The organism is Paenibacillus durus (genome assembly GCF_000756615.1).
Classification (GTDB): domain Bacteria; phylum Bacillota; class Bacilli; order Paenibacillales; family Paenibacillaceae; genus Paenibacillus_AQ; species Paenibacillus_AQ durus.
In genome coordinates this window covers 2,305,627-3,228,372 of sequence record NZ_CP009288.1, presented here as the reverse complement: position 1 = coordinate 3,228,372, position 922,746 = coordinate 2,305,627, and the positions used below count along the sequence as shown (strand labels likewise).

Genomic DNA, 922,746 nt, shown 5'->3' with positions numbered 1-922,746 from the left:
CAGCCTGCGCTTTTTGCAGAGGCTTGATAATGACGGCACCGACGCCTTCACCCGGCACGTAACCATCGCCGCCCTCGCCGAAGCTGCGGCACTTGCCGTCTGTAGAGGCGAATTTGCCTTGGCTTAACAGGATATATTTATTCGGATGTACGGCCACATTCACACCCCCGGCTACGGCAACCTCACACTCTCCCCGGCGGATACTCTCACAGGCGTAATGAATGGCGGACAGTGAAGAGGAACACATGGTATCAATCGCCAGGCTGGGTCCGCAAAAATTAAACACATACGAAACGCGGTTAGCAATGGTTGCATAGGAAGAGCTCAGCGCCATAACGTTCCCAATCATGGACTGCTCCGCTCCGTACAGCTGATATTGCTCCCACATAACCCCTACAAACACACCGGTATTGCTCTTGGATAATTCATTGCGCGTGTACCCGGCATCCTCTACGGCATGCCAGACGGTCTGAAGGAACAGACGCTCCTGAGGACTGGCATACTCCGCTTCACGGGGCGACATATTGAAGAACAGCGGATCGAATTTATCCACGTCATTCATGAAGCCTCCCCATTTGGTATACGACTTGCCCTGCTTATGAATATCCGGATCAAAATCTTTAGTATAATCCCAGCGTTCCTTGGGAATCTCGGTGATGCAGTCTATTCCGTTTTTGATATTTTCCCAAAATTCATTTACATTATCTGCCATCGGATACCTGCCGCTTAGGCCGATAATGGCCATTTCGTCTGCGGATTCAAGGGAGTGTGCAGAAACGGTCTGCCAGGTTCGCTTGATTTGCTCCGTTCGTTCCGTTCGTGCCTGCTGCTGCACTCTCTCTGCGGCGGGTTTGACCTCTGGTTCTTGCTCTTTAGCAGGCATTACCCCTGCGATTTTACGCTCATCGCCTTCCAGTACAATGACACGGGAAAAAGGCGACAGCAGCGACTCTTCAAAAGCCCGAAGACCGCTCTGTGTATCCAGAGGGACAATGCCTGTAGCCGCGGTCATATGCTCCTCAGAAGCCGCATCGATCTGCATGCCTCCCTCCTTCCAGAGGGGCCAATTGATCGATAAGCTTTTTCCGGGACGTCCGGTTCCTTCCCTACGGTCCGCATATTCATCCATGAAGCAGTTAGCATAGGCGTAATCGGCTTGACCGGGGCTGCCCGCAACCGCAGAAAAGGAAGAGAACAGCACAAAATAACGCAGCGGTTCCTCCTGAAACAGCTCATCCAGCAGCAGGGTTCCCTGAACCTTGGGCCGCAGCACCTTCTCTATTCCAGCTCTGTCCTTCTGAATTACGAGGCTGTCCTGCACGATTCCGGCACAATGGATGATACCGTTAATTTTTCCATAGCGTTGTTTAGCAGCCCTGTATAACTGCTCCGCTTCGCTGCGGATTCCCACATCGGCTTGAACATAGAGGACTTCCGCGCCCAGCGACTCCAATTCTTTAAGCTTGTTCTCTTCTTTGCTTCCCCGCTTCGATCTGCCGGCCAGAATCAGCTTCGCTTGATAATAAACCGCCAAATATTTGGCAAAGATCCAGCCCAGTCCACCCAAACCGCCAGTAATCAGGATTGTGTCTTGCTTCTCAATAATCGCTCCGAGCCTTGCGCCCGGATCTGCCGCAGATGCAGGATTCTGTGCAGATTCTGCAAACGGTTGATAATGCCTGGTATAACGTTGACCGCTCATGTACTTGATTTCCGATTCATTCATCGCTTGCGGGGTCAGCTCCCGCAGCAGAATGTCGGTCAAGGCCAGCCCGGATAAGTCGCTTCCTGCATCCATTTCCAAGGCTTTATATTTGAAATCCCCCTTTTCCCGAGTTACACAACGCATATAACCGGAGATTGCGGAATCGAGAGAGGACTGAAGTTTTCCGTCGTTAATAAATGCATAAATTAGCTTTACACCTTGCTGAAGCTTCTGTTCAAGCAGAGCTTGTGTGAGCGCATGCAGCGAATACAGCCCATATTCCAGGTTGTCCGAAACCATGCTCTCTACGTCATCATTCGGTGCAGCGCTTTGTTCCCATAAATGAATGATGAACTGCGGGAGCTGCCGGATGCTGTTCAGATACTGTATTAGTACTTTATAATCCTCACGATTGCCGGGACGGACCCGGTACGACTGGTCATCAACCCGTTCAAAGCCCTTCCCGGGATGAACGGTTATGACCGAAGCGGAGGCAGACATACGTGCGGCAATTGACCGCTCAACACTGCTGCCAAGCCCATCATCCGCCGTGAATATCATCAATCTTCCCTCCGCCTGTTGTGCTTCTGAGGGGAGCGGAGCCAATTTCACCCAATTGTGACTATAATAAAAACGTTTGACTTCGCTATTCTGTAACACCTGCTGAGGCGGATTGCTGGAAATTTTCAAGCCTTCAGTGCTATTTTCGGCCAAGTACACCGCCAATTGTTTGATATTGCTGAATTCAAATAACAGGGTAGGATATAGCTGCATCTGCAGCTTGTCTTCCAGCTTCCGCACCAGCAGCAGCAATTGGGAAGAATCCAGCCCCTGATCATAAAAGCCTTCTTCCAGGCTGATGCTATGTGCCGCCACCCCGGCCACTTCGCCAACCATCTCCTGAATCTCTTGCTCCAGCAACTGCAGCCTGTCTGTCTGCTGCTCTTCCGACTGCGGTACTTCAGGCGGGATCATTGCGTTCTTAGGCGCTTCTATGCTGCTGCCGCGCGGCGGCTGGACTTGTGGTGCTAGCGCTTCTTCATGCTTGTGCATTAAACCTTCAGAACGAATCTGTTTGGAGGCCAGCCGATGGAACAGGGCTACCAAATTTCCTAGCCCGTCATACAGCTCGATGTCGAAATAAATAATATCCTTGGAGGATGACAAGCTGACGCCATTCTCCCGCACATATACGTATGCCTTATCCAGCATTTTTCCGGACGCGCGGAAAGACTCCACGAAGATTGGAATAAACGGCTTGTCATGCTGCTGGCTGATATCGGCGAGCGTCTTACTCTTCAGCATAAACAGAACGGGTACCAGCGTGGAGCAGTCCAGGTATACCGGATGAATATAGAAAGAATCGTTGTACTCTGCCGCCAAATCGCTTAAGTGAACCTCAGCCAGAATATAACCTTCGCCATCGTAGACTTGGCCCAAGCCTTTCATGAATTCATAGTGGGTAATGTTAACCTGGCGCGTATAGGCATAAGCGTCATCAAGGTCCCTCACCGTAACAGCATCAGCCTTCAGTTGATCAATATTAATCATTCGGGGAACAGCCGGCGCCGCTATATTCAGCTCGCACATGAAATTGATATCCCAAGGGCTGTCTGCAGCTCCTACGGACGGGTGGTATATCCGTTGGCTCTTCACTGTCACTCTCAATCTGCTATGTTCATTTACGAGACTCACTTCAATTCTGCGGTCGTAATCCTCTGTGGTGGCGATGGCCTCCTGAAAAATAATATTGCGGAGCTCGACCGCAGACTCATCGATTCCTTCAGATTTCAAGATCCGCAGCAGCATGTCCAGAAAGGTCACGCCGGGCATAATACGCACACCATGAACCCGGTGGTCGCTGACCACATAGTCGTCATTGCTGATGACGGTTACGTATTTAAAATCTTTGATCTCCATGGCGTATCCCCCTCGCACATATAGTTCATTATTTTGAACCGATCTTTTCCAAGGTTAATAGTTTCTTGGGCCTGGAGTGAGCACCCGGCTGTGATTCAGGCCAGAACCATCTCCGGTTAAATTCCGGCTTAGGGAGAGGGGTTCTTGCATTGTTATATCGTTCTGCCGAATTCACATCATATCCGCCCACAATCAGGTGGGCATTGGTGCCTCCGAAGCCGAACGAGCTTATCCCTGCTCTGCGGATACCCTGCCGAGGCTCCCATTCCTTGAGCGAGGTGTTCGGATAAAATGGAGATTCCTGAAATTTAAAGCGCGGATTCGGCGTTCGGCAATTCAGCGTTGGAGGAAGCTGACCATTGTTCAAGGACAGGACAACCTTGATGAAGCTGGCTATTCCCGCTGCGCAGAGCAAATGTCCGACATTCGATTTCACACTGCCCACGGCGCAGAACTGCCGTTCCTCCGTATACGATTTGAATACATTGGTCAAGGCCCGCAGCTCGATCGGATCGCCAATCATTGTGCCCGTTCCATGTGCTTCGATGTAGCTGATTGTTGAGGGATCGACTCCGCTTTTTTGCACAGCCTCGCGGATAACCTCCTCCTGCGCCTCCGCATTGGGTGTTGTAATGCCCATCGTACGGCCGTCATTATTCACTGCGGAGCCTTCGATAACCGCATAGATTTGATCTCCATCCTCAATCGCCTTCTCCAGCCGTTTCAGCAGAACCGCACCGCAGCCCTCGCCAGGCACAAATCCGTTTGCGCTCTCGTCGAATGTATGACACTGCCCGTCCGGAGATAATGCACCTCCCTCACTTAAGATCAGGTAAGGCTTCTCGTCCAGCAGAATATCTACGCCTCCGGCAAGCGCCGCTTCGCATTCATTCAGCAGCAAGCTTTGGCAAGCCAAATGCAGGCTAACCAGTGCAGAGGAACAGGCGCTGTCAATTACGAGATTGGGTCCTTTAAAGTTAAATAAATGCGAGATATGCGCCGCGATAAAGTTTTGCCCGATGCCGATAATGCTTTTTTTAGTTACTTTAGTCAGTTTAGGCGAAAATGCGCCGGCACGCGCACCGACAAAGACGCCGACTTTCTTGTTCCAGAGTTCCTTGGTTTCATATCCCGCATCCCTCAGCGTCTCTACGCTTACTTCCATAAATTGGCGCATGAGCGGGTCAATGTAAGGCGCGTCCTCCTCGCTGATATGGAAATAATCCGGATCAAATTGCTCGATATCCTCAATGAATCCGCCCCATTTGCTCATGCTGCGGCCGGGGCCCGCTTGCGGCGAATAATATTTGTCCACATCCCAGCGTCCTGCCGGTACCTCAGTGATCCCGCTTTGGCCTTTCGCGAGCAGATCCCAGAAAACATTCTTGTCCGGTGCACCGGGAAAATGACAAGCCATACCAACCACAGCAATCTTCTGGCTTGAATTTGCCTTAGGTTGATTGACGGGGGCCTCGGCGGAATAGGTATTCTCCTGTGTCTTGACGACCGGTATGTTCAATTCCGGTTTCCGTTCAGTCACCTTAGGCACGGCAAACGTCTCAAGATGGCCCGCAAGCTTGTCCAGTGTCGGATGCTCCAGCACAACGGTCGGCTCCAGGCTTTGTCCAATCATCTCTTCAACCTGTTTGACCAGCTCTGCCAGCAAAATCGAATCGACGCCATAATCACCAAACGGGATATGCGCCTCCAGCCTGTCCAGCGGGATTTTTAATTCCCGTGAAAATAGATCCTTTAGCTGGGACAGCATCTTCCCGGGTTCTTCGGCGGCCTCTTGCTGCTGTTGAGCTCGCAACTCTTGAGTTTGCTGTCCTTGAATTCGCTGCTCCGCCTCTCTGCTGGCATAAGAGACCGTCTGCTCAGGCTGCTTGTTCCCTTGTGACTGTGTAATCTTCAACCATTCCGCCGGATCGAATGCCGCGGATTCTGCTGCACAGGGCAGGCTCGTTGCTGCGCCGCTTTCCATCACGCTATCCAGCAGCTTCAGGCCTTCCTCTACTGTGTGTGTGCGCAGTCCAAGCCGTTGGTAGGCCGGACTTTCCAGACCCTCCATGCCTGCTCCGCGCCAATGCGTCCATGAAATTGCCCGGTATTTACGGTCCCCTTGCCCGCTCCGGCAGGCTGCAAAATAGTCCATATACGCATTGGCTGCCGCGTAATCACTGACGCCTGCTCCTAGAGAAGGCACGATTCCTGAGATCGACGAGAACAAGATGAAATAGTCCAGTTCATCTTCTGCAAAAATCCGGTCCAGCACTTGCAGCCCCGCTACTTTCGGAGCCAATACATCGGATATATCGTCCGCCGTCTTATGGATAAATGCCGGGTTGCGGTGATTGCTTCTGCCCGCGCAGTGAATCACTCCGCCGATGGCTCCCCACCGCTGCCGGATTCCGGCAAAAAACCGCTTCAACGAAGCTTCCTCCGTCAGCGGTCCGGTATACAGCTCTACCTCGGCTCCGCTGCGTTCAAGCTCCCGGATACTGCGGATCTTCTCCCCCGTATCTCCGGAATCAGCGGCAAGACTGTCCCACTCTGACCTTTGCGGCAGGGGATTGGCGCCCATCAGCACAAGCTTGCGCACGCCCTGCTTAACGAGATATGCGGCAAGCTGCGCCCCCAGCCCCCGCGTTCCCCCGGTAATAACGACGGTTTTAGCCCTATTCCCGATCCAGCGGCTTCCATGTTCCAGCGGCTTCTTCTGCGCCTGCAAATAGGGCGCGTACCGCTGCTGCCCCCGGTAGCACAGCTCGCTGTGAACATCGGAGATGAGCCATTCGCGGCTCAAGATTCCGCCTAAAGCTGCGGGATTGAGACTTCCCGCCTCCAAATCGATGGTTTTGGCCTGCACATGGCTGTATTCTGCTCCCAGCATTCGTATCCAGCCCGCCATTTGCGCCCCTCCCAAAGCTGGCTTGTCGTTAGCGAACGTCTGCAAGCCCTGCGTAATATGGAACAGCCGCAGCGTAGTCCGGCGTTCTCCCGGAGCAGGATATGAACCTTTAATAATCTTCTGAAGCAGGCCGATCCGGCCCATGACTCCCGCTCCATTTGCCCCGGAACCCCAATCGGACAGATCGATAACCGCGGTTATTGCCGCTGCCTGTTCCGCATCTGCCGCAAGATTTTCCGCAGCGTCAGCCCCTTCGCTAAAAACATTGAAATCAAAAGCGCCGCTGCCGCTTGCAGCCGTGGAAATTCCGGCACTTGCATAAGGAATATTTGCCCCCAGATCGCGGATAATTATGGTGCTTACGTTAGTTAAATGCTGCTGCAAATCTGCAGCCGCCGCTTCCGACTCTTTGTTCGTAAATATGAGTACGGTTCCATTCATCTGATCCCGTTGCCCGCTTCCCGCTGCCTTGGCGTCAAACGCGGCTTCCTTCCAGCGCTTCTCCAGAAAAGTATAGGCTGGTGTTGGCTCAGGAACAGGGTCTTTATAGTTTGCCTCCGTCATCCAGTAGCGCTCTTTGGCAAACGGATAGGCCGGAAGAGGAACAGAACCCGGTACGCGCCCTCCATACAGCCGCTCCCACTCAATGTCAGCGCCATCCAGATAACATTCACCAAGCCATTGAAGGTTCTGCTTATAAGCGAAGCTGTCTGATTGCCGCGATTCGTGCAGTCCCAACCAAATATCCTCCAATGCATGGGATAATTGTGCCGCCTCGCTCCCATGCGAAGATTTGTTGGTGACCGGTACCGCACGTTGATCCCATTCTTGAATCCTTCGCTGTAATTGCTGCTTCAGTTCCGCAATGTCTGCGGCAAGGAATACCGCGCGTCTTGCAAAATGACTTCTTCCGGTTTGAAGCGTTCCGGCAATTTCCTCAAGGGTATGCTGGAACCTGCCGGATTCCAGACGGGTCAACAAATCCTGCATGACACGCAGTACCCCGTCCTCCGTCTTGGCGGACAAGGGAATCAGATAACTTAATGCACAGGATGCGGAACCCGGCTCGCGTGCCGGCCCCTCTTCGATGACCATATGGCAATTCGTTCCGCTGTGTCCGAAGGAGCTTATTGCTGCTCTGCGCGGCGTTCCGTTAACGCCTCGGCTCCAAGGCAATGGCTCGGTAACGACATAGAACGGACTGTCCTCAAAGGAAATATGTTCATTAGGCACCGAGTAGTACAAAGATGCAGGAATCGTATCATATTTGAGCGCCAGCAGAACTTTAATCAATCCGGTCACGCCTGAAGCCGCTCCGGTATGTCCTACATTGCTCTTGATGGAACCGACCGGGCAGAATTGCCGCTTGCCGGTAAACTTTCTGAACGCATCCGTTAAGGCGCCGAATTCAATGGGATCGCCCAGCTTCGTGCCTGTCCCATGCGCCTCCACATAACTGATGCTTTCCGGATGAATGCCGGCCTTCTCGTAGACCTCCGTCTCCAAAGCGGTCTGGGATATCGCGCTCGGAGCTGTGATGCCGTTCGTTTTTCCATCCTGATTAATGCCTGAGCCCTTGATGACGCCATAAATGTAATCCCCATCGGCAATCGCATCGCTAAGCAGCTTAAGTACGACGGCACTCGCCGCTTCCCCGGGAACAAATCCGTCCGCCGAGTTATCGAACACTTTGCAGGTCCCGCCCGGCGACAGCATGCCCATACGGCTCAGCAGCAGATAACCGAGCGGTTTAGTCATCAACGTGACCCCGCCTGATATCGCCATGCTGCAGTCACCGCTGCGGATACTCTCACAGGCCAAATGAATCGCCACCAGAGAGGAAGAACAGGCGGTGTCAATCGTGATGCTTGGCCCTTTCAGGTCCAGGTAATAAGAGATGCGGGAAGCCAGCACCGAGTTGGAGTCGCCCAAAAAATAATGCGAGCTCAGCTCAACCCCCTCAGGATTGATGCCCGTAAAATAATCGCTGCTTCCTTCACAGCCCACGAACACCCCGCACCGCTGGCCTTCCAGCTCTTGGCTTGAATATCCCGCATCCTCCAACGCGCGATAAGCCTCCTGCAAAAAGATTCTCTGCCGCGGGTCCATGATTTCAGCATGCTTCGGCGTAATGTTAAAGAAAAAGGGATCGAACTTATCAACATCCGGCATGAATCCCCCTTCTTTGCAGTAACTCCGATTAACGGTTGAAGGATCGGGATGATAGAACTGCTCCAGCTTCCATCTGGAGGAGGGAATTTCGGTGATGGCAGACTTGCCGTTCACCAGCTTTTCCCATAATTGCTCTGCATCACTGGAGTCCGGGAAGACACCCGATAAGCCGACAATCGCGATATCCTGCTTACTGTGCTTGCATTTTTCTGCCGCTTGTGACTTCGAATGGCCTGACGCCGCCGTTGATTTCGTTCGGCCTATCAGTTCCTGATACAGTCTAAAGCCTTCCTCATCAGAGATTTTCTTGCTGCGGATCAGTTCACGGATTTTCTCGGATTCTTCATCATACATGTTGAATATCCCTCTCTTTTTCCAGGAAAATGTAGCCTGCCAGCTTCTTGAGCGTTGGATGGTCGAATAAGACCGTTGATTTCAAGTTCAGCCCCATTTGTTCGTTGATCAGATCCACAATTTTGACAGCAAAAATAGAATCAACGCCGTAATCCATCAGCGGAAGCTCAGGATCAAGCCTATCCAGCGGAATTTGTATGACTCCGGCAATCAATTCCTTGACGGCTTGCTGAAGCGCGTTGAGACCGATACCCTTATCCGGTTCATCGGGAGCCAAGGCAGGGGCGCTGCTGTGACTGACGCGACTGCTAGGTATGCTGGTGCTGCGATTGCTAATTATGCCAGGAGTACTAACCGTTCTGTGACTTTCATGTCCACCGGCTCTGCGAGCGAGTATAATATTCTGGAATAAGCCCCGTTTGCTGCCGCCGGTCTCAACCAGAGCCGTTGGCGCACTATACCCGGCAGAGGTAAGCGTCTTAACCCAGAGCTCTTCGCTCAGCAGCGGAGAATCCTCCAGCCGGTCCGCCTCATCCTCATACAGCCACCAGCCCTCCAGCATACCGAAGGTTACCGTCAGAAAATCATTCACTTGTGTCGCTTCATTCAGAATCAAGCTGCCGCTTTCTTTTAACAAGGTCCGCACGTTTTCGAGCGTGTCTCTCATATTAACAGTGGCATGCAGGATATTGGCAGCGATGGCCAAATGATATTCTCCTTGCGGAAAGCCTTGCTGCTGTACATCTTTTTCAACATCCAATATTTTGAAATCCATAAAGTCATAGCTTGGGCCAAACACAGTTTTGCCGTGCTGAATAAAAGCTCCGGAGACATCGGTATAGAGGTAACTGATCCGGTCGCCGTATTTCGCGAGAGCTTTCAACACAAGCTGGCTTGTTCCCCCGGTTCCAGCTCCAACCTCGATAATCTTTAGTTTCTCGCCCTTGCTTAGCTGCGGCAGAGTAGATTCTACATATTCCGTGACCGCAAGAACCATCAGCTCGTTAAAATAATCAGCCGCCGCGTTCCCCTTATAGACTCCCTCGACCAACTCCATGGACGAATTCGGAAACATGAACTCGGCGGCGCTGATTTTCCCTCGCAGCAGAGCCGGAGCATTGATCAGGCATACTGAGGCCAGCTCAACCAGCGCTTTTACTTCGGGATAGACAAAAGTCAGATAGTCTTTTTTGGCTTCAAGCTGCGCTAATTCCCGGATTGTCTTAGGATCAGATATTCGATCGGTGCAGCGGATAACATCCTCCGAGATTTCCAGATAACCGCCCCGTTTGAGAATGTTCAGCAAGGCGCTGAGCAGACGGGAATATCCCAGGGTAACTCCTAACTGTCCGCATAAACGGGACTTGGAAAAATACTCTCCACTGCGGGTAAACACGCCCATGCGCTGGAAGGCAGACAACAGCAAATATTCATTGAGTGCCGCCATTGCCGCTTCGGCATCTTCAATATGATCCTGCGGCGGCATAATGCCGGCCGCCAGTTCCTTAATCCTGCCAAAGTCCAATGCCGCTGATCTGCTGGCATAATCTATCCGCTGATGCGGATCGACGTTCATTAAATCAAGTACAAACGGCTTCACTTTAAAAGCCAAAATCTGCTCGGCCCCGCTGCTAATCAGCTGTTTAACCGCTTGCAGCCCCTCTTCAGGGTAAATGGGGTAAATCCCAAGCTGGGAAAACGTTTGATGGATTTCTTCACTAAGCTGCGTATCGTTGTTCCGCCAAAAGCCCCAGTTAATGACCTTGACGTCATAACGGACTTCACGATTCCAACTGGCGGCAAAAGCATCCTCGAAGTTGCATCCAGCCCCATAATGGCCTCTGCCTGGATTTCCGGTAAAGGACTGACCCGAAGAGAAAAAGACAACAAAATCAGGTTCTTCATTCTTCAGCGCATGATAGAGCGAGACGCTTCCTGCTATTTTGGGAGCAACAGAAGCTTGCAGCGTCTCTTCGCTCATCGTATCCAGCCGCTCTTCTCCATAGGTCATTGCCGAATGAAACACGCCCTGAATGCGGCCCCACCGCTGTTTGATTCCGGCAAAAGCTTGGGCAAGGCTGTCCGCCTGCGAAATGTCTGCTTGCACATAAATTACTGCCCCGCCCCGTTCTTTCAGCGCGGATATTTGCTGCTGCTTCCCCGCATCCAGCTCGCTTCTGCCGATAATAGCCAAGCGGGCATTCACTGTACCTGCCAGATGCAAAGCCATTTCATAACCTATCGCGCCGAAGCCGCCAATAATGACGTACACCCCATCCTTCGCATAAGGCTCTGCGAGGGTCTCGGGCAGCACAGCCGGAAACAGTCTGCGGACATAACGTTCGCCACTTCGCACAGCGACGTCTTCTCCGTCTCTGACTACTGGCTCTTCCATAAGTTCGCTTACAATCAGAGCGAGATCATCCTCGCTCCATTGGCTGTCATGAGAGGGCATGGAGATGTCCACATTACTGATTTTGATCTGCGGATACTCTTTGGACATTGTTCTTACCAGTCCGGTGATGCCTCCCGTGAACGGGCGCTGATTCAGCTCTCCAGGCAGAACATCGTGCAGATTGCTTGTCACTACTTTGAGCCGGATTTCCTGTGCCAGGTTTTCCGGGTGCTTGGACAATGCTTTGACAAGCCTGAATAAGGAAAGCACCCCTTGTTTATGAAGGCGCTCTAACTGCTCGAAATCATCCAGTGCATAAGGCACCGGCTGGATACCGCCCATGAAATAAACGGTGTCAACTGCCGGGAAGCGCTCCATACAGCGGGTTAGTCCATCTGCGCTGTAAATATCGATTTCCCAGCTATGGAGGTTCAGTTGTCTATTCACCGTTCCCAGCACAAGGCTGCGGACTTCACAATCCTGATGAAAGTCAGTGATGACGCGTGCCAGACCTCCGTGATTGTCCGGATAAACCAGCAGTACGGACGCTGGCCGTTTCTCCCCTGCAACTGGCGCTGAAGCTGCGGAACTTAAAGGCGACAGCACCCATTTGGGCGCATAATACTGGAGGGACTGTTCTGCCTCTCCTGCTCCGGTAACGGCTGCTGGCGCTTTAGCTGCATGTCCCTCTTCAATCCAATAGCGCTCCCGGAAAAAAGGATACGTCGGCAGTGAAACGATGGCCGGAGCGCGGTGAGTATACAACGCATGCCAATCCAAATCGGCCCCCATGGTCCAGAGCCGGGCGAGCTGTTCCCATTCCTGCTCTTTTATGGCTGCTTCCATAAAGGCCTTGCCTGCACTCCCATTGCCAAGAGAGCCTGGAGCGCTTTGCGTCTTTACACTGCCGTTATACGTTGCTCCCGTTAAGGCTGAAGAGTCGTGGAAGGCTGCCAAGGCTTCCATTAGCTCCTGTACATTGGAGGCCACCACGGCCAACCGTTCGGAGAAGACTTCTCTTCCAGTCTGCAGCGTATAGGCAATATCTTCAAGCTCTTCGGCACTGTGCGGGCTGTTATTCCGCAAATATTTCAGCAGGTTCCCGGCCTGCTGCTGAAGTCTGTCTGCGGTCTTGGCAGACAGCACAAAAATAAACGGACCCTTATGCCCCTTGCCGCCGGAACGGGCAGGGACGCCGGCAACGTATTCTTCCACAATCAGGTGGGCATTGGTGCCGCCTGCACCGAAGGAACTGATGCCCGCCCGCCGCGGATAAGACTTGCGTCCGTCCGGGCCATCCAGATATGGCTGCTCCCAGGCAGTGCTTTCCCGCTGAACATAAAATGGCGTCTCCGCAAAATCGATCTCGGGATTGTAAGTCCCGCAATGGATTGAGGGGACGAGCTGCTTATGTTTCAGTTGCAGCAGCACTTTGGTAAACGATGCAATTCCTGCGGCTGACTCCAGATGTCCTATCGATGATTTGACAGACCCGATGGGACAGAACTGCTTGTCGCGGGTGTATTGGTTAAACGCTTTGCTAAGTCCTGCAATCTCAATGGGATCACCCATTGAAGTGCCTGTACCATGTGTCTCAATATAGCTGATCGTGCGCGGATCAATCCCCGTCTTGTTCAACACATCCAGAATGACTTCAGCCTGTGCATTGGGATTCGGCACGGTATAGCCGTTCGTTCGGCCGCCGGAATTGATTGCGGAGCCTTTAATGACTCCGTATATACGGTCCCCATCCTTTACGGCGTCTGCCAAGGGCTTCAGCAGTACGGCACCTACACCCTCACCGTCCACGAATCCGTCCGCGCCTTCTCCAAAGCTTTTACATTTGTCGTCCGCGGTCACCATGTTCCAGTAACATAATCTGGCAATGTGAACCGGATGCAGGATCAGATTGACTCCACCCGCGATCGCCAGTTTGCATTCCTTTCTCCTGAGACTCTCGCAAGCGAGATGAATCGCGGTGAGAGAGGAGGAGCAGGCGGTATCCAGCGCCAGGCTGGGACCCTGGAAATTGAAAAAATAGGAAACACGATTGGCGATTGACCAATAAGCGGAGTGTGCCTGTGTAAATATTCCCCGGGCCGACGCAGCGCCGCTCAGCCATTCATAGCTGGAATTATTGTTGCCGACAAAGACGCCAACCTTATGGTTGGCCTTTGCAAACTTTTCCCCTGTATAACCCGCATCTTCCAGTGTAGCCCACACCGTTTCCAGAAAGAGCCGTTCATTGGGGTCCATTCCTGCGGCTTCAAAAGGAGAGATGCTAAAAAACAGGGGATCGAACTTATCGATGTCCTCAATAAACCCGGCCCATTTGGTATAGCTTTTTTGCTTGTCTTTTCTGCTGGAATCATAATGCTCCTTCCAATCCCAGCGTTCCTTGGGAACCTCGCGAATGCAATTTTCCCCTGCCTGCAAATGGTTCCAGAACTCCTCCAGATTAGGGGAATCGGGATATCTTCCGTTCACTCCGATTACGGCGATGTCTGTTTCATACAGCTCACGTTCAAGCAGCAGCTGCTTCAGCAGTTTTCTTTTCTTATCACGTTCCGATTTCGAGCCTTGACCATGCTCCTTCAGACTGCTCTCCATGCTCTCAACTCCCGGTTCAATTTTGCCTCTGCTATGATCTGTCTCCGTTGTTCGGTCAACGTTTCAATAACCGTTCCAAAAGAGCATCTACTTCATCGTCGGACATTTCATCAACCAGACTGTCTACTTCGGATTCCCCTGCCTGAGCGGAAGCTTCAGGCGGGATTTCCTGCTCGGATCTGCCGCCAGCGGCAATCTCCGTCCAGGAATGGATAGGCTCGGGTAAGTTGTCCTCCAATACACCGCTGATTTGCAGCAGGCCGGAAGCATGCTCCTGTTCCATATAGCGAGCCAGCTGTTCAACCGTAGTATGCTCATACAACAGCGTCGATGGGAGCTTTCCGAAGTCTTTTCTGAGACGTCTGTTCAGCTCCATCACCATGATTGAATCTACTCCATACCGCTCAAAGCTCGCTTTAGGGTCGATGTCCTCCTTATTCAGCTTGAGTACCTGGGCAAAGACAGTCTTGATATAGTCTGTTGCCAATTCGATGACGGCAGGGTGGCCTGCTGTGTTGTTTCGTTGAGGCTGGCTTGGTGCAGTCGAGCGGCTTTCCGTTTCGCTCTGACTCCGGGTGCTTGGAACGGCGAAAGTCCGGGTATGGTCAGTGAAGTTCATGCCGTCGCTCTCACCCACAAGCAGATGCGGCTCGTACACAGACAGTACCGGATTCATTCCGGCAGATTGCATGGCCTGTACCCATTCTCCGTTCGGCTCTCCCGTACGGTCATGGTCTGAGGCAGCCGTTAACGCAAACACACCGTTTCTTTTTAGCAGACGTTTGACTTGTAGAAGCCATTCCTCCTGGCCGCTTTCTATACGAGTCGGCCCGCTCCATAGAATCAGATCCCATTTGACAGTCTCGGCCAAAGAATCCTTCAGCCCGGCACACTTGTACTCTACATAGGCCGGCAAGGAGAGTAATAACTGACTTAGTTGCGGGTCAGGATCTGCGCCGATGTTAAGGATGCGTATAGCCTCCTGTGGCTTGGAATTCAAGCGTTCCTGTACATACCAGCTAATAAACGGCGCCGAAGCATCTATGAATGTCTCACGGGAATGTGCAGGAGAGCGGCTTTCCAGCAATACACGCTCAGCTTCCAGCTTCCAGCGGCCAAGCATGGACGGAGCTTCCTCCGGGCATAACTCGATCCGGCGATTAAGCTCAAACCCGAATGCTTCCAGCACCCACTTATCCGCCTTTAGCGGTACAACCTGACCGGTACGGGCGGCCAGCGCCTGCTCTACCACAAACATGCCTTCCTCCGGTTCGATCGATCCGACGCCTTGCGCGGCGAACCGCTGCTGGTAAGAATCGAAGGCGACAACTCCGACGGTTCCCCAGTACCCCCAATTATAGGTAATGACCGGATAGGACAGTTTACTTCTAAGGTATTGGGCGTAGGCATCCTTGAATGTACACCCGGCCGCATAATTGCTTTGGCCCGGATTGCCGGTAAAAGACTGGGCGGACGAGAAGAACAGCATGAAATCCAGCGGTTCGTCTTCGAAGGCCTGAGCGAGCACTACGCTGCCCTGCACCTTGGGAGCAAGCGTCTTTCTGAAAGATTCCTCATCCATTCCCGGCAATGTCTTATCCTGCAATACAATCGCTGAATGCACAACTCCGTGAATGCCGCCAAACTGCGACTTCGCCTCTGCCACTGCGGCCCGCATGCTATCCAGGCTCGTTGCATCAGCACTCAGATACAGCGCTTCACCGCCGCAAGCTTCAATCTCCTTGATCTTCTGCAGATGTTCGCTGCCTAGCTTGCGTCTGCCGACAAGGACCACCCGGGCCCTCACCTTCCTTGCCAAAAATTTGGCAAGCTCCATCCCGATGCCGCCCGCGCCTCCCAATATGAAATAGACACCCTTGGGTCTGAAAGGTGTCTGGGCAATCTCCGGCAAAGCGAGCGGGAACATCGTCGGGATCAGCCGCTGGTTCTGGCGCAAGGCTGTCACTTTACCGATAGGATGAGGCGGTTCGTTCATAATGCTATCGATGAGCCGCTTCTGGTCTTTTGCAGACGAACGAAGGACATCAAGCTCAGCAATATCAATATCCACACAACTGATGCGGAGATTCGTAAATTCCTTGGTCATGGAATACATAAAGCCGTGAATACTTCCACCGTAAGGAATAACAGAGTCTGACGGGTTAACACCGCATACGTTATTGGTAATAACCTTCACTGTCAGCTCTTCTTCAGCAAAACCGGATTTATCAAGAGTCTTGAACAGCCCGAATAGAGCCATTACTCCTTCCTCTTGGCTAATTCTTAGCCCTTCCTGTTCTCTATCCAATTCAGCCGCTTCATTGACACTAATAAAATAGAGAAGATCAATCTTCTTCATCGTACCGATGCAGCGTTCAAAGGCATTTGAATCTGTAAGATCAATGTCCCAAACGGGGCCGGTACGAGCAGGCGCGGATGGCGGGAACGTTGATCCGCCCATAACGAGCTGTACAACGTTATCCTGGCTATGAGCTTCCGCTAACCCGGAACTAATCAGCTCTCCTTGCCGTGCGGAGACAATAACGATATGCTGTGGTGCTGCTTTTGCCGCGTTTCTTGGCTCATCCAATAAAGGTGCTTTAGACCAGCCCGGGAAATATAACATACCGTCTGACAGAGAAGAGTTATTGCTGCTGTTGGCAAAAGAATCACCGGCGGCAGTTATCGTCACAAGCTCGTTATCCTTCTTGTCAGCCACACTTCTACTCATAGAAGCTTCGCCGGAGATTTCCACCCAATACCGGCTGCCGGAGAAGGGATAGGATGGCAGCGGCATCTTGTGCGGATGTCTGTTGGTATACAGCTTGTTCCAATCAAAGTTCACATGAGCTGCCCATAGCTGCGCGATTTCGGCGAACTTCTTGCTCTTGATCAATTCAGCGGCGACGATATCTCCGATACTGCCATTTAACAAGGCTTCCGCTGCGCCTCCTGCCGATAATGGCTCACTACGATGTACATTGGCTGAAGGAATGTCGTTAATGTAGGCATGCAGACCTGCGGACAACTCCTCCAGATTCCTGACAACGAAGGCTACTCTGCACGCCATGGGCTCCCTTCCTGTTTGCAGGGTGTATGCCAGCTCGTCAAGTGCGGCAAGGTGATTGGAATTGGCAGCCTTTTCTCCGCTTGGCACGGCTCCTTGCAGGCTCTGTTTGCTCTGTATTACCGCTGATCTATTAGTTGAATATAAATATTCCCCCAACGACTGAAGAGAAGGATATTGATGCAAAATCATGTGATCCAGCTCTCTTCGGTACGTGCGGTTTATCCGGCTCAGCCATTCGGACAGGACCAGAGGATCGCTGCTGTAATCGACAACAGGGTCATCGCTTTGCAAATCCTGACCCTCTATTCCGAATACTTCTCTCGTAATTTCGGACAGTGTTGCTATGATCGCTGCCTGATCACCGAATGCTGCATCGGGAACTAGGACATGCTCATCAACGCCCGCAGCTGCGATGCTGGTCGGATTATGGTCCACGAAGGCAGCCAGTTTACGGGCATATACCTGCAGCGTTTCTGTATTTCTGGCCGATAACGGTATAATATAGAACGGCGTCTCTTGCCTCGATGAGATTTCGTCAGCCTGTCTATCATTGCGGTATTCTTCAACGATGATATGCGCATTCGCTCCGCCAGCGCCGAAGGAGCTGATTCCCGCCCGGCGCGGAATGGGACGTGCCGCTCCGTCCTGATTCAGGACCGGCAGCCAATCTGTGAGCTCCCGCTGGACGTAGAAGGGCGTCTCTTCAAACCGGATATTGGGATTGATTACATCGGCATGCAGGGACGGCACAAGCTGCTTGTGTTTCATTTGCAGCAATACCTTGGTCAGTCCGGCAATACCCGCCGCGGCTTCCAGATGTCCGATATTCGATTTGGCTGATCCAATCGCGCAATACTGCGTATCCCCGGTAAATTCCCTGAATGCCTTGGTCAGACCGTTAACTTCTATTGGATCTCCTAGAACGGTTCCCGTTCCGTGGGCTTCAATGTAGCTGATCGTACGCGGGTCAATTCCCGCTTTGCGCACAGCATCTTTTACCAGATCAGCCTGCGCGTTCAGGCTCGGCACGGTGTAACCGTTAGTGGCGCCGCCGTGGTTGATTGAAGTACCTTTGATGACACCGTAAATGTAATCGCCATCCCGCTCAGCCTGCTCCAAAGGCTTCAACAGAACAGCGCCCGCGCCTTCTCCGGGCACATAGCCGTCTGCCTCTGCCCCGAAGCTGCTGCATTGCCCTTTGGCGGACAGCATTCTGAGCTGGGAAGCCATTACATATTTCATGGGATGCAGATACAGATTGACGCCGCCAGCAACCGCCATGCTGCACTCCCCTTTAAGCAGGCTCTCGCAAGCCATATGGATCGCCGTCAGCGAGGAGGAGCAGGCGGTGTCCACTGGGATACTCGGACCATTGAAATCAAATAAGTAAGAGATCCGGTTGGCAATGGACCATGGGAAGGAGCTTGGGGTAATCATGTTGCCTTTGCTCCATTCCTGCGGACCGAGCAGTTGATAGGAGTTCGTGGTAATCCCCGCAAACACGCCAACCCCGGGCAAGTTCTCCTCGCGAATTCTGCGGGAGATTCCTCCCCTCGTATAACCAGCGTCTTCCAAGGTGCTCCACACCGTCTCAATGAATATGCGCTCCTGCGGGTCCATATTTTCGGCTTCTCTTGGAGAGATATTGAAGAATAACGGATCAAACCGTTCTACGCCTTCAACGAACCCGCCCCATTTGCAATACATCTTCCCTTCCGGCAGCTCATCCGTGTTGGCATTATAGTAGGAACGGTAATCCCAACGATCTCCGGGAATCTCGGTAATGCTGTTCTTACCGGCTTTCAGATTGTCCCAGAAAGCGGATAGCTCCGCCGCCTGCGGATATCTTCCGCTAATGCCGATTATGGCAACGTCACCCGAGCGTTGCGTTCGCTCACTGCGGGAGGCCCGCAGGGATTCGCGGATGCGGTCAGGCTGTCTTTCCCGGCTCTTTCCAAACGGGCTAAGCTTCTCCCAGCCCGTGCTCTTATGGTTATTGCTATTGGACATGGACGGCTGTGCTTCAGCAAATATGCTGCTGTGATGGGCCGCTATGTAACGGGCCAATTCTCTGATCGTCCGGTATTCGAACAACAACGTCGTTGACACCGGCCCGATCTTCCTTTCCAGCATAGCGTTGAACTGCTTGACCATCACCGAATCGACGCCGTAATCCTGGAAGTTGGTATCCATATCAATTTGGGCTGCGGACATGCCGATGACTTCCCCGAAGATTGTTCTTAACAGCTCTTCGGCAGGCTCAATGGACTCCCCGAAGTCAGCGTTTGTTGGCACAGCAGTAATCGCCCCGGTTGTGAACTTCTTCGTCCCCTCTTGTGTACCCTCTTGTGTACCCTCCAGCAGCCTTGCGATACGCTCCCGGTCTCCATAAAAGATGGCATACTGACTGCCGTCCAGCCGCAAAGCCGTCTCCCAAGCTTGAAGGCCGTAAGCTGTTGGCAATGGCTCCAATCCGGACACAGCTCTCAGTACCGCCTTCTCTTCGGCTTGCAGCTGCATGCCGCCTTCTTCCCACAGCGGCCAATTCAGCGTCAAAGTCCTTCCGCCGCTGCGTAATGAGCGTGCCTTGGCAAAATGGTCCATAAAGCTGTTCGCGTATGCGTAATCGCTTTGTCCGGAATTGCCGGCGATTCCGGCTATGGAGGAGAACAAGACGAAGAGCTCCAATCCGTCGCCCGTAGTCGCCTCGTCCAAATGAATAGTGCCATAGACCTTCGCCGCAAGCACCGCCTCGATCTCGGCATCTGTTTTGCGCCGCAGCAAGGAATCCCTGTTCACACCGGCGCAGTGGATGACACCATCCAGTTGTCCCCAACGTGTTCTGATCGCGGCTAACAGGTCCAGCGTTTGCTTCTTGTCAGACACATCTCCCTGAACATAAAGGATTTCCGCCCCTTGCCGTTCCAGCTCGCGGATAACATTCGCTCCGTCTTCATTCAGCCTGGTGCGGCCGCTTAGCGCCAACTTGGGCTGTTTTACCAACCGGGTAATAGACGAGGCTATAATCCGGCCTAATCCGCCCAGTCCGCCAGTTATCAGGTAAACGCCCCCATCCTTTAACGGCAAGGGTCTGTTTCCAGACTCCAGTTCTGAAGGCACCTCTTTGAAGACTCTAACCTGGCGGACCTTTCCGTCATAGCGGATATCGGCTGAGGCGGATGAGCCTTCTTCCGCCTCTTGCCAGGCGATATCCAGCAGCTGCACTCCTGCTGCGGATAAGCCGTTCTCATAGGCGTACTGGGCAGCATCTGTAAACTCCGGACGAACGTCAACCGTTTTCCATAACCAACCCGGATGCTCCATCATTACACTTTTGGCCATGCCGCCAATTGCCGAATAGGCAGGCCGGGCGCCTTCACTGCCGGATGTATGCATATAAATCAGCTTTGTAGAGGAAGCTCCTCTCTCATTCAGCCACATCTTTCCGATGGCGAACAATGAGTAAAGGCTTCTTTGCAGCTGCCATTGCAAGCTTTCACCGCCGCTGTGCTTCCCTTCTTCCGCACCGCCACATGACCAGAGATGCAGAACTGTGCCGGGCCAAGCCCCGCGCGTCCGCAAGTTCTGGAACAGGGCCTCGTAATCTGCAGCCTGATCCGGACGGATATGGTAGATGCCATTCCCGAGTTCCTGGTAGCTTGTACCGGGAATAACCAGACTAAGCTGCCGGCCCGTCTGGCCCTCGGCGAGAAGACGGCTTTTCAGGTGCTGGTATCCGCCGGTACCGACATCAAAGAGCAGAACATGACCCGCCTCGCCAGAAGGCTGTGCAGGTCTATTCAGCTTCCGTTCCACCCACGCTTCAGTACAGCACAGGAGAGAAGACGCTAAGACTGCGGTAGATACGGCAGGCTCCCTGCGGACATCAGCACTGGTGGATATACCCGAGACTGCGTTTCTTTCCAGTTGTCTCACCTGAAGCCGCTCTAAACGAAGCAGCAAATTCCCCTCCAGATTCGTTACATGGACATCGAAGACAGAATCGTTCGGACGAGCATCGATTGCTTGTCCGGAGGACTTCGTAACGTACACCATACATATATCTTTCAGGGTTCCACGCAGCTCCAAATGGTTCAGATGCCGCGGGCTATAAACAAATAGCCGGTTGTCATCACCAGCACTTAGCAGCACTGCAATACTTTGCAGAATGCCGTCCATCAACACAGGCTGAAGCGTCAACCCGCCACGGCCCGGCTCCGGCTCTACATGATCCGATGGCAAACGGAGCTGTGCCAGTGCTTCTTTTTTCCCAATAACGATCTGCTGAATAGAACGGAATGAAGGTTCGTAATCCATACCGGCTGTCTGGAAGCGCTCGTAGCATTGTCCGCCTGTCCATTCCTTCCCGCAGCGCTGCTTAATCTCTTGCAGATTCAGTGTTTCCTCCATGCCAGAAGGTCCTGAAGAGAACGGGTTCAATAGCAGCACTCCCTGGGACAGCACAACTTCCTCAGATTGGCCATCCTTAGCTTCAACCTCATATTGCAGGTCTTCTCCGGCAGGATAAACCCTGATCAGCAGCTCCTCGATGTCGCCGTTATGGGCTGCGCGTTCAGACCACTCGACATTACGGATATTCCGGATGTGCTGCTCTACGGCCAGCCCGCCAGCCGCTAGTCCGGCTTCCACAAAGGCAAAACCCGCAATGAGTCCATTACCGTATATAAACGGCTGCTTATTCTTCAGGATACTGATGTATTTATGTTCCAACAGAGTCGAAACGTTAGTGTGAACGAGCGGATGCAATTCCTGAGTTCTCAGCGGCCCCTGCATAGGGCTGCTGCTGTGCTGGGGAAGCCAGTAGCGCTCACCGGCAAAAGGATAGGCAGGAAGCGGGAGCTTCCGCACTTGCTTACCGCTTAAGCTGGGCCAATCCACCATTCCGCCATTCACCCAAAAATCAGCGATCTGGATCAGCTTTCCTTTTGCTGCCCAATTGCGAAGCATTCCGTTCATATCCTCGTCTTGCGGAAGTTTGCCCAAGGTTGAACGGCGGTCACTGCCCTGCAGGATACCCTCCCCATAGAAATTGTCCTGGACATATGCTTGCAGCTTGGCGATTAGCTCTTTCAGGCCGCTGGCCAACAGAGCAGCTCTGGCTTCCATCGGTTCGCGGCCTGTCTGCAACGTATAAGCCAATCTCTCCATGAATCCGGTTTCGTTTTCATTCTCCTGAACGGCTGCTGTCTTCTGCTCCAAAAAATGAAGAAGCCTTTGCGCATAGTCCAGCAGCTGTTTCTCGTTTTTTGCCGACAATGGCACGATATGCACTTGTGCTTCAGCACTTCCCGTGTTCACCGGCAGTTTCGCAGAGTTGTATTCTTCGACTATGATGTGGGCGTTGGCGCCTCCTGCACCGAAGGAGCTGATTCCTGCACGGCGCGGGATGCGGGTAATCTTCCCTTGTTCTTTCAAGAACGGCTGCCAATCCGCCAGTTCCTGCTGCACATAAAAGGGAGACTCCTCAAACCGGATATTCGGATTCGTAACCTCCGCATGCAGCGACGGCACCAGTTGTCCATTCTTCATTTGCAGCAGCACCTTCGTCAAGCCTGCGATTCCAGCCGCTGCCTCCAGATGTCCGATATTCGATTTAGCTGAACCGATGGAGCAGTATTGGCGATCCTGTGTGAATTCACTATACGCTTTGGTCAGAGCATTAACTTCAATCGGGTCCCCCAGTACGGTGCCCGTTCCGTGTGCTTCAATATAACTAATCGTCCGCGGATCAATATCAGCTTTCCGCAGCGTATCCCGAATGAGCTCCGCCTGTGCACTGAGACTCGGTACAGTATAGCCGTTGCTGGCTCCCCCATGATTAACTGAGGTTCCCTTAATGACGCCATAAATGTAATCCCCGTCCCGTTCAGCTTGCTCCAATGGCTTAAGCAGCACCGCGCCTGCGCCTTCTCCCGGCACGTACCCGTCTGCGTCCACCCCGAAGCTGCTGCATTTCCCGCTGGCGGACAGCATCCCTTTTTGGCTGGGTACTATATATTTCAGAGGGTGAAGATACAGGTTCACGCCACCGGCAATCGCCATGCTGCATTCACCTTTAGCTAAACTCTCACAAGCCATATGAATCGCTGTCAAAGATGAGGAACAGGCGGTATCCACAGGAATACTTGGCCCCCTGAAATCAAAGTAATACGAGATCCGGTTCGCTATAGACCAGGGAAAAGAGGTGGATAAGGAAGTTTCCCCCTGTTGCAGTTGCTCCGGTCCCCATAATTGATACGAATTCGTAGTGACGCCAGCAAATACGCCTACACCGGGGAGCTTCCGCTCCAGATTACGCTTGGCAATTGCTTCCCGGGTGTAGCCTGCATCTTCCAGCGTGCTCCACACCGTCTCAAGGAAGAGGCGCTCCTGCGGGTCCATAATTCCCGCTTCCTTGGGTGATATATTGAAGAACAACGAGTCGAAACGGTCGGCGTCATCAACAAATCCTCCCCACTTGCAATACATTTTCCCTTTAATCGCAGCTTCCGTGTCAGGATCATAATACGAATGGTAGTCCCAGCGTTCAGCCGGAATCTCACGGATACAGTCTTTGCCCTCTTTGAGATTATCCCAAAAGACGGAGAGATCCGCCGCTTGCGGATATCGGCCGCTAACCCCAATGATCGCTACGTCCCCGGTCGTGGAGCCGGGTTGTTCCGATACTGCCGGGGTGGTGGTATGGTCAGTTGCCTGACCGGCTTGCTTAGCTGTTTGCCCAGTTGCCCGTTCAGCAACTTGCATAACAACTTCTGCCTTCGCGTCAACATTTAGCATTGAAGCTGCTTCATCATTTGAATGAAGGTGGAGCGCTTCTGCAAATTGACCGCTGTGACTCATGGCCAGAGAAGCCGCCAATTCTCGCAGAGTTCGGTATTCGAACAACAGTGTTGTGGAGACCGGGCCAATCTGCTGCTCCAACAGGTCGTTGAACCGCTTCACCATCACCGAATCAACACCGTAGTCCTGAAAGCTCGTGTCGAGGTCGAGCCTGGATGCCGGGAGCTTGATCAGTTGTCCGAACAGCTCCTTCAACAGTTTCTCAATACGCGTTGTTAACAGGCTGCTGTCAACCTCCGTCCGCTTCACGTCAGCGTGCTGTTCCTGGACAGCGCGTTCGGATTTCTTTAGCTGCTGAGCTTCGTTTTGAACCTTCAGCATTCCGGTGATCTGCTCCCGGTTACCATACAAAACAGCATACTGCGTACCATTCAGCTGCAATGCCCTCTCCCATGCTCGCAGGCCTTGATTCGTGGGCAGCGCCTCCAATCCGGCGGCTTCTTTAAGCAAGGCTTTTTCTTCATCAGAGGGCTGCATACCGCCTTCCTCCCACAGCGGCCAGATCAATGACAAAGACCGACCCTTCCGCTGCTGCGAGCGTTGGCTAGCGAAGTGGTCCATGTATCTGTTCCCGAAAGCATAGTCAATTTGTCCTGCGTTTCCGGCAATTCCGGCGATGGATGAGAACAGGACGAACAGATCCAATTCCTCGGCTGCGGTTGCCTCGTCCAAATGAAGCGTGCCACGGACCTTCGTTGCCAGCACGGATTCCATTTCCGCTTCCGTTTTGTGCTGGAGCAGCGAATCCCGATTCACACCCGCGGAGTGAATCACGCCATTCAGACCGCCCCATCGGGCCTTAATCCGGGCAATGATATCCTGTGTTTGTTCCCTGTTGGACACATCCCCCTGAAGATAAAGAACTTCCGCCCCCTGGCGTTCCAGGTCGCTGATCAGTTGTGTGCCTTTTTCATCCAGCCGGGAACGTCCGCTCAGCGCCAGCTTGGGATTATTTACCCGCCCGGCTATGGAAGCGGCTATAATTCGGCCCAAACCGCCCAGTCCGCCGGTAATAAGATAAATTCCCTCGTTTCTCAGTGGGAAAGGAGACTTGACTTCCTCTGGCAATGCGGCTTCCTTGAAATTTCTAATCTGCCGGACAGCTCCGGCATACCGAATATCCGCTGCGATTGGCGCGATCTCGCGGGCCTCTTGCCAAGCGATGTCTAGCAGCCGAGCTGCTTCTGAGGATGAGTCTTCCCCCTCGAATCCTCGCCCTTCTGCGTCAGTCTGCGACTGCACCTCCACAGTTTTCCACATCCAGCCCGGCTGCTCTTTGAGAACGCTTTTAACCATGCCGCTAACTGCAGCATAAGCAGGCTGAACCCCTGCCACGGCGGATGTATGCAAGTAAATCAGCTTTGTGGACGTTTGCAGCCCTTGGCCGAGCCAAGCTTTGCTGATGAAGAACAGGGAATACAGGCCTCGCTTAAGCAGCTGGTCCAATGAATCGGCACCACTTTGCTCTGCTTTGGCCGAATCAGAACCGGAACGTGACCACAGATGCAGCACTGTGAACGGCCATGCTCCCCGCGCCCGCAACGCTTCAAAGAGCCGATCGTAATCCCCTTGCTGCCCCGGACGAATTTGATAAATACCTTCCCCCAGCTCCTGGTAGCTTGCTCCGGGGATGACAAGGCTGGCCTGATTGCCGCTCAGCTGATTGGACCGCAAAATCTTCTTCAGATGGTCATACCCCTCAGTATTCAGATCAAAGAGCAGAATATGATTCTGCTCTTTGCCGGAATCCTCAGTACTTCCCAGCTCCCGGTTATCCCAGACTTCCGTGCAGTATAGTAAATCGCTGACGGAGGTGTCGTTACCCGCCTGCGATTCCGTATAAGGCAAGCTCTTGAACCGTTTAACGCCTTCCTCGGGAGATATTTCTTTCCTTTGGATCATTTGCAGAATGTGTTGAACATCCGGTTTATCCACGAGCCGCGCCTCCTATCCGTTGTTCAGCCTGAACCGGGTCAAGTGTTCCTTCGCTCACCTCGGTAAACAGCTTAAGCAGTTCTTTGTCGCCCAGAACGGGCTGAAGGGTCTGCGTGTTGTCTTGATAGATCGAATTGACATCAAAATCAGGTATCCAGTAGCGTTCCCGGGCAAAAGGATATGGCGACAGTGTAATGAAGGCAGGTTGATTCGCGCCATCCAACTCCGCATACAGCTCTTCCCAAGGGACGGCTGTTCCTTCCGTCCATAACCGAACAAGTTCATCAAGCCGCTTCTCCCGGATGCACTGAGATACGTGGGGGTCCCCGTAAGGTTTGCTTGTGGACGGTTTGGCCTTGCGGATATTCGAACTATACATTCCGGCAGGCTGGTTATTTTCTTCGATGTAATGATGCAGATATTGGAGCAGCTCTTCTATATCGGATACGACAAAAGCAAGGCGCTCCTCCATTGCCTCTCTGCCCAATTGCAGAGTATACGCAATGTTCTGCACCGTCAGAATATCTCTGCGGTCGGCCAGTGCTCCGGCTTGGCTGCTGCCGGCAGCACGCTCTGCTTGCAAAGCTTGCTTAAGATGATCCGCAAGACCGCTCACATAGCGCTTCAGCCCTTCTTCATCCTTCGCAGACAGGATAATCGCTTGCGGAACTCCGGCTTTAGCATCGGCTGCCTGTTTCCGGATGACACGGTTATCATATTCTTCAATGACTAAATGGGCATTGGCCCCGCCTGCGCCAAAGGAGCTGAGTCCGGCTCTTCGCGGATACGCTGTGCTTGTCCATTCTTCCAGCTTCTGCTGCACCGAGAAGGGCGTTCCCTCCAGTTTAATCCGGGGGTTAATCTGGAGGGAATGAAGGGAAGGCACAAGCTGCCTGTGCTTCATTTGCAGCAGCACCTTGGTCAATCCGGCGATCCCTGAAGCGGATTCCAGATGCCCGATATTTGACTTTACGGAGCCAATCGCGCAATGTTTTGCCGCCCCGCCGGTTTTTCCGAATACTTCGTTTAGAGCGGCAATTTCGATCGGGTCTCCCAGAGCCGTCCCCGTTCCATGCGCCTCAATATAGCTGATGGACTCAGGTTCTATCCCTGATTTCATCAGTGTTTCACGAATAACCCCGGCTTGGGCGGACGGATTGGGCACCAGATAGCCGCCTGTTTTGCCACCGGCATTGATGCCCGACCCCTTAATAATTCCATAGATATAGTTTTCATCCCGGATGGCCTCCTCCAGAGGCTTCAGCAGCACCGCACCAACACCCTCTCCATCCACAAAGCCATCCGCACCTTCCCCGAAGCTTCTGCACTCGTCGTTCCCGGAGATCATATTCATCATGGAATACCGCTCATAATGCACCGGATGCAGGATAAGGTTAACGCCTCCCGCAACTGCCGTGCGGCATTCTCCCCGGCGGATACTCTCGCAGGCCAAATGAATAGCTGTCAGAGACGAGGAGCAAGCGGTGTCAACAGCCATACTGGGCCCCAAAAGATTGAAAAAGTATGAGATCCGGTTAGCTATGGACCAGTAGGAGGAGCGGGCAAAGGTCTTGCTGCCGCTAGCCGTCGCCGCCCCGCCCAGCCACTCGTAATGCGAATTCATCGCACCGGCAAAGACACCGACCTTATGCTCATCCTTTGCCCTTCTTGCGCTTGTATATCCCGCATCCTCAAAGAGCGACCAGACCGTCTGCAGAAATTGCCTTTCCTGCGGGTCCATCGTTTCCGCTTCCGCCGGTGTGATATTGAAGAAGAGCGGATCGAAGGTGTCGACTCCCTCAATAAATCCGCCCCATTTGCTGTAGCTTTTGCCTGATTCATGGCGGTCCGGGCTAAAATGTACGGAAGAATCCCAGCGCTCGTGCGGAATTTCCCGAATCGCGCTGTCCCCCCGCCGTAAGAGCTCCCAGAATTGCTCCTGCGTCTCTGCTCCGGGGTATTTTCCGCTTAAACCTATGATCGCTATGTCCTGTGATGAGCTTTTTGGCAGAGCTTCAGACCGTACAGTCACAAGTTCAGCGCTAGAAAGACCCTCGTGGTGATAATCACTGAACAGCAGAGCAGGATCTTGTCCCGGCAGCGGCTGTGTTGCCTTCTCCGGCGACTCTTGAACCGGATTCCCCGTGAAATACAGGGCATAATGATTACTGAAGAACTCGGCTAAAGCGTCAATCGTCTTATACTCAAAAAGAAGCGTGGACGACTGGGTGCCCAATTGCTGTTCAAACTGTTTGTTGATGTCCATCACGACAAGCGAATCGACTCCGTAAGTCTCAAACGTAGCATGAATATCAAAATCCGCTTCATTCATATGCAATACATCGGCAAAGACCCGCTTAACATACTTCAGGGCTTCTTCACGGACATTCCGGACATGATTCACAACTTCCTTTCCCGCCGTCTCTGCCATAGGAGCGGGATGGGATAACACCGCAGCCTTAGGCTTGGGTGAAGCTGGCAGCAGCGGTGCAAAAGAAGACCGCTCAGCAGCAGCGGAAGATGCCAATAACTTAGTTTTAGTATTTCGCTTCAGAACGCCATCGCTTACGGCGATTATAACCGCTTGCTCCAGACGTTCCGGCTCGGTATCGGTAAATCCGTGTACACTTATGTCTCTATAACCGTGCTTGTTCAAGAGCTTGCTCCATGAAGCAACACTCAGCAGCGGAGACCCTGGCAGCCTGAGCCCGGCGTCGTTAAACAGCCACCATCCATCGGTCAACCCAAAGGTAAGGGTGGAAAAGACTTGATTGGCAGTCAATTCGTTGATGACGATCAGCCCGCTGGGTTTGAGCAGTGTTTTCAACTGCTGGAGCGTGTTCCCGACATCTTTTGTGGCATGAAGTACGTTCGTTGCCAGAACAAGATCGATACTTCCAGCCTCCAACCCCTGCGGCTGCGGCTCATTCTCCGCATTAAACAGGGTAAATTCGATGAATGGATACTGGTCCCCATATTCCCGCCGGCCATGCGCAAGGAAGCCTGGGGATATATCCGTATATACATATTGAACATCCGCTTGAACCGATTGCAGAGCCTCAAGCACCCAGCGGCTGGTTCCCCCTGTGCCTGCACCCACCTCAAGAATGCGGATAGGTCTGCCCGTATGCTCCTTGCTGCGCAGCTTCACATACCGCTGGACCGTGTCAGCAACCAAACGGTTATAATAATCTGCGGCATAATGCCCTTTATAAATATCCTCCACCAACGATTTGGACCCCTTAGGGAACATAATCTCTACAGGATTAATCCGTCCGGTCAGAATGCCGGGATAACTTTGAAGACATGCCCACAGCAGACGGGTAAAAGCTCCCAGCTCAGGATAGCTGTCCAGCAACTGATCCCGTCTGGATGTTAATTTCTGTTCATCGAGCGGCAAATCTTCGGTTGGCGAATAAGAACTTCCCCGCCAGATTAACACCGTCCCCTCTTGCTCCAGCAGCCCTTGCTCGGTGAGCAGGGCGATTATGCTGTCAAAGAGACGGAAATAGCGCCCATCTATACCAAGCCGGGTTCTTAACTCATCTCGCTCGAACTGTTGTCCTCTTAAGGCGGTCAAACCAAGCAGCCGCAGCGAACGCACAAGCAGATCGACAGCCAATGCTTCAAGCCCGGCCAGAGCCTCCCGCTGGCGGTTCAATAGCAACGGATCAGACTGCACTTCAGGCAGCCAAAATCCCCCATGTCCAAGAACGGAAGCAGACTGCTGCGGGAGCACCTTATATTGTTGTTCCAGCACAGCACCCATCTGCCGCATCGCATTTGGATCAGCCTTAACATAAGCCACCTGGTTGAAAGGCGAGGTCAAAATCCGTTCAATGGCATCCATTCCTTCAGCCGGTTGGATGGAGAATATGCCCTGTGCCTCCAGACGTTTGCTGTACTGCTCACCGGAGACGGCGCCGACGGTGCCCCAATATCCCCAGTTTACAATCTTGACCGGATAGGACCTTAAGTCATTTAAATACTGGGCAAAAGCATCTTTGAACGTACAAGCGGCCGCATAATTGCTCTGTCCCCTGCTGCCAATAAACGATTGGGCCGAAGAGAAAAAGAGCATGAAATCCAGCGGCTCGTCCTTGACGGCCTCGTTCAAAATCACACTTCCGCTTACCTTCGGTCCCAGCGTTTTCCGGAATGTTGGCTCATCCAGATTGACCAATGTCCGGTCTTCCAGCACAATCGCCGAGTGAATTACACCGTTGATGGTTCCAAAACGCTGCTTTGTGCACTGAACGGCCTGGCGCATGTCCTCAATATTCATCGCATCGGCCTGAACATAAAGAACTTCACCGCCCAAAGCTTCAATGTCTTTAAGCTGTTCCGCCAGTTCTCCGCCTAGCTTCCGCCGGCCTACAAGAGTGATCCGGGCTTGCAGCTTTTCGGCAAGGTAACGGCTTAATTCAAGTCCAATCCCGCCTGCCCCTCCCAATATCAGATAGACCCCGTTGTCTCTGAACAGTGTAAGGTTATTCTTGGACAAGGCAGCCGGAACCAACGTGCGAACATATCGTTGTCCTTGCCGAATCGCCACTTCATCACCTGAACGTCCCGGTTCGGATATAACACTGGAAACCCATGCCGATGACGGGATATGAAGCTCATGGCCAGCCTCAGCGAGATCAAGATCAATATATTTTAGCTGCCAATGCGGGAATTCCTTGCCTGCTGACTTGACCAATCCATGCAAAGCGGCATATTGCGGTCTGATGCTAACATCGGCTTCCACTTTGAAGGTATTGGCAGTGACCACTTTAATCTCAATAGGGTCGGATGCATACGTTTGTGCTGACAACACTTTAAGAATTCGGAATAAAGATATAACACCCAGCTCTTCAGCGAGCTCTGTTTCCCGGATGCTGTCAGCCTGCTCAGAATGATGATGTAAGCCTGCTAAGAAATACATAGCGGCGAGACCTGAGGTTCGGAACGTATCCAGTACATCTTTCAGTGCTGAAGCATCCCTAGTGTCAAGGGACAGCCATTCTCTGCGTACCGGATATTCATCGGCAGAAGTTCGCACAAATCCTGAGTCCAATTGTACCACTAGCGGTGCAGGACCATCTTGTGCAAGGCCGGAATAATGCTCTTTCAAGGCCAGTGCTGCTGCTGTATCTTCTGGTGACGATACAATGAGAATTCCGCCCTTGCGCGATGCTTCTGGACGATTTTCCACTTCAGGCGCTTCCTGCCAATCCGGGACATAATAGGAGCTTTGGTCTTTCTGTTCTTGATGCTTTGGCTCCCGAACCGTCACGCCGTACAGCTTGATGCACACTCTGCCCGCATCATCTGTGATCGCGATATGATATTTGTGCTCCGCCGCTTTCTGAACATAAGCGTATCCGCTCTTTCCAACTGAAGTTATCATGTCCATCCGCTCAATGGAAAAAGGCATCGCCATCGTACGCTGTTCATGCTGGCCTGCAAAGGCAAACCCGGCGATGGTCTGCAAAGCGCCATCCAAAACAGCCGGGTGGAGCGTCTCCTGCTCCAATTCATCATTCGCGCTCTTTAAGCTGATCCGGCCCAGTACCGATGAAGCGCTGCACCATATGTGCTCTACTGTCTGATAATGCGGACCATAGCTCAAGCCTGAATGAGCAAAGGCCCGGTATAATGCTTGTTCAGTAATGCTCTCTTCACTTTGCTGCTTGATCTCTTCAAGCGGCAGCCATTGTTCATCTGATTGACTGTTATTGCCGGCGGCAGCGCTATGATCCGCCTGCTGTACAGAGTAGCTGCCCGTACAATGGACCACCGTTCTACCCTCCAGCAGGCTGGTGATTTCATACAGGAAACCGCCGCGCTCCTGTGTCTTCAGGGTGATACGGCATTTATGCGACTGGCCTGACACAAGCAGCGGCTCTCTCCATACCACCTGAGAGAAGCTTAAGTTCACATCAGGGTTCTCCGCCAAGATGCCCGCGCATGCGCGCACCAACGCCAGATAACATGCTCCCGCAAGTACCGGTTGGCTCAGAACCCGGTGATCATTCAAGAGAGGATGCGCCGCATCAAAGGATTTCTGAAAGACAATGCCTTCTCCAACACTTAAATGAGCCTCTACCGAATCAATCAATGGATGTAAAAAAGCACGGCCGCTGTTGACTCTATGACCGCTTTGCTCAATCCAATACCGTTTGCGTTCAAACGGGTGCCCCGGCAAGGAAATCCGGCGCGGACGGGCATTGCCATGCAGCAGATCCCAGTCGATCTCTGTTCCATTCACCCATAATCGGATTACCTTGTGCCAGTTCCCGGCATTAATTACGCTTTGAACATACAATCCGTCTTCATCATCCGGTCCGATTCTCCACGGAGAATTGGCTTCCGTAAGGCTGCCTGTCACCAGCTCAGGAATGTCTATCGAACCTTCCGCATACTGATTCAAGCTCTGAATGGCGTCCTCCACGGAATGAACCACCATGGCCAATCTTTCAGTCATCGCTTCGCGGCCCGCCTGTAATGTAAAGGCGATATCCCGCAAGCGGATCGATGAATCCTGCTGCTGGTCAGCCAGCAGCTCAACCAGATAATCGCGCAGCTGCAGCGCACTTTGCCGCAGTCTTGCTCTATCTTTAGCTGAGAGTACAATAATCTGCGGTGAGCAAATATCATCCCCGGCGATATCATAAGCAGGGATGAATTCCTCAACGATCAGATGCGCATTGGAGCCGCCCGCGCCAAATGAACTGATTCCCGCTCTTCTCGGAGCGGTGCTTCCGCTTGTGCCGTCGCCCCATTCCGCCAATTCCCGCTGTACCCTAAACCGGGTATCCTCAAACTTGATATGAGCATTCGTAACATCGGCGTGAATCGAAGGCACCAATTGTCTGTGCTTGAGCTGCAGCAGCACTTTGGTCAGAGCAGCTATACCGGCAGCGGACTCCAAATGGCCGATGTTGGATTTGACCGACCCAATAGCACAAGCTGATTTATTGGGATCGCCGTCATAGGCTTTCACCAGGCCGCTGATTTCCAGCGGATCTCCCAATGCCGTACCAGTGCCATGCGCTTCAATATAAGAAATTGTAAGCGGATCAATATGGGCCCGGGTCAGAGCAGCGGCGATGACATTACCCTGCGCTACAGGATTAGGCACGGTTACGCCGGTAGTCCTGCCTCCATGATTCAGCGCGGTTCCCTTTATCACTCCATAAATGTTATCGCGGTCCATAACCGCTTGATGGAATGGCTTTAATAACACAGCCCCTGCACCTTCACCGGGTACGTATCCATCGCCACCCTCGCCAAAGCTGCGGCATTTGCCGTCGCTTGAAGTGAATTTGCTCTGGCTGAGCAGCAAATATTTATGAGGATGAATGCTCAGGTTCACCCCGCCGGCTACCGCCAGCTCACATTCTCCCCGGCGGATGCTGTCGCAGGCCAGATGAATAGCCGTCAGGGAAGAAGAACACATCGTATCCACCGCAATACTCGGACCCGTGAAATTAAAAAAGTAGGAGGCCCGGTTAGCCACAAAAGCATGCGAGGAGCCCGCGACGACTTCATTGCCTTTGGCATATTCCTCCGCACCCAGCAGTTGGTATTGTCCATACATGACTCCCGCGAACATGCCGACGGTATGCTTATCGAGCTGTTGTCGGGAATAACCCGAATCTTCGATTACACGCCATACCGTTTCCAGAAACAGCCGCTCCTGCGGGTCCATGAATACGGCATCTCTGGGGGAGATTTGAAAAAACAGCGGATCGAACTTGTCCACATCGTTAATAAAACCTCCCCACTTGCTGTAAGACTTCCCTTTACGATCCTTATCGGGATCATAATACTGCCGGTAATCCCATCGATCCGCTGGAATTTCCGTAATACAGTCTTTGCCCGCTTTTAGATTCGTCCAGAACTGTTCCAATGTGTCAGCCATCGGGTATTTGCCGCTTAATCCGATAATGGCGATGTCCTGAGACCCCGGGATCTCTTTTGTGGACTGTAAGGCTGGGAGGTCTTTCAGGAATCGCTTTGCCGGATGCGGCGCAGCAGTTCCGTGTGCTGTAGAACTTAACCGTACCTCCGCTTTATTAGATGGTTCTTTAACTCTATTTTCTGCCAATTTCACCTGTGTCCCAATCGTCTGGCCCCATGCTGTTAACGCATCGGCATAGTCGCTCACGAAGTGGTCAGCCAAAGCTGAAATCGTGCGGTATTCAAAAAACAGTGTCTTGGGAAGAATGCCAAACACCCGCTCCAGCTCACGTGTCAAATCCATGCTCATCACAGAATCCAGTCCGTATCTTTCGAAGCTTTCCCGGATATCGACCCTTGCCACTGGCAGTTTAACGATGTCCGCAACGGCTTCCTTGAGCAGTTGTTCTGCTTTGCGCTTCAAGTTCGAAGTATTACCGGCAGCAGGGCCATTTGCTTTCGGTTGTATCTGTGCAAAAGCAGTGTTCACTATGTCCTTACCGTTAAAACGGTTTAAGGATTCTCTGATCTTGTCGCGGTTTCCGGATAATACACCTACATTAAGACTGCCCGTAGATTGTAGAATAAGCTCAAAAGCTTCGATTCCCTGCTTTGTGCCAAGAGGGAAAATACCCGCTTGCTTGAGGTGCCCGATCGTCATTTCGTCCGGCTTCATTCCGCCCTCGGCCCATTGAGGCCAGTGAATCACAACCGTCTTGCCGGGTCTTCCCGAGCTTGTTCTCACATCCGCATAGTGTTCCAGGAAGCTATTAGCATAAGCATAGTCACTTTGTCCGGCATTGCCCTGCAAAGCAACCATTGAGGAGAACAGCGCAAAGAAGGCCAGCGGTTCATGCCGCAAAGCTTCATCCAGAATTAGAGTCCCGTGTACCTTCGGCTGAATGACATTCTCCATTTTTTGGCGGCTTTTGTTCACTAACAGTGCATCCCGGATATTACCGGCACTATGGAGCAGGCCGTCGATACGCCCAAAGCGGTTCTTCACGAGCTCAACCAGGCGGTGTACATCCTCCTTGTCTGTCACATCGGCCTGAACATAAATGGTCTGCGTTCCCTGCCCGTTGATCTCCGATAAACGGCTTTCGATTGTCTCATTCAACATCGAGCGGCCGGTAAGTACAAGATTACAGCGTGCTTTAGCTGCTAAGTAACGGGCAAAGATAAAGCCCAGCCCGCCTAAGCCGCCCGTAATAATATAGGTGCCGCCATCAACAAGCGGCAGAGCAGCAACAGGAATCTCCGCTTCTTCCTGCTCCAGCAGACGTTTAACGAATCTCCGCTTGCCTTCATACCTGACCTCAATGTCATGATCCAGAGGCGGTTGGCTCTCCTGAATCATCACTTCCGAATCATCGTAGAAGCCGCTTGAAGCGCTGTTCTTAACCTCTATAACTTTGCAGCGCATTTGCGGGTATTCGAGCTGCAACGTTCTGATGAAACCGCTCAAAGCCGCATACAGCGGTTGAGGTTCACCCCGTTCAGTATGATATAAGCAGATAAGCCTTGTATTAGGTTTCACGTGGTCTGCCGCCCATGCTTTACTGAACGCAAACAGGTGATACAGAGATTGGCTGAGTTGTTCCGAAAGCTCCTGCATATCTAATGTGAATCGGCTGTCCGGACAAGCAAACAGGATGGTGTCAGGCAGATTATGGTTCTGCTTCAGATGATGCAGGAGCTGTCCATAGTCCTGCTCACTTCCCTGTCTGACCTCATAGCTGTTCTCGTCCTTGCAGCGGTAGTATTCACCGCTGTTCACCGTTACAATATGTTCGTAGCTGCCGGAGTTCCGCAGATTCTTCACCATCGGACTGCTGCCGCCGATAAGCAGCATTGTTCCTGACCCGTTTGCGGCAGCAGAGCTTGCAGGCTGTGTGTCCTCTTCCCAAACCGGACGGCAATACAATAACTCCTGATCGCTTCCTTCAGCAGCAGCATCTAGTGGGGTACGCTCCGCAGTTTCCGCCAAACGTTTCAATGTGAAATTCTGAATATCCACCAATACCTGACCATTCAGGTCGAGAATATACAAATGAACCGTCTGGAAACCGGAGTCGTCCAGCCCTTTGTCACTTTCGCGTTTTACATAAACCATACATTGATTAACAGGGTGACTGTGCAGCGTGATGCGTTCCGCACTGAACGGCAAATAAGGCCGCTCACCATCCTGGTGATTAGCCCAAGCGATGCCGGCAACCGTCTGAAAAGCTCCGTCGAGCAATGCGGGATGAAGCCCGAATTCTGAGCCGTGTTCAGCAACCTGATCCGGCAAAGACAAGAGGCTCAGAGCTTCATTCCCACTGCAAAAAAGCTCTTGAATGCTCTGAAAAGCAGGCCCGTAGCTCATACCGAACTGTTCAAAGCGGCCATAACACTGTTCCTGATCATAGCGTAGGGTACAGTTCTGCTTAATATCGTCAGTCTCGATGGTCTGTACGGCAGCAGAATCATCCGGCTGAGCATACACCAGTTCTCCGCTGTTATGCAGCAGAGGTTGTCTATCGGACGCTGCCGTAAGGATGTTATATTCCACACTTTGATCCCGAGGACTCAGCTCTATCGTGAGGTTGGCAGGAGTATCCATTAAGTACAACGGCTGCCTCCAGACCACATTCCGGATTTCACTGACTCTCATGTTATGATTGGATAAATCACCCGCTGCTCGGGCCATTTCCAGGTAAGCCGCCCCGGGCCATAAGGTACGCCCTTTAACGGAATGGTCCATCCAATGCCATTGCCGCTGTTCCAGCATTTTACTAAAGCTCTGAACCTGTAACGTTGAGACGTTCGCGTCCAATAATGGATGTAAATTTTCTCTAGGGTAATCCGACTTCCCTGATGGATTGACTGTTCCTGTTGCTTCATTTACCCAATAACGTTCTTTGGCAAAAGGGTAGGTGGGCAGCGATATCCTCTTCGGTAACGCAGGGCTGGAAGAATACAGCTTGGACCAATCGGCCTTGATCCCGCACACCCAAAGAGCTGCCAGACGGTCAAGCTCCTTTTTAACAAGAAGCTGATCAATTAAGGCGCTCATCTCTTCGCCATTCATAATTAACCGCAGCGACGATTCCTCTGCTCTGGTATTCCCATGGTGCAGAGACACACCATCCGCTCCACTCTGCACATACCGGGACAGCTTGTCCTGTAGTTCGGTGAGAGACGATACAACCAAGGCCAGCCTTTCCTCCATTTCTTCCCGGCCCAATTGCAGCGTATAGGCTAGATCGGCCAGTGACGGAGCGGCATAGCTGGAATTCTTGGTATCCGGCAAGCTCCGTGCCGGTGCTTCGATTGCCGCGGCAGTCAGGTGCATCTCTCCCAGGTAAGCGGAACGGTCAGCAATTCTTTCCACCACCGACTCCAGTGATGGAGCGGTGATTAAATCATGAACCTCCGAAGGCCACGCATAACGCTTTTGCAATTCCTCGGTTAACCTGATTAATTCACTGCCCTGCAGCCAACCGTCCTGCAGACTAGCCTCTGCATCCAGTTCGCTTTTGTCCATTTGCAGAATATCAGCGGCGATTTCCAGCACTACTGAACGGATGGAAGCCAGTTCCTGCGTGATCTTCTCCTGATTACGGGACCCAGTTGGAACCGCAGCGGATTCAATGGTATTGTTCAACGGCCCGTTTAATGCCTTGTTCAAATAATTGGCGAATTCTTCAGCGTATTCGCTCAGGCGCTCTTTATTTTGAGCGGATAAAATAATTAATTGTGGACCTGCCGCCTCGCGCACGGCTTCGTTTGCAGCATCAGCGCTGTATTCTTCCAGCAGCACATGCACATTGGCTCCACCCGCTCCGAAGGCGCTAATTCCCGCGCGGCGCGGATACTCCCTTTCCTCTCCGTCAATCGAGACCACTGGTCTTTTCCATTCCGTCAGCTCCAGCTGGACACTAAAGGGAGAGCGGTCAAACCGGATATTGGGATTCGGCGTTTCCGAATGCAGAGAAGGCACCAGCAGCTTATGCTGAAACTGTAATAAGAGCTTCGTTAAGCCCGCAATCCCGGCAGCCGATTCGGCATGTCCTATGTTTGACTTGACGGAACCAATCGCACAGAAGCCGGTATCTCCGGTAAACTTGCCGAACGCCTTGGTAAGGCCGGTAATTTCGATAGGATCGCCTAACGAAGTTCCGGTTCCATGGGCTTCCATATAACTAATCGTTCTCGGGTGGATTCCGGTCTCCTTCAAGGCATCTGTGATCAGATCCGCTTGAGCGTTCGGGTTAGGGACGGAATACCCATTCGTTTTGCCCCCATGATTCATCGTGCTTCCTTTGATCACCGCGTATATGCGATCTCCATCAGCAATGGCTTTGTGCAGCGGCTTCAGCAGAACGGCTCCAGAACCTTCACCGGGCACATATCCGTCTCCGCCTTCACCAAAGGTCCGGCAGCGGCCATCTGTGGAAAGGAATCTTTGCTGGCTGAGCATCAGATATTTTTGCGGATGGATCGACAAGTTGACTCCACCTGCTACAGCGATTTCACTCTCCCCGCTGCGGATACTGTCACACGCCAAATGAACCGCAGTCAGAGATGAGGAACACATCGTATCCAGTGCAATACTAGGACCGTGAAAGTTGAAAAAATACGATACGCGGTTAGCGATGGATGCATACGACGAGGTCGGAGCCAAGGAAGTACCGTCGCTGCTTGCACCGAACAATTGATACTGGCCGTACATAACCCCAACGAACACGCCAGCTTTGGCATGATTTAGCGAGGATTTGGGATAACCCGCGTCCTCCAGCGTCTGCCACACAGTCTCCAGGAAGATTCGTTCCTGCGGGTCCATGATGATCGCTTCTTTAGGAGAAATACTGAAAAACAATGGATCGAACTTGTCCGCGTCGGCAATAAATCCGCCCCATTTTGAATAGGACTTCGATTTATCGTTCACATCTTCCGTGTAGGCGGCAAGCGCATCCCAACGGTCCTGTGGAATCTCCGTAATGCAATCCCGGCCATTTTGCAGGTTATCCCAGAATTCCGATGTATTCCGGGCTAACGGATAGCGTCCGCTGACCCCGATCACGGCAATATCGCCGCTTTCCCGCTTCTCTTCTTTAGGTTTGGCGCTTGATACAGAAACTTGTCCGGAAACAGCGAATCTTGATGATTTCGCAGAAATAAGCTCTTTTTGCTCCTTAGGCGGCGCGGCTTCGTTTCTTTCGGCAGCGGTTGGTTCATTGTCCTTAAGGCCCGCAAGCTGCGTTAACACCCCGGAATGGTTGTCGGCAAAATAGGCGGCAAGCTCACCTATATTTTGATATTCGAACAGCAGCGTTTTGGACAGTTCTCCAAAATCGGCCTCCAGCTCCCGGTTCATCGCCATCACAATCATGGAGTCAACGCCATAATGCTCAAAGGCCTGATCGGCCTTGATCCCGGTTGCCGGATATTTGGTTGTCTTCGCCAGCAGTTTAATTAACATCTGCTCAGCGTATTCTTTGAGCTTAGGGCTTGCGGGATGAGCCGCTACGTTCTCTGTCTTCGTTTTCTTCATCTTCTCGGAAGTCTGAATTCTCTGCGTTTCCTTACCCTGGTACAGTTCAAGCAACCCTGTGGCCGCCGCACTGCCTGTTCCCGTGACCGCCAGGATTTGATTAACTCCGTTTCCGGCACATAAACTGGTCTCCAAAGCGCTTAGACCCTGGTCTGTCTCCATGATGGAAATATCGAGTGAATTCTTCATCCAACTTTCCTGTGCCGGGCTGATCTCCATACCACCGCTTGCCCATAGAGGCCAGTTAATGCCCAAGGTTCTCCCATGTCTCGCATGACGATGAACCAGAGAGTTTCTCATCTCTGCAAAATGGTCCATAAAGGCGTTGGCATAAGCGTAATCGCTTTGCCCTATATTTCCCAGCAGCGAGGATATGGAAGAAAATAGCACAAACACATCCAGTTCCTCGTCTTTGGCGGCTTCGTCCAAATGGATCGTACCCATTACCTTAGGCGTAAGCACCAGCTCTGCTTGTTCTCTCTTTTTATTGAGAATAAATGCATCCTGCAATAAACCCGCACAATGGATAATGCCGTTCAATGCTCCGAACTTCTCTTTGGCGGCATGGATCAGTTGCTTGGTTTCCGCTTCAACGGATAGATCCGCTTGCACATAAATGGCGGATGATCCTAAACGCTGTAATTCTTCCAGTTGCTTGTCTATCCGCTTGTCTGCTTCTGATCTGCCATTCAGAATCAGGTTAGCCTTGTAGCGGTCCGCAAAATGCTTGGCAACAAGAGACCCCAATCCGCCGCAGCCACCGGTAATTAGATACGTACCGCCACGCACGAGCGGTATTTCTTGATTAAACTCCTGAGAATTCATTTCTTGGATCGACCTTACATAACGGTGATGTCCTATATATTTCACTTCGCGGGAGGTTCCGCCTTGCTCTGCAAGCTCAGTAAGCAAGTGCTGAACAATCCGGGATAAGTCTGAATTACCTGTACCTGTTGATTCAGATAATGACTCCAGTTGAACACTTTTGAACAGAAAGTTAGGCTGCTCAAGTCTGATGGTGCGAATCAAAGCGCCAACAGCTGCATACACCGGCTGAATCTGAGCCGGCTCCGACGTATGCAAATACAGCAGCGGAAGCGGAGACGTGATCTTTAGACGAAGCAGCGCTTGAGTCAGATAAAGAAGCGAATAGAACCCTTTGGCCAGTTGTTCGTTTACCTTATCAGAGGACAAGTCGGAATTGGTACCACGGGACCAGGCATGAAGGATTTGGGGGGAGTCTATCTCACCCAGCTTCAGATCAGCCAGCAATTGCTCATAATCCCCGGGAACATCCACCCGAATCCGGTATGAACCGTCTGCCAATTTGGCGTAAGCATCACCTTGTTGGATCACGGTACAACACAGCCGGGCCTTCTGTCCGGCATATTCCTCAATTAGTTGAGAAAGTCCATGGTTTTCATCAAAAATGAGCAAATTCCCCGGTCGATGTTCCGCTTCCGGATCGCTTTTTATAGCTGATTGTGTCCAAGAGGGCTGATAAAGGTGAATTTCATCTTCTTTCTGGCTGCTGCTTCCGGTCTGAAGCTCCATTAACATTTGTTTACCTTGTTCCGGTGTAATTTGATTAGCTTGAACCATACTGAAGATTTGTCTTTTTGTCTTCCGGCTCACAGTACACTTCCCTCCGCTAAACGTTCGGCTTCATTCAAGTCCACATCGCCGCGCTGAAGTTTATACAGTATATCCAACACTTCATCTTCTACCGCCTTCATCTCCGGTACTGAGGTCTGCACCAACCGGGACGAAAAACCGTTCATTCGAACCAACAGATTACCTGCTCTGTCGGCAATGGCAAGATTATATTTTCTGAGAGACGATATCTGCTTACCTGACTCCTCTACGGAAACAATATGGCAGAAGCACTCTGGTACAAGCGGCCTGATCAGTTCCAATTCATCCAGTGCGAAAGGCAGGAATTTACTGTTTCCAAGGGATGTACCGCCAGTCCCCATCAGTAATGCGCTCTGCAGTGTGCCGTCCACTAAAGAAGGATGCAGTTTGTAGCTCGTCAATGTATCGGCTATTTCGGCTGGCAGCGAAAGATAAGCCCAAGCTTCCTGATTGTTCCTGCTTCCATGCTCCTGAATTACGCGCAGCGACCGGCCATACTGGAATCCCATCTCATATAATTTCCGGTAACATACTTCTCCCGAAACAGGAGCATCACAGCTTTTGATGATTGCTGGAATGTTCAGTTTCAGTCCATTCCCTGAAGAATCCGCCGTCTCCCGAGAATCCCCCAGGATAATATTTCCTTGTGCGTAAACGAAATCTTTCGCATGGGCAGACCTGATTTGGGCCTCCACGAATGCTCCTTTAGGGACTAAAGTGGTCGTTATCCCGCAGGCTTCTCCAGTGATGGTCATCGGCTGCAGCCAAATTACATTTCTCAGCTTGCTGACCTGCTGCTCCCCGGCAATCTCACCAGCCGCCCGGGCCATTTCCAGATAGGCCGCGCCTGGCAAAATCCGCGTTCCCCCAATCACATGATCTTTGAAAAAAAACTCCTCTCCCGAGAGCCGCGTGCTAAATTTCTGCTCATACAGGCTGGATGTATTCTGTCCAATCAAGGGATGAAGCTGCGGTTCCACAGAAGTATCATGCTTGAAAATAGGGAACGTAGTCTTATTACCCGCCCAATATCGTTCCTTGGCATAAGGATAAGTCGGCAAGGAAAGCCGGCGGCAAGGAAAGCCCTTCTGTAAATCTGTCCACGGGATGAGCGCCCCCTGAACCCAGGAGCGGGCAAGCTGGTAAGGATCGGACTTCCCGTCTTGTACCGAAGCAACGCTTTCCGGTTCTCCTAATCCCCTATTGGCCTTGGCCATTCCTGTAAACAGGCCATCCGCTTGCTCTGTCCCTGTACAGTACAGGGATAACAAAGCTCGCAGCTTATTTAAATCATCCACCACCACAGCTAATCTTTCATCGCTTTCCTCGCGCCCGGTCTGGAGGGTAAAGGCCAAGTCGGACAGCAATAACTTCACATTGTGCTGCCCCTCCACATCAAGGAACTTCAGTAATTTCCGGGCGTATTCATTAAGCTGTTCCTTGCTTTTTGCGGATAAAATAACGATTTGCAGTTCACCGCCGGTCCGATGCTCGTTATAGCCGTCAGCGGCTACAGGTTCATCCTCATATTGCTCCAGAATCACATGCGCATTGGCCCCGCCAAATCCGAAGGAGCTGATACCGGCTCTGCGGGGAATGGTGTTGCCCCGGGCATCCGTCAATTTCGCCCATGACTGCGTCGTGTCGGCAACGTAAAATGGACTGCCCTCTAATTCGATATAAGGGTTCAGTCCTTCAAAATGCACATTTCCCGGAATAGTGCCGTTCTTCATGGCTAACAAAACCTTGATTACCCCGGCAATGCCTGCCGCAGTCTCTAAATGGCCGATATTGGTCTTCACAGAACCAACACCGCAATATCTGGCCAACGGAGCAGGTTCCCCGCGCAGCTTGCCCAAGGTGCTAAAGGCTTTCTTCAGCCCGTTGATTTCAGCCGGATCACCAAGTGGCGTCCCGGTTCCGTGCGCCTCAATATAAGTTACGGTCGCCGGAGATACATCGGCTTTGCCGTATGCCTCTACCAATAACTCCGCTTGGGCGTTTACATTGGGTGCAGTCAGGGAATTCGCTCTGCCGCCGTGGTTAACGGCCGATCCTTTTACGACACCATAAATATGATCCCGGTCTTTTATCGCTTTACTCAAGGGCTTGAGAAGAATGGCCCCTGCCCCTTCGCCCCGCACATAACCGTTGGCTCTATGGTCAAAGGTGCGGCATTCTCCGTCCTTGCTCAGCATCCCGGACTTTCCAAAGGCCAAATACAACAGCGGACTGGCCATCACGTTGACGCCGCCGGCAATGGCTAGTTCGGATTCCCCGCTGCTAATGCTCTGTACAGCTCTGTGTATGGCTACCAATGAGCTGGAGCAGGCTGTATTGACAGGTTCACTCGGACCGTGGAAGTTAAGCAGATAAGAGATCCGGTTAGCCAGAACACTGTGGGAATTGCCCGTTGAGAAATGCGGTTCTATATTGATGCCATTCGCAAGCAGCACATCATAATAATCCATCGTTCCTACACCGACGAACACCCCTGTCCGGGAGCCGGACAACGCAGAAGCTTTATAGCCTGCATCCTCAATGGTTGACCACACTGTTTGCAGGAATAACCGCTGCTGCGGGTCCATCAGTTCTGCCTCAGCAGGTGATATGCCGAACCAGCCTGCATCGAAGGTATCCACTTCCTTGAGGAACCCTCCCCATTTGGACGGCGAGGTGTTAGGCTCATTCGTCTCGCTGTAGAAAGACTTCCAATCCCAGCGCTCCGGCGGGATTTCCGTGACCAGATTCTTTTGCGAGCTAAGATGCTCCCAGAATTGACCCAGATCTTCGCTCTGCGGCATTAGCCCGGCCATTCCGATAATCGCCACATCCTCTTCGCGAACTTGAGGTTTATCGGGCTTGGATACAGGCTTTTCGGGAGCCGCAGGTTCGGCAGCGATGAAAGGCTTATCCACAGCTTTATCTGAAGCCTGATTGCCGTTCTCCGCAGCATCCATTAAGTCTGAAGGCGCCGCAAATGACTCTGTATGTCTTGCTGTTACCGCTTCTTTATGATCATTCAGCAGAAAGCTCGCAAGAGCCTCCAGCGTAGCATATTCAAAGAAAATAGACGGATTGAGCCGCAGCTCGTACTCCGTGTTGATCCTGTCGGCAAATTCAGCCAGATTAATAGAATGGAATCCATACTCGCTGAGCGCCTTATGCGGAAAGATATCATGTGCCTTAACCTTCGTCAATGCGCTTACTATGGCAACCAGATTGCCATTAAGAGCTGTTGCAAGCTCATCTTCGTTGGGCTGGACAACCTTATGCTGGACACGCTGCTCGGAATTTAAGAGTGCTTGATCCAGTTCGAGCAGGCGGCGCAGCTTTCCTTTGTCCCCCTGAACAATTCCGAATTGAGAAGATTCCGTAAGCGAAAGCCCTTTTTCAAAAGCTTCTATCCCCTTCAATGTGTCCAGCGGGATCATGCCGGAAGTCCGGCTGTATAAGGCAAGCGTGGAATCCTCCATCCGCATTCCGCCATTGGCCCACAGCGGCCAGTTGATGGACAACGTCTTCCCGGAACGGATGCCTTGGTGTCTCCAGTACTCTCTAACTTCCGCAAAATGATCCATATAGCCATTCGCATATGCATAATCGGCCTGCCCGGCATTGCCGGTCACGGCTGCAATGGAAGAGAATAACACAAAGAACTCCAGAGCCAAATCTTTGGTCGCCTCGTCGAGAAAAACAGTTCCGGCAGTCTTAGGTTCAATGACCTTCCAGAAATCTTCCGCATCTTTACCAGCAAGATATCCGTCCCTCGTAATGCCTGCTGCGTGAATAATCCCTGTTAATGAATACCCTTGGTCATGAATGTATGCCATCAAAGACTGTACCTCTGTTCTGATATTCACATCCGCCATCCGGTATTCAACAGTCGCTCCCTTGGCTCTGATCTCCTGCAGCTTATTCTGCTGAAACTCCGTTAACGGCGAACGGCCGGTCAAAATTAAAGTCGGACTTGCCTGCTCAGCAAAATGCTCAGCAAATATCAGCCCCAGTCCACCGGCACCTCCGGTAATCAGATAAGTGCCGTCCCTGCGTACTGCGAGTTCTTCAGCGGCCTGCGGTTTCAGTAGAGTCTCTTTCCAGTGCAGGCACTCTCTGGTCCCGCCGGAATAACGAATATGAACCTCCTCGCGGTTCTTCTCTGCAAGCTCCTGCTGCACTAGCGCAACTCTCTGCTTGTCCGGCACATCTTCCCGCCATTCCAGGAGTCTGAATTGCAGACGGCTGTTCTCAAGCTGAACCGTCTTCCCCAAAGCGCTTAACGCCGTATGCAAGGTACTATAGGCGCTGGGAGATTCATTTGCGGGACACAGATAGAGCACCTGCGTTTGTGTTTCCAGCTTCATGTCCATTAGGGACTGAAGCAAGTAAATCACGGGCTGAAGAGAAGCCCGCAGTTCACCTGTAAATTCATCCTGCGGATGCGTTGCGGCAGATCGCGTGCTTTTGGATGCGGCAAAAAGAATTTCGTCCGGCAACTTATGGTTCCGCTTCAGCGAGTGCAGCATTCTTTTGAAATCATCTTTTTGAGCAAAATGAAGAGAAAATCCTCCATCCGCTTTTTCCTTGTAGTCCCCGTGCTCGATAAATAGGGCCTGCTTATTCCCGTTCAGAAAAGCTTCTGTCACAGCAAGTGAACGGTACAATGACTCGTCGTTGAAGATAACAGTTAGGCTGTGTGCTCCTGATGCGGAAACGGAAGTTGTTACCATATCCGCACCAATCTGCCATATAGGCGTCTTTTCCCAGATCGGCTTGTAATACAGAACCTCATCCGTACCAGCCGATATCTGTGCCGGTTCCACTACCTTTAATGTAAAGCCCGTAACAGAGACCAGTACCATGCCGTCCTTATCGGTAAGCTGGACATCAAACTTGCGGCTGTGCCGGTCTTCCTGCTGTACTTCACTATTGGTAACATAGGCGAGGCAATCCTTGGGAAGCGGCGAGCGTATTTCGATTTCATCGATGGCAAAAGGCAGGGAAAGCGCACTTGCGTCACCGGAATGAACGAGCCCTATCACAGCCTCCAGCGCCCCGTCCATTAAGGAAGGATGGAGCAGGTAACGGGAGAATTGTTCCTCCAACGAGTCAGGAAGCTCCAGATAAGCCAACGTTTCCGTATCATTATGATGAAGCTCCGTTAATGCCTGAAAAGACCTTCCCAACTGAAGCCCTCTTTGCCGGAAAGCGGCATAACAAGCCTCCTTATCCATAGTCACAGTGCATCTGGACTTAATCAAATCCACATCGATGTACTGTGGTTTCAGAGTTTCCACGGATGAGTCATAGCAAATCACGCCCTTGCCGTTCACGATCCGCTGACCTTCATGATTGGTTGTGCTCATTTCATATTGAAATGCGCCTGACCGTTCTGCCGCAGGAAGCAGACGGAGCGTTGCATCTTTGAGCCGTTCACCTTTCGACATTCTGAAAGGCTGCAGCCAAATGATATCCGTCAGCTTGTTGACGACCGCGCCGGGATTGGCAATGGTTCCGGCAGCCCGCGCCATTTCCAGGTAAGCCACGCCCGGCAGCACGCCTTCGCCTTCCACTTGGTGATCCGCCAGGAAGAACTCATGCGGGTAGAAGGTTTTGTGAAAGCTTAATGCTGCAACAGTGGAGCAATTGCTGTCAATCAAAGGATGCAGCACCTCAGCCCAGCGGGCATTGCCCTTGCTTCCAAGTGCTTCTGAACCTGCTCCAGCTTCGGCTTTTTTTGCCTCTGCCGGCGCATCGGGAACCCAATAACGGTCCCGGGCGAACGGATAAGCAGGCAAAGAGAGCTTATGGCAGCGCTGGTCCGCATAAAGCGCTCCTAAATCCCCGCAGGCACCGGCAACGAACAACTCGGCTAACTCCTGATAGCGGCGCTTTATTCGTGCCTCCGCCGGAAGTAAGCGGATTTCCCGTATAATTTCAGCGGCTCTTTCCATACTGGCAGAGGGATCACCCTTCACATTTGCTGAGCCCGGTTCTCCCTTCATCCATTTCCCGCTGTGGAAATCCGCAGATATTTCAGCTTGTAAAATCCGCCGCAGCTCATCCAAGCTCTTGACAGCCGTTGCCGCACGATATGGAAAATGGCTTCTTCCCGCAAGTAAAGTATAAGCCACATTTAAGAGGTCAATCTCTTGACCGGATTGCTGCTCCAGCCATTGTTCCAGATCAATTATTTTTTGCTGAAGGGCTCTTGCGGTTTTCGCAGTCAGCACAATAAGCTCATAGGCCCCATTGTCTGTTGAAGCAGGCTTGTCTTCGTAAGCGCCCTTTGGTTTCAGCTTTGTTTTCACCATACTCATCAACCCCGCTCAGGCTATATTAAGGAGCTTCTTCAAGAACAATGTGGCAATTTGTTCCACTAAATCCAAAAGCGCTGACCGCTGCCATACGCCGGATACCCGGATTGGCCTGCCAGTCCGTAAGCTGTGTATTCACATAAAAAGGAGTATCACGGAAGCGAATATGCTCGTTTTCCTCTTCAAAATGAAGGGAAGGCGGGATCTGTTTATGCTTTAGCGAGAGCAGCGCTTTGATTAATCCGGCGATTCCTCCAGCCATCGTGGTATGGCCGATGTTCGACTTTACCGAGCCTATGGCGCAATATTGCTTCTTGGCGGTAAAGGAACCAAACGCCTCTGTCAAAGCCTTGATCTCGATCGGATCTCCCAGCTTGGTGGCTGTTCCATGAGCTTCCACATAACCAATATTCTCGGGGTTAATGGCATACCGATTGTAAACGTCACACTCCAGCTCAGTCTGTGACTGCGAGCTTGGCGCGGTAATCCCATTAGTTTTCCCATCCTGATTGATGCCCGAGCCTTTAATGACCCCGTAGACAGGGTCCCCGTCAAGAAGAGCCTGCTTTAGCGGCTTTAGGACGATGACCCCCGCTCCTTCGCTAATCAGCGTCCCGTCTGCGTTCTTATCGAAGGTCCGGCATTGTCCGGAAGTGGACAGAATGCCCATTTTACTGGACTGAATGATCAGGTCCGGTGTGAACATGAGTCTGACTCCGCCGGCCAGCGCCATTTGGCATTCCCCGTTTCTAATACTTTGGCAGGCTTGATGCACAGCAACCAGCGAAGAGGAGCAGGCTGTCTCGATCGCCATGCTTGGGCCCTTCAAATTCAGGAAATAGGATACTCTGCCGGCTAAAATGGACGACGACGAACCCGTAAATGCCTCTGCGGTTTTGTCGTAATCGTTAACACTGAGCTTCTGCAGATAGTCACCCTGCGTTGCTCCTACGAATACTCCGCATTTGATGTCCGACAGGCTTCTGTCCGAATAACCGGCATCTTCAAGGGCTTTCCAGCATTCCTCCAGAAATACCCTCTGCTGAGGGTCCATAAGCTCGGCCTCAACGGGTGAAATATTGAAGAACAGCGGATCGAATAGATCCGCACCATTGATGAAGCCGCCAACCTTGCAGACCGATTTGCCGGGAGCCTTGCCATCCGCATCATAATAATCATCCATATTCCAGCGGTCCTGCGGAACCTCAGAAATGCTATCCACACCGTTCTTCAGGTTGGACCAGAACTGTGTTAAATTATCGGCACCGGGAAAGCGGCCCGCCATGCCGATTACCGCCACATCATCGCTAGACTGCCGGTTATCCGCTATAGTATAGGTTCCCCTCTCACCTTCACTTTCCTCAGAAGACGGAGCGGCCTGCTCTTCCCTGCGTTCCGGCCTTCCCTCTGAATTGGGATGCCTATTTATATCACCCAGCTTGATCTTTAGCTGTCTCGGACTGCCCTCTTGAGGCACATGCTTTACTTCCGAGCGGTTGCCGCTTCTCAAATAGGAGCCTGTCAGTACAGGTGCAGACAAAGGCGGCTCAGTCAGCGCAGGATCAAGCCGTACTGGATCGGATGGTGCTGGATCTGAACCGGATGGTGCAGGTACAGGCATTGGAGCAAAGGCCGATGGAACGGTATGGCTGCGTGAGACTTCATCATGCACATGCTTTGCCAAACGCTTCAATGTAGGATAGTCATACAGTGCTACTGCATCTACATGCAGTCCATGGCTTGCATTGATCAATCTGGTGATTTCGACGCCGCTGATCGAATCCACGCCTAATTCATTAAAGGTGGAGTCGGGTTCCAACTGATCCGTATCCGTGATGTGCAGCACATTCTTAACCGCTGTCATCACGGTATCCAGCGTGTTAGATAATGTAATAGGTATGCTTTCCCCCTGCTGCGGAAGCTTTACATGCAGTTCCGGTTCTGCAGACGGTGCCGGCGAATCCTTCTTAAAAGACTGCTTGCCTTTTTGGTCCCTTACCGCCTGCGCCAGCCGCTGGATGGTAGGATAGTCGTACAAGACAACCGCGTCAAAATTTACACCCAGGCTGGAATTCACTTCCCGGATGATCTCGATACCGCTGATGGAATCCGTTCCCAGCTCTTTGAAGGTTGAATCGGTATTCCATTCTCCGACAGGAAGATGCAGAATCCGGCTGACAATCGCGGTGATGATTTCCTCCGCGTTCTCCTTAAATACAGCTTCGCTTATAGCCGGCTGATTGCTCTGCGGAGCTGCAACTGAAGGAGACAAATGAATTTTAGCAACAGGAACAGTTGAGCTTGGTACCGAAGACTGATCCTGGCTGCTGACATGATAACGTTGAATCCGCTGAACAACCTCGGGATGGTTAAACGTCAGGTCGTGCATCTCAATTTCCTTTTGGATATGCTGCGGAAGCTTCTCCAAAATAGCACCCGACAGCTCCTTCTTCAGCACCTTTAATGTGAACAGCGGCTTGTCAGCCAATGAGCGGGCGATGTTCAGCGCTTCTTGCAGTACATCCGCCCGCTTCCTGAACAGCACCGAAGCGCCTCTGTCCTTCAGCTCCGCTCCTGAATAGCTGCTTGCTGTAAACATCAACTCCGTGGCGATGTTGGGTCCGAACTTTTCCTTCAAAATAAAGGTCGCCCCCATACCCGGCGTGAAGCCATACTTTGTGAACACCGCGCTATAAATACTCTCTTCCGCCATAATGACGATGTCCGCGAATAGACCGAACAGCATGCCGCCTCCGGAGGCATGTCCCTGCATGGCGGCAATGACGGGAATTTCAGCTTCCAGCAGCCCGCGGAACATAAACGGATTATCGGTAAACTGGCTTCTTCTCTCTGAAATATCCAGCAATTGCTCCCTCGTTCCACCCATGCAGAATACATGGTCGTAACCCGTAATAACAACTGCCTTGAGGTTAGGGTTGCCTTTGATTTCATGAAATTTGGCCATCAGCCCCTGTATGATATTACTGGAGAACATATTCTTATTGGCCTTATCCCGCATGGTCACGAGTGCAATACTGCCTTCAACGATTTCCAGGCTGACCTCATCTCCGACATATCCGGCGGAAGCCCCCAAATCCAATGGAGCCCAGGCCCCCGAAGCCGCAGGCACTGAAACAGCCGCAACCGATGCGGCAGGAACCGAAACAACGTGTGAAAGCTCCTTAACGGATGATGTGGCTGCCGGTTTACTGGTGATTGTGCTGCTGGTTAAGCGGTCAGAGGCCGTGTTAAGCCAATATCTTTTGCGTTTAAAAGGATAGGTAGGCAAAGACACCCGCTTGGGAGCATCCGATGAATATAATCGCTCCCACTCGATCTCTACCCCCTCCACCCAATATTGAGCCAGCCGTAGGAGATCGCGTTTTAACAGTGCTTGTTCCACCTCATCCAGAGTATAGACTTTGTGGGGAGCGTACTCCTCCACATGCTTTTTAACTCTTCCGGTAAACAGGGTCCCCCGGGCAACGCGTCCCTGGCCGAACGCCTCCAAGGTTTCCTGTAATTGGCTGGAACCGGATACGGCAAAAGCTAAACGGTACTCCATAGCCTCTCTCCCGGCTTGCAGAGTGTAGCTTATATTCTGCAACGACAAAGAAGCCGCTTCGTAATCAGCTGCTTGGGTATCGCTATTGAACTGCAGGAGATGGTTCAGGTTGCTCCAATATAAATGATCTGCCAAATCTCCGGCGCTCCTGTGATTGAACAGATCCGCAAGTCCGATACTTACCTTCCAGCGGCTGCCCAGTTGGCCGGCCACCGTATCCCACTGTACCGGATCAAGCGAAAAGGATTCCAGGGCATCATCATTGTGAATCTCTTCCGCCTTTATCCCGGTGACCTCGGCAAGCCCTTGCTGAATGGACTTCCAGAGCGCAAGCTTTAGTGAATCCCCGCCCTCTATATTTAGCCGGGATGGCTTGGACAATAAGCGGCGCTCCACAAATGCAGCCAGCTTCAAGGCGTATGCTTGCAATCTATCCATGCTATGAGCTGAAAGTACGATTAACCTCCGCTCATCATCAGGCAAGAGCATCTCGCCGTTCTTTTCTCCATAACTGCCTTCATAATCTTCCACAAGAACATGCGCGTTCGATCCGCCCGCTCCAAAGGCGCTTAAGCCCGCCCGGCGTGGATACTCCTGCCATTTCCCGTGGTTCTCAATCACTGTTTTAGGCCAGTGCTCCAGCTTCTTTTGGACGGAGAATGGAGTTCTTTCCAAATCAATAAAAGGATTAAGTTTATCCGCATGCAGAGAAGGGACAAGCTGCTTGTGTTTGAGCTGAAGTAATAATTTAGTTAACCCGGCAATTCCGGCCGCTGACTCCAAATGCCCGATATTGGACTTCACCGAGCCGATCCGGCAATACTGCTTATCCTCCGAGTAATGTTCAAATGCCTTGGCCAGTCCGGTGATCTCTATAGGATCTCCAAGAGAAGTGCCTGTTCCATGAGCCTCAATATAGCTGATCGTCCTTGGCTCGATTTTGGCTTCCGCAACGGCTCTGGCGATCACTTTGGCTTGGGCATTCGGGTTAGGCACCGTGTAGCCGTTGGTGCGCCCGCCATGATTGATGGCGGTTGATTTGATTACACCGTAGATGTGATCGCCGTCCCGAATTGCTTGCTCCAGCGATTTGAGCAGCATAGCGCCCACGCCTTCGCCCGGGACATAACCGTCCCCGCCCTCGCCAAAGCTGCGGCACCGTCCGTCGCTGGAAGTGAATTGCCCTTCGCCGAGCACCTGATATTTCAGTGGATGCAGAGACAGATTGACGCCGCCGGCCAACGCCAGCTCGCTTTCCTTCCTGCGCAGGCTTTCACACGCCAGATGCAGCGCGGTTAGCGAGGATGAACACATGGTATCCACCGCCATGCTGGGTCCGCACCAGTTGAAATAATAAGACACCCGATTGGCAATAGAAGCGAAGGATGAATTCACGGCGGGATTTCCCAGCCCTTGTCCCTCTAGTCCAATCAACGGATAATGTCCATACATAACTCCTACGAACACACCTATTTCTTTGCTGTCAAGCTGCTGTCTGGTATAACCGGCATCTTCAACAGCATTCCACGCCGTTTCCAGAAACAGCCGTTCCTGAGGGTCCATTCCCACGGCATCCTTCGGCGAAATATTGAAGAACAACGGGTCAAATTGATCAACCCCGTCTATAAATCCGCCCCATTTGCTCATCTGCTTGCCGGAGCTTTCCGTATTCCGCAAGGATTCTGTGTGGATATCCCATCTCTCCGCCGGAATTTCAGTAATACAATCTTTACCGGACACCAGGTTGTCCCAGTACTCTTCCAGATTCTCCGCCTGCGGATAGCGTCCGCTCAGCCCAATGACAGCAAAGCCTTCAAGCTTCGCTGGACTCTCTTCATCTACCCGGTTCTCTTGACTGCCGAATTCGTGATCAAAAGTCAAATTCACCGGCTGAACCTGCTCCACCTCTGCTGCGTATGATTGATCCTCCCGCTTGGGCTGGCGATCGATAACTGGAAGTTTGGTGCTCAGCACATCCTTATGTCTGCTTACAAAATATTGCGCCAATTCCGTAATCGTCGTGTATTCAAATAACAACGTTTTGGATAATCTGCCGAATATCGTTTCCAGCTCATCATTGATTTTCATCACCACAATGGAATCAATGCCGTATTGCTCGAACTGAGCATGCTCACTTATGCGGACCGAGGACAGTTGGATCACTTTGGCGAAGACGTCTTTCAATAGCTGTTCCGCAGCGGCCTGAAGGTTCACACCAGGCTCCGCCGCCGAGGCGGCAATTTCGGCATTGCCACTTAGCGGTGCTGCCGATTTATGCGGTTCATTAACTGCAGAGATACCCAAGGATCTCATCACTTCCCGTTCATTCCCTTCTAATACCATGACGCCCGGATGTCCGAAGGTCAGGCAGGTGTGTAACGCTTGCAGCCCGTTACGTGTGGACATGGGCAGCATCCCGAGCCGTTTACGGAGACTCAGTGCAGTATACTCAGAGACAGTCATTCCTCCATCGGACCACAGCGGCCAGTTAATGGATACTGTGATTCCCGAGCGCTGGTCCCGCTTCCGTAACAACTCCCTGTAACGGGCATAGTCATCCATGAAGCGGTTGGCATAAGCATAATCACTTTGACCGGGGTTGCCTACAATGGAAGCTATGGCTGAATAAAGGACAAAGAAGTCTAGCGGTTCATCCTTAAGCGCTTGGTCCAGCAAGTAAACAGCATTAGCTTTAGGAGCGATTACACTCTCTGCTTCTTGAATGGTTTTCCTGAGAATAAAAGAATCCCTAAGCACACCTGCGCTATGAAAAACACCATGGATACGGCCGTATCTTTGTTTCAACTCCAGAATCAGAGCATTTACACTTTCACTTTCCGAGATGTCGGCCTGCATAAACGTCACTTCAGAGCCGTTATCCTTCATCTTATCGATACGTTGCTGCTGTTGAAGGTTGGGTTCCGTACGGCCGGTCAGAACAATCTTCACCTTAGATAAATGGGCCAGATGCTCCGCCGTAATCATTCCAACTCCGCCTAAACCGCCTGTGATCAGATAAACGCCATCTGTTCTGAGGGTTAAGCCTTTCTCCGGAGCAGCAGCAGGCTCACATCTTACAAGCTGCTTTACCTGCATTCGTCCCTCGGTCAAGCGAATCATTTCATTCTCTGGTCCCAAAGATGCGCTATTTGCGCCTGTCAATAAATTGAAGACGGCTTCATAGGCCCGCTCCCGCTTTTCCATGTTGTAAAGCTCAACCGTTTTCAGCTCAAACTGCGGATTCTCCAGGGTTAAAGTACGGGCAAATCCCGTAATCGCCGTCTGGTGAGGATTGCACACAGAATCATCTGATTGATAAATGTAATACAGCGTCATGGGTTGATACAGCTTTGCACCCATAAGGGCCTGACATAAATACAGCATAGGATGAAAGCTGCTTCTAATCGCACTGGACATGCCGGAAACGGAAGAATAGGAAGCCTGTTCCCGGTTGCTGATATACACTATAGCCGCAGGCAGCCTCCCGCTATGTTTCAATTCTTCTACCAGCTTGTGATAATCCAACGGATTACCGGTGTTAATTCCGAATGTATCAGCCTGCACATTATGATATTGATTAGCCGGGTTCACCAAGGTAAGCGTTGAATCCGTGACATCCGCTTCCGAAAGCGAAAGCATACTCTGCAAGTGATCAAACCATTCCCTGCCCTCCTCGAACACAATCACATTGCCGGGAGAGCACTGTTGCCGGGATCGTTCCTCAACTTCAGGCACAATCTGCCATTCTTCGCGGAAATACAGCAAGCTCGGATCAGATGAAGACTTGGCCATCCTCTTTGCCTCACGCGCCAGCAAATTGTTAACCTGTATAAGAACTTCACCCTGCTCATCAAAAATCACCATGTCGAACCGCTGGATTCGGTTTTCACCGGCGCTTCCTTTTCCTATATACCGCACATGGACATAGCAGCGTTCAGGCAAAACGCCGTAAATGATTATTTCATCTGCTGAAAATGGAATATAGCCGCTATTCGCAAAGCCATCTATTCCAATCGCACTCTGGAAAGCCCCATCCAGCAAGGCAGGATGGATAGAATATGCATTCGGCACCGCATTTCTCCGGGTATGCTTTTTCTCGTTCTCGCTGTCCTCCTGTAATTCCAGACGGGCAACCGCTTCTGTGCCGGAGGAATACAGCTCGCGGATGCTTCTGAAGCTGCCCTTGTGCTCAATGCCACTGGACCGCAGCTTCTCATAACAACGCTCCACATTCAGCGGCTTCATAGTCTTTATCAGCTCAGACCTTATGACAGCCGCCGGTTTCGTTTCTTGAAGCGAAGCGGGACGTTCCCCTGTGAATAAGTCAGCCTGAAAATGTATAACCCGCCCATTCTCGCCGTTAGAGAACGCTTGGCATCTCAGCCCGTTATCGCTCAGCGCTTCACCTGTGAACGCCAGCTCCAGCTTCACCGGCTTATGCTCCACACTAAACGGATGAAGCCAGGTTACGCCGCTCAGCCTGCTGACCGACGTATATCCCGCCCTGTCGGCAGATTGTACGGCAAGGTCGATGTAGGCTGCGCCGGGCAGCACTTGCAGACCTTCCACCAGATGATCCTTCAGAACAGGTTCTGTACCGTAAAACTCGGTAATCATGCCTTCCCCTGTAAGCTCGCTGCCCTGGCTGTCAACTGTATGAGAGAGGCGTCCGTTCTCTTCACCGGCAATCCAATAGCTCTCTTTAGCAAAGGGATATCCTGGTAATCCGGCAACTCTTCGCCGCGCTTGTCCTTCATACATGCTTATGAAGTCAGGTTTGCCGCCGCCAAGATAGAATCGTACAAAATTGTCCGGGGAAATGCTGCCCTCTTCAAGATTGTCCGCATAATTCTCCGGCTTATTTCCGGCAAGCACCTGCTCCAGTGTATGCCGCAGCTCATCTAAATTACCGGCAGTGATCAAAGCGCGGAACGAAAAATGACCGCGCCCTGCGGCAAGAGTGAAGCTGATATCAGCAATCGCATCATCCGCCGCTTTCCCATTTTGAAGCCATTGGTGAAATTCTCTCATCCGCACTTCCAGAGCATCAGCGGTTTTCGCCGAGAACGGAAACAGATATAGCAGAGAGGAAGCCCGATCCGGGGCATTGTGCCGGTCTAAGAATTCTTCAATAACCATATGACAATTGGTTCCGCTAAGACCGTAGGAACTGACTGCCGCTCTTCGCGGCTGCCCATGCTCCTGATGCCATTCTTTCAGTGCAGTATTTACATAAAACGGCGTATCCTCGAACCGGATATGCACATTGGAAGACTGATAATGAAGCGATGGAACGAGCTTGCCATATTTCATGCTCAGTAGAACTTTTATTAAACTGGCTGCACCCGCCGCCGTTAACGTATGGCCGATATTCGTTTTTACCGAACCAATGGCACAATACTGCTTCTGTGACGTAAAATGAGCGAACGACTTGCTCAAAGCGGATATTTCGATTGGATCACCTAGCTGCGTCCCTGTCCCATGAGCTTCAAGATAACCGATTGAAGCCGGATCAATATCGTAGCGCTCATAACAATCCATTTGCAGGCGGTGCTGGGAAACGGCGCTTGGAGCCGTAATTCCGTTCGTTTTTCCATCCTGGTTAACTGCTGAGCCTTTGATGATTCCATAGATATAATCACGGTCCTTAATGGCTGCCGCCAAAGGTTTGAGCAGGACAACGCCTACGCCTTCTCCGGGGACAAACCCGTCTGCGTCATGACTAAAGGCTTTGCATTTTCCTTCCGGGGACAGCATGCCTCCCTTTTCGGTCATCTCATGCATCTCGGGAGTGGATAATAAATAGATTCCACCCGCCAATGCCCATTCGCAGTCCCCATGAATAATGCTCTGACAAGCCTGATGTACCGCAACCAAAGAAGCGGAGCAAGCGGTATCGATGGGGATGCTGGGACCCTTCAAGTTTAGAAAATAGGAAATTCGCGCTGCCAGCATAGAGTTGCTATAGCCGGTAAGAACCTGGGAATCAAGCTCGCGGTCCGAGCTGAGAATGTTCAGATAATAGTCCCCTTGGGTAGCCCCGGCAAATACACCGCACTTGCTCCCCGAGAGGTCTTCCGGCGCATACCCCGCATCTTCAATGGCATGCCAGGCCGTCTGCAAAAATAATCTTTGCTGCGGGTCCATCAGCTCGGCTTCGCGGGGTGAAATATTGAAGAACAATGGATCGAATTCATCAATCCCGTCAATAAATCCCCCACGGTCACATTGCAGCGGCTTACCTGAAGCTTTGAGCTGGCTGCCGCCGGATTGATAACGCCAGCGCGTCTGCGGAATTCCGGTTACGGAATCCACGCCGTGGGTCAGATTATTCCAGAACTGGTTCAAGTCGCTGGCACCAGGGAAACTTCCGGACATGCCGATCACAGCGATATCTGTAGGTTTTGGGCTTACGGATTCTTCCTGGGCAGCCCCGCTTTCCTTCCCTTGAGGCAAGGATTGGATTAAGGAGTAGCCCTCCGCAGGACTTAATTGACCGCTTTGAATCTGTTCAAGGATTTGTTTGCGGTTCAATAGTTGTCTCTTCATGAAATATCCTCCAGAAGTTTCTCCACTTCGTCGATATTTAGTTGCCCGGCCTCCAGCTCTGTCAGCCAATTGATGGCCTTCTCCCTTTGAACTGCTTGCTCCGGCTCACTGTGAACCCGCGTGTTCATAGATAATTCCTCGTATATATACACAGCCAACTGATCAATCGTCGGATAATCATAGATCGTTACAGCGTCCAGCTCTACATGAAATAATTTGTTCAAATCCCTGACCATTTCAACTGTAATAATTGAATCCACCCCAAGCTCACGCAAGACAGATTGTGTGCTCAGGTTTGAGAGAGACAGGTGCAGAATACTCGCGACCAGCTCTGCAATGGACTGCTTGATCTCGGCAACTGAAGGTACTCCGGCAGCTTCACTCTGGCTCTGCTCAGCCGCAATCGGCAAGCTCTGATCTTCCGTGGAGAGCTTAAGCTTGTCTTTCCTTCCCCTTTTGCGGTCAATCTGCTGGCCAGCGAAAGAAATCGGACCTGCTGCCGCCATATGTTCGACAGGCAACTGCTCTTGCCGCACGCCCCCGGCTGCTTGATTGTTCAACCTCGGCGGATTAGGTAGCGCCTCCTCCGATAAATGCTTGGCCAAGTCGCGGATATTGGGATAATCGTAGATCACGATCGAATCCACATTAACCGGCAGCAGCCGGTTGATATCCCGCACCAATTCAACTCCGCTGATCGAATCGAAGCCCATCTCATGAAAGCCCAGCTCCACACTTACATCGTTGGCGGGGATATGAAGGATGGAGCTGACCATCTCTTTAAGGCTGCTTGTAATTCTTGCTTCGTCCATTTCCAAGGATACTGGCTGAGGGTTGGACGCAGGCAAAACCACTTTCTGCGGATTGGACGAGCCTAAGGTCACTTTCTGCGGAATAACAGGCTTCGTCTCTTCGGACTGCGGTACAGCAGGCATCACCTCTTCAGGCTGTACAGCAGAACCCGTTGCTTTTAGCTTGAGCTTGTTTTTAACGGGAGGTACCGTTTGGGTCTGCACAGCTTTTTCCGGTTCAGAGCTTTCTTGCACCTCTTTCAGCGTCAACTTAGGTTGAATAGATGATGCCGGAACCTGCGGCCGTTCTGAATCCGTGCGCGTGTAATACTTAATCAGGCCGCTGACATCAATTTTGGCGAACACGGTATCATGCATAGTGACTTCACTTTCCAGAATCGCCGGAAGCTGAGCCAGTATTCTGCCTGCCAACTCCTGTTTTAGAACAGTCAACGTTTGGTAAGGCTTCTTAACCAGCATTTTGGCTACTGCAACGGCTTCATTTAATACATCATGCGATTCTCTGAAGATTAGCGAAGCTCCGCGCTTTTGTAATTCTTCACCTGAGAAGGAACGGGCTGTAAACATCATTTCCATAGCAAGCGCACTACCTAGCTTCTCCTGCAAAATATACGTAGCACCTACGCCTGGAGTAAATCCATACTGCGTGAAATTTGCGCTATATACGCCCTCCGTTGCCATAATGACAATATCCGCAAATAGCCCCAGCACGAGTCCCCCGCCCACAGCATGCCCTTGCATAGCTGCAATAACCGGAACTTTACATTGCAGAAAACCTTGATAGACAAAAGACAAATCCGTACATTTACTCTCCATATTGGAGATGTTGTTCAGATTCTCTGCCGTCCCGCCCATACAGAACACTTTATCTGATCCCGTGACGATAACGGCTTTGATCTGTTCATTCCCGTTAATCTGGGCAAAAGCGGACTTTATCCCTTCGTTAATGCCTTCGCTGTACATATTCCGGTTCTCCCGGTCCCGAAGGGTTACAATGGCAAAGCCCTCTTCAGACACGGTCAACTCCACTTCATCTCTCGGCGAATAGTTTCTCATCTCATCCAATCTCTCCAAGGAATGCGGATTTGTCTTGCTTTGCTTACTTTCCATTGTCATGTCAAACCAATATCTGTCTCTGGCAAAAGGGTACGCTGGCAAAGGCACACGGAGAGGCGATAAACCTTTATACAGCCTTTCCCACTGAATGTGGAAGCCCCAGCTCCATAACCGGGCCAGCTTGTCAAGCCGCTTGTTGTCAATAAGTCCGTCTATATATTGGCGGCCTTCAGGACCTTCCATCAGGTTCATAAGTTGTGTGCGATCCTGAAGACTATTGCCGGTGTACACATTCTCATGGTTGTGTTCTCCGTTGGAGAATGCGGATAATATACGGTAAAGCTCTTCATAGCTTGAAGCCATAATAGCCAATCTTTCGTTCATTTCTTCGCGCCCGGTCTGTAAAGAATAGGCCACATCAGACAATGCTGGTATGACAGGAGATGCAGGTAACTCCGTTGGTGTATAGCTAAAAGCTTTCAGATAATCACGCAGGCTTCCTGTCAGCCTGATATCGGGAATGCTTTGGGTCAGATTATGTTTTTGTATAAGCTTGCCGGCAATTTCCGTAAAGGTATACAAGTCGATGTTATATTCCTGAATATCTCCATCGAGATTCACTTCATCCTCATGAATTCCCGCCGCAGCAGCTACAAGGGCGATGAAATCCCGTTCTGCTTCTTGCTCCACAGCTAACGCTGGCTGGTGAAGTGCAGAATTTTCCTGATTCACGCTATTGGAGAACAGCATGTGCACATGCTCCGCTACTCTAGCGGCATGTTCCTTTAGCCGCTCTTCATTCACAGCGGAGAGCACGAACAATTGCGGCTCGTTATGTTTATCCTGATTTATATTTTGCGGCCGGTTGTATTCCTCAACAATAATATGAGCATTCACTCCGCCCGCGCCGAAGGAGCTGATGCCTGCTCTTCGGGGATGAATCTCCGACCTCCCGTTCACAGAGACAACCGCCGGTTTCCAATCCGCAAGCTCTTTTTGCACATAAAAAGACGTATCGGCGAAATCAATGTTGGGATTGGGCGGATCGGCGTGCAGCGAGGGCACGAGTTTTTTATGCTTCATTTGCAAAATCACTTTAGTCAGGCTCAGTATTCCTGCCGCTGCTTCCAAATGTCCCACATTGCTTTTGACGGAGCCTATAGAACAAAATTGTCTGTCGCTTGTGTACCGCTTAAAGGCTTTCTGCAAGCCGCTTACCTCGATAGGATCACCCAGGGATGTTCCTGTTCCGTGCGTCTCGATGAAGCCCAATGTGCGGGGATGAATGTCTGCCTTGCTAAGCGCGTCCTGGATTAATGCAGCCTGCGCATTGGGATTCGGTACAGTATAACCGCTGGTATGGCCTCCGTGATTGACCGCGCTGCTCTTGATGACCGCATAAATATGATCGCCATCCTTAATCGCTGCCTGCAGCGGCTTCAGCAGAACGGCTCCTGCGCCTTCACCGGGTACGAACCCGTCCCCCTTATCGCCAAAGCTCCGGCAGCGGCCGCTTGTAGAGAGCATTGTCATCTGACACAAGTATAAGTATTTAACGGGATGAAGATACAGGTTAATGCCACCGGCAATAGCCATGCTGCATTCCCCTCGGCGGATGCTTTCACTGGCCAAATGGATGGCGGTCAGCGAGGAAGAGCAGGCCGTATCGACGGGCATACTGGGTCCGGTGAAGTTGAAGGTATACGACACTCTGTTAGCAACAGACCATGGCATGGATTGGGGAAGAACACCGCTGTTCTTCTGCCAGCTTTCCGGCGCCCACATGGAATAAGTATTGGTTGTGGCCCCGACAAAAACGCCGATGTTGTTCTCTTTTCCGCCGTCCGGCAGCTCTCCTCTGAGCCTGTTGCCATAGCCCGCATCCTCCATGGCTTCCCGCGCAACCTCCAGAAACACTCTTTCCTGAGGGTCCAGCGCTTTGGCTTCACGCGGGGAGATATGAAACAAGAGCGGATCAAACTGGTCAACCCCGTCTATAAATCCGCCCCATTTCCCGTATATTTTCCCTTCCTTCGCCTTGCCGGGGTCAGCATCATAATAATCCTGCCAGTTCCAGCGTTCTTTGGGAACCTCGGTAATGCAATCCTTTCCGGAACTCAGATTCTGCCATAATTGCTCCAGATTCTTCGCCTGCGGATACCTCCCGCTAATGCCTATAATAGCAATATCCTGCATATTCACTTGAGCTGTCTCCGCTTTCTCCGGCATACGAGCCTCAGCCGGTAATGGCTGCTGTTCCCTTCGCAGGCTGGCTTGTTCAAATTCACGGACCTGCTTCTTCTCTTCCGCTTGTCCGGTGATTTGATTCCACAGCAGCCCGGGGTAATGCTCGATCAGGTATCCGGCTAACGATTTGATCGAATTGTACTCGTAAAGGAGCGTTGCCGGCATTTTGCCAAATGTATTTTTCATCAGGTAATTAAAACGGTTAACGATAAAAGAATCCATCCCCAGCTTGGAAAAAGATGCCTCCGGACTTATGGAGTTTTCCGGTATTTTAAGCAGTCCGGCAAAAATCTCTCCCAGGATTTTCTCGGTATGCGACTGTAAAGCAGCGGCTTGTCCACTGTCTTCCTGATCTTCCTGTGCAAGAAAATAGCTCTCCGGCGTATCATTGACTGGTTGGAGAGCCTTGTGAATCTTTTGCGGATCGCCGTATCCTACGATTACCCTGGAAAGGTCTGAAACGTAAGCCTGCTCCAAAGCCTCTATCCCTAAGTTTGTCGGCATCGGCAGCAGCCCGGCGCTGGTAAACCGTGAAAAATCTCCTTCAGGAGCTTTCATTCCGCCTTCCAGCCAGACGGGCCAGTTAATGGAAAGGGTACGGCCTTTGCGCTGCCCTGCTTGGACCAGTGAGTGCCTGTTCCCGGCAAATTCATCCATGTAGCCGTTCGCATAAGCATAATCGGCCTGTCCGGCATTGCCCAGCGCAGTCACGATAGAAGAGAATAGTATAAAGAAATCCAAAGGCTCGCTCCGGGTCAAACGATCCAGGGTGATGGTGCCCTGGATTTTGGGAGCCAGCACCTCAGCGGCGTCATCCCCTGTTTTATGCCACAGATATCTGTCTTTAATGACTCCAGCGCAATGGAATACGCCTTTGATGCCATAACCGTCAGTATTGTCCTGCCCATTCAAGGCGGCATGTATTGCTGTCTGCATCTCCTGCTCGTTGGAGACATCGGCTTTTACATAAATGGCATCAGAACCTTTTTCCCGCAACCGTTCAAGCTTTATGTTCATCTTGTCATTGAACGCTGTGCGGCCAATCAGCAGCAGCTTCACCTTGGCCCGTTCCGCCAGATAACTGGCAATACGATACCCAATTCCTCCCAGTCCTCCAGTGATGATATAGATGCCCTTATCAGTTACCGGAAGAGCTGGACCATCCTGAGTTACGCGCTTCAAAGGCGTTACTACAGGAACATAGCGTATGCCTTCTTCATACAGCACTTCGATATCGCCGGCTGCCGGCGCTTGAAACTCGTTAATCAGCAGCCTGGAAATTCCGTCTCCGCCAGCTTCAGACCAATCATTCGGGTTTAAGCGAAGCGCTACCGTCTTGCATATGAGACGCGGATCTTCCTGCTGGAGCGCTCTGGCAAAGCCTGCGGCGGCCGCCAATCCGTTAATGGCATCCGGATCATCAACCTGGGCAATCCGCAGGATGGAAGCGTTATGACTTATTTTTAAATGCAAGAGAGCTTTAACCATATAAAAAAGCGGATAGAACTCCGCTTCGTGCAGCGCCGGACGGTCACTGTCTGCTATCTCTGATTGAATCGGATTGAGCACGATATTCAGACCTGAAGGAGCACCGGATACTTGCTGCTTAGTAATGCCTTTCAACAAAGTGATATAATCCTCTGCCTTCAAAGGATCAATCTCAAAATGTCCCTCGTCTATCTGACGAAAATGGGTTCCCGGTTTAACCCAAACTACTGTGACAGCAGACCATCCATTGCTGTGGATATAAGCGCGCAAATTCTCCGTTATTGCCGGATTAACATCCAGGATCAAATAGCAGCCGGCAGCAGGAAAAGGCTGGGAAGAGTTCAGAAGCCCGGACGGCTTCAGGGGGCTGTGAAAGTAACATAAGGAAGACTTATTTGCAAGCGGTGACACCCGTTGCTCATCCGACGCCTGCTTTTTAAAGAGCTCGTCGATCATTTGCAAGCTGTCATTGACACTAATCTCCCGATTTTCAACTTGGGCTAATATAGCATCAAGATTCATATTCACTTTCCCCATAATTCTCTTCCACCCTCCGCTTCACGTCATTCGCACTAATTTCGCCATTCTTCAATTGCTGCAATAGATGCTTCAGCCATGCCTGGTCGTTCGTCTGCCTGGTTTCCCCGGTTGTGGCCACGGAAGCGTAGGATTGGGACAACGTCTGAACAGCGTCACTATGCTCCTCCGGCAGCCAATAGGCTTCTCCGCCGAACGGATAGCCGGGAAGGCTGACTTTAGCAGGTTTGTTGCCGTTATATAACCTTTGCCAATCCACTCCGGCTCCGTTTACCCATTGCTGTATGACATCCTCAAGCTTCTTATCTTGCGGATTTACCGGAGATTGCCCAGTTATAAGCTTCCGTCCCGCGAAGGTGCCCGTATTCCCAGCGCTTCCCGCATACATACCATTAATCGGAGCGTCCCCATGAATGTACCCGTGTAAAGCATCCTTCAAGCCTTCCGTTGAGTCTGCCAAGAAGCCAATCCGCTCTTCCATATCCTCTCTGCCGGTCTGTAAGGTATACGCAATATTCCGCAGCGGGAGATCGGGATTCTTCAGCAAAAACTGATGCAGGCTGATGGCATAAGCTGTTAATCGCGCAGCCGTTGTGGCGGAAAGCGGACAGAAGAGCTTCTCCCCAGGCGGATGCACGGCTACATCCTCTTGCATAAGGTACTCTTGGAGTACGATATGGGCATTTACACCACCGAAGCCAAAGGAGCTTACGCCCGCGCACCGGGGCAATTCACGTTGATCTTCATCCTTCAAGCGCAACCATTCTTTATTCCGGTCCAAAATATAAAAAGGGGAATCTTGCAGTTCAATTTGCGGATTAAGCCGGTTAAAGTGCAGATTGCCCGGCAATATACCGTGCTTCATGGACAGCAATACTTTGATCACCCCGGCAATGCCGGCTCCCGATTCCAAATGGCCGATATTGGTCTTGACGGTCCCTACCGCACAGTAGGGTTGAATTGGCGCGTCAACAGCCGAACCATCACCTGCATGCCGCAGCTGCGCGAACGCTTTTTTCAAGGCATTAAGCTCGATCGGATCACCAAGACTGGTCCCGGTTCCATGCGCTTCAATGTAAGTGACTTGTGCCGGGTCAATCTTTGCTCTTTCATACGCCTGAATCAGCAGATTGCTCTGGGCCTGAGGGTTCGGAGCTGTCAGCGAGACAGCATAGCCGCCATGGTTCACCGCACTTCCTTTGACAACTCCATAGATGTGATCCCCATCCTGAATGGCCTGTTCCAGTGACTTCATGAGCAGCACGCCTGCTCCTTCGCCTCTGACGTACCCGTCAGCCCCCGCATCGAAGGCCTTGCACTTTCCGTCACTGGCAAGCATTCCTGCGTTGCCGAAGGATAAATGCCGCCTTGGCGTACAGAACAAATTAACCCCTCCTGCAAGCGCCTGCTCGCAATCACCGTTAATAATAGCCGAGGCTGCTTGGTGTATCGCCACCAACGAGCCCGAACAGGCTGTCTCTATGGCTACGCTAGGTCCATGCAAATTCAAGAGGTATGAAATCCGGTTAGGAATCATCGAGAAATAGGTCCCGGTTGAAGAATATCCATCCCACCTGGTATCCGTTCCGGAGCCGAGCAAATCATTATAATCGTTATTAAAAACAGCAATGTACACGCCTATTTGTCTGCCTGACAGCTCGGAAGCTTTATAGCCCGCATCCTCAATCGCATGCCAGGCTTCCTCAAGCGTTACCCTCTGCTGCGGGTCCATGAGCTCCGCTTCTCTTCTGGAAATATGAAAAAACTCCGCATCGAACCTTTGGATATCATCCAAAAACCCGCCCCATCTGGAGTTGGTCTTATTCTCATCTCCCTGCGGATCTCCCTCATAGGCAGTCCAATCCCAGCGGCTCTGCGGGACCGGTGTAATTAAATCATCATTATGAATCAGATGCTCCCAGAACTCTTCGGCGCTGCCTGATGCCGGGAAGCGGCAGCTCATGCCAATGATCGCTACGTCCCGGGCTGCAACAGCCGCTTTCTTTTCATATGCCTTTGGCTCGTCAGCTTGGATGGACGGCTCTGCCGCGGGTCTGTTCTTGACCAAATATTGAGCCAGTGAGGAAAGCACCGGATATTCGAACAATAGCGAACTTTTGATGTCAACATGGACAGCCTGGCTAATCTCACGGGCAAATTCACCTAACATTTCGGAATCGGCTCCATAGGCCCGGATATCCATATCTGTCCCGGCAGAAGACACTTCAATTCCGGCAATCCTGCTGAACATTTCAACCAGCCTCTGCTGCATGGCTAATACGGAGGCCAGTTGCTCAAGGGGCCGTTCTTGATCTTGCTCTTGATGATGTACCGGTTGTACTGGAGTCTTGGTCCTTGGCGCCGTGTTCGTTTCATTCCGGTGAGTCTTCTGCTCAAAAGGGTAACCTGGAAGCTGCGGGACGTTATGAAACGTATCCTGCGGATAAAGGAGCTTCCAATGGATATCAACCTTGTCCATCCATAAATCCAGCAAGAGGCGTTTGAATTCATAGACAGGCTCGTAAGCGGCTTGTTCTTTACTGCTTGAGCTGCCCCAACTGAAAACCTTCATGTCCTGGTGATCGAAGCTGCGGAATTCTTGGCGGACAGCCTGCCGTATCCATTCCTGATTAAAGCCCCCGCCCGCTGCTTCATCAGTAAACTGATGAATAATCGTCTCCGTACTGTGATCATAAAAAGGAATCCGTGGTGTTTGAAAGCTCGGCACCCTGCTTTGCGTGCTGTCACTTAGCGCTTGCAGCGCATGGTCTAAAGTAATGGCACCGCTGATTACCAGCGCTACCCATAGCCCGGAACCCATTCCTGTTACCACGTCCGGTGTGAATCCCAGCTCTAGCAATGCGGCTGCGCAGCAATAGTTGATAATAAAAGCTTGCAGCTCGCTATTCTTATCCCATGAATGCTGAAATAAGATGTTCCGTAGTCCGCGCAAAGGTCCATTCCCATTTTTCCTATGATTGATATCGCTTAAAATGGACTTGAACAGCCGGTTCTCTTCAAGCCACGATTTGAAATTACTGTAGTTCTTCCTATCCAGTTCACCAATGTTTAACATTCGCGGTCTGGAATCGGCATTCTTCTGCTGCTCATTTACAAAGGCTGCTAAAGACTTTTTCAACTCTTCTTTGCTGCTGATGACCGAACCGAAGCGATAAGAAAAATGTTCTCTCGTTGTTAACAGCATTCGGCAGCAGTCCTGAAGGGCAACGCCGGAAAAATATTCACTGTCAGCAAACGTCTTCCATGTCCCCGCCAATTCCTCCAGCGCACTCATCGACCGGCAGGATAGAGCAAAAATATGAAACTGCTCTTTCGGTTCGATATTCTTCTTCAATGCAGATGACATCGGAATATATTCCTCCAATAATACATAGGAGTTAACCCCTCCCATGCTGTATGAATTAATACCTGCACGCAAATGTGAATATCCCGGTTCCGGTCTCCATTCCTTCATGGAAGCCGCAAATTCAAAAGGACTTCTCTCTATATCAATGGTCTGGTTCGGATAGTTAAATTGGGGCAAGGCGGGCAATTGCTTATGTTTCATCATTAGCATGATTTTGATAATGCCCGCGATACCCGAAGCAGCCTCAGTATGTCCGATAATTGGTTTTAAGGAGCCGATCCGGCAAAAGCGGACCTTATCCGTATTTTTTCTGTAAAAGTTGGTTAGTGAAGCTATTTCTGTTGTATCTCCGGCATAGGTGCCGGTGCCATGTGCTTCGACGTAATTGACGGACTCCGGCGGAAAACCGGACAGCTGGTGCGCCTTTAACATCGCCTCCTGCTGCGCTCCGGCGCTTGGCACCAGAATAGAGCGTGTGGTTCCCCCGTGAGTTACTGCCGAGCCTTTTATCACTCCATAGATCGTATTTCTATCCTGTATGGCCGCATCTAAACGGCGCAACAGGAGTACGCCCACTCCATCCGCAGGAACATAACCGTTGGCATTTTCCTGAAAGGATCTGCATTCTCCATTGGGGCTAAGCAAGCCCATTTTGGAAAAAGATACGTACTTGTTCGGGTCCAGATTCAAATTAGCTGCGCTGACGAAAGCATAATCGCATTCTCTTTTTTGCAAAGAAGAAGCCGCCAAATGCAGCGCGGTCAACGAGGAAGAGCAAGCGGCATTAACCGGCAAGCTCATTCCCTTCAAGTTATAAAAATATGAAATGCGGTTGGCCAGGAAGCTCTCATAGTTACCCGTAGTTCTATATCTGTCATCTCCTGCAGCAAAAGGTGACTGTGCGGGGAAATCCGTTGCCATCGCCCCTGTATAAACCGATGTAACCGCGCTTTGCAGCTCCGCCAGCGAAACCCCGGCATCCTCTATGCAATGCCAGGTTTCCTGAAGCAAAAGACGCTGCTGCGGGTCCATCGCGGCTGCTTCCCTTGGCGACATGTGAAAAAAAAGATGATCGAAGTCGTAGATATCCTCAATCATCCCGCCCCATTTGCTGATGCTTTTTCCCGTCTGCTTTTTGTCAGGATGATAGTACTGGTCATAGGACCAGCGATCCGCGGGGATTTCACGAATATAACGTTCACCCGTTGTTAAATTGTCCCATAGCTGTCCATAATTCTTCGCTCCTGGGAAGCGGGCTGCCATACCGATGATTGCGATCCCAGGTTCTTTTTCCCGACTATTGTTGATAAAAACCATCGTATTCCTCCTAGCCCTTTGAGCTGAACAATCTTGATATAACGGGGACCCGTTTCTGGCGTTTAAGCATCAAATCGGTGATGTTCTGATAACACATTTGCAGCCCGGGATACAGGGTCGAGATGAGCGAGAATAAGATGATAATAGCAAAGGAAAAGACAACATCACCCACCTTCATGAATGGGAAGAAGCTCTCTCCGCCAAGCACGAAGCTTACAGCCCCCGGTCCTACGTAAATCCCGGCTTTGGAGAAATAAAGGACAAGCACGGCAGACAGAACGAATGCAACAAGCAAGGAGAGCAGCGATAGAAAAAACAATTCATAGAACACAATCAGATAAGTTTGCATACGGCTGTATCCAATAGCTCTCATACTTCCGAATTCCTTTAACCGTTCGAATATGTTCATTTTGATTGTGGTATACACTCCTGCCGCTATCACACACAGGAAGAAAATAAAGAAGATATTGAAGAAGAGCTTCATAATTTTGGAGGTATTCGTATAAAATTCCGAAGCCAGTGAATAAGGCTCCGCTCGCAGCACCGGGTTTCCTCTCAACAATTCGGCATCCAATGCGGATGAGAATGCTCCGGCGTTAGCACTGTTCTTAAGATACAGCCTGCCGATATCGAAGTATTCCGGCTCTACAGCCAATAGCTTTCTTAAATAGCTGTCCGGCACATAAGCATAAATATTATTGTAACCGGCTCCGTTCGCGTAGGTTCCGGCTATATGGAAATTTGCGCTTTTGGCCTGACCCTCCGCCGAGGTGTAATCGATCGTAATGGTATCTCCGACCTTCAGATTGTTATCTGCCAGCTTTTCTTCGCTGAGATAAAGATCATTTTCCTGCTTAAAATCGAAAGTACCGCTGTCCGGTTCCACCGTCTTCGTATCACTGAAGAAATGTCCGCTCGCTTCCGTAAGCCCATACAGCATGACAAAATCCATCGAGCTGCCTTTCATAATATAAGCATTACGATGAATGGTAGGATAAAAAGCCTTGATCTCATCATCATGCTTCTGTAAGTAAGCATCCAGTCTCTGAAGAGCCGCCTTATTCTCAGCGTCCTTTCGCAGATCATATGTCTTGCCGTTCTCGGAGAATTTACCAGGGTCGCTGCCGCTGATCTTTTGTTGCTCTTCCCATTCCACGGCCACATGTCCCGACTGGATGTTCATATACCCCTTTAATACCTGCTGCTGAACTCCGTTCATGGCAGACGTGCTAAGCAGGATAAATAAACAGGAAATAAAGATAGCGGCACCGATCATTGCTGACCTTTTTTTGTGGGCAAATATATTGCGTAAAGCGATTTTTATCAGCACCATTACAGTTCCCCTCCCCAAAGTGTTGTCAGCATCTGCTTCATCCTTCTTGTAAAGCTTCAACAGGCTTGAGTGAGGATATCCTGAATGAAGGGATAAGCGACGATAGCAATCCAATTGCCAGCATGATGCCTATGATCGGAAGAACCTGTACGGCATTATATTGGATAAAAAATTCACTTCCCATGACATAGGTTAAAGGAGGCATCGTATGAATCGCGATATGGGATAATCCGGCTACAATGCCGCTGCCAATAACAAATCCGGCGATATTAAAAAATAAGCAGATCAGCAAAATTTCAGCGATGAAGATCAGGATAATATTGTTTCTGCTAAAGCCGATGGCCCTCATGGTCCCGATCTCCTGACGTCTTTCCACAGCGATCATCAGGATTAGATTCATTAACAGGACGGCGGTAATGAACAACAGGATGAACATAAAACCAAAGAACAATGCTTTATACAGGGTAACCCCGCCCATAATAAAGCCTCCCATGTCTTTCCATGCCGATACCTTAACATCGCTTGCCGTCAAACCGAGACCGTGTAATTTATTTTGCAGCAGACTCGTGTCGTCCGTCTTCGGGTTTGCTCTGTCATACACTATAATTTCAGAGACTTCCCCGTTCTCAAAGCCGATAAAATGCTGCGCACTAGGGAGCTGGGTGTAAGCAGCCGAATAACCAAACATACTGAGCATTTCAAAATCGCCTATTCCAACAACCTTTAGCTTTCCGTCCGGCGCCGGAGGATTCAGCTTCATAGAATAGACTTCGATACTGTCTCCTACCTTAACGCCAAGCTTGGTTGCCTGGGCGGTGGTCAACAGTATTTCTCCTTCGCCGCTCCCATCAAGATAACGTCCGTCCGTTAATTTGAAGGCTTGTTTATACTCCGGGAAATCCTGGTCCAGTCCGACCAGTGTGACCGGATATTTCGCTCCATTGGCGGTTAGTATGGTACTGAAGCGGACCCGCCGGACCGCCAGCTCGGTTTCGCTCTCAATTTCGGATACGATCTGATTGGCTTCTGCTTTATCCATGAAGCTCTTGCTGTTAGCCTGATGCTTCATCGTTACCATATCCGCATCAGTAGCACTAGCCGGTCTGATCTGCAAGTTGCCCGTCACCGCCTGGATGATCTTATCCTCCATCCCGCTCCGCATAGTGCTGACAAAAGAGCTGAATACGATATAAAGGATGGTCGCGAACATAACAAAAAAACCGATCATGAAAGAGCGGCCTTTATTCTGAAACATATTCCTAAAAGAGATTCGGAACATATTCAGTCTCCCTTCCCGCCGATAATTACGCCGTCTTCAATGCGGAGTATTTTATCTGCTCTCTCCATGATTTTGGGATCATGGGTGGAGAATACAAAGGTCGTGTTCTCCGTGCTGCGGATATGCTTCATCAGATCAATGATTTCGATAGCCACCTTGGAATCGAGATTGGCTGTCGGTTCGTCCGCCAGCACTAGCTGCGGCTTCGTCACAAGCGCTCTGGCGACCGCTACACGCTGCCTTTGGCCTCCCGACAGTTCTGAAGGCTTTCTTTGGCCAAAGTCTTTCAAGCCCACAGCTTCGATGAAGTGATTAACTCTCTTCTTACGCTCTGAAGCACTGACTTCCTTCATAATGAGCAGCGGCAATTCTACATTCTCATATACATTCAGGACAGGGATCAGATTAAAGCTCTGAAAGATGAAGCCGATTGTTCTTAAACGCAGTTGATCCAACTGGTGTTCCGTCAAGTTATTGACCTGAGTGCCGCCAATCCATATCTCCCCGCTGGTAGGCCGGTCCAGACAGCCAATCAGATTTAATAAAGTTGATTTCCCGCTGCCGGAGGCTCCGGCTATGGTTGAAAAATCACCCTTGTCTATTTTCAGATTGACCCCGCGTAAAGCTTTGATATCCGTCTCACCCAAGCGGTAGTTTTTGATCACATTTTTAATTACAATCAACGCACATCCCCCTCACATGACTATTCCCACGGAAATTTTTTGTAGAGCAGATAGTTTCGGATGTCTTCTTTAATCCGCGGGTCTGATACCAGGCTGTTCGTTCTTTCGATTGCCATTTCTTCCATCTCATTGTCAATCAGCCAAAGCTTGCGGAAATAGGCTTTCATGTTAAGAACCGTTTCCGATTTTATTCTGAGCAGCCTTTGGCTGAACTGGTGAATGCTCTCTGGCGGAGAATCATGGATTTCATCGATGAGATTCATGGACAAGGCCGCTTCTGCACCAACCGGCATTGTGGTTAACGACAGGACATAAGCTTTCTGATAACCGGTTCTGCGCATGATATAGGGTACCGCCATCGAAGGCAACAGTCCCCATAACGCTTCGGAAAGAGCGAACCTTGATCTGGGGGTGGCAATAACCAAGTCAGATGCGGCCATAATCCCTAAACCGCCGGCAATGGCTTCACCATCCACTACAGAGATAATAACTTTGGGAAATAACGAAATACGTTTGAGTGTATGCATGTATAACGTACTCAATTCCAGCGTGGCACCGTCGTCCCCCCGGGCAGAGGTTTCAGTAACTTCCGAGAAATCCATCCCTGTACAAAAATAACCCGGCTGTCCCTGCAAGACAATGATCTTGCAGGGATCTCCTTCCAGCTCATCCAGCAGCGTGTTTAATTCCAGCAGCAGTTCCCTGTTAATGCTGTTCCGGGCCGCTCTCCGGTTCAAGGTGATCTGGGTTCCATAGCTCATACGTTCGACTAGTAAGGTATTCATGGTCATCCCTGCGCTCTCCGGTCAATTTAGCTAAAGCGGTATTCACGGTGGAATTCCGTAACTTTGTCCAGCACAAGCATATTCCGGCCTTCAAAATAATGCTCATACATTGCGGAGAACGGAGCCACATCGACCGTCTTGTTCTGTACTCCAAAGATCCATTCCAGATTCAAATCCAGCAGACGGTCATATTCATCCATGTTCAGAGGATAACGTCTGGACAACTGCTGCTGGATGTTCATTTGCTTGATCTTCCGCTTGGAATCCGGCGTGACGATACCGCTGTAAAATTCAGAAGAGCAACCCGAACCGTATGAGAATATGCCCAGGCGCTTCACATTGTTAATCTCACCATTGTCCAGCAGACTGCAGAGAGCCATATACACAGTAGCGGAATAGATATTCCCTACCTGCACGCAATGCTGAATGGATGGACTTACACGTCTGGCAAAGTCCGCTTCAATCAAATCCGGCTTGAGCCGGTATAAGTCCCGCATCATCTTCCGGTGACCGCCTTTAACCATTCCGGCAAAGGGAGTATGGAATACCAGATAGTCAAAGGTTTCACGAAAATCCGCTTCGTCTACTCTCTCTGTATAATTCTTATAGCTATTTTCCAGACAATCCAGATAGGAGAGCAGCGACAAATCAGGGTCCCCGGTCTCTATTTCCGGCAATGGTCTGCAGGTATCCATGACCTCATAACCATAGTAGCCGGTTGCTCCCCAGTCGAGCTCCAGGATGTCCGGCTTGTCGCTGACCAGCATCGCTACTGCGCCCACGGCTTGTGACACTTCCGCATAGGTTTTCTTGGCGGCTGCGCGGGCAACGTCGCTTGCAATTACAAGAGCTTTGGCGCCCGGAGAAGCGCCGGATGCGATGAAACTTGCTGCCATGTGCAGAGCCGCTGTACCTCCATAACAGGCCTGCTTCAGCTCAAATAAGCGGCAGTTCCGGTTCAGGCCCAAATAATCATGAATATACGTACTCAGAGATTTGCCGAAATCAAGACCGGACTCACTGGCCGTAATGACGAGTTCGATCCGGCCTTTATCCTCTGCCGATAATTGATCAACAATGGGCTTGGCCGCGTTAACCGCGTTGGTAACCGTATCTTCACAAGGAAGCCCCATGGATTTGTTGACCATCATCAGATTATTGAAACGTTCCAGATCCAGACCTCTTTCTTCAAAAATAGTTCTAACAGGTATGAAAGAAGGTCCGGCATATAAATTTATCGACTCAATCCCTACGCTCACGTATTTCAACCCCTTGTAAATAGAATGCTGGAGTTCACTCCGCCAAAGCCAAAAGAATTGCTAAGTGCTGCCTCCACTTGATATTGTTCGGCAGTCTTCCCTGTGAAACGGAACCGCTCATCAATCGGCTGCTCGAGGTTAATATTCGGATGCAGGAATCCGTGAACCATTTGCTGTACTGTCGCTATGGCCTCAACAATCCCTGCGGAATACAGGCAGTGCCCCGTCAAACATTTGGTCGAATTCAACCAGATCATTGACGTTTCTTCCTGGAACACCTGGCGGATGGCAGCTAATTCCGTACGGTCGCCGAGAGGCGTCGAAGTGCCATGTGTATTGATATATTGTATTTCCCCGATAGATTTGCGGGCCTGCAAAATACAACGCTCCATGACTTGTGCTTCCCCATCCGTGCTCGGATCGGATGACCGATTTCCGTCCAGTTGCGAGGCCGTTCCGGCTATCTCCGCCCATACGGCAACGCCTCGCTTCTCCGCATGTTCCCTGGATTCCAGCAAGAGGCAGCCGCTGGCTTGACCATAAATAAACCCTTCGTGGGAAGGGTCAAAAGGGCGGCTTGCCGCAACTGGATTCTCCGTAAAGCTCCTGCCGCCCAGTGCGCCCATATTAAAATATCCATATAATTCCATTGGAGTTAAGTCCGCCATGGGACCCGCTACCAGACAGGCATCGATGTAACCGTGCCTAATCAACCGTTCTGCCTGAATAATTGCCATATTCCCGCTTGCCGAAGCCCCGCCGACTGTGAAGCCTTCTCCCCGAATCCCGAAAATTTCGCTGAGGACACCGACATAATTCGTATCCATCTGCTGAAGGATCAAGTTTGGTGACGTATACTCTGGAGAATGACGGAATTTATCTACATTGTCATACAGCACAGCCGTAGTTAAATTGCTGCCGGCAACGATTATACCTATCCGGCCCGGCTCCATTTCTTTCTGCTGCAATTCTGCCATTCTCCAGGCTTCCATTGCGGCAATTATGGTCGTCTTCATCGACTTGCTCATGCGGTTGAAGCCTTTTTTGGCTTGTGAGACAAGTCTGCCGCTATCCGGCTCATAGGAGGCAAAGTCAACATTGAACTCACCAAGCAGTGCCCCGACTTGAACCGGAAAATCAGGCAGCGCGGGCAAGACGAGCTTCGCCGCACCGCTATTTCCTTGCTTCAGTGATTCCGTGAACGCTTCAATGCCGTGCCCGATTGAACTGACAATTCCCATTCCAGTTACAGCAACCTTCACTCCGCTATGAACGAGATTCACTGAAGCGCAGCCTTCTTCTGGAAGAGGAACTCTGCCAATTCTTGAATGCTTCGGGTCTGGGCCATCTCAACGAGCGGCACTTTAATCTCCAGCTTCTCCATGACTGTCAGAATGATATCCATACGGTCCAATGAATTGGCACCCAAATCTTTAAGTGACTGATCCTGCCGGATATTGTTAACATCAACATCTTCCAAGGTTTCTGTAATGCAGTCTTTCAGCAATTCCAATACGTATTCCTTATTCATGGGCTTATCCTCCATTTAATTAAAATTTAGTAGACACTTGTTCAAGACTGTTCGTGTTTCTCCACTGAAAACGCTCATTCAGCAGGCTGGCCGCATCGGTCATGATCTTCTCTCCAATGGCCCAGGCATGCCGCTGGCGCCAATCCTCCAAAGGAGTTCCCTTCACCCAATGATTAAATGCACCAAGCGCGGAACCGCTGTAAATCTGAAAATCCACTTTCCGTTCTTTGAACCCCTTTAAAGCCAACTGATAGCTGCCGCTCAAATACGAGCGGAACAACAGGGCCATCTTAACCTTCGGGTTTTGTTCCGCTTTGGCAATTTCGTCCGGTTCGAGCTGCAATTTGAGTTCTTGATAAGCGGCTGAGAAACTTTTCTTAAAATACTTATCTTCGAGTTGTGACCTTAAAGAGTCACTGATCTCCTCCAAAGCGCCGAATTGCCGGTAAGTCTCATACAGCTTGTTAGCCCGGACAGGAAAGAACACTCCCTTTTTGACAACCTGCACTCTGGCTCCGATCTCGAACATATGCTCCGAAGGGGCGTACCCGGTGTCCTGCACACTAATTTGCTGCAAAATATCTTTGACCAGTTCACTCGTATTGGCTTCCACCGTACATTGATTAATCGATCCCGTCACAATAAAATCGGCACCGAGCACGAATGCCGCTGCCGCTGCTTCCGGCGTCCCTAATCCTCCGCCGAGTCCTATTCTAACTCTCTTCTTGTAACCGAATTTGCGCTGTGCATCCCTGGCCAGCTTCAAGATTAGCGGGAAAATCGCCAGTGCCGTGCCCTGATCGGTATATCCTCCGCAATCGCCCAGCACACATAGATCATCAATCATAGGGATTTCATATGACAACTGTGCTTCCTCGGCGGTGATCCATTGCTCCTCCAGCAGTTTATCCACCACGTTCCTTGGGGGAGGGCTCAGATAAATCTCTGCAATCTCGGGCCGTGAAGCCTTGAGCAGAATTCTCCGGGCCGGAACAACCCGGCCTGCGGAATCTCTTCTGAGGCCTTGAACTCTGAACTTAACCAATGCGGCACTTAGACTAATGTAGCTGGAAGCCTCGATACTCTGAACCCCTTGGTTGATCAACAGCTCCAGCAGTTGCTCCTCACGTCTCGGGTTGCTGTATTCATACATTACATTGACGGCAAACGGATGCCGGCCGCCCAGCTCTTGTCTCAAATAATCAAGCGACGCTCTGATCTCATCCAATTTCAGCCCTTCCGTACCGAGACAGCTCATCATGCCATGCTTGCTCATTGCCACAACAAACTCCTTGGAAGAAATTCCCCGGCCCATGGCTCCAATCCAATAAGCGTATTTCAATTGGTAATCCTCTTTAAATTCCGTACTGCCGAGCTGGTCCGTCAACAAATCTTGGGCAGCTGCGGGCGCGGAAGCAAGCGGACTGCTGTCAGTCTGGATTTGGTCCTGAGCCTGAACCCGGGCTTCAGGTTCAATTCCTTCGGCGGTCTTCTTCGGTTCATTAACGACCATTGGCTCAACAACGACCAGTGGCTCCGCATCCCGTTGGATCGTCTTCACAAGCCCATCCATCACATGACCCGGCCCGACCTGCTTATACTCCATCTCCCCTTTTCCCATGAGGTAGCGGATGCTTTCCGTCCACTTCACAGAGCTTGTAATCTGATCCGCCAGAATGCTTTTGACAGATTCATCAATATAAGGTCTGGCAAGAACATTAGAAATGACAGGGATTTTAAGCGGAGAGAAAGAAAACCCTGCTAGATAATCTTTGAATTCCAATTTCACCGATTCCATATACCGGGAATGAAACGCTCCGCTTACCGCCAGGATAACATAGTTGTAAGCGCCTGCATTTTCAAACACCTCTTTAGCCTGCTCAATATCAGCTTGAGGACCGGATATCACAATTTGCTTCGGTGTATTCAGATTGGCAATATCAATTCGATTAAATCTCTCATCCTGCAAAATAGCATGAACCGCCTCTTCTTCAAGACCCAGTACAGCAGCCATTCCGCCGCCTGAGACGGTACCCATCAGCCTCCCTCTTCTTTGGACAAGCTGGAGCCCGGTGGCAAAATCAAAGGCTTCCGCTGCGAACAAAGCATTGTATTCTCCCAAGCTATGGCCCGCGAGGTAGTCGGGCTTAATCCCCGTCTCTCTTAGAACTTGCAGGTAACTCAAGGCATTCACGACATATAGGGCAGGCTGGGTATACTGGGTAAGTCCCAATTTCCGCTCCGGGTCTTCCAGGCATAACTGTTGTAGAGAATAGCCCAGAATGTCATCCGCGGTCTCAACATATTCTTTGAAGTTCTCAAATAATTCCTCTCCCATGCCCTTGAACTGAGAGCCTTGACCGGGGAACAGATACGTTGTCATACGTCACCTCATTATCTAATTTTTGGATAACATCAGCGTCTTCTTCAGAGTGTCTATGTTAAATTCACGGCTGAACGGTGTTAATATCGTATGCGGCTGCGACACAGAAGCTTGTGACAGGTTGTACTTGACCATTGTAGCGAGGGTGCCGGAAGGGCCCGTATCAACGTACAAGTGCGGAGCAGACTGCTCCAGGCCGGATATAGCCTCACGGAACAGAATAGGATATCGGATTACATTCCAGAAATAAGCTTCCGGCAGCCGGGAGATTTCTTTTCCATACAAGCTGGATATAAAAGAGATCTGAGGCGCTTGAAAGCTCATAGAGCTTAAATACATTTTGTACCTGGAACCGGCCCCGTTGAGCATTGGAGAATGAAAGGCATACCGCACTGGCAGCTTAACGGAGAGGATATGGCGCTTATCCAACTCATGCACCACTTTTTCCAGATCGCCTGTACTGCCCGATATGACAAAATGCATGTTGTAATTTTCTGATACCAAGCTGCATTTTTCATGAATATACGGTATTTGGCTGAACAGCCCGGGATCACCGATAATAGCCAGCATTCCCCCTTGTTCGCAGCCCTCTTCGATATACCGGACTTGAGCTACAAGCATATCTACGGCCTGCTCCACTGTAATCATCCCTGCGACTGCCGCCGCGGCGAACTCTCCCAGACTTGTTCCCAGCACATACTCCGGAATGATCCCTTCATCCATCAAAGTGCGCGCAAGGGCGTATTCCACCATGAATATGGATAGATGGGTTAACGGTAAATGATCAAATACCTCTGTGGCCTTCCGGCCAGTATCATACAGTTCATGCAGCAGACTGAAACCCATGTGCTGCTGAACCTGCTCATCGAGCATGTGCATATAGCTTCTGAATGTAGAATTCCCCTGAAACAAATGGTTGCCCATTTGGTAATATTGAGAACCTTGACCTGAGAACAGGAATACGATGGACGGATTCACGGTTTCCTCTCCTATCTGTTGCCCGCTTATTTAAAGCTGAAAATATTTTTCTGATTTGCACGCATGCGAAAATCCACAAAATGGCTTTTTTTATAAATCTGAAAATAAATATTATCTTCTTTAAGACTGCCGAGGGTATGACCCGCGCTTTTGCCGAACGAATGCCCTGGGTATATTTTCACATGATCAGGCACATAGCTCTTAATCATTTGTATGCTCTCATACATGTCGGAAGGTGAGCCTCCCGGGCAATTGCAGATGCCGCAGCCTTCAATAAATACCGTATCCCCGGAAAACATACTGTCTGTCAGCAGGTAGCAGGTGCTGCCCGCCGTATGTCCTGGAGTTAACAGGCATTCTATGACGGTATCCCCGATACTGATGTGGTCCATGTGCTGGAAACCGATGAGATTGGGACTTTGATAGTGATAATAGTCAATTTCGATGTTCGACATATACACCTTGGGCTGATACAAATTTATCAAGGGCTGGACAAGATTCACATGATCATCGTGAGAATGTGTCAACAATATCGAGGACACTTCAACGTTCAACCTCTTCAGCAGGTCCGTGAATTTCCTGATTTCCCAAGCTGGATCTACAATTCCCGCATATCTGGTGGCCTTATCTACAATAATGTAGCTGTAGTTGAGAAAATGAAAAAAACCTGTTTTGAGCTCATGAATCTCATAGCCATTATTCAAACAAAACCGCCCCCCTTACCTTCTATTACCATTAACTTCTCATCGTTCCATCCTGTCAATGAATACTCGCAATCTTTCTTATAAGGAAATGCTATAGAAAAGATATAGTCGTTATAGTGATGAGAAATTACTCGAAAATGCGGGAAATGGCTAAAGTTCACTTCATAGCCACTGTCTGCGACGATAATCTGTTTAACCTCCAATATTTCAAGGTCCAAAGTAAATCCAGTCCGGATAGCTTTCGACAATGCTTCCTTGGCTGTCCACAGTAGGGTTAAACTGACTTCCTGTGCTATAGGCAGCAGAACAAGCAACTCTTGTTCCCTAACAGAAATCGTCTTATACAGTAATGACGAGTTCGCAGCATTGACAACTTCGATATCAACCCCGGTGGGACAGTCCTCAAAAAAAGAAATGGCAGCTCCCAGTAAGCCTGAATGGCTTATCGAGACCTGCACACCTCTTTCTAGCGGATAGCCGACGATCATCGGTTGTCCGAAGAATCCATTTTCTATTCTGATGTATTTCACATTTATGTTTCCTAAGAGCGAGGATATCGCATACTTGGCTGCATATCTGCCAATGAGATAGCTTTGCGCCTTTTTGGGAAAAGTGAGCTGCCGATAATAGCTAAGTTCTTGAGGATGCAATGTATTCTCAGCGTCCTTGCCCGAAATATCTGCGAAATCGGTGATTACCAAGCAAGCATTGTATATACGGTCATCCAACCTAATTCGTAATTCCTGGACATAGCCATCTGAAAAAAGGACTTTTTTTGTCAGACCGTTCACTCCTCTAAATAAAAAAATTAACCTTCCGTTTACAGTTTGTTTACAATTGTAAATATTTTACATATTTTCGGACGGTTCATCACCATTCGTGCTTCGAAATACACGCATTTTGAATCATATGTACTTTAAGACGGAGCTAACGTGCCGAAACAGCGATTAGTCAATCTGAAAGATTGGAATAGGAATATATATAAATAAGTATTATTACCTAAATATCCAATAGGTCCTATACATGTTTATATATTAAATATTTAAAATGATTTTTATTATGATAAAAATCACATTTTTTTGGTGCTTGTGTTGTGAATAGTGTTAATGATTTTACTGGTATAACAACGCATTCATATCCGGTAAATTGTAATGTTTAGTAATTTTAGTGATTTTAGTGATTTTGACACTTGATTTACAGTCGATATTTGACATATATTTCATCTAAACCATGTAATTCTCTTAATAAATCCCATGTATGATATGTTAATAGTTATTTCTTACCACTAAGCACACTATCAAACACAGCATTCGTCCTCTTGATTCACTTCTCCTCTTTGTTCAGACAGCAAAGTATTCAATGGACTCAAATCTGCTTCAAAGCTCACCAAAAATATTGAGGTGTTGAGAATGGTTAATTGGTATGCCTTGTTTGTCGAAAGTGGTAAAGAAGATCTCGTGCAGAAGCATCTCCATTTGAAATTCGATCAATGTGCATTGCAAACCCTGGTTCCCAGAAGAAAAATTACGGAGAAGAAACAAGGCATAGTTAAACATGTGTTCAAAAAAATGTTTCCGGGGTATGTTTTTATTCAAACGGAAATGGACAGTGTCATTTACAATGACATTAAAAGCACTCCACGGATATTCACGCTGGTTAACATCGGTAAATATTACGAAGGTAAGGAAACCCATTTTTCAAGCATTGCTCTTGAAGAAATGGACGTGATATTAAAGCTGGTCGGCCCCGGAGGGTGCATTGATTACTCTACCGTTCACGTCGACAAGGACTCCAAGGTCTCTGTTATTTCAGGCCCTCTCAAGGGCTTTGAAGGCATCATTAAAAAGATTGACAAGCATAAAAACAGGGCAAAAATCGTAATTAACTTGCTCAATCAGAATCTGACCGTTGATGTAGGCATAGAAGTCCTTCGTGAAGTATTATAAAGGTCATGCCTAATTAAATTCATCCTGAATTTCGAAAGCCTTTAGTCACAAGGCTCGACCTAACAACAGGCACCATCGACCAATATTTGAAATAGAAAAAGTGTTAAAAAATAGTCGGTACCATTCCCCCATCTATACGGATTGGAGAACCTTTAAATGCGGATGCATAAGGACTACATACAAATGCAGCTAGTCTACCTATTTCAATAGGCTTGATAAATCGCTGTATTTCAGATTGAGGTAGGTTTGTAGTCATAAATTCTTTCTCTTTTTCTGAAAAAATCATATCTTCATTAGGGTACATACCCTCAATTATTTGATGCACATTTTCAGAGAGTGTTGGTCCTGGCATGATCGTATTGACTGTAACTTCTGTTCCTTTTGTTAATTTAGATAAGCTTTTTGACAATGATAATAGCATTGATTTTGTCATACAATACTGAGGCATTTGTCCTGAAGGCATAATGGCTTCTTCACTCGCAATAAAGATAATGCGGCCATAATCATTTTTCAACATTTTAGGTAAATAAAATTTAGATAATCCATTTGCAGCAAGAACATTAGTACGGAAATATTTTTCCCATACTTCATCGTCAACGTCCTCATATTGCATGATTTCATAAATACCCATGTTATTAACTAAAATATCAACATTGGGATATTTTTCAAATAAAGCTTCTCTTTGCCCAATATCCACAATATCGGCTGTAGCATTTTGAGGAGAGGTAGCCGGGAAATCTGACTTAATTTCATTTACGGTTCGTTCTACCTCTTCATAATTTCGTCCATTAATTAGTACATTAACACCTTCTTTGGCAAGTTCAATAGCAATTGCTTTACCTATACCTTTCGTTGATCCTGTAACTAAAGCTGTTTTATTGTTTAATCCCATATCCATATTACATTTCTCCTTTTCTTCAAAACTATGTCATGATCAGCTCCCCTTTAAAATCGCCCCTTTCATTCGTTTGTCATTCACGGCAAGCTGATTAGTAGTCATTTTTAAAAGAGTCTTGTGCTCCGGATAGTGATTATATTACTTTGTCTGGATTGTTCAGTAACTAGCATATTGCGCCAAAGTTCTTGTTTAACACGCCAAATGATGAAACTCAGGGAATTCTATTAATGAAACGCCAATTTGAAGGAGTATCACCTTCCCAAAGGCGGAAGGCGCGGTAGAACGAGTTCTGGTCTTCATATCCAATCAAGAAAGCCACTTCTTTAATATCGAGCGAGGGGTCTGCCAAGTACTCTCGTGCCTGCTCATGTCTAGCTTGTGTCAACAGATGCTTGAAGCTCGTGTTTTCGGCAGTAAGCCGGCGCTGCAAGGTACGATCGCTCATACTGAGCTCCTTCGCGACAGCCTGAATGCCGGGGCGCCCTCCTGTGAGGCTGCGTTTCATGATCCATTTGACCTTCTCGGTAATTGAGCAGCTGCGCTGCTGTTCATTGAGCGATCGGTCAAGAACGGGAGTCAGGATCTCCAGCAACTCTTCGTTGTACGAGACAAAGGGGCGGTCCAGATCTCTTCGATGTAGCGTCAACCGGTTACATTTTGCACCAATCCGGATACGGCAGCCGAAGTAAGCTTCAAGGGCCTGTACATCGCCCATTGAGTGCGAAAATTCGACGAACCGCGCCGTCAAAGGTTGACCTGTGCCCCGGCGCCCAAGCTCCAGAAGACATGCCAGCGTGATACCAACCAGCATCGGCGGACCGGGTTGATCGGTATACAGCCATTCCAGTTCGATTGTACAGTGCTCGCCATCCTCGGTGATACGTAAGCTTTCGGGGGGACACAGTTGTTTGTACCGAGCCATTCGGTTTAGAGCGTCGCGGTAGTCACGAGCGTGGTAAGTCGCTAAGACGGTCGGTGGGTACTTCGCTGTTTCAAAGACGGTCGCAAGCTCGATGATTCCTTTGGCAGTGTCACCAATGAGATCGGAATAAGCCTGCCAGATCGCGAAATATTGGGCGGTGGTGACTACTGGTTCAGTAATAATGGTGAGCGGCAGTCGTGCTTTGCGAGCTACGTCGTGGGCGGCAATCCCTAATTGACGTAATCCTGCCCAAAATCCTGGCGGGATTTTAATACGGTCAGAGGTATGAGACTTCATACATATGGGCCTCCTTTAGCTGCTTACATATTCATTAGTGGAGCTGTTGCAGAATCCTGCCCGTTCGCGGAACGCGGAACGGGCTGCCGATCAATCTCTCGGCAGCCTCGTGATGTAGTTTATTGAGCTTTCGTTTTCCGTTAGCGCAACGTTCATTCACCAATTATTAAGATGTCGATGTAGTCGTTCTATGTGTTTCTAAATTCTTATTCGTTAACTCCTTATAAATAGCAACTGCAAACAATACAACACCAATAACCATGAACAAAATGCTTATTATATAGGGTACTCTAAGCATCGTTGCATCCAAAGCCAATGAGAATTTTCCAGGAGGATCGCTCCATCCCGTCATATGTGGAACGTAGTCTGCAATTGCCCAATATACCATACCAAATAGTAAGGTTCCGGCTAATAAGAAAGTTGATCCAGCTATTAGGAATGATCTTCTCATGACTCCCCACCTCTGTCCGTTTATAATGGTTAACTCACCTTCATTACGAATAATCCAATATTACCATAATACAGTGGTTTATTACTCCGTTATCCTGGCCATTAGCGTAATGAGGCTGCCGATCGATTCCCGGCAGCCTCGTGATGTAGTTTGTTGAGCTCTCGTTTCCCGTTTGTTGAATGTTGCTAATGTAATTGAACTCCATAAATCGTCAGTCTTCGATTTATTTTTGGGGTCTAGCCGCAAAACATTCATTCCCTTCTATGTCTCAATACATGACCTACGAAATAATCTCCTTCCTGTTCAGTTTCACACTCGCTTAACAAACATATGTTCTTGTGTTATGCTAAATCCATCAAACTGCGATGGAGGCGTATCTCATGAAGGTGGTTAAAACACTCAAACATCCAAGCACGTCTCACCACCGCATGCTGGATGCGACTCTCCATGTGTATCAAGAGGCGCTGTCGTTTTTGATTACGGTCATTCAAGAGCAGTTTATAGCCTTGGCATCGTTATCCACCCAAGCGGTGGTGACGGCGGTAGAACGGCTGACTCACCGTACCAAGCACAATCCCAATCCGTTCTACGCCGAATTCGATCAACGCTTTTATAAGTTTCCTTCGTACTTCCGCAGAAGTGCCATTGCGGAAGCGTTTGGCATTGTAAAAAGCCATCAATCCCGTTTTCAGCTTTGGCAAGCCGAGCGGCAACACGCCCAGCAAGAAGGGAAACGCTTTTCGAAGAAACCGCCGGCACTCCAAGCTCAGCATCAGGCGTTCCCTTGCTTCTACAAAGGCAATATGTTCATTCGAACCTCCAATAGGGCAGCCAAGATCAAGGTATTTCATCAAGGCGATTGGATCTGGCTCCCCATTACCTTTAAGGGACAAGACCTATTTAAACGTAACGTGTGGAGCATGAAAGAATGCAGCCCCACATTGGTTCGAAAAGGAAAACGCTATGCCCTTCATATCGCCTATGAGGGAGATGTAAAGTTGACCCAGACGGAACGTTCCAAGCAGCGGGTGTGTGCCGTTGATTTGGGATTAACGAATTCCGCAGTCTGTTCCGTGATGGACGCAAGCGGCACTGTCTTGGCGAGGACATTTATCAACCAAGCCAAAGAAAAAGACCGAATGCGCCAAATCACAGGCAAATTAAAACAAGCCCAGCGTCAATCAACTCTAGGCGCAAAACCGAATTTCTGGCGGCGGATGAACGGCTTACAGACGCATATCGTCCACGATACCGCGCATCAAATCCTCTCCTTTGCCCAAAAGCACAACGCAGATGTCATTGTTATGGAGTATTTAGGCAAGATGCGTCTGCCTAAAGGAACGTGGGGAGCTAAGCGGCTTCGTGCCAAACTCCAGTTTTGGGCGAAACAGCGCATCCAAACGAAAATGACTGAAATGGCGCATTTTCTAGGGATGCGGGTTTCCATGGTCAACCCTGTGAATACAAGTGCGCTTGCTTTTGACGGCAGTGGATTTGTACAACGAAACACGAAGCGGGATGTTGCTGTATTCGCAACAGGCAAAACGTATCACGCGGACCTTAATGCCTCGTATAACATCGGCGCATGATACGTGCTACGTAATATACAAAAAGCCACATCTGAAAAGATGTGGTTGTCCTTGGAGGCAAAAGACCCTTCATTGGCAAAACGAACGTATTGGACGTTGGCTTCCCTCATTCGGGTGCAACAGGCATTGAGCCTTTAGATCATGAAGCTCGCAGCGTGTGCAACCCTGTATCGATGCCAACAGAAGCCCCCACTTCATGCGTAAGCTAAGTGGGGGAGAGTTCACTCAGGCGAGATATTCGTTAACCCAGGCTGCTAAATTAACCACGAATCCGAAGGTTTTGGACGATATTGCAGCTGTCACACTCTCTGCGCTTGATCATTAATGGAGCGGTATTGGACGTTATATAATTTCATTTGCCAACTATAGTATCATGCAATAATTAGCAGAAAAAATAAGATTTTTACTTGCAATATGCAAATTAATGAGTTATAACTAAATCATGAGGTGAGAGAAAATGGAAAGTGCACGAGAATTATTTCAAATCATGACCCGTCGATTTGGTCTGCTCAATAAATATTGCTGCTCGGTTGGCGGCTGTGATATCTCTTTAGCCCAAAGTCACTTACTTTATGAAATTGATCAACGGCATAAGCCTTCCATGCAGCAGGTTGCAGAAGCGCTGGGAACGGAAATAACGACTTTTAGCCGGCAGGTACAATCGCTCATAAATATGAACTTGGTTAATAAAACGTCTGATCCTAACGATCGGAGGGTGTATACCCTCTCCCTGACCACGGAAGGCAAAATGATAGCTGGCATGATTGATCAACAAATGAATGATTATCTGGATGAAGTCTTCTCGTACATGACGGAGTTTGAGAAAGAAACCGTATTGCGCTCGGTAAAGCTTTTTAATGAGGCTATGGGGAAATCAAGCAGATGCTGCGCACCTGTAACAGGGTGACTTCTCTTGTTTTATAATTGCAAAATGCAAGTTTTTAGAGGGAAGCTCTAAACACTTGGAAAATTCCCCAAAAGGAGTGTTATCCCATGACCAATCTTACGAATGACCAAATCCGCCAAAACGTTAGAAGCCGGTATCAACAGATCGCTGTACGAAAAATCGGATCAAGTTCTTCATGCTGTTCCACAGAAAGTCCTAATAGTACAGCCAGTTGCTGCGATAACCCTACAGATTTTAATGCGATCTCAAGTAAACTCGGTTATTCCATGGAGGAATTAGCTGCCGTACCCGAAGGTGCAAATCTTGGTCTAGGGTGCGGCAACCCGCAAGTCATAGCCGAGCTCCAAGCAGGCGAAACGGTTCTCGATCTGGGCAGCGGCGGCGGATTTGACTGCTTTCTGGCCTCTCGTCAGGTTGGCGAAACCGGTCATGTTATCGGTGTGGATATGACTCCCGAAATGATCAGCCGTGCTCGGGAGAATGTCGCTAAGGGCCATTTTACGAATACGGAATTCCGTTTGGGTGAGATTGAATTTTTACCTGTGGCTGATGATACGGTAAATGTGATTATTTCCAACTGTGTCATTAACCTCTCCCCCGACAAACAGCAGGTGTTCCATGAAGCATACCGCGTTCTCCAGCCAGGCGGCCGCCTCGCTATTTCAGATATCGTGACGACTGCTGAGCTTCCTCAAGAAATTCAGAATGATCTTGATCAACTATACTCCGGTTGTATTTCGGGCGCTTCATCGATAAGCGCTCTGGAAATTATGCTTAAGCAAAGCGGATTTACCGACATCTCCATCGAGCCTAAAGATGAATCCAAAGCTTTTATTAAAGACTGGGTTCCCGGCGCCAACATTGACAATTACATTGTGTCCGCAGTGATCAAGGCGACCAAATAATACTTAGGTCTGATCCATGGAGGGAAAATAATGATATCCACACTTACGGTTCGGCAAGCTGTTTCAGACGATATTGCCCATATCCTTCGTATTTACAACCAAGGCATTGAGGATCGTATAGCCACACTCGAAACGGATGCCAAAGACATGGGTTACATGGAATCCTGGTTCCAAGACCATCAAGGAAGATACCCTGTATTAGTCGCTGAAAGGGATGATCAGATACTTGGATGGGCTTCCCTCAATCCGTATTCTCATCGCTGTGCTTACAACGGTGTAGCAGACCTATCCATTTACATTGGCCGTGAATCACGGGGACAGGGGGTTGGCAGTACTCTCCTTCAGGCATTGGAAAATGAAGCCACAGAAAAAGATTTCTATAAGATCGTATTATTTACATTTCCATTTAATCAACAAGGCCAAGGGCTATACCGGAAAATGGGATATCGCGAAGTGGGTGTTTTTGAAAAGCAAGGAATTATTGATAATGAGTATATCGATGTCATGATCATGGAGAAGTTACTTGATAAACACGATTGAGCACAAAAAAGCGGAATCCAGTTGTAAAGCTCTGGATTCCGTTTTTTATAAATTCTTTCTTTAACCATATTTCATAATTCATAATATGTAAGTCAATTTTCTGCATGAACTTCCCAAAGGCGGTTAATTCTATCCAGTTGCCCCAGTGTGTAAGCAATATGGCAAAGGTCATGAACCAGTACCCAGACAGAAGTACGTCCTTCCGGAGGAACTTCTCCCCAGCACAAGACACCTCGGCTTAAATCAATAGGAGCAGGCAATAAATTGGTTTCGGTCAAATTATCAAACGTTTCTGTCAGGCGGTTTTTCGTATCTTCTAACAGTTTTTCCAGCTCTTTATGATCCCCCTGAACACCGAATTCATTAGCACGAACTCGATCCGTTGGAACTCCCCCTACCACGTCTCCAATCCAATAGGCGGCTGATCCTAGCAAGTGGTATGTCAAGACAAAGGGACTGTTCTTCATTTGATTCGGTGTCCAATTAAGCGCCTCAGGAGGAAGATTTCGAACAATTTTAAATACGTCATCCAATAGTCCTTCTGCAATCACCTTTAAATCTTTACCCACTTCAATGCTGATGGTAGATTGTACATTTTCATTCGGCATAGGTGTGTCCACTCCTCAATTTATGAATGATGAATTACAGAATGGCGTAGTCATAGTTAAATAGTAAAGGAAACCCGCCGGTGTGAATAAAAATAACCGCATCATACTTAGACAATTGTCCATGCTGCCCCATGTGAACCAAAGCCGCCATGGCTTTGCCTGTGTAAACCGGATCCAGGAAAATCCCTTCTGATCGCGCGGTTTGATGAATGGCGTTACGGCATGCCTCGGTAATATCAGCGTATCTGGACCCAATAAAGCCATCTTCGATCCACACTTGTCCCTCGTCTATCGTCTGCTCATACCCGGCTAGACTTAATGTTTCTGTAGCAATTCTGGCCGTTTTTTCTATCTTGATATCCGTATTCCCGCTTACACTTACACCCAAAATCTCAAATAAGTTATTCGAAATAATACTTGCACCCGCGATCAATCCTGCATGAGTACCGCAAGTTCCAGTCGCAACTACAATAAGAATTCGTTTGGCATTCATCTGCATGGAGCTGATCTGCTGAACTAACTCCTTAACTGCCAAGATATAACCAACTGTCCCGAGCGCATCCGTCCCTCCTTCCGGAATAATGTAAGGGGTCCCGCCTTGGTTTGTTATGGACTTAGCGACTTGAACCATCGTTTCATTAATAACCTCCAAAGGCGGGCGGCCAGCTGGCGGGCTTACGAAGGTGAGTTCCGAATCCATCAAGTGATCCAAGTACAAATTCCCACGGCGTTGCTTGTCAGGTTGACCGCTTAATACCAAATGAGGCTGGAGTCCGAGCCTTCGAGCAGCAGCAGCGGTTAGCTGGGCATGATTGGATTGTATAGCTCCTGTCGTAATAATGTGGGTTGCTCCGTCATTAATGGCTTGCCCTAATTGAAATTCAAGCTTTCTTGCTTTATTCCCCCCTCCTCCAAGGCCAGTCATATCTTCCCTTTTGATATACAACCGGCAGCCTAATTGCCTAGATAGCTGATCGGCGGGCTGTAAAGGAGTCGGCCATGATCCTAACATGACGCGAGGCAGAGCCAAGATATTATTCATTTCATGTTCCCCTCTTCTCTCCGGGCTTTTCCTGTTCAACGTAACTCATTATAATTTCGGTTAAACTAACCTGTCAATACTATATTATATGGTTAGTTAATGGCCTTCATCTTTTAAATTAACCCTTTATTCATGTATAATGGAGTTAGAAAACGCAACGAAAGGTGATCCGATTCAATGGCCGTTCAAGAAAAATTTCAGTTTCTTTCAGACTCTTTATCTTTGAATTTGGTTAATACAGAGGAAAATCGAAGAGGAAAAAGACATGATCTGCTGGGAACCGAACAGCAAGTTTATTCTTGGCTTGAACATATGTTCTCCGAGCAGGTCATTCATACCGAACAGTTTTCACACAACGATCATGTCAATCTCTCACAAGAATCCGTATTTGCTCTTAAAGAGCTTAGGGGTCTTTTGCGAAAGGGCTTCGAGGATGTGATAGATGGACAATTAGTGGACGAGCATTGGATACATTCGTTGGAGAAATATATCCATAATGCTCCTTTCACCTTTGCGATCAAGGAAAATAAGCTCTTACCCATTCCCTGCGGACCCTATGAAAATGCGCTTCTCTCCCTGATTGCTTATGATGCACTGGAATTGCTGACTCACGGCAAGCTTGCCACTCTTCATCGATGCTCCAATCCCAAATGTTTATGGATGTTTATGGATGCCACAGGAAAACGCAAGTGGTGCTCGATGAAAATATGCGGAAACCGTATGAAAGCAGCACGCCACAAGGATCGCTCATACGACGAAGAAACGTAAAAAAAGAGCCACCACTTTTTGAGTGATGCCTCTCCGTTTGGAATTCTAGAGTTCCTATTCTAATGTCTCTTAGTAAACACGAGCAATGATCCAAACATAAAATAGATGACACCTACGGCAAAGACACTATAAAGAGCGAGCGAGATCGTAGTTGGGGCCCATACTTTAATAAATGCCCAAGGCAATCCACCAAGAAAAATTTTCGGAATCATGATCATAAATGTCATACTTGCTGCAACGATCAATGTATGCAATACGAATAGCGATAGTCTTTTTCCATTTAATGAAGTCCAATTCCGTTGTTTTCGTGCCAACTTCCTCATGATTCTTAGCAAGAATAACATGAACAATACGACGATACACCCGATGAATATACATGTGGTCGTCAAGATTTGATCTAACTTTTGGTAGCTGTCGCTATGATTATTGGTTACGCTCTTCCCCTCCCACAGATCCATCACTCCTTTGCCTATGGAGGTGGTAAAGCTCGTTTTCATATTAGCCAAAATGGCTACCCCCAATTGTTCATCGGGCTGCATTATGAAAAAAGACGAAAATGTCGGGTTCTCTCCGTCATGAAGTATATATTTCTTATCGTTTTCTTGCAGGATTCCCCATCCGTACGCGTAGTGGGTATTTTCACCGAAAGGCTTTACGGTCTGATCAGGGATATGTGAATCATATATTAGCTGTTTGTCAATAGAATGGCTCGGATCGATTCCTAACTGAAGGTTCATCCATTTCGCTATATCATTCGTATTGCTGATAATATATCCTGCTGGAATATTCCCCCGATAAACAGGCGGAGTGTACTTTTGCGCTTTCGTAAATCCTATTTTATATCCGGCAGCCATCTCAACGGACTGTACTTGATGTAGCCCAACAAACGAATCTTTCATTCCGATCGGTTCCAAAATATGCTGCTTCATATAAACATCATAAGGCTTCTTCGTTACAATCTCGATCACCAGTCCTAATACGTCGTAATTGATTGTCGCGTATTCGAAAGAGCTGCCCGGCTTACGATTGAGCTGCTGGCTCTGTAATCTTTTTACGGTTAGCTCAAGGGCATTATCCGCATTAGTCTCAGGAATGAGCGCTATTGAATTGAAAGCTATTCCGCTCGTATGATGAAGCAACTGATTTAAAGTGATCGTTTGTGGCGCCCCATTATAAGTTAATTTCAACCATGGTATATACTTCTGGACATCATCGCTACGTTTTAACAACCCCTCTTTTTCCAATTGCAAAATCGCTAAAGCGGTGAAAGCTTTGGTTGTTGAACCTAATTCAAATAAAGTATTACCAGTCACCGGTTTTTTCTGCTTTACATCGGCGTAACCGAAACCTTTCTGATATACCGTTTTCCCCTTCTCCACAATAACTACCGATATCCCTGGAATTTTACTCATGCTTCTTTGTTCTTCAACAAACTGTTCGATCTTTTGTATTTTTTCATTTGATACAGCGCTAGCTTTTATCGGTGAAAAACCGCTAACCGTCATCATAATAACGATCACCACTAGCATGCCAATTTTTATAGATGATTTCATAAACGATACTTAACCGATCTGAACGCTTTTTTGAGTACCGCTCATCGCTTCCAGCAGCTGGTCCAGCATTTGCTCGAAACAAGCTATGAGCCCATCGTCCAAAGCGCTGTATACCGCCGTACCTTCTCGATCAGCGGATACAAAGTCCGGATGATATGGAATGCTGCCAAGTAAAGTCACTCGTTCATCCTCGGAAAAAGACACATCGGTGCTGCTTAGTCCCTCCATCCATTTGTTTTGAATCAAATAAAATTGTTCGATGCCAATATCCTTCGCCAACCGAATGACGGATTTTGCCGTCTCCAGGCTTCGGCTTCCCGGCTCAATTACGAGAATCAGCGCATCCACGTTTTTGGCGGTCGAACGCCCAAGATGCTCCAGCCCTGCTTCAAAATCAATAATCACCGCGTCGTTTTCCTCGGTCATCAGGTAATTGAGCAGGGTTTTCAGCAGCGTACTCTGCGGACAGGCGCAGCCGGCGCCGCCTTTGGACGCTCCGCCCATTTGCAACAGCCTAATGCCGTCTTTGCTCACAACATATTCCTCAGGAATATCATCGACTTTCGGGTTTAACGAGAACCAACTGCCGCTGACGCCCGGCTCGCCTCCGGTCTTCTTCTTGATCAAATCCCGGTCATCGGCGATGGTACGGACTTCCGACAGTTCTTCTCTGCTGAATCCAAGCGCCATTCCCAAATTGGCATCCTGGTCTGCGTCAATGGCAAGCACCCGGTGCCCTTTCTTTCGAAGCAAATGAGAGAACATCGCGGCAACCGTTGTTTTCCCCACGCCGCCTTTGCCTGAAACTGCGATTTTTAAGGTCTGGCTCATTTTTCTTCCCCTCCCTTATCTTTCAGATTCCTAGTGCTTTGCGTTTCATATCAATCCGTTCCAACAGCATTGCCGCCGCTTTAACGGGGTCACTTTCAACAATCAGCTTCCCTCCGAACAGACCATCCATCGTAATGCCTTTGTCCTCGCGGCTTCCGGTGAGTGTCCGGGTAACCAGATTCGAGCCTGACACCTGCGGGTCCACGCCGACATGAACATCCACACCATGTGCAATAAAATAAGTTCCGATTGTAAGCGCCTTTGGACTATGCGTTTCCGGACAACTGCCGACTGCGGGAAGGCTTGAAACAGGAACATCCAGTTCATCCGCAATCGCCGACAGCAAATCCAGCGGTCTGGAGTTATCCACGCAGCTGCCCATATGAAGAGCCGGCGGAAGTGCGGATAAGCCCGCATGCTGTCCCAATTGCCGCAGTAAAGCCTTCAAACTGTCGCCGCACGCTTCAAGCCCGTCTTCATTCATCAGCCCGTATTTCGCTAACGAATGTGCGGCGCAGCCTGTAGTCACGATCAGCACATTGTTTTTGAGCAGCTCCCTTGCAACGGTAACGTTGCCTATATCTTGCGGCTCCCGCGGGTTGGTACACCCGATCACTGCGGCAACTCCGCGGATGGTCCCGTCTTTGATCGCGTCAATCAGCGGCTGTAAAGGCTTGTCCGCGTTGATTTTTGCGGTCACTTCACAAATCTGTTCGACGGAAAATCCGGCATGGGCCTCCACCGAACCGCCTGGAATGACTACTTTTGCCGGGTCCCGTTTTGCAAAATTGCGGATCGCTCGCTCTACGATTTCCCTGGCCGCATCATCCGCGTATTCCGGTTCAAAGTTAACGTGCGTTGCACCTGAAATTTTAACATGCGGTATCGTTGTGATGATTTCGGTATGATAACATTCCGCCACCTGCTGGATTCCCGGCATGATACACTGGATATCGACAACCATCGCTTCGAGCGCGCCTGTCACAATAACCAGCTCCTGGGAAGAAAAACTGGAAGCGGCATGCACCCCCTGACGCATTAACAGCTCATTCCCCGTGCAGCAGACGCCGACAATATTGATCCCTTCCGCACCGACGGTCAGTGCTTTACGCTCAAGTATCCGCGCCCATTCCACAATTTTCTCCGACAGCAGTGGAATATGACCATGCACCGCGATATTGATCTGCTTCTCATCGAGCACCGCAAGGGAGTAATTGAATTTGACCGCTTTCGGAGTCCCGAACAAAATATCCTGCAGATCGGAAGACAAATGCAGTCCGCTGTAGCCGTCCACCAGCCCCATTGTAACCGAGCCCAGCAGCAGGTTAACCGGATCGGCATCGCCGCCCATGGCGTTTCGAGTGACCGCTTTTGCGATTTCCAGGTGGGCATTTACCGGCGTGATGCCAAGCTTATCCCAAATTTCCCGCGACTTTTGGTGACCCCGGTATTCAATCCAGTTCATCACGCCTTCATGCTTTTGAAAATCCTCAAGCGCCGCAAGCGCTACAGCCTTGGCAACCTCGTTAATCGATTTCCCTTCCGTCTCCAAGTTCAAACCTTTCGCGACCCGCATCAATTTGCCGACATCCCGGATCACATACGGAGCTTTCCCTTCTGCCGTCTTCAGCAAAGCCATTGCGACTTCTCTGCCGTGCTCGGCATGGCCCGACGCTCCTTGAATCATCGTGTTCAGGAGACTTCGCGCGACTAATGTATCTGCATCCGAACCGCAAACTCCGCGCCTCGGCCCGCTTCCGTTCGGTACAATCCGGCAGGGTCCTTCCAGGCAGGAACGGCAGCAGAGGCCGGCCGACCCAAACGGACACCTCGCCGCCGTCTGATCGGCACGATCAAAGGCCGTTTCGATCCCCCTGCTTCTCGCAACCGCCAGCATTTGCTGAACCTGAGTATCCTTGGAGACCTCTTCCGGTTCTCTTATTTTAGCCACCTTATCCATCCTCTCTCTTTTAGAACGAATTCAAATCAACTATATTCTAATGTATTGCTCTATTGTAATCTATTGGAATTGTAACACCGGAACGTATGGCTGTCGATTCCATTGGACATAGAAAAGCCTGACGCATGCAGCATTGGAAGCTTCAATTAGGGATCACCGACTATACTTCGTACTCAGCGAAAGCTTTATAAAAATAATAATCTATGGTAAGGTAAATAATGTAAATCATCCCTTTGGTTTACTTAATATGATTTAAGGAGTGAACAACTGACAATGAACATATTAATGGTTAATTTTCCTGCCGAGGGGCATGTAAACCCTACCTTGGGTATTGTAAAAGCATTTGCTGATCGGGGAGACAACGTGCACTATATTACTACTGAAAAGTTCAAGGAAAGACTGGAAGGAGTTGGGGCGATCGTACATCTTCATTCTGATTTGCTTAGAAAAGCATCCATTGATCCTTTTACTGCTTCCGGATTGAACACTTTTATAAACATCCATATTCAAACATCACTTGATATACTTGAAATCACCAAGAAGTTATCGGAAACTACTAACTTCGACTTTGTTATTTATGATAAATTTGGTGCTGGGGAGTTGGTGAGGGATTATTTACATATTCCAAGTGTCTCTTCATCCGCATCATTTTTAATGCCCGAGAAAGAATTCAACCATATGCTTGGCCCGGATTCGTTCCAGCCTGACGAGAATGCTGAACAATTACTTGATCAAATGAAGGCGGAATATGGTGTTTTGCCCAAGAATATGCTTCAGTTCATGAATAATTCCGGTGAAATAAATATTGTATACACAAGCCGATATTTCCAGCCTGACAGTAACCTTTTCGGGGAGGAATATGTTTTTATCGGTCCAAGCTTTCCACAAAGGAAAACAACGAATCACTTCTCTCTCGAAGCGTTAAAAGATCACAAGGTGCTTTATATTTCTATGGGAACCGTTTTGGATCAGGTCGAACCATTTTTCAATACTTGTATTGATGCGTTTTCTGATTTTGAGGGGAAAGTTGTAATCGCAGCCGGAGAAAAAGCTGATTTTTCCAAAATCAAGCAGCCGCCTGAAAATTTTATTATTTCTCCATATGTACCTCAATTGGATGTGTTAAACCTATCTGACGTTATTATTACACATGGTGGAATGAACAGCGTTAATGAAGCTATTCATTATAATGTACCCTTAGTCGTCATCCCCCATGACAAGGATCAACCAATGGTTGCCCAGCGATTGACTGAGCTTGGAGCTGGTTTCAGATTATCCAAAGATCATATCGACGCGCACGCTTTAAAGGATGCCGTAAATGAGGTCCTTTCTAATAGTACGTATAAAGAGGCGATACAAAAAATCAATGATAGTTTCCAAGAGTGCGGCGGGCCTGAAAAAGCCATTAAAGTCATTGATTCTTATTTGAAAAATGCGGCTGCGGGCAACTAGTCGGCAGCCGCTTCCCTTCGGTCATACTCCATCCTCATTTCATAAGGGCATAATCTCAATGATGGACAGCGGATTCTCTTGAACCGGCAGCGGCAAGCCGTTCTGGCCAAACTCTTCATCCGCCAGTATGCAAACTGCCCTTCGATATTCCCCGCCGGACATTAGCCATTCCAGCAGCGACAGCGCATGGGAGAATGCCTGGCTTCCGGAATGACCCAGTGTCAAGGGCAGCGTGTCGAGCAGATCAAGCGCTCTTCTGATTTTGGCGCAGTTTCGCTCGGCATGGGAAGTATTCGCGTGATGGCAAAGGACCAGCACATCCAGGTCTGTCAGCCATTGTCTGTTCGCTTCCATTTGAGCGATGGCTATGTCTACCAACGATTGATTTTCACCGCCTGACCTTGTACCCGAATAGAGAACATTAAACGTTAATTCCGTCTTCATCGTAATCCTAGCACCCTCATTCTCTATTACTCATATTTGTGCAAGGCACAGCCGTAATAGCCTCCGAAGCCTACGGTTACCGTCAAATAGAAGTCGCCTTTGTTCAAGGAACCGTTCCTGATCGCCTCGTTCACGTTGAGCAGAATGTCCGTATTATGAAGATGGCCCGCATGTCCAAGTGCCCCGGCATAAAATTTATCCAGGGGACAACCGATCGCCCGGGCAAGCGTACTCCAGGTGTTCAGACCCAGATTGGAGCAAAAAATAAGGCGGATCTCGTTCATGCTCATTCCCGCTTCCCGTAATACCTGCTTCACAACTTGACGAACAGCCAAATAAAAGGTTGAAAAGTACATTTTAATCCGTTCGGGACAATCATCGTATACCAAGCCGTCCACTTTGAGCCGAGTAGATAGCGTCCGCTGCCCTTCGGTACCGGACCCCCGGAATAGAGCGGCGCTTGCCGCATCCCCATAGAGCATATAGGAGTCGCTGCGGTGATGCGAGCTTATCGCTTTATCCGCAGCGACAAACAATACAGCGGCGTTGTTGTCCGTTTCAGCAGCCAAATAAGCTTTTGCCAAATTAAGCGATAGATGAATGGTGGCGCAGCCGTACTCCTCAGGCTGAATAACCGGCGTCTCACCATAGCCATATTCGCGGAGCAGCCCGGAGAACAGGCTCTGCGCCTGTTCTCCGGCGCTCGTGACACATGCGAAGAGAATCGCTCCGAGCCGTATTCCTTCCCGTCTTGCCTGGCTTAATATGGGCGCGCACACCCGGGCAATCATGTGCTCCAGACTTTCATCCCTTGCGACGGGAACATGCTCAAAGCCGCTGTCTCTGTACTCCGCCGCGCTTAAGCGGAAAGAAACGCCGTCTTCGTTGATTTCCTGGATGACTTGATCGATAGAAGGCCGGAATGAAGGAATATATACATGAATATCCGTAAGGGTCAACTGGGAGGCCGTCATCGCTTCACGCCTTCTTTGCCAGGTGCAGAATTTTGTACCTGCGCTTTCCCGCACGCATATCATCGTAAATCGGCGTTCCGGGAACGCCCATCGTCTCCCATACGGCGCTTTCCTTGCCAAGAGTATCGCCTAGAGCTGCGAGACGGCTGCCTCTGGCCAAATCGCTTGCGAGCAATACATGCTCGGAGATATCGCGGGATAGCGACACTTCAAAACCCAGCTCAAGCAAATACCTTTCGCCTTCCTCGAACTTATTCGCATCCAGATCATCCGCATATACGAACACGCCTCCCGCCTTCAGCACACGGAATACCTCATCATAGAAACGGTTGATCCGGGGATAAAGATCCGAGGATTCGATATTCAGCACAATATCGCAGCACGCATCAGGGATGGGGAGCTCTTCCGCGTCACCGACGCAAAACGTTGCCTGTTCATACCGGTTGCTAGCCGCACAGAAAGCGATATTCGCTTCCGTCAAATCAAGTCCCGCGACGGTGCGCGGCCCATAGCTTTTGCAGAGTGCCCTTACATTGCCTCCCCTGCCGCAGGCGATCTCCAGCACGTCCTTCCCCTGCACATCGACTCCGTTCAGGATCTCCTGCAGAAGCCGCAGCGATTGATGATTGACTCCTCTCGGCAAGCTGCTTGCCCCGCCGTTCTCATCGCTTGACTCGGCATACCCCCAATTGATAAAGGTGGAGAAGCGCGACACGCCGTTCTCCTCCAAGGCCTGGTTAAACGACGTAAACATCTCTTTAACCGCCACCTTCTGCACCTTATGCTCCACCGGTTCCTGTGCGTTACTCTCCAATAGCAGGTGTGGAATCGAGCCGCCCTGCAAGGGGTAGCTTGCCCCGCATGACGTACAGTCGAATGAAGCCGCCTTTTTCTTCAGTGTTAGCTTGCATCTCGGACATGCCCAGTTCATGCCAGTGATTGGCCAAGCACTGCTCACTGCTTCCCCCTCCTTAGCCATGGCTTGCCGCACCTTCGATGCCTACGGCATCTTTCACGAGATGAATAATTTTGAACACCCTGCGGCCGGCGATCATATCCGTGTGATTTTGCGTGCCGGGTGCCTCCAGCCATTCCATAACCCGTTTATCGCCTTCAAAGGAGCCTTCAAGCGCCTGCCGGCGGCTGCCCAGCGACTCGTCTCCCGATTGCAATATATTGCCGGTAATATCCCGGATAAATGCGGTGCGGAAGCCAAGTTTTTGCCACTGCGCTTCATAGCGCGGCAGGTCGGAAGCGCTCATAATATCCGCGTACATGAAGGTCCCTCCGGGCTTTAATACACGATAGGTCTCATCAAAAAAAAGCTCGATGTGCGGGTACAAATGCGAGGATTCAACGTTCAGCACATAGTCGCAGCTTTCCGTGCGGACAGGCAGCTGCTCCGCGTCGCCAATACAATAATAGGCTTGTTCATACCGGTTGTTTCCCTGGCAAAAATAAATATTGGACGGAGTCAGATCAATGCCGACCACGCTTCCGGCTCCATAGCTTTTGCACAGCTCGTTCACGTTGCCTCCCCGTCCGCAGCCGATTTCGAGAATATCCCTTCCTGAAATATCGAGCCCGCCTATGATTTCGCGGAGCAGCCGGATACTGCTTTGATTAATGCCCAGAAGCCCGCCCGATGGTTCGTTCTCGGGGGCGGCATACCCCCAGTTGATAAAGGTGGAAAATCTGGACAGCCGCTTCTCCTCAAGCGACCGGTTAATGGAATCGAACATGCCGATGATCGCTTCCTTCCGCGCCGCGCCCTCCGCAAGCTTCTCCGCAACGGGGCGGTCGATTAACATGCTCGCGACTCCATTTTCCCGTGCGTATTCGAGGCCGCAAGTCCCGCAGACCAAATGTCCGTCCGCCTCATGTAGAGCATTCTTGCACTCGGTGCATACCAGGGTAATGCCTGACAATGGCCAAGTCGTGTTCATATTAACATCTCCTCGTCGTTTTAGCCGCTTGCGCTGCTATAATTTTTGATCGCCTGTCTCCAAATCAAACGGACGCACACCAATAGAAGGATCGGGACGAGTGCGCCCCACAGCATAAGCCCTCCGTTCAGCCTCTCCATGACGCTAAGCGGAGCAAAATTCGTAATCACCAGAAAAGGCAGCACGTATACGCCGATCCTCTGAATCAGCCGGGGGTAGATCGGCATAGGCATATTGTTGGCATCCCAAATCGCATAAAATATGCCCGCAAGACCACCGGTGTTAACGAACCAAAAGGACAGAATGGCCGGAATGATCATCAGGCAGTAAGTAATGACCAAGGCCGACAGAAGGTACAACGCAAACAAGAACAGATGGTACGCGGTAACGGGAATCCCGAGCGCGCTCCAGCCTATCGAAACCATCGTGATGCCTGCGACAAGATTGGGAATCGGCATACCCAAATCGATATAACGGAGCGAGACCATAAACTGCAGGGAGATCGGCTTCACCATGAGCAGATCCAGCTCCCCCGTTCTCACATAGTCCGAAATACGGACGAAATTGGTGAAAAATAGGCCTGAATAAAGACCGGTCATCATCGTATACGTACCTACGAACATCAAAATCCCGTCTGGCGGTATATCGCCGATATGCAAATCGCTCTTATATACGACGACGACATACAGCAGCTTGGACAGCAGATAGGCGATTTCAACCGCGATGCCAAGTATAAAATTTGTGCGGTATTCCATTTGCGCGATAAAGCAGTTTTTAATGAATTGTAAATAAATGATGCCATAGGTTTTGAGCGTGCCGAGCCGCGTTTCCAACGATTAGCCCCCTAAACCGAGATACTTTTTAAAGCCGATCCGCCACACCAGCTTCGAAACGAGGAACATGACGCCGATCCAAAAGATTTGCATCAGCAGCCCTTCCGTGATCTCACTCATCATCAGTTTCCCATTGATCACATTGGACGGAAAATAAATTGTGTACTTAAAAGGAAGATAGTTCAGAAGGCTGCTCACCGCCTTGCCGAACACCTCAATCGGAAACACGCCTCCGCTCAAAATGATGACAAGCAGTCCGGTCATTTCGAAGAAATAAGAGATTTCGGACAGCCAAAAGGCGATTGCCGCAATCGTGTACGATATGAGAAAGTTCAAGATCAGCGACAAGGCCATCGCCGCCACAAAGTACACCAGGTTCACAAGCGGGATATGGATGCCGTACCGCCCGCCAAAATAAAAGATGACCAGAAACAAAACGACCAGCATAACCGTGAAAAAGAACAGCTTTTGCCCGAGCAAAGTAAACAGCTTCAGCCCAAAGTAACTGGCCGGCTGCACCAGAAATTTATTCAGGGCCCCGTCCTTAATGTCCGATGCGATGACATGATCCATATTGGTTGTTACAATTTTGGTTACAATTGCCGCCACAATCGTATACAGAATCATTTCTCCGTACGTATAGCCGAAAAATTGTCCTGAGCCTGAACGCCCGTAGACGGCGGTCCAAATATAATACTGGATCATAATCGGGAAGAACGCGCTGATCAGGGAAAAGGCAAAGTCAAGACGGTATTCCATCGAAGCCTGGACGCCCAGCTTGAAGACGCGTATATACTTTGGATAAATGCTCATACGGGCTGCGTCCTGTTATAAAGAGAGACGATCACTTCCTCGATGGGCTTCTCTTCAATTGTGATATCCTCGATCGGGAACAGGTCGAGCAGCTCTCTTGAAACCGGGTTAATCTGTTCCTTAGCGATTTCCAGCGTTGCCGCAAATTCGTCCGTTTGACGAACGGCCCCGAACGGCTCAAGCCTGGAAGCTTCAACGGATTGGCTGAATTTCAGCTTGACAATCTTGGTTTCATTTACCGCACCATGCACCTGATTCAAGTTGCCGTCGAAGACGAGACGGCCGTCGTTGATAATCAGGGTTCTTTTGCACAAATCCTCGACATCTTTCATATAGTGGCTCGTCAAAATAATCGTCGTCTTATAATACTCGTTGTAGTGCGCCAGAAACTCTCTTACTCTCTTCTGCGTAACGACATCAAGTCCGATGGTAGGCTCATCCAGAAACAGCAGCTCGGGCTTATGGATAAGCGCGGCGATCAGCTCCATCTTCATACGCTCGCCCAGCGACAGCCGCCGGACCTGGACATTCAGCACATGCTTCACATCCAGAAGTTCGACCAGCTCATCCAGCGTCCGCTTATAGGTCTGCTCCTCGACTTGATAGATGTACCGGTTCAGCAGAATCGACTCCGACGCGGGAAGATCCGGCCACAGCTGGCTTTTCTGGCCCATGACAATCGCGAAACGCTTCTTGAACTCCTTTTTCCGCTCATAAGGCTTAAATCCCAGTACGGAAAGGCTGCCGTCAGTTGGATGCAGGATGCCGGAGAGCATCTTTAACGTCGTTGTTTTGCCCGCACCGTTCGGACCGAGAAAGGCGACCATTTCGCCCTTGCCGATGGAGAAGGTGATGTCCTTTACCGCTTGCTTGGTTAAGGTTTTGCGGTGGATCAGATTTTTGAGGGAGTTCATCACTCCGACTTCCTTCGTATAGTAGGTAAAGCTTTTGGCTAATTGCTCAACCTTGATCGCTTCTTCCAATAGCCTCATCACCCTGCTCTTATATGTTGGAAATTACCGTCCGTAATGGTACAGCAGGCCGCAGCGGGAACAGACCGGCATCAACCCGCAGGACAGCAGCTCACGGTGCTTGCCGTAATTCTCCCCGTGCCACACCTCTTCGGCGGACGCTTCGCTGATGTTGCCGACGGCAAGCTCCGGAAAGAATTTACACGGCGTCACGTTCCCGCTGGGCAGCACGTCCATCCGGGTGGAGATGGCCAGGCACTCTTTCCGCTTCATCCCCGTCATCTGGACCCCGCTCACGAAATCACCGATCTCGTTAAGCTCCAGCGCAGGCATGAACCGTATGCGGCTGCTCCACGTATGCTCTGAGATACGGCGAACCTCCTCCTTCAGCGGCTCCACATTCTCCGGTGAGATTCGGTAGGTGAAGGAATGCCAGCTGCAGCTTCCGGGCTCGGCCGGATTCAGCCAACTGAGCTCCTTCCTGTACAAGTCATCCATGTCCGCCGCGGACTCGGCGGAAATATACCAGGGATAGACAAAATAGACGGAATCGACGCCGATCTCCTGAAAATGCTGCATAAAGGAAAACAGCTTCGGAATCATGGCATCGTTCATCGTCAGGCTGATCGAGACCTTGCCTTTGAAAATGCCCTTTCTTTGAAGCTCCAGCAGCAGCTCTACCGCCTGAATAACCTTTTGGTAGGTCCCTTTGCCCCTGATCGCATCGTTCTCCGCTTCGAATCCTTCCAGGCTGGCCAGAACGACCAGCCCTTCACCGATCTTGAGCAGTGAGTCCAGATGCTGCTCCAGCAAGACCGCGTTCGTGCAAATCGTAACGGTCCGCTGATCCTGTTCGAGCAGCTCGGCCAGCTGCGAAAATTGGCTGTAGTAAAGCGGCTCGCCGCCCCACAAGTACACCTTCGATTTCTTCTCCCGGGTAAATGCCAGCACCTTCTCTACAAGCGCGATATCAATTTCCTTCCTCTGATCCTCCTTGCTCATTTCCCGGTGAAAGCCGTCTTCATTCCATTCATAGCAATGCTTGCAGCGCAAATTGCAGCCGTTGTTCAGCTTGATTCCGATATCCTCCGGGACCTGCATCGCATATCGGCTGTCCGCTTTCCGCAAGCGGCTTGCCCGCGACATGTTCATAATCGTGCGTTTCAGATCGTTGAACACCTGCTCATCGAATTTCCGGGTTGTTTTGGGCTGCATCAAGGATCCCTCCATAATCAATCGATTGATTTCTTGCCCGCATCAGATTCTCATGCAAGGAAATGAGCGTATCCATGGAATAGCCTTGGGCCTTCCAATCCTCATACCAGATTCCGAAGCCCTGCTTGATCCAGAAGGCGGCATTGGCCGCCTCATGCCTGCCGAACGGCTCCAGAAAAACGAAAGGCGTCGCGGCGGCCAGGGACTCCATCAATGAATAACCGCCCGGCTTGCTGATGATCGCGGCGGAGTGCCGAATGACATCGAACAACGGCGGATAAGGATGCTGATTCCGGTAAGCAGGCGCCCGGCCCGGCTCAATCCGCGCGAGCGGGGGAAACTGCATGCGGCCGTGTTCGTCCTTTATCCAGGGGCTCCACTGCGGATCATTCATGTAATATTGAATTTGTTCATGGGGCTTAATATCTTCTTGGTAATAGGCAAGCCCATTAAGGCGTTTCCCCGCCAGCAGCAGTTCCTGTACGGCTGACGGATAAGTTCCGATGCCCCAGCCACCTCCGTGCGTAATATAACGTTCTTCCCTCATCCGCAGCGGTATGGGAGCCTCATCGGAAATAGCGATCCGGTAGGACATGCCCTTGGAAGCCGGGTCATAGAACCAAATATGCTTGTATGAAACGCCTATGTCCTCATATACCAGATATGAAGGAGAGTGAACGGCGTCCAGATGGAGACAATCCACCTCCAGCCGCGTGCTCCCGATATAACGCTGATACTGCTCTATAATTGGAAGCCAGAAGCCGGTTGCGGTGATCAATCGGGTTCTGCCCTCCCGGCTCCAGACTTCAAAGAGCTGCTGCAGCTTGACGGAATCCAGGCAGCTGGAAATATCACGGGCCAGCTCGGCCCCTTTTTTGGCTACGGCGAAGTTTTGATGAAAAGCTTTTTTGTACACCGGCACCTTCTGCTTAATGTGCTCCAGGTAGAGATCCTCCAGCACGTACACATCCGCGGGGATGCCTCTGCCGCTTAATTGGCGGCCAAGCTGCATGACCGGCACATAAACGCCCAAAGAGTTGCCGGAGCCGAGCAGGGTGATTGGTCTTGTTTCGCTAGCTATACCATTTCCCTCCTTTCGACTCGAAGCTGTGTCTCATTCGCTCCAAATAACGCTCCCGCTCCGGCAAATGATCAGCAATAACGGTCATGTAGAGCCTGCCCTTATGCAAGCGGCCCCCTTCGGGTGCGGCGGTTCCGGCTTCGGCTGCGCCAGCGAACAATGTGGCGGAAGACAGCGGCAGAATGCCGTTTCCTTGCCGGTTCGGATACAGAATGTCATGCCGCTTCAGCTCGTCAAGCCACCATTCGTAATCGAACCGTTCCTTGAACCCAACCGAACGGAAGGTAAAGAAGCCTTTTTTTCCGTGAGTCTCAAGGACTTGATCCAGACGATGATTAATGAATCCCATCGACTTCCGCGCATTAATCTCGACAATCGGTACCAGCGTTCCGTCTTTTAACATCATGGAGTCGATACAGACCGGCCCAAAGTAACCGGCATTATACAGGCGATTGGCCGCTTGCATCAGCACATCGAAGTAGCCCGCCCTTTCGAGCGCCCCCCGCCCTTCTGCATCCATGGATTCGGAGCCCAAATAGGCAAACTGCCTGTTGAGTGTTTTCTGCAAGCCGATCAGATGGAATGAACCGTCCCTCATAATATCGAACTGGCAAGAGAAATCGCACTCCACATCCAGGAAAGGCTCGATTACGAAAGCGGTAGTTTTGCCCTCTCCTTCCTGTTTGCGGATATAAGACGCCACTCGCTCCAGGCTCGCCTTCGATTGAAGCAGCATATTGCCTTTTCCGGAAACGCCGTACGGATCTTTAATAAGAACTGATCCATGCTCCGCCAGCAGGCTATGCCCAAGCATCGACAGCTCTTCCGCCGAGTACACCGGCTTACCGAAGCTTTCGCCAAGAAGATTCCCGGTCAACCAGGTAGAGTATATTTTGGAATTGACCCGTTTCACCGTTTCGAGCCTCGGGACCTCGGAGGCGTATCCGTATTTGGCGATAACCTCATGGGTATACGGCACGACGGCGAAAGGGGATAATGCGTCAAATGCTCTGTACCGCTCATCACGTTCCGGTTCGGATACCATGGCCTGAAAGAGATTAGCCGATGCTTCCTCTCCCTCCCAGACCCAATGCCCGAAGGAGAAACCGATGCTTGCCAGATACGCCTTATGTGCATCCTCCATGGCAAACCGGGTTAATAGCGTATCGCCGCTGCCGCAGAACGGAAACATAAGCTCATCCATCGCCAGAACGATCCGTTCTCTTTCTTTATCGCGAATAGCGGGCAAGCGCGCCAGATTCTCATCTCTCCAGTGGGACTCCGCGTCAAAGATTCCGGCAACGAGCTCTCTAGCCAATCTTCTTCTCCATGCCGTTCAGGAAATCGATGAAGCGCTCAATGGACAGCAGACTGTTGTAATCCAAATCCTCGTACACAATTTCCACTCCAAACCGGTCTTCGATCTCCAGAATGAAATTGATCATCTGTAGCGAATCCAGGCCGACATCATTAATCAAATCGCTCTCTGGCGTAAGAGTGCTTCGCAAGCTTTCATCCTCTTTGATTTTGATAATAATTTCTTTAATACTCTCAAACATTTCTCCTCTTCCTTTCTAAATTAAAATGATATGAATAACATATATAGATATATTAGTATATAATTGTAATACTAATGCAAAGGGGGTGCCTTATGCCACAACATGTTTTGTTTATTTCCGCCCATTTGGACGATGCGATCCTGTCCTGCGGCGATTACATCGATGCCCTTGTACAAAAAGATTACCAGGTTACGATCGCTACCGTCTTTACGGGTATGGGAACGGAGTTGTCCATGCTGGCCAGAATCCTTCACAAAAAATTCGGGCTCGGGATGGATACGATGGACGTCCGCCGGCAAGAGGATACTCTAGCTGCGAAGGCGCTCGGCGCCAGCGTCCTGCATCTCAACCTGCTGGAATGCATTTATCGTAAAAATAAAGACGGCAGCCCTGTATACAGCAAGCTGAACGAGTTGTTCAATACGGAGTGGAGGACTGAACATCAGGTGATGGAAGAGATCGTCTCCGCATTGTCAGAACAAATCCAATTTGAAAATTATGCAGGCGTTTACGTGCCGCTTGGAATCGGAAGGCATATCGATCACTGCCTCGTCCGGCAGTCCGCCGAGCGGTGCGGGCTTTCAGCCGGAAACGGTACAGGCTGGCCTGCTCATTTGATGTATTACGAAGACCTGCCTTATCTATGCTTTAATAATGACTTAACCTGGAGAACCGAGCTCGCCGCGGGACTAAGTGAAAGATCGGTCAAGCTTGGGCGCAGCAACTTGAAAGCCAAATTAAATGCAGCGTTGAAATACAGCTCGCAAATCAGCCTGCTTTGGACGTCGAGATTCAGCATGCTGAGGCAAATGGCGGAACATGCAAGAGGAGCGGCTCGTCAATCAAAGCGGGAAGGCTCTGTAAGCTGCGATTATTTCTTCAGAGTTTACGCGGCGGATTCGAAAGCTTCCGTACCTCTTGGCGAGAGCGGGACATCAGGCGCTAGACTGCATCACCTTTAACCATTGCGGCCAGATCAGATACCATTAGTGGGCTTCTGTCTATCTGGCCCAGGAGTTCATCCGGCAGCTCCGTCTCGTATTCCGTCTCCAACTCGACGACAAGTTCAACGACCTGAATCGATTCCAGTCTAAGCCACACATCGCGAAGCAGCGTGTCAGCCGTAATGGACGCGTCCTCAGAGGAAGTGCCTGGAGAAGATGATATTTTTTGCTTGATCAGTTCGATAATTTGCTCGGTAACACCTTGCTTACTCATGCCTCACACTCCTTTCATCCATCATTTAACAATTAGGCTATCACTAAATTCGATAATAAGATTTTAATTTGCTCTTCTTCTTCGTTTCTAATTTTTCTTATATTTGTTATTATTTTGTCGATAATTGACGATTGTTCCGTAACCATATACTTGATAAGGAAGTTTCTGCACAGGAGAGCATCATTTTCTAGACTTTGATAACGCTCCGCAAGGTTAGTACCCGGCTTCAAATAGCCGTGCTGCTCCAGGAAGGGAATCCGGCGCAGCATGAGCGCTTTATGGTCACAGAGCACATGAAACGGCCGGTAATCAGCCCCCTGCTCTTTATTCTGAATCTTTATAAGATTCTCAATCAATTGGTCATAGACTCCCAGTCCGTATACGCAAGGATTTGTCCGGTGGGTCATTTCCCTGCTCTTCTCAAAGCAGTTATGCCCCGTTAAAAAGCCCTCCAGCTGCTCCGCCAGATTCGATATATTGAACTCATAGCCTATCGAGTCATTAAAGCTGATCAACGATAAGCCGCCCTTGCCGGAATAGAGCCAATCATCCTCCCCTTCTATCGCGTGGTACGCCTTCTCCAACTGCTCGAACGGAACCTCCGCGAAAGAATATTTGCCCGTAAACGTGAAATCGGCTGCATGGAACACTCGGCGCTCCAGATCGTATCCGTAAATAAACAGATCATGCGGCAGCCGGTCATGTCCCTGCACAAAAAATGCCTGATCGAACACGCCGTATATGTAATTGTTCAGATTGATACAGTCCACAATAAAGGCGCAAATGTCCTCATTGATGAAACGCACCGTTTCCCGCTTCAAATGCTGATGAAACAGCCATGGGCAGTATTCGAATACGGGGGTCCGGAAAAAATCCACATAGGCGCTGATCCAACCCGGATTCGTAGTAAGCTGAAGCTGAATAAAGTGATTCATAATCCAGGGTTCCGTTTCCGGATAATTGTCTAGCACCGCGAAAGAATTCGCCACCCATTGCCATGAAGTAATGATCGGGTATTGCATCGGTAAAATTTTTGAGCTGCTCATGCAATCCTCCTTTTTAGTTTCCTCAGTTGACGGCCGGGCTGTAATTACTGGTAATCAAGTTCTGTTATACCATATAAAACCAAGCAATCTGGATATAATATACATCTTCTATGTTGTTTTTTCCAGAAAAATATTTCAGCAAAGATAAACGAGCCATACCTCTATTTGATAAAGATTTCATTAAGGGGTGGTTTACATGGGAACATCATTACAGGAAATGGGATTAGAAGAAACGGAAAAATAAGGGGCCTGCCGGCTATTTGTATCCGGAATGTCCGGTGAATAGCCGGGCAGGAGAAGTGAGGTTTATACGTTTATAATTCAAGCTGGCTGCGGCGGTTAAAAAATGTCCGGTATCCGAGCTGTACAAACAGGATGACAGATAACGATACGCTCCCGACAATTCCCAGCATAATAGCAATTTGGTACTCGACGGCCACGATTGGCGATGTCCCGGACAAGATTTGTCCTGTCATCATTCCGGGTAAGAACACGATGCCCATGCCAACCATCGAATTTATGGTGGGCAGCATGGCGGAATCGAATGCCTGATTGACGATCTCCCGTGCTGCCATTCTTGGTGTAGCTCCGAGCATGAGCGCCGCTTCCACTTTATCTTTTTGGCCGTGCATGCCTTCGATCAGGGAATTCACGCCTAACGCGACCCCTGTCATCGAATTGCCGACGATCATCCCGGCTATTGGAATGACATACCTTGGTTCGTACCAGGGAGCCAACTGCAAGACAATGAAAATAAAATAGATAAGGCTGACCAAAATACCGGAAGTCATCGAAAAAGCAATGCTTTGTTTCAAGGCTTTGGACAGCTTCCCTTTTGTCCGGTTAATAACCGTCCGAATGGAGAAAGCGAGCATAATCGCCACAAGCAGCAAGGTGTACACCGGATGAGCGTTCCCAAATACGTACACGAGCAAGTACCCGACGAGAATGAGCTGCAGGGTCATGCGAACCGCCCCGATCAATATCTCCTTTTCACGCGGAATGCCTTTAATTCTAACGATTACAATCAGTAAAATCACGAACAGATAGGCTGCGGCTAGCTGCCAAAATAATAAATCAATCGTTCCGTTCAATGTGCATCCCTCCCGCTTCCCTGCGGCATTCCACTTTTCATTTCAATAACAAAATCGGCGTATGTATCGGCAATATGACGGGAATGCGTAATCATGACGAGTGTTTTGCCGTTTTCACGAATGAATGCGGTCAATCTCTGCATTACCGTATCCGCTGTGTCTTCATCCAGTGCTGAAGTCGGTTCATCCAGAAGGAGCGCCATCGGATTCATCACAATAGCCCTCGCAAGGGCTAAACGCTGCTTTTCCCCACCGGAGAGATCCTCCGCATTTTGTTCCATATTTTTTTCCAGACAGGCGAGATGAAGCGCCTCCTCCAATTGTTCATCGGATGCTTCAGGCTTACCGGCAAAAGACAATCCGATCTGCAAATTATCTCTTATCGTCCCTTTGAACGTGATCGTGGCTTGCGGCACCATCACCGCTTCTCGCCTCCACTCGGTGGGGTCCAGTTCGCTTGAAAGATGTTGACCCAGCCAAATCTCGCCTTCATCTGGGCTATCCAGTTGATTTAACAGCCGAAGCAAGGTTGTCTTTCCGCTGCCGCTCCCACCTACAATGCAGGTTATTCTCTTTGCAGGTATCGTTAAGTCTGTGATCGACAGAATCCCTTTGGCTTTTACTCCCTTTAACCGGAACATCGTCGCCCTCTCCTTTTGGCCATATAGATTCATCAACGAACTGTCTTTGACTTCGCTCGCACATTAACAAGGACAAAGCAAAGAAGTAAGAATAAGAAAATAATAATCCCGACGATTTCAAAGTCAAGCTCTGCCCAAGGATTAAAGTAGGTGAATGCCTGATAGAAAGAAACACCGTAGGCCAGAGCAACAATCACCCAGCCAATGATTCTTGAAGCTGATTGCCCCAGGCTGCTTGATTGGTTCATCATTCTGAATGTAATTAGAGAATCGATGGTATCGGTAATCATCATTCCGAGCATAAAAATAAGTCCCAGAATTAAAGGCATGTACGTGAATGAATTACCGGCGGCTGCAAGTGCCCAAACGGAGGTTTGACTAATGGTCTCCGCAGCCAGTGCGAAGATCCCTCCTACTAAAATAATTAAAAATGGATTTGTAGTTCCCCGCGCAACATTCGAAATAAACTTCCCTTTAATCCCCTTAAGTTGAAATTCCTCATTTTTAAATTTGGAACGCATTAGATTAATAATATTTATGGTTCCAATGATAAATAGGGATATGATCGATACCCAGGTTGCAAAGGTGTCAAAGTACTCAGGAAATCTAAAATTTTGGGTAAACATTCCGAGAATTGTCGCCATACCAGCTACAACTGCTCCATGACCAAATGAAAACAGTGTACCTACAAAGCGGGCAATCGGGCTGCCCATCCGCCAATTGTAACGGGTTTGTCCATCAATAAAAGCTAAATGATCCGCATCCAGTCCATGACGAAGACCCAGCACAAAAACAAGAAGTATAAGCGATATCGTTGACATTGATGATTCCTTCTCTCTTCATCTGATTTTTAACACGCAAAAAAAGCCCCAGGCAACCTTTGGTAGATTCGGGACTTTCCAATGGGAACGTTAATAAACATCAAATTAAGCAGAGCTAAATTTCGAGTTCATGTTTCGTCACCACTCCTTTTCTCCGAAGGCAATTTTGGTGTGCAAATCTAGGTAGGTCTTCTGGCTTCCGTATCATCGCCTGCCTTCTGTCTTCCCCAGACTTGCTGCTGAGTGACATAAAAGAAGGAGGCTCCTCGGTTACAGCGGCGGGACCGCTCGGGATTTACACCCGATTCCCTGTTACCCCTTGATCTCACAAGGGCACCTGATTGCAAGATATGAAATTTCTTTGATTTTAATTCTAAAAACTTTGATTATCAATAGATTTTAGTCAGATTGTGACCAAACCTAAGCAGCACTGCTTATATTTCTTGCCGCTGCCGCAGGCGCAAGGATCATTACGGCCCGGGAGCTGTCCTTTTAAATGATACTGCATATTCTGGCGGAACAGGCTGCTTCTGACGTTGTCTCCAAGCTCCTTCATCCGCTCGTCCGCATACGCGTAAATCTCCTTGTAGCTGGCGCAAAAATAATCTCTGCCTCTGGCCTCAAGCTCCGACCCCCATTCCCGGTTGCGAGGGCAGCCGCCATGACACAAAGGTTTCCATTCACAGCTCCGGCATCCCTCCGGCAGTGCTGGCTTCATTCCGAGAAAACGAGTGTACAACGGATGCTTCAAAATGTCTTCAATGGAGTGTGTCGCCACGTTGCCGATTTTCCATTCAGGAGAAATATAAAAGTCGCACGGATAGGCGTCTCCGTTCTGCTCTAGAATAATCGTGGTCGGGCACTCAGCCCTATGAATGCACAGCTCTGCCTCCCGGTTCGTATAACCGGCAAGCATGTTGTCAAAAAAACGTACGGAAACCCGCGGGTTCCCTCCGTTATACCAATAATCGAAGGCTTCACGCAAAAATCGGCCGTATTCCGCAGGTGTAATATCGTAAACGCCCGGCTTGTCCGGCTCCTGGGACCGAAAATCCATGCACGGAATGAACTGAACGTAGCTGAAGCCTTCTTGTTCCAAGAAAGACATGATCTCGGCAGCATGACCTACGTTCCCTTTGTGAATGACGGACAAGATGTTGAAGTCCACTTGATGGCGCCGTAAATGTTCAATTCCCTTCATTACTCTGTGAAAGCTGCCTTGCCCAAGCGAGTCCACCCGCCGCGCATCATGAATATTCTCAGGCCCGTCCAGGCTTACGCCGACCAGAAAATTGTATTTTTTAAAAAAAGCCGCCCAGCGGTCGTTAAGCAGCGTCCCGTTCGTCTGAATGGAATTTCCGATGATTGTCCCCTTCGGCGCGTAGCGGGCCTGAAGCGACACGACCTCTTCGAAGAACTCCATACCCGCGAGCAGCGGCTCCCCTCCCTGCCAGGCAAAAGAAGCCGCTCCCCGTGACCGGGCCATATATTCCTTAATGAATTTCTCCAGAATGGCGGAATCAATCCGGTTGATCTTCGGTCCCGGCTTGCCGCCGCATGTACTGTAGTAGCAGTAATCACAGGCCAGGTTGCAGTCCTCCGAAACCGTCTTCCACATCACGCCTACATGCCGATGTTCCAGTGTTGCGACACCGCAGCCCATTGTTACTCACTCTCCCCGTCACTCCTGTCTTCTCTTGTATACTTTATCGTATTGCAGCAGCTTCCGCCAGCATATAAGGATATAGGGTTGCTCTTTATAAGGGGATCTAGCTCTGCCGGTGAAATTGAACCTCCCGCCGCTGTTCTGTCAACGGGATGCCGGTTGTTTCAAGTTAATGCTTGGCTTATTGCTTTTTTGCTGCGCGGGCTGGGGTTACATTAATTCCCAACCTCTCATAAATCCTTGGACTTAAAACGCAACATCCCTATTACAAAAGCTGCAACCGTGTACACGATGGCATATATAACAAAGGAATTTGAGGGTATCGAGGAAAAATTGTTGCTTACGGGTGAAGACACGTCGATAGGAACCATCCCGCTCAATTCGTCAAAGCTGAATAACTCGGCAATCACTTTGCGCTGCAGACCGTCCGCGGGCATGATCAGCGTTATGATTCCGGTCAACCGATTCAGCGATTCCGTCATAGCAGGGTCCTGGCTTAAACCGGAGCCGATCCGTTCAATCATGCCTCCCAGCCAGCTTGCTCCATACAACATCGTCATAAACACCCCATTGCCAATGGCAGAGAAGAATCCGGAGCCGAGCATGGACACGGTCACGAGCAGAGGGACGGCCAAGGAGAACAGCAGGAAGGATTTGATCCAGGCTGCCGGATCTAATGGAATCGCCGCATGCGCCCTGGCAATGAGCAGAATGGAAATAAACAGCAGCAAAGCGTATGCGATTCCTACGGTTACATACCCCAGCCAACGCCCGGCGTACCACTTCCAGCGCGGAAGCGGCCGGGAAAGCAGCGCCTGAAGCACGCCTGCTTCCGCTTCCCCCGCGATTGCCGAGAAAGAAGTGAATATCGCCAGAAACGCGAGTACAAATGACCCAAACATAAAACCAAGCGTCATGATAACCGCACCGTTCGCAAATCGGTTTATCAATGCTTCTCCGCTGTCGCTGAACCCTTGCTGCGCGCCTGGATCTCCGATTGCACTCGCCACAAACCAGAAGCCTATAAGAAATACTGCAGTCATGAGCAGAGTGAGCAGCAGCACTTTCTTGCGCAGCATTTCTTTCCAGGTTATGCCCCAAATGATCCTCATTCCCGTTCACCTCTGTGGTCAAGTCCGGATACGGTATTCACGAACCACTCTTCCAGACGTTCTTGTTCACGCGTGACTTCATAAAGCGTCATTCCCTGCTCCACGATGAGCGCATTGATCCAGCCTGCTTGCTCCTCACTGTCCAGTTCGGCCTCCAGCCATACTACACTTCCATCCTGCGATTGCGATTGCCCGGACGGAAGCTGGTCTCCGCTATTACGCCCTTGGAAAGTTTGCTCCTGCCGGGAAGACAGCCTGAAGTGCAGACCCGTTTGTTCATTTAGCCAGATACACAAAAAAGGCGTGAATCCGCCCACTTTAAAAAGCCACTTTGTTTGTTTGCGAAGCACCTCGGACACACTGCCGTGCCGCAGGATAACACCGTTATTCAATAGCGCCATCCGGTCGCACAGCAGCTCAACCTCCTCCAGCAGATGGGAGTTGAGAAAGATTGTTTTGCCCCGCTCCTTCAGCTTCTCCAGAATATTGCGGACTTCTCTGCGTCCGATGGGGTCCAGCGCCGATGACGGCTCATCCAGAAAAATAATCTCGGGATCATTGACCAGCGCACAGGCCAGTCCCAGCCGCTGCTGCATCCCTTTGGAGTAATGCTTGACTCTGTCCCTTCCCCGCTGTCCGAGCCCTACTTCCTCAAGAAGCGCCGGAACCCGCTTGGCTGTCACCGAACGCTCAACACGGCATAGCCGCGCATGAAGCTCCACCACTTCTTCTCCGGTCATCCACTCCTGATAACGGTATAATTCGGGTAAATAGCCGATCTGCGACTTCGCCGCAAGAGAACCAATCTTATAGCCCAGCAATGCGGCTCTGCCGCTTGAGGGTGTAATCATCCCGACCAGCATTTTGACCAAGGTGCTTTTGCCTGCGCCGTTGGGGCCGAGGAAGCCGAAGGCTTCCCCTTTCCCTACGGTAATGCTTACATCCCGGCAGCCGCGTCCGTTACTATATTCTTTAGTAAGAGCCCATGTTTCTATCGCCGGTACACTCATGATTGAATCAGCTCCTGAACCTTCGCGGTTATCTTCTCTTTGGTGGTATATACATTTCCGCCGAATAACTGAAACAATTGCCCGTCGTGTACCCAAACGGCATCATAAGTCGTATCTTGACCGTATTCGTGGTGACTCACAAGAACTTTCGTTCCCTCTACCGTTATTTGGTCGGCATTGTCTTGCGAAATGACCGGCATAGGAATTTCACCCGCTAGAATACTGCTCTGCTTGAGACTCGATTTCAAAGAATCCGGCAGCAGCGGGAAGTTGATAATGGCCTCCAGCGCTTCTTCGACCTTGATTGCAGGGTCTACGGTTATTGCGGGAGTATTCATTTGTGTCAGGTTAGCCCAATGTGCGCTGTCAGGGGACAGATCATAGTTCACGGTTTCCGGAATGTGCAGCGTAATGGGTCTTCCGTCAATGGATTCCGGCAGCAGCTGTTCGGCGCCCAAACGTTTCATCGCTTTATTGACTTCATTTACATTAAGATTAAGTGTAATTTCCCCGGAAGGATTTACTGTTAACTCCGCTCCGTCATTAGATAAAGCCGCGCTTAACGGCGCATACCCTAACTTGTCCTTAACTTGCTCCGGCTTGATCTTTCCGCTGATTGTGCCTGAACTGCTTGAAAAGGAACCAAACTTGTTAATAGTTTCTTTCAGGTCGCCGTTCTCGCTAACCGAATAGAACATATTGCGCAGATCGCTCTCATTTACAGCCGTTACCGACTGCATACGGAACTGATTGAGAATGGCGGCCATCGCCGTGTTGCCTACAGGGGTGGCGAGGAAAGCTGCAACAATGGTTATACCGGCGACAGCCATCGTCCATTTCCGGCGGCGTTTCATCCTCGGACGGCGCGAACGGCTTCGGTCTCCGCTGCTGCCGGTAACAGGGTCTTGTTGTTCTGCATAACCCAGCTCCTCAGCCTTATGGTAATCTGCACCGGAGAGATATCCATCTTGTTTCAGTGCTTCAAACTTTGCCGCTTCCGTCTTCCGGTCCCATTCCGCCCATTTGTGATTGAGCGGCTCGCCCGCAAGCGTCTCCTGAAGTCTTGCCCATGCCTCATCCGTTCTTTGCTTCTCTTTATCGTGATTTGCAGAATAGTTATTCATCAATCAACGTCCTCCTTAAGATTAAACTGTCAGTCCATTTGCGGCAGCGATTTGGATGCAGTAGCTTTCAGCCTTTGCGTAGCCCGGTGCAGCAGCGTACCTACAACCGGAGGTCTGACACCAAGCTCGCCGGCGATCTCCGCATAACTGTAACCGGAATATCGGAGGAGAAGCGCCTGTCTGTCACGCTCGGGCAGCTCATCCAGCCATTCCCGCACATCCTCCTGATCCAGCTTGCGCAGAATCAATTCTTCGCCCGATGGCGGCGATGCCTTCGTGTTATACATCAGTTCCTGCTTGTTCTGCAGCCGCCTTTCCCTTGCTTTCTTCTCCAGAAAATCATAGCCGATTCGGGTAAGCACACGGTGGAGCCAAGCACCCAGCGCCGCCGGATCGTCCGGGGGATTGCGGTATAACCGCAAGAATACGTCCTGAGCCAGATCATCGGCAGCCGCCTCATCGCGCACGAGAGCGACCAATTTACGCCGGACAGCAGGATAGTGCTCATAAAATATCGATCGAAAACGTTCGGAATCCGGAATTTCCATTTTGTAATGCCTCCTTATTAGCTGCAGCTATATATAAGACGGCCGTCAGTTGCTTTTTGTATCAGAATATAGGATAAAGAGTTTTTGGGGGAGGAAAATATCACAAAAAAAGAGGGCAAATGCCCCCTATCCAGTTATTCAGTATTCATATTCTATGGATTTGTAGCCCGTTTTCTCTTGTTTTTCCTGCAAGCGTGTCGCGCTCCTTCAAGTAAATTCTCGGCAATGAATTCTTCAATAATCTAGTATAGCGCAGCCGAAAAAGATTACAAAGTCAGTTTCTCTAAGTTCAGCTACCCCGGCTGACTATCTGTACATCATCGACCAGCCGCCGATGTCCCGGAAGCCGATTCGTTTGTATATGGAGGCCGCGTCCGGATTATCGTAAAACAGGCACAGCGACTTCCCTTCGCTCACCAGATCGGAGCACAGCTTCGTTACTACTAAGGTTGCCAGTCCCTCCCCCCGGTAATCCGGATGCGTGGCTACGCTCACTATCATCGCAGACATCGAATTCTCCGCTGTAGTTGAGGCCGCAGCAGCTGTACGCCCGTCCCGTTCCACAAAATAAGTGCGCCCCGTTCCGGTCTCCAGAGTCCGCCGCATATTTGAACGTGAGCTTTCCGGGCTCACTTCGAACTCCTCAATCCCGTCCATAAGCGAACAAATGGATTCTACATGCTGGAGAGTCGCCCGCTGAGCGGATATTTCCGCAGAGACCGGTACGCTTTTCTCACCATCCAGCTCTTTCAGTTCGGCAAAATGCATGCTCTTCTCCTTACGGAAGCTTATGTATTGGTTGAACAGCCCGGCAATGGAGGCTGAACCGGACAACATTTCCATTCTTTCGTCCTGCTTTATGATGTCGGCAAACCCCTGTACATTAAATGGCCCAGCCGCGTAGGGCAGGTAATTGTACTCGTAGCGCAGCAGAACCGCTTTTATTTGCCCGTTCTCCGGTTCGAATTCGCCCCATACCTCCTGGAAATCCTGGTCAAAACCAAAGTTCTCCACATCTGCGATCAAAAATAAATTCAGCGCCGGATCTTTTCCCAAAAAAGCAAGCAATGCCGCCCGGTCTTGTTCATTCAGCTTACGAATCATATAATCCCCCCGCCAATCGTCCAAATATCAATGGAAATAACATAACATGGAAATGACAAAGCGTAAATAAATTGAAGTTGTTGATTAAAAAGCCGGGAGAATCTCGGCGTAGGCCAAGTTCTCCCGGCTAATCGTTCAAGCCCGTATGCTAATTAGTTTCCTGCTGCCGCAGCTTGGTCCGGCGCTCCGGATGAGCGAACATTTCGGCAGGAGAGAGCAGATAAATGAGACTGATTACTCCGAATATACAAGCGCTCACCTTGAATGGGATGATTTCATTGCCGCCGCTTGCAAGCCAGCCGCCAATGAAGGGACCGATCACGGCCCCCAGACCTTCAACCGAGAACAGCAGGCCCCAGCTCATTCCTACCGAACTCTCAGGTATATATAGCGCCATCAACGCGTTCCAGGAAGGAAGCAGAGTAGCGTAGGCACAGCCCATCAGGAGCGCCAGAATGACGACACTAGCAAAAGAATCTGCGGAGGTCAGAAGGAACAGCGATGCTGAAAATACGGCGAAGCCCAGCACCAGGAACCATTTGCCGCCGATCATATCGAATAATCTGCCCATGGGCACCATGAGCAGCACGGCAGCTCCCCCGCCGATCAGAAGCGCTAGCGATAACCCGGAGTGGGACAGACCGAGCTGGTTCACGGCAAAGGTTGTTAATAACGGCACGATCATTCCCCCGGCTGCGGTTTGCAGCAGCATCCCCGGCACCAGAAAGCCGCCCCTTTTCACCTTATGCCATAGTGCCGTAAACTGCTCTCCCACCGTCATTTCGATCCCAAGCGCCGGCGCCTCCGCTAACCGGGTCAAACCCGCGAAGATCCAGCCTGCGGCAAAAAAGAGTCCGATCACAAGGAGAGATACGGTTAACCCGAAGTCCATGATCACATTGATCATAACCGTTCCGAGGCCCAGACCCGCCATCCAATACACGTATAAGCTCCCCATCTGCCGGGCGCGGTTCTCCTCTCTAACCTGGCTCATGCAGATGATCCAGATCGGTGAAAAGCCCGCTCCGAGCAGGGCCGAAGCCGCAATCAGAATACCGGCATGGTGCGTGGTCACCATCAGGAAGAGCCCGGCCAAAGCAATGCCAAATCCGCTATGAAGTACAATTTGATGAGGCAGTCTGTCGAGCAGGTAGCCGATGAAGCCTTTGATCAGGCTGTCGGTCAAATAATGAATCGATACGGCAATCCCGACAACGGATGCAGACAACCCAAGATGATCCAGCGCATATATAGGCAAAAAGGCAACCAGAAACGCTCCCCTCACCCACTCTATGAAAAAGAGGGCCAAACCCAATCGGGCGATGGCTGTATCAGGCGCCACCGTCTTATTAGCGGTATCCATGAGCGGTCTTCGCCTTCCCTTCTACTCCCAGTGAATGTACCGGCTGACCATGAAGTGAAGGATGGTGTTCCAGGATCTCCAGCACTTCGTTTATAATCTGCTCGGCTGCGTTCTTTTGGGATATGGCATTCATCTGGCGTTTAATTTCCTCGCGGTAAGGCTTCATTTCCAGCAGCCGGAGACGGCCGATCAATTCTTTTTCCGTACTCGCGGTATAAAGCACTTTTTGACGGGACAGCGCCGTTGCGTTTCCTGCTTCCTGTCCGGGAAGAGGACAATACACGATAACGGGCAGCGATAGCGCAAAAGCTTCGGTAAGGGTCACGCCGCCAGCTTTGGTCAGCAGACAGGAGGAGACGGACATCAGCTCATGGATTTCATCAGTATATCCTAGAATATGAACGCGTTCATTATCCCGGTAGCCGGCCTCAATCGCCAAGCGGAGCTTTTGATTATTTCCGCAGAGCACAATGGAGTCGAAATCGGTATGCTCCAGCACGCTTTTTAATATTGTGCGAACCTTGGTCGAAACGCCGTAGGCTCCCGCAGATAACAGAATATAGCGCCGGTCTGGCCGCAGTCCATGCTTCCGTATCAGCTCAGCCCGATCGGCGGACTCAGTAAATGCCGCGCGGATCGGAATTCCGCTGACCGTGATCCTTTCTTCGGCTACGCCAACCTTCATCAGTTCCTGCTTGATGCTGTCGCTGGCGATAAAATACTTCATGGTGCGGGGATGAAGCCATCTTCCATGCAGACAATAGTCGGTTAGAACCGTGAAGATCGGAACATTGTCCGCCGACTCAAGTTTCAGCTGTGAAGCAGCTAAATACGGATAGGTGTGAATGATTAGATCCGGCCGCAGGTCATTCAGGAATTTCCTTACTTTATGCTTGCCCATGGAGTGCAAAAATTGCCCTAACGGGTAATCCGGCTTCATTTTGCTCGTCATGTTGTACATGATTCCGTAGAGATTCGGAGCATATGCGGCGCTTTTTAAATAAAATGTCCGCGTGATTCCGTTCAGCAAAGGATGCACTTCACCGAAAAGATCCACAATATGCACCCGGTTTATCCCTCTGGATCGGAAGGACTGTTCAATAGCTTGAGCCACCTTGGCGTGACCGTCTCCAAACGCGGACGATACAATAAGCACCACAGGATCGGGTTTCATCGGTAGTCTCCTTTGTTCTAGTTATTATTTTACTGTAATCCGTAAACATAAGAGGACGATTAAACCATACGCTATATATTATTAAATACCCGTTTGCGATCTATCCCTGATTTTAAATATAATGGGCCAGAACTGGAAAAATAAAAGACCCCGTCGTCTAATTAACGACAGGGCTTGACTTAACGGATATAGTTGTCCAGCGCTTTGTTAAGGTCATCAAGAACTTTGCTTTCGTTGCCATGGTGGACGGCTTTGACTACGCAGTTCTCCAAATGGTCCTTTAACAGAAGCTTCGCCGCTTTGTCCAAAGCCTTTTGCACGGCAGCAATCTGCAGCAGCACTTCAGAGCAGTCCCGGTCCTCGGCGGTCATTTGCTTGACGGCGCGAACGTGGCCTTCAATCCGGGCCAACCGGTTGACGATCTGCTTGCGGTACTTATGCTCGTGATTATCTTCTTGATCTCTGGCTTCCTGTGCCATATTGCACCTCTTTTTTGATCCTTCTCTTATTCATGAGTCGAGTATGACTGCCATACCGCTATTATAGCAAGAGATGATGGACAGGGACAATTTTGCTTGGTAAAGAAGCGGCAGCCAGTGCGGCCGGACTCCGGAAGCCGCCGCTAATAGAACGTTATTCCCGCTCTGTTCAGATGCGGATTAGAGTGCGCCAGATTAGCGGAGCAGTCTGAGGCCGCTTAAGATAACGGCCAGTGTGCTTCCTTCATGGCTGACCACGCCGGACGGCAGATTGATTCCGCCCCAGAAGTTGGATACAACCAGAATGAGGATGACGGCCAGGGCAAAGGAAATATTTTGCCGGATAACCCTGCGCGTCCGCCGTCCCAGGGAGATCGCGAACGGAATTTTGGAAATATCGTCGTTCATCAGCACGACATTCGCCGTTTCCAGCGCTACGTCGGTCCCGGCGGCGCCCATAGCGATCCCGACGGCGGAAGCCGCCAGAGCGGGTGCATCGTTGACGCCGTCGCCGACCATGGCAACCTTGCCGAACTCCCCGGTCAACTGCCGGATCAGCGCAAGCTTCTGATCGGGCATCAGCTCGGCATAGACTTCGTCGACGCCGGCGGCGCGGCCAATGGCCTCGGCAGTGAGCTTGGCGTCCCCGGTAAGCATGACAACCTTTTTATTCATACTCTTAAGCTTCATTACGGCTTCCCGCACGCCGGCGCGCATCACGTCTTGAACCGCCAGCATGCCGATCAGAACGCCTTCCGATTCGACGAAGATCACCGTTTTCCCTTCCGCCTCCAGCATATCCGCCGCCTGCAGCTTAACATCTTCCATGTCCAGGCCCGCCAGCAGTTCCTTTTTGCCGATACGGCATTTCCGGCCGCTGACGGTTCCGCTGACGCCCATCCCGGGCACAGCCTGCATATCCGCCGCCGGCTCCATTTGAATACCGCTGGCTTTGGCGAAATTGACAATGGCTTTGGCGATCGGATGCTCCGACAAATATTCCAGCGAAGCGGCGAGCGTGAGCAGCTCCTGTTCACTGCTGCCACCAGACGGCAGAACGTCGGTCAGCTTCGGCTTGCCTTCGGTTAAAGTACCCGTCTTGTCGAAGGCGACGACACTCACTTCACCCATCTGCTCCAGATGGATTCCGCCTTTGAACAGCACGCCTTTTCTGGCGGCGTTGGAAATGCCGGACAGAATCGCGGGCATGATCGAGGAAACGAGCGCGCACGGCGAAGCGACAACAAGGAAGATCATCGCCCGGTAGACGGTCGTTTCCCAGGACCAGCCGAAGAGAAGCGGCGGGGCAACCATGAGCAGCAGGGCAGCCGCGACCACAACTTTGGCGTAGATGCCTTCAAAACGCTCCACGAACAGCTGGCTTGGCGGCAGCTCGTCCTTGGCTTCCTGCACCAGATGGATAATTCGGGCCAGCAGCGTGTCTTCGGCTCCCTTATCCGTATAGATCCGCAGCGCCCCCTGTCCGTTAATCGTTCCGGCGAAGACCTTATTGCCGGCGGCGAGATCTACGGGAATGGATTCACCTGTGATCGAGGACTGATCTACTGCCGAATGCCCTTCGAGAATGTGGCCGTCGCAGGGGATGCGTTCGCCCGGTCTGACGAGCACGATGTCGCCTTTTTGCAGTTGAGCTGCTCTAACCTTAACTTCGCCGCCATCTCTAAGGAGAACCGCATCTTCCGGACGGTACTTCAGGATGGAGGCGATATCCTGATTCGTCTTCTCCATCGTGTAATCTTCCAGCGCACCGCTGAGACAAAAGATAAAGATCAGCATCGCGCCGTCCAGCCAGTAACCAATCGCCGCAGCGCCCGCCGCCGCAACAACCATCAACAGGTCTACATCCAGATCCTTTTCTTTAAACAGAGTTTCCAGACCTTCCCATGCCTTCCGGTAGCCCCCGACAAGATAGGCAAGAATGAAAAACGTGATTTCCAATATGCCCTGATCATTCCTGCCCATGACCCAGGCAAGCCCGATAAACAGCAGGCAGGCCGCCGCGATAATCAGGCCTCCATGCTGTTCCCACAGCGCGCTTAAAGGCTTGTTGTCTTCTTTTTCTTCAGCTACCATAACTTGTCCCATAACCAGCATTTCCTCCTCCAAATGAAACTAATATTGAGAACTGTTCTCATCATATTATCCCCCCCTGGGGGTTGTTGTAAAGATGTGATGTCAACTAAGTTGTGACAAAAGTCGAAATTTGCGTTTGGAAGTACGTATTGGAGTGGCCGTTCATGCTTGAGGAGGAAGGACATATTTCGGAGTATTTGCGGACGTATGCCCGGTGATAACGCAAAAATTGCCCGGCGAAAATTCGCCGGACAGAAAAGCAGTATGTATAGTCATGGCTTGTCGCTTAAGGGCGGCGGCCGTTTCCGCAGCGTGCCTGACAGCGGCATATACACTCCCTTAAGTTTCTGCCTTACAGCTCCACAGCTACCCCGAAATGATCCGAGACGACCGCTCCCCGAATGCCGTTCATGACGACATGGCAGGACTTGGCCCGCAGCGGCCGATTGGAGAAAATATAATCAATGCGCAGCTTGCTTTTATTGTCGTCCCAGCCCTTGATGGCCTTGGTGACAGTGGCTCCGTCATCTTTAGCGGAAGCGGTGGCATATAGATCATGCCAGCCTTTTTCAATAACATAATCATAGCCTTCGTTCCGAATCTCCGCCACATTGTTGAAGTCGCCCATGATAAATACCGGCAATTCTTTCAGTGTGTCCAGTTTCGTCTGTGCGGCATCCCATTGCCTTCGAAAAGGCTCCTCTTCATCATTCCACCAGCCGAAATGACCGCTTACAAACCAGGATTCCTCCCCGTCAATCTCTGCTTTGACGCCGACAATCTTCCGTGTGCGGTAGTTCTCATAGTCTCTTATAACCGAAACGTACTCACTGAAGGCGCTGGTGATTGGCTTGCGCGTCAAGATCGCCAGACCCTCGTCGTACTTTACAAATCCCGTATGTACCGGTATCCATGTCCAATAATAGGGGATACCGAGTTTTTGCAGCAAAACGTAGGCGTAATTATCCTGACTGATCACCGTTTCCGGTTCGGCCTGGACAAAACGGTCCAAAGACACTGCGGACAACGCTTCTTCGCCCTTCGACTGATTGACCTCCTGCAGAGCGATAACATCGAACTGCTGCTCCCTGATATAATCGGCCAAGTCTTCTATTTTCCGAAGCTGGTCGGTTTCCATCCATGCGTGGGTGTTCAGCGTCATTATTTTCAAGACTAATCCCCTAGCTTTCTCTATTTTTTATGTAGACACTCTTTTTAAGCTTTAGCTATTTTTGCTGGCTCATAATGAACATGGACTTCATAAACATCAGAATTACTCTTTAATTCATCTTCCACCCGTGTTGCGATTTCATGAGCTTCTTGAAACTCCAGTTTTGCTCCAACAAGCAATACAACATCTACGACTGCATTGCTTCCGTAATTTCTGGCTCTTATTTCTTTAACACCCTCTACTCCGTTTACTTTCAATACGGTTTCTTTGAATGATTGAATCATATTCTCATCAAAACCGTCAGTTAAATAATGGGATGCTTCACAAAAAATTTCCCAAGCCGTTCTACAAATGATGAATCCAACCGCAACAGCCGTAAGCGGATCAAGCCAAGGCAATTTAAACTGGGAGCCGATGATCCCAATTACCGCTCCAATACTCACAAATGCATCAGATATATTATCTTTAGCCGCAGCCATAACGGCTTGACTGTTTATTTTGAGTGCCAATTTTTTGTTGTATCGATATACACAGTACATTACAATTGCGCAGAATATCCCTGTCCATGCGGAAATGAGATCAGGAGACTGCTGCTTTCCAAGAAACATTGAAATAACAGCCTCGTAAAGCACCTGCAACCCTACAGCCATCATGATAAAAGAAGCCATTAAAGAAGCTACGGTTTCCGATTTCCAGTGTCCATACGGATGATCTTCGTCTGCTGGTTTCCGTGCTAATTTTAAACCAATTAAAACGGCAATGGATGCAACAATATCCGTCGCATTATTCAGACCATCCGCCTTCAAAGCTTCAGAGTTAGCTGCATAACCAATAATTAATTTTGAAGCAGATAAGCAGATGTAAGCGATAATACTAACTATTGCTCCACGCTCACCTAATTTCAAGTTATCGTACCTTTGCTGATCCATTCTAAGATAAAGCCCCTTCCAATTCGCTTTCATACCTGCTTATAGTATCAGTCTGGGTATAAGTGGGTCTAGAGAAACGTTGTTTCGTTAAGGTTAATAAATAAAGACAGTCAAACAAAGTTGCCTACGCGAAAAATGTTTGCGCTATGCAAACCTGACGATTTCCCGCCCACAAAAAAAAGACGAGCCGATTTCAGCGCGCCTTTTTTTTCCTATAGTACGAACCAAATAATTAATGCAGAATTTCCCTCTTGTTTACCTTAGCACCCGATAAGGCTTGATCGAACATATCGAGAATGAAGAGAAACCGTTCGGCTTCGCGAAATACGTGATCCGCTAATAAAGGATGAATAATACTTTTTATCCGGCATTCATCGATTAAATCGCGTGCTGTTTTCTTGAAATCGCGCAATGATTTTACGGATACCTTGTTTTCATCAACAAATTGACTTAGCAGCGGAACAGTTTGAGATTGAGGACGCATAGAACTTAGATCAATCGCCTGGAATACCAGTTTATCAAAATCATTGCTAAATTCCCGCGCTTGATCGACCAATTTCCGTTCAGATGGGTCAAGCAAATGACCAATAAATTTTGCATGATCGGCCATAATCTTTAAGAAAAAGACATTTTCATCGATAATCGCATCGGGTAAGGGTTCGAGTCTCCCCGTATTAAGTTCTTCTAAGCGGTTTCTGAAATAATTGGCTTCCCGGCTAATATGATCCACCAGTAAAGGGAAGTTTGTTTGTCCGGGAAGTTTACATTGCAGGATCAGGCCTAGCACCATTCTTTTAAAAGCCCAAATATTAGTCGCCGCAATAGCCACTTCTGTATTAAAATTTTGGATTGTGTGCGGATCTGCATTAGGCTGAAATTCATGGGATCTTCGCTCAATATCCTCAAAAATCGCGTAAAACCGGTCTGCTTCTTTTTTAAGCTGAGTATCCTCTGCTCTAAATCCTAACCCAAGAAACAATGAATGCTCCTTCATGATCCTGGACCAAAATCGTATTTCATCTAACGACCGGGCGACGAATTCATCCAAGCATATCCCTCCTTTGCAGAAAAAATCACTTGTTTTAGGGATATGGGATTGCATTGTCCATTATGACTTTTCTTGAAATATCAATTATAGTTTGGGAGCCAATCTCCATGAGCAGCAATTAGATCATCACACATACTTACGATATCATCCATGGACAGCTCAGCTGCTGTATGAGGGTCGAGCATCGCCGCATGATAGATATGCTCTTTCTTGCGCGTTATCGCCGCTTCGATCGTCAGCAGCTGGGTATTGATATTCGTGCGGTTCAGCGCCGCAAGCTGAGGCGGCAAGTTTCCGATAAAGGTCGGCTGGATTCCGCTGCGGTCCACCAGACAAGGCACCTCTACGCAAGCCTCCCTCGGCAGGTTGGTGATGAGGCCGGTGTTCATGACATTGCCGCCGATTTTGTAAGGAACGTTCGTCTCGATGGCTTCCATGATATATGACGCATACTCATGCGAGCGCTCATGCTCCAGATTGCGGTTATTCACCAACTCCTCGCGCATATGCTCCCAGCGTCCGATCTGCTCTACGCAGCGGCGCGGATATTCGTCCAGCGGAATCTGAAAGCGGTCGATCAGCTCAGGATAGTTCCGCTTGATAAAGTACGGGTGATACTCCGACGTGTGCTCCGACGATTCCGTATTGTAATAGCCGAACTTCTGCATAATCTCGTAGCGGACCATGTCGTTATGCGGTTCTTTTTGCTTCTCGGCGGCCCGTCTTTTGATTTCCGGATACAGGTCCTTGCCGTCTTTCGTAACCTCCAGCAGCCATGCCATGTGGTTAATCCCGGCGATTTTCGCCTGCACTCCTTCCTGCTCGATGCCCAGATGCTCGAACAGATGCGGCACGCATACCTGCACGCTGTGGCACAGGCCGACGGTCCGCACACCGCCGTACGTATTCATCACATTCGTGAGCACGGCCATCGGGTTCGTATAATTTAAAAAGAGAGCGTCCGGACACACTTCACGGATATCCGCTGCAAAATCGAGCATAACCGGGATGGTGCGCAGGTTGCGGAAAATGCCGCCAATGCCGACGGTGTCGGCAATCGTCTGACGGAGGCCGTATTTCTTCGGAATCTCAAAGTCGGTGATGGTGCAGGGATCGTAACCGCCCACCTGAATGGCGTTGATGACGTATTTGGCTCCGCGCAGCGCCTCTTTGCGGTCGGAGTAGGCTTTGATTTCACAGGTGCTGCCGCCGCTTTGCTTTAAATTGAGCAGCATATTCTCGGAATCCGACAGACGGCGGGAATCAATATCGTACAGCGCCAACTCAAACCCTTGAAGCGCCGGTGTAGCCATGCAATCTCCTAATACATTTTTGGCAAAAACCGTGCTTCCTGCTCCGATAAATGTAATTTTGGACATCGATTCTATTCCTCCTTGTGTTGGGACGATTGCTGCCGCTCAGCGCATATTCTTTCTGGTAACTATTGAAAAAACCTATGGATAATGCAGCTTTGTACTGCGGCTTCGTTCCCTCTCTTCACAATTTACTATAGAGCAGAGCCGATGGAATTTATATGGAGGAATAAAAGGAACATATGGAGGTTTGTCGTATATTTATGATAAAGTTGTTGTTAAGAGCACCTATCTCTCAAGCTGGAGGAATCAATGAATCCGGATCATTATCAATTTGAAATCAGCATTAACCTGCATCCTAGCGAGGGTGAGTTGACTGTTCTTTTTAGCGGAGAAGGCAGTCCCAAACCCGGCCACAAAGTCGGCCCATCCGTCCATGACTATTATTTAATTCATACCGTGCTTTCCGGTGAGGGTGTATTTGTAAGCGAAGGGCGTAAATATTTATGTCAGGCGGGGGATTCGTTTCTCATTATGCCGGGCAGCTTGTTCAGCTATGAATCGGACCGGCGGACGCCTTGGCAGTATGTGTGGGTGGCGGTCCAAGGAGATGGTGCTTCACGGCTGCTTAAGGAAGCGGGATTTTCTCAGGAGAAGCCTGTGTTAAAAGGTGCTGACCCCTGGGCTCTTCATTCTTTCTACCGGCGGATTAAGCATTCTTTCAAGCAATCGCCCTTTCCCGAACTGGAAAGTCTGGAAGCATCGGGCTGGCTGAGGCTGCTGATCCATAGACTAGGACTTGCGAGCAGAGACTTGCGGGACACGGCCGCACAGCATTCGGAAATGATCGACCGCCAGGTTGAACAGGCCAAACGCTGGATCTCGCTTCAGTATCATCAGCAGCTCGGCATCAGCCAGATGGCTTCCTCTCTGGGGTATCACCGGGCCCATTTCTCCAAAGCTTTCAAGGAACGGACCGGTCTATCCCCGAAGCAGTATCTGATGAAAATCAGGATGGACAAAGCAAAAGAACTGCTGGAAAGCAGAGTCTTGACGATTGATGAAGTGTCATCGTCCGTCGGCTTTAACGATGCGCTCTACTTTTCCAAACAGTTCCGTAACTGGTGCGGGCAGTCTCCAAGCGAATACCGCAGCGGGTTTATGCGTTAAATGCCGTCCGATTGGCAAGGCGATGCGCCAGCCACACGGCAAACGCGGCCGCTGTCTATACCTGCAGCTTCCAATTTCCTCGACTGGAAGACTCGGGGTGACGTTCCCGCAGCCAATTGGTTACCGCCGCTTCCGCCTCATCCAAATGGTTGACTTTGAACGTTACCTTCTCAGACTCGCCGTACAAGAGGGATGTATAATCGTATTTCGGATCATAGTAATGCTCCAGCAGCAGCAGGACCGCGTTCTCGAAGTTTCCTGCTACCAGGCTCCGGTCAATCTCCGCCGCGACGGGCACATGAATACGGGATTTAATTCTGCGAAATGCTGTCAGGAGTTCCTCCTGATGCTCTTCTGGGCGATAGTCCTTCATGATCTGCGCCACCCGGGATTCAAGCGGCATTTCAATCCAGAGCTGAGTACCCGTCTCTTTCTGCCGGCCCATAAACGGCGGCATCACTGCCTTGCCAATCCGCATGCTCTCCGCCTCGAACAGTACATACGGAGAATGTTCAAGCGTGATCAGCTTCTCCAGCAGCAGACTGTCAAAGGTCTTTTGATTATTCGCCTGGAGTCCGACCTGTCCGAAAATCGACCCCCGGTGTCCGGCGATGCCCTCCAAATCAATCACTGGATAGCTGTTACGCTGAAGACGGTGCAGCAGCGCCGTTTTTCCAGTCCCGGTGTTCCCGTGGATAATATAGGAATGCGGCTTGAAATTATAGGACTCCAGCGATTCCATCACCCATTTCCGGTACGCTTTGTAGCCGCCGGTCAGACGGTTGACGTGAATATCCATCAGGGAGAGCAGGGTCGCCGTCGTCCGGCTCCGCATGCCGCCTCTCCAGCAAAATACCGTCTTGTCCCCGGGGATTTCAGCGAATTGCCGTATGAAAACCGGAAGCTTAGCGGAGACAAGCTCCAGCCCGCGGTCTTTTGCCGCCTGAACGCTCGTCTGCTTGTACAGGGTGCCGACCTCAGCCCTTTCCGCATCGTCGAACAGCGGAATGTTGAGACTGCCCGGAATTGTGGAATCTCTGTACTCGGAGGGGGAACGGACGTCGATGATCGTCATCTGTTTGCGGTCTTGCAGCGCCCGAAGCTGTTCGAGTGTAATATCCTGAAACAATAGTCTCTCTCCTTCTTGTATCCTGCTGTGAATGCGATCAAAGGCCGCTTAGGGGCATCCGGCTCTGTTGCTCCTGCCCCTCGGCTTAAGTTGCTTGCACCGGACTTTTATATGACCGTAATCTGTCCCGGGTGCTCGGCGGTGACTTCTCCAATCATTGCGGCTTCAACTCCTGCGGCTGCAAGATCACGCAGCAGCGCTTCGCTGTCATGCCCGGCGACAGAGATCAGCAGTCCTCCCGAGGTGACGGCATCACATAAAATATAACGGCCAATTAGATCCAGCGATTCCGGATAAATAATCGTACCTTCCAGATGGGCGTAATTGTTGCGGGTTCCTCCTGGAACGAAGCCCTGCTCCGCCAGCTCGCGGACTCTCGGCAGCACCGGAACGGCTTCCCTGCGGATCACGAGTCCGCTGCCGCTTCCCTTGGCCATTTCCGAGGCATGTCCGAGAAGTCCGAAGCCCGTTACGTCCGTGCAAGCGTGGACTTCATACGAGCTCATGACTTCGGCTGCCGTCTTGTTTAATGTGGACATGACCGCTGTCAGACGCGCGGTTTCTTCGGGTGACAGCTGGTTTTTCTTAATCGAAGTTGTCAGGATGCCGACCCCGATCGGCTTGGTCAGGATCAGCTTGTCCCCCGGACGCGCGGCGGCATTGGTCCGCACTTTATCGGGATGGACGAGTCCGGTAACGGCAAGACCGAATTTGGGCTCCTTGTCATCAATGGAATGGCCGCCGACCAGCGTAGCGCCCGCTTCACTTACCTTATCCGCAGCGCCGCGAAGTATATCGGCCAGAATGCTCTTATCCAGTGTGGAAATGGGAAAAGCGACGATATTAAGCACGGTCAGCGGCTTGCCGCCCATAGCGTAAATATCGCTCAGCGCATTGGCGGCGGCGATTTGACCGAAGGAATACGGATCGTCAACAATCGGTGTAAAGAAATCGACCGTCTGCACCAGCGCCAGTTCATCGCTCAGACGATACACTCCCGCATCATCGCTTGTGTCGAGTCCGACGAGCAGATCGGGATTCGGCACCGATTTCGGCAAATTCCGGAGAACCTGCATCAGATCGGCGGGGCCGATTTTGCAGCCGCAGCCTCCCTTGGAGGATAACGAGGTTAATTTAATAGGTTCGGCAAGAGACATTGAAGGGACAACTCCTTATATTCGAAGTATTCATGAAATGGAAAACAATAGCACCTTCTATATTACACGATCCTAACAATATTGCGCAAAATAGTGCTTCCCTTACGACCTTATTATGCTATAATTATGAAATTTGAAATAAAAGGATGGGGGTTTATTCGCTGCTATGTCACCAGTAACAAACAGTACTACGTATTCCAATCAACCAAAGGATTATAAAGCCATCGTATTTACGGTCATCTTTCTTCTCATTGCCGTGGCCGGACTCTCCTATGTCAAATGGTGGCCCTACTATCACAAAGCGTTTAAGGCTGCTGCCGAGCATTCTATCGGTTCTTCCATTTTGACCGGCAAAGAAGCTGCGGCTCCCGCACCTTCGCTGCAAGCTGCTTTGGATTATGCTATAGCGTATTTCAGATCCGTATGGAAAGCCGCTGTGCTCGGTATTCTGCTCGGTTCGCTTGTACAGGTTCTGATCCCGTCCAAGTGGCTGCTGCGGGTTCTGGGAAAAGCTAACTTTAAAAGCACGGCGATCGCGGGACTTGCTTCTCTGCCCGGCATGATGTGCTCGTGCTGCGCCGCACCGATCGCTGTCGGCCTGCGCAAGAAAAACGTATCGGTTGGCGCCACGCTTGCTTTCTGGATCGGCAATCCCGTCTTGAACCCGGCAACGCTCATTTTCATGACCTTTGTGCTGTCCTGGAAATTTACACTGATGCGAATCGTATTTGGGCTGATTCTTACGTTTGGCGTCAGCTACTTGGCTAATAAATTCGCCGGGACCGCACAGGTTCCCGATACGCTGGCTAAACCTGCCATGGAAGCTCCCGCGCCGCAAGGCCCGCTGCTGCTCCGTTGGGCTGCCGCTGCCGGAAGAATGCTTCTGGCCGTTGTACCTGCCTATATCATTACGGTTCTGCTGCTGGGAGCGGCACGGGCATGGATGTTCCCGTCACTCGGAGCCGGAATTACCAGCGGCATTCTTGCCGTTCTGGTCTTCGCCATCGCCGGCACACTATTTGTCATTCCGACAGCTGCGGAAATTCCGATTATCGGAACCTTTCTTTCCTTCGGATTCGGCACGGGCGCTGCGGGAGCGCTGCTCGTGACACTGCCGGCTATCAGCCTGCCGTCGCTGCTTATGGTTTACCGCTCATTTCCGCGCCGGGTTGTATGGTTTGTCTTCTTCTCCGTCGTTGCAGCCGGTATTCTCGGAGGCGCTGTAGGCGCGGCAGTACTATAGGCACGGCAGTGCTGTAACAGACTCGGATGTATAGATAAATAATCCTTTTGCAAAAACTCCCTTCTGCTGTTTACCAGCCGATTGGGAGTTTTTTAGTGATCTTGGAGTAAGATTAGTTCAGCCGCCAACGCTGCACCATCTCATGGAAGCCCGGGACATCCAGACCGTCCAAGGAAAAAGCTTTGCGCAGCAGGTCTTGGGGAATCCACTCGTCGTATTTGCCCAGGTATGGGGCTTCGCCCGGCGCCAGCAGCGCAAGCGGGTCAAGCCCGCCGGCGCTCGCTTCCATGATGGAAGCCTCCAGCCAGTCGGCGTCCGCTTTTCCGGCGACGACCATGTAGTACGGCTCCATCGGCACTACCGAGCGCAGCCCCAGCGGACGCGTCAGCTGATGCTTCAGCAGCCGCTCCAGCGTGCGGAACGTCCGGCTGCCCGCCCAGGGCAGAATGAACAGCGAGTCGCCGCCCGCCGGAAGCACGGAGCGCTGAAGCAGCCCGCTCTCCCGCGCCAGCCGCCTTGCCCGTTCGAGCCGGGCCGCCGCTCTCGGCGCGAGATACGGGTACAGTGCCGTATCACCGAGAATGTCCCGGATTTTGGTCATAATCCGGGTATGCACATCACCGCCCGCGCCAAGCCACAGCGTATCGACCTTGCCGCGTGACGACTTCACATATACCGCCTTGTGGCGGTTGTCGACCTCTTCCACCTTCCACAGCTTGCCAGCCAGCGTAAAGCAGTAACCCGGCGGAGGCACGGTTGTAATCGAGCCGATTTCCTCTGTCCCGTTATATACGACATGCTCCTCATCGTCCTTGAAGACGGCCAGGAAGCGGAAATTGTTGACGATTTTCTCTCCGGCAAGCCCGATCAACAGACTGCCTTCGTCCATTTGCTCAATCTGTCCCATTCCTAGCTGATAGGCCATAAAGGCATCATAATCATCTTCGCTGAACCCTTGAAAAGAAGGGAGCGAGAGAACAGCATCGCGGAGATCCTCCGGCTCAGCCTCGCCCATGCTCTTCAGGATGCTCATCGTCTGATGGTACAGCAGACCGACCGGCATTTGCCGGACCATCAGCGGCTCGACCCATCTCTCCCGCACATAGAGCTCGGTAACGGCGATTGCCCGGAGCAGCGTCCAGGGCATGCGCGCCGGCAGCTGCGCTTCCTCGTCTTCTTCCTCCGGCGTGACGAACATCATCTCCGCCGCGGCGTCGCCGCGCCGGCCTGATCGGCCCAGCCGCTGCACGAAGCTGGAGCAGCTGTACGGCGCCCCGAGCTGCATCACCCGCTCCAGCTGGCCAAGGTCGATGCCCAGCTCCAGCGTGAGCGTCGCTGCGGCAACTGCCGCACCGGGGCCTTCGCGGAGCGCGGCCTCGGCCTCCTCCCGCAGCATCGCGGAAATGCTGCCGTGGTGGACGTGGAACACGTCCGGCTCCTGGCGCTTCGCCGCGATGCGCCTCATTTCAAGGATTGCCGTTTCCGCATCGGTTCGGCTGTTGGTGAAGACGAGCGCTTTTTTGAGCCGGGTATGGTCGTAAATATAGTCATAATACGCCTTGCGGACAAGCTCCAGCTGCTCGGACTGCTTCTCATCCCTGGCATCGGGAAACGAAAAATGCTCAATGCTTAAGCGCAGCTTCCTTCCGCCCTGCGGCGCGGATACCTGCACCTGCTCCCGCGTGCCTGCGGCAAGCCAGCGCGTAGCGGTGCCATAATCGCTGAGCGTAGCGGACAGCCCGATCCGGCGCGGCGAGCAGCCTGCCATACGGGAGATCCTTGCCAGGAGGCTGAGCACCTGGATTCCCCGGTCGGCGCCCATAAAGGCATGCACTTCGTCAATAATGACAAAACGCAGATCGCCAAAAAGCGCCGGAATGGCATTCGGGCGGTTCATCAGCAGGCCCTCCAGCGACTCGGGGGTAATCTGGAGCACACCGGACGGATTCTTCATCAGCTTCGTCTTCTCCGCCTGCGGCACATCGCCATGCCAATGCCAGACGGGAATGCCGCCCTCCAGCAGCAGGTCGTTCAACCGGGCAAATTGGTCGTTGATCAGCGCTTTGAGCGGGGCGATATATAGTATCCCTACCGAAGAAGAGGGATTCTCGTAAAGTTCGGTCAGCGCAGGGAAAAATGCCGCCTCCGTCTTGCCGGATGCGGTTCCCGATGCAATCAGCAGATGATCAGGCGATTCCAGCACCACCCGGCAGGCATCCACCTGCGCTTCGCGGAGCGTCTCCCAGCGGTTTTTATAAATAAACTCCTTAATAAACGGCGCAAGCCGGTAAAACGGATTATCGCTCATAGCTCAAACTCCGCCAGCAGATCGTCCATCGATGGGTCCTTGCCTTCATCGGATTTGCCGGTCCGTTCTCCGACCAGGCTCGCAAACGAGGCTTCCGGATTGCCGTACAGCGTATGCAGCAGATCCATAAAATCGCGCACGAGCTCGCGGGGCGTCAGAAGCTCATCCGCTCCCAGCCTCGACGAGGCTTCCTCCATAAAATGCACGAGCTGATCGTCTGTCAACGCGGACGGATAGCCGTAATGCAGCGCATGAATATCCCGAAGCCGTTGCAGCAACACTAGAATCTCCTCGGAAGACAGCATATCGAGCGGAATGATCGGCCCCGAGAAATTACTCGGAGCGGCGGCTCCGTACCTTCCGGCCACTAGCCTAGACCGCAGCGCCTCGTAGCTGAACAATCCCCGGCGGTGATCCTCGACAAATTGCGGCGTTCCGCCAAGAAATATCCCTAGATGCTCCGCCTTGCCCTGCATCGTGTCATTGAACATGGTGAGCAGCTTCTCATAATTGCTCTGCCTTGAAACGCTGTTCGTGATCTTGTAAAGGTTGACCCCTTCATCGATGAACAGCAGCAGCCCCTTGTAGCCAATGGCTGCGGAGAATTCCGCCCACAGCTTCATATATTCGTACCAGTTGTCGTCATCGATAATGACGCCGACCCCCAGCGCCTTGCGGGATTCCGTGCGTGTAGCGAATTCGCCGCGAAGCCAGCGCAGCGCCTCCTGCTTAAGGTCTTCATCTCCAAGCTTGTGGCCGTTCCAGTAAGCCGCCAGCACCTTGGCGAAGTCGAAGCCATGCACAAGACTGCGCATATCCGATGCAACGGCATAAATTTCTTTCTCGACTTCAGCGGCAAAAACCGGATTCCCAGGGTCGATCCCCTGTTCCTGCATAATCTTCTGCTGAAGAGAAGAGATCCATTTCTGCAGCACGGCTTCCAGCGCTCCGCCGTCCGGGCGGGTGCGGGTGGACAAGTGGCTCATTAGCTCCTTATAAGTTGCCAGTCCTTGTCCCTTGGTGCCGACGAGTCTGCGCTCGGGAGACAGATCCGCGTCGGCAACCGCGAAGCCGCGATCCATCGCATAGTTGCGGATCATTTGCAGCAGAAAGCTTTTGCCGCTGCCGTATTTGCCCGTAATGAGCTTGAAGGCTGCGCCTCCTTCAGCAATGTTGTCAAGATCGCGCAGAATCGATTCGATCTCCGCGCGGCGGCCGACGGCGACATGCTCCAGTCCGATTCGCGGAACAACGCCTGCCGTAAGGGAATTGACCAGCGCCGTTGTCATTCTTTTTGGGATTTTAAGTTCGTTCATTTCGGGTCTCACCTCTTAAAAAAGTGCAGCATGGATGCGTATTCGGGCGACAGCTCTTCGCCGTCGATTAGCAGGTCGCCAAGCAAATCCATTGCGATTTCGTTAATTTCATCAATTAGCAGGTCGGGCAGCGCCGCGTGGGCGGCGGCTAATCTGTGCAGCGCAGCCGGACCTTCCGGTCCGGACAGAGCCAATACAGCTTCACGCTGCAAAGGACTAAGCGCGCCGGCCAATGATTCCCATTCGTTTCCAGACGCTGAGGTCGTATTCTGCGGTCCGCCAAGCGCTGCAAGCCCGTCGGCAACGGTCTCGCTGCCCTCAGGGATGCTTGTCACTGTCTCACTCGCAGCCCCGCACCCAGATACCTGAAGCTCCTCAGCCAGCTGCTTTTCGGGAACCCTTGCCTCATCGTCGGAAGACTGTACTTCGCTTATTCGTTCCCATTCTTTTTCTTTACCGTCCTGTTTATGAAGTTCCCATACGTCAGGTCCGTCCACTGTTAGCAGGTCTGTCACAGGCCATTCAACCGAGGGCTTCTCCTCAGCCGGCTCTTCCACCGTCAGCAGTTGACGGACGGCATCCGAGTCGCTGCGCAGCTGTTCCAGCCTGTCCTGATCTATGACAATGTCCGGCCCTTTCTCTTCCCGCTCCGCCTTGCGGAATTCCCGTTCAAGGAATTTGCTGACCAGCTCCTCGATGTCTTTGTCGATAGAAATCCCCTTCAGGCGGCCCCGAAAGTCCATCAGCGCGCGCAGCTTATTCTCCGTAAGCCGGAACAGCCGGGTAACCAGGCTCCGCAGCGGCGGCGATTTGCTGATACGGACCACCGGAACGAGGATGGAATAGCCATACAGGGAAATATCATAGACGGCGCTGCGGAATAAGTAGCGTTCCCTTGTCACCGGAGGGTCCGAGGGGAACATTTCAAGCAGCGATGTGCCGTGCTTGCGCCTTACATAAGCGTCGATCAGAGCAATTACCTGCGGAAGAAAGCGCTCCAGCACTTCATTTCCGGGACCCGTGTAGAACTTTGATTTGGTTATGTCATAGTCAGACATCAAGGACAGCGCGGGTAAAGTCAGCTGCTCCGGCGCGGACGTAAGGCAGCGCGCCAGCTCCAGCTCCGCCAGGTCTCCGCCCAGCCCCTTGGCCCGGACGACAATTTTCCGCAGCGGAATATTCAATTCGTGGATAAAGGAGAAATCCGCAATCCAGCCGCCGAGATAATGATCCAGACGCTTGAAGGTGCCCCGGTAAGCTTCCCATAACCCGGATAGCTGTTCATAGCCGTCCTGCGGCGTATCCCAGCCGACACCGTTAATCAGCTCATATACATGCAGAAAAATATAAGACAGATCGGTTTCGGGATAACGGCCGTGCCGAACTTTATTCCGCCAATAAAAGTACCATTTCGTCTGCGGACCGGTCATGTGCCCGTAGGTTGGCCAGTAGCTCTTGAACTTAACAAATTCCGCTGACGCCTCGGTGTAATCGGCCAGCTCTCTAGCGCGCTCTACGAACTGGCTTTCCGTCGTAGCCGGCCGGGAGACGGCAACAGGTTTCCGGTGTTCGCCCTCTTTTGAATATAAAGTCTCGTCCCTTCGGGGCACAGCCGCACCAATACGCCCGCTTCGCTTCTCTTCGCGGCGCTCGGGAAGCGCCAAGTCCCACAGCTTCAGCTGTTCGGGTCTCTCAGGCAGACTCCGGCTTTTTTTCGCCAAGCTCCGGTTCTTGTCCGCTTCATCCGCTTGTTTCACTTCCTCCGCCCGAACGTCTTCACGCGAAGGCACTGCCATATTTTTTTCATCGCCTTCCCAGACTAGCTCCGAGAAATGCGGCTTGTCGTCATAGCTCATCGATCCATCCCGCTCCATTACCGGCAGTCCAAGAACCGCCTATATAGTTCTTCCCATTATATCATGAATTATATGATATGCTTCCTACTATGGGAACGTTTATTCGGATTATAATGATGGATATGAAAAAAACAAAAATCCACAGAAACATTGTGAAGTTGAAGAACGTCGAACTGTTTTATTTTGATACCAGAACCGAAGGGCCAGCGATACTTTGTCTTCATGGAAGATGGGGAAGAGCGGAAACCTGGGTTGATTTTATTGAGCACTATGGGCAGCATTACAGAATTATCGCACCGGATCAAAGGGGACACGGATTGAGCAGCAAACCTATTTCGAAATATACGGCTGAAGAAATGGCTGAGGACATGATTGAGCTACTAGATTTTTTAAAGATAGATTCAGTCATTGCAGTAGGCCATTCGATGGGCGGACGAGTGGCTGGGTATTTAGCAGCGTTATATCCGAAGTACGTAAAAGCATTAGCTATACTTGACAGATCCGCATCCGGACCAGCCAATCCAAACACGCCGCCGTTAGATCAAATCCCAACCACTGATCCTTTGACCAAGGATTGGCCATTACCATTTTCCAGCTTAACTGAAGCCCAAGATTTTATAAGGCAAGCCATGGATTCGAGTTTGAGCTATCAATATTTCATAAATAGTTTGACTGAAACGGCAGAGGGATATCAGATGATGTTCAGTTCACAGGCGATGGCTGCCAGCATTGCGTATGATGAAGATTGGTTCCATCTATTACCGAGCCTAAAGTGTCCGGTGTTGTTAATTAGGGCAAAAGGCAACGATGCAGTATCTGACGAAGATTTTGTTAAAATGCAATCACTAATCCCAAATTGCCTCGCCCGTGAAGTATCGCATCCCGACCACAATGTTCATTTAGGAAACAAAGAAGTGTTTTATGGATAATTTGATGAATTTTTGAAAAAAATATAAGTTTCACTCCATTGATCCAAACCTACATCAGATCCGTACCTTTCGTTTCCTTACCCAGAAACAGCACGGCTATGGCGCCTACGATAATCGTAGCGAAGAACAGCAGGAAAATGGATGAAATCCCGACGGATTGTCCAACAAGAACACCGACAAGCAAGGGAGCGATAATGCCGCCGATCCGGCCAAATGACGCGGCCATTCCGACTCCCGTCGAGCGGACAGCTGTAGGATACAGCTCCGGTGTGTAGGCATACATTCCGCCCCATGCGCCCAAATTGAAGAACGACAGGCAGATCCCTGCGGCAATCAGCATCCCCTCGGATGAGGCGAAGCCGAACCAGGCTGCGCTGACAGCAGTAAAGAACAAGTAGACGACAAGCACGAATTTGCGCCCGAACTTCTCAATGAAGTAAGCGGCGGTAAAATAACCGGGAAGCTGCGCCAGCGTCATAATCAGCGTGTATTCAAAGCTCCGGACAAGGCTAAAGCCTTTGAGCACCATCACCGAAGGCAGCCATAGGAACATCCCGTAATAAGAAAAGACGACCGTAAACCACAGTATCCAGAGCATAACGGTTGACTTGCGGTAGTCTGCCGACCATACCGAGGCGAACCGCGTCTTGAATGGAACGGGCGCCTTGCGGATTCCTGCAAACCGGGGAGAATCGTCGATAGCCCGCCGGAGATAAAGGGCATACAGGACCGGAACCGCTCCGATTACGAGTGCCAGCCGCCAGCCGTATGACGGGATAACGAAATAAGCGATCAGCGCGGACGCAATCCAGCCCAGCGCCCAGAAGCTTTCGAGCAGAACGACCGCCCGGCCCCTCTCCGCAGGCTCGACGCTCTCGGATACGAGCGTGGATGCGACGGGAAGCTCGCCGCCAAGCCCGAAGCCTGCGATGAAACGCAGCACGCACAGTATGGCAAAACCTGCGGCCAGTGCCGACAAGCCGGTGGCTGCCGAGAAGATGACCAACGTCCAGAGCAAAATATTTTTCCGTCCGTATTTGTCGGCCAATATGCCCGCAGCCGCCGCGCCCGCAGCCATTCCGAGCGAGTTGATGCTGGTCAGCAGGCCGATTTGTTCCGATTTAAGGCTCCACTCCTTGGCAAGTGCCGCGACGACAAAAGATATCATGCCAACGTCCATCGCGTCGAACATCCAGCTCAGGCCCGCGCTGAAGAGCAGCTTGCGCTGCTTCTTGCTTGATAGCAATGTATTTGCTCCCATCTTTATTTCCCCCCATCTTTATTTCCCTCTCTGTTCCCTCTTCGTAATTGTATATAATCTTCCCTATTTGGATTGAAACCTGTCATTATATAGCCGCACTAGAAATCCAAAAACAGGGAGGCATTGAAATACTGCTTGGCCAGCGTCTGAAAATAACAGGCTTGAACCGAGACCGCAGCGACTAGAAGCGAGTTTCGTACGGTTTCCCTTTGTGGGCGGTTCAGATGGGATAGCCGCTTTACAGCCTTCTCGGCGGCCTTGGCCAATTCTTCGCACCCCCAAGGCTTGTCCTGTTGATGTCCGGCGCTGTCTCTGTTCTCTTCAAACAATGAGGCATAGGCGCCGTACAATTGAACAGGCTCAAGCAGATCGTCGTCGTCCCGTTCCGGCTTTAGGAATAGCATGCGGAAGAGCCGGTTAATACTCCGGAAGTCGAGTGATGATTTGAGATCGTCGATCATGAACAGCATGGCCGCCTGGTTGATCGAATACTTTTTCCCTTCAAGCGGCGCGCCCAGATATTCTTTGAAATCTCGTTTCACCCAGTTCTGCATAGCGGTAATGGAAATTGTGGAATACTCTATTAGCGCTCCGAGCGCGGCAATTTCCTGAAGGGATAGACCTTTGGCCTTCCCGCCTTTGATTATTTTTTGCAAAATCGCCGGAATATTTGTAGATAAGAACGCGTTAAGTGATGACCCCTCTCTCATCATCCGTTGATGAAGCTTGGTCAATGCTTCCTGCAAAATATTCAGCGGAGTAGACCCAGACGTTCCGGTAAGCGAAAGCAGAAGCGCGGACATTTCAGCTCGGGTCAATGTAAAGGATTCCATCTCCATCAGCCCTCCTTAGATCATGGAATTCATATTTAATGCAGAAGATTTGAATTATGACCGAAAAGTTCGTACAATAAGTTCATATGAACTCATAATTTGAGTATAACCTATTTTACGAAGGAAAGGGATGGTACCGATTATATGGGTATAGGACTTAGTTTGACGTTGGTGGCCGTTTTGATTATTTTTACCGCTTTTTTTGTAGCTACGGAATTTGCAATTGTACGACTGCGGGGAAGCCGGATCAGCCAAATGGTGCTTGAAGGACGCAAAAATGCGATTGCTGTTCAAAAGGTTTCCGCCAATCTGGACGGATATTTGTCCGCCTGCCAGCTTGGCATCACCATTACTGCCCTAGGCATCGGTGCACTTGCGGAGCCCGCGTTTGAGCAGCTGCTCTATCCGTTCTTCCACTGGGCCGGCGTCAGCAGCGAATTTAGCCATGTCCTGTCGTTCGTGCTTGCATTCTTTATTGCGACATTTCTGCATGTCGTTATGGGGGAACTCGCACCGAAGACCGCAGCTATCAACAAAGCCGAAGAAATCAGTCTTTTGACCGCCAAACCGATTATCTGGTTCTATCGTATCCTGTTTCCTTTTATCTGGCTGCTTAACGGTTCTGCCACTCTTCTCGTTCGCCTGTTCGGGATGAAGCCGGCAAGCGAACATGAAGAGGCGCACTCGGAGGAAGAAATCCGTCTGATCCTGTCCGAGAGCTATGAGAGCGGCAAGATCAACAAAGCCGAATACGGCTATGTCAACCGCATTTTTGCTTTTGATGAAATGCTGGCCCGTGAAATCATGGTTCCGCGTACCGATATGGTTTGCCTTTATACCAATAATTCGCTGCAAGAGAACCTGGATATTATCCGGAAAGAGCAGTATACCCGGTTTCCGGTGGCGGATGGCAACAAGGACAACATCGTCGGGATGGTCAATACAAAGCAATGGTATCTCGAATATGACAATAATCCCGATTTCAATTTCAAAGACCTTATTCACCCTGTCCTAACCGTTTCCGAAGTAACGCCTGTTAAGACACTCTTGACGCGCATGCAGAGGGAACAAGTGCATATTGCCCTCCTGCTTGACGAATACGGCGGAACCTCCGGACTGATTACGATTGAGGACATTCTGGAAGAGATCGTCGGCGAGATTCGGGATGAATTTGACGCAGATGAACGCAAAAATGTGGAAAAGCTCGGCGAATCCCATTACTTGGTGGACGGCAAAGTGTCTCTTCCCGAGGTGCGTCAGCTGACCGGCCTGGATCTTGACGATGACGAGGTGACCACGATCGGCGGATGGCTGTACAGCCATCTTGAAGAGCCTGCTGTCGGCAAAGAAATCACAGAGGGGGACACCACGCTTATCGTCCGTGAAATGAACCGTCACCGCATCCGCAAGGTGGAGATCGCGGTTCGGTCAACCCACGAGGAGACAATGGAAGAATCTCTTACGTAAAAGTCTGATCAGCGTTCTAGCAGGCAATGATAAATGCGGCCCATTCTCGCTTTAGAGGGGGGCCGCATTTTTTAAAATATAAGACTTTATAAGCCTGAGCGCTTATCATTTTGTCTTATATTTCTACGAGAAACGGTACCGTCCCTAAAAGGACGGCGAAGCCGTTTCTTCTTGGTTAGTCCCTCATGTCCTTTCATCCGATATCAGCAGGCCGGTCAGCCAATCCTCTGCTCCCGGGTTGACGGTGAACCGCCCATCCTATGTATTCTCCTGTGCAGCGAAGCCGATAATTTTGCTCATATAGAGTTCATCCACCCAAGCGCCGTCTACTTTAAGCGACTTCACTTTGGTCCCCTCGGCGGTGAAGCCGCATTTGGTGTACAAGGCAATGGCCCGCTCATTATGCTTCATTACCGTAAGCTCCAGCCGAACGAGACCAGCCTCTTCCGCCCTGGCAATAAGCTTCCGCAGCAGTCCGCTGCCCACACCCATTCCCTGATACCGCTTCAGCAGCCCCATTACGAGATAAGCGCTGTGACGGTTGCGGTTTACGCTGCCTCCTCTGGCTGAAACATAGCCCGCCAGCTGTCCGTCCACCTCCGCTCCGATCAGTTTGGATGTCTTGGACCTTACAAATCCTTCGATCATGTCCTGAACCTGCCGCAAGTCGGTTTGCCGCTCCCCAGGTTCCAATAGCATAAAGGCTGTTTCTTTATCCATACTGTGCTGCAGACGAAGAAGCTCCTCGGCATCGCCGGGAACCAGCTCCCTAAAAGTTACTTTCACCAGTGTACACTTCCCATCGATTAATCATCTGTCATTTTAGAGATATTTCTTAAAAAGCTTGCTTCCTTCCCCATCATAGTCGAGCGCGGTGTAAAAGAGATGGGCTTCCCCTCTTCGGGAAGCACTGGAGAGCATGATTTTGAGTGCGCTGCGGTCCACTGCTGTCTGCTCGGCATGACTCATTAAAGCCGCGCCGCAGCCTTTTCCCTGCATTTCCGGCGATACAATCACCCTTTCCACAACAGCAAAAGGGCGGTTGCCGCTGAGCGCATCCATACAGAGATGCAGATGCACGGTGCCTATAATCCGGTTATCTTCCTCGCATACGAACAAGAAGCTGTCAGGATTCGCCGCTATTTGGTTTATTCGCTCGGGCAGTACTTCAATACCCGGATGATCCGGGAGCAGCAGACGGTACAGCGTCTCAACCCCGCGGGCGTCCTCCGGGACCGCTTCCCTGATGAAGAAGCTTTTTTCGATCAACCAAAAGACCTCCTAGCTGCGGCAGATCATCAGCACATTACCGTCCGGGTCTCTGAAGTTGAACCAATGATCATGCTCAATATCGGTTAGTATCTCGGCTCCGCTCTGCTTAACAAAATCATAGGCGGCGTCAATATCGTTGGTATTCAGGTGAAATAACGGCGTATTCAGCACGCTTTCCATTGTGAAAATTTTGCTGTCAAGCACAATGGCAGGTCCATCCATCGGGATCACGAACAAATGTCCGAACAATATTTCATCGTCAAGCGGTAAACCTAGAAGACGGCAATACCATTCTTTTGACCTCTCAATATCGCTGACCGGAACAAAAACAGCACCGATTTTGTTTAGGATGGGACTGTTCACTGTCATTACCCCCTTTGAAAGATGGGAATTGGACATTCCTAATGTAACTTTCGATATATTAATGTCATTTCCTCCCGTTTGCTTAGGGGAAGCGCATAATATTATGATATAATTTGTCACAATGCATGGACCAACACACTGATACCCGGGAGAATGACCTATGGCCAATCTATCCTACGGCGGGCTGCATCTGACTCCGCCCAAAATTCTTGCACTCGGCTTTATTGTGCTAATCATCGCGGGAACCGTACTGCTGTCTCTTCCCATTTCATCGGCGAACGGCCGTATTTCCTGGATCGACGCGCTGTTTATGGCGACCTCCGCTACATGCGTGACCGGGCTTGCCGTTATCGACACAGGCACGGGACTTACCACCTTCGGCCAGATTGTGCTGCTCGTACTGTTCCAGTTCGGGGGCCTTGGCTTCGTGACGATGGCGACGCTGGTTACGCTTGTTCTTAATAGACGGATATCGCTTAAAGAGCGGCTGTTGCTGCAGGAATCGATGAACCAGAACTCCATACAGGGGATCGTGCTCCTCATTCGCCGGGTTCTGATTTATTCGCTTGTGATCCAGCTTGCCGGAGCGTCCGTGCTGGCGCTAAGGTTTCTAAAGGACATGCCGGCGGGCAAAGCAATATACTACGGGATATTCCACAGTATTTCGATTTTTAACAATGCCGGCTTCGACCTCTTTGGCGATGTGCATGGTCCGTTCAGCGGATTGACGCGGTATGCGGAAGATCCGGTGGTTAATATCACAGCGATCCTGCTTATTTTTCTGGGCGGCATCGGCTTTATTGTATTGTCCGATGTGATTGATTTCCGCAAACGGAGGCGGCTTACTCTGCACTCCAAAGTGGTTCTGTGGACCTCGCTTATTCTGATCGCTGCCGGTGCGGCATTATTTTTCTGGCTGGAAATCTATCATACGCTGAGGCCGCTGCATCCCGGCGGAAAGGTGATGGCTTCCTTTTTACAAGCACTTACTCCCCGTTCCGGCGGGGTCACGACTATTGATATATATAAGCTTAGAGAATCCACTCAATTCCTGATTATTCTGCTAATGTTCATCGGCGCAGCCCCGGGCTCAACCGGCGGGGGGGTCAAGGTGACGACTTTCGCCCTGCTCATCGCCGCCGTGTACTCGCGTATTCGCGGAAAAGAGGATGTTGTTCTGTTCCGGCATCGTCTGTCCAAGGAGAACGTCTACCGGGCCATAACCATGACGCTGCTCTCCCTACTCCTTGTGATGACCGCAACGATGCTCCTGTCCATCACCGAGAAAGCCGATTTCCTTGCGGTCATGTTCGAGGCGGTGTCCGCGTTTGGAACCTCAGGGCTTACCATGGGACTGACAACGGAGCTTACGACCATCGGGAAGATTCTCATCATTATTCTTATGTTCATGGGACGGACCGGACCGCTGACGCTGGCTTATGCCCTCAGGCCGACCAAAGGCAAGGAGCTGTACCGCCATCCCGAAGGACATCTTATGATCGGATAGTTAATACGACGGCGGGCGAACCGCCGTTTTTTCTTTTGTTTGCCCGCTTACTTCAGCATGATCACTCTATTGTTCTCCGCTGTTCCCTATCCCTCCGCGTCCAGAGCCGCATCCAGAAGTTGGTCAAACAGGTCGTCATCTTCCTCAAGCCGTGAATCCAGCTCCAGAAACTGCTCCTCGCTGCCGGATTCACCCGCAAAGCTCAGGCTGTAATCCCATTCTTTGCCCTTTTTGCTGAAGAACGTAATCTCATAGCTGGCCGCATGGCCCTCCAGACTGAATACAGTTCTCCCTACATAATTTCCTTCCTCATCGCGGCGCATGGCCGCTTCCGTAACGACTACGCTCATGCAGCTTCCTTCCTTTCATTAGTTCGGGGAATCCCAAGCAATACTTGGCTAGAGCTTCGAAATCCTTTTTCAGTATATCATTGTTGCCCGCCCAAATCCCGTTTTACAGCCCTAATTGACTTTTTTCATCCGGCGGTTAATAATTTAGTACAATACTTGATAAGCTTAATTTGGAAATAGATGGAGGAAATGTTATGACTGAATTTGAAGCAAAACTCTCCAAATACGCCGACCTGGCCGTGAAAATAGGCGTAAACGTGCAGCCAGGGCAGGCGCTTGTTGTAAATGCTCCCATAACCGCCGCGGAGTTCGTCCGTCTGATTGCGGCCAAGGCGTATGAGGCAGGCGCCAGCCAGGTCAAAGTGAACTGGAGTGACGAACGGATTACCCGCCTGCAATTCGAACATGCCGCGCCTGAGGTCTTCTCCAAAGCGCCGACATGGTATGCAGGTGAAATTACCGAATTTGCCGAGAATGGTGCGGCTGTATTGTCGGTCATCGCCGACGATCCGGATGCGCTGAAAGGGATTGACCCGCTGCGGATTGCCGAATATCAGAAGACCCGGGGAGCCGCCTTGTCCAAGTACCGCGAATTTATTATGTCGGACAAAATTAGCTGGAGCATCGTCGCCATTCCTTCCCAGGCCTGGGCCGACAAAGTGTTTCCGGACGTTCCTGCCGAAGAACGGGTGAACAAGCTGTGGGAGGCGATATTCCACACCGTGCGTCTGGACCGTGAAGACCCCGTAGCAGCCTGGCAGGAGCATCTGAACATGCTGGAAGAGAAGGCGGCCGTACTGAATGCCAAGAAATACAAGAAGCTTCATTATGTCGCTCCGGGCACAGACCTGACCATCGAGCTTCCGGTAGGTCATTTGTGGGCGCAAGGGGACAGCACTAACGAGAACGGCCACACCTTCGTTGCCAACATGCCTACAGAAGAACTGTTCACGGCGCCGCTGAAGACCGGCGTCAACGGGACCGTCCGCAGCACGAAGCCGCTGAGCCACGGCGGGAATATTATCGACGGCTTCTCGCTCACCTTCGAGAACGGAAGAATTGTCTCGGTATCTGCCGAGAAAGGACAGGAAACGCTGGAGCATTTGATCAACTTGGACGAAGGCGCCAAATATTTGGGCGAAGTGGCGCTTGTCCCCCACCATTCCCCTATTTCGGAATCCAATATTTTATATTACAACACCTTGTTTGACGAAAATGCTTCGAACCATCTCGCGATCGGTACCGCGTACGCGTTCTGTCTGGAAGGCGGCAAGAGCATGACGCAAGAACAGCTTGAAGAGCGTGGTCTCAATACAAGTGTTACGCATGTCGATTTTATGATCGGCTCTGCAGAGATGAACATATTCGGCATCACAAATGACGGAACGGAAGAACCTGTATTTCTGAACGGGAATTGGGCGTTTTAATCGAGGGGGGGTTGGAATTTGGATTTTAGACAAAAGCTGGAGAACTACGCGCTGCTTGCCGTAAGAGTCGGAGTCAACATACAGCCCGGACAGACGCTTGTCATCAATGCGGACATTGCATCAGCTGAACTGGTCCGCCTGGTCGTCCGCAATGCCTATGAAGCAGGCGCCAAGCTGGTTAAGGTCAATTATTCGGATGAAGTCGTGACGCGGACGCGCTACGACCTGGCTCCTGAGGAATCCTTCTCGGAGCCTCCGAAGTGGTTCGCGGAAGAGATGGAGGATCTTGCGCAGAACAACGCTTGCTTCCTGACCATTATTTCAACTGATCCGGATTTGCTGAATGGCGTTGATCCGGGTCGGATCAGGGCATACCAGCGGGTGTCGGCGGAAGCGATGGCAGGCTACCGTCAGCTGCTGATGAGCAATCACGCTAGCTGGAGCGGCGTCGCCTATCCTTCGTCATCCTGGGCGGCCAAAGTATTCCCGGATGCTCCGGAGGAAGAGCGGATTAATCTATTATGGGACGCGATTTTCCGCGCGGTCCGCGCGGATGTGGAGAACCCGCTTGAAGCATGGCAGCAGCACCTAGACGGACTGAAGCGGCGCTGCGACAAGCTGAATGTGCGCAAGTACCGCAAGCTGCATTACACCGCACCGGGCACCGACTTGACTGTCGAGCTGCCTGAGGGACATATCTGGTGCCAAGCCGGCGCGGTGAACGCACAAGGCGTGCCTTTTTTGGCCAATATTCCGACGGAGGAAGTATTCTCGGTTCCGCATCGGGACGGGACGAACGGCACAGTCAGCAGCACCAAGCCGCTCAGCTATGCGGGAAACGTCATTGACCGCTTTACGCTGACCTTTAAGGACGGCAAGGTAACGGATTATACTGCGGAAGTCGGGAAGGATAAGCTGGATGCGCTTCTGTCTATGGATGAAGGAGCGGTTTCACTTGGCGAAGTGGCGCTGGTTCCTCACCATTCTCCGATTTCGGAAAGCGGTATTCTATATTACACGACCTTATTTGACGAGAATGCCTCCTGTCATCTGGCGCTTGGAGGTTCATACGCCTTCACTCTGGAGGGCGGTACGGCGCTTACGAAGGAGCAGCTCGCCGAGCGCGGGATGAATCAGAGCCTCATTCACGTCGATTTCATGATGGGTTCACCTGAGATGAACATTGACGGCATTACGGAGGACGGCACGGCCGAGCCGATTTTCCGGAATGGCGGTTGGGCGTAAAATAGTTCAGTAATGTTCATATAAACGGGCATAGCCCGGTTCCAAACCTCTTTGGAGGAGGAACCGGGCTATTTGCGCGACTGCACGATCAGAAAATGAGGATGCTTCTTCAGATGCTCACCCCATCTGGCGAACCAATCCCTGAAATTCGGATGTTCCTGCATGCTTTCCTCAAGCTGTGGCTCAACAAGTTGCTCTAACGTTAAGTACCCTGTAACCGTATTGATAATCTCATGCAGCGGCCTCCGGTAAAATGAAACTTCCACCGGTCCAGACTCCTTTTTATTCCAGGTTTCACTCAGCGGTTCATGCTTGAAATAGTCCGGTCTATCAAAATGGGTAAAGTCCATAAAAGGATGATTCACTGAGAAAATCAACCTGCCGCCTGGTTTCAGAACACGCCGGAATTCCCGGAATACGGGTCCCCAACTGCTTATGTAGTGCAAAGTCAAGGAACTTACAATAACATCGAATGTTTCCTCTCCGAAAGGCAACGGCTCGGACAGATCGCATACTAAGACTTCCGCGGCGTCTCCAAACCGTCTTTTGCAGGCCTCGGCCATTTCCGGACTCATATCGACGGCTGTAACCCTAGCTCCTCGTCTGATCATTTGCTCCGTGTACCAACCGGCGGCGCTCCCCGCATCGAGGGCAGTCAATCCGTCCATTTCCCCTGGCAGCAGTTTCATCATCGCTGGGCGCTCATAGCAAGCATTATGCCCGCTTGATGTATCTACGTGCAACTCATAGTCTTTAGCCAACCTTGCATAGGCGTTAAGGATTTTATCCTTCATCTCTGCCCCTCTCCTATTTCAAACCTAATTAGAAACTAAATTTCAAAATTCGTTCAATATATAGACACAAAATTATTGATTTTAATTCACAAAGATGTCACAATAGAGTTGTGGAAATACCAATTGCAAGGAGGTGGTAGCAATGATGAAGGATCCTTCTTCAAGCAAGGTCGAACACGTTGAAGTCGATGAACAGGATACCGAGCCCATTTACGAGAATCGCGATAAAGCCGCCAATGCCGTCAAATATACCGCTTATGTCATGCTGTTCCTGGGTTTTCTGTACTTTTTGGTTGCTTTTATTCTCCCCATGTTCGAATGACTTCCCTTCCTCCCAGCAATTATTTCGAAACCGCTTACGGCTAATCCCGAATCTCCTTTGCGGAGCGGAGAATCAGCCGTTTTATTTTGTCTTGTTTATTTTGTTTTGGCCCATAATTTTTGAATCCAAGCCGCCGCTTCCGGCGACCAGACCGGCTCAATCCGGGCCTTCAGCCAGGCAATGGCTTCTTCCTTGTCCCCGGCGAACGGCTCAATTCCGCTCTCCCGCATCCAGTTCGCGGCTGTTTCAAACGATGTGCTGTTCCAGCCGTTTTTGTCCCCAGCAGCATTTAGCCGCGGGCGCACGCCGGAAATGACGATATCCACGGAGCCTTGCAGTTCATTTAAGGCATTGTCAAAGGCGGTCTTCTTCTCCTTGGCTTTCATTTCTGCTTCTGAGCGAAGCTGACGCGTCTCGATGCCCTCTTTTGCCTTAATGATCTCAAGCACTATCAGCGCTTCTCTGCCGGACAAGCCACGGTCATAACGTTCTTTCAGCGAAAGGGAACTTCCCAATGCAGCGGCAAAATAAGGGAACCAATCTCTTGCGACCAGCACCGCTTTTTTCTTCAGAAATTTTCCGTATGCCGCTTTGCTCTCTCCCGGAAACCGGACCCGCCACTGCCATGGATCAAGCTCCGTGTCCGTATGCCAATCTTCTTCTCTGGTCAGTCCCTTAAGCGAAGGATGCTCCGGAATAAGCGGCGCAAGCGGCAGTATTCCGATGTTTGCAACAAGTTCAGCGGCATCGTCAAATGTAAAAGGCGCTGTCGCTTTTGCTTCATGGATCATGAATGCCATCTCCTTATTCGTTTACTCTCTGAACCGGTCAATGCCCGCCAGAAAAGCATGAATGGTGGCGGACAGGCTGACGCTTACGTCAAGCGGAATACCGAAGCCCCCCTTTTGCTCCAGCGATGCGAAGCCATGCAAAATACTGCGAAGTCCCCTGACGGCATGCAGTTCACCTTGTTCACTCAGCTTGTAGGGTGCAAGTACGCTGATAATCAGCTTCAGCGCACGTCCCGCTTCTTCGTTAAGCTCGGCGTAATCCGTATCCGGAGCTTTAAGCGTCATCTCATACAATCCGGGATGCTGTTTGGCAAATTCGGCGTAGCCCTTCCCCATCGCGAGCACCGCTTCGCTGCCGCTTAATCCCTGCGATGCTGATGACATCGCCTCATTAAGCTGCTTTAAGCCGTATACCGCAAGCAGCGAACGCAGTTCCGCTTGTCCGTTAATATGATTATACAATGAAGGGGGGCGAACACCCAATTTAGCGGCAAGAGCGGCAAGCGTTACCCCCTCCATTCCATGCTCGTCGGCGATTTGAACAGCCTCTATTACAATTTTATCGCGGTCCAGGCCCACTCTTGGCGACATGATTCATTCCCCGTTTCTCTTTTGAAATCTGTTGTTCAGCTTTGGCAATAGCGGCGCGCAGCCGTTCGGCGGGCTGTTTAAGCAAATTACCATGCCCCACTGCCAGAAGCGTGGGATTCAACTTCTCTATTGTTACAGCGCTCTGTAGTGCGGCTTCTTTATTCCACGTTGCCATCGCCGGAAAAGGGAATAGCGGCACGACCACTCCGGTTACAGCAACGCTGCGGAAAGTCTGCAGCGCGTCACCCGCGATAACGGCCCCGTTCCTGCGGTCGAAGAAGGACATCGAGCCCGGCGTATGCCCTGGCGTGGAAACAGCTGTCAGCGAACCGATCTCGTCCCCATCGCTAATCAAATGATCGGGAATGCTCGTTACGTTCTTGGGAACCGCTCCGCGGATCGGAGTTTCCGGCTCGCCTGACCGCAGCGAACGGTCGCCGCGCAAGAGCGCCGCATCCCTCTCTGATATATACAGCTTCACCTGAGGAAGACGCTTCTTCAAAGCATCCACTGCTCCGACGTGATCGTCATGCGCATGAGTCAGCACGATTCGGGCGAGGGGCTTACGAAGCGATTCGGCGGTACGAAGGATACCTTCCAGGCTGAATGGCATACCTGCATCAATCAAGGTCAGGTCACTTTCTTCCTCTACAATATAGCAGTTTACCGGAAACAGGCGAGGCATCCAAGTTAGTTGAAGTAATTGGCCGTTGCGCGTTACTCTCATTTGATCCCCTCCAAAACTAATGATATTAGTTATATTTTAAACTAATGACATTAGTAAAGCAACTGCTTTTTACCCTGCTCCGTAAATTTCTTTATAAGAAAAACACCGGAATCAACCGCCTCTTGAAAGGGTCAATTCCGGTGGGGTTCATTTCGTAAAAAAATGAAAAAACACCGCCCTGCCGGACAGTGTTCCTCGCATCAGCCGAAACGGCCCATAATATATTCCTGAGTCATCGTATTTTCCGGGTTCGTAAATACTTTTTCCGTCATTCCGTATTCAATCACCTGGCCGAGATAAAAATATGCCGTAAAATCGGAAATCCGCGCCGCCTGCTGCATATTATGGGTAACAATAACGATGCGCAGCTGCTCTTTCAATTCTTTAATGAGCTCTTCAACCTTTCCGGTGGAAACCGGGTCAAGCGCCGATGCTGGCTCGTCGAGCAGCAAAATTTGCGGATTGACCGACAGCGCCCGCGCGATGCAGAGCCGCTGCTGCTGGCCGCCGGAGAGCGCCAGGGCGGAATCCTTCAGGCGGTCCTTAACCTCGTCCCACAATGCGGCGCGGCGTAGACTGCTTTCCACAATTTCATCCAGCGATTTTTTTCCTTTAACGCCATGGTATTTCGGACCAAAGGCAATATTTTCGTAGATCGATTTATAGAAAGGATTCGGCTTCTGCCAGACCATGCCGATCTTTTGCCTCAGCTTAATTACATCCGTACTCGGAGAGTTGATATCCACTCCGTCGATCCAGATGCTTCCTTTGCTGGTCGATCCGGAAATCTCATCATTCATCCGGTTCAGCGACCGTAAAAAGGTTGATTTGCCGCAGCCGGAGGGTCCGATCAAGGCCGTAACCGACTTCTCGGGAAACGGCAGGCTGATACCTTTTACCGCCTCGTACGTGCCGTAGAATATACTTAAATTTTCAGTCCGGAAATCCCTTTCTGTCTTCGCTGGCTGCAAAATATGAGGTGCTGTAAGTGTCGCTTCCATATTTTCTTCTCCTCCTGATTAATTCATTCTTCGCGATGCTGTCAGTTTCCGGTAGATCAATCGGCCAAAATAGCGGGCGACCAGATTAAAGATCAGAACCGTGATAACCAGAACGGCCGACGCTCCAGCAGCAATCTCCGCCGCATCGGGCGCGAGCCCTTCGCTGTTAATCTTCCAGATATGCACAGCCAGCGTCTCGGCCGGGCGGAACGGATTCAGCGGCGAGGACGGACTCAGCGGATTCCAGTTGCCGAAGTCCAGACGCGGGCTGCTCATCCCCGCCGTGAACATCAGGGCGGCGGCTTCACCGAATACCCGGCCGGCGGACAGGATCGTTCCCGTAATTATTGCGGGCAGCGCCACAGGGAACAGAACAGTTGTGACGATTTTCCATTTAGACAGCCCGAGCGCGAACCCGGCTTCCTTCTGCTGAGGGGGTACGCTGCGGAACGCCTGCTCGGTAATCCGTACCATCAGCGGGAGGTTGAATACGGTAAGGGCCAGCGCCCCCGAAACCAGCGAGAAGCCGAGGCCGAAAATATTAACGATCAGCAGCAGACCGAACAGACCGACGACGATCGACGGGAAGGAAGACAGAACCTCAACAATGAGGCGGATAAAGCCGGTGATTCTGCCCGGACGCGCATACTCAGCCATGTAAATACCTGCTCCAATGCCCAAAGGCACGGTGATCAGCAGCGTGAGGACCAGCAGGAACAACGAGTTAAAGAGCTGCGGACCTATACCGCCGCCCGCGCGTATTTTGCGCGGAGCCGATGTGAGGAAATCCCAGCTAATGTGGCTTACTCCTCGAAATAAAATATATCCTAGCAGACCGGCCAAAACGGCGACGATCAACAGAGCCAAAGTTACAATAACATAGGTGGCGATCTTGTCGGCTGTTTTTGCTTTCATTAGATCGACCTCCTTTTCTCCAGCATGCGGACAATGAACACGAATAAGAACGTCATCAGCATGAGAACAAGCGCCATACTCCACAGCGCATTATTTTGTGGCGAACCCATTGTAGTATTACCCATACCGAGCGTAATGACGCTGGTCAGCGTAGACGCTGATTCAAATAATGATGTGGGAATGAACGGAGCATTTCCGATAACCATCTGGACTGCAAGCGCTTCGCCGAAGGCGCGGGCCATACCCAGCACTACGCCGGTCAAAATGGCGGGAAGTGTTGTTGGAATTATAACCCGGGCGATTGTCTGCCAGCGGGTTGCGCCAAGCGCAAACGAGGATTCCTTCAGATTCTGCGGAAGCGCAGACAGCGCGTCCGCCGCCACGCTGGTAATCGTTGGCAAGATCATAACCGACAATACAAGCGCGCCGGCGGCAACGCCGATGCCTTGTCCAGGGAAGACATTCCGCAAGAACGGCACAATAACACTGAGCCCAACAAAGCCGTAGACGACGGAAGGAATACCCGACAGAAGCTCAATCACCGGCTGCAGCAGCTTTTTGCCCCATCCCGGTACGATTTCGGTCATGAACAGCGCGGCGCAAATGCTTAGTGGACTGGCGATCAGCGCGGCCAAGAGAGTTGTGATAAATGACCCTGCGATAAACGGCAGCGCTCCAAAAGACGGATGATCCCCTTCGGGAGACCAATTAGTGCCGAAAAAGAAATCGGAAAAGCTAACCTTGTCGATTGCAAATGTTGAAATCCCTCTAGACGTAACAAAATACACCATGGATACTATGGAGACAATTAACAGAAGTACACAAAAAGACATGTAGGAACGTCCGATAAGGTCTTCAATATGATGTTTTTCGATACGCGATTTGCTGCTCTGCGCTCGCATAGTTTCGTTGTTCTGCACTCGCATTTATGTCCCTTCTCTTTAAAGTGAAAAGAGAGGCAGAAGAATTCCGCCTCCAATTCTATGAAAATTGTTGCTTTAATTATCTGATTACTTGTTCGTTACGGTGCCTTCGACATCGCGGGAAACCTGCATCTTGTTCGCTGGGATATAGCCAAGTTCAGTTACATCGCCGTTTTGGACTTCATCAGTCAGGAAGTAATCCAGGAAAGCCTTGACCGTTGCATTCGGCTCACCATTCGTATACATATGCTCATATGCCCAGACCGGATATTTTCCGCTAACTACGTTGTCCACGGAAGGCTCAACGCTGTCGTAGTTCAAGGTTTTAACCGATTCGTCAAGGTAGGACAGAGCCAGGTATCCGATTGCTCCCGGCGTTTCGCCGATCATTTTCTTAACGGTACCCGAGGAATCCTCTTGAATGGAACCCGGAAGATCTTCCGTCTTCGTGCCGAGTGCAAATTTCTCGAATGTGGCGCGTGTTCCGGAGCTTGCCGGACGGTTAATGATTTGGATCTTCTGATCCGCGCCGCCTACTTCTTTCCAGTTCGTGATTTTGCCGGTAAAAATATCAACCAGCTGCTGCTTAGTCAGATTGTCAACTCCTGCATCCGGATGGGCAACGGCCGCAATCGCGACAACCGCCACCTGATGGTCGACGAGCGCTTTTGCTTTTTCCGCGTCCGCATCTTTCAGCTTCTCTTCCGCGAACACGTCGGAGTTGCCGATATCCACTTGTTTCTCAGCTACTTGTGTAAGACCCGTACCGCTACCGCCGCCTTGAACTTGAATATCTACGCCGGCATTCTTTTCCATAAATTTCTCGGCTACTTGTTCCACCAGTGGCTGTAGAGCCGTGGAGCCGGAAGCAAGAATCGAACCGCTGACTTCTGCGCCGCTTGTCTCTGTAGGCGCGCTGCTGGCTCCCGCATTTCCCCCGTTAGCCGCTGTGTTATTTCCCCCGTTGTTACCGCAAGCCGAAAGTGCAAGGACACTCGTTAAAGCAAGTGCCATGATCCAGGATTTTTTAGAGCGCATTATTGTTTGTCTCCTCCTACAGTTTGTGTTAATAATTAGGCTCGTTCGCCCTGACACTGTTAATTGTAAAATCCCTTCGTTAGTTAAACCGCCTACTTATGTAAAATGAACGATAAAAAAGAAAATAGAATATGTATAGTGCTATAGAATTAATCTATAATATAAGAAGAAAGTTAGCGAATATTGTCAAATCGGAGGAGCTTCCATGAATATATTAAAGCTGCAAATCGTAGTTCTTATTGAAAAATATAAAAAAGTGACGGATGTTGCCGCAGAGCTTGGCCTGAAGCAGCCCACCGTTTCTTTTCATATGAAATCGCTGGAGAATGAACTGGGCACCCCGCTCTTTCAGAGCCGAAGCGGACGCGTGCTGCTGACCGAAGCCGGTCATGCGCTTCACCAGTATGCGGTTCGTATTGTTGCGCTGGCATCCGAAGCCGAAAGAACGGTTAAGCTGGCCGACTCCCGCTCCAGGTTAAAGCTGGCTATCGGAGCATCGGCGATTTCGGCGGCCTATCTGCTCCCGGCAGCTTTGGCAGGCTTAGCGGCGCAGTATCCCGAGACGGAAATAACGTTGTCCGAGGCGCAAAATCACGTCTTACGCGAGCAGCTCAGGAGCCGCAAGCTTCAGCTTGCCGTTCTGCATGGCTATGAGCAGGCAGACGAATCTTTATATATGAGCAAGATTGCCGATGATGAGACGGTGCTTATCTTTGCTCCAGGGCACCCGTTTGATGCTAAGGATAACCCGGGGCCCGATGAAATCTCCAGGGAGCCGTGGATTCAGCATGCGCCGGGAAGCGGCCTGCGCGAATTCTCCGACCGCTGGGCCGGGTTGAACGGTGTGCGTGTATGGAATAGGATGGAAACGGACAGCCCGGAGGCTGTTAAGCAATTGGTTATGCAAGGAAATGCGGTCGCTGTTTTTTCCAAAATCGGAATTGCGGCGGAGATCGAGACGGGAAGCTTGTGTTATCGCCCACTTTCAGGTATTTTGCCGGATCGGGGCGGTTTTTATCTGGCGTGGCGGAAGGATTATGTGCTAACCGAGATTCAGCAGGCTTTTGCGGACAGCTTGGTCCGTAGGGGGGTACAGCATGGAGTTGTATGAATTCCGTAAAGATTGAGGAAAATGCCAGGCTGATTGCAGCCCGGCATCTGCCATAGATCCTGACTTATTCGGCTTAAAGCTCCGGCTTCTCCGCCATCAGCACAAACGTCTTCGGAATGCCTTTGTCGAATACGTCCGAGGACAGATTCGGTTCTTCGACCAGCTTACGGATATGCAGGCCGCTTTCCGCGGCCGAGGTCACAATCTCACCGAGCGTCCACTTGCGCCAGTATACGGTACCTGTAACGTCCCTGCTTTCTCCGCCACTGGGCGAATATTTGGCATAGGACACCCGTTTCTCCTCAAGCGACGTATCGAAGTAATCCCCCGTTACTTTATGCTTGCGGATTTTGGCTGTGGAGCCCTTGGAGGAGATCAGCTTGGTCGACACGGGATGAAAATCCCGCAATATGAACCGCCCTCCCGGAGCAAGCAGCGAATACGCCGTGTCCATAAACGGCTTCAGGTCGGTAAAGTAATGCACGATGCCCTGCTCCGCAAAGACGATATCATACGCTCCCCGCAGAACAGCCTCCGGCAGATTCAATACGTCGGAGACGGTATAATCCACACGAACTCCCGCAGCTTCCGCGAGCTCGGAAGCATAACGCGCGTTGCCTTCCGAGAAGTCGGCTACCGACACCTCGGCCCCTAGCAGTCCGAGCGCCACCGCCTTAACCCCGTTCGAGCCCATCAGGTTCATTATTTTCTTGCCGCCTACTTCTCCGAAATAGGCAAGAAGAGGCTGAAGCTTGGCGGCGGGATTATTCCGCAGCTTGGCAGCGGCTTCTTCCGGCGTTCCAAACCGGCTTATCCAAGCGCTGTATGTATCCTCATTCCACAGCTCTTCGCTGACGGAGGAGGTTACCGCCGATTCAGGTTTATTGTCATCCTTGTGACTGTCGTACATAAAAGTGAAAGCTCCTTTGCTTCGAATCTCATTATGTGCAAGTTCCGGTGAAACCCCGCCGGTTCAAGAAGCGCTTTCCGGCAATGCCTCAGGTTCATGCGAATGGCTATTCCGCCGCTCTGCTTTCCGGGCTTCTTTTCGGCTGCCCATATACAAATAACAAGCAAGACCGGCGAGCACGAGCAGGCCGCCCGACCACTGAAGGCCGGACAATCGCTCTCCGAGCAGCAAATAGGCCAGAATACAGGCCCCCACCGGTTCTCCGAGAATATTCATGGACACGGTAGTGGCGGACGTATACTGCAGCAGCCAGTTGAAGAGGATATGGCCAAATACAGTCGGCACGATCGCGAGCAGCGCGAAAATGCCCCATTCTCCCGGTGGATAGTCAAAGAAAGCGATGCCCGCAGCCCAATTATACAGAGCGAACACGGCTCCGGCGCAAATAAACACAATTAGGCTGTACAGATAAGACGGCATCCGGGCTACCAGCTTTTTGCCAATGAGCAGATGGGCGGCTACCGCCACCGTTCCGAATATAGAGAGAAGGTCGCCTTTTAGGTTGTCCGAGGACAAGCCAATGTCGCCCCAGCCAATAAAGACGACGCCGATAATCGCCACGCCAAGACCGGCTATTGCGGAAACCGGGCTGCGTTCCTTGTACAGAATGTAGGACCCAATCATAATGAAAACGGGCTCAAGCGCCATAATCATTGTAGAGCTGGCGACGGAGGTATATTCCAGCGAGCCCATCCAGAGCAAAAAATGCAGAGCCAGCATGAAGCCGGAGGCTGCCAGCAGCAGCCAGTCCTTAAGACGGAGGGCCGATACCGTTCCACTATACGGACGGACGAAGGGAAACATTAACAGCGAAGTGAACAGCAAGCGGTACATTCCCTGAATGGAGGCCGGAGCTTGGGACCATTTGATAAAAATGGCTGAAAATGAGATGGCTATAATCCCGATCAGCATGAGCAGCGAAACGGGGATTGGCGGTTTTCTAGTATTCATGATGAGTGTTTCCTTTCTGTCGCGTCAATTGATGTAGAGCACTTCTGTTAATTTAACGCATGCAGCGGAAAAAATCAGCCTTTTATTTGAAAAAATGATATCGGCTTAAGCCTGAAGCTCACCCTTTAACAAAGGGGCATACATCATTAATGCGGTGTTGTCAGTTACGTGCTCATCAAAGGCCGTGCTCCCGTCCCGGGCAATCAGCCTCCGGCGGATGCTGTTACGACGAAGGTAACCGCCCCATGGCTCCAGAGAAATGGCATGCTCGCTTTCATAAACCTCGTATGTATAAAGCGGGGGTTCCGCCGCTCGCCACTCTCCATGCAGATGCGTATCGGTAAGCCACACCTTAAGCTGATATTCAGTATCCGTGTCATTTCTAAGCTGAAGATCCAGGTAGTTATAAGAGCAGGTAGCCCCGCTGCCGAACGGCTGCGTTCGCTGTTCATCCGGAAAGACATCATAGCTGTGTCTGTGCCGTTCCGTCACCGTCAGCGGAGAATGAAGCGTCATCCAATATATCAGGTTCGAGAGCTGGCACAGCCCTCCCCCAACGCCGGATTTAAATCCTCCGTAATACAGAACCATGCCATCCATATAACCCTTACGACGGGTGGGCTTGCCGATCCTCCGCCAATAAGAGAAGGTCTCGCCCGGCCTTATAATTAAGCCGTCGAGCTTTTGAACCGCCAGCCTGAGATTAGTAATTTTATTGTACTGGAGCTGCATATCCACTTGCCGAAGCTTGCGCAGCAGCGGGGTCGCGTGCTCGAACACCTTGCAGGGCAGGACTTCCCGGCTGAAAGTAATCGCCGCTTTTTCCTTCCCCGTAAGCCATTTGACATATCTTTTCCAGATAAAATAGTGTTTACCCGCAAAAAGACGCAAACGGGAACGCTGCTTGGGGCGCACAGCCGAATAGGTTTTACCCATTTTCAGAAGATTACCTCACTCGCAGGTTTCAAGGTTACGAACCGTCCTCCGAGAATCCCGTTATGATGACGTACGATTTCTTTGCCAGAGAGCCGTCCATTATCAAACGTACTATGGGCGTCTTCCACCAGAATAGTGGAATATCCAAGGCTGAATGCCCGTCGGCATGTCGAATCGAGACAAAATTCGCTTTGCATGCCCGCGATAATCAAATGGGAAATTCCCTGACGCTGCAATTCTTCCTGGAGTCCGGTAAGGTGAAAAGCATCCCAGGTCGGCTTCTCGATGACCTTTTCCCCGGGCAAAGGAGTCACTTTGGAGCTGATCTGCCATGTAGGCGTTCCCTTGGTGTATTCTTCATCTTCGGTATGCTGAATATAAATCACCCTCGTACCGCTCCGGCGCGCCCGATCCAGCAGCGATACGATCCGCTCCATCACACCTTCTTCGTCATACAGCTTCAGTCCCGGATATGAGAACATCGCCTCCTGTACATCAATCAAAATGAACGCAGTATGCGGATCAGCCATCTCAATTTCCTCCCCCAGTTTTGTCATAACCTAAATTATAGCAGAAAAAAAGGAGCGAAGTCTTTCCAGGTTACCTTATGGTACACTGAAATCATATTGCGGCGAGGAGTTGAGTTAATGAGCAACATCTAGGTGCTTGGCGGCACACGCTTTTTTGGCAAAAGATTGGTGGAGCGCCTGCTGGAGGATGCGGACAACGATGTTACGATTGTAACGCGAGGAAATGCGGCCGACCCATTTGGTGAACGGATTCACCGTATCCATATGGACCGCACAAATCCGGAAATGCTTGCTTCAGCAGCTCTGAATCAATCTTGGGATATCGTCTATGACAATATCTGTTATTCACCGGATGAAGCGGCGGCGGCCTGCCGCATATTTGAAGACAGAGCGAAGCGGTATATCCTGACTTCCAGTCTATCCGTATATGACCCAAGGCCGGAAATATTGACTGAAGACCTGTTTGATCCGAAAGCTTACCCCGTTCGAGGGGGAGGCAGAGATGATTTTTCATATCAGGAGGGAAAGCGGCTGGCCGAAGCCGTATTCTTCCAACAGGCAGCGTTCCCTGTGGCCGCCGTCCGGTTTCCGATCGTACTCGGCGAGGATGATTACACGAAAAGATTGCATTTTCATATCGAGCATATCCGCCGGGAAGAGCCAGTAGGTATTCCGAATAGGCAAGCGCGCATTTCCTTCATCCGTTCGGATGAGGCTGCGGACTTTCTGCTGTGGCTTGGCCGTTCGGAATTAACGGGACCGGTAAATGCATGCTCTGAAGGCTCTTTTACCATTAATGAAATGATTTCCATAATTGAAGGAGCAGCAGGGAAAAAGGCCGTAATCCGTGAAAAGACAGCGGATGAGCATATGTCTCCGTTTGGCATCCCGCAGTCATGGCGTATGGACACGGCAAAAGCGCAGACGGCAGGCTTCTCATTTCTTACGCTCGCCGATTGGTTCCCGGAATTAGTAAACGTCCTGAACCGTACATATGACCATAACTAGCGGCCAAGTGAAAAATTAAAACCAGGTAGTATTTACTAAGGAGGGAGCTTCCTTCATATTGTTATGAGGAGAAGCCCCTCCATTCAAGTATGTCAGTGAGTTTTATACCAATTGACCGTATCGCGAACCGTTTCAATTAAAGGACGAAAATGGATGCCCAGCTCGCTCTCGGCTTTAGCTGAAGAGGTCTGTTTTTTATTCGTAATCGACCGGATGCCGTTGACCGATAGCGAGAGTGCTTTGCCCGTTGCCGCAGCGTAGCGCTCCGCCGCCCATGCTGCCGCGAAAAGCAGCCTTTTCGGAAGCTTCTTTGCCGGAGCCGGGATTCCCGTGGCTTCCTCCAACGCTTGCATCAATTGCAGCTGGCTGACATGATGCGCGCTTAAAATAAACGAATCGGATTCGTTTATCGTCTGCGCTGAAATAATCATCGCGTCAGCTACATCGCGCGGGTCCACCACATCAATGCCCGAATCGGCAATAAAGCCCGGCAGCCGCCGGTTCATGAAATCCAGCACCAGCTTGCCTCCGCTCGTAGGAGCCGCGTCCCATGGGCCGATCATCCAGGATGGCTTCATCGTCACAACCGGAATCCCCAACTTCTCGGAGAACAAGGCGATCTTCTGATCGCCGATCACTTTACTTTTGCCGTAATCGTTCAGAGCTTCATCCGGGTTCATCACATCCGATTCATTGCTTGGTACGCCGTCCTCCCGCTTTCGAATGGTTGCATTGCTGCTCGTATGGATGATCTTTCCGATCCCAAAGAGACCTGCCTCCTCAAACAACCGCACGGTGTTCGTCACGTTGATCCGCTCAAGCTTCTCCCAGTGCCTGCCCGGAGCGAATGTCTCCCGAAAATAAGCCGCCGTATGAAAAAGCGTATCGCAGCCCTGCAAGGAGGAGGCCCATTCCTCGACTTGCTCCATATCGCCGACAATCAGTTCCGCTCCGGTATCTCCCAGCAGCTTGTTCCCTTTTTCCTTCGAGCGCACCAAAGCCTTTACTTCATAGCCTTTTGCCGTTAATTGACGGATTAAGTTAATGCCCAGCATGCCTGAACTTCCAGTTACAAATGCTTTCATTGAGCTCCTCCCCCTTCCGAAATACCATAACGTTCATAAAAGCGTCGCAGTATGGGCGGAGCCCACCAATTCGCCCTGCCGGCAAGCTTCATGAATGCAGGAACCAGCACGGACCGGATCAGTGTGGCATCCACCAGCACAGCCAGGGTCATTCCGATGCCGAGCATTTTGAGAAAGACAACCTCTCCCGTTGCGTAAGCGGCGAAAGTAAAGGCCAGGATGGCCGCAGCCGTTGTGACAAGCGAACCGCTCTTCTGGATCCCTCTCGCTACCGATTCGGTCAGATCGCCTGTACGGTCATACTCTTCTTTAATCCTGGACAGTATGAACACTTCATAATCCATCGACAGGCCGTATGCGATGCAGAACATGAGAATCGGAATGCTCGGCTCGATTGATCCGGCTGGCGTAAAATGAAGCAGACCTGACAAATGTCCCTCCTGGAACACCCAGACAAGTGTACCGAACATTATAGTAAGACTGAGGAAATTGAGCAAGGTCGCTTTAATCGGAAGCAGGATGCTGCCGCTCATGAAGAACAGGATAATAAAAGTAATGACTAGAACAAGCGCGAGCGCAACCGGCAGACGTTCGAGCAGTTCTTTACGAAAATCGGTCAAATCCGCTGGATATCCGCCGACGATAACATCAAACGGCGCATCAGCCGACCGTATCTCGTTCACCAGCTTGGGAGCATCTGCATTGATGCTGGTTCCATAGGGAATGACTGACAGAAAGGTGCCGCCATTCGCGCCGGCAAAGCGGGCATGCGTTTCATTGGGCGGTGTGATTAATTGGCCTTGGGAGAAGGACCCGGCAAGAGAATCAACCTGAATGATACCCGGAACCTTAGACAGCTGGGCAGCATAGGCAGAAATGTCATTTAACGCGCCTGCCGGATCTTTGATCTCTGGAGCCAAAACCTGAATGGCGTCTGTCTCCTCGGCCCGAAACCCGGCAATCTTCTGATCTTCCACAATCCGGCTCGTCGCATGAGCGGGCAGCACCCGGTGATCCGGAAGGCCAAACTGCAAATTCAGAATGGGCGAGCCAAGCAGCACCAGAATGAGAAGGGCTGCGCCGCCGTATATTACGGGACGGCGCATAATGGTCTTCGCGCTTCGATACCACCACCCTGTATGGAGCCCAGATTGGCCTGACGTTCTTTTTCCGGTTCGCCGCGCAAGCCTGCTGCCGAGAACGGCAAAGAATGCGGGTAGAATGAGGACGGAACCGATAATCCCTGACAACACAACCAGCACACCGGTATACGCGAAGGACTGAAGAAACGGAAAAGGAAAGACAAACAACACCGCACAGGACGCCGCAACGGTAATGCCGCTGAAAATAACGGTTCGTCCGGCGGTCTCCACTGTACGGACAGCGGAGTGAAGGGCATCCTTGCCCGAGGCCAGCTCCTCTCTGAATCTGGCGATCATGAACAGCGAATAGTCAATGCCAAGCCCAAGCCCCATGACCAATGTCAAATTAAGCGCAAACGTCGATACCTCCGTGAACGAAACAACCCCGCCGAGCCCGGCCAAGGTGGAGACCATAGCGAACAGGCCGACGCCGATGGTCAGGGCAGTCGCCCGAAAGCGCCGGTAGACAAGCAGGAGAAGAAGAAATACGCCGGGTAAAATGATCATCTCCGCCCGCACAAAATCCTCACGAGCCAGTCCAGCCGCCTGCCTGAATATTTCATCCTGCCCGCCCACTGCGACTTTGAACAGATTGTTCTCCCTGGTAAATTCAGGAGATAATTCACCAAGCGCTGTCCGCGCCTCCGTTACCGTTCCTTTCAAGTGCGCCAGGATTAGCGCTTGCGTCCGATCCTCACTGCGCAGCGTTTGTGTCTCCCTGCGGGACCAGTATGAAGATGCTTCCTGAACCACCTCCTCGGACGCTAACTCCCTCGTGAGCGCGAGACCCGCTTCGCGGTTCTCCGGACTGTCGATGGTTCCACTCTTAACGGTCACCAGCAGCGCGAGATTGGGACTGCCGGAGCCGAACTGGCGCTCAAGGGCTTGACCGGCCCTATACGATTCGGAACCGGGTACTTCCCATCTGCTGAGCGACAGCTTTTGAGTGCTCCCTGCTCCAACAACAGCCGATGCGATAAAGGCAATTACACCAAAGATAATGACCATCCATCTAGCCCTTACAACAAAACGGCCGATCGTTCCCAGCAGCGTCCGTTTGACTTGCTGAGGCACTGCGTTGCGAGTAACACTTAAATTGTTCATTCAATCTCCTCCACTTTTTCTGTTTGTTTGAGTGTTCAAACAATTCTTTATAAAAAAAATTTGCATTCCAGTCTCTTATTTTTGAATGCTTTGTAAATATGCGGAAAGTATTGCGGCAAACGTATCGTAAGCGCCCTCGTAATCGAAGTCTTCATCGCAGAGCCGCTGCAATCCGAGGCCATCAAATACGGACAGCAAAATGGGAGCGAGCGAACGCGAGTGTTCTTCCGGAAGACGGCTAATCCGCTCAATGAGCCTGGTCTGGTGTTCGCGCTTGCTGACAAGCGTAGTCTTAATACTCTCTGATACCGCAGGATTTCTCAGCCCCAAAGCGTATAATTCGTAACGAAGCTTGATCCAGGACGGATTGTCCACGGCCCTGGACTGCGGTACGCTGAGCGCCGACTTGACGGCTGCCGCATTTAGCGGCCCTTCGGCGTTGCTTGGAGTAAATGAATACGATTCACAGTACTTCTCCGATTCGCGGCGGAATACTTCCGCAAACAACAAGTCTTTGCTCGGAAAATAATAACTGATTAATCCCTGTGCGACTCCGGCCACCCGTGCGATTTCTTTCGTGGAGGCTTTGTCATACCCTTTTTCAGCCAATACTTGATAGGCCGCGTCAATAATTCGCTGCTGTTTGTCGTGCTCCGTAATAAAGACCTCCTAAGATCAATGATTTCATCCCAATATCTTTGTTTGTTTGATCAACCAAATGATAACATGCGATTAAACCTCATTGCAACAGGCTGCAAATCATCCTAAGCCTACTCTCTCTAAGAAATCTCTGCCGAAAATAGAAGAAAGGCGCCCGCTACCATAAGGTTTCGGGTCGCCCGTACAAATTCAACCGGCAATTAAGCGGCTTTGCTGCTCAAATAATAGGACAAAATCCTAATAAGATCCTTCGTAATAACGGGTTTCTTGATAAAATCGGTCGCTCCCGCAGCCAGGCATTTCTCCCGGTCTTCCTTCATAGTCTTGGCGGATACCGCAATAATCGGAAGGTCGTGCTTCAACAATTCTTCGCGCAAAATCGATAATGTATCATACCCATCCAACACCGGCATCATGATGTCCAGAAGCAGAATGTCGATTCCGGGATTCTCTCTTACCCGCTGAAGGCATTCGAATCCGTTCTGGGCCGACAGTACTTGCATGCTGTATTTCTCAAGTGTCTGTGTCAGCGCATATATATTTCGCAGGTCATCATCGACTAGTAAGATTGTTCTGCCCGACAGCCAGCCATATTCCCCGTCCACTCGCGCCTCCTCAGCATCGCCGCTGTCATCAGCTCTGCGTTCAATCGCTGCCGCCGCCTCTGAATTGAGCGTGTAATCCTTCGGGTCTCTTTCTTCTTCCAGATAAGGAAGATACAACGTGAAGATGCTGCCCTCTTGCGGCTTGCTCTCGAGCGTAAGGTGCCCGCCCAGGAGCTTCGAAAGCTGCTGAGAGATGGACAGTCCGAGTCCCGTTCCGCCGAATTTTCGCGCGGTTGAGCCATCCGCCTGCTGGAACGCTTCAAATATCAGATCTCGTTTATCCGAAGATATTCCTATGCCGCTGTCGATTACAGCAAAAGACAGCACCGGCCCCTCAGGGGTGTAACCTTGGGAAGCAAAGTTGTCGAGCTTGGAGATTACCAGCTTTACTCCGCCTTCTTCCGTAAATTTAAAGGCGTTGGACAGCAGATTACGGAGGATTTGATGCAAACGCAGTTCATCTGTAAAGAAGATGTCGGGTGTTCCAGCTTCCAAAACGACGCTAAACTCGAGATTTTTGGACTCAGCTGTCATACCGAAATACCCCTCGAACAAGGACGGGAACTCGGTAAGATTGACAGCGCTCGTCTCGATTAGCATCTTCCCGGCCTCAACCTTGGATAAATCCAAAATATCGTTAATGATCGCCAGCAGATCACTCCCAGAGGAATGAATAACCGATGCATAGCTTATCTGCTCCTCTGTCAAGTTGCCGCTGTGATTCTCAGACAGAATCTGCGACAGCAGCAGCATGCTGTTAAGCGGGGTCCGCAGCTCATGCGACATATTTGCCAGAAATTCGGATTTGTACCGGGAGCTTCTCTCCAGCTCCTCGTTCATTTTTTCCAGTTCCCCAGCGGAATTCTCCGCAACCTGCTTTTGCAATTCCAGTTTGCTGTTCACGTTAATCAGTTCGTGAGTTTGGGATTGCAGCTCTTCGGACTGGTTCTGCAGTTCCTCATTCATTGTTTGGGCTTCGGCATAGAGATGCTGGATTTGCATCCGGGTCATAACCGAATTAATCGATACTGCAAACATGTCCAGCATCTGTTCCAGCAGCTTGAACTGATCGGGCGCCCATTTCATGAGTGAGGCAATCTCGATCACCGCGACGGTTCTGTTCTCAAAAACAACAGGGGCGATCACCGCCTGCCGGGGCGCGGTTCTTCCTAGACCTGAGCTGATATGAATATAGCCATCCGGTAGATCTTCAATTTTCAGAATTTTCTGATCAAGCGCGCATTGGCCTACCAGGCCCTCACCCAGCAATATTTTTTCTTTGCCTGGGCTCAATCCCTCGTTTCCGCCAGCATAGGAACTAATTCTCAGCAGAGAATCGCCAAAGTAGTCTTGAGCAATGTACACCGCTCCGTACTGGATCTCAAGGATTGTCGCCAGCCTGCTCAGGAAGGTATCGCATAAAGCGGCGGGGTCCGTTTTTTCCTGAAGTTTCACAGACATATGGGTTAGCTGGCCGCTGAACCGCTGCTCTCGTTCCTTGATCTCCAATAGCCGGTTAGTCGCAGCAGCAAGATCGGAAATCTCGTCCTGCGTCTTCACCTCGATTCGCTTGGCTCTGCTGTCTCCGTCTGCTATATGGTTAATGGCGTCAATTACGTTCTTCAGTGTCTTAACGATACTGTCGGTGATGAGGATAGAAGCGGCAATGGCGACCAGCGCCACCAGGCTCCACAGAATATACATGGTAATAATCAGCTGGTGGTTGCGGGACTTCAGATCGCTGATCCGCTTTGCCGTCCCGGCTTGTTCAACATGACGAAAATCCTGCGTCTGGCTGCGGATTTGTTCGACAATCGCTTTGCCAGTATCAGCATGAAAAAATGCGGTCACCTCATCATCACGGCCCGCTTGTTTGAGTTCGACCACATTTTGGCCCGCTTTGACAATCCAGGCTTCGATATTCTTCCTGATACTTTCCAGATTTTCAGTCTGGGATGTACTGCCCTTAATCAGTTCCTTCAAATCGGAGTAATTAACCTTCCACTTCTCCAGCCCGTCATAATAGGGAGCAAGATAAGAGTCGTTGCCTGTAAGCGCATAGCCGCGCTGGCCGGTTTCCATGTCCAGAATATTTTTCTCAATTTGAAAGGTAAGCTCATGCACCTGCATATCATGACCGCTCAGGATAACAGTTTCCTTCTCAAGCTCAGAAATTCGTCCCTGCACAATGAGTAGAAAAAGCCCGAGCAGCAGTAAAATCATTATGTACCCAAAAGCGATTTTTCCGCGGATTTTGAAATTCAGTACATTTTTATTCATCAAAAAAGTATAACCTCCGTCCTGATAACCAGTCTGAGCCATAATTTTTTGTTCAAGTCCGGAGGCTAAATGATCTCACTGCGCTGAACGCGTTCCTTGAGCTGGCGGACACCGGCCTCAAGCTTCAGAATCGTCTCTTCGATCTCTTTCGGATCGATTCCCCGGATAACGGGCGGCGGCGCCTGCTTACTCTCCGCTTTCATTTCACGCAGGGTAATCTGCTGCTCCTGCCATTTGTCCATTAAGTCAGCGATGGTTGCATAGAACCGTTCATAGTCCTTAATGACACTGTCCAAAAAAGTATCTACTTCTTCCGGATCGTATCCACGCAATTTCATACTGAACTCTTTCTCATGAATGGTTAACGCATCAAGCGCAATCCCAAGCTGACTGAACAGCTTTCTCTGCTTGTCCAGTCTTCGCTTCATATGTTCATCCATCTGTACTACCTCCATCGTTGACTGGTTCTCTTTTTAGCTTTACTTATTATATCAGGGCGGGGACTGGCTGGAAATATCACCGTCCCGTGCCTGCTGAGGGCTTTAATAATTATCGGCTACCGCTTTGTTTAGTATGCCCAGACACCGGTCAAGATCGGTCTTTACCTGCTTCTTGTACAGCTTCGCTTTCTCGGCTCCGTCCGGCGTGAAATGATAAAGAACGATTTCCTGAAAATCTACTTTGGGATCATTTCCTTTGAGCTGCTTGGTCCGGTATAAAATGCCCTGCTGCACCAATTCGTGAAGGGCCCGGTAAATCTCGCTCTGCGGCGGGTTGTAGCCATGGCTTTTGAAATCTCTCCGCAAATCCTCGAGCATTTGATAGCCGTAACCGTGATGCTGTTCGACCATGGTTATGAGATACAGCTTGATAAACGCCCTTTGGGCAATCATAAAAGCCATGAAAGACCTCCTCTGATCATTCTGGATATCTCTATATAATCACTGTTTATCAAATTTCACAATATGGCTTTTGGCCGAACTGCCCAGGACTTTTTCAGATTGGGCTTGCTGCTGGGAGAGACACGTTAATGAATAAGCTGGTATGAGATGGGAGGGTTATTGTGTTTATTTATTGTGAATTTTTCATATGATGAAATATTGTCGATAATCGGTAGGATTGAGCGTTCTCTTTCGAATACGTTGTTTTTTGTTTCCATGCACAAAAAAAGGCTGAATCCCCCGTATTTTCATAAATTGGGTAATCAAGCCTCTTTTAAATTAAAATTATTGGGCAATACGCTAATTTTATAGTTTGTTTCGCTTATAGAGTTTCGGGCCGGTATCCGAATTCATCGATCGATACGAGTTGCTTTCAGCGTGGGGTTATTACGGAAGATATCGGAAATTTGGGCATCGAGTCCGTCGTCGTCTACAAGAACCAGAATCTTGCCTTGTTTAACATAGCCTTCATATTCTCTGGCTTCCTCTTCGGGTATACCCAATCCGACAAGTCCCCCTACCAGGCCGCCTGCGCTCGCTCCCATCGCCGCGCCGGTCAATGCGCCCGCAATCGGGCCTGCTGCAATAATCGGGCCGATGCCCGGAATAGCCAGTGCGCCGATTCCGGCCAGGAGGCCGGCAATCCCTCCGACTACACCGCCGGTTGCGGCTCCTGTAGCGACTCCTTCCGGAGCCATTGTATCCGTCTCCTCCGTTATCATCCTCAGATCTTCGCGATCCCGTGTGACCACTGAAATATCGTCATTTCGGATACCTTTGGCCTGCAATTGCTGTATCGCGTTGGTTGCCTCACGTCCCGTATCGAATACGCCAACAATCCTCTTTGCCACTTGAAGTCCTCCTTATTCTTAGGTGTACGTTAGTTATATTGCCCTTCCTCAGCTCTTCCAAGCATGGAAAAAGAGGGAAGGGCACGCTTCAAGGTGACGTAAATGAAGGCAGAATTCTGGCAAACGGCTGCTTCCTGCAATTTATTTGACCGGCCGTGTGCGGTGAGTCGGTATGGCCTGAAGCGGATCTTCCGGCCAATAATGTTTAGGGTATCGCCCCTTCAAATCTTTCTTGACTTCAAAATATGTGTTATTCCAGAAGCTGGCGAGATCAGCTGTCACCTGAACCGGTCGCCTTGCCGGAGACAGCAGATGAAGCAGTACGGGCACTCTTCCCGCTCCAATTCGCGGAGTCTCCCGCTGCCCGAACATCTCTTGCAGCTTCACAGCCAGCACCGGCGAGGCGGGATCGCTGTAGTCAACGGCAATCCGTGATCCGCTGGGAACCGCGATATGCGTTGGAGCCTCCTGATCCAGCCGCCGTTGCCGCTCCCAGTCCAGCATGCTCACAAGCGCCTCGCGCAGCGGCAGACGCTGGATATCCCGCAGACTGCGGCAGCCGTCTAGAAAGGGAAGCAGCCACTCTTCCATGCTACCTGTGAGTCCAGCATCGGACACATCCGGCCAGGAAGGGTCGAGCCGATGCATAAACGCCAAGCGTTCTCTTAGCTGAAGAGTTCCCTTGTCCCAAGGAAGCAGTCTTAGACCTTCCCCGGAAATTACCTGCATCAGAACCTTCGCCGCTTCTTCCGGTGAAGGGCGCTCATGACCGGACTCTTTAAGAGTGAGTTCGCCGAGCATCGTGCGGCGGCGGGATTTGACGCTCTTGCTCTCATCATCCCAGTACACTTCGGACTGCTCTGTCACGATATCCGCGTGATGCTCCAGCAGCTCCTTCTCTTCAACGGCAGCCGCCAGCATGATGCGACTCTGCGTTCCCTTGTCATCAACGGAGACGGCAACGATATAAGGCTCGCGGGCAAGGTGCTGACTCTCCCCCATTGCCGCGCCGCGTCCGCCGGAGAGCAGGAAAGCTCCCCCTCCCCTGCGCTGCCCGATCCGGTCAGGATAGGCGAACGACAGCAGCAGGCCGCTGAGGGAAGCCTCCGCCGGATCGGCTGCGGCGGAAAGGTCTGGCGCAGCCGCCTTAAGCTGCGCCTCAAGTCCCCGGCTTGCGCGCGCAGCGGCGCGCAGAGCCGCAGGATCGCCTCCGCCTGCGTCACGCCCGGCGGAGGCTTCGTACCGCAGCAGCGCCTCCACGCGCAGCGTGAGGTCGCAGCTGCCCGAGGCGGGACCGCGCAGCGGGTCCCGCTCCTGCAGCAGCGCCGCCAGCCGGCAGGCGAGCGGCGCTGCGCCAAGCTCTGCCGCGCGCAGCAGCATGTGCGCGGCGCGGGGGTGCGTGCCCAGCGCGGCCAGCTGCCGGCCGTGCGGGGTAATGGCGCCGGCGGCGTCCAGGGCGCCGAGCTGGCGCAGCAGCGCGGTCGCCTGCGCATACGGCGCGGGCGGCGGCGCGTCAAGCCAGGCCAGCTGGGCCGGGTCGCGCACGCCCCACAGCGCCAGCTCCAGCGCGAGGCCGGCCAGATCGGCCTCCAGAATCTCCGGCGCGTCCGATTCCGGCAGGCGGTCATGCTCTTCCCGGCTCCAGAGCCGGTAGCAGACGCCTGGGGCCGTCCGCCCTGCCCGGCCGCGCCTCTGCTCCGCCGATGCCTTGGAAATCGGCAGCGTCTCCAGGCGCGGCATGCCGGTTCTCGGCGAGAACCGCTGCGTCCGCCGCAGCCCGGAATCGATCACGGTCCGGACCCCCTCGATCGTCAGGCTTGTCTCGGCGATGGAGGTCGCCAGCACGACCTTCCGCTGGCCCTCCGCAGCCGGCGCAACGGCGCTGTCCTGCTCGGCCTGCGGAAGCTGGCCGTAGAGCGGACGAAGCGTCACGTTCCCGGGCAGCGCGCCGGACCGCAGCTCCGACTCCGTCCGGCGGATTTCTCTCTCGCCCGGGAGGAACAGCAGGATGTCGCCGGGCTGCTCGGCCAGCGCGCGCCGGGCTGCATTCCCCGCAGCTTTTTCCAGAGGGATTGCTGCTGCCGGGGGAGCGTATACGGTTTCCACGGGAAATACTCTGCCGGGACACCGGACAACCGGAGCACCGCCAAGCAGCGCGGAGACCTTCTCTCCGTCAAGCGTTGCCGACATAACAAGGATCTTCAGGTCCTCGCGGAGCACAGCCTGCGTCTCCAGCGAGAGCGCAAGTCCCAGATCCGCATTCAGGCTGCGCTCGTGGAATTCGTCGAAGATGATAAGGCCGGTATCGCCAAGTGAAGGGTCGTCCTGAAGCATCCGGGTCAGCACGCCTTCGGTCACGACGATAATGCGCGTATCAGGCCCCGTCCTGCTGTCCATACGCATCCGGTAACCCACGGTTTGGCCTGCCTGCTCGCCGAGACAGGACGCCATATAGGCGGCCGCCGCTCGGGCGGCAAGCCGCCTGGGTTCCAGCATAAGCATGGTTTTGCCCTTCATCCACGGCTCGTCCAGCAGCGCGAGCGGCGTCATCGTTGTCTTACCCGCTCCCGGTTCCGCAATAAGGACGGCGGATGAAGAGGCCCCAAGTCTATTTTTAAGTTCAGGTATGATCTGCATAATGGGAAGTGTGCTCATTTGATCGCTCCGATATCAAGTTAAGAATGGATAATGTTCATCTAAGCTGGAAATTGCTTCACCGGTGAATTACAATGAAATATTGAGCAAGAAGAAACGGCTGTACCGTCCTTGTAGGAGGAGGGCATCCGTTTCTCGTAGAAATATAAGTCCAAACGATAGGCGCGAAGCTTATAAAGTCTTATTTTTCAAGAATGACACGGCTCAGTTATTGTAATCATGGGCGAAACGCCGGAAAAATTCAAGAGCGGTGCATAACGCTTACCTCTGCTCCGGCTTCTGACAAACCGCCTGCTTTGGCAAGTCATATTTTTACGCTATTCAAGGAGGGTTCTCCCTTGTTCACTGATATTGATCCGGCCGGCAGCGTTCGCGGCCGCTTCGCCCCCTCGCCATCCGGCAACATTCATATCGGCAACGCCCTGGCTGCTCTGATGGCTTGGCTGCAAATCCGCAGCCGGAACGGAAAGCTAGTGCTCCGCATGGAGGATATTGACACGGCTCGCTGCCGTCCGGATTACGCCCGGCATATTATTGAAGATCTTCGCTGGCTCGGTCTCGACTGGGACGAAGGGCCTGACGTGGGCGGTCCTTATGGACCCTATGTCCAAAGCGAACGGCTGAAGCTGTACGAGGCTGCGCTGAACCAGTTAAGGGCCGAAGGAAGACTGTATCCCTGCTACTGCAGCCGCCACGATATTCTGGCCGCAGCCGCCGCTCCTCACGGTCTTGCTTCGGAAGGTCCAGTATACCCCGGAACCTGCCGGCACCTGTCTCCCGAGGAGGCCGAGCGGCGCTCTTTAAGCAAGACGCCATCCCTTCGCTTCGCCGTGCCGTCCGGTGAGATTTCTTTTACCGACGGTGTGGCCGGAAACCGCCGGGTCAATGCCGCCGCCGGAGGGGACTTCATCGTACGGCGAGCCGACGGCATCTTCTCGTATCAGCTTGCCGTCGTTGTAGATGATGCCCTGATGGGGATTACGGATGTTCTTCGAGGGACTGATCTGCTCGATTCGACGCCCCGCCAGCTGATGCTCTACGAAGTGCTGGGCTGGAAGCCGCCGCGGTTTGCCCATGTCCCGCTCCTCATGGACCGGGACGGCCGCCGGCTGGCCAAGCGTCATGGGGGAATTACGCTTGCGGAGCTGCGCGAAGCCGGTGTGACGCCTCAGACCGTAACCGGCTGGCTTGCCTGGGCAGCGGGGCTGCTGGCGGAACCGCTCCAGGTCTCACCGCATGACCTGATCCAATCCTTCCAATTGGAACGGATCTCCCGGGATGACATTGTCGTCACTCCGGACATGCTGGACAGGCTGCATCCGTCACTTGGACGGCAGAAATAAGAAAAACTCCTACCCGGAGTCTTTTCGAAGAAGTTGCCGAATCCTTTATTAGCGCTTGTTTTTCTTTAATCTAAAAAAAGGATGCCTTGCTCCTGCAAAAGCAGATGGCATGGCATCCGGGCTTCATACGAATTTAACCTTTATCTAACCTCGTCCGGATTTGTTCCCCGTACTGCGCGAATACGGCGCTTCCGTCCAACCCGCGCTGCCGGAGAAGCTCCTCCAGACGCAGTTTCTTTTCCGTTAGTTTACGACCCAGTGTGCGCTTTTCAGCTCCGCCATCATGACATGCGGCAAGCAGGTTTTCAAGGGTCGCACATTCCGCCCGCAGCTGCAGCTCCTCCGGAAGAAGTCCGGCATTCTTCATAATTTTGAACGACATTCGCAGCTCTTCGGGCACCCCTGACATATCTTCCAATTCCAGCGGCTTTCCATGGCCCGGCAAATTCCGGAATTCGCCTTTTCGCATCGCCTCTTCAATCCGCTGCTCAGCCAACCAAGACATTACGGCCATTTCCACCGCCTCCTTTATCATGGTCCGGCGCTAACGCGCCTCGCGTTTATTTTACCATAGATAGGTGTTGTCCCGCTTTCCTCTAATAAGCCTTTTCTTAAGTCAGCAGCGACTCGGCGCCGTCGATGACGATCTGCGCACCGGTAATGTGAGACGATTCATCCGACGCAAGAAAGCAGACAAGCTTTGCCACATCTTCCGGTTTGCCCGGTCCGTCAGCCAAAGGCTGCTGTCCTTCCGGGAACTCCATCGGGATAATGATCGATTCCAATTCCTCATTGGGTTCTGTGCTTTCATCAATATTGGTGGAAATGGCTCCCGGAGAAATAACGTTTACCCGGACTTTAAACTTCGCCAGCTCCAGAGCGGCCATTTTGGCAAAAGCCACCTGCCCAGCCTTCGTCGTACTGTAGGGAGAAAAGCCGAAGCTTGCAAACCGGCGGTTGCCGTTAATAGAGCTGGTGATAATAATGCTCCCTTTACCTTTTTTCTTCATGTGAGGAATGGTGTATTTTAAGGAAAGGAAGGTCCCGGTAAGATTCACCGACAGCGTACGCTGCCAGTCCTCAATGCTTAACTCTTCAATGGGTCCGATGGACCCGTTAATACCGGCGTTGGCGAATACGATATCCACCCCACCGAAATGCTCGACCGTTCTCCGAACCGCATCTTCCATACGGCTGGGGTCGGAGGTATCCACATCAACGGCAAGCGCGCAACCTTCTCGCATACGGTTCAGCTTCCGTTCAACAACGGAGGTGCGGTCATTCACCAGATCGAATAAGGCAATATTGGCGCCTTCACTAGCCATCTGAATAGCCGTCGCTCTGCCGATTCCCGAGCCCGCTCCAGTAATAATGGCTGTTCTTCCGGCAAAACGCTGTTTTGTCCCAGTATCAGGGCTCATATTTAGTCTCTCCTTCCGTTTTCACGTAATAAGTGACTTTGTCTCAAGATTACCCAAAGGGTCTCCCTTTATAACCATTTTCAGCAAAAAAGATTCTTTCTCGAACCTGTATTCAGCGAATGTACCCCAATATTTTCTCCAAAAATGGAGGTCTGCAACCCTTTACGCCGCAAGAACATTTTCGTAGGTTACCCGGGTGAACACATGCCTTTGCACAAAAACAGCCGCCTCCGGTTATGAACCGAAAGCGGCCTTGATTATGGCTTTAAACACCGCTGTCTATGCGGCTTTATCCGTTTTTATTTGTCCAATAATTGTACATCCACCGTTACTTCCAGTTGGCCTGCAATTCCTCGGTATACGCCTTTGACCGGCACAATATCTTTATAATCGCGCCCATGCCCCAGCTTTACGTAACGCCAGTTTACTTCAACGTTATTGGTCGGGTCAAAGCCCAGCCAGCCGGTACCCGGAATATGCGTCTCCACCCATGCATGGGAGGCCTGCTCGAAATCGGCGTTGCCGCCCTGAAGATCACTCACGTAGTGATATCCGCTCACATATCTCGACGGAAGCCCGACGCTGCGGCAGACCGCAATCATCAGATGGGCATAGTCCTGGCAGACGCCGCGTTTGAGTTTCAGCGCTTTTTTGACCGTTGTGTTGACGCTGGTCGCCCCGGGATCATACGTGAACTGCTCATATATGGTGGAGGAGAGCTTCCGGGTCCATTCATATATATCTTCCGCTTCGTCAAAAGGATGCTGGGAGGCAAATTCCATCAGCTCCGGCGTAACCTCCGTATATCGCGTGGGCAGAATATACTCAGTATACCGGTTCTGAAACTCCTCGTCCTTCATCAGTTTGATCTGCTCCTCCAATGGCAGACTCGGCAAATCAGCGCCTTGAGCCTTGTCCACTGTTACGACCGTAGCACGGGTATGAATGACCATCTCCGTATGCGGTTTATTGACCGAATAGGCGTGAACCCGGTTTCCGAAGAAATCCTCGTAAGTAAGCAGGTTGGCCGGAGGAAATATTTCGACCTCATGATGGAAACAGGATTGCCTGTAATTGGTCCGCGGCGTCAGCCGGATCTCATTGACACTGTCCGTCACCGGCTCCGTATACGTATACCGGGTCGTATGATTGATTTGAATTTTCATATCCTAATCCCCTCTTGACGAAAAAAGGCCGTTTCCATCGTTCTTCCCAGCTTCAGGCAGGAAGACTTCAGCGACTCCAGCACCTGATCCACCAGTTCCTCGGCCATGTCTTCCTTCTCCATGTAATCAAGCTCGGCTCTAATCTTTCCTGCCTGGCGGATGACCCGTTCGTAGCCTTCGCCCCCATCTGCGAAGTCAATTTCAATATTCGACAGATGGTATTCGAGCTCATGGGAAGCGAAACGAATAGAACGCGGAAATGCAGCATTCGTAATCAGAAACTCCAGGATGCAATCCGGGGATACCGCATCCGCAAAATATCTGCGGAACGCCTGATATCCGCTGACCGATTTCAAAACGGCCTGCAGCTGGGTATAAATAGAGGTATCATCCTTATCCCGGCAGGACAAGGTTACCGACTGCAGAATACGGACGGTGTTCTCCGCCCTTTCCAGGAAACGTCCGCTTTCAATAAACCGCCACTCATTGCCCCGCAGCATGACGGACTGCTCGGCGCCCAGGAACGTGGCCGTCCGTTCCTTGATCTGCTGGTAGAACTGATGAGGGCTCTTCATTATATCTGCAACGGACCGTTCGCCGAGCCACAGGTTGAAGCTGTTGGCGATATCCCACAGCTCGCTGGGCAGCTGCTGGCGCAGGGTGCGCAAATTATTGCGCGCCTGATGCACGCAGGAGAACAGGGAATTTGAATTCCCGAGATCCAGTGTGATAAAGGATAATACATCCTGCTCCGAAAAGCTTTCAAATTGCTGCAAATATTCATTTCTGGCGCCGATCGCATCGATCAGCCTCGACCATTTATGCCCTTCTTCCCGGAAGTCCTCCTCCTGCTGAATATGATAATGGACATCAATCAGTCTTGCATGATTCTCCGCTCTTTCCATATAACGACCAATCCAAAACAAAGCTTCCGCATTTCGATTCAGCATCTACCGTCACTCCTTGTCCTATATTGTCGCTCTCTTTTTGTTATTAGACCCATTCTTTAGGACATTACCCAGGTATCCTTAACACCGCCGCCTTGAGAGGAGTTTACTACCAGTGAGCCTTCCCTCATCGCCACGCGCGTCAGTCCTCCCGGAATGACATGCGGCTTGCGGTCTGCGCCCATCAGCACAAAAGCTCTCAAATCAATATGCCGCGGACTCATTATACCTTCTGACAGTATCGGCGCTCTTGAAAGAGACATGATCGGCTGAGCTATGTAGCGATCCGGCTCGGCAATGATTTTGAGCCGGAAATTATCCTGCTCCTCCTTGCTTGCCTCGCTTCCGATCAGCATACCGTATCCTCCGGACAACGAGGTTTCCTTAACGACCATTTCAGCCAAGTTATCCAGCACATACGTCCGGTCATCCGGTCTCGAAAGCAGATAAGTAGGAACATTATTTAAAATCGGCTCTTCATTCAGATAATAGCGGATCATTTCAGGCACATATACATACATGGCCTTATCGTCGGCGACTCCGGTTCCCGGCGCATTGGCGATGGCCACATTACCGGCTCTATAAGCATTCATAAGTCCTGGCACGCCAAGCAGTGAATTGGGATCAAAGGCGAGCGGATCGATATAGTCGTCGTCAAGCCGGCGGTACAGCACGTCCACCCGCTTAAGGCCATTCATTTCCCGTAAAAATAATTTATGATCCTGAACGACCAAATCGCGCCCTTCTACGAGGTGAACGCCCATTTGCTGGGCCAGGAAGGCGTGCTCATAGTAAGCGGAGTTATACTGACCAGGGGTCAGAAGAGCGATAACAGGATCTGGAGTGCGTGAAGGTGCTAGGCTGCGAAGCACAGATAAAAAACGGTTGATGCTGCGTTCCACATCCCGGATGGAGTTGGAGAAAGAAAGCTCGGGGAACAGTTGGTTCATCAGCGATCTTCCTTTAAATAGGTAGGAAAAACCGGAAGGTGTGCGCAGGTTATCCTCCAGAATATAATAATTCCCGTCGTGATGCCGGATCAGATCGATTCCCGAAGTCGTAATGTAGGCTCCGCCGGGAACGCGAAGTCCTGCCATTTCCGGACGGAAATAACAATTGGAGATAACCATCTTGCGAGGCACAATGCCGTCCTTAATAATATATTGTTCGTGGTAAATATCATGAACGAATAGATTAAGCGCCGTCACGCGCTGAATAATTCCTGCCTCAAGCTTCTCCCACTCATCCTTGGGGATAATCCGCGGAATCATATCGAAGGGGATCGTCCGTTCCATGGGTTGGTCTTGAGCCGGGTTGTACAGAGTAAAGGTAATGCCCTCCTCCATCATGCGCCGCTGCATTAAGTGTTGTTTGGTCTGCAGCTCTTCGGGACTCATTCTGGCGAACGTGTGGTTAACATGCTTGTAATGAGGGCGGACGCTGCGTTCGCTAGCGAACATTTCATCATAAAAATGGTGCAGCGGATACGGAGACAGACCGGGCAGTGGATCAAGTTTGGACATGAGCCCGACTCCTTTCAAAAGATGTAATTTTTAGTAATAAATCATACTTTTTAGTAAGACAGAATTCATAAAATATTCAATCACACTTTCATAATACGTAAACTCGAATCCTCATGTCAATATATATAACAAGGCTTTTGATAGCCGGTTATTTTACCGGTCTGATGAAACCGCACTCTTTTTCCGTTCTGGACATCTATATGGATGGATCAGAGATAAATGTGATGTGGGAGAGGTCGATTACTTAACTATTATGAATTTTTCATATGATGAAATATTATAGTTGTTGGCAAACTAACAGTACTTTGACAATTTGTGCGGCATTTAGGTTGAAAGATGTCGGTTAAGGTCGTATCCCGGTTTTGCTCAGTTGTAGTATGTCATGTTTTCGGACATATAATCTTTAGCGGGTTTCCCATGCCGGGTATGCGGCAAAAGAGCGCCGGAATCTACCGGCGCTGCTGTGTGTGCCTTATTAGGACGCAAGCTCAATCTCCCGAATTCTCTTCTTCCTTCTCGTCGATAATTATACCGGCGAACAGAGCGTGAACGAATTGTTCGGAATCGAACGGCTGCAGGTCCTCCATTTTCTCGCCAAGTCCGACCAGCTTTACCGGAATATTCAACTCCTGACGGATCGCCACAACGATACCGCCTTTAGCCGTTCCGTCCAGCTTGGTGAGGACAAGACCCGTCACGCCGCTCTTCTCGCCGAACAGCTTGGCCTGCGCAAGCGCGTTCTGCCCGGTCGTCGCATCGAGCACCATGAGCACTTCATGCGGCGCGCCCGGAATCTCGCGCTGGATCACGCGGAATATTTTGTTGAGCTCTTCCATCAGATTGCTCTTGTTCTGCAGCCGTCCCGCCGTGTCGCAGATCAGCACATCGACGCCGCGCTGCTTGGCAGCCTGAACCGCATCAAACATCACAGCAGCAGGATCGGAGCCCGCGCTCTGCTTGATCACATCCACGCCTGCTCGCTGTCCCCATACCTCAAGCTGCTCGATGGCCCCGGCACGGAATGTATCGCCAGCGGCAAGCAGAACTTTTTTGCCCTCCTGCTTGTAACGGTGTGCCAGCTTCCCGATCGTTGTCGTCTTGCCGACGCCGTTGACGCCGACGAACAGAATGACCGTAATGCCGTCCGGATTCTCATTAAGCCGGTTGTCATCGTCACTGCGCAGCAGCTCCATCAGCTTGCGGGAGAGAACCGGCTGCAGCTCAGCGGCATCCTCGATCCGCTGCTTTTTCACCTCGGTGCGCAGATCTTCGACTAGCGTCATGACTGTGCTCACACCGACGTCGGCGCCGATCAGAATTTCTTCCAGTTCCTCGTAGAACTCCTCGTCGATTTTTTTGCGGCGGATAATCAGGTCGGATACTTTCTCTACAAACCCTTTGCGGGTCTTCTCCAGACCTTCCCGGAACTGCTTCGTTACGCTCTCCGTTTTGCCGGCAATGCTTTCTCTCAATTTCTTGAAAAAGCTCACTCATATTCCTCCGTTCAAATAATTAATGGCAAGCCGCCAATTTAAGCGATCTCCGCTTCTTCATCTTCCAGACGCACGGACACCAGCTTGGAGACCCCACCCTCTTCCATCGTTACTCCATAGAGCACATCCGCTTCTTCCATCGTCCCTTTGCGGTGTGTCACCACGATGAACTGAGTCTGCTCCGAGAATTCGCGGAGGTACTGGGCAAACCTTACGACATTCGCCTCGTCCAGCGCCGCCTCTACCTCATCCAGTACGCAGAACGGAACCGGCTTCACCTGCAGGATGGCGAACAATAGTGCCATCGCGGTCAGCGCGCGTTCTCCCCCGGACAGCAGCTGCAGGTTTTGCAGCTTCTTGCCCGGAGGCTGGGCGACGATATCGATGCCGGTATTCAGCAGATTGTCCGGCTCCAGCAGCAGCAGATCGGCCCGGCCTCCGCCGAACAGCTTGGTGAAGACCGTGCCAAATTCTCTCCGAATAGCATCGAATGTCTGCTTGAACCGCTTGGACATCTCATCTTCCATTTCACGGATGACTTGATACAGCGTAGTCTTCGCTTCAACGAGATCATCCTTCTGCTCGCTGAGGAATGTATAGCGCTCATTCACGCGCTGGTATTCCTCAACGGCTCCAAGATTCACCTCGCCGAGCGCAGAAATGCTTCGTCTGAGCTTCTGTACTTCAGCCTGCGCCGCAGGTACGTCCTCCGGGACGGGATAACGCTGCTTGGCCAGCTCATAGCTCAGCTCATAATCGTCGCTCAGCTTGCGCAGGATGTTGTCGAGCTCCACGTCCAGTCTGCCGACGGAAACCTCGGTCGCACGCAGGCGGTCGTCCACCGCTTTTAGCGCCTGCCGCTGTTCCTTCGTCTCGCCTTCCTCCAGCTCCAGCTTTCGGGTTAGGGACGTTCGTTCCGCGCGGGCGTAATCCAGCTTTTCCGCCGCTTCCTCTTTCTTAAGACGATATGTGTTCAGATCTTCCTGCTGCTTTACGGCTTCCGCTGCATTGGTCTTCAAATCCTGTTCAATCGTCGTGAGCAGATTGCGGTTCTGACGCATTTCCTTGTCCTGCGAGCCGGCGTCGGCCTTCAGTCTTCGGAGCTGTTCCTCCTGAGAAAATATCTCCTGATCCAGCTTCCCTTCCGCAACCTTCATGCCGGTCAGCTTGCCCTGAAGCTCTTCCCTCTCGGACTCGCTCGCCTTGCGCTGCGATTCCGCGTTACGGATCGCTTCATGGGCGGCTTGCTCCTCCTCTTCCAGACGAGCGAGGTCGGCTGCCGCCTGCTCCCTTGTCTGTTCCAGCTGCTTCGCTTCGCCTTCGAACCCGCTGCGCTCCGCTCCAGCGCTTTCCACCTGCTCCTGCACATGCCGAAGCTCCTGCTCCAGCTGCCTCAAGTCACCGGCGAGACGCTGCTCCTCCAGCCGCTTCTCGTCGCCGCCATGCCGAAGCTTCTCCAGCTTATCGTTCGAATCTTCCTGCTCCTTGCGCAGCCGGGAGATGCTGCCCTTTAGCTTGTCGATTTGGCGCTCGGTTTCGCCGATTTCGCTTTGGAGCTGTTCCAATTGGCGCTTGCGTCCCAGCAGACTGGCATTCTTCCTGTGCTGGCTGCCGCCGGTCATCGATCCGCCGGCATTGACGACATCGCCTTCCAGTGTAACGACGCGGTAGCGGTACTGGCATCTGGCCGCAATCTTGTTAGCCTGCTCCAGACTTTCCGCAATGACGACATTCCCCAGAAGACTGCCGACAATGCTGGCATACTTGCCTTCAAAGCTGATCAGTTCGGAGCCGATTCCAACGAATCCCTCCGCTCCCTCAATCATTCCCCGATCAGTGCCGTTAATCTGCCGCGGCCGAATGACATCAAGCGGGAGGAAGGTCGCGCGGCCAAGCTGCCGCTGCTTCAGAAAAGAAATCGCTTGGCGCGATACGGTTTCATTTTCCATGACGATATGCTGCAAAGATGCGCCGAGCGCCGTCTCAACAGCCGTCTCCAGCTTCTCCGGCACGGAGATCAGCTCGGCCACAGCGCCATGAACGCCGCTAAGCTGCCCTTTGCGCGCGCCTTTGAGCACTTCTTTGACGCCAAGCATGAAGCCGTCGAAGTCGTCCTGCATTTCCTTCATCGTCTCATGGCGGGATACCTGGGCTTCTCTTTTCTGCTCCCATTTGCGAAGTCCCGAATGGGCTTCGTCCAGCAGCTTCTGCCGGGACACCGATTGCTCGCTCTCGGAGATGTAGTCCTTGCGCAGCTTCCCTAGCTCCTTGCCCAGCGTCTCGATTTGTCCCTTCAGCTTCGCCTGCTCCTGCCGAAGCTCCTTATGCCGCGAGATCCACTTCCCGCTCTCTTCCGCGCTGCGGTTCATCCGCCGCTCCAGGCTTTCTTTCTGCTGGTCGGCATAGCGTATCTCGTTGCGCGCCTGCGCCATTTTATTCATCAGCTCAAGCAGCGCGCTCTTTAAGCTTTCCTCTTTACTCTGGCTGAGCCCGTCCGTAACGCCTGTCAGCCTGGCTTCTTCGTCTGCGATTTGCTGCCGCAGCTCCGCAAGGCGAGTCCGGGTCTGCACCAAGCTGCTTTCCAGCGCCATTAGCTCCCTATGGCGATCTTCCGAACGCTCTCCAACAGAGCCAATGGTCTGCACGAGCTGCTCCCGGTTATTCTCCAGATGACGCCGGCGTTCCTTCAGCAGTTCGCCGTATCCTTCGCTTTTCTCGAATGCTTCACTGTACCGCAGCAGCTGCTCCTGCAGCTGTTCGATCCGCTCCTCCAATTGGCGAAGTGCGGCTCTTCCGCTCTCCAGCTTGGCGTCATGGGCTGTGACGACCGTCGACAATTGAAGCTGCTCGTCCCGCAAAATCTCAAGCTTGGCATTGCCGTCCTTCCATGCCGCATGAATACCCTCAATCTGGTGTACATAGACGGAAATCTCCAGATTTTTCAGCTGTTCTTTCAGTTCCTTGTAGCGGATAGCCTTCTCGGATTGCTCCTTCAGCGGACCGATCTGATCCTCCAGCTCGCTGATCAGATCGTGGATGCGCAGCAGATTCTGCTCCGTCTCATCCAGCTTGCGGCCCGCGTCCTTTTTGCGCGATTTATATTTGACTATGCCCGACGCCTCTTCAAATATGCCGCGCCGATCCTCTGAACGGGTGCTGAGAATCTCCTCAATCCGGCCTTGTCCGATAATGGAATACGCTTCCCGGCCAATGCCGGTATCCATGAACAGCTCTGTAATATCTTTTAGTCTGCATGACTGCTTATTGATCATATATTCGCTGTCTCCGCTGCGGTGAACCCGCCGCGTTACCGTCACTTCACTGAAGTCCAGAGGCAGAGCGTGATCCTCATTGTCCAGCGTCAGCGACACTTCGCCATAATTCACCGCCTTGCGGGCATCGCTTCCGGCAAAAATAATATCTTCCATCTTGCCGCCGCGCAGCGATTTGGCGCTTTGTTCACCGAGCACCCAGCGGATGCCGTCGGAAATGTTGCTCTTGCCGCTTCCGTTCGGACCTACGACAGCCGTAATGCCGCGCACAAACTCCATCTCCGTTTTGTCGGCAAATGATTTAAAGCCCGCTAATTCAATCCGTTTCAAAAACATACCTCGCCAGTCACCTCCGACCCATTATACCATAGCGTTCCATAACCTAACATAGCACGCTCCAATGAAGAGCAGGGTGCAGCAAATATCGTTGGTTGTGAAATATAAAATTGACAGTCATTACAAAAAGTGATGTAGTAAAGTTGTTTTGTGACTTCTATTATTTACTATTAAAGTAATTATTCTATTTCTAATCTTTCATTAATAAGGGTGATAGAGATGAAGCAGGGACTTGAACGGCAGGAAAACATTATTCGTTACCGGCAAGGACAAATCACCAGAGAACAGGATCTCATCGTGACGGAGCATCCTGTTACACTCAAGATTAACGGTGAGGAATTCGTGACTCTGGTATGCACCCCGGAATACATTGAGGACATGGCTGTCGGCTATTTGGCCTCTGAAGGCATCATTCGGGGAATCCAAGATATCAAAGATCTATGGATTCAGGAAGAGAAGGGGTACGTTCACATCTCGACGGACCGCTGGAATGATCTTAACCGCCAGCTGTACGCCAAGCGTTATGTCAACTCCTGCTGCGGAGGAGGCCGTCACGGTTTCGTTTATGTTAACGATGCAAGGACAGCCAAGGTCATGGACGGCGTTCATATCTCTTTATCCTTTGACGATTGTTTTCGCCTCATGGAGGGCGTGCAGGCAGGTTCGGAGCTGTTTCACCGCACAGGCGGCGTCCACTCCGCAGCCATTTGCGATACCGGCGGGGTGCTGCTTGCCCGCAGCGATATCGGCCGGCATAATGCGCTCGACAAAATTTACGGGCACTGCCTAAGACACGAGATGAACCTGAATGACAAAATCATCGTGTTCAGCGGCCGGATTTCATCGGAAATCTTATTAAAAGTTGCCAAAATCGGCTGTGAGATCATTTTGTCGAAATCCGCGCCCACAGCCCTGGCCCTTGAGCTGGCTGAACAGCTCGGCATTACGACAGTCGGTTTTATCCGTCACGATTCATGTAATGTCTATACACGTCCCGAGCGTATCAGCGACTGTGCGGTCTTAAAGAACAATTGAACAAACCCGGGATTTCAAGCAGAAAGCTCATAGTTCTGTATTTTTACTATTGTTACATTATTTACATGACTATCTATTACAAAAAAAGATGCATCTGTTCAGCTTAGGGAGGGATGTTCAACGAATCATTTACTGGAACGTTTAAAGGGTCAGGAATCGCTCAGTTCCGAAGAAATTGTCGATCTGCTAGAAAATCTGGACCAGACTTCAAGGAGGCAACTGCATAATTTTGCACATCAGAAGCGTGTGGCCCGTTACGGCAGAGGAGTCTATCTCCGCGGGCTGATTGAATTCTCCAATATATGCAAACAAAACTGCATGTACTGCGGAATACGCTCTGGAAATAAGACAGTCAGCCGCTATCGGCTGAGCCCCGAAGAAATCATGGACTGCTGCCGGGAAGGATATGAGCTGGGCTATCGCACCTTCGTTCTGCAGAGCGGTGAAGACGACTGGTATACAACGGATAAGCTGGCGGGCCTGATTGCTGATATCAAGCGGCATTATCCGGATACCGCGGTGACACTGTCGATTGGCGAACGGGACGATGAGACCTATACCCGGTTGTTTGAAGCGGGAGCGGACCGTTATTTGCTGCGGCATGAGACGGCTTCCGGCAGCCTTTATAAGGCGCTGCACCCGACCATGACCTTTGAGAACCGGCGGGACCGCTTGCGTGCCTTGAAGGCTATTGGCTATCAGGTTGGGGCCGGATTTATGGTTGGATTGCCCGGACAGACGCATGAAGATTTGGCCAAAGATTTGCTGTACGTTAAGGAGCTTAATCCGGATATGATTGGCATCGGCCCTTTTTTGCCCCATCAAGCTACCCCTTTAAAGGACGAGCCGGCCGGTACTCTGGAGGACACACTAGATATGATTGCACTTGCGCGGCTGTTTGTCCCGAGCGCCTTGATCCCGGCTACTACAGCGATGGGAACCGTTCATCCGTATGGTCGGGAACTCGCATTACAAGCGGGAGCAAATGTAGTTATGCCTAATCTGTCTCCGCTGTCCGCTCGTCCAAAATATACATTATATGACAATAAAATTTGTACGGGAGATGAATCGGCGCAGTGCCGGTTCTGTCTGGAGCAGCGGATTGAGGGTGCCGGCTTCCATGTCGACATGGGCCGCGGAGATAGTTTGAACCGGCTGTCGCGTTCTCCGGAGGAGCAGGCTGTTCGGTAAACAATGGTCATTTTAATCAACCCAGAAAGAAGTGGATGTTCGTGAACCGAGTAAATGAGCGCCATCAGGCTGATTTTATTCAAGACGAGGAAATCAAGGGAGCGCTGCAATACGGGGAGACGGCGGTTAAAGACAGCACGCTCATAACCGCAATCCTGGAAAAAGCAAGAAAATGCAAAGGACTGACCTCTCGCGAAGCCGCTGTTCTGCTGCATGTGGATGATGAAGAAACGCTGGAACGGCTGTACCAGGTATCCAGGGAAATCAAGGAACGGATATACGGCAACCGGATTGTGCTGTTCGCGCCGCTCTATGTCAGCAACTACTGCGTCAATAACTGTGTCTACTGCGGATACAAGCACTCCAATTCCGAGTTTGCGCGCAGCCGCCTTACACAAAGCGAAATCGCCCAGGAAGTCAAGGTTCTTCAGTCGCTTGGCCATAAACGGCTTGTCCTTGAAGCGGGCGAAGACTCTCAACATTGTTCCATCGACTACATTCTGGAATGTATCCGGACCCTATACGAGACCAAGCTGGACAATGGCAGCATCCGGCGGGTTAACATCAATATTGCCGCTACGACGGAGGAAGAATACCGCCAACTGGCCGAGGCAGGGATCGGAACTTATATTTTATTCCAGGAGACTTATCATCGACCCAGTTACCGCAAGTACCACCCGCAAGGACCCAAAAGCGATTATGATTGGCATACGACCGCCATGGATCGGGCAATGAAAGCCGGAATCGACGACGTCGGCATCGGCGTTCTGTACGGGCTTTATGATAATAAATACGAGACCATCGCCATGCTGCAGCACGCCGAACATTTGGAGCAGACATTTGGCTGCGGACCGCATACTATTTCCGTACCTCGTCTGCGCGAAGCGGAGAACGTGAATCTGGACAGCTATCCCTATCTTGTGGGCGACCGCGATTTCGCGAAGATTGTCGCCGTGCTGAGGTTGGCCGTACCTTATACGGGGATGATTCTGTCCACACGCGAAGACCCGGAATTCCGCGACCAGATCATTAAGCTTGGAATATCGCAGATCAGCGCAGGCTCTGCCACTGGCGTCGGCGCGTACAGCGTCAATAAAGACAAAGACGACAAACCGCAGTTCACGGTCGGCGATCATCGCTCTCCTATGGAAATTATCAAGAATCTGTGCCAAGACGGCTATGTTCCCAGCTACTGCACCGCATGTTACCGCGAAGGACGAACGGGGGACCGCTTCATGCAGCTGGCCAAATCGGGGCAAATTCACAATGTATGCCAGCCAAACTCCTTGATGACCTTTCAGGAGTACCTGCTGGATTACGCCGACGAGGAAATGCGCGCCATTGGCGAGCAGACCATTCGCGAGAATCTGGAGCGTATCCCCAAGGAATCGGTCAAGAAAACAACGATGGAACAGCTCAAGCGCATTCATGCAGGCGAAAGAGATTTGCGGTTCTAAGAAACAGACATTTGACGAACAGGGCATCGTAAGAAGAAACGGCTTCGCCGTCCTCCTGAAGAGGAAGGCATCCGTTTCTCGTAAAAATATCAGGTCAAGGATAAGCGCGAAGCTTATACTTTCTGATATTTCAAAAAAACACCCGGAACCTTTTGAACAAGGAACCGGGTGCTTCCATTTAATTGACAGTCCTTTAACTCCCTTCCTCCGCCCAAGCCAACATGGCGGAAGGAAACATTTCAATCGCCCTTGGGAACACGCCATGGACATAGGCAATAAACACGCCATAATTGACAATCGGCACTCCTGCGGCCCCTGCTTCTTCCATCCGATGAAGCATCGCTCTGCGGTTCAGGATGCACGCGCCGCAATGAATAATAAGGGAATACTGATCCAATCCCTCTGGAAATTCACTTCCGGCAGCATGCTCGATTTGAAGCTGCCTACCCGTCTTCTCCCGCAGCCAGCGGGGAATCTTGACAGTGGCGATATCATCGGACTGCCGATGGTGCGTACAAGCTTCCGCAATCAGCACCCGGTCACCGTCACGCAGGCGGCTGATCGCCCTCACTCCCCGCACAAGCCGGGGAAGGTCCCCTTTGTACCGGGCGAACAGGATGGAGAAGGAGGTTAACGGCACATCCTTCGGAGTGTCGGCCTGAGCTTTCAGAAACGCCTGCGAATCTGTAATCACCACTTTCGGCTTGCGCCCCAGTGACGACAGCGTATGACTTAGTTCCTGTTCTTTGGTCACCACAGCTACCGCATCACATTCCATAATGTCGCGAATAGTCTGCTGCTGGGGCAGGATCAGCCTGCCTTTGGGCGCAGCCTTGTCGATCGGGACGACAAGAACGGCCAGGTCACCGGGACTTAACAGGTCGCCGACGATCCGAAACTTATCTTCTCCCTTAGGTAAGGCAGCCGCAATCGCCGCCTTTAATTCACCCATTCCACATCCAGTGGCGGCGCTTACCAGAACCGGCTTGCAGCCAAGTTTGGCTTCCGCATCCGCTGCCGCTAAAGAGGCGTCTCCTTCATCTCCTTGTGCGTTAAGCAAATCGATTTTGTTCAATATCACAATCGCCGGAATCTCTCTGGCAGCAATCGTCCGCAGCAGTTCCTGCTCAAATTCGTCCGCGCCATGGTCGGCATCAATCACAAGCAGCGCCACATCGGTTTTGTTTAGAATGCGCATCGTTTTGTGGATACGGAGCTGCCCCAAATCGCCAACGTCATCCAGTCCGGCTGTATCAATAAGCACCACCGGGCCAGCCGGCAGCAGCTCCATCGGCTGATAGACCGGGTCGGTCGTCGTACCGCTTACCGGGGAAACAATCGATGTCTCCTGCCCGCCAAGCGCGTTAATCACACTCGATTTACCGGCATTACGCCGCCCGAATACAGCGATATGCAATCGTTCTCCGCGTGGTGTATCGTTCAAGCTCATAGGGTGTTCTCCTTCACTTTCCTATACCTCTTTAGACCCCTCTGCCGCTTCCGGGAATACCCGGCTTGGTCACTTCCAGCGGATGAAGGATCGCTTCAATTTGCTCTGCTCTCATCAGGCCGCGTTCCTGCAGCAGTTGTTCTAGCGGCTGTCCCGTAGCCGTGACGGCCTTAGCCAGCTCAGCGGCGGTGTCGTATCCAAGATAAGACACCGCTGCAGCTGCCATTACTCCCGAGCGGTCGAGATTCTCCTGGCAGTGGACGGTGTCCAGCGTCAACCCTTGAACACACCGCTCCTTAAATAGCGGAACAGCACGGCTCAGCAATTCCAGCGATTCCAGCAGCGCCTCGGCAATCAAGGGCGTAAACGCATTAAGCTCAAGCTGTCCGCTTGCCGCCGCCAGCGTTACCGCCGTATCATTGGCAATCACCCGTATCGCGACGGACCCGGCCATCTCGGCCATGACCGGATTGACCTTGCCGGGCATGATCGAAGAGCCGACCTGCACAGCGGGCAGCTTATATTCACCAATGCCACCGGATGGTCCGGAATTCAGCAGCCGGAAATCGCCCGATATCTTCAGCAGATTCACCGCGGCTGCTTTGAGCAGACCCGAAGTCTCAACGAACACATCCATATTTTGCGTGGCATCCATTGGAAAATCGCTGCGGCATACCCCGAGACCGGTCATTTCCCGCAGCTCCTCAGCAATGGCATAGGCATACGTAAACGGCGCGTTCATCCCTGTGCCGACGGCCGTACCGCCGATATTGATCTCCCGCAGCCGCTCCTCCGCTTTATACAGCCGCCACCGGTCACGAGCCACCGCTTTAGCGTAGGCGCCGAAGCTCTGCCCGGCCATGATCGGCAGCGCGTCCATCAGCTGCGTCCGGCCCAGCCTTAATACATCGGCATACTGCCGTTCCTTCTCCTGCAGCGCTTCCTGAAGCGAAGACAGCTCTTCACTCAGCACGCGCAGCAGCGGGATGACAGCGATGCGCAGAGCGGTCGGATAGACATCGTTCGTGGACTGATAAAGATTTACGTGATCAATCGGATGAATTAGCCTGGAGTCCCCCTTGGTCCCGCCAAGCCGCTCGATTGCCCGGTTGGCAATCATCTCGTTCACATTCATATTAGTGCTGGTTCCCGCTCCGCCCTGATAGGCGTCCACGATAAAATGATCATCCAGCAGGCCTGCCAAAATATCATCACAGGACAACTGAATTGCCTCAGCGGCATATTCTGGAATATCCCCTTGCCGCCCGTTTACTTTTGCCGCAGCTTTCTTGACCAGCACCATTGCCCGCATGAGCCGAAGGTGGGCCGGACGGCCGCTGACGGTAAAATTATCCCGTGCCCGCAAGGTATGAATGCCATAATAGGCATCCTCAGGAACGGAGGCACTGCCAAGCGAGTCCTGTTCCGTGCGAAATTTGAATTCATCGCTCATTCTAAGCATTCACCCGCCAATCTGGGACATCTGACGCCGCATTACGTGCTGGGAAGGCTTGTGGCTCGGCTGAACGATCATCTCATGCCGCTGCGGTTTGGCTTCGAGCGATTGCCGGAATACTTTTCTAAGCATCTCGTCATTTCCGATAAACGGCTTGAGATCCCACTCGTCGTTCCAATAGAGGCAGGGCTTAATATATCCGTTGGCCGTAATGCGCAGCCTGTTGCAGCCCATGCAGAAATGATCGCTCACCGGATTAATCAGGCCGAATTCTCCTGCAGCTCCGGAAATCCGGTAATACTTGGCCGGTCCCGCATCGTCAGCCGCTCCGCAAAAGGATTGATTCGCCAGACTGTCAGCAGGCTCAACAAGGCGCGCGTTCCATTCCCTCTTCGCACATTGCGCCAATATTCCTTCCAGCGGCATATATTTCGCTTTCCATCCCTCTGTGTGATTACCGACAGGCATATATTCGATAAAGCGGATTTGCAGCGGATAATCGAGCGTCAACCGCAAAAAAGATTCGATTTCGTCGTCGTTCACGCCTTGCATGAGTACAACATTGAGCTTCAGCGTTTCGAATCCGGCTTCAAAGCAGGCTTCAATGGCGTCCAATACGCGGCCCAGATCACCGCCGCGCGTAATCTTGGCGTACCTCTCCGGCAGAAGGGAATCCAGACTGATGTTCACATCGGTCAGCCCTGCCCGGCGAAGCGCCCGAGCCTTGGACGCCAGCAGCATCCCGTTGGTAGTCAGCCCGATGCGTCTGATTCCTGATAGGGCGCCAAGCTTGGCCACAAGTTCTTCCAGACGGGGCCGCAGCAGCGGTTCTCCGCCGGTAATCCTCACCTTAGTGACCCCCATCTCAGCGAGTACATTTACGATGGCAACCATCTCGTCAAAATTAAGTTGGTCCGTCTGCGAAGTATATGCCGCTCTGTTCCCCGGTCTGCAATACTGACAGCCAAGATTGCAGCGGTCGGTAATGGAGAGCCGCACATAATTATGTACACGGCCAAAGGAGTCAACCAAAGGATCGGACAAAGGATTCACCTTGCTTTCTGCATTTTGTGACTGAACACTTGGATGGAATTTTAACATGCTCAATAGCCGGATAAATCGCCAAATGACTGCAGTAGCTGTGCGCTGGCAATTCTTTTCCGGGAAGCCGACTCTTCGATTTGACTCGGGTTAATGAACAGGAGCGCATTCGTCGGGCATACGCGCACACACTCCGGTCCATTTCCGCTTTCTTCACAGAGATCGCATTTCTGCGCAACGATTCTTTCCTTCCGACTTGGCACACCCGCAGCATTTGACCGCAGGCCGGATTGCAGCTGCTTCTGACCATTCCGATACGCTGTAACCATCTGAATTGCCCCATAGGGGCAGACCAGCATGCAGGTCTTACAGCCAATACATGTATCCTGGTTAATAAAAATGCTATGGTCCTTATTCGTAATCGAACCGTTCGGGCACACATTGGCACAAGGCGCATCCTCACAATGTCTGCACTGGACAGGGGCAGTAACGGCTTCCGTCTCGATTACACTAAGACGCGGGTAAAAGGCAATCTCGCTTTCTTCCTGCTCAAACAACTTGTTTCCCGAATGCGCAACTACACAGGCTGCTTCACAAGTATGACATCCTATGCATTTATCTGGATCAGCAACTACGAAACTGTTCATTTCAATTCCCCCTTAACCTTTCTGGAAAAGAACTTGGTATGCAGCAAATGATGTGAAGTATGACCTAAAGGCTCACCTAAAAAGTCTTTGTATAATTTAATAATTGCAGGGTTCTCATGCGACTTGCGGACCTTCTGATTAGAATCATGACGGTATATCGAGCTCTTTCGGGCCTGATAAGCGCTCTTTCGCTGTGTTTCCAGCAGAAGCTTCGGCTGGCCGCCGCCGCTGACGCATCCTTCGGGACAGGCCATCACTTCGATAAAATGATAGGGGCAGGTGCCACCCGCTACTTGTTCCAAAATGGATGAGACATATTTAAGCCCTGCAACCATAGCCACCTTTAGCTCCAAATCACCAATTTGAACCGTTGCGGTACGAATTCCTTCATCCCCTCTGATAAAATCGAGCTGAAGGTTCGGGATGGATTCGTGTGTTACCAGCTCATACCCCGTTCGGATCGCCGCTTCCATAACTCCTCCGGTGGCGCCAAAGATCGTTCCTGCTCCGGAATATTTGCCAAGCGGCGAGTCAAACGGTTCGTCGGGAAGATTGATGAAATCAATGCCTTTATCCTTGATTAACTGGGCCAGTTCCCTCGTTGTAATGACCATATCCACTTCGCGGAGCCCGTCAACATTCATTTCTTCCCTGCCAGCCTCAAATTTCTTGCACGTACAAGGCATGACCGCCACGCTGAGAATATCGGCCGGGGCAATTCCATCCAATTCGGCGCTGTAGGTCTTAACCAGTGCTCCTACCATTTGCATTGGCGACTTGCAGCTCGACAGATGATCCAGCACATGCGGCGCTGCCGTCTCCGCATGCTTGACCCAAGCCGGGCAGCAGGAGGTGAACATGGGCAGCCGCTCGCCGGACATGACTCTGCCAATTAATTCACTGCCTTCTTCCATAATCGTGACGTCCGCACCGAAATTTGTATCATACACTCTATCGAAATTCAGCAGCCTTAACGCCGCCGCCATCTTACCCGGAGTTAATGTGCCAAGGGGCAAGCCGAATTCTTCCGCCAGCGACACGCGGATGACCGGAGCGCATTGCACGACTTTATACCGCTTCGGGTCGGCCAGCGCTTCCTTTAACTCTATTGCATGCCCGGTCGAATAAGCGGCGAATAGCGGTTCACGCACACTGGAAAGCTGACCTCTTTGCCGCAGCTTCTCTGCACGGGAAGTCAGGGAAGGATCGCTTTCCGCCGCATAAGCGGCGCATGTCTGTACACATTGCCCGCAAACGACGCAGCGGTGCGCATCAATTCTTTGGGGTGTGCCCGCTTCACCGATAATGGCATCCACCGGGCATACCGCCGCGCACCGCCTGCACCCGGTGCATAGTTCTTCGTCAATATGAATAATCGGATCGATGTTTGGCGTCACAGATGATCCCTTCTTTTCTATGATTAGCTTTATCATAATCTCAGCCCTGCAGCTTTCCGTGATCTGGATGCCCCGAGGCTCGGACTAACCAGCGTCAGCGCCTGCTCCGGACAGACCGAGACGCAAGCGGGAACCGGCCCTACAGTCATGTCGCCTTTGCTGATATCGGTCACTCTGCCAGCTGCTGCAATCTCTCCAGAAGCCGTATTCCCGTCAGACACGATATCATGGCATAAATCACATTTATAAGCGATGACTCTCGTTTTCCGTTCCAAATGGCCGTCCAGCCGTTCCCTTAAGTGCGGCTGCTTATGCTCCTGGCCGCTGCTGTACGCCTTATACAGACTGATCGCTCCAAAAGGACAAGCCATGGCACAAGCTTTGCAGCCAATACAGCGGTCCTCATCGATAGTAATAGCGCCTTCCTCCTGCTGGATCGCTTGTACCGGACAGACGCCGGCGCAAGGCGCGTTCTCGCAATGCCGGCACTGAACAGGCATCGTGAAACTGTCCGTGCGGATAACATACAGCCTTGGAATGACTGGCGTGGTGACCGTGCCTACCGCAGCAGCCACCCCATTATCACGGTTATGCACGGCGAAGCAGGCCAGTTCGCACGCTTTACAGCCTATGCATTTGCCGGCTTCGGCAATGACGAACGAATTGGGCCGTTCCTTCTTCATGCCTGACCCGCCCCCACATGCATCTGCTTTCTCAGCGACTCATATTGCTGCCGCACCTTCTGTTCGGCCTGAAGCTGATCCTGAATCCGCTCCAGGCGAATCGCGCAATATTTGTATTCCGGCGTCTTGGAGACGGGGTCCAAAGCATCGCCGGTCAGCTCGTTGCAAGCGCCAATCCAGAAATGATAGGTCATATAGGTGGCGCCTTTTTTCACCCGGTCGCTGATTTGCGCTCTGGCGACAATCCTTCCCCGCCGGGAGATAATTCTAACGAGCTGCCCGTCTTCAATGCCGAGACTCGAAGCGTCCCCGGGACTGATCTGGATATTACCAGGCTCATCGGACAATTGGCTAAGGGCCCGGCAGTTCCCGGTCATGGTGCGTACGGAATAATGTCCAACTTCACGGACGGTCGACAGCGTTAACGGATATTCCTGATCCGGCTGCTCGAGCGGAGCTCTCCATTCACAGGCGAACAGCCGCCCTTTGCCGTTAGCTGTCGAAAAGCGGTTACCCTCATATAAATACGGAGTACCCGGATGATCTTCGGTCGGGCAAGGCCACTGAACGCCGCCCTGCTCCTCCATCTTCTTATAGCTTGCTCCGGCAAATTTCGGACAGAGGGCTCGCATCTCATCCCAGATTTCTTCCGTATTCCGGTAAGTCATCGGGTAGCCCATCGCCGTGGACAGTTCGCTGATAATCTGCCAATCCGGCTTTACATCCCCTGGAGGATCTACGGCTTTTCTAATCCGCTGAAATCCGCGGTCAGCTGACGAAAACACACCTTCATGTTCGCCCCAGGAGGTAGCAGGCAGGATGACATCTGCATGCAGCGCCGTCTTGTTCATGAAGATATCCTGCACAATGACAAACTCCATCTTCTCCAGCGTTTCCCTTACTTCGGCCGCATTCGGATCACTCTGTACCGGATCTTCGCCAAAAATGTAATAAGCTTTCACTTTGTCTTCCTTCAATACAAGATGGGGAATTTCCGTTAAGCGGTAACCGACTTTATCCGGCAGCATGACGCCCCAGGCCTTCTCGAACTTTTTGCGTATTTTGGGATCGGTAACCGATTGATAGCCCGGATACACATTAGGCAAGGCCCCCATGTCGCACGAGCCCTGTACGTTGTTCTGACCGCGGACCGGACCAATGCCGACACCGGGTCTGCCGAAATTGCCGGTCAATAGCGCCAGCGAGGCAAGCCCTTTGACTACGTCCACCGCCTGAGCGAATTGGCATACTCCCATGCCATACAGAATCATCGCTTTATTTGCTTTGGCATACTGCCGCATCACCTTGCGAATGTCATTTGCTTTTACACCGGTGATGCTCTCGGCATACTCAGGCGTATACTTTTTCACACTTTCCTTATATTCAGCAAATCCTTCCACATAGTTGGCTACATAATCCTTGTCATATAATTCTTCCTCTATGAGCACATTTCCAAATGCATTTACAAGCGCCATGTTCGTTCCGCCTTTAAGAGGGAGCCAAGTATCAGCAATTCTAGCCGATTCTGTCTTTCGTGGATCAGATACGATAATGGTAGCGCCTTTCTGCTTCGCTTTGACGATTCTTCTGGCTACAATCGGGTGCGTGACTGCGGCATTATAGCCAAAAATGAAGAGCAGGTCCGTATCCTCTATTTCCGGAATAGAATTCGACATGGCCCCATCGCCCAATGAATAGGTCAGCCCTGCAACGGACGGACCATGGCACACTCTGGCACAGTGGTCAATATTATTGGTGCCGATTACCGCCCGCATAAATTTTTGCATCACATAGTTAGCCTCATTGCCAGGTCCTCTGGCCGAGCCAGTACCCATGATCGCATCCGGACCATATTTTTCTTTAATAGCCGTAAGCTTCTCTGCTGTAAATTGGATGGCCTCTTCCCAAGAGACCTCACGCAAAACCCCTTCTTTGCGAATCATGGGCTTGCGAAGACGAGCGGTCAAAATCTGCGGATCATTCAGAAAATCCCATCCATAATGACCCTTCAGGCACAAGTTCCCTTCGTTTGTTCTTCCATCCGCAGGCTCGGCCCCCACGACCTTCCCGTCTTCAACCAGTAAATTCATGTGACAACCGCTGCCGCAATACGGGCATATTGTCAGTACTTTGTTCCCCACTAAGATAACCACCTTTTCATGTGATTTTTTGCACAAAGAGCACAACAAAAAATAAGCCAATACAAAGTATAAATAGAAAAATACACCGTGTACTGGCTTATTAAAAAGCGAAGAAGCTCACGCCCTTTCTCTTCAATCAAACCGATTTATTCAATTGAATAATGATGGCCCGGCCGCTTGGACAAAGCTCGTAAATCTTCCAAGTATATGTAAACGGACTGCCAAGCGTGTCTATCATTTCGGCCATAAACTCTTTTTCCAAATAAGGCTTTAAGACTTTCCAATATTCCGCAACGAGATCGACAGCACCTTCTTTTACTAAAATCTCAGACAGACTCGAGAGAATTCCCCTAATCTCAATCGTGATTAATTGGCCGCTCTCTACTTTAACCTTCACATTCTCCGGACCTCTGCCCCGGTAGTGCTTAACCATCTTGACTACAAGTCTTCTAATCTTCTCTTGGTATTCGAATTCAGTCTCAGACATCCAAACACCTCAATACTTACCATCTTTGAATGGTATTTAATTTCATTTATTACATGTTCATGTTAGACTTTTCGAAAATTCTTGTCAATACACAAATTAACACTTATCCATCCGTTTCCAACTGTTATTTTTGAATCCTCGGACGTTATCGTTAGAATTTAAAAAAGAGCAGCAAAGGTCTGATTTCCGTTTATATGCCGGAATCAAACCCTTGCTGCTCTGCTGCTTTTACCCGTAATACTTCGGAAGCTCCATTCTCTCAGGCGCCGTCCTCTTTCAGACGCAGCAGCGCGGCTGCCGCAGCATGCTGCTCCGCTTCCTTTTTCGAGCGCCCGCTTCCCTGGCCCAGAGTACGGCTGGCCATACTTACTTCGGAGACGAATTCCCGTTCGTGAGCCGGTCCCCGTTCCTCGATTATCCGATACTCCAAGGCACCCATGCCATGATGCTGAATCAATTCCTGCAGCTCGGTCTTGAAGTCGGTCATCTGCATTTGCAGCTTCCCATCCCTCTCTACAAGCGGGAATACATGGTTATCCAAAAACTTCCGCACCGTCTCGAGTCCTTGATCCAGATAAAGCGCTCCCACGAAGGATTCGAACACATCGGCCAGCAGCGCCGGCCGGGTCCGCCCTCCCGTCAGCTCTTCGCCTTTGCCAAGCAGCACGTAGCGGCCAAAGCCAAGGTTCTCGGCGAACTTGACCAGCGACGGCTCGCAGACGATAGCAGCCCGCAGCTTGGTCAACTCGCCTTCCGGCCGGTCGGGAAGCAAATTATATAAATATTCGGAAACCGTCAGCTCCAGGACAGCGTCTCCCAAGAATTCAAGACGTTCATTGTCCTGGTGCTGATTGAAACGGTGTTCATTGACATAGGACGCATGGGTAAAAGCCTGCTTCAGCAGCAAAGAATCGTGGAATTGAATATGAAGTTGACTTTGTAATTGCTTCAGGTCCCCATTCATCGCACGGTCTCCTTACTGATTGTATTTTTTCAAAATAACGGTCGCGTTATGTCCTCCGAATCCGAATGAATTGGACATGGCGATGTTCAGCTCCGCTTCACGAGGCTTATTCGGAACATAGTCCAGATCGCATTCGGGGTCCTGGTTGTCCAAATTGATTGTTGGAGCAATCATGTTATTCTGCAGGGAAAGTCCGCAAATGATCGCTTCCACCCCGCCAGCTGCACCAAGCAGGTGCCCTGTCATGGATTTCGTGGAGCTGACCGGCACCTTGTACGCATGATCTCCAAGCGCCATCTTGATGGCCGTCGTCTCCGACTTGTCCCCTACAGGAGTCGAGGTGCCATGCGCGTTGATATAGTCAATCTCCTCCGGCTTGATGCCTGCATCGCGAATCGCCATCTTCATGCAGCGCGCCGCGCCGTCCGGATCGGGTTCGGTCATATGATGAGCATCGCCGCTCAAGCCGTAGCCGATAACCTCGGCATAAATCCGGGCTCCCCGCTGAAGCGCATGCTCCAGAGATTCCAGCACCAGGATACCGGCGCCTTCACCCATAACGAAGCCATCTCTGCCCGAATCGAACGGACGGCTTGCCTTTTCCGGCTCGTCATTGCGCGTGGACATCGCTCTCATCGCACAGAAGCCTGCCATGCCCGTCGGACGGATGGTCGCTTCGGCACCTCCGCAGATCATAGCGTCCGCGTCACCGCGCTGAATGATGCGTAACGAATCGCCGATTGCGTGGCTCCCTGTCGCGCAGGCGGTAACCTGCGTTGTATTAGGACCTTTTGCCCCAAGGCTGATGGACAGCTGCCCCGAACCCATATTGGCGATCATCATCGGAATAAAGAACGGACTGACGCGTTTGGGACCTTTTTCAAGCAGCAGGTTATGCTGATCTTCCCAGGTGCCGAGTCCGCCAATACCTGAACCGACGGATACGCCGATTCTCTCGGCTTCGATATCCTCGCCAATCACCAGGCCGCTGTCACCCAGCGCCTTCTGACCTGCCGCGAGCGCAAATTGGACAAAACGGTCCATCTTGCGGGCCTCCTTGCGGCCGAACAACTCTTCCGGATCAAAATCTTTAATCGAAGCCGCGATTCGTGTCGGATATTCGCTCACATCGAAGGATTCGATCGTAGAAACCCCGGACTTCCCGCTCATCAAGCTGTTCCAGAATGTCTCCAGATCTTTGCCAAGCGTTGTCATCACGCCCATACCGGTAACAACCACTCTATGACTCAAAAGCATTCACCCCATCTGATTACTATATAGCTACAGTCGTAATTTCTCTCTCGTTTACTACTATATAAACTGCAAACGCCGCGAAAAAAAGCGGCGGTTTGTTATTTTCCTTGGAAATACGCTTACCGAAGCGCAGCAGCTTTCGCAAAGTGCAAACACTGTAAAATGAGGAGAAGTCCCGCCTTAAGCAGGTACGGGACTTTTAAGCCAATGACTCTAGGTATGAGATTGTATGTAGTTTACAACTTCACCCACGGTCGTAATCTTCTCTGCATCTTCATCAGAGATCTCCATATCGAATTCATCTTCCAATTCCATCACCAATTCTACAACGTCGAGAGAATCAGCTCCCAAATCATCTTTGAAAGACGCTTCCAGTGTGACTTCGGCTTCGTCGGCTCCTAAGCGGTCGACGACAATGCGCTTTACACGCTCCAATACATCGGACATCCGGTTCACCTCCTCTTTTGGTATTATACGAGATATGAGTTCAAAATGCCATAGAGCTAAAAAAACGCTTTAACCCGCTAATTTTGACGCTCAATCCCACTTTCCGGGATCAACCCGGAGCTACTGAAAATATTACATATACATGCCGCCGTCAACATGAAGCGTCTGGCCTGTCATATACGCCGCTCCCTCGGATGCAAGGAAGAGCGCGGCCGAAGCAATTTCCTCCGGCAGTCCGAGCCGTGCAAGCGGAATGCCCTTCGCCAGATCGGCGCGGACTTCATCAGACAGTTGGCGGGTCATATCGGTGTCGATAAAGCCGGGAGCAATACAGTTAACCGTAATGCCGCGGGAAGCAAGCTCACGCGCAGCCGACTTGGTCAGGCCGATAATGCCGGCCTTCGCCGCCGAATAGTTCGCCTGCCCCGGGTTGCCTGTCACGCCAACCACGGAGGAAATATTGATGATCCGGCCATAACGCTGCTTCATCATCGGGCGGGTGACCGCCTTAAGGCAGTTGAACACGCCTTTGAGATTCGTCTCGATGACCTGATCGAACTCTTCCTCTTTCATCCGCATAATCAGGTTGTCCCTTGTAATGCCCGCGTTATTCACTAGAATATCGATCCGGCCCCAGGCGCCGAGGGTTTCTTTAACCAGGGCTTCCGCCTGTTCGGCGCTGCCGACATTACCCCGGAGCGCGATTCCTTCGGAGCCAATCTCCGCGATGCGTTCCACGGTCTCCCGGGCCGCATCTTCGCTGCCTGAATAGTTTACGGCGACCTTAACGCCATGCTCCGCCAGCGCCAGTGCGATGCTGCGGCCGATGCCGCGAGACGCACCGGTAACGAGGGCCGTCTGGCCCCGCAATGATGAGAACATCTTTGTATTCCCCTTTCATATTCCGTAAAGCTCGTCCTGCTGTTCAATCGAAAGCAATTCAGCCAAGAGCTTCAATGCTTTCCAGGCTGTTGATGTTAATCACCTTGACGCTCTTGTCGATCTTGCGGATGAGTCCGGCGAGCACACTGCCGGAACCGATCTCCACAAATGTGTCCACGCCTTCTTTAATCAGCCGTTCCACGGTATCCTGCCATAGTACCGGCGAATACACCTGCCGGACCAGCAGCTCGCGGATTTCCTCCGGATTCGTAACGGGAAGCGCGGTAACGTTGACGACAACGGGAACGGACGGTGCCTTAAACTCCGTCTTCGCCAGCTCGTCCGACAGTCTTTCAGCCGCTTCCTTCATCATGGAGGAATGGAAAGGACCGCTCACTTCCAGAGGAATTGCCCGCTTGCCGCCTGCTTCCTTCACCCGCTGAACGACCGCGTTCACGCCCGCCTGCGAGCCAGAAACGACAATCTGTCCCGGACAGTTGACGTTCGCCAGCTCAACCGGGCCTTCCTGCTCCGATACGCTGCGGCACAGGTCCGCCAGCGCCTCGCGCCCGGCGCCCAGAACGGCCGCCATTGCGCCTTGTCCGCCCGGCACGGCCTCTTCCATAAACTGGCCGCGCAGGCGCACCAGCTTGACCGCGTCCTCGTAGGCCAGGACGCCGGCCGCCACCAGCGCGCTGTATTCACCCAGGCTGTGACCGGCTACATAATCCGGCGTAAGGCCTTTTCCCTTCAGCGCTTCCAAATAGGCTACGCTTGCGGTCAGCAGCGCGGGCTGCGTATTGGCTGTCTGCTTAAGCTCGCTGTCAGGCCCTTCAAAGACAAGCGTGCTGAGCGGAAAGCCAAGAACCTCATCGCCTTTTTCAAATATCTCACGGGCCTTAGGCACAGCATCATATACATCCTTCGCCATGCCAACCGCCTGCGCCCCCTGGCCGGGAAATACGAATGCGATTTTACTCATTATGCTATTGCTCCCTTCCACTTACCAAATCAATATGGAAGCGCCCCAAGTCAGGCCTCCGCCGAAGCCGACCATCAGAACGGTGTCGCCTTCCTTCATCCGTCCTTCTTCCGCCGCTTCCACCAAGGCGAGCGGTATAGATGCTGCCGATGTGTTCGCGTATTTGTCTACATTGATTACGCACTTCTCCGGCGGAAGATCAAGACGCTGCATCGCTGATTGGATGATGCGTATATTCGCCTGATGCGGTACAAAGAGATCGATGTCTTCCTTCGTAAGACCCGCTTTGCCAAGCACCTTCTCCGTTGCCGTACCCATAACCCGGACCGCGAACTTGAACACTTCCCGTCCGTTCATGTAGATAAAATGCTTCTTGCCTTCCACCGTTTCCACCGAAGCGGGCAGCCGCGAGCCCCCGCCTTCCAGTTTCAGAAGCGGTCCGCCGGCTCCCTCTGCGCCAAGATCAAAGGACTTGAATCCCCGACCCTCCGGCACTTCGCCGAGAATGACCGCTCCCGCTCCGTCACCGAACAGAACGCAAGTGTTTCGATCCGTATAATCCGTAATCCGGGACAGTGCGTCCGCACCGATAATCAGGGCATTGTTGTACATGCCGTTCTGAATGAAGCCGACTGCTGTCGCCAGGCTGTATACAAAGCCCGAACAAGCCGCAGACAGGTCGAATGCCGCCGCACCCTTTGCTCCGAGCTTATCCTGCAAAATGCAGGCAGTGGAAGGAAAAGTCGTGTCTGGCGTAATCGTTGCCACAATGATCAGATCCAGATCCTCGGGCTTCATGCCCGCCGAAGCCAGCGCACGGAGCGCAGCTTCGTAAGCCAAATCTGAGGTCGCTTGATCCGGAGCCGCGATATGCCGCTCCCGGATTCCCGTCCGGCTGACAATCCATTCATCGTTCGTTTCCACTATTTTTTCCAAATCACTGTTGGTCAATATTCTTTCAGGTACATATTTTCCCGTACCAATAATGCCGACTGGCCGTAAGTTATTCATAATGTCACTCACTTCCCGCTGATTTCCTTGGATATACTTGGGACAAGACCAGACGATAGCGCTTGCCGCGCCTGCCGGACCGCATTCTTGATGGCGTTTCCGTCAGAAGAACCGTGCCCCTTTACTACGAGACCGCTTAAGCCCAGCAGCGGCGCTCCGCCGTGCTCCTTGTAATCCATCTTGCCCTTAAGCCCTCTAAGTTCAGGCATAAGCATCGCCGCTCCAAGCTTTGTCTTCAGAGACTTGCTGAACTGCTCCCTGAGCAGAGAAAAAATCGCTCCCGCCGTCCCTTCGAGCGACTTCAGCAAGATATTCCCAGCAAATCCGTCGCAGACGAGCACATCGCAGCTTCCCATCAGAACGTCGCGCGCTTCCACGTTGCCGACAAAGTTAATGCCCTCCAGCTGCTCCAGCAGCGGATACGCTTCCTTGGTCAGCTTGTTCCCCTTGCCCGGCTCGGCGCCGACGTTCAGCAGACCAACGCGCGGCTGCGAAATGCCGTGCACCTTGCTGCGGTAAATGCTTCCCATCAGCGCGTACTGCGCCAAATGCTGCGGCTCGGCGTCCATATTCGCGCCAAGGTCCAGAGCCAGCACGCCGACATCGTCGAGGGTCGGGATCATCGGAGCGAGCGCCGGGCGCTCAATGCCCGGCATTCTTCCGACAATTAGGAGCCCTGTCGTCATAAGGGCGCCCGTATTGCCAGCGGATATCATGGCCTCGGCTTCGCCTTCTTTAACCATCTTCCCTGCAACAACCATGGATGAATCTTTTTTCCGCCTAACCGCTTTGACAGGTTCCTCATCGGGTCCGATTACTTCGCTTGCATGACGGACCGTTACATTGACCGGCTTATCTTTAAGCAGCGGCGCCAGCCTTGCTTCGTCACCGACTAAAATAATCTGCGTATCTTTCCATTCCGCTGCCGCGGACAAGGCGCCCTCCACATTGCTCTCGGGCGCATGATCCCCGCCCATGGCGTCAATGGCGATCTGCACTACGGCTCACTCCTTCGCTGTATTCTTCGCTTACAGACCGATACACGACGAAATGGCCCTGAAAGACCATCTCATCGCTAACATATGTAAATACGTCGACCTCGGCCTTGCCCTTGCGGCCCGCCAGCGAGCGGACATAAGCCTTGGAAATGCATTTCTCACCCAGACGGACCATGCGTACAAACCGGATATCAGCGGAGGCGGTAAGCGCGATTTCAGCATCGATTACGGCAACCGCCAGTGAATTGGCCTGAGCGAATACATAATGGCCGCGGGCGATCCCGTTCCTGGAGAAGACATGTTCCGCACGGATTTCAAAAATCGAAATGCCGCTCTTATCCAGCTGTAAATCAACGATATCTCCAATTACTTCGTCCACAGGAAGAGAGCGCACCTGATCGTAGGAATGCTCCGCCATCTGCTTCATGCGCTCCCGCAGCTCCGGAATACCAAGCTCCATTCGGTCCAGCCGGATCGTCTGAATGCTGACCTTCAGCTGCCGGGTAAGCTCACGGTCCGTGACAAAAGGATTTTCCTCAATAATCCGCAACAGCTGCTGCTGGCGCTCTTTCTTCGGCACGCGCTCGATGGCGGTTCACCTCCCGTCCTTGTTTATGAAAGCAATGCCCTTCAATCGGCCGCAAGTTATATCGGAAGTTATGTTCATTCTAAATTTAGAACCTGGTACTAATATGTAGTATAAAGCATGAGGCCGCAAAAATAAAGCTTGGACTTTAAAACGTGCTCCGGACGCCTCCATAAAGTGGATCTCATGCACCCAAAACTGTTACCTGTCCGCAAAAAAATAGCACCTCACCGATAGATGAAGTACTACTTTGTTGTAAGACTGCTATTGCTTGATGATCTCTCTTGCTTTGTACGTTCCGCATACTTTGCATACGTGGTGAGCAAGCTTCAATTCTCCGCATTGTTCACATTTCACCATGCCCGGGACAACCAGCTTAAAGTGCGTGCGGCGCTTGTCACGGCGTGTTTTGGACGTTCTACGTTGAGGTACTGCCATGTGTTCCACCTCCTTATTCAAGTCAACCCGATTAATCGGGCCGTTTCGGTCTCATCTTCTCATTTGAAAAAATCTTTCAACCCGGCAAGACGCGGGTCGATTACGGTGTTGTCGCAACTGCAGGCGCCTTCGTTCAAATTTTGGCCGCATGTGGGACAGAGTCCCTTGCAGTCCGGGGTGCAAAGCACGGAAAGCGGCAAATGAAGAAGATAGCTTTCCTGAGCATAAGGCGCCAGATCTACGGCTTCATCGGTCACGTAGATAAGATCCTCGTCCTCATCTTCTTCCGGCTCAGCCGGTTCCTTGCCCCACTTGAACGTTTCGGCAAAAGGAATATCCATATGCGTCTTGACAGGAGTCAAGCAACGTGCACATAGCATGTCCGCATCTCCGCTCAGCTTACCCTCCACGGTTACGAGATCCGCAGCCGCGGGCAGCGCATCGAGATCGGCTAATAACGGTGATACAGTCAAAATATCCTTGCGGCCTTTGACGGCTTCGCTTACATCCACATTCTCATGGAAGTGCGTAGGTCCGCCAGCATTTGCAATTTTGCGAAAGTGAAACTTCATAAATATCACTCCAAACAAACAAAATTTATTATACCTACCGCATACGACCTTTGTCAACTATTTCCCCTTTATATTGTTAGGTAAAAGGGCTCTGAATTATGTTATAACTATTAGTAACCCATTCAGGGCGTTTTGACGGAGCTTGCTTACGCTTAAGCAAGCACGAGCCAGCACGATAACAATAAACAAGAACAGGAGTGAACCCTGTGTGCCGACAGTAGGGATAATTGCCGAGTATAACCCTTTACATAACGGGCATGTCCACCATTATAACGAAGCCAAAAGATTGTCCGGCGCAAGCCGCTCCATCGTCGTGATGAGCGGTCCCTTCACCCAGCGCGGAGAGCCTGCCATGTTAAGCAAGCGGGCACGGACCGAAATGGCCCTGCGCATGGGCGCTGACCTGGTTATCGAGCTCCCGGTCGCATATGCCGTCCAGCCCGCGGAGTGGTTCGCCTTCGGAGCGGTAGCGCTCTTGGAAGCGACTGGCGTCGTAAGCAGCCTGTGCTTCGGCTCCGAGTCCGGCAGCCTTACGCAGCTGCTGCCGCTGGCGCGCTTTCTAGCAGAGGAAAGCGGTCCGCTCCAGAGTGAGCTCCGCCGTCGTCTTGCGCTCGGCGAGAGCTTTCCCGCCGCTTACAGCGCGGCGGCGGCGCAGGTATGGCAGGAAAGCGGGGAGGCTGGCAGCGGGCCGCTGCTCGCTGCTCACCGCAACAACATTCCTGCCGAACGCAGTGCCGATCCGGTTGACCAACCGGGAACCGGCTCCGCACCGGAATTGAACGAAGACAGCTTAGCCGAGCTGCTGCGCGGACCGAACAACAGCCTTGGCCTCCATTACCTTATCGCTCTGAGGCGGCTGGGCAGCAGTATCGTTCCGCTGACCGTTCCGCGCCTCGGGGCGGGCTTTCATGAGCCGCTTCGCACAGGTACAGCCATTGCCAGTGCGACAGCACTTCGCGGGCTGCTGCGAATGGGCGGTTCCCCTGCGGAATATATACCGGAATACAGCCTTGACATTCTTCGGCGCGAGCAGCAGGAAGGCCGCGGGCCGCTGGACTGGGAGAGCTTCCGCTCTCCGCTGCTGCACCTTCTCTCCACCCGCTCGGCCGCCGAGCTTGGCGGGCTGCTGGATGTGAGCGAAGGACTGGAGCACCGTCTGCTGCGGATTCTGCCGGAGCTTGAGCAGTTCACAGTTAGCGGCTTGGTATCAGCCTTGAAGAGCAAACGCTACACCCGTACACGGCTTCAGCGGATGCTTCTGCACATTCTGCTGAATCACGGCAAGGAAGAATTCTCTCCTGGCGCATTGTCACAGGGGCCGGGATATATCCGGGTGCTCGGCTTTCGGGAAAGCGGCCGGTCCCTGCTCAAAAAAATGAAGCAAAGCGCCACCCTCCCCGTTATCACAAGGCCTGCGCTTTGCTCCCATCCGCATTTGGAGCGGGATCTTCAGGCGTCCGCCGCCTATGCCGCAGCCTTCGCCTCTCCGCTCCGAAGCGACCTGTACAGCGACTATTTGATGCCGCCGGTTATGGTTTGACCGGCAGCTTCTCCATATACTGGATGGCTTCGCCTAATGTCGTTACCGGCACCAGCTTCATCTTGGCGCCGATTTTATCCGCTTTTACCTTGGCGACTGCATAATTCTGGACCGGGACGAAAAAGATTTCCGCGCCCTTTCGATCGGCGGCGACGATTTTGAACTGAACGCCTCCGATTGGACCCACTTCTCCATTTGGATCAATCGTACCGGTTCCGGCAACTGTGTACCCTTTGGTCAAATCGCCCTTAGTCAGCCGGTTATAAATTTCCATGGTGAACATCAAGCCCGCCGAGGGCCCGCCGACATCCGTGTCGGTAAATTTGACTTCCCTTCCAGCCTCCGACGCCTCTACCTTCTGAACGGCGCCGATAACAACGCCAAGACCGGGTCTAACCGCCGTTTTGCCGCTGTCTTTAATCTCCACGAGGGTTACGTTCTCAGCAAGTTTTTTTCCATCGCGCTCCAGCGATACCGCCACCTGATCCCCTGCTTTTCTGGAAGACAGCAATTTACTGAGCGCTTCCGGATCCGTCACCTGCTGTCCTGCAACAGTGAGAATCTTGTCCCTAGGCTTAAACTGCTTATGACCCGCTTCCCCCGGAACCGAGAAAACGAACAAATATTGTGTCGTGTTGCGAAAAGGAATTTTTGCCGCTTTGTAGGCGGCCTCCACGGCGCTCGACTGCGAGCTGCTCATATAATAAACCTGTGTAGCCGCGTATTCCTCCTCCGTCTGATCACCGAGCCTTTTGGCTTTTCGGTCTATTTCCGCGTTGGGATTCAGCGCCGAATAGAGCAGCAGCGCCACATTGGCGTAGCTGGCGGATACGGTCGTCATCATGAAGGTTCCCTTTTCAGCTTTGTCCTCGTTCTCCACCTTGATCATGGGCGCCACCTCGGAGGCGTCTCCCGGCTGGTATACTACATAAGGTGTCCCCATGAACACAACTGCATAAACCAACACGATGAGCGTAAACAGATAAGCCGCGGCGCGCGTTCCCGTTCTGTGTCTGAACTGCCTCACTGGGGTTCCCCTCTTTCCGATAGACTCCGGCGTTTCGCTTAATTATGTATTCTTGCGGTTCCGTTCCCTGGTTTAGCATGGCGGTTGACTGGTTCGCATAAATTGTTAGAAACTCGTCTGCTCCCAAGCTATGAAGAGGTGAAATAAAAAATGAACATAAACATTGCCCGAATAGCCAAGAAATCGGCACCTTTTCTATCCGGAGGCCTGGCTATGCTTCTCGCAGCAGCCATCATTTCTTCGCCTGAACAATCTTTTAACGCCTCACTTCAAGGCTTGAAGCTATGGTGGACGCTGGTCTTTCCGGCACTGATGCCTTTTCTGATGCTATCGGAAATGCTGAGCGCCTCCGGTTTCGTTCATGCCATCGGTGTTCTTCTGGAACCTCTTACGAAGCTGGTCTTTCGGCTTCCGGGCAGCGCGGGATGGACGCTTGCGCTGGGGATGACGTCCGGCTTTCCCGGCGGTGCCCAGGGAGCGGCCCAGTTGTACCGGCAGGGCGACATCTCCGGCAGGGAAGCCGGACGCCTGGCGTCGCTCTCCCATTTCGCCAGTCCGGTTACGCTCCTGATTGTGGTCGGAGCCTCCATGCTTCACAGCCCCGCAGCCGGTTACGGCTTGCTGGCCGTACACTGGCTTGCGGGGCTCGCCGCCGGCATGACGGTATCCGCCGGGGCAACACGCCCCGCAAAAAGCGCTTCTTCGGCGAAAGCTTCAGTCGCCAGGCAGACCTCCCTGATTCGGCAGGCGATGACCGCCGCCGCGGACGCTCGCGCAAGGGATGGGCGCAGCTTCGGGAAACTGCTCGGCGAATCGGTAAGCGCCTCTGTGCAGTGTCTGATGCTGGCGGGGGGCTACATTATTATATTCGCCGTCGTCATCAGCATCATATCGGGGCTGGGGCCGCAGCTGCCAACAGCCGTTACCTCTGCTCTGCTGGAACTTCATCTCGGGGCACAAGCTCTGACGTCTGGGACGATGCCCCAAATCTCATTGAGACCGCTTGAGCTTGCGCTGCTGTCTGGAGCCCTAGGATGGAGCGGCATCTGTGCACAGCTTCAGGCCTTGGCGGTACTCAAGCCCGCCGGGGTACGCTATCTTCCCTTTGCCGCAGGAAGGCTGCTGCATGGCGGCTATGCGTTCGTTCTGACACTGCTGCTATACAAGCCGCTTACGGCGTTTCAGGAATCGGCACTGCCCGTTCTGGCCGGCCGAGAGATTTCTTTAACCGGGGCATCCGGTATCGAAGCGATTTGGCGCTCTTTTCCAGGTCTGGTTGCCATGCATTTACTAATGCTGCTTACCCTGCTGCTGCTGTCCGCCGCCGTCCGGCTTGTCTCGGCTATTCGCGGCCGTTCCCTTTGAACTTGAGCCGCATCGCCCGCTCGACTTCCGGGGTCACAAATTCGGTCAAGTCTCCGCCGAAGTGGCCGATTTCCTTGACTACGCTGGAGCTGAGATACGAATATTTCGGATTCGTCATCATAAATATCGTTTCCGCGTCCGAGTTCAGCTTGCTGTTAATGGTAGCAATTTGCAGCTCGTATTCGAAATCAGAAACAGTACGGATGCCGCGTACGATGACCTGAGCCTCTTTTTGCCTGATATAGTTGGCAAGCAAATCCCGGAAGATATCAACTTCCACATTGGGAAGATGCGCGGTCACCTGACGAAGCAGATCGGCGCGCTCCTCCACCGTAAACAGCGGATTTTTGCTTAAATTATTTAGAACTGCCACAATCAGACGGTCAAACTGCTTCGCGGCCCGTTCAATAATATCGATATGGCCAAGCGTCACCGGATCGAAGCTGCCGGGGTAAATTGCGACTCTTTCTTCTCTTATTTGCAGACTCACTCTTGCGCCCCCTCACCCATGTCGGTTTCTGATCCGGACCCATAACAATAAATGGATACCGCCGTTTCTCCGTACAATGCATATCGCAGCCGGCTGAAGCCGGGAATATGCTCCGGATATTCATGGCCTGATTCATGCTCCAATACAATGACCGCATCTTGTCTCAGCAGGCCTTTGCCCGCCATTATGGACATTAGCTCGTCTCCGAATTTATGCCGGTATGGGGGGTCCAAAAAGACCAGGTCGAACGACCGTCCCCGTTTCTCCAGCGCCGCCAGCGCCTTGTTCGCATCGTTGCGGTAAACCTCGGACTTATCTTCAAGCCTTGCCGCTTTCAGGTTCTCGCGCACCGTGTCGATTGCCTTCGGCTCCATATCGATAAACACGGCGCTGTCCATCCCTCTGCTCAGGGCTTCGATCCCGAGACCGCCGGTACCGGCGAACAAATCCAGGACTGCGCCTCCATCAAAATAAGGGCCGATCATGCTGAAAATCGCTTCCTTGACCTTATCGGTCGTAGGACGTGTTCCGGTTCCCGGAACGCTTTTTAAGGGTCTTCCCTTTGCTGTGCCCGACACCACTCTCACTGCTTGCTTCACCTGCTCTGTTTCTCTATTATTACGCCAAAAACGACATAATTTCACGCCTATCGTACCACATTCCCGCCGTTAAATAAAAACTTTGTCATAACCCGCCGCGCACACATCAAGTGGACAAATTATTTTGACGCAAAGGTATAAATCCGGCACTTGTGGGCCATCCTTTAATTATCGACATCACAAAATGTCGTAGACAACCGCGGAGCAAGCTTACGCTTCCCCATAAGCTCTTCGTCCGGTTTCTCCTCTCCCATGAAAGAGCCTCGTCGCGAGACGGGGCTCGATTTTTATTCAAAAAACCCTTATGTATCAAGGGATTTTTTTCTTTTATATTGGAGTAAAAATCAAAGCCCTGCCAGCACAAGCCAGCGGGGCTATTTATTATTTAGTATTTCTATGTTTATATCCCTATGCTGCTGACGGCTTCTGGGCCGTTTTGGCACCCTGATTTTATATTATTGATATGGAAGATTAGATATACATCTTGAGAAAGCCGCATTCAATAGTTCCTGATTATAAATCTTATACAGACTATTTTGATCTAGTACCCATCTTGCAAAACCTGAGGCTTTAGAATAGCTAGCGTAATCTTTTGGATTAATTCTAAATTCGAGCAGCTCTACCATGGTCTGATTTTCTTCATCGGACAATTCTAAACCTAGCTTATAGAACTGCTGTTGCCGCACTCTCCGGGCCGTGTCAGCCTGAATGTTTCTGTGCTGGATGGATACTTTTCGATCATGTTGACGGTAAAACAGTAGACAAATTGGCAGGTTAGCAACTTGTACTTGGAAAGCTAAACGATTGAAAAGCTCATAATCTTCTGCATGGGGATAATTTATATCATATTGAATTCCTAACCGGTGAATCATACGATTACGCATTATCACGGAAGGATGGCAAATGCAGCAATGAAATAACAGCCAGGTTTTAATTTCATCGTGACCTATTGGATTAACTTTGGCTCTTTCTCCTATAGTTGTAGTATAAGCTGCTCCACATACATCGATTGAGGGGTTTTGATCCATAAATGATATCTGCACAGCGAGTCGATCAGGTACGGAAAAATCATCGCCGTCCATTCGTACAATGTATTCACCGGTTGCCATGCTTAAACCTTCGTTTAAACTGGCCACCAACCCTTTATTTTCACTATGGTAAATTTTAACAACTCTAGGGTCTGTTATTTGTGAAATAAGATAAGCAGATCCGTCTGTGGAGCCGTCATCAATAATAATAAATTCAAAATCCGTATATGTTTGAATTAATATACTGTGTATCGCCTCAAGAATGAACTCTGCATTATTATACACTGACATAATAACTGAAGCTCGCGGCATAAAACTCTCTCCCTCTTATTAATTTAATCTGTTCAACCATACCATAACCAACAAAATTAGCTCTTCTACAAGGTATGTATCTTTATTTTTTTTGATAGGGCTTATCGCCAATAATACAAAGCTTAGGCAACCTTTCAATAAGAAAAAGCACTGCTTCCATAAGCAATGCTCTTAATCTATCTGGAATATAACCGGGACTGCGGAATCACTTCCTTCGGCTGGCTGTAGCCCGACCACAACAGCTGCACTACGGCCTCGGGATCACCATTATTAAAGTACTCCAATTTGACATAATAGTATTTCCCGGCTTCCAGCGGCACCGCTGCCGAATTTTCTGTCGTACTCTGTACGGTCCAATCGTCGATTACTAATTTGCCGTCGACATAAAGACGCACACCGTCTGAAGCATTCGTGTACAAGGTGTACATTTCTGTATATGCCGGCTTAACAAAGCCAGTCCATCTGACGGACATCGCATAATCGCCAACCGTCGTGCCCTTCTTCCAATTAAAGTCCACTTTTGGGATAACCTTGGTCACCTTAAGTGTATTAAAATCTTTTCCAATATAGTAGTTGCCCAGCAGCCCGTCCCCAATGGTAGTATCCGGAGGAAACGATTCAGGCGGGGATGGCTCTTCTCCTCTGTTCAGGGAGTAGGGATCTTCAAAAACGTTTCTGATCACCGCGTCCGAATTTTTCCCCGTCAGCTCTTTTCCCCAGGTAAGAAACCATGAATAATCAGGCTGTCTTGTTCTTATGTCCGTCATGTTCGGCAGATGGCCGTTCTCTGTTATGGCAATAATCTTTCTCTGTCCGATTTCAAGCAGTTCCAGGTAATAGTCCTGTCTGTAATCATTATTGTAGATATCCATGCCGAGCACATCCGCCCTGTTGTGACCTACATAGTACCGCCCGGCATTATCTGACCATTGATTGCTGGCATTGGCGCTCCAAACCCAAAGCAGGTTAGTGAGGCCGTGATAATGGGTGAAGCGGCCATACATGATCTCCCAGAGAGCCGGGAAGTTATTCTTTCTGCCCCACCAGAACCAGTCTCCGTTCATTTCGTGATAAGGCCGCCAAAGAAGCGGTATATCGGCATCACGCAGCTGCTTGAGATAAACCGCCACGCTGTCCATATCAGCAAGCAAAGCCGTATTGAGCGCCGTTCCGGGCGTTACGATTTGGTCGAACTCTGCTTGGGTCGTCTTACGCTGAACCTGTTCCCAAAGCGGCGCAGCTCCAGGATAAGCGGCATGGTATGATGCTGTAAGGATGCCGCCGGAGGCATGCCAGGCTCTGCAGGCAGCAATTACCTTTTGCCGCTGGTTGTCCAGTTGTTCGGCAGTCTGTCCGGTGATCCCTCCAAATTCCACTCCTTTCAGAGCAGGATACACCCCTGTCAGAACATTTACATGTTCAGTATACGTGTACGGAGCCTCCAAATACTCATGCTGTCCCGTAAAAATCCCTTTCCCCTGCACTGCGTAGAGACGCTCCAGCAGCGATCTGGCCTGAATGGATATATCCGGATTCGCCGGCTCTTTGATCAGATCCCTGTATTCGCTCTGCCATTCCTTATCAGTGACAAGTCTTGAAGCAGATTGCAGCAGCTTTCGAAGCTTTCTATCATCCAACTCTATCACCATCCTTTTAGGATAGTGTACGTAGACGAAGTTTCCTGTGACACGGCCTTTGCACATAAAAAAGAACCTATCCCTCACCCGTTCACGGGGCCTGGACAAGTTCCTGCATCAACTATCATCCAATTAAATTTCTATGTCATACAATCTCAAACTTTCTGCGATTTCAGACTCTTCAATTCCTGTCTCTTGGCTGTCAGTTCAGAAAAAGTCTCAAAGGTTCGACGCGCCAATTCGGGGAGTTCTTCCAGATGCATCGGCAAGCCCTCCGCCAGATCATGAAGCTGGTTCTGCAAGCTGATGGCCGCATTGTTCAACTCTTTAATCTCTTCTTTCAGCTTATCGATTTGCTCCATACGTTTCTCCTCCTAATTTGAGCCTTCGCACCTGCTACAGCCCATTCTTAATGTGTGTATGATAATTATAATGCTTTAATAATTATTTTAATGTAATAAATGTTACAGATTTCTGCTAAACTATAAATTCTCAAATCAAAATAAGAATATGGATATTTTTAGTAAAAAGTATGTGCTTTCTTACATCTAAATTCTTTGCGAAATACTAGAATATGCATAATACAGCAACAAACATACATTTCCAGGTGTCAGTGTGTTCTTTATATGTTATCGGGGAAAAAGAATAATCGGGCCCTTAGATGAAGCTGAAGCTTTGGAAGAATGGTTTCTCCTCTCAGGAGCCGTAAGAGACCTATATATCATCGAAACAGACGAACACGGCAAGGTGAAAAGACAGATCGGGCCAAGCAAAAGGAAACGAAAGCATCGCCGTTGAATGCAGGAGAGACTTGCTTTATTATTGATGACAAACCTTGCTCGGGGGTGCTGAAGATGTGCGGACGCTACACGATAACGGTAACAATGGAAGAGCTTATGCTAGAATACTACACCCAGGACGTGACGATCGTTAATTACGTTCCAAAATATAATGCCGCGCCCATGCAGTATATTCCTTCCGTAATCAGCAGCGGAACCGGGAACCGAATCGGACAACTGCGCTGGGGCCTTGTTCCTTCCTGGGCGAAGGACGACAAGTCCGGGAGCAAAATGATCAATATCCGCGCGGAGACACTGACCGTCAAACCTTCGTTTAGACGGCTTCTGTCCTCGCGGCGCTGCGTCATTCCGGCAGACGGATTCTATGAATGGCGCAACCAGGGATCAAGCAAGCAGCCGATGCGGATTCTGATGCGTGACGGCGGTATTTTTTCGATGGCCGGAATTTATGATATATGGGTAGATGCGGATGAAAAAAAGCTCGCCACCTGCGCCATCATCACTACGGAGCCCAATGATCTGACAGCGCAAATCCATAACCGGATGCCCGTAATTCTGCGTCCGGAAGATGTGGATCGATGGCTAGACCGGAGTAATCATGATGTTGACGGTCTTGCCAAGTTGCTGAAGCCGTTCGATGCCGAGAAAATGAAAGCTTATCCCGTCTCCACGAAGGTCGGAAATGTGCGTAATGACTCAAAAGATTTGTTAGATGAAGTTTAGAATCCAATGGGGCCGAAGCATTCCTCAATTATATTAAAGGTCGCTTGCAGATTTTTGCTTCCGTCCACTTTTAATACATGAAGATTTAAATCTCGGGCCTCTTTTTCAACAAAATCAGCAAACAAGGCATCCCTGTTCATCCAATTGTCAAAAGCCGCCTCCGGGTCATCCGTGGAGTTAAGTATATCCTGTATCCAGATTCGCTGGCTGTAATGATGACGCTGAAACGGTTCGGTAGGGATCATCCATATCGCCTTATGCTGCGGCTGCAGGTGTGGGAACACCAAAGAAGGCAGCAGTTGATTTCCTTCAACCACAACGGGACAATTAAAGTGTTCTGCAAGGTCCTTCAAGACGAATGCAAAATCTTCTTTGAAAAATGCGATATACTCTTCCAACTGTTTCTGAACTGTCCGGATATAAAAAGCTTCATTATAATTCATCCTCGAAATCTTATGCATGGCAGGCTGGTTCAGGGCAGTTATGGTCTTCAAATGACTTCCCAGATGCTCATCACAAGCATATAGGGCCAGCCCATGCTTCTCCGCATACCCTTTGGCTATTGTACTTTTTCCGGCACAGGCCGATCCGCCGATCCAGTAAATCGTTTGATCCAAAATAATGATCACCTCCTCTGGTATAATATGTATTTTTCAGGCTACACCAATTTAACCTCGAACGTCAATTCTGCTAAACTGGAAGTAGCACCAACATTAGCGCCAAGGAGGTTATGAATATGAACAAACCCATCTACACCAGATGGTGGTTCTGGGTACTTATCGTCATCATTACCTTGGGGATCATACAAGTAGTTAACACTGGAAAGCAGACAACTCAGACGGCCTTGCCCTCGGCTTCGCCAACACCTGCCGGTTCGCAGGAGTCTTCGCCGGAAGCTACGATCACTCCTTCTACGACTTCGGCATCCGCCGTTTCCGCCGAAAACTCCGTAGCGCCAAGCGAATCGCCAGCGTCAGCATCGCCAGGAGTGACTACGCCGGCAGCAACCGTTCAACCATCAGCCGAGCCAAGTCAAACTATTTCTGCGGACCAAGTGCCTCTCCCGAAACAGGAAGTGCTGGCTTATACGCGGCAGTTGAAGGGCTCTCCATTTATAAGGGACGTTGGCATAGGAACAGATAATATAGAAATTCACTTCTTTAACAGCTTCGCGGAGTACAAAAAGGCCAATCCAAGCGAAAAGCTTACCTCATCCGATTATACGAACGAGTTCGGCTCTGTTGACGCTGTTAATGCTATTTTAATGGAAGTATCGACGCGGCTGTTCCATCACTTTCCGGGCACGGCTTCTATCGACATCACTCTGCCGTATCAAGGGAAGACCTATTCTGTCTCACTGACCAAAGGTTCGGTCGAAAAGTTTTATCATACCGACCTCGACAGCATCAAGTCCGAGCAGCAATGGAGAGACCAGATCAGCAGTACTTTTTTCACCAAAGACTACCGCGATCAATTCGCGAAACGGTTCGTGAAGGTGACGTAGTCCAATAGGGATGCAACAAAATTTCAAGGGGGCCATCCGGTGTACGATTGGATCAACAAACGCAGCCTCGTAGAATATATTGCACAGGAAGATCAAATGGAATTTGAACATAAGGATTTTCGGTTCGAGAAGATCGTTACGGAGAGCACGCCGGGCGATATCACTTCACTGGCCCAATTCTTCATGGCAGGCAGCATCTGGTTGAATGACAATTTCCAGATCGGCATACCGGTGCATGACGAGGAAGTGTTAAAGCTCGTAGTGAGCGAGGTTGCTCCCCATTTCAAAGAAGTCAAGCAGTGTATGGCCCAGGGCGAAGTCAATGTAATATACATGAAGAACGTCAAACCTGGATCGAAGATGCTGTTCGCCTCGGCTAAGAACGGTGTTCTGCCGGTGATGGCGGATCTGTATCGGCACCGCGACTTAAGCAATTGGTATATAGGAAGAAAAAGAAACGTGCTTCATTACACAGTAAACGGTAACGCCCTTCAGTCTTATTCGATTCCCGGTACCTCAGCTTTGCGGACGGTGCTGGAGAAGGCTTTTTGGGGCCGGGATGAACCATATGTACTGCTGCCGACGGGGTGGATTTTTGACGATTCGCTGCGCGATTCGGCCGCATTGCGTTTTTTTGCCGGATTTGTTCCGTGTCTAACTCTGGTCATTGATGCGGACAGCAATGAGGTCATTACGCTTCAACTGTCGCGGGAAGAATCCAGGCATCAGATTAGGCTGAATTCAGCCAGGCCAAACCCGCCCCGAAGAAATAAGGACCACTTATATCTGGATATCGGCCGGGGTCTCGTATATGTCATCAATCTAGCAGGACAGTCACCAATATTGAATTGGGACGAGCTTAAGGAGAGCACGATATACAGTCTCTCAAAAAACCAGAAATATGCAGAGTTCGATCACGAGCACGGAGTAAGCCTTCCTGAGGGAAGAGGTTTATTTTTTAGCGAAGAGTGGGTACAAGCGATGATTGATACGGTCAATCGGGAGCTTAATATCAAAAGAAATTAAACCACTGGACTGAAAAAGGATGATCTAGAGGTGGATTAACGACCCAGATTCATGCGGTTGTCGATGCCCTTGGCAATCCTTTGCGCTTCCAGCTGACGGCTGGACAGCGTCATGACGCGGTGATTGGCTACGAGATGTAAGATAGAACGGCATTTAATTGGATGCGATAGGTCTGCATACACGTCCTAATCATTTAATCCCTTTCCATCCAGAATTTTCTGCATACATTTTTCAACCCTTGACACTCGAGTTTTGGATTGTTTGGGTTCAGAAAAATAAAGAAGGTATGCTCTTTGCCGTCCGGGCGTCAATGCATCAAAAGCAGTTTTCAAGGCAGGGATTTCATCGAATTTATTTTGAAGCTCTTCAGGAATGTTGAATTCTGTATTCTTTTTAAAATTCACTTCCAGACCGGCTTTTTCAACTTCAATGGCTTCATCAATATAGGCTTTCAAGATGGATTTCATTGCAACTATTTCTTGAACATTGGTGAACCGGATCTGGCGCGCCGCCTGCACATTCTCCGTTTGTTGGATTAGAATGCCATGGACATCCTGTAACAAGGCGCCTTTCATAAAAAGAAGCGCACAGTACTCTTTAAATCCATGTATTAAAACGATGTTTTTCTTCTGAAACGTGTAACAAGGAACACCCCATTTCAATTCTTCGGTCAACTGACAGTCAAGAACGATCGTTCTCAATTTCTCAAATTCTTCCTGCCACTTCTTGGCTTTACTCAAAAATTCATCAACCTTAGGATTCAATCTGCTATTTGACATCAAGGAGCACCCCTCATCATCATAATATTGTGTTCAAAATCTACTTGGTTGCTTGCTTAGCTTGTCCCCTATTGCGCCCGACCATGCTGGTGGACACGGACTACGGTCGTGTCAGATCATGACCTCGCTCCAATCGGGTTCTATCGAAACATGATCCAAAATAATACCACATATCCTCGCCTTTTGTAAGCGCCAGAAAAACTGTAGACGGAAGACAAGGAACCATAATAGGCAGGCAAATTCCGCCATGGAGCTCCTGTACGAGCAATCCAAAGTACGGCATTCAGCAGCTGACGACGATCTTTGAGCGGACGACCTCCTTACGGTTTTCGGGTAGGGGATAAAAATTAGTCTGATCAAAAGAGAAATACCCGGCTAGAACAGCCGGGTATTTCTCTTTTATATCTTCGAGATGCTTTTTCCACTTGGTATTAGTAAATTATCCAGAAACTCATTGATTCGATGATTGTATTCGCTCCAAAGGTATTCACTGTTCTCAATAATCAGTTTTGGAACTTCCCATTGATCGATGACTGTACGGACAAATGACTGACTTTTTCCCCAAACTTCAGCAGCTTGTTTAAACTCTTCATCAGTATGCAGGGAGACCGGCCCCCACTCGTTTCCACGTACATCACAAATAAACCGCCATTGCTTCTCAACATTCATTTGATAATAATAAATGAGGATGGGATTTAGTGGTTCCAAGATCGTAAGAAGTCTTGAACTAAAATCGAGAAGTTTAACATAATTCATACCCATAAGATGAGAGACATTTATTGCATCTTGAAACAAAACGCTTTCAATAATAATGACCTCATCAGGGCTATTCAACTGCTCTTGAACAAAGTCAAAAAACCGAGATGACAGTAACTGGATGAACAGGTCTGCATCTTCCTCATTTTCGAAAGAATTAAAATTGACTCCATGTAATAAAAGCGGGTGGAGTTCTTCCTGCTCCAAGAAACATCTAGTTTTGATTCTTCTTGTAATTAATCTTTCAAAAACGCTGCTTGCCGTTGTTGTTTTACCCGAGCCTGGTATTCCTTCGATAATAATCAATCTCTTTTGTTTACTCAATATCTGTTCCTCCCTAAAATTTTATTTGATTAGGAAGGTTACTCTAGGTTTTAGACATGAATAATTATAGTTTGCATTAATTTTCACGTGTAAGACCTCCTCAGCGCTTAATTCATGTTACACGAAAAACATACCTTATTGGGGTTTGGTTTGCAATTAAAAAAACTCCGCCGATCGGCGGAGCCAAGCATCTATAAAAAAAGGGGGTTCATGTGTATTCATTAACCCATGCTGCTAAACTGAAACATGCTAATCGGAGACTGGCCGTTATCCGAATTGTTCACTAGGAGCCGATGTCCATTTCATCAGCTGCTCTTTCACCTTCACGACTTCCCCAATGATAATCATCGCCGGATTGCCGATCCGGAACGCGGATGCAAGCTGTTCGATATTGTCCAGTGTTCCGATGACTGTCCGCTGCCGGCTGGTCGTTCCGTTCTCGATCAGCGCAACCGGCGTCGAGCTTTCCTTTCCATGGCGCAGCAGCTCCTCACAGATTTGTCCGAGGCGGCCAACGCCCATGTAGACGGCTATCGTATCCACGCCGCGGGCAAGATGCCCCCAGTCCACAGGCGTCTCATGATCCCCGCAGCGGCTGCCGGTTACGACGGCAAAGGAAGCTGCGACGCCGCGGTGCGTTAGCGGAATGCCTGCGGACGCCGCAGCGCCGACCGCGGAAGTGACGCCTGGGATCACTTCCCAGGGAATGCCGGCTTCGGCTGCGGCCAAAGCCTCCTCCCCGCCTCTGCCAAAGACGAACGGATCGCCGCCCTTCAACCTGACGACCTTATGGCCTTGACGGGCTTGATGGATCATCACATGCTCGATTTGCTCCTGGGACATGGAGTGCTGACCTGGCGCTTTTCCGCAGTAAATGAGACGCGCACCCTGCCTCGCATAGTCCAGCAGTTCCTCCGACACGAGCCTGTCATACAGCACAACATCAGCTTCCCGGATACGGCGCACCGCCTTTATTGTAATCAATTCCGGGTCTCCCGGACCCGCTCCGACAATGGATATGCTTCCGGTCTTCATATGCTTTTCTCCCTCCAAGCCCAATCGGTATAGCCCTACGGTTTAGACTGTCAGATAAACGGCTCCTGTGGCCGGATCTACCTCAACTTCAAAGGTGGGCACGCATCCCGTGTCCGGGTCCTCAACCTTACCTGTATGAAGATCGATGCGCCAGTCATGCAGCGGACAGTGGACCTTGCTGCCGCAGACCATCCCTTCCGACAGGGTGCCGCCTTTATGCGGGCATTTGTTCTCTACTGCCAGTACCTCTCCATCCGACAGGCGGAACAAGGCGATTTCCATGTCATTTACTTTTAGGGTCCGCGAGCCCTTGCGGTCGATGTCCGCTACGTTGCCGATATGCATTTTGGTCATCGTCATATCCGTTAGCCCTCCTGTTATGCCGTCTCAATTGGAGAGATCGGCTCGAAATTTTTGCGGAGCTCCCTTTCCGCCACGATTTGCTTCCACGGGTCAGTGGTCACGCTGAGCGCCGTACGGATTCTTTGCCCCAGCGCCAGCCTGTCTTCTCGGTTATCAAGCGCCGCCTTGATACTGTCGAGTCCTACCCGTTCCACCCAATTGGAGGTTCTCTCGTTCCAGCTGGCATTCTCGCGATAGTATTGAAGGAATGCGCTCGCCCATTCGACAACCTCGTCCTCCGTCTTCACGACGCATAGCAGATCCGTTGCCCGGACATGCACGCCGCCGTTGCCGCCGACATGAAGCTCCCAGCCGCCGTCGATCGCGACAACGCCGAAATCCTTGATCGTTGCTTCCGCACAGTTGCGGGGACAGCCGGACACGGCAAGCTTAACCTTAGCCGGTGTGTTCAGCCTCTCGAACTCTTTCTCCAGCCGAATGCCCATGCCGATGGAATCCTGGGTGCCGAACCGGCAGAAGGTGGACCCGACGCAGGTCTTGACCGTACGCAGCGTTTTGCCGTACGCATGGCCTGAAGGCATGTCGAGCTCTTCCCAAATTTTTGGAAGATCTTCTTTTTTGACACCAAGAAGGTCAAGTCTTTGTCCCCCTGTAAACTTCACCATTGGAACGTCGAACTTCTCGGCGACCTCGGCAATCTTTTTCAGCTCGCCCGGGGAAGTTACACCGCCATATATCCGGGGAACGACGGAAAAGGTGCCGTCCTTCTGAATATTGGCGTGATAGCGTTCGTTCGTGATCCGTGATTCCTTCTCGTCCGCATATTCCTCCGGCCACAGCATGCCGAGATAATAGTTCAGGGAAGGGCGGCATTTCGAGCAGCCTTCCTCATTGGTCCATTCGAGCACATTCATAACTTCCTTAACCGTCTTAAGTTCCATCCGTTTGATCTCGGCTACGATTTCGTCGCGCCCAAGCGTCGTACAGCCGCAGATGCCTTCCTTGACCTTGACCGCCGCATCGCCCGCATACAGCTCCAGCAGGCCTTCCACCAGCGGCTTGCAGCCTCCGCAGGACGCCGACGCTTTGGTGCATGCCTTAATTTGCCCTACGCTTGTGCAGCCGCCAGTAGTAATGGCTTCCGCAATCGCCCCCTTGGATACGCCGTTGCAGCCGCAGATAATTTCATCATCCGCCATCGCTTCCAGCCGGGCGGACGGAGAGGCTTTCAGCGCGTCGTCAGGCAGTCCGAGCAGCAGAGATCTTTCTTTTCCCTGGATCGATTCGCCGCTCTTGATCAGGGAGAACAGCTGCGCACCATCCGCCGTATCGCCGAATAATACCGCGCCAATCAGCTTATCCTTGCTTATAACAAGCTTCTTATAGACACCGTCGATCTCATCCTGATAGCGAAGAGCACGCGACCCGGCAGGTTCGTCATACTGTCCTGCGGAGAAGACATCGACGCCTGACACTTTCAGCTTCGTCGAGGTTACCGAGCCCTCGTAGCCCTGCCCCTGGACGCCTGCCAGACGTTTGGCGAGAACAGCCCCCTGTTCATACAGCGGGGCGACGAGACCGTAAGCGATCCCCCGATGCTCCGCGCATTCCCCGATGGCATAGACGCCCGGAATATTAGTTTCCATATAATCGTTAACGACGATGCCGCGACCTACGGCAATGCCGCTTTTTTGCGCAAGCGCGGTATTCGGCCGGATTCCGACCGCCATGACAATCAGATCGGCTTCCGCTGAACTGCCGTCGGCGAAGAGCAGGCTTTTCACCCGCTTTTTGCCAAGAATCGCCTCTGATTGCTTGCTTAGCAAGAATTTCATGCCTTGAGCTTCCAGCTCTCTTTGCAGCATAACCGCCGCTTCCTGGTCGAGCTGTCTTTCCATGATATAGTGATGGATATGCACGACGGATACTTCCATCCCCAGATGCAGCAGTCCGCGGGCCGCTTCAAGTCCAAGCAGTCCTCCGCCGATGACAAGGGCTTTTTTATAGGTCTTAGAGGTTTCCATCATAATCTGGCAATCCTTGATATCGCGGAAAGCGATAACGCCTTCTTTATCTGCGCCCGGCAGAGGAAGCATGAACGGATCGGAGCCGGTGGCCAGAATCAGTTCATCATACACAGCCTCAACCCCGAGGCCCGTACGTACCTTTTTATTCACGGTATCGATGCTCTCGATCTTGTGGCCTGTATATAAGGTAATATTATGGCTGCGGTACCACTCATAATCGTTAATTACGATTTCGGAAAGATCAGTTCCCCCTGCGAGAACGGAAGAAAGCATAATCCGGTTGTAGTTCGGATGCGGCTCGGCGCCGAAAATCGTGATATCATACGCATCGGGAGCCAATTTCAGCAGATGTTCAATTGCACGCACACCTGCCATGCCATTGCCTACGAGCACCAGTTTTTTACGGGATAATGTCAATTAATCTCTCTCCTCTCGATGGGAAACACAAAAAGCCCGCTTCATGCCGGCACGAGAGAAAGCATCCCTCAAACCAAACATGCAAGCAGGCGCCATTGCCGCTTTTTCTTAGATACGTCTTTGTATCCTGAAAGATTGATTTTGTTAAACTGACTATACAACACGATTTAGTAAACGTCAATAAATTTGACATATTAAATTTTAATTATTTAAAATATCGACATCGAACTCCATTTTGTGTTATATAAAATAACATGAGACAGTTTGAAACTCATGATTAGAAGTGTGCAGTTAGTACATCTTATTGCAAAAAAAGGAGCGTCCGACTATGCATTCCCTGTTGGTTGTATATAGCAGGCTGAACGGAAACTCTCCGGACAAGACCGCTGCCGGGTCGAGGCCGGAACTCCTTCTCAGATCCTGCGGCTATATCGTAGAAGTGGCCGCTTCCCGGGAAGAAGCCGTCTCGCTGATTGCCGATGTTGACGCCTCCATACTATGTCTGCCGATTACGGAGTTCAAATATTGGGCGGATCTTCTGATGTCGTGCAAGACCGCTCCTATTATATGGTGGTGCACAGAAGAGACCGCTACCCTCTCCGTAGCCGCTTGCGAGGACAACTTTATTGCGGATGGCGTCCTGTCTCCGTCCATGCAGCCTCACGAAATCCACTGGGGCCTTCATTTCGGAGCCAAACAATGCTTTGAACGGAAGCAGTGGATGAAAGAGAAGGAACAGCTCCTCTCCCGTCTCGAAGAAAGAAAATGGATAGAGATGGCTAAAGGCATCCTGTCCAAGTCCAAAAATATTTCCGAATCCGAAGCATACGATCTTCTGCGTAAGCAGGCGATGAACGAACGCAAACGTATGGTCGATGTCGCAACCTCGATCGTTAAGGTATACCGAATGCTTCAGGATCAAAGATAAGGGGGCACCGCTCATGATTAACATACTTAAAGAAGTCGCTAGAGGCAAAAGAGGCGCCCGCGATCTGAATTATGAAGAAGCTGCCGCTTCCGCAAAAGCGATTCTTAGTCAAACTGCCACACCGGCCCAGATTGGCGCGTTCCTGATCGCCGAACGGATCAAGCTTGAAAGTCTGGAGGAATTGGAGGCATTTGTGTCCGTCTGCCGCAGCTTTGCCCTGCGTGAACCCCTGCACGAGGGTATTGACTGCGCCGGACCTTATGACGGCCGTCTCCGCTCTTTTGCCGCGACCTTTCCGTCCGCCTTTTTGCTTGCCGCCGCAGGACTGCCGGTAACACTGCACGGCTCCGCTTCGCTTCCTCCGAAATGGGGAATCACGCTGCAGGACATAATCATGGAAGCGGATATTCCTGCTCCCTCGCTTTCCCGTACAAGCTCGATTCATGCCGCCAGCCGCAGCGGAGTGTTATATGTAAGCTCCGAGGAATGGTGTCCGCCGCTCGGGCGCATCCGGGATATCCGCGAAGAAATCGGTATGCGGACTATATTGAATACGGTAGAGAAGCTGGTTGACTACTCCTGTTCCCCCTTCATCGTGTTTGGAATTTATCATAACACGGTATTTGACCGCCTCTCGAGACTTCTGATCAAGCTTGGGTACCGCAAAGCCCTGATCGTTCAAGGGCCCGAGGGATCGGAAGATCTGTATATCGACCGCCCTACCCGGGTGTACACCATAGAGAACGGCGATGCGGGTCTGGATATTATAGATCCCGAGGCACTGGGGCTGGATACTCCCGTTCCGGATCTGGACTGGGATGCCCGTCTTCAACTGGAGACGGCGGAAGCCGTGCTCCGGGGAGGCGGCCATCTCGCCTTCTACAATCAAGTTCTGCTCAACGGCGCCGTCCGATTGCACTTGGCCGGCCGCGTCGGTTCCATCGAAGAGGGTGTCTATACCTGCAAGGAGCTTCTGGACGGCGGCAAGGCTTGGGAGGCATACAGCGTCTGGAAGAACGCGCTGCTCAGTGAACCTCCTGTAACGCATTCGGTATAACAAGTAGAGCTGGCTGCGTCCTCCCTTTGCATAGTTTAGGCGTTTATTTAAAGGGACGGCTGAAGCCAACGATTATTAGATGCCATATGGCAGCAACAAAGCGCTCTCCCGGATAACGGCGAGAGGCGCTTTGTTTTTTCATAAACTGCTCCTGCTTATCAGTTCAGCGGTATCTTAATATACCATAAAAGTGCGGGTAATAATGACAAGCAGAATGAACAATACCAGAATCGTGCCTGTCGATGTGCCCCATCCGTAGCCTGCAACTTCACCCATTTGAAATTCCTCCCTCAAAGTAGCTTACGGCATATTTTATTCCGCTGCCCATTGATTCGATTGGGTGTTTATCCCGAGAACTTATACCGCCGTTTCAAAAGTAATCCGGTTCTTGCCGCTCCGCTTGGATATATAGTACGCGTCGTCCGCTAAACGCATGATTTCGCTTGTATCCTGGTTCTCAGGACTCCACACAGCGGCGCCGATGCTGCAGCCGACATGCACGAATTCCCCGTCGATCAGGAAGGGTTGATTGATCTTGTCAATGATGCGTTTGGCTACGGCCTCGGCTTCCTGCATCGGTTTTGCGGCCGACGTATGCAGGATGACCACGAACTCATCCCCGCCTATGCGCGTAATCATCTCATTTTCCCGGGTCGATTCCAGCAGACGGAAGGATACCTCTTGCAGCAGCTTGTCGCCTGTCTTATGTCCCAGCGTCTCGTTCACCTTCTTGAATCCGTCCAAACCGAGATACAAGAAGCTTAATGTCGAGCGATTCCGCTTGGCTTTGTTTACGGCATGAGCCAAATAATCGTCAAGCGCCGTTCGGTTAGGCAGTCCCGTGAGCGGATCATGCCTCGTCAAGTCAGACATATAGAATGGCTCCGGCTCCGGCCGGGTGAGTTTATTGACAAGATTGCGCAGCGATCTTGAGAGGATGGACAGTTCTTTAATCCGCTTAAACTCGGGAATCTCCACCTTGCCACTCGAACTGAGCTCATCGGCGCTCTCGGTGATCCGCTGAAGCGGGCGAATAATCCATCCGGCGAGCAACCATCCAGCAATACCGCATAGCACGGCAATAGCCATCCCCGACAAAACGATACTATTTTGCAGCTTGTGTACGGGGGCTAAAGCGATATCCGCCGACTGGCGGATAATCACGGACCAACCGGTACCAGGATAGTTCATTTCGCCTTCTGCATAAGCGTAGCCTGTTATATAAGTTTGGCTTCCCTTGTGTTCTTCTATGAGCCAGGAGTTTTTGCCTTGACTCGCCAGCTGCAGCGCCAAGTCCGACATTTGCTTGCCAACCTGACTGCTTGGTCCAAGCAGAATCCTGTTGTTATTATTGCTGACGATATAGACATCGGCACCCTCCACCCGTTCTTCTAGAGGCGCCAAAATGGAGGATTCAACCTGATGGGCCCATTCCCAGCTCAGACGCGCCGCCAATACGCCTAAGGTCCGGCCGCTTTTGTCCTTTACGGGGACGCCGATATCCACGAATTGAAGGCGCTCTCCGCTTGGATTGGGCAGGATTTCTGCTAATAACGAGTCATCTTGTACATCACCGATGTAGGGAGACTTGATCCCATTTTGAAAAACAGGCTGCTCCTCTATGCTTCCGCCCTCCAAGATATCGCCGGTTGCCGACAGAACGTTGCCTTTTGTATCCGCATAACCAATCCAGGTAAATGCAGGCAGACTTTCTTTCAGCTGATTCAGAAGTCCCGCAATCTCATCCTCACTCACCGGCTCCTGAAAAGCGCCAAGCTTGCTGAGCACTTCTACTTCCCCGGTCCGCGCCAACATGAAGTGGTTCAGATTATACGACATCTGATATGACGCTTCCGCCAGCGATTTTCCATTGGTCACTTCTGCTGTCTTGGAGGATTCGTTGCCAATCAAATAACTGAGCAGCACGGTCAATAAAATAATAACGGCTGCAAATGCGCCTGCGAATATGGTCCGCAAATTTATAGACACCCCGTTAAATCCCCCTCTTCCATTGTCCAGTTAGAGAAGACTACCTTGTTTAATGACAATAGCATTTAGACGTATCATTCTTTTTAATTCTTATATCGGAAAATGGGAACCTTTTGTGAAGCTTCAATTGACGAAAAAGAGTTCCGGCGGCCTATGCAGAATCGCCTACTTTTTTTGATGTGCTTCCTCTTCTTGCCCCATCTCAGTTACACTCTCTAATATTTTTTCAAATTAATGTTAAGGTAGATTGTCCTATCCGCATCATTTCGTTATAATAGCTAATAAACGGGCGGAGGGAAATTATGGGCGCTGCCAGTAGAAAAGAACCATTCCGATATGTCATGAATCAACCGATTGATTGCTGGCTGGAACTACCGGCCGGCAGCACGGGTCCGGGTGCTGGAAAGCAGACCGAGGGTGTACTGATCGACCTCAGCCGTTCGGGCTGCAAGGTTCGCAGTTCATTAAACCTCCGGTTCACGTCTAAGGACATCAGGCTAATCATTCACTTTAAGTTGAACGAGAACATGCTTCGGTTCACAGGAAGCGTCCGTTGGGGCTGGATGTACGGCCTTGGCGAATATCAATACGGAGTCAGACTCAACTTGACCGAGGAAGAGGAAGAACTTCTGATTAGCGAGATTGATCTCTGGACAATGTCTTCTATCGAGGAAGACAGCTAGAAGAAGACGGGACACCCCGTCTTTTTTTTATATCCGGCGGAACTTGACTCTGCTCTATGCTTGCCATCAGCCAAATCCCGCTCCCTTTGTCCCCTCTTCTTTTTCCGTTATAATAGCTTTAAAATACTTGAAAATTGGGAGGAAGGTTGAACTTATGGATTCCGTCGTTTCCACCCGCTGGCTGCTGGCCCGGCTGTATGAACCCGAGCTGGTCATTGCGGATTGCCGCTTTCTGCTGTCCGATCCCGAAGCGGGACGCAGCGCCTACCTGAAAGATCATATTCCTGGAGCCGTTTATTTGCATTTGGAAGAGCAATTATCTGCCCCTGTCGGTCCACATGGCGGCCGCCATCCCCTGCCGGAACCCGCTCTGATAGCATCTGTGCTGGGCCAAGCTGGGATTAGCCGGGGCAGCATCGTCGTCGCTTACGATGATCAGGGCGGCGCATTCGCTTCCAGACTGTGGTGGATGCTGCGCTATTTGGGTCATGATAAAGTATATGTTATGGATGAAGGCTATTCGGCGTGGAAGGCGGCGGACTTTCCGGTAAGCGACAGCCAGCCCGTCCGCATTCCAACTACGTACGAGCCGGATGTACATCCGGAGATGCTGGCAAGCGCCCAGGAAGTCGCGCGATATTCGAAAGCTGGCGGTTCTGCTGTTCCGCTGCTGATTGACTCGCGTGAGCCGCGCCGCTATGCCGGCCTTGAAGAACCGATCGACGCTAAGGCCGGGCATATCCCGGGTGCGGTCAACCGGTTCTGGAAAGATGTCCTGGACGAGCAGGGCCGATGGAAAGACGCCGCCGCGCTGAAAGAGCAGTTTGCCGGCATCGATCCCAGCCGCGAGACAATCGTCTACTGCGGCTCCGGCGTCACCGCCTGCCCGAATGTGCTCGCTCTTCAGAGAGCCGGGTATGATAAGGTACGGCTGTACGCGGGGAGCTGGAGCGACTGGATTTCGTATGAGGAGAATCCGGTTGCGACTGGGGAGGAATAATAGCAAAGAGCCCGCATCCTGATGCGGGCTCTTTGCTATTATTGGCGATGTAAGGTTCATACATCGGAACCGAAGCAGGCCAAACTCAACCAGCGCGAACCAACCTGAGTACCGGCACGCGCTGGTTGATTAGCCTTTTTCATAGATTCCGCTGCTTTTATTTAGCATTTTTTATCTATCATTACCATAACCGGCGGATTACTGACCCTGCGAACTAAGACGTAAAGGGTAATTAGCGCTACAATTCCAGCAATGATTATAACACCTAGAGGCCCTATGATTAGCAGTAATTCATAAACCAATTTAACTGAAGCCTTTACATACATCGTGCGTTCAGGTCCGTTCTTGGCATCCATGGCAAGCCAGGTCAGGACCATTCCGACCAGAATGGTAATCACCAGCGTTAGCGAAGGCTTGATTCCAGCCTTGAAGGCAGAGTATTCCTCGATCCGGTAAGTATGGCTCCCCTGCATGTACGTATACAATTTATCAATAAATTGCTGTTTGACTTGGGCATCTTCAATAACAATAAATTCGCTATCTTTTTTTCCATTAATTTTAGTGTATAAGCGAATCCATCCCGTCTTCTTATTGGCCGCAATTCGAGTAATGGCAGAAATCGCAATCGTCTCATCGGAATGCAACCGTTCCTTAACCCCAGCATCCCCTGTAACGCCATTGATGTATTGCTTCGCCTTCTCCATTTTCACTTTCGCATAAATGGTATCGGGTGTCAGTACAACCGCTTCGTCCCCGGATGTAGCGAATATATCCGATTCACTCAAAGAATGGGTAATCATGATCTTTTTCCTCCTAAAATAAAAGCTATTGATTCAGCTGATTGTATTTGTCGATCAATATACTCAGCTTATCATTGTAATTTTCGGGGGTTCCTTCCTTATTTTTCCGGAAAAAGCTGCTGTTCAAAGTAAACTCATCCACTGCTTCTTTATTATTCACGCGTTCTATAATGTTAGTTGCCGCTACCTTTACTTCTTTGGCCGCATCCACATAATTCTCCAGCGCGTACTCCCTGAAACCTTCTGTCTTTATTCGCGCTTTGTCTGCCGCATATTTATTGATATTTTGGAGATCGGTGATCAGCACATTGTATTTTTCTTTAAAGGGTTTCAGATCAAGTTTCAGAATATTGTCGGCATATATCTCCTGCTGCTCCATTACATCAGACAGAGCTTCCGCATCAAGCATAAAAGTCAAGATCGAATACCTGATTTGTTCATCGTTCTTACGTAATTCCTTCAGCTCGGCTTGAGTGCGTTTATTCCCTAAATCATTGATAGCGTCAAAATACACATCCGCCGCTTTTTCATAAGCCTTATAAGCAGTTATGATTTGTGTATGCAACTGCTTTCCTTTGGCAAATTGATCATCTACATACCCTTTTACATCGTAATAATCATAAGCTTCGCCCAGAACAGCAGCCAATTTCTTAATCGCAGGCTCCAGTTGAACTATGGCCGTATCAACCGCATCGAATGCAGGTTCCTTATCCTTATAATCAAAAGCCCGGTTCATCGTATCTTTATCGTATTCCGAAATAGAGAGCAGGGAACCGCTAAAATATTTTTCGATCTTGGGCTTATTCCCGTCTCCGAACTCTTCAAAGTAATCATTAAGCACATCTTGCATGCGGCTGGTCATAAAATTATTAAGATCGACATAAGCGTTATACTTTTCCATTTCTAAATTGAGCTTGTCGGTGTCAGCAAGCTTCTCGGATTCATCAGATCCCGCTTCCTTAGCTCCTGCTGAAGCTGTTGCTCCATTCGTCTTGGTTCCCGTATCCGCTGCTTCCGATTTCGTCTCAGCAGCTTTTTCCGTTTGGAGAGCAGAACATGCCGTAACCATTAAAAGAAAAACCAAAATCCCAGCCAGCAAACCGGATTTATTCAAAATTTGCACAATAGTTATCCTCCGCTAATTTAATCGTTACCGCAGATTGGCTGCATAAGTCCAGGCGTACAGAAAAAGGGGCCATCCTTTCGTCATTTTTGATGACTTAGAAGACAACCCCTAGATGCGCATCTTTTTAATTGCTTAATTTTAGTTCTTGGAGATCAACACAATTCGGGATACCTTCTCATCGGACAGCTTCACAGTCGTCTTACCGTCCTCGCTCATCCGGTACAAACGGCCGTTATCTCCCGCATTTACATAGAAAATCCCAGCAATATCGTCTTCATATACGCATAAATCCCATTCCACGCCAACCATCTTGGTCAATGTGAAGTTTGAATTGAGCACATACGCTCCGCTTTCGGCAAACAGCACGGTCGATCTTACTTTTCCACCGTTCATTAAGTTACGGACATATTCTACATTCGTTAAAGGAAGCTTCTTGGTGCTCGTTACTTTCCCATTGGCAATTGTACTTACAAAAGCTTTGCCTTTGCCATCCACATAAGCGAATTTGTTCGCTCCCAGATTGACTATTTCATACACGCTGGTTTGATTCAAGGTTATGAATTTCCCGGTTCTATCCATGAGAATGCCTTTGCCTTTGGAATAGTCATAATCATCGTTAGAGTCAAGACGAATCCCTTTATTGAATAAATAATAATCGCCTGCCCATGAGCCGGACAATACCGAATTCGCGTCTAGTGGAGCTTTTGCGTTAACGGCTTTGGCATTACCGCCGCCTGCCGGCAGCGTAAATAGCACCATACTGTTCAAAGAATACATGGTTTCTTCAGGCTTAGTATCCACCATCAGGTAAAGCATGTTATTGTACGTATGCGCAAAATAATCACCTGGAAAGGCTCCGCTGGCAATCCATTGAACAGATCCGCTGCCGTCGGCCGCTTTGGAAGCCACCCAGGTCGTGCGGCCATTCTTCAGCGCATTATAATAAACTCTGCCGTTCACTACCGTAAATCGAGGGAAGTTCGTATCCGCCATATCGGCAATCAAGGTACCGTCTGTAGATCTCTCGGCGTTGGCCGATGCGCGGTAAATGCCACCCTTGTCATCCATGTAATAAATAAGGTCACCCTCTGTTATGTAATGAAGTATTCTTTTGTCTCCACCAAAATTAGAAATTTTGGCTGTGGCATCCGTTAGCGACAAGCGAAGCAATGTCGTGGATGTGGCATCGTACAAATAGTACAAATAATTGCCCGCGGGCTTCAGTTCCACTCCGTCGAAATTATCGCGAATTTTCTGCGCAGGGCTTCCATCGGTCCGCACCCGGTATAGATCCCCGTTAGATACATAATACACATAAGCATCATCAGACGGGGCCGCCACCGCTCCTTCAGCTTTTGCACTTCCCACTGAAACTCCGGTAAGTGCCAGTACGAAGACAAGCAGGGTAAAGAGGGTCTTTCTGGCAAATCCAAAATAGCTGTTCATTTCAAAACTCCTTCTAATAATAAAATATATAAGAGTAATACTCCTCTTTTATCGGCTATATATTACAATTTTCCCATAATTCATTAGTCCTAAATTTTACCTGAGGTACTAGAATGGACTTTATGAAATCCTACCGCTGACTTAAAAGCGCGAAGCTGCAAGCCTGATCAAGTCATTTTAAGCGTCGTTATTTGCCAGAAGATCATTCATCCAATAGGAGGATTGAGTCAAAAGTCACACACCGGAAGCGTTTGCTTTTTTTCTTGAACAGGGATATGCATGTATGCGAATGTTGGGTTGAAAAATGCGAAATTAAAAAATAGGGAAGCTGGAGCGGCCAGATCCGCTACGAGGAGAATCCGGTTGCGACCGGGGATGAGTAAATATAAAAGCCCGCGTTTGAAGCGGGCTTAAGGGCTATGGCAGTCAGCCGAGAGGCAGGCTGCTGCGGCCATTTTGACGTACCTTTGCAATTGATCTGTAATTAAGAGCACGGAGAATAGCTGGTTTGGGATTTATGTGCAAGTCCAAAGTAAGCGAGGATAGCCAATAAGCTGGTCGATAAGATAATGACTCCCATTGGGACTGCTGTGTATTCTCCGGCAATGCCAACCAATGGAGAGGTGAATGCTCCCAGCAGGAAAGGCAGTAATCCAAGAAGCGCAGATGCGCTCCCTGCCCTATGACTTTGTGATTCCATGGCTAGAGAGAAGGAAGCTGTTGAAGTTGTTCCGATCGATGCGACAAAGAAGAAAAGCGGAATAACCAATGCTAGTAATGGGCCGTTCAAAAGAATTACAATTAAGGCCGCAAGGCTGGACGCGCCGGATAACAGCAATCCATAACGCAGGAATCGCCGCTCCGAGATCACATGGGTAAAGCGTCCAACGATTTGAGAGCCGATAATTAAGCTGATCCCATTTGACCCGAATAAAATGGCAAACAGTTGGGGAGAGGCACCGTAAATATTCTGGTAGATAAAAGGAGTCCCTGATACATAAGCAAATACCCCTCCGATCATAATGCCTTGTGCCAGCGCGTATCCGGTAAACTCGCGATCTTTAAGCAAGGTTCGAATACCTGTTATCAGTTCGCTAAAGTTACCTGAAATTCGATTCTGAGCAGGCAAGGTCTCTTTCAGATTCAAGGTTGCAAGGATAACTAACACCAATCCTACAGTACCCAAAACCACAAAAACACCCACCCATGTAGTAAAGGCTATGACGCTGCCTCCTGCCACTGGTGCAATTAAAGGAAATATATTATTTACCAACATGAGCAGTGAAAAAAACTTGGTGAGTTCCGGTCCGCTATAAACATCACGGATGATCGCCCGAGAAATAACAATTCCTGCGGAAGCGGCAAAGCCTTGAACAAAGCGTGCGGCTATGAAATAGACGATATTAGGTGAGACCGCGCAGACAAATGAAGCGATCAAATAGAGAATAAGTGAGATTATTATGGGCCTCCGTCTTCCATGAACGTCACTCAAAGGGCCCATAATAATTTGACCCAGACCTAATCCTATTAGGCAAGCAGTTAGACTAAGCTGCACCAGAGAAGCACGGGTGCCAAAGTCTGCAGCGATTTCAGGAAATGACGGCAAATACATGTCGATGGTAAGTGGACCCAGTGCTGAAAACGCGCCTAAAAGTAAAACAAGTCTAAACCGATTATCATTTTTTAAAGACATCGTTAGATTTTCTCCTGACTTATGCAAATATATTTATAGTTAGTTACCTTTCTTCATTATAGACTAAGACACCTATTGTTTGACACCTTTTTCTCGGTAATTTGGGTAAAGTTGTTGAAATTGGCCCTAAGCAAGGGATTCGCTTAGGGCCAACTCTGTATTTTTTATCAAGATTATGAATCAACTTCCTGCAGTCGGTATACTTGCCTTGACTCAATAAGACCCTCTATATTACGCCGGAATTGCTTATAATGGTCAGTCTCAATATGGAAGTTGATAGACTCTTCATCTTTCCAGATTTCATAAAACACAAAAACGGCTTTATTTTCGATAGATTGATGCAGGACATACTTTATGCATCCCTCTTCCGATCTGGAAGGTGTTACTGCTTTCACTAACTCTTGATACAGAAGCTGTTCTTTTCCCGGTTTTGCTTGAAGGATGGCTGTAATAGAAATAGCGCTCAATTTACTTTCAACTCCCCTTTTAACAGCTAATGCGAGAAACTTTGTTAAATGATTATAATGATTTTCTTAAAATCGTCTCCACATCGTTTTTATTTAAAGGGACATAACTTCCAAGGGTTTCGGCCACCATTGCTCTTTCAAGCATTGTGCCGATTTCCGTATCATCGATTCCATAATCGGAAAGCTTCTCAGGGGCCCCCAGCGAAGTCCAAAACTCACGTAATTTTTGAATCGTCTCAGCCGCCACGTCAGAGTCATTTTTGTCTTTGGCATCAATTCCAAAAACGCGAATTCCTAGTTGAGCCACTTTTTCCGGTCTCTTGGAAGCGACAAATTCCATCCAATTAGGGAACAAAATGGCTAATCCGCCGCCATGAGGAATGTCATGAACGGCTGAGACCGCATGCTCGATCATATGGGTCGCCCAATCGGTATGAACACCCATGGATAGAATGCCATTTAAAGCCATTGATGCATTGAGCATGATGACTTCGCGGTAATCGTAATTACCGAGATCATTAATTAACTTGGGTGCAACTTCCATTGTTGTCTGCAGGATGGATTCACCGAACCGTTCTTGCAGCGGGGCATTGGATGAAGCATGAAAGTATTGCTCGAAAACATGGGACATAATGTCTACCATGCCGTAAACCGTTTGGTTTTTAGGTACGGAAAAAGTGTTTTCCGGATCCAGAACACTGAATTTGGGGAAAGTTAGATCGGAGACAAAAAAACGTTTATCCTTTTCTTCCCAATTCGTAATGACCGAACCGCTGTTCACTTCCGAACCTGTCGCAGAGATCGTCAAAATAGTGCCGAAAGGAACGGCTTTTGCCGCTGTTGCCTTATTCGTTACAATATCCCATACGTCGCCTTCGTAGTATACGCCTACAGAGATAGCTTTTGCACAATCAATTACACTTCCGCCGCCAATAGCAAGAATAAAATCCAAATTATTTTCTTTGATAAGGTCAATACCCTTTTTCACCGTTGTTAATCGCGGATTGGGCTCTACCCCACCCAGTTCCGAAATATAGACATCTGTAATTTCAGACAGGGCTTTAATCACTTGATCGTACAGCCCATTCTTTTTAATACTTCCGCCCCCATATAGAAGCAAAACACGCCGTCCATAGGATGGAATTTCGTTTTTAATTTCTTCGACTTGCCCGCGTCCAAAAAGGATTTTGGTAGGATTATTAAATATAAAGGGGTTCATATGGTACTCCTCCTTTTTATATTGCTTCGGCCGTGTTATTACAAAATACTTTGGATAATCCCGCCCTCTACTCTTTGAGCCGCACCGTTGATGGCTGAAGCTTTATCGGATGCAAGGAACACAATGGTATCCGCTACTTCCTCAACTGTGGCATAACGCTGAATCAGAGAAGTCGGCTGGTCATACTTAAAGTAATCTTTGATAAAGGTATCCAAATCTTTTCCATTCTCTTTAGCAAGGTCTGTAATAAAAGTGCCGAATCCTTCCGTCCACGTCGGTCCTGGAAGAACCGAGTTGACCGTTACATTTGTTCCTTTGGCCACTTCCGCCAAACCTCTTGAAAGCGTAATGAGTGAAGTTTTAGATATACCATAAGGAATAAGTTCGGGATAGGGTTTGATTCCGGCTTCACTTGCAACGTTAATGATTCGTCCCGCATTGCGTTCAATCATCTTGGGCAGGAATGCTTTGGATAAACGAACAGCGCTCATCACATTAATTTGGTAGTATTCCAGCCATTCCTCATCCGTCACATCAACAAAAGGCTTTACGGTAAAAACACCCGTATTATTAATCAAGACATCCAAATCTCCGATTTCGTTCACTTTATTGATGCATAGTTTTCGCAAACTCGTGACTTCAGTCGTGAGTTAGAAAACTTCGGATAGGGCGTGGCATATGCCACGTTAACTATCCGACACATGTTTAGGTGACTATTATAACAATCCCTTTAGTGTCAAGGTTTCTATAGAAAAATAACACTGACATATGTTATTCTGTAGCCAGAGGTGATGATATGTCCGAAATAAAGCATGGTCGTGGTTATGTCTATGCCATTCAGTACCACATCGTATGGTGCGTAAAGTACCGACACAAGATTCTTGTCGAAGAAATAGACGTAAGACTAAAAGAAATTCTTGTTCAGATTGCATCCGATAACAACTTCACAATATCTGAAATTGAAAGTGACTCCGATCACATTCATCTTTTAGTGGATTGTACACCACAGCATTCGATACCTGGTATGATAAAAGCATTAAAAGGTGTTTCCGCAAGACTTTTGTTTAAAGAGTTTCCAAAGATTAGACAGAAATTGTGGGGAGGCAATCTTTGGAATCCTTCTTATTTTGTTGCAACAGTAAGTGAACATACAGAAGCACAGATAAGAACGTATATTCAAAATCAGAAAGTGAAGTGAAAAGCAATGGTAGTGAATAAAGCTTACAAATTTCGCATTTACCCCACGCCAGAACAAGCAACACTCATTAACAAGACGATTGGATGCGCTCGATTTGTGTTTAATCGTTTTCTAGCCCTATGGAGTGACACATATAAAGAAACAGGAAAAGGCTTATCTTATGGTGCATGTTCTGCTGAACTCACAAAACTAAAACAAGAAATAGACTGGTTGAAAGAACCGGACAAATTCTCTTTACAAAATGCACTGAGGAATTTGAGTGACGCATACCATCGCTTTTTCAAAAAACAAAACGATGCGCCTAAGTTTAAGAGTAAAAAGAATCCTGTACAGTCTTACCAAACAAACTACACGAATGGAAATATTGAAATTGTAGACAATCAGATCAAGTTACCTAAACTTGGACTTGTGAAATTTGCTAAAAGCCGTGAAGTTGAAGGACGTATCCTGAACGCTACGATTAGACGCCATCCAAGCGGCAAATACTTTGTATCTGTGCTTGTAGAAGCCAACATCCAAGAATTGCCCAAAACAGGCAAAGAAGTTGGCATCGATGTTGGTTTGAAAGATTTTGCAATTCTATCCAATGGCGTAGTAGTTGGCAACCCTAAATTCTTTCGCAGACTGGAAGAAAAACTGGCAAGGGCACAGCGTAAACTTTCACGCATGATGAAAGGCAGCAGCAATTGGAACAAGCAACGCATCAAAGTAGCGCGAATTCACGAGAAAATCACGAATGCTCGTACGGACTACTTGCAAAAGATTTCAACGCATATTGTCAAAAACCACGACATCATTGCGATTGAAGATTTACAGGTAGCCAATATGGTCAAGAATCATAAGTTAGCCAAGGCAATTAGCGAGGTTTCCTGGTCGATGTTTCGCTCCATGCTAGAGTACAAAGCGAAGTGGTATGGTCGCATAGTTGTGGCTGTGGGTAAAACATTCGCATCTTCGCAGCTATGCTCCTGCTGTGGCTATAAGCACAAAGATGTAAAAGACTTAAAGTTGCGTGAATGGGACTGCCCAGAATGTGGAGCGCACCACGACCGAGACTTTAACGCAAGCCTGAACATTCTTGCCGAAGGCAAAAGACTTCTTGCTGTGTAATCCTTACACGAACTGTCGGAACGACAGGGTTAGCTTGGTAAATTTCTCTTCGTTGAAGGGACTACCCAAGAATCTCGTGACTTTAGTCATGAGAGGTTCAAGAGTTTCTCGCATTCCGCTTTATCGGCAACGTCTGCAGCAATTCCATAAACCGTTCCGAGTGCGGAGAGTTCTTTAACCGTTGCATTAACATTTTCTTCAGAGCGGCCGTTAATAATAACTTTGGCTCCTTCTTTCAAAAAGCTTATGGCTGTTCCTTTACCAATCCCCGCCGTAGATCCTGTAATAAGAACTAATTTATTTTTCAAGTTCAATTCCATAAACATTCTCCTTCGTGTCATTATGTACCCGTCAAGTCCATAGCCGTCAACGACAAGTCAGAGGCCTAACGAATGGCGCGAGCATTAAATAGTTCCTGTAAAAAACAGAAACTAATGCACACCTTGGTTTTGATGAGTATTTGCAATTATAGTTCTGTGGGAAACGAATGGGAAGTAGGTACTTTTTTGTAATATAGGTACTTAAAAGTAATATAGGTACTGATAAGTACCTATATTATTGAAAATAAAACTGAAGGAGCAGTTAGAGAAGTATTTAAAGAACCGGACTGTAACTTGGATTCGTCTGTACCGCGTGGTGCTTTACCATTTGTGGGCCATCACCCGGATTCTACGGTAATCCAATCACCCAGTGCCCGTCCTTAAAAAGTGACGGTCTCAATTCCTGATCCAGATGCTTGAGTACCGCCTCTCGTTCCGAAGGAGTGAGCACGCTTAGTACTCCATTAGCAAAAGTATTCACCCATCGCCGGAAGCCTTGATCGCCACCCTCCAGCGGCGTTGGACGGTTGAAGCAATGAGCGAGATCTACCGTCAGCCCATGCTGTTCCAGCAGTGTTGCGTATTGACCAATGCTGGGGAAATACCAAGGCAATTGGAGCTTGTCACTGGTACCAATAGCGGCAAAAGCGCGCGGCAGCCCGTCAACGATTGAAGCGATATTGCCGAGTGCGCCGAACTCGGCGACAAAACGGCCGCCAGTACGCAGGCTGGCTGTGATGGAGGCGACAGCCTTGTCCGCATCCTTCATCCAATGCAGCGCGGCGTTGCTGAATACAGCATCGACTTCCAGCTCTGCTATATATTTTTGACCGTCCGCAAGTATAAAGCTAAGATCAGGATACTTGGCACGGGCAGCCTGAATCATTTCTTGGGAAGCGTCTATCCCTGTTACAATAGCGCCTTGGTCGGCAATGGCTGCGGCCAGATCACCGGTCCCGCAGCCCCAGTCTATGATCCGCTCCCCCTGTTGCGGCCTTAGCAGACCTATCAAAGACTCCCCAAAATGGGAAACAAAAGTCATATCTTTATCATAGGTTCCAGTATTCCATTGCTGTCTCAATGCAGCACTTCCTTTCTTTTTTCAGCAAAAACCCAGACATTCTGCCAGCAATTCGTTTTTCATATGTATTGTACAATGCCCCCTGCTTATACGTGAAATATATAGATCGTATCGCCGTAATTGGTTATGACTATAAGTGCACCATATTCGTCTTTGAACTACCTTAAAAAGCCGCCAGTATCTGGCGGCAGTCGTACTAATTATTCGGATACTCTGCGTGAATTCTACTTTGGCAGATAATGCCCGCGTATCCGATCGCATGCTCCAAGCAACTTATCCATGAGCTTAACGGCCCACTCCGGAGAACCTTTGGCATCCAGAGCCTCGACACTGCGAAGCAGCCGCGCAAACATATAGAGATCGGCAAATTTCTGAAAAACAAAGCGCAAGCCCACATATTTTTCATCTAATGCTTTAACCGACCTGTACCCGGCAAGAAACTGCTCTATTCTCCGCTTCCCCTCATTATCTTTCAGCTCTTCCAAATCCGATAACGCGGATGTAACATCCATCATGAACCAATGAGCCATAGCGTCGTCGAAATCAATGGCTGAGTAGCACTTTTCCTCATTATCGTAGAAGATATTATCTGTCTGGAAATCATAATGAATAACTCCGATATGTCCTTCCCCTGACGGAAGCTCCAAGAGCTGTTCCCTTAATCGTTCAAGTTCTTGCCGAAGGCCAGCTTCATGAGTGTACCGCTGCAACATCGAGGAAATAAAGGCCAGCGCATCCTGCCAACTTTTGAAAGAAGCGGCTTGAGGTGTATATTTTTCAGATAAAAGATGAAGAGCGGCAAGCGATCGGCCCCATTCTTCAAAATGAACATCCGTCATCCGGTCAAGCGGAATATGCTCTCCTTTGGCCTGCTCAAAAACGACGCCATAATAAAGCCCTTCCGCAGTCGATATTGTCTCAATCCATGAACCGCATTTGGAACGTACCGGCGCGGCGGCCGGATATCCTTGATCCAGCAAATACTGCAAGAAATCAAGTTCAGCCTGAATATTCTGGGCAGTGTTGTCCTCTTCATGGATGAACCGAAGGTATTGCCTCTTCCCATTTCTGTCGAAGATGTATACAAAATTGCTGCTGGCTCTCCAAAACTTCAACGTTCCCGTGTCATGATCCCATAATTCAATCAGCTGTTTGGCCGGAGAATCATTTTCCAATCCTCGGACCATGTTTCTTAAAGACATCATTTCCTGTCTGCCTCCCATGACCTAATGAGAGGTGTGATTATCTACGAATCAAGACCTCTCAATGGCTTTAATGTGATTGTATACGTATTCAAACATCATCACTCCTTTAAGGCGTAGTAGGGATTCCGGCTGTGGTAAGCTGTATCCTTCCCTCATGAACTATTGTGTGATAGATTTCCATTTTTATCAAGCTGAAATATATTTCCGAAAAAATTAATTGACGTTCAAGTTAGGATACCCGGGAACGCCCACTGATTTTGGTTTCTACTTGTACCTTTGAATCAATAAGCGGATATACAAAAGGGACGCCCAGATACTGGGACGTCCCTTTCTATGCTCTAGGACAACATTTCGATAAAAGCTCTAATGCGGGTTAAGATTTGTCCGCTTGGCGGTCCGACCTGGAACGTTCCTTCCAGATTAATGCTCGGAATGCCTTTGTTGTGAAAATACTCTCTGTACATCTCCCTGGTGACGCTGCCGAACGAGCAGCCCAGGTACCCGTACAGAATCAAGCCGCGGGCCCCAATTTTGTCAATCTGCTGCTCGATAACGTGGCGCCGGTAGATCGAGGCCCCGGCCATCTGGCTCTCGAGCTGGAAGCGGGCGAGCGATTCGACCGGATCGATATCTTCGTTATAGTCCTTGGCATAAGGGGAGCTTACAAATCCGAGCAGCGCCCCGCCGGCATTATCAATGGCGTCATAAATCCCGAACTCCTGCCCGCTCCCTCCCGTCCAGATCAGCGGAATGGCCCGTCTTCGATCTGCTTCGTTCGCCTCAAGCAGTGATAACTCCTCGACCAGACTGTCCAGAACCTCGGTATATTCTTCAGGTTTGCCGAAATAATGGGTTAGACCGTTCAGCAGATACATGATTCCGAGGCTTTTTACATAGAACGGATGATTCAGCCGCAGGTCCATGATTTCCCGGATTCTGCGCATGAGATAGTTCTTGCGAGTAATCTCAAGGTGCAGGCTGTCCTTATCGATCTCCCGGGTTCCGGTCAGCCATTCATTGAATTCCCGGATTTCGTCCACAAAATATTGGACCAATTCCTCGTAACGCCCTCCTTCCACTCCTGGCGCCCGATAGACGACATCGCTGGTATAGACGTCGAAGCCTTCCTTCTTCATCACTTCCCAAGCCAAGTTGTACGGCTCACAAGCGGAGGATGAACCGAAAATGCGGGTAATTGAGGAGCCAGCCTGCTTGCGCAGATACCACTCGCCCGCAGTTGCTTTGACCATTGAGCAGGTCTCAGCGGGCATCTGATAATGGTCCTCCGAGATCGTTATCGCTTCTTGTCCGCTGATGCGGCCCAACTCCGAGAAAGCGACCGGGATGGCTCCGGTAGAGTAAATCAGCGGCATCGCCCAGGGCACACCGGCCCATATGACCTTTTTGCCGCCCTGACCGGCTTTCTCCGCATCGTCCACATAATCGATGACCAGATTGAACAGCTTTTGGATCGCAGGCGAATAAGCATGAACGACATCCCGGCTGTGCCGGATATGATTGAGCTGTTCCTGGGCCTCGCTTGTCAGTATCGTCGACATTGACACTTTCCTCCTCAAGAAAATGATTTATTTTGTATTCAGCAGGGCAAAATCGTTCAAATCCGAATCGCTGCGGGACGCCGCCTTCTGGGCGAATATGGCCGCTCCGAGCGCTCCCGCATAGATCGTGTCGAGCTTAACCTTGCTGATCGGATGCCCGAGCAGCTCCTCCAGCGCTTTCGTCATGCCGGGATTGTTCGATACCCCTCCCGAGAAGACAAGATCCGGTTCGAGCCCGATCCGATTGACGAGATTGCGGACGCGGCGCGCTGTAGCCAGGTGGATGCCGGCGGCAATATTGGCGGCGGATACGCCTTTTGCCTTCAGGGAGATCACCTCGGATTCGGCAAATACGACACATTGGCTGCTGACATCGGCGGGAGCATCGGCACTGAGCGCTTCAGCACCGAGCTGCTCCAGCGTCAGATCCAGCAGGTGTGCGACTTTTTCCAGAAACCGCCCGGTTCCTGCCGCACATTTGTCGTTCATAATGAATTCGATAACCTTGCCCGTAGTCGGGTCCACCCGAATCGCTTTGGAATCCTGGCCGCCGATATCCACAATCGACCGCACTTTCGCATTCAGGTAATGAGAGCCCATGGCGTGGCAGGATATTTCGGTCACGATTTTGTGCCTGATCTCGCCGAAGCTCAGCGCAACACGGCCGTACCCCGTGCCGACAATGTAGGCAATGTCCTCCCTCGCCACCTTCGACTGCTTGAGCAGTCTGTCCAGCAGCTTATCCGCCGTCTCTTGCATGTATACACCCGTGGGGGTAATCGCCGTATACAGCTTGCCTCCGGCCAGGAGTACGCCTTTTCCCGTTCTGGACCCCAAATCCAGCCCGACCGTGACATCTCCGGTAAACGTGGATAGCAGTTCCGGGTCAATGATTTCTTTCCAATCGCTCATACGTTCATCTCCCTTTCAAAGATATGCGGTTCATATTGTTCCTCAAGCCGTTCCGAATGCGGCCAGACCTTTACGCTCCCTCAGCACTTCGATAAAAGCCTCAAGCCGGGTCTTGAGCTGGCCCTGATCGCTCTTGGAGTAATCGATCGGCAGTTCAAGGACCGGAAGGCCAAGCTGCTGGTAGTGCCGGAAAAATTCATTCTTGACCTGTCCGTAGCACGGGCAGAATTTGAGATAAGCGTACAGCACGCCATCCGCTTGATACTCGGTTGCCAGCGCTCCCGAAATCTCCACACGTTCCTGGAGCGGCTTCATCCGGGCGCATGGAGTCTGATCGATATACCCTTCCGCCAAAGCCCGGTAAGGATCACCTTCCTCTCTGATATAGCCGGAGGCGATTTTCAGCCCGGTGCAATGATCCTCGGCGACAATTCTGGCACCGAGCTCATCCTCGATCAGCTCAATCAGCTTCCTGTCGCCATCTGCGATAATGCCCCCCGCCATGAACAGGCGGATCGGCCGGTCTTCACGGACCGGCGCTGCTGCCAGCTTGTCATAGATTCCCTGGTACAGCGGGAGAAGCTCTTCAGCGGGCAGATAATAGAAGGCTTTGATCAAGTCGAGGTAATCTTTGCCCGAGATCGGCGGATTGGGACGCTTGCGCAGTTCGGAGATTTGGGTCAGCAGCTTGCGCACCTGGTTATACAGCCGGATCTGTACGCGCAGCTCGCCGTCGGTGATGATATTGCCAGATAATTGTTCTAAATCGGCCTTGAAGCTTAGAATTTGGGAGTTGTAGAAATCACGTGAAGACGGCTTGTCCTTAATCCGGGGGAGCGTATAAATGTCAGCCGGCGTAAAGAACTCCCCTATGGCTTCACCAATGGTTTTGATGCAGTCGCAGGTATAGAAGGTGTATATTTTATCCAGCGAAGTGTACAGCGGATCTTCCTCTTTGAAGGCGCCGAGAATGCTCTTTGTGAAATCGCAGAATACGCTTTGCGTGATCTGTTCGCCGCTTGCCACCGTTTCGGTATCGCCCGCTTTGAACAGCCGGATATGGTTGACGCCTGCGGCGCTGATCATTTCAAGCGGCGTATAGGAGCACAGGTAACCGACTTTTTTGCGGTCGTCGGCACCCGCAACCAGTTGTTCCTGCCGCTCGGCAATCCGGTTCTCCAGACCGGTAAAGTCGAGCCGGAACACGTCCTCCGCTTCTGTGACCGAAGTGACGGCGGCCTTGGAATAATTCAGAGCATGAATCGACGCTCCCAGAGCCCCTGCGAAGATCGTATCGATTTTGGCTTCAATTAGAGGGTGGCCGGAAAGCTCCTCAAGCGCCTTCCTCATGCCGACATTATTCGAGACGCCTCCGGAGAAGATCAGGCCCGGTTCAATCCCGACCCGTTTAAGCAGGTTGCGGACGCGCTTGGCCGAGGCGAAGTGAATACCGGCGGCGATATCCTGCCGCGTCGCGCCTTTGGCCCGAAGGGAAATGACCTCCGACTCTGCAAACACGACGCATTGGCTGCTGATTTCGGAAGGCGCATCAGACTTCACTGCTTCTTGCCCAAGCTCATCGATGGACAGCTCCAGAATTTCAGCGACCTTCTCCAGAAAGCGGCCGGTACCGGCCGCGCATTTATCGTTCATGACGAATTCGACAACGCTTCCGGTCAGCGGGTCTACCCGAATGGCCTTGGAGTCTTGACCCCCGATATCCACGATCGTCCGGACATCCTCGTTCAAATAGTGGGCGCCCATAGCGTGGCAGGAGATTTCGGTTACGATCTGGGTCGGAATGTCGGTATACTGCAAAGCGATTCGGCCGTATCCCGTACCAACGATATAGCTAATGTCCGAACGTTCGAGACCCGACTTATCCAGCAAATCCTCCAGCAGCTCGTCGGCCGTATCCTGCATATTGATCCCGGTATAGACCGAACTCGTGTACACCTCCCCGCCGGACAGAAGCACCGCTTTGCCGGTTCTCGACCCAATGTCAATGCCAATCACCGTGCCGCCGTTTAACGTATCCAGCAGCCTTTCATCCACTACATCTTGAATCCGCATGTTTAACACCTCGTATTATGGAATTGGAATACAGTTACTGCGTTATATGGTACGGAACTTCCGGGACGTATCACGACCCGGAAATTTCCTGTTTCCAGCGAGTTATTCGCTTCTCCCAACGGACCAGAAGAAAATTGACAAGCACTCCCAGAAGGATCAGGACAATAATACCGGCATACATCTGTTCCACCTTGTAGTTCTGTTCGGAGGAGAAGATCAGAAACCCGAGACCCTTGTCCGCTCCGAGCATCTCGGCAGCGACCAGAATGATGATCGAGCGGGAAGCGCTGAGCCGAATGCCGGTAAAAATGAAAGGCAGAGCAGACGGCAGAATAATCCGGAAGAACAGCGTCAGCGGCGAAGCGCCCATGGAGCGGCCGGACTTGATAAGGAGCGGATCTGTTCGGTTAACTCCTTCCACCGTATTCATGAGGACGGGCCACACCCCGCCCCAGAAAATAATCGCCACCTTCGACAATTCGCCAAGCCCGAAGACAAGAATGAACACGGGATAGAGCGCCAGTGTCGGCGTATTGCGCATGAACTGCATGACCGGGTCCAGCACCCGCCGGACTCTCGGCGACCAAGCGGTCAGGAACCCGAGCGGGATGGCGACCAGAACCGAGATCGCGAAGCCGGAGGCAGACCGCTGCATGCTGGCCCCGATGTCGGGCCACATCTGGCCCGTAACAAGCAGCTGGAACAGCTTATAAACGACCCGGGTGAATGGAGGCAGGATGAAGGCCTTGACCATGCCGCTCCGGGAAACGGCCTCCCAGGCAATACATACTGCCACAATCGCCGCCCACCGTTCGGAAGCGGACTTGAGCCTTGTTATGGCTTTTATTTTCACTGACGGACCTTCCTTTCCTTATTGGTGTAGAGCAGGACAGGCAGGACGGATCATTTCAGCGTATCGTTGAATTCGTTGGTGAAAATATCCTCAGGCTTGATGCCCGGCTTGATCTCATTGAACTTCGTCAACAGGTCGATCCAGACCTGTGCCGATTCCTCTTTGATTTCACCGTGGGGGGCGTAATAGTTCGCCCTGATTTTGGCCGGATCAATATCGCCTCGCTTCGCCGTAATCTCAATCGCTTTTTCCGGATTCGCATTGACATAATCATTGGTCTTGCTGATGACATCCACGAAGCGTCTAACCACATCCGGCTTCTCCTTGATGAATTTCTGAGAGAAATAGAGAGGTGTGGCGCCTCCGATGGTGTTCCAGACGTCATAATCTGTGAAGACGACTCTCAAATTGCCGCGCTTGATAATTGTCGACGGATTCTCATGCAGACCGATAAGATCGACATCGCCCTGCAGCAGCGCCTGCTCCAGCTTGATTTCGGGCGCAATGACAATTTCGAATTTGCCTTTGGGGTCCTTAATGCCATTTTTCAGCAGATAAGCATAAGGCGTATACTCATTGCAGCCGCCAAATTTGGAGATACCCACCTTCTTGCCGACAATATCCGCCGCTGACTTGATCGGGCTGTCTTTGGTGGTTACGAAGCTCATATGCGGAACGGCCTCGGTCGTTTCGGTCTGGGCTACAACCGCCTTGATTTTGGCTCCTGCGCTGATCCCGGCAATGGTGCGATTGATATGCGCGCCGCCGACATCAAGCTTACCCGCGACTACCGACGCAACCAACTGTCCGGGTTCAACGGCTCCGATAAAGTCGAATTTCAGTCCGGCATCCTTCGCAAATCCCAGCTCATCAGCCACATAGTAGGTGGAGATGCCGGTCAGATTGGTCGGTGTGGCCAGGCGCACGACATCCAATTGTTCTCCAGAACTTCCGGCTTTCGCGGAATCCGTGTCATTGCCGCAACCCGCAAGGATGGTCGCTCCGGTCGTCAACAAGAGAAGCGCTCGCAGTGCAATCGGTTTCACAGGTCTGATTCTTTTTAGATTCAGCATGCTCTCCTATCCCTCTTTTCCTGTTCTAGTCTTGCTAACCTTTGACTGTCCGCTCTTTCCAGCGGGTCAGCCTGCCCTCGAGATGAACCAAAAGATAGTTGATCAGGACGCCCAAGACGGAAATAAAGATGATGCCACCGAACATTTCGGGAATAGCGTATCTCTCCTGGTAATAAAAAATCATGAACCCAAGCCCTCGGTCCGCGCCAAGCATTTCGGCGGCCACCAGCATCAGAATTGAGGTAGCGGCGCTGAGACGGAGTCCTGTCAGAATGGAGGGCAGCGCCATCGGCAATACGACCCTGAGAAATAATCCGGTTCGGGTAATGCCCATTGATCTCGCCGATTTAATGAGCAGCGGGTCCGCTTCCTTTACGCCGGCTATGGTGTTCAGCAGAATCGGCCATACGGTCCCCCACAGGATGATAGCGATCTTCGATGTCTCACCCAGACCGAAAAAAAGAATGAATACAGGATACAAAGCCAGAGTCGACGTGTTACGGCATACCTGAAGCAGCGGATCAATGATTTGCTCGATCCGTTTGTTCCAGCCCATGAAGGTGCCGACCGGGATGGAGAAGACAACGGCAGCGAGAAATGCGAGTCCCGAGCGTCCAAGGCTTATAGTGATATGCCGGAACATCTCACCCGACTGGAACAGGCGCAGCAGGCTTTTGACGGCTTCGCTGAACGGCGGCAGCAGGAACGGATCAACAAGTCCAAGACGCGGGAGCGCCTCCCAAGCCGAGATAATCAGCAGCATGATGACGGATTTCTCGGCGGCACCCTTTAGGATGGTGAGGGCGGCGGTCTTTTTGCGGACAGACTTATGATGAATCCGGTCCCCCTGATAAGACAGGAGCCTGGTTCCATCGTCGATCTCTGGCATTTAACATTCACTCCCTTTTATAAAAATTAAAAAGGTTAAGCTCGCCGGTTGGGGAACGGCTGCTTAACCTCTTTTGGAAAAGTGGGTTGCAGTACGAAGCTTGCTGCATTTGCACCTGAAAGACAAAGAGGTTAAAACGGCGCCGGGTAAGCGTCATTTTAACCTCTTCCTAAAAAGTCGGTTTAGAGTATATCGATTATTCCATTGATAGATTACAAATGATAAATTACAAATGATAGATTACAAATTCCCCGCCGCCGCTGGAGATAACACGCCGGTTTCCAATTCCACCAGCTGTTTGCCCCAATTGGAAGCCCATTCTCGCAGTTCGCTCGTTTCCAGAGGAACCGGAACTTTGGACTCGGTATGGTCTACGATTTTCTGGGCCAGCGATTTATAGATCTGTGCCTGTTTGGAGTTAGGGTCCGCTTCAATGGTCGTCTTCCCTTGCAGCTCAGCCTGCGTCACGGATACCGAACGCGGAACATACTCCATCACCTGCGTGTGCGTACGGGCCACGAAATCATCAACGATCTCCTTGGCATAAGGAGCGTTGATCGAATTGGCAATAACCCCGCCAAGCAAGGCGCCGCCCTCGGTAGAGTATTTATGAATCCCTTTAAAAAGGTTGTTAGCCGCATATAGTGCCATAAAATCGGCGGAGGTAACCGTAAACACATGCTCGGCAATGCCTTCCCGTACAGGAACGGCAAATCCCCCGCAGACTACGTCCCCAAGGACATCATAAATGACATAGTCCAGATCAAGCTCTTCAAATACTTTCTGCTGCTTCAGCAGAGAGACGGAGGTAATGATCCCTCTGCCCGCGCAGCCGACACCCGGAGCCGGACCGCCCGCTTCCACGCAGTAAATTCCATTAAACCCTTCAAAAATAACGTCATGCGCTCTTACAATCTGCTTATCCCTTAACGTATCTAGCACAGTGGGAATATATTCGCCGCCGCGCAGCGTGTTGGTCGAATCACTCTTCGGATCGCAGCCGAACTGCATTACCTTATAGCCAGCCACCGACAGTGCCGCACTAATGTTGGAGGTTGTCGTTGACTTTCCTATTCCCCCTTTGCCGTAGATTGCGATTTGTTTTATTTTTTTAGCCATGAAGTAGCACTCCTTCTTTGTTATACGCATTTTGAACATTGGAATGGGATAACGCCTTACTGTTATCCCCTTGCCGGATTATAGTGCCGCCGATGAGGAGAGCTGCTCGGCAAGCTCAAGCGGCGCTTGGGCCACGGCTGGCTTGGCCGGCGGTTTGGCTGTGGCCGTCTCTCCCTGCAGCAGCTCCCATACCCGGTGCCGGATCCAGCTGAAATCGGCGGTCGATTGCACATCTCCTACACTTCTTGGACGAGGCAGAGAAACGGGAACAATTTCGCGAACCCTGCCGGGATTCGGCGACATCACCACAACACGATCGGCAAGAGCGACAGCTTCATCGATGCTGTGGGTGACAAAAATAATCGTCTTTCCGGTCTGTTCCCAGATCCGCAGCAGCTCATCCTGAAGCGTCTCGCGGGTCTGGGCATCCACTGCCGCAAACGGCTCGTCCATAAGCAGAACTTCAGGATCATAGGCCAGGGCCCGGGCAATGGCTACCCGCTGTTTCATCCCGCCCGACAGTTCATACGGGTAACGGTCCGCATAACTGCTTAACCCGACAAGCTCCAGAAACCGGTCGCTGATGGCTTTCCGGTCTTTTTTCGGAACCTTCTTGATTTCAAGACCAAACTCCACATTGCGGCGAACCGTGCGCCAAGGAAATAAGGCGTAGCCCTGCATAACGATTCCCCGGTCCAGTGCGGGGCCGGTAATTCTTTTGCCATCAATATACAGTTCGCCTTCCGTCGGTGTGGCAAGCCCGGCTATTAGATCCAGCAGCGTTGATTTTCCGCAGCCGCTGGGTCCCACGATGGTCAGGAACTCACCGGGTCTTACTTCCAAATCCACGTCCTGCAATGCGGTAAACTGCTTCTTCTCTTCATCTTTATTCAGCCGGATCGAATATCTGCGGGTGACCCCGCTCACCTTTATTTTCGCTTCATTTGCGGCCATTTCCCATTCTCCTCTCTGTTATCCAATGCGGGCGGCTACACTAGCCGAATCGTCAATATACGTGAACGGGTCCTGCTCATACCAGCTATCCCGGTAAGGCAGTCTCGTATGGCTTCCAAGATTTTTATTGAAAGCCGGATTTTTCAAAATGCGGCTGACCCGTGCAGCTACTTCAAACACGCCCTTGTATCCAAGGTAATCGTCACTTTGCCCAAACAGCGGGAAGATCGGATATCCCTGCTTGGCTGCGGAGCCGTTAACGCCGATATGACCGACGAATAAGTCAGGAGTGATCTTGCTGAGCAGATTGGCCTGCTCGAACACTTGGCCCGAACCGATATTAAAGATCGCTTTTTCCGAATTCGGAACATCTTCCAAATATTCATCCAGGAGAATCTCGCCGTATTTGTCGAAATGATAGCCCCGGAGGCCCAGGATCTCAAATCCGAGATTATGCAGCAGCTCCGCTGTGGTCAATATCCGAACCTCACCGCCGGTAAGAAACGCCGTTTTCCCTTTTAATTCAGCTTTAAACGGTTCAATCGCTTGCTTAAGCTCCGCCGTCTCTGCGGCAATCAGTTTCTCGGCCTGTTCTTCGATGCCGAAGAAGGAAGCGATATCGCGCAGCCATTTATTTGTATTGGCGATACCGATTGGAATCGTCCGCATTACATAAGGAATACCGTACATTTGCTGGAAATGCTCCACGAAATAATCATCATGCGTTGCGCAGATGCTTACATTGAGAGCCGCTTCATGAGCATAGACAAAATCATCGGGATGCGAATAAGAAGGTAGAATCCGTACGTTGAGATCAAGCGCCTTCAGCAGCCGCACCAGTTCCTCCTCATCAATGCGGCTCATCGAACCGACATTGAGCAGATTAACCGTTTTGCTGATTACAGCCTGGTGTTCGGCTTCCTCCTCCGGAGTGCGAACGACAGCCGGCTGCGAATCATTGTCTTCACCGACGAGATTGCGGATCAGACCGTGGTAGACGGAATCATAGGCAGTTGCCTGAATTTTGGTCTTGAACCCTTCGCAGTGAATGGGGACGATTTTGGCCGATACCTGCTTCTGCAGATCATCCAGGATACCGTCAATATCATCGCCGATCAGGGCCGGCACACAGCTGTTAAATACAAGAATAGCGCTTGGACGGAATTCCCGCTCGGCTTTTAGCACGGCCTGCCGCAGCTTCGCTTCGCCTCCGCTGATTACATCCACTTCGCTGAGATTCGTGTTAATCCAGCGCAGGCCAACCGCCGATTCCTGACGCAGCTTCTGAAATACTTTATTAATCCCGGCATTCTGGATCAGATTGCCGCCGCAGCCTATCGGACTGTGAATGACCATAACCGCGTCGCGCATCGAGCTGATCATGCCGAGACTTAGGTTAAGCTGGCAGCCTTGGGTCTGGGAGAAGGTGCGTTTGCTGGCATAAAGGCAGCCTTTCTTGGAATCTCTCGACAGATCACCACAGGTTCCTCCATAGGCTTGGCAAGCCATCAGGCGATCTTCACGCACCGGCGGTACTTTATGTTTGATATAATCCACTTTCGCAAACCTCCTAAATGTATAAGATTAAGAAAAATCCGCTTTTTACCGGTGGGCAACAACCAGGCTCAGCACATCCTCGGCAAGCGTAAGTCCGCCCGTATATCCGGCATAAGCCCGGTTCAGCACGACACGGTTGGAGATTGGATACGTGACCGAAAGAAGCGGCACTTTGAATTGCTCCGCCGTGTCGCGTTCCATAACACTTCCCAGAATAACGCCGGGCGCAAAGCCTTTATAATATTTCTGCCCCTGGTTCTGCGGCCAGTGACGGTTGATGTATCCGCCGACACTTGAAGCATCCTCATCGAACACAATTTCCGGACGCAGCCCGGATTCGTATTCGCCGAACGTAGCAAGAACCCGTTCCTTCTGTTCCTCCGCCAAAATGTCGGTAATGACAACCAGCTCCGGCAGCCAGCCCAGATCGTCGGCAAGAAACCGCGTCAACGCCTGTGTGTAATTGGGATCGCCGACTACGGTAGCATAGCGCTGGAAATCGAGGTCATTGTACACATCGGCCAGACGCTCCAGGTAAGGGTAATACGCCTTTCTTTCTTCCTGGATCAATTTCTCGATTTTGATGTCATCGACGCCGAGAGTCTTGCCCACTGTACGGAGGAAACGCGAGGTGCCATGATCGCCAACCGGCAATTGAACTGTCAGATAAGGAACACCGTGTACCTCTTCGAATACTTTGGCCGCTTCGATCCCGTATGCGTCCGACACAACGATGTTGAGGCTTGCCTTGGCGGCATTTTTCAGATTGTCTAAAGTCTCGCCTTGGCCGAAGAAAGTATTGGTCTCGATTCCCAGCTTCTTAAGCAGATTCTTCAGCACACCGAGATTGCCTTTCCAGAACACGTCCTGCATCGGAACAACACCCCACAAATTGACCGTCTTGGCGTCTTTTTCCGTAGTCTTTTCCACAAAATCGCGGAATAAAGTCTCAAGGACCAGCTCATAACCGTAATAGGAATTTCCTTTGAAGCTGACTGTTTCCGCTGCCAGCACCGGCAAGTCCCCGCCCTTGAAGCGTTTGGTTACCGCATGAACATTGTCGCCGATCATTTCAACCATGCAGCCCGTAACTACAAAATATAAATCCCCGTCCATTACCTTCAGCGTGTTCTCGATCTGCTCCTGCAGCCGGCCTTCGCCGCCGAACACGATGTCCCGCTCGGATACGTTGGAGCTTGGGAGCGCCTGACCGCCGCAATAATTGCCGCCGTTATATCCCGAAGCTCCGCTTAAGGCTCCTGCCAGATTTCCGCCGCACCCGGAAGAGGAATGAAGAATCGGAATCGCCCGGGGCAGTGACTGGATGGTGCCGATCGCGCCGCCAAGGGCGCATACATATCGCGGTCTTTCAATTACTTTGCTCATGATAAACCTCCTGTCTGCGCCGGTTCCTGAAACAACACGGTCGATAAGTAGCGTTCGCCGGTATCCGGCAGCAGCACGACAATATTTTTGCCTCTATTCTCTTTGCGTTTAGCCAGCTGAGAGGCTGCAAAGACGGCCGCGCCCGAGGAGATGCCAACCAGCAGCCCTTCCGTGCTCGCCAATTCCCGCGCCGTTTCCAGTGCTTCTTCGTTCCGTACCTTGTACACCTCGTCGATGATTTCACGGTTCAGAATGAGCGGAACGAATCCGGCGCCAAGTCCCTGAATTTTATGCGGACCCGGATTTCCGCCCGAGAGAACCGGGGAGTCAAACGGCTCGACAGCCACAATCTGCACATTCGGATTCCGTTCTTTCAGGACTTCTCCTACTCCGGTTATCGTTCCCCCGGTTCCGACTCCGCTGACGAAGATATCTACTTTCCCGTCTGTATCCCGCCAGATTTCCTCGGCAGTCGTCTGACGGTGGATTTTAGGGTTGGCCGAATTGTTGAACTGCTGCAGAATGAACGAATTCGGGGTAACCGCCGCCAGCGCTTCCGCCTTGCGGACAGAACCCTTAATGCCCTCCGCGCCGGGAGTCAGTACCAGCTCCGCGCCCAGCGCCTTCAGCAGATTGCGTCGCTCTATACTCATCGTGTCCGGCATCGTCAGGATCAGCCGGTATCCGCGAGCCGCAGCTACAAAAGCAAGCGCGATTCCGGTATTACCGCTTGTAGGCTCTATCAGAACGGTCCCAGGTCCGATCAGGCCCTGTTCCTCCGCATCCTTGATCATCGCATATCCAATCCGGTCCTTTACGCTTCCTGCCGGGTTGAAGTATTCCAGCTTTGCAATTACCGACGCACCCAGATTTTTCTCCCCGCTGAAGGCCTTGAGCTCTAGCAGAGGAGTGTTGCCAATAAGATCCGTCAGTTTACTAGCGATTCTTGTCATTCCTTGTTCCTCCATTTCAATTTGGACAACAAAAGTTGCAGGTTATAAAAAAGAGACTTGCCCCCGCCATCTATGGTCAAGTTCAAGCCTCCAGTGAACTGGTTGGCATACGAGTGTAAATGAAACAGCAATATATGTGATAACAATCACAATCAAGCGGATAAAAAAAGGAAGCTAAGCGCTCCAAAGTCATAGGAGGCTCAGCTTCCGGGGGTCCGGTCAGCTTATTGCTAAATTCATATTATTTCAATGTGAATTAATGGATAATGTGGATTATAGAGAAGATTGCCCGCTCTGTCAATGAACTTTTTTCAAATTTTTTCAATATTGGTTTCAACTAAAGGAAATCCCGGAAATATCGCGAAATACTAGGCAAACTGAACTTAAGAGGTGTCAATATGGATTCATGGGCTTATCCCCTGGGCAATTTTATACCGGAAGAACATCCAGCCGCAGAGCACCGTGAAAAATGGATTGAGGACATTGCTCGCATTCCGGAGCTGCTTCGATCGCTTGTGCAGAATCTAACACCAGAGCAGCTGCTCACACCCTATCGGCCCGGCGGCTGGAATATCCGGCAGGTTGTACATCATTTGGCCGATAACGATATGAATGCGTATATTCGTTTTAAGAGGGCCTTAACGGAAGAAGCTCCTGTCGCCGGTTCGTACCGGGAAGACTTATGGGCGGAACTAAGCGATTATCAAGAAGCGCCTATAGAAACTTCGTTAATCCTTCTTGCTTCGCTGCATGAGCGGTTTGTCGTCCTGCTTCGTTCACTAACGCCGCAGCAATTTCAACGCACTGTCATAAGTCCAACTCATGGTGAAATGACACTGAATACGGCAATGCAAAGATACGCATGGCACGGAAGGCATCATATCGCTCAAATCGAGTCGCTTATTGAACGAATGGGCTGGACTAAAGAAGACAATTCATCCGCTAACAGGTAATTCTATGATCATCCGAAGAGGTGCGCTTATAGCACATTTTCAGGCTGGCGGCTGAGCTGGTACTGCTTCGGCGTGATGCCGAACTGTCTTTTAAACAAGGCGATGAAGTGGGAAATGTTGTCGTAATTCAGGTGCATCGCCGTCTCTGTAACCGTGCTCTCCTGAAGCAGCTGTCTAGCGAGTTTCATTTTTTCTAGGGTTATGTATTCGCGCGGGGCGAGACCCGTTATCTTTTTGAACAGATGGGTAAAATGCGTGTGCGACATATTATAGCTGCCTGCCAGTTCTTTTACAGATGCAAGCGTTAACAATTGCGAGTGAATGTCGCGGATGGCGCGGAACACGGGATGTTTGCTGTCGTTATGCAGACTCAGCCGGAAGGACCGGATGCGCAGCAGATGATAAGCCAGCTCCTGCGCTGCAAGGTCGACAAGAAAAATTTTGCTGTCTCCCGGGTAAGCCATGTACGTCTTCATCCGGCTGATGGCCTTCACCACGGGGTCCATCTCATCGCTCCTCAATCCGCACCTTACGACATCTCCGACCGTCGCTTTCTCCTCAAGCCCGAATTCTTCGCCCACCACCGGCTCCAGGCGCTCAATCAGTTCATCACCAAGCTCGAACACAAGCGCTTTCGTCTGGCGCCCTATGGACATTTCGACCGAGGAGTGCGGCGGAAGCAAAATCATTTCATCCGATCCATATTGAAAGCTCTCCGTTTTATTAATCCGCACTTCCTTCTCCCCGTCCAAAATCGTACACAGCTTGGAGCATTCATAAGAAGAATACTGCTCGTAGTAATGCTCCGGCAGATCATAATATAAAATCCTGATCAGATCGGTTTGAAACCCGTAATGCAGTTCATCGTACCGGCTAAAGTTCTTCAAAAGCTTTTCCATGCGATCCTCCAGAAGTTTCGTGTATTTTACCGCAGTTACGGTTAGTTTTTTGGCGTTTGAAGCCTTATTTTAATATTAGAGCAAGGATATCACATTATTTTCCAACCAACAAATAGCGAGGTGCTGAAATGTCAGGTAAAGCGAAATTTATGATGCCGGGAATGAGTCTGATGGGATCTGGAGCGCTCTCGGACGCAGGTGTAGAAATCAATAAGCTTGGTTATAAAAAAGCGCTTGTCGTTACCGACAAACCGCTCGTGGACATCGGACTTGCCGCTAAAGTCACGGATATGCTGAATCAAAATGGAATCGGCTCCGCTGTATACAGCGGAACGCAGCCGAATCCCACAGTGACGAATGTTCGCGAGGGGCTGAAACTCTACAAAGATTCCGCGTGTGACTGCGTCGTCTCACTCGGAGGCGGTTCGCCGCATGACTGCGCCAAGGGAATCGCGCTGCTGGCCGGAAACGGCGGTGAAATCGGAGATTACGAGGGCGTGGACAAGTCCGCACAGCCCGCCGCTCCGCTCATCGCCATTAATACAACGGCCGGAACGGCCAGTGAGATGACGATGTTCTGTATCATCACCGACGAGGAACGCCATATCAAGATGGCGATTGTCGACAAGCATACGACGCCGCTGATCGCGGTCAACGATCCCGATCTGATGATGGCAATGCCGAAGTCCCTAACCGCCGCTACCGGTATGGATGCGCTGACACATGCGATCGAAGCATATGTCTCGACCAATGCGACGCCGATTACCGATGCTTGCGCCCTAAAAGCGATTAATCTTATCCGGGATTATCTCGTTCGGGCCGTAGACGATGGATCGGACAAGGAAGCGCGCGAGCAGATGGCGTATGCCGAATTCCTAGCCGGCATGGCGTTTAACAACGCGGGTCTTGGCTATGTCCACGCGATGGCGCATCAGCTCGGAGGCTTCTACAATTTGCCGCACGGGGTCTGTAACGCCATTCTTCTGCCGCATGTAGAACGGTATAATTCAGCCAAAGCCGCAGCTCGGCTGAAGGATGTGGCGCAGGCGCTCGGCCAAAATGTCGAGGGCGTCGCTGCGGAAAAAGGCGCGGCGCTTGCGCTAGATGCCATTGAGGTGATGGCGGAGCGTGTCGGCATCCCGTCCGGACTGTCGGCGCTGGGCGTGAAGCGGGAAGACTTCCCTATCCTGGCGGCGAATGCGCTGAAAGATGCTTGCGGCGTCACCAATCCGGTCCAAGGCTCGCAAGATGAAATCATGGAGATTTTTGAGCACGCCATGTAACGATGTAAGCAGTACTTAAACCCGCTCGTCCTCCTCTCTACCATATATGGACGAACCCATCCTCCGCAAATGGGGGGATGGGTTTTTTTCGATATCTTGGTTGGAGCAGCTGTGCTGTCTCCTTTTTTACATTACTTCTATTACCGGTTGTTTCTTCAGACTCTTGTTCAGCAAAGCAAACATCGCGAATCCTATTCCGCATGTCGCAGCCTCTGTCACGGTCAGCGACCAGATGATGCCGTTCAAACCGAAGAATCGATGAGCTATGATAATTACCGGTATAAAGATGAGCCCCTGCGTCACGGACATGACAGCCGCCTGCCTGGCCTGACCCGCCGCCTGAAATATGCTGGTGAATAGACCGGTAAAGCCCGTAAACAGGGAGGATACCAGCATGGCCGTCAAAATCTTGGTTCCTGTGCCGATTACTCCCTCGTCGGTACTGAACCACTGAAGGACATGAGTCCTGAACGCAAATACGATTCCGGAAAAAACAATGATCAAGAGGCCGATGCAAAGACCCGTCGTCCCGATCGCTTGTTTAAATCTGACCATATCCTTTGCAGCATAGGTGTATGCCAACAAAGGGATAATTCCCATAAACAGCCCCATGCATAAAAACTCCGGGAGCTGAACAATGCGCAGAGCAACGCCAAACCCGGCAACTACGCGGTCTCCGTAAAGAACCGAGAAGTTGTTCAGCAGCAGCGTGGTTAAGATAAGGAACACAGACAGCAGCAGCTCGGATATACCGATTTTAAACGTATTCGAGACGATCGCTTTCGTCACTTTGAAGCTTCGGATGGATAACGTCAGCACTTCGCTCTTCCGCTGCAAATACCAGACATAATACAGGATGGACACCCCGTTCGCCAGAGCCATGGATACGGCGGCGCCGATAATGTTCAGATCGAAGTACAGGATCAGCAGAGGATCGAGCAGCAAATTGGCCGCTGTAGAGATCAGCATCCCTTTCATTGAGACCGCAGCAGCGCCCTCCGCCCTAACTACCTGCTCTAATGCGAAGTTCGCGATGATCAGCGGACTGCCCGCCAGCAGCGCCACCGCATATTTCCGGGTATAGCCGATAGTGTCGGCATCGGCGCCGAGCAGTTGAACGATCGGGTGAATGAACAGCAGTGCCAGCAGAATGACGATTGCCCCCGTAATCAAGCTGCCGTATAACGCAAAGGAAGCGGCGGATTTCGCTTCGTCGTTTCTTTTTTCGCCTAGCAGTCTCGAAATATAAGTCCCGCATCCAACCCCGTACATATTCCCAAGCGCCATTAATATCGTAAAGATCGGAAGCCCGAGCGTTACCGCGGACAGCATGGACGTATTGTGAAGCTTGCCGATAAAAAAAGCGTTCGTGATGGATTGGATGACGCCGACGGACATACCGAGCATCATAGGCACCGACAAATGGACGACGGCTTTGGTAATCGGCGCCTGCTCCAAATAATAAAGATTGCCTTGCCGTTCTTCTAAATGTTCATTCATAATTTCAGCCTCCATTTTTAATTAGAATTCTAAGTATATTGAGAAAAAAATAACTTACAGCTGCTGCGCGCTTAAATAAGCGTCCACTTTCCGCAGCAGATTATACAGATTCTCTTGCTCTCCCGGGTTTAGACCACCCTTGATGAGCTCTTCGGATTCCGCAAACAGCCTGTCGAACTCCCGGATTAACTCTTTCCCTTGGGGCAGCACGAACAGCCGTTTTTGACGCTCGTCATCCGGACTTACGCGGCGTTCGACAAATCCTTTTTTCTCCAAACCCTGCAGCATGCTGGTGATACTCGCGCCCCTGCGCTGGAATACCTGCTCCAAATCCTTTTGAATGATGCCCTTCTCTTCATTAGCGGAGATATAAGAGATCATTCTGCCCTGTTGGGAATTTAGCCCGTACTCGGCCAGCCGCTGGTCCGCTCTTCTTTTTAACCGGATGCCGATGGAGCGGATCAAATGTTCGAAATTGTGATCATCCTCTTGTGCCATTTTGTTCCCTTCTTTGATTAGAATTCTAACTAAATGTAGCATGCCGAATTTCCGCTGTCAACCTTCACTGGTTCCAGAATATCATTAGCAGCTTATTGGCGAGGGCCACGGCTCCGTACAACACTGCAAGTGCAGGGTGACTCATTCGCAGCAGCAGAATAACCGGCAGACCGAACATCAGGAGTTCCAGCAATGAATGCAGCGGGACCGGCAGAGCATAAGTTGCCTTGGGAGAGCCCAGCAATCCCCAGAGAACAGCCGCAGCCAGCAGTAGACCAATGGAAAGCGCCCTCTGACTCCATACACCCCACCCGATCCGGTAACCCCAGAACCCGTAAATGATCAAGACCACCAGTTCCAGTAAAAAACGAATCCCAAGGTTAAGCATCTGCAGCATTTCAATCATGATGTCATTCCTCTCCTGTCCACTGAATAATGCAATTTCGTATAAAAAACAAAAACTAATGCAGTTAGTTTTAATATAAACTAATGACATTAGTTTTTCAAGTCTATTTTTCAGGTTAATGGCTCAGTCGGCGGAGGGCGAAACGGCCTTTATTTTCGTTCTCTTCTTAGTTGAACCGCCACGCCGTCAGGCTGAGGCTCCCCCATTGGTAGCTTCGGTGAAGAAGCTCCGCTTGCCGGACCGCATCCCCGCTTCCCATCGCCAGCAGCAGCGGAATGAAATGCTCGTTTGTCGGAACGGCCCTTTCGGCGTATGGCGCAAGCTCCCGGTAACGGAATAATTCTTCCAAACTCCAGTCTTCCAGACGCTTCTCTATCCAGGTATCGAATTCCAGCGCCCATGGATCTACGGATTCGGCTCCGGCGCCCCACTTGATCTGCCGCAGATTGTGGACGATTCCGCCGCTGCCGATGATGAGAACGTCCTGCTCCCGCAGCTTCGCCAGCGCTTTACCAATTTCGTACTGCTTCGCATTGTCCAGATACCGGTTCACCGACAGCGCCACGACGGGAATGTCCGCATCCGGATAGATCAGCTTGAGCACCGCCCAGGAGCCGTGATCGAGCCCCCGGCTTGTGTCCGGCACGGCTGGAATCCCCGCCTCGTTCAGCAGTGACAATACCTGTTCGCTAAGCGAAGCGTCCCCGGAAGCCGGGTACGTCATCCGGTACATTTCCTCGGGAAATCCGGAGAAATCATAGATTGTACCATGCGTGTTAACCGCACTGACCTGCTGGACGTTATGCTCCCAGTGGGCGGAAAAGATGACAATGGCCTTCGGCTTGCGCGGAAGCGTGGCGGCAATATTTTTCAGGAAAGAGGTATATTCATGGTCTTCTATCACAAGCGACGGCGCTCCATGTGCAAAAAAGTAAGACGGCATCATATCGGTTCACTCCTTTACATGTGTGCCAAGACTATCTTCCAGCAAAAAGCTCAGCAGTTCCTGGCGGTTCGACCCAGTCACTTCATGCCCGCTAGGGTAGGTCTTAAAGACGACACGGTCGTTGAGGTTCTTGAAATAGTTCGCCGTCTCATAGCCGATCAGTACCGGGAATACAGGATCAAATTCGCCGTGCGAGATAAAAATGGACATGTTCATCACGCTGCGGTGCGGGTATTCCTTCTTTACGAAATCAGGGATATAACCGTTTAGCGCCACGATTCCCTTGATTCTATCGCCCATGGTAAGCGCAAGCGTCATCGCCAGAATCGCCCCTTGGCTGAAACCCAGCACATAGCGCCGCGCGGGATCAACCGCATATTTTTCCGTAGCGTATTCAATAAAAGCTTCCAACCGGACAACCGCCCGGTCGAACATTTCACGAATCGGTTTCCCGAGACTTCGGAGCTCATAATATTGATAGCCTTGGCCCAAGGGCAGGTCGCCGCGAATGCCGATCAGAATAAACTTGCTCTTGAGCGGCGCTGCCAAACCGAGCAAATCCTGCTCATTCGAGCCTTTCCCGTGAAGAGCGAACAGTACCGGATACCGCTCGCCCTCCTTATAGCCATCCGGCAGTACAACACTGTATTCGTATGGGATATCCATCAGCTTTGTTCGCCTTTGCGAAAGAGTACGCGGTCCAGTGACAAGCCGGATGAGCCCGCAACAGCCAGGTACAGAGCGATCAAGATGTAGGCCAAATCCAGCTCATATCCAGCAGATTGCCCATTGCCAAGCAGGCCGGAAGGAAGCTTCGCGGTAAAGATGGCGCCGACGAGCACGATAATCAGCAGCACCGATACGTAGCGCGTGAGCAGACCCAGAATCAGCATGATCCCGCCAATGAGCTCAATCCACGCCACGACATAAGCCAAAAATCCGGGAAGACCGATGCTGTCGAACCATCCCGCTACGTTGCCGAGCCCCATTTGCAGCTTGCTGATCCCGTGAGCCAGGAAAATGACACCAAATACCACTCTCATCAAAATCGTCACTGTGTTTTTCATTATTCATTTCTCCTCTCGAAATATAAGTAATACAAATTATTATTTTGTGTAAATAAACATAATCGAAGAAATGCGTTTTGTCAATAATAAATATAGTTTCTTACTATTCGTAATCTATTAACCAATTTCCCTAGTACCTATTCAATTGAATTGGTTTTTCCGCAGCCGAAAATGCTAAAATATTGGAAACCCTACATAACTTCAAGCGAGGTGACTGCCTGTGGATATCGGTTCCACAATCCGCGCCATACGCAAGCGCAAAAATATTACAATCGCCCAAATATGCGAACAGACCGGGCTGTCGCAAGGATTCATGAGCCAGGTCGAGACGAATAAGACCTCCCCGTCCATCACGACACTTGAAAGCATCGCCCAGGCACTCAATGTGCCGCTGGCCTACCTCCTGCTGCGAAAAGAAGAAAAAATGCATATCGTGCGGAAGCAGGAACGCCTGCAAACTTCCAGCGGACCCGAGCAATTAAAAGTATTCCATTTGAGCAGAACGAAAAATATGCGGATGGTGCTCGTCGAGTTCCCTCCCGGGTCATCCACCGGCGAAGCTCCCCGCGCCCACGAAGGCGAGGAGACGCATCTGGTTATTCGGGGCAGGATTCTTGCCGAGCAGGGGGAGGATGCGGCGGTGCTGGAGGAAGGCGACTCCTTTAGCTGGAATGCCTGCACTCCCCACAAGGTCCAAAATATAGGGGAAGATACCGCCCTTGTGCTCGTCTCCGTATATACCGAGGAGCAGGAAGACTGGAAGCTGATGTAGCTTACGCCATGAAGCGGGACGGATGACGGTAGAACTTTGACGAATCTTTCAGCACTGTGGTGTAACAAAGCGGGTAACACCTCCCGATATAAATAAGAGTATTAAGACCGGGAGGAATGGAAATGAAAGTCAGAAGTAAATTAATCGTACTAGTGGCGCTGCTGATTGCAGCGCTTACCGGCAGCAGTACTTTGGCTGTGACATCAATCCGTACCATTGCGGATGAGGCGCAGGAGCTGCGGGAGCTAAATGAACTGCAGCGGGACATGAAGCAGGTTCAATATTTGCTTGCCGGGCTGGCCAATGATGAGCGAGGATATTTGCTTACCGGCGGGGCGGAATTTACCGGGGAAATGCAAGCGAAGATCGACTATATTAACAAACTGCTTCAAACTATGGCCCCGGCTCTTAAGAGCAAGTATGGCTCAGCGATGCAAGAGATCGAAAGCGCTCTATCAAAGCTGTTCCAATTGAACGGCGATATGGTGCGCCTACGCGGCAGCGGATCTGTGCAGCAGGCCCAAAATGTCCATTTCGATCAAGAGCGAAGCCTGCGGAAGCAAAATGTAAATCCGGCCGTTGAAAAGGTGGTTAAGCTTCTTGCAGAGGAGGCCGCCCCGGTTGAGAGGCAAATTAAAGAAAACTCGACCCGCTCACAAACCATTTTGCTCGCGGTCGCCGTTTTAAGCGTGATCCTTGGCACAGCCGCCTCCATCTTGCTTCTGCGAATCATTTTGAAGCCTTTAAGATTGCTTAATGAGCAGATGAATGAAATCGCGGCGGGTGAAGCCGACCTTACAAGAACAATACATATTGCTCAAAATGATGAATTTGGCATGCTGGCGGGAAGTTTCAATGCCTTTGTAGCTTCCTTAAGGGATATCATCGGAAAAGTCGGCGAAGCCACTAATCATCTCTCTTCCGTATCGCAGCAATTCTTCGCAAGCGTCGAGCAGTCCAGGTCCACATCACAGCTTATCGCCGGATCCATGCAGACCATTGCCGACAGAGCTTTCGAGCAAAATAAACTTGCTGCCGTTAATGCTAGCCAGACGCGCGAATCACTGGAAAGGATCGAATCCATTTCTCTCCACTCCTCCGATATGGCCTCCGCTTCGCTTAGCATGCAAGAGCGGGCCGGTGCCGGCGAGCAGACCATTGCCCGAATGGGTGACAAAATGAATGATATCAAGCAGGCGGTTGACGAGGCGGATACGACATTAACCCTGCTCTCCGGGCAGACGGTAAAGATCGCGGAGATTACCTCGCTGATCAACGAAATTTCCGAGCAGACCCATCTGCTTGCGCTCAACGCATCGATCGAAGCGGCAAGAGCGGGCGAAGCGGGCCGCGGCTTTAACGTAGTGGCCGGGGAAGTGAAAAAGCTGGCCGGGTATTCCGCCGAATCCGCCAAAGAAATCAGTGAATTAATCGGAAATATTCGCGAAAACGCCAATCTGGCGCTGAGCAGCATGACTGACGTCAAAGCCAGAACCGCCGAAGGGAACGAAATAACGAGCCACAGCTTGGATCAGTTCCAAGAGATCCTGCGGTCGATAAGCGAGGTTTCCGGCAAAACGTCGGAAATCTCCGGCTCGGCGCAGCTTGTGCGCAGCCAGTTCACAGCCGTATCGCAAACGATGGAAACCGTAGGAATTGGAACAAGCGACATTTCGGCGGGCACGCAAGAAATTGCCGCAGCAACCGAGGAACAATTGGCTTCCGGCGAGGAAATGCGTTCCGCCGCCGAATCCCTAAACAGTATGGCGGGAAACCTCCAATCGCTGATCTCCCGCTTTAAAATTTGATGGCCGGACCTCTCCATTAAGGAGCAACAGCGAAATAGGCTGCGCCGCGTTAGAGTACTCTATCGCGGCGCAGCCTTTTATGATTCCGTGTTACTCCGGGCGCAGCCATTGCCTGGAGTTATTTTCGCAGCAGCAAATAGGCAAAATAAGGCGCACCGATTAAAGCGGCCATGACACCGGCTGGAATGCCGTCCGGAGCCGCAAGATTATGGCCGGCAAGATCGGCGGTCAGCAGCAGCCAGCCGCCGAGCAGCAGCGCGACCGGGATACACAGCTGATGCCGGGGACCGACCAGCGATTTCGCAATATGCGGTGCAACAAGTCCAATAAAGGCGATGCCGCCTGTTAGGGAAACCGCAGCCGAGGCCAGCGCAACCGCAGCAGCCAGCAGACCGAGCCGCTCGGCCGTGAGCCTGACGCCTACCCCGACCGTTACCTGTTCGCTCAGCGCCAGCAGGTTCAACGTCCGCGATTTGTACAAAATATAAGGAATCAGGATGACGAGCCAGGGTACAAGCGCGGTTATGTACGGCCAATCCGTACCCCAAATGCTGCCGGCCAGCCATTTAGCGATAAATTCATACTTCTGCCGGTCGGTGGATGAGATGATGAAGATCATTGCTCCTGACAATGCCAGTGAGCATCCAATTCCCGTCAATACAAGCCGGATCGGCTGAAGTCCTCCGCTTCTGCTGTAAGACAGGAGATAAATCAGCGCCGAGGCGAGAAATCCTCCGGCAAATCCGACGACCGGCAGCACGTAAGCAAACGAACCGGCGTCGATCGGAAAATAGAGGAAGAACACCGCCACCGCAACCCCGGCTCCCGAATTAATCCCGACGATGCCGGGATCAGCCAGATCGTTCCGGGTAATGGATTGCAGGATCGTTCCGGACAGTGACAGCGCCATTCCCGACAATAGAGTGACGAGCATGCGCGGCAGCCGGATCGAGAACAGGACAAACTCATCCTTGAAGGAGCCGCCGCCGAACAGAGTCGGCAGAATACGGCCGTAAGAGACGGACGAGCTGCCTGTCCCCATACCGATGAACAGTGTTGCCGCAATCAGCAGAAACAGCATCAGAAGTACTGTTCGCTGTCTTTTGAGATTAGAGTCCCTGATCATGACAGAAACTTCGCTCCTTTCCGCACGGTGATCAGGAAGAACGGCAATCCCATCATCGCAACAATCGCCGCGACAGGCGTTTCAAACGGCGCGTTGGCCATCCGTCCCAGCGTATCGGCCAGGAGCATAAATGCCGCTCCGCATAGGGCCGACAGCGGCACTATGGACCGGTAGTCGGTTCCGGCGAATGTTCTGACGATGTGAGGAATCATCAGGCCAAGAAACGCCATATTCCCTACAAGCGCGACCGAAGCCCCCGCGAGGACAATGATCATCGCATAGAGTACGGTCTTGATTTGAGCCGTCCTCATACCAAGTCCAACTGCCGACGTTTCGTTCAGGCTGAGGATGGTAAGCGATCTCGACAGAGCGGCTGAAACCAAAATTCCGATAATAATAAACGGAGCAATGGTGCGAACCTGCCCCCAGGATGTGCCCACAAGACCTGACGCCGTCCACATGGATACATCTTTGGATATTTTGAAGAGCAGCGCGACTCCCTCGGCAACAGCAGTCAACAGTGCCGATATCGCTGCGCCCGCAAGCACCAGTTGAACGGAGGAAAGTCCGTTCCTTGAAGCGGCTCCAAGCCCGAATACGAGCAGGGCTCCTGCGGCGGCTCCAAGAAAGCAGGCCACGGTCATGCCGAAATAGTCCAATGAGGGAAGGAATGCCAGCGCGCAGGCCAGCGCCGCATTTCCGCCCGAGGTAATGCCCAGCAATCCGGGATCGGCCAGCGGATTCCGCGTCAGACCCTGCATGACCGCTCCCGCCACGGCGAGCGCGGCGCCGACCAAGACGCCCGCCGCTACGCGCGGAAGGCGGATTTCGCGGATCATGGTGATATTGTCACCAGCCGCCTGCGATGTCAGCGCGAGCCAAGCTTCATGAAGCGTTGTGCTCTTCGCCCCGACAACAAGAGAAACCGCAAAGGACAGGATTAGCAGTAATGAAGCCGCCAGCAGCTTGCCCCAAATCGCTCCGGAATGTGCAGATTCAGCTTTCATCGCCGGTCCGCTTACTTGCCCAGAAGATTCCGGGTAATAAAATCAAGCTGGTAATCCAGCGTCAGCGCGTCATTGAAGTAGAAGGCTCTGGCATCGACTTCATAGACCTGATTATTCTTGACCGCCGGAATATTCTTGTAGGTTTCGGTCTGCTGGAAAGCATTGTCCATTGCGGAGCTGCGGCTGAAAATGACATAGTCGCCCATATACTCCGGCATCACTTCCTGCGAAAGCGCGTACCATCCGTCTTTAGCCACCGCGTCCTTCACCTTTTGCGGCATATTCAGCTTCATGCCCTGATACAGAATTTCCGTGCCGCGGCCCCAGTGGTCGCCGAATACATAGAATTGCTTGGCATCATTTTCAATGACCGATACGCTCTTGTCGCCGATTTTCGCCCGGATCTCCTCGCCTGCTTTTTCCATCCGCTTCTTGAAGTCGTCAACCCAAGCCTGGGCTTCCTTCTCCTTATTCAGCAGCTTGCCGATTTCCAAATGCTGCGTCAAATAATCGACCTTGGCGTAAGTGAAGACTACGGTTGGAGCAATTTGCTTCAGCTTGTCCACATTCTTCACATTGTCAAGCCCGATGATTAGGTCGGGTTTCAGCTCGATAATCTTCTCCAGGTCCTCATCGGATACGGCTTCCACATTTTTCAGCTTATCCTCGAAATTGGGGTTCATTTTGCTCCACGAATCAACCCCCACCAGGTTGACGCCCAGCGACAGCACATTACCTGCAAAAGACGATAGCACAATGACGCGCTGCGGATTCGCCGGCACTTCAACCGGACCGTTCTCGGACTGGTAAGTAATTGTGCCTGTGTTGCTTGCCGCACCGGCTTCAGCTGTGGCCGTACTTTCTAGACTAGCCGTCGCTGAAGCATTACCGGAAGTTGGACTGCTGCTCGCTGCCACGCCGCCGGAATTGCCGCTGCTACTGCCGCATGAGCTGACAATAATCGCCATCAGAATCAGAACCGGGAACCATAATTTCATCATTTCTCTTTCCTCCTAGGAATGAATATTAATTATGTATTAGTGATAATGATTATCACTATCAACGATATATACTTTAAATTCTTCGCTTCCTTATGTCAATCTTTAAAACAGCATATCTCGCGATTTACCCGCCGCACACTTTGAAACTGCCATTCGCTTGAAGCCAGTGCGGCTCCCGTGATAACTTAAAATGGAAAGTATAGCGGTATTATGGGTAAGCAGGATGCTGCTTTAGGAGGAAGAGTGAGTGAACAATCTGAAAATAAAGACCTGTTCGGAGACCGACTTGGAGCTGTTGGCGGAACTTAACCGGCAGTTGATCGAAGACGAGAAGCATGATAACAAGATGGATACCGTTCAACTAAAGGAGCGGATGAAGAATTTTTTGGATGGGGATTACCAAGCGTATCTGTTCTCAGAGGACGAAGATGTCAAAGGCTACGCCCTAATCCATCATGGCCGCAGCCCGCTGTATGTAAGACATTTTTTTGTTTGCCGGCACTGCAGAAGACAAGGCTATGGGCAGGCGGCTTTCCGTAAGTTGTTGAATTTTCTGGAAACGGACAGGCTGGATATCGAGGTAATATACTGGAATGAACGAGCTTATGCATTTTGGAAGTCGCTCGGGTTTCGTGAAAGAAGCATATATATGAGATTGGAACGATGAGACTGACGAGGCAATTCTCTGGGTTGATCGTGAGGATTCTTTAAATGTTTGTATGTCTCAGTAAAATGTTACACGTCAGGAATAAACAAAAACAGGGGCAATATGCCTCTGTTTATTCATTAAATCTTCCCATAACAATGGTGTTATAGTATTTTCCGTCCGAAAGAACTTTGTCTTTTTTTAAAATCCCTTCTATTTCAAACCCAAGCTTTTTATAAAGTTCAATGGCTTTATCATTTGTTTCCAGCACACCATTTAACATTATTTTTTTAATACCATTCGAGTCAGCCCATGAAATCGATTCTGTTAACAGATTTTTCCCAATGCCATATCCCCAATAATCTTTTAATACACATATTCCAAATTCTACCTTATGGGAGAATCGTTTCAACGGATTTCCTTCGCATCTTGAAAATCCAACGATCTTATCATTAACTGCCGCAATTAAAAATAGGTTCCTCGTATTTTCAGTATCCGTTTTAATAATCTGTTCAAACCCGGGTGTGTCTATGAACGCCTCCCCCGGCTCTCTGTCCAAATTTTCAGTCTCTCCGTCGATCTGCACTCTTATTTCTGACAAAGCTTGTGCATCGGTAACAATAGCAGATCTAACCGTATAACTTAGCCCATTTACGCAGAATTCCCGTTGGTTAATTATTATCATTACATACTCCTTTCAAACTTTAGTGGATTGAAAAAATTGGACATAACAGCGATTAGAGTAACGTTCCGCTAAAGGAGCGTCCATAAAAAGAGTGCCTTAACCGCCATTCGCATGGCTGCTGAGACACCCTCTTATAAATCACACAGTATACTCCTTATTTGGAAATCTCCACGCGGGAGTTTCTTTTCCAATTCTGCTGAAACAGCGATTGAGTATGGCCTTTCAGCTGCTGAAGATCGACGGAACGCAGGTATTCCCAGCCCAGCCATTTCATCTTGGCATGCGGCGGCAGTCCGTTGTCCACCTCGGCATTAAGCGCCGGGAAGGAGCAGGCGGCCACCTCGCGGCCAAGCTGCGGACCGGTCATATAGCGCGCAATCGGCTCAAGATCCCGGTACCGGTCTTTGCGGACCAGCATGAACAGCGGATTCGAGATCGCTCCGTCCTCCGGCCACACGATGGTTACTTTATCCGGTCTCGGACTATACCGGGCAAAACCTAAAGGCAGCACATAAATCGCCGCGCCTTCTGTGGAACCGCTGCCCGCGGTCTTAGCCATCTTGGAACCATGCCACCCGTCCTTGATTGTCACGCCTAGCCGGCGTATTCCTTCGTCGCCATGCTCTTTATGCGTGTACATCAGCAGCAGCTCCGATACTTTTTCGGTGGAACCGATGACAATGACATTATTCTCGTAGACGGGATTCATCAAGTCAGCCCATTCTCTCGGACGCGGCAGCGAACCGATCCGGGTCTCGTCGATCATCATCACATAGGGATAGATTCCATACAGCGTATAAGCGCCAAAGGGATCAATCAGTTCCTGGGAAAGCGAAGCATTGATCGGCATGTCGACGGATTGAAACACATTCTTTTTCAGCAGATTGTCCCGGAACTCAGCACGGAAAAAATCGCTAAAGCCGCAGCCGCTCACAATGCCCGGGAAGTCACGGACGTTCTCAGCCAGCCATACGTTCCGGTATGGATTGCCGCTTCCGCAATTTCGGGGCAGGTAACAATTGAAGCTTCCGCCGGTCTCTTCCCGGTAATCCGTCATCCAATCATCGAAGCAAGCCTGAAACCGCTGGCGCATCAAACAGATGGTCATTCCCAGAAAGTCAAGATCTCCCGCTGATGGCAGCGGCCGGTCTTCCTCCCCCTCATTAAGCAGCGACAGCAGGGTATCCCCCGGTTTCGCTTCGCTCTTCAGCATCCGGTTCAGGTAAGCGTCCGCTCCGTAACGGTGAAGCAGCTCCTCTGACGAGCCCGCATCAAAAAACTCCTTAAGCACACCCTCTTTGTCCGGATAACGTTCCAATAACTCGCCAAGCTTCAAATACGTTCTGATTGCGCCCATTTTCTGGCCTCCTTTAGCTTGTGATGCCTCCTCTATGATGACTTTTCATGTTTCCTTAGATTTTCTTAAAAATTTTACAAAAAGGGCGTGATTAATGTCATACTTAATAAAATTGCTCTCAGGATTTCAGGTTTTTCAAATCACTTGGTTGATTCGCTTACCAAGCGTCGCGTCGTCCGTTGAGTTATAGGAGAAAGCCGCATGTGTGCCGATTCTTTCGTAGGCACTGCGCTTGACCAGATTAAAAGCTCCGATACCGAGCGATTGCGGCGCTTTCGGATTCTTCACCTTCCAGAGCATGCCGAAGGATGACGCGCTAAGAAAGATAAATGCGCCGTACCATTTCGAGAACAAATGACTGCCGTGGAAATCGGGAATAAGGGTTAAATGATCGAGCCGCCCCTTCCGGCAGTAGGCCTCCGCCTTGGATACACATTCCGGTTGAAATAGGATATCCCCATCCGTAAACAGCAGCCACTCTCCATTCGCCCGCTTAACTCCCTCGTACAAGGCATGGCTTTTTCCCATCCAATGCTCCGCTAGCTCCTCTATATATACTCCGGATACATTAGGATACTTGGCGGCCATCTCTTCTATTATCGCCCTGGTGTTGTCCGTAGAGCGGTCGTCTACAGCAATAATTTCAAGGTTCGAATAGGTCTGACCGGCAAGCGAGCGGATGCAGCGTTCCAGCGCTTTATGCTCATTTCTGGCGGCGATGATCACCGAGATCAGCGGGGGCTCTTCCAGCGGCAACACCTCCGTCTTGTACAGTTTACCGATCTGTGCAACCTTGGCCGTATACAATAACGCCATGCCTCCCCACATCAGTGCGTTTATACCCGAAAGCAGCCAATACAACCATTCCATGCGGCATTCCCCTTTTCGCTTTAAATTTGTACGAACGTTCTAATCTTCCGAAAAAAAATACGGGTTCCCTACTCGGAAATCGCCCGTAGAAACAAGGACACCGTCTCCCGGTACAAATCTTGCAGCGACTCCTTGTCCAGTGTGTGCACGTACGCATTGAGACCGCCGAGCCATCCGCTGAACAGCAGGCTGAGCCGCTCCGCGTCCCCTTGCCTGAAGTCGCCGCTTGCCATTCCTTCGCTAATGATTTCGTGGTAAGCCCCTATCGGCGTGCTCGCCAAACCATACAGCGCCTGCAAGGTGGACATCTGCACATCCCTAAGCGCCGCCAGCTCCTGGCCCGCTTTCAGCAGATCCTGCTTATAGTTGTTCATCACGAAATCGGCAATGGCGTACAGTTTATCCGAAGGAGAGGAACAAGTTAAAGCGCGCTCCCGCCAGCGCTCCCCCCAGCTTCGAATCGTCTGCTGCGCCAAAGCAACGAACAGCTCCTCTTTACTCTTAAAGTGATAATAAATATGACCCTTGCTGTGTCCAGTCGCCTTGGAAATATCCGCGATCGAGGTGGCGGTATACCCTTTTCGCGAGAACAGCCCTTCGGCTTCCTTCAGCACATCCTGCCGGACCCGTTCGCTGTCGTAGCTTCTCTTGGCCACTGTTCCTCACTGCTCCCCTTAGATATAGAACGATTGTACTAAAGTGATCATAAAATAAATTCCGCTCTTTGGCAAGCTGGAAGTAACCGGGAGACTTCCCGCCTCCCATCCCTTCCATTATTTTCACTCCGATTCCCGCTCAGTCTCCTCATGACGGTCAATCTTAAAGATACTGACAGATTTCTGCAATTCATCTGCCATTTGAGCTAAGGTTTGAGCCGTCACTGCCATTTTATCACTGGCTGCTGCCGCTACTTTCGTTGCCGCCATGATACTCTCAACTGCATCCCAGGCGCCAGCAGCCTGAACGGATTGCTCTTCGCTTGCAGCGGCGATGTTCGTCACCTTCGCTCCCGCTTCACTGACTATTTTTTGAATATCTCCAAAGGTCTCGGCTGTCTTATGGGAATAAGTCACGCTTTCCTGTACGGCAGCTGCACTGAGCTGTATTTTTTCCTGAAGGCCCTTAATCATGCCGATGATCTCTTTCTCAGCCGAACTGCTGCTTTCCGCAAGCTTCCGAACCTCGTCGGCAACTACTGCAAAGCCTCTTCCCTGCTCTCCGGCCCGGGCGGCTTCGATGGCCGCACTAAGAGCAAGCAGGTTGGTCCGGTCGGCGATATCCTCTATCATTTCGACAATGCGGCCGATCACAAGCGAGTTTTTCTCAAGCTCCGCCATATGGACACGAACGTCATTCATGCTGTTCAGCGAGATGTTGACTACTTCCGTGCCCTTATCGATTATTCGGGCGCTTTGTTCGGAAAGCTCGGCAGCCTGTTGGGTATTCTGCACTACCGAGTTAATGACTTCAGTCAATTCTCTGAACAAAACATTAATCTTACCTTCAGACTCTGCCCGATTGCTGTTGCTTCCGGCAATTTCCTTACTCGTAACGGAGATTTGCTTCGAAGCGGCCTCCAAGCTTTCAGCGCCCAGAAGAATGCTGTCTACTATTTTTCGCACATTTAGGATCATCGTATCCACGGCGTTTGCTATTACTCCAACCTCGTCTGTTGTGCCTATGCCTGATGCGATTCCCAGTTCTCCCTCTGCAGCTTGCTTGGCAACGCTCCCTATTTTTCGAAGAGGTCTAGATATCATGCCGGAAACAAAAATACCCGTAACGATAGTTACAGCCAACGCCGCTGCAGTAATCCAATAAACAAGCTCCCGGCCTGAGGCAAACGCCTCTTTCCCTGCCTGCTCAGCCCTTTGTGCTTCGCCTGCGTTGATATCAATTAGCTTATCGAGCGCGGCTAAGGTGTCATCTCTTCCTTGAGCATATACTCCGTTAGGATCATTAAGCTGCCGAAGCAGCTGGTTGTTTTGGTGGCTTAACGCCATTTGAATGATTTCATCAACAGACCGATTGTAGCTGTCCAGAGCCGTTTCCAATACCGTCAATTGTTCCTGGGATTCCGCAGTAAGCTCTGTCTTCTTGAATTCCTCCAGTCTCTCGCTGGCAGCGGTCATGTCGTCTCTCAGTGATTTGATCGTTAATGAGCTCTCGCTTCCGCTATTCATATATAACTTACGTAATTCATTTCTCGATTGGTTGAATAAATCTTTAGTTTCCATGAGCGGCTTGATTGCCAGGAGATGATTCTGATACATGTCATTGAGCCGGCTGTTTATTTCCCCGAGCTGCTTTATACCGATTAGACCTACGAACAATACCATAATGCCAAGCACGGAAAAAGCCAACAGAAGCTTAACAGCGGTCTTAAAATTATAGAACCATTTCATATGATTTCCTCCCAGGCTAATCACTTTGTTAATTGATTTCTAATTGCCCAGTAGCCCTTCCAGCTCCAGTATGCCAATAAGCTGCTCGCCTCGGCTCGCAATTCCTAGAAATACTCCATGACTGCTTTCTTCATATGCCGCGCTGAGTGGAGAATGAATCTCTTCATATGCCGTGATGTGATTGACTTTGTCTACAATTAATCCAATGAGCTCTTCATGGCGGCATATAATGATTATTCGTGATGTTTTGGTGTAAGACTCATCCGGCATCCCCAGCAGGTTCCTAAGACTCATTACCGGAATGATCCTGCCCCGAAGATTGATTACGCCTTTAACTGTGGGTTTGCTGAATGGAATATCGGTTACGCCCTGCATTTTGATGATCTCGTGAATGTCTTTAATTCGAAGTGCGCATGTTTCTGATCCAACTGAAAGCTCAATAAACTGCTCGCCCTGTAAAGTGTCTATGTCCTTTCCCTCCTTTTAATCAGGACCTTTCTCAGACTGATCTTAAAAATTTTCAGCAATTCACACTTAAAAACGAACTGGCCTTCTGCCCTAAATTATGATTTAGCCGATAAATTTGTGAAGATCACTTCCGCGAAATCTTGAAACCCGATTCATTAGCGGCTCCGGCTGCCGAGTATGTGCGGCTGGGCGGCTAAATTGAAAAAGGCAAGCCGTTCATACAGACATCAGTCTGTAAACGGCTTGCCCTAATTCAAATTTCCGTATTAATCAACTGGCGTTTCTAAGCGGTGTATCGCCCCGCTTACGCCCAGTTTCCTTGTCTGAACACCGGTTCGACGGTTCCGTCCGGCAGCTCGCCGTCAATATCGAGCTCCGCCGATCCGATCATAAAGTCCACGTGCGTCAGGCTGACATTTGCCCCCTTCGCCAGCAGCTCCTCCTGCTTAAGCTTCGTTCCTCCCTCGATATTGACGGGATAAGCGCTGCCGAGCGCAAAGTGGCAAGAGGCATTCTCGTCAATGCCCGTATTGTAAAAAATCCGGTTCAGCCGCGATATCGGCGAATCATGCGGCACAAGGGCCATCTCGCCCAGATAGGATGCGCCTTCGTCCGTCTCCAGCAGCGAGGCCAGATGCTCTCGTCCGGTGGAAGCGTCAAATTCCGTTACCTTACCTTCTTTGAAAGTCAATTTGATTCCGTCCACAAGCCGTCCGTTCAGATTAAGCGGCATTGTACTGCTTACAGTTCCGTTCACGCCGGTACGGTGCGGCATCGTGTACACTTCCTCCGTCGGCATATTGGCGACAAAATAGACGCCTTGTTCATTCTCCCCGCCTGCCGCCCGCCACAAATGGCCTTCCGGCAGCTCGACTCGCAGATCCGTTCCCGGCGCGCGGTAATGCAGACTTTTGTAACGCTTGGCGTTTAGCTTCTCCTGGCTTTCCTTCAGATTCGCGATATGCTTCTGCCAAGCGGCGACGGGATCGCCTTCCGCTTCGACCCGGTTCATCTGGAAGATCGCCTTCCACATGGCGTCAATGCGCTGTTCCTCCGGCAGATCGGCGAACACTTTATCGGCCCAGGCCCGGGTCGGAGCCTTGACCAGCGACCAACTGATCCGGCTGTTTCGGGTATAGGCCTGGTACTTCTGACGGGCAACCGCCGCCGCTTTGACGGCTGCTGACACTTTAGCCGAATCGATGCCGCGAAGCAGCTCTGGATCGGGCACTTTAATATGCAGGATCGCGCCGCCCTCTTCAGCGAATTTCTCCAGCATATCCGCATGCCACTGCGGGTAGTAGCCGAAGGAATCCTCCGGCGCTTTCTCGTAACGGATTCGGGTAACCGCTTCATCGTCCCAATCCACAATGACGTATTTGGCTCCCGCTTCATACGCCTTGGCCACAATCAGCCGGGTCAGCTCGGCGGTCTCCAGCGGAGCATGGACCATCAGCACCTGTCCGGGCTGAATGTTCACTCCCACTTTGATAACCAAGTTTGCGTATTTATCCAGCATCTGTTCAAAAGAAGTCATGCCCTCTAATCCTCCGATCGTTCTGTTTTGAACCGCATCCTGTTAGTGTATCACAACTCCGCCCGCTAGGATCTCCCCATCTCAAATGATCCGGTACTGCGGGCACCGAAGTTCCTTAAAATCCGTTCAGTTCCAGAACGACCGGACAATGGTCGCTGCCCATAACCGCGCACTCGATCCGGGCATCGGCAATAGCGGGAGCCAGCCTTTCCGATACGAGAAAATAGTCAATCCGCCAGCCCACATTTCGCTCCCGCACCTTTGGCATATAAGACCACCAGGAGTAGACGTCCTTTTTATCCGGATACAGATACCGGAACGAATCGATAAAGCCCGAGGCCAGTAGCTCGGTCATCTTCCCCCGTTCCTCAAGCGTAAAGCCGGAGTTGCCGTTGTTGGACTTCGGATTCTTCAGATCGATTTCCTGATGCGCAACGTTCAAATCCCCGCATACGACAACCGGCTTTTGCTTGTCGAGGCGCTTCAGATGAGCACGGAAACGATCTTCCCATTCCAGCCGGTAGGCCAGCCGCGAAAGGTCGCGCCGGGCATTGGGGCTGTAGGCGTTGACGAGATAGAAGCCCTCAAATTCGAGCGTGATGACTCTCCCTTCCGTCTCCTCCTCTCCCTCAATTCCGATGGAGACGGACAGAGGTTCTTTTTTGGTGAAAACGGCGGTTCCGGAGTACCCTTTTTTAACGGCATAATTCCAATACTGTCTATATTTCTCCCCGTGGTCCAGGGTGATTTGCCCTTCCTGCAGCTTCGTTTCCTGCACACAGAAGATATCCGCGTCTTCTTCCGCAAAATACTCGTTAAACCCTTTGTTCACACAGGCTCTCAGCCCGTTGACATTCCAAGATATCAGTTTCATGATTTCTTAAGCTCCTTACTTTCTCATGCTTCTGCGGGCGGATCGGTATGGATGTCCTCATCGGGACTCGTGAGCACCCAGCGGGTAAATGTAACCTGGAACCCTGATCTGGTTGGCGCACATAGAAAAGGACCGGCCTGCACATCAGACGGATACGGAAAACGGGCAACCCTGACGGTTCGCCAAGCATCCCGATCTGCTCTAGCTCTGATGATTACGGCATCATTAAGCCGCGACGCGCGAATGGTGATCTCTTTTCCAGCCCACTCAAGCACAGGGGACAAAGACCAGTCCGAGTATGTATCGGTTACTACAGCCCCAATATGGGGAACGCCATCGTTGATTTCAATCCCCGCTTTGATCCACTGGGATGGGCTATGCCATAACATTAATCCCGCCTGATCATATAATTCGGAGAAATGGTCCAGCTTAAAGCTGACCTCGGCAGCATATTGCCTCTCCCATGAATGCAGCAGGGCATGGCCGCTATCGTGCTGAAAGCCGTACATCGTTTGCTGCCAATAGTCGCTGCGCTCTGCGGCTTCAACAATCAGTCTTTCGCGGTCAACGCTGCTGGATACAGGCTGGTTCGTCCAGATTCCGTCCGGCCAGTTTATCGTTTGAATCTTCACTTCGCATTCCCCCTGACGCTATTAAGAATAGCAGTTTTCCATCGTTACTTCCATTATCTGTGGAATGCTGGAGTATGGCAATCCGACCCGCTCATGGTAAAATGATTGAACTATGCCAATAAGGAATACACCGAACTCTTCTATGGAGAAAGGAACGAAAATAATGAGCGAAGACCTTAAGCTGCTGGTTCGGGAACTTGAGGAATTGCGGGACCCGGACGCGGCGCCGGCCATGAGCGCGTATCAACGGAATCAATTTCCTTTTTTGGGCGTCCGAACTCCCCTGCGCAGACAAGTCCTTAAGACCTTCCTGACGGCGAATCCGCCGAAAAAAGAATGGATTCCTCTGCTGTGGGAACTGCCCGAACGCGAGTATCAATACTGCGGGGTGGATATCGCGCAATCCCTGCGAAAAAAGCTGGAACCCGCCGACCTCCCCATGATCGAAGCCTGCATCACCCGGCACTCCTGGTGGGATACGGTCGATCTACTTGCTTCAAACGCCGCCGGGTTTCTGCTGCGCAAATACCCCGAGCTGCAGCCGGAGTATGGCGAGAAATGGCTCCATTCAGACAATATGTGGCTCAACCGCACAGCTATTCTTTTTCAGCTTCATTATAAGGAAGCAACGGATGAGACGCTGCTGTACCACTATATCCGCGAGCATGCGGCGTCCAATGAATTTTTCATTCAAAAGGCGATCGGCTGGGCTTTGAGGGAGTATTCCAAGAGCAATCCCGCGTCAGTCGAGGCATTTATTGAGCAAGAGGAATTGAAGCCGCTGAGCCGGAGAGAAGGACTGAAGTGGCTGATGAGAGCCGAACAAACGCAGTAGAGCCCTCCCGGTAAGGGAGAGCTCTTCATGAACCGCAGAACGGTTAGGGCGTAAGATCAGTTATTCATAAATGTATACACTTGAGCCAAGGACATCTGTCTTCACGCCGAATATCTTTTGCAGCGAGTCCACTTCGATCCATGCTGTGCCCTGGCTGACCATCGTCTCGCCGGCTTTGACCGGAATGTGCTTGCCGCCGTGAACAACATGGATTTGCTTCTTGGCGCTGTCCCATGTCACATCCGATCCAAGGCTCTCCAGAACGCCGCGCAGCGGAACCAGCGCTTCACCGTTCACATATTGTCCGAGAAGCCCAACCACTTCTTTACCATCCGCATACACCTGCAGCTTGTCCGAGAAGGTCACGCCGCTCTCGATTTCTTTGATCACTTCAATGACGAATTCGGAGCAGTAGTCAGCCGATTTCGGATCGAAATCCTCTGCATACAATTCGGAATTCGACAAGATCCGGATGCCCAGAAAAGGAACATTGAACGTCTTGGCTACCTCGGCAACCGCTCCGGTCTCCATTTCTTCCGCACTTGTGCCCAAAGTATCATGCAGTTCCTTAATGCGGTCGAGTTCTCTGTTCCATGCGTCCGAAGTGCCGATTACTCCAGAGACCACTTTACCGTGCTGGTACCGGTCCGCTACGCTCATTGCCGTCTTATACAGTTCAGGGTCCGGCTCAACCGGCTCTGTAAGCACCTTCCAGCTACCGGTGTCAACTCCCGCCCCGGCGTCCCGATGTGCGGATTGGAACCAGCCGTAATTAATGGATTTTTCGCCAACCACGATGTCAAACTTGTGAAGTGCCGGGTCGTGACCGCCCGCCGTTCCCTGGTTGATGATCGCTTTCGGATGATATTTCTCAATTAAGAGCGTGGTTGAAGCGGAGGCGTTCACCATACCGATATTCGTTTGGGAGACGACAACCGGAACACCCTCGATTTTGCCGGAATAAAAATGATATGAACCGAATGTTTCCGTCTTATAATCGCCCATTTGCTTCAGGAAATAATCGACTTCCATGTCCATTGCACCTTGCACAGCGATTGGCCGGACCACTTGACTGCTCGCGGCTTGGACTTGCAGAGGCATAAGAATCAAAAGAAATGCGAAACTGAATAATAACCATTTTTTCACCTGCGATCACCTCATAGAGTTATATTTTCAACATCTAGAAGATAATCGCACGTCAGCTTTAGCGTCAATTACATAACATGCTTTATGTCAATCCGCACAAAAAAACAGGTATATTTTGTTATCCAATCTAAATTTCGTTGTAAACTTATGGATTATTATTATTTTCATGTAATTTTTATTCACACCATAATGCATAAAAGTTAACAGGTCTGATCAGCACAGACAGCGGTCATTCCGCCTTTTTACAGAGCATTAACGACCAGCTCCAAATCCTCCAAAGGCTGATCCATTACCACGGTCAGTTCACCGGCGGCTCGGTCAAAATGCCATCCCTCGGCGAGCGCCTCCAGTTCTTCCCGGTCCTGCGCTTCCGTCCCGAAATCCAAGCGGCACCCGGCAAACCGGAGATGCTTAAACGTTACGGTCCATTTCTTCCAGCCCTCGGCGTAGCCGTGACTAGCGGGATGAACGCGCAATGTTACGGCTCCCTCCGCTCCTTCCACCGTCAACCGGTACAGATTGTAGGAGTTGTCCTTAAATGCATAAGTCGTTCCATCATCATCGTACAGGTCAAAGGAGCCTTCGCCGCTTGCAGGTGTATAAATATCCAGCAGCAGCTCCGGCGAGCGTTGAAACTCGGTCGATGCAGCCGGTGCGGTACGGGGAATGATTGCCCCTTCCTTAACGTACAGCGGCAGCGTATCCAAAGGAGCGTGGGCCATAAAGTGACTGCCTCCTTGTCTTCTTTCGCCCGTCCAGTAATCGAACCAGTTCCCTTCAGGCAGGTAGACGACACGGTGATACGTATCGGGGCGATAGACGGGAGCCGCCAGTATCTGATCTCCCAGCAGGAATTGATCGCACAGGTTCACCGTATGGGGGTCGTCCGGGTATTCCAGCAGCAGCGGCCTTATGACCGGCATCCCCGTCTCGGCAGCCTCCCGGAATACGGAATAAATCAGCGGCATCAAGGAGTAGCGCAGGCTGATGTAATCCCGGCAAATATTCTCCACATCGGTGCCGAAGGACCAAGGCTCCTGGCGAACGGTGTCAATCATGCTGTGATTCCGGCAAAAAGGGAACAGCGCTCCCATCTGCGTCCATCTCGCCAGCAGTTCTCCGGTCGTGTGATGGCCGAATCCCCCTATATCGGGACCCGCGAAGGCTACGCCCGACAGTCCCAGATTAAGCACCATCGGAATCGCAAGCGCCATATGCTCCCAATAGCTGCGGTTGTCGCCCGTCCAGACAGCCGCATAGCGCTGGATTCCGGCGTAGCCCGCGCGCGACAGCACGAATGGACGGCGTCCGTCCAGATTATTAGCCATCCCTTCCGCGGTCGCTTTGGACATCATCATGCCGTAGAGATTATGAATCTCTCCATGCGTTGCCGGATGGCCGTTATTGCCATGAAGCGTATCCGGCTCGATCGTCTTGCATTCATTGAAGACCGAAGGCTCGTTCATGTCATTCCAAATGCCCTCGATCCCCATCTCCGTATAGAAACGATGGAGACTTCCCCACCATTCGCCAACCTTCGCTTCCGAGAAGTCGGGGAATACGCTTTGACCCGGCCAGACCGGACCGATAAATGGAGTACCGTCCGGCTTCATACAGAAGAAACCCGAATCCGCCCCTTCCTGATAAACATGATAGTCCGGATCGAACTTGACCCCCGGATCAACGATGGGCACAATTCGGATGCCAAAGCTTTTCAATTCCGCAATCATCGCTTTTGGATCGGGAAATCGGACCGGATCAAACGTAAACACACGGTACTCATTCATATAATGAATGTCCAGGTGGATGACGTCGCACGGAATTTCCCTCTCACGAAAAGTGCGGGCCAGCTCCAATACTTCCTCCTGATCCATGTAGCTGTAGCGGGACTGATGATAACCGATGGACCACCTTGGCGGCAGCTGAATCCGTCCGGTAAGAGCGGTGTAGCGCCCTACCACATCCTTGATTTGCGGTCCGGCGATGAAGTAATAATCCACCCCGCCCGTTTCCGTATGGATTGAGAACGCCTGCTCCGAGCCGCGCATGTCAAATACCGATCTCCCCGGATTATCCAGAAAGATCCCATAGGCATTCCCCGGCTCGCCCACGATTAAGAAAGGAATCGACTGGTACAGCGCATCAATTTCCGGCACATGCGGACTAAAGTTATCAGAGTTCCACATTTCATAGCGCTCTCCCCGTTTGTCCAGAAACCCCGTCTTCTCCCCCAGTCCGTAATAATGCGTATTCGCCGTTGCCTGGAACAGAGCGGCCGCCGCCTTGTCCTCATTCCAAGCAAGCAGCGGATTATGCGCCATAATCTGCCCGGACTCATTCAGGAATCGAAGGCTGCTGTCATGTTTAGCGACCTCAATCGTTATGCCATCCGTTTCAATGATATAGGCGGACTCGGTGTCGCTTACCTGAAGTTCCTCTTCTTTCCCGCCGGAATTCTCGTCGTACCCGATGACCGCCTCCGTGGTGCGCAGATGAATCGGGTCTTCAGGCCCGGCGCCGGCGAACAGCTTGATCCGGATGATTCCTGTACGTACCCTGCCGACGGCGAGTTTGCCATTTTCACAAGTGAAAATTACGAGCCCACCTTCCGCAGTAACGGCCTGAACGCGTCCGAGCGTTTGCGTGAACGCGGCTGCGTAATCGGCCTGTATTTTATCGGGACTGATCTGTTCGCTGGTTAACATGTCTTGATCCTCCTGAACGTTAGTTGAACGTTAATATCCTTGAACTTCACTTTATGGCTAAATTGGTTAAAATTTATATTTAAAGCAACGTGCTCATCCCTTGTCTGCCCCAGCCGTTAATCCGTCTACCAAGAAGCGCTGCATCAGGATGAACAAGATGGTAACCGGAACGGCAGCCAATACGCAGCCTGCGGCAAACATCGTAAATTCATTCGAGAAACGGTCGCCGATCATGTCGAACAGACCGACCGCAAGCGTCTTCTTGTCCGGCGAACGAAGAACCAGCTTGGCAAAGATAAAGTCGGTGAACGCCCCGGTAAAGGTCATAAGCGCAGTGTACACTATGAGCGGAGTCGATAGCGGGAGCACGATCCGAAAGAATATCGGCATATGCCCGGCTCCGTCAATCCGCGCGGCTTCCACCAGACTTCGGGGAATTGTGTCGAAATAGCTTTTGGCGAACAGAAAATACAGCGGCGCTCCCGCCGCATATACGATCACGACAGCCGTGTGCGTATTCAGCAGATTCATCTGATTGAGCAAAATATAGATGGCGATCATGCTCATAAATCCGGGGAACAATCCGAGCACCAGCAGGATGCTCATCAGATTTTTGCGTCCGGTAAAACGAAATACCGAGAACGCGTAACCGGTGAGCAGGGTAAGAATCGTGCCGAGAATCATGCTGGAGACCGCAATTTTCAGCGTATTCATGTACCAGACGCCGAACGGATGCTTGGCGAACAATTCGGTATAATGGCTGAGCGTATAAGAAGCCGGCAGGATCGTATCGCTGAACAGCGCGTCTCCGGTACGAAAAGATGACATCAGCACCCACAGGGCCGGATAGGCACAGAAGGCTGTAAGAAGAATAAGCGCGATATAGCTGAAAGACAGCCGGATCGTCGTTCTCGCTTGGTTTCCGGGTCTCATGAAGCATCCTCCTCCTTGAACGCTTTGGTGCGGCGGACATTCCAAATGGCAAATACGGAGAGCACGATAAAGATGAAGATTCCGATTACCGATGCATAGTTGTATTTCCCCTGCTCCATGGACAGCTTGAACAGCCAGGTGATCAGGATATCAGTATGTCCGGCGAACTGGAAGTCTCCGTTAAGCGGCTTGCCGTTCGTCAGCAGGTATACAATATTGAAGTTATTGATATTAGCAACAAATTGCATGATAATCAGCGGCGCCATTGAATACATCACCATCGGAAAAGTGATCAGACGCGTCTTCTGGGAGCCGCTCGCACCGTCGATATCCGCCGCTTCATACATATCTTTCGGTATGGTGGACAGGATTCCGATAATCATCAGCATGGAGACCGGGAAGCTCAACCAGAAATTGACCAAGACGAGCGTGATCTTTGCCCAGAGAGGATCGGACAGCCAGGGAGCCTTGGCGATCCCGAGCATGCCCAGGTATTGGTTGACAGGTCCAAATTGTCCGTTAAAGATGTTGCGCATGATCAGGGTGGAGACGAACATCGGGATGGCAAAGGGCAGAATGAAAGCCGTCCGCCAGAACGATTTGAACCGGATTCCCTTGGACTGCACAAGCAGCGCCGCCGCGAATCCGCCAAAGTAGCCCGTGATTGTCGCAAAAAATGCCCAGATAAACGTCCATAATGTCACACTGTAAAAGGTGTGGCTCCATGCCTTGGTGCGCAAAAGCTCCTTGAATGCCTGAAGTCCTTCCCAGTTGATCAGATGGGCAGGCGGCATGGTTTCCCGGGTGAAGTCGGTAAAGGCTACCAGGATCATAAAAATAATCGGCATCACCGTGAAGAACACGACACCGAGTATCGGAACGGCCAGCACGATGTGCGGGAAGCGGTATGCCGCCACAAAGCTAAGCGTCTGCTTGAACGTATTGGGCCTAACGCCTTCTTCCCGCAGCTTGCCGGTCCGGTAAGCGTCCTTGATGCCGGCTATATACAGCCAAATCAGCACAAGCATGATGAACACCGTGATCAAACTCTCGACCATTAGAAAGATCGAATGATCGCCCATGACCTGCTTGTATATTCTTCCGACCTTCTGCAGGTGAGTCTCCGTCTCACCAAGCGTGACGAGCGCCCAAAGCGCATGGGGCAGACTTGTCACCGCTGTAAATATGCCGTACACGTAAAAGGCCAGCATAAGGAACCCTTTGACATACTGCCGGTTATAGATCTGGCCTAGTCCCATCGCGATAACGGATAACAGGGCGGCCTTTTTTCTGAACTTTTTGGAAGGTTCGGGATACTTAGACCCAATCGCCAGCTGCTGCATCTCCTTTCAACTCCTATCCAAGTAAGGGATCACCCGGAAAGCCCCGGATGACCCCCTTTTTTTATCTCCGCTTATTTCGTCCCTATGCTTGTCTTCATGCCTTCCGCTGCTTTGTCAAGGGTCGCCTTGACATCGGCGCCGTTCCAAACCGCATCAAATGCCGGGTCCATGTATTGCCCAAAGTATTGCATTTCCGGAAGACTTGACCACATGCGGCTGCTTTCTATCTGTTTTAAGAAGCCCTGCATGATTTCATCTTTTCTAATGCTGTCGTCAATTCCTTCGGCAGCCGGAATGGAGCCGATTAATTCGTTATCTTTAATCTGCATATCCTTTGAGGTAATAAAATTGGCGAACAGCTTCGCCGCATTCGGATATTTCGAATACGTGCTCACATAATACGAAGTGGTTCCCGCCAGTGTAACCGGAGCTTTCCCTTCCGGCATGGCCGGCAGCGGGATAACGGCTACTTGAAACGGAAGCTTGCTGTATTTGCCGATTTCCCAGCTGCCATCCAAATTCATGGCCAATTTGCCTTGTTCCCAAAGTCCATTCTTCGCGTCTCTGGTCATGTCGGTCAATTTGAACGGTAAAATGTCTTTTAGCGATTTTAAGAATGTCATGCCTTTAACCGACCCTTCATTGTTAACGCCGATATCCGTCGGGTCCGTTTCATTGCTGCCAAATATATAACCGCCGTAACCGGTCAGAAAGCTAAAGAGATAGAAGGAACCACTGTCAAACATGAAGCCGTATTTATTGCTTTTAACGTCATTAAATTTCTTCGAAAACGCAATGACATCGTCCCATGTATCCAGCTTGGCGTCCTTCACCAGATCTTTATTGACATAAAGCCCGTACGTATAAACTGAACGAGGATAACCATACAGAATCCCCTCATATGTCGATGCGTCAACAGCCAGCTTACGATTGATGGTTTTGGTATCTTCTTCAAAATAATCGTTCGGCAATACAAGGCCGGCATTGACAGCCCCACCAAGGAAATCGTTCGTCATCCCGAATACATCGGCACCCGTACCGGACGGTCCATCCGTTGTCATACGGGCTACGCTGTCCCAGTAGGCAACGTCTTCTACCGTTACTTTAATGTTGTATTTCTTTTCAAACTCTTGAACGGCGTAATCGCTGAAACCATCCTTGATCGTCCAAAAGGTCAACTCCGCTCCCGGTTCCGGCGTTAATTCCTCCGTCCCTTCCGCTACCGCTTCCCCGCCGGAATCGGCGGCGGCATTTCCCGAATTCTCTGCCCCGGAACCCGGCTTGCCGCCGCAGGCCGAGAGCACAAATATCAACATCATACAAAGTGCGAGAAGTCCCAATTTCTTTGTCATTTCAAATCTCTCCTTTAGTTTGTAGATGAATAAGAAAGACTTTAGTCAGTCAGCGCCCGGCAGCTTTCTCTTACGATAATTTCATGGGGAAGCACTTTGGATTCACAGCTTCCGGTTCCTTTTTCCCGAATTTGTTTAAGCAGCATTTGCGCGGACCCGGAGCCCAGCTCGTACACCGGCTGGCGTACGGTCGTTATTTTGGGACGATAAGCTCCGGCAATCGGAATATCGTCAAATCCCATGATCGATACATCCTCCGGGACCCGCAGACCGCTGTCCTCCGCCGCCCGGATCGCCCCGATGGCAACCATATCACTGACACAGCAGACAGCTGTCGGCCGATCCACCCGCGCGAACAGTTCCATCCCGCTCTTGTAACCCGAATCAAGGTCGTAATCCTTATCAAAGAGCCATCCTTCTTGGTATTCAATGCCGTGATCGGCCAGAGCCTGCATATAGCCGTTATACCGCTCAACCGTTTGGTAATACTCCATCGGTCCGCTGAAAAAAGCGATGCTGCGGTGACCCAGCCCGATCAGATACTTTGCGGCATCATAGGTGGCCTGGTAATCATCGATGTTGATGCAAGAGAACCGGCCGTCCTTGTCCGTGTGACTGGAGAATATAACGGGAATATCGTTCTTATCGAAGAAATCGATTTGCTCCTGTTTCGGAGCGGAGGTTAACAGTACAACGCCATCCACATACTTATCACGAAGCAGATTTAAATAATGGAGTTCAACCTCCGTATCCCCGTTCGTATTGCAGAGCAGAGTCGTATAGCCATGCTGGAAGAGTTCTTTTTCAATGCCGCGAACAAACATCGAAATAAAGGTATTGGCGACATCCGAAATCAGCACACCGACCAGCATACTCTCCTTCATAATCAGCGTCCGGGCCACGGGATTCGGATTGTATCCGAGCTCGTCCACCACTTTCATGACTTTGTCACGCACTTCAGGACTGACAGGCTTGCTCCGGTTCAGCACCCGCGATACTGTGGCTATAGAGACATTCGCCAGTCTGGCCACATCCTTGATTGTAAATGACATGCTTTCACCCCCTTTGTCATAATCAGGAAAACCTTTTCCTCACACTCAAAAAAAAGAGAAAAGTTTCGTTACTTACCTTTTTCAACTGTCGGTTAAGCACTTAAGAAAAGAAGGAAAACCTTTTCCCGCAAACGAAAACAACATTTCTGAATCTTTCATCTTCGATACAATTGGTATTTGCGATAATAATACTATCGGGAATAAATGAATGTCAATATAAATGACACACTTTAATTAAATTTTTAGTTTTGTCATCTTACATTACATATATCGATAGGTATTCAGTGTTAAAATTCTCCTCTGCACTGAGGGAGTTTAGAATGTTTATCATATCACTATTCATAATAATTAGTGTATACTAATACATATTTTACTATATTTTTTCGCTATTCAGACTCGCCCATCTTTTATACAAGGACGTGATTACCGTGAATTTTCTGGATATTGAGGAGTGTAAGCCGGAACAGATCCAAGAAATTTTTGGCCTGGCCGACCGGCTTTGCCAGAACCGGGAGCAACCCCTGCTTCAAGGAAAAACGTTCGTTTTATTATTTCCCGAAACCAGTCTTCGCACGAGAGTAAGCTTTGTGAAAGGCATCCGCGATCTGCGGGGTGAGTGTATCTGCATGTCCCCGGAAGCTCTGAACAAGAGAGAACACCTTGCAGATGTCATAGGCTATATGGAGAACTGGGCCGACGCGGCCATAATCCGGCATCCGGACCTCAATAAGCTTCGGGAACTGTCGCGTTATGCTTCGATTCCTGTCATTAATGCGATGACTTCGGAGAATCACCCGTGCGAAATTATGTCCGACCTCTATGCAATCAGCAGACGGAGACCGGATTACAAGGACCTGGTTTATACCTTTGTGGGCCCGGGAAGCAACATCAGCCGGACATGGATGAGCATGGCGAAGAGGATGAATTTAAACTTCCACCACGTCTGCACTGAGGGCAATGCGCTTGGGCCGGAAACCGCCAATTATACGTTTCATACCCGTCTGGAAGGGATATTACAAGACAGCGACATCCTGCTGACCGATTCTTTGCCGGAGGAATTCCGGACTGCCGAATACATAGGGAAGTACCAGTTAAATTTACAGCGGATGCGGACGGCCAAGCCCGGTGCGCTGCTCAATCCGTGTCCGCCCTTTTTCAGAGGGGAAGAGGTCGCAGCGGATGTGATTGATACAGATTATTTTGTAGGATATGAATTTAAAAAAGGTCTTCTGTATGTCCAGCAGGCCATTATGCTGTACTGCCTGTATCACTCCAAACATGCGGCTACTTAATGAACCTGACAAGCACTGGACCTCTAATGAGGCTCGGCGCCGTATAACAAGAAAGACCTCCACTGAACCTATACTAGGATTCATGGAGGTCTTCTTATTCCAGCTTATTTGAGCAGGTACATTCTTGCTTCGTAAGGACGCAGCGTACCGGCGGAAACTTCATCGCTGTAGTTGGAGATCAGCAACTCCTTTTCTCCAGCCAGCTCTTCAGGTATTTCATATGAAACGGTATTTCCATAAAAATTGCACAGCACGAGCAGCGTGGTCTCACCCAGCGTGCGGGTATAACCGAACAATTCCTTATCTTCAGGGAACAGCAGCTTGTAGTCGCCGTAAACGATTACGTTATTTTCCTTGCGGAGCCGAATCAGCTTCTTATAATAATGAAATATGGAGTCCGGATTCTCCAATTCGCCCGCCGCATTGATCTCCGTGTAATTCGGATTGACCCGAATCCAAGGCTGGCCCGCTGTAAATCCCGCATGTTCGGAAGCATCCCACTGCATTGGCGTACGCGCATTGTCGCGGCCTTTGGCGTAAATCGACTCCATAATATCTTCGTGGGCGTATCCGCTTTCGATCCGCTCTTTGTATAGGTTAAGCAGCTCGATGTCGCGGAAATCCTCAATAGGATAGTGCACATTCGTCATGCCCAGCTCTTCACCCTGATAAATGTAAGGGGTGCCATGCATGCCATGAAGTAGGGTGGCCAGCATTTTGGCCGACTCCACGCGGTATTCTCCGTCATTTCCCCAGCGGGAGACAATGCGCGGCAGATCGTGGTTGTTCCAGAACAGGCTGTTCCAGCCTTCGCCCTTCAGCTCCGTCTGCCATTTGGACAGCACCTGCTTTAATTTCAGGAAATCCAGCGGCGCAAGATCCCACTTCCCTTTCCCTTCCTGCTCATCCAGCATGATATGCTCGAACTGGAACACCATGGAGAATTCACTGCCATCCGGATTGCTGAACAGCTTGGCGATCTCTGGAGTAGCGCCCCAGGTTTCGCCTACCGTCAGCAGATCTCCCTTTTGAAAAGTTTCCCTGCTGAGCTCTTGAATATACTTGTGAAGATTCGGGCCGTTGGCGGTGATTTTCCGGTCGGGCTCTTTGGCGATCAGGTCGATTACATCGAGCCGGAAACCGCCCACTCCCTTATCCATCCACCAGTTGATCATATCGTAAATCTCCTGCCGGACTTTGGGATTATCCCAGTTGAGGTCCGGCTGCCTCACAGAGAACAGATGCAAATAATACTGCCCCAGCTCCGGCACCCACTCCCACGCGGACCCGCCAAAGCAGCTTCGCAAATCGTTGGGCGGCGTTCCTTCCACCCCGTCTCTCCAGACATAGTAATCATGATACGGATTGTCCTTGCTTTTCTTTGCTTCGAGAAACCAAGGATGCTCGTCGGACGAGTGGTTCAGCACAAGATCCATGACAATTCGGATGTTTCGTTTCTTGGACTCGTTAATCAGCGTCTCCATGTCCTGAAGCGAACCGAACATCGGATCGATATCCTGATAATCGGAAATATCGTAGCCATTGTCATCCTGGGGCGATTTGCATACCGGAGAAAGCCAGATGGCACCGATTCCAAGCTCCGCCAAATAATCCAGTCTGGAGATAATTCCTTTCAGGTCTCCGATGCCGTCTCCGTTCGTATCCTGAAAGCTCCGAGGGTAGATTTGATAGACTACCGTTTCTTTCCACCATTTATTATTTCCCACTGTTATCCCCCTTACCTACAGCCACCACATTTCGCCGAGCTGCTCCTGAATTAGCACCTGGTTCAGATTGTCGACCGCTTTGGAGAAGCCTTCATTGATCGACATCAACCCGTCTTCATGCTCAATGCTGACGACATAATCATAGCCAACCAGACGCAGCGCGCTGACAATGTCCGCCCAGGTCTTCAGATCATGGCCGTAGCCAACGGTACGGAACTGCCAGGCGCGGTCCAGCATGTTGTCATAGGTCTGCATATCGGTCAGGCCGTACTTATTGACATTGATCGGATCAATGACCGTATCCTTGGCATGGAAGTGATGAATCGCTCCGGCCCGGCCCAGGATATGGATGGCCTGCACTGGATCGATGCCCTGCCACCACATATGGCTCGGGTCCAGATTGGCGCCGATCACTTCACCCGCCGCTTCTCTCAGGCGGAGCAGCGTCGCCGGCGTATGCACCGAAAAGCCGCCGTGCAGCTCAAGACCAACCTTGACGCCATATTCAGCCGCAAAAGCCCCCGTCTCCGTCCAGTAAGGAATGATTTTATTCTCCCATTGCCATTTCAGCACTTCCTGAAAATCATTCGGCCAAGGCGCAACCGGCCAGTTCGGATATTTCGCATCCTCATGGTCTCCGGGGCAGCCGGAGAACGTGTTGACAACCGGAACACCCAGCTTTTCAGCCAATTTTACAGAATTCAAGAAATCCTCGTGATCCTTCTGCGCCAGCGCTTTTTGCGGATGCAGCGGGTTGCCGTGACAGCTGAGCGCGCTGATGATCAGTCCTCTCGACTCCACCGCATGCTTGAACTCCTTAAGTGCGCGCTCGTCTTCAAGCAGCAGCTTCGGATCGCAGTGGCTTTTTCCGGGATTGCCTCCTGTGCCGATCTCTACCGCTTTAACTCCTTTTTCCGCCACATAGTCCAGCGCGTCCTCCAGCTTGCGGCCCCCGAACAGTACCATAAATACGCCAAGTTTCATGGATTGCGTTTCCCCTCTCCGTTTATCGTCTTATTTATTCAGCACCGCTTGAGCGGCTTCCTGAGGCTGATTGTCCTGGGTTCCGTCAAAATATACGGTCCGTCCGGTGCGTGCAGATTCATAAATAGCCTCCAGAATTTGCGTAACCACAAACGCCTGCTCCGGTTTGACCAGCGGTTCTTTGTCTAGGGTCACCGCTTCAAGCCACAGACGCGCTTCACGGTCCGCTTCGCTTTCTTCATCTCCCGAGTAGAAGGCGACTCCGCCCGGAGTAAGCTCGATATTCGTCTCATACAGACGGCCTGAGCGTTCGCCGTTAATGCGAAGTCCGTCAGTCATATCGGCCCCGGCTTCCGTTCCGCACAGCAGTGTCTTCGCTTCGCCGTACTCGGCGACGTTCAGCGCCCAGCTCGATTCCAGCGCAATCGTCGCTCCGTTCTCCATCGTGATGAAGCCGAACGCGGAATCCTCAACCTTGAACTGCTCCGGGTCCCACGGACCGAACGCGTTAGCGGCGTTCTCCCGCTGTCCGAGCTTATGGAAGACGGAGCCGGTTACGCTGCGCGGCTTGTAATTGTCCATCATCCACAGTGTCAAATCAAGCGCATGCGTGCCGATGTCGATTAGCGGGCCTCCGCCCTGCTTCTCTTCGTCCAGGAATACGCCCCAAGTCGGCACCGCGCGGCGGCGCAGCGCAATCGCCTTGGCATAGTAAATCTCGCCCAGCTCTCCGCTTTCGCACAACTCCTTCAAATACTGGCTGTCATTGCGGAAACGGTTCTGGTAGGCGATAGACAGCTTCTTGCCGGTCCGGCGGGCAGCGTCCAGCATTTCCTGCGCCTGAGCCGTCGTCTTCGCCATCGGCTTCTCGCACATGACGTGGCAGTCGGCTTCGAGCGCCGCAACCGTAATTGCCGAGTGGCTGTCATTCGGCGTACATACATGTACTACGTCGATGCCGCCGTCTTCCAGCAGCTTCCGGTAGTCCGTATACACCTTGGCGCCTTCCGCGCCATATTTTTCTGCGGCTTCCTGAGCCCGTTCTTCGATAATATCGCAGAAAGCGACCAGTTCAGCGTTCTTTTGACGCGAGAGGCTTGGCAGGTGCTTGCCGTTTGCGATACCTCCGCAGCCGATAATTGCGATTTTAAGTGTGTTAGACATGAATATTGCCTCCTTGTTTATAGTTTGTTTCAAGCCACTTTATACTATCCGCTACGCTGTCCAGCGGCGGCCGGCTGCAGAAGTCCTGCTCCACAATGGCCCACTTGACGCTGGCCTGTTCCGCCGCCTCCAGAATGGCAGCAAGATTCACTTCGCCTTCGCCAAGCACGACCGTTTCCGCCGAACCGTCCTCCTGCCGCTTCATATCTTTCAGGTGAATCAGAGGCAGACGTCCCGCGTAACTTCCAATATACTGCACAGGATCGTAACCGCCGTAATACACCCAGCAGGTATCCATTTCAACCTGGAGAAGATCTGCCGGAACCTCCCGGTACAGATAGTCGAACGCCGTCAGCCCGCCGCTCTTCTCCCGCAGCTCAAAATCATGGTTGTGATATAGCAGCACGGCGCCTTTCTCCCGGCATTTCTCTCCGAGAATCCGTAAATTGGCCGCAACGCTGCTCCAATCGCTCCGCTGCTCCTCAGTGAGATAGGGTACGATCAGAAATGGACTGCCGAGCTTAAGTATGTAGTCGATCTCGGCATCGGCATTCTCCAGCAGAGCATCATAGGGCCTGTGCGCTCCTATAGCGGTCAACCCGGTTTCTTCAAGCAGCGCCATAACTTCTTCAGCACTCCGGCCGAAATAATTAAAAAATTCAACGCCGCTATAGCCCAGTTCGGCCACCTTGCGAAGAGTTCCTTCAAAGTCCCTTTCCAGTTCTTCTCTAACCGTGTAGAGCTGCAAACCGATCTTCATCATTTCTGTCATCACTCCCGCAGCATGTAATTGAGCATTGTTGTTTACCTGAACAATAAGAGTTTATCTATACATCAGCTGCACCTTGATCCTCACGGGATTAGAACGCCAATGTACACAGGTTCCCTTTAATTTTTGGGCGGTTTTTGCGTTTTTTGAATTTTTTTCGCTGCCCGAGAACTAGTATCATCGTAATCTGAAAGCAAATATAATAAAATGAATAATATGATTAAAACATGAACAATCTGATTATCTTTTAGCTGCCTGAGGAGGACATATGCAAAGCGAAGCACCTTGTACTATTTTAACCGCCGGATTCTCCTTCCATCATAAACCTTTCCAAATGTCAGAAGCGGAAGGCTTCCCCCATTATCTCATTCGCCTTCAGACCGAAGGGGGCTGCAGCGCCCTGATTGACGGTGAGATCACGCGTGTTGAGAGCGGCGGCCTGATGCTCATTCCGCCTGGCGTTCCATACAACCTCATTATCGACAAAGAGAAATTTCCTCTTGGCGAGCCGCGCGTCGAAAGCGGGGATTATCATATCTTTTGCCGGGGGGAGTGGATTGACCGGTGGTGGAACAGCCGCCTGCGGTCTTCGCTTATGCAGATTCCGCTTAATGACGCATTAGTCGGACTTTTCCGCCAGCTCGTGCTGGAACAGCGCCGCCTGTCCGATTTTTCCCCGGAAATCTCAAGCTGTTACCTGCAGATTCTGTGCATGGAGATCGACCGTCTTACCGTAGACCGTCCCTCCGTCTCTACAAGAGGATATCTGGCTTACCGGATGAAGCAGTTTGTTGAGGAAAATGCGGCGCTTTCTTTCCATCTGGAAGACGTCGCGGCCTATGTCGGCATTTCCGTCTCGCGCGCTGTCCATCTGTTCAAGGAGGCCTTCGGTACGACCATCGTCAAATATGTAAATGAAGTCCGCCTGGAAATGGCCAGGGAGCGGATTGTATACAGTCCGATGCCACTAGAGCATATCGCAGAAGCCTGCGGTTTCGTGAACTATACGTATTTTCACCGGCAGTTCCGCAGACGGTTCGGCATGTCGCCCAAACAGTTCCGCACGCATGGCAGGGAGTTGGATGCGCCTGCGCTTATGTAGGGGAGGACGAGCTAGCGATTTTAAAATATGCGACTTTAAAATAGGCAAAAAAAGGAGCGTCCTGCCATTCCGGCGGAACACTCCTTTTTTTCTTATAATCTTCAAGTATCGAATGATGGCTGCTCCGGTTATGCCTGCTTACGATATCGCCTGACCTTCCTTCGAGCGTTTGCACCCGCTGCCCGTGCAGATCCGGTAAGTGCCTTTGAAATCGAGGCGATGGTCAGTTACGGAGAAGCCGTATTCCTTTTCCAGTTTCTCCTCCAGTTCCGCAAGCCAGTCGTCCTTGATTTCGGCCACTTTGCCGCAGGAATCGCAGATCATATGATGATGCATATGTTCATGTTCTTCGCTGCGCAGGTCGTAACGGGATACACCGTCGCCGAAGTTCATTTTCTCAACGAGATGAAGTTCGCATAACAGTTCAAGCGTCCGGTATACTGTCGCTAGTCCAAGCTGCGGGAAGCTTCCCTTGACGAGCATATATACCTCTTCGACACTTAAGTGGTCCTTCTCGTTGTCGAGAAGCACCTTGACGATAGCTTCGCGCTGCGAGGTCAGCTTATAATTATGCGCGGCAAACTGCTGGGTGATCGTATCCATAGGATTCATGACAAATTCCTCCCTTTCGGACGGTAAAGTCTTGCTCGCTTCCGGCGAAGCATGTCTTTCTCTAGTTCAATACCCGGATGTTAATCGTAAAACTTCCTAGATAAGAATTATTATAATAAGCATATCAAATGTACAGCAAAAAGGAAAGAGGCAAGCCCTGGCAGCCGCGCCAAAGGATCGCATTTCAAGTCAAAAAAACCGGAAGCGATCCGCTTATAATAGTCCTATACAATCGCAGAAAGGACTGCCGCCATGCAATACTATCAGCAGATTCAAAAAGCCGTGGATTATATCGAGCGAAATCTTCAAAAGGAAATCGGGATGCGCGACATCGCTTCATCGGCCTCCTTCTCCCCTTTCCACTTTCAGCGCCTGTTTCTCGCTATTTCGGGCTTTACCGTACAGGAGTACATCCGCAAACGCAGGCTCACCGAAGCGGCCCGCCTTCTGTCAGATTCGGATGAAGGCATTCTCAAGGTTGCCCTGGCCTATCAATATCATTCCCAGGAGGCTTTTACGCGCGCTTTCGAGAGCTATTTCGGGATGACACCAGGGAAATACCGGAAGAAGAATCAGGCTTTCGCCAGTCAGCCTCCGATCAGTTTCCTGGATGACCTGGGAAGGAAAGACCAAGAATTCGAGATGGGCAAACCGGAAATTATCCATAAGAACCGCATACGGATCATCGGCTGTGAATATCAGACAAATCTGAATGAAGGGCGGCATTACCGGGATATCCCCGGTTTTTACGACGAATTCGGAAGGAACGGCCGCTATCTGCATCTCCCGGATAGACTGGCGCCAGATATGGTCTACGGCGTTTCCTGCCGCTTTCAGGATGACGGCGGATTCTCCTTTATTGTAGGTGAGGAAGCAGGGGAATGCGCGGAAGTGCCGGACGGTCAGTACATCAAATTCGATCTACCGGAAGGAAAATACGCCGAATTCAAAGCCTATGGCCCAGCCTGGAATATTCAAAAGATGCGGGATTTCATTTACGGTGTATGGCTCCCCCATTCGAATTACGATCGCGGGGAAGGGCCTGATTTTGAAGTGACCGATGTGCGGAACTCCACGTTCCCAGAGGACATGAGGATCAAAATATTTATTCCGCTTTCTTGAGCAAAAGCCCATACGGATGTGTGCCCGGAGCCCATACCTTATAGCAGATCCCTTATCTGTAAGGAGGATTACCGGGTGCTTAAGAAGACGAAAAAAAGTGATGCGTTCGTTACGGCGGACGTACTGGTCAAAGTGGCGAAGGGCATGCTGCCGTTCTACCGGGCAATCGCCGGAAACCGGAGCTATGCAAGCGCATGGTCCCGCGCGGTCGTCGGAGCCGACCTGGGGCTTATGCATTCCCTGCTGAAGCTCGCGTCGCCTCAGGCCGCCCGGCAGGGATACGGTACAAACGCCATCGGTTATTTTATTACCTATACATTTCCGCTGCCTATTGCGTCCTATACAAACGGTACTACCATCCCGCCGGGACTGGTACAGTTTACGTTCAGTACGGAGGTACACCGCCGGATTGCCCGCGCTGTCCTGCCGCTGTACCGCGAGCTTGCCTTTAACCGGAATTTCGCTGCCGCTCTTGCCCGGGGCATTCGCCAAGGTGACCGCAAGGCGGTTACCTCCATGGTTCGCGGTTTGGTCCGGACCCGAGGGCTGCGGTCGGTGAAGATTGAGGAGTCGGGAATTGCTCTCCTGTTCAAGTACAGCGATTCCCATTATCCTTACCGTAATCTTTTGTTCCGTGAATTGGATTAATTAGCCTTTCCGTCCTCCCTCCCGCAACCTTTCCAGCCTGTCCTCCGTTTAGAGAATATGGCGGCTTCCCAAGCCGTACTCAGCAGGAGGTGCAGCAGTATGATATCAACTAAAAAGTCTTTAGCAGCCTTTTCAATCAGCGCAATAATGATGCTCTCGGCAGGAAGCGAAAGCTTTGCCGCCGGCAGCGAATTCACTGATATCGGTTCCGTTCAGGGTAAGGATAAAATCGCTAGTCTGAAAGACCGTGGGCTCGTTAAAGGAGTATACGGATCGCGTTTTATGCCGAAGTCTGTCATAAGCTCGGCGGAAGGCATCCAGTTCATTTCGGGCGGTCTGGAGCTTAATCTTGACGCCATTAGATTCGTAAAGGCTCCCGTAGCAAGCGATATTTTCACCAAGGTCAAAGATGACGAGTGGTATGCCAAGGCTTTTATTAACGCGTACTATAACGGCGTTGAAATCCCTGCGAATATCGATCCCAAGGAACCGATGACCAAAGAGCAGTTCACCGTTCTTCTCGTTCAAGGGCTCGAAAAAGGCAACATTCTGCCGATGATCAAGATTGCTCCGGCAAAAATTGCCGATGAGGACCAAATCAACCCTGCGAGCCAAGGCGCTATTCAGCGGTCCCTCGTATATAAGATCAACACGCTGGACAAGGATGGAAAGTTCAATCCGGGAAGCAAGCTCACACGGGCTGAGGCAGCGGTTATGCTGTATAATGCGCTGGAGTATTTGAAGGCTTACGGAAATAAGTAGCCCTTATTGCCATTTATGATTATTCAATTAGGATGCAAAAAAACGGATACAAATAGACCTGATAAGGAGTTTCCTCATCAGGTCCATTGTTTTATGAAGGACATCAAGATACATCCTCCTTATCGGCAGGGTTATTGAAACCCGTCTTTTAGCCAAGCGCTGGCTAGAGATATTGCACTTTTGGCCGCGGCAGTGTCTGATAATGCATTTAACATAACGAAGTCATGGATTATTCCTTGATAACGTACCGCAGTGACATCAACACCAGCCTCTCGAAGTTTATTCGCATAAGCTTCACCCTCGTCCCGCAGGACATCAGCTTCGGCTGTAATGATCAAAGCCGGCGGAAGACCGCGAAGCTGCTCGGTAGTTGCCCTCAGCGGGGAGGCCGTAATCTGGTTTCTTTCCTCAGAATCGCTTGTATACTGATCCCAGAACCACATCATCCCGTCCCGGCGCAAAAAGTATCCTTCGGCGAATTGATGATAGGATTCCGTATCAAATGAAGCATCCGTAACTGGGTAGAAAAGGAGCTGTTGTCCAATAGCAGGACCACTGCGCTCTTTGGCCATCAGCGTGATTGCCGCAGTCATGTTGCCGCCGACACTATCGCCGGCTACGGCTATGTGATCCGAATCAAGCCCGTGTTCTTTGCCGTGCTCTGCGATCCACTGCAGCACAGCATAGATTTCTTCAATGGCCGTAGGATACTTCGCTTCAGGGGACAGACTGTAAATCGGGAATACAAGAGCAGCTCCACTCTTCACGGCCAGTTCACTGATCAGCCGATCATGGGTGTGTGCGTTGCCGAACACCCAACCTGCACCGTGTATGTACAGAATGACAGCCAGATTCTTCTCAGCAGCATGTTTCGGACGTAAAATCCGAATGGATACGTGGCCGCCTGGACCACCTGTAATACTGATATCTTCTATGTCAACGTCTAGCTTTTGAACCTCGCCCGCCTGGGCTTCGTCGACCGCAATTCGCCCTTGTTCCGGTCCTAGATCGAATAAGAATGGCGGATTGGCTGTAGCCTTAACAAAATTTTGTGCTTCCTGCTCAAGAACAAGTTTTTTCTCCATGTTTTTTCAATCTCCTTCTATCATTTTATTTTGGGCTAACTAACTTCTTGATGAATGTTCCAAGCCAATCCGCCTTTGTATCTATTATTGTTCATGTTTAAACTTCCTTTCTTTTTTTGAATCAGACACATTCAGTTTAAATTCATCAAGAAAATAACGCTTCAAAAACGTACAAGTACGGAGTTGTTATAGGAAGATACCCCCCTCGTTTATAGATCAATCAATCTAAAATGACCAAAAATATCGGTAGCTTGTTTATCGCTTCAACTAAACGAGAAATACCATTTAAAGAGCACCCCACAATGACAGTGGAGCTTTTGTTGGGTCGAAGCTTCGGGCAGAATAATTGAAAGAAGGTTTACTTCCAGCACGATTCCTTTATAGAATATAGAAGTAGTTTTACATAAAGGAAGTGCAGGAAATGTCCAATCCAGGAATCAACAATGACAACAGGATTAATCCATTCAGCGCGGACTGCGAACAATGCTTTGGTTTGTGCTGCGCAGCATTGCCGTATGCCAAATCAGCCGATTTTGCCATGGATAAAGCCGGGGGTACTCCCTGCCCGAACTTGCAATCGGATTTTCGCTGCGGCATTCATAAAGACCTTCGAACAAAAGGCTTTCGGGGGTGCACCGTATATGAATGCTTTGGTGCGGGTCAAAAGGTGTCCCAAATCACCTATCCGGGAAACGATTGGCGGGATCATCCGGCGTTGGCACAGGAAATGTTTGAGGTATTCCCTATAATGCAGCAGCTGCATGAAATGCAATATTACTTGAACGAAGCGCTCAGTTTGGAAGAAACTCGGCCGATTCATACAGATTTGCGGAATGTTCTTGAAAAAACGGAAGAGCTCACCCGTCTGAATCCGCGCTCGGTTCTGGAGCTTAACGTCCCCGCCCATCGGGCGACTGTCAATGACCTGCTTCTGCAAGCAAGTGAACGGGTACGGGCAAAAGCTGCGCCGAAGCATAATAACAATCAAAAATTACAGAACAAAATCCGCAGGGGCAGTGACCTCATAGGCGCAAATCTAAGAGGAGCCGACCTTAGAGGAGCTAACTTGCGAGGCGCTTTGCTTATTGCATCCGACCTGAGAGATTCCGACATGAGAGTAACTGATCTGATCGGCGCCGACTTTAGAGATGCCGACCTTAGCGGCGCTGATCTCAGAGGGAGCATTTTTCTTACGCAAGCACAAGTTAATTCAGCTAAAGGCGATAGGAATACCAAGCTGCCGCCTTCATTACGCAAGCCCGATCATTGGTCAAAATAATGGCGCGATCGAAGGAGGCCGATACGATGGATAACAGTGTTACGGAAAAAACACTTCGCAGCGTCCCCTTCCTGCACGCAGAAGCAAGCATCGAGCCGATTAATAATGGCTATTCCGGCGACCATAAATACCGGGTGACGCAGAACGGGAGCAGCTATCTGCTGAGGATCTTCGATGACGGACTATATAGGAACAAGCTGGCCGAATTCGATGCGCTGAAAAAGATGGAAGCCTACGGCGTCAAATGCTCAAGGCCGCTGGAAATCGGGTTACTGCCTGACACCGGGCTTGGTTATTACGTTCTTACATATATAGAAGGCGAAGATGCAGCGGATCAACTGCCGCTTTACTCTCCTGAAGAGCAATATCGCATCGGATACGAAGCGGGTAACGAACTGAGAACCATTCATCAATGCAAGGCGCCGCCCGGAATGTCCTCGTGGGCCGAGCGAAAAACGGCAAAGCATCGGCGATATATGGAGGAATACGATAGACTCGGGGTACATATCCACGGCGACTCCAAAGTGATGGAATTCATCGAGGGCTGCCTTCCGCTGATGAAGGAGTCACCGAATCTGCTTCAGCATGACGACTTCCATACGGGAAATCTTATTGTTCAAGATCATCGGCTGGCGGGCGTTATCGATTTCAACCGGCTGGATTTTGGTGACCCTGTGCATGAATTCATCAAAGCCGGCTTTTTCAGTTCGGAGGTCAGTGTGCCTTTCTGCATAGGCCAGATTAAAGGATATCATCAGGGACAGGAGCCGGATGAGTCGTTCTGGCAGCTATATTCCCTCTATACAGCGATGGGCCTTATATCATCCGTTGTATGGAGCATTAAATTCGTACCTGAAGAAATGGACGATATGATGGCCAGAATCCATCGCGTGATGGAGGATCATGCCGGTTTCGAGTCCGTGAGACCCAAATGGTACATTGAGGGATCGGCTAGGTATATGGTATAGTAAATAAGCTTATAACCGAATAAAGACCGCAATTTCACTAGGGGAGTCGTCCGACTGAGACGAAGCCGCGAGCTTCGGACCCTTGGAACCTGATCTGGATTATACCAGCGGAGGGAAGTGGAACCTAAAGCTTACCTATCTACGCCGCGCAAGGTTTAGCGCTTGTACGGCAGATATCTTGGAGGCTCGTTCATTTCTCTGACTGAAATGGACGGGTCTTTATTCATGTTAAGGAGGGTTGACCGACTATCGAAGAGCTTTTATCTCTCCGCCGGCTTACTTTTTCGTTTCCGCAGCAGAAGCCGGTATTTTCCGATCTTTCGTTAACGATCCGCCAGGGTGAATTCGTCAGCATTATCGGTGCCAGCGGCTGCGGCAAAAGCACGCTGTTCAAAGCGATAGCCGGACTGCTTGCCAAGGCGCAGGGAGAAATCACGCTGCAAGGCTGCGCCAGCGGTGAGAACCGGCTCGGCCAAATCGCCTACATGCCTCAGCAGGACCTGCTGATGCCTTGGCGTACTGTGCTGGACAACTGTCTGCTGCCGCTGGAGATCAAGGGCCGGGCGGGCAAGGGCGCAGCGGCCTCGGTCCTAGACATGCTGGAGCGTTTCGGACTCGCCGGTTATGAGCTTGCCTATCCGCATGAGCTGTCCGGCGGGATGCGGCAGCGGGCCGCTTTTCTCCGGACACTTATGACCGGCGGTAAGCTGATGCTGCTTGATGAGCCGTTCGGCGCGCTTGACGCCATGACGAAGCGGGACATGCACCGCTGGCTGCTGGAGCTGTGGGGAGAGCTTGGGCGAACGGTTATGTTCATCACGCATGATCTGGAGGAGGCCATTCTGCTCAGTGACCGCATCTTTCTGATGCCGCCTAGCAGCTCCGGCCCCCTTCATGAGCTGAACGTGGGACTGCCAAGACCCCGGCGGCTGGAAATGAATTACGAGCCTGGCTTTGTCTCTTTACGGGCCGAGTTGGAGCGGAGGCTGTATGAAACGCGCACCGTTTAAGGAAGGATCACGCCGCTACGGAGCCTTCCTTCTCCTGCTGCTGCTAATTCTCGCTGTGTGGGAAGCGGCCGTCCGCTCAGGATATGTTCCGTCCTTTATCCTCCCTGCGCCCTCCTCGATCTGGACCGCATTGGTACAGAACACCGGACTGCTGTTGGGTACGCATCTGCCAACCACCTTAGAAGAAGTAGTGGTCGGCTGCCTGATGTCGCTGGTTGGCGGCATTTTGCTCGGGATCGGCATGCACCTGTCCAAGGCGCTGGAAAAAGCGCTCTATCCCTTTATCATCATCAGCCAGACGATTCCGCTGATTGCGCTCTCCCCCATTTTTATTATGTGGTTCGGTTATTCGCTGTGGAGCAAGGTCGCCGTCGTCTTTCTGACCGCGTTCTTTCCGGTCGTTGTCGGCGTCTACGACGGACTCGCCAAAAGCGGCGGCGCCTACAAGGAGCTGCTGCTGACCATGGGCGCAAGCCGCAGGCAGCTGCTGGTCAAGATCGGCATTCCGCTTGCGCTCCCCTCCTTTTTCTCGGGGCTTAAGCTGTCGGTGGTGTACTGCGTGATCGGCGCAACCATCGGAGAATGGCTTGGGGGAACGCGCGGACTAGGTTATTACAGCCGCCGGATGGCGGGAAGCTTGCACAGCGCCGAGATGTTCGCCGCGATCGCTCTCCTGTCGGGTCTCGGTGTAGTACTGTTCCTGGCCGTCCGGCTGCTGGAGCATCAGATTCTTAAGAAAAGAGGTTCTTATTGATGAATTTTTTTACCCGTATTAAAGCTATAATGGTCCTGCCTGCTATCTCGCTTCTTCTGGTAACCGCCGCTTGCGGCGGCTCTGCGCCATCCGGCGACTCCAAGGCTCCTGCCTCTCCTTCGCCTACCGCTTCTCAAGCGGCAAGTCCGGCGGAGCCCGCGCACAAGCTGACGCTTATGCTCGACTGGTACCCGAACGCCGTGCATTCTTTTTTGTACACCGCTCAGGAAAAGGGCTTTTTCGCCAAACAGGGAATTGATGTGGAAATCCAGATGCCGGCGGACACAAATGATGCGCTGAAGCTCGTCGCCGCAGGCAAGGTCGATCTGGCGCTAAGCTACCAGCCGCAGGTGCTGATGGCCCGGGGGGAGAAAATCCCCGTGAAAGCGCTGGCCTCCATTGTCCGTCATCCATTGACTCACCTGATGGTGCCTGCGAACAGTTCCGTACATACCCCTAAGGATTTGGCCGGTAAATCGGTGGGTTATTCCTCCATTCCGCTGTATGAGGCGATGGTTAAGACGATGGTCAAGGCCGACGGCGGAGATCCGGAGAAGGTTAATTTCGTGGATGTGGGCTATGACTTGATCCCGGCCATTTCCACCGGACAGACCGATGCCATTATGGGCGGTTTCATCAATCATGAGCAGCTCATTTTGCAAAAAGAAGGCCATCCCGTAAACTCTATCGACCCGGCGAAATATGGCGTGCCGGATTATTCCGAGCTTGTGCTTGTTGCCAGCGACGAGGGAATCGGTCAGCATAAAGACGACTTCATCAAGTTTCTGACGGCGATGCGGGAAGGCCAGACCTACGTAAAAGAGCATCCCGATGAGGCGCTGTCCATCCTGCTGGCGCATGAAGACGGGACCGCTCCACTCGACAAAGAGATTGAGAAGCAGAGCCTAAGTGTCCTGCTGCCGCTGATGGACGCGGGAGATAAAGATTTCGGAGTTCAGGATGCGGAAAGCTGGGATAAAGTGCGTCAGTGGCTGACGGAGAACGGACTGCTGCCTGCGGATATTAAGGCCGAGGACGCTTTTATAAATCTATAAACTATATAAGATGAACTTGAAAAAATGACATCAGGGGAAGAAGGAACGAAGGGGAAGTTTGGAACTGTAGGAGCGATAGCGATCGCCTTTGTCTCCGGATTTCAACCGCCAAGAGCGGTTTTAAATCAAGAAATCTGGAGACAACAGCGGCCGGAAGTCCAAACATTCCTCGTAGTTACGACTGATATCTGATAGAAAAGTCTTAAGTTCATCTTATATATACTCAAATTAGGAGGAATTCCAAATGTCATTCATAACCAAGCTTCGGGAAAACAATCCGCTCATCCACAACATTACCAACATCGTCGTCACCAACTTTACCGCTAACGGCCTGCTCGCTCTGGGAGCTTCGCCGTTTATGGCGGATGCGCATGAAGAAGTGGCGGATGTCGCTGCAATGTCCGGCGCTGTCCTGATTAATATCGGAACGCTTAACGATCACGCCATTAAGGCTATGCTGCTGGCTGGCCAGTCTGCCAACAAACACGGCGTCCCGGTCGTGCTCGATCCCGTGGGAGCGGGCGCTACCGCCTACCGGACGGAAGTGACGCATCGGCTTGTTTCCGAACTGAAGATTACCGCACTGCGGGGCAATGTGGCCGAGGTTGCCAATGTCATCGGGGAGAAATGGTCCATTAAAGGAGTGGACGCGGGCGCAGGCGACGGCGATCATGTCGAAGTGGCCCAAAAAGCGGCGAAAAAGCTCGGATGTATCGCCATTGTTACCGGCAAAGAGGATATTATCACCGACGGTAACAAAACGTATATCGCTGCCAACGGCCACCCCATTCTGACCAAAGTAACCGGAACCGGTTGCCTGCTCAGCTCCGTCGTTGCCGCTTTTCTGGCGGTTGCCGGGGATTCCCCGCTGGAAGCGGCTGCGGAAGCCCTCTCCTTCTACGGAGTCGCTGCTGAAATCGCCGCCGCCAAGACGGCTGAACAGGGTCCAGGCAGCTTCCAGATCGAACTTCTGAATCAGCTCTCTCTTCTTACGCCGGAGGAATACGGAAAATTGTCGAGAATCCGCGAAGTTTAACCCGAAATTTCCAGCAAGGGAGACGAACAAATATGAACGTATACAAGGCGTTAACAATTGCCGGTTCGGACAGTGGCGGAGGCGCGGGCATCCAGGCCGACCTTAAGACGTTTCAGGAGCTGGGCGTTTACGGCATGTCGGCGCTGACTGCGGTAACGGCGCAGAATACGCTCGGGGTTCAGGGCGTGTACCCGCTTGATCCGGAAGCTGTGGCGCAGCAGCTCGATTCCATTGGCGAGGATCTGACCCCGGATGCGCTCAAGACCGGCATGCTGTTCAGCGGAGAAATTATCCGGACCGCTGCCGATAAAATCCGCCAATACGGATGGAATAACCTGGTCGTAGATCCGGTTATGGTTGCCAAAGGAGGGTCCTCCCTTCTTCTGCGGGAAGCGGTGCAGTCTCTGATCCGGCATCTGCTTCCGCTTGCACTTGTAACGACGCCGAACATTCCGGAAGCGGAAATCATTGCCGATATGACGATTGCCAGCCTGGCAGACTGCGAGGAAGCGGCAAGAAGAATCGCGCAAATGGGTTCGCGTTATGTTGTCGTTAAGGGAGGCCACGGCAGCGGGGACGGCGTCGTCACGGATCTGCTGTATGACGGCAAGGATTTCATATACATGGAGAGTCCCCGCATCGACACCCGGCATACGCACGGAACGGGCTGCACCTATTCCGCCGCGCTGACGGCGGAGCTGGCGAAGGGACATTCGGCAGAGGAAGCCGCCCGAACCGCCAAAGCGTTTATCCGGGCAGCGATCGAAGACGGCCTTGGCATCGGGGCGGGACACGGGCCGACCAATCATTTTGCATACGGCCGCAGGCTGCGCGCAGAAGGGAAGGAGAAACGATGAACGAACGTGACGCCATCTCAAATGACGGCAGGCTGGATAGCGAAGCGGTGCGGGCACATCTTCGGGTGTACTTTATTATGGGCAGCGTCAACAGCCGCAGACCGGCAGCCGAAGTGCTTACGGAGGCGATTGCCGGAGGGGTTACGATCTTTCAATTCCGCGAAAAAGGTCCCGGCGCGCTTATCGGCGAAGCCAAGGTTAATCTGGCCCGGGAGCTTCAGGCGATATGCCGCGATCACGGCGTGCCTTTTATCGTCAACGACGATATCGACCTGGCGATCCAGCTTGACGCGGACGGCGTGCATGTCGGCCAGGACGACGAGCCTGCGCGGGTTCTTCGTGAGCGGCTGGGCAGCCGTAAGATCATCGGCGTGTCCGCGCATACACCCGAGGAGGTGCGGCAGGCGATTGACGACGGGGCCGACTATCTCGGAATCGGCCCGGTCTATCCCACATCCTCGAAGGATGACGCCAGACCGGTACAGGGCACGATTCTGATCCAGAATTTACGCAGAGAAGGAATTACCATTCCCCTAGTCGGCATCGGCGGTATTACCGCAGCCAACGCCTCCCCCGTTCTTGCCGCAGGCGCGGACGGCGTTTCGGTCATTTCGGCCATTGCCGGGGCCGATCATCCGCAGGAAGCGGCGGAGGTGTTTGCCCAGCTTGCCGCCCGGTAAACCGGTACCTAGCAGGCCCGCAGCGGATCATTCGTCTTCCATTTGTTTCGCTCTAGCGAGGAACAATAACTATACAAAAAATGACATTCCAACCAACAACGGTTTGAATGTCATTTTTGCGTTTTGTCGGCAGCTTGTCCAGCTTAGATTACAGCGGCTCGGCTCAGCTTGTTATCCAAGATCGATTTGATATCTTTAACCAGTTGGACTGATGCTTCTATTTCTACTTTTCTAGTTGAAACACTCTCTACGCTGCATCCGACAGGTATTCCCTTCTCCAATCCAAATTCCAATAGTTCCGCAAAGATTTTTTGAGTCAATGTTATCGACTTGTCCAATACATCACTAGAGTATTTCAAGTCGTTCTCCAGCCATTTCGGAATGCTTATGCCGAGCCATTTCATAAATTCCAACGTTTTGGGTGAGCCGCAAGGTGCGATATTAAATAATATGGGTACCATTTCAAGCCCGTTATTTGTGCAATAGTAAAAATAATCAGACAAGAAATTTTTCGACGCCTCTACATCATAAGTTGCCTGTGATACGAAAAAACTGCATCCGCTTTTTACTTTATTGGCGACCCGTATATGCTCATCATTCTTTTTCATATGTCTTTCAGGAATGACGACTCCCCCAAAAGTTAAACCCCGATTATGTTGTTTGCTTAAACGATAGGCTTCTGTCAAATCCAATTTAACCTCTTGCTGACTGGAGGAACTTCCCACAAACACAGAAAACCTGTCCTGATCCATATCTGATTTTAGCCAATCCACCAACTGCGGTTCAGAATACTTGCCCACGCAGCGATAAATAATTTTCGGAACGGACAATGGGTTTAGATACACATTACTATACGTAGTCGGGTCAATGGTCGACAAATAGGGAAAAGGTCTTTCTTGTTCAATTCGATCCGCTTCCTCCTGAACATCGTAAAGAATTAAGGCGTCTATGTCCAAATCTTTAATTCTTTCACATTGCTTTTGTGAAATTTCTGCAATCTTTTCCGGGGGATGGGTTGCCTTCGGCGGCGTCATTCCATATGTTAAAATGCCGGTCTCTTTATTCCTTATTTTGTCTTTCAACCTATTCTCCATATCTTTAACCTGCCAATCTCTCAATTAATTACATCGTAATATAATAATTCAACTTACATTTCTCAAATCCTTTTATATGTCACCGCTGCTTCATCAGCGAAAATACCATCTCCCGGAACAGCTCAAGGTCGGCCTCAAGGCACACCTCGGCATTCGGCTCCTTTTTTAGGATATTGTTCTGGTCGACAAGACTGTAGCCTTTGGTCAGCTCGCTCTTATGCTCCACATCGATGTAGAAGCGATTCGACCGGGCCATGACCCGGTTGTCGATGGCCATGGCGACGGTAAGCGTATCTGGATGGGACAGCCGGCGATACCCGTGCTGCTTAAGCCCTCGTTCCATATTGGTCCGCAGCACCTTCAAGTAGAAACGGGCGAATTCGGTATCCATGGCTTCAATCAAGCGGAGATGCTCCTCTGCCATGACCGGCTGCCGGTGGCATACATCCCATCCGACCATCGTCAGGTTGAAACCGGCATGAACAACGATATGCGCCGCTTCAGGATCGACGAGGAAATTGAATTCCGCTGCCGGGCTGTCATTGCCTATATAATTATTCGCTCCGCCCATCACCCACATATGCTTCAGCTTTCCGGCAATGGACGGATCAAGCGAATAGGCGAGCGCCAGATTCGTCAGCGGCGCCTGCGCGATCATCTCGATTTCACCTGGATGCTCGTTGATCAGCCGGACAATCGCGTTAGCCGCATGCTCCTCCCGGGGCCTCAGCGAAGGCTCGGGAAAGTTCGAGCCGCCCATCCCGTCATGGCCATGAACATGCTCGGCTGTGAACAGTCCCCGCATCAGCGGTTTAACTGCGCCGGGGTACACCGGCACATCAGGACGCTCCGCCGTTTCCAGCGTGGTCAGGGCATTGCGCGTACACAAAGACAGCGGAATATTGCCCGCAACCGTTGTAATGGCCTTGACTTCCACTCCCGGCCAGCGAAGCGCCAGCAGCAGAGCGGTGCAATCATCGCCAGCTGTATCGGTGTCTATCATCAGTATTTTACGTTTATCCATGTATTTCCCCACTCCATCCGATTAATTTCAGCAGCTCTCCTGTAATAAAATGTGCCATCTGCTGCACTTGAATCTATGAATTTTTGCTCAATCGAAGCCTATTATAGCAAGGAATGAATAGTTTATAAACAATTTTGCTTAAAAACTGAATAGATGTGAGCTTATATAGCATCCTCTATCTTTTTGCCAAATAAAAACAAACGGGTTACGATAGATACAAACAACTGTTAGGGAGGTCCCGCATGATCGACAATAGCATTACCGAGGGAGTCATTCGCACACGCACAAAGCTGCGGCAGCAAGCGCTGATCTCGGTTTTTAATGAGTTTGACGGTAAGATTATGAAGCTTGGCAACGGCGACAGAGCGGAAAAATACAATAAAATGCTGCTGAGTCCGTTCTCCTTTTATCGCGGAAGCGCCTATTTGTTCTATTTTGACGCTACACGCCAGTATTTCCCCTACCACTCCTCTCCTGAGCGCCCCACCTGGATTCAAGGAGATTTGCATTTCGAGAATTTCGGCGCTTTTCGGAGCGAAGACGGGAATCTTGTCTATGATGTCAATGATTTTGACGAAGGCTATGTGGGCTCCTACCTCTACGACCTCCTGCGGATGTCCGTCAGCATTTCGCTAGTCTGCCGACAGCTCGGCTACAGCCTTGAAGAACAGTGGGACTGCATCGAAACGTATGTAAAGGAATATTACAAGCAGATTCAGGCCTTTTGCGATGGAAAGGATGATCCGGGCAAATTCATCATCGATGAGGATTCGGCCAAAGGACCGGTCAAGAAGCTGCTGAAGAAGCTGGAGAAGCGCAAGGCGGAACATTTTCTGGACAAAGTGACCTCGCTCATGCAGGATGACCGGATATTCCTTGAAACAGAGGAGCTGAAAGTGCCCGGCGCGGCCGAACAGGAGATGCTGGAGCATGCTTGGCCGTTCTATCAGGATACGCTGAATTCCCGTAAAAAAGCTCCCGAACATTACAAAATCAAGGATATCGCAGTGAAGCACGGTTCAGGAACGGCATCGATCGGATTGGACCGCTATTATATTTTGATCGAGGGTGAGGGACAAAAGGGCGCAGAGGATGCGGTTCTGGAGGCAAAAGAGGTGCGCGTCCCGGTTCCAGCCTATTTCATGCCGTATTCAGAGTCCTTCTGGCATTATTTCGGGCATCAGGGCAAGCGTGTCACGGCAACCCAGCAGGCCATGCATCATAAGGCCGATCCTTACCTCGGCTTCTTCACAATGGATGACCGGCATTTCTATGTCAGAGAGCGTTCGCCGTACAAAAAAAGAATCAAGCTTGAGGAAATCGATTCATTCGAGGACATGGAGCGCACACTTATAATCATGGCTCGGCTCACGGCCAAGCTGCACGCCAGGGCGGACGCCGACGTGAATAAAGGTCTTCTCCCCTATCATAGCGAGAAAGAAATCGCCAGAGCAATGGGACCGGACCCCAACCCTCTCGCCCGCCATCTATCGCACTGGGCCGCCGCCTATGCCGACCAGGTAGAGATCGATTATAAGCTGTTCAAGGAGTGGGCGGAAACGGGCGTCCATGGATCATAACAGCAGCAGACCTGCGGCGAAACCGGCTAGACCGAACAGAAGCCCGAAGCCGGCATTCCACCAGGTAATCCGGTAAGGATTCACATGAATAAGCCCGCTCATTATGGTGACTGTTGTATTATAAGTGCCCATAACCGCCGAAGCGGCACAGGAGGTAATGAGCACAACGGCGACGGCGACAGGGTTAATCTCATCCATGATCGGCTGCAGCACTACACCGAAGAGTCCCATAATGACATAAGGATGCACGCCGAGGATGGGCAGCGGGAGGCACACAGCCAGAATAAACAAAAACAGCAGCGCGGGCGTATGCGCAATGCCCTGAATAGAATCCGCCACACGGACCAGCAGCGGCGTTGCCGCAACCGCCTTGTTGAAAAAACCAAAAGACAGGAAGAGCACCAGCAGATTCGGCAGCCCGGAAAGGCTCGGCTTCCACTGCGCGCGCGAGGCTGCGGCGAACCGTCCCAGCCTGCGCAGCGCAGCCGCCCAGAGATAAGAGAACGGAATAATCACCAGTGTCATCGCCTCGAAGAAAGACAGCTTCAGCAGGGACTGCAGGCCGTAAGCCGAAGCGATCAAGAGCGTGAGTCCGGCAAAGAGCGAAAAGAATTTGGAGATGTCCGGCAGCCTGTCCGGCGCGGCCGGTTCTTCCTTGAGCGGAATAGACCGAAACCGGAAATACCCCAGTACCGCACTGGCGGCAAGCAGAAACAGCGAAATCCCGAGCATGGCCGGGAGCAGCTGAAAATAGGCAGCTCCGGTCAGCAGCGAAGCCATGGCTACGATCGGCTCCACGGGACTCCAAAGCCCGATGGCGCCGAAACTCCGAAGAATCGACATACTCATAAACCGTTTCTTGACCCCGGAATTCATATTATGGAAATGCTTGTCCAGCACGAAGTAAACAAGCGGAATGGATGCCAGGAACAGAAACAGGCTCAGCACATAGCTGACTATTGCGGACCGTGCAAAGAGATGCCCCATATTGCTTGATCTCGCGTTCACCCAGCGGCTAAGCTGCCGTCCGTAACCGCCGACGACAATGACCCGGTTAATGAAGGGCAGCGCGTACAGCAGCGAGAATAGCATTACATTCGAAGACATGTTCTCCAGTAACAAGGTGATGCCGCCTCCGCTCCACAAGACGCAGCCTATCCCCGCTGCCAGAAAGAGCAGACTGATTACCCTGAACATCATTCGAGCCGAAGGCAAGGATACCGCCAGGCAGAGGATGACCAGAACGCCTTCCGTCACAAGCAGACCGCGCGATCTCGTAAACGCCTCCGCTATAAACAAAATAAATAGAGCCGTGTACAGTACCGGCCAAGACGCTTTTAGCTTGAATGCCATCTCCTATAATTCCCCTGTTCATTGAATTGCCGTCCATATTCGTTAATCCATAAAGTATACTATAAGAAATCGGCTCATATATAGAGAAACATTATAGATTACGCTTTCATACACGAAGAACATTTCCGTGTTGTTCGTTATCCCGAGGTGATAAGCTTGCATACTCAGCAGCAATTCGGAAATGGATACGCGCTATTCGTAAATGGAATAAAAAAAGAACAGTCCCCTTACCCTATTTGGTAAGAATTCTGTTCCAAAATAAATGGTGATTATAACGTCTCGTCAGCTTTCCCTCTTAAGCAGCTTGCTGTTGGCGATATACAGTGTGACGACCAGCACCAGAATCGCCCCGGAATAAATCAATGTGTCCGACGGACTTTCATGGTCGACAATAATCAGCCGGATCATCGCCGTAATGCCGATATAGACGAAGTAACGGAGCGGGAAATGATAGTGCGCTTCAAAGTACTTGATAATCAGGGCAATGAACTCGAAATACAAAAAATAAATCAGCAGAGCCTCCAGCAAGTCTATTTTGGTCAGATGCTCGCCATCATTGATAAAGCCGAAAATATAAATCGTCTCCTTACCAAGCAGGATGACAAGGATAATTGCTAATACGACCAGCGCCGCATTAAGTGTCCATTGCAGAATAATCGGAATGTACGCGATATTATTTTTTGTCTTCACAAGATCACCTCCCGCCTGAAAGTTTCCACAAGTATAATGGAGATTTCGTTTTCAAAGCAAGTTTATGTTCACACACGGAATTATGAGAGGGCTCTTGATATGAATTTTTCCGGTGGTTGAGGCGTGGTTTACGGGCAAACTGGCATTGCGGACCGTTCGCGGGTATACTGGTTGTACCTTTCAATTGCCCATTATTACGCCAAAAGGGGAACTTTATTTATGCCGATTAACCGACCTTTGATTACCGACCGCGACTTTCAGGAGGCGATGGAACGGCAGCTGCCCGTCCGCGTGTTCCAGAACGATCACTTGATCAATTCAGGCGCGACGGTGATCCGCTTCACGGATACGGACGTTATCATCCAGTCAAAAGTGAGCGACCTGACCTACTACTCGCGAAGAGACTGTGAGTTCTTCGAGGTAAGGTAGATTATGCAGAAAAGGGGCCGGCCGTCTGCGAATGATGCGCTGGACAGCAAAAAGCCGGCGGTCCGCCATCACAGCGGGTCACCGGCCTATTATTATGGGTTTACCGATTATTCTTTTTCAAACCTGCCCCGCCGGAGCTCATCTTCTCGTTGAGGATGTCCTGAAAGCTCTGGCTTTTATCATTGACGATATCCCGCTTTTGAGCGACAGATGGATGTGGTCTGAAGTACTGCTCATTGAATGCCATAATGTTATGTACCGATATGATCACTGCCCTCGGCCTCCTTTGATATTCGCTCCTTGCTTGCGTTGTTATTACCCGATTCTTTCCATTCTTAAACATTTTTTATGGATTTCCGGAAAAATAGCTGCATAGTCACAGACACCGTATTGCAGCCTGTCAAATTTGCTTTAATCTGTAGACGCGGCGAAGCGCAACAAGTTTCCCGATTCAGCGCAAAACCGTTCTTTCGGCTTACCAGGAGCAGACAAATGAACTATGAACAATGATCCGAGCCATGGGACGCGGATTTTTGTGGGGGTAAGTTATCACAGGATAAGATGGTACATTCGTATGAGTAAGAGGTCCTAACCCCGATATGTGGAAGCTTTGGCGTAGAAGGGCAATATCAAGTTATCGTGATTTTAAGCGCAGCGACTTGCAAAACAGCTATAGTGCAGGTTTTTTCATCGAAAGTGTTTGTGAGCAGGGAATTCCTGCCATCGTACAGGCATTTCAGGCTATAGTGACTGAATCTAGGATTGAACGGGGAAAAAACTGCACTTTTTCAGGTATGTTATACAGTTGAAGGTTGATGACGATAAAAAGATGTACCGCCGCAGGTTTTTTCTGCAATATTCTGCTCATCGCTCCCCAATGCAGTTGCAATCGAAGCGATGGCCGCAATTACGGCTGCCATTTTCTGCCGATGAAAAGGATGATATAATAATGTGAATTATTGCCTATTGCAGGCATACGTGCATCACTATTTTTTGGAGGGAAATCATGGTTAAATTTATCGGTTTTATGCTTCTGTGGAATTTGGTGGGGAATCCGTTTCTCGCGCTGATTATCCTGCTTGCGGTGCTGTATTTTATCGACCGCCGTTATGTGGGGATCTTCCCGAGTATCGCCCGGCCTTTTCGCAGAGCAAGACAAGGCTCCAGACTACGCACTCAAATCTCGCTTAACCCCAATGATGTTTCTTCCAAGTTCGAGCTGGCCCGTCTATTGGCCGAACGTAAGAAATTCCGGGAAGCGCAAGAGCTTCTGCTGCAAATAGGGGACCGCTACGAGCAGTCCGCCGAATATTGGGTCGATCTGGGATATGCGAATATAAAGCTTGGACAGCTGGAGGAAGGGGAAAGCCAGATGCTGCGCGGACTGGAGATTAACCAGCGAGTGCAGTACGGTCAACCCTATCTCCGGCTTGCGGAGGGCTTCCGGCACAGTGACCGCGATAAATCGCTGCATTATTTGCACGAGTTCAAGGAGATTCAGTCTTCCTCCAGCGAAGCGTATTATTTGCTCGGCTCGATGTACAAGGCGCTCGGCCAGAGTACTGAAGCGAAACAAGCTTTTACCGAGTCCATCGACGTCTACCGTTCGCTGCCGAGATACAAGAAGCGTCAAGAGCGCGGCTGGGCTCTGCGCAGCTTCTTCGGAAGAATAAGCTAGCACTGAATCCGGCGCAATATCTAAGAACCTCCGCTGCCTCTCCCACGGCATTAGCGGAGGTTCTTGTTCGTCATCGGCCACAACCGGCTAGGATCTAAAGCTGCGCAGCCAGTCAGCCGCACGCGGGTAGACTTCCTCCAGCAGCCTGCGAAACTGCTCCAGCGTGAAGGAGCCGGAATCTGCAGCGCTTAAGGTATACTTTCCGATTACGCTGCCGCCGATGGCGATCTTGCCGATGGCGAGACCCCCCAGGGCTATCTTCCCCACTGCTACTCCGCCGACAGCAAGGAGGCCCACGGCAGCTCCGCCTGCCCCAACGGCCCCGACAGCGGCTCCCCCCAGCGCAAGGACTCCAGCAGACAATCCTCCGATGGTAATTCCGCCTGCCGCGATTCCCCCGACGGCAAAAGCTCCGAGCGCCACATCGCCGATAGCAATGATCCCTTTGGCGACCGCAGGCGCCCCTCCAAAGAACCAGCCCCGTCTGCGGATTTTAATATGTACCAGAGGTAAATCAAACACCGTCAACGAGGATTTATATTCATAATAATCGCCGGAATCCGGACCGTATCCATAATTAGGCGCTTGATTGTCACCATATCCCGGACCGGCTTCAGTTCCATACAGACCGCTCATATAATCCTTAGCCATCTCCCTGGGCGCTCCCGACTCGGCCAGCACACGTTCGACGCTGCTGCGCTCCGCCCTTTCCGTTAATGAAGTTAGCAAATCTTCTGCAATTCTTCGTTTTGTGCCAGGATCCGCATCAATTCCCGCCATTACTTCACTGACGTAGAGCTTCAATCTTTGGCTCATAACCTCTCATCTCCCATAATCTTGTAAATGGAATGATAAAACAGCGCAAGCTCTCCGGTCATTTCCTGCAGCCAAGCTTTGCCCGCTGCGGTGATCCGGTAATATTTGCGGCGGACTCCGCGCTTGCCAGTGCCCTGCTCCCAGTAGCTCTCCACGAGTCCGGAGTCTTCCAGACGATACAGCACGGGGTACAGAGTCCCTTCCTTAAGCTTGAAATATCCATCGCTTCTTTCATCCAATTCGCTGATCAACTGGTATCCGTACAGATTTCCACGGTTTAGCAAATGCAATACCAGGATCTCCAGAACCCCCTTCTTAAGCTGGCTTGCCGGATCGCTCATCACATCACCTTGCTAACCTTATTATTTAGTATTACTAAGTATAGTCTGCACCTAATTTATTCCAATGTCAATATGCGAGTGCCGGGTTGCTAATGATCATCGAACACGCGGGTTGCAACGAAAAAAGCCAGCCCGAAGGCTGGCTGAATCCCACCGCTTAAACAGCCGGTGCGAAACGGATTTTTGGCTCGCATCAATATTACATATGAAGATTGCGGTCCGGCGCTCCCTCCGGCTCCTTCACTCCGAACGGCCACCAGTTGGCTCTGCCGAAGATTTTCACCATGACAGGCACGAAGAACGGCAGGAACAGGAGCGCATACAGCACAAGGCCCGACAGCACGACGGTGGCAATCTGCATCATCGACAGCACGCCCGAAGGATACATCGAAGCGAAAGTACCCCCGAGAATGATCACCGCCGACAAAATGACAGTACCCATGTTACGCATCGCGTGCAGTATGGCGTCCTTGATATCCCAGCTTTGATTCTCGTTAAAGCGCGCCATCAGGAAGATGCTGTAATCGACGCCAAGCGCAATCAGCATAACGAAGCTGAAGAATGGAGTCGTCCATGTAATGCCGGAATATCCCAGCAGATTGACAAAGATCGCTTCCGTTACGCCCATCGCCGTAAAGTAGGTCAGCACAAGCGATAAGATCAGGTAGACCGGCATGATGACAGAGCGGAGCAAAAAGACGAGAATAATGAAAATACCGCCCAGCATCAGCATAACCGTCCGTGAATAGTCCGCATTGGAAATGGTCTGCAGGTCGTTGTAGCTGCTTGTTACCCCGCTCATAGCCACCTCCGCATTTTCAAGCTTCGTGCCCTTGACCGCCCGGTCTACTGCCGCCAGAATATCGTCCGCCTTATCGATAGCGGCAGTGCTGTACGGATTGTCGGCAAAGACAACGTCGATTGTCATCACCTTGCGGTCGCCGGACAAATAGTTGTCGAAGACCTGCTGGATGTCATCCGACTCCAGCGCTTCCGCCGGAATGAAGAATCCGCTCAGCTCGTCGTTCCCGGCAGCCTGGACCTGGTTCAGATAATCCTGCGCGGAGCCAAGGCCGCTCGTTATCTGCTTCAGACCTTCCGCACTGTCGCTGAGTCCCTTCGTCAGCTCGCCGATTTGACCGTTCAGCTCGCCGAAGCCATCCGCAAGCTGCTTCTGCCCGCCCTGCAGCTCGTCCAGCCCGCTTGTTATGGATGGAAGCTTGCCGACAATTTGAGCCTGCCCGCTAGCTGCCTGATTCAGACCGGACTCAAGCTGCGCGATGCCGGACACCAGCTTGTCCAGCCCCTGCGCCAGCGCATCCTGCCCGGCGGCAGCCTTGGCATAGCCTGCGTTCGCTTCGTCCATCCCCGCCGCGACGCCTTTCAGCTGAGCCGAGATTTGGCCGAGCCCGGCCGCAAGCTTGGCCGCTCCATCACCGGTCTTGGCGACTGTCCCCTTGATGGTCTGGTAGTCTGCGTCCCGCAGCAGTTCGGGATGGCTTCCCTCAAGACTGGTAAAGCTTGGTCCAAGCCCGTTCAGTGCAGCCGCTACACCGGACAGCTGCTGCTGAATCTGACCGATGCCTCCGTCCAGCGCATCCAGACCTCCGCCGATCCGCTTATATCCGGCGAGCAGCTTCTTGTGGGCATCCGCCAGCTGCTGCGCGCTCGCAGCGGCCTGCGCAAGTCCGCTCTTGATCTCGCCCGCTCCCGCAGATCCGCTCTCAATGCCTTGCTGGATGCGGGTCAGGCCGTCTCCCAGTGCGGCAATCCCTGATTTCAGCTCGGCCGTACCAGTTACGAGCTGTTCCGCTCCGGAAGCGGCCTCCGTCAGCTTCGGCTCATTCTGCTTAAGCTGGTTGCTGGCATCCGACAAGCCGCTCTGAATTTTGTCCAGGCCCTCGCTGCTCTTGTCAAGGCCCTCCGACAATGTTCCGACCTGTGTCGGAATCAGGAAATCATTAATCAGTTCTCCGGCCGGCCGGGTCATGCTGCGAACCGTCTTCACTCCGCCCGCCTGCTCAACCTCGCGGCTGATTTTCTCGGCGAGCCCCATATATTCCGCGTTGTCCATGCGGTCATCATTCTTGATCACAATCTTGCCCGGCATCGATTCGCCCGGACCGAAGCTGTCCGCGATAATATCGAAGCCTTTGACCGACGCGTAGCGGTCGCCAATTTCCTCCAGGCTGTTGAACGACAGCTTGCCGCTGTAGGTCAGCAGAAAAGGAAGCACGATAGCCGCCACGATCATCAGCGCCGCCCAAGGTCTTTTAAAGGAAAAAGAACCTGCCGCTCCCCAAATCCGGCTTTCACTGTGCTCCAGACTGCCGCGTGACGGCCAGAACAGCTTCTTGCCCAGCACCGCCATAAAGAACGGCACCACTGTAATAAGCGCAAGCAGCATCACCGCGATTCCGACGGCGACCGCCACGGCCGAACGGTATAGAATAAACTTGGACAGACCGATGACGACGAAGCCGACAAACACGGCCAGACCGGAATAGAACACCGTTCCGCCCGCCTTGCGGTACGTCTCAATTATGGCGGTTCTGGTATCTTCCGAAGCTGCCAGCTCTTCTTTAAACCGGCTGATCAGCAGGATGCAGTAGTCGGTCCCGATGCCGAACATGACCGCCACCATGAAGATTTGCGTGAATGTGGAGATCGGGAAATCGAACCGGTCTACAAGAAATGCCACAATGGACTGTGAAACGATATAGCTTAGCCCCACCGTCAGCAGCGGCACGAACGGGGCAACGATTGAACGGAACACAACGAACAGAATCAGCAGAATAAAGACGACCGTAATGTATTCCGATTTCTTGAGTCCCGCTTCAGAACTGAGAATCGTATCCTCGTTAATCAAACCCTCGCTAGTCAGGTAATGATCGGCGTCCACATCTTTCAGCAGAGCATCCACCTTATCCGGCAGCGCTTTGACGTCATCGTCCCCGCCCTTTACTGAGAGAGCGACCAAGATTGTCTTGCCATCTTTGGCAATCAGGGTATCCTTTAACGCCTTCTGGGAAAAAGGGTCCGTGATGCTGTCGAGTCCAAGCTCCTCTTTGTTGGCTGCGAGCTTCTCTACTCCAAGGCGGATGCTCTCCGTCTCCTCCTTGCCCAGACCCTGCGGCCTGTTGAATACAAGCGCTACCTGGTGAAGCGTTTCTCCGCCTTTGGCATTGGACACTTCCCGCAGAATCTGGGACGCTTTGGAGGATGTGTAGCCCGGGGGAACCGATACTTGTCCCTTTTCCCGGACAAGATCGGAGAATGACGGAGCGGTCATGACCAGAGCAGCAGCAGCCGCCAGCCATACCGCGATAATCACCCATCTTGCTTTCAAAATGCCTCTCATTCGTTACTTCCTCCCGATTCCTGTATTAATTCCGCCAATCTCTCGAACATGGTGATAAACTGCTCGACCTTGTCCTTATCGAAGTTCATCAAGTAGGGCGAGATAACCTCCAGCACTTTTTCTTCTGCTGTTTCATATATGGCGCGCCCATTCTCACTGATCGCCAGATAAACAAGCCGCCGGTCGTTCTCGTCCCGAGTCCGCTTAATGATGCCCGCCTCCGCCAGCCGGTTGATCATTGCGGTAATGGAGCTTTTGCCCACGCATAAAGCTTCCGACAGATAAGTCGAGGTGCAGAAGGGCTGCCCGTCGATCAGCCTGAGAATCTGGAACTGCTCACTCGTCAGGCCCTCTTCAATACTTTCCCTGATCCGGGCGTTGATCCGCCGGGTAACCGTATGATAGGCGTCAATGTAGCGGTAAATCCACTGTTTGATCTCATCATCCAAAATAATCGCCTCCTTCTGTAAATAGTTCGTCAGTAGAACAGTTTCATTATAAAACTATATTTCGTTCCGTTTGAAAAGTCAAGCTTAAGTCTGGTCCGCACGAAAAAAGGGACCTCCTGTATGCCATCGCCATGATGACATGCGGGAAGTCCCCTAAACCTTATTCTTCGTCCTCTGAATCCTCCACCTCGTACACGCAGCGAAGCAGCTCGATACCGGAGCCGCTCTCTCCCAGAGAATACACCATAAAGCCCAAACTCCGGTAAAAATCAGCCGCCGTCTCGTCCTCGGTTTCAGCGATTACATACCGGGGATTTCGGCTGGTTAGCAGCTCCAAAATCATCCCGCGCGCATAGCCTTTTCCGCGATTCTCCGGGAGGACGGCAATGTGCCGGATATCGATAGAGCCGTCCTCGGTCTCTTCAAAGCCGATCAGGCCGACCAGCAGCTCCTCATCCTCCCAGCCGTACAGCTGGAGGGCGGCTTCCGACCTGTATTCCGCGCGGGCCGATTCGAGTTCGCCAGTATCGGATATGACGGCGTATGACAATAATTCCTCCACCTCAGGAGAATCCAGCTTGGATTTAATATCGATAAGCATCTCTAATTCACAATCTCCTTGTCCTCATTTTGCAGAGCAGCCGCAGCAGTCCGAAGCCGGCCCACACTCCCAGCAAATTAAGCAGGATGTCATCTACGTCAAAGCTCCCGGCGCGCAGCAGCATTTGCAGAATCTCGAGCGCCGTAATGCACGGGATACACAGGACAGCCAGACCGGCGGCCGACCGCAGTCTGCTGGTGACCGCAGGTATCAGTATGCCAAAAGGCACGAAGACGGCAACGTTGCCCAGCAGATTGACCAGCCGCGCGGATACTGGCATTTTACCGCTGGCCGAAAGATAATACCATATCGTTCTCAGCGGGACAAGACTGTACCGCATAGGCTGGCTATAGCGCGCAGTCCGGCCAAAGCCGAGGAACATCCAGTAAAGCAGGCAGGCGGAATACAAGATAAGGCACGCTGCCGCAGCTCTCCTTACCCAGACTTTCCGGGGAATGAACATGCTTACGCTGTTCCGCTTTTGATGATTTGCAGACTTCCGTCGCTTTTTGCGACTATCGCCATATCCGCTATACCGATGAACAGGCCATGCTCGACCACACCGGGAATAGACTGAAGAGCCAGAGCCAGCTCGGGAGCAGATTTTATGATTTCAAACCGGCAGTCCGCTATGTAATTTCCATTGTCACTCTTATATAAGTCTGCACCGCCCTGCCGAAGCTCCGGAACGCAGCCGAGCTTTGCCAGATCCGCTACAGTCCATTCCCAGGCAAACGGCACGATTTCTACTGGCAGGGGAAACTTTCCGAGCGTCTTAACCACCTTGCTCTCATCGGCGATTACAATCATCCGGTCGCTGCCTTTTGCAACAATCTTCTCCCGCAGGAGCGCTCCGCCTCCGCCTTTGATGAGCTGAAGCTCTCCGTCCAGTTCGTCCGCGCCGTCAATAGTCACGTCCAGGCGGTCGATCTCGCCAAAAGACACGAGCGGGATGCCAAGCTCCTTTGCCTGCTGCTCCGAAGCGCGTGAAGTCGCGACCGCAGTTATTTTCAATCCTTCGGCGACGCGTTCGCCCAGATTGCGGATTGCCCAATAGGCCGTGGACCCTGTGCCGAGTCCAACCTTCATTCCGTCCTGTATATATTCAACCGCCGCTTCTGCCGCCAACTGCTTCGCGTTCATTTGGTTACACCCCTATTTGCCGTTATAATAGTTAGTACTGAGTATTGCCTAATTTCATTACTTTCAGGAGGATTTCCGGATGAGAACCGAAAATCAGATCAAATCCAAAATTAACGAGATGAAACTCCAGCGCAAATCTTTGGAATCGCGTATCGCTCCCTTAAAGGATGACGATCCCGGGCGTGCGGGTCTGACAGCGCAGCTTGCCCGGCTGGACGATATCATCATGATGCTGGAATGGGTACTGAACGAGCCGGCCGGCAAATATCACGTCTGACGACCTAAGAATCAGACCAGACTTTTACCGTAGCAGAGACAAGCCGGATCATCCGTATAAGGTCCGTAGCGTTCAATCGGCCGGTAGCCGTGCTTCATATAGAGCGCTATCGCTTCCGGCTGCTCGCTGCCCGTCTCCAGCCTCATTTCACGGAATCCGGCTTCGCGCGCCCGGCCTTCCAGGTATCTTAGCATCCCGGCGGCAATTCCCAGCTTGCGGCGGCTCCGGTCCACGAAGAACCGCTTCAGCTCGACCGCAGACGGTTCCACGCCCTCCAGCGGCCGGATTCCTCCGCAGCCAAGCGCTTCACCCTGGCAGTACGCGACAACAAAGGTTATCCTGCGTACGTCAGGATGATCGAAATCGACCCCGTAAATCCGCTCCTTCGGATATCTTTCCAGAAGCTCCTCGTCCAGCCTAGCGATCAAACGCCGCAGATCGGGATTGCCGGAGTCCACAATTACATATTCCACTTCGGTGTTAACCACTTCCATCTTCCTTTCCGCCGTCACTTAACGGAATTAGCCATACCGATTAATATTAACACGGGCGAGCCTCGGGCGAAAATGCCTCTTACGCCAAACGGCGATTTTTTTCTGCAAAAAATGTGCTTTTTTGACCATTCGCACGATCTCGCCGGTCTTCTCCCATTCCGGCAGCGAACTGGCTCCATAGATCATCCGGCCTTCAGCATGAAAGCGATATCTATATTATAAAAGTTAGTTTGAGATAATCAAAATAACAGTTGAATCTTTCACGGTCATGTCTCATAATGTAGTTATCCAAACTGCTTTACATTCTATCTGGAAACCAGAGGAGGATAACAGGAAATGAAATTTTTCTTGGACACCGGAAATATTGATGAAATAAAGCGGATTACACGCCTAGGCTTGGTGGATGGCGTTACGACGAATCCATCGCTCATCGCCAAAGAAGGAAGACTGTTTAAAGACGTTATCAAAGAAATTGTTGAAATCGTTCCCGGACCTGTCAGCGCCGAAGTTATCGGTCTAAAAGCAGCGGAAATGCTTGAAGAAGCTTACGAAATCGCCGAATGGGGCTCCAATGTGGTAATCAAGCTGCCAATGACGGAAGATGGTCTGGAAGCCTGCTATGAGCTTACGAAGAAGGGCATCAAAACGAACGTGACTCTGATCTTCTCCGCAGCCCAAGGCCTTATGGCCGCCAAGGCGGGCGCTACCTTTATCAGCCCGTTCGTCGGCCGTCTGGACGACATCGGAGTGGACGGCATGAAGCTGATCAAAGACCTGAAGACCATCCTTTCCAACTACGGTCTGTCCTCCGAGATCATTGCCGCCAGCATCAGAAATATCGCTCACGTAGAACAAGCAGCCCTCGCCGGAGCGCACATCGCCACGATTCCGGGATCGCTGCTGCCATCCTTGTGGAAGCACCCGCTGACCGACAATGGCATCGAACGTTTCCTTAAAGACTGGGAAAAGGTCCCGCAGGTAGCCAAACAGCCGCAATAATGACCGCATTTTAAGAAGAAACGGCTTCGCCGTCCTCCTGAAGAGGAAGGCATCCGTTTCTCGTAAAAATATCAGGTCAAGGATAAGCGCGAAGCTTATACTTTCTGATATTTCAAAAAAAGCTCTTGCCCGGCGGTCCGGGCAGGAGCTTTTTTACGTCGGGTTCGCAATGGACCTGAAAAGAAAATCATCATCACTGGGTCTCTTCACTTCGGGACATGCGGCAAATGATCCAACCAGGCTAACGATCTAGCCGTGATATGTGCGATGTTCACGAAGCTTAGACCGGGGATCGCCTCTTGAAGGCGGCCTTTGGAACGGCCAGGTCCGGCTTGTAACGGGAGAATTTCTCTCCCTTTTCCCCTTTGCTCGGCTTGATGGCAAATAAGGTTAACAGTCCTCCTACAGCTCCGGCTGCCGCCATTGTGCCGAACAGCGTCCAGTGACCGGCATTCATCAGCAGGGATACAGCCGGCGGCCCAAGAGACACCCCGATAAACCGCATGCTGCTGTACAGGGAAGTAATAGTGCCGCGGCTCTCTTTTTCAATGCTTTCGGTAATCAGCGCATCCAGGCAAGGGAGTGCGGCTCCAATGCCGATTCCGGCAAGTCCAAGAAATCCCACCATATAGTAAATCCCCTTATAAAAGCCTGTGATCACCATGGATGCGGTGACCAGCGCCATACCTCCAAATCCGATCCATTTCATCAGCAATTTGTTTTTGCCGATTATTTTTCCGGCTCCGTAAGAGGACAGGCATAACAGCGCGAGCGGGACAGCCAGCACCAGGCCTTTCAACACGCCCCGCAGGCGGTACACCGATTCAAGCGTCTCTGACAGATAGAAGAGAACACCGAACGTAACGAACATGCAGATGCAGCCTACGGCAAATATAGCGTACAGCCAGCGGCCTTTTTCACGCAGCACGCTTCGGATGCCCGCGAGAAACTGCGGAACAGTGAAGGATTCGCTCTCTTTTATCTTCGGACTTTTGACCAAGAACAGGACCAGGAGAAAAGACATTAGACAGAGCGCAGGAATGAATATAAACGGCAGGAACCACAGCAGCGTCCCCAGAAAAGCGCCGAGAATCGGACTAAGCACTTTGCCGAAGGTGTTGGAGGTTTCAATTAATCCGAGTCCTTTGCTTACCTCCTCTTCATCCTTGAACATATCTCCGACAAAAGGCAGCACGATGGGAAATGCCCCCGCCGCTCCGATTCCCTGCAATAAACGCCCTCCCAGAATCACCCAGTACGCGGAGAACCCTCCCATTAACCATGCGGCGACCGCAGACACGCCTCCGCCGAGAGCGGCGATTAACAGGCTGGGAAGAATCACGGCTTTGCGTCCGAACCGGTCGGAAAGATATCCCGCAACGGGAATCATAATAATTGCAATGACACCGTATACCGTTATGATCATGCTGACTTGAAAGGAACTGATCGCCAGTTTTCTGGATATTTGAGGAAGTACGGGCAACAGCATCGAATTTCCAAGCGTCATGATCAGAGGGATGGACGCCAGCGCCAGCAGATCCCATTTTTTATCTTTCATTTACGGACCACCTTTGCTCATGATTCATAACATTCTTTATTGTGGTTCGTTCCGCCCCGATTATTCATATTGCAAAAGAGGGCATGAAGCAGGGCCCGGCAACAGAAAGAAGGCCGCCCCCGAACAATTAGGAACAGCCTTTTTTTACAGATTGAGAAACCCCGGGTTATTGGGCATGAGTTCCGGTCTTCAGCGCTTTGACGGGTATGAACCGGCTCGGTTTGCCGAGATAAAAAATATGCAGGATGTGCATCGCCCGTGTACAGGCCGTGTAGAACAGCTTCCGCTCGCTCTCTCTGCCATAGCTTTCTTCGGAGCCGTCGCAGATGATCACCGCGTCGAACTCGACCCCTTTTGCCAGATAAGCAGGCAGAACCAGCGTCCCTTTCTGGAAATTCGGCGTATCTTTGGTGACAAGCTGTATCGGCAGTTTATCCTTAAGACCCTCATGTATCCGGGAGCTTTCCTCAGCCGTCTTGCAGATTACCGCAACGTAATGATAGCCTCTCGAGTGCAGATCCAGAATATCCTCTTCCACCCGGGAGATGAGCTCTTCCCGGCCTGAAACTTCCCTTAATAATGGTTCTTCCCCTCTGCGGTTGAATGGAATAATCCGGTCGCCGCCAGGAATCATCGAACGGGTAAACTCAACGATTTCATAGGTGGAACGGTAGCTTTGCGTCAGGGAGACAACTTCCGTATTTTCTTCCCCGTAAATGCTTACCAGTCCCGCCAGCTCGCCGAGCGCCTCTCCCTGGGCATAAATCGCCTGATTAAGATCGCCAAGCACAGTCATTTTTGCCCTTGGGAACATGCGCCGCATAAATTCCAGCTGGAACGGCGAATAATCCTGCACCTCATCCACGAACACATGGCGTATGACGGTATTGGTATGGAATCCTTGGCTGAGCTCCTTTAGATATAAGAACGGTGTCGCGTCCTCGTACGAGAGATTGCCGTCAGCCAGCGCATTCATCGTCTGCCTGCTCACAACATTCCAGGTCTCCGGAAGTGCGGTGTTGCCGTTCAGGCTTTCGAGCAGCTCACTGTCCTGAAACAACCGGCAATAAAGCCCTTTGGCGTCGACAAAACGGCCGCGCTTGACCCAACCCCGCAGCGGTTTGAGCCGCTGGCTGACCACATAGCGGGCGAGCAGTTCCTTTTCCATGTAAAAATCGTCGAACGTCTCCTCCTTGCCCCGCTGCTTGCGCCTCATCATCTGATAAGCGCGGTGGTACTCCCCGGAGTCCAGCAGCTCGATCTGATCCTCCACCCAAGCCGCACTCCGCTCCTCGGTGCTAAAGAGGGCAATCTTCTTCAGCAGCCAGCCGGTCATAAGGTCGATCCGGTTCGCCAGCCTGATAGATGGGTCGTAGCTGTAGAACTTTCTCTCCATCTCTTCTTTGCCCACGATAGCCTGGCCCTGGAACATGAGCGGCTTGAAGAGCATCCCTTCATGCTCCAGCCTAAACGCATAGCCGCGGATGACATCAAGAAACGCTACCGAGGACTTATAGGCGATTCCGTCCCTCCGGGCGTCCGTCTCGGGGCCTTCCGGGCTGTTCAGCAGCGTTTCCGTCTGGGTGAATACATCCTCCAGCTGAAATTCTTGGCCCAGTCTGTGCTCTAGATACATCTGGAAGGTCGTCTGCTGCATATTGTCCTCGCCCAGTTCGGGAAGAACGGTGGACACATAGCTGTTGAACAGCGGATTAGGCGAGAATAGAAGGACTTGATCAGCCTGAAGGGTGCCGCGGTATTTGTACAGCAGATAGGCGACCCGCTGGAGCGCTGCCGATGTCTTGCCGCTCCCGGCCGCCCCCTGGACAACAAGCATTCGGCTGCGGTCGTTGCGGATAATGGCGTTCTGTTCTTTCTGAATGGTGGCCACAATATTTTTCATCCGGTCGTCTGCGCTGTGGCTTAGCACCTGCTGAAGCAGCTCGTCTCCGATCGTCACGCCGGTATCGAACATCACCTCAATCTTTCCGTCCTGGATGACGAACTGGCGCTTCAGGCTCATTTCTCCGCTTACGGTCCCTGCCGGGGTCTCGAATGATGCCGCTCCCGGTGCGCCGTCATAATAGAGACTTGATATTGGCGCCCGCCAGTCATAGATCAGAAAAGTGCCGTCGTCTTCCATAAGGGAGCCAATGCCCAGATAAATGCGTTCCGTCTCCCCTTCCGGCGATTCGGCAAAATCGATGCGTCCGAAGTAAGGGGATACGACAAGCTTTTTATATTTTTTCAGCGCTTTGCTGGATTGCAGATGATGGCGTTCGCGCTCCGACAAGACTTGAGCCTGCTGCCGCAGACTTGTTGAGGTTTCTCCAAGATCGTCGGGGCTGCTGAAGTTAACGGTTACCTCTTCCCAGAAATCCTTGCGAAGCTCAACCACATCGCTGCGGTGCAGTCCCAGCTCCTCAGAGAGGGCCCGGATATGACGCTTCAGAAGTCCGGTAACGCGGTCTACCCGATTCTGTTCTTCTTTCCATTCGGTTTCGTTTATGGACACTGCAACTCATCCCCTTTTATAGGTTGACACCACATATAAAGCATGTTATAATCGTTAGGAGTATCTATGTAAAATAACCTTTGCTTTATATGGCATTTTTCCATTTTAACAATTCTCAACGTTCTAATCAAGTTATTGTATTAAAGCATATTCTCATATATAAGCCAAGTGATCCGGTCCCCGAGGGGAGCCGGATTTTTATTTAGCCTAGTATAAGCTGCTCCCGTTTGATCACAGCTTGTCTTTCTCCTCTGAACCCCGGTTAATTTGATCTGCAACCCTGTCGAGGCGTTCCAGCTGATAGCCGTAATCATAGACCGCGCCTGCGACAACCGCCAGCCGAAGCCGGCTTGCGCTGCCGTGTTCATAGCCCTGAACTACCGATTCCAGAAAGCTGTCATTATCATCTCCAAGCGGTCCCGTCTCCGAAATGCCCGGTTTGATCTTATCCTGGAACTTTAGCAGAATATGCTCATGGTATTTGATCAGCAGCTCCAGATGGCGGTCGAACACTGCATTTGTCTCCTCGCTGCGCTCCGCCTGAAAATAATGCCTGTCTATCGCATCCAGCACTTCATAACCTTTTTGCAGGGATGAAAGCAGATTTTTGTAAACCACCATTTGCCTGGTCTCGCTGTACTTGGGCTTTCGCAGCTTTTTTTGTTCTTCTTCAAAAAGGGCGTATTTGTCAGCCAGTGAGCGGATTGAGCCTTCAAGGGAGTTCTTCTCGTCCCGGAACACGCTCTCTTTCATTTCATGGGAGACGGCGGTCCGCAGCAGCAGGGACAGACTGGAAAAGACACTCTCAATCTGATTGATGTACTGCTTCCGCGGCTTCGGAGGAATTACCAGAATGTTAATGAAGAAAGCGGACACAACCCCCGTCATGATCATCAAAAACCGGTTAAGTGCAAACTGCCACTGCCCGGATGCATCCATTACGGATATGACAGTGACAAGGGTCAGCCCGATGGTGTCCGCCCGGTTCATCTTCATGCTGAGCATAATAACCAGAATGGAGACAATCCCCACCGCAATGGGCTGATTGGACAGCAGCATGCCGCCAAGCAGCGCCATAACCGCTCCGATCGTACTCGTCTGAATCTGGTCGAGAAAATGCCGCCATGACCTGTAGATTGACGGCTGCAATGCGAATATGGCCGCTATTCCCGCACCCGTTGGCGAGGGGAACTTCAGCAGCGTGGCGAGATATAGGGCAAGCGTTACCGCAAGCCCCGTTTTAAGTACGCGGGCGCCAAAATTCACGGCCCATCCCTCCTCTTGTATCTTGTATCAGCTTGTGCAAACGTGATCTTATTATTATTACCCGTGTGACAAAAAGGCGAAATTTAACAGGATTTAAGTCTTTTTTCAGCAGCTTTTCAGAAGCGTATTTCCGCTGGCTTGCAGCCGGATAGTCAAAGCCGGATATCCTTCCCGGGGTATCCGGCTTTTTCGATTACGTATTGCCTTATTCCTTGTGCCTCTTCAAGTATGAGCGGAAAGACTCGAACAGGGCGATGGATAGAATCAGCCAGGCGCAGCTGGCGGCGTATCCGCCGATTACATCGCTCGGATAATGTACGCCGAGGTAAATTCGGCTCCAGCCGATCACAGCGGTCATAAGGAAGCAGGCGGCGACCAGCAGAACCCTGGCGGCAGAATAATGCAAATGGCGCCATAGTAGAAAGGTCAGCGCGCCGTATACCGAGAAAGCGGCCATTGAATGGCCGCTTGGGAAGCTAAAGCCCGTCTCCTCGATAATCCGGTGGATGTTCGGCCGCTCCCTGTGAAACCAATTTTTTAGAATTGTATTGAGCAGATTTGAGGTTACACCTACCCACAGAAACAGCAGCAGCTCCAATCGGTGCTTGAAGAACAGGAACAGGGCAGCCATAATAACGAGCGACAGAGCGATTACAATTCTTGACGATCCTACCAGTGACAGAGCCTTGGCCGCTGACGTCAATGCAGGGGATTCTCCGGACTGGACGAAATGAATAATCCGTTCATCAAACGCTGCCGTGTAATTATATGCGACCAGAACGGCAATCAGCCCGAAGATGACCGTAAACAGCAGGAAAAGCTTGAAACCTCTGGACCAATACCAAGAAATCATTCTCTATTGCCTCCTAAGTACATTTTACGAATAGGTCCCGTTTCCAGAGGATACCTTCTCCATGCTATACTTGGTAAAGTAGTCAACTTTAAAAAGATGGAGTGCTGCCAAAGTGGAAATTCAAAAGCTTCAAGAACGCTTGCTGAGCCAGTTCGTTCAGACCAAGGTTCCGCTAACAATCTTTACAACTAACGGAGTAAAAATCCAGGGCATTTTGACCGCGTATGACGCTTATACCTTAACCTTGCAGGGTCAAAACGACGGAAGACAGAATGTGCTGTTCAAATCTGCCGTATCCACCATTGTGCCGTTAAGGCCGGTTTCACTAAGGTAGTGTTTCTTGCGTGCTATCCTACTTTCTCTGCCGTTCCTACCGTTTCAGCAGAAAACGCCGGCCATAAGAGCCCGGCGTTTTCTGCGTTATTCCTGCCTGCTGCCCATCATTGACGGGCTTCCTAGAACAAAGCTGGTTTAACGCAGACAGGCTTTGATACCGCCGCTTCATTTCCGGTAAAGGTGAGCCGCCCGCTTTCATTGTCCCGTGCAAAGACGACCAGATTATTGGCGTCCCGGTTGGCAACAATGAGATAGCTGCCGTCCGGCGTCAGCGCAAAATGGCGCGGGTGGCCGCCGCGGGTGGACACATGCTCAACAAAGTGAAGCTCTGCCGTTGCCGGATTGACCGCAAATATGACAATGCTGTCGTGCCCGCGGTTCGATCCGTAGAGATATCGCCCGTCGGGAGACAGCGCGATCTCCGCGCACGTATTCTCAAGGGCGTAGTCTTTCGGAAGAGTAGGCACGGTGAGCACGGTTGTAAGCTTGCCGCTGTCGGCCTCATATGTAAAGGAAGTAATCGTTGAATCGACTTCGTTGATGACATATGCGGAATGCCCGTCCGGATGAAAGGCAAAATGACGGGGACCGGCTCCCGGGTGAAGCTTGGTGTCCCCTTGTGGTTCAAGTGTTCCTTTCTCATAGTTAATCGAGTAAGCCCTGATCACGTCCAGCCCCAAATCGCAGACAAACAGATAACGTTCATCCGGGCTGAATGTCGCCGAATGCGGATGAGGCCGATCCTGCCGTTCCGGATGCGGACCATGCCCCGTATGAACGGCGCTGCCGGTCAGCCGCACCGTTTTTCCTTCACCGTCAAGGGAGACAAGTCCGATATTTCCGCCATGATAGCTTGTGACGATGAGATACCGGTTGTCAGCATCCCGGTTAATATGGCAGGTGGATGTCTGGATCTTCCCTTCAGCGGGCATCGTTCCCGTCCGGCTGATCTCCGTTAATGTCCCGGACGCCGGATCGATTGCATAAGCAGCCACTTCCCCTTCCTTAACACCATCGCTGTTCAGCTTGTCGCCTATGGCATACAGGAGATGTCCCTCTGCATTAACATTGACGAACGTCGGGTTCGCAATCCCTTTCACTTCATCAAGCAATGTCAGAGCGCCTCCGCTCGGGTCCAATTGAAACACGTGAATACCGCTCTCTCCGGCCCCGGAATAAGATCCTGTGAATAGTAATAGCTTGGATGGTTCGGTCATATTATTATTCCTCCTCTTTTGCTAAAGCTTGCTTTTTATAATTTACATTTTTTCTTTGTTCATGACAAATCGTATAGGTACAATTACATAAATTATTTTAAAAATTAACCTTCTCAGGAAAAGAACCTCATGTTATAATGGAAGCGCTAACATAATGTTTAATCTAGAAGGGGGAACAGGAATGAACAGCATTCTACTGGAAGCCGGAAACGTATATGAGGACTTCGAGGTGGAAACGAACGTTCTGTTCTTTAAGATCGGCAATCATGACCTGGTCATCTTCCACGGCAGAAACTATAATATCAAAAAGAGAATGTCTGCCGAGCAGCTCCACCGGCTGCTGAAATCTTCGAGCTATTTTCATGTCCAGGGCGGAGTTTATGTCAATCTGAAGAAGATCAGTTCCATCGAGGACGACTGCATCTATTTCGGGGATAAAGGCGGATATGCCAAGCGGGTACGCATCCCTAAAAGAAAGCAGGAGTCCATTCGCCAGCTTCTTGGCGGCAAGGTTTCTTGAAGCATCTGCCGTAATTAACCTCTTAAAGCCGGAAAATCATGGGAAAACCGTGATTTTTCGGCTTTTTTGGCGTAAATTTAAGGGCAATCTTGAAAAGAAAATCTGTTTTTTCATGTCTTCTTAAGGTTTGGAAGGCTGAGTTCTGGTAAAGTTGTATGAAGACAGGCAACACCTATAATTGAAGGGAGTCATTGTTACAATGGATGAGAAGAATTTGAACGAGAGAGAACACCAGGATATCCCCACGGAAGCGGAGGAAGCCGCTGTCGATAATACTAAACAGGGAATCCCTGTTATGGACAAGGTCGGCGAATCGCCGGCGGACGCACCGGCTCAATCCAAGGGCGGCAAAGGCTGGATGATCGCCTCGATCGTACTGGCGGCCGCGCTTATTATTGTATTGATCTATCCGCAGTTCCAGAAGGCGGACGGTGAAGCCGCAGTCGCCACCGTAAACGGCCAAGATATTACCAAGAACGAGCTGTATGACAAGCTGGTGGAAGCCGGCGGCGAGTCGACACTGCAATCCATGATCACCGAGAAGCTTGTCGATCAGGAAGTCGAGAAAGCCAAAGTTACCGTTACCGATGCCGATATTAACAGTGAAATCGAAGACCTTAAGAAGCAGTTCGGCGGCGAAGAAGGACTGAACTCCGCACTTTCCCAAAGTGGTATGACGATGGACGATCTCAAGAAGCAGCTGCCGCTTCAGGTTAAGGTTCGCAAGCTGCTTGAGCCAAAAATCACGATTACCGATAAAGACATCCAAACGTACTTTAATGAAAACAAAGCATCGCTCGGTTCGGAAGAACAAGTTCGCGCTTCCCATATTCTAGTTAAGACGAAAGAAGAAGCCGATGCGATCGAGAAGCAGCTCAAAGCCGGCGGAGACTTCGCGGCATTGGCCAAGGAGAAATCGGGAGATACCGGCTCCAAGGACAAAGGCGGAGATCTTGGTTTCTTCAAGCGCAGTGATATGGTTGCCGAATTCTCGAACGCGGCCTTCAAAATGAAGGCCGGTGAAATAAGCGAGCCTGTCAAGAGTAAGTATGGCTACCACATCATCAAAGTGACGGAACATAAGGATGCCGTTACACCAACTTTGGAGAATTCGAAGGAAGAAATCCGTAAAACGCTGATTTCCCAGAAGGTCAATGAAATGTCCGGCACCTGGATGCAAGAACTAACCTCTGGAGCGAAAATTACGAACACGCTGACCGACGCCAAGAAGGCGGAAGCCTCTGCAGCACCGGGAGCCTCCGCTAAGCCGGAAGCAAGCGCCGCTGCTCAATAATAAGCAAGCCTGGACCAAAAAGGACATGCGATTCGTCGCCTGTCCTTTTTTGCGTATTTTATACTGAAGATCCTAAGCGAGGCGGCTTAATCAACGCTCCTCTTTCCGGATTTTCTTCCCGCGATGTTCGCCCCACTCTTTGGCCTGCGCGGTGGCAATCGAAATCGCCCGGTCTTATTTAAACACCTTTACACGTTCTTCCACGGGCTGGAACTCTTTCTCGCCGGGAGCGGTCACGATGCCGCCGAAAGGCATTTGAGCGATCAGCTTCCATTTTTCCGGCAATCCCCATGTGGATTTCACTTCTTCGTCGATCAGCGGGTTGTAGTGCTGAAGGGAAGCGCCTACGCCGGCTTCTGCCAGAGCGGTCCATACGACATGCTGGAGCATACCGGAAGATTGATTGGACCAGATAGGGAAATTATCCGCATAGGCAGCAAAGTTCGCTTGCAGTTGCTCGACGACTGCCTGATCTTCAAAGAAGAGAACCGTACCCGCTCCGGCTTTGAATGCAGCCATTTTTTGTGCGGTGCCTTCAAATTGGTCTGTGGGCACGATTTGGCGCAGCGTACTGGAAGTGATGTCCCACACTTTGTCGTGCTGCTCGCCGAACAGAACAACCGCTCTGGCGCTTTGAGAGTTAAAGGAGGACGGGCTGTGCAGTACCGCCTGCTCTACGATTTCTTGTACTTTTTCTGCAGATACCGGCAGTTCCTTGCTGATCGCGTATACGGAGCGTCTTTTTTTCACAGCATCAAAGTAATTATTAGACATAATATTATTTCCTCCATTTTGTTTAGTTACTTACTTTTATATATCTTAATACATTTCTTCCGACAAAGCAATGCTTTCGTGTATTTTTTTAAAATTTACATAGCGGCATTTATTTTTCTCCTGCATCTTAATATTATGCGAAGTCTCCTGTACACCTTTTATGAAATTCGGATACAATAACAACTACGTTACATAGATGGAGGTTAACTATATGTTCTACTCTTCAACCCCTATTCGGCACTAAGAAACAGGCGGCTGTTTGGCCACTGCCTTGCCATTCTTCTGCTCTCCGGTTTATTGAGCGGCTGTGAAAGCGGAACCATGGAGAACAGCGCGGCTGTTCCTGCCGGCGGAGCTCTGGGCCCAGTTCAGTTCTGGGAGGCCACGGATCTGCACTATCTCGATAAAAGTCTTCATGACGGCGGAACCGCTTTTCAATCATTCGTATCTTCGGGTGACGGTAAGCAGCTTCCCTATATAGATGAAATTTTGGATGCATTTGTATATGAAGCCGGTATTAAGAAGCCGGATTTTATTATTTTAAGCGGAGACTTAACTAATAACGGAGAACGCGCAAGCCATAAGTCGCTCGCAAGTAAGCTGGCTCGTATTGAAGAGAAAGGCACATCCGTCTACGTTCCCCTCAAATAAAAAGCCCTGCCGCTTCAACGCATACGCGTTAATGAAGCGGCAGGGCTTATTTGGCTCCTAAATAAGACTAATCTCGCGTAATATAAATCAGACCTTCACTGTCCACTTTCACTTGGGCATGAAGCGCCTCGGCTATGCTGCGCAGCGGCACATAGCCCCTGCCGTATCGGTCAAAAAAGACCGGCTGAGGCAGCTTGACTTTCACGCCGCCCACAACGGCGTCTTTCGAGCCTGCTTTCAGGACGATGGTCGTTCCATATACATCATCGGTAACTATAATCTGCTTGGTTGCCGCGTTCCATTTCACTTCAGCATCCAATTCATAGGCCAAATAACGAAGAGGAATCATCGTCGTCGTCCCTTTAACAACGGTATCGGAATAATCCTCACCTGGGTAAATTACGACCGATTTTTTAGTAATGCCAAGATCGTCTTTAAGTACGCGGTATGCTGTTGAATCCGCTGTGAAATTGCGCAGAACTACACCTGGTGTAAGCTCCGTCTCCATAACGTTCAAGGCACCCTCTGTTGCGATCGGGTCGGCCTTGACCGGACCGTTAATGTTCCACAGCTGGGTTTCTGTCTTGAAGGAAATGCTCCGGATCGGTATGCTTCCGTCATTCGGCAGCGCCACATTCAGACTCATGTTCTGCTTGCGGATATGTAAGGCGCTGTCCACGAACAGATCAACTTGAAGCTTAGTATCTTTACTCAGAACAGTCTTAATTTCCGGGGCCGATTCATACAGTCTGTCCAACTCTTTGTCATACAGCAGAAGAGCCGTATCGACCGCCAGCTTAGCGGCATCGTGAAGCACGGTAACGACCTCTGCTTTATTATCAAGCGGAACGTCACCCAGCCCAATGCTGCTCAACATGTCCGTTGTCGACTCCTGCTTCAGCACCGGCAGCAAATAATCGTACAGGCCGCTGATCAGTTCGGTAAAGCCTTCCGTATCCTGTGACACGGATTTCAGGAAAGCTTTTAGCAATCCGGGCAGCTCATCTCCCGTTACTTCGGCGTGCAGCTTCATCAGGTTCAATGACTCGCCATACACAGCTTCGTTAACCGGGGTTACATTAATTGCGGACGGATTGGGAAGATTCTTAATTACAAACTGGCTCAGCAGCTTGTTGACGCTTTCCGCCTTCTCTAAATCAAGTCCGGTACCCGACAGTTCCTGATAATAACCCTCCATCGGGAAATAGAAAGGTTTCTTCGCTCCTTCAACGTTCAGGGCGAGCACTGTCTTGCTCATGTAAAAAGTAAATGGAATGCTGGCCTGCTTATAGCCGAGCGTCCCGCTGGCAGAAATATCTCCGCCTTCTTGAAGCTTCAAATGACTAACGTTTAATGTGAAAGAATTGATAAGATCGATGATTTTCTGATCTTCGGCACTGATTCCCGCTGCGGGGACCGCGTTCAGAGAGAAAGACATGCTCTCCTCCGCCGATTTCACGTCGAGATTGCCCAGCAGCGCCTTATTTACATCCAGGCCGCCTACCGTCTGACATCCCGCAAGCACCAGCAGCAGCGCCAAAATCGGCAGCAGCAGCTTCGCTCTCTTTTTCACATGTTTCATTGAATCCCTCTTCTCTCTCTTGATTTAGGCATGCAAAACTATTATCGCAGGTGAGGGATATTCTGTAAATAGATAGAACATGCTGATTTTACATACTTTTACATAAAAAAATAATTCTCCAGTCCATTTCCGGCAATTCGCCATAGTATAATAGTCGGATGATGGCAAGTACAGCCAAGTGCCCCGGGTAAAACAACCACCACACTAAACGCGGCATGCTCCGTTTTCGGAGATGTTCCCACAGTTCGGGTCCGTATGCGATCACCAGCGTCGGCAGTAGACTCAACATTTGAACCGTCCAGCCATAATAAAACATATAAATTACATTCAGCGCCAAATGCGCAAGAACAAGCCTGTACGAATGAGCATAGCGGAAGATCAGCACCAGCAGCAATCCGTACGCATTATAATCAAGCGGGAAATAGTCCATTACCCAAAGGACCGGAGCTGTAACTATAATGCCCATCCACAGTTTGGGCAGCTTGTCCAGCGCAATCAGCACGAGTTCGGAAAGGAGCAGCGTAAAGACGACATTCAGTCCTCCCGGATCGAGGGCCAAATTGTACGGAACTTGCGCGATCAGCGCGATAATCAGCAGCCGCAGCAAGTATCGGGACTTGGAGGAGGTATAGAGATGCCCCTGGACAAGCGCATAACAATAGATGGGGAAAGCAATTCTTCCGATATACCGCCACCCAAGGTCCTGGGGAAAAAAGATATATCCGATATGATCAATCAGCATCGTAAGCATGGCAATAAGCTGCATGTCATTCCTCCATACCGTTCTTAAGCTAAAATTGTTATGTTGTTTTCTTTACATACAATCTCGCGGTTTCTTCCCAATACTCGCCCGGCTGCAGACTGAATAAGCCGATTTCTTCGGCCGGCAGCTGCACATTTGGCGCATTGATCAGATTTATCTGGGGCTCGGGGCAGAAAAAGCCCTCCGCCCCGCCATTGTTCCAGATCATCCACTGCTTATAGGATGTGCCCACGTCATAAACAAGAGTCACGCCAAGTCTCGTATCGGTAAGTTCCATCCGGTTGCGCCCATTTTGTGGGACGGCTGTATAATGGTTATCCAGCGAAGCAAAGAACGGGTATACTCCTTCTTCCCGAAGGTCCGTCTCTTCAGACGTAAGAGGCTGATAATCCCCCGTCGGAAGCATCCGTTCATTAAGCTGCCACCGCTTCCCGATGGTTAGCTTCACCCGGTAATCGCTCGCGGCGCTTTCCGGTGCAAACGGAGCGTTGACCGCCGTATGAAAAGCCAGCAGGCAGGGCATCGCCTCATCCCCGTCGTTGCGAATCAGAACCTGTTGGGACAGTCCCGCTTCCGACAGGCCGTAGCGAAGCTTAACGGTGTATTTATGCGGCAAATATTTGTAAGACGGATGCTTCTCGTCCACTTTTACCGCTATAGTAACATAGCTCTCGTTCTTTCCGGTCCCGAAGTCTTCCACCTGCCAAGCCGCCGTATATAAAAAACCGTGTATATGGTTACCGGTCGCTTCCTCATTAATCGGCAGACGATATACTTGTCCGTTCCAAGGAAGTTTACCGTCCTCAAATCGGTTCGGCGGGAACAGTACGGGAATCCCGTATACTCCAGGGCTTTTTTTAAAAGCATCCATACCTTCCGTTCCCGGTTCTCGCAGGAAGCGATAACCGCTCTGCGTATCACGGAACGCAATCAAGTTGCCGCCGATTCCCGGCAGCACCGCCGCTTCATAACGGCCGGCTCTGAGCCATACCGCGTCTTCTCCCTCAAATAGTCCTTCGTATGCCTCTATACCCACTGGCGCACCCCTTCTCCCAATTAATGTAATTTCTTTCACTAAAGATAGATTACCATATATCATTTCGTGTGTATCTAGTTCTTACAACTGCTCCACTTCAACGTTCAAGATATGCTCAATATCCTTTAAATCATAATAGATTTCGGTGCAAAAATCGCGGTCGGGGGCGGATAGCACCATATCGATCATTTGTTTTCCGTCATCCAGGTCCTTGATTTTCATCCGCCGGACCATTCTTTCACGGAATTTCCTTTTAGTCTTGCCTTTACTCTGTCCCACCCGATTTTCGATTTTATTGATGACTTGAACCATGGCCTTATCGCTCGCCATAGTAATCTTCACGGAAATGTCGTGATTGTTAAGCGACTGCGGACCGACGGTGCGGATAAGCCAAGGAACCGCATTGACCGCAAAAATGAGCAGTACTACAGCAATACCCGCTTCGATATAGAAGCCTGCACCCACCGTGATGCCAATTCCCGACGCCGTCCATATCAGCGCTGCCGATGTCAGGCCGGAGATCGCATCGCCGCCTCTGCGCAGGATAACGCCTGCACCCAGAAAGCCGATGCCGCTTACGATCTGCGCCGCGAGCCTCATCGGGTCCATATTAGGATGATCCGGTCCTGAGAATTTTTCAAAGGCTTGGATCGATACGATTGTAACGAGACAGCTGGCGATGCTGATGACCATACTGGTACGAATGCCGAGCGGTTTCTGCTTCAACTGCCGGTCGATTCCGATGAATAGTCCAAACAGCATGGCAATAAGCAGTTTGATCATGGATACAATATGCTCATCCATCATCCGACCTCCTCTCAAAGGTGTAAGTTAGATTATAGGGCAACATGCTATCACATCTAACCCTGCAATGAAAGCAAAAGGCCCCACTGGCGTGGAGCCTATGCTCTATGTGATTCCATTTTTGATGCAAGTACCGATAAATCGAAACAAGCATCCGGGTTAGATCGAAGCTGGCGGCTTAGCCTAGCACGATTCGGTCATCCGCCAGTTTGTGTCCGCTGATGGTTTCGAATTCGCCCAGAAGACGTTCTACCGTCAGGTCTTTTTTGCGCTTCTCGTCTATATCAAGGATAATCTGTCCCTTGTCCATCATAATGAGCCGATTGCCAAGCCGGATGGCCTGCTCCATATTATGGGTTACCATCAGAGTTGTCAGCTTCATCTCCCGTACGATGGATTCGGTCAGCTGAGTAATCAGATCCGCTCTGGCAGGATCGAGGGCTGCCGTATGCTCGTCCAACAGCAATATTTGCGGCTTCGTAAACGTAGCCATCAGCAGGCTTAGCGCCTGTCTTTCTCCCCCCGACAACAAACCTACCTTCGCACGCAGACGATTCTCCAGGCCGATGCCAAGCCGCTCAAGCTCTTCGCGAAACATCGTCCGCTTCGAGGAGGATACGCCGATGGACAGGCCTCTGCTCTTGCCGCGCTTATAAGCCATTGCCAGATTCTCTTCAATGGTCATGCGGGGCGACGTGCCGGCCATCGGATCTTGAAAGACCCGTCCGATCCAGCGGCTTCGCTGATGCTCGGCCAAATGGCTGATCGAGCTTCCTTCGATGAAGACTTCACCCAAATCCGGCTTCATTACGCCGGAAATGATATTCATCAGCGTCGACTTCCCTGCTCCGTTGCTGCCGATTATCGTGACGAAATCTCCCGGAATCAGCTCCAGATCAATTCCGAGCAGAGCGATCTTCTCGTCCGGCGTGCCCGGATTGAACAGCTTGGATACATTATCGAGCTTTAGCATTAGCAGTCCCCCCTCTCTTGCCCTTCAAGGCTTGCTCGGCCAGCTCGGCCGTTCGCTTGCGTGCGTTGTTCTTTTGCTTGAGGAAGCGCTGCACCGATGGGAACACCAAGGCGATTATTACGATAATGGCCGTTATCAATCTAAGGTCGGAGGCGTCCAGCCAATCCACCCTCAGCGCCAGCGCGACAACGATCCGGTACACAATCGAGCCCAGCACAACCGCCAGCGTCGCGCGGAACACGCTGCGCGAGCCAAAGATTGCTTCGCCGATAATAACGGAGGCGAGGCCGATAACGATCATCCCGATGCCCATTGAGGAATCGGCAAAGGCCTGGTACTGGGCAATGAGCGCTCCAGAGAGCGCCACCAGCCCGTTCGACAGGCTGATGCCGAGAATCGTCGTACTGTCCGTATTCACACCGAAGCTGCGAATCATCCTCGAGTTGTCTCCCGTCGCCCGCAGGGCAAGGCCCAGGTCGGTGCGCAGGAACACATCCATCAGCAGCTTCACGGCGATGACCACGAACGGCATAACATACAGCGGATTCATCAGGGAAATCAGTGTTGTCTCACCCATCAGCGACACATTGGGCTTGCCTAAGATCCGCAAGTTGATCGAATAGAGCGCGATCATCATCAATATCCCCGACAGCAGTCCGTTAATCTTCCCTTTAGTATGCAGCAGACCGGTGCACAATCCGGCGAGCACACCGCCGGCGAGCGCCCCGAGCGTAGCCAGCCACGGCGTATAGCCGTGGGTGATCATGACGGCGGCAATGGCGCCGCCAGTAGCAAAGCTGCCATCCACCGTCAGATCAGGAAAATCCAAGATCCGAAACGTAATATATACACCTAAAGCCATTAAAGCATAAAGCAGCCCCAGCTCTACCGCTCCAAGCATTGAATTCCACATGATGACTTCCTCCTTCAAACGGCAAGGGGCGCCTGTAAAGGATCGCCCCGGTTCAAATCTTTATTATTGAATGATATCGTTGGTTGGGTCGGCTACTTCTTTCTTCATGGCGTCCGTGACTTCAATTCCCTGAGCCGCGGCAGCCTTCAGGTTAAGGATAACGTCCAGCTTCTGCTGCACCGTCACAGGAAGATCACCGATTTTCTTGCCATTCTTGAGTACTTCAACCGCCATTTGTCCGACTTGATAGCCGTGGTCGAAATACTTAAAGCCGACTGTGGCAAAAGCGCCTCTTTCGACAGTGTCGCGGTCGCTCGAGAAGAACGGAAGCTTATTCTCATTGGCTACCTGGATAATGGAATCAACTCCGCTTACAACCGAGTTATCAAGGGTAATGTACAGCGCGTCCGCCCGTCCAACCAAGGATTCGGCGGCTTGTTTGACATCGGAAGTGTTGGTCACCGGAGCTTTAACCAGCTCGATGCCATGCTTGTCAAGGGCAGCCTTGGCTTTGTCCGCCATTACAACGGCGTTCGGTTCGCCTTCATTGATAATCAGCCCCAGCTTCTTCACATTTGGAAACTGAGCGGCGATGAAATCCATCAGTCTGATTATCGCCTCAGGATTCGTATCCGACGCACCTGATACATTTCCTCCCGGATGTTCAAGATTCGTTACCACTTTCGCATCAAGCGGGTCCGTTACGGCTGCAAACAATACCGGCGTATCGTCTTTGACCGCCTGCACAAGCGCTTGAGCGGACGGTGTTGCAATTCCGATGGTCAGGTCATTATCTTCACCGGCAATTTTCTGGGCGATGGACAAATTGTTGGCAGCATCCGCCTGAGCGTTCTCAAAGTCAACGGTAAGGTTCTGACCTTCGACGATCCCCGCATCCTTGAGTGCGGCTATAATGCCGTCATACGTTGCATCCAGCGACGGATGCTCAACATATTGTGATACGGCGATCTTATAAGTTTTGGTATCGGCGCTCGCGGTGTTCTGGGCAGTGCTGCCCGGGGAGGCCGTGGCGCCGGTATCCGCCGCATTATTATTGTTACCGCAGCCTGCCGCTGCAAGCATGACACACAAACTGAGCCCTAGCCAAATTTTCTTTCTCTTCATGTAGAATCCCCTCTTCTATTTTAGTTTTAAAGTGAATGCGGACGGCAAACCACATCCGTGCCAGCTATCTATGAAACCATATTATATGTAGGTTCAATTTCCGTCAATCCGAAAAAACAACCTCGTCAAGCCCGGCTATCCGCATGTTCCCCCAGTTCCAGGGCTATTCATCCTGATTATTCCTGGCAGCCATTTCCTGGAACCCGGCCACATAAAAAGATGGCGGCTGAGCATACTGAGTTTACAATTTTGAAAATGGAGCGTGAGAGATGTTCACGTATCGAAAAAAAGTATTATTCTTGACCTCTGCACTGTCTGCTGCCGTTCTGGCCGCATCAGCCTGCAGTAACGTAAGAAACGACGGACAACTCCGGACGAATGCGGTCAAGCCTTCGGTTCATTCCAGAAGTTATATCGAAAATCTGCCTGTTACCGATCCATCCGGCAAAACATGGGTCCCTCTGGAGGCAGCGGCCAATTCACTTGGCTACCGTGTGGAAGAAGAACCCGGCGGCGGCGGTTACGCCAAAGTTGGATACAGCGATGTAATGTACAGAGTGCGCCCGGGTTCGGCAAGCGCCTTATCATTGGGTAAAGGCTGTACCCTCCCGGATGCGCCGAAGCGGCAAAATGATAAAATCTACATGACGACTGACGCCCTGTCGAAATTATTCAATACGCCAGTCAGTTGGGATCAGGGAAGCGGAGAAATTTCTATTGATACCCCAAAAGAACAACATACAGAAGGGCAGAACACGGCGGTTAAATCAGACAAGCCGTTCCGTATTCAGAGCCTGTCCTCGTCGGAAGCCGACGAGTTGATCTCTTACTCTAAGAAATATCTGGGTGTTCCTTATGAATTCGGTGCGGCTCCTTACGAGGAATCCAAGACATTCGACTGTTCATCATTTACCCGTCATGTCTTTGAGAAGTTTGGTGTCGATCTGCCGCGTCTGGCCAGAGATCAGGATAATGTCGGCAGATCCGTCAGCCGGGAACAGTTAGAACCGGGTGATCTGATTTTCTTTACTGTCCCCGGTAGGTTCGACAAAGACTCCATTCCCGGGCATGTCGGCATTTATATTGGTGACGGAAAATTTATACACACCTGGGGTGATCCCGGAGTTCAGATCAGCCAGCTGGACAGCGGGTATTGGAGCAACGTTATTCTGCATATGCGGCGCGTCCTATAGGACGTGCCTGCCTATGCTTTTTCGCTTAACAAAAATATTCAGCCAGCCGCTTATCTCATACTGTCTCGGTCCGCAGCCCGCTCGAACCCTTTGAATCTCGTTCCTTGATAAGTCAGGTCTCCCCGGTCGCCTTCAACAATCAGCCCGTACAGCCTGTCAGGCACTTCAAGTTCTACTCTGTCGCCGTTTGACGTTTCAAAGGTTACATAATAATCCGTACTTGCACTTGCGTCTCCCGAACCTCCACGCACTCTGAACCGTTTGGCAACGACAGTGCAGGACACCGTGAGCAGTTCGCTTGCATTGTTAGCCATCCACTGTTTCATTCCTTTGACAATGGCATAGATCATTATTGAGAAAATTACCAAGGCAAAGATTTTGAAGAATATCGGTGTACCATGCCAAAAGAGTTCAAAAGCGCTGGGCTGCTCAAACGTGGCTGACCCGGTCCATTCGCTCATATTCATTCCCCCTGTTCTTATAAACTTTGCTTATCTCGTATCCGCAATGCCCAATTGTTTACATTTATGTACGCGGAATGCATGGCAAGGGTTGCGCCCCGCCTCGTTCATTTGGATCTGAGCAGCCGCTATGTTATGATTATATACTAGATCGGCTAAGGAGGTCCCCTTTTGACTCAATATATAGATCTAAGAACGCGAACTGGGCTCATCCGCCTTGCATTGGCCATCATCCTTGCATTTGCCTTGCCCGCATCTGTCTTCATGGATTGGAGCAGTCAAGCAGCTCAAGAGAAAGGGACAAAAGGCATCGAACAGCAGGAGCGCCATTTTGCGGTATCATCCGCACGCCTGCATCCTAAGCAGCATTTTCCCCTAACATTATCGCGTCTTCCCTATGAACAAACCGCTCTTATCGCGCTGAAGCCTTATCTTTTGCCTCTGCTTTTCGCGTTATTTTATCCGGTTATCTATAATCTGTTGAAGCGCTTGCTTCTGTATCCGCTTAAATTTACCTCTAATTATGTGGTTTTCACATTCGGCGGCTGAATACATTATGGACGAAATAGTCAACTTACGAATACATCCGAGTTATTGGAGGCTGGATTTATTATGAACTTTAGAGAATGCGATTTGCCCGGAATCGGGAGAAAATTTGTACTGGAGACCCGCAGCGGCGATAAGCTCGCTATTATTGTACATGATGATGGACGGCGGGAGCTGTATCATTTTGAATATGACGATCCGGATCAAAGTATTTCGATGGTTACACTGGACGATGAAGAAGCCAGATATATTTCGGCTATTATCGGGGGTGTCACATACAAGCCAAGGTCGCTTGAATCCATTGAGGTTGCGCTGGACGATCTGATTATTGAGTGGTACCGTCTGGAGCCGGGGTTCAGTTGTGTGGGCCGTACGATTGGCGAGCTTGATATCCGCGCCCGTTCCGGTGTAACGATAATAGCGGTCATCGAAAAAAATCACACCAAACATATCAGTCCCGGACCCGATCTGAGGCTGCCGCCGGACTGCATCATCATTGCCGCGGGGGAGAGAGAGCAGCATAAACAATTCAGGCATATTTTGCGGAATGGATGTGGTTGATCGATGAACCATATCGTATTTGAAGTCGGACTGGCGATAGCGCTTGTGGCGCTGTCCGGATTGCTCGCCGAGAAATTCCGCTTCTCCGTCATTCCGTTTTATATTTTGGTCGGTATGGCGGTCGGACCGCATGCCTTTCAAATTTGGCATCTGGACTTCCGGTTTATCGAAAGCGCCGCTCTGATTGAATTTATGGGCAGAATCGGCGTCCTGTTCCTGCTGTTCTATCTCGGGCTGGAATTCTCCGTGGGCAGGCTTGTCAAAGCGGGCAAATCGATTGTAACAGGCGGAACCATCTATATTCTGATCAACTTCTCTCTTGGTCTGGTACTGGGCTGGGGACTCGGATTCCCACTCGAGGAGATTCTGGTGGTGGCGGGGATTACGACCATTTCCTCCAGTGCAATCGTGGCTAAGGTTCTGGTAGACTTGAAGCGGACCGCCAACCCGGAAACCGAAATGATTCTGGGCATCATCATGTTCGAGGACGTGTTTCTGGCGGTCTACATCTCCATTCTTTCCGGCCTGGTGCTCAGCGGCTCCTCCTCTCTTGGCGGAGTGCTGCTGTCGGCTCTGATTGCGCTGGTCTATATGCTGGGCCTCCTTATCGTCGGCCGAAAGCTCGTCCCCCTGCTTAACAAGGCGCTTAATATCCGCTCCGGCGAACTATTTGCTCTAGTCATATTCGCTATCCTGTTCCTGGTAGCGGGCTTTTCCGAGACGATTCACGTCGCTGAGGCGATTGGAGCGCTGCTGGTCGGCTTAGTTCTTGCAGAGACGGAACATGTCAAGCGGATCGAGAAGCTGATTATTCCGTTCCGCGATTTTTTCGGAGCCATCTTCTTCTTCAGCTTTGGCCTCACGATCGACCCGCGCACTCTTGGCGGAAATGCCCTATGGTATTCGCTGGCGGCTGTAGTCGTCACGCTGCTGGGGAATTTCATCGCCGGCATACTTGCCGGGCGCAGCGCCGGCCTGAGCCCGCGCGCTTCTTCCAATATCGGTCTCACCATCGTGTCGCGCGGCGAGTTCTCCATCATTATGGCCAATCTTGGCAAAGCGGGCGGTTTGCTCGCCATTTTGCAGCCGTTCGCAGCCATGTACGTGCTGATCCTGGCGATTCTCGGTCCGCTGCTGACCAAAGAGTCCAAATGGATTTACAGGACGCTGGATAAAGTATTCAAATTTGAGAGCAGGCACGTCAAGCGGAAGGCCCAGAAACGTACCCCTGCCTCCGAGGAACAATAGCCTTAGGAGCGTTGGCCCTCCGCAGCTTCACAAATTGAATCGAATTTAGGCAAAATGCTGTTAAAAAAGCGTTCCGGCTTCGAGGCCGGAACGCTTTTTTATGTCGGCTTTGCGGGAAATCTGCCTGTTTGCTTTCATCAGACTGATGTTGGAAGCGGCTAACGGAACATCCCCCATAAGCGAATCAAGTGAAACGTATTATTCGGATCGACTTTTTGGGCAATGACGAATCTGACGATGTTGTCCTCCTGATCAGAAGCGAGCCTTTCCCCCAGGATAACCGAAGCATTCCGCACCAGCCTGCGCACCACGCCGGGGTCCTGAAGCTGCTGTTTGCTGACGCCGTTAATCAAATTCTTGATTCGTTCCTTGATTGTCGGATTCTTCATCTTCATCTTTATCCGCTCCACCAGCTGCGGACTGATTCCATATTGCTGATAACTCAAGCTTGACGCACCTCCCGTCATATCCAATCTTTCTCAGTATATGACGGGACGTGTCTCCATGTGCCTCAATCGATCAGATCGCCTTGAAAAATTTGTTCTTTCTGGAGATAGCTTCGCAGCGGCGCGAACTCGGCGGATGTCCAGAAGCTTCCATCCTGGAGCAGCTCGGCGGCATCGCCGCGTGCCTGCTCAAGTACGGCAAAATCAGCCGCCATGTCCGCGAGGCGAAACTCCGGCAGACCGCTCTGCTTCGTGCCGAAGAAATCGCCTGGGCCCCGCAGCTCGAGATCGCGCCGCGAGACTTCAAAGCCGTCGTCCGTTTCGGTCATCGCTGCCATGCGCTCGCGTCCGACCTCCGATTTCGGATCGGCCACCAGCACGCAATAGGAAGCATGCTCTCCCCTCCCGACGCGACCCCGAAGCTGGTGGAGCTGGGACAGTCCGAACCGGTCGGCGTCCATGATAATCATCAGGGTGGCATTCGGCACATCGACGCCTACCTCGACGACTGTCGTCGATACGAGCACATGTATTTCATTATCGTAGAAAGCGCGCATGACCTCGTCCTTCTCACCGGGAGTCATCCGGCCATGCAGCAGGCTCACCCGGAAATCGGGAAAAGCCTGAGACAGCTGAATATGCAGATCAATTGCGTTCTGTACATCCAGCTTGTCCGATTCCTCGATCAGCGGACAAATGAGGTACGCCTGGCGCCCCTGCCCTACCTCGCGGCGGACCAGGTTCAGCACCCTCTCCATCATATCCGGTTTCACCCAATACGTAGAGATCGGAATGCGCCCTTTCGGACGCTCGGATAAGGTGGAGACATCCATATCGCCAAAGACGGTTATCGCCAGCGTTCGCGGGATCGGGGTCGCCGTCATCGTCAGCACGTCCGGATTGTAGCCTTTACGCCGCAAAATACTGCGCTGATTCACTCCAAACCGGTGCTGCTCATCCGTAACTACGAGGCCGAGTTCCCTAAAGAATACGTCCTCCTGAATCAAAGCATGTGTTCCGACGACCACATCGACGAGGCCCATTTGCAGCGAGGCCAGCAGATCCTTGCGCTTGCGGCCGTTCACGCTGCCGGTCAGCAGCGCTACGGAAATGCCGAACGGCTCGAACATCGCCTGAAGCGATCTGCTGTGCTGTTCGGCCAAAATCTCCGTCGGCACCATCAGCGCTCCCTGAAACCCCGAACGGACCGTCGCGAACAGCGCGATTGCCGCGAGCGCCGTTTTGCCGGAACCTACATCGCCTTGGAGAAGGCGGTTCATGCAGTAAGCAGAACGCATATCCTGCAAAATCTCAAGCTCCGCTGCCTTTTGGGCGTTGGTCAGCTCGAACGGGAGACTGCGTACGAATTGGCGGACCGTTGCGTTGTCCACCGTATGAACCATGCCGTCCATCCTGCCCCGATTGAGCGTCCGGAAAGCCTGAACCTTCAGTTGGAACAGAAACAGTTCCTCGTATACCATCCTTCTACGGCCCTGCTGGCCTTCCCGTGAATCCTCGGGCTGATGGATCGTGGCGATCGCCCGTTTACGCGGCATAAAATCGTATTTATGCATGATCGGCTGCGGCAAAACTTCGGGGATCATATCCCCAAATTGCAGCAGCGCCTGGGCAATCGTCTTGCGGAGCCAGCTCTGCGTAATTTTGCCGCCGACGGAATACACAGGCTGCAGCGTTCCGGTCTTTCCTTCTCCTCGATCCGGAAATTCATAATCGGCCACTGTAATTTGCGACCGCTTCTGATCCCACTTTCCGCTGATGACAACTTGACGGCCCGCCGTCAACTGCTCCCGCACATAGTGCCGGTTGAACCAGGTAGCCGTAAACATCCACGGCTCCGCCATCATTTTGCAGCTGAGGCGCGACTTCCCGCCGAATCGCTGAAGCACCGGGATGCCGATGACTTTGGCCTCGACCGTTACTTTATCCCCGTTCTTCACCTCGCTGAGCGATTTCGGGCGGTAGTCCTCATAGCGGAAAGGATAATACTCCAGCAAATCTTTCACTGTAAATATGCCAAAGGCGTGAAGCTCAGCCTGCTTTTGAGCGCTCACGCCACTAATTTGTTTAACCAAGGTTGTATCCAAAGACAGAATCATATTCATCCCTCATCTACGCGGGCCATACAAATACGGCAAGCGTACCGTTGCCGACATGACTTCCAACAACAGGCCCTACGTTAGTCAACACTTTTTCCTCCAGTGTAAAATACGCGGAGAGCTCCTGCAGAAATTCTTCACCAGCAGTTGGCTGTGCGGTGTGTCCGACAGCCACATTGATTTTATCGATACCTTGCAGATCCTTCTTGAACAGCTCGATCATGCGGGCCACCGCCTTTTTCCGTCCTCTGACTTTCTCTACCGCATAGATAACGCCTTCCTCGTCGATTGACAGAATCGGCTTAATATTGAGCAGTGTGCCAAGGATAGCCGAAGCTTTGCCAATCCGGCCACCCTTTTGCAAGTATTCCAGCGTATCCACCAGAAAATAAAGCTTGCGCGAGCGGCGAAGCCGTTCGACAGACTCCAAGATTTCCTCCGGGCCTTTCCCTTCGGCAGCCAGACGGGCTGCATGAACCACCAGCAAGCCGAATCCGTAAGAAGCGGATAATGAATCGAATACGGTGATCCGGCTGCCTTCTTCCTCCAGCATCGATTTGGCAAGCAGCGCGGATTGGTAGGTTCCGCTCAGCCCGGAAGAAATATGGAAAGACAATATCGGACTATCCGGATATCGCTCCAAAATATTTCTGTACACATTCATATATTCAACCGGCGACGGCTGTGACGTGGTCGGGAGCTGCGGAGACCTAGGAAGCCGCTCATAGAACTGTTCCGGCGTCATATCAACCCCGTCGCGGTAAGATTCCTCCCCGAACATGAGGGTAAGCGGCACGACATGGATGCCGTAAGCTTCCGCCATGGACGGAGGGATATCAGAAGTGCTGTCGGTGACGATTACGGTATGATTCATGGTAAACCTCCCTTCGTACAGTTTCTGGGCTTAAGCTTCTACCGAGAATAAATAGAAATACAGCGGCTGACCGCCTTCGTGAATTTCAACCTCTGCATCGGGATAATTCGCTCCGAGCCAGCCTTCCAAGGCTTCCGTATCCTCAAGATTGGCTTCTTGCCCTGTCAAAATAGTAATAATCTCGCCTCCGCTCTCCAGCATCTTGGACAGCAGCGCCTGGCTGGCAGACAGCAAATCCTCGGCTGCGGCGATAATTTTAGAATTGGAAATACCGATATACTGCCCCGCCTTGATGTCCATTTCCTCGTATTTGGTATCCCTGACCGCATACGTGACCTGCCCCGATTTTACCCGATCAATGGCATTCAACATTCTATCCGTATTACTGTCTACCGATTCTTCCTCTTGGAAAGCGAATGCGGCTGCAATACCTTGAGGAATGCTCTTGCTTGGAATAACCGTAATTTCCCGTTCGCCTTCCAGGATTTCTTTAGACTGCTCAGCGGCAAGAACGATATTGGAGTTGTTCGGCAAAATATAGATATGCTTGGCTGAAATGGACGATATGGCGTTCACGAAGTCCTCTGTGCTCGGATTCATCGTCTGGCCGCCTGCCAGCACTACATCAATGCCCAGGCTCTTGAAGATATCAGAAATCCCGTCACCGGAGGATACTGCGATAAAGCCATATGGCGCCAAATCATCCGCCGGGGGTACCGCGGGCGCCTCTATGCTGCTTTTTTCTTCGGGAATATCTGCAAATACTTCAGGACTCGGGGCGATGTCCATCCCGGCTGTCAGTAAATCACGGTGCTGCTCGCGCATATTCAAAATATGAATTTGGGCAATCTCCCCGTATAGAAGCGCGAGATTCAACACTTCACCCGGAGCCTTGGAATGAACATGAACCTTAATGGTGTCATCGTCAGAAATGACGATAATGGAATCGCCATTCACCGATAACGCTTTCCGGAATTGATCCTCGTCAAATGCCTCAGAATGGGGACCGCCCAACTGGCGGTTGATAAAGAACTCCATGTCATATAAGAACTCGATATCCTCCGTTGACAGCTGCGACTGGGCCGATACAGGCACATGTGCCGGTTTTACCTCCGGCTTGGTCAGCACTACTGCCTGCTCTGCGGGCACTGCCCCACGGGCGGCTTGTCCTTGTCCGGAATCCGCGAACTGCCCACTCGTTAAAGACTCTAAAAAGCCTTCATATATATAAACCAAACCTTGACCACCCGAATCCACAACTCCCACCTGCTTAAGCACCGGCAGAAGATCCGGCGTTCCCGCAAGCGCCTCTTTCGCTTTGGCCAGAACTTCGGTCATCAATACATTAATATCGGTTGTCCGCCGCGCCAGGAAAACAGCATGTCTTGCAGCTTCCTTAGCTACAGTCAGGATGGTCCCTTCCACAGGCTTGACTACCGCTTTATACGCGGTATCCACACCTGTCTGCAGCGCAGCCGCAAATTGTTGAGAGTTCAATTCTTCGTATGCGGCGGCAGAACGGCCGAATCCGCGGAACAGTTGGGACAAGATAACCCCGGAGTTACCGCGCGCGCCCATCAGCAGGCCTTTCGACAGAACGCTGGAACATTGTCCAATGGAAGCGGAATGATTCTTCCCCAATTCACCCACCCCTGCGGTCATCGTTAAGTTCATATTGGTCCCCGTATCCCCATCCGGAACCGGAAAAACATTCAGGGAATTCACGTGCTCCGCATGCTGCTGCAGCTTCTCAGCGCCGGCCAGTACCATAGCTGTAAAATCTATTCCATTTATAGAACGCTTACTCAATGAAAATTCCCCTTCCTGCCTTCATGCCTCTCGTAGCTAACACAAACTAGACACAATACGCTAATCTATATTGTACTATAAGCAACTTCAGAAATAAATGTTTTTGAACCGGTTGACGGGGCATTTTTTACTGTGATATTATATTTAAGTATTGTTTTATGCAGGCTAACGCAACAAGGAGGTGTAATGATGTCCCGTAAATGTGCTGTAACTGGCAAGAAACCGAGCAGCGGCAACCACGTATCGCACGCCAACAACCGTAACCGTCGCTCCTGGGGAGTTAACGTTCAAAAGGTCCGCATTCTGGTTAACGGCAAACCGAAGCGTGTATACGTAAGCACCCGCGCCCTGAAGTCCGGTAAAGTAGAGCGCGTCTAGTTTCCAAACTTAATCTCAAACAAAAAGCACCCTTTACATTAGTAAGGTGCTTTTTTTCATGTTGCTTTCTTCTGCTTACGGCCTTCAGCTCTTCTGAAATGTATTCAAGATCGCCTTGACAAACCCTCCCAAAAACTTCGGCAGCTTAAATGTATAAAATTTCATGTTTCACCCTCCGATCAATGCTGCAGCCCTCATTAAGACACAAAAAAGGCTACATGAGATTTCTGCTCATGTAACCATATTTATGCGATGCTAACTTGGCCTATACCACTTGACCTTTACTCCTGTTAGCGGGCTTCAGCCGCCGCCCGGATCGCGGAAATGGCCGCCGCCCGGTCGCTTTGGCCGAACACGGCATTGCCGGCGACCAATACATCCGCCCCAGCTTCGGATACGATACCCGCCGTCGCTTCGGCAATCCCTCCGTCAACCTCGATACGCAGATCATGGCCGATCTCTGCCGCCCACTGGCGAATTTCCCGGATTTTATGCACGGTGCCGGGGATGAATGCCTGTCCGCCGAAGCCGGGGTTCACGGTCATGACCAGGACCAAATCGACATCCGCCAGCACTTCCCTCACAGCGGAGGCGGGCGTTCCCGGGTTGATCGCCACACCGGCGAGCAGACCAAGCTCCTTAATTTGATGAATTACCCGGTGCAGGTGAACGCAAGCTTCGGCATGGACGGTAATGACCGCCGCGCCGGCCGCCGCGAAGTTGGCAATATAGCGTTCCGGCTTCTCAATCATCAGGTGAACATCCAGGGGCAGGGAGGTATGGGCCGATACTGCCTTAACGATTGGCGGACCGAGTGTAATATTAGGCACGAAATGGCCGTCCATTACGTCCACATGAATCCAGTCCGCGCCGGAGGCTTCAACCTCGGCTACGTCGGCGCCGAGTGCGGCGAAGTCCGCTGATAGTATAGAAGGAGCAATTTTGATCATATATCAGTACCTCCGCTTCTTGTCTTTCATTTCATTAAAAAACAGCTTGTAGTGTTCATAGCGGCTGTCCGAAATCTCTCCGGCCTCCCAGGCCTCGATTACTCGGCAGCCCGGTTCGTGAAGATGGCTGCAGCCGCGGAATTTGCATTCCGCCGCTAATGGAACAAACTCGCGGAAGCAGGCAGACAGTTCCTCCACTCCAAGCTCCAGAAAATCCAACTGGCTGAAGCCAGGCGTATCCGCCACATAACCCCCATCGCCGATATCCATCAGCTCGACATGCCGCGTCGTGTGCCGTCCCCGCCCAAGCCGCATGCTGATCTCGCTTGTTTCCAGAGAAAGCCCGGGAACGAGCCGGTTAAGCAGCGAAGATTTGCCTACGCCGGACTGGCCGGCGAACACGCTGATTGCGCCTGCGAGCCGCTTCCGGAGCTCCTCGCTGCCCGAGCCCGTCCGCGAGCTTGTCACCATCACTTCATAGCCGATCTGCTCGTACAGCTCTTTAACATGAGCGATGCCCTCCCCGTCCTCTTCCGCCAAATCCCGTTTGGTTAGCACAATGATCGTGTCCAATCCGGAATGCTCGATATGCACGAGAAATTTATCGAGAAGCTGCAGATTGAGGTCTGGTTCCCGGACGGAAAACAACAGCACCGCCAGCGTAACATTCGCCACTGGCGGACGAATCAGTTCGGAATCGCGGGGATGAAGTTCATCCACCATCCCCTCTCCATTCTCGGTCAAGGAATAAATGACCCTGTCGCCGACAAGAGGAGACTGGCCTCTCTTCTTAAAAATACCACGGGCTCTGCACTGAACGATTTCATCCTCCGGAGAGATCTTTCCTTCCCGGAGCGGTTTCACATAATAATAACCGCTTAAAGCCTTAACGATTACACCTTCAGGCATGAACGAAGCCTTCCTCTCTTTGATTCAGCGGGTATGATGGCAATACGTCTCCCGTTTGCTGCAAGAGCGGCTGTTTAAGCGGCCGCTCTTGTCTTTGACTAGTTTTTGCGATTATTTCTTATCTTTACCTTTATGTTTGGAAGTGGTGTCCTGATTGTCATTACCTGATATGATCTGCGTACCGCTCGCACTGTCCCCCGTCTGATTGACGCCTGGCTCGCCCCCGGTATCTGGCGTAGCGCCTTCCGTTCCGGGCGCGGTTACCGGATCTGCAGACGGTTCGGTGCCGGCAGGCGTCGCGGCCGGAGACGGCGATGGCGGATTGACCGGCGAAGGCTCGGGAATTGGCACCGTACCGTTCTTTGCATCCATGTACGAGACGGAATACGTATCGAAGAACTCTCCATCCTGGTACACCATGACAGCCCCTTCCTTATTTGGAGCGAGAATAAGGTTCACCGACAGTACCTGGGTTTTGCTGATCGTGCGGGTTCCCCAATCCTGTTTCTCGCCATTGTTGCGCGCATCGACAAATTCGATCCGGATCTTGGTCTTCTTCCCTTCCTGCACCGGAGATACCGGAAGGTTGAACGTGTATTCCAGCGCTTCAGGCGGATAGCCGTCGCTGATATATAAGGTGATTTTCTCGCCAGGTTGCGCCGCTGCGCCTTTTTCATACGGCCATTGCTTCGTTATCTTGCCCTTTTCTATGGAAAAGCTGGATTCCCTCTTCACATCACCGAGCTCCAGACCTAGCTCCTCCAGCTTGGCTTTCGCTTCCGATTCGGAGAGGCCCGTTAAATCCGGCATCGTGATGCTCTCCTGGCCTTTGCTGACTGTGATCGAGATAGCAGCGGTATCCGGATCATATTGGCTGCCTGAAATCGGATTCTGCCGGAGTACCTCACCTTCCGGAATTTCTTTGCTGAATTCGCTGTCCTGTGTTATTCGGCTCTGCTCTACACCTTGCGCTACCAAAGCTTCCACCGCTTCGTCATAAGTCATCCCGGATAACTCCGGCATTGACAGGAGCGGTTTGGCAATGCTTACCTTAAGCGCGATGGTCGTTCCTTCTTTTACCGTCGTATCCGGCTCTTTGCTCTGCTCGAAGACGATCCCTTCAGCAAAGTTAGCATTGTACTCCGTCGTTACCGGCTCCTCCAGAACAAGTCCCGCATCGGCCAGCTTGACTTTCGCATCGTCCAGCGAAAGACTGACTAGTTTGGGGACTGTTACTTCAGGAACAACCAGCTTCGCGTTTACATACCACACCACCCCGGCCATCGCCAGCAGGAGCAGCAGCGTAAGCCCGATCCACAGTGCGGGTCTTCCCCAATCTTTTTTCTTCTTGGCAGACGGAGGATCGTCCTCACGGATCATTCTATCCTCGCCGCGGCTGCGCAAGCCGTTGCTCCTGGGAATCGGCTTGATGGCCGGCATCACCCTGGTTCTGTCCTCATCATCATCCATGAATGATACCTTCTGTTCGCTCCGGCGCTCCGGCAGCAGACAGGTTTCCAGATCCTGTAGCATTTCTTTAGCCGATTGATAGCGCTCCTCAGGATTTTTGCGCATTGATTTAAGGATGATGTTCTCCACGCTTTGGGGGATCATCGGATTCAGCTTGCGCGGCTCCTCAAATTCCTCTTGAAGATGCTTCAGCGCTACGCTGATTGGACTCTCGCCCAGAAAAGGCAGGCTGCCGGTCAGCATTTGATAGATCACGATGCCGAGTGAATACAAATCCGATTTTTCACCTGTGGCGACTCCCTTGGCATGTTCCGGAGAAAAATAGTGCACCGAACCGACGACCGAACCGGTCTGTGTAATCGTAGTCGACGTTACGGCGCGGGCTATGCCGAAATCGGTCACTTTGACACGGCCGTTACGCCCGATAAGTATGTTATGCGGTTTGATATCCCGATGGATAATCTGATTCTGATGGGCATGATCGAGCGCGTCACAGATTTGGGTGGCGATTCTCACGGCTTCGTCCACCTGTAGCGGCGCCCTCTCCTTGATAATTTCGTTCAGATTCTTGCCTTCCACGTATTCCATAACTATATAATGAATTTCATCTTCCTGTCCCACGTCGTAAATGCTAACCACATTGGGATGAGAAAGCGATGCAGCAGATTGCGCTTCCCGCCGAAACCGGCGAATAAATTCCTCATCATGTACAAATTGGTTCCGCAATACTTTAATAGCGACATTTCGATTGAGCAGAATATCATGTGCCCTATATACAAGCGCCATTCCGCCCCCACCGATCCGCTCGATGACTTGGTAACGGCCTCCCAACTCGTGACCGATCATCTCTCCCACTCCTTTGATTCGGGCACAGCGGCCTCCTCATGATGTTCCAGCATGGCGACGCTAATATTATCGCCGCCGCCGGCAAGCAAAGCCAGCTGAAGCAAACGGTCCGCTCTTTCCTTAAGCGATATTTCCTGCATGCCGGCAATCTTCCCCAAGTGCTCGGCACTAACAAAATTGCTCAATCCGTCGCTGCACAGCAGCAGCACTTCACCCGGTTCAAGCGTTATTGGAATCAAATCGACTTTGATGTCCTCATCCGTTCCAAGAGCGCGTATAAGAACGTTGCGCCGCGGATGGGTATCCAGTTCCTCGAGCGTAATCTGGCCGTTCTTGAACAGCTCGTTTACCAGTGTGTGATCCTCGGTCAACTGCCGCGCCTTACCATCCTGAATTATGTAAGCTCTGCTGTCGCCGATATGGCCAATGTAGCCCGACTGGCCTGCGAGCAGCGCAGACACGACAGTCGTCCCCATGTTGTGGTAACGCTCGTCACTGGCAGCTTGCTTGTAGACGGTATCGTTGGCTTTCATTATCGCGTCCGACAAGACCGCGCTTAACTCTTCACCGGAAAGACCGGACGCAATTCCGTCCAGCCCCTCCCGGACAGACTCAAGCGCCAGGCGGCTTGCGGTATCACCCGCCAAATGCCCTCCCATACCGTCGGCGATAATACCCAGCGTATATCCTTGGCTCGTAACACCGGTCCAGACCGAATCCTCATTGACGGTACGTACCCGTCCAATGTCGCTGGCATGAACTGTTCTGATCAAAAGACCTCACCTCAACTCCATATGTTTGGCGCGTAATTGTCCGCATGCGGCGGCGATATCATGGCCCTGTTCGCGGCGAATCGTCACATTGATTCCCTGATCGGCCAGAATCCGCTGAAATTGGAAAATATCATTACGTGAAGTGCGCACATACTTGCGTTCAGGCACATAGTTAACCGGAATTAGATTAACATGGCACAGCATATGTTTTAGCACTCCGGCAAGCTCTTCCGCATGCTCCGGCTGATCATTTACGCCGCCGATCAGCGCATATTCGAAACTGATGCGCCGTCCTGTCTTTGCCTGATAATAGCGCAGCGATTCCATCACTTCATCAAAAGGATAACGGCGGTTGACCGGCATCAGCTTTGAACGAAGCGCGTCATTCGGCGCATGAATGGAGATCGCCAGGTTGATCTGGGTATCCTCATCGGCAAACTTATAAATACTCGGGACAATCCCGCTTGTTGATACCGTTATATGCCGCTGCCCGATATTTAATCCTTTTTCATGGATCATCAGGCGCAGAAATCTCATGGTGGCGTCATAATTCTCAAACGGTTCGCCCGTGCCCATGATAACAATACTGCTGACGCGTTCGCCGCGGGCATCCAGAATCTGCTGTGAGCGCACGACCTGCGCCACAATTTCGCCTGCCGTCAAATCCCGCTTAAGTCCTCCAAGAGTCGAAGCGCAGAAGGTGCAGCCAATCCGGCAGCCCACCTGGGTTGTTACGCATACACTGTTGCCGTAATTATGCTTCATGATGACCGTTTCAATGGCATGATCGTCATGCAGTCCGAACAGAAACTTCACTGTTCCATCTTTCGATTCGAGCTTTGTAATTTCCGAAAGGGCGTTAATGGAGAACTGTTCATCCAGCTTCGCCCGCAAAGACTTAGGCAGGTTGCTCATCGAGTCAAAATCGCTGACGCGCTTGACGTACAGCCAATCAAAAATCTGTCCGCCCCGAAAAGCCGGTTCTCCGTTATCCTTGGCCCACTCTACCAACTCTTCGAGGGTAAAATCGTATATTAAAGGTTTCATTATCGTGATCGCACCTGTGCTTTCTTAAAGATGTCTGAACTTATAGGATATTCGTTCAAGAGTTATTCATATTATTTCTCATCCTGCCTATTTTAACACAAATCACACAGAGGGTAAAAGAAAACCCGCCGAGGCTGGCCCGGCGGGGGTTAAGACAATCGAGATCCGATCAGCGGCTCTATTGGCGGAGCCGTTCAAGAATGGCGATATAGAAGCCGTCACTTCCGTAATGTTGGGGTAAGATTTGCATCCCTTGGCCACTGGCAAGAACGTTATTGCCAAGACGGTTCCAGAGTGGTGAAGAGAATGTCACAGAGGCGAATTCTTCGCTGCGTTCCAAGAAGGAACTAACGATATTACCGTTCTCCAACCGGTCGAGCGTACAGGTGCTGTACACCAGCACCCCGCCCGGCTTCAGCAAAGCAGCGGCCGAATCCAGCAGCTTAGACTGCAGCTCGGCAATCGCCGCCGAATCTTCCGGCTGCTTGGCCCATTTCAAATCCGGTTTGCGGCGGATCACGCCCAATCCCGAACAAGGGGCGTCCAGCAGAATCCGGTCGAAGGAAGCAGGGGCGAATTTCTTCCCGAGTTCCAGTGCGTCTCCACTTCCGGTACCGATGCATTCAAGACCAAGGCGCCCTGCCTGATCGAAGATCAGCGCGGCTTTATGCGGATGCAGATCATTGGCATAAATGGAGCCTCGATCCTTCATCAGCTCGCCCATATGCGTCGTCTTGCCTCCGGGGGCGGCGCAGCAGTCCAATACCTTCATGCCGGGTAGAGGATTAACAGCCTCGGCCACAAGCATGGAGCTTTCGTCCTGAATAGACAGAAGACCATCCCGGTACCAAGATGAGAGCGCCAGATTGCCGGCTCCTCTCACGACGATTCCATAAGGACTCAGCTCGGACGGCCGGGCATTGACTCCCTGACCGAGCATCTCTTCAAGCAGCCGATCGCGGCTGGTCATCGTCGTGTTCACCCGGACGCTTACGGCAGGCGGCTCATTATTGGCCTTGCAGATCGCTTCGGCCATGTCCGCTCCGAACTCGTCCCGCCACCGCTCTACCATCCACAGCGGATGTGAATGGAGCAGAGCAGTCCGCTCTTCCCAGGACATTTCCTGAGGGATGACCGGCAGCGGTCCCGCGCGAAGGATACTCCGCAGCACGCCATTCACCATGCCCGAGATGCCTTGATGGCCGCGGCGCTTGGCTAGATTGACAGCCTCGTTCACCGCCGCGTGAGGCGGTATCCGGTCAAGGTACATAATCTGATAAAGACTTAAAGACAACAAGCAGCGAACCCAGGGCTGAAGCTTATCCAGCCCTTTGCTCACAAAGCCCTTCAGGACATATTCCAGCGTATTCAGACGCGAAATCGTCCCATACACGAGCTCAGTGGCCAGTCCCGCGTCCTCACGGGACAAGGCTGCCTTCTGCAGACTCGTATTAAGCAGCAGGTTGCTGTATGCCCCTTCCTGCTGAACGCGCACCAATACGTCAAGGGCTGTTTCTCTCGCCGAAATGCTCCTGGCAACGGTTCTTGCCCCGCCTGCGGCACCGCGCCCTCTGCCGGTCCCGCCGCCTTTGGGTGCAGCCTTACCACGTTCCGAGCCTACGCGGCTGTTCAGATTGTTCCCGCCTGAAGGTGTTCCCCGTCCGTTAGGCCCGCTCATGCCAGCACCATGCCGGGCTTCATCGTTCCGCCGCGGGCAAAGTCTCCCGCAGCCATTGCCTTCTTCCCGGCGGGCTGGACAGTAAGCAGATGAAGGCTTCCGTCGCCGGTCTTGACTTCAATGCCGGCCTGTCCCAGGGACAGCACGGTTCCCGGTTCGGGTCCATCGCCATGGGCAGAAGCGCCGGAAGCATTGGCTGAAGCAGCCGTGCCAGGTGAAGCGGCAGCCCATATTTTGAACGTCTCGCCATTCCAGAGTGTAAAGGCGCCCGAAAAGGGAACCAGACCGCGGATGCGGTTATAAATTTCCCGCGAGCCCGCGCTCCAATCGATCCGCTCATCCTCCCGGCTCAAATTCGGCGCGTAAGTCGCCTGGCTGTCATCCTGAGGCTCCGCAGTTACGGGTCCGGCAAGCAGACGTGGCATTTGAGACTTCAGCAAATCCCGGCCTGCCTGGCTCAGCTTCTCAAACAGGGTGCCTGACGTATCGTCATCCTCAATCGGGACCTCAACTTTTGCGATCATATCTCCCGTATCCAGTCCTTCCGCCATGTACATCAGGGTCACGCCCGTTACGCTTTCGCCATTTATAATGCTTCTCTGGATTGGCGCCCCTCCCCTGTATTTGGGCAAAAGCGATCCATGCACATTCACGCATCCACGGGAAGGCAGGTCCAGTACGGCTTTGGGCAGAATCTGCCCATAAGCGGCCGTAACGATTAGTTCCGGTTCATAGGCGGCAAGCTCCGCTACCGCCTCCGGACGCCGCATACGTTCAGGCTGGAGAACCGGAAGGCCCAGCGCCTCTGCAGCCGCTTTGACAGGCGATGGTGTCAGTATCTTCTTTCTCCCCTGCGGCCGGTCGGGCTGGGTGATGACGGCAGCGACTTCATAGCCTTCATCCACCAGCATTTGCAGACATGGTACCGCGAAAGCGGGTGTGCCCATGAACACAATCTTCATTTCATTCACTCCCCGGTCTGGCTGCGTTCCGCATTAATTTCGTAGACCTTCTCCGCGATATCCGTGAACAGCACGCCATTCAGATGGTCGATTTCATGCTGGAATGCCCGGGCGAGCAGCCCGCTTCCCGTTATGGTAATCTCATTGCCTTCACGGTCAAGCCCGCGGACGGTTACTGTCTCCGCGCGGCGAACGTCGCCGTTAATGCCCGGAATACTCAGGCATCCTTCCGGGCCGAACTGCTCGCCTTCGGATTTAATGATTTCCGGGTTGATCATCTTGATCAGACCATGTTCTTCATCGGCGTCCACCACAATCAGCCGTTTGAGAATTCCCACCTGCGGAGCAGCAAGACCGACGCCCTCGGCGTCATACATCGTATCCGCCATATCATCCAGCAGTTTTTGCACATTGGGTGTAATTTTCGTAACCGCTTTTGCCGTCTTGTGCAGCACTTCGTCAGGCTCTTTCACTATTAATCGTATCGCCATTTCGCTATCACCTTCCTGGTTTTGTATATATGTTATGCCAAACGGCGTTACATCAGCATTTGGGGATCAACATCAATGCTGATTTGAAGCACCGGATCACGAAGCGAATCTTCAAGTTCTTCCGACACCTCGCGGGCCAGCCCGATCGCATCAATGGTTCCCCGCCATTTAATCATGCATTGGAACCGGTATCGTCCCTTTAATCGGGGCAGCGGGGAGGCTACGGGTCCGAGCAGATCGAGTCCGTCCGAAGTCAGCTTGTCCAGACTGCCGAACCACCGGCGCTGCCTTGCCTTTCCCTGAATGCTCATCGCATAGTTCTCAGCCATGCGCAGCGCCACCGGCATTTGTTCATGCGACAGCGTCACAAGAATCAGCCGGCAGTAAGGCGGATAGTGGAGCGCTTTTCGATGTTTCAGTTCTTCTCTTACGAACGAGGCATAGTCATGCCGGCTGGCGTGAATGATGGAGTAATGGTCCGGTGTGTAGGACTGAACCAGCACCTCTCCGGGAAGCTTATGACGTCCTGCCCGTCCCGCCACCTGTGTAAGAAGCTGGAATGTCTTCTCGGCAGCACGGAAATCGGGCAGGTTCAGCGCCGAATCCGCTGTAATGACGCCCACAAGCGTCACGTCAGGAAAATCAAGCCCCTTGGCTACCATTTGCGTTCCGAGCAGCACATCGGCCTTCTTGTCCCTGAATTGTCCCAGCAGCTTCTCATGCGAGCCTTTCTCGGTCGTCGTATCGACATCCATCCGGATGACCCTCATTCCCGGAAACAGCTTAACCAGCTCTTCTTCCACACGCTGCGTTCCCGTTCCGAAAAAACGGATATGTTCGCTGCCGCATTCCGGGCAGACCTCTGGAGCCGGCTCCGCATGACCGCAGTAATGGCAGCGCAGATTATTGCTCCGGCTGTGGTACGTCAGCGAAATATCGCACTCGGGACAGCCGGCGACATAGCCGCAGCTGCGGCACATCACAAAGGTTGAGAAGCCTCTGCGGTTCAGCAGAAGCACGGTCTGCTCCCCTCGCTCAAGCCTGCTCTGCAGCGCCGCGTGAAGTCCCCGGCTGAACATGGAGCGGTTGCCTTCCTTAAGCTCCTCGCGCATGTCCACCACCTGAACCGCCGGAAGCTCGTTTCCCAGCGCCCGGCTTGGCATTTCCAGCAGCACCGGCGAGAAATTGTCGTCGCTTTTCGACCTGGCGGCGTAATAGCTCTCCAGCGAAGGCGTCGCCGATCCCAAAATGACGACCGCATCACCTAGCAGGGCCCGGCGGACGGCCACATCGCGCGCATGATATCTCGGATTTTCCTCCTGCTTGTAAGAGGTTTCATGCTCCTCATCCATAATAATCAGGCCTAGATTGCCAAACGGAGCGAATATCGCAGAGCGCGCGCCGACGGCAACCGACGCTTTGCCTTCGCGAATCTTCCGCCATTCGTCATAGCGTTCTCCGGAAGACAGACGGCTGTGCATGACCGCAACCCCGCTGCCGAATCTTCCCTTGAAACGTTCCACCATTTGAGGAGTTAAAGATATTTCGGGAACGAGCACAACAGCCTGTCGGCCCTGCTCGACGCAGTGCTGGATGCACTGAAGGTAGATCTCTGTCTTTCCGCTGCCGGTTACGCCGTGAAGCAAAAAGGTCTCATGCCGCTGCTCGTCGATGGCACCCACAATACGTCCATATACCGCTGATTGCTCCGAGGTAAGCGGAAGCGGCGCACTCGGCTTGAAGTCGCGGCCGCGGTAAGGATCCCGGTAGACCTCCACCTCGGTAATCTCGATCAACCCTTTGTCTTCCAGTCCTTTCACCGTTCCAGCGGTTACCTGCAGAGCGGACAGCACGTCCTTGAGCGGCATCGGAAGCATCGCGTCCATATCGATCAGGAACGATAGGACCTCCTTCTGGCGGGCGGATCTCGCAGGCAGATTATTTAGCGCTTCCCGCGCAGATTCAGGTTCCATCGTCAGATCAACAGCTTTAAGCCTCTTCTTGCCCATTTTGTCCTTGATCGATTGGCTTTCCTTCAAGACGCCCCGCCGAAGCATGAATTTGATCGTTTCCGCCCCGTCCGGAAAAGCCCTGGACAGCTGCTTCATCGACACCTCGCCGGCGCGGCGCACAAATTCAGTAATTTCCCTTTCCTCCCGGCCGGTATCTGGAAAAATTGGAAACCACTCCTCATCAGGAAATAACGTTCCCTCTTCATCCCTCGGTTCAGGCTCAGCAGTCCCAAGCGAAATAAGCCGTTCGGCTTTGCCTTTAAGCGCCGTCGGCAGCATTGCCTGCAGCGCCGAAATCCGGCGGCAGGCATATCGTTCGCTCATCCAATCCGCCAGCTCCACGAGCTCCGGCGACAGCGGAGGAATGAGATCAAGCACTTCCTGGATCGGCTTGATTCCCTGGATCGCTTTCACATCGCCATACTCCAGGGACACGACGAAGCCCTGAACAGTTCGGTGCCCGAAAGGAACAGCCACCCGGCTGCCTACCTCAATCCATACTTTTAAAGATTCCGGTACCTTATAATCGAAGGTTTTGTCGGTGCTGCGCACGGGAACATCGACGATCACCTTGGCGATATCCATTACAGACCTTCTTCCGGCAGCCTGTCCGCTGCAATGGCGAGCAGCCTGCGGGCTACCTCATCCTTAGAGAGCAGCGGCAGTTCCTCCACAAGACCTCTTCGGTCATAAATCGAGACAATATTCGTATCAACGCTGAACCCGGCTCCCGGTACACCCACATCGTTGGCGACGATCAGGTCAAGATTTTTGCGGACCAGCTTGTCTTTGGCGTACATTTCCGCATTGCCGGTCTCCGCTGCAAAACCGATCAGAAGCTGATGCTGTTTGCGCTGGCCCAAAGTTTCCAGAATATCAACGGTCTTTACCAGCTCCAGAGTCATGGTATCGCCGGTCTTCTTAATTTTGGTGTCGGCCCTCTCCTTCGGGCGGTAATCCGATACGGCGGCAGCCTTGATCAGAATATCACAGTCCTCCCAGACGGCCGACACGGCGTCATACATCTCTTCGGCGGATTGAACGCGCACAATGTTCACGTCCAGCGGCGGCCGTTCATCCGTCCTAGCGGCTACCAGCGTCACCTCTGCGCCCATTTCCTTGGCAGCGCGCGCCAAAGCAAAGCCCATTTTGCCGGAAGAATCATTGGAAATATAGCGGACAGGATCGATCCGTTCCACCGTGCCGCCGGCCGTTATAACGACTTTTTTGCCGGCCAGTTTACGGCTCCCGGCCTGTTGCTCAAAATATGCCTCTACACAGCTGACGATGGTCTCCGGCTCCTCCATCCGTCCTTTGCCGACGTAGCCGCATGCCAGCAGCCCCTCACCGGGTTCGATGAACTGGATTCCGCGCTTAGCAAGAATATCCAAATTATTCTGCACAGCAGGATGCTGGTACATATGCACGTTCATCGCCGGAGCGACCATTACGGGCCCTGTCGCCGCCAGCAGCACGGTCGAGAGCATGTCATCAGCGATGCCATGAGCCATTTTGGCGATAATATTTGCCGTGGCTGGCGCCACCAGCACAAGATCGGCCGAATCGGCCAAATCAATATGTGAAACAGAGGACGGATCGCGCTCCTGGAACGTATCGCTGAACACCCTCTGTTTCGACAATGTCTGCAATGTCAGTTCTGTAATGAACTGCTTGGCCGAAGCCGTCATAACCACATGCACCTTGGCACCCTTTTGTACAAGCTTGCTGCACAGGGCGGCCGCTTTATACGCCGCGATTCCGCCGGTGATGCCAAGCAATATCGTTTTGCCTTTCAACATTTCCGTCCCTCCTGCTCCCCGTGTACACGGAAAGAATCCGGTTTGAGAGAATACGGCTGCGGCTTCATGAATGAAGAGACAACCGCACTCATGTTCATATAACAATCCGAATACGAGTAAATTTTTAAAAAAATAACAACCTTCCGGTTGTCAGGAACAGCCCCGTCCGGGCTATAAATGCAATATAGATCAAGCGCACGGGGTGCTTTCGGCATCTGCAGCCCTTCCTTCTAAATAAAGAGCCGCAGCGCCAATCGTCACAAAAAAGATATATCTATTCAAAGCTTAATCGGTGGTCTTATCATCTACCCGGGATACGGTGATGATGTCCTTATATACTTCTTCGAGCGCAATCCCGACCTGCTTATGGGATTTCGGAGACTTCAGTTCGGAGTGGCTTCCTTCGCGAAGCTGTCTTGCGCGTCTTGCGGCGGCGACAACAAGCGAATATTTGCTGTCGACTTTGTTCATCATTTCATCAATCGATGGATATAACACAGGGACACCTCTTCAATTAATTTTATTTCTATTAATCGCCCAGCTTATCTTATTTTACAATGTTCGGCAATAATAATGCTTTCTATTCGTTCGCAGGCAAGATCGATTTCATCGTTAACCACTGCGTAATCATAGTGCCGCATCAGGCTGATTTCGTCTTCGGCGACCGTCATACGGTGATTGATAATGTCGTCATGCTCCGTGCCGCGTCCGCGAATACGGTCTTTGAGCTCATCCATCGAAGGAGGAAGAAGAAAGACAAAGATGCCTTCGGGAAACTTCTCTTTGACTTTAAGCGCGCCCTGCACCTCGATTTCCAGGATGATGTCTTTTCCGCTTTCCAGCGTCCGTTCCACGAAATCACGCGGCGTACCATAAAAGTTGCCCACGTATTCCGCGTATTCCAGCAGTTCATCATTGTCAATCATCTGGAGAAACTGCTCCCGGGATTTGAAAAAATAATTGACTCCGTCCTGCTCTCCCTCACGGGGCTTCCGCGTGGTCGCCGATACGGAATAGACGAGCTCCGGTATTCTCGGGCGCAATGCAGTGCATACCGTTCCTTTACCGACTCCGGACGGGCCGGACAATACGATCAGCAATCCTTTTGACATAGTACACTCCATTAGTCTTTATTCGTCATTATCGTCATCTTTACTGGACAGCCTGTGAGCCACGGTCTCCGGCTGAACAGCCGACAGTATGACATGGTCGCTGTCCGTAATGATGACGGCACGGGTGCGTCTTCCGTAGGTTGCGTCGATCAGCATATGCCGGTCTCTCGCTTCCTGGATAATCCGCTTAATCGGAGCCGATTCCGGGCTGACTATGGAAATAATCCGATTGGCCGATACTATATTTCCAAAGCCGATGTTGATGAGTTTGATTGCCATGTTCCGGTTGTTCCCCCCATTAGTTACATCTTCGCTTGCCCAGTCGCTACTCCATATTGGCAGCCTGCTCGCGGATCTTCTCCAGCTCTGCCTTCATTTCAACAACGCAGCTGCTGATCCCCGCATGATTGCATTTGGATCCGATCGTATTCGTTTCCCGGTTCATCTCCTGTATGAGAAAATCCAGTTTCCGGCCAATCGGCTCCCCGCTGTCCAGCAAAATCCTGCACTGCTCAAAATGGCTGCGCAGACGGGTCAGCTCTTCATCAATATTGGAGCGGTCTGCGAAAATAGCTACTTCCATTCCGAATTTATGTTCGTCAAAAGGGAACGTGCCGTCTTGAAGAGCTTCCAGCCGCTGCCGAAGCTTGTCCCTGAATTCAATCACGGCGGCAGGAGCCATTCCGCTCATTACGCCGTGCAATTCCTCAAGCCTGCCCAGCCGTTCCGCAATGTCGGCAGCCAAAAAGCGCCCTTCCCGGGCACGCATTTCTGCCAGGGCCTTAACGCTTTCTTCCAATCCGTTAACAAGCAGCTCTTGAAAGGAATCGCCATTCTCCGGCAGTGTGGTCAAGGCGCTCTCGCCGCTCTCCATCACTCCCGGCAGAGTCAGCAGGTTCGTGATATCCAGCTCTCCGTTCACGCCAAATTCCTTCTTCAGCGATTCCGCCGCCGCCAGATAGGATTTCACGGCCAAGCGGTTCAGAACCGGCCCGCCCGCGTTCTCCTCGTGCTCCCTGTTGATAACGACATCCACCCGGCCGCGTCTGACGTATTGCTGGACTTTTCTTCGCAGCGTATCCTCAAATCCGTTCCACTCCCGAGGCATCCGCAGCACGATTTCGCAGTAACGGTGATTCACCGATTTGACTTCGAAAACGATCTTGCTGCCGCCATAATGCCTCGACGATTGACCGTATCCGGTCATGCTAAATGACATCGGTATCACATCCGTTACACTATTGTAAATGATTCTTTCTAGCGAAACAAGGGGGACAATTGGCGTCCCGACTTCGCCCATACATGCTCCATAAGCTGAACGCTCATATCATAGAACATGAATGGAGTCATCAAATAGATCCCGTTAAAGCGCTCCGTGGCCGCGTCCAGCAGTTCCTTGGCAATCGCTACGCCTTCGGCCCGTCCCGCTTCGCCCTCCAGCCCTTTCATCCGGCTGCGCACCTCTTCGGACAGTTGAATGCCGGGCACTTCGTTATGAAGATACTCAGCGTTCCGTCCGCTGGCCAGCGGCATGATGCCGATGAATATCGGGATGTTCAGGTGAGCCGTTCTATCCGCGATCGTATGAATCAATTCCTTATCATATACCGGCTGGGTCATGATATAGTCGGCTCCGAATGCGATCTTCTTCTCCAGACGCTCGACCGCCTTGCCCAAGTGCTTCACGTTAGGATTAAACGCTGCCCCGATCACGAACTTGGCTTTCTGCTTAAGCGCCTTGCCCGAAAAAGCGATGCCGTCATTAAGCTGCTTGATCATCCGGATGATCTCAAATGACGTCAAATCGTACACCGAGCTTGATCCCGGGAGATCTCCAAACCGCGCCGGATCGCCCGTCACGGCAAGCACATGGTCGATCCGAAGCGCATCCAGGCCCATCAAATGCGATTGGGTGCCGATTAGATTGCGGTCCCGGCAGGCAATATGCACCAGCGGCCGCAATCCCGTCTTTTGCTGAACCAGGGAACCGAGCGCCATATTGCACATGCGGGTGACAGCCAGCGAGTTGTCCGCAAGGGTTAGCGCATCCGCGCCTGCCCTGCGCAGCGCTTCCGCTCCCTTCATGAATTTCGATATATCAAGGTCCCGCGGCGGGTCCAGTTCCACGATCACCGTATGCCGTTCCTTCACGAGATCGATAATAGTTGTTTCTCCCCCGTCTGCGAAGGAGTCATCCGCAAGACTCTCCTGTATCCGGACGCTTATCTTCTCCCGCGTCACCGGCTCCGGCAGAGGGAGCGGTTCATAGCCTGTAAGCGCCGCCGAAATTTCGGCGATATGCTGCGGCGTCGTTCCGCAGCAGCCGCCTATGATCCGGCAGCCCATGTCGGCGAATGCGCTCGCCATCTCGCCGAAATATTCAGGCGATGCCCCGTACTTGTAGTGACCGTCCACATAGTCGGCCAGTCCCGCGTTCGGATATACCGACACCGGCAGCGTCAGCTTGCCCTGGAGGGTGCCGAGCGCTCTTTTGATGCCAATGGGACCGGTGCGGCAGTTAAAGCCGATAACATCCGCGCCGTCATCTTCCAGAATACGGAATGCCTCCGGAAGCGTGAGCCCGTCCATCGTCATCGCCGTCTCATCGACAGCGAACTGGCAGATGACGGGCAGATTGCTTAATTTGCGCGCGGTTCTAAGCGCCAGATGCAGCTCCTCCAGGTCGTAGAACGTTTCGAGCAGGATGCCGTCCACATCCTCTTCTAGCATCGCGCCGATCTGCTGGCCGAAGTATTTCTTCAATTCGGAAGCGGACAGACTGGCGCGCTTGCCTGCACGGATCGACCCTACGGCGCCCACGACATATCCGGCGCTGCCGGCGGCCTTTCTGGCGATCCGGATGCCGGCCCGGTTAATCTCCTCCACCTTGGATTCCAGACCGAACTTGGACAGTTTATCGTAATTGGCCGAATACGTATTGCTCTCCAGCAGTTCCGCACCCGCCTCAATATAGCTGCGATGCACTTCTTCGATAACCTCGGGCGAAGTCAGATTCAATTCTTCATATGATATGCCGACGGGAAATCCTTTCTGATACAAAAAGGTTCCCATTGCCCCGTCGCCGACCAGCACTTTGGCGGCCCAGGCAGACCGCAAATCCAGCTTCACAGAGCAGCCCCTCCCCTGACATTAGTTTCATACTAATGTAACATAAATCGTAAGGAAAGATAAGCTTTCGTCCCGAAGCATCTGCAAGATTCGAGCGCGGGGCGCATGACGGGCGGCTTACCGCCCCATACTATTGTATAAGGCAAAGGAGCTGAAACCCGTGAAGAAACAGATAAGAAAGATGCTGCTGAAGAAATATGCCGCGGTGGTTCTGTGTGGCACACTCACCATTCTGCTATTGTACTTTGCGGACTGGATCTTCGGGTACGGTATTACCAATGTTAACATCATGTTCCCGTTCACTATTACCACCCAAGCCGAAAAACTACTGATGATTACCCTTGCCGCAAGCTTCCTTATTCCGGATCTTATCCATTGGATTACCGGACGTCAGCCCGCTCGGGAACTCGAACGATAATTCCTGAATGCGGCGACAATAATCAGGACGGCCGGAATGACAATCGTAAAGACGGGATATACGAAGGTAAGCATCTCCCCGCCTTCCTCCAGATGTTCCACAAAGCTTCGCGAATCCAGCATGCCGGAGAATAAAATAATAATCGCCGAGGGAATAATCAACGTCCGGTAAGGGAGATTGAACAGGTCCGAGATGGCGATCACCGCTGCACCGTAGTAAACGGCTACTTTAAAAAAGACGCCGATAATCAGCAGCATTACCACCAAAACGTCCAATCGCTGAATAAAATCGGACAATGCCGCTTTACTTACGGTGGATAGCAGGGGAAACGGAGAACGCTCCACCATGTCGCTGCCCAGTACAGTAATATTGACGAGCGCCGTGTAGCTGATAATCAAACCGGCTGCCAGGATTGCGGAAGGGACAACCCAAACCGCTCTTTTTTTGTCGCCGATATAAGGCATCAGCATCATAAAACAGAAGACTTCGCCGAACGGAAACATATAATTCGAACGGATCACCGAAAGGGCCACCGGTTTGATTCCATCCCCCAGCATAGGCAGAATGCGCGGCCATTCCATTTCCCCGGAAAAAAGCATTAGCAGCGTAATAATCCCGCCGATCATCAGCACAAAAATCATAATAATAAACGAGGTCCGGGCCAGCACCTCAAGTCCCTTATGCAGCACGTATCCGCAGGACAAAATCATCATCGCAGCAACGATCAGGATCGGCGTTCGGTTCAAGGAGGCCATGACCAATAGAGCGCTGCCATCGCGCAAATCGCGGCCGGCTCCATTCAAGAAGATAACCGCATAAAGAATGACCACGACCGCCCCAAGCGGTTTGCCGAGAATCGCTCGTGCATAGCCGGATAACGGCAGGTCCGGATACAGCTTGAACAGATAATTGTAACCGGTATAGATGAGCATGCCCACCAAACAGCCCAGGAAGATGGCAATCCAGGCGTCTCTACCAGCTTCCATTCCAACATTGACCACTAGCGCCGTCCCCAGCTCAAACATGAGAACCAGAGAAAAAAAATGTACAGGGCCAATTCTGATATCACGCATGAAATCCCTCCATTCCTATTCCTCTCTCTCTTCCGACGATCGCAAGGAACGGGTCCTCATCTCGGTATGACGGACAAGGGTGTTGACCTTGATGTGCACTTTACACCGCGGAAAGATGATATCCCAGCGGTCCTTGACCCTTTTATAGCCTTTGGGGTTATTCCGCTCCACGCTCTCATTGAACCGGATATAATCGATGTTTAGGCGCATGGCCACTTTGACGGCGGCATCGATTTCCTTCCTGGTTTCCTCACTCAGAAGCTTTTCCCAGTTTCTTAGTACGGAAGACTTGGAAATATCCAGTGCACCGTTGTATTCTTTCAAAGCGGCTTGCTGCATTACGCTGATGTAGATATCCGGATGCTCCGGATCTTTCGCAATAGCCCTGACCGAGGTATGCACCTTGAACATACTAAAGGTGGCAGATTCATTATTCCCAAAGTCAAGAAATAACGGATATTCAGTCAGCTTGTTGTGGATCAGGCTCAGGCCCATTCCTTCTATGCCATCTTGGAATGCCATCAGTTTATCCTGCTTGAATACGGCAAGACCTGCGTTTTTCAGAATGGCCTTTGGCTTGATGCCCTCCACATTCCCCTTCGTTTCCCCCGCTTCCAGATCGCCCTTGACAAGCACGCCGTTGATAATCGCCCCTGCCTGTTTCGCCAATATCCCGCGGATTACATCATCCACCTCAATTCGGAAATTGTAACCGAAGGAGCGGTTTCCCGTTTCCAGCTTCTGAACAAGGTCGTTGGCAGGGATTTTGCCGAATACCGTCATTACGGAAAGAATGTCTTCCGCTCGCTGTCCTCTGGACACAAAGACCAGGGTGCTCAGCCGCATTTCGGATTCCCGTTCAAAAAGATCCATGAGATCCCGAATCCCTTCACGGGCGAGCTCTTCGGATATGATGATCACCTTTGAATGGCCCAGAGAGAGAATTCGCGGGGATTGGCGTGAAGCGTTGCCGAGCGCCTCATAAATGGACCGGCCGCTTCCTTTGTATAGAGCGACAGGGGCGTTCCCCCTGCTGTTTTTCCCGGTTATTTCATCCGCTACAACGACCTGGAAGGACACGCTGTATTTTTTCTCCTTCGACGGCCCCTTATCGATAGATACGCCAGATACTATAGCTCTCTTGTTCAGTTCAATGCTGTCCCAGCAGCCGGCCACAAAAAGAAGAAGCCCCGACACCACCAGCAGCTTCCATAGTTTAAGCACCGGTCTGCCCATCCTTCCCTGAATCGGATGTTCCTTTGTCCTTACCTGATTTATCGTTATCGTTCATATGTCCAAGCTTATTCGGCCTGAGATTAACCAAGAACATGGGCACTCTCACGATCGTATCCTTTTGGCCTCTCACAGAAAACGGACTGAACGGGGCTAAATAGGGAGTACCAAAAGATTGCAGGCTGTTGAGATGGGCAATCAATACGATCAGTCCCAGCGTAATGCCATAGAACCCGAACATCGACGCAGCGATCATAAATCCGAAGCGGACGATCCGGCCCGCGACGGCTAGATTGTAGGATGGAATGGCAAAGCTTGCGATACCGGTCAGCGCGACCACAATGACCATGACCGGCGTAATAATGCCGGCTTCCACTACGGCCGTGCCTAGAATCAAGGCGCCGACCACCGAAACGGTCTGTCCCACCGCTCTCGGCATCCGGATGCCGGCCTCTCTCAAAATTTCAAATGCGGCCTCCATAATGATCGCTTCGATCGCAGCCGGAAAAGGGACATTCTCCCGCTGGGCCAGCAGGCTGATCAGCATAGGCGTCGGTACCATTTCATAGTGGAAGGTAGTCAACGCAATAAAAACCGAGGGCCCCAGTAGCAGAATAATCAAGCTGACATAGCGCACCAAGCGCATGAGCGTGGCAATGTCAAACCGCAGGCTGTAATCATCGGTCGATTGAAGAAACTGGGCCAATACCGTCGGCACGATAAGCACAAATGGCGTACCGTCTACGATTAATACAATTCTTCCTTCCAGTAAATTGGCCGCCGCGACATCAGGACGCTCCGTATTAAATACCGTCGGGAACGGGGTGAATACTTTGTCCTGAATAAGCTGCTCGATATAACTGGATTCCAGAACCGCTTCAATGTCGATCTTGCTCAGGCGCATTTTTACTTGATCAAGGACTTTCGCTTCCGCCCTGTCTTTCATATATAAAAGGGCAACGTCCGTATTCGTCACAGTGCCAAATTTCATAAATTCAACCCAAAGCTTCGGCGATTTGATCCGTCTTCGGATTAGAGCAATATTTGTAATGATCGACTCGATAAAAGAATCTTTCGGCCCCCGGATCACAATCTGGGAGGAAGGCTCGCTGACGGTTCGCCACGCTCCCCCTTTGGTACCACCCTCAATAGCCTTACTGCAGCCATCGAGCAGAATGATAGTGTTGCCCGAAAGAAGAGAGAGCATCATGTCATCCCAATTGTCTCTAATTGCAATTTCGCCAAGCTCCAGCCCTCTCGCTAGGACGAGCCCAAGCCTGTCCTGCGGTTCCCGGGGCACCTCCTCGGCCGCATCTTCGGGATTTTCCATCAAAGCTTCCAGGACGAATTCATCGACAGCCGCCGTGTTGACCATTCCGTCCATATAAACGGCTGCCGCCCAGAACGGTTCGGCCGAACCGATCCGAAACTTCCGGATCTTCAGATCGGGACTTGACCCAAGCTCACGCTTCATATTTTCCAGCGTCTCAGCAAGATTGTCCGAAATGGTAAGGACTGCCTGGTTACCGGTTCCGGCCGCTGGATTACCCGAAGCCCCGGCAGATTCGTTCTGACTGTTTGGTCCGTTTTTTTTCATCCGCACTCGCCTCAATTCCAACTTCTTTTTTCCATTATTTACGGCTTCCGCGTTTGTTATTCGCATGGAAGGAGGAGCACATGGCTTCGGCAGGTGTCATAAAACGGCAAAAAGGCCAACCGGCAAGCTGCCGATTGACCTAATAAATGAATGGTTCTTCGCAGGAATTTTCTATCCCTTACAAGGACACGGAACCCGTATAAACCGCTTCAGCCGGGCCTGTCATATACACATGATTGTCTTCTTCATTCCATTCAATGTACAGATCGCCGCCCTTTAGGCTTACCCATGCCGCACGGTCACTCACTCCATTAAGCACGGAAGATACAAGCGTGGCGCAGGCGCCCGTTCCGCAAGCCAGCGTAGGTCCGGCTCCCCGTTCCCATACGCGCATGTCGATCCATCCGCGGTTTTTCACGGTGGCGAATTCGACGTTTACTTTTCGAGGGAAGAGAGGGTGAACTTCCAGCTTAGGCCCCCAGGTCGCCAGATCGAAGTTAACAGCGTCGTCAACGTAGATAACGCAGTGCGGATTGCCCATCGACACAGCAGTAAAAATGAATTCCTGCCCATCCGCCTCAATTGGCTGTCCCAGCACCGGCTCGGCGTCAATGTTTACGGGAATTTTGGGGCCCGCCAGTACGGGCTCGCCCATATCGACAGTTACCGTCTCAACCTTTCCGTTCTTCACCTGCAGCTTTACTTTCTGTTCACCCGCACCTATCGTTTCAATGACGATTTGCTCCGACTGTACATACCCATGGTCATAGACGTATTTCGATACACAGCGGATGGCGTTGCCGCACTGCTCCGCTTCAGATCCGTCGGAATTGATAATCCGCATCATGTAGTCCCCGCGTTCCGAGGGTAAAATATATACAAGTCCGTCTGCTCCGATGCCGAAGAACCGATTGCATAATTTAACGGCCAGATCAGACGCGTTGTCCGGCAGTGACTTCTCTCCGAATACGACAATGAAGTCGTTGCCGAGTCCATGCATTTTGGTAAATTCCATGCTTCGTCCACTCCTTCGATTAATTGCAACAAGCATACCGCAAGGAGGGAGACAAAGCTATTAATTTTATGCCGAAATTTTTGTACTTTTCAGCACCGTCTGTCCGCCGGCGCTGCCGCCGCGGCTGCGCTTCCGGTTCCGCTTCCCGCTCCAGACGCTGCCTGCGCCCATCAGGAAGGTAGGTATTCCGGCGGCGACCAGACACAGCGACCAGTCCCGGAAGCCCAGAGGGATCGTCTTGAAGATCGGCTGCATCACCGGAATGTACATAACCGCCAGCATCAGCAGCACGGACGAGAGTACCGCAAGCACAAGATATTTATTCTGGAACGGGTTCCGGTGGAACACGGAGCGTGAGCTCCGGCAGTCGAATACATGGAACAGCTGGGCCATAACGAGCGTGGCGAACGCTACCGACTGTGCTCTGACCAGCCGGGCCGGATCTTCCGGGGCAACACGAAGCGTCAGCCAGAAGGCGGCCAGCGTGCACAGCCCGATCAGAATGCCGCGGCTGACGATCTTCCAGCCGAGCCGGCGGGCGAAGATATTCTCTTTGGCGCCGCGCGGCTTGTGTTCCATCAAATCCTTCTCGGGCTGGTCTACGCCAAGTGCCATGGCGGGCAGGCCGTCCGTGACCAGATTGACCCACAAAATCTGGATGGGCACAAGCGGGAGCGGCAGACCGAGCATCATCGCAAAGAACATGGTCAGAATCTCGCCGACATTCGAAGCGAGCAAATACCGGATGAATTTGCGGATATTCTCATAGATGCTCCGGCCTTCCTCTATCGCAGCTACAATGGTCGAGAAATTATCGTCTCCTAAGATGAGCGCCGAGGCTTCCTTACTTACATCTGTTCCCGTAATGCCCATGGCAATGCCGATGTCCGCCGCCTTGATGGCCGGGGCGTCGTTGACTCCGTCGCCCGTCATGGCGACGACATGGCCGTTACGCTGCAGCGACTTTACGATGCGCAGCTTGTGCTCGGGCGACACGCGGGCGTAGACGCTGACACTGTCCGACAATTTATCGAGCGCATCGTCGTCCATCCGCAACAGCTGACTGCCTGTCAGCACCTTGCCCCCTCGCTGGAGGATGCCGAGCTGACCCGCAATCGCCTCGGCGGTGGTGCCGTGATCGCCGGTGATCATCACCGTCTTGATGCCTGCCCGCCGGGTGACGCTGATCGCATCCCGCACCTCCCGGCGCGGCGGATCGATCATGCCGGCAAGCCCGGCGAAGACCAGCTGGCTTTCGGCATCCTTCTCTGAATTAGCTTGCTCATTAGACCGCAGCTCCCGGTAAGCCAGACCGAGCACCCGGAGGGCGTCCGAAGCCATCGCTTCGTTCGCTTCCAGCGCTTTTTGCCGCAGAGTCGGCGTGCAGGGCACAACCTGGCCCTCCCACAGCATATATGAACAGCGGCTCAGCAGCACGTCCGGCGCGCCCTTCGTGCACACCATGCGGCCGCCGGGATGGGTCAGGGTCACCGACATCAGCTTGCGTTCGGAATCGAACGGAAACTCCTTGTCTCTGGTGAAGGTTACGGCAAGCGCCGAGGCGGTCAGTCCCATCTTCGCGGACAGCGCCACAAGCGCCCCCTCTGTCGGGTCGCCTTTGAGCTCCCAGATCTTGGCTGTGGACGGCGCCGTCTCTACTTCGCCGCCCTTCCCCTTGCCTTTATCTTTACGTTTGGTCCTCGTATCAGCAGGAACTGTCTCGTAAATCTCCGCATTGTTGCATAACGCTCCAATTTGGAGCAATCTCCGCAGGCTTTGATTGTGTTTTAGATCCGCAGGCTTTCCCTTGTCGAGAATTGTCCCGCTTGGCGTATATCCTTCGCCAGTAACATCAAAGCTGCGCCCTCCGCTCCACACATGGGTTACCGTCATCTTATTCTGCGTCAGCGTTCCGGTCTTGTCGGAACAGATCACGGACGCGCAGCCCAGTGTCTCTACCGAGGGCAGCTTGCGCACAATCGCCTTGCGCTTGATCATCCGCTGCACACCGAGTGCAAGCGCGATGGTGACGATCGCGGGCAGTCCTTCGGGAATCGCAGCGACCGCAAGGCTGACCCCTGCCAGAAACATCGAAACCGCAGGCTGGCCATGTAGAATCCCGGCAAGCACGACCACTACGGTCAGAGCGAGCGAGACGTAGATCAGAATTTTACCAAGCTGCTCCAGCCGGCGCTGCAGGGGTGTTTCCTGAGTGTCGGTGCTCTGGATCAGATTAGCGATTTTGCCCATTTCTGTATCCATGCCGGTACGGACCACCATCGCTTTGCCCGTTCCTCGGGTAACCATCGTGCCCATGAAGCCGATGTTCTTCTGATCGCCCAGCGGAACTTCCTCCGCATGTATCGGCTCCGAGTGCTTGGAGACCGGCAGCGATTCCCCGGTCAATGCCGACTCCTCGCAGTACAAGGCGCTGCATGTCAGCCAGCGTACATCGGCGGGGACCCGGTCGCCGCTCTCAAGCTGCACGATGTCGCCGGGAACGAGCTGCTTCGCCGGGATGTGCTGCACGGTTCCACCCCGCAGCACTTTTGCCGAAGGCGCGGACAGCTGCTTGAGAGCCCGCAGCGAGCGCTCCGCGCGAAACTCTTGCACGAACCCGAGCACACCGTTCAGGGCGATGATAGCGACAATCGTGATCGCATCCAGATATTCGCCCAGCAGCCCCGATACAAGCGTCGCCCCCATAAGCACCAGGACCATGAAATCCTTGAATTGATTGAGCAGCAGCGTCAGCGGGGATATTTTTTCCCCCTCCGACAGCTCGTTAAGCCCCTTCTCCTGGCGTCTTGCTTCAGCCTCCTCATCGTCAAGGCCCCGCTGCGGTGAAACCGCGAATGTCTTCTGCAGTTCCTCGCTGCCGAGCCGGTGCCAACTTTTTTGTTCCATGACTCTCCATTCCCCTCCCGGTCGTTTCTTGACTTCCGGCGGCGTTGTGCTTTTCCACCCGTTCATGACCAATGTATTCGGGGTCGTCCCGAATTATCACCCGGGCTTATCCTCTTCGTTTTGCGCAAGGCGGCAAAAGTATGGCATCATAGAGAGGAAAGAAATTTTACCAGCGACAGGAGAATTCGAATCATGGCACTAGACGGCATCGTGACCCGCGCCATTACGGCCGAGCTTCAGGCTTGCATTGGACAGCGGATCAGTAAAATATACCAGCCCGGTGATCACGACCTTGTATTTACACTGAGAGGCGCGGGCGGAGGCGGCAAGCTGCTCTTATCGGCCAATCCGACCTATCCGCGCCTGCATTTTACGGAAAGAAGCACCCTGAACCCGCCGGAGGCTCCGATGTTCTGTATGCTGATGCGCAAGCACTGCGAGGGGGGCGTCATCGAGGCTATTACCCAAGTGGGGATGGAACGGATTATTCACATCAATATCCGGCAAAGGGATGAGCTGGGAGATGTGTCCGCCAAAAAGATTATCATCGAGCTGATGGGACGTCACAGCAATATCATCCTGACCGACGCCGTCGCCGGTACGATTATCGACGGCATTCATCATGTTACGCCCGCGATCAGCAGCTACCGGATCGTCATGCCCGGCTTTGCTTACACGCAGCCGCCAGAGCAGAACAAGCATAATCCGCTGGACGTTTCGCGGAACGGTTTCTTGCAGTTGTACAACGCTGCTGAGACCACAGCGGCAGAGCAAGATCATGAGGCGGATGCGGGAACGGATGCGGAGAATCCGAAAAAAAGCAACCGAAAGCCGCCCTCCCAAGATCCCATTGCCTGGATCGTTGACACCTTCAGCGGCATCAGTCCGCTGATTGCGCAGGAAATCGCGCTGCGCGCGAAGGAAGGCCCAAGCGCCGGAGAATCCGGGGTAACTTCAGAGGACGCGAACCAAGGCGGCAAGCTCGCTGACGCCTTCGAAACCGTCATGGCGCCGGTCAGAGAGAACCGGTTCGATCCGGTAACCGGCACGAATGCCAAGGGCAAACTCGTCTTCTCGGCGGTCCCGCTAATGCTGCTAAGCGGCAAGACGAAGCATTATGACACCATCAGCCGCTGTATGGAGGACTATTTCGGCGATAAAGGCGAGCGTGATACGGTCAAGCAGAAGGTAAGCGACTTGATCCGCTTCCTGACGAACGAACGGAGCAAAAATATCAAGAAGCTGGCCAATCTTAAGGCGGACCTTGAGGAAGCCAGCGACGCCGAGCAGTACCGGGTCAGCGGCGAGCTGCTGTTCGCGTCGCTCCACACCTTGTCCAAGGGAGACAAGGAGGCGCGCCTGGTCAATTATTACGATGAGGACCAGTCTGAGGTCGTTATCCCGCTTGATCCGCTGCTTACGCCGTCAGACAACGCACAGCGCTATTTTAAAAAATACAATAAATACAAAAACAGCCTGACGGTCATTGAAGAGCAGCTTGAGAAGACGCATGAGGAAATCCGCTATATGGAGAGCCTGCTTCAGCAGTTGGATCACGCCTCCCTGAACGACATCGAGGAAATCCGGGATGAGCTTGTCGCCGGCGGGTATCTGCGCGACCGCAGTAAAAAGGGCAAAAAGAAGAAAAAGCCCGCCCGCCCGAGGCTTCAGGTGTTTACTTCCTCGGAAAACCTGGAGATTTATGTAGGCAAGAACAATCTGCAAAATGAGTACCTGACGAACCGCCTTGCCGGTTCCAATGATACTTGGCTTCATACGAAGGATATTCCCGGCTCGCATGTCGTGATACGGGGCGAGAATTTCGGAGACGCGACCCTTAATGAAGCTGCTCAGTTAGCAGCGTACTTCAGTCAGGCCAAGCAGTCCAGCAGCGTGCCGGTGGACTGCACCCTGATCAGGCATGTGCGCAAGCCAAGCGGCTCAAAGCCCGGCTTTGTCATTTATGACCATCAGCGGACCCTGTTCGTCACGCCGGATGAGGAAATGATCAAGCGCCTTCCCAGCACGCTGAAGAGCTGAGGTCAATCTGGAATGCGCACAATTGAACAACCAAATGAGCTGTTGTTCGTTCGCGGACATCATTAAAGAAGCTTTCACCGAACGCCCATACCGTTTGGTGAAAGCTTCTTTTTTCGCGTGTTAGGCCGATACTAAGATACCTCTCTAATCTTTCAGCCGTTCCAGCACTTCCGCTCCAACCGTTACGCTGCCGAGATCGCCGTGAAAAATCACGCCGCCCCTGGCGCCATGAAAATCCGAGCCGCCCGTAACGAGCAGGCCGTACTCCCGCGCCATTTCAAGGTAGCGCTCTACATCAGCGGGGCCGTGATCGGAATGATAAGCCTCGACGCCGGTGAACCCCCCGCCCTCAAGAATGCCGCGCACCAATTCATCGTCGCCGTAGATCCCGGGATGCGCGAGCACCGCCTTCCCTTTCGCTTCGGCGATCCAGACGCAAGCTTCTTCGGGGGAGATGCGCGGCGGCGACACAAAGGCCGCAGCTCCCTCGGCCAGATACTTATTGAACGCGTCGCGCATATCGATTGCTGCTCCAAGACGCACCAGCTCGTCCGCGAAATGCGGCCTGCCGACGCTCTCATCCGGCTTCAGCTCCCGCCCAATACCGCGAATGACCGCCTCCATCGTAATTTCGATGCCCAGTCCCCGCAGCCGTTCGATGATGGCTTCGTTCCTCGCGGCGCGGGTCTCCTGCAATGCGGCCAGCCGCCTTAGGAACTGCTCATCCCGATAATCGACGTAATATCCAAGAATGTGGATGTCTTTGCCGCCGGCGCGAGTGCTGATCTCAACGCCGGGAACGACCGTAATTCCGTACTGTTCTCCGGCCGCCAGCGCTTCGGCTATCCCTGCTACCGTATCATGATCCGTAACGGCGACCGCAGCCAGGCCCTTCTCCTTGGCCAGACGCACATTTTCAGCCGGAGGCTGCATGCCGTCGGACGCAAGGGTATGCGTATGCAGGTCGCAGCGCCCGGCAGGCTCGGCTTTGGCATCCCATCGTTCTTTTTCCATTTCGCTTATTTCTCTCCCTTCATCCTAAACTCTTCATCCCATCCCACTCCTCGCGCAGAACAACCTTTTTTCCCGCCAAAAAAACCGTCATCCACTCTCCCCCAAAATTTCGTTATTTCGACACGTACTTCCTAGTCCTCTGCATGCTGCCGCAGAAAAGTCAGAAACGTAACCGCGTGAATCGGGAGCAGCGTCGATTTTTGATGAATCGCGTAAAACTGCCGCTTGAACGAAGCGTCCGTGATATTTATGATCTTCAGCAGCCCCAAGGCGACTTCATGTCTAACCGTAGAGGGAGACAGCATCGTTATTCCGAGCCCCGCCTCCACCGCCGATTTGACAGCCCCCGTACTCCCAAGCTCCATGACAACCTGCAATTCGTCCAGATCCATCCCCTTGGACAGAAGCTGCTCTTCCATCACGCGGCGTGTCCCGGACCCCTGCTCGCGCAGCACGAACGGAAACCTCAGAGCCTCCTCAAGCAGCACTTCGCTTCTCTCGGCAAGGTCATGGCCTTCGGGCACAATCAGCTTCAGCTCATCCTCCATCACCGGCTCGATCACCATGTCCGGGTGGGTGACCTCCGCTTCAATCAGTCCGAAATTAAGCTGATGCTTCGTGATTTCCTCCATGATTTGCGTCGTGTTCATGATCTTCAGCATCACGGAAATATTCGGATACGCCTTGCCAAAAGGCGCCAGCAGCCGGGGCAGCACGTATTCCCCAATTGTCAGGCTTGACCCGAGCAGCAGCCGCCCTTCGAGCATATGAGTATAGGCCGCCATCGCCTGATCGGTCTGCCGCATCAGCTCAATGCTGCGCAGCGCAAACGGAAGCAGCGTCCTACCCGCGTCGGAGAGCATAATTTTCTTGGTAGAACGGTTGAACAGCTTCGTCCCGAAATAGTCCTCCAGCGCCTGAACCTGCATCGTCACAGCCGGTTGCGTCATATGCAGCGCCTGCGCCGCAGCGGAGAAACTTCCTTTTTCGGATACCGTGTAAAAAATGTGCAGCTGGTGAAAATTCATGCTCGTACACTCCTATTATCGCTAAGACTTATGTTCACGAGCCCGATTTCAAAAAGGCATGCGGCCCAGCCGCATGCCTCTTCGCCTTATGGTTTACTTCCTGTTATCGCCTCTTTCGGCCGCTCTGCATGAGGGTTACCCGCCGTGAATTTTGCTGCCGGGCATAATAAGTCTTAAGATCCCTAAGGTCTATATTTTCAGACATTTTTCCCAGAAACGAAACGACGATCAGCTTGTAGAGCGGATTTCCGTAAAGATCGGACTCGTCCGGAATTTCCACAATGCGCGCCGCCATCACAAGATCATTATCAACCACATACATTTCCGGCTCTGCCGGAGAATACGCACGCACCCTTTTTTGCTTGAGACACTGCCACAGCCAGTAAGCGGCATCTTTGCCGGGCTGTCCGTCGCTTTGGCCCCGTCCCTCATACCGGCTTCTTGCATGGGCTGTGATTACAAGGTCGGCGATTCTGTACTCATTCAGCATAACATAGAACGGCTCGTGAACGCCCCAGCTCCCAGTCTTATTATCGCGCATAGTTATCACACTCCACCATAAAGGGTCTTGGCGCGCATGTATTGATGACATCTTACCACCATAGGAGCGGGATATACAAGTTTGAACCTTAGGGGCTATACATAAGCCCGGGGCTCCAAATGACTGTCGTCGATCAGACAGCTGCCCTTGTGCAGCTTGCATCTTTTTTTCAGGCTTGCCGCTTCAGCAGCGATCTCTTCTATTGAATTGAAACTGCGAAAACGGTTAGTTACAATGGCAGCCGATAGCGACACGAGCGGGATTTCTTCCAATGTACCAGAGCGGTTCTCGGCCAGTACAGACTGTCTCATAAAATGCGCCTCGGAGTAGAAGCCCCTGATCGTCTCATCGAACGCGCGCAGAACCGACCGGCAGCATTCTCCATATTGATGGTGATCCAGAACGACGATAAAATCGTCTCCTCCAATATGTCCGACAAGTCCTCCTGAGGGAGTCATGCCGTTTTTTATAAGCTCTGCCGTCCACTGAAGCAGCCGGTCCCCTTCCTTGAACCCATAGGTATCGTTATAAGCCTTGAAATTGTCGAGGTCAAAATAAAGCACGCTGTAGTGCTCCTGTGTTAGCGATCCCTTCAACCATTCACTAATGCTCACATTTCCGGGAAGTCCGGTAAGTGGATTCATGAAACTCGCTGTCTCGGCTTGAATTTCGGCAAAATGAAGCAGCAAATCCCTGACGCTGACCGCGCCGTACAGCTGGCTGCCGCAAGTGACCACCACATCATCGTACAGCTTCTCTTTGTCACGTCCCATCGCCAGCCTGCTGACATCGGTAATAGGACATTCATAATCAACCACCAATGGATCAGGGTCCATAATGAGCTGTACGGGTCTTTCCATATACAGCGTGTAGCCATATAAGGTCCCGATTCTCTGGTAAAATCTCACTCTCATAATTAGAGCGATCGGGTAATCATTCTCCGTTACTGCCACCCCGTGAAGCGCGGGATTTTCTTTGAAAATCCGATCTACGCGTTCACATCGGGTGCCGGGAGCGATGCTCGGAATTGCCTGGCTTATTTCTCCAACTTTATTCTGCATCAACCTAGGCTCCTTTCCAAGGAAGAAGCGGCTGACCGATCCTGTACAGAAGGGGCGCTTCCCGTAGAATATTGGGCTATTCACAATCAGGATTATCGTAGCGCATGCTCCGTCTTCGCCGCCAATTCGCAGCTGATATCCGCTTCGTCCAATCACTTTATTATTTTATAATAGGACTATACTATTAACTGCCAGTAAAGTCAGGGAATATTTTCCCAAAGAATAATTCGGGTAAGCTGATTATTAAGAACTAGGTCCAGTTTTAAAAAATACAAAAAACGGAAGAGGTCCGGGAGGCGGACTTCTTCCGTTTTAACTAAAGGGGTAACGCGAACAGGTTCTGTCCGCCGGGCGAGATGCTATGACTTATAATCCGTAATAGCGGGTCTTGTCCGGTTCGCTGCCGGAGTACTCCGTCTTCAGCTCATTCCGGAACGAACGCTCAATCTTGCGAACGTAAGACAGTCTGCGCACGTTCTTCATAATTTCCTCTGCACGATCCGTATTTACGTACATGACCGCGTAATGCATTTTCCGTGAAATGTAATGCAGGGTGCCGTATTTCTCCAAATTGCGCGCGGCTTTTACATCGCTGACCCAAATGATATAACCTGTGCGTTCCGCAATCATGCGCTCTTCCGCCTTTCTGTATGGGGCTTCCTTTCGGCGGATCAGCCGCAGGAGCATTTGCCTCCGCTGCCGCAGCCACCTTTAGGCAAAGGATCATTGCCGGGAACCTTGATGCTGTCCGAAACCGCAAAGGCAATCGTCTCCGACATGGAATGGAGCATATCGTCCAGCGCCTTCTCCGCCAGCTTGAAGCGGGCAACCTCCTCGAATAGATCCAGTTCGGCCTCCACCGCCGCAACCTCTTCCTTGGCAGTATGATAATTCGGATGGAAGTGGCCGAAACGCTGGGTTTCCTCGAACAGTTCTTTCTTGGTTCCGAGCTTTCTGATCAGGTTCTGGATATCGGAATTGGCGGCAACCCGCTCCTTCCAGTATAAATAATCCGCCACTTCAGCGGATTGATTAATCATATCGCCCAATTCATAGGCGTTCGTCAGCACTTCGGCCATATCGACCGTATTATATTCCGCTACGCTCATGAATTTCATCTCGACTTCCGTAATGAGTGTTCCACTATTTCGGTGGACTATCTCATCATACCACAACCGCCGCCCGGAGCAGAAGGGGGGACGGCGGGAAATGAAGGAACAACGAGCTGAATCTTGTCCCAATCCTCCTCGGAAAGCTCCCGTTCCTGCGAAGTCTCGCCGGATTGGCCGAGCAAATATCCGGATACCTTCCACGCCCCCGGCAAAATGCGGGAGGGAATAAATTCGCATGTCCGTTCTTCCATAGTCAGCCTTACCTTCGTCCCCCATTTCATTGCCTGTTCCATGATCAGACGGGCAGTTGAAGCATGGTATCGGCGCCTGTCTTTGATCCACATGGACGGGACATCCGCCGAATCCGGCCATAACTCCTTGGGTGACGCAAGCATTGGCGGCATCTCCGGCGGCAGGGCGGAAGCATAATCATCGCCATACCACAGCCCTGCGGCTGGATCGGATGGCAGCGCAAATTGAGTCTCGCTCTCTGCAGATGGAGGGCTGCTTAGACGGAATAATCCGCTATCGCTCGGCGCTTCATCGCTTCGGCTGGGCCGCCCTTCCAGCGGAGCCATACCGGCTGAAGCGAGCTCCTTGCGGACCAGGTTAGCCTGGTCACGGTTCACCCCGAAATGGCGGGGGCCGAGCCTTTCAAGGCTGCCCTGCAGCCTGGGATGCCCGGCAATCAAATCGGCATCCTGCTCGTTTCTGCAGGAGAGCACCAGCGTCTCTGCAAGCGACGTACGGCCGATGTCGCGGCTCCATTGGCCGAGAACGGCTCTGACCTCGCCAGGCAGACCGTTCTTTGCGCATCTATCCAGCCAGGTTATGATCTCCTGCGGCGACATCCCTCTACCGGATGCCCGCTCCAGCCGTTCCCTGGTCAGTCTGAAGCTCCACATGCAATCGCACTGAACCAGCTCAGCGAAACATGCCAGACTCCAGCGAAGCCTATAAGGCGTATCCTCCGGGACGAGCACCTCAAGATCCGGCTGTACAATAATCCGCTCCGCAGCCTGACCATCCTTCCTTACAGGCTTCTCCGCCGGCGGCTTCACGGAAGTCCAGCGGAAGCAAGGACTTTCGCCGGCCGTAACGCCGACTTCGCACCAGCCAAATCCGGCAAGGCCGTTCAGCCATGCAACGGATGCCTTCATAAGCGAGGCTCTATCCCCGGGCGCTGACAGCCCTTGAGCCTCCATCCAGCCGATCGTATCCTTCAGCGAATACCATTGGCCCGGAATATATTCCGGGCGAGCGATCAGACAGCGGAAATGCCGGTCGGCGGCCGTCCGGCGGCCGTATCGCCGGGAGACTGCATTCAGAAGCAGCGTAAACATCTCGCTGTCATCAAGACACAACCAATTCTCCACCGTGGGGACCGCAAGCGAAAAAGCCTGCTGACTCCGCTCAAGCAGCCCCAGATGAAGCAGCAGATCAATAGCCAGGATGGCAGGAAGAGGATAATCGTCCGGATACGGCGAGCGGAGGCCCATCTTCTGCAATTGCCCTTCGTTCAGCTGAAGCATAGCAGCGAGTAAGTTAACAAATTTTTTATGGACGGCCCCTTTGGCGGTCAGAGGCAGTCCTTCCTCCGCTGTAAACAGCAGTGCGCGGAACAGTTCTCCCGTAAGCCCAGAGCCCGCCTGGGCAGACAGATGAATCCCGTCTGAATTCAAGGCTGAAGGCGCTATAGGAAAAAAGTGATTCTGCGCAGCCTCCCATCTTCCAGACGGAATAAAGAACAGTCGCGAACCCTCAATTTTCCGTACCGCAACGAGCCACCCTTCTCTCCAAAGCTCCGAAAGCGCCAATCTGAATTCGGCACGGGTCATATCAAACGGACGAAGCGAATCTTCCTTCCCTTCCTGAAACGGATGGTCAGCATGCGCCGCGCAGATTCGTTTCAGCACTTTGCATGCATCGCCGGACAGCCTCTGAAGCTCCGCATTTATATCGCTGGTTCCTCGGTCATTCCTCGTCATTATGATCCTGAAGCCTCCTCACCGCGCGGATTCCCGCATTTCGGGTCTTCGAATTCCATCTCTGATTCTTCGCCGAACTTAGGCATCACGGTATACCCGTAGCCCTGCTCCGTCAAAAACAGCCGCCGGCGAAGCGCGAACTCCTGCTCTCTGCTGTCTTCTGTTACCAGCGTATAGAAGTATGCCCGGTTGTCTCCCCGTTTCGGGCGCAGCACCCGGCCCAGCCGCTGCGCTTCTTCCTGCCGGGAGCCGTACGCTCCCGACACCTCGATGGCAACCGAAGCATCCGGAAGATTGACCGCAAAATTGGCAACCTTGGATACGATCAGCACCGGCACAACGCCTTCATTGAATGCATTGTACAATTTAACCCGCTCCTGCTGCGGTGTCTTGCCGGTAATGACCGGCGCTTCCAAGATTGCGGCAAGCTCTGCAAGCTGGTCAAGATACTGGCCGATGACAAGTATGGACGCTCCCTTGTGCGCCTTGATGATCTTCGCCGCCATTTCAGTTTTGGCGGGATTGACTGAAGCTAGACGAAACTTCTCTTTTGCCGTCCCGTACAGATACCGCTTCTTCAGCTCCGGTTCCATCGGCACCGGAACCTCCAGACACTGTACGGCGGCGATCCAGCCCCGGCGCTCCAGCGTCTTCCAAGGGCAGTCATAGATTTTTGGACCGATCAGGGAAAAAACATCTCCCTCCCTCCCGTCTTCCCTGACCAGGGTAGCGGTAAGGCCAAGCCGGCGGGTAGCCTGAATTTCGGCTGTTGCCCGAAAGACCGGAGCAGGGAGCAGATGCACTTCATCATAGATGATCAGCCCCCAATTCCGTTCGTTGAAGAGCCCCATATGCTTGAACCCGTCACCTTTGGCAACGCGGTGCGTCAGCATTTGATAGGTGGCGACCGTAACCGGCCGTACTTGCCGCCGTTCGCCGGTATATTCACCGACGGATTCGGGAGCCAGATTGCTCCGCATCTTCAGCTCCTCGGTCCATTGTCGAACCGAGGTCGCATTGGACGTAAGGATCAGCGTCTCGCATCTTGAAGCCTCCAGCACGGCCAGACCAACGATTGTCTTGCCCGCGCCGCAGGGCAGAACGATAATCCCGCTGCCGCAGAAAGTCTCGAACCGTTCAGCCGCTTCCCGCTGGTAATCCCTCAGCGCAAAAGAGTCATCGGCTTTCTTCCAGCTGATATCCAGCGCTTCGCCCTGATGGTAACCGGCGCTGTCCAGTACCGGGTACCCGGCCCGCGCCAGCTCCTGCTTCAGCATTCCCCGGTGCGCGGCGTTTCCGGTCATTTCAAGCGGACCTGTTCTTTGAAATCCGCAGGCTGCCGCAGCCGTTCCCACCTCCGGCTCATTCAGAAGCTCTACGCTGTCGCCGCGCAGCAGCAGCCTCTCCGCTCCATCTGCCGAATGTAGAGTAAGTCTCCCATATCTGGACATCAGCAGCTTCATCTCTTCCGCAAGTCCGGAAGGCAGCCCGTGCCCGGACAACTGTCCAAGGCATTCCGTAATTCCGTCTGCCGAGGCTCCCAGCGCGGCCGCGTTCCACAGCGACAACGGAGTTATCCGGTATGTATGATAAAGCGGAGGACTCTTGACCAGCTCCGCGAACATCGGCAGACGGTCCCGGGCCGGTTCGAACTCCGGGTGGCTGCAATCCAGCAGCACTGTCCGGTCTCTGCGCACAAGACAAGGACCCTTATTAATCATATCCATCTCCTTCTTGCCAATCCTGTCTTCTCAATTTCGCTGCAACAGGAAAAAGCCCATCCCGGCAATCCGGGAATGAGCTTATAGATAAGAATAGTTCTAGTGCAGGCCATGCTGCTCGGAAATATCCGACAACGCGGATCCGGCATTGTCCGCAAAAATACCCCGCACCGCCATATCGCCGAGAGACACGACTCCAATCAGCTTCTTGCCGTCCGTAACCGGCAGGCGGCGAATTTGCTGCGAAGCCATCAATTCGGCAGCTTCATCGACTGAAGTGGATTGCGAGGCGCAGCGGATTCCTGTGGTCATTACTCTCTCCACCGATGTCGATCCCGAATGCTTCTCGGCATATCCACGGATGACAAGGTCGCGGTCGGTAACAACGCCGATGAGCGTATTGCCGTCGGAGAAATCAACGACAGGAATAAATCCGGTGTCATTGTCTCTCATTTTGACGGCCGCTTCATAAATATTGTCCTGCAGGGTTACCGTAACCGGGTTAGTGGTCATAACTTCCTGAACTGTTTTCTTCAATGAAGAACCCTCCTTTCGCTTTACGGATAACACAGCCGACAGCCGGCTTAAGCGCGAAGACGCATTGGCGCATCCGTATTACGCAAATAGGTTCTCCTGTTACCGCAAAATTATTCGGCCTTCGCTTCGTTCAGGCAGGAATCCGTCATGGCGATCAGCAGCTTGACTCCATACAGCATCGCTTCCTCGTCGAAATCGAATTTGGCGTGATGATGCGGATATGACGCGTTCTTTTCGGGATTTCCAGCCCCTACGAACATGAAGCAGCCGGGAATCTCATTTACATAATAGGCAAAATCCTCGGCAGGCATTTGCTTTTCGATCCGTTCAACCCGTACCGAACTGCCCAGTGCCGCAGGCGCTTCCCGGAAAAAGCGGGCCGCCTCACCTTCATCATTAATAAGCGGCGGATAGCCCATTAAATAATCCAGCTTCGATTCCGCGCCGTAGGCCGCGGGAACGGATGCCACCATTTCTTCGACTCTGCGTTTAAGCAGCTCCCGGGTCTCGGTATTGTATGCCCGAACCGTTCCGGTAATCCGGCACCGTTCCGCAACGACATTTTGCGCATATCCGCCCTGAATGGTGCCTACGCTTAGTACGGCCGGCTGCAGCGGGTCGACGAAGCGGCTGATAATGCTGTGAAGCTGCGTAACAAGCGCCGCTCCCGCCGCAATGCTGTCAATCGCCCGGTGCGGCATGCCGGCATGTCCTCCCTTGCCGATAATATCGATAAAGAATTCATCCGCCGACGCCATCAGCGGACCGGGTGCGCTTGCCACCGTTCCAACCGGCAGCGTGGTCCACAGATGCAGGCCGTACACGGCGTCGGCTCCTTCCAGCACCCCTTCACTAATCATGCCAAGCGCTCCGCCTGGGCATACCTCCTCCGCAGGCTGGAACAGGAACCGTACCTCACCGCGCAGTTCATTCCTGCGGCTGCTGTAATAACTCGCTGCAGCCAGCAGGATGGAGGTGTGCCCGTCATGCCCGCAAGCATGCATCACGCCGGATTTTTTTGAAGCATAGTCGCATTCCTTCTCGTCCTGGATTGGCAGAGCGTCCATATCCGCCCGAAGGACTACCGTCTTTCCCGGCTGTGCGCCTTTTAATATTCCAATAACGCCATAACCGGACTCGCTTCTCCTCACTTCGATCCCGAAGCTTTCCAATTTCCCTGCCACAAAAGCCGATGTCTCCCGTTCCTGGTACGACAGCTCCGGATGCTGATGCAAATAACGGCGCCACTCTACCATGTCCTGCTGCAGCATTTCTATCGGTTTTTGCTCCATATTATCCATTCCCTTCGCCTAATCCGCTCCCCAAAAGAAGAATCGCCCGTAAGGCTGTCTCCTGTTGCAGCGGCAGTATTCTTTTATTGTATCAGAAATGGCAGAAACGGGGTATTCCATCCCGCTTGCAGTCTTGCATAGCCCTGTCAAACATAATATCATGAGGTAGAATACGGTTATGGGCCACTGGATACCTTTATTAGATTTATTTCATAAGGGGGTTGGCACGCCAATGATTTTTGAGAATACGGGACTTGTAGGATTGCAAAGCAATCTTCAGTATCTGGACGAGAGCGCCGAAAAGGCTGGTTTCATCCGCTGGCAGTGGGAATATTACCGGGCTACCTATGACTGCAAAATCGAAGACGCTGCTGGGGGCGGGGATTACTTTCTGCGGATCAACACCCGCGCAGTCGAGGGCAAACTGGAGAAGCCGGACGCGGTACTTGCGATTGAAGCCGTTTACCTGGGCAAAGCAACCTTTCCCCACGGTCTGGAATACGAGTCAACCGTTCCACAGTCTGTGCTGGACATTGCCGGAGAACGGATCGTTGAATTAAAAACACTACTTGAGGCATGAATGGGATGAAGGAATGAAAGAAAACAACAATCGCCCAAGAAAGGGCACACCGGATTTTCAACTATTAATCTTGACGCTGCTGCTCGTGGGATTCGGCCTCATTATGGTCTTCAGTTCAAGTTCAGCCCTCACTTTGGTCAGCGAGAAATTCGGTCACGATCCGCTGTATTTTGTGAAAAAGCAGATCGTTTGGGTTCTGCTCGGAACCGTTGCCATGTTTGCGGCCATGAATATTCATTATAGCAAGTTCAAGAAGTGGTATGCGCCGCTGTTCGTAATCACCCTGGTTCTGCTTCTATTCGTGGCTACTACCGAGGGGATCAACGGGGCAAGCAGTTGGCTGAGCATTGGCGGACTCGGCATCCAGCCGACGGAGCTTGCCAAATTATCGATTATCCTGTATCTGGCCGCCCTGATTACCAAAAAAGGCGAACGTCTGCGCGATCTGCGGACAGGTTATATTCCGGTCATGGTTATCGTGGGCATCGTCGCGGGACTGATTATGCTCCAGCCCGATCTAGGCTCCTGCCTCATTCTCGTCGCCACAAGCGGGCTGGTTATTTTTACCGGAGGGGCAAGCCTCAAGCATATTCTGGGGTCCATCGTACTGCTCGTACTGGGTGTTGGTTTAGTCCTGGGCGGAAAAATGGTGATCGACTCGCTCTCTCCCCATTCGAAGCAGGCGGAGGCCAATCAGGATTACCGAAAAGGAAGGATCGAAGCGTTTATCGACCCGTCCAAAGATCCTGAAGGCGCCGGATTTAACATCCTTCAATCGTTGACTGCGCTTGGACAGGGAGGCTTGGGCGGTTCCGGTATCGGCAAAGGCGTGCAAAAGCTGCATTATCTGCCATACCCGTATACCGACTTTATATTCGCCGTCATCGGCGAGGAGCTCGGCTTTGCCGGTACGCTTCTGTTTCTGCTGGTTTATCTCTATTTTATCTGGAGGGGCATTCTCGTAGCGCTTAGGTGCAAGGACCCTTTCGGAACCTTGATCGGCATCGGAGTCATGGGACTTATCGCGATTCAGGCCTTTGTCAATATCGGCGGGGTCACAAAGACCATACCGCTGACCGGTGTTACGCTTCCATTTATCAGCTACGGCGGCTCTTCGCTTCTGGTCACAATGCTGTCGATGGGCATTATCCTTAACATTTCGCGGGAGAACGCCCGTCCAATGAAAGAAGAGCATACTAAATCGGTCAGAATCACCGGTCCAGTCTCCCGCTAGGCACCCGGTTATTCATCCGCGTATACAACAAAGGGTTTCTCCCTCATACCTGATGGTACGAAGGAGAAACCCTTTTTTAGTAACTTATTTACGAAAAACACGCGCATTCACAGGATCTGCTTACGAAATTTCATCGTTCTTGAAAGCAACGCCTTCCACCTTGACGTTCACCTCGACGACGCGCAGGCCTGTCATGCTCTCCACCGCTTCGCGAACGTTCTGCTGCAGCATCCGGCATACCTCATGAATCGGCGTTTCGTACAGCACGATAATCCGCAAATCTACCGCCGCCTCCAGCTGCCCTACTTCCACGGTTACGCCTTTTTGCACGTTTTTACCGCTAAGACGCTTGGCCCAGCCCTCAGACAACCCTCCCGACATGGCTGCGATTCCCGGAGTCTCCAAGGCAGCCATACCGGCAATTTTTGAGACTACGTCATTAGAGATTCGTATATTTCCCATTTCCAATTGAAGTTGTTCCGCCATGCCATTTCCCCCCTACATTCATTATCAATTATTGTAATTCCTAAACAGGCTAAAATGCAAATGAGTTATGCATGCTCGTTTACATACCGGAACAATTTGGGTATATTGAGTTACGTACATAAAAAGAAGATTGGAGTGTGCTTTACTTTGAAGAAATGGATTTCTCCTTCGCTGCTCGTTATCACCTTCGTACTTAGCGCCATCGGACATTACGCCAAGTGGGATCATACACTTCAATTCGTGCTGTCCGCCATCGCCGTAGTATTCGTAGCCGGATTTCTCGGCAGAGCCACAGAAAGCGTCGCCCATTACGCCGGTCAACGGCTGGGAGGCTTTCTTAACGCCACCTTCGGCAACGCCGCCGAACTGATTATCGCTTTTTTCCTTGTTAAAGAAGGGCTGTTCGACATGGTAAAAGCAAGTTTGACCGGGTCCATCATCGGCAACCTGCTGCTTGTGCTGGGACTGAGCATCTTCGCGGGCGGCTTGAAGTACAAGGTGCAGAATTTCAATGTTACACTGGCCGGGATGAACGGCTCGCTGATGATTGTAGGCGTTATCGCCTTGTTCGTTCCGGCCATGTTTCTAACTACCCATTCGATAACCGAAGGGGAGACGGATACGCTCAGCCTGGTTGTAGCCGGGGTTCTGATCGTAGCCTATATCGCCTGGCTGCTCTTCTCGATGATTACGCATAAACAATATTTGGACGACGTTACCGAAGACAATGAGGAAGAGCTGCCGAACGAGCATGAGCCCTTATGGTCAAAGGGCCAATCGATTCTGTACCTGATTCTCGCTACAGTAATGGTCGCTTTTGTCAGTGAATGGCTGGTCGGCACGCTGGAGAGCCTGACTGAACGTTTTGGACTCAGCGAGCTGTTCGTCGGTGCGTTCCTGGTTGCGATTATTGGTAACGCTGCGGAGCACAGCGCCGCCATTCTGCTCGCCACGAAGAACAAGATCGGCGCTGCTGTGGAGATTGCGGTCGGCAGCAGTCTGCAAATTGCCCTGTTCGTGGCGCCTGTGCTTATTTTCGCCAGTTATTTTATCGGCAATACCATGGATATTGTCTTCACCACCATCGAGCTGGTGGCGATCGCCGTTGCGGTCTTCATCGCCAGATCGATTACCCAGGACGGCGCGACCAACTGGTACGAAGGACTGCTGCTCCTCGGCGTATATATCATCCTCGGCGTTTCCTTCTACCTCGTGTAAGTCCAAACCAAAATCGCGCCTGGAATCCCAGGCGCGATTTGTTATTACGGGTTTGTCCGGTTGTATGACGAAAAAGATCCGTTCTATTGTTTCGCCTTCTCGTTCAGCGCTTCATATAATACCGCCAGTTCCCGTTCCAGCTTGCTTACAATTTCTCTGCCTGCAAGCTCGTGCAGGAGACCCGCTCTGACCGCAAAGTCGACCTCTCTGGAGAAGCCGTACATTTGGGTGTCCAGCACTTCCTCATAGAGAGGGCAGTAGCGAGTTGCCAGATTCTCCATCTGCACTTCGATGAGCTTCTGAATCTTATCGGCATCTTCTTGCAGAAGAGTGACTGCTAAGATGTTCAATTGTTCCTGCAATTCCGACGAAGTCATGCATCTTCCCCCCCATGTCCAAATTTACAGCTTCATCGCTATTATATTTAATATTAGTCGAAATCGGTTGCCAATACAAGAATGCAGTTCTCCAGTCAACATAAAAAGCCCTGCCGGAGCGGCAGAGCTTTTGCTGAGAACCCGTATTATTCTTCCACAACCATAAATTTCAAGTCGTGCTTGGCGAAGACTTCGCTCATCGCCTTCTTGGCTTCCTCGGCATCGCTTCCGTGTACGTGCAGTTCATAATTCTGACTGGATACCAGAGTTGTGAACAAACCGAGGATACTTTTTACGTCAATGTACTTGTTGTCAGCCTGAAGTACGATCGAGGAAGCGAACTTACTCGCTGTTTGAGCAATTTCCACGATGGCTGCATTGTTACTGTTACTGGACATGTGAATCCCTCCGCAACTAAATTTAAGAAATTATATGCTGTATAAACAATTCCATGATACATTGAAGCCGCTTACCGGTGCAAGGATTTATCTAATATTTGTCCGTCTATATCAAATGCTCCGGGTTAAGCGCTTCGAGTTCCGGAATGACGAACAGGCCGTCTTTGCGGATCAGTCTGTCATCGAAATAAATTTCCCCGCCGCCATATTCCGGACGCTGGATCAGCACAAGATCCCAATGAATGGAGGAACGGTTCCCGTTGTCGGTTACATCGTACGCTTGACCCGGCGTAAAATGAAGGCTGCCGGCGATTTTTTCATCGAACAGAATATCTTTCATCGGATGCAGAATATAAGGGTTGAAGCCGATGGCGAACTCGCCGATATGGCGCGCGCCTTCGTCCGAATCCAAAATTTCGTTAAGCCGGGCGGTATCACTGCTGGTTGCTTCGATAATTTTACCTTTTTCAAAAGTCAACTTGATGTTCTCAAACGTAATGCCGTTATACAAGGTTGGCGCGTTGTAGCTGATCGTGCCATTAACCGAATCGCGCACAGGAGCGCTGTATACTTCGCCGTCCGGAATGTTTCTGTGACCCGAGCATTTCTGGGCACCGATGCCTTTGATGGAGAAAGAGATATCCGTTCCGGGACCCGTGATCCGCACCTTGTCCGTATTGCTCATGAGTTCCGCAAGCGGGTCCTGGGCTTTATCCATTTTGGCGTAATCCAGATTGCAGACGTTGAAGTAAAAATCCTCAAAAGCTTCCGTGCTCGTATTGGCAAGCTGTGCCATACTGGAATTCGGATACCGCAGAACGACCCATTTCGTATGCTTCACCCGCTGCTCGCTATGTACCGGATGGAAATACAGCGAATTATACAGACGCATTTTCTCTTCCGGCACGTCCGACAAGTCGTTGACATTCTCGCCGGAGCGAATGCCGATATATGCCTGCATTTGCTTCATGCGGTTCAAATCAATTTCAGCCCAAGTACGCAGACTTTCATCAGTCGCAGTCATCAGCATGCTGCGCAGTACGGTACGGTCGATCAACTGCACAAACGCATGGCCTCCGGCCTTCCCGATTTCCTCTACAATCGCTTTAACCAGATCGCGTTCGCTGCCGACCATTTCGACCAGCACATTCTCTCCCGGTTGTACATCTACGGAATAACCGACCAGATTTGCGGCCAATTTCTGAATTCGGGGATCTTTCATCTCTTGTTCTTCCTTCCTTTTTGGTAAAAATAAGCATGCTATCTTATTGTAGCACGACCAGAAAGAAGCGGAAAGTGCGTCATCAAGCGAGGGCTTGTCACCGGTATCCGTAAAAATCAACCCTGGAAACAAGCGTTTCCCGGCGTGTCCTTCCATCGGAAGAAAGAAAGGTAATCGTCCGCTGTCTGGACAAGCTTTTGGGGAGATTTCGCCTTGCATCCACCTCGAGATGGTAAACGGTCGCCACCTTGGCGTCCCGAAGCCTCCGCTGCAGCTCTCCGTTCTCACGCTTCCACAGTGTCTCTAGTAGGGAAACCCCGGATACCGTCCTGTCGACCGGGCTGTTTTCGCTTGTGGAGGCCGCCCGGAGCGCGTTCATCTCCGTTTTGAGTTCAGCGGCCAACTGATCATGGGCCTGCTGCGGGTCCAGCTCTATTCTGAGCAGCCGCACTCTTCCTCCCGCCCCTGTTTCTCTCGTCACCGTTTTTTTCATTATTTTCAATTCCTCAAGCTGCCGGATCGGGTTCAGTCCCGGGAGCGGGCTGCCGCCTTGATATTCGTTCAGAGGCAGCTCCCTCCACTCTCCGCCGCTCTTCTCCAGTCTGCTGTAGAGACTCGGCCTTGCCGGCTGCTGCGTCAGATCGACTGAGAGTTCCTGAGACTTCGCCGAGTCGGGAAGCAGGTTATAGATACGGAGTGACTTATGGTTAATCAGCTCCCCGCCGTAATATAGCGATGCCTCGGGCAGCTGCCTGCCATCCACCAAGAGCGCTGCCTCTCCCTCAAATGTCACCCCGTCGGTTCCCGTCATCCCGGCTAAAGCCAGATTCAGCAGCTCATCGGCCGTCTTTCCGTTCTCCGGGCCGCAACCGCCGGCCAGACCGCAGCAGAATGCCAGCAGTACGGTGAACGTCCTCTTTGCAAGCAGTGTCATCATAGAGTCAAGACCCTCTTTTCACAGTTGTAGCTTTATCGTTTCCATGTTCAAAGAGCTTATGCAAAAAGGCTCCCAGAGCCGGGAATATCCCTCTTTAGGAGCCTTCTTGTCAGTTTCAGTGCTTCTATGCTATGTCTTGAGATCTATCACCACTTGGTTCCTGCCGTTGTTCTTCGCCTCATACAGTGCCATGTCCGCCCGGTAAAAGAGAGAATCCGCGCTTGCCCGGTCGTTGTCTGTTAAGTCCCACTCCGCAATACCGCAGGAGACGGTAACGGAAGGGCTCGTCTCTTCCTGAACCCGCTGCCGGATACGCTCCGCCACAACATAGGCCTGCTCTGCGTTTAGCTGCGGCAGGTAGAGCGCCAGCTCTTCGCCGCCCCACCTTGCCGCCAGATCTCCCTGACGGATCGACGCACATAAAATATCGCTCACCTGCTTCAGAATATGGTCGCCTTTTTGATGTCCGTAGGTATCGTTCACCAATTTGAAATTGTCAATATCGAAGACAACGAGAGTGCCGCAGAAATCGCAGTCCTGCATTTCCTTGATGGATTGATCGAGGTAATGTCTTGCATAGAGCCCGGTCAGCGAATCTCTGTTCGCAAGCCGGTGAACCTCCGCATGCAGAAGCGCATTGCCCACGGCGAGGCCGATTTGACCCGCCAGCGCTTGAAGCAGCCTGAAATTATCATAGGAAAAATAGTACGGGCGCCGGTGAGCCAGCATAATCGCTCCGCAAACTTCCCCGCCCACGCTTAGCGGAGTAGCGATAAGCGATTGTGACTCCGTAAAGTCCATTAGCTTCGACCTTGTACCCGACTGGTCATACTCGGTTAAAATGACCGGCTCCCCAAAGGAATATACCTTGCCTCCTATTCCCCTGCCGACTTCGATCATTTCATTGCTGAGGGCGGGGTGATTGCACAGAACCGCCTCAAGACCACCCTTGTCTTCGCTGTAGTGGAGAATGCAGCAGTAATCGGCCTCAAACATTTCGAGCAGTCCTTCAAATGCCGCTTCGAACGTTTCGCCCAGTTGAAGACTCTGATTCAGCCGTTCGGTCAACCCATTGCTCATCCGCAGTTCACGTATAAGCTGGTTGGAGCGCTCGTACAGCTTCGCATTCTCAAAGGCGGTTCCCGCAGTGCTTGCCACCATGGATAGAAAAGGCATGTCTATGTTATCCGTGTTCTGATGAGTTGGAACCTGCATCACCAGATGGAACACACCATATACGCCCTGCTTGCCGCCAAGAGGCAAGCCAATCTCTACAAGCTGCTGATCCTTGTTAGTGGTCCGCAGAGCCACTCGTCCGCTCTTAAACGCCTTCCCGCAGACTTCATCCTGGTTCCAGCAAAGCGGGAGCGGCTTCACCTGAGGATGCGCGCTGCGGTGATCCTGTGACATGTAGAGCGTAAGCTCGGCACCCGGATACATGGCCGAAATGCTGGCGATTACTTCAGTTAACACAGCGTCGACGTCGATGCTGTCATACATACGCTGCACAATCTGAAACAGCAGCGAACGGCGGCTGCTCTCACGTTCTTCGTGGATATGTACGCTTGCAAGATCGGTCACAAATATATATTCGAATTGCTTATAGAAGCACGTACTGAAATGCTTGGCCATTGCCTCGGCGGCATTACGCCCGCCTTTTGCGAACTGCTCCGCGGACATTGCGCACCCAAGCAGGGCAAAGATCTCCCCGTCAGACCTGGTTCTCACCGGCAATACGAAAAAAGCCTTTTCCATTCCGTCCTCATCAATATGGAGCGTGCACTCCCGGGCCGTTTGTAAACTGACAGCCGCGATCTGCTCCCATAAAGAGTTATCCGGCGCGCTTGCTCCGCCGCTGTCAGCCAGCCGCTTACCTGCATAATCAAATACGCACCATTTCCACGACTCTGTAAAAGACAGCGCGGCTTCCTTCTTGTACCATTCATGAAAACTGTCCGCAATCAAGCCTGAAGCATAAGGGAAATCATGCCGATTAATGTCCATTCTCCCAAGCCAATCGACGGGATCCTTGAAGCTGCGGGCCAACATCTGGCCGTTTCGTATCCGTTCATGGCTGTCCATCCAGCCTTTAGCGTTCTGTTCTGACATAAAGAAGGCCCCCCTTTGCATCCCGAATAAAAACCCGCCGCCGTTGCAATAAGACTATTTTACTCTTTTTCCACCCGTCCCGCATTAGTTTTTCAGATAAACCAGGAATTTTTTAGGTATAAAGAACCAAATACGAAAAATATCATAAACTTCGGTATGATTCCTTGACTTTGAATGACATTTTCATATAATATATATTGTTGAACAAGACTGTAATAAGTCTTCAATTGGGCGTAACGTTGTGTCACCCTCACGCTTTTCGTCTGCACGGGACAGCGGCTGAACTTTCCCGGCAGCGCGGCGCCATTCGGTCTGTCGCAATTACGAAATGCGGCGCAAATAGAGCCCTGATGAAATCACAATTAAAAAGGAGTCTACTATAACATGGCACGTTACACCGGACCTAAATTCAAACTCAGCCGTCGTCTGGGCATTTCCCTGAGCGGCACTGGTAAAGACCTGAAACGCCCTTTCCCTCCGGGACAGCATGGCGCTAACCAACGCAGAAAAGTAAGCAACTACGGTCAACAGCTTCTGGAGAAGCAAAAACTGCGTCACATGTACGGCTTGGGCGAAAAACAATTCCGCACTTTGTTCCACAAAGCGCACAGCATGCAAGGGATCGCGGGCGAGAACTTCATGTTCCTGCTTGAGAGCCGTCTGGACAACCTCGTTTACCGTCTTGGTTTTGCCAACTCCCGTGCAGGAGCGCGTCAATTGGTAGCCCACGGCCACGTAACGGTTAACGGCAAAAAGGTTGACATCGCTTCTTACCTCGTGAGCACCGGCGACGTTATCGGCCTTCGTGAGAGAAGCCGCGGCTTGTCTTCCGTTAAGGAAGCACTGACTAACCGCACTCATCTGCCAGCTTACCTGGAATTCTCCGACGCTGCAGTGGAAGGCAAGTTCATCCGTCTGCCTGAGCGCGCTGAGCTTTCCCAAGACATCGACGAGAAACAAATCGTCGAATTCTACAACCGTTAATATTGGCTGGACAAATCGTCTGGCAGAAGCCTCCGGAACTTCCGGGGGCTTCTTTATGTTCTCCGCACATAACCAAATAGTTTCACTGTTTGCTTTCTATGTTAAGATTCGATTGCTGATGATCCACATATGCCCTATGCAGGCATGTCAAAAGAGGGTGAACCGGATTATTCCCGGCCACCCTCCTTCTATTGTTCCCGCCTATGCTAATAAGGCGCGCGTCATACCTATTCCAGAGTCAGCTTGGCGAACTTGCGCTTGCCTACCTGAATGATATCCCCATCTTGGGGAACGATGTCGGCATTCGGGTCGGTTAGCTTCTGTTCGTTCAGCTTGACGGCCCCCTGCTGGATGCTGCGCTTAGCTTCCCCATTGGAAGCGGCAAAACCGATCACCGTAAGCAGCTTTATCAGCCGAATCGAGCCATCCGTTAGCTCTGCAGCTGGCAGAACCGCCGTTTCGATATCGTCCGGCAGCGCCCGCTGCTGGAATACGGTCACAAAGTGCTGCTGCGCAGCGTCCGCCGCATCGACGCCATGATACATTCTGACGAACGTATGCGCCAGCTTCATTTTGGCGTCACGCGGATGAACCGCTCCAGACTCCATTCCTTTCTCCAGCTCTTTCAGTTCCTCGTTGCCGATATCGGTCGCAAGCGAATAGTATTTCAGCATCAGCTCGTCCGGGACGGACATGGCTTTGCCGTAAATTTCATTCGGCTCTTCGTCAATGCCGATGTAATTGCCAAGACTCTTACTCATCTTTTGCACGCCGTCAAGGCCTTCAAGCAGCGGAGTCATAATGGCAGCCTGGGTATCGACGCCGTATTCTTTTTGCAGCGTCCGTCCCATCAGCAGATTGAATTTCTGGTCCGTTCCGCCGAGCTCCACGTCGCTTTTCAGAGCCACGGAATCCATGCCCTGCATCAGCGGATAGAAGAACTCGTGAATGCTGATCGGCTGTCCGCTCTGGTACCGCTTGGTGAAATCATCACGCTCCAGCATGCGCGCAACGGTCACTTTGGCGGACAATCCCACAACATCCGCAAATGTCATCGGCCCGAGCCATTCCGAATTGTAGTATACTTTTGTCTTCTCGGGATCAAGAATTTTATGAAGCTGCTTCTTGTACGTTTCCGCGTTCCGCTTCACATCCTCCTCGGTCAGCTGCTTGCGCGTTTCCGATTTGCCCGTCGGGTCGCCGATCCGCCCCGTGAAATCCCCGATAATCAGCTGCACCTGATGGCCCAGCTCCTGAAATTGGCGCAGCTTATGCATAACGACCGTGTGGCCCACATGGATATCCGGCGCGGACGGGTCCAGACCCAGCTTGACATTGAGCGGCACGCCTGTGACGACCGATTTCATGATTTTCCGCTTCAGTTCCTCTTCCGGCACGATTTCCACGACGCCGCGCGCGATAATCTCCAGCTGGCGCAGGACCTCAAGCTGCTGCTCCGGCGATAATTCTTCCCACTTCATAATAACAACCCCTTTTGATGTTGATACTTCCTGCATAGACGCAAAAAAGCCTCCTCCTCATCCCAAGGGACGAGAAAGAGACTCGCGGTACCACCCTAGTTAAAGCTCCTTGCCGCCATTCTGAAACAGGACGATTCAGAGCCTTCGCTTCATTCAAATAACGGGCGCTTATCGTACCCGGTGCCGGACTACTTGGACAAGGCTTGACGCTTGTATCCGTTCCCCCGGACGGCTCCAGACTGTAATTCAAAAGGTCCCGCCATCGGTTCGCACCATCCACCGACTCTCTGAGTACCAAGGATTCCCTTTTACTGATGTCCTTCTCCGCCTTTAGAAATATCCAATTGAATTTATTTATATCACATGATCTTTTGAAAAGTCAATGTCCGCTAAACCGCAGTCTTCCTACAAGCGCATTCAAAATCGCCAAATTGTGCTATAATATATTCCGTTAAAAGGAGGATGTCGATGGCTCAGGAAAATATGAAGAAAACAGCGACGGACATTCGCCCGCGAAGGTCCTGGCTGCGCAGGGTCGGTTCCGTCGTGAAATGGATGTTCATCCTCGGCGTAATGGGCGTCCTGTTCGCCGGCGGCGCTCTAGGAGGACTTGTCGCTTCCATAGTAAAAGATGACCCTGTCCGCTCCGAGCAGACGATTCAGGAGAGAATCGGCGAGAACGTCGTGACAGGATTCGCCTATTTCCGCGACGGCATGCCGATCGGCCAGCTTCGGACGGAGGAAGACCGCAGGCTGGTCGCCTTTAAGGATATTCCCCAAGTCATTATTGACGCCGTTCTCGCTATCGAGGATAACCGGTTTTACGAGCATCATGGCGTGGATATCAGCGGCACAATGCGCGCCGTCAAGCAAAAACTGCTGAACGAGTCCGTACAGACCGGCGGCAGCACCCTTACCCAGCAGCTTGCCAGACGCGTATTCTTAAACCTGGATAAGACGGAAGACCGCAAGGTGAAGGAAATTCTGCTGTCGCTGCGGCTGGAGCGCTTTTTGAGCAAAGATGAAATATTAACGGCTTATCTGAACAAGGTTCCCTTCGGCAACGGAGCGAACGGCTATAACGTCTACGGTATCAAAGCCGCGGCCAAGGGTTTATTCGGCATCGACGACCTGGATAAGCTGAATATGGCCCAGGCTGCCTATTTGGCCGGCCTCCCCCAGCTTCCTTCCGCCTATTCTGCATTCAACGGATATGGGGAATTCAATGAGACTGCTTTTAACCGCGCGCTCGACCGCCAGCACCTTGTCCTGCGGCGCATGCTGGAGGAGAAGAAAATTACGCCTACCCAGTATCAGGAAGGGCTGGCCTTTGACATCAAGAAATCTCTGGCTCCGCATACCAAGAAAGCGTACGTTACTTTTCCTTATCTCATGATGGAAACGGAGCGCCAGGCTGCGGGAATCCTGCTTTCGCTGGCTAACAACAATAACCAGGACAGCTCCAAGGGTGTTTCACAGCTGGAAGAGGCTCGCCAGCAGCTGCTGACAGGCGGATACCGGGTGTATACAACAATCGATAAAAAAGTATACAGCGCGATGCACAGCATCTCCGAGGACAGCGGCAATTTTACTAAGGAAAGCAAGGCCAAAGGTCTCGAACAGACCGCCGGAATGATGATCCACAACAAGACCGGCGCAATTCTGGGAATGATCGAAGGACGCGACTTCAATGTCGAAAGTATGAATTACGCCACCCAGATGGTCCGTCAGCCGGGATCAACCATGAAACCGATCGCCGCTTATCTGCCCGCTCTTGAGGAAGGTGTGATTCAGCCTGCAAGCATTCTGGACGACGCGCCGATTATTCTGAAGGACGGTACGAAGGGCTTTCACATTCCCAAGAATGCCAATAACCGTTATCAGGGTCTCGTGACGGCAAGATATGCGCTCAACAACTCCTTGAACTTACCGGCACTTAAGCTGTTCGACGAAAAGGTTGGGATCAAGAACGCCTGGGCTTTTGCAAAAAAGCTGGGAATCACGACCATACAAGACGAAGACTACAGCGCACAGACTGGGGTTCTCGGGGGCTTAAAATACGGCGTGTCCGTCGAGGATTTAACCAATGCCTATTCCGCAATTGGCAACAAGGGCGAATTTAACGATGCATTTATGATCGAGAAAATCGTCGATTCAAAGGGAAAAATCATCTACCAGCATAAGGTTAACCCGGAGCGTGTATTCTCCGAGCAGACCGCATATTTAATGACGGATATGCTGCACACGGTTATTACCGACGGTACGGGAAGCACCGTTAAGCGCAATTACAAGCATTTCAGAGATATTCCGGTCGTCGGCAAGACGGGGTCCACCCAGAATTATGCGGACGTATGGTTCATGGGCTACACTCCTGACATAACACTGGGCATGTGGGTCGGCTACAAGGAGCAGATCAATACGCTGGAGGGCAAGACGCAGCGGAAGCAGGCACAGGCGCTGTGGGCCAAGGTCATGAACGCGGTCATCGAGAAAAAACCGGACCTGTTCCCTACGAAGAAATTCGCTCAGCCGGACGGCATCGTCAAAGAGACCGTATCGGCATACAGCGGCAAGCTTCCGACCTCGCTCACGGATAAATTTACGACTGATATTTTCAACAAAAAATTTGTGCCGAAGGACAGAGACGACGGGATTTCGCTTGCCAAATACATTACATACGGCGGAGTGAATTATATCCCGCGTGACGGGACGCCGGATGACTTTCTGAAGGAGAAGATCGTAGTTTCCAGAGAGAAGCCGATCGAGGAACTGGTCAAGGAATTGAAGGCGGCCTTCGCTTCAATGAGGGAGCATGAACCGCTGGGGTACTATCTGCCAGCAGATGCGAAGACGGAAGTTCCGACGGAGATCGACCCTCGCGAGGACGACGGCCGTGCTCCAACGGCGCCGGGGAATGCCGAGCTTTATTATAACAGTGGTAAGGCCGTCATCCGCTTTACGCAGAGCGGCTCGCCCGATGTCGTAGGTTACCGGCTATACCGTTCCGTAAACGGAGGCCCATTCCAAAAAGTGGATGTGCTTCTCGCTGGGGATGGCACATCGTTCAGGACAGATACCCCGGCAAACGACTATGCTGTCTTTTATGTCGCAGCGGTTGATGTGGCCGGAAATGAAACGGCTTCGGGCAGTGTCGGCGGGGGCGCGCCGACGCCGGAGCCGTCGCCAAGTCCGGAAGACGGCCTGTTACCGGGCATTGAGGCTACACCTGGAGAGGACATTGTGCCGGGTCCAGGCGCGACTCCCGGTACGTCCGACGAGCCTGGGATCACCGTTGATCCCGGGGCGACAGTTGATCCCGGGACAGCCGTTGATCCCGGGACGGTCCTGGATCAGCCCAATGGAAACGATGGTCAGGACAAGGCGCAAGACAGCGGTAACAAGCTGAATGCCAGAGGGAAGCGCGGCGCTCGCTAGGTCCAATGGCATTTAGGCTCTGCAGCAGTCGATAGAACGAATTAGACGGTTGACATCCGCCCGGGGACGGGCAGGGCGGTCAACCGTCTTTATATGCCTTTTTATGCCTAATCCTCTATCGTGGACAGATCTCCGGCTGGCTGGTGAAGCTCCCAGGCTTTGAGCACGCGGCGCATGATTTTGCCGGACCGGGTCTTTGGGAGCTTATCCTTGAATTCAATTTCCCTAGGCGCGGCGTGCGCGGAAAGCCCCGATTTTACAAACGCCGCAATTTCGTCCTTGAGCGCGTCAGAAGGCAAATAACCTTCGCGCAGCGATATAAAGGCCTTGACGATCTCTCCGCGCACAGCGTCAGGTATACCGATAACCCCAGCCTCCGCAACCGCAGGATGTTCGATCAGCTTGCTCTCCACCTCAAAAGGTCCGATCATCTCACCCGAGGAGTTAATACAATCGTCAACACGTCCCAAAAACCAGAAATATCCTTCATCATCCATATAAGCGGAATCTCCGGAGATATACCAGCCTGGAATGCGAAAATACTCCTCGTACTTGGAGGGATTGTTCCAGATCCGGTCCATCATGGACGGCCATGGCGTTTTGATCGCCAGATTACCCATGGAATAAGGAGGCAATTCATTGCCCTGATCATCCAGAATTGCGGCGGTGATACCTGGCAGCGGCTGTCCCATAGACCCCAGCTTGATGTCCATCCCCGGATAGTTGCAGATAAGCTGGCCGCCCGTCTCCGTCATCCACCAGGTGTCATGAATACGCTGGCCAAGCACGTTGTCTCCCCAGCGGATAACTTCCGGGTTGAGCGGCTCTCCAACTGAGAGGACATGGCGCAAGCTGCTTAAATCAAAGCCTTTCAGACTCTCGTTCCCTGCCCCCATCAGCATGCGGAACGCCGTCGGAGCACTGTACCATACCGTTACCCGGTTGCGTTCAATCGTACTGTACCAATCGCGGGGACTGAAGCGTCCGCCGCGGACGACATTCGTGACGCCGTTAAGCCAAGGGGCAAAAATCCCATACGAGGTGCCCGTAACCCATCCCGGGTCGGCTGTACACCAGTATATATCATCATCCCGCAGATCCAGCACTACTCTTCCGGTATAATAGTGCTGGACCATCGCGCGCTGCACATGGTATACGCCTTTGGGCTTCCCGGTCGAACCGGATGTATAATGCATAATCAGTCCATCCTCAAGGCCCAGCCACTCCGGTTCAAGCTCCACTGATGCGGAAGCGCTTTCTAAATCATAGCTGATCAGTCCTCTATCAGGGTCCGAATCCCCGCCTACCAAAAAAATATAACGCAGTTCGGGAAGCTCCTCCCGCTTCACCCTATGCAGCAGCTCAGGCGTAGTGACCAGTGCAACAGCCCCGCTGTCCTCAAGCCGGTCCTTGACCGCCGTTTCCATAAACGCTTCGAACAGCGGGCCTGCGACGGCTCCTATCTTCAAGATGCCCAGCAGACTAAAATACAGGGCGGGCTGCCTTGGCATGAACAGGAATACCCGATCCCCCTTGCCAATCCCGTATTTACGGAGCACATTGCCAAAGCGGTTCGACTTTTCCTTTAAATCGGCAAAAGAGTATGACTCTTCACGTACCGAATCACTATATAGCAGCGCCGTCTTTCCACCCCGTCCCTCATTAACATGCCGGTCAACGGCCTCATAAGCCATATTGACTTTACCCGTTTCGTACCATGTGAACTGGCGTTCCACATCCTCCCACTTGAAATAGGCGACAGCCTGGCCATAATCGGCTAAATTGGAATTGTTCGCACGGCGGGGTAAAATTTGATCGTGAACCTTTCCCATTGTCCTTGCCTCCTCTCGCTTAACTGACGTAAGCTTAAATTGCAATAACACGCGGATCACTCAAATTTCTCTTGTTGAAATCGCACATTCTTGATATCTCAGCTTCATGCATATGAAGTCAAGCTATCAAATGTGAACTTTTTATGTCAAAATAAAGTATATCACAGCAAGCGCTTACAATCCATCCCGAATTAATGGAAAGGCAGCTGTCTGGATACCCGGGCGTACCGTCATATGATTGCGGTGATGAAGAAGTATCGATAGGATGGGTACGGCCCAGGCTGCGATTCATGTGTTAAAGCAATTCGTTTAGAATGACGCTCAGAATTTGATGAGACTGCCGCGATGCGATTTCCGTAAACTCCGCATAGCTGACATTCGCCGAGCCGTCTGCCTTATCGGACATAGAGCGGATGACAACGAACGGAATACCGTTCATCTGACACACCTGGGCCAGCGCCGCCCCCTCCATTTCCGCACAGGCTCCTCCGAGCTGCTCCCGCAGCATAACGACCGATTCATGGCTGGCAATAAACTGGTCGCCCGAGAGAATTCTCCCCGTTACATAGCGGACCCCCATATCCCGGCATGCCTTTTCTGCAAACCGCACAAGCTCCGGATCAGCCGGGAACACCGACGTCTCCTGATACGGAATAATGCCCCGGTCGTAGCCTAGCGCCGTAACATCCATATCATGCTGCATACATTCCGAAGATATGACGATATCCCCAACTTCCAGCTCCGGATGCAGCGCTCCGGCCACTCCCGTGAACAGTATTTTTTGCGCACCGAACGCATCGATCATAATTTGTGTAGTGACGGCGGCGTTCACCTTTCCCACACCCGATTTACAGACGACGATGGAGTTCCCGCCGATTGAACCTTTATAATATGTAATTCCTGCTTTGACAACCGCCTCACTGTGCTCCATTTGCTCCAGCAGCAGTTTAATTTCCTCATCCATAGCTCCAATAATGCCACTTACAGCTTCCATTAGGCTGGCCTCCTGTTAAAAAATTATATATAAAAACATAAAAAGCCCCATGACGGAGCTTTATACGCCGACTCATATTCTTCTACACCGGGTTACACAGCCGCCCGGCAGCCCTAATGGGTGATGTCGAAAAATTATTCGTTCAAATGGTTAACGGACAGACGAAGAATGGTCTCATGCGGCAAAATGACGCGCGGATTCTCTACGGTCTCTTTCTTCATCAGCTTGGTCAAAAGTCTCATGGCCACAGCGCCAAGGTCGTACATTGGCTGTGCAACCGTCGTAAGCAGCGGACGGACCATGGATGCCATACGAATGTTATCCACACTGATAACCGAGAAATCATCCGGCACTTTCAGACCTTCGTCCTGAATGCTGTGGATGGCGCCAATGGCCATTTCATCCGTTGCGGCAAAAACTGCCGTAGGCTTCTTCTTAAGGCCCAGGAAGTATTTCATGGCCTCAACGCCGGACTCATATCGGTAATTTCCGATACGCACAAGATCTTCCTGGTAATCAATTCCTGCCGTTTCGAGCGCTTTCTTATATCCATGGAATCGTGCATAGCCGTTGGCCGGGTCCTGCAGCGTGCCGCTGATCATCGCAATTTCGCGGTGGCCGTGACGGATCAGAGTATTAACCGCGTCGAATGCGGCAGCCTCATGGTCGATATCGACGGAAGGATACGCACCCTTCTCATCACTCGTCGCACACAGCACAATCGGAACGGAGGACGTCTGGAAGGCCAAAATATGCTCATCCGTCACCGTGCCGCCCATGAAGAGGAGCCCGTCCACCTGCTTCTCCAGCAAAGTGTTGATGACGCGGATTTCCTTCTCCTTACGCTTGTCGGCGTTACACAAAATAATATTATAGTGATACATGTTGGCAATATCTTCGATTCCGCGGGCGATTTCCGCAAAAATGGAATTGGAAATGTCAGGAATGACAACGCCAACGGTCGTCGTTTTCTTACTGGCAAGACCTCTAGCCACGGCGTTGGGACGATAGCCTAAACGCTCAATAGCTTCATAAACTTTCTTACGGGTTTGCGGTTTCACATTTGGATTGTTATTCACAACCCGTGATACCGTTGCCATAGATACGCCTGCTTCACGCGCTACATCGTAAATGGTTACCGTCAAATTACTCTCTCCATTGCGATAAATTTTATCGTTCGACCTAGTCAAAATCATGATACGATAATTTGTACTTTTGTGCAATGATAACGCTTCAATTTCCTTTCAAAGATCGTTTCAATATCGAAGCGGTGATACGAAAATAGGTCTAATTCCACACTGCTTTCCCATTATAGGCAAGAATCGCTTGGGGCGGCTGGTGCCGAATGCTCAACTTCTCCGCGGCTTCGCCTGATACGCTTCGGGACAGAATAGCATCGATCAATGCGTAAGGAGACGAAGCTGCCTGGACTTTTCCGCATATAAGACAGGGCTTGTTCGTAAGATTACGGCCTGCTTTCTCAGGAATGTAACCTCTTTCTTATGGTAACAAAAATCGACGGAAAAATCCAATGTTTCTGAAATATTTTCATTGTTTTTGCAGAAAAAATCACGACACTTTAGAGGCCGTATGGCAAATGAGCATGAGCAGCCTGCTCTCGATCTCCCCCATCCATTCCGGATCGGCCGCCTTCGACGCAATTCGGAACAGATCCAGCAGCAGATCAATCCGGTCGCTCATAGCCTCCTGAACAATCTGCTCCAGATCACAATCCTCGCCTTTAAACGTGATAAAAGCATCATTCAGAACGGAAGCCCACTCGTTGCGTTCGGCAAAAGAGAAGCTGTATCTTTGGGGTTGGCTGCCCAGCTCCTGAATGACCAGGCTCAGATCCCGCTTAACGGCCGGATGCGGCTCATAATGGAAACAGGAACGGCACATAAATACGGGGACACTCGCGATTTTCACTTTAGCTTTATAAATCAGCGTATGCATATGTATTGTCATCTCGCCGCCGCAGCGGCAGGTTTGAGTAAGCCGGCTTTCATTGCACATAGTTGCACCTCAAAAAAAGATTTGAAATAAATTTTTATATTGAATTTATATTCGCTTTCCCCGGAAAAAACCCTTCTCGTTTGCATAAAATGATTAATTTACCATATATGATAATTTATTCATGATGACAGATGACTTCAAATTTCATATTTGCTACAATAAACGGGACTACGTTCTTCGAAGGGAGCTGCAGCCAATTGAGACTGGCCGGAAAAAAAGTTATCGCGCTCGTAGACGATGAATTTGAAGATTTGGAGCTCTGGTATCCGATATACCGGGTCAGGGAGGAAGGCGCAGAGGTGCATCTCACCGGGCTTGAAAAAGGCAAAACATATATCGGCAAGTATGGTGTACCGGCAACCGCCGAATACTCCTGGGATGAACTGGACGCAGCCGATTACGATGGCATCTTGGTTCCGGGCGGTTGGGCGCCGGATAAGATCCGCCGTTATTCCGCTGTGCTGCAGCTTATCCGTGATTTTAACGAAGCCGGGAAACCGATCGGACAAATCTGTCATGCCGGATGGGTGCTGATTTCCGCAAAAATTCTGGAAGGCGTTACGGTAACCTCGACTCCCGGTATCCGGGACGATATGGAGAACGCCGGAGCAATCTGGAAGGACGAGCCTGTCGTTGTCGACGGCCATATCGTCTCCGCCCGCCGTCCTCCCGATCTCCCGCCATACGGCAAAGCGTTCTGCGATGCACTTGCCGGGGAATAAAATTAAAGAAAGCCGCCTGTAGCCCCCGCTTGTAAAGCGGGTGGGAGGCGGCTTTTTGACATAATTATTAACGGATTCGGACGGATTGCTCCTCAAGTATAGGGTTCGGGTAGCTGATAATCGTAAAGGTTAGCGGCTGCGGAAGCTTTGCAGACCCCAGATTGAAAATACCAGTATCTGTCCATCCCTCCGAATTGCCGCCCGATTCCCAAAAAGTTCCCTCGTTCCGGTAAATCGAATGCTTCACTCCCTCGCCGTCCGTAAAGCTGTCGTCCAGATCAAATGACACGCGAGTCATTTCGTCGTTCGGAGTAGGCTTGGTACTTAATTGGAGTACAAGCTGACCGGACTTTGCTTTCCCCTCAACGCCCGAACTGCTTTCGGTAAACCTGATATCGGTGCTTCGGTCGGGAAGCGTTAATCGGTCGTCAGGCGCCTGGATTATTTTTCGGGCCTCCGTATCAACGACAAGCTTCAGATCGGATTTGTCTAAAGCCTGGATTCCCTTGATCGTAAGCTTCAGCGGCCCTTTGGCATCCATATTATTGTTGTGGAAAACCATCGTCTGCAGCGGAGTATTCACACTCCGCGTCATGTAGGAAGTCAGAGCCGTTTCCTTTTCTCCCTTTCCGGACATAATCGTCGGCTTAATCACACTGAATATTCGTTTGGTATTCTGATCGTCATATACGGCATTCAAGTAAATTCCTGTCGGTCCGATATAGGCTTTTTCGATATGAATCCGCTGACCGCCGACCGTCATTGTTTTGCGGATATCGATCTCACGGCCGAACTTTTCAATCTCCGCGGTATCCACCGTAAAACCGGTCGTCAGCGAGGTTCTGAATTTGTTCGAGCTGGAAAGTTGAGCCTCAGGAGTATCCGGTATTACGATAGCTTCAGCCGTCAGCCGTTCAGGCAGCTTCTGGCCTTCTTCCAAAGTGAGCTGGGCGTAATTATGGGTAATTCCCGGGCTTCCGTCGCCGCCGGTCCAATAGGAAGTGGAAGAAAAGTTCGACGGGCCTTTCAACGAAAGACCGGTGACCATCGCCTTTTGCACGCTCCGGTTCTCAAACGTATACAGCAGCAGCATGCCCCGCCGGTCGGCGATCATGCCGTCCAGGGTAATTTTGTAGCCGTTTTTCTCCTGCGTTGAAATGTGGAGAGGAGTAACCAGTCCGGCGTCCAGCGCCGTTTTTATAGTAACATTGTTCCTTGCAAGTGAACGGTACGCTTCAAACTCCCCCCAATTCTTAGGCGGAACCGCGGTAATCCGTTGACCGCCGGGTCCCCCCAGCCACGAGATAATGAACAACAGGGCGACGGTCAGAATAACAGCGGTTGTGAAAGCATAACGTCTACGGACGTTCTTACCTCTGCGGCTCCCTTCGCCGATACCGGCATGAATCGCAGCGTCCAGCTTCTGCTCAGATACCGGCGGCAACTGCCGGTCCACAGCTTGAAAATAGTCCCGGGCCAGCTCCTCTTCACGTTCAAACATAGCGGTCATCTCCCTTCCCTTTCATTTTGTCCCGGAGCTGCTTCAGGCCTTTGTTCAGCCACGTCTTTACGGTTCCTTCCGGTCTGTCCAGCACCGCCGCGATTTCAGACAGCGTCATATCCCGGTAATATTTCAGGACAAGCACCTGCCGGTACTTCGGCTTCACGGCATCCAGCGCCCGCTCCATATCCAGCTTGCGGTCACTCGCCATTTCTATGACACTGGACTCGCCCCCTTGGATTTCTGAGGGAATCACCCGCTTTCTGCGCTTCAGTTCATCGTTGCAGCAGTTGATTAGAATTCGGATAAGCCATGGGGAGAACCGCCCCTCATCCTTCAGACTTCTGCGTTTGATCCAAGCCCGGCAGGTCGCCTCCTGTACCATTTCAAGCGCATCCGCCTCGCTGCGGAGATAGCTGTGGGCGATCCCATATAACGTTTTTTTGTGCTCTGCCACAAGCCCGAAGAAGCTCTCTTCATCCGACAGGATAACGGACTCTTCTCTGATCAGGCTCTCCATGTCCATCCCCTCCCCCTTTTTATGTATGCACCGGCATCTCTTATCTCTATATGATTAAGACTGCGCAGCGGCACAAACGGTTTTGCTTTTTTTGAAAAAAACTTGAGAATCTGGGTTCAGCCCCCAATGCATCCGAAAGAGGCAGGGATAGATTTTTGTGTGATTTGACAATATAAGAATCAGGGCTAGGGAATGCTGCCTGTAAACGTTATGAATAAGCTGTCTCGGGCCTAAGCAATAAACAGACAAAATATTATGCTCGAAATGGAGGATTTTTTAGCATATGTTCATGCATAAGATGTTGTTAATTTTCCATTTGTTCATCCTTTTCAATCCAACTATCACGGCAGAACCTCCTCAAGATCAAGAAAAAATATCGATTAGGATTGATCCTTTAAAGCACCAACTTTACTTGTACTCTAACCACCATCTTATAAAGAAGTATTCCATCGCTCTTGGAAAACCGGAAACGCCGTCGCCTGTGGGCGAGTATGTCGTTATTAACAAATACAAAAATTGGGGCAAAGGGTTTGGCACCCGATGGATCGGACTTAACGTGCCGTGGGGAACATACGGTATTCATGGCACTAACAGGCCCTATTCTATAGGCCATAATGCCAGTCATGGCTGCATACGAATGCACAACCGTGATGTTGAGGAGTTATACGAATTTGTGCGGGTGGGGACTAAAATAAGCTTTGGGGGCCATATCCTTGGAAAATTGGGCGAAAACCCCAGACTTTTAGCGAAGGGAGATAGCGGCGGTGACGTTCAAATCATTCAATACCGTCTGCGAAGCGCAGGATTTTATAATGGGGAATGCAATGGCAGGTTCAACAGCTCAACCGAAATCGCGCTAAAAGATTATGAAAAGAAGTATGGACTGCCCGTTGATGGCGTTGCCGGGTATCACGATTATCTACACCTCGGCTTGATTGAATGAAGCTATAAAAAAGCCCGGCAATCATGCCGGACCCCTATTTTTTCTATATCCGCGAATGGTTAAGCGTTGCCCTTCATCACATGCTGAATAACGTGTTTGTCGAGAAACTGAGTGAGCTGCTTCTCGCTCTCCGCAATTTCCCGGTTCCGGAAGCACTGCTTGGCGACTTCCCTTGCCTCGGAGGCTGTCGTATTCAGCATCCGGTGCTTGACCTTCAGCAGCGCCTGCGGCGACATGCTAAGGTCGCTGACACCGAGTTCCAGCCACAGCGGGAGAGAACGCTCGTCGCCCGCCAGTTCACCGCAGACACTTACGCCTATGCCGGCTGCCTTCGCGGATTCCACGGTTGTGCGGATCATGCGCAGCACGGCTGGATGATACGGATGGTATAAATGCGCAATCTGCTCGTTCATCCGGTCAACCGCAAGCACGTACTGCACCAAATCATTCGTCCCAATGCTGAAAAAGTCCACCTCTTCCGCCAAAAAATCAGCGATCATCACCGCGGCAGGCACCTCAATCATAATGCCGACCGGCAGCTTGCGGTCATATGGAATTCCCTGACGGTCCAAATCCTGCTTTACTTCCTCAAGCACGGCCTTGGCTTCCCTAACCTCTTCAATTGAAGAGATCATCGGGAACATCATTTTGATGTTGCCATGTACGCTTGCGCGCAGAATCGCCGTCAGCTGCGTCTTGAACATCTCTTTCTGGTCAAGACAGATACGGATGGCCCGGTAGCCCAGAAATGGGTTCTGCTCCTCCGGAAGCTGAAAATAGTCCAAATGCTTGTCTCCCCCGATATCCAGGGTGCGGATGACAACCGGATGCTTGCCGACCTTCTCCGCCACAAGCTTGTATACCTCGTACTGCTCCTCTTCGGTCGGAAACGTCTTCCGGTCCATATACAGAAATTCCGTCCGGAATAAGCCGACGCCCTCGGCCCCGTATTTTAAAGCCATATCCAGTTCTTTCACGGAGCTGATATTGCTTGCGAGCCGCATTCTAACTCTATCCTTGGTCATTGCCGCCACCGAGGACAATAGCTCCAGTTGTTCCCTCTTCTGCCGCTGTCTGTCCCGCACAACACTGTAATGCTCGGCTGTGGCTTCATCAGGGTTAATGATCAGATTGCCGTTATCCCCGTCGATGATCAGGAAGTCTCCGGTCTGGATCGGACTTTGGAGCTTATTCTCCAAGCCCGCCACCAGCGGAATGCCGAGCGCCCGCGCCATAATGGAGGAATGCGACGTTTTGCCTCCCGCCATGGTTATAATACCGAGCACATAGTTAGGATTCAGATGGGCCAGTTGAGAAGGGGAAAGCTCTTTCGCCACCAGAATATAGGGCTTTGTATCCGAAGGCAGCGTAACCTCCGGCGCACCCAGCAGATGCTTCAGCAGACGGTTGCCGACATCCTTGATATCGACCGCCCGCTCCTTCATATATTCATCGTCCAGCAGGTCGAACATGGCCACAAAGTGATCGATCGCCTCTTTGACCGCCACCTCTGCCGCTTTGTACTGCCTCTCTATAATTCCGCGGATTTCGCTCATGAATACCGGATCTTCCAGAATCGCCAGATGAGCGTCAAAAATACTCGATTCCTCGGGACCGACAACCTCTCTGAATTCCTTTTTAATAAACTCAATCTCATCCTTGGAGGTTCGAATTCCTTCATACAAACGCTCAAATTCTTGAGCCAGATCTACCGGGTTTACCTGCGTCTCCGGCATACTCCATTCCCAGTTCGGCAAAACGAAGGCCTTTCCGATGGCAACACCTGCTGCGGCCCCTATACCTTTTATCATGATTCTACCCCTCCAACATTGCTTTCGTGCAATACGACAGACATCACCGAAGATTGTCCTTTTTTCACATTCTTAAACGGAGCGTAGCTCCAGGATTTGACGCGTTCGGGATTGGTAATAACCATTGGGGTGGCCAGCGAAGCGGCATGCTCCTTCAAATAGTCCAGATCGAACCTAACCAACACCTGACCGGGCTCGACGCTATCCCCCTCTTTGACTTCCGACTGGAACGGGCCTTTAAGCTGCGACGTATCGATGCCGATATGCATGAGCACCTCCAGCCCTTCCGGCGTGGCTATGCCGATGGCATGCATCGTGGGATAAATGTGCATCACTTTGCCGAATACCGGTGAGACCAACTCTCCCTTGTCCGGAATAAAAGCGACCCCGTCACCGACCAATTTTTGCGCAAAAATATGATCGGGCACTTCTTCAATCGGCAGCATTTTGCCCTGCATCGGGGCGCTGAAGAGCACCTGCGGAAGATCGCGCAGCATCAGCTTGTCGATTTCCTCGCGGATCAGCTCGGAGTAGGTGCCGAAGACAACCTGCACATTCCCCCCGCCCAATTTGATAATGCCTGCTGAGCCAAGGCTCTTGAGCGCGCCCGTATCGATCTTGCGGTCATTATACACCGTAAGCCGCAATCGGGTAATGCAAGCCTGGACCTGCACAACGTTCTCCTTGCCGCCAAGCGCCTGTAAAATAAGCGGAGCCTGGTACGGTATATTACCGGCCCAATCGCCAAGCTCAGAGCCTTCCTCCCGGCCTGGCGTCGGAATCTGAAATCGGCGGATCGCCCAGCGGAACAGATGGTAATAGACCATTCCGTACACGAGGCCGATCGGAATCAGCAGCCAGGCGCGACGGGCCAAATGAAGATTCAGTATAAAATCAATAGCCCCCGCCGAATAAGAAAAGCCGTGATAAATTCCAAGCGCGGATGTCAGGGCCATGGCGAGCCCGGACATGATCGTATGTAGAGCGAACAGATAAGGAGATGCGAACAGAAAGGCGAACTCGATCTGTTCGGACACGCCTGTCAGGAAGCAGACGAGCGCTGCCCGCAGAAACGTCTTTTTGATCTTGGGCTTCAAATCTTCACGGGCTTCCTGAATAATCGCAAACGCAATGGCGGGCAGCGCGAACATCATGATCGGAAACAGTCCCGCCATGAAGCTGCCCGCTGTAGGATCGCCGGCAAAAAAACGTGGAAGGTCCCCCTGAACAACTGTGCCATCCGGCGTCGTAAACGTTCCCAGCTGGAACCAGAATACGTTGTTCAAAATGTGATGAAGCCCAAAGGCCGTCAGCACTCTGTACAATACGCCGTATACAAACAGCCCAAATCCTCCCGTCCGGTCGACGAATTGCAACAGACCGTCAAGGCCATACTGAATCAGCGGTGAGACGCCGAGCATGACCCATGCGAACAGCGCGGAGAACAATCCCATAAAGAGCAGAACAAAACGCGATCCTCCAAAAAACTGGATCGCCTCTGGAAGCTTGATATTTTTAAACCGGTTATGGGCAATGCCGGCGACAATTCCGAGCAGAATGCCGATCAGCGTCGCAGGCTGCAGTGCGCCGTCTCCCAGCTTCATCACAATCCGGTCATAGGTGAACATTCCCGCCAGCGCCGCAAGCCCGGCGGGTCCTGCTTGATTGGATAAGCCCAATGCGACTCCGACTGCAAACAGATAAGGCATATAATAAAAAATCCCCTGACCCGCATAGGTCGCTACTTCGGCAACCGAAGCCAGTCCCCAGGCAGACCATGGCAGGCTCCCCAAGCTGAGCAGAATGGCCGCTGCCGGCAGCACCATAGTGGGAAGCATGATGGCTCTCCCAAGCTGCTGCAATGATCCGAGCCAATTCAAGATGTATCTCTCCTTTCTCACTATATTGAATGGTACGGCCTGTGTTCCGTTTTGTCAAAAGAATAAGCTGGCACATTTTCATAGTAGCAAAATATTCCATTCCAAGTCCATTTGTTCTTGTGTACACACGCGCAAAAAACGCCCTCCCCTTTCGGTTAGGACGTTCTTTAGCACATTGTCTCTTATTTTATATTACGGTTCCGTCCGTTCATCGTTATCGCTTCCTCGACCTTGATGCAGCGGTCCATGATGGCCGTCATGCCGGCCTCTGCGGCAATTTCCGCAGCTTCGGGACTGACAATCCCCTGCTGCAGCCACAGCACCTTGGCGCCGATAGACGCGGCCTCGCGGGCGACTTCCGCGCAGAACTCGCTGCGGCGGAACACATTGACAATATCGACCGGCTCCGGAATCTCCGCGAGCGAATGATAGCACTTCTCCCCGAGGATCTCGCCGTCCACCAACGGGTTAACCGGAATGATCCGATAGCCCCTGAGCTGCATGGCGTAAGCGACCATGTAAGATGTCCGGTCACTCTTGTCGGACAGTCCCACCACGGCAATATTGCCGGCGGAGGCCAGAATATCCCCGATCTGTTCCCTGGATGGATTCTCAAAAGCCATTAATTTCAGCCTCCTTTGTCTTATAAATTATCAGTGGCGGACTTATTTTACCCACTCAACATCCGCGCCGAGCGCCTGCAAATGGTCAAAATACTGCGGATACGATTTGGCGACATGATGCGCATCCTTGATCAGCAGCGGCTTCGCAGCACGAAGCCCGACGACCGTCAGGGCCATAATGACGCGATGGTCGAAGTGCGCGTTGATCGTAACGCCGCCTTCGACGCCTTCCGGTCTGCCATGAACGATGATCTCGTCCCGCCGTTCTTCCACCTTCGCCCCGGCCTTGCTCAGCTCCGCCAAATAATCGGTGATGCGGTCGCATTCCTTATACCGCAGATTCTCCACATTATAAAACCTGGAGGTTCCCTCTGCAAACACGGCGGCGGCAACCATCGCGAGCACGGCGTCCGTTGCCGCGTCCCCGTCGAATTCTACGGCCTTCAGGCGTCCGTTCCCCTGCACATGCACCGTTCCGTTCTCATGGATGAGCGGCGCTTCCATCATGCGCAGCACATCGATTATTGCTCTTTCGCCCTGCCGGCTGTTCTCGGCCAGACGATGAATCTTCACGTCGGACTTCGTTACCGCCGCAGCCGCAAGAACGGCTGCCGAACCGGGGTAATCTCCCTGCACCGTGTACGATTTGGCCTCATAGGACTGCCCGCCCGGCACCTTGAACGACATATAGTCATCAGCCGCGTGAATGACGATACCGGCCTGCTCCAGCACCTCCAGCGTCTGGCCTACGACCACTTTCGATTTCAGATCGTTCAGCACAATGATCTCGCTGTCTTCCTCAAGCAGCGGCGTCAGAAACAGCAGAGCGCTCAAATACTGGGAGCTGACCGCGCCGGAGACGGTGATGCGGCCTCCCTTGGGATTTCCGCCCCGGATCGTGATCGGCAGCCGGCCTTCATTATGCTCGACCTTAACACCTAGCTGGCCGAGAGCGTCGATCAAATCGTCATGCGGACGCTTGCCCAGTGAGTCGGGGTATGTATTTACAAAGGTCACTTCCGGGGACAGGGAGGCAACAGCCATCAGAAAGCGCAGCACCGCGCCGGCATTGCCCACATTAAGCTCCTTGACATCTTTGGGACGGCGGCCGAAGCCCTTGATGACGATCTTCTCGTCGTCCTCCGTAAGCTCCGCTCCCAGATCGCGGATACAGCGGCGTATAGCGTCGCTGTCCTCGCTGTGCGCCGGATGATAGATCGTGCTCGTGCCTTCTGACAGCGCGGCAACGAGCAGATAGCGCGTCGTATAATTTTTGGAGGACAAAGCTCCGATTTCCCCGTGTAGCTCCGGCGTAGGCCTTACAATAACGTCCATATTCCAGTTCTCCTTATTATTGTATATTGGATGCGGGGTACTCCTAGTTTGACAGGGTAATCCGCCCTTATGTTATCATTAAACCATTCTTGTCAAGGAAAGAGGTCATATCCATGAATGGTATTCCCCAAATCACAGCCCCGGAGCTGCGTCAGCGCATTGAATCCGGTGAAGAATTGGTTCTGATCGACGTCAGAGAAGCTGACGAAGTGGCTCTCGGTATGATCTCCGGCGCAGCGCATATCCCCATGGGCGATATTCCATACCGCACCTCCGATATCCCGGAGGATGCCGAGGTTATTTTTATTTGCCGCTCCGGCTCCCGCAGCCAGCGGGTATGCGAATACTTGTATACCCAAGGCTACAGCGGCGTTGCCAACCTGAGCGGCGGCATGATTGGATGGAACGAACTGCTGGAAAACTAGCCCACGTGCTTAAAAGCTAAAACGCGGTAGTGCATTAAAATATGATGACACACTTGTGCCGCTGTCAAGTCCGTTGTATCGACCGTGCAATGCGCGAAGCTGTAGGCGTCCTTTCGTTCTTCGAGAATCCGCCTTACGCGTTCTTCCGTATTGCCGGCCAGCAGCGGCCGATTGTTGTCTCCGGCTACCCGGGATATAATAACCTCTGCCGTGGCGCTGAGCGCCGCTACGATGCCATTCTCCATCATCATTTCTCTATTGGCTGGCGCAAGCACCGCTCCTCCGCCAGTGGAGATTACCTTCCTGCTGCCCTGCAGTGTCTGCCCCAACACTTCCGTCTCCACGGCTCTGAAGTATGCTTCCCCTTCTTCCGCAAAAATGTCGGACACGTTCCGGCCCTCTTTCCGGATAATAACATGATCCAGGTCCACGAGTTCATAACCCAGTTGCTCGGCTAACATAGCGCCTACACTCGATTTCCCTGTTGCCATCATTCCAATCAGAATCAGATTCCCGGAATTTGCGGGCCCGGTCTTTGGCAGTATCTCGTCTCCAGACATACGTTCACCTACTCAATATTTTGGACTTATCATAACACAGGGCGAAAACACAGCACAATAATTCCTCTGCCCAATATCGGCTTTTATTTAAAAAAGCCCGAAAGAACCGCCTGAAGGCGGACTCTTCCGGGCTGTGAAAGCGGGAAGGGCGCGTTATTCCGACTGCGCTTCGGCGATCCACTCGTGGTGGAAGACGCCTTCCTTGTCCACGCGTTTAAATGTATGCGCGCCGAAGTAGTCGCGCTGAGCCTGCAGCAGGTTCGCCGGCAGACGCTCCGTGCGGTAGCTGTCGTAGTAAGCCAGGGCGCTTGCGAAGCCCGGAACCGGGATTCCGCGGGTAACGGCTTCCGCAACCACCTTGCGCCATGCATCCTGGTAAGAAGTCATGATGTCCTTGAAGAAAGGATCGAGCAGCAGGTTCTTGAGCTCCGGATTGTTCTCATAAGCATCGGTAATGTTCTGCAGGAAGCGGGAACGGATAATGCAGCCGCCGCGCCAGATTTTGGCCAGGTTGCCGTATTTCAGATTCCAGCCGTATTCTTCGGAAGCGACGCGCAGCTGCGCGAAGCCTTGGGCGTAAGACACGATTTTGCTCGCGAACAGCGCTCTGCGCACATTCTCGATAAACTCGGCTTTGTCTCCGTCAAACGCGCCGGCAGCCGGTCCGCTCAGCACTTTGCTGGCTTCTACGCGCTCCTCTTTCATGGCGGAGAGGAAGCGGGAGAATACGGATTCCGTAATCATGGACAGCGGCACGCCCAGATCCAGCGAACTTTGGCTTGTCCATTTGCCGGTGCCTTTTTGGCCCGCAGCGTCGAGAATGACGTCGACCATCGGCTTGCCCGTCTCTTTGTCATACTGCGCGAAGATGTCCTTTGTAATCTCGATCAGGTAGCTGTCGAGCTCGCCTTTGTTCCACTCGGCGAAGGTCGCATGCAGTTCTTTTTCATCAAGTCCCACAACGTCTTTGAGGAGCTGGTACGCTTCGCAGATGAGCTGCATGTCGCCGTACTCGATGCCGTTATGCACCATTTTCACGTAATGGCCTGCTCCGTCCGGTCCGATATATGTACAGCAAGGTTCGCCGTTCACTTTGGCCGAGATCGCTGTGAGGATCGGTTCTACCAATTCATACGCGCTTTCCTGCCCGCCAGGCATAATGGAAGGACCTTTCAGCGCGCCTTCTTCGCCGCCGGATACGCCGGTGCCGATAAAGCGGAAGCCTTTTTCCTCCAGTTCCTTGTTGCGGCGGATTGTATCCGGGAAGTAGGCATTGCCTCCGTCGATGATAATATCGCCCTGATCCAAATGCGGAATCAATTGCTCTATGGTCGCATCAGTCGCTTTTCCTGCTTGAACCATGATCAGAATTCTGCGCGGAGTTTCGAGCGACTGAACGAATTCCTCAATAGTAAAAGTGCCGGTGAGATTTTTGCCTTCCGCTTCTTTGAGAAGGTCATGGGTCTTCTCAGGGGAACGGTTGAATACGGATACGGTAAAGCCTCTGCTCTCGATGTTAAGAGCCAAATTCTTGCCCATTACAGCCAGGCCGATAACGCCGATTTGTTGTTTTGCCATCTGGTCCTCCACCCTTTGCACGCTTTTTTATTTTGTGTGAAGCATTAAGAGATCAATTTCATTGACAAAATGTATCTATTACGAAATTTGACCCGCAATGTAACTATTCTAACGCTTTTTGCAGCAGAAGTGAACCCCTACAGAAAATTGCCTTGAAAATCAAAGACACCCCTTTCCAGAGAGGTGCCTAATCTTCGCCTATACCTACTGGTTTTACCATTCCAACTTCATTAATTCCTTCGTTAAAAACACGAGCTTTTCCTTGGAAAGCTTCACCTGCTGCTTATCGCCCCGGGCCAAAGCGTCACTTAGCCGGTCCAGTTCCTCGTCGACTTCCATTCTGCGCTCGCGAATGCGCTCTTCGCCCAGGGTTGAGTGGAACATCTTCGTCAGCTCCTGATCCGACAGCAAAGGTCCTTTCTGATAGAGCACTTTCTGCTGGTAGCCCGATATTTCCACGAGGCGGATCACTTCGCCGAACAAAATATTTTCAATGATGATCTGGCGGTCACGAAAACGCTTGACGACGGCATGGCCGCGCATATCGCCAATCAGCTTCTCCATCCACTCGGACAGACGAGCGTCGCGTATCATGTAATCGCCTACCAGCTTGTAGCCGTCTTTAATCCGTTGAAACCGGAGCTTGACAAGCTTGCGCCCGGTACGGACTGATATGACAAACAGGCTGTCGCTCTCGCTCCAATACAAGGAATAGCCTTCCTGAATCAGGTCCTTGATCAAATTCTGAATGTGCATCCGGTCAAACCGGAGCTCCAGGTTGCAATACTCCACCTCGTCGTTCTTATTCACGGCACTCCCTCCTTTACGTTTTGCGAATAGCAAAACCAGCATTTGTCATTGGCGTCTTTACCCTTACGGAAGTAGTGACTGCAGCCGATAAAATATAAGCGGACGCAGTGATGATCTTTGCGTTCATCCTACACTTATTTTATACTTCAGTTTATGTAGCGGGAACTTGGTTTATTGACTATTTTTACCCGCTGCACCATCATTCCAAACGCCTTGTTCGCGGATAAATGCCGCGCGGCATGATGAATCAGTACATCCTACTAAGAGGTGACACTACACTATATGTCGTTCAACGGATTTGCAGCAGAAGATTTTGAAGTATTTTGCATTGACGGTCTCGAGCCAAGGATGGACGCGCTAATCTCTAAGGTTCGGCCCAAGCTGACGGCGCTCGGTGACGAAGTCGCCCCGTTTCTTTCCGCCCTGTGCGGGGAGGAGATGTTTCCTCATGTAGCCAAGCACGCCCGCCGTACGGTGCATCCGCCGAATGATACCTGGGTGGCCTGGGGACCCGGCAAAAGAGGCTACAAAGCGCTGCCACATTTTCAGACCGGCCTGTTTCAGAGCCATCTGTTCATCGTATTCGCGATTATTTACGAGAGCCCGAACAAAGCCATTTTCGCCGATGCGCTGTCCGGCGGTGCATCAACGGTCCGGGAGCGGCTGCCGGGCCATTATTTCTGGTCCACGGACCATCTGGACGCGCATGGAACGCCGCAATCGGACATGGACGATGCCCGTGTCGCCGAGCTGACGCGCCGTCTTAAAGAAGTAAAGAAGGCGGAAGTCACCTGCGGACTGCGGATCGGAAACGAGGATCCGGTCCTCAGGGATGGACAAGCGCTTCTTCAAGTGATTGAACAGACGTTCGAAACGCTGCTGCCCCTGTACCGAATGTCGTTCTAAACGGCCCGCCTATAAGTGCAGCCCCCCACGAATAAAACGGCCCGTTCTCCAAGGGATCAGGAGAACGGGCCGTTTTATTGTGCCCGGCAAAAGCCTAATGCGACTCCCCGGTTCTCAGCTTCGTGCGGCGTACGATGGTCAAATGCAGGATGAACAGCAGCACCATGACGCATGCGCTTGCCACAAAGGGAGCGCCGTGGCCGACCGTATCCCACAGCTTGCCGGAAACAATGGGTCCGGCTACCATCCCGGAGCCCTGCAAGGTGAGAAACAATCCCCATACCGTACCGCGCTCGCCTTTGGGAACCTGCTTGGCAAGGAACGCGTTCCACGCAGGCAAAATAAACGCATAGCTGACTCCAACCATGGGGACGACGATGAACACGAGCGGAAGCCAGCGAACCATGGAGAAAGCCGCGAGCGAAACCGCTGCAAGCAGGAATCCGATATTAAGAAAAGTCTTCGTGCCAATCCGGTCCACCAGCCTGCCCGCCGGAATAAGAGCCAGCACGGTAATGCCGCCTCCGGCAATCAGCAGCAGATTGAACTGGGACGGCGTCAGGTTCAGCTCCGTCCGTGTAAACAGGGTAACGACCGGCGTCATCAGTCCGATTGCGAATGCCTGCAGGAACAGCGCCGGGTACAACAGCCGGCTGACCTTCAGCGACCGTCCCACCTGAAGCAGCTTTCGCTGCAGGCTCTTTAGCGGGGTCAGCTTCGGATGAGCCGTCCCCGGCTCATCCCCGCCCTGTCTGAAGGCATGAAGCCCGTGGGCAATCCGGTCGGGCAGCAGCAGGGCGACGGCGACCACCGACACGGCAAAAGCCAGCAGCACGAAGAATACGGCGCGATAACTCTGATGACCATGCTCCATCAGGAAGTTGACCGTGATCGGCCCGATGCCCGTCCCGGCCAGGGAAGCCATCTCCACAGCCCCCATGGCCGCGCCGCTGCTTCCGCTTTTGGTGGAGCCGGCCAGCTCCGTCACGCCGGTCATCACGCAAGGCCAGAGCGGGGACGTGCCCATCCCCAAGATCAGGCAGGCCAGCGACAGCGACGCCGCGTCTTTGGCATAAATAATAAGAACGACGGCCACCGTGATCATAAGCAGCGCTCCGGTCATCGTCCAGCGGTACCCGATCCGTTCCATGATCCAGCCCGAGGGACTGCGGAACAGATTATCGCCCAAGTATTGCAGCGCAAAGGCCAGACCGACCACCGTGACGGACAGCCCGAGTGTATTTTCCATATAGACGGGCAGCAGCGCGACAAGCAGCGATCCTTTCACAAATTCAACCAAAAAAATGATAATCCACATCTCGATAATAAACGGCGAAGCCAGATTAATATGCATCCGCTGCTCAGTTTTGGAGGGCATTACATCACATCCTAGTATTATGATCATGGTTTTGTTATACTTCTTTTGTTTGCGACTTTACTTGTAGAAAGGTTGTGGGAGTATTAATGGATCAATCGCTTACCCCTCTCTTCACGGCTCTAAAAAAGCACGCTGCCGGAAATCCGGTGCAATTTCATATTCCCGGTCATAAAAAAGGGGCCGGAACCGATCCCGAGTTCAGGGAATTCATCGGTGATAACGCCTTTTCCATAGATCTGATCAATATTGCACCGCTCGATGACCTGCACCAGCCCAAAGGCGTAATCGCCCAGGCGCAGAACCTGGCGGCGGAAGCGTTCGGAGCGGATTATACTTATTTCAGCGTTCAAGGAACTAGCGGAGCCATCATGACGATGATTCTGTCGGTCTGCTCTCCCGGGGAGAAGATTATCGTCCCCCGCAATGTTCATAAATCGGTCATGTCCGCCATCATCTTCTCGGGAGCCAAGCCAATCTTCGTATCCCCCGTGCAGGATGAGAACCTTGGCATCGACCACGGAATTACGACCAGTTCTCTTAAACGCGCCTTACAGCGTCATCCGGACGCCAAAGGGGTGCTCGTCATCAACCCGACTTACTTCGGGGTATGCGCCGATCTTCGCTCGATTGTAGAGCTCGCCCACAGCTACGGCGTTCCCGTTCTAGTAGACGAGGCTCACGGCGTTCTGATCCATTTCCACGAGGAGCTGCCGATGTCGGCAATGCAGGCGGGTGCGGATATGGCCGCCACAAGTGTTCATAAGCTCGGCGGCTCCATGACCCAGAGTTCGGTGCTCAATGTTAATGCCGACACCGGCTTCATTAACCCGCAGCGTGTGCAGACGATGATGAGCATGCTGACGACAACTTCAACCTCCTACATCCTGCTCGCTTCCCTCGATACGGCCAGACGCCATCTCGCGCTGAACGGCCATGATATGGCGGCTCATGCGATTGAGCTGGCCAAGTATGCCAGAGAAGCGGTTAATGAAATCGAAGGCCTGTACAGCTTCGGGAACGAAATTCTCGGTACGGAAGCGACCTTCGATCACGATCCTACCAAGCTGAGCATCCATGTGCGCCATCTGGGCATTACAGGATGGGAAGCGGAGAATTGGCTGCGTGAGAAATATAATATCGAAGTCGAAATGAGTGACATGTATAACATTCTTTGCCTAATTACGCCCGGAGATACCCGTCAATCCGTAGACAAACTGTTGTCGGCGCTGCGGGTATTGTCAGCTATTCATTACGGCAAAGGCGACATCTACGAGCTCAAAGTACAGGTTCCGGAAATTCCGCAGCTTGCGCTTACTCCGCGGGACGCACTCTATGCGGATACGGAGCTTGTACCGTTCAAGGAATCGGCCGACCGCATTATCGCAGAATTCATATATGTCTATCCTCCGGGTATTCCGATACTGCTTCCCGGAGAAGTTATTACACAGGATAATATCGACTATATCCTCGACCATGTGGAGATCGGCCTGCCCGTCAAAGGGCCGGAGGACCGCACGCTAACCCATGTTAAAGTTATCGTCGAAGCTGACCCGATTTTTTAATTTTTTAAGTGCTCATACAAAAACCCGATACCTGGTCATAAGGTATCGGGTTTTCTTCAGTCGGCGGCTGAAGCAGCAGATCCGACATCTATATCTTGTCCGAATCTATCCCTGCTTGGCAAGCAGTTCGTTGTAAGCTTCTTCCACAGCTTTCCATTCCGCTTCGTCTTCGATATTGTAAAGCACCATTTCTTCATCTTCTTCTTCCATGCGCAGAATGATGCCATCAGCTTCCGGGTTCTCGCGTTCCAGCAGCAGCGCATAGAGCTTGTCAGCTACGTCGAACGTTTCCACCAGCACCATTTCCACATCTTCGCCCTGCTCGTTCGTCAAGGTCAGCACAAACTCCTCGTGCTCATGGTCGTGCCCGCAGCCGCATCCGCCATGCTCATGGCCATGCTCGTGATTGTGGCCATGTTTGCCGCAGCATTCTCCGCCATGCTCATGTTTGTGATCGCTCATTAAAATACCTCGCTTTGAATTGAATTATCCTACATTTGGTATGTTAACACGTAAGACAAGTTCAGGTCAATTTACAGGCATCCGCAAAAAGCATTAATTTAGCGCGGTGATGACTTTCTCGGATACAAGCGAGTAATCGCCGTTACGGGTCGCTTTCATGTAGAAACCGATACGGTATTTACCGCTTTCTTTAAAATCGTAAGTAATATCCTTCGTAGAGAACCAGAAATTATCCTCCTGTCCGCTGCCCAAATCACTGGAATCGAGTTCCTTGACATTGCCGGAAGGATCGATAATCGACAACTTGACGCCCGCAATATCGTCGGTCAGACTGTCCACCTGACACAGCGCCCTGAACTTCAGCTTACCCAGTTTGACTTTGCCAAAAATGGTGTCGCCTTTGAACAAGGATATATGCACATTCGGTTTAAGGATTTTCACCTTGCCGGAATCGCTCCAAACGATCAACCCGTCGATTTCCCGCGCGGGAACATAGGTTTTCCCATCGATTAAATACCCGCCATCCGAAAGTTCCTTGCCGTTACTCCACACTCGCACTTTCTGATAGACCGAGTCGGCAAATAACAATGAACCGCCCATCAGGGAAAAGACCATGACACAAACCGCAACTTTTCTCCATCTTATTTTCATAACCTTGGACCTCCATACTAATTCATGCTGTTAATATATACTTTATCCGCATGAGCAAGTTGCGGCAGCCGAGGCAAATTTTTATTGGACTCAGTATATTGCGGCGCGTCCGGTTCGAGAAAAAGTAGGATAATATCTTCATCATGCGTTTACAAACGTCTGATACTATATATTAGACGGCTAACCCGGGAGGTAATCAATAATGACTGTCAAATTGCAAATGCTCGGAACGGGCAGCGCCTTCGCCAAGAACTATTTCAACAATAACGCCCTTCTGATGGGCAGCGGCTATACCCTGCTGATCGATTGCGGCATCACTGCTCCGCTGGCCATGCACGAACTGGGGCGTTCCTTCGAGGAGGTCGAAGCGACGCTGATTACACACCTGCATGCCGATCATGTCGGCGGGTTTGAAGAGCTTGCGTTGACACTGCGCCATACAACCGGTCGCAAAATGACTCTTTTGCTCCCCGAAGCGCTCGTTGATCCTCTGTGGGAGCACACATTGATGTGCGGGCTGTACCAGAAGGGCATAATTACCTCGCTGGATGACGTGTTTCATGTTCGTCCGCTTAAGCCGGATACGATGTATACCCTCTCGCCGGAAATCACCGTCCGCCTGATCCGGACACCGCATATTCCGGGCAAAGACAGCTATTCGCTCATGCTGAACGAGGAGGTATTTTACAGCGCCGACATGACGTTTGAGCCGGAGCTTCTGACCCGTCTCGTGCGAAGCGGGGGCTGCCGCAAAATTTATCATGACTGCCAGCTGGAAGGCGCAGGCGTCGTTCATACCACTCTGGAGGAACTGAAAAGTCTTACCGAGGATATCCGCAGCAGGATTTCCCTGATGCATTACGGCGACGAGAAGCCGGACTACGTCGGGAAGACGTCGGGGATGGATTTTTTGGAGCAGCATGTGGTGTATTATCTTTAAAAAAAGGACTATCCCCGGCTTTTTCGGCCTCTCGGATAGTCCCTTACCTTAGGGCTGCAGTTAAAACTGCGGCAGTTGATCAAGATTATTGGTCGGATCGCCGTCGGCATCCCCTCGGATATGGGGGGCTCCGTCCCTTCCTTTGAACACATTGACACCGGCGATAGCTCCCGCCTGAACTTCCTGCAGCGCCTGCTCATAGCTCAGTACGCGGCCCGTTGAGGTCTGAAATGAGGCAAGATCACCATCGCCGTTCTTCCGAACCGCCACAAAACGTTCCCGTTCTCCGCTCATCATATGAACACGCTCCTAAATCCAGATTTGCCATATACAAGGCACATCATAGAATGTCCAGCGGATGGGACGGATATGCGGTTCTACAATTTTTTTTGCATGCGCACATGAAGTATCCCGGCATCATAGAACGGCTGCTCTGAAATCACTTCGTAGCCAAGCTTGCGGTAGAACTCTTCCGCTCTGCACTGTGCGTCAAGAATGGACGTCTCTAGTCCGAGCTCCCGGGCCAGTTCCTCCAGCGCAAGCAGCAGCACCCGGCCGTAGCCTTTGACACGGTACTCTTTCAGCACGGCGACCCGCTGCATCTTCGCGGTGCCCTCTCTGTAATAGGTTAATCTTCCCGTGGCAACGGCTATCCCATCGTCAATGAGCATCATGTGATGCACATCCGGTCCAATTTTGTCGAAATCGTCGATTTCTTCTTCCACAGGAACCTTTTGTTCTTCTACAAACACCTTTTTGCGAATATCCAGCCCCTGCTGCAGCTGCTCCTCAGTTGTAACGCGCACAATTTCCGCCGCCATTCCTCTGAGCGCTCCTCTCTCTTTAATTTCAAGCCGCACTATTATACTGAATATCGTTCTGGCTGTATAGCCGAAAGGATAACGGAAATGGGCAGCACGAGAAGGTTTATAGGCCACTATTGGCCGTCCGAATAGACATCATCCGGAATGGACTTCGAATATACATCCTTCATAATCGGAGCCAGCGGATCGCGCTCTTCCCCAAGCTCCCTCCCGGGGTTTGTGAGATTGGTCATATCTAAGGAAGCGGGATGTGCAGGCTCCGTGGACATACCGTTTCCGGGCATGCAGCCGGCGGCAAGCAGCAGCGCGCTGAAGACTGCCGGCAATCCCAGTTGTCTTTTTATCATCGTCCGGCTCCTTTCTCTCGATTCACATAATGCAGGTTCTTGTAGCAGTTTTAACGAAGCCGGAATGTTTTATAACCAAGCGCTCTGCCGGAAGACAAATTATGCTATAATGCAAATACTTTAACTATTGAAAAGAGAGGGTTCAATGATTGGTGAGATTCTGCTTCAGGTTGTGCTACCGGTCTTTATTCTGATTGGCGCCGGCTCGCTGCTTCAGTGGCTGTTTCGGCTGGATTTGTATACGATGGCAAAAATAAACTTCTACTACATAACACCCGCCGCCGTGTTTATGAGCATGTACCTCTCGAAAATGTCGCCCTCCCTGCTCGGCATGGTGGTCGGTTTCTATGCGCTATACATAGGCATCCTTTATATTTTGTCCTTTATTCTTACACGTTCGCTAAAATACAAAACAGGCATGAGGGCCGCATTTACGAACAGCGTGCTGCTGGATAACGCGGGCAACTACGGCATGCCGGTTAATGATCTGGCGTTTCATGGAGATGCTCTCGCCGCTTCGCTTCAATCGTTGATTATGGCGCTGCAAAGCCTGCTAACCTTCACTTATGGGGTTATTTCCATTCAGCGGGCCAAGCTTAAGGGCAATTACCGGATCGTCATTATCGGATTTCTGAAAATGCCCGTTCCTTACGCGCTGGTGCTGGGATTAGCGTTCCACGCCTTCTCCGTTCCGCTGCCTCTGTTCATTTCCAAACCGCTTACCTATGCCCAGGAATCGATGGTTGCGGTCGCGCTGCTTACGCTGGGGGCGCAGATCATCAAGTATCCGCTCCGGCTGGCCCGGGTCGATCTTTATCTGAGTCTCCTGCTTCGCCTGCTCGCCGCTCCTGCGATCGGCATTCTGCTCGTGCTTGCGCTCGGACTCAAGGGCATACCCGCGCAGGCGCTGATCATCGCTTCCGGCATGCCGACCGGAGTCAACGCCTCGCTGCTTGCTGAGGAATATAATAATGAGCCGGACTTCGCGGCCCAGACCGTACTGGTTTCGACACTGCTGAATGTTATTACAATTACAGGGTTGATTACGCTTGCCCGTACACTAGGGTAAACTCAGGGCAATCATACACAAGGAGGAATAGCCAATGAATAAACTCGTATTTTTCCTCGGGGGAGCAGGCGCCGGCAAGACCACGCTGGCGAAAGCGCTGGCAGCGAGACGGAAAGCCGCCTTCTTCGATATGGATATCCTTCTGCGGCCGGCTGCGGAAGCGATAATGACGCTCCATGGACTTGACCCCTCCGACCGGGATTCTAAAGAATACAAAAAGCTGTGCCGTGACCTGGGATACCGGATTACGATGGATGCCGCGCTGGATAACGTCAATCTGGATGTGGACAGCATCGTGGTCGGTCCTTTCACGAAAGAAGCCGCGGATGAAGGGTGGATTGCGCGCGAATTGTCGCGGATCGGCCGATCACTGCTCGACGTCGAAGTAAAGGCGGTCATCGTCAGCCTGTCCGATGAGACACTTTATAAGGAAAGAATTAGGGCCAGAAGCTCGAAATTGGACGACTGGAAGCTGCGCAACTGGGATGATTTCCGCTCCTCACTTGTCAGCCGCACCGTAAAATGGCCCCTCCCCCCCTCCTCCATCCTATACTTTGATAATTCCGGAAATGACCTGGCCCGGGCTGCAGACACAATCGAACGTTTCGTCTATCCGGAGGCATAGCTCCCTTTCCTGTCTCTCCATACGCCCGCCTCGTGTCAATGCTGCGCTAAAGTTGCATTTTTTCATGAATTTTCCTTTTTCCTATATGCTAACGGGTCTAAATTATACTGATGAGGGAATGTTTGTAGTATTGTCAAACTTTCGGTCTTTCGCAAATTGTGAATCAAATCACTACTATTTATAATTAAACGTAACTTACTAGCGTATTTTCAAAAAAGGCGACGAGAGGATGAATAAATATGAATACAGGAACGGCCCAAGAACAGGAAAGATTGCCCCGCCATCTGCTTGCCATGCTGCCCTGCCCGCTTAAGGTGCCTATTGAAGAAACATTTCTTCATCAGCAAAGTTCGGGGCTTTGGACCGATCTTGACCCGGAAGAATTGGAATTCGAGGGAAACGCGAATCAGAGCGACTTCTATAAAACAGTAAATGAGTTTCAATCCGCCGACGAACTGCCGGATATCGTAATTACGCCGGGAATCAGCAGCTTCTTCCATCGTGATTTCCGTACCCGGTTTCTCGATCAGGATGTATTCGCCGATGCAGCAGGCTATGCTCCGAATGAACGGTTTGCGGAGATCGGCATGCAGGACCCGACTGGCCGGGTTACGTTAATGTGCGTAAATCCGCTGGTCATCGTAGCCGATACAGCCCGTCTGGGGGATACTCCCGAGCCGCGCTCCTGGAGTGATCTGCTGAATCCCGTGTACCGGAAGCAGGTAACGATGAGAGGCCATAACGGCACCTTTTGCGAAACGGTGCTGCTGACATTAGGCGAGAAGCTCGGCGAAGATATACTGACCGGTCTCGGTCGGTCGGTTCGCCAGGGGCTTCATCCGGGCCAGATGGCGAAGCTGGCGGGAACCGATAACGAAGCCGGAACGGCTCTATACGTGATGCCGTATTTTTATGCAAATATGATCCGCAAGAAGGACAAAATCAATATTATCTGGCCTGAGGAAGGCGCGATCGCAAGCCCGGTATTCCTGCTCTCTAAAAAGAATGCGACCGAGGGCGGGCGCCGTTTAGCTTCCTTCTTCACAAGCGAGGAGACGGCGCAGCTGTGCGAACAGGCCTTCTTCCCATCGCCTCATCCTTCGGCGGCGTCCGGGCTTACTCAGCGCAAGCTGCTGTGGATGGGCTGGGATCTCGTCTGGAACGGAGATATTCAGGCAAAGACGGATGCGGCGAACGCTGCCTTTAACAAAGGGTTTGAACAGGAGGACTAAGATTATGAAGCTCATAACCGTGGCGGGTCCGCCGTCGAGCGGCAAAACCTCCATGCTTCTGCGTGTGATTGATTGGCTGAAGGAGCAGGGACTGAAAGCGGGGGTCGTGAAATTCGACTGCGTTGCCTCCAAGGATGATGAGCGCTACCGTGCCAAAGGAGTACCGGTGCTTCTCGGTCTTGCCGGCAACCTGTGCCCGGACCATTATTTTGTAACCAATATCGAAGCTTGCGCCCGCTGGGGGCAATCGTTGGAACTCAATATTCTGATCAGCGAAAGCGCCGGTCTGTGCAACCGCTGTTCTCCTTTTATCCGCCATGCGTTGGCGGTCTGCGTCATTGATAATTTATCGGGAGCGAATACCCCGACCAAGATGGGCCCGCTGCTGAAACAAGCCGATATCGTGGCCATTACAAAGGGCGACATTGTCTCACAAGCCGAGCGCGAGGTGTTCCAGTATCAAGTCCGCAAAGTGAACGCCCGCGCGGAGATTCTTCACATCAACGGCCTGACCGGTCAGGGTAAGGAACGGCTCGGCGCCCTGCTCGCGCAGGCGGAGGATATCGACGACCTGGACGGACGGAAGCTGCGGTTCTCGATGCCGGCGGCGGTCTGCTCCTACTGCCTGGGTGAGACGAGAATCGGGCACGACTATCAGATGGGCAACGTCAAGAGCATTGCTATTCCGGATGTTTCCCGCCCGGAGGTGAGCTGACATGATGGAGGATATTCAATCCATTACGATCCTTGGCGGCCATTCCAAATCCGGTGAAGTGGAGGATGTCACCTTACGCCTGGTGCCTGGCGACCTGGTTGCCGTCGTCGGACCGACAGGCTCGGGCAAGAGCAGGCTGCTGGCAGATATAGAATATATCGCCCAGCGGGATACACCGAGCGGCCGATGCATCCTGATTAACGATCAGCCGCCCGCACCCGAGATCCGATTCGACATGGGACGGAAGCTGATTGCCCAGCTGTCGCAGAATATGAACTTTGTCATGGACGCCACAGTGGCGGAATTTATTACACTGCACGCGGAATGCCGCGACATTAACCTCGGCGAGACGGGGCTGGAGGAGCTGATTCAGGGCGTCGTCACTCAGGCAAACCGGCTGACCGGAGAGCCGATTGTGCCGGATACCCCGCTGACCGCGCTCAGCGGCGGACAATCACGCTCCCTGATGATTGCGGATACCGCCATTTTATCCGACAGCCCGATCGTGCTGATTGACGAGATCGAGAATGCGGGGATTGACCGCAGACAGGCGCTAGATATTCTTGTGCAGAATCAGAAGATTGTGCTGATGGCGACCCATGATCCGATCTTAGCCCTGCTCGCCCACAGCCGAATTGTGCTGAAGAGCGGCGGCATTGCAGACGTTCTGGAGAGCGATCAGGACGAATCGGCGCTGCTTGAAGAATTGCAAAAAGCGGATGCCGCCATTTTGGCCGTCCGCGAGAAGCTGCGTAGAGGCGAGCGATTGGCAGGGTCCGCGTTCAGATACGCCGAGTTTTAGCGGCTCAAGGGATAGGGATATAGAAGCTCTAACAACAGACGAACCGGCCAACGGAAGATTGGCCGGTTCGTTTTTTAGATAAGACGGATTAGTTTACGCTAATAAGCATTTTTCTCGCAACTCCGGTTCGGATCGCCGCCTCGGCTACCGCCTTCCGGATGTATTCAACGACCCGCTTGTCAAAAGCGTTCGGAATAATAAACTGTTCGTTCAGTTCGGAGGGATCAACAGACGCGGCAATCGCTTCCGCTACCGCGAGCTTCATTTCATCGTTGATGTCGTTGGCGCCGCAGTCGAGAGCGCCTCTGAAGATGCCCGGGAAGCAGAGTACGTTGTTAATCTGGTTCGGATAATCGGAGCGTCCCGTCGCCATAACCTTTACGTATGGAGCGGCAAGCGCAGGATCAATTTCCGGCGTCGGATTAGCCATGGCGAAGACGATCGGGTCCTTGGCCATTTTCCGGATATCCTCGACCTTCAGCACGTTAGGCGCCGAAACGCCTACAAATACATCCGCACCTGCGATGCAATCAGATAGAGAGCCTTGTTCCAAATTGGGATTGCTGATCTGCGCGAATTCCGTCCAATGAGGCTTGTCATACACGTTCAGCCGGTTGATGGCGCCATCCCGATCCACGCCAATCAGATTCCCGGCGCCCGCACCCAGCAGCATTTTAGCTACCGATATGCCTGCTGCCCCGCAGCCGTTGACGACAATTTTGACATCTCTTATGTCTTTGTCTACCACCTTTAGCGCGTTAAGCAGACCTGCCAGCACCACTATGGCCGTTCCGTGCTGATCGTCGTGGAACACCGGAATATCCAGTTCTTCTCTAAGACGGCGCTCAATTTCGAAGCAGCGGGGAGAAGAAATATCCTCCAGGTTGATACCGCCAAAGGTGGGAGCCAGCGCCTTGACAATCGCGATAATCTCTTCCGTATTCTTCGTATCCAGGCAGATCGGCACCGCATCCACATCAGCGAACTGTTTGAACAGAGCCGCCTTTCCTTCCATAACGGGCATTGCGGCTTTCGGGCCGATATCGCCAAGTCCCAATACCGCAGTACCGTCGCTGATGACAGCCACTGTATTTTTTTTGGTGGTCAGTTCGTAAGCTCTATCCTGGTCGGACGCGATGGCCTGACATACCTTGGCTACTCCCGGCGTATAGACCTTCGCCAAATCCTCCATCGATTCAATCGGGTGCTTCAATGTTGTTTCCAGTTTGCCGCCTTGATGCAGCAGCATAATTTCCTCCACATTCATGGGTATACCTCCTGTTATTGGCTGACCGCGTTCACAATCTTAGGTCTTGTTCTATTTATCCTGAACCGGGATGAATTCATCCCTGATCAATAATCGGCTATTTTATATATATTTCTTAATATAATCACATCTCCGGGCAGGTTTCCGCCACATGCGTCACACTGGCCGTGACAACGGAAATCACCTCTCCGATTCTAGCGGATATTTGCCCATACGACAATACTTTCGTCCGATAAAATGCTAGTATGGCTGCGTCATTCCTCATCCGCCCCGATCACCCCGCAGCCTGCTGCAATATTCGCATTTAGAGTATGTACCTGTATTCAATTTTGAAAAAACATTTGCATCCCCCCCTGCCTTATGGTATTATAAATCTCGTTGCAGGACGGTAGCTCAGCGGGAGAGCACTATCTTGACAGGGTAGGGGTCATGGGTTCGATCCCCATCCGTCCTATTGAGAAAAGCCCTTGATTATCAAGGGCTTTTCTTTTTGTCAGCCTATTGTGATCATGATCAAAAGCGCGAATTGGTGCCGGATTGGGGACCTTTATCGAACTAAAGTAAAAGTGGTGCCGAGTTCGGTACCACTTTTTTATGCATCCCTCCAGCCATTTGAGGAAGACTTCTTTCGGAACTTTAATCATTCTACCAACTCGGATCAAGCTGGCCGAGTATAAAAGTTCACACATCTGATTTTCACCCATATCAAGTATCTCCTGGATATGTTGCTATCAGAACTGAGGGGACAATGCAAACACGATCTGGTAGAAGTCATTACGCAGAAGTTTATCATATTTTGGGGGCTAGTCGATAGATTGAAATACTGATTGTATACCCCATATTTGTAGACGTAGTATTTCTTCGTGTATCCCTCCTAGATCTGATGACACTCCACCGGTGCAGTCGCTTCACGTTTCGCTTGACCCGTTCATACTAGGCGCGCTGCCCTTTCTTCTGTCAATGTTGTGAATCGTGAACCTAAAGGTAATACCATATAAGCTTCTACAAGTATATTCACAGCTTTCTTAAAATCTCACATCCATGACAAATGATTTGACATTCTTATTCTCCGAAAGATTATTAGCCTGTACTTGCAACTTATTATTTGTTTCAGTAAACCCACATTGCGGAACTTTATTCTTACGTGAATCATTAGAATCCCATTTTTCGCTTGCAAACCATCCAACAAGAAACAGTCCATAGCTTGTTTTTCCCTCTCTCAAATATCTATCGGCTAATTGCATCTTCATAGCTTCAAACAATTCTGAGTGCCAATTAGCTTTCACTTCTATGATCACAGTAAGTTTATCATACTGCCCGCTATCTCTAGGAAGAATAGCATCTACTTGTATGTCAGTTCGTTCCCCTCTTTCTGAACCTAAAGTTCGCTGAATCTCCACTTCTCTGTTTAGAATAATTCCCTGCCCCTTAATCTCATCTTCCAAACGTACCTTAATATAATCTGAAAACTCATTCTCTGTACGTGGTCTGCACTTATTTTTATCAATATTATTCCAAAGTAAAAAAACCTCGGGAGTAGTTCCATGAAGTCGTTTCTGGATTTTCTTTAGGGCGTCTAAGATAATTACTAAGAGTTCATTTCCACTTTGAACCAATCTTTTTTGTTTATTATCTGCCAATAAGATAATATCTTTTGCCCGAGGCGGAATCCATTTATTACGTCGAGTAGCGTTTTGAGCTTCAATTAGCGACCATTTTAACCATGTCAGGCGGGGAAATTCATTAACAATTCTTTGAACTGCTTCCCTTGATTGTTCACTCCCTCTGTTTATCAATAGTCTTAATACGTTATCTCTTAACTCCGCAATTTCTTCTCTTGGGCTTATAAAATGAGCCATTTCCTTGTCTTCGTGACCAGGGTCTTCTCTATGCGGAAAGTGAAGCTCAAGCCATGTATACAAATCTGAAAGGAAAGACTCGCTCATTGAATTTAATATGAGTTTAGCCTTTCCTTCATCAGATATTCTTAAGATAATTTCTTTAAAAAAATGAATGTCTTTATATTGCCATATCCACTCCCATCCGTTAATAGAATTATTGCAAAGGGCTATAGCAGCCATTTCTGCGTTCTTCTTAAATTGTTCATCATTAGAATTGATTCCTAATTCAATTAGCGATTTAGTATAATCTTCAATACCGACTATTTGATGCGCAAGCAACTGCTCCATAATTGTTTTTTTAGCTTGTGGCTCTAAATCGAAGGATTTTAAGAATTCAAATACTGACTTGCTTAATCTGTCATCCCAGCATTCCTCAACTAAAGTATTTACAAAAATATTTGAATGCTGTTCATTTTCATATTTCATAATAGCCAATAAATCTGAGATTAGTTGTTCTGGAGCATGAAAGTATGCCAAACTGATCAAGTCTGATTGGATCTTTTTTTCTTCGCTTGAAACTAATGGCTGAGATAGTAAGACAGGTATCCAGTTCTCCCATTCCACGGTGGTGAGGGTATGAAGAAAACTATAATCAAACTCATATATAATTCTCAGTGCCTTATACCCTGCTAAAGCAGATCTATAAATTGCATCGGTACAAAACCAATCTTCTTTATTTGAATCCGCCTGCTTAATATAAAGATGAGCTGATTCAATGATTTTATTTCTATGTTCATCATTGATTGTTGACCAATTATCATAATTTTGGATATTTGGCTCGTGTTCGTCTCTAATTATCCCTTCTTGATCTACCGCCAACTCTATGTAAATCATCCGCCACGAATTAATGTCGCCCGCCTCAACTTTATTAAGTACAAACTCCATTCTCTTGCTTATAGGCAATAGAGTTAGCTTTTTTTTCTCGGATCTTCTACGAATATTTTCATGAAAATAGTAATCATCTTTTATATCCTTTGTTCTATCTGAATTCAAAGGAATTGGTTCCGTATAGACTGAAAATGTCATTGCTAAAGCATCGTTTTTGTTTATTGCTTCAATTAGCAAGTGAATGTGCTGTGAATCATCCCAATTAAATATTCTAAAAAGCAATTCAATGTACTTCTGCTGAATTTCAGCTTTCTCCTCTATCAAGGTTTGCCCTAATAACCATGAAAAATCACTCCAATTAACAAGCGGAGAGTTTGCAAGATATGCAATATCCACTTGGCTCTGACTGGTCATTATTAACTTTTCTATAATATATTTTCTTGTAAGCTCATCGTCCTTTAGTTTAGACATATAATTCAAACGGTCGAAATTTTTTATTCTTACTCTCAGTAAATCAATATATAACTTAGTAATAGACGGATTTCTAACTTCATTCCAGCCTCTGTCTATAGCATAATGAAGGACATCTTCAATCCAGGTTTTTACAACGTGAGCATTCACAAATTGCGTTGTCCAATTCAAAATATCCGAAAGGTCAGCTATTTTAAATCCAGGAATTATACAGTGCCTCAAAAAATAGTAGTATGAGCCTAATAAATTCTTCCTTTTGGGAACTGTGAGCAACGAGAACATTTTGGGGCTTGAAATATGGTCAGGCCATAAAGCTTGCAGGGCGTTTCCTTTTAATTCATCATCAGGATCTTCCCCCGCTTCAGACTCGGCTAATGGCAACAATTTTATTAGTTCCGTTTTGTCACATAAAACTGCAAACGCCTTACTTGCATATGTTCGTAAATAGTATTCCTCATTTTGTTCAAGAGCAACTTTTAGAATGTCTTTTTGGAGAGATTCTACCACACAGGCTTTAGCAATTCTTAAAGCAAATCTCCTCACGAATAAATTTTTTGATGTATCATTAATGTAAATTCTTAATTGGTCAGCTAGTTCATCATGATTGAGTTTATATAAGAGATCATTAATCTCATGATGTCCGTCATGTAATTGACCGGAATCATATTTATCCAACAAACACTGAACCAAACCTTTTTTGATTTTTGTTTCAGCATTAAGTATGTCGCTTCTTAAAAGTATTTCTGGCTCAACAGCAACGATATAATTAAAAATCTCAGAGTTAAATGTAGCTATCCATGAAGAAACTTCATAAAGCTGAGGGACTAACTTTTTTTCTTCGTCATTGGGATGCCTGATTAAGCTAATTGTCTGCTCATAGGTCATTTGATGCTCTATAATATATAAGGCAGCTAAAAATTCTGCATAACTTTGATGTGCCCAACCTAATCGATTTGACCCCCTCGAAGAAAAAAGTCCTGATGATAAAACTTCCAGCAGATCGCCTTCATTTATTACAAATGATTCGTGAAGCGTTCTATCCGATCCGTCAATAATATCTGATAACCTAAGATCTTCCTCTGGGATATTTCCATAATCGGTACCACACCAAATGGCAAACTTATTCATAAATATAGTTAAAGCTGCTATTCTAGTTGCTATTGTTAAGCGTTTTCTTGAATCAACTTGAACCGTCATCTTCCGACCATCATTTTGTTCTTCACATAGTAACTGACAGCCCTGCAGATATATCTCCTGCTGGGTTTCAGGGAATTGTCCATGTTTTCGATATATACCTATTAACATTTTAAGCGTAATCGGTTTAATGGCAAAAGAAACAATCTCCTTTTGTATTATTCCCTTCATAAAATCATCAAAATCAAGATTATTGTCTCTAGCCGCTTCAACAACATCACAACGACGCAGAGGAAGCAGTTCCACAGCACGAAATTGATCTTTATCCCACAAATTAATAAGATCGTTCTCAAATTGATTGGGCCAGTCCGCAGTACGACAAGCAATTCTTAAGTAAATTTTTTTTGTGTTATATTTCTTTAATTCATCAATTATTAGAGCAGCCATATGATTTATTCTTAACAAACATTCATCCAAACTATCTAAAAAAATATATACTTCTTCATTAGATTCTTGGCATTTCAGAAATTTGCTATTTCTAAATAGCTCTTTTATCAATCTCTCTTCTGAACCGATACCGTAAGATCTTAAGTTAATAAAAATAATATTAGATTGAGCATTATATGACCCAACTATTCTCTGAAGAGCCTGCGTTTTCCCAATTCCGGGTTCTCCTAATAAAGCGATACATCTAATCTCATGAAGTTCATCTATTGTTTTTACACCAGGATTAGCAATCCTGCCATACTGTGAGAGAGGATCATACAAAAAGCCGTTATCTGTTAGACTGAATGTTCCCGAACGATTACACCAAAACCTTTCCCAATCGTAAATTAAGTTTGACATTAAGCACCCCGTTATAAAATGAGCGGATTTCTTGTTAAATTTGATAAAAGAAAAGCGAAGCTCTGACAACGTTAATGGAGGTTCGCTTTTCCGTTCTATATTTTTTACTTTAAAGAGCGAACTTCTGCCTCCGATAAACCAGAAGCCTCAGCAATAGCTTCTATCTCCAATCCCATGCCCAATAATTTCTTAGCGATCTCTATCGCCTTTCTGCGTTCTCCTACCGCTTCACCAAGGGCAATTCCTTCCGCTTTAGCTCCCTCCATACGGGAAACCTCATCACGCAAATATTTCAGCCGGGCTTCATACTCCAGCCGTGTGGCGGTATCCTGGCTGAGAAACTCCAGCGTATCCATCGCTTTTTTCAGCATCGGTTCATTCATCGTCAACGCCTCCCAGTTTAGTTTATCGACACCTTTGAGGAACAACAACCAGTTCACTAAACCGCCTGACACTGGAACGGCATGCTCTTCAAGCTTAGTCAGTTCCATTACATGAATCTCTATATCGTCTATTAACGGAATACCGGTATGATCTTCACGCAGATGAAAAATGTTATGGTAGCGATCATTCAGCAGACAGGAGTAGTTCAAGATGTTGATCGTTACGCACTTCTTCAATAAGTTGTAATTGTCGCCTTTTTGTATCTGGTGGTAATACATTTCACTCCAGTAAAATAGCCTTCGTTTCTCCATATTATACGGGTTAAACAACTGCATTTCGATGTTGATCAGCTTGCCCTCCGTCGTTCTGGCCTTGATGTCAAGGATCGACTGTTTTTCTGTCGGATCATCTTTATCTGTAAAAGGATTCATCAATGTAATTTCAGTGAGCGGCGGTTCCCCAGCTTCCAGAAAGGTGCTGTTAAGAAAGGCGAGAAGCACATCCTTGTTGTTTTCACTGCCAAATATTTTTTTGAAAATAAAGTCGTTCCGTGCGTCGAGCAATTCCACGATCATCACTCCAATCTTATATGTTTATTATATCATGGCGTAAATCTCATTGTATCCACATACTACCTTTATGTAACCAAGTCATAATTTTTTCCTAGAAGAACCGATCACAGCCGTGGTCACGCATTGGCAACGAACTCGGAAAAACAGTTGGAAACATCCCTATGAAAATAAGCTGAAAATTCTGATGTGCAAGGACTTTCGGTTATGTGAGGATACTGCGATTAATACGCCTGTCAATCTTGACAGGGCAGAAATCATGGGTTCGATCCCCATAAGTCCTATTGAGAAAAGCCTTGTGTATTAAGGCTATTTTTGCATTTTAAGGACTCTTTTGGGACATGCCGAAGAGACCAAAACTGGGCTTTAGCCAAGATTTGGTCAAGAGAAGTTTTTGAGCTTCTTTTTTAAAGGAAATAATTCGCCGAACAGCGCTATTCGGGCTGCCTGGCTATTTCTTTAGTATACCTGTCCATATTGTACAGACTGCTGCCGGATTTTGCGTATTCCAATCTCCGATCGGGCTGCTCCCCATCAATGGGTATCCGTTCGTATACGTTCGCTATATCCCTCGACACATTATCCCTTCATATCAGAGCACGATATTTTTAATTATTTTAGCCGGATTACCGCCGACAATAGTATTGTCCGGAACATCTTTGGTTACAACCGCCCCGGAAGCGATTACCACATTGTCGCCGATTGTAACGCCCGGGTTAATGACGGCTCTGCCGCCGATCCAGACATTGTCGCCAATCTTGACCGGCTTCCCATACTCCGGGCCAGCGATGCGCTCGAAAGGATCGATCGGATGGGTTGCCGTATAGATGTGTACGCCCGGAGCCAAGAAGCAGTTATCCCCAATTCGAATTTCGCAAACGTCCAGGATGGTACAATCGAAGTTGGCATAGAAATTTTCTCCGACATGGATGTTATATCCATAATCGCACCGAATGTTGGGTTCCATGCTCAAGTTTTCGCCCGTGGAACCAAACAGTTCTTTTAGAAGCTTTGTTCGGAGTTCCGTCTCGGTTTCGGTGGTCTGATTATACAGCCGCACTGTCTTTCGCGCATATTCCCGTTCTTCCATCAGTTGTGCGTCGGAAGCCATGTACAGTTCCCCATCCAGCATCTTTTCTTTTTCGGATTTGATTGCCATCGTGTATCCCCTGCCTTTTCAAAATTTATTTTAGTGACGCCCTACCGCCGCTTTTCTACAAGCTGCAAACAATAGGTCAAGCTTTCCAGTGTGATTGCAATCAAGCCGTTCATGTAATCCTCGTCCGGACGATCCAGAAGGATCAGCTCAGGCATATGTTCCTCGGGAATCGTATCCAGGCAGCGTTTAAAGATCGGTTCCAAATCTTCCGGCACGACTTGATCTCCGGTCAGGGCAATCGTCTCAGGGTTAATAATCGCTGTCAGGGACATAATCGTATGCGCCGCCAATGGGATGAACGTATCTCGGTGATTAAGCCGGATGAATTGCTCCTCACGCGAGATGCTGAACGGCAGAAATGAGATTTCACCTGCAAATTGGGTACTTCCTTTATGGATATGCCCGTTAATGATCATCCCTGCGCCCGGAAAGCTGCCCTTGATAAAGGTCGCGACGGCGATTGTTTTATCTTCATCGTAATTCTGGTTTTTATAAAAACCGTAAACGGTCAGGTTCATATCATTTTCCACAGTAACTTCAATTCCGTATTTCTCACTCAACCGTGCTTTCAGAGGGGCATGGATCAATTCCTTAATATCGCAAATATTGATAACCCCTTGATGGACGAATCCCGGGATGCCGATCCCGACCGCTTTGATTTGGTCATACCTCTCAATAAGCGTTCCGACCAAGTGATCAATGGCTGCCGCGTCAAGGACCTTCACCTCCATGTACCCGCCGTCCACACGCTCGCCAACGGAGTTTGCCACCGCATAAGTTAGGGAAAGCAGGCCGTCTTCCATTTTGGCATAGATGCATGCGATATAGGAAAAATCGGCGTTGTAAACAAACCGCCTTGCCGGACGGCCGCCGCTTGATTGTTCCAGTTCAGTCTCGATTACCTCGCCAGTCTCAAGCAGTTCATTGAGAATATTTCCGCAGGTCGCGATGCTTAGGCCGGTTGCCTGTGAAATCATAGATTTCGTGCCCTGCTTCATCGCTATCAAAGCTTGCTTGATGAGTTCCCGGTTGATCTCTTTAACCCGAATGGAATTATTGGCAATGATTGATTACATTCACCTCCAGTAACTTTTGATAATAGTTATTAAAAGCATCATAATAAGATACAATATAAATGAATTCTGCGTGTTTGTCCAATTTATTAAAGTACGATAAAAAGAGCCGCCCAAACAGGTCAGCTCTTAAGTATCCGAAACTCTTCATGTTAATCAGCCTTTATAATCTCAACCGTTCGCTTCCCGTTTCACCACTGAGCTCTTAGGAACGACGGCAGCCACGCCCTTTCTCGATTTCAGCAGAAAGGTTAATGGGATCGCAATGACTCCAATTAATGTTGCGGCCAGGAACACATCCTGAACACCCATCGCCATGCCTTGAGCTTTGAGCAGAGAAGAGCCTGCCGCCCCTCCCCCGGTCAATTCTTTCAGATGGGTCACGGATCTTGCAGCCAGCAATGAACTGAAGATCGCAATAGCCAGCGCTCCGGTGGCCTGGCGCACCCAGTTCGTTACGGATGAGGCATGGCCGGTATATTCCTTGGAGATGGCGGACATTCCGGCATTCGTAACCGGCATAAAAGCAAGAGCAATCCCCGCATAACGCAGCGTCATCCATGAGGCCACATAGACATGGGTTGCAGCCAGCGTAAGATGACTGAGCTCCCAAGTCGATATGACCAGCAGCAGAATACCGCTAAGAATAAGCCAGAACGGACCCACCTTGGTGTACAGCTTGCCGACCACCGGTGATAGAAACGCCATCACGAGCGAGCCCGGAAGCAGCACCAAGGCGGTTAGCAACGGAGTGGCCTGCTGTATATCCTGCAGAAAAATCGGAATCAGGAACGTTCCGGAATACAATGAAATGGTAATCGTGCAGTTGATGATTAAGCTGTACGTAAAGCGCTTCTGGTGGAACACCTTCAGATTGAGCAGCGGTTCTTCCAGGGAGAGCTCTCTGCGGATGAAGTAGATCAACACGGACGCCCCGACCACCAGCAAGGATAGTGTCTGCCACGAAGTCCAGCCCCAGGAATTCCCTTCACTGAAAGCCAGGATAATGAACGCGCTGCTTAGAATAACGGTTATGAAGCCGGGCAAATCAAATGTCTTAAGCTTGCTGGACTGGCGGTGATAGGGCAAGCATTTGAGCGCTGCCGTAATGGCAATGACTCCGATAGGCAGGTTGATGACAAACAGGGATTGCCAGCCGAAGTATCCGGTCAGCCAGCCGCCAAGTGTAGGCCCGAATGCCGGGGCAAGCATGGCGGAAAGACTCCATAAGCTCATGGCAAAGGCCTGCCGTTCCTTCTCAATGAATTGATAGATCATTGTCATCGTCGTGGGAATGATTAGGCCGCCGAAGACCCCCTGCAGGATGCGAAAGGTAACCAAAGAATGAATGCTCCAAGCGATCGTGGATAGCCCGGAAAAGAGGGTAAAGCCAGATAAAGCAAACACATACAAATACTTATAGCTCCACTTGTCTCCAAAATAGCCGACGACCGGAGCGACAACGCCGGTTGCCAGCAGATAGCCGGTAATCATCCATTGAACAGAACCAACCTCCGCATGAAAGTCCTTCATAAACACCGGAAAAGCCACATTAATCGTTGTGGAACTCAGGATGGACATGAAATTCCCGAAAAAAATTGCTAAAATAATGAGCCAGAAGGAAGAATTCCTGGCGGTTTGATTATTCAATGTTCTCTCTCTCCTCTAAATATAGGTGTAGGATACAATTAATTTAATATAGGTGTATTATACAACTATTATGTTGAAAATCAATATTACTTTTTTCACGTTACTTTCATTTTGGTTTATGTATTTTCACTTGTGGCTGGGTATTTTCACTTATAATATGGAGAAGAGTATAAACTAAAGGACGGAAGTGCTATGGAAGATAAAAATTTGGATTTCATTGGTAATGAGATGATGACATTGATTCGCCGCGCCTCCCTGGACAAGAAGCATGGCGGGCTGGATCGTTCTAGCTATACCCTGCTGTACCATCTGTCCAACCACGGAAACATTGGAGTTAAAGCTCTAGCGGAAGGACTCGGCCTGGACACCTCCACGATCAGCAGACAGACAAGCGTCCTTGAACATAAAGGATACATAGAGCGGATACCCGATCCGCAGGACGGAAGATCTAGTTATTTTCAGATCACGGAGCTGGGCTCACGGAAGCTTGCCGAGGCAAGGGAAATCAGAATGGACAGATACGGGGAAATATTTAAAGACTGGTCACCTCAGGAATGCCGGACTTTTGGAGACATGCTGGCGAGACTTAACCGTACACTTGATGGATAGCGCCGATTTCAACCGCCGTATGCATCAGAGCCACTGCATCCATCATACCGCCTGCTCCTCCAATTCGCTTGCCGCTTCTTCCACATTTCGTATGTACTTTAGCCTGTCCCGGTTGAGAAGCGGGTAATCGTACAGAAGGCCCTCGTAAACCATTTCGAATGCAGGATGGTGAAGAAAATCGTTGGGTGTTACCAGCGTGGATGGCCGGTCCCATAGGGAAAGTCCGCTTTTACGCAGTGCTTCGGATACAAACTGGGAGCAAAAGTAAGCATTTTTCGTCTCAATGTCAAGGTTCATCAGCACGCCTAATAATCCGATCAGATTGTAGCGATAGACATGCTTCTCCTTCTGAAAAGACCGGATAGTCCGAATGGCAGCGTCACGCTGCTGCTTCGAAATTCGCAAACGGAGTAGTACGCAGCGAGTGCCGGGAAAATGACGGAAAGTTCCCTCATACACATCTTCCTCGACAAACCCTCCAGCCCAAGGCTTCCTTGGGCATTTGCGGCCAAAGCTGAACACCTCGCTTAGCTCCTCGTCGAGCGCCAGAGAGGCATGGTTATACGGAGCGGCGGTGAAGCTTTTGATCAATGTTGTGAACAAAGTGCCCGTATCAGTCAACAACACATATATGCAGCTCTCCGAATCATTGTCTCCTGTATTGTCAATCATGGTGTTCACCCCACTGCCAAAAAATTTTACCGAGCTGCTTAATGCGACAATATCTTCTAACAACAGGATAGCAAATGACTAAATTAGCCGTAACTGTCCGGAGTTTAGTTTCGTTCTGGACTTTGGTCGTGGCTCATTATTCGGCTATCGGCTGGGAATGTACGGCTAACGGTCAATGGAGATCAATGAGGGAGTCAAGATGAGGGAAATGGGAACGAAAAAAGCGCCCGCATTAGCGGACGCTCAAACGTTAGTTTGGTGTATTTAGGTTACTCCTCAAACCTCACAAATTCATCGGCATTAGCCCGGATATGGGCGGCGATTGCCTTCAGACTTGCCGTTGAAACAAGCTGGAACCGCCGGTATAACCGCTCCACCTCGGCATTCAATTCTTTATCACGATCGAGATCCGTGATTACGGCGTCCTTCCACTCCAAGCCGAGCCTGCGGTTTCGGGTCTCCAGAACCTCTTTCGTTTCTTCCAGCAGCCGGGACATCTTCATATCGCCAAAAAAGCTTAATCCGCTCATTACCCCAGACCACATGTCCGGATTTTGCAGCAGATGGGAGATCCAGCCGTAATACTCCATTTCCGAGTTCTTTGCATGACCATAAAAGACCCTGAACATGCATAACGCCCGCTGTCCTTCAGAGAGGTCTGATATTACCTTGGCCTTCACCGCCATATCCTTGGCCCGGATTTGGCTGAAGGTCGGCTCCGTACATGCCCAGCCCAGTCTTTCATCCTCCAACGAATTGAATTCACGCTTGTTCATTACCGCTAATACCATAAGATCCTTATTCCCTGTTTGCATTGGTTTCATGTATCACGATCTCCCCCTCATCAATTCATTTTCCTTATTAGGCATTAGGCCTTGAAGAAATCCTAACAAAATTAGGTATCAAAGAACCCGAGAGGCATAAGACGCGTCAGCGCCGGGTCATAGACTTAGCCTCGCACGGTTGTCTGCCTGCAAATTGCCTTCAAGAAAGATTAAAGCACTTCGACACCTCCAATCATTGTTGCCGTTTTTAGATTAACCTCTTCACCCTAATGCGTGAATGACGCTACGTGAAGGAATTCAATTCCTAGAATACTCATACAAAATCATCCCAGAATACATTACATTAAATCCGTTTCGAATTCTCTCATATTCACTTGGATCAATGCCGAAGGAAAAATCAGAACCTGGTCCATAACCGGTCTGACCTATTTGAATCTGACTTCCATGGAGGTCGGTTAATTGAAAATCCTCTGGCGACCCTTTCGTTGTATACGTACCGTTATCATTTAACAACATGTTATATAGAAACTTACCCTTCTTGAAGTTCAAATCATAGGTTGTATGGAAACTAAAATAGATATCACCGCCTCGATTCCACACTTGTTGGAGTATGATATTGGTTTTGTGGCTTTCTGCAATCTTAATATTCAGGTTTTGCGGTTTTTCCGTTTTGAAAGGAATCCATTCAGGTTTGATAGAAAGATCGAGTTTTACAGCAGTGTCCTTTTTGGTGATAGTATAATGATTACGCTCCAAAATATTCTGTATTATTCTTTGATCTACAAAATGATCGCTATAATATTCATAGCCTTGGTATCCCCCATATAAAAGAAACGAAATGACTAAGATAACGATTAATGATCTCTTTTTCATACGTTGTTCCTTTCTAGAGTCCTAAGCTAACGTTATGTATCACCTTTCTATGCATCACTCATCGCACCCTAAATTCCAACCAGGTTACCAGCACTGTCTTTCTTGGCTAAACTACTAATTTCACCAAAATTTTGATTCGCTTCTTGCCACAGCTTTGGAATCCACTCTGTACTTTCGGATGAAAGTCCCTGTCCCATTTTTCCGATAACTGTAAAAGAATGCTTTTCTTCAATGTGTACAACCATGATCAATCCTCCTAAGTTTGAGTGCCAGCGAACGGATCACACTTAGCCTCGCTGGGTTGTCTGCCAGATGCCGCAGGGCGATACTACTTCTATCTTTTGTTCCTGTTGAGTTGGATCAAGATGTCTTACGGCTACGATCGTATCAAAATCACTTTCTCCTTCTGATATAGCTTTGCCTATTACAATCGCTTCGGCGCATACGGATACCGTCCAATATAAGCCTCTAAATGCACAGCCGAGTATATTTTCCCTGTTTTCGTTCTAATCGCTGCTCCGATGTGGTGCTTGCCATCTTTGTATAGTTTTTTTATTGTGTTCTGCGCTACCTCGATGAGTTCTAAATCTACTTTTTCTAAAGGCATTTCAAATCCGCTCCATATTATCCGCATTCACGACGTCCGACGTTGTCGATTGTGTCCGCCTGATTCTGCTTCCCTGCTACTGAATAAACTCTACTGAAACTACAGCTTACTCTTCTGCTGGACCGAGGGCGAATGCCCCGATGCGTCAGTACGTTGTTAGACGCTGTAAATTCCATCTTCGGAATAGCCAAAACTATACTTTACTTCTGACGTTTCGCACCCTACAGATACCAAATGGGAAACATTTTAATCGGTTTTTTGAAACGGGATGCCAGAGCAACGCAAATCAAGTGGCCGGAATGCGTCAGCGCACGTTAGCGGGAAAAAGTTTCGCTGGAAAGAGAATGTGGATCGTGCTCCAAACCCATTCAAATATAGATGGACTCATCATAGCCAAATAGCGCCAACAATCGCCGTTCCTCCGATGCCAGTTGTTGACCCAATTGGCGAAAGCGGCTGCCGTCGGGCATCCGAAAGATAATGACCTGCACGTATTCAAGCAGCCGAAAGATTTCCCGCGTCGTCGGTTGCGCCAGTTTTCGTTTGGTAGTCGCAATCAGTGGATGGCGCTCGCTCGTTTGGCTGCGAACCTTGCCCTGTATCGTGTGATACACCAAGAGCGCGATCAGAAACAAATAGCCCAGGACTTCCACACGATGCGGCTTTTTCAGATAGATCTCATCGACAAAATAAGGATCCTTCAAAATCGAAAAGTTACATTCGACTCGAATTTGTCCTTTGTACGTTTGTAAGAGCGCAGCGCTATCCATGGATTTACCCTGAAATGCTGCGGGAACCGTGGACACTAGCACAAACCGGGAAGCCTTGCGGCGAGCCGCCCCAATCGCTTCTTCATCCGGTACAACCGGGCCAAACTCCAATTTGTACCGCGTGACGACTTCCGGCACGGCTTCTTTCTTGGGGCGGCCTCGCGGACGCAAGATTTCTTCATAGGCTTCGGATCGTACTTCCAGTTGATGAAAGTGCACCGGATGATCAGCCAGCCATTGCCCCAGCGCCACCTGCGCGTCATGTTCACAGTGGAACACGATTTTCCCTTGGGCTTTCATCGCATCCGTGATCTGTTCGTGTTCCTGACTTACGCGTTTCTCCAGCGTATGGGCTTTCTTCTTATCCAGTGCACTGGATTCGACGACGACCAGCCGAACGGCATGCCCTTCATAGTCCGCTGCAAATTCTTGAAGGCGGTACTGGGCGCTGCTGTTGGAAGAGGCGAATGCCTGAGGACTCGACCAGCGGTCTTCCTGTCCATCGGCTTGCTCCAATGCCTGCTTCACGATCTTCAAGTTGTTGCTGCCGCGTGTAATCAGATATGCTTTGGCCTGCCTGGCTTGTTCCAGCGTTTCGCGCGTCATCGCGGCTGAGTCTGCTACATAGATAAAGCCTTGCAGATTGATCTTTTGCAGTTGGGCATCCAAGGCCTTCAGAACCTCGGGATTCCAGCTTTTATCGTTTTGGTTGCCGTCGTGGACATCGCCATAGACCGGGCGCCCTTGTCCGTCTACGATCAGTCCATACTGAAACTGCTTGTCTCCTTGGCGGTCACGGCTATAGCCTTCCGTGATGAACAAGTCTCCTTCTTGGGGGTCTTTATACGCTCCGTACACTGATTTGCTGGTCGTATCGCTATGAAAAGCCAGTACGGTATCCGGGTTGTACTTCCAAGCTTGCAGTGCCAGTGTCGAATACAGTTCCTGGATGTCCGCATCGCTGATCCGATCCAAATGCCGGGCGATCGCATCGTCATTAAAGAAAGAGGCTTGCGCACCGGGGCGCAGCAACTTCTCTACATCCAGGCGTTTGGCCCACTCCGCCATGTGAACCAGCGCTTGTCGACCGGTTAACATGTCCATTACGATCATTTGTACCACTTCGCCCGGACTGACCAGGCACTGCTTATGATAGGGCACTTTTTCATCAATCGTCTGGGGAATCTTCATGTCCTTCATCGTTTGGCTAATGAGATTCAAATACCCTGCTGCATAGATCGATTCGATTTGAATATTCGGGTTCATCTGCTTTCCTCCGCACGTTATTCACTCTACAGAGGTATTCGACACGCTCACCCTATTTCATTTTTGCTTTTATTTCTTTTCTTAGGGGACTCAAGGGTGCGAAACGTCAGTTACTTCTCTTTTAATTTACTAATATCAATCATCAGTCAATATTTCTGTTAAATCTATTTCAGTTTTATTAAGTAGTTTCAATTTGTACTCCCTTCTTGTAAGGTACTCTTTCCCGTACTCCATTGAACTATTCGGTTGTAAGAATGGAGTATCATTAAACTCTTCAAAGTCTTGTAAGCTCTCCATTCTAATCTTGCCGTTTCACCAGGAGGCTCCCATTCGATATGCCATCCGCCATCATCGTCTTGTTGGGATTCAAGCACTTTCAAATGCTCAAGGATAATGTCGTCAGAAAATATCGATCTACAGTAAGAAGTTGATGATGGTGAAAACTCTAGAGGAGAAAGTCCATAACTATGGGAATCGACATCCAAACGAAAGAAATTGGCGATAAAAAGATCTTTAGATAATTTCTGAAACAATCCTTTGATATAGTCTGTTTGAGGTAAACTTTCTAATAGACAAAATGCAGTTAAAATCGTATGTGCATCTTCATATGTCTTAGAAGAAATGTTCTTCAAACAGATATCTGTTGCTTTATCGAGCCAAGAATGTTCAATACCTTGCCATTTGAGAAGTCCGACCAGTCCAGTAAGCCTGCTGAATGATGGCTCTGTAGAAAGTGAATTATTCCAATGTTCTGCTCTTGGATATTTAGCTGATGAAGATAAAATGGTTGGAATTCCTTTCTCTAGATCAGCAAGTTTTGAAATATAATCACATGCTTTTTGAGAAAGTTCTTCATCTTTAATGTTGCAGTCATATAAGACCCGCAGTGCAAATTCCATATAGAGGGGCTGACTATCCGGAACTCGTAAATCTGGCTCAAGTGCGTGTCCAAAACCACCATCTTCGTTCTGATAAGCTTTAAGTGAAGTCAAAATGTTACTTTTCGACCCATCCAGGAAAACGCATTCAAAAATTCTTCTTTCTAATAATCTTCCATGCTTCCATAAGAAATTTGCTGCGTCCTCAAAATTCATATCTTCCCCTCCATATAATACCACAGTGTTTCGGATTGCGGTTTACAACAAATACTCCAGTTCAAGCTCATGGCGGACCGGAATGCCGTCATACCCGATCAGGGGAATCGACGGCTTTAGCTTACGCGCCTCTGTAATGGCATCGCGGTAAACGGCCTTGAGATCAAATCCCCTTTTCTGATAAAAACTCTGGCGCATCCTTCCGCCCGGGCGCGCTCCATCACCACCTCGATAAGCCGGGTGCCAGCGCCGCGATTCTTCGCCCTGCTCTCCAGCGAGACGATCTCGCACTCTCCATTCCGCACATTATAGAAGATTGTGGCCAGCAGGTTCCCGTTCTCATCTTCAGCACAGCATCCGGGCAGTTCCTCCAGCCGGTGAATCTTCCCCCCCGGGAGATCATCAACGGACCGGCAAGCTTGGCCGCTTCCTTCCTGGTCTCCCCATCCATATCTTTTATCAGCATCTAGCATGCCTCCCGTTTCATTAACAGCGGCTTTATTATAGATCATCCGGCTGGAAGGAGGCAAAAATGCACCTTGGCCCCGAACTTATCTATGGCGCCTGTTCAGTGCCCAATCACCAACATACTCCACTGATACACGCTGGGCACGATAACGGAAAGCACAGTTCCCCGATCACCTTCTTCAATGGAATATTCAAGCTCCTTCGGTCTGCCCATGTTAATATCGGGGCTAGCCGTAAATACGGAACGGACCGGCTCATTCACTTGAACGCGAGCGGTCAGATTTTTCACCTCCGCAGGCCGGTTCTTCCCTTCGTTCCAATAGTCTTCGGTGTTATTCGTCAGATTGATGAACTGGATTAATTTCATCTGCTCGTTCTCCCGGACTACGGTCCAGACTTTGCCGGGTTCGCCGTATGTGGAATAAGGCGCGCCGCCGAATACGTATTCCAGATTGTCTCCCTCCACATGCGTCATCGATACGTCGCGCAAAGACGGATCATACAGCAGATGAACGTAGCGGACCATAAAATCGTAATAATTCCGGATTTCACGCATGAAGGCTTCGTCCGCCACGGAATAATCGACGTAATACCCTTGGGTAAGCACTCCGTTGTTCTCTCCAAGCAGCAGATGATAAGCCCCGTGGGAGAAAATCACCGCTGACAGCAGCAGCGCGGCAGCGTGCGCTTTATCGATGGCTTCCGGAGGCTCTAGCCGGAAAGGCTTCAAGTAGGCGGCGAGGATGACCGGCTTCCCATGGCCGAATTGCTGTGCCCAGGCAATAATCTGCTGGATATGATGGTATTTTTCATAAGGATTCCATACCTCGATATATACGGCATCCTGAGCGGCAGCCGCCACCGTATCCACCGGCCAATTGCCCACATTGTTGAAGATGAGGCCGATATCCTCTTTGGACTTGCCCAGTCCCTCGCGGGTATTCTCGATCAGAACCGGGAATTGCTTCTCCAGCCGCTCTACCTTCTCCACGCCGCCGAGTCTTGAAATGCCCGTCTTCGGATACCCGTACGTATCCATATGGATGCCGTCGAAGCCGACCTGTTCGATCGCCTTTTTGTACTCCCCAATGATGTGCCAATGCCAGGGAGACTCCTCGCTGATGTTCATTATCGTAAAAATATCGATGAAATCGATGACTTTTCCATTGCCGTAATACAGCGCCCAATCCGGACGCTCCCGGTAAAAATCCTTGCTTGCGGCGTAAATCGCTCCATAGGCCATGGCCTTCATTCCGTAGGAGCGGCAGAGCGCGATTTTCTCCTTCACAACTTGAAGACTAAGCTCTCTCCCCATCAGATCGGTAAAGGTATCCTCCGGCGGAACGAGGTCGTCGTGGCGGTACATCCAATCGTAAAATTGCACCAGATTAATATGGAGCTTATTAAGGCTCTCCACATCCTTGACATCCCCAAGCTCACGCGGATGAAAATCGCTTAAAAAGCCGTACCTCGGCGATTGCCGCCAGCTCGAAACCACATCAAAGGCCGTCGAGAAACGCACAGGCTCCGCTTCGTCCTGTGTAAGCAGCAAATCGACACCATATCCGCGAAAAGCTTCATCCGGCGGGCCAAAATCCAGAAGATGCGTTAAAACGGCACCCGGAGGAATGACGATATCACAGGCTTGGCTGTCCAACACGCGGTTCATAGATACAAGTTCTGCTGTTAGACGAACCGAAGCTTCATGCTGGAGCGGATTATCCAGTTCAACCTTGATACATACCGGTTCTCCAGTTACATATTGGGCTTTGCTCGGGTAGGCGTCTTTAATCGTTGGAAACATACGGTTCATCCTTTCACCGCTCCGGCGGTTATTCCTTTGACGAAATATTTTTGGAAGATCAGAAAAGCAAGGACAGCGGGCGCAAGCCCGATCACGGCAGCAGCTGCCATCAGATTCCACTGCGCGCCGTATTGCTGAAAGAACATGGAGACGGCCAGCGGAATCGTTCTCATGTCTTGACCCTGCAGGAAAAATACGGCCTGGCCGTAATTGTTCCAGATCGCCAGCCCCTGCAAAATGACGACCGCCGCTGTTACCGGACGTAGAAAATGAAACGTGACTCTCCAAAAGGCCGTAAACGGCGTGCACCCGTCGATAATCGCGGACTCCTCAATTTCCCGGGGAAGCACTTTAATGAAGCCGGTATACAGGAACACGGAAAAAGGAATACCGTTCGACGCCATAAGCAGAATCATCGCCCAATGCGTATTGATGCCGCCAATGGATTTCATCAGCGTGTAAAGCGGCACGGTAATAATGATCGCCGGGATCATCATGCAGATCAGCAGCAGGTTGAAGACCGATTGGTGAAATATGTTGCTGTACCTGGCGATGGCGTAGCCTGCGGAGCTTGCCACGAGAATAATCAGAAAGGCACCACCGATAGTGATAATCAGGGAGTTCAGCGTAGCGAGCCCCATCCTGGACGATTCCCACGCTTCCGAGAAATTGGAGAAATTGAAATCGGGCAGCAGCGACAGGCCATTAAACAACGTGCGGGAGGGCTTGTTCAGCGCCAAGTACAGCAGGATGTAAAAAGGGATCAAGGACAGCAGCGACATGCCTGTTACCAGCGTATACTTGCCAAGTGTTCGCGGATTTTTCATAGCGGCGGCCCTCACATTTCAAACTCTTTTTTATTGATATATCTCATAAAGATGAAGACGGGAATAATAATCATGGCGAACAGAATCATCGCTACCGCCGTCGAATAGCCGGTAAAGCTTCCGTACAGCATGCGAAGAATGTAGATGCTCAGCGATTCCGTACTGTAGCCCGGCCCTCCGTCCGTCAGCGCGATAATGACCTCGAAGACGGACAGGGAACCGATAATATTGGTCACGACATTGATTTTGATCGACTGAACGACCATCGGTATCGTAATGTACCAGAGCGATTTCAAATACCCGGCGCCGTCGATCTCTCCAGCCTCGTACAGTTCTTTCGGAATGGACTGAAGACCCGCCAGATAGATAATCATCGTCATCCCCACGAACTGCCACACATTGATGAACACCAGTACAATGAGCGCAGAATGCGCATTGCCCAGCCAGTCGCTTCCGCCGGTGCCCAGATGCAGGCTTGCCAGCAAATGATAGAGAAAGCCCCGGTCCGGCTGCAGGATAAAATACCAGACGTACCCCATAATCAGCGGGCTGATGACCGCAGGCAAATAGACGACCGCACGCACAAAGCCTTTTCCCTTAAACGGGCGATCGAGAATCAGCGCGTACAAAAATCCGAATAAATTAAGCAGGGGAGCGCTTCCAATCGCAAAGAAGACCGTATTGTACACATCCCTCTTCGCCCGGGCATCATGGAAAAAGTCGGCAAAGTTGTGTAGTCCGATAAAACGCGGCGCGGTCATGCCGTTGGAATCCGTCAGGCTGATCCCGATTCCCTGCACCAATGGATAAATAAAGAACAGCCCAAACAGCAGGATCGCAGGCAATGCCATAAAAAGATGCAGGTCATTCCATAGCTTACGCAGTATATTCATCCGATCTCTCTCCGATCCATTGCCGGAACCCGGGCTTTATCTTGCACTTTGCCACTCACGGGTCCCGGTGTCGTCATACTCCCGCAGTCTTGCGCTACGAAACCGTAACGCCGCTTATCTGTGGGTTGCTTTCCAGGCTTTATCCCATGCGTCTTTGTAGGCTTTGGCAAAATCAAGAGAATTGGCATACTGGCCCGCCAGCAGCTCCTGCACCATTCGGCCGGCATCATCGCCCGAGAAGCCCGACGGCGAATCCGTGAAAGCGATGTTGACGCCGCTGCTCAGGGCCTGATTGGCTTGTTCTTTAAGCGGTCCCCAATCCGCGGTCACATCCGTGAATGCCGGAGGTGATTTCAGGAACTCGCTGTAGGTCTTCAGATTTTCCGGCTGCAATAAGAACTCAAGGAACTTCTTCGCTTCTTCCGGATGCTTGGACTCGGCGGTAATGGCATATCTCGAATCGTCGGCAGAAAGGACGACCGGTTTCGTTCCGTCCTGGATGGACGGGTACGGGCTGAACCCGATGTCATTCTGGAAGTCGGGGCTAATTTTGAGCAGATCGGCAACCACCCACATTCCTTGGCTGATCATCGCGGCTTTGCCTGTAGCGAACGCTTCCTTCTGGTTGTCGTACGTCGCGGTCAAAGCGTCTTTGTTAATCAGGCCCGCGTCTTGAAGCTCGAGCAGCCGTTTCGCGAAAGTATCAATCGGGCCGTTCTCCTGATCGAACTTCAGTTTATCGGATTCATTGTTGATGAAGGCTTCGCGGGAGCTTTTTACACCCAAATCCTGCTTGATGATGCCGTGAGCCAGGAACTCGATCAGGTGTCCAAGCGTCCACGACTCCCGTCCGGCGATAAACAGCGGAGTCACATCCGGCTTCTTGTCCTTGACCGCCTGCAGATTCGCTTTAAACTCGTCCCAGGTCAGCGCTTCTTTCAGGCCCAGCTCCTGGTATATTTTTTTATTATAAAAAATACCGGCCATCGTCACGTTCGTCGCCACTTGATACTGCTTGCCGCTCTTTACGTCCGTCGACAGTTCTTTGACCGCAGGCAGCACTCTTGGCCAGAACGGCTCGCTTGAAAGATCCAGATATTTGCCTTGATCGATATAATCCTGCTCTACCACTGTGGTAATGTCGGGAATGTCGCCGGAAGCGAATTTCACTTTAATGACATTGCTTGCGTCCTTTTGATATTCCTGTTCCACTTCGATCCCCGGATTTTCCGAGTTGAACTTTTGGATCAGCGTGTTCATTAAATCGACCGTCTCCACTTTTCCGGTAAAAAACTTCAGCTTCACCGTTTCTTTGGGACCCGTTTCCTGAGCCGTGCCTGCGGCATTGCCGCTTGGGTTTGGCGAATCCGCGCTCTTGCCGCCGCAGCCTGCCAGTAAGCCGAACATCATCACGCCGCTGAGCAGCAAGCCGAGTTTCTTTCTTCTCATACTGAATCCTCCCTTTGTTGTCTAACCCCTGATTGTGTTCCCTGCTACAGTCTCATCATAAGGGGGAATGCGCGAACGCAAAACACCGTATTTTTACACAAGGGTACGGTTTTTGCATATTCCCGAAAAACAAATTGAAGCGCATACAAGAAACCGATACACTGATGTTGGGGGGAGTGGGATATGTACAAATGGAAACGCTACCGCTACTGGAGTATTAAAAAAAAGCTGCTCTTTTTCTCCGTATTGTTCATTTTAGGCTCGGTCTTTCTGGCTTCCATTCTGTCCTATTCCAAATACACGATGGACTTTGAACAGCAATCCTCCGAGCAGGTGCAGCAAATTATCGCCCAGGTCTCCTATAATATTGATACCTACCTCGACGATCTGTTCCGCCTTACCCTGTCGCCCTATATGAACGACGGCGTGATGCAGACGCTGGAGGAAGATGTCCATGATTCCCAGCTGGCCCAGCTAAAAAAGCGCCGCTTCATTGATAATTATCTCGAAGAGATGATGATTTATCCACGGAAGGATATTAACCGGGTCTTTATTTTGACAGATGAAATCTATACGGTCGGGCGCATGCCCATCAGCGTGGACTACGACAGCCGGTTTCATGAATTCGATTGGTATAGGCTGGCGATGAGTACGCAGGATTCCATCTTTGTGCCCACACATACGCAGCAGATGGTGAAGAATGGAGGTCCCAAGGTTTTTTCTATTGTGAAGCAGCTCCGGAGCACGCGGGATACGGAGAAAATACTCGGGGCCATCAAGGTGGACGCCAACTATAACGGCATTGCGGTCATTTGCAGCAAAGTCGATATGGGCTCGGGCGGGGGCTTGTTTATTCTGGACAATAACCGCAACGTGATTTACCGGAGTACGAACCGGTTGAACGCCGTATTTTTCTTCAATCAAGTCAAAGCAAGCGGCAAACCGACCATGACGATCAACCAGGGCGGCACCTCCTACCTGCTCAATTCAACGCTGCTCCCGCGCTCCAACTGGACGATTGTCGCCGTCAGTTCCATCAAGGAATTGAATCAAAAAGCCACGGAAACGAGAAATTTCGGCTTCTTTATCGCCTTGGCCTGCTCGCTGCTCGCTTTTATCCTGATGTATTTCTTCGTCCGCCGTTTTCTAGCCCCTCTGCTGCATATCGTGAAATTAATGAGAGAGGTGGAGCAGGGGAATTTGCAGGTCTCTTTTCCCGCGCAGCGGAATGATGAGCTGGGGCATCTCGGCACCTCTTTTAACGGTCTGGTGTCCAGGGTACGTGAAATGCTGGAGGAAAATACGCAGCTGGTCAAGCAGGTATACGAGAAGGAGCTGCTCCAGAAGGAAGCCCAGGTTCAGGCGCTGTACAATCAGATCCGGCCGCACTTCCTGTTCAACACGCTGAATTTGATATCCATGCAGATGCAGACGGGCAAGCAGGACAAGGCCATCGACCATCTCCATAAATTAAGCAGCATGCTCCGCAGCATGACCCGGATGGATAAGGACATTCCGCTGCAGAAGGAGCTGGATCTCCTTAAGGCTTACTTAAGCATCCAAAGCAGCCGCTATGAAGGCAGACTGGAATACGAGCTAAAGGTCGACCCCGCTTTGTACGACATGCCCATTCCCGCTCTGCTGTTCCAGCCGATCGTCGAGAATGCGGTGATTCACGGCTGCGAAGCCAAACGCGAACAGACCAGCATTGTTATTGCCGGAGAAAAGACCGCGAGCGGCGAGGTTCTGTTCACGATCCGGGACAGCGGGCAAGGCATGAGCCCGGAAACGCTGCAGAAGCTTCGCGGCAAGCTGGAGCAGGCCCAGCCGGATCATCCTTCTGCCGGAGAAGATCAGACCCCCGATGGTGCCCGGGTGGGAACCGGCATCGGCCTGGTCAACGTGAATAAGCGGATTAAATTAAAATACGGTTCCGGTTATGGAATTAAGGTGGATAGCTTACAGGGACAGGGAACCATCGTATATATTCTTTTGCCGGAAACCTGATTTGGGAAGGAGCGATGAGAATGTATAAAGTGCTGCTTGTGGATGACGAACCGCTCGTACGCGAATATTTGAGATTGCATATCGCCTCCAATCATCCGGGTTGGGAGGTCGCGGGGGAAGCCATGGACGGGCAGGAAGCTTGGGAGATGCTTCAGGAGATGCGGGTCCATCTGGTCATTACCGATATTAAAATGCCTGTCGTTGACGGACTGGAGCTGTGCAGACGGCTGTCCCAATCGGAGAATCCGCCCATTATCCTGATTCTGTCCGGCTTTGATGAATTCTCGCTTGCCCGGGATGCTCTCCGCTTCAGGGCGCAGAACTATTTGCTGAAGCCCGTAGTCCATGATGAATTGGTCGAAGCCCTGACGCAGGTTACCGCGCAGCTGGACCGCAAATTTCATGAGGAACTTGCTGCTTTAGCTATGGGAAAGGTCTCCAAGGAAAGCCAGGCGCAGGTCGTCAGACAGTTCCTGAAGTCTCTAGTGAGCGGCGACAGCGTGGAGATCAAGGCTCTGTATCCCCTCGTCTTCCGCCTGAAGGTCCAGCTGATCGAAACGGAAGGTCTGATTATGGTGTTGGATCTGGATGAAGACCGGCTTGCCCAAAAAGGGATACCTTACGGCGATATTTCCGTCTTCCGCTTTATTCTCAATCAGATAACGGGCGAGCTGTCCGATACAAACGGCTCGGGATTCGTCTTTCTGGATGAAGATCAGCATACCTGCGTGCTGGTGACGGGTGAAGACAAAAATCATACCCAGCATAAATGCCGTTCGCTCTATGAGAAAGTCTCCTCCGCCATGCTTGCCAATACCGGAATTACCGTCTCCGGCGCTCTCGGAACCTATGAATCCGAGCTGTTTCATCTGCAGTACTCCCATGCCAAAGCGGCTGAGACTCTTAACCATCGCCTGTTCTTGGAAGAGCCTTTCCTGTTCAATGAACCGGATGAGAACGTTCAGCTTCAGCGACTTGCCATTCTCGAGCAAACGTTAAGCTCGTTGCAATTTGCCATCCCGGATCGGAATGAGGCAGCTTTTTTAATGGCGGTGAAGCGTTTTTTTGAAAGTCTGCCGCATATTAGCTCCGTTCATGTCTTGAAGTTCGGGCTCCATCTGCTAAGGCAGCTTGCGAACGGGCCTTTGGAACGTCAGGGCGGATTCGCGGAAAGCGCCTATCAGCATCTCCGGCAGATGCCCGGCAATCCGCCCGGACTTTCCATACAAGCGGTGCTCGGGCTGTTTCAGGAAATCTTTCATTGCCTCATCAGAGGCGGCATAGAAGAGCCTGTACACGAAAATGAACAGGACATCGTCAGCCGGGTCAGAACCTATATCTACTCCCATTATGCGGAGCCGTTAAGCCTTGCCCTGCTCGCCGATCAGATGGGGATTTCGCCGGGCTATTTAAGCAGCATCTTCCACAAAACGATGCAGGAATCGTATATCAAATTTCTGACCCGGGTCCGGATGGAGCAGGCCGCAAAGCTGCTGAAGGCCACCCCTCCCGTGAAAGTATACGATGTCTCGGAGAAGGTCGGTTACGTGAGCGTAAAGCATTTTTCACATGTATTTAAACAATTTCATCATATGCCCCCGGGCGAATATCAGGAGAAGCATTTGAGCGCTGCGGAATGGCCTGCACTTTAATCAGGCTCACTCCCGCGAACGCTCAGGCCAAAATGCTGTCCAGCCGAAACGTTCGCGGACTCTTTCTTTATATAGTCTTGGATTTCTTCTTCATCTTTTGGAATATCCACTGTGTGCCAATGCCCAAAGATACCAGCGCGACAAGGCACAGAACAACCCAGCCTATAAAAGGGATATTGACGAAAGCGGTTATGATGGACGCGCCAATCAGCACTTTCACCCAATCGGAACTTTGGGTTGGTCCACGAAACATTTCGCCAAGGCGAAAACTCATCACTGTGATGCCCGCAGCGACGACAACGATCACAGCTAACAGAATAAGGATTAAGATCGGAATGCCAATAACTGTGACGAGCAAAAGCGCGCTCAGCGCCGTGATAATCAATCCGCTAAGGAAACCAATGTAAAGCAATCGCCCGATGGATTCACGCTTATACTGATCAGTGAAGGCGGCTATTTTCGTCTTTACGATGATTCTAATGAGTACAGGTACAAGAACCATAAGCAGGCTGCCCGCGAGCTGCACTACCCACAAGCCCAGCACGAGTCCGCCGCCAATCAGGAGGCTATTTTGTGTAGCGTTATCAAGTGAAATATTATAGACATCGTCACCCAGTACAGCTCCCGGATCTTGGTTAACCTGTCCCCCGACCACAATGACAACGCCTTTTACATTGGCGGTGCTTCCAAGACGAAGACTGCCATTAATGACGACAACCACACCGTTTACTTGGCCAAACACATCCGCATCGCCCCCGGCAACATACACATCGTCAACGGTCTGTCCTGCGGGCACAGTTATATTCTGATGCTCAAAGATACTCTTCGCCGATGCCAGGCCAGGGATGAGGAACATAAGGAGTATGAAACAGCTTAATGTGTAAAAAATCTTTCTCAATTCTTTCATCCCTTTCAATTGGCTGTGGTCTGCAGCAGTCGCCTAAGCGAGTACACGGATGCTGTAAGGATAGCTAATGAGAGAACAACCGTCACCCCGGTTAACACGGGTACGCTGAGGATGAAATGCGACGCCGCATAGACCATGGCTGCCGTGAGTTTCAATAATCCATGAATCAGCTTTACTAATACTGATCCGGTCAGGAACCAAAAGATGCTGAATGTCAACAACATCATAAGAAAGCCAAGTACCCAACCTTTTTCAGCAGCTGCCGGTATTTCTTCTTCTGCTATGGACTGGAGAATCCGAACCTCTAAATGAGCCGGCTCTTGAATCCGACGGAATGTCTGCGCAAGGTCATGCTGTAGGGTTGACAGCTCTTCCAGAAGCGCCTTACAGGACTCGCATTTCTCAATATGGTCTTTTACACGCTGCCTTTCGTCATCATTCAACTCGCCATCGAGATAAACCGACAACTGATCCTCCGGATGTTCGATCATCCCCGGTCCCCCTTTCCTAATTCTTTGCGCAGCACCATTCGGGCGGCAAACAGCCGGGATTTCACCGTCCCCAAGGGGATTTCCATGATATCCGCAATTTCTTCATAACGATACCCCTGCACTTCATGCAGCAGCAGAATTTCCCGATGCTCGACAGTAAGCCTGCTCATAGCTTCCTCAATAGACAACTTCTCCAGAGGGTCAGGCAAATGTTGATCCGCTATCGTCTCATTGGGCTCATCGCTCATCCGCTGTTCTTTTGTACGTTTTTTCAATCGATCCTTGCAAAGGTTGGAGACAATTCGAATGATCCACGACGAGAATGCATATTCGTTGTCCAAGCCGGATAATGAATAATACACTTTAATGAACGCCTCCTGAGAGACGTCTTCTGCGTCCATCCGGTCTCCCAGCATACCGGCAGCATATCGATATACATGGCCTTTATAACGTTTGACAAGCTGAGCGAATGCTTCTTTATCACCATGCTTAGCCCGATGAATGATATGATTTAGTTCCTCGTCCACCACTCGCGCCCTCAACTCCTACCAGAACGGAAGCTTTCACACCATCATGCCTGTTGTGTCACCACATCCCATTATATAACAAGAGACCAATACCCAATATCGCACCGGCGATAGCCCCAATCAGGCAGTAAGGGCTTCGTTATTTCGCAGCAGCCTTAAGACCTCAAGCAGAATGACGTTTAAACTGATCCACACCCCGCCGAATACATATCCTGCCGCAACGTCGCTTGGAAATTGCACGTTAAAGTAAATGCGGCTAATCCCGACAAGCAGGCACAATAAAATAACAGACAAAATCACCGAAATGCGGATCAAGCTCTCACTATAATGCCGAAGCAGTAAAAATGCGGAGAACCCGCATACGGTTAGAGAAGTAAGGGTTTCTTCACTGGGAAATGTATTAAATACTTGAACCCCGGCCGCAACAGATCCAGGACGATGAAACAGCATGCGCAGCCCTGTATCAAGCAGTTCCCCTCCAAGCACTACCCAGAGCAGAAAGGAAAGCTCCAGCAGCCTGTCACTGCCCCTGAGGACGACCCCAAGAGCTGTTAACACGATAAGAGGCCCGTAAAAATATAAGGAGCCTAACTTCGCAAAGCCGTTCATTGCATCTTGCCACCCGGGTCCAAATACGGTGTGAACGACATATGAGGCAACCTCGTCGAATTGACTGAATTCCTGCGCCAGAAAATCCTGAATCAGCCCCAGCATCAGAGAGACGAATAGAACTAATGCTGAAAATGCAGCCAGCACCAGGAATCTAACTTTTCCGAATGAATTAAAATGGCGTACTCCTTGGATTAGCAGTGCCATAAGCGATGCAAGAACACGCCGTTTGTGCTTCCGGTAGAGATAGACCAACAGGGTCAACAAAGCCGAGACGAGCCCGAAGATAATCATATAGCGGTTCACCGTTCGATGATAGGCTTCCCATTTTGGCCCCAGCACTCTGCCGAGGGAAATGAATAAGCTGACCCAAAAAATCGCACCGGAATATGCGTAGACGGCATAGCGGCGGAAGGGCATACGGGTTACCCCGCAGAAGTATCCTGTTATATGCCTGACACCAGGTATGAAAAAAGCGATGAACAGTAGCTTATCGCCATATTTCTCAAACCACAAGGATATGCGGGCCAGCTGCTCCTCCCCCAGATGAATACGATGCCCATATTTGATTGTAAAAGGTTTACCCAGCCGGTAACCGATCCAGTAGGAAAGCGTAACGCCGGCTGTAGCGCCGGCGCTCGCAAATAGGGTACTAAGCAGCCAATTTAATTTCCCTTCGTAAACGAATAAGCCTGTATAACTCATCAGCATTTCACCAGGAAGGGGCAAGGCGAGCATTTCAAGGAATAAGGCGAAAAAAATCAGTCCGTATCCGTAATGTTCAAGCCATGCTGTCAAAGTATTCAACGAAAACCCTCCTCTTCCTTTAATTTATACCTATCGTGGTATTACACCTCTGTAGCGCTGTTCGTTAGGCCGGTATTTCGCGCCGCCTTCCCCTGCATCCATTCGTAAATAATTGGAATCATCACAAAGCTGTTCAATGTGGAGGTGATCATCCCGCCAATCACCACGATGCCGAGCACTTGCGAAATGACGGTATCGGCGCTATGGGATAAGGCAAGCGGAATCAGGGTGAGCACCGTCGTGCCTGCGGTCATAAAAATGGGCCGAACCCGCGAGAGACTGCCCTGCACCACGGCTCCCCGAAGACTTAATCCCTCTTTGCGGTTACGTTCGATTGTATCAATCAAGACGATCCCATTGGTAACCACGATGCCTGTAAGCATCAACACCCCGATGAATGCGGCGAGATTCCATTGTCCATGGATCGCGTATAAGGCGAGCACAACACCGGATAAGGCAAGGGGGATGCTGATCAATACAGCAAACGGAGCTTTCCACCCTCTGAATACGAAGCTCGTAATGAGCAGGACGAGCAATATGGATACGACGACTGCAATCGATATCTCAATAATCATCTGCGTAACTTGCTCTGTAATACCGCCCAGCGAATACGTCACTCCGGCTGGAAGCTGTATGTCTTTCAATGCCTGATCTACGGCGCTTGACACTTTGCTCAGATCACTGGAGGTGATTTGCACAGCTACGACAGAGAATGGCTGACCGTCACGCTCTTGAATGGAAGAAACGGCAGTACTTTTATGAATCGATGCCAATTGGTCCAGACGATAGGACTGACCACCTCTGCCGGTGATTGTCTCGGCTGCAAGCGAGGCCAGCACTTGCTCCGGTGAATAAACAGGCAGCGAATTATCGTTTACCACACCTGCTGCGACAGAATCGATATACACGTCGACCGGAATCGTACCGGGTCCTGTGGATGTTGAAATATCAAAGTCCTTTCCTTTTGCCATGTAACGGGCTAACAGCTTATTGATATCGTCCGGCTTGATTCCAGCCCTGGTGACTTTTTCCTTGTCAATGGCTATAGCGTACTTGGGAATTCCGTTCGTCAGATCTGTCTTTCCTGCCACGCTTAGGCCTTCAATATGAGCCAGTTTCGTGCGTACAAGCTGGGCAGCGTTCTCCAATGTTTGCTGATCCGCGCCGGTTAGCATAATTTTAATCGTTGAATCATCGCCTGCGATATTCTGATTGGTTACCGTAATGGCAGCACGGTTTGAAACTTTGTCTAAATCAGACTGCAAAGCCGGTATGAACGCATTCACTTCTTTTGGATTTTTTAATTGGATGGACAGGTTGGCTACGTTCGGCTGCTGAATGAAACCTCCGCCCTGGTCGAATACATCGTCTGCCTGCGGCGTAAACGAAGACCCGAAGGTCGCTGAATAGGAAGCAATTTTGGTGTTGCTATGCAGAACGTCTTCCACTCTCCTTACTTCCTTATCCACTTCAGACAGCGGTGTTCCCTTCGGAAGCTCTACTTGTATGGCTGCCTGACTGCTCGCCGTGCTGGGCAGCAGGCTAAATGGAAGCTGTGATGCGAACAGCGCAGCGGCAACAAATAGGGTCAGCGAGATACCAGCCACCGTCTTCTTATGCTTCAGCGCCGACTGAAGAAGCGGCTTCATCAAAGGCTCGAGCGTTACCGCTTCAGCCTTAGGTTCTCTCCAGCCCATAAATGCAAATGCCGGAATCACCAGCATAGCGACGAAGAACGATACGAGAAGCGCGATGACAACCGACCAGGCAAAGCCGGCATACGACGCGCCAATGATTCCGCCAACTAAAGCAATCGGAACATAGACGGCGACGGTAGTCGCGGTGGAAGCGAAAATGGCCGGCAGCATCTCTACGACCGCAGAAGCCAACACATTCAAGACCGGCTTGCCCTTACTTTCCTGAACCCGCCGATACATATTATCCAGGATGACGATCGCGTCATCCACAATGCGGCCCATGGCCACGATTAATCCAGAGACGGTCAATATGTTCAACGTGACGCCTATTGATTTCAGAATAGCTGTTGTTGCCAGCAGGGAAATGGGAAGCGTCACGGCGATCAAGAGTGTAGACCGCACATTTCTGAAAAAGAACAGAACGCAGAGCATGGAGAACACACAGCCCAGCAAACCCTCGCGAACAAGCCCCTTCAGGGAACTATTCAGATCATGCGCACGGTCGGTCAGCAGAGTCATTGACAGGTCGCCGCTGCGAAGCGCAGCGATGCCGGAGACGCGTTCTTTTACATGCTGCGCGACATCCGTAATGTTTGCCGTAGGCGTCTTGATGACGTTAATTATAACGCTTGCTCGGCCATTGGTTCTGGAGACCGTCTTTACATCGGTCAGGGATTGAGATACCGACGCAACGGCCGATAAAGGCACGCTATGACCGTCTTTGTTCTTGATGACCAGATTGTTCAGTTGCTGCCCGGTAAGGTCCCAGCCTTCTACTCTGACGGGAAACGGGGCTTTAACATTCGCAATGCTTCCCTGCAGGCTGGGCACATCCGCCGTGATGGATTTATTAAAATCGTCCACCGTCAGGCGGTTAGCCGCCAGATCTTTCATGCGAAGGACAACGACATACCCCCTGTTGGCTCCGCCGACGGTCTGGACATCCGCTACACCGGGAACGGATTTCAACTGCTTGACGATGTCTGTTTGCAAGGTAGATTGCAGAGTCAGATCATCCACTTGGTTATTTTTTGCAGTCAGGCTATAACTCAGGATGGGAAACGTGCTTGATGTTAATCTTGTTACGGCAGGCTTGTTAACCCCATCCGGCAATACCGCATCATTCAACGCTTGTTTAACTATGTTCTCCGCTTTTTCCATATCGTAATCCATCGGGTAATAGAGATTCATCAGCAGTCCGCCATCGTACGAGGTTGTCTCAAGGCTGGTTAACCCGCCGGTCTTACGGATCGCGTCTTCCAGGGGTGTTGTGATGTCCCGTTTCATTTGATCCGCTTGATAGGCCGATGCGCGCAGTGACACCATCAAAGTGGTGTTATTGATGCCAGGAAGGTAGTCCCTCTGCATTTGGAAGGCCGAAACCGCTCCCCACGCTAATAGAAGTACGACACAAACCAAAATAATCGTTGCCCGCTGCATTACGGATTCAATCATCCGCTTCATTTCGAAGTCCCCTCTCAAGTTCTATATAGAGAAAAGACTTCACTCAGCGCCTATTTGTTCATTGCCTGAGATTTATTTTTTCGCCGGGTGCTCATCCATCCAAAAATTCCCTCTTGCATAACGAACTCATGTTCGGTATATAATAGGAAATACGAATATGCGTTCTCCTTATGGTGGTGTAATTATGGATATGAATTCAAGAATTGAAACAGAAGAGGATTTTCAAGTCATCAAGGAGTACACGTTACTGCCCATTTTGCTGGATATGCTGGCAAGAGACATGAATGAGCTGAAGAAGTACAAGGATAAAATTATTTATAATCATATCCTTATGTATCTGAAAGAAATTGAACATGCGGTTTATCCCGAGCTGCAGAATGCCAAGAGAAAAATGAGAACACAAGATATTCGGATTTTGAGCACCGAAATGAATGCACAGGGTATTCATGTCGAGTATAAGGTTCGCGGGTATATCCACCATTTCACGATGCTGCGGAGTCTGGTTAAGGCAGAGCTGATGACCATGCTGATGAATATGCGGAGGCGGTTAGGTTGAGTGAGAAACATGAACGGATTATATTTCTGGCAGATTGCCAAAGCTTCTATGCAAGCGTTGAAAAGGCCGATCACCCGGAATGTAAGGATAAACCCGTTGCTGTAGCAGGTTCTGTTGAACGCAGATCAGGAATCATTTTAGCGGCCTGCCCGATTGCAAAAGGATATGGAGTCACTACGGCAGAGCGTCTCGGAGAGGCTTTACATAAATGTCCCGATCTCGTTGTCATTCGTCCCCGGATGCAGCATTATATTGATATCTCCCTGATGATTACGAAGATTTATGAGGAGTTTACGGATCTTGTTGAAATATTTAGTATTGATGAGCAGTTTCTGGATATCACGGCAAGTCAGCCCATCTTCGGAGATCCTATAACGATTGCCAAGACCATGCAGCAAAAGGTTCTGAGTCAAACCGGAGTGCGGGTGAGGATCGGCATAAGCTCCAATAAAATCCTTGCTAAAATCGCAACGGATATTTGGGCGAAGAAGAATGAAAGTGGCATCTTTACTTTGCCTAAGTCCGAAATCGAAACCCTTCTGTGGCCGCAGCCGGTTCATAAAATGTTCGGCGTCGGTTCGCGTATGACCGCACATTTTACTCGTCTTGGAATAAATACAATCGGAGATATTGCCAGAACGCCTCTCTCCCTTCTAAAAGATAAATTTCGCGCCCGCTTTGGCAAGCAATCGGATATTCATGCAGAGGTGATGTGGCGGACGGCGAACGGTCTGGATGATAGTCCGGTTAAACCCGGAACCTTTGTTACACCGCCCAAATCAGTCGGTCATATGATGACTTTGCCGAGAGATTATACCGAGCCGTGGGAAGTCGATACGGTTCTGCTGGAGCTCACAGAGGAGGTATGCCGTGACTGCCGCCGCAAAGGATATATGGGCTCTGTTGTAAGCGTCAGTTGTATGTGCAGCCCCTATGAAGCACCGACCGGCTTTTCGCGCCAAATGAAGATGCAGGACCCTACTAACCACACGAATACCGTAATCAAAACAGTAAGAATGTTATTTTATAAATACTGGGATAAAATGCCCGTCCGCCGTGTCGGTGTGACATTAAGCCAGCTCGTGGACGACCAGAATTATCAGCTCACTCTCTTTGAGGATCAGGTAAAGCTTAGAGCCCTGGATGAAGCTACGGACAGCATAAAAAACCGATACGGCAGCGACGCGATTATAAGAGCCTCGTCACTTACTGATGCAGGGCAAGCCAAGGACAGGTCGCAAAAAATCGGCGGGCACTATAAATAACGAATTTGAATTGAAGCTTGATCTTTTGGGCCGATGCAGGCACAATCAAATATATAACATTCAAGGGGAGGATTACGAAGGTTTGAACAATGCCGAATCGGGGACAACCTATGAAATTATAGATTTATGCCTGCTGGCCGGAAAAATCATGCTCCAAAACGGCGCGGAGACTTACCGCGTGGAGGATACGATGACGCGCATGGCCGCTGCTCTCGGATTTCCGGGGGCGCACAGCTACGTAACGCCGACCGTCATCATGTTTACGACCAGCCGGACGGAACAGCCCAAGCTGTTCCGCATCGAGGAGCGCACGACCGATCTGCAAAAGGTTGCGGAGGTCAACGACATTTCGCGCTGCCTCAGCCAGCGGCAGATCACGTCGGCGCAGGCGCGCGAGCGGCTGGCCTTGGTGGATGATGCGGCGCATGCTTATCCGGCCTGGATCCAGATTATGGCGGCGGCCCTGGCGGGTGGCTGCTTCACCATCATATTCAAGGGGAGCGTCTGGGACGCCCTGCCCGCGCTGTTCGTATCGGGGCTCGGCTACGCTTCCGTAGTTTATTTACAAAGGCTGGTCCAGATTAAATTCTTTGCCGAGCTCACGGCGTCTGCTCTGATTGGGCTGCTGTCCTTCCTGTTCGTTCAAGCCGGCATCGGTGCGGAGACGGATAAGATTATCATCGGCTCCGTCATGCCGCTCGTTCCGGGACTGCTGATTACGAACGCCGTCAGAGACCTTATGGCCGGCCATCTTATATCGGGACTGTCCAAGGGAGCCGAGGCGTTCCTGACCGCTTTTGCCATCGGAACCGGGATCGGACTTGTGCTGTCCTTCGTTTCGTAGTCTTACTTCAGAGGAGAACTATCATGATTCTGCAGCTTATTACGAGCTTTATTGCCTCCGCCATGTTCTGCATCCTGTTTAATACGCCCAGACGCACGCTGCTTCAATGCGGAATTTCCGGAATGCTGGGCTGGTTGGTATACCTGCTGCTCGATCCCCATTGGAAATCCGTCGTGGCCACCTTCTTCGCCACGGTCGTCGTTGGGGTAGTCAGCCAGATTTTTGCCAGGTCCTTCAAAATTCCGGTCATCATCTTCAGCGTAGGCGGCATCATTCCGCTTGTGCCGGGCGGCCTCGCCTATGATGCCATGCGCAGGTTCGTTGAAGACGATTATACGAACGCGCTGCAGGCCGCCGTTCAGGCTCTCCTTCTCTCGGGAGCCATCGCCACGGGACTTGTGCTCAGCGAGGTGCTGGGACAGATGTTCCGCCGCAGCAAAAGCTAAAGCTCTCATCGTGGAAAGCTAAGCGCCAGGCAGAAGAGCCCGTGCTGATGACGTCCGCTCTGAAACAGCAAGGCCGTCCTGCCCTGGATTCTGATCCAGGGCAGGACGGCCTTGTTCATGTTGTAGAGAGGCGCTTTTCGCAAATATCAGGCGGTTATGCCTTCGACTCTTTTTTGATACACGACGATGTCAAGCCAACGGCCGAATTTACGGCCAATTTCCTTATAGTAGGCGCTCTGCTCATAACCGCTGCTCTCGAAAAAGGAACGGCTGGGGTTATTCTCCGAGCATACCGTGGCTACCAGCGTATGAAAACCGTGTTCAGCGGCTATCTGCTCGATAAAGGCCAGTGCTGGCCTTCCCAATCTTTTGCCCGTACATTCCGGCTTCAGGTACACGCTGATTTCACCGGTCACGTCATAAGCCTGCTTGTTCTTGTGCCTCGTAATTAAGACATATCCCTGCATCTCCCCTTCCAGCATGACTGCGTAGGATGTAAACCGGGGATCGCCGGTCAGCATGTTCCGTTTCATCTCCTGTACCGTCAGTTGGTCGGTGTGAAACGACACGGTTGTATTGAGCACATAGTAGTTATAAATCTCCGTCGCCTCGTCCAGATGCTCTTCTCCGATCTCGACGAAAGACAGCTCTTCGCGGTTCATCTCTAATCCTCCCAAATCGACATTTCCAGCTCATCCACGAACCAGCGCAATTGGGCGGTCGCTCTGCGGCGCAAAGTTCCGTCCTCGTACATCCGCTGCACCGCGTCGCGCTGCTCCTGGATCGCTTCCAGCTTCCATTCGAGCTGCCGGCCTTCCTGCTCCGCCACATTCACGGCGGCCGGACCGTTCTCCAGGCGGTCAAGCATCAAGCCGTAGCGGGCAGCCACGCGTTCGTAACCGTCCCGGTTATCATCGTTCATTCCCTCCTGGATGGCGTCGATCGCGGCGCGGCACATCCCGATCCGGGCATCCCGAACGCATCCGTCCGGGAGAACGCCGGAACCTCCGGCTCCTTGCGGAAGCTTCGAGAATATGCCGGAGAACAGCCGGCCCAGCTTCCCAAGCGACAGTTTGAGCTGTGAATCCAGTCCTCTGGACAGAAATGCTTCCTTATGATCCAGAAGCTCCATAATCGTCTGTCCCGCCTCAGAAGGAATGGACCCGCCTGCGATAAGCCCGCTCAGCTCCCTCCGCTCGGCCTGCAGTCCGGTCAACCGCGCTTTGAGCGCGCACTGCTTGCCGTATTCCTCCTCCGGATTGTTGATAAGCCGGTTATCCTGTATTTCCGGCAGCGCCGGCACCGTATCCGGGAGTCCTGGAGCAGCCGAAATGGCAGCGGCTCGGCTGTCCTCTGCCATCGCCCCGCGGAGTATCGCCATGCTGGCCTCCATAATTCTTGATCTTGCCGCCTGCTCTGATTCTTCCCGGCTGTCTTCCTCTCTGCGGGCGATGAGCGGAAGCAGAACGCTTGCAACCACCAGGGAAGTCAGAATGACGCCAGCAGCCAGAAAAATAATCAGATCGCGCTCCGGAAACGGCGAGCCGTCATCCAGCACAAGCGGAATGGAGAAAGCGCCGGCCAGGGTAACCGCTCCGCGTACGCCCGAAACCGAGGTAAGCACCCGCGACCTCATCGACGGCCTGCTTCCGTTCTTAAACTGCCAGCTCCCTATACAGATCAAGTACACCCAGAGGAAACGCAGTACAATCAGCAAAGCCGTGATCGCCAGCACGTATAGGACCACCGTCAGGTTATCGACAGCCGTATCCCGGTATATTACCGATACCACATCCGGAATCGAAACACCGAGAATGAGGAATACCATGCCGTTCAGAATGAACAGCAGCACCGACCATATGCTTGCCGATACGAGCTGGAGTTTGTACTGGGGGGAATCGGTCCGGTCTTTTTCAATGGCCTGAACGACGCCGCCAGCCACCACGGCCAGGATGCCCGACACTCCCAGCTCTTCACTGACCAGGTAGATCAGGAACGGGGTCAGAATCTGCAGCAGAACATGTACTGTGACATCCTCCATCCCCAGCCGCCGGATAAACACGCTTAAGCGAATCAGCAGAAAGGACAGCGCGGCTCCGGCAAGCAGTCCACCGGCGGCGATAAGAATAAAACTGCCGATCGCTTGCGGCAGAGAGAATACGCCGGTGACTGCCGCCGCAACCGCAAACTTAAACGCAACGAGGCCCGATGCGTCATTCATCAGCGACTCGCCTTCCAGCACACGGTGGATGCGATTCGGCAGATGGACCCGGCCAGCCATGGCGCTTACAGCAACTGCATCCGTCGGCGACAATATCGCCGCGAGCGCGAACGCCGCCGCAACAGGTATTGACGGAATCATCCAGTGAATGGCATAGCCTGCCACCAGTACCGTTGCGAACACCAATCCAAGCGCCAGCAGCAGAATCGGAGCCCGCAGATTCCAAAGCTCGGCACGCGGGGTTCTTCTTCCATCATTGAACAGAAGCGGGGCGATGAACAAGACAAAAAACAGCTCTGGTTCCAGCGTCAAGTGAATCCCCCAAGGAAAGGCGGCGGCAATAACCCCGAAGCCGATCTGGATAAGCGGTACAGGAACGAAGGGCATGAACCGGTTAACAATTTTGGATATGCCGATAAGACCGAGAAGGACAAGCACTGCGGTAAATGTCTCCAAAGAACCAGCCCCCCATATATTTTCACATCATTATATTATAATCGTAAATCTTCATACGGAAGCAGAAAAAAGCGGATAAAGTCCGTTAATGCAAATCAAAGGGCAATAAGTTATGAATTACAGCGATATGCAGCTGCACACGCACTATATCGTTACTTGACAAAAATATTTATTTATGTTATAATAGTATATTTACATATTGATTAATATCTCTTCTTCGACTAAGATAGTCACTGCAATAATTATCCGTCTAGGAGGAGTACAATGCAAATCGCCCAAGGAATTGAGCTGCTGGAGATTACAGCCGAAGTGATGGGGGGAACGGATAGCCTGTATCCTGTCCTGCTGTGGGATGAAGATCATGCGGTGTTGGTCGACACGGGCTACCCCGGGCTGCTCGGTAAGTTTAAGGAAGCTTTCGCCCATACGGGCGTGGCTTGGTCCAAACTTGATACCGTAGTTATTACACACCAGGATATTGACCATATTGGCGGGCTTCCGGCAATACTCAGCGAGCCGCACGGGACGATCAAGGTACTGGCGCATCCAATTGAACAGCCTTATATCGAAGGGGAGCGGATGCTGCTTAAGCACACGCCGGAAGCAATTGCCGCAGCCGAAGCCATGCTCCCGCCTCATGTGCCGGAGGAATGGCGGCGGGCCTTCCTGCACGTTCTCGCCCATCCCCCCAAGGCCAAAGTGGACGCCTTGATCGAAGACGGCCAGGAACTGCCGGTCGCAGGCGGCGTAGTGGTCATCGAGACCCCCGGCCATAGCCCGGGGCATATTTGCCTGTATCATCCGGCCAGCCGTACTCTCATCGCCGGCGACAGCCTGACGGTGAAAGAAGGCGTACTGCGTGGTCCCGATCCCCGGGTGACGCCGGATATGGCCACCGCGCTGTCAAGCCTGCGCAGGCTTGCCGGCTATGAAATCGAGACGGTCATCTGCTACCACGGCGGGCTGTACCGAGGGGATGCGAACCGGCGTATCGCCGAATTGGCGGAAGGGCTTCATTAAAGGTTCGCTGTTTGACCCGGCTTCCCGCTTTACGCTTGCTCCATTTAAAGAACACTGTCAATCGGCGGGACCAAGTCATTCAATCGAAAATACCGGATATGTGCGATACCGGCCGTGCGTGCCCGCAATCGGATTCCCGCCGAGCAGGCCGGGGCGCGGTGATGTTGGAGATCGCCTGCCGTCAGACCGGGATTTGTGAGGCAATCTGCGCCAGCGTCACCTTGCCAAGAACGTCCTCCATCGCCAGCTGGGCGAGCGAAAACACCGGAATGATGGCTCCCGCGATATTCCGGCCGACGGGACAAGCGGGATTCGGATGATCGTGAACCGCGAACAGGGAATCCTGTCCGACAGCGTCGACCGCCAAATAAATATCGAGCAGCGTAATCTCTTCGGCGGCTCGGGCCAGCTTGGCGCCCGCGACCCCCGGCCGAACCTCGATGAGACCCGCTTTGCCAAGCATGCTCGTAATCCGGCGGATCACTACCGGGTTCGTACCCACACTTCCAGCGATCCATTCGGAGGTGTTCTTGCTCTCTTTATCGATCTCAAGCAGGGCCAGGATATGGATGGCAACCGCAAATCGGGTGCTAATGTTCATAGGATGTCTCTCCTTTGCCGCCCAGTATGAAGAGGCAATTAGTTGTAACTATCATAGTTACCTTTGTGGTCATTGTCAACTATAGCGAGAATGGCCTGAACCTGCGGCCCGTATTTGCGGGTCAGCCGTGATTTTCCGAGATTAGCCTTTACGATTCGGATAACCCGGGGATCGGGGTTGCGGGCGAAGCGCTCCAGCAGCGCAAAGCCTGCTTCCGGCTCGGCGGCCGCGAAGACGCTTAAGGAGTATTCGAGGCCTTTGGACAGCACACGGAAAGACTCCGTCTTCCGCTCCGGCCGGGCTCCGATTCCTTCCATGATTTCACCCGCCAGGCCGAGCGCATACCGCGCATTGTCCTTTGCCGTCAGCAGCGGCGGGTGGGCCAGGGCCGCGACAAAAGCGCGCTGCTCCAGCTCATTCGCTCCATTATGCCAATGTTCCAATAGATCGCGGAGCAGCGCGAAATCATGCTCGCCGACGCTTTGCAGTCCCATCGCTGCCGCCTCGCGCATTCTCCAGCGGGAATCGTTCATTGCCCACTTGAATGCGTCCGCTATAACCACTCTCCGCTCAGCGTCCGCATATCCGTAATGTTCGCCCATCGCCCGAATCGCGCAAAAGGGCAGAAATTCACGGGGGTTGCCCGTGTCCGCCATTTCGCCCGAAATATTTCCCCAATCGGTAAGAAGCTCCCATAGTCCATCAGCCAAATCCCCGCTTCCAAAATATCGAGCGAACTTCTCCGCCAGTTCAAGATTGGCTCTCGGCCCAGGTAGACGGCTATCCGCGGCCAACTCGTCCTCCAGCCGTTTCCGATCCGTACCATTGCCGCTCATCCACAGCTCCAGTTCCGCCAATGCGTTACATGCTTGTCCGCTCATTACGCCTCCCCCGCAGGATAGACTGGCATGTCCTGCATTCTTGATATGATATATAATATGGAAAAAGATTACTTGGAGGCACTCATGAATCAATTAGAGCAATTGGAACATGTGTTACAGGAAAAAGGAGTCAAGTACGAAATCATTAAGCATGAAGGCCCCATCAAAACGGCGCAGGAAGGTGCAGCCTTTTTGGGAATCGAAATTGGACAGACCGCGCCCGCCTTGGTACTGAGAGCCGGAAATGAGTATTGCGCCCTGATTGTTTCCGGCGACCGCGGACGCGTCAACCTGGAAGAAACGGCGGCTCTTATGGGATATGATTCTCTAAAAATGGCTAGCCCCAAGCAGGTTCTGCAGCTTACCGGACAGGAAGTGGGCAGTGTATCGCTGATGCTTCCGCTGCCTTGCATTGTAGACCGGAAGCTCTTCCGCTATCCCTTTGTTTACGGTGGTACGGGAGAGCCCGGATCTACCCTGAAAATATCGCCGCAAGCGTTGGAACAACTGAATGAGGTCGTCGCCTATCTGGATTAAAGCTGAATGTCCTATACAGCCTCCGGAGAGCGTCCGAAATTAGATTTCAGGCGCCTGTCAAGATGATGGGTCGTCCCTTGGTTACAATGATCGTATGCTCGAACTGCGCGACCCGGCTGTTATCAGGTACGGTCAATGTCCAGCCGTCCGGTTGCTGCTCGACGTATTGCGCGCCGGTCGACAGAAACGGCTCAATCGTTATGACCTGGTTTGGTTTCAGAACGGTTGTCTCGCGGGGGTTGTAATAGGGCAGAATTTCATGCGGCGTATCGTGCAGCGTTCTGCCGATCCCGTGGCTGCACAGGTTCCGCACCACTTTGTAGCCGCGTTTGCGGGCCTCCGCTTCCATCACTCTGCCGATTTCGTTGACCCGCATTCCGGCGCGCAAATGGGAAATTACGCTCATCATCGTTTCTTCGGCGCTGGCGCATAGGCGCAGCAGCTTCTGGTTGTATGGAGGCAGTTGAAATGATACGGCGGCATCCCCGTAATAACCGTTCAGTTCGGCGGATACATCGATGTTGATGAGGTCACCGGCACGAATCACTTTTGGACCCGGAATGCCGTGCGCCACTTCTTCGTTCAGACTGATGCACGTATCGCCCGGAAAATCATACGTTTCCCTCGGAGCCGATTTCGCCCCGAAACGCTTCAGAATTTCCGCTCCTATTTTGTCAAGCTCCAGCGTCGTCATGCCGGGCTTTACGCTTTTTTTCATCTCAGCGATTGTGAATCCGACGACCTTCCCTGCCGCCTTCAATCCTTCCAAATCTTGCTCTGTATCACTTGTCATGAAATTTCCATTCCTCTCTTTATTAAATCGGCAAACGGACCATATAGCGGCGAATTACCGCACTCTCCCGCTGCGGATGGCAATTGCATAGTCGAGTCTGCCGTTTCGTTCCGCCATATCGGCTGCCGTATTCCAATCGTATGGGATCAGCTTATGCTCTACGTTCCAGCCTGTTCCTTCCCTCCTGCGTACGATACAGAAACTTGCGTAAGGTGTGCCCGATTCCATGACATGGGGAAAAGGAAGATCATCCTCGTAGGCGGGCAAGCCGACGCTGCCCGGATTTACAAGCCATTTGCCATCCGGCAGCGTTAAGGTATGATATACATGGCTGTGTCCGCAGAAAATGCCGCGCTCCTGTATAGTGTGCAGCTCCGTCTGCAACGTTTCCGCTTTTTTATAACGAACGCCGGTTTCGGTTACTTCTTCAAGCAAGTACTGTCCATTGGCAAAAGGAGTTCCGTGACAGAACAGCAGGTCCTCATAGCGCCACACGGCTAAATGGTCTGCAATCCATGCTTCCGTATCGGCGTTAAGCAGCGGCTTAACATGGCGGTACGTCGGCGAGCCGCTGTCCTTCTCCAAAAGAATCTCGTCGCAGTTCCCCATGATGTTGACGATATCGCCGCGCTGCCTAAGCAGTCTTGCCGTTCCAAGCGGATCTACCGGACCGAATAAACTGTCCCCCAGATTGACGATTGTGTCGGCGCCCTCCCGGTCAATGTCCTGCAGAACCGCCTCCAGCGCCGGTGCGTTGCTATGTATGTCGGATATTACCGCTATAGTGTATGTCAATGGATTCCCTCCCAAAACACGCGTTCTCTATATTATAACAGCAAAACCGAAACTGGAGAAATCAGGGACTCCGCCGCCTCTTGGAAAAATAAAAGGATGCCTGGCCCAAGCAGCCAAAGGCATCCTTTTTAAGCGGGAAACCGCCAATAAATCAGTTCACACAGGCCGCTTTCAGCCACGCCTCGGTAATCAGCGCGTGACCCGCAGGGGTGGGATGAACGCCGTCTTCCGCCCAATAGGCCGGGTCGGCCGTCATCGATGCGGCTGCGAACAAGCCGTCAAGCGGCACCAGCAGCGCCCCGTACTCGCGGGCCAGCTTCCGCACGACCGCGATTTTCGGGTCCAGATCTTCCCGCCAGTCGCGGTTCAGCCCCTGAACCGGCAGGACGAACGGCTCGATCAGGATCAGCTTCGCGTTCAAAGTCTGCCGTGTGCGGTCCAGCAGATTCCGGTACTGCGCTTCGAACGCTTCCGGCGTCGTCTCCTCGCCGCTGTCGTACCGGCACCAGCTCTCGTTGATACCGACATAAATGGATACCCACGTCGGCTTCAGCGCGAGGCAGTCCCTGTCCCAGCGCCGCACGAGATCGGCAGCCCGGTCACCGCCGACGCCCCGGTTGTAGAAGGTAAGCTTTTTCTCCGGAAACAGCAGACCAAGCCGGCCGGCCACCATCAGGGGGTACCCGTTTCCCAGCGAATAAGCGTCGAAGCGGTTGCGGCCAACGTCGGTAATACTGTCTCCCTGGAACAAAATCACGTCGTTTTCTTTAAAAAGCATCTTCGGAAGTCCTCCTTTATTTCAAATACCCGTCCCGGTAAACGAGAGCACCTGAATAGTCTTTATAAACACCGTGCACATAGGGTTTTTGCAAAGTGAATTCTTTATAATAGTAAACCGGGATGATGACCATCTGATCGATCAGCAGACGCTCGGCTTGATGGTACAGCTTCATACGCACTGCATCGTCCCCCGTCTGCTGGGCTTGGCGAATATAGGAATCATACTCCGCGTTATGCCAGCCGCTGTCATTATCCGTGCTCCAGGAAGTGTACAGTTCAAGAAAAGAAGCGGGATCGTTATAATCCGCCGTCCAGCCGGCTCTGGCGATCTCAAAGTTCAAGGTCATGCGGTTATCCAGCAGTTCCTCCCAGGGCTGAACCTCGGCATATACGTCGATTCCCAGATTATCCGCCCACATCGAAGTAACCGCAGATGAGATATACTCATGTCCCTCATTAAAAATAAGCTTCGTTTCCGGGAACGTGCTCAAGCCTTCCTCTTGCAAGCCTTTTTTCAGCAGCTCCTGCGCCTTGTCCGTATCCTCTGTAAAATAAGGCGCTCCGGAAGCTTCTTCCCTAAACGTCTTACCGGCGCCCCGGATACCCGGCGGAACAAAAGCATAGGCCGGCGTTCCATGGGTCAGCATCTCTCTTGAAATCGCCATGCCCAGCGCACGGCGGATGTTTACGTTGTCGAATGGAGGCTTGGTTACATTGAACACGTAATAATATGTACTGGCGGGATTGTAGGTGTGCACGTCCTTTTTTGTTGCTTTATCCAGCTTGAAGACATTGATGTTCGTCTCGGACGGCCCCGACCAGTCCAGTTGACCCTGCTTGTACATGGCCAGCTCCTGAGCTGGATCGTTCATGATACCTATCTTGATCCGGTCAAAATGAATCTTCTTCGCTTCGGGGTAGAATTTGTTCTTGGACAGCACGATTTCTTGGTCAGGCACCCATTTCGTCAGAGTGAACGGACCGTTGCCGACAAGGCTTTTGGCAGACAGCGCCCAATTCTTATTGCTCTTCACCACGGACGGATTGACCGGCAGATAAGCCCGGGAAGCCGCCAACTGCAAAAAGTAGGGGGTCCGGCTCCGCAGCGTCACTTTGAGTGTCGTATCGTTCACGGCCTGAACGCCGACCTTCGAAGCGTCTTTTAGCGTCCCGTTATGATACGCCTCTCCGCCCGCAAGATAGTACAGCATATAGGCTTGGGGGGACGAGGTGACGGGATTCAGCACTCTTTTCCACGCATATTCGAAATCCGAAGCTTTAACCTTCTGCTTGTTGCTCCAAGCCGCGTCGCCTCTGAGCTTGAACGTGTACGTCCTGCCGTCCTGCGACACGGTCCACGACTTCGCCATGGCCGGTTCAATTCCGCCGTTCCTGCCGGTGCGCACCAGCCCTTCAAAAACCCCGTTTAGCACCTCGTCGCTTGTGCTGTCGTACGACAAAGCAGGGTCCAGCGAAATCGGATTATTATACAGAATAAAGCGGAAAATTTGCTCCCTCGGCGCGCCCCAGGCCAAAGAAGCCAGGCAAATCGAAACGGCCAGAAAGCATACCGCCGCGGGGATCATGATCTTTTTCTTCATTATACAGCTCCTTTCCGGTTGTAACCGCTCTAATAATAGACTCTATTACGATTTGGAAATAATGGCAATCCCAAAATTCATGGCATCATTGACGGATGATTGAAGCCGTGATATATTATTAAGTAACTATTAGTAAGTATATTTATTTAATAAATTAATTAATTTTTAATCATTGGATGGAGGCAGTATTAATGGATACACAAGCAACCGCTAACCCTTTTTTAGAAGTTGTTCAAGCCCGCAGATCGGCCATGAATTTCGTGGAGGGCGTCAAAATTCCGCAGAGCGAGCTGGAAGAAATCTTCTCCCACACCAGACTCGCTCCTTCAGCTTTCAATCTACAGCACGCCCGTTATAAAGTGATTGCGGACCCGGAGCTTAAGGAACAGATTCGCGAGAGCGCCTACGGACAATACAAAATTCATACCGCCTCTGCCGTCATTGCCGTTCTGGGTGATATGCATGCCTACAAGCAGGCGCCGGAAATTTACGGTGGTCTCAAAATGCTGGGGGCGATGTCGCAGGAGGAATATGACGGGGTGATCGAAGCGATCAATCAGGCATACATAGGCAAAGAGGCTTTCCAGCGCGACGAGGCGATCCGCAACGCTTCACTGTCCGCCATGCAGTTCATGCTGATCGCCAAAGACAAGGGCTGGGATACTTGCCCGATGATCGGATTCGATCCGGAGGCCGTCAAGAACATCCTTGGACTGCCGGACCATCTCGTTCCCGTGATGCTGATTACCATCGGCAAGGACAACCAACGCAAGATCAGACCGCGCGGCTACCGCAAGCCGGTGGGCGAGTTCGTCGATTTTATGTAAGTTGGCATGAAAAAGCTGCTCTCATGGCTTGTGCGACAAGCCGGAGAGCGGTTTTTATGATTAAGTGAATCTTTGAATTCTCAGCGGAGCTGAACAATTCTTTAATCGCAAGAAAAACAACCGCTAATGAGGGGTTCGGCTGCATCTTCGAGAGACTCTGACCGGAGGTTGGCTTAGCAGATAGAGACCTCACCTCTTGTAATAGTCCCATCTTTGTCATTAACATAATCTGTTCCGCTCTCGCAATTACTTTTTCTTTCCCATGTTACTTTGTACTCGTTATCTATGTGTTTTATCGAAATTATTTCGGCTTCACCAAAATTGCTGTTTTTCTTATGATGCTGCTGGACAACGGATTTGGCTTGTTCTGCTGATATTTGGACAACTTTTGTTTTTGGAGGACTTTGACATCCACTCAAAAGTGCTATTATAACAACGAATATGAAAAGAACCAAAGCAATCACGACCGAATATATCCCTTGCCTGTTCTTGTTCTTCAAATATGCCGCCAGCCCGTTAAAAAATAACGAACCGCATAGGGCAAGCATCATCCAGGACATTCTCACCTGAGTTTCAGAGCCGAGATTAATCAACACCTGTATAGCCAAAGCTACGGCAGTTAAACTAAACAGGACTCCGATTGTTTTTAACGCTATGCGCATATGAGCCCCCCCTTAATCTGATCGAGTAAAGACAGTATATTCCATTGGTAAGAATAGGTAAACGAACTAAATTACATAAAAACCCATTATATAAGATGAACTTGAAAATGACATCAAGGTAAGGAGTAGCGAAGGGGAAGTTTGGAACTGTAGGAGCAATAGCGACCGCCCGAAAGCTTTCCGTAGGAAAGCTCGCTTCGAAAGCATAGGCTGTCTCCGGATTTCATCCGCGAAGAGCGATTAGTATAAAGAAATCTGGGGGGGACAACTATGGTGCTACAAGATGTCAAGACAGAGATTTGAATATATTTAAGGTGTGAAAAAAAGTGCAAAGTGAAAAGTAGAGCTGTTGTAGGTGGAGGACAAGGCCCAAGCGAAGGCGCGGGAGGGGAACAAAGTTCCCTTCACCTTATTCCTATGTGGATGAAAGCATGACCTCCTGGTTATACACAGCAGCCGGCGTATGGTTTTGCAGGGACTGATGAGGCAGGTAGTGATTATGCAAATGGATATATCCTCCTACACCCTGCCGGGTCTCTCTTGGACTGCCATACTCGTTGATGTAAATTTCGTTGTACTTTAGGCTGCGCCAAAAGCGCTCAATGACAATATTGTCTGTCGCTCGGCCCTTCCCGTCCATGCTGATCCGAATCTCCTTTTCCTTGAGCAGATCAATGTACTTGGGACTGGTGAAGTGGCTGCCCTGGTCGCTGTTCACGATGGACGGAACACGACGGGCCAAGGCGCGTTTCATGGTTTCCAGGACAAAGTCAATTTCCAGACTTTGATCCAGTTGCCAGTCCACAATGAAGCGCGAATACCAGTCCATGACGGCATACAGATACATCCAGCCCTGTTTCATGCGGATATAGGTAATATCGACACTCCAGACCTGATCCGGCGCTGTAATCGGCAGCTTACGCAGCAGGTACGGGTAGATCCGGTGCTGTAGGTCTCGCTTACTCAGGTTAGGACCGGGGAAGATCGCCATGATCCCCATTTCCCGCATATACCGCCGTACGGTGTTGGGATGAATAGCATCCCCTTCCCGGTTCATGATGGCCGCAATCGTCCGGTAACCCATAAACGAATGGCGGGTGTAAAGCTCGTCAATCCGGTGCTTGAGGCGAATTTCCTCCGGGGAGGGAGGGACCGGCTTGTAATACAGGCTGGAACGATTCAGGCTGAGCAAGTCCGCCTGCGTTTGAATGGAAAGTTCAGCGTTCCCATACTCGACGAGGAGCAACCGTTCGGCACGGCTGAGATTATCGGCCAGATTTTTTTTTGAGCCACGACAATTGGGTGGTCAGTTTACCCACTTCGGCGTAGAGGTCTTCGATCTGCTGCTCGTATTCTTTTTTCATCTTCGTGATCCCTTTCCGGTCGTCTACAAAGAGCTGAGCCAGATTTTGAGTCGCTTCATTCTTCCAGCGATTTAACACATTGGGATGGATTCCTTCTTCCGAAGCCAGCTGCGAAATGGACTTTTCTTCTCTTAGAATCTCCAGTACAATTCGTGCTTTTTCTTCCGGCGTGAATGTTCGTCTTGATGTTGGCACAACTAAGAATCTCCTTTTTTGCTGTCTAGATTCTATGTAGCATTATAAACAGCGGCCGGAAGTCCAAACATTCCTCGTAGTTAGGGCTTGCTGAATAAACAAAAACTCTTACTCCCACAAGGAATAGAAGCCGTTTTTGTCGAAATCATCTGCAAGGAAATACTCGAAAAATGCAAAAAAACCTTGCAGATGGAGTGAATTATCATGTTTGAACGGATAGAATCGACCGACGATCTTCTCAAAGATTTTTACCTGCCCTTTGGCGGCAAACTGAACCCCAACAATCGGTGGGTGAAGCTGGCCAAGCTCGTTCCCTGGGAGCAAGCGGAAGAAAAATATGTAAAGGTGTTCGGCGCACCCGACGAAGGGCAAAAGGCGTATTCGGTACGTTTGGCTTTGGGCTCCCTGTTGATCAAGGAACGTCTAGGCTTAACCGACCGGGAAACCACTTTGCAGATCATGGAAAACCCCTATTTGCAGTATTTTCTGGGTTTTGGCGGTTACGTGGACAAAGAGCCCTTCCATCATTCCTTGATGACTCACTTTCGCGACCGGTTGGGTCCCGACATCCTTCACGAGATCAATGACTGGATCATAAAAGAAGGGCTGAAGGCCGAGCAGGAAGCAGCAAAAGCAGCGGCTAAAGCCAAGGAACAAACACGTGATGACGACGATGATCACCCGGGGGTGGACAAATGGTCATGAAAATGGACGACACCCTAACGATTCTGGAAGTGGATACCACGCCGGAAAAGTCTCAACAAAAGGGCAAGGCCAAGTCCCTCTTTCGTCTTCTTCCCAATCCCGACGCACAAACCCATCGCGGCACGTTGATGCTGGATGCAACCTGTGCGCCTGCCGACATCAAGTATCCGACAGATCTGGGGCTATTGAATCATGCTCGTGAAATCCTGGAAGGTATCATTGACGCATTGCATCAGCCGCTGATCGGTGCACGTACCGCAGACAAGCCCGTAAAGCGTACCTGCTTGTATCTAAACAACGCCAGCCCAAAGGTAAAACGATCCGCAAAGCGGTCAAGAAGCAGCTCGGCTATGTGGGTCGGGATCTGCGAATCATTGAAAACCTGAGCCAGCAAACCTCGCTGAGTACTTTGAGCAAAATGACCTATCGCCGTTTGCTAGTCATTCGCGAACTGCACCGGCAGCAACAAGAAATGATGAATGGCGGAGTGCACCGGGTGGAGCATCGAATCGTAAGCATCGAACAGCCGCATGTCCGACCGATTGTCCGGGGAAAAGCCGGAGCGTCCGTCGAGTTTGGAGCCAAGATAGCAGCCAGTCTGTCCAACGGATACGCCTGGATCGAAACGATGCAATGGGACAACTTTAACGAATCGGGCACCCTGCAAGATGCGGTGAAATCGTACAAAGAGCGTTTTGGCGCGTATCCGGCGGTGATCCTGGCAGACAAGATCTACCGGAATCGAGAGAACCTTGCCTACTGTAAAGGGGTGTGCATTCGTCTCAGCGGCCCCAAACTGGGCAGGCCTTCAGCAGAAAACCAGGCGACACACCGTAAGCAAGAACGGCAAGATGCAGCGGAACGCAATGCGATCGAAGGCAAGTTTGGAGAAGGTAAACGCCGCTACGGGTTAGGCTTGATTCGAGCGAAAGGCGCGGCAAGAAGCCTGACAGTAATCGCCCTTTCATTCATGGTCATGAATTTGGAGCGCCGGTTACGGGCTCTTTTTGTCCATTTTTTCGGCTGGGTTTTCTATAGGCCACTTACCGGGTGTTAACCAAAACCGATATGTTGTTCAGCAAACCCTAGTTACGACTGATATCTGATGGGAAAATCTTAAGTTCATCTTATATAACCAAAAAAGAACCCCGCCATCCGGCGGGGCAAAGAGACATCTTTGGGGGTCAGGTTTATTATATAATCCTCGATGCTTAAAGGTGCATAAAATGGGCTGACTATCAGCCTAAACCGCTGCAAACTGGCTGTTGTACAGCCGGGCGTAATAGCCTCCCAGACGGAGAAGCTGCTCATGGGTTCCGCTTTCCACAATATCGCCGTCCTTCATGAACAGAATCAGGTCCGACTCGCGGATCGTGGACAGCCGGTGGGCGATGACGAAGCTGGTGCGTCCGTCCATCATTTTCAGGAAAGCTCGCTGGATGCGAATTTCGGTCCGGGTGTCGATGCTGCTCGTCGCCTCGTCCAGAATGAGCATCGGCGGGTCGGCAAGCAGCACGCGCGCGATTGTAAGCAGCTGCTTCTGTCCCTGGGACAGGTTGTCGCCTGAGCCGCTGATCACGGTATTGTAGCCGTCCGGAAGACGTTTGATGAAACTGTGTGCGCTCACAGCTTTGGCGGCGGCGATGACTTCTTCATCAGTCGCCTCCGGCTTGCCGTAAGCGATATTGTCCCGGATTGTTCCGCCGAACAGCCACGTATCCTGCAGCACCATCCCGAAATTGCGGCGCAGGCTGTCGCGCGTCATATCCCTGATGTCCACGCCTCCGATTCGGATCGCGCCGCCGCCTGCATCATAAAAACGCATCAGCAGGTTAACCAGCGTCGTCTTGCCTGCTCCCGTCTGTCCGACAATGGCGACCCGGGTGCCCGGTTTGACCTCCAGGCTGAACCCCGTAATTAAGGGACGTTCGGGATGATAAGCAAATTTGACCTTGTCGAATACAACCGTCCCCTGCCCCGGCTCAGGGTCAAACGCATCCGGAGCGTCGGGCTGCTCAGGGTCAAGATCCAGAACCGCAAAGATACGCTGCGCCGAGGCGGTCGCCGACTGAAGCTGCGTAATGACGCCGGTTATTTCATTAAATGGCTTGGCGAACAGATTGGAATAGATCAGAAAGCCGGACAAATCCCCAACGGTCAACCCGCCCGCGATAATGACGATACTGCCGATGATCGCGATAACGGAAAACGTAATGTTGTTAACCAGCCGGGTCGTCGGGCCGGAGAGAGATCCGTAAAACTGTGCATTGACGCCAGCCTGATACAGTTCCCCGTTCAGTCCCTCGAACCGTTCATAGGTTTTGTCCTCATAGTGAAAAGCCTGAACGATCTTTTGCCCGCCGACCACTTCTTCCACATAACCGTTAAGGCTGCCGAGAATTTTGGCCTGATCGCGGAAGAGCTGCTGCGAACGCGTTGTAATGAACCGGGCCATATAGTACGAAGCGGGCGCCGACAGCAGCACGACCACGGTCATGAGCGGGCTGATATACAGCATAAGTCCGATCGCGCCGACAATCGTAACAGCCCCGGTAAGCAAAGTCTGAAAGCCTTGAAGCAGACCGTCCGAAACGGCGTCCATGTCGTTCACGAATCGGCTGATCAGGTCGCCCTGCGGGTGGTTGTCATGGAATTTCAGCGGCAGGATGTTCAGCTTGTCGAACAGGTCGTTCCGCATGCGGTTTACCGTGCGGTAGGCGAGCCGGTTGGTGAGATAGGTCAGCAGCCAGCCGCACAGGCCTCCGGCAAGAAATACAATCGCCAATTCCAGGATGAGCCTCAGCAGCGCGTCAAAATCCACCTTCCCCGGTCCCACCATATAATCGACCGCCCGGGCGATCAGCAGCGGACCAATCAGGCTGGCCGCTACGCTGAGTATGGCGCAGAGCGCCGCCAAAATGGTGGAGCTTCTAAACTGCGCGGTATAGATGATCAATCTTTTCCAAACCTGCTTGCCGTTCATAAAGCCGCCTCCTCGCTTGACAGCTGGGAGTTGCAGATTTCACGGTATACCTCGCAGCTGTACAGTAATTCCTCATGCCGGCCGACCCCGGCAATCCGGCCGTCTTCGAACACGATAATTCTGTCGGCCTGCCGGACGGTGCCGACCCGCTGAGAGACGACAAGCGTCGTCATTCCGGCTCGGGTCTCTTTCAACTCGCGTCGCAGAGCCGCGTCGGTAGCGAAATCGAGTGCGCTGGAGGAATCGTCCAGAATCAGAATGTCCGGACGGCCGACCACCGCCCGCGCGATGGTCAGCCGCTGCTTCTGCCCGCCGGAAAGGTTCAATCCGCCGCGGGAAACGTCCGTACTCAGGCCCTCGGGCAGCTTGGAAATGAACTCCTCCGCCTGCGCGACAGCCGCCGCCGCGCGGATTTCGTCTTCGGTCGCCTCCGTCTTCCCCCAGCGGATATTGTCGGCGATCGTGCCCGTAAAGAGCACCGCCTTCTGCGGGACGATTCCGATGGACTCTCTGAGCCGGAGAAGCGGATAATCCTCGACGTTCACTCCGTTCACCCGAACCTCGCCCGAGAAGGCGTCATAGAAGCGGGGGATCAGATTGACGAACGTCGATTTGCCCGAACCTGTGCCGCCGATCAGACCCACGGTTTCGCCCCGCCAGATCTTCACGGAAATATCGTCCAGCGCAAGCTCTCCGGCCTTGCTGTATCCGAAAGAAACATGATCGAACTCAATGGCGGGAACCTGAGCGGCTGGCTCGGAACCATCGGTTCGCCCTACTTTCATGGGAGAGGATGCGGCTGCATCTCCTGTTTCCGCAAATGGAGAAATGACCGGATGCTCCGGATCCGTTACTGAACTGGACACCGTCAGCACTTCGTTTACTCTGGCCAGCGACGAATTGGCCTTGGTGAATATAATCACCAAATTCGAGGTGACGATCAGCGCCAGCAAAATCTGGGTGACATAGTTGATAAAAGCGATGATTTCCCCTTGCGAGAGCCGGCCCGCGTCAATGTGAATGCCTCCCACCCATAGAATCGCAAGAATGGCCGCATTGACCACCAAAGAGGTTAAAGGGCTGAGCAGAGCGGAAATCCGGCCGACATGCAGAGCCGTCGCCGTCACATCATCCGCAGCGGCGCCGAAGCGTTCTCTTTCCTTGCGCCGCTTGGCGAAAGCGCGGATGACCCGGATGCCGGACAGATTCTCGCTCAGTACCTGGGCGATACCATCCAGCTTCTGCTGGTACTTGCGGTACAGCGGCGATGAACGCGAAATGATCCAATACAGCAATACAGCAAAGACCGGCGCGGCCGCCAGCAGCACAAGCGACAAGCGTAAATCGAGAATCATGGCCATGATGATCGCACCAATAGCGATAAACGGCGCACGAATGACAAGCCGGATCAGCATGGCAACCGCCAGCTGCAGCTGATTCACGTCATTGGTAATCCGGTTGATAAGCGAAGGCGTGCCGAACCGGTCAAGCTCCGCATAGGAGAGCGAAGAAATATGCCGGAACATGGCATTCCGCAGCCTTGTCCCGAAGCCCTGGGACGCCCGGGACGCCGAATACTGGCATACCATGGAGCAGGCGAAGCCAAGGATGGACATCAGCAGCATCAGTCCTCCCATCCGGTACACATAAGCGGAGTCATGCAATCCGATGCCTCTGTTCACCATCAGCGCGACGATGGTCGGCAGCAGCAGTTCGAGAATCGCCTCCAGCAGCTTGAAAATTGGGCCGATAATCAGCTGTTTCCGGTAAGGCTTCAGAAATACACTAATCTTATTCATTGCAGCAGTCACACCCATTCAAAGAAATACGTAAAATATTTCACAAATATAAAATGAACAGTTATGATTATGTCATAACTGCATCCATATTAATAATATTGGTTTCGTATCCCTCCGATACGATAGTCATATTCCATGGGACGGGGATTCAAAATGGACATTAGACAGCTCAAATATTTTTTGACGATTGCCGAGGAAGGCCAGATTACTTCGGCGGCGAAGAAGCTGCAAATGGCGCAGCCGCCGCTTAGCCAGCAGTTAAAGCAGCTCGAAGAGGAGCTTGGCGTCAAGCTGGTCGAACGGGGGCCGCGCAGCATTCATCTGACCGACGCGGGAGTGATTTTGCGGAACCGGGCGCAGCAAATTCTCGATTTGGCCGATGCGACAACAAGGGAAATCGGCGATTATGTCAAAGGATTAACTGGAACGCTGTCCATCGGAACAGTCTCCTCCTCGGGCTCCGCCCTGCTGCAGAATCGGCTGTGCGAGTTCCACCGGACCTATGAGGGAGTCAAGTTCGAGATTCATGAAGGCAACACATTCAAGATCATCGACCTTTTAAGCAAAGGAATCGTAGAGCTCGGTATCGTGCGCACACCGTTCAATCCGGCCAATCTCGAATGCCGCTATACCGATTCCGAACCAATGATTGCCGTCATGACCCGGGAACTTGACTTTAAACCCGGCCATGCCATGATTGATCTAGGCGAACTGGAGGACAAGCCTCTCATTATCTACCGCCGGTTCGAGCAGCTCATTACCGATGCCTGCCTGGAGCACGGCTTCGAGCCGCTGCTGTTCTGTATGAACGATGATGCCCGGACGACGCTGCTGTGGGCCAACGCGGGCCTTGGGATCGGTATTATCCCGAAATCCGCCTTTGGACTTGTGAGCAGCGGCAATCTGCTCTACAAAGAAATCAACAGCGATTCATTGCGCACGCGTATTGCCGCCATTATGATGAAAGGAAAATATGCGTCTACCTTGGCGACCAAGTTTTTTGAGAGTTTTGGTCAAGGAGAATGCTGAATCTAGCCAATATTGACACGATTCCTTATTGTGCTAAATTTATGACAAAGAAAATTACACTCATATAAAGAGGATAGGTGAACCCATTGCTGAATTTCGGTTTCTCAAGAGTCGCCGCCGCCTCCCCTGAACTACGGGTAGCCGACTGTGCGTTTAATGCCAATAAAATTATCGAAGTGATTGAGCAAGCTGACAAGCAGCGGGTGGAATACCTTGTTCTGCCGGAGCTGTGCATCACCGGCTATACCTGCGCGGATTTGTTCATGCAGCGCCGGCTGCTTGATTCAGCCCTGGAGGCTCTGCTCGCAATCGCCGCCAAAACTGCAGACCTGAGCATGGTTGTCATTGCCGGTCTGCCCATCGACATCAGAGGCCGGCTCTATAATTGCGCCGCCGTTATACAGAGCGGAAGCATTCTCGGGATTGTACCCAAGACCTGCATTCCCGGTTATAGTGAGTTCTACGAGCCCCGCTGGTTTGCCGGAGCCGAAGAGTTGGAAACTACGGAGCTGCGCATCGGCGGAGCCGCAATCCCGATCGGCAGCGATCTTATGTTTGTCTGTGGCGAGAATTCCAATCTGGCCTTCGGCGTGGAAATCTGCGAGGATCTGTGGGTTCCCATTCCGCCGAGCAGCCGTCTGGCCCAGGCGGGAGCAGTGCTGCTGTTCAATCCGTCCGCCAGCAACGAACTTGTCGGCAAAGCGGATTATCGGCGGCAGCTTGTCTCGGGGCAATCCGCTTCCTGCGTGGCCGGATACGTCTATGCCGGCTGCAATACCGGCGAATCGACAACGGATGTCGTCTTCGGCGGCCACTCCCTCATCGCCGAGAACGGACAGATGCTGGCTGAATCCGACCGGTTCACCCATGAGAGCCGGATCACCATCGCCGATATCGACATTCCGAGACTCCATTATTCCCGCATGGCCATGGGGACCTTCCGGGGCGGCCGGGGCGGCGGTGATTACCGTGAGATTTCGTTCGCGAATCCCGTCCCCAAGAGCGATTATCCCCGGGAGCTGGCCCGTGAAGTGGCCGCGAACCCCTTTGTCCCGGGCAATCCGCTTAAGCGGAACGAACGCTGCCAGGAAATACTGTCGATACAGACCTCCGGCCTGATGAAGCGCATACGTCACATCGGCACCAAGCAGGCGGTGATCGGCATTTCCGGCGGGCTTGATTCCACGCTCGCGCTGCTTGTCGCGGTAAGGGCGATGGAGCTGTTGGGCCGTCCGGCCAGCGATGTACTTGCCGTTACAATGCCCGGGTTCGGAACGACGAACCGGACCTACGATAACGCCGTCGGCCTGATCAAGGCGCTGGGGGCTTCGATGATGGTCGTCGACATCAAAGCCGCCTGCCTCCAGCACTTTGCGGACATCGGTCACGATAAGGACGTGCACGACCTGACTTATGAGAATGTTCAGGCCAGAGAGCGCACGCAGATTCTGATGGATCTGGCCAACAAGAACGGCGGCATCGTCATCGGGACCGGCGACCTGTCCGAACTTGCTCTCGGCTGGTGTACCTATAACGGCGACCATATGTCTATGTACGGCGTCAATTCGGGGATTCCGAAGACGCTGATCAAATATGTTGTCCAATGGTACGCCGACCATGAAGCGGACGAGACCGCCAGCAAGTTTCTGTACGACATCATCGACACAGGAATCAGTCCGGAGCTGCTGCCACCTTCACCGGATGGCGAGATCGCCCAGCTCACGGAAGACATTCTGGGTCCATACGATGTGCATGATTTCTATCTGTACTACATGCTAAGAACGGGAGCTCCGCCCGCCAAAATTCTGTATCTCGCGCAGCATGCATTCGGTGATCGCTTCACTAGAGAGCAGTTGGTACAGTGGATGCGCGTGTTCTACAGCCGCTTCTTCACCCAGCAGTTCAAACGCTCTTGTCTGCCAGACGGCCCGAAAGTCGGCACGGTCAGCCTGTCGCCGCGCGGAGACTGGCGCATGCCAAGCGACGCCTCCGCCTCGCTGTGGCTGCGGGAAGTGGAAGAATTGTAAGACCAGTATAGGATAGCGTTTTTGCAAAAGAGAGGGCTGTCCAATAAGTGGATATATCTGCGGTACGGCCGCCTTCCTAAACAAGAGAAGAAGCCAGCAAGTCTTTCGGTTATTGGAGACTTGTTGGCTTCTGCTTTTCTATTCGTCAATTCTTCCATCGAACCAGGTTAGGAATCAGGGCTATCGCTTTAACATCAAGGGACGAGGTCAGGTTTGTTGTGATTTTAGTTCAGCGTCATTGCAAAACAGCTAAAGTGCAGCTTTTTTCGATCAAGAACGTTTATTCACAGGGAAAACCTGCAATTATACAGGGATTTGAGGCTGTTCTGACTGAATTTGAGGCTGAACGGGAACAAACCTGCATTTTTGCAGGCGTGTTAACAATAGGTGTTCTCAGGCGACCAAAAGATGCACAATTTCAGGTTTAATTGAAGAAGAATGTCTCACTTCCATTCGGGTGGCCCCGTCCACCCACCTAAATCCCACCTCAAAAAAAGAGCATCCCAGCAGCCATTACTATGGCTTATGGGACACCCCCCGAAACCGGCTCGTACTGCATAAACTGCGCACCCTGCGGGATGCGAAGATCCAGCCCAACGGTCGGCGATTCTTTTTCCGAAGGTACTTTCAGCGTGTAGGTCTCCCATGCGCCCGCTGCCGACTGCGCCGGAGCGATGGAGACATGAGCGCTCGCCGTGGCAGCGAACAGAAGCAGCGCGCCGAGCATTGGGGGAGAAACCATCCATAGTTTGCGGAATATCGTTTTCAAAATACAGGCCTCATTTCGCATCATAGTCATCATGTCTTTAACGGCCGATTTTATAGTCCAAAGAAAGGTTCCTTCCGGGAAGGGATTTCTATAATCACCCTGATCACCCTTGCCCTGTTCAAACGCATACCGCGTCAGAAAATCCCCATGCTCAAATAACGCTCCCCCGAATCCGGGGCGATGCAGAGCACACGTTTGCCGCTGCCCAGCCTTTCCGCCTCTCTCATGGCGGTCCATACCGCCGCGCCGCCGGACGGGCCAATCAGGATTCCTTCCCTGGCCGCCATCGCCCGGACGGTATTCAGAGCGTCCTCGTCGGACACCTGTACAATCTCGTCATACACTTCCGTATTCAAAATGGAGGGCACGAACCCGGGGCTTGTGCCGACCAGCTTATGCGGCCCCGGCTCACCGCCGGACAATACCGGCGACCCCTTCGGCTCGACTACAAGAATGCGCAGATCGGGCAGATGCGCCCGCAGCGTCTCTCCCGTACCCGTAATGGTTCCGCCGGTACCCGATGTCGCAACGAATGCGTCCAGCTTACCCTCCATTTGATCCAGAATCTCGACCGCTGTCGTCGTGCGGTGGATGTCGGGATTGGCCTTGTTCTCGAACTGCTGCGGGATAAAGCTTCCTGGGGTTTCTTGTCCGATCTCCAGCGCCTTGGCGATGGCTCCCGGCATCCGCTCGGCGGCCGGCGTAAGCACCACTTCGGCTCCGTACGCCTTCAGCAGATTGATCCGTTCCTTCGTCATGTTGTCCGGCATGACCATAATGGCGCGGTAGCCCTTGGCTGCTGCATTCATCGCCAGTCCGATTCCCGTATTGCCGCTCGTCGGTTCGATAATGGTGCCGCCCGGTTTCAGCAGCCCATCCTTCTCGGCCTGCAGAATCAGATTGTACGCGGCCCGGTCCTTGACGCTGCCGCTCGGATTGAACCGCTCAAGCTTAACATACAGCTCCGCATCATTCGGCCCGGTTATACGGTTCAGGCGAACAACCGGAGTATCTCCGATCAGCTCCGTAATATGGTTTACCACTTTCGTTGACATAACAGACCTCCCTGTTTCCTGTACGGAACATACCTGGGAACATTGTACCGTGTCCGAAGGGCTCTGTCGAATGCCAAGAATCCTCTTTTTTGCCGCATACACTCTATTCCATGCCCGGTTGTAAATTTGTGCTTTTCGGAGTAAATGTGAAGATTGGAGTCAATACCTGAGACAGCTTTTTATAGTTGCAAGCAAAGGCCATGCCCAGAACAGTCTCAGCCAAAACAATGAATCCAACAGAATGCACGATAGCCGGCACAAGTAAGATGAGCATCAGTAGAGCGATCCAGGCAAGCTTATAATCAAATATTTTTTCAACATATTTATTGATCCATAGAACGGCTGTCATCCCGATAAAGGTAGTAAGCAAAACCGCTGCCCAGATGATATAGATGTTTATGGAATACAGCCTTAAATGAGTGATTACAAAGATAATGAATACATGAACGTATAAGAACAGAAAAGAATGCTTCCCGAAAAATATGAGCGGATTCTTCAATGAATAATGCCGGATTGATCTGAACAGAAAAAACGACATAAACAGAACCAGCAGCGAAAGGAAAAAATATCCTAACGACATATTGTACTTAACCAAAAATTCCGTATCCCTTGGTGTTAGAAAATATGCTGCTGCCAGAAGACATGCGGCGAATAAACCGGATATCAAATTTATCAACTTGCTGCTCCGGTAAGCGAATATCCCAAGCAAAAAAACCGAAAACCAAGGAATGAAAGTAAAATAGGTATAATCGCCCTCCGGGATGAAGAATTGTTTAGCCGGAAAAGAAGGTATGTGTGCTGTAAAAACAAAGTGCAGGGTGAAGATCAAGATGGCAAGTATAAGATATACATACTTATTAGGCCTCAGATACTTCTCAAGAACAATAATGCCCAAAACACTCATGGCAACGATTTGGGCTACATCTGAAACGGGATCAGACCATATAAAGGGCCTCCATAACGCATTATACGATAATCCCATGATGGCAAAGACGAAGTAAAAGGCAAGAAGCGGCAGGAAATTTTTCTTGCTTTGGAAGATTGAAGTTACACCCGAAACGGCGAAAAATAACGCGGGAGCCAAGCCTCCGATGATCTGAAGCGAGCGGCTGCTCCCTGCAAAATCAATGCCGGTGTGAGCCATAATCATCAATAAACAGCTGAATCCTTTGATAGCATCCAATGAATAATCGTACTTTTTCTCCATCTCTCCACTCCTCTTGCATCATACCCTTATAATATGGCGATTAGATATTCAAGCATCAATGCCGTCTATTTATGTAAGTGAGGTCATATTAACAAGAATATTACACCGTATCAATAATGCATAAGTGTAAAAATTCGGGTACTGTGGAGTTATACTAATTGCCAAAATACTGATCCAGTTCCGCCGCAGCCCGGTGACGGGACAGGTTGAAGGAAGGCCATTTATCGTTCGTATGTACCTGATCCCACTGCTTTTCCCTCAGGCCGTTATCTAACATTCCGTTCTGGTTATGGCTGAACTCGATAAGTCGCGGAACCGCGTCGTCCGACAGTGCGAACAGATAAGCCGCGTCGAGCTTGCCGCTCACTTCATACCTCGCAATATTGTTACCTGCAATAATGGCGTCCATCCCGATATAGTTCATGACCAGATAGGCCGCCGCACCCAGGACAATGTAGCATTTTGCCAAAGGAAGACGCGGAAGGCTGATGCGCAGCGCCGTCACAATCAGCAGCAGCCCAAGGAAAATCATAAAGCCGTGCACGAGAAACCGGATTGTCGTATAGCCGTAGGCCTCTTCGTAGAGGGCCAGCCGGGTATAGGCGGAATACAGCATCATCGCCGAACAGCCCGCCAGAAGATAGAGCAGCCCGCGAATCGCCTTGTTCAGCTTCTCCGTCCCTTTGGTGCCCAGCAGCAGCAGCCCGAGCAGAATGATAAAATTAATACCCGCTACCATGATCAGTTCAAAAAATCCCCTGCGGGCATACTCGGCATAAGTTTCACCTGAGGGCAGCACGCCCTGCCAGCCGCCGAACAGATAAGAGAACTGCACGCAGACAAACAGCAGATATACGATGTTAACCGAGGTTAATACAGTGGCTGCAATGATCGAATCCACCCGAAAATCGGGCAGCTCTCTGGATTCCTGTTCCGGCCGTTTCCATATCCTCGTCGCGTCCTCATCTTTATGAGGGAACAGAAATCCCCGCACAAACCCAAAGAAGAACATCCCGAGCAGCAGCACCCACAGCGTACGGATGAAGCCCTCGACCAACGATACATTACTCAGCCAGACCGGGAGTTTCGACAGCACGCTGTGAAACACACCGTCCGCCGAAGACAGCAGCATGAGCACGATCAGCAGCAGCGGGAAGGAAATACAAAGGCCGATCAGCACCTTGCCGAGAACTCCCCTGTCCTTCCCTTCCTCCGATTGTCCCGAGGCTCTCTTGAAGACCTCGATGATGCGGGGCCAATGCCGCAGATTCTGTGGAATCAGATGGTCCAGCATGCTGAAGACCAGGGAGAAGCGGTCCCAATTCGGTCTTTCGGCACCAATCATATAGGTCAGATGAAGCAGGATCGCCACCGGGATGACAAGCTTGTTCAAATTGTGAAAAAATTCGTTAGCGAACATGCTATAGGTCAGGGAGAGCAAAAAGACATAGGTCATTCCGGCATATCCCGCCCCGACAGGCTTCCGGATTTTGTCCTTGGCAAAGTACAGCATATACGCATAAAAAAGTACAGTGAACAGCGGATACGACACACCATAGCGGTTGTCGAGAAACAGATACTGGTGAATAACGGCCAGCGAAAAACCGGCGGCAGGCAGCGCAAGAGAACGCGTCCACCTGGACGAAACTTCTTCGTTCATGGATATCCCTCCATTTTTACTTTCTGCTCCCTATTCTAGATGATAAAATAAGAAGATAAAGAGAAATAAATATTCGTTTATTTCCTATTTTACGGAAGGATGGGACCAAATGAAGCTGCACGGACAATATATGCGGCTGCGGGCCCATTACGGCAGCACGGATGAAGTCTCTGCCACCCTGGATGAGCTTGCCGCGATCCTTGGCTGCACACACCGGAACGCCTTGAATATTCTGGGCAAAATGACGCGTCAGGGCTGGGTAGCCTGGACGCCTAGCCGGGGACGGGGCCGCCGTTCCCTTCTGCGCTTCATGGCGCCACGGGACGATATCGCCGTTCAGTCGATGATGCTGGCGATGGAACGCCGGGACGCCGTATCGGCCGCAATGGAACAGATCCGCTCTCACGCGGGAGTTTCAGCGCTTCAGGATACGCTGCAAAGCTGGCTGCTGGCCTATTCCGGCCACCACGCCGAAATGCGCAGGGACCGCGTCATCGATACGCTCCGTCTGCCCATCCGCCAGCCTCTACATACGATTGATCCTCTGCACATGAACCTGCTCGCCGAATCCTTCGTCTCCAGCCATGTATTCGACGGGCTTGTCCGCAGAGGAGCAGGCAGCGAAGAGATCCTACCCGGCATTGCGCATGCCTGGGAGACCGACGAGACGCGAACGAACTGGACCTTTTATCTCCGCAAGGAAGTGCTTCTGCATAACGGCGCTATTCTTGATGCGGGCGATGTCGTCTACTCCTTCTCCCGCTTGATCCAGATGCCCCGGGGCAGGCTGTACAGCTTTATTTTGCGGGATATTGTTGAGGTTACGGCGATGGGTCCACTAACGGTCAGCATCCGGCTTAAGGCTCCGAACGAGCTGTTTCTTTCGTTCCTGTGCACAAGCCGGGCAGCCGTTGTTCCGCGCGAGCCGGAGCGGTCCGGGGAAAGCCGCCTTGTCCACAAACCGGTCGGAACCGGGCCGTTCAAAATTGCAGAACTGAATAGGGAATTTTGCGTGCTGGAGGCGTTTTCGCATTATTTTCAGGGAAGGGCGCAGCTGGACCGGGTGGAAATCTTGCATGTTCCTTGGGATGCAGAGCCGTCTGCGGCGGATTCGGGCTCTCCCTTTCATATCATTCAGAATCCCCTGCCAGAAGAATCGGCTTCGCTCAGCCGGACTCACACCGAGACTTCCGTCCGCAAGTTCATTACCTGCAACACCAAAAAAGCGGGACCGTTGAGCGATCCCGCCATCAGGGCGGAGATTCTGTCTTGTCTTGACGGAATTAACGAACCGGACGGAGGCACAGGCGCTACTGATCCGGACGGAGGCTCCGGCGCTACTGGTCCGAATGGAGTTTCGGGGTGTTCCGGTATGTCCGGCGGCTCCGATCCTCATCATCTCGCCGCTGTGGGAAAGACCGCTTCCTTGCCCGGGCTATCCCTGCGGATCGCCACGATACCGCAGTATGCGGCGGACGCCGAACTCGTCGCCAAGAAACTGGCCGGGCGCGGCATTTCGGCGGCTATCGTCTCTGTGCCGCCCGAAGAGTTCAAAGGAGCGGTTCGGATGGAAGCCGATCTGATCCTGTTCTCCCTCGTGCGCGACCGCGACGAGCAGCTAAGGCTGTTCGACCTCTACCAGACGCTGGCGGAGCATGTCACACCACAGATCCGGTCGGAGATTGAGGCCGGGCTGCATCTGATCGCGCGCGAGTCCAGTCACGCGGCAAGAGCCGAGGCGTTCCGCCGGATCGAAGACCGGCTGATACAGGAGCGAGAGCTGCATATTTTGTATGAAAAACCAGTGGAAACCGCCTACCTGCCATCCGTCCGGGGAGTCCGGTTCAACAGCCAGGGCTGGATCGATCTGCGGCATGTGTGGTTTCCGCAGCAGTAATAGCCGCGTGCCTTGAAACACATCATTATCCGTCATGCTGGACAGACCGGGAACCAAGCTCCAGCTTCACGATGAACACGGCCCCACCGACCGGCCCGTTCATCGCCTTGATGCCGCCTCGGAAGTGCTATTCATCCGATATGTTCGTGATTTTGACTGCTTTTCCGGCCTGAAGATGCATTTCCACCTTGCCCGCTGTGCGTGCGCCGACAAATTTGATGCGATTCTGCCCTTTCTCCAGTGTCACCATGCTGACACCGTCGCCGGTTCCTTCCGCAATCGTGACCGCCCGATCGTCCGGGGTGACCAGCACTACCTTGAATGCTCCCTTGTTAACAGTCAGGAAATAGTCAATCCGAAGGTCGGCCTTCTTCTCCACATCCAGACTCCAAATCGTCTCCGTGCCGGAGAACCCTTTAAACTCACGGTCCACAATCCGGGTAGTGATTGAACCGGTCTTGGAAATATAGGAAAAACTGTCGCCTTCCTTTACAATATCAGCGCTGCTTCCGTACATTTTATCCTTGCCGTCGTCAATAAAGCCGCAGCTTGCCATCACCAGTGTGGCGTATAGAGCTCCAATGCTTCCTAGCCGTCTGATTGTTATTATTGAAATCGCCCCCCATAGCAGATTTCAATAATTTAACATTTTATCCGTCTGCCGCCTATGACTTTTCCCCTGTCTCCGAACCCAGCAGCTTCATAACCGCCTTCCGGCAGTAGTCCCTGTATACGGCATGCAGCTCATCCTGTCCATTCATCAGCCACTGAATCAGGCAGCCGTCGATGATGGAGCGGATGACCGGGGCGGTCTCCCGCGCCGACAAACGGGAGTCGAACACGCCCTCGTGCTGGCCGAGCTCCACAATTTCCGCGCTGATCCGCGCGCAGTTGTCATAGAAGCGGCTGTTGATTTCCCGGTAGGCGGCACTGCGGCTGGCTCTGGCCAGAAAATCGAGGTACACCCGGTAAAAATCGCGGTTCTTCTCCGGCGACACGAAGACGGAATCGATATAAGCGTACATTTTGTCCGCCGCCTTGGATTGTTCACTCACCGCCGCAGCCTCTTTTTCGTAGATTTTGCCTGTCAGCCAGCTAAGCAGTTCAACCAGCACCGCTTCCTTGCTCTCAAAATAATAATGCACAACGCCTTTGCTGACCTTCGCGCTGTCCGCGATCGTCTGAAGCGTCACCGCATCGTATCCCTGCCCGGCGATGGCCTGAAAGGCGGCGTACAGAATTTGCTTGCGTTTTTCCTCTGATTTTTTGTAACGGACCATGGGACTCCCACCTGTATGTTAATAATTTTTTTAAAATGTACTTCAGATCATTGACATAAAAAAGCTGACCGGTCAGAATAAAAATATAATAACAGCTAATGCACAATAATCAGCCTTCGACAACCTTACATTTCATTAAAAGGAGCGTATCATTATGTCCTCATCCTTTCAAGCCCTGTTCGTGGACAACACGGAACCATTCAGTGTCGCCGTAAAACCAATTTCGCTGGGCGATCTGCCCGCAGGTGAAGTGGTGATCAAGGTCGCCTACTCCAGCGTGAATTACAAGGACGGCCTTGCCTCCATTCCGGACGGCAATATCGTCAAATCGTATCCTTTTGTGCCCGGGATTGATTTGTCCGGCGTGGTGGAATCCTCCGAAGATGAACGCTTTGTAAAAGGCCAGCCTGTACTTGTTACCGGGTATGGGCTTGGCGTGTCCCATTTCGGCGGTTACAGCGAATATGCCCGCGTCCCCGCAGACTGGGTTGTTCCGCTGCCGGACGGCCTGTCCTTAAAGGAAGCGATGATTTACGGCACCGCCGGCTTTACGGCGGCCATGTCCATTCAGGCGCTTGAAGATAACGGAGCCTCCCCGGATCAAGGAAAAGTCCTGGTCACGGGCGCGTCCGGCGGCGTCGGCGGCGCGGCGGTCGCGATGCTGGCGAAGCGCGGCTACCAGGTTGCCGCAGGCACAGGCCGCACATCGGAGAGCGACTACTTGAAGCGGCTCGGCGCGGCCGAGGTCATCTCAAGAGGCGAGATCTATGACCCCGAAGCGAAGCAAAGACCGCTGGATAAGCAGCTGTGGCAGGCCGCCGTCGATCCGGTGGGCGGAAATCAGCTCGCGGCTATCCTCAGCAAAATAGCGTACCGGGGCTCGGTCGCCGTCAGCGGGCTTACGGGCGGTACGAAGGTTCCGGCGACAGTGCTGCCCTTTATTTTACGCGGCGTAAATCTGCTCGGCATCGACTCCGTCTTCTGCCCCGCCGGTCTCCGGCTCAAGGTATGGGAACGGATGGCGGGTGACCTGAAGCCTGCTAATCTTGAAGCCCTTGTCGACCGTGAGGTAACGCTGGACGAGCTCCCGCAGGCGCTCGCCGATATTCTGAAATCGAACACGCGCGGCCGGGTGCTGGTGAAGGTGTCCTGAATGAACCGCTGAATTTCCAGTTATAACACCGTATAAACAACAAGCCTGCTCCCATATTTAGGAGCAGGCTTGTTGTACATCTCTTTTTTACTCAACCAGTTTCCATCCAAATCCAATTACCCGACCCTCCTGCGCTCCGCCTTTGTCATTCGGCCTTTGGCGCTGCCAAGAATCTTGACCCGCACCTGCCGAAAATCGGCTTCCATAAGTATAAGAGAAAGCATAATCAGCGTTCCGCCAATAAACAGATTAACTGTAAATGCCTCAAACCCAAAAGCAACGGAAAAGACGCTGCCAAAAACGCCTTCAAGCATCATAATCAGTCCGGCAGATGTCGCAGAGGTATGCTTCTGGGCTATAATTTGAATCGTCTGCGCGACAAAGGAACACAGGATACTTACATACAGCAAAGGGATGAGAGCGGCGGACCAATCGATATCGGCAATCCGCTCCGTCTCCGCGAACAGGAAAAAAATCAATCCGCCGGCGCCCTGCACCGCGGCCAGCATAAAAGCCACAATACTAACATCCGTCTCTCTTGCTCCATAACCGAGATATACAATCGAGCCGGCATAAAACAGCGCGCAAATCAAAGAGTAAATGTCGCCAATATTTATCGTAAATGCTTTGTTCCATACTCCTGTCAGTATTCCCATGCCCAGCATGCATAACGAGATGGAGATGAAGCTTTTGACCCGGAGCGGTTTTCGGTACAGGGCCCAGGCTATGAAAGGAATCAAGACGACATACGTGGCCGAAATAAACGCATTATTCGATGGAGTGGTATACTTGACGCCAATCGTTTGCGTGAGGAATCCGCCAAAGTTGAGCAATCCGGCAATCAAGCCTATTTTAAAATCCCTAAAGGTCATGTTAAATATCTTCTTATTGAAGAAAATAAGCACGAGCAGCGCAAAGAGAAAGCCTCGAAAAAAGTTGATGAATCCCGCCGAAGCGTTGGCGTCCAGTGCGATTCTGACTACCACAAACCCCGAGCCCCAAAGCAAAGAAATGAATAACAGCAGGACATTTGCCGTAGATCTTGTCAATTTCACTCTGTATACTCCCTCTCTATATAAAAAATCCTGCCTCGTTAAGAGACAGGATCAATCCGCTCTTCTATTGTTCTCATCAATTCGGAACGTCTACCAACATACTACACTGTCTTCATGTGGTCAACCAAAATTTAGGATACAGGTTCAGCCTATTACCCGGGAAATCCGGTTTTAAAATAGTCCAGCCCCATCGCTTCGCGCACTTCCAGCATTGTCTCCCGCGCAATCGCCCGGGCACGATTCGTGCCGGACATCAACAGATCGTCCACATCTCCGGGCCGAGCCGCATAATAAGCCCTGCGCTCCGCCATCGGCTCCAGCAGCTCCGCGATGGCTTCCACGGCGCGCCGTTTGCACTTCGCGCAGCCGATCAAGCCCTTGCGGCATTCCTCGCCGATCTCCTCCGCGCCTTCCGCCCGGAAGCAGCGGTGATACGCATAAACCGGGCAGATCTCGGGATGCCCCGGATCACCCTTGCGCACGCGCGAGGGGTCGGTCACCGCCTTGCGCATCTTAAGCTCCACCTCTTCCCGGGAGGAGTCGAGAAGAATCGCGTTGCCAAGACTCTTGCTCATCTTGGCGCTGCCGTCCGTACCCACAAGCCGCGGCGTATCGCCGACAAGCGCCCGGGGCAGGCTCAGTACGGGCCGGTACAGCTCGTTAAACCGGCGGACGACTTTGCGGGTTAATTCGATAAGCGGCAGCTGATCTTCTCCCACCGGAATGATCGTCGCTTTGCAGAATGTAATATCCGCCGCCTGACTGACAGGATAACCGAGAAATCCGTAGTACATCTCATCTCCGCCGCCGCTTTGCGCTTCCGATTTTATGGTCGGGTTATGACGCAGGCTGTTCACGGTAACGAACATGGAATAGAACTGGGTCAGCTCGGCGATTTCCGGAATCATCGACTGGACGAAAATGGTCGCCCGCCCCGGGTCGATCCCCGCCGCCAAATAATCCAGTACGATCTCCCGCAGATGCTTACGAATCAGCCCGGGCTGATGAAAATGGGTGGTCAGCGCCTGAACATCGGCCAGCATAATAAAGGTGTCGTACTTGTGCTGAAGCTGGGTCCGGTTCTTTAGGGTTCCTACGTAATGGCCCAGATGCAGCTTTCCGGTCACGCGGTCCCCGGTTAATACTCTCTCTTGATTCATTTTTCATTCTCCTTATTCGGTATATTGTCAACCTTAACCATCGCCACCAGCCGCCATCCAAGGCCATCACCCCCTTTCAAAATCTTCCTGTAAAGTGAAGAATCGGCTCTGTTGCTTTAATCAACAAAAAAAGCCCCGTCCTTATAAGGACGAGACTGCTCGTTGTGCCACCTTAAGTTGACCGTTCTATCCGGCATAGCTGCGCGGAATCGGCGGTCCTCGTTAGACGGTGCGGAATTGGCGGTTCACGCCTCTTCGATACCGTTCCCTCTGATAACGGCGGGAAACCCGGCGTATCCCTACGACCGGCGCGCCGGGCTCGGGACAGCAACTCGGAAGGCCATTCAATCGTATGCGGAACACCGGCTCGCAGCCACCGCCGGCTCTCTGCAAATTCCTATCATACGTCTACTTACCCTTCGTCTTCGTTGATTTATTTTGCAATTTCCTAAGGTCAATCCCGCAGCTTATGGAGGGGAATCTCCAGCACGACTTTGCCGATCAGCTTATCCTTCGCGACAAAGGGCGTGTCCCATAAATGCGCGTCGAAGCTGATATTCCGGTTGTCCCCCAGGAAAAAATAATGATCTTTCGGAACCGTAACCGGTCCAAAGGAGTAATCCATCTTCACGGTAAGGTATGTTTCGTCCACCTTGGCCCCGTTTCGGTACAGCGCGCCATCCTTAATCTGCACAATATCTCCCGGCAGTCCGATCAGCCGCTTGACGAACAGCTTCGTCTCGCCGGCGATGGGAGGATGGAACACGACGATGTCTCCATGCTTTAGTGAAGTGGCCCATAGCATTTTTTCCACAATCAGCCGGTCACCCACCTGGATAGTCGGAACCATCGACTCTGTCGGAACTCTCATCGCTTCGGCGACATAGCTGCGAATTAGCAAAGAAAGGACAATGGCAATTAGAAGGGTCGGTACCCAATCTTTAATCAGTTTGGTGAATTTGTTCACTTTTATTAACCTCCGTTAAATACCGTAAGCACGGGTAATCTTATCAAGTTCAGCCTTCAATAGCTGATCCACTGCCTTCGGAACGTGAATAATGAGCACCCCGCCGAATACGGTCTCCCATTTCCCGCCGCATTTAAGCACCCGCTTCCTGAATGATGCAAGCTCCGGCGACTGTGCGGCTTCCCGGCTGAGCAGCCTGACCATTTTCACGTAGTCCGATTTACGCACTGTTTCCACGTAGTAATAGACGCCGCGTTCTTCTTTCACTTTGATGATGTCACCCAGGGACAAGTCCGGTCTGAACACAGGTGTCTCCTCGATCCGGTATTCATTCTCGCCGATGCGGGTTACATCAAGAATTTCAATTTCGCGTCCCGCTTCATCGAAACAAAGCTGGAACTCCATAAAATCAGGCATCGGTTGCCTCCAATCACTGTTATGTACCTAGCTCTACAATAGACTACTGAAAGGTAAAATTCAAACATCGCCATTATTTGAGCGCCCAGGCGACGATTCGCTCGAACCAGCCCCACGGCAGCAGATTCCTGCCTCCGATCATCAGCCGGGAGCCTCTTCCGAGCACGTAGCGCAGGCGGGGCGAGCGCATCTGCACTATGCGCCCGATCAGGTCGGCAACCTCCTGCGGATCGGGGGCCGTATCGGCGGACTTGCGCGCATACCGGAGCACCGCATCCAGACGCGCTTGGTAAGGAGATCCATCCGTGGTGCTAATCTGCGACAGCCCCTTGTTCCATATGGCGGTGCGGTATGCCCCCGGCTCCAGCAGAACGACCTTCACTCCAAACGGCGACATTTCATGCCGCAGGCTCTCGCTGAAGCCCTCAACCGCGAACTTGGAAGCCGCGTAAGGCGCAAAGCCGGGAAAAGCGGCCAGACCGCTGACGCTGCCGATATTGATAATGAGCCCCGTGCGCCGCTCCCGCATCGCAGGAAGAATGGCCTTCGTTACCGCGACCAGGCCGAAAAAGTTCGTTTCCAGCTGCCGCCGCCACTCCTCCATCGGCACCTCTTCCACAAAGCCGCCCGCCGCGTAGCCGGCATTATTAACCAGGACGTCGATTCTGCCGTAAGCGGCCAGCACTCCCGAGACGGCCTGTTCGATCCCGGCAGGGTCGGTCACATCCATGCGCATCACATGCAGGCGATCCAGAACGCCGGACCGCTCTGCCAGCCGCTCCAGATCTTCTTTTCTCAATGGATCACGCATCGCTGCAATAACCTTAAAGCCCTGCTCCGCCAGCTTAACTGCCGTCAGCAGTCCGAAGCCGCTGGAAGCCCCGGTGACAAGGGCAACGCCGTCCGCGCTCCGGTTCTCCGATTGAGTCAATGAAACCTCTCCTTATCTCACTTTACCGGCCTCTCAAACCATCAGCCCAACAATCATGCTGATCAGATAGGCGGCGGGAACGAGAACGAGCTGACCGAGCAGCGTGCCCAGAAACCGGGAGCCCATGAGCAATACATATACCTTGCCGAGCCGTCTGCGGTGTTCCTCGCTGGCCGTCGCCTTGTCTGTAATCAGCCCGAGCTGCGGGTCGATGAAGATCGTCAGCAGGATCGTCGCCATCCCGTTAATAATCCCCGAGGCCTGGGAAGCGGTCGTGCTGTACTTCGGAATGAGATGGGCTGCGTACAGTGACGACATGACCCCCACCGTATAAAAGGCCGTAACGAAAATATTCAGCACGATCAACCGTTTTGGAACATCCAGATACCGGAAATAGTGCAGCCGGATTTTCGGCCGTCTGACATATTTGCGGGTATTTTTCAATTGTCCGATGGTGACGCTGGCCAGCAGCTTCGGTATGGAACCTTGGATCTCCAGCTTGGAAATGATGCGCGCGAACAGTCCGATAAATGTGGGAAACAGTCCGATCGCGATCAGCGTTCCGAGCGAGCCGCCCAGCAGGATAATCCTTAAATAATTCTTCAGGTGAAAGCTGGGATCTAATCTCGCCATATCCACAAAATTGGCAGTCAGCGGGGCCTGAATCAGATTGGCCGTCCTCGATACCAGTACAATAATGCCGGTCAGGGACAGCGAGATCGCGATTTTATTCAATTTTACTCCAGCGTACCGGACAGAATACGACAGCGTCTCGGCGGTGTGTATAATCATCGTAAGCAGAAAAACGACAAGCAGACTTCCGGCCATCCGTGTTCCTCCCAAGGCTCCGATCAACGATCCGCGGATATTCGCGGAGTTTTCCATGACTGGGTATATCATCCAAATATCATTCTAACACACAGAAGCCGCCAAGTCTTTGGCAAAAAAAATAACAGACGGTCCGCTGATGATGGAACCGCCTGTTATAGCTTTTTGCAACGTTAGCTGCCCTGGTCAACGTCAGTACGATCCGCCAGCCTCATCGCCCAGCGCCGACAGTACCGCTTCCTTGCGGCGGATGCGGAAAGTCAGGGCGAGATCGGCGGCAAAGCCAAGGACAGCCATGGGGAGCAGCACACTCCAGATATCCGCCGTTAGTGTGTACAGACGAATCATCAGCGGGTGAACGGCAACGAGGCATACAACCGATAATCCCCACCAATACAGAGAGAACAGCAGACAGATATGCCCGCTGAGATGATACTCTTGGCCTGAGTAATCCCACCAGCGGCGGCGGAACAAGAGCTTCAGCAAAGCCCCCGTGAAATATTCCACAGCCGACGGTACGATAAATGTTGCGGCCAGAAACATCGGCAGCGGCATGGCTGTACCTCCTAAAGCCAGCAGCAGCAGAGGAGCGATGCCATACATTGGTTTATACGGTCCTTTCATAAGCCCCTCTTTGCGGAACGTCCCGACGCTGTACCAATTATACATACCTTCTATAAGCCAGCCCAATATCGAGTAGACGATAAAATAAATAAAATATTCTCCCGGCAAACTGTGGGCCGCCTCCCGGCCCCAAGACAACAATCCCGACATGCTAAATTTCCCGCCTTCCTGTCCAATGGAATATCCATTTTTCCTGAAATCGGGCATAGTATGCCATCCTGGAAACGGGAATATACGCATAAAATCAGCCCCGCAAAGCGGGGCTTGAGAGGCCGTATGTGGTTTTCACGGACCTTATTTATTCAATTGGATATAAATGCCTGTCTTGTCATCCGATACTTTAAAACGGGGATAGCGAATACATTCAGCATCTTCCCGCTCAATTTGCAGCAGCCATTCCGCATAACGGCTAAGACCTGTCTGCGATACTTTACGAACCAGCGACTTTACCGCGTCTTCTTCAGCAGTGTTACCCTCATCGGGATAGAACAGGCCGTCCGACACAAGCAGCAGGCTTTGCAGCCTAATCCGGTTGATTCTTCCATACTCGAAAAATTGCTCCGCCTCCACCATCCCGTTAAGCACGGAATACCCTTCGGGCGTATTCATTTTTTGCTTGTTTGCCGCAATTACGGGCTTGACCGTCTCCCATAATTGATCTTTGGAGCGCACTCCCGCCTCAATGCCATCGATCCATATCCGCTTCGACTCATGATCAATCGCCGCAACATGATCGCGGGTGATCGGCCGGATTGACCCATCCTCATAGATCGCATAGATCATACAATCGCCGGCCTGAATGAACTCGATGAAGGAATCGGTTATGCGAATAAGGGCTGCTCCCGCTGTCCATAATTCATCCTTCGACTGCGGATTAATCCCGCACCGTTTCATTTCCTGGCCCAGCCGGAAGTTTGCTTCCCGCAGCAGGTCTTCCATTCCTTTATATTCGGCCGCCGTTACACTTTCAGCGTATTGCTTAATAATCTGGGAAGCGAGCCGGCCGCCGGTCTCGTTACCCTCCCCGCGGTATGGTACAAGCGAAGTAGCGCCGTCTACTACACCATAGAGCCCCAGTTCCTCATTCAAAATGACGGCATCCTCGTTCCACTCCCCTGTGCCTTGAAGCGAAATCCAATCCATTTCAATCATGTTAACCTTCCCCTGTCCAATATATAATCCATCCGGCAGCAATGCGCATCCATATCCCTAGGAGTTAGGGCATGTACGGCAGTAATTGTGCAGCGTATGCACGGAAATCAGCTTTCTGGTCCATCTCCAAATGGTTAAGGATTAGCGTAATCCGCTCCCAGCGAAGGCGCGCGTCTGCCGAAGGTTCCAGGCTCTCAAGCTTGCCAACCGCGCCTAGAAGCACACTATATTTCCTGTTTAAGGCATAGTTTCGGGAGATGGCCTCAATCGTCTGTGTTCGAACCGGCAAATATCCGGTGGCCTCCAGCACCTTGGCTTGGGCCTCGGAAGATGCGAGATAGTTCACCGCATCTTCCGCCGCACCCGCAGCCTTCCTGCCGGCCACGATGCCAAATGAGCTGATGTGGGGCAATAACACATTCCCGCCAGCAAGCGGCGCCGGAAGCATGCCATACGCAAATTTTCCGGCAATGTAATGATCCAGCCAAGGTATCATATTTGAATTTGTCATATAAAATAACGTCTTGCCGGATATGAAATCGCTGGGAGCCAACTGGCTGCGAAGAGGCTTCATGGCCTTTGAATCAAAGACAAGTCCGCTCCACACCCGAAGCAGCTGTTCCAGTCTTTGATTACCGGGCAGGCCGCTTTGCCGGGATTGCTCCCATAAATTCAGCAGGATAAACGGCTTCGAATCATCCATTACAAGCGCTTGCTCCCAGCCCGCCGAATTGCGCGCAGTTAGACCTGCTTTCCATGCCTTTGTTTTGAAACCAAGCTCTTCCAAAGAAGAGAAATCGATAATTTTATCCGCACCCGTCCATTTCATCAGGTCCTTATTGTAGAACATGACTGGAACGGAGACTCCTGCCGGAACCGCCCACAGCCGTCCGCCATAAGTGAATGGCTTGGCTGCCGCAGGCAAAGTCTCTCCGGGGAGAAGCGCATTGCCTGATACCGGCGCTAACGCCTGCATTGAAACCAGTTCAGAAAGTCCGTAGGAGCTGTCCAGTTCAACGATCTGCGGAGCCGTTTGGATCGATAGCGCCGCGAGCAGCTCGGTATACAATTCTTTATAGGAAGGGAATACTCTCACTTCCAGTTCAACACCCGGATGGGTCTCCTGATACGCAGCCAGCAGGTCCGACCAGCCGTCCGTATAGATCCAGCAGACCAGCTTCTCTTTTTCCGTGTCATACTGCTCGGGAACCCTCTTGACCTCAGTGAAATAGTTGGAATATACAATGACTGTAACCGTAATAATGACCAATAAAGCCGCCCATACGACACCGTTTTTTGTCATTGTCATCCTCCCTTTCAACTGAGTCCTTACACAGATAACCCTTTTCCGCCCGACAGCTTATTCGCAATGAGCAAAGAAATCAGCGTGCTTAACGTCAGAATCGAGGCAAGCGCCGCGCCCGTCCCATAGTTGGAGGTAAATACCTCGCTGTAGATCGTAACGGAAATCGTTGCTGTTGCGCCATAATACAACACCAGGGTCGAGCTGAGCTCGTTAATGGTTGTAATCCAGCTTAGAATCGCTCCCGATATTACCCCCGGCGCCATCAGCCTCCCCGTTGTCTTAAAGAAGGTCTTCATGGGCGGAACGCCAAGACTAATTGAGGCTTCCTCCACACTCCGGTCAAGCTGATGGAGAATGGCTGTGCTGGAGCGTATGGTGTATGGAATTTTACGCACGACATAAGCAATGACAAGAATAATCCAGGTTCCCGTCAGCACAATCGGCGGTTTGTTAAAAGCGACAATAAGACTTATCCCAAGCACCGTTCCCGGCATCACATACGGAATCATCAGAATGCCGTCGAGCGCCGCCGTAAGCTTGGATTTGCGCCGAACCAGGATATACGAAATCAGCATGCCACCAGCAACCATAATGATGATGGACAGGATGGAATACGAGTACGTGTGAATAATCGAACGGGGAACCCGGTACAGTACTTCCCTGTAGCTGTCAAGGCTAAACCCTGACTGAAAGACAGGACCCTTCGTTTTGATAAAAGACGTTAAGATTACAGTCAACTGCGGCAGTATCGAAATACATGCGGGAATAAAAGCGACAATCGTCAGCAGCGTCTTCGCCAAGGGCTTAAGAGGAATCAGCTTCGGTGTCCGCATGCCCGTCATCGAAAAGTTTTTGCGTGCGACGAAATAACGCTGAGTGAACAAGACCGAGGTGGAGAATAAAATCAGGATGATGCTCAGCGTACTGGCCATCGCCGGGTTGCCGCCCATTTCACTCACGAACTGCTCATAAGCAAGAATCGGGAGCACCTTGAAGCCTTGTCCCAGCAGCATCGGTGTACCGAAATCCGCGAAGGATGCCATAAATACCATGAGCGCCCCGGCCGACAGAGTTGGAAAAATCAGCGGCAGGGTCACGGTGCGAAGACGCTTCCAGGAGGTCATCCCGAGGCTTTCCGACGCTTCCTCCAGCGACGTATCGATCGTCTTCAGCGCGCCGGAGACGTACAGGAAAATATGCGGATAGAACTGCAGCGCGAATACGAACACGATGCCGTGCATCCCGTAGATTGACGGAACCGAAATGCCGAGGTCACGAATGAATCGGGTAATAAATCCGTTGTTGCCCATCAGCAAGATCCACGAATAAGCGCCAATGAACGGAGGCGATAAGAGAGACATCACAATCATGATCTGCATGAGACCTTTGAATTTAATCGCATATCGGGTAGATAAATAGGCCAGCGGAACTCCGATCAGGATAGCGCCTAATGTGGCAAGCGCGGATACCATAAAGCTGTTCAGCAGCGCCATACGGTAATATTTCAATGAAATGAAAGTAATATAATTTTCAATGGTAAAGCCGCCATCTTCGCTGATAAAACTGTTGATGAACAAAGTTACCAGGGGGTAAACAACGAAGACGCATAGCAGCAAATAGACCACGAGCGTCACTGCGGTCCAGAAATCCCATTTTCTAAGCAGCAGTCTCTGCCGGATTACATTGCCCGGATTAGGCTCAGCCCTCGATTGCACGATAGATTACCTCCTCGCCGCTGCCATTGTAAATGACGGATTGGCTCAGCTGAAGATCAAGATACACGGGCTGCTTCGGCTTGTAAATATCCCGCGTATACACCGAATGGTCATGTACCTCAATGGATTCTCCCGACGGCATTTTCACCGTATAGCTGACTTTTTCCCCAAGGAATGTAACCTCGTCAATCGTCCCCTGGTATCCATGATCCTCAGAGGGCTCTGTCGATATCTTTACCCGTTCCGGCCTAATAGAGAACAGTACCTTTCCGGAATGCGGCTTCAGAAGAGACAGCTCGGTTTCAAGTCCCATCAGCTTAATATTGGCGGGATTGCTAAGTGCGGCTCCTGCTTCACAGGTTCCGTCCAGAAAATTCGAGGTGCCCATGAAGTTCGCGACAAAACGGTTCTGCGGATACAGATAAATCTCTTGCGGGGAAGCAATCTGCTGGACGGTGCCATTTTGCAAAACGGCAATCCGGTCGGATACAGCGAGCGCCTCCTCCTGGTCATGCGTTACGTAAATGGTCGTGATGTTCAGGTCTTTTTGCAGCTTGCGGATATCCGTGCGCATCTTCACTCTCAGCTTGGCATCGAGGTTCGACAAAGGTTCATCCATTAACAACAATGCCGGACGAATGACAATCGCGCGGGCCAAGGCAATCCGCTGCTGCTGCCCGCCGCTCATGTTGGATGGTATGCGGTCTTTAAGATGCGTCAGTTCCACCATGTCGAGCGCCTCCAGCACTCGGGTACGGATTTCATCCTTGGACACTTTTCTCGCCTTCAGGCCATAGGCTACATTATCAAATACAGTCATATGGGGAAAAATCGCATAGTTCTGAAACACCATGCCGATATTGCGTTCATGAGTGGGGACATCGTTAATCAATTGATCGCCAAAATAAATATTTCCTTCTTCTTGTCTATAGAAGCCCGCTATCGTCCGAAGCAGCGTCGTCTTACCGCATCCGCTGGGGCCGAGCAAGGTGAAGAACTCGCCTTCTTCTATCGTAAAATGCGCATTATTAACCGCCTTTGCCGTACCGAAATATTTTGTTACATGATCGAAAACAACCTTGCTCATAAATATTCCCTCGCTTCCGGTAATGATGGGAACAGCGGCGGCAGCCGGTTAAAAGTGCCCTGCCGCCGCTCTCCTCCCTAAATACGTGATGCTTTATTCCTGTCCAGTCGTGATTCGGGTGAACTTTTTAATAATTTCGTCTTTGTTGGCCGCGGCCCAATCGAAGTTATAATCGACCAGCTTGATATCGCCTGTCTGCGGCAAACCCTCCACAGGAGCTACATCCTTACGCACGGAGCGGCGCTTGAATTCCTTTTGCACGATCTCCTGCGCGTCTTTGCTTACGAGGAAATCGACGAACTGCTTGGCCTGCTCGAGATTCTTGCTGCCTTTCATAATGGCTGCGCCGTCAGGTACAGCGGAGGTTCCTTCTGCCGGATAAATGATGCCGATTTGCGAGCCGCCTTCAATGTAACGAAGAGCCGCATCCTCAAGGGTAATGCCGAGCGCGAATTCTTTGTCCGGAACGGCGCGCTGCACCAGGCTTGAACCGGAAAGGATTTTACCGTCCATATTCGCCACCAGCTTCTTCACGTAATCCCAGCCCTTGCCGTCTTCTTTGCCGAACGCCGTAAGCATCGTCACCAGCTGGGTATAGGAAGAGCCGGATTTGGACGGATCGGCAAAAGCGATATTGCCTTTCCACTTCGGATCAAGCAGATCCTCCCATGATTTCGGCAGCTCAGCTTCAGACACCAGTTCTTTGTTGTAGGTGATAACCATTGGCAGCGCGTTGAATGGCGTCCAGTAGGAATTCTTATCTACGTAAGCCGGCAGCAGGTTGTCGAATTCTTTGGTCTTATAAGGCTGGAAATATTCTTTATAGGATTCCAGGGAGTCGGCGCCGCCGGCCCAGAAGACATCGCCAAGCGGATTTCCGGCTTCCGCCTGCACTCTTTTCAGCAGCTCTCCCGTACCTCCGGAGATCAAGTCCACTGTAATTCCTGTCCGGTCTTGAAATTCTTTAATAATGGGGTTGTTGATTTCCGCTGCATTCGGAGAGTACACCGTTAATTTCCCGCCCCCGGCCTTGCCGCCGCCGTCAGAGCCGGTAGTTGCGGCTGTATCGTCTTTAGCCCCGCATGCCGTGATCGTTACTGTCATGAGTGCCATAGCGACCAAACCTTTAAGCCATCCTTTTTTCATTTCTTCCCAACCTCCGCTTGATGTCAAGTTTTCTTTCATTGATTGAATCTATACCCACTATACTTACAGGCTTCCGTTCCCTCAATGGGACAAAATTTCGTAACTGTTTAAAAAAATGATTCCCATAAACAGTAAAATCGCCCCCTTTCGGGGACGATCCATTGATTTCACTAGATTTATTCTTAACATTAAACTAACGCTTAAATAACACAGAATTCACATAAATTCTCTTTCTCTACGGAACTCTGTAGGGGTCTTGCCTGTAGCCTTGCGAAATAACTGGCTGAAATAGCGTGAATCCTGATAACCGACGGCAAGCGATACTTCGTATATCCGCGAATCGGGGGAACTTAGCAGTTCCATCGCCTTTTCCATTCTCACCTGTGTCACATAATCAATAAAGGTAGTTCCCGTAGCTTTTCGGAACAGTCTGCTGAAATGAGCCTCACTCACATGAAACTGGGAAGCGAGCTGCTGCAAGGATAGATCTTCCGCATAGCGTGTCTGAATGAAAGCCTCCACCTGTTTGAAATGGGCGGCATCAGGAGTTACGGGCTGCTCTCCCCAGCGCTCAATATCGCCGAACTCAAGTACTCCGCTCTTCTGCCCCGAACCCGGGCGCTTGAAATGGAGCGCGGCGACCGCTTCGCGGTGAGCCTGACCCATGCTGTCGAAGCTTCGATGCGGCAAGCTTAGCCCAATAGCCAGTTGACTTTTACCTGAAATCTCTTGAATCCGGCTCCAGAGCTGCTTACTATGATCTCCCGAATCAGCCCCGATCATTAACGCTGCACGGTTCCCGCCCAGCGTCACAGGAGGTCCCATGAGTATATCCCATAACCGGTCATGCAGTTCATCCTTCAGCTTCTCGTGCCAGTAGGTATGGTCCTCATACTGAATCAGGGCAATGCGAAATCCTTCATTGCTAAGCCGATGATTATCGATAATCTCTGTCAACATCTTCACGGATTTAGGATCGGAAATCCCTAATAATTGGTCATGAAGAAGCTTCTCCAGCACAAGGGTATACCCTGCCGCCACCCATTCTCTGAGCTCCTGTTTGACCGTTTCATTTTCCCTGCTAGCCTTGATTTCTCCACAGACTTTCTCTATGACCTCCAATAACTCGTCCGGATTGGTAGGCTTTAATACATAATCAGCCGCCTTAAGCTTCACTGCCTGCTGCGCATAGGTAAAGTCATCAAATCCCGTTAAAAAAATGATGCGAATATCAGGGTGAACCCGCTGTGCTTCTTCCGCAAGCTGCATTCCATTCATACTCGGCATCCGAATATCAGTGAGTAATATATCCGGTTTATACTCCTTGACCGCTTGCAGCGATTGCTCTCCGTTCGAAGCCTCGGCCACAATTTCACATTCGAGAGCTTGCCAGTCAATCGTCTGCTTCAGTCCCTCCCTTATGAGCCATTCATCATCCGTAATCAACACTTTATACAACCCGCTCAACCTCCTTCGGATCAACAATACAAGGAATACGAATCATAACCTTCGTCCCTTTGCCCGCTTCACTCTCCACATCCAGCCGATACGCAGGCCCAAAATGCAGCTCCAGCCGTTTCTTCAAATTGTGCAGGCCGATTCGCGTCTTCGCGGACTGTGCGCTTTCTTCTTCATGCTCCCACAGCTTCGCAAGCTTGTCCCCGGTCATTCCGACGCCATCGTCCTCCACGATGAATTGTACATTCCCGTCTACGACGCCTGCCCAAATTAATAATTCCCCTTCGCCTTCCTTCATCTCCAGCCCATGCCCCACCGCATTCTCCACCAGCGGCTGCAGCAAAAGCTTCGGTGTGTAGAAATCCAGAATCTCCTCGTCAATATCAAGCTCGATGTTAATTTTGTCGCGGTATCTAAGCTGAACAATCGTCAAATAGTTGCGTATTTGCTTCATATCCTCGCGGATTGGAATGACCGGATTACCGCGCCGGATGCTGAACCGCAGCAGGTTGCCAAGCGATAAAGCCACTTTGCTGATCGCATCCATCCCATGTATCCGCGCCATCCAGTTAATCGAATCGAGTGCATTATATAAAAAGTGGGGCGTAAACTGCGCCTGAATCGCCTTGATTTCCGCCTCCTGCACCTGAATCTGCTTCTCATAGCCTTCGCGGATTAACCGGTTGATCTGCCTGAGCATCGTATTAAAGCTGCGTCCCAGATGGCCGACCTCGTCGTTGTATTTTGAAGGAAAGGTAACGTCCATCCTGCCCTTCTCGACCTCATTCATCAATAAGCGAAGCTTGCGTAGTGGACGTGTCATATAGTCTGATAGCAAATAAGCAACGCAATAACTGATCAGTATGCAAGAAATCACGATAAATATCGTCAAATTACGGATGCTGTGACTTTCCTTCGTCAATACGCCAATTGGCACGGCACTCACCATTTTGAAACCGGAGGAATCCGAGGAGTCATAAATAATCATTTTGTCAGACCCTTCATCCACTGCGGAAAAATAGCCCTTGGTGCCGCTCAACACTTCATCCATATAGCTTTTATTCAGACGCGTTCCGACCTGCTGCTTGGAGGGGCTGCTGGAGATGACATATCCGTTCGCATCCAGCAAATACACCTCACCGCCGGGATACTGGTGAGCCTTCTGATACTTGTCCGCCAGCGCGGACTCCTTAATATCTACTATGAAATATCCGAGCGTCTCCCCGGTTTCTATAGATTTCAAAAGCCTTCCCGAGCTTAATACAGCCCCGTAATCCTCAATTTTCTTAAGGGAGTAATGGGTATCCCAAGCTGCGCCGCCGTCCGCAATTCTTGTTTTGCGAAATAACCCCCAGTTCGGCTGGTAGTCACGATAGGCGGGCGGCAAGAAATCGCCTGTGAAATAACGTTCTCCGTTCGCCCCGATCACATACAGCTGTATGTCCCAGGATTTAAAGCCCAGAAAGCTCTTCAAAATTCCGTTTACCGTCTGCTCATCCTCATACTTCTCGGCCACGCTCCGGGATGATGATTTGGATAATATCTCCTGTATTTCCTCGTTGCTGTATAAATACATGGATAATTGCTCAATATCCTGCACAAAATCGGTTAAGCTATGATTGACCTGAGACAGGTTCTCCAATATAATTTCGTAGGCCTTGATCTGAATTTCTGTGGAAGCCTTGCGGTACGAGAACATACCAAGCAGTCCGAGGGGCAATATCGTGATGATCAGCAGCAGAAGCATTAATTTCGTTCTTAAACCCATGGAATGGAACTGCTTGATCCGATTCATGTTGTGCAACTCCCTCTCCGCCATCAGAATTGCTGTTAAATATATCACAATCCGCAGAGAGGCGACAACAGATATTCTCAAATTCGAAAGGGCTGGAATCACATTGAAAAAGGCACAACCCTGAAGGTTATGCCCGAATATACGGCCTGCATGCGCCGTATCGTTATTTAGGGTACTGCTCTTTAAGCGATGGAGACTGGAGCGGGCTGTCATTCAGCTTTCGGAGGGTTTCCAGCTTCATATCGCTGTGGACTCCGTAATAAGGACCATACTTCTTCTCAAGAACGACTCCAGCAAAAACATCCTGCCGCTTCTGCCGGTAACGGGCGTTTCGATTCCGATCACGCATTTGCATTTTCCTCCCTAAGGCAAAATGGGTTACAGATCAAGAAAGTGCGCCGCCAAACAACAGGTTGGAAATTCCGGTATGTACTAACAGTATACTAGATGAGCAGGCATAAAAAAACAGGCTGTCCCAAAGGAAAGCCCATTTTTCTTAAAATATAAGAATTTATAAGCTGAGCGCTTATCATTTTGTCTTATATTTATACGAGAAACGGTACCGTCCGCCCCTAAAAGGACGGCGATGCCGTTTCTTCTTGAAATTTTATTTTTTCGGCACAGGGTCTGGATGGGCGGTTGGAGCAGGTTTGGCTTCCCACTCGTCCGCTTCGGGTTCGATATCTACCCCGTTTTCCATCTTCTTGATCTCGGCGAGCGAGTCTCCCTTTCTATTTTCCCGATTGCGGATTTCCGCTTCGTTTTGGATTTGATCGGCCATGCTTATCTCCTCCTTCTTAAGGTTTTACTTATTTGCCTCATAGTTATAGTTGCCCGGTGATCCCTTTTACAAACATGCTAAATGTTCTCTGGAGCCGGCACTTTGATTCACAGCCGTAATCCCTTATCATGAATAGAAAAAGGACGGCAAGGGGACGGGAAGATTGAAGCTGCTTTATAAGACGCGCGGAGACGGGCATGATATTGAAGTATACGATACGGATGAATGGTACGGCGAGAAAGGGCGCTTCCGGCTGCTGCAATTTTCGGAGGAAGCGGTTCAGGGAGCGGTGGACTTGAATCATCCGGAGCGGATCATGTTCGAGTATCCGAGAGCAATCCTTCATTTGATGGAGTGGAACAACCCGGCATTTGAGGACGTATTCATCATCGGGCATGGGGTCGGGACGATTTCCGGCCATTTATCCGGCAAAAAAATGATAACCGCAGAGGTCAGTCCCCAGATTGCGGAAATCAGCAGAACGTATTTCGGATACAGCGGGGATTCGGTGAGGATCGGCGACGGACGCCGCACGCTTGAACAACAGGGGGACGAGTCCTTCGATTATATCGTTCTGGACGCATTCAGCGACAAGGGCACGCCTCGGCATTTGATCTCGCAGGAGTTCTTCCGCCTGGTCAGGACGAAGCTTAATCCCGGCGGAATAATGCTGATGAACCTAACGGGAAAAGGCGGAAATGACCGGCTGATCCAAGCGGTTCACACGACACTCACTTCGGTATTCCCCCATACGGAAGCGTTCATTCTCCCCGATAAAGACGTCTCCAGCCTGAAAAATATGATTCTCGCTGGCAGCGGCCGGCCCATCGGCTTCAAAGCCCGCCAGATGGCGGGCTTTACCGGGACGGCGCTCCCTCCGGGGCATATCCTGACGGACTAAAAGCTACCGCTTCGCCTGCACCGCAATCCCTTCCGCTTTCAGCCGGCGGCGCAGCTCGGCGGCAAAAGCGGCGGCGCCCGCCCCGTCTCCATGAATGCAGACCGTCTCCGCTTCAAGCGGGACTACCGTGCCGTCCACAGCGGCAACCGCTCCTTCCTTTACCATGCGGATCACTTGGCGGACCGACTGATCCATGTCGGTAATGACGGCTCCCGGCTGACGGCGCGGTGTCAGCGACCCGTCAGGCTGATAGGTACGGTCGGCGAATACTTCGCTTGCCGTGGACAGTCCCGCCTCGCGGCCGGCGGCAAGCAGCTTACTTCCGGCCAGGCCGTACAGCACTAGAGACGGGTCGAATCTGTGCACGGCCATCGCTATGGCATCGGCAAGCGGACAGGATGCTGCCGCCATATTGTACAAAGCGCCATGCGGTTTCACATGCCGTAGCTTCCCTCCCTCCTGCCGGACGAAGGCCTCCAATGCTCCGATTTGGTACGTGACAAGATCGAACGCCTCTTCGGGAGAAATGTCCATGTTCCTTCTCCCGAAGCCCGCAAGATCGGGCAGGCCCGGATGGGCTCCGATACTTACCCCCATTGCCAGCGCGGACCGGACCGACTTACGCATGACAGAGGGATCGCCCGCATGGAGCCCGCAGGCAATATTCGCCGAGGTGACCTCGCGCAGCAGTTCGTCATCCGCGCCGATGGTATAAGCGCCAAAGCTCTCCCCCATATCACAGTTTAAATCCACCTCTAACATGATAACCCTCCTTCAGCTTCAGCCTGACCATCATTTCAAGCCGCTTCAACTTTCGCTCCTGGCATATATATAGGGATTCGGCTTCTCGGGCCGTTACTTCCCGAAACTGGATATGTCCTCCCGGCGCAGCCTGGGCCATTACGGGGAGATCCGCGCTTATGACCTGCGCAATCTTCGGATAGCCGCCCAGCGTCTGGCGGTCGGCCATCAATACAATCGGCTGCCCGTCCGCCGGAATCTGGACCGTCCCAAGCGCTACGGCCTCGGAAAGATACTCTCGCGGCGACTCCAGCATAAGTGATGGTCCGGCCAAGCGGTAGCCCATCCGGTCCGAATGGGGAGTTACCTTGTAGGATGACTCCGCAAAAGCTTGACGGCTGTGGAGAGTGAAATCTTCCCACTGGCGGCCCCGGATGAACCGGATTTCCGGGTTTGAGCTGTAGGCCGGAATAACCGACCAGGGAACGGTCCAGGAAACCGCATAAAAAGAATCATCTCCCGTAAGCGCCGCTAGAGCCCGCAGGCGGCCCTGGCCTACGGGCAGCTCATCTCCCGCTCTAAGCGCTCTCCCCTCAAATCCGCCGATTCCTGCGCGTAGGTAGGTGCTGCGGCTGCCCATCACCACGGGGACATCCAGTCCGCCGGATACTGCCAAATACGCCCGGCAGCCCGAAACCGGCCGCTTAAAGATCAGCCTGCTCCCTCTGCGCACAAATACGGGACGCCACATCGGCACATCCCTCCCATCGATAACAGGACTCATATGGCCTCCCGTTATCGCAATCCAGTGATCCTGGTCAAATTCCGCGACAAAGCCCGAGAGCGTAATCTCAAGCGCCGCCGCGCTATCATCGTTCCCGGCAATCCAGTTCGCTATGCGGTGGGCGGTACGGTCCATCGCCCCGGAGACGATAACGCCGTATTTTCCATAGCCCGTTCTTCCAAGATCTTGAACGGTCGTAAGCAGGCCTGGCTTATGGATTCTTATGCTCATGGCTGCATCCCCCGCAATCTCCGGTATTCTTCCGGTCCGATGGGGCAGAACCGGATATAATCCCCGCTCTGCAGCAGCGTCGGCGGCGAGTCGCCTGGCCGGAACAGTTCAAGCGGCGTCCTGCCGATGATCTGCCAGCCTCCAGGTGTCTCTATTGGATAGATCCCGGTCTGCGAGCCGGCAATGCCGACTGAGCCTGCGGGAATGCGAAGCCTGGGTGTTTTTTTTCGCGGCGCCGCAATCGTGTCCGGCATTCCTCCCAGGTACGGAAAGCCCGGCGCAAAGCCAATAGCGTACACAAGATATTGTCCTCCGGCATGGATCGAAACGACTCCCTCCTCAGATAAACCGTTCAATTCCGCCACATGCCCAAGGTCCGGGCCAAATTCGCCGCCATAGCAGACTGGAATGTCAATGATCCTTGTGCTCTCAGCATGCTGACCGTCTCCAGTCGGCATCAGTTTATCGCGCAGGATAGAACATACATGGCCAAACGCCGTCCGGTTCCGCTCCGGAATACGCAGCGCCGCCAAATCATAAAATACGCTTATCGCAGCAAAGGAAGGCACACATTCGATAAAGCCGGGGAAGGGATCTTGCTCAATCCGGTGTACAGCCGCTCTAATCTCTTTGTGAATCTTTGCACTAATGCTCTGGCCAAATTCAACTAATACCGCCGAGTCTCCCAGAGGGTAAAAAGACCATGCCATCGCTTGCGCCCCCTTTTTCATAGACAGCTATTGTCCGTACTGCAGTCAAACGAATCGCGCCGTCTTTTTCTTTAAGGATACGGGATGCGCACAGCCGGGTAAACCTTTTTAAACTGAAATTAACGCTTCTTCCTGAATGCCGCCCATCCGAGGAACAGCAGAAGAACCACGGCCAATGTCCCGAAACAGGCGAACACCCCCATCATCCGCTCCCCAAAATGCATAAGGGGCATGCTGCGGAAGGAGAACGCCGAGACGCTCATGCACAGCATACCCATCCCGATTAGGAGAATCGCGATCAGCCATTCGATTTTTTTCATACGCGATCCTCCCCCGGCTTCCGCCGCAGATCAAAATAAAGTTCAAAGCATGTCCCCTCTCCCGGTCTGCTGGCAACGGTTATCTTTCCTCCAAGCAGCCCCGCCAGCTTATGTACGATGGACAACCCGAGGCCGGTGCCGCCATGCATACGGGAACGTGATTTCTCCACCCGATAGAAACGTTCGAATATAAAAGGAAGCTCGGCCTCGGGGATTCCGATTCCCGTATCCTGCACGGCAAGCTTCACTGAAGCGGATTGGAACGACAAGAGAACGCCAACCGTTCCCCGCTCCGTGTACCGGATTGCATTTTCCAGCAGATTCAGCACAATTTGCTCCATCCGGGCTCCGTCCGTATACATCCTATGCGGCGTTCCTTCGACAGTGCAGTAGAGTTCCAGATTTTTGTCCTCGGCTTTAAGTCTCACCTTTTCGACCGCCTGCTCCACCAGCTCAGCCAAGTTGATCCATTCCGGCGAAAGGGTTATTTTGCCTTCCTCCATCTTGGCCAGCTCGAACAGATCGTCCACCAGATGCTGAATCCGCCGCGCTTCCATATAAATGATGTCGAGATACCGGTCCTTCTCCTCTTCCGTGGCGTACAGCCGCTCTTTGACCACATTCGCATATCCTTCCAGATACGTGATCGGCGTCCGAAGCTCATGCGAAATATTGGCAAAAAACTCCTGCCGCGTATCCCGGTAGCGCTGAAGATCGACTGCTAAATCGTTAATCGCTCCGGCAAGCGCGCCGATTTCGTCCCTGCTCCCGATATCGACTCTCGTCTCCAGCTCCCCGGCGGCAATCTTCCGGGTAGCCTTCTGCATCTGCAGCAGCGGTCGGGACAGTAACTGGGCGATAATCCAGGTGCTGCCCAAAGCGAGCAGGAACGCTCCGATTCCGGAAAGAATCAGCAGATTCCGCACCCCTGCCAGCGACCGGTCCATCCTTTCTGTGGAGGCCATTAGATACAGGGCAGAGCCAACTTTCCCTTCCTTTACGATCGGTTGGCCCGAGACGAAATAGCGCCCGCCTGCCGGGTCCGCATAGAGAAAATTCACCTTTTTTCCAGAAAAAATCCTGCTCACATCCGAGACGCGGATAAATGATTGATATGCCGGGTCTTGTACGCCCGAGTGCATAATAACGCTTCCGTCCTGACGCACATTATAAATGCTGACCGCCGAAAATTCGGCGAACGTCCCTATCATTTCGCTGGTGCCGCCCTCCGAGGATTCGGCCATAACGGTGAAGTGGGAAGCCAATTCCTCTGTTTCCGTCTTCATATTAGCCAAATAAAAGCTGGTGAACATCCGGTCGACCGCAACCCCCAGAAACAGCAGCACGACGAGAAACAGACCGGAAATAACAAGGCCCAGCTTCAGGCCGATTACGTTATTTTTCATTGGATTTCACCGGCGCCTGAAATTTATAGCCCACGCCCCAAACGGTCTGAACCGGGTTGTAGCCGAGACCTGCTTTTTGCAGCTTTTCGCGTATATTCTTGATATGGGTGTCCACTACCCGCGTTTCCCCCTCGAAGTCCATACCCCACAGCCGCTCCACTAGTTCATCCCGGCTGAAGGCGCGCTGGAGGTTCCCGGCCAGAACGGCCAGCAGATCGAATTCCTTTGGAGTCAGCTCGACCCCGGTATCCATAACGGACGCCTCTCGCGCATCCGGACGGATAACCAGCCCAGGAAATTCCAGTACACGCTCCCTAGGAACCGCTTGCTGCGCCAAAGACGCTCTGCGGATCAGCGAATGCATCCGGGCAACCAGTTCCTCCGGCTCGAACGGCTTGGTCAGATAATCATCTGCCCCGATTTCAAGGCCCCGGACCTTGTCCTTCGTCTCGGAGCGGGCGGTCAACATCAGAATGGGCACACTGTCCTGCGCCCTGACGGCCTCGCATACCTGCCAGCCATCCATATCGGGCATCATCACGTCCAGCAGCACGATATCAAAATTCCCGCTGCCGATAAGCTTCAGCGCCTCCCGCCCCGTGGATGCTTCGCTGACTTGAAAGCCTTCCTTCATCAAATAAATACGCAGCAGATTTCGCATATTCCATTCATCGTCTACAACAAGCACGCGCAGCTGCGCCATGATCGTCACCTTCTTTTATACGATATATCTGAGAGAATACATTCATTATACACGCCGGATATGTGGAAAATATGTTGCCTCCGTTTACGGCCAGCCGTCTTCTCATTATCGTTTATCCTGAAAGTGCAATCAATATGGCAAAAGCAAAGCCATCCCTGGTTCGGGATGGCTTTCGGGATGGCTTTCGGTTTGCCGCAGGCAGCGGCTAATCTGCCTCTCGCTATGGAAGATTTCTGCCTCTGTCCGTTGCCGAATTTGGCGGGTCACAGGAAAGATTCCGCCAACGCCAGGCGCGGCCTGCTTAGGCCTTCACGCTAACTTCCGGGTTTACACAGGTGATCGGCGTTCCTCCGCCAAGCACCGCGAAGATATTCCGGGCGCACAGTTCGCCCATGGCTACTCTGGCTTCGTTAGTGGAGCTGCCCACATGGGGAGCCAGCACCACATTTGGAAGCTCGGCCAGTCCCGGCGCAAGCTCCGGTTCGGATTCGAATACGTCGAGGCCCGCTCCGGCAATGACGCCGCCTTGGAGCGCGGTCACCAGTGCCTGCTCGTCGATAATGGGTCCCCGCGAATCGTTGATCAGGATGGCGCTCGGCTTCATGAGCCCCAGCTCTTCCGCACCGATCAGATGGCGGGTCGCAGGCAGCAGCGGCACATGAACGGATACGAAATCCGATTCTCTCAGCAGCGTATTCTTATCTGCGAAAATCCCGTCCGTCTCTGCCTCAAAATCGGGATTCGGCTGCTGATCGTTGTACAGTATCCGCATATTGAAGCCTTGAGCGCGCTTCGCCACGGCCCTGCCGATCCGGCCTCCGCCGAGTATGCCGATGGTCTTGCCGCTGACTTGGGCGCCGATCAGATTCATCGGGCCCCAGTTCTTCTTGCCGGCCCGCACATACGAGTCGCATTCCACAACCCGCCGGGCGGCGGACAGCAGCAGGGCAAAGGCAAAGTCGGCGGTGGCATCCGTCAGAACGTCCGGCGTATTGCTGACATATATGCCGTGTCTCGATGCGGCCTCGACATCAATATTGTTGTAGCCGACGCCGTAGTTGGCGAAGATTTTGCAATCCGAAGCAAGCGCCCGGCACACATCTTTATTGACTCCTACGGACACAGTCAGTACGGCGTCGAAGCCCCGGGCATTTTCAATCAGCTCTTCAGGGCTGAGGCTCCGCTCCTCCGGATTCATCACCACTTCACATTGCTCGCGCAGCAGAGCCAGAATATTATCCCCAAGCGGATATGTAACATAGACACGGGCTTTTGACATGAATGATCCACTCCTTTTGGAATTTTTGAAATTGAGCATTTTTGAATTTGAACATTTTGCTTAATACTGATTTATTCTCAGGCCGGCCGCAAGCTATCTTGCCATCCAGCCTCCATCCACGCAAATAATCTGTCCGTGAATATAACGCGCGGCCTCGGAAGCGAGAAAGACCGCCGTCCCGCCCATGTCCTCCGGCGAACCCCAGCGTTTGGAAGGAATCCGGTCCATAATCTGCCCGCTGCGGACCGAATCGTTAATCAGGGCTGTATTCATCTCCGTCGCCATATATCCGGGCGCAATGGCATTGACATTCACTCCCCGCGAGGACCATTCATTGGCCAATGCCTTGGTCAACTGGGCAACCCCTCCCTTCGCCGCCGCATAGGCGGGCACGGTTAAGCCGCCGGAGAAGGACAGCAGGGAGGCGATATTGATGATTTTGCCCGAGCCTCTTGCGAGCATCCGTTTCCCAAATGCCTGGCACAGCATGAACACCGAGCGAAGCTGAACCTGCATGACCAGATCCCATTCTTCGATAGGAAAGCTTTCTGCCGGATGGCGGCGCTGAATGCCCGCGTTATTGACCAGAATGTCGACAGGGCCGAACTCCCCCTCAATATTCGCGGCGAGTTCTTCGCCCGTCTGCAGCTCCGCCAAATCGCAGGCGACCGCATAACAACGGCGGCCCAGAGCTTCGATCAGAGCCAAAGTTTCCGGGCACTCCCCGCTTCGCTGAACGGATACGATATCCGCTCCGGCCTTGGCCAGCGCGACCGCCATGCCCTGTCCAAGCCCCCTGTTGCCTCCAGTAACAACCGCCAGTTTACCTTCCAGTGAAAAATCGGATAAATCCATAGTACGGTTCCTCCATCTCCTGTAATATGCGGCGGCGTGAACTAAGCTGCGATTCTTGGCCGCCGCTATCTTTATCGTGCATTAGGCCGCTTTCTTGTTTGTTCTCGTTTGAACCGCTCCAGGCAGCGTTGCGGTAATAAGCGCAGATATGACCAGCAGACCTACAAGGCTGTATACTCCCACATTATAATTGAAGATTTGAATCAGAAATCCGACAATATAGGGTCCAAAGAATCCGCCCAGATTCCCGAGCGCATTGATGGCTCCCCGGGCTCCGCCTGCGACTTCCTTGCTGAATAAACGCGGAGGAATCGCCCAGAACACTACCCCTGCGGCTTTAACGAAGAATCCGGCGCCGATGAGGAAGACGTATGAGAACCAGATATTCCCGTGAATCGTGACAGACAGCAGCAGGCACAGCGCGAACCCCAGAAGCGGAATAATAACGAATTCCCTTCTCCGTCCGGTCCGGTCGGAGAGGTTCGAGAACAGCAGCATCCCCGCAATACACGCGATCCACGGCAAGCTGGACAATAGGCCCACCATGCCCATTCCGCTATTGGTCAATTTCTTCAGCATGGTCGGCAGCCACATGGAGAATCCGTAATCGCCCGACTGGTAGCAGAAGTTCAGGGCAATGAGCTTCCACAAGGATTTATTGGGCAGCAAATCCTTAATCGATGCCTGCTTCACCTGATTCTCCTGCTCAATCGCCAACTGCTCCTCTTCCAGCTTGCCGACAATGTAGTCTTTCTCTTCCTTGCTGATCCATTTGGCCTGCTGCGGACGATCACTGACCATGAGCAGCCAGGGGATAAGCACAACCAGCGAAACAATCCCTTCTATAATGAACATCTCGCGCCAGCCGGAAATGGAAATGATGAACCCCGAAATAGGACCGGTAATAATGGCGGCGATGGGCGCGAACATCAGCACGATGGCGTTGGCCCGGCCTCTTTCCTCATTGGGGAACCAGTTGCTGCACATCGTCAGGACAACCGGCAGCATACCGCCCTCCGCAATACCGAGACAGAACCGAAGCACCAGCAGCTGAGTCGTACTCGTTACCAAGCCGCTTAATATGGAGACAACGGCCCAAAAGGGAATCACCCAGGCAATGAACTTTTTGCCGCTGCTCTTGGCGGCGATTTGTCCGCCGGGGATTTGCAGAAACAAATACCCGAAGAAGAATATTCCCGCCGCGAAGCCGGCCATGCCGGCAGTCATGCCGAGCTCTTTATCCATTCCGCCAGATATGGCAAAGCTCACGTTGACACGGTCCATGAACGAAATAATGCACACTATGAGCAGCGGAGGTAAAATCCGTTTCCAACGGCTGCCCGGTATTTTTCGAGTTTCGCTGATCATTCTCACTGACACCCCTTGTTATAAGAAGTTTTCAAGCGAATAGACCTACATTATGGCTTCGTTGATCTTAATGACCACCCTGCGGATTGATATCTTGCCGCCATGCTCCCAGATCGGCCGGTGAACATCTTCGGGGAAAAAAATTGCGTAATCCCCCGGCTCCAGCACAAGCTCCGTCTCTCTGTCGATCTCGGCGTAAAAAATCGCATCCTTGGTCTCCAGCAGCGTCTCCGTCACCGTGTTCTTGCCCAAATCGACCGCAAAGCCGATTCGTTCCTTGCCCTCCACCGAGTAGTGTACTTCAACATATTTGCGGTGGACTTCCGGTCTGGCCTCCTCTTTCTGCCGGGTTGTGACATCGAAGACCTGGACAAAGAAATCGTCTCCGTCAATCGGATAAATGCCCGTCTCCATGTGCGCAAACTCATGCTGATGCTCCTGCAAATACCGGACCGCCCGGACCACTGGCTCCGTATATTTTTTCTCGATCGGTTCTCCGCTCTCAATGTTGGAAAAGATCATGGCCGCTCACGCCTTTCTGCATTCAATAAGGGGTATTGGGATCGGTCAACGCCAAGTCTGCCGCCAAGCTATAAGATAGCAGTGCTTACCTTTACGATCACCTTGCGCAAAGAAGCGCCGCCTCCATTCTCACAGCCCGGACGATGAACATCCTCGGGGAAAAAGACGGCGAACTGCCCAGGCTGCATCAGAAGCTCCATTTCATTCTCGGCCTGCTTATAAAAAATAATGTCCTTCTCCGCCACCAGATCCTCATCCACCACATTGTTTCCCGTGTCCGCCGCAAATCCGATCCGCTCATTGCCTTCCACGGAAAATTGCACATCGATGTATTTCCGGTGCACCTCCGGCCGGGTATCCTCTTTCTTCTTGGTCACCAGATTAACGACCTGGGCGTAAATTTCCTGTCCCTCAATCGGATAAACTCCGGCATCCATGGACAGAAACTGCTCCCGGTTGTCCTTTAAATACTGAAGGGCTCTTGTAATAGCTGGCGGATACTGCCGCTTCGTTTGTTCCAATGTTTCAATACTACCGAAATACATGGCTGACCCTCCCAGTTCCTTTACCGGCTTAACGAGTTTGCAAATTAGACCGGTTAAGGAAAAGATTGATGATTGCGCTTTCAACCCCTTGTTGTTTGGTCAAGCGCTGTGCAGCAACGCTTAACCAATCATCGTCACCTGTAATAAGGGTGATCCTCAGACGGAGCACGGCGATCCTCCTCACTGCCCTTGGCTCCCAGAAAAAAGATGTATTTCATACGGGTGCCCGGAGACGCCACCGTGGGATGATAGCCATTCGGAATAATGACCGCATCACCCGAACGGACGATTTCCGCCTGCTCGGTTCCGTCCATCAGCATTCCCACATGAATGCCGAAGCCGTGTGAGGGAATATCGAAATAAAAGTAGATTTCCTCCAGCGTGCCGGAGTGATGATGCGGCGGCCAACTGGTCCAGGCTCCATCCTGCCCTGTAGTGATGCCTGTTACGATACGGCTCGCCCGGTCGGAGCGGATCAGCAGATTCACGATATCACGGGTATAGTTATACCTCCCGTGGATTTCCTTCTCACGGTAGGCGATGCCATAATCGGCATAAATCAACTCCCCGTCGCTCCACGCTTCAGCCGCTGCCATAACGAGCCTGGATTGTTCCGAGACGCCCTCAACGCTGACCGTTTGACCTCTCGGAACATACAGGCCGTCCCCCGGCAATAACGTGTACTCGCTGTTTACAGCCGCGATCCGCAGCTTGCCTTCGATGCAGACCAGACTTGCCTCGCTGCCCTCCAGCTCAATGGTTTGCGCCCCGCCCGAAGGCAAGTTCAGTACGAACAGCTCCAGAACCTCCAGCTGGCTGTTCCCGGGTCCGACAATCCGGTGCAGTCCCGGCCTGCTTGGCGCAGTAAATTTCAGCTCCATCTTCTCCTCCTCGAACAAGCTTGTAACTGCTCAGCAATTGCTTACATTCGAATTTTAAAATGAAAGCGCATCATTGTCAACAAGTATTTCTGTCGACAATGATAGACAAAAGAACTTCCCCCAAGCGCTATCGGCTCGGGGGAGCGGCTAACCTGCCTTTAGAAATCTTTTTCATCAGAATTCTTTTTTATCGATCCAGCTGTTGTAGTGAAAGTGATTGCGAAGTGCGGCCAGAATCTCCTCACTGCCGCCTACCTTCAGCGCGGCCACAATCTGGCGGTGCTTATCGACCACCTGGCGTTTGTATTCAAACTCTCCCTTGCCGAACTGGCGGCGCGTTCCCACAATCAGAATCGCCCGGCACAGCTTGTCTATGTTCGCCCAGAAGAGCTTGATGAACTTGTGGTCGATCACCTCGAACGGCTTGGTGTGGAACGCAATATCCTGCGCCGCGAACTCGTCGGCATCCTTGTGGCTCAGCGCCAGCTCCATTCTGTCGACGGAAGTCTCCAGGAAGCGGATAATATGATCCCGCGCTTCGGGCGGAATGTGGCTGAGCGCAAACGATTCCAGCATATAGCGGACATTATAGAACTCGTTGACCTCTTTTTCGGTAAGGACCTTTACGACAGCCCCCTGCTTCGTAATATCCAAAAGACCTTCGTATTCCAGATTGCGGAACGCTTCCCGCACCGGAGCGCGGCTTAATCCATATTCGCTTGCTATCGCGGTTTCCGTCAGCTTCAGCCCATTCTCCAACCCGCCGCCAACGATCTTCATCCGCAAAATATCGGTCAGCTGCTCTCCCAACCCTATGTTAAGCTTCGGATCAATCATCAGGTTAACTCCTTAAAATACATGTCGACATTCAGATTAAGTGTATCACAACGGGCAAGAAAAGCGCTATATAAACTGAACTTTTGTTTTACATAAGGATTGCCGCGGACTACGAGAAATGCTTGGAGTTCCGGTCGCTGTTGTTTTCGGATTTCGCTGAGCGCTCCTTCACTTCCAAGCTTCCTCTTCGCCGCTCCGCCTCTCATTCATTCCAAAGTTCAATTTAGCTAGCTTCTTATCCCTTTGTCTTTTTTCCCGGTTATGTATACCCCCGCAAACACAAGCAGCCCGCCGAGTACCTGCGCAAGCGTGATCGGATTGCCGAGCAGCATGCTGAGAATAGCCGTGAACACCGTAATCAGATTCAGATAAATCCCCGCCCGGCTGGCCCCGATCTCGCGGATCGACGCGTTCCAGAAAATAAACGACCCCACCGAAGGAAAAATGCCGATATACAGTATGCCCATGGTCGCCTTGGGACTCAGCGGAAGATGGATGCCCGAAGCCAGGAAGAAAGGAAGAATGAGCAGCAGCCCCATCAAAGCGGAAACCGCCGTAGCCGAGATTGGAGGCAAACCCTTCATTTTCCGTCCAAGGATCGAATAGAACGTCCATACGAGAATCGCGGCCAGCATCAGCAAATCGCCGAGATTGTATTCGGTCTGAAAAATGAGCTGCAGCTGTCCATTCGTCAGCACCAGCAGCACGCCGAGCAGCGACACCAGCAGCCCTACACCTTTAGCAAGCGAGATTTTTTCCCGAAGAAAAAAGGAAGAGAACAGCACGATCAGCGCCGGATTCATCGCATTGACGAGCGCAGCGTTCATGGAGGTTGTGAACCTCAGCGCCTCGTACAGCAAAAAGTTATAGCCGACCAGGCCCAGTATGGACATAAGCACTAAGATTCTCCACTCTTTCAAGACGCTCTTCCAGTTAGGGCGTTCAACGAACTGTGCGATCGGAAACAGCAGGAACACCGCGATCAGCCACCGCGAGAACGTCATCTGCACCGGCGTCATCTCCGCCACCACATATTTGCCGAACACATAATTCCCCGCCCAGAACAGATTAGCCATAATTAAAAAAAGATAAGTACGGTACTTGCCCATGATCCTTGCTCGCCTCTTTCTATCGGTGAAAATGAAAAATCGCCTTCATATATTATAATATACAAGGGCAAGAGGGGCTGCGAGATTGGTTCTCTATCATACTTGAAACATTACCAGAATATGTACCGTCTGATGAAATAAGGGAGGAATGACAATGAAATTTAAGAAACTGTGTTGGGGGTTAATTCTGCTCTGCGTAATGTTAACAACCGCGTGCACGAACACCACTCATACAAAAGATATGGGAGAATTGTATAGTTTGGCACTAGATGCATACATGCCCATTGATCAAGGTCTGAACGGCGCTATGAAATTTATTGCAATTGACATGAGTAATTTTAAGGATATTGATGAAACAGACAAGGAACAAATTCTAAAGTATTTTGAGAAATACAATGTTGAGGTAATGGAAGCGAGTTATGAGCAGCTAAAAGACAAAGGGTTATTTGATCCCCAGACAATGGCGCTAAATGGCCTGCTGCTGCGTGTCGAAAAGACTGAAATTTCAGAGAATCAAATTGTGATTGAAGGGTCTAAATATAGATCTGGTCTCGGAGCAATCGGAACGAAAGTTATTGTTCAATACAAAAACGGAAAATGGCAAGTTACAAAAGCAGACACTACTTGGAAAAGTTAATGATATACGAATGGTGCCATAAAAAAAGAAACCACATTCTGAACCGCATGTGGTTTTGCCTTTCAAACTTCTACATAAAGTTTCACAATTATGAGTTTTCTCCGAATATTTTCTCAATATATTCTTGCAAGTGACCAAGAAAAAATAACGATGATTTATCTTGATTGAAAGAAGCATCACTATGAACCAATATGTAAAAATTAAACAGTGTAGATGCCAAGTCACGCGATATCACGATTTCGCTTTCAACCAAGCTGGATATATCGGCTAACTCACGGTATAGTTCCTTCTTTTTTTCTTCCTTAATTTCTTGTTTAGTAAGAATTAAGACACTAATTTCATCTATCGTGCCCACCAAAGAAGTAAACATAGTTTTATACTTGAGATCTTCATTTAGCATATCCAACTATCGCTCCTTTTCGAAGTAATTTAGCATCTGATGTTGGACGTAAACAATGACTATTGTCATGAAATTCGCTTCACAGGTAATATGTGTTTAGGCTTGTTGACCCCAATCAATCAGTCAAATAACCTGGTGCTTATTAAATGCTCGATACGTAAGAGGCAACAGCAGTGCTATTACGATTATTGCAAATCCTGCCATGACCTTGTACTCCGGAATCAACTGACCAAAAATATGGAACACCTCGTAACCGGTTACCTTTTCAAAACTGTTGAACATATTGCCCGGCAGCAAATCCATCAAGTGATTAAACAGGCGGTTGCTTTTGCTGGCCGAAAAAAACAGCGGACCGAAGAGGAACATGACGATTACAATGATAACGGGAAAGGGACTCCTTATACGACTGGACAGCCACAGCGTCACTGCTCCTATAAGCAGACATGCCAGACCACCAATGAACACCGCCCACAAATACGTTTGGAAAACCGTGTAGGGGACTGGCGCCAAAAGTTCAATGATTTGCACACTGGCACTCCCGCCGTCAAATCCATATATCCCCAGCATCAAGAGCGTATAGGCCATCAGCGCGAAGACAAACAGACCCAGGGACACCAGGAAGCTAGCTTTCAATTTGGCGATGATAACCCTATTGCGGCCATAGCGTGAGGATAGAATGATGGAGTCAGCCCCGCTCTGGTATTCACTTGAAAACACGGGAGCAAGACAGAACGCGATAACAAAAGCAGTGAAAAAAAAGACGTACTGCAGATTCTCAAACACATTCTCCCAACCTGTTACATAGTCCATTTGGAAAGGAACAGGGATGCGCTTATTCATCTTTATAAGGAAAACCTTATCTTCCGGCGAATAGTACCCGTAGGTATTTTCAGTATTCAAATATTCGTTAACTTTCTCTAGCCGTTTCTGGTAAAACGCTTTTGCGGCACTTGGTGTCAATCTGTTGATAATATAATGATCGTAATCATGCACATGAGAAAAAGTAACACGAATCAATCTATCTATCTGTTCATCCTTTACTTCATATTTGGTATAGGCCTCATTGGTGATTTCTCCTATTTCATTCAGATTTTTCGGATCACGCATCACTTTTTGATGCCGTTCAACCGCATCTGCTACTCTCTCTACGGTTAGAGGACCGGCAAGCTGACGGTCGTATTCCTTACGTAGAGGGATAGCCGCCAGTCCTTTCAATTCCTTACCGTCCTTACCCGTTATCTCTGCACCCGTAACCAAAGTACTTATCATCAATATGATCACTACTACCAAAATCGCAATCCCTGCAAAAAATGATTTCCGGCGCATGATCTTGCGCAGCTCGAACCGAGTCAGCGTATCCATCGGCTATGCCCCCTCTTTCTCTTCATCACTCACTGCGGCCTGTTCATCCTGGAAGTGATGCAGGTAGAAATCCTCCAGTGTCGGAGCAACCGATGCCGCGTGATTCGCGGGTTTCACCTTGGACACGATTCGCAGCTCCACCTGATTCCCTTCATGCCGCAGATTGCTCACACAGTAGCGGGTATTCCATTCCTCCGCCTCCCGCGCTGGTATATGACATGACCATACGCAGCCTTCCATCGTCGCCGTCAGTTGTTCCACCGTACCGGTCATCAATAGCCCGCCTTGCTTCATCACCAGAATCTGGTCGGCTATATATTCCACATCCGACACAATATGCGTCGAAAGGATGACAATCTTGTCCCGGGCAAGATCGGCGATCAGGTTGCGGAAGCGGACCCTCTCTTTAGGATCAAGTCCCGCCGTCGGCTCGTCCAACACCAGCACACGGGGATCGTTGAGCATCGCTTGGGCAATGCCCAGACGCTGCTTCATCCCGCCTGAGAACGTGCGGATTTTCTTGCGGGCTGCCTCCGACAGGGCAACCATCCGCAAAAGCTCTTTGGCTTTGCCCTTTGCCGCGGGCAGAGTCAACCCCTTCAGTGATCCCACATACCAGAGGAACTCCTCCGCACTGAAATCAGGGTAATAGCCGAAATCCTGAGGCAAATAGCCCAGCAGATCACGATAGCGTTCCCCCATGCGGCCGATCTCCTGGCCGTTCATCTGAATTGTTCCCGATGTCGGGTTTAGAATGCCGCAAATCATCCGCATCAGAGTCGTTTTCCCCGCACCGTTAGCCCCGAGTAATCCATATACTCCGCTGTTCAAACGGACCGAAATGCCGTCTACTGCTTTTTTCGCGGAAAATTGCTTGCTTACCTGATTCAAGGTCAGTTCGAGCATCTTATGCCTCCTCCTTGTATGTCCCGTTTCTCCTGCATGCTTTTCCAGAATGTCACACCAGCATTCTCGGTGCGGTTTCCAGACTCCGGCAAGTCTTGAGCAACCCGCGTACCTCGAAAGCAATTCCTGCGGCTGTGATGATCATCAAGACCTGCCACACCCCGATTGACGATGATTCAAACAGCCAGAGGGAAGGATTAAACGCCAAAATCGTCTGCATCAGCGCCACCATACCGCTATAGATCAGGCAGTAATATCCACAGTTTGGGGTACGAACCCGATTCAGCAGCCACAGGCAGCCAAAACAAGTCAGATTGAATGGCACCAGCAAATAGAGCAGTATGACCGCGATTTCCATCTGCATCCAAGCGGTCATTAAGACGGCCAGCAGTGCCAGACCTATCAGATCCGCCATTCCGAGCAGACTCATGCGGACCAGCGTCAGCTTCTCCAGAAGATAGCGCGTACTGAGTTCAATCTCCAGCATATGGCAGCTTAACGAACGGGTCAGCGTTTGTATTCCCGCTATCACCAAGAGCGGTGCGGCGATAGAGGTCAGCATGACAAGCTGAACATTTCTAACTTGTTCCTGCAGGGAGTTGTGCAGCAGCAGCCCCATCCCGAGAACAATCAGCAATTGAACAGCCCACACCTTCCAGCTGATGAAGCGAAGCTGTGTCATATAAAACTCTCCAAAGGAAGTTCTACGGCTCGCCTGTGTTTGGCGCAGCACCTCCGCCCCCTCTTTGACAGTCTCCTGCAGTTTCTTCTGGTCAACGGGGGGCGAGGGGTAGTTCTTTAGGGCGGCGATGATGGCATGTTTCGATTCCTTGTTCATCGAATTCACTCCTTTCCAAGTAGCGTCTTAATACGCCCAGCCCGCGCTTCACCCGATATTGAACCATGCACACATTTACACCCGTTATTCGAGCGATGTCGCGGAAAGTTAAATCCAGGCAAAACCGCATAAATACCAGTTCCCGCTGCTCTTCAGGCAACAACTGGAGCATTTCATGTACCAACTGCTCCCTTTCCACCTGCTCCTCTACGGAGCAACTTTTCTGCAAAGTCGCCCGGTCTATTAATTCTTCTGCGTTCTCCCAGGATAGAGGCGGCCGCTTCCTCAGATGATCGCTGCATAGATGGCGAGCGATCGTGTATAAGTAAGCGCGGCATTTTCCCGCATTGGTATAACCCTCAATGTGCCGGCAAAAGCGGTAGAAGGTTTCCTGGGTCAAATCCTTCGACTCCTCCTCGTTCCGAACCCACCAGTGGCAGTACTTCTGGACATCGGCGTAATACCGCTCGATCAGCGGCGTCAAATACTCAGTCTCCCCCTGCCGGATGCGCCGAATCCATTCACCCTCATCCACCGCGTCACCTCCTTTCTATTATGTATAACTAATTTTTGCTGCAAAAAAGTGAAATTATGTTGTGTCATTCTTGTGAAGTCACTAGCAACTGGATTTTAGTACAAGCCCTGTATAGATTATAGACATTGTCCATAAAAAAATGACGTGCCGAATCTCCCGATTCGCACGCCATTTTCTACCGTCACTACCATTCCTTACATCATCGAACTTCCGTTCATCATGCTTCCCATGTTCTTCATCATCCCGGAACCGCCGGATTTCATCATGGTGCCCATGCTGTCGTTCTGCTCCACGCAGGATTTATGCATGTCGTTCAGCTGCTGCTCGGACAGGTCCGGATGCATTTTTTTCATGAAGGGGAGCATCTCTTGAAAAGTCGAGTTTCCCGCATCAGCGGCATAGACCGCCGTACCGATGCCGAGCGTCAGCACGATCGCACCGATGCCAATCCACAGTTTCTTTTTCATCGCTTTTTCGCCTCCTTTCCCTAAAAAATTAGCTGTGCAATTATTGCTCTTTAGCTTACCGCACTCCGATCTAATGACCGGAATGCGGATTCTCGCCAGATGCTGGGGAGATCTCCAGCATGTCGTCAATTTCACTCTGCGCCTTGGCCGTAATGGCCGAGCTGTCGCCGGTAATCCAAGCGTGGTTGTACGGACCCTCTGCCGGTGAGTCCTGGAACTTCGGCATTAATTCCATCAGGTAATTCATGACCGAATCCGGCATGCCGGATTTCTCGGTGAACAGCAGCGGAGCATGCTTGCCAAGATGGCTGAACGGAGCGGCCGCAATAGCCAGCGCTGGGGAGTCCGTCGTTACGAACGAGAAATTATGTCCCGGCGTCGTAATTCCCCAGCCAAATCCGTTGCTAGAATCCTTGAACTTGGCAAAAGCAATGGCATTCTGGTAAGGGTCGCTGCCGGAAACTCTTGTGACCGTTCCGTACTGCTTCAGCGCATCCTCAACCTTGGCCGAAACAGCCGATTCGGGGCCAAGCACATAAATAGACGCCTTACCGGAACGTCCCTCCAGCGCCTTCGCCGTCGCATCCGGCACACTGTCTTTGGTAACATAGAGCAGCGGCTCCGGCATGTGCGCGATCCAGTTGACGGCTGGCAGGGTATATTCCGGGCTGTCGGCCGAGCCGATCACAACGCCCTGCGGCAGCTCGCCGGCGACCTTGGCGTAATACGCATCAATCGCCGCAGCTACGGTGGCCGGATCGTCGCCTGCAATCTGATCGATCTTCATTTTTAACTCATCCAGCTGCCGTTTCACATTATCCGAAACCGGACCGACGATAACGATCTGGATGCCGTCATTGCTCTCGGCTCCTTTCGGATTCAGCCGCTTCAGCTCGTCCAGCGTAGCCTGAGGTACATTGTCTTTGTCAAAAAAGAGCACCGGACCGTTGCTCGGGTGATGAATCAGGTCTGTCGCGGCTGCGGCGATCTGCCAATTAGCCACATCCGTTAGCACGACACTGGATGGGCGGCTGGCATCCGACTGCGCTGTCCAGAGAGTTTGTGAGACAAGCACTGCCGCTGCTGCGGGATCTGTAGTGTTGATGCGCGTCGTATTTTTCGTTCCGATCCAGGGTACTGCAACAGAAGAAGTATCCACAGTATTGCTGTTCGCCGCTTCATCCGCCTTGCCGCCCAGTGTACAGCCCGCCAGAACCGAGCCGAACAGCAAAGCCACAGCTCCAATTTTCAATAGCTTTTTCACTTGGTTTCCTCCCGTATTTGAGAATGTCTATATCTAATGAAGTCCAGTGTACCTGTAAAATATGTAGAAAATATGGAGAGCTATTTCTCTTGTCCGTTTGCATTCATTTAGTTATTATTGTAAACTGTTTATATTGATAACTAATGGGGAGTGTTAGAACTATGGACGATCATTGCCATACGGCGGAGGTTTACCGCTCCTTTTTTTCCATTGCCAGACAGCTCAAAAGACTCGCCCACCAAAGCGCCGCCGAGTCCGGACTGACCGTCCATCAGCTCGACATTCTCCGGTTGATCCGAACGGCTCCCAGGCTCACCCAGAAAGAAGTGACCGAACGGCTGCGGATGCCCAAGAGCAGAGTCAGCTTACATATTGACGCCCTGGTTGACAAAGAATTCGCGGTTCGCGAAACTTCTCCGCAGGATCGCAGGGAGACGCTGCTGCGCTCTACTCCGGCGGGGGAGACCTTATGCGAGCATTACGACCGGGATGACCTGTCCCGCAAGGCACTGGCCGGAGCTCTCCGCCAATTCTCACCGGAAGAGATCGAGCTGCTGCTGACGATGCATGAACGGCTGCTGAACGAGCTGTAACTTTTGCCGCTTCTGATGTGCAAGTCTTTGAAAAAGCCTGCCGGATGCCGATTCCGGCCCCTACACTTTATACCAAAGCTGGTGATACGCTATGTCAAGAACTGCCGGACCCACAATGGGGAGAATGAAATTCGACGACTCCCTGGAGAAGCCGGATTTCTCCAAAGCCATGCTGCTGCGGATTTACCGCTATTTCCTTCCTTATTGGAAACAGACGCTGGTCGTGCTGGCGATCCTGATCCTCACTTCTCTGCTTGGACTGCTGCCGCCTCTGCTCATTCAGCAAATCGTCGATCATGCACTTCCGGGCAAGGATCTGCGGATGCTGCTCTTCCTGGTTACAGCCTCCCTGGGCGCGACGGTTGCATCAGGCCTGCTGGGCGTGCTGCAGAGTTATTTGAATTCTTTTATCTCGCAAAATATCGTCTATGATATGAAAAATCAGATGTACCGTCATCTTCAAGACATGCCGCTGCAGTTCTTCTCGAATGTGAAGCAGGGTGAAGTCATCACCAGAATGACCAGCGATATTTCGGGGATTCAGGGGGTATTCAGCGGCACAATCGTGAATTTTGCCAGCAATCTGCTGGTATTGATTAGCACGGCGGTGACGCTTTTTCTGATGAACTGGAAGCTGGCCTTGGTCAGTGTGCTGGTTGTCCCGCTGTTCGTCGCTCCTACCCGCAAAATGGGCAGCGTCCGCTGGAAGCTCGCCAAGCAAACGCAGGAGAAAATTTCCGAGCAGAACCATATTATCGAAGAAACGCTCAGCCTTAGCGGATATATGCTGATGAAGCTGTTTACCCGGGAGGACACCGAACAGTCCCGCTTCAGAGAAGTCAGCTTGGCAACAACCCGCCTGCAAATCAGGGAATCCATGGCCGGCCGATGGTTCATGATGCTGGTCAGTACGTTCGCTTCCATCGGACCTATGCTGATTTATTTGTACGGAGGCTTTCTGTTTATTCAAGGTGAGATTACCGTCGGAGCCATTATTGCCTTTGTGGCGCTGCTTGGCAGACTTTACAGCCCTGTGGGGCAGCTTACGAATTTGTATGTGGACATTAAACGGTCGGTTGCTTTGTTCGAGCGCATTTTCGATTATTTCGACATGGAGCCGCAGATTGTGGACAATCCTAATGCAGTTCCACTAAATGATGCGAACAGCGGTATAGAATTCCAAAATGTCAGCTTCGCCTATCAACAAGGCAAACCGGCTCTGCGGGATATTTCATTCAAGGCGGAGCCTGGAACGATGACCGCGCTTGTTGGACCGAGCGGAGCGGGAAAAACAACCATTACGAATCTCATTCCCCGGCTGTACGAACCGGATTCGGGGAGCATTAGGATTGGCAGCGCGGATATCACTTCGCTCACTCTAAAGTCCTTACGGTCGAACATCGGCCTGGTCACCCAGGATACGTACCTGTTTAATGGAACAATCCGTGAGAATTTGCTGTATGCGGTCGGCGAAACGGATGAGAACAAGATGATTGAAGCCTGCAAAGCGGCTTACATTCATGATTTTATTATGGAGCTTCCGGATGGCTATGACACGATTGTGGGCAATCGGGGGATCAAGCTGTCGGGCGGAGAGAAGCAGAGAATCTCCATCGCCAGAGTCCTGCTGAAGAATCCGTCGATCATCATTATGGACGAAGCGACCTCCTCGCTCGATACGGTCTCCGAATACTATGTCCAAGAGGCCATGGCGGTCCTGCTCAGTAACAAGACCAGTCTCGTCATCGCCCACCGTCTGTCCACGATTCTGGCGGCCGACAATATCCTTGTCGTCAGTGATGGGAAGGTCGTAGAGGAAGGCAAGCATGAGCAGCTTCTGGAGAAGAACGGAGTCTATAAGGATTTGTACGACAAGCAGTTTGGAAAAAAAGCTTTGGCGTGACGGGAGCACCGGCCTTACTTGAAATCCCCCTTATAATAAGGAAGAACGGCGGAGGCTTCACGCTGTCCGCCGTTCTTCCTTATTGGCCTAACGCACCCGGCGGGCAAAATCGACGAACTGGAATTTGTCGAGTCTGTGCCGTGACTCCGTATACTGGAACAACGTCGTATCTTCCAGGTATACGTAATTGCGTACGACTACGACATGGGAAAGATTATTCAGGTCGAGCAGGGCCCGGTCTTCGGGAGTCGCCGGCTCGACCGAAATCTCCTTTTTGGCGTAGCTGATCGATAGATTCAAAGTATGTTCTAAATAGTCATAAATGGAGTTCCCGGCGATTTCCGGAGTCAGAAGTTCTACCCGTTCGGGCAAAAAATAATCCTTGTCCAGAATCACCCGCTCCCCTTCAATTTCGCGGGAACGAATCACTTCCCACACCGTCGCCCCCTGTTGAATGTCCAAATGACCCGCGATGACCCGCGATGCGGGCACCCGCTCCGTTTTGTGGACGAGCGTTCTTGATTTCCGGCCCATTTTCTCCGACATTTCCTTAAAGCTGATCAAGCCCGTAATCGGAAACTTCATCCGGCCCAAATCGAGCACAAATGAACCTTTGCCCTTCACTTTGTGGATATAGCCATTCTGGGACAGCAGGCCAAGCGCCTTGCGAACCGTTTCCCTTGATGCTCCGTAGGTTTCGGCGAGTTCGCTCTCCGATGGGATTTTGGCGCCGGCTGGAATGCCGCCGTTCTGGATCTTCTCTGCATAATCATTATAAATATTCCAATAAATATTGGCGTTCACGGGTTATCACCATCCTATCTATAGCATACCCGAAGATAGAAAGAAGCACAGCCCCCTTGGACTGCGCTTCTTTTCTTTTATCCACAGCCAATTCTGCTTAGTGACCTTAGGAGGACAAACGAATCTTCATTATAATATCCTGTCCTGCGACTGCTTCATCAGGAAGTTCCTCAGCCACCTGTTCCACAATCTGCTGCCCGTCCGGAATGATGATCGGTGTAATCACCGGAAGTCTGGCCTGAAGAATGGCTTCTCTGTCAAACTCGAGCAGCAGCTGCCCGGCCTTGACTTCATCGTCGATATTGACATGCACGGTAAAGGGAGCACCTTTTAAAGACACGGTATTGATGCCGACATGAATCAGGATTTGGACGCCGGTCGCATGTTCCAAAATAATGGCGTGTTTGCTCTTGATCATGTGCACTACCTTGCCGTCGAACGGAGCAACGACCCGGCCATCCGAAGGCTCGATGGCAATGCCCTGGCCCATTTGCCGCTCGGCAAAAGCCGGGTCGGGCACATGCTCCAGAGGTACGGCCTTGCCGGAAAGCGGTGCGTAAATATCCAGCACGTTGACAGCGTTCCCGGCCGAGACTGATTCGCCCGTTTTGGAATCGGCAGCCAGAGCAGAAGCTTGCACAGCGGAGCTCGCAGCGGCTGAAGTCACCGTTGCTTCGGCGGAGACAGCGGCTGCCGCAGCGGTCCCGGAGGAAACTGCTGCTGACGTTGATTCATTGTCCGTATCTGCGCTCCCGTTCTTTCGGGCAGCAACTTTTCCATAAGCCGCGGTCAGCAGGAACGGAACAACAAGCACGATGGCCATTCCGGCGAAGAAGACGCCCCACTGATTCGGAAAAATGGACAGGAAGCCGGGCACGCCGCCGACACCGATGGATGATGCCAGAACGTGATTGATCGTCAGCAACAATCCGCCTAAAGCCGAACCGAGCATACCGAAGATGAACGGATATTTATAGCGGATATTGACCCCGAAAATGGCTGGCTCGGTCACTCCGAGAAATGCGGAGATGGAAGAAGTAACGGCCAGGCCTTTGGATTTCTGTTCGCGGAATACAAGCAGCATGGCCAGCGCCGCCGATCCCTGGGCGATATTGGAGAGCGCCAGCATTGGCCACAGGAAGGTTCCTCCCTTGCTGCCGATGAGCTGCACGTCAACAGCCAGAAACGTATGATGCATCCCGGTTACGACCAGCAGCGCGTAAAATCCGCCGTACAGCAGGCCGCCAAGGGCCGGAAGCGTATTGAACAAATGCACCAGTCCGTTCGTGATTGCGTTTCCAATTGCAAAGGTGACCGGCCCGATGATCGTAAAGGCCAGAAAGCCCGTTACCAGCAGCGCTACAGGAGCGACGACGAGCAGCTTGATGGAATCATGAACTCTTTTATTCAGGAATTTCTCAATCCGCGCGAGCAGGTAAGCGGATACAAGAACGGGAAGCACCTGCCCCTGATAGCCGATTTTCTCCAGCTGCCACCCGAACAGATTCCAGTGCGGAATCGTGCCTTCCTGCGCAGCCTGGGCGTAGCCCCAGGCATTCAGCAGATCCGGATGGACGAGGATCAGGCCGAGCACAATCCCAAGCAGCGGGCTGCCGCCGAACCGGTTCACGGCCGACCAGCCGATAAGCGCAGGCAGGAAGGTGAACGCGGTATTTGCGATCAGGTTAATGATCCCGGCGAAGTCCGTCCATGCCGGGTATTCCTGCACCAGGGACCGCCCTTCAAAGAAGATGCCGGGTCCCGTCAAAATATTATTAATGCCGAGCAGCAGACCTGCGGTGACGATAGCCGGCAGAATCGGAATAAAGATATCCGCCAGCGTCTTGATCGCCTGCTGCAGCGGATTTTGCTTCTTGCCCGCCAGCGTCTTAACGTCATCCTTGGAGGAACGCTGCCCTCCGGTAATGCCAACCATCTCATCATACACCTTGTCAACGAGCCCGGGTCCGATGACAACCTGGAATTGCCCCTGGGAGGAGAAATGTCCTTTTACAAGATCGTTCTGGTCCAGCAGCTTTTTATCCACTTTTTTCTCGTCAACCAAGGCGAATCTCAATCTCGTTACACAGTGCGTTGCAGCTTCAATGTTATCTGCTCCGCCGACGGCCCGGACGATCTCTTCCACGCTTGCTCTATTTAAAGCCATACGCTTGTTGCTCCCTTCGTTTATGTTATCGGGTCTGGCGAATGATCCACATATAAGATGAGTACGGGGTTAGTTCAATCCGCGCTTCCAGCGCCGGAGAGGATTTCGTATTGCCGGCCAGCAGTTCGGCTGTGCCTCCGCCAATATGCTTTGCCGCAAATTCTTCAGGGAAATCGAAGACAGCTCCGCTGCTGCTGAAATTGGAAACGACCACTATAGTCTCCACATCGGTAATCCGCGCATAAGCGAACACCTGCGGATGGCCTTCATCCAGACGCTCATATTTTCCATCGGTCAAGGCATCGATTTCCTTACGCAGCGCAATCAGCTTCTTATAAAGGCTGTACACGGAATCCGGATCATTCAATTGGTTCCGGACATTTATCTCGCGGTAGCGTTCATCCACCTTAATCCATGGTGTTCCGGTTGTAAAGCCCGCCTGCGGACCGTCATTCCACTGCATGGGTGTGCGCGAGTTGTCACGGGACCGTTCGCGGATAATATCCAGCGCCTCTTCCGGGGTCTTTCCCTGCTCCTGCAGGATGTTGTACATGTTCAGGGATTCGATATCCCGCAGCTCGCCGATTTCGTTCCAGTGCGGATTCGGCATGCCGATTTCTTCCCCTTGAAACACGTAGGGCGTTCCCTGAAGACCGTGCAGCGTCGTTGCCAGCATTTTTGCACTTTCCACCCGGTACTCGCCGTCATCGGCGAATCTGGACAAGGCCCTCGGCTGATCGTGGTTGTTCAGGAACAGGGCATTCCAGCCGCCCCCCTGCTGCATACCGGTCTGCCACTCCGACAGCAGCGCTTTGAGCTGCTCGAAATCGTAAGACATAAGCTCCCACTTTTTCCCGCCGGGATAATCGACTTTAAGGTGGTGGAAGTTGAAGGTCATCGAGAACTCCCGTTCCTCCGGATTCGAATACCGGATACAATGCTCCATACTTGTCGAGGACATCTCACCCACCGTTACCGTATCAGGGCCGAATACTCGCTGATTCATTTCCTTGAGATACTCATGAACCCTCGGCCCATCCGTGTAGTACTTCCTTCCGTCTCCCGGCGGAGCACTGCCGTCGTCTTCCGGGAACTGCTGATCCTTGGATATCAGGTTGATGACGTCCATCCGGAACCCGCACACCCCCTTGTTTGCCCAAAAGCTCATCAGGTTGTAAACTTCTTCCCTTACCTTAGGATTCTCCCAGTTGAGATCGGCCTGCGTTTTATCGTACAGGGTGAGAAAATACTGGCCTGTGCCTTCATCGAACTGCCAAGCGGAGCCGCCGAATTTGGACTGCCAGTTGTTAGGGGCGCTTCCATCCGGCTTCGGATCTCTCCAGATATAATAATCCCGGTACGGATTGTCTTTCGATTTCTTGGCCTCCTGGAACCACTTATGCTCCGTTGACGAATGATTAACGACAATATCCAGCATCAGATTCATGCCTCTGCGCCGGACTTCCGCTGCCAGCTCGTCGAAATCCTTCATCGTGCCGAACTGCGGATCGATTTCACAATAATCAGCCACGTCGTAACCGTTATCATTTTGAGGTGAAACGTATACCGGCTGGAGCCAAATAATATCGATTCCGAGATCCTGCAAATAATCCAGCTTCTCCAGCAGCCCCCGGATATCGCCCTGTCCGCTGCCCGTCGTATCCTTAAAACTCTTAGGGTACACCTGATACACCGTGGAGCGCCGCCACCACTCCTGTCTTTTTACTTCATTCACAGCCTGATCCCCCCAATAATGATCCAACTTCTTATAACAATGGTTTTTATAATGTTTTCGGAAAGCGCTTTATTTAATAAATGCGATCCTTCGCCAACCTGTATATACAGGTTATTTTTCATACCCCTATATTAAACCTGTATATACAGGTTGTCAATGAAAGCGTTCAATTTTTTTAAGAAAAACAATTCCTGAAACACTCAGCTGCCCGAAGGGTTCCTTGAGCATTCGATAAGCGCCGCCGTTTGTCTATTCAAGAACAGAATCATCTGCTACTATGGAACAATGTATATCTGCATTTAGATTAGAGGTGAAACTGCATGGTTTTGGCTCCATTATTTGAAAACGATGTACCTTCAGCACCCTTCCGCCCTTAGTGGAGTGAAGGTGACTGCACCTCTCCGTTAGGGGCATTTCGCTGCCTAAATAAAAACGGAGGGTACGAAGATGAAAAACACTTGGTTAGGTTCTATCTATTTAGCTTTAGCCGCCAGTATTTGGGGTGGTATGTACGTTGTTGTTAAAATTGTCGTAGCGGTCATACCGCCGCTTGAACTTGTATGGATGCGCTATTTAGTGGCGATTGTCGCCCTTCTCGCGATCGGCTTGATAACACGGCAACAATGGCGAATCCATAAACGTGACTTTTTACTCATCATAGCTATTGGGATCATTGGCAACGTCATTTCGATAGTTACCCAGGAAACCGGCACCATGCTGTCCTCAGCACAGATGGGAGCCATAATCACTTCTTCAACACCGGCATTTATGGTTATCTTTGCTCGCCTGCTGCTTAAGGAACGATTGACTGTAAAAAAGGGACTTTCCGTTTGTCTGGCGACCATTGGAGTTCTGCTCATTGTTGGAGCCGATCATGTGGATGTGTCCAGTAAACTTGGCGGCATTGCACTGCTTATAGCAGCTTTAACATGGGCGCTCATGTCTGTTCTTGTAAAGCGCGTGCCGGGCGATTATTCACAAATTGTGGTGACGGCCTATTCCATCCTGGTGGCCCTAATTGTGTTGACCCCTTTTGTTTTGGGACGGCTGCACGCCATAAATATCGCTCAATTGACACACCCTGCGATCTGGGGAGGAGTCTTGTATTTGGGCATCGTCTCAACGGCAGGTGGATTTCTGCTGTGGAACCGCGGATTACAAATGCTTAATGCCTCAAGCGGGGGACTTTTTTTCTTCTTTCAACCCGTGGTTGGAACATTGCTCGGATGGCTTATTCTAGGCGAGAACATAGGTGTGACCTTTTGGATCGGCTCTGTCCTGATTCTCAGCGGGGTTCTATTCGTTATCTACGAGAAAAAATAGGCTTTAACAAACCCTTCAGCTGCGGCTGAAGGGTTTTTGCACATACGGGCTTGCTTCATCCCGTTTCATCATTCCTCAAAAAACAGACTTTTACGTCGTTCTTTGGCTTGGCATGAGCAATATCGTGTTCGGATTCTTCCTGTATTTTCGGGAGCTGAAATATTCTTCGGCTTCTTTGATTGCAAGCTTTACGTTTTTTACACCGTTCGTTACTTTGCTCTTCATTGTTCTGCTGTTGGGTGAAATATTGACCGTGACGGACTGTCTGGCGGCAAAATTGCTAATTATGAACTTTATGTAAGTGAATTTATATTTGCTATTTACTATAATAATGATATAATCGTTCTAAAGACATCTCTATAAGAGAAAGGAAGATTAAACATGTCAACTGTATTATACATTACTGCCCACCCTAACGATCATCATACTTCCTATAGCTTAGCTGTAGGTAAAGAATTTATTGAAGCTTACCGTGAAGCCAACCCGGCCGATGAAGTCACTCATCTGGATCTGTACAAACTGGATATTCCGGTAATTGATGCAGACGTATTCAGCGGTTGGGGTAAATTGCAGTCAGGAAGCGGTTTTGACCAGCTGTCTGCTGCCGAACAAGCAAAAGTAGCGCGTTTGGGTGAAATTGTGGATCAATTCGTGGCTGCCGATAAGTATGTTTTTGTAAGTCCAATGTGGAATTTCTCTTTCCCGCCTGTTATGAAGGCTTATATTGATGCCGTTTCTGTAGCAGGTAAAACCTTCAAATACACCGAAAATGGTGTGGTCGGATTGCTGACCGGCAAAAAAGGCTTACACATTCAGGCTAGCGGCGGAGTATACTCCGAAGGCCCCTCTGCCGGATTTGAAAGTGGCTTTAGCTACCTGAAGAAAATTTCCCAATTCTTTGGCATGGCTTCATTTGAGGGCATCTTTGTAGAAGGTATGAATGCAATGCCAGAGAAAGCTCAGACCATCAAAGAAACCGCAATCGTCAAAGCCAAGGAAGCAGCTGCTCAATTCTAAGATTAATCAATAAAACAACAAGGGGTGCCCTAGGCCTTTCATAGCTGCCTGAACTGCACCCCGTCAAGTAGACAGTATAGAAATAAAAAGTATTTAGGCGGCCTTGGTCCTGAATTCCATGGGACTAAGGCCGTTTCATTTGGCTTGCAGCCGTTCGGTATTGTAAAAACGGATGTAGGTCCTCCATATCCTGACCCCGCCGTTGAGATGTACTGCTGCGAGCATGGATGCGTACTTCTTGACGCTCCAAAATCAAGGGATGGGGCCACGCGGCTGTAATTGAAGTTCAGCGTCTGGCAAATGGGCTAAAAGTGCAGGTTTTTTAAATCCAAATCTTTCATACATAGAGAATTCCTTAATTTATGCAGGAATTTAAGGCCGTATCAACCGGATGCAAGACTGGACATAGGGGAAAACTGTATATTCGCAGGTGTGTGATACAATGGGTTTTCTCACGCGGCCAAAAGATGCAATTTCAGGCTTTCTACATGATCCGCTTCATCGTCGCACTTTGAATAACGGACGGCCCCCGTATTCCCCCCCCCGCCTGATTCCAGCCTCTAAAATAAAGGGCACTGCCCGGGACACCCTTTGTTATGTTTAATACATTCAGCGGCATGGGCGTCCAGACTTTATTTCTGCTCCTTCAGCTGCCGCCGCTTCTTTGTGTGCGGTTAATCCGATCCGGATTAACCGCTGTCTCTATTCAAGGTCGTTCTGCCGCATATACAATTCCATTAACTCTTTATCATTGATCGGCCGTTTCCGGCGCTCTGCCATCTCTCTCACCTGTTCCAGTAGAAGCACCGCCTCATTCGAGGCCAGCTCGAGATCCCATTCCCGGAACTTATGTTTCAATGAAGCGGTTCCCGAGTGCTTGCCAATGAACAGCTTACGGGTAAGACCCACTTCCTCCGGACGGATCACCTCGTACAGCTCGGGATTCTTGGCGATGCCGTCCACGTGAATGCCGGATTCATGCGCAAAGACATTCCGGCCGATCACCGCTTTGTCCAGGGGTACCTTGAGATTCATCACAGATAGAATCGCTTCGCAATCATCGGCTAACGTGTGGGCGGCAGGTCCTTGCGTCTGCTTCCACAGCACTTTGACGGCCATCAGCACTTCTTCCATCGCCGCCTTGCCTTTGGAGCCAACCCCCGCTACCGATACGCCGATATGCTTCACCCCCGCATTCAATGCCGCTAGGCTATTGGCTGTCGCCAGACCAAGCATATTTGCGCCGCAGAACTCAAGGGGACAAATGGCCCGTTGAAGCAGCTCGGCCAGATGGCCTCGGGCAATCAGGGGATCAAGCCTGCTTTTGCTGTCTGAATAGATCATCCGCTTGACCCCATAGCGTTCAACCAGGGACCAATAGACGTCAAAGCTTCCGGGATCGGTTAACGATATATCTTCAATAAATAAATAGATTTCCTCCGCAAACGCACTTGCTGCTTCGAGAGCGGCTTCCAGCTTGAATAATGCCATCGGGCCGGATGTGTTCGACCACAGAATGGCAACCTTGGAAAAACCCATCGACTGGGCCAGGGACAAATCGTCGGCGGTAGGGCGTACCCTACAGCGAATCCGGTCCGTAAGCTCTGCGCTTGCAATAGCGCTCCGGTACGCATCAATGTACCTGACATACACGTCGAAGACATTAAGTCCGTAGCGCTGCAATAGCGATGCCATGGCACTGATCTCCTCCAAATCCACAGAACGGCGAAACGCTTCATCAACGGTATAATCGATCAGTTCAGCCATGTCATTCATGAGTGACGAACGTTCCCCCTCCATATGCAGATTAACCCGTTTGCCCGGCTTGCTCAAGGTCAAAAGCGGCGCTGACCGCTTGTATTTTCTCCTGATCGAATAAATCCCGCACCGCTTCGCACATGGCAAGTACTCGGGCCACGTCCATCGGCTCGGGCGTTTCATGAAAATATTCCTCCAGCGAGCAAATGCCGAATATAAAATCCAGCGACCGGATCTCCTTGTTTAAATCAGCGGGGAAATCGACCACAGTCTCCACAGCATCCATCAGACAAATATAATTATGATTCAAAGGCGGAGTGTCGTATAAATAACACATAGCAACAAGGTAGCGTTCAAGCGCGACACAGGCGACATTAAATACCAGACTGTAGCCCCGGTCCTCACGCTGGAATTGCTCCGCTCTGCGGTGATACCCAAGTGCATCCCGATAGTTGTCCCGGAACTTCTCGAATCCGGTCTCTATAACCGAATAACTCATCGTAGAATCCCTCCTAAATATATAATTCTGCCGGATAAAAGAGCGGCATTGCCCAAAATACGCGTTAATATGCTTCCCGTTCTTGGAAGCGAAGGCAGCCTTTATTTACGTACACCACTCTCTGTTGTCAAGAGCGCATTACCGACCCGGCCCAGCAGCTCCGTCGTCCCCCGGTAGCCGACGCTGACCGCCAGGGACGTACATAGCCTGCCAAACACCGGAAATCCCATCGGCTCGAACGCCACTCCCGCGCGCTGCGCGCCCGGTTCGCCATGGGAGCTGCCGATCCACAGGTCAGCACCTTCTTTGGCCATCCGCTCCATATCCTCCAAATCTCCAATGATCGCTCCATCCTTGATGTGTTCCAATACGGGCGAGGCGGACGGCGCAACAGCGCGAAAGACCTTCACCCCCATTTCGCCAAGCCATTCGGACAACCCCAGCAGGTGATCTGGTTCAAGCGCGGCAATAATCGACTTTCCCTGGTAGACGCAGCGCGCGTCCAGCATGCTGTCGAGTAAAATTTGGCGCTGCCACCGATATTTCACCTCCACATCGCTTCGGCTTTCCTTGATCAGAAATTCAAAGAAATCATCCGTCGCCTGCAGTCCCGTCAGGCTCGGGAAGACACGGTAAGGAATCCCGGATGCCTGTTCGATGAGGCGGGCCGCGCCTTCCATGCATCCCCCTACCGCGATCGTACAGCCCGACGTTAACATCTTGTCCAGATAATCCAGCGGCACCCCGCCCCTTGACAGTTTCGTGTTCCCGATTAGCAGATGGCCGCAGAGGGACGAAGACAGATCCGGCAGGGTAATGACTTCCAACCCGAAAGATGAGATTATTTCCTTAAGCTCCATCACGTCCCCGGGCGTCAAATGCGGTCCGGGCAGCAGGTTGATACGGTTGCGGCGTTTCTTGCGGGCCGTTTTCCCGGAAAGCCCGATCACCGCTTCCACGACCCGCTCCGTCATCCGGGCATATCCCGTTTCGAGCGACCCCTCGTAATCCGGCATATGAAGCGACAGTACTAATTTCTTCCTCAAAGCACCCGCTCGCTCTTGGATAAATTGTTTTACATCATTCTCCAAATCCTCGCCCACCATCTCTGTCAGCGAAGTGCCGATCAGTACGGTCAAATCCGGCTTGTAGCGGGACATTGCCATTTCAAGCGCATCCCTGGCGCTGTCGTCTCCGCCGAAAATGAGATTCGAATCATGTATTGTAACATTTTCCAGTGCGACCGGTTCCCGAAAATGCTGGGACAACAGCTGTCCTATAGCCTCCACACAGCCATGGGCTCCATAAATGATGGGCAGCGAGCGGAAAAATCCCTGCAGAGCCAGCACGCCCCCGACAGCCTGGCTTACCCGGAACGGGTTAACCGACAACAGCTTACTTATATTCTCCCTGTACAGATTCATGGCTTCACCCTTCCCAGGGAGCGCTCTTGCCGCTGATGACCCAGACCGGCTGCTCCAGCGTGCCCAGTAAATCATGCGCGAAATTGCTCACGCCATCATAACCGGCGTAGGAAACGTGCCGGTCCGGGGCTACGTTCAGAAAAGGGATTCTCTCTTTGAGCGGCACAAATTCATTCCGTCCGCTGACGATCATCAGATCGGCTTTGCGATCCCGATAGATTTTCACAATTTGATGGTCGTCGCAGTCATTGATAATCTGTGTTCCGTTGGTCAGCCGCTCCCTGATCCGGGATAGATCCTCCTGGGCGTTCCGGTTCGTTCCGATTGCGGCTATCTTAAGTCCGAGCTCCTGAAGCATCGTCAAATAAATCCAGCTATCCACCCCGTCCGTGTACAGTACGGCCGTTTTCCCTTTTAACGCCTTCCGTGCGGGCGCAAGCTCGGCACGTAAACGTTCTTCTTCCTTGCGGATGAAGCGGTGAAGACGTTTATCAAGGTCGGGATTGTGAAAATGAAAGCCGATCTGCCGCATGGCGAACCGGATTTCGCGCTCTCCGTAAAAGGAGCCTTCAAAATAAGGGATGGCATATTTATCCTTCATCTTCCGGACCAGTGTTATCATCGAACGGCTGCAGACCACCATGTTAACCTTTGCCAAATGCGAGCGGCTGACTTCTTCATAACGGCTTTCCCCGGTAATCTGTGCAAGCACCCGGATGCCGGCCTTGGCAAGCAGCTCTACGATGCTGTGTCCTTCTTCCGTACCGCTATATTCCCCGATCAGGTTGATATCGAATTCCGTTATCTCTTCCCGCTTATGCGAGCCTTTGCCGATAACCCTGTCCATTAGCGCCTCGCCGGCCAGCTTTCTGCCCATATTGCCGCTGCTGCCGGTTAACCCGGGGCTATGAACCGGAATGACCGGCAAGCCCCAGACTTGCTCGGCTTCCTCGCAAATGGAATCAATATCCTCCATCAGCAGCACCGTTACACATGTCGCATAGACGAATATGGCCGGTGGGCGGTAATTTACGGCGATATAACCGATTGACTGAAGCAATTTTCTCTCGCCGCCCATAGTCATATCCCGGTTGTTTAATTGAGTCGAAAAGCCGTAGCCGGACAAGCTCCCGGTATCGATCCGGTTTCCGGGATGCCCCCATCCGCTCTCCAGACAGCCGGCCGTTCCATGCACCAGATGCGCCGCATCCGCAATCGGCGTCAACGCGGCAAGTGAACCGGCGAACGGGCAGCCGCGCGACACCCCGCCCGGCTTGGGACGCACACATCCCTTTTTCTCCTGATTGTTATGCTCGCAGTCGGGTTCCACAAAAAGATTGTTCCTTCCCTTCGGCATGTACATCCCCCTTTCTTCGGCATACGCCGCTTTTTGGAATACAAGGATTAGGATACCGTTCCAGAAAAAAGAACAAAAGGGTACCAAGTACCTGCATGCACTTAACTCACTATTCGTTTATGAGCAGCTTACCGGGCCCCAATAGCCGGTTCGATCGCACTCACGGTAAATTATCTAACATATTCCGTAACCTTTGATAACCTTTTATTTCATATTTTCTCTAATTTCCTACAATCATACTTCTATTAAAAGGAAGTGGTCAATGAATTCGGTCGCTTTTATTAACCTTGTTAAAAAGTTTGTCAGTTTTTATGTTAAGTTTTATAACTCATTACTAACACAAAACGTTTCCACACTGAAAATAAAAGGCTTTCACTACACCGTCAGTCCCAGCACCTTTCCATAAATATCCTCCAAAAGCCGAAGTCCGCCTCGGAACCCGGCGTAATGGCAATCCAGGACAAGCCTGTCAGCTGCCGGTGCGCCAATGCTAAGATAATAGCCTGCCCGTTCATCCGCAATTGGCGAATCAAAGACGCTTCCCAGCACCAAAGGAATGCCGTCATCTGATTTCTCTCTCATCCAAATGTCCACATTCTCCGGCTCCATGAACGCAACCGGACAGAATGGCTCCGAGAAATCGTCAAGGAACAGCCGCTCTATGGATGCCCGAAGCTTGTTTGGCGGGTTATCGATCAGAAATGCCCCTCCCGCAATCATCCCTGCGTCCTGATGCAGAAATCGGGTAATACTGGCCGTATACATGGAATCCGCTATCGTGTAGAAACGCGTCGGCATACGGCTATCAAAGCGGGCGAACAGCTCCGAGGCCCGGTCCAGGTAGTAATAAAAGCGGGTTTCTTCGCTGCTGATGAATGTTTCAACATTTGTTCTATTCAACCCGGCATAATCCGCAACGGTTTCAAGGAACTTTCTTGTTTCGACGGCACCTATAGGCAGCAGCGGATAGTGGAGATAAGGCGTATCGAACTTCTCCCGCAAATACTCCATGGTGCCAAGCCCTGACCACGGAGAGATCAGCAGGTTAAACTCAGCCTCGGGAAGACGCCTCCATGCCCTGATGTCCGAAGTTAAGCCATAAGGGAGATTAACCTTCAGCCCGATTTGCCCCAGCATGGAAGCTATCGCTTCGATTGTACCGCTCCAGAAAGGATCAAGATAAGGCGTGGATACCCACAAATTCACTATCCCGGCCCGTCTAGGCAAACCAGGAATGGCACAATGCTCCGCTATCGCTTTGGATACAAGCTCATGCCCCAGATATACACTGCCCTTAAAGCCCGCCGTATCTGCCGAAACGATCGGTATGCCTTGGCTTCGGTATTCGCGGACGACCGCAGACGTATCGTCACCGGCAAGCTCAACATTACAGCCGCTTAAGACGACATAAAGCTCTGCTCGCATCACTTTAACCGTACCTTCGATAAGCTCCCGCAGCCTGGCTTCTCCCCCCATGATCATATGATTGCGATGAATATTGTCATTGGGCGTCGCGCTGCCCCCTCCGTAGCCCATGCCCTGGTAGCCGTTGCAGAAGCTCATTCCCTTATGCAGCCGAAAGACGCATTCGGAACCGGAATGGATGATGGGAACCGCTCCTCGAATCCCCAGCACGGAATGCTGCGCGCCAAGCGCACAGTAATTTCTTGATTGCGCGATAATATTACCCATGCCGCCCAACCTCCCAGAACAGCTTCAGCTCCATCCACCATTCCGAATAAGGAAGCTGTGTATGCGCGGCCATTCTGCGTGCATGATGAGGGTTACCGGCCAAATCCGCTAGCCTCTCGCCAAATCGAAGCAGCCCCTCATACCCGTAAAAAGCCGCGTCCTCGTCGAGCCATAGACAAGGAATGCCCAATCTGACACCCCAAGCCGCAAGACTCCGATGCTTGACGACAAGCACATCCGGACTTACGAGCCGAACCAAGGGCAGCAATTCGTAGCCTTGATAGAATCCGATCCGCAGCCCTTCCGGACCATACAGGCTGTCGGATGAATGCACGGGTCTGCGAGATGCTTGCTTCCCTTTGACAGGAGCAGGTCTTGCCGCACAGTATTTTTCTCCCGACTCACCGGCAATCTCCACGTTAAGTTCACGCAGAATGGACAAGATTCCGCTCTCATAATCAAGTCCCTCCACGATGGGCAGGCAGCGGATTCCTTTTAACCTTTCCTTCAGCTTGCTTAAGCGTTCCGTATAACGGCTTCTCTCCCGTGTTATTAGCGCTGCAAATTCGGATTTTCGGCCAACCGCTTCACCTATTTTCCTTAGACACGCTTCCGTTCCGGCAAATCCCGCAGGAAGCGGCAGGCTGACGTTTGGCACCTGATAATCCTCCTGAAGCTTTCCGGCCAAGTAACTTCCAAACCGGTCCGCATGAAGATGGAAGGTGGCCAGGGCGCCCCCCATTCGCTCAAGCGTTTCATACTCTGCTCCATAAGCGACATAATTCCAGCGGATTCCGGTCTCATGCAGCAGCTTCTTTATCGAGTCGTCTTCGCTAAAATCAATGACATTGTAGAAAGATGGATTCTCCAGACCCGCTTCTGGAGGCTTTATAACCTTCGTTAGCAGTCCGTGCTCCTTGCCGCCAAAGCCTGACCCCCATTTCTTGGGGGCATATAACTCACAAACTACCGTTGTTATCGGAACTCCAAAATTTCCCTGCACCCTATCAATGACATCTTGAATATCCAATCCTGATATCCCTGAACCGCAGCTTGCCGCAATAAACACCGCCTTTGGAGCAAATCGCCGAATAGCCTCCTTGATTGCCTCTTCCAACTTCGGCTCCGCGCCGAATACCATGTCCATCTCCGTCAGGTTGGTCGAGATGAGCGGCGCATTACGTGAAGGGAGTCCCTTCCTCCGAAGCATGCCTTTGTATTTGCGGTTGAAGTCAGCGAAAGATGCGGCGCAGCCAGCAGGCGAATGAATAATTACCGCCGTATCCCGAATCATGGCGAGCACCGTACATATAGCCGGAGCCGCGCAGCCGGCGCATTGCGAGAACGAAATATCGGCATCTGCCGCAACCAATGGCTTGCCTATCACCCGTTTCTCCTCCTTTACCCGCTCCGTTTGTTATTTGCTCGGGAAATAAATTTCTTGTAATTCCTTATCACTGAGATCATGGAAATAATAAGTTTTGTAGAAATCCTTCACAAACTTGTCCAGATCAAGCCCGGAAGTCTGCTCGGGATGCAGAATCTTCGCCAGCCATAATGGCTGCAGAGCCCCCTCAGCACTTCTTACCGACCATAAATACACGCCTTTTGGATTCAAATATACTTTTTTATTCTTTACGGCCGTTAACGACTGCCATTTGCTCCCGTTGTCCGCATCTACGATGTAATCATACACAGCTCTGCTTGACGCGATGATGACATCCGGCTGCTCGGCGATTAAATATTCAAAATCGACGGCTGCCGCCCCGTTTCCGGGAGCTTTGGGAAATTGGGCTGCTGCTATATTAATCCCTCCTGCCGCCTCCACATAAGACGTATTAATATCATTGCCTACGGTTGTGTTGATGGCGCCCTTGGAACCGTCTCCGCCCGCAAGAAATACTCTGACCTTGGACTCTGATCGGGTTAAATCGGAGGCTTTTTGGATATTCCCCTTATAATAAGCGGCAAAATCGGAGGCTTTCTTCTCCGCGTCCGGACCTATGACTTCACCTACCATCCGCAGGGTATTCATAATATCATCCGGAGTATTGAGAAGGGTCCCCAGCATAACCGAATTCGCCGCCTGCATAGTGGCTGCATCCTCCTCGTTAAAAGCACTGAACACGACTTGCGGCTCCGCCTCCAAAATCGCCTCCATGTTGACGCGGCTGCTGGGTCCTGTCCCGGTAAAGGCAAGAGGAAGATTTTTAATTCCCGGAAACAGCTTGGCAAACATTCCGGTCTGCACACTTTCCGAGGTTGCCACAATCTTATCAAAGCCACCCAGCATACATACCATCTGAGCCAACGCTCCAGCCGCTGCAATCCGATTGATTTCTTTAGGAATCGTTACGGTTCTTCCAGTTGCATCCTTAATAACTCTTGTTGCAGAGCTGACACCGGCCGGTTGCGCCGAATTCACAGCTTGGGATGAGGAGGCTCCGGATGGATTCGTTGTCTCAGACGCGCACGCTGCCGTAAGCACCAATCCGCCTGTTACTCCTGCAATAGCCAGCTTTTTCAAGACTTCCTGTGTTAATCTCAACATTTGCATTACCCCCACTTTAATATTTTTTATTAATTAATTAATGGTACACATGATCGAACGGCATTCCCGCTAGGCAGCATGATATCCTTGATAACGACATCAATGCCATAGGCGGCGCGCAGATGATTCTCGGTTACGACTTCATCCGCTTCTCCATAAACGAACCGGTTATTTCGCTGCAGCAGCACCACTTTGCCAGGACATTGAAAAGCATGATTCGGAAAATGGGTCGTCATTACAATGCCAAGTCCCCGTTCAGCCAGGCGGTTAACCTGCTTCAGCACCTTAACCTGATTGCCAAAATCGAGATTCGAGGTAGGCTCATCCATGACCAGTATGTCGGGCTTCTGGGTTAGGGCGCGGGCGATCAGCACCATCTGCCGTTCACCACCGCTGATTTCCGTATAAATCCGGTCCCTCAGATAAGAAATTCCCAAAGAATCCAGCGCCTCGTCGGCGATCTTTACATCCTTGCCGGAGGGAGAGGAGAGAGCGCCCAAGTGAGCCACCCGCCCCATAAGCACCACATCAATTACGGAAAAAGGAAACGGGGGCGTATGCGCCTGGGGAACATAACCGATTGCGCCTGCCAGTTTCTTCCTGGACCAGCTTCTCACATCCTGACCATCCAGCAGGATTTCACCGTCAATAAGCTTCAAGAATCCCAACATCGTTTTGAATAAAGTTGTTTTTCCCACTCCGTTAGGTCCTAGAAGACTCAGGATTTCTCCGGAATTCACTTCCATGGATATGCCGCTTAGCACAACCTTTGAACCGTAGCCGCAAGAGACGTTCTTGATTTCCAGCTTCATATCCATGCCTTCCTTCCCTGTAACAGCAAGTACAGAAAAAAGGGGGCGCCAATCAGCGAGGTAAGTATGCTGAGAGGAATTTCAACAGCGAATGCGCTGCGGGCGATATCGTCCACCAGCAGCAGGAAGGCGCTGCCGATCAGAATGGACGTAGGCAGGAGCATTTTGTAATTGGGACCGGCGATAAGCCTGGCCGCATGAGGAATAATGAGTCCGATCCAGCCAACCATGCCACTTACGGAAATAGCCGAGGCTGTCAGGAGCGTCGCGCAGCCTATGACGAGCAGCCGCAGTCTGGTAGTGTTAATCCCCAGCGCCTGGGCTTCTTCCTCTCCGAAGGAGAGCACATTCAGCTTCCACCGGATCAGGAAGAGCGGGATACAGCCTACAAGAACAGGAACAAGAAGAATGATGATGTCTTTCAGGCTGGTTGAACGAGCCAGGCTCCCCATCAGCCAATATGTGATATCGGGTAATTTATTTTCCGTGTCGGCAAGGTATTTCGTCATTGAGGTGAACGAGGCGAATAAGGTGGAGATCACCATTCCGGTAAGCACCAGTACCAGGATGGAGCTTTTACCGCGTCCGATGATAGCGCTGATGAAGAAGGTGAGTATTACCGCTCCAAGACCGAAGCCGAAAGCGGCAAGCTGGATTCCAATCGTTCCGAAGGAGAACAGAATGGCCAGGGAAGCGCCAAAGCCGGCTCCTGATGATACCCCCAGTATGTCGGGTGATACCATCGGATTCTTAAACAGCCCTTGATAAGCTGCTCCGGATACCGCCAAAGCTCCTCCCACCAAAAGGGCCTTAATAATTCTGGGAATTCGAACGTGCAGCAGCACTGTCTCTACAGAAAGCGACCATGTAGGGGTAGCTCCGAACAGCTTTCCCCAGAGAATGTGTATCATTTCTGACAGCGGAACCGAATATCTGCCCACCGTAACGGAAATACAGATTACGGCAATCAGTACAGCGGCGAGCACGGTAAGGATAGACGCCTTCTTCCTGCTTGAGCTTCGGCGCGAATCCGACTTCAGCAGCACATCGCTTGATTCAATGACACCTTTTTTGACATACTCCACAGTAAACACCTCCACATTTGTTAAGTTTCATTACACAAAAGCCGTGTTTTTTCTCAATGTTACTTTGACTCCTTTTTCCAGTCAACGGAATTTGGAAGGGTTACTATTAAGTTCAACATGAGTGTCATGTATTGTTACATAGACATGATGTAATCGATTTCACGGCTATAATGTATACGTTGCCAATTTTGCCCCTTTATCGGAAAATATCGCGTATTTTAGAGCACAAACAAACCGGCCAGGCGGAATACCGCTTGGCCGGTTATGCATGCAATCCTTCCTTTTGCCCGCTATATCGCTTCATAAACAACACGTCCGCTTTCCGTCAAATCGTATCCTCCAATAACGGACAGTTCCTTGCGAAACGGCTCTGAACGGATGATATCCGCAACCTCGCCGATTAATTTCAAGTTCTGCGGTGTTCTTAGAATCACAAGATCATGCAGTTCTTCGGTAAGCGGAACAAAGTCCACATTAGCCTTGAAGGCACAGGACTCAATCCCAATGGATGCATCTGCGGCGCCATTGGCAACTTGCAGGGCAGCCTCAAGATCCGTACTTTCCAAATTTGTCCCCGAACCTGAATTACGGGCGTAATAACAAATGTCTTCGCGGGCAAGATCATTTGAGTTCTGAATGCGTAAAGGATTTCCTCTCTGCACATATATTCCTCTATATTGCCGTGAGAGCCTAATAACAAGCACAGGCACACCCATCAGCAATCTTTTGACGTAAGGTATATTGTACTCCCCGGATTCAAAGTCGAACAAATGACAGCCGACCATGTCAACCTCTCCACGATACAAGGAGCGCAGATTGGCAAGCCCTGCTCCGCAGTAACGAAGCGGGCGAAATCCTTCCCGGCCCTTAGTCATATATCGCGCCACCAAATCAAGACTCATATCCTCACCGGCTATGACAAATGGACGAGGACGGTTGTTAAACCACTCCGCAGTATACTGGTTCGTATCTGAAGGTTTATACTGCTCTGCGGCTGTTTCCTTCGCTATATCTTTGTAGCGGCTGAAGTCAGTGGAATCAATCCGGATTTGCCTGCCGACCCGAAAAGACGGAAGTTCCCTCTTCTTTACCATGTCGTATACCTTTAATTTTGAAACCCTTAGCAGCTTGGCGACTTCGTCAATGGTATAAAATGTATCCTGAGTCATCGGCTACCCGTTCATCGCGGTCATAACTGACCGATAAGTCTGAATGGGTCTGCCGCTCGCCCGCGAGAGCAGATGCGTTAGCTCAGGCAGCACAGGAAGCTGAAGGCCGCATGAGAATCTATACAGATGCGACATCGAAGTGACAACCTCCTCCAGCGAGGCATTCCCCGCTCTTTCCCCGATACCCGAAATCGTCACGCTTGCCAGCGCCGCGCCCGCATGAAACGCCGATAACGTGTTCGCGGCGGCAAGTCCAAAATCATTATGGCCGTGAAATTCCACCGGCAAGCTGGATCTGCTCACAAGATGGTTTACTCTGCTAAATGTCTCGAAAGGGTCCAGACAACCGACCGTATCTGCGTAACGAAGACGCTCGGCCCCGAAGCGGGACGCCACATCCGCATATTGAAGCAGGAATTCGGGGTCCGCCCTTGAAGCATCCTCCGCTCCCACAAATACCGTACAGCCAAAGCTTTTCGTAAATTGCAAAATATGCTGAAGGCGCTCCAGCACCCATTCGCGGCTTTTCTTGAGCTTAAACTGAATATGAAGATCGGATACCGGGAGAGACAGATGAATATGCGAGAAGCCGCAAGCTATGGAAGCGCGAATATCGGCTTCATCCGCTCTGTTCCAGGCAATGAGAGTCGCTCGAAGCGGCAGCGACAGCATTTCTTTGAGTGTCTCCTGTTCGCGGCGGCCCATAGCCGGAATCCCCGCTTCAATCCAGGGAATACCCGCCTCATCAAGCTTTACAGCCATTTGCAGTTTTTCCTCCTGGGAGAATACGACACCCGCCGTTTGTTCCCCATCGCGCATCGTAGTATCAACAAGCTGGAACGAAACCTTCGACTGCATTCTAATCCTCTCCTTTCCGTTCTTCCAATAGGGGTATTAATATAATTACTTAATATAATTACTCATGTATAAAAATAAGCCGTCTCCGGTACAGATCCATAAGCTGAAGGTCCGTTAAAGGATTCTTCTGTTGTTCGGCGAGCTCTCTCACTTGCTCCAGCATCTGAACGGCATCGTCCTGTTCAAGCTCCATTTCCCATTCCCTGAATTTGTATTTAAGCGAAGCGGTGCCCGAATGCTTACCAATCACCAATTGCCGTTTAAGCCCCACTTCCTCGGGCTTTATCATTTCATATAACTCCGGATTTTTGGCAATTCCATCCACATGAATTCCGGATTCATGCGCGAACACATTGGCGCCGATGATGGCTTTATCCACCCGCACCTCCATCTTCATTGCCGACAAGATCGAAGAGCAGTCATCGGCCAGCGTATATCCCGGCGGCGTCTGCCCTTTCCATAAATGGCGCACGGCCATCAGTAATTCTTCCATAGCCGTTCTTCCCTTCGGTCCGACTCCATTGACGGATGTGCCAATATGCTCTACACCCGCTTTCAGTGCCGCAAGACTATTCGCTGTTGCCAGACCGAACGTATTGCTTGCACAGAATTCAACCGGGCAGATCGCCGTCTCCAGCAGCTCCATCAAGCTGCGCCGAACGATGAACGGGTCCATAGCGCTGCTGCTGTCACAGTAAATCAGCCTTTGCACATCATATCGCTCAATTATCGGCCAATACACGTCAAATTCCGCATAATAGGATCGCGAAGCATCCTCAATACACAAGAACGGCTCGGCTCCCGCATTACGCACCGCATATAATGCCGCTTCAAGCTTCGATAGGGATACAGGGTTCAGCTTATTGGACCATACAACAGCCATCTTCTTGAACCCCATTCCGCACGCTTTGGACAGTTCGGAAATTGAAGGAGCTACTCTGCAGCGGAGCCGTTCTAATAGACTGGCGTCGCTTAAGATATTCCGGTATTCCGGCATATGCTCTAACGAAATGTCATGCATTTCAACATTGTACTTTTGCAGAGTATCCAGTATTCCTGCAATGGCGGATTGGGGAACACGCCGACGCAAAGCCTCGTCAAGTGTATAATCAATAAGCGAAACCATTTTCCGCACCTCTCTCCTCTAATCAATTCCCGGCATCATGGCTTGATCACGCAAATTGCTCCCAATTGATCGCTTTGGAACGATAGGAACGCTCCCAATCATTCCCGAATACTTCCAGCATATTGAGCATACCTTCGTATCCAAAATAAGCCCTATCCATATAAACATCCCGGTTGGTCGGGCTAAGCAAGTCAAAGGAAGTTTTGATCCCCGCTTCCTCCGCCATATACTTCTCCCATGCCGATCCGATCACCACATCCGTCTTCGCTTCCGAAATGGCTTGCTTTAGCTGATAACCATCAACGGAGAAAGCGACTCCAGGCGTGAGCCCAAGTTCATTCAACTCGTTAACTAAAAGCTCGCGGGCCTCTTGGGTACCCGAGTGAAGCAGCACCAATTCGGGTATCATTTCGAGTTCCTCGAACAGCATCCGAACCATGCCGATCCCTAAAGTCGCATCCGCGGATAACGCGACTCTGCAATTTCTGTAACGGGGAATAATCATTAAGGCTCTCTTCCGGAGCGTATCTACGACAAGCTTCTCCCCCCGGGTAATGATCTCCTCGGCTTTCTCCTCCGCTCCAAAGTAACGGCCCACCGCCCTTAGCCAACGCGCCGTATTGGATAATCCGACAGGCAGGGGAACATCACCGAGGATAAACGGAATCTGATGCCGCTCTTCCAATTTGCGCACAAACTTATAACCGGCATCATGGCTTAACAAAATATTGGCGGAAGCCAACCCCGCTTCTTCCAGCTCCTCCAGCGCCATGTTGTGGGGAAGCACTGACAGCACATCCACTCCCATCTCCCGGAGAACCTCTTTGACCCATAGGAGGTCAGCCTGCCATGTCGGATTGAGATTGGATTGAGGGAGAATGAGATTTACCTTGTTAACCAGCTTGATTTCCTGCTTCGGAATCAAAGGCAGCAGGGCCTCAAGCCCCATATCAATGCCGGCGAAGCTGTCGCCCCGGAACCCCCCCGCCATAACGGGAATCAGCCTGGCCTTAATCTCCGGCTGCATCTCCCTGCATAGTCCGTCAATATCCTCTCCGATAATGTCAGCGGAACAAGTGCCTACGATAAACATGGCCTTGGAGTTAAACGTTCGGTCCGCTTCCCGGATCATGCCGGCCAGCTTCTCGGAAGCGCCCATAATGATATCCGTCTCGAACAAGCGGGTGCAGCCCACTTTTCGTCTGGTAAAATCAATTTCGTGCTTATCGAAAGCCGTTGCAACAGTCGATGCGCAGCCCTGGGGAGAATGGATAATGATACTGACGTCCTTGATTCCGGCAATCACATTCGCCACGCCTTCAAGCGCACAGCCGATAATCGGGTCCTTACTGTGACTACAGTGGCTGAACTCTAATTCATCATACATCTTCCCTTCCTCCTTTCCGCTGCATACAGCGTGCAATCCGGCGCTTCTTCGCTCCATTTAGGCGTGAGGGACGAAGCGGAGGCCAATCCTTGGGACTGCTCGGGAAATACCATCTTCTTGGTCAGCCAGCTGCGCGGACGGAACGAATATTGCATCGATGTCAGAATACACTGTGCAACCTTTAACGAGCCGCGAAAGCCAAAGCGCGGACGATTCAGAATGGCGTTCAAATCAACCACTGGAATGGCCGGATAACTGAGCGACGATCCGAAATAGACCGTTGACACCGGGTCCACACTTCCGAGAAAGGCCAGCAGCTCTTCCTCCGTTTGCTTCATGGATTCGTATTTGCCGAATTTAAGCGTTCCTTTTGTGATCAACACTTCCGGGTCCATCCCCGTTTCCAGCAAATAGTCGATGCTCGTTTCTCTTGCTTCCGTACTCCATGGGTGAAAATTATAGATAACGACCCGCATGCCGAAATCTTTCTCCAGCATATGCGCAATCGACAAGGCTTTAATGGCGTCATGAGCTTCAACAATAGCCAGTTTTCCTTCAAGCTGCGCCCTTGCATCCTCTATTTCCTGCTGAATGGCTCCGTATTCGCTGGCAATCAATGCTTCAGCTTCAGCTTCCATACCTAAATATTTCGCCGCCTCGCGCAGCCAGCGCTCTGTTGCGCTTATTCCGTAAGGCAGTATGGTCGAATTCAGCGGAGTTCCGAACGTTTCTTTCATTTCCTTGCCTATGGTATAGCCAAGATCCAGGCAAAGCGTGCAGTTCACCGCTACGCTTGGCGCATTCTTCAATTCCTCGAGTGTGCAGTTTCCTGCAATGACACTATTGATATGAGCTCCCATTCCTTCCACAAGACGCACCAGCTCTTTAACGTCCGTATCCACTTCCGTCCGTTCGGGACCCATTTTACCCCCAACAATGTTAACGGATTTGGCCAACGCCGCTGTTCTCTCTGGATCGCGGGGCTCCATCAGCCTAACCAACTGCTTGAATACAAGGTCAAAGCCGCTTCGGTACTCACCGGCAAAGCCCTCGCAATGTATAGTCATGATCTCTGCGTTCACTTCGTCCTTCAAGCTGTCCACAACAGCGTCCACATTATCGCCAATGATACCTGTGGCGCAACTGGTGGAAACGAAGATCACGTCAGGACGATACTTGTTGTCAACTTCACGTATTGCCCCTCTCAGTTCCTTCTCGCCGCCGTAAACGACTCCCTTCATATCAATATTCGTACTGATGACCGCTTCATAGGGAGAGCCGCTATTACGGGAATTCGTCAACTTGTAAGCCTTCTTGACGCCGAAGGCGCAACCGCTGGGCCCGTGGGCAATAATTACGGAATTCTGGATACCGCTCAATATTTTCGTCGCCGTCCAGAATTTGCAGGGACGGGTATGACTGCCCTGTAAGCTGGTTTTGATTTTCCCTTCTTTTGCCAGCTGGTATAGCTCGCTTAACGGCCCATGAAAGACGATGCTATCCGAAAATGTTGTTTCAATAGACATTTTCCCCGCTCCTTCCGCTTTGTTTTCTTAATATGAGTAATAGGGGTACGCTAGGTACCCCTTGAAAAACCAGCTTGAAATCTTCTTACCAGACATTCAAGATCCATTCTTTATTCTTCTTGTATTCCATATCGACGAACAGCGTATTGGCGATGGTCTCCGCCAGCCATTCCGCCCCTTTGTATCCGATGACCGGATACTTCCACAAGCCCGCTCTGTCAAAGGTCGGGAAGCCGACGCGAACCATAGGAATCTTGTTATCCGTGGCGACATATCTGCCTTTGGAGTGGCCCATGATCAGATCAATTTGTTGACCTTCTTTTACGCGGCGTTCCAGTTCCCAGAGATCGGCGTTCCAAATCACTTCCATCGGAGCGGTTGCGTTCATCTCCAGTTCCGCAAGACGCTCGTCTTTGGTATAAGCGGAGTTGTCGTCTCCGAGCAGCAGCAGCGTAGGCTCCAGCTCAACCTCCTGGCAGAATTGAGCCAAACCGATGACCAGGTCGGGATCGCCGAAAATAGCCACTTTCTTGTTGGCAAAGAACATGTGGGCCAGGTCGGCCATCGCATCAATCGCTCTGCCCCGTTCTTCTACGAGAGAATCCGAAATAGGCTGGCCGGACATCTTGGAGATTTCCTCCAGGAATAAATCCGTATTTTTAATGCCGATTGGCGTATTGGTCACGACGGACGGCACCTGGAATTTGGTTTGCAGGAAGTTTGCAGCGCTGGCCCCTTGATACTTGCACAAAGAGATGGAGCCTTTGGCGTTGGCGCTGTTCTCGAAATCCTCTACCGTTGTGCTTCCATAGGCAAAGGCATCCTTGCCCGGCATGGTCGGAGCGTCGAAGGTTTCCGTATCGAGCAGAATATTTCCTTCCACACCCATTTCGCTCAAGATATGCTTGATTTGCTTCACATCGCCCGGGTTCAGCCAGCCCGTGAAAAAGTTAATCTTGCCAGTGGGCTCGCCTTTCTTGGCGAGGGTTTTCGTGAGGGATTGAACCGCTACGTTATAACCGGAGACATGGCTTCCGTTATAACTCGGCGTGTGGACGGCAACCAGGTGAAGTTCCCGGCCAGGAAATTCAGCCTCCAGCATTTTGTTGACCTTACGGATCGTTCCTTCGATATCGTCACCGATCGTTTCCGTCGAGCAGGTTGTAATAATGGGGATCACTCTAAGGTCCGGATAACGCTGTGCCAGCGTCATGACACCTTCCTCAATCCGCTTGACCGCTCCGAATACAGCCGCTTCCTCATGAACCGAAGAAGACGCAATTTCAAAGTTCTCTTTAAAATGCTGCGCGAACAGAAGACGGACAAACATACTGCAGCCTTGCCCGCCATGCACCAGCGGAATGCAATCCTTAATGCCGATGCTGGCAAACTGCGCGCCAGCAGGCTGACAGTTGTACATAGGGTTAATAATACCGCATCGTTCTTTTTGTTTAAGCTCCAAAGACATATCTGTCACCTCTTTCCCTTTATCACGATTAGTACAATTGATGATTCAGTTCACCGTTCAAGGAACCGGTGATGGTGATTTGCTTCAAACGCGCTTCAGCACCGTGCAGAACTTCGCCAAGCTGGTCGGCCTTCAATTCACCGAACCAGGAAAAAGCTTTATTAATATCCGTCAGCAGTACTTTGGCATCGGCGTAATGACACTTGTCAATCGGTGTTTCGATTACCGGTTGACCGCCGGTTTGCAGGGTTTCGATCATCTTGATTACACCGGATATGGCCTCCTCGCGGTCCCATGTACGGGAGAGGAATTGCCATAGGCATTTTTCCTGAATGAATTTCGTTAATTGTTCCACTTTATCACTCATTCTTCGCTACCTCCTTATCAACAGGTCTTGTTACACGCCTACTTCCAGAGCGGCTTTTTCTCTAACGTCGATTGCAGCCAGCTTCATCAGCGGCGAATAGATGGCGTTGTACATATCGCGGGCCATGTTGACAGAGCCTTCAAAGCCCATGTATGGACCGTTGTGATAAGCATGACCATTGATATAAGGCAGATGCAGCTTCTTCACCAGATCGCCAACGCGAGGTCCGGTCAGAACCAGGTCCGGTTTTACCATTTCCAATACTTCGAAGAATTCAAGCTCGTTGGCATCGTCAATGTAGATGGTACCTTCGTTGCCGCGGGCAATAACTTTTTCAAAGTCTTCCTGATGACCGAATTTGGAGGACATGGCTACGACGGTCATTCCAAGGTCATCCTCCAAAGCTTTGGTCCAGTGCCACAAGCGAGGGCCGCCCGTCCAGATACATACTTTTTTGCCTTTCAAGCGAGCACGGTACCAGTCCATTTGCTCCTGATATTTGGCAACCTCTTCGGCAATAACCTCCTCAGCCTTATCTTCAAGACCGAAGAATGCGCCGACTTTGCGAAGAGCATCCTGGCAGTATTCGAAACCCCAGGAGTCGATATCAAGACGGGGAATGCCATACCGTTTCTTCAATTCGTTAGCGATGTAGCCTGCGGAGCGGGCGCAGTTCACTACGTTGAGTTGCGCTCTGTGCATGCCGCGCAGATCGTCATACGATGCGTTGCCGGTAAAGTGAGCGATAATTTGAATGCCCATTTTGTGGAAATATTTCTCCAGCACCTGAGAATCGCCCTGAATGTTATAGTCACCGATAAAGTTAATCGTATAAGGACTGGTAATGGTCGGTTCCAGAGTGCCTACCTTCTCGTTGATCCAACCCATATTGAGTACGTGGTGGCCCTTCGATTGGCTGACGCCGGCAAATCCCGGACATTCGACAACAAAGATATCCACATCGCCAAGCTCTTTCTCTACGGCTTTGGCAACAGCTTTCGGGTCATCTCCGATCAGGGCAGTCGCACAGGTTGTGTAGATGAACATTCTTTTGATATCAGGCATTTCCTGGAAAGCCTCAATGATGCTCTGCTTCAGCTGCTTTTCGCCGCCGAATATGATGTGCTTTTCTTTCAGGTTGGTGGACCAGACATACTTCAACTGGAAGTTGTCGTTGTCACTTGGATACCGCTTCGTGTGCCAGGTATCGTATGCACAGCCAACCGGTCCATGAATCATTTGAATGGTATCCTTGAGGACGCCGCCGATTACCAGCTTCGCTCCGCAATAACTGCAGCCCCGCTCCGACAATGTCCCCGGGATGGTGGCAGCGTTGGAAATCGGCAGGTATTGAGTGGTATCCTCCCCCGGTTCCTTGATGTATACGTGTCTTTCCCGTTCAGGGATGGTAACGTCACATTTTAATAGTTTTAATGGCATGTTCCATACCTCCTTAACAAAATGGCCTTACCATTTTCGCTTTTATCCGTTGTTATCCGCATTTATTGTTGCTATTAGTCGACAATACCGTACTTGGTAACCATATCTTCCAGCTCGTCCATGGTCAGCGGAGTAGGAATTACGAAGCTTTTGTTTTCGATAATTTTACGTGCCAGTTCTGAATATTCATTAGCCTGATTACTTGCAGCGTCAAATTCGATAACCGATTTTTTATTGAATTCCGCCTTTTGAACGATGTTGTCGCGAGGTACAAAGTGAATCAGCTGCGTGCCAAGCTTGGTAGTGAATTCTTCCATAAGTTCTAATTCTTTATCAACGTTACGGCTGTTACAGATAATACCGCCCAGCCGGACGCCGCTCTGATCCGCATATTTCAGCATACCGCGTGCAATATTGTTAGCTGCGTAAATGGCCATCATCTCACCGGAGGCCACGATGTAAACCTCTTCTGCTTTGCCTTCGCGAATCGGCATTGCGAAACCGCCGCACACAACGTCGCCCAGTACGTCAAAGAATACGAAGTCGAGGTCCTCAGTGTAAGCGCCAAGGTCTTCCATCAGGTTGATTGCGGTAATAACGCCGCGTCCCGCACAACCAACCCCAGGTTCCGGACCGCCTGATTCAACGCAGCGGATACCTTGATAACCCGTTTTTACTACACTGTCGACCGTGATGGATTCTTCACCGGTTTCGCGCAGCGTATCCATCAATGTTTCTTGCGGTTTGCCGCCGAGAATCATCCGTGTGGAGTCAGCCTTCGGGTCGCAGCCATGGATGAACACCTGTTTTTTGTGGAAATAAGCCATTGCCGAAGCCGTGTTTTGTTGTGTCGTGGATTTACCAATGCCGCCCTTACCGTAAATTGCGATTTTTCTTGTCATTTGAAATAGCTCCTCTCATTTTTCGGTTTAGTCTTTTTTTACAACTACTTTCCTACCCGTAAAGTTCAGGTCACCTTTCCTGACGCTGCTTACCTCACCTCCCACTATTTCTTGAGAGACACCCGTTAAAGCGTCTCCCCCATCCCAATCTATGTCATCTTATTTGACATTTTGTGATGTGTTTTTGTTTTGTTGACCTTATCTTAGCCTTTGCAACACGGAACGGTCAACGAATTCGACGGTTTTCTCCCTCAGCATATCAATTTCTTCAAAATTCATGTCAACTAATATAACATAACTTGTTTTCGGGCGTGTTATTGATAGTTTTAGCATCGCTTTCATAATTTGGATAGTAACCTAAGTATCTCCTATATGATCCTGTGCGATCAGCCGCCCTCCGGTTTACCCTCGAACACTTTAATTCTCCTGAAAAAGCCGTCCATAAAGCAAAATGCACCCCTTTAGAATTCATTGAGATTAACCCAGAAGGGTTCCAATGAACATTCCAAGGAGTGCACGTTAACAAGACTTTATGAACTTTTCCAGTGGGATACAAGTTAATCCGAGCAGGAAGATTTGCAGGAGCCGCACGATTTGGACTGACGCCCCCCTTTGCCCCCCGTTTTGTCATACTTGCCCCATTTTTCTCCACTTTTCAAATCGGCCCAAGCACTTTCAAGACAAACGCGAATGATTGAGTGCGTAGGATGCGACAAATCGGCCTTTCCATCGGGACCTACAAGAATCTCCTCATCCAGACAGTTGGCCTGGTTTAAATATTGTCTGAGCAGTAGAGCAAAGGTAACCCGATGATTCGCCAGCAACTGGGGGTCATACTCAATACTAAACACCTGCAGCAATTCTTCTGAATCCGCTACTTCTGACATGATCTAATTCCTCCCAAATAGAATATGGATTTATTGTTCCTCCGAATGATAGAGCACCTTGGTTAACCATAATGGAGGACGCTCTTTAAGCATCTGAAGGAGCTTCTCCAAATGTGGAATCAATTCGGACCCCTCCTCAGCTTTAAGAATCATAATTCCCGCTTTCATTACTTTCTTGGTTGCATCGTTTCCTATATTATTGACAAACAGCAGCTTGCAGTCCTTAATGACTTTAACCCGAAGATCAGCCTTATCATGTTCCTCTCCATTGACAGGGCGATCCAGGACAGACCTTGATTCAAGCCACTTGTAACCTTTTTCCGAGAACTCGAATATAGAAAATGACGGACAGTGTCCGAAATGACTATCAAGACTCCTGCCGTTTATGGATGCGAACGCCACTTTCATCGGTATGCACTCTCCCTATTGATTAATACATTGCCAACAGCATTGATCCGGTCCGCCGTCCCCCGATATCCCACACTTACGGCAGAAGCGGCACCAAACCGGTTAATAACCGGAAATCCCAGCGGCATGAAAGGAGTACGATTACGCCGCGCCGCTTGTTCTCCATATGAATTGCTGATCCACAGATCGGCCCCCGCTTGAGCTCTGTGCTCCAATTCCTCCAAGTCCCCTCCCGCCAGCACCTGTCCTTTAATGCGTGTTAAAGCTGAGGATGGGGTAGAAGCAGCAGCCTGAAAGGACTTGATCCCCATTTCACCAAGCCATTGATACACGGAAATCAAATGATCGGGCTCCAGCGCGGCTATAACACTCTTTCCTCTAAAAACCGAGCGGGTGTCAAGCATACAATCAAGCAAAAATTGACGCTCCCAGCGGTACTTCACCTGAGCCTGATTTCGGCTGTATCGCTGCAGTAAGCTAAAGAAATCATCCGTTTCCTGAAGTCCCGTAATCCCATGAAAGATGGTGTAGGGAATACCGCACGCTTCTTTCAAAAGCTTGGCCGGAGCTTCCATAGAGCTTCCAACAGCTACGGTATAGCCAGATGTCACAATTTCCTTCATATAATCAAATGGAACTCCGCCCCGGGTCAGAGGCGTGTAACCGGTCATCAGATGTCCTGACAGTGAAGAGGAAAGATCAGGGAGCACGATAACTTCCAGATCAAATGAAGCAATGATTTCTTTTAACTCCATCACGTCTCCAGGGGTGAGATGGGAACCGGGCAGCAAATTAATACGGTTCTTTCGTCTTTCACCGGAGGCATTCCTGTTTAAATGAACCATTTCTTTCACGACTTCGTACGTTGCTTTGGCATAACCGGACTCTATTGAACCTTCATAGTCAGGAAGGGATAGACCGAATAAAAGCTTTTCCCGTAAAAGATCAGAACATTGTCTGCGATAGGCATGAACGGCTCCCAATACATCTTCCCCGACAACTTCTGTCAATGATGTCCCTATAACGGCTATAACATCAGGCTCATGCTTGGAAACCATAAGATCAATGACTTCAAATATAGTCTCACGCCCGCCAAAAATGATGTTGTATTCATGCATGGGTATGCTATCAATGGAGATCGGCTCAAGGTAATGATGGGATAATACGGTTCTGATCGATTCCACACAGCCTTGAACGCCATGCAGAATAGGGATCGATCGATAAATCCCCTGAAGAGCAAGCACACCCCCAACTGTCTGGCTTATCCGAAACGGATTAATGGTTAAAGACCTTGGTGCGGCCTCAGATATGGTGTTCATCAGGCTCTCCCTCCCAAGGCGAACGTCTGCGTGCCATTTCCCAGACCGGCTGCTCCATAACGTCGACCAAATCCTGAGCCATTCTTCGAAGGCCCATATAGCCTGAATACGCCCCGTGCCGCTCCTGGTCAATATCAAGAAAAGGAAGCTTTTCTTTAAGTGGTACATAGGCATTGCGCCCGCTGACAATCATCAAATCCGCTTTGTGCTCCCGGTACAGCTGAAGAATCCGGTTTTCGTCGCTTTCTTTAACTAGGATCGTATCCTGCTCCGTTCTTTCCATGATGCGCGAAAGATCTTCCAGGGCATTCTTATTCGTCCCGATGCCAACAATCTTTATCCCCAATTCCAGCAAGGGAGAAATAAATGCCCAGCTTTCTATTCCGTCCGTGTACAGCACCACTTTTTTTCCTTGTAGTGACTTGTAATGTAGATAGATATCTTTGCGCACCCGCTCCTCTTCTCTACGGATATAACGCTGCACCCGCTTGTCGAATTGGGCATCCTGAAAATGAAAGGAGAGCTGCTGTAGCGAAAACCTGATTTCTCTGGTTCCGTAAAAGGACCCTTCAAAATAGGGAATGCCGAAGCTCTCGCGCATTTTGCGTGCCAATGTGATCATGGATCGGCTGCACACAAGCATGTTAACCTTGGCGCTATGGGCGCAGCGCAGGTCCTGAAATGAGCATTGTCCCGCGATACGCGACACAACCCGAATCCCGAGCCTCGATAACAGGGCTTCGATTTCCTTGCCTTCGCCGGAGAAATGATACTCTCCAATCAGATTGATATTAAAAAGGCCTTTGTTCTCCTCATTCAATTCCGAGGTGCCGATCACCTTCTCGAACAACGCCTCGCCCGCCTGTCTATAGCCCATATTTTTGCTGCCGAAGAATCCTGAGTGATGAACAGGAATAACAGGTTTATTCCATTTCTGTTCTGCTTCCGCACATATCGCGTCCAGATTGTCCATCGTTAACATGGTGATGCAGGTAGCATAGACAAATAGGCAAGGAGGATTGTAAGATTCAGCAATGTAATCTATGGCTTGAATCAGCTTCTTCTCGCCGCCCAGCACAATGTCTTCTTCCGTCAGTCCGGTGGAGAAGCCGAACCTGGATAGTGGAACGCCGAGCGCTCCCGCCTCCAGCATTCCCCGGCTGTTCTCCAGGCATCCGGGAGTTCCGTGTACCAGATGGGCGGCATCCGAAATAGGCAATAGCGCAGCTCGCGAGCCCTGAAAGGCGCAGCCCTTTGTCAGCTCACCCGGCTTAGGGCTCGCGCAGCCTTTGTTCTTCTGAGCATTATGCTCGCAATCCGGTTCAATGAACAAGTTAGTATTTCCTCTTGGCACCAGAGTCACCCTCCTCCAGATGATCCGAGGCTCAGGCCATAACTTCTTTGCTTAATAAACCTTCCTTTCAGCTAGCGAGCCTCAAGCTTTCTTGAAATAGCCCATATACCGCGCGTTCTCGAGCAGCTGCTCGTCAATATTCCCTTTTTTGATTAAAGGGATGATGCCCGCCTGCCGCAGCCTCTCGCTTGGACCTTTCCCTATTCCCGAGCATAGCAGCATCTTGCAATCTTTGAGCATTTCGAGCGTCTCCGCCAGCGGTGAGGACGGTTCTTCGCCTGAACTGCAATCCGCCGTTCCATTGCAATAGGCCTGCACCTTGCGCACCCCCACGAGCCGAATGTCGCTTTCTAAAACATCATAGACGAGAAATTCCTTGGCATGCCCAAAATGCTGATTGATTACATTGGAGCCTCTTGTGGCAACAGCAATGCGTACGGCATTGCTCCATTCATCTTCGCTCCACTCCGCAGCTGCATCCGCTCCAGCCTGTTTCATTCTTGAGAGAATGTCTTGTTGAAGCTTCTCGCGCTGCTCAGCCGAATATTCTTTTTGAGGAGGAAGCATTTCAGGATTCTGGCTGAGGTCGGAGCCAAGCAGCCCGACAGCGTCTGCTCTGCACTGCCTGCAATGACGCATGACCGGCATGATACGAGACGATTCGTGCTGTACCTTGGTGATTTCCTCCAACGTTGGCGCCCTGAAACCATCCTTTTGAAACCTGCTGCCCGGAGACAAAATAAGCGGCATAATATTATGAGAAAAAGCCCCCAATTTCTTCACTTCCCGGGTAACCTCTGAAAGATGCGAGTCGTTCACGCCTGGTATGATAACGGAATTTACCTTGCACAGAACCCCTCTTTCAGTCAGCCCTTTAATCCCTTCCAGCTGCCGCTTCATTAATAAAGCCGCAGCTTCCTTGCCTTTATATAGGGTTCCGTTGTACCTTACAAAAGCATAAATCTGGCTGCCGATATTCGCGTCAATAGCGTTGAGCGTAACCGTTACGTGACGGATACCCAGTTCACAAATTTCATCAATATAATCCGGCAGCATCAGCCCGTTCGTGCTTAAGCATAAGTGAATGTCAGGGTAAGCCTTGGCAATGAGCCGAAAGGTATCGAAGGTTGCCTCGGGATTCGCCAAAGGATCACCCGGCCCTGCAATTCCAACTACAGAGAGATTCGGCAAGCTTCCCGCAATCTGACTAACCTTGTCGAAGGCTTCCTGTGGAGTAATGATCTTACTTACGACCCCCGGCCTGCTTTCATTAACACAATCAAACTTGGGGTTGCAATAATGACACTGAATGTTACATCGCGGTGCAACCGCAGCATGCATTCTGGCAAAATGATGATGGGCTTCTTCATTGTAACAAGGGTGACGCGCCAATGCCGGCTCCATATCCATTCCTCCTAATTATTATTTATTTATATCTATTTATATTTAAATATAACTAGATATATTTATAACCTCCGAAAACCCCACCTCCAAAAATTCTATTTTTATTTAATTATATTATCATTAAAACTTAGTTCAACCACCCCAAACTCTGTTTAACTCATTTGTAGAAATGGGTGTTAGAATATATGACATACCAGTTCCATAAAGCGCTTTCAATGGAAAATGTTAATGTTTTCTTTAAGAAGATTCTCATGATTGGCTGATGCGATAAATGAAAGCCCTCACACCCGCCACGAAAAAACGGATGCCGTCTTTGTGAGACAGCATCCGTTTCCGGCAGAACTATAAGGTCAAGGATAAACGCGAAGCTTATGCAAAAGCTTTGGCCGATGTCTTGATACAGCTTGTCGGACAGCTGTCGACGGCATCCTGCAGATCTTCCTCTAAATCAGCTGCAATCAGCGTCACACCGCGGTTGTTGTCCCCTTCGTAAGTGACTTCCGCCAAACCGTCATCGTCGAAATCAAAAATATCCGGAGCCGAAGCACCGCAGCTTCCGCAAGCAATGCAAGAATCCTTTTTAACCACTACATATTTTCCCATAAATCCCACTCCTCTATAATATATGATTAGTCATATTATAAAAGTGAAATTTCTAGTAGGGATGTGATTTAGTTTATAGTTTTTATCAAAAGATAAAAAATTAATATATTGTACACTTAATCCTAACACTAATAAGTCATTTTTTTTAACATTATAATTCGATTTCAGAGTATAGATCTCATATGTGTCTATTTCACGAATTGTTGGAATTAAAATACACTTCTCACCAATCCCCCGTCAATCCGCAATGCCGCACCGTTGATTGCCGAGGACAAGGGACTGCTCAGGAAGGTCACGAAGTTAGCGATTTCTTCGGGTCTGATCAGGCGCTCTATAATGGAGGTCGGCCGATTTTCCTTCATAAATTTGGTTTCAGCCTCTTCTATGCTAAGACCTTCATTGGGATATAAAGAATTGAGCATCGTCTCCACCCCTTCGGTAAGCGTCGAACCCGGCATAACAGTATTCACAGTCACTCGGGTGCCTGTGGTCAGTTCGGCCAGGCTCCGGGAAAGCGACAGCTGCATCGTTTTGGTCGCGCTGTAGTGCGCCATTTCCTGTGAAGGCATAATGGCGGCTTCGCTGGCGATAAAGATGACTCTTCCTTCATCTTTGTGCAGCATTTGCTGAAGGTAGTGCCGTGTCAGCCGGACTCCGCTCATAATATTCACTTCAAAAAACTTAAACCATTCTTCATCCGGAATCTCGAAATACTCCGCTGGCTTAAAAATCCCTAAGTTATTGACGAGGATATCGATTTCAAATCCCCGATTAATCAGCTCCTGACAGCCGCTTTCCGTCCCCAGATCAGCGGCGGCGGGCTGAGGATTTGCATTAGGATACAATTCCTTTATTTCTTGCACTACTTTGGACACCTTGTCCGCATTGCGTCCGTTGATCAGTACAGATACGCCTTCCTTTGACAATGCCTCGGCGATCGCTCTCCCGATCCCTTCCGTTGAGCCCGTAACAAGCGCTGTTTTTCCTTTTAAATTAAGTTCCATAATTTAATCTCCCTCCTCCACAACAGAATAACCTATTCATCCAGTTAAATCCAGAAAGCCAGTTATGACGGCTTGCTCCCGGCATTACTTCCTCTAGGGAAACTATATGAATTAAAAGACACTACTTCCATAAATGAATTCACTATATATAATTAGCATTGAAAAGCGATCATCCTATCCCAAAACAAGGAGGTAATTAAAATAAACACAGAAGCTCAAAGAAGCAAGCTGCCTTTAGCGCTAATTGCGCTCCTGATCAGCGCGTTCGCCATTGGCACAACCGAGTTTGTCATCATGGGAATTCTACCGGACGTAGCTGGTGATTTGCATGTCACTTTAAGCGCGGCGGGATTACTGGTTACCGGATATGCGCTTGGTGTCGCCATCGGCGGTCCGTTGGTTACGATATGTACCAGCCGTCTGTCACGCAAGTCACTGCTGTTCAGTCTGATGCTTATCTTCGTCGCAGGAAATCTCCTGGCGGCAGTAGCGCCCAATTATCTTATTTTGATGCTTGCCCGCGTTCTAGCCTCCTTTTCACATGGCACATTCTTCGGGGTCGGTTCTATCGTTGCCACACGCCTCGTGCCCCGCGACAAACAAGCGAGCGCAATCGCCATGATGTTCGCAGGGCTTACACTCGCTAACATTCTCGGGGTCCCTTTCGGCACCTTCATCGGACAGATATGGGGGTGGCGCTCCACCTTCTGGGTTGTAACGGCTCTCGGCATCCTTTCCCTAATCGGGATTGCCTTTCTCGTTCCACGCATCCAGGGAGATACGCTTTCCGGATTTCGCCAAGAAATTCGCGTTCTTAGAAGCAAGCAGGTCATGCTGGCGCTGCTCATGACGATACTGGGATTTGGCGGAGTATTCACAGCCTTTACGTACATCGCTCCGATATTAACCGATATCACGGGATTTGGCGCTCGTGCGGTTACTCCGATCTTGCTCCTATTCGGCGTCGGCATGACGATCGGCAATACCGTCGGAGGCAGACTGGCGGATTGGAAGCTGATGCCGTCAATCACAGGAATGCTGGCGCTTTTGACCGCAGTTCTGGCAGTGTTTACGCTAACGAGCAGCTATAAAATCCCCGCTGTGCTCACGGTATTCGTCTGGGGATTTGCCTCTTTCACGATCGTTCCAGCTTTCCAAATGCGGGTACTGGCAAAAGCCCAAGGCTCTCCAAGCATCGCTTCCGCTCTGAATATCAGCTCATTTAATCTGGCCAATGCCGGAGGAGCTTACCTGGGGGGATGGGTGATCGACAGCGGCCCGGGGCTTAGCTCACTGCCATGGGTAGCTGCAGCCGTTACGGCCGCCGGGCTCTTGGTTACCTTAATCAGCTGGTCACTGGATCAGCGGGAGGCTGCTCCTTCAATGCCTGCTGAACATGTGCAGAACTTATGACTTGAGAATGATCCCAAGATGATAGCTGGAAAAAGGGGGATGCTCCGGAAGCAACTCACCACTGCTTTCGGGACATCCCCCATCGTTTACCAGATGTTTTATTATATAGCCGCTAGGACTGTTTCTCTTTGGCATACGAGCCGACGGGAAAGTTGGCGGTTGTTCCCGCATCATGGGACTCGTACCCGTATATTTTTCCGTATGACCGCATCGCCTTAAGATCCTCCAGCACAATGCCCAGAGTAGGAATAACCTTCTCCATCCATACAAACAGGTAGAATTCATCATCCAGCTTATAATAGAAGCAGCGGTCCGTATCGCATAATCCTTTTTCGCTGCCATTGATGCAATGCCAAGTGTACATTTTCTCGTTCAGATAAATATGCTCGTACACATCCTTGGAGCTATATACGAACTCGATCCTTTTGCCTATTAGCTCGGTTGTCTCTTCGCAGCGCGGCGTAAGCGCTGTAAACGGAGCATCGATTGAGGCGTGTTCAAAAGAGCAGGTTACTGAGGACAGAGGTAGCGCTTCCTTCGCCCGCTGAATGATAGGTATCTGCATCTCTGCCGCACCCGGAAGAATGCCTGTGATGACCAAGGCTATATTGCTGCGTAAATTCAGTAGGATGGATACGGATTGCTTGGCCTCATCGCCACCCTCAATAATGAAATCAATGAAATACCAATGAGGTCTTGGACTTACCGCGTTGTAAAAGGATACATAGCTCTGCTCCGAACCGCCGACAGCTATCACCCATTTCACCTGTTCGCTGTCGATGAAAGTTAGCCGTGTTATTTTTCCCTCTTCATAATAAAATGTGTATTCGCTGCCCTCCAACTCATGCGTCGGCGCCAGGCTGTGTTCGCTGAATCCCACCGACAGCTCGCCGACACTGATATATTCAGGTTTTTTTGAATGTTCGATCATTTCAACTCTCCTCCTCATAGCCTTCTGAATTTGCACCGTTTAATACAAGGAGAAGGCGCTCCAGCCTGTCATCCGTGATCGAGCTGCCGAAGGCCGTCAACGACCGCAGGGGCATAAATTTCACAAAAGCCGCCAGCATTTCGGCCGAAACTTCATCCTGCGCATCGACCCGGGCAAAAGGGCTTTCTTGGAGCAGCTCCCGAATGAGCGGTTCAGCGTCCGGAAGCTCCAATACATCGGCCAGCGCCGTGTTACGGGTAACGGTCCGGTTGATTTTCGTGGTAGAGCGGACAACGATTCGCTCACACAGCACGATGTCTCTCGACGACTTGCCGATCAAGATATCGAATTCGCCCGTCTCCACATGCCAGTCTTTTAAAGTGACGTTGTAATAGGCAAAAGCCCTTTTGTCCAGCGTAAACGAAACGGTCTTTTCTTCTTCCGGCTGAAGCTCGACCTTGGCAAATCCCTTTAACTCCTTGTCCGGGCGGATCACTCTGCTTTCGATATCACGGACATACAGCTGAATGATTTCTTTACCGGCCCGGTCGCCTGAATTTTTGACGCTAACGTGAACTTGAACGGTTTCCGTATCCTGTATTTCCTTCTTGTCCAGCTCGATGTCGGTATAGTCAAAGCTCGTATAGCTCAATCCGTAGCCAAAGGGAAACAAAGGCTTGATCTTCATTGCGTCATAGTAACGGTAGCCCACAAACAGGCCCTCTTTGTACTCGGCGCGGTCGCCCTCTCCCGGAAAATTCAAATAGGAAGGATTGTTCTCAAGCCGCATAGGAAACGTTTCGGCCAGCTTGCCGTTTGGATTCACCTCGCCGAACAACAGATCGGCAATCGCCCCGCCCAGTCCCTGACCGCCCAAATAAGCTTCCAAGACGCCTTTAACTTTAGTGATCCAGGGCATTTCCACCGGGGCGCCGTTGCTCAGTACTACAACCAGATTAGGCTGTACTTGAGATAGCGCTTCAATCAAACGGACCTGGTTATAAGGGATGTTCAAATGGGTTCGGTCATACCCCTCCGACTCGTAGCGGTCCGGCAGCCCTGCGAAAAGTACGGCCACAGAGGAAGACGCCGCCGCTCTTACCGCCTCTTCCAGCAGTAGATGATCGGTATCGTCCGTATGAAGATGATACCCTTGCGCAAAAATCAGCTCGGCAGACTCCCCTGCCGTTCGTTTCATCTCTTCGAAAATATCGTCAAGCCGGGTCGGATGAATATGCGAACTGCCCCCGCCTTGGTATCGGGGCTTTACCGCCAGCTCACCAATCACGGCGATTCTCCCTTCCCGGCGTAAAGGCAGAATCGACCCTTCATTTTTGAGCAGAACCATACTCTCAGCCGCCGCCTGTCTGGCCAGCCGGTGATGCGCCTCTTTATCGAATGCGGCAGCGGGCTCTAGCGAATTCGCCGCTTTGAGAATAACGGATAGCAGCCGGTGGACCGCTTGATCCAGGACGGCTTCGGGCATTTCGCCGCTCTGGACGGCTTGGATGATGCTGAGATCGCCTTTCCCCTCGTTTGACGGCATCTCCAATTCCAAACCGGCGGTCAGCCCTTTGACCCGGTCATTCACCGCCCCCCAATCGGAGACGACGAATCCGTCGAATCCCCACTCCCGCCTTAAAATACCCTTCAAAAGCGTGTCATGCTCCGAGCAGTATTCGCCGTTCAAACGGTTGTAAGCGCACATGACCGTCCAGGGCTTCGCCTTCTTCACGGCGCCTTCGAAGCTGGCCAAATAAATTTCCCTTAGAGTCCGCTCATCGATGACCGCATCGACCGTCATTCTCCGGTGCTCCTGGTTGTTGGCCGCAAAATGCTTGAGCGAGGCTCCCACCCCCTGGCTCTGCACCCCCATGATATGATGAGCCGCCATTTCCGAAGATAAATAGGGGTCCTCTGAGAAATATTCGAAATTTCGTCCGCATAGCGGAGAGCGCTTGATATTGGCCCCGGGTCCAAGCAGAATGGCAACATCCTCCGCCCGGCACTCGATCCCCAATGCTTGCCCGATCCGCTCGATAAGAGCGCGGTCCCATGAATTGGAGAGGCCCGCCGCCGATGGAAAGCAGGTCGCAGGCACGCTGTCGGACAGACCGAGGTGATCCGGGGAAGAGCTTTGCTTGCGCAGCCCATGCGGACCGTCGGTCAGCATCAGAGAGGGGATGCCAAGCCGCTCGATCCCTTTCGTATGCCAGAAATCGAGACCGGAGCACAGCCCCGCCTTTTCCTCCAGTGTCATCTGTTCAATGAATGATTGAATGTCTTCGCGCAACAGCTCGTCCTCCCGCTTAAATGATTTCGCGATCAGCCTTTAACGGCTCCCGCCATCATGCCGCTGGTGATTTTTTCCGACAGAAAGAAATAGACAAGGATCACCGGCAGAACAGACATTACCAGATACGCGCCCAAAGCTCCGTAATCCGTACTGTTCTGGCTCATAAAGCTGTTAGTTCCAAACGGCAGCGTCCTTAAATCGACCGATGAGAGAAAGGTAGCCGCCATAATATACTCATTCCAGTTACTGATAAAGGTAAGAATGCAGACGGTCATGACCGGCGGCATGCAGATCGGCAGGGCAATGCTGAAGAACATGCGCAGAATCGAGGCCCCATCCATAAAAGCGGACTCTTCCAGTTCATAGGGAATGTCTCGCATAAAACCGGACATGATCATGACGGCAATCGGTATGGAAAAGGCGACGTAAGGCAGAATCAGGGATAGATGCGTGTCCAATATTCCGATTTTTCTGAAAATAATCATCAGCGGCAGCAATGTAGACTGAATCGGGATCATGATGCCAATCATGAACAGCAGCATAACCGGCTTGGCCATTCGGGACTTGAACCGGGCTACCGCATACGACACCATCGTGCTTAAAAATAGGGTGACTGCCACGGTGATGCATGTAACCACAATGCTGTTCCATAAATATTGCAGGTAATGCCCCTCCACGAATGCTTTCGCATAATTCTCCCACCGGAAGGAATCCGGCAGCGCAATAAAGCTTCCCTTCATGATCTCGTCGGTCGTCTTAAGGGAATACAGCAGCAGCCAGAACAGGGGATATACCTGAGTCACTACAAGAATCAATAAAGGGCCGCGTATGAGAACCTTCTTCAAGCTGATGCGTCTGCTCCCGGCTCTTCGCGCTTTCACTATCGACTGTTCCATAACCGCGCTTTTCAATGTGTTCACCACCTGTTTTTTCGGATTTCTCAATCAAAACGCTTGAACGCTTTATTCATAATGACGGTCGCGATCAGGCACAGCAGCACCAGCACCGTCGACAACGCGCTTCCGTAACCGTATTTCAGCGAAATGAAGGACATGTTGTACATATAGGAGGAGATGACCTCCGTTTTATGCGCGGGACCGCCGCCCGTCATGACGAGCACGATGTCAAAGGCTTTCAGCGCGCCCACCACCATCAGGATCGTTGAAATTTTAATGACATAACCAACCAAAGGAAGGGTAATATGCAGGTCCGCTTTCAAGCCTTCGGCTCCGTCTATGCGGGCCGCTTCGAACAACTCGTCCGGAATGCCGCGGATAGCGGTAAAATACAGCAGGACATAATAGCCGAACACCTGCCACATCCCGACAATAATCAGCGCGTAAATGGCGGTTGAAGGATCGGCAATCCAAGCTTTTGTCCAGCTCTCCAGCCCGGTGGAAATGAGGATTTTGTTCAGCATTCCCCCCTGCGATACCGGGTTGTATATCGCCTTCCACAATTGGCCCACCACAACGCTCGACATGATGATCGGGATAAAGTAGACGGAGATGAGAAAATTGGACCGCCGGACGTGGCGGTTGACCAGAATGGCGATAAGAAAAGTTAACGGCAGCTCAATCAGAGAATAACCGACAATCAAAAACGTGTTCTTGAGCGAGGTCCAGAATACCGGGTCTTTCGTGAAGAGATTAACAAAATTTTGCAGACCGATAAACTTCGATTTCCCGATTCCTGACCAGTTCAGCATGGAGAAATAGACCGATGTCAGAATGGGAAAGAAGACCAGCAGCAGATAGACCAGCAAGGACGGGAGCACAAAGACGGCATAGATTCTTCTGGGTACCCGCAATCCTCCGTTCATCCCAAATCCCCCTTCTTCTTAACAAAATAATCCGGTAACGCCCAGAGGGACCCGGAGTCCCCCTCGGCGGCAATCCGTCTACTTATTGGCCTCATAAGCATCCTGATACTCTTTGGCGACATCCTCCGGCTTGACGTTAGGGTCGATGAACAGGTTTTGCAGCGTCTTATTATGCGCTTCCGAGGTTGCGGCGTTCAGATTGGCGTCCACCGGCTCGACCCGCTTGATCTTGGTGAACAGTTCCTGAATCTGAATGTTCAGATCGCTGTATCCCTTCGCTTTCAAATCTCCGTCGATCTTCTGCGCAATGCCGATCGCATTATCCATATCCAGCGAAACGCTTGGGAAATGCATCATATAATAGTGGACAAAATCCTTGGCCTGCTCGGTATGCTTGCCCTTGGAGGAGACAGCAAGCGCAATGCCGGGTCCGGCGCTGAAGTCGGTGATCTGCCCTTTGCCGTTAACCGTCGGGAATTCCGTAACTCGCAGATCATTGATCGCTTTGGCTGTCGGGAAGGCGGCGCTGATCCAGGTGCCGTTAATATGCATGGCCGCTTCTCCGTTAAGGAACTGGTTCAGTCCCGTAAAATAATCGACCGCCGTTACCCCTTCCTGGAACGCTCCGGCCTTGATCAAATCCTCAAATTTCTTGATTGATTCAACAAAGTCGGGATCTTGGAAATTTCTTTTGCCGTCAAGGACATCTTTAATGAATCCCGGGCCGCCGTTTTGCCGCGTCAGAACAGATCCGAACAAGAGCCCTCCCGTCCACGCCTCCTTCTCGGCAAGGGCGATGGGGAGAATGCCCGCGGCTTTGAATTTCTTCGAAACCTCCACCAGCTCTTCGAACGTTGTGGGAACCTCGGCCCCAATCTTCTCAAACAAGGCCTTGTTATAGAACAAAGCGGTCAGATTATACGCCATCGGCAGCGCATATTGCTGATCATTGAATTTATAGCCGTCCAGAACCAGCGGAAGGAAGGTATCCTTCAGACCGTCCTTCTCCAGAATGTCGTCCAGCGGGGCAAGCAGTCCGGCATCGACAAAAGGCTGCATCGCGGCGCCCGCGTTCACTACGACGATATCCGATAGCGCTCCGGCGGCCGCCTGCGTGTTCAGCTTTACATTATGGGCGCCGAGATCGAGCGCATCCACTTTAATCGTTACATTCGGATGCTCCGCTTGATAATCCGCAATGATTTTATCAGAGACTCTTTCCTGTCCGGTTACAGGGGTTTGAAGAGTCAGGGTGATTTTTTCGGTGCCGCTCTGCGCATCAGAGCCTGAAGCTTTATCCGTTCCTGTGTTATTGCCGGAGCCGCAGGCGGCCAGAGTAACAACGAGTAAACATATCATTGTGATTAAAATGAAGCTTCGTGCTTGTCTCATAATCAACCCTCCGGGAAAATGAAATAGAATTGTTATGCTAACCCCTTACCTATATCCCAAAATTCAGACTGTATTTTTACAACTTGATCGACCGCCTCTTTCTGGTGGGGGAACAACGTATTCGTTGGCAGACCTTGAATTCCCATCTGAAAGGGATCTCCTTCCACAGCGCTCTTCTTCCCGCTAAGCGACTCGATGATTCGCAAGCTGCAAAACGGAACATAACCCGTGCTGTAGCCGCCCTCATGGCAGACAGCCAATCGTCCTTGACAGAGACGCTCCGCCATTCCCTTCACAAAAGCCGCAATCTCTCCAAACCCCGCCGCCGTAACCATCATTTGCGATAACGGATCAAAGGGACTGGCATCCTGTCCTGCCGACACCAGAATCAGTTCAGGCTCGAACTGTTCCGCAATCGGAGAGACAACCTTCTCAAGTGCGTAGAGATACCCGGCATTACCGGTTCCGGCCGGCAGAGGAATATTCACGTTGTAGCCGAGTCCTTTGCCTTCCCCTATGTCGCTGACGAAGCCCCTGTTATAAGGAAAGTTGAATTCCTGATGCAGGGAGACGAACAGGATCTCATTGTCGTCATAGAAGCCGCTTTCCGTTCCATTTCCATGGTGCACATCCCAATCAATAATCAGAATGCGCTTCAGGCCGTATTGTTCACGGGCATAATTCGCGGCGACAGCCACATTGTTAAATAGGCAAAATCCCATTCCGTTATCACGTTCCGCATGATGTCCGGGCGGTCTCGTCAACGCATAAACATTAGCCGCTTCCCTCTTCATCACTGCGTCCACCGCTGTCAGCGCCCCGCCTGTCGACAGCTGCGCGATTTCGTAAGAGCCGATGCCGACGATCGCCATCATTCCCGCATCGCCGCCTTGCTGATCGCTCAAGGCTTTTACCTTATTGATATACTCAGGGGTATGAAACAGCGCGATTTCTTCAGGAGTTGCCTTCCGGGGGGCGATGGATTTTAATTCCTTGATAAAGCCGCTCCGATCCAGAAGATTTTTCAGACGCCGCTTGGTCGCCGGATTCTCTGCATAGGTGTCCGGCTCCAGCCATCCGCCGGCCCGCCAGCCAAGCACCCCGTTTCCGGCATCATGCCAAAAATAACTTTCGTCGTAAATGAACCCGGTTTGTAAACTCAAGGCGTATCTCCTCCATCAACAAGTTTCTTTTCCTGTCAGCTCATGAAATGCCGGGCGACGGACAACAGGGTATATCCCGTTATACCGATTGATACTACGGACATTGCGCTGCAGAGCACCGCCGATCCGCCGCGATGCTTCTGGCTGCGCGCCGCTGCCAGCTGCCGAACCGCGCAGTAGACGCACACGGCGGAAATGCCCAGAATCCCTGTCACAATCAGGTAGGTCAATGGCCCGCTGTGGTCCATCTGCTGAGTGTGTGCATGCTGGTGCGCGGCCTGGGCCAGAGCCGGAGCAAGCAGCAGGTGAACGGTATGCAGCAAGAGCATCAACGAACTTGACGCCAGCGCAACGAATGAATATCTCGGCGCCGTCAGTGCGAAACCCTTTTTCATGATCTCATCCCCTCCTTGATCGACAAATTTCGCCAAGCAGCCGCATTAATGTCAACTAATTCAACATCTTGCGTTACTGTGCTGCTTTTTTATTCAATCATAGGCGCACTTCTTGTCGCTTTATAGGAAAAAAGGGAACAAGAAACCGACATGAAAATCATGAATTATTTTCATTGACTATGTAATGTAACCTATATTAACATAATTAACAAATTGAATTGTTTAAATTTTAATTAAATCCGATTGCGGAATGACTTGACTTGAATACCAGCGGGAGGTCATCTGATGGGTCAAAACGGCAAGCTTTCAACCTGTACATTTGTTCCTGTGCAAATCGGTTTCGAAATGGATACGGAATATTATATAGAGAAATCGGTCAACTACTGTTCCAAGCTGAACCATTCCGTTCTGTACTTCCAATTCAAAATGAATCGGGATTCCGACATCATCCGGGTGCTGCCTGACGGCTGCGTCGATATTCTGTTCGGCTGCGACCCGCTGAGGCCTTACTCGCACGTATGCGGAAGCGTCCTGCAAACCCGGCAGATTCATTTTCAGGCTGGAACCACCTACTTCGGAGTCAGATTCTTGCCGGAGTCAGGCATTAACCGGAAATTGAGTCTGAAAGAAGCGCTGGAAACCGAAATCCCGCTGATGGATCTCGTTAAAGGCAAGCTCGGGATTTACGAGGATATTTTGCGGCATGATGAGTTTCAACTGCGTATCCATTATTTCGAAAAATATTTGCTCGGCACTTTGCTCGACGTCTATCAATCGCCCAATCTTATTGACTACTGCATCAATCAGATCTATCACAGCAAAGGAAACATCACGATCAATCAACTCGCCGACGCAACCGGCTACTCTACGAGATATATCCGCATTAAATTTGAAGACACCCTCGGCATCTCCCCCAAGATGTTCACCCAAATCATACGGTTTCAACACTCGCTCATTATGATGCTGAAGCATAACCTTGAGCCCTTCGAGGTTATTGATGAGCAGGGATATTACGATCAATCCCACTTGATCAAAGAATTCAAGAAATTCAGCAAGTATACGCCTGTTGAAATCAAGGCAAAATGGGATCAGTTCACACTCGATTCCGAGCGAATGACGGTTTCGGTATAAGAAGACCTTTTTTCGGGGGCCGCTTCGAGGAAGTTGCCCGAATCCATGGTATAGTGAACGTACAAAAGAAGCCCTCCTTTGGAATGGTTGCTAGACACTTCCATTTCACTAAGGAACGGCTTCTTTTTGTTCTACAAAATGGAAACAGGGGGCGGTCCCCAAGTCATTTAGGATGACATTTGGGACAGCCCCTTTTACTTCGTACGCGAGATTATGGCAAAGTCCCGGTTATTTCTTGGAACCGCAGCTCGGACCATGGTCCGAATGGCAGCTGGAACCGTGCTTAGGCTTAGACGGAGGTACGTCCAGCGCGGGACTCCGGTCGAAGAAGCCTACCGGCTTCAGCGAAAATCCGATATAAGCCGTCGGCATGACCGGCCAATCCTCCGGCCGTGTGACATGGTGATGGCCCATCGTGTACCATACGACTACATCCGTATTGTCGAGGGACCGATCCTGCTGTACCCAGGAGCTTAAACCCGCTCCACCCGCATGCTGGTTCGGATAGTCGCCGGAAGCGTATTTTTCTTTCGGATTGTACGGCGTGCACCACAGGTGATGCTTCAGAAAGCCAGCGCGCTTGATAAGACTGGAGTTATCGCTGGCAAAGGGAAAGGCGTTCTCGCCCGGGAACAGCTTGTAGCCCACAGGATCGCCCACAGGATTTTTCTTAGCAGGGTTTACAATCTTCCAATAGCGCGAGGAGCGGATATCCATGTCCCGTATGGCTTCGGTTTCTGTCTTCAGCTGGGTTGATACCGGAATAAACCCATTCTCATAAGGATTGTCCGGTCCCGGCGGCATGCTGGACGTATTGACCTCATAGATGGAATTGTCCACGCCGTCGATCATCATATCCATCCGCACGTTGAAGAAATGCTGGTGATGGGCCGCCACCAATTGCGGTGCGATCAGATTGCCGTAAGGCACCCTTTCGCCGGGCTCCAGCGCTTGGGTATGGAGAATTCCCGTTAGCTTGACCTCAAACTGAATCGTTCCATCCTGATAGAAGTACCAGAAAAATCCGTACTCGTAATTTCCCACCGTCGAAATGCTCGACAGCACGAGCCGCCTGGATCGGCGGACTTCGACCTGCCCCGTTCTCCAATCCGTATGCTTCCACAGAATGCCAAAGTCTTCTTCATGCAGACAGACCGCATTTTTGATCACGACTGCATTTCCTTCGCCGTCTACGAGATTCGCGTTAAAATACCGGATTTCGCCCAGACAGTCACATCCCAGCTCCAGTGAGTTGGCCAGCGCGCCAATGCCATATTCACCCGCGTCAAAGGCGTTGTTGCGGTTAACCGGATTGGTCGGGTCCCCGTAAGGCACCACCATTTCCGATAGCGAAGCGCGGTACAGGATCGGGCGGTATACATCCTTGTCCCAGTAGCTCACCGTATGTAGTACCAAGCCTTCGCGGCTCGTGAAGCCGAAGCGGATTTTCCATTTTTGCCAGCTAATTTCATGCCCGTTGGTCGTAAAGCTCGGCCCTTCGGGCTGAACAATTTCAAGCGGCTTCAGGTCGGTTCGAAGCGGACCTACCTTATCCGGGGTATAATTGCCGTCCAGCGGCGGCAGTGGAACGGGGCCTTTGTCAACAATCTTCATGACTTGCAGCCGGTTCAGGTCAAAGATCGCATACAGACCGGATAAAGGCCGCGCATAGCCATTGTCGTAATCCGAAGTTTTGTAGTAGCAGATCGCGCGGACGAGACGAACCCCGATTTCTTCCTCGATTCCGAAATTTCCCGCCGACCAAGGGTCCACCATGATCCGGGCAAAATCCGTGATCCCGCGCTTACGAAATGCCTCCTGCATCTCCGGATGCTCTTTGACGATTCGTTGGCAGGCCTCAAATTCCTCCAGCAGAATCCCGGGCTGCATACCAGGAACATGCGTCCATGACTTCACTTTATTGCCCGATAAGGATACGATGGCTTCGAACGTCTGGTTCTTTTTATAGTTGAAAACAATACAGAACGCTTCCCGCTCAAAGGAATCGCCAGGGCTCCACCGTAGCACCAGTTCCTTCGAAGGCTCCAGCAGGTTAACGCTTGCGAACCGGCAGAACTCGTCCAAATCCTTCTCCGCCCTCAAAATGTGAACAGCGGCTGTAATCTCTTCCGCGGTCAAAGGCTCCAAGGGATGATTGCTTGTCGAAATGATCATACGTTTCACTGCTCCTCTTTTTACGAATTTGGCATGATAGGTGAACCGCTAACGATTACATCTTATTGAAGTTTGAGCGGCTTGTATTGGAAATAACGGAAAGGAGAGCGGACTTGGCGCTATTTTAACGCAAAGAAAAAAGCCGTCAAAAACACGAAAATGGGAAAACATATTAATTTTTTTGATATGAAGTGAGAACAATTAATGGTTTACTGCATCTTAGAAGCAGAACAAGCGGAAAGGAGGATAAAAAATGGATGCTAAAGAACTGGAGCTTAGCAAAATACAGGATGTATTAAGAGGAAATAAAGAATCATACGCTTTCCTGGTAGACAAATATAAAAATAAAGTATACGGTCTGCTTCTAAAAATGGGCGCCTCTCCTTGTTACTGCTAACCCATAATGACCGGAGGTTGACGGTGTAAGCTGTCCTGCTATTGACGGCCATGCTGTCCGCAGTAGGATAGAAAAGCAGGGAGAATCATGACAATTCTCCCTGGATCACGCGCTTTACCATATGGTCGTCCACAATCCGGTGCTTGTTCTGTGCGCCGTAGATCAACGCGTGGGTACAGAGCTTGTTCACCAGCCGGGCGGCTCCGCTGGAAAAACGGTAGATTTCATCCATCGCCGCCTCCGTAAACAGTTCATGCTCGGCACCTGCTGCACTCAGATGCCTCTTCATATAGGCCCCCACTTCCGCCCGGTCCATATGCGGAAGATAACACTGCATATCAATTCGCTGGCGGATCGCCGCATAGGCTTGCAGCCCCAGCCGGTCCCACAGTTCGCTTTGCCCCACCAGAATCAGGGCCATCGGACTCTGTGAATCCATTTTCAGATTTAGTAGAAATCGCAGTTCCTCCAGCATCTCCCGGTCCAGCAGATGGGCTTCATCGACCACGACCACGGGCTGTAGCCGGTGAATCCCACGCATGAGTTCAATCTCCCGGTGTAACTGCCGTTTTGCATCCCCCCGGTAAAATTTCGACTCACAGCCGAGCTGCTCCAGCAGCCCTTTGTAGAAGTGGCGCGGGGTCAGTTTCGAATCGGACAGGTAGAGTAGCTTAAAGCGCGCCTCGTCCAGTTCCTTGGCTAACCGCCGGATCGTAGTCGTTTTCCCGGTCCCGCAGTCCCCTGTGAGCACGGCAAACCACTGGCGTTCCGCGACATAGGCCAGACGCCCGAGCATTTCTTCCTGCGACGCAGACGCATATAACTCGTCTACCGCAAGATCTCTGGAGAACGGAGCACGGTGCAACTCGTAGAAGGACTCAAACATGGCCATCCTCCGCCTGCACTCTGCGGTACGTCACCGCAGGTGCTTCCCGCTGTTTGCGCTGCTGGTGTCGCTGCTCTGCCGCCTCCAGCAGTCTCGACGTGTCGGTCATAGATGCGCCCAGGTGCTCCGGCAACGCCGGACGGGTTCCCGCCCGCTGACCGATTTCCATCTCGCGCACCCGCCACGGCGCTCGTCCCTCATACTCAATCGTCAGTTCCGTGGGGTCTGCCGGGTCATAAACCACCTCGACCGTACAGCCAATGACCGTCAGGCCCACTTCGTACTTTCGGTTCATGAAGCTAATGCAGCCCGACTTGTCGACCTTCCGCTTTTCACTATGCAAGAACGCGTCCGCCAAGGTATCCGGGTCCATGAACCGCAGCGCTTTCTTGTCACTCCGAAACGCCGTTTCCGGGCTTTGCTTGTCCGGCAGGGCGGAGTGGGGCTTGTGCTGGTAGCACTCCGAGAGCCATACCTCGAAGCGCTCATTCAACTGCTCGAGTGTCTTCGGCTTCTCCAAGGCGACTTCGCTCAGAAACGAATCGACGATTTGGTTAAACCGTTCGACCTTGCCTTTGGATTCAGGCGAGTAGGGCTTCGCATAGAGCAGCCGGGTTCCGAGCTTGGAACATATCCGGGTCATGGCTTGGGTACGGTACTGCTTGCCGTTGTCAAAATAGACCGCTTCTGGTACCCCATACTTCTGGATCGCTTGGCGAAACGCCGATTCGACCAGCCGCTGGTCCATGACCGGCACAAACTCCCCATGCAGAATAAACCTTGTAGCGTCGTCAATGAACACGACCAGATACACCTGTTTCATCGTCCCGCTTTCGCCAAGGGGCAAATACGGTCCGTATTTGAGGTCTGACTGCCACAGCTGGTTCCGGTGGCGCTGCTGGAAGCGTCTGGCGGCAACCCCGGATTCGGCGTACATCCGCAGATGGCGCGAGCTGTAGCCACAGGCAGTCAGTCTCTCCTGCAGGGTACTACGCTTAATTTGGCCCGGCGAAATCCGCCCTTCCCATTCTAAAATCTGAATGAGCTGTGCGACGCTGCGGCCGGGGACCTCCCGGCGCAAGAGAATCGCTTGCTCGAGCACGGCGGTAGGAAGAATCTCTTCGGAGGGCTGCCGCCCTTTGCCTTTGGGCTTCAGGCCGGTAAATCCTTCGCTCCGGTAACTCGCCAAATACCGGCGCAAGGTACGTTCGGAGAGTCCGGTTTGCTTACAAATCTGCGCTTTCATCTCCCGGGCTTTGGCCGGGTCCAGCCCTTCGGCAAGCAGGGGAGCGAGAAGCTGCATCCGCTCTGCGGCGAGGGCTTCGGCTTTCTTTTGGTCTTTCATGGGTCGGTAAACTCCTTCCTGAAATGAACTCAAGGAGAGTCTACCGTAGAGCCGGGGCGGACAGATAGGCAAAACGGGTATGTACCCACAAATGAGCGTTTGCGACGGGGCGGACAAGTCTGGCCAGCCAGCCGGGTCCTTGCTGACGAAAGGCGGGGGCGGAGGTCATACGCAGGTGATCCGAAGCTTCGGGGGACCCGGGAGCGAGGCCGGACATCCGAGCCTCCAGCGCCTGCAGAACGAGGATGAAGTAGATAGAGAGCACGCGAAACCAGACCTTCCAACGCCGTAACGTAGAGGTTTCCGCGCAGGCGGTCACGGACGCCTCCGGCTCCGTGACCGCCTGTTCGATACAACGGGAATCGTACCGTTTATAGGGAATGAGTAGATCCGGGAGCTCATGGTGAATCCTGCGGCATCCCACACACCGGAGTCTGCGAATCACCAGTTGGCGCAGCTCACCACCCCCACCCCGGACCTTCCGCTCCCGGCTACCGATAATCTCCAGGTTCTCTGTGCAGCACGGGCAGGGCACCTCCTCCGCACCCCTGACGAAAAACACCAGGGATCTTTTCAACCAGCGCATACTCTGTTACAATGACCATGTCTAATGATGAAGGATATTTCCGGTGCGGCCTGTGCTAGCAGGCATACACGCGATGGAAGTATCCTTTTTCCTTTGCTAGAATACGGTCATTATATCTGGCAACTTCCGGACAGGCAATCCCGCCAGCTTCGCGGCGTTATGCTTTAGCAGAAACATCTCCTGAAGACGCTCAAGATATGACACAGGAAATTTTTATAACAGCTTATCGTAAGCTGGGGCACCATCATACAGACCGAAGCTTTGCAGGATGGATTTACACCATTGCTATTCATATCTTCCAAGAAAAATTCAGGGGGAGAAAAAAACTTATTCATCAAGAAATTCCTGCCGATCTTATGAGCCCGCTCCCTAATCCGGAGAGTGAAGCCATACAACAGGAGACCAGAAACGAACTCTCCCGTATAGTCGATAAGCTTCCAAGCAACTACAGATTAATGCTAATGCTGAGATATACAAATGACCTGACCTATGAAGAAATAGAACAAATAACGGGATTCAGTATGAACCAAATCAGAAACGGATTACATCGGGCTAAAAAAAGACTTCAAAAGATGCTTACAAAGGAAGGAGTTGACTTTAATGAAATGCTGGAGCACTGTACAGATGGAAGAATCTCTTATAAACAGGCACCTGAATAAGCTGGAGAAGCATATTGAGAACTGTCCATCTTGTTTAGCTCGTTACGAACAGCTGCTGCAAGAACAATCCGAATGGTCCGGCGCCTTGTTTCAGGCATCATTACCTGCTTCATTCACCAATCAAGTCTTGGAAGCTCTGCAAGAAACAGAGATAGAACCAGTTGAAGAGGCGGTACATAAAAATATGATTTTCCCTGAAAAACCTTCTCGCCGGAAATACAGAAATTTACAACGATGGGCTGCTGCCGCGGCGATTCTACTTATTCTGTCCGGGTCACTAATCTATGCAAATCCATCAATCGCGGAAATTGTTCGATCCATGTTTTCGTCTGACGCCGAACTGGACCCTGGACTGGAGCAGTCCAAAAAATTAGGTCTCATTCAAGATCCAGACATCGATATCAGAAGTCACGGCTACAGAATTCAAGTGAACGAGGTTTCAGCAGACGCGGCTAGACTCACAATAGCAGTAAAGGTCACCGATCGGTTTGGCAAACCGGTTCTACAAGGATTTAATTGGGAACAAATCAGCGTTAAGGATGAACAAGGGAATGAAATTGGCTTAGGGAGATTTGGAAGCGGAAATAGCAGCGTAGATGTTTTTACCTATATTTATAAAGGAGAACTTACTTCTCCAACAATTACTGTAGAGAGCCGCATTGATAAGATCAAAGGAACAAAAGGGAACTGGAAATTTTCTTTCCCGGTAGACTTGACCAGAGCCGACTCTTTAACTACTGTAGATGAGCTCAATCAACACTATGTTACTCCAGAAGGCCTGAATATCCAAATGAACAAACTGACCCATACTCCGAGCGGAGTGAAACTAGAACTTACTACATCGCTAAGCCAACAAGCAAGAAATAACGTTCCTGCTAATAGGGAAGAGATGCAGAAACTAATGTTTCATTTTGAAGATGAACAAGGAAATATAATATCGCAAGTTAATGAAATGCACTCGATTTCTATGTTAGCGGGAGAAACATCCAAACGTACGGAACAAGGGATCCACTGGGTGTATACCTTTATTGATCTGCCTTACGATTCACAGCGCATTAAGATGGTTCTGGACGGATATTCCATCCCTGAGAAGAGTGAGGGTTCCGTAGTCATTTATCCATCAAAGCTGAACAAAGAAAATGCCGTATTTAGCAATTCAGGCGATAAAGTATGGTTTGAAGCCTTTAAGGTTATTCAGGATCCTGATCAACAAGCAGCGATAGCGGCTGGAGTTACCAAGAATCAAGAAACGAAATCGGCTGGAGTAATCAAAATTAAGGGTGAATACGTGAATATGGCCAATCCAGCGGTCGAGCAATGGCAAGCCATTGATGATAAAGGCAATAAATACCCCGTAGAGTTTCGCGGGAGTATTGATCTTGGTACGAAAGTTCAGGATGGAAATTTTATCATCAAAGGATTATCCTGCATGCCGACGAAACTTACGTTGATTCGTAGTATTGTTGGTCGGTATTACTCAGATGTTCAATGGTCTTTTGACCTCCCGAAAGGCAGACCAATCCCCGGACTTGAGAATAACGAACCCATTAAATATTGGGAAGATATTTTACCTGTCCGTTAATATTGTAAGGCTGCTGTGTCTCCACGGCAGCCTATTCATGTTTATTATTGAACCATCGTTTCCCTCTTTGAATATCAGTATTCGGTATCGGATATTAGGCAGTGAGATACTGACAACCTTAGTGATGAAACAACCGAGTGTTGGAGAACGCCATCACCATACCATATTCGTTACACGCGTTAATCACCTTATTATCCCTAATTGAGCCGCCTGGTTGGACAATGTATTTCACACCGCTTTTTTGGGCGCGATCGATATTGTCCCTTTGAGGGAAAAATGCATCAGAACCAATGGAGACGCCATCTAAATTCTTCAGCCAATCGTTTTTTTCTTCCTGGGTGAGTCTTTTTGGAATATTTACGAAGACATCTCCCCAATCCTTCATTTCCTCAGCTGTTGTATTGTTCCCCAGGAACTGATCAATTGAAATATCTTTTTCTGTTCTCGAAACGCCTTCCTTAAACTGTAAGTTCAACACCGCTGGATGCTGACGAAGGAACCAGAGGTCCGCTTTTTCTCCAGCGAGACGAGTACAATGAATTCTGGACTGCTGCCCAGCTCCACATCCAATAACCTGACCATTTAAGGCATAACAAACTGAATTGGACTGTGTATATTTTAAAGTTATCATTGAAACAATCAAATCGCGGACAGCTTCATCAGGCAGATTCTTATTTTCAGTTACAATATTATGTAATAAATCCGTACTGGGGATTAGGTTATTCCGGTGCTGCTCAAAAACAATTCCATAAATTTTTCTTGTATCTAAGGCATCAGGTTCATAGTCCGGATCTATTTTAATAATATTGAAGCTGCCTTTGCGCTTTTCTTTAAGAATTTTCAAGGCTTCCTCGGAATAATCAGGGGCAATGATACCGTCTGATACTTCCTTTTTGATCAGCAAAGCAGTTGACTCATCTACCTTGTCGCTTAGAGCGATCCAATCTCCAAAAGAAGAAATTCTGTCCGCACCTCTAGCCCTGGCATACGCAGCAGCTAACGGACTTAATTCCATATCCTCAACAAAGTAAGCCTTCTTTAGATTTTCATCAAGTGGCAGCCCTATTCCAGTACCTGCTGGGCTCACATGCTTGAAGGAAGCTGCCGCAGGGAGTTTCAAGGTAATCTTGAGCTCCTTAACCAACTGCCAAGAATTAATCGCATCCATAAAATTGATGTATCCCGGATTCCCGTTTAATACTTCAATAGGCAATTGACCTGTTTCGGAAAAAATCCTTGACGGCTTTTGGTATGGATTAATTCCATATTTCAAAATAATTTCTTTTTGCTTCATTATCTTGTCCTCCTGTCAAAAAATACTTACATATATTTCTATATATCATATTTCTCAATACTCGGCTTGTCCAGGTATGAAAAAAATGAATAACAAAAAAGCTCTAATAGCGTTGTATTATATTTTCACAGTCTGGTGAATATATCTAGAATGACGAATGTGACTTACTAAAGTTTATATACTTGTCATCATTTTAAGGAGGAGTTTTTCTGTGACAACAGAAGTCGTAAGCGCTTGCATTCGTGATATACAGAAACACCGCTTCCAGGACGGTTCCGGTACCCAAACGGTCGTCCACTTAAAGGGCTGTCCTATGTACTGCACTTGGTGCCCCAATCCGGAGCTCCGCAATCCCGGAGTCAGGCTGGTATGGGACCCGGTTAGAGCCAGACATTTCGAGGACGGACGGATTTATTCCGTTCAGGAGGTATTGGAGCTGTGTCTTGGCAATCCTGATTCCTCAGAAAAGATAGCAAAGGGAGTTATGTTGACTGGCGGAGAGGCCATGATGCAGCATTCCTTTGTCTATGAACTGCTATCACGTCTAAAGGAACGGGGAATGCATACCGCAGTTGAGACTACCGGATATGTAATAGAAAGTCAATTTACCAAACTGCTCCCCTTGATCGATCATCTGATCTTCTACGTAAAACACTATGAACGTGAAACGCATAGAAAAATAACCGGAGTTTACAATGATCTAATTATTGAAAATTTGCGGAACGCTCTCTCCAGTCCAAGCGAGGTTGAAGTTCGGCTTACCCTTATTCCCGGTTTGAACGACCGTCCGGAAGATGTAGAGGGATTCTCTAGTCTGTTCCAGCATATAGGTGTAAAGCAGGCCCAGCTTCCTCCCTTTATCACCCAGGCAGCTCCGTCAGGGCGGCACAATGCTCCAGACAACGCTTCACCGTTATCCGAGGTAGAACTAACCGCGTATCAGGACGCCTTTCAGTCTCATCATCTGGATTGCTCCTAATGAACAATATCTCAGAAGGAGTGCTTTAAACGGGCTGGCGCTGCCAGTTCTTTTTTAGGTAAAGGAGACAATCCCCTGAAAAGGAGATTGTCTTTTTCCTTATTTAGTCCGGCTCGGAGGCGCCATAAATTCCGGGCCAACCGGTTCCTTCACGGTTTCTTGGATAATACGATCGATTTCTGCCAAAGCACTTTGATCCAGTGACCAGCCCATGACTTCATCCACCGGGGTCAATTGCTCAGGCTTCCGCGCTCCCCAGAGGGCGATGCCGGCGCCAGGTTGAGCCAGAATCCACCGGACAGCCAGATGAATCACGCGCTTTCCATAATTTTGCTGAGCAAATTGATCGAGTTTCTGCACGGCGTCAAGATACTGCCCGAAACGCGGGGCTTGGAACTTCGGATCTACTTTGCGCAGATCGTCGCCCGTAAATTCCGCACCTGCCTTCATGCGGCCGCTTAATAGACCTCGGCACAAGCTCCCATAAAGCAATGTAGTGATTTGATGTTCCACGCAATAAGGCAATACGTCCTTTTCAATTTCACGCTCGAACAAATTATAGGGAGGCTGGTCCGTATGCAGCGGCGCGACCTTTCGGAATTCTTCCATCTGAGCGGTTGTGAAATTACTAACGCCAACAGCTCGGATTTTCCCCTGCTCTAATAATTTCCGCATCGTTTCCGCTGTTTCTTCTATAGGAACTAACGGGTCCGGCCAATGGATTTGATAAATATCAATATAATCGGTTTTCAGACGCTGAAGAGAGTCGTCGACTTCTTTCAGGATGCGTTGTTTTGTTGCGTTACGGTGGACATTGCCATCAACCCACTCCAGCGCCGCCTTGGTCGCGATCAAGATGCGATCCCGTTTCCCATAGGATTGAATCGCTTGTCCAACAACTTCCTCAGAATGGCCAAAACCGTATACGGGCGCCGTATCGATCACATTAATTCCACGATCCAATGCAGCATGAATGGTACGAATGGACTCCGCATCATCACTTCCGCCCCACATCCAGCCGCCGATTGCCCAAGTGCCCAAACCAATTCGCGAGGCTTGAAGTCCGGTATCGGATACCTGTACAAATTCCACTTTGTCTTCATCCTTTCTGTGAGTTGAATGGGAAAGTTAACCAAAAGACCTAACCGGGTCATTATAACACATACGAAATAGGCCATCATCTAATCCGATGAAATTTAAACAAAACAACTGATAAAAGTAGTTGTGAACAAAAAATCTATTGGATATTGTGTAATTGAGCTCAATGTATGCGCAACCAATTTTGGAAGAATTTTTATTTGAGGCCATTTTTCTCAGGGTAAGGAGTGTTAAAGCTTGAATCAAGTTTCTGAAGCTGTTATAGAAAATCAGAAGGATACCCCGCAAGAGCGCCGCTTTATGCTGTATTTGTGGGTCGTATCCTATCTTCGGCCTTACGCGGGTCAACTTACGGTGATCGTATTGTGCGGACTGATTGCCGCCGCGGGAGAATTGGTGATCCCGAAGATGATCGAACATTTGGTCGACAACATCATTCCGGCCAAAAATAAAAGCGCTTTTACAAGCATGCTACTCCTGCTCATTGGAATCGTGGCACTATCCGTGTGCGCTTCCCTGCTGCGCAATCTGCTTCAAAGAGCGGCCGGAAGCAAAGCCGCGCGCGACCTGCAGTTCTCCGTGCTTCAGAAGCTGCGGAAGCTTGGCTTTTCCTACTATGAACAGCGTCCCGTAGGCGAAATGCTCTCCTTGATGAACAATCAGGTGCACGCGGTGCAGGAGCTGTACACCAGCTTTTTTCCCGATATGCTGGAGCTGGCCCTGTTCGTTATTCTTGCTGTTTCCGTCATGGTGTCGGGCAGTCTCAAGCTAACCTTGGTTGCCGTCCCCTTCTTCCTGATCTACTATGCTGTAGGACCGAGCCTTGATCGAAAGACGACGAAGTGGAATGAACGCATGAATGAACAACGGATGGACTATAACCGCAAAATTCATGAATCGGTGTCAGGCATCCGCGACTTTCGGGCTTTTTCCGCAGAGGATTGGGATTTGCAGCGTGGGCTCCGGCTGTATCAGACCGTCACGGACACCACCTTGAAATGGGTATTCTTCATACATACCCGCTGGAGCATCCGAAGGGTGTTCTTCGACGCTGGAGCGGTCGCGCTGTTCGTCTTCGGTTATTGGTTTATCCGGAATCAGACGTTAACTGTAGGCGCTTTCCTTTCCTTTTTCCTCATCTACTCTGTCGTCATGTTCAAATTATCCATGCTGATCGGCAATCTTGCGCAGCAAGGGATGATGCTGGAGCAGGCCAATCCGATTCGCAGGTTGATGCTGCTGAAGCCCCTTGTAGAGGAACCGGAGCATCCCATTCCCTTAGGAACGATAAACGGCCAAATCACTTTCAAAGGCGTGGGTTTCCACTACCCGAATCGCCCGCCGGTCATCAGAGATTTCACGCTGGACATCCGGCCCGGGGAGCGGTTAGCCATTGTCGGCACAAGCGGCAACGGAAAATCGACCTTACTCAAGCTGATTGACCGCTTCTATGATCCTCAGGAAGGCACGATCGAGCTGGATGGCGTACCCATCACCCGGATTTCTTTTCAAGATTTAAGAGGCAGCATTGGTTATGTCTTTCAGGAATCGTATCTGTTTGGCTTCTCCGTCAGAGAGAACATTCGCTTTGGACGGCCGGAGGCGTCGGACGAAGAGATTGAGCAGGCCGCAAAAGCTGCTATGGCACATGAATTCATCCTTCAGCTTCCGCAGGGCTATGACACTTTGGTCGGCGACCGCGGCATGAAGCTGTCTGGCGGACAGAAGCAAAGAATCGCAATTGCCCGCATGCTGATCTCAAATCCGAAAATCGTTCTGCTCGATGAAGCAACTTCCGCGCTGGATAACGTATCCGAGGCAGAGGTCAAGACGGCGCTGGATCGCCTCTTTGAAGGCCGTACGATGATCGCCGTCGCCCACCGGTTATCGACTATCAAGGATTTTGACCGGATTGTGGTCATGGACGAGGGGACAATCGCAGAGACCGGTACCTATGAAGAGTTGATGGCCCGGGAAGGCATCTTCTATAATCTGGCCCAGGGACAGGATCAGACTGCCGCAATTACCGTTGATTCGGAGGTTACGCTATGAAATATATCAAATGGATATGGAATCATCTCATGATGATCAGAAGCGGCTTTCAGCTGGCCATCGTCCTGCTCATTCTGGAAAGTTTCTTCGGCGTCGCTTCCGTCTACGTGCAAAAATACATCATCGACGATCTCTTCATGCAGCAAAAGTTTGAGCTTCTGCCCGTTCTGCTTAGTGTTTACGCCGTTATTTTCATCTGTAGTGCCATCCTGTTCGTCGCCACCCCGTATACGTTTGTCCGAAACGAATATATCATTACGAAAATCATGACCAAAAACATGTTCAGCCGGTTGTTCCGCTTTCCCATCTCCATTTTCCAAAAGGAGCGTGCCGCCAGGTTTGTCCAGAACCTGAACAGCGATGTGCTGGATACCGGCTCACTGGTCAGCTACCTTACACCCACCGGGATCAGGAGTTTGTTCGAAGCGCTCATCATGCTTGCCATTGTCGGCTACTCGAGCATTTGGGTCATGGTGTGCGTCCTGGCCGTGTGCTTGTTGTATATTGGAAATGCCTGTTTCTTTGCGAAAAGGATCAAGAGCGCGGCGGCCGTCGTGCTGGAAAAACGGACCGATCTGACCGTTCATCTGGAGGAAGGAATATCCTCGACACGGGAGGTCGTTGCGTTTCACAGAACCGAGTGGGAATCGAACCGCTATCAAGCCTTGTTTAAAAAATATTTTGACGCGATCCTTCAGGAAGGACGGACCGTCAACCTCCAGATGCTGTTCAGCGCGCCATTGCGCTGGGGAGTTGCTGTAGCGGTTGTGGCTGTAGGCGGTTATCAGCTAATAGAGGGCAAACTGAGCATAGGGACCTTCGTAGTTGTCTTGCAGCTGGTGCTGCAGATTATGGAGAAATTCGATTGGCTGTTTGGTTACGTCATGATGATGATCGCGCGATTCGCTTTAATCGACCGCATCGAAGCTTTCAATGAGATGCCGCAAATCGACAACGGGACGAAACCGCTTAGCGGCGAGGTTCAATCCATCCATTTCCGGAACGTCAGCTTCGCTTATGAGGATAAAAATATACTTAACGGCCTTACCGCCGTCCTTCCTGTCGGAAAGAAAATCGCGTTCGTCGGAGCAAGCGGCGGCGGCAAATCGACGGTAGCCCAGCTCCTCACCCGCTTCTACAATCCAAGCGAAGGTGAAATTCTCGTGAACGGCATTCCGCTTACCGATATTCGGCGCCAGGACTGGATGAGCCGAATTGCGATCGTATTCCAGGAGCCTTACCTGCTCGCCGACACGATCAGGCAGAACCTGTTGTTCGGACGGGAAGATACGGAGGAACAGCTTATCGTTGTGCTGCAGGACGCACAGCTGCTGGATACGGTGATGAAGCTGCCGAAAAAGCTAGATGAAACCATTGGGGAACGGGGCATTCAGCTCTCCGGAGGCCAGCGTCAACGTCTTGCCTTGGCAAGGGCGATGCTGAGAGATCCCGATATTCTCATCCTGGATGAAGCCACATCCGCCCTTGATATGGAGACGGAAAGGAAAGTACAGCAGCTGCTGGATGACAAGCGTTCGGGACGGACGACGATCATCATTGCGCATCGGTTGTCCACGGTAATGAATGCCGACATCATCTTCGTCATGAAAGATGGGCAGGTCGTCGAGGAAGGCACGCATGAGGAGCTTCTGCGTGAAGGCGATCTTTATCCAGAGCTGGTTCGAACCTTTGAAAGAGAAGCGAAAGACTTGGTAAGCGCATAAGAATCATTGCCGGGACAGTTTCATCAGCGTTTTGCTCTTTTCAGCTATTGTGTGCCTCCAAAACAAGAAAAAACAGACCTGATAGAGGGTTTCCTCATCAGGTCTGTTCGTCTATGATCTTACAGCCCTTCTGATCAATAAAATTTCATTTGTTCATAGTCCATTTCACCCATATACTTTTCGACAAGTTGCAGCCGCTCCCGGCTCATCCCCTGTAGGCACCGGACAAATTGCATTTGCCACTCCATCTCATATTCTTTCTCCAGTAACAGAATAGACGGCAAATCCCAAGACTCGCTTCGCAGCTCTTCATAGAATACGATTTTCGCCAAAATAGCCAGCTCCATATCGCCAAACGCATGAAAGAGCGCATCATACTCCTCCCCATACAAGCAGTCGGATTCAAGCATATCGAGAAAGTCATGGAAGGAATGAAAGCTCGATAAGATCAGCCTCACTTTGTCCTCCTTCCGCTCACAGGCCATAATCTCATCCAGCCGTCTTCTTAACTCTACATCGCTCATTCTGTCCTCTTCGCCCAAGAAAAGGACCATGGACTTCACTTCCGCCTCCCGCTCTGTAATAATGACAGCCCTTAAGCTGTCGTGCTTAGCGGCATTCGCCACTCGCTGCACGAGGTCTTCCTTGCACCCGTCCATGTACTCCTTCAATTGCGGATGAATCGGCAATTCTTGCTGAAGCTTTTCCATCGCATTTCCGATGACGGACCTGATTAGCGGTTCATTAAGGCTCATGAATTGCTGTTCCAGCCGTTTATATTGACTCTCGGAAATCCTGATTTCATCGGCATCTCCCCCTGATAAAACCGAGAAAATCGCCTGATTCAGCACCAGTTCATATATATTGAACAGCTCGATCCGGTAGTTAAACCTGCATTCCCTTCCGTAGTGGGCCAGCAAATCCAGCAGCTCCCGCTGATCGAACATCCTGCAAAATTCGGTCTCCAGCTTCAGCCGCTCCAAATACTGCTTCATATAAAAAACACCCTGTAGCCGCATGTCATCGATAGCCAGCGGGTAATCGATACTCGCCATCGTATTGTGGGCATCAAAGACGATGCCGTATTTTCTAAGAAAAACAGGCAGGGACTCATCGATGGTCAGGTTATAGGCGTCGACCGGAACCTCCAGCTTGTTAGCCATAATTCCCTTATACAGCTGCTTGGTTTCTTCCAAGCATTGACTGACCTTTTCCACGCCTCGTTCATAGATTTGCCGAATATCAACCGTTTTGAGACAGGTGATCGCCATCTCCGGCTCCTCAAAGCTGAACAGATGCGCATCGGCCGCATACATGATGGAGGTCAGGAGGCTTTCGGCGGTTTCCGTGGTGACCGAGGTGCTTTCGCCCCGGGTGTATCTTTGGATCAGCTCCTGCAAAATTTGCATGAACGTATTTTGTATACGCATCATTTCCCGGCTCGTCAGCAGTTCCGCCCGCAAGCCTTCGTTCATTAAGGAGATCGTATATTGGCTTCGCTGCAGCCGGGAATTGCGAATGCCCCCCTGAACGGTCAGCTCCCGCCCGCTACCCCGTTGTTCAGATCCCATAATCCTCTTCTCCTTCCAATAAAGATAACGACTCGTTCTTTTGCAATTCTCTTCGGAATTCTTCGGCCCATTCTTCGAGCCTGCTTTTAAGTAAGCCCAGCGAGCCCTCGCAATCCTCTTCGAACATTTCCTTCATCCTGTGAATGAGCTTCATGTCGCTGACCCGGTCTTCGGTTTCATTTTTCAGATCATAAAAAATCTCATGCAGCTCATTCAGCGTATCCGCATAGTTCTCCTGCTGAATGAACGAGGACGCCGAGAATACCTCGATAAGCGCCTTGGTCACTTCGATGCTCAATTCCACCCGCCCATAGCTGTGCAGGACCTCGTTTCTCGCCGCCATCATCAGCTCAACATCCCGAGGGGTCAGGATCAGGCCGTATTCTTTGGTCTTCTCGTTTAACTCCAGCAATTCGTTCATATAATGTTCCTGCATAGACATGTTCAGGGAGTTGAAAATACGGGCTAAATACATGCCGTTATCCTCCTTCTTCTGCTTCTCGCTTGCCATAAATTTTTCTTAAAAAAATCTAAAAAATGTTGAATTTTTATTTGTTTCATGGTATAATATTTTTTTTATTTTTGATCATTCTATATTTTATCACTATCTTCAACGATGTCAATTGAAGCTGATGGCAAAACAGTTGTTTACATAGAAAAAGGTTGGGCAGAAGAATTCTGACCCAACCTTTTTTTGTGCTCATCCGCAGTCCTGTGCTGAAACGAAGCAATTAACGAACTGGCGATCTCATAACCAAACTTATTTTATCAGGGGATGCGAATAAGATTGTGAAGGAAAAAAAGCAGCTGGCACAATCTGCAAATGCGATTTTTTCAGAGGTTTTCCCTGAGGAGGAGAAATCCTTTCAGAGCAAAGGGATTCGAGTTTTTCATTCCGATCACTTTTTAAGCGGGTCCGTGTCTACTCATTCGTTGGAGAGACGGGCTTTTTTAATTTTATTCGTAGACAAAGGAGGTCTGCTGAGCAGACCTCCTTTGTTTCCGAACTTTATTATTTAATTTTTGTATAATCCGGCTGATTCAGCGTTTCAACCGGTTCTTTTGGTTCTTTAGTTCCTTTATAGTTCTGTTCAATTAATCCGAGAACATTATAAGAGTACCACTCATTCTGAAATTGAACATTTTTAAACGGAGCACGGTCGATTGTTGCAATGGCAAAATGACCATCCTTACTATCTTTCTCAGCCATAATTTCCCCAAGACCATTAATAATAGCTGATCTCCCAACAGAAGGCATAATCACCCAGGCACCGGAATTTACAGCATAATAAGCAGAATTAGTCATATCCATGTGATACTTTTCCCACCATATTCCTTTGCTACTATTATAAGGCCAAGAAGCAATATGAATATTTTCTGCTTGGGCCATCATGTTGAAGGTCATCATCGGTTTCTGATGCTCACCACAAGAAAGCTGACCAATTCGTCCCAATGGAGTATTCACTACATTTTGATTATCTTTCATTGGCGCGTCAGAGAAATAGTTTCGTTCATCACCCGAAGGATTGATTTTACTTCTTTTGTCAATGACTTTCCCATTTGGATCGATAAGGACCTGCGACATATAAAGATGCTTGTCTTTCGTCTTCTCGGAAAAGCTCATAGCAAGATAGACATTATTAACATCTGCAATTTTTAATAAGGCCTTCCATTCCTTGCTTCCCACTTCAATCGAATTGTCTACATATTTTTGGAAAGGTTTAGGCTGCTTCCCTTTTAAACCATTTGGACTTCCATTCATAAACCCTGGAAGCCAAAGTTCAGGGAAGGCGACTAATGTTGCACCGGCACGCTTAGCTTCTTTTGTGATGATATCTGCTTTTTTCAACCCGGCTTGCAAATCATAATTTACGGATTCAGCATTTACAGCCGCCACTTTAATAGGCGATGTATCAACAAGCTTATCATTCTGGAATGGATTGCTTTGAGCAGCAGATACCGTTTCAGGTTTGTTTATAACATCTACAGCACCTATTACTGTAGCTGCCGCTAAACAACCTGCCATCATTGTTCCAACCATCTTTTTCCAACCGTTCTTCATCCTTATTACCCCTTTTCATCAGATTTTATTTTCTGTTCTAGAAATGTTAGACTTTATGACATTGATTGCTGGCGGCTCTACCAAATTTCTTTATCCCCCCCGGATATGATAGATTATCTAACAAGATAATCATATATCCGATGCTATCCCTCTCCCACTCCAAAACCGATTTGTAAATGCTCTAAACCGGACCTTTTGGAATCGATCGTAAAAAAATGACCCAAACCTAAAAAACCGGGTTCGGGTCATTGATAATGTTTACTTATTTTGTTTTGCCCATTCGTCAAGCTGTCTTTGTTTTTCCGTTATAATCTTGTCGATTCCAGCTGCTCTCAGCTTAGAAATAAACTCGGGCAGCACTTTATCAGGGTCGAGTGATCCTGTTCCCAATCCCAGAGCATATTGGTTAATTACGTTTGAAACGGCGGTAATTTCCCTTTTAACCGGTGTTTGGTCCATCGTAAAACCTAGCGCTTTAGATCTTGTGGCGTTTGTGTTGTATTCTTTCATTTTCTCCCAGAGTTTCGGATCTTCTCCTTCAAACACATAGGATAGAGTTTCGTTGCCAAACAGGAAATTTAAATTCAAACTATATCGATTGTTCGAGTCATTGATTCCATCAGGGAACTTGATTACGTTATCCGATACTTTCACATAGTGCTTACCCTCGATACCCCAATCCAGCAAGTTAACTAATTCTTTGTCCGTATACATAAGATCAAGTAATTTAATCGCCTCTACAGGATGTTTGGATTCTGCAGGTATTCCCCACATCAGCGTTCCTAACTTGTCAGAGGCCGTGTATGGTTTAGTCATTGGCACTGGTGTCATTTGCTTGCCAGTTTGCTTTAGTGCCTCCATTTCGATACCGGGCTTTATATTACTGGCATATGCAAACACCCGATCATTTCTCACAAGATCGTACGTGATTTCTTTATAAGTCGCGGCATCCTTGAGAATATACCCGGCTTGAAACCATTTATGATACAATTCAACCCGTTGTTTATACTCTGGGGTTTCGTACAGGTTAACAACATGCAGGTTATCACCGTAATTCATCAGAACACCCAAACCATTGCCCAACGTGTCCCAATTGGAGAGGGTGCTTACGAAATCTTCGTCCGGGACATGTGGTGCCAAAGGAATCAGATCCGATTCTTTTTCGTGAATCAGAGCCAACACTTTTTCAACATCTTCAACCGTTTTTAGCTTGCTTGCATCAATGTTATATTTTTGAAGCAAATCTGTTCGCATCATAAAACCAGATTGACCGGCCATTTCCCTTAAAGATGGAATACCATATATATTTCCTCGGATCTGACCCGCACTAAGCCAAGCAGGATCCATCACTTTCCTAATCCCATTCCCATACTGTTTGATCAAATCATTTAACGGGAGCAGCTGGCCTTTGGCTACTTGGGAGGTAAAACTGAAGACAGGAGTTGTGCCGGTCACGATCAAATCGAGACTTTCACCGCCCGTTAACATCAAGTTCATCTGCTGCTGCCAAGCGCTAAATCCAATTAGAAGGAACTTCACCTTAATATTAAGCTTTTTTTTCGTAATTTTGTTTACTTCTTCCTCAACAAGACCCAAATCCTGCGGAACCGAACCAAAATAATGAAAGGCCATTGTTAATTCCACAAGCTCCTGTCCGGCATCTCCACCACCTGAGTTCATATCAGCTGCTTTATCCTTGGAATTTCTGCAAGCCGTCAACAAAATCAGAAACACCAAACACATCCACCCAAATTTCTTCATAAACCCCTCCCCCTGTATTAGAGGTTATTTAACTTTTTTAGCTTGTAATCTTTTGGATGTTTCCCGATACTTGATAGGATTAAAACCCGTTCTGTTCTTAAACATTTGCGAAAATTTCGAAAAGTTCATATAATCTAAGTGAGCCGCAACGGCGCTGATTGGCATATCGGTCTTGGCAAGCAGTTCTTGGGCTATGTTCACCCGTTCATTTAGAATAAAATCGTTAATTGTAACACCGGTACTTTTCTTAAAAACTCTTGCCAAATAATCGGGGTTAAGAAACACATGGCCTGCGATACTTTCCCGTGTCAGCTCTTTATTGATATTCCTTAATATATACTCCTTTGTTCTCTCGACAACGGATTGAGCTTCTTCAATTGTCCCCAAGAAACTCATTGCTTTATTGATGATATGGCGAATCCAGTCAATCATATCCGCCAGGGATCGATTGGCCTTCTTGGATAAAGCTAAAGACTGCTCGTCACTAAGCAGCTGACGCGCCATTACCCCTTTCTCCGTTAGCAGATAGTAGATCATTTGCAGGAAATCATGGTGGAAGTGAGTTAGGTTCTCAACATTCATTGCGGAGAGCTCAACCAAGCCATTCAAATAATGGATTGCTTCTTGTATGACTTCCTCCACAGCGTTGCCGAGGAGCATGGCCGACCAAAGCTGCATATTAGGCGGTACTAACTGCTGATTTGCCGGTTTGAATGAATTGAAGTGAATTACCCTGTTATAGTAGGCTACGTTATTCTCTTCCAACCCCTTAAGATTCTTGACCATTTCAGCTAAGTTGCGTGGAACGACGTCTTCTCCCAAATAAATACACAGATCACATTTATAATAACGATGGCAATCACCTATAAATCGCTCACAGGATTTCAATAGTTGACGAATGGCTGGTTTCGCATCCGAGGTGGCCGGCACAATGGCTAAAAATTCATCTGTTCCTAAGGAGAGAAGTACGCTATTTTCCTGAATCGAATTCACAAAAAATTCCGCAGCATTCCTTATGGCTGCTTTCATAGCTTGCTCCCCGGCATGGTTTACTTCACTATGCCATCTCTGGAAGACGATTAGTATCGGGACAACCGCATCATGAAGTGGAATATTCCGCTCTATAGCCGCCCGTGAAATAGCGTCCGAATCCGGTTCAATATTCTGATTAAGCACATCCAGCCAGAACCGCTCAATAAGCAAGGGCTGATTCTGGAACCAGTAATGCCCATAAATACTAAGCTGCGCTTGCGCTTGATCTTCATGCAGCTTTTCTATGGCTTTCTTTACAATTGCCTCCAGTTCATGGGGAGGAACCGGCTTTAAGATATAATCCAAGCTATTGAGTTGAACCGCTTTTTTGGCATATTCAAAATCGGCATGGCAGGTTAATATCACCGAAACCGTTCCGGGGTAATTGTTGTTTACCCAATCCAAGAGCTCAAGTCCGGACCCGGAAGGCATTTCAATATCGCATAACATCACATCAACCGGTTGCTTGAGAAAAATTTCTTTAGCCTGATTTATGTTATAGGCGCTATGAATTTGGCTAATGTGCAATTTATCACGGTTCAGGACACTTATTATTCCCGCTACTGCCAGTTTCTCATCATCCACTATCAACAATGATGTCATCTTACTCACCTCTCAAGTGATTGTGATCCAGGATTGGGATGGTGATTGTCACAACGGCTCCCGATGGATCCTTATTCTCGAACAAAAGGGAAGCTTGTCCATTGTACAATAACTCCACCCTGCGCTGTGCGTTCCAAATGCCGATATGCTCTCCCATCTCATCGACAACCGGTTTTCCCTCACGGATCGCCTGAAGGACGTTTCCTGGGAAGCCAATCCCGTTATCCTGAACAGTCATTTGAAGCCATGGCACATGCTCGAAATAAACAAATTGACTTGAAATGGATAAATGGATCGGTTTGTCGCTGGAGATGGCATATTTAAACGTATTTTCCACAAAGGTTTGAATCAAGATTGGCGGCACAGGGACATGAAGCGCAAAGTCCGGAATCTCGATCTCCCACGAGAAGCTTCCCGGGAAACGCAATTCTTGAATCCGAATATAATTCTTGACGTGATGCAGCTCATCGTTAAGCGGTACAAAAGCTTGGTTGCTGCGCAGCATAAAGCGGAAATATTGAACCAGACAAAGTGTGAATTCCTGAATTAACTTATAGTCCTTTATGTGGGATAAGTTATAGATAATATTCAAAGTATTCATTAAAAAATGCGGATTGACTTGCAGCTGGAGCCTCTGAAGTTCTATCTGCTGCTTGCTCAGTTGTTCTTCATAGACGCTAATACGAAGCTCTTGAATTTGGGTAATCATACGGTTGAACGTTTCGTTTACTACCAGAAATTCGTCTGAAGTATCAAACGACTCAATTCTGGCTTTCATATCGCCTTCCCGAATACGCTTCATCGCCTTGAGAATGTGATTTAAAGGTGCCAAAACGACCTTCTGTAAGAGCAGCAACACGACGGATAGGGCAATCAGAAAGGATATCATAATAAAAGCGGAAAGCCTTCCGACATTGGGCAGATTTTCCCGTATTTGACTATCCGGAATAAGTGCGATTAAACTGAAAGCGCCGTTTGATGAAGGACTGCCAACGACCAGATATTTTACCGGATTACCTGACAGATAATAAGAACCCAGTTTCCGGGAGAGATCAACACCATTCTCGTTCAACCACGAAAATTTGTGCATTGGCTCTCCGCTTGTGGTCGCAAATAATGATTTTCCGTTTTCCCCTAGAATGACCAAATTAAACTGTTTCAGGAGATTATCCGCTTTGATCCACGTACCCAGGAGCATATCCCCTGATTCCAAAATATAGAGAAGATAATATTGTCCGCCGATTTGACGAACCGCCCATTGTTTCGGGAATAATTCATTGATATCGGAACCCTTCGGTTTTAAAGCCGAAATGTAATCCCGAACTTGCTGCCTTTCCGGATATGAAGTTTTCTCGCTATCGAAGACCTCTATAAATTCCTGATTGGTGATGGAATACGCAAACAGCATATCGGTGAGCAGATTCGGGTCATTCTCCTTCTCCAAGGTTTGAGACAGCCGTGTCTTTGCCATTTGATATTGATCTCCGCTCGTTTCATCCATCATGATCGTTAAATCTTCGTCTTGGGCCATCAAACTCTTCAAAGTAAACTCCAAATTATCAAGCCGGCTGTCAATATGCTCCATATAGACTGACACAAATTCCCGGTTAGTCTCTGCTACCTCTTGCCGAACAACCTGCATGGCCTGGTAATTGTTATAAATCAGAAGCCCGCTCAAAGGAATTAAAACGACCAGTATACAAATAATTAGTTTAAAGGCAATGGAGTTTTTAGTTAAATGAAAGCCGCTTAATCTCATTAACAAAACGATCCTTTCCCGTTTCCCAAGAAAACATCCGATTAAATTATGTTAGATATTTTGACACAATATAGTACACGTTATTATAGCTGACTTTATTGCAAAGTCAATCTTAACTCAATAGTTAATTAACTCCAATCGAGTGCAGGGATTTTAGCAAAAAAAGACAGCCTTGGAGTGTAATAATCCCCAGGCTGCCTACTTTGATTTTTGTACTTGGGTTATACAGCAACCCGCTTAGATTGAGCAACACGATTTCTTTTCCCTCCGAGAAAATAATTACTGCTTAGCGCCAATAAAATAAAACCTACCGTCGTAACGACGATACCGGACCAATGAAAATGTCTCCACAGGATTCCAGGAATCCACGCCCCGAGGCTCCCCCCTAAATAAACGAAGCACTGGTACAAGGAAGTGGCCGCACCCTTGGAGTGAGTGACAACATCCGTAATATAGGCGGTGGCTGAAGATTGGGAACAAAATTGGCCTAAAGTCAGTATCGATGCACCTAAAATAAGCGTATATGGAGAAGGAATCAACGTAACCAATATCGCTGTAGCTCCTACAAGATGTCCGGCGGCAATCGTTGCTCTCCGGCCAAACCGGTTCGAGACCATCCCCGTAATCAGCGAAGATACAATGCCCCAAATATACGTTAGATAGAGAAGCGAGGTTTGGGCGACGGAATAATGAAAAGGCGCTTGACTGGCGTAGAAAGGCAAGTAATTGAAGAATCCGACAAAAGCGAAAAAATGAGAAAATCCAATAAAGAAAATGGAAAGCAAAGGTAGATTTTTGAAATGATCCGTGAAGTTTTGTTTACCGCTTTTCACCTGCCCAGTCGATTCCGACAAAAAGAAATAAATCAAGAGACTAACCAGTGTTGTCATAACCGTTGTTACAAAAAAGAACCATTCCCAATTGAAATGTTCCGTAATCAATCCGCATAATACCCGTCCCAGAAGTCCTCCTGCCAAGGTGGCACTAACGTAGGTGGCCAGCACCATCCCTTTTTTCTTAATGGGAAATTCCTCAGCCGCATAGGTCATCAGGATCGTCGTTACTCCGGTGATCAAGGTTCCCTGAACAAATCGAAACACAAGCAGCCAACTGAACGAATGGGTAAAAAATAAGGCCAGGCTTGGGATGATCAGCAGAAGGTTTGAGACTAGGATCACTTTTTTACGGTCCCATTTATCCGAAAATACAGCCAAAAACAGCGATGAAAACACAATGCCGAGTATGGTTAACGAAATCGACAAACTGGCCGTTGAAATCGATATGCCAAATTCCCGCATGAATAATGGAAGAATGGGCTGTGGACCGTAAATAATGATGAAAGCGTTGGTCACGGACAGAAAAATAATGAGCAATCTCATGAAAAAGGACACTTCCTTCTTTTGGTCTAAAATTCATTCTTAAATTGAATCATAGAGCCTTCATAAATAATTGTAAAATACAATATATCGTGTTTTAATATTGATAAAGTTGATATTTTGGAGCGTGTTATCCCATGGATACATTAGGAATCGAAGTTTTCTTTCTATAGTAAGACACGGTAGTTTAACTGAAGCCGCCAGCTCCTTATTTATATCCCAGTCCACCCTAAGTCACCGGTTAGCTCAACTGGAACGGGAAGTCGGGATGAACTTAATCGACCGCGGAAGAGGACTAAGAACCTTATCCTTAACTTCCAGCGGGCAGGAATTTTTAGCGCTGGCCAGAAGATGGGAGGCCCTTGTTCAGGAGACCAACCAAATCCGTACCCGCACAATAAAATGGACACTTTCGATCGGAGCAGCAGATAGCATCCAAACTTACGTCCTTCCTGCCATTTACAAGGAATTAAGCAAATATTCAAAACAAATCGAGATTCGCATTCGCACTCAGCAATCGACGGAACTATACCAATTGTTGGAGCGCGGTGAGATCGATATTGCTTTTTCCAATTTGGAACAGCCTATGCCTAATATGCTTGTTAAAAAGTTCCTTGCTGAACAAATGATTGTTATAAGCAAAGGAAAGTTACCGGTTGCGAACAACACCTTAATCGATCATGAGCTGGATACGTCAAATCAGCTGTTTTTTGAGTGGAACCCCTCCTTTCGAGCATGGTATGACAGGTGGATTGGGGACAGAAATTACCCGCCTATCCGTTTAGATGCGGCTTCACTAATAGAAACATTCATGGATTGTCCTGAAAAATGGGCGATTGTTCCGATGTCTCTGGCACGCCGGTATGAACAAACAGGGGAATTCTTTATGTATCATCTGGAATCCCCTCCGCCTGAGCGGGTTTGCTATCAGATTCAACCGCGCAGCCCCAGGGCAAGCGCTTTAGAAAGTCTGCGAATATTAGATTCGTGTATTCATGCTGTCATGGAGTCAAGAGATAATTAAAGGGCCGTTAGTCACTATACAAACGTAACAAAACAAGCGATCCATCGAGAATAAAGGCTACCCTTCTTCTCGTGATCGCTTTTAGGTGACTATAATTTCTCAGACTATTATTGACTTAGCTATAATTCGGAATGTCAAATCGAAATCCTTCGTCTACTGCGGGTCCAATGCAGCTACAGCAACCGCTTCGATTTCTATTAGCAGGTCTTCCTGAATTAGCTTTCTTACTTCGACCGCCGAGCTGGCCGGAGGATTTTGCGTGTTGATGTATTGGTCTCTGATTTCCCGCACAAATTTCATCTGAGAAATGTCTGTCATGAAGAAGGTTAGTTTGACCACATCCTCAAAAAATAACCCCACCGCTTCCAGAGCAATCCGAATATTTTCAAAGACTTGCCTGGTCTGGGCAGACATATCCCCTGCTCCGACGAGTTGGCCGGACTTGTCCAAAGCCACCTGTCCCGAAATATAGATCGTTCTCGCATTTCTGACTTCCACAACATGCGAGTAGCCAAACGTCGGTGGTAATGTCTCGGGATTGGTGAAGCGGATCAATTTATTTGTTTCCATTTGAGCTTCCCCTTTCAGGCTTGTTTCTCCGCTAAAAACCGATCCCCTGTGTGGTATCATATGATTCCCAATTAATCCATTTTATCTCATTTCCGCATATAGACGTCACGCCATACTCCGTTCAGATGGTTTGATTTTTCTGCTCTGGGCTATGATGGATTTCTCTCGCCGATACCCGGCGCTGCCAATATTCATACAAACCGCAAGCCAGCCCAATTGAAACGAGAAGCAGACTGGCAAAGAAATAACTTCGTGATATCCCTGCCATAGCGGTCAGCGGACAATAGATTTTTGATGCAAGTTTATGATAACTCCAGATCTCGCAGTTGGCCTCGGAAGGAATTCATCCTGCAGCAACATATGATGCTCAAGTATAATATCTATTGTAGAAAGCATACAGGATTTTGTCGGATAAGCTTAGCGCAAGCCCTTGCAGTTTATCATGAAATATCGACAATTGCTCGGAAATCCGCTCTGCATAATCATCCTCATACAATTCATCAATCGGCATACCCTCGAATAATGGCGTAAGCTGGAACAGTTCGCTCGAATGATTGCACTTGCATGGCCGGAAATGAATCCGTTGAATGATCCCTTGCTCGCAGCTAATATAACCTATTACCGCTTCACCACAGAACGGACACCACTCCTTGACTTCCAAATCGTTTTGAATCGAGACGCGGCTCTTATGATGCTGTTCAAAAGCTATATTTGTATTCATTCCGCCATCCATCGAATCACCTTCCTTTTTTTACATTATTTTACCATACCTATTTTTGGAATTACATATATTTCCGTATATCATGCCGCTCCAATCATTTCCTCCTTCTTACAACATCCCAAAGGTAACGGTAATCAAGGGATACCGCCTTCCCGCCGTACAGGGATGAAACCATATTAATCTTAGGACTTTGCAGGGTCCTTGGCTTTAAAAATGCTGTATATTCCAATGCTATGGGGTCAATTAAGGAAGAGTGAAAAGCAAACTGGACGGGTAGTCTAACACCTATAATCTCATTCGCTTTCAAATAGTGCTCAATCTCTGTGAGACCGGTTCCTCCTGGTCATTTGGAGTATTCTTACTTAAAGTCAAAAAGGCCAGTTTGATTTTTTCTCATTCTCCATCCAATAAAATTTTCTTTATTATCTATTTGAAAATATATGTTTTCTCTCATCAGGTATTGCAGGGTATGGCCGGGAGCTTTGCCGTATGAATGTCCCGGATAAACACGCACATGGGGGGATACCGATGATTTAACCCTCTGAATACTCTCGAACATTTGCTCCGGGGAGCCTCCCCAGGAATTACAAATGCCGCAGCCCTCTATGAAAATTGTATCTCCAGTAAATATGCTGTCCTGCAGGAGATAGCTCATACCGCCTGCCGTATGCCCCGGAGTATGCATGCAGGTTACCATTGTTTCTCCAACGCTGATTTTGTCCAGATCATTTATGGCCTGTAAATTATTGCACCTAAATCCATAATAGTCGATCTCTGCTTTCGACATGTATACATAAGGGTTAAACAGCGCTTCTAAAGGAGCAACCAAATTCACATGGTCAAAGTGCGAATGCGTTAAAAGAATTCCCTGCAAAACTGCATCCAACTGATTTAGCTTGTCGACTATTTTAGTCAGCTCCCATGCCGGGTCAACAATCAATGCATTTCTAGTCACCTTATCAATGATGATGTATGTAAAGTTTGAAAAAACGATAGGAACGTGTATTTAATTGGTAAATTTCATAGTTTATGTCCACATCACTACCACCAACTCATATATTTTGATTCTTTCCTTCAAGATCTTCTATCATTTCCATTGCCACAAAATATCCAAAAAATAATGTTAAAATATCCTCGTATCGTTTTCCCGATCCTCTTGCTCTGCGCAATACCATGTTTTGGCTTTCTTGCAATTTCTTTTTATGTAAGGCTAGAGAAATGCCGGGTGAATGGGAAGGGATTAGCTCCATCATTAGAGCCGACAGCTTCTTCTGAAACTCTTCAATCGGAAAGTCATTATTTTCTTTCGAATACAGCTGCATCGTTTCAGGCGGATTTTTAAATGAAAATTGATATTGCGTATTAAAAACACCTTCATTAGCTATTCTGTCAGCAATTAATTTACCAAAAACGATACCCGATGCGTAGGCTTGTCCAGGGATTCTTCCCATGCCAAGATCACCATTAAATTGAGCTTCTCCAGTAACGAAGACACGATTAAGGTTTATAACCTCGGCATTGGCATTGATTTCGATTCCTCCTGAAGAATAGTGCATCGTTGGTGTAATTTTGATTTTTTTATTATTAACGACATTAGGACTCGATCCATATTTTTTGAACTTTTCATTCAACAGGTTTTCATCAACATGGCTCAGATCCAGGTACATTTCCTTTTTTTGTTTGATACAATCGAGTTGAAATTTCAAAATCTCATCAATCATTTCGTGATAATCATCACGTGCAATTGCATCACTGATATGGTCATCTTTTAATAACTGAACTCCTTCCTTATCTACTATTTTCCCTTGACTCATAGATACAACTCCGCCCAATAAAATTTGCCTTCCGTTGTAAATTGACCAAGGATGACACATTAATGTAGACATTCCCTTTAATCTTGCACCTATTTTTTTAGCCAAAATATGCGCTTCACCAGTTGAACCCGGCGAATTATCATTGTAACTAAATTGTCCCGCATATCCTCCCGTAGCCAATACCAAATAATTAGTATAGATACTGATAAATTGATCTGATTGTGTGTCATAAAATAATGCGATAATTCCATGATCAGACTTGTCCAAATGAATCAAAATTTTATTACACATCGGTTGCTCAATATGCTGCAACAAGCCATTGATTAATTTCTTTCCCCCATGTGATTTAATCAAGCATTCAGGCATGATACCAAAGGAGGTTTTCTCATAAGGGATTCTTAGTTCCTCAAAAAAATCTATAATTATGCCGGAATTCCTGTATAGCGTTTCAATAACTGGCCGATCTGCTCCACATTTATCAATAGTAAGATTAATAAGATCATTAATTTCATTCTCTGATGGAACACGCGTATTTGCGGCTGAAAGGAAGGAATTGCTTTGTTTAGGCGCATTCTTTTTTGTTACTATCGTGTACTTCATATGGTTTTTTGACAAATAATAAGCAACAGCAAGCCCCGAGATACCCGTACCGACAATCAAAATTGGAGTGTAGTGTTCAACGGATATTATATTTTGTTTCATCATTCCATCTCCTCTTTAGGAAATGTGTAGATAGGTCACGAGGATTGCCGACGAACAGAACAGTACGCCTGCAACCCCCGCTCCCGCCTTATTTTAAGCCTCAGTAGCTGTTGGTTTATTTCTCAGTTTTATAAACTCGCGTTTTGCCCACAAATACAGAAGTAAGAATGCTATCAGGTTTCCGGCTCCAAAGAATACGAAAATAAGGTTCATATTCTTGATGGGAAAATGAAGCAATGGCAGCAGCACCGGAAATGAAGTGATTAACATACGCAAAGTGTCACTGACTAAATTGGGCATTGGTTTGCCAATGGCCTGAAAAGCGAAAGAAGTGACAATAATTCCGGCAAGCCCAATGCTGGTCAATGTTAACAGCCTCACCTGTCTTACACTGTTATCTATAACATCCTGTACAGAAGAAAATTGCTGAAAGATCTGAGGCGCAAACAACATATACAGTGCTGCAAGAACTAAGCCGGATATCATGCATATTCTGATATTTGTGGAGAATATTTTGTCACATCGTTTAAAGTTTTCCCCTCCAAAATTTTGTCCGATCATAGGAATTGTAGACAGCCCAATAGCAAATGCAGGGATTAAAAACATTTGATCCGTTCTGCTGACCAAAACCCAGGCATTCATTGATGCTTCACTTATAGACCCTACTACATTATTCAATATCATGGTTGCTGTATTGATTAGCAAGAAACCTATGGAAGCAGGGATACCAATATACAGAATCTCTTTAATAATTTTACTGTTTAGCGCAAATAGTCTTCCTTGAATTTGCATTGTTGTCTTTCCTCGTACAAAGAAAGATAAATAGTATACAACCGTTAACCCGACAGAGATTGAAGTCGCCAAGGCCGAGCCTTTAACTCCCATATTGAAGCCGAAAATCAAAATCGGGTTTAAAATAATATTAATAATTGTCGAAGCAGTTACAGCTATACCAATTTCTTTGGCTTTACCTTCCCCTTGCAGGATTCCCCCAATCGTTGTCATTAACAGTTGGAATACCATACCCGGAATCATGTAATACAAATAATCAACGCCATATTGAATAGCTTCAGCCGACATCTTGCTGCCCGATAAATGCTCAATGATGTTCCGCCCAAATATAGAACAAACAACCAATGTAATAACGGAAATGACCGATGCCAAGAATAGCCCGGAGTCCCCTGTTCTTTTAATCAGCACTTCATTTTTTTGACCGAGGCCTCTGGCTGTAACGGAGCTTGTTGCCATAAATAAGGAACAGGATATGTAATAAATAATCAAGTATATGCTATAAACTAAACCTGTACCGCTTAGCAAAGCCGTTGAGCTCCGGTCAATCAGGGATATAAAAAAAGTATCCACCATCATATGGGCAAATAGCACGGACTGGCTAATCAATATTGGAATGCCTAGTTTCAGCGTAGTAAGAGCAATGGGTCCATTAAAAAGATCAAGCGGCTGTGGGGCTGATTTCCTTGCTTTCCTGCTTTTGTCTGACGTAGTCAGAGCTTCCCCTTTGCTGGGGTCGTTTAGATCTGAGTTAAAATCTCCCATTTACTATTCTCTCCTTGTATAATATTACATGCATTTCTTGCATTTGCTCGCGCTTTGTTGGATTTTCAAGAGATGGGGGGAGCATAGGATATTTGAAGTTTAAAACATGCGGCCATCTGGAGTGGGACTGGCGTATTTTGCAGAAATTCTTATGGGGTAAACCAGTAGTGTCCGGCCGGTCGATGCCGAAGATGACGTCGGTCTTGGCATTCTCCCGTCGAAGCCCCTTCATCCAAGGTACCAGATTTTCCATTGTTTGTAAATGAAAAAATATAACGTTCCCGCAATGGGCGAAGCGGGCTCTTGGCCCGCTTCGCTCCGGCGTTACAGCCTATCCGGCTCTCGTTCTGCCGCCAGGGAACCTTAAACCCATTAAATACTGATTATACTGGAGCTTTACTTCCAGTACCGCTTAACTGTAAATTTTCAATCAAATTCTGAAGGTACCTATCGGAAACTGCCTTTTTTGAATATAATTTTTCACACAATTTAAGAATCTTTTCATAGACATTTGGCTCATCAAAAATGGTCATATGGCAGCTAGGGTCCACATCAATCATATAAAGTTTTGGAATTTCCCGTTCCCAGTCTCCCCAGTATTTTGAACCATCTACTGCCTGTGAAAAATTAGGCACCGTAGAAGCATAGGGCTCCAGGTCACCATAAACCTTCCCGCCCTGGTTACGGAAATAGTAGCATGTCACTTCTTCCGGATATAATAATGGCGAAATAGAAATTTCATCCAGCTTATAAGATTTTTGAATGTCTAAATGCTTTTGTATCATTTTGTGTATTTGCGCAGTCGTTTTAGTCAATCCGCGGCTCCTTGCAAGTTCAATAAGCTCATCTAAATAGACCTCATCACTTAATTCTAAATTGGTTTCATCACGATGGATTAACATAGGCGGCTCATCTGATTTTTGTTTCATTGCAGAAATGAGGGCGACGTTTATTGTTTGCAGAATTAAATCTTTATCACTGTTTTTTAACGCATTTAATGCATTACTATCCAGTGTGTCGAGCATAACAATAGTATTTACTTTATGTCCCATCTCTTGCAATTGCCGGGTAACTTCATACGCAATATCTCCTCCCAGCGAATACCCTCCCAGATCATAGGGTCCTTCCGGTTGCACTGCCTGAATGATTTGAATGTAGTATTCAGCCATCGAGGGTATCCCTTGCAGCGGCTCCCTTTCGGACATCCACCCGCGCGCCTGGATTCCATAGAATGGCCTTTGTGAATTCCGGGCAATGCCCTGATACGATTCTACTCCGCCGAGCCCCGGATGAAACCAGAACACAGGCTGCCCATGGACGCTTTCGTTGAGGTGGATAATTTCCGGATATTCGGATAAATCACTTGGAACGATGATTGCTGCCTTCGGAATCGAAGTCTGCCACAGTTACTCCTGCACTCTTTTCCTTCAAAATGTTCACAATATCCTGAGCCGTTCTGCTTTCACGCAAATTGTCCAAAGTAACTGAAGATTCCACCCTGGATTGCAGTTGTTGAAATAATGACATCAGCAATATCGAATCAAATCCGTACTGCTCCAAAGGCTTATTGATGTCCAGTTCCGACGGGCTCATTCCCAGGACAACGGACAGTATATCCATGACTTGGTCGGCAAGAGATTCAAATTCCGCTGCGGTATCCTCATTTGCGGCTTCCTCAGGCACTTCAAGCTTAACGGTCAGCCCTGCAGCAGGTTGATGCTCTACCCAGCAGCGCCGTTTCTCAAAGGGATAGGTCGGCAAGGCTACGATTCGGCCACCTATACCGCTGTGCAGCAGCTCCCAAGGAATTTTACTTCCTTGCACCCAGCATAGTGCCAGCTTCTCAAGGTTATGCTCGGCTATAAGTTCTTGCAGCAAGACCTCCTCCAGTCTTCCCGAGAGCAGGGTTCTGATTCCCGCTGAAATATCCTCTTCATAATTCCCCGTATACATAGGAACAGAGGCATCCATTCTTGAATTTTCAGTTACGGATTTCAAGTACGCCTCCATACCCTCGATCAACTCTTCACGGCTGCTTACTACCATTGCCAATCGGCAGTCCATTGCTTCCCGCCCTGCTTGAAGGGTGTGGGCAATATCGGATAAGCGGTATCCGTCTTGAAGCTGCAGGAACTCCAGCATTTGGCGGACAACGAGCTGAAGCCGGACCGCATTCTTGGCTGAGAAGACAATGAGCTGCTGCTCAGGGGATGATGAATCCTGGCCTGGAGCTACATCCACATCTTCCTGTTCGGCCTGATACTCTTCTATAATTAAATGCGCATTCGATCCGCCCGCTCCAAAGGAACTTACAGTTGCACGCCTTGGATATTCCTGTTCTGCTCCGTTCAGTGTGATTACCGGTCTTTTCCAATCTATCAACTCTTTTTGCAGATAAAATGGTGTCTGATCCAGGCTGATATTAGGGTTTAACGGATCGACCTTAATGGACGGAACCAATTTCTTATGCTGCAATTGCAAAATCACCTTCGTCAGCTGCGCCATTCCCGATACAGCCTCCGGATGCCCAATATTGGATTTTACGGACCCGATTGCACAGAACTGCTGATCACTTGTGAACTTACGGAAAGCGTTATTCAAGGCAGTAATTTCGATAGGGTCCCCTAATGCCGACCCATTGGCCGCAGCTTCAACATAGCTGACTGTACGAGGATCAATCCCTGATTTTGCAAAGTTATTTTCAATCAACTGAGCCTGTGCGTTCGGATTGGGAACGGAGAATCCGTTAGTATGTCCTCCATGATTGGTTGATGTTGATTTAATCACAGCTAGAATGGAATCGCCATCCCTTCTTGCCTTCGACAGCGGCTTCAACAGCACTACCCCAACACCTTCCGAAGGCAGATAACCATCACCCTTACCAAAAGATCTGCTGTCTCTGTGGCTGCCAAGCATTTGCACCTGGCTCAATCCCAGATATTTCCTCGGATGAATGGAAAGATTAGCGCCTCCAGATATTGCCAATTGGCATTCACCTTTTATGAGACTTTCACAAGCCATATGAATGGCGATCGTGGAAGAAGAACACATCGTATCAATCGCTACACTCGGTCCCTGAAAGTTGAAAAAGTGAGAAACCCTATTTGCAATGGAGCTGTAGGATGATATTGCCATGGCTGATTCTTTGGAAATGTCCAAATTAAAAGAATGGTATTGATGATACATCGCACCGGCAAAAACTCCGACATTAGCCTGATACAGGCGTTGTAAACTCTCACGGGTATATCCGCAAGTTTCCAGTGCATTCCAGACCGTCTCCAGAAAAAGGCGGTCCAAAGGATCTATAATTTCTGCTTCTCTTGGCGAAATATTGAAGAATAAAGGATCAAATTTATCGATGTCTTCAATAAATCCTCCCCATTTGCAATATGTTTTTCCAATGGTGTTCCTAGCCTCATCAAAGTACAGACTGTGATCCCAACGATCACCAGGAATCTCTGTAATGCAATCCTTCCCGTCCCTCAGGTTATTCCAGAATTCTTGAATATTTCTTGCTCCGGGATAACGTCCTGAAAGTCCTATGATAGCAATATCATTATCCTCAGGTAATTTTTCCGGCTTCGATTCCATACGTGAGGATGTAAACCTCAGCCTTCTGTGACTATTGAACATTTGCTTTACAGGCTCCGGTTCTGCAACATTTTTCTTTGAATTTTTGCCGTCCTCAATTGTTTTCTCTTTAATTCCTAAAAGTTCTATTAATTTATCCCGATGGGCTTCAAGAAAATACCCGGTTAGTTCTTGAATGCTTTGATATTCAAAAAACAAGGTTCTGGATAATGAACCAAAAGGCTTTTCCAATTTATTGGTCAATTCCATGGCCATGATAGAATCTATGCCGTACTTTTCCATGGGCGCATCTGCCTCAATACGGTGAGGAGGCAGTTTAATCACGGATGAAAGCAGCGTTTTAAAGTAATTTACAGCTTTCTCATGAAGCAAATGTTGTTCTATAACAGGTACTCCTTTTGCCGCTTCTGCAGCAGGCTTCGTTGTTACAACTTCTGCTGGAGGCAACTGTCTTTCGAGTGTTTCCTGAAAATGTCTAATATCGCCTTCAATAACCATCACCTGCGGTTCGCCCGAAGCTATGCTTCTATATAAAGCTTGAATTCCGGTTTCAGTTTGCAGGGCAACTATACCTTTGTTTTGTTCCGATTGTTTTTCAATTTCTGCGTTGACACTCATGCCGCCATCTTTCCACAGAGGCCAATTGATCGATAAGGTTTGGCCTTGCCGTTGCTTCGATAAGATTAAAGTATTGCGGTATCTGGCATAGGCATCCATAAAAGCATTCGCCGCAGCATAGTCAGCCTGGCCTACATTGCCAAAGCACCCTGCTGTCGATGAGAATAGAATGAAGAAATCAAGCGGCAGCTCCATGCTCGCGTGATCCAGGTTCAACAGCCCGCTAACTTTAGGCTTCAGAACCTCCAGCAGATCTGCTTTATTTTTTCTTAGTATGAAATTGTCTTTGATTACACCAGCACTGTGTATGATTCCGTTGATGCCTCCGAATTCCGCCTGGACGCTTCGTATGAAATCAATAACATCCACTCGTTGAGTCACATCCAGCTGTCTGTATTGAGCTCGGGCACCCAATGCCTCTAATTCGTCAAGCTTAGCCTGTTTGTCCGCGCCGAGCAGGGATCGTCCGGTGAGAATCAGTGTAGGATTCTTTACTTTGCTGGCAATTTCTTTGGCAAAGATAAGTCCCAAGCCGCCGGCGCCGCCTGTAACCAGGTATATGCCCCTATCTTTCCATGGAAGTTCCGCTGTTTCGCGGATCGCTTCGATTTCGCTCCAGGCCGCAACGAACCGTTTACCTTCCTGATATCGTATGTGAGTATCAACCGGGCTGCCGCTGTTCTCTTGCAGCTTCTCAAGTATTCCTTCTGAGCCTTCCCATGCTTCTACTTCAATCAACTGCGCTATAAGCTTTGGATTCTCCAGTTGAGCCGTTTTCAAAAGACCGGTTAAACCGGATAAAAATTGCAGCTCCTCCCTGGCAGGAACAACAACCTGGATCAGCACCATATCCTTAGGTCTTTCTTTCAGAATGTTTTGAATTTTCTCAAAGATCTCTACAGTATATATCTGGAATCGTTCATCTATGTTGCTCTGTTGAGACTGCAAAATGATACACTGGACTCCGTTTATATAAGCTTCAATTTTTTCCCTGGCTGCTTCATCCTGCCCGCAAAGTATAACTACATGTTGGCCATAAACAGGCGCCGAATCCCCTTGCAGAACCTGTTGTTCATTCCAGCCAGGCTTAAGCATTAAAGTACCGGTATTAACTGAAGCTCCTTCAGAATCCGCATCACCTTCAAACACTCTGGATGTAAATCCTCTCAATTTCACATAAATATTCCCGTTATCATCACACAAGTCAACATCAAGCTTCCTGATTTTGTCTCCCTCTTCGCTCCCCCTGCTGTACCTGACAAAAGCCCACATCGAAGCGGTACTGCTTCCAAATATTTCAATTTCGTCTAAAGCAAAGGGTACCGCTGTCTTAAGCTCATGTGAACCCATCATTAAGCACATTGATGTCTGTAAAGCAGCATCTGCCAAACTTGGATGAATGACAAACTGACCTCTCGTAGCAGAAACAGATGAGGGCAAAGACAGTTTAGCCAGCAATTGGCCTGATCCCAAATATACATTCTCTATTGCTTGATGCCCCGGACCATAGTCAAACCCTATAGCGCGGAAAGCTTCATAGCATTGGGCAGATGTAAAAGTTCCTTGATTGCACTGTTGCTGCAAGGCAGTTAAATTCAGGGCTGTGATTTCTTTAGCCACATTCAGCACCGCATGGCCCTGGCTGTATATGACCGGTTCCTTATCGCTGAAGTCACTATAGATTTCATAGGAAATCTCTCCATCTTTCTCCGGGAAGAGGCCGATGTGGATTTGAACCGGCTGGGTTCCCGCAATAATAGGCCGGACCCAAACGATGTTCTTTAGTCTTATCCCTGACTCTTCTTCCATCAATGCCCCTGCCCCATGCTCCACCGCAGCCCGGGCCATCTCAAGGTACGCCACTCCGGGTAAAACCCGTTGTCCCTTAACAACATGGCTTTCCAGGAAAAACTCCTTGCCCGTGAAGGTCGAAGTAAATCTCTGCTCCAGCAGGTCGGACGTATTCCGGTGCAGCAGAGGATGAATCACGGAGGTCTCCGCAGGGGATACCCGGTTATTGCCGTTATTTTCACCGATTCCATCTATCCAGTAGCGTTCCTTTGCAAATGGATAGGTGGGCAGGCTGACTCTTCTCCGTTTAGCCGAGCCATAGAGCTTGTTCCAATCAAAAGCTAAACTTTTCGTCCATAGATCTGCAATTTTCCCGTACTTTCCACGTTGAATCCATTTCTCAATCGTTTCCTGCATCTCTTCATCCACAGCCAAAGTAGCCAATGTATCTTTATTACGTTTTACCTGCCCTCTGTACAGGTTCTCAATCCCATCCTGTCCCGCCGCAAAGCTCCGCAGCTTCTCCTTGAGCTGCCCGATGCTGTCTACCATCACTCCTAGCCGCTCTTCCATGGCTTCACGCCCTACCTGGAGGGTATAGGCCATATCTGCAAGGTCCGCCTCCGTCCATGGCTGTTCCTCCATGGCGGCCAGCAATCTCCGCACCTGCTCCTTCAGCCCTTCCTCATTCTTTGCCGATAGCACAATGATTGCAGGCTTCTCCGGGGTAACGGCAACTGAGGCCGCTTCATGCTCTGCAGGAATGTATTCTTCAAGCACCACGTGCGCATTGGAGCCTCCGGCCCCAAACGATGAGATTCCCGCCCGCCTTGGAACCTCCTGTCCATCCACTACCGGCCGCTTCCATTCTTCAAGCTCCTGCTGTACGGCAAAGGGAGTTTTGGCAAAATGGATATTGGGGTTCAATTCCTTCGCATGCAGGCTTGGCGCTATCTTTCCATGCTTCATTTGCAGGAGGATTTTAGTCACTCCCGCGATCCCCGCAGCCGCCTCCAAATGCCCGATATTTGATTTTACCGATCCAATCGCACAAAACCCGCTGTCCTCGGTATCTCTGCCAAACGCCTGGGTCAGCCCCGTGACTTCTATCGGATCGCCCAGGGCAGTCCCTGTCCCATGGGCTTCAATATAACTGACGGTCCTCGCATGAATTCCTGCTTTGTCAAACGCCGTTCGGATCAGCTCGGCCTGGGCCACCGGATTTGGCACCGTATACCCGTTGGTTTTGCCGCCGTGGTTTATGCTGGTGCTTCGGATCACTGCATAAATATGATCCTCGTCTGCGACTGCCCTGGACAAGGGTTTCAACAGAACACAACCTACCCCTTCACCTGGGACAAAGCCGTTTCCTCCGCTTCCAAAGCTCTTGCACTGGCCGTCTGCCGAAAGCATTTGCTGGGCGCACAATCCAACATAGCTGGAAGGATGAAGGTAAAGGTTAACCCCTCCTGCAACCGCCATTTCACATTCCTGCTGATACAGATGCTCACAGGCCTCATGAATGGCGGTTAATGACGAAGAACACATCGTATCAATGGGCATGCTGGGACCTTGCAGGTTCAGCAAATAGGAAATCCGGTTGGCTACCGAGCTGAATGAAGTGTGCGGAAATACCCTCTCGCCCTGTTTCCATAAATCCGGGCCGTACAAATCGTAGCCGGTCTTGGTAATCCCCGCAAAGACACCCACCTTGCCGTGATATTGCGACCGGATCTGCTCCCGGGTATAGCCCGCATCCTCCAATACCTCCCAGCAGGATTGGACAAACAGCCGTTCCTGAGGGTCCATGTTATGGGCTTCCAAAGGGGAAATGTTGAAGAAGAGCGGGTCAAATTCCGCAAATCCGTCTATAAAGCCTCCCCACTTGCTGTAGCTTTTCCCCTGAGCTGCAGCCTCCTGGGGGTCCGGGTGGAAGAACCCTTCCTGGGACCAGCGTTCTTCCGGAATTTCCGTGATGCAGTCTTGTCCCTGCTGCAGATTATCCCAATATTCCTGCAGGTTTCCGGCCTTAGGATAGCGTCCGCTGATCCCTATAATAGCTACAGGCTCCCGTGTTGCAGCGGCAGCGGCGGGCACCCCGGCGGTAAAGCTGCGGGCTTTCCTTCTGCCGGCTTTCCGTGAAGCCAGTACAGGGAGTTCATGCTCGAAATGCCCCTGTGCCGCATGCTGCGGCAGGGCTTGTACCCGCTCTGGCAGGGCTTGAACCCGCTCGGTAAGCCCCGTCCATTTCAAGCACCCCGGGAAGTGGTCGGAGACCAGATACTCCGCCAATTCCAGCAAGGTCTGATATTCATAGAACAGGGTCTTGGAAAGCTCCCCAAAGATATCCCCAAGCTTCTGGTTCAGCTGATTAATCATAATCGAGTCAATGCCATAGCTCTCCAGAGACTCTTCCCCATCAATGCTGTCCACACGCATTTTGGTAATGTCGCCAAACATAACCTTGAGCTGGTGCAGGGTTTTTTCCTTCAATAATTCTGGATCAACAGCCGAAACAGAAACAGCTTGAGCAGCAGGTGTGCTTGAAACGTTCCCTCCCAATGGGCGGGTCAAGCGGTCTCTGCAAGTCTCCAGAAGATAGTCTGTCAGGCTGTGGAGGGTCGGATATTCTAGAAAGATATCATAGGTCCAGTCGAGTCCATACGTTTGGTTCAATTCGTTAACCAGCCCGGTCAGGGCCACCACATCAAGTCCATAGTCCTTCCACTCTGCATCAGGATCAATTTCTTCGGTACCCGTTTGAAGCAGCCGGGCGATTCTTCTTATGCAATCCTCCTGCACTTGCTCCGGCAAAGTGCCCATATCCTGATCTTCTGTAAGGCAGGGAACCTCTGTTTCCGGCCAAGCTGGAGATTCCAACAAAAATTTTTCCTTTAATCGTACCGGATTCCCCTCCATGACCATGACTCGATCACTTCCAGAGGCAAAGGAATGGTATAACGCCTGAACACCGGTCCCTGTCCGCATGGCGGCGATCCCGAAATCCTTCATCATCACTTTCTCGGTCTCTTCATCCACATGCATTCCGCCCTCTTTCCATAAGGGCCAATTGATGGAGAGTGTCCGTCCCGGGCGCTGCTTTAACAGCACCAGGCTGTTCCGGTAGCCTGCATAAGCATCCATGAACGCATTAGCCATAGCATAATCCGCCTGGCCGACATTACCGACAGCCCCGGTCATGGATGAGAAGAAAATGAAGAAGTCCAGCGGCAAGTCCCGGCTTGCCTCATCCAGGTTTACCAGTCCGCTAACCTTGGGAGCCATCACGGCTTGCAGCTCCTCTTTTGTTTTTCTCAGGATGAAATTATCCCGTATGATCCCTGCGCCGTGAATAATTCCGTGGAGGGCTCCATAATCTTCCCGGATGCCCTGGATTAAAGCCGCCACTTCCTCTTTGCGGACCACATCGACTCTTCTGTATTCCACTCGCGCACCGGCAGCCTCAAGCGCCTTTAACTTAGACTGCTTGTCCTCGTTAAGCGGGGATCTGCCTGTCAAAATCAGCGTCGCAGGCTTGACTTTACCGGCAATTTCGCTGGCAAATATAAGCCCAAGGCCCCCTGCGCCCCCCGTAATCAAATAGATTCCATGGTCTTTCCATAACGGCTTCACTCCAGATGTTCCTGCGCTGATCTCGCGCCATACAGCCACCCGGCGTTTTCCGTCTTTATATTGAACCTGTGTATCCGCCAGGCTGCGGCTATTCTCATTCAGCTTGGCTATAAGGCTTCCTGCATCTTCTTCCGGTTCTACTTCAATAAGCTGACCCGCCACCTTGGGATTTTCAAACTGCGCCGTATGGAGTATCCCTGAAAGAGCACGGAAAAGCTGCTCCCGGCCCTGGGCTGGAACTACAATCTGAATAAGTACCTTTCCTTTGGGCTTGGCCTTAAGGATACTCTTCACTTCGTCAAACATCCGTGCAGCATAGTCCTGAAAGCGTTGATCCAGTTCTTCTTGCGCGGATTGTAAGACAATGCATTGGGTGCCCGCCATTTCCCCTTCCAGGTCTTCGCGCGTGATACCGCCGATTTCACAGAGCGCTACCAAGTGACGACTGTAACCGGAATCTCCAGATCCCTCTACTGCCGCTTGTTCTTTCCAGCTGGGCTCAAGTAAAAGTGTTCCAATAGTTGCTGGCTCAATCTGCCCCATCGCTCCATTCAAAGACCTGGTTATAAGTGCTTTCATCCGTACACAAACCATTCCGGTGTCATCACAAAGGTCAATATCGAACTTCTGCTCCATATCCTCTGCCTTGCCGCCATGACTGTACTGGATGAACGCCCACATCTTCGAGGTGCATGTGCTGAAAATCTCCAGCTCTTGAAGTGCCAAAGGCAGGCGGGGCTTGTCATCCACTGTACCGGTTGTCAGCGCGGAAGATGCCTTTAACGCAGCATTCATCAGCCCCGGATGCAGAATGAACCGGCTTTCCGTATCCGATGCCGGAGATGGTAAACCAAGCTTTGCCAGAATCTGCCCTTCTCCTGTATGCACGCTCTCTATCCCATAGCGGGTCAAATCATGACCGGCAGCTCCGGCTTTAAACCCTTCAGCTGAAAGGATACTTCTGCTGCACACCTTCTGTACCGCTTGTAGATCCAAAGCCGGGGCTTTCGGAAGCGGGCAGGGTACGGCTATTCCCTGACTGTATACGAGCTGCTTGGCATCTGCCTTTTCCGGTTCATCACTATATATCTCATAAGCAATCTCTCCGTTTTCCTCCGGGAACAGGCCAATGTTCAGCTGCACCGGCTGATTCCCCACAACGGCAGGCTGAGCCCAAACGATATCCTTTAGCCGTATTCCGGCCTGCTCCTCTTTCCATGCTCCCGCACCATACTCAACCGCAGCCCGGGCCATCTCAAGATATGCTGCTCCGGGTACAATCCTCTGCCCATTAACCATATCGTTCTCCACGAAAAACTCCTTGCCCGTGAAGGTTGAAGTAAATCTTTGTTCCGAAAGGTCGGACGTATTCCGGTGCAGTAAAGGGTGAATAACGGAGGCTTCGGTAGAGGCCACCCGGTTATTGCCGTTATGTTCACCGACTTTATCTACCCAATAGCGTTCTTTGGCAAAAGGGTAGGTAGGAAGGCTGATCTTTCTTCGTTTAGCCGAGCCATAGAGTTTGTTCCAGTCGATCATTACTCCCCTGACCCATAAATCTAAAAGCTTCGAATATTTCCCTTTGATCATCCAGGAATCGATGGCTTTTTGCATATCTTCATCCGCTGCAAAAATAGCTGAGGTTCCCTTATTTTGCTTAACTTTCCCGCGGTATACATGCTCAATCCCATCCTGTCCTGCCGCAAAGCCCCGCAGTTTCTCCTTGAGTTCCCCGATGCTTTCTACAATCAATCCCATACGCTCTTCCATGGCTTCGCGCCCTACCTGGAGGGTGTAAGCTATATCTGCAAGGTCTGCCTCCGTCCATGGCTGTTCCTCCATGGCGGTCAGCAATCTCCGTACCTGCTCTTTCAGCCGTTCCTCATTCTTTGCCGACAGCACAATGATTGCTGGCTTCTCCGGGGTAACGGCAACAGAGGCCGCTTCATGCTCTACAGGAATATATTCTTCAAGCACCACGTGCGCATTGGAGCCTCCGGCCCCAAACGATGAGATTCCCGCCCTTCTTGGAACCTCCTGTCCATCTACTACCGGCCGTTTCCAATGTTCTGTCTTCTCCTGTACAACAAAAGGAGTTTTAGAAAAATCAATATTTGGATTCAGACCTTCCCCGTGCATTATATTTTTGACAAGTGTTTGATGCTTCAGTTGTAATAGGATTTTTGTAACCTGCGCAATTCCCGCAGCAGCTTCTGCATGTCCAATATTCGATTTAATAGAGGAAATAGCGCAAAATCCTGTTTCATTTGTATATTTTTTATAGACATCCGTCAGCCCGGTGATCTCAATCGGATCTCCCAAAGCGGTTCCTGTTCCATGGGCTTCAATACAGCTAATTGTACGAGGATCAATTTCACTTCTCAGCAAAGCCTCTTCTATTGCCAAAGATTGAGAGACCGGGCTTGGTACGGTATACCCGTTTGTTCTTCCGCCATGACTGACAGCAGTTCCTTTGATAACACCATAGATTTGATCCCCGTCTTGTATGGCATCCTTCAGCGGCTTCAAGAAAATTGCGCCTACAGCCTCCGACGGAACATAACCTGTACCGCCTTCACAGAAGGCCCTGCATCTGCCATCCGCAGCATTGAATTGCCCCTGGGATAGTGTAATATACTTGCTTGGATGAAGAGATAAATTCACTCCACCGGCAATGGCCATTTTGGATTGTCCGTTACGAATGCTTTCACAAGCCAAATGAACGGCATAAAGCGAGGATGCGCAGGCAGTATCTACTGTCAGGCTTGGGCCTGTAAAGTTCATAACATAAGAGACACGATTAGCAATCGAAAAGATCTGGCTGTTCGCCATAAACATATCCTGACCGGCCTGGTATGCTGCTTCGGCCATATAAAGCTGGTAATTGTTGAACGTTGCGCCTACAAATACGCCGATACGATTTCCATATCCATCCTTTTTCAACGATTCCCGTGTATATCCTCCATCCTCCATACACTCCCAGGCTACTTCCAGGAACAGCCGTTCCTGCGGGTCCATAAACATCGCATCTTTTGGAGAGATATTAAAAAACAAGGGGTCAAAACAGTCAGTATGGTCTAAAAATCCTCCCCATTTACTATAACTAAGTCCTCTTTCAACGGCTTTGACCCGGTCAGGTTCGTAAAATCCTTCCAGAGGCCACCGGTCTGAAGGAATCTCTGTAATGCAGTCCCTGCCGTTATATATATTATCCCATAATTGCATTACATTACCGGAATTTGGATACCTTCCAGCGACCCCAACTACAGCAATATCAATATACTCATTATTATTTTTAACAGATGAAAATTTACGGTTTCGGGCAGCCTTGGCGGAGCGTATTGAAGCAAGTTCAGGTATTTCTTTTACATATGCCGGCACTTCATAATTGGGTTCTTCTATTATTGGCCTGTCCACCAGCTTAGAAACCGCATCCGGATCGTTTTCTGTCAAGTAATTCCCCAATGCCTGGATACTGTTATATTTATAAAATAAAGTGGCCTCCAGCTTTCCAGTCCACTGCTCTATTTTTTGGTTAAGCCTGGTAATCATGATTGAATCCAAACCCAACTGGTCAAAGGGGGCCTCAGCCTCTAACCTGTTTACAGGAATTTTAGTAATCTCTGACATCAAACCGCTCAGGTATTTTATAGCTGCTGCAGTTAAAATCTGATTCGCTTCATCACTTGATTCCAAAGGTTTGGCAGAATGATTCATACTACCCTTAATGATGCTCTGCTCCATACCTTCATCCGTTATGTGCAGTTCTATTCCTTTCATCCGTACACAAACCATTCCGGTGTCATCACAAAGGTCAATATCGAATTTCTGCTCCATATCCTCTGCCTTGCCGTCATAACTGTACCGGCTGAACGCCCACATCTTCGAGGTGCATGTGCTGAAAATCTCCAGTTCCTGAAGCGCCAAAGGCAGGCGGGGCTTGTCATCCACTGTACCGGCTGTCAGCGCGGCAGATGCCTTTAACGCAGCATTCATCAACCCCGGATGCAGAATGAACCGGCTTTCCGTATCCGATGCCGGAGATGGTAAACCAAGCTTTGCCAGAATCTGCCCTTCTCCTGTATGCACGCTCTCTATCCCATAGCGGGTCAAATCATGACCGGCAGCTCCGGCTTTAAACCCTTCAGCTGAAAGGATACTTCTGCTGCACACCTTCTGTACCGCTTGTAGATCCAAAGCCGGGGCTTTCGGAAGCGGGCAGGGTACGGCTATTCCCTGGCTGTATACGAGCTGCTTGGCATCTGCCTTTTCCGGTTCATCACTATATATCTCATAAGCAATCTCTCCGTTCTCCTCCGGGAACAGGCCAATGTTCAGCTGCACTGGCTGATTCCCCACAACGGCAGGCTGAGCCCAAACGATATCCTTTAGCCGTATTCCGGCCTGCTCCTCTTTCCATGCTCCCGCACCATGCTCAACCGCAGCCCGGGCCATCTCAAGATATGCTGCTCCGGGTACAATCCTCTGCCCATTAACCATATCGTTCTCCACGAAAAACTCCTTGCCCGTGAAGGTTGAAGTAAATCTTTGTTCCGAAAGGTCGGACGTATTCCGGTGCAGCAGAGGATGAATCACAGAGGCTTCAGTAGAAGCTGGCCAGTTATTGCCGTTATTTTCACCGACTTTATCTACCCAATAGCGTTCTTTTGCAAAAGGATAGGTAGGAAGGCTGACTTTTCTCCGTTTAGCCGAGCCATAGAGCTTGTTCCAGTCGATCATGACCCCCTTGACCCACAAATCTAAAAGCTTCGAATATTTCCCTTTGATCATCCAGGAATCGATGGCTTTCTGCATATCTTCATCTGCCGCAAAAATAGCCGAGGTTCCCTTATTTTGCTTGACTTTTCCGCGGTATACATGCTCAATCCCATCCTGTCCTGCCGCAAAACCCCGCAGTTTCTCCTTGAGTTCCCCGATGCTTTCTACAATCACTCCCATGCGCTCTTCCATGGCTTCGCGCCCTGTCTGGAGGGTGTAAGCTATATCTGCAAGGTCTGCCTCCGTCCATGGCTGTTCCTCCATGGCGGACAGCAATCTCCGTACCTGCTCTTTCAGCCGTTCCTCATTCTTTGCCGACAGCACAATGATTGCTGGCTTCTCCGGGGTAACGGCAACAGAGGCCGCTTCCTGCTCTGCAGGAATATATTCTTCAAGCACAACGTGCGCATTGGAGCCTCCGGCCCCAAACGAGGAGATTCCCGCCCGCCTTGGAACCTCCTGTCCATCCACTACCGGCCGTTTCCATTCTTCAAGCTCCTGCTGTACGGCAAAGGGTGTTTTTGCAAAATGGATATTGGGGTTCAATTCCTTCGAATGCAAGCTTGGCGCTATCTTTCCATGCTTCATTTGCAGGAGGATTTTAGTCACTCCCGCGATCCCCGCTGCCGCCTCCAAATGCCCGATATTTGATTTTACCGATCCTATCGCACAAAACCCACTGTCCTCGGTATCTCTGCCAAACGCCTGGGTCAGCCCCGTGATTTCTATCGGATCGCCCAGAGCAGTCCCTGTCCCATGGGCTTCAATATAGCTGACGGTCCTCGCATGGATTCCTGCTTTGTCAAACGCCGTCCGGATCAGCTCGGCCTGGGCAACCGGATTTGGCACGGTATACCCGTTGGTCTTGCCCCCGTGGTTGATGCTGGTGCTTCGGATCACAGCGTAAATATGGTCACCGTCTGCGACTGCCTTGGACAAGGGTTTCAACAGAACACAACCTACCCCTTCACCAGGGACAAAGCCGTTGCCTCCGCTGCCAAAGCTCTTGCACTGGCCGTCTGCCGAAAGCATCTGCTGCTCGCATAATATAACATAGCTGGAAGGATGGAGATAAAGGTTAACCCCCCCTGCAACCGCCATTTCACATTCCTGCTGGTACAGATGCTCACAGGCCTCATGAATGGCGGTTAATGACGAAGAGCACATCGTATCAATGGGCATGCTGGGGCCTTGCAGGTTCAGCAAATAGGAAATCCGGTTGGCTACCGAACTGAATGAAGTGTACGGATGCATTTGCTCTCCCTGCTTCCATAAATCCGGGCCGTATAAATTAAAGCCGGTCTTGGTAACCCCCGCAAAGACACCCACCTTCCCGTTATATTGTGATTTGATCCGCTCCCGGGTATATCCCGCGTCCTCAAACACCTCCCAGCAGGATTGGACAAACAGCCGTTCCTGGGGGTCCATGTTATACGCTTCCCGTGGGGAAATATTGAAGAAGAGCGGATCAAATTCCGCAAATCCGTCTATAAAGCCTCCCCACTTGCTGTAGCTTTTCCCCTGCACTGCAGCCTCCTGGGGGTCCGGATGGAAGAACCCTTCCTTGGGCCAGCGTTCTTCCGGAATTTCCGTGATGCAGTCTTTTCCCCGCTGTAGATTATCCCAATATTCCGGCAGGTTTCCGGCCTTAGGATAGCGTCCGCTGATCCCTATAATAGCCACAGGTTCCCGTGTTGCGTTGTCCGGTACCGCAGCAGCAAAACTGCGGGCTTGTTTCCTGGCTGCCTTTAATGAAGTTAGCACTGGAAATTCGTTATCGAACTTCTCTTCTTCCGAAGGTTTTTCAGGTATGGATTGGGCCCTGTCTACATATCCTGTCCATTTCACGCATACTTGCTGGTAGTCGGATATAAAATACTCCGCTAATTCCAGCAAGGTCTGGTATTCATAGAACAGGGTCTTGGAAAGCTCCCCAAATATATCGCCAAGCTTCTGGTTAAGCCGATTGATCATAATCGAATCAATTCCATAGCTTTCCAAAGGCTCTTCAGCATCAATGCTATCCACATGCATTTTTGTAGTTTCCCCAAACAAAGTTTTAAGCTGATATAGGGTCTTGTCCTTTAATGTTTCCAAGTTTAACCCTCCCGTAATATGGATTGACTTCATTGCAAAAGCATTCTTGCGCTTACCTCTTGCCTGTAAATCCTTTCATTCGGACGCAAGCTGCGCCATGTTCATCATAAAGATCAATATCAAGCTTCTCTAGCCGCTCTCCTGCTTTGCTTCCATTATTAAAACGGATCAGCGCCCACATATTCGAAGCGCATTTATCGAAAATTTCCAGCTCTTGAAGTGAAAAAGGCAAGCAAGGTTTAGTGCGTCCTGTATCTATAGTCGATCCGGCAGATGCCTGTAAGGCAGAATCCACGATGTCGGGATGCAGGATAAATTGTCCTTCCGCACCGGATACGTAAGATGGCAAACAAATCTTCGCCAGCACCTGTTCTTCTCCTACATACACTTCTTCTATCCAATGGTGAATCCCATCATGGCCTGCCGTCTTCGTTTTTAAAGCTTCGGGTGAGATGATATTTCGGTTGCAGGTCTCCTGCATCGCATGTATATCCAGAGTTGGCGTTTCCGGAAACCGGCATGGTAATGCAATACCTTGGTTATGCACTACCTGTTGTGCATCCACTGTTTCATCCTCGCTATAGATTTCATAGGAAATCTCTCCATTTTCCTCTGGAAAGAGTCCGATGTGGATCTGAACCGGCTGGGTTCCCACAACAATAGGCTGGGCCCAAACGATATTCTTCAGCCGTATCCCCGTCCGTTTCCCTTTCAGCGCCCCATGCTCCACCGCAGCCCGGGCCATCTCAAGGTACGCGACTCCAGGTAACACCCGTTGTCCCTTAACAACATGGCTTCCCAGGAAAAACTCCTTGCCCGTGAAGGTTGAAGTAAACCTTTGTTCCGAAAGGTCGGACGTATTCCGGTGCAGCAGAGGATGAATCACGGAAGCTTCGGTAGAAGCTGGCAAGTTATTGCCGTTATTTTCACCGACCTTATCTACCCAATAGCGTTCTTTTGCAAAAGGGTAGGTGGGAAGGCTGACTTTTCTGCGTTTAGCCGAGCCATAGAGTTTGTTCCAGTCAATCATTACTCCCTTGACCCATAAATCTAAAAGCTTCGAATATTTCCCTTTGATCAGCCAGGAATCGATTGCTGTTTGCATATCTTCATCCGCTGCAAAAATAGCCGAGGTTCCCTTATTTTGCTTGACTTTTCCGCGGTATACATGCTCAATCCCATCCCGTCCCGCCGCAAAGCTCTTCAGCTTCTCCTTGAGCTGCCCGATGCTTTCTACAATTACTCCCATCCGCTCTTCCATAGCTTCTCGCCCTGTCTGGAGAGTGTAAGCTATATCTGCAAGGTCTGCCTCCGTCCATGGCTGTTCCTCCATGGCGGACAGCAATCTCCGTACCTGCGCCTTCAGCCCTTCCTCATTCTTGGCCGACAGCACAATGATGGCCGGCTTCTCCGGGGTAACGGCAGCCGAGGCCGCTTCCTGCTCTACAGGAATATATTCCTCAATCACCACGTGCGCATTGGAGCCTCCGGCCCCAAACGAGGAGATTCCCGCCCGTCTTGGAACCTCCTGTCCATCCACGACCGGCCGTTTCCATTCGGCAAGCTCCTGCTGTACGGTAAAGGGAGTTCTTGCGAAATGGATATTGGGGTTCAATTCCTTCGCATGCAGGCTCGGCGCGATCTTTCCATGCTTCATTTGCAGCAGGATTTTAGTCACTCCCGCGATCCCCGCTGCCGCCTCCAAATGCCCGATATTTGATTTTACCGATCCAATCGCACAAAACCCGCTGTCCTGGGTATCTCTGCCAAACGCCTGGGTCAGTCCCGTGATTTCGATCGGATCGCCCAGGGAAGTTCCTGTCCCATGGGCTTCAATATAACTGACGGTCCTCGCATGGATTCCTGCTTTGTCCAACGCCGTTCGGATCAGCTCGGCCTGGGCCACCGGATTTGGCACGGTATACCCATTGGTTTTGCCGCCGTGGTTTATGCTGGTGCTTCGGATCACTGCATAAATATGATCCCCGTCTGCGACTGCCCTGGACAAGGGTTTCAACAGAACACAACCTACCCCTTCACCTGGGACAAAGCCGTTTCCTCCGCTTCCAAAGCTCTTGCACTGGCCGTCTGCCGAAAGCATTTGCTGGGCGCACAATCCAACATAGCTGGAAGGATGAAGGTAAAGGTTAACCCCTCCTGCAACCGCCATTTCACATTCCTGCTGATACAGATGCTCACAAGCCTCATGAATGGCGGTTAATGACGAAGAACACATCGTATCAATGGGCATGCTGGGGCCTTGCAGGTTCAGCAAATAGGAAATCCGGTTCGCTACCGAACTGAATGAAGTGTGCGGAAATACCCTTTCGCCCTGTTTCCATAAATCCGGGCCGTATAAATCGTAGCCAGTCTTGGTAATCCCCGCAAAGACACCCACCTTGCCGTGATATTGCGACCGGATCTGCTCCCGGGTATAGCCCGCATCCTCCAATACCTCCCAGCAGGATTGGACAAACAGCCGTTCCTGAGGGTCCATGTTATGGGCTTCCAAAGGGGATATGTTGAAGAAGAGCGGGTCAAATTCCGCAAATCCGTCTATAAAGCCGCCCCACTTGCTGTAGCTTTTCCCTTGAGCTGCAGCCTCCTGGGGGTCTGGATGGAAGAACCCTTCCTGGGACCAGCGTTCTTCCGGAATTTCCGTGATGCAGTCTTGTCCCTGCTGTAGGTTCTCCCAATATTCCTGCAGGTTTCCGGCCTTAGGATAGCGTCCGCTGATCCCTATAATAGCTACAGGCTCCCGTGTTGCAGCGGCAGCGGCGGGCGCCCCGGCGGTAAAGCTGCGGGCTTTCCTTCTGCCGGCTTTCCGTGAAGCCAGTACAGGGAGCTCCTGCTCGAAATCCCCCTGTACCGCTTGCTGCTGCGACAGGGCTGGAACCCGCTCTGTAAGCCCCGTCCATTTCAAGCACCCTTGGGAGTGGTCGGAGACCAGATACTCCGCCAGTTCCAGCAAGGTCTGGTATTCATAGAACAGGGTCTTGGAAAGCTCCCCAAATATATCCCCAAGCTTCTGGTTCAACTGATTAATCATAATCGAGTCGATACCATAGCTCTCCAGAGACTCTTCCCCATCAATGCTGTCCACACGCATTTTGGTAATGTCGCCAAACATAACCTTGAGCTGGTGCAGGGTTTTTTCCTTCAATAATTCTGGATCAACCGCCGAAGCCGACACAGCTTGAGCAGCAGGTGTGCTTGAAACGTTCCCTCCAAATGGGCTGGCCAAACGGTCTCTGCAGGTTTCCAGAAGATAGTCTGCCAGGCTGTGGAGGGTCGGATATTCTAGAAAGATATCATAGGTCCAGTCGAGTCCATACGTTTGTTTCAATTCGTTAACCAGCCCGGTCAGGGCCACCACATCAAGTCCATAGTCTTTCCACTCTGCATCAGGATCAATTTCTTCGGTACCCGTTTGAAGCAGCCGGGCGATTCTTCTTATGCAATCCTCCTGCACTTGCTCCGGCAAAGTGCCCATATCCTGATCTTCTGTAAGGCAGGGAACCTCTGTTTCCGGCCAAGCTGGAGATTCCAACAAAAATTTTTCCTTTAATCGTACCGGATTCCCCTCCATGACCATGACTCGATCACTTCCAGAGGCAAAGGAATGGTATAACGCCTGAACACCGGTCCCTGTCCGCATGGCGGCGATCCCGAAATCCTTCATCATCACTTTCTCGGTCTCTTCATCCACATGCATTCCGCCCTCTTTCCATAAGGGCCAATTGATGGAGAGTGTCCGTCCCGGGCGCTGCTTTAACAGCACCAGGCTATTCCGGTAGCCTGCATAAGCATCCATGAACGCATTAGCCGTGGCATAATCCGCCTGGCCGACATTACCGACAGCCCCGGCCATGGATGAGAAGAAAATGAAGAAGTCCAGCGGCAAGTCCCGGCTTGCCTCATCCAGGTTTACCAGTCCGCTGACCTTGGGAGCCATCACGGCTTGCAGCTCCTCTTTTGTTTTTCTCAGGATGAAATTATCCCGTATGATCCCTGCGCTATGAATAATTCCGTGGAGGGTTCCGTAATCTTCCCGGATGCCCTGGATTAAAGCCGCCACTTCCTCTTTGCGGACCACATCGACTCTTCTGTATTCCACTCGCGCACCGGCAGCCTCAAGCGCCTTTAACTTAGACTGCTTGTCCTCGTTAAGCGGGGATCTGCCTGTCAAAATCAGCGTCGCATGCTTGACTTTACCGGCAATTTCGCTGGCAAATATAAGCCCAAGGCCCCCTGCGCCCCCCGTAATCAAATAGATTCCATGGTCCTTCCATAGCGGCTTCACTCCAGATGTTCCTGCGCTGAGCTCGCGCCATACAGCCACCCGGCGCTTTCCGTCTTTATATTGAACCTGTGTATCCGCCAGGCTGCGGCTATTCTCATTCAGCTTGGCTATAAGACTTCCTGCATCTTCTTCCGGTTCTACTTCAATAAGCTGTCCCATAACCTTAGGATTTTCAAACTGCGCGGTATAAAGTATCCCTGAAAGGGCACGGAATAGCTGCTGCTGCCCCTTGGCTGGAACTACAATCTGCAGAAGCGCCTTTTCTTTGGGCTTTGCCATAAGGATACTCTTCACTTCGTCAAACATCCGTGCAGCATACTCCTGAAAGCGTTGATCCAGTTCTCCTTGCGCGGATTGTAAAACCATGCATTGGGTTCCCGGCATGTTCCCTTCCAGGTCCTCGCGCGAAATACCGCCGATTTCACAGAGCACTACCAAGTGGCGACTGTACCCGGAATCTCCAGATCCCCCTACAGCCGTTTTTTCTTTCCAGCCGGGCTTTAACATAAGCAGCGCATCAGAAGCCGGGAGAGATGCTGCCGGATTTATATCCAATCCGGTTACTCTGATCGAGAACCTTTTTATGCGTACACATACTTTGCCTTTCTCATCACAGATATCAATATCAAATTTCCGTTCGCTTTCCCCTGCTTCATCATTGTCGCTGCACCGAATAAATGCCCACATTGCAGAAGAACAACTGTTAAAAATCTCAAGCTCCTGAAGCGCATAAGGCCGTACATAACCTCCATGAGCTTTGCCGTCAAAGGACTTAGCGGTACTTTCCATGAACACTATAGCTGCTTGTAATGCAGAATCTATCAGGCTGGGGTGAAGAATGAACGGATGATATGCGCTTGCGGCTGAGGGAGATAACGCCATCTTCACAAGCCCTTGACCGGTTCCCATCCATAATGTCTCGATCCCCTTGGCTTTGGCCTGGTAACGCTGGCCGGATGATAATTCACCTTGCTGGCACTGTTGCTGTATGGCCTTAATGTCTAAAGCTGGAGCTTCGGTATCCGAATTTAGGAATGAACTACCCTGGCAATGCAGAACCGGTTCAGAACCAGGCAGCCCGGGTGTACTATAAATTTCATAGGTAATCTCGCCATTGTCCTCAGGGAAAAGCCCGATATGCACCTGAACGGGTTGTTGTTGAACATCAACAGGTTTGGCCCAAATGACATCCTTTAGCTTGATTCTGCTGTTTTCTTCCCTAATACTGCTTGTAGCCTGGTCTACCGCTGCCCTTGCCATTTCCAGATAAGCCCCGATCAGCAATGTGCTGCTCCCCGCCGTTTGCAAATCCTCCAGAAAAAATTCCTTCCCGGTAAAATTTGAAGTGAAACGCTGCTCAGCAAGATCAGAAGTATTTTGATGCAATAAAGGATGGATCGCAGTTACAGCATTTGAGTCTATCGGCGTTCTTATCAGCTTCTCCTCAAGCTCCGGCACCCAAAAACGCTCTCTTGCAAAAGGATACGTTGGTAAACTGGTACGTTGAGGTTTTATTCCTCCATACAGAGACTCCCACTCTATCCTATGTCCAGTAACCCAATGCTCCGCTATTTTCATAAACTCTCTTTTGCCGGCCCATTGATTAATTAAGGCTGGATAACTCTGATCCGCATCCGTTACACCTTTGCTCTTCTTCACTTGTCCCTGCAAGCATTCATCGATTTCTTCCCTGCCGTCTATAAAATGCTGTAATTTAATAATTAGCGCTGAAACATCTTTTACTACAAATGCTGCCCGTTCTTCCATACTCTCGCGTCCGACCTGTAAGGTATAAGCCAGGTTAATTAAGTTGACTTCGCTATACTTCAAGAACTCAAGCAGTTTCTTGGCATAAGCTTGCAGACGTTCTTTATTCTTGGCAGAAAGTATGATAATCACAGGGTCAGAATGGGTATTCATGGCCCCGGTTGTTTGCTGTGGAACTTCTTCAGGTACGTATTCCTCCAAAATAACATGGGCATTCGAACCTGTAGCACCAAAAGAACTTAATCCGGCTCTTCTGGGATAAGCTGCTTCTTTTCCGTTTTTGTTCAATACAGGCTGCTTCCATTCTTCATTTCTACGCTGTATGTAAAACGGAGACTGTTCAAAATGAATATGTGTGTTTACTTCTTCAGCATGCAAGGACGGTACCAGCGTCTTATGGTAAAGCTGAAGAGCAACCTTGATCAAACCGCTAATCCCTGCTGCCGATTCACTATGCCCAATATTTGACTTCAGCGATCCGATCGCACAAAACTGCGATTCCTCCGTATATTGCCGGTAAGCCCTCATCAGACCTTGAATTTCTATGGGGTCCCCCAGGGAAGTGCCTGTCCCATGGGCCTCTACATAGCTAATGGTTCTGGGATGAATGCCCGTTTTCTTCAAGCATTCCGTGATGACATCTGCCTGAGCAACCGGACTTGGAACGGTAATCCCGCTTACTGTACCTCCATGATTAACAGTGCTGCCCTTGATGACGGCATAAATATGATCTCTTGCCTGTATTGCTTTGCTCAGCGGCTTTAATACAACCGCGCCGATCCCTTCTCCTGAGACATAGCCGTCCCCGTCATTTCCGAAAGTACGGCAATAACCGTCACTGGAATGGAAATCCATCATTCCATAAGCTATATATTTATTAGGATGGAGCAACAAATTTACTCCACCCGCCAACGCAACTTCACATTCGCCGCGCCGGATGCTTTCCAGGGCCAGATGCACAGCAGTAAGTGAAGAAGAGCATAAGGTATCTACTGCCATGCTTGGCCCATGAAAATTACAGAAATAAGAAACCCGGTTCGCGATTTGTCCATAGTTTAACGACAGTGGAAATACGTTCCCCCGCGCCATCGCCTCAGCGCCAATCAAGGAATAATCCTTGTGCATGACCCCGACAAATACCCCTACAGGGTGTCTTTTAACCTCACCATGCGTCATCGCTAAAGTGCTTGCAGTATACCCCGAATCCTCGATCGCTTCCCAGCAGGTTTCCAGAAACAACCGTTCCTGAGGATCTAACGTTTTCGCCTCCCGCGGCGTTACTCTGAAGAACTGGTGATCAAAGCAATCCGGCTCATCAATAAATCCGCCCCATTTTGATATGTTTTTTCCTGAAGGCGATTTTAACTCTTTAAACTCCTCCCAATTCCAACGGGATTTCGGGATTTCACTGATGCAATCTTTTCCATCTTTCAGGTTATCCCAAAATTCCTCAAGGTTCCTTGACTTGGGAAAGCGTCCTGCCATTCCTATAATCGCAATATCATCCTCTGCCTGTCCCTGATTCATCTCCTGTATTCGTATCCCGCTATTGGATTGCCCTATGGACGTGACGCCCTTCTCTGTAAAGTATGCAGCCAGTTCTGCAATTGTTGTGAACTCAAACAGTACGGTCGGGGCTAATGCCAGCCCAAAAGCATCTTCAAGGTTTTTAACGACAGCCAGCAATTGCGCAGATTCCAGCCCCAGCTCATAGAATCCTATATTTACGTCAATCTCAGAAGCTTTCCGTGCAAGGTATTTTGAAAAAATCTGTCTTAACCGCTCCTGGGCAGATCCTTGATTTCTATTGATCTCATTTAGCATTGATGGATTGATTTGGCCATCAAATCTTACCCGTTTGGTAGTTAAGCCGCTCAACTCTCCAATTTGTGTTCCTTCTGCATTGAAAAACAGTATATCTATCACACGGATATCCTTACTTGAATGGCGTGAAGATAAATTAACCGTAGCATAGCAGTGAGTACGTAAAGGTTCTTTGCAAAAAAAACTTTCATAATATAAAGGGATATATAACTCTTCCACAGCGCCATTGCCGTCTTTTTCTATTAATGCTTCCGATGCCAGTCCGGTACCGTCAATGAGTGTAGGGTGAAAAAGAAAATTTTCCGCTTCGTTACGGTAGTCCGCACCTACATTCACTTTTACAAGGCACCCCGGATTGGTCAGGTAAATATCAGCATCGGCTTTGATCATCCCCGTATGGACCAATCCTTGCGCTCTTGCCTGCTCGTATAGGGTTTCAATGTTTAAATACCGTACAGCCGTTCGCTGCATTGCTTCTATATTTATATATTTATCAAGCTTTACTTCTTCCTCATGCAATTCGGCCGTAATATACAATTTCTCTTGAAGCCGATTCCCGTGTACATCCGTCTCAGTTCCGTTAACCGACACATCCCAGTAGTTTGCATTCTTGTTAAAAGAAATCTTCAATTCTACCGGCTGGTCTTCACGTACAATCAAGGGATTGAAAATAGACAGCTTTTTTAAGGAGTGCCTTTGATAATCCAAGCCCAGTGTTTGCTTCGCCAATTGGTATAACATATCAATATAAGCTAAGCCAGGCAGTAACGGCTGTCCCTTAACCAAATGATTCTTAATAATCGGATGCGCAATAGTGATTAACGTATTCAGTGTTTTATTCATAGTAGTCGCCCCACACATTTTTTATATTTCGCTCCTTTCGTTGGCTTGCATCCTGCGGTTTGCCGGCTATTACCAGTTCCTTCAAAGAAGTTCTGCCATTGCTCATCGGAAAATATTTCTTATCCATTTGTGGAGCCGTCTTAGGGTAAAGGTATTGCCTGTAATCGGCATGAGGTACAAATTCCTCTATAATCACATGGCAGTTTGTACCGCCGTCAGGAAAGGAATTGAGCGCCGCAATCCGTTTCTTTCCGACATCCGCCCGCCATTCCATGGTCTCCCGGTTAAAGCAGATACGGGAGGTGGAAAAATCATAGTAATCGAAAGGTGTTAAAGCAGATAAGAATGGTGGAATTTTTTTATGATACACACTTAATACACAACGGATAAATCCGGCTAGCCCGGATGCTAATAACAAATGACCGATATTAGGCTTAACCGATCCGATACAGCATAGCGGCAAATCCCGTTTATTAAGGCTGTAAACTTCAGACACGGCCTTAATTTCGATTGAATCGACGACAGGCGAGCCTCCCCCGTTGACTTCGATGTACCCGATGTCCCCGGCTGGCACTCCGCTTAATTCCAGCGCGTCCTGCATGACTTGCTTTTGAGTAAGGATATTCGGTGAACCGGGACCAAGTGTTTTGCCGTCATTATTAACTGAGATTGCCTTGACAACGCCGTATACATGATTGCCATCCCTTATTGCATCATCAAGGCGCTTGAGTAGGACAACCCCTGCGCCTTCTCCCAGCACCTCTCCTTCAGATTGCTTGTCAAATATATGAAACTCGCCATTCTTGCTTAAAATATTCCGGGCCGCAAGCATGTCATGGGCGAGGGAATCCGTCTGTACGCTGACCGCTCCAACTAGAGCCATATCCATTCTCTTGGCCCGTAAAGCATCGGCGGCAAGGAGTAGACCGGATATTCCTGATGAACAAGCCGTATCAACGATCATGCTAGGTCCTTTGAAATTGAAAAATTTCGAAATATTGGCCGCAATATAGTTTTGGCCGATTCCCAAAATGGGGTTTGGAGCCTCAAGCACCGTCTCCAGGTCCGCGATTGGCTGCGACCGTCCTCCAATATAAACCCCTGTCTTGTGTCCTGATAATTGCTTGTGATCGTATCCCGCATCATAAACGGCCTTTAAGCTTTCTTCCAAAATAATCCGGGCTTGCACATCCATAATGGCGGCATCATGTTCATTAATATTGAAAAATTTCGGATCAAACCGCTCCGTATCTTGAATCCACCCGCCGTAATATACATGGTTGTCCTCAGAATGCCAGCGTCTTTCGGTTAATGGCCGGATCGCGCATTTCCCTTGCGCCAGCAAGTCCCAATAGTCCTCTTTCGTGGGAGCATCCGGAAACCGGCAGGATATTCCGATTATGGCGATATCCTCCGTTGTATTGGCCTGATCCGTTACGAAAGGACTCTTAATGCCCGAATCCGCTTCTGGTTTTTCGGTTTGAGAATATGCATTATTTGGCGTAATGTGGTATTCTTCAAGGCTTTTTTGTAAAGCTTCGGAATGGTTAGAAACAAAGTAATCCGCCAATGCTGCTATCGTGCTATGTTCCAACAGTAAGGACGGCGTAATCGGCTTATCCACCTTTTGCTGCATCGTTTGCGTTAATTGGGCCAATGTAATCGACTCGACCCCATAATCACTGAATGGCTTATCTTCATCAAGCTGATCTTCCTTTAGCTTTAATTCCGATGCCAAAACAGACCGCAGCCACTTAATAACAGGAACTCGCAAACCACCTATTCCCTCTGTTAGAGGAATTTCGGACCTTCCCTTCCGGTCATGCTGAGGCAAGCGATCTTGTTCTTTCGCAGATTTGATCTCAGCTTTCAGCATCAAGCCGCTTGCGAATGTGCTCGAATCCGCTTTACAGGGAATGCTGACAGGATATGGATTGTTCTGCAAATAATCCAGAAACCTTATTCCGTCTGCCGTTCCTAAGGCAGAAATTCCCGTTCGGGTGTAAGCAGGTGTGCGCATTACCCCTGCAGCCATTCCCGTCTCACTCCAGGCCGGCCATTGAATGGATTGGAAATATGCCTTTCCCTCTCCGATTTGATTCAGTACATAATAATCCATATATGCATTTGCTGCGGCATAATCACTTTGGCCGGCTGCCAGTGCCGGTACAACGCCGGATATGGATGAAAATAAAACAAAGAATTTTAACGGTTCGTTTTCAAAAGCTTTGTGCAAAGTCACAAGCCCTTTTATTTTAGGCTCGCACACTGCTTCAATATCGTTCAGCTCTTTTTTATAGAAGGCAGGATTATTGCTTGCAAGCCCGGCACAATGGAACACGCCCGTTACAGGGCCTAAATCCCTATGGACCTTCCGCAACAGGAGGCGAAGACCCTCCGGATCAGTTAAAGACGTATGATCATAGAGAACCTTTATCCCCTGATCCATCAAGTATTGCATGGCCTTTAGCTTTTCTTTCAGCTCAGGCTTTTCTTGACCCTCCAGCACCGCTTTCCACCGGGACGGCTCGGGCAGCTCTTCTCTGCCCATAATTACCAGATTTTTAACTCCCTGCGAAGCGATATGTCTGGCAACAGCCGCGCCAATTCCCCGTGATCCGCCTGTAACTACAACAACATCTTGGTCTTCAACCTTTGCAGTGGCATTAATCCTTTCCCATGCAGCATCCTCCACAGGGTAAGATTTCAGCACAGGCATATACCGCTTATCGTTACGATAACAACATTCTGTCACGTTCTCCGTATTCTTATTTAAAAACTCCATTTGAATCTGCCCGGCAAGCCGATGATTCTCTTGAATTGAACAATCCGTATCCATCGTTATACTTTGAATTTGACTGTACTCGGCACTCAGCATGCGGTAGAATCCTGCCAGGCGTGCGCCGTGCATGGTGGTTATTTGGGTGTCCAAGTCATTTAGCTTATAAGTAATTTGTAAAAGCTTGCAATGGTCATTCCTATTATTCTCAATGATTTGTTGCAGGAATTTGATCTTGCCGAGCTCTACATCCAAAGATCGCTCATATTCACTATCCAAGGCCGTAATGTCAATTACACCCAGTATTCTTTGATCATGAATTACTTCCTTTACCTGTTGATAAAGGCGTTCGCTTGCCGAACCGGAATAAAAGTCGGTAGTTATTCCTTCCAAATACGGATTTCCGCCATGGATAACCTGTATGATCTGGATGTCCCTATGATCTTTAAACAACGTAAAAGCCAGTTCCTCCGTAGCCGATGTTCCTGCTACAATAATGATCCCTTTTTTTGTATCCCTGTCCGGTTCAGCACTTTGGGGGCTCCAATCTTTCACCAGAACCATGTTCTCCGTATATGCGGGCGGTGCAGCCTCAGAAGCAACCGGATTTTTTATTCCGCCGGAAACAGGCTTCCCTGCAGGCATCCAATAACGTTCTCGGGCAAAAGGATAGGTTGGTAAGCTTATGCGTTTAGGTCTAACGGCAGCATATAACTTGTTCCAATCAAAATCGACTCCATTGACCCAAAGCTCCACAATCCTTTCATATTTTTTGCGCTGGACCCATTTATCCATAGCCTCCTGTAATTCTTCATCTGCCGCAAAAATCGATAAAGCTGCTTTATTGCGTTTAACCTGCCCTTTATATACCGCCTCAATCTCATTCTGATTTTCAATGAATGCGCTCAGCTTGCTCTGAAGCTCATTAACAGAACCGGCAATAACGGCCATTCTCTCTTCCATTGCTTCACGCCCCACCTGAAGGGTATAGGCGATAGATGCCAGGTCATCATTCGTGAATTGCTGTTCCTCGATCACAGCTAACAATTGCTGTACCCGCTTGGTAAGCTGTTCTTCATTCTTTGCCGACAATACTATAATGACTGGCTGTGCAACCAGAGTCTCCTGCCGGTTTTGTTCTATATATTCTTCTACTACGATATGGGCATTGGCCCCTCCGGCGCCGAAGCTGCTTATTCCGGCACGTCTTGGAATCTCCTTTCCGTTAATCACCGGATGCTCCCATTCAGAAAGCTCTTGCTGCACTACAAATGGGGTATGGATAAAGTCAATATTAGGGTTTAATGTTGTAGAATGCAGCGACGGTGCTAATTTATGAAATTTAAACTGAAGCAATACTTTGGTTATTCCTGCAATACCAGCTGCACTCTCAGAATGTCCAATGTTTGATTTCAATGATCCAATAGCGCAGAACTGCGTATTATCCGTATATTCCCGGAATGCTTTGCATAACCCGGAGATTTCAATAGGATCGCCCAGAGAAGTTCCGGTACCATGCGCCTCAATATAGCTGATTGTGCTTGGGTCAATTCCTGCTTTTTTATAAGCCTGATTGACTACTGCTGCTTGCGCGTTCGGATTAGGAACAGTATATCCGTTTGTTTTTCCCCCATGATTAATTGCTGTTCCTTTGATAACTCCATAGATATGATCTCCGGCCTCGATTGCTTTTGAAAGTGGTCTTAGTAGAACTGCGCCAACGCCTTCACCAGGAACATACCCGTCACCGCCCTGTCCAAAGCTTTCACATCTGCCTTTGCTGGATGCAAATTTCCCCTGTGCAAGTGCCAGGTATTTGTTAGGATGAATGGAAACATTCACACCTCCTGCAATCGCCAGCTCACATCCGCCGGTTTGTAAACTCTGGCAGGCTAGATGTATGGCCGTCAAGGAGGAGGAACACATGGTATCGACTGCCATACTTGGACCCTGGAAATTAAAGAAATAAGAAATTCTATTAGCTATGGAGGATATATTCCCCGGAAGAGCAACGGGTCTGCCCTGAAGAGTTTCCTGAACGCCATACAGCTGATACTCTTCATACATGGCCCCTACATAGACTCCGACATTGCCTTTCAAGCCCGAATCGGCGGCTGCATGTAAAGCTTCTCTGGTATACCCCGCATCCTCCAAAGATTCATAGACACATTCTAAAAACAAGCGTTCCTGCGGGTCCATCATTTCAGCATCTCGCGGCGATATATTAAAGAACAGGGGATCGAACTTGTCTACATCTTCTATAAAGCCTCCCCATTTGCTGTAGGTTTTTCCAGGCTTGTTCTTGTCTTCATCAAAAAACAAACTATGATCCCATCGGTCCTTGGGTATTTCTGTAATGCAGTCCTTGCCGTCCCGCAGAATTTCCCAAAATTCCTGTACTGTCCTTGCTCCGGGATACCGTCCCGATACACCGATAATGGCAATATCCAACGCATCTGTTGTCGTCGCTTGCGGGGATTCAGAATGAATATTGGCAAATCGCTGACGCCTACGGCTTTTAAGAGTCGGCTCCGGAGTCTCCGTCACTGTATCCGGCCCAGCCGTTTCAGGCGGCTTCGAACCGGAATTCTCCGAATGCTCATCTATTTCGAGTAATTCCGCCATTTTATCTGCATAGGATTCAAGGAAATATTCAGTCAGTTCCTTAATGCTCTGATATTCAAAAAATAGGGTTTTAGACAATGAACCGAATGTTTTTTCTAACTCATTTGTCAGCTGCATAATCATAATGGAATCTATTCCATACTTCTCCATTTTGGCATCGGCTTCTATCCGGTGTGCAGGCAGCCTGAGTACAGATGAAAGCAACGCTTTAAAGTAGTTTTCCGCTTTTTCCTTCGCTAAGCTTCCGAGATTCCCACTATTTTCTATCTGCTGTCCTCCGGCATAAGGCGCTTTTGAGGTTCCGGTACTAATATTATTCCTCTGCAGTGCAGCACGCAGCCGTTTGAGATTACCGTGCATGACTACTAGCTGGTCTCTGCCGGAGGCTAGACCCTGATACAACATCCGGATACCCGCTGCCGTATTCATGGGCGCCAAACCCATTCTTTCCAGCATAATCTTCTCGGATTCCTGATCCACCTTCATCCCTCCATCCTTCCATAGAGGCCAAAGAATAGATAAGGTTTGTCCAGGGCGCTGCTCTGCCGCCACCAGTTGATTTCGGTATTTCGCATACGCATCCATAAAAGCATTTGCAGCAGCGTAGTCAGCCTGACCAAGATTACCCATCATATCAGCCACAGAAGAAAAAAGAATGAGGAAATCCATGTTAATATCTTTACTTGCCTGGTCAATATTAAGCAGCCCGGTAACTTTGGGTGCTAATACCTCTTTTAGCTCTTCTTTGGTTTTTTTAATGATGAAGTTATCCCGAATTACCCCTGCGCTATGAATGATGCCGTTAATATTTCCAAACTTATCCTGAATGCTTCTGATTAATCCGGCAACAGCATCCTTTTGCGTAATATCTGCTTGCTGATATTCAATAAACGCTCCTGATTCCCGCAGCTTTTCAAGTTTAGCTGCCTTGTCCGCACGGAGTGGGGATCTACCTGTTAATATTAAGTTTGCACCCTGAACACGCTGAGCAATTTCTTCGGCAAAGATCAAACCAATGCCTCCTGCGCCGCCAGTAATCAGGTAGGTGCCATTATCTTTCCATGGAATATGGACTTCTTCATTTGCTGTCTCCAATTCTTTCAGGTCTATAGCCCATCTTTTACCGTTTATATATCGAATATGGTTATCGAAGCTGCCTCTGCTATTCTCAGTTAGCTGATTCACTATTTCTTCCGGATTATCCCAGGTTTCAATTTCAATCAATTGACCGGCAATTTTTGGATTTTCCAATTGGGCCGTCTTTAATAATCCGGAGAGACCTGATAAGAGTATTTGTTCGTTGTTAAAGGAAATTACAACTTGGATCAATATCCTGCTTGTGTGTTTTGCTTTTATAATCCTTTGTATTTCCTCAAATACCTGTACCGTATAGGCTTCAAATCGTTGATCAATAGCTTGGTCTTCTGAATGCAAGATCATAAATTGTGCTTTATCCATCCCGCCTTGAACCGCTTTAAGGATATCTTCTTCGGGTTCACAAAGCACCACTACATGCTGAGCATAGCTGACATTTAGAGCTTCAGGCTCAATAGGCTGCTCTTTCCAATAAAGCTCAAGCATATGAGTCTCTGCCGGCGCCTCATAATACGCCTCATCTTCTAATACTCTTAACGATAACCCCTTTATTCGTACACAAACGTTGCCGTCATCATCCAGCAAGTCAATATCAAGCTTCTGTACCTTCTCCTCAGTCTTTTTATTGTCAATGTAGCTGATAAAAGCCCACATATTGGGATTGCATTTTTCAAAAACCTCCACCTCTTCGAGTGCAAAAGGCAAAACGGTTTTCAAATCACCGGAAAGCAATGTTAAACCTATATATGCCTGTAAAGCCGAATCCATTAAACTCGGATGGATCACAAATTGGTCCTTGGTGTCCATTACGCAAGCGGGCAAGGACAGCTTCGCCAGGACTTTACCTTCACCAACATATAAAGTTTCAATCCCCTGGTGTCCCGAGCCATAGTTAATTCCCAATTCTCTATAAGCTTCATAACATTGTCCAGTGGAATAACGGTACTCACTGCAAATCGCCTTTAAGGCCCCAATATCCAACATTTGAGGCTTTACAGCCGGACTCAGCACTATGCTGCCCTGGCTATTTACTCTATACCCGGTATCATCATTATAAATATTGCTGTATATTTCATAGCCAATCTCCCCATTCTCATCAGGAAAAAGAGAGAGATCTACCTTCACAGGGTTGCTGGCTGCAACAACCGGCTGGGCCCAAACCATGTTTTTTATCCGTATCCTATTATGGCTCTCTTCTGAAGTGCCTGTAGCCTGCCTTGCCGCTTCCCGGACCATTTCAATATAGGCAACCCCTGGCAGGATCTTCTGTCCGTTGATTATATGGTCTCTAAGGAAGAACTCTTCACCTGTAAAGGTCGAACTAAACCGCTGCTCCGAAAGATCCGAAGTATTCTGATGCAAGAGAGGATGAATAAGAGCTCCAGCTACAGGAATTATTTGACTGCCACGCATAATTTCCGCCTCAGGTATCCAATAACGTTCCTTAGCAAAAGGATAGGTAGGAACGTTCATCCGGCGGGGCGTTATATCGCCATACAGCTTATTCCAGTCCATACTCAAGCCCTTTGCCCATAATTCAGCAAATTCTTTTTCCTGGGAATCCTCATCCGGTGCAACGCCATAACAAATTTGAGTCTGGTCTTTTCCTTCCGTAAAATCTTTTAATTGTTCAATCAATCCCTGAATGTCATCGGCTACAAATGACACTCTCTCCTCCATGGCCTCGCGTCCGACCTGAAAAGTGTAGGCCAGATCTTCGAGTTTAACCTCTGTATTAAATTTCATCAGAAATTTAAGCAGCTTTAGAGCATAAGCATTTAATTGTTGTTTACTCCTTGCCGACAGCGGAATGATCGCCGCCTTAAATTTAGTTAGACCGGCAGCCGCTCCTTCGAGCCTACTATGAGGAATATATTCCTCAACTACCACATGGGCATTTGCGCCGCCAAATCCAAAAGAGCTGATCCCCGCCCGTCTTGCGATCTCCTGCCCCTCTGAGTTTGTCAGTCTCTTCCACTCTTTCACGCGGTCTACAATATATAAAGGGCTCATACTCAGCGGAATATAGGGATTCAGCTTGTTAAAGTGAACAATACCCGGCAGCATACCTTTATTCATGGATAGAAGCACCTTTATAAGTCCGGCTATGCCAGAGGCGGATTCGAGATGGCCAATATTGGTTTTAACGGAACCTACGCCACAGAAGGAATTAGGGATATTGGGATTAACCTCCTTAAACGCCTCCTGAATGGCCTGAACCTCGATAGGATCACCCAAGGAAGTTCCTGTCCCATGGGTCTCAATATAACTGATCGTTTCGGGAGGTACGTCAGAATCTTTATACGCCGCCTTAATAAGCTCCTTTTGAGCATTGAGATTTGGCGCTCTTAATGAGCCGGAATGTCCATCATGGTTGATCACCGTTCTTTTAATGATTCCGTAAATCGTATCCTTGTCTTCTACGGCCCGGTCATATGCCTTGAGCAATACGGCACCATACCCTTCCGCTCTTACAAATCCGTCTGCCTGCTCGTCAAAAGTTTTACAACGTCCGTCTTTTGCCAGCATTCTTCCTTTATGGCAGGCGCGGTAAACCCGGGACGTCAGGATAAGGTTAATGCCTCCTGCAACGGCAAGACTGCATTCTCCCTTGTGAATCGCTTCTGCGGCATGGTGTACGGCTACTAACGAGCTTGAGCAAGCCGTATTGACCACTTCACTTGGACCATGAAAATTGAACCAGCGCGAAACCCTGTTTGCAATCATACTCATATGAAGCCCCGAATCGAGGTAAGCCCCGTAGGTTTCCATAAGCTCAGGCTGTCTTAGAACCAGCTCTGCATAATCGTTATAATGAACACCAATAAATACCCCAACGTCTTGTCCGGCTAACCGGGCAGGATTGTATCCGCCATCCTCAATGACAGTCCAGGTGAACTCCAGACACTTTCTCTGCTGAGGGTCCATACTCTCCGCTTCCAAAGGCGAAATGTGAAAAAAAGGAGCGTCAAACATCTCCACATCTTCAATAAAGCCCCCCCATTGCGGAAAAGAATCATCTAAATCTCCGTAATAGGCTTCAAAGTCTTTTAGAATACCCGGACGGCTTTTCTCAATCGGAGTGATGCAATCCGAATTTCCAATGATATTATCCCAAAAATGTTCTAAATCAACAGAGCCCCCCGGAAAATCACAGCATACCCCAATGATCGCAATATCCCCTTGATTTGTGTTTCCGGTAACGGCGACCGGTGTATCGCTTGAAGCCCTAACCTGTGCAACAGCTTGAGCTTCAGATGTCTCTCGAACAGGCAAACCATGCATTTGTGTCAGAATATACTTCGCCAGATCCTCAAAATCTACATGCTCAAACAATCGGACAGTCTCAAATGAAATATTGAAAATTTCTTCTATCTTCTTGGAGATCTGTACGTACTGGACGGAATTTATTCCAAATTCAAATAACACTTTTGTCTCTTCCAGTGCTGCAGGGTCAATGTCAAGTATCGGGAGGAAAACCTCCTTTTTTAAAGCTTCAATAATTTCGTCAGTCTTGACTGCAGGGGCTTCTTGAACTTTCATTTGAGCTGTATGAACCCCCCGCACATATTTATGAATTACTGGAAGCTCATGATTCATATAGAGATTGCGGCAGGCTTTCTTTTGAACTTTGCCGCTGCCTGACTTTGGAATGCTGCCGCTCTGAACCAAATCGATTTCATAGATCTCAACGCCATGGGTTTCAGTCACGACACGAATAATATCTTTTACTATTTTTTTACACTCGGATTCGCTAACAGGTGCTTCAAGCTCTTGAACGACCACCACTCTTTCCTGCTGCCCGATTTCACAGGAGAAGATTGCTATTGAAGAAGCAAGCTCCGGAAGATTTTTCTTGATCGTCCATTCCAGATCAATAGGGTGATGCTTTTTGCCGCGAATGACCATTACCTCTTTTTCCCGTCCGATGATATAGAGGTGATTGTCTTCAATAAATCCAATATCCCCTGTACGGAAGAATCCGTCCTCCTTCGTATCATCCAAAATTGCAGAAAAGCTTTGTTCCGTTTCCTGCTCTCTGTTGAAATACCCCAATCCTACACCGTCAGATTTTATCCAGACCTCTCCAATCTCTCCAGGCGAGCAGGATACACGGGTTTCAGGGTTGGCAATGACGATCTTTGTAGGCTTCTCAATCTCTCCGCAGCTTGAGACGGACCTGCTCTTGCCTGGATTATCGCTATATTTAACTTTGCCTTGATCCAAACAGTCAACATCCAAATTCAAATAGCGGACAGGTTCGCCCGGCTTGATGCTGACAACAGGACATACTTCTGACAGGCCGAGAAGAGGACAGAAGACGTTCTCCCTAAGTCCTATACTTTTAAACTTTATATTGAAGCTTTGGTAAGCTTCCTCCCTTATAGGCTCCCCTGCACAAATAATTGCCTTGATCGAAGCCAGGGAGAGATTTTTTACAGAATCAATGACTATTGATGAGCAGCAATACTCAAAAGCGAAGTTAGGCACAGCGGTATGCGTAGCCTGGTAGCGGTCAATGGCTTCAAGCCAGGCTTCGGGGTTTTTAATAAAGCGGCTTGGGGATAAAATTACACTGGAAGCTCCATGTAGAAGCGGGACCAGGATATTATTGTGAAGTCCAAAGGCATGGAATTGGGGGAGCCAGGAAACCATACGTGTATCTTGATCTATTCGCCACTGATCTGCTCCGGCTTGAAACATCAGGTTCTTATGACTGATCATAACACCCTTAGGCTGGGATGTAGAACCTGAAGTATAAATCAAAAGGGCAAGATCCCCCGGATTGTGGCTTCTTTCCTCAGTTACAGCAAATCCATCCCATGCCGTATCATCCACATTCAACATCAATAAAGAGCCAAAATTCGGGTTTTCTTTAAGAACCTTCATTAAATATGTATTGGTTATAATGCATGACGCTTGTGAATCTTTTAGGATTAGAGATAGCTTGTCCAAATCCTGAGCTTTAACATCCGGGTCAGTAATCGGCGCAGGTATCGCTACAACATTGGCATACCAGCATGCCATCATACTATAAATATATTCTAATCCCTGCGGCAGTATAAGTATGGCTTTTTCGGCCGGAGCCAGCTTTGACTGCAAGGCACTGCCTACCGTTCTTATTTTATTCATTAAGGTTTGCCCATCAAGGAAATCAGGATATTCATTATTATCTTGATAAATAAACAGCTTTTTATCGGGGTATTTATTACATACTTCGAAAATTCGAGAGACGTATGAAGTGTTTTCCGGACCCTTTTCTTGTTCCATAAACTCTCCTCCAATAAAAATTGTTAGGACAACCGGCTCTATAATTCTTTAATGCCAAGAAAGCCGGTGAATTTTTGATTTAACATTTTTGCCGTTTCATTCATTATTTTTTCCCCAATCTCATCCACATGGCGATTTCTCCACATTGAAATGTCCGTACCTTTAACCCACTGATTAAACGCGCCAAGGGCTGATCCGCAATAAACCTGATAATCCACAATATGTTCTTTACTTCCGCTCAAAGCCAATCTATTGCTGTATTCAAAATACCACCTGAAAATTAACGCCATCTTTTGCTTGGGGTTCTGATCGGCCTTATGAATCTTGTGTTCAGGGGAATAAGCCTTTACCTCTTCATATACCTCATTAAAGCTTCGTTTAAAGTATTTATCCTGAATTTGAATCCTTGTCTTCTCATCAATCTCGTCTAGAGAATGGTGCTGGCAGTATAAATCATATAATTTTTTGGCTCGCGCAGGAAAAAACACTCCTTTTTTAAGCACTTGAACTTTTACGCCTGTTTCAAACATATTGCCATACGGCACGTAATCCGTATCCTGAACATTGATTTGCTGCAATAAGTCTTTGACTACGTCATTAGTTCTTGCTTCCACCGTACATTGATTGATTGAACCTGTCAGAATAAAATCCGCTCCAAGTATAAAAGCCGCTGCTGCTGCTTGCGGTGTTCCAATCCCGCCTGCTGCCCCTACCCGTATATTATTGTGGTAATGATATTTTTCCTTCATTTCATCCCTTAATGACATCATGGCCGGAATTAAAGTATAAGCCGATGCACCATCTGTATAGCCTCCTGAATCCGATTCAGCGCATATGTCATCGGCTATGGGGATATTTTCTGACATGTCCGCTTCTTCCAGAGTAATTTTATTCTCTTGCAGCAATTTATCTAGAATATGTCTAGGAGCAGGACTCAAAAAAGCTTCTGCTACCTCGGGGCGGGATACCTTGGCAATAATCCGGTTTGAACTTACGACCCTGCCATTAACATCCCTTTTCAAACCTTTGGCATGATATATTATGAGTGCGGGTGTTACTGTTAAAAAAGCAGACGCCTCAATCACTTTTACTCCAAGCGCTAAATACAGATCAACCAGCTTTTCTTCTCTTTCAGGGTCCGCCGGGTTATGAAACAGATTGACTCCATAGGCTTGCCCCTCATTCAGATTCTTCTGAATTTGCCGGATTGCATTATCAATTTGCGGAAGCTCCATGCCATGTGTTCCCAAGAATCCCATCATTCCAGCCTTTCCCATTTTTATTACCAAGTCCTCGGATGCAATACCATAGTGCATTCCACCGGTCAAATACGCATATTTCAGATGATATTCATTTTTAAATTCCGGATTGCCGAGTAGAAATGCAGTAATTTCGGAACGAATTGCGGAATGACTAGGCTCAGAAGGCTCCATTGGTTTCGGCGCCGGCTCTTCTTCAACCTGTTCGGGAGTGTCGATGACTAAGGGCGTTGCTTCTCTCTGAATCCGTTCGACCAGTCCCGTTAACACTCTCCCCGGGCCAATTTCCTCAAATACGGACTCTCCCAATCCCATCAAATAACGGATACTTTCCGTCCATTTTACAGAACTATTAATTTGTTCAGCTAAAGTCGATTGCAGAAGCTCCCGCTTATAGGGACGCGCATAAACATTGGATATAACCGGAATGGATAATGGATAAAAAGTGCATGTATTTAAAATCTTTTCAAATTCCAATCGTGCATCAGTCATGTACCTGGAATGAAAAGCCCCGCTGACATTTAACGGAATGAACAATTGGACATTTGGAGTTGCTTCAAAAATAGGCCTAGCTTGATCAATATCTTCTTTAAGTCCGGAAAGTGCTATTTGATAAGGTGAATTCACATTTGCAATATCAATCGAATATAAACCATTTTGTTTTAAAACCTCTACAATGTTTTCTTCAGTTATTCCGAGAACCACCGCCATACCGCCTCCAGTAGCAAGGCTCATCAGTTCTCCTCTTTTTTTGACCAATTTTAATCCAGTCTCAAAATCAAACGCTCCGGCTGCAAATAATGCGTTATACTCTCCCAAGCTGTGTCCGGCAACAAAATCCGGTTTGCGCCCCGTTTCCTTGATCCTTTTAAGATAGCTTAATGCACTAACTACGAACAAAGCAGGTTGAGTGTACTGGGTTTGACCTAAAGTTGAGTTAGGATCTTCCATACATAATTCTCTGATAGAGTATCCTAAAATGTCATCTGCTTGAGCAGTTAGTTCCCTGAACTCATTAAAGAGATTTCCTCCCATTCCTTTGACCTGTGAGCCTTGTCCAGGAAAAACAAATATCGTCATATTTTTCATCCCCACTTTATAACCATAAATTTGAGTAATCATATATTCAAATTTTCAAATATACAGAGTTAAGGATAGTTCTGGTTCCAGTTCGCAGTAAAAAACAGATAAAGTAAATGAACATGAGTCTGCCTATTTTATTGGGATAAGCGTTGTATTTAAGTTTCCAAACCATTGCTTTCAATCGCAAGAATTTGTGGAGAGAGATAAACAGTGTACCGGAAAAAAATCGGATGTGACTAAGTAGTCGCTGATGGATGAGGTAGATTTGCCAAGCATGCCCGGAAACGACAGCATCAAGGGCTACACATATTTGAGTGAAAAGCTTGACAAAATGGTGGTTCCTTATGAAAGTGACAGAACTTCTGCCATAACTGTCTTATCGGAAATTGGTACTGGTATGTCTCATTTAGGAAGGGCAAAAAAGAGCCATTATAGCAATCGCTAAGATGATTCTTATCGCTATTTGCATTAGGCTTGTTACCGGAGAAAGATTGGAATCTAAGTGAATATTTTTCCTAATTGTACAAATTAATTCCTTGTTTTGTCAATGCTCTCCGGGAATATTATCATTCACTCAAAAGGCGACAAAGTTCATTGAATTCATCCGAAATGCACTTTTTGAACATACCAAAGAGGCGTCCCTAGCCATTGCATGGCTTATGGGACGCCCATTTGTGAAAAGCTGCTATTATTGCGCTCGCTGCAGCAGCCCCAGAATGACGGTTACAGCCTCCGCTCTTGTAACCCTTTGATTTGGAGCAAACCGGTTCTGACCGATTCCGTTTACAAGCCCCGCATCCTTAATCGCTGCAATATAAGGAACCGCCCATTTCGGAGCATCCTTGGCGTCCGCAAAAGACAGCACCGCCTTAGGATTCACTTGGACTCCGCCAGCACGGACAATCATCGCCGCCATTTCGGCTCTTGTGATGACCTGATCGGGACGGAAGGTGTTATCATTATAGCCCGCAATAATACCCGCATCCAAAGCTTGCGCGATAAAGGATTGCGACCAAGCCGGAATTTTGCCCGCATCTTTGAAGCCCAGGGCTTTCCCGGTGTCCGTATGTTTCACAGCACGCATCAGGAGAGTAATAAACTCCGCCCGGTTGACCGTTTGGTTCGGACGGAAGGTTCCGTCCGCATACCCTTTGGCAAACCCAAGCTCCACAGCCTTGTTGATTGCAGCTGCTGCCCAGTGCCCGCCAATATCCTTCAGCTTTGTTGCCGGGGCAGTTGGCGCTGTTGGTACCGCAGGTGCCGTTGGCGTAGTTGGCGCAGTTGGCGGCGTAGCTGGCACCGTCGGTTTCGTTCCTCCACCTCCAGTATTGCTGGGGGTGCCACCGCTATTTCCAGTGCTGGAAACCTTTTGAATACCAAACTGATCAACCAGGTACGGAGCGCCGCTGTCCACATTCTGATCAATTTCATACGTAAATGCCGTCAGCTTGCCGCCGTCAATCGTTATGCCGACGAAGTTCTGTACCTGACTGCGTTTTGGACGGGTGGCGTCGCTTGGGTCCGGGCCGTATTTCGCCGCATGATTTTCTTCCGCACGCTCGAACAGATCGTAATACTTATCTCCAAGCTCTGGTTTCTGGTTCTTGTAATAGACCTTTGGTCCCGCTGTCGCCGGGATCAGATAGATCGTGCCGTCCGGGTTTACCGTGTATTCCACTGATTTGCCATTCTGCGATTCGATGAATTTCGCGGTTGCGGCAGCGGTGTTATCGCTCTTGATCGGCTTGGTGCGGGCGTAAATATGGTCATGCCCCTGAAGGACAAAATCAATATCCAGCTCTGCCATCAGCGGGGCGATCTTCGTCCGGACTCCGTTTGGTCCCATGATGTCAGTGTCGGTCGCATGGTTCGATGTCGTGTACGGCCCCTTGTGAATGTTCACGATAATCCACTGGGCGCCCGCCGCTTTGGCTGCTTTCACATCACTTTTCAGCCACTCTACCTGGGCATTGGAGAAATCCGCATACTCCTCCGAGTTCTCATTTGAGTTCAGCACCACAAAATGCGCGTTGCTGTAATCGTAGGAGTAATACGCTCCGGTTTCTGTAGCCGAGCCTGCGGCCGGTTTGATGTCAAAATGCTCGATGAACGCATTATTCTCGTCTTCATGGTTGCCCGCAGCCGGCACAATCGTTGTGTTCAGCAGGCTTTGCCGGGAGTGGCCCAGCAGCCAGTTCCACTGCTCTTCCTTGATTCCGTTATCGACAATGTCGCCGTTATGGACCACAAAGTCGGCATCCGGAACCGCCGCCAGCGCTTTAGCCAGGGTTTCGGAGGAAAGGATCGCTTCATCCTCGCTCTTCGCCTGCGTATCTGCCAGGTCGATGAACGTGAAGGCTCCGCCTGCTGGCGCCGTTTTGAACGTTCCCGCTTCACTCCACACATTCAGCGCGGCGTCCCCCACGCGGAAATAATAGGCGGTGTCTGCCTTGAGTCCGGTTGCTTCGGCTTTGTGCACATTCTCCAGAGGAGAGTTTGTAGACACCTGGGTTATTCCCTTGAACGTAAGGCCGGTGTCAAACTCCGCTTTTCCATAGGTTGCTTCAATAACCTGTACATCACTGTCTTGAGAAGCCTTTGGCGTATACCACGTGAACCCCTTGGAGGTTTTGGGGTCGCCATTGAACGTTACCGTCACCTTGCTGACTCCAACATCCTTTTGAATACCGAACTGGTCAACCAGATATGGAGCAGCGTTATCCACATTCTGATCAATTTCATACGTATACGCCGTCAGCTTGCCGCCGTCAATCGTTATGCCGACAAAGTTCTGTACCTGACTGCGTTTTGGGCGGGTGGCGTCGCTTGGGTCCGGGCCGTATTTCGCCGCATGGTTTTCTTCCGCACGCTCGAACAGATTGTAATACTTATCTCCAAGCGCTTCTTTCTGGTTCTTGTAATAGACCTTTGGTCCCGCTGTCGCCGGGATCAGATAGATCGTGCCGTCCGGGTTAACCGTGTATTCCACAGATTTGCCGTTCTGCGATTCGATGAATTTCGCGGTCGCAGCGGCGGTGTTATCGCTCTTGATCGGCTTGGTGCGGGCGTAAATATGGTCATGCCCTTGAAGGACAAAATCAATATCCAGCTCTGCCATCAGCGGGGCGATCTTCGTCCGGACTCCGTTTGGTCCCATGATGTCAGTGTCGGTCGCATGGTTCGATGTCGTGTACGGCCCCTTGTGAATGTTCACGATAATCCACTGGGCGCCCGCCGCTTTGGCTGCTTTCACATCACTTTTCAGCCACTCTACCTGATCCTTGGAGAAATCCGCATACTCCTCCGAGTTCTCATTCGTGTTCAGCACCACAAAATGCGCGTTGCTGTAATCGTAGGAGTAATACGCTCCGGTTTCTGTAGCCGAGCCTGCGGCCGGTTTGATGTCAAAATGCTCGATGAACGCATTATTCTCGTCTTCATGGTTGCCCGCAGCCGGCACAATCGTTGTGTTCAGCAGGCTTTGCCGGGAGTGGCCCAGCAGCCAGTTCCATTGCTCTTCCTTGATTCCGTTATCGACAATGTCGCCGTTATGGACCACAAAGTCGGCATCCGGAACCGTCGCCAGCGCTTTGACCAGAGTTTCGGAGGAAAGGATCGCTTCATCCTCGCTCTTCGCCTGCGTATCTGCCAGGTCGATGAACGTGAAGGCTCCGCCTGCAGGCGCTGTCTTGAACGTTCCCGCTTCACTCCACACATTCAGTGCGGCGTCCCCCACGCGGAAATAATAGGCGGTGTCTGCCTTGAGTCCGGTTGCTTCAGCTTTGTGCACATTCTCCAGAGGAGAGTTTGTAGACACCTGGGTTATTCCCTTGAACGTAAGGCCGGTGTCAAACTCCGCTTTTCCATAGGTTGCTTCAATAACCTGTACATCACTGTCTTGAGAAGCCTTTGGCGTATACCACGTGAACCCCTTGGAGGTCTTGGGGTCGCCATTGAACGTTACCGTCACCTTGCTGACGGATACCGCAGCATCCGAAGACTCTGCCGCGAGTACAGGTCCTGCCGCATTCAAAGACCCCGCCGCCAACAGGAAAACCAGCAGCATAGCTGTTATGTACTTTAATAATCTCATCCTAATCTCCTTTTCTGATCTCATTTTCGTCACTGGGGACAATAGGATAAGTCTAGCAATGAATGGTAAATAGATTATTAGATCATTGTATTGATTGTGTAAATCTTGGAAAATGCGTATTTCCACAAAAAAGAGCCCAGAGCGTCAATCGCTGTGGGCTGGTTGTTTATGGATGGAGAATTGTGATTTTTCATAAAATTATGATCGTTTATGTGTTCTGAAAAAGTCCAGACATCAGCAGCGATAGCTATTTCTCTCTTCCTCTGTAATAGGAGTGCCATCGATGTGATAGTCATAGCTCCAGGGGAGCTGGGAAAACTCCTCTTTACCCATAACCCACAGTTCTTCCTGAAAGAGCCGGATCAGCTCATACAGCGGATACGAATGATCGGGAAACCATATCCCCAAATGGTACGGCAGAGCCCTGTTTATTCCGGAATAGTGAAAACAGACGAATGAAAGGCCATCTTCAAACCAATACTGCCCTTCCCCGGCCGAAATGATCTTCCGTCTGGACTCGTGCAGATTCCAGTAAGCGACGTTGTACCCCGGGTGGTCCCATACCGTAACGTTAAAGTAAGCTGGCGCGAGATCGATCCATTTCTGATCACAATAATAGGGGGCTTGGTAATATCCATAGCTGTACAGCCGCTCTTTCCACCATTCCAGAAAATGCATGGTTTCCTCCGACCGCCGAAGCGCCATAAAGCCGGTGTTAAAGACGCCCACCCATAAATAGCTCCACGGATCTCCGCACGGCTCCAGCAGGTGAGGCGACAGCAGGATGTTCTGATGTTCCAGGTGAAACAGCAGATCGTCGAATGGAGCATAAGGGATGACGTCCGTATCCATGAATACGATGTTGAACTCATCCGGATACCGGTCAAACAGAAAATGGAGAAAAGCCGGTTTAATGGAGGTTACCGCCTCATAAAGCCGGTATTTTAGAATATTGGTTTCAAATTCGGGGATTCCCAAATCCTTGGCCAGAATGACTTCGTCGAACCATGGAACGTTAAGCGCTGCCGGATGCATCGACCTCTCCAAAAGACATATGACAACCCGGGCGTATGGCATTTGAACTTTTGTCCTTCTTGCCATCACTTTAGCCTCATGCAGATTGTCTGCACAGGTCACCGAGCAGATGATCATGGCGGGTCCTCCTCTTCATTCATTAATCAAAAATGACTTCCATTAGAAAGTGTGAAGGGATTAACTTCCATTGAACGGTATATTTTGGCCTCCCGGTAGCGTAATCGGGTCTCATCCGATATTTTCTCCCCGCTGTAGAAGAAGTCATAACTCCAGGAGGAAGGTGAATGCCAGGGAAGCAAAGCTTCCATCTCCTGCTTGTAGTTCTTCCACATTTGTGCATAAACCCAGTTGTCCGGAATGAAGGCGTTCATACAGCTGTCGAGCAGCCCGGCCGTATTGTTGAAGTTCACGCAGCGAAGCTGAGTCCAGTCGGTCAAAACATACTGATCTTCTACCCAGTAGAGTTCTCTGCAGTGTTCATGCAGGTTCCAGAATGCCAGGTTGTAGCCGGGATGACGAAGAATGCCTGTATGATAAAAAGTGCGAACGAAGTTCAGATAAGGCTGGTCGATATACAGCCCTTTCGGCTGTCCGTAAAAATCACCTGAAGTCATCTTCACCCACCAGTCTGCAAAATGACGGCCCCCGTCGCTGTTTCTAACGCCTACCAGTGCGCTGTTATAGGTCCCGTCCTGCAGCGTCCCGATTTCGCGGAAACAATCCCAAGGGGGCGAGGGCTCAAGATGGTGGGGAGTCAGCACCACATCATAGTAGGTAAGCATTCCCCATATTTCATTGAACGGCCTCATTACATACATCTCCGGATCAAGATAAACAATCTGCTCCTCCTCCGGGAAGGCTTTGAGCAGGTAAGCGGTCAGCTGAGCCTTCATCGCCGTAGCGCATTGGAGGGAGCCAAACTTGAATATATAACCGTCAAAGTCGTGGAATCCTATATAAGCCGAGATATCTTTGGCCGTAACAATCCAGTCGATATCCGGAAGCGGTTCTACCGGAAATTGCTCTACCAGGCAGACGACGACCGTTGTTAGAGGCATTACCCGCTTGACCGAAGCCGCCATCAGCCTGGCTTGTGGCAATCCCGAAGCGCCTACTACCGTTCCGATAATCATATTAGACGAGCCTCCTTGTTCTTTTCATTGCGAGATAATATATTCTATGAACAAGTGAGCTAATGGCTTGTGCAGATGAACAAATTCATCCGCTGATCTTTATATACCTAGATCCCCGTTGATTTGATCCATTCAGCAGTTAATTTTATACCTTCTTCAAAAGAGTATTCATGTTTAAAACCCAAATGTTTTATAGTTTCATCCATTGTAAACCATTCTTTCTTGTATACAAATCCATCTTCATTTCTTATTCCTAACCCTAATTGTGAGTCAGGAGAAACTACATTTTTAGCTGCTTCAATAAATTTATACAAAGGTTGCGGAGAAGGGCCTCCGATAAAATAGTATTTTTTTAAATCATTTTTTAATCCGATTTCAAACAAACACTTGATACAGTCATTAATATAAACGAAATCAAATAATTGCTCCGCTTTAGTATATTCGGGTAATTCTTTAAGTAATAATTTTTTGATTGTATAATTAATAATATTGGATGTTCGATCCCCAATCCCATATACACCAGGTAAAGTGCACCACGTGTAGGGAATGTTATTGTTATAGCAATATATGTCTAGCAAGGAGTGATAAAACTTCTTACTAATAGCATAAGTGAAATTCTCTGAAATTATATTATTTTTTATGGCTAGCTCTGCCATGAACTCTCCAATAGTACCTATTGCAATGAATCTTTTACATCCCATAAGCTTTGATTGCTTAGCACACTCCATGGAATTGGATACATTATCCACTTGAACCTTATAGTTTGCCCTTTCCGGTCCAGACGCACCCGTCCAAGCAAGATGATAAAACACATCAATATCTCTATCTGCTATCAAATATTCTAACTGCTCTGCATGATTAAGATCACAATAGATGATATTAATATTTTCATGTTTCATTATTGTATCAACATTAGAGAATTTGTTTTTGACTACAGCAAATATGGTTACCCCTTTTTTCGCAAGAAAGTTCGTTAATGAACTACCAATAAATCCATTTGCTCCTGTGATTATTACTTTATGCATTGAATTCACCCCCTAACATGTACGAATAAATTTGTCACACCATTAACGCATCCATATCCAGAATCTCTGCCATTAGTCTTTCACTCCTCCATTGAGAGATACTATATTCTATGAACACAAGTGAGTTAATGGCTTGTGCAGATGGACAGCTTCATCCGTTGATATATTTATAAAAATTTTTATTTTAGGAGGGAACAACATGGAAGTTTTTGCAGAATATTTAGCGCATATTGATAACCCGCAACATCGGGCCCGAACGGAAGAAGTTTTGGCTTGGGTAACTAAGAAATTTCCAAATTTAATGCCAAAAATTGCGTGGAATCAGCCTATGTTTACCGATCACGGCACATTTATTATTGGCTTTAGCGTAGCCAAACATCATTTGGCTGTTGCCCCTGAAAGGGCAGGGATTAATCATTTTTCTGATGAAATTGTGCAGGCTGGCTATGGTCACACCAAGGAGTTGGTACGTATCCAATGGGATAGTCCGGTTGATTTCTCATTACTTAAGAAAATGATCGAGTTTAATATTTGGGATAAGGCAGACTGTTCAACTTTTTGGCGGAAATAAAAAATAGGATTTCGGTTTTGAGCCAAAATAGAAATGGTTATTTATCTTTCCCCCTTTTCCTCCTTGCCCTGAACCAGCTGAATATCGACATAAGCAAAGCCATTGTTGAAAAGAAAATAAGCGTTACCCAAGGTTGGTGCATAATGGTCTGAGATTCCCATGGCCAATGAATCATGATCACGTTCAGCTCCTTTTGGTCAGCACCTTGCGGGCGCAAGTCACGAGTAACAGGATTGCAGGCAGCGCTAACAGCAGCAATATTTGAAACCTTGGATATATGTTCATGCCAACTTCAATATGCTCTTTCTGGCTTGAGGCCATTGTCATCCCTATAAATAAAATGCACAATGCCGCAGGCCAAATGATCATTCGATAGCTCTTGAGAAACAACAGCTGTTGAAAGCCTCTGGCAACTGCATAGAGGTAGATGGAGAATTTGAAAAACGAAGTGATACAAAAATACAGCACGCCAAGCGCATCAAGATTCGTAATAAAGTTTCCGATGTTAATTTGCCGAATAAGGATGTACAGCGGAAATATTGAACGCAAATAAATCCCTTCGCCAAAAACGGCTATGGCAAAGAGATTAAGCAGTAGGATACAGAACCCGGACAAAAGAACCGCGTATATGCTCGTCTTCATCACTTGCTCCGGCTTATTCAGACTTACCCAGAGCATGGCAAAAATAAGCGTCTCTCCAAACGACTGGGTTATCTTTTAAAAAAAGAACACGACAACATTAATTAGCATGCTGTCGTGTTCAAGGTGCGCGAATAATACTGTATTTATATGCAATAACATGAATAAAGGATTGATTAATGAATCAAATGAAACAATTTTATCAATTAAATTGAAACGTTTCTCATTTAAAATGAAAAATCACACAGTTTATGTGATATTCCATAAATAATTAGAATATGCCTTAAAAAAACAGCGAAAATCCTTCACTTTTATAACTGAAATAATTAGAATTAATGATACTAACAAGCAATAAAACTCATTTATAACAGAGTTCATTAGAAAAAATATTTTCTATAAATGAATAAATATTCATATTTTTGAATATATTTTGCAACCATGAGTGATTAAACATGTTTCAACTTATTGTATGTCGCTGCTCTAAATAAGGGTGTTACTGCTAACCCATAATGACCGGAGGTTGACGGTGTAAGCTGTCCTGCTATTGACGGCCATGCTGTCCGCAGTAGGATAGAAAAGCAGGGAGAATCATGACAATTCTCCCTGGATCACGCGCTTTACCATATGGTCGTCCACAATCCGGTGCTTGTTCTGTGCGCCGTAGATCAACGCGTGGGTACAGAGCTTGTTCACCAGCCGGGCGGCTCCGCTGGAAAAACGGTAGATTTCATCCATCGCCGCCTCCGTAAACAGTTCATGCTCGGCACCTGCTGCACTCAGATGCCTCTTCATATAGGCCCCCACTTCCGCCCGGTCCATATGCGGAAGATAACACTGCATATCAATTCGCTGGCGGATCGCCGCATAGGCTTGCAGCCCCAGCCGGTCCCACAGTTCGCTTTGCCCCACCAGAATCAGGGCCATCGGACTCTGTGAATCCATTTTCAGATTTAGTAGAAATCGCAGTTCCTCCAGCATCTCCCGGTCCAGCAGATGGGCTTCATCGACCACGACCACGGGCTGTAGCCGGTGAATCCCACGCATGAGTTCAATCTCCCGGTGTAACTGCCGTTTTGCATCCCCCCGGTAAAATTTCGACTCACAGCCGAGCTGCTCCAGCAGCCCTTTGTAGAAGTGGCGCGGGGTCAGTTTCGAATCGGACAGGTAGAGTAGCTTAAAGCGCGCCTCGTCCAGTTCCTTGGCTAACCGCCGGATCGTAGTCGTTTTCCCGGTCCCGCAGTCCCCTGTGAGCACGGCAAACCACTGGCGTTCCGCGACATAGGCCAGACGCCCGAGCATTTCTTCCTGCGACGCAGACGCATATAACTCGTCTACCGCAAGATCTCTGGAGAACGGAGCACGGTGCAACTCGTAGAAGGACTCAAACATGGCCATCCTCCGCCTGCACTCTGCGGTACGTCACCGCAGGTGCTTCCCGCTGTTTGCGCTGCTGGTGTCGCTGCTCTGCCGCCTCCAGCAGTCTCGACGTGTCGGTCATAGATGCGCCCAGGTGCTCCGGCAACGCCGGACGGGTTCCCGCCCGCTGACCGATTTCCATCTCGCGCACCCGCCACGGCGCTCGTCCCTCATACTCAATCGTCAGTTCCGTGGGGTCTGCCGGGTCATAAACCACCTCGACCGTACAGCCAATGACCGTCAGGCCCACTTCGTACTTTCGGTTCATGAAGCTAATGCAGCCCGACTTGTCGACCTTCCGCTTTTCACTATGCAAGAACGCGTCCGCCAAGGTATCCGGGTCCATGAACCGCAGCGCTTTCTTGTCACTCCGAAACGCCGTTTCCGGGCTTTGCTTGTCCGGCAGGGCGGAGTGGGGCTTGTGCTGGTAGCACTCCGAGAGCCATACCTCGAAGCGCTCATTCAACTGCTCGAGTGTCTTCGGCTTCTCCAAGGCGACTTCGCTCAGAAACGAATCGACGATTTGGTTAAACCGTTCGACCTTGCCTTTGGATTCAGGCGAGTAGGGCTTCGCATAGAGCAGCCGGGTTCCGAGCTTGGAACATATCCGGGTCATGGCTTGGGTACGGTACTGCTTGCCGTTGTCAAAATAGACCGCTTCTGGTACCCCATACTTCTGGATCGCTTGGCGAAACGCCGATTCGACCAGCCGCTGGTCCATGACCGGCACAAACTCCCCATGCAGAATAAACCTTGTAGCGTCGTCAATGAACACGACCAGATACACCTGTTTCATCGTCCCGCTTTCGCCAAGGGGCAAATACGGTCCGTATTTGAGGTCTGACTGCCACAGCTGGTTCCGGTGGCGCTGCTGGAAGCGTCTGGCGGCAACCCCGGATTCGGCGTACATCCGCAGATGGCGCGAGCTGTAGCCACAGGCAGTCAGTCTCTCCTGCAGGGTACTACGCTTAATTTGGCCCGGCGAAATCCGCCCTTCCCATTCTAAAATCTGAATGAGCTGTGCGACGCTGCGGCCGGGGACCTCCCGGCGCAAAAGAATCGCTTGCTCGAGCACGGCGGTAGGAAGAATCTCTTCGGAGGGCTGCCGCCCTTTGCCTTTGGGCTTCAGGCCGGTAAATCCTTCGCTCCGGTAACTCGCCAAATACCGGCGCAAGGTACGTTCGGAGAGTCCGGTTTGCTTACAAATCTGCGCTTTCATCTCCCGGGCTTTGGCCGGGTCCAGCCCTTCGGCAAGCAGGGGAGCGAGAAGCTGCATCCGCTCTGCGGCGAGGGCTTCGGCTTTCTTTTGGTCTTTCATGGGTCGGTAAACTCCTTCCTGAAATGAACTCAAGGAGAGTCTACCGTAGAGCCGGGGCGGACAGATAGGCAAAACGGGTATGTACCCACAAATGAGCGTTTGCGACGGGGCGGACAAGTCTGGCCAGCCAGCCGGGTCCTTGCTGACGAAAGGCGGGGGCGGAGGTCATACGCAGGTGATCCGAAGCTTCGGGGGACCCGGGAGCGAGGCCGGACATCCGAGCCTCCAGCGCCTGCAGAACGAGGATGAAGTAGATAGAGAGCACGCGAAACCAGACCTTCCAACGCCGTAACGTAGAGGTTTCCGCGCAGGCGGTCACGGACGCCTCCGGCTCCGTGACCGCCTGTTCGATACAACGGGAATCGTACCGTTTATAGGGAATGAGTAGATCCGGGAGCTCATGGTGAATCCTGCGGCATCCCGCACACCGGAGTCTGCGAATCACCAGTTGGCGCAGCTCACCACCCCCACCCCGGACCTTCCGCTCCCGGCTACCGATAATCTCTAGGTTCTCTGTGCAGCACGGGCAGGGCACCTCCTCCGCACCCCTGACGAAAAACACCAGGGATCTTTTCAACCAGCGCATACTCTGTTACAATGACCATGTCTAATGATGAAGGATATTTCCGGTGCGGCCTGTGCTAGCAGGCATACACGCGATGGAAGTATCCTTTTTCCTTTGCTAGAATACGGTCATTATATCTGGCAACTTCCGGACAGGCAATCCCGCCAGCTTCGCGGCGTTATGCTTTAGCAGAAACACCTAAGGCATCATCAACGAGCACCACAAACTCGCCGCAGCGTAGAATATGTTCATTCCAACTTCGGCGTCCCGTCGTTCGTCGGTGCTTCGTTTTGGTTTGACGAAAAAAACGTTCATGGTCGTTATTCGTACGGGGGACCCAAGGGGCATCGTAGCAGGTGAAAAGCCCTTTCCAGAAGCCCTTCGTGTAGCTCTCAAAATTGGAAAGAAGGACGTCGTCTCCCTTATGGGTACAGGTTTTCTGCATCCAGGACCGTAAGCACTGCATCCCAAAGCGTACGGTTTCGCTACGCTGGTCTGCCCCCACCACTGCAGGGATAAGCAGTCGTGCGGTTTCTTGAATCGGAATCTGCCAACGCTTCACCGCGTGGTACTGCGAAGTGAACTCGGGGAGTTTGCGGTAAAGACGAAGGACCTTGTTCAGGGTCGAGGCCCCCCTTTTTTAGCTACACTTTGTTCGAGTGAAGCTTTCACGGCCTGAGCTCCTTCATAAATCCTTACACCGGGTAAATCTAACGGCGGATTACCGTCCTCTAGTAGTAGCGAGCGAGTAGCGGCAAGATAGTCACGAGTGACTTCGCCCTCTACGGAGTCATCGTCCTGGACTTGCTTTTCAATCTCCCGCAGCCCCCGCAAGCTCTTCTTGAGTGAGTCCGGTTTTGAGTTTGCGGTCCAGATCGACGACGGTTTAGCAATATCTTTAAGATAGTGGTATTGGCAGTATTGGTATGGCGTATCCGGCCACGTTTCCTCCATGGCCAAACGAATAGATTTCTGACCGTCGCTAACCAGACCAATGACCGGATGCCCGAGGTCTTTCAAGGGTTTCAGGAGCGCCATAAGTTCCGTTTTCGATCCGCTTTTCAGATTCTTTGCGGCCAAAATCCGACCGCTAAACCCTTCACGGACCACATAAAGGGTTTCATTCCCTTTCTCCGGCTGGACACCGTCCATGGAGAGAAGAAGACCTTTGTATGTCTCTACAACAGACGTTAAATCCTTTTTTACGTCAGGGGTCAGAGAAGCACGAAGTAAGGTGAGATACCATTCGTACAGACGCATGGCATGACGTTCCGAGGTCGGAATTCCTCGCTCTTTTAAGGCTTCAGAGATTTCGGTAACCGTCCTATGCTGCTTGAAACGCATGACGCCTACAAGGGCCAACACGTCGTAGGCGTACGAAGTATATTTTAAACAGAGCGCATCGGCCTCTGCCGAGGTGAAATATCGTTCCGGTTTCCCGCAAGCTGCATTCGGACAGTGGTATGCCATATTCCAGGCCTCCAGAATTCCGTTCAGAGTCGCTACAATTTTATGCGAAGCGGTATGGTGCCTTTTCAGTTTCGTCCCACAGTCAGGACAATGTGTAAGTTCCGGTCGAAAATAAACTCGTTTCTCGGGTGTCAGTCGATTTTTAGGTAAGCCCCTGTTAGGTTTCATGATGATCCCTCCAGAACTTGTCTTACCCTCTATTACCCATTTTCTGGAGTGTTAGCTTTTTAATCAACGGTAGAAAAAAAAGCAAACCGACTCCCATAAGAATCCATGAACATTCTAGTTGGAGCACGCCTCTCACCGAGCCAACAATCGAAGCTAAAATACCTATTAAGGCAGTTCCCAAATAAAACCAGTTTCTTTTAGTTAGCCAAATCGTTCCTTCACTTAGCTCTCGTTTGTAAAACTTCAACAAATCGTTTTCAAGCATAAAAAACTTAACAGATATTGAACTCATACTTTTTCCCCGCTTCCTATTTTTACAATATTTACGATAAACGAAATTCTAAAGTTTCGTAAATATCTGTTAGAGATAACGAAAAAAAATTCTCCACGATCCACCAGCAACAATATACGGAGCTTATTTATGATTATATTTAATTTTCAACATACCTTTATAAAAGAACTGTAAAGAGATTATGTTGCAGGATTTTCGTATTCATTACTCCGGTAATCTACTGCAATATATTTCGTAAAACGTACAAACCATCACTGAGGTCATTGGGGTTTTATTAAATCGATGCCAGAATGTTTATTACACGTAAAAAGTCCCGATAAAGAAACTACCTTATCGGGACTTTTTGCATAGTTTTCTAAATTAAAACGCTTGGCTGAATCCGATACGAAAGCAGATCCGCTATTATTGATGCATGTAAATAATTAAAAATACATCACTGAATTTTCATTCAATATGATGAATATTAAATGAATTTTCATTTTTAATGAGTCATTTTTATCATCATTTGTGGCCGTTTTTGCAGCTTTCGTGATCCATCACACATTTGTTTAAAACCGTCTACTCTTCAAATCCCCTTACCCGCACCGGCTGTACCCGCAGTTCCCGCAGGTCTTGCAGCCCTCGATGTTAATCAGCGAGGCGGTGCCGCAGGACGGGCACAGGTCGCGGGAAGCGGATGACGAATGGCTGTGCCCATGTCCGCCGTGGCCGTGGTCGGCCTCAGCCGCCGGGGCTGCCGGAGCGCCGCCGGCCTTAAGCTCCGCGTTCAGCGCGCTCTCGAAATCCTCGAGCGCGAGCGTTGCGGCGATCGGCGCGGGAGCGTGGTCCTCATGTGCGCTTTGCTGCACATGGGTTTCCAGCGCCTTCGCCACCGCGTCGGCGATGGACTCGACGCGGTTCGCGCCGAAGCCGATGGCGCCGGAGCCGCCGATGCCTTTGAGATGCTTGATCAGCAGCTCAACCTTCTCGCCGTGGTCTCCGTAGCGAAGGAACAGGGAGCAGACGCGGCCCAGCGCTTCCGCCATTGCGAACACGTCGGAACCGGCCTTGCCGACATTCAGGAAGATTTCGGCCGGCGTGCCGTCCAGATCGTTAATCGTAATGTATGCCATGCCGAACGGCGTGTTGATCTTATAGGTCGCGCCGCGCAGCACCTGCGGGCGTTTCTTGTACTGCTTGTCGACAACTTTGCCGCTTGACGCCAAGCCGGAATCAGAGGATACGCTGCTGATCGAAGCCGCGGGCGCAGTAGAAACCTGAGCGGCACCAACCGGTGCGGCTTCTGCCGCTTCGGCACTCGGAGACGCCGTCTCCTTCAGCGGAGCGTCTTTCTTGTCTTCCTTCTTCTCCGTTTGCAATACCTGTACATCCCGGCTGCCGTCGCGGTAGATGGTGACGCCTTTGCATCCAAGGTCAAAAGCCAGTTCGTACAGCTCTTTCGTTTCTTCGACCGTAAAGTCATTCGGGCAGTTCGCCGTCTTGGAAATGGAGCTGTCCACCCAGCGCTGGATAGCCGCCTGCACTCGGATGTGATCCTTGGCGGACAGGTCCATGGAGGTTACGAAGTAGTCCGGCAGCTCTTCGCCCGGATGAGCCTCCAGATACTCCTCTGCAATCGGCACGAACTGCTCGTCGAAGCCGAGGCGGCTTTGACGGAAATATTTGAAGGCAAAGTACGGCTCGATGCCGGTTGATGTGCCGACCATCGTGCCCGTGCTGCCTGTCGGCGCTTGGGTAATGACTGTAACGTTGCGCATCCCCTGCTTGGCGATGGCCTCGCCGACTTCGGGGTACACCTCGGTCATATTTTTCATAAAGCCGCTCAGCAGGTATTTCTCAGCGTCGAACGCCTGGAAAGAACCTTTCTCTGCCGCGATTTCGGCGGAGGACAGATAAGCTTCGCGGGCCATGAATCCGTACAGCTTGTCCAGGAACGCCAGCGAATCCGGGCTGCCGTAACGGATGTTCAGCTTGATCATCAGCTCAGCCAGACCCATCGTTCCGAGGCCTACACGGCGTTCTTTTTTCTGGTTGGCTTCGTTCTCCGGGAAATGGTACGGTGTCTTGTCGATCACGTTGTCCAGGAAGCGCACTGAGTAGCGGGTTGTTGTTGCCAGCTCGTCCCAGGCCACATCATGCTTCTCCTCGTCATAGAACTTGGAGAGGTTGATCGCGGACAGGTTGCAGACGCCCCAGCCAGGCAGCCCTTGCTCGCCGCACGGATTCGTGCAGATAATCGGATTGAAGTACCAGCTGTTGGACATCTGATTATAGTACTCCATGAAGACAACGCCTGGCTCAGCCGATTTCCATGCGGATTCGATGATGGTATGCCAGATATCCCGCGCTTTTACAGTACGGTAATGATTGACCTTGCGGCCTGCAGCCTTCCATTTATCGAGGTCGCCGTCCCAGACTTCATTGTAATCGGGCTCTGTCGTATCCGGGAATACGAGATCCCAGTCGAGATCTTCTTTGACTGCCTTCATAAAGCCGTTGCTGACGCATACCGACAGGTTGGCGTTCGTCACTTGACCCATCGTCTGCTTGACAGTAATGAAATCGGCGACGTCCGGGTGCCAGTCGTTGATCATCAGCATCAGCGCACCGCGGCGGCTTCCGCCCTGCTCGATCAATCCCGTCGTGTAGCTGAACAGTCCGCCCCAGGATACCGCCCCGCTGGAAGAACCGTTAACGCCCTTGACGACGGCGCGGCGCGGACGCAGCGAAGACAGGTTGATGCCGACGCCGCCGCCGCGTGCCATAATTTCCGTCATTTCGGACAAGGTCTCCATTATGCCGCCCCGGCTGTCTTTAGGCGAAGGCACAACATAGCAGTTGAACAGCGTCAGCTCGTCGCTCGCTCCGGCTCCGGCTGCGATCCGGCCTCCGGGAACAAGCTTCCAGTCATCCAGAATGCTGCGGAATTTATCCGTCCATTCGCGCTGCAGCTCCGGCGTCTTCTCTACGGATGCCATGGCTCCGGCCAGGCGGTCCCACATTTCTTCCGGTGTTTTTTCTATATTAAGCGTCAGCTTCTCCACCTCGGACTTCACCAGCTCGCCGCTGCGTGTCTTAACCGTTACGATCCGGCCGCTGCGCTCTACGATTTCCCCGACTTCCTTGGTAGGAAATTTGGGGTCGTCTTTGGTCAGGACAAGCACCACGTCTCCCACCTTGGCATTGTTTGTGTCGGCGTCTTTCCAGGCATAGCGGTCCAAAAAGATTTTCTCGCTGAGCCCCTCCAGCCGCTGCTTGCGCTCTACTGTACTCAATTTAAACAACCTCCCGAAATTATGATTACTACTCCGATCTCTGTGTAGGCGGGTCTTCTCCGATTAAAACGGCTTTCACCGCATTTGTCACAATATATTGTGTGAATTAGCCTTTAAACTATACCATATATTGTGGAAAGAGTCTTTGGCGAAATATCGCGGCCCACGCTGAAAAATCACGGCAACAGCCCGCATTTCCTCTTTGTTTCTCCTGTTTTTAGAGACTGGCTCCAAAAATAGCAGTTATGAAATCTCTCTTTTACGCGCATACTACTTATACATTTCACTATGTAAACATAAACGTAAACATTAGGCCCGCAGGAGGAGACAGCTCTCATGACTCACGTACCCCGCAACAACCCGGAGCAAGAACAAGGGCAGGATATCGTTCTTCCCGTGCCTATCTCCTTCGAACGTGAATGGTTGAAAGACCTGGAATCCCGATTGGACAAAGGCGGCCCCTGGGGCGACTGGAGGCTGTCACGGCTGGCGATGGAAGGCGAGGCTTCCGGCCTGGTGGAAAGCTTCGAGGAGCTGCAGTGCATGAAGCATCTGGCAACGCTGTCTCCTCTGCCCCATCAGCTCGATACGGCGCGCAAGGTGCTGTTCGAAATGTCGGGCCGTGCGATTCTGGCGGACGAGGTCGGCCTTGGTAAGACGATTGAAGCGGGCCTTGTGCTGAAGGAATATCTTGTGCGCGGGCTTGTCTCCAAGGTACTGATTCTCGTTCCCGCTTCGCTCGTGCTCCAGTGGGTCCGGGAGCTGAATACGAAGTTCGGCATTTCTGCCGTGGCGCAAAAGAAGGCGTACTCCTGGGATAACGACATCGTCGTTGCATCCATGGATACGGCCAAGCGCGATCCCCACAAGGAGCTTCTGATCTCCAGAGAATACGACATGCTCATTATCGACGAAGCCCATAAGCTGAAGAACAAGAAGACGACCAACTACCAATTCGTTCAGGAGCTCCGCAAAAAATACTGCCTGCTGCTGACCGCCACTCCGGTGCAGAACGACCTCGGCGAGTTGTTCAATCTCATTACGCTGCTGAAGCCGGGCCAGCTCGGGAATCAGGGCGATTTTGCGGCTAATTTCGTCGTCGACAAGCGCGTGGCCAAGAACGAAGACCAGCTTCGGGGCGAGCTGTCCAAAGTGATGATCCGCAACCGCAGGGGCGAAGGACCGGTCACTTTTACGAAGCGGAAGGTCAGCAATGTGCCCCTCACACTATCACCCGAAGAACAAACATTATATGACGGGGTCACCGCCTTTGTCAAAGATCAGTATCAGGAATCGGGCGGGAATTTAAGCAGTATGCTGTCGCTCGTCACGTTGCAGCGGGAGGTGTGCAGCAGCCGTGACGCGGTGTTTGTAACTCTGGTTAATCTGACGAAAAAGCTGCCCGAGGACTCGCCCCGCCGGGAACGGATGATCGAGCTCCTCCAGCTGATCCGGACGGTAAAAGAGAATACGAAGGCGGAGAAAACCATTTCCCTCATTAAAGAAATGAACGAAAAAGTAATCGTCTTCACCGAATACCGGGCGACCCAGGAGTATTTGCTTCAATACTTTCGCGATCACGGCATCCATTCCGTCCCTTATTCCGGCGGCATGAACCGCGGTAAAAAAGACTGGATGATGGACCTGTTCCGCGGACGCGCCCAGGTGATGATTGCCACCGAAGCTGGAGGCGAGGGTATCAATCTGCAGTTCTGCCACCATATGATCAACTTTGATCTTCCCTGGAACCCGATGCGGGTCGAGCAGCGGATCGGCCGGGTGCACCGGCTGGGCCAGCAGAACGATGTCATCATCCACAACCTCTCCACCACCGGTACGATTGAGGAGCATATCCTGCATCTGCTGCATGAAAAAATCAATCTGTTCGAGACCGTAATCGGCGGGCTGGACACGATTTTGGAACGGTTCGAGAAAAAGGAGTCGCTGGAAAAAAGCCTGTACAAAATTATGCTGGAGGCCGAAAGCGACGAAGAAATCCGCAGCAAAGTAGGGCAGCTCGGCCAGACGCTGGCCGAGCTGAAGGATGGAATCCTCAGTGAAAGCGAGGCCGCGCCATGACCATGACCCCCCGGCAGGTGCAGAAGCATGTAATGGATTATCTGGAAGCGACGGAATGCCAGATCATTGAAAAATCGCCGGTTCATGTCACCGTAAAGCTCTCCCCCCGCGCCGATCAAATGCTGACTGACCGGCCTTACTACTGGGGGTTCGTCGAGCGAACCGGCGCGGAGCCGCAGACGCTGTCCTTTACCTTCGTGTTTGACCCGGAGAAGTATGATGCGGCGGCGAGTGTCCCCACGCCAAGGGGCGGCGCCGGGTTAATTGCAGCCGGGGGAAACAACGTGGCAGTCGGCTACGGCGCGCCGGCAAGTCCGCCTCCTTGGGGCGGAGGAGCGGCAGCAAGCCAAGGGCCGAACGACGCGAAAGGCCCTGGCGCCCGCCCGCCCGGGGGAAATCCCGGACCGGACGCTGGGAGCAATCCGGGAGCGAACGCCGGGGGCGCCGCTGGCGGACCCATCAGCGCTGCCGGGAACGCGGCTGCGAACAACGGGCCGAATGACGGCATCCTTGCCCGTTACTTCGGGGTAACGCCGATGCTGCCGCGTCTAGGCCCCGGGCTGATCCGCCGTGAGGATATCACGTTCGGCAGCAGACGGCTGCGCCAGATTTGGTCCGCGGCGCAGACCGAGGGGAAATGTCTGCATCTGTTTGAGGCTCCGGGAAATCTCCAGCGGATGACCCTTTTCTCTGCCGCATACGAGCCATGGCTCGCCGTCTGCTTCAAGGTGGAGCTTAGCTGCGATTTGAGACGAGAGGAGCTGCATTTCACCGGCGTATCGCTGCTAACCGGAGAAGTTAGGGAGAACTTCAGCTCTATTCTGGACTCCCTTGAGCTGACTCCGCGCCTGCCGGAGAATGTCCACATCCAGCCTTATGAAATCTCCCTGGCTTCGGGAGCCGGCCTGCTTGAACGCCATATCCTCTCTAAGCTTTCCGGTCAGGATTACAGCTGGGCTGAGGCTGCGCGGCGGCGTCTGCAAGAAGAGCTTGAGATTATAGACGCTTATTATGAAGAGCTTCTGAAGGAACCCGATGAAGAAAAGCGGTTTGCTACCCAAGAACAGCATGCCAGCCGCCGCAAAGAAACCATTTGGCAGTATGAACCGAACATTTCCGTATCGCCGGTCGTCTACGGCCTGTTTCACCTCCGCAGGCAGTAGAAAGCGACCCGGCTCGCTAAAAGCGGCCAAAAAAAGCGGAATCCGCCTTGAATGAGCCCGACAGCTTGCAACAACCTTTTCAGCGCTTGTCCACTACAATGAATGATAGTAGATTTGGACAAAATTCGGCAGCTCCGGCAGCCTATAAAAGGACTGGTGAACAAACGCAAATGAACCCGAGCAGCAGAAGAAAGCGAGTCGTCCCGGCGATGCGTGTGTGCTTTCTCTTCACTCTTGCATTGATCTTGACAGCGGCCGTTTCCGGATTCCCCTTCAGCCCTCCCGCTGCGGATGCTCCTGCCGCCAAATCCTTGGGATTGACGCACACAGCGGCTGCCGAGGCTGCCCGCTCGGCTGATTCAGCCCTATCGCCGCTGCCCAAACGGCAGAATCTCACCGTTCCGGACTCCCTGGAGGCTTTTGTTCGCGAAGCGGCCGACAAGCTTGCGGATGAAGCCCCCTTTAAGGAATGGAAAACGGCGAAACTATCGATTCATCCGCTGGGACCCGGAACTCACGGTTGGCTCGTCAACCTCATCAGCGGCGATAAGCGGATCGGATATATGATCATTACCGCCTCGGATAACGGCGGATACACATTGAGCGAATATGGGGCGGATACCGAAGGTCTTCCCTATTCCGTCACCGAGCTGCGCCTATTCTTGGCGCAGCAGGGCCTTATCCATTCAATATTTGATAACTTTGAATCAGTTCCGCTGTATGCGCCGCTTCTGCCCTACTGGAAAGTTACGGTGAACGGGCAGACGCTGTATGTGAATGCCGTCGTTCCGGAAATCCTTCCTTGGGACGTCAGCAAGGCTGATGCGGTCGCAAGAAGCTCCCAAACAGAACGACGCTACGGCTTGACGGCATCCGGATCATTATCCGAAATCACAGCCGGGCCGATGTTCCAAACCGGACACACCGGTAATCCGTACGATAATCTGCTGTGGCTGACGTCTCCAAAGCTCGCTCCGTTGGCGGCAGGCGAATTCGTACAGCTTCTTCAGCAGCAGCAGGGTCTTGTGTTCCGGTCAAATGCCGGAGCGAACGACATCCTGGGAGCCCCGCTCATGATTACGGGTTATCAGCTGTGGACAAGTTCCACAGCAGCCGGCGGGCCGGTCCCTTATGCCGCTACAGATATTGGCAGCCGGCGGTTTCTTCCGCTTGACGCCCTTCAGGCAAGCGGCAAATTCCAGGTCTATGTCACCGGCGACGGAGAAGCGGCAAACTAGATTTTTGGCAAACCAATTCATAGTTGAAAGCAATATAGCCCCATACTCCGCTTTTGCCGGAAAATGGGGCTTTTCTACAGGTAAATGCAACAATATTTTCAAATCATACGTTTTATTAGTTACAGCACAACTGTAAATGAAGTGAGGTGTCTTTATGAAGAGGTTTTCAAATACAGCTCTCATCATTGGGCTGGTGCTGCTCATCCTTTCCGGATGCGGCAAAAATATCACAGCTGATGAAAAAACAGCCGAAAAATACGTAATTGCACAAGGCTATAACATCACTTTCAGCAAAGGTGAAGTTTACAGCTACACTTTAGACAAAGGCAAACTTTTCGGGAGTACGGAATCAGTGCCCTATCAACAGGCGTGGGGCGTTCAGAAGGCAGAACCCGATACGTATTTTGGAAAACAGATCACAATCTATCCATTTACGGTTTCTAATCATCCGCTGAAAAAGATCTATAAAGCGAAGAGCAATGTTTATATCATGCTTTCTGAAGGCAAGGTTGTTGGCGGTTACTCTTTTCCTGATGTCGATGGTTTAGCAGGGGCAGTTTACTCATTGGACGGTAAAACATTAGAAGAAGTAACAGGGCTCAGTTACCAGGAATGGCGCGATAAATGGAAAAAGAAATACGCCAATTGATGCCTAAAATAGATTCCCATTTTGCGCGCCATTTTACATTTCATTATTTCTACCCTTTATTCCTAACCTTCCGGCTGCTTCGCCACATCGCCAAACCGAGCGGCAGCATTCCGAACCATTTCTGGCTCCACGGCTGTCTGTCTGCCCGGTGCCGGCCGCGGCTGTCGCGAGGGCTTTCCATATAGTCGACCACTTTTTCAGTAATGTATTTAACCAGATCTTCACCGTCCGAGGCCACTGCACTCACCTCCTCCTGTAATCCTCTCCTTAATGGTTAGTTTGCACCGATTATCTCCGCCCTAAACGGGCTCTGGCCGCATAATTCTGCCTTTTGAAGCACAATCTAACCAAAAAAGAACAGGCCAGAAGCAAGGATTATTGACGCTTCCGGATTCAACACAGGGAGGTTTATCTCTTGATACCGACTAACCAATGGAGAACTCTGGCCAGGACGTTGCTTGTCCTGCTTATTACGGGAACGCTGCTGGCGGGTATTGCCCACCCATCTTTCGCCACGCCGGACGAACGGCATGAACAACGTCAAACACTGATAGGCCACGGTCACCGCATCATACTGATTGACGCCGGTCACGGGGGTATTGACGGCGGTACGTCGCACGGGGACATCCTGGAAAAAGATTTGACGCTCGCCATTTCCCGCAAGCTATTCCTGCTGCTGAGAGCGGACGGCTTTGACGCCGTCCTGAACCGGTTCGGCGATTATGCGCCCAGCGATGAGAACAGATGGCTTCAAAGCCGCTCCCGCCATATGCGCGATCTCGCCCAGCGCAAGGAGCTTGCCGAGACGTTGCCTGCCGCCGTCGTCGTCAGTGTTCATATCAATTGGGCTCGTACTCCGTCCAAGCACGGACCGATCGTTCTATACCGTCAGGAAGGCCGCAGCTTCTTGCTGGCCAAAGCGATTCAGGATCAGCTAAATCTACTTTATGGAATCGAATTAGATGTTCATCCTGGAAAGCCGTTCTATCTGCTTAATAAAATAACCGCCCCAACGGTTATTGTTGAGACGGGCTTTATAAGCAGCCCGGTCGACCGGGCCATGCTGACGACTTCGAAAGGCCAGGAGAAAATCGCTGAAGCGATATCGGACGGCATTGCCGCCTATCTTATGGAAATGTAAGCCGGGAGCTCCATTTCCATTCGTCCTTGACCAGATCGGAAATGCCGACGAACTGTACGCGATTCTTTAAATCATCTATGCCGCTGCGGATTCCTGCGGCGGTCTCTTTGCCCTGAATTCCGACATGACCGATTGTTACGCAGTATTTATGGTCCAGCGCCCACTTCCCGGCCAGTTGAAGTTGACGGGTTACGTGACCGGCTGTATGGGTGTCGTCCAGAAAGACATGATTCTCCACCCTGGGCAGGCCCATTTGCTCGGCCACTAGGCCGACTACCGAACGGTAATTGGTATGGCTGTCCACAAAGAACAGGCCTCTTTCTTTGCAAACGGACAGGACGGCGCGCATGACCCGCTCGTCTCCCGTAACTTTGGAGCCCATATGATTATTGATGCCGATCGCGTAAGGCACATTATCCACCGCCGCCTCAACCCGCTTACGTATTTCCTGATCGCTTAAGCTGGACAAGACGGCTCCCGGACCGAGCCATTCCGGCTTGCCATGCCGCGGCTCCATCGGCAAATGCACCAGAACGTCAAAGCCCCGCTCATGAGCCCGCCGGGCATCCGCCTGCGAGGTGGATAGAAACGGCATCACCGCGACGGTGAACTTGATCGGCAGAGTGAACATTTCGTCCGTCCCCCGCATACCGTTTCCGAAGTCATCGATGATAACGGCTATACGCGGATGGACGGCGGAGCCTGTGCGTGCGGACGGCTTCAGAGTATTCATTTTTTTATCAAAAGATTGACTCGGATCGGCCGCGGCTTCGTGTCCCGCAGATTCATTACCCTGCCACACTGCCGCATCTCCGTGACCACCGCCAACTACAAGGCCTATCACCATCACCAACAGAGCGACGGCTTTCGTATTTATCTTCATGATTTCATCTCCCTTGCCAACATAGATATTGGTTTCATTCTTTGATGGCAGAGGAGAATTTATGTGGCGAGGGCGACAGTCAATTTCAGGCTGAACCACATATTTTTGTATTGAATTTCAGATTGTTTCACTCATACATCTTGAAATATCTAGATAAGTAGATATAATAAGCAACATGGATACTAATTTGATTTTTAAGGCGCTTTCCAACGAGACCCGCGTGCAAATTTTAGATTGGCTGAAGAGTCCGGATGTACATTTTGGCCCTCAAATCTACTTGCCACCCGATGCCGACTTCAAAGGAGGGATATGTGTAGGAAGCATTCAAGAGAAGACAGGACTTGCGCAATCCGTGATCTCCAGCTATTTAACGCTAATGAAAAATGCAGGGCTGTTGGAATCTAGACGTTTTGGTCAGTGGACTTACTACCGCAGGAATGAAGAAAATATCGGTAAATTTACCGACTATATCAAAAACCATTTATAGGCAGCCCCATTGGAATTTTGGGCTGTCTGCTTACGGCTAATATATCTATATTTATAGATATGCATATATAAAGATTAAAGGCGGGATGATATGAAACGCAACTATTCGTTATTTTTCATTACAGTTGGGGTATTCGGCATCATTTATACGGAGCTTGGAATCGTCGGAGCTTTACCAATGGTCATGAATAAGTACCATGTATCTGCTGTATCTGCCGGAATGCTTGTCAGTTCATTTGCGTTCATTATTGCTATTCTTGGTCCTTGGATGACATTACTCCTATCCAGACCGAATCAAAAAAGAGTGTTGATGGGGATCATGGCATTATTTGCGGTTTCTAATTTTGTTTCCTCTTTTGCGCCCAGCTTTGAGATTCTTTTGTTATTCCGTGTACTCCCCGCCTTCTTCCATCCGGTTTATTTTTCGATTGCTTTTGCAATGGCCGAGGCATTATCTCAAAAAGAAGAAGCAGCTAAAGCAAGTGCAAAAGTATTTCTAGGAGTCAGCATAGGCATGGTTCTGGGAATTCCGCTTAACTCTTATATCGCGAATCAATTATCACTAAGTACTTCTTTTTTATTCTCCGCGATTGTAAACGGGATCGCTTGTATTGGGATTGGCATTATGGTTCCCTCTCCATCCGCAAAGATTAACCATCTATCTTTCGGCAACCAGCTCGGCATATTGCGAAAACCCTCGCTATTGCTGAATATGGCTGCAAACTGTTTTATCTTCTCCTCCATGTTTTCTGTATACAGTTATTTCTCCGAGTATTTGACGCAAAGATTCGATATGAACGGGGCATTTATCAGCCTGATGCTTGTAGTTTTTGGAATCAGCGGTGTTCTGGGCAATTGGTATGCGGGAAAGCTGCTCGCTCTTCAAATGGTAAAAACGGTGCTGTTTTATCCTGTAGCGTTAGGCTTCTGCTTCCTGCTTCTTTATTTTGTATCAAGCTCCGTTATTCCCGTCATCGCCGCTATTCTTCTCTGGGGAGCCGTTCACACCAGCGGACTGATAGTCAGTCAAATCTGGCTGACATCCGAAGCGCAAGAGGCTCCCGAATTTGCAAACAGTTTATATGTCTCTTTTTCAAACTTGGGAGTTACACTAGGAACAGCCGTGGGAGGCTGGTTTATTTCCGGTTTGGGTATAAACGAAATCATTGGGAGCGGTTTGCTGTTTGCTGCTTTGGCACTTGTATGCATCTCTGTTAAGATTGTATGGTTCCGGGAACGCAATAATCTCTGAAACTTTTAGTGATCACGATTACTTGGCATATATCCGATTTTGCATATTGTTTTGATCTGGATGCTGATCCATAATATTCTTTATCCCTGACATTTGGAAGGAGGACAATCTTTGAATAATTATGAAATAAATCAAATGGGTGCAGCAGGCTTGCAAGCACGAGTTGATGAAGTCATTGACCGTACACTTTCCGAAAAACGGGTGGTTGGGACGGTAGTGAAAATAGCTCTAGACGGTAAACTTAGTTACAGTCGTGCCGCCGGATTGGCAGACCGTGAGAGGAACCTGCCTATGCGTGAGGATGCATTATTCCGTCTTGCCTCGGTAACCAAGCTCGTCGTCTCGGTCGCCGCAATGGTGCTCGTCTCCAAGGGTAATCTCGATCTTGATAAGCCAATCGACACTTGGCTTCCCTACTTCAAACCGCGTCTGTCCGATGGTACTCATGCTATAATCACGCTGCGCCAGCTCATGAGCCATACGGCCGGTCTTAGCTACGGCTTTCTGGAACCGGAGGACGGCCCTTACCATCAGGCCGGCGTCTCCGACGGAATGGACCGTTCCAACCTTTCACTCGAAGAAAATTTGCGGCGGCTGGCTTCTGTACCGTTGCTCTTCGCCCCCGGAACCGCCTGGAACTATTCGCTCGCAGCGGATGTGCTCGGTGCAATTGTTGCCAGCGTACATGGTTCGCCGCTCCCCGAAGCGGTCAGATCACTAGTGACGGAGCCGATTGGCTTAACGGACACGGCGTTCAATGTCGTTGACCCGAAACGTCTTGCAGCCAATTATGCGGATGATACACCCGAACCTCGGCGCATGCGGGAGCCTGATATTGTCGGTAAATCTGAAGGGGTATCCGGCACTTTACTCGATCCTGCCCGTGCTTTCGATCCGCTGGCATTTCCATCGGGCGGCGCGGGAATGATCGGCACTGCAGGCGACATCCTGCAACTTCTGGAAACTCTGCGAACCGGCGGCAAGCCGCTGTTAACGCCAGCATTCATTGCGGAGATGGGACGCAGCCAGACATCCGGTTTGACGCTTCCTGACTCGCCGGGCTTCGGATTCGGCCTTGGATTCTCCGTGCTGACAGATCCGGCTGCCGCCCAGACGCCGCAATCCCCGGGAACGTGGCGCTGGGGCGGAGTATATGGCCATTACTGGTTCGTTGATCCTATCCGGAAGCTTAGCGTTGCAGCGTTTACGAATACCACGCTGGAAGGGATGTCCGGCCAGTATACTATAGATCTCCGTAATGCCATTTACGACGGATTAGTATGATCTTCTTTGCCCTTTTGTTCAAAATAGGCCTGCGAACATGACATTTCCTCCTAACCGGAATACGATATTCTATCTATTTCGAAAGGAGCAAGTGTCATGAGCATATTCAGAGCTTTTTTATCTGGCAGAGAAGAGGTGCCTCCCGTCCGGACACAAGCTTTCGGAACCGCTACGTTCAGACTAAGCCGTGACGGCAAGAGATTGGCGTTCGTACTTGTCGTAAGAAACATTTCTCGGGTCACTCAAGCCCATATCCATGTAGGCAGAAGAGGGCAGAACGGTCCTGTTGTCGCATTCTTGTTCGGTCCAAGCAAGTTTGGCATCTCTGTAAGAAGAGGGGTTGTGCGGGGAACCCTTACTGCGGCGGATTTGGTCGGGCCTCTGAGCGGGATGACACTAAAATCCTTGGTCAAAGAAATGAAACGCGGCAATACTTACGCGAATGTCCACACGATACAATTTCCGGACGGAGAAATCCGCGGACAAATCAAAAAAGCGTAGAAATATCCGGACTTAAACCAACAATGACGGCAGCCGATACTCGATCATGATGAGTGCAAAAGTCTCCTTCACCAGGGGGCTTTTTCGTATTTTCTCTAAAGAGTAACATTTCCCGGAATAGGCGAATATCATGACGTTGTAAAGGAGGGATAGGCAAATGATCAATCCAAATCCAGCATATCCTAATCAAAGCAAGACGGCTTACCCAATGGGAGGCGATGTAAAAGCAGTATGTCAAAGGTATATGGGCTACCATGTTATTGTACAGACGAAAGACGGGTCACAGTTTGATGGTATTATCGATGGTATGGACGACGACGGCGTCACGATGTTAGTTCCCGAAGAGATTGACGATACAGAACGGGAAAATGACAATACTTACAGAGCATTTGGCTATGGTCAAAGAAGATTTCGCCGGTTTCGCCGACGCCGGTTCCCATTCTTCTTTTTTGCATTTCCATTTTTCACACCTTATCCGTATTATTATCCACCTTATCCTTACTATCCTGGCTATGGGTACGGTGGAGGATATTAATAAGCAGCCTCTTCCGCCCTGGTTTTGAGTAATATTTTTTCAAAAAAAATCGGACACTCCCGCATCTGCCGAGATGTTGGGAGTGTCCGATTTTTCGGACTACGGAATGTAGGCTCCATAGACTTTTTGGTGATTGCCTTGAGCAAAGCAAGATGTTGGATCGAGCTATCCCTGCTTCACCGGCGAGTGAACTGCATGCTCCAGCCTCTTCAGGGCTTCTTCCACAGTCGAACGCTGGCAGCCGATATTGATCCGGACAAATCCGTCTCCTTCATTGCCAAAAGTATATCCCTGATTGAACCAGAGCTTTGCCTCGTGCAGCAAAAATTTTTCCAGTTCCTGATTACCGAGACCGAGCGAACGGCAGTCCAGCCACAGGAAATAGGTCCCTTCCGGATTGTATACCTTCAGCTGCGGCAGCCTGGCTTCAATAAATTCGACCGCATACTGCCGGTTTCCATCTATGTAGGACATCAACTGATCCAGCCACTCTTCCCCATGCCTGTATGCCGCTTCACAGGCCGCTGCGCCGAATATGTTATGGCTCTTTTGCGCCACTTGCTCATTGGCTGCATCATACCGGCGTCTCAGTTCATCATTCGGAATGATGATATTGGATGTGGAGAGCCCCGCCAAATTAAACGTTTTGCTTGGAGCCGTGCACACGACCGTATTCTGTGCAAATGCCTCCGAGATGGATGTAAACGGAATATGACGGTGCGGCTTGAACAGAAGATCGGAATGAATTTCGTCGGATATGACGATAACGCCATGCTTCAAGCACAACTCGCCCATGGTCCGAAGCTCTTCTTCCGTGAACACCCTTCCCACAGGGTTATGCGGATTACATAGAATAAACAGCTTGACCCTGCCGCTGCCGACCTTGTCTGCAAAGTCCGCGAGATCGGGAACGTATCGGCCCTCTTCCACCTTCAGCGGATTAAGGACGGCCTTGCAATCATTCATGCTGATGGCGCGATAGAAAGGGGGATAAACCGGAGGCTGGATGAGAATGCCGTCTCCCGGTTTGGTGAAGGCGCGCACGGCAGTGAACAATGCATTGACCACACCCTTGCTGTGGGTAATCCACTCCTTTTCCACCTTCCATCCATGCCGTTTAAGATTCCAATCGATAATCGCATCATAATAGCCCTTGGAACGTGCCGTGTATCCGTATATGCCATGCTGCGCTCTGGCCAGGATCGCAGCCTTAACCTCGGGAACGGTCTCGAAATCCATGTCAGCTACCCACATAGGCAGAGCATCCTCTACGCCTACGGATTCCTTGATATAGTTCCACTTGGCCGACAGGGTATTGTCCCTGTCAACCGGTCTGTCAAAGTCATAGCGCGGCCGGGTCATACGGCCTGAACCTGCCTTGAAGCGTTCTGCTCCTGCTCTGCGATACGTTGTCCGGTTAGGTCGGTATTCAGGATAGCCTGCTCCAGAAGCTCTGCATTGACCTTGAAGGGAAGCGCAGCAGCCGCTTCTTCGTTAAGGGTAACGCCCTTGGCTACCAGCGCCGCTTTGTCCCCGAAGCTGTCCTTAAATCCAAGCTCGCGCAAGGTCAGCGGCTGCCCGAGAGCATGCAGCAGGCGGGCGACGGTATCGATCTTGGTCTGACTGTACCCTTCCAGAACCAGCTGCACGACCAGACCGAACGCTACCTTCTCGCCATGCAGCCGGATATGCGTCTCATGCTGCTTGGTCAGGCTGTTGTTAATGGCATGCGCAATATAAGCCCGCGGACTGCCGCTGCTCAAGCTGCCAGCCTGGCCTGCCAGAAAAATGATCGTATTGGTTACCTCGGTTATGGCATCCGTAACCTCCCCGCGGCCTGACGCCAGATAAGCGTCGATGGAGAGTTCCTCCAAAATGTCCAGCGCCAGCTTGGAGGTCGCCAGTCCCGCTCTGGCGTGAATGCTGCCTGGTCCTTTTCCCACATTGGGCGCAGCTTCATACCATTTGACGAGCGTGTCGGCAATCCCGGCCGCTATATAACGGGGCGGCGCAGCCGCCAATATTGCCGTGTCGGACAATACCGCCTTCGGCGATCTCTCCAGCACGATTCCATCTGTCTGGGTGCCTTGACGGGTATAGATGACGGACAGGGCTGACCATGCGGCGCAAGTTGCCGCGATGGTAGGCACCGTTACAACCGGAAGGCTCAGCTTATCCCCCACCGCCTTGATGGTATCCAGAATTTTGCCGCCGCCAATCCCAATGAGCACATCGGATGCCGAAGCTTGCACCGCCTTTCCAAGAATATCGATATCTTCCAGGGTGCAGTAGCCTTCATACACCTGAATCTCGTATACAATACCGCTTTCGTCCAGACTTTTCAGTAACGCCTCACCGGCGACGGACAAAGCCGTCTTTCCCGCCAGTATCCAAGCCCGCTTGCCGATGGGGGCAATAATCTCTCCTCCTTTTGCGAGAATTCCCGGTTCGTTCCAGTACTTCTCCGGAGCCTTTGCCAAGATCATATTCATTCTCTCCCTTCAATAATATGTAAATCCCTTAACGAATTATATAAAATGAACTAAAGATTCTCCCATCAGATACCAGTCGCAACTACGAGGAACGTTTGGACTTCCGGCCGCTGCCCATCTCCAGATTTCTTGATTTAACCCACTCTTCGCGGTTGAAATCCGGAGACAGCTTATGCTTTCGAAGCGAGCTTTCCTTCGGAAAGCTTTCGGCCGATCGCTATCGCTCCTACAGTTCCAAACTCCCCCTTCGTTACTCCTTACACTGATTACATTTTTCAAGTTCATCTTATATAGTTCTTTGAGCTTCCCGCCGCCTCAGGTGCTTTCAACACCTTGCGCAGCGCCTCTATAAATATGCGGTTTTCCTCCATCGTTCCAATGCTGACTCTGAGCCACTCCCGCAGCCCGTAAGCCGAGCCGGGACGAATGATCACGCCTTCCTTCAGCAGCTGCTGATACAAGGTATCGCTGTCCTGCCCGGTATGCACCATAATGAAGCTGGCTTCCGTTGGAATGTAGTCCAATCCCAGCTCTCCGAAGGCTTTGTAGAAATATTCCTTTCCCAGCCGGTTGTTCTCGTAGACTCTCTCCCGAAATCCGGCGTCCTTTAATCCGGCCAAGGCAGAGGCTTGGGCAACAGCGTTCACATTGAAAATCTGGCGGCATCGGTTCATATAATCGGCTGTTTCCTCGCTTGCGGCGGCGTACCCGATGCGCAGAGAGGCCAGCCCGTAAATCTTGGAAAAGGTACGGAGAACGATAAGATTCGGATATTGCCCGATCCAATCAAGCGTATTCGGGTAGCCCTCCCCGCCGGTTACAAAGTCACAGTAGGCCTCGTCCATGGCGACCACAATCGAAGACGGAATATCCTTGAGGAATCGGCTAAGCTCTACATCCGTAAAGATCGTACCGGTGGGGTTGTTGGGATTGCAAAGCCAGATAACCCTTGTTTTATCTGTTATTTCTCTCTTAATGGCATCCAGATCGATACGGTGCGCTGTTAGCGGCACCTGTATGATTCTGCCTTCCTGCAGCTTGGTAACCGTACCGTACCAAGAAAAGGAAGGAGTCGGCATTATCGCCTCATCGCCCGGACCGATGAACGTTTCCGCAACAAAGGCAATCAGCTCAAAGGAGCCTGCCCCGATAACGAACTGCTGCGCCCCAAGTCCGGTGAGCCGGGACAGTTCAGCCTTGAGCTCCGAGCTGCCGCCGTCCGGGTAGCGGGAGGGAGCTTGCAGTACAGCCGCCGCCGCTTCCGTGACATGGGGGGAGCAGCCCAGAGGGTTCTCATTGGAAGCCAGCTTGATCACTTTGCGAAGCCCAAGCTCCTTCACTACCTCCTCCAGCCGCTTGCCGGGAATGTACGGATCAATGCTGTGAAGACCTTTCTTATACGGTAACGCTGATGACATCAGCTTCAACCTCCTAAATTGAAAAATAAAGGAGACCCGATTAATGGCTGAACATTAACACGGGCCTCCGGTTTTCCAGTTGGCAGCGAAATGAATATGTAATTGCTATTTCACCAATAAGTTTAGTATGTTTTATTTTTAATAATATATCATCGCATAGTTATCATTTCAAGAGTCTAACCATCCATAATTTAGTCGAAATAGTGAAAAAGACTGCAGCAAATGAACACTTCACATTTACCGCAGTCCTTTAATCATTCTATTAAGTCACCAGAGATTATATAGCCAGGGCCGTTTTGTATGCAAGATTTATGCCTTCCAGAGCCTTACCGACAACAGAAGCATCACCAATTACATTAACGTTGTACTTTTCACCAAGTTCTGAAGCCAATGCGTTATTGGATCTTGATCCGATCGCCAACACGACCAAAGAAGCTGGCAGAGATTGTTGTCCCTCTTCCGTTTCAATGATTACATGCGTATCCGTAATTTCCAGAACCTTCGAATTCACGTGAACGGTCACTTCATTATGCTTTAAGGATTTCATCAAGAACTCTTTCGATGCAGGCTCCATGTCGGCCGCAATTTCCGGACACATCTCAACGATGGAGGTCTTCCGATTGTGAACCGCAATATGTTCTGCCGTTTCCGCTCCTACCAGTCCGCCGCCAATGACAACCACTTGATCCACCAGATCCACTTTTCCGAGCAACACATCATTGGCCGTATATACATGAGATTTGTCTGCACCAGGTATTCCAGGAATGATTGGAGTGGCTCCCGAAGCGAGGATGATTTCATCCGGGTTCACTTGCTCCACGAATTCTTTCGTTACTTCTGTATTTAACACGACCTTTACGCCTGAACGGTCAAGCTCGCCCTTTTGCCATACCGTAAAGGTGTTCAGGAGCTCTTTGCCGGGAGGAATTGCAGCCAGCAGCCACTGTCCGCCAAGCTTATCGCTCTTATCGTACAAGGTGACATCATGACCGCGTTTTGCTGCGACAATAGCCGCTTCCATACCGACAGGTCCGCCACCGATGACCATCACTTTCTTTTTAACTTCAGCTTCTTTAACCTCATATTCACCTTCTTTGCCTGTGAACGGGTTGACCAGGCAGGACACTGGGTTTTGCTGAGCGATTCTCCATTGACAGCCCTGTCTGCAGCCGATGCAGAAAATGATTTCATCCAGCCGTCCTTCCTTCACCTTGTTCGGGAATTGAGGATCTGCGGTGGAAGCCCGGCCCATGGCCACAAAATCCGCCTTGCCTTCCTTTAGAATCGACTCCGCTACATGTGGATAAATAATTTTGTTTACGGCGAATACCGGAATGTTGACTACTTTTCTAATTTCTTTGGCATAGTCGGAGAATACGGCCGTTCTGATCGCTGTAGGCGCAGAGACGATCGCTCCGGTCTTGTAGACGCCGGCAGAAGCATGAATGGCCGCAATGCCACTTTGCTCGAGCACCTGACTGATGACTTTCGTATCTTCGATGGTCAGTCCGCCTTCCACCATCTCGTCGGCGGAAATCCGGTAAATCATCGGGAACTCATCGCCGACCAATTCCTTGGCTCTGGCAATAATTTCAAGCGGGAACCGCAGCCGGTTCATCAGGTTTCCGCCATAGGCGTCGGTTCTCTTGTTGGAGAAAGGGGAGACGAATTGATTGATTAAATATCCATGCGCTCCGTGAAGCTCAATGGCATCATAGCCTGCATCTTTACATCTTCGGATGGCCTGCGCGAATTTCTCGACCATCTCCTTTACTTCCTCGGTGGTCATTTCAACAGGAGTTTCAGACTGCGTCGGATCTTGAATCGCTGAAGGGGCTATCGGCCGCATGCCCATGACTGCACTGCTAGCTTCTCTGCCCGCGTGATAGATTTGGACCGCTATTTTGGCTCCCGCCTTATGGACCCGTTCAACCAATTCCTTATGCTCTTCCATCAGTTCATCCGACCATAACCCGGCTAGATTCTTAAAACCGGCCCCACGGGGTTCGACCGCGTTATCCTCGGCAATGATGAGGCCCCAGCCACCCTTGGCTTTTTCCTCATAGTATCTGATATACCGTTCAGTCAGTCTGCCGTCTTCCTCGGCATATTCAGACAGCATCGGCGGAACGACCAGCCGGTTTTTAATTTCCAGATTGCCTATCTTGCCCGGTTCAAAAATTTTCGTAAACATGATGGGTCCTCTCCTTAACTTTTAATTGTGAAAATTTGCACTTACTAAATTTTTAAATAACAACTAATCAAGCAGATTAGTTGTTACTACTCAATACGATCTTTCCCCGCGCCCGCCCTGTCTGGCTTAAAAGGTGAGCTTTTCTGGCCCCGTCAATGGTTAGCGGAAGAACTTCGGTCACAATCGGCTTTATTTTTTGCGCTTCAACAAGTTCGCGGATATGGTTCATATTCCTTCCGTCCGGACGAGTAAATACGAACTTAACCGTCAACTGGCGCTCTTCTTCCACTGCATCTATATAATCAGGACGTACGGCATCCCGCCCGCTAATAATTGTAGCTACCACTGCATTTTTCTTCATAAATTTCAGAGCATCCCCATAAGATGAGCCTCCGAGCGTATCCAGCATAAAGTCAAACTCTGTTGTTGTATTCAAGTCGCCCATGTCGTAAGCGAGAACTTCATCCGCCCCCAAATCACGTACGAATTCCATGTTCTTGGAGCTTGTTGTCACCGCCACATAGGCGCCGAGTGCTTTAGCGACTTGGATGGCCATCGAACCAATCCCGCCGCTTCCCGCTAAAATGAGCACCTTATCCCCTGGTTGAACATTCCCTGCTTCTACAAGAGCCTGCCATACCGTGAGTCCTACCAAGGGGAGCGAAGCCGCTTCAGCATAGGTTAGACCTTGAGGCATCGGTGCGACCAGGCTTGCAGGTACCACGATTTCATCTGCGTAGGTGCCCTGTTTTTCCATTTCCGGTCTAAAAAAGACATCGTCTCCCACTTTAAAATCCTTCACATTGGAGCCGGCAACGGCCACCTTACCTGATGCATCCCAGCCTAAAATAAGGGGAAGCTGGTACGGAAAGTCTTCTCTCAAAAGCCCTTCCCGTACTTTCCAGTCAACGGGGTTTACCCCGCTTGCCTTTATTGAGATCAAGAGGTCATCAGGCCCTAACGGTTCTGTGGGTACAACTACTGTCTTTAGCTGCTGTTCATCGCCGTATTGCTCAATACCAATTCCGATCATCGCACAGTCCCCTTTTGCTATTGCCGGTATACTTCTTCCTCTTAAAAATCAAAGTTGTCCGGATCCGGACCGACCCGATGATTTTGATTCAGACTGTCAATTTGCTCCATATCCTCTTTGGTTAATTCGAAATCAAATACGCTGGCATTTTCAACGATCCGATGTTCTTTTGTAGATTTAGGAATCGTGATAACGCCGTTCTGAAGGTCCCAGCGCAGAATCACTTGGGCAATGGATTTATTATATTTATCCGCAATTGCTTTGAGTTCCGGGTTATCCAGGAGTTGACCCTGCATGAGCGGTGACCAAGCTTCAAATTGAATGCCTTGCTGCTTGCAATATTGCTGTAATTCCTTTTGGGTCAAACGAGGATGGTACTCCACTTGATTCACCATGGGTTTAATTTCCGCGTCAACCATTAGCTCATCAAGATGATGAATTTGGAAGTTGCTTACGCCAATCGCTTTTACACGGCCTTCTTTATAAATGGTTTCCAGCGCTCTCCAGGCTTCTTTAAACTTTCCTTCTTTCGGCCAGTGAATCAGGTACAAATCCAGGTATTCCAGATTCAGCTTTTTGAGGCTCGTCTCATAGGCTGCCAACGTTGACTCATATCCCAAATCAGCATTCCATACTTTGGAAGTCACAAACAGTTCTTCTCTGCCAATCCCGGCTTCTTCAAGCCCTTGGCGAATTCCCCGTCCGACGCCTTCTTCATTTCCATAGATAGCCGCCGTATCGATACTGCGGTATCCATGTTTGATCGCCGTCTTTACTGCATTCTCAAGTTCGGGACCTTCCTCCACTTTAAATACACCCAATCCAAACCACGGCATGCTCACACCATTATAGAGAGCAGTTGTATCTTGCAAATTTTTTGCCATTGAATCTTTCCTCCATTCTCATCTATTCGAGTTAAATTGTTGAGGCGGCGCCTCATTTACGGGGGAACTGGGTTCATTCATCTTCGCCCCGCTGCAGGCTCATTATAAATCCAACAGAACGTTATAGTAAGTACGTACTTTTTAGTACCGCAGGCACTTAAAAGTACCTATAGCGCCCAAAGTGGAGCCTAACTTCGAAGAATCACCCATTTGATTCTGCTGCGTAAAATCCACTAACATTTTGCATGAGCTTGAATTAATTTTACATAAATTAGAAGAATATAGCCAAAAATGTTAGCTCATATTATGCTTTAGGAAAAATAAAATGAAAAAAGGATGAATAAAAAATGAAAACATTGAACCCTTATTTTAAAAAATTACTTATACTGTTGTTATTTACTATGAGCGTACTGTGGTATGCTCCCTTCCATGTACGTGCTGATGAAAGCGGGCATCTGTATGAAACGGTCATTCAAAAAGTTGTTGACGGGGACACTGTACATTTAAAAGATAAAGTGCTCGGCACTACAAAAGTGCGGCTATTGTCCATTGATGCGCCTGAAACCAACTTTAGCGGCGAGAGTCAAGGCGACATCGCCATTGAATCGGCAGCCTATCTTCAATCGCTGTTACCACGGGGAACCAAGGTCAAGCTGTCTGTAGGAGAAGAGGAAAAAGATAGATATGGCCGCTTGTTAGCCCACATCTATAAAGACGATGTCGATATCAACGAAGAAATGCTAAAGAAAGGACATGCGGTAACCTATTTCATATGGCCGAATATCACGAAGCTGGAGCAATACCAAAAAACGATGCTTCAAGCTAAAAACACAAAATTGGGTATGTGGAAAACGCCGGATTTGGAACTGCCTTTTGAGTTCAGGGCACGTGTTTCCGATGAAAACCCAAGTAAATATGTGGGTGATTTCACAATGAAAACCTATGTTAATCCTGATCAATATAAACAAGTTGCTGTCGAAAAGAGAGTGTTTTTCTTCACGGAGCAAGCGGCGCTCCGAGCGGGATATACCAAAATACAATAGTATGGAGGGAACAATAAAATGCCATCTCAATATGGAGTTTTAAAGGGAATGATAGTTGGCACACGTGCAGAGCGAGATTTCGACAAGACGCATTATATACTTGAAGCGAAAGGGGAAAATGGGCGAAAATACACTGTGCCAATTAATGTTCGTTCGACTGACGTGTCCAAGCCCGATTTGCTGTACTATGTCTCTGATCAATACGATGCCAGCGCAATAACTATTCTTCCAGAGCTAGAACCGGGGTTTCATAAAATTGACTATCACAACGGAGTGAACGCTGAGATTGCGGTGGATTTTATACGAAGCGGGTTGTTTAATCCGAATGAAATGTTGATTGTGCCTTATGACCAACCTGGTCCGGACAATGATTTGAATGATTTCATCGACAAAAATATGAAGCTTGCTTTGGATAACCCAAACGCGACTGTGTATGTATATGGCACTCTGTTTAATCGGACAGGTATTCACAACGTGCATATGAACCAGGGAAACAGCAGAATTGCGGCGCAGGAAAACGGAACGTATCACGACGGTTGTGTATTGATTCAGTTTAAAGATAACTGGGTCGCTTATTTCCTGGCCTTTCAAACCCAGTCTTGGTGTACGGATGACGACGGCAAACCCGATCCGAATAATCTTGAGAACGGAGTTCCGACCGGCAGCTGTACATTTGATAAAGTAAAACATATCAAACCCTTACAATTACACTAGGTTCAGATGCCGCCATTATTATGTCCCCTTGTGGTGAGTATACTTTAGGTTGAGAAACCGTTTTTTCAGCAGCAGCTGCAACGGGAGCATCAATCTCCGCATAAGATTCAGCATGAAGAGAAGCCAGACCTTCTGCGCTAATTTCAACGGTATCCACTTTTGATGAATAGCCCTCTGTCTGACCTTCGGCTTTCAATTCAGCAGCCTTTTCACGACGGCGTTCCTCCAAAGCTTCCTCCCGTTCGGCTTTTGCTTTCTTTCCGGCTTCGATTTGAGCCTCTTTTAAAGCTCTATTCGCCTCATTACTGAATTCAGTTGCACTACTTAACGAGCCGGTTGCATAACCTAAAGCTCTGTTCATAACAGCTTCATCATTTTTATTTTTACCAATTTCATAAACCCCCATAGCAACATCAGCAGTTTTCATATATCCAGATGCTCCTATCAAACCTTGTATAACTCCCGCTGTCATTATATTCATCCTAACTCCTCCTTACATAAGTTCTCGGCATCCACCGAGGCAGTTGGACCGAAATTGCCTTGTTTCAATCCAACGTCCTTCCTCTCACTCTCTTTCGTAAAACTGTCCTTGAGTACTGTGTCACCTCTTCTTGATTCTTGATTTTTAATTTATAATCTAAATTTCGGCATTTTCACTTAAGAATGTTAAGAATAATTATAAAATTTGTTATACTTTGTTATTTTTCTTGCAATATTGCTGTAATTCCTTTTGGGCCAACCGCGGATGGTACTTCACTTGATTCATCATGGGTTTAATTTCTAAAAAAAGCGGACTGCATAAAAATGCACAGTCCACTTTGACCGATTAATATTGAATAAGTACGTTACCCTAAAATCTATTTGGAAGATAAAACAATTGGGGTTTCATCCGTCTGTTCCATATGCTTCTCCCCCCATGCGCACATGGTATCGAGAATTGGTTTTAGAGACCATCCGTAATCCGTTAGCGAGTATACCACTTTCGGCGGTATTTGCTCGTAAATGCTACGTTTCACGACTCCGTCCTCTTCCAGTTCACGCAATTGTTGGGTAAGCATCTTTTGCGTAATGCCTGGCATTAATCTCTTTAATTCGCTGGTTCGCTTCTCCCCTTTATCTAAATGACATAAGATGACGACCTTCCATTTGCCTCCGATCACCTCAAGAGTAGCTTCAACCGGAATATTGAACACTGCAGTTCACCTCCTTGAACATGATAGGGTACTTTTTAGTGCCTACATTACTTAAAAGTACGTACTTATCATAAGGGCCGTACAGATATACAATAACGCCATGAGATAAATATTTCAATGCATGGAACTTCGATTCGATGCAAATAAAAAAAGTGGAGGAAATTCATATGAGCAACATTGCACAATCCGTGTCTCAGGCAAAAGAGACGCAAAAATCAGGAAACTGGGCGCTCCTAGCTCTTGCGATCAGCGCTTTCGGTATCGGAACAACCGAGTTTGTTCCCGTAGGTCTGCTTGCTAGCATCGCCGGCGACTTGAATGTCGCTATTACTCTGGCCGGCCTGCTTATTACAGGTTATGCCCTCGGGGTTGCTGTGGGGGCCCCTATCATTACTGCGCTCACCAATCGCATGAACCGCAAGTCTTTGCTTATGTGGCTGATGGTGCTCTTCATCATCGGCAATGCGACCGCCGCGATGTCATCGTCATTTGGGGTGCTGCTCGTTGCGCGTTTCGTTACTGCATTCTCTCATGGCGTCTTTTTCTCTATTGCATCGACGATTGCTGTCCAGTTAGTATCTCCTGAAAGAAAAGCCAGTGCCATCGCGCTTGTATTCACCGGTCTTACGATTGCCATTGTTACAGGTGTGCCGTTAGGGACATTTATCGGTCAAGCTTTTGACTGGAGAGCAACATTCTGGAGCGTTGCCTTGCTGGGTGTTATTGCGATTATTGCGAGCGCCATACTTATCCCTCGTAATTTGAAGCAAGCTCCCCCTGCTAAATTCTCGGATATGTTCCGGCTGATCACGAACGGCCGTCTGCTTCTGGGCTTTCTGATCACTGCGCTCGGTTATGGAGGAACGTTTGTCGCTTTCACTTTCTTAACCCCGCTCCTGCAAGATGTTACCGGATTCAGCCAAGGCGCGGTTAACATTATCCTGATCGTCTATGGTATTGCTGTGGCAATCGGCAACTCTGTTGGCGGTAAATGGGCCAATAAAAATCCGATCCGTGCGCTGCTTATGATGTTTATTTTGCAAGCCGCTGTTCTTATTCTGTTGACGTTCCTTATTCCCTTTAAAGTCACTGGGTTGATTGGCATCATCTTGATGGGATTGTTCGCATTCATGAATGTCCCTGGTCTTCAGTTATATGTTGTCCAACTGGCTGAAAAGTATGTTCCTTCGGCAGTAGACGTCGCTTCAGCACTTAACATTGCGGCTTTCAACATCGGCATCGCCATTGGCGCTTTTGTCGGCGGGGTTGTTGTTGATTCTATGGGACTTGTGCATACTCCATGGATCGGGGCTTTAATGGTTATCATTGCGGTTGTACTCACCGCGATTTCTGCTAAGCTTGAGCGGAATTGATCGGGGGCGAGGATATGTTTGATTCTCATGAGAGCTATCAAAGGATGTACCAAGAAGGTAAGTTAACGCTTGGCCTTCACATCCCGCTGGAGAATTATCGGATGAAGGCGCCGACGATGGCGCATCAGGTGGAGCTTTCGCAAGCTGCTGAAAATTACGGCTTTACCGCACTCTGGCTGCGGGACGTTATCTTGAAAGATCCGAATTTCCTGGACCCGGCTGTCGGCCAAATTTATGACATATTGATTTACGGAACACATCTTCTCAGTCAGACCAAACAAATCGCTCTAGGGACGTCCGCCCTTGTGCTGCCTCTTCGCCATCCGCTTCGGCTGGCGAAGGAGGTTGCTACAATAGAAGCACTGTTTCCCCAGAGACTGATTATGGGAATCTCCTCCGGAGACCGGCAGGCAGACTTTCGCGGACTTGGAGTAGATCACCCTGGCCGGGGCGCTCAGTTCCGGGAAGCTTATTCCTATCTCCAAAAAGCACTGTATGAGGAATACCCCTTGGTTCATTCCAGCTATGGCCAGATGGAACGAACCACGCTTGTTCCGAAACTGGAAAACAGGATTCCCACCATCGTTACCGGCTTTGCGCAGCAAGACATGGATTGGCTTGGTCAAAATGGCGATGGCTGGATGTACTACCCGCAAGCACCGGCGCGGCAGCAAGAAGTCATAGCAGCATGGCGTGATTCGTCTGACCGTAACGGGAATGAAGTCTTCCGCCCTTTCTCGATGCCCATGCATCTTGATTTGGCGGAAAACCCGGATGAAAGGGAAACCCCAATCCGGCTTGGCTATCGCGTAGGCCGGAACAGACTGGTCGAATTGCTTGAAATCTACCGTTCCATTGGCGTGAATCACCTGTTCTTCGCCCTGTTTGACAGTGATCGTCCGGCTGGCGAAGTTATTCAAGAGCTGGGTGAATACGTGCTGCCTCATTTCCCGCCGCATTTGTTGAAAGGTTAACAGGCTTTGGGGGGCTTTCTCGATCTTCCGGCATTTCAGTACCGTCACCTGTTTTATCATCCCAACCACATGCACATGTCCACTTGTGGTTGGGAATGAAATATATCGGACTTACCACCGCTTTATTCTCCGCATCATTTGGCACGCTTTACTACTTCCTGACGCTTTACACTCAATAGGTATTTGCGCTGATCATTGCCATCTCTGGTCCGTTCATGGTTTTATTATTTTCCGGAATCAACCGAAAAAAATCTTAGCAGGTGTGATTGCTGTTTTTGCAATTGCCAATCTTGTTTCAGCATTCGCCCCCAACTATTCTGTCCTATTGTTTTGTCGAATTTTACCTGCATTTCTCCATCCAGTTTATTTCTCATTAGCTTTTGCGGCAGCTGCAAGCTCTGTCCCTAAAGAACAAAGTGCCACAGCGGTTTCTAGAGTTTTTACAGGATTAACTGTGGGGATGGTTTTAGGCGTTCCATTCATATCATTTATTGGGGATCAGTTTTCACTCGAAGCTGCTTTTCTTTTTGCTGCCGTTATTAATGCTAGCACATTTATCGGAATAATATCCTGGATTCCATCTATGCCAGTAAAAGAAAAGTTATCCTATGGGAAGCAGTTGAACATTTTGATCAAGCTACAATTGTGGCTTAATAAGATTTAAATGTAAAACAATTTTATAACCTGATGATCTTAGGGATGCGGTCGAGAGGACTCGAACCCTCACGGGGGGGGGGGGGGGTTAGCTCACACGAACCTGAACTGCTTTCGTTATTTGACAAGGATGAAGGGGCTGTCCCTAAATCACCAAAAGTGACGAGAAGATAGCCCCTTCTCTCATATCCTTGTCATATGGGTCCGCAAACGGCTGTTCCCAAAGATTCACAAACAAACATCCTCAATGAATATCTATTTTTTTGAAGTACATAATCGCCAAAATTAATCCCAGCACTGACGTTGCAGCTATGGCTATGTACGAATATTCCGGAGGATATTTAGCCTCCAGCGTGCCGTTGGCGATATCCAGTGCCGCAGTCCATGGGAATAATCCACGATGTTCACTCGTTGCCAGCATAACGTTCATCAGTGTAATAATAATCGTTACAATAATGGCCGGCACAAAACTTTTCAACACGAGTGTAATCAGAATAATGGGAGTTGACAGCAGAAATAGCAGAATGCCCGCCACAGCAAAATTGCTGAATGAATTGAGTACAAACGAAAGATCCAGGCCGGCAAACTGACCTATGGTTCCAAACAGAAGTGCCAAAGCCCAAGCCATCAAAGTCAACAACATAATCCAGCCGAATAATAGAATCCATTTTGATATTAAAAGCGCGACTCTTGAAACGGGAATCGTCAACAAATTTTTCATTGTGTCTTCTGCATATTCCCGGTTGTAAAGGTATGCAGTAATGACACCATATAAGGGGACTCCGATAACGAGTACGGCATAGATGCTGGTATTATACAGAAGCACATGGAATTGGGCGATGATTGTCGGCTGTTTTGTTTTCATTTGAACAAACATCGCGGCGGCTACCATGAACGGAGCCACAGCTGCTCCAATAATGCTAAGCAAAAGCATTTTAGAGCGCTTTAACTTGAGAAGTTCGCTATAGAGCAGATTAACCAATGGTGCCACCCCCAACCAATTTGGTAAAATAGTCTTCCAGTCTGTCTTCGCTGACTATAATCTTAGTCACTTCAATATCGTTCTGTATAAACATTTTGTTGATTTGCCCTTGTTGGCCTAAATGAGAATACAGTCGAATGTTTCCTTCATCATGAACTTCGTACTCAACCTGCTCTAATCCGTCCAGCAGTGTTGCAGCCTTATTATCATTGGATACCTGAAACTCGGTATATTTACGGTTTCTTTTTCTAAGCTGTTCAAACGAGACCTCCTCCAGCAGATTCCCTTCATGAATAATCCCCATATGATCAACCAACTGCTCAATTTCAGACAAGATGTGGCTGGAGATCAATATCGTTATATTCCGTTCAGTCGCAAGATCTTTAATGAGTCTCCGCATCTCTTTAATACCGATCGGGTCCAATCCATTCGTCGGTTCATCCAGAACCAACAGCTCCGGATAATGAAGCAGCGCTCTGGCAATGCCTAATCTTTGCTTCATTCCCAGTGAATATTTGCCGACCAGTTTTTTGGTTTCATTTTGCAATCCTACGATTTCAAGAGATTCTTCGATCGCTTCTTTTTTGTAAATCCCCATAATTTTGGCGTTAATTAACAGATTTTCTCTTGCTGTCAAATTCTCATAGAAGCCCGGAACTTCGACGATCGATCCGGTCCGTCTTAAAATTTCTTTCTGATTGTTGAACAGATTCTCTCCAAATATTTCAATTTCACCATGAGTAGGTTTAATGAGTCCAAGCAGCATGCGAATCGTTGTAGTTTTACCCGCGCCGTTTCGTCCGAGAAAACCGTAAATATCCCCTTGACGGACCGTCATATTCAGTGAATTGACTGATTTTTGATTACCGTACACTTTGGTTAAATTCGTTGTTTTGATGACAACACTCACGTAGAACGCACCTTCCTTCTCAAAGATTATGTTTTTATTCTAGGTTTGAGATTTTAAATAGCGCTTATCTATTTCTTAATTATCTCTTAACTTAGCATTTTACTTATGTCTGGGCATACGAAAGAAAAATGACGTCTTTTTCCGGGGAGCGCTCTCTGCCCAGATCTGGCCGCCATTCTTCTCAGCTAAAGTTTTTGCAATAGCAAGTCCAAGCCCGCTTCCTCCATGCATAGGCGTACGGGCATGATCGCTTCGGTACATGCGTTCAAATACATGTCCCATATCTTGCTTGGATATCCCTGGGCCTTGATCCCATATCTCCAGTTGAAATGTTGAACCAGTTTCAGTAAAGTTGATACCTAGCACTTTTCCTTCATTTCCGTATTGGACGGCATTTTTGATCATATTGCCAATAATCCGCACAATGCTGATACGGTCAGCCAAAATAAGACATTTGTTTTCGGGGATGTTTACTTTTAGTTCCATATCATATTTTTTGATGTCCGGGAAGAATTCAATCAGCGTCTCCCTTGTCAATTCAGTAAAGTCCAGTGGCTCCACTCTCATTGGCATTTCATCAGCATCCAGCTTGGCTATTGTGAACATTTGATCAATCAGTTTCTTTAAATCTTTCGATTTTCTCGAAATAATTGCAAGGTATTCCTGCTTTTCCTCATCCGTAGCAGCTATGTCATCTTTGAGGGCATCAACATAACCAATCATTGAGGTCAGAGGCGTTCTGATGTCATGTGAAATGCTTGACAACAGACTTCTTCTTTCCGCCTGAGATCGTTTGGTTTGAATTTGTACTCGCTCAAGCTGCTCAATTAATCCGTTTACCGCAAATACAATTTCATCCAACAGGTAATTGCCTTTACTTAATAATCTTATTTTCAGATTTCCGTTTACCGCCTTATTCATTTCATACGCAATTGTTTTTTGCTTACTGCTTGTTTGATAGTGACTTGCCATCAGCAGAACACTCAGAACAAACAAAGTGATATACAAGCCTGTCCTCATCATGTCTGAAAGCACTGCGTTCATCTCCAGTGTCCATGTCAGCATAAGGACGACAAGCTGTATACCCGAAAGCATCGTTACTCCGTTTTTATTCATCTTTCTCACCTACAAACTTGTAGCCAATACCCCACACTGTTTTGATAAATTGAGGATCAGACGGATCGGACTCTATTTTCTTCCTAAGTTTTCGGATATATACCATAACGGTGTTGTCGTCATCCAGAAGACCGTTATCCCACACATTACGAAATAACTGGGCTTTGGTAAATACTCGACCTGGATTGGACATCAAAAATTTAAGCAGTTCAATTTCTTTTGCGGTAAATGCAATTTCCATTCCGTCGATTTCAACCGTATACGTCTTCATATTCATCGTTAAGCCTTTAAATTTGATCAATTCACTGCTGGTGCTGTTCTCGCTGCCAAGTACCAAAAACCTTCTCATAAGAGCCTTTATTCTGGCCACTACCTCATTGATGCTGAATGGTTTGGTGATATAATCGTCTGCTCCTACGCCTAAGCCAACAATTTTATCGGTTTCATGATCTTTGGCCGTTAGCATCAAAATAGGCACATTGCTTTTATTACGCAGCCTTCGACAAGTCTCAAGGCCATCCATCCTTGGCATCATCAAGTCCAAAATAATCAGATTATACTTGTGCTGGTTAAATAATTGCAAAGCTTCCTGGCCATCTACAGCAGTAACGACCGTATATAGTTCTCTTTCCAGATACTTTTTCAATAAATCCCGAATGTCTTTATCATCGTCAGCGATGAGTACACGAATATTTTCCATCTGTACAAACCCTTCTTTCATCTTAAAAAAGTTGGCGTTTTTAACACGAAACGCCAACTTTTAAGATGTTACAATTTAATGCTGGCCAACAAATCATTAATGAGCATTGCATTCTCCTTAACAATGTCAGGATAAGCCTTCGCAATCATTTGCATGTGGCTTCCATGGCCTCGGATAATTTTAAATTGCTGTGTTGTTGCATTTTTCCAAAGTGCTTTTTGAGCATTTGAGCCCGCGTCACCGGAAGTAATGTAACTGATATTTCCGTCAATAGATCCGAAGGTAATGGCTTCATGCACATACTTATACGATTTGGTTATCAGCTCCATGAGATAGTCACGGGCTAACTTTTCAAGATCATTATACTGTTCCAGGTCGAACTTTTTATAAAGTTCTTGTCTGAACTGCTCTTCAGTAAGGCGGTTCTCGTCAACAGTTGTCCGGTATCTGGAGTCCAGGATGATTAAATCGCTAACCTCATAACCTTGACGATTCAGTTCTTTGGCAACATCAAATGCAAGAATGCCTCCAGATGAATACCCCAATAAAATGAACGGGCCGTCTTTTTGAATATCTGTCATTATTTTGGCATATTGTTCGATGCGGTCTTCGGATTTAATAAAATTGAAGGTGTAGACCGAGTACAACTCCAGATGCTGCGCCAAGGCCATGTAGGCAATTCCCATAGAAGCCGCGGGAGGGAAACAGAATATGTTTTTGTTGCTCCTGCTTGACCGTGTGAGCTGAATACAGTCTTCCGTATAATCTTCCAACAGATCCTTAGCCTTTTCTATAAAGGCAGCCAAACCGGCAATGGTTGGATTTTCAAATATATTTTTAAACGGTATTCTAAAATTTAATTTTCCGTACATTCTTGAAACAAAAGACATAATGTTTAAGGAATTGGCCCCGCTCTCAAACAAATTGGCATGGATGCTGATCGGTTTGACCGGTAAGATGTCCTCCCAGACCTCGACCAATTGTTCTTCAAGGACGGTACCTGGCGGTATATATTCTTCCCCAACTGTATTTCCTCCGTCCGGCTCAGGCAATGCCTTCAAGTCCACTTTTCCATTAACGGTCAAAGGTAATTGCTCCAATACCACAAAGTAGGACGGAACCATATATTCCGGCAGCTTCTTCAGCAGCATCTGCTTAAGCTCCATCATCTCGCCTTGGCTGTGTACATCCCTTGGCACAATATATGCGCAGAGATAGTGCTGCTGGGTGCGATCGGTTAGTGCCATTACTACAGCGTCCTTGACCGATAGCTGTTGCAGTAGCTGATGTTCAATTTCAGCGGGTTCAATGCGGTACCCTCGGATTTTTACTTGCTGATCGATACGGCCCAAAAATTCCATATTCCCACTTGGCAGCCACTTCACCAGATCTCCGGTACGATAAAGGGTAACACCGTCTAAGAATGGGCTTGGGACAAACCTCTCGGCAGTTAATTCCGGCCGTTGGTAATATCCTTTGGATACACCATCACCGCCAATATACAGCTCGCCAGGCATGCCTGCCGGCAGCAGATGTTTGTTGTGATCCAGAACGTACAGTTGGACGTTGGAAGCCGGTCTGCCAATCGGTACAGATACGCGGTCGTCCTTCTCCGGATCATAGCGATGGATCATGCAGCCAACAACCGTTTCAGTTGGTCCATACTCATTGTATATTTCAATGTGATGACCGAAGCTTTCATATACCGCCCTGGCCAGATCTGACTTCAAATCTTCCCCTCCGACAATCAGCCGTTTAATGCTGGATTGGGTATTATCCATATCTTTAATTAAGTTCAGATGCGAAGGCGTTAATTTGACAATACCCGCTTTATTATCCAGAAATACTTCTCGGACAATAGGCCCGTCCCCATCATTTGGGTATACAACTATTTTATTTCCAGAAATTAATGGTGTAAAGATAGATGTTATCGTCAAATCAAAAGCAAATGATGAATATAAAGCAAAATCAAGCTTGTCATCCTGCAAATAAACGCACTCCGCCCATGTAATATAATTCACAAGTCCTCTGTGTCGAATCATGGTTCCTTTGGGCTTTCCGGTTGATCCGGAGGTATAGATCATATAAGCCACATTTTCCGGTCCGGTCAGTGGTTCCAAAGGTTCGGCAGAATATGTGCTGTAATCAGCATTCAGGAATACAGATTGTTTGCCATTACGAATGAGACCCGTTCCTTTTTCCAATATAAAATGTGCCCCGCAATCCTGCAGTATAAACTCAATTCTGTCAGAAGGATAATCCGGATCAATAGGAACATACGCACCGCCCGCTTTCATAATCCCCAAGATGCCGACAATCATTTCAGGCGAACGCTCAACCATGATACCTACCATGGTGTCTGGGCGCACACCTAAAGATCTTAAGTGTCTTGCCAACTGGTTGGACTTGGTATTAAGCTCCCGATAGGTTAATGTATGCTCTCCAAGTATTACTGCAGTAAGCTCAGGTGTTCTTGCTGCCTGCTCTATAAAGAGCTGATCAATCGTTTTCTCCTTAGGATATGAAACCGTTGTGTTGTTGAATTGCTGCAGCAATACCGCCCTTTCTTCGTCTGCAACCAGTTCGATGTTGTCTATTAATCTGTTGTCATCGTGAACAACTTGTTCCAACACCGATAGTATATGTTTCTCAATATTCAAGATCACTGACTTTTCGTATTTACCCGCATCATATGCAAGTTTTATAAGCAATTGATCACCGGGGATAGCAATGAGATTAAAACCATAGTTAGTTTGCTCCTGGCTATGCACTTCCTCAACTACAAATCCCAGATTGCTCTCGCCGTGCTGGGCAAGACTCTCATCCGCACCATAGTTTTCAAATACCATGACATGATCGATAAGATCCCTTTTCAGGCTGCTTAACGATTGAATTTCGGATAAATTCAAATGATGATACTCATTACTCTCAATCGACTTGTTCTGAATATTTTTCATTAATTGTTTGAAGCTGTGCTGCGGTTCCCAATTAATCCGGGCAGGTATTGTATTTATGAACAAACCAACCATTCTTTCAATGCCAGTGACTGGGGCTTCCCTTCCTGATACAACGGTTCCAAAGACGACATCTTTTGTATCATTATATTTGGCAAGTACAACTCCCCATATACACTGTAAAACGGTATAAAATGTCACATTGTTCCGGTTAGCCAGCCGGTTCATTTGTTGAGTTAGATCTTTAGAGAACCGGATGTGATGTTCTTTATGGCGTACCGTAGGAGCTGGGCTGTTCGCTCTCATTGGAATTTGAGCCTTGTTCTCATAAAATTCAAGGTACCGGCTCCAATAAGATTTAGCCTCTTCTTTGTCCAGTTCCTGCATCCATTGGATATAGTCGCTGTAAGGTGCTGCCTCTTCCAATCTGTATTCCCGCCCGGATGCCTTGCTGCTGTATAAATGAAGCAGTTCACCGAGAATCAGCCCTCTGGCCCATCCGTCAAGCAGAATATGATGGTTACTCCAGATTAGCGTATGCCTGTCATCGTCTGTTCGAATCAGTTGGAACCGGATCAGTGTATCTTGACTCATGTCGAAGCCTCGGCTTCTGTCCTCCCGGGCAATGGCTGCGACGCTTGCTTTGCACTCCTCTATACCTAAATAACGGTTATCCTGGTAAACAAATTCAACGAGCCTATTTTTGATAATGACATTCCGCGGTTCGGAAACGGCATCATATTCGTACGATGCACGAAGTATTTCATGCCTCGTCATAACCTCGTTCAGACTTTCCTTGAGCCACTGTGCATTTAACTCCCCTTTTAGATCAATAATGACTTGTTCAAAATAAGCTCTGCTCTCCTGATCCTCAAGGGTGTGAAAAAGCATCCCACGTTGCATGTTAGCCAGCGGATAGATCTTTTCAACCTGCCAGCCGTTATATTTCTTCAGAATGATCTCCAGTTGTTCCAGGCTAAGCTCCTTATCACCGTAGTCCGATGGTGTTTTCTCTGTAACTTGTCTGCTTAAACAATGGGCTATAACCATTTGAAGTGCTCTTATATACGACTCCGCAAATGCTTTCACCGTATCCTTTCTATACACCTTATGGTTATAAGTCAGATTTACGGTTAATTGTCCCTCAACAACCAGGGCATTTAATTCCATCGGGTTCGCCCGGATTACCGCATTTCCGATCAGTTCCCCTGCAGGCAGCCAGGAAGAATTAAACTGATTATTGTTCATCTCCTGGTCCATCTGACCCAAATAATTGAACAGCAAAGGCGGATTTTCCTCGTGTCTTGAATTTAAATCTTCCGTTAAATACTTTAAAATCCCATAACCGATGCCTTTAAGCGGAACTTTTCTTAATTGCTCTTTTACCCGTTTAATATTCACGCCAATATCGTCATCAGTACCCAAGTCAATAAGTACCGGATACTTGCTTGTAAACCATCCAACGGTACGGCTGATATCCAGATTATCAACCAGATGCTCACGACCGTGACCTTCCATGCTGATTTTGATTTTGTTCTCCCCTGTCTGTTCTCTGACCGCAATTGTCAGGGCAGCAATCAAAATATCATTGATTTCGGTGTTGTATGCATGGTTGGTTTTTCGAAGAAGCTTGTCTGTCTCCTCTTGATTAAGGGAGATACTTAAAAATTGATTATCACCATACCGGAACTCCGATATATCTTCAATTTTGTTGAGAAATACTACTTTTTCCGCAGACACTGCTTTCCAATAATCCTTCTCCCCTTGAAGCTTTCTGCTTTTGGCGTAAGTTTGAAGCATTGAAGCATAGTGCTGGTAAGATTCGGAAACCGGATAGAATGACAGTTCCTGCTTCTCCAATAATTGATTGTAGCCTATTGCAAAATCCTCCAATATGATTCGCCATGACACACCGTCAATAATCAAATGATGAATAATGATAAGGAGATGATCTCCTTGATTTGTTCTGAAGATTGCTGTTTTCACAAGAGGACCCTGCTGAATATTGATTTGCTGATGCAGTCTAGTGGCAACATCTTGCACCTTGATATGAAGATTTGCCTCATCGAGCTCCGACACGTCAACAACGTCCATACTGAACAAATCGGCTTCCATATCCCGGTTAATTTGAACAATATGACTCCGATCAAACCGATAGATCATCCGCAGTGCATCATGATGATACATAAGCTTTTTCATTACACTGCTGACCTTTTCCTGGTCAAATCCATCTTCCCGATACAGTATCACTGCCTGATTGAAATGATCCGCTCCAGAAGTATAGTTCATAAAATACGACTTCTGTATAGGTGTTAAAGCGACTTCGCCTGTAATCATTTCCTGCATTTTCTTAACACGCACTTCGTTTTTTACATATTTGCCCAGCAGTTTGATTTGCGGGTTAGCAAACAGTTCTTTCATAGTCAGCATCATACCTGCTCGGGAGAGCCTGGATATGATCTGCAGTGCTTTTATCGAATCTCCGCCAGCGGCAAAGAAATTATGATTAATACCCAACGGTTTGAATCCAAGCACTTCTTCCCACACAGCTGTCAGTTGCGCTTCCACCTCGTTTCGCGGTGCTTCGTACTCTGCTTCTCCGCCAATACTGATATCAGGTTCTGGAAGTGACTTCAGATCAACTTTCCCATTAGGCGTTAAGGGAAGACGATCCAGCAGCACGAAATAGGACGGTATCATATAGTCGGGCAGTTCACGGCTTAGATGTGACCGCAACTCATCAAATGTTACCGGATTGCCGCTCGTAATATAGGCGCATAAATAGTTTGAACCTTCTTTATTATCTCGTGCAACTATCAGTGCTTCCTGAATCCCCTCCAGTTGGAGCAGTTGTCTCTTAATTTCTTCGGTTTCAATGCGGTATCCCCGTATTTTCACTTGGCTGTCGATCCTGCCGGCCAGTTCCAAACAACCATTGTTTAGCCTTCTGGCCAAATCCCCTGTCCGGTACATAACTTGACCAGGATGAAACGGATCGTCCAAAAATTTTTCACGGGTTAATTGAGTTTGATTGAAATAACCACTAGACACCCCTTTACCTGATACGCACAATTCCCCATATATGCCTTCCGGCAAAAGATTCATATAGGAGTCAAGTACGTACACCCTAGTATTGTCAATGGGCATGCCAATAACAGGACGTTTTGTGAAAGATGCCAGTTCTTGGCGCGATATTTTTTGGTATACAACTCCAATGGTTGTTTCAGTGGGCCCATAGTGATTCATTACCGTGCTGTCCGGATAGCGGCGGTAGAACGTTTCAACATCTGCTGTATTGATTTTTTCTCCGCCTAGAACGACTAACCGCAGCGAACTCTGATGATTCGCAAATGCAGCATCATTGACGATCACATTAAACAAAGACGGTGTCAGCTTGACAAACGTAATGCCCTGCTCCCTGATCATCTTTAATGCTGTTGAAGCATCGGAATATAGTTCCTTAGGCACCAGGTGAAGCTGACATCCCTGCAGCAACGATGTGAAAATACCTGTATATCCTAAATCAAAGGCATACGAAGACATTAACATCGTTTTGTCATCCGAAGAAAGACCGGCCTCCCGTATGAACCAGCGGGTATAATTGACAAGATTACTGTTACGAACAAGAACACCTTTAGGAATTCCCGTTGAACCGGATGTATAAATCATATAAACATTATTGTCCGGAGAGTTCGGAAGCAAAAGGTCACCTGTATCTATGGTGTCTAAGTGCCTATCCCTGAGATCCAGCACCTCTCCACCAAAATAAATGCCTTCAGAAAGAGTCCGGTTCACAAGCAAAATCCGAGCCTCACTGTCCCTGAAAATAACGTTTGTTCGTGCTGTTGTCTGATCAGGATCTATAGGCAAGAACACCGCTCCAGCCTTCAATACAGCCAACATGCTCACAATCATATCGAGTGACGGCTTAATAATTAGAGCCACAATGGATTCCGCAACAGCACCTTTTGCTTTTAACCATCTGGCTAATTGGTTCGATTTGTTGTTCAACTCCTGGTAAGTCAAGCTATACTCTCCGAATACCACTGCCGTATGCTGAGGCGTCCTTTTCACTTGATCTTCAAATAATTGACTTATCGTTTTGTCCTCCGGATCATGAACACGTTTGCCGTTGGACAAGAGTAATAACGATTCGGATTCTTCAGCTGAAAGCATAGAGATTTCTTTTAATTTAAGCACCGGATTTTCGCTGATTTCTTCAAAAATATGAATCAAGTGGCCGACCATTCGTTCTATCGTTTCACGCTTAAACAATTCGGTTGAGTAAGTGAAAATACATTTGATCCGGTCATCTTCTTCAAAGGCGGTCAACGTTAAATCAAATTTAGATAATGCCACATTCATATTGCAAGAACTAAAGGTCAACCCGTCAATAACGAATTCATTGCTTTCGAAGTTTTGCAGCACCAGCATCGTATCAAACAACGCGCTTCTGGACATATCCCTTGTTAAAGCCAGATTCTCGACGAGTTCATCAAACGGATATTCCTGATTCTCATATGCTTTCAGCGTAGTCTCTTTAACTTCGTTTAAATATTCAAGAAAGGTAGAATCACCTGTCGGATTGGTTCTAAGTGCCAGCGTATTGATAAACAAGCCAATAACATTTTTAAGCTCCGGCTGTGAATTGCCGGCAATTGGCGAGCCTATGACGAGATCTTTCTGTCCAGTATAACGAGACAGCAACGTTGAATATCCCGCGAGCAGCAACATAAACATCGTAGCTCCATGCTCCTGTCCTAAACGCTGCAGCCTGCCAGTCAGGCAAGGAGACAATTCAAACGGAAACAGATCCCCTGCATAGCTCCGGTGCTGTGGTCTGGTATAATCTGTAGGTAATTCAAGAACAGGTATATCACCTTCAAAAACATTGAGCCAGTAATCTGCCTGCTGTTTAATTGCAGCTGCTGTGTGATATTCAGCCTGCCATTGAGAGTAATCCTTGTATTGCAATTCCAGCGGCTCCAACTCACGCCCCTCGTATAGTGCAGCAAGTTCCTTAGTCAATATACCCATCGATACACCATCAGAAATAATATGATGCATATCAAATACCAGAATGAACTCTCGTTCATCGATTTTTACAATTTCTACACGCAACAGAGGTGCCTGTGTAAGATCAAACGGACGGATGAACCTTTTATAGCATTCATCTATATTTTGTCCGCCCAGCTCGCTGTACCCTATTGTGAAGTCAGCCCACTGTTGAATTTTTTGTACAGGCTGTCCGTCGATCATATGAAAGGAGGTCCTCAAGGACTCATGGCGGGCAACGAGTTTTTGGAAAGCCTGCTCCAGTCTTGGTACATCCAAGCTGCCGGTTAACCTTATTGCAAACGGCATATTATAGGCCAAGCTATTATCTTCGATTTGGTTCAAGATATACAGTCTTCTCTGCGCCGAAGAGAGCGGATAATAGGGTTTATCCTCCGCTTTGGGTATCGTCAGATATACGCTTGCCTGTGCAGAAGCAATCCATTGTCCCAATCCTTTGATCGTCGGTGTTATAAATACTTGTCTCAGCGGCACCTCTACGCCCATTTCTTTGTGAATTCGGGAGATTAATGCTGCTGCTTTCAAAGAATGACCGCCAACTTCAAAGAAATGATGATTAATCCCGATTTTGTCGGTTTTCAGTATGTCTTGCCAGATGGAAAGCAAGTGTTTTTCAACATTGTTGGTCGGTGCATCATAACCATATTCAGTATTGACACCAACCTCAGGAACGGGCAACGCTTTCCGGTCTACTTTTCCATTTGGTGTCAACGGCAGTTGATCCAGCTGCATAATATATGCCGGCACCATATAGTCAGGAAGATTAAGGGACAATGCATGTCTGATATCCGATATCACCGTATCCGGTTCAGTCCCTTTGAATGTCAAATATGCGCATATATAATCAGACTGTTCCTCGTCTTTTCTCGCAATCACGATGGCATCCTTGACTGGCTTCTGCTTCAGCAATTGATGTTCAATCTCTCCCAGTTCAATCCGGTATCCCCGAATTTTGACCTGATGGTCTATCCTTCCTAAGTACTCCATGTTTCCGTCCGATTGCCACCTGGCCAGATCGCCGGATTTATACATCTTCACTCCCGGATAAAACGGATCGTCTACGAATCTTTCGGCTGTAAGCTCCTCCCGGTTTAAATAACCTCTCGCCAAACCGTCTCCCGCTACGTATAACTCACCCGCACTACCCACAGGCTGAAGATGCCGATACTGATTCAAGATATACGCTCTTAATGTCGGCAACGGCCGACCTATACTGCTTTTGCCCTGCTCCATATCGGCATCTGTTATCTCTTTGTAGGTCACATGAACCGTGGTTTCCGTAATGCCGTACATATTAATCATCTGCATGGAAGGATACCGGAGTGACCAGTCTTTTAATAAACTTGGACTAAGCGCCTCACCACCGAAGATCACTTTACGGACAGCCAAGTCGGCTGTGCTACGGCCCATCTCTTCATGCAGCAGTTTGTAGAAATAGGATGGCGTCTGATTCAGGATCGTCACACCTTGTTGGATTAACAACTGCAGAAATTTTGCTGGCTGGCTGGCCACAGCGTGAGAGACAACAACCAGTTTGCCGCCGTATAGAAGTGCACCATACATTTCCCACACGGAGAAGTCAAAGCAGAAGGAGTGGAACATCGTCCACGTATCCGTTTGGTTAAAATCAAAGCGGTTCCGTTCATTCACCAGCAGGCGAATAACATTTTTATGTTCAATCAGCGTCCCTTTAGGCTTTCCGGTTGTACCCGAGGTGTAAATGACATATGCCAGATGATGCGGCTGGGTGGTACTCTCCAGATTTGTACTGTCGTGGTGATAGAACGACTCATCCTCTAACACGATACACGGCCCAGCGTATAATCCGCGGTTCATCCGTTTTTCCTGTAAAAGGAGCAGAGATGCGCCCGAATCCTCCAGCATATAGCGAATTCGATCATCGGGATATTCTGGATCAATCGGCACATAAGCTCCGCCAGCTTTTAATATGGCCAACAGACCAACAATCATGTCCAGTGATCGGTCTGCCATGATTGCAACGAACTGGTCCGTTCCAATACCCCTGGCTTTGAGCGTTCGGGCTAAACGGTTAGAGCGCTCGTTAAGTTCCCGGTACGTCAGTTTTTGCGTCTCAAAAACAATTGCCGTTTGTTCCGGTGTCCTTTGTGCCTGTTCCTCGAACATTTGATGAATAGTTAAGCTGCGCGGATACTCCGTTTGGGGTTCATTAAAACGCTCAAGAAGCCATTCTCTTTCCTGTCCGGAAACAAGTTCAATGTCTGCAAGCTGCTTGCATTCACCTGAGGATACTTGCTCGGCAACCCAGCGGAGATGCTGCTCTATATTATCAATAACCTGATTATCGTATTTGTTTCCGTCATAAGTGATGACCAAATGCAGTTGTTCTCCCGGTGTTGCTGAAATCATGAAACCGTAATTGCTCTGCTCATCCGCACGCAAGCTCTCAATTTGGAAACCGATGTCTTCATTGGCTTGATGCAGAGCACCGTGATTCACAGCATAATTCTCAAAAACAAAAACATGGTCGATCAGTTCTTTATTCAGTTCACTCAGCGCTTGGACTTCTGCCAGATTCATATAATTGAACTGATTGCTTTCAATCGTCTCCTTCTGTACTTTCCGTAGAACTTCTCCAAAATCCTTGCTGCGTTCCAGCCTGATCCTAACGGGTATGGTGTTGATAAACAGCCCGACAGTCTCTTCTATGCCCTCCACAGGGGCTTCTCTACCGGAAACAACGGTGCCAAATACAACTTCTTCCGTATCATTATATCTGGCTAATACAAGCCCCCACAGACACTGAATGACTGTATTCAAAGTCACACCGTTGGAATTGGCTAATTCAGCCAGTTTCTTCGTGAGGGACCGTCCGAAGGAAACGTTCTTCTCGTTCCGGATATAAGGCAGATTTGTGGTGGCATGGAGTGACCCTGGAATTTGCGCTTGCGTTTCATAACCCTGCAGATAACGGGTCCAATAGGCTCTTCCTTCCTCCTCATCCTGATCAACCAGCCATTCGATATAATGACGATATGGTTTGGGTTCCTTAAGCTGGTGAGGAACGCCTTTGATCTTTGCTCTGTAAAGCTGGAATAACTCCGTCAGAATAATTCCCAGACACCATCCGTCCAGCAAAATATGATGATGACTCCATACCAACGTGTAGGAGCTGTCATCCTTGTGGAAGAGGGCGACGCGCATTAGCGCTTCTCTGCTTAAGTCAAATCCTTTTCCCTTGTCCTGCTTCAAATATTCTTCGATTGCTGCAACGGATTGGATAGAGTCCATCGTCCGCAAATCCATCCATTCAAATACAACATCCCGGTGCCTTATAATAATTTGCCGAGGCTCCTCAACATGTCTGTATTCAAAGGAGGCTCTTAATGCTTCATGCCTGCTCATAATTTCATTGAAGCTGTGCTGGAGGGCCTCTGCGTCAACAAATCCTTGTATATCCATAACGGTCTGCTGAAAGTAAGCGGTTGAATTCGTATCTTCCATAGCATGGAAGATCATGCCCTGCTGCATGTTGGTTAAAGGATAAATCCGCTCAATCGTATTATCACTGTATGCTGTCTTAATACGTTCGAGTTCATCCAAAGTTAAACTTGTATCGCCATAATCAGAAGGTGTTTTTTCCGTTTCAACTTTATTTACGCAATGATTAACAATGGTTGTGATGGACTGGATATACGTCTGAAGAAGATGCTGAACAACCGATTCACTGAATTGCGCCTCGTTAAATGTTGTATTGACAATCAATTCGCCGTGCATTACAAAAGTATTGAATTCAATAGGATTGTTTCGAACAATGTTGCTGCCGATGCTTTCCCCCGAGGAGAACCGGGATTCCCGGAATATTCCCTCACCCTGCATCGTACCATCCATCTCCCCTATGTAGTTAAAAGCGACAGGTGCACGCTCTTCATTCTGCAGCTCCGGTACCCGGGTAAGGTACTTTAGCACCCCGTAGCCAATGCCCTTGTTCGGCACTTTCCGCAATCCTTCCTTAATCCGCTTGATCGTCTTGGACAATTCGTCCTGTTCCTCGCCTTCCAGTACCACCGGATACATCGTCGTGAACCAGCCCACCGTCCGGCTCACATCCATTCCTTCCAGCACATCTTCCCGGCCGTGACCTTCCAGATTGACTTTCAGCCGCTGCTCTCCCGTCAGCTCCCGTACTGCAACATACAGCGCACTCAGCAACAAATCATTAATTTCCGTCTGATACGCCCGATTGCTTTCCCGCAACAGTTGCAGCGTCGTTTCTTCCCTCAGGCTGCTCTGGATCGTCCGGCTGTTTGCGAACGTATCCGGTTCCGGCACAACCTGTCCCGGTATAAAGCGGGTCTTGACTGCCGCCAGCTCCGTCCAGTAGGCACGCTCTTTCTCCGCCTGCTTGCCCAGCGCGTATTCCTTCAGCTCCCCCGCAAAGCGCTGATAGGAATCCGTCTTGAAGCCGATGTCCAGCGGCGCGTCTTGCTCTGCCTGTCTGTAGAGCAGTTCAAAATCCTCAAGCAGAATGCGCCAGGATACCCCGTCCACTACTAGATGGTGGATGGCGATAAGCAGGTGGTCGCCGTCTTCGGCCCGAAACAAACCTATCTGAACCAGCTTTCCTTCTTCAATGGCGCTGGCTTGCTGGATTTTCGTGGCAATCTCGTAGACCTGCCGCTCCTGATCATCCATTCCCCGAACGTCATAGCGGTGTAGACTAAACATCCGCTCTCCCGCTCTACGGTTGATTTGCCTGATCTCTCCATCCTGCTCTGCATAGATCATCCGCAGCGCATCATGGTGCGCCAGCAGTTGGTCGAAGACCTGCTCGATTCGGGATGCTTCGAATCCTTCCGCCCGGTGCAGCATGAACGACTGTGTGAAATGGTTACGCTCCTCGCGGTTTTGCTGGAAGAACCACTGTTGAATCGGTGTGTACTCCACCTCTCCTTCCACGCTTTCTTCCGTTCGCCGTTCCCGCTGTTCCACCTTGACATAAGAGGACAGATCTTTAATTTTCGGATGGGCAAATAAATCCTTAACCTCCAGCCGGAGACCTGCTTTGGCGAGCCGCGACCCAATCTGGAGCGCTTTGATGGAATCGCCCCCGGAGACAAAGAATTGATGGTTGATCCCAATATCTTCAATCCCGAGCACTTCGCGCCACACGGAAACAAGCTTTTCCTCCACTTCATTACGCGGCGCTTCATAATCCGGTCCTGACCGCAAACTCCGATCCGGTTCCGGCAGGGACTTCCGGTCCAGCTTGCCGTGGGAAGTCAGCGGCAGCTGTTCCAACTGTATTACATATGCAGGAATCATGTACTCTGGCAGCTCCGCTTCCAGTAGCTCCCTTACAGCTGTTGTCGTCCACACATCATCCGAGATGAGATAGGCACATAAGGAGCTAACGCCCTGCCGGTCCTCGTGTGCAATGACCACTGCCTCACGGATCGCCGGATGCTTCAGGAGCTGCTGCTCAACTTCGCCCGGTTCGATCCGGTAGCCCCGGATCTTAACCTGTTGGTCGGCGCGTCCCATAAAGACCAAACTGCCATCGGGCAGCCAGCGCGCCAGATCTCCGGTCCGGTACATTCTGCCCCCGGGCTCATATGGATTGTCCACGAACTTCTCCGCCGTCTGCACCGCGTTGTTCAGGTAGCCGCGCGCCAAACTGTCGCCCGCAATATACAGTTCTCCGGTCACACCCACCGGACAGAGCTGCCGGCTTCTGTTCAGGATATAGATCCGTGTATTGGGTACCGGCTTGCCAATCGGGATATTCCCTCCTGCCCGGTCGATCAGCTGGCTGGTGGTTACGACTGTATTTTCGGTTGGCCCATATGCGTTCACTACCGGATAATGCGGCAAGGTGCTCAGCTTCAGCTGCTCTCCTCCAGCAATCAGCAGGCGTAGGGATTCATTCGGCTGCCCAATAAAGGCTTCGCACACTTTGCAAGGAAACGTCGCCAGCGTGATGGATTGCTCGTTCATATAAGCATTAAGCCTACTCAAATCCAGGCGCAATTCAGCCGGAATGACATGCAACGTTGCGCCCATCATCAGCGCCGGGAAAATTTCGCTGATCGAAGCATCAAAGGTAATCTGCAAATAGTTGGATACCCGATCCTGTTCCGTTATGTGCTGAGTCTTGGCATACCCTTGGCAAAAGTTAGCAAAGGCACCGTGCTCCACCAAAACACCTTTAGGCAGTCCGGTGGAACCTGACGTATAGATAATATACGCAAGGTCCTGCGGATCATGGTCAACCTTATTGGCAGCAGCAGAGGTCTGTGCCGAAGCTTCCTGAACCGTCTGCATCGTCAGGATCGAGTCGTCGATGACGAGGGTCTCACAATCCCTGCTGGCCTTACCCACCTTATTTACCAAGTGGCCCTGCGTCACGACCAGCTTGGCCCCGCTGTCCTCCAGCATGTAACGGATCCGTTCTTCCGGAAACGCCGGGTCCAGCGGCAGATAGGCCCCGCCGGATTTTAGAATGCCGAGCAGCCCGGTCACCATCTCCAGGGAGCGGTCGATCATGATGCCAACGGGCGTCTCCCGTCTTACGCCCCGGGCCCGCAGCAGCTGAGCGACGCGATCAGCCTGCTCGTTCAGCTCCCGGTACGTCAGCTGCTCGCCTTCGAACACGACAGCTGTATGGTCGGGTCTGCGGTGAGCCTGATCTTCAATGAATTGAGGAACCGCTTGATCACGGGGATATTCCCTCGCGGTATCATTAAAAACATGCAGCAGCATTTGCCGTTCCTCGTCCGAGACAAGATTAATCTCGCCGAGTGGACATTCAGGTTGTCGTACGATTTCAGTGAATAAACGAATTAAATGTCCTGACATGCTCTCTATCGTTGTCCGGGAAAACAAGTCGCTGCAATACTCCAATTCTAATTCCAGTTCGCCGTCTTTTTCGGTAGCTATAAGAGTCAAGTCGAATTTGGCTATCGGTAATTCACTTTCGTACGGTTCAATCTGTAATCCTGAAAGCTTTTCATTTGGATGATCCAAATTTTGCAGGACAAACATGGTGTCAATTAATGCATTTCTGCTTCTATCTCTGTGAAGATTTAATTTATCAACAAGTTCATCAAACGGGTAATTCTGATTTTCGTAAGCTTTCAGCGAATTTTCCTTCACTTGCTTCAAAAATTCGGTAAATGGCAGATTGAAACGCGGGAAATTCCTCATGGCCAGCGTGTTTACAAATATCCCGATGATCGGCTTCAAATCCTCATGCACTCGTCCGGCAATCGGTGAACCAACAATGATATCCTCCTGGCCCGAATATTTTGCAAGCAGCGTCGTGTATCCTGCCAACAGCAGCATATACAGAGTCGCTTCATGATCCCTGGCCATTTGATGGAGCTGTCTTAAGATCTGAGGATCTAGGTTAAAGCGAATTCGGTCTCCTTTGAAACTGTAGGTTTTCGGTCGCGGCCAATCTGCGGGCAGCTGAAGAACAGGAATCTCGCCTTTGAACATGTCCAGCCAATACTTTTCCTGCTCTTTCATGGCATCCTGCAAGAACCATTTTTTTTGCCACTCGGAATAATCCTTATATTGCAGCGGTAAAGGGGGCAATTTTTTTCCATCATAAAGCGCGTGGAATTCCTGGGTCAAGATCCCCGTAGACACGCCGTCCGCAATAATATGATGCATATCCATAACCACGATTTGATCGTGTTCACTCATTTCAATAATTTCGACACGCAAAAGAGGCGCTTGATCCAATTCGAAAGGACGAATCATGCTTTGAATAGTCTCATCCAGAGACTCCTCTCCCAAATGTCTTCTACCTATGGTAAAAGGGACATCCTGCTCTATTTTTTGAACAGGTTCACCGTCTATCAATAAAAAAGAAGTTCTGAACGCTTCATGTCTGTGCACGAGTTGTCTGAAAGCATGCTCAAAACGCGCAATATCCAAGTACCCTTTGATCCTCATCACGGCAGGCATATTGTAGGATGTTCCCGCATCCGCGATCTGGTTCAAGATATGCAGTCTTCGTTGAGCAGACGACAGAGCATAATACGGCTTATCTTCTGCTTTTTCGATCGATGAATACGCATGTTCTTTAGCCGAATGGATATATTCCGCGATTCCTTGGATGGTCGGCGTAAGAAAAATCTGTCTTAAAGGTACGGCGACTTGAAGTTCTTTATGAATTCTAGACGCTAAAGTTGTAGCTTTCAGCGAATGTCCTCCCACTTCAAAGAAGTGGTCATGAATACCAATTGACTTGGCACCTAATACCTCTTTCCAGATCTCTAAAACACGGTGCTCCAGCGTAGTACTCGGAGCCGCATATCCGCTTTCGGCGTGTGCGCTAGCGTCAGGCTCCGGCAGGGCTTTCCGGTCCACCTTCCCGTTGGCTGTCAGCGGCAAGTGGTCGAGCAGAATGAAGTAAGCCGGAATCATGTAACCCGGCAGGCGGCTTCCCGCGTATGCCCGGATCTCCGTTCGGCTCAGCTCAACCGCTGCAGTTACGTACGCGTAAAGTACATCCTGACCGGCCGGATCTTTCCTTGCCAGCACGATGGCTTCCCGGATGTTCTCATGTTCCAGCAGAACCTGCTCGATTTCCCCGAGCTCGATCCGGTAACCCCGCAATTTGACCTGATGGTCCATTCTCTCCAGAAATTCGATCTGTCCGTCCGGCAGCCAGCGAACCCGGTCTCCGGTCCGGTACATCCGTCCCCCCGACTCGAAGGGATGAGGCACAAATTTGGTAGCCGTCAGTTCTTCGTTATTTAAATATCCCCGGCTTAAGCCGTCTCCGGAAATACACAGCTCTCCAGGCACTCCCGGAGGCACGAGCTGCTGATTCCGATCAACGATCCATACCGATGTATTCGCAATCGGCTTCCCGATCGGAAGGCTTCCGGCATCCTCATCGATTTCATTGATAGAATAGTAGGTGGTAAATACCGTGCTTTCCGTCGGTCCGTACACATGAATCAGCTTGTCCGGGCCGAGGCTTGCCAGCGCCTTTCTCGCATGAATGACCGATCCGCGCTCCCCGCCGAATAACAGCTTGCGGAGCCCTTTCAGGCAGTCTGGCTCCCGGTCCACCAGCACATTGAAGAGTGCGGTGGTCATGAACGCCACCGTAATGTTCTCCCGGTTCATCACTTCCGCCAGCTTAGCTATATCCAGCACCGTCTCCTGTTCAATCAAAACCAGCCGGGCTCCGTTCAGCAGAGCACCAAAGATATCAAAGACCGAACCGTCAAAGGCATAATTGGATAGCTGCAATACCGCGTCTTCCTGGCGAATCGTGATATAATCCGTCTCTTGCACGACGCGGATCGCATTGGCATGGGAGATCATGACGCCCTTCGGCGTTCCCGTTGAACCGGAGGTGTAAATGATATACGCCAAATCGTCCGCACTGCCAGTCTCCGGCTCCCGGCCCAGCTTCGCGGCAGCCATGTCCTCTTCATCCGAGTCCAGCAGCATCGCCTCTGTCCCGGATGGCAGGCCGGTCATCCACTGCTGTTGAGTCAGCAGCAGTGCCGCCCCGCTGTCGTGCAGCATATGCTCGATCCGTTCGCTTGGCCATTCGGGATCCATGGGAAGATACGCCGCACCCGACTTCAAAATGCCGAGAATACCCACGATCATGTCAGGCGAACGCTCTGCCATCAGTCCGATAATGGCTTGGCTCTGAATTCCCCGGGCGCGCAGGCGAGCGGCCAGCCGGTTCGACTTTTCATGCAGCTCCCTGTAACTCAGACGGATATGGCCCATCACCACCGCAGCAGCATCCGGCGTTTTCTCCACCTGCTCTTCGAACAGCTCTGGAATGGTTTTTTCTCTGGGATAATCCGTCTGTTTGCCATGGAACAGGTACCCCAGCTTCTGTCTTTCGTCCTCACTGACCAGAACGATGTCTTTCGCTCGGATCTCTTCGTTAGATGCAATTTGATTCATGACCATCTTCATATGCTTTTCAATTTGATCCATTATGCTTGGCTCGTGTACCTGTGCGTTATAAATAAGGAGCAAGGTTAATTTTTCTCCTAGTCCTGCAGCAATAGTAAAGTGGTAATTTGTCCTTTCATCTCCATTGACTTCCCTTATTTCAAAGCCAAGATCATTTTTCTTCTGCTCCATCGATTTTGAATCAAAGGCGTAATTCTCAAATACGACGACATGATCAAGAAGATCATGTTTAAGCTCGCTCAGTGATTGCACCTCTGCCAGACTCAAATATTGGTAGGACTGGCTTGCCAATGCGTCGGACTGAATTTTTTTCATGAGATCAACAAAGCTTGTATCGCCGTTCATGCTTACACGTGTCGGAATGGTATTGATAAATAATCCCACCATTTGTTCAATACCCTCTACGTTAGCCTCTCTTCCAGAAACAACTGTCCCGAAAACAGTATCATCCCGGTCATTGTACTTCGCCAGCAGAAAACCCCATAAGGTTTGAATGACGGTATGCAAGGTGATCGCATTTCGTTGAGCCATCTTTTTGATCTTATTGGTCAGTTCTTTGGAGAACTCAATCCTTTTTTCTTTTCTTACGAATGGTAAATCCTCGGCTCGTGTATGCTGAGCAGGCAAGCTTGCTTTTTCGTTATAACCTGCCAAATAGTCTTTCCAATAACTAAGCCCGTTTTCTTTGTCCTGATTCTGCAGCCACTTCATATATTCACTATAAGGTCGGACCTCATCTAATTGGGGTTCCTTCCCTTGAGCCTTGCTTGCGTATATGGTCAGCAATTCATTAAATAATATGCCGATGCTCCATCCGTCCAGCACCATATGATGGAATGTCCAGACCATTTTATAATGCTGCTCTTGTATACGGACGAGGCCTACCCTCAGCAGGTTGTCCTTGGACAGGTTAAAACCTGTCCTTTGATCCTCTTTCAGGTATTGCGCAATGAATTGCGTTGGATCCACGTCTGCCGAATCCGTTATATCCATGTATTTGAATTTAATCGTTCTGCGGGTCAGAATGATATGAACGGGCTCGTCCATTTTGGTGTGAATGGAGGCTCTTAATATTTCATGGCGGCGCAGCAGCTCATTAAAACTCTCTTCGAAGATAACAGCATCAACTGCACCATTGATATCCAGAACAGTCTGTTCAAAATAAGCGTCTTCAGCCGGGGTTTCCATCGCATGAAACAACATCCCTTTTTGCATCGGGGACAGCGGATAAATTTTTTCTACTTTTGCCTTCATGGATTGATTTCATCTCCTTATTGGATCATTGCAACGTTGGACAACGAATATGGAACGGTTAATCCTCGACCACCTCATATTCGCTTAATAATTCTTCAAGATCCTCCAATGACAAGTCGCTGTATCCATAGTCTGAAGATGTTTTTTCTGCGTACTCTTTGTTTGCGCAGTGAGCAATGATCTGCTCCAAAGCATCTACATACATGTTGTTAAAGCGCGAAATTATAGCTTCGCTGTACTCCGACGCGTTATAGGTTGTGCTCATCATCAGGCGTCCGTTCACAATAACCGCGTTTATCTCAACAGGATTGCTTCTAATTATTTTGCCGCCGATGCTTTCCCCCAAGGAGAACCGGGATCCTCCGAACAGCCCGTCATGTGCTGTTCCGCCTATCTCGCCCAAGTAGTTAAAAAGAATCGGTGCCCGCTCTTCATTCTGCAGCTCCGGTACCCGGGTAAGGTACTTTAGCACCCCGTAGCCAATGCCCTTGTTCGGCACTTTCCGCAATCCTTCCTTAATCCGCTTGATCGTCTTGGACAATTCGTCCTGTTCCTCGCCTTCCAGCACCACCGGATACATCGTCGTGAACCAGCCCACCGTCCGGCTCACATCCATTCCTTCCAGCACATCTTCCCGGCCGTGACCTTCCAGATTGACTTTCAGCCGCTGCTCTCCCGTCAGCTCCCGTACTGCAACATACAGCGCACTCAGCAACAAATCATTAATTTCCGTCTGATACGCCCGATTGCTTTCCCGCAACAGTTGCAGCGTCGTTTCTTCCCTCAGGCTGCTCTGGATCGTCCGGCTGTTTGCGAACGTATCCGGTTCCGGCACAACCTGTCCCGGTATAAAGCGGGTCTTGACTGCCGCCAGCTCCGTCCAGTAGGCACGCTCTTTCTCCACCTGCTTGCCCAGCGCGTATTCCTTCAGCTCCCCCGCAAAGCGCTGATAGGAATCCGTCTTGAAGCCGATGTCCAGCGGCGCGTCTTGCTCTGCCTGTCTGTAGAGCAGTTCAAAATCCTCAAGCAGAATGCGCCAGGATACCCCGTCCACTACTAGATGGTGGATGGCGATAAGCAGGTGGTCGCCGTCTTCGGCCCGAAACAAACCTACCTGAACCAGCTTTCCTTCTTCAATGGCGCTGGCTTGCTGGATTTTCGTGGCAATCTCGTAGACCTGCCGCTCCTGATCATCCATTCCCCGAACGTCATAGCGGTGCAGACTAAACATCCGCTCTCCCGCTCTACGGTTGATTTGCCTGATCTCTCCATCCTGCTCTGCATAGATCATCCGCAGCGCATCATGGTGCGCCAGCAGTTGGTCGAAGACCTGCTCGATTCGGGATGCTTCGAATCCTTCCGCCCGGTGCAGCATGAACGACTGTGTGAAATGGTTCCGCTCCTCGCGGTTTTGCTGGAAGAACCACTGTTGAATCGGTGTGTACTCCACCTCTCCTTCCACGCTTTCTTCCGTTCGCCGTTCCCGCTGTTCCACCTTGACATAAGAGGACAGATCTTTAATTTTCGGATGGGCAAATAAATCCTTAACCTCCAGCCGGAGACCTGCTTTGGCGAGCCGCGACCCAATCTGGAGCGCTTTGATGGAATCGCCCCCGGAGACAAAGAATTGATGGTTGATCCCAATATCTTCAATCCCGAGCACTTCGCGCCACACGGAAACAAGCTTTTCCTCCACTTCATTACGCGGCGCTTCATAATCCGGTCCTGACCGCAAACTCTGATCCGGTTCCGGCAGGGACTTCCGGTCCAGCTTGCCGTGGGAAGTCAGCGGCAGCTGTTCCAACTGTATTACATATGCAGGAATCATGTACTCTGGCAGCTCCGCTTCCAGTAGCTCCCTTACAGCTGTTGTCGTCCACACATCATCCGAGATGAGATAGGCACATAAGGAGCTAACGCCCTGCCGGTCCTCGTGTGCAATGACCACTGCCTCACGGATCGCCGGATGCTTCAGGAGCTGCTGCTCAACTTCGCCCGGTTCGATCCGGTAGCCCCGGATCTTAACCTGTTGGTCGGCGCGTCCCATAAAGACCAAACTGCCATCGGGCAGCCAGCGCGCCAGATCTCCGGTCCGGTACATTCTGCCCCCGGGCTCATATGGATTGTCCACGAACTTCTCCGCCGTCTGCACCGCGTTGTTCAGGTAGCCGCGCGCCAAACTGTCGCCCGCAATATACAGTTCTCCGGTCACACCCACCGGACAGAGCTGCCGGCTTCTGTTCAGGATATAGATCCGTGTATTGGGTACCGGCTTGCCAATCGGGATATTCCCTCCTGCCCGGTCGATCAGCTGGCTGGTGGTTACGACTGTATTTTCGGTTGGCCCATATGCGTTCACTACCGGATAATGCGGCAAGGTGCTCAGCTTCAGCTGCTCTCCTCCAGCAATCAGCAGGCGTAGGGATTCATTCGGCTGCCCAATAAAGGCTTCGCACACTTTAGGAGGCAGCGTCACGAGTGTAATGGACTGTTCATTCATATACCTATTCAGTCGATCCATATCTAGGCGCAGATCTGCCGGAATGACATGCAACGTTGCGCCCATCATCAGCGCCGGGAAAATTTCAATAATCGAGCCGTCAAAAGTAATTTGTAAATAGTTCCCCACGTGATCTTGTTCGGTGATCTGATGAAGATCGCTAAATCCGTGGCAAAAGTTAGCAAAGGCACCGTGCTCCACTAAAACACCTTTAGGCAGTCCGGTGGAGCCTGACGTATAGATAATATACGCAAGGTCCTGCGGATCATGGTCAACCTTATTGGCAGCAGCAGAGGTCTGTGCCGAAGCTTCCTGAACCGTCTGCATCGTCAGGATCGAGTCGTCGATGACGAGGGTCTCACAATCCATGCTGGCCTCACCCACCTTATTTACCAAGTGGCCCTGCGTCACGACCAGCTTGGCCCCGCTGTCCTCCAGCATGTAACGGATCCGTTCTTCCGGAAACGCCGGGTCCAGCGGCAGATAGGCCCCGCCGGATTTTAGAATGCCGAGCAGCCCGGTCACCATCTCCAGGGAGCGGTCAATCATGATGCCAACGGGCGTCTCCCGTCTTACGCCCCGGGCCCGCAGCAGCTGAGCGACGCGATCAGCCTGCTCGTTCAGCTCCCGGTACGTCAGCTGCTCGCCTTCGAACACGACAGCTGTATGGTCGGGTCTGCGGTGAGCCTGATCTTCAATGAATTGAGGAACCGCTTGATCACGGGGATACTCCCTCGCGGTATCATTAAAAACATGCAGCAGCATTTGCCGTTCCTCGTCCGAGACAAGATTAATCTCGCCGAGTGGACATTCAGGTTGTCGTACGATTTCTTGCAAAATTTTTGTTAAATGACGGCCCATTCTTTCAATCGTTTCTTGCTTGAACAGTTTTGTTGCATAGCCGAAATAAATCCGGATGAGATTGCTAGACTCCAAGGCTGTGACGCTCAAATCAAATTTAGCGATGGGGTATTCAAAAGGGTATAGTTCAGCCTGCAAACCTTCTGCGTTAAAACCCGTCTGTTGCTCGTCTTGTAGGGAGAACATGGTATCAAACAATGCATTCCTGCTCACATCCCTATCTAATCCCAGTTGACCAACCAGTTCGTCGAACGGATATTCCTGATGTTCAAATCCATTGATCGTCGTTTCTTTGACCTGATGAAGATACTGTTGAAAATTTAATTCCGGTCTAGGGTAATTACGCAATGCCAGTGTATTGACGAACATGCCCATTGTATGGCTAAGATCCTGATGCTGCCTGCCCGCAATAGGGGTACCCACAATGATATCCTCTTGAGCTGTATACCGGGCAAGCAGTGCCGTGTAAGCTGCCAGCAGCAGCATGAACATTGTTGTCCCGCTGTCCGCAGCCATTATCCGGAGCTTCTTTGTCAGTTCTTCCCCGAGTTCAACGCTAATTCGGCCACCCTCAGAACTTTGAACCGCTGGTCTCGCATAATCCGTCTGCAATTGCAGTACAGGAAGATCTTTTCCCAGCGCCTGCAGCCAATATTGCTCCTGTCTCTTAAGTTCCCTGTTTCGTTCCGCCGTCAAAGACCATTCCGAGTAGTCTTTGTACTGAATCGCCACAGGCGGCAACTTGTTGCCTTCATAAAGTTGCCCTAACTCATTGGTCAATATATCCATGGAAACACCGTCTGAAATAATGTGGTGCATATCTAGCAGCAACAGATGGTCTTGTTCTTCCTTCAACAGTTCCGCCCGAAGAAGCGGCGCTTCTCTAAGGTCAAAGGGCTGGATAAATGTTTGAATTCGCCGTTCCAGTTCATCACTATTGACCATACTTGACCGCAACCGGAATGCAATGGTTTGTTCGATTTGCTGAACAGGCTCTCCGTTGATCTCTACAAACGATGTTCTAAGCACCTCATGTCTCTGTATCAACGTGTGGAATGCTTGCTCAAGAAGTCCATGATGCACTTCACCGGATATTCTTATAACAAGTGGCATATTATACATAATGCTCGGCTGTTGTATCTGATTTAAGATGTAGATCCGTTTTTGTGCTGCCGATAGAGAATAATAAGGCTTTTCTTCCGCTTTTTTAATACTTGAACAATCCTGTTTATCAACAGACCGGATGTATTCTCCCAATTGCCTGATCGTGGCGTGGCTAAAGATATCCTTCAGCGAAATATGAACTTGAAAAACCCTTTGCAGAGCAGTCATCATAGCAAACGCCTTTAGTGATTGTCCTCCCAACTCAAAAAAATGATGATCAATTCCAATGGAACCAACGCCGAGAACTTCTTCCCAAATACGAACAAGCTTCTGCTCTGCTCCGTTTCTGGGTGCTGCATATTCTGCCAAAGTCATCCCGTCCAGAACAGGCACAGGCAGTGCCTTCCAATCCGTCTTCCCATTAATCGTTCGCGGTATTTGTTCAACCGGAACAAAGCAAGATGGCACCATGTAACCCGGTAGTACCTTTGCCGCGTACATTTTCACTTTTTGCACGGCTGTCTGATCTTGGGAATCAGCTAACACCACATACGCGCATAAAAAGTTATTCCCATCACTGTCCTGTCTGGGAGCAACGATCACATCTTTTACAGCGGGGTGACTCAATAAATGATGCTCGACCTCCTGTACCTCAACACGGTAACCGCGGATTTTCACCTGGTAATCCGTTCTTCCCAAAAACTCAATGCTGCCGTCCGGAAGCCATCTGCCTAAATCACCGGTACGATACATTCGTTCTCCAGAAAGGTATAGATGCTCCATAAACTTCGAACCCGTCATTTCCGGATTGTTCAGATAGCCGCTGGCAACTCCAGCTCCTCCGATATACAATTCGCCTGGAATACCAATAGGCAGTACATGCTTATTCTCATCCAGCACATACACTTGGTAATTGCCAAGGGGCCTGCCAATCGGAATGCTTTTTCTCGTTAGATCCACCTGACTCACTCGGTGATACGTCGCACAAACGGTTGCTTCAGTCGGTCCATATGAGTTAAAGACTTGAGCCGTGGTAATTATGTTTTTTATGTATTCGGCTTTCAATACATCGCCGCCGCTAATAAATCTCATTCCTGTATGCAGACGTAAATGCTTGTTCTTATCCAGTTCATTTAAGAGCAGCGGTGAGCAGCTCACGATGGTCACATTCTGCCTTTCGATTTGCTTAACCAATTCATCCACATGTGTCTCTGTGAGTGTGCCGCTAATCAGGATCCGACCGGAAACGGTCAGGAGCGGAAACACTTCTTCAGTGAAAGCATCAAATGAAAAAGAAACGACCTGAAGAATGGTATCTTCTTCTGTAAGCGGAATCTGATCCAAAAAAGCATGGATATAATTCATAACATTTTTATGCGTTGTCATCACGCCCTTAGGCATGCCGGTCGATCCAGAAGTATAAATGAGATATGCCAGATCGCTGGCATGGTTTACCCGTTCAGGATTGGTCTTTTCCATGGTGTCTATCAATCCGTCATCAAACGTGATACAGGGTGAAAAATTCATTTGAGATTTAAAGGTTTCTTCGGTTACAAGAAGAATGGCGTTGCTGTCTGCCAGCATATAAGAAATCCGCTCGCCAGGAAGTTCCGGATTAAGGGGCAGATAAGCTCCGCCAGCCTTCAATATCCCCATAATGCCAACAATCATTTCAATCGAACGTTCGACCATGATACCCACTACCGTGTTAGGCTTTACTCCTTCTATTCTAAGCCTGCGGGCGAGTTGATTAGCCTTATTGTTGAGCTCACGGTATGTCAATGAATGATCACCATGGACAACAGCTACGCGTTCCGGAGTAATCTCCGCTCGTTCCTCAAGAAGATCGTTCAATGTCCTGGATTCCTGATATATCACCTTATGACTATTGAATTGATAAGTAACCTGGGACTCCTCTTCCGGAGACATTATTCTGATTTCATCTAATGTCTTTTCGGGACGATCCACAATTTCGTTTAAAATGTTCAAAAAGTGACCAGAGAAGCGCTCCATTGTTTCCGCGTTAAACAGTTTAGAGGCGTACTGAAGATCCATCTGTATATATTCTCCGTAATGGATTACGGTAAGTCCGATGTCAAACTTAGCTACTGGAAAGTCGATATTACAGGATTCAGCTTTCAGATCGCCCAGCTTAAATTGAAAATCACTGGCATACTGCAAATCAAACATCGTATCAAATACAGGATTTCTGCTCCGGTTTATTGGCAAGTTTAAGCTTTCAACCAACATATCGAAAGGGTAATCCTGATTTTCAAAAACGGATAATATATGAGTTCTCACATGATTCAAATATTGAGTAAATATCAGATCAGATTCCGGATAATGTCTTGTCGCCAGCGTATTCGTAAATAATCCAATAATCGGTTTGAGCTCATCGTGTGGTCTGCCGGCAATTGGAGTGCCAACAATCAAATCCTTTTGACCGGTGTATTTGGATAACAAAACGGTATAGGCGGCCATAAGCAGCATATAGAGCGTAACTCCATTTTGTTCGGCTAAATGTTTCAGTCTTCTGGTCATGCTCTGATTAACCTCGAATAAGATACGACCGCCTTCGTAATTCTGCACAGCAGGCCGCACATCATCCAGAGGCATCTGAAGCTGGGGTAATTCACCGCTTAACGTAAGCAGCCAATATTTCTCCTGTTCGTCCAAGCTTCCTTGGCGCTCTCTCTCATGTTGCCATTGTGAGTAATCTTTGTATTGGACAGACAACGGAACCAAGCGCCCCCCCTCAAACAGAACGGACAACTCTTTCATAAAGACTGCCATCGAAATACCGTCTGAAATGATATGATGCATATCGAGCAGCATCAGATGCTCGTCATTGTCAACTTTGACCATCTCTGCTCTAATAAGAGGAGCCTGCTCCAGATCAAACGGTTTGATAAATTGCCGGATTCTGCTTGTGATGCTTTGCTCTCCCAATTCGGATAATGGGACTTCAAAATGAATCTCACGATGGATTTTTTGAACAGGCTCATCGTTCAGTTTAATAAAAGCTGTTCTTAATCCCTCATGTCTTTGAATGATCTGCTGCATCGCCTGTTCAAACTGATGGATATCCAATCTCCCTTTTAATTTCATGACTAACGGAATGTTGTAGGCAACTCCCTGCTCATCCATCTGATGCAATATATACATCCTTTTTTGCGCCCTGGATAGCGGGTAGCAGTTCTCTTCGGACGGCTTCACTCTTGGAATTCCGTTTTTCTCCAGCCGTTCGCTATCCGTCAGGAACTGAATAATCTCTTTCTTGTATAATTTGATCTTTTCTCTAAGCTCAGGGCTGATTTGCTCTCGGGGACCAATAATTTTAATCTTCCCCTGCTCATGATACAGGCTGATATTGCGCTTGTTTAAGTCATGCATAAGCTCCGTGATATTCATAGGAACACACCATTCCTTTCGTTATGTCCAGGCAGCAAATTGAATGATTCGGAATGACCGCACAATCTCTTATCCAGCCACTATGAAAAAATCATGAGAATGTGCGGCTTTCCAGATACTCTGAATTCCGATCAGGCTGTTCGTTGACAGACAGTTAAATTTCTTCCTCTATATATTCATTCGAGTCTGAATGTATTGAGTCTCCGCTCAAAATATAGAAGGCCAGCTGTTTGACCGTCGGATGCTCGAAAAATTGACTGATACTCAATTCGGTATGAAACTTTTTATTAATTAACTGTACGGCGTGCATAACTTTAAGCGAATTACCGCCGATTTCAAAGAAATTATGAGAAGTACCGACGGGCTTCATATTTAACACTTCTTCCCAGACGGATACCAGTTGTTCTTCTACGTAATTGCTTGGTGCCGCATATCCGCTTTCGGCGTGTGCGCTAGAGTCAGGCTCCGGCAGGGCTTTCCGGTCCACCTTCCCGTTGGCTGTCAGTGGCAAGTGGTCGAGCAGAATGAAGTAAGCCGGAATCATGTAACCCGGCAGGCGGCTTCCCGCGTATGCCCGGATCTCCGTTCGGCTCAGCTCAACCGCTGCAGTTACGTACGCGTAAAGTACATCCTGACCGGCCGGATCTTTCCTTGCCAGCACGATGGCTTCCCGGATGTTCTCATGTTCCAGCAGAACCTGCTCGATTTCCCCGAGCTCGATCCGGTAACCCCGCAATTTGACCTGATGGTCCATTCTCTCCAGAAATTCGATCTGTCCGTCCGGCAGCCAGCGAACCCGGTCTCCGGTCCGGTACATCCGTCCCCCCGACTCGAAGGGATGAGGCACAAATTGGGTAGCCGTCAGTTCTTCGTTATTTAAATATCCCCGGCTTAAGCCGTCTCCGGAAATACACAGCTCTCCAGGCACTCCCGGAGGCACGAGCTGCTGATTCCGATCAACGATCCATACCGATGTATTCGCAATCGGCTTCCCGATCGGAAGGCTTCCGGCATCCTCATCGATTTCATTGATCGGATAGTAGGTGGTAAATACCGTACTTTCCGTCGGTCCGTACACATGAATCAGCTTGTCCGGGCCGAGGCTTGCCAGCGCCTTTCTCGCATGAATGACCGATCCGCGCTCCCCGCCGAATAACAGCTTGCGGAGCCCTTTCAGGCAGTCTGGCTCCCGGTCCACCAGCACATTGAAGAGTGCGGTGGTCATGAACGCCACCGTAATGTTCTCCCGGTTCATCACTTCCGCCAGCTTAGCTATATCCAGCACCGTCTCCTGTTCAATCAAAACCAGCCGGGCTCCGTTCAGCAGAGCACCAAAGATATCAAAGACCGAACCGTCAAAGGCATAATTGGATAGCTGCAATACCGCGTCTTCCTGGCGAATCGTGATATAATCCGTCTCTTGCACGACGCGGATCGCATTGGCATGGGAGATCATGACGCCCTTCGGCGTTCCCGTTGAACCGGAGGTGTAAATGATATACGCCAAATCGTCCGCACTGCCAGTCTCCGGCTCCCGGCCCAGCTCCGCGGCAGCCATGTCCTCCTCATCCGAGTCCAGCAGCATCGCCTCTGTCCCGGATGGCAGGCCGGTCATCCACTGCTGTTGAGTCAGCAGCAGTGCCGCCCCGCTGTCGTGCAGCATATGCTCGATCCGTTCGCTTGGCCATTCGGGATCCATGGGAAGATACGCCGCACCCGACTTCAAAATGCCGAGAATACCCACGATCATGTCAGGCGAACGCTCTGCCATCAGTCCGATAATGGCTTGGCTCTGAATTCCCCGGGCGCGCAGGCGAGCGGCCAGCCGGTTCGACTTTTCATGCAGCTCCCTGTAACTCAGACGGATATGGCCCATCACCACCGCAGCAGCATCCGGCGTTTTCTCCACCTGCTCTTCGAACAGCTCTGGAATGGTTTTTTCTCTGGGATAATCCGTCTGTTTGCCATGGAACAGGTACCCCAGCTTCTGTCTTTCGTCCTCACTGACCAGAACGATGTCTTTCACTCGGATCTCTTCGTTAACCGTAATTTGCTTGGCAATATGAAGCAGATGCAATTCCAGTTGGTCAATTAGGCCAGCGTCGAACACACTCTCGTTGTACGCCATTTTCAGTACAAAACGTTCCTGAAGGACAGCAGCCACGCTCAGATTATAGTGGGTATGTTCATTGCCATATACGCGCTGGAGGGTAAATCCTGTACGGTTGCGATCTTGATTTCCGGAAGCTTGAACTTCGGAAAAATTTTGAAACACAAGGACATGATCAAGCAGATTCCGCTTTAACCCGCTCTGTTCCTGGATTTCTGCAAGATTCACGTAACCGTATTTTTGTCCCTGCATGCCTTCCTCTTGAACTTGACGCATGGCATCTGTGAACAAACGTTCACTATTCAGCCGCACTCTGGTCGGAATTGTATTGATGAACAGACCAATCATATTTTCGATCCCGTCTACATCCGTTTCCCTGCCAGAAATAACTGTTCCGTATACAACATCTTCAGCTTCATTGTATCTGCATAGTGCAAGCCCCCAGATGGTTTGGAATAAAGCATTGAAAGTAACATGGTTTTTAGCCGCCAAATGTTTAAGCTGACTTGTAAGGCCGGGAGAGAAGCGGACTTCCTTTTCCTTTACGGAATGTTGCCCATCCCGTCGGTTCAAGCTTGTTTTCGGGAATGTCGCCTGCTCTCGGTAACCTTGGAGATGGTCCTTCCAATAGGCAATGGCTTCTTCTTTGTTCTGTTGGTCCAGCCATTGCAGATAATCACCTAATGGTCTCGGTTCTTCGAGCTGATACGGTTCTCTGGTAATATGATTAGCGTATATATGGAACATTTCATGAATCAGGATATTCAGGCACCAGCCGTCCATCAAAATATGATGATGGCTCAACAGCAGGGTGTAAGAACGTTCCGCTGTTTTCATAAGACAAATCCTGATAAGCATATCCCGGCTTAAGTCAAAGCCCTTCGCTTTGTCGGAAGCTTTATAGGCTTCCAAAAGCTGTTCCTGATTCCCGGCGCTTTCTCCGGCCCAATCAAGATAAACAAATACAGCTTTGCGGTTATCCAGAATCACCTGACGGGGGTGTTCAACAAGCTTATACTCGAAGGCAGCTCTCAGTCCCTCATGACGCTGTATGATTTCATGAAAGCTCTGCTCTAATGTGTCAACATCGATTTCACCATGTAAATCCATTAACACCTGCTGAAAATATGCATTTGATGATTTATTTTCCAGTGAATGATATAAAATACCCGCTTGCAAATTCGTGAGCGTGTAAATTTCCTCAATTGTGAAGGGATAGTATTTTTCCTCCATAGATTTTAACTCAACCAACGAGACAGGATGGTTACCATAATCCGAAGGAGTTTTTTCACTGCTTTTCTTATCTTTGCAATGTCGGATGATGAGCTCCAAATACTGCATAAAGAGGCGGTTGAACTGATCTACGATATGCTCGTCATATTCCAATGCATTATAAGAGGTATGCACAACAAATGTCCCATCCATGACAACCGCATTGATTTCAAAAAGATGTGCCCTGGCGAGTTGTCCTCCAACCGTCTGGCCTGTCGGCATGCTGGATGCTTGAAACTCCTTCCTGTTGAGTCCGCTGTCCAATTCTCCTAAATAGTTGAATAAGATAGGAGCTTCCGTCTCATCCGCAAAATCCTGGATATCCGACAAGTATTTCAGTATGCCGTAACCAATACCCTTATTGGGGATGTTCCGTATTGTTTCTTTTACAGTTTTGATCAACAATGGAAGATACTGCTCTCCGGACAGTTCGAAAACAACTGGGTATACCGAAGTGAACCATCCGATTGTTCTGCTCACGTCGACTCCTGTTCCAATATTCTCGCGCCCATGACCTTCCAGCATAATCTTGAATCGGTTCTCATCTGCAATTTCTCTTGCGCTCAACAAAAGCGCAGTCAGCAGAATATCATTAATTTCTGTATGATAGGCCCGGTTTGTTTCTCTTAACAGCCATTGCGTTTCTTTTTTTCCCAGCCCAACTACAGCTGTGCGGCTGTTGGTAAACACATTGGGCTTATCTGATTTTGCTCTTTGGTTATTCAGAAAGCTCGTTTTCACCCGGGAGACAAACTGCCAATACGGCTTCTCTCTTCCTAATAAATAGCTGTCTGAATAAGCTTTTAATTGAGAAGCATAATGTTTGAAAGAATCTGTTTTGTAGTCGATGTTCAAGCGTTCACCGTTCAGTGCCTGTTGATAGAGCAGCTCAAAATCTTCAAGCAATATTCGCCAGGATACGCCGTCAATAACCAGATGATGAATCGCAATTAACAGATGATCGCCTTCATCCAACCGGAACAGACCGAGTTTCACAAGACGCCCTTTCTCTATGGACATTTTTTTCTGTATCTCTGAAGCCTGCTTATTAATGAAAAGCTCCTGATGCTCTATACCTTTGAGATGATGAATATCCAACTCAAACATCTGGTCCTCATAGTCCATAATTGTCTGTGTTATATGGCCGTCTGCATTCTTACTGTAGGACATTCTTAATCCATCATGATGCTCCATCAGCTTGTTGAAAGATTGCACTACAGCACGCTCATTAAATCCTCCATTTCTGTACAGCATGAAGGATTGATTGAAATGGTTGTGTTCCACACAGTTTCGTTCAAAGAAACGCTGTTGAATAGGCGTCAATACTGCTTCCCCTGTCACCCGTTCATCGTAATCATGTCGAATGCAGATTTCTTTGACATATTTGCTTAGCTGGCGGATAGTCGGATGCGCAAACAAATCTCTCATTTCCAGTCTTAGACCCTGTTTAGCGATCTTGGATACAATTTGGAGAGCTTTAATCGAATCACCACCCACAGCAAAGAAGTTGTGGTTGATACCGATTTGCCTGAAGTCCAGTACCTCCTGCCAAATTTGAATCATCAACTGTTCCTTATCATTCCTTGGTGCTTCATACTCAGAATCGTTTAAAAAGGTCTTTTCCGGTTCGGGTAATTGTGACCTGTCAACTTTCCCGCTCACCGTCCGGGGCAGGCGGTTTAGCTTCACAAAATAGGCAGGAATCATATAGGCAGGCATATGTTTTTCCAAGCACTCCCTTACATCCATCAGGGTACATTCTTGACGAGTAACAATATAGGCACATAGGTAGTCGTTATTGTGATTATCTTTTCCAGCAGTGACAACAGCCTCTTCAATCTGTTCCAGCCTGATTAGTTGATGTTCAATTTCCCCAAGCTCAATACGATAGCCACGTATCTTAACCTGGTGGTCCACTCTGCCAACAAACTCAATTTGTCCATCGGGAAGCCATTTGGCCAAATCACCGGTGCGGTACATTTTCTTCCCGGGCTCAAAGGGGTGTTCTATAAATTTCTTCGCCGTCAGCTCCGGTTTGTTCAAGTATCCTCTGGCTACGCCTTCTCCAGCGATGCATAACTCCCCGGTAACCCCAATCGGCTGAAGACGCTGTGAGCGATCCATAATGTAAATGGCCGTATTTTGTAACGGCTGTCCGATCGGTATTCCTCCCGTCCGCTTCTGTTCCCCGTAAATAACCCGGTTGTATACTGCATCAACAGTACACTCTGTGGGGCCATATACGTTGGTTACGTTAGCTGTAAGTCCGGGCAGGGTTCCGTACACTTCATTTAAGAGGTCATGAGTTAGCACGTCACCGCCAATAATAAACTCCTTGATGTCCAGTTTAGCCTTCCGGCTGCTGTCGGCAAAAGTAAGCAGCTTCAAATGAGCCGGTGTGCCATCAGAAACATGTATACCATGTCGCACATAATAGTCCAGCAGACGGTCGGCGTCCCAACTTGTTTCTTTGGGAACAAGGTGCAGCGTATGGCCTAAAAGTAACGATGCAAAAATTTGTTTTACGGATGCGTCGAAGACAAATGGTGCGATCAAGGCAAAGTTCAGCGGAGCTGGATAATGGCTGTATATAGCTGTATCTAATCCGCCCACCAAGTTATGAACACTGAACTGTTCAATCACAACACCTTTGGGCTGTCCTGTTGATCCCGATGTATATATCACATAGGCGGCATCACTTGAACGGTTCAGCGGTTCCGGTTCAGCACCTTGAACAGAATCCAGCGCATTGAGCCGGATCATCTCTCCATTAAAGATATCGCTGTTCCAACCTTTGTCATCGGCAACACATAACAACAACGCCCCACTGTCCGACAGCATATATTTTTTGCGCTCGTCTGGGTAGTCCGGATCAATGGGCAAGTATGCGCCGCCGGCTTTTAGTACTCCAAAGACAGCAACAATCATCTCAATCGAACGTTCCATCATTACTGCGATTACCGTTTCAGGACCAGCTCCTTTGGCACGAAGATGGATTGCCAGGCTGTTTGCCCTTTCATTCAATTCACGATACGTGATACTGATATGCTCATATACCAGAGCCGTAGCGTCAGGTGTTCGATCTACTTGTTCCTTAAACAGGGAGGTTAACGTTTTTTCTTTTGAATAGGTCTGCTTCGTAGGGTTAACGCCGTACACCAGCATTCTTTTCTCTTGCTCAGTCAGGATATCTAACTGATTCAGTTGAATATCCGGCATTTCCACCGCCTGCTTCAGTACCTGAATAAAATGCGCGGCGAATTGCTGCATGCGTTCCTTGCGGAACAAGTCCAAACAATATTCAAGCTCCAGCTTCCAGCCTTCTGATGTTTCATTCATTCTTATCGTCAGATCAAATTTGGAACGATTGGCCCCGTCTTCAAGCAGTGTAAACTGCAAGCCGTCAATGTCCAGACTGATCTGTTCCGTATTTTGGACAAGCATCACATCAAACAGTGGATTTCTTGATGCATCTCTCTTCACGTCTGTCAGGTCAACCAGTCGTTCAAACGGGTAATCCTGATTTTCGTAGGCTTTCAGAGTGTTTTCCTTTACCTGCTGGAGATATTCACGAAACGTTTGATGCCCGAACGGCTTGTTTCTCAAAGCCAGTGTATTAACAAACATGCCTACAACCCGGCGTAAATCCTCGTGGTCTCGGCCTGCAACCGGTGTGCCGATCACAATATCCTCCTGATCCGTGTATCTGGACAAAAGCGCTGTAAACGCGGTAAGGAACAGCATGTACATCGTTGCACCGTGCTCCTTTGCCATCTGATCAAGCTTGTTTGTTAATTCTATATCCAGTTGAACGTGAAGCTGGTCACCATGATAGCTTCTATTTTTCGGACGAGCATAATCGGTTGGCATTTCAAGAACAGGGATGCCCCCCTCGAAAACATCCATCCAATGTTGCTCTTGCCGCTTCCACCCCTCAAACCTGTAACGCTCGGCATACCAATGAACGTAGTCTTTGTATTGCACAGATACTGGAGCAAGCTGATTGCCTCTATAAAGTTCCGCCAGTTCTTCAAGCAAAATTGCTACGGACACACCGTCTGAAATAATATGGTGCATGTCAAACAGCATGATGTGCTCATGTTCATCCACACGCACAACTTCAATCCTCATAAGAGGTGCCTGGTCCAGTTGAAAAGGTTTAACCCAGTCGGTCAGCATATTTGGATTGTCGCCAGACTTAAATCGATTGTACTGAATTGTAAATGTTGTATCCTTTTCTATTCTTTGCACCGGTTTACCATCCAGCATGACAAAGGAAGTTCTGAGCGATTCATGCCTTGCTACCAGAAGAGAGAATGCATGGCTTAACTGCTGTACATTAAGCTCACCCTTTATTTTCATTGCAAAAGGCATATTGTAAGTTGTTCCTGCGTGGTCCAACTGATTTAAAATATAAATCCTTCTCTGTGCCGGGGACAGCTCATAGTAAGGCCTTGGAGCGGCTTGTGGGATTGTCATATATTCGCTCTGTTTGCTATCCGTGATATGTTCTGCAAGTCCTCTGACCGTAGGTGTACGGAATAATTGTCCCAAAGGAACTACTGCTTGCAACTCCTTATGCAACCTTGAAATAAGCAGGGTTGCCATAAGTGAATGCCCGCCAATGTGAAAGAAGTTGTCATGGACACTGATGTCCGCTTTTCCCAAAATATCCCGCCAAATCGCAGCAAGCTTAACTTCGGTCTCATTAGATGGCGCCTCATAGGTAATTAATGGGCGGTTTACCGTTTCCGGATCAGGCAGCGCCCTTCTGTCCACCTTCCCGTTCGGTGTTAACGGCAGATTATCCAGTGTGACAAAATAGGAAGGCACCATATATTCAGGCAATGTTCCAGATAAGTATTGTTTAATATCTTCCGTATCATGTTTGGATTCCGTTTTGTCCATTACAATATACGCGCAGAGATATGAAGAATATTTACCTTCCTCTTTCGCCAAGACGACGGCTTCTTTAACCCCTTCATGCTGCAGCAAAAGGTTATCGATCTCTCCAAGCTCAATCCGAAAACCGCGTATTTTAACTTGGTCATCCATTCTACCCAGGTACTCGATATTTCCGTCAGGCATCCATCGTGCCAGGTCTCCGGTTCGGTACATTCGTTCTTCAGGTACAGCCGGATGACTTGCGAATTTCTCGGCGGTTAACTCCGGTCTGTTCCAGTAACCGGAAGCCAAGCCTGGTCCGCTGATACAAAGCTCCCCTGGGACGCCTATTGGACAAAAGAGGTCATGCGCATCCAAAATAAACACTTTTGTATTGGGCAGAGGTTGGCCAATGGGTATATTGGTATACGCCTGATCAATGGTGAAGCTTGTCGTCACCACCGTATTCTCGGTCGGTCCATAGTTGTTCACAATCTGGTAATTTTTTGTTTCGAAATAGTTAAGCTTATCACCGCCGGTCAACAATGTCCGCAGCGAGCGATTATCAAGTCTCATAAATTGCTCGCAAATCTGTGTCGGCAAAAATGCAATGCTTATCTGATGTTTATGGAAATATTCATTGATACGGATTACATCAAGCCGTATCTCTTCACTGATCAAGTGTACAGATGAGCCCGACAGCAAGTAGGGAAATACCTCCCACACAAACGCATCAAAGCTCATACTTGCGTAGCTCGCGCTCCGGTCCTCTGCTGTAATCTGGTAACACGTATTATGCCAGGTACACAGATGGACCAAGGATTGATGAGTAATCATGACCCCTTTCGGTTTACCCGTGGAACCCGATGTATAAATAAGATAAGCCAAATTTCCGCTGACGTGCCGGCTGTCAATACGGTGACAGTCCATTGCACCGATTCGGGCATCATCCATATCGATTAGGGAAATTTCGTCATTTTGCAACAAATTCACTTGTTTGGATAATTCTTTTCTTGTCAATAACCATCCTGCCTGACTGTCTTGAAGCATATAATTTATTCGGTCAGCCGGGTAAGCAGGATCAATCGGCAAAAACGCTCCGCCGGCCTTGAGTACAGCCAGCATGCCGATCACGGCATCTACAGAACGCTCCAACAAAACACCTACAATCCTATCCGGTTGAACACCACTGCTCCTAAGTACACGGGCAAGCTGATTGGATCGCTCATCTACTTCCCGGTAGGTCATCTGCTGCTCTTCCATAACCAGCGCAAGATGATCCGGTGTGCGCTTAACCTGCTCTTCAAACCATTGATTCACCGTTTGTTCCTGCGGATAGTCCATCGCTGCCTGATTGAACGTATCCATCAGTAGTGTTTTCTCTGCCGGTGCCAGACAATCTACATCCTTTACCTTCAAATCCAGATTGGAAGAAATATTCGTAAGTAATGTGACATAGTTATCCCCCATACGACGGATGGTGTCGAAATGGAAAAGCTCGGTGGAATATTCGATATTAAGCACCATTTCATTCTCGAATTCCAGCACGTTGAATGTGAGATCAAATTTAGCGTTGTCTAGATTGAACATAACGGGAGACATTTTCAAGCCGTCCTTCATCCGGGTGAATAGATCTGCATTTTCCAATACAAACATCGTGTCAAATAAAGGGTTTCGATTGGCATTTCTATCGAACCCTGTCTTGCGCACCAACTCATCAAACGGATATTCTGAATGTTCGAAGGCAGCAACGGTTGTATGTTTAATCTGTTCAATAAGCTGTTTGATGCTCTCTGTTTCATTCAGTTGATTCCGCATGGCAATCGTATTCACGAACACACCAAACATGTTTTGCAATGGTTGATGCAATCTTCCCGAAGCGGCTGTTCCTACAACAATATCCGTTTGATGTGAATATTTATAAAGCAATATATAATACGCGCTCAGCATTACCATATACAGTGTTGATCCCGTTTCCTTGGCAAGCTGTCTAACTTGATTGGATAATTCGCTTCCTAATGGGATGTGGATGTTATTGCCTTCATAACTGCTCACTTCACGCCGTTTGAAATCATAAGGAAGCTCCAGCTTCGGCGGCTCGCTGCTGAAGACTTCAAGCCAGTAAGCTTCTTGCTTTCTAATAACATCCGACTGGCTGTAGTTCTCTTGCCAAGCTGTATAATCTTTATAGTGGAGATCAATGTCGGGCAAATTATCATGGCTGTACAGTTCCAGAAGCTCATTCATCAAAATGCCCTGCGACGCCCCGTCAGCAACAATATGATGGAAATTAATGATAAACAAGTGCTGGTTATGACCGATTCTAGCCACTTTTGCCCGCATCAATGGCGGCTTGCTCAAATCAAAAGATTGGGTCGACTCCTTGCACAGTTTACTGGTTAAGGCAATCAGCTGATCCGTGTCCGTATCAATATCACCTAAATCGTCATACTCTAGTCGGAACTCCACTGCTGCATGAACCTTTTGCACAAGCTCATCTTGAATAACTTCAAATCCGGTTCTTAATATTTCATGTCTCTCGATGAAGGTTTGCAGCGCTTGCTCCAAACGGCCAATTTGAAGTTTCCCTTCTACAAACAGCCCCATTGGAATGTGGTATGCCCCCCTGTTGTTTTCAAAAAGGGATAACATATACATGCTTTTCTGAGCAGCTGAGGTTGCATAATATTCCTGCTCAGGTATTGTCTCAATTGTGATATCCTGTTTGGCATCAGACCTGCTTTTCAAATATTGATTCAGAGAATGAATGGTATCATGTCTAAACATTTCACCGATCGGAATCTCAATGTGAAGCTGCTTTTTCACTTCAGCCGCAATCGCCATAATTTTTAGTGAATCCCCGCCTAAATCGAAGCAACTTGCATCCGTGCTTATGTGTTCAAGACCGAAAATTTCTTTCCATATGCTCAATAATTTCTTCTGCGTAGGGTCTGCCGGCTCCGCATAGACGGGTGCACTCTCTTTCATCGTTAAATGATGCTGCCGGACAACTTCCTCAAGCAGCCCTTTATTAACTTTACCGTTTACGGTTAAAGGGATTTCATCGACATTAAAGAACATCGTTGGAATCATATAACCGGGCAGCTTATTTTGCAGGAATCGCTTTAAAGACAACGAATAGGCATTTTTGTCTGAGATAATAAAAGCATACAGATGCTTGGTCCCTTGCTCATCAGCCGAATCAATGACCGCCGTTTTCCTTACATCTTTACTCTGCAAAAGACAATTTTCGATCTCGCCCAGTTCTACTCGATACCCTCTGATCTTAACCTGACTGTCTTTTCTCCCCAGGAATTCAACAACCCCTTCAGGTTTAAGCACACCATAATCGCCGGTTTTATAAATATGTCCTAGCTGCGGGTGCAGAATAAAAGACTGTCTGGTTTTTTCCTCATCATGAATATAACCGTTGGCCACACCTGTCCCGCCTATATACAATTCACCCTCTACATTCACCGGACAGGGTTGCCGGTTTTGATTAAGGACATAAATTTGTTGGTTTGCTAAAGGTATGCCGTAAGGAATACTCTTCCATTCCTCAGCTATTTGTGTAATGGGATAATATATCGACCAGATAGAAGCCTCAGTTGCTCCTCCCAGGCTAACTACTTCAGTGTTCCTGAAAATTTTTTTTATTTTAGCGGGTAGCTGGAGGGGAATCCAGTCGCCGCTAAGCAGAACTGCACGCAGATCGTTATTCTGCTCCGATAGTGAGTACAAATCAACAACCATCCCCATAATGGCAGGTACAGAGTTCCATATCGTGATTTTTTCTTTTTCAATGACCTCTTTCAACCGGAACATATCACGCTGATCATCAATAATCACAAGGACAGCTCCACTGCTGAGCGCACCAAATACATCATAGACAGACAAATCAAAACATAAGGACGATATTCCCATAATGCGGTCATTAGCCGTAACATTGAACTTTGAATTGATATCAAGTATCGTATTTGCGGCAGCCCCATGCGTAATTTGGACCCCTTTTGGATTGCCCGTACTGCCGGAAGTAAAGATAACATAGGCCATATCCTCAAGGGTCACACCGCTGTCCACTGCTTCTGCTGAATAGGTGTGAAGTAATTCTTGCTCATAGAGACTGGGCTCTATGAAAAATTTACATTGGCATTTTTCCCTGATATATTGTTTTCTCTCATCAGGATAATCCGGATCAAGAGGAATGTATGCGGCGCCGGCTTTAAGAACCCCAAATAAATTAACAATTGTATTGATGCCTCTCTTGGCGATCACACCAATATAGTCGCCTTTGCTGACTCCTTTCTCCATAAAATACCTGGCGATTTGATTGGATTTCTCATCCAATTCCCGATAAGTCATGGTGTTCTCGTGGTGCCGGACCGCAATATTCTCTGCCATACTCTTTGCAGTATTGCTAAGCATTTCATGCAGAGGACAGACCGGCAGATCCAAACGGGTATTATTATATTGCTCAATAATTTGTCTGCTGACTGCACTGATTTCGATTTCCGATACCCGATCCGCTGTAATGATCTCGTTCAAAATTTGCAAATATTGCTCAAACATAGATGTGATGACGTCCTCGTCAAACAACTGCTCAACAAAATCCCATGTAATATACAAACCGCCGTTGATTTCGTAAACCTGATTATCAATAAAAACTTGCGAGGTTCTGGTGCTGAAAAACTTGATTTGTTCAAAATTGAACAACTTGTCAAATGAATCTTCCGGATTCTCATTCAACACACTTGTAAATACAATGGGCATTACTGCTCTTTTTTTCATATTATGCTTTCTGCCGAGTTGGCGAATAAAATCCACCCCGTCATAGTGCCTATGTTCAAGTGCCTCCAATAAGGAATCCTGAACCCGGTCAGTAAAATTCCAGAAGGAATGCGAAGATTCGGCTGCATTAATGTCAAGTAACATGAGGGTAGTAAAGTCCCCAGCCATTTTTTTCACATCTTCATGAAAAGGAATGCGGTTGAATACCGTCAGGTTGATGCCAAAACGTTCCTGATTACTCCAATAAGCCAGCACATAGGCGTAAGCTGCACAGAGAACCGATGTGGGCGTGACATTCCGCTCTCTTGCTCTCTGTTTTAATTTGTTCCAATCTATACCATTCATAAAATTAGAAAACTTCTTAAAGCGAGGCACATCTACATGTGCTGGACTACATTTTAACGGCAAAGCTGGAGAACTGGGGAAGGTTTCCAGTTTGTCCATCCAGTAGTGCTTATCTTTTAAATAACGTCCCGATTGTTTAAATTCCGCCATGGCCAGAACATAATCCCTGAAAGTGTATTTAAGCTGAAGGAGCTGACTTTCACTGTGATCATATAGCCATTTGAACTCCTTGATTAAAATTTTCAAGCTGCTGTCATCACAGATCAATGGATCTATGTTCAAATAGAAGTAATATTGGCGACTTGGCAACAAGTAAGCTTTGATTTCAAACAAAGGCCACTGGCTGGGATTGATAATTTTAGTGAGCATCCGCTGCCTTTCGGCCTGCATATCGGATTCAATTTGAGGCTCGATCCAATTCGTTGCATTCAGCACTTCAACCGTATAGAGGGGAGGTTTCTCTATGATTTTCTGCGTCCCGTTCTCAAACACAACGGTACGTAAAATCGGATGTCTGGCAATCAGTTTCTGCAGAGCTGCATTCACTTTTGTTATATCCGCGTTTGCCTCAAACTCGACGGTAAAATTCGTGGCAGCTCCACCCATTTCAAATGTCGCGTCTCTGCCGATCAGGTAAGCCAGTTGAATTCCGGTTAGAGCGAAAGGCTCATGCATACTTCCGGGATCCCCAATATCAGAAAAATAGCCTTCATCCGCTACGTTTTCCTGATTTTCTTCTAAATAAGCTCCGATTTTTTTTATTGTTGATAAACGGAAAAGCTGATTTAAAGGCAAATTCACGTTCAACTGCTCATTTATTCGGGCAATCAGTTCAATGGCATTCAAGGAATGCCCGCCCAGATGTACGAAACTGTCATTTATTCCAATCCGGCTGATCTGAAGTACATCTTGCCAAATGGCTGCAAGCTTCTGTTCCGTATCATTTTTCGGAGCCACATACTCAGACCCGGTAACTATACTGCCATCCGGCTCAGGCAAAGCTTTTTTATCTACTTTTCCATTAGTTGTAAGAGGCAGCCGGTCCAACTTTACATAATAGGCAGGAATCATATAATCGGGTAACGTTCTTCCTAAGAAAGTCCGTAACTCCTCAACGGTAATATCCCTTTCCGCTGTCATATATGCGCAAATATGTTTATGACCTGCTTGGTTCTCTCTAACAGTAACGAACGTTTCCGTAACCGCTTCATGTTTTAACAAATGATTCTCGATTTCTCCAAGTTCAATGCGAAAACCACGAAGTTTAACCTGCTGATCGATTCTTTCCAGAAACTCAATATTGTAATCAGGCAGCCATCGTGCCAAGTCACCTGTGCGGTACATGCGTTCTTCCGGAATAAACGGATGGGGGATAAATTTCTTGGAGGTAAGTGATTCGTTGTTCAAGTAACCTGCAGCCAAACCGTCTCCTGATATACACAGCTCTCCCGGTGTACCAATGGGGACTGGATTATTATGTTCATCGATAATGAACACAGTGGTGTTGGCTATAGGTTTTCCAATCGGAATTGTTGTTGCTTCCTCATGGATTTTATTAATGGGGTAATAGGTAGCAAATACAGTACTTTCTGTCGGGCCGTAAACATGGATAAGCTTGTTGGGACCCATATAGGCTAATGCCTTCTTCGCATGGGTGACAGAAACTCTCTCACCCCCGAACAGCACTTTTCTGACATCTTCGAAACAGGAGATTTCCCTCTCTACAATAGCATTAAAAAAAGCAGTTGTTATGAACATAACCGTTATCTGCTGCTGTTTTGTCAACGCAGCTAATTGGGTGATGTCCAGTGCCTGCTCCTTGTCAATCATGACCAGCCGGGCTCCATTCAAGAGAGCACCGAAAATTTCGAACACCGAGCCGTCAAACGCAAAATTGGACATCTGAAGGACGCTGTCATCATCGGTTATTGTTATGTAATTTGTATTCCGAACCACCCGGATTGCGCTGTAGTGTGAAATCGCTACTCCTTTAGGGTATCCCGTCGACCCCGAAGTGTAAATAATATAAGCTAGGTCGGCAGCATCGTTAACATGAGTTAATGAATGAGAGGGAAAACAGCCGAAATCCTCTTCTTCCAAAAAAATGGACTCCATGCTGTCATATTGGCTTTTATCCTTACAAGTTAATGACGTTAGCAGCATGCTTGCGCCGCTGTCACGCAGCATATACTCAATCCGATCCTGCGGCGCTTCAGGATCAATAGGTAAATAAGAAGCCCCTGATTTGAAAACGGCTAATAAACCAATTATCATCTCAGGGGACTTCTCTACCATAATGCCTACTATTTTATTACGACCCATTCCCTTTTGACGGAGAAAAGCCGCTATCTGATTGGATTGCTGATCAACTTCCTGATAAGTGAGCTGTCTCTCTCCCGAGACAAGCGCGATATGATCAGGAGTTTTCAGGGTTTGTTCCTCAAATAACTGATGTACCGTTTTCTCTTTGGGATACTCCGTTTTTGTTCTATTAACCGGATGTTGTGACCAATATAGTCTTTCTTCTTTAGCTACATGAAATGAACTGCTCGGATTCTCTCTGATATTGGAGTGTCCAGTAATCATAATGATATCCTTCCTTTTTATGTATAATAATGTAATTATATGACCTCGTATTATCCATGTCAATAATTTTACATTTTTACTTACAAAAGTAGATAATTTACGCATAATGGTAGATTGGCGATGTATAACTCGACAGAACAGGTTCAATATTCTGCTCTAATTTAGTATATTTTCCTTTATTTTAAAAAATATATGAAAGAAGATGAGCGATCGTGTCGTTGCTAACCATTCGGAGGACTCGAACGGTTGCTTGATATGAAGCGCTCAAAATATATGTCCACAAACAGGCCTCAGCCAGATTTGAAAAGAAGCGACCCCAAGTTCATAAGGGAGTCGCTTCTTTTCAAATGAATTTAATAAAATATCTTTATTTATCCGTCTTACTTAGCGGTCTTTCCTGGAACTTTTTCCTTTATTTATTTTCGTTTTGAAGGATTTCATAAATTTTTCATTCATGCCTTCCCCTGAATACAATTGTTTGCAAAATGCAGCAATTTTGTCGTAGGCATTCTTTTCCGATAAGAGCATCATATGGTTGGAGCTATCCACATCAATTATGTGCAAACCCGGTATTTGCTGCTCCCACACTTCCCAATATGCCTTGTTGTTGATCTCAATACGATCATCTTCTGTTACAAAATAAGGCTCCAATTCACCAAAAAATTGTCCATTTTTATTACGGAAATAGTAACATGTAACGGCTTCCCGGTTGGGAAGCGGAAGCACCTCATACTGATCTGCCTGATATGCCTGCTGAACTTTGACACATTGTTCAATCAGCTCTTGAAGACGGGACTCGCTTTTGGATAACCCCCGTGTTTTAGCAATAGCGATCAACTCCTTGAGAAACACTTCATTTTCCAGTTCAAGATTGACATCATCCCGATGAATCAGTGTGTCTGGTACTTTCTCGGGGGTTTGCAGTATGGTTGACAACAGGGACATATTCACCGATTGAAAAATAAATCCCTTATCCGATGATGTCATCTCGTCCGAGTCTGACAAGTGCAGCGAATCCAGCATAACAATGCTGTTCACAACCTCACCTTTTAGTTGCAGCTGCCTGGAAACCTCGTAAGCGATCAGCCCTCCCAATGAATAGCCGCCTAAATCGTAAGGACCGTCCGGCTGAACGATCTGAATTAAATGCAAATAATACATTGCCATGCTTTGGATGCCGTGTAGCGGAGAACGGTCGGTCATCCAGCCTCTTGCCTGAATGCCGTAGAAAGGTCTTTGACTCTGCGAAGCAATGACTTGATAACCCTCGACCCCTCCTAGAGCTGCATGGAACCAAAATACCGGTCTGCCTTCTATCCCTTCGTTTAACCTAATGAGCTCAGGAAACTGCAGCCATGCCTGGGCTGTAGTCTTTTTTGGCAAGATCGCTCCCTTCTCCTCTATACTGTTTAGAGGAAAGTTCTTTTTTGCTCCGGTATAGCCAAGCTTTGAGGAAAGCGCAGAAACGATATCCATAATCGTTACACAACCTTGCAAGTCAACGGCATTAACTTCAGGACTGATTTGGGTCTGAAACCGCTGAACCATTTGCATAAAAACGATGGAATCCATGCCGTATTCCACCAGCGGAGTACGCATATTCATTTCCTCCCGGCAAAGTCCAAGGAGGTTCGTGACAATGGCAATGATTCCTTCGTCATTTCTTATTGGCTGGTCAGCAGGCGATGAACCTTTTGCAGCAACGGGAAGCTTTTCTTGCAGCGTCTCAATCCAGCACCGCCGTTTTTCAAATGGATACCCAGGAAGTGAAATGAGTTCCGCCCGTTCTCCTCCATGTATAGCTTCCCAGGATACTTTCCCTCCTTTAGCCCAGTACAGAGCTACTTTATCAAGACAGTTGTCGGCAATGAGCGCCTGGAGGATTTTTTCACCGGTAGGACCCGATAACAATTCTTGAACAACTGCATCCTCCTCCTGCACTTGGCCTTTAAATACAGGAATAGTATTGGATAGTACCGATCCTTCTTTCTCGGATTTCAAATAATCCTTTAAGCCTGCTATAAACTCGTCTTTGTTGTTGACAACCAGAGCCAGACGAAACGGCAAAGCTTCACGTCCTGTTTGCAGTGTGTATGCTATATCCGATAATGATAGCTCCGTTTGCAAAATGGCTGTGTTTAGCATTTGCTGCACAACCGCCTGCAAACGTTCCCGCTGATGAGCGGACAGGACGATGATTTGAGCAGATTCAGCTTTGGGACACTCTTTGGCTTTGGAAGAGACTAGGCAATATTCTTCAATGACGACATGGGCGTTCGTTCCGCTTATTCCCGTTGTACTCACGGCACCCAATCTGGGTTTGTTGTCTTGTGTCTGCCACGGCTTATTTTCTTGGTTGAATACAAACGGGCTGCTGCTCATATCAATATAGCGGTTGGGCTGTTCGTAGAGGTGCAGCGCTGGCAGAGTTTTGTGCTTCATAGCCATTAACAAGACAATCAGACTGACTAGCCCCGAAGCAGCAAAGGTATGTCCAATTAAGGGTTTAACCGAGCCCACCGTACAATACCCGGCTAGATCTGTATGCGGACCAAAAGCTTCAGCCAGTGCCTGCATCTCAATAGCATCCCCAATTTTAGATCCGACACTTTGCGCCATAATCAACTGAATCTCTTCAGGCTTAATTTGGTACTTCTTATAAATTCTCTTCATCAAATCGGCCTGGGCTTCCGGATTCGGAGCTGTCAGTCCATTCGTTTTTCCGCTGTAGTTTACCCCGCTCCCTTTAATGCTGCCGTAAATACGGTCTCCATCTTTTATTGCTTGCGACAATGGCTTAAGGAACACAGCTGTTACAGCTTCCCCGGGAACCAAACCGTTAGCTCGTTCATCAAAAACCCGGCATTGCCCATCAGGTGATAGCATCCCGGCCTTGGCTAATCCAGCATGCAGCATGGATGATAAAATTAAGCTGACCGCTCCGGCCAGAGCGATCTGGCACTCCCCATTTCTCAAGGCTTGACAAGCCTGATGTAGAGCAACAAGACCTGAAGAGCACGCAGCGGTGATTGCCATATTGGGCCCTTTCAAATCAAGTGCATACGCAATCCGAGCAGCCAGCGTCGCATTTTGATTGCCATTAATGGAACCATGCTCGCCTGCCAAATAACCATATTCGCCCTCCTCTACACCGACATACACACCACAGTTCTGTCCACGAATCCGGTCACCCATGTATCCTGCATCTTCAAAGGCATGCCAGGCCTCCTCCAAAAATAAGCGCTGCCTCGGATCCATCATTGATGCTTCATTCGGGGAAATTTGAAAAAACAAAGGATCAAACCGGTCGATATCCGATATATAACCGCCCCAATCAGGAACCTTGCGGTCTTCGGAATCCTGATCATTTGCATGGATGCCCCACCGATTACGCGGTATCTTTGAGATGCATGATGTGCCTGTCTGTATATTTCCCCATAGTTGTTCAATCGTGGTGGCCTGAGGGAATTTCCCGCTCATTCCAATGATCGCAATGGACTCCTCATTCGTCTTGTACGCGGGAATACCGGGAAATCTTGTTCCTAAACGAGCCTGTGTGTATGTTGGTTTTGGAACAGCGGGCTGTTCTTCCTCTCCGGGAACTCGGACTGAAGCTTCCTCAGCATAGAAAGCCGTAAGATCATTCGGATACGTCTGGACAAGATAAAGCGTAAGCTTGTTTAAGGTCGAATGTCCGAAAAATACCGCCGGCGTCAGCTCAATCCCGTAATGACGGCTCAACACCAATGCAAACTCCGTCAAGCTGATGGAGTCAAAACCGAATTCAGCCAGGTTCTCTTCCGGGTCGATCAGATCCTTCTTCAGCTTCAAAGTCCGGCCTGCCAGTTCCTTCAGCTCCCACTGCACACACTCGGTCAGGCTTTTCCCCCGCAGTTCCGGCCGCCTCCGTTCCGGTTTCTTGTCCTTCCGGGGCGCTTGCTGCGCTTCCTTCACCGGTTCCGGACCGGCTGTTATGCCCAGAAAACGATGAACCCGGCTCGGCTGGCCTGCCATAACCAACTGCTGCGCGTGCGGCTCCCTCATGATTTTCTCGAACAGCCCCACCCCTTCGTCCTTCTCCAGAAAACGCTGGCCGCTCGTTTTTAAATACATGCCGGAGCCTTCCTCTTCTCCTGCCCCCATACCGCCTTCTCGCCACAGCGGCCAGTTAATCGCCACTGTCCGGATGCTCCCCTCACGACTCTGCTCCTGCGCGTATGCCATCTGGAATCGGTTGGCCACCGCATAGTCGCATGAACCGAAGTCTCCCAGCAGGGCCGATGAAGACGAAAAGTAACATCGAAACGCCAGCGGCTCTGCACGCAGCGCCTCTTCCAGCACCAGCGTCCCTTGGATTTTCGGACTCAGTACCCGCTCGAAATCCGCCGCCTTCTTCGCCAGCACACTGACACGGCTTTCGACACCGGCCGCATGCACAAGCCCATAAATGGCTCCAAACCGCTCCTTCGCGCCCCGCAGTCCTTCTTCGACTTGCGCCGCTTCACTCACGTCCGCCTGCACGTACATGCTCCGGCTGCCCGCTGCCTCCAGTTCTTCCAGCGTCTTCTGCTTTGCTGAATCCAGCGCAGAGCGGCCCATCAAAATCAGGTTCACCCCACGCGGAGCCCAGGCTCTTGCAAAGACAAGCCCTAATCCGCCCAGTCCCCCGGTTATCAGGTAGGTCCCCCCGGTCTTCAAGCCGTAGCTGTCCGGGAGTGGCTCCGCCGCAGGAGAAACCGGGCGGATTAGGCTGACCTTCCGCTGACCGTTCTCATAACGGACGCTTTGCGGCTGGCTTGTGTGCAGCTCGTTCCACAGCAAATCCGGCCAGAGCGACCAAGCCGCTTCTCCGGCAGGCTGTGCTTGAGCTTGACGGCTGATCACGGTAAGCCGCGTCTGGGGTAGAATTAAGCCTAGCGAGCGTTCAAAACCGATCCAAGCATCCAGGTAACACCGCTCGATGCCTTCGGTGTATTCCCCCGCCAACAGGACCCGGTCCGGTTTCACTTGCTCAGCCGCCATCGCCTGTAGCATCTGGACGATGGTGCCCGGCTCACGCAGGCAGCGCGGATCTTCCAGCGGCCACAAATATAGCACTACGTCCACCTTTTCGTGCTCCTGGCGAATACAGCGGAATGCGGTTTGGCATGCTTCGCCAGCCGCTGCATGGATCCCGTCCTGTTCCGGCGCCGGCTGCGCGATGAAAGCCACCTGCGTCTGTGGACTCCGCCGTGCCAGCATGGTCCGCAGAGCCTCCTGGTTCTCACGGCCGGACAGCAGGCATACCAGCGTCTTGACCTCTGTCTGAACCTGTGGCGCATCGTTTGCTTCCTCCCACACTTCCTCAAAGGTCATCAGCCTGGTGGCTTCCGTCCGGTTCGGCTCTGCTGCTGCCGCAACCTGAGCACCAAGCTCTTGCTGTTCTTCTTCACGCAGCTGCAATCCGTCAATGCAGAAGCAGATTTGGCCGGCATCATCACACAGCGTGATATCGAACTTCCGCGTCTTTTCGTATGCATGGCTCTCTGCTAGTTCTGTCGTATCTTCTCGGGTGCGAATCCAGGCCCAAACGGCTTGCCCGCCGCTTAAGATGTCAAGCGACTCCAGTGCGACCAGTTTGCTCGATGCTGTTGTTTTGGTTTCCGCAGCAGCATGAAATCGGCTAGGTGTACCGTTAGTAACGTCCGCTGCTGCCTGTATCGCCGCATCCAATAATTGCGGATCAAGCACTAGACCCTGCGGTTTCAAGGCCGCGTCGGATCGCGGCAGCTTCACCAGGGCCTCTCCGGCTCCCAGGTAATACTGTTCCATTGGCCAATGGGGGCTTTTCTGTGTGTGTCCCTGGATATGTCCTTGCTCAGCAGCAGGCTCTATCCGTCTGCATCGCTCCATAATTTGGGCCACATTCAGAGGCTGTTCCTCCTTCTGTGCTGCCGCATCAAGGAAGGCAGATCCTTGACTCCATACCACCTCTTCGCCGACTGTCTCCGTCCGGCTGAACAATTCGTACCTCAGCGTCCCGTCTTCTTCCGGATACAGGCCGATATGCACCTGAAGCGGCTCTTTTGCCACCACGGCAGGATTGACCCACTTGATATCCCTAAGCTGCATCTTCACCGGAACATTTATGTCCGTCTCAGCTCCCTGGACGGCGAGCTGCACCGCCGCACGTGCCATCTCCAGATGGGCCGCATCGGGCAGTTGCTTGCTGTCCAATCCCTTACTGCCTCTAAGAAACGTTTCCATTCCGGTGAATGTCGAGCTGTACCGCTGCTCATTTAAATCAGACGTGTTCCGGTGTACCAGCGGATGCAATTTTGTTGTTGTCGTGCTTTCTCCGAAAGCACCCCTTTCTTTTGCTTCAATCAACGGCACCCAGTACCGCTCCCGTGCAAACGGGTAGGTCGGCAGGCTGATCCGGGACGGCTTGTCGTCTCCATACATAACCGCCCAATCCATCGTAAATCCCGTGGTCCAAAGCTCCAGTACTTTGCCGTACTTTCCCCGTTGCAGCCACTTGCTGACGACCTCCTGCATCTCTTCGTCACTGGTCAAAGACAACAGCGCATCTTTGCCGCGTTTCACTTGCCCCCGGTAGAGTCCCCCGCCTTCTCCGTTTTCTTCTTTCCCCTCCACAAACAGACTCAGTCTGGCCTTCAGTTCCTCCATCGTTCCCGCCAGTATTCCCAGACGCTCCTCCATTGCTTCCCGTCCCACCTGCAAGGTGTATGCGATGTCTTCCATATCGCTGTTCTCATACTTGCCCTGACGAACTGCTTCCAGCAGCTGCCGTGCCTGTTCCTTCAACCGCTCTCCATTCTTTGCCGACAACACGATCATTGCCGGCCGTTCCGGTGTAACCCCCCCTTCTTTCGTCTTCTTTACGCTCCGATTCCCCCTGTACTCTTCAATAATGATATGCGCGTTCACTCCGCCAAAGCCAAACGAGCTCACACCTGCCCTTCTCGGCATCTCCTTCCCGTTCTCGTCTGTTATCGTTTTCCACTCCCGGGTTTCCCATACCAGATAGAACGGGCTGCCTTCCAACTGGATATAGGGATTGAGGGTATCCAAATGCAGGTTAGGAACCAGCTTCTTGTACTTCATCTGCAGCAACACCTTAATGACACCTGCGATTCCCGCCGCCATTTCCAAATGCCCGATATTCGTTTTGACCGAGCCCAGTCCGCAGTGGGCTTCCTTAACCCGCTCATCCCCGGTCGCCTGATAGAGCTCCCGGAACGACGCCTTCAGCCCGTTCACTTCAATTGGGTCGCCCAATGGTGTCCCCGTTCCGTGGGTCTCAATATAACCAACGGTTCTCGGGTCGATGCCCGCCTTCCGGTATGCATGAGACAACAGCTCGGCCTGCGCTTTAGGATTTGGCGCCGTCAGCGAGTTTGCCCGGCCACCATGGTTTTCGTTCGTTCCGCGAATCAGCCCATAGATATGGTCCCCTGCCTGCTCCGCATCCTTCAGCCGTTTAATCATCAGCATCCCGGCACCTTCACTGCGTACATAACCGTTAGCCTGCTCCGAAAAGGTTCTGCATCGCCCGTCCTCGCTCAACATGCCAGCCTTGTTCAGGCTGATATGTCCCTCCGGGGTTAGGATGGTATTGATTCCGCCGACAATCGCTGCATCACAATCCCCATTCTTCATCGCTGTAACTGCCCGATGGATGGCGACCAGGGAACTGGAACAAGCCGTCTCAATCGGTTCGCTTGGCCCATGCACATTCAGGAAATAACTCATCCGGTTTGGACCTACCGACGGCACAATTCCGGTCGAGGTATATCCTTCAATCGTTAGGCTTGACCGCGCGATCAGATTGCTGTAGCCTGTGCCTGACGTCCCCACGAACAAGCCCAGCTTGCTTCCGGACAGGCTTTGCGCCGAGTATCCTGCATCCTCAATCGTTTTCCATACATAAAGCATCAGCAGCCGCTGCTGCGGGTCCATCAACTCCGCTTCTCTTGGAGAAATACCGAAGAAACCGGGGTCGAACTCATCCACGCCTTCAATGAAACCGCCCCATTTGATGTTGGTCTTGTTCGCTTCCTTCAGCGGATCGCCGTAATGGGCTCTCCAGTCCCACCGGGACGGCGGAATCTCCGAAATGCAGTCCCGTCCCTCCAACAGGTTCTTCCACAACTCTTCCGTATTGGCAGCCATCGGGAAGATCCCGCTCATACCGACGATCGCAACGGCTTCCTGTTCGGAGCCGTCCGTTCGGTTTTCTTGGGCATGTAAAGATGAAAATCCCGCAAAACGGTTGTTTTTCGTTGCCAGTGACGCCTCCCGGGCTTTTGTTGGCACTGGTTTGGTGATAGTTTCCTGAGCCTGTACCAAACGTTCTTTCTCTGAAAAACGCTCTGTAAACACGTGTCGGTATGTTCTGATCACATACTCGGTAAACTCTTGCAGCGTTGGATACTCAAAGAACAGTGCAGGTGTCAGGTTCATTTGGTAATCCCGGTTGAGCGTATTCGTCAGTTCCGTCAGCATGATCGAATCGAGACCATACTCGCCTAATTCCACATCAGCTTCAATTTCTTCTGCGTTGACCTTAAGCAGCTCCGCTATATATGCAGCCATGAACTTCCTGACTTTATCTGTCAACCAGTCTGTTTCCGCGTTCTCGGTTTGCACACCTGACTGATGCAAAGAAATCGTTTGGAATTTGGTCGAAAGAAAATTGTGACGCAGCTTAGGCAGATCACCCTCCGCTACCAGCACCTGGCTGCTGCTGCTTGCCAGTCCGCGGTACAACGCTTCAAGGCCTGCCTCAGTCCGCAGCGGGCGCAAGCCCGTCTGCTCCAGGAATCTGCGCTGATGCACCTCACTCATCTGCATGCCGCCAGCTTCCCACAGCGGCCAATTCACCGATAGCGTTCGTCCCCTACGTTCGCCCGCCTTCACCAGATCGTTCCGGTGTTGCGCATACCGGTCCATGAAGGCATTAGCGGCCGCATAGTCCGCTTGGCCGATGTTGCCTGTGACTCCCGCACCGGACGAAAACAGGATTAGCAGGTCCAGCTCCTCTTCCCGGCTCGCTTCATCCAAATTCACTGTGCCCGTCACTTTCGACGCCAGCACTTCCTTCCACTCGTCCACCGTTTTATTTCGAATCAGACTGTCCCTTGTCACTCCGGCACTATGCAGAATTCCGTTCACCCGGCCGTATAACTGGCTGATGCGTTTCATCACGTCCTTCACTGCTCCCGCATCCGCAACATCTACCGGCTCATAGATCACCCGGGCCGACAGCCGCTCCAGCTCCCGACGGACAGCCTCCGGCAGACTGGCCGATCTCCCGGTCAAAATCAGTGTGGTCCCCTGTGCCCGGCGGGTAATTTCCTCTGCGAATATCCGGCCCAGGCCGCCTCCACCGCCTGTAATGACATACACCCCTCCATCCTTCCATGGGTGCCGATGGCCCTGTCCCGCTTGCGGTTTCACTTCTTTTGTGCTCGCATTTACATCTCCCTCTAAAATTGCCTTTCTATATATATTTGCATTTAAAATTTTATTTTCATTCTCATTTGTATTCTCAATTGTATTTGATTCCTTTTGTTCACCTTCTGTTTCGTATTCCCTCCATCCGGCACGCTGCAGTCGCCCGCCTATAATACGTAGGTGTGTCTCTTCCGGATGCTCTGCACAGGCCTGAAGCTGCTCCGCCATTGTATCCGCTGCTGTCCCGGCTTCTATCTCAATCAGTTGACCAGTTAACTGCGGATTCTCCAGCCGCGCCGTCCGCAGCAGCCCAACCAGACCTGCTACTAGTTGAGACTCCCCACTTCCCGATGTCACAACCTGGAGCAGGTTTATTCCATCATGATGCTTCTTCATTTGCTCTCTAATCTCTTCAAAAACGGCCATCGCATAAGCCTCAAACCGATGCGTAATGTCCCCAGCAGCCCCCAGCCGGACACAGTGCGGCTTAAACAAGCCTGCCGGACTTAATTCCGCGATTCCTTCTGCCACTGACTCGCAAAGCAGCACCCGATGTTCGTGATATACAGGCAGCCCCAACCCGTCGGCGTATTCCTCTAGGTCTTGCCAATCCGGCTCAAGCAGCAGCAAACCTTCACATGCTTCAGATGCACACAGTGTAACTCCCCTCATCCAGACGCAGACATGACCCGCTTCATTAACCAGGGCGATGTCCAGTCCCTGCATGTTCTCAGGTAAGTCATGGCCTGTGTAATTCTCAGTGCTCATGTTATAACGTATCCAGGCCCATTCAATTTGTCCTCCGCTTAGAAGCTCGAGTGATTTCATTGCAACAAGCCCGTTGGCTTCAGCTGTTTCTCTTTCCGAAAAGGCTCCAAATTCCTCGTTTGCCGTATCCACTCCCATCTGTATCACTGCATTCAGCAATTCCGGATGAAGCAGCATATCCGTTCGCTCCAACATTATGTTGGATGACGCCAGTTTCACCAGAACTTCCCCGTATCCCCAATAACACTGTTGAATGACCCCTAAGAGCCTCGTGGATGTATCCCCTTTAGCTTCAAACTGCTCACGAGCATATCTCCTCCGGGTACATCGGTTCATCAGCTCTGTCAAATCCAGAGAAGTTGAGTCCTTCTCTGGACGCAGAGTCGGCAACGCAAGACCCTGGCTAAAAATCTCCGAATTGCCTGTCCCCGTTTCACCGTAAATTTCGTAGATTAAAGTCCCGTCTTCTTTCGGATACAGGCCGATATGCACCTGAAGCGGCTCTTTTGCCACCACGGCAGGATTGACCCACTTGATATCCCTAAGCTGCATCTTCACCGGAACATTTATGTCCGTCTCAGCTCCCTGGACGGCGAGCTGCACCGCCGCACGTGCCATCTCCAGATGGGCCGCATCGGGCAGTTGCTTGCTGTCCAATCCCTTACTGCCTCTAAGAAACGTTTCCATTCCGGTGAATGTCGAGCTGTACCGCTGCTCATTTAAATCAGACGTGTTCCGGTGTACCAGCGGATGCAATTTTGTTGTTGTCGTGCTTTCTCCGAAAGCACCCCTTTCTTTTGCTTCAATCAACGGCACCCAGTACCGCTCCCGTGCAAACGGGTAGGTCGGCAGGCTGATCCGGGACGGCTTGTCGTCTCCATACATAACCGCCCAATCCATCGTAAATCCCGTGGTCCAAAGCTCCAGTACTTTGCCGTACTTTCCCCGTTGCAGCCACTTGCTGACGACCTCCTGCATCTCTTCGTCACTGGTCAAAGACAACAGCGCATCTTTGCCGCGTTTCACTTGCCCCCGGTAGAGTCCCCCGCCTTCTCCGTTTTCTTCTTTCCCCTCCACAAACAGACTCAGTCTGGCCTTCAGTTCCTCCATCGTTCCCGCCAGTATTCCCAGACGCTCCTCCATTGCTTCCCGTCCCACCTGCAAGGTGTATGCGATGTCTTCCATATCGCTGTTCTCATACTTGCCCTGACGAACTGCTTCCAGCAGCTGCCGTGCCTGTTCCTTCAACCGCTCTCCATTCTTTGCCGACAACACGATCATTGCCGGCCGTTCCGGTGTAACCCCCCCTTCTTTCGTCTTCTTTACGCTCCGATTCCCCCTGTACTCTTCAATAATGATATGCGCGTTCACTCCGCCAAAGCCAAACGAGCTCACACCTGCCCTTCTCGGCATCTCCTTCCCGTTCTCGTCTGTTATCGTTTTCCACTCCCGGGTTTCCCATACCAGATAGAACGGGCTGCCTTCCAACTGGATATAGGGATTGAGGGTATCCAAATGCAGGTTAGGAACCAGCTTCTTGTACTTCATCTGCAGCAACACCTTAATGACACCTGCGATTCCCGCCGCCATTTCCAAATGCCCGATATTCGTTTTGACCGAGCCCAGTCCGCAGTGGGCTTCCTTAACCCGCTCATCCCCGGTCGCCTGATAGAGCTCCCGGAACGACGCCTTCAGCCCGTTCACTTCAATTGGGTCGCCCAATGGTGTCCCCGTTCCGTGGGTCTCAATATAACCAACGGTTCTCGGGTCGATGCCCGCCTTCCGGTATGCATGAGACAACAGCTCGGCCTGCGCTTTAGGATTTGGCGCCGTCAGCGAGTTTGCCCGGCCACCATGGTTTTCGTTCGTTCCGCGAATCAGCCCATAGATATGGTCCCCTGCCTGCTCCGCATCCTTCAGCCGTTTAATCATCAGCATCCCGGCACCTTCACTGCGTACATAACCGTTAGCCTGCTCCGAAAAGGTTCTGCATCGCCCGTCCTCGCTCAACATGCCAGCCTTGTTCAGGCTGATATGTCCCTCCGGGGTTAGGATGGTATTGATTCCGCCGACAATCGCTGCATCACAATCCCCATTCTTCATCGCTGTAACTGCCCGATGGATGGCGACCAGGGAACTGGAACAAGCCGTCTCAATCGGTTCGCTTGGCCCATGCACATTCAGGAAATAACTCATCCGGTTTGGACCTACCGACGGCACAATTCCGGTCGAGGTATATCCTTCAATCGTTAGGCTTGACCGCGCGATCAGATTGCTGTAGCCTGTGCCTGACGTCCCCACGAACAAGCCCAGCTTGCTTCCGGACAGGCTTTGCGCCGAGTATCCTGCATCCTCAATCGTTTTCCATACATAAAGCATCAGCAGCCGCTGCTGCGGGTCCATCAACTCCGCTTCTCTTGGAGAAATACCGAAGAAACCGGGGTCGAACTCATCCACGCCTTCAATGAAACCGCCCCATTTGATGTTGGTCTTGTTCGCTTCCTTCAGCGGATCGCCGTAATGGGCTCTCCAGTCCCACCGGGACGGCGGAATCTCCGAAATGCAGTCCCGTCCCTCCAACAGGTTCTTCCACAACTCTTCCGTATTGGCAGCCATTGGGAAGATCCCGCTCATACCGACGATCGCAATGGCTTCCTGTTCGGAGCCGTCCGTTCGGTTTTCTTGGGCATGTAAAGATGAAAATCTCGCAAAACGGTTGTGTTTCGTTGCCAGTGACGCCTCCCGGGCTTTTGTTGACACCGGTTTGGTGATAGTTTCCTGAGCCTGTACCAAACGTTCTTTCTCTGAAAAACGCTCTGTAAACACGTGTCGGTATGTTCTGATCACATACTCGGTAAACTCTTGCAGCGTTGGATACTCAAAGAACAGTGCAGGTGTCAGGTTCATTTGGTAATCCCGGTTGAGCGTATTCGTCAGTTCCGTCAGCATGATCGAATCGAGACCATACTCGCCTAATTCCACATCAGCTTCAATTTCTTCTGCGTTGACCTTCAAAAGACCGGAAACAGCCTCTACGATAGTTGCCAGTACCTTGTCAAATAAAGATTTGTCTATTTGGTTCCCGCTCTTACGTTCAGAGTTGTTCTGAATTTTAACTGTTCGTGACATAAGAGAGGTTAGTTGACTGACAGCATCATGTTGATTTATTTTATGCGCCTTAATATCCTTGTACATTTGATATAGGTCGTCTTTCATCCGATCAACTCCCTGTGCTTAAATGATGCATCCTAAGCCGGCCATGCTTATATATTGAACTGGCATAGACAAACATGGCCGCTTGAGTGCGGTACAGCTGGATTTTGTCCAAATTTACGAATACAAGGACTCTTTTAAAAGAATCTCTACGAATTGTTCTTCAGTCAATTCTCCACTTAACACCCTTTTAACAATGTTGAAGTACACCGGGTCTTTGACAACGTCTTCTTGCGGAAATTGTGCCTCAGGAGACGACACGATTGCTTTTTCCATTTCTATTGCGCGTTTCATTAGAGAAACATTACCTTCCATAACCATGATCTGGGACTTGGAAGAGACCAGTGCAGCAATCAATGCACCGATACCTTTTTCTGTTTTCATCGGAACTATTCCCAGCTTCTGACGCATCATTATTTCGGTAGCTTCTTCTACCCGCATACCGCCGTCTTGCCATAAAGGCCAATTGATCGACAAGGTTCTCCCCTTTCGATTCCCCAATGCTGTTTCAGCCTGACGGTAGGATGCATACACATCCATAAAAGCATTAGCTGTTGCATAATCGCTCTGGCCTGAATTTCCGATTACTGCTGTACCGGAGGAAAAGAGAATAAAGAAATCAAGGTCCTCGCCCCGGGTAAAACGATCCAGATAAACGGTCCCCGCTACTTTCGGTGCCATTACTTCAAGCCACTCTTCTTTTGTTTTATTCAAAAAGAGGCTATCCCGGATAACACCTGCACTATGAATGATGCCGTTTAAGGTCCCATACTCCTTTTTCATTTCTTCAATTAGTTCCCGGACAGCCCGCTCATCCGTAACATCGACCTGACGGTAGCTCACTAATGCTCCCAATTGTTCTAAATTCTCAAGAGCCCCCTGCAACGCTTCATTAATCGGTGATCTGCCAATAAGGGTGAGCATGGGACGCTTGACCCGCAGCGCAATTTCTTTTGCGAATAGAAGACCAAGCTTCCCCGCTCCGCCTGTGATCAAGTAGACTCCTCCGTCCCGCCACACCAATTCCTCGGTTTTATTTTGTACTTCAAGCGCTCTCCAGCTTGCCAGCTCCCGCCGATTCGGGACATGTCGGATCCAACTGTTCTGCGGCTCGCATCCGTTTTTCAGCAAAATTTCAGTCATGTTAGAAGCTCTTGTGTTCTCCTCAACTTCAATTAGTTGTCCAATAAATCTTGGATATTCCAGTCTCGCACTTTGCAGCATACCCGTAAGCGCGGCATAGAGCCGTTGAGTACCCTTTTCAGGGACAACGATTTGTACTAACAGTTGACCATCGGGCTCTGCCTTAAATAAGCTCTGAAGTTCAATGAACACCTGCAGCGCGCTGGTTTGAAACCAGTTTTCCACTTCAGCTGAATTTTCGTTTGCAGACACCGATATGAATTGAATACCTTCAACCCCATCCGTTAGTTCATGCAACAAATGAACATGTGAACCACATAACAGAACGACATGATTACGGTATTTCAATGCAGCTCCTGCGTGTTCAAACGGATGCTCTTGCCAATAAGGTTCAAGCAACATAATATCAGTAGCGCCCTGGGATAAACTCTCTTCTGTCTCTTTGTCAAATGGTCTGGAAGAAAAGCCGAGCAACCTAACACACACGGTGCCTTCAGTGTTGCAAAGATCAATGTCCAGCTTAAGCACTTTCTTTTCATCTGAATAATCGGGACTATACCGAATCCATGCCCACATCTCGGCGCTGCAAGGGTGATAGATCTTCAACTCCTGCAAAGCAAAAGGTACTGCCGGTCTAGCCGTGAATCTGCTTTTATCAAGTGCTCCCTCAATATTGGGACGGTCCAACATCATTCCGATAGCTGCTTGCAAAGCTGAATCCAGAAGGCATGGATGTAAAACGTAACGGTGCATTTCAGGTTGAAGGCTGTCAGGGAGTTTCAGTTGTGCCAAAACTTTGCCGTCCCCCACAAACATGTGTTGGATACCTTGGTGACCTTGCCCGTATTCAAGTCCGGTTTGTCTGAATGCTTGATAACAGTCCTCTGCCGTTAGCTTATAACGGTTGCAGGATGCCCGAAGATTCATGATGTCCCACACCGGAATAGGGTTAGGAACTTCGCTTGTACTGACTTGACCCTGGCTGTATACAACACGTCCTCCGTTTCGTTGATGCTCTTCACTGTATATTTCGTATCGGATTAAACCGTATTCTTCCGGATATAACCCGATACTCACCTCTACGGGCTCTGACGCCTCATTTTCCTTTTCCACAATTATGGGAATCATCCACACGACATTATGGATGCTAATGCCGTCTGTTCTTGGCATCGTCAACTGCAAAGCTGCACGTGCCATTTCCAGATGAGCGACTCCCGGCAGCAATTTTTTGCCCTGAACCACATGGTCAGACAAGAAAAACTCCTGCCCGCTGAAAGTTGAGCTGTACCGTTGTTCGTCGAAATCAGACGTGTTCCGGTGCACCAGCGGATGCAGCAATGTCACTGCCTTTTCTCCGGTCACGATTGGTCCGTTTACCTCCTCCTTCGTCACCCAGTATTCTTCCTTGGCAAACGGGTAGGTTGGCAGATTGACCCGGCGTGGCGCCGGCTCCCCGTACATCTGTTCCCAGTCCAGCGCATAACCCTGGCAGTACAAGTCCGCCAGCACATACAGAATATCCCGGTATTTGGCCGGAGCCTCCACTTCCTTCAGGCTTTGCTTCAGCATCTCATTCCCGTGCTCCTGTATCATCTTCTGTCCGGTGAACTCCCGTGTTACCGTCCCCTGGAACAGATTTCCCGGCTTTTCACTGCCACCGGCCTGCTTCCATACATACACTGCATCTTCCCGGCTCTGCACGACGATGGCGCAGCGATGCCGGAAATGCTGCCTGCCTTCCAGCAACGTGTAGCTGATTTCAGCCATACTCGACTGCCCAGCCCTGCCGCTTTCCAGCGCTTCTATCATGTCCTGTACTTTTTGCGCCAGCGCCCCTTCCGTTTTAGCGGATAACGCCAGTACATAATAAGGCGCTCTTTCCAGAACGGCCTCGTTCCTGCGGCCCTCGTAACTCTCTACCACCAAATGCACATTCGTTCCACTTATGCCAAAGGCACTTACTGCTCCCAGCCTTGGACTTCCCTTTTTCGGCCATGGCTGGTTCGTTTTATTCACATAAAACGGACTCTCCGACCAGCGGATATACTCGCTTTCTTTCTCACAGTGCAGGCTTGCCGGAATGGTCTCATGACGCATGGCCTGCACCAGACTGATCAGGCTGACGACTCCCGATGCCGCGAGTGTATGGCCAAAATTCGTCTTCGCTGATGTCAGCGCACAGTAGCCCTGCTTCATGCTTCGGGACTTAAATGCTTCCTGCAGCGCATTGACTTCCACCGGATCTCCCAGCCGGGTTCCCGTGCCATGTGTCACAATGTATTCCATTCGTTCCGCCTGAATGCCGTACCGCGTATACACGTCGTTCATCAGCGCCGTCTGCGCAACTCCACTCGGGGCTGTAATTCCGTTGGTTTTTCCGTCGTAGTTCATACCGCTTCCCTTAATCACCCCGTAGATGGAATCCCCGTCCGCTTCGGCTTGCGACAGCCGTTTCAGCACTACGACCGCGATCGCTTCACCCGGCACCATCCCGTTGGCCCGCTTGTCGAACGCGTAACACCGGCCGTCTTCCGAGAGCATGCCTGCCTGGGACATTGCTTCAAATCCTCGCTCCGTCAGCAGCAAACTGACGCCGGACGCAATCGCCGTATCACATTCGCCTCCCCGCAAGCTGGTGCAGGCCTGATGCACGGCCGCCAAGCCGGACGAGCAGGCTGTATTGATTGCCATATTCGGTCCGTTGAGATCCAAAAGGTAGGCTAGCCTGGCGGCCAGAACCGCATTGTGATTGGAGGTGAGCGGTCCGTTCAGCCCTACAAATTGCAAATATTCGTTGTTCTCCACCCCGACAAACATGCCGACCTTGCCGGATGACAACTGTTTCTTGCCATACGAGGCATCTTCCAGAGCCCGCCACGATTCCTGCAGCAGCAGCCGCTGCCGTGGATCCATGCTTTCCGCCTCGCGCGGCGAAATTTCGAAAAACCGCGGATCAAACTCACGCACACCCGGGACAAGCCCGCATTTCCAGGCGACCGGACCGGTGCGGGAGAACCGCTCTCCCGGCACTTCCCGCACTGCGTCTTTTCCCTGCACAAGGATAGACCACATTTCGTCGACATCCCGTGCTTCCGGGAACCGCCCGCTGATGCCGATGATGGCAATGGACTCGGATGTCTCCAGACCCCGCCGGGTACGGGCGGCAAACCGGGAACTACCTGCTGCCCGATACCCTGTTTCCTTTATCCCTGTGGTTGGTTTGGAACGCGCCGGTGTTTCGGAGACGGGTTGGTCTTCTATCGCTTCTCCGTACTTATCATTCAATACTTGTGTATATTCCTGCTCCAGATAACGGGCGAGTTCATTTAAGGTCGAACGGCCGAAAAATACCGCCGGCGTCAGCTCAATCCCGTAATGACGGCTCAACACCGATGCAAACTCCGTCAAGCTGATGGAGTCAAAACCGAATTCAGCCAGGTTCTCTTCCGGGTCGATCAGATCCTTCTTCAGCTTCAAAGTCCGGCCTGCCAGTTCCTTCAGCTCCCACTGCATACACTCGGTCAGGCTTTTCCCCCGCAGTTCCGGCCGCCTCCGTTCCGGTTTCTTGTCCTTCCGGGGCGCTTGCTGCGCTTCCTTCACCGGTTCCGGACCGGCTGTTATGCCCAGAAAACGATGAACCCGGCTCGGCTGGCCTGCCATAACCAACTGCTGCGCGTGCGGCTCCCTCATGATTTTCTCGAACAGCCCCACCCCTTCGTCCTTCTCCAGAAAACGCTGGCCGCTCGTTTTTAAATACATGCCGGAGCCTTCCTCTTCTCCTGCCCCCATACCGCCTTCTCGCCACAGCGGCCAGTTAATCGCCACTGTCCGGATGCTCCCCTCACGACTCTGCTCCTGCGCGTATGCCATCTGGAATCGGTTGGCCACCGCATAGTCGCATGAACCGAAGTCTCCCAGCAGGGCCGATGAAGACGAAAAGTAACATCGAAACGCCAGCGGCTCTGCACGCAGCGCCTCTTCCAGCACCAGCGTCCCTTGGATTTTCGGACTCAGTACCCGCTCGAAATCTGCCGCCTTCTTCGCCAGCACACTGACTCGGCTTTCGACACCGGCCGCATGCACAAGCCCATGAATGGCTCCAAACCGCTCCTTCGCGCCCCGCAGTCCTTCTTCGACTTGCGCCGCTTCACTCACGTCCGCCTGCACGTACATGCTCCGGCTGCCCGCTGCCTCCAGTTCTTCCAGCGTCTTCTGCTTTGCTGAATCCAGCGCAGAGCGGCCCATCAAAATCAGGTTCACCCCACGCGGAGCCCAGGCTCTTGCAAAGACAAGCCCTAATCCGCCCAGTCCCCCGGTTATCAGGTAGGTCCCCCCGGTCTTCAAGCCGTAGCTGTCCGGGAGTGGCTCCGCCGCAGGAGAAACCGGGCGGATTAGGCTGACCTTCCGCTGACCGTTCTCATAACGGACGCTTTGCGGCTGGCTTGTGTGCAGCTCGTTCCACAGCAAATCCGGCCAGAGCGACCAAGCCGCTTCTCCGGCAGGCTGTGCTTGAGCTTGACGGCTGATCACGGTAAGCCGCGTCTGGGGTAGAATTAAGCCTAGCGAGCGTTCAAAACCGATCCAAGCATCCAGGTAACACCGCTCGATGCCTTCGGTGTATTCCCCCGCCAACAGGACCCGGTCCGGTTTCACTTGCTCAGCCGCCATCGCCTGCAGCATCTGGACGATGGTGCCCGGCTCACGCAGGCAGCGCGGATCTTCCAGCGGCCACAAATATAGCACTACGTCCACCTTTTCGTGCTCCTGGCGAATACAGCGGAATGCGGTTTGGCATGCTTCGCCAGCCGCTGCATGGATCCCGTCCTGTTCCGGCGCCGGCTGCGCGATGAAAGCCACCTGCGTCTGTGGACTCCGCCGTGCCAGCATGGTCCGCAGAGCCTCCTGGTTCTCACGGCCGGACAGCAGGCATACCAGCGTCTTAACCTCTGTCTGAACCTGTAGCGCATCGTTTGCTTCCTCCCACACTTCCTCAAAGGTCATCAGCCTGGTGGCTTCCGTCCGGTTCGGCTCTGCTGCTGCCGCAACCTGAGCACCAAGCTCTTGCTGTTCTTCTTCACGCAGCTGCAATCCGTCAATGCAGAAGCAGATTTGGCCGGCATCATCACACAGCGTGATATCGAACTTCCGCGTCTTTTCGTATGCATGGCTCTCTGCTAGTTCTGTCGTATCTTCTCGGGTGCGAATCCAGGCCCAAACGGCTTGCCCGCCGCTTAAGATGTCAAGCGACTCCAGTGCGACCAGTTTGCTCGATGCTGTTGTTTTGGTTTCCGCAGCAGCATGAAATCGGCTAGGTGTACCGTTAGTAACGTCCGCTGCTGCCTGTATCGCCGCATCCAATAATTGCGGATCAAGCACTAGACCCTGCGGTTTCAAGGCCGCGTCGGATCGCGGCAGCTTCACCAGGGCCTCTCCGGCTCCCAGGTAATACTGTTCCATTGGCCAATGGAGGCTTTTCTGTGTGTGTCCCTGGATATGTCCTTGCTCAGCAGCAGGCTCTATCCGTCTGCATCGCTCCATAATTTGGGCCACATTCAGAGGCTGTTCCTCCTTCTGTGCTGCCGCATCAAGGAAGGCAGATCCTTGACTCCATACCACCTCTTCGCCGACTGTCTCCGTCCGGCTGAACAATTCGTACCTCAGCGTCCCGTCTTCTTCCGGATACAGGCCGATATGCACCTGAAGCGGCTCTTTTGCCACCACGGCAGGATTGACCCACTTGATATCCCTAAGCTGCATCTTCACCGGAACATTTATGTCTGTCTCGGCTCCCTGGACGGCGAGCTGCACCGCCGCACGTGCCATCTCCAGATGGGCCGCATCGGGCAGTTGCTTGCTGTCCAATCCCTTACTGCCTCTAAGAAACGTTTCCATTCCGGTGAATGTCGAGCTGTACCGCTGCTCATTTAAATCAGACGTGTTCCGGTGCACCAGCGGATGCAGCAATGTCACTGCCTTTTCTCCGGTCACGATTGGTCCGTTTACCTCCTCCTTCGTCACCCAGTATTCTTCCTTGGCAAACGGGTAGGTTGGCAGATTGACCCGGCGTGGCGCTGGCTCCCCGTACATCTGTTCCCAGTCCAGCGCATAACCCTGGCAGTACAAGTCCGCCAGCACATACAGAATATCCCGGTATTTGGCCGGAGCCTCCACTTCCTTCAGGCTTTGCTTCAGCAGCTCATTCCCGTGCTCCTGTATCATCTTCTGTCCGGTGAACTCCCGTGTTACCGTCCCCTGGAACAGATTTCCCGGCTTTTCACTGCCACCGGCCTGCTTCCATACATACACTGCATCTTCCCGGCTCTGCACGACGATGGCGCAGCGATGCCGGAAGTGCTGCCTGCCTTCCAGCAACGTGTAGCTGATTTCAGCCATACTCGACTGCCCAGCCCTGCCGCTTTCCAGCGCTTCTATCATGTCCTGTACTTTTTGCGCCAGCGCCCCTTCCGTTTTAGCGGATAACGCCAGTACATAATAAGGCGCTCTTTCCAGAACGGCCTCGTTCCTGCGGCCCTCGTAACTCTCTACCACCAAATGCACATTCGTTCCACTTATGCCAAAGGCACTTACTGCTCCCAGCCTTGGACTTCCCTTTTTCGGCCATGGCTGGTTAGTTTTATTCACATAAAACGGACTCTCCGACCAGCGGATATACTCGCTTTCTTTCTCACAGTGCAGGCTTGCCGGAATGGTCTCATGACGCATGGCCTGCACCAGACTGATCAGGCTGACGACTCCCGATGCCGCGAGTGTATGGCCAAAATTCGTCTTCGCTGATGTCAACGCACAGTAGCCCTGCTTCATGCTTCGGGACTTAAATGCTTCCTGCAGCGCATTGACTTCCACCGGATCTCCCAGCCGGGTTCCCGTGCCATGTGTCACAATGTATTCCATTCGTTCCGCCTGAATGCCGTACCGCGTATACACGTCGTTCATCAGCGCCGTCTGCGCAACTCCACTCGGGGCTGTAATTCCGTTGGTTTTTCCGTCGTAGTTCATACCGCTTCCCTTAATCACCCCGTAGATGGAATCCCCGTCCGCTTCGGCTTGCGACAGCCGTTTCAGCACTACGACCGCGATCGCTTCACCCGGCACCATCCCGTTGGCCCGCTTGTCGAACGCGTAACACCGGCCGTCTTCCGAGAGCATGCCTGCCTGGGACATTGCTTCAAATCCTCGCTCCGTCAGCAGCAAACTGACGCCGGACGCAATCGCCGTATCACATTCGCCTCCCCGCAAGCTGGTGCAGGCCTGATGCACGGCCGCCAAGCCGGACGAGCAGGCTGTATTGATTGCCATATTCGGTCCGTTGAGATCCAAAAGGTAGGCTAGCCTGGCGGCCAGAACCGCATTGTGATTGGAGGTGAGCGGTCCGTTCAGCCCTACAAATTGCAAATATTCGTTGTTCTCCACCCCGACAAACATGCCGACCTTGCCGGATGACAACTGTTTCTTGCCATACGAGGCATCTTCCAGAGCCCGCCACGATTCCTGCAGCAGCAGCCGCTGCCGTGGATCCATGCTTTCCGCCTCGCGCGGCGAAATTTCGAAAAACCGCGGATCAAACTCACGCACACCCGGGACAAGCCCGCATTTCCAGGCGACCGGACCGGTGCGGGAGAACCGCTCTCCCGGCACTTCCCGCACTGCGTCTTTTCCCTGCACAAGGATAGACCACATTTCGTCGACATCCCGTGCTTCCGGGAACCGCCCGCTGATGCCGATGATGGCAATGGACTCGGATGTCTCCAGACCCCGCCGGGTACGGGCGGCAAACCGGGAACTACCTGCTGCCCGATACCCTGTTTCCTTTATCCCTGTGGTTGGTTTGGAACGCGCCGGTGTTTCGGAGACGGGTTGGTCTTCTATCGCTTCTCCGTACTTATCATTCAATACTTGTGTATATTCCTGCTCCAGATAACGGGCGAGTTCATTTAAGGTCGAACGGCCGAAAAATACCGCCGGCGTCAGCTCAATCTCGTAATGACGGCTCAAAACCGATGCAAACTCCGTCAAGCTGATGGAGTCAAAACCGAATTCAGCCAGGTTCTCTTCCGGGTCGATCAGATCCTTCTTCAGCTTCAAAGTCCGGCCTGCCAGTTCCTTCAGCTCCCACTGCACACACTCGGTCAGATTCATCCCTCTCAGCTCGAGTCTTCTGCCTTGCACCTTATTTATGGCATTCGGTTCTTCAGTACGTGAAGAATCTTCGGTATGCTGCTCCAACGGGTTGAGCTGACCCACTGTTTGCAATTCTTCTTCTATGACTAGAGCCTGATTTAGGTTATTGGTCTGTTCATCAGGTATCACCCTATCCGGTAGTGAATGATTTTCCGCTCCGTCCAGTTGCAGACCTTTTAGACGCATGAAGGCTGCACCGGTATCGTCATACCACACCATGTCCAGTTTTGGCCACAATCTCTCTTCATGACTGACTGTTCTTATCTGAATCCGCGCCCAACATGCATTTCCCCTGCTTACAACCTCAAGCAACTCCAGAGCGACAGGTTTAACCGTTCTCAGCGTTTCTATTTTTTCTTCCGCAATGCTGAATCCGCCATTTATCCAACCTATTCCGGTCTGAAGAGCGGCTACAACTGATTCCATTGGCAGCTCAAATGCCGTATATTGCTCTGGTAAAGATGATGGCTGCAAGAACTTCATCAAAATTTCATTTTCACCCATATAAACGCGTTCAATTTCAGAGAGAAATCCGCTGTTATCCATATTCATTGTTTTGAACGCATCATTGTACACCTTCTTGTCCAACTCATGGCTGAAGCGTTCCATCAGTTTGGACAAATCCAAAGTCTCCCGTTCAAATTCTTCTATTCCATCCCTGATTGCACGTCCATAACTATATATTTCTTCATTGCTTCCCGCCTTGCCGCCATAAATCTCATAGCTGACAGCGTCAGTCACCTCCGAATATAGCCCGATGTGCAGCTCTAACGGTTTATCTCCTGTTTTGGCCGAACTTAACCACGTTACGTCTCGAAGCTGAATACATACAGGAACATTCTTCTTCCCTTCGGGTATCGCCAACTGTGCGGCCGCGTACGCCATTTCCAAATAAAATACGTCCGGTAACATTTTACTGTTATGATCCCGCAAAGTTACAAGAAACGGATCCTCTGCGCTGATCATCGAGCTGTAGCGCAGTTCATTCAGGTCTGACGTGTTCCAATGCAGCAACGGATGAAGTACGGTGGACTCCTTTGCCGATGGAGAGTGCCAAGAAGCATTTGACTTCATCGGAGCCCAGTACCGGTCTCTCACAAACGGATACGTAGGCAGGCTGATCCGCCGAGGCCGGTGCTTTTCCGTTTCCCCGTACTGCTCCAGCCAGTTCACCGCCAGTCCCCGGGTCCACACCTCCAGCACCTTCTCGTACTTGCCCCGCTGCAGCCACCGGCTCACCATTTCCTGCATCTCCTCTTCCCCGGCGAATACCGACAGCGCCTCTCTTCCGCCCTTGGCTTGCCCCCGGTAAAAGAAACCTTCGCCGGCAGTGGCTTTCCCTTCGTCTGCCCCTTCCACATACGCCTGCAGCTTGGACGCCAGCTCTTCCAGCGATTCGGCCAGCAGGCCCAGCCGCTCTTCCAGCGCTTCACGACCCACCTGCAGGGTGTAGCCCACATCTGCCAGCGTGCATCCGCCGTACACCCCGGACTGCAGTGCTTCCAGCAGCTGCTCTGCCTGCGCCTTCAGCCGTTCTGCGCTTTTGGCCGACAGCACGATCATGACCGGACGTTCCGGCGTTTCCGCTGCTTGCTGATTCGGTCGCGTTTCCCTATATTCCTCGATAATGACATGGGCATTCGCCCCACCGGCACCAAAGGAGGAAATCCCTGCCCGCCGGGGCAGATGCTCGCCTTCCATCACCGGCCGCTCCCACGGTCCCAGCTCCTGCTGCACCGTAAACGGACTCCGGCTGAAATCAATATGCGGGTTCGTCTCCTTCGCATGCAGCGACGGGGCCAGCTCCCCATGCTGCATTTGCAGCAGCACTTTCGTCACGCCCGCAATGCCCGCCGCGCTCTCGCCGTGTCCAATGTTCGACTTCGCCGACCCGATGGCGCAGTACGGCTTCTCCGCCGGGCCGCCGAAGGCTTTCGACAATCCCGCCACTTCAATCGGATCTCCAAGGGACGTGCCTGTACCATGCGCTTCTACATAGCTGATTGTCCGGGCATCGATGCCCGCCTCTTTCAGCGCCTGCTCTATCACTTCAGCCTGCGCCTTCGGATTCGGCACCGTATACCCGTTGGTCTTGCCGCCATGGTTCAGCGCTGAACCTTTAATCACCCCGTAGATGCGGTCCCCGTCGGCAACCGCACGCGACAGCGGCTTCAGCAGTACGGCCCCGACGCCTTCACCCGGCACGTAACCGTCGCCGCCCCGGCCAAAGCTTTCGCATCGGCCCTTGCTTGACAGGAAACGCCCTTGCGCCAGCATGACGTATTTGTTCGGGTGCACCGATACATTGACGCCCCCGGCTACCGCCACCCCGCATTCCTGCTGCCGTAGACTCTGACAGGCCAGATGGATGGCAGTCAGCGAGGAAGAGCACATCGTATCCACTGCCATACTCGGCCCCCGGAAATTGCAGAAATACGACACCCGGTTCGCAATCGAAGACGGGTTCCCCGACAGGGCGATGGAGGACTGCGCCCCGTACAGCTGGTACTCCTCGTACATGACCCCAACGTACACCCCGACCGCCTGTGGGCTCAGGCTTTCCCGCGTATACCCTGCATCCTCCAGCGTTTCATACACACACTGCATAAACAGCCGCTCCTGCGGGTCCATCATCTCCGCTTCCCGCGGCGACACGTTGAAAAACAACGGATCGAACTCGTCCACACCGTCCAGAAAACCGCCCCATTGACCGTACGTTTTCCCTGCTGTGCCCGGCGCCGCATCGTAATACCGCCGGTGGTCCCAGCGGCTGGTCGGAATTTCGGTGATGCTGTCCTTGCCACTGCGCAGGTTCTGCCAAAATTGCTCCACATTCCGGGCGCCCGGATAGCGTCCGGCCATCCCGATGATAGCAATCTCCTGCTCCGCTTCGCGTACGACGCCTCCGGCAAGCGGAGAATGGGATTCTACGCGCAGACGCTCCCGCCGAAATGCCGGTCTGCCGAGTAACGGCAGATCCGTGTCCCAGGGCGATCCCCTGCGGCCGGATGCCGCAGCTGCACGAGCACGTGCCGCAAACGGTGGCTCCTCTGAAACTGCTGGTTGTCGCTTTTGAACGGCCGCCTTTGCTCCAGATTTCCCCGCCACTGCACGAGCTTGAGCAACCGCAGACGCTGCACCCGGCTTTCCTTCCTTCAGCAGTGACCGCAGACGCTCACTATGCGCCTCTATGAAATAACCGCTCAAGGCCCGGATCGTCTGATACTCAAAAAACAGCGTCTTCGGCAGCGAGCCAAAGTCCGTCTCCAACTCATCGGTCATCTGCATGATCAGGATCGAATCGATCCCGTACTGCTCCATCGGCGCGTCCGCTTCGATCCGGGACTCCGGCAGGCCAATGACACCCGCGAGCCGTTGTTTCACATATTGAACGGCCTGCTCCTCCAATCCCGCTTCCGTAAGGGCCGCTTCCATCGAGACTCCTTCTGCATTGTGCAGCAGCCTAATGTCAGGCTTCTTTATTCTCCGGATCTGCTCTGCCGCGTACTTGGCCGCTTCGCACACATTCGGCTGTTCCAACAGCCAAGCAGGTGACAGCTCCCAGCCCTGGCGGTCCCGAAGACGGTGAGCCACTTCAGCCAGTTGTACAGGGTCGAGTCCGTATTCGCTCCAGTCGGCCTCCGGGTTAATGGCGCACTCCTCCACCTGCAGCAACTCCGCCACTTGACGGACGATCACGGCCTCCAAGCCGGAAGCTTGTCCCTGAAATGAAGAAGGTGCCTGTTCTGAGAATGAACGAGCTTCTAACGTATCCTTCTCCTGCCTTTGTTCCTCTGCAAATAAAGCGGGAGCGTACTGGGCATTCGCTTCTGCCGTCATCCCGTGAGCCTCCCTAGCCCAAGCATCGGCTCCCGCTGCCATAGCGCTTACGGACAGCAGCCGCCGACGCAGTTTCGGCAGATTGCCTTCCGCCACCAGCACCTGGCTGCTGCTGCTTGCCAGTCCGCGGTACAGTGCCGCGATGCCCGTCTCAGTCCGCAGGGGGCGCAAGCCCGTCTGACCCAGGAGCCTGTCCCGCTGCTCTTCGCTCACCTGCATGCCGCCCGCTTCCCACAGCGGCCAGCTCACCGACAGCGTCCGTCCCCTCCGTTCGCCCGCCTTTACTTGCTCGTTCCGGCGCTGCGCATACCGGTCCATGAACGCATTGGCAGCCGCATAGTCCGCCTGACCGATGTTGCCTGTCGCCCCCGCACCTGACGAGAACAGAATCAACAGGTCCAGTTCGTCCTCCCGGCAGGCTTCGTCCAGATTTACTGTGCCCGCCACTTTCGGCGCCAGCACTTCCCTCCACTCGTCTGCTGTTTTGTTCCGGATCAGGCTGTCCCGCGTCACGCCGGCACTGTGCAAGATCCCATTCACCCGGCCGTACGTCTGGCGGATACGCATCATCAGTTCCTCCACCGCTCCCGCATCCGTTACGTCTACTGGCTCATAGAGCACCTGGGCGGGCAACTGTTCCAGCTCCCGCCAGGTGCTCTCCGGCAGTTCAGCCGATCTTCCGGTCAAAATCAGCGTGGCCCCCTGCGCCCGCTGGGCAATTTCTTCCGCGAAGATCCGGCCCAGGCCGCCTCCGCCGCCGGTGATCACGTATACCCCGCCAGCCTTCCACGGATGGCGAAGACCCTGCCCCGCTTGCCGGTTCAGCCTTTCTGCTCCTGCTTCTTGTTCAGCAACGGCAGCTTCCTCGCCTCTCGCATCCGCCTCGTACTCCTGCCAGCCCGCACGCTGCAGTTGCCCACCTGCAATCCGCAGGTGTGTCTCTTCCAGATAGCCTGCACCAGCTTGAAGTTGCTCCGCCACCGTATCCGCCGCCGTCCCGGCCTCCACCTCTATCAGTTGACCGACCAGCCGCGAATTCTCCAGCCGCGCTGTCCGCAGCAGTCCGGTCAGGCCCGCCACCAGCTCGGACTCGCCGCTTCCCGGTATCACCACCTGCAGCAGGGTCAAACCCTCTCCAGGCACCTTCATCCGTTCCCGGATCTCTTCAAAGACAGCCAGAGCGTAGACCTCAAACCGTTCCGCGATGCCCCCGGCTGCCCCCAGCCGGACACAGTGCGCCTTAGACCATCTCGCACTTAATTCCCCGGTCCATTCCGTCGCAGACTCACAAAACAGCACCCGATGCTCTCTGTACACAGGCGGTTCAGACCCGCTTGCGCGCTCGGATACCTCTTCCCAGACGGGCTCCAGCAGTAACAACCCTTCACGCGCTTCAGGCGAACGCGATGTAACCCCCCGCAGCCAGACGCAGACATGGCCTGCTTCATCACACAACGCGATGTCCAGCTTCCGCACCTTCTCCGGTGCGCCTCTGCCCGCGCGGTATTGCACTACCGCCCACATCGACGATGCGCAAGGCCGCAGCACTTCCGCTTCCTCCAGGGCAAAAGGCAGCGCTGCCGCCTCCCTGCTTTTTACGTCCGAGGCGTTCCGGTCCCACGCTATTAAGTGCTCTTCGGCCAGCAAGGCAATCGATGCCTGCAAGGCAGCATCCACCATGCCCGGATGCAGCATGCATTCCGCTTGCTTGTCAAAGAGACTTTCCGGGAGCTTGAGCTTCGCCAGTGCTTCTCCTTCTCCACGGTACAGCTCCTCAATCGCCTGATGGGACGGGCCGTAAGCGAGGCCCATCGTCTGGAAAAGGGCGTAGCAGGTCTCCGCTGTCACCCGGCCCCGGCTGCATCGGCTCCGCAACGCAGTCAGATCCAGGGACGCTTCCTTGCCCGCTTCGCTGCCGAGCGCAACGTTGCCCTGACTGTAGACTTCATCCCCGCACGCTGCCGTCTGGCCATAAATATCGTAGCTAATCGTCCCGTCTTCCTCCGGGTACAGAGCGATCTGCACTTCTGCCGGTTCTTCCCCGACAGACAAGGGCCGACTCCACACGACGTGCCGCAACAGCAGGCTGTGCTTGTCAGTCATCCAGGCCGCCGCCTGCTCTACGGCTGCCCGGGCCATTTCCAGATAAACGACTCCCGGCAGCAGCTTGCGGCCTTGCACCACATGGTCGGCCAGAAACTCCTCCTCTCCAGTGAACGTGGTGCCGTACCGCTGGCCATTCAACAGGTCCGACAGGTTGCGGTGAAGCAGCGGGTGCAGTAGCGCTGCTCTGCTTCCCGCCCGATCACCAGCCTCAGACGCTTCCGCCATCGGCACCCAATAGCGCTCTCTCGCAAATGGATACGTCGGGAGTGAGATCGTCCGGTATCCATTATTCGGAAACAATAATCCAAAATCCAGTTCATATCCTTGTATATACAAATCTGCTGCTGTTCCTAAATAATCCAGGTATTCACTCGCATTAATAGCGTGCTGACATTTCTGCAAACATTCATTACCGTATCGTATTAAGGATGATCGCTCACGGGAAAGGTTTATGTTCCCATGGGAAACGGTAACCTGTGGCGAGCTGCCTTTAGCCAGCCAACGGGTTAGAAGGGTCGCCATCTCGTTCAGGCTGCGGGCGATGCAGGCCAGTCGGAATTCCATATGTTTTCTGCCCATCAAAAGTGTATAGCTCATATTGCCGCAATGGACATGGGGCATCTGTTCGCCATAGTTAACGAGCTGCTGGACCTGAAGGCGGAGCTGGTCCGCTGTGCGAGCAGAAAGGACAATCAAATATCCTGGCTTTTCAACTGAGCTATGCGGCAGTTCAGGTGCTTCTTCAATAACCATATGTGCATTGGTACCACTAAAACCGAAAGAACTGATAGCGGCACAGCGTCGGCGGTCTGTATCGACATCCCATTCCATTGATATTGTAGGGACATAAAAAGGACTTTCCTTAAGCTGAATTTGTGCATTTCTTTGTTTGAAATGCAAAGACGGCGCAAAGGCTTTATGACGCATGCTGAGTAAAATCTTAAGCAGGCCTGCTACCCCTGCTGCCGTGGCCGTATGACCGATGTTGGTCTTCACTGAACCAATTGCACAGAATTGCTTTTTATCCGTATATTTCCTGAAAGCTTTAGTAAGAGCATGGAATTCAATCGGGTCACCTAGTTTTGTACCTGTTCCATGAGCCTCCACCAATTGGATATGTTCCGGATTAATCGCAAAAGTATCATACACACGCTGCTCCAGCCGTTCTTGCGATTTTGCGCTTGGAGCAGTAATTCCATTTGTGGTACCATCCTGATTAATTCCACTTCCACGGATGACACCGTAAATTTGGTCATTGTCTGCAATAGCTTCCCGCAGCCTTTTCAGAACGACAACGCCTGCCCCTTCTCCAGGAACAAAGCCGTCCGCACGTTCATCGAACGTGTGACAACGTCCTGTAGGGGAGAGCATTCCGGCCCGGTCGGATGCCACATAAAATCCAGGCGTCGATTGAACAAATACACCTCCTGCCAAACCCATATCAGTCTCTTTCGCCCATAAGCTTTGACAGGCTAGATGAATGGCAACCAGTGAGCTGGAACAAGCGGTATCTACCGTAATGGCGGGACCTTGCAAATTTAAATAATACGCTATGCGTGCCGGAACGACGGAGTTGGCATTTCCCCAGAATGCTTGAGGCGGTGCCTGATTTCCAAAAATGCTCTGATAGTCCATCCCGCTGCAGCCTACATATACTCCGCATTGAAGGCCTTGCACCCTTGTCCCTGCATACCCCGCATCCTCCAGTGCCTTCCATGATTCCTCCAAAAAAATGCGCTGCTGCGGATCCATATAAGTAGCTTCAACACCGGAGATATTAAAAAACAATGGATCAAAGCGGTCCATATCTTCTATAAAACTGCCATGCTTGCAATAGGATTTATCTTTTGTGTGGAATTTGTCTAAATCCCATCTTGTAACTTCGCCGATTAAATCATCGCCTTGAAGCAAATGCTGCCATAGTTGTTCAGGATTCTGACTTTTTGCAAATCTGCCGCTAATTCCAATAATGGCTATTTCTTCTTTTGCTGTTGGTGTTTCATGGACGTTATATGCCAGCAGATGATTTGTGCTCTCGGGAGTGTTAATAGCGGGCTCCTGATATAGATACCGTTCTGGAATATACACGATAATTTTGCCGATATTATTGCGATTCTGTATGGAGTAATAAGCCTCCCTGATCTGCTCAAGAGAATAAGAGGTAAAGATCGTCGGGCGAATAACGTCCTGTTCAATTAGGACTGCCATATCGTCCAGGTACGCTCTGATAACTTCATGATTGTCAAAAGCCAATCTGCGTAAGTCGATGGAATAGAACGTCTGATTGTTGGACAGCATGGATAAATCTATATTTTTAGCCGACTTAAGAGCCGTCATCGCAATTTCTACGTATCTGCCTCCCGGCGACAGGCACGCCAGTCCTTTTTGAATGGCATCCCCCGACAACGTATTAATGACAATATCTACGCCTTTACCTTTTGTAAGCCGGCGAATTTCCGCCTCAAAATCTTGCTCCAGATAATTGATTCCATGAGGAACACCCAATTGTTTGAGATAGGCCAGTTTAGCCTCAGAACCTGCGGTTGCATAAATTTCAAGACCATAATGCTGGGCAAGTTGCACAGCAAGCAATCCCGTCCCTCCGGCTGCGGTCTGAATCAGGATCCTTTCGCCCTGTTGAGGTTTTGCTTTTTGAAATACATCAAGGATCGTAATAGCGACTGCAGGCAGTGAGCAGGCTTCTTCAAACGTCAATCCTCTGGGCTTTTTTACCACATGAGCCGCAGGACAAATAATCATACTGGCGTGCCCGCCCAACTGATCTCCCATCATCGCGATAACTTCATCACCCCGCCGCAGATCCTTTACCGACTTGCCCACTTTTACAATAACTCCGCTGGCTTCAAATCCCGGAGTAAACGGATACGGAGGCATTGTGGGATATAACCCTCTTACACAAAGCAAATCTCCAAAATTCAATGAAAATGCACGGACAGCAATTTGTACTTCATGATCTTGTACACAGCGTGTTTGATCCTGAACAAGCTTTATATCTTCAATATCTCCAGGCTTTTCCAATACCACTTTGTAATACATGAATTCTGATTCATGGTCCGTTTGTATGGAAGTGACACTAATCTCTTCGGCAGCAGCTTCTGCTGTCTCGGAGTTCCTAGATCCGGAGGAAGCCGTTGCTTCAGCGCGGATCGTTTTATTTAAAGGCTCCTGCATATATTCAAGTGGAGGCAATGCAGGGGAAGCGTCCACTTTTATTCGGGAAACGATCGCAGCACGATACTCGTTGATCATATGCCGGGTTAACGAATTAACATTGTTATAATCGAACAGTACAGTCGTTTGCATGACAATACCGGTCTGATTGTTGATCAGATTTATCAGATTGACAGCTATAATGGAATCAACGCCATATTCTGCAAAGCTCTGATCATCATCAATCTGGCTCTGTTTCATTTTTAGTGACGTTTCAATGCTGTCGCGAATAATCGTTCGCACATGGTCACGGATCATTTGATCTGTGAAATCTTCTGCAATTAAATTGTTTTGCATATTCAAAATAGCGTTACGAGAACTCGTCTGTTTTTTAGGGTAATCCAAACTGACATTTTTCTGATGTTCAGATAAAACCGGTTCCGTCCTGAATTGATTTTCGGTCCGCGCTTGGTCTGCTCGCTGTACAATAACTCCGTCACTCTCAGAAATAATAATTTGTTGGCCCCATTCAACGGCTTCTTGAACCGGAAAGGATATCTTCCTGAATCCCTCTGAGCCAAGCACTTTTTTCCATGTTTTCGGGAATAATCCCGGACAGCCGGGAATACGTAGCGCGGAATCTTCATACAGCCACCATCCCTCCAACAAACCAAAGGTCAGATGGGCAAACAGTGTATTATCCGTAATCTCATTAAGCAGCAATCGTCCGTTCTTTTTAAGCGCTGCTTTTATATTTCGCAGTGTTTGACGAATGTTCGCGGTTGCATGCAGCACGTTTGCAGCGATTACCACATCGTACTCGGCTTCATTAACTGTTTGCTGCCTTAATGGTTTACTAACATCCACCGTTTTATAAGTAAGGAAGGGATACTCCGGTCCATATTTTTGTTCTGCGTGTAACAAAAAAGCTTTGGAAATATCCGTATAACAGTACTCATCAATGATATGCGCATATGGCTTAAGCTTTTCTAACGCCGCCTTGCTTGTTCCTCCCGTTCCGGCCCCAAATTCTATAATCCGAATACGGGCGAAGGCATTCTGCTTTAGCTTTTCGTCCACAATGGCTGCAAGCTGCCCACCCAACACCTCATTGAAATAATCTGCGATCGGATTGTTTTTATAAATTCCTTCAACCAAGTCCATACTCGAATCTGGAAAAAGAACATTTGTCGCCAATTGCCGGCCCGCAAGTATATCCGGTAGGGCTCTCAAAGCGGTCTCTGCCAAGATTACCTGTGGGCGTATACCGCTGCTTTGAAGCCATATCTGCTTTTTCTCTTCCCATTCTTGCCACATGTTAATGGTATTTAAGGATGTTTGGGCAGTTACCCAGTGCTCTCCTTCTAGCAAGACATATTGCTCCCTCGTTAATATAGCGAGGCTCTCTTCCATCCAGCGTTTAAATTGTTTGTTCAGACCGTTAGCCGTAAGAAGTTCATCCGTTGTTGAGTATCGGCCCTCAAACAAACCCATCGTTTGTAATTGGATGTATAACAATTTAGCAAGCCATACGCGCAACTGGTCCGTATGGTCTCTGAGTTCTACGGGAATCTGATGCTGTCCCGGAACATTTGCTTGATCACTCATGCGTTCATCCTCCCTGTGCTGGCTGGCATCCGAATGTCATTTAAATGAATTGTTCACTATAAAATCCTTCAATATATTGCTGCCGGTCTGCTGATAACAGCTCATTACAAAAACATACCGGCTGCAATGGTTTCAAGTAACACCCTCTGTTATCAATTCAGGGATACCACCTTCTCCAGACTTAATTCCTTCATATAAAGAGGCCTTGTCGTTTTTATAAAACCAAGCCGGTCCAGCGGTCCGGCTAGCAATATTTCCAAAGCCTTCATCGCTTCAGGCGTTTCAATCGAGCCAATACCGGCGTTGTTCATCCGTGTATTGTAAGAGTCCGATGCAACCGATCCAACGCTTCCCCAATAACCCCAATTGATGACTTTAACCTGATACGGACGTTCAAGTGCAAGTTGATGCGCAAAAGCGTCTTTGAATGTACAGCCCGCCACATAATTGCTTTGGCCGGGCGATCTAGTAAACGCATTAAATGACGAGAAAAATAACATGAAGTCAAGCGGTTCTTCTCCAAAAATCTGTGCAAGCCGAACGCTTACCGCTACCTTGGCGAACAACCCTGCCCGGAAGCGCTCCTCTTCCATATTTGCAATACTTTGATCACGGAGTACGATGGCGGAATGAATAATTCCGTGTATTTTCAGATATTTTTGTTTGATTTGTTCATAGGCTTGCTGCAATATATCATAGTCAGATGCATCAGCCGTAATATATTCCGGCGCTCTCCCGATTGATGCCAGCTTATCCAGTTTGGCTCGAATCCTCGAATCCGGGACCCTTCTTCCGATCCAGACAACGCGGGCGTTATAGTTTCGGATCATATACTCGCTCCAGGCTTCTCCGATGCCGCCTGCCCCGCCTATAACTACATAGACGCCCTCTTGCCTGTATGAGATCTTTCCGATTTCTACTTTCTGCGCATCCACAGGGACCAACTCCTGCCGATACCATTCCCCGCTCCTGTATACATAGGTATTCCCTTGGGAATCGGCCGGCAGATTGTGCAGCCCGGACCCTGCCCAATCGGTTCCGTTTTCCACATCGACAAGCTTGATCCTCCAGCAGGAATACTCTTTGGCTATTGAACCAATGAACCCATGGATGCTTGCATGCGTCGGGTTAATCTCATCCGTCGAGTACACCGGATTTGCCTCGGTCGTGACAACCGTCCAATCCACACTACGGGTGCCATACCCGAGACCAAGCAAGCTTTTTACCAATCTGAACAATTGCAAAACGCCCTGCTCCTGCTCTACCAGTATGGATTCATCCGTTAACTCCACAAGTCCCTTCCAGCTGTCAATCCATATGATGTGACGAATTTCATCACACTTCACCAAGGCTTCTGTCAGTTCATCCACGCTACTTTGATTGCTGACTTCTAGTATCGTTGCACGAGGATAAATCCGACAGGCAGCATTTCTGCTCCACTCATTGCCCCCAATAATCACCACCTTCTCATTCGTTGAAGGAACGGGCGAATGAATTTCTGGGGTGAAAACATCCCACATTGGCGTAAGCAAGACATTCCCCACTGGGGGTGTAACGGTCCCTGGCACAGGTAACTGGAATGCCTGAGCAGTAACCGATTGCGTTTTGAAAGAGAACTTTCTCATACGCACACATAGTTCACCGTCAGGGTTGTACATTTCGAATGCAAGCTTGATGACTCCCTGTTTCCTGTCTCGTTCATCATCGGGCTGTATACGTACCCACATGTCCGTCGTGCATGATCTTAAAATTTCCATTTCATCCAGAAAAAAGGGCATCGGAGGCATGGCATCTTTTTTTGTCCCTTCCACCTTCTCGGAGGGCATCTGTACATTCAGCATAAGGCCAATTATGGCTTGCAATGCTGCATCCAGCAAATAAGGATTTAGAATAAATAAAGGATCCATCGCCGCTGCAGATGGCAGTTTCAGATGTGCCCATACCTGATTCTCCTGAATTATTATGTGTTCAATCCCTTGAAAAGCAGGTCCATAGACAATTCCCAGTTGCTCAAACATTGCATAACATTCCAAACGGTCCATTGTGCGCTCACCAGCAATACTAAGCCAGGGTTTTGAACTCAATGTTTCCTTTGAGATCTTGGCTCCAAGCAATACCTTCCCCTGACAATGAACGTCTGAACGTCCTTGATCTGATTCCGATTGCGGCTCACTGTAAATATCAAAACGAACCGCCCCTGTTTCCTCGCTGTGCAGCCTCACATGAACATCCTTCTTATCGTTGACAATCAACGGAGTGATCCAAGTGACATGCTGAATTTTAACGCCTGACTCCAAGTTTGCCGACAGTTCAGACGCATGCTGAACCGCTGCTCCTGCCATTTCCAGATACGCAGTGCCTGGTAATATCTTACGTCCATTCACTCTGTGATCTGTTAGAATCGCTTCCTCCCCTGTGAATGAGGTGGTGTATTGCTGCAATGAAAAGCGGGAAGTATTGCTATGTAAAAGCGGATGTAAAAATGGCGTCCCCCCTTGAACCTGAGCAGCGTACTGTTCATCTGTTTGTTTACCAGGTTCAGGCATCCAGTACCGGTCTCTCACAAACGGATACGTAGGCAGGCTGATCCGCCGAGGCCGGTGCTTTTCCGTTTCCCCGTACTGCTCCAGCCAGTTCACCGCCAGTCCCCGGGTCCACACCTCCAGCACCTTCCCGTACTTGCCCCGCTGCAGCCACCGGCTCACCATTTCCTGCATCTCCTCTTCCCCGGCGAATACCGACAGCGCCTCTCTTCCGCCCTTGGCTTGCCCCCGGTAAAAGAAACCTTCGCCGGCAGTGGCTTTCCCTTCGTCTGCCCCTTCCACATACGCCTGCAGCTTGGACGTCAGCTCTTCCAGCGATTCGGCCAGCAGGCCCAGCCGCTCTTCCAGCGCTTCACGACCCACCTGCAGGGTGTAGCCCACATCTGCCAGCGTGCATCCGCCGTACACCCCGGACTGCAGTGCTTCCAGCAGCTGCTCTGCCTGCGCCTTCAGCCGTTCTGCGCTTTTGGCCGACAGCACGATCATGACCGGACGTTCCGGCGTTTCCGCTGCTTGCTGATTCGGTCGCGTTTCCCTATATTCCTCGATAATGACATGGGCATTCGCCCCACCGGCACCAAAGGAGGAAATCCCTGCCCGCCGGGGCAGACGCTCGCCTTCCATCACCGGCCGCTCCCACGGTCCCAGCTCCTGCTGCACCGTAAACGGACTCCGGCTGAAATCAATGTGCGGGTTCGTCTCCTTCGCATGCAGCGACGGGGCCAGCTCCCCATGCTGCATTTGCAGCAGCACTTTCGTCACGCCCGCAATGCCCGCCGCGCTCTCGCCGTGTCCAATGTTCGACTTCGCCGACCCGATGGCGCAGTACGGCTTCTCCGCCGGGCCGCCGAAGGCTTTCGACAATCCCGCCACTTCAATCGGATCTCCAAGGGACGTGCCTGTACCATGCGCTTCTACATAGCTGATTGTCCGGGCATCGATGCCCGCCTCTTTCAGCGCCTGCTCTATCACTTCAGCCTGCGCCTTCGGATTCGGCACCGTATACCCGTTGGTCTTGCCGCCATGGTTCAGCGCTGAACCTTTAATCACCCCGTAGATGCGGTCCCCGTCGGCAACCGCACGCGACAGCGGCTTCAGCAGTACGGCCCCGACGCCTTCACCCGGCACGTAACCGTCGCCGCCCCGGCCAAAGCTTTCGCATCGGCCCTTGCTCGACAGGAAACGCCCTTGCGCCAGCATGACGTATTTGTTCGGGTGCACCGATACATTGACGCCCCCGGCTACCGCCACCCCGCATTCCTGCTGCCGTAGACTCTGACAGGCCAGATGGATGGCAGTCAGCGAGGAAGAGCACATCGTATCCACTGCCATACTCGGCCCCCGGAAATTGCAGAAATACGACACCCGGTTCGCAATCGAAGACGGGTTCCCCGACAGGGCGATGGAGGACTGCGCCCCGTACAGCTGGTACTCCTCGTACATGACCCCAACGTACACCCCGACCGCCTGTGGGCTCAGGCTTTCCCGCGTATACCCTGCATCCTCCAGCGTTTCATACACACACTGCATAAACAGCCGCTCCTGCGGGTCCATCATCTCCGCTTCCCGCGGCGACACGTTGAAAAACAACGGATCGAACTCGTCCACACCGTCCAGAAAACCGCCCCATTGACCGTACGTTTTCCCTGCTGTGCCCGGCGCCGCATCGTAATACCGCCGGTGGTCCCAGCGGCTGGTCGGAATTTCGGTGATGCTGTCCTTGCCACTGCGCAGGTTCTGCCAAAATTGCTCCACATTCCGGGCGCCCGGATAGCGTCCGGCCATCCCGATGATAGCAATCTCCTGCTCCGCTTCGCGTACGACGCCTCCGGCAAGCGGAGAATGGGATTCTACGCGCAGACGCTCCCGCCGAAATGCCGGTCTGCCGAGTAACGGCAGATCCGTGTCCCAGGGCGATCCCCTGCGGCCGGATGCCGCAGCTGCACGAGCACGTGCCGCAAACGGTGGCTCCTCTGAAACTGCTGGTTGTCGCTTTTGAACGGCCGCCTTTGCTCCAGATTTCCCCGCCACTGCACGAGCTTGAGCAACCGCAGACGCTGCACCCGGCTTTCCTTCCTTCAGCAGTGACCGCAGACGCTCACTATGCGCCTCTATGAAATAACCGCTCAAGGCCCGGATCGTCTGATACTCAAAAAACAGTGTCTTCGGCAGCGAGCCAAAGTCCGTCTCCAACTCATCGGTCATCTGCATGATCAGGATCGAATCGATCCCGTACTGCTCCATCGGCGCGTCCGCTTCGATCCGGGACTCCGGCAGGCCAATGACACCCGCGAGCCGTTGTTTCACATATTGAACGGCCTGTTGATGAATGTCTGCCGAAGAAACAGCAGCAACTTCTTCCCTGGCCGCAGACGAATGTATCTCGAATGTTTCTGATGAGAAAACGTGATTTCTGTTGTCTTCCGGCTTAAGCATTTGTTCGATGTTTAACAAGTCACCGCTTAAAACCATAACCTGTTCTCTTCCCGAATTTAATGCTTCATACAGCGCTTGAACGCCGTCTTTGGTCTCGAGGGCTGACATACCATAGCGCTTACGCATCATCTGCTGGATTTCAGCGGAAACTTGCATTCCCCCCTCTTTCCATAATGGCCAGTTAATTGACAGCGTTCGCCCGGAGCGCTGTCCTTTTCGGACAAGTTGATTACGTTCATATGCAAAGGCGTCCATAAAAGCATTCGCTGCGGCATAGTCCGCCTGGCCCGGATTTCCCAACACTCCGGCTACCGCAGAGCACAGGATAAACATATCCAGCTCAACGTCTTTGGTCGCCTCATCCAGATGAATGACACCGGCTACTTTAGGAGCAAGCACTTTCCGGACATCCTCTTCCGTTTTTCTGAACAAATAGGCGTCATGGATAATACCCGCACTGTGTACAATGCCATGAAGATAGCCAAATTCCCTTTTCAGTTCGGTGACCAATATGCCAACCGCGTTCCTGTCAGTGATATCAGCTTGCCGGTAGATCACATTGATACCTGAAGCCTGCAGTTCTTTTATTTGCTGCTGACCGTTTGGCAAGGATGATCTGCCCGCTGCAATTATTGTGGAATGTGGAGCATGACGTGCAATTTCTTTGGCAAAAATACGGCCAAGGCCTCCTGCACCACCTGTAATCAAATAAACACCGTTTTGCCGCCATAGCGGTTTTTTATATCCGTCTTCATCTGCAGCTTCAACGCGATTCCGAATTTTCCAGGCTTGCGTCTCACAGATTTCGCTTGTATAACGGATTTGTGCATGCTGTGGATTAGCGCTGCTCTCCACAAGCATGTCCGCTATATTTCCAGGTTCCTCATCTACGCTTATTTCAATAAGCTGACCGACAAAAGACGCATGCTCCAAACTAGCTGTCTTCAACATGGCGGACAGCCCATGATACAAATTTTGTTCACTCGAAATAACAACTTGGAGCAGGGCACTTCCTGTATTTTTTGACTCTTGTTGTGTAAGCCGCTGGATTTCTTCCAGCGTCATGGCTGTGCAGGTAGCGAATCTCTCCTCAACACCGACGCGCCCAGGAGCAGCATTGACACATACACAGCGGATGGAGCGACGTTGCAATTCTGCTTGGATGTCTTCAACACCGTTTTCTCCGAACTCTATTAAGAGAACAACATGCTTGGCATATTCAGGAGCTCTCTCTCTGTGTACATTTTCTTGCAGTTCTCTCCAGTACGGCTCTGCCAGCACGGTTTGATCCGTTGCTCCGTTTTCGTTCTCGCTTGGCAACATCCGGAAAGAAAGTCCTTCAAAGCGAGCACAGAGATAACCAAGCTGATCAAACATATCAATATCTAGCATCTGCACTTGATTCTCTGACGGAGTTGAATAACTGTAACGTACGATTGCCCACATGGATGGCGTGCAGGCGCTCAATACCTTCAGCCCCTGCAGAGCAAAAGGAAGAAACGGCTTCATTTGCTTGGAATCCTCATTTTGGGCCAACTGGAATCCGATTGCTGCCTGAAGCGCACTGTCTGCCAAACCGGGATGAAGCTTGATTGTGCTGTCATCGGCGATCTGTTCAGCAGGAAGCGTTAGTTTAGCCATCACACAATCGTTACCGATGAATAATTCTTCAATGCCCTGATGATTTGCGCCGTAATGCAATCCCATTTGCTCGAACAAGCCATAACAAGCCGATGCCGTAAAATGACCCTTATTAAATTGACTGCGCAAACTGTCGAGATCAATTGGCAGTATGCTATCCGGCTTACTGTAATTTGCCCGGCCCTGACTGTACACAATAGGCTTGTCTTCGTTGTCAACATCACCATAGATGCGAAATTGAATTTCTCCATCATCACTGTAATCAAGACTCACGTGCACCTGAACAGGATTTTGCCCGACATACATCGGGGAAAACCAGCCCACATGCTTGAGTTCCACAACAAGTTCTTCTCCGTTGTTGATACCGGAAGCCAGTTCCACAGCAGAACGCGCCATTTCTAGATAAGCAACACCGGGGAACAGCTTCTGCCCTTGTAAGACGTGATCAGCAAGGAAATATTCGGTACCGTCAAAAACAGAACTGAACCGAAGTTCAGTAAAATCCGACGTGTTGCGGTGAAGCAGCGGATGAAGACGGAGAGATAACAAGTCCTTTCCCTTATCGGCCGTATGTGATTTAATCTCACCATATTTACTGGAAGCAGCATCGAGCCAGTACCTTTCTTTGGAGAATGGGTATACAGGAAGCGGAATTCTTCCTGCGGGCTCATTGACGAACAATAGCTTAAAATCAAGCTCGTAGCCCTGCAAATACAAACTGGCTGATGCAGAAAGCTGTTCGGTATATTCAGCAGGATCGGATGTATGGCTGCAGGCTTGCAGGCATTCATTCCCGTAACGCTTCAGTGATGGCTGTTCGCAGAATGTATTGTCCAATTCTGTAACTTGAACCTCTGTCGAAGCTCCCTTTTCCAGCCATTTGTCCAAAATCTTAATTAGTTCATTCTGGTTACGGACAACACAGGTTAATCTGCAATTCATATGCTTTCGCCCTAACAGCAGCGTAAAGCTCATATCCCAGCAGCTAACGCCGGAGTTGTCCCTGCAATATGCAATCAATCGCTCAGCCTGAGTGCGCAATTCAGCTTGTGTTTGTGCAGACAGTACGATTAAATATTTTGGTTTCCTTACAGCCGCCCGTTCAATGACAGGCGCTTCCTCAACAACCATATGCGCATTCGTCCCGCTGAAGCCAAATGCGCTGATTGCAGCCATTCGTTTGGCTTTTCCCGGAGTCGTCCATTCTCTTATTTCTGTATTCACGTAAAAAGGGCTTTCGGCAAATGAGATATGTTCATTTCCTTCTTTAAAATGAAGGGAAGGGGGGATCTGCTTATGTTTCAATGAAAGCAGCACTTTAATAAGCCCTGCTATCCCCGCAGCCGCTGCTGCATGCCCGATGTTGGTTTTAATAGAGCCGATCGCACAGTATTGTGCCCGATCTGTATAGCCTCGAAATGCCTGCACCAATGCGCTGTATTCAATGGGGTCACCGAGCTTGGTTCCTGTTCCATGGGCCTCCACCATTTGAATATCTGCCGGATCGATTGAAAAACGATCATACACTTCACGCAAAAGGTTTTCCTGTGATTTAGCGCTTGGTGCTGTTATGCCATTGGTTGCACCGTCCTGATTAATGGCCGTCCCGCGAATGACACCATAGATCGTGTCCCCGTCATGAAGAGCGTCTTTCAATCGTTTGAGTACAACGACCCCCGCTCCTTCCCCCGGCACAAATCCGTCTGCCCTCTTATCGAATGTGTAACATTTGCCTGAAGGGGAGAGCATGCCTGCGCGATTGGATGCAAGGAAAAATCCAGGGGTTGATTGAAGAAATACACCTCCGGCAAGAGACATATCCGTCTCCCCGCACCACAGGCCTTGGCAGGCCAAATGAATGGATACAAGCGAGCTGGAGCACGCTGTGTCTACCGCGATTGCCGGCCCCTGCAAGTTCAAATAGTAAGCAATGCGGGCTGGAATCACTGAGCTTGCATTGCCCCAGAATGCTTGTGGAGCAGGATGACTGCCCAATAAAGAGCGATAGTCCAGTTCGTTGAAGCCTACATATACACCGCACTTGAGACTTTCACCCGATTCACCCGCATAACCAGCATCTTCAAGTGCCTTCCAGCATTCTTCAAGAAAGATACGCTGGTGAGGATCCATATGAAGGGCTTCGGTTCCTGATATATTAAAAAACTGCGGATCAAACTGATCAATATTTTTTAAAAATCCGCCATATTTGCAATAAGAAGCGCCTTCTCCATAATAAAGGGAGAGATCCCAGCGCGTTACTTTCTCAATTAAATCTTTGCCAAAGGCAAGATTCTCCCATAAGGCATGCACGTTATCGGATTGAGGGAATCGACCACTTATTCCGATAATAGCGACATCCTCCTTGGGATTCATTGTTTCCGTTTCAGGGAGACATACTTTTCTTCCGGCCGCTGGGCTTAAAGGGGGATACGTCTCAACGGAATGATCCAAATGATCCTGTTTTTCACCTGGTCGCTCTTCTAACCTCTGTGGATTGTCCTCTTCAGCGCTCTTTTCCTCCCCGAATATCATGGAGTGAGCAATTCTGTCTTTATACTGGTTAATAATGAAGGCCACTAATTGATTGACAGAACTGTAATCAAACAGGTTAGCCACTTGCAAGGATATGGAGAGAGCATTATTAATGGATTGAATTAATCGGACACCGGTAATGGAATCCACTCCGTAATCAGAAAATGACTCCTTCGGATCAATCAGAGCTATATTTACTTTGAGCGATTCAGATAGCATTTCTGTAATGATTTCCTTGACATGCTCTTCTATTTGGGTTGCGGTTGGGAAATAGGTATATTTATCTTGCAGATGCAAATCCACTTCCGGCGGATGGGAAGCCTTCCCGGCCGGACTGCTCGGTCTTCTGTCATCTGGCCTGAAATGAAACGGCGCATCTTTCAGTACTTGTGTCACGATGCCATCACTTTCAGCGACAATAACCTGTTGTCCCCCCTTATGAGTATCCTCCGCCGGAAAGTACACCGATTGAAAACCTTCCTCCAATAACAATTGATGCCAAGATTCTGGTGTAAGCCCAGGGCATCCGGGTATCCGCAGTTCAGGGTCCTCATAGAGCCACCATCCTTCCAGAAGACCAAAGGTTAGATGAGTAAAAAGTGAATTGCCGCTAATTTCAATAAGCAAAAGAATCCCGCCATGTTTCAGGACAGCCTTTACGTTGCGAATCGTTTCCCGCATATTTTTAGTGGCATGCAAAACATTTGCCGCAATCACAATATCATAGTTTCCGGTTGGAATATCTTGCCCGGCAGGCGGATATTGAACATCAAACGTTTTATAGTTCATGAATGGCCTGTTGTGTCCGTATTCCTTTTCGGCATGAAGCAAAAATGCTTTGGACAAGTCGGTATAACAATATTCCTCTATATGCTGTTCCAAAGGATTCAACTGCTGCAAAACAGCTGCGCTTGTCCCGCCTGTTCCTGCCCCAACCTCAATAATCCGGATACGAGCAGAATCGTTGGATTTTATTTTCCCCTTTACGTAGGTCGCAGCAATTCCAGCCAGCACATCGTTATAGTAGTTTATTTTCACTTATATATCCCCCCGACCAATTCCATAGAGGCATTCGGAAACATAATTTCCGTTGCTAGACATTTTCCCGTAAGGATATCCGGTAAAGCCCGGAGCATGGTTTCAACTAATGTGATCTGTGCTTCAGCACCACTATGCTCAATCCATAACCTTTTGCTCTCCTCCCACTCCTGCCATATCGCTTTTAGATCCGTCGGAGGTAATTCTGATATGCTGTAATGGTCCTCTTTAAGAGTCAAATAGCCATGTCGAACGAGCACTATCAAACTTTCTTTCAACCACCTCCGATACACTTCGGTCAAGCCGTACGTCAATTCTTCCGAAGTTCTGTCAACGTATGCCGGATTGAACCAGCCCGCCGAACGTAATTGCCCCCACAGCAATTTGGCCAGCATCGGTTCCATTTCATTTAGTACCTTATGTCGTTCCTGCTCTTTCTGACTAAGTTGGTTAGACGACTTAACTTGAATTTGTTCAAGTACGGAGCTGCCCTGCCGCTCATATACATTGATCGTCTTCTGCATATTTACTCCAGGAAGGAGCGGAGTCACCGTTTTTATAAACGCAGCTTGCACTAAAGGACCTGCCAGCAGCAACTCCAAGGCATTCATGGCCTCTGGCGCCTCGATTGAGTCTATTCCCATCTGTTGCATGCGTTCCCGGTACTTTTTCGAGGCGACCGTACCGACGCTCCCCCAATATCCCCAGTTCATGATTTTCACCGGGCATCGCCATTGCTGTTTGAGCCAATGGGCAAATGCATCCTTAAATACACAGCCCGCCGCATAGTTGCTTTGTCCCGCCATTTTCGTAAACGAGTTCATGGAAGAAAAGAAAAGAACAAAATCCAGATTTTCTTTCTTGAATACCTGAGAGAGACGAACGCTGACATCAATTTTTGGCGACAAACCACCGCGAAACCGATCCTCTTCCATCTGGTTCAAACTGCGGTCCAGCAAAACGATGGCAGAATGTACCACACCATGTATGGTATTGTGCTTACGCTTTATTTCCTTGTATACATGAAGCAGCTCTTCATAATTCGACGCATCGGCAGCTATATATTCAGGAAGAGTACCCAACGCGTTGAGCCGATCCTGTTTACTCTGGATCTCCTTATTCAGTCTGGTTCTTCCAACCCATATAATCTTAGCCTGATATGTCCGTATCATGTATTCGCTCCATGCTTCCCCGATGCCGCCGGCTCCTCCGATCACAACGTAAACTCCGCCTTTTCGATAGGCCGTTAGGCTCTTCGACAAAACCGGCTCCAGACGAACAAGCTCTTGTTTGTACCACATCTGGTGCCGGTGTATGAACGCATTCCCGGCAGGTTCGAAGGGAAGCTCAATTACGTCACGAATGTTTTCTTTCCTTTCATTTTCCAGATCGGCAAGTCTGACTTTCCAATGCGGAAACTCCTTGGACATCGAGCCAACCAGCCCATGAATGCTTGCATCTGCAGGGTTTACAGGATCGCTCGGCCAAATCGATTGTGCCTGGTATGTAAGGAGGGTCCATTCTAATGGCTTCCCCCCGTAGCCAAGGCTGAGCAGACTCTTAATGCATTGAAAAACCTGCATAACTCCCTGCTCCTGAGCACCAAGAATTTCTTCTGCCGATTGGAATTGTTGAAAGCTATTAGTTGACGACCAAATGACATGATCTATCTCCCCTATTTGTTCCAAACGGGCAACCAGGCCATTTTTATAGGCAAACGCCTCCCCGTAGATGACAGCCGTGTGCGGATTTATGGTCCGCACAGCTTTTAGTTGTTCTACTGTCCCTCCGATCATCACCCAATTTCCGCTGTTTGACGGAGATTCTTGAAGTTGTTTCAGATCAATAGGTTCCCATACCGGTGTCAACATAAAGCAATTATCAGCAGGGGCTGATTCAACAAGAGACTGATGATTTAAGCCGGACATATTCAGATGCAGGTTCTGTTGGTCTCTGTCTCTGTCTGAATGATCGACAAACTCCTTCTCTTGAGTCATTGGAACCCAGTACCGGTCTCTCACAAACGGATACGTAGGCAGGCTGATCCGCCGAGGCCGGTGCTTTTCCGTTTCCCCGTACTGCTCCAGCCAGTTCACCGCCAGTCCCCGGGTCCACACCTCCAGCACCTTCCCGTACTTGCCCCGCTGCAGCCACCGGCTCACCATTTCCTGCATCTCCTCTTCCCCGGCGAATACCGACAGCGCCTCTCTTCCGCCCTTGGCTTGCCCCCGGTAAAAGAAACCTTCGCCGGCAGTGGCTTTCCCTTCGTCTGCCCCTTCCACATACGCCTGCAGCTTGGACGTCAGCTCTTCCAGCGATTCGGCCAGCAGGCCCAGCCGCTCTTCCAGCGCTTCACGACCCACCTGCAGGGTGTAGCCCACATCTGCCAGCGTGCATCCGCCGTACACCCCGGACTGCAGTGCTTCCAGCAGCTGCTCTGCCTGCGCCTTCAGCCGTTCTGCGCTTTTGGCCGACAGCACGATCATGACCGGACGTTCCGGCGTTTCCGCTGCTTGCTGATTCGGTCGCGTTTCCCTATATTCCTCGATAATGACATGGGCATTCGCCCCACCGGCACCAAAGGAGGAAATCCCTGCCCGCCGGGGCAGACGCTCGCCTTCCATCACCGGCCGCTCCCACGGTCCCAGCTCCTGCTGCACCGTAAACGGACTCCGGCTGAAATCAATATGCGGGTTCGTCTCCTTCGCATGCAGCGACGGGGCCAGCTCCCCATGCTGCATTTGCAGCAGCACTTTCGTCACGCCCGCAATGCCCGCCGCGCTCTCGCCGTGTCCAATGTTCGACTTCGCCGACCCGATGGCGCAGTACGGCTTCTCCGCCGGGCCGCCGAAGGCTTTCGACAATCCCGCCACTTCAATCGGATCCCCAAGGGACGTGCCTGTACCATGCGCTTCTACATAGCTGATTGTCCGGGCATCGATGCCCGCCTCTTTCAGCGCCTGCTCTATCACTTCAGCCTGCGCCTTCGGATTCGGCACCGTATACCCGTTGGTCTTGCCGCCATGGTTCAGCGCTGAACCTTTAATCACCCCGTAGATGCGGTCCCCGTCGGCAACCGCACGCGACAGCGGCTTCAGCAGTACGGCCCCGACGCCTTCACCCGGCACGTAACCGTCGCCGCCCCGGCCAAAGCTTTCGCATCGGCCCTTGCTTGACAGGAAACGCCCTTGCGCTAGCATGACGTATTTGTTCGGGTGCACCGATACATTGACGCCCCCGGCTACCGCCACCCCGCATTCCTGCTGCCGTAGACTCTGACAGGCCAGATGGATGGCAGTCAGCGAGGAAGAGCACATCGTATCCACTGCCATACTCGGCCCCCGGAAATTGCAGAAATACGACACCCGGTTCGCAATCGAAGACGGGTTCCCCGACAGGGCGATGGAGGACTGCGCCCCGTACAGCTGGTACTCCTCGTACATGACCCCAACGTACACCCCGACCGCCTGTGGGCTCAGGCTTTCCCGCGTATACCCTGCATCCTCCAGCGTTTCATACACACACTGCATAAACAGCCGCTCCTGCGGGTCCATCATCTCCGCTTCCCGCGGCGACACGTTGAAAAACAACGGATCGAACTCGTCCACACCGTCCAGAAAACCGCCCCATTGACCGTACGTTTTCCCTGCTGTGCCCGGCGCCGCATCGTAATACCGCCGGTGGTCCCAGCGGCTGGTCGGAATTTCGGTGATGCTGTCCTTGCCACTGCGCAGGTTCTGCCAAAATTGCTCCACATTCCGGGCGCCCGGATAGCGTCCGGCCATCCCGATGATAGCAATCTCCTGCTCCGCTTCGCGTACGACGCCTCCGGCAAGCGGAGAATGGGATTCTACGCGCAGACGCTCCCGCCGAAATGCCGGTCTGCCGAGTAACGGCAGATCCGTGTCCCAGGGCGATCCCCTGCGGCCGGATGCCGCAGCTGCACGAGCACGTGCCGCAAACGGTGGCTCCTCTGAAACTGCTGGTTGTCGCTTTTGAACGGCCGCCTTTGCTCCAGATTTCCCCGCCACTGCACGAGCTTGAGCAACCGCAGACGCTGCACCCGGCTTTCCTTCCTTCAGCAGTGACCGCAGACGCTCACTATGCGCCTCTATGAAATAACCGCTCAAGGCCCGGATCGTCTGATACTCAAAAAACAGCGTCTTCGGCAGCGAGCCAAAGTCCGTCTCCAACTCATCGGTCATCTGCATGATCAGGATCGAATCGATCCCGTACTGCTCCATCGGCGCGTCCGCTTCGATCCGGGACTCCGGCAGGCCAATGACACCCGCGAGCCGTTGTTTCACATATTGAACGGCCTGCTCCTCCAATCCCGCTTCCGTAAGGGCCGCTTCCATCGAGACTCCTTCTGCATTGTGCAGCAGCCTAATGTCAGGCTTCTTTATTCTCCGGATCTGCTCTGCCGCGTACTTGGCCGCTTCGCACACATTCGGCTGTTCCAACAGCCAAGCAGGTGACAGCTCCCAGCCCTGGCGGTCCCGAAGACGGTGAGCCACTTCAGCCAGTTGTACAGGGTCGAGTCCGTATTCGCTCCAGTCGGCCTCCGGGTTAATGGCGCACTCCTCCACCTGCAGCAACTCCGCCACTTGACGGACGATCACGGCCTCCAAGCCGGAAGCTTGTCCCTGAAATGAAGAAGGTGCCTGTTCTGAGAATGAACGAGCTTCTAACGTATCCTTCTCCTGCCTTTGTTCCTCTGCAAATAAAGCGGGAGCGTACTGGGCATTCGCTTCTGCCGTCATCCCGTGAGCCTCCCTAGCCCAAGCATCGGCTCCCGCTGCCATAGCGCTTACGGACAGCAGCCGCCGACGCAGTTTCGGCAGATTGCCTTCCGCCACCAGCACCTGGCTGCTGCTGCTTGCCAGTCCGCGGTACAGTGCCGCGATGCCCGTCTCAGTCCGCAGGGGGCGCAAGCCCGTCTGACCCAGGAGCCTGTCCCGCTGCTCTTCGCTCACCTGCATGCCGCCCGCTTCCCACAGCGGCCAGCTCACCGACAGCGTCCGTCCCCTCCGTTCGCCCGCCTTTACTTGCTCGTTCCGGCGCTGCGCATACCGGTCCATGAACGCATTGGCAGCCGCATAGTCCGCCTGACCGATGTTGCCTGTCGCCCCCGCACCTGACGAGAACAGAATCAACAGGTCCAGTTCGTCCTCCCGGCAGGCTTCGTCCAGATTTACTGTGCCCGCCACTTTCGGCGCCAGCACTTCCCTCCACTCGTCTGCTGTTTTGTTCCGGATCAGGCTGTCCCGCGTCACGCCGGCACTGTGCAAGATCCCATTCACCCGGCCGTACGTCTGGCGGATACGCATCATCAGTTCCTCCACCGCTCCCGCATCCGTTACGTCTACTGGCTCATAGAGCACCTGGGCGGGCAACTGTTCCAGCTCCCGCCAGGTGCTCTCCGGCAGTTCAGCCGATCTTCCGGTCAAAATCAGCGTGGCCCCCTGCGCCCGCTGGGCAATTTCTTCCGCGAAGATCCGGCCCAGGCCGCCTCCGCCGCCGGTGATCACGTATACCCCGCCAGCCTTCCACGGATGGCGAAGACCCTGCCCCGCTTGCCGGTTCAGCCTTTCTGCTCCTGCTTCTTGTTCAGCAACGGCAGCTTCCTCGCCTCTCGCATCCGCCTCGTACTCCTGCCAGCCCGCACGCTGCAGTTGCCCACCTGCAATCCGCAGGTGTGTCTCTTCCAGATAGCCTGCACCAGCTTGAAGTTGCTCCGCCACCGTATCCGCCGCCGTCCCGGCCTCCACCTCTATCAGTTGACCGACCAGCCGCGAATTCTCCAGCCGCGCTGTCCGCAGCAGTCCGGTCAGGCCCGCCACCAGTTCGGACTCGCCGCTTCCCGGTATCACCACCTGCAGCAGGGTCAAACCCTCCCCAGGCACCTTCATCCGTTCCCGGATCTCTTCAAAGACAGCCAGAGCGTAGACCTCAAACCGTTCCGCGATGCCCCCGGCTGCCCCCAGCCGGACACAGTGCGCCTTAGACCATCTCGCACTTAATTCCCCGGTCCATTCCGTCGCAGACTCACAAAACAGCACCCGATGCTCTCTGTACACAGGCGGTTCAGACCCGCTTGCGCGCTCGGATACCTCTTCCCAGACGGGCTCCAGCAGTAACAACCCTTCACGCGCTTCAGGCGAACGCGATGTAACCCCCCGCAGCCAGACGCAGACATGGCCTGCTTCATCACACAACGCGATGTCCAGCTTCCGCACCTTCTCCGGTGCGCCTCTGCCCGCGCGGTATTGCACTACCGCCCACATCGACGATGCGCAAGGCCGCAGCACTTCCGCTTCCTCCAGGGCAAAAGGCAGCGCTGCCGCCTCCCTGCTTTTTACGTCCGAGGCGTTCCGGTCCCACGCTATTAAGTGCTCTTCGGCCAGCAAGGCAATCGATGCCTGCAAGGCAGCATCCACCATGCCCGGATGCAGCATGCATTCCGCTTGCTTGTCAAAGAGACTTTCCGGGAGCTTGAGCTTCGCCAGTGCTTCTCCTTCTCCACGGTACAGCTCCTCAATCGCCTGATGGGACGGGCCGTAAGCGAGGCCCATCGTCTGGAAAAGGGCGTAGCAGGTCTCCGCTGTCACCCGGCCCCGGCTGCATCGGCTCCGCAACGCAGTCAGATCCAGGGACGCTTCCTTGCCCGCTTCGCTGCCGAGCGCAACGTTGCCCTGACTGTAGACTTCATCCCCGCACGCTGCCGTCTGGCCATAAATATCGTAGCTGATCGTCCCGTCTTCCTCCGGGTACAGAGCGATCTGCACTTCTGCCGGTTCTTCCCCGACAGACAAGGGCCGACTCCACACGACGTGCCGCAACAGCAGGCTGTGCTTGTCAGTCGTCCAGGCCGCTGCCTGCTCTACGGCTGCCCGGGCCATTTCCAGATAAACGACTCCCGGCAGCAGCTTGCGGCCTTGCACCACATGGTCGGCCAGAAACTCCTCCTCTCCAGTGAACGTGGTGCCGTACCGCTGGCCATTCAACAGGTCCGACAGGTTGCGGTGAAGCAGCGGGTGCAGTAGCGCTGCTCTGCTTCCCGCCCGATCACCAGCCTCAGACGCTTCCGCCATCGGCACCCAATAGCGCTCTCTCGCAAATGGATACGTCGGGAGACTTATCCGCCGCGGCTTTACGTTCTCATACAGCGCAGACCAATCCAGAGATATCCCTTTAGTCCAAACTTCAGCCAGTTGAGAAATCTTGCGTTTTGTGATCCAACTGTTTACAGCCGTGCGAACATCATCATCAGATTGAAATAACCCTGTTAATTCATTATCGTTTTTCACCTCCCCCTGATAACACAAAGTGCTTCTTTTAATTCTTTTGTTCGTCCCGTTTTTCATTTCTTTGACGTAATCTGATAACTTCTTGATTAGTTCCTCCATAGAGGAAACAACAAATGCAGCCCGGTAACGCATAGGCTCTCTCCCGACTTGAAGCGTGTAAGCTAAATCAGTCAGGTCAACCTCCGATCTGCATACATCCGAATCTTCCGAGAAAGCAGTCGTCAGATAGTTAAGCAGATTTTCAACACTTTCCATCAGACTTGGCTCACTTTTAGCGGAAATCGGAACAATCGTGGAGTTGTTACGATTAATATTGAGCTTTTCCCTTTCGGCTCTCACAGAATACTCTTCCACAACAAGGTGTGCGTTACTTCCATTTGCTCCAAAAGAGCTGATGCCTGCACGCCGCGGATGAACTTCTACCTTCCCGTCAAGCTTAATCTCAGGCCGAGTCCACTTGTTACCTTCACGTTCCACATAAAATGAGGTGTCCTGGAAAGGGATATACGGGTTTAATCTATCAGCATGTAAGGAGGGAAATATTTTTTTATACTTAAATTGCAGCAGTACCTTCGTTAACCCTGCTACTCCCGCCGCAGCTTCCAAATGTCCGATATTCGACTTCAGTGAGCCGATCGGGCAACTTTGTCTGGGAAGTTTCCATGATGTGAGCGCCTTCTCCAAACCTTGAATTTCTATGGGGTCCCCAAGCGAAGTTCCGGTTCCATGGGTCTCGAAATAGCTGATTGTGCGCGGATCAACGCGTGAATGCTTAAATGCCTCCAAAATCACTTCCGCTTGGGCTGTCGAATCCGGAACGGTTGCACCGGACGTTTTGCCTCCGTGATTTATTGCCGAGCCCTTAATCACTCCATAAATGGAATAACCGGCCGCTTCGGCATGACTCAGACTGGTCAAAAGTACGGTTCCCACGCCCTCGGCAGGTACGTATCCGTCTCCGCCCTCCCCAAAACTTCGGCAGCGTCCATCTGAAGCCAACAGTTGCGCCTGTTTTAAAAACATATATTTGTGCGGATGAGTAATTAGATTTACTCCACCCGTCAGTGCATAGTGGCACTCGCCTTTTTTGATGCTCTCGCAAGCTAAATGAATTGCAGTCAAAGCTGAAGAACACATTGTATCCACAGCAAGCGACGGACCGTGGAAATTCATGCAGTAAGATACCATATTGGCTACAGATGCTGCGCTGACGCCCAGTGATGTCGGCACTCCACGCTCCGTTAATTCGGACGCAAATAATTCATAATGATTCCAGAAGACACCTGCAAAGACACCCACGCTCCTGCTACTTGACGACGGGTAGTGATGTTGACTCCGGTCCAGGTAAAAACCTGCATCCTCACACGCCTCCCAGGCTGTTTCCAGAAACAGTCTGGCTTGAGGATCCATCATCTCTACCTGACGGGGTGAGAGATTAAAAAACAAGGGATCAAATCGGTCAATCTGGTCTATAAATCCTCCGTATTGATAAAGCTGGTCTGCCTCATATGAGAACCGATGCCGCTCCCAACGGTCTTTTGGAAATCCGGTAATGCAATCTTTTCCTAACGACAGATTCCGGCCAAATTCATTGACATTCCGAGCCATCGGATAACGTCCAGCCACTCCAATAATGGCGATATCCTCATGCTTATAAGCAGGATTGCTCACCTTGGTTTCGTTTGGAGAAGCATAGACTTTTTCCGCTTTCGCCTGAAATAACGTACAGGTCGCCTTGTTCTCCTGAGGAATTCCCCTAGGTGTAGCATTTGTGAGATACGGATGCATTGAAAGACGGATTCGTTCTTCCTTACCATAGAGAATGACTGCCTGCGAACCGGCACCTCTAAGAATGGATTCGAATAAGGCTAGTCCATCATCTTTGGGCAGCGGTACTAATCCGATAGTCTCGGACAGATGCTGCTTTTGATTATCGTTAATACCCATACCGCCAGCCATCCACAGCGGCCAATTGATTGAAACGGTAACGCCGGAACACCGGCCTGCTGCTGCCTGAAGCCGACGCTGTTCTGCAAATATGTCCATAAAAGCATTGCCGCAAGCATAATCTGCTTGTCCCATATTGCCCAGAACCGCGGATAAAGAAGAGAACAATACAAAGAAATCCAGAGGCTCCTCCCGGGTGAGTTCATTCAGATGCCAAAGACCACGCACTTTTGGCCGAAGAACTTCCCTTATGCTTTCCTGCGTTTTATGCACGATGAACTGATCTTTGGTAAGCCCTGCACAATGAACAATTCCTTTAATCGGCCCCAGTTGGTCTCTCACGTGTTGAATAACGTGCTGGACTTCCTCCTTTTGGGCGATATCAGCTTGCAGATAGTGTGCTTCTGCACCCGATTTTGCCAGTTGTTTTATCTGCTCCGTATGAGCTGCTGTTAATGCAGATCGTCCAATTAAAGCCAGCTTTACTTTACCTCGGCTTGCGAAATAACCGGCAACCGATAGGCCCAGCGCACCCAGTCCTCCCGTGATGACATAAACGCCGCCTTCAGCAGTTTTAATTGGTTTTCCAACCGCATCATCCGTTTTTTCGGTATAACGTTTCACCATACGCTCATAGGATGGCCCTGCGTAATAAGACTCGCACACACCCGTCTTGTGACTAGCCCACTCCTCCTTTAACATATTTACCAGTTTGGAAACCGGAAGGCTATCAATACGTTCTGATAAAATCACTTGACCATGCAGACGAGGATTCTCTGCATGGGCTGATTTTAATAGTGCACCTAGTGCGGCGGCATAAACACCGTTACGGTCCCTGGAGGCCACAACTTGGACAACGGTCTCGGCTATAGGGGACTGCTGCAAATATTGTTGCATCCACTCCATCAACTGCCCGCACAATAGTTCAAAAGCATAGGGCATCGGTTGATCCGTTACCAGAGCGATAACCTCAGCATGCTGTAAACCCTGTTGAATTTGATAACGGAGTGCGGACGATCCTTCGTAAAGGATTACGACATGTTTTCGGTCATGAGGCAACTTATTGCCCCCTTTTAAAGCGGCCTGATCCCAGCATGGTTCCAAAATCAGCGTTTTGTTTTGGCTTGATTCGTGACATTGGGGATCCTGCACCGAATGTACAGATACTGCTTCAGTATTAGGTAATTGAGGAGCAGCTTGTCCTCCTTCGCCGAATGCCTCTGGCCAGTTTTCCAGCAAAAATTCTGATAAGGAATTAATATTCGAATATTCAAAAAGCAAAGTAGGATATAATTGCTGTTTCACCTTTTGCTCTAGCATTTTCGAAAGTCCAATCAGTTCAATGGAATCAAGACCCATCTGATAAAATCCGACTTCCAAATCAATATGCTCTTCTGGCTTTCCAAGCACCTTGGCGATCTCATCTTTCAAAAACGCCACCACAAGGCTTTTAGTCGAATTACCGTTTGGTATCTTTTGTACTTGTGGCTTGAATCGCTCTTTCTCGGACTGTTGTGTCTGAGAGGAACGTATGGACGTGTTCAGCTCTTGCTCATTCCAAATGTAATGGCCTGGTACAACCAGTTTTTTCATCAAATACGGATTACGAATTCGTTTGGCGGTCAAACGCTCAAATTCAACCAGCGGATTTCCGAGTTTGTCGTATACCGTGATGTCAGTGGTTACGATATCCGGAGGTGTTTTGGGTTGCTGATTTTCTGCTGATTTATCAAAGGTGGAATAAGTATAGATAGTATCAGGCAACAGGCAAAAAATACGAAATCTGTCAATCATAAAAGGGATATAGGGTGTTTCGTCAAGAAACATGCCTGGATTCTTCCCGCTCAATCGGAATGAAGCACCGGCAAACGTGGACCCATCCAGAAAAGCAACGTGAGCATAAAACTGATCTGCATATTGAAGGGCTTGGTCACTCAGATGTAGATGCATAAGTTCTTCGTTTTTACGCTGATATACAGTTCCCCTGGTTTTCATGAAGGTGCCGTGTTCAATGTCTACTTGGCGTGCCAATTGATACACAGCATCCATATCCCATTGATTGTCAGACTGGTCTATAAAAGCCTGAACATTCATAGCAGGAGGAACAGAGCTGCCCACCATCAAGTACAGCTGGCATTCCATGTTGTTCTCCTCGCTGCTGTGATCCGTAACATGATTCTCCACCTTCTTGCTGGTTACAGAGACGGTCCAGTGCGTTTTGGTTTCTGCAGGCGTAAACGTCACACATATTTGGCGGTCAAACTGCTCTGAAGTTACAATCGGCAGGGTGAATAAAATATGCCTGAGTTCAATATCCTGCGTACCTAGATATATCGCGGACAATCGATAGATCATATCAAGCAAGGTTACACCGGGAAGGGTGCAAATGCCGTGTACACGATGATTCTGTACAATATAATTGTTGTGAGTCAATAACTGCACAAATGTTTCCTGCTTGCGGCTTGTCATCTATCGTATACCCCCTTTACTGCATCTTTAACGGTTTGAAAAAAGCCATCATCTGCTCTCGTCTTTGGATTTCCACCGCTGCATCTAAGCCTTCTGTCCCTGCATCTGGCCAGTATCGTCTTCTGTTCCATTGGATGCGGCTTGACCTGGGCTCTAAAGTTGCTTTCAAAAACGCTGGAACCCCTTCATTGCTCACGATGATATGAGCATTATTCCCCCCTAATCCGAAGGTACTGATCCCTGCCCTTAGCACGGCAGGTGCGGTCCAAGTCCGGCCTTGCTGAACCAGAAAAAGTGGACTTTCTTCAAAACGGAAACGCGGATTAGGATGTGGGCAGTTTATGGTAGGAATTAATTCACCGTGAATCATACACAACAGCACCTTAATCATGCTTGCTGCTCCCGCAGCACTGAGAAGATGGCCAGTATTGCTTTTTACGCTGCCAATCCCGCATATCCCGCGCTCTTGCGTATATTTACCAAGCACTTGTGTGAGTGCCTTAAGCTCGATCGGATCACCAATCACCGTACCGGTTCCATGCGCTTCAATATAGCTGATTGTCCCCGGATCAATGTTGGCATCCGCGATCGCCTGCTCAAGCAGTGCCTGCTGTGCTTGCGGATTAGGAGTGGTGACACCCATTGTCTGACCGTCATTGTTAATGGCTGATCCATCGATAACACCATAAATTTTATCTTTTTCTCTTACTGCTCTTTCCAGCGATTTCAAAACCAGTACACCGCAGCCCTCTCCAATGCCTATTCCGTCAGCTGCAGCATCAAAGCTTTTGCATTTGCCGTCAGGCGAGAGTACCTTAGCTGCGCTCAGAGAAAGATAAGGGGTTTCGTCGAGCAATATTTCAACTCCTCCGGCAAGAGCCAGATCTGATTCACCGTTTTGGATACTTCTTACAGCCAAATGTACTGCTGTCAAAGAGCTGGAACATGCCGTATCCACTACGACATTCGGTCCTTTGAAATTATAAAGATGAGCTAAATGAGCTGTAATAAAGTTTTGCCCTGTTCCAATAATTGTGCTCTTTCTGCTCTGTCCCACCTTTCTGGCAAAATGGCTCGTTCTTGCCCCTGCAAAGACCCCCACCTGTTCGTTCTCCAATTGTTCCTTTCCATAACCCGCATCGGCCAATGCTTCAGCACTTACTTCAAGCCATTGCCTCTGAAGCGGGTCAAGCTGAACCGCCAGTTCTTCGTCTATCTGGAAATAATCAGGATCAAAGTCTTCGATTTTTTCCAGAAAAGCTCCCCATTTGCTGATACTTTTTCCTGCAACGCCTAGAGGATCATAGTGCTTTTGCCAGTCCCAACGGGTATATGGAACTTCACGGACACTGTCTTTTCCCGCTTTCAAGTTATACCAAAAACAATCTGTATTGGGCGCGTCTGGAAAGTGGCAGGCTATTCCGATGATAGCGACTTTTGGCTTTGAATTACGTACTGCAGACACCAGGCTTCGATCCAATTGCTGCTTAGAAGCCTCAGTGTCCGATTCAGGGATTCTCTGAACGGCTCTAGGTTCCTCTGAAGTTTGAAGCACAGCCGCCAATGCCTTCGAATGGTCCTCCATCAAAATACCGGTCAGCCTTCCCAACGTCGGGTATTCGAGAAAGATCGACGGATCCAGAGCCGGCAGCGCCAGTTCACGTTCGATTCTGCAAGCCAATTGGGCAATCATAATGGAATCCACTCCGAAATGCTCAAATGACAATTCAAAATTGATTTTTGCCGGATTCATGTTCAACTCATCAGCAAAAATGGAACGGAGTCGTAACTCCAGTTCCCCCCTGATTTCATGTCCCTGTGCTGGATATACCTCCGTAGAAGCTGTCATGAAATTTTCCTGAGCGCCCCCCTCTCCAACGGATGGCAAAGCCCCCCATTGATTCGTCGATGCAACAGCGGGGAGCACGACGGGTCCATACTTCATTGTCAATACCCAATCTAACATCAAAAGTCCTTCTTCATCAGTCATTGCAAGCAGGCCGGACTGTTCATAAGCCTTGCTCTTGATTTCACCCATGCCCGTCTCTTTCCAATTTGGCCACTGAATGCTAAGGACCGGACTTTCACGAAATTCAGCTTGTGCAAAATAATCCATATAAGCATTCGCCATGGCATAATCGCTCTGTCCTGCAGCCAAGCCGGGCATGGCTCCGGCGACAGAGGAGAATAGAACAAACCATTGCAGCGGCTCCTTACGCAAACAGTGGTGAAGCACATAAGAACCGGTGATCTTAGGAGCCAGAATCCTCTGAATTGACTCCAATGGCTTACGCACGAAAGCCGGATTATCTCTGTCGGCTATGCCGGCAGCATGCAGCACTCCACCAATCGGTCCTAATGTTCGCCTGATATGCTCCAATCCCCGCATCACACTGCTCTCATCTGTCAGGTTGAAAGCAAGCACCTGTACTTGCACACCCTGTGCCTCCAGTTCCAGGACAGCCTGTATTTTACATTCTGTCTCCGTTTCCTTATCTTGCTCCTGAAAAGCCTCCCACTTCTCCCTTGGCGGCAGCTCGGTTCGTCCAACTAAAGCCAGCCGTTTGACACCATAATGTTTGACTGCATGCCTGGCACACAATAAGCCAAGCCCTCGGGTTCCGCCTGTGATTAAGAGGACATGTTCCGCCGGAAATTGCAGCTCTGGCAGCTCTTGTCTGTGCATAGCGATATCCTCTATCTTGGTCAGGTAAGCACTGTACCGCTGTCCGCAACGATAGGAGACCTCATTTTCCTTACCCTTATGCTGTATTTCCTGAATAATTTGTTGCGCAAGTGTCGTATCGCTTGCGGATGGATCAGCATCCATATGCCGGGAAATAACATGGCTGTATTCATTTTGAAGCATCCGGTAAAGTCCGGCACGTTCTGCTCCTGACATACGAATACGTTCATTTTCAAAGGATTCCAATCCTTTGGTTACACCAAGCAGCAGCAGTTCGTTCCTCCTTCCTTTTTCGATGAGCTGCTGCAGCAACCAGAGCCAATCAATATGTTCTGCAGGTCTGCTCCCTTCTTCTTCACAACCTGCCACATCAATCAGTACTGAGTATTTGTCCCATGAATTCACCTTCTGCTCCGTCACGTTGGTTCCTTGCAGCAATACAACATCACTTCCTGGCAAAAGCCTGGAAAGCTCCCGTACAATGCCTCCGGTTGCCTCTGTTGACAAAATTAACACGCCTTCCATCCGTTTACGCGCAGACGAGGCAGGAGAAGATTTCCATCGCTTGCTTAACAACACACCGATTCTGCTAGCGGATTCCGCTTCAGGATCACTAGATTGCTCTGTCGTCTCCACGGTCGCTTTTCCTGCCGCTGCCCGGGAATCCGGCAGCCAATACTTCTCACGTGCAAAAGGATAAGTAGGCAATGGTACTCTAGTATACGCACCGTCTGTAAACAGTTCATTGTAGTCCAGATCGTACCCTTTCACAAACAGTTCTGCAATTGTCGCCAGGTTCTCCATGTATCGGAAACTGCTTTGAAAGCCAGTAATTTCTTGAATGCATGCGTTCCCGTAGCGTTTCAATGCGGATTGTTCACGGTTTGCAGAATCGCCTGATAGACATGCGTAAACCTGCGGAGCTTTTCCAGTAACCAGCCACTGGTTTAACAAAACCGCCAGATCGTCAGTATCGCTGACTATACAGGCCATTCGATGATCCAGATGTTTTCTGCCGGTCAGTAAGGTATAACTTACGCAAGCGTAGTCGATTTCGTCCTCGCTAGTATAATGTTCTGCTAGACGTCTCGCCTGCTCTTTAAGTTGTTCTTGAGAATAAGCGGATAAAGCAATGATATATCCCGGTTTCCCCGCCTTTATTTTAGGGATGTCCGGGGCCTCTTCAATAGCAAGGTGGGCATTCGTGCCGCTAAATCCGAATGAACTTACGAGAGCGCAACGTCTTTCTCCCGACCGGGTTTCCCAACTTTTTAACTGCGTGTTCACATAAAACGGACTATCTTTGAAGCGGATATTCGGATTTTCGGATGAATAATGAATAGACGGGGGGATTTTTTTATACCGCATCGATAACAACACTTTGATGACTCCAGCAATTCCCGCCGCTGCTATGGTGTGGCCAATGTTCGTTTTAACCGAGCCGATCGCACAAAAGTTATTACGGTCCGTATAATGACGGAAGCTTCTGGTTAATGCGTCAAATTCAATGGGATCACCTAACTTCGTACCGGTACCATGGGCTTCAATCATTTGAACACGGTCCGGCTGAATGCCGAAATCATCGTAAAGCTGACGCTCCAGCCTCTCTTGGGAAGCTGCGCTTGGTGCAGTAATGCCGTTCGTACTACCGTCCTGATTGATAGAAGTACCACGTATCACGCCATGGATATAGTCCCTGTCCCTAATCGCTTCCTTCAGTCGCTTAAGCATGACAACGCCGACGCCTTCACCAGGTACAAATCCGTCTGCAAGTTCATCGAACGTATGGCAGCGGCCTGTAGGTGATAACATGCCTGCTCGGCTGGAAGATATGTAAAAATACGGTGTAGACTGGATGAACACCCCTCCCGCCAGGGCAAATTCCACCTCCCCTGACCGTAAGGCTTGACAGGCCAGATGGATAGCGACCAAAGAACTGGAGCACGCCGTATCCACAGCGATAGCGGGACCCTGCAAGTTCAGGAAATAGGAAACACGGGCCGGAACAATGGATGCGGCATTGCCCCAAAAGGCCTGGGGAGGCACTTGCCCGCTAATAAGCTTGTCATAGTCACCGCCGCAATAACCTACATAAACACCGCATTTACGTCCTTGAATAATGGAGCCGGCGTAGCCGGCATTCTCCAGAGTTTTCCATGATTCTTCAAGAAAAAATCGCTGCTGCGGGTCCATATACATCGCTTCGGTCCCCGAAATTTTGAAAAAAAACGGATCAAACCGGTCGATCTCTTCCAGAAATCCGCCATAACTGCAGTGTTCAATAGCTTTAATCTCTTCGGGAGTCCATCGGGTAACCTTCTGAATTAAATCATGGCCGCCTGCGAGATGATCCCATAACTGTTGAACATTATCGGACTGCGGAAACCTACCGCTTAGGCCAATGATGGCAATATCATCTATGTTATTACCTGTTAATATGTGTTCTTGAAATGACAGAGCCTTTTCCGTTTCATCAGTATGGCTTTGTGACTTCTCATGTACTCCAGTGGTATGAGGATTAAGCGGATGACTTTGTTCAGTCAACGGAAACTTCCCGGATATTCCTTGATATAGCGGTAAAATATAACTAGCAAGTTGATTCACACATGGATAATCAAATATGTCTGTCGTCTGAAGTTCAATGTGTAATCTTTCATTAATGGTATGTATGAGCTGTACGCCAATAATAGAATCGACCCCGTAGTCAGAGAATGCTTCATCATTGTCGATTACATGGGCAGCGACCTTCAATGATTCGCACAATGCAGTCAATATCGTTTGCTTTACATCATTTTCTTGTACGGATGAAGTAACTGGAGTTTCATAAGTAATCTCCTTATTACATACATCGGCCCTTGAACGGGGAGCCTCACGGCGTTGACGGATTACACCATCGCTGGCGGCAACGATTACTTCCTGCCCTGTGTACTCCGTATGCTTGGCCTGAAATTGTACAGATATAAATCCTTCGGATTCAAGGATACTTTTCCACATTTCCGGATACAATGCAGGGCATCCCGGAATACGAAGTGCTGTGTCCTCGTACATCCACCATCCCTCTAACAATCCGAAGGTGAGATGATTCAACAAAGAATTTTCCGTGATCTCATTGATAAGCAAAACGCCATTGCGACGAAGTACCGCTTTTGTATTCCGAAGTGCATGGCGAATGTTTTTCGTTGCATGCAATACATTTGTCGCAATGGCAATATCATAGGATCCTGCACGTATCGATTGGGCTGACAACGGCTTGGACAAATCAAATAGCCCACAAGTGAGATAGGGATATTGGGGACAATACTCCTTCTCAGCATGGTGAAGAAAAGCCTTGGATAAATCCGTAAAGCAATACTCCTCTATATGATGCTGATAAGATCTCAATCTGTTGAACACCATCGTGCTTGTCCCACCTGTTCCTGCCCCAATTTCTATGATCCGAATCCGTGCAGAGGGATCATGCTCAATTTTTTTGTGCAGACAGGCAACCACTGTATCTGCTAACACTTCGTTATAATAATCTGCGACCGGATTATTTTTATATATGCCTTCTACCAGGGTCATAGTAGAATGTGGAAAGATCACATCCGTTGCCGGCTTCTTACCTCTCAGGATTTCCGGCAAAGCACGCATTGTAACATCAAGCAAGGCTGTGTAAGCCGCTATGGTCTTGTCAGCCAGCCATGACAGCCGCTTTCTGTCCCACTCCTGCCACAATTGATCCTGGCTGTCTTGATGAGACTGAACCGGATAATACATCTTTCCGTCAAATGTCAAATAACCGGATCTCTCCAAAAATAGAAGGCTTTCCTGCCACCAGCGCAAAAATCCATCACTCAGTTCCTCAGGAGCATCGGGGCTAATTGCATCAAGACAATCCTCTGGTAACAGCCCAGCGACATGCAATTGTTTCCATAACAATCTTCTAAGTAGCTCGTTCAGCTCATCCATTTACGGTTCCTCCTACCTGGTATCCGGTTATTCCCTAATCTGGTAATATGTGTTACGGAATCAAAGAAGGCAAATTGTCCTCGTAGATTATGATCGTTTCTTCTTCATTTATTCCATCGATATATAAAGAAGGCTTTCTCTTTAGAAGAGCCAATTGATCCAATGTTCCTCCCAATAAAATTTCCAGTGCGGCCATAGCTTCGGGCGTTTCTATGGAGCCGTGACCTGCTTTTTCCATGCGAATCCGATAGCGATCAGAACTTACAGACCCCACACTCCCCCAGTAACCCCAGTTCATCACTTTTACCTGGCAATCCCATTGAGAAGCCAAGTACTGTGCAAATGCATCCTTGAACGTGCAGCCTGCAACATAATTCCCCTGCCCTGGAGATTTAATGAATGTATTCATTGATGAAAAAAACAGAACGAAATCTAGGATGTCCTCTCTAAATAGCTGAGCCATATTCACGCATACATCCACCTTAACCGCCAATGCCTTGCGAAATGAATCCTCGTCCATTCGAGCTAAGCTGCTATCGTGAAGAACAATTGCTGAATGAACTACACCCTGTATCGTTCCGAAATCCCGTTTTATTTGCCGGTAAACACGGCGCATAGCCTCCAGATCCGTAGCGTCAGCCGAGAAATAACAGGGAGACCGACCGATTCTTCCAAGCCTGTCGATCCGGGCTTGTATGTCGGAATCACATTCACGCCTGCCCAACCATATGATTTGCGCCCTGTATGTGCGAATCATATACTCGCTCCAGGCCTCACCTATACCTCCGGCACCCCCTATAACAACATACACGCCTCCTTCCCGATAAGCCGCTTTACGCCTCCTCGATTTATCATCAACCTGGATCAATTGTTGGCGGTACCATTCCCGCTTTCGGTTTACATACGGAAATCCAAGTGAATCCGCAGGCAGAGCCAACAAATCTGCTATTGCACATTCATCCAGTTCCTCCAAATCTGCCTGCCGAACTGCCCAATGACTTTGTTCTTTGGCCATGACTCCAATGAGTCCATGTATGCCTACGTGAGTCGGATCTATCGGATCGTGCTTGTATATAGATTGAGCCCTAAACGTAATGACTGTCCATTCCAGTCTCCGGCTCCCGTATCCGAGTTGAAGAAGGGCCTTGATGAGCTTGTAAATAAGGATAACGCCGGATTCCTGGCTGAAAATCATTGAATCAACCTTAGGTGAAATGTCTGCTGTATAAGGGGTCAATAATACCAAATGATGAATATCAGGCATGTTCTCCATTTTTCCGATAATCGAATCTATTGAATCTTCTGACGAAAGATGCAGCGGTAACGCATTAGAATCATATTTGCTAAACCATTTCAACGCTTTCTCCGTTCCCCCGGCAATCAATGTCCCCTGAACTACTCTATGATTAAAACGTTCACGCTCATGATTAACCCTCCGTATATAGACCTCACTCCAGACAGGAGCAAGTAATAGCGTCTCGTATCCGTCATTCTCATTAACTGAGGAGAAAGACATCCTAGCGTCCATTTTTTTGAAATGAAGACCCCGAAGTCGTACAGATACCATACCCGCAAGATCACAAATATCAATATCAAAAATATGGTTGTTCCCGCCAGATGGCCCGTCTTGACTAAAACGAACGTACGCCCACATATCAGGCTTACACGGGCCGTCTATAATGATCTCTTTCACAGAAAACGGCAGCAAAGGCTTCTGCATACTCACCTCTTCAGAACCCTCTGGCAAATTCAGCCACAATCCAATCGTAGCTTGGAATGCGGCATCCATTATACTGGGATGCAATACATAGTCGCTTTCCTTACCACGTAGACCCGAAGGAAGTGACAATTTGGCAAGCACCTGATTAGACCCTAAGCAGATCTCTCCCAATCCTCTGAATGAGGGGCCATAGTCCATGCCCTTGTGGAGATAAGCTTCATAACATTCGCCTGATTTTAAAATGCCAAGTTTACATCCGGTCTGAACAGCCGAAATATCGATCCGAAGTGATTCGGTATTCATGCCGACAACAGCACGTCCTTGACTGAATACCGTTGTACTTCCTTCTTCCGCTGCTCTGCTAGAGCAAACCTTAAAATCTATCGTTCCATCGTTGTCCGGCTTCAGATGGATCTTGATCTGCTCCACTCTTTCTCCGGTTGTAATGGGTTTAATCCATACAATCTGTTGCAGGGTGATACGTTCGTTGACACCAAGGTTAGCTGCTTGTCTAACAGCCTCTCTAACCAGTTCGAGATGAGCAACTCCCGGCAAAACCTTATGACCTTTAACCCGATGATCCGTCAAGAAAAACTCATTGCCTGTGAATGTGCAACTATATTGATACTTCGTAAAGTCTGACTTATTTATAAGCAAAGATGACAAATTTGGGGTTAAATAAGCTTCTTTGTCTTCAGCGAGCTCTTTGTACTTGGCAGCCTGCAGCCAGTGGCGCTCTTTTACGAATGGATACGTCGGCATCGATATTCTCTGTGGCTGTTTCCCGACATAAAGCTGCATCCAGTCGATTTCAACACCGGATACCCATAATCGAGCCAGATCCTGAAGCTCTTGACTGCGGATTAAATTATCAGTAACAAAGGTGTTGTCTTCCCCTTCGGAAAGCCCGTTTTCTTTTAATTTTCTCCTCACTGTCCGTCCCTGGCAAAATCGGGGTATATCTGTATTACCTAGGGCAAAAAGTTCAAGCTTTTCCATTGCCTCCTTGGCATTTGATACTGTGAATGCAATCCTTTCCTCCATAGCTTCTCTGCCTGTTTGCAGGGTAAAACAAATGTCTGCCATCACAGAATTCGAGCTGTTTATAAATTCAGCGATATGAGCGGCATAGCTTTTCAGGCGTTCTTCATTTTTGGCTGACAGTACAATCACATTGGAGCTGGAAGCCGATTCTGCCGAATACTCAGGTTCAATGTATTCTTGAATAACCACATGTGCATTGACACCCCCAAATCCAAACGAACTCACACCTGCGCATCTTGGAGTATCTTTGTTCGACCGATTCCATTCCTGAGCGTCCTTCACAATATAAAAAGGGCTGCCCTCCAGTTGAATATAGGGATTTAATTCTTTCAGCTGCAAATTGGGCAATAACTTGTTATGCTTCATGCTCAACAGAACATTCATAACTCCCGCAATACCGGATGCAGCCTCCAAATGACCGATATAAGTCTTGACTGAACCGATGGCACAGTGTTTTTCGACTGGTTGAGAAACATTATTCAAGTCTGCCCCGAACTGTTCATCCCACATCTTATATAGCTGCGCAAATGCTTTTTTCAAACCATTAATCTCAATCGGATCGCCCAGGGGTGTTCCAGTCCCATGGGCTTCAATATAGCTGACCGTTCTGGGATCAATACCGGATTTCTTCCAAGCATCAATGATGAGTTGTGCCTGGGCATTCGGGTTAGGTGAAGTCAGCGTATTGGCATGTCCGCCATGGTTTATAGCCGTTGCTTTAATAACGCCGTAAATATGGTCGCCGCTTGCCTGGGCTTTGGATAGAGGTTTAAGTACCAGAGCACCGCTGCCTTCGCTTCGTACGTACCCATCGGCCTTGCTGTCAAACGTTTTGCATCTGCCATCAGGACTTAGCATGCCGGCCTTATTAAACGCAATGTACAGATGAGGACTGGCAATTACGCTAATTCCCCCAGCAATGGCCATGTCGCAATCACCGTTTCGGATGGATTCCACAGCACGATGGATCGCAACCAGAGAACCTGAGCATGCTGTATCGACAGGCTCACTAGGCCCATGCAAATTCAACAGATAGGAGATTCTGTTCGCCAGAATCGAGTGGAAAACCCCCATCGCCGTCTGCGCCTCTACATTCACTCCGTATTCATTCATAAGGTCGTTGTAGTCTGAGCTTACTACTCCGACGAACATGCCCGTTTTGCTGCCAGAGAGATCCGAAGCTTTATAACCGGCATCCTCAATGGCTTGCCATACCGTTTGTAAATAGATTCTCTGCCGGGGGTCCATAATCTCCGCTTCGCGGGGCGAAATTCCAAAGAAGAGGGCATCGAACTTATCAATTTCTTTCATAAAACCGCCCCATCTTATATCCGTCTTGTTTGCCTCCTTCAGGGGGTCACCGAAATATTGTTGCCAATCCCACCGGTCACGCGGAATTTCCGAGATCATTGACTCTCCCGAAGCAAGGTTATTCCATAGCTCACTTGGGCAGTCTGATTGAGGCATTGTGGCTGCGATGCCGATAATGGCAATAGGGTCATCCACATCCGCATCCTCTTCCAGATCAGGCAAAAGGTCTGTATGCACTTCCTCACTCCGATTTGACTCAGCATTATCCAGCTTACCTGCCATGCCATAAAATGCAGTAAGTTGTTTCTCGTAAAATTCAGTTAAATAAGTTGTAAAAGAGCTTAGAGTCGCGTACTCAAAAACAACAGGAGGCGTCAAATCGATCTGAAACGTTGCGTTAATGCGGTTAACGAAATCCGTGGTCGAGATTGAATCAAACCCGTAATCGCTTTTATCCGCCTCCAAGTCAATCTGATCCTCTTCGACATACAGAATGGATGACGCAATAGCTACAAGGGTCTGTGCTGCTTGAATAAATAATTCCCGGTCATCCATGCTCTGCTTCGGTGCAGCGGGAACAGACAATGCCTCAGCTTGCTTGATTGACACCTTATCATACAACCGCTGAAATTCCGCCCCCGTTCCCTCCAACACCAGAAGCTGGCTTTCCTTTAGCGCGGCTGCATCTTCAAAGGCCTGAACCCCCCTTGAATCGGATAAAGGTTTAATGCCCAAAGTTTGCTCCAGAAACAGACGGGTATGCTCATCAACCCTCATGCCTCCTTCCGTCCACAAGGGCCAGTTCAGTGCGATGGATTGGCCGTTTCTTTCTCCCTGTCTGCTCAGACGGTCCCGGCGACGACAATAACTGTCCATAAAACCATTGGCAAACGCATAATCGCATTGGCCTGCATTTCCAAGAACAGACATGACTGAAGAGAAGACAATGAAAAAGTCCAGCTTTTCATGGCGGGATGCCTCGTCAAGCCATACCGTGCCGTATATTTTTGGGTTTACGACAGCAGCGATATCCGCCTTTGTTTTTTTATGCAATAAAGCATCCCGAAGCACGCCAGCAGCATGAATGATTCCATGAATCGCTCCGAATTTTTCCCTACATTGAGTAATTAGCCGCTCTGTATCCTCACGTCTCGTTAGATCCGACTGGATATAACATATTTCTGTTCCCAGATGTTCCAGTTCATGCAGGTGCTTTTGCTGATCCACATTCAAGCTGGAGCGCCCTGCAAGAACAATTCCCCGTGCTGTCCGGGCCAGATACGCAGCAATCTTTAATCCAAGCCCGCCCATACCTCCGGTAATAAGGTAAACCCCTCGATCTCTCCAGCCATGGGGCTGATCTGCAACTGCATTGATTTGGATCAATCGCTTTACGTAACGCTTGCTGCCCCGATAGCGTAATTCAACCGCGCAATCCTCAGCTTCCAGCTCTTGACAGCATAACGAATAAAGATCTCCGGCGTCCGCCCCTGCATCCATCGTACGGCATATCCAATGGGGATATTCCCATCGAATGCTGCGGAGGAACCCGCTGATTCCTTCATATTGAGGTTGCTCCTCATCATTAGACCGGTAAGCGTATAATAACTGCACAGGCCGTTCTCTTGCGTATTCATCCATTAATTTACAAATGAAATATAAAGAATACAGTCCCTTTTCAAGCTGTCCGTTCAACGCATCCTCTTCTGCAGCAAACCCCGTTTCCGTCCAGCAATGCACTATGCAATTTGGCAAAAAGCCAATCTCAGACAGTCTCTTGAACATTCGAGCATAGTCTTCTTCATGTGCAGGATTAATTTCAAAGCACAGATTGTCAGTCTCCGAAAAGTCATCTCCCGGTCTAACTCGTACAACTTGCAACTCATGCTCATTTAATCCGGGCAAGGCACCCCATTCCGAAGCAAACAGGAGGATTTTCTGTACGCCTGGAACAGACCGCTTCAAAGGTTTTAGTTCCCAGGAAGGATAGAAATATGCTGTTTCACGAATATTTCCTTTTTCCGAAGACACACCATCCAGCCGCTGCATTTCCTGAATCAACTGATAGGCGGTCTCAGACGAAATTTTTCGGGTTTTCACCATCTCAAGAACATGATCCAGATCCAGCGTTAACGTCTGCTCTTCATTCATAGGCCCTCCACATATGTTTTGACTTCATCCGGTTCAATTTCCCCCGCCTCCAGCTTATCCAACAGCCTTTTCAAATGGTCACCAGAATTGTGTGGTTTCCTTTGTACCTGCCGTACTGAAAAATCTTTCATTTCAATACAGGGTTGTCCAAGATCATTCAGCAATTGAATCTGATAGTGGACACTTCCTTGTCTCTTATCGGTTTGTTTGACATAAACAAACCCACTGTAGGGTATTTGATCCAAGATGGTCACCCTACCTGCGGAATACGGCAAGTAGTCGGCAGATTCGGTTAATTTGCCGTTTAGAAGTATAGCTGTTTGAAGCGCACCATCCAGCATAGAAGGGTGAAGATTGTAGAACAAAGCATCCTTGCGGCAGATCGCGGGCAGCTCAAGCCTTGATATAGCCTCGGTATCACCATAGCTGTATTCACGTATAACCTGGAAAGACGGGCCATATGACAAATTCATCTGCTCAAGTATTCCATACACTTCCTTTATATCGTCCGTACATCTCTTCTTTGCAGCACATATATCCAGTGGAGCTGCATACGTTGGTTTATGATTAGAAACCGGGGAATATGGATTCCCGTTTATTGTTCCTTGTCCATGTAAAACTTTATTAATGGTTCCAAATCCTGTCCATACATAGAACTGGATTCCTTCGCTTGCTTTGGATAATGTAATACTTACTTCCTTGGGTTCATCCTCCAAGGCAAGCGGACTGGACCATACCACATCGCAAATTCGGCTAATCTTCTCTATCCCGGCAAAATGGGCTGCGGCAAAAGCCATTTCCATATATGCAACACCCGGTAAGGTTCTGTTGCCGCCTACGACATGATCATTCAGAAAAAATTCCGTCCCGGTAAAGAGAGTCTGATATCTATGTTCATCCAACGTGGATTGATTGTATCCTAACATCGGATGCAACGTCTGTCGCGGTCTTGAATCACCTGAATAAACCAACATACTATTATGTATACATCTGTGATCATTGCTCTTTGCCTTATGTAAACGAAGCGGAACAGATTCGAAACGGGTCGTTGGCAAGGAAACCCTTTGAAACGTTCCAGATGGGAACCATTTGTCCCAGTGAAAGTCCGTCCCCTTCAACCATAAAAGGCGAAGTACATTCCACAGCTCAGTCTCAGCTTCTTCCCGAAATGTAAGCTTCACCGCATCCGGAGATGAAGGGTTACACACACCCACCTCCAATTTGTCCGGTTGAGCTGGATCGAATCTATCCGCTGTTGTTGTGTCAGCCAACTTTTTAATCCAATCCTGCGGGTTCTTGATTTCAACTAATTTGTGGCTTAGCTCTCTAAGCAACTTGTAGCTTTTGTCTGATCGGACACGGTACTGTCTTTCATTCATCAACTTTGCGGCACCTGCAAAATCAGCTTCTGGATTAACGACGAGCTGTATAAATGCTTCCTTCGGAAGAACCTCATCTTCAAGTAAATCCAATAATTCGCAAAACCGTTGTTCCTGCACATGTTTTTCATTTAAATCCCATTTCCGGTTCAATTTGCGAAGGGAACTCGCTATAGCCGTAAGAACGATTGATTTGTCGGACGTATTCAGCTCAGCAAAGGACTCAATAAACCTTTCATTAAGAAGCAATTCAACAAGATTAAGCTTTGTTATCTTTTGAGTTTCAGCTGACCACTCTTCAATATACTTTTTAAACGTGTGCTGACTATTGATAAGTGATTGTGCTTTCTTTACGTAATAAGCTACCCCGTTGTGATCCTTTAAGAGAGGAAAGGTAATGATCTTATGAAAATCCTCGGTAGAAAAAAAAGAATGATTTGCATGGTACACCACACCAAATAAAGAGCGAACGTATGATTCATTGATTAGCCATGGTTGCATAATTACATGATTGAGCGAATCATAAAAACGTATGGTAGGACGCGTAAACGAAATAGATTTGACATCACACCGGCCGGTAAGTACTGTGCATACATCAGCCGGTCTCACAATTCCGCTGACGGCCAGTGCAGTCCACACGCCCGACTGCTCTCCGGTAATACACAGCGGGCTTAAACCCGCTTCCAGCAAGCACATGTTTATCGCATACCCTGCGATAAACAAATACAGACTCCGGAATCGGCCTTCCCAAGTCTCACGGTAAAATGCCTCATAAAGGGCCTTTAATTCATCAGTTTCCAGAGCAGCTGCCTCGAATACAGTGTCTATCGTTATCTTAATCTGTGGAAACGCATGGACATATCGTGCCATATCTTCATAACTCTTAAATGAAATATGCCCAATGCGCAAAAACCAATTTGGCTCATCTTTCGTTTGATGAACGCCGGTCTGGGCATGCAGCAAATCACTTAAATGTTCTTTGCTAGCTGCGGTGACCGCATAACGATATGGAAACGACGATCTACCTGTAAGCAATGATTTACAGATATCGTTAAATGGGAGTGATTTGAATTGACCCGTGAAGGAGAATTTTTTCCAGGAAGCAATTAGTTCTCGCAACTGTTGGGGATTTTTTGCAGAAAGCACAAACAGCGGTGCGTTGTGCGCAGACCCTGAGCGCATCGACTCTCCATCCCGATTCACGTATTGCTCAAGCAGAATATGGGAATTGACCCCGCCGAAACCGAAAGAACTGACGCCCGCCCTCAAAGGGATTCCTTCCTTTTGGCTTGTCCACTCCGTCAAGCACGAAGCCACTATGAACGGAGTTTGTTCAAATTCAATAATTGGATTCGGCTCTTTAAAGTGAAGATTTCCAGGCACTTTACCATGTTGCATCATCATGATTACCTTGATGATTCCGGCCATACCCGCAGCACTTTCTAAATGGCCGATATTCGTTTTGACCGATCCAATCCTGCAGAACTGTGTGGCGGAAGTGAAGTGGCGAAACGCTTGAGTAAGCGCTTCAACTTCAACAGGATCACCTAGCGAAGTGCCAGTCCCGTGGGCTTCTACGTAAGTTACCGTATCCGGAGAAATTCCAGCATCTTGATAAGCAGCGATGATTACGTCACGCTGTGCTTCCATACGCGGGGCTGTGATGGATGCGCTTTTCCCGCCATGATTATATGCCGAACCTTTTATAATACCATAAATATGGTTCCCTTCCATTACAGCATCTTCCAGTCTTTGGAGTATTAACACACCAGCGCCATCCCCCGGTACATACCCGTTTGCATCCTTGTCGAACGTTTTGCACCGGCCATCCGGACTTAACATACGGGACTTGGAGAAAGATATATATTTCCATGGGTGCAAATTCAAATTGACACATGCAGCAAGCGCATAATTACATTCATGCAGTTGAAGTGCACGCTTGGCCTCATGCACAGCAACGAGAGAAGACGCGCAGGCCGCATTAATCGATACACTGGCTCCACGCAAGTCCAGCGTGTAAGAAATACGGTTGGCCAGCATGCATTCATAATTTCCAAGGCAGGAATAACTGTCTGTTTCCAGTTCGGGACTAACGACCTCCTGACGATGGTCTACTGTCATTACGCCTGCATAGACAGAAGTGGTCTGTCTCTGCAATGAGTGGAGAGGAATGCCCGAATCCTCTATGCATTGCCACGCCACCTCCAGAAGCACTCTCTGCTGTGGATCCATATTACTTGCTTCACGCGGCGAGAGGTTAAAAAATCGGTGATCAAAGGAATATACATTATCAAGTATGCCGCACCACTTACTCATGCTTTTATTAAGATCATGAATGTCCTGTGAGTAGAACTGCGAAATATCCCAACGGTCAGAAGTGATTTCTTGAACGGAGTCCACCTCATTCATTAGATTACTCCAGTACGACAAGTAATCATCTGCCTGGGGAAATCTGCATGCAACTCCGACTATAGCAATATCCGAACGGGGCATGCCTGACTCTCTAGTGGATGCTGGTTGGATATCATCCGTTGGTTTCATACTCGCACACCTTTCTGTAACCTGAAATCATCTTTGCGGCTAAGCTTTTAAGCTCCTTCAACTGCGATGGCAAATTTCTTCAGCCGCTCTTGCAATATAAGAGCGGCTCCCTCCATGATTTTATTGCCTAAATCATCAACGTGCCGACTTTTCCAATTTTCCAAGTCTGTTCCCTTGACCCACTGATTAAAGGCTCCCAAAGCCGGGCCACAGTGAATCTGATAGTCAACCTGTTGGCCTTCGGCTCCTTCTAAAGCAAGCTTTGAGCTGTAGGCAAAATACCATTTAAATATCAATGCCATTTTATATTTCGGATTTTGCTCCGCTTTTTGAATCTCTTCCGGTGAACGATATTGGATGACCTGACGGTATACTTCCTCAAAGCTGCGTTTAAAATATTTTTCCTGAATTTGATGCTTTGTCTTATCATTTATTTCATCCAGCGAATCATACTGGCGGTACAGATCATATAACTTATTGGCTCTTGCCGGGAAAAACACGCCTTTGCGCAGTACCTGCACTTTGGCTCCAATTTCAAACATATCTCCGGCTGGAGCATATTCCGTATCCTGGATATTAATTTGCTGCAGCAAATCTTTGGCAGCATCACTTGTTCCCGCTTCGACGGTACATTGATTGATTGAGCCGGTTACGACAAAATCTGCGCCAAGCAAAAAAGCTGCCGCTGCTGCCGCTGGTGTACCAATACCGCCAGCAGCGCCGATTCTCACTTTTTTAATGTAACCATGCTTTTTCATCATGTGATCCCGAAGTTGGAGAATTGCCGGGAGCATCACATAAGCCACTCCTGCGTCGGTGTGTCCGCCGGAGTCAGATTCCAGACATAAATCCTCCGCAACGGGAATTGCTCGGAGCATTTCGGCTTGATCCGTTGTTATTTTCTGCTCCTGCAGCATTTTCTCAATCAAATAATCAGAAGCCGGATTTAGAAAAGCTTCCGCTACCTCAGGCCTTGATACCTTTGCAATGATGCGGTTGCTTGCTGCAATGCTACCGTCACCAAGGCGTCTTAGTCCGGCTGCCCGATACTTGATTAGCGCGGGAGTAATGCTCATAAATGCAGATGCTTCAACGGTATTAACACCTTTACGAATGAGCAGATCGACCAGTTCCTCCTCCCGGTCCGGTCGGCTCATCTGATGGAGCAAATTCATTCCGTAGGCTTGCCCTTCCTTTAAATGCTTTTGTATATATTGAATGTCCTCTTCTATTTGCTGTATATCAAGACCGCCTGTGCCCAGAAAACCCATCATTCCAGCTTGCCCAACCTTAATTACCAATTCTTTGGAAGCTATACCCTTATACATGGCACCAGTTACATAAGCCAGCTTCAGATTGTAATCCCGCTTAAATTGTTCTGACCCCAGAAGATGTGCTTGAGTGTACGCACTGTGCTCAGAAACCAATGATTTTGCCTGTTGTGAAGCATTGTGAGAAGTCGATAGAAAGAAATTGGGCACAGGTTTAAATTCTGGAGGCAATACAATCGGTTCAGCCTCGCTTTGAATTGTAGCCACCAGCTTGCTCAGCACATTGCCAGGGCCTACTTCCTCAATCACCTTTGCACCCATACCGGTGAGAACCTGGACCGACTCACACCATTTGACCGGATGAGTAATTTGCTGGACAAGGTTCTTCTTAATCTCGGTTGGATTGTATGGTCTTGCGGTAAAATTAGAGATTACAGTAAGCTCAGGACTCGAAAATGAAGTGTCCTGCATAAAACGTTCAAATTGACGGCTTGACTCTAACATATATCTTGAGTGGAAGGCTCCGCTCACTCTAAGCGGTATATACATTGTTGCTCCGGACTGTTCAAATACGGCCTTCGCACAGTCAATAGCTTCGAGCGGCCCTGCGATTACAATCTGCGTAGGGGAGTTAATATTGGCAATATCTAATTCTTCTAAACCATATTGGTTCAAAATAGCCTTGACCTTCTCTTCAGTCAACCCAAGGACAGCTGCCATTCCTCCATTCGCAGCTTCACTCATCAATTCCCCTCTTTTTTGCACCAGTTTTACTCCTGTGGCAAAGTCGAAGACACCTGCGGCAAAGAGAGCATTGTATTCCCCTAAACTATGTCCAGCTACCAGATCGGGCTGTCTTCCGGTTTCCTTGATTTTCTTTAGATAAGCCAGTGCATTAACCGTAAACAGCGCAGGCTGAGTAAATTGCGTCAGACTAAGTTGTTGATTACGATCATATAAACATAGCATTTTGATCGAGTACCCTAAAATCTTATCTGCTTGCCTTGTTAGCGCCGGAAATTCATCAAACAAACCTTCTCCCATGCCTACCTTTTGAGAACCCTGCCCTGGAAACACATATGCCCACAATTGCTCATTTCCCACCTTTACGTTGGAATATGCATAACTATCTATGACATAGTCCATTTTTCACATCTTGATGAAAAGACGTCATCATTGTCATGATGTTTTCCTGTCTTTTACTTGGATTATTAACCATGCTGGAAAGCGTTCCAAAAGGACCGATATCCTATCCGTGTAGATGCTTTCTGGACTATAATTCCTCAACAGCCGATCTCCCGTTTAACTGATGAAGCACAGTATCCAAATGCTGCATCCAATGTCGAAATATCCGGTTATGATTGTACAATTCCTTGCCAGCGTGAGCATATCCCTGGCTCAAGAACATAAAAATGATATTGTCCTTCATATCTTTACGCCTTTAGTTTATTTACACGAAACTTTTACTGTCAGGTTGATTTCTCCGCATACGGAAAGCGATGAATTGCTCTTCATCAGGAATGTTGAAGTAAATGTTATTCTCAAGCAAGCTTCGGAGAGGCTGGCCCGGACTTACACCAAAAGAGTGAGCCGGATACACCAAAACATCAGGATGGATTCGACTCCTAATCTTTTGCATACTGTGAAACATGGCCCGGGGATCTCCGCCCCGTTCAGTGCAGATCCCGCAGCCTTCAGTAAAAATCGTATCTCCTGTAAATAAACTGCCTCTTAGTGAGTAGCAAATGGAACCCGTTGTGTGGCCGGGTGTCCAAACACACGAGATCAGCGTATTCCCTAGTAAAATGGCATTCTGATCATATACCGGGTACAGATTGGCACAATGGTACTTATAAAATTCAATCTCTGCTGCCCCCATGTAAACATTGGGCTGGAAACGGTCCAGCAACGGTTTCACCAGATGAACATGATCACGATGAGAATGAGTCAACCACAATTGAACTAGATTTGCTTCCTTCTCCTTCAGTAAGGAACAAATCTGTTCCAGGTCCCATGCAGGATCGACCACAGCAGCCTGACGGGTAATTTGATCGATAATGAGATAACTATAATTAATAAACGATTCATAGCTTGATTTAATAGGAACAACTTCATATTCTCTCTGCAGCATATGTAATTCTCCTTGTTAACCAATTGAAAGAATCATGTATAAAAATGCATAGCCGACGATAAGTATAAACGGGGTGTCTATAGTATGCGGAGAAAATGCCTCCGCAAGGGTCATAGCAATGGGAAGCACAAGAAGTGCCACGATCAGTTGTATACCGGTAAAGCTACTGCTGAATACGAGTAGCAGCAATACCGCTGACAAAAAAACACATAAGCTTCCCTCTATGCTTCTTGTATATTTTTTTTTCGTAAACAGCGCATTGACGCGGTATTTATGTTTGCCGAAACGAATACCTACGGGTTCGGCAAGTCCGTCACCAAGGCCATTGATCAGTACCGGAATAAAAGCCAGAGTCCCATACCCTATACTCTGAAAAAATAAAAAGCAGGGGGCTAATACGATATATCCCGCGACTAACTGGGTATTGAGCCAAAGAAGTGTGTGTGGACGATCCTCCGGCCGGTCAAAGGATGTAAACATTCGTTGAACAAATACGCTTTTTTCCCGAATGGGCTTGATGTAAATCAGCATGATCAGGCAGTTCAGCAGCAAACCGACAATGAAAATGGGTGCGTTATATCCAGTACTGGATTTTACAATGACTTCGATAGCCATCGGTGTAATAAACGACATGAAATGAACTATTTTCCTGGCATAATTAACTCTTAAATTATGCTTGACCACAAAGGTACCAATCAAAAATTGAAAACCATACAGAATCATAAACATTGTTCCCTGTTTGATAAGAAATGCCGTCATATATACGCTCCCAAGAAATAATTTCCATTCATTATTCTATTTCTACCATAAATCATCTCATTTATTATCTATTTAGTATCTATGCTTCTCTTTGATAGTCAAAAGTGTAAAAAGAGAGCTCTCCACTCTTCTCATTGTGATTTAGTAGATTTACTAACACAAGAAAGAGAAAGAACTCCAGATTGATGTCGGTGATAACTAAATATGTTACACTGTGTGCCAAAGACGCTAATTAAGAAGAAAAACCCAGAACAAGGCCGCAAGAACAAAACGGTAGATCGCAAATGGAATTAATTTGATACGGTTAATAAGACGTAAGAAAAATTTAACGGCGATGGCTGCTACGATGAATGCCGTAACAAATCCAGTTATGAAAAGCGGGATGTCAGCCGCAGACAGATACTCCCAACTCTCAATTAGATCCTTTAATGAGGCTCCAAACATAATCGGCAGCGCCATAATAAATGTAAACTCAGAGGCCGTTTTGTGGCTCATGCCTGAAAGCAGTCCACCAGAAAGGGTAGCTCCCGATCTGGAGAACCCGGGGATCAGAGCAAAACATTGGAATAATCCTACGATAAGGGCCTGCCTGTAGGTGACTTGATCCAAAGTTTCCGCTGCAGGATGTTTTGGTTTGAATTTTTCGGCAGCAATCATTAGAACGCCGCCCAAAATTAATGTAATGACTACCGTTTGGGCACTGAAAAGTACTTCTTTTATGTAATCGTAAAAAATCACGCCGCCGATTCCAAATGGGATTGCCCCGATAATAATATGGATTAGGGTAAGCTTTTCTTTTGATTTTTGCTCACTTTTATCGGCTCCAATATGAATACCTAAAATACTTAATATCCGCCTCCAAAACAAGAATGCAACTGCCATTATAGATCCGAGTTGAATTACAATTTCAAATGTTGAAGCACGTACAGTTCCCTCAAAACCAAGCAAGTGCCCGACAAGAATCAAATGACCGGTTGACGATACAGGAGCAAACTCGGTTAAACCTTCAACTATCCCCAGAATAAGTCCGATAATAATATCCACTGCACTTCTCCTCATCCTCAATATTTTGAAAAATTTACTTTCAGAAAAAAGGCTTGACAACTTGATAGATTTCAGCAAATACAAATAAAAAGCCTCATTTACCGAGAAGCGAATAATACAATAGTAGTTTACAAGTCATTTTTTGTCAATATATTCAAAACTATCTTTTCTCTGGTTTTTAGCACTTTTTCTACAAAATTTGAAGAAAAATAACCTCTCCCTTTCTGTTCCCCCCCTTTTTTTGGGGCATAATTGCTATACAATGGAGTACTAGTACATCCAAACGCAATAAACCCAACAGTCAGGCATAAAGTGGCTTGCCCCGGTGGGTCCATTTGAACGGTTTAGCCATCGTTTCATTGAAATAATCGATAAACTGACAAATCTGCTTTTGCAAATCGAGTGTACTCTTAAAGCTACTACGTTTCAGGAGCCGACGCACCAGAATACTGAACCAAATCTCAATCTGATTGAGCCAAGAGCAATGCTTCGGCGTGTACACAAACCGGATGCGGTGACGAGGGTCCGCCAGAAAGGCAGCCCGGCTAGCTTGAGACTTGAGTACGCCGCTTATTCCCTTTTGACCCAGCGATTCGTCTAACTCACAACAATCGGCCACAAGCCGAACCAGACTCTCGGATTGGTGCGTATTCAACCGATCCGCAATCAAGATCCATTCGCCTTGCGGATCGGTCTCCAACAATTGCTTGACGTATCTTGCAAAATCCGTCTCTCCCCGGGTGGGGGCCATCGACGAGGCAGCGATCCGGCCCGTGCCGATGTCAAATCCGGCGATCAGGCTGAGCGTACCATGGCGAATATATTCAAATTCGCGCCGTTCGATGAGGCCCGGCCTCATCGGCAACGTGGGGTGAAGCCGCTCCAGCGCCTGAATGCCGGTCATTTCGTCCAGCGAAATGACGTGTACGCCCAGCGTATGCAGAAGCGGGGGCCAGTGGTAGACCCGGCAGATCTCCCGGGTTTTCTCGGCAAAGTGGGCTGGCTCTTCCGGCTTGGCGTTCAGCCAAACCTGGCAGCGATGGGGACGAAGATCCGCCTCATTTTAAAAAACGACCGACCTGGGTGACGGAAATCGCGGGTACAATGCCCCGCTTGACTGCCTCGTCGCGCACTTCGCGCGGGGTCCAGTGACTGATGGGACGGCCGCAGTCTTTGGGGTCTTCACAGGCAATAGCGACGATTTGCACGACCTGCTCTTCCGTGAACGTACGGTCCTCAGTACACAACTTTCATGTCCGCAGTGGCAGCTAACAAAAACGTCATCTACCGGTGTCAAATGACAAGGTCCACAGTTTATTTTGCAGACCTAATTATCGTCCTTCAACTTCATTCTTAAAGCATTGGAAGGCTTCTTATGTATGTATGTCTGTTCCGTTCCTCTACAATTTGGGATGTATAAGCAGAGATTCATGAGGCTTATTATCTTTGACAAATTCGTCTTATCCAACAAAAATGACTTTCATAATAATTACCACTGTTAACTATAAGAAACCGGTTGCCATTTCGTGAACAAATCCCCATTTAGTACATGTAGACACCAACTAATGAGGTTGATGTCGAGCCTAAATAATATTCTTTGACATTTCCATATATAATCTGTTTCAGGTACATTCCTCTAGCCACTGTGAATAACAGAAGCAACGAAGCGGAAGCGCTGTGACGGCCTGAAATGACAGGCATGAGCGAACTACTTTTGGCTGAAATCAACCTGTGGCGGGTTGAATCGTCATGATCGGTTAGATGGTAGCAAGGTTGGGCTGCTAAACCAAGGAGGGATAAGGTTTATGGTAGCAGGCCACTACAAGAAAAGAAAGGCAAGTTCTACATTGTATTGAATTACAAAGATGAAAACGGCAAGCGGAAAAACAAGTGGATCGCCACTGGTCTTCCAGTGAAAGGCAATAAGAAAAAAGCTGAAGGTATGTTATTAGACGCGCGCAGGAATTTTGAGCTCCCTTCCGAAGCGGTTGAAGAAGAAAAGGTTGAGGAAATACTTCTCGGAGGAGCCGAGGAAACAGAAGAGAACGACATTTTATTTGCCGATTTCATGTTGGAATGGCTTGAAATGATGAAGTACCAGGTGGAAGTGACAACTCATGCAGCCTATAGTTTTGCCGTAAAAACCAGGATTGTCCCCTATTTTCGGGAGAAGAGAATTTTTCTGAAAGAACACCAAAGCATCTGCACGACTTCTACCAGTATGTATTGAAAAAGTTTAAACTGACCACCAACACAATGCAGCACTTCCATGCCAATATTCGTCAGGCATTGCAACACGCTTTTAAGATAGATATGATTCATTCAAACCCTGCTGACAAAGTTGATCGACCCAAGAAAAACCAATTTGTCGGAAGCTATTATACCAACGAGGAGCTTAATCAGTTATTCGAGGTTGTAAAGAACGATCCTGTTGAATTGGCGGTATGTTTGGCAGCGTTCTACGGTCTTAGGAGAAGCGAGATTGTCGGATTGAAATGGAATGTCATTAACTTTCAACTTCAAACCATATCTATTCGGCATACCGTTATTCCCGTATCGTATGAAGGGAAACAGATCATCGTGGAGAAGAACCGTGCAAAAAACAAATCAAGCTATCGTACTCTGCCGCTCGTACCTGTCTTTTTTGAACTACTGCTCCGGCTTTGGAAAGAGCAGCAAAAAAAATCGGGCCTTGTTCAGAGATTCTTATCAATACAAATACGAAGATTACATCTATGTGGACAAGTTGGGAGATCGAATCAAGCCTGGATATATTACGCAACATTTTCCGCTCGTGCTCAAGAAGCACGGTCTGAGACGGATTCGTTTCCACGATCTTCGCCATAGTTGTGCGAGCTTATTACTTGCAAATGGTGTCAGCCTGAAAGAAATTCAATAATGGCTGAGGTATAGCCATTATTCCACGACGGCTAACATTTATGCTCATCTTGACTATAGCTCAAAGATTTCGTCGGCTCAGGTTATGAGCAATACATTGCAAATCCCACTCAAGCAAAAAGCTCCTGAACCGTCGCAAGGACAAATTCAAGAGCTCGTTCATTGTTAAGGTGGTGCGGTCGAGAGGACTCGAACCTCCACGGGGGGTTAGCCCACACGGACCTGAACCGTGCGCGTCTGCCAATTCCGCCACGACCGCGTATTTGTTGAGGCTCGCTTACGCGGCCACAAGAGAGATCATACCATGATAACAACTACCAGTCAACACATTTTTTAAAATAACATTTTTTCATAAATTAATGTATAAATATTGCTTTCGTGAATGAATCGGATGTATAATAAGAACAAAGGTTCGCATACTACATTTGAGGTGATTGTGATGGCGACAATTGCAAAGCGTAACCAGGAAGCAACCCAGGAAGAACTGTCCCTTGTCAGAAGCTATCTGCTGCTAACGTTTATTCATAAAGTATTCGAACGCGACTGCCGAGCCATCGGGAAGAGCGGCCTATTTAAGATGCCACAGCTCTATATGGAGATGGTCTCCATCGGAGCCAAGAAGACAGCAGTTATGCTGCAGGAAGTTAAGCGTGAGCTTGATTCACAAAATGTGGTTATTACAACCGTTCGGCAAAATCAGCATGGTGTTGAAGCCGGGTACAAATGCCGGGGTATTGCCGGAGAGATGCAGATTGAATGGCCGAGCTTCCGGCGGGAGATGACGCTGAGAATGCGCGCCTATCTCGGACTTGCCGGAGAGTTCTCGATTCAAGCCCGGGAAGAGCGTTCCGGCCACATGGCTGTATCCATCTGATTGTTCTGCCGGATTAATATCATGATAGCACCAGCCCGATCACGGAAGTGATGGGCTGTTTTTTTTATTTTTATAACAAAACGTCCCATTTCTTCATGAAGTCTCTCCATACGCTGTGCAGCTCGCCCTTTTCATCGGCATGGTTCCTCCGCGTCCGCCTGGCACATATACATATATAGAGAATCCGCATCATTCGCCAGATTATGAAGTTGGGAGGAGCGGCAATGAACAAATACTGGAGTGAGACGATCAAAGGGATTGCGCCGTATGTACCGGGCGAGCAGCCCCGGGCAGGCAGACTGGTCAAATTAAACACGAACGAGAATCCCTACCCGCCTTCGCCCGAGGTGCTGAATGCGATGAAAGCCGCCGTTACCGACAAGCTGAGATTATATCCCGATCCGAACTGTTCCTGCTTACGGGAAACGGCCAGCCGCCACTACGGCATCCCGGCGGAACAGATTTTTGCCGGCAACGGGTCCGACGAAATTCTGGCTTTTTGCTTCAAGGCCTTTTTCGATCCGGGGGATACGATTCTTTTTCCCGATATTACGTATAATTTCTATGAAGTGTACGCCAAGCTGTTCGGGGTATCGTACAGGACGGTTCAGCTGACAGAAAGCTTCGATGTGCCGGTTGACGGCTTCTTCACCAATAATGACGGAGTTATACTGGCTAATCCCAACGCCCCTACTGGCAAAGCCATTCCCCTAGAGAATATTGAGGCCCTTGTGAAACGGAATCGGCAGGCGGTGGTTATTGTAGATGAAGCCTACATCGATTTTGGCGGAGAATCGTCAATTGGACTGATTTCGGAATATGACAACCTGCTCGTTATCCGCACATTCTCCAAATCGCGGTCGCTGGCGGGTCTGCGGATCGGGCTGGCTATGGGACACAGCAGTTTAATTGAAGCGCTCATTCGCGTCAGAGATTGTATCAACTGCTTCACCGTCGACTGGATCGCACAGGCGGGAGCCATAGCGTCTCTTGAAGATACGGAAACGTTCACCCGAAATATTAAGACCGTTATAGCCACCCGCAGCCGGATCACCTCCCTCCTCCGTCAAGCTGGATTTGAGGTGGTAGACTCTAGTACGAATTTCTTGTTAGTCTCCCACCCAAAGGTAGAGGCCGACATTCTAAATGAAGCTTTGCGGAGACAGAACATTTTCGTGCGTCTTTTTCCAAGGCCCAGGATCGATAAATATTTGCGTGTGACGATTGGAACGGATGAAGAAATGGATATTCTATATGAAGCGCTGCTGGACCTCGTACATGGTACTCAGCTGAAAGTATCTAGAATCGGACAAAACTCGGACCCAAGTGATAAGTCTGGGTGAGTAAGTGAATGTGAGTAAGTGAATGTGAGCAAACAGTAAACAACTTGCCAAAAACAAATGGCTTTCGAGATTTTATCTCGAAAGCCATTTTAACTGTGCTGCTTTGGAACTTGTCCATTGCTCACATTATCCAAAAATATTGCGTCTCGGCTCGGTGTTGGGCTGAAAGCTATAATTCCGGTCCAGCTTGACCACCCTCCGGTTAGGTCTGCGGATCATAACCTGGCTGTCGTCCCACGCAATAACAATCCCGATAACGTCATTGCTCTCCAGAGCATCGCGAATGACCCGGATCTTCTCACCTGAAACGCGGTATTTATTCAACTGCTCATCGCTGATCATGCGGAGTTCTCCTCTCATCCGGAACACCATCCATAAGTATCCGAATCGGATTATGACATAAAAAAGACCGCAATGAAAGATCATTGGGTCTCATTTAAATAATGAGGTATGCACATATCTATGCACCTCTTTGTGTTTGACCTATATCAGCGCTTCATTCTTCTCAAACCAGAAGTCCAGAACTTTTGCGGACATCACACGTTGTTCCAGATACTCTACTTGTTTGGCTGTAAACTTCTCTCTCCAGGCAAAGTCCAGTTCTTCACACAAGCCTGCGATAGTCAGAAGTTCAGACCAAGCAACATAGCGTTTGTACCAAAAGAATTGAGGATGTTCGATCATATAGGGATACAGATCGTCAAACTCCGTGTGCTTGCAATCGAGCGCACGCTCGAAGTGATCCTTGGCCTCGGTTAATTTATCAATAAAGAATTGTTCTGTCACCGGTTCTTTCCCCATTGTGACGCCTCCTCTCCTATGTCTGACTTTATTATAAATGAAAATGTATGGGGTGGAAAGCAATTGTTATAAAAATAGGCATTGTTCTCAGATTCGTCACGATTTGTAACCCGATAGATTACTGCTCGAATTCGATTCTTCCGCCAGCAAGGGACTTAATTTTTATAAGCGATTCCAGACGTACACCCTGTTCGCGGATCGTACGGGCACCGGCCTCAAAGCATTTTTCCACAACCACCCCAAGTCCGACGAGCTCCGCTCCCGAGCGATGAATAATCTTGATCAGGCCGCGTGCCGCATCGCCGTTGGCGATAATATCGTCGATGAACAGAATTTTGTCCTCGGGCGAAATAAATTGGCGTGAAATCATTATGTCCGTGACGATCCCCTTCGTAAACGACGGAACCCGCTCGCACAGCGCGTCAGGGTCGGCCAGCAGTGTTTTCTTACGGCGCGCAAAGACAAGCGGCACCTTCAATTCATACGCGGTGGCAAATGCAACGGCAATACCTGAGGATTCCACGGTAACCACACGAGTCACTCCCTGTTCTGCAAAGAGCTTCGCAAATTCCCGTCCCATCTCCATTGTCAGCTCGGGATCAACCTGATGGTTGAGCAGCCCGTCCAGCTTCAACACCTGATCGGAAACGACAATCCCTTCCTCCAAAATCCGCTTTTTCAATATTTCCATGACGCTTACGCCTCCATTATACATTCTTGTTCGGACGTTCCACTGTCAAATTCCCGCAGGCGAAAACAGGCGGAAGTCATGTCCTTCTGCTCAACATCATAACCTGTACTATGCGGAGTACACAAGCATATGGAGCAATGCGCATCCGAAAGACTGATTTTTTAGGCTTCACAAGTTGGCAAGCCCCTGCATCCATACCAATTTTGCCGGAAAATCAGATGATGCAGCTGCTACTCACAAAATTTAGCGTGCAGATTCAAACCCAGTTTTGCCGAAGTGCAATCCATGCGGTTTAAGCTTGCAAAACTTTAGTGTACGCTTCCGATGCCAGTTTTGCCGAAGAATATCCAATGCGGTTTAGGCTTGCAAAACTTTTAGGAGGAGAGTTATGAGACAAATGCTCCGCACGCTGCAAATCGCCTTTACTTATATTGGCACTATTGTGGGAGCCGGATTCGCCACCGGCCAGGAAATTCTCCAGTTCTTCACGCAGTACGGCCGCTGGGCAACGCTGACCATTGTGTTCGCCACAGGGGTCTTTATCTGGCTCGGCACGAAAATGATGATTCTAGCCCAGCGGATCGGAGCGGAATCCTATGAGGATTTCAACCGCCATCTGTTCGGGAAGAACGTAGGCGGCATTATCAGCCTGTTCACCCTGGTTATTCTGATCGGGGTGAACAGCATTATGCTGGCCGGAGCGGGCGCGATTTTTGAGGAGCATCTCGGGCTCCACTATCAAACCGGGCTGATACTGACCGTAATCGGCTCTTATCTTCTTCTGAAAAGAGGCATTTCCGGCATTCTGCAGATGAACAGCATTGTCGTTCCCTTGATGCTGACCTTGTCGCTTATCATTATTTTCAACACGCTTGATCATCCGGGATCGCATCACTTTTTGCAGCTTGGTACGGAACGCAGCGCCTTTGCCGCCGGGCTGTCACCGTTTCTGTATACAGCATTCAATCTGGGAATGTCGCAGGCCGTCCTCGTTCCGATGGCTCGGCATACCCAGAATGAACGACCGCTTGTCTATGGCGGCATTCTCGGCGGTCTGGGTATCGGTTTTATGCTGATGGCGGCGCATTTTGCCATGAGCGCGCATATGCCGGGCATCTTGAAGTTTGAGATTCCGATGGGCAGCATCGCTTTCCGTCTCGGAGCGCTGGTGCAGCTTGTGTATCTGGTGCTGATCTTTCTGGAAATATTCAGCACCTTTGTCGCCGATATTTACGGCGTCACGCTTCAACTGGCGCAGCGCCTCTCGATCTCGTCCGCCTTCATTAAACCTGCGGTCATGCTAACCTGCTATGTCTTCAGCCAGTTCGGCTTCAGCTCGCTGCTGGCGCTGTTCTATCCCATGTTCGGGGCACTGTCGCTCGTCTGGGCGGTTAAATTAATCCTTGCTCCCATGGTTCCGCCGGGCAAATCGGGGGCACCTCCAAAATCGGAGCTGCTGCCCGCCTCCAAACCGGTTCCGCGATCTACACGGAGATAACGGAGGCATCCGTCACCAGCCTGGCGGCCGCCTCGGCGACATGACGATGGCAGGTCAGCATTACGACCTGGCGGGAAGAGGATAGCTCGCCAAGCAGTGATAGCGCCGCATGCAGACGCCGCTCATCGAAATTGACGAACAGATCGTCAAACAGCAGCGGCAGCGGGTCCTGCCGGTCCATCGTTCCCGCAAGAGCCAGACGCAGGGCCAGATACAACTGCTCCGCCGTTCCCCGGCTCAGCAGCCCGCTGTCCAGCAAGCCGGCTTCCCGGTGCTCCGCTTTCAGTTCTTTCTTCCCAAGCGTCATGACGACGCGCCGGTACTCTCCACCGGTCAGCCGCTCGAAATACGAGGAAGCCAAGGCCAAAACCTGCGGCTGCTTCTCACGCTCGTAAATGCGTCTAGTCCGGCTGATCAATTCCGCCGCGAGTGCAGAAACGGCATATTGTTCGGCGATCCCCCGCAGCGCCGCCTTCTGCTCCTCCAACTGCTGAAGCGTTGTATCCTCCCGGCAGACCTTCTTCAAGCTCTCCCTCTCCTGCAGCAGCCTGCCCCGAAGCTGAAGCAGGGCGTTTCTTCGCTCCTCGAGTTCGGCAAGGCCCAACTCCTCCCGCTTCCTGTCTTCCTCCAGCGTATAAGCGTCCTTTAGTTCAAGCAGTTCCAGGAGTCCCTGCCTTTCTTCCTCGTCCCTGCCTCCGAACATAGCCAGCTCCCAGTGCCGGAGCGACCGCTCCAGCTCCCGGCGCCGGGACAAGGCTGCAGCCCGGCGAAGCAGGTCTTCGCCGTCTTGCGCCCCGCCTTCGCGCAGCAGATTACCACAAATCTGGCGCAGCCCTTCCTGTTCCCGCCGATTCTCTTCCAGTTCCTCCTCCGCCCCGCGCAGCCGGTAGATCAAATCTTTCCGGCGCAGAAGCGCTGTCTTAAGCAGCTCCCATGCTGCGGCTCTCTCCTCCAGCCAGCGGACCGGTGAAAGATGCGTGGGGGTAACAGGTGAGGTCCCAGGCGGTACAGCGGGAGAAGGCGGCTCTCCGGAAAGCGAAGCAACTCTAGCCCAGATTTCGGATGACGCACTATCCGGTTGTGAAGCGCGAGTAGGCATAGATGGCGTTAAATCAGGCTCTCCAATGCCGTATAGCGAAGCAGCGAACGATGCAGCATCAGACAAAATCACGGACGAAGCGTGAGATATACTTGCGTCCGGCTTCTGCGCAGCCTCTTCTGAGGCAGAAGCCGTTTGCTCCGCAGCTTCTCCGGCTTCCGCCATCAGGAGCAGGCATTCCTCTTCAAACGCCGCAGTTTCCCGTCTCAGCTCGGCTATCCGAAGCTCAAGCCCGTCCTCCCTGCGCAGCAGCTCATTCCCCTGCTCCGCCAGCCTGAAAATGTCGGGCAGCCCTTCCGGAGACAAGTCCTCCGGCAGGTTGCGGCGGCGGAGCCATTCCTCGAACCGCGCTGACGTGCCGCGGAAATCTTCTTCAGCCGCGTCCATCTCGCGGACCAGCGCCTGCTCCTGACCGGCCAGCACATCGGCTTCCGTGCGGCGAAGATCCCGCTCGCCGCTCAGCCGCTCGGCGCACTGGCGCCAGGACGTCCAGGCGTCCATCAGCCGCCGCAGCTCCTTCATGCCCGCCTCCAGCCCGCCCGCATCCGGGCTGGCCGGCAAGGCGCGCGACCGGCGCTCCGGCCGCGCATCCCCGCTCTCCGCCTCCGGCCCGGAGAGCAGCAGCCCCCGCAGCCTCAGCATCTCGGCTGCGGCTTCCTCCCCGCCGCTGACGGGCGGCGGGGAGGTCTGCCGGCGCGCACCGCGTCCGCCGGCAAGCAGGGCCAGATCGGCGGCGGCCAGCACGCCGATCGCGATCCAGACGCTGACCGGCGGAGCCCCGGTCAGCCACAGCGCCGCCGGCAGCAGCGCGGTGAGCGCGGCCGCGGCGGTTCGGCGGCTGCGTGCGGCCCCAGCTGCGCCCGGCTGCGCTTGCCGCAGCTGGGCCTCGCGCCAGCGCTCCGCGGCCTGCTGCAGCTCGTCCCACAGCCGCGCCGTCTCGCGCAGGCTTATGGGCCGCAGCGCCGCGAAGGATGCGGCGCCTTCCCGCTGCTCCCGCGCGAGCGAGCGCTCGGCCTGCTGCAGCGCCGCCTGCGCCGCAGCAAGGCGGACGCGCAGCGACTGCCGCTCGGCGGCGAGACCTTCCATTCGCCTGTCATAAGCGGCGAACTGAACCCCGAAGCGGCGGGCGGCTTCACGGTCCGCTGCGGCACCGGCGAAATCCGCAAGCTCCCCGGCGGTCCAGCCAGGATGTATGCTCCGCAGGATACGCTGTACATGCTCGCGCAGCAGCTTCCGTTCCTCTTTCAGCCGCCGCAGCTCCGTCTTCCAGTTCTCATAGCCGCCTTGAGCGCGGAGAAGACGCTCCAACCGGGGACCCTGCGCTTCCAGCAGGGGGTCCTGAGCTGTCCCGGCCAGCTCCTCCTTCAGATCTAAGACCGTTCGTTCGGCGCGGGCCGCCGCCTGCGCGGCGCTACCGGTCCGTGTCTGCAGATCCCGCCAGCGTTCCGGAGCATCCTCGGGAAAAGACGGAAAGTCCGGCAACTCCCTTAATTCTTGGCGGGCGGCTTCCCATTTCAGCCACAGCTCACGGATGTCAATCGCTTTGCGCAGGCGTGTCAGCCCGGCCCCTTCCTCGCGGCGCCGCCGCTCCAGTTCTTCAAGCTCACTTTCCGCAGCCCGCAGCGCTGCGGTATTGTCATTATAACGCGGAAGATAAGAACGGCTTTCCGCAATCTGCCGTTCCAGCTTTTCGATCGAATGGAGAGTCTTCGCCGCTTCCTGCGTCCTGCCCCTAGGCTTGTAGAGCTTCTCCGCCTCTTGCTGGAGACGCCGCTCCGCCCGCAGAATCTCTCCTCCGCCGCCGATGCCTGCGTGAAACAAATAGCTGCTCATTTCCTCGGACTGCAAGGTTCCAAGCTCCTGAAGCTCGTCCAGCGTTACCGCAAAGAGCTGGCGGAACATGGTCCGGGATAATCCGCCCAGCAGACGTTTCTCCAATTCCTCCTGTCCCAGCTCTTCCACACTTCCGTCGACGCCGCTGAACGTAATCTTAAGCCTGTCGCCCCTACCGCCCTCCGAACCTCCGGCGTACCGCCGGATGCTCCAAGCGTTTCCTTGTCCGTCCCGGGCGGTCAAGACGCCGCCGTGCAGGCCGCCGTGCACAGGCTCTAATCTTTCCGCCGGATAGCTCCTTCCGGGAATTCCGAAGAGCATGGCGCGAATAAACTGCAGCATCGTAGATTTGCCGGCCTCATTGGGGCCGTACAGCACCGTCAATCCCTCTGACAGCTCCAATTCCCTGCCGTGAATACGGCCGAAGCCGCCGATTTCAAGCTGCTGAATTCTCATCTTACCGACCTCCTTGGCGGCTGCCGGGCCGATCATTGCTTTCTTCATCCGGTTCCAGGGTATCGCTGAGCAGGGTCACGGCCGTTTCGGCCGCCCTTGTCAGCCAGACGCGCATATCGTCTTCCCTGGCTTCAGCCAGCATCCGCCTTAGCTCACGGTTCTCCCCAAGGGGTGCCAGGGCGGTCCGGACAAGCTCATCCAGCGCTGTGCCATCCCTTGAGCTTTCCTCCGCCAGACGCATCAGCTCGCCGAGAAAGCTGTCCTCCGCAAGCAGACGTTCGCGGCTAACTTCGGTTCCGGATTCAAGCGAGAAGCCTTCCGGCCAGACAAGCCCTTGGAACCGTCCTTGTTCCGCCCGCAGCGCTTCACGCCGGCGAAGCTCATCCAGCAGATCTCCCGCTGCCCCTCTTTCAGAGAGAATCCGGTGAACAGCGCCCCGGCCGGTGATCCGGAAACGGACGACAGACATCATGTTCAGATGCTCCTCCCGGATTTCTTCCACCGCCTGTTCCACTGCCTCTACCCATTCAGTTTCCCTGACCATATGATCAATCGAAATATCCCGAATCAGGAAACGGACCTCATCCAGTTCCTTGAACCGCAGGGCAGCGATTCCGCCGTCGTCCACATCCACAATACAGCAGCCCTTTGGTCCTGTCTCCTTAACGCTGCGTCCCTGGATATTTCCCGGATATACGATAAAGGGACGTTCATGCAGAACCCGGCGCTTATGGATATGGCCGAGCGCCCAATAGTCGAAACCGGAGTCAATCAAATCCCTGCGTGTACAGGGGGAATAAGTCTCATGTGCCGGATCGCCATCGACATTGGCGTGCAGAAGCGCGATATGGAACAGCCCGCTGTCCTCCTTCCGCTGAAAGCGCAGCGAGGTGTTTTCCGTCACCTTGGCCGTAGGATAAGAGATTCCGCTGACAACTGCGGCCTCCTGCCCATCGGTGCGGCGTACGGCGATAACCTGCCCCGGCTTGTCGGCGCCGAAGACCGTGACGTTATCCGGAAGCTCCATTTGAAGACGCAGACCATCCAGCGGATCATGATTGCCGTGAATGAGGAAGACCGCGATTCCGCTTCTGGACAGCTCCAGCAGCGCTTCCTGAAAGCGCAGTTGGCTCTGAAGCGAAGAGTCGGCAGAATCATAGACGTCTCCGCTGATGACGACAAAATCGACCTTTTCCGCCAGCGCCACGGCAACAAGCCGCCCCAGGGCGGCAAAGGCGGCTTCCCGAAGATAGTCTCTAATGAGTCCCGGGATATGGGACAAGCCGGTAAACCGGCTGTCCAGATGCAAGTCCGCGGCGTGCAGAAAACGAAACGGGATCATGCCGTTCACTCTTTGCTGCCGGTCTGAAGCTGCAGATACGTCTTTTTCAGTTCATTGGCGATGCGGGTCAGGGAGTACAGATTTTTAGCTTTGTCCCATGCCGAACGGGACAGCTCATAACGAAAGGCTGGATCTGTGATGACCTTCTCCAGAGCATCCGCCAAGGCAATCACATCATCGGGCTTGACAAGCAGGCCGTTGATACCGTCCTCGATCTGCTCCGGGATACCTCCGACGTCTGTTCCGACGAGTGCCAGACAGCTCAGCGCAGCCTCCGCGAATACGGAGCCGAAGGCTTCCGCGCGGGATGGCAGCACAAAAATATCGAAAAATGGCATGAATTCTTCGGGATGCAAGGTATAGCCGTAAAAAATGGTTTCATTATATATACCGAGCGACCTCGCCAGATTCTCCAGATCGGCACGGGACGGTCCGTCGCCGATAATATGCAGCACATATTCGTGACCGCGCTTTTTAAGCTCGGCACAGGCGTTGAACAGCACATCGATCCCTTTGGCCGGAACGAGCCGGGTAACGGTCACCAGCTGTGGAACATCGTTTTCATGCGCCACCGGCTTAAACCTTTTTTCGTCAAAACCGTTCGGGATGATCTGAATACGCGACGGGTTCTCCGTATAATGCGACATATATTCCGCAAAGGACTGTGACACGGTCATCAGCCGATCGCTCACATACTCCAGTTCCCGGTAAATCAAAGTCAGGAACTGATGCTCCAGCCCGTCCTCGGCGATTTTTCCGTTCAGAATCAGCTCGCGTTCGTAGCTGGAGTGGACCGTCTGGACAAGCGGCACATCCGGAAACACTTTCTTCATTGCCATTCCGGCTATTGGATGATGCGCGTGGATCAGATCGAACCGCTTGTTCAGGCGCAGCTTTGTCCACCACAAATAATCGCGGTAGGTCTGGATATATTTTTGTACGATCGGACTCTCGCCGTAAGGCTTCCAATCGAAAGTTTCAAAGACGATTTCGTCACTGCCTTTTCCACGGATGCGCTTGGGCAGCCAGAACAGTTCCATATCCCAGCGGCTTGATCGAAAGCGTTCCTGCAAGTAGGGAATCATTGAGGATACACCGCCGGGCTGCTCCGGCGGAAAGAAGAGCGCTTGCAGAAGATTCATATGGTAAGTCCCCTTTTCTATTGCCCAAGAAGAAACAACTTCTCCGTCCCTTCAGGGATGGTGCCGTTACTCATAGAAATAGAAGAACACGATATAAGCATTAGAGCTTATAAATTCTTATATTTTCAAAAACGGCCTTGCTTGGCAATTATGATATAGTTAAGCATATGTACACAGGCACTGCTTACGTTCCTAATTAGATTTTATCGGCATCCGCCCTAAACGGCAACACACAAAACCGTTACCACTCGCCGATGAAGCCGCAATGCCTTGTGCCGCAACGCTTCATTCCTCTTGATTAAAATGAAAAAAAGGAGAATGCAACAATGAATAAGGAAATGCTGCCCGCAGCTTACACAGCCATGATCGGAGAGATGCTGGGAAGCGAAACGGACGCCTTTCTGGATACATATGCAGCGCCAAAGACCCAAGGATTGAGAATGAATGGGCTAAAAACCCGCACAGCTTCGGGGGAAAAAGCTGCCGAAAAAACTGTGCGTCTATTCGGCCTACAGCCTGTTCCCTGGTGTCCCGAAGGCTATTACTACGAGGAGCCCTCGCGACCGGGACGCCATCCTTATCATGAGGCCGGATTATATTATATCCAGGAGCCATCGGCTATGACCGCCGCCGTACTACTGGACCCGCAGCCCGGTGAGACGGTGCTTGACCTTGCCGCCGCTCCCGGCGGCAAGACTACCCATATCGCCTCCCTGATGAAAGGGCAGGGACTGCTCGTATCGAATGAAATCCATCCTGAACGGGCCAAAATCCTGGCGGAAAATGTGGAGCGGCTGGGTCTTTCGCATGCGCTTGTAACCTCCGCAAATCCTGACGATCTGGCACGGCGTTTCCCGGAAACCTTTGACCGGATTATGCTTGACGCCCCCTGCTCTGGAGAAGGAATGTTCCGTAAAGATCAGGGAGCGATTAGCGAATGGTCGCCGGGGCATGTGGAGATGTGTGCCGCCAGGCAGTGGGATATAGTGCAGGATGCGTATACTATGCTGAAGCCCGGCGGACGGCTTGCCTATTCAACCTGTACGTTCAACAGGAAAGAAAATGAAGAGCTGATCGCTCGGCTGACGGCATCCTATCCCGATATGGAGCTGCTGGCGGCAAAACGGCTGTGGCCGCATCAGGACAAAGGTGAAGGGCATTTTGTGGCCTTACTGACCAAGGGAGGAACCCCTGACCCTGCAACCGCTGACACGTTACAAGGCTCCGCGAAACGCGGGAATCGGAGCGGGAAAGGGCGCGCCGGCGGAAGAACGGAAGCCGCCGCCCAAGCCTCGTTCCAGCAGTTCCGGGAATGGGCTGCGGCAGAAATCCCTGGATTCCGGGCAGAAGGCGTTCCGGTTCTGTTCGGGGATTCGCTCTACCTGCTCCCCTCTTCGTTTGGCGAATCCTTTTCCCTGGAACTGCTTCACGGACTACGTATTCCCCGGGCAGGCCTCCATCTGGGCCATCTGAAGAAGAACAGGCTGGAGCCTGCGCATGCGCTCGCTATGGCTCTTTGTCCGGAGCAGGCAGCGCGTTCATTCGAGCTGGACCCGGAAAGCTCCGAGGTACGAAGCTGGCTGCGGGGCGAGAGTCTGACCGTACCTGGCGATCTGCAGGGCTGGACGCTGGTCACCGTGGATCATTTGCCGCTTGGCTGGGGCAAAGCAAGCTCCGGTCAACTCAAAAACCATTACCCGAAAGGACTGCGGCAGCCTTAGAGCAGCCCGCTTATTAAAGCGAATTAGGAGGCTGACCGGTACGGCAAGGGCCCTCTCCACATACGTATTATACGCCCTGTTAATAAAAGAGTGCTCTTGGCCGCATGGCTAAAGAGCACTCTTTTATGAAAAATTCGATCGATGTCTCTTAAGACAAGCAATATTTAATGAGCGCCTCCGATACCCCATTCTCGTTATTGGTGCCGGTGATGGCGTCTGCCGCCGCTTTGACTTCAACCGGCGAATTGTCCATAGCGATCCCGAGGCCCGCGAAAGTAAGCATCGAAATGTCATTATAGTAGTTACCGATAGACAACACGTCCTGCTGACGGATGCCAAGCTGCTTAGCCAGCTGCTTCAGCGCGTTGCCTTTTGATGCTTCGTGATGCATTAAGTCAACAAAAAACTCTCCGCTCCGCTGGATATTAAACGACTGAATCCATTTACCCCACTCCCGCTCTGCTTCATCCATCATTTCCGCTGTGGAAAATACGGTGAATTTGACAATCGGTTCACGAAACTCTTCCCATGCCGGCAAGGACGCGGGAACAAGCTGAAGATGCTCATACATAAAGTGGGCTTCTTTGGTCAGATGCGCCACATTGTCAACATACAGCTCAAAAGCGGTGTTCACGTCAAAATGGATATCGCGTTTGCGGCAGTACTCAATATACGGATCAAGTCCGCGTCCGTCCATGGGGTACTGATGAATGACCTCCTGATCCTCCACCCGCACGGTGACGGCGCCGTTATCGGCAAGCACATAACCGGTCAGTCCCATCTCCTGCATAATTGGAATGGCGTTCTTCGGGTTTCTTCCCGTACACAAAACGACCCGGGCTCCCTGTCTGGTAACTTCGGCCACCGTCCTTTTATTCTCGGGGCTCAAGCTATGATCGTCATTCAGCAGCGTACCGTCTACATCGAGCGCTATAAGCTTATATTTCATTCTTCACCATCCCCTAAGCATCATTTATCTCTATGTAAAATTATAATACGGCGTCATCCGGGCTTGTGCATCCAATTGTTAAATTTCTGCTAGCAGCTTAAGCTCTTCGCTCGTCAGCTCACGGCAGGCGCCTTCGGGCAGATTCGCATCCAGGGGCAAATTGCCCATTGAGACTCTTTTTAAAAAGATAACCTTCTTCCCGACAGCCTGGAACATCCGTTTCACCTGGTGGAACTTGCCTTCGGTAATCGTCAGGGAGATTTGCGAAATGACCTGTCTTCCGCGCTCCCTTCCCAGAATTGTCAGCTGCGCCGGCAAAGTAACATAACCGTCGTCCAGTCTTACTCCCTCCGCAAAAGCTGCCACATCGTCCGGGCCGACCTCCCCTTCTACGAGGGCTTCATAGGTCTTGGGCACATGCTTGCGGGGTGAGAGCAGCTCATGGGCAAGCTGTCCGTCATTTGTCAGGAGCAGCAATCCGACCGTGTCTTTATCCAGTCTGCCTACCGGAAAAGGCTCGAACACCGTATAGCGCTCCTCCAGCAGATCCAGCACCGTCCGGTCCCGTTTGTCCTCCGTCGCCGACAGTACGCCCGGCGGTTTATTCATCATAAGATAAATATGTTCACGGTAAAGAACCGTCTCACCGGCCACCTCGATTGTATCGTTATAGGGATCGACATGTGCGCCGCTGTCTTTCTGGACCACACCGTTAACGGTGATGAGGCCCTGCTTGGCCTGCTTGCGGAGCTCGCTGCGCGAGCCGTAACCGACATGGGACAGTATCTTATCCAGCCGCTGCTTTTTCCCTTCGCCGTCTCTTAACTTTGCCATCTATGTCCACCTCCAGCCTACGGGATATTCATTCTTGAGGATGCCATCCTGCCATTTCCCCCAGCCGGCGCTGTATCCGTCGATACAGACAAGTACATACCCCTTCGGCGATGTGCCGGGGGCAATCATCAGGCCGTCCTCCGAAATCGACAACGTCTCCCCCTTCAGATAGGACACAGCCTCGGGCCCGTCTCCGGCAAGCGACAGGCTGCGCTTGCTTTCTCTAGGGATCAGCGCGGTCGCAAGCGGGTGGCCCGGAATGAAGCGTCCGCTGCGGACATGCCCTATGTACCAGCCGGGACGCACCGTTCTTAGACCGTTCAGCGCTTCACGCGGCAGCGGTGACAAATACAGATGCTCCCCGAATAGAACGGGAAAGCCGTCCGGCTGCCAGCCAAGCTGCTCCCGGGCAAACTCCGCATAGGATGCTAAAATATCTCCCTCCGATGCAATGGCCGCACTTCGTCCCCTGCCATCGTTCCGGGATGAAGTGCGCCCGTTTCTGCCGTTTCTGCTGTCGCCGCGGCCCACAGTTGACTTATCCTTGCGGGAGATGGCTGTCCGGCCGCCTTCTCCATTCCGCCCTCCGCGTTCTTCAAGCGGCATGGCCGGCATTGATTTGCCGCCGCTGCCCGGCCACGCTCCTTCGCCGCTCTCCTCTTCGGGCTTTCCATTATGTCTTAATACGGCAATATAATGTCCCTCGCCCTTCACCTTGTGGGGCCATAAACGCGCCGTACCCGGAAGCGGTTCCAGCCCCGGGGAAAAGGAGCCAGTGCCATGGGCAGGAACAACCGAGAACTGCGGATATGCGGCAAGAAACTCAGCGATGCTCCCTTCATTCTCCTCCGGCGAGAAGGTGCAGGTTGAATAAACCAGCGTCCCCCCCGGTCTGAGCGCCAGCGCCGCCGCCCGCAAAATCTCCCGCTGCATGCCGGCATACTTGGCCGGTGTGTGCTCGTCCCATTGCCGGACCATATCCTCGTCCTTGCGAAACATGCCTTCGCCCGAGCATGGCGCATCGATCAGGATTCGGTCGAAAAATCCCGGGAAAGCCGCGGCGATTCGCTCCGGGCTCTCGTTTAGGACGACCGCGTTTCTCGCGCCGCACAGCTCCAGATTCTTCGCCAGAGCCTTGGTCCGCTCAGGATGCAGATCGTTGCTGATCAGCATTCCCTGCCCTTGAAGCTTGGCGGCGATCTGCGTCGACTTGCCGCCGGGTGCGGCGCACAAATCCAGCACACGGTCGCCCGGGAGAACGCCAAGCAGCTCGACGGGCGCCATGGCGCTCGGCTCCTGAATATAGTAAAGCCCAGCGTGATAGTAAGGATGCTTGCCGGGTCTGGCGCCTTCGGTTGTGTAAAAGCCCGTGGAGCACCAGGGGATCGGATCCATGCGGTAAGGTGAAATCCGCTGTAGCTCATCCGCCGTAATCTTTAGTGTATTAACACGGATGCCCGTATGTGGAATCTCCCCATAGGTCTCCGAAAATGCTTCATATTCCCGTCCCAGCAGCTTCTTCATCCGCTCAGAGAAGGAGTGGGGAAGTTGTACCGCCATGCTGCCGTCCTCCTGATTATCCAAATAAGGGTTGAATAGCTCAGGAACACCCCAACGGGTGTTCCTGAACCGTAATTGATAAGCAAATCCTTGGTTAGCGGCGGCTAGACTGCTCTCTGCGGGGTCCCCTCCGCTGGGGGATATTTGGCTTGATTTCCGGCAAAGCGGCCTGAACCGCCTCGGACAGCTTATCGTCCACGATATCGATAGTCAAATCGTAATATGCCAGATCGTCATACCCCTTTAACCGCCGAACATAGTTTTCCGTCTCTTGGACCAGTTTGCCAAGACGAATGCCCAGCGTAATCTCCGGATATTCCCGAAGCTTCGCCGCCGCTCCTTCCAGCATGATCATGGCGCCGCGCGCATTGCCATTGCGGTAATGATACAGCCCCACGGCTACCTGAAGCAGCGCCTTATACAGCGGGTCGCGGTCCTTGGAGAGCCACAGCTCTTCCAGAACCTCGTGACATTCGAAATAGTCGCGGTCACGATTGAAGTAGACCAGATAAGCGACATACAAAGGCTCATACCCCATCCGGCAAATCGCCTTTCTTCGCCTGCGAAATCATTCCGCGCACCCGTCTCAGCAGCTCCTTCATTGCTTCCATATCCTGGCGCTGCCAAATCTCGTTGAATTCTTCCTGGCTGCGGATCGCTTCATTGACAAGATGGTAGAAATACAATTGATGTATCGCATGAAGCACCTGGGTTGTCGTGTTGGAATTTTCCTCGAATGTCTTCTGCGCTTCCAGTATTTCTTCCCGGATGCTGGACATTTCGCTATCCAGAATGGATGCGGCCTCGGCTGCCGTCTTCAGGCGCAGCCTAATTTCATCCGGCAGGCTTTCCCGGTATTTATAGTTCAGGGAGTGCTCGATGGTCGCCCAGAAATTCATCGCCAGCGTGCGGATCTGAATTTCGGCCAGCACGATCTTTAGCCCGAGGGCGGTCTGGACCGGGTACCTGATGATCATGTGGAAGCTGCGGTAGCCGCTCTCCTTGTAATTGGTAATGTAGTCTTTCTCATATACCACTTCAAGGTCTTTGCGGGCGCGGATATACTCCGCCACACGCCGGATATCCTCCACGAACTGGCACATGATCCGGATACCCGCAATATCCTCAATCCCCTGCTCCAGATCCTCCATACGCACATTTAGGCGCTTCGCCTTTTCCAGAATGCTGGACAGGCGCTTCACCCTCCCGGTTACGAATTCAATCGGCGTATATTCCTCGCGCTTCTTCAGCTCCGCGCGCATTGTTTTGAATTTAACCTTGAGTTCTTCCACTGTCTGTTCATATGGAAGTATAAAAGTGCCCCAATCTCTGCCGTCCATCGTCCTTCCTCCTGTTCTTTACTCTCCGCCGTCAGCTAAGAAGAAACGGCTGCGCAGCCCTGAAAGGGCTGCATCCGTCTCTCGTAAAATATAAGGCTTTGGATAAGCGCTAAGCTTATTCTTGCTTATATTTGGACGTCTGCGCCCACCGCTTCGGAGATATGCCGGAAGCCGTCCCTTCTCAGGAGATTCCGCAGCCCGGCATGTATCCTGCGGTTTACCTCCGGCCCTTCATAAATGAGAGCCGTATATATTTCGACCAGGCTTGCGCCCGCCCGGATTTTGTCATAGGCATCCTGGGCGGAGAAGATGCCGCCAGAACCGATAATCGGCAGCTTTCCGTTTGTCTGACGGTAGATCGCGGAGATGATTTCCGTTGATCTGTCCCGCAGCGGCTTTCCGCTGAGTCCGCCGGTTTCCGACGCGCTTTCATGGGTGAGTCCCTCGCGGCGAACTGTCGTGTTGGTAGCTATAATACCATCCATACCCGCTTCTGTCAGCGTATGCACCATGTATTCAAGCTCCGCTGCACTTACATCCGGAGCAATCTTGACCAGAATGCTCTTTCGAACGCTGCTTGATCCGCGCTGGAGCTCCATCTCCTGCTTAACTTCCGACAGCAAATGGGACAATTCGCTTCCATGCTGGAGACTACGCAAATCCGGCGTATTCGGAGAACTGATATTAACCACAAAAAAATCACCGTACGGATACAGTGTGCGAATGCACTTCCGGTAATCCTCATGCGCGGCTTCATTGGCGGTCGTCTTATTCCGTCCGATATTGATCGCGACCGGAATGGTCCGTCTGGTCTCCGCCTTGAGGCGCCGCGCCATAACTTCCGCGCCTTCATTATTGAAGCCCATCCGGTTGATGAGCGCTTCATCAGGCGGAAGCCGGAACAGCCTTGGCTGCTCGTTCCCCGGCTGGCCCTTTGGAGTCACCGTACCGACCTCCATAAAGCCAAAGCCGATTGACGAAAATCCAGGGATCGCCTGAGCATTCTTATCTAATCCGGCCGCAAGCCCTACGGGCGAATGAAAATGAAGTCCAAACAGGTCAACAGCCAGCTCCGGCGTCTCCGGGACGCCGTACATCAGGCGCAAGGCGGAGCGTCCGCCCGGCAGGGCGGCTGCTTTTTCAAGTCCCCCGATGACGAGATGGTGTGCTGCTTCCGGGTCCATTTTAAAGAAAACAGGTTTCGCAATATTTCGATACAGCACCATTCTCGCTCCTTCAGGCATAAAGTTTCATTATAATTTTAGCCTTTTCCGCGGGAAAAGAAAAGTTCTAGTCCTTTTCGCGAAAAGCGGGATGGACGGGGAGTATAGTATTTTTTTTGTAAACGCATTACAATATAAGGGCACAGGGAAATCCAGATATAAGAGAAAAGGATGGTCGATTCATATGTCAACCAAACGAAAACCGCCTACAATACAGCAGAAAAAAGAAGAGGTCAACCGCAAAGCCATTGTGTGGATCGGCGCCAGCATTGCGCTGCTTGTCGTTATTTTCATCGTCCTCTTTATTGTAACAGGCAGTTAATTCAGCCAATGGTATTGTTTGCGGGGGTTGGTCTGGTTCCCGGCGGCTTTCAGAGAGAACGGGTTCTCTGAACCCTGCGTTACATCAGGCAAAAGCCCCCCTCCGGCAATCTGCACCTTCGTTCCTTTAGGGACAAGATCGAACAGCTCCTCAATATCTCTTCGCTTCATTCGTATACAGCCCAATGATTCATCCTTGCCCACGCTTTCCGGTTCATTGGTACCGTGAATGGCGTAATTGGTGTCGGAGAGCTGCATTCCCCTGCTGCCGAATTCCCCGTTGTCATGTCCGTTCGGATTTACAACCTTGTCGGTGATGACGAAGCTGCCTTCCGGCGTCCGGGTGCCTCCCAGCCCCACTTCATAGCTCCGAATAATGATTCCGCCGCTGGTCACCGCCAAGCGGTGTTTTTGCTTGTCAACGAGAATGGCGAGCGGCTGAGACAGGAAAGGCATCTCCGCCCCGCCATTACCCGCTGAGGGCGCGGCCCCTGGGGCGGCTCCGGAATCCCCGCCCGGCGCGTCCAGGCCATCAGCGCCTTGCGCGGCCTTCCGCTCCGCCTCGGCTTTCAGCGGCGCGAAGGCCCGCTCCATCAGCGGCGTCGTCCCAGCCATCCAATTGCCCGGGAAATTGCCAGTCAGCTCGCCGAGCGATTCCGGCATCCGTCCCTTGGCCGCGCGAAAGCTGTTCAGCGCGCTCCAGAGCGCAGCCAGCTGTTCCTGACGCTGCTGCCATTCGGCCCCGCGGTCCGCCAGCGCCCCGACATCCGGCGGCTTGCATGCGCAGGCTGCGGCATCGTAGGATTGGATCGTCGTCCTGCCGTTCTCGTTCCGCTCCAAGGTATACGCCACCGGAAGCCGCTCCTTCCAGAGCAGCCATTTCCCCGACCGCTGCATGCCAAGCACAGCCGTCAAAGAAGGAACCTTGCCACCTCCGCTTCCAAGAAGCCCGGCCAGACCGCTTGCGGAAGCTGCGCCGCCACCGCCAGCTTCCCGGGCTGTGAATAGTGTATCCGCCGCTGAATCGCCAGCCTTCTCCAGATCGAGACTGCTTTCGGAGTCCGCAGCTGGAACGGTTTTCGCTTGGTCCTCAGGTTCGACTGCCGTCATCATAGAACCGTCGCCCGGCGCTTTAGCTGCAGCCGGCATCAGAACAAGCAGCAGAAATGACACCAGCAGGAGCAACCTGCGTATCCTGCCATTCCGCTTCTCCCGCTCCCTTGCCGTCCTTAGCAATTCTTCTTCATATTCCCGAAGCATATCGGACGGCACTTTGCTCTGCTCAAAGGCCTCGTACACGCCTCCGGCCTGGTTGAAGCAGTAGTTCGCCTTGCCTTCCTGCCCGTTTTTCTTATATTCCTTACCCAGCAAATACCACGCCATTTTATTGTCGGGATGCATCTGTACGTACTGCTTGAGGTACTGTGAATTTTTCATCGCTGCCTCCGTATGGTTGGAACAGGCTTAATATTTATACTATATATCGGACCAAAAACAGCAAAAAGACACCCCTGTCACAATAAAATCTGTGAACCGGGATGTCTTTTCATGAGTCCAATTAATAAATCCGTGAAACGGCGGAATTAACCTTACTTGTTGAACGGTGCATCTGCAATCTTGATGGAATCCGTCGGACAGCCGTCTGCAGCATCTTGCAGATCGTCGAACAAATCCTCCGGAATGTCCGTTACACCGCGGTTGGCGTCTCCCTCGTAGATGACTTCAGCCAGTCCTTCGTCGTCATAATCGTAAATGTCAGGAGCGGTAGCGCCACAGGCTCCGCATGCGATGCAGGTATCTTTCTCTACCCAAGTGTATTTAGCCATTATGTTCTGCCTCCTACTAATCAATCAGCCGCCCGAGAGCAGGCTGTTGTTATAACGATTGTCGTTCCTTGATGGACGAGTGTCGTTTCTTCTTGTCATATTAATATAAAAAGACGGTAATTTCAATCCGTATTCCCGCGCTTTTGTCATTACTGCTTAAATCATGTCACTCCTCATCCTGCTGGGGAGAGCGCAGCTGATCCTTCTGCAGCGAGGTGCCGCGCGCCTTGTGATTGCGCAGAAGATTCGTGTGCGGATCGCTTAACATCCCTGCTGTCAGCACGGCATTCTCGCCGAATTTGTTGCGCAGCATATCCATTACCTGGTTTAACGATTCCTTTTTCGGCTGACGCTCATAATCAAAAAGATCTAGCTGAATGGCAGAATCCTCCTTTGGAGACAAGCCGTGCAGCGTCACTCCGAGCAGACGGATAGGCTTCTCCTCACCCCAATGCTTTTGAAACAATGCGCAGGCCGCTCTATATATATCCTCAGCTGTCTCGGTAGGAACCTCCAGCTGCCGCGAGCGGGTGATTGTCTTCATATCAGGGGTCCGCACGGTAATCTGAACGCCGGAAGCAACGAGCTTCTGCCTACGCAGTCTTCTGGCCACCTGGTCGCTTAAGGCGAGCAGAACCGGCCGCGCTTCGGCTATCCCTGAAATATCGCCGGGCAACGTCGTCGTATGGCCGATGGACTTGCTCTGCTCCCGCTCTGGATTCACGGGGGAATCGTCAATGCCATTCGCTGCGCGTTTAAGCCAGGAGCCCAGAATGCCGAAAGTATCAAGCAGCATTCCTTCATCCGCCGCAGCCAGCTGACCGATGCTGTAGATGCCCAATTTTTTCAGCTTATCCGCCGTCTTGGCGCCGATCCCGAACATCTCTCCGCAGGGCTTGTTCCACAGTACCTTCGGTACATCCCGCAGTCTTAAGACAGAAATACCGCTAGGCTTCTTGAGATCGGAGGCCATCTTGGCCAGCAGCTTATTGGGCGCAATTCCGATGGAGCATGGCAATCCAAGCTCATCCATGATTCGGTTCTGTATGGTCCCGGCAATCTCCAGCGGTGTGCCGAACTGCCGCGACCCTGTAATGTCAAGATAGCATTCGTCGATGGATACCGCTTCCAGCAATGGCGTATAGCTGTAGGCAATCTGCATGAAGGCTGCCGAATAACGGCGGTAGAGATGAAAATCGGGCTTGATGACAATGAGTTCCGGACACACGCGCAAGGCCCTCTGCACCTGCATGCCTGTAGAAATGCCGCGCCGCCTTGCAGGATAGGAGCAGGTGACGATTATTCCTTTGCGGAGCTCCACGCTTCCGGCCACCGCTGTCGGCCTTCCTTTATAGGCTTCTGGATTCTCCGCCTCATGGACGGAACAGTAGAACGCATTCATATCCACATGCAATATCACCCGGCCGCTGGCGGGATAATACCGGTCTACATTATCGCTCATATCAGCCCTCTTCCTTCATGGTAATACTGGTGCTGCGCCAATTACCCTGCTAATTTTTAGCATACCGCTCCCCGCTTAACAGGTCAATCCGGTTTGAAAGGCCTGCCCGCCGGGAATTTCCCGCTCTTTTTTACTAAAATTAAATATTAATGTGTGAGTTCTCTGTTACATTCCAGCGTAAAAATGGTATAATATAAAAATTCATTCCCGCTAAGTTTATGCTTCCGATGCCAGTTTTGCGAAGTACACTCACGGAAGTTATGCTATCAAAACTTTTAGGAGGACGTATATGTCTAAGTCCATCTCCATCTTCGATACAACGCTGCGCGACGGCACCCAAGGCGAAGGAATCAGTCTGTCGGCGGACGACAAGCTGAAAATCGCCAGGAAACTCGACGATCTGGGTGTGCACTACATTGAAGGTGGCATTCCGGGAAGCAATATGAAGGATATCGAATTTTTCAAAAGAGTGAAAGATCTTCATTTGAACGCCAAAATTACCGCATTCGGCAGCACGCGCCGCAAGAACTCGCAGGCGGACCAAGATGACAATCTCCAGCGTATACTGGCAGCAGGCGTACCCGCAGCGACGCTGGTCGGAAAATCATGGGACTTCCATGTGCATACCGCCCTGCAAACCAGTCTAGAGGAAAATCTCGCCATGATCGGCGATTCCATCGCATATTTAAAAAGCAAGGGGCTTGAAGTCATTTTTGACGCCGAGCATTTCTTCGACGGATATAAGAATAATCCCGAGTATGCCGCGGCAGTCATGTCGCGCGCTCGCGAAGCGGGAGCCGATTGGCTCGTAATGTGTGATACCAATGGAGGGACGCTGCCGCATGAGATCCGGGATATCATATCTTCTTTGACCCTTCAGTTGCCCGGCGCGCCGCTCGGTATCCACACCCATAACGACTGTGAGCTTGCCGTAGCCAACGCGCTCAGCGCAATAGAGGCCGGTGCCCGGCAGGTGCAGGGAACGATCAACGGATACGGCGAGCGCTGCGGCAACGCCAACCTCTGTTCCATCATTCCGACACTGCAGCTCAAGATGGGCTACAGCTGCATTCCAGCGGATTCTCTGCCGCAGCTTACGAATACGGCCCGCTACGTCAGCGAGGTCGCCAATGTTAATATGCCGGTAAATCAGCCCTATGTAGGCAGCGCGGCTTTTGCACATAAAGGCGGTATTCACGTCTCCGCCATTCTGCGTGACTCCCGCACCTACGAGCATATCGCTCCCGAATTGGTCGGCAACAAGCAGCGTGTGCTGGTCTCCGAACTGGCCGGTCAGAGCAATGTACTGTCCAAAGCGCAGGATATGGGCCTGAATCTTGACCCTAGCAGCGAGCAGGCGCGCAAAGTAATCGATAAGATCAAGGATCTGGAGCATCAAGGTTACCAGTTCGAAGGCGCCGATGCTTCGCTCGAGCTGCTGCTCCGTGAAGCGACGGGTGAAATGAATGAACTGTTCACCTTCGAGTCGTTCAAGATGCTCGTAGAGAAATCCGCCGGAAAACCGGTTGTCTCGGAAGCATTCGTCAAGCTAAAGGTCGGAGGCGAAACTCTTTATACCGCCGGCGAAGGCAATGGCCCCGTCAATGCTCTGGACAATGCGCTGCGCAAGGCGCTTCTGGCTCATTTCCCGCAGCTGAAAGACATGCATCTATCCGATTACAAGGTCCGTGTGCTGGACGAGAAGGATCAGACTGCCGCGAAGGTCCGTGTGCTGATCGAATCCAAGAATTACAGTGATACCTGGAGCACTGTCGGCGTATCCGCCAACGTTATCGAGGCAAGCTGGGAAGCGCTGGTTGACAGTATGCGCTACGCCCTGCTCGGTCAAATGTCGCCGGAAGTGACTGATCTTCTGGATCTGGGGCAGCGCGGCCTGGTCAATCATTAATTTAACCGCTCAACAGTAACAATCAGTTAGAGAATGCCAAAGAGCCGCTTCCCTTGCGCATCCGCGCGGAATCGGCTCTTTTTTCACAAAATCAGTTCGATATCGTCACCATGTGCAGCAACCGAATCGGGTCACTCAGGACAGCTCAATAAGAGTTCGATTGGCCTCTGCTGGTCGTGCTATTCTTACAAGCGCTGCTGCTGCATCAGCTTCTCCAGTTTCACATCAAGCTGCTCTGCGGTTAGTCCCCCGAGAATAATCTCGGAAATAACGCCGCTGCGGTCGATCAGCACATTGGTAGGAAACACGGCGCCATTGTATTTGGCATAAGCCTCTCCTTTAAGATCGAACATTACGGGAAAGATAAGCTTATACTTTTTCACAAAACGGTCGGCATTGGCCTTGTAATCGTAGCTTGTCACATTGATCCCATAAATATCAAGCGTATCCTTGTACTTCTCGGCTATTTTGTTTAATTCAGGCGCTTCTGCCCGGCAAGGATCACACCAGGAAGCCCAGAAATTGAGCAGTACGGCCTTATCCCTTGCTCCGCCTACTGCATAAACGGTCCCATTCTCACCCTGAATTGTAAAAGAGGGCGCCAGAAGTCCAGCCTTGGGTCCGCTCTCGGTCGGCAGGGTCTTGCCGTCAGCTGGAAGAATGGCCTGTTCAGCCGGCGGCGCATCATTAACATGCTGAACATTTTCCGTCTTGCCTTCGCGATTCCGCAGCAAAATAACGGATACCGCAACTAACGCCAAAATGACGATTACCAGGTTTCTGCGGTTTGCCATCTTCATCGTAGATTTTCCTTTACAAATGGAGTAATTAACTCCTATTGTACCCCCGTCTAGGCAAGTTTCAAACGGAAGCATCGGAAGTACCGCGTATTTACCGTTAGTTTCCCCGGCAAATCCGAGTGTTTCCCGGACGGTATAGAGTTTTTGGACAAAAAAAGGGGATTTCGTCAAGGACGAAACCCAATGAAGAGAGAGGGGTGAACAATGACAGCATTCCAGGGAAAAGTTCCACCTATATGGCTAAAACCTTCCGTATACCAAGCGCTGGGGAAGCATTTGGCATCCGCTCTTCCGCATGAAGCATGCGGCGTCCTGCTGGGTGCTGCCGCAGCGGGCGGCATGCGCATCGACACCTATGTGCCCATGCGCAACGTAGCGCCTGACCCGCTGCATGCTTTTGTCCCGCATCCGGCTGACTGGATCTCGGCGCTGTATCTAACGCCTCCTCCAATCGGCCTGTTTCACTCCCATCCGCTCGCAGCCCCTCAGCCCTCATCCGCCGACCTTGACGGATTGACCGGTCTGTGTGACCACTTTACGGTATATTTAATTGGCGCTCCCGGCAAAGAGCCGGCGCATCCCTTTCTTATGAACGGGTATAACATTCAGCGTATCCGAACCGAAGACGGGAAACTATCCGTCTCGCTGATTGAAGCGCAGCTTCAGGTTCTGCTCAAGTAAGCATACAGGTCGCCCAGTGTCTCCACCTTCTTATGCTGGGAAATCTCACGGAGGTAAGACACCCAGAGCTTAGCCGTCATTTTGGCGTCTTCCAGCGCATTATGTCTTCCGCAAATCGGGATTCCATGCACCGTCAGCAGTTCATCAAGCGTGTAATTGCCCCGGCTTGGCTCCAGCCAGCGCGCAAGCATCATCGTATCCAGCACGCGGTGGGTGAGCTGAACCTTGGATGTTTTCCAAAGCGCAGCGTTCAGAAACGATTTGTCATGAGCGCTGGCATGGGCGACCAATACTCTTTTACCTACAAATGACATAAAATTATGAAGTCCGTCAATAAGTGAAGGCGCCGCTTTGCTCATTTCTTCGGTAATTCCCGTCAATTCGGTAATATTCGCCGGAATGGAGGTCTGACAATTGACAAGGGTGTAAAAGCACTCGTCCTCAATGACCTCCTCCCCGACGACCTTAATCGCCCCGAATGACAGAATCTCATCCCCATGTTGACTGGAAAATCCAGTCGTTTCCAAATCAAACACAATGGTCTCCAGCTCGGACAGCGGCGTATGCAGCACTTCCGGCCGGCGTTTCTCCCTCATCAAAGACCTGATAAAAGCCATTTGCTGAGCGGTCTGCTGTGCGGATTCTCCGCCACGAATCGAAGCGATCGCAGACGGCATGCCGCCGTGTCTTAAGTTGTTCCAGAACCCGCCGCCTTTGTTCGGCTCCTTCATAGCTGTCTCCTTTCCGCTGACCGGAGCTGGCGCTGCAGAACCCGATGGATGCGTCTGACAAGCAGTAGGCTGTCTCGCAGTTCGGACATCAGCTGCCTGTTCCTCAGTTCATTTTCAGATGCAAAATCGCTGCCCGACAAGAGTCCGTCATGAACCGAATAGGGAGTGTTGACCCTCATCTTTAGCGCCGTCAGGAACGCGCTTCGCACACCTTCGGGCAGATGCTGGTACTCCTTGCTCAGTATTTCCAGTCTTTCTAATGTCGAGGTCTTGCGAATTCCATGCTGCAAAGCAAAATATCTTACACCGTTAACTAACGGAATGTATAGTCCATATTTGACGTCAAATCCGCCGGCATGATCCCCGAACCGTTCGGTGAGCACCTGCCCCAGCAGATTAAGCGTCGCTTTATGACGGACGGTATTTCGCAGAACAGCCGCCCAAAGTTTGGAGTTATCGATGAACCCTTCATGATAAAAATCCAGCCACTGCTCGGAGAGGCTGCGGTCTCCCGCAACATGGCGCATATCGGAACAGATTATCAAATATCGAATGGGTTCCCATTCAAACTGGGTTCTCCAACCCGTAATCTGCTCCTTCCACTCAGTCAGAGTCTTCCGCCACATCGGCTCGGAAACCATGACCTTGCCTTCGCATTTCTCATATCCGGTATTAGCCAGCAGTAAGGAAAGCCTGATCCCGAATTCTTCAAAATACTTCTCCTTCGCTTCCTCCGGTTCTCCTTCGATAATCAGCCCGTTATCCTGGTCGCTCCACAGCGTTGTTTCTTTTCTTCCTGCGCTGCCGAACACAATAAAGGAATAAGCGCAGGGAGGCGGGCCATGGCCCGCCTCAATCATCTGCGCCTCGGATAAAACAACCGCCGCTTCTGCGATAGCATCATGCATCGCATTGACACGCAGCATCCATTCCTCAATTGGGATAACATTTAGCTGTTCCAGGAGAATGCTTTGACAGGCTATGCGCCTTGTCTTCAGCTCCTCGGGCGAACCGGATGTTACGATGGACTCATAAACTGCCTTATAGTCCCAATCGTCAGACTCCGTCTGGGTCACTCGGCCCGCCTCCCTGATGTAGTCATATAATTATTTCTTTTGGGATTCGGATTCCGAAATCAGCTTCATTTGCTCAGGATAACCATAAGTACCGTGTTCACTGATATCCAGACCCATTAATTCTTCTTCTTCCGTAACGCGAATACCGCTTACCAGCTTCATGATATACAGGAAGATGAAGGACAGGACGGCTACGAAGGCAAACGTTCCGATTACACCGAGAACCTGAACACCAAGCTGGTGGAAGCCACCGCCATAGAACAGACCAGCTTGACCGATATTTACAGTTTTAACGAGTTCAGGAGTCGCGAACAAGCCAGTGGATACCGCCCCCCACATACCGGCAATACCGTGTACGGAGAAAGCGTAGATCGGATCGTCAAGACCCGCGCGTTCCAGCCATTGCGAAGTCATGAATGTAAATGCGCCGGCAACAAGACCGATTACAAAGGCTGCCCAAGGTTCAACAAATGCGCAGGCGCCGGTAATGGCTACGAGAGCGGCCAGAACGCCGTTCAGCATGGCCGGAATATCAGACTTGCCGAAGTACAGCCAGGAGGCTACCAGAGCCGCAAGACCACCGGCTGCCGCAGCAATGTTCGTAGTCAGGGCTACATAACCGAAGAATCCGCCCATTGGGCTCAGTGCGCTGCCTGGGTTAAACCCGAACCAGCCGAACCACAAAATGATAACGCCAAGAACCGTGAATACTTGGTTATGTCCCGGAATAATAACCGGCTTGCCTTCTTTGTTAAATTTCCCAAGGCGAGGCTTGAGCAGAATTGTCGCGACTACTGCCGCGGTTGCACCCGTCAGATGGACTACTGTCGAACCTGCATAGTCCTGCATGCCCATCGTTGTCAGCCAGCCGCCGCCCCATACCCAGTGAGCGACAACCGGGTAAATAAAGATGGAGAACAAAATGCCGAAGATAATATATACGCTCAGCTTCGCGCGTTCAGCCATACCGCCGGAGACGATGGCAAGCGAAACAGCCGCAAACGCCATTTGGAACAGGAATTTTACGTTCAGGGTTACATCGGAGAATGCCAGCGATTCAAAGGAAGAAGCCATCGAATCACCGCCATATCCAAAGCCCGTTGTACCAAAGAAATCATTGCCGTTGCCAAAGCCCAAGCCAAAGCCCAGCGCCCAGAAGCAAATGCTGGCAATCGCAAGCGTCAGCACCGTCTTGCCTGCAACGTGGCCCGCATTCTTCATCCGAACCGAACCGGCTTCCAGCATAGCAAAGCCCGCTTGCATTACGAATACCAGAATGAATGCCAAATAAGTAAAAGCTGTGTCCAGACCGATTTGCAGGTCCGGAGCAGTAGGACCGTCAGCGGCAAAAGCGCTGACCGGGTAAATCGTCAGCGTTAGCATCGCTAACACAAAACATAACCACTTTCTCTTCATTACTCCCCACTCCCCTATGTAATATATTCTAACAAATCATGAAACTCTTAATGTCATTATAAGCAAAACGAAGCAAAATTGACAAGACTATTTTTCACGAAACGAGAAATAAATTTTTAGTAAATAATTAGCAGCATCAACCGGGAATAAGATGAATATACTTTTGAAAGCGTGACGTTTGACTGTACGGTTTTCTGTTTGATATCATTAATAGACAAATCAAGGAAATACGGCATCCATTTCACCCGGAGCCTGAACATTTCCTTTCAGAGAGGTGAACAGCATGGGGATATGAACCTGTACCGGATCGGCGAACTGGCCAAGGCGGCTCATATCAGTGAGCGTACTATTGATTATTATACCAAGCTTGGACTGATTCATCCCGAAACAAGAAGTATAAAAAATTACCGGCTATACAGCGATGAAACCTTGGATACCCTGGAACGTATTAATCAATTGAAACAAGAAAAATATACATTGGAAGAAATTAAGTCCATTATAGCCAGGTGGAACTCGGCAGCCCCCGATCCCGATGTATCCAGTAAGCTGGCAGAGCTTGAGGCCCACATGCAGCAGCTCCGGCGTGAGGTCAAGGCGCTTGAACCGGCGCTGAGCCGAATGAAGCCGGGACAGGCCAAGCTGGCCTTGGCTCATCTGATTCCGCAGGGAGCCGCCTGCATTGAAGCTATACGTCTTCTATTGACGCAGGTGCCGCCAATCTAAATCAATCGACCAGAAAGTGGAGGAATGAGTAAATGATGTATCTATTAGTAATAGTAGCTTTTCTGTTCTCGTTATGGGCTCAGTTCAGAGTAAAGGGAACATTTAACAAATGGGGTCAGGTTGCCAACCTGAACGGGATGACCGGCTACGAGGCCGCAAGACGAATGCTGGATTCCAATGGCCTCGGCGATGTTCCGATTGAGCCCGTCCCAGGCGCCCTTACCGACCATTATGACCCGATTCACCGGGTTGTCCGTTTGTCGGAGCCTGTATACTATGAACGCTCAATTTCAGCTGTCTCCGTAGCCTGCCACGAGGTGGGGCATGCCATCCAGCACAAAGTTCACTATCCGATGCTGGTGCTTCGCCACCGGATGTTCCCAATCGTTAATTTCGCTTCGGGCGTCGCTCCTTTCATGCTGCTCGCCGGCTTCCTGTTCAGTTCCTTGAATTTGATCGGTCTTGGCATTATTTTCTTCTCGGCAGCTGTAGCCTTTCAGCTTGTAACCCTGCCGGTGGAATTCAATGCCAGCAACCGGGCACGCCAAGTCATGGTTGAGCAGGGCTTTATCCGAAACGAGGAAGAACGCGGAGTCGCCAAAGTGCTTAACGCCGCAGCGCTGACCTATGTTGCCGCCGCTCTCGTCTCCGTACTTGAACTGCTTCGCCTGATTCTGGTCTATACCAGCAATCGCGACTAACCAGCAGCTGTACAGACAGCCCTTGTATCATAACATACCCCGGAAGGCTCTAGGAGCCGACCGGGGTATTATTTTGCCGCGTTCTAAAATAAGTCAGCAGAAAAGCCCTGAACGAGCGCGCGACCAGCGGGAGTCTGCCGTCCGAGCGGTGTATAAGTCCGATTGTGCGGGTAACCGCCGGCGCTTCTACTCTCACCTGAGCCGGTTGAAGCGAGTTCGTCGGGAACAGCGCCATTTCCGGCAGCAGACTGACTCCCATTCCCGCAGCGACGAGGCCGCGTATCGTGTCCGTCTCTCCTCCTTCAAACGCGATTTGCGGGGTAAATCCCGCTTTCAGGCAGGCCTGCCAGACGATAGGACGCAGCGAGTAGCCCGGACTGAACAGCACGAACTGTTCATCCTTCAATTGTTCAAGCCGTATAATCTTCTCCTGAGCAAGCGGATGATTCTGAGGAAGGATCGCGAACAGTTCTTCCGTCATAACCACATCCCCGATCAATTGCTCATCACTGTCCGGGCAAGGGGATATGAAAGCCAAATCCACTTCACCGGAGAGCACATCCTTTATCAAAGAGGGATACATTCCCTGCTTAAAGCGGAATTTGACATGCGGATAATGTCTGCGGAACTCTGCTACGATAGTAGGAATCAAATGCGTCCCGACGCTGTTCGGAAAACCGATTCGGATTTCCCCCCGCTCCGGGTTCAGAAATTCGTGTATTTCGGCCACGGACCGGTCCAGATCCTTTAGGATCGATTCTACACGTTTACAGAACAGCTGTCCTACTGGTGTAAGGTGCAAATTTCTGCCTTTTTGCATAAACAAATCAATGCCCAGTTCCTGCTCCAGCAGGTGAATCTGACGGCTGACCGCCGACTGGGCCACATGCAGCTCCTCAGCCGCTTTGGTGACATGCTCTTTCTGGGCAACCTTCAAAAAATACTGTAATTGTCTAAGCTCCACGCCACAATCGCCTCCGTCCTAACGCTTCTTTCTGACCGAATCGTTCTCATCATCGCGACCGCCTGCGGGGCAGCACCCGAATAATGAGACCATATAGGAAGAAACCGCCGATTAAACCGCCAATATGGGCGGTCCAGTTCACATTTGGCGTAACGAAGGACATAATAATCCCCATCGTCAGCAGGCCATAGAGCGTCCTGCGCGAACCTTCATCCATCATGGTGCGCTGAAACAGGGCAATATACAGGAACGCGCCATAAACAGCGAATATCGCCCCTGAGGCGCCGACCGAGACGTGCACAACCTCTTCATGGGCACTCCCCCATGCTCCAAAAGACAAAATATTGCCGATAATCCCGCCCATCACGTACAGCAGCGCGTAACGCCACCAGCCCATAAGCCGTTCAAGCGGCGGCGCAAATACCAGCAGCCCAAAGCAATTGAACAACAGATGAGTAAACCCGTTATGCAAAAAGATTGAGGCAACATACCGCCACAGCTCTGCTCTTTCCGCTGCCGCATCCGTCATTGCTCCGAAGCGCAGCAGCGTATCGAGATTCGTCGAACCGCCATTCAACGCAAGCACCATAAACATGATGATATTTGCTAAAATGATAAGGCTTGTAACCGGATAAAATTTAAGATAGCTTTTCCAATTTTCATAACGAATAAATATCATGGCGCCACCCTTCTCTTCTTTTCTTGTTCTATATACGTCCCTGGTTGGACAGGGTCTCATTAAAAAGATTATAATTTATTGTGGCGGCAACAAGCCAATTTTGTTAGTTCAAGGAGGAATATTCAGTGACGCAAGAAAGAACAGGCGCAGCCACTTTTAAGGGAGATCCGATCACTCTTATAGGACCTAAGCTGAGTGCCGGCGATCCGGCTCCCGATTTTGTTCTCAGCAAAAATTTGCTCGAGGAAGCTACCTTGAAAGACTTCAGTGGAAAAATAAAGCTCATTAGCGTAGTTCCTTCACTTGATACCGGCGTCTGCGACGCGCAAACCCGCCGATTTAACAGTGAAGCTGCAGAGCTAGGCGATGAGGTCGTCATTCTGACCGTCAGTGCTGATCTTCCATTCGCTCAGGCCCGCTGGTGCGGCGCCGCAGGGATCGACCGTGTCATTACGCTCTCGGATTACAAGACGAACGCCTTCGGCGAGGCCTACGGTGTGCTGATCAAGGAATTTAAGCTCGAGATGCGCTCTATCTTTGTCATTGATAAAGATGACAAGATCACGTACGTGGAATATCTAGGCGAAATGGCGGAGCATCCGAACTACGAAGCCGCTATTAGCGCGGTCAAGAGCTTGTTGTAACAGCGAACTTACACTTTCATGTTTAAAAAGCGGAAGAAGGCCATACCTTCTCCCGCTTTTTTGCAAGCAAAAACAAGCCAATTTCCATCTTGGCAAAGATGGGTAAATTTGTTTCTTCCATAATATAAGCGCATACATTACGCGCTTTCCTTCGCTAAGTGCCGCAGCAGGATTTAATCGAGCTTATATTTGCCGATCTTCTTGTCCAATGTCTCGTATAGACGTTGAATGACCCGGTAATTAGAGCCTAAATCACCAAGCGAGCCCCGGGATGCCGAATAGACATCGACTGCACACCGCGTTGGCGAGGTATTAAGCACAGAAACGGTAATATCCAGCGTTCGGCCGAATGCCGTCTTTTTCTCCAGCGTAATCTCTCCTACGGATTGAACTTCATGAAGCACTCTAAAGCCTGGAATTTTCTTTAACGTGGAGGACACTTCCTCCCATCCCTTTTCTTTGGTGAGGTTGTAATAGCGCGTTTTCAAAGCAGGTTCTTTGGCGCGGTCGCTCGTTCCTTCATGGCTGCGAAACAAGCCGACCAAGGTTCTTTTTAAAGACAACTTACTTCCCCCTCATATCCCAAGTTCACTTATTTCAGTGTATCACTCTTGCTGCGGGAACAAAAGTAAAATGCTTATTTATCACAAGAAGGCGCCCAGTCTCCCGCTCAGGGTAACTTGGGCGCCTTCGTACACGATAAAAGAAAACCCGCCTATGCCGTCCGGCTACAGTGTCTTCTGAACCTGCAATAGCAGGTGGGTGATCGCAGTTGCGGTTTTGAGATCCCCTTGTCATATAGACAGGGCCTTTCAGCTGCGCTTCATGTAGATCTCCCAAGACATTATCATTGGTTCAAAACAACGAGCAGCCGATAACGTACATCGCAGGATTTAGCCCTATTATATTGCGTTTTAATGAAAAAGTAAACCTTGTATGCGCTTTATTTTACATGAGACGATTTTTCTTTTTATATAAGGATAACAATCTGCAGCAGAATACGCTGAATTAAAGGCGGGTCTGCTCTTCGTCCGGCTTTTCTTTGGAAAGGTTGACTTTCTCTGAAATTCCTTCCGGTTCTTCATTGTCGGTGCTGCGCTCAGCCTCCAGAGTTTCTTCTTCCTGACGTTGTCTCGTTTCCGCCTGAAGCTGCAATTTATTGTAGGTCGCGTAGAAATTAAAGAAAGCAACCATGGCGATCAGCGTTGGAATACACACAAAATAGAGTGCAGGATATCTCAAACCGATGTAAGCGAGCACAACACCAGCCACGAGGGTTGTAAATACCCGGATCGGACGGGCGATGGTCAGCAGAATGGAGTTGGTCATCACTTGCTTGAAAGTCATTTGATAGTGAACGACAGCAGAAAAAAAGTTGAACATCGACACCATAAGGACAATCATCAGAACAAGCATCAAAATACCAACAATCTTGAAATCGGCCATTTGTGTCATATAAATCGTCACATCAAAGTACATCACTACGAACAAGAGCGTATAGATCAGACCGCCAAGCATGCTCTTCAGGTAATTTTCTTTATACCCTCGAAAAAAAGTCTTGAATGTGCTTACATCCGTATTGCCCATTACCCACTTACGGACCACCGTGAACAGCGCCGACGTCGCCGGAAAAACTGTAAACGGAGCTGTGATAGCAAGGCCCCAGTTCAAGGTGACCTGCTCGTTGGCTCCCCCCTGGCCTGTCGCAATCAGCATGATTTTCATCACGATAAAAAATAAAAACGGAGATGAGCATAAGGTCCAAAGCACATTACTGAACGCTATGCGTGAAATCCACTCCGTGATGCGGTATAAACCGCCCATTGCGCCTTTAAACTCCACTTTCCTTCCTCCTGTCTCTTCGCTACTGCATAGCTTAACTATACCTTATTTGACCATGGTATTTCCATAGCACAAGCACGTAAGTTTGGGCACGGAGCTCTGTTTAGTTATGTAGAGGTAAAAAAGAAGACGGCGCGCACATGATGCGCACCGTCTTCTGTCTGCTCCCCGGCTTGTCACAGCCCGGCAGGCTTAAATATCGAAGGAATCCTCACGCTTCGGCGTGCGGCGTTCACCGTCGGCCGGACGCTGGAATTTGCGTTCTCCGCCGCGATAATTCGAGCCTTCACGGCTTCCTTTGTATCCGCCGCCACTAGCGGCGCCGCTGTTATATCCGCCACGGTTGCCGCCGCCCTCGCGGTTGCCACGGTAGCCTCCACCGCCGCCATAGCCGCCACGGTTGCCGCCATAGCCGCTAGGTTTGCGGCCGCTGCGGATATCATTCTTGCCGCCGCGGCGTTTGACGCGAATCGGTTCTTCCGGTGTCAGTTGGATTTCGGAATCCTTCTTCTCCCCGGTAAGAAGCTGCATCGCTGCGGACAGCAGACGAACGGAGTCATACTGCTCAAGCAGTTGGATCGCAATGCCCTTGTACTCGTTCAGTTCTCCATTCTCCATCGTGTCCATCAGACGCTCGGCGGTAACGCGCTGTTTGCCTTCGATTGCTTCAGCCATCGTAGGCAGCGGCTTGCGGGTAATCCGGTGGCGGGTTACACGCTCGATCAGACGCAAATGGTCGATTTCACGCGGAGTTACAAACGACCAAGCGGAGCCTTCCTTGCCTGCGCGTCCGGTACGTCCAATACGGTGTACATAGCTTTCCGGGTCCTGCGGCAAGTCAAAATTGATGACATGCGTTACGCCGGAAACGTCAAGGCCGCGGGCCGCCACGTCAGTCGCCACCAGCACGTCGATGCTGCCGTCGCGGAATTTACGCATCACGGCGTCGCGCTGATTCTGAGACAGGTCGCCGTGCAGGCCGTCCGCGGAATATCCGCGTTTTTGCAGCGCTTCGGACAATTCGTCAACCCGGCGCTTGGTGCGTCCGAACACAATCGCAAGTTCCGGAGATTCCATATCGATCAAGCGGCTCAGCGCTTCAAACTTCTGGCGTTCCGGAACTTCAATATACGACTGATCGATGAGCGGCGCACTGACCTGCTTCGGAATGACGGAGACATGCTCAGGGTTCTTAAGGAACTGCTGGGCAAGACGCTGGATGTTCGGAGGCATTGTTGCCGAGAACAGCATTGTTTGCCGCTCTTCCGGAACCATTTTCAGGATGGACTGGATATCTTCCATGAAGCCCATATCCAGCATTTCATCCGCTTCATCCAGTACGACAGTCTGTACGTCGTCCAGACGGATCGTCTTGCGGTTGATGTGGTCGAGCAGACGTCCCGGCGTACCGATAATAATCTGCGGTTTCTTCTTCAGACCGCGGATTTGGCGGCCGATGTCCTGCCCACCATAGATTGGCAGGGAACGAATTCCCTTGAAACGGCTGAGCTTACCGATTTCTTCCGCTACCTGAATGGCAAGTTCACGGGTCGGCGTCATGATCAGTGCCACGATTTTTTCTTCTTCACGGGGGATCTTAGTGATAAGGGGAATTCCAAAAGCTGCCGTTTTCCCGGTACCGGTCTGAGCTTGTCCAATCATATCGCTTCCTGTCAAAGCGATTGGAATCGACTGGGATTGAATCGGAGTCGCCTCCTCGAATCCCAGTTCTGTGATGGCTTGCAACACTTTCGGATCCAAGTCGAATTCTGCAAATGTCTTCAAATTATTCATGCTCCTTCTATACAGTGGACATTCCACATGCTTGTCTGTATTCTTAAGTAGCGGCAAACATTTATAGGCTGTCCAATCATGCCGAAAACTCTGCATGGTTTCGCGTAAGGGGACGGCGGGCCGTCCTTTCATCAGGTGCTCTAATTGGCCCGAACAACAGTAGCTATACATTCGAAACAATGCAAAAAGTTCATTGTAACGCTCTACTCAAGAATATCCTATACATTATATCACAAATCCAAAGAGGAATACCAGCGTATTCCTTTCATTCGTTTTTACATCGTTTGCATTCCTACTTACATCCATGATTCGGAAGGTGATTCTCACTTGCTTAGAGCGATCCGCAAGCTTTTGTCAATATTTTGGAAACCGACGGTATTATGGGATCGTTCCGCAAAAGGTAATTTGTTATATGATGCACATGCTTAAAAATTGTGATATATTAATGATGCGCAGAAGGCAATACATTCTCTTGAAGATTCTGCTCTGCCCTCTTTTCCAGGCACTTGTCGTTTTTCTGGGTGAAACCTGAATTTAAGTTCAGCAACATTCGAAAAAGGAAAGGGTGATTACTGTGGAAATGGAAACGGTGAAATTGTCAGAAATCGTCATGAAGTGGTATCCGGATATGATGCCGTTTCTCAAGCAGGACGAACTCGATTCCATGATCGTTCTGCGGGACGGGCTGAGCATTCTGGACTCTGCTGATGCGATGGACATCATTCAGTACAGCATTTGTGAGCATCAGGATTCTGCGTATATTCAATGAAGGAAACATGAGTTTTAAGGTTGCCGCTTGGACCGGCGTTTTTCCGGTTCAGGCGGCATTTACTTTTTTTCACACTTTAACGCTTGGCAGAAGATTGATAAATCGTTTCATTATTGTTACAAACCTGTTCTTTTTATTCGTTACCGTTCTTATTATAATTTATACCAACGTACATAAAAGAGGAGAGAGAAAAAATGAATATCACTTGGGCTATATTGATGATGGCCCTGGGAAGCGTAGGCGTTCAGCATGGGCAATCGCAAGCCGACGCGGCCGCCGTACTTCAATCCGCCGCTTATACGGCCGTTGCCCCAAATCAGACCGCCCCGCCAAGCGCAACCGGAGGTGGGGCGGATTCGGAACCGGGGGGCGCAGCCGCAACTACTGCTCCTTCCACCTCGCCGGATGCAACCGTAACCGTAGATGGCGCCCCCCTGCCTGATCCTCAGCCGGATGCCCCCAAGGTCAAGGGAATATACGTCACGGCGTACAGCGCAGGCGGCTCGCGGATGGATATGCTGCTAAATTTGATCGATAAGACGGAACTGAACGCGATGGTTATCGACATCAAGGACGACGCCGGTTACATCACCTACAAGACGGATAACGCCGAGCTGCAGCAGATGGGCAAGCCCCAGCCTTTTATCGGCGATGTCAACAAATTGATGGCACGTCTTAAGAAACATGGTGTCTATCCGATCGCCCGGATCGTTGTCTTCAAGGATTCCGTGCTTGCCAAGAAAAACCCGCAGTTATCATTTGTGAAAAGCGACGGTTCCGTATGGCGCAACAAAGGCGGAGACAGCTTCGTCAATCCCTACAATGAGAGGGTATGGCAATACAATGTCGAAATCGCCAAAGAAGCGGTCAAGCTCGGCTTTAAGGAAATCCAGTTCGATTACGTCCGCTTCCCCGAAGGATTTGAAAAACGGGCAGATTCGCTGAAATACACCAAGGTCGCAGGAAAAAGCCGGGTTCAAATCGTTTCGGACTTCGTCAAGTACGCGAAGCAGGAGTTAAATCCGCTCGGCGTAAGGGTATCCGTTGATATTTTTGGCTATGCCGCCTCGGTACCGGCCGCAGAAGGTATTGGCCAGGATTTTGTGAAAATTTCCAAAAATGTGGATGTCATTAGTCCCATGGTTTACCCAAGCCATTATTCGGTCGGCTGGTTCAACGTCAAGGACCCGGATAAGAACCCTTACGCGACCATAAAAGGCTCAATGGCGGATACCTACAAGAAATTAAATCCGCTAGGCAGCTACAAGCCGATTATAAGGCCCTGGATTCAAGACTTCACAGCCAGTTGGCTTGGCAGCGGTCATTATATTAAATACGGCAAGCAGCAGGTGGAAGATCAGATCCGCGCGATGAAAGAACAGAATGTTAACGAATTCCTGTTGTGGAATGCGAGCAATCGTTATACGACGGGCGTCGACTACGAAAAATAACGAATACTGCAATGATTCATACATCTAAATTATTCTTATAATTTTGATCAGGGACCCGGCTTAGGTGCCGGGTTCTTTGCTGGACCGAGCTTACAGCAGCTTAGAGTCACCCATGCTCCCGATTTTGCAAACTTAAAGATAACGAGGCATATTTTCATGAAACCAACAACATCATTAGGCCAAAAGACAATCCAGTTTCTCCATATTCTCTTCCCCATCCTCATCACTCAAATCGCTTTGTCCGCGATCGCTTTTTTCGATACGAACATGTCCGGAAGATTTGGTACAGCCGATCTCGCCGGGGTCGCCATCGGCACCAGCTTATGGATTCCCATCCAAACTGGACTGAGCGGTATCTTAATCGGACTTACCCCAATCGTTTCGCAGCTGTTAGGAAAAAGGCGTGATGGCGAAGTCGCTTACAAAGTTATGCAGGGCATCTGGCTGTCGCTTATCGTATCACTTTTTGTGCTGGCGCTTGGAGCGGTCGCATTGGGACCGGTTCTGGGCTTTATGAACCTTGAGCCTTCCGTACGGAGCATCGCCTTTCGCTTTCTGTGCGCCATATCCTTTGGAGTCATTCCTCTGTTCGGGTATACCGTGCTGCGCAGTTGTATTGATGCAACCGGTCAAACCCGGGTGTCCATGTTCATCACTCTGATCGCCCTGCCTGTAAATGTCGGACTGAATTACCTGTTGATTTTTGGCCATCTGGGCTTTCCCCGCATGGGTGGAGTCGGCGCCGGCGTTGCTTCTGCTATCACGTACTGGGTCATTTTTGGCGCGGCGCTTCTGTTTATATTTCGGGCAGAGCCGTTCAAGAATCTGCAAATTCTCCGCAAACTGCACGCGCTCTCGCCGGCAGCCATTAAGGAACAGTTGTTGATCGGCGTGCCGATTGGTTTCTCTATCTTTTTTGAAACAGCCGTCTTCTCCACGGTCACACTGTTAATGAGCCGGTTCGATACGATGACGATTGCCGCCCATCAGGCTGCGATCAATTTTGCCTCCATGCTGTACATGATTCCGCTCAGCATATGCATGAGTCTTACCATTCTCGTCGGCTTCGAGGCCGGTTCGGGAAGATTGAAGGATGCCCGCCAGTACAGCCTGCTCGGCATTGGCTCAGCCGCCTCCATGTCGCTGGTCACCGCGCTCGTGCTGCTCTTTGCCGGAAGTCATGTGGCTGGCTTATATTCAACCGATCCGAAAGTTATCGCGTTAATCAAGCATTTTCTAATCTATGCAATCTTTTTCCAGATCTCCGATGCGATTGCCACGCCCACCCAAGGCATTCTGCGCGGATATAAAGACGTGAATCCAGCCTTTATTATCTGCTTCATCGCCTATTGGATTGTCGGGCTGCCCATCGGCTATGTTCTTGCCGAACATACAGATTTAGGTGCGTACGGCTACTGGGTCGGACTGATCACGGGCCTAGCCATCGGGGCGGCGCTGCTGCTCAAGCGGCTCTTCATAGTCCAGCGCCGATTTGCAGCCCAATATGGCGGACCGCAGACCGAAAACTAAGGGAATCAGCGGCGGAAGAAGCAGCAGCACTTTTGATTTAACATAAAGAAGGCCGCTCCTTCGGCAGATCAATCTTCTGAGAGGGGCGGCCCATTTATTTGATTTACTTGGAGCTAACGGCTTTTGACAAGAAGTTCTACCGCTTCCTTAATTACTTTATCCGGAGAATTGCCCTTAGCCAGTTCTTCTTGTATACAGTGTTCCAGATTCGACCCGATCACCGCCCCAACCGTCCGGTCAACGGCAGTACGGATTGCGGTTAGTTGAGTAACGATATCCCGGCAATCTTTTCCTTCCTCCAGCATGGCGAGAACGCCTCGCACCTGACCTTCAATCCGTTTTAGTCTGTTTTTAATCGCGTTATCATATTCCATATCCATTCCTCTCTTCTATACCCGGCTTCAGATAAAAAGATTCGTACCCGAATTGCCGGCAGCACCGATGTAACTAGCCACTCCGGCAAAGTCGATTCCGTCAATCAATTCCTCCCGCCTAATGCCCATAATATCCATACTCATTGTACAAGCGATCATTCGGACGCCCGATTTGGCTGCATTCTCGATTAGTTTTTCCAGCGAGTCAACGTTTTTCCTCCGCATAACGCTCCGTATCATTTTGGCCCCCAGCCCGCCCATGTTCATCTTCGATAACGGTAGATCCTTCGTTCCCTTGGGCAGCATCATGCCGAACATTTTTTCCATCCCGCTCTTTTTCAGTCGAGGCGCTTCCGGCTTGCGCAATAGATTAAGACCCCAGAAAGTAAAGAACATCGTAACTTTGTTTCCCATCGCAGCCGCACCGGAAGCTATGATAAACGACGCGATTGCCTTGTCCAAGTCTCCGCTGAAGACCACCATCGTCGTTCCATCCGCAGACAGCTTTGCGGCCCCTTCACCTGTCAGAATTCCTTGCTTTTTCGTTCCTTTGCAAATCAGAGCTTTGACTTTGCCGCTTTCTATATTGACCGACTCCAGCGTATGGCCCATGCTCTGGCACCACTGCTCGATATCTGGCGCGAATCCAAAATCCGTCGCTGTTATCTCCAGCCGCTGTCCTTCCGCCAGGTCTTGCATCGTTTCGTACACTTTGAGTATAGGGCCGGGGCACTGCAATCCGCAAGCGTCCACCTGTATTGTCTTTTCAGTGCCCACTGGCGCTTCTGCTTCCGCTCTTTCTGTATGAACCGTGTTTGCAGCAGGCGAGGCATTGTCAACCGGCTGAATGAAACTATCGTTCGGAGGAGCAGGTCTGCTATTGTCCGCTACCATGGATGCATATGTCCTGTAACCGCCGTCCACGTTGCTAACTTTGAATCCATGCTGAACGAGCATCCTTGCCGCAATATATCCGCGGAGTCCTACCTGGCAGCTAACCGCGATCTCGCCATTTGTAGGGAGCTCACCAAGACGGCTGCGAAGCGCATTGAGCGGTATAGGGATAGAGCCCGGGATAAATCCGGCCATCCGTTCGGCTTCATCTCTAACATCAATCAAGGTTCCGCCCTTTTGTACAAAATCGTCCACCTCATGCCACTGCATGGTCTCAACCAAACCTTCCGATATATTGGAGGCTACATATCCGGCCATATTCACGGGATCTTTGGCCGAAGAATACGGCGGCGCATAAGCCAGTTCAATATCGGCCAGCTCATAAGCCTTCATTCCCCCACGGATGGCAGTCGCTATGACATCAATTCTTTTGTCGACGCCATCAGCCCCGACAGCCTGGGCCCCGAAAATGGCTCCAGTATCCTTATCGAACAACAGTTTCAACGCAATTGGCGAAGCCCCCGGATAATAGCCCGCGTGGGATTGGGGATGAATATGGACGGCTTGATACGGGATGCCAAGCCTTTTAAGCGTTTTTTCGTTGTTGCCTGTGATGCCGGCAGTCAGACTGAAGGTTTTGATGATAGCCGTACCTAAAGAACCTTTATAGAAAATGTCCTGCCCGTTAATGTGATCGGCCACAAGCCGCCCCTGGCGATTCGCTCCCCAAGCCAGCGGAACAAGCGTCTCGTATCCATGTACACGGTCCTTTACTTCGATTGCATCTCCGACGGCATAGATTGCAGGATCGCTCGTTTGAAGCTGTTCATTAACACGAATCGCTCCTCTGATCCCCAGTTCAAGACCGCTATTCCGGGCAAGCTCGTTCTCAGGTGTTACACCTATGGCAAGAATAATAAGATCGGTTTCCAGCACCCGGCCCGATTTCAGGTGTATCAGCCTGCCGTTCAGCTCGATCGCATCCACTTCTGTTTGCAGTAATACTTCAACGCTGTTCAGCTCCATATGCCGTTCGATCAGTACAGCCATTTCCGGGTCAAACGGATGAAGAAGCTGGTCTCCCCGGTCAACTACAGTTACATTCAGACCCTTCTCCCGCAAGTTTTCCGCCATTTCCAGCCCGATAAATCCCGCCCCAATGACCGTTGCATGCTTGGGCCGGTTCTCGTCAACGAAGGTCTTGATTCGGTCCGTATCGTGAATATTTCGCAGCGTGAACAGATTTCCGGCTTCGCCGATTCCCGGTATGTCCGGCACCATCGGCTTTGCTCCGGGTGAGAGCACGAGAATATCGTATGCCTGGGTTCCCCATTCTCCGGTTAACATGCTGCGATAGGCGATTGTTTTCGCACTCCGGTCGATTTCCGTTACTTCCGAAAGCGGCCGGACGTCAATATTGAACCGCTCCCTGATTCCTTGCGCCGTTTGGACGAATAATTTGTCCCGGGACTCGATAGCGCCTCCGATATAATACGGAAGACCGCAGTTAGCAAAAGATACGTGCTCCCCTCGCTCGAACATGATGATATGATCCTCTTCATTCCATCTGCGCAGCCGTGCGGCGGCTGAAGCACCGCCCGCTACTCCTCCAACAATGACTATCGTTCTGCCCATGATAATTCCCCCTTATTAACATACCCTATGGGGTATATAATATACGGGTAGGGGTATTTAGTCAATAGTCGAATGCTATCGATAAAACGGCTTCTGCAATCTTCGCACAGCAAAAAAGCCCCGCGCTTATTTACGCAGGGCTTGTACTTTTTAATATGAAATTTTACTGTGACAGGCGCAAAGCCAGATGATAAGTCTCCAGATCGAATTCTTTCTTCGTGTTGACGACAAGATCGATATCCGTAAGAGTAAGCTCGCCGTTAATGATACCGCAGGCTTTGCCCGATTCACCCTCGATCAATTTGCGCACAGCAAAATCACCCAAGCGGCTCGCCAAGTTACGGTCTGCCGGTGTCGGGCTGCCGCCGCGCTGGATATGTCCCAGCACAGTTACGCGTGCGTCGATCGAAGCATGCCGGTCCTTAAGCGCTTGAGCGATATCTTCACCTTTGCCTACGCCTTCGGCCACAATAATGATACTATGCTGCTTGCCTCTGGCGAAGTTGTCCTTCATCCGGTCGGCGACTTCATCCAGATCGAAAGGTATTTCGGGAACAAGGATCGTCTCCGCACCGGAAGCCAGTCCAGCATGCAAGGCGATGTCGCCACAGTGCCGACCCATAACTTCAACGACCGAAGAACGTTCATGGGAAGACATCGTATCCCGCAGCTTGTTAATGGCATCCACAACAATGCTGACAGCGGTATCGAAACCGATGGTGTAATCGGTAAAGGAAATATCATTGTCAATCGTTCCTGGAAGCCCCATCGTCTTAATGCCGAGCTTGCTCAATTTGTTCGCCCCGTTGTAAGATCCGTCACCGCCGATGACGACAAGTCCGTCGATGCCGTACTCACGCAAGATATCGGCGCCTTTTTGCTGGCCTTTCGGCTGCAAGAATTCCAGACAGCGGGCGGATTGAAGAATTGTGCCCCCGCGCTGAATAATGTCACCAACGCTGCGAATCGTCATCGGGAAGATATCCCGGTTCAATAGCCCATGATATCCGCGCTGAATACCAAATACATCAATACCGTAATAAATTGCGCTGCGCACGACGGCGCGCACGGCGGCGTTCATCCCTTGCGAATCCCCGCCGCTTGTCAATACTGCAATTTTCTTTACATCTGCCATACGAATGGTTTCCTCCTTAGAATGCTAATACAAATGCTTGCGTATCCACCGGCTGTTGACAAAGAAAAATAGTCTGGTAAGCGGACTTCTCTTCATCAGCCGTCTTGACACTGAGCGAACCTCCCGCTGTTCGCTTACTTTCGGATCGGATAAATACAATGCCAGCAGCCCCTCGATGACCATCCGGTGCAGGGGAGTCTCAGGAATGTTCCGAACATCTCTTCGTGCCCACTCCACGATTGAAGCGATCCGATTCAGCATGATATCCGTATTGTCATAGTAATTGCAGAAATTGAGATCGCCGCCGGCCCGGTCTTCATCCTGGTCAATCAGATAATCCAGCATAATATGCAGGCAGCATAAATGTGGGAAATACCCGGACCGGATTAATGAAACGTCCGGCTTGGTCAAGCTTGAATCGCAGGAAGCCAGAAATAGCATAAAGACACCTAATGTCGATCCAGTTGCCGCCGCAAATTCATTCCAATATAATTGCGGCGCCCTGCTTCTGTTCTCCTCCCACCATTCCTTAAGCGCAGCTTCTCTCATTTCCGGACGGATATGCTTGTATACCTGAAGGTCCGTATACAATGCAGCCAGATCATAGATCTCTGAAGCCGCCGTCATGTAACCGGGAAGCCTTGAGATCATTTCCTGACAAGTGCGGACCAGCCGATGCAAATATCCGCCGTCATTCTGTTCACTGCGGAGCGCATAATAATTAACCGGTTCAGCACCTGGTGTAATCGCATCCAGCATCGATTGGTGCAGCAACCTGAAGTCTGCCGGGTCCATAGAAGTGCTGCGGTCGCACAGGTTGTCCAAGTAATCGCTTATCGTCTGGTAGGCGACTATCAGCGGAATGAGAATATGCCTCATCGGTAAATTTCCGGCGGCATATACACCTCCGCCTTCGCAATGAAACTGTTTCGTTTCGATGCTTGCGAGCGCTTGCTTCCGGAGCTCGGGATCGGGAATCCCTTCCGCATCTTTGCGCCAGTGATTAAGGCAGTTTCTCACCTCAGGCAGCACGTATTTGTAGACCCTGCTCATCAATCCGATCGGGCCACGCGGACTCAGGGAACGGCCTTGCTGAAATTCACTCAATGACGGTGCCTCCACATTGTTGTCTCCTTATCCAAATCATAATTATTATAATATGATCCAAACGTTTGTACAAACAACAATATCACTCTGGAATCCCCTGAATCCTTCAAGTGCAGTGCAAATTAACTGCACTTCTCGTCAATACTTGAAGAGCAGAGATGGAGGTTTTGTCAGCCTGAAGTGCTTTAGTATAGGTATATTCTTTCCCTATTTACGGATCAGATACTTGCTGTGAACAGGAAGCGGCTCTGCCTGAACAAGCTTCCGTAAGCACAGCCAGCTTTCCATACCGCCAGAAATACTTCTCACCTGGAAGAAGTTGCGCTATAATAGACTCAGCAGCAGGTATTAGTACCTGGTAACAATATTGGAAGGGGCATTCTGCAATGATTTTTGACGATTTCAAGCAATTGGCACAGTCCCGCCGCAGCATTCGGGATTTCAGCGAAGAAGATGTGCTTCCGGAAGACGTAAGGGATATTATCGACTGCGCCCGGTATGCTCCCAGCGATACCAACTCACAGACCTGGGAGTTCATCGTCGTAATGAACCGTGACAAAATCAAAGAGATCGAAGCCTTTACTTGGGAACGGCTGAAGGAAATCGCCGCTTCGGCAGAACAACGCGGACTGGCGCGGGAAGCCAAACTGATGGTGAAGTCGTTCGGCCCTTACGCAACCGCCTTCGGCAGCGCTCCTGCGATGATTATTTGCCTGGCGACCCCATACACATCTAAATTCCGTGAACGCATTTTCGACCCGCTTGAGTTCGGCAGTCCGGAGATCTGGGCTGAAGAAGGAATCAAGAGCAGCTGCCTGTCCATTCAGAATTTGATGCTGGCCGCACATGCCAAAGGGCTCGGCACCTGCCCGATGACCGGACCCGTGCTGCTTGCCGAACAGGATCTTCGGGAATATTTGAATATTCCTGGGGACCGGCAGATCAATATGGCGGTTGCGCTTGGACATCCCGCCGCTCAGCCGAAAATGATTGCCCGCAAAGAGATCGATGAGATTCTGAAAATTGTGGAGTAAAACTATTTTATAACCGAAAAGGGCCTGCTGTCTCCTTCAAAAGAGCGGCAGAACCCTGATTTTTTAATGCAAAAATGATATTTAAATGATCCCCTCTTTATGCAAAAATAAAAAACACAGCTCCCATTAAAGAGAACTGTGTTTTGAGTTATACATTGCCTGGGTTACGCCTTAATAAAAGCTTACCATATCAAGTATATTCAGAGCGAAGGGCTGTTCCCTTCCGCCTTGTCTTACAGTTTGATTACGTTAGCTGCTTGCGGTCCACGGTTGCCGTCAGTGATTTCGAATTCAACGGATTGACCTTCTTCCAAAGTCTTAAATCCATCTCCTTGGATTGCGGAAAAATGAACGAATACGTCTTCGCCGCCGTCAACTTGGATGAAACCGTAGCCTTTTTCTGCGTTAAACCATTTTACTGTACCTTTCAAGTGAACAACCTCCTAAAAATGCCGCCATATATGGCGAATATCTACATTATACTTCAATCTTCCAGGCAAAGCAATCCATCTTTTAATTGACCGGGAATTAATTTGCTTTTCCCTTCTCCGGTGCGTTATCATTTATCAAAAGCCAAATATCGCCAGGGTGGGACAACAATGATCAAAAAACACGAAATCTACAAGACGGATAAATGGAATATGATGACTGTCGAGGTCCAGGGCCGCTATATTGTACTACGGGAAATATCCGACCAATGGGGCGAAGAAACACATACTTTTCTAAGCCGTCCCGCATTGATGCAATGGGTTAATAACCGGTTTAATAAGGAATCCTATAAAGATAACGAGGAAGAGTACAATCGCATCATGGCGGCGTTTAAGCAGGTGTAAGACATGAGCAATGAAAGTCTAGCCATATATGTTGTCGCCGTTCTATGCTTGGGCGCCGTCCTGATTATGAGCAAGGACCGCCTTGATCCCAGATTGAGAAGGGGCATGGCACTAATCACGGTTGTAATGATTGCGCTGGCTTTTGTCTTTGTCATTTATGACTTCCTGACATAATGTTAAGCGTGACAACTGACAAACGGCGCAGGAATAGATCCATAAATCGATTCATAATGACAGATTGCCGGGGAATACTAGGCGCACCTTTACATTCAAGGAGGCCGCCGCCATGTCTTTCGCAGCTAGATCCCTTTCAGCGCTGCTTGCGCTCGGTCTGCTGCAGGGGAGCTTCTCCCCCGCCGCGGCCAAACAGCAGCCGGCACAGATCTCATCCCATTTATTAAGGAGGATTCCCATGGAACAATTATTGAAGAGAAGCGAAGTGCCAACTGAGAACCGTTGGAAGCTTGAAGATATGTTTGGTTCACAGCAGGAATGGGACAAAACTTATGACGATGTCAAGAAACTGATTGAGGAAGCCTCCAAATTCCAAGGCAAGTTAAGTACGGCTTCCGCGCTGAAAGAGTGCTTCGAGCTGGACGATGAACTGTCGCTCAAGACCGAGCGTCTGTATGTATACGCCCATATGCGCCAGGACGAAGACACCGCGAGTCCGGTCTATCAGGCGCTTTCGCAAAAAGCAAAGAAGCTCAGTGTAGATGCGGGTGAAGCCCTCTCCTATATAACTCCGGAGATTCTTGCGCTGCCCGTGGAAAAGCTTGACGAGTTCATCGCCGATCCGGCGCTTTCCGATTATACATTTACGCTGACCGAAATGAAGCGTCAAAAAGCCCATGTTCTCTCGAAGCAAGAGGAGGCGCTATTGGCGCAGGTCGGCACGCTGTCCCAGGCGCCGCAAAACATTTTCGGCATGCTGAACAACGCTGATCTTAAATTCCCGAAAATCAAGGATGAGTCTGGCAAAGAAGTCGAGCTGACCCACGGAAGCTACATAAAGTTCCTTGAAAGCCCGAACCGGGAAGTCCGCAAGAACGCCTTTACAGCGGTGTATGACACCTATGCCAAGCAGAAGAACACGATTGCCGCAACGCTGAGCGCCAATGTGAACAAGAACGTCTTTTATTCGCGCGTGCGGAAGTATCCTTCCGTCCTGGAGATGTCGCTGTTCGGCGACAACATTTCCAAAGAAGTCTACACGAATCTCATCGACACGATTCATGAGAGCCTGCCGCTGATGCACCGTTATATGAAGCTGCGCCAGAAGCTGCTGAGTGTCGATGAACTCCACATGTACGATCTGTTCGCGCCGCTGGTGGACGAATACAAGATGGATATTCCTTTTGAGGAAGCCAAAAAAATCACGAAGGAAGGCCTACAGCCGCTTGGCGAGGATTATCTGAAGACGCTCCAGGAAGGCTATGACAACGGCTGGATCGATATTTACGAGAACGAGAACAAACGCACCGGAGCATACAGCTGGGGAGCCTACGGCACTCACCCGTACGTGCTGCTGAACCACAATGACAACCTGAACAGCATGTTCACGCTGGCGCATGAAATGGGTCACGCCCTCCACTCGTACTATTCGGATAATGCGCTGAAATATCGCGACGCTCAATATACAATTTTTCTGGCCGAGGTAGCCTCCACGACGAACGAAGCGCTGCTGATGCATTATCTGCTGGAAAAATCGACGGACAAGAAGGAAAAAATGTATCTGCTCACCTACTATGCGGACCAGTTCCGCACCACGGTGTTCCGTCAGACGATGTTCGCCGAGTTCGAAAAAATCGTGCACGAGCGCGCCGAGAAAGGCGAATCGCTCACACCGCAGGATCTGTCGGCCATTTACTATGATCTGAACCTCAAATATTACGGCAAGGACATGGTCGTGGATAAGGACATCGAGATGGAATGGGCGCGGATTCCGCATTTCTATAACAGCTTCTATGTCTACAAATATGCGACAGGCTTCTCGGCGGCCACCAGCTTCTCCAAACAGATTCTGGAGGAAGGCAAGCCGGCGGTTGACCGTTACCTCGGGTTCCTGAAGAGCGGCGGCAGCGACTACTCCATTAATATTCTGAAAAAAGCGGGCGTCGATATGTCGTCGCCTCAGCCGATTCGCGAAGCGATGAGCGTCTTTGAAGACGTGATTGAGCAAATGGAGCAGTTGACGAAGTAAAGTGCGAGCCCTAAAGAGCGATTTGGGGTTGCAAGTTCATATCGTCCCTTGCCCTTTTTGGGTAAGGGACTTTATAATGTAAAGCGGCCGCTGTGTCAGCGGATTTGCAATTTTCCCAAGGAGGAAGTATGAAATGAGAATGCAATGGTCTATAATTTTCGGCCTGATTTTTGCGCTGCTGATCGCCCTTTTTGCCGTTATTAACGTCGATCCGGTTCAGGTGAACTTTGGTTTCAGTATCGTGTCGCTCCCGCTGATCCTGGTTATTCTCAGCTGCGCGCTAATTGGCGGAGTCATCGTGGGCTCGTACGGGATATTCCGTCAGTACAAGCAGCAAAGAAAGATCAAATCCCTTACTGCCGAACTGGTGAAAGCGAATGAAAAAATCGCTGAATTGGAAACGGCGAATACAGCGGATACAATGATGGAGAGCACCATTCCCGGCGGAACGACGACATTTAATTAATTTCCGGTTGATTGATCACTAATTAAAAAAGACAGGAGGGTCTCCTTTGCCAATCCTTTCGATCCAGCCCAATGAAGATTACATTCTGACTATTCTCAAGAAACTGCTCGATACGCCTAGCCCAAGCGGCTACACCCATGCAGTCATGAAGCTTGTTGCTGAAGAAGGCGCCGCTCTCGGTGCAGGCCTGTCCTGGAACGAAAAAGGCGGACTCATCCTGAGTGTGGAAGGTCTTGATCCTTCCCGCACCGTCGGACTGAGCGCCCATGTCGATACACTCGGAGCGATGGTCCGCTCCATTCGTCCGGACGGCACCCTGCGACTGACCTCCGTCGGCGGCTTCACGATGTACAGCATTGAGAATGAATACTGTGTCATTCATACACGCAGCGGAAAGACCTACACCGGAACGATCCTGTCGACCCGTCCTTCCGCCCACGCCTATACCGCCGATGCCCGGGATATCAAGCGAATCGAAGAAAATATGGAGGTTCGGATCGATGAACTGGTATCGGGCAAGGATGACGTGCTGAAGCTGGGCATCGCGGTCGGCGATTTCATTTCGTTTGACGCCCGTCCCGTTATTACGCCAAGCGGCTTTATCAAGTCGCGCCATCTGGACGACAAAGCGAGCGTCGCCGCCCTGCTCGGCCTGCTGGAAAGCATCAAGCGCGAAGGCTGGAAGCCGCTACACAACCTGTCTCTGCTGATCTCCAATTATGAAGAGGTCGGACACGGAGCCTCCTGGATTCCCGGTGAAATCAGCGAACTGATCGCTGTCGATATGGGCGTTCTGGGCGACGACTTAAGCTGCAAGGAGACCGATGTATCCATCTGCGCCAAAGATTCCACCGGCCCGTACGATTATACGATGACCGGACGGTTGATCGAGCTGGCTCAGGATCTCGGAATCCCCCATGCGGTCGATATTTATCCGCAATACGGTTCCGACGCGTCCGCAGCGCTTCGGGGAGGCGCCAATATCCGGGCCGCACTGATCGGCCCGGGTGTTCACGCTTCCCATTCCATGGAGCGCACGCACAAGCAGGCCGTATTCAATACGGCCAAGCTGCTGGCCGCTTATGTAGGAGCGAACTGACAGACGCTCGTGCCTGCGGCCGGCTTCTGAAAGACATGAACAAGGGAGGCTCGTTTGGCCTCCCTTCCTCCTTGTATGCTAACGGGATAGACGCGCTGCCGCGTCTTGTCATTGTATCCTCAAAAAAGCTGGCCTCCGGTTTCCCGGGGCCAGCTTTTTTCGCTCTATTTACTTTACAACAACTTTCGCCGCAGCGGCGCTGAAACGCTCCAAGGCTGCCTGCAAAATAGATCTTGGGCAAGCCATATTGATCCGCAGATAACCTTCCCCTTCGCTTCCGTACACGGAACCTTCATTAAAGGCAACGCCGGCTTCTTGGTACATCAGCTTTTTCAGCCCCGCTCCGTTTAGACCCAGCGCCCGGCAGTCCACCCACAACAGGTAAGTTGCCTCAGGTTTCATAACCTTGACTTGCGGCAAATACTGAGCCAGATAAGAGACCGCATAGTCAATGTTGCCGTTGATGTAAGTGATCAGCTCGTCAACCCACTCATCCCCTTCGTTATAAGCGGCTTCCACCGCATCCTGGGCGAAAAAGCTGGCCATATGCAGGCTGAGCGTTTTGATCCGCGTCTCGAATTTATGCTTCATTTCCGGGTTCGATGCCACGATGAAAGAGGAGTGAATACCCGGCAGATTGAAGGTTTTAGTAGGAGCCAGCGCCATCAGTGTAATGTCCGACAGTTCCTTGGACAGCGAGGCGAACGGAATATGCTTGTATCCCGGAAGCGCCAAATCACAGTGGATTTCGTCGGACACCACGGTAACGCCGTATTGCAGGCACAGCTCTCCGAGCCGCAGCAGCTCCTCGCGCTCCCACACCCGGCCACCGGGATTATGCGGGCTGCACAGCAGCAGCAGCTTGGCGCCGCCCTTCATCAGCCCTTCCAGCTGCTCATAGTCCATTTCATAACGTCCGTTCCGGAGAACGAGCGGGTTGTCGGCCACTTTGCGGCCGTTCATTTTGATAACATCGTAGAAAGGATAGTAGACCGGTGACTGCAAGATAACCTCGGCTCCCGGTTCGCTGAACAGATCAACAGCCAGGCTCAGAGTAGTCACGATACCAGGTGATTGCGAAATCCATTCTTTGGAAATCTCCCAATCGTGGCGGCGGCGGAACCATCCGGTGATCGAGTCAATGTACGAATCGCTTTGGATGCAATATCCATAAATGCCCAGCTCTGCGCGCCGAACCAGCGCCTCTTTCACAGCCGGTGGACTTTCGAAGTCCATATCCGCCACCCATAGCGGTAAAATATCCTTGTTCCCAAACAGCTTTTCGACTTGGTCCCATTTGTAGGAATGCGTATTGCTCCGGTTCAGGACACGGTCAAAATCATACTTTGTCAATGCACTCACCCCATCTATTCATTTCGGTTACGATTTATTCGCGATTTTCTCCGCCAGCTCATTCAAATAAGTCCAGCGCTCCATCAGCCGCTCCAGTTCCGCCTCGGCCGCGCGCTGCTCCTCTACCAATTGCTGAAGCTTTGCGGAATCGGCAAAGGCCGCTTCCATCTGCGCGGCAATGGAACTTAGATGCTGTTCGGCCTGCTCAACGAGGCTGTCAATCTCTTCATACTCCCGCTGTTCCTTAAAAGAAAATTTCAACTTTTCCCGGGCCGGAGTCTGACCAGTATTTCCTTGCTGAGACTGGCTGCCTGCGCCGCGTTTTGCCTCCGCATCATCCTTCCCGTCGGCTGCGGAGCCGCGGACCGGCGCATTCTTAGACAACCACTCTTCGTATTCGCTGTAATCACCGACATGAACCCGGATCATTCCGTCCTCAAACGCAATGATCTTGTCCACCGTCCGGTCCAGGAAGAACCGGTCATGCGAGACGGTAAAGACGACTCCGGGAAACTCATCCAGATAGTCCTCCAAGATCGCAAGTGTGCCGATATCCAGATCATTGGTCGGTTCGTCCAGCAGCAGCACGTTGGGAGCGCTCATCAGTACGCGCAGAAGGTACAGTCTCCTTTTCTCTCCGCCGGACAGCTTCGAGATCGGCGTCCACTGCATCACTGGCGGGAACAGGAAGCGTTCCAGCATCTGAGCCGCCGTAATGGCGGAGCCGTCCGCCGTCCGGACAACTTCCGCTTCTTCCTTGATGTATTCAATCACCCGCAGCGAGTCGTCCATATCCTGATGCTCCTGGGTGAAATAGCCGAGCTTCACCGTCGGTCCAAGCACGACTTCGCCGCTGTCTGGCTGAAGCTTGCCGGCAATCAGGTTCAGCAGCGTCGATTTGCCGCTGCCGTTCGGCCCGACGACGCCGACGCGGTCCTGCGGGACGGCGATGTAGCTCAAATCCTTAATGAGCGTCCGCCCGCCCCTTGACATAGCCAGATCCTCAATTTCAAGGATCTTACGCCCCAGCCTTGTCGAGGCGGCTGAAATCTCCAGCTGGCTGCCGGAGGATACGCCCTGCTGATCTCTCAGCTTCTCGAAGCGCTCGATTCTCGCCTTCTGCTTCGTCGACCGCGCCTTGGCGCCGCGCCTGATCCAGGCCAGCTCGCTGCGCAGCAGATTCTGCCGCTTCTGCTCGGAAGCGGCCTCCCGCTCTTCGCGCTCGGCCTTCAGCTCCAGAAAGCGGGAATAGTTCGCTTCATAGCGGAACAACCGGCCTTGATCCAGCTCCAGCATAACACCCGCTACCCGCTCCAGAAAGTAGCGGTCATGAGTAACCATCAGCAGCGCACCGCGCCGCTTCTGTAAGTACTGCTCCAGCCAGGCGACCGAGGACGTGTCGATATGGTTGGTAGGCTCGTCCAGAATGAGCAGCTCCGAAGGAGTAATCAGGGCCGCCGCCAGCGCGACCCGCTTGCGCTGTCCGCCGGAGAGCGACCCCATACGCGCATCGAACTGCTGAATCCCGAGCTTGGACAACACGCTTTTCGCTTCGCTCTCCAAATGCCAGACCCCTGCGGCATCAATGTCCTGACCTTGGCGGACCAGCTCTTCTTCCAATTTGGCATTCCCCGGATCGGCTTCAAGCAGCGCTGTTGTCTCCATATACCGCCGCATGACGGCCAGCTCCGGATTATCTCCGGCGAACACCTGCTGAAGCACGGTATACTCCGGATTATAGGGCGGATTCTGCGACAAAAACTGTACGCGCACATCATTGCCGATGGCAACTTGCCCCTCGTCCGGACTTTCAAGTCCGGCAATAATCCGCAGAAGCGTCGATTTGCCCGTCCCGTTCACACCGATGACGCCGATCTTGTCACGCTCGTCCATTCCGAAGGACGCGTCCTGGAACAGCACTTTTTCTCCGTAGCTTTTGACAAGATGCTCCACGGTCATAATATTCATAGTCGTTATTCGCCTTCCCTGTAGATTTGGAACTAAATAATCACATCAGTCCGCCAATCAGTAGCGCCACGGCTCCTCCGGCAATCGAGCTTAGGGCATTCACCGCATCGTTGCTCATCCAGCGCCACCCTCTTGCATGTGCCGTGGGCATCCCGCAATGGATATCGCTCTCCACCTCACGGCCGCATACGGTGCAGCGTTTCATCTTCTGCACCGTAGCGCCAAGCAGGGAATCGGCGAAAGCGCCAACGAGTCCCCCAAGGAGGCCCGCAGCCGCCAAAGCGGCAAGCGACTGCCCGGTCATTCCGGACAGCTGCTGCAAAACCCATGATGCGATGCCGATTAGGAGGCCGCCCGCAGCTGCCGCAAGCGTACCCGGAAGCGAGACGCCGCCGGAAGCGCCGGTCGGAAGCCTTTTGCCGCTTAGGATCGACCTTGGCGGCTTTCTGCTCAGCGTCCCGCATTCCGTCGCCCAAGTATCTGCAGTCACCGTCGCCATCACGCCGATGAAGAGCAGCTCCCATGCGGGCAGCGGGTAAACGGCATTCAGCAGAACGAGCAGCATGCCGAGACCGCCGTTGGCGAACACCTGGCCGGCGTCCCGTCTGCCCGTCTTGGCATATGACCGTTCCAGTTCCTCCTTATGCTCCGTCCTGAGCTTCGACAGCAGGCTGGAGGAGATGAAGAACAGCAGCAATATTCCGAACCAAAAAGCGTTCCCCGCTCCAAAATAGACAGTGCCCATAAGCACGGCGGCAAGCATCCCGGATAAACTCAGCGAGCCTTTAAAATAAGCCGCTCCGGCAACGAACAAGGCGCCAAAGACGCCGATTACCCACTGCATGATTTCAACTCCAGTATATGATCATAAGATACCGTTATCCGATCAGGCAGGTGCCCATCAGCCGGTCGCCCCAATACAGCTCGAACGAATCGCCCGAGACGGTAGGACCGACGCCTGCGGGCGTGCCGGTGAAGATTACATCATCCTTGCCCAGCCCGTAGCGGGTGCCGATGAAATCCACAATCGTCTGCAATGAAAAAATCATGTTCTTCACATTGCCCCGCTGCACTTCCTCACCGTTCTTGCGGACCGTGAAATCGGTCGCTTCCAGCTCTTCTTTGGAAGGAAACGCGATGAATGGGGTCAGAGGCGCCGCATTCTTAAAGCCCTTGGCCGGCGTCCAGGATAGCCCCTTTTTTTGCAGATCGTTATGAACGTCCCGCAATGTGAAATCCAGTCCAAGAGCCATGGAATCCACGAGTTCTTCCAAGCTCATGCCCGGAATGTAGTCACGCGCGATGCGCAGCACAAGCTCGCCTTCATAATGAACCTGACCGGAATCCTTCGGCAGCTGAATGGTTTCTTTGTCAAGACGAACGGCCGCATGAGACGGCTTCAAGAAAATCAACGGTTCGGTCGGTACTTTATTACCGAGCTCCTCCGCATGAAGTTTGTAGTTCCGTCCCACACAGTACAAGTTGTTTACAGCAGCGCACATTGGCATTCAGCTCTCTTTCCCGTCAGTTTGTTTAGTCTCATTTTCCCAAAAACGTCTCCCCCCAAATATCCGGGCGATTCGTACATATCATTATATCAGAATGCATGTCCGCCAGGCGACGCATCTCTTTCGCTTTATTTACCGTCCAGGCCATGATGCCGACCCCGCGCCCCGACAAAAATCTGGCCAGCCCGGGAGTAAGGCGGGAAAAGCCAATGGATAAAAAAGTGCAGCCCAATTCCCGTACGCGCCCGGCCGGATCGCCCCACCTGGAGTCATAGATCAGTCCCCGGCGGATGCCGGGATCGGCTTCTTCGCACCTTAGCAGCGTGCCGGGGTCGAATGAGGTCAGGACAACCTCGCCCTGCATCCCCTTGGAGGCGATAAGCGCCGTAACCGTCTTTTCGATACCGGGATACAGATTACCGGCGTTCTTCAGCTCGATATTCAGCCGCAGCCGTCCTTTGCACAGATCGAGCACCTCTTCCAGTGAAGGAACTCCTTCCCCTTGAAAGGTGCGGCCCTTCCATCCTCCGGCATCGAGAAGACGCATATGGCTCCAGTCCATATTCTTCACTTTACCGCGGCCATTGGTCGTCCGGTCCAGGCTGTAATCATGGATTACAACAGGCACTCCATCCCTCGTCAATTGAACGTCGATCTCCATCCAGGTCACATACGGAAGTTCCAGCGCCATGCGGATGGCGGCTAGCGTGTTCTCCGGGGCCTTGCCGGAAAATCCCCGATGGGCGACGCACAAGTTATTCCTCATTCAGCAAGCCCTCCCGCAAAAAATGTAAACATCCTCCGAAGTGTTCAGGCTGCGGATTGCCGGCAAGCTAACGTCCGGCCTCCGTCACTCTACCCTCTTCGTCGATCTCCACTCTGCCGGAAGAGAGCGATTCTACCCGCTGCAGCAGCTTCTGCCCGTCAGCGGCGTTCATCGGCACCGGCTGGCCCAATTCGGCGTCAAATGGCGTAAGCTTCATCGAGCATTGTCCCTTGGCGCTGCATTCAGCCTGAAATACCGCCGTATCCCAAGTGGTCTTCGTGGATGAACGCGTAAAAATAAAGTTGCCTGTACTGTACGCGATCCACTTCCCTTTATACGGCTCAAGTCCCTGAAGGACATGGGGATGCCCCCCGATTACGAGATCGGCCCCGGCGTCGATAAAGCTTCGGCCCAGTGTCTGCTGAACCGCGTTCGGCTCATTCGCCCGTTCCTGACCCCAATGGACAACAATGGCGACAATATCCGCTTTTTTTCTGGCTTCGGCTATCGCCTTAAGCGCCGGGCCGCTATCGTATGCGGAGGCTACGCCGGGCTTGCCCTTTCCGGCCACCCATTCTGCTTCGGGTATGACCCGCGTAAAGCCGAGCAGAGCGATGGTCATTCCTTTGCGGGTAAAATATTGCGCCGAGTATGCCTGGGCGGAATCTGCTCCCGCTCCGACGAACGCGATGCCTTTTTGATCCAGATTGGTCAGCGTATCCCTCAGCCCCTGCTCGCCCATATCCAGTGTGTGGTTGTTCGCCAGATTAACGGCATCCACTCCCGCAGCCTTCAGGGCATTCAGCGCCTCCGGAGGCGACTTGAACACAAAGGTCTTGTTCTCCTCCGCGCCTCGCTCGGTGACGGGCGTTTCCAGATTGATGACTGATAGGTCATCCTGCAGGAACATACCTCCCAGACGGGCGTACGGATAATCATAGCCCTTCTGCTTCAACAGATCACCGACTTTTCCGGCGAAAATAACATCACCCGCAAAATTCAGCGTCACCGTCTTTCCGCTTCCATCCTCGCCATCCGGCAGTCCCGCCGACTGTCCGCCAGCTTCGGTTCGATCAGCATCGGACCCCGGTGTCTGCTGTGACGCGCAGGGCGGTGCTGACCCGCTGCCTGGATTGGCTGATGGCGACGGCGTCGGCTCGGCTTCCGCAGCCTGGGCAACATCCGGCGAAGCTGACGGCTGAAGCTCGCCTGACGGAGCGGCTGAAGCTCTGCTTAATGCCCCGGGATCAGCCGCTCCGGCAGTTCCCGCCGCCGACGATCTCTCCGGTGAAGGCGGAGCCGATCCCGTCTCGGAGAGAGGAATGCTCTCGCGGCCCCCTCCGCTGTGGAAAAAATAAAACAGCATAACCGTAATCAGCGCAAGCAGGCTGATGTTGATCCAAGACCAAATCCGGTTTTTTCTTTGCTTTCTTGTCGTTTTGCCTCTTTTTCTGCTGGATCTAGGGGGATACATATGTATTCTGGCTCCTTTGCCCGCTAAACTCGTTCTATTATATCATATCTATCAATCTCCCCCGAACAAGCGCCAACAAAGACGGAAAGAGGCCCGTATCTTCCGAATAAACATGCTGTAAAAAAACGGCGAAGAACGGGCAGAACCCGCGCTTCGCCATCAGCTGATATCGCGATCATGTGATAAAGTATGAAGAAATCAGTGCGCTTGCAGGCTTTCAGCAGCCGCCTTCGCCGTAAGCTTCGCAAATTTGATGCAGTCCGGCATCCCGATTCCGTCATATCCGGATCCGAAGACGTGCACGCCCGGAAGAACGGCGGCCAGCTCGCTGCGGAGCCCTGCAATGGCGGCCGGATGCCCAACAGGATACTGCGGCATCGAGTTCGGCAGACGTGTAATTTCCGTGAACAACGGCTGGGCCGTGACGCCCATAATCTCGCGCAGGTCCTTGCGAACCAGCTCTTCCAGCGCTTCGTCCGGCAACTGCACATTCTGCTCGTCGCCCGAACGTCCCACATAACAGCGCAGCAGCACCTTATCCTCGGGACTCGTATGCAGCCACTTGACTGAAGTCCAGGTGCAGGCCGTAATATTCCGTCCTTCCTTACGGGGAACCAGAAAGCCCGAGCCGTCGAAATTGCCGTCCATTTCTTTGCCGGAAAAAGCCATAACTACATTGGCTACCGATACATAGTTCACCGCGTCTAATGCCGATACATCGACATGCGGACGCAGCAGTTCGGCCGCTGCGAAATTGGGAGTTGTGATATAGATGTCGTCCGCAGGCAGCAATTCGCCGCTCTCCAGTTCCACCGCGTAGCGCGCTTGCGGAGAAGCAGCCGATTCTAAAGCAGCCGGGGCCGCCGCTCCCTCAGCCCCTCTCGTGCCGGCATTCGTTTCGGCGATCCGGTCATAAATAGCAATCACGGCGGTTTCCGTGCGCTGCTCCACATCATGCAGCTCATGCACAAGCGCATGCACTAGGCTTTGCAGTCCCTGACGGAAGGTCAGGAACATGCTCTTTTTCTCGCCGGTATGCGTCTCCTGAGGCTTTTTCCCCAGTATCATGCCGCGAATCAGGCTGCCGTACTGCTGCTCCATTTCACCGAACTGCGGAAAGGTCGCCTGCAGGCTGATCTTGCGCATGTCCGCCGCATAAATACCGGCCAAGAGAGGCTCGGTCAAGTTCTCCAGCACCTCTGTGCCGAAGCGCCGCTCAATCAGCTCTCCGAGTGGCTCGTCCTCCTCCCCGCGCCGGGGTGGAATAACGAAATCCATGAGCGCGCGCAGCTTACCGGGAAAGGAGAGCAGCCTGGTGCCTATAAAGGGCTTAAGATCGGTCGGAATGCCCAGCATAAGGCCGGCGGGCATCGGCAGCAGCTTGCCGCGCTGCAATATATAAGTCTTCTTGGCGTGCGGATTGGTCGTCACCAGCTCATGATCGATCTCCAATTCTTTCGCCAGGTCGCTCATTTCCTTCTTGCGGGCCAGGAAGGAATCCGGGCCTTTTTCGATTACGAAGCCATCCTTATGCAGGGTCTCAATTTTCCCGCCAAGGCTGCGCTCTTTTTCAAGAATGACAATTTCCGGATGGATGCCGGCTTCTTTATAATATTTGCGCACGTAAAAAGCGGCGCTTAGGCCGCTCAGGCCTCCACCGATAATGACGACTTTGCGTGAATCTCCCTTCATGGACGTCCCGCCTTCAGTTCGCCCGCCCGGTCCCGCACCACGTCGCTCAGCACCGCCATAAATGCCGGGTCGCTGTTCAGCGATTCGATCCGCATCAGACGCATATCCAGCTCGGACGCAATGGCCTCGGCTTCAATATCCAGGTCGTACAGCACCTCAAGATGGTCGGATACGAATCCGATCGGGGCTGACAGCACGTACTCCACCTGATCCTTGCTCAGCTCGCGGAGCGTATCCAGAATATCCGGCCCGAGCCACGGCTCCGCCGTTCTTCCGGCGCTCTGCCAGGTGAACTGCCAGGAGGTTACTCCGGCTTGCTCCGCAACTGCCTTTGAAGTCTCCAGCAGCTGATCCCGGTATGGATCGCCCATGGAGAGAATCCGCTCCGGCAGGCTGTGGGCGCTAAAGAGCAAACGAACGTCTTCCCGGTTCGCGCCCGCTTCCTCGAACTGGTCCAGCCTTGCGGATACGCGCTTACTTAGCGCTTCGATAAGCTTGGGATGAAGATGGTAGCTTTCCACAAATGCCATTTGAATGCCGGAGCTTTCCGCTTTTTCTCTGGCCCGTTTGATGTAGCCTCCGACACTCATGACGGAATAATGCGGAGCGAGCACGATGCCCACCGCCTGCTTGATGCCGCTCTCCGCCATTCGCTCAACTCCATCCTCGATGAAAGGATGAGCGTGTTTTAGACCTTGGAAGCAAATATATTCGATATCCTTTTCCCTATTATCCCGGTTTAGCGCGTCCTGCAGCGCCTTCACCTGACGATCCGTGTTTTCCCGCAGAGGGAACACTCCGCCCACGATGGCTTCATAGCGATCCTTTAAATCTTTCAGCTGTTCGGCCGATGGCGGATTACCTCGCCGGATATGCGTATAATAAGACTCAACGCCCTCCAGGCTTTCAGGAGTGCCGTAGGACATAACGAGAACGCCGATTTGTGTTGTCAAGTATGGTTCACCTCTTATTAGCGATTAATTATGAGCGGTTATTCAGGAGTGCGGCCTTGCGGCTTCCTTGAGCGCCAGCGCTTCCTTGGAATAGTCGTGGACGTACTCCGTCAACTCACGCAGCTTGTCCAGCGACGCTTCGGGGAATAGACCATGTCCCAGGTTGAACACATAGCCGGGTTTACGAATGCCTTCATCAATAAGCGCCTTGGCGCGATCCTTGATAAGTTCCATCGGAGCGGTCAAGATGTAAGGATCAAGATTGCCCTGCATCGCAAAATTCCCGCCGGTTCTGCGCCGGCCTTCGTCCAGCGGCACCCGCCAGTCGAGACCAATCACATCCGCTTGAAGTCCGGTAAGGGTGGACAGCAATTCGCCGGAGCTCACGCCGGGAAAATAGATTTTGGGCACATCTAAATCGGATAATTCGGCAAAAATACGGGAGACCGTCGGCAGAACAAAGACTTCAAAATCCTGCGGTGACAAGGCTCCCACCCAGCTGTCGAACAGTTGAAACGCCTTGCCTCCGCTGCGGACATGAGCCCTCAGATAAGCGATAACCATGTCGCCGAGCTTGTCCATCAGCATCGCCCAGACTTTGGGCTGCGTGTACATCAGCTCCTTGGTGCGAATGTAGCTCTTGGATGGGCGGCCTTCGATCAGATAGCTGGCAATCGTGAAGGGAGCGCCAGCAAATGTAATCAGCGGCACCTTCAGCTCTTTATCCAGAATTGCGATCGTTTCCAAAATATGGCCGAGATCACCCTCCACATCCACCGGCCTCAGCCGCTCCACGTCGGCGCTGCTGCGGATCGGTTGCTCAATGACAGGCCCGATATTTTGCACAATGTCGAACTCCACCCCGATGGAAGCCACCGGATTCATGATGTCTGAGTATAGAATGGCCGCATCGACGCCCAGTTTACGCACCGGCATCATTGTAATTTCCGCCGCCAATTCAGGCTGTCTGCTGATCTCCAGCAGTGAATACTTCTCTTTGATCTTCCGGTATTCGGGATCGTAGCGGCCGGCCTGCCGCATATACCACACGGGGACATGCTCCGTCTCCTGCTTCCTGCAGGCCCGGATAAAAGTATCGTTATAGGTCATGATAAGGTCTCCATAGATTTAGATAAAATTTTCTTAAATTATATTATGCCCTTTTTAAAAGAATGTAACAACCGTCACACCTTACAAGCGATGACAATTATTTGACAAAGGATGGGATGCGTCTCCGGTTCCAAAGAAAAATATGGTATACTATTGGAATGTCATCTTTGTGAACTGTTTGAATTTGAAAGGATGTGAAAGCACATTGAAAAAATGGAAAACTTGGGAGACTTGGCAGATCAATCTCTATGTGCTTTGGTTTGGACAATTTCTGGTAAATGCCGGGATGACGATGATTACCCCTTTTCTGTCGCTTTATCTGGCCAAGGACCTCGGTGTTCGCGGGGACGCCGTCGGGATTTGGGCCGGTATTATTTTTTCTGCCAATTTTATGACTTCGTTTCTGTTTCAGCCGCTGTGGGGCTCGCTTTCCGACAAATACGGCCGTAAAATCATGCTGCTGCGATCCGGCTTTGGCATGGCAATCGTCATCACGATGATGGGCTTTGCGCAGACACCCTGGCAGCTGCTCCTTCTCCGGCTGCTCAACGGCACCATCTCCGGATTCAATCCCGCTTCCATCTCACTCGTCTCAGGGACGACGCCGAAGCACCGGATGGGATTCGCCATGGGCCTGATGCAGTCCGGCTCCGTAGCCGGAACGATTCTCGGACCGCTGATCGGCGGACTGCTCGCAGACCGGATCGGATTCCGTCCGATTTTTTACGTGATTGGCCTGCTGCTGTCCGTCGCCACTCTGCTCGCTATGTTTCTCGTTAAGGAGAATTTCAACCGCGAGGAAGCTGCCCACAAGCCGCAGGTATCCACTTTTGAAGGATTAAAAGACCTCATCAAGGTTCCGCAGCTTCCGGCTCTGTTCGCCGTTACGTTCCTGATCCAGTTCGCCATGCTCAGCCCGATGGCCCTGCTTCCGATTTATGTGGAGAAGCTGCACAAGACCGCTGTCGATATCACCTTCTGGGCAGGGGTGGTCACCGCCGTGACAGGGATCTCGAATATGATCGCCTCGCCGGTGCTCGGCAGGCTCAGCGACAAGGTAGGCGCCCACCGGATACTGACCTACGCCTTGATCGGCGCTGCCCTGTTTGTTATTCCGCAGGCGTTCGTCGGCAGCGTCTGGCAGCTCATATTCGTCCGCTTTCTAATGGGCGTCTTCATGGGTGGACTTCTTCCGAGCGTAAACGCTCTGATCCGTTCTTATACACCGGACGGCAAGGAGAGCCGGGCTTTCGGCTTCAACAGCAGCACGCTGGCCCTCGGCAACATGCTGGGATCGCTGATCGGCGGCTTTCTGTCGGGCTATATTGGCATCGAAGGCATATTCATCGTCTCTGGCGTCTTGCTGCTGGTCAATACAGTGTGGGTCCGTTTCATGCTGTACAAGGCTGCCCCGATAAGGCTGTTTCGTTAACTGCCCGCCTTTATTACAATCGCAAGAGCGAGTCCGTCATAAGCGGGCAGCAGCGTGCTGGCAAGCCGGCTGTCACCCGCGATCATCTCGTTGAAACGGCGCATCGCCTGCACCGCAGGCCCGTTCTTATCCGTGTTCAGGGTGCGTCCGCGCAGGAAGATATTATCGCCCGCGATGACCGCTCCCGGCTTCGCCAGCTGTATGGCGTATTCCAGATAGTTCGGATAGTTCTCCTTGTCGGCGTCGATAAAAAAGAAATCGAACGTTCTTCCTTCCTCCGCCAGCCGGGCAAGACTGTCCAGAGCGGGGCCTATCCGGTATTCGGCAATGCCGCCGAATCCGGCAAGTTCCAGATGGCGTTGCGCCATTTCGGCATATTCCGGCTTCAGCTCCAGAGAGGTTAGCGTTCCTCCCGAAGCCAGGCCTCTAGCGAGGCAGATGCCGCTGTATCCGCCAAGTGCTCCGATCTCCAGCACGCTGGATGCGCGGGATAGCGAAACGAGCATGCTAAGCAGCCTGCCGTAACCCGGCGCAATCGATACTTCGGGCATGCCGCCCGCACGGATGGCCTCTTTTACCGACAGCAGAAGTTCATCTTCCGTATATAACTGCTCACTGTACATTTCTTGATTAAAGTATTGCTCCTGATTAAGCATAGCTGATCTCCTTTTTGTTCACATTCTACATATGTAGGCAAGCACTGCCGTTCTTCGGCACGTCGGGACGTTGTGATGTGTCCTTCCTTCGCCTATACTTGAAATGTTAAGTATAACGGTCTACGAGATGCGGGTCAGCCCCTATATAGGAGGCGATGGACGCTTCTACTTGATTGTACTGGCTTTACTCACATACCTACAAGCAACGGAGTTGAGATTCTTGAGCAAATTGCAGCTGATTGCCACCGCCCCTATGGGACTGGAGGCCGTCGTCGCACGCGAATTAAACGAATTGGGTTATGAAACGACTACCGAGAACGGCCGCGTTCTCTTCAGCGGAGATATTATCGATATTTGCCGCTGCAACCTGTGGCTGCGCACTTCGGACCGGGTCCTGATCAATATGGGACAATTTCCGGCCAAAACCTTTGACGAGCTGTTCGAAGGCGTCAAGGCGCTGCCCTGGCAGGATTGGATTCCCGAGCATGGCGAATTCCCCGTAGAAGGACGCTCGCACAAGTCGCAGCTTAGCAGTGTCCCGGCCGCGCAGGGCATTGTCAAAAAAGCGGTTGTCGAAAAGCTGAAGCAGTATTACCGCACCGACTGGTTTCCCGAGAACGGTCCGCGATACGTCATCGAGGTTACGCTGCTGAATGATATCGCGCTGATTACGCTCGACACAACCGGTCCTGCGCTGCATAAGCGCGGCTACCGCAAGCTTATTACGGAAGCGCCGATCAAAGAGACGATGGCCGCCGCGCTGCTGAAGCTCAGCCGCTGGAACGGCAGCCGCCCTCTCTACGATCCATGCTGCGGCTCGGGCACGTTCCTGATCGAGGCAGCTATGATGGCCTGGAATATCGCTCCCGGGCTTCGGCGCTCTTTCCCGTCCGAGCATTGGCCGGCAATTCCGCCGGAAGCGTGGCAGACCGCCCGGGAAGAAGCGTTCGACGCCGTTCGCGACGACATTCCGCTGCAGTTGACCGGCAGCGACATTGATCCAAAGGCGATCGAAGTCGCGCAAGCCGCCGCCAAGAGCGCGGGCCTGTCCGGTGAGATCACCTTCTCCGTCCTGCCCGCTTCCAAAGCAAGACCGGAAGGTGAATACGGCTGCATCATCACCAATCCTCCTTACGGGGAGCGGCTGAGCGACGACAAGGAAGTGGAGAAACTCACCCGCCAGTTCGGGCAGATGATGCTGCACCTGCCGACTTGGTCGTTCTTCGCCATCAGTCCTTCCAAGCAGTTTGAGCATCATTTCGGCAGAAAGGCGGACAAGCGGCGCAAGCTGTATAACGGACGGATCGAGTGCCAGTATTATCAGTACCTCGGTCCCCTGCCGCCAAGAGCGCCGAAGAAGGAGACGGACGCTAATTAGTTGAATGCGCCTAAGACCGGATCTGAAGATGATCTCCGGCAGTGCTGTACGCTAAATGTAAATACAGGCAGGCTGCGGTATCCCGCGGCCTGCCTGTTTCCTTTAAATAATCAGTCGTTAATCTTCTACAAATACCCTCAGTCCCTCCGGCTCCTTAGAACATCAACTCGTCCGGATGCCTGCCGATGCGTTCCCCGGTATCCAGCGTATCGATAGCGTTCATTTCCTCCTGGGATAACTCGAAATCGAGAATCTCACTATTCTCCTTAATACGGGAAGGCGTTACGGATTTCGGAATAATGACGATGTCATGCTGCAATTCCCAGCGGAGAATGACCTGTGAGACCGATTTGCCATGCAAGCGCGCAATGGATGTCAGCGTTCCGTTATCCTGCAGCTGCCCCTTCATAAGCGGCGCCCAGGCTTCGATCTGAATATTGTTCAGCAAGCAGAAATCATGCAGCGGCCGCTGTCTTAGACGGGGATGCAGCTCTACCTGGTTCACTGCCGGAACGATGTTGCTGTCATTCATCAGCGACTCCAGATGGTGAATCTGGAAATTGCTGACGCCGATTGCGCGGACGCTGCCTTCCTCGTACAGACGCTCCAGCGCGCGCCACGTCTCCTTGTATTTGTTCAGTCCCGGCCAATGAATCAGGTACAAGTCGATTACTTCCAGACCCAAGGCCTCACGGCTCTTCTCAAAAGCGGCCAGCGTGCTGTCATAGCCCTGATCATCATTCCAAACCTTGGTTGTGACGAACAGCTCATCCCTGCGCCGACCGCTGGCCCGAATGGCCCGTCCCACTTCGTGCTCGTTCCCGTACAGGGACGCCGTATCGATGCTCCGGTAGCCCAGCTCAAGCGCCGCCGTCACCGCATTTTCCACCTCATTGCCCTCGGCTTTATACGTTCCTAGCCCGAAGCACGGCATGGCAACTCCGTTATTCAGTAAAATGGTATCCGATAATTGTCTCATTGGATCACCCGCTCCTCTATGTACTCGGTCGATTTCAATCTATCCAGTCTATTATATCACGTCGCCCTATTCTGCCAAATCTCAGTCCCGGGTCATAAGAGAACAGAAAAGGCCATTCTTGCAGTCAACCTGCAAAAACGGCCAAAAGGGTACTCTCCGAATTCCGGCAAAGTACAGATCCAATTCAATCCTATCTATTTCTTTACTGCGGGCTGCTTTATGAAAGGCTCCACTTTCTTCAAAACCTCGTCCTCGGTCGGAGCGCTGACATAGCGGCCGTTGATGTAGACGAAAGCGCGCTTGCCGCATGGGCCGCAGTAGGACTTGCAGCCGATTTTGATCTCGGCGTCAGGCGCCATTTTGCGGAGCTTCGGCAGAACGCTTTTGATGCTCATATGATTGCATTTATCGCAAATGCGTATATCGTTAGCCATTGCTGTTCCCTTCTTTACCGTCCAGACAGCTTCAGCCTGCAAAAGCCAATAGCTTAGTGGTCTCCGTGGTTGCCTTGGGACGGGTTCGTAATAACAAAACCTTCTTGCGGAAAATACAGATAGTCGACCTTTACGCCATCAAGAAGCGGCTGCCCCTTTTCCAGAATAACGTCGATGTCTTTATCCGTCGGAATGACCTCGTCGTTCTCCTTGGGCGTGTCCAAATCAAGACCATAGTGGGCATGATCGCCATGCGAATGGGTAATCAGAACGCGCAGCTTCAGATCCTTATTTTCTTCCAGATCCATCTGTTTCTTTATAACTTTAGCCGCGTTGCGGGTAATTTTGACTTTCATAGTCCGTCCATCTCCTGACAACTGGATTTCTATACTCTAGTGATATATTTTAAAGGAAAACCGCAGGATAATGCAACCAAACTTTAAATTTTATCTGCTCCCGCCGTTCAGCCTCAATCTTTTCGCGTCATTCAGCGCCGGGTATTTGCGGTCCATTCTGGAGACGAACCAGGCCATCAGCATCATCGATACACCAATATCGTCAATCGGCATAAAAGGCATAACATCGGGCAGCACCCAATACAGCGCCACCGGAATCGCGAACAACAGTTTGTCCCCTAGCGCGACATGCGGAGAGATGATGTATTGCCATGTGCTTCGCAGCACTTGAGACCATCCTTTAAGCGACAGCAGCTTCTTTAGTTTCATCTTCGGTCTCCTTCCTCTAAGCTCTATACTTCATCCATACCCCTTCGGCCAGCTTTTAACCAGAGCGATTCAGTAAAAAGGGTACGGCCGTGCAACAGCTTTAGCGAAGTATACGGCCATACCCTCTACATATAGATTACGCAGCTATGCTGAAAATGTTTCACTTACTTTCATTGAGATAGAATAGCAGCCAGAATCTGCCCCGTTTCTAGCGTTAGATCTTCAAAATCCTCAAGCGGGAGCGGATTTCTGCCCAGACCCAGCTCCACGGTGAACCCCGGTTTTCTGAATTTCATAATGAACCAGTCCTTAAATCCCGCGTCACTTTCGGTCAGAGCAACCGCGCGGTAGCCGCCTGCCAGCGCCAGACGTTCCGCGAGTTCCCGGCTCTCCGGCGGCTCATACCCGCGATAGTTCCAGTAGATCTCCTGTCCTTGGCTGTGCAGCGACACCGCTATATCCGCAGGCGCCTTCTCGCACAGCGAAGCCAGCGCAGCAGCCTCCGGCTCGCTTAGCGGTGACGGGCCGCCATAATCCTGGGGAGAAGGTCCGCTCATGCCCCGGCGAGATTGTTCTTCTTCCCAAAAGGCCGGGAATTGGTCCCCAAGGTCTACGCCCCGGATATTGGCTTTCCAGTGGCGGAAGCTGCCTCGTCCCCCGTTCCATTCCGCAAGCTCCCGCCTGTAAGGATGCCATGGACCGGCTCCTTCCTGCACCAGCTCCACACCGTCGGGGTTCGCCATCGGGACGGCCCAAACCGTCCAGTTGTTGAACCATCCTTCCGGGCTGTGACCATTCCATTTCCGGCCTTTCTCATAAGCTTCGGCATACTGCTCCAGAAAGGCCAGAAGACAGGGCGAGGTCAGCCACTCGTTAGCATGCAGCGCCGCATTCACATGCAGTCTGCGGCGGCCGCTGCCAATCCGCAGCAAATGCAGCGGTTTGCCAAGGACACTAAAGCCTATCGTACTTGCCGAGATAAAGGGATATTTATTGATCAGAAGGCCGATGTCCGCCGCAAGTTCCGAAGGCCCGTACTCGCCCCGCAGGGTTACGACCGCCGCCCGTTCGGATGCCGGAATAACCAGAGTTTTCCCAGGTGCGCAGAATCCGCCCGGAGATATACCGGGATTAAGCTGTTCCAGCGCTTCCAGGCTGACCCCGTAGAGTGCCGCCACATCCTTCATGCGCTCCCCTTCCTGCGCAATATGTCGTCTGCGCTGAACGGAAGGCAGAAACAGCACCTGCCCCGGAAAAAGGTACGGCTGGTCCGCCGCCCAAGGATTCCCCTGTATCACATGCCCTGAAGTAAGTCCGTGCGCGGCGGCTATCCGCCTCACAGTATCTCCCTTGCGGACAATATATTGAAGCATACCTCTCATCCTCTCCGCTGCGTTTCCTACCCTGCTGTAGCTGTGACGGCTTTGTTAATTGTATGCGAATCCTCTTGTCCTACATGCGCAAAGAACGGCCGGGCTTACGCCGCCCGGCCGTTCTGAATGCGAATATGATTTTGACATCGAATGAAAGAGTTGTCTTGAAGTTACACTCAGACATCCGTAGGTTCAAGCGATGATACCTGCCATACCACCGGCGTGCGTCTGATCTGCTCACCAAGCCAGTCCATGGCGATCCTCTGGAATATGCCTGCGTCGCCGCTGCAGAAGAACTGGTGCACCGGACTGTCGTCTCCCCTCGCTAGCTTTCCCTTGTCGTACAAAATGGTGCTGATCTCGCGCGCCGTCTCGTCTGCGGAACTGATCAGCTTGACTCCAGGCCCCATTGCCCGCCCAATCGGCTCGACTAGAAACGGGTAATGGGTGCACCCGAGTATCAGGGTATCAATCGGTTCATGCTTGATGCCGTTCAGCGAATCACGGACCGCAAGATCGCATTCCGCCGTACGGAACATTCCCTGTTCGACCAGCGGGACAAGCGCGGGACATGCCTGGCTGATCACCTCAACATACGGAGACAGCTGTTTCAGCGCTGCGGTGTAGGCTCCACTGCCAATCGTTCCTACGGTGCCGATTACGCCTACCCGTCCGGTCTTTGTCGCGCTGATGGCGGCGCGGGCGCCGGGATGAATGACGCCGATGACCGGAATCTCCACTTTCGCCGATATATAATCGAGGGCGGCCGCAGTCGCCGTGTTGCAAGCGATCACGATCATTTTCGGATTGAATTGAATAAGATAATCGACAATTTGCTCGGTAAAAAGTTTGACTTCCTCGGACGAACGGGGTCCGTACGGGGCGCGGGCGGTGTCTCCGAAATAAATGATTTTCTCCCTCGGCAGCTGCCTCATTACTTCCTTGGCAACCGTCAATCCGCCTACGCCCGAGTCTAGTATAGCGATAGCTTGCTGCACGAACACACGCTTCCTTCATCTTGTTTTGAATAGCTTATGTAAGGCGGAAGCAAAGTGTACCGGGCTTCCTGTCCCAATTGCAGATAATACTCCATTTATCTCCCCAGTTCAAGAGGAGAAACTCCCCCTCGCCTTAATCCTGGACTGCGCAGCTTCTTGTCCTTAGCCCGCCAGGAACTTTCCATAGGCCTGAAAAAGATAAATGCCCTTGAAAGAGCGCCTGTTCGCAACAAGCGAAGCGGCGGCTGGTTCAAGGGCATACCGTACAGCTGTGGAAGCAATAGCTTGCCGGCTTTGTCAGGCATCGCGATCTGACCGGGAGCTGACGGCTAAACGGCTGCCAGCGTGACAGCCGTCACGCCTTTTCCCCTGTATCATCCGCAGCCGATGAGCCAATTTCATCCCCGGGGCCGGAGCCGCCGGCCGCCGGTTCAATATCCTGGGCAGAAATGACCGCAGCTTCATCCTCTGCCTTAGTGAACTGTTTGCCCCAGTCCGTTACCTCTTGAATCACCTGCTCCACCGAATCCTTGGCTTTACTGTACCATTCCACGGTCTTGTCTGAGGCCTGATGAACAAGTTCCTGCGCTTTATCCACTGTTGCCCCAGCGCCGTCCGAGATATCCTTGCGCAGCTCTTTTCCGGATTTGGGCGCCAGCAGCAGAGCGGTCACCGAACCGACGGCGCCTCCGGCAACGATTCCCCACAGCAAGCTTTTCGTGTTCTTCTTCATCTTTCATCTCTCCTTTACGGGCGAATGCCTAGATCCTGCTTATATCATAAGCAGAGAGAGGCCGTCCCGTGACTGATGAGGAAGTTTTTTTACCGCCCTGACGATTGCCGTTTCCTTACAAAAGGTGCTTCGGTTTAATCGAGTATCTGCAGCATTGCCCGCCCTCGGCCATGCAGTCACTGCGCGAAACTCTTGCATTCAGCAATTCCTCGAACAGATTCTGCTCGCACTCGCAGGCCTTGCGGTACTGGACGGCAACCTGGCGGATGGGGCAGTTGTACTCCCGGAGTACAAAAGATCCGTCCTCTTCCCGGTCCCATTCCGCCATATAGCCGCCGGAATTCTGGATGGCGGACAGTTCCGCCACTCTCTCTTCGAGATTTCTCCGCTCCATCATGGGGCTGTACTGCGCCAGCAGCCTGCGCCTCCGCCCCTCGAACAGGACGTTCACGGCCTCGGTCCCGCTGGTGTGGTCCAATTCGCGAAGCAGCTCCAGCGTAAGGTTGTGATAATTTTTGGGGAAATAGTCTTCGGCCCTTTCCGTCAGCGAATACATATGCATGGGCCGGCCCATCGCCTGCCGCACAATCCTGTTTCTGGCAAGTCCCTCCCGCTCAAGCTGCAGAACATGGCGTCTTACTCCCATTTCCGTAATGCCGAGTTCCTCGGCAAGTGCTCCAATAGTCAACGGTCCTTTCATTTTTAGAAGCGTCATGATGATGTGTCTGGTCGAACCGTTCTCCTGCCCTCTCTTCATCTCGGTCCCCCCCTTCTGCTTACAGATTTCACAGGCGCGGCGTATCTTAGCTTACCGGAAGGGCTGTGCCCAGTTCCTGATTCAGATAGCTTCGGACTTCGGCGGCAAAACGGGGCAGCAGCTCCGGAAGCACGGCCGCCAGCGGATGCAGCCGTTCCCGCTCCCAGGCGTAATATTCCTGTACAAGAGCCTTGCGCAGCGACACCAGCTCGATAAGCCGGTCATACATTTCTTTATCGCGAAATACCGACTCCTCATGAATGATGGTGATAATATCCTCGTAACTGCCGGCGTCACGCATAATAAAACCGTCAATGAGGCAGCTGCCGACATCGGTGACGATCTCGATCGAGAGATGGAGGCAGCGTTCCTGCACCAGCCCCCAGATCCTTCCCCCGTCCCAGGAAGCTGCCGCCATTCGCAGCCCGTCCGCAATATCGGGAATTTGTCCTAAAATGTGTTCAATTTGTTCGCGGTTGATATAGTACATTTCAGGCACTCCTTTGCTATTTGCGGCGTTTGCCGCGGCGCTTCAGCCAAAAAAGCATAATAAAGCAGGCCGCAAAAAATACCACAAGATAGGTTAACGCTTCCATGGGGTATTCCAGCTCACGCATTCCGGTCACCGCTTTCCGTCATCAGATAGCCGTGCTTATGGCGGATAAATACCGCTTAAAGTTCGTAATCCACAGCGAAGGAATGCTCTTTAACCTCACTAATATGGGCGATAACTTCCTTATGCGCAGGATGCACCTGATAAGCGTCAAGATCTTCAAGATTGGCAAAAGCCGCGGTCAAGACGATATCGAATGAGCGCTCGGTACGCAGAATGTCGGCTCCGATTTCAAGCGAGATCAGTTGAGGGATTTTACCTTCCATATTGCGAAGTACGGCGGCAGTCTTGGCCACGCTTTCCTCCGAACCATCCTTCAGTTTAAAAAATACGACATGCTTTATCATTTCTTTTCGCTCCCTGTTATTGGATTGTAATGGTGATTACAAGTTTATTAAAAATATATCATAACCCCCCGTTTTCCGAAAGGAAGCTGTGCCGGCAGGGGATGTGTAAGGAATAACCATTGCCTTGAAACGGACAAGTATTGTAGTATATTTTCAAAAAGAAACCTGTTCGTCCGCTTAAAGGCGGCACGTTTCTTATCGAAATATTAGGTTAAGGATAAGCGTATAGCTTATCTTTCTTATATTTCAAGAAATCGGAGGTAGTATGCCTACAAATCAGTCAGAGCCTTACAAAATACAAGCGTGGTCTCTGGTTAACCGCAAATACCTGGGAAAGGGCGTCCGGATTAAGAGATTCCGCCGTCCCCAGAGAAGCCAGATCCGCAACCGCGTGCTGCTAGCCGTGCTGATGTCCCGCGATATCAAGCTGTCCAAGTTTGCGGAAGAGCTTTCCGTATCCTCAAGGAGCGTCAGCGCCTGGGTGTATGAAAGCCGCATTCCGTCCAGGACCAATATAGAAAAAGCCTGCCGCTATCTCGGTTATCCCCAGCATGTCTTGTTTAATGAAGCGCTGCTTCGGCAGAGTCCGATTCTGTGCCAGCCGGCTCCTTCCCGGTACATGAAGCGGAGTAAGATTTACCCCCGCCGCAGCGACATTCTGACCGGACTGTGCATGGTGCATGATCTTTCCGTTACCGATGCCGGTCATTGGATCGGGGTCCATCCCGGCACCTTTCGCAAATGGCTGCACAATAGCCAGCTCCCGTCTCCTTATTTGCAGGAAAAGGCGGAAGCGTTCTTCCGGATACCCCGGGCCATTTTGTTCGCCGATTGCGTCACCGAGGGCAAAAACCATTAGTGCTGAAAATCCTGCTGCTCTCACTTCGCCCATGCCTTGTAAAATGGAGCAGCCTATATTACAGCGGCGGACCAAAAGTGAAGGCAGCAGGGAACGCAGAGTGTCTCTCGGGTCCATGCCAAGAACGGCGCCGGGCCGTAGTCCCGGCATAATAATTCGACCGACAGAACCCGGTTTCATTGGAGCGCCCCTTGTTCGGCGGAAGCGCGGGAATCTTCCTCTGGGCGATTCCGGCTTAGCCTTTTTTCCTGGCGGCGATTGTTCTCAAAATATACTCATGCTGCCCCTCGCCCGGCCCGCCAAGCATCTCCTTTAAGGTGCCGGTTTCCAATATTTCCATTCCTGAGAAATGCGCCTTTAGATCCTCCTCGCTGAAAAAGTGGGCGAACTTCCCCTCTTTATAACGGTACGTTCCCGGTTCAAGCCGCTCTCCCTGCCCGTTATTGGGGTCTTCGTCGGAGAAGCAGGTGAAATAGACGAGGCCCCCGGGCCGCAGCCGCTTCAAGCAGGCTGCCACCAGCTTTCGGCGATCCGGCTCCAGGAACAAATGCAGCACATCATAACAGTATATCGCATCATAGCATTCACCCGGCTCCGGGTCATCCAGCGCGGAGCCGCATATGATCCGGCTGTCCGGGTCCCACCTCTCCGCTATCTTCACGGCGGCCTCGCTTAATTCCGCCCCTTCTACCCCGAATGTTTGTGCGAAAGCTTTCGTATTGCGGCCATAACCGGCCCCGGGCACGAATACTGTCCGGACACCATGGGACAGGAACAACTCCTTCGCCATATAGGCGGTCGGACTCGGCTCCGTTCCCCAAATCATGCCTTCCTTCCCGAATCTTTGGTCCCAATATTGTTCGTGGCTTTGCATGCTGTCCCCCATTCGTTTTTCTTACTCTTTACAACTATTCGCTCCAATATATTCCAAATCCTTCCTTATCGCAAAAAAACATGCTCATATCGAATATGACGAAAAGGCCGGTCTCCACCTTCCGGTAAGAGAGTCGGCCTCGAAGCCATTCAATTTTTAATTTAGCGCCAGGCTGCCGGCTTGGTTGCGACGCGCCGGGAATTGGGATTTTAGCGCCAGTTCGCATTAATTACCGGCAGGCATTAATTCCTCCTCGGACGGCCAAGGGAGCGGATTGTTGAACTTGCTCCAATCCTGCTTCATCTCCTCATCGGTCAACAGGCAGCGATCCAGCCTCGCTTCGATGTCGGCGCGGTCCATATCCATTCCGATGAATACGATCTCCGTCATCCGGTCCCCCCACTGGTCATCCCATCTATCTTTGATCTCCGGCTCGCTTTCCAATACCTCAAGCTGCTGCTGCTTTGGCAGCGATGCCAACCAGTAACCGGCAGGTCCGAACTGGATAGAAGGCCCCGCTTGACTCAGCGAAGCGGCAATGTCGCCGCGCGTCCCCATCCAGGCGAATCCCTTGGCGCGTACAACTTCAACCGGCCAGTTGTTGAAAAAGAAACTTAGCCGCTGCGGATGAAGTGGTCTTCTGCGGCGGTACACGAAGGAAGCGATGCCGTATTCCTCCGTCTCCGGCGCATGACTGTCCTTGTTCAGCTCGGCGATCCAGCCTGAGGACATGCTTGTTCTTTCAAAATCAAATAGACCGGTATTCAGGATTTCCTTCGGATCGACGGCGGCATTAATCGTCCGAATGATCTTGGCCGCCGGCTGAAGCTTGCGGAGAACCGCTTCCAGCTTGTTCAGTTCCTCCTCCGCCACCAGATCGCATTTGTTCAGCAGCAGCACGTCGCAGGTCTCAATCTGGTCGATCAGCAGATCGACGATATCCCGGAAATCGCTATCGTCCGTTCCTTGATTGCGGTCAAGCAAGCTGTCGCCCGAGCCAAAGTCATGCCAGAAACGGTTCGCATCTACGACGGTTACCATGGTGTCCAGGCGGGCCAGCTCCGTCAGATCGACATCCAGATCAGGGCTCGCATACGTGAATGTCTGCGCGACCGGAACCGGCTCGCTGATCCCCGAGGATTCGATCAGAATATAGTCGAACCTGTCCTCCTGCGCAAGCTTCTTCACCTCTAGCAGCAGGTCGTCGCGCAGCGTGCAGCAGATGCAGCCGTTGGACATTTCAACCAGCTTCTCCTCGGTCCGGGAAAGCGTATTTCCCGACTTGACCAGATTGGCATCCACATTTACTTCGCTCATGTCGTTAACGATAACGGCCACCTTCAGGCCGTCCCGGTTGTGCAGAATATGATTCAGCAGCGTCGTTTTGCCTGAGCCGAGATATCCGCTAAGCACGGTGACGGGTATTTTTTTCATGGACTAAGATTTCACTCCTTATTCTCATTCGTCCGATTAGCGCGGCGTTTATCAGATTTCGCGGCGAATTAATCGTAATATTTACGATTAAATCATTTTAGTTCACCTATGTCAACTATGACGAGGCAAAATGCCGACGGCTCTATTCGGACAGACGCAAGAAAATCGGTCTTTATGTGATGCCGGACACGTATAGATAGAACTGGGAATATAGCAATCTTTACGGAGAGTCGGAGAATCGGAGGAGAGGGAATGAGAGTACCCGTAATTATCTTAAGCGGATTTCTGGGAAGCGGTAAAACAACCCTGCTGCTATCCCTGCTAAAAGAGAGCTATGCACGCGGCCTTCAGCCGGGTGTCCTGATGAACGAGCTTGGCAAACAGGATGTGGACGGCTATATCTTGGAGGAGCAGACCGGAGCGGCGGTTGAGAAGCTGCTGGACGGCTGCGTGTGCTGCAGCCGCAGGGAAGAACTCGGAGACAGTCTGGAGGTGCTAATCAAGCGGCGTCCCGACGTGATATTCATAGAGCTTACCGGCGTAGCCGATCCCGATGAAATCGCCCGGTCCCTTCATGAGCCGTACTGGGCAACCCGCCTGTCGGCGCATATTCTAGTGACGCTGGTCGATGCTGAAAATATGCTTGACTATAACAGCCGGCTGTCCGCGGACAAACAGCTTGTGCGCACGCTGCGCAGCCAACTGGCTTCAGCGAATCTCATTATTGTGAACAAAAGCGATCTCGTAACGCCGGAAATTCTAACCAAGATTGAAAAAGCGATCCGTAAACGGAACCCCGATGCGGAGATTGAATTCACGGCCTACAGCCGGATTCAGGTGCAGCCCCTGTTGGCCGGAATTGTCCCGAAAACGGCGAAACCGCTGCCCAAGCGAGCGCCGCTCAGCTTCCAGGGAAGCTCACTCCGGAAAACGGCAGCGGGACGGAGTGAAGCCGTACCGGACAACGCGCCCCGGGAACACGCTGCCTCGTTCTCGCAGGTTGGCGCGGTAACGCTGGCTTTTCCGCAGGGCAAGACGCTGCCGAAGGCAGTGCTTGAAGCGTTTTTCCGGGAATGGGCGGACAGGCTGCTGCGCGCCAAAGGACATGTGCAGCTTCCCGGCGGAAAGCCGGTGCAGCTGGTGCAGCATGCCGGTTCGCGGACGACATGGGAAGATTCCCGGTATCCCGGTTCGCCTTATCTCGTATTCATCGGCACGAATATCAACGGGGAACAGTTGGCTGAGCGCTGGTCCGCCCTGTTCCGCTGACAGAAAGGGGAAGCCGCATGACCGCTTTTTCGCCAATCAAAATGCTGCCGCTGCTCCTGCCCGCGGCTTTTCTGATCATCCCCGCCGTTCTTTGGTTTCCACAGCACCGCGAGCTGCTGGACAGCGCTTATCTCTATACGTTCAAGACGGGCTTTATCGGCATTTTGCTGGAGGCTCTTCCTTTCGTTCTGGCCGGTGCGCTGCTGTCCTCGGTAATCGGCGTCTTCGTCCCCGATGAGGCGATTACCCGCTGGATTCCGCAGCGGGCGCTTCCAGCGCTGCTGTTCGCCTGTCTTCTGGGCGTTATCTTCCCCATCTGCGAATGCGGAATGATTCCGCTCGTCCGGCGGCTGCTCCGCAAGGGGATGCCGCTCTATGTCGGGATTGCGTTCATCCTGTCGGGCCCCATCCTGAATCCGATCGTCTTCAGCGCCACACTGACCGCCTTCCGCACTCATCCCGGCCTTGCTTACGCCCGGATGGGCCTTGCCTTCGCCGTTTCGCTTATCATCGGGCTAATCGTTTACGCCACCGTCAAGCGCTCGCCGCTCCGTCTCTCGATGCAGCGCAGCGATGAAGAACTGCGCCATGAAGCCTTGAACGGCGGCAAGCTCGCGGCCGTGTTCACGCATGCTGCGGATGATTTTTTTGAAATGGGAAAATATTTGATATTCGGCTGTCTGCTCACTTCCCTCATCCAGACCTTCGTCGTTCAGAGCAGCCTTGCTTCCATCGGCGGCAGACCGCTTGGCTCCTATCTCTTTATGATGGGCTTCGCCTTCGTCCTGTCGCTCTGCTCCACCTCCGACGCCTTCGTGGCCTCGTCATTTGCCCATTCATTCCCGTCCGGATCGCTGCTGGCATTTATGGTGCTCGGTCCGATGCTCGACTTCAAGAATGCGATGATGCTGATGTCGCTGTTCAAGACAAGGTTTGCGCTCTACTTGTTCTTTCTGATTGCCTCCACTGTCTTTATTGGCGCGATTCTGCTGTCGGGATGGCTGTGATCCGCAAAACTAAGCCCATGCTTCCGACGCCAGTTTTGCTGCGAGGCCATTCCAAGGAGCCTATGCTCCGCAAAACTAAGCCCATGCTTCCGACGCCAGTTTTGCTGCGAGGCCATATCCAAGGAGCCTATGCTCCGCAAAACTTTTAGGAGGAGACGTATGATGTATAGTTCCGGCAGCATCAAACGCCATTACTTATTCCGGGCGGCCGTTCTGCTGGCATTCGCCGTCTACATCGAGCACCTGGTGCGGCATGATGCGCTCCACTATTATGTCACGCCAAAGCTCACGGTCTGGGTCAGGCTCTGCCCGGTTCCGCTCTCGTTAATGGCGCTCAGCCTGACGATCCAGGCCCTGTTCGGCGGAACAAACGCCATCTGCGGCTGCGGCCATCAGCTTCCGCGTTCACGGGCAGGCGGCGCCGCGATGTACGGTGTCTTCCTGCTCCCTCTGCTGCTCGGATTCGCTCTGCCGGACCGCGCGCTTGGGAGTGCCGCTGCAGCACACAAAGGAATGTCGTTAAACTATTCATCGCTCATTCCCAAGGAATCCGCCCGGTTTCAGACAAGCGATCCATTCGCTGCGGAGTTCGCAGCCTTGGCGAAGAAGCTGTACAGCCAAACGGTCATTCCCGTATATCCGCAAATCTTTTCGGAAACCTTGGGAACGCTCGATAGGTTCAAGCATGATTTCAAGGGAAAAGAGGCCTCGGTCAGCGGCTTTTTGTACCGCGAGAATACCGGCTCCATGAGCGGCCGCTTCGCGGTAAGCCGTTTTCTTGTGCAGTGCTGCACCGCCGATGCGACACCGCTCGGTATTCTGGTTAATACAAGGCAGCAAAAAAGCCTGCCCGTGGATACCTGGATCAAGGTTCAGGGCAAGCTTCAAGTTGTTGTATACAAGGGCAAGGAAACGCTGCAAATCGATGCTGAATCCGTTACAAAGGTTGATCAAACTTCGACTCCATACGTCTATACCAGCCCAGATTCCGTAGAGGAATGGAACCAGCTGCAGGCTGCGGCTAAATAGCAGCATTAAGACGAATCATCGGTCTTATTCGCTCTCGCTTACCATTGTTTTGCCGGTTAACGTACTCCCTGGCCCCCACTGTTTCAGCACCCTATCCAGATCATCGCCATGGATCGGTTTGGAAATGAAATCCTGCATTCCCGCTTTGATGCACATCTCTCTGTCTTCTTTTCTGGCGAAAGCCGTTACCGCAATAATGATCGGGCGGGGGCCGTGCTTTTCCCTGATCAGAGCGGTCGCTTCAAGGCCATCCATTAACGGCATCTGGATATCCATCAAGATTAGATCATAGTCTTTTAAGTTAGCGGCCCTCACAGCCTGTTCCCCGTCCTCCGCGACATCCGGATTATATCCCCGTTTCTGCAAAAAGGTCTTCATCAAATACCGGTTGACCGGATGATCTTCAGCGATCAGGATGGATAAAGGGCCATACCGGCCTGCGTCCGATGATTCTAGTCCATGCGGTTCACCTATCTCCTCCTCCGCCTCCGCTTCGGAAGGCGCCGCTCCGCCCGGAAGTACGGCTTCCACCGTAAAGTAGAACGAAGAACCCTCGCCTTCCCGGCTGTCCACACCGATCGTGCCTCCGAGAAGCTCGGCCAGTTTTTTACTGATTGCAAGCCCAAGGCCCGTTCCGCCGTATTTTCGGTTAATGGATGGATGAAGCTGCGTGAAGGACTGGAACAGCTGTCCCTGTCTGTCCTCGGGAATGCCTATACCGGTATCTTTTACCGTGAACAGCACGATGATCCGGGAAGGATTCCGGACCGCGCCCAGCTTCACTTCAATGTCAATGCTGCCGCTATTCGTGAACTTAACGGCGTTGCCCACCAGATTCACCAGAATCTGCCGCAGTCTGGCCTCATCGGTGATCAGCGTATCCGGAAGATCCGGGTCCATGTCATAGCTGAGATTCAGCCTTTTATCCGCCACCTTTGGATAGAACAGATCGCTTACGCCCTGCAGCACACTTCGCAAGTCTACCTCTTTCAGCTCCAGCGTCATCATGCCCGCTTCGATTTTGCTGAAATCGAGCACCTCGTTCAGAATGTGCAGCAGCGATTCGCCGCTCTGGCTGATGATCTCGGCATAACCGCGCTGCTCCTCGTCAAGCTCCGTATCCTTGAGCAGATCCGTCATACCGATGATGCCGTTCATCGGCGTGCGCAGTTCATGGCTAATAATCGCCAGAAACTCCGATTTGGCGCGGTCCGCCTGCTCTGCGGATTCTTTGGCCCGCCGGATCTCCTTCTCTTCCGTAATGTCCCGGAATACGACGACGGTTCCCTTTCTTACCCCCTTGTCATACAGCGGGGACATACGGTAGTTGACCAAGAAGCTTGAGCCGTCCTGCCGCCAGAAGACGCCTTCCCGCTCGTCATACATTCCGCTCTCCGAGAACATCCGAAGCATGCTCATTTGCTCGCCTGCATATTCGCCGCTCAGCCGCATCAGTTGAATCGGGTCTTCGTGGCTGCGGCTCGTCCACTCCCCTGGTCCGTATCCGAGCATATCGGCAGCCGCCGGATTAATGAACATCGTCCGGCCTTCCATGTCGATGCCGAATATCCCCTCGGATACCGAGTTCAGGATCAGCGCATGCTCGTAGCTCAGCTTTTCAATTTGATTGAGATGGCGCTTATGTTCCGTAATATCGCTGGTAATGCTGAACACGCCGACTACGTCGCCATCGACCAAAATGGGTACAAAAATCATGCTGGTTTCCACGATATGACCGTCCCGGTGCACGATTCGGCTCTCAAAAGTCTGGGCAATGCCTCCCACAGCGCGCCGGTATCGTTCGTACACATAGTCCAGTTCATCCGAATCAATCACCTCGGTGAATTGGGCCATCAGGAGATCGGAGCGGACATAGCCGGTCATATATTCCATACTGGAATTCACAGACAGGGTCCGGCCGAGCAAATCCATGACGCTGATGGCGGAAGGATTGTACTCGAACAGGGATTTGTAACGGTTCTGGCTCTCCTCCAACCTCATTTCATACTGTTTGCGGCCCCCGGCATCCCGCGAGACCGCGATAATCTCATACTCCTGCTTATCTTCGGAATATACGTGGCGGATCGTTGTCTCTGTCCACATATAGCTACCGTCCTTACACCGAAAGCGGAACAGAATCGGAAGATTCTCCTTGCCCCTCATGCAGTCTTTCAGGTAATTCTTTACCATGCCTAAATCATCGGGATGGATATAATCCAGCTTCCGGGTGCCGGTCATCTCTTCCGGAGTATAGCCGTACATCGGCAGGCAGATCGACGAGGCGTACAGATAAGTGGCGAATCCGTCGACCGCGTTCCGCGAGATGAAGTCCAGCGAATTCTCGGAGATCAGGCGATAGTTCCGCTCGCTGTCCCGCAGCTTCTCTTCCGCCTGCTTGCGATTGGTGATATCGGTCATTTCGACAACCAGACAATGAGGCTCGCCTTCCGGCTGCTCCCGGATCAGTATCAGATGAAGCTGCGCCCACAGCAGCCCGCCGTCTTTTCGGGTGAACCGCTTTTCTTTGTAACATTCCTCGCCGGGCTGGGCCAGCATAAAGGTAAGTATGGAGGAGGGATCGGAGGCGCAATTTTCATCCGGCATCAGGAGTTCACCGTAACGAAGTCCCCTCAGTTCTTGCTCGGTATAGCCGAACATTCGGCAGAGAGCCGGATTGCAGCGCGTCATCATCCCATCCTCCAGGGAAATCATGGCGATTCCGCTGGATGATCGAAGATAGACCTGCTCAAATATTAAATCGGACACAAGGGAGCCCCTCCTCAGCAAGCATGTGACAATTTATTAAAGCAACTATAGATTCAAGTATAGCGGGTTTCGAAAAAATAATCTAAGCGGTTGCCGCAAAAAAAGAAGCGGATAGGCGGGGTTGTAGCTCCAATGCAGCTTGGCATTTTAACAAAAACAAACCGCCGGGAAAGAATTCTTCCCCGGCGGATGCATCATTCATGTCATTTTCAACCCTTGATGAAGTGCGGATGGCGGAAATCCAAATTTCACTTTAAATACCTTGGAAAAATGAGCAACGTAATGCGGTAGAGAGGACTCCAACCTTAACAGGGGTTAAGCCCGCACGGACCTAAAATTGGTGAGCCGAATTTTTGCCAACAAGCCAAATATGCTGACAAAAGAATCATTCCCCTATCTCATCCCTGTCTCTCTTTAAGTTTTTTCTTAAACCAATCTATAATTTCTGGAAAAACCTCATCCTTCCCTGCATGATAGAATAGCAAAGGTACATTTAAGCCGGGATCACGCTCAATATCCCAGTCAAATTGAGCTGCTGCCTGTTCAAGCGTCTCACATCCGGTCATATATGTGACGCCCCGCTGCCATAATGGATTAAGCTTCTTTAGCCCTTCTAATCCACCGACAAATACAAGTCCGCTATTCCCAACCACACATTTTACCCGCTTATCATATGCCGCACACATCGGCGCCAGATATCCACCCAAGCTGAAACCTATAAGGCCGATTCTTCCCATGTCTATTCCGTAGATCTGATGCTGTTCGAACCAGTCGATGACCGCCGTTACTGCTTTATGATATTCTTTTACATCGAATTTCATATCTTTCCACAGTTCGCCTTGACCCGGCCCGTCGAATGTAAAATAGTTAAACCCATTCTGTTTAAATAAATTTCCCTGTGAGTTCCCCTCAGCCTCTTTGATGTTATCCATCCCGTTTACAAATATAATAAGCGGGCTGTCAGGCACTGTCGAAAGCCTCAAATATCCCGGAATTTTCACACCGTTAAAGGGCACATCAATACGTATGGGCCTTTCCTTTTCATCGTATAGGCTTATAGCTCTTTGATAGCTTTTTCTGGCTTTTTTCTGTGTTTTTTCCTTTTGACTGCTGTCAATAAAAAACACATGCTGACCGACATGGTAGCAGCCTGTGGCTTCATGGAACAATGCCCGTGCCTTTACCCTATTTCCTTTATCTAAAGCTTCCTCAGCCTTTTTAAAAAGTGCATCGCCTTCATTAGTCCATTGCTCGCACCAATTCAGCCAGTTAGGCACCCTTGCCACTACTCTTCTCAATCTCCCATAATCTATTCCGAAGGATAAAAATCTTCCATACCATCGGTGATAAACCCTGCCCTCATTAAAAATAAACTTAAATGCAAATTTTTCCTTTAAAGTTAAATGAACCATTGCTCTCCCTCCCGCAGGCCAGATATAGACATTCTATTTCAATCTGTCCATGAAGAAATCTGCAAACATGGTTATCGTTTCAGTTGCATGATTTGTGACACAATGATTGCCGTCTTTCCAGAGCTTTAATGTTTTATCCGTCGATCGGGCTTCATTGTATATTTTTTCAACCCCTCCAGCGCTGAACAGGGGATCAGGCATCCCATGGTTTACTAAAAGTGAACAGACAATTTTGGAGGCATGCCCTTCCATCGTCATATTGTCAATGAACTCCTGCAACTCGGTGCCCTTCTTGTTTGACAGCGCAGAAAATACTTCGTTGAAGTGAGGAATAAATTTGATGATCTTGCAACCAAATATCCGCCAAAACTGTAGCCTACCATGCCTATTTTGCCAAATCTATTATCCATTGATACATATTCAATAATTTCATTTAAGGCTTCTTCGTTATTCAGTTCCATATAGATTTTTAACTTCACAGAAAAGGGTATCGGTTTATATAACCAGATTTTTAACAACAATTGACTCTAAAAAAGGTTTACAAAACTGCTGCGGTAGCAATTTCATAAACCCGCTGAATTTCAGCTGGTAAGTAGGGTCAAAAAAGATCCTTTTTTGTAATGCCATAATACACTCTGTCGTCGTATTCATCCGACTCGCTGTAATAATAGCTATGCTTTAAAGTTCCTTCATATCTCATTTGAGCTTTTTGCAGCACCTTTGCCGAAGGGACATTTCTGCCGCGATGAAAAGCTTGAAGCCTGTTTAACCCGGTTTGCTTAAATGTAAATTGGATTACCGCTGCCAACGCCTCGCTGGCATATCCTTTGTTCTGGTATAACCTTCCAATACAGTATTCAATATCCGCAAAATGGTGCTGTTCATCAACGCTGCAAAAGGCAATTTGTCCGATGCACTCCTCATTGTCTTTAAGGATAATAGCCCATCTGTAAAACTCGCTTCGAGAGTAGGATGCAACCCATTTCTCCAGCAATTCTTTAACCGAGACGAGATCTTCATAAGCAGGTTCACCGTAGTTCCACTGAACTTCGGAATCGCTAATCCAGTTCTGATGCATACTGTCTGCATCCTGCAAAATAAACGGCCTTAACGTAAGCCTGGCGGTTTCAATGATTTGAGTTCCAACATGCAAGCCTCTTCACTCCATTTTAATCAACTTTTTATCATTCGAACATTCGGATCAAAATCAGATACAATCAATACATCCATGTGCCTCGCGTGGCGAAGAATCGTTTTCACAATGGAACCATTCCGCAATTTATCCCAAAATCTCCTATGGGACTGTCCGACAATCATTTGAGTGCCGGCATATTCATTGGCTTTATCCAGTAAAATAGAAGCTACCTCCTTGTCGTGTTCCGCATACTGCAGCTCGAAAGTTCCTCCCAAACGGGTTGTCAGTTCTCTCAGCGTATCGATTCTTTTGCTCAAGTTTTCAGGTACTTCCGTCCCTTTCTGGACATACATCACATACCAGGCGGCCTTCAGCCGATAGGCGATGCGAAACCCTCTGCGGATCAACCTTTCCGCATTGCAGCTTGTGGTCACGCCGACAAATATCGTTTCCTTCCTGCGCCAAGGTCCCCTAAATGAATCCTTTCTGTCTAGGGACTCCAGCCGTTCATCCACATCATCCGCAAGTTCTCTTAACGCCAGTTCCCGCAGGGCGATCAGATTACCGGTCTTAAAAAAGGAATTGAGCGCTTGATCCACCTTGTCCATTGCATATATTTTCCCTTCCTTCATGCGCTGCTGCAATGACTTTGGCGCAACATCAATCAATTGCACTTCATCCGCGAGCCGCAGCATGTGGTCGGGAACCGTTTCCTTGACACGGATTCCGGTAATTTGCTCCACCGCATCGTTCAAGCTCTCCAAATGCTGGACGTTCATGGTGGAAATGACGGATATGCCTGCGTTCAGAACTTCGATAACATCCTCATACCTCTTCTTATTTTTGCTGCCCGGTACATTGGTATGAGCCAGCTCATCAATGAGAACGACTTCCGGGTTGCGCTGCAAGATGGCTTCAAGATCCATTTCTTCCAATATAGCTCCACGATACGCGATTTGCGAGCGCGGGATTATAGATAAAGCCCCGATCTGTGCCTTCGTTTCTTCACGGCCGTGGGTTTCCAGAAGACCAAGAACAACATCAATTCCTTTTTTAAGCAAATCATTTCCTTCCCGCAGCATTGTATACGTTTTGCCTACTCCCGGCGCGGCGCCGATATAAACTTTAAACTTGCCTCTTTTGATCTTCTGTATTTGCCTTTCAACTTCTTGGCTGGTTAGTCTGTGGTAAGGGTCATGGTCTTTTTGCTTGCTGCTCCTTGCGGGAAGAATTCGTTCTCCATCTTGTTCCGCCCGGTCGGCAACGAAAAAAAGATCCACATTACGGATTCGTTTGAGCAGCCCGTTCACAACAGAACCTTTCCAGATTTCCTGCCAAACGCTTTGTTTGGAATGTCCCATCACGATTCTCGTCACATTGTGTTCTACGGCATAATTCACCAATTTCCGAGGCAAGGCCCTGCGGGAAACGAGCGGAACCTCTTCGAATACGCCCTCCACTTTTTTAACCAGTTGGATGATGGAGTGTTTAAACGCTGCCGCTTCTTTGGATAAAGGTTTGTTCGGGTTAACGAACGAGACAATCATCAAATCCCCATTTAACCGTTTGGCAATCTGCTGGCCTCTGCGCACATAAATGGAGCCGTTCCAATGGTACTGCACAGACACCAGAATCCGTTCTGTCGCTCCCGATGGTCCAAGCAAGCCCTCTTCTTCCCGGTGCTTTTCCAGTGAATCATTCACATCCCCGGCCACCTGGCGCAGCGCTAATTCACGAAGGATACCCAAATTTCCGCGCTTGAACAGAGCGGGATGCTGATTCCCCATCTGCCCCGCCGACAAGCGTTCCAGAAGGGTTTCAGGAGTTACATCGATCAGCCGCACCTCATCGGCAAGTTCCAATGTATCCGCAGGGACCGTCTCTGTAACTTTAATGCCGGTCAGTTTCCGGGCAAGCTCCGTCACCCCTTCCAGTTCGTAGACATTAATGGTCGTGATGACACTGATGCCTTGATCGAGCAAAATTTTTATATCTTCAAGCCTTGTCGGATGCTCCGCTTCCTTTCGGTTCCGGTGTGCCAGCTCATCAACCAAAACAACCTCAGGGTTGCGCTTCAATAGCGCATCCATATTCAAATCTTTCTGTTCAACGCCATCTTTCATCCAATGAATGCTTGGTATTCTTTCCAAATCTCCGACTTGTTCAATGGTCTCTGGCCGCTGCATCGTCGAAACCGCGCAAATGACAACATCAATTCCCTGCTGCTTCAGCGAATGCCCTTCCCTCAGCATATGGTACGTTTTCCCCGAACCGCTGACGGGTCCAATGTAGACCTTCAATCTGCCGCGGTGAATCTGATAAATCGAATATAAAATTTCTTCCGGCGATTTTCGTTTAAAATTTTCCACAGTAAATCCTCCCCGGCTATACAGCGCTCTCCTCACGCGAATTATTTCTTCGTTGGAAATGGAAGCGCCCTGCTCAAATAATTTGAGCAGGGATTCGTCTCAAGTTTGCTTAATGGGCAATCAACTTTTCCAAAGCAATATTCAACTTCAACACGTTCACGGCAGGTTCGCCCAGAAAACTCAGCTTCCTTCCCTCGGTATGTTCATTTACAAGCGATTCCAGTTCTTGGGGAGGAATCCCGGTAAGCTTGCTGATTCGCGGAATTTGAACTTTAGCAGCTTCAGGACTGATATCGGGGTCTAATCCGGAACCCGAATTCGTAATCAGGTCTACAGGAAGCTGACTGATAGGAACATCTGGATTATTTTTCCGCCAATCCTCCACCGATTGCTTTACACGATTCAGCAAGTCGGGGTTCGAAGGCGCAAAATTGGGAGAGCCTGAACCTTCCGCATGATAATCAATGCTCGATACACGCCCCTGAAAAAACTTTAAATCCGTAAAAGATTGACCGATCAACGCTGAGCCAATCACATCTCCATTGCCGTTATAGACCAGACTGCCGCCGGCTTGCTTCGGCCACACAAGCTGCGCAATCCCGGTCACGCTCAAATTATAGAGAAGCCCGCATAACACCATGAGCATTAAACTTGTACGAAGACTTGCAGCAACTAACCTCATCCAAGTTCATCCTTTCCTAATTTATACCCACAAATGCACCAAGAGGTCAATGATCTTGATTCCGGCAAAAGGCACAATTACTCCACCCATACCGTATACAAACAAATTACGGCTTAATAATCGCGCCGAACTAACCGGCTTGTATGCCACACCTTTCATGGACAGCGGGATCAGCAGCGGAATAATGATCGCGTTAAAAATAAGCGCGGATATTATCGCCGACATCGGGGAACCCAGCTTCATGACGTTCAGCACATCCATCTCCGGAATGGCTATCATAAACAAGGCGGGAATAATAGCGAAGTATTTCGCAATATCGTTGGCAATGCTGAAGGTGGTCAACGCGCCTCTGGTCATCAGCAATTGCTTGCCAATCGCAACAACTTCAATGATCTTGGAAGGGTCGGAATCCAGATCTACCATGTTGGCCGCTTCCTTGGCTGCTACCGTGCCGCTGTTCATAGCTATGCCCACATCCGCCTGGGCCAGAGCCGGAGCGTCGTTCGTCCCGTCTCCGGTCATGGCCACCAGCTTGCCTTGCGCCTGCTCCCGGCGGATAACGGCGATCTTGTCTTCCGGTTTGCTTTCCGCGATAAAATCATCCACACCTGCTTCCCGAGCAATCGTGGCAGCCGTCAGCGGGTTGTCGCCCGTACACATAATCGACTTGATGCCCATTTGGCGCATCTGCTCGAAACGTTCACGCATACCGGGCTTAACCGTATCCTTTAAATAAATAATCCCATAGATACGGTTATCCACTGCAACGGCAAGAGGGGTTCCGCCAGCGGAAGCCACGCTGTCGCTATTCTTATCAAGGTCTGCCGGAACGGCTCCCCCCTGCGCGGCTACCCATTTTTTGATCGCATCCACCGCACCCTTGCGTACCTTGCGGCCATCCTTCAGGTCGATCCCGCTCATTCGGGTCTCCGCTTTAAATTCCACAAACTCGCCGCCATCTGCAAGCCCCGCTTCATAAGAAAGGCCCTGCTGCTTAATCAGTTCCAGAACCGACCGGCCTTCCGGGGTCTCGTCCTTCACAGAACTAATAGCGGCCCACTCCGCAACATCAGCCACAGTCTCGGTGCCAACCGGAATAAATTCGCTGGCCATCCGGTTCCCGTACGTTATCGTGCCTGTTTTGTCCAAAATGATCGTATTGATATCTCCCGCCGCCTCCACAGCTTTACCGGACATGGCAAGTACATTAAATCGGGTTACCCGGTCCATTCCGGCAATACCGATCGCCGACAGCAGTCCGCCGATGGTAGTCGGAATGAGACATACCAGCAAAGCAACAAGCATAGGGACCTCGATTTCTATATTCAAATAAGCGCCAAAGAACGGAAGCGTGACCACCACAATGAGAAAAATCAGCGTCAAACTGGTGAGAACCGTCGTTAAGGCGATTTCGTTCGGCGTCTTTTGTCTTTTGGCACCTTCAACCAAAGAGATCATCCGGTCAAGAAACGATTCGCCGGGATCGCTTGTAATACGCACCTTAATCTGATCGCTGATGACGCGGGTACCGCCGGTAACCGAACTGAAATCACCGCCCGCTTCTTTGATGACCGGCGCGGATTCGCCAGTAATGGCGGATTCATCGACTGAAGCAAGTCCTTCGATGACTTCGCCGTCGCCGGGGATCGATTCTCCTTGAGAGACAAGCACAACATCCCCTTTGCGCAGATCCGTGGAGGAAACCGTCTTGACTCCATTTCCCGTGATTTTATTGGCTGTAATCTCTTTTTTCGTTCTTTTCAGGGAATCGGCTTGCGCTTTGCCCCGTCCTTCGGCAAGCGCCTCGGCAAAGTTCGCAAATAGCACGGTAAACAGCAGAATAACCGATACAACTAAATTAAACCATCTTGGGGTAGCTCCTCCAAATGCGCCCGGCACAAAGGTCAACAACAAGGTGATGATAAAACCAACTTCGACCACGAACATAATCGGATTGCGGATCATCACTCTCGGATCAAGCTTCAAGAAGGATTCCTTAATCGCATTCTGCATAATTTCTCTGCTTAAAGCGGATTTTTTCTGATTCATGGTCTGCTTCCTCCCTTCCTTCCTAGTTTAAGGCTTCAAGGTTAACTGCTCTGCAATAGGACCGAGTACAAGGCCCGGGAAAAATGTTAATGCTCCGACGATCAGCACAGCGGCGAGAAACACTACTGCAAATAATCCCGTATCTGTTCGGAAGGTGCCCATCGTTTCCACTACTGATTTTTTAGCTGCCAGAGACCCTGCAACAGCCAGCATCGTAATGAACGGGAAGAATCGTCCCACGTACATGACAATCCCCGTAGAAATATTCCAGAAGGCTGTATTGTCTCCCAATCCTTCGAACCCGGAACCGTTGTTTGCCGCTGACGAGGTAAATTCATACATGGCTTGTGTCAGCCCGTGGTATCCCGGATTGGAAAGGGTGTCCGCATGGCTAAAAACAGCCAGGGCAGTAGGCACTAATACAAGAAAAGGAGTGATGAGCATCGTCAGTGCGATGAGCTTCATTTCCTTGCCTTCTATTTTTTTGCCCAGGAACTCCGGTGTCCGTCCGACCATCAAACCCGATAAAAACACCCCAATGATGGCATACATCAGTACATGTAAGAGTCCGGCGCCAGCGCCGCCAAATACAGTGTTAAGCATCATATTGGCAATGGCAACCAAGCCGGCAATTGGAGTCAGGGTATCATGCATCGTATTAACGGCCCCCGTCTCCGTAGCGGTAGTTACAACGGAATACAAGGAGGACTGCGCCGCACCGAACCGCACTTCCTTACCTTCCATGCTTCCCTGGCTGTGGTCGATGCCCAGAGCATTCAGAGCCGGGCTGCCCGCATATTCTGCGCCTAGCGATGCGCTAAGCAGAATGATGAAGAGCAAGGCCATAGATACAAATAATACGCGGCCCTGCTTAGCATTCCCGACGATCTTGCCATAAGCAAACGGCATTGCGGCCGGAATCAGCAGCATCAGCAAAATCTGCAGAAAATTGCTAATGGCGTCAGGGTTCTCGAATGGATGCGCGGAGTTCGCCCCTACAAATCCGCCGCCGTTATTGCCAAGCTGCTTAATCGACAGAAATGAGCCGATCGGACCTCGGGCTATGGACTGCTCCGCCCCCGAAAGTGTATGGGCAATCGCGTTCGGTTCCAGTGTCTGGGGCACGCCAAGGGCGATAAACACAAACGCCATCACAAAAGCAACTGGCAGCAAGATGCGCGTAATGGAACGGATCAAATCAACAAAAAAGTTCCCGAACGGTTTCCCGGCAAGTCCACGGATAAATGCGATGCATACCGCAAGCCCGGACGCTGGAGCTACAAACATCATAAATACGACGGCGATCATTTGCGATAAGTAGGACATGCCGCTTTCGCCGCTATAATGCTGCAGATTCGTTGTGGTCATAAAACTAATGGCCGCATTAATCGCGAGCCTTGGCTCCATATTGGGAACATGAGTCGGATTAAGCGGCAGATAACCTTGTGTCCGAAAAATCACGTAGACCAAAGCGATCATCACGGTGTTGCTGACGAGCAGTGCAGCGGCGTAGTTTTTCCATGTCTGATTTTCCTGCCTGATTCCTCCAATGGCAAAAATCACTTTTTCAATAGGTCCGAAAAATCGGTCTAATCCTGTCTTGTCATAATCAAACACCTTGGCGATATATAAGCCCGCTGGACGCACCAGCAGCAAAACGAGCAGCAAGGTAACCATGATGGAAACGATGGCTAGCATAGTAATTTCTATCCCTCCTGGAAACGGTAAATTAAAATTTTTCCGGGTTCAGCAAAACGTAAGTTAAATACCCAAACATGAAAACCACAATCACTCCCAGAACCCAAATCATTCCCGCACACTTCCTTCCTCCACAACCCGTCCGGTCCAGAATAAGAGTCCGGCCATGCACACAGTCAGCAGAATAAACAGCGCGATTATTCCTGCATCCAGCATTTCGCTTATACCTCCTTACGATTTGTACTTGCCGATGCAAAATCCCATGCAGCCTTAGTATGGTTCAATATAATGTGTTTTACGCCTAACTTTTCCAGACTGATTTTGCGGCACACATTTTTCATACTTTTCATAACCTGAATTATCAAATTGACTCAAAGAAGCGGGGGGAAAGCATTGGACAAAATATCTATTGTAACGCCTTGCTACAATGCGGAGAAATATATCATGGAGACCGTTCAATCGGTAATTACGCAGACCGCCGTGGAATCGGGACGGGTTGAATTGGAATATATCATCTGTGATGGAGGTTCAACGGATCGAACGATCGAACTGATAAATAGCGTAAACAGCGGATTCATAAAGATCATATCCGAGCCTGATGCGGGGATGTATCACGCTTTATCCAAAGGGTTCCAGCTCGCAACTGGAGACATTTGCGCTTATCTTAATGCCGGAGATTATTACTCCAGGCACGCCTTCGATGTTGTTCTGGATCTGTTCGAAACGAAACCGGTAAAGTGGCTTACAGGATTGAATGTCAGCTACAATGACCGTTCACAGTTTGTTTCGTCCTTTCTGCCTTTTAAATACAGACAAAACTTGCTTGGCTGCGGGTATTACGGCATGAAGCTGCCCTTTCTACAGCAGGAATCTACGTTTTGGAGCAGGGAACTGAATGCGTTAATTGATTATGATTTTTGGCCGACGTTCAAGTATGCCGGAGATTATTATTTGTGGCGGCGATTCTCGGAGGTCACCGAGCTGAAGATCGTCGATGCTTATTTGGGAGGATTCCGGTTTCACAAGGGCCAGCTTTCCGAGAACCTTGAAGCGTATTTCGCCGAAATGCGTTCCATTGGAACCAAAGCCGGTATAAAGGAATTTATTACCCTTCAATTTGACCGGTTGATCTGGATGGGAGACGGGAAGTTAAAGAAGCGGATGAACCGGGACGGCCTGTTTCGGTATAATCATCAACTGCAGAAGTGGGAATGAAAACGCGGGGTGATCACAATAAAATATATACCGGTTCAAGGTCTTGACAAGTCATGTTCACAACTGGTTATAGGGACAGCCGATTTCTCCCGGAAGCGTCTGGATGCCGCATTTGAAATGCTTGACGCCTATGTCCTGCGCGGCGGAAACACAATCGATACGGCGAATGTTTACGGGGATGGCGAAAGCGAGCTGGCGATCGGCCAGTGGCTAACATCAAGACAGCATAGGCAAAATGTCATAATCATCGACAAGGGCGGCCACTATCATGTGAATGCCAATCAAGCCATTATAAACAGGCTGACTCGCCAAGATGTTGCAGAGGATCTGGAGCGCAGTTTAGAGAGACTTCAGACCGATTATATTGATATTTACTTGCTTCACCGCGATGACCCTTCTGTTCCGGTAGACGAAATTATGGATTTTCTTCAGGAACACATAGACTCCGGTCTGATTAAAGCGGTTGGAGCCTCCAATTGGTCGGTTCAAAGAATTGAAGAGGCGAATCGGTATGCGGACAAAAAGGGCTATAAACGCCTGGCAGTCAACAGTCCCTCATTAAGCCTGGCCGCAGTTAATGAGCCGCGCTGGCCTGGAACGGTGTACGTAGATCAAGCTTATCATGACTGGCACAAGCAAACGCAGCTCCCCTTATTCGCGTGGTCGTCTCAAGCGGGCGGTTTCTTCTCGGGGCGCTACTCCCCCGGCGTTCGCGTGAGCGAGGACATGGTCCGGGTATATTACAGCGGCGATAACTGGGAACGGTTAAACCGTGCGAGCAGCTTGGCTGCGCATAAGGGAAAGGGAATTACGGCAAATCATATTGCGTTAGCTTATGTGTTAAACCAACCCTATCCTGTATGTGCGGTCATTGGGCCTGAGCGCGCCGATGAACTAATCTCCAGCTTCGCAGCGCTGGATATACGTATGACTGAAAAAGAACGGCTATGGCTTAATCTGGAACAATGGTAGCTTCCGCCTGCCGTCTTTGCTCTCAGAGCATATTTCCAGGGATATGCCAAGCTAAAGCCCTCATAAGATGATGTAATGGTATCGATGTGAGGAGGCGGAGCATTAAATGAGAAGCAGGTGGGTTGTATTTTCACCCGATGGCTGCATTCAGGCGGAATTTTTTCTTAAAAACGGCATTCCGTATTATAGTGTGAACTACTGTCATGCTCCCCTTATCAGACATTCAAAGCTCGGCCTCACATTTGAACATGCGGAGCCGCTTAACCGGAATTTCAGAGTCGCCGGCGGCAAGTATGACAGCTTCGATGAGACGTGGACACAGCCTTGGGGAGAAGTGAAGGAAATACGCAATCATTACAATGAACTCCGCGTGGAGCTTGAAGAGACAACTCCGTCTCCGCGCCGAATGTCGATCATTTTTCGCGTATACAATGACGGCCTGGGCTTTCGCTACGAGCTGCCTGAGCAGGACAATCTCTCCTATTTTGAAATCAAGAGCGAAGATACCGAATTTGCCCTGACGGATGTGGATCAGGCATGGTGGATGCCCGCCTATCAGAAAATGTATACCGAACTCCTGTACAATGTGACTCCCCTTCAATCCATTCCTTATCGCGCCGTCCATACCCCTTTAACAATGAAAATGGCCGATGGATTGTACATAAGCATTCACGAAGCCGATTTATCGGGCTATTCCTCCATGACCCTAATGCCCACACAGAATAACACGCTTGCCATCGACCTGATTCCTTGGTCCGACGGTGTTAAAGTCAAAGGTTTCACTCCGCTAACAACGCCCTGGAGAACGATCCAGATCGCGGACAAACCCGGGGATTTGATCACCTCCTATTTGATTCTTAATCTCAATGAACCGAACAGGCTGGGGGATGTGTCTTGGGTACAACCGGGCAAGTATATCGGCATATGGTGGGGCATGCATCTGGGGATTTACACATGGAGCTACGGCCCCAAACATGGCGCAACGACCGAGAATGCCAAAAGGTACATCGATTTTGCCGCCAAATACGGCATTCCGATGGTAGTGATCGAAGGGTGGAATATCGGATGGGAGAACGATTGGACCAAGCATGGTGAACAATTCAGCTTTACCACTCCCTATCCGGATTATGACATTGTGGAAGTCACTTCGTATGCCGCGAGCAAAGGCGTGAAAATTATCGGGCACATGGAGACGGCCGGAGCGATTCAGAATCTGGAGCGGCAGATGGAAGCGGCTTTTACTTTATTTAAAAAACTCGGGATAGACGTTGTCAAAACGGGCTATGTCTCCCACGACCCTGCGCTCAAGCGCTTTGATGACCAAGGCAATCTGCTAAGTATGGAGTGGCTTGGCGGTCAATATAACGTTGATCATCACCGAAAAGTAATTGAAACCGCAGCCAGGTATAAGATTAGTCTAATCGCCCATGAGCCGGTTAAAGATACGGGAGAACGCCGGACCTATCCGAATATGATGACCCGTGAAGGCGCGCGGGGACAAGAATTCGATGCCTCCGCCGAATATGTCGGGAACCCTCCGGACCACACTACCATCATTCCTTTTACCCGAATGCTAGCCGGTCCCTTCGATTATACGCCGGGGATTGTAAGGCTGATATATAAGGAATTCAGACCGGGCAACAGAGTGCGGGGAACGTTAGCCAAACAGCTCGCGCTTTATGTCGTTCTGTACAGTCCACTGCAAATGGCTGCCGACTTGCCGGAAAATTACGAACAGCAGCGCGCGGCTTTTCAATTTATTCTGGATGTTCCTACCGATTGGCAGGATACCAAGGTGCTGGGCGGAGAGATCGGGGATTATGTTACGATAGTCCGCAAAGACAGAAACAGCGAGGAATGGTATCTAGGCAGCATTACCGATGAGCACGGACGCACGCTTGCGGCGCCGCTCGCTTTTCTTGATCCGGACAAAACGTATGTAGCTGAAATCTATGCCGACGGCCCGCACGCTGACTGGAGGATCAATCCTTATCCCATGACCATATCCAAGGTGCTTGTTGACAGAAGCACAACCTTGCAATTGAACCTTGCTCCGGGAGGCGGGCAGGCCATTCGCATACGGCCGGCTGCCGCGGAGGATTTGCCTAATGATGTGATTTTGCTCAGAAAATAGTCATAGTTGCGCCAGTCTTTATTCGATGGTGATATCGTATTCCATACGTTTGGCGGTTTGGTTGGCTATATCTTTTCCATAAATACGGGAAATCAGATGCAAGGACATATGAATACCTGCCGAAATGCCTGCTGAAGTAATGAGGGATCCTTGATCTACGAATTTCACGTCTCTGACGACTAAAACCGATGGATACTCCTTTTCCAAGAGATCGATATCCATCCAATGGGTCGTAACTTCTTTTCCATCCAAAATTCCGGCTTTAGCAAGCAGGAAAGCCCCTGTACACACTGATGCAGTGAATTCTGCTTTAGAAGTTTGCTCTTGAATCCATTGGATAACTGCCGGGTTATGAATTTCAATTTCTTCTGCCCCGTAGCCGCCAGGAACGATGAGGATATCAATCGGAGGGTGGTTTTCAAAACTGTAATCCGGTGTTACCTTCAGTCCGTTGCGCGCCGAGATCATTTCTCCTGTTTGGGAGATGGTTGTCACTACAAAAGGCTTTTGAGAATCGGACAAGGCGGTAATGGAGAAGACTTCAAAAGGGCCCGCAAAGTCTAAAACCTCTACCTCGTTGAATAAGAGTATCCCGACTGTACGTTGTGTCATATAGAAAGTCTCCTTTCGCTTCCGTTACAAACAGTTTTAACTGCAAATCTCCAAAATAGCTTCAGCATAAACGCATGTCGCTTACTTGAAATGACTGATCGGGATATGGCCCTCCTCAAGATTTTATAATATCTGACCATCATATTCCAATGTATTGGCCGTCAAACGGGCAACCTCTTCACCGAACAGTTTCTTCACCAGGTAAAAAGCCAGATTGAGCCCGGCAGCAGGGCCTTGCGCGGTAATAACGTTGCCTTGATCAACAAATTTGCTGTCGCGAACAACTGTGATTTCAGGAAATTTCTGTTCCATAAAATCAAGTGCTGCCCGGTTTGTAGTTGCTTTCTTCCCGTTCAATATACCCGCAGAAGCAAGGAGTAGTGCTCCTGTACAAACAGAGGCAACCAGCTGAGCCTCATGTGAATGATTAATGATCCATTGGATGGTCTTCTTGCTTCCCATAACACGATTTATTGGCTTTATAAAGCCACCCGGCACAATAAGAATGTCAAATGAAGGCGCATCATCCATGCTAAAATCAGGTTGAATGATTAAATTATTGCTTGCGGTTACAGGCGCACCATTTTCCGATACATATTTGATATCAAACGGCTTCCTCGCCGTCTGATCCAAACTCAACTGCATTTGCAGCACATCTTCCTTGGAGAGCCTGACTAAAGAAAAGATCTCGGCCGGTCCCACAAAATCAAATGCGTCAACTCCATCAAACACCAGGATTCCAATAGACCAATATTTTTTCATTGTGTTATTCCTCCATGATTTTATTGTTTCTAACCTGCTCATACGGTAAGGATTGCGGAACGTTCATACCGAAGTCTCGACCCGAACGGCATGAACGCTGAATACGATCAGTTAGTTCGGGCGGGCTTTCAGCCAATTTCCCCCTGTCAATTACATCTCTGCACCGGGACATACAGTTCCATATGTTTTAACTATACTTCTGCCATTCCCATTCTCAATCATCCCGGAGTGAATGATCAGCCGGCCCGTTGCTCCGATTCCAATTGCTTCATAACCGTTTCGCCTTCGACATCGACGTTCGGTATGATACGGCCCAGCCACTTCGGCAAGTACCAAGCAGATCGGCCGAGCAGTCTCATTACAGCGGGAACGATCGCCAGCCTTACGACGAAGGCGTCGAACAGGATCCCGAATGAAAGTGAAATGCCCATCGCTTTGATAACCGGATCTTCGGCAAAAATAAAGCCGGCAAAGACGGCAATCATTATGAACCCAGCCGATGTCACGACAGCTCCGCTGTTGCCGATTCCTTCCAAAATAGCCTTGCTTGCATCGCCTGTATGGGAATATTCTTCGCGCATGCGGCTTACGAGGAACATCTCATAATCCATGGCCAAGCCGAACAATATTCCCGCCGTCAAGATCGGTAAATAATTCAAGACAGGGCCGGGTTCGGGAATTCCGAACATGTGAATCCAGTTGCCGTCCTGGACAACGAACACAACGAATCCAAGTGTCGCGGTAATGGTCAGAAGATACCCGAGCACCGCTTTAAGCGGCACAAGAATGGACCGGAATACGACAGCTAGCAGAACAAAGGCAAGGCCCACAATCAGCAACAGGAATTTCGGCAAAGCCTGATTCAGCTTGGCGGATATATCGATGTCCACCGCTGTGCTCCCGGTCACCATGAGCTCGACGTGATCCTGCGTATTAATTCCTTCCGCTTTGTCCCGAATCAAATTCACCAAATCCTTCGTCTTGGAATCGGCGGGACCCGTTTTGGGTATAACGGTAATCATCGCCACTTGCTCGGAATCGCTCGGGATCAGCGGGCTGACGCCCGCCACGTTCGGCAAGTTGTTTAATCTTTCCGTCGCCTTGGCGATTGCCGCTTGCGGATTCTCCACCCGATCAGCTGCTTGCGCCACGACAACAAGCGGACCGTGCATGCCGACACCTTGCCACTCGGTAAGCAAATCATAGGCGCGCCGCTCCGTCGTCTTCACCGACTTGGTTCCGTCGTTCGGAAGGCCGGTATTCAGATGCAGAGCCGGGAGGCTTACAATCGCCAGAATCAACACCCCGATAACCGCAATCGGTAAAGGAAACCTAATGACAAAACGTCCCCAGCGGTTCGAAATTTTTCCGACAGCGCCGGAGCGGGGCCGTTTGCGTAAGAGACGGTTCGGGCGGGCGGGGCTGATTCGCTTGCCCGCAAGTCCGAGCGCGGCAGGAACGATAAGAATGGCAATGATAATGGCGATCAGAACACTGACCGCCGCAGCCAATCCCATCGCGGTCAGAAAAGGAATCCCGACGACGGACAGACCGGCAAGCGCGATAATGACAGTCAGACCGGCGAATACGACGGCGCTGCCCGCTGTTGCGTTCGCTTGTCCAATCGATTCCGTAACGCCAAATCCTTTGTTGAGCTGCTGCCGATACCTGGATATGATGAACAGAGCATAATCGATGCCAACCGCAAGACCGAGCATAACGGCAAGCGACAGGGATACAGATGACATATTGAAAAAGTTCGAGCCGATCATAATGCACATGATGCCGATTCCAAGTCCCAATACCGAGGTCAGAATAGGGAGCCCCGCCGCGAGAAAAGACGCGAATGTAAAGGCGAGGATCAGATATGCGGCGATGATGCCGATGATTTCGGAGGTGCCTCCGATCCCTGGCTCGGAAGATTCAAAGCCGTTTCCTATTTCTGTTTGAACGCCTGTGTCACGGGCACGTTCTACGTTTTCCAGGACCAGCTCTTTGGAACTCTCCGTCACATCGGACGTCTTCACCTTATAGATAATGATGGAGGAGCCGATCTTACGGTCCGGACTCATCATTCCCTCCACGTTGGGACCTGCTACAGAGTCCACCGCCGGGTCTTTGCCGATTTCGCCAAGAGCAGCCTTAATCGTTTTGGCGACAGATTCGGACTCCAGTGTCTGACCTTGCGGCGCTTTAAATAACAGCTGCACCGTTTTGCCTTCCGTCTCATCGGATGGAAAATATTGAGTTAGTATTTTCATCGCCTGTTCGGATTTCGTACCAGGGATGGACATGTCATCACTGAAGGAAGTACCCATGCCGATCCCCAGCACAACTGCGATGACAAGCGCCGTCACTCCTCCCGCAATAACTCTGAACGGTCTGCTGGCCGCCCACTTTCCGAGCTGATACAAATATTTGGCCATTTGAAGTTCCACTCCTTTTTTTCTTTTTCTTTAAGTCCCCTTTCATCATAAAAGGAGTGGCCAAATTAAAAATCGTACAAAAGGGCAGCCTCCCCATGTACGATCGGGCAATCAATCTACGAGATAATAAAATATTACCTTCTGAAATGATAATTTCCTGCCTTCCAGCTATCGTTCTCCGTTCGTTCAGCCACGTGAAGTAACTCCAAGCGACTCAGCTGTAATCTTCTATCAACGATATTTTTCCTTCCTTAATTCCAAACACGGACTTCCCCTTTAGTTGCATTCAGTCTCCAATCTTTAATCCGTTAGGCAAATCAACAGCCAATATTGCTTCATATTCAATTTGTACTTCTATTTTATCATCTATAGCAGTATAGTCGATAATTGTCTGGCGGCGACTAGAGAACAACTTTGACGACTTTTCTGCCAGTTCTCTAAACTCTTGTATTCCTGAACAAGATATCCTCATGCAAGAGTTTAACCATACCCCCGACATCAAATGAATTGTAAACCTCAACATATTGTTCAACGAGTTCTTTACTCTCTTCTATAGTCATGGCCATACTCCTCTCAGAATAATAAGATACGCAGGTACAATCAAAGATACAGAAGACCGAGTTCTACCGCTACGGCCACCGCTTGCGACCGGGAATCCACGCCAAGCTTGTTATAAATATTGGTTAGGTGCGCTTTCACCGTCCGTTCCGAGATCCCCATGTCAAAGGCAATCTCCTTGCTGCGGAAACCTCGCGCGACCGCTTGCAGAACCATTCGTTCCTTATCGGTCAAAACCGGCTTCTCGAATCGTACTGCTGGATCGGGATGGCTGGCTTGAGCAGCGAACACCCTCGCCGTTACTTCCGACTGCAGCAGCGTTTCTCCTCTTATGGCCGCCTCGATGGTACGGAATAAATCGTCGCGGCCGGTATCCTTCAATAGATAGCCTTTCGCTCCCAATGCCAGGCCCTTCTTCATCAGGTCATCCTCGTTATACGTGGTGAGAATAATAACAGGGATTTCGGGCTGCCTTTCTCTCAACGACGCGATTGCCTCCAGCCCGCTCATTCCGGGCAAGTTCAGGTCCATCAGAATCGCATCCGGAGACAATTGCTCCGCCAAACGCAGAGCAGTCTCGCCATCCTCAGCTTCTCCGATTACTTGATAAGCTTCGTTCGTCTCCAGAATGAGCTTCAACCCTTCTCTAACGATCAGGTGGTCATCGACAATAAGCACTTTATGTATCATAGCGGATCTCCTTTAACAGCCGGCGCTTCGATTTGGATATTTGTCCCTTGATGGTTGCTGGCAATGGCAATCGTTCCCCCGATCAAGCGGACGCGTTCCCGGATGCCGATTAACCCGTAGTGTCCGGACTGTCTGCCAATCAGCTCCGTACTGAACCCCTTCCCGTCATCCCTGATCTTGATAACCAGATGCTCGCTGTCGACTCTAACCGTCACCCATACGTTGTTCGCCTGCGCATGCCTTGCCACGTTGGTCAAACCTTCGCTCATGATATGCAAGCTATGCTCGACAAGCAATCTGGATAAGGAAGCTTTAACGTCGATATCCAAATGTATGTGAATGCCTGTGGCGTCAGTAAAACGCCGGACCTCATCGTGCACTGCCTCAGTGAAGTCGATGACAAAGCCGGATTTGGAACGCAGGTTGTCGATAGCCTGCCGCGCATCCGAAAGCGCCCGTCGCGCATGAATCATCGATTGTCCGACAATTTGCCGTGCCCGATCCGAATTTCCTGCCGTCAAATGGGCGTCTACCGCCTCAAGCCGCATAATAAGTCCCGCAAGGCCTTGCGCCAGCGTATCATGCAAATCGCGGGCCATCCGTTGACGTTCGTTCGCCAGTGTCAGCTCCTCCACCTTCCGATGAGCAAGCTCAAGCTCACCCAGGAACGTTTGCGCGCGAATTCGGGCATTTACCTGCTCGAAGAAAAGAACGGCGTACGCGATGACAACAACCATCATGAGAACGAGGACGGGAATCAATACGGTAAGTTCTCCAGGAGTACCCTCATGGACCACGGCGATACAGAACAAAGCAAAGTAATATAACGAAATCATTATCACTTTAGCCCGCTTATAATAAATGCCTATGCTTTGTCCTATCAGCACTGGAAATAAACCGATCAGCGCCGCCGGATAACCGTTCGGCATAAGAAACGCGCAAGCATACACGAGAAACCCCTGAATCACGAAATAAAGCCATGGTCTGGCGGCGGCAACAGTACCGGCATGCCAGTGTAATACAATATGCACCAGTATGGCAACGGTAAAAAACAGGCTTCCGATCATAAGTGAAGCAGCGCTCAGCTGCCAAAACATCGTCGCTCCGTACACCAGAATAACCCATATGATGATAGACACCCTGGGAGCGAGCCAGCCGTCGTTCTCGGCCTTGTATCCGGTTTGAATGAATCGTTGATTTAGCTGCTGCTCCGTCTTCCTCACCGTCTCCGACTCTCCCACCCTAGTCATGTATCATTGTACTGAACATTATAACAGAATCCACCTTCTGATCATTGTACTTTCGTACATGCCCCTTTGTACATCGTTGGTTGAACGGCGTGCCGCTATGGGAAAGCAACGTATAATCATGTACGATCGCCGAGACAGAAGTCATCTCATCCTCTGAATGTCAAGGGAAAGCTGAGCCAGTTTCTTGACAAATTTTAAGTTTAGGAACTATACTAAATGTATGGATAATAAAAATGTTGCTCCGTCTAATAAACTAAATAGCGGAAGTCGTAGTCTGGGCCAATTGATCATGCAGCTTCGGCGGCTTGAGCGCCAGCCTCTTCACTTTGGAGCAGCAGGACCTTTAACGCCCAGTGAAATTCATACGATTGAAGCCATCGGCTCCGAGGGGGGCGTGCTCATGAGCGAGCTCGCAGCACGCCTGGGAATTACAAAAGGCGCTGTCACGCAGCTTATCACACGCCTGGAAGCTAAAGAACTTGTCAAGCGTTCGCCGCATCCGAATGATTCAAGGGGCGTCTTGATTTCACTAACCGAACAAGGGATGGAGGCTTATGCAGCCCATGAAGAAGTGCATCTCCGATTCTACGATCAGCTTCGTTCTCAATTAACCGATCAGGAAATTGAAATATTTGAGAAATGCATAGAAAAGTTAAATCATTTCTTGCGGAACTAATTTTTTTGGATATTTAGTTTAGAAACTATACTATAATTCCAATCATTATTAAGGAGAACTCTTGATGAAAGAACGCATTGTTGTGGTTGGCGGATATGGTCATGTGGGGAAATTGATCTGTAAAGAATTGGGCGAATGTTATCCGGGGAAAGTTTATGCCGCCGGAAGAAGCTTCGATCATGCGGACCGATTCAGCCGTTCAACTGGCGGGAAAATAAGGCCCATGCAACTCAATATCGGAGAGAAGTTCGATCCCGGTGTTTTGAACAACGTCAAGCTGATTATTATGTGCTTGGACCAAACGAACCCTGCATTTGTTCAGTCTTGCCTTCAGCAAGGGATTTATTATGTAGACATATCCGCGAATTATTCGTTTCTCTCCCAGGTGGAAAGATTGCAAACAGAAGCTTTGGCCAACCGTTCAACGGCAGTTCTTAGTGTCGGGCT

669 protein-coding genes, 2 tRNA genes, 1 other RNA gene, 9 pseudogenes, 2 riboswitches and 1 other annotated feature (2 of these 684 cut by a window edge) are annotated in these 922,746 nt (G+C 50.6%); of the genes and pseudogenes, 168 read left to right on the top strand and 513 right to left on the bottom strand.

Annotation, left to right across the window (positions count from 1 at the left end; genetic code table 11):
* The 20 genes and pseudogenes from PDUR_RS27315 to PDUR_RS13570 all read right to left on the bottom strand — a co-directional run.
* Positions 1 to 3,583: pseudogene (locus PDUR_RS27315) on the bottom strand (SDR family NAD(P)-dependent oxidoreductase); its annotated part reaches 2,318 nt to the left of the window's first position; the annotation flags it as partial.
* A 70-nt stretch (positions 3,584 to 3,653) separates the two neighbouring features.
* Positions 3,654 to 9,062: a type I polyketide synthase gene (locus PDUR_RS13660; RefSeq protein ID WP_052410220.1), complete on the bottom strand. Its 5,409-nt coding sequence runs from the start codon at positions 9,060 to 9,062 to the stop codon at positions 3,654 to 3,656.
* Positions 9,055 to 14,067 carry an SDR family NAD(P)-dependent oxidoreductase gene (locus tag PDUR_RS13655; protein WP_042206753.1) on the bottom strand — a complete coding sequence of 1,671 codons (5,013 nt, stop codon included), beginning with the start codon at positions 14,065 to 14,067 and terminating at the stop codon, positions 9,055 to 9,057. Before PDUR_RS13655 ends, PDUR_RS13660 begins: the two co-directional genes overlap by 8 nt.
* A 55-nt stretch (positions 14,068 to 14,122) precedes the next feature.
* Positions 14,123 to 25,933: an SDR family NAD(P)-dependent oxidoreductase gene (locus PDUR_RS13650; protein ID WP_042206752.1), complete on the bottom strand. Its 11,811-nt coding sequence runs from the start codon at positions 25,931 to 25,933 to the stop codon at positions 14,123 to 14,125.
* Positions 25,926 to 41,054, bottom strand: coding sequence for an SDR family NAD(P)-dependent oxidoreductase (locus PDUR_RS28775; protein ID WP_042206751.1), 15,129 nt, complete (start codon positions 41,052 to 41,054; stop codon positions 25,926 to 25,928). Before PDUR_RS28775 ends, PDUR_RS13650 begins: the two co-directional genes overlap by 8 nt.
* The gene (locus PDUR_RS13640; RefSeq protein ID WP_042206750.1) at positions 41,051 to 47,368 is read right to left on the bottom strand and encodes an SDR family NAD(P)-dependent oxidoreductase; all 6,318 of its coding nucleotides are present in this window, start codon (positions 47,366 to 47,368) and stop codon (positions 41,051 to 41,053) included. Before PDUR_RS13640 ends, PDUR_RS28775 begins: the two co-directional genes overlap by 4 nt.
* 25 nt (positions 47,369 to 47,393) lie before the next feature.
* Positions 47,394 to 57,485 (bottom strand): SDR family NAD(P)-dependent oxidoreductase, encoded by a 10,092-nt coding sequence (locus tag PDUR_RS13635; protein WP_042206749.1) that lies wholly within the window; start codon positions 57,483 to 57,485, stop codon positions 47,394 to 47,396.
* Positions 57,482 to 63,625, bottom strand: coding sequence for an SDR family NAD(P)-dependent oxidoreductase (locus PDUR_RS27310; protein WP_052410219.1), 6,144 nt, complete (start codon positions 63,623 to 63,625; stop codon positions 57,482 to 57,484). The genes PDUR_RS13635 and PDUR_RS27310 overlap by 4 nt, the downstream gene beginning before the upstream one ends.
* Positions 63,600 to 68,309: a beta-ketoacyl synthase N-terminal-like domain-containing protein gene (locus PDUR_RS27305; protein WP_052410218.1), complete on the bottom strand. Its 4,710-nt coding sequence runs from the start codon at positions 68,307 to 68,309 to the stop codon at positions 63,600 to 63,602. The genes PDUR_RS27310 and PDUR_RS27305 overlap by 26 nt, the downstream gene beginning before the upstream one ends.
* Before the next feature lie 10 nt (positions 68,310 to 68,319).
* Positions 68,320 to 69,642 (bottom strand): ABC transporter permease, encoded by a 1,323-nt coding sequence (locus PDUR_RS13620; protein ID WP_042206748.1) that lies wholly within the window; start codon positions 69,640 to 69,642, stop codon positions 68,320 to 68,322.
* Positions 69,643 to 69,679: 37 nt separating this feature from the next.
* Entirely contained in the window at positions 69,680 to 70,870 is a 1,191-nt protein-coding gene (locus PDUR_RS13615) for an ABC transporter permease (RefSeq protein ID WP_169744911.1), read from the bottom strand.
* A gap of 53 nt (positions 70,871 to 70,923) precedes the next feature.
* Positions 70,924 to 71,604, bottom strand: coding sequence for an ABC transporter ATP-binding protein (locus PDUR_RS13610; RefSeq protein WP_042206746.1), 681 nt, complete (start codon positions 71,602 to 71,604; stop codon positions 70,924 to 70,926).
* Positions 71,605 to 71,624: 20 nt separating this feature from the next.
* Positions 71,625 to 72,395 (bottom strand): enoyl-CoA hydratase-related protein, encoded by a 771-nt coding sequence (locus PDUR_RS13605; RefSeq protein ID WP_042206745.1) that lies wholly within the window; start codon positions 72,393 to 72,395, stop codon positions 71,625 to 71,627.
* A gap of 20 nt (positions 72,396 to 72,415) precedes the next feature.
* On the bottom strand, positions 72,416 to 73,648 hold the full coding sequence (locus PDUR_RS13600) for a hydroxymethylglutaryl-CoA synthase family protein (protein WP_042206744.1): 1,233 nt from the start codon (positions 73,646 to 73,648) through the stop codon (positions 72,416 to 72,418).
* 5 nt (positions 73,649 to 73,653) lie between these two features.
* The gene (locus PDUR_RS13595; RefSeq protein WP_052410217.1) at positions 73,654 to 74,931 is read right to left on the bottom strand and encodes a beta-ketoacyl synthase N-terminal-like domain-containing protein; all 1,278 of its coding nucleotides are present in this window, start codon (positions 74,929 to 74,931) and stop codon (positions 73,654 to 73,656) included.
* Positions 74,928 to 75,179 carry an acyl carrier protein gene (locus PDUR_RS13590; protein WP_042206743.1) on the bottom strand — a complete coding sequence of 84 codons (252 nt, stop codon included), beginning with the start codon at positions 75,177 to 75,179 and terminating at the stop codon, positions 74,928 to 74,930. Before PDUR_RS13590 ends, PDUR_RS13595 begins: the two co-directional genes overlap by 4 nt.
* A gap of 19 nt (positions 75,180 to 75,198) precedes the next feature.
* Entirely contained in the window at positions 75,199 to 77,562 is a 2,364-nt protein-coding gene (gene fabD, locus PDUR_RS13585) for an ACP S-malonyltransferase (protein ID WP_042206742.1), read from the bottom strand.
* A 15-nt stretch (positions 77,563 to 77,577) separates the two neighbouring features.
* Positions 77,578 to 78,540 (bottom strand): acyltransferase domain-containing protein, encoded by a 963-nt coding sequence (locus tag PDUR_RS13580; RefSeq protein ID WP_042206741.1) that lies wholly within the window; start codon positions 78,538 to 78,540, stop codon positions 77,578 to 77,580.
* A gap of 26 nt (positions 78,541 to 78,566) precedes the next feature.
* On the bottom strand, positions 78,567 to 79,244 hold the full coding sequence (locus PDUR_RS13575) for an MBL fold metallo-hydrolase (RefSeq protein WP_042206740.1): 678 nt from the start codon (positions 79,242 to 79,244) through the stop codon (positions 78,567 to 78,569).
* Positions 79,241 to 79,972 (bottom strand): 4'-phosphopantetheinyl transferase family protein, encoded by a 732-nt coding sequence (locus PDUR_RS13570; protein ID WP_156130457.1) that lies wholly within the window; start codon positions 79,970 to 79,972, stop codon positions 79,241 to 79,243. Before PDUR_RS13570 ends, PDUR_RS13575 begins: the two co-directional genes overlap by 4 nt.
* 681 nt (positions 79,973 to 80,653) lie before the next feature.
* Here PDUR_RS13570 and loaP point away from each other — a divergent pair.
* The gene (gene loaP / locus PDUR_RS13565) at positions 80,654 to 81,190 is read left to right on the top strand and encodes an antiterminator LoaP (protein WP_042206739.1); all 537 of its coding nucleotides are present in this window, start codon (positions 80,654 to 80,656) and stop codon (positions 81,188 to 81,190) included.
* Positions 81,191 to 81,293: 103 nt separating this feature from the next.
* On the opposite strand, the gene PDUR_RS13560 is transcribed toward loaP, so the two are convergent.
* The 3 genes from PDUR_RS13560 to PDUR_RS28770 all read right to left on the bottom strand — a co-directional run bounded on the left by PDUR_RS13560 (position 81,294) and on the right by PDUR_RS28770 (position 83,758).
* The gene (locus PDUR_RS13560; RefSeq protein ID WP_042206738.1) at positions 81,294 to 82,088 is read right to left on the bottom strand and encodes an SDR family NAD(P)-dependent oxidoreductase; all 795 of its coding nucleotides are present in this window, start codon (positions 82,086 to 82,088) and stop codon (positions 81,294 to 81,296) included.
* A 211-nt stretch (positions 82,089 to 82,299) separates the two neighbouring features.
* Entirely contained in the window at positions 82,300 to 83,307 is a 1,008-nt protein-coding gene (locus tag PDUR_RS13555) for an AraC family transcriptional regulator (protein ID WP_042206737.1), read from the bottom strand.
* 166 nt (positions 83,308 to 83,473) lie between these two features.
* Positions 83,474 to 83,758 (bottom strand): hypothetical protein, encoded by a 285-nt coding sequence (locus PDUR_RS28770; RefSeq protein WP_156130455.1) that lies wholly within the window; start codon positions 83,756 to 83,758, stop codon positions 83,474 to 83,476.
* Between the two features lie 380 nt (positions 83,759 to 84,138).
* Here PDUR_RS28770 and PDUR_RS13550 point away from each other — a divergent pair, with 380 nt between their 5' ends.
* From PDUR_RS13550 to PDUR_RS13535, 5 genes are all read left to right on the top strand, one after another.
* Positions 84,139 to 85,347, top strand: a complete 1,209-nt coding sequence (locus tag PDUR_RS13550) for an RNA-guided endonuclease TnpB family protein (RefSeq protein ID WP_233277373.1) — start codon at positions 84,139 to 84,141, stop codon at positions 85,345 to 85,347.
* A gap of 196 nt (positions 85,348 to 85,543) precedes the next feature.
* Positions 85,544 to 85,672 carry a hypothetical protein gene (locus tag PDUR_RS30085; protein ID WP_269079186.1) on the top strand — a complete coding sequence of 43 codons (129 nt, stop codon included), beginning with the start codon at positions 85,544 to 85,546 and terminating at the stop codon, positions 85,670 to 85,672.
* A 132-nt stretch (positions 85,673 to 85,804) separates the two neighbouring features.
* The gene (locus PDUR_RS13545) at positions 85,805 to 86,254 is read left to right on the top strand and encodes a MarR family winged helix-turn-helix transcriptional regulator (protein WP_042206736.1); all 450 of its coding nucleotides are present in this window, start codon (positions 85,805 to 85,807) and stop codon (positions 86,252 to 86,254) included.
* Positions 86,255 to 86,340: 86 nt separating this feature from the next.
* A complete protein-coding gene (locus PDUR_RS13540; protein ID WP_042206735.1) occupies positions 86,341 to 87,159 on the top strand; it encodes an arsenite methyltransferase in 819 nt (272 codons plus the stop codon).
* Between the two features lie 33 nt (positions 87,160 to 87,192).
* A complete protein-coding gene (locus PDUR_RS13535) occupies positions 87,193 to 87,699 on the top strand; it encodes an arsinothricin resistance N-acetyltransferase ArsN1 family A (RefSeq protein ID WP_156130706.1) in 507 nt (168 codons plus the stop codon).
* Positions 87,700 to 87,791: 92 nt separating this feature from the next.
* On the opposite strand, the gene PDUR_RS13530 is transcribed toward PDUR_RS13535, so the two are convergent.
* On the bottom strand, positions 87,792 to 88,307 hold the full coding sequence (locus PDUR_RS13530) for a DinB family protein (RefSeq protein ID WP_042206733.1): 516 nt from the start codon (positions 88,305 to 88,307) through the stop codon (positions 87,792 to 87,794).
* A gap of 34 nt (positions 88,308 to 88,341) precedes the next feature.
* A complete protein-coding gene (locus PDUR_RS13525; protein WP_042206732.1) occupies positions 88,342 to 89,349 on the bottom strand; it encodes a 1-aminocyclopropane-1-carboxylate deaminase/D-cysteine desulfhydrase in 1,008 nt (335 codons plus the stop codon).
* Between the two features lie 177 nt (positions 89,350 to 89,526).
* On the opposite strand from PDUR_RS13525, the gene PDUR_RS13520 reads away from it, so the two are divergent.
* The gene (locus PDUR_RS13520; RefSeq protein WP_042206731.1) at positions 89,527 to 90,117 is read left to right on the top strand and encodes a CGNR zinc finger domain-containing protein; all 591 of its coding nucleotides are present in this window, start codon (positions 89,527 to 89,529) and stop codon (positions 90,115 to 90,117) included.
* A gap of 59 nt (positions 90,118 to 90,176) precedes the next feature.
* Here PDUR_RS13520 and PDUR_RS13515 read toward each other — a convergent pair whose 3' ends face one another.
* Genes PDUR_RS13515 through cooS form a run of 3 tightly spaced genes read right to left on the bottom strand, consistent with a single transcriptional unit; the run spans position 90,177 to position 94,452 of the window.
* On the bottom strand, positions 90,177 to 91,625 hold the full coding sequence (locus tag PDUR_RS13515; protein WP_407944233.1) for a serine hydrolase domain-containing protein: 1,449 nt from the start codon (positions 91,623 to 91,625) through the stop codon (positions 90,177 to 90,179).
* Between the two features lie 54 nt (positions 91,626 to 91,679).
* On the bottom strand, positions 91,680 to 92,501 hold the full coding sequence (locus PDUR_RS13510) for an ATP-binding protein (RefSeq protein WP_042206729.1): 822 nt from the start codon (positions 92,499 to 92,501) through the stop codon (positions 91,680 to 91,682).
* A gap of 22 nt (positions 92,502 to 92,523) precedes the next feature.
* Positions 92,524 to 94,452, bottom strand: a complete 1,929-nt coding sequence (cooS, locus tag PDUR_RS13505) for an anaerobic carbon-monoxide dehydrogenase catalytic subunit (protein ID WP_218918402.1) — start codon at positions 94,450 to 94,452, stop codon at positions 92,524 to 92,526.
* A gap of 282 nt (positions 94,453 to 94,734) precedes the next feature.
* On the opposite strand from cooS, the gene PDUR_RS13500 reads away from it, so the two are divergent.
* Entirely contained in the window at positions 94,735 to 95,913 is a 1,179-nt protein-coding gene (locus tag PDUR_RS13500) for a macrolide family glycosyltransferase (protein WP_042206727.1), read from the top strand.
* Between the two features lie 39 nt (positions 95,914 to 95,952).
* On the opposite strand, the gene PDUR_RS13495 is transcribed toward PDUR_RS13500, so the two are convergent.
* From PDUR_RS13495 to PDUR_RS13445, 11 genes are read right to left on the bottom strand one after another with little or no spacing between them, the layout of a single operon-like run.
* Positions 95,953 to 96,357 (bottom strand): hypothetical protein, encoded by a 405-nt coding sequence (locus PDUR_RS13495; protein WP_042206726.1) that lies wholly within the window; start codon positions 96,355 to 96,357, stop codon positions 95,953 to 95,955.
* Between the two features lie 26 nt (positions 96,358 to 96,383).
* Entirely contained in the window at positions 96,384 to 97,331 is a 948-nt protein-coding gene (locus PDUR_RS13490) for a 3-oxoacyl-[acyl-carrier-protein] synthase III C-terminal domain-containing protein (RefSeq protein WP_042206725.1), read from the bottom strand.
* A 4-nt stretch (positions 97,332 to 97,335) separates the two neighbouring features.
* The gene (locus PDUR_RS13485; protein ID WP_042206724.1) at positions 97,336 to 98,289 is read right to left on the bottom strand and encodes a class I SAM-dependent methyltransferase; all 954 of its coding nucleotides are present in this window, start codon (positions 98,287 to 98,289) and stop codon (positions 97,336 to 97,338) included.
* A 13-nt stretch (positions 98,290 to 98,302) separates the two neighbouring features.
* Entirely contained in the window at positions 98,303 to 99,277 is a 975-nt protein-coding gene (locus PDUR_RS13480) for a class I SAM-dependent methyltransferase (RefSeq protein WP_052410215.1), read from the bottom strand.
* 20 nt (positions 99,278 to 99,297) lie between these two features.
* Positions 99,298 to 100,110 (bottom strand): ABC transporter permease, encoded by an 813-nt coding sequence (locus PDUR_RS13475; RefSeq protein ID WP_042206723.1) that lies wholly within the window; start codon positions 100,108 to 100,110, stop codon positions 99,298 to 99,300.
* A 3-nt stretch (positions 100,111 to 100,113) separates the two neighbouring features.
* Complete coding sequence (locus tag PDUR_RS13470) at positions 100,114 to 100,923, bottom strand: ABC transporter permease (protein ID WP_042206722.1); 810 nt, start codon at positions 100,921 to 100,923, stop codon at positions 100,114 to 100,116.
* Positions 100,920 to 101,915, bottom strand: a complete 996-nt coding sequence (locus PDUR_RS13465; RefSeq protein WP_042206721.1) for an ABC transporter ATP-binding protein — start codon at positions 101,913 to 101,915, stop codon at positions 100,920 to 100,922. The genes PDUR_RS13470 and PDUR_RS13465 overlap by 4 nt, the downstream gene beginning before the upstream one ends.
* 24 nt (positions 101,916 to 101,939) lie before the next feature.
* Positions 101,940 to 103,109, bottom strand: a complete 1,170-nt coding sequence (locus PDUR_RS13460) for a radical SAM protein (RefSeq protein WP_042206720.1) — start codon at positions 103,107 to 103,109, stop codon at positions 101,940 to 101,942.
* On the bottom strand, positions 103,078 to 104,142 hold the full coding sequence (locus tag PDUR_RS13455) for a hypothetical protein (protein WP_156130453.1): 1,065 nt from the start codon (positions 104,140 to 104,142) through the stop codon (positions 103,078 to 103,080). The genes PDUR_RS13460 and PDUR_RS13455 overlap by 32 nt, the downstream gene beginning before the upstream one ends.
* 40 nt (positions 104,143 to 104,182) lie before the next feature.
* Positions 104,183 to 105,508 (bottom strand): ATP-grasp domain-containing protein, encoded by a 1,326-nt coding sequence (locus PDUR_RS13450; RefSeq protein WP_042206718.1) that lies wholly within the window; start codon positions 105,506 to 105,508, stop codon positions 104,183 to 104,185.
* Positions 105,501 to 105,749, bottom strand: a complete 249-nt coding sequence (locus PDUR_RS13445; RefSeq protein WP_042206717.1) for an acyl carrier protein — start codon at positions 105,747 to 105,749, stop codon at positions 105,501 to 105,503. The genes PDUR_RS13450 and PDUR_RS13445 overlap by 8 nt, the downstream gene beginning before the upstream one ends.
* Before the next feature lie 92 nt (positions 105,750 to 105,841).
* On the opposite strand from PDUR_RS13445, the gene PDUR_RS13440 reads away from it, so the two are divergent.
* A complete protein-coding gene (locus PDUR_RS13440) occupies positions 105,842 to 106,711 on the top strand; it encodes a PIG-L deacetylase family protein (protein ID WP_042206716.1) in 870 nt (289 codons plus the stop codon).
* Here the strand turns inward: PDUR_RS13440 and PDUR_RS13435 are convergent.
* The 19 genes from PDUR_RS13435 to melA all read right to left on the bottom strand — a co-directional run bounded on the left by PDUR_RS13435 (position 106,692) and on the right by melA (position 126,770).
* Positions 106,692 to 106,967 (bottom strand): phosphopantetheine-binding protein, encoded by a 276-nt coding sequence (locus PDUR_RS13435; RefSeq protein WP_042206715.1) that lies wholly within the window; start codon positions 106,965 to 106,967, stop codon positions 106,692 to 106,694. The two genes, PDUR_RS13440 and PDUR_RS13435, sit on opposite strands and share 20 nt — an antisense overlap.
* A 32-nt stretch (positions 106,968 to 106,999) precedes the next feature.
* A complete protein-coding gene (locus tag PDUR_RS13430; RefSeq protein ID WP_042206714.1) occupies positions 107,000 to 108,013 on the bottom strand; it encodes a hypothetical protein in 1,014 nt (337 codons plus the stop codon).
* 314 nt (positions 108,014 to 108,327) lie between these two features.
* Complete coding sequence (locus tag PDUR_RS13425) at positions 108,328 to 109,107, bottom strand: ABC transporter permease (protein WP_042206713.1); 780 nt, start codon at positions 109,105 to 109,107, stop codon at positions 108,328 to 108,330.
* Positions 109,104 to 109,748, bottom strand: coding sequence for an ABC transporter ATP-binding protein (locus PDUR_RS13420; RefSeq protein WP_042206712.1), 645 nt, complete (start codon positions 109,746 to 109,748; stop codon positions 109,104 to 109,106). The genes PDUR_RS13425 and PDUR_RS13420 overlap by 4 nt, the downstream gene beginning before the upstream one ends.
* A 32-nt stretch (positions 109,749 to 109,780) precedes the next feature.
* Complete coding sequence (locus PDUR_RS13415) at positions 109,781 to 110,569, bottom strand: HoxN/HupN/NixA family nickel/cobalt transporter (RefSeq protein ID WP_042206711.1); 789 nt, start codon at positions 110,567 to 110,569, stop codon at positions 109,781 to 109,783.
* Between the two features lie 165 nt (positions 110,570 to 110,734).
* Positions 110,735 to 110,923, bottom strand: a riboswitch (cobalamin riboswitch).
* Positions 110,924 to 110,972: 49 nt separating this feature from the next.
* Positions 110,973 to 112,232, bottom strand: a complete 1,260-nt coding sequence (locus PDUR_RS13410; RefSeq protein WP_042206710.1) for an anaerobic sulfatase maturase — start codon at positions 112,230 to 112,232, stop codon at positions 110,973 to 110,975.
* Between the two features lie 233 nt (positions 112,233 to 112,465).
* Entirely contained in the window at positions 112,466 to 113,347 is an 882-nt protein-coding gene (locus PDUR_RS13405) for an ABC transporter permease (protein WP_042206709.1), read from the bottom strand.
* Positions 113,344 to 114,357, bottom strand: a complete 1,014-nt coding sequence (locus PDUR_RS13400; RefSeq protein ID WP_042206708.1) for an ABC transporter ATP-binding protein — start codon at positions 114,355 to 114,357, stop codon at positions 113,344 to 113,346. Before PDUR_RS13400 ends, PDUR_RS13405 begins: the two co-directional genes overlap by 4 nt.
* On the bottom strand, positions 114,354 to 115,481 hold the full coding sequence (locus PDUR_RS13395; RefSeq protein ID WP_042206707.1) for a hypothetical protein: 1,128 nt from the start codon (positions 115,479 to 115,481) through the stop codon (positions 114,354 to 114,356). The genes PDUR_RS13400 and PDUR_RS13395 overlap by 4 nt, the downstream gene beginning before the upstream one ends.
* A gap of 29 nt (positions 115,482 to 115,510) precedes the next feature.
* Entirely contained in the window at positions 115,511 to 116,029 is a 519-nt protein-coding gene (locus tag PDUR_RS13390; RefSeq protein ID WP_042206706.1) for a sigma-70 family RNA polymerase sigma factor, read from the bottom strand.
* A 306-nt stretch (positions 116,030 to 116,335) separates the two neighbouring features.
* Positions 116,336 to 117,133 carry a GNAT family N-acetyltransferase gene (locus PDUR_RS13385; RefSeq protein ID WP_042206705.1) on the bottom strand — a complete coding sequence of 266 codons (798 nt, stop codon included), beginning with the start codon at positions 117,131 to 117,133 and terminating at the stop codon, positions 116,336 to 116,338.
* 148 nt (positions 117,134 to 117,281) lie between these two features.
* Positions 117,282 to 118,496 (bottom strand): MFS transporter, encoded by a 1,215-nt coding sequence (locus PDUR_RS13380; RefSeq protein WP_042206704.1) that lies wholly within the window; start codon positions 118,494 to 118,496, stop codon positions 117,282 to 117,284.
* On the bottom strand, positions 118,483 to 119,670 hold the full coding sequence (locus tag PDUR_RS13375) for an MGDG synthase family glycosyltransferase (protein WP_042206703.1): 1,188 nt from the start codon (positions 119,668 to 119,670) through the stop codon (positions 118,483 to 118,485). The genes PDUR_RS13380 and PDUR_RS13375 overlap by 14 nt, the downstream gene beginning before the upstream one ends.
* A gap of 179 nt (positions 119,671 to 119,849) precedes the next feature.
* Complete coding sequence (locus PDUR_RS13370) at positions 119,850 to 120,149, bottom strand: metal-sensing transcriptional repressor (RefSeq protein ID WP_042206702.1); 300 nt, start codon at positions 120,147 to 120,149, stop codon at positions 119,850 to 119,852.
* A gap of 195 nt (positions 120,150 to 120,344) precedes the next feature.
* Positions 120,345 to 122,255: a heavy metal translocating P-type ATPase gene (locus PDUR_RS13365; protein WP_081949515.1), complete on the bottom strand. Its 1,911-nt coding sequence runs from the start codon at positions 122,253 to 122,255 to the stop codon at positions 120,345 to 120,347.
* Positions 122,256 to 122,595: 340 nt separating this feature from the next.
* Positions 122,596 to 123,414, bottom strand: coding sequence for an endonuclease/exonuclease/phosphatase family protein (locus PDUR_RS13360; RefSeq protein WP_042206701.1), 819 nt, complete (start codon positions 123,412 to 123,414; stop codon positions 122,596 to 122,598).
* Positions 123,415 to 123,458: 44 nt separating this feature from the next.
* The gene (locus tag PDUR_RS13355) at positions 123,459 to 124,343 is read right to left on the bottom strand and encodes a cation diffusion facilitator family transporter (RefSeq protein WP_042209343.1); all 885 of its coding nucleotides are present in this window, start codon (positions 124,341 to 124,343) and stop codon (positions 123,459 to 123,461) included.
* Between the two features lie 232 nt (positions 124,344 to 124,575).
* Positions 124,576 to 125,391 (bottom strand): DUF2935 domain-containing protein, encoded by an 816-nt coding sequence (locus PDUR_RS13350; protein WP_042206700.1) that lies wholly within the window; start codon positions 125,389 to 125,391, stop codon positions 124,576 to 124,578.
* An 80-nt stretch (positions 125,392 to 125,471) separates the two neighbouring features.
* Positions 125,472 to 126,770: an alpha-glucosidase/alpha-galactosidase gene (melA, locus tag PDUR_RS13345; protein ID WP_042206699.1), complete on the bottom strand. Its 1,299-nt coding sequence runs from the start codon at positions 126,768 to 126,770 to the stop codon at positions 125,472 to 125,474.
* A 246-nt stretch (positions 126,771 to 127,016) separates the two neighbouring features.
* On the opposite strand from melA, the gene PDUR_RS13340 reads away from it, so the two are divergent.
* Positions 127,017 to 127,874 (top strand): AraC family transcriptional regulator, encoded by an 858-nt coding sequence (locus tag PDUR_RS13340; RefSeq protein WP_042206698.1) that lies wholly within the window; start codon positions 127,017 to 127,019, stop codon positions 127,872 to 127,874.
* 55 nt (positions 127,875 to 127,929) lie between these two features.
* Here the strand turns inward: PDUR_RS13340 and mnmH are convergent, their stop codons facing one another.
* Both mnmH and selD read right to left on the bottom strand, forming a co-directional pair.
* Positions 127,930 to 129,003 (bottom strand): tRNA 2-selenouridine(34) synthase MnmH, encoded by a 1,074-nt coding sequence (gene mnmH / locus PDUR_RS13335; protein ID WP_042206697.1) that lies wholly within the window; start codon positions 129,001 to 129,003, stop codon positions 127,930 to 127,932.
* Between the two features lie 107 nt (positions 129,004 to 129,110).
* A complete protein-coding gene (gene selD / locus PDUR_RS13330) occupies positions 129,111 to 130,160 on the bottom strand; it encodes a selenide, water dikinase SelD (RefSeq protein WP_042206696.1) in 1,050 nt (349 codons plus the stop codon).
* A gap of 166 nt (positions 130,161 to 130,326) precedes the next feature.
* Between selD and PDUR_RS13325 the strand changes: the two genes are divergently transcribed.
* Complete coding sequence (locus tag PDUR_RS13325) at positions 130,327 to 131,403, top strand: permease (RefSeq protein WP_052410213.1); 1,077 nt, start codon at positions 130,327 to 130,329, stop codon at positions 131,401 to 131,403.
* Positions 131,404 to 131,515: 112 nt separating this feature from the next.
* Here PDUR_RS13325 and PDUR_RS13320 read toward each other — a convergent pair whose 3' ends face one another.
* From PDUR_RS13320 to PDUR_RS27300, 3 genes are read right to left on the bottom strand one after another with little or no spacing between them, the layout of a single operon-like run.
* The gene (locus tag PDUR_RS13320; RefSeq protein WP_042206695.1) at positions 131,516 to 133,711 is read right to left on the bottom strand and encodes a DEAD/DEAH box helicase; all 2,196 of its coding nucleotides are present in this window, start codon (positions 133,709 to 133,711) and stop codon (positions 131,516 to 131,518) included.
* A complete protein-coding gene (locus PDUR_RS13315; protein WP_042206694.1) occupies positions 133,708 to 135,027 on the bottom strand; it encodes an ATP-binding protein in 1,320 nt (439 codons plus the stop codon). Before PDUR_RS13315 ends, PDUR_RS13320 begins: the two co-directional genes overlap by 4 nt.
* Before the next feature lie 8 nt (positions 135,028 to 135,035).
* Entirely contained in the window at positions 135,036 to 136,883 is a 1,848-nt protein-coding gene (locus PDUR_RS27300) for a TerB N-terminal domain-containing protein (protein ID WP_052410212.1), read from the bottom strand.
* A gap of 122 nt (positions 136,884 to 137,005) precedes the next feature.
* On the opposite strand from PDUR_RS27300, the gene PDUR_RS13305 reads away from it, so the two are divergent.
* On the top strand, positions 137,006 to 137,812 hold the full coding sequence (locus tag PDUR_RS13305) for an alpha/beta fold hydrolase (protein WP_042209339.1): 807 nt from the start codon (positions 137,006 to 137,008) through the stop codon (positions 137,810 to 137,812).
* A gap of 49 nt (positions 137,813 to 137,861) precedes the next feature.
* On the opposite strand, the gene PDUR_RS13300 is transcribed toward PDUR_RS13305, so the two are convergent.
* Both PDUR_RS13300 and PDUR_RS13295 read right to left on the bottom strand, forming a co-directional pair.
* Positions 137,862 to 139,073 carry an MFS transporter gene (locus PDUR_RS13300; RefSeq protein WP_042206693.1) on the bottom strand — a complete coding sequence of 404 codons (1,212 nt, stop codon included), beginning with the start codon at positions 139,071 to 139,073 and terminating at the stop codon, positions 137,862 to 137,864.
* 98 nt (positions 139,074 to 139,171) lie between these two features.
* A complete protein-coding gene (locus tag PDUR_RS13295; RefSeq protein ID WP_042206692.1) occupies positions 139,172 to 139,906 on the bottom strand; it encodes a DUF1836 domain-containing protein in 735 nt (244 codons plus the stop codon).
* Positions 139,907 to 140,050: 144 nt separating this feature from the next.
* On the opposite strand from PDUR_RS13295, the gene PDUR_RS13290 reads away from it, so the two are divergent.
* Entirely contained in the window at positions 140,051 to 141,373 is a 1,323-nt protein-coding gene (locus tag PDUR_RS13290) for a hemolysin family protein (RefSeq protein ID WP_042206691.1), read from the top strand.
* Positions 141,374 to 141,631: 258 nt separating this feature from the next.
* On the opposite strand, the gene PDUR_RS13285 is transcribed toward PDUR_RS13290, so the two are convergent.
* Genes PDUR_RS13285 through PDUR_RS13275 form a run of 3 tightly spaced genes read right to left on the bottom strand, consistent with a single transcriptional unit; the run spans position 141,632 to position 143,008 of the window.
* Positions 141,632 to 142,159 (bottom strand): GNAT family N-acetyltransferase, encoded by a 528-nt coding sequence (locus PDUR_RS13285; protein WP_052410211.1) that lies wholly within the window; start codon positions 142,157 to 142,159, stop codon positions 141,632 to 141,634.
* Positions 142,160 to 142,195: 36 nt separating this feature from the next.
* Entirely contained in the window at positions 142,196 to 142,642 is a 447-nt protein-coding gene (locus tag PDUR_RS13280; protein WP_233277372.1) for a GNAT family N-acetyltransferase, read from the bottom strand.
* Between the two features lie 12 nt (positions 142,643 to 142,654).
* Entirely contained in the window at positions 142,655 to 143,008 is a 354-nt protein-coding gene (locus PDUR_RS13275; RefSeq protein WP_025694385.1) for a VOC family protein, read from the bottom strand.
* Between the two features lie 160 nt (positions 143,009 to 143,168).
* Between PDUR_RS13275 and PDUR_RS13270 the strand changes: the two genes are divergently transcribed.
* Positions 143,169 to 144,515: a TrkH family potassium uptake protein gene (locus PDUR_RS13270; protein WP_042206690.1), complete on the top strand. Its 1,347-nt coding sequence runs from the start codon at positions 143,169 to 143,171 to the stop codon at positions 144,513 to 144,515.
* An 86-nt stretch (positions 144,516 to 144,601) separates the two neighbouring features.
* Here PDUR_RS13270 and PDUR_RS13265 read toward each other — a convergent pair whose 3' ends face one another.
* Positions 144,602 to 144,865, bottom strand: a complete 264-nt coding sequence (locus tag PDUR_RS13265; RefSeq protein ID WP_042206689.1) for a hypothetical protein — start codon at positions 144,863 to 144,865, stop codon at positions 144,602 to 144,604.
* 194 nt (positions 144,866 to 145,059) lie between these two features.
* Between PDUR_RS13265 and PDUR_RS13260 the strand changes: the two genes are divergently transcribed.
* Both PDUR_RS13260 and PDUR_RS13255 read left to right on the top strand, forming a co-directional pair.
* A complete protein-coding gene (locus PDUR_RS13260) occupies positions 145,060 to 146,292 on the top strand; it encodes an aminopeptidase (protein WP_042206688.1) in 1,233 nt (410 codons plus the stop codon).
* A gap of 18 nt (positions 146,293 to 146,310) precedes the next feature.
* Complete coding sequence (locus PDUR_RS13255; protein WP_042206687.1) at positions 146,311 to 147,537, top strand: aminopeptidase; 1,227 nt, start codon at positions 146,311 to 146,313, stop codon at positions 147,535 to 147,537.
* A 68-nt stretch (positions 147,538 to 147,605) separates the two neighbouring features.
* On the opposite strand, the gene PDUR_RS13250 is transcribed toward PDUR_RS13255, so the two are convergent.
* The gene (locus PDUR_RS13250) at positions 147,606 to 148,331 is read right to left on the bottom strand and encodes a class I SAM-dependent methyltransferase (protein ID WP_042206686.1); all 726 of its coding nucleotides are present in this window, start codon (positions 148,329 to 148,331) and stop codon (positions 147,606 to 147,608) included.
* Between the two features lie 142 nt (positions 148,332 to 148,473).
* On the opposite strand from PDUR_RS13250, the gene PDUR_RS13245 reads away from it, so the two are divergent.
* Complete coding sequence (locus tag PDUR_RS13245) at positions 148,474 to 148,653, top strand: hypothetical protein (RefSeq protein WP_042206685.1); 180 nt, start codon at positions 148,474 to 148,476, stop codon at positions 148,651 to 148,653.
* A gap of 95 nt (positions 148,654 to 148,748) precedes the next feature.
* Here PDUR_RS13245 and PDUR_RS13240 read toward each other — a convergent pair whose 3' ends face one another.
* From PDUR_RS13240 to PDUR_RS13210, 7 genes are all read right to left on the bottom strand, one after another.
* Positions 148,749 to 149,444 (bottom strand): AlkZ-related protein, encoded by a 696-nt coding sequence (locus tag PDUR_RS13240; protein ID WP_042206684.1) that lies wholly within the window; start codon positions 149,442 to 149,444, stop codon positions 148,749 to 148,751.
* A 21-nt stretch (positions 149,445 to 149,465) separates the two neighbouring features.
* The gene (locus PDUR_RS13235) at positions 149,466 to 150,035 is read right to left on the bottom strand and encodes a TetR/AcrR family transcriptional regulator (RefSeq protein ID WP_042206683.1); all 570 of its coding nucleotides are present in this window, start codon (positions 150,033 to 150,035) and stop codon (positions 149,466 to 149,468) included.
* Positions 150,004 to 150,762: an MBL fold metallo-hydrolase gene (locus PDUR_RS13230; protein WP_042206682.1), complete on the bottom strand. Its 759-nt coding sequence runs from the start codon at positions 150,760 to 150,762 to the stop codon at positions 150,004 to 150,006. Before PDUR_RS13230 ends, PDUR_RS13235 begins: the two co-directional genes overlap by 32 nt.
* Before the next feature lie 200 nt (positions 150,763 to 150,962).
* Positions 150,963 to 151,763: a phosphate ABC transporter ATP-binding protein PstB gene (gene pstB / locus PDUR_RS13225; protein ID WP_081949513.1), complete on the bottom strand. Its 801-nt coding sequence runs from the start codon at positions 151,761 to 151,763 to the stop codon at positions 150,963 to 150,965.
* Between the two features lie 18 nt (positions 151,764 to 151,781).
* The gene (pstA, locus tag PDUR_RS13220) at positions 151,782 to 152,678 is read right to left on the bottom strand and encodes a phosphate ABC transporter permease PstA (protein ID WP_042206681.1); all 897 of its coding nucleotides are present in this window, start codon (positions 152,676 to 152,678) and stop codon (positions 151,782 to 151,784) included.
* Entirely contained in the window at positions 152,678 to 153,580 is a 903-nt protein-coding gene (gene pstC / locus PDUR_RS13215) for a phosphate ABC transporter permease subunit PstC (protein WP_042209335.1), read from the bottom strand. Before pstC ends, pstA begins: the two co-directional genes overlap by 1 nt.
* A gap of 108 nt (positions 153,581 to 153,688) precedes the next feature.
* A complete protein-coding gene (locus PDUR_RS13210; protein ID WP_042206680.1) occupies positions 153,689 to 154,639 on the bottom strand; it encodes a phosphate ABC transporter substrate-binding protein in 951 nt (316 codons plus the stop codon).
* A 205-nt stretch (positions 154,640 to 154,844) separates the two neighbouring features.
* Between PDUR_RS13210 and PDUR_RS13205 the strand changes: the two genes are divergently transcribed.
* Complete coding sequence (locus PDUR_RS13205) at positions 154,845 to 155,750, top strand: LysR family transcriptional regulator (RefSeq protein WP_042206679.1); 906 nt, start codon at positions 154,845 to 154,847, stop codon at positions 155,748 to 155,750.
* A gap of 73 nt (positions 155,751 to 155,823) precedes the next feature.
* Here PDUR_RS13205 and PDUR_RS13200 read toward each other — a convergent pair whose 3' ends face one another.
* The 4 genes from PDUR_RS13200 to PDUR_RS13185 form a co-directional block, all read right to left on the bottom strand.
* Positions 155,824 to 156,660: a class I SAM-dependent methyltransferase gene (locus tag PDUR_RS13200; RefSeq protein WP_042206678.1), complete on the bottom strand. Its 837-nt coding sequence runs from the start codon at positions 156,658 to 156,660 to the stop codon at positions 155,824 to 155,826.
* Positions 156,661 to 156,723: 63 nt separating this feature from the next.
* Entirely contained in the window at positions 156,724 to 157,671 is a 948-nt protein-coding gene (locus PDUR_RS13195) for a DMT family transporter (protein ID WP_042206677.1), read from the bottom strand.
* A 105-nt stretch (positions 157,672 to 157,776) separates the two neighbouring features.
* Positions 157,777 to 158,607, bottom strand: coding sequence for a VanW family protein (locus PDUR_RS13190; protein ID WP_042206676.1), 831 nt, complete (start codon positions 158,605 to 158,607; stop codon positions 157,777 to 157,779).
* Positions 158,608 to 158,609: 2 nt separating this feature from the next.
* Positions 158,610 to 159,137, bottom strand: a complete 528-nt coding sequence (locus tag PDUR_RS13185; protein WP_042206675.1) for a cysteine hydrolase family protein — start codon at positions 159,135 to 159,137, stop codon at positions 158,610 to 158,612.
* Positions 159,138 to 159,269: 132 nt separating this feature from the next.
* On the opposite strand from PDUR_RS13185, the gene PDUR_RS13180 reads away from it, so the two are divergent.
* Positions 159,270 to 160,145 carry a Rossmann-fold NAD(P)-binding domain-containing protein gene (locus PDUR_RS13180; RefSeq protein WP_233277371.1) on the top strand — a complete coding sequence of 292 codons (876 nt, stop codon included), beginning with the start codon at positions 159,270 to 159,272 and terminating at the stop codon, positions 160,143 to 160,145.
* A 92-nt stretch (positions 160,146 to 160,237) separates the two neighbouring features.
* Here PDUR_RS13180 and PDUR_RS13175 read toward each other — a convergent pair whose 3' ends face one another.
* The 8 genes from PDUR_RS13175 to hrpB form a co-directional block, all read right to left on the bottom strand.
* The gene (locus PDUR_RS13175; protein ID WP_042206674.1) at positions 160,238 to 161,230 is read right to left on the bottom strand and encodes an NAD-dependent epimerase/dehydratase family protein; all 993 of its coding nucleotides are present in this window, start codon (positions 161,228 to 161,230) and stop codon (positions 160,238 to 160,240) included.
* Positions 161,227 to 163,476, bottom strand: coding sequence for an MMPL family transporter (locus PDUR_RS13170; RefSeq protein ID WP_042206673.1), 2,250 nt, complete (start codon positions 163,474 to 163,476; stop codon positions 161,227 to 161,229). The genes PDUR_RS13175 and PDUR_RS13170 overlap by 4 nt, the downstream gene beginning before the upstream one ends.
* Positions 163,477 to 163,551: 75 nt before the next feature.
* Positions 163,552 to 164,106, bottom strand: coding sequence for a TetR/AcrR family transcriptional regulator (locus tag PDUR_RS13165; protein WP_269079219.1), 555 nt, complete (start codon positions 164,104 to 164,106; stop codon positions 163,552 to 163,554).
* A 230-nt stretch (positions 164,107 to 164,336) separates the two neighbouring features.
* Positions 164,337 to 167,021 (bottom strand): CHASE3 domain-containing protein, encoded by a 2,685-nt coding sequence (locus tag PDUR_RS13160; protein WP_042206671.1) that lies wholly within the window; start codon positions 167,019 to 167,021, stop codon positions 164,337 to 164,339.
* Between the two features lie 65 nt (positions 167,022 to 167,086).
* The gene (locus PDUR_RS13155) at positions 167,087 to 167,461 is read right to left on the bottom strand and encodes a DivIVA domain-containing protein (RefSeq protein ID WP_042206670.1); all 375 of its coding nucleotides are present in this window, start codon (positions 167,459 to 167,461) and stop codon (positions 167,087 to 167,089) included.
* A gap of 102 nt (positions 167,462 to 167,563) precedes the next feature.
* Entirely contained in the window at positions 167,564 to 167,923 is a 360-nt protein-coding gene (locus PDUR_RS13150; protein ID WP_042206669.1) for a replication termination protein, read from the bottom strand.
* Positions 167,924 to 168,312: 389 nt separating this feature from the next.
* Entirely contained in the window at positions 168,313 to 168,813 is a 501-nt protein-coding gene (locus tag PDUR_RS13145) for a general stress protein (RefSeq protein ID WP_042206668.1), read from the bottom strand.
* 141 nt (positions 168,814 to 168,954) lie between these two features.
* Positions 168,955 to 171,468, bottom strand: a complete 2,514-nt coding sequence (hrpB, locus tag PDUR_RS13140; RefSeq protein ID WP_042206667.1) for an ATP-dependent helicase HrpB — start codon at positions 171,466 to 171,468, stop codon at positions 168,955 to 168,957.
* Positions 171,469 to 171,806: 338 nt separating this feature from the next.
* Here hrpB and gluQRS point away from each other — a divergent pair, with 338 nt between their 5' ends.
* Positions 171,807 to 172,811, top strand: a complete 1,005-nt coding sequence (gene gluQRS, locus PDUR_RS13135) for a tRNA glutamyl-Q(34) synthetase GluQRS (RefSeq protein ID WP_233277370.1) — start codon at positions 171,807 to 171,809, stop codon at positions 172,809 to 172,811.
* Positions 172,812 to 172,944: 133 nt separating this feature from the next.
* Here the strand turns inward: gluQRS and PDUR_RS13130 are convergent, their stop codons facing one another.
* The 7 genes from PDUR_RS13130 to smc all read right to left on the bottom strand — a co-directional run bounded on the left by PDUR_RS13130 (position 172,945) and on the right by smc (position 182,969).
* Positions 172,945 to 173,325: a DnaJ family domain-containing protein gene (locus tag PDUR_RS13130; protein ID WP_042206666.1), complete on the bottom strand. Its 381-nt coding sequence runs from the start codon at positions 173,323 to 173,325 to the stop codon at positions 172,945 to 172,947.
* Between the two features lie 97 nt (positions 173,326 to 173,422).
* The gene (locus tag PDUR_RS13125; RefSeq protein WP_042206665.1) at positions 173,423 to 174,232 is read right to left on the bottom strand and encodes an SDR family oxidoreductase; all 810 of its coding nucleotides are present in this window, start codon (positions 174,230 to 174,232) and stop codon (positions 173,423 to 173,425) included.
* Between the two features lie 299 nt (positions 174,233 to 174,531).
* Entirely contained in the window at positions 174,532 to 175,398 is an 867-nt protein-coding gene (locus PDUR_RS13120; RefSeq protein ID WP_042206664.1) for a transglutaminase family protein, read from the bottom strand.
* Positions 175,395 to 176,348: an alpha-E domain-containing protein gene (locus PDUR_RS13115; RefSeq protein ID WP_042206663.1), complete on the bottom strand. Its 954-nt coding sequence runs from the start codon at positions 176,346 to 176,348 to the stop codon at positions 175,395 to 175,397. The genes PDUR_RS13120 and PDUR_RS13115 overlap by 4 nt, the downstream gene beginning before the upstream one ends.
* Positions 176,349 to 176,404: 56 nt before the next feature.
* Complete coding sequence (locus tag PDUR_RS13110; RefSeq protein ID WP_042206662.1) at positions 176,405 to 177,868, bottom strand: circularly permuted type 2 ATP-grasp protein; 1,464 nt, start codon at positions 177,866 to 177,868, stop codon at positions 176,405 to 176,407.
* Positions 177,869 to 178,356: 488 nt separating this feature from the next.
* Complete coding sequence (ftsY, locus tag PDUR_RS13105) at positions 178,357 to 179,358, bottom strand: signal recognition particle-docking protein FtsY (protein WP_042206661.1); 1,002 nt, start codon at positions 179,356 to 179,358, stop codon at positions 178,357 to 178,359.
* 41 nt (positions 179,359 to 179,399) lie between these two features.
* Entirely contained in the window at positions 179,400 to 182,969 is a 3,570-nt protein-coding gene (smc, locus tag PDUR_RS13100; protein ID WP_042206660.1) for a chromosome segregation protein SMC, read from the bottom strand.
* A gap of 219 nt (positions 182,970 to 183,188) precedes the next feature.
* On the opposite strand from smc, the gene fdhD reads away from it, so the two are divergent.
* From fdhD to hydG, 3 genes are all read left to right on the top strand, one after another.
* On the top strand, positions 183,189 to 184,004 hold the full coding sequence (gene fdhD, locus PDUR_RS13095; protein ID WP_042206659.1) for a formate dehydrogenase accessory sulfurtransferase FdhD: 816 nt from the start codon (positions 183,189 to 183,191) through the stop codon (positions 184,002 to 184,004).
* Positions 184,005 to 184,136: 132 nt separating this feature from the next.
* Positions 184,137 to 185,195: a [FeFe] hydrogenase H-cluster radical SAM maturase HydE gene (gene hydE / locus PDUR_RS13090; protein ID WP_081949510.1), complete on the top strand. Its 1,059-nt coding sequence runs from the start codon at positions 184,137 to 184,139 to the stop codon at positions 185,193 to 185,195.
* 41 nt (positions 185,196 to 185,236) lie between these two features.
* Positions 185,237 to 186,652, top strand: coding sequence for a [FeFe] hydrogenase H-cluster radical SAM maturase HydG (gene hydG, locus PDUR_RS13085; RefSeq protein WP_081949862.1), 1,416 nt, complete (start codon positions 185,237 to 185,239; stop codon positions 186,650 to 186,652).
* Between the two features lie 193 nt (positions 186,653 to 186,845).
* Here the strand turns inward: hydG and hydF are convergent, their stop codons facing one another.
* The 18 genes from hydF to PDUR_RS12995 form a co-directional block, all read right to left on the bottom strand.
* Positions 186,846 to 188,102: a [FeFe] hydrogenase H-cluster maturation GTPase HydF gene (gene hydF / locus PDUR_RS13080; protein WP_042206656.1), complete on the bottom strand. Its 1,257-nt coding sequence runs from the start codon at positions 188,100 to 188,102 to the stop codon at positions 186,846 to 186,848.
* Positions 188,103 to 188,133: 31 nt separating this feature from the next.
* Positions 188,134 to 189,555, bottom strand: coding sequence for an aspartate ammonia-lyase (locus tag PDUR_RS13075; RefSeq protein WP_042206655.1), 1,422 nt, complete (start codon positions 189,553 to 189,555; stop codon positions 188,134 to 188,136).
* Between the two features lie 9 nt (positions 189,556 to 189,564).
* Positions 189,565 to 190,602 carry a GTP 3',8-cyclase MoaA gene (gene moaA / locus PDUR_RS13070; RefSeq protein ID WP_042209333.1) on the bottom strand — a complete coding sequence of 346 codons (1,038 nt, stop codon included), beginning with the start codon at positions 190,600 to 190,602 and terminating at the stop codon, positions 189,565 to 189,567.
* 59 nt (positions 190,603 to 190,661) lie between these two features.
* The gene (locus tag PDUR_RS13065; RefSeq protein WP_042206654.1) at positions 190,662 to 191,246 is read right to left on the bottom strand and encodes a 4Fe-4S dicluster domain-containing protein; all 585 of its coding nucleotides are present in this window, start codon (positions 191,244 to 191,246) and stop codon (positions 190,662 to 190,664) included.
* On the bottom strand, positions 191,243 to 192,643 hold the full coding sequence (locus tag PDUR_RS13060; RefSeq protein ID WP_233277368.1) for a [FeFe] hydrogenase, group A: 1,401 nt from the start codon (positions 192,641 to 192,643) through the stop codon (positions 191,243 to 191,245). The genes PDUR_RS13065 and PDUR_RS13060 overlap by 4 nt, the downstream gene beginning before the upstream one ends.
* Positions 192,644 to 192,675: 32 nt before the next feature.
* Positions 192,676 to 193,326 (bottom strand): 4Fe-4S dicluster domain-containing protein, encoded by a 651-nt coding sequence (locus PDUR_RS13055; RefSeq protein ID WP_042206653.1) that lies wholly within the window; start codon positions 193,324 to 193,326, stop codon positions 192,676 to 192,678.
* A complete protein-coding gene (fdhF, locus tag PDUR_RS13050; protein WP_081949509.1) occupies positions 193,323 to 195,467 on the bottom strand; it encodes a formate dehydrogenase subunit alpha in 2,145 nt (714 codons plus the stop codon). The genes PDUR_RS13055 and fdhF overlap by 4 nt, the downstream gene beginning before the upstream one ends.
* A gap of 136 nt (positions 195,468 to 195,603) precedes the next feature.
* The gene (locus PDUR_RS13045) at positions 195,604 to 195,954 is read right to left on the bottom strand and encodes a Na-translocating system protein MpsC family protein (protein WP_042206651.1); all 351 of its coding nucleotides are present in this window, start codon (positions 195,952 to 195,954) and stop codon (positions 195,604 to 195,606) included.
* A gap of 259 nt (positions 195,955 to 196,213) precedes the next feature.
* Complete coding sequence (rnc, locus tag PDUR_RS13040; protein WP_042206650.1) at positions 196,214 to 196,918, bottom strand: ribonuclease III; 705 nt, start codon at positions 196,916 to 196,918, stop codon at positions 196,214 to 196,216.
* 12 nt (positions 196,919 to 196,930) lie between these two features.
* On the bottom strand, positions 196,931 to 198,169 hold the full coding sequence (gene fabF, locus PDUR_RS13035) for a beta-ketoacyl-ACP synthase II (RefSeq protein ID WP_156130447.1): 1,239 nt from the start codon (positions 198,167 to 198,169) through the stop codon (positions 196,931 to 196,933).
* 216 nt (positions 198,170 to 198,385) lie between these two features.
* Positions 198,386 to 198,619, bottom strand: a complete 234-nt coding sequence (acpP, locus tag PDUR_RS13030) for an acyl carrier protein (RefSeq protein ID WP_025334828.1) — start codon at positions 198,617 to 198,619, stop codon at positions 198,386 to 198,388.
* Positions 198,620 to 198,751: 132 nt separating this feature from the next.
* Complete coding sequence (gene fabG, locus PDUR_RS13025; protein ID WP_042206648.1) at positions 198,752 to 199,501, bottom strand: 3-oxoacyl-ACP reductase FabG; 750 nt, start codon at positions 199,499 to 199,501, stop codon at positions 198,752 to 198,754.
* 58 nt (positions 199,502 to 199,559) lie between these two features.
* Positions 199,560 to 200,483, bottom strand: coding sequence for an ACP S-malonyltransferase (gene fabD / locus PDUR_RS13020; protein ID WP_042206647.1), 924 nt, complete (start codon positions 200,481 to 200,483; stop codon positions 199,560 to 199,562).
* A 21-nt stretch (positions 200,484 to 200,504) separates the two neighbouring features.
* Entirely contained in the window at positions 200,505 to 201,494 is a 990-nt protein-coding gene (locus PDUR_RS13015) for a beta-ketoacyl-ACP synthase III (RefSeq protein ID WP_156130445.1), read from the bottom strand.
* Between the two features lie 8 nt (positions 201,495 to 201,502).
* A complete protein-coding gene (gene plsX, locus PDUR_RS13010) occupies positions 201,503 to 202,492 on the bottom strand; it encodes a phosphate acyltransferase PlsX (protein WP_042206645.1) in 990 nt (329 codons plus the stop codon).
* Positions 202,476 to 203,072: a transcription factor FapR gene (gene fapR, locus PDUR_RS13005; RefSeq protein ID WP_042206644.1), complete on the bottom strand. Its 597-nt coding sequence runs from the start codon at positions 203,070 to 203,072 to the stop codon at positions 202,476 to 202,478. Before fapR ends, plsX begins: the two co-directional genes overlap by 17 nt.
* 270 nt (positions 203,073 to 203,342) lie before the next feature.
* Positions 203,343 to 203,516, bottom strand: coding sequence for a 50S ribosomal protein L32 (rpmF, locus tag PDUR_RS13000; RefSeq protein WP_019911234.1), 174 nt, complete (start codon positions 203,514 to 203,516; stop codon positions 203,343 to 203,345).
* 59 nt (positions 203,517 to 203,575) lie between these two features.
* Positions 203,576 to 204,088, bottom strand: coding sequence for a YceD family protein (locus tag PDUR_RS12995; RefSeq protein ID WP_042206643.1), 513 nt, complete (start codon positions 204,086 to 204,088; stop codon positions 203,576 to 203,578).
* 208 nt (positions 204,089 to 204,296) lie between these two features.
* On the opposite strand from PDUR_RS12995, the gene PDUR_RS12990 reads away from it, so the two are divergent.
* The gene (locus PDUR_RS12990; RefSeq protein WP_042206642.1) at positions 204,297 to 205,628 is read left to right on the top strand and encodes a tRNA(Met) cytidine acetate ligase; all 1,332 of its coding nucleotides are present in this window, start codon (positions 204,297 to 204,299) and stop codon (positions 205,626 to 205,628) included.
* Here PDUR_RS12990 and PDUR_RS12985 read toward each other — a convergent pair.
* Positions 205,618 to 206,655 (bottom strand): SepM family pheromone-processing serine protease, encoded by a 1,038-nt coding sequence (locus PDUR_RS12985; protein ID WP_042206641.1) that lies wholly within the window; start codon positions 206,653 to 206,655, stop codon positions 205,618 to 205,620. The two genes, PDUR_RS12990 and PDUR_RS12985, sit on opposite strands and share 11 nt — an antisense overlap.
* A 150-nt stretch (positions 206,656 to 206,805) precedes the next feature.
* On the opposite strand from PDUR_RS12985, the gene PDUR_RS12980 reads away from it, so the two are divergent.
* Entirely contained in the window at positions 206,806 to 208,020 is a 1,215-nt protein-coding gene (locus PDUR_RS12980) for a nucleoside recognition domain-containing protein (protein ID WP_042206640.1), read from the top strand.
* On the opposite strand, the gene coaD is transcribed toward PDUR_RS12980, so the two are convergent.
* From coaD to PDUR_RS12955, 5 genes are all read right to left on the bottom strand, one after another.
* Positions 207,998 to 208,510 (bottom strand): pantetheine-phosphate adenylyltransferase, encoded by a 513-nt coding sequence (gene coaD, locus PDUR_RS12975; protein WP_042206639.1) that lies wholly within the window; start codon positions 208,508 to 208,510, stop codon positions 207,998 to 208,000. The two genes, PDUR_RS12980 and coaD, sit on opposite strands and share 23 nt — an antisense overlap.
* A complete protein-coding gene (rsmD, locus tag PDUR_RS12970; protein WP_042206638.1) occupies positions 208,507 to 209,097 on the bottom strand; it encodes a 16S rRNA (guanine(966)-N(2))-methyltransferase RsmD in 591 nt (196 codons plus the stop codon). The genes coaD and rsmD overlap by 4 nt, the downstream gene beginning before the upstream one ends.
* A 467-nt stretch (positions 209,098 to 209,564) precedes the next feature.
* Entirely contained in the window at positions 209,565 to 210,449 is an 885-nt protein-coding gene (locus PDUR_RS12965; protein WP_042206637.1) for a glycosyltransferase family 2 protein, read from the bottom strand.
* A 176-nt stretch (positions 210,450 to 210,625) separates the two neighbouring features.
* A complete protein-coding gene (locus tag PDUR_RS12960) occupies positions 210,626 to 212,086 on the bottom strand; it encodes a glycosyl hydrolase (RefSeq protein WP_042206636.1) in 1,461 nt (486 codons plus the stop codon).
* A 155-nt stretch (positions 212,087 to 212,241) separates the two neighbouring features.
* The gene (locus PDUR_RS12955) at positions 212,242 to 212,448 is read right to left on the bottom strand and encodes a CCE_0567 family metalloprotein (protein ID WP_042206635.1); all 207 of its coding nucleotides are present in this window, start codon (positions 212,446 to 212,448) and stop codon (positions 212,242 to 212,244) included.
* A gap of 492 nt (positions 212,449 to 212,940) precedes the next feature.
* On the opposite strand from PDUR_RS12955, the gene PDUR_RS12950 reads away from it, so the two are divergent.
* Complete coding sequence (locus tag PDUR_RS12950; protein ID WP_042206634.1) at positions 212,941 to 213,609, top strand: SOS response-associated peptidase; 669 nt, start codon at positions 212,941 to 212,943, stop codon at positions 213,607 to 213,609.
* Here the strand turns inward: PDUR_RS12950 and PDUR_RS12945 are convergent.
* Positions 213,606 to 214,226: a hypothetical protein gene (locus PDUR_RS12945; RefSeq protein WP_052410208.1), complete on the bottom strand. Its 621-nt coding sequence runs from the start codon at positions 214,224 to 214,226 to the stop codon at positions 213,606 to 213,608. The two genes, PDUR_RS12950 and PDUR_RS12945, sit on opposite strands and share 4 nt — an antisense overlap.
* 119 nt (positions 214,227 to 214,345) lie before the next feature.
* Between PDUR_RS12945 and PDUR_RS12940 the strand changes: the two genes are divergently transcribed.
* The 3 genes and pseudogenes from PDUR_RS12940 to PDUR_RS28075 all read left to right on the top strand — a co-directional run.
* Entirely contained in the window at positions 214,346 to 215,113 is a 768-nt protein-coding gene (locus PDUR_RS12940; RefSeq protein ID WP_042206632.1) for a hypothetical protein, read from the top strand.
* A 39-nt stretch (positions 215,114 to 215,152) separates the two neighbouring features.
* On the top strand, positions 215,153 to 216,139 hold the full coding sequence (locus tag PDUR_RS12935; RefSeq protein WP_042206631.1) for a hypothetical protein: 987 nt from the start codon (positions 215,153 to 215,155) through the stop codon (positions 216,137 to 216,139).
* A 23-nt stretch (positions 216,140 to 216,162) separates the two neighbouring features.
* A pseudogene (locus tag PDUR_RS28075) lies at positions 216,163 to 216,255 on the top strand (IS5/IS1182 family transposase); the annotation flags it as partial.
* A gap of 69 nt (positions 216,256 to 216,324) precedes the next feature.
* On the opposite strand, the gene PDUR_RS12930 reads toward PDUR_RS28075, so the two are convergent.
* From PDUR_RS12930 to nirB, 6 genes and pseudogenes are all read right to left on the bottom strand, one after another.
* Positions 216,325 to 216,918: a YdeI/OmpD-associated family protein gene (locus PDUR_RS12930; protein ID WP_042206630.1), complete on the bottom strand. Its 594-nt coding sequence runs from the start codon at positions 216,916 to 216,918 to the stop codon at positions 216,325 to 216,327.
* Positions 216,919 to 217,058: 140 nt separating this feature from the next.
* Positions 217,059 to 217,223, bottom strand: a pseudogene (locus PDUR_RS30080) (transposase); the annotation flags it as partial.
* Between the two features lie 94 nt (positions 217,224 to 217,317).
* On the bottom strand, positions 217,318 to 217,998 hold the full coding sequence (locus tag PDUR_RS12925) for a P-loop NTPase family protein (RefSeq protein WP_042206629.1): 681 nt from the start codon (positions 217,996 to 217,998) through the stop codon (positions 217,318 to 217,320).
* Positions 217,999 to 218,265: 267 nt separating this feature from the next.
* Positions 218,266 to 219,033, bottom strand: a complete 768-nt coding sequence (gene cobA, locus PDUR_RS12920) for a uroporphyrinogen-III C-methyltransferase (RefSeq protein ID WP_042206628.1) — start codon at positions 219,031 to 219,033, stop codon at positions 218,266 to 218,268.
* A 42-nt stretch (positions 219,034 to 219,075) separates the two neighbouring features.
* Positions 219,076 to 219,387 (bottom strand): nitrite reductase small subunit NirD, encoded by a 312-nt coding sequence (gene nirD / locus PDUR_RS12915; RefSeq protein WP_042209330.1) that lies wholly within the window; start codon positions 219,385 to 219,387, stop codon positions 219,076 to 219,078.
* A 23-nt stretch (positions 219,388 to 219,410) separates the two neighbouring features.
* Positions 219,411 to 221,840, bottom strand: coding sequence for a nitrite reductase large subunit NirB (nirB, locus tag PDUR_RS12910; protein ID WP_081949506.1), 2,430 nt, complete (start codon positions 221,838 to 221,840; stop codon positions 219,411 to 219,413).
* Between the two features lie 328 nt (positions 221,841 to 222,168).
* On the opposite strand from nirB, the gene PDUR_RS12905 reads away from it, so the two are divergent.
* Both PDUR_RS12905 and PDUR_RS12900 read left to right on the top strand, forming a co-directional pair.
* Entirely contained in the window at positions 222,169 to 222,768 is a 600-nt protein-coding gene (locus PDUR_RS12905) for an ANTAR domain-containing response regulator (protein WP_042206627.1), read from the top strand.
* A gap of 13 nt (positions 222,769 to 222,781) precedes the next feature.
* The gene (locus tag PDUR_RS12900) at positions 222,782 to 223,825 is read left to right on the top strand and encodes an anthranilate phosphoribosyltransferase (RefSeq protein ID WP_042206626.1); all 1,044 of its coding nucleotides are present in this window, start codon (positions 222,782 to 222,784) and stop codon (positions 223,823 to 223,825) included.
* A 174-nt stretch (positions 223,826 to 223,999) separates the two neighbouring features.
* On the opposite strand, the gene PDUR_RS12895 is transcribed toward PDUR_RS12900, so the two are convergent.
* Positions 224,000 to 224,101 carry a hypothetical protein gene (locus tag PDUR_RS12895; RefSeq protein ID WP_042206625.1) on the bottom strand — a complete coding sequence of 34 codons (102 nt, stop codon included), beginning with the start codon at positions 224,099 to 224,101 and terminating at the stop codon, positions 224,000 to 224,002.
* 81 nt (positions 224,102 to 224,182) lie between these two features.
* Complete coding sequence (locus tag PDUR_RS12890; protein WP_042206624.1) at positions 224,183 to 225,814, bottom strand: sensor domain-containing diguanylate cyclase; 1,632 nt, start codon at positions 225,812 to 225,814, stop codon at positions 224,183 to 224,185.
* A gap of 302 nt (positions 225,815 to 226,116) precedes the next feature.
* Between PDUR_RS12890 and PDUR_RS12885 the strand changes: the two genes are divergently transcribed.
* Both PDUR_RS12885 and PDUR_RS12880 read left to right on the top strand, forming a co-directional pair.
* Positions 226,117 to 226,497: a PilZ domain-containing protein gene (locus PDUR_RS12885; RefSeq protein ID WP_042206623.1), complete on the top strand. Its 381-nt coding sequence runs from the start codon at positions 226,117 to 226,119 to the stop codon at positions 226,495 to 226,497.
* A gap of 154 nt (positions 226,498 to 226,651) precedes the next feature.
* Positions 226,652 to 227,497, top strand: a complete 846-nt coding sequence (locus PDUR_RS12880; RefSeq protein WP_042206622.1) for a sulfurtransferase — start codon at positions 226,652 to 226,654, stop codon at positions 227,495 to 227,497.
* 161 nt (positions 227,498 to 227,658) lie between these two features.
* Here PDUR_RS12880 and PDUR_RS12875 read toward each other — a convergent pair whose 3' ends face one another.
* From PDUR_RS12875 to PDUR_RS12845, 7 genes and pseudogenes are all read right to left on the bottom strand, one after another.
* Positions 227,659 to 228,297 carry a hypothetical protein gene (locus PDUR_RS12875; RefSeq protein WP_042206621.1) on the bottom strand — a complete coding sequence of 213 codons (639 nt, stop codon included), beginning with the start codon at positions 228,295 to 228,297 and terminating at the stop codon, positions 227,659 to 227,661.
* 25 nt (positions 228,298 to 228,322) lie between these two features.
* On the bottom strand, positions 228,323 to 229,420 hold the full coding sequence (locus tag PDUR_RS12870) for a YiiG family protein (RefSeq protein WP_052410207.1): 1,098 nt from the start codon (positions 229,418 to 229,420) through the stop codon (positions 228,323 to 228,325).
* Positions 229,421 to 229,561: 141 nt separating this feature from the next.
* Positions 229,562 to 230,869, bottom strand: coding sequence for a DUF5050 domain-containing protein (locus tag PDUR_RS12865; RefSeq protein WP_042206620.1), 1,308 nt, complete (start codon positions 230,867 to 230,869; stop codon positions 229,562 to 229,564).
* Between the two features lie 484 nt (positions 230,870 to 231,353).
* A complete protein-coding gene (locus PDUR_RS12860; protein WP_042206619.1) occupies positions 231,354 to 232,562 on the bottom strand; it encodes a multidrug effflux MFS transporter in 1,209 nt (402 codons plus the stop codon).
* A gap of 173 nt (positions 232,563 to 232,735) precedes the next feature.
* Positions 232,736 to 233,029 carry a putative quinol monooxygenase gene (locus PDUR_RS12855; RefSeq protein ID WP_042206618.1) on the bottom strand — a complete coding sequence of 98 codons (294 nt, stop codon included), beginning with the start codon at positions 233,027 to 233,029 and terminating at the stop codon, positions 232,736 to 232,738.
* Positions 233,030 to 233,081: 52 nt separating this feature from the next.
* On the bottom strand, positions 233,082 to 234,248 hold the full coding sequence (locus PDUR_RS12850) for an iron-containing alcohol dehydrogenase (RefSeq protein ID WP_042206617.1): 1,167 nt from the start codon (positions 234,246 to 234,248) through the stop codon (positions 233,082 to 233,084).
* A 38-nt stretch (positions 234,249 to 234,286) separates the two neighbouring features.
* A pseudogene (locus tag PDUR_RS12845) lies at positions 234,287 to 234,871 on the bottom strand (SDR family NAD(P)-dependent oxidoreductase); the annotation flags it as partial.
* A 173-nt stretch (positions 234,872 to 235,044) separates the two neighbouring features.
* Here PDUR_RS12845 and tnpA point away from each other — a divergent pair.
* Positions 235,045 to 235,446: an IS200/IS605 family transposase gene (gene tnpA / locus PDUR_RS12840; RefSeq protein WP_042205351.1), complete on the top strand. Its 402-nt coding sequence runs from the start codon at positions 235,045 to 235,047 to the stop codon at positions 235,444 to 235,446.
* Positions 235,447 to 235,452: 6 nt separating this feature from the next.
* Positions 235,453 to 236,556: an IS200/IS605 family element RNA-guided endonuclease TnpB gene (tnpB, locus tag PDUR_RS12835; protein ID WP_042206616.1), complete on the top strand. Its 1,104-nt coding sequence runs from the start codon at positions 235,453 to 235,455 to the stop codon at positions 236,554 to 236,556.
* Between the two features lie 98 nt (positions 236,557 to 236,654).
* Here tnpB and PDUR_RS12830 read toward each other — a convergent pair.
* From PDUR_RS12830 to cysK (PDUR_RS12765), 14 genes and pseudogenes are all read right to left on the bottom strand, one after another.
* A pseudogene (locus PDUR_RS12830) lies at positions 236,655 to 236,876 on the bottom strand (SDR family NAD(P)-dependent oxidoreductase); the annotation flags it as partial.
* A gap of 349 nt (positions 236,877 to 237,225) precedes the next feature.
* The gene (locus tag PDUR_RS12825; protein WP_233277535.1) at positions 237,226 to 237,957 is read right to left on the bottom strand and encodes a class I SAM-dependent methyltransferase; all 732 of its coding nucleotides are present in this window, start codon (positions 237,955 to 237,957) and stop codon (positions 237,226 to 237,228) included.
* A gap of 224 nt (positions 237,958 to 238,181) precedes the next feature.
* Positions 238,182 to 239,162 (bottom strand): phosphotransferase enzyme family protein, encoded by a 981-nt coding sequence (locus PDUR_RS12820; RefSeq protein WP_042206614.1) that lies wholly within the window; start codon positions 239,160 to 239,162, stop codon positions 238,182 to 238,184.
* A gap of 338 nt (positions 239,163 to 239,500) precedes the next feature.
* The gene (locus tag PDUR_RS12815) at positions 239,501 to 240,721 is read right to left on the bottom strand and encodes a 2-hydroxyacyl-CoA dehydratase family protein (RefSeq protein WP_042206613.1); all 1,221 of its coding nucleotides are present in this window, start codon (positions 240,719 to 240,721) and stop codon (positions 239,501 to 239,503) included.
* Between the two features lie 27 nt (positions 240,722 to 240,748).
* Complete coding sequence (locus PDUR_RS12810) at positions 240,749 to 241,633, bottom strand: acyl-CoA dehydratase activase (RefSeq protein WP_042206612.1); 885 nt, start codon at positions 241,631 to 241,633, stop codon at positions 240,749 to 240,751.
* Between the two features lie 42 nt (positions 241,634 to 241,675).
* Positions 241,676 to 243,706 carry a 2-hydroxyacyl-CoA dehydratase gene (locus tag PDUR_RS12805; RefSeq protein ID WP_042206611.1) on the bottom strand — a complete coding sequence of 677 codons (2,031 nt, stop codon included), beginning with the start codon at positions 243,704 to 243,706 and terminating at the stop codon, positions 241,676 to 241,678.
* A 70-nt stretch (positions 243,707 to 243,776) separates the two neighbouring features.
* Entirely contained in the window at positions 243,777 to 244,559 is a 783-nt protein-coding gene (locus PDUR_RS12800) for an ABC transporter permease (protein WP_218918459.1), read from the bottom strand.
* A 50-nt stretch (positions 244,560 to 244,609) separates the two neighbouring features.
* Complete coding sequence (locus tag PDUR_RS12795; protein ID WP_042206610.1) at positions 244,610 to 245,632, bottom strand: ABC transporter substrate-binding protein; 1,023 nt, start codon at positions 245,630 to 245,632, stop codon at positions 244,610 to 244,612.
* A gap of 34 nt (positions 245,633 to 245,666) precedes the next feature.
* Complete coding sequence (locus PDUR_RS12790) at positions 245,667 to 246,521, bottom strand: ABC transporter permease (RefSeq protein WP_081949502.1); 855 nt, start codon at positions 246,519 to 246,521, stop codon at positions 245,667 to 245,669.
* Positions 246,522 to 246,761: 240 nt separating this feature from the next.
* Positions 246,762 to 247,640: a nitrogenase iron protein gene (gene nifH / locus PDUR_RS12785; protein ID WP_042206609.1), complete on the bottom strand. Its 879-nt coding sequence runs from the start codon at positions 247,638 to 247,640 to the stop codon at positions 246,762 to 246,764.
* A 78-nt stretch (positions 247,641 to 247,718) separates the two neighbouring features.
* Positions 247,719 to 248,594 carry an ABC transporter ATP-binding protein gene (locus PDUR_RS12780; protein WP_052410206.1) on the bottom strand — a complete coding sequence of 292 codons (876 nt, stop codon included), beginning with the start codon at positions 248,592 to 248,594 and terminating at the stop codon, positions 247,719 to 247,721.
* Positions 248,595 to 248,612: 18 nt separating this feature from the next.
* Positions 248,613 to 250,151, bottom strand: a complete 1,539-nt coding sequence (locus PDUR_RS12775; protein WP_042206608.1) for a nitrogenase component 1 — start codon at positions 250,149 to 250,151, stop codon at positions 248,613 to 248,615.
* 45 nt (positions 250,152 to 250,196) lie between these two features.
* Positions 250,197 to 251,537 carry a nitrogenase component 1 gene (locus PDUR_RS12770; RefSeq protein WP_042206607.1) on the bottom strand — a complete coding sequence of 447 codons (1,341 nt, stop codon included), beginning with the start codon at positions 251,535 to 251,537 and terminating at the stop codon, positions 250,197 to 250,199.
* Positions 251,534 to 252,490: a cysteine synthase A gene (gene cysK / locus PDUR_RS12765; protein WP_042206606.1), complete on the bottom strand. Its 957-nt coding sequence runs from the start codon at positions 252,488 to 252,490 to the stop codon at positions 251,534 to 251,536. The genes PDUR_RS12770 and cysK (PDUR_RS12765) overlap by 4 nt, the downstream gene beginning before the upstream one ends.
* A 398-nt stretch (positions 252,491 to 252,888) precedes the next feature.
* Here cysK (PDUR_RS12765) and PDUR_RS12760 point away from each other — a divergent pair, with 398 nt between their 5' ends.
* Positions 252,889 to 253,443, top strand: a complete 555-nt coding sequence (locus tag PDUR_RS12760) for a YfiT family bacillithiol transferase (RefSeq protein WP_042206605.1) — start codon at positions 252,889 to 252,891, stop codon at positions 253,441 to 253,443.
* A gap of 26 nt (positions 253,444 to 253,469) precedes the next feature.
* Here the strand turns inward: PDUR_RS12760 and PDUR_RS12755 are convergent, their stop codons facing one another.
* A complete protein-coding gene (locus tag PDUR_RS12755) occupies positions 253,470 to 254,342 on the bottom strand; it encodes a helix-turn-helix transcriptional regulator (RefSeq protein ID WP_042206604.1) in 873 nt (290 codons plus the stop codon).
* A 128-nt stretch (positions 254,343 to 254,470) separates the two neighbouring features.
* Between PDUR_RS12755 and yiaY the strand changes: the two genes are divergently transcribed.
* Positions 254,471 to 255,625 (top strand): L-threonine dehydrogenase, encoded by a 1,155-nt coding sequence (gene yiaY / locus PDUR_RS12750; protein ID WP_042206603.1) that lies wholly within the window; start codon positions 254,471 to 254,473, stop codon positions 255,623 to 255,625.
* Positions 255,626 to 255,751: 126 nt separating this feature from the next.
* On the opposite strand, the gene PDUR_RS12745 is transcribed toward yiaY, so the two are convergent.
* The 6 genes from PDUR_RS12745 to PDUR_RS12720 form a co-directional block, all read right to left on the bottom strand.
* Entirely contained in the window at positions 255,752 to 257,125 is a 1,374-nt protein-coding gene (locus PDUR_RS12745; protein ID WP_042206602.1) for an MATE family efflux transporter, read from the bottom strand.
* Positions 257,126 to 257,179: 54 nt separating this feature from the next.
* A complete protein-coding gene (locus PDUR_RS12740) occupies positions 257,180 to 257,623 on the bottom strand; it encodes a MarR family winged helix-turn-helix transcriptional regulator (protein WP_042206601.1) in 444 nt (147 codons plus the stop codon).
* 64 nt (positions 257,624 to 257,687) lie between these two features.
* Positions 257,688 to 258,029, bottom strand: coding sequence for a YrdB family protein (locus PDUR_RS12735; protein ID WP_052410205.1), 342 nt, complete (start codon positions 258,027 to 258,029; stop codon positions 257,688 to 257,690).
* A 166-nt stretch (positions 258,030 to 258,195) separates the two neighbouring features.
* Entirely contained in the window at positions 258,196 to 258,975 is a 780-nt protein-coding gene (locus PDUR_RS12730) for a DODA-type extradiol aromatic ring-opening family dioxygenase (RefSeq protein WP_042206600.1), read from the bottom strand.
* A gap of 6 nt (positions 258,976 to 258,981) precedes the next feature.
* Positions 258,982 to 259,641, bottom strand: coding sequence for an alpha/beta hydrolase (locus tag PDUR_RS12725; RefSeq protein WP_042206599.1), 660 nt, complete (start codon positions 259,639 to 259,641; stop codon positions 258,982 to 258,984).
* Positions 259,641 to 260,042 carry a DoxX family protein gene (locus PDUR_RS12720; protein WP_042206598.1) on the bottom strand — a complete coding sequence of 134 codons (402 nt, stop codon included), beginning with the start codon at positions 260,040 to 260,042 and terminating at the stop codon, positions 259,641 to 259,643. Before PDUR_RS12720 ends, PDUR_RS12725 begins: the two co-directional genes overlap by 1 nt.
* Positions 260,043 to 260,262: 220 nt before the next feature.
* Here PDUR_RS12720 and PDUR_RS12715 point away from each other — a divergent pair, with 220 nt between their 5' ends.
* Together PDUR_RS12715 and PDUR_RS12710 are read left to right on the top strand one after the other, a co-directional pair.
* Positions 260,263 to 260,814 (top strand): helix-turn-helix domain-containing protein, encoded by a 552-nt coding sequence (locus PDUR_RS12715; protein ID WP_042206597.1) that lies wholly within the window; start codon positions 260,263 to 260,265, stop codon positions 260,812 to 260,814.
* Positions 260,815 to 260,936: 122 nt separating this feature from the next.
* Positions 260,937 to 262,622 (top strand): methyl-accepting chemotaxis protein, encoded by a 1,686-nt coding sequence (locus PDUR_RS12710; RefSeq protein WP_042206596.1) that lies wholly within the window; start codon positions 260,937 to 260,939, stop codon positions 262,620 to 262,622.
* 118 nt (positions 262,623 to 262,740) lie between these two features.
* On the opposite strand, the gene PDUR_RS12705 is transcribed toward PDUR_RS12710, so the two are convergent.
* Genes PDUR_RS12705 through PDUR_RS12695 form a run of 3 tightly spaced genes read right to left on the bottom strand, consistent with a single transcriptional unit; the run spans position 262,741 to position 265,756 of the window.
* On the bottom strand, positions 262,741 to 263,745 hold the full coding sequence (locus PDUR_RS12705; protein ID WP_179945209.1) for a FecCD family ABC transporter permease: 1,005 nt from the start codon (positions 263,743 to 263,745) through the stop codon (positions 262,741 to 262,743).
* A complete protein-coding gene (locus PDUR_RS12700) occupies positions 263,745 to 264,755 on the bottom strand; it encodes a FecCD family ABC transporter permease (protein WP_042206594.1) in 1,011 nt (336 codons plus the stop codon). The genes PDUR_RS12705 and PDUR_RS12700 overlap by 1 nt, the downstream gene beginning before the upstream one ends.
* A gap of 11 nt (positions 264,756 to 264,766) precedes the next feature.
* Positions 264,767 to 265,756, bottom strand: coding sequence for an iron-hydroxamate ABC transporter substrate-binding protein (locus PDUR_RS12695; protein ID WP_042206593.1), 990 nt, complete (start codon positions 265,754 to 265,756; stop codon positions 264,767 to 264,769).
* A 247-nt stretch (positions 265,757 to 266,003) separates the two neighbouring features.
* Between PDUR_RS12695 and PDUR_RS12690 the strand changes: the two genes are divergently transcribed.
* Positions 266,004 to 266,423, top strand: coding sequence for a GNAT family N-acetyltransferase (locus PDUR_RS12690; RefSeq protein ID WP_042206592.1), 420 nt, complete (start codon positions 266,004 to 266,006; stop codon positions 266,421 to 266,423).
* Positions 266,424 to 266,535: 112 nt separating this feature from the next.
* On the opposite strand, the gene PDUR_RS12685 is transcribed toward PDUR_RS12690, so the two are convergent.
* The 9 genes from PDUR_RS12685 to PDUR_RS12645 all read right to left on the bottom strand — a co-directional run bounded on the left by PDUR_RS12685 (position 266,536) and on the right by PDUR_RS12645 (position 275,230).
* Complete coding sequence (locus tag PDUR_RS12685; protein ID WP_042209320.1) at positions 266,536 to 267,084, bottom strand: GNAT family N-acetyltransferase; 549 nt, start codon at positions 267,082 to 267,084, stop codon at positions 266,536 to 266,538.
* Between the two features lie 157 nt (positions 267,085 to 267,241).
* Positions 267,242 to 268,444: an ABC transporter substrate-binding protein gene (locus PDUR_RS12680; protein WP_052410204.1), complete on the bottom strand. Its 1,203-nt coding sequence runs from the start codon at positions 268,442 to 268,444 to the stop codon at positions 267,242 to 267,244.
* Positions 268,445 to 268,579: 135 nt separating this feature from the next.
* Positions 268,580 to 269,314: a glycosyltransferase family 2 protein gene (locus PDUR_RS12675; RefSeq protein ID WP_052410203.1), complete on the bottom strand. Its 735-nt coding sequence runs from the start codon at positions 269,312 to 269,314 to the stop codon at positions 268,580 to 268,582.
* Positions 269,315 to 269,382: 68 nt separating this feature from the next.
* Complete coding sequence (locus tag PDUR_RS12670) at positions 269,383 to 269,970, bottom strand: TetR/AcrR family transcriptional regulator (RefSeq protein WP_042206591.1); 588 nt, start codon at positions 269,968 to 269,970, stop codon at positions 269,383 to 269,385.
* 123 nt (positions 269,971 to 270,093) lie between these two features.
* Positions 270,094 to 271,719, bottom strand: coding sequence for a methyl-accepting chemotaxis protein (locus PDUR_RS12665; RefSeq protein ID WP_042206590.1), 1,626 nt, complete (start codon positions 271,717 to 271,719; stop codon positions 270,094 to 270,096).
* Positions 271,720 to 271,758: 39 nt separating this feature from the next.
* Positions 271,759 to 272,160, bottom strand: a complete 402-nt coding sequence (locus tag PDUR_RS12660; protein WP_269079218.1) for a chemotaxis protein CheW — start codon at positions 272,158 to 272,160, stop codon at positions 271,759 to 271,761.
* Between the two features lie 331 nt (positions 272,161 to 272,491).
* On the bottom strand, positions 272,492 to 273,724 hold the full coding sequence (locus PDUR_RS12655; RefSeq protein ID WP_042206588.1) for an aminopeptidase: 1,233 nt from the start codon (positions 273,722 to 273,724) through the stop codon (positions 272,492 to 272,494).
* A 115-nt stretch (positions 273,725 to 273,839) separates the two neighbouring features.
* On the bottom strand, positions 273,840 to 274,598 hold the full coding sequence (locus tag PDUR_RS12650) for an exodeoxyribonuclease III (protein WP_042206587.1): 759 nt from the start codon (positions 274,596 to 274,598) through the stop codon (positions 273,840 to 273,842).
* Between the two features lie 23 nt (positions 274,599 to 274,621).
* Complete coding sequence (locus PDUR_RS12645) at positions 274,622 to 275,230, bottom strand: DUF1349 domain-containing protein (RefSeq protein WP_042206586.1); 609 nt, start codon at positions 275,228 to 275,230, stop codon at positions 274,622 to 274,624.
* A 163-nt stretch (positions 275,231 to 275,393) separates the two neighbouring features.
* Between PDUR_RS12645 and PDUR_RS12640 the strand changes: the two genes are divergently transcribed.
* Positions 275,394 to 276,065, top strand: coding sequence for a DNA alkylation repair protein (locus PDUR_RS12640; RefSeq protein ID WP_042209317.1), 672 nt, complete (start codon positions 275,394 to 275,396; stop codon positions 276,063 to 276,065).
* Positions 276,066 to 276,125: 60 nt separating this feature from the next.
* On the opposite strand, the gene mtnN is transcribed toward PDUR_RS12640, so the two are convergent.
* The 6 genes from mtnN to PDUR_RS12610 form a co-directional block, all read right to left on the bottom strand.
* A complete protein-coding gene (mtnN, locus tag PDUR_RS12635) occupies positions 276,126 to 277,211 on the bottom strand; it encodes a 5'-methylthioadenosine/S-adenosylhomocysteine nucleosidase (RefSeq protein WP_052410202.1) in 1,086 nt (361 codons plus the stop codon).
* Positions 277,212 to 277,453: 242 nt separating this feature from the next.
* Entirely contained in the window at positions 277,454 to 279,916 is a 2,463-nt protein-coding gene (locus PDUR_RS12630; RefSeq protein ID WP_042206585.1) for a glycoside hydrolase family 31 protein, read from the bottom strand.
* Positions 279,917 to 280,009: 93 nt separating this feature from the next.
* Entirely contained in the window at positions 280,010 to 280,849 is an 840-nt protein-coding gene (locus PDUR_RS12625; protein WP_042206584.1) for a sugar ABC transporter permease, read from the bottom strand.
* The gene (locus PDUR_RS12620) at positions 280,846 to 282,192 is read right to left on the bottom strand and encodes a sugar ABC transporter permease (RefSeq protein ID WP_042206583.1); all 1,347 of its coding nucleotides are present in this window, start codon (positions 282,190 to 282,192) and stop codon (positions 280,846 to 280,848) included. Before PDUR_RS12620 ends, PDUR_RS12625 begins: the two co-directional genes overlap by 4 nt.
* 71 nt (positions 282,193 to 282,263) lie before the next feature.
* The gene (locus PDUR_RS12615) at positions 282,264 to 283,544 is read right to left on the bottom strand and encodes a sugar ABC transporter substrate-binding protein (protein WP_042206582.1); all 1,281 of its coding nucleotides are present in this window, start codon (positions 283,542 to 283,544) and stop codon (positions 282,264 to 282,266) included.
* 41 nt (positions 283,545 to 283,585) lie between these two features.
* Positions 283,586 to 284,596: a LacI family DNA-binding transcriptional regulator gene (locus tag PDUR_RS12610; RefSeq protein ID WP_042206581.1), complete on the bottom strand. Its 1,011-nt coding sequence runs from the start codon at positions 284,594 to 284,596 to the stop codon at positions 283,586 to 283,588.
* Positions 284,597 to 285,024: 428 nt separating this feature from the next.
* Here PDUR_RS12610 and PDUR_RS12605 point away from each other — a divergent pair, with 428 nt between their 5' ends.
* Positions 285,025 to 285,888 (top strand): ornithine carbamoyltransferase, encoded by an 864-nt coding sequence (locus PDUR_RS12605; RefSeq protein WP_042206580.1) that lies wholly within the window; start codon positions 285,025 to 285,027, stop codon positions 285,886 to 285,888.
* Positions 285,889 to 285,992: 104 nt separating this feature from the next.
* Here the strand turns inward: PDUR_RS12605 and PDUR_RS12600 are convergent, their stop codons facing one another.
* The 4 genes from PDUR_RS12600 to PDUR_RS12585 are packed head-to-tail and all read right to left on the bottom strand — an operon-like array spanning position 285,993 to position 290,526.
* A complete protein-coding gene (locus tag PDUR_RS12600) occupies positions 285,993 to 287,615 on the bottom strand; it encodes a glycoside hydrolase family 13 protein (RefSeq protein ID WP_179945188.1) in 1,623 nt (540 codons plus the stop codon).
* A 15-nt stretch (positions 287,616 to 287,630) separates the two neighbouring features.
* On the bottom strand, positions 287,631 to 288,599 hold the full coding sequence (locus PDUR_RS12595; RefSeq protein ID WP_042206578.1) for a sugar phosphate isomerase/epimerase family protein: 969 nt from the start codon (positions 288,597 to 288,599) through the stop codon (positions 287,631 to 287,633).
* Positions 288,600 to 288,629: 30 nt separating this feature from the next.
* Entirely contained in the window at positions 288,630 to 289,763 is a 1,134-nt protein-coding gene (locus PDUR_RS12590; protein WP_042206577.1) for a Gfo/Idh/MocA family protein, read from the bottom strand.
* A complete protein-coding gene (locus PDUR_RS12585) occupies positions 289,756 to 290,526 on the bottom strand; it encodes a sugar phosphate isomerase/epimerase family protein (protein WP_042206576.1) in 771 nt (256 codons plus the stop codon). Before PDUR_RS12585 ends, PDUR_RS12590 begins: the two co-directional genes overlap by 8 nt.
* Positions 290,527 to 290,800: 274 nt before the next feature.
* Between PDUR_RS12585 and PDUR_RS12580 the strand changes: the two genes are divergently transcribed.
* On the top strand, positions 290,801 to 291,634 hold the full coding sequence (locus PDUR_RS12580) for a helix-turn-helix transcriptional regulator (protein ID WP_042206575.1): 834 nt from the start codon (positions 290,801 to 290,803) through the stop codon (positions 291,632 to 291,634).
* 138 nt (positions 291,635 to 291,772) lie between these two features.
* On the opposite strand, the gene PDUR_RS12575 is transcribed toward PDUR_RS12580, so the two are convergent.
* Positions 291,773 to 292,246, bottom strand: coding sequence for a Fur family transcriptional regulator (locus PDUR_RS12575; RefSeq protein ID WP_042206574.1), 474 nt, complete (start codon positions 292,244 to 292,246; stop codon positions 291,773 to 291,775).
* Between the two features lie 252 nt (positions 292,247 to 292,498).
* Here PDUR_RS12575 and PDUR_RS12570 point away from each other — a divergent pair, with 252 nt between their 5' ends.
* The 3 genes from PDUR_RS12570 to PDUR_RS12560 all read left to right on the top strand — a co-directional run bounded on the left by PDUR_RS12570 (position 292,499) and on the right by PDUR_RS12560 (position 294,778).
* Positions 292,499 to 293,368, top strand: a complete 870-nt coding sequence (locus PDUR_RS12570) for an AraC family transcriptional regulator (protein WP_042206573.1) — start codon at positions 292,499 to 292,501, stop codon at positions 293,366 to 293,368.
* 75 nt (positions 293,369 to 293,443) lie between these two features.
* Entirely contained in the window at positions 293,444 to 294,016 is a 573-nt protein-coding gene (locus PDUR_RS12565) for a hypothetical protein (protein ID WP_042206572.1), read from the top strand.
* A gap of 99 nt (positions 294,017 to 294,115) precedes the next feature.
* Entirely contained in the window at positions 294,116 to 294,778 is a 663-nt protein-coding gene (locus tag PDUR_RS12560) for an S-layer homology domain-containing protein (RefSeq protein ID WP_042206571.1), read from the top strand.
* A gap of 131 nt (positions 294,779 to 294,909) precedes the next feature.
* Here PDUR_RS12560 and PDUR_RS12555 read toward each other — a convergent pair whose 3' ends face one another.
* On the bottom strand, positions 294,910 to 295,863 hold the full coding sequence (locus PDUR_RS12555; protein WP_042206570.1) for an alpha/beta hydrolase: 954 nt from the start codon (positions 295,861 to 295,863) through the stop codon (positions 294,910 to 294,912).
* A 421-nt stretch (positions 295,864 to 296,284) separates the two neighbouring features.
* Between PDUR_RS12555 and PDUR_RS12550 the strand changes: the two genes are divergently transcribed.
* From PDUR_RS12550 to thiE, 8 genes are all read left to right on the top strand, one after another.
* Positions 296,285 to 297,142, top strand: coding sequence for a pentapeptide repeat-containing protein (locus tag PDUR_RS12550; protein ID WP_042206569.1), 858 nt, complete (start codon positions 296,285 to 296,287; stop codon positions 297,140 to 297,142).
* 26 nt (positions 297,143 to 297,168) lie between these two features.
* On the top strand, positions 297,169 to 298,110 hold the full coding sequence (locus tag PDUR_RS12545) for an aminoglycoside phosphotransferase family protein (RefSeq protein WP_042206568.1): 942 nt from the start codon (positions 297,169 to 297,171) through the stop codon (positions 298,108 to 298,110).
* 29 nt (positions 298,111 to 298,139) lie between these two features.
* Positions 298,140 to 298,243: riboswitch (TPP riboswitch) on the top strand.
* A gap of 115 nt (positions 298,244 to 298,358) precedes the next feature.
* On the top strand, positions 298,359 to 299,120 hold the full coding sequence (locus PDUR_RS12540) for an ABC transporter ATP-binding protein (RefSeq protein ID WP_042206567.1): 762 nt from the start codon (positions 298,359 to 298,361) through the stop codon (positions 299,118 to 299,120).
* A complete protein-coding gene (locus PDUR_RS12535) occupies positions 299,101 to 299,874 on the top strand; it encodes an ABC transporter permease (protein ID WP_042206566.1) in 774 nt (257 codons plus the stop codon). Before PDUR_RS12540 ends, PDUR_RS12535 begins: the two co-directional genes overlap by 20 nt.
* Positions 299,874 to 300,929 (top strand): ABC transporter substrate-binding protein, encoded by a 1,056-nt coding sequence (locus tag PDUR_RS12530; protein WP_042206565.1) that lies wholly within the window; start codon positions 299,874 to 299,876, stop codon positions 300,927 to 300,929. The genes PDUR_RS12535 and PDUR_RS12530 overlap by 1 nt, the downstream gene beginning before the upstream one ends.
* A 244-nt stretch (positions 300,930 to 301,173) precedes the next feature.
* On the top strand, positions 301,174 to 301,965 hold the full coding sequence (gene thiM / locus PDUR_RS12525) for a hydroxyethylthiazole kinase (protein WP_042206564.1): 792 nt from the start codon (positions 301,174 to 301,176) through the stop codon (positions 301,963 to 301,965).
* Positions 301,966 to 301,997: 32 nt separating this feature from the next.
* Positions 301,998 to 302,822, top strand: coding sequence for a bifunctional hydroxymethylpyrimidine kinase/phosphomethylpyrimidine kinase (gene thiD / locus PDUR_RS12520; RefSeq protein ID WP_042206563.1), 825 nt, complete (start codon positions 301,998 to 302,000; stop codon positions 302,820 to 302,822).
* Entirely contained in the window at positions 302,819 to 303,502 is a 684-nt protein-coding gene (gene thiE, locus PDUR_RS12515) for a thiamine phosphate synthase (RefSeq protein ID WP_042206562.1), read from the top strand. Before thiD ends, thiE begins: the two co-directional genes overlap by 4 nt.
* A gap of 143 nt (positions 303,503 to 303,645) precedes the next feature.
* Here thiE and PDUR_RS12510 read toward each other — a convergent pair whose 3' ends face one another.
* Together PDUR_RS12510 and PDUR_RS12505 are read right to left on the bottom strand one after the other, a co-directional pair.
* Complete coding sequence (locus tag PDUR_RS12510; RefSeq protein WP_042206561.1) at positions 303,646 to 304,596, bottom strand: methylenetetrahydrofolate reductase; 951 nt, start codon at positions 304,594 to 304,596, stop codon at positions 303,646 to 303,648.
* 79 nt (positions 304,597 to 304,675) lie between these two features.
* Positions 304,676 to 305,620, bottom strand: coding sequence for a nucleoside hydrolase (locus PDUR_RS12505; protein ID WP_042206560.1), 945 nt, complete (start codon positions 305,618 to 305,620; stop codon positions 304,676 to 304,678).
* A 242-nt stretch (positions 305,621 to 305,862) separates the two neighbouring features.
* Between PDUR_RS12505 and PDUR_RS12500 the strand changes: the two genes are divergently transcribed.
* Entirely contained in the window at positions 305,863 to 307,200 is a 1,338-nt protein-coding gene (locus PDUR_RS12500; protein ID WP_042206559.1) for a DUF2252 domain-containing protein, read from the top strand.
* Here PDUR_RS12500 and PDUR_RS12495 read toward each other — a convergent pair.
* Both PDUR_RS12495 and psiE read right to left on the bottom strand, forming a co-directional pair.
* Positions 307,195 to 308,553 carry a hypothetical protein gene (locus PDUR_RS12495; RefSeq protein ID WP_052410201.1) on the bottom strand — a complete coding sequence of 453 codons (1,359 nt, stop codon included), beginning with the start codon at positions 308,551 to 308,553 and terminating at the stop codon, positions 307,195 to 307,197. The genes PDUR_RS12500 and PDUR_RS12495 overlap by 6 nt on opposite strands.
* Positions 308,554 to 308,835: 282 nt before the next feature.
* A complete protein-coding gene (gene psiE, locus PDUR_RS12490) occupies positions 308,836 to 309,243 on the bottom strand; it encodes a phosphate-starvation-inducible protein PsiE (protein WP_042206558.1) in 408 nt (135 codons plus the stop codon).
* A gap of 219 nt (positions 309,244 to 309,462) precedes the next feature.
* Between psiE and PDUR_RS12485 the strand changes: the two genes are divergently transcribed.
* On the top strand, positions 309,463 to 309,672 hold the full coding sequence (locus PDUR_RS12485) for a hypothetical protein (protein WP_042206557.1): 210 nt from the start codon (positions 309,463 to 309,465) through the stop codon (positions 309,670 to 309,672).
* Between the two features lie 100 nt (positions 309,673 to 309,772).
* Here the strand turns inward: PDUR_RS12485 and PDUR_RS29155 are convergent, their stop codons facing one another.
* Positions 309,773 to 309,943: a hypothetical protein gene (locus PDUR_RS29155; protein ID WP_169744910.1), complete on the bottom strand. Its 171-nt coding sequence runs from the start codon at positions 309,941 to 309,943 to the stop codon at positions 309,773 to 309,775.
* A gap of 735 nt (positions 309,944 to 310,678) precedes the next feature.
* Between PDUR_RS29155 and PDUR_RS12480 the strand changes: the two genes are divergently transcribed.
* Positions 310,679 to 311,350, top strand: coding sequence for a tetratricopeptide repeat protein (locus PDUR_RS12480; RefSeq protein ID WP_042206556.1), 672 nt, complete (start codon positions 310,679 to 310,681; stop codon positions 311,348 to 311,350).
* Between the two features lie 87 nt (positions 311,351 to 311,437).
* On the opposite strand, the gene PDUR_RS27295 is transcribed toward PDUR_RS12480, so the two are convergent.
* The 7 genes from PDUR_RS27295 to rpiA form a co-directional block, all read right to left on the bottom strand.
* On the bottom strand, positions 311,438 to 312,166 hold the full coding sequence (locus tag PDUR_RS27295; protein ID WP_052410200.1) for a hypothetical protein: 729 nt from the start codon (positions 312,164 to 312,166) through the stop codon (positions 311,438 to 311,440).
* Complete coding sequence (locus PDUR_RS12470; protein WP_042206555.1) at positions 312,163 to 312,507, bottom strand: PadR family transcriptional regulator; 345 nt, start codon at positions 312,505 to 312,507, stop codon at positions 312,163 to 312,165. The genes PDUR_RS27295 and PDUR_RS12470 overlap by 4 nt, the downstream gene beginning before the upstream one ends.
* 199 nt (positions 312,508 to 312,706) lie before the next feature.
* Positions 312,707 to 315,868 (bottom strand): MMPL family transporter, encoded by a 3,162-nt coding sequence (locus tag PDUR_RS12465; RefSeq protein ID WP_042206554.1) that lies wholly within the window; start codon positions 315,866 to 315,868, stop codon positions 312,707 to 312,709.
* A complete protein-coding gene (locus tag PDUR_RS12460) occupies positions 315,865 to 316,317 on the bottom strand; it encodes a MarR family winged helix-turn-helix transcriptional regulator (RefSeq protein ID WP_042206553.1) in 453 nt (150 codons plus the stop codon). The genes PDUR_RS12465 and PDUR_RS12460 overlap by 4 nt, the downstream gene beginning before the upstream one ends.
* 160 nt (positions 316,318 to 316,477) lie before the next feature.
* Positions 316,478 to 316,918: a GNAT family N-acetyltransferase gene (locus PDUR_RS12455; RefSeq protein ID WP_042206552.1), complete on the bottom strand. Its 441-nt coding sequence runs from the start codon at positions 316,916 to 316,918 to the stop codon at positions 316,478 to 316,480.
* A gap of 7 nt (positions 316,919 to 316,925) precedes the next feature.
* A complete protein-coding gene (locus tag PDUR_RS12450) occupies positions 316,926 to 317,381 on the bottom strand; it encodes a VanZ family protein (RefSeq protein ID WP_042206551.1) in 456 nt (151 codons plus the stop codon).
* Between the two features lie 2 nt (positions 317,382 to 317,383).
* On the bottom strand, positions 317,384 to 318,061 hold the full coding sequence (rpiA, locus tag PDUR_RS12445) for a ribose-5-phosphate isomerase RpiA (protein ID WP_042206550.1): 678 nt from the start codon (positions 318,059 to 318,061) through the stop codon (positions 317,384 to 317,386).
* Between the two features lie 79 nt (positions 318,062 to 318,140).
* Here rpiA and PDUR_RS12440 point away from each other — a divergent pair, with 79 nt between their 5' ends.
* The gene (locus PDUR_RS12440; RefSeq protein ID WP_042206549.1) at positions 318,141 to 318,338 is read left to right on the top strand and encodes a hypothetical protein; all 198 of its coding nucleotides are present in this window, start codon (positions 318,141 to 318,143) and stop codon (positions 318,336 to 318,338) included.
* An 11-nt stretch (positions 318,339 to 318,349) separates the two neighbouring features.
* Here the strand turns inward: PDUR_RS12440 and PDUR_RS12435 are convergent, their stop codons facing one another.
* A complete protein-coding gene (locus PDUR_RS12435) occupies positions 318,350 to 318,832 on the bottom strand; it encodes a GNAT family N-acetyltransferase (RefSeq protein WP_042206548.1) in 483 nt (160 codons plus the stop codon).
* 336 nt (positions 318,833 to 319,168) lie between these two features.
* Here PDUR_RS12435 and fsa point away from each other — a divergent pair, with 336 nt between their 5' ends.
* Positions 319,169 to 319,831: a fructose-6-phosphate aldolase gene (fsa, locus tag PDUR_RS12430; protein WP_042206547.1), complete on the top strand. Its 663-nt coding sequence runs from the start codon at positions 319,169 to 319,171 to the stop codon at positions 319,829 to 319,831.
* A 280-nt stretch (positions 319,832 to 320,111) separates the two neighbouring features.
* Here the strand turns inward: fsa and PDUR_RS12425 are convergent, their stop codons facing one another.
* The 4 genes from PDUR_RS12425 to PDUR_RS12410 all read right to left on the bottom strand — a co-directional run bounded on the left by PDUR_RS12425 (position 320,112) and on the right by PDUR_RS12410 (position 326,023).
* On the bottom strand, positions 320,112 to 321,389 hold the full coding sequence (locus PDUR_RS12425) for a bacillibactin exporter BcbE (RefSeq protein ID WP_042206546.1): 1,278 nt from the start codon (positions 321,387 to 321,389) through the stop codon (positions 320,112 to 320,114).
* A gap of 166 nt (positions 321,390 to 321,555) precedes the next feature.
* On the bottom strand, positions 321,556 to 323,904 hold the full coding sequence (helD, locus tag PDUR_RS12420; RefSeq protein WP_042206545.1) for an RNA polymerase recycling motor HelD: 2,349 nt from the start codon (positions 323,902 to 323,904) through the stop codon (positions 321,556 to 321,558).
* A gap of 231 nt (positions 323,905 to 324,135) precedes the next feature.
* Positions 324,136 to 325,170 carry an FUSC family protein gene (locus PDUR_RS12415; RefSeq protein ID WP_042206544.1) on the bottom strand — a complete coding sequence of 345 codons (1,035 nt, stop codon included), beginning with the start codon at positions 325,168 to 325,170 and terminating at the stop codon, positions 324,136 to 324,138.
* A gap of 205 nt (positions 325,171 to 325,375) precedes the next feature.
* Entirely contained in the window at positions 325,376 to 326,023 is a 648-nt protein-coding gene (locus PDUR_RS12410) for a phosphatase PAP2 family protein (protein ID WP_042206543.1), read from the bottom strand.
* Positions 326,024 to 326,135: 112 nt separating this feature from the next.
* Between PDUR_RS12410 and PDUR_RS12405 the strand changes: the two genes are divergently transcribed.
* Positions 326,136 to 326,357: an RNA chaperone Hfq gene (locus PDUR_RS12405; RefSeq protein ID WP_025691020.1), complete on the top strand. Its 222-nt coding sequence runs from the start codon at positions 326,136 to 326,138 to the stop codon at positions 326,355 to 326,357.
* A 121-nt stretch (positions 326,358 to 326,478) separates the two neighbouring features.
* Here PDUR_RS12405 and PDUR_RS12400 read toward each other — a convergent pair whose 3' ends face one another.
* The gene (locus tag PDUR_RS12400; protein WP_042206542.1) at positions 326,479 to 327,576 is read right to left on the bottom strand and encodes a lactonase family protein; all 1,098 of its coding nucleotides are present in this window, start codon (positions 327,574 to 327,576) and stop codon (positions 326,479 to 326,481) included.
* Between the two features lie 181 nt (positions 327,577 to 327,757).
* Here PDUR_RS12400 and PDUR_RS12395 point away from each other — a divergent pair, with 181 nt between their 5' ends.
* Positions 327,758 to 328,096 (top strand): hypothetical protein, encoded by a 339-nt coding sequence (locus tag PDUR_RS12395; protein WP_042206541.1) that lies wholly within the window; start codon positions 327,758 to 327,760, stop codon positions 328,094 to 328,096.
* Positions 328,097 to 328,295: 199 nt separating this feature from the next.
* Entirely contained in the window at positions 328,296 to 329,390 is a 1,095-nt protein-coding gene (locus tag PDUR_RS12390) for a peptidylprolyl isomerase (RefSeq protein WP_042206540.1), read from the top strand.
* A gap of 174 nt (positions 329,391 to 329,564) precedes the next feature.
* Here the strand turns inward: PDUR_RS12390 and PDUR_RS12385 are convergent, their stop codons facing one another.
* Positions 329,565 to 330,164 (bottom strand): nitroreductase family protein, encoded by a 600-nt coding sequence (locus tag PDUR_RS12385; RefSeq protein ID WP_042206539.1) that lies wholly within the window; start codon positions 330,162 to 330,164, stop codon positions 329,565 to 329,567.
* A 321-nt stretch (positions 330,165 to 330,485) separates the two neighbouring features.
* Here PDUR_RS12385 and PDUR_RS12380 point away from each other — a divergent pair, with 321 nt between their 5' ends.
* Positions 330,486 to 330,815, top strand: a complete 330-nt coding sequence (locus PDUR_RS12380; protein WP_042206538.1) for a metallophosphoesterase — start codon at positions 330,486 to 330,488, stop codon at positions 330,813 to 330,815.
* 67 nt (positions 330,816 to 330,882) lie between these two features.
* Here PDUR_RS12380 and PDUR_RS12375 read toward each other — a convergent pair whose 3' ends face one another.
* The 7 genes from PDUR_RS12375 to PDUR_RS12345 form a co-directional block, all read right to left on the bottom strand.
* Entirely contained in the window at positions 330,883 to 332,397 is a 1,515-nt protein-coding gene (locus PDUR_RS12375; RefSeq protein ID WP_042206537.1) for a copper amine oxidase N-terminal domain-containing protein, read from the bottom strand.
* Positions 332,398 to 332,485: 88 nt separating this feature from the next.
* Positions 332,486 to 333,163, bottom strand: coding sequence for a TraX family protein (locus PDUR_RS12370; RefSeq protein ID WP_042206536.1), 678 nt, complete (start codon positions 333,161 to 333,163; stop codon positions 332,486 to 332,488).
* A gap of 34 nt (positions 333,164 to 333,197) precedes the next feature.
* Entirely contained in the window at positions 333,198 to 334,196 is a 999-nt protein-coding gene (locus PDUR_RS12365; protein WP_042206535.1) for an aldose 1-epimerase, read from the bottom strand.
* Positions 334,197 to 334,277: 81 nt separating this feature from the next.
* Positions 334,278 to 335,000, bottom strand: a complete 723-nt coding sequence (locus PDUR_RS12360; RefSeq protein ID WP_042206534.1) for an MgtC/SapB family protein — start codon at positions 334,998 to 335,000, stop codon at positions 334,278 to 334,280.
* A gap of 178 nt (positions 335,001 to 335,178) precedes the next feature.
* Positions 335,179 to 335,973, bottom strand: a complete 795-nt coding sequence (locus tag PDUR_RS12355) for an ABC transporter ATP-binding protein (protein ID WP_042206533.1) — start codon at positions 335,971 to 335,973, stop codon at positions 335,179 to 335,181.
* Positions 335,957 to 336,886 (bottom strand): ABC transporter permease, encoded by a 930-nt coding sequence (locus tag PDUR_RS12350; RefSeq protein ID WP_042206532.1) that lies wholly within the window; start codon positions 336,884 to 336,886, stop codon positions 335,957 to 335,959. Before PDUR_RS12350 ends, PDUR_RS12355 begins: the two co-directional genes overlap by 17 nt.
* 63 nt (positions 336,887 to 336,949) lie before the next feature.
* A complete protein-coding gene (locus tag PDUR_RS12345) occupies positions 336,950 to 338,011 on the bottom strand; it encodes an ABC transporter substrate-binding protein (protein WP_042206531.1) in 1,062 nt (353 codons plus the stop codon).
* Positions 338,012 to 338,280: 269 nt separating this feature from the next.
* On the opposite strand from PDUR_RS12345, the gene PDUR_RS12340 reads away from it, so the two are divergent.
* Complete coding sequence (locus PDUR_RS12340) at positions 338,281 to 339,204, top strand: C40 family peptidase (protein ID WP_042206530.1); 924 nt, start codon at positions 338,281 to 338,283, stop codon at positions 339,202 to 339,204.
* Positions 339,205 to 339,254: 50 nt separating this feature from the next.
* Here PDUR_RS12340 and PDUR_RS12335 read toward each other — a convergent pair whose 3' ends face one another.
* Positions 339,255 to 339,665 carry a DUF2500 domain-containing protein gene (locus tag PDUR_RS12335; protein WP_081949498.1) on the bottom strand — a complete coding sequence of 137 codons (411 nt, stop codon included), beginning with the start codon at positions 339,663 to 339,665 and terminating at the stop codon, positions 339,255 to 339,257.
* Between the two features lie 171 nt (positions 339,666 to 339,836).
* On the opposite strand from PDUR_RS12335, the gene PDUR_RS12330 reads away from it, so the two are divergent.
* From PDUR_RS12330 to PDUR_RS12320, 3 genes are all read left to right on the top strand, one after another.
* Positions 339,837 to 340,214 carry a hypothetical protein gene (locus tag PDUR_RS12330; protein WP_042206529.1) on the top strand — a complete coding sequence of 126 codons (378 nt, stop codon included), beginning with the start codon at positions 339,837 to 339,839 and terminating at the stop codon, positions 340,212 to 340,214.
* A 63-nt stretch (positions 340,215 to 340,277) separates the two neighbouring features.
* Positions 340,278 to 340,772, top strand: a complete 495-nt coding sequence (locus PDUR_RS12325; RefSeq protein ID WP_042206528.1) for a cation:proton antiporter regulatory subunit — start codon at positions 340,278 to 340,280, stop codon at positions 340,770 to 340,772.
* Between the two features lie 3 nt (positions 340,773 to 340,775).
* Positions 340,776 to 342,020: a cation:proton antiporter gene (locus PDUR_RS12320; RefSeq protein WP_042206527.1), complete on the top strand. Its 1,245-nt coding sequence runs from the start codon at positions 340,776 to 340,778 to the stop codon at positions 342,018 to 342,020.
* A 158-nt stretch (positions 342,021 to 342,178) separates the two neighbouring features.
* On the opposite strand, the gene PDUR_RS12315 is transcribed toward PDUR_RS12320, so the two are convergent.
* The 4 genes from PDUR_RS12315 to PDUR_RS12300 form a co-directional block, all read right to left on the bottom strand.
* Positions 342,179 to 342,466 (bottom strand): stage VI sporulation protein F, encoded by a 288-nt coding sequence (locus PDUR_RS12315; RefSeq protein ID WP_042206526.1) that lies wholly within the window; start codon positions 342,464 to 342,466, stop codon positions 342,179 to 342,181.
* A gap of 65 nt (positions 342,467 to 342,531) precedes the next feature.
* On the bottom strand, positions 342,532 to 344,583 hold the full coding sequence (recG, locus tag PDUR_RS12310) for an ATP-dependent DNA helicase RecG (RefSeq protein WP_042206525.1): 2,052 nt from the start codon (positions 344,581 to 344,583) through the stop codon (positions 342,532 to 342,534).
* Between the two features lie 13 nt (positions 344,584 to 344,596).
* Positions 344,597 to 345,457 carry a DegV family protein gene (locus PDUR_RS12305; RefSeq protein ID WP_042206524.1) on the bottom strand — a complete coding sequence of 287 codons (861 nt, stop codon included), beginning with the start codon at positions 345,455 to 345,457 and terminating at the stop codon, positions 344,597 to 344,599.
* Positions 345,458 to 345,487: 30 nt separating this feature from the next.
* Positions 345,488 to 347,266 (bottom strand): DAK2 domain-containing protein, encoded by a 1,779-nt coding sequence (locus tag PDUR_RS12300; protein WP_042206523.1) that lies wholly within the window; start codon positions 347,264 to 347,266, stop codon positions 345,488 to 345,490.
* 189 nt (positions 347,267 to 347,455) lie between these two features.
* On the opposite strand from PDUR_RS12300, the gene rpmB reads away from it, so the two are divergent.
* Complete coding sequence (rpmB, locus tag PDUR_RS12295; RefSeq protein ID WP_025334690.1) at positions 347,456 to 347,644, top strand: 50S ribosomal protein L28; 189 nt, start codon at positions 347,456 to 347,458, stop codon at positions 347,642 to 347,644.
* An 84-nt stretch (positions 347,645 to 347,728) separates the two neighbouring features.
* Here rpmB and spoVM read toward each other — a convergent pair whose 3' ends face one another.
* The 16 genes from spoVM to PDUR_RS12210 form a co-directional block, all read right to left on the bottom strand.
* Positions 347,729 to 347,809 carry a stage V sporulation protein SpoVM gene (gene spoVM / locus PDUR_RS12290; RefSeq protein ID WP_006675261.1) on the bottom strand — a complete coding sequence of 27 codons (81 nt, stop codon included), beginning with the start codon at positions 347,807 to 347,809 and terminating at the stop codon, positions 347,729 to 347,731.
* Between the two features lie 125 nt (positions 347,810 to 347,934).
* On the bottom strand, positions 347,935 to 348,594 hold the full coding sequence (rpe, locus tag PDUR_RS12285) for a ribulose-phosphate 3-epimerase (protein ID WP_042206522.1): 660 nt from the start codon (positions 348,592 to 348,594) through the stop codon (positions 347,935 to 347,937).
* Between the two features lie 3 nt (positions 348,595 to 348,597).
* A complete protein-coding gene (gene rsgA, locus PDUR_RS12280) occupies positions 348,598 to 349,503 on the bottom strand; it encodes a ribosome small subunit-dependent GTPase A (RefSeq protein ID WP_042206521.1) in 906 nt (301 codons plus the stop codon).
* Between the two features lie 111 nt (positions 349,504 to 349,614).
* A complete protein-coding gene (gene pknB, locus PDUR_RS12275) occupies positions 349,615 to 351,819 on the bottom strand; it encodes a Stk1 family PASTA domain-containing Ser/Thr kinase (protein ID WP_042206520.1) in 2,205 nt (734 codons plus the stop codon).
* Positions 351,816 to 352,592 (bottom strand): Stp1/IreP family PP2C-type Ser/Thr phosphatase, encoded by a 777-nt coding sequence (locus PDUR_RS12270; protein ID WP_042206519.1) that lies wholly within the window; start codon positions 352,590 to 352,592, stop codon positions 351,816 to 351,818. The genes pknB and PDUR_RS12270 overlap by 4 nt, the downstream gene beginning before the upstream one ends.
* A gap of 6 nt (positions 352,593 to 352,598) precedes the next feature.
* Positions 352,599 to 353,639: a dual-specificity RNA methyltransferase RlmN gene (gene rlmN / locus PDUR_RS12265; RefSeq protein WP_042206518.1), complete on the bottom strand. Its 1,041-nt coding sequence runs from the start codon at positions 353,637 to 353,639 to the stop codon at positions 352,599 to 352,601.
* A gap of 178 nt (positions 353,640 to 353,817) precedes the next feature.
* Positions 353,818 to 355,317: a 16S rRNA (cytosine(967)-C(5))-methyltransferase RsmB gene (gene rsmB, locus PDUR_RS12260; RefSeq protein ID WP_081949497.1), complete on the bottom strand. Its 1,500-nt coding sequence runs from the start codon at positions 355,315 to 355,317 to the stop codon at positions 353,818 to 353,820.
* Positions 355,314 to 356,279 (bottom strand): methionyl-tRNA formyltransferase, encoded by a 966-nt coding sequence (gene fmt, locus PDUR_RS12255; RefSeq protein ID WP_042206517.1) that lies wholly within the window; start codon positions 356,277 to 356,279, stop codon positions 355,314 to 355,316. The genes rsmB and fmt overlap by 4 nt, the downstream gene beginning before the upstream one ends.
* Positions 356,280 to 356,284: 5 nt before the next feature.
* Positions 356,285 to 356,770: a peptide deformylase gene (def, locus tag PDUR_RS12250; protein ID WP_042206516.1), complete on the bottom strand. Its 486-nt coding sequence runs from the start codon at positions 356,768 to 356,770 to the stop codon at positions 356,285 to 356,287.
* Between the two features lie 47 nt (positions 356,771 to 356,817).
* Positions 356,818 to 359,367: a primosomal protein N' gene (gene priA / locus PDUR_RS12245; RefSeq protein ID WP_042206515.1), complete on the bottom strand. Its 2,550-nt coding sequence runs from the start codon at positions 359,365 to 359,367 to the stop codon at positions 356,818 to 356,820.
* Positions 359,367 to 360,581: a bifunctional phosphopantothenoylcysteine decarboxylase/phosphopantothenate--cysteine ligase CoaBC gene (coaBC, locus tag PDUR_RS12240; protein ID WP_042206514.1), complete on the bottom strand. Its 1,215-nt coding sequence runs from the start codon at positions 360,579 to 360,581 to the stop codon at positions 359,367 to 359,369. The genes priA and coaBC overlap by 1 nt, the downstream gene beginning before the upstream one ends.
* 285 nt (positions 360,582 to 360,866) lie before the next feature.
* Positions 360,867 to 361,079, bottom strand: a complete 213-nt coding sequence (rpoZ, locus tag PDUR_RS12230) for a DNA-directed RNA polymerase subunit omega (RefSeq protein WP_042206512.1) — start codon at positions 361,077 to 361,079, stop codon at positions 360,867 to 360,869.
* A 44-nt stretch (positions 361,080 to 361,123) separates the two neighbouring features.
* A complete protein-coding gene (gene gmk, locus PDUR_RS12225) occupies positions 361,124 to 361,693 on the bottom strand; it encodes a guanylate kinase (protein ID WP_042206511.1) in 570 nt (189 codons plus the stop codon).
* 18 nt (positions 361,694 to 361,711) lie between these two features.
* Entirely contained in the window at positions 361,712 to 361,972 is a 261-nt protein-coding gene (remA, locus tag PDUR_RS12220; protein WP_006209218.1) for an extracellular matrix/biofilm regulator RemA, read from the bottom strand.
* A 46-nt stretch (positions 361,973 to 362,018) separates the two neighbouring features.
* Positions 362,019 to 362,912, bottom strand: a complete 894-nt coding sequence (locus tag PDUR_RS12215; RefSeq protein WP_042206510.1) for a YicC/YloC family endoribonuclease — start codon at positions 362,910 to 362,912, stop codon at positions 362,019 to 362,021.
* Positions 362,913 to 362,950: 38 nt separating this feature from the next.
* Entirely contained in the window at positions 362,951 to 364,822 is a 1,872-nt protein-coding gene (locus tag PDUR_RS12210; protein ID WP_042206509.1) for a bifunctional homocysteine S-methyltransferase/methylenetetrahydrofolate reductase, read from the bottom strand.
* 160 nt (positions 364,823 to 364,982) lie between these two features.
* Between PDUR_RS12210 and PDUR_RS12205 the strand changes: the two genes are divergently transcribed.
* The gene (locus PDUR_RS12205; RefSeq protein ID WP_042206508.1) at positions 364,983 to 365,240 is read left to right on the top strand and encodes a YczF family membrane protein; all 258 of its coding nucleotides are present in this window, start codon (positions 364,983 to 364,985) and stop codon (positions 365,238 to 365,240) included.
* Here the strand turns inward: PDUR_RS12205 and PDUR_RS12200 are convergent.
* From PDUR_RS12200 to PDUR_RS12180, 5 genes are all read right to left on the bottom strand, one after another.
* The gene (locus PDUR_RS12200) at positions 365,213 to 366,313 is read right to left on the bottom strand and encodes a GerAB/ArcD/ProY family transporter (protein ID WP_042206507.1); all 1,101 of its coding nucleotides are present in this window, start codon (positions 366,311 to 366,313) and stop codon (positions 365,213 to 365,215) included. The two genes, PDUR_RS12205 and PDUR_RS12200, sit on opposite strands and share 28 nt — an antisense overlap.
* Before the next feature lie 15 nt (positions 366,314 to 366,328).
* Positions 366,329 to 367,537: a Ger(x)C family spore germination protein gene (locus PDUR_RS12195; protein WP_052410199.1), complete on the bottom strand. Its 1,209-nt coding sequence runs from the start codon at positions 367,535 to 367,537 to the stop codon at positions 366,329 to 366,331.
* Positions 367,530 to 369,143, bottom strand: a complete 1,614-nt coding sequence (locus PDUR_RS12190) for a spore germination protein (protein WP_042206505.1) — start codon at positions 369,141 to 369,143, stop codon at positions 367,530 to 367,532. Before PDUR_RS12190 ends, PDUR_RS12195 begins: the two co-directional genes overlap by 8 nt.
* 178 nt (positions 369,144 to 369,321) lie before the next feature.
* On the bottom strand, positions 369,322 to 370,158 hold the full coding sequence (gene dapF / locus PDUR_RS12185; RefSeq protein ID WP_042206504.1) for a diaminopimelate epimerase: 837 nt from the start codon (positions 370,156 to 370,158) through the stop codon (positions 369,322 to 369,324).
* A gap of 66 nt (positions 370,159 to 370,224) precedes the next feature.
* Positions 370,225 to 373,065: a calcium-translocating P-type ATPase, SERCA-type gene (locus PDUR_RS12180; protein ID WP_042206503.1), complete on the bottom strand. Its 2,841-nt coding sequence runs from the start codon at positions 373,063 to 373,065 to the stop codon at positions 370,225 to 370,227.
* Positions 373,066 to 373,257: 192 nt separating this feature from the next.
* Here PDUR_RS12180 and PDUR_RS12175 point away from each other — a divergent pair, with 192 nt between their 5' ends.
* The gene (locus tag PDUR_RS12175; protein WP_042206502.1) at positions 373,258 to 375,105 is read left to right on the top strand and encodes an Rqc2 family fibronectin-binding protein; all 1,848 of its coding nucleotides are present in this window, start codon (positions 373,258 to 373,260) and stop codon (positions 375,103 to 375,105) included.
* Between the two features lie 144 nt (positions 375,106 to 375,249).
* Here PDUR_RS12175 and PDUR_RS12170 read toward each other — a convergent pair whose 3' ends face one another.
* The 10 genes from PDUR_RS12170 to PDUR_RS12125 all read right to left on the bottom strand — a co-directional run bounded on the left by PDUR_RS12170 (position 375,250) and on the right by PDUR_RS12125 (position 385,399).
* Positions 375,250 to 376,119, bottom strand: coding sequence for a PHP domain-containing protein (locus PDUR_RS12170; protein ID WP_042206501.1), 870 nt, complete (start codon positions 376,117 to 376,119; stop codon positions 375,250 to 375,252).
* A 131-nt stretch (positions 376,120 to 376,250) separates the two neighbouring features.
* On the bottom strand, positions 376,251 to 377,147 hold the full coding sequence (locus tag PDUR_RS12165) for a selenium metabolism-associated LysR family transcriptional regulator (protein WP_042206500.1): 897 nt from the start codon (positions 377,145 to 377,147) through the stop codon (positions 376,251 to 376,253).
* A 103-nt stretch (positions 377,148 to 377,250) separates the two neighbouring features.
* Positions 377,251 to 377,688 carry a hypothetical protein gene (locus PDUR_RS12160; protein WP_042206499.1) on the bottom strand — a complete coding sequence of 146 codons (438 nt, stop codon included), beginning with the start codon at positions 377,686 to 377,688 and terminating at the stop codon, positions 377,251 to 377,253.
* A gap of 95 nt (positions 377,689 to 377,783) precedes the next feature.
* Positions 377,784 to 378,749, bottom strand: a complete 966-nt coding sequence (locus PDUR_RS12155; RefSeq protein ID WP_042206498.1) for a GGDEF domain-containing protein — start codon at positions 378,747 to 378,749, stop codon at positions 377,784 to 377,786.
* A 366-nt stretch (positions 378,750 to 379,115) separates the two neighbouring features.
* Entirely contained in the window at positions 379,116 to 379,379 is a 264-nt protein-coding gene (locus PDUR_RS12150; protein ID WP_042209310.1) for a YlbG family protein, read from the bottom strand.
* Between the two features lie 41 nt (positions 379,380 to 379,420).
* Entirely contained in the window at positions 379,421 to 379,858 is a 438-nt protein-coding gene (locus PDUR_RS12145) for a YlbF/YmcA family competence regulator (protein ID WP_042209309.1), read from the bottom strand.
* Positions 379,859 to 379,905: 47 nt separating this feature from the next.
* Complete coding sequence (locus PDUR_RS12140) at positions 379,906 to 381,849, bottom strand: helicase-associated domain-containing protein (protein ID WP_042206497.1); 1,944 nt, start codon at positions 381,847 to 381,849, stop codon at positions 379,906 to 379,908.
* Positions 381,849 to 383,570 carry a DNA repair helicase XPB gene (locus tag PDUR_RS12135; protein ID WP_042206496.1) on the bottom strand — a complete coding sequence of 574 codons (1,722 nt, stop codon included), beginning with the start codon at positions 383,568 to 383,570 and terminating at the stop codon, positions 381,849 to 381,851. Before PDUR_RS12135 ends, PDUR_RS12140 begins: the two co-directional genes overlap by 1 nt.
* Positions 383,571 to 383,669: 99 nt before the next feature.
* Entirely contained in the window at positions 383,670 to 384,083 is a 414-nt protein-coding gene (locus PDUR_RS12130) for a CBS domain-containing protein (RefSeq protein WP_081949857.1), read from the bottom strand.
* A gap of 134 nt (positions 384,084 to 384,217) precedes the next feature.
* On the bottom strand, positions 384,218 to 385,399 hold the full coding sequence (locus PDUR_RS12125) for an amidohydrolase (protein WP_407944299.1): 1,182 nt from the start codon (positions 385,397 to 385,399) through the stop codon (positions 384,218 to 384,220).
* 232 nt (positions 385,400 to 385,631) lie between these two features.
* Between PDUR_RS12125 and PDUR_RS12120 the strand changes: the two genes are divergently transcribed.
* Positions 385,632 to 385,979: a YugN family protein gene (locus PDUR_RS12120; RefSeq protein ID WP_042206493.1), complete on the top strand. Its 348-nt coding sequence runs from the start codon at positions 385,632 to 385,634 to the stop codon at positions 385,977 to 385,979.
* Positions 385,980 to 385,992: 13 nt separating this feature from the next.
* Positions 385,993 to 387,213, top strand: a complete 1,221-nt coding sequence (ftsW, locus tag PDUR_RS12115; RefSeq protein WP_042209308.1) for a putative lipid II flippase FtsW — start codon at positions 385,993 to 385,995, stop codon at positions 387,211 to 387,213.
* A 120-nt stretch (positions 387,214 to 387,333) separates the two neighbouring features.
* On the opposite strand, the gene PDUR_RS12110 is transcribed toward ftsW, so the two are convergent.
* Entirely contained in the window at positions 387,334 to 387,699 is a 366-nt protein-coding gene (locus PDUR_RS12110; RefSeq protein ID WP_025701447.1) for an Asp23/Gls24 family envelope stress response protein, read from the bottom strand.
* A gap of 147 nt (positions 387,700 to 387,846) precedes the next feature.
* On the opposite strand from PDUR_RS12110, the gene cax reads away from it, so the two are divergent.
* A complete protein-coding gene (cax, locus tag PDUR_RS12105; RefSeq protein ID WP_042206492.1) occupies positions 387,847 to 388,917 on the top strand; it encodes a calcium/proton exchanger in 1,071 nt (356 codons plus the stop codon).
* 83 nt (positions 388,918 to 389,000) lie between these two features.
* Here cax and PDUR_RS12100 read toward each other — a convergent pair whose 3' ends face one another.
* From PDUR_RS12100 to PDUR_RS12080, 5 genes are all read right to left on the bottom strand, one after another.
* Complete coding sequence (locus tag PDUR_RS12100; RefSeq protein ID WP_042206491.1) at positions 389,001 to 389,294, bottom strand: Fpa/YlaN family protein; 294 nt, start codon at positions 389,292 to 389,294, stop codon at positions 389,001 to 389,003.
* Between the two features lie 146 nt (positions 389,295 to 389,440).
* Complete coding sequence (locus PDUR_RS12095) at positions 389,441 to 389,692, bottom strand: HPr family phosphocarrier protein (protein WP_042206490.1); 252 nt, start codon at positions 389,690 to 389,692, stop codon at positions 389,441 to 389,443.
* A gap of 106 nt (positions 389,693 to 389,798) precedes the next feature.
* On the bottom strand, positions 389,799 to 390,914 hold the full coding sequence (locus PDUR_RS12090; RefSeq protein ID WP_042206489.1) for an aminopeptidase: 1,116 nt from the start codon (positions 390,912 to 390,914) through the stop codon (positions 389,799 to 389,801).
* 97 nt (positions 390,915 to 391,011) lie between these two features.
* Positions 391,012 to 391,851, bottom strand: a complete 840-nt coding sequence (locus PDUR_RS12085) for a hypothetical protein (protein ID WP_042206488.1) — start codon at positions 391,849 to 391,851, stop codon at positions 391,012 to 391,014.
* A 129-nt stretch (positions 391,852 to 391,980) separates the two neighbouring features.
* On the bottom strand, positions 391,981 to 393,960 hold the full coding sequence (locus PDUR_RS12080) for a sensor domain-containing diguanylate cyclase (RefSeq protein WP_052410198.1): 1,980 nt from the start codon (positions 393,958 to 393,960) through the stop codon (positions 391,981 to 391,983).
* Positions 393,961 to 394,344: 384 nt separating this feature from the next.
* On the opposite strand from PDUR_RS12080, the gene rpsD reads away from it, so the two are divergent.
* Entirely contained in the window at positions 394,345 to 394,944 is a 600-nt protein-coding gene (rpsD, locus tag PDUR_RS12075) for a 30S ribosomal protein S4 (RefSeq protein WP_042206487.1), read from the top strand.
* A gap of 227 nt (positions 394,945 to 395,171) precedes the next feature.
* On the opposite strand, the gene tyrS is transcribed toward rpsD, so the two are convergent.
* A complete protein-coding gene (tyrS, locus tag PDUR_RS12070) occupies positions 395,172 to 396,425 on the bottom strand; it encodes a tyrosine--tRNA ligase (RefSeq protein WP_042209306.1) in 1,254 nt (417 codons plus the stop codon).
* 62 nt (positions 396,426 to 396,487) lie between these two features.
* Positions 396,488 to 396,759 (bottom strand) — a binding site (T-box leader).
* A gap of 134 nt (positions 396,760 to 396,893) precedes the next feature.
* Here tyrS and PDUR_RS12065 point away from each other — a divergent pair.
* Positions 396,894 to 399,860: a transglycosylase domain-containing protein gene (locus tag PDUR_RS12065; RefSeq protein ID WP_081949495.1), complete on the top strand. Its 2,967-nt coding sequence runs from the start codon at positions 396,894 to 396,896 to the stop codon at positions 399,858 to 399,860.
* Positions 399,861 to 399,967: 107 nt separating this feature from the next.
* Here the strand turns inward: PDUR_RS12065 and acsA are convergent, their stop codons facing one another.
* From acsA to PDUR_RS12045, 5 genes are all read right to left on the bottom strand, one after another.
* Entirely contained in the window at positions 399,968 to 401,692 is a 1,725-nt protein-coding gene (gene acsA / locus PDUR_RS12060) for an acetate--CoA ligase (protein WP_042206486.1), read from the bottom strand.
* A gap of 295 nt (positions 401,693 to 401,987) precedes the next feature.
* A complete protein-coding gene (locus PDUR_RS12055; RefSeq protein WP_042206485.1) occupies positions 401,988 to 402,686 on the bottom strand; it encodes a 5'-methylthioadenosine/adenosylhomocysteine nucleosidase in 699 nt (232 codons plus the stop codon).
* 134 nt (positions 402,687 to 402,820) lie between these two features.
* Complete coding sequence (gene ccpA / locus PDUR_RS12050; RefSeq protein WP_042206484.1) at positions 402,821 to 403,831, bottom strand: catabolite control protein A; 1,011 nt, start codon at positions 403,829 to 403,831, stop codon at positions 402,821 to 402,823.
* A gap of 142 nt (positions 403,832 to 403,973) precedes the next feature.
* Positions 403,974 to 404,090: a monothiol bacilliredoxin BrxC family protein gene (locus PDUR_RS30340; RefSeq protein WP_169744909.1), complete on the bottom strand. Its 117-nt coding sequence runs from the start codon at positions 404,088 to 404,090 to the stop codon at positions 403,974 to 403,976.
* A gap of 165 nt (positions 404,091 to 404,255) precedes the next feature.
* Positions 404,256 to 404,702 (bottom strand): hypothetical protein, encoded by a 447-nt coding sequence (locus PDUR_RS12045; RefSeq protein WP_042206483.1) that lies wholly within the window; start codon positions 404,700 to 404,702, stop codon positions 404,256 to 404,258.
* A 197-nt stretch (positions 404,703 to 404,899) separates the two neighbouring features.
* Here PDUR_RS12045 and PDUR_RS12040 point away from each other — a divergent pair, with 197 nt between their 5' ends.
* Positions 404,900 to 405,424, top strand: coding sequence for a type 1 glutamine amidotransferase domain-containing protein (locus tag PDUR_RS12040; protein ID WP_042206482.1), 525 nt, complete (start codon positions 404,900 to 404,902; stop codon positions 405,422 to 405,424).
* A gap of 67 nt (positions 405,425 to 405,491) precedes the next feature.
* On the opposite strand, the gene PDUR_RS12035 is transcribed toward PDUR_RS12040, so the two are convergent.
* Positions 405,492 to 406,925, bottom strand: coding sequence for a DUF4179 domain-containing protein (locus PDUR_RS12035; protein WP_042206481.1), 1,434 nt, complete (start codon positions 406,923 to 406,925; stop codon positions 405,492 to 405,494).
* Positions 406,918 to 407,445: a sigma-70 family RNA polymerase sigma factor gene (locus PDUR_RS12030; protein ID WP_042206480.1), complete on the bottom strand. Its 528-nt coding sequence runs from the start codon at positions 407,443 to 407,445 to the stop codon at positions 406,918 to 406,920. The genes PDUR_RS12035 and PDUR_RS12030 overlap by 8 nt, the downstream gene beginning before the upstream one ends.
* Positions 407,446 to 407,728: 283 nt before the next feature.
* On the opposite strand from PDUR_RS12030, the gene PDUR_RS12025 reads away from it, so the two are divergent.
* Positions 407,729 to 408,388: a L,D-transpeptidase family protein gene (locus PDUR_RS12025; protein ID WP_042206479.1), complete on the top strand. Its 660-nt coding sequence runs from the start codon at positions 407,729 to 407,731 to the stop codon at positions 408,386 to 408,388.
* Positions 408,389 to 408,447: 59 nt separating this feature from the next.
* On the opposite strand, the gene ptsP is transcribed toward PDUR_RS12025, so the two are convergent.
* The 4 genes from ptsP to aroA form a co-directional block, all read right to left on the bottom strand.
* Positions 408,448 to 410,199 (bottom strand): phosphoenolpyruvate--protein phosphotransferase, encoded by a 1,752-nt coding sequence (gene ptsP / locus PDUR_RS12020; RefSeq protein WP_042206477.1) that lies wholly within the window; start codon positions 410,197 to 410,199, stop codon positions 408,448 to 408,450.
* Positions 410,196 to 412,079 (bottom strand): glucose PTS transporter subunit IIA, encoded by a 1,884-nt coding sequence (locus PDUR_RS12015; protein ID WP_042206476.1) that lies wholly within the window; start codon positions 412,077 to 412,079, stop codon positions 410,196 to 410,198. Before PDUR_RS12015 ends, ptsP begins: the two co-directional genes overlap by 4 nt.
* A gap of 182 nt (positions 412,080 to 412,261) precedes the next feature.
* A complete protein-coding gene (locus tag PDUR_RS12010) occupies positions 412,262 to 412,702 on the bottom strand; it encodes a CoA-binding protein (RefSeq protein ID WP_042206475.1) in 441 nt (146 codons plus the stop codon).
* A 42-nt stretch (positions 412,703 to 412,744) separates the two neighbouring features.
* Positions 412,745 to 414,037 (bottom strand): 3-phosphoshikimate 1-carboxyvinyltransferase, encoded by a 1,293-nt coding sequence (aroA, locus tag PDUR_RS12005; RefSeq protein WP_042206474.1) that lies wholly within the window; start codon positions 414,035 to 414,037, stop codon positions 412,745 to 412,747.
* A gap of 113 nt (positions 414,038 to 414,150) precedes the next feature.
* Between aroA and PDUR_RS12000 the strand changes: the two genes are divergently transcribed.
* Positions 414,151 to 414,462: a rhodanese-like domain-containing protein gene (locus tag PDUR_RS12000; protein ID WP_042206473.1), complete on the top strand. Its 312-nt coding sequence runs from the start codon at positions 414,151 to 414,153 to the stop codon at positions 414,460 to 414,462.
* Here PDUR_RS12000 and PDUR_RS11995 read toward each other — a convergent pair.
* The 3 genes from PDUR_RS11995 to PDUR_RS11985 all read right to left on the bottom strand — a co-directional run bounded on the left by PDUR_RS11995 (position 414,459) and on the right by PDUR_RS11985 (position 417,410).
* Positions 414,459 to 415,022, bottom strand: coding sequence for a shikimate kinase (locus PDUR_RS11995; protein WP_042206472.1), 564 nt, complete (start codon positions 415,020 to 415,022; stop codon positions 414,459 to 414,461). The two genes, PDUR_RS12000 and PDUR_RS11995, sit on opposite strands and share 4 nt — an antisense overlap.
* Before the next feature lie 153 nt (positions 415,023 to 415,175).
* Positions 415,176 to 416,600, bottom strand: a complete 1,425-nt coding sequence (gene gndA / locus PDUR_RS11990) for an NADP-dependent phosphogluconate dehydrogenase (protein ID WP_042206471.1) — start codon at positions 416,598 to 416,600, stop codon at positions 415,176 to 415,178.
* Positions 416,601 to 416,813: 213 nt separating this feature from the next.
* Complete coding sequence (locus PDUR_RS11985) at positions 416,814 to 417,410, bottom strand: hypothetical protein (protein ID WP_042206470.1); 597 nt, start codon at positions 417,408 to 417,410, stop codon at positions 416,814 to 416,816.
* A gap of 282 nt (positions 417,411 to 417,692) precedes the next feature.
* Here PDUR_RS11985 and PDUR_RS11980 point away from each other — a divergent pair, with 282 nt between their 5' ends.
* The gene (locus tag PDUR_RS11980) at positions 417,693 to 418,316 is read left to right on the top strand and encodes a DUF1054 domain-containing protein (protein ID WP_042206469.1); all 624 of its coding nucleotides are present in this window, start codon (positions 417,693 to 417,695) and stop codon (positions 418,314 to 418,316) included.
* 94 nt (positions 418,317 to 418,410) lie between these two features.
* On the opposite strand, the gene PDUR_RS11975 is transcribed toward PDUR_RS11980, so the two are convergent.
* Entirely contained in the window at positions 418,411 to 419,694 is a 1,284-nt protein-coding gene (locus tag PDUR_RS11975) for an MFS transporter (protein WP_042206468.1), read from the bottom strand.
* A gap of 86 nt (positions 419,695 to 419,780) precedes the next feature.
* Between PDUR_RS11975 and PDUR_RS11970 the strand changes: the two genes are divergently transcribed.
* Complete coding sequence (locus tag PDUR_RS11970) at positions 419,781 to 421,256, top strand: aminotransferase class I/II-fold pyridoxal phosphate-dependent enzyme (RefSeq protein ID WP_042206467.1); 1,476 nt, start codon at positions 419,781 to 419,783, stop codon at positions 421,254 to 421,256.
* Positions 421,257 to 421,361: 105 nt separating this feature from the next.
* Here the strand turns inward: PDUR_RS11970 and PDUR_RS11965 are convergent, their stop codons facing one another.
* Positions 421,362 to 421,718 (bottom strand): DUF1292 domain-containing protein, encoded by a 357-nt coding sequence (locus tag PDUR_RS11965; RefSeq protein ID WP_042206466.1) that lies wholly within the window; start codon positions 421,716 to 421,718, stop codon positions 421,362 to 421,364.
* A gap of 93 nt (positions 421,719 to 421,811) precedes the next feature.
* Positions 421,812 to 422,363 carry a hypothetical protein gene (locus PDUR_RS11960; protein WP_042209302.1) on the bottom strand — a complete coding sequence of 184 codons (552 nt, stop codon included), beginning with the start codon at positions 422,361 to 422,363 and terminating at the stop codon, positions 421,812 to 421,814.
* A gap of 208 nt (positions 422,364 to 422,571) precedes the next feature.
* Here PDUR_RS11960 and PDUR_RS11955 point away from each other — a divergent pair, with 208 nt between their 5' ends.
* On the top strand, positions 422,572 to 423,309 hold the full coding sequence (locus PDUR_RS11955; RefSeq protein WP_042206465.1) for an MBL fold metallo-hydrolase: 738 nt from the start codon (positions 422,572 to 422,574) through the stop codon (positions 423,307 to 423,309).
* Between the two features lie 60 nt (positions 423,310 to 423,369).
* On the opposite strand, the gene PDUR_RS11950 is transcribed toward PDUR_RS11955, so the two are convergent.
* From PDUR_RS11950 to PDUR_RS11940, 3 genes are all read right to left on the bottom strand, one after another.
* Positions 423,370 to 423,606: a DUF3892 domain-containing protein gene (locus PDUR_RS11950; RefSeq protein ID WP_042206464.1), complete on the bottom strand. Its 237-nt coding sequence runs from the start codon at positions 423,604 to 423,606 to the stop codon at positions 423,370 to 423,372.
* 80 nt (positions 423,607 to 423,686) lie between these two features.
* Positions 423,687 to 424,130 (bottom strand): GNAT family N-acetyltransferase, encoded by a 444-nt coding sequence (locus tag PDUR_RS11945; protein WP_042206463.1) that lies wholly within the window; start codon positions 424,128 to 424,130, stop codon positions 423,687 to 423,689.
* Between the two features lie 116 nt (positions 424,131 to 424,246).
* Complete coding sequence (locus tag PDUR_RS11940; RefSeq protein ID WP_042206462.1) at positions 424,247 to 424,480, bottom strand: hypothetical protein; 234 nt, start codon at positions 424,478 to 424,480, stop codon at positions 424,247 to 424,249.
* Between the two features lie 145 nt (positions 424,481 to 424,625).
* Here PDUR_RS11940 and PDUR_RS11935 point away from each other — a divergent pair, with 145 nt between their 5' ends.
* The 5 genes from PDUR_RS11935 to PDUR_RS11915 all read left to right on the top strand — a co-directional run bounded on the left by PDUR_RS11935 (position 424,626) and on the right by PDUR_RS11915 (position 428,923).
* Positions 424,626 to 425,549, top strand: a complete 924-nt coding sequence (locus PDUR_RS11935; protein WP_042206461.1) for an AEC family transporter — start codon at positions 424,626 to 424,628, stop codon at positions 425,547 to 425,549.
* Positions 425,550 to 425,583: 34 nt separating this feature from the next.
* A complete protein-coding gene (locus PDUR_RS11930; protein ID WP_042206459.1) occupies positions 425,584 to 426,174 on the top strand; it encodes an AAA family ATPase in 591 nt (196 codons plus the stop codon).
* A gap of 239 nt (positions 426,175 to 426,413) precedes the next feature.
* A complete protein-coding gene (locus PDUR_RS11925) occupies positions 426,414 to 427,406 on the top strand; it encodes an ABC transporter substrate-binding protein (RefSeq protein WP_042206458.1) in 993 nt (330 codons plus the stop codon).
* Positions 427,407 to 427,410: 4 nt separating this feature from the next.
* Positions 427,411 to 428,121 carry a GTP-binding protein gene (locus PDUR_RS11920; RefSeq protein WP_042206457.1) on the top strand — a complete coding sequence of 237 codons (711 nt, stop codon included), beginning with the start codon at positions 427,411 to 427,413 and terminating at the stop codon, positions 428,119 to 428,121.
* A 1-nt stretch (position 428,122) separates the two neighbouring features.
* Positions 428,123 to 428,923, top strand: a complete 801-nt coding sequence (locus PDUR_RS11915) for an ATP-binding cassette domain-containing protein (protein ID WP_052410197.1) — start codon at positions 428,123 to 428,125, stop codon at positions 428,921 to 428,923.
* An 88-nt stretch (positions 428,924 to 429,011) separates the two neighbouring features.
* Here PDUR_RS11915 and PDUR_RS11910 read toward each other — a convergent pair whose 3' ends face one another.
* Complete coding sequence (locus tag PDUR_RS11910; RefSeq protein WP_042206455.1) at positions 429,012 to 430,190, bottom strand: NAD(P)-dependent malic enzyme; 1,179 nt, start codon at positions 430,188 to 430,190, stop codon at positions 429,012 to 429,014.
* A gap of 382 nt (positions 430,191 to 430,572) precedes the next feature.
* On the opposite strand from PDUR_RS11910, the gene PDUR_RS11905 reads away from it, so the two are divergent.
* Positions 430,573 to 430,644 (top strand) — tRNA-Val (locus tag PDUR_RS11905).
* Positions 430,645 to 431,215: 571 nt separating this feature from the next.
* On the opposite strand, the gene PDUR_RS11900 is transcribed toward PDUR_RS11905, so the two are convergent.
* The 5 genes from PDUR_RS11900 to PDUR_RS11880 all read right to left on the bottom strand — a co-directional run bounded on the left by PDUR_RS11900 (position 431,216) and on the right by PDUR_RS11880 (position 440,205).
* Positions 431,216 to 435,370 (bottom strand): NACHT domain-containing protein, encoded by a 4,155-nt coding sequence (locus tag PDUR_RS11900; protein WP_042206454.1) that lies wholly within the window; start codon positions 435,368 to 435,370, stop codon positions 431,216 to 431,218.
* 104 nt (positions 435,371 to 435,474) lie between these two features.
* Positions 435,475 to 436,329, bottom strand: coding sequence for an Rpn family recombination-promoting nuclease/putative transposase (locus PDUR_RS11895; protein WP_081949494.1), 855 nt, complete (start codon positions 436,327 to 436,329; stop codon positions 435,475 to 435,477).
* A gap of 586 nt (positions 436,330 to 436,915) precedes the next feature.
* Positions 436,916 to 437,482, bottom strand: coding sequence for a sugar O-acetyltransferase (locus PDUR_RS11890; protein WP_042206453.1), 567 nt, complete (start codon positions 437,480 to 437,482; stop codon positions 436,916 to 436,918).
* Between the two features lie 41 nt (positions 437,483 to 437,523).
* On the bottom strand, positions 437,524 to 438,459 hold the full coding sequence (locus PDUR_RS11885) for an ROK family protein (protein WP_233277533.1): 936 nt from the start codon (positions 438,457 to 438,459) through the stop codon (positions 437,524 to 437,526).
* A 267-nt stretch (positions 438,460 to 438,726) separates the two neighbouring features.
* Positions 438,727 to 440,205, bottom strand: coding sequence for an MDR family MFS transporter (locus PDUR_RS11880; protein WP_042206452.1), 1,479 nt, complete (start codon positions 440,203 to 440,205; stop codon positions 438,727 to 438,729).
* Between the two features lie 192 nt (positions 440,206 to 440,397).
* Between PDUR_RS11880 and PDUR_RS11875 the strand changes: the two genes are divergently transcribed.
* Entirely contained in the window at positions 440,398 to 440,814 is a 417-nt protein-coding gene (locus PDUR_RS11875) for a MarR family winged helix-turn-helix transcriptional regulator (protein ID WP_042206451.1), read from the top strand.
* A 42-nt stretch (positions 440,815 to 440,856) separates the two neighbouring features.
* Here the strand turns inward: PDUR_RS11875 and PDUR_RS11870 are convergent, their stop codons facing one another.
* From PDUR_RS11870 to PDUR_RS11815, 12 genes are all read right to left on the bottom strand, one after another.
* Positions 440,857 to 441,486: a C40 family peptidase gene (locus tag PDUR_RS11870; protein ID WP_042206450.1), complete on the bottom strand. Its 630-nt coding sequence runs from the start codon at positions 441,484 to 441,486 to the stop codon at positions 440,857 to 440,859.
* Between the two features lie 269 nt (positions 441,487 to 441,755).
* On the bottom strand, positions 441,756 to 442,310 hold the full coding sequence (locus tag PDUR_RS11865; RefSeq protein WP_042206449.1) for a hypothetical protein: 555 nt from the start codon (positions 442,308 to 442,310) through the stop codon (positions 441,756 to 441,758).
* Between the two features lie 258 nt (positions 442,311 to 442,568).
* On the bottom strand, positions 442,569 to 443,144 hold the full coding sequence (locus PDUR_RS11860; RefSeq protein ID WP_042206448.1) for a hypothetical protein: 576 nt from the start codon (positions 443,142 to 443,144) through the stop codon (positions 442,569 to 442,571).
* A gap of 68 nt (positions 443,145 to 443,212) precedes the next feature.
* Complete coding sequence (locus PDUR_RS28755) at positions 443,213 to 443,389, bottom strand: transcription activator effector-binding protein (RefSeq protein WP_042209297.1); 177 nt, start codon at positions 443,387 to 443,389, stop codon at positions 443,213 to 443,215.
* A gap of 730 nt (positions 443,390 to 444,119) precedes the next feature.
* Positions 444,120 to 445,787, bottom strand: a complete 1,668-nt coding sequence (locus tag PDUR_RS11845; protein WP_042206447.1) for an IS1634 family transposase — start codon at positions 445,785 to 445,787, stop codon at positions 444,120 to 444,122.
* 188 nt (positions 445,788 to 445,975) lie between these two features.
* Positions 445,976 to 446,881 (bottom strand): hypothetical protein, encoded by a 906-nt coding sequence (locus tag PDUR_RS27285; protein ID WP_052410195.1) that lies wholly within the window; start codon positions 446,879 to 446,881, stop codon positions 445,976 to 445,978.
* A gap of 116 nt (positions 446,882 to 446,997) precedes the next feature.
* Positions 446,998 to 447,186 carry a GNAT family N-acetyltransferase gene (locus PDUR_RS29830; RefSeq protein WP_330217266.1) on the bottom strand — a complete coding sequence of 63 codons (189 nt, stop codon included), beginning with the start codon at positions 447,184 to 447,186 and terminating at the stop codon, positions 446,998 to 447,000.
* Entirely contained in the window at positions 447,102 to 447,347 is a 246-nt protein-coding gene (locus PDUR_RS29825) for a hypothetical protein (RefSeq protein ID WP_233277608.1), read from the bottom strand. The genes PDUR_RS29830 and PDUR_RS29825 overlap by 85 nt, the downstream gene beginning before the upstream one ends.
* A 102-nt stretch (positions 447,348 to 447,449) precedes the next feature.
* Positions 447,450 to 449,153 carry a glycoside hydrolase family 66 protein gene (locus PDUR_RS11830; RefSeq protein ID WP_042209295.1) on the bottom strand — a complete coding sequence of 568 codons (1,704 nt, stop codon included), beginning with the start codon at positions 449,151 to 449,153 and terminating at the stop codon, positions 447,450 to 447,452.
* Between the two features lie 5 nt (positions 449,154 to 449,158).
* Complete coding sequence (locus PDUR_RS11825; RefSeq protein ID WP_042209294.1) at positions 449,159 to 449,980, bottom strand: carbohydrate ABC transporter permease; 822 nt, start codon at positions 449,978 to 449,980, stop codon at positions 449,159 to 449,161.
* 11 nt (positions 449,981 to 449,991) lie between these two features.
* On the bottom strand, positions 449,992 to 450,873 hold the full coding sequence (locus tag PDUR_RS11820; RefSeq protein WP_042206446.1) for a carbohydrate ABC transporter permease: 882 nt from the start codon (positions 450,871 to 450,873) through the stop codon (positions 449,992 to 449,994).
* A 114-nt stretch (positions 450,874 to 450,987) separates the two neighbouring features.
* Positions 450,988 to 452,322 (bottom strand): ABC transporter substrate-binding protein, encoded by a 1,335-nt coding sequence (locus tag PDUR_RS11815; protein WP_042206445.1) that lies wholly within the window; start codon positions 452,320 to 452,322, stop codon positions 450,988 to 450,990.
* A gap of 183 nt (positions 452,323 to 452,505) precedes the next feature.
* Here PDUR_RS11815 and PDUR_RS11810 point away from each other — a divergent pair, with 183 nt between their 5' ends.
* Positions 452,506 to 454,329, top strand: coding sequence for a sensor histidine kinase (locus PDUR_RS11810; protein ID WP_042206444.1), 1,824 nt, complete (start codon positions 452,506 to 452,508; stop codon positions 454,327 to 454,329).
* A gap of 20 nt (positions 454,330 to 454,349) precedes the next feature.
* Positions 454,350 to 455,981, top strand: coding sequence for a response regulator (locus tag PDUR_RS11805; protein ID WP_042206443.1), 1,632 nt, complete (start codon positions 454,350 to 454,352; stop codon positions 455,979 to 455,981).
* 67 nt (positions 455,982 to 456,048) lie between these two features.
* On the opposite strand, the gene PDUR_RS11800 is transcribed toward PDUR_RS11805, so the two are convergent.
* The 5 genes from PDUR_RS11800 to PDUR_RS11780 form a co-directional block, all read right to left on the bottom strand.
* Positions 456,049 to 456,879 (bottom strand): hypothetical protein, encoded by an 831-nt coding sequence (locus PDUR_RS11800; protein WP_156130442.1) that lies wholly within the window; start codon positions 456,877 to 456,879, stop codon positions 456,049 to 456,051.
* Between the two features lie 14 nt (positions 456,880 to 456,893).
* Positions 456,894 to 457,379 carry an anti-sigma factor family protein gene (locus PDUR_RS11795; RefSeq protein ID WP_042206441.1) on the bottom strand — a complete coding sequence of 162 codons (486 nt, stop codon included), beginning with the start codon at positions 457,377 to 457,379 and terminating at the stop codon, positions 456,894 to 456,896.
* On the bottom strand, positions 457,376 to 457,909 hold the full coding sequence (locus PDUR_RS11790; protein WP_042206440.1) for an RNA polymerase sigma factor: 534 nt from the start codon (positions 457,907 to 457,909) through the stop codon (positions 457,376 to 457,378). Before PDUR_RS11790 ends, PDUR_RS11795 begins: the two co-directional genes overlap by 4 nt.
* A gap of 117 nt (positions 457,910 to 458,026) precedes the next feature.
* Entirely contained in the window at positions 458,027 to 459,322 is a 1,296-nt protein-coding gene (locus tag PDUR_RS11785; protein WP_042206439.1) for a VTT domain-containing protein, read from the bottom strand.
* A 41-nt stretch (positions 459,323 to 459,363) separates the two neighbouring features.
* Positions 459,364 to 462,483, bottom strand: a complete 3,120-nt coding sequence (locus PDUR_RS11780; RefSeq protein WP_042206438.1) for an efflux RND transporter permease subunit — start codon at positions 462,481 to 462,483, stop codon at positions 459,364 to 459,366.
* A gap of 184 nt (positions 462,484 to 462,667) precedes the next feature.
* Here PDUR_RS11780 and PDUR_RS11775 point away from each other — a divergent pair, with 184 nt between their 5' ends.
* From PDUR_RS11775 to PDUR_RS11760, 4 genes are all read left to right on the top strand, one after another.
* Entirely contained in the window at positions 462,668 to 463,039 is a 372-nt protein-coding gene (locus tag PDUR_RS11775; protein WP_156130440.1) for a YhjD family protein, read from the top strand.
* Entirely contained in the window at positions 463,036 to 464,304 is a 1,269-nt protein-coding gene (locus tag PDUR_RS11770; protein ID WP_042206436.1) for a DNA polymerase IV, read from the top strand. The genes PDUR_RS11775 and PDUR_RS11770 overlap by 4 nt, the downstream gene beginning before the upstream one ends.
* 82 nt (positions 464,305 to 464,386) lie before the next feature.
* The gene (locus PDUR_RS11765; protein WP_042206435.1) at positions 464,387 to 465,148 is read left to right on the top strand and encodes a threonine/serine exporter family protein; all 762 of its coding nucleotides are present in this window, start codon (positions 464,387 to 464,389) and stop codon (positions 465,146 to 465,148) included.
* Between the two features lie 23 nt (positions 465,149 to 465,171).
* Positions 465,172 to 465,594 (top strand): threonine/serine exporter family protein, encoded by a 423-nt coding sequence (locus PDUR_RS11760; RefSeq protein ID WP_042206434.1) that lies wholly within the window; start codon positions 465,172 to 465,174, stop codon positions 465,592 to 465,594.
* 146 nt (positions 465,595 to 465,740) lie between these two features.
* Here PDUR_RS11760 and PDUR_RS11755 read toward each other — a convergent pair whose 3' ends face one another.
* Both PDUR_RS11755 and PDUR_RS11750 read right to left on the bottom strand, forming a co-directional pair.
* Positions 465,741 to 466,256 (bottom strand): GNAT family N-acetyltransferase, encoded by a 516-nt coding sequence (locus PDUR_RS11755; protein ID WP_042206433.1) that lies wholly within the window; start codon positions 466,254 to 466,256, stop codon positions 465,741 to 465,743.
* 2 nt (positions 466,257 to 466,258) lie between these two features.
* Positions 466,259 to 468,271 carry a Na+/H+ antiporter gene (locus PDUR_RS11750; RefSeq protein WP_042206432.1) on the bottom strand — a complete coding sequence of 671 codons (2,013 nt, stop codon included), beginning with the start codon at positions 468,269 to 468,271 and terminating at the stop codon, positions 466,259 to 466,261.
* 264 nt (positions 468,272 to 468,535) lie between these two features.
* On the opposite strand from PDUR_RS11750, the gene PDUR_RS11745 reads away from it, so the two are divergent.
* Positions 468,536 to 469,291: an MBL fold metallo-hydrolase gene (locus PDUR_RS11745; RefSeq protein ID WP_042206431.1), complete on the top strand. Its 756-nt coding sequence runs from the start codon at positions 468,536 to 468,538 to the stop codon at positions 469,289 to 469,291.
* Positions 469,292 to 469,472: 181 nt separating this feature from the next.
* On the opposite strand, the gene PDUR_RS11740 is transcribed toward PDUR_RS11745, so the two are convergent.
* Together PDUR_RS11740 and PDUR_RS11735 are read right to left on the bottom strand one after the other, a co-directional pair.
* A complete protein-coding gene (locus PDUR_RS11740; protein ID WP_042206430.1) occupies positions 469,473 to 469,892 on the bottom strand; it encodes an Rrf2 family transcriptional regulator in 420 nt (139 codons plus the stop codon).
* 38 nt (positions 469,893 to 469,930) lie between these two features.
* Entirely contained in the window at positions 469,931 to 470,773 is an 843-nt protein-coding gene (locus PDUR_RS11735) for a hypothetical protein (protein WP_042206429.1), read from the bottom strand.
* Positions 470,774 to 470,857: 84 nt separating this feature from the next.
* Between PDUR_RS11735 and PDUR_RS11730 the strand changes: the two genes are divergently transcribed.
* Positions 470,858 to 471,310: an aminoacyl-tRNA deacylase gene (locus tag PDUR_RS11730; protein ID WP_042209293.1), complete on the top strand. Its 453-nt coding sequence runs from the start codon at positions 470,858 to 470,860 to the stop codon at positions 471,308 to 471,310.
* Between the two features lie 46 nt (positions 471,311 to 471,356).
* On the opposite strand, the gene map is transcribed toward PDUR_RS11730, so the two are convergent.
* The 4 genes from map to PDUR_RS11710 form a co-directional block, all read right to left on the bottom strand.
* Positions 471,357 to 472,103 (bottom strand): type I methionyl aminopeptidase, encoded by a 747-nt coding sequence (gene map, locus PDUR_RS11725; protein ID WP_042206428.1) that lies wholly within the window; start codon positions 472,101 to 472,103, stop codon positions 471,357 to 471,359.
* Positions 472,104 to 472,157: 54 nt separating this feature from the next.
* A complete protein-coding gene (locus PDUR_RS11720) occupies positions 472,158 to 472,898 on the bottom strand; it encodes a metallophosphoesterase family protein (RefSeq protein WP_042206427.1) in 741 nt (246 codons plus the stop codon).
* A gap of 151 nt (positions 472,899 to 473,049) precedes the next feature.
* Complete coding sequence (locus PDUR_RS11715; protein ID WP_042206426.1) at positions 473,050 to 473,676, bottom strand: SGNH/GDSL hydrolase family protein; 627 nt, start codon at positions 473,674 to 473,676, stop codon at positions 473,050 to 473,052.
* A gap of 16 nt (positions 473,677 to 473,692) precedes the next feature.
* The gene (locus PDUR_RS11710; protein ID WP_042206425.1) at positions 473,693 to 475,279 is read right to left on the bottom strand and encodes a peptide ABC transporter substrate-binding protein; all 1,587 of its coding nucleotides are present in this window, start codon (positions 475,277 to 475,279) and stop codon (positions 473,693 to 473,695) included.
* Positions 475,280 to 475,470: 191 nt separating this feature from the next.
* Between PDUR_RS11710 and PDUR_RS11705 the strand changes: the two genes are divergently transcribed.
* Positions 475,471 to 476,106 (top strand): nitroreductase family protein, encoded by a 636-nt coding sequence (locus PDUR_RS11705; protein WP_042206424.1) that lies wholly within the window; start codon positions 475,471 to 475,473, stop codon positions 476,104 to 476,106.
* Positions 476,107 to 476,279: 173 nt separating this feature from the next.
* Here PDUR_RS11705 and PDUR_RS11700 read toward each other — a convergent pair whose 3' ends face one another.
* Positions 476,280 to 476,768: a hypothetical protein gene (locus PDUR_RS11700; protein ID WP_042206422.1), complete on the bottom strand. Its 489-nt coding sequence runs from the start codon at positions 476,766 to 476,768 to the stop codon at positions 476,280 to 476,282.
* Between the two features lie 415 nt (positions 476,769 to 477,183).
* Positions 477,184 to 478,327, bottom strand: a protein-coding gene (locus tag PDUR_RS11695) for an IS3 family transposase (protein WP_218918414.1) whose coding sequence is annotated in 2 segments (ribosomal slippage) — positions 477,184 to 478,054 and positions 478,053 to 478,327 — 1,146 coding nt in all. Because the reading frame shifts where the segments join, the coding sequence is not laid out codon by codon here.
* A 204-nt stretch (positions 478,328 to 478,531) separates the two neighbouring features.
* Between PDUR_RS11695 and PDUR_RS29820 the strand changes: the two are divergent.
* Positions 478,532 to 480,089 (top strand): annotated as a pseudogene (locus tag PDUR_RS29820) (IS5 family transposase).
* 186 nt (positions 480,090 to 480,275) lie between these two features.
* Here the strand turns inward: PDUR_RS29820 and PDUR_RS11680 are convergent.
* Positions 480,276 to 482,015, bottom strand: a complete 1,740-nt coding sequence (locus tag PDUR_RS11680) for an ABC transporter ATP-binding protein (RefSeq protein WP_042206421.1) — start codon at positions 482,013 to 482,015, stop codon at positions 480,276 to 480,278.
* Complete coding sequence (locus PDUR_RS11675) at positions 482,012 to 483,814, bottom strand: ABC transporter ATP-binding protein (RefSeq protein WP_042206420.1); 1,803 nt, start codon at positions 483,812 to 483,814, stop codon at positions 482,012 to 482,014. The genes PDUR_RS11680 and PDUR_RS11675 overlap by 4 nt, the downstream gene beginning before the upstream one ends.
* Before the next feature lie 153 nt (positions 483,815 to 483,967).
* Between PDUR_RS11675 and PDUR_RS11670 the strand changes: the two genes are divergently transcribed.
* The 3 genes from PDUR_RS11670 to PDUR_RS11660 all read left to right on the top strand — a co-directional run bounded on the left by PDUR_RS11670 (position 483,968) and on the right by PDUR_RS11660 (position 487,298).
* Positions 483,968 to 484,843: a LysR family transcriptional regulator gene (locus tag PDUR_RS11670; RefSeq protein WP_042206419.1), complete on the top strand. Its 876-nt coding sequence runs from the start codon at positions 483,968 to 483,970 to the stop codon at positions 484,841 to 484,843.
* 77 nt (positions 484,844 to 484,920) lie between these two features.
* Entirely contained in the window at positions 484,921 to 486,870 is a 1,950-nt protein-coding gene (locus PDUR_RS11665; protein WP_233277532.1) for an NAD(+) synthase, read from the top strand.
* 218 nt (positions 486,871 to 487,088) lie between these two features.
* A complete protein-coding gene (locus PDUR_RS11660) occupies positions 487,089 to 487,298 on the top strand; it encodes a hypothetical protein (RefSeq protein ID WP_042206417.1) in 210 nt (69 codons plus the stop codon).
* A gap of 95 nt (positions 487,299 to 487,393) precedes the next feature.
* Here the strand turns inward: PDUR_RS11660 and PDUR_RS11655 are convergent, their stop codons facing one another.
* From PDUR_RS11655 to PDUR_RS11640, 4 genes are all read right to left on the bottom strand, one after another.
* Positions 487,394 to 487,639 (bottom strand): hypothetical protein, encoded by a 246-nt coding sequence (locus tag PDUR_RS11655; RefSeq protein WP_156130439.1) that lies wholly within the window; start codon positions 487,637 to 487,639, stop codon positions 487,394 to 487,396.
* A 134-nt stretch (positions 487,640 to 487,773) separates the two neighbouring features.
* The gene (gene cysK / locus PDUR_RS11650; protein WP_042206416.1) at positions 487,774 to 488,694 is read right to left on the bottom strand and encodes a cysteine synthase A; all 921 of its coding nucleotides are present in this window, start codon (positions 488,692 to 488,694) and stop codon (positions 487,774 to 487,776) included.
* A 103-nt stretch (positions 488,695 to 488,797) separates the two neighbouring features.
* The gene (locus tag PDUR_RS11645) at positions 488,798 to 489,901 is read right to left on the bottom strand and encodes an acyltransferase family protein (RefSeq protein WP_042206415.1); all 1,104 of its coding nucleotides are present in this window, start codon (positions 489,899 to 489,901) and stop codon (positions 488,798 to 488,800) included.
* Between the two features lie 154 nt (positions 489,902 to 490,055).
* Complete coding sequence (locus PDUR_RS11640; RefSeq protein ID WP_042206414.1) at positions 490,056 to 491,561, bottom strand: DUF4153 domain-containing protein; 1,506 nt, start codon at positions 491,559 to 491,561, stop codon at positions 490,056 to 490,058.
* A gap of 109 nt (positions 491,562 to 491,670) precedes the next feature.
* Here PDUR_RS11640 and PDUR_RS11635 point away from each other — a divergent pair, with 109 nt between their 5' ends.
* A complete protein-coding gene (locus PDUR_RS11635) occupies positions 491,671 to 493,458 on the top strand; it encodes an ABC transporter substrate-binding protein (protein ID WP_042206413.1) in 1,788 nt (595 codons plus the stop codon).
* Between the two features lie 127 nt (positions 493,459 to 493,585).
* On the opposite strand, the gene PDUR_RS11630 is transcribed toward PDUR_RS11635, so the two are convergent.
* Both PDUR_RS11630 and PDUR_RS11625 read right to left on the bottom strand, forming a co-directional pair.
* Positions 493,586 to 494,017, bottom strand: a complete 432-nt coding sequence (locus PDUR_RS11630; protein WP_156130437.1) for a hypothetical protein — start codon at positions 494,015 to 494,017, stop codon at positions 493,586 to 493,588.
* Positions 494,018 to 494,123: 106 nt separating this feature from the next.
* On the bottom strand, positions 494,124 to 494,738 hold the full coding sequence (locus tag PDUR_RS11625; RefSeq protein WP_042206411.1) for a TetR/AcrR family transcriptional regulator: 615 nt from the start codon (positions 494,736 to 494,738) through the stop codon (positions 494,124 to 494,126).
* Between the two features lie 154 nt (positions 494,739 to 494,892).
* Between PDUR_RS11625 and PDUR_RS11620 the strand changes: the two genes are divergently transcribed.
* Positions 494,893 to 495,891 (top strand): acrylyl-CoA reductase family protein, encoded by a 999-nt coding sequence (locus tag PDUR_RS11620; protein WP_042206410.1) that lies wholly within the window; start codon positions 494,893 to 494,895, stop codon positions 495,889 to 495,891.
* A 116-nt stretch (positions 495,892 to 496,007) separates the two neighbouring features.
* On the opposite strand, the gene PDUR_RS11615 is transcribed toward PDUR_RS11620, so the two are convergent.
* From PDUR_RS11615 to PDUR_RS29145, 16 genes are all read right to left on the bottom strand, one after another.
* The gene (locus tag PDUR_RS11615; RefSeq protein ID WP_052410187.1) at positions 496,008 to 496,946 is read right to left on the bottom strand and encodes a DMT family transporter; all 939 of its coding nucleotides are present in this window, start codon (positions 496,944 to 496,946) and stop codon (positions 496,008 to 496,010) included.
* A gap of 152 nt (positions 496,947 to 497,098) precedes the next feature.
* Positions 497,099 to 498,106, bottom strand: coding sequence for a tryptophan--tRNA ligase (gene trpS / locus PDUR_RS11610; protein WP_042206409.1), 1,008 nt, complete (start codon positions 498,104 to 498,106; stop codon positions 497,099 to 497,101).
* Between the two features lie 454 nt (positions 498,107 to 498,560).
* Positions 498,561 to 499,073 (bottom strand): signal peptidase I, encoded by a 513-nt coding sequence (gene lepB / locus PDUR_RS11605; RefSeq protein WP_042206408.1) that lies wholly within the window; start codon positions 499,071 to 499,073, stop codon positions 498,561 to 498,563.
* Positions 499,074 to 499,088: 15 nt separating this feature from the next.
* Positions 499,089 to 499,490 (bottom strand): DUF4265 domain-containing protein, encoded by a 402-nt coding sequence (locus PDUR_RS11600; RefSeq protein ID WP_042206407.1) that lies wholly within the window; start codon positions 499,488 to 499,490, stop codon positions 499,089 to 499,091.
* A gap of 73 nt (positions 499,491 to 499,563) precedes the next feature.
* On the bottom strand, positions 499,564 to 500,421 hold the full coding sequence (locus PDUR_RS11595; protein ID WP_042206406.1) for an SDR family oxidoreductase: 858 nt from the start codon (positions 500,419 to 500,421) through the stop codon (positions 499,564 to 499,566).
* Between the two features lie 33 nt (positions 500,422 to 500,454).
* Positions 500,455 to 501,249, bottom strand: coding sequence for a lipid II flippase Amj family protein (locus tag PDUR_RS11590; RefSeq protein ID WP_042206405.1), 795 nt, complete (start codon positions 501,247 to 501,249; stop codon positions 500,455 to 500,457).
* Positions 501,250 to 501,441: 192 nt separating this feature from the next.
* On the bottom strand, positions 501,442 to 502,080 hold the full coding sequence (locus PDUR_RS11585) for a putative ABC transporter permease (protein WP_233277531.1): 639 nt from the start codon (positions 502,078 to 502,080) through the stop codon (positions 501,442 to 501,444).
* Positions 502,081 to 502,167: 87 nt separating this feature from the next.
* Positions 502,168 to 503,025, bottom strand: a complete 858-nt coding sequence (locus PDUR_RS11580; protein WP_042206404.1) for a protein phosphatase 2C domain-containing protein — start codon at positions 503,023 to 503,025, stop codon at positions 502,168 to 502,170.
* Positions 503,026 to 503,089: 64 nt separating this feature from the next.
* Entirely contained in the window at positions 503,090 to 504,328 is a 1,239-nt protein-coding gene (locus PDUR_RS11575; RefSeq protein ID WP_042206403.1) for an extracellular solute-binding protein, read from the bottom strand.
* A gap of 26 nt (positions 504,329 to 504,354) precedes the next feature.
* Complete coding sequence (locus tag PDUR_RS11570; RefSeq protein ID WP_218918457.1) at positions 504,355 to 506,046, bottom strand: ABC transporter permease; 1,692 nt, start codon at positions 506,044 to 506,046, stop codon at positions 504,355 to 504,357.
* On the bottom strand, positions 506,030 to 507,133 hold the full coding sequence (locus PDUR_RS11565; protein ID WP_042206402.1) for an ABC transporter ATP-binding protein: 1,104 nt from the start codon (positions 507,131 to 507,133) through the stop codon (positions 506,030 to 506,032). The genes PDUR_RS11570 and PDUR_RS11565 overlap by 17 nt, the downstream gene beginning before the upstream one ends.
* 93 nt (positions 507,134 to 507,226) lie before the next feature.
* Positions 507,227 to 508,279 carry an ABC transporter substrate-binding protein gene (locus PDUR_RS11560; protein WP_042206401.1) on the bottom strand — a complete coding sequence of 351 codons (1,053 nt, stop codon included), beginning with the start codon at positions 508,277 to 508,279 and terminating at the stop codon, positions 507,227 to 507,229.
* Between the two features lie 216 nt (positions 508,280 to 508,495).
* Entirely contained in the window at positions 508,496 to 509,728 is a 1,233-nt protein-coding gene (locus PDUR_RS11555) for a response regulator (protein WP_233277563.1), read from the bottom strand.
* Position 509,729: 1 nt separating this feature from the next.
* The gene (locus tag PDUR_RS11550) at positions 509,730 to 511,532 is read right to left on the bottom strand and encodes a cache domain-containing sensor histidine kinase (RefSeq protein WP_042206399.1); all 1,803 of its coding nucleotides are present in this window, start codon (positions 511,530 to 511,532) and stop codon (positions 509,730 to 509,732) included.
* Positions 511,533 to 511,695: 163 nt separating this feature from the next.
* On the bottom strand, positions 511,696 to 511,881 hold the full coding sequence (locus PDUR_RS11545; RefSeq protein WP_042206398.1) for a hypothetical protein: 186 nt from the start codon (positions 511,879 to 511,881) through the stop codon (positions 511,696 to 511,698).
* A gap of 258 nt (positions 511,882 to 512,139) precedes the next feature.
* A complete protein-coding gene (locus tag PDUR_RS29145; RefSeq protein WP_169744908.1) occupies positions 512,140 to 512,313 on the bottom strand; it encodes a hypothetical protein in 174 nt (57 codons plus the stop codon).
* 163 nt (positions 512,314 to 512,476) lie between these two features.
* Here PDUR_RS29145 and PDUR_RS11540 point away from each other — a divergent pair, with 163 nt between their 5' ends.
* The gene (locus PDUR_RS11540) at positions 512,477 to 513,214 is read left to right on the top strand and encodes a spermidine synthase (RefSeq protein WP_042206396.1); all 738 of its coding nucleotides are present in this window, start codon (positions 512,477 to 512,479) and stop codon (positions 513,212 to 513,214) included.
* Positions 513,215 to 513,217: 3 nt separating this feature from the next.
* On the opposite strand, the gene PDUR_RS11535 is transcribed toward PDUR_RS11540, so the two are convergent.
* From PDUR_RS11535 to PDUR_RS11465, 14 genes are all read right to left on the bottom strand, one after another.
* Positions 513,218 to 513,976: a LamB/YcsF family protein gene (locus PDUR_RS11535; RefSeq protein ID WP_042206395.1), complete on the bottom strand. Its 759-nt coding sequence runs from the start codon at positions 513,974 to 513,976 to the stop codon at positions 513,218 to 513,220.
* Positions 513,951 to 514,970, bottom strand: coding sequence for a 5-oxoprolinase subunit C family protein (locus PDUR_RS11530; RefSeq protein WP_042206393.1), 1,020 nt, complete (start codon positions 514,968 to 514,970; stop codon positions 513,951 to 513,953). Before PDUR_RS11530 ends, PDUR_RS11535 begins: the two co-directional genes overlap by 26 nt.
* A complete protein-coding gene (gene pxpB, locus PDUR_RS11525; protein ID WP_081949487.1) occupies positions 514,967 to 515,680 on the bottom strand; it encodes a 5-oxoprolinase subunit PxpB in 714 nt (237 codons plus the stop codon). Before pxpB ends, PDUR_RS11530 begins: the two co-directional genes overlap by 4 nt.
* A 119-nt stretch (positions 515,681 to 515,799) precedes the next feature.
* Positions 515,800 to 516,000 (bottom strand): hypothetical protein, encoded by a 201-nt coding sequence (locus PDUR_RS11520; protein WP_042206391.1) that lies wholly within the window; start codon positions 515,998 to 516,000, stop codon positions 515,800 to 515,802.
* Positions 515,997 to 517,406: a sensor histidine kinase gene (locus tag PDUR_RS11515; protein ID WP_042206390.1), complete on the bottom strand. Its 1,410-nt coding sequence runs from the start codon at positions 517,404 to 517,406 to the stop codon at positions 515,997 to 515,999. Before PDUR_RS11515 ends, PDUR_RS11520 begins: the two co-directional genes overlap by 4 nt.
* Positions 517,396 to 518,109: a response regulator transcription factor gene (locus PDUR_RS11510; RefSeq protein WP_042206389.1), complete on the bottom strand. Its 714-nt coding sequence runs from the start codon at positions 518,107 to 518,109 to the stop codon at positions 517,396 to 517,398. The genes PDUR_RS11515 and PDUR_RS11510 overlap by 11 nt, the downstream gene beginning before the upstream one ends.
* 301 nt (positions 518,110 to 518,410) lie before the next feature.
* Positions 518,411 to 519,388, bottom strand: a complete 978-nt coding sequence (locus PDUR_RS11505) for a 2-hydroxyacid dehydrogenase (protein WP_042206388.1) — start codon at positions 519,386 to 519,388, stop codon at positions 518,411 to 518,413.
* Between the two features lie 93 nt (positions 519,389 to 519,481).
* Complete coding sequence (kduD, locus tag PDUR_RS11500) at positions 519,482 to 520,243, bottom strand: 2-dehydro-3-deoxy-D-gluconate 5-dehydrogenase KduD (RefSeq protein ID WP_042206387.1); 762 nt, start codon at positions 520,241 to 520,243, stop codon at positions 519,482 to 519,484.
* A gap of 81 nt (positions 520,244 to 520,324) precedes the next feature.
* Complete coding sequence (locus PDUR_RS11495) at positions 520,325 to 521,611, bottom strand: MFS transporter (RefSeq protein ID WP_042206386.1); 1,287 nt, start codon at positions 521,609 to 521,611, stop codon at positions 520,325 to 520,327.
* A 45-nt stretch (positions 521,612 to 521,656) separates the two neighbouring features.
* Positions 521,657 to 522,133, bottom strand: a complete 477-nt coding sequence (locus PDUR_RS11490) for a NanQ anomerase/TabA/YiaL family protein (RefSeq protein WP_042206385.1) — start codon at positions 522,131 to 522,133, stop codon at positions 521,657 to 521,659.
* 68 nt (positions 522,134 to 522,201) lie between these two features.
* On the bottom strand, positions 522,202 to 522,678 hold the full coding sequence (locus PDUR_RS11485) for a NanQ anomerase/TabA/YiaL family protein (RefSeq protein ID WP_042206384.1): 477 nt from the start codon (positions 522,676 to 522,678) through the stop codon (positions 522,202 to 522,204).
* Between the two features lie 134 nt (positions 522,679 to 522,812).
* On the bottom strand, positions 522,813 to 523,559 hold the full coding sequence (locus PDUR_RS27265) for a 5-deoxy-glucuronate isomerase (RefSeq protein WP_052410186.1): 747 nt from the start codon (positions 523,557 to 523,559) through the stop codon (positions 522,813 to 522,815).
* 174 nt (positions 523,560 to 523,733) lie between these two features.
* Complete coding sequence (locus PDUR_RS11475; RefSeq protein WP_042206383.1) at positions 523,734 to 524,396, bottom strand: GntR family transcriptional regulator; 663 nt, start codon at positions 524,394 to 524,396, stop codon at positions 523,734 to 523,736.
* A 227-nt stretch (positions 524,397 to 524,623) separates the two neighbouring features.
* Positions 524,624 to 525,505, bottom strand: coding sequence for a DMT family transporter (locus tag PDUR_RS11465; RefSeq protein WP_042206381.1), 882 nt, complete (start codon positions 525,503 to 525,505; stop codon positions 524,624 to 524,626).
* Positions 525,506 to 525,659: 154 nt separating this feature from the next.
* On the opposite strand from PDUR_RS11465, the gene PDUR_RS11460 reads away from it, so the two are divergent.
* Positions 525,660 to 526,142, top strand: a complete 483-nt coding sequence (locus PDUR_RS11460; protein WP_042206380.1) for a hypothetical protein — start codon at positions 525,660 to 525,662, stop codon at positions 526,140 to 526,142.
* An 88-nt stretch (positions 526,143 to 526,230) separates the two neighbouring features.
* On the opposite strand, the gene PDUR_RS11455 is transcribed toward PDUR_RS11460, so the two are convergent.
* From PDUR_RS11455 to PDUR_RS11425, 7 genes are all read right to left on the bottom strand, one after another.
* Positions 526,231 to 526,542 (bottom strand): hypothetical protein, encoded by a 312-nt coding sequence (locus tag PDUR_RS11455; RefSeq protein ID WP_042206379.1) that lies wholly within the window; start codon positions 526,540 to 526,542, stop codon positions 526,231 to 526,233.
* Between the two features lie 123 nt (positions 526,543 to 526,665).
* Positions 526,666 to 527,904, bottom strand: coding sequence for an ABC transporter permease (locus PDUR_RS11450; RefSeq protein WP_042206378.1), 1,239 nt, complete (start codon positions 527,902 to 527,904; stop codon positions 526,666 to 526,668).
* Positions 527,905 to 527,907: 3 nt separating this feature from the next.
* Positions 527,908 to 528,810, bottom strand: a complete 903-nt coding sequence (locus PDUR_RS11445) for an ABC transporter ATP-binding protein (protein ID WP_042206377.1) — start codon at positions 528,808 to 528,810, stop codon at positions 527,908 to 527,910.
* Between the two features lie 52 nt (positions 528,811 to 528,862).
* A complete protein-coding gene (locus PDUR_RS11440; RefSeq protein ID WP_042206376.1) occupies positions 528,863 to 529,648 on the bottom strand; it encodes a hypothetical protein in 786 nt (261 codons plus the stop codon).
* Positions 529,584 to 530,183, bottom strand: coding sequence for an RNA polymerase sigma factor (locus PDUR_RS11435; RefSeq protein ID WP_042206375.1), 600 nt, complete (start codon positions 530,181 to 530,183; stop codon positions 529,584 to 529,586). Before PDUR_RS11435 ends, PDUR_RS11440 begins: the two co-directional genes overlap by 65 nt.
* Positions 530,184 to 530,377: 194 nt before the next feature.
* Positions 530,378 to 530,650 carry a hypothetical protein gene (locus tag PDUR_RS11430; protein ID WP_042206374.1) on the bottom strand — a complete coding sequence of 91 codons (273 nt, stop codon included), beginning with the start codon at positions 530,648 to 530,650 and terminating at the stop codon, positions 530,378 to 530,380.
* A gap of 70 nt (positions 530,651 to 530,720) precedes the next feature.
* Positions 530,721 to 531,914, bottom strand: a complete 1,194-nt coding sequence (locus PDUR_RS11425) for an ArsR family transcriptional regulator (protein ID WP_042206373.1) — start codon at positions 531,912 to 531,914, stop codon at positions 530,721 to 530,723.
* A 161-nt stretch (positions 531,915 to 532,075) separates the two neighbouring features.
* Between PDUR_RS11425 and PDUR_RS11420 the strand changes: the two genes are divergently transcribed.
* Both PDUR_RS11420 and PDUR_RS11415 read left to right on the top strand, forming a co-directional pair.
* Positions 532,076 to 532,507: a MarR family winged helix-turn-helix transcriptional regulator gene (locus tag PDUR_RS11420; protein ID WP_042206372.1), complete on the top strand. Its 432-nt coding sequence runs from the start codon at positions 532,076 to 532,078 to the stop codon at positions 532,505 to 532,507.
* 124 nt (positions 532,508 to 532,631) lie between these two features.
* The gene (locus PDUR_RS11415) at positions 532,632 to 534,410 is read left to right on the top strand and encodes an ABC transporter ATP-binding protein (protein ID WP_233277530.1); all 1,779 of its coding nucleotides are present in this window, start codon (positions 532,632 to 532,634) and stop codon (positions 534,408 to 534,410) included.
* A gap of 87 nt (positions 534,411 to 534,497) precedes the next feature.
* On the opposite strand, the gene treR is transcribed toward PDUR_RS11415, so the two are convergent.
* From treR to treC, 3 genes are all read right to left on the bottom strand, one after another.
* Positions 534,498 to 535,214: a trehalose operon repressor gene (treR, locus tag PDUR_RS11410; protein WP_042206370.1), complete on the bottom strand. Its 717-nt coding sequence runs from the start codon at positions 535,212 to 535,214 to the stop codon at positions 534,498 to 534,500.
* Between the two features lie 106 nt (positions 535,215 to 535,320).
* On the bottom strand, positions 535,321 to 537,381 hold the full coding sequence (treP, locus tag PDUR_RS11405) for a PTS system trehalose-specific EIIBC component (RefSeq protein ID WP_042206369.1): 2,061 nt from the start codon (positions 537,379 to 537,381) through the stop codon (positions 535,321 to 535,323).
* A gap of 25 nt (positions 537,382 to 537,406) precedes the next feature.
* Positions 537,407 to 539,116, bottom strand: a complete 1,710-nt coding sequence (gene treC, locus PDUR_RS11400; RefSeq protein ID WP_042206368.1) for an alpha,alpha-phosphotrehalase — start codon at positions 539,114 to 539,116, stop codon at positions 537,407 to 537,409.
* A gap of 447 nt (positions 539,117 to 539,563) precedes the next feature.
* Between treC and PDUR_RS11395 the strand changes: the two genes are divergently transcribed.
* The 3 genes from PDUR_RS11395 to PDUR_RS11390 all read left to right on the top strand — a co-directional run bounded on the left by PDUR_RS11395 (position 539,564) and on the right by PDUR_RS11390 (position 541,456).
* Entirely contained in the window at positions 539,564 to 540,439 is an 876-nt protein-coding gene (locus tag PDUR_RS11395) for a DMT family transporter (protein ID WP_042206367.1), read from the top strand.
* Positions 540,440 to 540,458: 19 nt separating this feature from the next.
* A complete protein-coding gene (locus PDUR_RS28060; protein ID WP_330217265.1) occupies positions 540,459 to 540,740 on the top strand; it encodes an EamA family transporter in 282 nt (93 codons plus the stop codon).
* An 80-nt stretch (positions 540,741 to 540,820) separates the two neighbouring features.
* A complete protein-coding gene (locus tag PDUR_RS11390) occupies positions 540,821 to 541,456 on the top strand; it encodes an FMN-dependent NADH-azoreductase (RefSeq protein ID WP_042206366.1) in 636 nt (211 codons plus the stop codon).
* 702 nt (positions 541,457 to 542,158) lie between these two features.
* On the opposite strand, the gene PDUR_RS11385 is transcribed toward PDUR_RS11390, so the two are convergent.
* The 25 genes from PDUR_RS11385 to PDUR_RS11265 form a co-directional block, all read right to left on the bottom strand.
* Positions 542,159 to 543,232 carry a homocitrate synthase/isopropylmalate synthase family protein gene (locus PDUR_RS11385; protein WP_042206365.1) on the bottom strand — a complete coding sequence of 358 codons (1,074 nt, stop codon included), beginning with the start codon at positions 543,230 to 543,232 and terminating at the stop codon, positions 542,159 to 542,161.
* Between the two features lie 31 nt (positions 543,233 to 543,263).
* Positions 543,264 to 543,713, bottom strand: coding sequence for a hypothetical protein (locus PDUR_RS11380; RefSeq protein WP_042206364.1), 450 nt, complete (start codon positions 543,711 to 543,713; stop codon positions 543,264 to 543,266).
* Between the two features lie 101 nt (positions 543,714 to 543,814).
* Positions 543,815 to 545,137: a nitrogenase iron-molybdenum cofactor biosynthesis protein NifN gene (nifN, locus tag PDUR_RS11375; RefSeq protein WP_042206363.1), complete on the bottom strand. Its 1,323-nt coding sequence runs from the start codon at positions 545,135 to 545,137 to the stop codon at positions 543,815 to 543,817.
* Positions 545,138 to 545,141: 4 nt separating this feature from the next.
* Positions 545,142 to 546,494, bottom strand: coding sequence for a nitrogenase component 1 (locus PDUR_RS11370; protein WP_052410185.1), 1,353 nt, complete (start codon positions 546,492 to 546,494; stop codon positions 545,142 to 545,144).
* A gap of 375 nt (positions 546,495 to 546,869) precedes the next feature.
* Entirely contained in the window at positions 546,870 to 548,186 is a 1,317-nt protein-coding gene (locus PDUR_RS11365; RefSeq protein WP_042206361.1) for a nitrogenase component 1, read from the bottom strand.
* The gene (locus tag PDUR_RS11360) at positions 548,179 to 549,573 is read right to left on the bottom strand and encodes a nitrogenase component 1 (protein ID WP_052410184.1); all 1,395 of its coding nucleotides are present in this window, start codon (positions 549,571 to 549,573) and stop codon (positions 548,179 to 548,181) included. Before PDUR_RS11360 ends, PDUR_RS11365 begins: the two co-directional genes overlap by 8 nt.
* 30 nt (positions 549,574 to 549,603) lie before the next feature.
* The gene (locus tag PDUR_RS11355; RefSeq protein ID WP_042206360.1) at positions 549,604 to 550,737 is read right to left on the bottom strand and encodes an ABC transporter substrate-binding protein; all 1,134 of its coding nucleotides are present in this window, start codon (positions 550,735 to 550,737) and stop codon (positions 549,604 to 549,606) included.
* A 29-nt stretch (positions 550,738 to 550,766) separates the two neighbouring features.
* A complete protein-coding gene (locus tag PDUR_RS11350; protein ID WP_042206359.1) occupies positions 550,767 to 551,549 on the bottom strand; it encodes an ABC transporter ATP-binding protein in 783 nt (260 codons plus the stop codon).
* On the bottom strand, positions 551,546 to 552,634 hold the full coding sequence (locus tag PDUR_RS11345; RefSeq protein WP_081949482.1) for a FecCD family ABC transporter permease: 1,089 nt from the start codon (positions 552,632 to 552,634) through the stop codon (positions 551,546 to 551,548). The genes PDUR_RS11350 and PDUR_RS11345 overlap by 4 nt, the downstream gene beginning before the upstream one ends.
* Before the next feature lie 290 nt (positions 552,635 to 552,924).
* Positions 552,925 to 553,803, bottom strand: a complete 879-nt coding sequence (locus PDUR_RS11340; protein ID WP_042206358.1) for a substrate-binding domain-containing protein — start codon at positions 553,801 to 553,803, stop codon at positions 552,925 to 552,927.
* Between the two features lie 3 nt (positions 553,804 to 553,806).
* On the bottom strand, positions 553,807 to 554,661 hold the full coding sequence (locus PDUR_RS11335; protein ID WP_042206357.1) for a beta/alpha barrel domain-containing protein: 855 nt from the start codon (positions 554,659 to 554,661) through the stop codon (positions 553,807 to 553,809).
* A gap of 58 nt (positions 554,662 to 554,719) precedes the next feature.
* Positions 554,720 to 555,787 carry a homocitrate synthase/isopropylmalate synthase family protein gene (locus PDUR_RS11330; RefSeq protein WP_052410183.1) on the bottom strand — a complete coding sequence of 356 codons (1,068 nt, stop codon included), beginning with the start codon at positions 555,785 to 555,787 and terminating at the stop codon, positions 554,720 to 554,722.
* Positions 555,788 to 555,833: 46 nt separating this feature from the next.
* Positions 555,834 to 557,174 (bottom strand): nitrogenase component 1, encoded by a 1,341-nt coding sequence (locus PDUR_RS11325; protein ID WP_042206355.1) that lies wholly within the window; start codon positions 557,172 to 557,174, stop codon positions 555,834 to 555,836.
* Positions 557,159 to 558,700 (bottom strand): nitrogenase component 1, encoded by a 1,542-nt coding sequence (locus PDUR_RS11320; protein WP_042206354.1) that lies wholly within the window; start codon positions 558,698 to 558,700, stop codon positions 557,159 to 557,161. The genes PDUR_RS11325 and PDUR_RS11320 overlap by 16 nt, the downstream gene beginning before the upstream one ends.
* A gap of 85 nt (positions 558,701 to 558,785) precedes the next feature.
* Positions 558,786 to 560,168: a nitrogenase component 1 gene (locus PDUR_RS11315; RefSeq protein ID WP_042206353.1), complete on the bottom strand. Its 1,383-nt coding sequence runs from the start codon at positions 560,166 to 560,168 to the stop codon at positions 558,786 to 558,788.
* A gap of 28 nt (positions 560,169 to 560,196) precedes the next feature.
* Entirely contained in the window at positions 560,197 to 560,535 is a 339-nt protein-coding gene (locus PDUR_RS11310; protein ID WP_025692943.1) for a Fe-only/vanadium nitrogenase subunit delta, read from the bottom strand.
* Positions 560,536 to 560,565: 30 nt separating this feature from the next.
* Positions 560,566 to 561,975 carry a nitrogenase vanadium-iron protein, alpha chain gene (gene vnfD / locus PDUR_RS11305; RefSeq protein ID WP_042206352.1) on the bottom strand — a complete coding sequence of 470 codons (1,410 nt, stop codon included), beginning with the start codon at positions 561,973 to 561,975 and terminating at the stop codon, positions 560,566 to 560,568.
* Between the two features lie 74 nt (positions 561,976 to 562,049).
* Positions 562,050 to 562,877, bottom strand: a complete 828-nt coding sequence (gene nifH / locus PDUR_RS11300) for a nitrogenase iron protein (RefSeq protein WP_025692941.1) — start codon at positions 562,875 to 562,877, stop codon at positions 562,050 to 562,052.
* Between the two features lie 557 nt (positions 562,878 to 563,434).
* On the bottom strand, positions 563,435 to 563,764 hold the full coding sequence (locus PDUR_RS11295) for a hypothetical protein (protein ID WP_042206351.1): 330 nt from the start codon (positions 563,762 to 563,764) through the stop codon (positions 563,435 to 563,437).
* 30 nt (positions 563,765 to 563,794) lie between these two features.
* Entirely contained in the window at positions 563,795 to 564,172 is a 378-nt protein-coding gene (locus tag PDUR_RS11290) for a NifB/NifX family molybdenum-iron cluster-binding protein (RefSeq protein ID WP_042206350.1), read from the bottom strand.
* The gene (gene nifN / locus PDUR_RS11285) at positions 564,169 to 565,491 is read right to left on the bottom strand and encodes a nitrogenase iron-molybdenum cofactor biosynthesis protein NifN (RefSeq protein WP_042206349.1); all 1,323 of its coding nucleotides are present in this window, start codon (positions 565,489 to 565,491) and stop codon (positions 564,169 to 564,171) included. The genes PDUR_RS11290 and nifN (PDUR_RS11285) overlap by 4 nt, the downstream gene beginning before the upstream one ends.
* Positions 565,475 to 566,845: a nitrogenase component 1 gene (locus PDUR_RS11280; protein WP_081949481.1), complete on the bottom strand. Its 1,371-nt coding sequence runs from the start codon at positions 566,843 to 566,845 to the stop codon at positions 565,475 to 565,477. The genes nifN (PDUR_RS11285) and PDUR_RS11280 overlap by 17 nt, the downstream gene beginning before the upstream one ends.
* Positions 566,846 to 566,926: 81 nt before the next feature.
* A complete protein-coding gene (nifB, locus tag PDUR_RS11275; protein WP_233277529.1) occupies positions 566,927 to 568,249 on the bottom strand; it encodes a nitrogenase cofactor biosynthesis protein NifB in 1,323 nt (440 codons plus the stop codon).
* Between the two features lie 369 nt (positions 568,250 to 568,618).
* The gene (locus tag PDUR_RS11270; RefSeq protein ID WP_042206347.1) at positions 568,619 to 568,852 is read right to left on the bottom strand and encodes a ferredoxin; all 234 of its coding nucleotides are present in this window, start codon (positions 568,850 to 568,852) and stop codon (positions 568,619 to 568,621) included.
* Between the two features lie 209 nt (positions 568,853 to 569,061).
* Positions 569,062 to 569,856, bottom strand: coding sequence for an SDR family NAD(P)-dependent oxidoreductase (locus PDUR_RS11265; RefSeq protein WP_042206346.1), 795 nt, complete (start codon positions 569,854 to 569,856; stop codon positions 569,062 to 569,064).
* Between the two features lie 201 nt (positions 569,857 to 570,057).
* Between PDUR_RS11265 and PDUR_RS11260 the strand changes: the two genes are divergently transcribed.
* Positions 570,058 to 571,269 (top strand): MFS transporter, encoded by a 1,212-nt coding sequence (locus tag PDUR_RS11260; protein WP_218918467.1) that lies wholly within the window; start codon positions 570,058 to 570,060, stop codon positions 571,267 to 571,269.
* 112 nt (positions 571,270 to 571,381) lie between these two features.
* On the opposite strand, the gene PDUR_RS11255 is transcribed toward PDUR_RS11260, so the two are convergent.
* The 7 genes from PDUR_RS11255 to PDUR_RS11225 form a co-directional block, all read right to left on the bottom strand.
* Positions 571,382 to 572,200 (bottom strand): MoaF C-terminal domain-containing protein, encoded by an 819-nt coding sequence (locus PDUR_RS11255; protein WP_042206344.1) that lies wholly within the window; start codon positions 572,198 to 572,200, stop codon positions 571,382 to 571,384.
* A gap of 1 nt (position 572,201) precedes the next feature.
* Positions 572,202 to 574,493: a glycoside hydrolase family 3 C-terminal domain-containing protein gene (locus PDUR_RS11250; protein ID WP_042206343.1), complete on the bottom strand. Its 2,292-nt coding sequence runs from the start codon at positions 574,491 to 574,493 to the stop codon at positions 572,202 to 572,204.
* A 32-nt stretch (positions 574,494 to 574,525) separates the two neighbouring features.
* Positions 574,526 to 575,392, bottom strand: coding sequence for a carbohydrate ABC transporter permease (locus PDUR_RS11245; RefSeq protein ID WP_042209284.1), 867 nt, complete (start codon positions 575,390 to 575,392; stop codon positions 574,526 to 574,528).
* A gap of 44 nt (positions 575,393 to 575,436) precedes the next feature.
* Positions 575,437 to 576,318 carry a carbohydrate ABC transporter permease gene (locus PDUR_RS11240; RefSeq protein WP_042206342.1) on the bottom strand — a complete coding sequence of 294 codons (882 nt, stop codon included), beginning with the start codon at positions 576,316 to 576,318 and terminating at the stop codon, positions 575,437 to 575,439.
* 78 nt (positions 576,319 to 576,396) lie between these two features.
* Entirely contained in the window at positions 576,397 to 577,710 is a 1,314-nt protein-coding gene (locus PDUR_RS11235) for an extracellular solute-binding protein (protein ID WP_042206341.1), read from the bottom strand.
* 32 nt (positions 577,711 to 577,742) lie between these two features.
* A complete protein-coding gene (locus PDUR_RS11230) occupies positions 577,743 to 578,873 on the bottom strand; it encodes a class II histone deacetylase (RefSeq protein WP_042206340.1) in 1,131 nt (376 codons plus the stop codon).
* 35 nt (positions 578,874 to 578,908) lie between these two features.
* Positions 578,909 to 579,268 carry a hypothetical protein gene (locus tag PDUR_RS11225; RefSeq protein WP_042206339.1) on the bottom strand — a complete coding sequence of 120 codons (360 nt, stop codon included), beginning with the start codon at positions 579,266 to 579,268 and terminating at the stop codon, positions 578,909 to 578,911.
* Between the two features lie 285 nt (positions 579,269 to 579,553).
* Between PDUR_RS11225 and PDUR_RS11220 the strand changes: the two genes are divergently transcribed.
* Positions 579,554 to 580,399 (top strand): helix-turn-helix domain-containing protein, encoded by an 846-nt coding sequence (locus PDUR_RS11220; protein ID WP_052410181.1) that lies wholly within the window; start codon positions 579,554 to 579,556, stop codon positions 580,397 to 580,399.
* 228 nt (positions 580,400 to 580,627) lie between these two features.
* On the opposite strand, the gene PDUR_RS11215 is transcribed toward PDUR_RS11220, so the two are convergent.
* On the bottom strand, positions 580,628 to 582,574 hold the full coding sequence (locus tag PDUR_RS11215) for a primary-amine oxidase (RefSeq protein WP_042206338.1): 1,947 nt from the start codon (positions 582,572 to 582,574) through the stop codon (positions 580,628 to 580,630).
* A gap of 253 nt (positions 582,575 to 582,827) precedes the next feature.
* Here PDUR_RS11215 and PDUR_RS28750 point away from each other — a divergent pair, with 253 nt between their 5' ends.
* Positions 582,828 to 582,971: a hypothetical protein gene (locus tag PDUR_RS28750; protein WP_156130427.1), complete on the top strand. Its 144-nt coding sequence runs from the start codon at positions 582,828 to 582,830 to the stop codon at positions 582,969 to 582,971.
* Positions 582,972 to 583,056: 85 nt separating this feature from the next.
* Here the strand turns inward: PDUR_RS28750 and PDUR_RS11210 are convergent, their stop codons facing one another.
* From PDUR_RS11210 to PDUR_RS11200, 3 genes are read right to left on the bottom strand one after another with little or no spacing between them, the layout of a single operon-like run.
* Positions 583,057 to 583,857 carry an ExeA family protein gene (locus tag PDUR_RS11210; RefSeq protein WP_042205200.1) on the bottom strand — a complete coding sequence of 267 codons (801 nt, stop codon included), beginning with the start codon at positions 583,855 to 583,857 and terminating at the stop codon, positions 583,057 to 583,059.
* On the bottom strand, positions 583,850 to 585,202 hold the full coding sequence (locus PDUR_RS11205) for a DDE-type integrase/transposase/recombinase (RefSeq protein ID WP_042205201.1): 1,353 nt from the start codon (positions 585,200 to 585,202) through the stop codon (positions 583,850 to 583,852). Before PDUR_RS11205 ends, PDUR_RS11210 begins: the two co-directional genes overlap by 8 nt.
* Positions 585,203 to 585,242: 40 nt before the next feature.
* Positions 585,243 to 585,779, bottom strand: coding sequence for a DUF6431 domain-containing protein (locus PDUR_RS11200; RefSeq protein WP_156130276.1), 537 nt, complete (start codon positions 585,777 to 585,779; stop codon positions 585,243 to 585,245).
* A 110-nt stretch (positions 585,780 to 585,889) separates the two neighbouring features.
* Here PDUR_RS11200 and PDUR_RS11195 point away from each other — a divergent pair, with 110 nt between their 5' ends.
* Complete coding sequence (locus PDUR_RS11195; RefSeq protein ID WP_330217264.1) at positions 585,890 to 586,447, top strand: RNA polymerase sigma factor; 558 nt, start codon at positions 585,890 to 585,892, stop codon at positions 586,445 to 586,447.
* On the top strand, positions 586,413 to 588,029 hold the full coding sequence (locus tag PDUR_RS11190; protein WP_042206337.1) for a DUF4179 domain-containing protein: 1,617 nt from the start codon (positions 586,413 to 586,415) through the stop codon (positions 588,027 to 588,029). Before PDUR_RS11195 ends, PDUR_RS11190 begins: the two co-directional genes overlap by 35 nt.
* 118 nt (positions 588,030 to 588,147) lie before the next feature.
* On the opposite strand, the gene PDUR_RS11185 is transcribed toward PDUR_RS11190, so the two are convergent.
* A complete protein-coding gene (locus PDUR_RS11185; RefSeq protein WP_042206336.1) occupies positions 588,148 to 589,323 on the bottom strand; it encodes a phosphoribosylaminoimidazolecarboxamide formyltransferase in 1,176 nt (391 codons plus the stop codon).
* 211 nt (positions 589,324 to 589,534) lie between these two features.
* Between PDUR_RS11185 and PDUR_RS11180 the strand changes: the two genes are divergently transcribed.
* Positions 589,535 to 590,302, top strand: a complete 768-nt coding sequence (locus PDUR_RS11180) for a radical SAM protein (protein WP_052410179.1) — start codon at positions 589,535 to 589,537, stop codon at positions 590,300 to 590,302.
* A gap of 99 nt (positions 590,303 to 590,401) precedes the next feature.
* Here the strand turns inward: PDUR_RS11180 and PDUR_RS11175 are convergent, their stop codons facing one another.
* Positions 590,402 to 591,394, bottom strand: coding sequence for an aldo/keto reductase (locus PDUR_RS11175; RefSeq protein WP_042206335.1), 993 nt, complete (start codon positions 591,392 to 591,394; stop codon positions 590,402 to 590,404).
* A 243-nt stretch (positions 591,395 to 591,637) separates the two neighbouring features.
* Between PDUR_RS11175 and PDUR_RS11170 the strand changes: the two genes are divergently transcribed.
* Together PDUR_RS11170 and PDUR_RS11165 are read left to right on the top strand one after the other, a co-directional pair.
* A complete protein-coding gene (locus PDUR_RS11170) occupies positions 591,638 to 593,452 on the top strand; it encodes an ABC transporter ATP-binding protein (protein WP_042206334.1) in 1,815 nt (604 codons plus the stop codon).
* Positions 593,449 to 595,176, top strand: coding sequence for an ABC transporter ATP-binding protein (locus PDUR_RS11165; RefSeq protein WP_042206333.1), 1,728 nt, complete (start codon positions 593,449 to 593,451; stop codon positions 595,174 to 595,176). Before PDUR_RS11170 ends, PDUR_RS11165 begins: the two co-directional genes overlap by 4 nt.
* A gap of 134 nt (positions 595,177 to 595,310) precedes the next feature.
* Here PDUR_RS11165 and PDUR_RS11160 read toward each other — a convergent pair whose 3' ends face one another.
* The 7 genes from PDUR_RS11160 to PDUR_RS11125 all read right to left on the bottom strand — a co-directional run bounded on the left by PDUR_RS11160 (position 595,311) and on the right by PDUR_RS11125 (position 605,343).
* Complete coding sequence (locus tag PDUR_RS11160; RefSeq protein ID WP_042206332.1) at positions 595,311 to 596,747, bottom strand: DUF6179 domain-containing protein; 1,437 nt, start codon at positions 596,745 to 596,747, stop codon at positions 595,311 to 595,313.
* On the bottom strand, positions 596,737 to 597,222 hold the full coding sequence (locus PDUR_RS11155; protein ID WP_042206331.1) for a DUF6323 family protein: 486 nt from the start codon (positions 597,220 to 597,222) through the stop codon (positions 596,737 to 596,739). The genes PDUR_RS11160 and PDUR_RS11155 overlap by 11 nt, the downstream gene beginning before the upstream one ends.
* A gap of 537 nt (positions 597,223 to 597,759) precedes the next feature.
* Positions 597,760 to 598,809 (bottom strand): nitrilase-related carbon-nitrogen hydrolase, encoded by a 1,050-nt coding sequence (locus PDUR_RS27260; protein WP_052410178.1) that lies wholly within the window; start codon positions 598,807 to 598,809, stop codon positions 597,760 to 597,762.
* 258 nt (positions 598,810 to 599,067) lie between these two features.
* The gene (locus PDUR_RS11140; RefSeq protein ID WP_042206329.1) at positions 599,068 to 600,570 is read right to left on the bottom strand and encodes an ABC transporter substrate-binding protein; all 1,503 of its coding nucleotides are present in this window, start codon (positions 600,568 to 600,570) and stop codon (positions 599,068 to 599,070) included.
* A gap of 24 nt (positions 600,571 to 600,594) precedes the next feature.
* Entirely contained in the window at positions 600,595 to 602,205 is a 1,611-nt protein-coding gene (locus PDUR_RS11135; RefSeq protein ID WP_042206328.1) for a response regulator, read from the bottom strand.
* A gap of 1 nt (position 602,206) precedes the next feature.
* Entirely contained in the window at positions 602,207 to 603,964 is a 1,758-nt protein-coding gene (locus PDUR_RS11130; protein ID WP_042206327.1) for a sensor histidine kinase, read from the bottom strand.
* A 221-nt stretch (positions 603,965 to 604,185) separates the two neighbouring features.
* Positions 604,186 to 605,343: an MFS transporter gene (locus PDUR_RS11125; RefSeq protein WP_042206326.1), complete on the bottom strand. Its 1,158-nt coding sequence runs from the start codon at positions 605,341 to 605,343 to the stop codon at positions 604,186 to 604,188.
* A 124-nt stretch (positions 605,344 to 605,467) separates the two neighbouring features.
* Between PDUR_RS11125 and PDUR_RS11120 the strand changes: the two genes are divergently transcribed.
* Positions 605,468 to 606,364 (top strand): LysR family transcriptional regulator, encoded by an 897-nt coding sequence (locus PDUR_RS11120; protein WP_169744907.1) that lies wholly within the window; start codon positions 605,468 to 605,470, stop codon positions 606,362 to 606,364.
* Between the two features lie 153 nt (positions 606,365 to 606,517).
* On the opposite strand, the gene PDUR_RS11115 is transcribed toward PDUR_RS11120, so the two are convergent.
* The 14 genes and pseudogenes from PDUR_RS11115 to PDUR_RS11040 form a co-directional block, all read right to left on the bottom strand.
* The gene (locus PDUR_RS11115) at positions 606,518 to 606,934 is read right to left on the bottom strand and encodes a RidA family protein (RefSeq protein ID WP_042206324.1); all 417 of its coding nucleotides are present in this window, start codon (positions 606,932 to 606,934) and stop codon (positions 606,518 to 606,520) included.
* A 367-nt stretch (positions 606,935 to 607,301) separates the two neighbouring features.
* The gene (locus tag PDUR_RS11110; RefSeq protein WP_042206322.1) at positions 607,302 to 607,667 is read right to left on the bottom strand and encodes a hypothetical protein; all 366 of its coding nucleotides are present in this window, start codon (positions 607,665 to 607,667) and stop codon (positions 607,302 to 607,304) included.
* A 346-nt stretch (positions 607,668 to 608,013) separates the two neighbouring features.
* Positions 608,014 to 608,692 (bottom strand): annotated as a pseudogene (locus PDUR_RS11100) (MBL fold metallo-hydrolase).
* A 15-nt stretch (positions 608,693 to 608,707) separates the two neighbouring features.
* Positions 608,708 to 610,174: an FAD-dependent oxidoreductase gene (locus PDUR_RS11095; RefSeq protein ID WP_233277527.1), complete on the bottom strand. Its 1,467-nt coding sequence runs from the start codon at positions 610,172 to 610,174 to the stop codon at positions 608,708 to 608,710.
* A 90-nt stretch (positions 610,175 to 610,264) separates the two neighbouring features.
* A complete protein-coding gene (locus PDUR_RS11090) occupies positions 610,265 to 611,725 on the bottom strand; it encodes an MATE family efflux transporter (protein WP_042206318.1) in 1,461 nt (486 codons plus the stop codon).
* A gap of 383 nt (positions 611,726 to 612,108) precedes the next feature.
* Complete coding sequence (locus tag PDUR_RS11085; RefSeq protein ID WP_169744906.1) at positions 612,109 to 613,029, bottom strand: thioesterase domain-containing protein; 921 nt, start codon at positions 613,027 to 613,029, stop codon at positions 612,109 to 612,111.
* A 55-nt stretch (positions 613,030 to 613,084) separates the two neighbouring features.
* On the bottom strand, positions 613,085 to 628,234 hold the full coding sequence (locus tag PDUR_RS29815) for an SDR family NAD(P)-dependent oxidoreductase (protein ID WP_052410176.1): 15,150 nt from the start codon (positions 628,232 to 628,234) through the stop codon (positions 613,085 to 613,087).
* A gap of 52 nt (positions 628,235 to 628,286) precedes the next feature.
* Positions 628,287 to 636,971, bottom strand: a complete 8,685-nt coding sequence (locus PDUR_RS11075; RefSeq protein ID WP_052410175.1) for an SDR family NAD(P)-dependent oxidoreductase — start codon at positions 636,969 to 636,971, stop codon at positions 628,287 to 628,289.
* A complete protein-coding gene (locus tag PDUR_RS11070) occupies positions 636,964 to 648,741 on the bottom strand; it encodes an SDR family NAD(P)-dependent oxidoreductase (RefSeq protein WP_042206316.1) in 11,778 nt (3,925 codons plus the stop codon). Before PDUR_RS11070 ends, PDUR_RS11075 begins: the two co-directional genes overlap by 8 nt.
* A gap of 38 nt (positions 648,742 to 648,779) precedes the next feature.
* Positions 648,780 to 651,080 (bottom strand): ACP S-malonyltransferase, encoded by a 2,301-nt coding sequence (fabD, locus tag PDUR_RS11065; RefSeq protein WP_042206315.1) that lies wholly within the window; start codon positions 651,078 to 651,080, stop codon positions 648,780 to 648,782.
* A gap of 691 nt (positions 651,081 to 651,771) precedes the next feature.
* Positions 651,772 to 655,176, bottom strand: coding sequence for an S-layer homology domain-containing protein (locus PDUR_RS27995; RefSeq protein WP_081949475.1), 3,405 nt, complete (start codon positions 655,174 to 655,176; stop codon positions 651,772 to 651,774).
* Positions 655,177 to 655,410: 234 nt separating this feature from the next.
* Positions 655,411 to 656,328 (bottom strand): glycosyltransferase family protein, encoded by a 918-nt coding sequence (locus PDUR_RS11050; protein WP_042206314.1) that lies wholly within the window; start codon positions 656,326 to 656,328, stop codon positions 655,411 to 655,413.
* Between the two features lie 26 nt (positions 656,329 to 656,354).
* The gene (locus PDUR_RS11045; RefSeq protein ID WP_042206313.1) at positions 656,355 to 657,344 is read right to left on the bottom strand and encodes a hypothetical protein; all 990 of its coding nucleotides are present in this window, start codon (positions 657,342 to 657,344) and stop codon (positions 656,355 to 656,357) included.
* Positions 657,345 to 657,451: 107 nt separating this feature from the next.
* A complete protein-coding gene (locus tag PDUR_RS11040; protein ID WP_042206312.1) occupies positions 657,452 to 658,369 on the bottom strand; it encodes an NAD-dependent epimerase/dehydratase family protein in 918 nt (305 codons plus the stop codon).
* A gap of 199 nt (positions 658,370 to 658,568) precedes the next feature.
* On the opposite strand from PDUR_RS11040, the gene PDUR_RS11035 reads away from it, so the two are divergent.
* Complete coding sequence (locus tag PDUR_RS11035; RefSeq protein ID WP_042206311.1) at positions 658,569 to 658,940, top strand: iron chaperone; 372 nt, start codon at positions 658,569 to 658,571, stop codon at positions 658,938 to 658,940.
* Between the two features lie 183 nt (positions 658,941 to 659,123).
* On the opposite strand, the gene PDUR_RS11030 is transcribed toward PDUR_RS11035, so the two are convergent.
* From PDUR_RS11030 to PDUR_RS11000, 6 genes are all read right to left on the bottom strand, one after another.
* A complete protein-coding gene (locus PDUR_RS11030; protein WP_269079215.1) occupies positions 659,124 to 659,654 on the bottom strand; it encodes a GerAB/ArcD/ProY family transporter in 531 nt (176 codons plus the stop codon).
* Positions 659,655 to 660,167: 513 nt separating this feature from the next.
* On the bottom strand, positions 660,168 to 660,968 hold the full coding sequence (locus tag PDUR_RS11025) for an ExeA family protein (protein WP_042205200.1): 801 nt from the start codon (positions 660,966 to 660,968) through the stop codon (positions 660,168 to 660,170).
* Positions 660,961 to 662,313 (bottom strand): DDE-type integrase/transposase/recombinase, encoded by a 1,353-nt coding sequence (locus PDUR_RS11020; RefSeq protein ID WP_042205201.1) that lies wholly within the window; start codon positions 662,311 to 662,313, stop codon positions 660,961 to 660,963. Before PDUR_RS11020 ends, PDUR_RS11025 begins: the two co-directional genes overlap by 8 nt.
* 40 nt (positions 662,314 to 662,353) lie before the next feature.
* Complete coding sequence (locus PDUR_RS11015; RefSeq protein WP_052410173.1) at positions 662,354 to 662,890, bottom strand: DUF6431 domain-containing protein; 537 nt, start codon at positions 662,888 to 662,890, stop codon at positions 662,354 to 662,356.
* A 606-nt stretch (positions 662,891 to 663,496) separates the two neighbouring features.
* Positions 663,497 to 664,348 (bottom strand): transposase, encoded by an 852-nt coding sequence (locus PDUR_RS11010; RefSeq protein ID WP_233277526.1) that lies wholly within the window; start codon positions 664,346 to 664,348, stop codon positions 663,497 to 663,499.
* A gap of 1,035 nt (positions 664,349 to 665,383) precedes the next feature.
* Positions 665,384 to 668,083, bottom strand: a complete 2,700-nt coding sequence (locus tag PDUR_RS11000; RefSeq protein WP_042206309.1) for an adenosylcobalamin-dependent ribonucleoside-diphosphate reductase — start codon at positions 668,081 to 668,083, stop codon at positions 665,384 to 665,386.
* Positions 668,084 to 668,419: 336 nt separating this feature from the next.
* Here PDUR_RS11000 and PDUR_RS10995 point away from each other — a divergent pair, with 336 nt between their 5' ends.
* The 4 genes from PDUR_RS10995 to PDUR_RS10980 all read left to right on the top strand — a co-directional run bounded on the left by PDUR_RS10995 (position 668,420) and on the right by PDUR_RS10980 (position 673,212).
* Positions 668,420 to 670,162, top strand: coding sequence for a DEAD/DEAH box helicase (locus PDUR_RS10995; RefSeq protein WP_042206308.1), 1,743 nt, complete (start codon positions 668,420 to 668,422; stop codon positions 670,160 to 670,162).
* The gene (locus PDUR_RS10990) at positions 670,159 to 671,325 is read left to right on the top strand and encodes a YqhG family protein (RefSeq protein ID WP_052410172.1); all 1,167 of its coding nucleotides are present in this window, start codon (positions 670,159 to 670,161) and stop codon (positions 671,323 to 671,325) included. The genes PDUR_RS10995 and PDUR_RS10990 overlap by 4 nt, the downstream gene beginning before the upstream one ends.
* A gap of 170 nt (positions 671,326 to 671,495) precedes the next feature.
* A complete protein-coding gene (locus PDUR_RS10985) occupies positions 671,496 to 672,563 on the top strand; it encodes a hypothetical protein (protein WP_042206307.1) in 1,068 nt (355 codons plus the stop codon).
* 154 nt (positions 672,564 to 672,717) lie between these two features.
* The gene (locus tag PDUR_RS10980) at positions 672,718 to 673,212 is read left to right on the top strand and encodes a hypothetical protein (RefSeq protein ID WP_042206306.1); all 495 of its coding nucleotides are present in this window, start codon (positions 672,718 to 672,720) and stop codon (positions 673,210 to 673,212) included.
* A 49-nt stretch (positions 673,213 to 673,261) separates the two neighbouring features.
* Here the strand turns inward: PDUR_RS10980 and PDUR_RS10975 are convergent, their stop codons facing one another.
* Positions 673,262 to 673,450, bottom strand: a complete 189-nt coding sequence (locus tag PDUR_RS10975; protein WP_042206304.1) for a YqzE family protein — start codon at positions 673,448 to 673,450, stop codon at positions 673,262 to 673,264.
* 177 nt (positions 673,451 to 673,627) lie between these two features.
* On the opposite strand from PDUR_RS10975, the gene PDUR_RS10970 reads away from it, so the two are divergent.
* Entirely contained in the window at positions 673,628 to 674,353 is a 726-nt protein-coding gene (locus PDUR_RS10970) for an N-acetylmuramoyl-L-alanine amidase (RefSeq protein ID WP_233277525.1), read from the top strand.
* Here PDUR_RS10970 and PDUR_RS10965 read toward each other — a convergent pair.
* Positions 674,340 to 675,236, bottom strand: coding sequence for a divergent polysaccharide deacetylase family protein (locus PDUR_RS10965; protein ID WP_042206303.1), 897 nt, complete (start codon positions 675,234 to 675,236; stop codon positions 674,340 to 674,342). The two genes, PDUR_RS10970 and PDUR_RS10965, sit on opposite strands and share 14 nt — an antisense overlap.
* A gap of 175 nt (positions 675,237 to 675,411) precedes the next feature.
* On the opposite strand from PDUR_RS10965, the gene PDUR_RS10960 reads away from it, so the two are divergent.
* The 5 genes from PDUR_RS10960 (at position 675,412) to PDUR_RS10940 (ending at position 679,294) form a co-directional block, all read left to right on the top strand.
* Positions 675,412 to 675,723: an ArsR/SmtB family transcription factor gene (locus tag PDUR_RS10960; RefSeq protein WP_042206302.1), complete on the top strand. Its 312-nt coding sequence runs from the start codon at positions 675,412 to 675,414 to the stop codon at positions 675,721 to 675,723.
* Positions 675,724 to 675,813: 90 nt separating this feature from the next.
* Positions 675,814 to 676,974 (top strand): MFS transporter, encoded by a 1,161-nt coding sequence (locus tag PDUR_RS10955; protein WP_042206301.1) that lies wholly within the window; start codon positions 675,814 to 675,816, stop codon positions 676,972 to 676,974.
* A 111-nt stretch (positions 676,975 to 677,085) separates the two neighbouring features.
* Positions 677,086 to 678,258 (top strand): serine hydrolase domain-containing protein, encoded by a 1,173-nt coding sequence (locus tag PDUR_RS10950; protein ID WP_330217257.1) that lies wholly within the window; start codon positions 677,086 to 677,088, stop codon positions 678,256 to 678,258.
* A gap of 102 nt (positions 678,259 to 678,360) precedes the next feature.
* Positions 678,361 to 678,759 carry a CHRD domain-containing protein gene (locus PDUR_RS10945; protein WP_179945205.1) on the top strand — a complete coding sequence of 133 codons (399 nt, stop codon included), beginning with the start codon at positions 678,361 to 678,363 and terminating at the stop codon, positions 678,757 to 678,759.
* A gap of 157 nt (positions 678,760 to 678,916) precedes the next feature.
* Positions 678,917 to 679,294 (top strand): hypothetical protein, encoded by a 378-nt coding sequence (locus tag PDUR_RS10940; protein ID WP_052410171.1) that lies wholly within the window; start codon positions 678,917 to 678,919, stop codon positions 679,292 to 679,294.
* A gap of 165 nt (positions 679,295 to 679,459) precedes the next feature.
* On the opposite strand, the gene PDUR_RS10935 is transcribed toward PDUR_RS10940, so the two are convergent.
* The 6 genes from PDUR_RS10935 to PDUR_RS10910 all read right to left on the bottom strand — a co-directional run bounded on the left by PDUR_RS10935 (position 679,460) and on the right by PDUR_RS10910 (position 687,315).
* On the bottom strand, positions 679,460 to 680,656 hold the full coding sequence (locus tag PDUR_RS10935; protein ID WP_042206299.1) for a MalY/PatB family protein: 1,197 nt from the start codon (positions 680,654 to 680,656) through the stop codon (positions 679,460 to 679,462).
* Positions 680,653 to 681,780, bottom strand: coding sequence for an iron-containing alcohol dehydrogenase family protein (locus PDUR_RS10930; RefSeq protein ID WP_042206298.1), 1,128 nt, complete (start codon positions 681,778 to 681,780; stop codon positions 680,653 to 680,655). The genes PDUR_RS10935 and PDUR_RS10930 overlap by 4 nt, the downstream gene beginning before the upstream one ends.
* 287 nt (positions 681,781 to 682,067) lie before the next feature.
* The gene (gene hisC / locus PDUR_RS10925; protein WP_042206297.1) at positions 682,068 to 683,204 is read right to left on the bottom strand and encodes a histidinol-phosphate transaminase; all 1,137 of its coding nucleotides are present in this window, start codon (positions 683,202 to 683,204) and stop codon (positions 682,068 to 682,070) included.
* A 277-nt stretch (positions 683,205 to 683,481) separates the two neighbouring features.
* The gene (locus PDUR_RS10920) at positions 683,482 to 685,398 is read right to left on the bottom strand and encodes an oxidoreductase (RefSeq protein ID WP_042206295.1); all 1,917 of its coding nucleotides are present in this window, start codon (positions 685,396 to 685,398) and stop codon (positions 683,482 to 683,484) included.
* A gap of 76 nt (positions 685,399 to 685,474) precedes the next feature.
* A complete protein-coding gene (locus PDUR_RS10915; RefSeq protein ID WP_042206294.1) occupies positions 685,475 to 686,431 on the bottom strand; it encodes an NADP-dependent oxidoreductase in 957 nt (318 codons plus the stop codon).
* 41 nt (positions 686,432 to 686,472) lie between these two features.
* Entirely contained in the window at positions 686,473 to 687,315 is an 843-nt protein-coding gene (locus PDUR_RS10910; RefSeq protein WP_042206293.1) for an aldo/keto reductase, read from the bottom strand.
* Positions 687,316 to 687,662: 347 nt separating this feature from the next.
* Here PDUR_RS10910 and PDUR_RS10905 point away from each other — a divergent pair, with 347 nt between their 5' ends.
* Both PDUR_RS10905 and PDUR_RS10900 read left to right on the top strand, forming a co-directional pair.
* A complete protein-coding gene (locus PDUR_RS10905) occupies positions 687,663 to 688,358 on the top strand; it encodes a thermonuclease family protein (RefSeq protein WP_052410170.1) in 696 nt (231 codons plus the stop codon).
* A gap of 18 nt (positions 688,359 to 688,376) precedes the next feature.
* Positions 688,377 to 689,072, top strand: coding sequence for a YukJ family protein (locus PDUR_RS10900; RefSeq protein WP_052410169.1), 696 nt, complete (start codon positions 688,377 to 688,379; stop codon positions 689,070 to 689,072).
* On the opposite strand, the gene PDUR_RS10895 is transcribed toward PDUR_RS10900, so the two are convergent.
* Together PDUR_RS10895 and PDUR_RS10890 are read right to left on the bottom strand one after the other, a co-directional pair.
* Complete coding sequence (locus tag PDUR_RS10895; protein WP_042206292.1) at positions 689,050 to 689,553, bottom strand: hypothetical protein; 504 nt, start codon at positions 689,551 to 689,553, stop codon at positions 689,050 to 689,052. The two genes, PDUR_RS10900 and PDUR_RS10895, sit on opposite strands and share 23 nt — an antisense overlap.
* A 376-nt stretch (positions 689,554 to 689,929) precedes the next feature.
* Positions 689,930 to 690,265, bottom strand: coding sequence for a winged helix-turn-helix transcriptional regulator (locus tag PDUR_RS10890; RefSeq protein ID WP_042206291.1), 336 nt, complete (start codon positions 690,263 to 690,265; stop codon positions 689,930 to 689,932).
* Positions 690,266 to 690,432: 167 nt separating this feature from the next.
* On the opposite strand from PDUR_RS10890, the gene PDUR_RS10885 reads away from it, so the two are divergent.
* The 3 genes from PDUR_RS10885 (at position 690,433) to PDUR_RS10875 (ending at position 693,276) form a co-directional block, all read left to right on the top strand.
* Positions 690,433 to 691,638: an MFS transporter gene (locus tag PDUR_RS10885; RefSeq protein ID WP_042206290.1), complete on the top strand. Its 1,206-nt coding sequence runs from the start codon at positions 690,433 to 690,435 to the stop codon at positions 691,636 to 691,638.
* 14 nt (positions 691,639 to 691,652) lie between these two features.
* The gene (locus tag PDUR_RS10880) at positions 691,653 to 692,612 is read left to right on the top strand and encodes an LLM class oxidoreductase (protein WP_042206289.1); all 960 of its coding nucleotides are present in this window, start codon (positions 691,653 to 691,655) and stop codon (positions 692,610 to 692,612) included.
* A gap of 85 nt (positions 692,613 to 692,697) precedes the next feature.
* On the top strand, positions 692,698 to 693,276 hold the full coding sequence (locus PDUR_RS10875) for an MFS transporter (protein WP_233277524.1): 579 nt from the start codon (positions 692,698 to 692,700) through the stop codon (positions 693,274 to 693,276).
* Positions 693,277 to 693,510: 234 nt separating this feature from the next.
* Here the strand turns inward: PDUR_RS10875 and PDUR_RS10870 are convergent, their stop codons facing one another.
* The 20 genes and pseudogenes from PDUR_RS10870 to PDUR_RS30205 all read right to left on the bottom strand — a co-directional run bounded on the left by PDUR_RS10870 (position 693,511) and on the right by PDUR_RS30205 (position 818,716).
* Positions 693,511 to 694,248, bottom strand: coding sequence for an ABC transporter permease (locus PDUR_RS10870; RefSeq protein ID WP_042206288.1), 738 nt, complete (start codon positions 694,246 to 694,248; stop codon positions 693,511 to 693,513).
* Positions 694,241 to 695,158: an ABC transporter ATP-binding protein gene (locus PDUR_RS10865; protein ID WP_042206287.1), complete on the bottom strand. Its 918-nt coding sequence runs from the start codon at positions 695,156 to 695,158 to the stop codon at positions 694,241 to 694,243. Before PDUR_RS10865 ends, PDUR_RS10870 begins: the two co-directional genes overlap by 8 nt.
* Positions 695,159 to 695,257: 99 nt before the next feature.
* Positions 695,258 to 696,274 (bottom strand): sensor histidine kinase, encoded by a 1,017-nt coding sequence (locus PDUR_RS10860; RefSeq protein WP_042206286.1) that lies wholly within the window; start codon positions 696,272 to 696,274, stop codon positions 695,258 to 695,260.
* A complete protein-coding gene (locus PDUR_RS10855) occupies positions 696,267 to 696,974 on the bottom strand; it encodes a response regulator transcription factor (protein ID WP_042206285.1) in 708 nt (235 codons plus the stop codon). Before PDUR_RS10855 ends, PDUR_RS10860 begins: the two co-directional genes overlap by 8 nt.
* A gap of 68 nt (positions 696,975 to 697,042) precedes the next feature.
* The gene (locus PDUR_RS10850; RefSeq protein ID WP_042206284.1) at positions 697,043 to 716,200 is read right to left on the bottom strand and encodes a non-ribosomal peptide synthetase; all 19,158 of its coding nucleotides are present in this window, start codon (positions 716,198 to 716,200) and stop codon (positions 697,043 to 697,045) included.
* 58 nt (positions 716,201 to 716,258) lie between these two features.
* Complete coding sequence (locus PDUR_RS10845) at positions 716,259 to 724,076, bottom strand: non-ribosomal peptide synthetase (RefSeq protein ID WP_042206283.1); 7,818 nt, start codon at positions 724,074 to 724,076, stop codon at positions 716,259 to 716,261.
* Positions 724,077 to 724,230: 154 nt separating this feature from the next.
* A complete protein-coding gene (locus tag PDUR_RS10840; RefSeq protein WP_042206282.1) occupies positions 724,231 to 740,061 on the bottom strand; it encodes a non-ribosomal peptide synthetase in 15,831 nt (5,276 codons plus the stop codon).
* 384 nt (positions 740,062 to 740,445) lie between these two features.
* Positions 740,446 to 753,333, bottom strand: a pseudogene (locus PDUR_RS10835) (SDR family NAD(P)-dependent oxidoreductase); the annotation flags it as partial.
* A 285-nt stretch (positions 753,334 to 753,618) separates the two neighbouring features.
* Entirely contained in the window at positions 753,619 to 773,568 is a 19,950-nt protein-coding gene (locus tag PDUR_RS28735) for an SDR family NAD(P)-dependent oxidoreductase (protein WP_042206281.1), read from the bottom strand.
* A 152-nt stretch (positions 773,569 to 773,720) separates the two neighbouring features.
* Positions 773,721 to 783,758, bottom strand: coding sequence for an SDR family NAD(P)-dependent oxidoreductase (locus PDUR_RS10825; RefSeq protein WP_052410167.1), 10,038 nt, complete (start codon positions 783,756 to 783,758; stop codon positions 773,721 to 773,723).
* Positions 783,755 to 795,484 carry an SDR family NAD(P)-dependent oxidoreductase gene (locus PDUR_RS30210; RefSeq protein ID WP_042206280.1) on the bottom strand — a complete coding sequence of 3,910 codons (11,730 nt, stop codon included), beginning with the start codon at positions 795,482 to 795,484 and terminating at the stop codon, positions 783,755 to 783,757. The genes PDUR_RS10825 and PDUR_RS30210 overlap by 4 nt, the downstream gene beginning before the upstream one ends.
* 16 nt (positions 795,485 to 795,500) lie before the next feature.
* Positions 795,501 to 802,118 carry a beta-ketoacyl synthase N-terminal-like domain-containing protein gene (locus PDUR_RS10815; protein WP_052410166.1) on the bottom strand — a complete coding sequence of 2,206 codons (6,618 nt, stop codon included), beginning with the start codon at positions 802,116 to 802,118 and terminating at the stop codon, positions 795,501 to 795,503.
* Between the two features lie 52 nt (positions 802,119 to 802,170).
* Positions 802,171 to 808,344 carry a type I polyketide synthase gene (locus tag PDUR_RS27255; protein WP_052410165.1) on the bottom strand — a complete coding sequence of 2,058 codons (6,174 nt, stop codon included), beginning with the start codon at positions 808,342 to 808,344 and terminating at the stop codon, positions 802,171 to 802,173.
* Entirely contained in the window at positions 808,341 to 812,216 is a 3,876-nt protein-coding gene (locus PDUR_RS10805) for a type I polyketide synthase (RefSeq protein ID WP_233277561.1), read from the bottom strand. The genes PDUR_RS27255 and PDUR_RS10805 overlap by 4 nt, the downstream gene beginning before the upstream one ends.
* Before the next feature lie 95 nt (positions 812,217 to 812,311).
* The gene (fabD, locus tag PDUR_RS10800) at positions 812,312 to 814,681 is read right to left on the bottom strand and encodes an ACP S-malonyltransferase (RefSeq protein WP_081949471.1); all 2,370 of its coding nucleotides are present in this window, start codon (positions 814,679 to 814,681) and stop codon (positions 812,312 to 812,314) included.
* Positions 814,682 to 814,985: 304 nt separating this feature from the next.
* Complete coding sequence (locus tag PDUR_RS10795; protein WP_042206278.1) at positions 814,986 to 815,666, bottom strand: MBL fold metallo-hydrolase; 681 nt, start codon at positions 815,664 to 815,666, stop codon at positions 814,986 to 814,988.
* A 15-nt stretch (positions 815,667 to 815,681) separates the two neighbouring features.
* Entirely contained in the window at positions 815,682 to 816,425 is a 744-nt protein-coding gene (locus PDUR_RS10790; protein WP_042206277.1) for a diacylglycerol/polyprenol kinase family protein, read from the bottom strand.
* 228 nt (positions 816,426 to 816,653) lie between these two features.
* On the bottom strand, positions 816,654 to 817,469 hold the full coding sequence (gene bacA, locus PDUR_RS10785; RefSeq protein WP_233277523.1) for an undecaprenyl-diphosphate phosphatase: 816 nt from the start codon (positions 817,467 to 817,469) through the stop codon (positions 816,654 to 816,656).
* A 301-nt stretch (positions 817,470 to 817,770) separates the two neighbouring features.
* Positions 817,771 to 818,382, bottom strand: coding sequence for a transposase (locus tag PDUR_RS10780; protein ID WP_269079213.1), 612 nt, complete (start codon positions 818,380 to 818,382; stop codon positions 817,771 to 817,773).
* Positions 818,383 to 818,527: 145 nt separating this feature from the next.
* The gene (locus PDUR_RS30205) at positions 818,528 to 818,716 is read right to left on the bottom strand and encodes a helix-turn-helix domain-containing protein (protein ID WP_330217256.1); all 189 of its coding nucleotides are present in this window, start codon (positions 818,714 to 818,716) and stop codon (positions 818,528 to 818,530) included.
* A gap of 605 nt (positions 818,717 to 819,321) precedes the next feature.
* On the opposite strand from PDUR_RS30205, the gene PDUR_RS29475 reads away from it, so the two are divergent.
* The 3 genes and pseudogenes from PDUR_RS29475 to PDUR_RS29790 all read left to right on the top strand — a co-directional run bounded on the left by PDUR_RS29475 (position 819,322) and on the right by PDUR_RS29790 (position 820,368).
* Complete coding sequence (locus PDUR_RS29475; RefSeq protein WP_218918455.1) at positions 819,322 to 819,699, top strand: tyrosine-type recombinase/integrase; 378 nt, start codon at positions 819,322 to 819,324, stop codon at positions 819,697 to 819,699.
* Positions 819,696 to 819,749 (top strand): annotated as a pseudogene (locus PDUR_RS29795) (hypothetical protein); the annotation flags it as partial. The gene PDUR_RS29475 and the pseudogene PDUR_RS29795, both read left to right, overlap by 4 nt.
* Positions 819,750 to 819,969: 220 nt before the next feature.
* Positions 819,970 to 820,368 (top strand): tyrosine-type recombinase/integrase, encoded by a 399-nt coding sequence (locus tag PDUR_RS29790; protein WP_330217263.1) that lies wholly within the window; start codon positions 819,970 to 819,972, stop codon positions 820,366 to 820,368.
* 170 nt (positions 820,369 to 820,538) lie between these two features.
* Here PDUR_RS29790 and PDUR_RS10770 read toward each other — a convergent pair.
* Positions 820,539 to 820,626, bottom strand: a tRNA-Leu gene (locus PDUR_RS10770).
* A 180-nt stretch (positions 820,627 to 820,806) separates the two neighbouring features.
* Here PDUR_RS10770 and PDUR_RS10765 point away from each other — a divergent pair.
* Together PDUR_RS10765 and hisC (PDUR_RS10760) are read left to right on the top strand one after the other, a co-directional pair.
* Complete coding sequence (locus PDUR_RS10765; RefSeq protein WP_042209259.1) at positions 820,807 to 821,241, top strand: YhjD family protein; 435 nt, start codon at positions 820,807 to 820,809, stop codon at positions 821,239 to 821,241.
* A gap of 224 nt (positions 821,242 to 821,465) precedes the next feature.
* Positions 821,466 to 822,584: a histidinol-phosphate transaminase gene (gene hisC / locus PDUR_RS10760; RefSeq protein WP_081949469.1), complete on the top strand. Its 1,119-nt coding sequence runs from the start codon at positions 821,466 to 821,468 to the stop codon at positions 822,582 to 822,584.
* 126 nt (positions 822,585 to 822,710) lie between these two features.
* Here hisC (PDUR_RS10760) and PDUR_RS10755 read toward each other — a convergent pair whose 3' ends face one another.
* The 3 genes from PDUR_RS10755 to PDUR_RS10745 form a co-directional block, all read right to left on the bottom strand.
* Positions 822,711 to 822,926 (bottom strand): hypothetical protein, encoded by a 216-nt coding sequence (locus tag PDUR_RS10755; protein ID WP_042206275.1) that lies wholly within the window; start codon positions 822,924 to 822,926, stop codon positions 822,711 to 822,713.
* Positions 822,927 to 823,067: 141 nt separating this feature from the next.
* On the bottom strand, positions 823,068 to 823,385 hold the full coding sequence (locus PDUR_RS10750) for a hypothetical protein (RefSeq protein ID WP_025692155.1): 318 nt from the start codon (positions 823,383 to 823,385) through the stop codon (positions 823,068 to 823,070).
* 118 nt (positions 823,386 to 823,503) lie between these two features.
* Positions 823,504 to 824,076, bottom strand: coding sequence for a xanthine phosphoribosyltransferase (locus tag PDUR_RS10745; RefSeq protein WP_042206274.1), 573 nt, complete (start codon positions 824,074 to 824,076; stop codon positions 823,504 to 823,506).
* 388 nt (positions 824,077 to 824,464) lie between these two features.
* Here PDUR_RS10745 and PDUR_RS10740 point away from each other — a divergent pair, with 388 nt between their 5' ends.
* Positions 824,465 to 825,574, top strand: coding sequence for a YkvI family membrane protein (locus PDUR_RS10740; RefSeq protein ID WP_042206273.1), 1,110 nt, complete (start codon positions 824,465 to 824,467; stop codon positions 825,572 to 825,574).
* Here the strand turns inward: PDUR_RS10740 and PDUR_RS10735 are convergent.
* From PDUR_RS10735 to PDUR_RS10725, 3 genes are read right to left on the bottom strand one after another with little or no spacing between them, the layout of a single operon-like run.
* The gene (locus PDUR_RS10735; RefSeq protein ID WP_042206272.1) at positions 825,561 to 828,962 is read right to left on the bottom strand and encodes an AAA family ATPase; all 3,402 of its coding nucleotides are present in this window, start codon (positions 828,960 to 828,962) and stop codon (positions 825,561 to 825,563) included. The two genes, PDUR_RS10740 and PDUR_RS10735, sit on opposite strands and share 14 nt — an antisense overlap.
* 1 nt (position 828,963) lies before the next feature.
* Positions 828,964 to 830,304, bottom strand: a complete 1,341-nt coding sequence (locus tag PDUR_RS10730) for a metallophosphoesterase family protein (RefSeq protein WP_042206271.1) — start codon at positions 830,302 to 830,304, stop codon at positions 828,964 to 828,966.
* A 5-nt stretch (positions 830,305 to 830,309) separates the two neighbouring features.
* Positions 830,310 to 831,446 (bottom strand): glycosyltransferase family 4 protein, encoded by a 1,137-nt coding sequence (locus PDUR_RS10725; RefSeq protein WP_042206270.1) that lies wholly within the window; start codon positions 831,444 to 831,446, stop codon positions 830,310 to 830,312.
* A 326-nt stretch (positions 831,447 to 831,772) separates the two neighbouring features.
* Here PDUR_RS10725 and PDUR_RS10720 point away from each other — a divergent pair, with 326 nt between their 5' ends.
* A complete protein-coding gene (locus PDUR_RS10720; protein WP_042206269.1) occupies positions 831,773 to 833,167 on the top strand; it encodes an RsmF rRNA methyltransferase first C-terminal domain-containing protein in 1,395 nt (464 codons plus the stop codon).
* A 148-nt stretch (positions 833,168 to 833,315) separates the two neighbouring features.
* Here PDUR_RS10720 and PDUR_RS10715 read toward each other — a convergent pair whose 3' ends face one another.
* From PDUR_RS10715 to PDUR_RS10690, 6 genes are all read right to left on the bottom strand, one after another.
* A complete protein-coding gene (locus tag PDUR_RS10715) occupies positions 833,316 to 834,116 on the bottom strand; it encodes a Cof-type HAD-IIB family hydrolase (RefSeq protein ID WP_042206268.1) in 801 nt (266 codons plus the stop codon).
* Between the two features lie 78 nt (positions 834,117 to 834,194).
* Positions 834,195 to 834,950 carry a pseudouridine synthase gene (locus PDUR_RS10710; protein ID WP_042206267.1) on the bottom strand — a complete coding sequence of 252 codons (756 nt, stop codon included), beginning with the start codon at positions 834,948 to 834,950 and terminating at the stop codon, positions 834,195 to 834,197.
* Entirely contained in the window at positions 834,951 to 836,510 is a 1,560-nt protein-coding gene (locus tag PDUR_RS10705; protein ID WP_042206266.1) for an RsmB/NOP family class I SAM-dependent RNA methyltransferase, read from the bottom strand.
* Positions 836,511 to 836,604: 94 nt separating this feature from the next.
* Positions 836,605 to 837,048, bottom strand: coding sequence for a DUF309 domain-containing protein (locus PDUR_RS10700; protein ID WP_042206265.1), 444 nt, complete (start codon positions 837,046 to 837,048; stop codon positions 836,605 to 836,607).
* The gene (locus tag PDUR_RS10695) at positions 837,038 to 837,850 is read right to left on the bottom strand and encodes a GTP diphosphokinase (RefSeq protein WP_042206264.1); all 813 of its coding nucleotides are present in this window, start codon (positions 837,848 to 837,850) and stop codon (positions 837,038 to 837,040) included. Before PDUR_RS10695 ends, PDUR_RS10700 begins: the two co-directional genes overlap by 11 nt.
* A 125-nt stretch (positions 837,851 to 837,975) precedes the next feature.
* Positions 837,976 to 839,073: a quinone-dependent dihydroorotate dehydrogenase gene (locus PDUR_RS10690; RefSeq protein WP_042209257.1), complete on the bottom strand. Its 1,098-nt coding sequence runs from the start codon at positions 839,071 to 839,073 to the stop codon at positions 837,976 to 837,978.
* Positions 839,074 to 839,257: 184 nt separating this feature from the next.
* On the opposite strand from PDUR_RS10690, the gene PDUR_RS29135 reads away from it, so the two are divergent.
* The gene (locus PDUR_RS29135) at positions 839,258 to 839,395 is read left to right on the top strand and encodes a hypothetical protein (RefSeq protein ID WP_169744905.1); all 138 of its coding nucleotides are present in this window, start codon (positions 839,258 to 839,260) and stop codon (positions 839,393 to 839,395) included.
* Here PDUR_RS29135 and PDUR_RS10685 read toward each other — a convergent pair.
* The 3 genes from PDUR_RS10685 to PDUR_RS10675 form a co-directional block, all read right to left on the bottom strand.
* Entirely contained in the window at positions 839,392 to 840,831 is a 1,440-nt protein-coding gene (locus tag PDUR_RS10685; protein WP_042206263.1) for a L,D-transpeptidase, read from the bottom strand. The genes PDUR_RS29135 and PDUR_RS10685 overlap by 4 nt on opposite strands.
* Positions 840,832 to 840,983: 152 nt before the next feature.
* Entirely contained in the window at positions 840,984 to 841,220 is a 237-nt protein-coding gene (locus PDUR_RS10680) for a ferredoxin (RefSeq protein WP_042206262.1), read from the bottom strand.
* 166 nt (positions 841,221 to 841,386) lie between these two features.
* On the bottom strand, positions 841,387 to 842,682 hold the full coding sequence (locus PDUR_RS10675; protein WP_042206261.1) for a DNA polymerase IV: 1,296 nt from the start codon (positions 842,680 to 842,682) through the stop codon (positions 841,387 to 841,389).
* A 289-nt stretch (positions 842,683 to 842,971) separates the two neighbouring features.
* Between PDUR_RS10675 and cimA the strand changes: the two genes are divergently transcribed.
* Positions 842,972 to 844,591, top strand: a complete 1,620-nt coding sequence (cimA, locus tag PDUR_RS10670) for a citramalate synthase (RefSeq protein ID WP_042206260.1) — start codon at positions 842,972 to 842,974, stop codon at positions 844,589 to 844,591.
* A gap of 185 nt (positions 844,592 to 844,776) precedes the next feature.
* On the opposite strand, the gene PDUR_RS10665 is transcribed toward cimA, so the two are convergent.
* Positions 844,777 to 845,391, bottom strand: coding sequence for a TlpA family protein disulfide reductase (locus PDUR_RS10665; RefSeq protein ID WP_052410164.1), 615 nt, complete (start codon positions 845,389 to 845,391; stop codon positions 844,777 to 844,779).
* Positions 845,392 to 845,595: 204 nt separating this feature from the next.
* On the opposite strand from PDUR_RS10665, the gene PDUR_RS27250 reads away from it, so the two are divergent.
* Positions 845,596 to 846,072, top strand: coding sequence for a M67 family metallopeptidase (locus tag PDUR_RS27250; RefSeq protein ID WP_052410163.1), 477 nt, complete (start codon positions 845,596 to 845,598; stop codon positions 846,070 to 846,072).
* Here PDUR_RS27250 and PDUR_RS10655 read toward each other — a convergent pair.
* The 3 genes from PDUR_RS10655 to PDUR_RS10645 are packed head-to-tail and all read right to left on the bottom strand — an operon-like array spanning position 846,054 to position 849,295.
* On the bottom strand, positions 846,054 to 846,803 hold the full coding sequence (locus tag PDUR_RS10655; RefSeq protein ID WP_042206259.1) for an exonuclease domain-containing protein: 750 nt from the start codon (positions 846,801 to 846,803) through the stop codon (positions 846,054 to 846,056). The genes PDUR_RS27250 and PDUR_RS10655 overlap by 19 nt on opposite strands.
* Positions 846,800 to 847,879, bottom strand: coding sequence for a DUF294 nucleotidyltransferase-like domain-containing protein (locus tag PDUR_RS10650; RefSeq protein ID WP_042206258.1), 1,080 nt, complete (start codon positions 847,877 to 847,879; stop codon positions 846,800 to 846,802). The genes PDUR_RS10655 and PDUR_RS10650 overlap by 4 nt, the downstream gene beginning before the upstream one ends.
* Before the next feature lie 30 nt (positions 847,880 to 847,909).
* A complete protein-coding gene (locus tag PDUR_RS10645; RefSeq protein WP_042206257.1) occupies positions 847,910 to 849,295 on the bottom strand; it encodes an ammonium transporter in 1,386 nt (461 codons plus the stop codon).
* Positions 849,296 to 849,586: 291 nt separating this feature from the next.
* On the opposite strand from PDUR_RS10645, the gene PDUR_RS10640 reads away from it, so the two are divergent.
* Positions 849,587 to 850,018, top strand: coding sequence for a MerR family transcriptional regulator (locus tag PDUR_RS10640; protein WP_042206256.1), 432 nt, complete (start codon positions 849,587 to 849,589; stop codon positions 850,016 to 850,018).
* Between the two features lie 32 nt (positions 850,019 to 850,050).
* The gene (locus PDUR_RS10635) at positions 850,051 to 850,719 is read left to right on the top strand and encodes a zinc metallopeptidase (protein ID WP_042206255.1); all 669 of its coding nucleotides are present in this window, start codon (positions 850,051 to 850,053) and stop codon (positions 850,717 to 850,719) included.
* Positions 850,720 to 850,768: 49 nt separating this feature from the next.
* On the opposite strand, the gene PDUR_RS10630 is transcribed toward PDUR_RS10635, so the two are convergent.
* A complete protein-coding gene (locus tag PDUR_RS10630; RefSeq protein WP_042206254.1) occupies positions 850,769 to 851,683 on the bottom strand; it encodes a glutamate biosynthesis transcriptional regulator GltC in 915 nt (304 codons plus the stop codon).
* Between the two features lie 49 nt (positions 851,684 to 851,732).
* On the bottom strand, positions 851,733 to 852,362 hold the full coding sequence (locus PDUR_RS10625) for a rhomboid family intramembrane serine protease (protein ID WP_042206253.1): 630 nt from the start codon (positions 852,360 to 852,362) through the stop codon (positions 851,733 to 851,735).
* Between the two features lie 125 nt (positions 852,363 to 852,487).
* Between PDUR_RS10625 and tpx the strand changes: the two genes are divergently transcribed.
* Positions 852,488 to 853,006 carry a thiol peroxidase gene (gene tpx, locus PDUR_RS10620; protein WP_042206252.1) on the top strand — a complete coding sequence of 173 codons (519 nt, stop codon included), beginning with the start codon at positions 852,488 to 852,490 and terminating at the stop codon, positions 853,004 to 853,006.
* A gap of 173 nt (positions 853,007 to 853,179) precedes the next feature.
* Here the strand turns inward: tpx and PDUR_RS10615 are convergent, their stop codons facing one another.
* From PDUR_RS10615 to PDUR_RS10605, 4 genes are all read right to left on the bottom strand, one after another.
* Positions 853,180 to 853,569, bottom strand: coding sequence for a DUF1499 domain-containing protein (locus tag PDUR_RS10615; RefSeq protein ID WP_025691737.1), 390 nt, complete (start codon positions 853,567 to 853,569; stop codon positions 853,180 to 853,182).
* 141 nt (positions 853,570 to 853,710) lie between these two features.
* Positions 853,711 to 853,902: non-coding RNA, 6S RNA (gene ssrS / locus PDUR_RS27910), on the bottom strand.
* Between the two features lie 112 nt (positions 853,903 to 854,014).
* The gene (locus PDUR_RS10610) at positions 854,015 to 854,848 is read right to left on the bottom strand and encodes a YesL family protein (RefSeq protein WP_042206251.1); all 834 of its coding nucleotides are present in this window, start codon (positions 854,846 to 854,848) and stop codon (positions 854,015 to 854,017) included.
* Positions 854,849 to 855,040: 192 nt separating this feature from the next.
* On the bottom strand, positions 855,041 to 856,633 hold the full coding sequence (locus PDUR_RS10605; RefSeq protein ID WP_042206250.1) for a degradosome RNA helicase CshA: 1,593 nt from the start codon (positions 856,631 to 856,633) through the stop codon (positions 855,041 to 855,043).
* A gap of 589 nt (positions 856,634 to 857,222) precedes the next feature.
* Between PDUR_RS10605 and PDUR_RS10600 the strand changes: the two genes are divergently transcribed.
* From PDUR_RS10600 to PDUR_RS10590, 3 genes are all read left to right on the top strand, one after another.
* Positions 857,223 to 857,411: a hypothetical protein gene (locus PDUR_RS10600; protein ID WP_179945204.1), complete on the top strand. Its 189-nt coding sequence runs from the start codon at positions 857,223 to 857,225 to the stop codon at positions 857,409 to 857,411.
* Between the two features lie 194 nt (positions 857,412 to 857,605).
* Positions 857,606 to 858,862, top strand: a complete 1,257-nt coding sequence (locus PDUR_RS10595; RefSeq protein ID WP_042206248.1) for a putative glycoside hydrolase — start codon at positions 857,606 to 857,608, stop codon at positions 858,860 to 858,862.
* 156 nt (positions 858,863 to 859,018) lie between these two features.
* Positions 859,019 to 860,392, top strand: a complete 1,374-nt coding sequence (locus PDUR_RS10590) for an MATE family efflux transporter (protein ID WP_042206247.1) — start codon at positions 859,019 to 859,021, stop codon at positions 860,390 to 860,392.
* 113 nt (positions 860,393 to 860,505) lie between these two features.
* Here the strand turns inward: PDUR_RS10590 and PDUR_RS10585 are convergent, their stop codons facing one another.
* The 4 genes from PDUR_RS10585 to PDUR_RS10570 form a co-directional block, all read right to left on the bottom strand.
* Complete coding sequence (locus PDUR_RS10585; RefSeq protein WP_042206246.1) at positions 860,506 to 860,766, bottom strand: metal-sensitive transcriptional regulator; 261 nt, start codon at positions 860,764 to 860,766, stop codon at positions 860,506 to 860,508.
* Between the two features lie 27 nt (positions 860,767 to 860,793).
* Positions 860,794 to 863,295, bottom strand: a complete 2,502-nt coding sequence (locus PDUR_RS10580; RefSeq protein ID WP_042206245.1) for a CoA-disulfide reductase — start codon at positions 863,293 to 863,295, stop codon at positions 860,794 to 860,796.
* A gap of 163 nt (positions 863,296 to 863,458) precedes the next feature.
* The gene (gene pfkA / locus PDUR_RS10575) at positions 863,459 to 864,430 is read right to left on the bottom strand and encodes a 6-phosphofructokinase (protein ID WP_042206244.1); all 972 of its coding nucleotides are present in this window, start codon (positions 864,428 to 864,430) and stop codon (positions 863,459 to 863,461) included.
* A gap of 24 nt (positions 864,431 to 864,454) precedes the next feature.
* On the bottom strand, positions 864,455 to 865,537 hold the full coding sequence (locus PDUR_RS10570) for a tetraprenyl-beta-curcumene synthase family protein (RefSeq protein ID WP_042206243.1): 1,083 nt from the start codon (positions 865,535 to 865,537) through the stop codon (positions 864,455 to 864,457).
* A 386-nt stretch (positions 865,538 to 865,923) separates the two neighbouring features.
* Between PDUR_RS10570 and PDUR_RS10565 the strand changes: the two genes are divergently transcribed.
* Entirely contained in the window at positions 865,924 to 866,571 is a 648-nt protein-coding gene (locus PDUR_RS10565) for a nitroreductase family protein (protein WP_042206242.1), read from the top strand.
* A 233-nt stretch (positions 866,572 to 866,804) separates the two neighbouring features.
* On the opposite strand, the gene PDUR_RS10560 is transcribed toward PDUR_RS10565, so the two are convergent.
* Positions 866,805 to 867,002, bottom strand: coding sequence for a cold shock domain-containing protein (locus tag PDUR_RS10560; protein WP_042206241.1), 198 nt, complete (start codon positions 867,000 to 867,002; stop codon positions 866,805 to 866,807).
* 168 nt (positions 867,003 to 867,170) lie between these two features.
* On the opposite strand from PDUR_RS10560, the gene PDUR_RS10555 reads away from it, so the two are divergent.
* The 5 genes from PDUR_RS10555 to PDUR_RS10535 all read left to right on the top strand — a co-directional run bounded on the left by PDUR_RS10555 (position 867,171) and on the right by PDUR_RS10535 (position 871,172).
* Positions 867,171 to 867,404 (top strand): hypothetical protein, encoded by a 234-nt coding sequence (locus PDUR_RS10555; RefSeq protein ID WP_025689191.1) that lies wholly within the window; start codon positions 867,171 to 867,173, stop codon positions 867,402 to 867,404.
* Positions 867,405 to 867,407: 3 nt separating this feature from the next.
* Positions 867,408 to 867,578, top strand: coding sequence for a hypothetical protein (locus PDUR_RS29130; RefSeq protein WP_042206240.1), 171 nt, complete (start codon positions 867,408 to 867,410; stop codon positions 867,576 to 867,578).
* 238 nt (positions 867,579 to 867,816) lie between these two features.
* Positions 867,817 to 869,607, top strand: coding sequence for an oligoendopeptidase F (gene pepF / locus PDUR_RS10545; protein WP_042209252.1), 1,791 nt, complete (start codon positions 867,817 to 867,819; stop codon positions 869,605 to 869,607).
* Positions 869,608 to 869,740: 133 nt separating this feature from the next.
* Positions 869,741 to 870,073, top strand: coding sequence for a LapA family protein (locus tag PDUR_RS10540; RefSeq protein WP_042206239.1), 333 nt, complete (start codon positions 869,741 to 869,743; stop codon positions 870,071 to 870,073).
* A 52-nt stretch (positions 870,074 to 870,125) separates the two neighbouring features.
* On the top strand, positions 870,126 to 871,172 hold the full coding sequence (locus PDUR_RS10535; RefSeq protein WP_042209251.1) for a M42 family metallopeptidase: 1,047 nt from the start codon (positions 870,126 to 870,128) through the stop codon (positions 871,170 to 871,172).
* A 168-nt stretch (positions 871,173 to 871,340) separates the two neighbouring features.
* Here the strand turns inward: PDUR_RS10535 and PDUR_RS10530 are convergent, their stop codons facing one another.
* From PDUR_RS10530 to hemE, 9 genes are all read right to left on the bottom strand, one after another.
* Entirely contained in the window at positions 871,341 to 872,525 is a 1,185-nt protein-coding gene (locus PDUR_RS10530; protein ID WP_042206238.1) for a MalY/PatB family protein, read from the bottom strand.
* 27 nt (positions 872,526 to 872,552) lie between these two features.
* The gene (locus PDUR_RS10525; RefSeq protein ID WP_042206237.1) at positions 872,553 to 874,493 is read right to left on the bottom strand and encodes an ABC-F family ATP-binding cassette domain-containing protein; all 1,941 of its coding nucleotides are present in this window, start codon (positions 874,491 to 874,493) and stop codon (positions 872,553 to 872,555) included.
* Between the two features lie 40 nt (positions 874,494 to 874,533).
* Positions 874,534 to 875,337: a DUF92 domain-containing protein gene (locus PDUR_RS10520; protein WP_042206236.1), complete on the bottom strand. Its 804-nt coding sequence runs from the start codon at positions 875,335 to 875,337 to the stop codon at positions 874,534 to 874,536.
* 34 nt (positions 875,338 to 875,371) lie between these two features.
* Positions 875,372 to 875,995: a fumarylacetoacetate hydrolase family protein gene (locus PDUR_RS10515; protein ID WP_042206235.1), complete on the bottom strand. Its 624-nt coding sequence runs from the start codon at positions 875,993 to 875,995 to the stop codon at positions 875,372 to 875,374.
* A 37-nt stretch (positions 875,996 to 876,032) separates the two neighbouring features.
* Positions 876,033 to 876,767 (bottom strand): glycerophosphodiester phosphodiesterase, encoded by a 735-nt coding sequence (locus PDUR_RS10510; protein WP_042206234.1) that lies wholly within the window; start codon positions 876,765 to 876,767, stop codon positions 876,033 to 876,035.
* A 67-nt stretch (positions 876,768 to 876,834) separates the two neighbouring features.
* Entirely contained in the window at positions 876,835 to 878,241 is a 1,407-nt protein-coding gene (locus PDUR_RS10505; RefSeq protein ID WP_042206233.1) for a CapA family protein, read from the bottom strand.
* A 198-nt stretch (positions 878,242 to 878,439) separates the two neighbouring features.
* Entirely contained in the window at positions 878,440 to 879,933 is a 1,494-nt protein-coding gene (gene hemG, locus PDUR_RS10500; RefSeq protein WP_042206232.1) for a protoporphyrinogen oxidase, read from the bottom strand.
* The gene (hemH, locus tag PDUR_RS10495; protein WP_042206231.1) at positions 879,930 to 880,886 is read right to left on the bottom strand and encodes a ferrochelatase; all 957 of its coding nucleotides are present in this window, start codon (positions 880,884 to 880,886) and stop codon (positions 879,930 to 879,932) included. The genes hemG and hemH overlap by 4 nt, the downstream gene beginning before the upstream one ends.
* A gap of 42 nt (positions 880,887 to 880,928) precedes the next feature.
* Entirely contained in the window at positions 880,929 to 881,996 is a 1,068-nt protein-coding gene (gene hemE / locus PDUR_RS10490) for a uroporphyrinogen decarboxylase (RefSeq protein ID WP_042206230.1), read from the bottom strand.
* Between the two features lie 205 nt (positions 881,997 to 882,201).
* Here hemE and PDUR_RS10485 point away from each other — a divergent pair, with 205 nt between their 5' ends.
* Complete coding sequence (locus PDUR_RS10485; RefSeq protein ID WP_042209249.1) at positions 882,202 to 883,428, top strand: MFS transporter; 1,227 nt, start codon at positions 882,202 to 882,204, stop codon at positions 883,426 to 883,428.
* Here PDUR_RS10485 and PDUR_RS10480 read toward each other — a convergent pair.
* A complete protein-coding gene (locus PDUR_RS10480; protein WP_042206229.1) occupies positions 883,425 to 884,084 on the bottom strand; it encodes an O-methyltransferase in 660 nt (219 codons plus the stop codon). The genes PDUR_RS10485 and PDUR_RS10480 overlap by 4 nt on opposite strands.
* 220 nt (positions 884,085 to 884,304) lie before the next feature.
* On the opposite strand from PDUR_RS10480, the gene PDUR_RS10475 reads away from it, so the two are divergent.
* Positions 884,305 to 885,462: a THUMP domain-containing class I SAM-dependent RNA methyltransferase gene (locus PDUR_RS10475; protein ID WP_042206228.1), complete on the top strand. Its 1,158-nt coding sequence runs from the start codon at positions 884,305 to 884,307 to the stop codon at positions 885,460 to 885,462.
* Between the two features lie 154 nt (positions 885,463 to 885,616).
* Here the strand turns inward: PDUR_RS10475 and PDUR_RS10470 are convergent, their stop codons facing one another.
* From PDUR_RS10470 to PDUR_RS10425, 10 genes are all read right to left on the bottom strand, one after another.
* Entirely contained in the window at positions 885,617 to 886,441 is an 825-nt protein-coding gene (locus PDUR_RS10470; RefSeq protein ID WP_042206227.1) for an aldo/keto reductase, read from the bottom strand.
* Between the two features lie 194 nt (positions 886,442 to 886,635).
* Positions 886,636 to 886,875: a YuzB family protein gene (locus tag PDUR_RS10465; protein ID WP_025695807.1), complete on the bottom strand. Its 240-nt coding sequence runs from the start codon at positions 886,873 to 886,875 to the stop codon at positions 886,636 to 886,638.
* Between the two features lie 53 nt (positions 886,876 to 886,928).
* Entirely contained in the window at positions 886,929 to 887,231 is a 303-nt protein-coding gene (locus PDUR_RS10460; protein ID WP_025689857.1) for a HesB/IscA family protein, read from the bottom strand.
* 90 nt (positions 887,232 to 887,321) lie between these two features.
* Positions 887,322 to 887,600: a hypothetical protein gene (locus PDUR_RS10455; protein WP_042206226.1), complete on the bottom strand. Its 279-nt coding sequence runs from the start codon at positions 887,598 to 887,600 to the stop codon at positions 887,322 to 887,324.
* Between the two features lie 170 nt (positions 887,601 to 887,770).
* On the bottom strand, positions 887,771 to 888,973 hold the full coding sequence (locus PDUR_RS10450) for a M14 family metallopeptidase (RefSeq protein ID WP_042206225.1): 1,203 nt from the start codon (positions 888,971 to 888,973) through the stop codon (positions 887,771 to 887,773).
* A gap of 176 nt (positions 888,974 to 889,149) precedes the next feature.
* Complete coding sequence (racE, locus tag PDUR_RS10445) at positions 889,150 to 889,971, bottom strand: glutamate racemase (RefSeq protein WP_042206224.1); 822 nt, start codon at positions 889,969 to 889,971, stop codon at positions 889,150 to 889,152.
* Between the two features lie 355 nt (positions 889,972 to 890,326).
* Positions 890,327 to 890,704 carry a YtxH domain-containing protein gene (locus tag PDUR_RS10440; protein ID WP_052410162.1) on the bottom strand — a complete coding sequence of 126 codons (378 nt, stop codon included), beginning with the start codon at positions 890,702 to 890,704 and terminating at the stop codon, positions 890,327 to 890,329.
* Between the two features lie 115 nt (positions 890,705 to 890,819).
* A complete protein-coding gene (locus tag PDUR_RS10435) occupies positions 890,820 to 891,461 on the bottom strand; it encodes a helix-turn-helix transcriptional regulator (RefSeq protein ID WP_042206223.1) in 642 nt (213 codons plus the stop codon).
* 46 nt (positions 891,462 to 891,507) lie between these two features.
* Positions 891,508 to 891,951 carry a DUF86 domain-containing protein gene (locus PDUR_RS10430; RefSeq protein ID WP_042206222.1) on the bottom strand — a complete coding sequence of 148 codons (444 nt, stop codon included), beginning with the start codon at positions 891,949 to 891,951 and terminating at the stop codon, positions 891,508 to 891,510.
* A gap of 182 nt (positions 891,952 to 892,133) precedes the next feature.
* Positions 892,134 to 892,421: a Dabb family protein gene (locus PDUR_RS10425; protein ID WP_042206221.1), complete on the bottom strand. Its 288-nt coding sequence runs from the start codon at positions 892,419 to 892,421 to the stop codon at positions 892,134 to 892,136.
* Between the two features lie 265 nt (positions 892,422 to 892,686).
* Between PDUR_RS10425 and PDUR_RS10420 the strand changes: the two genes are divergently transcribed.
* Entirely contained in the window at positions 892,687 to 893,280 is a 594-nt protein-coding gene (locus PDUR_RS10420) for a helix-turn-helix domain-containing protein (protein ID WP_042206220.1), read from the top strand.
* Positions 893,281 to 893,515: 235 nt separating this feature from the next.
* On the opposite strand, the gene PDUR_RS10415 is transcribed toward PDUR_RS10420, so the two are convergent.
* Positions 893,516 to 894,154, bottom strand: a complete 639-nt coding sequence (locus tag PDUR_RS10415) for a class I SAM-dependent methyltransferase (protein ID WP_042209246.1) — start codon at positions 894,152 to 894,154, stop codon at positions 893,516 to 893,518.
* 225 nt (positions 894,155 to 894,379) lie between these two features.
* Positions 894,380 to 895,588: a GTP-binding protein gene (locus PDUR_RS10405; protein WP_042206218.1), complete on the bottom strand. Its 1,209-nt coding sequence runs from the start codon at positions 895,586 to 895,588 to the stop codon at positions 894,380 to 894,382.
* Positions 895,589 to 895,840: 252 nt separating this feature from the next.
* On the opposite strand from PDUR_RS10405, the gene PDUR_RS10400 reads away from it, so the two are divergent.
* From PDUR_RS10400 to PDUR_RS10390, 3 genes are all read left to right on the top strand, one after another.
* A complete protein-coding gene (locus PDUR_RS10400) occupies positions 895,841 to 896,857 on the top strand; it encodes a CobW family GTP-binding protein (protein WP_042206217.1) in 1,017 nt (338 codons plus the stop codon).
* Positions 896,858 to 896,874: 17 nt separating this feature from the next.
* Positions 896,875 to 897,864, top strand: a complete 990-nt coding sequence (locus PDUR_RS10395; RefSeq protein WP_042206216.1) for a permease — start codon at positions 896,875 to 896,877, stop codon at positions 897,862 to 897,864.
* Positions 897,865 to 898,023: 159 nt separating this feature from the next.
* The gene (locus PDUR_RS10390; protein WP_169744904.1) at positions 898,024 to 898,893 is read left to right on the top strand and encodes a TIGR03943 family putative permease subunit; all 870 of its coding nucleotides are present in this window, start codon (positions 898,024 to 898,026) and stop codon (positions 898,891 to 898,893) included.
* Between the two features lie 24 nt (positions 898,894 to 898,917).
* Here PDUR_RS10390 and PDUR_RS10385 read toward each other — a convergent pair whose 3' ends face one another.
* The 9 genes from PDUR_RS10385 to kdpF form a co-directional block, all read right to left on the bottom strand.
* Positions 898,918 to 901,659, bottom strand: a complete 2,742-nt coding sequence (locus tag PDUR_RS10385) for a PAS domain-containing hybrid sensor histidine kinase/response regulator (RefSeq protein ID WP_042206213.1) — start codon at positions 901,657 to 901,659, stop codon at positions 898,918 to 898,920.
* A gap of 398 nt (positions 901,660 to 902,057) precedes the next feature.
* Positions 902,058 to 903,071 (bottom strand): alpha/beta hydrolase family protein, encoded by a 1,014-nt coding sequence (locus tag PDUR_RS10380; RefSeq protein ID WP_042209245.1) that lies wholly within the window; start codon positions 903,069 to 903,071, stop codon positions 902,058 to 902,060.
* A gap of 33 nt (positions 903,072 to 903,104) precedes the next feature.
* Positions 903,105 to 903,329 (bottom strand): hypothetical protein, encoded by a 225-nt coding sequence (locus PDUR_RS10375; RefSeq protein WP_156130413.1) that lies wholly within the window; start codon positions 903,327 to 903,329, stop codon positions 903,105 to 903,107.
* Between the two features lie 340 nt (positions 903,330 to 903,669).
* The gene (locus PDUR_RS10370) at positions 903,670 to 904,224 is read right to left on the bottom strand and encodes a GNAT family N-acetyltransferase (RefSeq protein ID WP_042206211.1); all 555 of its coding nucleotides are present in this window, start codon (positions 904,222 to 904,224) and stop codon (positions 903,670 to 903,672) included.
* Between the two features lie 20 nt (positions 904,225 to 904,244).
* Entirely contained in the window at positions 904,245 to 906,575 is a 2,331-nt protein-coding gene (locus PDUR_RS10365; RefSeq protein ID WP_042206210.1) for a histidine kinase, read from the bottom strand.
* Between the two features lie 109 nt (positions 906,576 to 906,684).
* On the bottom strand, positions 906,685 to 907,257 hold the full coding sequence (gene kdpC / locus PDUR_RS10360) for a potassium-transporting ATPase subunit KdpC (protein ID WP_042206209.1): 573 nt from the start codon (positions 907,255 to 907,257) through the stop codon (positions 906,685 to 906,687).
* A gap of 21 nt (positions 907,258 to 907,278) precedes the next feature.
* Entirely contained in the window at positions 907,279 to 909,306 is a 2,028-nt protein-coding gene (gene kdpB, locus PDUR_RS10355) for a potassium-transporting ATPase subunit KdpB (protein WP_042206208.1), read from the bottom strand.
* A gap of 27 nt (positions 909,307 to 909,333) precedes the next feature.
* Entirely contained in the window at positions 909,334 to 911,004 is a 1,671-nt protein-coding gene (gene kdpA / locus PDUR_RS10350) for a potassium-transporting ATPase subunit KdpA (RefSeq protein WP_042206207.1), read from the bottom strand.
* A 31-nt stretch (positions 911,005 to 911,035) separates the two neighbouring features.
* On the bottom strand, positions 911,036 to 911,116 hold the full coding sequence (gene kdpF, locus PDUR_RS30335; protein WP_081949465.1) for a K(+)-transporting ATPase subunit F: 81 nt from the start codon (positions 911,114 to 911,116) through the stop codon (positions 911,036 to 911,038).
* Positions 911,117 to 911,397: 281 nt separating this feature from the next.
* On the opposite strand from kdpF, the gene PDUR_RS10345 reads away from it, so the two are divergent.
* The 3 genes from PDUR_RS10345 to PDUR_RS10335 all read left to right on the top strand — a co-directional run bounded on the left by PDUR_RS10345 (position 911,398) and on the right by PDUR_RS10335 (position 915,325).
* Positions 911,398 to 912,219 (top strand): glycosyltransferase, encoded by an 822-nt coding sequence (locus tag PDUR_RS10345; protein WP_052410161.1) that lies wholly within the window; start codon positions 911,398 to 911,400, stop codon positions 912,217 to 912,219.
* Positions 912,220 to 912,228: 9 nt separating this feature from the next.
* Positions 912,229 to 913,191, top strand: coding sequence for an aldo/keto reductase (locus PDUR_RS10340; protein ID WP_233277522.1), 963 nt, complete (start codon positions 912,229 to 912,231; stop codon positions 913,189 to 913,191).
* 106 nt (positions 913,192 to 913,297) lie between these two features.
* On the top strand, positions 913,298 to 915,325 hold the full coding sequence (locus tag PDUR_RS10335) for a glycoside hydrolase family 97 protein (RefSeq protein WP_042206206.1): 2,028 nt from the start codon (positions 913,298 to 913,300) through the stop codon (positions 915,323 to 915,325).
* A gap of 18 nt (positions 915,326 to 915,343) precedes the next feature.
* On the opposite strand, the gene PDUR_RS10330 is transcribed toward PDUR_RS10335, so the two are convergent.
* From PDUR_RS10330 to PDUR_RS10305, 5 genes are all read right to left on the bottom strand, one after another.
* On the bottom strand, positions 915,344 to 915,937 hold the full coding sequence (locus PDUR_RS10330; RefSeq protein WP_042206203.1) for a DJ-1/PfpI family protein: 594 nt from the start codon (positions 915,935 to 915,937) through the stop codon (positions 915,344 to 915,346).
* Between the two features lie 123 nt (positions 915,938 to 916,060).
* Positions 916,061 to 916,699 carry a DJ-1/PfpI family protein gene (locus PDUR_RS10325; RefSeq protein WP_042206202.1) on the bottom strand — a complete coding sequence of 213 codons (639 nt, stop codon included), beginning with the start codon at positions 916,697 to 916,699 and terminating at the stop codon, positions 916,061 to 916,063.
* A 236-nt stretch (positions 916,700 to 916,935) separates the two neighbouring features.
* Positions 916,936 to 919,125, bottom strand: a complete 2,190-nt coding sequence (locus PDUR_RS10320) for an MMPL family transporter (RefSeq protein WP_042206201.1) — start codon at positions 919,123 to 919,125, stop codon at positions 916,936 to 916,938.
* Between the two features lie 600 nt (positions 919,126 to 919,725).
* A complete protein-coding gene (locus PDUR_RS10310; RefSeq protein WP_042206200.1) occupies positions 919,726 to 920,373 on the bottom strand; it encodes a response regulator in 648 nt (215 codons plus the stop codon).
* Positions 920,370 to 921,596 carry a sensor histidine kinase gene (locus PDUR_RS10305; protein ID WP_233277521.1) on the bottom strand — a complete coding sequence of 409 codons (1,227 nt, stop codon included), beginning with the start codon at positions 921,594 to 921,596 and terminating at the stop codon, positions 920,370 to 920,372. Before PDUR_RS10305 ends, PDUR_RS10310 begins: the two co-directional genes overlap by 4 nt.
* Positions 921,597 to 921,843: 247 nt before the next feature.
* Between PDUR_RS10305 and PDUR_RS10300 the strand changes: the two genes are divergently transcribed.
* Together PDUR_RS10300 and PDUR_RS10295 are read left to right on the top strand one after the other, a co-directional pair.
* Entirely contained in the window at positions 921,844 to 922,299 is a 456-nt protein-coding gene (locus tag PDUR_RS10300; protein ID WP_042206199.1) for a MarR family winged helix-turn-helix transcriptional regulator, read from the top strand.
* A gap of 64 nt (positions 922,300 to 922,363) precedes the next feature.
* Positions 922,364 to 922,746, top strand: partial view of a saccharopine dehydrogenase family protein gene (locus tag PDUR_RS10295; protein WP_052410160.1) — the 5' end (the start) only. The gene runs 715 nt beyond the window's last position; only the first 383 of its 1,098 coding nucleotides appear in the window; the start codon lies at positions 922,364 to 922,366; its stop codon lies beyond the right edge, outside the window.

What these genes read in the sequence shown, in the direction of transcription:
- PDUR_RS13660 (WP_052410220.1), bottom strand. Translation starts at nt 9,062, where the DNA reads ATGTATGATGAAGAATCCGAGAAAATCCGTGAACTGATCCGCAGCAAG.
- PDUR_RS13655 (WP_042206753.1), bottom strand. Translation starts at nt 14,067, where the DNA reads ATGGAGAGCAGTCTGAAGGAGCATGGTCAAGGCTCGAAATCGGAACGT.
- PDUR_RS13640 (WP_042206750.1), bottom strand. Translation starts at nt 47,368, where the DNA reads ATGGTGAAAACAAAGCTGAAACCAAAGGGCGCTTACGAAGACAAGCCT.
- PDUR_RS13635 (WP_042206749.1), bottom strand. Translation starts at nt 57,485, where the DNA reads ATGAAGAGACAACTATTGAACCGCAAACAAATCCTTGAACAGATTCAA.
- PDUR_RS27310 (WP_052410219.1), bottom strand. Translation starts at nt 63,625, where the DNA reads ATGGGGAAAGTGAATATGAATCTTGATGCTATATTAGCCCAAGTTGAA.
- PDUR_RS27305 (WP_052410218.1), bottom strand. Translation starts at nt 68,309, where the DNA reads ATGGTTTTTATCAACAATAGTCGGGAAAAAGAACCTGGGATCGCAATC.
- PDUR_RS13620 (WP_042206748.1), bottom strand. Translation starts at nt 69,642, where the DNA reads ATGGTGCTGATAAAAATCGCTTTACGCAATATATTTGCCCACAAAAAA.
- PDUR_RS13615 (WP_169744911.1), bottom strand. Translation starts at nt 70,870, where the DNA reads ATGATCGGTTTTTTTGTTATGTTCGCGACCATCCTTTATATCGTATTC.
- PDUR_RS13605 (WP_042206745.1), bottom strand. Translation starts at nt 72,395, where the DNA reads ATGACCATGAATACCTTACTAGTCGAACGTATGAGCTATGGAACCCAG.
- PDUR_RS13590 (WP_042206743.1), bottom strand. Translation starts at nt 75,179, where the DNA reads ATGAATAAGGAATACGTATTGGAATTGCTGAAAGACTGCATTACAGAA.
- fabD (WP_042206742.1), bottom strand. Translation starts at nt 77,562, where the DNA reads ATGACAACGTATCTGTTCCCCGGTCAAGGCTCTCAGTTCAAGGGCATG.
- loaP (WP_042206739.1), top strand. Translation starts at nt 80,654, where the DNA reads ATGGTTAATTGGTATGCCTTGTTTGTCGAAAGTGGTAAAGAAGATCTC.
- PDUR_RS13560 (WP_042206738.1), bottom strand. Translation starts at nt 82,088, where the DNA reads ATGGATATGGGATTAAACAATAAAACAGCTTTAGTTACAGGATCAACG.
- PDUR_RS13555 (WP_042206737.1), bottom strand. Translation starts at nt 83,307, where the DNA reads ATGAAGTCTCATACCTCTGACCGTATTAAAATCCCGCCAGGATTTTGG.
- PDUR_RS28770 (WP_156130455.1), bottom strand. Translation starts at nt 83,758, where the DNA reads ATGAGAAGATCATTCCTAATAGCTGGATCAACTTTCTTATTAGCCGGA.
- PDUR_RS13550 (WP_233277373.1), top strand. Translation starts at nt 84,139, where the DNA reads ATGAAGGTGGTTAAAACACTCAAACATCCAAGCACGTCTCACCACCGC.
- PDUR_RS30085 (WP_269079186.1), top strand. Translation starts at nt 85,544, where the DNA reads ATGCGTAAGCTAAGTGGGGGAGAGTTCACTCAGGCGAGATATTCGTTA.
- PDUR_RS13545 (WP_042206736.1), top strand. Translation starts at nt 85,805, where the DNA reads ATGGAAAGTGCACGAGAATTATTTCAAATCATGACCCGTCGATTTGGT.
- PDUR_RS13540 (WP_042206735.1), top strand. Translation starts at nt 86,341, where the DNA reads ATGACCAATCTTACGAATGACCAAATCCGCCAAAACGTTAGAAGCCGG.
- PDUR_RS13530 (WP_042206733.1), bottom strand. Translation starts at nt 88,307, where the DNA reads ATGCCGAATGAAAATGTACAATCTACCATCAGCATTGAAGTGGGTAAA.
- PDUR_RS13525 (WP_042206732.1), bottom strand. Translation starts at nt 89,349, where the DNA reads ATGAATAATATCTTGGCTCTGCCTCGCGTCATGTTAGGATCATGGCCG.
- PDUR_RS13520 (WP_042206731.1), top strand. Translation starts at nt 89,527, where the DNA reads ATGGCCGTTCAAGAAAAATTTCAGTTTCTTTCAGACTCTTTATCTTTG.
- PDUR_RS13515 (WP_407944233.1), bottom strand. Translation starts at nt 91,625, where the DNA reads ATGATGACGGTTAGCGGTTTTTCACCGATAAAAGCTAGCGCTGTATCA.
- PDUR_RS13510 (WP_042206729.1), bottom strand. Translation starts at nt 92,501, where the DNA reads ATGAGCCAGACCTTAAAAATCGCAGTTTCAGGCAAAGGCGGCGTGGGG.
- PDUR_RS13500 (WP_042206727.1), top strand. Translation starts at nt 94,735, where the DNA reads ATGAACATATTAATGGTTAATTTTCCTGCCGAGGGGCATGTAAACCCT.
- PDUR_RS13495 (WP_042206726.1), bottom strand. Translation starts at nt 96,357, where the DNA reads ATGAAGACGGAATTAACGTTTAATGTTCTCTATTCGGGTACAAGGTCA.
- PDUR_RS13490 (WP_042206725.1), bottom strand. Translation starts at nt 97,331, where the DNA reads ATGACGGCCTCCCAGTTGACCCTTACGGATATTCATGTATATATTCCT.
- PDUR_RS13480 (WP_052410215.1), bottom strand. Translation starts at nt 99,277, where the DNA reads ATGAACACGACTTGGCCATTGTCAGGCATTACCCTGGTATGCACCGAG.
- PDUR_RS13470 (WP_042206722.1), bottom strand. Translation starts at nt 100,923, where the DNA reads ATGAGCATTTATCCAAAGTATATACGCGTCTTCAAGCTGGGCGTCCAG.
- PDUR_RS13465 (WP_042206721.1), bottom strand. Translation starts at nt 101,915, where the DNA reads ATGAGGCTATTGGAAGAAGCGATCAAGGTTGAGCAATTAGCCAAAAGC.
- PDUR_RS13460 (WP_042206720.1), bottom strand. Translation starts at nt 103,109, where the DNA reads ATGCAGCCCAAAACAACCCGGAAATTCGATGAGCAGGTGTTCAACGAT.
- PDUR_RS13445 (WP_042206717.1), bottom strand. Translation starts at nt 105,749, where the DNA reads ATGTTTGAGAGTATTAAAGAAATTATTATCAAAATCAAAGAGGATGAA.
- PDUR_RS13440 (WP_042206716.1), top strand. Translation starts at nt 105,842, where the DNA reads ATGCCACAACATGTTTTGTTTATTTCCGCCCATTTGGACGATGCGATC.
- PDUR_RS13435 (WP_042206715.1), bottom strand. Translation starts at nt 106,967, where the DNA reads ATGAGTAAGCAAGGTGTTACCGAGCAAATTATCGAACTGATCAAGCAA.
- PDUR_RS13430 (WP_042206714.1), bottom strand. Translation starts at nt 108,013, where the DNA reads ATGAGCAGCTCAAAAATTTTACCGATGCAATACCCGATCATTACTTCA.
- PDUR_RS13420 (WP_042206712.1), bottom strand. Translation starts at nt 109,748, where the DNA reads ATGTTCCGGTTAAAGGGAGTAAAAGCCAAAGGGATTCTGTCGATCACA.
- PDUR_RS13415 (WP_042206711.1), bottom strand. Translation starts at nt 110,569, where the DNA reads ATGTCAACGATATCGCTTATACTTCTTGTTTTTGTGCTGGGTCTTCGT.
- PDUR_RS13410 (WP_042206710.1), bottom strand. Translation starts at nt 112,232, where the DNA reads ATGGGCTGCGGTGTCGCAACACTGGAACATCGGCATGTAGGCGTGATG.
- PDUR_RS13405 (WP_042206709.1), bottom strand. Translation starts at nt 113,347, where the DNA reads ATGAGGATCATTTGGGGCATAACCTGGAAAGAAATGCTGCGCAAGAAA.
- PDUR_RS13400 (WP_042206708.1), bottom strand. Translation starts at nt 114,357, where the DNA reads ATGAGTGTACCGGCGATAGAAACATGGGCTCTTACTAAAGAATATAGT.
- PDUR_RS13395 (WP_042206707.1), bottom strand. Translation starts at nt 115,481, where the DNA reads ATGAATAACTATTCTGCAAATCACGATAAAGAGAAGCAAAGAACGGAT.
- PDUR_RS13390 (WP_042206706.1), bottom strand. Translation starts at nt 116,029, where the DNA reads ATGGAAATTCCGGATTCCGAACGTTTTCGATCGATATTTTATGAGCAC.
- PDUR_RS13385 (WP_042206705.1), bottom strand. Translation starts at nt 117,133, where the DNA reads ATGATTCGTAAGCTGAATGAACAAGACCGGGCGGCATTGCTTGCTTTT.
- PDUR_RS13380 (WP_042206704.1), bottom strand. Translation starts at nt 118,496, where the DNA reads ATGGATACCGCTAATAAGACGGTGGCGCCTGATACAGCCATCGCCCGA.
- PDUR_RS13375 (WP_042206703.1), bottom strand. Translation starts at nt 119,670, where the DNA reads ATGAAACCCGATCCTGTGGTGCTTATTGTATCGTCCGCGTTTGGAGAC.
- PDUR_RS13370 (WP_042206702.1), bottom strand. Translation starts at nt 120,149, where the DNA reads ATGGCACAGGAAGCCAGAGATCAAGAAGATAATCACGAGCATAAGTAC.
- PDUR_RS13365 (WP_081949515.1), bottom strand. Translation starts at nt 122,255, where the DNA reads ATGGGACAAGTTATGGTAGCTGAAGAAAAAGAAGACAACAAGCCTTTA.
- PDUR_RS13355 (WP_042209343.1), bottom strand. Translation starts at nt 124,343, where the DNA reads ATGGATCAGCAAAGGTACGATAACTTGAAATTAGGTGAGCGTGGAGCA.
- melA (WP_042206699.1), bottom strand. Translation starts at nt 126,770, where the DNA reads ATGTCCAAAATTACATTTATCGGAGCAGGAAGCACGGTTTTTGCCAAA.
- PDUR_RS13340 (WP_042206698.1), top strand. Translation starts at nt 127,017, where the DNA reads ATGAATCCGGATCATTATCAATTTGAAATCAGCATTAACCTGCATCCT.
- selD (WP_042206696.1), bottom strand. Translation starts at nt 130,160, where the DNA reads ATGTCTCTTGCCGAACCTATTAAATTAACCTCGTTATCCTCCAAGGGA.
- PDUR_RS13325 (WP_052410213.1), top strand. Translation starts at nt 130,327, where the DNA reads ATGTCACCAGTAACAAACAGTACTACGTATTCCAATCAACCAAAGGAT.
- PDUR_RS13320 (WP_042206695.1), bottom strand. Translation starts at nt 133,711, where the DNA reads ATGAGCGATAATCCGTTTTACCGGCTTGCGCCGTTTATTAAGGAGTTT.
- PDUR_RS13315 (WP_042206694.1), bottom strand. Translation starts at nt 135,027, where the DNA reads ATGAACGAACTTAAAATCCCAAAAAGAATGACAACGGCGCTGGTCAAT.
- PDUR_RS27300 (WP_052410212.1), bottom strand. Translation starts at nt 136,883, where the DNA reads ATGAGCTATGACGACAAGCCGCATTTCTCGGAGCTAGTCTGGGAAGGC.
- PDUR_RS13305 (WP_042209339.1), top strand. Translation starts at nt 137,006, where the DNA reads ATGAAAAAAACAAAAATCCACAGAAACATTGTGAAGTTGAAGAACGTC.
- PDUR_RS13300 (WP_042206693.1), bottom strand. Translation starts at nt 139,073, where the DNA reads ATGGGAGCAAATACATTGCTATCAAGCAAGAAGCAGCGCAAGCTGCTC.
- PDUR_RS13295 (WP_042206692.1), bottom strand. Translation starts at nt 139,906, where the DNA reads ATGGAATCCTTTACATTGACCCGAGCTGAAATGTCCGCGCTTCTGCTT.
- PDUR_RS13290 (WP_042206691.1), top strand. Translation starts at nt 140,051, where the DNA reads ATGGGTATAGGACTTAGTTTGACGTTGGTGGCCGTTTTGATTATTTTT.
- PDUR_RS13270 (WP_042206690.1), top strand. Translation starts at nt 143,169, where the DNA reads ATGGCCAATCTATCCTACGGCGGGCTGCATCTGACTCCGCCCAAAATT.
- PDUR_RS13265 (WP_042206689.1), bottom strand. Translation starts at nt 144,865, where the DNA reads ATGAGCGTAGTCGTTACGGAAGCGGCCATGCGCCGCGATGAGGAAGGA.
- PDUR_RS13260 (WP_042206688.1), top strand. Translation starts at nt 145,060, where the DNA reads ATGACTGAATTTGAAGCAAAACTCTCCAAATACGCCGACCTGGCCGTG.
- PDUR_RS13250 (WP_042206686.1), bottom strand. Translation starts at nt 148,331, where the DNA reads ATGAAGGATAAAATCCTTAACGCCTATGCAAGGTTGGCTAAAGACTAT.
- PDUR_RS13245 (WP_042206685.1), top strand. Translation starts at nt 148,474, where the DNA reads ATGATGAAGGATCCTTCTTCAAGCAAGGTCGAACACGTTGAAGTCGAT.
- PDUR_RS13240 (WP_042206684.1), bottom strand. Translation starts at nt 149,444, where the DNA reads ATGATCCATGAAGCAAAAGCGACAGCGCCTTTTACATTTGACGATGCC.
- PDUR_RS13235 (WP_042206683.1), bottom strand. Translation starts at nt 150,035, where the DNA reads ATGTCGCCAAGAGTGGGCCTGGACCGCGATAAAATTGTAATAGAGGCT.
- PDUR_RS13230 (WP_042206682.1), bottom strand. Translation starts at nt 150,762, where the DNA reads ATGAGAGTAACGCGCAACGGCCAATTACTTCAACTAACTTGGATGCCT.
- pstB (WP_081949513.1), bottom strand. Translation starts at nt 151,763, where the DNA reads ATGGAAGCGACACTTACAGCACCTCATATTTTGCAGCCAGCGAAGACA.
- pstA (WP_042206681.1), bottom strand. Translation starts at nt 152,678, where the DNA reads ATGAAAGCAAAAACAGCCGACAAGATCGCCACCTATGTTATTGTAACT.
- pstC (WP_042209335.1), bottom strand. Translation starts at nt 153,580, where the DNA reads ATGCGAGCGCAGAGCAGCAAATCGCGTATCGAAAAACATCATATTGAA.
- PDUR_RS13210 (WP_042206680.1), bottom strand. Translation starts at nt 154,639, where the DNA reads ATGCGCTCTAAAAAATCCTGGATCATGGCACTTGCTTTAACGAGTGTC.
- PDUR_RS13205 (WP_042206679.1), top strand. Translation starts at nt 154,845, where the DNA reads ATGAATATATTAAAGCTGCAAATCGTAGTTCTTATTGAAAAATATAAA.
- PDUR_RS13200 (WP_042206678.1), bottom strand. Translation starts at nt 156,660, where the DNA reads ATGTACGACAGTCACAAGGATGACAATAAACCTGAATCGGCGGTAACC.
- PDUR_RS13195 (WP_042206677.1), bottom strand. Translation starts at nt 157,671, where the DNA reads ATGAATACTAGAAAACCGCCAATCCCCGTTTCGCTGCTCATGCTGATC.
- PDUR_RS13190 (WP_042206676.1), bottom strand. Translation starts at nt 158,607, where the DNA reads ATGGGTAAAACCTATTCGGCTGTGCGCCCCAAGCAGCGTTCCCGTTTG.
- PDUR_RS13185 (WP_042206675.1), bottom strand. Translation starts at nt 159,137, where the DNA reads ATGGCTGATCCGCATACTGCGTTCATTTTGATTGATGTACAGGAGGCG.
- PDUR_RS13175 (WP_042206674.1), bottom strand. Translation starts at nt 161,230, where the DNA reads ATGAAAGCATTTGTAACTGGAAGTTCAGGCATGCTGGGCATTAACTTA.
- PDUR_RS13170 (WP_042206673.1), bottom strand. Translation starts at nt 163,476, where the DNA reads ATGAACAATTTAAGTGTTACTCGCAACGCAGTGCCTCAGCAAGTCAAA.
- PDUR_RS13160 (WP_042206671.1), bottom strand. Translation starts at nt 167,021, where the DNA reads ATGAATAAAAATGTACTGAATTTCAAAATCCGCGGAAAAATCGCTTTT.
- PDUR_RS13155 (WP_042206670.1), bottom strand. Translation starts at nt 167,461, where the DNA reads ATGGATGAACATATGAAGCGAAGACTGGACAAGCAGAGAAAGCTGTTC.
- PDUR_RS13150 (WP_042206669.1), bottom strand. Translation starts at nt 167,923, where the DNA reads ATGGCTTTTATGATTGCCCAAAGGGCGTTTATCAAGCTGTATCTCATA.
- hrpB (WP_042206667.1), bottom strand. Translation starts at nt 171,468, where the DNA reads ATGAGCACACTTCCCATTATGCAGATCATACCTGAACTTAAAAATAGA.
- PDUR_RS13130 (WP_042206666.1), bottom strand. Translation starts at nt 173,325, where the DNA reads ATGGCCGTAATGTCTTGGTTGGCTGAGCAGCGGATTGAAGAGGCGATG.
- PDUR_RS13125 (WP_042206665.1), bottom strand. Translation starts at nt 174,232, where the DNA reads ATGAGCCCTGATACTGGGACAAAACAGCGTTTTGCCGGAAGAACAGCC.
- PDUR_RS13120 (WP_042206664.1), bottom strand. Translation starts at nt 175,398, where the DNA reads ATGAAAATTCAAATCAATCATACGACCCGGTATACGTATACGGAGCCG.
- PDUR_RS13115 (WP_042206663.1), bottom strand. Translation starts at nt 176,348, where the DNA reads ATGCTGAATCGAAATGCGGAAGCTTTGTTTTGGATTGGTCGTTATATG.
- PDUR_RS13110 (WP_042206662.1), bottom strand. Translation starts at nt 177,868, where the DNA reads ATGTCCAAACTTGATCCACTGCCCGGTCTGTCTCCGTATCCGCTGCAC.
- smc (WP_042206660.1), bottom strand. Translation starts at nt 182,969, where the DNA reads ATGTTTTTGAAACGGATTGAATTAGCGGGCTTTAAATCATTTGCCGAC.
- fdhD (WP_042206659.1), top strand. Translation starts at nt 183,189, where the DNA reads ATGAAGCAGGGACTTGAACGGCAGGAAAACATTATTCGTTACCGGCAA.
- hydF (WP_042206656.1), bottom strand. Translation starts at nt 188,102, where the DNA reads ATGAGCTTGAACGATACACCACGCGGAGAACGATTGCATATCGCTGTA.
- PDUR_RS13075 (WP_042206655.1), bottom strand. Translation starts at nt 189,555, where the DNA reads ATGAGCGATGAATTCAAATTTCGCACGGAACAGGACTCGCTTGGCAGT.
- PDUR_RS13065 (WP_042206654.1), bottom strand. Translation starts at nt 191,246, where the DNA reads ATGAACAGTTTCGTAGTTGCTGATCCAGATAAATGCATAGGATGTCAT.
- PDUR_RS13055 (WP_042206653.1), bottom strand. Translation starts at nt 193,326, where the DNA reads ATGAAGAAGGAACGGCCCAATTCGTTCGTCATTGCCGAAGCCGGCAAA.
- PDUR_RS13045 (WP_042206651.1), bottom strand. Translation starts at nt 195,954, where the DNA reads ATGTCTGAGACTGAATTCGAATACCAAGAGAAGATTAGAAGACTTGTA.
- rnc (WP_042206650.1), bottom strand. Translation starts at nt 196,918, where the DNA reads ATGAATGGGGACCTGAAGCAATTACAAAGTCAACTTCATATTCAATTC.
- acpP (WP_025334828.1), bottom strand. Translation starts at nt 198,619, where the DNA reads ATGTCCGATGTATTGGAGCGTGTAAAGCGCATTGTCGTCGACCGCTTA.
- fabG (WP_042206648.1), bottom strand. Translation starts at nt 199,501, where the DNA reads ATGTTCTCATCATTGCGGGGCCAGACGGCCCTCGTTACCGGTGCGTCT.
- fabD (WP_042206647.1), bottom strand. Translation starts at nt 200,483, where the DNA reads ATGAGTAAAATCGCATTCGTATTTCCCGGCCAGGGGGCGCAGGCGGTT.
- PDUR_RS13015 (WP_156130445.1), bottom strand. Translation starts at nt 201,494, where the DNA reads ATGAATAACTTACGGCCAGTCGGCATTATTGGTACGGGAAAATATGTA.
- rpmF (WP_019911234.1), bottom strand. Translation starts at nt 203,516, where the DNA reads ATGGCAGTACCTCAACGTAGAACGTCCAAAACACGCCGTGACAAGCGC.
- PDUR_RS12995 (WP_042206643.1), bottom strand. Translation starts at nt 204,088, where the DNA reads ATGAAGTTTCACTTTCGCAAAATTGCAAATGCTGGCGGACCTACGCAC.
- PDUR_RS12980 (WP_042206640.1), top strand. Translation starts at nt 206,806, where the DNA reads ATGAACATAAACATTGCCCGAATAGCCAAGAAATCGGCACCTTTTCTA.
- PDUR_RS12965 (WP_042206637.1), bottom strand. Translation starts at nt 210,449, where the DNA reads ATGCCGCGAGCTTCAGTTATTATGTCAGTGTATAATAATGCAGAGTTC.
- PDUR_RS12955 (WP_042206635.1), bottom strand. Translation starts at nt 212,448, where the DNA reads ATGGAGCAAATCGATAAGCTGAAAGAAGAGATTAAAGAGTTGAACAAT.
- PDUR_RS12950 (WP_042206634.1), top strand. Translation starts at nt 212,941, where the DNA reads ATGTGCGGACGCTACACGATAACGGTAACAATGGAAGAGCTTATGCTA.
- PDUR_RS12940 (WP_042206632.1), top strand. Translation starts at nt 214,346, where the DNA reads ATGAACAAACCCATCTACACCAGATGGTGGTTCTGGGTACTTATCGTC.
- PDUR_RS12930 (WP_042206630.1), bottom strand. Translation starts at nt 216,918, where the DNA reads ATGTCAAATAGCAGATTGAATCCTAAGGTTGATGAATTTTTGAGTAAA.
- cobA (WP_042206628.1), bottom strand. Translation starts at nt 219,033, where the DNA reads ATGAAGACCGGAAGCATATCCATTGTCGGAGCGGGTCCGGGAGACCCG.
- nirD (WP_042209330.1), bottom strand. Translation starts at nt 219,387, where the DNA reads ATGACCAAAATGCATATCGGCAACGTAGCGGACATCGACCGCAAGGGC.
- PDUR_RS12905 (WP_042206627.1), top strand. Translation starts at nt 222,169, where the DNA reads ATGCATTCCCTGTTGGTTGTATATAGCAGGCTGAACGGAAACTCTCCG.
- PDUR_RS12900 (WP_042206626.1), top strand. Translation starts at nt 222,782, where the DNA reads ATGATTAACATACTTAAAGAAGTCGCTAGAGGCAAAAGAGGCGCCCGC.
- PDUR_RS12895 (WP_042206625.1), bottom strand. Translation starts at nt 224,101, where the DNA reads ATGGGTGAAGTTGCAGGCTACGGATGGGGCACATCGACAGGCACGATT.
- PDUR_RS12885 (WP_042206623.1), top strand. Translation starts at nt 226,117, where the DNA reads ATGGGCGCTGCCAGTAGAAAAGAACCATTCCGATATGTCATGAATCAA.
- PDUR_RS12880 (WP_042206622.1), top strand. Translation starts at nt 226,652, where the DNA reads ATGGATTCCGTCGTTTCCACCCGCTGGCTGCTGGCCCGGCTGTATGAA.
- PDUR_RS12875 (WP_042206621.1), bottom strand. Translation starts at nt 228,297, where the DNA reads ATGATTACCCATTCTTTGAGTGAATCGGATATATTCGCTACATCCGGG.
- PDUR_RS12865 (WP_042206620.1), bottom strand. Translation starts at nt 230,869, where the DNA reads ATGAACAGCTATTTTGGATTTGCCAGAAAGACCCTCTTTACCCTGCTT.
- PDUR_RS12860 (WP_042206619.1), bottom strand. Translation starts at nt 232,562, where the DNA reads ATGTCTTTAAAAAATGATAATCGGTTTAGACTTGTTTTACTTTTAGGC.
- PDUR_RS12850 (WP_042206617.1), bottom strand. Translation starts at nt 234,248, where the DNA reads ATGAACCCCTTTATATTTAATAATCCTACCAAAATCCTTTTTGGACGC.
- tnpA (WP_042205351.1), top strand. Translation starts at nt 235,045, where the DNA reads ATGTCCGAAATAAAGCATGGTCGTGGTTATGTCTATGCCATTCAGTAC.
- tnpB (WP_042206616.1), top strand. Translation starts at nt 235,453, where the DNA reads ATGGTAGTGAATAAAGCTTACAAATTTCGCATTTACCCCACGCCAGAA.
- PDUR_RS12820 (WP_042206614.1), bottom strand. Translation starts at nt 239,162, where the DNA reads ATGATGTCTTTAAGAAACATGGTCCGAGGATTGGAAAATGATTCTCCG.
- PDUR_RS12815 (WP_042206613.1), bottom strand. Translation starts at nt 240,721, where the DNA reads ATGTCGACGATACTGACAAGCGAGGCCCAGGAACAGCTCAATCATATC.
- PDUR_RS12810 (WP_042206612.1), bottom strand. Translation starts at nt 241,633, where the DNA reads ATGAGCGATTGGAAAGAAATCATTGACCCGGAACTGCTATCCACGTTT.
- PDUR_RS12805 (WP_042206611.1), bottom strand. Translation starts at nt 243,706, where the DNA reads ATGCGGATTCAAGATGTAGTGGATGAAAGGCTGCTGGATACGTTAAAC.
- PDUR_RS12795 (WP_042206610.1), bottom strand. Translation starts at nt 245,632, where the DNA reads ATGCTGAATCTAAAAAGAATCAGACCTGTGAAACCGATTGCACTGCGA.
- PDUR_RS12790 (WP_081949502.1), bottom strand. Translation starts at nt 246,521, where the DNA reads ATGCCAGAGATCGACGATGGAACCAGGCTCCTGTCTTATCAGGGGGAC.
- nifH (WP_042206609.1), bottom strand. Translation starts at nt 247,640, where the DNA reads ATGGCTAAAAAAATAAAACAAATCGCAATCTACGGCAAAGGGGGAATA.
- PDUR_RS12780 (WP_052410206.1), bottom strand. Translation starts at nt 248,594, where the DNA reads ATGGCCGCAAATGAAGCGAAAATAAAGGTGAGCGGGGTCACCCGCAGA.
- PDUR_RS12770 (WP_042206607.1), bottom strand. Translation starts at nt 251,537, where the DNA reads ATGAGCAAAGTAATTGAAAGACCGCGATATGTATGCGCCCTTGGCGGC.
- cysK (WP_042206606.1), bottom strand. Translation starts at nt 252,490, where the DNA reads ATGACAAGAATCGCTAGTAAACTGACGGATCTTATTGGCAACACTCCT.
- PDUR_RS12760 (WP_042206605.1), top strand. Translation starts at nt 252,889, where the DNA reads ATGGATTCATGGGCTTATCCCCTGGGCAATTTTATACCGGAAGAACAT.
- PDUR_RS12755 (WP_042206604.1), bottom strand. Translation starts at nt 254,342, where the DNA reads ATGGAAAAGCTTTTGAAGAACTTTAGCCGGTACGATGAACTGCATTAC.
- yiaY (WP_042206603.1), top strand. Translation starts at nt 254,471, where the DNA reads ATGTCAGGTAAAGCGAAATTTATGATGCCGGGAATGAGTCTGATGGGA.
- PDUR_RS12745 (WP_042206602.1), bottom strand. Translation starts at nt 257,125, where the DNA reads ATGAATGAACATTTAGAAGAACGGCAAGGCAATCTTTATTATTTGGAG.
- PDUR_RS12740 (WP_042206601.1), bottom strand. Translation starts at nt 257,623, where the DNA reads ATGGCACAAGAGGATGATCACAATTTCGAACATTTGATCCGCTCCATC.
- PDUR_RS12735 (WP_052410205.1), bottom strand. Translation starts at nt 258,029, where the DNA reads ATGATTGAAATGCTGCAGATGCTTAACCTTGGGATTCGTTTTTTACTG.
- PDUR_RS12730 (WP_042206600.1), bottom strand. Translation starts at nt 258,975, where the DNA reads ATGATGCCGTCTTACTTTTTTGCACATGGAGCGCCGTCGCTTGTGATA.
- PDUR_RS12725 (WP_042206599.1), bottom strand. Translation starts at nt 259,641, where the DNA reads ATGGATATCCCATACGAATACAGTGTTGTACTGCCGGATGGCTATAAG.
- PDUR_RS12720 (WP_042206598.1), bottom strand. Translation starts at nt 260,042, where the DNA reads ATGAAAAACACAGTGACGATTTTGATGAGAGTGGTATTTGGTGTCATT.
- PDUR_RS12710 (WP_042206596.1), top strand. Translation starts at nt 260,937, where the DNA reads ATGAAAGTCAGAAGTAAATTAATCGTACTAGTGGCGCTGCTGATTGCA.
- PDUR_RS12700 (WP_042206594.1), bottom strand. Translation starts at nt 264,755, where the DNA reads ATGAAAGCTGAATCTGCACATTCCGGAGCGATTTGGGGCAAGCTGCTG.
- PDUR_RS12695 (WP_042206593.1), bottom strand. Translation starts at nt 265,756, where the DNA reads ATGATGAAATTATGGTTCCCGGTTCTGATTCTGATGGCGATTATTGTC.
- PDUR_RS12680 (WP_052410204.1), bottom strand. Translation starts at nt 268,444, where the DNA reads ATGGGCGCAATCAGAACGTATTTGAAGCTTGGCGAGTTATTGGAACGT.
- PDUR_RS12675 (WP_052410203.1), bottom strand. Translation starts at nt 269,314, where the DNA reads ATGGAATGGTTGTATTGGCTGCTTTCGGGTATAAACGCACTGATGTGG.
- PDUR_RS12665 (WP_042206590.1), bottom strand. Translation starts at nt 271,719, where the DNA reads ATGAAATGGTTCTATAATTTTAAGACCGCTGTTAAGCTTCTGTTGGCT.
- PDUR_RS12655 (WP_042206588.1), bottom strand. Translation starts at nt 273,724, where the DNA reads ATGACTTCTTTTGAACAGATGCTGGATAAATACGCAAACTTGGTTATC.
- PDUR_RS12650 (WP_042206587.1), bottom strand. Translation starts at nt 274,598, where the DNA reads ATGAAACTGATATCTTGGAATGTCAACGGGCTGAGAGCCTGTGTGAAC.
- PDUR_RS12640 (WP_042209317.1), top strand. Translation starts at nt 275,394, where the DNA reads ATGAGCGAAGACCTTAAGCTGCTGGTTCGGGAACTTGAGGAATTGCGG.
- PDUR_RS12630 (WP_042206585.1), bottom strand. Translation starts at nt 279,916, where the DNA reads ATGTTAACCAGCGAACAGATCAGTCCCGATAAAATACAGGCCGATTAC.
- PDUR_RS12625 (WP_042206584.1), bottom strand. Translation starts at nt 280,849, where the DNA reads ATGAGACCCGGAAACCAAGCGAGAACGACGATCCGGCTGTCTTTCAGC.
- PDUR_RS12620 (WP_042206583.1), bottom strand. Translation starts at nt 282,192, where the DNA reads ATGCAGCAGCTGGCGATTGGGTCTAAGTATCCCGAACCTTCCAAAAAG.
- PDUR_RS12615 (WP_042206582.1), bottom strand. Translation starts at nt 283,544, where the DNA reads ATGACAAAGAAATTGGGACTTCTCGCACTTTGTATGATGTTGATATTT.
- PDUR_RS12610 (WP_042206581.1), bottom strand. Translation starts at nt 284,596, where the DNA reads ATGTCATTTACAATCAAGGATGTGGCCAGACTGGCGAATGTCTCTATA.
- PDUR_RS12595 (WP_042206578.1), bottom strand. Translation starts at nt 288,599, where the DNA reads ATGAAACTTGGCGTATTTATGGTACTGTTCGGGGGCCGCAAGCTGGAG.
- PDUR_RS12590 (WP_042206577.1), bottom strand. Translation starts at nt 289,763, where the DNA reads ATGTCTAACACACTTAAAATCGCAATTATCGGCTGCGGAGGTATCGCA.
- PDUR_RS12585 (WP_042206576.1), bottom strand. Translation starts at nt 290,526, where the DNA reads ATGATGAAGATCGGTTTGCAGCTCTACACGGTTAGAGAAGAACTGGAA.
- PDUR_RS12580 (WP_042206575.1), top strand. Translation starts at nt 290,801, where the DNA reads ATGCAAAGCGAAGCACCTTGTACTATTTTAACCGCCGGATTCTCCTTC.
- PDUR_RS12575 (WP_042206574.1), bottom strand. Translation starts at nt 292,246, where the DNA reads ATGAATCCTATGGATACGATCACCCAGCAGTTTGCCGCGCATAATTAT.
- PDUR_RS12570 (WP_042206573.1), top strand. Translation starts at nt 292,499, where the DNA reads ATGCAATACTATCAGCAGATTCAAAAAGCCGTGGATTATATCGAGCGA.
- PDUR_RS12560 (WP_042206571.1), top strand. Translation starts at nt 294,116, where the DNA reads ATGATATCAACTAAAAAGTCTTTAGCAGCCTTTTCAATCAGCGCAATA.
- PDUR_RS12555 (WP_042206570.1), bottom strand. Translation starts at nt 295,863, where the DNA reads ATGGAGAAAAAACTTGTTCTTGAGCAGGAAGCACAAAATTTTGTTAAG.
- PDUR_RS12550 (WP_042206569.1), top strand. Translation starts at nt 296,285, where the DNA reads ATGTCCAATCCAGGAATCAACAATGACAACAGGATTAATCCATTCAGC.
- PDUR_RS12545 (WP_042206568.1), top strand. Translation starts at nt 297,169, where the DNA reads ATGGATAACAGTGTTACGGAAAAAACACTTCGCAGCGTCCCCTTCCTG.
- PDUR_RS12535 (WP_042206566.1), top strand. Translation starts at nt 299,101, where the DNA reads ATGAAACGCGCACCGTTTAAGGAAGGATCACGCCGCTACGGAGCCTTC.
- PDUR_RS12530 (WP_042206565.1), top strand. Translation starts at nt 299,874, where the DNA reads ATGAATTTTTTTACCCGTATTAAAGCTATAATGGTCCTGCCTGCTATC.
- thiM (WP_042206564.1), top strand. Translation starts at nt 301,174, where the DNA reads ATGTCATTCATAACCAAGCTTCGGGAAAACAATCCGCTCATCCACAAC.
- thiD (WP_042206563.1), top strand. Translation starts at nt 301,998, where the DNA reads ATGAACGTATACAAGGCGTTAACAATTGCCGGTTCGGACAGTGGCGGA.
- thiE (WP_042206562.1), top strand. Translation starts at nt 302,819, where the DNA reads ATGAACGAACGTGACGCCATCTCAAATGACGGCAGGCTGGATAGCGAA.
- PDUR_RS12510 (WP_042206561.1), bottom strand. Translation starts at nt 304,596, where the DNA reads ATGGAGAATAGGTTGAAAGACAAAATAAGGAATAAAGAGACCGGCATT.
- PDUR_RS12505 (WP_042206560.1), bottom strand. Translation starts at nt 305,620, where the DNA reads ATGGATAAACGTAAAATACTGATGATAGACACCGATACAGCTGGCGAT.
- PDUR_RS12500 (WP_042206559.1), top strand. Translation starts at nt 305,863, where the DNA reads ATGATCGACAATAGCATTACCGAGGGAGTCATTCGCACACGCACAAAG.
- PDUR_RS12495 (WP_052410201.1), bottom strand. Translation starts at nt 308,553, where the DNA reads ATGGCATTCAAGCTAAAAGCGTCTTGGCCGGTACTGTACACGGCTCTA.
- PDUR_RS12485 (WP_042206557.1), top strand. Translation starts at nt 309,463, where the DNA reads ATGCCGATTAACCGACCTTTGATTACCGACCGCGACTTTCAGGAGGCG.
- PDUR_RS12480 (WP_042206556.1), top strand. Translation starts at nt 310,679, where the DNA reads ATGGTTAAATTTATCGGTTTTATGCTTCTGTGGAATTTGGTGGGGAAT.
- PDUR_RS27295 (WP_052410200.1), bottom strand. Translation starts at nt 312,166, where the DNA reads ATGAGCCAAAGATTGAAGCTCTACGTCAGTGAAGTAATGGCGGGAATT.
- PDUR_RS12470 (WP_042206555.1), bottom strand. Translation starts at nt 312,507, where the DNA reads ATGAGCGATCCGGCAAGCCAGCTTAAGAAGGGGGTTCTGGAGATCCTG.
- PDUR_RS12465 (WP_042206554.1), bottom strand. Translation starts at nt 315,868, where the DNA reads ATGAGAGGCATTTTGAAAGCAAGATGGGTGATTATCGCGGTATGGCTG.
- PDUR_RS12455 (WP_042206552.1), bottom strand. Translation starts at nt 316,918, where the DNA reads ATGCTTATCGATATTAAATCCAAGCTGGATTCTCCTGAGGTGGAGGAA.
- PDUR_RS12450 (WP_042206551.1), bottom strand. Translation starts at nt 317,381, where the DNA reads ATGTTCATTCCCCGGAAAGTCTGGGTAAGGAGAGCTGCGGCAGCGTGC.
- rpiA (WP_042206550.1), bottom strand. Translation starts at nt 318,061, where the DNA reads ATGAACGCGAAGCAGTTGGCGGCAGAAGCGGCGGTTGAATATATACAG.
- PDUR_RS12440 (WP_042206549.1), top strand. Translation starts at nt 318,141, where the DNA reads ATGAGAACCGAAAATCAGATCAAATCCAAAATTAACGAGATGAAACTC.
- PDUR_RS12435 (WP_042206548.1), bottom strand. Translation starts at nt 318,832, where the DNA reads ATGGAAGTGGTTAACACCGAAGTGGAATATGTAATTGTGGACTCCGGC.
- fsa (WP_042206547.1), top strand. Translation starts at nt 319,169, where the DNA reads ATGAAATTTTTCTTGGACACCGGAAATATTGATGAAATAAAGCGGATT.
- PDUR_RS12425 (WP_042206546.1), bottom strand. Translation starts at nt 321,389, where the DNA reads ATGAAAGATAAAAAATGGGATCTGCTGGCGCTGGCGTCCATCCCTCTG.
- PDUR_RS12410 (WP_042206543.1), bottom strand. Translation starts at nt 326,023, where the DNA reads ATGATTTCTTGGTATTGGTCCAGAGGTTTCAAGCTTTTCCTGCTGTTT.
- PDUR_RS12400 (WP_042206542.1), bottom strand. Translation starts at nt 327,576, where the DNA reads ATGACCGAACCATCCAAGCTATTACTATTCACAGGATCTTATTCCGGG.
- PDUR_RS12395 (WP_042206541.1), top strand. Translation starts at nt 327,758, where the DNA reads ATGAACAGCATTCTACTGGAAGCCGGAAACGTATATGAGGACTTCGAG.
- PDUR_RS12390 (WP_042206540.1), top strand. Translation starts at nt 328,296, where the DNA reads ATGGATGAGAAGAATTTGAACGAGAGAGAACACCAGGATATCCCCACG.
- PDUR_RS12385 (WP_042206539.1), bottom strand. Translation starts at nt 330,164, where the DNA reads ATGTCTAATAATTACTTTGATGCTGTGAAAAAAAGACGCTCCGTATAC.
- PDUR_RS12380 (WP_042206538.1), top strand. Translation starts at nt 330,486, where the DNA reads ATGGAGAACAGCGCGGCTGTTCCTGCCGGCGGAGCTCTGGGCCCAGTT.
- PDUR_RS12375 (WP_042206537.1), bottom strand. Translation starts at nt 332,397, where the DNA reads ATGAAACATGTGAAAAAGAGAGCGAAGCTGCTGCTGCCGATTTTGGCG.
- PDUR_RS12370 (WP_042206536.1), bottom strand. Translation starts at nt 333,163, where the DNA reads ATGCAGCTTATTGCCATGCTTACGATGCTGATTGATCATATCGGATAT.
- PDUR_RS12360 (WP_042206534.1), bottom strand. Translation starts at nt 335,000, where the DNA reads ATGGATGAGCATATTGTATCCATGATCAAACTGCTTATTGCCATGCTG.
- PDUR_RS12355 (WP_042206533.1), bottom strand. Translation starts at nt 335,973, where the DNA reads ATGCTAAAGCTCGATAATGTATCCAAGCTGTTCAATCCGGGCACGCCG.
- PDUR_RS12350 (WP_042206532.1), bottom strand. Translation starts at nt 336,886, where the DNA reads ATGTGGAATTCAATGCTTGGAGCGGTAGAGCTGGGGCTGCTTTATGCT.
- PDUR_RS12345 (WP_042206531.1), bottom strand. Translation starts at nt 338,011, where the DNA reads ATGAAGAGAAAGAAAATTTGGCTAGGGCTCAGTTTGTGTGTCATGCTT.
- PDUR_RS12340 (WP_042206530.1), top strand. Translation starts at nt 338,281, where the DNA reads ATGTTCACGTATCGAAAAAAAGTATTATTCTTGACCTCTGCACTGTCT.
- PDUR_RS12335 (WP_081949498.1), bottom strand. Translation starts at nt 339,665, where the DNA reads ATGAGCGAATGGACCGGGTCAGCCACGTTTGAGCAGCCCAGCGCTTTT.
- PDUR_RS12325 (WP_042206528.1), top strand. Translation starts at nt 340,278, where the DNA reads ATGAACTTTAGAGAATGCGATTTGCCCGGAATCGGGAGAAAATTTGTA.
- PDUR_RS12320 (WP_042206527.1), top strand. Translation starts at nt 340,776, where the DNA reads ATGAACCATATCGTATTTGAAGTCGGACTGGCGATAGCGCTTGTGGCG.
- recG (WP_042206525.1), bottom strand. Translation starts at nt 344,583, where the DNA reads ATGATTCTGTCTTTGGATACAACCTTGGTTAAACAAATTAGTGGCGTG.
- PDUR_RS12305 (WP_042206524.1), bottom strand. Translation starts at nt 345,457, where the DNA reads ATGAATCATACCGTAATCGTCACCGACAGCACTTCTGATATCCCTCCG.
- rpmB (WP_025334690.1), top strand. Translation starts at nt 347,456, where the DNA reads ATGTCCCGTAAATGTGCTGTAACTGGCAAGAAACCGAGCAGCGGCAAC.
- spoVM (WP_006675261.1), bottom strand. Translation starts at nt 347,809, where the DNA reads ATGAAATTTTATACATTTAAGCTGCCGAAGTTTTTGGGAGGGTTTGTC.
- rpe (WP_042206522.1), bottom strand. Translation starts at nt 348,594, where the DNA reads ATGATCAAAATTGCTCCTTCTATACTATCAGCGGACTTCGCCGCACTC.
- rsgA (WP_042206521.1), bottom strand. Translation starts at nt 349,503, where the DNA reads ATGCCTGAAGGTGTAATCGTTAAGGCTTTAAGCGGTTATTATTATGTG.
- pknB (WP_042206520.1), bottom strand. Translation starts at nt 351,819, where the DNA reads ATGATCGGTCACGAGTTGGGAGGCCGTTACCAAGTCATCGAGCGGATC.
- rlmN (WP_042206518.1), bottom strand. Translation starts at nt 353,639, where the DNA reads ATGAAACCTTTAATATACGATTTTACCCTCGAAGAGTTGGTAGAGTGG.
- rsmB (WP_081949497.1), bottom strand. Translation starts at nt 355,317, where the DNA reads ATGAGCGGGCCTAACGGACGGGGAACACCTTCAGGCGGGAACAATCTG.
- fmt (WP_042206517.1), bottom strand. Translation starts at nt 356,279, where the DNA reads ATGAAGATTGTGTTCATGGGCACACCCGCTTTCGCGGTACCATGTCTG.
- def (WP_042206516.1), bottom strand. Translation starts at nt 356,770, where the DNA reads ATGGCGATACGATTAATAGTGAAAGAGCCTGACGAAGTGCTGCACAAG.
- priA (WP_042206515.1), bottom strand. Translation starts at nt 359,367, where the DNA reads ATGGATATCGCCAAGGTGATCGTCGATGTTCCCGTGCGCAGCACCGAC.
- coaBC (WP_042206514.1), bottom strand. Translation starts at nt 360,581, where the DNA reads ATGTTGAAAGGCAAAACGATATTGCTTGGCATCACCGGCGGAATCGCG.
- gmk (WP_042206511.1), bottom strand. Translation starts at nt 361,693, where the DNA reads ATGTCAAAAGGATTGCTGATCGTATTGTCCGGCCCGTCCGGAGTCGGT.
- remA (WP_006209218.1), bottom strand. Translation starts at nt 361,972, where the DNA reads ATGGCAATCAAACTCATCAACATCGGCTTTGGAAATATAGTATCGGCC.
- PDUR_RS12215 (WP_042206510.1), bottom strand. Translation starts at nt 362,912, where the DNA reads ATGTCATTTAGCATGACCGGATACGGTCAATCGTCGAGGCATTATGGC.
- PDUR_RS12200 (WP_042206507.1), bottom strand. Translation starts at nt 366,313, where the DNA reads ATGCGTGATATCAGAATTGGCCCTGTACATTTTTTTTCTCTGGTTCTC.
- PDUR_RS12190 (WP_042206505.1), bottom strand. Translation starts at nt 369,143, where the DNA reads ATGAAAAAAAACGGACCAAACAGTCAGAACGAATCTGCCGGGGCTTCG.
- dapF (WP_042206504.1), bottom strand. Translation starts at nt 370,158, where the DNA reads ATGGAATTTACCAAAATGCATGGACTCGGCAACGACTTCATTGTCGTA.
- PDUR_RS12180 (WP_042206503.1), bottom strand. Translation starts at nt 373,065, where the DNA reads ATGGAACAAAAAAGTTGGCACCGGCTCGGCAGCGAGGAACTGCAGAAG.
- PDUR_RS12175 (WP_042206502.1), top strand. Translation starts at nt 373,258, where the DNA reads ATGGCACTAGACGGCATCGTGACCCGCGCCATTACGGCCGAGCTTCAG.
- PDUR_RS12170 (WP_042206501.1), bottom strand. Translation starts at nt 376,119, where the DNA reads ATGGAAAAAGAACGATGGGATGCCAAAGCCGAGCCTGCCGGGCGCTGC.
- PDUR_RS12165 (WP_042206500.1), bottom strand. Translation starts at nt 377,147, where the DNA reads ATGAATTTTCACCAGCTGCACATTTTTTACACGGTATCCGAAAAAGGA.
- PDUR_RS12160 (WP_042206499.1), bottom strand. Translation starts at nt 377,688, where the DNA reads ATGCGCGATAATAAGACTGGGAGCTGGGGCGTTCACGAGCCGTTCTAT.
- PDUR_RS12155 (WP_042206498.1), bottom strand. Translation starts at nt 378,749, where the DNA reads ATGCAGAATAAAGTTGGAGAAATAAGCCAGGCAATTCCGAGCATCGCT.
- PDUR_RS12150 (WP_042209310.1), bottom strand. Translation starts at nt 379,379, where the DNA reads ATGATTGCGGAACGCACAGGTTATATCATTTGGGTCAGCGATGTAAAA.
- PDUR_RS12145 (WP_042209309.1), bottom strand. Translation starts at nt 379,858, where the DNA reads ATGAGCGTAGCGGAATATAATACGGTCGATATGGCCGAAGTGCTGACG.
- PDUR_RS12140 (WP_042206497.1), bottom strand. Translation starts at nt 381,849, where the DNA reads ATGACGAGGAATGACCGAGGAACCAGCGATATAAATGCGGAGCTTCAG.
- PDUR_RS12135 (WP_042206496.1), bottom strand. Translation starts at nt 383,570, where the DNA reads ATGATTAATAAGGGTCCTTGTCTTGTGCGCAGAGACCGGACAGTGCTG.
- PDUR_RS12130 (WP_081949857.1), bottom strand. Translation starts at nt 384,083, where the DNA reads ATGACCACTAACCCGGTTACGGTAACCCTGCAGGACAATATTTATGAA.
- PDUR_RS12125 (WP_407944299.1), bottom strand. Translation starts at nt 385,399, where the DNA reads ATGGAGCAAAAACCGATAGAAATGCTGCAGCAGGACATGGTAGAGTGG.
- PDUR_RS12120 (WP_042206493.1), top strand. Translation starts at nt 385,632, where the DNA reads ATGATTTTTGAGAATACGGGACTTGTAGGATTGCAAAGCAATCTTCAG.
- ftsW (WP_042209308.1), top strand. Translation starts at nt 385,993, where the DNA reads ATGAAAGAAAACAACAATCGCCCAAGAAAGGGCACACCGGATTTTCAA.
- PDUR_RS12110 (WP_025701447.1), bottom strand. Translation starts at nt 387,699, where the DNA reads ATGGCGGAACAACTTCAATTGGAAATGGGAAATATACGAATCTCTAAT.
- PDUR_RS12100 (WP_042206491.1), bottom strand. Translation starts at nt 389,294, where the DNA reads ATGACTTCGTCGGAATTGCAGGAACAATTGAACATCTTAGCAGTCACT.
- PDUR_RS12095 (WP_042206490.1), bottom strand. Translation starts at nt 389,692, where the DNA reads ATGTCCAGTAACAGTAACAATGCAGCCATCGTGGAAATTGCTCAAACA.
- PDUR_RS12090 (WP_042206489.1), bottom strand. Translation starts at nt 390,914, where the DNA reads ATGAAAGATCCCCGAATTCAGAAATTGGCCGCAAATCTGGTCGGTTAT.
- PDUR_RS12085 (WP_042206488.1), bottom strand. Translation starts at nt 391,851, where the DNA reads ATGATGACACTGCTTGCAAAGAGGACGTTCACCGTACTGCTGGCATTC.
- PDUR_RS12080 (WP_052410198.1), bottom strand. Translation starts at nt 393,960, where the DNA reads ATGTCAGAACAGAACGCTAAAGGCTGGATGGACAGCCATGAACGGATA.
- rpsD (WP_042206487.1), top strand. Translation starts at nt 394,345, where the DNA reads ATGGCACGTTACACCGGACCTAAATTCAAACTCAGCCGTCGTCTGGGC.
- tyrS (WP_042209306.1), bottom strand. Translation starts at nt 396,425, where the DNA reads ATGAAGTGGGAAGAATTATCGCCGGAGCAGCAGCTTGAGGTCCTGCGC.
- PDUR_RS12065 (WP_081949495.1), top strand. Translation starts at nt 396,894, where the DNA reads ATGGCTCAGGAAAATATGAAGAAAACAGCGACGGACATTCGCCCGCGA.
- acsA (WP_042206486.1), bottom strand. Translation starts at nt 401,692, where the DNA reads ATGGGAAAGGTTCACGATCAAATTTTACCCCGCCGTGCGAACAATTCC.
- PDUR_RS12055 (WP_042206485.1), bottom strand. Translation starts at nt 402,686, where the DNA reads ATGGAAGCTGTAAGTGGCATTATTGGAGCTATGGATGAGGAAATTAAA.
- PDUR_RS12045 (WP_042206483.1), bottom strand. Translation starts at nt 404,702, where the DNA reads ATGTGCAATGAAAGCCGGCTTACTCAAACCTGCCGCTGCGGCGGCGAG.
- PDUR_RS12035 (WP_042206481.1), bottom strand. Translation starts at nt 406,925, where the DNA reads ATGTTTGAACGTGAAGAGGAGCTGGCCCGGGACTATTTTCAAGCTGTG.
- PDUR_RS12030 (WP_042206480.1), bottom strand. Translation starts at nt 407,445, where the DNA reads ATGGAGAGCCTGATCAGAGAAGAGTCCGTTATCCTGTCGGATGAAGAG.
- PDUR_RS12025 (WP_042206479.1), top strand. Translation starts at nt 407,729, where the DNA reads ATGTTCATGCATAAGATGTTGTTAATTTTCCATTTGTTCATCCTTTTC.
- ptsP (WP_042206477.1), bottom strand. Translation starts at nt 410,199, where the DNA reads ATGATAAAAGGTATAGGGGCCGCAGCAGGTGTTGCCATCGGAAAGGCC.
- PDUR_RS12010 (WP_042206475.1), bottom strand. Translation starts at nt 412,702, where the DNA reads ATGGCTTTTGAGAATCCATCCAGGGAACAGATCGGGGATATTCTGGCC.
- aroA (WP_042206474.1), bottom strand. Translation starts at nt 414,037, where the DNA reads ATGGACGTTATTGTAAGGCCTACGCCGGAGCTACACGGGGAAATCGGA.
- PDUR_RS12000 (WP_042206473.1), top strand. Translation starts at nt 414,151, where the DNA reads ATGAATGGTATTCCCCAAATCACAGCCCCGGAGCTGCGTCAGCGCATT.
- PDUR_RS11995 (WP_042206472.1), bottom strand. Translation starts at nt 415,022, where the DNA reads ATGTCTGGAGACGAGATACTGCCAAAGACCGGGCCCGCAAATTCCGGG.
- gndA (WP_042206471.1), bottom strand. Translation starts at nt 416,600, where the DNA reads ATGGCAAAACAACAAATCGGCGTTATCGGCCTGGCTGTAATGGGCAAG.
- PDUR_RS11980 (WP_042206469.1), top strand. Translation starts at nt 417,693, where the DNA reads ATGTCGTTCAACGGATTTGCAGCAGAAGATTTTGAAGTATTTTGCATT.
- PDUR_RS11975 (WP_042206468.1), bottom strand. Translation starts at nt 419,694, where the DNA reads ATGCCCTCCAAAACTGAGCAGCGGATGCATATTAATCTGGCTTCGCCG.
- PDUR_RS11970 (WP_042206467.1), top strand. Translation starts at nt 419,781, where the DNA reads ATGGATCAATCGCTTACCCCTCTCTTCACGGCTCTAAAAAAGCACGCT.
- PDUR_RS11965 (WP_042206466.1), bottom strand. Translation starts at nt 421,718, where the DNA reads ATGAGCGATCACAAACATGAGCATGGCGGAGAATGCTGCGGCAAACAT.
- PDUR_RS11955 (WP_042206465.1), top strand. Translation starts at nt 422,572, where the DNA reads ATGACTGTCAAATTGCAAATGCTCGGAACGGGCAGCGCCTTCGCCAAG.
- PDUR_RS11950 (WP_042206464.1), bottom strand. Translation starts at nt 423,606, where the DNA reads ATGATGAGCGGAGAACGGGAACGTTTTGTGGCGGTTCGGAAGAACGGC.
- PDUR_RS11945 (WP_042206463.1), bottom strand. Translation starts at nt 424,130, where the DNA reads ATGGCGGCGGAAATTGTGCGCGTTACAACTGAGGAGCAGCTGCAGCAG.
- PDUR_RS11940 (WP_042206462.1), bottom strand. Translation starts at nt 424,480, where the DNA reads ATGATAAAAAGACAACTGGGATTGCCGGCAGTCTTCAGCGCGCTGCTG.
- PDUR_RS11935 (WP_042206461.1), top strand. Translation starts at nt 424,626, where the DNA reads ATGATTGGTGAGATTCTGCTTCAGGTTGTGCTACCGGTCTTTATTCTG.
- PDUR_RS11930 (WP_042206459.1), top strand. Translation starts at nt 425,584, where the DNA reads ATGAATAAACTCGTATTTTTCCTCGGGGGAGCAGGCGCCGGCAAGACC.
- PDUR_RS11925 (WP_042206458.1), top strand. Translation starts at nt 426,414, where the DNA reads ATGAATACAGGAACGGCCCAAGAACAGGAAAGATTGCCCCGCCATCTG.
- PDUR_RS11920 (WP_042206457.1), top strand. Translation starts at nt 427,411, where the DNA reads ATGAAGCTCATAACCGTGGCGGGTCCGCCGTCGAGCGGCAAAACCTCC.
- PDUR_RS11915 (WP_052410197.1), top strand. Translation starts at nt 428,123, where the DNA reads ATGATGGAGGATATTCAATCCATTACGATCCTTGGCGGCCATTCCAAA.
- PDUR_RS11910 (WP_042206455.1), bottom strand. Translation starts at nt 430,190, where the DNA reads ATGAATGTGGAGGAAATTATGCTGCTGCATCAAGGCGGCAAACTGGAA.
- PDUR_RS11900 (WP_042206454.1), bottom strand. Translation starts at nt 435,370, where the DNA reads ATGTCAAACTTAATTTACGATTGGGAAAGGTTTTGGTGTAATCGTTCG.
- PDUR_RS11895 (WP_081949494.1), bottom strand. Translation starts at nt 436,329, where the DNA reads ATGATCGTGGAATTGCTCGACGCACGGAACGACTTTATTTTCAAAAAA.
- PDUR_RS11890 (WP_042206453.1), bottom strand. Translation starts at nt 437,482, where the DNA reads ATGGCAATCAAATCCGAAAAAGAAAAGATGCTGGATGGGGAACTGTAC.
- PDUR_RS11885 (WP_233277533.1), bottom strand. Translation starts at nt 438,459, where the DNA reads ATGATTTCACAGGCAACCGGCCTAAGCATCGCGACCTGCGGAAATATT.
- PDUR_RS11875 (WP_042206451.1), top strand. Translation starts at nt 440,398, where the DNA reads ATGGAAGATAAAAATTTGGATTTCATTGGTAATGAGATGATGACATTG.
- PDUR_RS11870 (WP_042206450.1), bottom strand. Translation starts at nt 441,486, where the DNA reads ATGATTGACAATACAGGAGACAATGATTCGGAGAGCTGCATATATGTG.
- PDUR_RS11865 (WP_042206449.1), bottom strand. Translation starts at nt 442,310, where the DNA reads ATGAAACCAATGCAAACAGGGAATAAGGATCTTATGGTATTAGCGGTA.
- PDUR_RS11860 (WP_042206448.1), bottom strand. Translation starts at nt 443,144, where the DNA reads ATGAAAAAGAGATCATTAATCGTTATCTTAGTCATTTCGTTTCTTTTA.
- PDUR_RS28755 (WP_042209297.1), bottom strand. Translation starts at nt 443,389, where the DNA reads ATGGTTGTACACATTGAAGAAAAGCATTCTTTTACAGTTATCGGAAAA.
- PDUR_RS11845 (WP_042206447.1), bottom strand. Translation starts at nt 445,787, where the DNA reads ATGAACCCGAATATTCAAATCGAATCGATCTATGCAGCAGGGTATTTG.
- PDUR_RS27285 (WP_052410195.1), bottom strand. Translation starts at nt 446,881, where the DNA reads ATGAATTTTGAGGACGCAGCAAATTTCTTATGGAAGCATGGAAGATTA.
- PDUR_RS29825 (WP_233277608.1), bottom strand. Translation starts at nt 447,347, where the DNA reads ATGCTGATAAAAGATATGGATGGGGAGACCAGGAAGGAAGCGGCCAAG.
- PDUR_RS11830 (WP_042209295.1), bottom strand. Translation starts at nt 449,153, where the DNA reads ATGTTTCCAACGATTAAAGACGCCTACCCGAGCAAAGCCCAATATGTA.
- PDUR_RS11825 (WP_042209294.1), bottom strand. Translation starts at nt 449,980, where the DNA reads ATGAAAAATCCGCGAACACTTGGCAAGTATACGCTGGTAACAGGCATG.
- PDUR_RS11820 (WP_042206446.1), bottom strand. Translation starts at nt 450,873, where the DNA reads ATGAATATACTGCGTAAGCTATGGAATGACCTGCATCTTTTTATGGCA.
- PDUR_RS11815 (WP_042206445.1), bottom strand. Translation starts at nt 452,322, where the DNA reads ATGAGAAGAAAGAAACTCGGCTTGCTGCTCAGCGGCGTGATGATGTTC.
- PDUR_RS11810 (WP_042206444.1), top strand. Translation starts at nt 452,506, where the DNA reads ATGTACAAATGGAAACGCTACCGCTACTGGAGTATTAAAAAAAAGCTG.
- PDUR_RS11805 (WP_042206443.1), top strand. Translation starts at nt 454,350, where the DNA reads ATGTATAAAGTGCTGCTTGTGGATGACGAACCGCTCGTACGCGAATAT.
- PDUR_RS11795 (WP_042206441.1), bottom strand. Translation starts at nt 457,379, where the DNA reads ATGATCGAACATCCGGAGGATCAGTTGTCGGTTTATCTCGATGGCGAG.
- PDUR_RS11780 (WP_042206438.1), bottom strand. Translation starts at nt 462,483, where the DNA reads ATGAAGCGGATGATTGAATCCGTAATGCAGCGGGCAACGATTATTTTG.
- PDUR_RS11775 (WP_156130440.1), top strand. Translation starts at nt 462,668, where the DNA reads ATGGATATGAATTCAAGAATTGAAACAGAAGAGGATTTTCAAGTCATC.
- PDUR_RS11760 (WP_042206434.1), top strand. Translation starts at nt 465,172, where the DNA reads ATGATTCTGCAGCTTATTACGAGCTTTATTGCCTCCGCCATGTTCTGC.
- PDUR_RS11755 (WP_042206433.1), bottom strand. Translation starts at nt 466,256, where the DNA reads ATGAACCGCGAAGAGCTGTCTTTCGTCGAGATCGGAGAAGAGCATCTG.
- PDUR_RS11745 (WP_042206431.1), top strand. Translation starts at nt 468,536, where the DNA reads ATGCAAATCGCCCAAGGAATTGAGCTGCTGGAGATTACAGCCGAAGTG.
- PDUR_RS11740 (WP_042206430.1), bottom strand. Translation starts at nt 469,892, where the DNA reads ATGAACATTAGCACCCGATTTGCGGTTGCCATCCATATCCTGGCCCTG.
- PDUR_RS11735 (WP_042206429.1), bottom strand. Translation starts at nt 470,773, where the DNA reads ATGAGCGGACAAGCATGTAACGCATTGGCGGAACTGGAGCTGTGGATG.
- PDUR_RS11730 (WP_042209293.1), top strand. Translation starts at nt 470,858, where the DNA reads ATGAATCAATTAGAGCAATTGGAACATGTGTTACAGGAAAAAGGAGTC.
- map (WP_042206428.1), bottom strand. Translation starts at nt 472,103, where the DNA reads ATGACAAGTGATACAGAGCAAGATTTGGAAGGATTGAAGGCGGCAGGG.
- PDUR_RS11715 (WP_042206426.1), bottom strand. Translation starts at nt 473,676, where the DNA reads ATGCTTTTTAAAGAAAACGACGTGATTTTGTTCCAGGGAGACAGTATT.
- PDUR_RS11710 (WP_042206425.1), bottom strand. Translation starts at nt 475,279, where the DNA reads ATGAAGAAAAAGATCATGATCCCCGCGGCGGTATGCTTTCTGGCCGTT.
- PDUR_RS11705 (WP_042206424.1), top strand. Translation starts at nt 475,471, where the DNA reads ATGGATACACAAGCAACCGCTAACCCTTTTTTAGAAGTTGTTCAAGCC.
- PDUR_RS11700 (WP_042206422.1), bottom strand. Translation starts at nt 476,768, where the DNA reads ATGCGCATAGCGTTAAAAACAATCGGAGTCCTGTTTAGTTTAACTGCC.
- PDUR_RS11680 (WP_042206421.1), bottom strand. Translation starts at nt 482,015, where the DNA reads ATGAACGGCAAGCAGGTTTGGAAAAGATTGATCATCTATACCGCGCAG.
- PDUR_RS11675 (WP_042206420.1), bottom strand. Translation starts at nt 483,814, where the DNA reads ATGAATAAGATTAGTGTATTTCTGAAGCCTTACCGGAAACAGCTGATT.
- PDUR_RS11670 (WP_042206419.1), top strand. Translation starts at nt 483,968, where the DNA reads ATGGACATTAGACAGCTCAAATATTTTTTGACGATTGCCGAGGAAGGC.
- cysK (WP_042206416.1), bottom strand. Translation starts at nt 488,694, where the DNA reads ATGTCAACGAAAGTGGTAAACCATATTACGGAGCTGATCGGAGATACT.
- PDUR_RS11645 (WP_042206415.1), bottom strand. Translation starts at nt 489,901, where the DNA reads ATGGAGAAAAAGTACGATTATTCATTGGATGCTATCAAAGGATTCAGC.
- PDUR_RS11640 (WP_042206414.1), bottom strand. Translation starts at nt 491,561, where the DNA reads ATGAACGAAGAAGTTTCGTCCAGGTGGACGCGTTCTCTTGCGCTGCCT.
- PDUR_RS11635 (WP_042206413.1), top strand. Translation starts at nt 491,671, where the DNA reads ATGAAGCTGCACGGACAATATATGCGGCTGCGGGCCCATTACGGCAGC.
- PDUR_RS11625 (WP_042206411.1), bottom strand. Translation starts at nt 494,738, where the DNA reads ATGGTCCGTTACAAAAAATCAGAGGAAAAACGCAAGCAAATTCTGTAC.
- PDUR_RS11620 (WP_042206410.1), top strand. Translation starts at nt 494,893, where the DNA reads ATGTCCTCATCCTTTCAAGCCCTGTTCGTGGACAACACGGAACCATTC.
- trpS (WP_042206409.1), bottom strand. Translation starts at nt 498,106, where the DNA reads ATGAATCAAGAGAGAGTATTAACCGGGGACCGCGTGACCGGAAAGCTG.
- PDUR_RS11600 (WP_042206407.1), bottom strand. Translation starts at nt 499,490, where the DNA reads ATGCCTGATTTTATGGAGTTCCAGCTTTGTTTCGATGAAGCGGGACGC.
- PDUR_RS11590 (WP_042206405.1), bottom strand. Translation starts at nt 501,249, where the DNA reads ATGGCCGGAAGTCTGCTTGTCGTTTTTCTGCTTACGATGATTATACAC.
- PDUR_RS11585 (WP_233277531.1), bottom strand. Translation starts at nt 502,080, where the DNA reads ATGCCCGATTTCAGGAAAAATGGATATTCCATTGGACAGGAAGGCGGG.
- PDUR_RS11580 (WP_042206404.1), bottom strand. Translation starts at nt 503,025, where the DNA reads ATGATTGAAATGGATTGGATTTCGCTTCAAGGCACAGGGGAGTGGAAC.
- PDUR_RS11575 (WP_042206403.1), bottom strand. Translation starts at nt 504,328, where the DNA reads ATGACAAAAAACGGTGTCGTATGGGCGGCTTTATTGGTCATTATTACG.
- PDUR_RS11565 (WP_042206402.1), bottom strand. Translation starts at nt 507,133, where the DNA reads ATGAGCAAGGTTGTTTTCGATCATGTAACAAAATATTTCGGTACGGCA.
- PDUR_RS11560 (WP_042206401.1), bottom strand. Translation starts at nt 508,279, where the DNA reads ATGAAAAAAGGATGGCTTAAAGGTTTGGTCGCTATGGCACTCATGACA.
- PDUR_RS11550 (WP_042206399.1), bottom strand. Translation starts at nt 511,532, where the DNA reads ATGAATCGGATCAAGCAGTTCCATTCCATGGGTTTAAGAACGAAATTA.
- PDUR_RS11545 (WP_042206398.1), bottom strand. Translation starts at nt 511,881, where the DNA reads ATGCGTGATCGGAATCGAAACGCCCGTTACCGGCAGAAGCGGCAGGAT.
- PDUR_RS29145 (WP_169744908.1), bottom strand. Translation starts at nt 512,313, where the DNA reads ATGGCCGATCAAATCCAAAACGAAGCGGAAATCCGCAATCGGGAAAAT.
- PDUR_RS11535 (WP_042206395.1), bottom strand. Translation starts at nt 513,976, where the DNA reads ATGTTAGAGGTGGATTTAAACTGTGATATGGGGGAGAGCTTTGGCGCT.
- PDUR_RS11530 (WP_042206393.1), bottom strand. Translation starts at nt 514,970, where the DNA reads ATGAGCATAAGAATCCATAAGCCAGGCCTGCTTACGACCGTTCAAGAT.
- pxpB (WP_081949487.1), bottom strand. Translation starts at nt 515,680, where the DNA reads ATGGCATGGTCTTTTTACCCTCTGGGAGACTCGGCGGTATTAGTTGAA.
- PDUR_RS11520 (WP_042206391.1), bottom strand. Translation starts at nt 516,000, where the DNA reads ATGAAAAAAATCGAATGGCTGATCGCGATTCTCCTAATCGGGATGGGT.
- PDUR_RS11515 (WP_042206390.1), bottom strand. Translation starts at nt 517,406, where the DNA reads ATGAAAAATAACGTAATCGGCCTGAAGCTGGGCCTTGTTATTTCCGGT.
- PDUR_RS11510 (WP_042206389.1), bottom strand. Translation starts at nt 518,109, where the DNA reads ATGGCGCAGCTGCGCGTGCTTGTTGTAGACGATGAATGGAATATGCGA.
- PDUR_RS11505 (WP_042206388.1), bottom strand. Translation starts at nt 519,388, where the DNA reads ATGTCAAAAGCCCGTGTCTATGTTACATATCCGCTTGGGGATAATATT.
- kduD (WP_042206387.1), bottom strand. Translation starts at nt 520,243, where the DNA reads ATGGATTTATCCGATTTTTCACTGGAAGGTAAACTGGCGGTTGTTACT.
- PDUR_RS11495 (WP_042206386.1), bottom strand. Translation starts at nt 521,611, where the DNA reads ATGATCAGCGAAACTCGAAAAATACCGGGCAGCCGTTGGAAACGGATT.
- PDUR_RS11490 (WP_042206385.1), bottom strand. Translation starts at nt 522,133, where the DNA reads ATGATCTTTTCCAACATTGAGAGCGGAGAACCGATCGAGAAAAAATAT.
- PDUR_RS11485 (WP_042206384.1), bottom strand. Translation starts at nt 522,678, where the DNA reads ATGTATTTCGGTAGTATTGAAACATTGGAACAAACGAAGCGGCAGTAT.
- PDUR_RS27265 (WP_052410186.1), bottom strand. Translation starts at nt 523,559, where the DNA reads ATGGAGCTGAAATTTACTGCGCCAAGCAGGCCGGGACTGCACCGGATT.
- PDUR_RS11475 (WP_042206383.1), bottom strand. Translation starts at nt 524,396, where the DNA reads ATGATTGATCCGAAGCTTAACATAGGGTTGGGAGAGCAGCTGACCGAT.
- PDUR_RS11465 (WP_042206381.1), bottom strand. Translation starts at nt 525,505, where the DNA reads ATGGGCAAGTACCGTACTTATCTTTTTTTAATTATGGCTAATCTGTTC.
- PDUR_RS11460 (WP_042206380.1), top strand. Translation starts at nt 525,660, where the DNA reads ATGAAATTTAAGAAACTGTGTTGGGGGTTAATTCTGCTCTGCGTAATG.
- PDUR_RS11455 (WP_042206379.1), bottom strand. Translation starts at nt 526,542, where the DNA reads ATGCTAAATGAAGATCTCAAGTATAAAACTATGTTTACTTCTTTGGTG.
- PDUR_RS11450 (WP_042206378.1), bottom strand. Translation starts at nt 527,904, where the DNA reads ATGGATACGCTGACTCGGTTCGAGCTGCGCAAGATCATGCGCCGGAAA.
- PDUR_RS11445 (WP_042206377.1), bottom strand. Translation starts at nt 528,810, where the DNA reads ATGCTCGAACTGACCTTGAATCAGGTAAGCAAGCAATTTTCCGCGAAA.
- PDUR_RS11440 (WP_042206376.1), bottom strand. Translation starts at nt 529,648, where the DNA reads ATGAACAAGGAATCGAAACATGCCATCATCGCCGCCCTAAAGAACTAC.
- PDUR_RS11430 (WP_042206374.1), bottom strand. Translation starts at nt 530,650, where the DNA reads ATGAAAAAGAAACTGTGGATTGGCATCGGTGCGATCGTGCTGACGCTC.
- PDUR_RS11420 (WP_042206372.1), top strand. Translation starts at nt 532,076, where the DNA reads ATGGACGATCATTGCCATACGGCGGAGGTTTACCGCTCCTTTTTTTCC.
- PDUR_RS11415 (WP_233277530.1), top strand. Translation starts at nt 532,632, where the DNA reads ATGAAATTCGACGACTCCCTGGAGAAGCCGGATTTCTCCAAAGCCATG.
- treP (WP_042206369.1), bottom strand. Translation starts at nt 537,381, where the DNA reads ATGGCTTTAAATAGAGCAAGCGTGGAAGAGATCGTCCGGGCCGTCGGC.
- PDUR_RS11395 (WP_042206367.1), top strand. Translation starts at nt 539,564, where the DNA reads ATGAAAAACACTTGGTTAGGTTCTATCTATTTAGCTTTAGCCGCCAGT.
- PDUR_RS11390 (WP_042206366.1), top strand. Translation starts at nt 540,821, where the DNA reads ATGTCAACTGTATTATACATTACTGCCCACCCTAACGATCATCATACT.
- PDUR_RS11385 (WP_042206365.1), bottom strand. Translation starts at nt 543,232, where the DNA reads ATGAATGACATGGCTGAACTGATCGATTATACCGTTGATGAAGCGTTT.
- PDUR_RS11380 (WP_042206364.1), bottom strand. Translation starts at nt 543,713, where the DNA reads ATGAGTTATTCGGTTATAGAGACCGGATTCGAGAAGTTCCGGGACAAC.
- nifN (WP_042206363.1), bottom strand. Translation starts at nt 545,137, where the DNA reads ATGAATCTGTACAGGGAGAATATAAGTAAGCTGTTGTCGGTTAACCCG.
- PDUR_RS11370 (WP_052410185.1), bottom strand. Translation starts at nt 546,494, where the DNA reads ATGCCGAAGGGAAGGAACAATCTTTTTGTGGAACCCGACTGCGAGCAT.
- PDUR_RS11365 (WP_042206361.1), bottom strand. Translation starts at nt 548,186, where the DNA reads ATGGGTAATATTATCGCGCAATCAAGAAATTACTGTGCGCTTGGCGCG.
- PDUR_RS11355 (WP_042206360.1), bottom strand. Translation starts at nt 550,737, where the DNA reads ATGTTGAGATTAACACAGGAAGTCTTGAAAAAGCTGGCTATTGCAGGA.
- PDUR_RS11350 (WP_042206359.1), bottom strand. Translation starts at nt 551,549, where the DNA reads ATGAAGCTGGAAATCAAGAACGTCTCTTGCGGCTACGGTTCAAAGGTT.
- PDUR_RS11340 (WP_042206358.1), bottom strand. Translation starts at nt 553,803, where the DNA reads ATGACTCAGGATACATTTTATACCATTGACGAAGTCGCCAAGCTGCTA.
- PDUR_RS11335 (WP_042206357.1), bottom strand. Translation starts at nt 554,661, where the DNA reads ATGCAGTCGAAGGTTTCGTTCCAGCTTGTTGATACTACGATGCGCGAT.
- PDUR_RS11330 (WP_052410183.1), bottom strand. Translation starts at nt 555,787, where the DNA reads ATGGTTTCGCTTATTGATTATACACTTGACGAGGCTTTGCGTCGGCGT.
- PDUR_RS11325 (WP_042206355.1), bottom strand. Translation starts at nt 557,174, where the DNA reads ATGTATGATGAATTAGAGTTCAGCCACTGTAGTCACAGTAAGGACCCG.
- PDUR_RS11320 (WP_042206354.1), bottom strand. Translation starts at nt 558,700, where the DNA reads ATGTCTATTGAAACAACATTTTCGGATAGCATCGTCTTTCATGGGCCG.
- PDUR_RS11315 (WP_042206353.1), bottom strand. Translation starts at nt 560,168, where the DNA reads ATGTCTTTGGAGCTTAAACAAAAAGAACGATGCGGTATTATTAACCCT.
- PDUR_RS11310 (WP_025692943.1), bottom strand. Translation starts at nt 560,535, where the DNA reads ATGAGTGATAAAGTGGAACAATTAACGAAATTCATTCAGGAAAAATGC.
- vnfD (WP_042206352.1), bottom strand. Translation starts at nt 561,975, where the DNA reads ATGCCATTAAAACTATTAAAATGTGACGTTACCATCCCTGAACGGGAA.
- nifH (WP_025692941.1), bottom strand. Translation starts at nt 562,877, where the DNA reads ATGACAAGAAAAATCGCAATTTACGGTAAGGGCGGCATTGGTAAATCC.
- PDUR_RS11295 (WP_042206351.1), bottom strand. Translation starts at nt 563,764, where the DNA reads ATGTCAGAAGTAGCGGATTCAGAAGAATTGCTGCAGGTGTTTAGTATT.
- PDUR_RS11290 (WP_042206350.1), bottom strand. Translation starts at nt 564,172, where the DNA reads ATGAAAGTGGCGTTCGCATCCATAAACGGCAGGAGTCTTGATAGTCAT.
- nifN (WP_042206349.1), bottom strand. Translation starts at nt 565,491, where the DNA reads ATGAACACCATATCTGAGGCCGCACCAAGGTCTTTAACCATTAATCCG.
- nifB (WP_233277529.1), bottom strand. Translation starts at nt 568,249, where the DNA reads ATGGAGCCGGCATTGGCGCGTCACCCTTGTTACAATGAAGAAGCCCAT.
- PDUR_RS11270 (WP_042206347.1), bottom strand. Translation starts at nt 568,852, where the DNA reads ATGGGAAAATATGTAGTGGTTAAAAAGGATTCTTGCATTGCTTGCGGA.
- PDUR_RS11265 (WP_042206346.1), bottom strand. Translation starts at nt 569,856, where the DNA reads ATGGAACTTAATTTAAAAGGAAAAACAGCGCTTGTTACGGGCTCAACG.
- PDUR_RS11255 (WP_042206344.1), bottom strand. Translation starts at nt 572,200, where the DNA reads ATGATCGAACATTCAAAAAAACCTGAATATATCAGTGTCGGCGAGCTG.
- PDUR_RS11245 (WP_042209284.1), bottom strand. Translation starts at nt 575,392, where the DNA reads ATGGAACAGTCGATAGTGAAAGCGCGAAGAGCCGGGAGCAGACGCATC.
- PDUR_RS11240 (WP_042206342.1), bottom strand. Translation starts at nt 576,318, where the DNA reads ATGAACGGAGGATTGCGGGTACCCAGAAGAATCTATGCCGTCTTTGTG.
- PDUR_RS11235 (WP_042206341.1), bottom strand. Translation starts at nt 577,710, where the DNA reads ATGAGACAAGCACGAAGCTTCATTTTAATCACAATGATATGTTTACTC.
- PDUR_RS11225 (WP_042206339.1), bottom strand. Translation starts at nt 579,268, where the DNA reads ATGAAAAAGGGTTTCGCACTGACGGCGCCGAGATATTCATTCGTTGCG.
- PDUR_RS11220 (WP_052410181.1), top strand. Translation starts at nt 579,554, where the DNA reads ATGGGTCAAAACGGCAAGCTTTCAACCTGTACATTTGTTCCTGTGCAA.
- PDUR_RS11215 (WP_042206338.1), bottom strand. Translation starts at nt 582,574, where the DNA reads ATGATCATTTCGACAAGCAATCATCCCTTGGAGCCTTTGACCGCGGAA.
- PDUR_RS28750 (WP_156130427.1), top strand. Translation starts at nt 582,828, where the DNA reads ATGGATGCTAAAGAACTGGAGCTTAGCAAAATACAGGATGTATTAAGA.
- PDUR_RS11210 (WP_042205200.1), bottom strand. Translation starts at nt 583,857, where the DNA reads ATGTTTGAGTCCTTCTACGAGTTGCACCGTGCTCCGTTCTCCAGAGAT.
- PDUR_RS11205 (WP_042205201.1), bottom strand. Translation starts at nt 585,202, where the DNA reads ATGAAAGACCAAAAGAAAGCCGAAGCCCTCGCCGCAGAGCGGATGCAG.
- PDUR_RS11190 (WP_042206337.1), top strand. Translation starts at nt 586,413, where the DNA reads ATGGAAGAATCTCTTATAAACAGGCACCTGAATAAGCTGGAGAAGCAT.
- PDUR_RS11185 (WP_042206336.1), bottom strand. Translation starts at nt 589,323, where the DNA reads ATGAAGCAAAAAGAAATTATTTTGAAATATGGAATTAATCCATACCAA.
- PDUR_RS11165 (WP_042206333.1), top strand. Translation starts at nt 593,449, where the DNA reads ATGAAATATATCAAATGGATATGGAATCATCTCATGATGATCAGAAGC.
- PDUR_RS11160 (WP_042206332.1), bottom strand. Translation starts at nt 596,747, where the DNA reads ATGGGATCTGAACAACGGGGTAGCGGGCGGGAGCTGACCGTTCAGGGG.
- PDUR_RS11155 (WP_042206331.1), bottom strand. Translation starts at nt 597,222, where the DNA reads ATGTATTTAGCCCGTATTTTCAACTCCCTGAACATGTCTATGCAGGAA.
- PDUR_RS27260 (WP_052410178.1), bottom strand. Translation starts at nt 598,809, where the DNA reads ATGAAGAACGGTTGGAAAAAGATGGTTGGAACAATGATGGCAGGTTGT.
- PDUR_RS11140 (WP_042206329.1), bottom strand. Translation starts at nt 600,570, where the DNA reads ATGAAGAAATTTGGGTGGATGTGTTTGGTGTTTCTGATTTTGTTGACG.
- PDUR_RS11135 (WP_042206328.1), bottom strand. Translation starts at nt 602,205, where the DNA reads ATGACATCATTGTTGATAGTGGATGATGAGAAACTGGCAGTAGCGGGA.
- PDUR_RS11130 (WP_042206327.1), bottom strand. Translation starts at nt 603,964, where the DNA reads ATGAGATTAAGCGGCTTTCATTTAACTAAAAACTCCATTGCCTTTAAA.
- PDUR_RS11125 (WP_042206326.1), bottom strand. Translation starts at nt 605,343, where the DNA reads ATGAGATTGCTCATTATTTTTCTGTCCGTGACCAACGCTTTCATCATT.
- PDUR_RS11115 (WP_042206324.1), bottom strand. Translation starts at nt 606,934, where the DNA reads ATGGAAACAAATAAATTGATCCGCTTCACCAATCCCGAGACATTACCA.
- PDUR_RS11110 (WP_042206322.1), bottom strand. Translation starts at nt 607,667, where the DNA reads ATGGATGGCGGAATGAATACAAATATAGCTTTTGAACAGCATCATAAG.
- PDUR_RS11095 (WP_233277527.1), bottom strand. Translation starts at nt 610,174, where the DNA reads ATGATGAAACAAAATATAATATCCGTTGAACACTACACTCCAATTTTG.
- PDUR_RS11090 (WP_042206318.1), bottom strand. Translation starts at nt 611,725, where the DNA reads ATGGGAGATTTTAACTCAGATCTAAACGACCCCAGCAAAGGGGAAGCT.
- PDUR_RS11075 (WP_052410175.1), bottom strand. Translation starts at nt 636,971, where the DNA reads ATGAATAAAACACTGAATACGTTAATCACTATTGCGCATCCGATTATT.
- PDUR_RS11070 (WP_042206316.1), bottom strand. Translation starts at nt 648,741, where the DNA reads ATGGAACAAGAAAAGGGTCCGGAAAACACTTCATACGTCTCTCGAATT.
- fabD (WP_042206315.1), bottom strand. Translation starts at nt 651,080, where the DNA reads ATGACGATATTTGTTTTTCCTGGACAAGGCTCACAGGTCAAAGGAATG.
- PDUR_RS27995 (WP_081949475.1), bottom strand. Translation starts at nt 655,176, where the DNA reads ATGAGATTATTAAAGTACATAACAGCTATGCTGCTGGTTTTCCTGTTG.
- PDUR_RS11050 (WP_042206314.1), bottom strand. Translation starts at nt 656,328, where the DNA reads ATGATCATCTGCTCGGTGACCTGTGCAGACAATCTGCATGAGGCTAAA.
- PDUR_RS11045 (WP_042206313.1), bottom strand. Translation starts at nt 657,344, where the DNA reads ATGATTATCGGAACGGTAGTAGGCGCTTCGGGATTGCCACAAGCCAGG.
- PDUR_RS11040 (WP_042206312.1), bottom strand. Translation starts at nt 658,369, where the DNA reads ATGCATAAAGTAATAATCACAGGAGCAAATGGATTTATTGGTAGTTCA.
- PDUR_RS11035 (WP_042206311.1), top strand. Translation starts at nt 658,569, where the DNA reads ATGGAAGTTTTTGCAGAATATTTAGCGCATATTGATAACCCGCAACAT.
- PDUR_RS11025 (WP_042205200.1), bottom strand. Translation starts at nt 660,968, where the DNA reads ATGTTTGAGTCCTTCTACGAGTTGCACCGTGCTCCGTTCTCCAGAGAT.
- PDUR_RS11020 (WP_042205201.1), bottom strand. Translation starts at nt 662,313, where the DNA reads ATGAAAGACCAAAAGAAAGCCGAAGCCCTCGCCGCAGAGCGGATGCAG.
- PDUR_RS11010 (WP_233277526.1), bottom strand. Translation starts at nt 664,348, where the DNA reads ATGGCATACCACTGTCCGAATGCAGCTTGCGGGAAACCGGAACGATAT.
- PDUR_RS10995 (WP_042206308.1), top strand. Translation starts at nt 668,420, where the DNA reads ATGACTCACGTACCCCGCAACAACCCGGAGCAAGAACAAGGGCAGGAT.
- PDUR_RS10990 (WP_052410172.1), top strand. Translation starts at nt 670,159, where the DNA reads ATGACCATGACCCCCCGGCAGGTGCAGAAGCATGTAATGGATTATCTG.
- PDUR_RS10985 (WP_042206307.1), top strand. Translation starts at nt 671,496, where the DNA reads ATGAACCCGAGCAGCAGAAGAAAGCGAGTCGTCCCGGCGATGCGTGTG.
- PDUR_RS10980 (WP_042206306.1), top strand. Translation starts at nt 672,718, where the DNA reads ATGAAGAGGTTTTCAAATACAGCTCTCATCATTGGGCTGGTGCTGCTC.
- PDUR_RS10965 (WP_042206303.1), bottom strand. Translation starts at nt 675,236, where the DNA reads ATGAAGATAAATACGAAAGCCGTCGCTCTGTTGGTGATGGTGATAGGC.
- PDUR_RS10960 (WP_042206302.1), top strand. Translation starts at nt 675,412, where the DNA reads ATGGATACTAATTTGATTTTTAAGGCGCTTTCCAACGAGACCCGCGTG.
- PDUR_RS10955 (WP_042206301.1), top strand. Translation starts at nt 675,814, where the DNA reads ATGAAACGCAACTATTCGTTATTTTTCATTACAGTTGGGGTATTCGGC.
- PDUR_RS10940 (WP_052410171.1), top strand. Translation starts at nt 678,917, where the DNA reads ATGATCAATCCAAATCCAGCATATCCTAATCAAAGCAAGACGGCTTAC.
- PDUR_RS10935 (WP_042206299.1), bottom strand. Translation starts at nt 680,656, where the DNA reads ATGACCCGGCCGCGCTATGACTTTGACAGACCGGTTGACAGGGACAAT.
- PDUR_RS10930 (WP_042206298.1), bottom strand. Translation starts at nt 681,780, where the DNA reads ATGATCTTGGCAAAGGCTCCGGAGAAGTACTGGAACGAACCGGGAATT.
- hisC (WP_042206297.1), bottom strand. Translation starts at nt 683,204, where the DNA reads ATGTCATCAGCGTTACCGTATAAGAAAGGTCTTCACAGCATTGATCCG.
- PDUR_RS10920 (WP_042206295.1), bottom strand. Translation starts at nt 685,398, where the DNA reads ATGTTTACGAAAATTTTTGAACCGGGCAAGATAGGCAATCTGGAAATT.
- PDUR_RS10915 (WP_042206294.1), bottom strand. Translation starts at nt 686,431, where the DNA reads ATGATCGGAATTGGTATTGAGCAATACGGCGATGAACAGCAGCTAAAG.
- PDUR_RS10910 (WP_042206293.1), bottom strand. Translation starts at nt 687,315, where the DNA reads ATGGCAAAAAATTTGCAAGATACAACTGCTCTCTATAATGGTGTGAGC.
- PDUR_RS10905 (WP_052410170.1), top strand. Translation starts at nt 687,663, where the DNA reads ATGAAAACATTGAACCCTTATTTTAAAAAATTACTTATACTGTTGTTA.
- PDUR_RS10900 (WP_052410169.1), top strand. Translation starts at nt 688,377, where the DNA reads ATGCCATCTCAATATGGAGTTTTAAAGGGAATGATAGTTGGCACACGT.
- PDUR_RS10895 (WP_042206292.1), bottom strand. Translation starts at nt 689,553, where the DNA reads ATGAATATAATGACAGCGGGAGTTATACAAGGTTTGATAGGAGCATCT.
- PDUR_RS10885 (WP_042206290.1), top strand. Translation starts at nt 690,433, where the DNA reads ATGAGCAACATTGCACAATCCGTGTCTCAGGCAAAAGAGACGCAAAAA.
- PDUR_RS10880 (WP_042206289.1), top strand. Translation starts at nt 691,653, where the DNA reads ATGTTTGATTCTCATGAGAGCTATCAAAGGATGTACCAAGAAGGTAAG.
- PDUR_RS10860 (WP_042206286.1), bottom strand. Translation starts at nt 696,274, where the DNA reads ATGAATAAAAACGGAGTAACGATGCTTTCGGGTATACAGCTTGTCGTC.
- PDUR_RS10855 (WP_042206285.1), bottom strand. Translation starts at nt 696,974, where the DNA reads ATGGAAAATATTCGTGTACTCATCGCTGACGATGATAAAGACATTCGG.
- PDUR_RS10850 (WP_042206284.1), bottom strand. Translation starts at nt 716,200, where the DNA reads ATGAAGGCAAAAGTAGAAAAAATTTATCCGCTGTCCCCGATGCAAAAA.
- PDUR_RS10845 (WP_042206283.1), bottom strand. Translation starts at nt 724,076, where the DNA reads ATGAATATCACGGAGCTTATGCATGACTTAAACAAGCGCAATATCAGC.
- PDUR_RS10840 (WP_042206282.1), bottom strand. Translation starts at nt 740,061, where the DNA reads ATGATTACTGGACACTCCAATATCAGAGAGAATCCGAGCAGTTCATTT.
- PDUR_RS28735 (WP_042206281.1), bottom strand. Translation starts at nt 773,568, where the DNA reads ATGAGTGATCAAGCAAATGTTCCGGGACAGCATCAGATTCCCGTAGAA.
- PDUR_RS30210 (WP_042206280.1), bottom strand. Translation starts at nt 795,484, where the DNA reads ATGACAAGCCGCAAGCAGGAAACATTTGTGCAGTTATTGACTCACAAC.
- PDUR_RS10815 (WP_052410166.1), bottom strand. Translation starts at nt 802,118, where the DNA reads ATGGATGAGCTGAACGAGCTACTTAGAAGATTGTTATGGAAACAATTG.
- PDUR_RS27255 (WP_052410165.1), bottom strand. Translation starts at nt 808,344, where the DNA reads ATGAATGAAGAGCAGACGTTAACGCTGGATCTGGATCATGTTCTTGAG.
- PDUR_RS10805 (WP_233277561.1), bottom strand. Translation starts at nt 812,216, where the DNA reads ATGCCCCGTTCGGATATTGCTATAGTCGGAGTTGCATGCAGATTTCCC.
- fabD (WP_081949471.1), bottom strand. Translation starts at nt 814,681, where the DNA reads ATGGACTATGTCATAGATAGTTATGCATATTCCAACGTAAAGGTGGGA.
- PDUR_RS10795 (WP_042206278.1), bottom strand. Translation starts at nt 815,666, where the DNA reads ATGCTGCAGAGAGAATATGAAGTTGTTCCTATTAAATCAAGCTATGAA.
- PDUR_RS10790 (WP_042206277.1), bottom strand. Translation starts at nt 816,425, where the DNA reads ATGACGGCATTTCTTATCAAACAGGGAACAATGTTTATGATTCTGTAT.
- PDUR_RS29790 (WP_330217263.1), top strand. Translation starts at nt 819,970, where the DNA reads ATGTCATTAACTTTCAACTTCAAACCATATCTATTCGGCATACCGTTA.
- PDUR_RS10765 (WP_042209259.1), top strand. Translation starts at nt 820,807, where the DNA reads ATGGCGACAATTGCAAAGCGTAACCAGGAAGCAACCCAGGAAGAACTG.
- hisC (WP_081949469.1), top strand. Translation starts at nt 821,466, where the DNA reads ATGAACAAATACTGGAGTGAGACGATCAAAGGGATTGCGCCGTATGTA.
- PDUR_RS10755 (WP_042206275.1), bottom strand. Translation starts at nt 822,926, where the DNA reads ATGATCAGCGATGAGCAGTTGAATAAATACCGCGTTTCAGGTGAGAAG.
- PDUR_RS10750 (WP_025692155.1), bottom strand. Translation starts at nt 823,385, where the DNA reads ATGGGGAAAGAACCGGTGACAGAACAATTCTTTATTGATAAATTAACC.
- PDUR_RS10745 (WP_042206274.1), bottom strand. Translation starts at nt 824,076, where the DNA reads ATGGAAATATTGAAAAAGCGGATTTTGGAGGAAGGGATTGTCGTTTCC.
- PDUR_RS10740 (WP_042206273.1), top strand. Translation starts at nt 824,465, where the DNA reads ATGAGACAAATGCTCCGCACGCTGCAAATCGCCTTTACTTATATTGGC.
- PDUR_RS10735 (WP_042206272.1), bottom strand. Translation starts at nt 828,962, where the DNA reads ATGAGAATTCAGCAGCTTGAAATCGGCGGCTTCGGCCGTATTCACGGC.
- PDUR_RS10730 (WP_042206271.1), bottom strand. Translation starts at nt 830,304, where the DNA reads ATGATCCCGTTTCGTTTTCTGCACGCCGCGGACTTGCATCTGGACAGC.
- PDUR_RS10725 (WP_042206270.1), bottom strand. Translation starts at nt 831,446, where the DNA reads ATGAATCTTCTGCAAGCGCTCTTCTTTCCGCCGGAGCAGCCCGGCGGT.
- PDUR_RS10720 (WP_042206269.1), top strand. Translation starts at nt 831,773, where the DNA reads ATGAATAAGGAAATGCTGCCCGCAGCTTACACAGCCATGATCGGAGAG.
- PDUR_RS10715 (WP_042206268.1), bottom strand. Translation starts at nt 834,116, where the DNA reads ATGAAATATAAGCTTATAGCGCTCGATGTAGACGGTACGCTGCTGAAT.
- PDUR_RS10710 (WP_042206267.1), bottom strand. Translation starts at nt 834,950, where the DNA reads ATGGCAAAGTTAAGAGACGGCGAAGGGAAAAAGCAGCGGCTGGATAAG.
- PDUR_RS10705 (WP_042206266.1), bottom strand. Translation starts at nt 836,510, where the DNA reads ATGGCGGTACAACTTCCCCACTCCTTCTCTGAGCGGATGAAGAAGCTG.
- PDUR_RS10700 (WP_042206265.1), bottom strand. Translation starts at nt 837,048, where the DNA reads ATGGGGTATGAGCCTTTGTATGTCGCTTATCTGGTCTACTTCAATCGT.
- PDUR_RS10695 (WP_042206264.1), bottom strand. Translation starts at nt 837,850, where the DNA reads ATGGACGGCAGAGATTGGGGCACTTTTATACTTCCATATGAACAGACA.
- PDUR_RS29135 (WP_169744905.1), top strand. Translation starts at nt 839,258, where the DNA reads ATGTCAACCAAACGAAAACCGCCTACAATACAGCAGAAAAAAGAAGAG.
- PDUR_RS10685 (WP_042206263.1), bottom strand. Translation starts at nt 840,831, where the DNA reads ATGAAAAATTCACAGTACCTCAAGCAGTACGTACAGATGCATCCCGAC.
- PDUR_RS10680 (WP_042206262.1), bottom strand. Translation starts at nt 841,220, where the DNA reads ATGGCTAAATACACTTGGGTAGAGAAAGATACCTGCATCGCATGCGGA.
- PDUR_RS10675 (WP_042206261.1), bottom strand. Translation starts at nt 842,682, where the DNA reads ATGAGCGATAATGTAGACCGGTATTATCCCGCCAGCGGCCGGGTGATA.
- cimA (WP_042206260.1), top strand. Translation starts at nt 842,972, where the DNA reads ATGTCTAAGTCCATCTCCATCTTCGATACAACGCTGCGCGACGGCACC.
- PDUR_RS10665 (WP_052410164.1), bottom strand. Translation starts at nt 845,391, where the DNA reads ATGAAGATGGCAAACCGCAGAAACCTGGTAATCGTCATTTTGGCGTTA.
- PDUR_RS27250 (WP_052410163.1), top strand. Translation starts at nt 845,596, where the DNA reads ATGACAGCATTCCAGGGAAAAGTTCCACCTATATGGCTAAAACCTTCC.
- PDUR_RS10655 (WP_042206259.1), bottom strand. Translation starts at nt 846,803, where the DNA reads ATGAAGGAGCCGAACAAAGGCGGCGGGTTCTGGAACAACTTAAGACAC.
- PDUR_RS10645 (WP_042206257.1), bottom strand. Translation starts at nt 849,295, where the DNA reads ATGAAGAGAAAGTGGTTATGTTTTGTGTTAGCGATGCTAACGCTGACG.
- PDUR_RS10640 (WP_042206256.1), top strand. Translation starts at nt 849,587, where the DNA reads ATGAACCTGTACCGGATCGGCGAACTGGCCAAGGCGGCTCATATCAGT.
- PDUR_RS10635 (WP_042206255.1), top strand. Translation starts at nt 850,051, where the DNA reads ATGATGTATCTATTAGTAATAGTAGCTTTTCTGTTCTCGTTATGGGCT.
- PDUR_RS10625 (WP_042206253.1), bottom strand. Translation starts at nt 852,362, where the DNA reads ATGATATTTATTCGTTATGAAAATTGGAAAAGCTATCTTAAATTTTAT.
- PDUR_RS10600 (WP_179945204.1), top strand. Translation starts at nt 857,223, where the DNA reads ATGGAAACGGTGAAATTGTCAGAAATCGTCATGAAGTGGTATCCGGAT.
- PDUR_RS10595 (WP_042206248.1), top strand. Translation starts at nt 857,606, where the DNA reads ATGAATATCACTTGGGCTATATTGATGATGGCCCTGGGAAGCGTAGGC.
- PDUR_RS10590 (WP_042206247.1), top strand. Translation starts at nt 859,019, where the DNA reads ATGAAACCAACAACATCATTAGGCCAAAAGACAATCCAGTTTCTCCAT.
- PDUR_RS10585 (WP_042206246.1), bottom strand. Translation starts at nt 860,766, where the DNA reads ATGGAATATGATAACGCGATTAAAAACAGACTAAAACGGATTGAAGGT.
- PDUR_RS10580 (WP_042206245.1), bottom strand. Translation starts at nt 863,295, where the DNA reads ATGGGCAGAACGATAGTCATTGTTGGAGGAGTAGCGGGCGGTGCTTCA.
- pfkA (WP_042206244.1), bottom strand. Translation starts at nt 864,430, where the DNA reads ATGGCAGATGTAAAGAAAATTGCAGTATTGACAAGCGGCGGGGATTCG.
- PDUR_RS10565 (WP_042206242.1), top strand. Translation starts at nt 865,924, where the DNA reads ATGATTTTTGACGATTTCAAGCAATTGGCACAGTCCCGCCGCAGCATT.
- PDUR_RS10555 (WP_025689191.1), top strand. Translation starts at nt 867,171, where the DNA reads ATGATCAAAAAACACGAAATCTACAAGACGGATAAATGGAATATGATG.
- PDUR_RS29130 (WP_042206240.1), top strand. Translation starts at nt 867,408, where the DNA reads ATGAGCAATGAAAGTCTAGCCATATATGTTGTCGCCGTTCTATGCTTG.
- pepF (WP_042209252.1), top strand. Translation starts at nt 867,817, where the DNA reads ATGGAACAATTATTGAAGAGAAGCGAAGTGCCAACTGAGAACCGTTGG.
- PDUR_RS10540 (WP_042206239.1), top strand. Translation starts at nt 869,741, where the DNA reads ATGAGAATGCAATGGTCTATAATTTTCGGCCTGATTTTTGCGCTGCTG.
- PDUR_RS10525 (WP_042206237.1), bottom strand. Translation starts at nt 874,493, where the DNA reads ATGAATATTATGACCGTGGAGCATCTTGTCAAAAGCTACGGAGAAAAA.
- PDUR_RS10520 (WP_042206236.1), bottom strand. Translation starts at nt 875,337, where the DNA reads ATGCAGTGGGTAATCGGCGTCTTTGGCGCCTTGTTCGTTGCCGGAGCG.
- PDUR_RS10515 (WP_042206235.1), bottom strand. Translation starts at nt 875,995, where the DNA reads ATGTGCGCTGCTGTAAACAACTTGTACTGTGTGGGACGGAACTACAAA.
- PDUR_RS10510 (WP_042206234.1), bottom strand. Translation starts at nt 876,767, where the DNA reads ATGAGGAATAACTTGTGCGTCGCCCATCGGGGATTTTCCGGCAAGGCC.
- PDUR_RS10505 (WP_042206233.1), bottom strand. Translation starts at nt 878,241, where the DNA reads ATGTATCCCCCTAGATCCAGCAGAAAAAGAGGCAAAACGACAAGAAAG.
- hemG (WP_042206232.1), bottom strand. Translation starts at nt 879,933, where the DNA reads ATGAAGGGAGATTCACGCAAAGTCGTCATTATCGGTGGAGGCCTGAGC.
- hemE (WP_042206230.1), bottom strand. Translation starts at nt 881,996, where the DNA reads ATGACCTATAACGATACTTTTATCCGGGCCTGCAGGAAGCAGGAGACG.
- PDUR_RS10480 (WP_042206229.1), bottom strand. Translation starts at nt 884,084, where the DNA reads ATGCTTAATCAGGAGCAATACTTTAATCAAGAAATGTACAGTGAGCAG.
- PDUR_RS10470 (WP_042206227.1), bottom strand. Translation starts at nt 886,441, where the DNA reads ATGAGACAATTATCGGATACCATTTTACTGAATAACGGAGTTGCCATG.
- PDUR_RS10465 (WP_025695807.1), bottom strand. Translation starts at nt 886,875, where the DNA reads ATGGCTAACGATATACGCATTTGCGATAAATGCAATCATATGAGCATC.
- PDUR_RS10460 (WP_025689857.1), bottom strand. Translation starts at nt 887,231, where the DNA reads ATGAAAGTCAAAATTACCCGCAACGCGGCTAAAGTTATAAAGAAACAG.
- PDUR_RS10455 (WP_042206226.1), bottom strand. Translation starts at nt 887,600, where the DNA reads ATGAAACTAAAGAAGCTGCTGTCGCTTAAAGGATGGTCTCAAGTGCTG.
- PDUR_RS10450 (WP_042206225.1), bottom strand. Translation starts at nt 888,973, where the DNA reads ATGCTTCAATATATTGTCCGCAAGGGAGATACTGTGAGGCGGATAGCC.
- PDUR_RS10440 (WP_052410162.1), bottom strand. Translation starts at nt 890,704, where the DNA reads ATGAAGAAGAACACGAAAAGCTTGCTGTGGGGAATCGTTGCCGGAGGC.
- PDUR_RS10435 (WP_042206223.1), bottom strand. Translation starts at nt 891,461, where the DNA reads ATGAAGAGAGGGCAGGAGAACGGTTCGACCAGACACATCATCATGACG.
- PDUR_RS10430 (WP_042206222.1), bottom strand. Translation starts at nt 891,951, where the DNA reads ATGTACTATATCAACCGCGAACAAATTGAACACATTTTAGGACAAATT.
- PDUR_RS10425 (WP_042206221.1), bottom strand. Translation starts at nt 892,421, where the DNA reads ATGATAAAGCATGTCGTATTTTTTAAACTGAAGGATGGTTCGGAGGAA.
- PDUR_RS10420 (WP_042206220.1), top strand. Translation starts at nt 892,687, where the DNA reads ATGCCTACAAATCAGTCAGAGCCTTACAAAATACAAGCGTGGTCTCTG.
- PDUR_RS10415 (WP_042209246.1), bottom strand. Translation starts at nt 894,154, where the DNA reads ATGCAAAGCCACGAACAATATTGGGACCAAAGATTCGGGAAGGAAGGC.
- PDUR_RS10405 (WP_042206218.1), bottom strand. Translation starts at nt 895,588, where the DNA reads ATGAAAAAAATACCCGTCACCGTGCTTAGCGGATATCTCGGCTCAGGC.
- PDUR_RS10400 (WP_042206217.1), top strand. Translation starts at nt 895,841, where the DNA reads ATGAGAGTACCCGTAATTATCTTAAGCGGATTTCTGGGAAGCGGTAAA.
- PDUR_RS10395 (WP_042206216.1), top strand. Translation starts at nt 896,875, where the DNA reads ATGACCGCTTTTTCGCCAATCAAAATGCTGCCGCTGCTCCTGCCCGCG.
- PDUR_RS10390 (WP_169744904.1), top strand. Translation starts at nt 898,024, where the DNA reads ATGATGTATAGTTCCGGCAGCATCAAACGCCATTACTTATTCCGGGCG.
- PDUR_RS10380 (WP_042209245.1), bottom strand. Translation starts at nt 903,071, where the DNA reads ATGGTTCATTTAACTTTAAAGGAAAAATTTGCATTTAAGTTTATTTTT.
- PDUR_RS10375 (WP_156130413.1), bottom strand. Translation starts at nt 903,329, where the DNA reads ATGACGATGGAAGGGCATGCCTCCAAAATTGTCTGTTCACTTTTAGTA.
- kdpC (WP_042206209.1), bottom strand. Translation starts at nt 907,257, where the DNA reads ATGAGGTTAGTTGCTGCAAGTCTTCGTACAAGTTTAATGCTCATGGTG.
- kdpB (WP_042206208.1), bottom strand. Translation starts at nt 909,306, where the DNA reads ATGAATCAGAAAAAATCCGCTTTAAGCAGAGAAATTATGCAGAATGCG.
- kdpA (WP_042206207.1), bottom strand. Translation starts at nt 911,004, where the DNA reads ATGCTAGCCATCGTTTCCATCATGGTTACCTTGCTGCTCGTTTTGCTG.
- kdpF (WP_081949465.1), bottom strand. Translation starts at nt 911,116, where the DNA reads ATGATTTGGGTTCTGGGAGTGATTGTGGTTTTCATGTTTGGGTATTTA.
- PDUR_RS10335 (WP_042206206.1), top strand. Translation starts at nt 913,298, where the DNA reads ATGAGAAGCAGGTGGGTTGTATTTTCACCCGATGGCTGCATTCAGGCG.
- PDUR_RS10330 (WP_042206203.1), bottom strand. Translation starts at nt 915,937, where the DNA reads ATGACACAACGTACAGTCGGGATACTCTTATTCAACGAGGTAGAGGTT.
- PDUR_RS10325 (WP_042206202.1), bottom strand. Translation starts at nt 916,699, where the DNA reads ATGAAAAAATATTGGTCTATTGGAATCCTGGTGTTTGATGGAGTTGAC.
- PDUR_RS10320 (WP_042206201.1), bottom strand. Translation starts at nt 919,125, where the DNA reads ATGGCCAAATATTTGTATCAGCTCGGAAAGTGGGCGGCCAGCAGACCG.
- PDUR_RS10310 (WP_042206200.1), bottom strand. Translation starts at nt 920,373, where the DNA reads ATGATACATAAAGTGCTTATTGTCGATGACCACCTGATCGTTAGAGAA.
- PDUR_RS10300 (WP_042206199.1), top strand. Translation starts at nt 921,844, where the DNA reads ATGGATAATAAAAATGTTGCTCCGTCTAATAAACTAAATAGCGGAAGT.